At 62.1% G+C, this 730,654-nt stretch carries 611 protein-coding genes, 7 tRNA genes, 5 pseudogenes and 3 riboswitches (1 of these 626 cut by a window edge); of the genes and pseudogenes, 434 read left to right on the top strand and 189 right to left on the bottom strand.

Annotated elements, in window-relative coordinates:
• Positions 1 to 292 precede the first annotated feature (292 nt).
• A complete protein-coding gene (locus H7687_RS09970) occupies positions 293 to 2,263 on the top strand; it encodes a heterodisulfide reductase-related iron-sulfur binding cluster (RefSeq protein ID WP_183346893.1) in 1,971 nt (656 codons plus the stop codon).
• A gap of 414 nt (positions 2,264 to 2,677) precedes the next feature.
• Positions 2,678 to 4,018: a radical SAM/SPASM family putative metalloenzyme maturase gene (locus tag H7687_RS09965; RefSeq protein ID WP_183346892.1), complete on the top strand. Its 1,341-nt coding sequence runs from the start codon at positions 2,678 to 2,680 to the stop codon at positions 4,016 to 4,018.
• Here H7687_RS09965 and H7687_RS09960 read toward each other — a convergent pair.
• The 5 genes from H7687_RS09960 to H7687_RS09940 all read right to left on the bottom strand — a co-directional run bounded on the left by H7687_RS09960 (position 4,002) and on the right by H7687_RS09940 (position 10,036).
• The gene (locus H7687_RS09960) at positions 4,002 to 6,299 is read right to left on the bottom strand and encodes a hybrid sensor histidine kinase/response regulator (protein WP_183346891.1); all 2,298 of its coding nucleotides are present in this window, start codon (positions 6,297 to 6,299) and stop codon (positions 4,002 to 4,004) included. The two genes, H7687_RS09965 and H7687_RS09960, sit on opposite strands and share 17 nt — an antisense overlap.
• 34 nt (positions 6,300 to 6,333) lie before the next feature.
• Entirely contained in the window at positions 6,334 to 7,194 is an 861-nt protein-coding gene (locus H7687_RS09955) for a substrate-binding domain-containing protein (protein WP_183346890.1), read from the bottom strand.
• A gap of 188 nt (positions 7,195 to 7,382) precedes the next feature.
• Positions 7,383 to 7,793: a hypothetical protein gene (locus H7687_RS09950; protein ID WP_183346889.1), complete on the bottom strand. Its 411-nt coding sequence runs from the start codon at positions 7,791 to 7,793 to the stop codon at positions 7,383 to 7,385.
• 5 nt (positions 7,794 to 7,798) lie between these two features.
• Complete coding sequence (locus tag H7687_RS09945; RefSeq protein ID WP_183346888.1) at positions 7,799 to 8,971, bottom strand: vWA domain-containing protein; 1,173 nt, start codon at positions 8,969 to 8,971, stop codon at positions 7,799 to 7,801.
• A gap of 3 nt (positions 8,972 to 8,974) precedes the next feature.
• The gene (locus H7687_RS09940; RefSeq protein ID WP_183346887.1) at positions 8,975 to 10,036 is read right to left on the bottom strand and encodes a hypothetical protein; all 1,062 of its coding nucleotides are present in this window, start codon (positions 10,034 to 10,036) and stop codon (positions 8,975 to 8,977) included.
• 514 nt (positions 10,037 to 10,550) lie between these two features.
• On the opposite strand from H7687_RS09940, the gene H7687_RS09935 reads away from it, so the two are divergent.
• Entirely contained in the window at positions 10,551 to 10,895 is a 345-nt protein-coding gene (locus H7687_RS09935; protein ID WP_183346886.1) for a YtxH domain-containing protein, read from the top strand.
• Positions 10,896 to 10,938: 43 nt separating this feature from the next.
• Complete coding sequence (locus H7687_RS09930) at positions 10,939 to 11,130, top strand: ferredoxin (RefSeq protein ID WP_183346885.1); 192 nt, start codon at positions 10,939 to 10,941, stop codon at positions 11,128 to 11,130.
• Positions 11,131 to 11,350: 220 nt separating this feature from the next.
• On the opposite strand, the gene H7687_RS09925 is transcribed toward H7687_RS09930, so the two are convergent.
• A complete protein-coding gene (locus tag H7687_RS09925) occupies positions 11,351 to 12,220 on the bottom strand; it encodes a L,D-transpeptidase (protein WP_246404746.1) in 870 nt (289 codons plus the stop codon).
• Between the two features lie 224 nt (positions 12,221 to 12,444).
• On the opposite strand from H7687_RS09925, the gene H7687_RS09920 reads away from it, so the two are divergent.
• The 3 genes from H7687_RS09920 (at position 12,445) to H7687_RS09910 (ending at position 23,772) form a co-directional block, all read left to right on the top strand.
• Positions 12,445 to 17,052 (top strand): pilus assembly protein, encoded by a 4,608-nt coding sequence (locus H7687_RS09920; RefSeq protein WP_183346884.1) that lies wholly within the window; start codon positions 12,445 to 12,447, stop codon positions 17,050 to 17,052.
• A 3-nt stretch (positions 17,053 to 17,055) separates the two neighbouring features.
• Positions 17,056 to 22,206, top strand: a complete 5,151-nt coding sequence (locus H7687_RS09915) for an MBG domain-containing protein (protein ID WP_183346883.1) — start codon at positions 17,056 to 17,058, stop codon at positions 22,204 to 22,206.
• A gap of 75 nt (positions 22,207 to 22,281) precedes the next feature.
• Positions 22,282 to 23,772: a M15 family metallopeptidase gene (locus H7687_RS09910; RefSeq protein WP_183346882.1), complete on the top strand. Its 1,491-nt coding sequence runs from the start codon at positions 22,282 to 22,284 to the stop codon at positions 23,770 to 23,772.
• Between the two features lie 242 nt (positions 23,773 to 24,014).
• Here the strand turns inward: H7687_RS09910 and flgM are convergent, their stop codons facing one another.
• Positions 24,015 to 24,299, bottom strand: coding sequence for a flagellar biosynthesis anti-sigma factor FlgM (flgM, locus tag H7687_RS09905; protein ID WP_183346881.1), 285 nt, complete (start codon positions 24,297 to 24,299; stop codon positions 24,015 to 24,017).
• A 395-nt stretch (positions 24,300 to 24,694) separates the two neighbouring features.
• On the opposite strand from flgM, the gene H7687_RS09900 reads away from it, so the two are divergent.
• The 7 genes from H7687_RS09900 (at position 24,695) to H7687_RS09870 (ending at position 32,057) form a co-directional block, all read left to right on the top strand.
• The gene (locus H7687_RS09900) at positions 24,695 to 24,892 is read left to right on the top strand and encodes a hypothetical protein (protein ID WP_183346880.1); all 198 of its coding nucleotides are present in this window, start codon (positions 24,695 to 24,697) and stop codon (positions 24,890 to 24,892) included.
• Positions 24,893 to 24,905: 13 nt separating this feature from the next.
• Positions 24,906 to 25,274: a rhodanese-like domain-containing protein gene (locus H7687_RS09895; protein ID WP_183346879.1), complete on the top strand. Its 369-nt coding sequence runs from the start codon at positions 24,906 to 24,908 to the stop codon at positions 25,272 to 25,274.
• Positions 25,275 to 25,526: 252 nt separating this feature from the next.
• On the top strand, positions 25,527 to 26,948 hold the full coding sequence (locus H7687_RS09890) for an OmpA family protein (protein ID WP_183346878.1): 1,422 nt from the start codon (positions 25,527 to 25,529) through the stop codon (positions 26,946 to 26,948).
• 307 nt (positions 26,949 to 27,255) lie between these two features.
• Complete coding sequence (locus H7687_RS09885; RefSeq protein ID WP_183346877.1) at positions 27,256 to 28,251, top strand: aldo/keto reductase; 996 nt, start codon at positions 27,256 to 27,258, stop codon at positions 28,249 to 28,251.
• A gap of 245 nt (positions 28,252 to 28,496) precedes the next feature.
• Positions 28,497 to 30,569 (top strand): transketolase, encoded by a 2,073-nt coding sequence (gene tkt, locus H7687_RS09880; protein ID WP_183346876.1) that lies wholly within the window; start codon positions 28,497 to 28,499, stop codon positions 30,567 to 30,569.
• 49 nt (positions 30,570 to 30,618) lie between these two features.
• On the top strand, positions 30,619 to 31,767 hold the full coding sequence (locus H7687_RS09875; protein WP_183346875.1) for a transaldolase family protein: 1,149 nt from the start codon (positions 30,619 to 30,621) through the stop codon (positions 31,765 to 31,767).
• Complete coding sequence (locus tag H7687_RS09870) at positions 31,764 to 32,057, top strand: J domain-containing protein (RefSeq protein WP_183346874.1); 294 nt, start codon at positions 31,764 to 31,766, stop codon at positions 32,055 to 32,057. Before H7687_RS09875 ends, H7687_RS09870 begins: the two co-directional genes overlap by 4 nt.
• 233 nt (positions 32,058 to 32,290) lie before the next feature.
• Here H7687_RS09870 and H7687_RS09865 read toward each other — a convergent pair whose 3' ends face one another.
• The 7 genes from H7687_RS09865 to H7687_RS09835 form a co-directional block, all read right to left on the bottom strand.
• Positions 32,291 to 32,752 carry an SRPBCC family protein gene (locus H7687_RS09865; protein ID WP_183346873.1) on the bottom strand — a complete coding sequence of 154 codons (462 nt, stop codon included), beginning with the start codon at positions 32,750 to 32,752 and terminating at the stop codon, positions 32,291 to 32,293.
• A gap of 22 nt (positions 32,753 to 32,774) precedes the next feature.
• On the bottom strand, positions 32,775 to 33,371 hold the full coding sequence (locus H7687_RS09860; RefSeq protein WP_183346872.1) for a chemotaxis protein CheD: 597 nt from the start codon (positions 33,369 to 33,371) through the stop codon (positions 32,775 to 32,777).
• Between the two features lie 31 nt (positions 33,372 to 33,402).
• Positions 33,403 to 35,940, bottom strand: coding sequence for a hybrid sensor histidine kinase/response regulator (locus H7687_RS09855; RefSeq protein WP_183346871.1), 2,538 nt, complete (start codon positions 35,938 to 35,940; stop codon positions 33,403 to 33,405).
• A 244-nt stretch (positions 35,941 to 36,184) separates the two neighbouring features.
• The gene (locus H7687_RS09850) at positions 36,185 to 39,148 is read right to left on the bottom strand and encodes an NAD-glutamate dehydrogenase domain-containing protein (protein ID WP_183346870.1); all 2,964 of its coding nucleotides are present in this window, start codon (positions 39,146 to 39,148) and stop codon (positions 36,185 to 36,187) included.
• Positions 39,149 to 39,347: 199 nt separating this feature from the next.
• Positions 39,348 to 40,988 carry an anaerobic C4-dicarboxylate transporter gene (locus H7687_RS09845; RefSeq protein ID WP_183346869.1) on the bottom strand — a complete coding sequence of 547 codons (1,641 nt, stop codon included), beginning with the start codon at positions 40,986 to 40,988 and terminating at the stop codon, positions 39,348 to 39,350.
• A 589-nt stretch (positions 40,989 to 41,577) separates the two neighbouring features.
• Positions 41,578 to 42,993 carry a sigma-54-dependent transcriptional regulator gene (locus tag H7687_RS09840; protein ID WP_183346868.1) on the bottom strand — a complete coding sequence of 472 codons (1,416 nt, stop codon included), beginning with the start codon at positions 42,991 to 42,993 and terminating at the stop codon, positions 41,578 to 41,580.
• Positions 42,990 to 44,762 carry a transporter substrate-binding domain-containing protein gene (locus H7687_RS09835; protein WP_183346867.1) on the bottom strand — a complete coding sequence of 591 codons (1,773 nt, stop codon included), beginning with the start codon at positions 44,760 to 44,762 and terminating at the stop codon, positions 42,990 to 42,992. Before H7687_RS09835 ends, H7687_RS09840 begins: the two co-directional genes overlap by 4 nt.
• Positions 44,763 to 44,955: 193 nt before the next feature.
• On the opposite strand from H7687_RS09835, the gene H7687_RS09830 reads away from it, so the two are divergent.
• The gene (locus H7687_RS09830; protein ID WP_183346866.1) at positions 44,956 to 46,854 is read left to right on the top strand and encodes a methyl-accepting chemotaxis protein; all 1,899 of its coding nucleotides are present in this window, start codon (positions 44,956 to 44,958) and stop codon (positions 46,852 to 46,854) included.
• Between the two features lie 587 nt (positions 46,855 to 47,441).
• The gene (locus H7687_RS09825; protein ID WP_183346865.1) at positions 47,442 to 48,068 is read left to right on the top strand and encodes a fibronectin type III domain-containing protein; all 627 of its coding nucleotides are present in this window, start codon (positions 47,442 to 47,444) and stop codon (positions 48,066 to 48,068) included.
• Positions 48,069 to 48,393: 325 nt separating this feature from the next.
• Here the strand turns inward: H7687_RS09825 and H7687_RS09820 are convergent, their stop codons facing one another.
• On the bottom strand, positions 48,394 to 48,549 hold the full coding sequence (locus H7687_RS09820) for a tyrosine-type recombinase/integrase (protein ID WP_183346864.1): 156 nt from the start codon (positions 48,547 to 48,549) through the stop codon (positions 48,394 to 48,396).
• A gap of 29 nt (positions 48,550 to 48,578) precedes the next feature.
• On the opposite strand from H7687_RS09820, the pseudogene H7687_RS22255 reads away from it, so the two are divergent.
• The 6 genes and pseudogenes from H7687_RS22255 to H7687_RS09790 form a co-directional block, all read left to right on the top strand.
• A pseudogene (locus H7687_RS22255) lies at positions 48,579 to 48,800 on the top strand (IS91 family transposase); the annotation flags it as partial.
• Positions 48,801 to 49,111: 311 nt separating this feature from the next.
• Positions 49,112 to 49,441 (top strand): hypothetical protein, encoded by a 330-nt coding sequence (locus H7687_RS09815; protein ID WP_183346863.1) that lies wholly within the window; start codon positions 49,112 to 49,114, stop codon positions 49,439 to 49,441.
• A gap of 40 nt (positions 49,442 to 49,481) precedes the next feature.
• Entirely contained in the window at positions 49,482 to 49,931 is a 450-nt protein-coding gene (locus tag H7687_RS09810; protein ID WP_198424624.1) for an Imm63 family immunity protein, read from the top strand.
• A 78-nt stretch (positions 49,932 to 50,009) separates the two neighbouring features.
• A complete protein-coding gene (locus H7687_RS09805) occupies positions 50,010 to 50,447 on the top strand; it encodes a DUF4826 family protein (protein ID WP_183346862.1) in 438 nt (145 codons plus the stop codon).
• Positions 50,448 to 51,071: 624 nt separating this feature from the next.
• Entirely contained in the window at positions 51,072 to 51,944 is an 873-nt protein-coding gene (locus H7687_RS09795; protein WP_183346860.1) for a metallophosphoesterase, read from the top strand.
• Positions 51,945 to 52,078: 134 nt separating this feature from the next.
• Positions 52,079 to 55,072 carry a caspase family protein gene (locus H7687_RS09790; RefSeq protein WP_183346859.1) on the top strand — a complete coding sequence of 998 codons (2,994 nt, stop codon included), beginning with the start codon at positions 52,079 to 52,081 and terminating at the stop codon, positions 55,070 to 55,072.
• 191 nt (positions 55,073 to 55,263) lie between these two features.
• Here the strand turns inward: H7687_RS09790 and H7687_RS09785 are convergent, their stop codons facing one another.
• Both H7687_RS09785 and H7687_RS09780 read right to left on the bottom strand, forming a co-directional pair.
• On the bottom strand, positions 55,264 to 55,566 hold the full coding sequence (locus H7687_RS09785) for an addiction module antidote protein (RefSeq protein WP_183346858.1): 303 nt from the start codon (positions 55,564 to 55,566) through the stop codon (positions 55,264 to 55,266).
• A gap of 3 nt (positions 55,567 to 55,569) precedes the next feature.
• Positions 55,570 to 55,866 (bottom strand): type II toxin-antitoxin system RelE/ParE family toxin, encoded by a 297-nt coding sequence (locus H7687_RS09780; RefSeq protein ID WP_183346857.1) that lies wholly within the window; start codon positions 55,864 to 55,866, stop codon positions 55,570 to 55,572.
• A gap of 133 nt (positions 55,867 to 55,999) precedes the next feature.
• Here H7687_RS09780 and H7687_RS09775 point away from each other — a divergent pair, with 133 nt between their 5' ends.
• The 4 genes from H7687_RS09775 (at position 56,000) to H7687_RS09760 (ending at position 61,260) form a co-directional block, all read left to right on the top strand.
• Positions 56,000 to 56,608, top strand: coding sequence for a GNAT family N-acetyltransferase (locus H7687_RS09775; protein WP_183346856.1), 609 nt, complete (start codon positions 56,000 to 56,002; stop codon positions 56,606 to 56,608).
• Positions 56,609 to 56,919: 311 nt separating this feature from the next.
• Positions 56,920 to 59,652 carry an HAD-IC family P-type ATPase gene (locus H7687_RS09770; protein ID WP_183346855.1) on the top strand — a complete coding sequence of 911 codons (2,733 nt, stop codon included), beginning with the start codon at positions 56,920 to 56,922 and terminating at the stop codon, positions 59,650 to 59,652.
• A 182-nt stretch (positions 59,653 to 59,834) separates the two neighbouring features.
• Entirely contained in the window at positions 59,835 to 60,335 is a 501-nt protein-coding gene (locus H7687_RS09765) for a YybH family protein (RefSeq protein WP_183346854.1), read from the top strand.
• Complete coding sequence (locus tag H7687_RS09760; protein WP_183346853.1) at positions 60,310 to 61,260, top strand: homocysteine S-methyltransferase family protein; 951 nt, start codon at positions 60,310 to 60,312, stop codon at positions 61,258 to 61,260. Before H7687_RS09765 ends, H7687_RS09760 begins: the two co-directional genes overlap by 26 nt.
• Positions 61,261 to 61,277: 17 nt before the next feature.
• On the opposite strand, the gene H7687_RS09755 is transcribed toward H7687_RS09760, so the two are convergent.
• Entirely contained in the window at positions 61,278 to 61,643 is a 366-nt protein-coding gene (locus H7687_RS09755; RefSeq protein WP_246404744.1) for a rhodanese-like domain-containing protein, read from the bottom strand.
• Position 61,644: 1 nt separating this feature from the next.
• On the opposite strand from H7687_RS09755, the gene H7687_RS09750 reads away from it, so the two are divergent.
• Entirely contained in the window at positions 61,645 to 62,391 is a 747-nt protein-coding gene (locus H7687_RS09750) for an SAM-dependent methyltransferase (RefSeq protein WP_183346852.1), read from the top strand.
• 78 nt (positions 62,392 to 62,469) lie between these two features.
• Here H7687_RS09750 and H7687_RS09745 read toward each other — a convergent pair whose 3' ends face one another.
• Both H7687_RS09745 and H7687_RS09740 read right to left on the bottom strand, forming a co-directional pair.
• On the bottom strand, positions 62,470 to 64,191 hold the full coding sequence (locus H7687_RS09745) for a PAS domain-containing sensor histidine kinase (protein ID WP_183346851.1): 1,722 nt from the start codon (positions 64,189 to 64,191) through the stop codon (positions 62,470 to 62,472).
• A gap of 303 nt (positions 64,192 to 64,494) precedes the next feature.
• On the bottom strand, positions 64,495 to 65,877 hold the full coding sequence (locus H7687_RS09740; RefSeq protein ID WP_183346850.1) for an ABC transporter substrate-binding protein: 1,383 nt from the start codon (positions 65,875 to 65,877) through the stop codon (positions 64,495 to 64,497).
• Between the two features lie 411 nt (positions 65,878 to 66,288).
• Here H7687_RS09740 and H7687_RS09735 point away from each other — a divergent pair, with 411 nt between their 5' ends.
• Positions 66,289 to 67,338, top strand: a complete 1,050-nt coding sequence (locus H7687_RS09735; RefSeq protein WP_183346849.1) for an adenosine deaminase — start codon at positions 66,289 to 66,291, stop codon at positions 67,336 to 67,338.
• Between the two features lie 268 nt (positions 67,339 to 67,606).
• On the opposite strand, the gene H7687_RS09730 is transcribed toward H7687_RS09735, so the two are convergent.
• Entirely contained in the window at positions 67,607 to 67,972 is a 366-nt protein-coding gene (locus H7687_RS09730) for a DUF3135 domain-containing protein (RefSeq protein WP_183346848.1), read from the bottom strand.
• A 362-nt stretch (positions 67,973 to 68,334) separates the two neighbouring features.
• Here H7687_RS09730 and H7687_RS09725 point away from each other — a divergent pair, with 362 nt between their 5' ends.
• From H7687_RS09725 to H7687_RS09700, 6 genes are all read left to right on the top strand, one after another.
• On the top strand, positions 68,335 to 68,778 hold the full coding sequence (locus tag H7687_RS09725; RefSeq protein WP_183346847.1) for a phage holin family protein: 444 nt from the start codon (positions 68,335 to 68,337) through the stop codon (positions 68,776 to 68,778).
• Positions 68,700 to 69,290: a DUF3618 domain-containing protein gene (locus H7687_RS09720; protein ID WP_183346846.1), complete on the top strand. Its 591-nt coding sequence runs from the start codon at positions 68,700 to 68,702 to the stop codon at positions 69,288 to 69,290. Before H7687_RS09725 ends, H7687_RS09720 begins: the two co-directional genes overlap by 79 nt.
• Before the next feature lie 21 nt (positions 69,291 to 69,311).
• Positions 69,312 to 69,587, top strand: a complete 276-nt coding sequence (locus H7687_RS09715) for a YtxH domain-containing protein (RefSeq protein ID WP_183346845.1) — start codon at positions 69,312 to 69,314, stop codon at positions 69,585 to 69,587.
• Between the two features lie 241 nt (positions 69,588 to 69,828).
• The gene (locus tag H7687_RS09710; RefSeq protein ID WP_246404742.1) at positions 69,829 to 70,815 is read left to right on the top strand and encodes a DUF3187 family protein; all 987 of its coding nucleotides are present in this window, start codon (positions 69,829 to 69,831) and stop codon (positions 70,813 to 70,815) included.
• A 35-nt stretch (positions 70,816 to 70,850) separates the two neighbouring features.
• Positions 70,851 to 72,041: an FIST signal transduction protein gene (locus tag H7687_RS09705; protein ID WP_183346844.1), complete on the top strand. Its 1,191-nt coding sequence runs from the start codon at positions 70,851 to 70,853 to the stop codon at positions 72,039 to 72,041.
• A 13-nt stretch (positions 72,042 to 72,054) separates the two neighbouring features.
• The gene (locus H7687_RS09700) at positions 72,055 to 74,622 is read left to right on the top strand and encodes a hybrid sensor histidine kinase/response regulator (RefSeq protein WP_183346843.1); all 2,568 of its coding nucleotides are present in this window, start codon (positions 72,055 to 72,057) and stop codon (positions 74,620 to 74,622) included.
• A gap of 32 nt (positions 74,623 to 74,654) precedes the next feature.
• Here H7687_RS09700 and H7687_RS09695 read toward each other — a convergent pair whose 3' ends face one another.
• On the bottom strand, positions 74,655 to 75,071 hold the full coding sequence (locus tag H7687_RS09695; protein ID WP_183346842.1) for a MerR family transcriptional regulator: 417 nt from the start codon (positions 75,069 to 75,071) through the stop codon (positions 74,655 to 74,657).
• Between the two features lie 503 nt (positions 75,072 to 75,574).
• On the opposite strand from H7687_RS09695, the gene scpC reads away from it, so the two are divergent.
• The 22 genes from scpC (at position 75,575) to H7687_RS09585 (ending at position 104,680) form a co-directional block, all read left to right on the top strand.
• Positions 75,575 to 77,134: a succinyl-CoA:acetate CoA-transferase ScpC gene (scpC, locus tag H7687_RS09690; RefSeq protein WP_183346841.1), complete on the top strand. Its 1,560-nt coding sequence runs from the start codon at positions 75,575 to 75,577 to the stop codon at positions 77,132 to 77,134.
• Between the two features lie 23 nt (positions 77,135 to 77,157).
• Entirely contained in the window at positions 77,158 to 77,997 is an 840-nt protein-coding gene (locus H7687_RS09685) for an IclR family transcriptional regulator (RefSeq protein WP_183346840.1), read from the top strand.
• A gap of 113 nt (positions 77,998 to 78,110) precedes the next feature.
• The gene (locus H7687_RS09680; protein ID WP_183346839.1) at positions 78,111 to 78,416 is read left to right on the top strand and encodes a DUF485 domain-containing protein; all 306 of its coding nucleotides are present in this window, start codon (positions 78,111 to 78,113) and stop codon (positions 78,414 to 78,416) included.
• Positions 78,417 to 78,448: 32 nt separating this feature from the next.
• Entirely contained in the window at positions 78,449 to 80,461 is a 2,013-nt protein-coding gene (locus H7687_RS09675; protein WP_183346838.1) for a solute symporter family protein, read from the top strand.
• 253 nt (positions 80,462 to 80,714) lie between these two features.
• Entirely contained in the window at positions 80,715 to 81,293 is a 579-nt protein-coding gene (locus H7687_RS09670; RefSeq protein ID WP_183346837.1) for a DUF6125 family protein, read from the top strand.
• Positions 81,294 to 81,324: 31 nt separating this feature from the next.
• On the top strand, positions 81,325 to 84,573 hold the full coding sequence (gene icmF, locus H7687_RS09665; protein WP_183346836.1) for a fused isobutyryl-CoA mutase/GTPase IcmF: 3,249 nt from the start codon (positions 81,325 to 81,327) through the stop codon (positions 84,571 to 84,573).
• Between the two features lie 313 nt (positions 84,574 to 84,886).
• Entirely contained in the window at positions 84,887 to 85,420 is a 534-nt protein-coding gene (locus H7687_RS09660) for a nitroreductase family protein (RefSeq protein ID WP_183346835.1), read from the top strand.
• On the top strand, positions 85,414 to 86,580 hold the full coding sequence (locus H7687_RS09655) for a M24 family metallopeptidase (protein ID WP_183346834.1): 1,167 nt from the start codon (positions 85,414 to 85,416) through the stop codon (positions 86,578 to 86,580). Before H7687_RS09660 ends, H7687_RS09655 begins: the two co-directional genes overlap by 7 nt.
• A 253-nt stretch (positions 86,581 to 86,833) precedes the next feature.
• Positions 86,834 to 88,009 carry a thiolase family protein gene (locus H7687_RS09650; RefSeq protein ID WP_183346833.1) on the top strand — a complete coding sequence of 392 codons (1,176 nt, stop codon included), beginning with the start codon at positions 86,834 to 86,836 and terminating at the stop codon, positions 88,007 to 88,009.
• Between the two features lie 39 nt (positions 88,010 to 88,048).
• On the top strand, positions 88,049 to 88,900 hold the full coding sequence (locus H7687_RS09645) for a 3-hydroxybutyryl-CoA dehydrogenase (protein WP_183346832.1): 852 nt from the start codon (positions 88,049 to 88,051) through the stop codon (positions 88,898 to 88,900).
• 21 nt (positions 88,901 to 88,921) lie between these two features.
• Positions 88,922 to 89,704, top strand: coding sequence for an enoyl-CoA hydratase/isomerase family protein (locus H7687_RS09640; RefSeq protein ID WP_183346831.1), 783 nt, complete (start codon positions 88,922 to 88,924; stop codon positions 89,702 to 89,704).
• A gap of 181 nt (positions 89,705 to 89,885) precedes the next feature.
• Positions 89,886 to 91,025 (top strand): acyl-CoA dehydrogenase, encoded by a 1,140-nt coding sequence (locus H7687_RS09635; protein WP_183346830.1) that lies wholly within the window; start codon positions 89,886 to 89,888, stop codon positions 91,023 to 91,025.
• Positions 91,026 to 91,107: 82 nt separating this feature from the next.
• Positions 91,108 to 93,225, top strand: a complete 2,118-nt coding sequence (locus tag H7687_RS09630) for a heterodisulfide reductase-related iron-sulfur binding cluster (protein WP_183346829.1) — start codon at positions 91,108 to 91,110, stop codon at positions 93,223 to 93,225.
• A gap of 28 nt (positions 93,226 to 93,253) precedes the next feature.
• Positions 93,254 to 94,030: an electron transfer flavoprotein subunit beta/FixA family protein gene (locus tag H7687_RS09625; protein ID WP_183346828.1), complete on the top strand. Its 777-nt coding sequence runs from the start codon at positions 93,254 to 93,256 to the stop codon at positions 94,028 to 94,030.
• A 9-nt stretch (positions 94,031 to 94,039) separates the two neighbouring features.
• On the top strand, positions 94,040 to 94,981 hold the full coding sequence (locus tag H7687_RS09620) for an electron transfer flavoprotein subunit alpha/FixB family protein (RefSeq protein WP_183346827.1): 942 nt from the start codon (positions 94,040 to 94,042) through the stop codon (positions 94,979 to 94,981).
• Between the two features lie 275 nt (positions 94,982 to 95,256).
• Complete coding sequence (locus tag H7687_RS09615) at positions 95,257 to 96,414, top strand: acyl-CoA dehydrogenase family protein (RefSeq protein ID WP_183346826.1); 1,158 nt, start codon at positions 95,257 to 95,259, stop codon at positions 96,412 to 96,414.
• 102 nt (positions 96,415 to 96,516) lie between these two features.
• Positions 96,517 to 97,482: a CoA transferase subunit A gene (locus tag H7687_RS09610; RefSeq protein WP_183346825.1), complete on the top strand. Its 966-nt coding sequence runs from the start codon at positions 96,517 to 96,519 to the stop codon at positions 97,480 to 97,482.
• Between the two features lies 1 nt (position 97,483).
• Complete coding sequence (locus H7687_RS09605; protein WP_183346824.1) at positions 97,484 to 98,305, top strand: CoA-transferase subunit beta; 822 nt, start codon at positions 97,484 to 97,486, stop codon at positions 98,303 to 98,305.
• Between the two features lie 255 nt (positions 98,306 to 98,560).
• The gene (locus H7687_RS09600) at positions 98,561 to 99,373 is read left to right on the top strand and encodes an electron transfer flavoprotein subunit beta/FixA family protein (RefSeq protein ID WP_183346823.1); all 813 of its coding nucleotides are present in this window, start codon (positions 98,561 to 98,563) and stop codon (positions 99,371 to 99,373) included.
• A gap of 8 nt (positions 99,374 to 99,381) precedes the next feature.
• A complete protein-coding gene (locus H7687_RS09595) occupies positions 99,382 to 100,725 on the top strand; it encodes an FAD-binding protein (protein ID WP_183346822.1) in 1,344 nt (447 codons plus the stop codon).
• Positions 100,726 to 100,909: 184 nt separating this feature from the next.
• The gene (locus H7687_RS09590) at positions 100,910 to 102,910 is read left to right on the top strand and encodes a (Fe-S)-binding protein (protein ID WP_183346821.1); all 2,001 of its coding nucleotides are present in this window, start codon (positions 100,910 to 100,912) and stop codon (positions 102,908 to 102,910) included.
• Positions 102,911 to 103,030: 120 nt separating this feature from the next.
• Positions 103,031 to 104,680 carry a PAS domain-containing sensor histidine kinase gene (locus H7687_RS09585; protein ID WP_183346820.1) on the top strand — a complete coding sequence of 550 codons (1,650 nt, stop codon included), beginning with the start codon at positions 103,031 to 103,033 and terminating at the stop codon, positions 104,678 to 104,680.
• Positions 104,681 to 104,748: 68 nt separating this feature from the next.
• Here the strand turns inward: H7687_RS09585 and H7687_RS09580 are convergent, their stop codons facing one another.
• Positions 104,749 to 105,657 carry an AraC family transcriptional regulator gene (locus H7687_RS09580; RefSeq protein ID WP_246404740.1) on the bottom strand — a complete coding sequence of 303 codons (909 nt, stop codon included), beginning with the start codon at positions 105,655 to 105,657 and terminating at the stop codon, positions 104,749 to 104,751.
• 213 nt (positions 105,658 to 105,870) lie between these two features.
• Here H7687_RS09580 and H7687_RS09575 point away from each other — a divergent pair, with 213 nt between their 5' ends.
• Positions 105,871 to 107,172, top strand: a complete 1,302-nt coding sequence (locus tag H7687_RS09575; protein ID WP_246404738.1) for an MFS transporter — start codon at positions 105,871 to 105,873, stop codon at positions 107,170 to 107,172.
• A 157-nt stretch (positions 107,173 to 107,329) separates the two neighbouring features.
• Positions 107,330 to 108,394: an alpha/beta hydrolase gene (locus tag H7687_RS09570; RefSeq protein ID WP_183346819.1), complete on the top strand. Its 1,065-nt coding sequence runs from the start codon at positions 107,330 to 107,332 to the stop codon at positions 108,392 to 108,394.
• 195 nt (positions 108,395 to 108,589) lie between these two features.
• Here H7687_RS09570 and H7687_RS09565 read toward each other — a convergent pair whose 3' ends face one another.
• Positions 108,590 to 108,991, bottom strand: coding sequence for a winged helix-turn-helix transcriptional regulator (locus H7687_RS09565; protein ID WP_183346818.1), 402 nt, complete (start codon positions 108,989 to 108,991; stop codon positions 108,590 to 108,592).
• 97 nt (positions 108,992 to 109,088) lie between these two features.
• Between H7687_RS09565 and H7687_RS09560 the strand changes: the two genes are divergently transcribed.
• The 6 genes from H7687_RS09560 to H7687_RS09535 all read left to right on the top strand — a co-directional run bounded on the left by H7687_RS09560 (position 109,089) and on the right by H7687_RS09535 (position 114,293).
• Positions 109,089 to 109,946 carry an SDR family oxidoreductase gene (locus H7687_RS09560; RefSeq protein WP_183346817.1) on the top strand — a complete coding sequence of 286 codons (858 nt, stop codon included), beginning with the start codon at positions 109,089 to 109,091 and terminating at the stop codon, positions 109,944 to 109,946.
• 180 nt (positions 109,947 to 110,126) lie between these two features.
• On the top strand, positions 110,127 to 110,291 hold the full coding sequence (locus H7687_RS09555; RefSeq protein WP_183346816.1) for a hypothetical protein: 165 nt from the start codon (positions 110,127 to 110,129) through the stop codon (positions 110,289 to 110,291).
• 223 nt (positions 110,292 to 110,514) lie between these two features.
• A complete protein-coding gene (locus tag H7687_RS09550) occupies positions 110,515 to 111,648 on the top strand; it encodes a potassium channel family protein (protein WP_183346815.1) in 1,134 nt (377 codons plus the stop codon).
• Positions 111,649 to 112,034: 386 nt separating this feature from the next.
• Positions 112,035 to 112,703, top strand: coding sequence for a 3-keto-alpha-glucoside-1,2-lyase-like domain-containing protein (locus H7687_RS09545; RefSeq protein ID WP_183346814.1), 669 nt, complete (start codon positions 112,035 to 112,037; stop codon positions 112,701 to 112,703).
• A 264-nt stretch (positions 112,704 to 112,967) separates the two neighbouring features.
• The gene (locus H7687_RS09540) at positions 112,968 to 113,186 is read left to right on the top strand and encodes a VF530 family protein (RefSeq protein WP_183346813.1); all 219 of its coding nucleotides are present in this window, start codon (positions 112,968 to 112,970) and stop codon (positions 113,184 to 113,186) included.
• A 33-nt stretch (positions 113,187 to 113,219) separates the two neighbouring features.
• Positions 113,220 to 114,293 (top strand): GTP pyrophosphokinase, encoded by a 1,074-nt coding sequence (locus H7687_RS09535; protein ID WP_183346812.1) that lies wholly within the window; start codon positions 113,220 to 113,222, stop codon positions 114,291 to 114,293.
• Positions 114,294 to 114,388: 95 nt separating this feature from the next.
• On the opposite strand, the gene H7687_RS09530 is transcribed toward H7687_RS09535, so the two are convergent.
• The 9 genes from H7687_RS09530 to H7687_RS09490 all read right to left on the bottom strand — a co-directional run bounded on the left by H7687_RS09530 (position 114,389) and on the right by H7687_RS09490 (position 122,226).
• Entirely contained in the window at positions 114,389 to 114,901 is a 513-nt protein-coding gene (locus H7687_RS09530; RefSeq protein WP_183346811.1) for a hypothetical protein, read from the bottom strand.
• A gap of 467 nt (positions 114,902 to 115,368) precedes the next feature.
• Positions 115,369 to 116,226 carry a hypothetical protein gene (locus H7687_RS09525; RefSeq protein WP_183346810.1) on the bottom strand — a complete coding sequence of 286 codons (858 nt, stop codon included), beginning with the start codon at positions 116,224 to 116,226 and terminating at the stop codon, positions 115,369 to 115,371.
• Between the two features lie 12 nt (positions 116,227 to 116,238).
• Entirely contained in the window at positions 116,239 to 116,646 is a 408-nt protein-coding gene (locus H7687_RS09520; protein WP_183346809.1) for a DUF350 domain-containing protein, read from the bottom strand.
• 1 nt (position 116,647) lies between these two features.
• Complete coding sequence (locus H7687_RS09515) at positions 116,648 to 117,889, bottom strand: hypothetical protein (RefSeq protein ID WP_183346808.1); 1,242 nt, start codon at positions 117,887 to 117,889, stop codon at positions 116,648 to 116,650.
• A gap of 12 nt (positions 117,890 to 117,901) precedes the next feature.
• Entirely contained in the window at positions 117,902 to 119,044 is a 1,143-nt protein-coding gene (locus H7687_RS09510) for a glutathionylspermidine synthase family protein (protein ID WP_183346807.1), read from the bottom strand.
• 1 nt (position 119,045) lies between these two features.
• Positions 119,046 to 119,639: a hypothetical protein gene (locus H7687_RS09505; protein ID WP_183346806.1), complete on the bottom strand. Its 594-nt coding sequence runs from the start codon at positions 119,637 to 119,639 to the stop codon at positions 119,046 to 119,048.
• A 3-nt stretch (positions 119,640 to 119,642) separates the two neighbouring features.
• Positions 119,643 to 120,707, bottom strand: coding sequence for a M48 family metallopeptidase (locus H7687_RS09500; protein WP_183346805.1), 1,065 nt, complete (start codon positions 120,705 to 120,707; stop codon positions 119,643 to 119,645).
• Between the two features lie 3 nt (positions 120,708 to 120,710).
• Entirely contained in the window at positions 120,711 to 121,625 is a 915-nt protein-coding gene (locus tag H7687_RS09495) for a cation diffusion facilitator family transporter (RefSeq protein ID WP_183346804.1), read from the bottom strand.
• 19 nt (positions 121,626 to 121,644) lie between these two features.
• Positions 121,645 to 122,226 carry a LemA family protein gene (locus H7687_RS09490; protein WP_183346803.1) on the bottom strand — a complete coding sequence of 194 codons (582 nt, stop codon included), beginning with the start codon at positions 122,224 to 122,226 and terminating at the stop codon, positions 121,645 to 121,647.
• Between the two features lie 554 nt (positions 122,227 to 122,780).
• Here H7687_RS09490 and H7687_RS09485 point away from each other — a divergent pair.
• The 3 genes from H7687_RS09485 (at position 122,781) to H7687_RS09475 (ending at position 124,558) form a co-directional block, all read left to right on the top strand.
• Entirely contained in the window at positions 122,781 to 123,470 is a 690-nt protein-coding gene (locus H7687_RS09485; protein ID WP_183346802.1) for an N-acetylmuramidase family protein, read from the top strand.
• Between the two features lie 344 nt (positions 123,471 to 123,814).
• Positions 123,815 to 124,030, top strand: coding sequence for a hypothetical protein (locus H7687_RS09480; protein ID WP_183346801.1), 216 nt, complete (start codon positions 123,815 to 123,817; stop codon positions 124,028 to 124,030).
• Positions 124,031 to 124,144: 114 nt separating this feature from the next.
• The gene (locus tag H7687_RS09475) at positions 124,145 to 124,558 is read left to right on the top strand and encodes a type II toxin-antitoxin system MqsA family antitoxin (RefSeq protein WP_183346800.1); all 414 of its coding nucleotides are present in this window, start codon (positions 124,145 to 124,147) and stop codon (positions 124,556 to 124,558) included.
• Positions 124,559 to 124,582: 24 nt separating this feature from the next.
• Here H7687_RS09475 and H7687_RS09470 read toward each other — a convergent pair whose 3' ends face one another.
• Positions 124,583 to 125,143, bottom strand: a complete 561-nt coding sequence (locus H7687_RS09470) for a dihydrofolate reductase family protein (protein WP_183346799.1) — start codon at positions 125,141 to 125,143, stop codon at positions 124,583 to 124,585.
• Between the two features lie 28 nt (positions 125,144 to 125,171).
• Positions 125,172 to 125,543: a hypothetical protein gene (locus H7687_RS09465; RefSeq protein WP_183346798.1), complete on the bottom strand. Its 372-nt coding sequence runs from the start codon at positions 125,541 to 125,543 to the stop codon at positions 125,172 to 125,174.
• Between the two features lie 223 nt (positions 125,544 to 125,766).
• On the opposite strand from H7687_RS09465, the gene H7687_RS09460 reads away from it, so the two are divergent.
• From H7687_RS09460 to H7687_RS09365, 20 genes and pseudogenes are all read left to right on the top strand, one after another.
• Positions 125,767 to 126,228 (top strand): RrF2 family transcriptional regulator, encoded by a 462-nt coding sequence (locus H7687_RS09460; RefSeq protein WP_183346797.1) that lies wholly within the window; start codon positions 125,767 to 125,769, stop codon positions 126,226 to 126,228.
• 71 nt (positions 126,229 to 126,299) lie between these two features.
• Complete coding sequence (locus H7687_RS09455; RefSeq protein WP_183346796.1) at positions 126,300 to 127,292, top strand: sulfate ABC transporter substrate-binding protein; 993 nt, start codon at positions 126,300 to 126,302, stop codon at positions 127,290 to 127,292.
• A 42-nt stretch (positions 127,293 to 127,334) separates the two neighbouring features.
• On the top strand, positions 127,335 to 127,493 hold the full coding sequence (locus H7687_RS09450; RefSeq protein ID WP_183346795.1) for a YezD family protein: 159 nt from the start codon (positions 127,335 to 127,337) through the stop codon (positions 127,491 to 127,493).
• Between the two features lie 165 nt (positions 127,494 to 127,658).
• Positions 127,659 to 128,486, top strand: a complete 828-nt coding sequence (locus tag H7687_RS09445) for a nucleotide-binding protein (protein ID WP_183346794.1) — start codon at positions 127,659 to 127,661, stop codon at positions 128,484 to 128,486.
• Positions 128,487 to 128,578: 92 nt separating this feature from the next.
• Positions 128,579 to 128,671: pseudogene (gene nifH, locus H7687_RS09440) on the top strand (nitrogenase reductase); the annotation flags it as partial.
• Between the two features lie 56 nt (positions 128,672 to 128,727).
• A complete protein-coding gene (locus tag H7687_RS09435; protein ID WP_183346793.1) occupies positions 128,728 to 129,576 on the top strand; it encodes a radical SAM protein in 849 nt (282 codons plus the stop codon).
• Positions 129,573 to 130,643, top strand: a complete 1,071-nt coding sequence (locus H7687_RS09430; RefSeq protein ID WP_183346792.1) for a uroporphyrinogen decarboxylase family protein — start codon at positions 129,573 to 129,575, stop codon at positions 130,641 to 130,643. Before H7687_RS09435 ends, H7687_RS09430 begins: the two co-directional genes overlap by 4 nt.
• A gap of 170 nt (positions 130,644 to 130,813) precedes the next feature.
• Positions 130,814 to 131,644, top strand: a complete 831-nt coding sequence (gene cysT / locus H7687_RS09425) for a sulfate ABC transporter permease subunit CysT (protein WP_183346791.1) — start codon at positions 130,814 to 130,816, stop codon at positions 131,642 to 131,644.
• A gap of 29 nt (positions 131,645 to 131,673) precedes the next feature.
• Positions 131,674 to 132,549: a sulfate ABC transporter permease subunit CysW gene (cysW, locus tag H7687_RS09420; RefSeq protein WP_183346790.1), complete on the top strand. Its 876-nt coding sequence runs from the start codon at positions 131,674 to 131,676 to the stop codon at positions 132,547 to 132,549.
• 4 nt (positions 132,550 to 132,553) lie between these two features.
• On the top strand, positions 132,554 to 133,624 hold the full coding sequence (locus tag H7687_RS09415) for a sulfate/molybdate ABC transporter ATP-binding protein (protein ID WP_183346789.1): 1,071 nt from the start codon (positions 132,554 to 132,556) through the stop codon (positions 133,622 to 133,624).
• A gap of 540 nt (positions 133,625 to 134,164) precedes the next feature.
• Entirely contained in the window at positions 134,165 to 134,752 is a 588-nt protein-coding gene (locus H7687_RS09410; RefSeq protein WP_183346788.1) for a class I SAM-dependent methyltransferase, read from the top strand.
• Positions 134,668 to 135,291: pseudogene (locus tag H7687_RS09405) on the top strand (electron transfer flavoprotein subunit alpha/FixB family protein); the annotation flags it as partial. The gene H7687_RS09410 and the pseudogene H7687_RS09405, both read left to right, overlap by 85 nt.
• 64 nt (positions 135,292 to 135,355) lie before the next feature.
• Positions 135,356 to 137,305, top strand: a pseudogene (locus tag H7687_RS09400) ((Fe-S)-binding protein).
• Between the two features lie 10 nt (positions 137,306 to 137,315).
• Entirely contained in the window at positions 137,316 to 138,092 is a 777-nt protein-coding gene (locus H7687_RS09395) for an electron transfer flavoprotein subunit beta/FixA family protein (protein ID WP_183346787.1), read from the top strand.
• 11 nt (positions 138,093 to 138,103) lie between these two features.
• Positions 138,104 to 139,024, top strand: coding sequence for an electron transfer flavoprotein subunit alpha/FixB family protein (locus H7687_RS09390; RefSeq protein WP_183346786.1), 921 nt, complete (start codon positions 138,104 to 138,106; stop codon positions 139,022 to 139,024).
• Between the two features lie 294 nt (positions 139,025 to 139,318).
• On the top strand, positions 139,319 to 140,521 hold the full coding sequence (locus H7687_RS09385; protein WP_183346785.1) for a bifunctional 3,4-dihydroxy-2-butanone-4-phosphate synthase/GTP cyclohydrolase II: 1,203 nt from the start codon (positions 139,319 to 139,321) through the stop codon (positions 140,519 to 140,521).
• Between the two features lie 37 nt (positions 140,522 to 140,558).
• A complete protein-coding gene (locus tag H7687_RS09380; protein ID WP_183346784.1) occupies positions 140,559 to 140,786 on the top strand; it encodes a YlcI/YnfO family protein in 228 nt (75 codons plus the stop codon).
• A gap of 89 nt (positions 140,787 to 140,875) precedes the next feature.
• On the top strand, positions 140,876 to 141,340 hold the full coding sequence (locus tag H7687_RS09375) for a MarR family winged helix-turn-helix transcriptional regulator (RefSeq protein ID WP_183346783.1): 465 nt from the start codon (positions 140,876 to 140,878) through the stop codon (positions 141,338 to 141,340).
• Entirely contained in the window at positions 141,337 to 143,304 is a 1,968-nt protein-coding gene (locus tag H7687_RS09370) for an FUSC family protein (RefSeq protein ID WP_183346782.1), read from the top strand. Before H7687_RS09375 ends, H7687_RS09370 begins: the two co-directional genes overlap by 4 nt.
• 20 nt (positions 143,305 to 143,324) lie before the next feature.
• On the top strand, positions 143,325 to 144,056 hold the full coding sequence (locus H7687_RS09365) for an SDR family oxidoreductase (protein ID WP_183346781.1): 732 nt from the start codon (positions 143,325 to 143,327) through the stop codon (positions 144,054 to 144,056).
• 662 nt (positions 144,057 to 144,718) lie between these two features.
• On the opposite strand, the gene H7687_RS09360 is transcribed toward H7687_RS09365, so the two are convergent.
• Positions 144,719 to 145,675, bottom strand: coding sequence for a Shedu anti-phage system protein SduA domain-containing protein (locus H7687_RS09360; RefSeq protein WP_183346780.1), 957 nt, complete (start codon positions 145,673 to 145,675; stop codon positions 144,719 to 144,721).
• 149 nt (positions 145,676 to 145,824) lie between these two features.
• Positions 145,825 to 146,922, bottom strand: coding sequence for a hypothetical protein (locus tag H7687_RS09355; protein WP_183346779.1), 1,098 nt, complete (start codon positions 146,920 to 146,922; stop codon positions 145,825 to 145,827).
• 358 nt (positions 146,923 to 147,280) lie between these two features.
• On the opposite strand from H7687_RS09355, the gene mobF (H7687_RS09350) reads away from it, so the two are divergent.
• Together mobF (H7687_RS09350) and H7687_RS09345 are read left to right on the top strand one after the other, a co-directional pair.
• Positions 147,281 to 150,430: a MobF family relaxase gene (mobF, locus tag H7687_RS09350; protein ID WP_183346778.1), complete on the top strand. Its 3,150-nt coding sequence runs from the start codon at positions 147,281 to 147,283 to the stop codon at positions 150,428 to 150,430.
• A 236-nt stretch (positions 150,431 to 150,666) separates the two neighbouring features.
• On the top strand, positions 150,667 to 151,044 hold the full coding sequence (locus H7687_RS09345) for a hypothetical protein (protein ID WP_183346777.1): 378 nt from the start codon (positions 150,667 to 150,669) through the stop codon (positions 151,042 to 151,044).
• Positions 151,045 to 151,192: 148 nt separating this feature from the next.
• Here H7687_RS09345 and H7687_RS09340 read toward each other — a convergent pair whose 3' ends face one another.
• From H7687_RS09340 to H7687_RS09325, 4 genes are all read right to left on the bottom strand, one after another.
• Entirely contained in the window at positions 151,193 to 152,380 is a 1,188-nt protein-coding gene (locus tag H7687_RS09340) for a Fic family protein (RefSeq protein WP_183346776.1), read from the bottom strand.
• A 102-nt stretch (positions 152,381 to 152,482) separates the two neighbouring features.
• Entirely contained in the window at positions 152,483 to 152,680 is a 198-nt protein-coding gene (locus H7687_RS09335) for a helix-turn-helix transcriptional regulator (protein WP_183346775.1), read from the bottom strand.
• A 157-nt stretch (positions 152,681 to 152,837) separates the two neighbouring features.
• Positions 152,838 to 154,073 carry a tyrosine-type recombinase/integrase gene (locus H7687_RS09330; protein ID WP_183346774.1) on the bottom strand — a complete coding sequence of 412 codons (1,236 nt, stop codon included), beginning with the start codon at positions 154,071 to 154,073 and terminating at the stop codon, positions 152,838 to 152,840.
• A gap of 199 nt (positions 154,074 to 154,272) precedes the next feature.
• Positions 154,273 to 154,370: transfer RNA gene (locus H7687_RS09325), tRNA-Sec, on the bottom strand.
• A gap of 247 nt (positions 154,371 to 154,617) precedes the next feature.
• Here H7687_RS09325 and H7687_RS09320 point away from each other — a divergent pair.
• The 7 genes from H7687_RS09320 to galU all read left to right on the top strand — a co-directional run bounded on the left by H7687_RS09320 (position 154,618) and on the right by galU (position 158,693).
• Complete coding sequence (locus tag H7687_RS09320; protein ID WP_183346773.1) at positions 154,618 to 154,950, top strand: YggT family protein; 333 nt, start codon at positions 154,618 to 154,620, stop codon at positions 154,948 to 154,950.
• On the top strand, positions 154,947 to 155,393 hold the full coding sequence (locus H7687_RS09315) for a DivIVA domain-containing protein (protein ID WP_183346772.1): 447 nt from the start codon (positions 154,947 to 154,949) through the stop codon (positions 155,391 to 155,393). Before H7687_RS09320 ends, H7687_RS09315 begins: the two co-directional genes overlap by 4 nt.
• Positions 155,393 to 155,707: a DUF167 domain-containing protein gene (locus H7687_RS09310; protein ID WP_183346771.1), complete on the top strand. Its 315-nt coding sequence runs from the start codon at positions 155,393 to 155,395 to the stop codon at positions 155,705 to 155,707. The genes H7687_RS09315 and H7687_RS09310 overlap by 1 nt, the downstream gene beginning before the upstream one ends.
• Complete coding sequence (locus H7687_RS09305; protein ID WP_183346770.1) at positions 155,704 to 156,162, top strand: CBS domain-containing protein; 459 nt, start codon at positions 155,704 to 155,706, stop codon at positions 156,160 to 156,162. The genes H7687_RS09310 and H7687_RS09305 overlap by 4 nt, the downstream gene beginning before the upstream one ends.
• Positions 156,163 to 156,247: 85 nt before the next feature.
• Positions 156,248 to 156,487 (top strand): FmdB family zinc ribbon protein, encoded by a 240-nt coding sequence (locus H7687_RS09300; protein ID WP_183346769.1) that lies wholly within the window; start codon positions 156,248 to 156,250, stop codon positions 156,485 to 156,487.
• Between the two features lie 175 nt (positions 156,488 to 156,662).
• Positions 156,663 to 157,508, top strand: a complete 846-nt coding sequence (gene folD / locus H7687_RS09295; protein WP_183346768.1) for a bifunctional methylenetetrahydrofolate dehydrogenase/methenyltetrahydrofolate cyclohydrolase FolD — start codon at positions 156,663 to 156,665, stop codon at positions 157,506 to 157,508.
• Positions 157,509 to 157,826: 318 nt separating this feature from the next.
• The gene (gene galU / locus H7687_RS09290; protein WP_183346767.1) at positions 157,827 to 158,693 is read left to right on the top strand and encodes a UTP--glucose-1-phosphate uridylyltransferase GalU; all 867 of its coding nucleotides are present in this window, start codon (positions 157,827 to 157,829) and stop codon (positions 158,691 to 158,693) included.
• 33 nt (positions 158,694 to 158,726) lie between these two features.
• On the opposite strand, the gene H7687_RS09285 is transcribed toward galU, so the two are convergent.
• Entirely contained in the window at positions 158,727 to 159,578 is an 852-nt protein-coding gene (locus H7687_RS09285) for an energy transducer TonB (RefSeq protein ID WP_183346766.1), read from the bottom strand.
• A gap of 212 nt (positions 159,579 to 159,790) precedes the next feature.
• Between H7687_RS09285 and H7687_RS09280 the strand changes: the two genes are divergently transcribed.
• The 12 genes from H7687_RS09280 (at position 159,791) to H7687_RS09225 (ending at position 175,660) form a co-directional block, all read left to right on the top strand.
• Entirely contained in the window at positions 159,791 to 160,603 is an 813-nt protein-coding gene (locus tag H7687_RS09280; protein WP_183346765.1) for an electron transfer flavoprotein subunit beta/FixA family protein, read from the top strand.
• Positions 160,604 to 160,625: 22 nt separating this feature from the next.
• Positions 160,626 to 161,951, top strand: coding sequence for an electron transfer flavoprotein subunit alpha (locus tag H7687_RS09275; protein ID WP_183346764.1), 1,326 nt, complete (start codon positions 160,626 to 160,628; stop codon positions 161,949 to 161,951).
• A 55-nt stretch (positions 161,952 to 162,006) separates the two neighbouring features.
• Positions 162,007 to 164,001, top strand: coding sequence for a (Fe-S)-binding protein (locus tag H7687_RS09270; protein ID WP_183346763.1), 1,995 nt, complete (start codon positions 162,007 to 162,009; stop codon positions 163,999 to 164,001).
• Positions 164,002 to 164,388: 387 nt separating this feature from the next.
• Positions 164,389 to 165,345 carry a CapA family protein gene (locus H7687_RS09265; RefSeq protein WP_246404737.1) on the top strand — a complete coding sequence of 319 codons (957 nt, stop codon included), beginning with the start codon at positions 164,389 to 164,391 and terminating at the stop codon, positions 165,343 to 165,345.
• A gap of 148 nt (positions 165,346 to 165,493) precedes the next feature.
• Positions 165,494 to 166,180, top strand: coding sequence for a type 1 glutamine amidotransferase (locus tag H7687_RS09260; RefSeq protein WP_183346761.1), 687 nt, complete (start codon positions 165,494 to 165,496; stop codon positions 166,178 to 166,180).
• Positions 166,181 to 166,297: 117 nt separating this feature from the next.
• Complete coding sequence (locus tag H7687_RS09255; RefSeq protein WP_183346760.1) at positions 166,298 to 168,763, top strand: response regulator; 2,466 nt, start codon at positions 166,298 to 166,300, stop codon at positions 168,761 to 168,763.
• Positions 168,757 to 170,943: a putative bifunctional diguanylate cyclase/phosphodiesterase gene (locus tag H7687_RS09250; RefSeq protein ID WP_246404736.1), complete on the top strand. Its 2,187-nt coding sequence runs from the start codon at positions 168,757 to 168,759 to the stop codon at positions 170,941 to 170,943. The genes H7687_RS09255 and H7687_RS09250 overlap by 7 nt, the downstream gene beginning before the upstream one ends.
• 492 nt (positions 170,944 to 171,435) lie before the next feature.
• A complete protein-coding gene (locus H7687_RS09245) occupies positions 171,436 to 171,774 on the top strand; it encodes a P-II family nitrogen regulator (protein WP_183346759.1) in 339 nt (112 codons plus the stop codon).
• A 49-nt stretch (positions 171,775 to 171,823) separates the two neighbouring features.
• On the top strand, positions 171,824 to 173,362 hold the full coding sequence (locus tag H7687_RS09240; RefSeq protein WP_183346758.1) for an ammonium transporter: 1,539 nt from the start codon (positions 171,824 to 171,826) through the stop codon (positions 173,360 to 173,362).
• A 269-nt stretch (positions 173,363 to 173,631) separates the two neighbouring features.
• On the top strand, positions 173,632 to 174,075 hold the full coding sequence (locus H7687_RS09235; RefSeq protein ID WP_183346757.1) for a ferritin family protein: 444 nt from the start codon (positions 173,632 to 173,634) through the stop codon (positions 174,073 to 174,075).
• A complete protein-coding gene (locus H7687_RS09230; protein ID WP_183346756.1) occupies positions 174,065 to 174,877 on the top strand; it encodes an inositol monophosphatase family protein in 813 nt (270 codons plus the stop codon). The genes H7687_RS09235 and H7687_RS09230 overlap by 11 nt, the downstream gene beginning before the upstream one ends.
• Positions 174,878 to 175,204: 327 nt before the next feature.
• Positions 175,205 to 175,660, top strand: a complete 456-nt coding sequence (locus H7687_RS09225) for a universal stress protein (RefSeq protein ID WP_183346755.1) — start codon at positions 175,205 to 175,207, stop codon at positions 175,658 to 175,660.
• Here the strand turns inward: H7687_RS09225 and H7687_RS09220 are convergent.
• The 12 genes from H7687_RS09220 to H7687_RS09165 form a co-directional block, all read right to left on the bottom strand.
• Positions 175,650 to 176,444: a sugar phosphate isomerase/epimerase family protein gene (locus H7687_RS09220; RefSeq protein WP_183346754.1), complete on the bottom strand. Its 795-nt coding sequence runs from the start codon at positions 176,442 to 176,444 to the stop codon at positions 175,650 to 175,652. The genes H7687_RS09225 and H7687_RS09220 overlap by 11 nt on opposite strands.
• Before the next feature lie 9 nt (positions 176,445 to 176,453).
• Complete coding sequence (locus tag H7687_RS09215; RefSeq protein WP_183346753.1) at positions 176,454 to 177,719, bottom strand: putative nucleotidyltransferase substrate binding domain-containing protein; 1,266 nt, start codon at positions 177,717 to 177,719, stop codon at positions 176,454 to 176,456.
• Positions 177,720 to 177,980: 261 nt separating this feature from the next.
• The gene (locus H7687_RS09210; RefSeq protein WP_183346752.1) at positions 177,981 to 179,501 is read right to left on the bottom strand and encodes a VC_2705 family sodium/solute symporter; all 1,521 of its coding nucleotides are present in this window, start codon (positions 179,499 to 179,501) and stop codon (positions 177,981 to 177,983) included.
• The gene (locus H7687_RS09205) at positions 179,494 to 179,817 is read right to left on the bottom strand and encodes a DUF4212 domain-containing protein (RefSeq protein ID WP_183346751.1); all 324 of its coding nucleotides are present in this window, start codon (positions 179,815 to 179,817) and stop codon (positions 179,494 to 179,496) included. The genes H7687_RS09210 and H7687_RS09205 overlap by 8 nt, the downstream gene beginning before the upstream one ends.
• Before the next feature lie 60 nt (positions 179,818 to 179,877).
• Positions 179,878 to 181,095 (bottom strand): putative nucleotidyltransferase substrate binding domain-containing protein, encoded by a 1,218-nt coding sequence (locus tag H7687_RS09200; RefSeq protein ID WP_183346750.1) that lies wholly within the window; start codon positions 181,093 to 181,095, stop codon positions 179,878 to 179,880.
• 208 nt (positions 181,096 to 181,303) lie between these two features.
• Entirely contained in the window at positions 181,304 to 183,298 is a 1,995-nt protein-coding gene (locus H7687_RS09195; protein ID WP_183346749.1) for a solute symporter family protein, read from the bottom strand.
• Positions 183,299 to 183,314: 16 nt separating this feature from the next.
• Positions 183,315 to 183,626, bottom strand: coding sequence for a DUF485 domain-containing protein (locus H7687_RS09190; RefSeq protein ID WP_183346748.1), 312 nt, complete (start codon positions 183,624 to 183,626; stop codon positions 183,315 to 183,317).
• 867 nt (positions 183,627 to 184,493) lie between these two features.
• On the bottom strand, positions 184,494 to 185,546 hold the full coding sequence (locus tag H7687_RS09185; RefSeq protein WP_183346747.1) for a hypothetical protein: 1,053 nt from the start codon (positions 185,544 to 185,546) through the stop codon (positions 184,494 to 184,496).
• A gap of 31 nt (positions 185,547 to 185,577) precedes the next feature.
• Positions 185,578 to 185,829 carry a hypothetical protein gene (locus H7687_RS09180; protein WP_012529954.1) on the bottom strand — a complete coding sequence of 84 codons (252 nt, stop codon included), beginning with the start codon at positions 185,827 to 185,829 and terminating at the stop codon, positions 185,578 to 185,580.
• A 70-nt stretch (positions 185,830 to 185,899) separates the two neighbouring features.
• Entirely contained in the window at positions 185,900 to 186,097 is a 198-nt protein-coding gene (locus H7687_RS09175; RefSeq protein ID WP_183346746.1) for a hypothetical protein, read from the bottom strand.
• Positions 186,098 to 186,474: 377 nt separating this feature from the next.
• On the bottom strand, positions 186,475 to 187,857 hold the full coding sequence (locus H7687_RS09170) for a sigma-54-dependent transcriptional regulator (RefSeq protein ID WP_183346745.1): 1,383 nt from the start codon (positions 187,855 to 187,857) through the stop codon (positions 186,475 to 186,477).
• 35 nt (positions 187,858 to 187,892) lie between these two features.
• The gene (locus H7687_RS09165) at positions 187,893 to 189,863 is read right to left on the bottom strand and encodes a cache domain-containing protein (RefSeq protein WP_183346744.1); all 1,971 of its coding nucleotides are present in this window, start codon (positions 189,861 to 189,863) and stop codon (positions 187,893 to 187,895) included.
• Positions 189,864 to 190,097: 234 nt separating this feature from the next.
• Between H7687_RS09165 and H7687_RS09160 the strand changes: the two genes are divergently transcribed.
• On the top strand, positions 190,098 to 191,009 hold the full coding sequence (locus H7687_RS09160) for a DUF2156 domain-containing protein (RefSeq protein WP_183346743.1): 912 nt from the start codon (positions 190,098 to 190,100) through the stop codon (positions 191,007 to 191,009).
• A gap of 103 nt (positions 191,010 to 191,112) precedes the next feature.
• Here H7687_RS09160 and mnmH read toward each other — a convergent pair whose 3' ends face one another.
• A complete protein-coding gene (gene mnmH / locus H7687_RS09155; RefSeq protein WP_183346742.1) occupies positions 191,113 to 192,141 on the bottom strand; it encodes a tRNA 2-selenouridine(34) synthase MnmH in 1,029 nt (342 codons plus the stop codon).
• Positions 192,142 to 192,371: 230 nt separating this feature from the next.
• Here mnmH and secA point away from each other — a divergent pair, with 230 nt between their 5' ends.
• The 37 genes from secA (at position 192,372) to H7687_RS08970 (ending at position 235,656) form a co-directional block, all read left to right on the top strand.
• Positions 192,372 to 195,254 (top strand): preprotein translocase subunit SecA, encoded by a 2,883-nt coding sequence (secA, locus tag H7687_RS09150; RefSeq protein WP_183346741.1) that lies wholly within the window; start codon positions 192,372 to 192,374, stop codon positions 195,252 to 195,254.
• Between the two features lie 302 nt (positions 195,255 to 195,556).
• Positions 195,557 to 196,732, top strand: a complete 1,176-nt coding sequence (gene argJ / locus H7687_RS09145) for a bifunctional glutamate N-acetyltransferase/amino-acid acetyltransferase ArgJ (protein ID WP_183346740.1) — start codon at positions 195,557 to 195,559, stop codon at positions 196,730 to 196,732.
• An 89-nt stretch (positions 196,733 to 196,821) separates the two neighbouring features.
• Positions 196,822 to 197,226 carry a DUF2914 domain-containing protein gene (locus tag H7687_RS09140; RefSeq protein ID WP_183346739.1) on the top strand — a complete coding sequence of 135 codons (405 nt, stop codon included), beginning with the start codon at positions 196,822 to 196,824 and terminating at the stop codon, positions 197,224 to 197,226.
• A gap of 99 nt (positions 197,227 to 197,325) precedes the next feature.
• Complete coding sequence (locus H7687_RS09135) at positions 197,326 to 198,441, top strand: serine hydrolase domain-containing protein (RefSeq protein ID WP_183346925.1); 1,116 nt, start codon at positions 197,326 to 197,328, stop codon at positions 198,439 to 198,441.
• 237 nt (positions 198,442 to 198,678) lie between these two features.
• Positions 198,679 to 200,028, top strand: a complete 1,350-nt coding sequence (locus tag H7687_RS09130) for a response regulator (RefSeq protein ID WP_183346738.1) — start codon at positions 198,679 to 198,681, stop codon at positions 200,026 to 200,028.
• A gap of 290 nt (positions 200,029 to 200,318) precedes the next feature.
• Complete coding sequence (locus H7687_RS09125) at positions 200,319 to 202,985, top strand: valine--tRNA ligase (RefSeq protein WP_183346737.1); 2,667 nt, start codon at positions 200,319 to 200,321, stop codon at positions 202,983 to 202,985.
• 137 nt (positions 202,986 to 203,122) lie between these two features.
• A complete protein-coding gene (locus H7687_RS09120; protein WP_183346736.1) occupies positions 203,123 to 203,947 on the top strand; it encodes a prepilin peptidase in 825 nt (274 codons plus the stop codon).
• 10 nt (positions 203,948 to 203,957) lie between these two features.
• Positions 203,958 to 205,424 carry a sensor histidine kinase gene (locus H7687_RS09115; protein ID WP_183346735.1) on the top strand — a complete coding sequence of 489 codons (1,467 nt, stop codon included), beginning with the start codon at positions 203,958 to 203,960 and terminating at the stop codon, positions 205,422 to 205,424.
• A gap of 72 nt (positions 205,425 to 205,496) precedes the next feature.
• The gene (locus H7687_RS09110; protein WP_183346924.1) at positions 205,497 to 206,864 is read left to right on the top strand and encodes a sigma-54-dependent transcriptional regulator; all 1,368 of its coding nucleotides are present in this window, start codon (positions 205,497 to 205,499) and stop codon (positions 206,862 to 206,864) included.
• A gap of 216 nt (positions 206,865 to 207,080) precedes the next feature.
• Positions 207,081 to 207,875, top strand: coding sequence for a DsbC family protein (locus H7687_RS09105; RefSeq protein WP_183346734.1), 795 nt, complete (start codon positions 207,081 to 207,083; stop codon positions 207,873 to 207,875).
• 56 nt (positions 207,876 to 207,931) lie between these two features.
• Complete coding sequence (locus H7687_RS09100) at positions 207,932 to 213,613, top strand: pilus assembly protein (protein ID WP_246404728.1); 5,682 nt, start codon at positions 207,932 to 207,934, stop codon at positions 213,611 to 213,613.
• 3 nt (positions 213,614 to 213,616) lie between these two features.
• Positions 213,617 to 214,099, top strand: a complete 483-nt coding sequence (locus H7687_RS09095) for a pilus assembly FimT family protein (protein WP_183346733.1) — start codon at positions 213,617 to 213,619, stop codon at positions 214,097 to 214,099.
• On the top strand, positions 214,071 to 214,481 hold the full coding sequence (locus tag H7687_RS09090) for a prepilin-type N-terminal cleavage/methylation domain-containing protein (RefSeq protein ID WP_183346732.1): 411 nt from the start codon (positions 214,071 to 214,073) through the stop codon (positions 214,479 to 214,481). The genes H7687_RS09095 and H7687_RS09090 overlap by 29 nt, the downstream gene beginning before the upstream one ends.
• On the top strand, positions 214,478 to 215,707 hold the full coding sequence (locus tag H7687_RS09085) for a PilW family protein (RefSeq protein ID WP_183346731.1): 1,230 nt from the start codon (positions 214,478 to 214,480) through the stop codon (positions 215,705 to 215,707). The genes H7687_RS09090 and H7687_RS09085 overlap by 4 nt, the downstream gene beginning before the upstream one ends.
• Positions 215,708 to 215,722: 15 nt before the next feature.
• A complete protein-coding gene (locus H7687_RS09080; RefSeq protein ID WP_183346730.1) occupies positions 215,723 to 216,346 on the top strand; it encodes a pilus assembly PilX N-terminal domain-containing protein in 624 nt (207 codons plus the stop codon).
• 165 nt (positions 216,347 to 216,511) lie between these two features.
• Positions 216,512 to 217,006 (top strand): pilus assembly FimT family protein, encoded by a 495-nt coding sequence (locus tag H7687_RS09075; protein WP_183346729.1) that lies wholly within the window; start codon positions 216,512 to 216,514, stop codon positions 217,004 to 217,006.
• Positions 216,972 to 217,385 carry a type IV pilus modification PilV family protein gene (locus tag H7687_RS09070; RefSeq protein ID WP_183346728.1) on the top strand — a complete coding sequence of 138 codons (414 nt, stop codon included), beginning with the start codon at positions 216,972 to 216,974 and terminating at the stop codon, positions 217,383 to 217,385. Before H7687_RS09075 ends, H7687_RS09070 begins: the two co-directional genes overlap by 35 nt.
• Positions 217,382 to 218,545, top strand: coding sequence for a PilW family protein (locus tag H7687_RS09065; RefSeq protein ID WP_183346727.1), 1,164 nt, complete (start codon positions 217,382 to 217,384; stop codon positions 218,543 to 218,545). The genes H7687_RS09070 and H7687_RS09065 overlap by 4 nt, the downstream gene beginning before the upstream one ends.
• A gap of 14 nt (positions 218,546 to 218,559) precedes the next feature.
• The gene (locus H7687_RS09060; protein WP_183346726.1) at positions 218,560 to 219,180 is read left to right on the top strand and encodes a pilus assembly protein PilX; all 621 of its coding nucleotides are present in this window, start codon (positions 218,560 to 218,562) and stop codon (positions 219,178 to 219,180) included.
• Positions 219,181 to 219,501: 321 nt separating this feature from the next.
• Positions 219,502 to 219,699 (top strand): helix-turn-helix transcriptional regulator, encoded by a 198-nt coding sequence (locus H7687_RS09055; protein WP_041248407.1) that lies wholly within the window; start codon positions 219,502 to 219,504, stop codon positions 219,697 to 219,699.
• 17 nt (positions 219,700 to 219,716) lie between these two features.
• Positions 219,717 to 220,769, top strand: coding sequence for a type IV pilus biogenesis protein PilM (gene pilM / locus H7687_RS09050; protein ID WP_183346725.1), 1,053 nt, complete (start codon positions 219,717 to 219,719; stop codon positions 220,767 to 220,769).
• Positions 220,766 to 221,314, top strand: a complete 549-nt coding sequence (locus H7687_RS09045) for a PilN domain-containing protein (RefSeq protein ID WP_183346724.1) — start codon at positions 220,766 to 220,768, stop codon at positions 221,312 to 221,314. Before pilM ends, H7687_RS09045 begins: the two co-directional genes overlap by 4 nt.
• Before the next feature lie 75 nt (positions 221,315 to 221,389).
• Positions 221,390 to 221,995: a type IV pilus inner membrane component PilO gene (locus H7687_RS09040; protein WP_183346723.1), complete on the top strand. Its 606-nt coding sequence runs from the start codon at positions 221,390 to 221,392 to the stop codon at positions 221,993 to 221,995.
• On the top strand, positions 221,970 to 222,506 hold the full coding sequence (locus H7687_RS09035; RefSeq protein WP_183346722.1) for a pilus assembly protein PilP: 537 nt from the start codon (positions 221,970 to 221,972) through the stop codon (positions 222,504 to 222,506). Before H7687_RS09040 ends, H7687_RS09035 begins: the two co-directional genes overlap by 26 nt.
• A gap of 12 nt (positions 222,507 to 222,518) precedes the next feature.
• Positions 222,519 to 225,305, top strand: coding sequence for a type IV pilus secretin PilQ (locus H7687_RS09030; RefSeq protein ID WP_183346721.1), 2,787 nt, complete (start codon positions 222,519 to 222,521; stop codon positions 225,303 to 225,305).
• A 34-nt stretch (positions 225,306 to 225,339) separates the two neighbouring features.
• On the top strand, positions 225,340 to 226,071 hold the full coding sequence (locus H7687_RS09025) for a hypothetical protein (RefSeq protein ID WP_183346720.1): 732 nt from the start codon (positions 225,340 to 225,342) through the stop codon (positions 226,069 to 226,071).
• A gap of 112 nt (positions 226,072 to 226,183) precedes the next feature.
• Positions 226,184 to 227,365 (top strand): chorismate synthase, encoded by a 1,182-nt coding sequence (gene aroC, locus H7687_RS09020; protein ID WP_183346719.1) that lies wholly within the window; start codon positions 226,184 to 226,186, stop codon positions 227,363 to 227,365.
• 148 nt (positions 227,366 to 227,513) lie between these two features.
• Positions 227,514 to 228,023, top strand: a complete 510-nt coding sequence (locus H7687_RS09015; RefSeq protein WP_308469782.1) for a shikimate kinase — start codon at positions 227,514 to 227,516, stop codon at positions 228,021 to 228,023.
• A 2-nt stretch (positions 228,024 to 228,025) separates the two neighbouring features.
• On the top strand, positions 228,026 to 229,105 hold the full coding sequence (gene aroB / locus H7687_RS09010; protein ID WP_371877566.1) for a 3-dehydroquinate synthase: 1,080 nt from the start codon (positions 228,026 to 228,028) through the stop codon (positions 229,103 to 229,105).
• 1 nt (position 229,106) lies between these two features.
• The gene (locus H7687_RS09005; protein WP_183346717.1) at positions 229,107 to 230,282 is read left to right on the top strand and encodes a tetratricopeptide repeat protein; all 1,176 of its coding nucleotides are present in this window, start codon (positions 229,107 to 229,109) and stop codon (positions 230,280 to 230,282) included.
• Positions 230,272 to 230,631 (top strand): roadblock/LC7 domain-containing protein, encoded by a 360-nt coding sequence (locus H7687_RS09000; RefSeq protein WP_183346716.1) that lies wholly within the window; start codon positions 230,272 to 230,274, stop codon positions 230,629 to 230,631. Before H7687_RS09005 ends, H7687_RS09000 begins: the two co-directional genes overlap by 11 nt.
• A complete protein-coding gene (gene aroQ, locus H7687_RS08995) occupies positions 230,628 to 231,071 on the top strand; it encodes a type II 3-dehydroquinate dehydratase (protein ID WP_183346715.1) in 444 nt (147 codons plus the stop codon). Before H7687_RS09000 ends, aroQ begins: the two co-directional genes overlap by 4 nt.
• Positions 231,072 to 231,092: 21 nt before the next feature.
• Positions 231,093 to 232,160, top strand: a complete 1,068-nt coding sequence (locus H7687_RS08990) for an aminopeptidase P family protein (RefSeq protein WP_183346714.1) — start codon at positions 231,093 to 231,095, stop codon at positions 232,158 to 232,160.
• Between the two features lie 74 nt (positions 232,161 to 232,234).
• Positions 232,235 to 232,708 (top strand): acetyl-CoA carboxylase biotin carboxyl carrier protein, encoded by a 474-nt coding sequence (gene accB, locus H7687_RS08985; RefSeq protein WP_183346713.1) that lies wholly within the window; start codon positions 232,235 to 232,237, stop codon positions 232,706 to 232,708.
• A gap of 124 nt (positions 232,709 to 232,832) precedes the next feature.
• Positions 232,833 to 234,173 (top strand): acetyl-CoA carboxylase biotin carboxylase subunit, encoded by a 1,341-nt coding sequence (gene accC, locus H7687_RS08980; protein WP_183346712.1) that lies wholly within the window; start codon positions 232,833 to 232,835, stop codon positions 234,171 to 234,173.
• Between the two features lie 3 nt (positions 234,174 to 234,176).
• A complete protein-coding gene (gcvH, locus tag H7687_RS08975; RefSeq protein ID WP_183346711.1) occupies positions 234,177 to 234,566 on the top strand; it encodes a glycine cleavage system protein GcvH in 390 nt (129 codons plus the stop codon).
• 268 nt (positions 234,567 to 234,834) lie between these two features.
• Positions 234,835 to 235,656, top strand: coding sequence for a menaquinone biosynthetic enzyme MqnA/MqnD family protein (locus H7687_RS08970; protein WP_183346710.1), 822 nt, complete (start codon positions 234,835 to 234,837; stop codon positions 235,654 to 235,656).
• A gap of 94 nt (positions 235,657 to 235,750) precedes the next feature.
• On the opposite strand, the gene H7687_RS08965 is transcribed toward H7687_RS08970, so the two are convergent.
• Entirely contained in the window at positions 235,751 to 236,209 is a 459-nt protein-coding gene (locus H7687_RS08965) for an NUDIX domain-containing protein (protein ID WP_183346709.1), read from the bottom strand.
• An 87-nt stretch (positions 236,210 to 236,296) separates the two neighbouring features.
• Positions 236,297 to 236,590, bottom strand: coding sequence for a PxxKW family cysteine-rich protein (locus H7687_RS08960; protein ID WP_183346708.1), 294 nt, complete (start codon positions 236,588 to 236,590; stop codon positions 236,297 to 236,299).
• A gap of 236 nt (positions 236,591 to 236,826) precedes the next feature.
• Between H7687_RS08960 and H7687_RS08955 the strand changes: the two genes are divergently transcribed.
• From H7687_RS08955 to modF, 4 genes are all read left to right on the top strand, one after another.
• Entirely contained in the window at positions 236,827 to 238,251 is a 1,425-nt protein-coding gene (locus H7687_RS08955; RefSeq protein WP_183346707.1) for a phosphoglucomutase/phosphomannomutase family protein, read from the top strand.
• Between the two features lie 607 nt (positions 238,252 to 238,858).
• Positions 238,859 to 239,719 (top strand): Fe-S cluster assembly protein NifU, encoded by an 861-nt coding sequence (gene nifU / locus H7687_RS08950; RefSeq protein WP_183346706.1) that lies wholly within the window; start codon positions 238,859 to 238,861, stop codon positions 239,717 to 239,719.
• Entirely contained in the window at positions 239,716 to 240,885 is a 1,170-nt protein-coding gene (nifS, locus tag H7687_RS08945) for a cysteine desulfurase NifS (protein WP_183346705.1), read from the top strand. The genes nifU and nifS overlap by 4 nt, the downstream gene beginning before the upstream one ends.
• 244 nt (positions 240,886 to 241,129) lie before the next feature.
• Positions 241,130 to 242,590: a molybdate ABC transporter ATP-binding protein ModF gene (modF, locus tag H7687_RS08940; RefSeq protein ID WP_183346704.1), complete on the top strand. Its 1,461-nt coding sequence runs from the start codon at positions 241,130 to 241,132 to the stop codon at positions 242,588 to 242,590.
• An 8-nt stretch (positions 242,591 to 242,598) separates the two neighbouring features.
• On the opposite strand, the gene H7687_RS08935 is transcribed toward modF, so the two are convergent.
• Together H7687_RS08935 and H7687_RS08930 are read right to left on the bottom strand one after the other, a co-directional pair.
• A complete protein-coding gene (locus H7687_RS08935) occupies positions 242,599 to 247,089 on the bottom strand; it encodes a DEAD/DEAH box helicase (protein WP_183346703.1) in 4,491 nt (1,496 codons plus the stop codon).
• A gap of 141 nt (positions 247,090 to 247,230) precedes the next feature.
• Positions 247,231 to 248,187, bottom strand: coding sequence for a hypothetical protein (locus tag H7687_RS08930; RefSeq protein WP_183346702.1), 957 nt, complete (start codon positions 248,185 to 248,187; stop codon positions 247,231 to 247,233).
• Between the two features lie 360 nt (positions 248,188 to 248,547).
• On the opposite strand from H7687_RS08930, the gene H7687_RS08925 reads away from it, so the two are divergent.
• Complete coding sequence (locus H7687_RS08925; protein WP_183346701.1) at positions 248,548 to 248,763, top strand: tetratricopeptide repeat protein; 216 nt, start codon at positions 248,548 to 248,550, stop codon at positions 248,761 to 248,763.
• A gap of 10 nt (positions 248,764 to 248,773) precedes the next feature.
• Positions 248,774 to 249,532 (top strand): 3',5'-cyclic-nucleotide phosphodiesterase, encoded by a 759-nt coding sequence (locus tag H7687_RS08920; RefSeq protein WP_183346700.1) that lies wholly within the window; start codon positions 248,774 to 248,776, stop codon positions 249,530 to 249,532.
• 13 nt (positions 249,533 to 249,545) lie between these two features.
• Here H7687_RS08920 and H7687_RS08915 read toward each other — a convergent pair whose 3' ends face one another.
• Both H7687_RS08915 and H7687_RS08910 read right to left on the bottom strand, forming a co-directional pair.
• Positions 249,546 to 250,724, bottom strand: coding sequence for a hypothetical protein (locus H7687_RS08915; RefSeq protein ID WP_183346699.1), 1,179 nt, complete (start codon positions 250,722 to 250,724; stop codon positions 249,546 to 249,548).
• Between the two features lie 14 nt (positions 250,725 to 250,738).
• Complete coding sequence (locus H7687_RS08910) at positions 250,739 to 251,248, bottom strand: DinB family protein (protein ID WP_183346698.1); 510 nt, start codon at positions 251,246 to 251,248, stop codon at positions 250,739 to 250,741.
• Positions 251,249 to 251,574: 326 nt separating this feature from the next.
• Here H7687_RS08910 and egtD point away from each other — a divergent pair, with 326 nt between their 5' ends.
• Positions 251,575 to 252,648, top strand: a complete 1,074-nt coding sequence (gene egtD / locus H7687_RS08905; protein WP_183346697.1) for an L-histidine N(alpha)-methyltransferase — start codon at positions 251,575 to 251,577, stop codon at positions 252,646 to 252,648.
• On the top strand, positions 252,645 to 256,052 hold the full coding sequence (locus tag H7687_RS22160; protein ID WP_183346696.1) for an IscS subfamily cysteine desulfurase: 3,408 nt from the start codon (positions 252,645 to 252,647) through the stop codon (positions 256,050 to 256,052). The genes egtD and H7687_RS22160 overlap by 4 nt, the downstream gene beginning before the upstream one ends.
• 46 nt (positions 256,053 to 256,098) lie before the next feature.
• On the opposite strand, the gene H7687_RS08895 is transcribed toward H7687_RS22160, so the two are convergent.
• The gene (locus tag H7687_RS08895) at positions 256,099 to 256,398 is read right to left on the bottom strand and encodes a PQ-loop domain-containing transporter (protein ID WP_183346695.1); all 300 of its coding nucleotides are present in this window, start codon (positions 256,396 to 256,398) and stop codon (positions 256,099 to 256,101) included.
• 152 nt (positions 256,399 to 256,550) lie between these two features.
• Positions 256,551 to 256,961, bottom strand: coding sequence for a c-type cytochrome (locus H7687_RS08890; protein WP_183346694.1), 411 nt, complete (start codon positions 256,959 to 256,961; stop codon positions 256,551 to 256,553).
• Between the two features lie 173 nt (positions 256,962 to 257,134).
• Between H7687_RS08890 and H7687_RS08885 the strand changes: the two genes are divergently transcribed.
• From H7687_RS08885 to H7687_RS08595, 60 genes are all read left to right on the top strand, one after another.
• Positions 257,135 to 257,458: a hypothetical protein gene (locus H7687_RS08885; protein WP_183346693.1), complete on the top strand. Its 324-nt coding sequence runs from the start codon at positions 257,135 to 257,137 to the stop codon at positions 257,456 to 257,458.
• 278 nt (positions 257,459 to 257,736) lie between these two features.
• Positions 257,737 to 258,168: a Fur family transcriptional regulator gene (locus H7687_RS08880; RefSeq protein ID WP_183346692.1), complete on the top strand. Its 432-nt coding sequence runs from the start codon at positions 257,737 to 257,739 to the stop codon at positions 258,166 to 258,168.
• Positions 258,169 to 258,357: 189 nt separating this feature from the next.
• A complete protein-coding gene (gene feoB / locus H7687_RS08875; RefSeq protein ID WP_183346691.1) occupies positions 258,358 to 260,349 on the top strand; it encodes a ferrous iron transport protein B in 1,992 nt (663 codons plus the stop codon).
• 233 nt (positions 260,350 to 260,582) lie between these two features.
• Positions 260,583 to 260,765 carry a hypothetical protein gene (locus H7687_RS21935; protein ID WP_246404724.1) on the top strand — a complete coding sequence of 61 codons (183 nt, stop codon included), beginning with the start codon at positions 260,583 to 260,585 and terminating at the stop codon, positions 260,763 to 260,765.
• Between the two features lie 51 nt (positions 260,766 to 260,816).
• Positions 260,817 to 261,461 carry a metal-dependent transcriptional regulator gene (locus H7687_RS08870; protein ID WP_183346690.1) on the top strand — a complete coding sequence of 215 codons (645 nt, stop codon included), beginning with the start codon at positions 260,817 to 260,819 and terminating at the stop codon, positions 261,459 to 261,461.
• 515 nt (positions 261,462 to 261,976) lie between these two features.
• Complete coding sequence (locus tag H7687_RS08865; RefSeq protein ID WP_183346689.1) at positions 261,977 to 263,773, top strand: methyl-accepting chemotaxis protein; 1,797 nt, start codon at positions 261,977 to 261,979, stop codon at positions 263,771 to 263,773.
• A gap of 18 nt (positions 263,774 to 263,791) precedes the next feature.
• Positions 263,792 to 264,151: an STAS domain-containing protein gene (locus H7687_RS08860; RefSeq protein WP_183346688.1), complete on the top strand. Its 360-nt coding sequence runs from the start codon at positions 263,792 to 263,794 to the stop codon at positions 264,149 to 264,151.
• The gene (locus H7687_RS08855; RefSeq protein ID WP_183346687.1) at positions 264,151 to 264,516 is read left to right on the top strand and encodes a response regulator; all 366 of its coding nucleotides are present in this window, start codon (positions 264,151 to 264,153) and stop codon (positions 264,514 to 264,516) included. Before H7687_RS08860 ends, H7687_RS08855 begins: the two co-directional genes overlap by 1 nt.
• Positions 264,513 to 266,603 (top strand): chemotaxis protein CheA, encoded by a 2,091-nt coding sequence (locus H7687_RS08850; RefSeq protein WP_183346686.1) that lies wholly within the window; start codon positions 264,513 to 264,515, stop codon positions 266,601 to 266,603. Before H7687_RS08855 ends, H7687_RS08850 begins: the two co-directional genes overlap by 4 nt.
• A gap of 48 nt (positions 266,604 to 266,651) precedes the next feature.
• The gene (locus H7687_RS08845; RefSeq protein ID WP_371877563.1) at positions 266,652 to 267,506 is read left to right on the top strand and encodes a CheR family methyltransferase; all 855 of its coding nucleotides are present in this window, start codon (positions 266,652 to 266,654) and stop codon (positions 267,504 to 267,506) included.
• 47 nt (positions 267,507 to 267,553) lie between these two features.
• Entirely contained in the window at positions 267,554 to 267,991 is a 438-nt protein-coding gene (locus H7687_RS08840) for a chemotaxis protein CheD (protein ID WP_246404722.1), read from the top strand.
• Positions 267,992 to 269,059 (top strand): protein-glutamate methylesterase/protein-glutamine glutaminase, encoded by a 1,068-nt coding sequence (locus H7687_RS08835; protein WP_183346683.1) that lies wholly within the window; start codon positions 267,992 to 267,994, stop codon positions 269,057 to 269,059.
• A 177-nt stretch (positions 269,060 to 269,236) separates the two neighbouring features.
• Positions 269,237 to 270,472, top strand: coding sequence for an EAL and HDOD domain-containing protein (locus tag H7687_RS08830; protein ID WP_183346682.1), 1,236 nt, complete (start codon positions 269,237 to 269,239; stop codon positions 270,470 to 270,472).
• 197 nt (positions 270,473 to 270,669) lie between these two features.
• The gene (gene kdsB / locus H7687_RS08825; protein WP_183346681.1) at positions 270,670 to 271,425 is read left to right on the top strand and encodes a 3-deoxy-manno-octulosonate cytidylyltransferase; all 756 of its coding nucleotides are present in this window, start codon (positions 270,670 to 270,672) and stop codon (positions 271,423 to 271,425) included.
• Positions 271,426 to 271,580: 155 nt separating this feature from the next.
• Complete coding sequence (gene pyrG / locus H7687_RS08820; RefSeq protein WP_183346680.1) at positions 271,581 to 273,185, top strand: CTP synthase; 1,605 nt, start codon at positions 271,581 to 271,583, stop codon at positions 273,183 to 273,185.
• Positions 273,186 to 273,404: 219 nt separating this feature from the next.
• Complete coding sequence (kdsA, locus tag H7687_RS08815) at positions 273,405 to 274,229, top strand: 3-deoxy-8-phosphooctulonate synthase (protein ID WP_183346679.1); 825 nt, start codon at positions 273,405 to 273,407, stop codon at positions 274,227 to 274,229.
• 206 nt (positions 274,230 to 274,435) lie between these two features.
• The gene (locus H7687_RS08810; protein ID WP_183346678.1) at positions 274,436 to 275,401 is read left to right on the top strand and encodes a KpsF/GutQ family sugar-phosphate isomerase; all 966 of its coding nucleotides are present in this window, start codon (positions 274,436 to 274,438) and stop codon (positions 275,399 to 275,401) included.
• Positions 275,402 to 275,680: 279 nt separating this feature from the next.
• Positions 275,681 to 276,049, top strand: a complete 369-nt coding sequence (locus tag H7687_RS08805; RefSeq protein WP_183346677.1) for a hypothetical protein — start codon at positions 275,681 to 275,683, stop codon at positions 276,047 to 276,049.
• A gap of 307 nt (positions 276,050 to 276,356) precedes the next feature.
• Positions 276,357 to 276,872: a KdsC family phosphatase gene (locus H7687_RS08800; RefSeq protein ID WP_183346676.1), complete on the top strand. Its 516-nt coding sequence runs from the start codon at positions 276,357 to 276,359 to the stop codon at positions 276,870 to 276,872.
• Positions 276,873 to 277,127: 255 nt separating this feature from the next.
• Complete coding sequence (locus tag H7687_RS08795; protein WP_183346675.1) at positions 277,128 to 278,417, top strand: nucleotide sugar dehydrogenase; 1,290 nt, start codon at positions 277,128 to 277,130, stop codon at positions 278,415 to 278,417.
• Between the two features lie 770 nt (positions 278,418 to 279,187).
• A complete protein-coding gene (locus tag H7687_RS08790; protein ID WP_183346674.1) occupies positions 279,188 to 281,947 on the top strand; it encodes an SLBB domain-containing protein in 2,760 nt (919 codons plus the stop codon).
• Between the two features lie 29 nt (positions 281,948 to 281,976).
• The gene (locus H7687_RS08785; protein ID WP_183346673.1) at positions 281,977 to 283,155 is read left to right on the top strand and encodes a GumC family protein; all 1,179 of its coding nucleotides are present in this window, start codon (positions 281,977 to 281,979) and stop codon (positions 283,153 to 283,155) included.
• Between the two features lie 70 nt (positions 283,156 to 283,225).
• Entirely contained in the window at positions 283,226 to 284,509 is a 1,284-nt protein-coding gene (locus H7687_RS08780; protein WP_183346672.1) for a nucleotide sugar dehydrogenase, read from the top strand.
• Between the two features lie 46 nt (positions 284,510 to 284,555).
• Positions 284,556 to 285,536: a Gfo/Idh/MocA family protein gene (locus tag H7687_RS08775; RefSeq protein WP_246404720.1), complete on the top strand. Its 981-nt coding sequence runs from the start codon at positions 284,556 to 284,558 to the stop codon at positions 285,534 to 285,536.
• Entirely contained in the window at positions 285,529 to 286,182 is a 654-nt protein-coding gene (locus H7687_RS08770) for an acyltransferase (protein ID WP_183346671.1), read from the top strand. Before H7687_RS08775 ends, H7687_RS08770 begins: the two co-directional genes overlap by 8 nt.
• The gene (locus tag H7687_RS08765; RefSeq protein WP_198424623.1) at positions 286,179 to 287,297 is read left to right on the top strand and encodes a DegT/DnrJ/EryC1/StrS family aminotransferase; all 1,119 of its coding nucleotides are present in this window, start codon (positions 286,179 to 286,181) and stop codon (positions 287,295 to 287,297) included. Before H7687_RS08770 ends, H7687_RS08765 begins: the two co-directional genes overlap by 4 nt.
• Positions 287,291 to 287,506, top strand: coding sequence for a hypothetical protein (locus tag H7687_RS08760; RefSeq protein WP_183346670.1), 216 nt, complete (start codon positions 287,291 to 287,293; stop codon positions 287,504 to 287,506). The genes H7687_RS08765 and H7687_RS08760 overlap by 7 nt, the downstream gene beginning before the upstream one ends.
• 8 nt (positions 287,507 to 287,514) lie before the next feature.
• Positions 287,515 to 288,321, top strand: coding sequence for a sulfate adenylyltransferase subunit CysD (gene cysD, locus H7687_RS08755; protein ID WP_183346669.1), 807 nt, complete (start codon positions 287,515 to 287,517; stop codon positions 288,319 to 288,321).
• The gene (locus tag H7687_RS08750) at positions 288,321 to 289,535 is read left to right on the top strand and encodes a GTP-binding protein (protein ID WP_183346668.1); all 1,215 of its coding nucleotides are present in this window, start codon (positions 288,321 to 288,323) and stop codon (positions 289,533 to 289,535) included. Before cysD (H7687_RS08755) ends, H7687_RS08750 begins: the two co-directional genes overlap by 1 nt.
• A complete protein-coding gene (locus tag H7687_RS08745) occupies positions 289,532 to 291,283 on the top strand; it encodes an alkaline phosphatase family protein (protein WP_183346667.1) in 1,752 nt (583 codons plus the stop codon). The genes H7687_RS08750 and H7687_RS08745 overlap by 4 nt, the downstream gene beginning before the upstream one ends.
• Positions 291,284 to 291,294: 11 nt before the next feature.
• Positions 291,295 to 293,247 carry a sulfatase gene (locus tag H7687_RS08740; protein WP_183346666.1) on the top strand — a complete coding sequence of 651 codons (1,953 nt, stop codon included), beginning with the start codon at positions 291,295 to 291,297 and terminating at the stop codon, positions 293,245 to 293,247.
• An 8-nt stretch (positions 293,248 to 293,255) separates the two neighbouring features.
• The gene (locus tag H7687_RS08735; protein ID WP_183346665.1) at positions 293,256 to 295,268 is read left to right on the top strand and encodes a sulfatase; all 2,013 of its coding nucleotides are present in this window, start codon (positions 293,256 to 293,258) and stop codon (positions 295,266 to 295,268) included.
• Positions 295,265 to 296,611, top strand: coding sequence for an oligosaccharide flippase family protein (locus H7687_RS08730; RefSeq protein WP_183346664.1), 1,347 nt, complete (start codon positions 295,265 to 295,267; stop codon positions 296,609 to 296,611). Before H7687_RS08735 ends, H7687_RS08730 begins: the two co-directional genes overlap by 4 nt.
• On the top strand, positions 296,592 to 297,485 hold the full coding sequence (locus tag H7687_RS08725) for an AAC(3) family N-acetyltransferase (protein WP_183346663.1): 894 nt from the start codon (positions 296,592 to 296,594) through the stop codon (positions 297,483 to 297,485). The genes H7687_RS08730 and H7687_RS08725 overlap by 20 nt, the downstream gene beginning before the upstream one ends.
• Positions 297,482 to 298,396 (top strand): class I SAM-dependent methyltransferase, encoded by a 915-nt coding sequence (locus H7687_RS08720; RefSeq protein WP_183346662.1) that lies wholly within the window; start codon positions 297,482 to 297,484, stop codon positions 298,394 to 298,396. Before H7687_RS08725 ends, H7687_RS08720 begins: the two co-directional genes overlap by 4 nt.
• A gap of 17 nt (positions 298,397 to 298,413) precedes the next feature.
• Entirely contained in the window at positions 298,414 to 299,862 is a 1,449-nt protein-coding gene (locus tag H7687_RS08715; protein WP_183346661.1) for an SDR family NAD(P)-dependent oxidoreductase, read from the top strand.
• Positions 299,863 to 299,866: 4 nt separating this feature from the next.
• A complete protein-coding gene (locus H7687_RS08710) occupies positions 299,867 to 301,741 on the top strand; it encodes an HAD-IIIC family phosphatase (RefSeq protein WP_183346660.1) in 1,875 nt (624 codons plus the stop codon).
• A gap of 15 nt (positions 301,742 to 301,756) precedes the next feature.
• Positions 301,757 to 302,011: an acyl carrier protein gene (locus H7687_RS08705; protein WP_183346659.1), complete on the top strand. Its 255-nt coding sequence runs from the start codon at positions 301,757 to 301,759 to the stop codon at positions 302,009 to 302,011.
• A complete protein-coding gene (locus H7687_RS08700; protein WP_183346658.1) occupies positions 302,005 to 303,390 on the top strand; it encodes a polysaccharide deacetylase family protein in 1,386 nt (461 codons plus the stop codon). Before H7687_RS08705 ends, H7687_RS08700 begins: the two co-directional genes overlap by 7 nt.
• 1 nt (position 303,391) lies before the next feature.
• Positions 303,392 to 304,720: a hypothetical protein gene (locus H7687_RS08695; protein WP_183346657.1), complete on the top strand. Its 1,329-nt coding sequence runs from the start codon at positions 303,392 to 303,394 to the stop codon at positions 304,718 to 304,720.
• Positions 304,708 to 306,555, top strand: coding sequence for an asparagine synthase (glutamine-hydrolyzing) (gene asnB / locus H7687_RS08690; protein ID WP_183346656.1), 1,848 nt, complete (start codon positions 304,708 to 304,710; stop codon positions 306,553 to 306,555). The genes H7687_RS08695 and asnB overlap by 13 nt, the downstream gene beginning before the upstream one ends.
• On the top strand, positions 306,552 to 307,679 hold the full coding sequence (locus tag H7687_RS08685) for a glycosyltransferase family 4 protein (protein WP_183346655.1): 1,128 nt from the start codon (positions 306,552 to 306,554) through the stop codon (positions 307,677 to 307,679). The genes asnB and H7687_RS08685 overlap by 4 nt, the downstream gene beginning before the upstream one ends.
• A gap of 23 nt (positions 307,680 to 307,702) precedes the next feature.
• Entirely contained in the window at positions 307,703 to 309,184 is a 1,482-nt protein-coding gene (locus H7687_RS08680; protein WP_183346654.1) for a sugar transferase, read from the top strand.
• A 24-nt stretch (positions 309,185 to 309,208) separates the two neighbouring features.
• Positions 309,209 to 311,248 carry a glucosamine 6-phosphate synthetase gene (locus H7687_RS08675; protein ID WP_183346653.1) on the top strand — a complete coding sequence of 680 codons (2,040 nt, stop codon included), beginning with the start codon at positions 309,209 to 309,211 and terminating at the stop codon, positions 311,246 to 311,248.
• 18 nt (positions 311,249 to 311,266) lie between these two features.
• Entirely contained in the window at positions 311,267 to 312,505 is a 1,239-nt protein-coding gene (locus H7687_RS08670) for a glycosyltransferase family 4 protein (RefSeq protein WP_183346652.1), read from the top strand.
• Positions 312,496 to 313,338, top strand: coding sequence for a class I SAM-dependent methyltransferase (locus H7687_RS08665; protein ID WP_183346651.1), 843 nt, complete (start codon positions 312,496 to 312,498; stop codon positions 313,336 to 313,338). Before H7687_RS08670 ends, H7687_RS08665 begins: the two co-directional genes overlap by 10 nt.
• Positions 313,335 to 313,979: a sugar transferase gene (locus H7687_RS08660; RefSeq protein ID WP_183346650.1), complete on the top strand. Its 645-nt coding sequence runs from the start codon at positions 313,335 to 313,337 to the stop codon at positions 313,977 to 313,979. Before H7687_RS08665 ends, H7687_RS08660 begins: the two co-directional genes overlap by 4 nt.
• Positions 313,976 to 314,932, top strand: a complete 957-nt coding sequence (locus tag H7687_RS08655) for an aldo/keto reductase (protein WP_183346649.1) — start codon at positions 313,976 to 313,978, stop codon at positions 314,930 to 314,932. The genes H7687_RS08660 and H7687_RS08655 overlap by 4 nt, the downstream gene beginning before the upstream one ends.
• Positions 314,929 to 315,906, top strand: coding sequence for a thiamine pyrophosphate-dependent dehydrogenase E1 component subunit alpha (locus H7687_RS08650; RefSeq protein WP_183346648.1), 978 nt, complete (start codon positions 314,929 to 314,931; stop codon positions 315,904 to 315,906). Before H7687_RS08655 ends, H7687_RS08650 begins: the two co-directional genes overlap by 4 nt.
• The gene (locus tag H7687_RS08645) at positions 315,893 to 316,930 is read left to right on the top strand and encodes an alpha-ketoacid dehydrogenase subunit beta (protein WP_183346647.1); all 1,038 of its coding nucleotides are present in this window, start codon (positions 315,893 to 315,895) and stop codon (positions 316,928 to 316,930) included. Before H7687_RS08650 ends, H7687_RS08645 begins: the two co-directional genes overlap by 14 nt.
• Positions 316,931 to 317,285: 355 nt before the next feature.
• Entirely contained in the window at positions 317,286 to 319,208 is a 1,923-nt protein-coding gene (locus tag H7687_RS08640; protein WP_443093462.1) for a polysaccharide biosynthesis protein, read from the top strand.
• Positions 319,209 to 319,338: 130 nt separating this feature from the next.
• Positions 319,339 to 319,707, top strand: a complete 369-nt coding sequence (locus H7687_RS08635) for a GxxExxY protein (protein WP_183346645.1) — start codon at positions 319,339 to 319,341, stop codon at positions 319,705 to 319,707.
• A gap of 55 nt (positions 319,708 to 319,762) precedes the next feature.
• A complete protein-coding gene (locus tag H7687_RS08630; protein ID WP_371877562.1) occupies positions 319,763 to 321,403 on the top strand; it encodes a capsule assembly Wzi family protein in 1,641 nt (546 codons plus the stop codon).
• 672 nt (positions 321,404 to 322,075) lie between these two features.
• The gene (locus H7687_RS08625; protein ID WP_183346644.1) at positions 322,076 to 322,336 is read left to right on the top strand and encodes an AbrB/MazE/SpoVT family DNA-binding domain-containing protein; all 261 of its coding nucleotides are present in this window, start codon (positions 322,076 to 322,078) and stop codon (positions 322,334 to 322,336) included.
• Positions 322,330 to 322,722, top strand: coding sequence for a type II toxin-antitoxin system PemK/MazF family toxin (locus H7687_RS08620; RefSeq protein ID WP_198424622.1), 393 nt, complete (start codon positions 322,330 to 322,332; stop codon positions 322,720 to 322,722). Before H7687_RS08625 ends, H7687_RS08620 begins: the two co-directional genes overlap by 7 nt.
• 100 nt (positions 322,723 to 322,822) lie before the next feature.
• Positions 322,823 to 323,707, top strand: a complete 885-nt coding sequence (locus tag H7687_RS08615; RefSeq protein WP_246404716.1) for an ExeA family protein — start codon at positions 322,823 to 322,825, stop codon at positions 323,705 to 323,707.
• A gap of 22 nt (positions 323,708 to 323,729) precedes the next feature.
• On the top strand, positions 323,730 to 324,578 hold the full coding sequence (locus H7687_RS08610) for a hypothetical protein (RefSeq protein WP_183346643.1): 849 nt from the start codon (positions 323,730 to 323,732) through the stop codon (positions 324,576 to 324,578).
• 23 nt (positions 324,579 to 324,601) lie between these two features.
• Positions 324,602 to 324,865, top strand: coding sequence for a YcgN family cysteine cluster protein (locus H7687_RS08605; protein ID WP_183346916.1), 264 nt, complete (start codon positions 324,602 to 324,604; stop codon positions 324,863 to 324,865).
• A 175-nt stretch (positions 324,866 to 325,040) separates the two neighbouring features.
• Positions 325,041 to 326,297 carry a DUF6178 family protein gene (locus tag H7687_RS08600; protein ID WP_183346642.1) on the top strand — a complete coding sequence of 419 codons (1,257 nt, stop codon included), beginning with the start codon at positions 325,041 to 325,043 and terminating at the stop codon, positions 326,295 to 326,297.
• A 204-nt stretch (positions 326,298 to 326,501) separates the two neighbouring features.
• A complete protein-coding gene (locus tag H7687_RS08595; protein WP_183346641.1) occupies positions 326,502 to 327,722 on the top strand; it encodes a hybrid sensor histidine kinase/response regulator in 1,221 nt (406 codons plus the stop codon).
• Here H7687_RS08595 and mtaB read toward each other — a convergent pair.
• The 4 genes from mtaB to H7687_RS08570 all read right to left on the bottom strand — a co-directional run bounded on the left by mtaB (position 327,719) and on the right by H7687_RS08570 (position 332,906).
• Positions 327,719 to 329,014 carry a tRNA (N(6)-L-threonylcarbamoyladenosine(37)-C(2))-methylthiotransferase MtaB gene (mtaB, locus tag H7687_RS08590; protein ID WP_183346640.1) on the bottom strand — a complete coding sequence of 432 codons (1,296 nt, stop codon included), beginning with the start codon at positions 329,012 to 329,014 and terminating at the stop codon, positions 327,719 to 327,721. The genes H7687_RS08595 and mtaB overlap by 4 nt on opposite strands.
• 297 nt (positions 329,015 to 329,311) lie before the next feature.
• Positions 329,312 to 329,980 (bottom strand): serine O-acetyltransferase, encoded by a 669-nt coding sequence (cysE, locus tag H7687_RS08585; protein WP_183346639.1) that lies wholly within the window; start codon positions 329,978 to 329,980, stop codon positions 329,312 to 329,314.
• Positions 329,981 to 330,582: 602 nt separating this feature from the next.
• Complete coding sequence (gene miaA, locus H7687_RS08575; RefSeq protein WP_183346915.1) at positions 330,583 to 331,509, bottom strand: tRNA (adenosine(37)-N6)-dimethylallyltransferase MiaA; 927 nt, start codon at positions 331,507 to 331,509, stop codon at positions 330,583 to 330,585.
• Positions 331,509 to 332,906, bottom strand: coding sequence for a S41 family peptidase (locus tag H7687_RS08570; RefSeq protein WP_183346638.1), 1,398 nt, complete (start codon positions 332,904 to 332,906; stop codon positions 331,509 to 331,511). The genes miaA and H7687_RS08570 overlap by 1 nt, the downstream gene beginning before the upstream one ends.
• Positions 332,907 to 333,173: 267 nt before the next feature.
• Here H7687_RS08570 and H7687_RS08565 point away from each other — a divergent pair, with 267 nt between their 5' ends.
• The 5 genes from H7687_RS08565 (at position 333,174) to H7687_RS08545 (ending at position 340,040) form a co-directional block, all read left to right on the top strand.
• Positions 333,174 to 333,764, top strand: coding sequence for a DUF502 domain-containing protein (locus tag H7687_RS08565; protein ID WP_183346637.1), 591 nt, complete (start codon positions 333,174 to 333,176; stop codon positions 333,762 to 333,764).
• Between the two features lie 9 nt (positions 333,765 to 333,773).
• A complete protein-coding gene (locus tag H7687_RS08560) occupies positions 333,774 to 334,736 on the top strand; it encodes a D-2-hydroxyacid dehydrogenase (protein ID WP_183346636.1) in 963 nt (320 codons plus the stop codon).
• A gap of 794 nt (positions 334,737 to 335,530) precedes the next feature.
• Entirely contained in the window at positions 335,531 to 337,180 is a 1,650-nt protein-coding gene (locus H7687_RS08555; protein ID WP_183346635.1) for an AMP-binding protein, read from the top strand.
• Between the two features lie 126 nt (positions 337,181 to 337,306).
• A complete protein-coding gene (locus tag H7687_RS08550; RefSeq protein WP_183346634.1) occupies positions 337,307 to 338,497 on the top strand; it encodes a M24 family metallopeptidase in 1,191 nt (396 codons plus the stop codon).
• Between the two features lie 217 nt (positions 338,498 to 338,714).
• Positions 338,715 to 340,040 carry a citrate (Si)-synthase gene (locus H7687_RS08545; RefSeq protein ID WP_183346633.1) on the top strand — a complete coding sequence of 442 codons (1,326 nt, stop codon included), beginning with the start codon at positions 338,715 to 338,717 and terminating at the stop codon, positions 340,038 to 340,040.
• A gap of 217 nt (positions 340,041 to 340,257) precedes the next feature.
• Here the strand turns inward: H7687_RS08545 and amrA are convergent, their stop codons facing one another.
• Together amrA and H7687_RS08535 are read right to left on the bottom strand one after the other, a co-directional pair.
• The gene (gene amrA / locus H7687_RS08540) at positions 340,258 to 340,812 is read right to left on the bottom strand and encodes an AmmeMemoRadiSam system protein A (protein WP_183346632.1); all 555 of its coding nucleotides are present in this window, start codon (positions 340,810 to 340,812) and stop codon (positions 340,258 to 340,260) included.
• A gap of 40 nt (positions 340,813 to 340,852) precedes the next feature.
• Positions 340,853 to 341,257: a hypothetical protein gene (locus H7687_RS08535; RefSeq protein ID WP_183346631.1), complete on the bottom strand. Its 405-nt coding sequence runs from the start codon at positions 341,255 to 341,257 to the stop codon at positions 340,853 to 340,855.
• 51 nt (positions 341,258 to 341,308) lie between these two features.
• Here H7687_RS08535 and H7687_RS08530 point away from each other — a divergent pair, with 51 nt between their 5' ends.
• From H7687_RS08530 to coaBC, 15 genes are all read left to right on the top strand, one after another.
• Positions 341,309 to 341,509, top strand: coding sequence for a hypothetical protein (locus H7687_RS08530; RefSeq protein ID WP_183346630.1), 201 nt, complete (start codon positions 341,309 to 341,311; stop codon positions 341,507 to 341,509).
• Between the two features lie 147 nt (positions 341,510 to 341,656).
• Positions 341,657 to 342,070, top strand: a complete 414-nt coding sequence (ndk, locus tag H7687_RS08525) for a nucleoside-diphosphate kinase (protein ID WP_183346629.1) — start codon at positions 341,657 to 341,659, stop codon at positions 342,068 to 342,070.
• Positions 342,071 to 342,135: 65 nt separating this feature from the next.
• Positions 342,136 to 343,170, top strand: coding sequence for a dual-specificity RNA methyltransferase RlmN (rlmN, locus tag H7687_RS08520; protein WP_183346628.1), 1,035 nt, complete (start codon positions 342,136 to 342,138; stop codon positions 343,168 to 343,170).
• A gap of 105 nt (positions 343,171 to 343,275) precedes the next feature.
• Positions 343,276 to 344,139, top strand: coding sequence for an S-methyl-5'-thioadenosine phosphorylase (gene mtnP, locus H7687_RS08515; RefSeq protein WP_183346627.1), 864 nt, complete (start codon positions 343,276 to 343,278; stop codon positions 344,137 to 344,139).
• Positions 344,140 to 344,229: 90 nt separating this feature from the next.
• Positions 344,230 to 345,147, top strand: a complete 918-nt coding sequence (locus H7687_RS08510) for a PfkB family carbohydrate kinase (protein WP_183346626.1) — start codon at positions 344,230 to 344,232, stop codon at positions 345,145 to 345,147.
• A gap of 102 nt (positions 345,148 to 345,249) precedes the next feature.
• Positions 345,250 to 346,005 (top strand): tetratricopeptide repeat protein, encoded by a 756-nt coding sequence (locus tag H7687_RS08505; RefSeq protein WP_183346625.1) that lies wholly within the window; start codon positions 345,250 to 345,252, stop codon positions 346,003 to 346,005.
• A gap of 1 nt (position 346,006) precedes the next feature.
• Positions 346,007 to 346,873, top strand: a complete 867-nt coding sequence (locus H7687_RS08500) for a helix-turn-helix domain-containing protein (RefSeq protein WP_183346624.1) — start codon at positions 346,007 to 346,009, stop codon at positions 346,871 to 346,873.
• Positions 346,874 to 347,093: 220 nt separating this feature from the next.
• Entirely contained in the window at positions 347,094 to 347,474 is a 381-nt protein-coding gene (locus H7687_RS08495) for a response regulator (RefSeq protein WP_012530095.1), read from the top strand.
• A gap of 41 nt (positions 347,475 to 347,515) precedes the next feature.
• A complete protein-coding gene (locus H7687_RS08490; RefSeq protein WP_183346623.1) occupies positions 347,516 to 347,959 on the top strand; it encodes a universal stress protein in 444 nt (147 codons plus the stop codon).
• Between the two features lie 88 nt (positions 347,960 to 348,047).
• Positions 348,048 to 349,238, top strand: a complete 1,191-nt coding sequence (locus H7687_RS08485) for a response regulator (RefSeq protein ID WP_183346622.1) — start codon at positions 348,048 to 348,050, stop codon at positions 349,236 to 349,238.
• Positions 349,239 to 349,310: 72 nt separating this feature from the next.
• The gene (locus H7687_RS08480; protein ID WP_183346621.1) at positions 349,311 to 349,718 is read left to right on the top strand and encodes a response regulator; all 408 of its coding nucleotides are present in this window, start codon (positions 349,311 to 349,313) and stop codon (positions 349,716 to 349,718) included.
• A gap of 10 nt (positions 349,719 to 349,728) precedes the next feature.
• A complete protein-coding gene (locus H7687_RS08475) occupies positions 349,729 to 351,300 on the top strand; it encodes an NAD(P)/FAD-dependent oxidoreductase (RefSeq protein WP_183346620.1) in 1,572 nt (523 codons plus the stop codon).
• A 160-nt stretch (positions 351,301 to 351,460) separates the two neighbouring features.
• Positions 351,461 to 352,630, top strand: a complete 1,170-nt coding sequence (locus H7687_RS08470) for a 3'-5' exoribonuclease YhaM family protein (protein WP_183346619.1) — start codon at positions 351,461 to 351,463, stop codon at positions 352,628 to 352,630.
• 15 nt (positions 352,631 to 352,645) lie between these two features.
• Entirely contained in the window at positions 352,646 to 353,275 is a 630-nt protein-coding gene (locus tag H7687_RS08465; RefSeq protein ID WP_183346618.1) for an MBL fold metallo-hydrolase, read from the top strand.
• Between the two features lie 9 nt (positions 353,276 to 353,284).
• Complete coding sequence (coaBC, locus tag H7687_RS08460; protein ID WP_183346617.1) at positions 353,285 to 354,499, top strand: bifunctional phosphopantothenoylcysteine decarboxylase/phosphopantothenate--cysteine ligase CoaBC; 1,215 nt, start codon at positions 353,285 to 353,287, stop codon at positions 354,497 to 354,499.
• 163 nt (positions 354,500 to 354,662) lie between these two features.
• Here the strand turns inward: coaBC and H7687_RS08455 are convergent, their stop codons facing one another.
• The gene (locus H7687_RS08455) at positions 354,663 to 355,571 is read right to left on the bottom strand and encodes a zinc dependent phospholipase C family protein (protein WP_246404713.1); all 909 of its coding nucleotides are present in this window, start codon (positions 355,569 to 355,571) and stop codon (positions 354,663 to 354,665) included.
• A gap of 46 nt (positions 355,572 to 355,617) precedes the next feature.
• On the opposite strand from H7687_RS08455, the gene H7687_RS08450 reads away from it, so the two are divergent.
• A complete protein-coding gene (locus H7687_RS08450; protein WP_183346615.1) occupies positions 355,618 to 356,331 on the top strand; it encodes a uracil-DNA glycosylase family protein in 714 nt (237 codons plus the stop codon).
• Here H7687_RS08450 and H7687_RS08445 read toward each other — a convergent pair.
• Complete coding sequence (locus H7687_RS08445; protein ID WP_183346614.1) at positions 356,328 to 356,744, bottom strand: hypothetical protein; 417 nt, start codon at positions 356,742 to 356,744, stop codon at positions 356,328 to 356,330. The genes H7687_RS08450 and H7687_RS08445 overlap by 4 nt on opposite strands.
• Before the next feature lie 168 nt (positions 356,745 to 356,912).
• On the opposite strand from H7687_RS08445, the gene H7687_RS08440 reads away from it, so the two are divergent.
• Positions 356,913 to 357,233 carry a BON domain-containing protein gene (locus H7687_RS08440; RefSeq protein WP_183346613.1) on the top strand — a complete coding sequence of 107 codons (321 nt, stop codon included), beginning with the start codon at positions 356,913 to 356,915 and terminating at the stop codon, positions 357,231 to 357,233.
• Positions 357,234 to 357,281: 48 nt separating this feature from the next.
• Here H7687_RS08440 and H7687_RS08435 read toward each other — a convergent pair whose 3' ends face one another.
• The 11 genes from H7687_RS08435 to treZ form a co-directional block, all read right to left on the bottom strand.
• A complete protein-coding gene (locus H7687_RS08435) occupies positions 357,282 to 357,590 on the bottom strand; it encodes a DUF2795 domain-containing protein (RefSeq protein ID WP_183346612.1) in 309 nt (102 codons plus the stop codon).
• Positions 357,591 to 357,696: 106 nt separating this feature from the next.
• Positions 357,697 to 359,505 carry a complex I subunit 5 family protein gene (locus H7687_RS08430; RefSeq protein ID WP_183346611.1) on the bottom strand — a complete coding sequence of 603 codons (1,809 nt, stop codon included), beginning with the start codon at positions 359,503 to 359,505 and terminating at the stop codon, positions 357,697 to 357,699.
• A 2-nt stretch (positions 359,506 to 359,507) separates the two neighbouring features.
• Entirely contained in the window at positions 359,508 to 359,852 is a 345-nt protein-coding gene (locus tag H7687_RS08425) for a sodium:proton antiporter (RefSeq protein WP_183346610.1), read from the bottom strand.
• The gene (locus tag H7687_RS08420) at positions 359,849 to 360,613 is read right to left on the bottom strand and encodes an MnhB domain-containing protein (RefSeq protein ID WP_183346609.1); all 765 of its coding nucleotides are present in this window, start codon (positions 360,611 to 360,613) and stop codon (positions 359,849 to 359,851) included. Before H7687_RS08420 ends, H7687_RS08425 begins: the two co-directional genes overlap by 4 nt.
• Positions 360,610 to 360,852 carry a Na(+)/H(+) antiporter subunit B gene (locus H7687_RS08415; protein ID WP_183346608.1) on the bottom strand — a complete coding sequence of 81 codons (243 nt, stop codon included), beginning with the start codon at positions 360,850 to 360,852 and terminating at the stop codon, positions 360,610 to 360,612. Before H7687_RS08415 ends, H7687_RS08420 begins: the two co-directional genes overlap by 4 nt.
• 316 nt (positions 360,853 to 361,168) lie before the next feature.
• Complete coding sequence (locus tag H7687_RS08410; protein WP_183346607.1) at positions 361,169 to 361,492, bottom strand: monovalent cation/H(+) antiporter subunit G; 324 nt, start codon at positions 361,490 to 361,492, stop codon at positions 361,169 to 361,171.
• Complete coding sequence (locus tag H7687_RS08405; protein WP_183346606.1) at positions 361,489 to 361,740, bottom strand: monovalent cation/H+ antiporter complex subunit F; 252 nt, start codon at positions 361,738 to 361,740, stop codon at positions 361,489 to 361,491. Before H7687_RS08405 ends, H7687_RS08410 begins: the two co-directional genes overlap by 4 nt.
• Positions 361,737 to 362,222 (bottom strand): hypothetical protein, encoded by a 486-nt coding sequence (locus H7687_RS08400; protein ID WP_183346605.1) that lies wholly within the window; start codon positions 362,220 to 362,222, stop codon positions 361,737 to 361,739. Before H7687_RS08400 ends, H7687_RS08405 begins: the two co-directional genes overlap by 4 nt.
• A 201-nt stretch (positions 362,223 to 362,423) precedes the next feature.
• Entirely contained in the window at positions 362,424 to 363,656 is a 1,233-nt protein-coding gene (locus H7687_RS08395) for a cation:proton antiporter (protein ID WP_183346604.1), read from the bottom strand.
• Between the two features lie 8 nt (positions 363,657 to 363,664).
• On the bottom strand, positions 363,665 to 365,704 hold the full coding sequence (locus tag H7687_RS08390; protein WP_183346603.1) for an amylo-alpha-1,6-glucosidase: 2,040 nt from the start codon (positions 365,702 to 365,704) through the stop codon (positions 363,665 to 363,667).
• The gene (gene treZ / locus H7687_RS08385; RefSeq protein ID WP_183346602.1) at positions 365,701 to 367,575 is read right to left on the bottom strand and encodes a malto-oligosyltrehalose trehalohydrolase; all 1,875 of its coding nucleotides are present in this window, start codon (positions 367,573 to 367,575) and stop codon (positions 365,701 to 365,703) included. The genes H7687_RS08390 and treZ overlap by 4 nt, the downstream gene beginning before the upstream one ends.
• Before the next feature lie 464 nt (positions 367,576 to 368,039).
• Between treZ and H7687_RS08380 the strand changes: the two genes are divergently transcribed.
• From H7687_RS08380 to H7687_RS08300, 17 genes are all read left to right on the top strand, one after another.
• Complete coding sequence (locus tag H7687_RS08380) at positions 368,040 to 369,161, top strand: NAD-dependent epimerase/dehydratase family protein (RefSeq protein ID WP_183346601.1); 1,122 nt, start codon at positions 368,040 to 368,042, stop codon at positions 369,159 to 369,161.
• On the top strand, positions 369,158 to 371,221 hold the full coding sequence (locus tag H7687_RS08375) for an NAD-dependent epimerase/dehydratase family protein (RefSeq protein ID WP_183346600.1): 2,064 nt from the start codon (positions 369,158 to 369,160) through the stop codon (positions 371,219 to 371,221). Before H7687_RS08380 ends, H7687_RS08375 begins: the two co-directional genes overlap by 4 nt.
• Positions 371,221 to 372,192 carry an MDR/zinc-dependent alcohol dehydrogenase-like family protein gene (locus H7687_RS08370; RefSeq protein ID WP_183346599.1) on the top strand — a complete coding sequence of 324 codons (972 nt, stop codon included), beginning with the start codon at positions 371,221 to 371,223 and terminating at the stop codon, positions 372,190 to 372,192. The genes H7687_RS08375 and H7687_RS08370 overlap by 1 nt, the downstream gene beginning before the upstream one ends.
• Before the next feature lie 13 nt (positions 372,193 to 372,205).
• Positions 372,206 to 373,207: a Gfo/Idh/MocA family protein gene (locus H7687_RS08365; protein WP_183346598.1), complete on the top strand. Its 1,002-nt coding sequence runs from the start codon at positions 372,206 to 372,208 to the stop codon at positions 373,205 to 373,207.
• Positions 373,208 to 373,421: 214 nt separating this feature from the next.
• Positions 373,422 to 374,564, top strand: coding sequence for a glycosyltransferase family 4 protein (locus tag H7687_RS08360; protein WP_198424620.1), 1,143 nt, complete (start codon positions 373,422 to 373,424; stop codon positions 374,562 to 374,564).
• A gap of 202 nt (positions 374,565 to 374,766) precedes the next feature.
• The gene (locus H7687_RS08355; RefSeq protein ID WP_183346597.1) at positions 374,767 to 375,861 is read left to right on the top strand and encodes a CgeB family protein; all 1,095 of its coding nucleotides are present in this window, start codon (positions 374,767 to 374,769) and stop codon (positions 375,859 to 375,861) included.
• A 167-nt stretch (positions 375,862 to 376,028) separates the two neighbouring features.
• Positions 376,029 to 377,138 carry a CgeB family protein gene (locus H7687_RS08350; protein WP_183346596.1) on the top strand — a complete coding sequence of 370 codons (1,110 nt, stop codon included), beginning with the start codon at positions 376,029 to 376,031 and terminating at the stop codon, positions 377,136 to 377,138.
• A complete protein-coding gene (locus H7687_RS08345) occupies positions 377,135 to 378,190 on the top strand; it encodes a CgeB family protein (RefSeq protein ID WP_183346595.1) in 1,056 nt (351 codons plus the stop codon). Before H7687_RS08350 ends, H7687_RS08345 begins: the two co-directional genes overlap by 4 nt.
• 14 nt (positions 378,191 to 378,204) lie before the next feature.
• Complete coding sequence (locus H7687_RS08340; protein WP_183346594.1) at positions 378,205 to 378,984, top strand: TIGR04290 family methyltransferase; 780 nt, start codon at positions 378,205 to 378,207, stop codon at positions 378,982 to 378,984.
• Positions 378,985 to 379,141: 157 nt separating this feature from the next.
• The gene (locus tag H7687_RS08335; protein ID WP_183346593.1) at positions 379,142 to 379,954 is read left to right on the top strand and encodes a TOBE domain-containing protein; all 813 of its coding nucleotides are present in this window, start codon (positions 379,142 to 379,144) and stop codon (positions 379,952 to 379,954) included.
• Positions 379,955 to 380,184: 230 nt separating this feature from the next.
• Positions 380,185 to 381,051 (top strand): ABC transporter substrate-binding protein, encoded by an 867-nt coding sequence (locus tag H7687_RS08330; protein WP_183346592.1) that lies wholly within the window; start codon positions 380,185 to 380,187, stop codon positions 381,049 to 381,051.
• Between the two features lie 320 nt (positions 381,052 to 381,371).
• A complete protein-coding gene (locus H7687_RS08325) occupies positions 381,372 to 382,070 on the top strand; it encodes an ABC transporter permease (protein WP_183346591.1) in 699 nt (232 codons plus the stop codon).
• The gene (locus tag H7687_RS08320) at positions 382,067 to 383,167 is read left to right on the top strand and encodes an ABC transporter ATP-binding protein (RefSeq protein WP_183346590.1); all 1,101 of its coding nucleotides are present in this window, start codon (positions 382,067 to 382,069) and stop codon (positions 383,165 to 383,167) included. Before H7687_RS08325 ends, H7687_RS08320 begins: the two co-directional genes overlap by 4 nt.
• A gap of 76 nt (positions 383,168 to 383,243) precedes the next feature.
• Positions 383,244 to 383,579, top strand: a complete 336-nt coding sequence (locus H7687_RS08315; protein ID WP_183346589.1) for a DUF2845 domain-containing protein — start codon at positions 383,244 to 383,246, stop codon at positions 383,577 to 383,579.
• A 286-nt stretch (positions 383,580 to 383,865) separates the two neighbouring features.
• Positions 383,866 to 384,429, top strand: coding sequence for a manganese efflux pump MntP (locus H7687_RS08310; protein ID WP_183346588.1), 564 nt, complete (start codon positions 383,866 to 383,868; stop codon positions 384,427 to 384,429).
• Between the two features lie 160 nt (positions 384,430 to 384,589).
• Complete coding sequence (locus H7687_RS08305) at positions 384,590 to 386,290, top strand: hybrid sensor histidine kinase/response regulator (RefSeq protein ID WP_183346587.1); 1,701 nt, start codon at positions 384,590 to 384,592, stop codon at positions 386,288 to 386,290.
• A 32-nt stretch (positions 386,291 to 386,322) separates the two neighbouring features.
• A complete protein-coding gene (locus tag H7687_RS08300) occupies positions 386,323 to 386,763 on the top strand; it encodes an EamA family transporter (protein ID WP_183346586.1) in 441 nt (146 codons plus the stop codon).
• Positions 386,764 to 386,770: 7 nt separating this feature from the next.
• On the opposite strand, the gene H7687_RS08295 is transcribed toward H7687_RS08300, so the two are convergent.
• Both H7687_RS08295 and H7687_RS08290 read right to left on the bottom strand, forming a co-directional pair.
• Positions 386,771 to 387,046, bottom strand: coding sequence for a DUF2917 domain-containing protein (locus H7687_RS08295; protein ID WP_183346585.1), 276 nt, complete (start codon positions 387,044 to 387,046; stop codon positions 386,771 to 386,773).
• Positions 387,047 to 387,346: 300 nt separating this feature from the next.
• On the bottom strand, positions 387,347 to 388,324 hold the full coding sequence (locus H7687_RS08290) for a GlxA family transcriptional regulator (protein WP_183346584.1): 978 nt from the start codon (positions 388,322 to 388,324) through the stop codon (positions 387,347 to 387,349).
• Positions 388,325 to 388,518: 194 nt separating this feature from the next.
• Here H7687_RS08290 and H7687_RS08285 point away from each other — a divergent pair, with 194 nt between their 5' ends.
• Positions 388,519 to 388,788 carry a DUF4160 domain-containing protein gene (locus H7687_RS08285; protein ID WP_183346583.1) on the top strand — a complete coding sequence of 90 codons (270 nt, stop codon included), beginning with the start codon at positions 388,519 to 388,521 and terminating at the stop codon, positions 388,786 to 388,788.
• 7 nt (positions 388,789 to 388,795) lie between these two features.
• A complete protein-coding gene (locus H7687_RS08280) occupies positions 388,796 to 389,032 on the top strand; it encodes a DUF2442 domain-containing protein (protein ID WP_183346582.1) in 237 nt (78 codons plus the stop codon).
• Between the two features lie 241 nt (positions 389,033 to 389,273).
• Here the strand turns inward: H7687_RS08280 and H7687_RS08275 are convergent, their stop codons facing one another.
• Positions 389,274 to 389,777, bottom strand: a complete 504-nt coding sequence (locus H7687_RS08275) for a ferritin-like domain-containing protein (protein ID WP_183346581.1) — start codon at positions 389,775 to 389,777, stop codon at positions 389,274 to 389,276.
• A 224-nt stretch (positions 389,778 to 390,001) separates the two neighbouring features.
• Between H7687_RS08275 and H7687_RS08270 the strand changes: the two genes are divergently transcribed.
• Positions 390,002 to 391,621 (top strand): NADP-dependent glyceraldehyde-3-phosphate dehydrogenase, encoded by a 1,620-nt coding sequence (locus tag H7687_RS08270; RefSeq protein ID WP_183346580.1) that lies wholly within the window; start codon positions 390,002 to 390,004, stop codon positions 391,619 to 391,621.
• 194 nt (positions 391,622 to 391,815) lie between these two features.
• Here the strand turns inward: H7687_RS08270 and H7687_RS08265 are convergent, their stop codons facing one another.
• A complete protein-coding gene (locus H7687_RS08265; RefSeq protein WP_183346579.1) occupies positions 391,816 to 394,428 on the bottom strand; it encodes an EAL domain-containing protein in 2,613 nt (870 codons plus the stop codon).
• 248 nt (positions 394,429 to 394,676) lie between these two features.
• Here H7687_RS08265 and pstS point away from each other — a divergent pair, with 248 nt between their 5' ends.
• From pstS to H7687_RS08245, 4 genes are all read left to right on the top strand, one after another.
• Positions 394,677 to 395,705 (top strand): phosphate ABC transporter substrate-binding protein PstS, encoded by a 1,029-nt coding sequence (pstS, locus tag H7687_RS08260; RefSeq protein WP_183346578.1) that lies wholly within the window; start codon positions 394,677 to 394,679, stop codon positions 395,703 to 395,705.
• Positions 395,706 to 396,122: 417 nt separating this feature from the next.
• Complete coding sequence (locus H7687_RS08255; RefSeq protein ID WP_183346577.1) at positions 396,123 to 396,887, top strand: methionine ABC transporter ATP-binding protein; 765 nt, start codon at positions 396,123 to 396,125, stop codon at positions 396,885 to 396,887.
• Between the two features lie 19 nt (positions 396,888 to 396,906).
• Complete coding sequence (locus H7687_RS08250) at positions 396,907 to 397,575, top strand: methionine ABC transporter permease (protein WP_183346576.1); 669 nt, start codon at positions 396,907 to 396,909, stop codon at positions 397,573 to 397,575.
• 240 nt (positions 397,576 to 397,815) lie between these two features.
• On the top strand, positions 397,816 to 398,667 hold the full coding sequence (locus H7687_RS08245; protein WP_183346575.1) for a MetQ/NlpA family ABC transporter substrate-binding protein: 852 nt from the start codon (positions 397,816 to 397,818) through the stop codon (positions 398,665 to 398,667).
• A 383-nt stretch (positions 398,668 to 399,050) separates the two neighbouring features.
• Here H7687_RS08245 and phoU read toward each other — a convergent pair whose 3' ends face one another.
• From phoU to H7687_RS08215, 6 genes are all read right to left on the bottom strand, one after another.
• Positions 399,051 to 399,722 (bottom strand): phosphate signaling complex protein PhoU, encoded by a 672-nt coding sequence (gene phoU, locus H7687_RS08240; RefSeq protein WP_183346574.1) that lies wholly within the window; start codon positions 399,720 to 399,722, stop codon positions 399,051 to 399,053.
• 74 nt (positions 399,723 to 399,796) lie between these two features.
• Positions 399,797 to 400,555 (bottom strand): phosphate ABC transporter ATP-binding protein PstB, encoded by a 759-nt coding sequence (pstB, locus tag H7687_RS08235; RefSeq protein ID WP_183346573.1) that lies wholly within the window; start codon positions 400,553 to 400,555, stop codon positions 399,797 to 399,799.
• Positions 400,556 to 400,673: 118 nt separating this feature from the next.
• Entirely contained in the window at positions 400,674 to 401,516 is an 843-nt protein-coding gene (gene pstA / locus H7687_RS08230) for a phosphate ABC transporter permease PstA (protein WP_183346572.1), read from the bottom strand.
• Positions 401,513 to 402,517 (bottom strand): phosphate ABC transporter permease subunit PstC, encoded by a 1,005-nt coding sequence (pstC, locus tag H7687_RS08225; RefSeq protein WP_371877561.1) that lies wholly within the window; start codon positions 402,515 to 402,517, stop codon positions 401,513 to 401,515. Before pstC ends, pstA begins: the two co-directional genes overlap by 4 nt.
• A gap of 194 nt (positions 402,518 to 402,711) precedes the next feature.
• A tRNA-Arg gene (locus tag H7687_RS08220) sits at positions 402,712 to 402,788 on the bottom strand.
• A 59-nt stretch (positions 402,789 to 402,847) separates the two neighbouring features.
• Positions 402,848 to 403,546: a DUF1573 domain-containing protein gene (locus H7687_RS08215; protein WP_183346571.1), complete on the bottom strand. Its 699-nt coding sequence runs from the start codon at positions 403,544 to 403,546 to the stop codon at positions 402,848 to 402,850.
• A gap of 155 nt (positions 403,547 to 403,701) precedes the next feature.
• On the opposite strand from H7687_RS08215, the gene H7687_RS08210 reads away from it, so the two are divergent.
• Complete coding sequence (locus H7687_RS08210) at positions 403,702 to 405,708, top strand: DUF3426 domain-containing protein (RefSeq protein WP_183346570.1); 2,007 nt, start codon at positions 403,702 to 403,704, stop codon at positions 405,706 to 405,708.
• A 222-nt stretch (positions 405,709 to 405,930) separates the two neighbouring features.
• On the opposite strand, the gene H7687_RS08205 is transcribed toward H7687_RS08210, so the two are convergent.
• Together H7687_RS08205 and mutS are read right to left on the bottom strand one after the other, a co-directional pair.
• A complete protein-coding gene (locus H7687_RS08205; RefSeq protein ID WP_183346569.1) occupies positions 405,931 to 407,202 on the bottom strand; it encodes an N-acetylmuramoyl-L-alanine amidase in 1,272 nt (423 codons plus the stop codon).
• 25 nt (positions 407,203 to 407,227) lie between these two features.
• Positions 407,228 to 409,837: a DNA mismatch repair protein MutS gene (mutS, locus tag H7687_RS08200; protein ID WP_183346568.1), complete on the bottom strand. Its 2,610-nt coding sequence runs from the start codon at positions 409,835 to 409,837 to the stop codon at positions 407,228 to 407,230.
• 311 nt (positions 409,838 to 410,148) lie between these two features.
• Between mutS and H7687_RS08195 the strand changes: the two genes are divergently transcribed.
• From H7687_RS08195 to H7687_RS08185, 3 genes are read left to right on the top strand one after another with little or no spacing between them, the layout of a single operon-like run.
• On the top strand, positions 410,149 to 411,435 hold the full coding sequence (locus H7687_RS08195) for a nucleotide sugar dehydrogenase (protein ID WP_183346567.1): 1,287 nt from the start codon (positions 410,149 to 410,151) through the stop codon (positions 411,433 to 411,435).
• Positions 411,436 to 411,450: 15 nt separating this feature from the next.
• Positions 411,451 to 412,788, top strand: coding sequence for a putative sensor domain DACNV-containing protein (locus H7687_RS08190; RefSeq protein WP_183346566.1), 1,338 nt, complete (start codon positions 411,451 to 411,453; stop codon positions 412,786 to 412,788).
• A gap of 21 nt (positions 412,789 to 412,809) precedes the next feature.
• Positions 412,810 to 413,979, top strand: a complete 1,170-nt coding sequence (locus tag H7687_RS08185) for a glycosyltransferase family 4 protein (RefSeq protein WP_183346565.1) — start codon at positions 412,810 to 412,812, stop codon at positions 413,977 to 413,979.
• A gap of 78 nt (positions 413,980 to 414,057) precedes the next feature.
• On the opposite strand, the gene dinB is transcribed toward H7687_RS08185, so the two are convergent.
• From dinB to lexA, 3 genes are read right to left on the bottom strand one after another with little or no spacing between them, the layout of a single operon-like run.
• Positions 414,058 to 415,287, bottom strand: a complete 1,230-nt coding sequence (dinB, locus tag H7687_RS08180; RefSeq protein ID WP_183346564.1) for a DNA polymerase IV — start codon at positions 415,285 to 415,287, stop codon at positions 414,058 to 414,060.
• Positions 415,288 to 415,290: 3 nt separating this feature from the next.
• Positions 415,291 to 415,536, bottom strand: a complete 246-nt coding sequence (locus H7687_RS08175; RefSeq protein WP_183346563.1) for a hypothetical protein — start codon at positions 415,534 to 415,536, stop codon at positions 415,291 to 415,293.
• A 4-nt stretch (positions 415,537 to 415,540) separates the two neighbouring features.
• Positions 415,541 to 416,146, bottom strand: coding sequence for a transcriptional repressor LexA (gene lexA, locus H7687_RS08170; RefSeq protein WP_183346562.1), 606 nt, complete (start codon positions 416,144 to 416,146; stop codon positions 415,541 to 415,543).
• A gap of 298 nt (positions 416,147 to 416,444) precedes the next feature.
• Between lexA and H7687_RS08165 the strand changes: the two genes are divergently transcribed.
• Positions 416,445 to 417,683 carry a porin gene (locus H7687_RS08165; protein ID WP_183346561.1) on the top strand — a complete coding sequence of 413 codons (1,239 nt, stop codon included), beginning with the start codon at positions 416,445 to 416,447 and terminating at the stop codon, positions 417,681 to 417,683.
• A 52-nt stretch (positions 417,684 to 417,735) separates the two neighbouring features.
• On the opposite strand, the gene H7687_RS08160 is transcribed toward H7687_RS08165, so the two are convergent.
• Positions 417,736 to 418,599 carry a ChaN family lipoprotein gene (locus H7687_RS08160; RefSeq protein WP_246404710.1) on the bottom strand — a complete coding sequence of 288 codons (864 nt, stop codon included), beginning with the start codon at positions 418,597 to 418,599 and terminating at the stop codon, positions 417,736 to 417,738.
• 137 nt (positions 418,600 to 418,736) lie between these two features.
• Between H7687_RS08160 and H7687_RS08155 the strand changes: the two genes are divergently transcribed.
• The 4 genes from H7687_RS08155 to H7687_RS08140 all read left to right on the top strand — a co-directional run bounded on the left by H7687_RS08155 (position 418,737) and on the right by H7687_RS08140 (position 422,503).
• Positions 418,737 to 420,785, top strand: coding sequence for a M1 family metallopeptidase (locus H7687_RS08155; protein WP_246404708.1), 2,049 nt, complete (start codon positions 418,737 to 418,739; stop codon positions 420,783 to 420,785).
• 262 nt (positions 420,786 to 421,047) lie between these two features.
• Entirely contained in the window at positions 421,048 to 421,866 is an 819-nt protein-coding gene (locus H7687_RS08150) for a flagellin N-terminal helical domain-containing protein (protein ID WP_183346560.1), read from the top strand.
• Positions 421,867 to 421,930: 64 nt separating this feature from the next.
• A complete protein-coding gene (locus H7687_RS08145) occupies positions 421,931 to 422,164 on the top strand; it encodes a hypothetical protein (RefSeq protein WP_183346559.1) in 234 nt (77 codons plus the stop codon).
• Positions 422,165 to 422,296: 132 nt separating this feature from the next.
• Positions 422,297 to 422,503 (top strand): GSU3473 family protein, encoded by a 207-nt coding sequence (locus H7687_RS08140; protein ID WP_183346558.1) that lies wholly within the window; start codon positions 422,297 to 422,299, stop codon positions 422,501 to 422,503.
• A gap of 233 nt (positions 422,504 to 422,736) precedes the next feature.
• Here the strand turns inward: H7687_RS08140 and H7687_RS21930 are convergent, their stop codons facing one another.
• Positions 422,737 to 423,489 carry a PEP-CTERM sorting domain-containing protein gene (locus H7687_RS21930; protein WP_246404705.1) on the bottom strand — a complete coding sequence of 251 codons (753 nt, stop codon included), beginning with the start codon at positions 423,487 to 423,489 and terminating at the stop codon, positions 422,737 to 422,739.
• 227 nt (positions 423,490 to 423,716) lie between these two features.
• On the bottom strand, positions 423,717 to 424,430 hold the full coding sequence (locus tag H7687_RS08130) for a CAAX prenyl protease-related protein (RefSeq protein ID WP_183346557.1): 714 nt from the start codon (positions 424,428 to 424,430) through the stop codon (positions 423,717 to 423,719).
• A gap of 331 nt (positions 424,431 to 424,761) precedes the next feature.
• On the opposite strand from H7687_RS08130, the gene H7687_RS08125 reads away from it, so the two are divergent.
• Genes H7687_RS08125 through H7687_RS08110 form a run of 4 tightly spaced genes read left to right on the top strand, consistent with a single transcriptional unit; the run spans position 424,762 to position 428,760 of the window.
• Entirely contained in the window at positions 424,762 to 425,847 is a 1,086-nt protein-coding gene (locus H7687_RS08125) for a GNAT family N-acetyltransferase (RefSeq protein WP_183346556.1), read from the top strand.
• Between the two features lie 22 nt (positions 425,848 to 425,869).
• Complete coding sequence (locus H7687_RS08120; RefSeq protein WP_183346555.1) at positions 425,870 to 426,391, top strand: hypothetical protein; 522 nt, start codon at positions 425,870 to 425,872, stop codon at positions 426,389 to 426,391.
• Between the two features lie 2 nt (positions 426,392 to 426,393).
• Entirely contained in the window at positions 426,394 to 427,581 is a 1,188-nt protein-coding gene (locus H7687_RS08115; RefSeq protein WP_183346554.1) for a GNAT family N-acetyltransferase, read from the top strand.
• 48 nt (positions 427,582 to 427,629) lie between these two features.
• Positions 427,630 to 428,760, top strand: coding sequence for a polysaccharide deacetylase family protein (locus H7687_RS08110; RefSeq protein WP_183346553.1), 1,131 nt, complete (start codon positions 427,630 to 427,632; stop codon positions 428,758 to 428,760).
• A 39-nt stretch (positions 428,761 to 428,799) separates the two neighbouring features.
• Here the strand turns inward: H7687_RS08110 and H7687_RS08105 are convergent, their stop codons facing one another.
• Positions 428,800 to 429,558 (bottom strand): DUF4114 domain-containing protein, encoded by a 759-nt coding sequence (locus H7687_RS08105; RefSeq protein ID WP_183346910.1) that lies wholly within the window; start codon positions 429,556 to 429,558, stop codon positions 428,800 to 428,802.
• Positions 429,559 to 429,997: 439 nt separating this feature from the next.
• Between H7687_RS08105 and prsT the strand changes: the two genes are divergently transcribed.
• The 21 genes from prsT to H7687_RS08000 all read left to right on the top strand — a co-directional run bounded on the left by prsT (position 429,998) and on the right by H7687_RS08000 (position 454,030).
• Positions 429,998 to 432,637 carry an XrtA/PEP-CTERM system TPR-repeat protein PrsT gene (prsT, locus tag H7687_RS08100; protein WP_246404702.1) on the top strand — a complete coding sequence of 880 codons (2,640 nt, stop codon included), beginning with the start codon at positions 429,998 to 430,000 and terminating at the stop codon, positions 432,635 to 432,637.
• 16 nt (positions 432,638 to 432,653) lie between these two features.
• Positions 432,654 to 434,036 carry a TIGR03013 family XrtA/PEP-CTERM system glycosyltransferase gene (locus H7687_RS08095; RefSeq protein WP_183346551.1) on the top strand — a complete coding sequence of 461 codons (1,383 nt, stop codon included), beginning with the start codon at positions 432,654 to 432,656 and terminating at the stop codon, positions 434,034 to 434,036.
• A 44-nt stretch (positions 434,037 to 434,080) separates the two neighbouring features.
• Positions 434,081 to 434,884, top strand: coding sequence for a polysaccharide biosynthesis/export family protein (locus H7687_RS08090; RefSeq protein WP_183346550.1), 804 nt, complete (start codon positions 434,081 to 434,083; stop codon positions 434,882 to 434,884).
• Between the two features lie 17 nt (positions 434,885 to 434,901).
• Positions 434,902 to 436,392 (top strand): XrtA system polysaccharide chain length determinant, encoded by a 1,491-nt coding sequence (locus H7687_RS08085; protein WP_183346549.1) that lies wholly within the window; start codon positions 434,902 to 434,904, stop codon positions 436,390 to 436,392.
• A 35-nt stretch (positions 436,393 to 436,427) separates the two neighbouring features.
• Positions 436,428 to 437,258, top strand: a complete 831-nt coding sequence (locus H7687_RS08080) for an XrtA-associated tyrosine autokinase (protein ID WP_183346548.1) — start codon at positions 436,428 to 436,430, stop codon at positions 437,256 to 437,258.
• Between the two features lie 18 nt (positions 437,259 to 437,276).
• The gene (locus H7687_RS08075; RefSeq protein ID WP_183346547.1) at positions 437,277 to 438,434 is read left to right on the top strand and encodes an XrtA/PEP-CTERM system-associated ATPase; all 1,158 of its coding nucleotides are present in this window, start codon (positions 437,277 to 437,279) and stop codon (positions 438,432 to 438,434) included.
• A complete protein-coding gene (locus H7687_RS08070; protein WP_183346546.1) occupies positions 438,431 to 439,672 on the top strand; it encodes a TIGR03016 family PEP-CTERM system-associated outer membrane protein in 1,242 nt (413 codons plus the stop codon). The genes H7687_RS08075 and H7687_RS08070 overlap by 4 nt, the downstream gene beginning before the upstream one ends.
• The gene (locus H7687_RS08065; protein ID WP_308469780.1) at positions 439,669 to 440,562 is read left to right on the top strand and encodes an XrtA system polysaccharide deacetylase; all 894 of its coding nucleotides are present in this window, start codon (positions 439,669 to 439,671) and stop codon (positions 440,560 to 440,562) included. Before H7687_RS08070 ends, H7687_RS08065 begins: the two co-directional genes overlap by 4 nt.
• The gene (locus H7687_RS08060) at positions 440,544 to 441,593 is read left to right on the top strand and encodes a FemAB family XrtA/PEP-CTERM system-associated protein (RefSeq protein ID WP_183346545.1); all 1,050 of its coding nucleotides are present in this window, start codon (positions 440,544 to 440,546) and stop codon (positions 441,591 to 441,593) included. Before H7687_RS08065 ends, H7687_RS08060 begins: the two co-directional genes overlap by 19 nt.
• Positions 441,594 to 441,603: 10 nt before the next feature.
• Positions 441,604 to 442,812, top strand: coding sequence for a DegT/DnrJ/EryC1/StrS family aminotransferase (locus H7687_RS08055; RefSeq protein ID WP_183346544.1), 1,209 nt, complete (start codon positions 441,604 to 441,606; stop codon positions 442,810 to 442,812).
• A 17-nt stretch (positions 442,813 to 442,829) separates the two neighbouring features.
• Complete coding sequence (gene xrtA, locus H7687_RS08050) at positions 442,830 to 443,660, top strand: exosortase A (protein WP_183346543.1); 831 nt, start codon at positions 442,830 to 442,832, stop codon at positions 443,658 to 443,660.
• Positions 443,660 to 444,322, top strand: a complete 663-nt coding sequence (locus tag H7687_RS08045) for an exosortase C-terminal domain/associated protein EpsI (protein ID WP_183346542.1) — start codon at positions 443,660 to 443,662, stop codon at positions 444,320 to 444,322. Before xrtA ends, H7687_RS08045 begins: the two co-directional genes overlap by 1 nt.
• Before the next feature lie 23 nt (positions 444,323 to 444,345).
• Positions 444,346 to 445,824, top strand: a complete 1,479-nt coding sequence (locus tag H7687_RS08040) for a lipopolysaccharide biosynthesis protein (protein WP_183346541.1) — start codon at positions 444,346 to 444,348, stop codon at positions 445,822 to 445,824.
• A gap of 4 nt (positions 445,825 to 445,828) precedes the next feature.
• On the top strand, positions 445,829 to 446,713 hold the full coding sequence (locus tag H7687_RS08035; protein ID WP_183346540.1) for a glycosyltransferase family 2 protein: 885 nt from the start codon (positions 445,829 to 445,831) through the stop codon (positions 446,711 to 446,713).
• Positions 446,714 to 446,721: 8 nt separating this feature from the next.
• The gene (locus tag H7687_RS08030; RefSeq protein WP_183346539.1) at positions 446,722 to 447,282 is read left to right on the top strand and encodes an arsenate reductase/protein-tyrosine-phosphatase family protein; all 561 of its coding nucleotides are present in this window, start codon (positions 446,722 to 446,724) and stop codon (positions 447,280 to 447,282) included.
• Between the two features lie 2 nt (positions 447,283 to 447,284).
• On the top strand, positions 447,285 to 448,580 hold the full coding sequence (locus tag H7687_RS08025) for an O-antigen ligase family protein (protein WP_183346538.1): 1,296 nt from the start codon (positions 447,285 to 447,287) through the stop codon (positions 448,578 to 448,580).
• The gene (locus tag H7687_RS08020) at positions 448,570 to 449,730 is read left to right on the top strand and encodes a glycosyltransferase family 4 protein (protein WP_183346537.1); all 1,161 of its coding nucleotides are present in this window, start codon (positions 448,570 to 448,572) and stop codon (positions 449,728 to 449,730) included. The genes H7687_RS08025 and H7687_RS08020 overlap by 11 nt, the downstream gene beginning before the upstream one ends.
• 85 nt (positions 449,731 to 449,815) lie before the next feature.
• Positions 449,816 to 450,739, top strand: coding sequence for a polysaccharide deacetylase family protein (locus H7687_RS08015; protein ID WP_183346536.1), 924 nt, complete (start codon positions 449,816 to 449,818; stop codon positions 450,737 to 450,739).
• 2 nt (positions 450,740 to 450,741) lie between these two features.
• Positions 450,742 to 451,938: a carboxylate--amine ligase gene (locus H7687_RS08010; RefSeq protein WP_183346535.1), complete on the top strand. Its 1,197-nt coding sequence runs from the start codon at positions 450,742 to 450,744 to the stop codon at positions 451,936 to 451,938.
• Positions 451,935 to 453,062 (top strand): glycosyltransferase, encoded by a 1,128-nt coding sequence (locus tag H7687_RS08005; RefSeq protein WP_183346534.1) that lies wholly within the window; start codon positions 451,935 to 451,937, stop codon positions 453,060 to 453,062. Before H7687_RS08010 ends, H7687_RS08005 begins: the two co-directional genes overlap by 4 nt.
• Positions 453,053 to 454,030, top strand: a complete 978-nt coding sequence (locus tag H7687_RS08000) for a glycosyltransferase (RefSeq protein WP_183346533.1) — start codon at positions 453,053 to 453,055, stop codon at positions 454,028 to 454,030. Before H7687_RS08005 ends, H7687_RS08000 begins: the two co-directional genes overlap by 10 nt.
• A 79-nt stretch (positions 454,031 to 454,109) precedes the next feature.
• Here H7687_RS08000 and H7687_RS07995 read toward each other — a convergent pair whose 3' ends face one another.
• Both H7687_RS07995 and H7687_RS07990 read right to left on the bottom strand, forming a co-directional pair.
• The gene (locus H7687_RS07995) at positions 454,110 to 454,946 is read right to left on the bottom strand and encodes a heparin lyase I family protein (RefSeq protein ID WP_183346532.1); all 837 of its coding nucleotides are present in this window, start codon (positions 454,944 to 454,946) and stop codon (positions 454,110 to 454,112) included.
• Positions 454,947 to 455,031: 85 nt separating this feature from the next.
• Positions 455,032 to 455,106: riboswitch (cyclic di-GMP riboswitch) on the bottom strand.
• 91 nt (positions 455,107 to 455,197) lie between these two features.
• Positions 455,198 to 457,816: an Ig-like domain-containing protein gene (locus H7687_RS07990; protein WP_183346531.1), complete on the bottom strand. Its 2,619-nt coding sequence runs from the start codon at positions 457,814 to 457,816 to the stop codon at positions 455,198 to 455,200.
• A gap of 322 nt (positions 457,817 to 458,138) precedes the next feature.
• On the opposite strand from H7687_RS07990, the gene H7687_RS07985 reads away from it, so the two are divergent.
• Complete coding sequence (locus tag H7687_RS07985) at positions 458,139 to 459,233, top strand: glycosyltransferase family 4 protein (RefSeq protein ID WP_183346530.1); 1,095 nt, start codon at positions 458,139 to 458,141, stop codon at positions 459,231 to 459,233.
• 15 nt (positions 459,234 to 459,248) lie between these two features.
• Complete coding sequence (locus H7687_RS07980) at positions 459,249 to 460,379, top strand: glycosyltransferase family 2 protein (protein WP_183346529.1); 1,131 nt, start codon at positions 459,249 to 459,251, stop codon at positions 460,377 to 460,379.
• A 95-nt stretch (positions 460,380 to 460,474) separates the two neighbouring features.
• Here the strand turns inward: H7687_RS07980 and H7687_RS07975 are convergent, their stop codons facing one another.
• Complete coding sequence (locus H7687_RS07975; protein ID WP_183346528.1) at positions 460,475 to 461,107, bottom strand: fibronectin type III domain-containing protein; 633 nt, start codon at positions 461,105 to 461,107, stop codon at positions 460,475 to 460,477.
• 540 nt (positions 461,108 to 461,647) lie between these two features.
• Positions 461,648 to 461,724: riboswitch (cyclic di-GMP riboswitch) on the top strand.
• A 74-nt stretch (positions 461,725 to 461,798) separates the two neighbouring features.
• Here H7687_RS07975 and H7687_RS07970 point away from each other — a divergent pair.
• The 3 genes from H7687_RS07970 to H7687_RS07960 all read left to right on the top strand — a co-directional run bounded on the left by H7687_RS07970 (position 461,799) and on the right by H7687_RS07960 (position 465,133).
• Complete coding sequence (locus tag H7687_RS07970) at positions 461,799 to 462,932, top strand: Ig-like domain-containing protein (protein WP_183346527.1); 1,134 nt, start codon at positions 461,799 to 461,801, stop codon at positions 462,930 to 462,932.
• Positions 462,933 to 463,072: 140 nt separating this feature from the next.
• Positions 463,073 to 463,149, top strand: a riboswitch (cyclic di-GMP riboswitch).
• A gap of 95 nt (positions 463,150 to 463,244) precedes the next feature.
• Positions 463,245 to 464,393: an Ig-like domain-containing protein gene (locus H7687_RS07965; RefSeq protein ID WP_183346526.1), complete on the top strand. Its 1,149-nt coding sequence runs from the start codon at positions 463,245 to 463,247 to the stop codon at positions 464,391 to 464,393.
• Between the two features lie 38 nt (positions 464,394 to 464,431).
• A complete protein-coding gene (locus tag H7687_RS07960) occupies positions 464,432 to 465,133 on the top strand; it encodes an Ig-like domain-containing protein (protein ID WP_183346525.1) in 702 nt (233 codons plus the stop codon).
• A 224-nt stretch (positions 465,134 to 465,357) separates the two neighbouring features.
• Here H7687_RS07960 and H7687_RS07955 read toward each other — a convergent pair whose 3' ends face one another.
• A complete protein-coding gene (locus H7687_RS07955) occupies positions 465,358 to 466,083 on the bottom strand; it encodes a Crp/Fnr family transcriptional regulator (protein ID WP_183346524.1) in 726 nt (241 codons plus the stop codon).
• A gap of 259 nt (positions 466,084 to 466,342) precedes the next feature.
• Here H7687_RS07955 and prsK point away from each other — a divergent pair, with 259 nt between their 5' ends.
• A complete protein-coding gene (gene prsK / locus H7687_RS07950) occupies positions 466,343 to 468,415 on the top strand; it encodes an XrtA/PEP-CTERM system histidine kinase PrsK (RefSeq protein ID WP_183346523.1) in 2,073 nt (690 codons plus the stop codon).
• Between the two features lie 10 nt (positions 468,416 to 468,425).
• Positions 468,426 to 469,784 (top strand): PEP-CTERM-box response regulator transcription factor, encoded by a 1,359-nt coding sequence (prsR, locus tag H7687_RS07945; protein WP_183346522.1) that lies wholly within the window; start codon positions 468,426 to 468,428, stop codon positions 469,782 to 469,784.
• A gap of 27 nt (positions 469,785 to 469,811) precedes the next feature.
• On the opposite strand, the gene H7687_RS07940 is transcribed toward prsR, so the two are convergent.
• On the bottom strand, positions 469,812 to 470,036 hold the full coding sequence (locus H7687_RS07940) for a hypothetical protein (RefSeq protein WP_183346521.1): 225 nt from the start codon (positions 470,034 to 470,036) through the stop codon (positions 469,812 to 469,814).
• A gap of 143 nt (positions 470,037 to 470,179) precedes the next feature.
• Between H7687_RS07940 and H7687_RS07935 the strand changes: the two genes are divergently transcribed.
• The 3 genes from H7687_RS07935 (at position 470,180) to H7687_RS07925 (ending at position 472,290) form a co-directional block, all read left to right on the top strand.
• Positions 470,180 to 471,601 carry a DUF6056 family protein gene (locus H7687_RS07935; protein WP_183346520.1) on the top strand — a complete coding sequence of 474 codons (1,422 nt, stop codon included), beginning with the start codon at positions 470,180 to 470,182 and terminating at the stop codon, positions 471,599 to 471,601.
• A gap of 94 nt (positions 471,602 to 471,695) precedes the next feature.
• Positions 471,696 to 471,980: a cytotoxic translational repressor of toxin-antitoxin stability system gene (locus H7687_RS07930; protein WP_183346519.1), complete on the top strand. Its 285-nt coding sequence runs from the start codon at positions 471,696 to 471,698 to the stop codon at positions 471,978 to 471,980.
• Complete coding sequence (locus tag H7687_RS07925) at positions 471,949 to 472,290, top strand: helix-turn-helix domain-containing protein (protein WP_183346518.1); 342 nt, start codon at positions 471,949 to 471,951, stop codon at positions 472,288 to 472,290. The genes H7687_RS07930 and H7687_RS07925 overlap by 32 nt, the downstream gene beginning before the upstream one ends.
• Positions 472,291 to 472,371: 81 nt before the next feature.
• On the opposite strand, the gene H7687_RS07920 is transcribed toward H7687_RS07925, so the two are convergent.
• From H7687_RS07920 to H7687_RS07905, 4 genes are all read right to left on the bottom strand, one after another.
• Positions 472,372 to 474,915: a methyl-accepting chemotaxis protein gene (locus H7687_RS07920; protein WP_183346517.1), complete on the bottom strand. Its 2,544-nt coding sequence runs from the start codon at positions 474,913 to 474,915 to the stop codon at positions 472,372 to 472,374.
• A 367-nt stretch (positions 474,916 to 475,282) separates the two neighbouring features.
• A complete protein-coding gene (locus H7687_RS07915; RefSeq protein ID WP_183346516.1) occupies positions 475,283 to 476,806 on the bottom strand; it encodes a PAS domain-containing sensor histidine kinase in 1,524 nt (507 codons plus the stop codon).
• Positions 476,807 to 477,104: 298 nt separating this feature from the next.
• On the bottom strand, positions 477,105 to 478,142 hold the full coding sequence (locus tag H7687_RS07910) for a DUF354 domain-containing protein (protein WP_183346515.1): 1,038 nt from the start codon (positions 478,140 to 478,142) through the stop codon (positions 477,105 to 477,107).
• A gap of 144 nt (positions 478,143 to 478,286) precedes the next feature.
• The gene (locus tag H7687_RS07905; protein WP_183346514.1) at positions 478,287 to 478,838 is read right to left on the bottom strand and encodes a hypothetical protein; all 552 of its coding nucleotides are present in this window, start codon (positions 478,836 to 478,838) and stop codon (positions 478,287 to 478,289) included.
• A gap of 789 nt (positions 478,839 to 479,627) precedes the next feature.
• Between H7687_RS07905 and H7687_RS07900 the strand changes: the two genes are divergently transcribed.
• On the top strand, positions 479,628 to 480,086 hold the full coding sequence (locus tag H7687_RS07900; RefSeq protein ID WP_183346513.1) for a Ros/MucR family transcriptional regulator: 459 nt from the start codon (positions 479,628 to 479,630) through the stop codon (positions 480,084 to 480,086).
• Positions 480,087 to 480,265: 179 nt separating this feature from the next.
• Here the strand turns inward: H7687_RS07900 and H7687_RS07895 are convergent, their stop codons facing one another.
• Positions 480,266 to 480,580: a hypothetical protein gene (locus H7687_RS07895; RefSeq protein ID WP_183346512.1), complete on the bottom strand. Its 315-nt coding sequence runs from the start codon at positions 480,578 to 480,580 to the stop codon at positions 480,266 to 480,268.
• A gap of 405 nt (positions 480,581 to 480,985) precedes the next feature.
• Here H7687_RS07895 and H7687_RS07890 point away from each other — a divergent pair, with 405 nt between their 5' ends.
• The 3 genes from H7687_RS07890 to H7687_RS07880 all read left to right on the top strand — a co-directional run bounded on the left by H7687_RS07890 (position 480,986) and on the right by H7687_RS07880 (position 483,584).
• Positions 480,986 to 481,687 (top strand): Npun_F0296 family exosortase-dependent surface protein, encoded by a 702-nt coding sequence (locus H7687_RS07890; protein ID WP_183346511.1) that lies wholly within the window; start codon positions 480,986 to 480,988, stop codon positions 481,685 to 481,687.
• 248 nt (positions 481,688 to 481,935) lie between these two features.
• Entirely contained in the window at positions 481,936 to 482,595 is a 660-nt protein-coding gene (locus H7687_RS07885) for a PEP-CTERM sorting domain-containing protein (RefSeq protein WP_183346510.1), read from the top strand.
• Between the two features lie 584 nt (positions 482,596 to 483,179).
• Positions 483,180 to 483,584 (top strand): hypothetical protein, encoded by a 405-nt coding sequence (locus H7687_RS07880; RefSeq protein ID WP_183346509.1) that lies wholly within the window; start codon positions 483,180 to 483,182, stop codon positions 483,582 to 483,584.
• Positions 483,585 to 483,799: 215 nt separating this feature from the next.
• Here H7687_RS07880 and H7687_RS07875 read toward each other — a convergent pair whose 3' ends face one another.
• Together H7687_RS07875 and H7687_RS07870 are read right to left on the bottom strand one after the other, a co-directional pair.
• Positions 483,800 to 485,578, bottom strand: coding sequence for a VTT domain-containing protein (locus H7687_RS07875; RefSeq protein ID WP_183346508.1), 1,779 nt, complete (start codon positions 485,576 to 485,578; stop codon positions 483,800 to 483,802).
• Between the two features lie 52 nt (positions 485,579 to 485,630).
• Positions 485,631 to 486,557 (bottom strand): sulfurtransferase, encoded by a 927-nt coding sequence (locus H7687_RS07870; protein ID WP_371877559.1) that lies wholly within the window; start codon positions 486,555 to 486,557, stop codon positions 485,631 to 485,633.
• 1,507 nt (positions 486,558 to 488,064) lie between these two features.
• On the opposite strand from H7687_RS07870, the gene H7687_RS07865 reads away from it, so the two are divergent.
• Both H7687_RS07865 and H7687_RS07860 read left to right on the top strand, forming a co-directional pair.
• Positions 488,065 to 489,333 carry a M20 family metallopeptidase gene (locus H7687_RS07865; protein ID WP_183346506.1) on the top strand — a complete coding sequence of 423 codons (1,269 nt, stop codon included), beginning with the start codon at positions 488,065 to 488,067 and terminating at the stop codon, positions 489,331 to 489,333.
• Positions 489,334 to 489,397: 64 nt separating this feature from the next.
• Positions 489,398 to 490,054 (top strand): trimeric intracellular cation channel family protein, encoded by a 657-nt coding sequence (locus H7687_RS07860; RefSeq protein WP_183346505.1) that lies wholly within the window; start codon positions 489,398 to 489,400, stop codon positions 490,052 to 490,054.
• Between the two features lie 21 nt (positions 490,055 to 490,075).
• On the opposite strand, the gene H7687_RS07855 is transcribed toward H7687_RS07860, so the two are convergent.
• The 3 genes from H7687_RS07855 to H7687_RS07845 all read right to left on the bottom strand — a co-directional run bounded on the left by H7687_RS07855 (position 490,076) and on the right by H7687_RS07845 (position 492,890).
• Positions 490,076 to 491,653, bottom strand: a complete 1,578-nt coding sequence (locus H7687_RS07855; RefSeq protein ID WP_183346504.1) for a site-2 protease family protein — start codon at positions 491,651 to 491,653, stop codon at positions 490,076 to 490,078.
• A gap of 43 nt (positions 491,654 to 491,696) precedes the next feature.
• The gene (locus tag H7687_RS07850; protein WP_183346503.1) at positions 491,697 to 492,266 is read right to left on the bottom strand and encodes a hypothetical protein; all 570 of its coding nucleotides are present in this window, start codon (positions 492,264 to 492,266) and stop codon (positions 491,697 to 491,699) included.
• An 87-nt stretch (positions 492,267 to 492,353) separates the two neighbouring features.
• Entirely contained in the window at positions 492,354 to 492,890 is a 537-nt protein-coding gene (locus H7687_RS07845) for a DUF2939 domain-containing protein (RefSeq protein ID WP_183346502.1), read from the bottom strand.
• 632 nt (positions 492,891 to 493,522) lie between these two features.
• Here H7687_RS07845 and H7687_RS07840 point away from each other — a divergent pair.
• From H7687_RS07840 to H7687_RS07830, 3 genes are read left to right on the top strand one after another with little or no spacing between them, the layout of a single operon-like run.
• Positions 493,523 to 494,839, top strand: a complete 1,317-nt coding sequence (locus H7687_RS07840; protein WP_183346501.1) for a tyrosine-type recombinase/integrase — start codon at positions 493,523 to 493,525, stop codon at positions 494,837 to 494,839.
• A 57-nt stretch (positions 494,840 to 494,896) separates the two neighbouring features.
• Complete coding sequence (locus H7687_RS07835) at positions 494,897 to 495,181, top strand: cytotoxic translational repressor of toxin-antitoxin stability system (RefSeq protein WP_183346500.1); 285 nt, start codon at positions 494,897 to 494,899, stop codon at positions 495,179 to 495,181.
• Complete coding sequence (locus H7687_RS07830) at positions 495,150 to 495,491, top strand: helix-turn-helix domain-containing protein (protein ID WP_183346499.1); 342 nt, start codon at positions 495,150 to 495,152, stop codon at positions 495,489 to 495,491. The genes H7687_RS07835 and H7687_RS07830 overlap by 32 nt, the downstream gene beginning before the upstream one ends.
• A 236-nt stretch (positions 495,492 to 495,727) precedes the next feature.
• Here H7687_RS07830 and H7687_RS07825 read toward each other — a convergent pair whose 3' ends face one another.
• The 3 genes from H7687_RS07825 to H7687_RS07815 all read right to left on the bottom strand — a co-directional run bounded on the left by H7687_RS07825 (position 495,728) and on the right by H7687_RS07815 (position 497,230).
• On the bottom strand, positions 495,728 to 496,336 hold the full coding sequence (locus H7687_RS07825) for an outer membrane protein (protein ID WP_183346498.1): 609 nt from the start codon (positions 496,334 to 496,336) through the stop codon (positions 495,728 to 495,730).
• Between the two features lie 47 nt (positions 496,337 to 496,383).
• Positions 496,384 to 496,698 (bottom strand): hypothetical protein, encoded by a 315-nt coding sequence (locus H7687_RS07820; protein ID WP_183346497.1) that lies wholly within the window; start codon positions 496,696 to 496,698, stop codon positions 496,384 to 496,386.
• Positions 496,699 to 496,864: 166 nt separating this feature from the next.
• On the bottom strand, positions 496,865 to 497,230 hold the full coding sequence (locus tag H7687_RS07815) for a hypothetical protein (RefSeq protein ID WP_183346496.1): 366 nt from the start codon (positions 497,228 to 497,230) through the stop codon (positions 496,865 to 496,867).
• A gap of 325 nt (positions 497,231 to 497,555) precedes the next feature.
• On the opposite strand from H7687_RS07815, the gene H7687_RS07810 reads away from it, so the two are divergent.
• The 3 genes from H7687_RS07810 to H7687_RS07800 all read left to right on the top strand — a co-directional run bounded on the left by H7687_RS07810 (position 497,556) and on the right by H7687_RS07800 (position 499,876).
• Positions 497,556 to 498,128, top strand: coding sequence for a Ros/MucR family transcriptional regulator (locus H7687_RS07810; protein WP_183346495.1), 573 nt, complete (start codon positions 497,556 to 497,558; stop codon positions 498,126 to 498,128).
• Positions 498,129 to 498,216: 88 nt separating this feature from the next.
• Positions 498,217 to 499,452: an EVE domain-containing protein gene (locus tag H7687_RS07805; protein ID WP_183346494.1), complete on the top strand. Its 1,236-nt coding sequence runs from the start codon at positions 498,217 to 498,219 to the stop codon at positions 499,450 to 499,452.
• Positions 499,453 to 499,522: 70 nt separating this feature from the next.
• Positions 499,523 to 499,876, top strand: a complete 354-nt coding sequence (locus H7687_RS07800) for a ComEA family DNA-binding protein (RefSeq protein ID WP_183346493.1) — start codon at positions 499,523 to 499,525, stop codon at positions 499,874 to 499,876.
• A gap of 159 nt (positions 499,877 to 500,035) precedes the next feature.
• On the opposite strand, the gene H7687_RS07795 is transcribed toward H7687_RS07800, so the two are convergent.
• Positions 500,036 to 500,926 carry a BrxR family transcriptional regulator gene (locus tag H7687_RS07795; protein WP_183346492.1) on the bottom strand — a complete coding sequence of 297 codons (891 nt, stop codon included), beginning with the start codon at positions 500,924 to 500,926 and terminating at the stop codon, positions 500,036 to 500,038.
• A gap of 1,201 nt (positions 500,927 to 502,127) precedes the next feature.
• On the opposite strand from H7687_RS07795, the gene H7687_RS07790 reads away from it, so the two are divergent.
• Entirely contained in the window at positions 502,128 to 502,424 is a 297-nt protein-coding gene (locus H7687_RS07790; RefSeq protein ID WP_183346491.1) for a hypothetical protein, read from the top strand.
• A 272-nt stretch (positions 502,425 to 502,696) separates the two neighbouring features.
• On the opposite strand, the gene H7687_RS22090 is transcribed toward H7687_RS07790, so the two are convergent.
• The 4 genes from H7687_RS22090 to H7687_RS07770 form a co-directional block, all read right to left on the bottom strand.
• Positions 502,697 to 502,849, bottom strand: coding sequence for a thermonuclease family protein (locus tag H7687_RS22090; protein WP_281376693.1), 153 nt, complete (start codon positions 502,847 to 502,849; stop codon positions 502,697 to 502,699).
• A 380-nt stretch (positions 502,850 to 503,229) separates the two neighbouring features.
• The gene (locus H7687_RS07780; protein WP_183346490.1) at positions 503,230 to 504,882 is read right to left on the bottom strand and encodes a sensor histidine kinase; all 1,653 of its coding nucleotides are present in this window, start codon (positions 504,880 to 504,882) and stop codon (positions 503,230 to 503,232) included.
• Positions 504,872 to 506,344, bottom strand: a complete 1,473-nt coding sequence (locus H7687_RS07775; RefSeq protein ID WP_183346489.1) for an ATPase domain-containing protein — start codon at positions 506,342 to 506,344, stop codon at positions 504,872 to 504,874. The genes H7687_RS07780 and H7687_RS07775 overlap by 11 nt, the downstream gene beginning before the upstream one ends.
• A 228-nt stretch (positions 506,345 to 506,572) precedes the next feature.
• Positions 506,573 to 506,950: a response regulator gene (locus tag H7687_RS07770; RefSeq protein WP_183346488.1), complete on the bottom strand. Its 378-nt coding sequence runs from the start codon at positions 506,948 to 506,950 to the stop codon at positions 506,573 to 506,575.
• A gap of 218 nt (positions 506,951 to 507,168) precedes the next feature.
• Between H7687_RS07770 and H7687_RS07765 the strand changes: the two genes are divergently transcribed.
• Entirely contained in the window at positions 507,169 to 509,319 is a 2,151-nt protein-coding gene (locus tag H7687_RS07765; RefSeq protein WP_183346487.1) for a PAS domain-containing sensor histidine kinase, read from the top strand.
• A 349-nt stretch (positions 509,320 to 509,668) separates the two neighbouring features.
• Positions 509,669 to 510,850: a sensor histidine kinase gene (locus H7687_RS07760; protein WP_183346486.1), complete on the top strand. Its 1,182-nt coding sequence runs from the start codon at positions 509,669 to 509,671 to the stop codon at positions 510,848 to 510,850.
• 79 nt (positions 510,851 to 510,929) lie between these two features.
• Here H7687_RS07760 and H7687_RS07755 read toward each other — a convergent pair whose 3' ends face one another.
• The 3 genes and pseudogenes from H7687_RS07755 to H7687_RS07745 form a co-directional block, all read right to left on the bottom strand.
• On the bottom strand, positions 510,930 to 511,463 hold the full coding sequence (locus tag H7687_RS07755; RefSeq protein WP_183346485.1) for a thermonuclease family protein: 534 nt from the start codon (positions 511,461 to 511,463) through the stop codon (positions 510,930 to 510,932).
• 175 nt (positions 511,464 to 511,638) lie between these two features.
• Complete coding sequence (locus H7687_RS07750; RefSeq protein WP_183346484.1) at positions 511,639 to 512,034, bottom strand: GIY-YIG nuclease family protein; 396 nt, start codon at positions 512,032 to 512,034, stop codon at positions 511,639 to 511,641.
• A gap of 51 nt (positions 512,035 to 512,085) precedes the next feature.
• Positions 512,086 to 512,714, bottom strand: a pseudogene (locus tag H7687_RS07745) (SOS response-associated peptidase).
• Positions 512,715 to 513,049: 335 nt separating this feature from the next.
• Here H7687_RS07745 and H7687_RS07740 point away from each other — a divergent pair.
• Together H7687_RS07740 and H7687_RS07735 are read left to right on the top strand one after the other, a co-directional pair.
• Positions 513,050 to 513,352 carry a hypothetical protein gene (locus H7687_RS07740; RefSeq protein WP_183346483.1) on the top strand — a complete coding sequence of 101 codons (303 nt, stop codon included), beginning with the start codon at positions 513,050 to 513,052 and terminating at the stop codon, positions 513,350 to 513,352.
• Positions 513,353 to 513,444: 92 nt separating this feature from the next.
• Positions 513,445 to 513,819, top strand: a complete 375-nt coding sequence (locus H7687_RS07735; RefSeq protein ID WP_183346482.1) for a response regulator — start codon at positions 513,445 to 513,447, stop codon at positions 513,817 to 513,819.
• A gap of 734 nt (positions 513,820 to 514,553) precedes the next feature.
• On the opposite strand, the gene mscL is transcribed toward H7687_RS07735, so the two are convergent.
• Together mscL and H7687_RS07725 are read right to left on the bottom strand one after the other, a co-directional pair.
• A complete protein-coding gene (gene mscL / locus H7687_RS07730; protein ID WP_183346481.1) occupies positions 514,554 to 514,952 on the bottom strand; it encodes a large-conductance mechanosensitive channel protein MscL in 399 nt (132 codons plus the stop codon).
• 287 nt (positions 514,953 to 515,239) lie between these two features.
• Positions 515,240 to 516,562 (bottom strand): OmpA family protein, encoded by a 1,323-nt coding sequence (locus tag H7687_RS07725; RefSeq protein WP_183346480.1) that lies wholly within the window; start codon positions 516,560 to 516,562, stop codon positions 515,240 to 515,242.
• Positions 516,563 to 517,410: 848 nt separating this feature from the next.
• Between H7687_RS07725 and H7687_RS07720 the strand changes: the two genes are divergently transcribed.
• The 5 genes from H7687_RS07720 to H7687_RS07700 all read left to right on the top strand — a co-directional run bounded on the left by H7687_RS07720 (position 517,411) and on the right by H7687_RS07700 (position 522,139).
• Complete coding sequence (locus H7687_RS07720) at positions 517,411 to 519,660, top strand: ATP-binding protein (RefSeq protein WP_183346479.1); 2,250 nt, start codon at positions 517,411 to 517,413, stop codon at positions 519,658 to 519,660.
• Between the two features lie 151 nt (positions 519,661 to 519,811).
• Complete coding sequence (locus H7687_RS07715) at positions 519,812 to 520,114, top strand: hypothetical protein (protein WP_183346478.1); 303 nt, start codon at positions 519,812 to 519,814, stop codon at positions 520,112 to 520,114.
• A 73-nt stretch (positions 520,115 to 520,187) separates the two neighbouring features.
• Positions 520,188 to 520,562: a response regulator gene (locus tag H7687_RS07710; protein ID WP_183346477.1), complete on the top strand. Its 375-nt coding sequence runs from the start codon at positions 520,188 to 520,190 to the stop codon at positions 520,560 to 520,562.
• Between the two features lie 589 nt (positions 520,563 to 521,151).
• A complete protein-coding gene (locus H7687_RS07705; protein ID WP_246404696.1) occupies positions 521,152 to 521,598 on the top strand; it encodes a Ros/MucR family transcriptional regulator in 447 nt (148 codons plus the stop codon).
• A 175-nt stretch (positions 521,599 to 521,773) separates the two neighbouring features.
• Positions 521,774 to 522,139, top strand: a complete 366-nt coding sequence (locus H7687_RS07700; RefSeq protein ID WP_183346476.1) for a hypothetical protein — start codon at positions 521,774 to 521,776, stop codon at positions 522,137 to 522,139.
• 13 nt (positions 522,140 to 522,152) lie between these two features.
• Here H7687_RS07700 and H7687_RS07695 read toward each other — a convergent pair whose 3' ends face one another.
• The 3 genes from H7687_RS07695 to H7687_RS07685 all read right to left on the bottom strand — a co-directional run bounded on the left by H7687_RS07695 (position 522,153) and on the right by H7687_RS07685 (position 528,762).
• Positions 522,153 to 524,093 (bottom strand): PAS domain-containing sensor histidine kinase, encoded by a 1,941-nt coding sequence (locus H7687_RS07695; protein WP_281376692.1) that lies wholly within the window; start codon positions 524,091 to 524,093, stop codon positions 522,153 to 522,155.
• A 1,954-nt stretch (positions 524,094 to 526,047) separates the two neighbouring features.
• Entirely contained in the window at positions 526,048 to 527,133 is a 1,086-nt protein-coding gene (locus H7687_RS07690) for an NYN domain-containing protein (protein ID WP_183346474.1), read from the bottom strand.
• A gap of 192 nt (positions 527,134 to 527,325) precedes the next feature.
• Positions 527,326 to 528,762, bottom strand: coding sequence for a YeeR family protein (locus H7687_RS07685; RefSeq protein ID WP_183346473.1), 1,437 nt, complete (start codon positions 528,760 to 528,762; stop codon positions 527,326 to 527,328).
• Positions 528,763 to 529,460: 698 nt separating this feature from the next.
• On the opposite strand from H7687_RS07685, the gene H7687_RS07680 reads away from it, so the two are divergent.
• Positions 529,461 to 529,727 (top strand): NADAR family protein, encoded by a 267-nt coding sequence (locus H7687_RS07680; RefSeq protein WP_183346472.1) that lies wholly within the window; start codon positions 529,461 to 529,463, stop codon positions 529,725 to 529,727.
• A gap of 446 nt (positions 529,728 to 530,173) precedes the next feature.
• Positions 530,174 to 530,701, top strand: coding sequence for a S26 family signal peptidase (locus H7687_RS07675; RefSeq protein WP_183346471.1), 528 nt, complete (start codon positions 530,174 to 530,176; stop codon positions 530,699 to 530,701).
• Between the two features lie 39 nt (positions 530,702 to 530,740).
• Here the strand turns inward: H7687_RS07675 and H7687_RS07670 are convergent, their stop codons facing one another.
• A complete protein-coding gene (locus H7687_RS07670) occupies positions 530,741 to 531,190 on the bottom strand; it encodes a hypothetical protein (protein WP_183346470.1) in 450 nt (149 codons plus the stop codon).
• Between the two features lie 340 nt (positions 531,191 to 531,530).
• Here H7687_RS07670 and H7687_RS07665 point away from each other — a divergent pair, with 340 nt between their 5' ends.
• The 17 genes from H7687_RS07665 (at position 531,531) to H7687_RS07585 (ending at position 549,247) form a co-directional block, all read left to right on the top strand.
• Complete coding sequence (locus H7687_RS07665) at positions 531,531 to 532,148, top strand: lytic transglycosylase domain-containing protein (RefSeq protein WP_183346469.1); 618 nt, start codon at positions 531,531 to 531,533, stop codon at positions 532,146 to 532,148.
• Between the two features lie 2 nt (positions 532,149 to 532,150).
• Positions 532,151 to 535,723 carry a MobF family relaxase gene (mobF, locus tag H7687_RS07660; protein WP_183346468.1) on the top strand — a complete coding sequence of 1,191 codons (3,573 nt, stop codon included), beginning with the start codon at positions 532,151 to 532,153 and terminating at the stop codon, positions 535,721 to 535,723.
• Between the two features lie 223 nt (positions 535,724 to 535,946).
• Complete coding sequence (locus H7687_RS07655; RefSeq protein ID WP_183346467.1) at positions 535,947 to 536,270, top strand: hypothetical protein; 324 nt, start codon at positions 535,947 to 535,949, stop codon at positions 536,268 to 536,270.
• Between the two features lie 16 nt (positions 536,271 to 536,286).
• Positions 536,287 to 536,550, top strand: a complete 264-nt coding sequence (locus H7687_RS07650) for a hypothetical protein (protein ID WP_183346466.1) — start codon at positions 536,287 to 536,289, stop codon at positions 536,548 to 536,550.
• A 35-nt stretch (positions 536,551 to 536,585) separates the two neighbouring features.
• Entirely contained in the window at positions 536,586 to 538,604 is a 2,019-nt protein-coding gene (locus H7687_RS07645) for a type IV secretion system DNA-binding domain-containing protein (protein ID WP_183346465.1), read from the top strand.
• Positions 538,601 to 539,575: a P-type conjugative transfer ATPase TrbB gene (gene trbB, locus H7687_RS07640; protein ID WP_183346464.1), complete on the top strand. Its 975-nt coding sequence runs from the start codon at positions 538,601 to 538,603 to the stop codon at positions 539,573 to 539,575. The genes H7687_RS07645 and trbB overlap by 4 nt, the downstream gene beginning before the upstream one ends.
• A 74-nt stretch (positions 539,576 to 539,649) precedes the next feature.
• The gene (locus H7687_RS07635; RefSeq protein WP_183346463.1) at positions 539,650 to 539,970 is read left to right on the top strand and encodes a TrbC/VirB2 family type IV secretion system protein; all 321 of its coding nucleotides are present in this window, start codon (positions 539,650 to 539,652) and stop codon (positions 539,968 to 539,970) included.
• Between the two features lie 3 nt (positions 539,971 to 539,973).
• Positions 539,974 to 540,228 (top strand): VirB3 family type IV secretion system protein, encoded by a 255-nt coding sequence (locus H7687_RS07630; protein WP_183346462.1) that lies wholly within the window; start codon positions 539,974 to 539,976, stop codon positions 540,226 to 540,228.
• Positions 540,229 to 540,241: 13 nt separating this feature from the next.
• Positions 540,242 to 542,668, top strand: a complete 2,427-nt coding sequence (trbE, locus tag H7687_RS07625; protein WP_183346461.1) for a conjugal transfer protein TrbE — start codon at positions 540,242 to 540,244, stop codon at positions 542,666 to 542,668.
• Positions 542,665 to 543,417, top strand: coding sequence for a P-type conjugative transfer protein TrbJ (gene trbJ / locus H7687_RS07620; protein ID WP_183346460.1), 753 nt, complete (start codon positions 542,665 to 542,667; stop codon positions 543,415 to 543,417). Before trbE ends, trbJ begins: the two co-directional genes overlap by 4 nt.
• Positions 543,418 to 543,438: 21 nt before the next feature.
• Positions 543,439 to 544,668: a P-type conjugative transfer protein TrbL gene (trbL, locus tag H7687_RS07615; protein WP_183346459.1), complete on the top strand. Its 1,230-nt coding sequence runs from the start codon at positions 543,439 to 543,441 to the stop codon at positions 544,666 to 544,668.
• Positions 544,665 to 544,901 (top strand): hypothetical protein, encoded by a 237-nt coding sequence (locus tag H7687_RS07610; RefSeq protein ID WP_183346458.1) that lies wholly within the window; start codon positions 544,665 to 544,667, stop codon positions 544,899 to 544,901. The genes trbL and H7687_RS07610 overlap by 4 nt, the downstream gene beginning before the upstream one ends.
• A gap of 24 nt (positions 544,902 to 544,925) precedes the next feature.
• Complete coding sequence (trbF, locus tag H7687_RS07605; protein WP_183346457.1) at positions 544,926 to 545,627, top strand: conjugal transfer protein TrbF; 702 nt, start codon at positions 544,926 to 544,928, stop codon at positions 545,625 to 545,627.
• Positions 545,624 to 546,655 carry a P-type conjugative transfer protein TrbG gene (trbG, locus tag H7687_RS07600; RefSeq protein WP_183346456.1) on the top strand — a complete coding sequence of 344 codons (1,032 nt, stop codon included), beginning with the start codon at positions 545,624 to 545,626 and terminating at the stop codon, positions 546,653 to 546,655. The genes trbF and trbG overlap by 4 nt, the downstream gene beginning before the upstream one ends.
• A 14-nt stretch (positions 546,656 to 546,669) precedes the next feature.
• Positions 546,670 to 547,911: a TraB/TrbI/VirB10 family type IV secretion system protein gene (locus H7687_RS07595; RefSeq protein ID WP_183346455.1), complete on the top strand. Its 1,242-nt coding sequence runs from the start codon at positions 546,670 to 546,672 to the stop codon at positions 547,909 to 547,911.
• A gap of 10 nt (positions 547,912 to 547,921) precedes the next feature.
• The gene (locus H7687_RS07590) at positions 547,922 to 548,233 is read left to right on the top strand and encodes a DUF2274 domain-containing protein (RefSeq protein WP_183346454.1); all 312 of its coding nucleotides are present in this window, start codon (positions 547,922 to 547,924) and stop codon (positions 548,231 to 548,233) included.
• A 213-nt stretch (positions 548,234 to 548,446) separates the two neighbouring features.
• Entirely contained in the window at positions 548,447 to 549,247 is an 801-nt protein-coding gene (locus H7687_RS07585) for a hypothetical protein (protein ID WP_183346453.1), read from the top strand.
• Between the two features lie 434 nt (positions 549,248 to 549,681).
• On the opposite strand, the gene H7687_RS07580 is transcribed toward H7687_RS07585, so the two are convergent.
• Positions 549,682 to 550,002, bottom strand: a complete 321-nt coding sequence (locus H7687_RS07580; RefSeq protein ID WP_183346452.1) for a hypothetical protein — start codon at positions 550,000 to 550,002, stop codon at positions 549,682 to 549,684.
• 495 nt (positions 550,003 to 550,497) lie between these two features.
• On the opposite strand from H7687_RS07580, the gene H7687_RS07575 reads away from it, so the two are divergent.
• Positions 550,498 to 550,749: a helix-turn-helix transcriptional regulator gene (locus H7687_RS07575; protein ID WP_183346451.1), complete on the top strand. Its 252-nt coding sequence runs from the start codon at positions 550,498 to 550,500 to the stop codon at positions 550,747 to 550,749.
• Positions 550,750 to 550,849: 100 nt separating this feature from the next.
• On the opposite strand, the gene H7687_RS07570 is transcribed toward H7687_RS07575, so the two are convergent.
• The 3 genes from H7687_RS07570 to H7687_RS07560 all read right to left on the bottom strand — a co-directional run bounded on the left by H7687_RS07570 (position 550,850) and on the right by H7687_RS07560 (position 552,204).
• Positions 550,850 to 550,924 (bottom strand) — tRNA-Cys (locus tag H7687_RS07570).
• Positions 550,925 to 550,984: 60 nt separating this feature from the next.
• Positions 550,985 to 551,575, bottom strand: a complete 591-nt coding sequence (gene pgsA, locus H7687_RS07565; RefSeq protein ID WP_183346450.1) for a CDP-diacylglycerol--glycerol-3-phosphate 3-phosphatidyltransferase — start codon at positions 551,573 to 551,575, stop codon at positions 550,985 to 550,987.
• Between the two features lie 14 nt (positions 551,576 to 551,589).
• On the bottom strand, positions 551,590 to 552,204 hold the full coding sequence (locus H7687_RS07560; RefSeq protein WP_183346449.1) for a lytic transglycosylase domain-containing protein: 615 nt from the start codon (positions 552,202 to 552,204) through the stop codon (positions 551,590 to 551,592).
• A gap of 342 nt (positions 552,205 to 552,546) precedes the next feature.
• Between H7687_RS07560 and nadB the strand changes: the two genes are divergently transcribed.
• The 7 genes from nadB (at position 552,547) to H7687_RS07525 (ending at position 561,290) form a co-directional block, all read left to right on the top strand.
• Entirely contained in the window at positions 552,547 to 554,142 is a 1,596-nt protein-coding gene (nadB, locus tag H7687_RS07555) for an L-aspartate oxidase (RefSeq protein WP_183346448.1), read from the top strand.
• 10 nt (positions 554,143 to 554,152) lie between these two features.
• Positions 554,153 to 554,428, top strand: coding sequence for a chorismate mutase (locus H7687_RS07550; RefSeq protein ID WP_183346447.1), 276 nt, complete (start codon positions 554,153 to 554,155; stop codon positions 554,426 to 554,428).
• A gap of 14 nt (positions 554,429 to 554,442) precedes the next feature.
• Positions 554,443 to 554,652 carry a hypothetical protein gene (locus H7687_RS07545; protein ID WP_183346446.1) on the top strand — a complete coding sequence of 70 codons (210 nt, stop codon included), beginning with the start codon at positions 554,443 to 554,445 and terminating at the stop codon, positions 554,650 to 554,652.
• Positions 554,652 to 557,336 (top strand): [protein-PII] uridylyltransferase, encoded by a 2,685-nt coding sequence (gene glnD, locus H7687_RS07540; protein WP_183346445.1) that lies wholly within the window; start codon positions 554,652 to 554,654, stop codon positions 557,334 to 557,336. Before H7687_RS07545 ends, glnD begins: the two co-directional genes overlap by 1 nt.
• Positions 557,336 to 558,214 carry a site-specific tyrosine recombinase XerD gene (gene xerD, locus H7687_RS07535; RefSeq protein ID WP_183346444.1) on the top strand — a complete coding sequence of 293 codons (879 nt, stop codon included), beginning with the start codon at positions 557,336 to 557,338 and terminating at the stop codon, positions 558,212 to 558,214. Before glnD ends, xerD begins: the two co-directional genes overlap by 1 nt.
• A gap of 196 nt (positions 558,215 to 558,410) precedes the next feature.
• Positions 558,411 to 559,610: a cofactor-independent phosphoglycerate mutase gene (locus H7687_RS07530; protein WP_183346443.1), complete on the top strand. Its 1,200-nt coding sequence runs from the start codon at positions 558,411 to 558,413 to the stop codon at positions 559,608 to 559,610.
• A 375-nt stretch (positions 559,611 to 559,985) separates the two neighbouring features.
• Positions 559,986 to 561,290: an aminotransferase class I/II-fold pyridoxal phosphate-dependent enzyme gene (locus tag H7687_RS07525; protein WP_183346442.1), complete on the top strand. Its 1,305-nt coding sequence runs from the start codon at positions 559,986 to 559,988 to the stop codon at positions 561,288 to 561,290.
• A gap of 483 nt (positions 561,291 to 561,773) precedes the next feature.
• Here the strand turns inward: H7687_RS07525 and lepB are convergent, their stop codons facing one another.
• The 3 genes from lepB to H7687_RS07510 form a co-directional block, all read right to left on the bottom strand.
• Positions 561,774 to 562,445 carry a signal peptidase I gene (lepB, locus tag H7687_RS07520; RefSeq protein WP_183346441.1) on the bottom strand — a complete coding sequence of 224 codons (672 nt, stop codon included), beginning with the start codon at positions 562,443 to 562,445 and terminating at the stop codon, positions 561,774 to 561,776.
• Between the two features lie 55 nt (positions 562,446 to 562,500).
• The gene (lepA, locus tag H7687_RS07515) at positions 562,501 to 564,300 is read right to left on the bottom strand and encodes a translation elongation factor 4 (protein WP_183346440.1); all 1,800 of its coding nucleotides are present in this window, start codon (positions 564,298 to 564,300) and stop codon (positions 562,501 to 562,503) included.
• A 377-nt stretch (positions 564,301 to 564,677) separates the two neighbouring features.
• On the bottom strand, positions 564,678 to 566,321 hold the full coding sequence (locus H7687_RS07510; protein ID WP_183346439.1) for a methyl-accepting chemotaxis protein: 1,644 nt from the start codon (positions 566,319 to 566,321) through the stop codon (positions 564,678 to 564,680).
• Positions 566,322 to 566,523: 202 nt separating this feature from the next.
• On the opposite strand from H7687_RS07510, the gene H7687_RS07505 reads away from it, so the two are divergent.
• The gene (locus tag H7687_RS07505; protein WP_183346438.1) at positions 566,524 to 567,627 is read left to right on the top strand and encodes a putative NPN-dependent ornithine cyclodeaminase; all 1,104 of its coding nucleotides are present in this window, start codon (positions 566,524 to 566,526) and stop codon (positions 567,625 to 567,627) included.
• Positions 567,624 to 568,535 (top strand): arginase, encoded by a 912-nt coding sequence (gene rocF, locus H7687_RS07500; protein ID WP_246404688.1) that lies wholly within the window; start codon positions 567,624 to 567,626, stop codon positions 568,533 to 568,535. The genes H7687_RS07505 and rocF overlap by 4 nt, the downstream gene beginning before the upstream one ends.
• Positions 568,536 to 568,840: 305 nt before the next feature.
• On the opposite strand, the gene H7687_RS07495 is transcribed toward rocF, so the two are convergent.
• From H7687_RS07495 to rsmD, 10 genes are all read right to left on the bottom strand, one after another.
• Entirely contained in the window at positions 568,841 to 569,515 is a 675-nt protein-coding gene (locus H7687_RS07495) for an ABC transporter ATP-binding protein (RefSeq protein ID WP_183346437.1), read from the bottom strand.
• Positions 569,508 to 570,668: an ABC transporter permease gene (locus tag H7687_RS07490; protein WP_183346436.1), complete on the bottom strand. Its 1,161-nt coding sequence runs from the start codon at positions 570,666 to 570,668 to the stop codon at positions 569,508 to 569,510. The genes H7687_RS07495 and H7687_RS07490 overlap by 8 nt, the downstream gene beginning before the upstream one ends.
• Positions 570,669 to 571,055, bottom strand: coding sequence for a hypothetical protein (locus tag H7687_RS07485; protein WP_183346435.1), 387 nt, complete (start codon positions 571,053 to 571,055; stop codon positions 570,669 to 570,671).
• Between the two features lie 117 nt (positions 571,056 to 571,172).
• Complete coding sequence (locus tag H7687_RS07480; protein ID WP_183346434.1) at positions 571,173 to 571,499, bottom strand: hypothetical protein; 327 nt, start codon at positions 571,497 to 571,499, stop codon at positions 571,173 to 571,175.
• 190 nt (positions 571,500 to 571,689) lie between these two features.
• Positions 571,690 to 572,232, bottom strand: a complete 543-nt coding sequence (locus H7687_RS07475) for a beta-class carbonic anhydrase (RefSeq protein ID WP_183346433.1) — start codon at positions 572,230 to 572,232, stop codon at positions 571,690 to 571,692.
• A 111-nt stretch (positions 572,233 to 572,343) separates the two neighbouring features.
• Complete coding sequence (locus H7687_RS07470; RefSeq protein ID WP_183346432.1) at positions 572,344 to 574,593, bottom strand: NADP-dependent malic enzyme; 2,250 nt, start codon at positions 574,591 to 574,593, stop codon at positions 572,344 to 572,346.
• Between the two features lie 74 nt (positions 574,594 to 574,667).
• A complete protein-coding gene (locus H7687_RS07465) occupies positions 574,668 to 575,231 on the bottom strand; it encodes a helix-turn-helix domain-containing protein (RefSeq protein WP_183346431.1) in 564 nt (187 codons plus the stop codon).
• Positions 575,232 to 575,723: 492 nt separating this feature from the next.
• Positions 575,724 to 575,915, bottom strand: coding sequence for a DUF1858 domain-containing protein (locus H7687_RS07460; RefSeq protein ID WP_183346430.1), 192 nt, complete (start codon positions 575,913 to 575,915; stop codon positions 575,724 to 575,726).
• A 153-nt stretch (positions 575,916 to 576,068) separates the two neighbouring features.
• A complete protein-coding gene (gene coaD, locus H7687_RS07455) occupies positions 576,069 to 576,560 on the bottom strand; it encodes a pantetheine-phosphate adenylyltransferase (RefSeq protein WP_183346429.1) in 492 nt (163 codons plus the stop codon).
• A complete protein-coding gene (gene rsmD, locus H7687_RS07450; RefSeq protein ID WP_183346428.1) occupies positions 576,551 to 577,132 on the bottom strand; it encodes a 16S rRNA (guanine(966)-N(2))-methyltransferase RsmD in 582 nt (193 codons plus the stop codon). The genes coaD and rsmD overlap by 10 nt, the downstream gene beginning before the upstream one ends.
• A 223-nt stretch (positions 577,133 to 577,355) precedes the next feature.
• Between rsmD and H7687_RS07445 the strand changes: the two genes are divergently transcribed.
• The gene (locus H7687_RS07445; RefSeq protein WP_183346427.1) at positions 577,356 to 578,504 is read left to right on the top strand and encodes a deoxyguanosinetriphosphate triphosphohydrolase; all 1,149 of its coding nucleotides are present in this window, start codon (positions 577,356 to 577,358) and stop codon (positions 578,502 to 578,504) included.
• Between the two features lie 120 nt (positions 578,505 to 578,624).
• Positions 578,625 to 579,032 carry a bacteriohemerythrin gene (locus H7687_RS07440; protein WP_183346426.1) on the top strand — a complete coding sequence of 136 codons (408 nt, stop codon included), beginning with the start codon at positions 578,625 to 578,627 and terminating at the stop codon, positions 579,030 to 579,032.
• A gap of 320 nt (positions 579,033 to 579,352) precedes the next feature.
• Here the strand turns inward: H7687_RS07440 and yhbY are convergent, their stop codons facing one another.
• Complete coding sequence (gene yhbY, locus H7687_RS07435; protein WP_183346425.1) at positions 579,353 to 579,649, bottom strand: ribosome assembly RNA-binding protein YhbY; 297 nt, start codon at positions 579,647 to 579,649, stop codon at positions 579,353 to 579,355.
• A 524-nt stretch (positions 579,650 to 580,173) separates the two neighbouring features.
• Between yhbY and pyrR the strand changes: the two genes are divergently transcribed.
• The 9 genes from pyrR (at position 580,174) to recG (ending at position 592,369) form a co-directional block, all read left to right on the top strand.
• Positions 580,174 to 580,707 (top strand): bifunctional pyr operon transcriptional regulator/uracil phosphoribosyltransferase PyrR, encoded by a 534-nt coding sequence (gene pyrR / locus H7687_RS07430; protein WP_183346424.1) that lies wholly within the window; start codon positions 580,174 to 580,176, stop codon positions 580,705 to 580,707.
• Positions 580,708 to 580,941: 234 nt separating this feature from the next.
• Positions 580,942 to 581,874 carry an aspartate carbamoyltransferase catalytic subunit gene (locus H7687_RS07425; RefSeq protein WP_183346423.1) on the top strand — a complete coding sequence of 311 codons (933 nt, stop codon included), beginning with the start codon at positions 580,942 to 580,944 and terminating at the stop codon, positions 581,872 to 581,874.
• Between the two features lie 171 nt (positions 581,875 to 582,045).
• Positions 582,046 to 583,320 carry a dihydroorotase gene (locus H7687_RS07420; RefSeq protein ID WP_183346422.1) on the top strand — a complete coding sequence of 425 codons (1,275 nt, stop codon included), beginning with the start codon at positions 582,046 to 582,048 and terminating at the stop codon, positions 583,318 to 583,320.
• Between the two features lie 191 nt (positions 583,321 to 583,511).
• A complete protein-coding gene (gene carA / locus H7687_RS07415; RefSeq protein WP_183346421.1) occupies positions 583,512 to 584,636 on the top strand; it encodes a glutamine-hydrolyzing carbamoyl-phosphate synthase small subunit in 1,125 nt (374 codons plus the stop codon).
• A 203-nt stretch (positions 584,637 to 584,839) separates the two neighbouring features.
• Positions 584,840 to 585,751 (top strand): radical SAM protein, encoded by a 912-nt coding sequence (locus H7687_RS07410; RefSeq protein WP_183346420.1) that lies wholly within the window; start codon positions 584,840 to 584,842, stop codon positions 585,749 to 585,751.
• Between the two features lie 164 nt (positions 585,752 to 585,915).
• A complete protein-coding gene (gene carB, locus H7687_RS07405; RefSeq protein WP_183346419.1) occupies positions 585,916 to 589,161 on the top strand; it encodes a carbamoyl-phosphate synthase large subunit in 3,246 nt (1,081 codons plus the stop codon).
• 106 nt (positions 589,162 to 589,267) lie between these two features.
• Positions 589,268 to 589,744: a transcription elongation factor GreA gene (gene greA / locus H7687_RS07400; RefSeq protein WP_129125827.1), complete on the top strand. Its 477-nt coding sequence runs from the start codon at positions 589,268 to 589,270 to the stop codon at positions 589,742 to 589,744.
• A gap of 66 nt (positions 589,745 to 589,810) precedes the next feature.
• Positions 589,811 to 590,008, top strand: a complete 198-nt coding sequence (locus H7687_RS07395) for a DUF1858 domain-containing protein (RefSeq protein WP_183346418.1) — start codon at positions 589,811 to 589,813, stop codon at positions 590,006 to 590,008.
• Positions 590,009 to 590,056: 48 nt separating this feature from the next.
• Positions 590,057 to 592,369: an ATP-dependent DNA helicase RecG gene (recG, locus tag H7687_RS07390; RefSeq protein ID WP_183346417.1), complete on the top strand. Its 2,313-nt coding sequence runs from the start codon at positions 590,057 to 590,059 to the stop codon at positions 592,367 to 592,369.
• An 8-nt stretch (positions 592,370 to 592,377) separates the two neighbouring features.
• Here recG and H7687_RS07385 read toward each other — a convergent pair whose 3' ends face one another.
• Positions 592,378 to 592,632 carry a Txe/YoeB family addiction module toxin gene (locus H7687_RS07385; RefSeq protein ID WP_183346416.1) on the bottom strand — a complete coding sequence of 85 codons (255 nt, stop codon included), beginning with the start codon at positions 592,630 to 592,632 and terminating at the stop codon, positions 592,378 to 592,380.
• Complete coding sequence (locus H7687_RS07380) at positions 592,629 to 592,880, bottom strand: type II toxin-antitoxin system Phd/YefM family antitoxin (RefSeq protein WP_183346415.1); 252 nt, start codon at positions 592,878 to 592,880, stop codon at positions 592,629 to 592,631. Before H7687_RS07380 ends, H7687_RS07385 begins: the two co-directional genes overlap by 4 nt.
• 101 nt (positions 592,881 to 592,981) lie before the next feature.
• Here H7687_RS07380 and H7687_RS07375 point away from each other — a divergent pair, with 101 nt between their 5' ends.
• Complete coding sequence (locus H7687_RS07375) at positions 592,982 to 593,749, top strand: ABC transporter ATP-binding protein (protein ID WP_246404683.1); 768 nt, start codon at positions 592,982 to 592,984, stop codon at positions 593,747 to 593,749.
• Positions 593,749 to 594,534, top strand: a complete 786-nt coding sequence (locus H7687_RS07370) for an ABC transporter permease (RefSeq protein ID WP_183346414.1) — start codon at positions 593,749 to 593,751, stop codon at positions 594,532 to 594,534. The genes H7687_RS07375 and H7687_RS07370 overlap by 1 nt, the downstream gene beginning before the upstream one ends.
• A gap of 254 nt (positions 594,535 to 594,788) precedes the next feature.
• Here the strand turns inward: H7687_RS07370 and H7687_RS07365 are convergent, their stop codons facing one another.
• Both H7687_RS07365 and H7687_RS22085 read right to left on the bottom strand, forming a co-directional pair.
• On the bottom strand, positions 594,789 to 595,841 hold the full coding sequence (locus H7687_RS07365; RefSeq protein WP_183346413.1) for a threonine aldolase family protein: 1,053 nt from the start codon (positions 595,839 to 595,841) through the stop codon (positions 594,789 to 594,791).
• A gap of 106 nt (positions 595,842 to 595,947) precedes the next feature.
• A complete protein-coding gene (locus H7687_RS22085; RefSeq protein WP_281376686.1) occupies positions 595,948 to 596,844 on the bottom strand; it encodes a DMT family transporter in 897 nt (298 codons plus the stop codon).
• 196 nt (positions 596,845 to 597,040) lie between these two features.
• On the opposite strand from H7687_RS22085, the gene H7687_RS07355 reads away from it, so the two are divergent.
• From H7687_RS07355 to rarD, 19 genes are all read left to right on the top strand, one after another.
• Positions 597,041 to 597,784 (top strand): basic amino acid ABC transporter substrate-binding protein, encoded by a 744-nt coding sequence (locus tag H7687_RS07355; RefSeq protein WP_183346411.1) that lies wholly within the window; start codon positions 597,041 to 597,043, stop codon positions 597,782 to 597,784.
• A 138-nt stretch (positions 597,785 to 597,922) separates the two neighbouring features.
• On the top strand, positions 597,923 to 598,708 hold the full coding sequence (locus H7687_RS07350) for an amino acid ABC transporter permease (RefSeq protein WP_183346410.1): 786 nt from the start codon (positions 597,923 to 597,925) through the stop codon (positions 598,706 to 598,708).
• Positions 598,695 to 599,441, top strand: coding sequence for an amino acid ABC transporter ATP-binding protein (locus H7687_RS07345; protein ID WP_308469777.1), 747 nt, complete (start codon positions 598,695 to 598,697; stop codon positions 599,439 to 599,441). Before H7687_RS07350 ends, H7687_RS07345 begins: the two co-directional genes overlap by 14 nt.
• 156 nt (positions 599,442 to 599,597) lie before the next feature.
• Entirely contained in the window at positions 599,598 to 600,917 is a 1,320-nt protein-coding gene (locus H7687_RS07340; RefSeq protein WP_183346409.1) for a porin, read from the top strand.
• A gap of 152 nt (positions 600,918 to 601,069) precedes the next feature.
• Positions 601,070 to 602,263, top strand: coding sequence for an ABC transporter substrate-binding protein (locus tag H7687_RS07335; protein WP_183346408.1), 1,194 nt, complete (start codon positions 601,070 to 601,072; stop codon positions 602,261 to 602,263).
• Positions 602,264 to 602,718: 455 nt separating this feature from the next.
• Complete coding sequence (htpX, locus tag H7687_RS07330; protein WP_183346407.1) at positions 602,719 to 603,579, top strand: zinc metalloprotease HtpX; 861 nt, start codon at positions 602,719 to 602,721, stop codon at positions 603,577 to 603,579.
• A gap of 293 nt (positions 603,580 to 603,872) precedes the next feature.
• Positions 603,873 to 604,625, top strand: a complete 753-nt coding sequence (locus H7687_RS07325) for a TerC family protein (protein WP_183346406.1) — start codon at positions 603,873 to 603,875, stop codon at positions 604,623 to 604,625.
• A gap of 54 nt (positions 604,626 to 604,679) precedes the next feature.
• Entirely contained in the window at positions 604,680 to 605,045 is a 366-nt protein-coding gene (locus tag H7687_RS07320; protein WP_183346405.1) for a hypothetical protein, read from the top strand.
• A gap of 113 nt (positions 605,046 to 605,158) precedes the next feature.
• Positions 605,159 to 606,454 carry a TolC family protein gene (locus H7687_RS07315; protein ID WP_183346404.1) on the top strand — a complete coding sequence of 432 codons (1,296 nt, stop codon included), beginning with the start codon at positions 605,159 to 605,161 and terminating at the stop codon, positions 606,452 to 606,454.
• Positions 606,451 to 607,704, top strand: coding sequence for an efflux RND transporter periplasmic adaptor subunit (locus tag H7687_RS07310; RefSeq protein WP_183346403.1), 1,254 nt, complete (start codon positions 606,451 to 606,453; stop codon positions 607,702 to 607,704). Before H7687_RS07315 ends, H7687_RS07310 begins: the two co-directional genes overlap by 4 nt.
• Positions 607,705 to 607,718: 14 nt before the next feature.
• On the top strand, positions 607,719 to 610,859 hold the full coding sequence (locus H7687_RS07305) for an efflux RND transporter permease subunit (protein ID WP_183346402.1): 3,141 nt from the start codon (positions 607,719 to 607,721) through the stop codon (positions 610,857 to 610,859).
• A gap of 800 nt (positions 610,860 to 611,659) precedes the next feature.
• The gene (locus H7687_RS07300) at positions 611,660 to 612,535 is read left to right on the top strand and encodes a branched-chain amino acid ABC transporter permease (protein ID WP_183346401.1); all 876 of its coding nucleotides are present in this window, start codon (positions 611,660 to 611,662) and stop codon (positions 612,533 to 612,535) included.
• Positions 612,536 to 612,540: 5 nt separating this feature from the next.
• Positions 612,541 to 613,440 (top strand): branched-chain amino acid ABC transporter permease, encoded by a 900-nt coding sequence (locus H7687_RS07295; RefSeq protein WP_183346400.1) that lies wholly within the window; start codon positions 612,541 to 612,543, stop codon positions 613,438 to 613,440.
• A gap of 34 nt (positions 613,441 to 613,474) precedes the next feature.
• A complete protein-coding gene (locus tag H7687_RS07290) occupies positions 613,475 to 614,248 on the top strand; it encodes an ABC transporter ATP-binding protein (protein WP_183346399.1) in 774 nt (257 codons plus the stop codon).
• Positions 614,241 to 614,942 (top strand): ABC transporter ATP-binding protein, encoded by a 702-nt coding sequence (locus tag H7687_RS07285; RefSeq protein ID WP_183346398.1) that lies wholly within the window; start codon positions 614,241 to 614,243, stop codon positions 614,940 to 614,942. Before H7687_RS07290 ends, H7687_RS07285 begins: the two co-directional genes overlap by 8 nt.
• A 1-nt stretch (position 614,943) precedes the next feature.
• Entirely contained in the window at positions 614,944 to 615,858 is a 915-nt protein-coding gene (locus H7687_RS07280; protein ID WP_183346397.1) for a DMT family transporter, read from the top strand.
• A 109-nt stretch (positions 615,859 to 615,967) separates the two neighbouring features.
• On the top strand, positions 615,968 to 616,450 hold the full coding sequence (locus tag H7687_RS07275; protein WP_183346396.1) for a YbaK/EbsC family protein: 483 nt from the start codon (positions 615,968 to 615,970) through the stop codon (positions 616,448 to 616,450).
• A 321-nt stretch (positions 616,451 to 616,771) separates the two neighbouring features.
• Positions 616,772 to 618,139: a sodium-dependent transporter gene (locus H7687_RS07270; RefSeq protein WP_183346395.1), complete on the top strand. Its 1,368-nt coding sequence runs from the start codon at positions 616,772 to 616,774 to the stop codon at positions 618,137 to 618,139.
• A gap of 127 nt (positions 618,140 to 618,266) precedes the next feature.
• The gene (gene rarD, locus H7687_RS07265; RefSeq protein WP_183346394.1) at positions 618,267 to 619,178 is read left to right on the top strand and encodes an EamA family transporter RarD; all 912 of its coding nucleotides are present in this window, start codon (positions 618,267 to 618,269) and stop codon (positions 619,176 to 619,178) included.
• 5 nt (positions 619,179 to 619,183) lie between these two features.
• On the opposite strand, the gene H7687_RS07260 is transcribed toward rarD, so the two are convergent.
• Both H7687_RS07260 and H7687_RS07255 read right to left on the bottom strand, forming a co-directional pair.
• Complete coding sequence (locus tag H7687_RS07260; RefSeq protein WP_183346393.1) at positions 619,184 to 619,465, bottom strand: type II toxin-antitoxin system RelE/ParE family toxin; 282 nt, start codon at positions 619,463 to 619,465, stop codon at positions 619,184 to 619,186.
• The gene (locus tag H7687_RS07255) at positions 619,462 to 619,725 is read right to left on the bottom strand and encodes a type II toxin-antitoxin system Phd/YefM family antitoxin (RefSeq protein WP_183346392.1); all 264 of its coding nucleotides are present in this window, start codon (positions 619,723 to 619,725) and stop codon (positions 619,462 to 619,464) included. Before H7687_RS07255 ends, H7687_RS07260 begins: the two co-directional genes overlap by 4 nt.
• Positions 619,726 to 619,898: 173 nt before the next feature.
• On the opposite strand from H7687_RS07255, the gene H7687_RS07250 reads away from it, so the two are divergent.
• From H7687_RS07250 to H7687_RS07230, 5 genes are all read left to right on the top strand, one after another.
• A complete protein-coding gene (locus H7687_RS07250; protein ID WP_183346391.1) occupies positions 619,899 to 621,344 on the top strand; it encodes a sigma-54 interaction domain-containing protein in 1,446 nt (481 codons plus the stop codon).
• Positions 621,345 to 621,746: 402 nt separating this feature from the next.
• Complete coding sequence (pruA, locus tag H7687_RS07245) at positions 621,747 to 624,761, top strand: L-glutamate gamma-semialdehyde dehydrogenase (protein WP_183346390.1); 3,015 nt, start codon at positions 621,747 to 621,749, stop codon at positions 624,759 to 624,761.
• Positions 624,762 to 625,137: 376 nt separating this feature from the next.
• Positions 625,138 to 626,118 (top strand): class 1 fructose-bisphosphatase, encoded by a 981-nt coding sequence (locus H7687_RS07240; RefSeq protein WP_183346389.1) that lies wholly within the window; start codon positions 625,138 to 625,140, stop codon positions 626,116 to 626,118.
• A gap of 100 nt (positions 626,119 to 626,218) precedes the next feature.
• Positions 626,219 to 626,461, top strand: coding sequence for a hypothetical protein (locus H7687_RS07235; protein WP_183346388.1), 243 nt, complete (start codon positions 626,219 to 626,221; stop codon positions 626,459 to 626,461).
• 153 nt (positions 626,462 to 626,614) lie between these two features.
• Positions 626,615 to 628,069 carry a sigma-54-dependent transcriptional regulator gene (locus tag H7687_RS07230; protein WP_183346387.1) on the top strand — a complete coding sequence of 485 codons (1,455 nt, stop codon included), beginning with the start codon at positions 626,615 to 626,617 and terminating at the stop codon, positions 628,067 to 628,069.
• Positions 628,070 to 628,346: 277 nt separating this feature from the next.
• Here the strand turns inward: H7687_RS07230 and H7687_RS07225 are convergent, their stop codons facing one another.
• Both H7687_RS07225 and H7687_RS07220 read right to left on the bottom strand, forming a co-directional pair.
• A complete protein-coding gene (locus tag H7687_RS07225) occupies positions 628,347 to 629,390 on the bottom strand; it encodes an HD domain-containing phosphohydrolase (protein ID WP_183346386.1) in 1,044 nt (347 codons plus the stop codon).
• Positions 629,387 to 631,711 carry a PAS domain-containing hybrid sensor histidine kinase/response regulator gene (locus tag H7687_RS07220; protein WP_183346385.1) on the bottom strand — a complete coding sequence of 775 codons (2,325 nt, stop codon included), beginning with the start codon at positions 631,709 to 631,711 and terminating at the stop codon, positions 629,387 to 629,389. Before H7687_RS07220 ends, H7687_RS07225 begins: the two co-directional genes overlap by 4 nt.
• A gap of 204 nt (positions 631,712 to 631,915) precedes the next feature.
• Between H7687_RS07220 and H7687_RS07215 the strand changes: the two genes are divergently transcribed.
• From H7687_RS07215 to H7687_RS07200, 4 genes are all read left to right on the top strand, one after another.
• Complete coding sequence (locus H7687_RS07215) at positions 631,916 to 633,034, top strand: efflux RND transporter periplasmic adaptor subunit (protein WP_183346384.1); 1,119 nt, start codon at positions 631,916 to 631,918, stop codon at positions 633,032 to 633,034.
• On the top strand, positions 633,031 to 636,138 hold the full coding sequence (locus tag H7687_RS07210) for an efflux RND transporter permease subunit (protein ID WP_183346383.1): 3,108 nt from the start codon (positions 633,031 to 633,033) through the stop codon (positions 636,136 to 636,138). The genes H7687_RS07215 and H7687_RS07210 overlap by 4 nt, the downstream gene beginning before the upstream one ends.
• 64 nt (positions 636,139 to 636,202) lie before the next feature.
• Positions 636,203 to 637,144, top strand: a complete 942-nt coding sequence (gene fliK / locus H7687_RS07205) for a flagellar hook-length control protein FliK (protein ID WP_183346382.1) — start codon at positions 636,203 to 636,205, stop codon at positions 637,142 to 637,144.
• Entirely contained in the window at positions 637,137 to 637,421 is a 285-nt protein-coding gene (locus H7687_RS07200; protein WP_183346381.1) for an EscU/YscU/HrcU family type III secretion system export apparatus switch protein, read from the top strand. The genes fliK and H7687_RS07200 overlap by 8 nt, the downstream gene beginning before the upstream one ends.
• Before the next feature lie 16 nt (positions 637,422 to 637,437).
• Here H7687_RS07200 and H7687_RS07195 read toward each other — a convergent pair whose 3' ends face one another.
• The 3 genes from H7687_RS07195 to purM all read right to left on the bottom strand — a co-directional run bounded on the left by H7687_RS07195 (position 637,438) and on the right by purM (position 640,302).
• Complete coding sequence (locus H7687_RS07195) at positions 637,438 to 638,280, bottom strand: ChaN family lipoprotein (protein ID WP_183346380.1); 843 nt, start codon at positions 638,278 to 638,280, stop codon at positions 637,438 to 637,440.
• Between the two features lie 344 nt (positions 638,281 to 638,624).
• Positions 638,625 to 639,239 (bottom strand): phosphoribosylglycinamide formyltransferase, encoded by a 615-nt coding sequence (gene purN / locus H7687_RS07190; RefSeq protein ID WP_183346379.1) that lies wholly within the window; start codon positions 639,237 to 639,239, stop codon positions 638,625 to 638,627.
• A gap of 16 nt (positions 639,240 to 639,255) precedes the next feature.
• On the bottom strand, positions 639,256 to 640,302 hold the full coding sequence (gene purM, locus H7687_RS07185) for a phosphoribosylformylglycinamidine cyclo-ligase (RefSeq protein ID WP_183346378.1): 1,047 nt from the start codon (positions 640,300 to 640,302) through the stop codon (positions 639,256 to 639,258).
• Positions 640,303 to 640,469: 167 nt separating this feature from the next.
• Between purM and rimI the strand changes: the two genes are divergently transcribed.
• The 7 genes from rimI (at position 640,470) to H7687_RS07150 (ending at position 645,536) form a co-directional block, all read left to right on the top strand.
• Positions 640,470 to 640,892, top strand: coding sequence for a ribosomal protein S18-alanine N-acetyltransferase (rimI, locus tag H7687_RS07180; protein ID WP_308469776.1), 423 nt, complete (start codon positions 640,470 to 640,472; stop codon positions 640,890 to 640,892).
• A complete protein-coding gene (locus H7687_RS07175) occupies positions 640,882 to 641,691 on the top strand; it encodes a dihydroorotate dehydrogenase electron transfer subunit (protein WP_183346376.1) in 810 nt (269 codons plus the stop codon). Before rimI ends, H7687_RS07175 begins: the two co-directional genes overlap by 11 nt.
• Positions 641,692 to 641,693: 2 nt before the next feature.
• A complete protein-coding gene (locus H7687_RS07170) occupies positions 641,694 to 642,611 on the top strand; it encodes a dihydroorotate dehydrogenase (protein ID WP_183346375.1) in 918 nt (305 codons plus the stop codon).
• Positions 642,611 to 643,642 carry a KamA family radical SAM protein gene (locus H7687_RS07165; protein WP_183346374.1) on the top strand — a complete coding sequence of 344 codons (1,032 nt, stop codon included), beginning with the start codon at positions 642,611 to 642,613 and terminating at the stop codon, positions 643,640 to 643,642. Before H7687_RS07170 ends, H7687_RS07165 begins: the two co-directional genes overlap by 1 nt.
• Before the next feature lie 224 nt (positions 643,643 to 643,866).
• Positions 643,867 to 644,775 carry a LysR family transcriptional regulator gene (locus tag H7687_RS07160; protein ID WP_183346373.1) on the top strand — a complete coding sequence of 303 codons (909 nt, stop codon included), beginning with the start codon at positions 643,867 to 643,869 and terminating at the stop codon, positions 644,773 to 644,775.
• A gap of 141 nt (positions 644,776 to 644,916) precedes the next feature.
• Positions 644,917 to 645,075 (top strand): Sjogren's syndrome/scleroderma autoantigen 1 family protein, encoded by a 159-nt coding sequence (locus H7687_RS07155; RefSeq protein WP_183346372.1) that lies wholly within the window; start codon positions 644,917 to 644,919, stop codon positions 645,073 to 645,075.
• Positions 645,076 to 645,143: 68 nt separating this feature from the next.
• On the top strand, positions 645,144 to 645,536 hold the full coding sequence (locus H7687_RS07150) for a TraR/DksA family transcriptional regulator (protein ID WP_183346371.1): 393 nt from the start codon (positions 645,144 to 645,146) through the stop codon (positions 645,534 to 645,536).
• Positions 645,537 to 645,658: 122 nt separating this feature from the next.
• Here the strand turns inward: H7687_RS07150 and H7687_RS07145 are convergent, their stop codons facing one another.
• The 3 genes from H7687_RS07145 to H7687_RS07135 form a co-directional block, all read right to left on the bottom strand.
• Positions 645,659 to 646,747 carry a dethiobiotin synthase gene (locus H7687_RS07145; RefSeq protein ID WP_183346370.1) on the bottom strand — a complete coding sequence of 363 codons (1,089 nt, stop codon included), beginning with the start codon at positions 646,745 to 646,747 and terminating at the stop codon, positions 645,659 to 645,661.
• Positions 646,748 to 646,836: 89 nt separating this feature from the next.
• Positions 646,837 to 648,750 (bottom strand): SpoIIE family protein phosphatase, encoded by a 1,914-nt coding sequence (locus H7687_RS07140; protein WP_183346369.1) that lies wholly within the window; start codon positions 648,748 to 648,750, stop codon positions 646,837 to 646,839.
• Between the two features lie 127 nt (positions 648,751 to 648,877).
• Complete coding sequence (locus H7687_RS07135) at positions 648,878 to 649,450, bottom strand: HD domain-containing protein (protein WP_183346368.1); 573 nt, start codon at positions 649,448 to 649,450, stop codon at positions 648,878 to 648,880.
• Between the two features lie 203 nt (positions 649,451 to 649,653).
• Here H7687_RS07135 and H7687_RS07130 point away from each other — a divergent pair, with 203 nt between their 5' ends.
• Positions 649,654 to 651,048, top strand: a complete 1,395-nt coding sequence (locus H7687_RS07130) for a sigma-54-dependent transcriptional regulator (RefSeq protein WP_183346367.1) — start codon at positions 649,654 to 649,656, stop codon at positions 651,046 to 651,048.
• On the opposite strand, the gene gptM is transcribed toward H7687_RS07130, so the two are convergent.
• Positions 651,042 to 652,379, bottom strand: coding sequence for a geopeptide radical SAM maturase (gene gptM / locus H7687_RS07125; protein ID WP_183346366.1), 1,338 nt, complete (start codon positions 652,377 to 652,379; stop codon positions 651,042 to 651,044). The genes H7687_RS07130 and gptM overlap by 7 nt on opposite strands.
• Positions 652,380 to 652,726: 347 nt before the next feature.
• Here gptM and H7687_RS07120 point away from each other — a divergent pair, with 347 nt between their 5' ends.
• From H7687_RS07120 to H7687_RS07110, 3 genes are read left to right on the top strand one after another with little or no spacing between them, the layout of a single operon-like run.
• The gene (locus H7687_RS07120; RefSeq protein WP_246404679.1) at positions 652,727 to 654,556 is read left to right on the top strand and encodes a TonB-dependent receptor plug domain-containing protein; all 1,830 of its coding nucleotides are present in this window, start codon (positions 652,727 to 652,729) and stop codon (positions 654,554 to 654,556) included.
• Positions 654,544 to 655,392: an ABC transporter substrate-binding protein gene (locus tag H7687_RS07115; protein ID WP_183346365.1), complete on the top strand. Its 849-nt coding sequence runs from the start codon at positions 654,544 to 654,546 to the stop codon at positions 655,390 to 655,392. The genes H7687_RS07120 and H7687_RS07115 overlap by 13 nt, the downstream gene beginning before the upstream one ends.
• Before the next feature lies 1 nt (position 655,393).
• Positions 655,394 to 657,034: a sensor histidine kinase gene (locus H7687_RS07110; protein ID WP_183346364.1), complete on the top strand. Its 1,641-nt coding sequence runs from the start codon at positions 655,394 to 655,396 to the stop codon at positions 657,032 to 657,034.
• On the opposite strand, the gene H7687_RS07105 is transcribed toward H7687_RS07110, so the two are convergent.
• From H7687_RS07105 to H7687_RS07075, 7 genes are all read right to left on the bottom strand, one after another.
• Positions 656,966 to 657,265: a hypothetical protein gene (locus H7687_RS07105; protein ID WP_183346363.1), complete on the bottom strand. Its 300-nt coding sequence runs from the start codon at positions 657,263 to 657,265 to the stop codon at positions 656,966 to 656,968. The genes H7687_RS07110 and H7687_RS07105 overlap by 69 nt on opposite strands.
• 259 nt (positions 657,266 to 657,524) lie before the next feature.
• Positions 657,525 to 657,896 carry a response regulator gene (locus H7687_RS07100; RefSeq protein ID WP_183346362.1) on the bottom strand — a complete coding sequence of 124 codons (372 nt, stop codon included), beginning with the start codon at positions 657,894 to 657,896 and terminating at the stop codon, positions 657,525 to 657,527.
• 24 nt (positions 657,897 to 657,920) lie between these two features.
• Positions 657,921 to 658,988 (bottom strand): chemotaxis-specific protein-glutamate methyltransferase CheB, encoded by a 1,068-nt coding sequence (cheB, locus tag H7687_RS07095; RefSeq protein ID WP_183346361.1) that lies wholly within the window; start codon positions 658,986 to 658,988, stop codon positions 657,921 to 657,923.
• Positions 658,989 to 659,037: 49 nt separating this feature from the next.
• Positions 659,038 to 661,080: a hybrid sensor histidine kinase/response regulator gene (locus H7687_RS07090; protein ID WP_183346360.1), complete on the bottom strand. Its 2,043-nt coding sequence runs from the start codon at positions 661,078 to 661,080 to the stop codon at positions 659,038 to 659,040.
• The gene (locus tag H7687_RS07085) at positions 661,081 to 662,817 is read right to left on the bottom strand and encodes a methyl-accepting chemotaxis protein (protein WP_183346359.1); all 1,737 of its coding nucleotides are present in this window, start codon (positions 662,815 to 662,817) and stop codon (positions 661,081 to 661,083) included. It abuts the gene before it with no gap.
• 70 nt (positions 662,818 to 662,887) lie between these two features.
• Complete coding sequence (locus H7687_RS07080) at positions 662,888 to 663,424, bottom strand: chemotaxis protein CheW (RefSeq protein ID WP_183346358.1); 537 nt, start codon at positions 663,422 to 663,424, stop codon at positions 662,888 to 662,890.
• A 29-nt stretch (positions 663,425 to 663,453) separates the two neighbouring features.
• Positions 663,454 to 665,457 carry a CheR family methyltransferase gene (locus H7687_RS07075; RefSeq protein WP_183346357.1) on the bottom strand — a complete coding sequence of 668 codons (2,004 nt, stop codon included), beginning with the start codon at positions 665,455 to 665,457 and terminating at the stop codon, positions 663,454 to 663,456.
• 327 nt (positions 665,458 to 665,784) lie between these two features.
• On the opposite strand from H7687_RS07075, the gene wecB reads away from it, so the two are divergent.
• From wecB to H7687_RS07055, 4 genes are all read left to right on the top strand, one after another.
• The gene (gene wecB / locus H7687_RS07070) at positions 665,785 to 666,894 is read left to right on the top strand and encodes a non-hydrolyzing UDP-N-acetylglucosamine 2-epimerase (RefSeq protein WP_183346356.1); all 1,110 of its coding nucleotides are present in this window, start codon (positions 665,785 to 665,787) and stop codon (positions 666,892 to 666,894) included.
• A gap of 58 nt (positions 666,895 to 666,952) precedes the next feature.
• Positions 666,953 to 667,129 carry an FmdB family zinc ribbon protein gene (locus H7687_RS07065; protein WP_183346355.1) on the top strand — a complete coding sequence of 59 codons (177 nt, stop codon included), beginning with the start codon at positions 666,953 to 666,955 and terminating at the stop codon, positions 667,127 to 667,129.
• A gap of 124 nt (positions 667,130 to 667,253) precedes the next feature.
• The gene (locus H7687_RS07060) at positions 667,254 to 668,927 is read left to right on the top strand and encodes an FAD-dependent oxidoreductase (RefSeq protein ID WP_183346354.1); all 1,674 of its coding nucleotides are present in this window, start codon (positions 667,254 to 667,256) and stop codon (positions 668,925 to 668,927) included.
• A gap of 404 nt (positions 668,928 to 669,331) precedes the next feature.
• The gene (locus H7687_RS07055) at positions 669,332 to 669,919 is read left to right on the top strand and encodes a M23 family metallopeptidase (RefSeq protein WP_371877558.1); all 588 of its coding nucleotides are present in this window, start codon (positions 669,332 to 669,334) and stop codon (positions 669,917 to 669,919) included.
• A gap of 254 nt (positions 669,920 to 670,173) precedes the next feature.
• On the opposite strand, the gene H7687_RS07050 is transcribed toward H7687_RS07055, so the two are convergent.
• Positions 670,174 to 670,695, bottom strand: coding sequence for a nitroreductase family protein (locus H7687_RS07050; protein ID WP_183346352.1), 522 nt, complete (start codon positions 670,693 to 670,695; stop codon positions 670,174 to 670,176).
• 218 nt (positions 670,696 to 670,913) lie between these two features.
• Here H7687_RS07050 and H7687_RS07045 point away from each other — a divergent pair, with 218 nt between their 5' ends.
• The 9 genes from H7687_RS07045 (at position 670,914) to H7687_RS07005 (ending at position 682,708) form a co-directional block, all read left to right on the top strand.
• Positions 670,914 to 671,516 carry a TetR/AcrR family transcriptional regulator gene (locus tag H7687_RS07045; protein ID WP_183346351.1) on the top strand — a complete coding sequence of 201 codons (603 nt, stop codon included), beginning with the start codon at positions 670,914 to 670,916 and terminating at the stop codon, positions 671,514 to 671,516.
• Between the two features lie 186 nt (positions 671,517 to 671,702).
• Positions 671,703 to 673,010, top strand: coding sequence for an efflux RND transporter periplasmic adaptor subunit (locus H7687_RS07040; protein WP_183346350.1), 1,308 nt, complete (start codon positions 671,703 to 671,705; stop codon positions 673,008 to 673,010).
• 85 nt (positions 673,011 to 673,095) lie between these two features.
• Complete coding sequence (locus tag H7687_RS07035) at positions 673,096 to 676,251, top strand: efflux RND transporter permease subunit (protein WP_183346349.1); 3,156 nt, start codon at positions 673,096 to 673,098, stop codon at positions 676,249 to 676,251.
• Position 676,252: 1 nt separating this feature from the next.
• Positions 676,253 to 677,668: an AdeC/AdeK/OprM family multidrug efflux complex outer membrane factor gene (gene adeC / locus H7687_RS07030; protein WP_183346348.1), complete on the top strand. Its 1,416-nt coding sequence runs from the start codon at positions 676,253 to 676,255 to the stop codon at positions 677,666 to 677,668.
• A 312-nt stretch (positions 677,669 to 677,980) separates the two neighbouring features.
• Entirely contained in the window at positions 677,981 to 678,967 is a 987-nt protein-coding gene (locus tag H7687_RS07025) for a TAXI family TRAP transporter solute-binding subunit (RefSeq protein WP_183346347.1), read from the top strand.
• Positions 678,968 to 678,990: 23 nt separating this feature from the next.
• A complete protein-coding gene (locus H7687_RS07020) occupies positions 678,991 to 680,280 on the top strand; it encodes an alpha/beta fold hydrolase (RefSeq protein WP_183346346.1) in 1,290 nt (429 codons plus the stop codon).
• Between the two features lie 92 nt (positions 680,281 to 680,372).
• Positions 680,373 to 681,116, top strand: a complete 744-nt coding sequence (locus H7687_RS07015; RefSeq protein WP_246404676.1) for an MlaA family lipoprotein — start codon at positions 680,373 to 680,375, stop codon at positions 681,114 to 681,116.
• A gap of 15 nt (positions 681,117 to 681,131) precedes the next feature.
• Positions 681,132 to 682,085, top strand: a complete 954-nt coding sequence (locus H7687_RS07010; protein WP_183346344.1) for a hypothetical protein — start codon at positions 681,132 to 681,134, stop codon at positions 682,083 to 682,085.
• Between the two features lie 317 nt (positions 682,086 to 682,402).
• Complete coding sequence (locus H7687_RS07005) at positions 682,403 to 682,708, top strand: hypothetical protein (RefSeq protein ID WP_183346343.1); 306 nt, start codon at positions 682,403 to 682,405, stop codon at positions 682,706 to 682,708.
• 132 nt (positions 682,709 to 682,840) lie between these two features.
• Here the strand turns inward: H7687_RS07005 and H7687_RS07000 are convergent, their stop codons facing one another.
• On the bottom strand, positions 682,841 to 684,709 hold the full coding sequence (locus tag H7687_RS07000; RefSeq protein WP_183346342.1) for a cytochrome c3 family protein: 1,869 nt from the start codon (positions 684,707 to 684,709) through the stop codon (positions 682,841 to 682,843).
• A gap of 144 nt (positions 684,710 to 684,853) precedes the next feature.
• Complete coding sequence (locus H7687_RS06995; RefSeq protein ID WP_183346904.1) at positions 684,854 to 686,230, bottom strand: rhodanese-like domain-containing protein; 1,377 nt, start codon at positions 686,228 to 686,230, stop codon at positions 684,854 to 684,856.
• A gap of 372 nt (positions 686,231 to 686,602) precedes the next feature.
• On the opposite strand from H7687_RS06995, the gene H7687_RS06990 reads away from it, so the two are divergent.
• From H7687_RS06990 to H7687_RS06935, 12 genes are all read left to right on the top strand, one after another.
• Entirely contained in the window at positions 686,603 to 687,940 is a 1,338-nt protein-coding gene (locus H7687_RS06990) for an MATE family efflux transporter (RefSeq protein ID WP_246404673.1), read from the top strand.
• 348 nt (positions 687,941 to 688,288) lie between these two features.
• Positions 688,289 to 688,981, top strand: a complete 693-nt coding sequence (locus tag H7687_RS06985) for a phosphoadenylyl-sulfate reductase (protein ID WP_183346341.1) — start codon at positions 688,289 to 688,291, stop codon at positions 688,979 to 688,981.
• Between the two features lie 70 nt (positions 688,982 to 689,051).
• Complete coding sequence (cysD, locus tag H7687_RS06980; RefSeq protein ID WP_183346340.1) at positions 689,052 to 689,957, top strand: sulfate adenylyltransferase subunit CysD; 906 nt, start codon at positions 689,052 to 689,054, stop codon at positions 689,955 to 689,957.
• Entirely contained in the window at positions 689,957 to 691,609 is a 1,653-nt protein-coding gene (gene cysN / locus H7687_RS06975; RefSeq protein ID WP_183346339.1) for a sulfate adenylyltransferase subunit CysN, read from the top strand. Before cysD (H7687_RS06980) ends, cysN begins: the two co-directional genes overlap by 1 nt.
• Positions 691,610 to 691,941: 332 nt before the next feature.
• Entirely contained in the window at positions 691,942 to 693,291 is a 1,350-nt protein-coding gene (locus H7687_RS06970; RefSeq protein WP_183346338.1) for a TolC family outer membrane protein, read from the top strand.
• 33 nt (positions 693,292 to 693,324) lie between these two features.
• Positions 693,325 to 709,335, top strand: a complete 16,011-nt coding sequence (locus H7687_RS06965; protein ID WP_183346337.1) for a beta strand repeat-containing protein — start codon at positions 693,325 to 693,327, stop codon at positions 709,333 to 709,335.
• Between the two features lie 78 nt (positions 709,336 to 709,413).
• Complete coding sequence (locus H7687_RS06960; RefSeq protein WP_183346336.1) at positions 709,414 to 711,279, top strand: GAF domain-containing protein; 1,866 nt, start codon at positions 709,414 to 709,416, stop codon at positions 711,277 to 711,279.
• Positions 711,261 to 713,426 carry an HlyD family efflux transporter periplasmic adaptor subunit gene (locus H7687_RS06955; protein WP_246404670.1) on the top strand — a complete coding sequence of 722 codons (2,166 nt, stop codon included), beginning with the start codon at positions 711,261 to 711,263 and terminating at the stop codon, positions 713,424 to 713,426. Before H7687_RS06960 ends, H7687_RS06955 begins: the two co-directional genes overlap by 19 nt.
• An 8-nt stretch (positions 713,427 to 713,434) precedes the next feature.
• The gene (locus tag H7687_RS06950; protein WP_183346335.1) at positions 713,435 to 715,423 is read left to right on the top strand and encodes a preprotein translocase subunit SecA; all 1,989 of its coding nucleotides are present in this window, start codon (positions 713,435 to 713,437) and stop codon (positions 715,421 to 715,423) included.
• Positions 715,424 to 715,432: 9 nt separating this feature from the next.
• Positions 715,433 to 716,161 carry an efflux RND transporter periplasmic adaptor subunit gene (locus H7687_RS06945; protein ID WP_183346334.1) on the top strand — a complete coding sequence of 243 codons (729 nt, stop codon included), beginning with the start codon at positions 715,433 to 715,435 and terminating at the stop codon, positions 716,159 to 716,161.
• Positions 716,162 to 716,327: 166 nt separating this feature from the next.
• Positions 716,328 to 717,467 (top strand): cysteine desulfurase family protein, encoded by a 1,140-nt coding sequence (locus H7687_RS06940; RefSeq protein WP_183346333.1) that lies wholly within the window; start codon positions 716,328 to 716,330, stop codon positions 717,465 to 717,467.
• Entirely contained in the window at positions 717,464 to 717,928 is a 465-nt protein-coding gene (locus tag H7687_RS06935) for a GNAT family N-acetyltransferase (RefSeq protein WP_183346332.1), read from the top strand. The genes H7687_RS06940 and H7687_RS06935 overlap by 4 nt, the downstream gene beginning before the upstream one ends.
• A gap of 6 nt (positions 717,929 to 717,934) precedes the next feature.
• On the opposite strand, the gene H7687_RS06930 is transcribed toward H7687_RS06935, so the two are convergent.
• Positions 717,935 to 718,426 carry a DinB family protein gene (locus H7687_RS06930; RefSeq protein ID WP_183346331.1) on the bottom strand — a complete coding sequence of 164 codons (492 nt, stop codon included), beginning with the start codon at positions 718,424 to 718,426 and terminating at the stop codon, positions 717,935 to 717,937.
• A gap of 136 nt (positions 718,427 to 718,562) precedes the next feature.
• Here H7687_RS06930 and H7687_RS06925 point away from each other — a divergent pair, with 136 nt between their 5' ends.
• Positions 718,563 to 718,853 carry a cytochrome c3 family protein gene (locus H7687_RS06925; protein ID WP_183346330.1) on the top strand — a complete coding sequence of 97 codons (291 nt, stop codon included), beginning with the start codon at positions 718,563 to 718,565 and terminating at the stop codon, positions 718,851 to 718,853.
• Positions 718,854 to 719,263: 410 nt separating this feature from the next.
• Here H7687_RS06925 and H7687_RS06920 read toward each other — a convergent pair whose 3' ends face one another.
• From H7687_RS06920 to gap, 12 genes are all read right to left on the bottom strand, one after another.
• Complete coding sequence (locus H7687_RS06920; protein ID WP_183346329.1) at positions 719,264 to 720,781, bottom strand: sensor histidine kinase; 1,518 nt, start codon at positions 720,779 to 720,781, stop codon at positions 719,264 to 719,266.
• 1 nt (position 720,782) lies between these two features.
• The gene (locus tag H7687_RS06915; protein WP_183346328.1) at positions 720,783 to 723,221 is read right to left on the bottom strand and encodes a PAS domain-containing sensor histidine kinase; all 2,439 of its coding nucleotides are present in this window, start codon (positions 723,219 to 723,221) and stop codon (positions 720,783 to 720,785) included.
• A 269-nt stretch (positions 723,222 to 723,490) separates the two neighbouring features.
• Positions 723,491 to 723,793, bottom strand: coding sequence for a hypothetical protein (locus tag H7687_RS06910; RefSeq protein ID WP_183346327.1), 303 nt, complete (start codon positions 723,791 to 723,793; stop codon positions 723,491 to 723,493).
• A 155-nt stretch (positions 723,794 to 723,948) separates the two neighbouring features.
• Positions 723,949 to 724,024 (bottom strand) — tRNA-Ala (locus H7687_RS06905).
• 64 nt (positions 724,025 to 724,088) lie between these two features.
• A tRNA-Leu gene (locus H7687_RS06900) sits at positions 724,089 to 724,175 on the bottom strand.
• 163 nt (positions 724,176 to 724,338) lie between these two features.
• Positions 724,339 to 724,827: a ferritin-like domain-containing protein gene (locus H7687_RS06895; RefSeq protein ID WP_183346326.1), complete on the bottom strand. Its 489-nt coding sequence runs from the start codon at positions 724,825 to 724,827 to the stop codon at positions 724,339 to 724,341.
• A 755-nt stretch (positions 724,828 to 725,582) separates the two neighbouring features.
• Positions 725,583 to 725,669, bottom strand: a tRNA-Leu gene (locus H7687_RS06890).
• A gap of 215 nt (positions 725,670 to 725,884) precedes the next feature.
• Positions 725,885 to 725,971: transfer RNA gene (locus tag H7687_RS06885), tRNA-Leu, on the bottom strand.
• A 60-nt stretch (positions 725,972 to 726,031) separates the two neighbouring features.
• Positions 726,032 to 726,445, bottom strand: a complete 414-nt coding sequence (gene secG / locus H7687_RS06880) for a preprotein translocase subunit SecG (RefSeq protein WP_183346325.1) — start codon at positions 726,443 to 726,445, stop codon at positions 726,032 to 726,034.
• A 78-nt stretch (positions 726,446 to 726,523) separates the two neighbouring features.
• Positions 726,524 to 727,279 carry a triose-phosphate isomerase gene (gene tpiA, locus H7687_RS06875; RefSeq protein WP_183346324.1) on the bottom strand — a complete coding sequence of 252 codons (756 nt, stop codon included), beginning with the start codon at positions 727,277 to 727,279 and terminating at the stop codon, positions 726,524 to 726,526.
• Positions 727,280 to 727,419: 140 nt separating this feature from the next.
• A complete protein-coding gene (locus H7687_RS06870) occupies positions 727,420 to 728,619 on the bottom strand; it encodes a phosphoglycerate kinase (protein ID WP_183346323.1) in 1,200 nt (399 codons plus the stop codon).
• An 80-nt stretch (positions 728,620 to 728,699) separates the two neighbouring features.
• Positions 728,700 to 729,695, bottom strand: coding sequence for a type I glyceraldehyde-3-phosphate dehydrogenase (gene gap / locus H7687_RS06865; RefSeq protein WP_183346322.1), 996 nt, complete (start codon positions 729,693 to 729,695; stop codon positions 728,700 to 728,702).
• 280 nt (positions 729,696 to 729,975) lie between these two features.
• Between gap and H7687_RS06860 the strand changes: the two genes are divergently transcribed.
• A protein-coding gene (locus H7687_RS06860; RefSeq protein ID WP_183346321.1) for an ATP-binding protein crosses the window boundary here: on the top strand, positions 729,976 to 730,654 show its beginning. The gene runs 1,400 nt beyond the window's last position; 679 of the gene's 2,079 nt are visible here — the first part of the coding sequence; its start codon is at positions 729,976 to 729,978; its stop codon lies beyond the right edge, outside the window.

Below are 730,654 nucleotides of genomic sequence, written 5' to 3'. Positions count from 1 at the left end.
GCAGAAACTGAAAGTTTTCCAAGACCGAATCCAGGTCGAGGAATTCGACTACAAATTACGTTGAGGGAACGAGTGTCCACGATGTCCTGGCATCAAAATCTGTCCACGATGTCGTGGCACTCAACAGGTAATGCGTCGACGTGGGGTTGAGGCACCGCCCTCACCCTGGCCCTCTCCCACCTTCGGACCGGCGCCCCTACCGTGGGCAAGACCCGAAGGGCGAGGGGAAGTGAACGCCGGCCGAAAAGGCAACCGATAGTCACCGCTTTCAGCACACTTACAAGGACATGATATGCAACCTGATCCCATGATCTTTACCCCCCTTCTGGCGGCTGCCGGGCTCATCTTCGCCTGGAGCTGCTACCGCCGCTTCAGCCTGGTCGGCGTGGGCGTCGCCGAGGACCGTTGCTCCAGCCTGCCGGAACGGCTGCAGGGGATGTTCCTGTTCGCTTTCCTCCAGAAACGGGTGGTCAGCCGTCCCTTCGGCATCAACCATCTCTTCATCTTCTGGTCCTTTTTGATCCTGGCCGTTGCCAATACCGAGTTCCTGGTGGCCGGCGTCCTCCCGGCGGCGAAACTGTCGCGGGTGCTGCCCATGGCGCTCTACCAGCCGCTGGTCCTCGTCTTCGACGTCGTTTCGCTCTGTGCCCTTGGCGCTGTCGTGATCGCACTGGTGAGGAGGGCGGTGGCTCCTCCCTACGAAGGAGCCCGGACCGGCGAGGCCTTCGGCATCCTGTCCATGATCGGGACCTTGATGCTGGCCTACTTCGGCCTGCACGCCGCGGAAATTGCGCTGGGGCAGGAGCCCGCGGCGCAGGCGATGCCGGTCTCCTCCGCGCTGGCCTCTCTGTTGGCGGGGCAGGGGCCGTACACCCTGGAAAGCCTGGCAGAGATCTCCTGGTGGCTGCACGCCGGCGTGCTCCTGTTCTTCCTGAACTACCTTCCCTACAGCAAGCACATGCACATCCTGGCCGCCATCCCCAACTGCTTCTTCAAGGGGCTCGAGACGCCCAACACGCAGCCGCGCGAGGAGTTCGTCGAGGGGAACGTGTACGGCGCCGGCAGCATCGACCGCTTTACCTGGAAAGACCTCTTCGACTCCTTTTCCTGCACCGAGTGCGGGCGCTGCGAGAAATCCTGCCCGGCAGCAACCACCGGCAAGCCGCTCAACCCGCGTGTGGTGATGCACGACATCAAGATGAACCTGCTGGCCAACGGCGACCTGCTGCAGCGCGGCGGCGAGCCCACCGTGCCGGTGATCGGCGAGGCGGAGGGGAGCATCAGGCCGGACGCCCTCTGGTCCTGCACCGGCTGCGGCGCCTGTCTCGCCGCCTGCCCGGTCTTCATCGAGCAGATGCCCAAGATCACCAAGATGCGCCGCCACCTGGTGCAGATGGAAGCGGATTTCCCGGAAGAGCTCCTGAACCTCTTCGAGAACATGGAGCAGCGCTCCAACCCGTGGGGCATCGCGCCGGGCGAGCGCGGCAAGTGGGCCGGCGGGCGCGAAGTGCAGCAGTTCGAGGCGGGGAAGACCGAGTACCTCTACTTCGTCGGGTGTGCCGGCTCCTTTGACTCGCGCAGCAAGCAGGTGACCTTGGCCATGACCAAGATCATGGAAGCGGCCGGCGTCTCCTACGGCATCCTCGGCAAGGAGGAGAAGTGCTGCGGCGACAGCCTGCGCCGGCTGGGCAACGAGTACCTCTTCGACAAGATGGCCCGGGAGAACGTGGCGCAGTTCCAGGAAAAGGGTGTGACCAAGATAGTCACCCAGTGCCCGCACTGCTTCACCACCCTCAAGAACGACTACCGTCAGTACGGTTTGGAACTGGAAGTGATCCCGCACGCCGAGTTCATCGAATCGCTCTTGGCCCAGGGGAAACTGAAGCTCGACCACCACGCCAAGAAGGGGGGCAACATCGTCTTCCACGATTCCTGCTACCTGGGGCGCCACAACGGGGTCTACCAGGCGCCGCGCGCGGTCATCGCACAGGCGACCGGCACCGCGCCGGCCGAGATGGAGCGAAACCGCGAGAACTCCTTCTGCTGCGGCGCCGGCGGCGGGCGCATGTGGATGGAGGAGCACCTGGGCGAGAGGATCAACCTGAACCGGGTCAGCGAGGCGCTGGAGGGGAACCCCGGCACCATCTGCACCACCTGCCCCTACTGCATGACCATGATGGAAGACGGGCTGAAGGACCGCTCCAGCGGCGGCACCAACGTCAAGGACATCGCGGAGCTCGTTGCGGAAGGGTTAAGAGGTTAGAAGTAAAAGGTCGTCTCCTCCCCCTCCCTTGACGGGCCTGCGCGCCGTAGCGCTTCGGTCCGCGAAGGCGGGAGGGGGAAGCCGCAAGATATGGGAAAACCTGGTTAGCGACTTCCGCTAGTTCCCTCTCCCTCCGGGAGAGGGTGCCCGAAGGGTGGGTGAGGGCGGTGCCACGAAGTGGGATCATTGCCTATTGCAGCGCCCTCACCCCAGCCCTCTCCCGGAGGGAGATGGGGATGGGCATCGTGGCGGAAGATCATCGCTAGTCAGAACAGGAATCGGGGCCTTGACCGGCTCCACGAGACTCTCCGCCTTCCGGAGGGGCCGGACGGGACGTCTTGACGCGGGCGGCACCTCCCCGGTCCGGACACCTCCGGGGGGCGGGGGGAGCAGCGAACGATGAGGACCAACCTAATGCAAAGCAACGCAGCGGCACTGTCTGAGTTCATGCCGGCCAACGAGCCGGCCTTTCGGGAGTACCCTTCCAAGCTGTTCGTGGAAACGACCAGCCGCTGCAACCTGAACTGCGTCATGTGCATGAAGCAGAACGGGGACGGCAGCCGGGCCAAGGACGGCGACCTCGACCTCGCCACCTTCAGTGAACTGGAACCGGCGCTTCCCAACCTTGAGGCGCTGGTTTTGAACGGGGTGGGCGAGCCGCTTTTGAACACGCGCCTGGAGCACTTCATCAGCCGGGCCAAGAAGCTGATGCCGGCGGGAAGCTGGATCGGCTTCCAGAGTAACGGCCTGCTCCTGTCGCACCTGCGCGCGGTGTCGCTTCTGAACGCCGGCGTGGACCGGGTCTGCCTCTCCATGGACGGCGTCGACGCCACCACCTTCAGCTCCATCCGCTCGGGGAGCCAGCTGGTGGACCTGGAGCACGCCCTGAACGCGCTGGGGGCCGCCAAGGCCGCCTGTCACCGCCCCGACATGGAGATCGGCGTCGAATTCGTGGTGATGCGCGACAACCTGGCCCAGCTTCCCGCCGCGCTCTCCTGGGCCGCGGAGTTCGGGGTCAGCTTCGCGCTGGTCTCCCACCTGCACCCGTTCGACGAACCGCACCTCAAGCAGTGCAGCTACGACCTCTGCAGCGACGAAGCGATCACCCTGTACCAGAGCTGGAAGAGCAAGGCCGACCTGAAGGGGATCGACATCCGCCGTTACTTCGAGATCCTGTGGAGCTACCACAAGTCCGAGCAGGAGCGGCGGGTCATCGATTTCGTGGCGGCGATGAAGGCGGATGCGAACCAGCGCGGCATCACGCTGGACCTGAAGCGGCTCTTCGCCATGGACATGGTGCAGATCCATGAAAGCCAGGGGATCTTCGAGGAGGCGGCGCAGGTGGCGCGCCGGACCGGGATCGAATTGAGGCTGCCGGAGATCGCCCGGCGCGAGAAACGCGGCTGCAGCTTTGTCGAAAAGGGGAGCGCCTTCGTCTCCTGGGACGGCGGCATGCACCCCTGCTACCACCTCTGGCACAGCTGCCGCTCCTACGCCAACGGCTGGCAGCACCCGGTGCACCCCTGGGTGTTCGGCAACGTGAAGGACCGCGGCGTGCTCGATATCTGGAACAGCCCGGCCTTTCGCCGCTACCGGGAGAACGTGGTGCGCCACGACTACCCGTCCTGCGCCGAGTGCAACACCTCCCCCTGCGACCTGGTTCAGGCCGAGCGCTTCGACCAGGACTGCTACGTCAACACCGAGCCCTGCGGCAGCTGCCTGTGGAGTTCGGGGGTGTTCAGGTGCCTGGACTGATCTCCCTCAGCACCTGCCTGAGCGCCGACAGGCTGTAGGGCTTCTGGATGAACCCGGCGATTTCATCCCCGGAGAATTTCTGCTTCACCTCGACCGCGCTGAAGCCGCTGCTCATGATGACCTTGGCTGCCGGGTCCAGCTTCTTCAGCTCCGTCAGGCACTGGCTGCCGTCCATGTGGGGCATGGTCAGATCCAGGATCACCGCGACGATACCCGGCGTCACCTGGTAGACCTCGAGAGCTTCCCTGCCGTCATTGGCGGTAATGGGGGTAAAGCCGAGCGCACTGAGCATCTCGGTGCCGATGTTGCGTACCGTCTCCTCATCATCGACAAGAAGCACGTACCCCGCCCCCTGCCACTCTTCCCGTTCCGGTGCCGGCGCCGGTTCGACCGCCGTCTGCTGCCCGTCCGCCGGGAGGAGCACCCTGATCGTGGTGCCCCGTCCCGGTGCGCTGTCCACCACCAGGGCGCCTTTATGCCCCCTGATGATGCCGAGGACGGCGGCCATGCCTAAGCCGCGGCCGGTGAACTTGGTGGTGAAAAAGGGATCGAACATCCTCGCCACGGTGTCATTGTCCATGCCGCAGCCGCTGTCCGCTATCTCCAGGTAGACATACTGCCCTTCTGCAAGCTCCTCGTTCTGCCAGACGTTCCTCAGGTAGTTGCGGTCGCACGCGATGCTGCCGGTCTTCACCGAGATGGTCCCGTTGTCGTCCCCGATCGCCTCGGAAGCGTTGATGACCAGGTTCATGACCACCTGGCGGATCTGGGTCGCGTCCCCCTCGATGAGTGGGAGCGCTACAGCCAGGTCGAAATGGAGCTGGGCCTTCTTGGAAATGGATACCTCGAGCATGTGCAGCATCTCTTGCAGCAGGCGATTGAGGTCGAGGCTCTCGACGACGAATTTCCCCTTGCCGGAGTAGGCGAGCATCTGCGCCGCCAGGTCGGCGGCCCGGGCCGAGGCCTGCTCTATGTTGCGCAGGTTGCCTATGGCCGGCGATTCCTTGTTGACGCGCATCAGGGCCAGTTCTGCGTTGCCCATGATGGCCATCAGGATGTTGTTGAAGTCGTGGGCGATCCCTCCCGCCAGCACGCCCAGGCTTTCCAGTTTCTGGGCATGCAGCAGCTGCTTTTCGAGTTGCTGCCGTTCTTCCTCCATGCGCATGCGCTGGGTGATGTCGCGGACCAGCAGGATGAACCCGGTGCACGGGTTACCCATTGCGGTCACCGCTAGCTCGAACCACACCTCCCCCTGCGCCAGGGGAAGGGAATAAACGGCGCCCCGGTGCGAGCCGGTCTTCTCCGCCTCCCTCAAGGCCGCCATGACCACCCGGGTCGGCTCCTCCGGCAGCAGGTCAGCGATCTTCCTCCCCAGGAACCCTTCCGGCGGGAGGTACAGCAGGTTTGTCTCCGAGGAGTGGAACTCCTCGATGACGCCGTCGCGGTCGGTCCGGAACATGAGGTCAGGCATCGAGTTGAGGATCGCTTCCTGTGACTCCTGTGCCAGGCGTACGTTCGCCTCGGCCTGCTTGAGTTCGGCGATGTCCCGTTCCAGTCGCTCCGCCATCATGTTGAAACTTCGGCATACCATTTCGATTTCCCCGACCGATGTGGACCTGACCCGGGCGGCCATGTTGCCGGCGGAGAGCTGGTTGGCCACCTGGGCCAGTTCGCTGACCGGGCGAAGGACCAGCCGGTTGGCGGCCAGGTTGAGGGTGATGGCGAGGGTGAGCGACATGAACAGCATCCCCATCAGGATGATGGTCGCCTGGCGCACCAGTTGCGCTTGGATGTTGCGTTTGCTGAGCCCGATACGGACCCGGCCCAGCTGCGACGAATCGACCTTGACCCCCTGGGACAGCTCGATGACGTCCTCGTCCTGCCTCAGCGACTCGATGATGGTCGCCACGGGGGCATCCGGGGGGAGTTTGTGCAGGTGCCTTGCCAGCAGCGGGTGGTGATTCTTCAGGCTGGCGGTAGCCGTGGTGAGGGGGGTGCCGTCCTCGTCCTCGATGACCGTGTAGACCACCTCGTCGTCATGCACCTCCGCGACCAGTGAGTCCAACTGCAAGGCATCCTGCAGTATCAGCGCATCCGTGCACACCGATGCGATGTACCTGGCGAAGGCGTGGCCCTTGTTCTCCAGGGAGAGTTCCAGCTTGTTCTTTTGGGCGACGAACAAGGTTGCCGTAACCGCAACGGAAAAGATGAGGATGATGCAGAAGGAAAGGAGGAAAAACCTCCGCTGCAGACTCAGATTTTTGATCTGCCACCTGGCCATGCGTACCTGCCTTTCCCGTAGTAGTGGCGGCTCCCTACCGGATGTTCATCCTGAGCCACTTCTCCATCTCCCGCACCGAGTCGTAGTCGGAGTCCTTGGGCACGATGAACCGGTCCACCCTGATGCCTGCCAGAATGGCCCTTCCCTCCGGATCCTTGTGCATGTTCAGGAATATGTCGCGCAGGCGCGCTTTCAGGGCCGGGTCGAGGTCCTTGCGGGTGACGATGGGAGGGATGCCGTAGCGGGGGGACTTGGCGATGATCCTGGTCTGGCTGGTGAAACGGGGGTTCTTGCTGGCGGCGTAGTTGTAGATCAGGCTGTCGACGCTGGCGCCGTCGACGATCTTCTTGGCCACCGCTTCGATGGACTTGTCGTGGGTCTTGGTGTAGATGATCCTGCCGAAGAACTTCTCCGGCGTCATGCCGAACCTTTTGCCGATCATGTAGGCGGGGACCAGTTTGCCGGTGTTGGACTTGGGATCGGTAAAGGCGAAGCTTTTCCCCTTGAGCTGGGAGAGGTCGGTGATACTGCTGCCCCGGTGGGCAATGATGTACGCGTAGTAAAAGGGCTCGCCGTAGGATTGCGGCGCGACCAGGAGCTCGGCGCCGAACTTCTCCTTGTCGACCACGTACGGGCCTGAGCAGATGAAGGCGACTTTGAGCTCACCGCTCTCCAGCAGCTTGTCGGTCTCGTCGTAACTGTGCTTTTGCACCATTTCGACCGGCCGTCCCAGTTTTTTGGCGACGTAGTCGATGGTCTGCTGGTAGTACTTGATCGTCTCCTGCGGCGATATCATGGCCGCGACGCCGAACTTCAACTCCTCGGCAGACGATGCTGTCACGCCTGCACCCGGAAGAGCGCAGACCAGGGCGACAATGATTACCAACCATTTCATCACGTGCCTCCTGCTATCTGCTACTGAACCTGGAGCTTGACGTCATGGACCTGGACTCGCTCCGATAGTGAAGAACACACCAGCTTTGACAGAAGATGCGGATACTCCCCTGGACATTATCGGAAGTTTAGCAGCACAACTTCAGTAATCAATGCGGCTGATCGGTCTTTGCCGGCGATGGCAAGGCTTCAGAGGTCGCCGGTCATCTCCTGTAACAGGTACAGCTTCGGGTTCACCTTGCGCACGCAGTCGATCACCTCGCGCAGCATCGCCTCGTCCAGTCCGCACTCCTCGTCGATGCCCTGGAAGTACGGGAATCCCTTGGGGAGCGGGGTGAGCGCGCCGTCGCGCAAAAGCATCACGTCCACCAGGTCGTTGACCCTCCCCTCGGCCTCCCAGGGGTCGCGGTAGTTGAACTGGCGCGCCACCACGTGCAGGGCCATGCCGTTGTCGAAGATCGCCTTCACCTCGAAGGAGAACTCCCTGGGGGCGCTGTAGTTCTCGCTGCGCCCGGAGCGCACCATCACCTGCGCGCCCGCTTCCCTCAATATCTCTCCCACCGATTCGGCGGTCATCGGCGCCGACGTCGTCTCTTCCATATCGTTCAAACCTCCAGTCTCAGTTCGATGCCCCAGTGGGCCGGTTTCTCCCCTTGGGCGGTCAGGACCCACAGGGTCGGCAGCTCCATCTGCTCCGGAACCGGGCCGATGCCGTCGGTGAGATAGATGACCGCGGCGGGGAGGGGATGCATGGTCCTGGCGTACTCGAAGACCGGGCGCAGGTCGGTGAAGCCGCCGCCGTCGTAGCGCTCCGGCACGAACGCGTTTCCCTTGAAGGCCTCGACGTGCTGGATGCGGCTGTTGGCGTAGAGCACGGTGATGGCGGCGTCGCGGCCGCGGGCGATCTGCACCAGCTCGCGCGCGAAGGCCTCGCGCAGCTCCACGATGTCGGTGGAGTCGCTCACGTCGATGCCCACCAGGAGCGTCAGGCGGTGGCGCTTGCGCGACCCCGGCGTGTCGTGCTCGAAGCGGCGGTGCTCGCGCATCCAGGTGCTCTTCCTGCCGATCCTCCCCGCGGTGGCCACGAACTGTCGCAGCACCTGGCGCCAGGGAATGGGGGATGGGCGCAACAGGGCATCCACCACCCCCCTCACCTCGGCCGGGGCCTCGCCGTCGCTGCCGCGCAGGCTCTCCCGGGTCACCGCGCGCAGCATCTCCTCGGCCAGGGGCAGTGGAGTGCTGTCCGCGTCGCTCCAGATGGCGTGGTCGTCGAGCGTGGAGGCGCCGGCCGGGTCCTTCCCCGCGCCCGAGGCCCCCTCGATCTCCTGCGCCTCGTCGCCGAAGCCGCTGCCCGCCAGGTTGCCGACGTCGAAGGGGCGCACCAGCAGCCGGTAGTACTCCTCCGCGGCCAAGCCGTCGGGGAGATCGAACTGGGCCGGGTAGACGGCGCCTTCCGGGAGACCCGGCGTGTCGGGGTTGATGGCCAGGTCGCAGCAGAGGTCCCAGTCATGGGAGTTCTTCCCCTTGCCGCGCAGCATGTGCAGGTGCAAGAGGTGCTTCACCAGGTGTTCGAGCAGCGCCTGCTGTTCTGACGCGCTGAGCATGGAGAAGGAGGCGGGATCGACGGCGAGGGTCGGGGTGCCGTTACGGATGGTGACGCCGGCAGGCTTGCCGGAGAGGGGGCGCTCCTCGCGGCGCAGGTTGAGCAGGAAGTGGCCGTAGAAGGGGCGCTCCTTCAAAAGCCGCACCACGGCGTTTTGCAGCGTGCCGGGCGACACGGCTTACCCGGCCTGCTGGCTGATCGCCTGCATGGCGTCGAAGATGACCGCGTCGTGCTTGTCCTTCACCAGCACGAGCGCCACTTCCGGGATCTTCAGAAGCGACTTCACGAAGCCGAAACGGAGGTCGCGCGGCAGCACGGCGATGTAGGCGACCAGGTTGTCCTCCTGCTCCCCGGTGAGTTCCGGGGAGACCTGGAGCAGGGCGGAGAGGTCGTTGATGGTGGCGGCCTGCACGTCGTCGCGCTGCGCCTCGGCCCGCCCGGCCACGGCCGCCCAGTCGTTCAATATCTCGTCCGCCGTCACCGGCCTCCCCTTGCGGTCCGAGAGCCAGCGCATGAAGGCGATGGCCGCCTCCTTGCCGACGATGCCGGAGTAGACCTCCATCTCCAGTTCGGCCGGGAAGCGGCAGTTCTTCTTGAGCACGCTGACCATCTCCCAGGCGCGCTCGCTCGGCTCCACCTGCATCTCCATCGGCATCCCCTGCTTGGCGAGGAAACCGTGGTTGCCGGCCAGGAACTGGCGCACCTCGCCGGCGAACTCCCGCTTCTGTGCGTAGCGGGCCCAGCACTGGTAATCGGTCTCCACGAAGAGCATCACCATGCGGTCGACGAGGGCACGGTCCAGGGTCGCCACCTGGTAGCTTCCGTCGGGAGGGTTGATGCTCACCACGACCTTGTGGCTGCGGGAAAGGGTGTGGGTGTGGATGGCGCGCAGCATCCCCTCGGCCGGCGGCTCCACGAACTGGAAGATCGCCTGCAGGGTATCCTCCTGCTGGGCCCGGTTCAACTCGTCGCAGTGGATCACGGTGGGGGCGTCCTCGTCGCCGGGGAGCCAGGACGGGCGCGACCACTGCATCACCTCGCCGCTTCGGAACGGGATGCCGACCAGGTCGCCCACCTCCATCTGCCCCAGGCGCAGCGAGACGTAGCGCCGGTCCAGCTCGCGGCAGGCCTGGAGTATCCCCGCGCTCTTGCCCACGCCGCGGTGCCCCACCACGCAGGGGGTGAGGTCGGTCTTGGAGAGGATCTCCTTCACCACGATCTTCATCTGTTCCACGTTCATGTCGCGTCCTTCCCTTGCCGTTGTAACTGTGTCGATCCGCCATCTTACACAAAATGAAAACCATTGGCCACGGAGAAAATCCGGCTGAATCCTCCTTTCACCGAAGGAGGGGACAGGCTCCGCCAGGTGCCTGTCCCCTTAGGGGCTTGGGGTAAGGTGGATGGGCGGAATTGAGCGTTCCGCTAAAGGGACAGGCACCTAACGGAGCCAGTCCCTTCTGCTGCCTTTTGGTCTCGTTCCCAAGGTCCGCCTTGGGAACGCAAAGCCTCTCGGAAACTCCAACTTCCCTCGGATGCAAAGCTGGAGCTTTGCGCCATATGGGGTTCCCAAGCTGGAGCTTGGGAACCAGGAACAAAGCGTCGCCCGTGAACGAAGGTTCCCCCCTTTGCGAAGGGGGCAGGGGGGATTTGCTTTTGTGTCACCCGCACAACCGACATTTTTGAGGCGTTGGACGAAATTAATTTTATTGGTAGTATTACCGCTGTTGTCAAAACCAGCGGACGGAGGAGACGGTATGGGACACAAAGAGTGCTGCGAAGGGGGATGCATGGTGAAGCTGGTAGTGGGCGGCCTGATCGGAGCGGGCCTTGCTCTTTTGCTGGCTCCCCAAGCCGGGAAGAAGACGCGGAAGTACCTGGCGTCGCTGGCCGAGGAGATGGGGGGCAAGGCGAACGAGGCGGTGAGCGACTTCGCCGAGACCGTTTCCGACTTCGTGGACCGCGCCAGCGACCGCGCCTCCGACTTCCTCAAGGAGAAGGAAGGGCTCACCAAGGAGTCCAAGAAGACGTTGCTGGCGGCCCTGGAGAAGGCCCAGGAAAAACTGGAAGAGCAAAGGAAGAGGTTGGCGGACAGCATCTAGCGTTGCGTTCGACGCTTCACAATCAAAAACTGGAGGTACTACCATGGCAAAAGAACCCTGGGTCGACCAAGACGTCTGCATCAGCTGCGGGCTTTGCACGGACAACGTGCCGGAAGTGTTCCGGTTTGCCGACAACGGCAAGGCGGAAGCCTATGACCCGGCCGGCGCTTCCGAGGACGAAATCCAACGTAACGCCATCGACGTCTGCCCGGTGAGTTGCATTCACTGGCGCTGACCCCTCAAAAGCAGCAGCAAAAAAGGCCGCGCCCCTAACGGGCGCGGCCTTTTTGTTTCAAGCCCCCCTCTCCCTTTGGGAGAGGGGGGCCGGAGGGCGGGTGAGGGGGGATGCCGGCCAGGAATATTTTGCCTGTGGCAAGGCCCTCACCCTGGCCCTCTCCCAGAGGGAGAGGGGAGGTGGACATCATTTCCAGGGCTTTATCTGCGGCTGCAGATCGCTACTTTCCCGGCCTGTTGGCCGGCCGCCCCGTGATCACCACCAGGGGGCCGTTCTTCACCTTGTGGAACCCGCCGGTATCGCTGCGGGGATCGACCGCCCACCGGTACAGCGCCTTGGCGTCCTCCAGGAAGGGCCTGGTCAGTTCGTGGTAGTGCTTCCCGTTCACCTTGCGGTCGTATCTTCGGTAGTAGTCGTACTGCATCTCCTCGTCATAGAGCCCGATGCAGCCGTGCGAGACCGGGTAGCCCGGGAGGTCGCGGCCGTGGATCCAGTAGGAGGGCTCCTCGTCCTTGCTCGTGTCCACCCAGAACCTGAGCCCGTAGTGCATGGGGTAGGGGCGGCCGATCTCCTCCACCTGGTACACGTTGGAGTGGTGGCTGCGGTCGGCGGCATCGACCCGGAAGGTGCCGTTGGGGACCATCATCCCCTGCACCCCGAGCGCGATGGGGGAGGAAAAGATCAGCTTGCCGTACTGGTAGGCTCCCAGGAACATCTCGGTCTGGTCCACCAGTATCAGTTTCGGCTCCCGCGCTCCCTGCGGGTAGGCAAGCGGCATGGGGTTGAAGTTCTTCACCTGCGCCAGGTCCCTGGGTACCTTGATGGAGACGCCCCCCAGGAAATGGCGCCGGTCCATCCGGTTGAAGCGCAGCACGTCGCGCCAGTAGCCGCCGAAAAGCCGCTGCGGGGTGTCGCTCCAGGTGAGCTTGCGGCAGCTCCACTTGATGCGCGAGTCGCTCGGGTAACTGATGTCGCACAACGACTTGACCTTGGGGGCGGCACCGGCGCTGGCCGTCACCAGCATCAAGGCGGCAGCGAGCAGCACCAGCCTGCCGGGCCATCCCATGTTGTTCCTGCCCTCACTCCCCATCAACGGTCCTCGTCTGGATCTTTCCAATTAAAAGTTAAAAAAGATTAACAGTAAAGAAAACCGTGTCAATGAGCGCAGCGGCGCGCGCCGGGCCCGGAACCCCCCGAATCGAGAGGGGACTTTTTTTTCTCAACGCGAAGGCTATACTCTTCTGATTGGAATTTTCCAATATTTTGATCGGCGCACCGGCTTGGGCCGACGGACTTAATGTGAAAGGAGTCACGATGGGAAAGGGGAGAGTGCCTGCGCCCGTGCGCGCCGGCGTGGTGATTCTTTGCCTGAGCGTCTGCGTGCTTTTGTCTGTGGCGCGCCAGGCGCAAGCCGACGCGGCTGCGGACATGCAGGCCTACTGCAGCGTCCCGCCCCTTCCCGGGGTGAAGCCCAACCTGCTGCTTTTGCTGGACAACTCGGCGAGCATGTACGACCTCGCTTACACGACCCCGCAGACCTTCTGCCTTGACGACAGCTTCGACCCTGCCGCCAGTTATCCCGGGTATTTCCAGCAGGGCACCGTCTACCAATATTCCACGGCCACCGACCGCTTCGTGGCCGCTGCCGGGACCGGCATCGACAGTAGCGCCTGCAACCAGGCCAAGGCCGCCTATGTCTGCGTCAACCTCAACAAGACCAGCAAGAAACTGGACAATTTCATCGCCACCGGCAAGTTCCTCAACTGGCTCGCCATGAGCAAGCTCGACCTGGAAAAGCTGGCCCTGACCGGCGGCAAGTACGACCCGGGGACGGGCCTGCTGCAGGCGGAGTCGCGCGGCTGCCTTGGGAAGCGCTACGTGAAGATGGTCAAGGACGCCAACGGCACCCCTCTGCCGGTCACCTTCGGGGTGCGCGGGCCGATCCCCGCCGAAACAGGGTATGTGCAGCAGGGCAACCACGGCGGCCCGAGCCGAATCGACATCTACCCCGCGGCCTACAACAAGAGCGACTGCCTTTTAGCCGTGCAGAAATGGCAGGAGCGGGCACCGGCCAGCGAGGTGGCTACCGCCGCCGCCACCTGCATGGGTAAACTGGAGGACCCCGTCGGCGTGCCGACCGCCGGCAAGGTCTTCGCCGAGATCATGAGCTACTGCTACAACTACCTGGCCGGCACCGACATCATCTACAGTGACCTGTTGAACAACCTGCTGCCCGATTGCCGCAAACGCTACGTCTTCTTCTACAGCGCCCAACCGACCAAGATACCCAAGAACGTCGGGGACGACGTCTGCGGCAAAGACCTGTTCCACAGTCTCCTGTACCATGGCAGCACCGCCTCGACCCAGGGATACCTCGGGCAGTGCTACAGCCAAGGTGGCTTCGGCGAGGAATGCTCGGTGAACCAGACCAAGGATTTCTGCGCCGAGGTGGAGAAACCGTGGCTCGACGACCCATCGGCCAACGCCGCGCAGGCCGGAACCAACGCGAGCCTCCCCGCCTTCATCCTGGACGCGGGGATCACCAACCTCGGCAAGGTCACGGCAACGCTCCAGGTCCGGCTGGCCCCGCCAGCGGCGCCGACGGGGCTGATCCAGCAGTTCGCCGACGACATCAACTTCGGCGCCATGATCTTCAACGACAACGGGGCCGGCTCCGAGTGCGGCGCCATTCCCTGCGTGAAGCACTGCAGCAGCGATCCGGCGCCGCGCAGGGAATGCTACTCCGACGGCGACTGCGGTACCGGGACCTGCAGCGAGGACACCCGTACCGACGGGGGGCGGATCATCTCCTATATCAACTACGGGGAGGCCGGCGACCATGGCAAGGGGCTCGTCGCGGCCGTGGACGCCGTCAGGGGGACGTCCTGGACGCCGCTGGCCGAGGCTTTCTACGAAGCGATCGGGTACTATGCGGAAAAGGGGACCTTCCGTCTCCAGTCCGGCGACTTCGACCCAGCCTATCCCCCTTCGAAGTACAGCTGCCAGAGAAACAACATCCTCATCGTCACCGACGGCATGTCGAGCGCGGACCGTGCCGCCGCCGTCAACAGCTACCTGGCCGCAGCCACAGCGGCCTGGGTCAATCCCGCCGACGGCATGCCCGCCAGCCTCACCACCACCGCGAGCACGCCCGCCGGATCCCCCCCGGAGAACCTCGGCAGCTACAACCTCGACGACCTGGCCTGGATCGCCCGGCACAAGAACATCTTCGACCCTGCCCAGCCCATCGCGCGGCACAAGGATTACATCACCACCCACGTGGTCTACACCGGCCCCCCCTGCGGCGATCCTGCCAGCAGGGCCGGGTACGACGCCGACGGCAACTGCACCACGTCCGACGAGGGAAAGCCCGAGAAGCTGATGCAGCTGACCGCCGCCAACGGGGGGGGAGGCATCAGGAGCGTCTACAACCCGGCCGGCCTGCAGAGTGCGCTGGTGACGGTGCTGCTGCAGATCGCCGGAGGTTTCAACACGGGAACCAGCAGCTCGTTGCTGGCAACGGGGGAGGGGAACGGGGCCCTGTTCCTGCAGCCCCAGTACTATCCGCAGAAGAGCTTCGACGGCGGCAAAACCTCCGGGATCTGGATCGGAGAGCTGCAGACGCTCTGGTACTACATCGACAACTTCATGGGCGGCGGCTCCGGGGGGGGCAGCCGCATCAGGGAGGACACCCGGGGCAACAAGGTCCTCGATCTGAAGCTGGACCGGGTGGTCGAGTTCACCGTCGATCCCGCCTTAAAGGAGAGTCGTGCCAGGCTCTCCGTCGATGCGGACGGCGACGGCAGCGTCGATCCGGTCCAGGCCGCGGGGTACCCCCTCACCGTCCTCCCCGAGGCGGTGCAGAGCCTGTGGCGCGCGGGGCGCCAGCTCTGGGAACGTGCCCCGGAGACCAGGACCATCTACACCCAGACCGGCGGCACCTCCCTGGTCCCGTTCCTGGACACCTCGTCGGCGGTCAACCGGCAGCTGCTCCTGGCCCAGGACCAGGCGGAAGCGAACCAGATCGTGGCTTTCGTCAAGGGGAGCGACGACATCAAGGGGGAGAGCGGGGCCGCCACCAGGGACCGCCGGCTCAACGCCTATGGCGGGACCGGGACCAAGGTCTGGAAGCTCGGCGACATCATCTCGTCCACCCCGGTACTGCAGTCGGCGGCCCCCCTGGGGAGCTATCATCTCACGGGGCCGGCGGGCTACGGGGACCTCTCCTACCGCAAATTCATCGATCAACCGGCTTACGCCGGCCGCGGCACCGTGTACGTCGGGGCCAACGACGGCATGCTGCATGCCTTCAGGCTGGGACAGAGCCGGGTGCACCCGGTCGACCAGGAGGTCTGGCCCCGCACGCAGAAAGCGGTTCTGGACGGGAGCGATCCGGGCAAGGAGGAGTGGGCCTTCGTCCCCAAAAACGCGCTCCCCTACCTCAGGTACCTCAAGGAGCCCCCTTACCTGCACCTGTACTACGTGGACGGCGCCGGTACGCTTCTGGACGCAAGCCTGGGCGACCCCGCCCTGTGCAGCCGCGACAGGTACTGGGACTGCGCCAAGGACAACAGCGCCGGGAGCAACTGGCGCACGGTCCTGATCGGCGCCATGGGGCTCGGGGGCGCCAGCCGCCTCCCCGACGGCCCCGCCTGCGTGGACGCCGGGGCCACGGCGACCTGCGTCAAGGCGCCGGCTGCCGGCGTGGGCGGGCTTTCCTCCTACTTCGCCCTGGACGTCACCACCCAGGCGGGCGACGGCTCCGGCACCCCCCGGTTCCTGTGGGAGTTCTCCCACCCGGACCTCGGCTTCGCCACCTCAGGCGCCGCCATCATCCGCGTCAAGGCGCGCACCGTCAACGGTCAAAACCAGGAGGTTCACGATCCGGACAAGAACGGGCGCTGGTTCGCCGTCTTCGCCTCGGGACCGACCGGAGCGGTCGACAGGAAAACGCGCCAGTTCACCGCGGTGTCGGACCAGCCCCTGAGGCTCTTCGTCGTGGACCTGAACGCCGTACCGCCGCTCACCCAGGGGCGCAACTACTGGGTCATCGAGACCGACATACCCAACGCCTTCGGCGGCAGCATGGCCGGCGCCGGGATCGATGCCGACAAGTGGAGCGGCTCTGCCGACGGCAATTACGAGGACGATGCCCTCTACGTCGGTTACACCAGGGCCGCCACCGGGGGAGGGTGGACCGGCGGGGTGCTGAGGCTTTTGACCTACGAGGACCCGGACCCGGCCCACTGGAAACCGGGCATCGTCATAGACGACGTCGGTCCGGTCACCGGGGCCATCGGCAAGCTCCAGGACCGGCAGTACAAGCGCCTGTGGCTCTACTTCGGCGCCGGAAGATACTTCAACAGGGACGATGACCTCTCGGCAGCGCGCGCCCTCTACGGTGTCAGCGAGCCCTGCTACGACGCCGGTAAGAACACCTTCTTCAAGGGGGCCGGTTCCTGCAGCAGCGCGACGCTGCGCCTGTCCGACCTGACCGACGTCACCGATGTCGCCAGGGTGGTGCAGCCCAGGGACCAAGGGGAGAGCTACCATGGCTGGGTGATAAAACTCGACGCCGCCTCCGGCACCTTCGGCAGCGAGCGCGCCATCGACAGCCCGACCACCCTGACCGGAGGCGCGGTCTTCTTCCCGACCTTCCAGCCGTCCCTGGATCCCTGCCAGGAGGGGGTCTCCTACCTGTGGGGGGCCCACTACAGCACCGGCGGCCCCACCAGGTCGCTGTCGGCCCAGGCCCTGATGCCGCTCTCCAGCGGCGGCATCCCCAGCCTCGACATCGCTCTCATGCCGGACCGCGACCACCGGCGCACCCCTCCCCAGACCGGCAAAGGGGTCAAGCCCCGCCTGGTCACCAACAGCGGCTTGAAGGCTTTGAAGAAGATCATCCATATTCAGGAGCGCTAAGGCATGAGACGGATCACCCCGGCATCAGGACGGAGCATCCTGGCAGCGGCAGCCGCAGCAATCCTTTTCCTGTTGCTGTGCTCTCTACCCGCCCGGGCAGGGGCCGCCTGGACCCTGGACGGTTTCGGCATCCGCCCCGGCGGGAGCGCGGCCATCAACGGCGTGGTCCATGCCGTCGCGGTGCAGCGACAGGACGCGAAGATCCTGGTGGCGGGGGAGTTCACCCTGACCGGCGGTATCCCGGCGGTGACGCGCACCAACCTGGCCCGGCTGAACCACGACGGCACCCTGGACGCCTCGTTCGACCCGCCGGCGCCCGCCGGCCCGGTCTACGCCTTGGCGCTCCAGCCCGACCCGGTGGCCCCGGGCAACCCGGACTACATCTGGATCGGCGGCAGCTTCACCGACGTCGGGGGGACCAACCGCAAGGGTTTGGCGCGGCTTGCCGGGGGGACCGGAACCCTCGACCCCCTCGACCCGGTCACCACCCCGCTGGCGGTGACCGTACTCGCGCTCGACCTGCTCCCCGCGGGCGCGGGCCTGCTGGTGGGGGGTGAGTTCCGGGAGCTCAAGGCGGGCCTGCCGACCAGGAACCTGGCGGGGGTCGCGGTTGCCGGGGGCGCCGCCGGGACGCTCAACTGGACCTACACGGGCGGGCTCAACGACGACGCCGGCAACGTGGCGGTCAACGCCATAGCGCTCCAGGACGGCGCCGTGGTGGTGGGCGGGGAATTTGTCACTCCCTGGTCCGCCAACCTGGCCCGTTTCTCGGCATCGGGCGTCTACGACGCGGGCTTTCGCCCCACCTCTCCCAACGCCGCGGTGCGCGCCCTGGCCGTGCAGGCCGACGGCAAGATCCTTTTCGGCGGGGAGTTCTCCGGCGCATTCCTGTCCCGCAACTACCTGGCGCGGCTGAACCGGGACGGGACGCTGGATGCCTTCGATCCCGGCTTCGCCAGCGCCGCCGGGGCAGGGGTTTTGGCGCTGGTCGTGGAGCCGGACGGCGCCATCATCGCGGCGGGGACCTTCAGCGCCGGCGCAGGTCCGACGCAGCGCTGGAACCTGGCCCGCCTCAGGATCGACGGGACCCTCTCGGAAACCGTGTTCCCCCCGCCCGACGGGGCGGTCCGGGCGCTGGCCCGGCAGGGGGACGGCTGCCTCCTCGCCGCCGGCGCCTTCGGCAACGTCGGCAGCGTCACCCGCACCTCGCTGGCCCGTTTCTACCCCTACGGCGCCCTGGACGACGACCTGCCCCAGGTGGTCGATGACGGCGGCCTGGTCAACCGCCTCTCCTTGCACCCCGACGGCCGGACCACCGTAACCGGCCTCTTCGAACAGGTGCTGGGCGCGGGGAGGTTCCACATCGCGCGGCTCAGGGGGGACTGGTCCATCGATCCCGGCTACGACCCCAACCTCAATCTCGGGCAGCAGGCCTTCACCCTCGTGCCCCTGCCCGACGACGCGCTCCTGATGGGAGGGGACTTCATCACCATCAACGGCGACCTTCAGGTCCAGATGGTGCGGATAGACGGCGCCGGGGTCCCCGGGCCTGCCTCCTTCAACAGCGTACTCGGCGGCTACCTGCAGTTCTTCGGCTATATCAACGCCTTGACCGTTGCCGGGGACGGCACGATCTACCTGGGCGGGGACAACGTCGACGTGTCCCCCTACCGGTTCATGTCCCGGCTCTTCGGCACGGGCGTTCACGACCCGGGCTTCGTTCCGCCCGGCGAGGTGGATGGTGTGGTGACCGCCATAGCCATACAGCCCGACGGCCTGCTCCTGGTCACCACGGACACGGGCAAAGTGCTGAGGCTGCTCCCTGGCGGCTCGCTCGACCCGGCCTGGCACGGCGGCACCCCCCTGCAGCTGGGGGGAAAGATCGACCACCTAGTGCTGCTCCCGGACGGGCGCATCCTGGTCTCGGGATACACCCTGCGTCCGGGGAGCGTGGTCGAGGCGGGGAGCGGGGCGACCGTGGCCGTGTCGCGCAACCTGGTGCGCATCTCCGGCAACGGTATCGTCGACGACGGCTTCGTCATCGAGGCCTTGTACACCCACGACGGCTCTTTCGATGACCACGTCCTGGGGGTTACCGTGCAGACCGACGGCAGCCTCATCATCTACGGCGTCTTCGACCAGATCCGCGACGGCTTCGGCACCGTCATCCAGCGGGACTACGTCACCCGCGTGACACCGGAGGGGCGCCTCGACCCCGCTCTCGACCTGGGCCCCTTCTCCTTTGCCGGCGGGACCCCGGTGAGCCAGGTCGAGACGGTCAACCTGCAGCCGGACGGCAAGATGCTGGTGGGGGGGGATTTCATCGGCCTGAACGGGAGGAACAAGCTGGTCCGCTTCTCCAACGGCTGGAGCTCGGAAGAACTCTCCGTCTCCGATACCGGCGACAAGGTGACCTGGCTCCGTTCCGGGACCTCGCCCGAGCTGTGGCGGGTGACCTTCGAGTACTCGGAAAACCCCGACGCCGCGGTTCCGATCTGGGTCCCGCTGGGGAACGCGCGCTGGGTCGCGGGGAGGTGGGAGCTGGACGGGCTCGACCTGGCGCAGTTCGGCACCAGCGTGAACCGCTACGTCCGTGCCAGGGGGTACGTCGCCTCCGAGCGCGGCACCCTCGGCTCGCCGGTCGAGTCGGTCCGCCTTTACTACCTGAAGCCGCAGACCATCACCATCACGGTGAGCGCCGATGCCCAGAGCAAGGTGTACGGCCAGGACGACCCCCCGCTCACCTACACCTTTACCCCGGCCCTGAACGGCGGCGACCAGTTCACCGGCGCCCTGTCCCGGATCCCGGGGCGGGACGTCGGTGTGTACGCCATCACGGCCGGCACCCTCGCCCTGGGGAGCGGCTACCAGCTGGTCTACCGCGGGGCGAACCTGACCATCACCCAGGCCGACCTGTTGATCACCGCGGCGGATCAGACCAAGACGGCGGGTTCCGCCAACCCGCCCCTGAGCGCCAGGTACACCGGCCTCGCCCCCTGGGACACCAAGGACACCCTGGGGGGCGCCCCCCTGATCAGCACCGCCGTCGACGCCGCCACCGGGCGGGGGAGCTATCCCATCCACGCCGCCCTGGGGGGGATCACCAGCGCCAACTACCGCTACAGCTTCGCCGACGGCACTTTCACCGTCACCGGGCGACCGCAGCTGATCACCTTCAACCAGCCGCCGGCAAAGAGCTACGGCGACGCCCCGTTCGCCGCGGCAGCCAGAGCCGACAGCGGCCTGCCGGTCGGCTACGCGAGCTCCAACCCGGGGGCGGCCACCGTAGTCAACGGCGAGATCCGCATCGCGGGCGCGGGGAGCACCGTGATCACCGCCACGCAGGGGGGGGACGCCATGTGGGATCCGGCTCCCGAGGTCCGGGTGACCCTGGACGTCGGCAGGGCGGCGCTGCGCATGACGGCCCAGGACAAAAGCCGCGCCTACCTGACGCCGAACCCCGAGCTCACGGTGAACTTTCTGGGCTTTGTCTACGGCGAGGGCTCCTCCGTCCTCACCGGCACCCCGCTCCTCTCCACCGCCGCGACCCTGACCAGCGCCGTCGGGAGCTACCCCATCGTCGCCGCGGCCGGGACCCTGCGCGCCGCCAACTACGACATCGTCCCGGTCAACGGCACCCTCACCGTGTTCAAGTCGTGCCAGGAGATCACCTTTCCCGTCATCCCGGAGCGGACCTTCGGCGATCCCCCCTTCGAGATCGTCGCCTCCGCCTGCAGCGGGCTGCCGCTCAGCTTCAAAAGCTCCAACCCGGAGGTGGCCCGGGTGGACGGCAACGTGATCACCGTCGTCGGGGCGGGGAGCGCCGTGATCACGGCCGGCCAGCCGGGCAGCGGGGACCTGGAGACGGCGCCCGAGCAGTCCCAGCCCTTCGTGGTGCACAGAAGCGGGCAGCAGGTGAGCTTCTCCTCGCCGGCCCAGAGGGTGGTGGGGGATCCCCCCTTCGACCTGAAGGGGAGCGCCTCCAGCGGCCTGCCGCTTAGCTACGCCAGTTCCGACCCCGCCGTGGCGACCGTTGCCGGGAGCACGGTGACCGTGGTCGGCGCCGGGACCACGGTGCTGAGCGCGCTGCAGGGGGGGAGCGGCAACTACCTCCCGGCGCTGCCGGTGTCCCGCACGCTCACCGTGGCCCAGGAGGGGACGCCGCCGCAGCTGCAGCTCTCCACACTGAACTCCGGGGCCACGACCGCCAACCCGGTGCTGAACATCATGGGGCGGGCCCGGGACGCCTCGGGGATCGCGAGCCTCACCGTGGCCGGCGTGGAGCGGCGCGCCGACGCGGCGCTCTTCAGCGCCGCCGTCCCCCTGGCCGAAGGGGAAAACGCCGTCGCCGTCACCGCCCGCGACGGCGCCGGCAACGTGACCACGCACAGCTTCACCGTCACCCTGGATGCGCTGGCGCCGGTGCTTACGCTTTCCGCACCGGCCGACAACAGCGTCACCGATGCCGTGAGCTGCGCCGTCACCGGCACGGTGACCCCGGGGAGCACGGTGACCATGGCGGTGAACGGCGCGGCGCTGCAGTTCCTGCCGGTGAGCGGGGGGAGCTTCACGGGGAGCGCCCTCCTGGCCCAAGGGGTCAACACCATCGAGCTCACCGCGGAACGGGACGGGCGCAGTTCGCGCAGCAAGCGGAGCGTCACCTGCGACCCGGCGGCGCCGGCGCTGGCAATTACCGACCCGGTGCAGGACCTGAGGACCGAGGCGGAGTCGGTGACCGTCCGCGGCACGGTGGGGAGTGCCGCAGCCGGGGGGGTGCAGCTCGAGGCCGCGGGGGCGCTCTACACCCCCGAGGTGGTGGGGGGAGCCTTCCGGCAGCAGCTGCCGCTGGCCCCGGGGGAAAACCGGGTCACGGTGCGGGCGGTGTCGGGCAGCGGGACCGCGAGCCTGGCGCAGCGCAACCTGGTGCGCATCGAGCGCATCGGCGGCGACCTGGACGGCAACGGCAGCGTCGACATCCAGGACGCCCTGCAGTTACTGAAGATCTCCCTGGGGACGCAACCCGCCGGCGCCGCGGCGCTCGCCCACGGTGACCTGGCCCCGGTGGTGAACGGCGTGTCCCGGCCCGACGGGGTGATCGACGTCGGCGACCTGCTGGTATTGTTGCGCAGCATCGTGGGGCTTTCGCATCTGTGAGCCTGACAACTTTTCCTTGCCTTTCCCGCTCCAAAATCGTATAGACCTCTCTAATCTAACGACCGGGGGCGGCGCATGGACAGGACTTGGCGATACATCTTGGCGGGCATGGTGCTGGCGACCCTGGCCCTCGGCGCGGGATGCAGCTCCAACCGCGAGTTGCCGCGGCGTATCACTGAGAGCCTGGACGGCATCGCCCGCAGTTCCCGAAGCAGCCAGTTCCTCTACGTCGACCCCGGCACTCCGGGGCACCCGCAGGCGACCCTCTACCCGGTGCGGCGCTCGCTGTTGGGGTGGGAGCTCGCCCTGGCGCCGGTCCCGGTGAACCTGGGGCGCAACGGCGTGGCGCCACCGTTCGAGAAGCGGGAGGGGGACGGCCGGACCCCCGCCGGCATCTTCCCGCTGCGCACCGCCTTCGGCTCTCCGCAAGGCCTTCCCGGCAGCTTCCCCTACCGCCGGGTAGATACCCAGGACCTCTGGGTGGACGACCCGCACTCCCCGGATTACAACCGCTGGGTCTGGCGCGGCGAGACCAGGGCCGCCTCCTTCGAGGAACTGCTGCGTCCCGACCCGCTCTACAAGTACGCCCTGGTGCTCGACTACAACACGGACCCGGTCGTGCGCGACCTGGGCAGCGCCATCTTCATCCACGTCGAGCGCGGGGCGGGCAGCGCCACCGCCGGCTGCGTCTCGCTGCCGGAAACAGAACTGGTGCAGCTGATCGGCTGGCTCGACCCGGAACAGCGCCCCCAGGTGGTGATCGGCAGCGCCTCCGCCGTGGCGGCCACCCTGGCCGGCATCGTCGAGCAGCTTCCCGCCGACCTGCCGGCCGGGCTGAAGGGGAGGCTCTCCGAGGGGGAGCGCATCCTGGCGCTGCGCCACGGCGCCGGCGGCTTCTTCGCCGCGGCGGTGTCGCTGCCGGCCAGCGTCGGGCAACAGATGCAGCAGAAGCAAAGCTGGCGCCCGGAGTGCCCGGTCCCCCTGGACCAGCTTGCCTACCTGGTCACCTCCTACTGGGGCTTCGACGGCGCCCCCCACTACGGCGAACTGGTGGTGCACCAGGCGCTGGCCGCCTTCTTCATGGACTCCCTGCACCACGCCTACAACGGGCGCTTCCCCATCGAGCGCATGGAGCTCATCGACGCCTACGACGGCGACGACTTCCGCTCCATGGCGGCCAACAACTCCTCCGCCTTCAACTGCCGCGAGGTCCCCGGCAGGCCGGGCGTGTTCTCCAGGCACAGCTTCGGCGCCGCCATCGACATCAACCCGCGCCAGAACCCCTACCTGATGCTGGAAGAGGGGGGGCGGGCTCAGGCGGCGGGGATCACGGCCGCCGCAGCGGCGCAGCAGTTCTGCCTGGGGAACCCCGCCCTGTGCCGGGTCCTGCCGGCCGCCTCGGCCGACCACCTCGACCGGCACAACCAGCGCCCCGGCATGCTGCAGCAGGGCGATCCGCTCACCGCCCCCTTCCGCCAGCGCGGCTTCACCTGGGGGGGGAGCTGGCGCTTCCCCGACTACCAGCACCTCGAGTACGACCTGGGGAAGCTCCTATCACCTCCCTAACCTGGCTTTGGTTCGGTCTGCTGTGGCAATTTTTCTGTTTGCCTCCGGCATCACCGGGGCCACCTCCATGAGTCGGCATGGCACTGTGCGCTTGGCTGGATGGCCACGGCAAGGGCCGGTCGGTTAGGACAGGGGAGTAAGACTGAAACAGAGGGAGTAAGGCGGGGACAGTGGAGTACCAAAGACAACGGCGCGTCACCTGGAGGTGACGCGCCGTTGGGCGTTGCAGGGGGAGCTTGGCGTCAGATGCCGCTATCGTTGGCCAGCATCTTCTCCGCCACCTGGCGGCTGTCCACCCGGTAGGCTCCTGACTGGATGCGCGCCTTGAGGTCCGCTACGCGCCGGGCCTGCTGCCGGTCCAGTTCGTCGGTTGAGATCTGGGACAGGGAGGTGGCAAGCTCGACCAGGTCCTCCTGTCGCTCGGGGCGCCCCTCAGGCTGCCGCGCCCGGGTCCGCTGCGGGGCGTCCATCCTTCCCTCTACGGGAACGGCAGGCTTGGCCTGCTCTATCTTATCGGTGATGTTCATAACTCCGGCTCTTTGCTCGTTGTGGTTGTGTACGCAGGAACTATTTGAATGGTAATAGTTTTTGTCGACAAAACCCAGTGATTTTTATTTCATTATCAATGCCACCTGGGACTGCCTGCAACAGGGGGCGGCGTCGTTGCCCCGCTGTCGGGACAGTCATTGTCATCCCGTCTGAGTGCAGTTCCCTGCTCGCTCATCAGTCTCCCGTTGCAGAACCTTTTCCCCCGCCTGTCCCCTGTTTCTTCACAGCCGCCCTTGGTGCTCACCGGCCGGGTTCTGCTCCAGTCACAGCAAAAAAACAAACATTAATCTGTTGACATTAAAAGCCTCTAAGTTATTTTAAATGGGTGCCGCCCGCCGGGTAAGAGCGGGAAGACCGGCAAAAGGAGGAGGCCATGGCCACTGTGCAGACGCAAACCCAGGCGCCGTCCACTGTTCCCGTTCCGGTAGCCAAGCATTCTTTCGGGACCTTCGCCCTGAGCGTCACCCTGTTCATCGTCCTGGCCCTCGCCCTCTTCGTGTACCTCACCCTCAGGAGGAAGGTCGACGGCAAACACGTCGACCAGAAAGCCGGTGACGAGGGGGAAGACTGAGCGGGAGGGGGGCATGGCAAGCGACCTGGCAGTATCGACGGACTGGGTATGGGAGCGGATCAAGGAAGGGGAGCCGCTCTTTTTTATCGAGCTGCACCACCCCGGCGATGCCGACTACGCCGTGCACCGGGTGCGCGGGGGGCTCAGGGTCGATTTCGACGAGGCCCGCCGGCAGCTGCCGGAATTTCCGCGCGACCGCCTGGTCGTGGTGGTCTCCGCTCTGCCCAACGACGAGCCTGCCCTGGAGCTGGCGGCATGGCTCAAGGAGAACGGTCTCCAGGCGCGGACCCTGGCGGGAGGGCTCGCCGCATACCTCGAGGCGGGCCTTCCGGCGCAGGAGGTACCGGCCGCCCGGGACATGACCCGCAATCGCGGCGAGTAAACCTGACTGTGCAGCCTTTGCGCAGCGGCTTCCAGCGCGGGTTGGCAGGTTGACACGGAAGCGAATGCAGCTATATTGGTAAACGTTAATTTTTCCGGCACTGCCCGACGGGGCATCGGGGAATCGAATCAGCGGGTTACAGGATCTTTCACGCCGGCAAGGGCCGGGATGGGATGGGCCAGCCAGAGGCCGGCTCGAAAAAATTAGCGGGAGGATCGGGAGACGATCCTTCTCAACAAGGAGGCTACCACGATGAAAAAGATCACCGGCTTCATCTGCATCATGGTCCTGGCCGTGATGGCGCTGGCCGCCACGGCGCACGCCGGAGAACGTGCGGGTGCGTTCTCCATCTCCCCCTTCGTCGGCGGCTACATCTTCGACGATTCGAAACTGCCCCAGCGCACCTACAGGGAGAACCGGATCACCGGTGGTTTGCGGCTCGGCTACGACTGGACCGACAACTTCGCCACCGAGCTCGTGGGGAGCTACCTGAGGGTGGAGGACCAGGCCACCGATCGCGAGAACGGCATGTACTCCTACCACCTGGACCTGATCTGGAACTTCATGCCCAGGTCGGCCTTCGTCCCCTATCTGGCCCTGGGCGGCGGCGGGTACACCATCAGGTACCACGGCGCCAACCTCCACGACGGCACCGCCAACGGCGGCGCCGGCTTCAAGCTGTTCTTCAACGACGACATCGCCTTCAGGGCCGACGCCCGCCGCATCATCGACTTCCAGAGCTCCGACATCGAGGAGAACATCGCCAGGAACTGGGAATACAGCATCGGCCTCACCTTCGTGATGGGTGGGCGGACCATGAAAGCCGCTCCCGCCAAGGCTGCGGCAGCCGAGCCGGGCGGCACCGTCGCCCAGACCCCGCCGCCGGCGCAGCCCGAAGCCCAGCCGCAGCCGCAGCCGGTCGCCGCCGAGCCGACCCCGGGGCACTACAAGTACTGCATCACCCTGCAGGGTGAGTTCGACATCGACAAGGCCATCGTGCGCCAGGAGCTGCGCGACCAGATCGCCCAGGTGGGCAACTTCATGAAGAAGTATCCGACCACCACCGCCGTCATCGAGGGGCACACCGACAACGTCGGTTCCTACAACCACAACATGGATCTCTCCCAGCGCCGCGCCCAGGCCGTGGTCGACGTGCTGGCCGAGCAGTACGGCATCGAGCGCACCCGTCTTGCCGCCAAGGGGTACGGCTTCACCCGCCCCATCGCCGACAACGCCACCAACGAAGGGAAGCAGAAGAACCGCCGTATCGAGGCCATCATCGACTGCGCCTTCGACGTGCAGCAGGTCACCCCGCCGGAGCGGCTGTGCATGTCCCTGGTGGTCGACTTCGACTCCGGCAAGGCCGAGGTCAAGCCGCAGTACCGCGATGAGATCGCCAAGGTCGCCGACTACATGAAGCGTTACACCACCACCACCGCGGTCATCGAGGGGCATACCGACAACACCGGCGATGCCGCCCACAACATGAAGCTGTCCCAGCAGCGCGCCCAGAACGTGGTCGACTACCTGGTCAAGAACTTCGGTATCGAGCGCTCCCGCCTCTCCGCCAAAGGGTTCGGGTCCACCCGCCCCATCGCCTACAACAAGACGGCGGAAGGGCGGCAGCAAAACCGCAGGATCAACGCCATCATCGACTGCGTCGTCAACAAGTAGCCATGACCGGCCAGGGCTCCCGCGCTCACCTGCAGCACCCTGGCCTTCGGCAATCCTGACCACCCTGCCGCAGAAATAGCCCATATCCGTATGGGCTATTTTTGTTGCCGGAGAGGGGAGAGGCAAAACCCGTTCAACGTTCAATGTTCAACGTTTCGAGGGCGAGGGCGAGGTTGAAGGTCGAAGGCTTGGGAGGTTAGCAGCGAGCGCAACAGTTGCCGTCGGGAAGTCGTGGCCGGAGCCTATGTCATCATCGAACGTTGAACGTTGAACCTTGAACGGTATTTGAAGCTCTTAGGAGGTTTCCATGCACAAACGCAAACTTGGCCGACAGGGGTTGGAGGTGTCGGCGCTGGGGCTTGGCTGCCGGGGGTTGACCTACTGCTACGGCAGCGGCGACTTGACCGAGTCGATCCGGGTGCTGCGCCGCGCCATCGAACTGGGCATCACCTTCTGGGATACCGCCGAGGTCTACGGCCCCTTCTGCAACGAGGAGCTGCTGGGACGCCTGCTGAAGGAGGTCCCGCGCCGGAAGCTGGTGCTGGCCACCAAGTTCGCCTGGCGCTTCGGCCCGCACGGCAGGCAGATCGGGCTCGACAGCAGCCCCGCCCAGGTGCGCAGGTCCATCGAGGGCTCCCTGAAACGCCTGGGGACGGACTACATCGACCTCTACTACCAGCACCGGCTGGACCCGGCGGTACCGGTCGAGGAAACGGTGGGCGCCCTGGCGCAACTGGTGGCCGAGGGGAAGGTGCGCTACATAGGCCTTTCCGAGGTGGGCCCCGGCATCGTGCGCCGCGCCCACGCCGTGCACCCGCTTTCCGCGGTGCAGTCGGAATATTCGCTGTGGGAGCGGGGGGTGGAGGACAAGCTCCTGCCGGTCCTGCGCGAACTGGGCATCGGCTTCGTCGCCTACAGCCCCATGGGGAGGGGATTTCTCGCCGGCAAGATCAGGAGCACGGACGACCTGGAGCCCTGCGACTGGCGCCGCAAGAACCCGCGCTTTCTGGCCGAGAACCTGCGCCACAACTTCACCCTGGTCTCCATGGTCAACGAACTCGCCTGCGCCCACGATGCCACCCCGGCCCAGGTGGCGCTCGCCTGGCTGTTGCGCCGCGGCAGCGACATCGTCCCCATCCCCGGGACCAGGCACCTGCGCTACCTGGAGGAGAACGCGCAGGCGGTGGGGCTTAAGCTGTGCGACACAGTCTGGTGCCGCCTGGACGAGTCGGTGTGCGGTTTCCAGGTGGCCGGCGCGCGCTCGCCCGAGGCCGCGCTCCGTTTCGTCGACAACACCGAATAGGCGGCGACGGACGGGGCTGAAACTGTATCGGGAATGAAAGGCGCAGTCATAGGATCGGCAGACACTGTCAATTGTCACTCGTCCATTGTCAATTGAGGACTCAGTTCCTATTTCCCCTTTCACTTGTTATAGTCATGGCAGGAAGCATCGCAGGTTCCCGCCACAGCTTACCGTGGGGATCACTGAACAGGCGTGGCGGAAACAGTGCCGATGCTCCCGCAACTTCAACCTCGAGGAGCAGCGCCATGACCACGCACACCGTTACCGATCCAGCCGCCGACCTGGACCAGCTCTGCATCAACACCCTGCGTTTTCTGGCCGTAGACGCCGTTCAAAAAGCCAACAGCGGCCACCCCGGCATGCCGATGGGGGCCGCTGCCATGGCGTACCAGCTCTGGACCCGCTTCCTGAAGCACAGCCCGGCCGATCCGGGGTGGTTCGACCGGGACCGCTTCGTTCTCTCCGCCGGGCACGGCTCCATGCTTTTGTACTCGCTTTTGCACCTGACCGGCTACGACCTGCCGCTGGAGGAGATAAAGCGCTTCAGGCAGTGGGGGAGCCGCACCCCGGGGCACCCCGAGCGCGGCCTCACCCCGGGGGTGGAGGTGAGCACCGGGCCGCTCGGGCAGGGCTTTGCCAACGCGGTGGGCATGGCCATGGCGGAGGCGCACCTGGCCGCCCGCTTCAACCGCCCCGGTTTCCGCCTCATAGACCACTACAGCTACGTCCTCGCCGGCGACGGGGACCTGATGGAGGGGGTGGTCTCCGAGGCGGCCTCCCTGGCCGGGCACCTGCAGTTGGGCAAGCTCATCTGCCTCTACGACGACAACCGCATCACGCTGGCCGCCTCGACCTCGCTCTCCTTTTCCGAGGACCGCGGCGCCAGGTTCGCCGCCTTCGGCTGGCAGGTGCTGGTGGTCGAGGAGGGCAACGACCTCGCGGCCATCGCCGCCGCGCTCCAAGAGGCGCGTGCCGACACCCGGCGCCCCTCCCTGATCATGGTGCGCACCCGCATCGGTTTCGGCTCGCCCGGCAAGGAGGACAGTTTCGAGGCGCACGGGGCGCCCCTGGGCGCGGACGAGGTGCGCCGCAGCAAGGAACGCCTGGGGTGGCCGGTGCAACCGGAATTCCTGGTGCCGCAGGCGGCGCTGGAGCGGTTCCGGCTGGCGCTGGAGCAGGGGGGCGCAGCGCAGCGGGAGTGGGAGGAACTGCGCGCCCGCTATGCGGTAACCTATCCCGAGCTGGCCCGCGAGCTGGCGGCGGCGGTCTCCGGGGAGCTCCCGCAGGGGTGGCAGGAGGCCCTCCCGGTTTTCGCCGCCGACGAGAAGGGGATGGCGACCCGCGCCGCCTCGGGCAAGGTGCTCAACGCCCTGGCGGCGCGCCTGCCGTTCTTCGGCGGCTCCGCCGACCTGAACCCCTCCACCGTCACGGCGCTTACCGGCCGGGGCGACTTCCAAGGCGAGGCGTGGCAGCCGGCAGACCGCCAGGGGGCGGTGGGCGGGGAGTGGGGGGCTGCGGGCGCCAACGTCCACTTCGGCGTGCGCGAACACGGCATGGCGGCCATCCTGAACGGCATGGCCGCCCACGGCGGCACCATTCCCTTCGGGGCCACCTTCCTCACCTTTTCCGATTACCTGCGCCCGTCGCTGCGCCTGGCCGCCCTCTCGGAGCTCAAGGTGATCCACGTCTTCACCCACGATTCCATCGCGCTCGGTGAAGACGGCCCCACCCACCAGCCGGTGGAGCAGCTGGCCTCGCTGCGGGCCATCCCCCGCCTTGTCGTGCTGCGCCCCTGCGACGCCAACGAAAGCGCCTTCGCCTGGCGCGCGGCGCTCTCGGTGCGCAACCGCCCGGTGGCGCTGGTGCTGTCGCGCCAGGCGCTGCCCACCCTGGACCGGGAGCGCTACGCCCCGGCGCAGGGGGTGCTGCAGGGAGGCTACGTGCTGGCCGACTTCGAGGGGGAGGGGACGCGCCTGATCCTGATCGCCACCGGTTCCGAGGTGCAGCTCGCGCTCAAGGCGCGCTTAAGGCTCAACGGCGAGGGGCTCGCCGTGCGCGTGGTGTCGCTCCCCAGTTGGGAGATCTTCGACGAGCAGCCCCTCTCCTACCGCGAGGAGGTGCTGCCCCGCGAGGTGCCGCTCAGGCTGGCGATCGAGGCGGGAAGCCCGCAGGGGTGGCACCGCTACGTCGGGGACGCCGGGGTGGTGCTCGGTGTGGAGGGGTACGGCGCCTCCGCGCCGGGAGAGCGCGTCCTGGAGGAGTACGGCTTCACCGTGGCCCACGTCTGCCGGCTCGCCCTGCAGCTCGCGGGCCGGTAAACCGCGGCGCGTAGCGCCGGTCCGGGGCGCGCCCCGGCAAGGAGCGACCATGAGGGATACGCCGGTCTCGAGGCTGTTGCAGTGCGGCCAGAGCGTGTGGCTCGACGGCGTCAGCCGCCGCGCCCTGCTCTCCGGGGAGCTGGTCGCCCTGATCCAGGAGGACGGCGTCAGCGGCGTCGGCTGCAGCACCGCCGTCCTCGAACATGCCATTGCCGCGGGAAGCGATTACGACGCCGACATCGCGCATCTGGCCCAAAGCGGCCTCCCGCCGCTTTCCATCTACGACGCGCTGCTCGTCGACGACGTCAGGGCCGCGGCGGACCTGTTGCTTCCCGTGTACCAGCAAAGCGGCGGCAGCGACGGTTTCGTCACCCTGGAGCTCTCCCCCCACCTCGCCCACGACGCCTCCGCCATGGTCCTGGAGGCCAGGCGTTTGCGCGACCTTGCCGACCGCCCCAACGTCTTCATCAAGATGGCCGGCACCCTCGAGGCGGTGGCCGCCCTGCGCCAGCTTGTGAGCGAGGCGGTGAACGTGCGCGTGGATCCCGTCTTCAGCGTCCCCCGTTACCGCGCCGTCGCCGAGGCGTACCTGGACGGCCTCTCCCGGCGCGCCGCGCGCGGACTGCCGCTGGAACGGGTGGCCTCGGTGGTGGGGCTGCCGCTGGGGGGGATCGACCGGGTGCTGGAGCCGCTTCTCTCCCGCGTGGCGCTGGCGAGCGACTCCGGCAGGGTGCTGGCCGGGGCGCTCAGGGGGGAGGGGGGCATCGCCCTGGCCAAGGTGCTGCGCGGCGTGAACCGCGAGATGCACCGCGACAGCCGCTTCCTGGCGCTGGCGGCGCGGGGGGGAAGACCGCAGCGGCTGGCCTGGGTCTGCTCGGGCGCGAAGGAAGCCGCGAGCTTCGACCTGCGCTATCCCGAGGCGTTGGTCGGGCCGGAGACGGTGCAGGTCATGTCCCCCGGCGTGCTGGCCGCCTACCGCGAGCGGGGGCGCCCGGTGAGCCGGCTCGACCTGGGGGCGCAGGACGCCCAGGCCCTGCTGGAACAGCTCTGCGCGCTGGGGATCGACCCGGACCGGCTGGCCCAGGAACTGGAGGACGAGGGGGTGCAGCGGCTGGCCCGCCCCTACGACAGCCTGTTGCGCAACATCGAGCTGAAACGGAGCGCGGCGCTCGCGGGAGGCCGGGAGGGAGGGGGATGACCTACAAGGAGTTGCAGCTGGCCCTGGCGGTGTTTGGCCTGGAGGAGCGGGCGAGCCTCAGGGAGATCAAGAACCGGCACCGCGAACTGGTGAAAAGACATCATCCCGACCTGGGGGCACCGGCGGACAGCGACGAGATGAGGAAGGTCAATGCCGCCTACCGGGTGCTGCTCGACTACCTTGCCGACTACCGTTTTTCCTTTGCAGAAGAGGAGTTCTACGAGCAGAACCCGGACGAACAGCTCAGGCGCCAGTTCTTCGACGACCCGCTTTGGGGCGGCAAGGGCTAGTCTTCAACATTAGTTTTCGTCAATATAATGTCGAAGCTGCGCAAAATGGCGGGAAAGTGCATAAAAACAGCGCCCTGGAGCTAGCACCCATCTGGGCGCGGCTTCGCTGTACACAGTTTGGTGGAAAAGGCTGTGGATAACTTTTGGGATGGGACTCCTTTCTCCCCGCAGATCATGGTTTTTTACCTTTTTGCATAAAAAATGGGCAGGCTCTTTTTGCGCCTGCCCCTGGTCTACACGGGAAAGCCCAGTTCCCGGGCTAGGGCTTCGCGGCGGTAGTCGAAGATGCCGCGCACCCGGCGCGCCACCAGGGGCGCCGCGACCCGCCCCAGGGGCCCGAAGGGGAGCACGTAGTGCACCAGGTCGGTCATCAGCGTCCCCTGCGGCGTCTCCGTGAAGATGTGCTGGTGATGCCACATCCGGTACGGCCCGAAGCGCTGTTCGTCCACGAAGAAGTACGGCTCCTGCATGTGGGTGATCTCGGTGACCCAGTTGACCGCCATCCCGAGAAAGGGGGTCACCGTGTAGGTGACGATCATGCCGGCGTGCATCTTATCGGGAAGCTCCCCGGTGATCTTGAAGCCGAGGTTGGGCGGTGTTATGCGCGGCAGGTTGCCCGGGTGCACGAAAAACTCCCAGGCCTGTTCCGGTGACAGGGGCAGCAGCTGTTCCTGCTTCATCAGGTACATCTTCATCAGCTGGTCCTTCCTTTCCCGTTTACCACAGGTCGACCTCGGTGAGCGCGGCCTGTTGCTGCTCGATCGCCTTCTGCCAGCAGTAGCGGTCGCGTTCGGCCAGTTTGCTGCTGCGGCTTGAATCGACCTTGCGGCGGTGCACGGAAAAGTCGCCGTTGGAGAAGTGGATCACCCTCCCGAAGTCCCCGCCGATGTCCATGGCGTCGATCGGTATCCGTTCCTTTTCCAGGTACTGCAGGATGAAGCGGCAGTTCACCTGCCCCACGCAGAAGAAGTTGTCGGTGACCGCGCCCGGGTTGATGATGGTGGCTCCCCCGAAGATCTTGGCCCTGATCCGGAAGCGGTCGGTCCCGTTGGCCATCATGGCGTTGATCAAGAGGTCCATGGCATGGATGCCGTAGCGCCCCGCGTCGGTGATGTTGAGCGGCAACTCCTTGGAGTAGCGCGGGTTGCTCAGCATGAAGTGGTTCATGCCGATCAGACGCCGGCCCGGGTCGTACAGGCACGCGGCGATGCAGGAGCCGAGCAGGGTGGTGATCACCCCGGGCTTCCCGGTGACGTAGAATTCGCCCGGCGCGATGGTGACCCGCTCGCCGTTTTGGTATTTCTCGACCTTCATGCCCCACCCGCCGCGTAGCTGGCGACCCGCGTCAAGGCTCTTGCCGCTTGGCCAGCATTTCCGAGAGCTTCCTCTTGAGCTTTTCCATTTCCAGGGGCTTCTGGATGTAGTGCATCCCGGCCTCTATCACCCCGCGCTGGATCACGTTGTCGGAGGTGTGCCCGGACATGAAGAGCACCTTCATCTCCGGCAGGCTATCCCTGATCCGCTCCGACAACTCCCTGCCGTTCATCTCCGGCATCACCACGTCGGTCAGCACCAGGTCGATCTCGGCGCCGCGCTGCCGGCTGATCTCCAGCGCCTCCAGGGGGCTCTGCGCCTGGATCACCTTGAGCCCCATCTCCTCGAGGAGCCTCGTGGTGAGCCACAAAAGCATCTCCTCGTCCTCGACCAGCAGGATCGTCCCCGACAGCGGGGCGTCCTCGGGGCGGTCCCCCTGCGGCGCCGCCGGGCTCTCCTGGAGGCGGGGCAGGTAGATCTTGAACACGGCACCCTGGCCCGGCTCGCTGTAGACGTTGATGAAGCCGCCGTTTTGGGTGACGATGCCGTACACCGTGGCGAGGCCCAGTCCGGTCCCCTTGCCCTGTCCCTTGGTGGTGAAGAAGGGCTCGAAGACGTGGGCGGCGGTCGCCTTGTCCATGCCATGGCCGGTGTCGCTCACGGTAAGCTGCACGTAGTCCCCCGGCCTCGCCTCGGGATGCAGGTAGGCGTAGTGGCTGGGGATCCTGACGTTGCCGGTCTCGATGGTGAGACTGCCCCCCTCGGGCATGGCGTCGCGGGCGTTCACCGCGAGGTTCATCAGGATCTGGTCCACCTGCGACGGGGCGATCAGGACGCTCCAGAGCTCGGGGCCGGGATGGAAGGAGAGCTTCACGTCCTCGCTGATCAGCCTGGTCAGGATCTTGATGGAGTCCTCGATGAGCCGGTTCAGCTGCACCGGTTTGGGCGACACCACCTCCTTGCGGGAGAAGGCCAACAGCTGCCTGGTGATGTCGCCGGAGCGCCTGGCGGCGTTGATGATCAGCTCCAGGTATTGCCCGATCGGCTCGCCGTCCTCGAGCTTGCGCTTGGAAAGCTCGGCGGCGCCGGAGATGACGCTCAGCATGTTGTTGAAGTCGTGGGCCACCCCGCCGGCCAGACGGCCGATCGACTCCATCTTCTGCGACTGGCGGAACTGCTCTTCCAGGTGCCTGCGTTCGGTGGTGTTGATGAAGGCCACCACGGCCCCCACCACCCTTGCCTCCTTCACCTGGGGGTAGGACCAGTACTCAACCGGGAAGCTGCTGCCGTCGGCGCGCCAGAACACCTCGTCTTCCACGTGGCTCCCCTTGCCCTGCAACATGCTGTTGTGGGCGCTGCACTCCTCCTGGGGCATGGGGCGGCCGTCGGGGTAGCTGTGGTGCATGATGTCGTGGATGTTCTTGCCCAAAAGATCGCTGTCGCTTTGGTAGCCCAGCATCCTCAGGCAGGCCCGGTTGCAGAAGGTGCAGATGCCGTCGACGTCGATGCCGTAGATCGCCTCGCCGGTGGAATCCAGCAGCAGCCTGAGCCGCTCCTCGCTCTCCCTGAGCGCCTCCTCCGCCTGCCAGCGCTCGGTGATCTCCTCCTCCAGAAGCGCCGCCTGCTCCTGCAGCGATTCCTGGGCCGCCTGGCGCTCGGAGATTTCCTCTTCCAAAAGCGCGGCCTGCTTCTTGATCTCCTCCTCGGCGTGCTTGCGCTCCTCGATTTCGACCTTGAGGTTGTAGAGCGTGTAGGACATCCCCAGCACCAAAAGGAGCGAGATCGCCTTCAACAGGTACAGGCGCCAGTCTGTGCGCCCCTGGTAGCGGGTTACCCGCAGCATCACCCCGCTCTCCGGATCGGTGACCGCCCACTCCTTGGCGAAGTGCCGGTCCAGGGGCGCGGCATGCGGCATGGTGGCCAAAAGGCGGCCGTTTGGGTCGGTGAGGCTCAGGTGGTACAGGCGCTGCTGGGTATGGGCGATCAGCTGCTGCAGGAGCCTGTCGCAGGAATAGATCCCTCCGAAGAGCCCGAGGAAGGTGTCCCCGCGGTACACCGGGACCCAGACCTCGAAGGAGGCGCGGCCCTGGATGGCCTCGAAGGGGCGGGTATAGACCGGCTTGCGCAGTTGCTTGGCCAGGGCCGAGGCCCGCTTGGGCTCGGGGAGGTTCAGCTGCAGGCCGACGATCTGCTGGTTCTGTGCCAGCGGCGCCACGTCGGTGATGAAGAAGTCGGCGTCGACCCAGGTGATGTTGATCAGCTGGGGGTGGGCCTGCACGTACTGCCCGGCGCGCTCCTGGAAAAGCTCGTGGGTGAGTTTGCCCGAGGCCCGGTCCAGGGCCAACAGCCCCAGGTAGCTCGCGTCCCCTTCCAGGGTCAGTTGCAGCGATCCGCTGAAGGTCCGCGCCCTGCTGGCCAGGTCGCTTTGCTTCGCCTTGAGGTTGTTGCCTTCGGTGAACCAGACTATCAGGCCGAACACGACCAGGAAGGTGGCGAACAGGATGGCGCTGTAGCGTACCGCCGCCGAGCGGTTGCGTGGGTGGGGATGTGGGCCGTTGAGGTAAGACACTGCGTTCCTCCGGAAGATCGGTGCGATGCGCTCCTCATCGGCAGTTGGCCAGAAAGGTTGAGCCCCGGTGTTGTTCGGACGCCGGCTCTTCCCCTCCCCTGACGGGAGGGGACGCGGTTGAGCGGGGGCGGCCCGCGCGCAACTTAATGATAATAGCAGCAAAACCTTGTTGCACAAACGAAAGCAGCCCGCCGTTGCCGGCGGGCTGGTAAGGGTGCCGCGGTGAGGGAAGGGGGACGGGGGCTCAGGCGGCGAAGTTGCGGTCGATGTGCAGCCGCAGGATGTCCTCGAACTCGGTTTCCTGGTCGCCCCGGTACACCATGGAGGAGCCCAACTCCGCCGCCAGGATGGCGCAGAGGTACTTCTGGGGCAGGGTCGCGATCCTGCGGCGGTACAGCGCCTTGTCGGCCACCAGCGCGGGGAGGTGCGCCAGGATCACCCGGCGAAACGGCGCCTGCGCCAAAAGTTCGGGGCGCCCCTGGAAGAAGCGGAACAGGCGCGCGTAGTGGCCGTTGATCTCGGTGCTGATGGCGTCGGAGATCTCGGTGCAGGGGCGCGCCGGGCTCTCGCGGTGGCGCTTGAGGATCAGCCGCGCCTCGTCGGCGGCCCGCTTTTCCAGTATGGCGATCACCCCGGCCACGTACTCCTCCTTGTCGGCCAGGAACTCGCTGTCCTTCATGAGCAGGTTGGCGATGATCTCGTAGGAGGAGGAGATCACGCCGCACTTGTTGGCCGAGGCGTCGCGCATGATGATGACGCCCCGTTTCTGCAAGAGCTCCCGCGCCTGCGGGGTGATGAAGGAGTTGGCCCCCTCGATGATGGCCCGCGCCGAAGGGGTGCCGTCGGGGAGGAAGAAGCGCTCCCAGTTGCCGGCGTCGATGGTTTCCGGGCGCCCGCCGCCGGGGATGAACAGGTCGGCCTCGGTGGTGAAGACCAGGTCCCCGAACTCGCGCGAGAACTCGTCGATGGAGATCCACTGCTCGCAAAGGCCGTCCGCCCCCATGGTCACCTTGCGGTACAGGGTCTTCAGCCCCTCGGTCCTGCTGCCGCTTCTAAAGAGCATGAAGCCCCCTTCGTGCAGCGCCTGCGGGTTGAAGCCGTCCAGGTCCTCCTTGAGGAGCATGCGCGACAGTTCGCCGTGGCGCGCACCCTGCGGATCGAACAGCGCCGCGGTGCCGTCCAGGATCAGGCGGATCTGCATCCTCGGGTAGCGCTCCAGCATGATGCGCATGGCGTTGCCCGCCACGTCCCCGTTGGGGCCGCCGGTGAACTTGACGCTGAAGGCGTCGTGCACCATGTCGATGCCCAGGTCCGCCATGGTGATCTCCGCGAAGCGGACCACGCCGGTCGAGGTGACCCCGAACTCCTTGTGGTTGATCCCCACCTTCTTGCTGGACATGATGCCGATGCCCAGGAGGTAGCCGCGCTCCTTGGAGATGCGGGCGATGCTCTCGATCATGGCATCGTGCATGTTCTCGTCCGGCCCGAGCTCGATCGGCTCGTCCTCACGGTAGTAGTCCACCACCGCCGGGAGCCTGGCCACGCCGTGGTCGGTGACGAAGATGTCCAAAAAGGCGTTGGCGACGCCGTACTGCAGCTTGTACAGGCGCAACACCTCCTGGTCGCGCTCGCCGCTTCTCTGCAGGTCTCCCGCGTCCAGGATCAGCACCAGTTTCGAGCCACCCTCGTAGATGTCCTTGTTCTTCAGGTGCTGGGTGTGGGCCAGGACGAAGTTCTCCCGGAAGATGGTGTTGGCGTTGGTGATGAAGTCGTCGCCGTTTCTGGCGATGACGGTGCGCCAGCCGCCGCGGGCGATGTCCGAGAAGCCGATGTGGTAGCCGAAACCGAAGCGGCTGAAGAAGAAGGTGACCCGGAAGGGGAGGGCGGAGGGGAGGTCCGAGGTGAAGTCCGCACCCAGTTCGGTCAGGTAGGAGGGATCGAGCCGGAAGGCGAGCGCCTGTTTTTGCAGCACGTAGAAGTTGGTCTTCAGGGTGTGCTTGATGAAGATGAGGCAGCAGCGGAAGATGGCGCGGCGCACCTCGTCCAGGTAGCGGTGCCCGGTGTTGTAGTCGGAGACCAGCCGCTCGGTCTCCTCGAGCTTCTCGGCGTAGCGCGTCGCCCGCTCGTTGACGGCCGGGTCGAAGCGGACCGAGAAGAGCTCGGCCAGTTGCAGGGCGATCTCGGGGTGCGCGAAGAAGGCGCTCTTCACGTCGTCCAGGCCGAAACGGTCCGGCTGGTTGTGGGCGAGGTTGGTGTGGGTGAAAGCGATGAAGGCGTTGATGAGCGACCCCTCCCTGCCGCTGAAGGTCCCGCGGGTGACGAAGTCGCGGTAGGCGATCGAGGTGGTGGCGAGGATCTGGGTGTTGCACAGCTCGTCCTTCAGGCGGCTGAACAGTTCGCTGTCGCGGGAGAGCACGTGGCCGTCGCGGCGGCGCACGTAGAAGGTCCCCAGGAAGTAGGGGTGGGTGCCGTTGGAGATGGTGAGGCAGTAGGCGCGGTTCACCCCCAGGTCCAGGCGGTTGAAGACCTCCATCACCTGGAGCAGGAAGTCGTTTTGCGGCGGGTTGCCCACCGCGAAGTGGATGCGCGATTCACGCCCCCCCTCCATCTCCTCGACGTCCAGGTAGAGCCCGCCGGCCTTGACCCCCTTCTGGTACAGGTTGACCACCTGGGCCACCCGCTCCGGCCATGCCATGCGCACGTACTTCTCGTTGTTGAGCCAGAGCATGCGCAGCAGGCGGTCGAGTTCCCCCATGACGAAGTCGGGGTAGCTTTGGCGCAGCGAGGCGGCGACCTTGGCGCGGATCCCCGCCGGGATGACCACGTCCCCGCCGTCCTGGATCTCCTTGTTGCTCTTTCTATCGAACTCGAAGCGCTGGATCTCCAGGGTGCGGTCGCTGCCGGGGAGCGGGCTCTCCGAGTGGGCGATCATGGCGTAGGAGATCTCGCGTTCCGGGATGCGGCGCAGCGTGTCGTACAGCGACCCCGGCACGTTGGGGAGCGCCTGGATCAGGCACTTGTCCCGGTCCGCGAGCACCAGCCGGCGGTTGTGGGCCAGCGTCGCCATCTCGCGCTCCAGCATGGCCATCGCCTCGGGCTCGTCCTTCATGGCGATGAAGAAATAGGGGGGGAACTGCTCCATTAGCCAGCTGCGGTTCTCCATGGTAGCGGCGCTCAGTCTCTTCAATGCGGCGGTAGTGGTTTTCATTGCTCGTTACTCCCTTTCAAAGGAAATTTTTGGGTAATTGTCGATCCCGCTCCCATCCTCCCTCTCCCTCTGGGAGAGGGGCGGGGTGAGGGTGCCTGTTCTCTCCTGCTACGTCTCTCGTTGCCTATGGCATCGCCCTCACCCGGCCTGCGGCCACCCTCTCCCGGTGGGCGAGGGGATGGGGAGGGAGCTTAAGCGGCTAGAACATCAGCTTCACCAGCAGAAACCCGATGCCGATGGACGAGAAGGTGGCGACCAGCCCCGGGATCATGAAGCTGTGGTTCAGCACGTAGCGCCCGATGCCGGTGGTGCCGGTGCGGTCGAAGTTGATGGCGGCGACCACGGTCGGGTAGTTGGGGATGAAGAAGTAGCCGTTCACCGCCGGGAACATGGCGATCAGGAACGGTGCCGGTATGCCCAGGCTGATCCCCAGCGGCATGAGCGCCCGGACCGTGGCGGCCTGGCTGTAGAGCAGGATGGAGAGGACGAACAGGGCGAAGGCGAAGAGCCACGGGGCGGTGGTGACCATCCCCTTGATGGAGCCGCTCAAAAACTCCATGTTCCCCTGGAAGAAGGTGTCACCCATCCAGGCGATGCCGAAGATGGCGATGACCGCCTGGATGCCCGCGATGAAGACGCTCCCCTCGACCACGCGGGACACCTTCACCTTGCACAGAAGCAGCATGAGCGCCGCGATGGTCAGCATGACGATCTCGATCACGTGCGGCATACCCATCTTCTCCTTGTTCTGGGCGGGGCGCTTGTCATCGAACTTCACGATGTGGTAGCCGAACGGGGTCTTGATCACCTCGGTGAGGTCGCCCGGCTTCTTCAGTTTCGCGCAGGCCTTCTCGAACTCCGGGATCATCTTCCCTTTGGCCTGCCAGCCGAGGTCGCCGCCGGTCGTCGCAGTGGCGTCGACGGAGCATTGTTTGGCGACGTCTGAGAAGTTGCCGCCTGATTTCAGCTGGGCGAGCACCTGTTTCGCCTCGGTCTCGCTCTTCACCACGATGTGGCTGATGCGGGTGTCGCTCCCCACGCTCCACTCCGGGCGCATCTGCGGGAAGGAGCCGAAGAGGACCACCAGGATGGTCCCCACCAGGAACAGGGCCACCGCCACCTTGGCGCTCGCCGGCGTATTGGCGATCGCCTCGTTCACCTTGGCGCTGTCCGCACCGGCGTTGCGCGGCGGGGGGACCAGCCCTTCCTGCAGGCGTTTCTGGTACTCCGGATCCTTGTCCAGGTCGCGGCCCATCTTGTTGGAGACGAAGGCGGCGATGATGACGCCGATGAAGGTGGAGGGGATACAGACCTTGAGGATGTCGATCAGTTCCACGTTGAAGCCGAACTTTGCGGCCGATCCACCCAGAAGGCCAAGCAGAGCCACCGTCGCCGCCGCGATGGGGCTTGCCGTGATGGCCTGCTGCGAGGCGATCACCGAGATCGACATGGGGCGCTCCGGGCGGACGCCGGTCTCGCGCGCCACCTCGGCGATCACCGGGAGCACCGAGTAGGCCACGTGTCCGGTCCCCGCGAAGAGGGTGAAGAAGTAGGTGACCATCGGTCCCAGGAAGGTGATCCGGTCCGGGTTGTTCCTGAGGATCCTTTCCGCCAGCGAGACCAGGTAGTCCAGACCGCCCGCCGCCTGCAGCACGCCTGCGGCGGTCACCACCGCGGCGATCATCAGCATCACGTCGATAGGGGGTGCCGTCGGTTGCAGGTGGAACAGGAACGTGAGCACGGCGAGACCCAGGCCCCCCATGACCCCGAGGCCGATGCCGCCCAGCCTTGCTCCGACGAAGATAGCTGCCAGTACCACTGTGAACTCTAGCCAGAACATGATGATTCTCCCCTCTGAGATGGTCGGGCGCAGTATCGCCCATGACCGGTACATAGCATCGGCGATGCCAAGAGGGGTCTGGAGCCGGAAAGGTCCTGGAATCGGCAGCTTATCGTGGTGTGATGAGGTCGCTGCTTCTCATGAGGGGTATGCCGCAGGGAATAGGGGGGAAGGATCGAGCGAGGAATGGTACGAAGTTACGGCCAGTTAGGGGGATGTATGACAATCGTCATAGTATGCCCAAGGGAATACCCCTATGAGCAGAAGGGACAGGCTCCGTCAGGTGCCTGTCCCTATAGCGGAACGCTCTTTCAGCTCAGCCAGCTGCCAACGGTATTTCCCTGGTTCCCAAGCTCCAGCTTGGGAACGCTCTTTCAGCTCAGCCAGCTTTCCTGGTTCCCAAGCTCCAGCTTGGGAACCCCATATGGCGCAAAGCTCCAGCTTTGCATCCGATGGAAGTTGGAGCTTCGCAGAGGCTTTGCGTTCCCAAGGTGGACCTTGGGAACGAGATCAAAGGCAAAGGGGACAGGCACCTGACGAGGAGATCAAAGGGGACAGGCACCTGACGGAGCCAGTCCCCCTTCCGCGATCATTCCCCCCGCTGCTGCTTCAACCTCTTGCTCAGCGTAGGCTGCGACACCCCCAGCAGCCGCGCCGCAATGGACTGGTTCCCCTCCGCCCGCCTGACCGCCTCGGCCACCAGCAAATCGATCGCCTCGGTGAACCCCGGCAGCCGGTCCACCCCGAAAAAGGGATTCTCCGAAGGCTCCGCCGGCTGCTCCGCGGCCGCCTGCACCGGCCGCTCCCCGATGGCGCGCACGAAGGCCTCCATGGAGAGCACGCCCCCCTGGTGCAGGCTGACCGCGTCGTAGACCATCGCCTTCAGCTCGCGCACGTTGCCCGGGAAATCGTAGGTGGACAAAAGCACGGCGAGCTCTTTGGGCAGGGTCGGCTTCTTCTTGCCGAACTCCCGCGCCGCCAGCCCCAGGAAGTGGTCCAGCAGCAGCGGTATGTCGTCCTTTCTCTTCCTCAACGGCGGGACGTGCAGGTGGTGCGCCCGCAGACGGTAGTAAAGGTCGTTCCGGAACTGCCCCGCCGCCTGCCGCGCCGCCAGGTCCTGGTGCGTCGCCACCACCACCCGCGCCCGGATGCGCCGGGGGCGGTCGCTGCCGATCGGATAGTATTCACCCTCCTGCAAGAGCCGCAACAGCTTCACCTGGGAGCCAAGGCTCAGGTCCCCGATCTCGTCCAGGAACAGGGTGCCGTCGGCGGCCTGCTCGATCATCCCCTTTCTCGCCTCGCCCGCGCCGGTATAGGCCCCCTTCACGTGCCCGAACAGGGTGTCCGAAACCATGGCGTCGTCCAGTCCCGCCACGTTCACCGCCACCAGCTCCCCCTTCCTGCCGGAAAGCCGGTGCAGGGCGGCAACGATCAGTTCCTTGCCGACGCCGCTCTCCCCGGTCACCAGGATGGGCTGGGAAGAAAGCGCCACCGCCTCGACGTACTGGAAGATGGAACGCATCCCCTTGTCGCCGGTCACGATGTCCCGAAACGCCTCCGGGTGCTCCAGCCGGTCGTAGAGGAACCGGTTTCTCAGTTCCCGGTTCTCCAGCTGCAGCTCCTTCTCCCGGACCGCCCGCTTCACCCCCTTGACGATGCGACCCTCCTCGGCGGTCTTCACGTAGTAGTCGAAGGCGCCGCTTCTCATGCAGTGCACCGCGGTCTCCAGCTGGTTCAGGCCGCTCACGATGATCACCGTCACCTCGGGATGCTCCTCCGCGATCCGCTCCAGGAGTTCCTCCCCGGAGAGGTGCGGCATGGTGAGGTCGAGCAGCACCACGCCCACCGCGTGCTCGGTCATCATCTTCAGGGCCTCGCGGCTGTCCGCGCAGGTGATGATGTTGGTGAGCCCGGCGCGCTCCAGGGTGATGCTCATGGAATAGAGCCAGTCCGGTTCGTCGTCCACCAGCAGGATGCTGAAGGATGGATAGAGGGTGGTGGTCATGCTGTCGACTCCTTGTCGGGCACCGTGAAGGTGAGCCGTGCCGTGGTGCCTGCGCCGGGGGCGGAGCTGAAGGAGAGCTCGCCGCCGTGCTCCTTGACGATGCCGCTCGACACCGACAGCCCGAGGCCGGTGCCGCCGCTGTCGCGCTTGGTGGTGAAGAAAGGATCGGTGAGGCGCGGCAGGTGCTCCGGCGCGATCCCGGTCCCCTGGTCCCGCACCTCGAGGATCACCTGCCTCCTGTCAGCCTCGAACCAGGTGAGAAGCTCGATGCCCCGCTCCGGCGAGGGAAGCGCCTGGCAGGCGTTCACCAGCAAGTTCACGATCACCTGTTCGATGCGCTGGGCGCTGCCGTTGAGCATCGGGATGCCGGCCCCGAGGCTCACGCTGAAATGTGCCGTGCTCTTCTCCACCAGGTTGGCCAGCAGGCGCAGCGCCGCCTGCACCGTCTCGTTGAGGTCGAATTCCGCCGCCTGTCCCGGCTCCTGCTGTCTCGCGAAATCCTTCAAGTCCTCGACGATCAGCTTCACCCGCCGCGACCCCTCCTGCATCTGCTGCATCAGCTTGGGAAGCGCTTCGCGCATGCGCGAGTAAGCGAGCCCCCCGAACTCGAAGTCGCCGTTTTTCTCGTAGTATTCCTCCAGGATCGGCTCCGCGTCCCGGAACGCCTCCATCACCACCGGCAGGTTCAATAGGATCAGGCCGTTGGGGTTGTTGATCTCGTGCGCCACGCCGGAGACCAGGATGCCCAGCGCCGCCATCTTGTCGGCCTGGACCAGCTGCTGCTGCCGGTTTCTCAGTTCCTCCTCGGCATGGCGGCGCTCCTCCACCTCGCGGGTCAGTTCTGCCGTACGCGCCGCCACCTCGCGCCCCAGGGTGCGCGACCAGAGCACGGCGCCGCCGGCCACAAGGATCAGCGGCAGCACCACCACCGCCCCGTACCTGAACACCTCGCTCCAGGACAGCCCCGGCGGTTCCAGGACCCCGAGCCACCTGTTGTAGATCCTCTGGTACTCCCCGGTGTTCTTCAGGATGGCGAGCCCCTCGTTGAAACGCGCCAACAGCGCCGCGTTCCCCTTCTTCACCGCAAAGCAGTACTGCTGCGCCGATACCGGGTCGCCCACCGCTTCCAGGTTGGAAAGGCCCAGCTCCCGGATCAGGTACAGGCCGGGGAGTTTCGCCATGACCGCAAAGTCGTGCTTTCCCGACGCCAGCGCGCGCAGCACGTCGGCATGGGTGGGGACCGGGATGACCCTGGCGCCGATGCGCTGTGCCGCCAGGAACTCCTGCATGATACCGTCGTTGAGCACCAGGACCTCCTTGCCGCGCAGGTCAGCCAGGGTGGGATGCCTGTTCCCCCCTTTGCGGGCGAAGATGGAGTGGTGCACGATGGTGTGCGGCGGCGAGAAGTCTACGCTTTTGGCGCGCTCCTCCGAGTAGGACATCCCCTCCAGCAGGTCGACGTCCCCTCTGACCAGGTCCTGGCGCCTCTCCGACCACGCCCCCAGCCTGATTTCGACCTTGAGCCCCATCACCCGTGCCACGGCGCGGGTCAGTTCCACGTTGTAGCCGGTAGGCTTGTCGTCCTTGTCCAGGAACTCATAGGGAGGATAGCTGCGGTCGCCGCCGACGATAACCAGCGACGGAGTGGCATCGGCGCTGTGAACAGGGTTGGCGCCCAATAGGGCGCACAGGGAGAGGAGGGCGGCAAAGAAAAGGCGCAGGGGCCGATAGCGGTGTTTGTGGCGCTCACTGTAGCTGGCTGATGGCATGGATGCAGCTTATCTTTCAAATTCGCCGCTTGCAAGATCATCTGACGTCACCGGCAGGAATAAGACTGCGGCTGATGCATTATTTTGCACCAATGTTGCCTGTTTTGTCGCTTAAAGTCCTCAAGCACATTGCAGGTTGTTCCGAAATGATACGAATGAGAAATCCCTTTAGCAAGAAAACGAGAGGTGGCCTATGAACCTGAGAAACAAGGTGAATCTTACCGTCGTGGTCGCTTTTGCCGTAGCGATCGTTGCCTTGGTCGTTACCGCCACCAGCAGTTCGCGCAAGATCATGGGCACCATGGTGCATGCCTCCCAGGAGTCCCTTGCCAGCGACAACGCCGCCAGCGTCAACTCATGGCTGTTGAGCAAACAGGCCATTATCGCTGCAGGAGCCAAGGAGTTATCCAAGGAGCCGGGACAGTCAAAAGACCAGCAAATGAGCATGGTGAAGCTTTTGGCCGATGCCGGCGGCTTCTCCACCGTCTATCCCGGTTACGAGAACGGCGTGTTCATCTCCTCCGACGGCTGGATCCCCGATGCGGGGTGGGACCACCGCAAGAGGCCGTGGTACGAGAAGGCCAAGGCCGAGATGAAGGTATCCCAGACCGAGCCGTACGTCGATGCCCAGACCGGCAAGACCATCATCTCCTTCATCGCGCCCATCACGGCCGGCGGGAGCTTTACCGGCGTCTTGAGCTCCGACATCATGCTCGACGACGTCATCAAGCAGGTGTTGAACGTGAAGGTCGGCAGCACCGGCTACGCCTTCATCATGGACAAGACCGGGAAGATCCTGGTGCATCCGAAGAAGGAACTGGTGCTCAAGAAGAAGTTCCAGGAAGTGACGTCCGGGCTGGCCGACCTGAGCGCGAAACTTGCGGCCGCTCCCAGCGGGAGCATCGAGTACCAGATGGGGGACGTAGCCAAGATCGCCTCCTACGCGCGCATCCCCGCCGCGGACTGGTACATCTGCGTCACCGCCGACAAGGCCGACGTCTTCGCACCGGTCAACAAGCAGGTGCGGGCGCTCATGATCATCGGCGTCATCTTCCTGGCCGGCGGCATCGCCGTGATCTTCTTTATCGTGATGAGGTTGCTGAGCCCGCTGGGTGTGCTCTGTCACCGTGTTGCCGACCTTGCCGAAGGGGAGGGGGATCTGACCAAGAGGGTCGACGTCGGGCACCGCAGCGACGAGATCGGGCTTCTGGCCGAGAAGCTCAACACCTTCGTGGAGAACATGGGGAGCATCATCTCCCAGATCGCCTCCGCCTCCCGGTCGCTTGCCTCCGAATCCAACGCGCTCACCTCCACCTCGATGTCCATATCCGTGGGCGCCGAGTCCGTGGCCGGGCAGACCGCCACCGTGGCCACCGCCAGCGAGGAGATGGCCGCCACCGCCGCCGACATCGCCAGCAACTGTCACCGTGCCGCCGACAGCGCGCAGCACGCCGCCGACACCACCCAGGAAGGGTTCAAGGTCGTTTCCAGCACCGTGGAAGGGATCCGCTACCGCGGCCGTCAGACCCGCCAGAACGCCGACCGTATCTCCTCACTCGGCGAGCGCTCCGAGCAGATCGGCGCCATAGTGGCGACTATCGAGGACATCGCCGACCAAACCAACCTGCTGGCCCTGAACGCAGCCATCGAGGCCGCCCGCGCCGGCGAGCAGGGGCGGGGTTTTGCCGTCGTCGCCGACGAAGTGCGGGCTTTAGCCGAGCGCACCACCCGCGCCACCAAGGAGATCGGCGACATGATCAAGGCGATCCAGCAGGAGACCAGGGATGCCATCACCTCCATGGAGGAAGGGGTGCGCGGCACCGAGCAGGGCGCCGCCGAGGCCGAGCAGTTGGAGGGGGCACTGAAGAAGATCCTGGAGCAGGTGAACGACGTCACCGCCCAGGTGAGCCAGATTGCCACCGCCGCCGAGGAGCAGGGCGCCACCACCGGTGAGATCACCAACAACATCCAGCAGGTGACCGCCGTGGTCCAGGAGACCGCCAGCGGCGCCCAGGATTCCGCCCAGTCCGCCTCCCGTCTCTCCGAGCTCTCCGGCGAACTGCAGCGCATCGTCGGCAAGTTCAAGCTCTAACAGCAGAAGGGACAGGCTCCGTGAGGTGCCTGTCCCTTTAGCGGCACGCTCCTTTCAGCTCAGCCGCCTTCCTTAAGCAAAAAGGGGACAGGCACCTGGCGGAGCCAGCCCCCTAGCGTCCCCCCTTTGGGAATTCCGGGAAACGCGGAGGTGTTGCCACAAGTGCTCAGACGAACGCAGGTCCCCCCCTTTTGCGAAGGGGGGGCAGGGGGGATTTGAGTGACCTCGCGATGCGCTGAGGACGCTGCCACTCACACCGTAGGGGCGAATAATCATTCGCCCTCTTTTTGCGCCCGCTACGTCAACTCGCCCCAGCACCGCCTCCCGTGCGCCGTGGCCACTGTGATTTCGTGCATGTAGTTTTCAAAAGCGTGATGGGGGTGAGGGTTTCCATCCGCCAGTCAGTAGCGTCATCGCCCCTCCCCATACGCCCGCCATGTGATCCTTAAGCTATCGCCGTTCTTTGCGCCTTCGCGCCTTTGCGTTAATTTTGCTTTCGGTTCTCCTCCCTAAGTTTTGCTCTTGAAATGACCGTTCTGCATGTTACGGTATTGGAGGTTTTTAATTCAGTAAACGGAGGTAAAGCCATGAGTAAAAATCGTGACGGCTGGGGGAAGGACGACGAAATCATCCGCGCATCCGACGATCTCCTCACCAGCTTGAGCAAGGATCCCTCCATCATGCAAAGCATCTATGATGTCTTGCCCAACCAGGAGAAGTTACAAGAGGCCCGTGACCGGCACCGCAGTCTCTTCCACCAGGTTGTGGACGGCGCCCATGACAAGGAGCCGGAACTGGAGGCGGCCCGTAACGACCACATCGCCAAGATGAGCCTCGTCACCGGCATGGCGACCCTCACCGGCAAGCACGACCCGAGCATCCCGCAAAAACTGGGTCTGGTGCATCAGAATGCCGGTAAACGGGGCTCCGCTGCGGGCCTCTCGGTGCCGGGGAACTTCAGGATGATGTACGAGGGGCGCAGCATCATCGCCCGCGGGTCCGCGGTGAAGGGTGCCAGGAGTTACGAGATCTGGGTCTGTGAGGGCGACCCGCTCGCGGAGGCGAGTTGGAGGCACCATGCGACCTCGGGCAAGATCAACAAAATCGAAATAACCGGTCTCACGCCCGGCCGGCTCTACTACTTCAGGATCAGGGCTGTTGGTGCCCGTGACGCAGGGCCTTGGTCCACCTTCATCAGCATGATGGCGATTTAGCTCTCCTCTCCAGTGCCACCATCGACTACCCGCGGGTTCGGTGGTGGCACTCGCCCCCAAACTCCCCCCCCTTGCAGTGCGGTTTGCGAGCATTAGCCGGTAAAATGGTGAAACGTCGCGTCAAAATCAGTAAACGTCCCCATGAAATCGCAAAACGTGCCCCTAAAATCAGAAAACGTGATCGCAAAATCGGAAAACTACCCGACAAAATCGTGAAACGCCATCGTAAAATCACAAAACGTCCCTCGAAAATCGTGAAACGTGATCACAAAATCATGAAACGTGCTCGTAAAATCAGAAAACGCGCCCCTTGTTGCTCGGGCCATCAAAAATCCAACGGGCTTTTCGGTGCTTGCAGCGTCAGGACGGGGACGCAGTGGGTGTAGATCATGGTCGTCTTCAGGCTGGAATGGCCCAGGAGTTTCTGGATGAGGCGAATGTCGTAGTTCGCTTGCAGCAGGTGGGTCGCAGAAAGGTTCATCGGGGAATTCTGGGGACTCAGGTCTGCGTCCCTCCCGATTCCACAAGGTTCGTTACTACGGTCTGTTGAGTCCAGCGAACCGACGGGCTCTAAAGCGGCTGCAGTTGCTGTTGGCGCAAAGGCAACCCAGGGAAAGAGAAGAAGAACCGGTAAGCACGCAGAGCTCGTCAGCGGCATGTCCATGCTGCGCAGGCGTGATGGTTGTTGTCGGCTGGATTTCCAGATCGAGGAGCCCACCAAGGGGCGAGTGAAGGTAGCTGGTAAAACGAAAGGGGCGGCGCGTGGAGTACCAGGCGCATCCCTATAGGTGTGCCCGGACTGGCAAAAATAGTCCTTATAGTTGCCGGAGAAATTGCCTGAAGGTCCAATAAAGGCAGAGATCCCGATCCCTTTGCCACAATCGCTATTGAAATCCTCTCATAAAGACCGTATTATCCACACGCCAAAAACAGAAAACCGGTGCTAAAAATCCAGATAGCCAGCAGGCAGCGGCTTCGTTCAACAAAAGTTTACGCGGCGGCTGCGCGCCGCATAAACTCTGACTCGTTGGAACATGAAATTTATGAAAACAGCAAAAATCATATTGGCTTCGATCATTATTCCACCAGGCACACTGGCCCTCTTGGTGTTGGCAAGTGAAGCCGCAGAAAAAAACGGAATAAAGCAATTAAGCAAGAACATTCACGAAATATTAAACATGCTCACATTCTGGCCTATGTACCTTTACGAGTATGTGATTCCGGAGCCGATCAGTGGGTGGGAAGGCTTCAATAACGACAACGTAGGCAAGTTCATTATTGTTGCTTTAGTGATGTACTCTATCAGTATCTTCTCCATCCTATACTGGAGAATGCGAAGGAGTTCCAACACGCCACTGGAGCCGTCTCGCTGACGCTCGCGGCTCAGCGGCCACACCGTTAGATGGAAGAACAATGATGAAAAAACTAAATGAAATAAAGGCTGAAGTGACACTTCTAGCCAAACTAATTGGCGCTTCGACAAATGATCTGCCGACATATGGCAGAACGAGAGACTTCGGGTACCCGCACATTGAAGTGAACGAGCTTGGATACCACTATGTAGTTGTGGAGCGAGGCCAAGAGCTTGAGAGAAAAACAACCAATGACTACGACGAGTTGCTGTACTGGATCTTCGAAGACGCAACACATAACTTAGCTTTCGCGTACGAGTTAAAAAGTCGAATCGAAGATCAAGACTGCCGGAGAATCGCTTTTCCGAAGCAGATTGAATTGATGACAAGGATCAGTTCAAAAATGGCTGCTCGTTTGAGGGAGGAGATTGCCGAAGTCTTGCGACGCGCACCATACGATGATGAACCAACGAAGGCTGTTAATCGAATGAGGCGAGACAAAGGAATCTAACCACGTCCTTAGACGCCGACCGCCCGAGAAGGCCGGGCGGGCGGGTCAAGGCCGGCCACGTTGGCGAGAAGGAAAATCATGACTGAAGATTATGAAAATCCAGAGATTGAGGAACGGTGGTGTGCAGAGCAACGTTCCCGGGTTGAGGAGTACCTGAAAGAGCAAAACGTTGACCACGGAGAGATTGGAGAGTGGCCAGCATGGCATGTTCCGCCATACGTTGCGATCTGGGCAATAGAAAGCAAGAAAAGCCCAGGTTGGGTTGGGTGGTGGGCCATCACCGGAGACTTGCCGACAGACTATATTTCAGCTGAGATGGTAAAGCATCCAAGAGAAGCGATGCGAAGGTTTGCAGAAGTATGGGGAGAAGTTTCAGGGTACCTGTTGCGAGGCGAATCTCACCCAGCCATTAAGATCGGTACTCCAAAAGACTGGCCAATGCTGGGAGATCTTCTGAAAAGGCGTTCAGAACTTCTCGCGCAGTTTGCAGAGGATGAATCTGTCTGGGAGGAGTGACCGCCAACACGCCACTGGAGCCGACTGCTGACGCTCACGGCTCAGCGGCGAGCCGTTGGGCATGACCTGTATCAACTAACCGTTCTTGAACAAAGAAGATCATGGCAAAATATCTAATTTCATTTCCCAGTGTCGCAATGAATGTACCCGACAGTGAGCGGGAGGCGGTTGGTCGAGATGCTCATGCCGTAATGCGCGAGGCGAAGGAGGCGGGCGTCTACGTTTTCGGCGGTGGTATTGATGAAACAGTACCGCCCGTTCTTGTTTCGGCCAATGGTTCAGTCGCTGAGGGAGGCTACCCATGGGCGCCTCAGCTCAATGGTGGTTTCACTGTACTTGAGCTGCCTTCAAGAAGGGAGGCCATCGCATGGGCCGCACGTATCGCGAGAGCGTGTCGCTGTGATCAGGAGCTTCGAGTATTCGGGTTTGATCCAGAGTCATGAGGTCGGGACAACCAGGAAACTGCCGAACCTGGCATTGATAAATTGATAACTAGAAGAAGGTGTCCCAATCAAGCGCGTAGACCAGGACTTCGCAATCCCTGAGAGTTTGCGGAAAGCTGAAAGGAGCCTGGTGCTCCACCGGTCAAGGCCGAGCCGTTGGCCGAAAAGGAAAGAGAATAATTTGAACCGACGTGACTTTCTAAAATATTCATTTCGAGGCCTAATTGTCGCAACGCTTGGAAAGGGCTATTTCAATTCGACCGGTGCACAGGTTGAACTTGTCCGGGTTCCGGTAAGAATCAAGCAGCTGCCAGCTCCGCTTCAAGGAATGAAGATTGGCCTCCTGACAGACTTTCATTCATCATTCATCGTATCTAAAGATTTGATAAAGGCCGCTGCCGACTTAGTGATGTCGGAACGCCCTGACATTATTGTCCTCACCGGCGATTTCATCTCCGGTTCCACCAAATTCCTTTCAGGTTCCATCGGAGAGTTTAAACTCCAATATTTAGAACGCTGCGCAATCGCCCTCTCACAGTTGAAAGCGCCTATGGGGATTTATGGAGTTTTAGGAAATCACGACTTCTGGAGCGGGTCGGCGTCGGTTAAGGCGATTTGTGACACGCTCAGCAAGCGAGTTGGCGTGACCTGGCTTAGGAACACCAATGTCGAGCTTAAAAAGTCAGGAGCGTCCTTTCACCTTCTCGGTGTCGACGATTATTGGGAATCAAGCTGCTCCCTTTCGGCAGCATGCGAGGGAATAAACAGAGATTCGATCAAGATTCTTCTAAGCCACAACCCAGATATCAACGATGACATTTCTCTTTCAAAAGAGCGCATTGATTTAGTGTTGTCAGGTCATACCCATGGCGGTCAAGTTGTAGTACCGTTTATTGGTCAGCCTGTCATCCCTTCGAAATTCGGACAGAAATATCGTCAAGGTCTGGTTCGAGACGAAGAACGACAGACTTACGTTTCCCGGGGCGTGGGATGTCTACTTGCGCCGGTCAGGCTGAACTGCATGCCTGAAGCAACAGTATTGACACTAACCTGATGCCAACCAGCGGCGACAGCGGTATCCGCTGATGCCCCGCCGCCCGTTTTATGCCTCTCAAAACGTAATCCTCACCATATGGGGAACAATTGCAAATCATCATGTCGATTCTACATAACCCCAAAGGATGTTCCATGAAGCGTTTTGCTGTCTCCCTGATCACCATGCTCCTGCTGGTCTGCAGTTGCCCCCTGGCGGGACGAGCCGCGCCTGTTCCGACCACCGAACCGATGCTGCGTGTCGAAACCGGGATGCATATGGAGATGATCAACCGGATCGACGTGGACAAGGGAGGCCGCTGGCTTGTATCGGCGTCCAACGACAAGACCGTGCGGGTCTGGGATCTGGCCAGCATCGGCAAAGAGTCCGGCGGATCGCCCGGACCGCAACTGCAACCGGCCCGCATCCTTCGCCCCCCCATCGCTCCGGGAAAAGAAGGGAAGCTGTACAGCGTTGCCATCACCCCCGATGGCGCCTTGGTGGCCGCTGGGGGATGGACGGAAGCTGGCAGCACTACCGGCCATACCGTCTACCTTTTCTCCCGCACCGACGGTCGCCTGGTGGGAAGAGCCGGGGGGCTGGGCAACGTGATCCTGCAACTGGCCTTTTCACCCGATGGCCGTTTTCTTGCGGCGACACTGGGTGATGGCGGCGTCCGCATTTTTACCGTGTCTCCTGCCGGTGATGGGGGGCGAGCCTCTTCCGTGGGGCTACGCCTGACAGCCAGGGATGTCGCCTACGACAGACCTGCATACGGCGCTCACTTCTCTCCAGACGGGAACCGGCTGGTGACTGCCTGTTACGATGGCATGGTGCGGGTGTATGACACCACGTCCTGGGGCAAAGGTGAAGGGGGGGCGGTTGCCGCGACTCCGATGATTATCAGGAAGGTGCCGGGGGGGGAGCGACCCTTTTCGGTCCGGTTTTCCCCCGATGGGGCCCAAATTGCGGTCTGTTTCGATGACACCGCCGCTGTCAGTGTCCTCGCATCGTCGGACCTGGGGCTGGTCAACGCTGCGGATACCGGAGGGGCGAACGGCGCTTTTGCTTCGGTTGCCTGGTCAGCAGACGGACGCACCCTATACGGCGGGGGGAGGCTGCTTGTTGATGGCAGTGTCTGTATCCGCAGCTGGCCAGGAGGCGGAAAGGGGGCATACCGTGATCGGGAGTCCGGCGTCTCCAACGTGATTACGGCTCTGGCGCCCCTGCCCGACGGAGGACTCGCCTATGGCGCCGCCGATCCTACCATTGGTGTGTTGGGGGCGGATGGCGTCCGGCGACTGCTGATTCTGCCGGAACTGGCGGACTTCCGGGGGACGTCGAGGGATCTGCTCCTCTCGGAAGACGGGGGTACCATTCAGTTCGGCTATAAGGAATACGGCACGGAACGGGGGACCTTCTCCCTCGCGGACCGTTCTCTGAGCCTCGACTCCGCCCGGAGCGGGCTCACCCCGCCGGACACCTCTTCCCTACCGATCACTCGCTGGAAGAACACCCCGGAACCCGCCCTTTCCGGCTCGCCGCTCCCGCTGGACCAATTCGAGCTCTCCCGGTCCCTGGCCATTGCCCCGGACCGGGAGTCGTTCCTGCTCGGTACCAGTTGGGCACTGCGCCGATTCGATAAACGCGGGGGTGAACAGTGGAGTGTCCCCGTTCCCGGCGATGCCTGGGCCGTCAATATTGACCGGAAGGGAAATCTGGCCGTGGTCGCCTGCGGCGACGGCACCATCCGCTGGTATCGCTACCGCGACGGCAAGGAGCTGCTGGCCTTTTTCCCCCACGCCGACAGGAAACGCTGGATCCTCTGGACCGCCTCAGGGTACTACGACGCCTCTCTGGGGGGGGAAGAACTGATTGGCTGGCATCTGAACAGGGGCAAGGATGCAGCGGCCGACTTTTATCCGGCTTCGCGCTTCAGGGAGACCCGGTACCGTCCCGATATCATCGCCAGGATCGTAGGGACGGGCGACGAAGACGAGGCGGTGCGCCTGGCCGATGCGGCCCGCGGAGGGGCACGGAAGGAGGCTGCCATCTCCCGGTTCCTGCCGCCGGTGGTGGCGATCACCGCCCCTGACGACAACGTCATTGCCGTCGAAAGTACGCTGGCCATCCATTACACCGTCCGCGCCCCGACCGACGCACCGGCCACCAGCATCCGGGTCATGGTGGACGGCAGGCCGGTCACCGTGTTCCCCGCTGCCGCCGGCGAAGCGGAACAGACCGTGACCATCGCTATCCCCAGCCGCGACTGCGTGGTCAGCATCATTGCCGAAAATCGCCATGCGCCATCGGTACCGGGGTCTGTGCGGGTGAACTGGCGGGGAAAGGAATCGGAACCTGTGCCTCGGGCGGTCATCGCTCTGAAGGGCGAACCGGCGGCCAAACGTCAGCCACAGTCCCGGCTCTTTCTCCTGGCGGTCGGGGTCAGCGACTATCGCGACAAGGGGCTCAACCTGCGGTTTGCCGCCAAGGATGCGGAGGATTTTGCCGCGGCGCAGAAGACGCAGGCAGGGAGGTTGTACCGCGAGGTGCAGGTCAAGATGCTCCCGAACGGGACCAAGCGGGAGATCATCAGCGGGCTGGCCTGGTTGAAGAAGGAGGTCACCGCCAACGATGTGGGAATGATCTTTCTGGCGGGTCACGGGGTGAACGATGCGGCCGGCTTCTACTACTTCCTGCCTGCGGATACGGACCTGGACGAGCTTGACTACACCGGGCTGGTCTTTTCGGACATCAGGAACACCTTGAGCATCCTGAAGGGGAAGGCAGTGATCTTCCTCGATACCTGCCACAGCGGCAGCCTTGCCGGTGGCATCAGGACCGGATGGGATATGACCAGGGTCGGCAATGAACTCGGTTCGGCCGAGAGGGGGGTCGTGGTGTTCGCCTCATCCTCGGGTTCCCAGTTTTCCTACGAAGACGAGGCCTGGAACAATGGCGCCTTTACCAAGGCGCTACTGGAAGGGTTGAGCGGCAAGGCCGATGTGAACAATGAGGGGGTGGTCACGGTGGCCAACCTTAACTTGTACGTGAATCGCCGGGTCAAGAGACTGACCAATAACCGGCAGGAGCCCGATGTCATGAAGCCGGGGTTCATTGCCGATTTCACCTTGGCCACGATCAGATAACGTCCTACCGAGAAAAGGCGCAGAGGCCTGAGGGGCAGGTTTCTGATAGGGGGACGCCCATCTGATAGGGGGACGCCCATGAAATTATGCGTTTCTCATTGCCATGACGTCCGAAGAAACGCATGAAATCATGGGCGTCCCCATGTCCCCCCATGTCCCCGTCCCCATGTCCCCAGGTAAAAGGGCGAGGTCTAATGGCGAGGCTGAGCTACCAAGCGGACTCCAAGGGCGGAACAAACTCGGCTGATGGTGTCGAAGCGTGGATGAGCTCCGGGACGCAAGGCTTTGTACAGGGCCTCGCGAGTCAGCCCGGCAGCCTGAGCAATTTCAGCCATGCCGCGCGCTCGTGCGGCTACTCCTAAGGTATGGGCCAACTCTGCTGCGTCACCTTCCTCAATCACCATGGTGATATACGCCGCAATGTCGGCCTCGCTTTTTAACTGCGTGGCAAGATCAAATTCTGGCAGGCCGGATACAACGATTTTTTTCGGCATGGGTCAATCCTCCAATCTGGCTGCTCGCTCGAAGGCAATGGCAATGTCGGCTGCTTGTGTGGACTTGTCCCCACCGCCGAGCATAACGATAAGCATGTTGCCACGTTCTATGTAGTACATTCGCCAGCCGGAGCCAAAGAATTCACGCATCTCGAAAACGCCGTGGCCAACGGATTTGACATCACCGAGATTGCCTCGCTGGGCCTTGTCAAGGCGTCGAGCCAGCCGTAACCGAGTGGTGCGGTCTTTGATGCCATTTAGCCAAGCGTCAAATTCGGGAAGGGTCTTGACGATGTACATGTCGCTATTGTAGTCGAACGATTACAAAAAGACAAGCTGCGCAAAGGCACAAAAAAAGGCACCAGCAACTGCCCGAAGGAAGGGCCCAACAAGAAAGTTGGACGTGCTATTCCGGGATCATCAGGAGATTCAGATGCAATTGAAGCTTGCAGACCTTTTGGATATCGACGGTGTATTGGCGTTGCACAGCAAATTTCAGATCGATACGATAAAAGAGGAAGATAAAAAGGACGGTTTTGTTACAACTGCTTTTACCAAGGATCAGCTGTCAGAGTTGATTCTAGGTGAAAACGGCCTGTTCATTGCGAAAGATGATGGCGTAGTAGTTGCCTACGTAATGGCTGCATCGTGGCATTTCTGGTCGACATACCCGGTTAAGGCATACATGATCGGTCAACTCCACAATTACAAGTTCAACGGGGAAACGTTGAGTGCCGAGAATTCATACCAATACGGCCCAATCTGTATCGACACAACGGTTAGAGGCGCCGGTGTTCTCGAGAAGATCTTTGCATACGCCCTGGAGTCGATGTCCCAAAGGTACCCCATCCTTGTCACCTTCATAAACAAAACAAACCCTCGCTCGCTTTCGGCTCATACCAAAAAGCTTGGTTTGTCTGTTTTGAACGAGTTCCAGTTCAACAACAGCAGCTATTACTGGCTGGCTTGTTCTACCCGTACCGAGGCAAACAGGCTGACCCCAGATGCCCCTATCGGAAATCAGGGTTCAAATGTCTGGTGAATCTGGAGAGGCGGGAATTGAACAAGGACAACGGGAAGACCTTCGTGGAGGTGGACTCGTCAGGAATGCTGGCGGATTAGTTGCTCTGCTATCAAAAAGGCACGACACCCATGAGTCTGCAGACGAACGAATTTTGGGTAGCGGCGATTTCGTTGACTTTTCTTCCTGTGCGACACCATCCTATGACATTGCCACGACGGTCAGTTCGTTTGCAAAAGCACAGTCGATGCTTAAAATAGATGTCTGACCATCGACGGCAGCGGTGAACCTGCTGCGCCTCATGACCGTTGGCCAACAGGAGCAGCCATAAGATGCACAAGAGTCCAGCACAGTCGGGTGAAATTGCGTGGCATGCGTCATCCGATCAGGAAGTGATGACCCGACTGGGTACAGATCCGGATGGATTGAATGACAGGGAAGTCACAGAAAGATTGCAGCGCTTCGGTGCCAATACCCTTGACCGGAGCGCCGGAACAAGCCCGTGGCTGATCTTCTGGCGACAGATCAACAATCCTATCGGATGGCTGCTCCTTGCGGCAGGCGTTCTCGCCCTTGCCCTTAAAAAGCCCACCGACGCTGCTGTCGTATTCGGCGCAGTCGTGATCAATGCCATCATCGGCTTCATTCAGGAATATCGGGCCGGCAAAGCTATCGAGGCGCTTGCTGCCATGATTCCCGAATCGGCGACGGTCCTGAGGGACGGTCAGCCCATCGCGGTGCCGGCCGACGGATTGGTACCCGGCGACGTTGTAACATTGCAGAGCGGAGACAAAGTGCCGGCCGATTTGCGGCTGATCCGGGTCAAGAACCTGCTCGTCGAAGAAGCCGCCCTTACCGGCGAGTCTCTGCCGGTGGCAAAGCGTTCCGATGAGGTGCTGCCGAACTCGCCGCTGGGCGACCGTTTTTGCATGGCCTACAGCGGAACCATGGTGGTCCAAGGTACGGCCACCGGCGTGGTTGTCGCCACGGGGAACTGGACGGAATTGGGGAGAATCAATGCACTTCTCAATCAGACCACGCAACTGGAGACCCCGCTGACGCGACAGCTGGCCAAGGTCACTACCGGCATCACCATCGCCGTGGTTGTTGTTGTAGCGGTTTTGATCGCTTTCGGTATCTGGATCAAGGATGCCCCGGTCGGCGAATCCCTCATGGTTGCCGTTTCCCTGGCCGTGGCAGCGATTCCCGAGGGGTTGCCGGCGGTTATTACGATCTGCCTCGCTATCGGCGTCCGACGGATGGCCGAACGACATGCTGTTGTCCGTCATCTTCCGGCGGTGGAAACACTGGGCTCCACAACCATCATCTGCTCTGACAAGACCGGTACCCTGACCCGCAATGAGATGACGGTCCAGGTGGCATGGCTGGAAGGGCACGAATACCGGTTTTCCGGTATCGGCTACGCCCCGGAAGGCGAGATCGAACATGATGGCGTCCGATTGTCGAGATTTTCTCCGGAACTGGAGGAACTGTTCTCCATTGCCGTCCTGTGCAATGATTCCGCGCTTCGTCCCGAGGGTGATGGCTGGGCCATCACCGGCGATCCGACAGAAGCCGCTCTGGTGGTTGCCTGTCAGAAAGCGGGGGTGAATGCCAATGACTTTCGCAGTCGCCACCTGCGTCTTGACGTTATCCCTTTCGAGTCCGACACGAAATTCATGGCCACCCTGAACCGGATTGACGGCGAAAACCGCATCCTGCTCAAGGGGGCACCGGAAGCAGTCATTGATCGCTGCGGCCTGGACGAAACGGAGCAGCAAACAGTGAATGAAGCCATGGCCACCTACGCACGCCAGGGGATGAGGGTTATTGCTTTTGCCCAACGCCGCAACGTTGCGGCAGAAGAGATTTCCCCTGCTGATGTTGCAAAAGGGCTGCAATTTTCCGGACTGCTCTGCATGATCGATCCTCCGCGTAGCGAAGCCGTGGACGCCATCAGGATCTGCCATAGTGCCGGCATCACGGTCAAGATGATCACCGGCGACCATCCCGTGACGGCGGAAGCCATCGGCCGGCAACTCGGTCTGCTGCAGCATGGGCAGGTTGCCCTGACAGGTCGCGACCTCGATGACCTTTCTGAAACGGAACTCCGGTCGGCTGTCATGAGTACCAATGTATTCGCCCGCGTGGCACCGGAACATAAAATCCGGCTCGTGCAGGCTCTCCAAACGCAGCGCCACGTGGTTGCCATGACCGGCGACGGAGTCAACGACGCCCCGGCGCTCAAGCGGGCCGACATAGGAATCGCCATGGGGATTACCGGCACGGCGGTATCCAAGGAGGCGGCCAAGGTTGTCCTGATGGATGACAATTTCGCTTCCATCACCGCAGCGGTGGAAGAGGGACGTCGGGTCTACGACAACCTCTTAAAATCCCTGGCATTCGTGCTCCCCACCAATCTTGGTCTGGCCTGCACTCTGACGGCATCCATGTTTTTTTTCCCCACGGTGCGGGTCGACGGGGTTAATGAGCTGTTAATGGCCATGTCCCCCAGCCAGACTCTCTGGATCAACCTGGTGGCAAGTGTTACTCTCTCGATCCCGCTGGCCTTCGAGGTGCTGGACCCTAATGCAATGCGGCGCATGCCCCGATCCCCGGATGAGCCGGTTTTTTCGGGTTTCATTGTTGCACGCCTCATCATGGTGGCCCTGCTTATGTCCGCATCTGCCTGCGGCCTGTTTCTCTGGGAGTATTTCCGGATCATCGGGCCTGAACCGGTGACGGCCGCCCGGCACGCTCTGGCGCTGGCCGAAGCACAGACTATGTGCGTTACCGGCATCACCTTCACCCAGGTATTCTATCTGCTCAACTGCCGGTCCCTGCGCAACTCTCTCCTGATCCAGGGCGTGTTCAGCAATCCGTCCGTCTATATCGGCATCGGCCTCCTGCTACTGCTCCATTCCTGTTTCATCTACTTGCCGCCTCTGCAGGCACTTTTTACTTCGGCACCGCTCGACGCCAGAGGCTGGTTGTATGCCATGGCAGCAGGCGCTGTCGTGCTGCCGGTGATATCAATGGACAAATGGATCAGAAACCGTTTTTGAAGACGAAAAGGAAATCATCGAGAGACGATCCAAGATGTTTATTTTTGTTGCTCATGCCGCAATCTCCTTGGTTCGCTTACGTGCTAATTCGAGCTGTTGTCGACAATGGCATTGCCAACCATGAGGTTGGACCTGGGCAATACCGCCCGGTCCACTCCCCGGTCGTAGGCGAGGAACAGACCATGAAAATAGAAAACACTCCCGTTACAGGGAAAGAGAACAAGGACGAGCTATCACCGATGTTGAGAGCCCTGTCGCAGTTTTATGAGGCCCTTAACTCAAGGGACATGGAACTGATGTCGCAGAACTGGCTGCAAGGTGACGAAGCAGCAATGGACAATCCACTTGGTGGGATCAAGAGAGGCTGGGAGGAGATCAGGTCTGTCTACGAGCGGCTCTTTGGGAGCACTTCTAACTATTACTTCGAGTTTTACGACTACACCCTGCACGATGCAGGCGAATTGTTTTACGTTGTCGGCCGTGAACGCGGTACATTCAAGACCGGGGATATCGTCCTTCAAATGCGGATTCGCACAAGCAGAATCTTCAGACTGATCAACGGACAGTGGCGCCAGGTACACCACCACGGTTCCATCGAAGAACCGGAATTACTGGCCAGCTATCAGCAGGCTGTGCTTGGAAGAAGGGAGGCAGACAGTGAACACCATCGACGCCTTTCTTAGCCGATACTCCTTCATCCTTGGCGAGGGCGCCGTTATCGAGCGCCTGCGCCGCAAGAAGGGATTGGAGCTTGATCCTTTCATCGTGAACTCGGCTTTTATCTATGATGATGATAAGCGGAGGGCGCTGGAGGGGATCTGCCGGGAGTACCTGGACATCGGCTGCCAAGCCGGGCTGCCTCTCCTCATGTCTACACCGACATGGCGGGCGAGCAGGGAGCGGATCGCCGCGGCCGGTCTCGATGGCACCGACCTAAACGGCGACAACGCGGCTTTTCTGGAAGGTCTGAGACAGAGCTACCAGGGATACGCCGACAAGATCCTCATCTGCGGGTTGATGAGTTGTAAAGGTGACGCGTACCACCCCGACGAGGCTCTCCCGGAAAACCAGGCCGCGGAATATCATGCGTGGCAGGCGGAAAAACTTGCGGCGACGACGGTGGACTTTCTCCTGGCGGCCACTCTGCCGGCTCTGAGTGAAGCCACCGGCCTTGCCATGGCGCTGGCCAAGACGGGAAAACCTTACATCGTGAGTTTCGTGGTCCGACCAACCGGCACCCTCCTCGATGGCACGCCGCTAAAGGAAGCCATCGCGGTAATCGACGCCGTAGCCAATCCCAAACCGCTCGCGTTCATGATCAATTGCACCCATGTGACCTTTGCCAGGTCTGCGCTACTGCATGAGACCAATTCGTCTGCAGAAGTGCGCCAGCGAGTCATCGGTCTTCTGGCCAATACGGCGGCTCTTAGCCCGGAAGACTTGGACAACAGCTCCGCTCTCGTGGAGCAGGAACCGGAGGCATTTGGGAAATCCGTGGCCGCCTTGGGCAGGGAGCTCGGGTTGAAGATCCTTGGTGGGTGCTGCGGCACGGACGGCCGTCATCTCTCAGCTCTGGCCACACGACTGCGGACTCCCACTTACTCCTGAGTCTGGGCAGCCTCGTGTCACTTTACCACAGGCATTCCTGAGCGCCGCCAGCCGGCCATGTGGCCGGAAAGCAGGGTGACATTGTGATAGCCGCGGCTATGCAGGATCTTTTGCGTTATCTGCGCCCGGGGACCGTGTTCACAGGTCACCACGAGTTCCGTGCCACGGTCAGCCGGCAACTTTGCCAGGCCCAGAAAGATCTTCCAGGTCGGGGCATGGTGCGCACCGCAAATGTGCCCTCTGCGAAACTCCAATCCGGTCCGGACATCGACTATGACAGGTCCTTTGTTTCGTTTCATCCGTTCCAGAAGTTCTTTCGGCTCCATTTCTTCTCCCTTTTGATGGTCAGCCTGCACCACATTACGCTCGAAAGGAATTGCCACAATGGACATCCCGCGGATCTTCAACATCACAGAAAGCGCCCATCGCATCCATAACCCCATCACGCCGGAAAAGCTTGCCACGCTCGGCGCGGCACTGCGTCTGGAGGCGGGGACCCGGGTGCTCGATCTGGGCAGCGGATCGGGAGAGATGCTGTGCACCTGGGCGCGTGATCACGGCATCGTCGGCACAGGTATCGACCTGAGCCAGTTGTTTTCGGAACAGGCCAAACGCCGTGCTGTCGAACTCGGCGTCGCAGATCGGGTCGAGTTTATCCACGGCGATGCCGCGGGATACGTCTCCGATGCGAAGGTCGGAGTGGCGGCCTGTATCGGTGCCACCTGGATCGGCGGGGGAGCCGCCGGCACCATCGAGCTCCTGGCGCGCAGCCTGTGCGCCGGAGGGATCATCCTCATCGGCGAGCCCTACTGGCGGCAATTACCGCCGTCGGAGGACGTTGCCAAGCAGTGTCACGCCGGCTCAATCTCCGATTTTCTTATGCTTCCTGAACTGCTCGCGTCGTTTTCCCGCTTGGGATACGACGTCGTGGAAATGGTTCTGGCTGACCAGGACGGCTGGGACAGGTACGAGGCGGCTAAATGGCTCACCATGCGCCGCTGGCTAGAGGCCAATCGCGATGACGAGCTATTCAACGAGGTTCGATCCCAACTGACCTCGGAACCGGAACGCTACGCCACCTACACGCGTGAATACCTGGGCTGGGGCGTGTTCGCGCTGATGAGGCGGTGATCAGTCTGTCGGGTCGCCAAGGGCTGCAGGCTGTGCTTGGCAGGCGGCCGCAAAACGTACTGTGTGTGGACGCGACGTTTAGATGTGGTGCTGCGGACCCTGCAGGGTGAAGTAGAAAGAGGCGCCTTTGCCGGGCTCGCCCTCGGCGCGGACCGTGCCGCCGTGCCGGTCGACGATCCTGAACACGGTGGCCAGCCCCACCCCGGTGCCGGGAAAATCGCTGGAGGGGCGCAGGCGCTGGAAAGGCTTGAAGATCTTTTCGGCGTCGCTCGTCTCGAAACCGATGCCGTTGTCGCGCACGAAGAACTCGTACTTGTCGTCGCAAAGCCTCTGTCCGAACTCGATCATGGTATGTTCGTTCCTGGAGGTGTACTTCCAGGCGTTGCCCAGCAGGTTCTGCAGCAGAACCCGGGCCAGATGGGGGTCGCACCAAGCCGTCATGCCCGCCTGGTTGCGCCAGTCCAGCGAGCGTTGCAGGTCGTACATGCGCAGTTCGGCAATGATGTCATCCGCCACACGCCCCAGGTCGACTTCCTCGCAACTTAGCTCCGTTCTCGTCACCCGGAACAGCACCAGCATCGCCTCGATGAACTGCTCCATGTTTTCGCAGCCGGTGTGGATGGCATCGACGAGACAGTGGCCGGTTTCGTCGAGCAGGTCGCGGTACATGTCAGCCAGGGCCTGGCCGGCCGCGTAGACCGTGGTAAGGGGCGTGCGCAGGTCGTGCGACAGCGAGTAGCTGAAGGCTTCCAGTTCCCGGTTGGTGGCCTGCAGGTCGAGGGTCTGCTGGCGCAGGCTCGCGTTCAGCGTGCGGATCTCCTGCTCCGATGCCCGGCGCTCCGAGATGTCGCGCACCACGCAGATGATGCCTCCATCTTCCAGAAGCGACAGGGATATCTCCTGGGGGAACAGGGTGCCGTCTTTCTTGAGCCCGGTCGCCTCGCCGCGCCAGCCGTGTCCCTTCTCGAAGGCCCCAAAGACGAGCGGCTCCAGCCGTAGGCGCTCCTCGTCGGTGTACAGCTTCTTCCAGCTCTGGCCGAACAGCTCCTGCTGCGAGGGGTAGCCGTAGATTTCCGCGTGCGCCCTGTTGAGGTAGAGGTAATCGCCGGCGGGGGTCAACAGGGCGATGCCGTCCATGGATGCTTCCATGGCGGCGAACTGCTTTTTCAGCATATTCTCCCTGTTCTTGCGCTCGGTCACGTCACGTACCAGTTCGATGGCCGCGGTGACGGCGCCCGTGGCATCCACCAGCGGGGCGGCTGCGCTCTCGATGTGACGCGTCTGCCCGTCGATGACATGGGTCACCTCCTGCCGGTGCGGCTGGCCATCTTTGAAACAGTCGTCGACGGCGCAACCCGGGCAGACGTCATCCCTGTCGTGGTAGGCGCTGTAGCAATGCTCCCCCACGCGCTCGCCCTTGAACTGCCTGGCCTGCGGATTCTGGTACAGGATCCTGAAGTCCCGGTCCTGGACCGTCACCGCGTCGGGCACACTGGCGAGGATGGCTTCGGTACGGCTTTTTTCCAGTGCCAGTTTGGCCAGGCTGTCTTCCAGCGCAGAGGTTGTTTCTTGCATCTTTGTCGACTTGCGGCAGGCACAGGCCATGAAAACCAGCAGAAAGAAGATGGTTTGGAGACGGTAGGTCAGCTCCTGCACCTTGGGGTGCAGCAACTGCTCAAGGAAGGTCCCTTCGGAAAACACCACGGCATCGAGAAAACTGTCCACGAGCCAGGACGCCAGTATCAGGGCGCTGCCCGTGATCAGGGAGTACCGGCGATCTTTTTTGATCCGCGACAACATATACTCACACTCTCCTTGCCAAACGACGTTCAGTGGCCTTGACGGCTGGGCGAGATCAATCCGGTCGCGGTCGTGATTGATCCGATCATTGCTATCTATCGTCTATATCGATTCGTATATCATATTGAAGTACAGGCTGAAAGTCTTTTTCGCACGAGTCGTGCGGCAATCGGGGGGGCGAGGGATGCGGCACGCCGTCATACGGAGTGGTATTCTACTGGCGGGCCTCCGGGGGCGGGTTGGGCCGGCGGGGAGAGTGACGGGCGCAGGTCGCCGTGCTGGCGACCCGGAAAAGGGGCGGTCCTACAACTGCTTGGGCTTCTTGCCGGAGAAATTGTCGTCGAAACAGGTCGGGCAGATGCCGTGGCTGAACTGGGCCTCGGTGTGCTGGGATATGTAGGACTCCATCTGCTGCCAGCTCCGCTCGTCTTTCCTGACCTTCTTGCAGTACATGCAGACCGGGATGATCCCCTCCAGTACCTTTACCTTGGACAGGGCCTGTTCGAGCTCCTCGTTGCGCTGCACCAGGGCGTCCCGGTGGACCTGGAGGTGCTTGCGGCTGTTGACCAGTTTGACGAAGCTCGTGGCGAGGGCCAGCAAAAGCAGCACGGATATGGTGGAGAGCATCTCGACCCGGTGGCTGTAGACGTAGCCCGGGGGGCGGTTGATGATGATGCTGTCGGCCGGCAGCTTTCCCTGTGCGATCCCGAAGCGCCGCAACTCGTTGTAGTCGAACATATCCTTGTTGGGGCTGGGCGTGACCGGGGGGAGGGCGTCAACCGACTCCCCTCTTAGCACCCGCACGGCCAGCGTCGCCGCTGCGGCACCATGCTCGCGCAGGTTCAGCAGCCGCCCGCCCACGATGCCTTTGCCCAGGTTGAATTCCCAGCCGCCGTACACCGGGACCGGGCTGGCGCTGGAGATCCTGCGCAGCGCCTCGTTGCTGGAGACCCGGTCGCCGTTTCCGTCCTGCACGAAGGAGGCGAAATAGACGATGACGCTGCCGGGTTTTAGCTCCCTGGTCCGGCTGATGAATTGGTCCAGACGCAGCCCGGCCCAGTCGGAGAAGGTGGCCTTGTCCTTAAGTTGCGCCGCGGCCTTGCGAAACTCCATCTCGTTCAACTGGCCGGTGACGGAATCGTCACGGATGACGACGATGTTTCTGGTCGCGGGATGGAGGGCAAAGATGAGGTCGAGGGTGGCCTTGAAGCTGGGGCGCTCGTCGATGCCGACGATGCCACGCTTGCCGGCAAGCCTGGAGCCGTCGAATGAGTTGGTGCCGCAGAAGACGACCGGTGTGGCGCCGAACAGTTGCGGGCGGTGCGCTTCAATGACGTTGAAGGCATAGTCGTCGGTGGAGAGAATCAGGTCGAAGTGGCGCTGCTGGTATTTGAACCTGAGCAGGTCGACGACTTTGGCATCGAATTCCTTGCCGCTGTTGTTTTTCGAGTCCAGGTACTCGACCTGGATCTCCGTTTCCGGCAGCGCCCGCAGCAGTGTCTCCTTGATCCCTGCTACGGCGTCGTCGGACCCTTTGTAGCCGGAATGGTAGGAGTTGAGGACCAGGACCTTCTTTCTGACGGGTTCGGCGCAGTCGGCGCCGGCCACCCACCCCAGCAGGCAGACGCCGATCATCATGTGCAGCAGGCGGTTCAAGAACCAGGTCCCGGTCATCCTTCTCTCCATGCGGGTTCCGCAGCCCGCCCCAGCTTTGATCCCATTTCCGAAACTGCCCGCCACGCGAAAATCCGCGCCCATACAACTGTTTTCGGCACTATCGGCCTGCACTTGAGCAGGAACATGACGCCGTCGCGACGCGCGCTCGCCGCAGGACACATATACGGTATGGAGGAGTCGTTCATCAAGAGGCCTATTGCCCCCAAAAACGGGGGCACGACGGCGGGGACTGCAGGCAATGCCTGATGGCGGCGGGTGAGTACCCTTCACCGTCAAGGTGCGACCTCCAGTTGCTGACAGAAACGGTTGATCTTTTATAATTGGGCCAGCCGCGAAAGGTGTTGGTCGTGAGGGTATAGTTGTGGCAGTATCCCTGGTCCGCGCCTCAGGGCGCACAACGAACCACTACCGGAGTAGAGTATGAACCTGGAATCGATCCCGCGCCAGGAACTGGCGGACATCGTGCGCCGCATGCCCAAGGCGGAGTTGCATATCCACATCGAGGGCTCCCTGGAGCCGGAACTGATCTTCGCCATGGCCCGCAAAAACGGGATCGAACTCGCCTATCCCTCCATTGAGGCCCTGCGCGCCGCCTATGCCTTCACCGACTTGCAGAGCTTTCTCGACATCTATTATGCCGGCGCCGGGGTGCTGCAGACCGAGGAGGATTTTTTCGACATGGCCTGGAGCTACCTGAACCGGGCCAAGGCCGACAACGTCATCCACTCGGAGATCTTCTTCGATCCGCAGACCCACACCGCCAGGGGCGTTCCCTTCGCGACGGTGATCAACGGGCTGGACCGCGCCGTGCAGCGCGGGCGCGAGGAACTGGGCATCTCCGCCTCGCTCATCCTTTGTTTCCTGCGTCACCTGAGTGAGGCCGATGCCTTTGCCACCCTGGAGCAGGCGTTGCCGTTTCGCGACAAGTTCATCGGCGTCGGTCTCGACAGCGGTGAGCGCGGCAACCCCCCGGAAAAGTTCGCGACAGTTTTCGCCCGGTGCCGGGAGTTGGGGCTCAGGCGGGTGGCCCACGCCGGGGAGGAGGGGCCGGCCTCCTACATATCCGACGCCTTGGACCTGTTGCAGGCGGAAAGGATCGATCACGGCGTGCGCTGCCTGGAAGACCCGCAGCTGGTCTGCCGTCTCGCGGCGGAGCGGATCGCGCTGACGGTATGCCCGCTGTCGAACGTGAAACTGGCGGTGTTCCCGGACCTGGGACGCCACAACCTTGCCAGGCTCCTGGCGGCGGGGATCGTCGCCACCATCAACTCCGACGATCCCGCCTACTTCGGCGGCTACCTGAACGAGAATTTCGCGGCCACCTTCGAGGCGCTGCCGGAACTGGGGGCGCGGGAGGCGTACCAGTTGGCGCGCAACAGCTTCGAGGCGAGCTTCGTGCCGGACCAGATCAGGCAGGGGTGGATCGCCGGTCTCGACGCCTTCTTCGCCGGCTGCTGCGGGGGAAGGTAAGCGGCAGGGGCAGCATCTCAAGGCAAATCCCCCCCTGTCCCCCCTCTGATGGAGGGGACTGGCTCCGCAGGTGCCTGTCCCCCTTAGTAGCTGGGAAGGGGGGCGGAGCCGAAAACAGCGTTCCGCTAAAGGGACAGGCACCTGTCGGAGCCAGTCCCTTCTGCCGCGACGTATAGAGCCCCAAAAAAAGAGCCACCAAGGCCGACTTTGTCGGGCTCTGATGGCTCTTTTTCGTTAAACAGCAGTCCGCCAAGTTACGTGTGCACCGTTACACCCTGCGTAGCTTGATGGTCTCCTCTTCCTTCCCCATGATCTGCTGCTTCTTGCCGATGGTGCGCAGCAGGGAGTTGCAGTTGTCCACCAGTTGCTCCAGTTGCCCCTCCTTGCCGTAGACCTGGGTGTAAAAGATGTTCTCCATGATGTGCATCCTGCCGAGGTTGCTGCTTGCCTTGCGCATCTGCATGGTCATCGACCACTGCATCTGCTGGAGTTTCAGGCTTTTTTCGGGGGTTCTCGCCACGCATGCCTTCTGTAAAGCCTCAGCCGCCAGTTGGTCGAAAAGGGCCGGATCCTCCTTATATAGCTCCCTCAGCTCATCCGGGGTATACGCTGTGAACTCTTTTTTGGTACTCATGACACGCTCCTTCTCCTTGCATTGCAATAAAAAGTTGTGACAGAACTGCTTATTGAGTTTTTCTAATTGTCTACTAATCGAGAAAAATATGCCAGCAAATTGTGTATACGGCGGGAGGGGTGCGACAGTAACACAGTCCGCACGATTTTTCCATTGCCTATCGTGACCGGAACCCGCCGGGCGCAGCTGCGGCTCGGCAGCGGGGATGAACGGCGTCCTCGGTGCGCGCCAGCCCCCTCCCTTGGCCAGCCCCTGGCGCAGCACCCGGCAATAGCCTTGCAATTAAAATGGAAAATCCTTAACATTAACCTGTACCAATGATTGGTTGAGAGATGATCTTCCAGCGGCGAAAGGAGGCTGCCATGGCGGATAAAGGTGAAAAGACTATTGGCGAACTGGTGTCCGAGCTGACCGGGGAGGTGCGGGTACTTTTCCGGCAGGAACTGGACCTTTTCACGGCGGAGATGAAAGAGAAGCTTGTTGCTCTGGCCAAGGACGGCGCCGCCATCGGAGTGGGCGGGGTACTGCTCTATACCGGGTTCCTCGTGCTCCTGGCGGCCATCGTCCTGGGGCTGGCGACGGTGATGCCGGCGTGGGGTGCAGCACTGGTGGTGGCCCTGGGCCTGATCGCCATCGGAGCGGTCCTGGTCCTCAAAGGCGGTAAGGACGTGAAGGAGATGGACGCGAAGCCCGAACAGACGGTGGGGGCTTTGAAGGAGACGGTACAATGGGCGAAAACGTTAAAGTTCACGAGCAGTCGCCGGAGAGGATTCGCGAGCAAATCCGGCACACGGAAAGCGATATAACCCAAACGGTGCAGAGCCTCGAACAGAGACTTTCCCCGCAGTACCTGAAGCGGCGGGGTGTGCGGAAGGCGAAACTCTTTGCCTGGCAGACCATCGCCAAAGCCCTGGAACTGGCCGAGCGGACCACGGTGCAGGCCTCGCTGGTCGGAGGGAGCGCGCTGCTGATGCTGCTGGGGAACAGGCGGGTGCGCGACAGGATGAAACACGCAACCGCCAGGAAACACGTGATTGAGGTACAGCATCCTGTTCCCGCAGTGGCGCGCGCGGCCAGTGCCAGCGCGATGTGGCTGCTGATGCGCAAGCTTGGCGGCGGGAAAGGGAAGGAGAAGGTGCCGGTATCGGGATGGTCCTTGGCAGCGACTGCGGCCAAGGCGTTCCTGGGAGGCAAGAGAGCCTCAGAGAAAAGCGGCACCCCGAGGGAAGGGGAAAAGGTCGCGTGGCGCGGGCTGGCGACAACGATCGGAGCTGCTCTGGGGAACTACTGGTACACCCACAAGACCCGCAGAGTGTAGAACGCAGCAAAGGAGGACGTCATGAGAAGACACGCGAGCACCACGGCTGAGGTAGTCAGCTTTTCGGCAGGGGCACTGGTAGGCGCCGGGCTGGCCCTGCTCTACGCCCCGAAGACAGGGCACGAAATGAGAGAGAAGGTATCCGACGTGACCGGGGATGCCATCGCCAAGATGAAAGGGCTCACGGCTGAGGCCCAGGACAAGCTGAACCGGAACCTGCGCAGAGGGCGGGAATACGCGGAAGAAAAAGTGTCGGAGTTATCTTCAAATATTGAGGAAAGGGAACAGTATCACTAACGCCGGGTGTTGAGCCGGTAAGTTCGAGCAGGGGCTGTCCGCCAGCGGACAGCCTTTTTTCATGCCGCTTTCCCCCTGCCGCAGTGTGAGCCATTACCTTCAGCTTTGTTTGCCATTATCTTCAACCTCATGTACCATCTGTTGAACCGTCTACATCTACCAGTCCACCGGACCCGCTATGACAACCATGTCCTTTTCAATGACGATGCGCTCTCCGATTAAGAGAGTCTTATGTGCTGCGGTGCTACTGCTCGCAGTCTGGGGGCGTCCCTGCCAGGCGGAACCGCTGGCGATCACGCCGTTTTACACCTTCAACCAAAGCCCGCTGGTCCAGATCTACGGGCTTCCTGCTGCGGAAAGCGCGGTCGTGCAGCGGACGGGGAAGGCATGGACGCTTGTGGCCGTGGATGTCGCCAACAGCTACCTGAAGCGGGAAACGGCCCGGGAGACGCTCCTCGTGGATGGCGAGGGGGAGCGCATCACGCTGGCGCTGCGCTACGGTGTCGGGCAAGGGGGGGAGGTGGGGATGGACCTCCCGCTGGTCGCCTACAACGGCGGCATCTTCGACGGCTTCATCGAGGACTGGCACGAGTTCTTCGGCCTCCCCCAGGGGCAGAGGCCGGACGCCCCCAAGGGGCAGCTCCGCTTCGCGTACGCCAGGGACGGACAGCAGCGCCTGGAGATGGACCGCGACGGTCTGGGGATCGGCGATGTGAGGTTCAACGGGGCATGGCAGCTCTACCGCGATGGCGGCGTCAACCCGGTCGCCGTCGCGCTACGGGGAAGCCTCAAGCTCCCCACCGGAAGCAGTTCGCGTCTGACCGGCAGCGGCAGCACCGATCTCGCCCTGTGGCTCACCGGCAGCAGCGATTATGCCCTGCCGGGCCGATGGGGACATGCCACCGTTTTCGCGGCCGCCGGCGGCCTGGCGATGACCGACGGGCAGGTGCTGAAGGACCAGCACAATAACCTGGCCGGCTTCGGCACCCTGGGGCTGGGGTGGGCTCCCGCCGACGGCTTCGCCTTGAAGGCGCAACTGTCCGGTCACAGCGCCTTCTTCAGGGACAGCGCATTCTCGGAGCTGAGCTCCGGCGCCATGCAGGTCATCTTCGGCGGGACCGTCGCGTTCTCGCCACGCACCACCCTGGATATCGCCCTGAGCGAGGACGTCACCGTCGGCGCCTCTCCCGACGTGGCGCTGCACCTTGGGGTGGGGCACCAGTTCTAAAGGTTTTCGGTTTTAACCCGGCGATGGGAGGATGTATGGGGACGTCGGTAGGAATAGGGTTCAGCATGCGGAAAAACCCGGTCGAGGCGGGGCACGAGGCGGCCCGCAGCGCACTGGAACAGGCGGGGGTGGCCAGGCCGGACTTCGTCATGGTCTTCGCCACGGTGGGGTACCACCAGCAGCGGTTGATCGCCGCCATCCGCGAGGCTACCGCCGGCGCGCCGCTGTGCGGCTGCTCCGGTGAAGGGATCATCGCGCAGCAGGATGTCGCCGAATCCAACTTCGCCGTCGGCGTCATGGCGATAGCCTCCGACGAGTTGCGTTTCGCCATCGCCTCCATATCGGGGATAGGGGAGGGGGGCGATGTCGCCGGCCAGCGGCTGGCCGAGAAGATCGCGCCGCTGGTGGCACCGGACAGCCGCGCCTTCTTCCTGCTGGCGGACGGGCTCGCCTTCGACTTCGACCCCTTCGTGGCCGCCTTCGAGGGAGGGCTTGCCCCGCCGGCACGGCTCCCCATCTTCGGCGGGCTGGCCGCCGACAACTGGGCCTCGCGCAAGACCTACCAGTACCACGACGACCAGGTGCTCAGTGACGGGGCCTGCTGCGTGGTCATGTCCGGCAAGGGGCAGGTGGCCTGGGGGATCAACCACGGCTGCGTCCCGGTGGGAACCAAGCGGACCATCACCCGCAGCAAGGGGAACATCATCTACGAGATCGACGGGGTGGCGGCCCTGGAGGTGCTCAAGGAGTACCTGGACGAGGAGTGGGCCATCAAGTGGAACAAGGCGACCCTGAACCTGTGCCTGGGCTTCAAGACGCCGGAACACCTGCGCCAGGGGTACGAGGAGTACTTCATCCGCTACATAACCGACAAGGACGACCGCGACGGCTCCGTCACCATCCAGTCCGACGTCGCCGAAGGAACCGAGCTCTGGATCGTGCGGCGCGACAAGGAACTGATGATGAACGGCCTGCGCTCGATACCGCGGCAGATCAAGGAGCAGCTCTGCGGCGACCCGCCCAAGTTCGTGCTGCAGTTCGAATGCATGGGGCGGGGGCGGGTGGTGTTCAAGGAGCAGGAGCGCATGGACCTGGTGCAGTCCCTGCAGCGCGACCTGGGGGGAAAGGTGCCGTGGCTTGGCTTCTACACCTACGGCGAGATCGGGCCGATCCGCAAGTACAACTGTTTCCACAACTTCACCTCAGTAGTCACCGTGGTGTACTAAGCTGAAAGACCAAATGAACGAGTCCGCAAAAGACATGGTGCCGGCAGCCGAGCTGGAGCAGCTGCGCCGCGAGAACGAGATCCTGTCGGAACAGGTGAAGAGGCTGGTCAAGGCCGAAAGCAGGCTCTACGACTACCAGGAGCAGCTGGATGCCCAGGTCAAGGAGTACAGCGAGCTCTACGACCTGAGCCGCAAGCTCTCCACCTGCGGCGACCTCCCGGCCATCTTCGAACTCGCCACCGGCTACGCCATCAACAGCCTCAACTACGAGCGGGTGCTCATCTTCCAGAAAGGTGACGACGGCGCCGCCTACGCGGTCTGTGCCTGGGACGGCTACTACGATGCCGAGGAGGAGAGCGCCGTTTCATCCCTGAGCATCCCCCGCAAGGCCCCCTTCCTCTCTCCGCTCTTTGGCGGCGAGACCTACCGCATCTGCACCGAAGGCTCACGGCAGCACGCGCTCTCCGAGTACCGCGCCAAGCTGTTGATGAACGAGTATCTGCTCTGTTCGCTGGGCAACCCTGCCGATCCCGTAGCGCTCATCGCGGTGGGAAACTCCGCGGAGAACGCCGAGTTCAACCGCAGGGTCAGCGACGGCGAGGAGGCCCTGTTCGGCATCGGCAACCTGGTCGGGCTCCTTTCCTCCGCGATCGAGAACCTGATCCACTACGCCGGCATGAAGAAGGCGCTGGAGCAGGAGCGGCTCGCCGAGGCCAAGTACCGCGGCATCTTCGAAAACGCGATGGAGGGGATCTTCCAGACCACGCCGGAGGGGAGGTTTCTCAGCTGTAACGTCGCCACCGCCGCCATACTCGGTTACCAGACCCCGGAGGAAGTGCTGGAAAACGTGGTGGACATCGGGCCGCAGCTCTACGTCGATCCCAGGCGGCGCGACGATCTGTACCGCATGATGAACCAGCGGCAGAGCGTGAAGAACTTCGAGGTGGAGTTCTACCGCAGCGACGGCACCAAAATCTGGGTCAACCTGAGCACGCGCCCCACCTTCGACGACCGGGGTGTGCTGGCCCACATCGACGGCATCATGCAGGACATCACGGAGCGCAAGCGGGACGAGGAATCCCTGCGCAAGCTCTCCCAGGTGGTGGAGCAAAGCCCGGTCTCCATCGTCATCACCGACACCTCCGGGCGCATCGAGTTCGTCAACCCGAAATTCGTCCAGTTGACGGGGTACACGCTGGAGGAGGTCGCCGGCCGCAACCCGCGCTTTTTGAAGTCGGGAAAATCGGATCCGGAGGAGTCCCGGAAACTGTGGCAGACCATAGCCGGCGGCAAGGTGTGGGAAGGGGAGTTTCTCAACAAGAAGAAGAACGGCGAGCTCTTCTCCGAGCACGCCACCGTGTCGCCCATCAGGGACAGAAACGGGGTCATCACCCATTACCTGGCGGTCAAGGAGGACATCACCCAGCGCAAGCTCCTAGAAACCCAGCTGTTCCAGTCGCAGAAGATGGAGTCCATCGGGCGCCTGGCCGGCGGGGTGGCGCACGACTTCAACAACATGTTGAGCGTGATCCTGGGATGCGCGCAACTGGCGCTGCGCGAGGCAGAGGAGGGGACTCCGCTGTGGCAGGACCTGGACCAGATCATCCACGCCGCCAAGCGCTCCAGCGACATCACCCGGCAGCTGCTGGCCTTCTCACGCAACGAGGTGATCGCGCCGCGGGAAGTGAACCTGAACGAGCACTTCGCTGAGATGCAGAAAACGCTGGGGCGGCTAATCGGGGAGGACATCAAGATGACCTTCCACCCCGCCCCCGACCTCTGGCCGGTCAATGCCGACGTGACGCAGCTGGACCAGATCCTGGTCAACCTGGCGGTGAACGCCCGGGACGCCATGGAGAAGGGCGGGGTGCTTACCGTGGCGACTGCCAATGTCACCGTGGACAAAAGCTACAGCCAGTACCACCTCGATGCTTCGCCGGGCGACTACGTCCAGCTTTCGGTGAGCGATACCGGCTGCGGCATGGACCGCGACACCCTGGATCGCATCTTCGAGCCTTTCTTCACTACCAAGGAGGTGGGGAAGGGGACCGGACTGGGGCTGGCGACCGTCTACGGCATCGTGCGCCAGCATAACGGCTTCATCAACGTCTACAGCGAGCCGGGGCAGGGGAGCATCTTCCAGATCAACTTTCCCAGGTGCGCCGGAGCCGCCGCGGCCGGCGAGGGCGAGGCGGTCGAAGCGGCGCTGGTCGGTTCGGGAACCATCCTGCTGGTCGAAGACGATGCCCTGGTGCGCAAGATGACGCTGCGCGCGCTGCGGGACCTGGGCTACACGGTGATCCATGCCTCGGGCGCCGACGAGGCCATCGCCATCTGCAGGGACGGGGGGACGCGCATCGATGCCATCCTCACCGACGTGGTGATGCCGGGGATGAACGGCAAGGAGATGGTCGATGCCATCGAGGCCTTCCGTCCCGGCCTCAAGGTGCTGTTCATGTCGGGATACACCAGGGACCTGGTGGCCCAGCGCGGCGTGGTGGACGAGGGAAGGCATTTCATACAGAAGCCTTTCGACCTGCTGTCGCTGGGCCGGAAACTGAAGGAAACGCTGCAGGATTGATAGGCGGTTGGAGGGGGGCAGCAGCAGACCGCCTACTGCTCCCTTTCGTTGGAGAGCGCGAACTGCTTCATCATCTTCTGGCGATACCCCACGATGTCCTGCCTTAACGATGCCAGTTGCGCCATCTTTTCATCCACCTTGTTCACATGCAGGTCCAGTATCTGTATGAGGCGCGGGATCATCTTTTCCGTCTGTTTGGCGTCCCCGTAGGCGGCGTACAGATCCTGCATTTCCTTGATGGTCAGCCCCAACTCTTTGAGCTTGATGATGAACTTTATCCTTCTGACGTAGTAGGGGGTGTACCCCCTGGTGGCGCCGTCCTGCCGCTCAACTGATTCGACAATCCCCACCTCTTCCCAGTAACGCAGTGTCCTCGTCGTCAGCCCCAGGTCCTTCGCCAAGTCGCTGATCGAAACGATGGTCTCGCCTTCCTTCTGCACGTTCGTCATTTGTTTCACCTTTACGTAAATTGCGACATTCTCAGCTAAGCCCCCTCTTTTGTCAACCAATACTCGGTGCGGAGAAAACGCGCGGCGGTCGGACGGAAACAAGCCGCGAAACCAATTTTATATAATTCTGTTTTATTTACTGTTGACATTAACGTAAACGACTGTTATTTTTTTACCGCGATGTCCGGTTGCCGTATAAAAAGTGCCGTAAAGCCGCCACTTGCTGATTGTTTCGCCGGTGCTGCAAAGGAAACTCCGGTGCACATCTGCCCTTGGCGTCAAATGTGTTCATGGAGGACGGGTGCGGTTTTGTGCGGTACGTGGTGGCGTTGTGCGCGGCAAGCTGCAGCTGATCCCGGCAGATTGGGAGGCGTATCTATGCATGTCAAACCTATGTTTTGAAGCTGCTGGTCTTGAAAATTTACCTGTTATTTCAGCTTGTATGGCTAACTGGTTCCCCGAATCTTGATCTCAAAGTGCTTCATTAAATAACGGAGGTTGAAATGAGCGAGCTGCATAAAAGGATTCGAAAGACGAGCCTGCATACCCGAATCATGAGCCCCGAGGACACCATCCCCTTCTTCCGCAACGGCATGGACCTGGGCTGGTCCGGCTTCACCCCGGTGGGCTATCCCAAGGTGGTGCCGGCCGCGCTGGCCGATTACGTGGAGAAAAACAACCTCCAGGGCAAGATGCGTTTCAACCTCTTCATCGGCGCTTCCATCGGGGCCGAGATCGAGGACCGCTGGGCTTCGCTTTTGATGACCGACAAACGCTGGCCCTACCAGACCGGCAAGGTGGTGCAGAAGCAGGTCAACAACGGCACGGTGCGCATGGGGGACAAGCACCTCTCCGTCTACGCGCAGGACCTGGCCTACGGGTTCTACACCAAGGAGAGGGGGGGCGGCTTCGACCTGGGGCTCATCGAGGCCAGCGGCATCACCGAGGAAGGCCACATCATCCTCGGTGGCTCCATCGGCTGCGCCACGGAAGTGATCCAGCACTCGGACAAGCTGATCATCGAGATCAACACCGCCATTCCCTCGTTCGAGGGGATCCACGACATCGTCATGACCGAGCGCCCTCCCTACAAGAAGCCCTACCTGATCAGCAGGGTCGACGACCGCATCGGTTCCCCCTACGTTCCCTGCGATCCCGACAAGATCCTCGCCATCGTGGAGTCGCGCCTGCCGGACAAGGGGCGCGCCCTCTCCGACCCCGACGAGACCTCGGAGCAGATCGCCGCGCACATTCTCGACTTCTTCCAGTTCGAGGTGAAGGCGGGGCGGCTGCCGAAGAACCTCCTGCCGCTGCAGTCCGGCGTCGGCAACATCGCCAACGCGGTGGTGGGGGGCATGGTCAAGGGGCCTTTCTCCAACGTCAAGGTGTGGACCGAGGTCATCCAGGACACCATGCTGGACTTCTTCGACTCCGGCAAACTCGATTTTGCCTCCTCCACCTCGCTCTCCCTCTCCGAGCAGGGCTTCAAGCGGCTTTACGACAACTGGGATTTCTACGTCCAGAAGGTCGTGCTGCGCCCCATGCAGATCAGCAACAACCCGGAGCCGATCCGCCGCCTCGGCGTGATCGCCATGAACACGCCGGTGGAATTCGACATCTACGGCCACGCCAACTCCACGCTCGTGGGGGGGACCCGCATGATCAACGGCATCGGCGGCTCCGGCGACTTCCTCAGGAACGCCTACCTCTCCATCATGCACACCCCGTCCACGCGCCCCTCGAAGACCGACCCCACCGGCATCACCTGCGTGGTTCCCATGGCGCCGCACGTCGACCACACCGAGCACGACCTGGACGTCCTGGTCACCGAGCAGGGACTCGCCGACCTGCGTGGCCTCTCGCCCCAGGAACGCGCGAAGACCATCATCAGCAAATGCGTCCACCCGGACTACAAGCCGCTGATGCAGGAATACTACGAGCGGGCCAGGCGCGAGTGCTGCGAGCTCAACGTCGGCCATGAGCCGCACCTGCTCTTCAAGGTGTTCAAGATGCAGCAGCACCTCGCGGAAAAAGGGACCATGAAGATCGACAACTGGAACTAGCTGGACCGGGAGAGGGTGGAGTCATGGAACGTGAGAACGGTGAGCTTTCCACTGACGAGTTGCAGAAGGCGGTTGAACTGCTCGAGATAGTCGCCGCCCGGGGCAAGGGATGTTCCCTGTCGGCGCTGGCGCGCCAGGCGGGCATCACCCCGTACCGGGCGCGGCTCCTGTTGGCGCTTTTGGAGGACAAGGGGCTGGTGCAGTGCGCGATACAGAGCGGCAAGTACGACGAGAGCCGCGCCAGGAAACTCGCCCGCACCCTGTTGCACAACGTCCGCAACAGCAGCGTGCTGGGGCCGGTGGTCCGGTCGGTGCTGTCCGAGCACGACGACGAGCTCGAGGTGACGATCCTGAAGGATGCCCGGCCGGTACTGGAAGCCCTGGCCCGCCGCCACAACGAGGCGGTCTACATGGCGGTTTCCAAGGGGGACGAGGTGCTGCTGCTGGACATGGTGGACCCCCTGCGGCAGGAGCGGGGGGAGCCGCTGGTTGGAAGGCGCTTCCCCTTTTTCGCCAACGCCGCCGGGAAGGTGATGCGGGCCATCGATTCCTGGGACCTCTTGGAGCAGATCGGCCGGAGGTGGCGCGGCGGCCGGGGGGAGCAACCGGACCTTGCCAAGCTGCGCATCGAACTGGAGCAGATCAGGGAGCACGGGGTCGCGGTGGAGTGCAGCGGCATGGGGGACGGCGTCGTGACCGTGGCGGTGGCGGTCCGGGACTACGCCGGCAAGGTGGTGGGGGCCCTGATGCTGATCGGGCCGTCCTTCCGGCTTTTGGGGGACCGGCTGGAGCAGGAGATCATCCCTTCCCTGCGGCTGAGCGCGGAACTCCTCTCCGCCAGGTTCGGCTACGCCCGTCCCTGAAATACCGAGACCTCTTTGGAGCTATTGGCCCCCCGGCGCAGGCCGGGGAATGAACAGGGAAGCGGCGGCGCCGCTTCCAGACGCTGGTAACCCTAACAGAAGGAGTGACGGCCATGTCGGAAAAACAGCAATGGGAAGCAATCGCCAACCACAGCAAGTTCATCGAGCTAAAGCGCAGGAAACGGAACTTCCTCTTCAGCTGGTGGATCATCTCGACCATCTACTACCTCCTGCTCCCGGTCATCTCCGGCTACTTCCCCGAGGCCTTCAGGGTCAAGGTCATCGGCCCCATCAACTTCGGGTACCTCTTCATCCTGTCCCAGTTCGTCATGGCCATCGGCGTGGCGATCTACTACGCCCACGTCGCCAACAAGACCTTCGATCGACTCACCAAGCAGCTGCTGGAAGCCTTGCAATAGACGCGTCCATCAATCAAAGAGGGGGACCAGGTATGAAAAAGAGGATCGCCGCTTTAACCGTAGCACTGTCGCTATCGATGTTCGGCGTGGCCGCCGTCTGCGCCCAGCCGTCCGCCACCGCCGCGGCTCCCCAGGCCGCCGCATCAGCCACTGCCGCAGTTTCTCAGGCCGCCGCACCTGCCGCTGCCGCAGCCACTCAGACGGCGGTTCCCGCCGCGGGCGTTGCCGCCAAGGCCGCCACCGCGCCGGCCAAGGGGGGCGGCGCACCGGCCAAGATCACGCCCAACCGCGGCATCACCATCGGCATGTTCGCCCTGATCATCGCCGTCACCATGGGGGTCGTAGTCTGGGCCGCCAAGAAGACGCAGACCGCCGCGGATTTCTACACCGCCGGCGGCGGTATCACCGGCTTCCAGAACGGCTGGGCCATCGCCGGGGACTACATGTCCGCCGCCTCCTTCCTGGGGATGTCGGGGCTCATCTCGCTCTACGGCATCGACGGCTTCATGTACGCCGTGGGACCGATGTTCTCCTTCATCGCCATCCTGCTGGTGATCGCCGAGCCCTGCCGCAACGCCGGCAAATACACGCTGGGGGACATCCTTTCCTTCAGAAGTTCGCCCAAGGTGGTGCGCGGCGTGGCGGCGCTCTCCACGGTGACGGTCTCCATCTTCTACCTGATCGCCCAGATGGTCGGCGCCGGCAAGCTGATGCAGATGCTCCTGAACATCCCCTACCGCGTCTCCGTTATCGGCGTCGGCGCGCTCATGGTCGCCTACGTCGTCTTCGGCGGCATGAAGGCCACCACCTGGGTGCAGATCATCAAGGCGTCGCTCCTTATGGGGGCCACCACCATCCTGTGCCTGCTGGTCGCCATCAAGGCCGGCTTCAACCCGGTCGGCTTCTTCACCGACGTGGTCAGTAACAGCGCCATCCAGGAGCACGTGCGCATGAACGTGCTGAAGGACGTCATCGCGAAACCCGGGGTCGACTACGGGCAGAGGTTCCTGGAGCCCGGCCTGTTCCTGAAGAATCCCCTGGACCAGATCTCGCTGGGCCTCGCCTGGGCGCTGGGCGCCGCGGGGCTGCCGCACATCCTGATGCGCTTCTTCACCGTTCCCAGCGCCAAAGATGCGCGCAAATCCATCATCGTGGCGCTCTTCCTCAACTCCAGCTTCTTCTTCATGATCAGCGTGATCGGCTTCGGCGCCGCGCTCTACCTCACCCCGCAGGCGATCTCCGCCGTGGACAAGGGGGGCAACATGGCTACCCTGCTCCTGGCCCAGCACATGGGCGGCGGCCCGGGGAGCCTCGGCGGCGACATCTTCCTCGCCTTCATCTGCGCGGTCGCCTTCGCGACCATCCTCGCCGTGGTCTCCGGCCTGGTGCTGGCCGCCTCCGCCGCCATCGCCCACGACGTCTACGTCAACATCATCAAGGACGGCAAGGCGGACCAGCAGCTGCAGGTGAAGGTGGCGCGCATCACCTCTCTCTTCGTGGGCACCTCGGCCATCGTGATGGGGCTCATGGCGGAGAAGGAGAACGTGGTGGCCCTGGTGGCGCTGGCGTTTGCGGTCGCGGCTTCCGGCAACTTCCCGGTGATCATGTTCTCCCTGTTCTGGCGCAAGTTCAACACGGCGGGCATCGTCTCCGGCCTGGTGGTGGGGACCGTCTCCGCCCTGGCCCTGGTCATGGTTTCCCCGGTGATGACCTATCCCAAGAAGGTCGCTGCCGACGCCAAGAAGGTGGTGGAGACCCTGGAGAAGAAGCAGGCGGGTGGTGCGGTGCTGGCCGAGAAGGAACTGCAGGCCCTGGAGAAGTCGCGTGCGGAGTACGTGAAGAACAAGGACGGCAAGTCCATGGTCGGGCTGGACGCCCCGATCTTCCCGCTCAAGAACCCGGGCATCGTCTCGGTGCCGCTGGGCTTCCTGGCCGCCTTCTTCGGTTGTCTGCTCTTCAGGGAGCGTCGCGCCGAGGAGATGTTCGACGAGATCGACGTGCGCCAGAATACCGGCATCGGCATCGCCAAGGCGGCCGACCACTAGCTCTTTACACCAAACCGGCCCCCCCTCCCGACCTCCCCCCTCCGGGGGGAGGGGCCGCTGGCTTTCACCAGCCAGGCGAGTTGTCTTCTGCCTCCGGGGAACGGGCGCGAACGCGTCCCCGCCCCGGAGGGGGAGGGACAGGGAGGGGGAAAGATTCCCGCTGCTCTCCTTCCTATAGAGCCGCATGCCAGCGCCCCTCCGGGAGGGACAGCAGGGGACAGCTTCGATATACAACCGACAAGGAGGTGAACCCGTGACACACGCTAACAACCTGCAGGAAATAGCGGCCGTTGAGCCGCCGGCGGGGGACGAGGGGATCCAACTCCTCTACTCGCTCAGCAAGGAGGAACTGGTCAGGATCATCGTCGACGACGCCAAGAACTGGCTCGCCCACGACGGGGTCTGGTTCCAGTCGCTGGAGCAAAAGTACGGCATGGACGTGGCGGTGGACATCGACACCGACGCGTGGCGCCTGTTCACGGTCATCGAGGCGAAGCGCATCATGGAGCGGCTCTCCATGAAGCCGGGCGGCGGCATCCCCGCCCTGGTGGAGTGCCTCAAACACCGCTTCTACGCCCGCTTGAACCTCCAGGAATGCATCGAGGTGAGCGACACCCGGGCCGTGTTCCGCATGCTCGACTGCCGCGTGCAGTCCGCCCGGAAGCGCAAGGGGCTCGCGGACCACCCCTGCAAGTCGGTGGGCATCGTCGAATACTCGGAGTTCGCCCGGACCATCGACCCGCGCATCACCACCCGCTGCATTGCCTGCCCTCCCGACCCGCACCCCGAAGAGTTCTGGTGCGCCTGGGAGTTCACCTTGAAAACCGATTAGCCGTAAAGACCACCCCGCAAGGAGGAACGACATGCACATAGCCGCTGCGGAGCCTTATCGCTCCAGACTCAAGGTACGATTCGTCACCGCGACCAGTCTCTTCGACGGGCACGACGCCGCCACCAACATCATCCGGCGGATGCTCCAGGCCTCGGGCGCGGAGGTGATCCACCTGGGACACAACCGCTCCGTGGACGCCATCGTCACCGCCGCCATCCAGGAGGACGCCCAGGGTATCGCGGTGAGCTGCTACCAGGGGGGGCATGTCCCGTTCTTCAAGTACATCTGCGACCTGCTCCGCGAGCGCGGCGCCGACCACATCAGGGTCTTCGGAGGGGGCGGCGGCGTGATCGTCCCGGAGGAGGTCCGCGAGATCGAGTCGTACGGCGTGAGCAAGATCTTCTCCCCCGAGGACGGCAGGCGCATGGGGCTGCAGGGGATGATCAACCACATGCTGGAGCTGTGCGACTTCACCCCGCAGCGCGACACCGACCGGGAGATCGAGCGGCTCAAGGAGCGCGACATCCGCGCCGTCAACACGCTGATCACCCTGGCCGAGCAGGCGGTCCACGACCAAAGCGAGGGGTACGGGGCGGTACGGGACCGGATCCGGGCCATGGGGCGCGACGTCCCGGTGGTCGGGGTGACCGGGACCGGCGGGGCCGGGAAAAGCTCGCTCACCGACGAACTGGTGCGCCGCTTCATCAGGGACTTCCCGGAGAAGAGCGTGGCCATCCTGGCGGTGGACCCGTCCCGGCAGCGTACCGGCGGGGCGCTGTTGGGCGACCGGATCAGGATGAACTCCATCAACAGCGACCGCATCTACATGCGTTCCCTGGCCACCCGCGATTCCCGCTCGGAGCTGTCGGCGGCGATACGCGACGCCCTCGACGTGGTGCGCGCCTCCGGCTTCGACCTGGTCATCGTGGAGACCTCGGGGATCGGGCAGGGGGATGCCGGGGTGGTGGAGATCTGCGACGTCTCGCTCTACGTGATGACCTGCGAGTTCGGCGCCCCGACGCAGCTCGAGAAGATCGACATGCTCGATTTCGCCGACCTGGTGGCGCTCAACAAGTTCGAGCGCAAGGGGGCCGAGGACGCGCTGCGCAACGTGCGCAAGCAGTACCGCCGCAACCGCAACCTCTTCGAGATACCGGATGCGGAACTCCCGGTCTACGGCACCATCGCCTCGCAATTCAACGATCCCGGCACCAACGTGCTCTACCGGGCCCTTTTGGACCGGGTCAACGAGAAGAAGGACGTGGGGTGGAACTCCCGCCTGGAGGTCACCGAACGCGAGAGCCTGAAGCAGTACATCATCCCGCCCGACCGGGTGCACTACCTGGGGGAGATCGTGCAGGCCGTGCGCGGCTACCGCAAGGATGTGGAGGAGCAGGCCGGTGTCGCGCGCACCCTGTTCCAGCTTTCCGGGGCCAGGGCCGCGGTCAAGGGTGAGGGGGCCATCGCCGAGCTGGAGCAACTGATGGGAGCCTTTTCCGCGAAGCTGCAGGAGGAGCCGCGGCGCATCATCGACGGCTGGAAGTCGCTCAAGGAGTGCTACCGCCAGGACGCCCAGGTCACCCGCGTGCGCGACAAGGAGATCCGCACCGAGCTCTACACCACGTCCCTTTCCGGGACGAAGATTCCCAAGGTCTGCCTCCCCGACTACCAGGACTGGGGGGAGATCGTCAAGTGGTCCATGAAGGAGAACCTCCCCGGCTTCTTCCCGTTCACCGCTGGCGTCTTCCCCTTCAAGCGCGCCGAGGAGGACCCCAAGCGTCAGTTCGCCGGTGAGGGGACCCCGGAGCGGACCAACCGGCGCTTCCATTATCTCTGCCAGGACGACGGCGCCAAGCGCCTCTCAACGGCCTTCGACAGCGTGACCCTTTACGGCGAGGATCCGGATTACCCGCCCGACATCTACGGCAAGGTGGGCGAGAGCGGGGTCTCCATCTGTACCGTCGAGGACATGGAGAAGCTCTACGCCGGCTTCGACCTCTGCGCCCCTTCGACCAGCGTCTCCATCACCATCAACGGCCCGGCGCCCATCATGCTGGCCTTCTTCTTCAACGCGGCCATCAGGCAGCAGTTGGCCCAGTTCAAGACCGTGCAGGGGCGCGAGCCGTTGGCCGCGGAGTTCGCCGAGCTGAAGGCCCGCACCCTGCAGACCGTGCGCGGTACCGTCCAGGCCGACATCCTCAAGGAGGACCAGGGGCAGAACACCTGCATCTTCTCCACCGAATTCGCACTCAGGATGATGGGGGACATCCAGCAGTACTTCATCGAGCAGCAGGTGCGCAACTACTACTCGGTCTCCATCAGCGGCTACCACATCGCCGAGGCCGGGGCCAACCCCATCTCGCAGCTCGCCTTCACGCTCTCCAACGGCTTCACCTACGTCGAGTACTACCTGTCGCGGGGCATGCACATCGACGACTTCGCGCCGAACCTCTCCTTCTTCTTCAGCAACGGCCTCGACCCCGAGTACACCGTGATCGGCCGCGTGGCCCGGCGCATCTGGGCTGTGGTGATGCGGGAGAAGTACGGCGCCAACGACCGCAGCCAAAAGCTCAAGTACCACATCCAGACCAGCGGCCGGTCGCTGCATGCCCAGGAGATGGATTTCAACGACATCCGCACCACGCTGCAGGCCCTGATGGCCCTCTACGACAACTGCAATTCGCTGCACACCAACGCCTACGACGAGGCGGTCACCACGCCGTCGGAGGAGTCGGTGCGCCGGGCCATGGCCGTGCAGATGATCATCACCAAGGAGCTTGGGCTGGCCAAGAACGAGAATCCCCTCCAGGGTGCCTTCATCATCGACGAGCTGACCGACCTGGTGGAGGAGGCGGTCCTGGCCGAGTTCGAGAGGATCGACCAGCGCGGCGGCGTGCTGGGGGCGATGGAGACCCAGTACCAGCGCAGCAAGATCCAGGACGAGTCCATGCTCTACGAGGCGAGAAAGCACTCCGGCGAGCTCCCCATCATCGGCGTCAACACCTTCCTCAACCCGCGCGCGGGCGAGGAGGGTTACCAGATCCCGGGAGAGTTGGCCCGTGCCACCGTCGAGGAGAAGGAGCAGCAGATCAGGAACCTGCGCGCCTTCCAGGAGCGGCACAAGGACGAGGCGCCGCTTGCCCTGAAGCGGCTCCAGGATACGGCGGTGAGCGGCGGCAACATCTTCGCCGAACTGATGGAGACGGTGCAGTGCGCCTCGCTGGGGCAGATCACCCGGGCCCTCTACGAGGTGGGCGGCGAGTACCGGCGCAACATGTAGCGGAAAGCTCCCGCGCCGGCGCCAGTTTTCAGATCTCCCCCTCCCTTGACGGGCCTGCGCGCCGAAGCGCTTCGTCCCGTAAAGGCGGGAGGGGGCAGGGGGGGGTGACCTTGCCATGACCGCAAATGTGGCACCTGCCCCCACCCCCTAACCCCCTCCCGCGAGGGGAGGGGGGACTTTTTTAGTCGCTGCAACCTTCTAACCGGACGCCCGCTGGTTCCCTCCCCCGGAGGGGGAGGGACAGGGAGGGGGAAGCATCGCTTCCGGAATCAGCAGCAGAAGAGACAACGAGCAAGAACGAGGAGGACAAACCGTGGATGTCTTTCAAGCCATAAACGACAGACGCAGCATCAGGAAGTACCGCGACACCCCGGTGGAGTGGGACAAGGTGAGCCAAGTGCTCGATGCGGGGCGCTTGGCCCCTTCGTGGAAGAACATGCAGTGCTGGCGCTTCCTGGTGCTCTCGGCGGGCGGCAAACGAAGCGCGCTGCTCGACGCTTTCCCCGATGACAACCCCGGCAAGAAGGCGCTCACGCAGGCGCCGGTGACCATCGTCGTCTGCGCCGATCCGGCTCAGTCCGGGGTCGAGAATGGCATCGAGTACTACGTCGCCGACACTGCCATCGCCTTCGAGCACATCTGCCTGGCCGCGCATGGCCTCGGCCTTGGCACCTGCTGGATGGGGCTCTTCGACGAGCGGACCCTGAAGGAGTCGCTCGGCATCCCGGACGGGATACGGGTCGTGGGCGTGACGCCGCTGGGCTACCCGGACCAGGAGCCCAAGGCCCGGCCTCGCAAGGACCTGGCGGAGATCGCCTATCACAACGACTGGGGGAGCGCATGCTGACCAAGACCGAATCGGAGCAAAGGATAGCCCGGCTGCAGGATGGACTGAGGGGACAAGGCATCGACGGCGCCCTGTTCATCTATCCCATCGACATCTACTACTTTTCCGGCACGCGCCAGAACTCCGCGCTGTTCGTGCCCGCGGAAGGGAAGCCGCGCCTGATGGTGCGCAAAAGCTACTTCCGGGCCCAGGCCGAAAGCGTCATCGACGACACGCGCCCCTTTCCCTCCAGTAAGGAGTTCGCTTCCCAGTTCCCGCCCAAGGCAAAGCGGATCGGCTTCACCTTCGACGTGGCGCCGGTGCAGCAGTACCAGTACTACGCGAAGCTACTTCCCGGGGTGGAGTTCGTGGATGTCTCCCCCCTGAACCGGGAACTGCGTAGCGTAAAGTCCGAGCTGGAGCTGGAGCGGATGCGCGAAAGCGGCGCCAGGCTGTGCGGTGTGTTCAAGGAGGTGCCCGGTTTCCTGAAAGAGGGGATGCGCGAGTTGGACCTCGCCGCCGAGTTCGAATACCGTCTGCGCAAAGCGGGAGGAGAAGGGTTCGTGCGCATGCGCGCCTACAACCAGGAGTTGTTCCAGGGGCTGGCGGTCAGCGCCGGCGCCGGCAATCCCGGTTTCTTCGATGGCGCGGTCACCGGCCGTGGGCTCTCCAACGCCTCACCCCATGGCGCCTCGACCGATGCCATCGAGGCCAACGTACCGGTGCTGGTGGACTATACCGGGGTCTTCAACGGCTACATCGTGGACATGACCCGCATGTTCGTGGTGGGTCGGCTCGCGCCCGAGCTGCAGCGGGCCTTCGACACCTCGCTGCGGATCCAGCAGCACCTGACCGAGAACCTGAAGCCGGGCGCGGTGTGCGAGGATCTTTTCGCCCAGGCCGCGGATATCGCGGAAAGCGCCGGACTTGCGCGCAACTTCATGGGGGCGCCTGGCGAGAATGCCAAGTTCGTCGGACACGGGGTGGGGCTCGAACTGGACGAGTTCCCCGTGCTGGCCCAGGGATTCAAGTCCCAACTCCGTGCTGGCCAGACCATCGCCATTGAACCCAAGTTCGTGCTCCCCGGTTTGGGCGTTATAGGTATCGAAAACACGTTTGCTGTGGCGCCGGATGGTGGGGTGAAAATCACGGATCTGCCCGACGATATCGCCTTTGTGTAAACGTGGAAAACAATTTTTGTTTTACGGTGGGGCTCGTCATGTCGAGCCCCTTTTTTGTGGTTAAGTTGATATTTTTTTGTATTTACGCATGTTTGTGGCATGGCGGTTGGTGCTTTTTCCGCACCCTGCTGCGGCGGCTCGGGTGTTAGGGTACAATAAGATCATGAATTTAGAATCTTGTTATACTTTTGCTTGACTTTAACGTAAACGATAGATAAAGTTGTAGTCAACACATCATCACCGGGAGGAAACGATGCAAGACGTCTTCGTAGTGGAATCGCTGAGAACCCCCTTTGGCTCTTTTGGCGGCGCGTTGTCCGACGTTGAAGCGCCCGTGCTGGGGGGGACCGTGATCAAGGCGCTCCTGGAGCGGGCCGATCTCAATCCGGCCCAGGTCGACGAGGTCATCGCCGGCCAGGTTCTCGGCGCCGGGGTCGGGCAGGCTCCCGCCCGCCAGGCCATGCGCTACGCCGGCATCCCCGACGCCGCGCACGCGCTCACCATCAACAAGGTCTGCGGCAGCGGCTTGAAGTCGATCATGCTCGGCGCAGGTTCCATCATGCTGGGTGATTCCGAGGTGGTTATCGCGGGAGGGATGGAGAACATGTCGCTCGCCCCCTTCGTACTGAAGAAGGCGCGCTACGGCTACCGCATGGGGCACGGCGAGCTCACCGACCTGATGATCTACGACGGCCTGCAGGACCCGTACTCCGGTCGGCACATGGGCGACATCGCCGAAGAGGCTGCCGCGCGGCACGCCCTTTCCCGCGAGGCCCAGGACCAGTTCACCATCCGCTCCTACACCCGGGCCCAGGAAGCGGTCCGCGGCGGTATCTTCAAGGACGAGATCGTGCCGGTGCTGAAAAAGGGGCGCGGCGGCGAGGTGACCGTGGCCGAGGACGAGGAGCCTTTCAAGGTGGACTTCGCCAAGCTCCCCGCCCTGAAGCCGGTCTTCAGGAAAGACGGCACCATCACCGCCGCCAACGCCTCCACCATCAACGACGGTGCGGCCTTCTCGCTGCTGGCCGGCGCCGACGCGGTGAAGCGCCTCAACCTGAAGCCCAAGGCGCGCATCGTCGCCCATGCCACCTGCAGCCTCCATCCCGAGCGCTACACCGAGGCGCCGGTCGGGGCCATCGAGGTCGCCTGCGCCAAGGCGGGCCTGAAGACCAAAGACATCGACCTTTTCGAGGTGAACGAAGCCTTCGCCCTTGTCGCCATGATCGCCATCAAGGATCTGAACCTGGACCCGGAGAAGGTGAACGTGAACGGCGGCGCCTGCGCCATCGGCCATCCCATCGGCGCCAGCGGCGGCAGGCTGGCGGCGACGGTGGTGCGCGAACTGCACCGGCGCAACGCCCGCTACGGGCTCGCCACCCTTTGCATCGGCGGAGGCGAGGCAGTCGCGGTAGTATTCGAGAGGGTTTGACCCGCACTTCAAGAATCCAAGTTTTGATAGGAGGATGACATGTTCAAGGTAGTAGGCGTCATAGGGGCCGGCCAGATGGGGAGTGGTATCGCCCATGTCTTTGCCCAGCATGCGTACCAGGTTCTGCTCTACGACATTTCCCAGGCTCAACTGGACAAGGCACTCAAGTCCATCGAACAGAACCTGGAGCGCCAGGCGAGGAAAGGGGTCATCTTCACCACCAGCATCGAAGGGATCATGGCCCGCATCACTGCCACCAAGGAGCTCAAGGACTTTGCCCAGTGCGACCTGGTGGTGGAGGCGGCGACCGAAAACGAGAACCTCAAGTTCGAGCTCTTCAAGAAGCTGGACGAGATCGTGGCGGAAGAGGCCATCCTCGCCTCCAACACCTCCTCCATCTCCATCACCCGCATCGCGGCCTGCACCAGGCGGCCGGACAAGGTGATCGGCATGCACTTCATGAACCCGGTGCCGATCATGCAGCTGGTCGAAGTGATCCGCGGCCTGGGCACCAGCGAGGAGACCTTCCAGGCCATCGGCGCCCTGGTCGCGCGCCTGGGCAAGGAGATGGCGGTCGCCAACGACTACCCCGGCTTCATCGTCAACCGGGTGCTGATTCCGATGATCAACGAGGCGATCTTCGCCCTCTACGAGGGGATCGCCACCGCCGAGGATATCGACAAGGGGATGAAGCTGGGCACCAACCAGCCCATGGGGCCGCTGGTCCTGGCCGACTTCATCGGCCTCGATACCGTGCTCGCCATCTGTAACGTCCTGCACGACGGTTTCAAGGATCCCAAGTACCGCCCCTGTCCGCTCCTGGTGAACATGGTCAACGCCGGGTATCTCGGCAAGAAGTCGGGCAAGGGATTCTACGACTATCAGGGCTAGGGCCCGGGGGGAGCGATCATCATGGAAAACCAGAACATCCTTTGCGAGATCGCCGAAGGTGTGGCGACCGTCACCGTGAACCGCCCGGGGAGCCTGAACGCGCTGAACAGCCAGGTGCTCGGCGAACTGGAGTGCACCCTCTACAAGCTGGAGCAGGATGCCGGCGTGAGTGTCGTCATCCTCACCGGGGCAGGAGAAAAGGCCTTCGTCGCCGGCGCCGACATAAAAGAGATGGCCGAGATGAACTCCTTCGAGGGGCACCGTTTCGCCCTCCAGGGGCAGCGGGTCATGCTCTTCATGGAGAAGATGACCAAGCCGGTCATCGCCGCGGTCAACGGCTACGCCCTGGGAGGCGGCCTGGAACTGGCGCTCGCCTGCGACGTCATCTACGCCTCCGACAACGCCAAGCTCGGCTTCCCCGAGGTAACCCTGGGCATCATCCCCGGATTCGGCGGCACCCAGAACCTCGCCCGTCTTATCGGCCCCAACCGGGCCAAGGAGCTCATCTATAGCGGCAGGATGATCAACGCGCAGAAGGCCCTCGCCTGGGGTGTGGTCAACGAGGTGGTCGCGCAGGCGGAGCTTGCGGCGAAGGCCCTGGACCTGGCGCGGGAGATAGCCAAAAACGGCAGCCTCGGCGTCGGCTACGCCAAGAACGCCATCGTCAACGGTCTCAACATGACCAAGGAGGACGGCTTCCGCTACGAGAGCTCCCTCTTCGGGGTTCTCTTCGCCACCGCGGACCAAAAAGAAGGGATGAGCGCCTTCGTGGAGAAGCGCAAGGCGCAGTTCCAGGGCAAATAGGTGGGCGCGTCAGGTCCCCTCTCCCTCTGGGAGAGGGTGGCCGAAGGCCGGGTGAGGGCGCTGCTGATTGCCCGAGCAATCGCTGGTGGTGCTCCCCTCACCCCTGCCCCTCTCCCAGAGGGAGAGGGGGAAGACTAGAAAGGAATCGTTCCCTGACCGGGTAACCAAATAGGAGGATGCAATGGATTTCGAATTGAGCCAGGACCACAAGGTATTGAGGGATTCGGTGCGCGAGTTCGTGGAGAAGGAGATCAAGCCGATCGCGATGAAGATCGACGAGGAGCACATGATCCCGGACTCGCTGGTCAACAAGATGGCGGAGATGGGTTTCCTGGGCAGCTACTTCCCCGAGGAGTACGACGGCGCCGGGCTCGACATGCTCTCCTACGCCATCGTGGTCGAGGAGGTCTCCAAGGCCTGCGGCTCCAGCGGCGTGCTCATCTCGGCGCACACCTCGCTCGCCTGCGGCCCGATCTACACCTTCGGCACCGAGGCCCAGAAGAAGAAGTGGCTCCCGGCGCTGAACACCGGCAAGGTGATCGGCTGCTTCCTCCTCACCGAACCTGATGCCGGCAGCGATGCCGGGGCCATCTCCACCACCTACCGCCGCGAAGGGGACGAGTTCGTCATCAACGGCTCCAAGATCTTCATCACCAACGGCGGCTACCGCGGCACCGGCGTCCTCTTCGCAACCTCGGACAAGAGCCTGAAGCACAGGGGCGTCTCCGCCTTCATCATCGACCTCAACTCCCCGGGAGTGGAGATCCTCAAGAACGAGAACAAGCTCGGCATCCGCGGCAGCTACACCACCGCCTTCGCCCTGGACGGCGTGCGCATCCCGGCCGAGAACCTCTTGGGGCAGGAAGGGCAGGGCTTCAAGATCGCCATGGACACCCTGAACGGCGGGCGCATCGGCATCGCCTCGCAGGCGCTCGGCATCGCCGAAGGGGCCTTCGAGCGGGCGCTGGCCTACTCCAAGGAGCGCAAGCAGTTCGACCATCCCATCTGCGAGCTGCAGGCGGTCCAGTTCAAGCTCGCCGACATGTACACCCGCATCGAGACCAGCAAGCTGATGACCTACAAGGCCGCCTGCCTCAAGGACGCCAAGAAGAACTACACGGCCGAGTCGGCGATGTGCAAGATGCTCGCTTCCGAGGCGGCCACCTACGTCACCAAGGAGGCGATCCAGATCCACGGCGGCTACGGCTTCATCTGCGACTACGAGGTCGAGCGCATGTTCCGCGACGCCAAGATCACCGAGATCTACGAAGGGACCAACGAGGTGCAGCGCGTGGTCATCTCGAAGATGCTGCTCGCGTAACTCCTCCCCCAGGAGGGGGGAGGCTGGGTGGGTGGAAGCCGGGCAGGGGCAATCGGCATCGGTCAACACGCAGGAGTGATTTATGGAAGCTACCAGGGAAATCTATTGGAACGTAGGGCACGGCGTGGTGCTCCCGATGTACCTCGTCACGCTGATGGCCTTCGCCGCCTGTGCCTACGGGTGCTGGAAGCGGGTCGAGGTGTACCGGCAGGGGAAAGCGATAAACCGCCTGGACAACCTGCGCGAGCGGATCACGCTGATGGCCGGCAACCTGTTCGGCCAGACCAGGGTGCTGCGCGTCGCCGGCCCCGGCATCCCGCACGCACTGTTCTTCTGGGGCTTCGTGGTCCTCTTCATCGGGACGCTTTTCGTAATGGCCCAGGCCGATTTCTCGCAGCCGCTCTTCGGCATCAAGATTCTCACCGGCAGCTTCTACAAGGGATACTCGCTGGTGCTGGACCTGGCCGGGCTGGCCGCGCTCTTTACCCTCTTCGGCCTCGCCCTGCGGCGCTTCGTGGCGCGGCCGGAGGGGCTCAAGATCACCCGCGACGATTACCTGATGCACGGCCTGTTATCCGCCATCATCGTCACCGGCTTCTTCGCGGAAGGGGTGCGCATGGCCGCCACGGAACTGCGTCAGAACCCGGACCTGGCTCGCTTCTCGCCGGTAGGGCTCTTCGTCGCCGGGCAGTTCGCCGCCCTCGACCTGCAGTCCCTCAAGGAGTTGCACCGGCTCTGGTGGTGGTGCCATTTCCTGCTGGTCACCGGCTTCATCGCCGCCATCCCCTGGACCAAGTTCCGTCACCTCATGACCACCCCCGCCAACTACCTCTTCGTCGATCTCAGGCCCAAGGGGAGCATCGACACCATCGACCTGGAGGCCGAAGGGGTGGAGCATTTCGGGGTGGACAAGGTGGCCGACCTCACCTGGAAGGACATCTTCGACGCCGACGCCTGCACCAGCTGCAAGCGCTGCCAGGACCGCTGTCCCGCCTTCAACACGGAGAAACCGCTCTCCCCGATGCAGGTGGTGCAGCAGATAGGTGAGACCGCGTGCACGGCGCCGCAGGCGGACCTCATCGAGACGGTGGGGCGGGACGCGCTCTGGTCCTGCACCACCTGCCGCTCCTGCCAGGAAATCTGTCCGGCACAGGTGGAGCACGTCAACAAGGTCATTGAGATGAGGCGCAACCTGGTGCTCATGCAGGGTGAGTTCCCCGGCGAGGAGGTCATGGTCGCGGCCAACAACGTGGAGGTCAACGGCAACCCCTTCGGCATGGCCTACGCCGAGCGCGGCAAGTGGGCCGACGGCCTCCCGGTACGGCACCTCTCCGACGGGGAGGAGGCGGACATCCTTTACTTCGTCGGCTGCTACGCCTCCTTCGACAAGAGAAACCAGGAGGTGGCCAAGAGCTTCGTGAAGATCTGCGATGCGGCCGGTGTCAGCGTCGGCATCCTGGGCAAGGAGGAACGCTGCTGCGGCGAGCCGCTGCGCAAGCTGGGCAACGAGTACCTGTACCAGATGACCGCGCAGGAGAACATCGAACTGATCAAGGGGTATGGCGTGAAGAAGATCGTCACCACCTGCCCCCACTGCCTCAACACGCTCGGGCGCGATTACCGCGACCTCGGGCTCGACGTGGAGGTGGAGCACTACACCGTCTTTATCAACCGCCTGATCGGGGAAGGGACCCTTGCACTCGCACCGCACCAGTTCGACTACACCTACCACGACTCCTGCTACCTGGGTCGCTACCAGGGGATCATGGAGCAGCCGCGCAACGTGCTGCACGTCGCCGGTGGCAGGATCAACGAGATGCAGCGCTCCGGGCTGGAGAGCTTCTGCTGCGGCGCCGGCGGCGGCCGGATCCTGGCCGAGGAAAAGCTTGGGAGCCGGATCAACGTGCAGCGGGTGAAAATGGCCGAGGCCACCGGCGCCCCGCTCATCGTATCCAACTGCCCCTTCTGCCTGACCATGTTCGAGGACGGCATCAAGACCGGTGATTGCGAAGGGAAACTGGCGGTGCGGGACCTGGCCGAGGTGGTGGCGGAACGGCTGGCGACGCCGCTCGAAATAGGCAAGACGGGACCGGAACTGACCATGGCCGCCGTCACCGCCCTGGCCGAGGTGGCCGGCAGAATCGAGCCGGCGGCGCCGGAACAGGAGCGGCTCGCGGCGGCGGAAGGTGTGTCGGCATGACGCCGCAAAGAATCCAGAGGAGGAAGTTATGAAGATACTGGTATGCATCAAACAGGTGCCGGACATGGAGTCCCGCTTCAGGCCCAACGGCGACAAGACCTGGTACGACGAGAGCGATCTCGCCTTCCGCATGAACGAATACGACGAGTACGCGGTGGAACAGGCGGTCCAGCTCAAGGAACAACTGGGCGGGGAGCCCGAGATCACGGTCCTCTCCATCGGCCCCGAGCGGACGGTTGAGGCGATCAAGAAGGCCCTTGCCATGGGTGGGGACCGCGCCGTCCACATCCGCGACGACCGCTACTATCAGAAAGATCCCTGGCAGATCGCCTCCATGATTGCGAGCTACGCCAAGGGGGAGGGGTTCGACCTCATCTTCACCGGGATGCAGTCCCAGGACCGCGGCTCGGCGCAGGTCGGCGTCATCGTGGCGGAACTCCTCGGCATCGCCTGCGCCACCACCCTGGTCGGCTTCAGCTATGACGGCGGCACCATCACCGCCAAGAGGGAACTGGAAGGCGGGATCAAGGGGGTGGCCAAGCTGAAGCTCCCGGCGCTGGTCACCTGCCAGCTGGGGCTCAACACCCCGCGCTACCCGACGCTTCCCAACATCATGAAGGCGAAGAAGAAAGAGATCGCATCCCTGACGCCGGCCGAGCTCTCCGGTGAGGCTGAACTGACCGCCACCGCGGCGATCTACCCCCCCGCCAAGAAAGGGGGCGGCCTCGTGCTGGAAGGGGAGATCGGCATCCAGGTGGACCGTCTGATGGGGATCCTGAAAGAAAAGACTGCGGTGCTCAGATAGGAGGAGACCATGAAAGCGTTACTGATAGGCGAATACCGGCAGGGGAAGCTCCTCGACACCACCTACGAACTCAAGGCCTTCGCCGACCGTCTCGGCGCTGACAGCGTCATGCTGCTGGTGGGAAGCGATGCCGACCTCCCCAAATACGAGGGCAGGCTCTACCTGGCCGATGCCGGCAAGTACGGCGAGTACAACCCGGACCTGCACAAGCAGCTGGTGCTGCAGGCGGTCGAGAAGGAGAACCCGGACTGCATCGTCTTCGTCCATTCCTCCTACGGCTGGGACCTCGCCCCGCGCGTCGCGGTCGCCCTGAAGGCCGGCCAAGTCTCGGAGATCGTGGCGCTCAACGATGGGGCCTACGAGGTGAATGCCTGCAACGCCAAGCTGCGCCGGACCGTGACGCCTAAAGGGGGACTGGCTCCGTCAGGTGCCTGTCCCCTTGCGGTCCTCACCATCCAGGCCGGTGCCTTCAGCCCGTCCGGCGAACCCCAGGGTGCGCCGCAACTGGAACGACTGGAACTCTCCGGCACCGCCTCCGCCATCGAGTTCGTGGGATACGAAGCCGCCGAGCAGAAGGGGGTCGATCTGAGCAAGGCGGAGATCATCGTGAGCGCAGGCCGCGGTGTGGGCAAGAAGGACAACGTCCCCGTCATCGCGGCGCTGGCCAGCGCCCTGGGGGGCGAACTCGGCGCGAGCCGCCCGGTGGTCGACGCCGGCTGGGTCGATCACAGCCACCAGGTCGGGACCACCGGCCAGACGGTGAGCCCCAAGCTCTACGTCGCCTGCGGCATCAGCGGCGCCATCCAGCACCTGGCGGGTATGAAGAAGGCCGACTTCATCGTGGCCATCAACAAGGACAAGGACGCACCCATAGGCGAGATCGCCGACGTCCTGGTGGTGGCCGACGTGATGCAGTTCGTCCCCGCCTTCACCGCCAAGTGCGCGCGATAAGGCTGTAACCGATCCTGATGAGTCGCGGACTTTCCGCTAGTCCTGTCCCGAGTCCCCTCACGAGTCCCCTCTCCCTCCGGGAGAGGGTGCCCGAAGGGCGGGTGAGGGCTTTGCCGGCTGCAGGTAATTGCTCTTGGCAACACCCTCACCCTAGCCCTCTCCCAGAGGGAGAGGGTATAAGCTTCCCGCCCCCGGAGGGGGAGGGGTAGGGAGGGGGGCAGTTCGCTCAGCAGGAAAATGCGAAACGTAACCGATTGACTAAGAGGGAGACACCGATGTTTCTCGAACTGACTGAAGAACAGAAGCTGATCCAGGAAACTGCCCGCAACTTTGCCCGTTCCGTGCTGGAACCCCTTGCGCCCAAGCTGGACCGGGAAGGGGACCATCCCGCCTTTCTGGCCAACCTGAAAAAGCTGGCGGAACTGGGCTTCATGGGGCTCAATGTCCAGGGGGAATATGGCGGGTCCGAGGCCGGCGTGGTCGCTTTCAGCGTCGCCATGACCGAGATCGCCCGCGCCTGCGCCTCCACCGCGGTCACCGTCTCGGTGAACAACATGGTCTGCGAGGTGATCCAGGCCATCGGGTCGCAGGAGCAGAAGGAGAAGTACATCCCGCGCATCTGCTCCGGCGCCTACGCCGCCGGGAGCTTCGCCCTCACCGAGACCGGCGCGGGTTCCGATCCCGCCGGCATGACCACCACCGCGGTCCTCGACGGTGACAGCTGGGTGCTGAACGGCTCCAAGATCTTCATCACCAGCGCGCCCTACGCCGGCGTCTTCGTGGTCTGGGCGGTCACCGACAAGGAGGCGCCCAAAGGGAAGGGGATCAGCTGCTTCCTCGTGGAGCAGGGGACGCCGGGCCTCGTCATCGGCAAGCAGGAGGAAAAGACCGGCCAGCATGCCTCCGCCACCAACGAACTGGTCTTCGACAACTGCCGCATCCCCAAGGACGCGCTGATGGGGAAGCTGAACGACGGTTTCCGGATCGCCGTCGCCGAGTTGGGCGGCGGGAGGATCGGCATCGGCTCCCTGGCGCTCGGTATCGGCTTGGCCGCCATGGACTACGCCACTAGGTACAGCACGGAAAGGGTGCAGTTCGGGCAGAAGATCAGCAGCTTCCAGGCCACCCAGTGGAAGATCGCCGACAGCTATACCGAACTGGAGGCGGCGCGCCTGCTGCTCATGAACGCCGCCTTCCGCAAGGAGAGCGGTCGTCCCTTCGCCAAGGAGGCGTCCATGGCCAAGCTCTTCGCCACCGAGGCCGCCAACCGTGCCTGCTACAACGCCGTCCAGATGCTGGGCGGCTACGGCTACACCGCGGACTTCCCCGTCGAGCGCTATGCCCGCGACGTCAGGATCACCTCCATCTACGAGGGAACCAGCGAAATCCAGCGCGTCATCATCGCCCGGGAAATCCTGAAGAACATCGGGTAACCAAAAGCACAGGGAGACTGAGATTAAGATTAAGAAGAGTCTTTGCCTTAAGCCTTAACTCAATCTCACTCTTAATCTTAATCTGTCTTAGTGGAGGGACGCATGAGTAGCGGCAAGCGGATCACGTTGCAGCAGGCGGCCGAGATCGTGAAGAACGGCTCCAGCCTGACCTTTTCCGGCTTCACCATCTGGCGGCGCCCCTTCGCGCTGGTCTACGAACTGATCAGGCAACGGAGGAAGGGGCTCCACCTCATCGAGGTGAACGGCGGCCCGCAGACCGAGTTCCTGGTGGGCGCCGGATGCGTCGACATCTGGGAGTCGTGCTGGGTCGGCCACGAACTCTACGGCAAGTACGGCGCCAACCTCTCCAGGAAGGTCGGCAACAAGGAGATCCTGGTCGAGGATTACAGCCACGCCGAGATGCTGTTCCGCTTCAGCGCGGCCGCTTCCGGCGCCCCCTACGCCGTGACCCAGACCTCGCTGGGCACCGATATCCACAACCCCGCCTACGACACGCTCGGCAACGCCGGGCTCCGCGACGGCAGGCGCATCCCCCTTCACAAGTACCGCTTCACCGAGGACCCCTTCTTCGGCGCCGGCGCCCAGGTCATGGTCCCCGCCGCCAAGGTCGACGTTGCCATCCTCTGCGTGCAGCAGGTGGGGGAGGAGGGGACGGTGCGGGTCAACGGCCAGTTCTACTCCGATCCCGAGGTGGCCAGGGCGGCCGACGTCACCATCGTCATGGCGGAGGAGATCGTCCCTGAAGAGTACCTTCGGCGCGACAGCGACCTGAATACCATCACCAGCTTCGAGGTCGATCACATCCTCGAGGTCCCCTTCGGCGCCCACCCCACCGGCATGTTCGGCCGCTACGATGTGGACGGCGCCTTCCTCAAGGACTTCTACGGCAGGACCAGGACCCAGGAAGGGTTCGACGACTTCGCCAAGGAATGGATTCACGGCCTGGACCACCTGGGCTACCTCGAGAAACTCGGATGGCCGAAGATGCTCAACCTGAAGGCGAACACCGCCCTCAAGTACAGCACCGGCGTGAAAAGGGGGCAGTGACATGAACAAAGAGTTCGCGAAACCGGAAGAATACGGGCTGGCCGACCTCCTCTGCTGCGCCGCCTCCCGCGAAGTGCAGGACAACGAGATCGTCTTCGCCGGCACGGGGCTCCCCATGGTGGCCATCATGCTGGCGCAAAAGACCCACGCGCCCAACCTCAAGCTGATCTTCGAGGCCGGGACGCTGGACGGCCGCCCCCCCGAGATCCCCACCTCGGTCGGCGATGCCCGCTGCGAGATGGGCGCCTCGCGCTCCTCCGGCCTGCATGACGCCTTCAGCATCGCGCAGCGCGGCTACGTCGACCTGGGCTTTTTGGGCGGCGCCGAGGTGGACCAGTACGGCAACGTCAACACCACCTGCATCGGCGATTACCTGAGCCCCGAACTGCGCCTCACCGGCAGCGGCGGCAACCCCGACATCAACTCCTTCGCGAAACGCACCGTTTTCATCATGGTGCACGAGAAGCGCCGCTTCACCGAGCAGGTCAGCTACATCACCAGCCCCGGCTGGCGGGTGCGCAACTGGCCCGGCGGCGAGACGGTGCACCGGCGCGAACTCTACGGCGCGGCCTACCGCGGCGGCCCCTCGGCGGTCATCTCCACGCTCGGCGTCTTCCGCTTCGACGAAGAAAGCGGGCGCATCTACCTCGACACCTGCCACGCGGGCAACACCCCGGAGCAGATCCGGGACATGTGCCAGTTCGACCTCGACATCAGCCGGGTCAGCGGCGAAACCCTTCCCCCCACCAGGGAGGAGCTGCACTACATCCACGAAGTGCTCGACCCGGAGCAGATTTTCATCCCGAAGGTAAAGCCGGTGTAACAACACCATTCTCCTTATAGTCGAGATTTCCCCCTAGTACCCTCTCCCTCCGGGAGAGGGTGCCAGTCCACCAGTCCCCTCTCCCCCTGGGAGAGGGTGCCCGAAGGGCGGGTGAGGGATGTTTGTTACCTGCCGAGTCCCCTCACCCTGCCCTCTCCCAGAGGGAGAGGGGATGTGGACGTTTGCGGCAGAAGAAGCAGCAGAATTTTTTTTGACCACGTTTCGCATCTTACGTCAACGTCAACGGAGCTGGCAATGCTAGTCGTAGTCTGCATCAAACAGGTGCCGGACACCACCCAGGTACAGATCGACCCGGTCACCAACACCCTGGTGCGCGAGGGGATCCCCTTCATCGTCAACCCGTACGACACCCACGCCCTGGAAGAGGCACTGAGGCTCAAGGACCGCTTCGGCTTCCGCGTCGCCGCCATTTCCATGGGGCCTCCCAATGCCGAGGCGACGCTGAAGAAGGCGCTGGCCCTCGGGGTGGATGAGGCGATCCTCCTCTCCGACCGCGCCTTCGGCGGGGCGGACACCCTGGCCACCAGCCGTGTGCTCTCCGAGGCGATCGACAGGCTGAACCGGCAGGAGCAGGTGGGCATCGTCATCTGCGGCAAGCAGACCATCGACGGCGACACCGCCCAGGTCGGACCCGGCATCGCCACCCGCCTGGGCTATACCCAGCTCACCCTGGTGGACCGGGTCGAGAAGTTCGATCCCTTCCAGGGGAGGATTACCGTGCGGCGCAAGCTGGAAGGGCGCCACGAGACCGTGGAGGCGCCGCTTCCCGTGCTGCTCACCGTGGTGCGCGAACTGAACCGTCCCCGCTATCCGACCGTTCCCATGAGGCTGGAGTCCGAGCAGGCAACGGTGCAGGTCTGGAGCAACCAGGAACTGCAGCTGGACCAAAACGGCATCGGCCTCAAAGGCTCCCCGACCTGGGTGAGCCGGATCTTCTCACCGCAACGGGAAAAAGGCGAGATCGTGGGTGATGGCGTCGCCGACCCGGCAGGGGCCGCCCATCTGCTGGTCGACAAACTTGTGAGCAGGGATCTGCTGGTCGTATAGGAGACAAGATGAGCGAGGCGAAGGTAGGGGTGAAACGACCGCGGGGGAAGGCGCGGCTGATCGAAGGACGCTGCATCGCCTGCGGCGGGCGCTGCGAAAGCGCCTGCCCGGTCGACGCCGTGGAGATGAGCGGGAGCGGCGAGCCCGAAATCGTCGTGGCGCAATGCATCGGCTGTGTGAAGTGCGTCAAGGTCTGTCCCGCCCAGGCGCTGGAGGTGGTCTTCACCGAGGAAGAAAAGCGGATACTGGAGCAACTGGCCCGGGAGAGCGGCGCCGACGCCGAAGACGGCGACCCGGAAGCCCGTGCCCTTGCCGCGAAGCTCGCCGCCTACCGCGGCGTGTGGGTTTTCGTGGAGCAGACCGAAGGCGAGCCGGCCCGGGTCTCCTGGGAGTTGATGGGTAAGGGGAGGGAGTTGGCCGACACCCTCGGCGTGCCTCTCTCCGCCGTCGTGATCGGCTCGCACGTCGAGGAGCTTTGTTACCACTCCTTCTGCTACGGCGCCGACCAGGCTTACCTCGTGGACGAACCCGTGTTCCGGCACTACCGCACCGAGGCCTACCTGAAGGCGGTCTGCCGGCTGATCGAAAACTACCAGCCCGAGATCGTGCTCATGGGTGCGACCGGGCTGGGACGGGACCTGGCCGGAGCGGTGGCGACCGTGGTGGGCACCGGGCTCACCGCCGACTGCACCGGGCTCGGCATCGATGACCGGCGCAACCTGATGCAGACCCGTCCCGCCTTCGGCGGCAACATCATGGCCACCATCATGTGCGACAAGTTCCGTCCCCAGATGGCCACGGTCCGTCCTCACGTCATGCCCCTGCCCGAGCGCGTCGAGGGGAAGAGCGGGCCTGTCATCAGGGTCGCCAGCGGCGTAAAGGAAGAAGAGATGCTCACCAAGGTGCTGGCGGTGGTCTCGGACCGGAACAGGGACCACGTCGATGTTGCCGGCGCGGAGTTCATCGTCTCCGGCGGGCGCGGCATGATGGGCAAGGAGAACTTCGTGCTGCTGCAGGAGTTGGCCGACGAGTTGGGCGGCGTCGTCGGCGCCTCGCGTAGCGCGGTGGACGCGGGGTGGATGCCGCACGAGCGGCAGGTAGGGCAGACCGGCAAGACCGTGCGTCCCAAGATCTACATCGCCTGCGGCATCAGCGGCGCTATTCAGCACCTGGTCGGTATGCAGGACTCCGACCTGATCATTGCCATCAACCGCGATCCCGATGCCCCAATTTTCGAGGTCGCCCATCTCGGCATCGTCGGCGATCTGTTCCAGGTCGTCCCGGCCCTCACCGAGCGCCTGAGGAGCCTGAAGCAGAAGGCGCCGGAAACAGCCGCCTGTAGCAACGGTTAGAAGACCAAACCGTTTGTTAACGCAAAGCCGCAAAGCCGCAAAGAGAACCACGGCTATAAATTGCTCTGAGTCTCGCAACAGAGAGGCGGCATTGAGACTTTCAAAAACTAATTCTACAGGGTTTCGTCTTCACAACCTTTGCGACTTTGCGGCTTTGCGTTAAAAATGCCTTTAAGGATTGTCCATGTCACCTAACCCACAACTCTTTCTGCTACTCCTTATTCTCTCCGCATCAGCCTTTGTCATCGGTTGCTACCGCCGGTTCAGCCTGGTCGCCCTGGGGCGGCCGGAGGACCGGCTCGACGCGCCGGGGACCCGTTTCGCGCGCATGCTCCGCCTCGCCTTCGGCCAGCAGCGGGTGCTCGGCAAGCCCTTCGGTATGAACCATTTCGTCATCTTCTGGTCCTTCATCATCCTCGCCGCCGCCAACGCCGAGTTCGTGGTGAGCGGAGTGCTGCCGCAGGCCGGCCTTGCCGCGCTCCCGGCGCCGCTCCAGCACGCGCTGCTGTTCCTCTTCGACCTGGTCTCCCTGGCTGCCCTGGTCTGCGTCCTCATCGCCTTCGCCCGCAGGCTCTTCTTCGCCGAGCCCTCCCTGAGCAGCGACTACGTCAAGGCCCGCAGCCCCGAAGCCTTGCTGATCCTCTCCCTGATCGCTGTCCTCATGCTGGCCTACTTCGGCCTGCACGCCGCCCGGATTATGATCGGCATGGAGGACCCCACCGCCATGCCGGTCTCCGCCGCCATCGCCGCGCTTATGGCGGCGCCGCTGGCTACAGATCCCACCGCAGTGGCGACCTGGTCCTGGTGGCTGCACGCCCTCGCGCTGCTCTCATTTCTCGCCTACCTGCCGCAGAGCAAGCACATGCACATCCTCACCGCCATTCCCAACTGTTTTTTTGCCGGGCTTGAACGCCCCAACACCCAGCCGCGCGAAGAGTTCGCCAGGGGGATGCGCTTCGGCGCGGGGCGGGTGGACGAGTTCACCTGGAAGGACCTCTTCGATTCCTTCTCCTGCACCGAGTGCGGCCGCTGCCAGGAAGCCTGCCCCGCCGCCGCGACCGGCAAATCCCTCAACCCCAGATCGATAATCCATGCCCTGAAGACCAACCTCCTGGCCAACGGCTCCTCGCTGCGTGCGGGGGAGACCCCGACCCTGCCGCTCCTCGCCAATGCCAGCGACACGGGCCCGGGGGAGGGGAGTGCGGGCGATGACGCCATCTGGGCCTGCACCACCTGCGGCGCCTGCATGAACGCCTGTCCGGTGCTCATCGAGCACATGCCCAAGATCGTCAAGATGCGCCGTCACCTGGTGCAGATGAGGGCGTCCTTCCCCGAAGAATTGTCCGCCTTTTTCGAGAACGTCGAAGCCAGGAGCAACCCCTGGGGGATCGCCCCGACCGAGCGCACCAAGTGGCACGCCAACCTGCCGGTGCGCCCCTTCGAGCAGGGAAAGACCGAATACCTGCTCTACGTCGGCTGCGCGGGCGCTTTCGATGCGCGGCAGAAGCAGGTAACGGTGGCGCTGGCCACCATCCTTGACGCGGCCGGGGTTTCCTGGGGGACGCTGGGCAAGGAGGAACGCTGCTGCGGCGATAGCCTGCGCCGCCTGGGCAACGAGTTCGTCTTCGACCGCACCGCGCGGGACAACGTCAAACTCCTTGCCGAGCGCGGTGTGAAAAAGATCGTCACCCAGTGCCCGCACTGCTTTACGACCCTGAAGAATGACTACCGCCAGTACGGGATGGAACTGGAAGTAGTGCACCACTCGGAACTGTTAGCCGGGCTGCTCGCTTCGGGACAACTGGAATTGAAGCAGCGGGTGGCGCAGTTCGGAACGGTGCTGTTCCACGACTCCTGCTACCTCGGACGGCACAACGACGTCTATAGCGCGCCCCGGCAGGTGCTGGCCACCACCACCGGCGCTTCACCCGCCGAATTCGTCCGCAACGCCGAGCGCTCCTTCTGCTGCGGTGCCGGAGGCGGCCGAATGTGGCAGGAGGAGCAGGAAGGCGAGAGGATCAACCTGAATCGGGTCAAGGAGGCCCTGCAGCAGAAACCGGACACGATCTGCGTCAGCTGCCCCTACTGCCTGACCATGATGGAGGACGGCCTGAAAGACCTGCAGGGGGGGGCGGTCCGGGTGAAGGACCTGGCCGAGGTGGTTGTGGAAGGGCTGCGCGCCTGAAAACGTGCCAAGGAGGAATCGATAAGCGAGTCTGGTTAGATTAAAATACTTTTTAACCCTCTCCTAATGTGGTAGCCTGTCCCGGTTTTGCGGCACTTTGCCGAAACGGAAGGGATCGCTATGGGAGACGACGCAGCCAAATACCACGCCCTGTTCGACCAGATGGCCCAAGGCGCCTTCTTCCAGTCGGCGGACGGCACCCTGACCGATGTCAACCCTGCCGCCCTCGACATGTTCGGTCTAAGCCTCGACGAATTCCTGGGGCGCACCTCGATGAACCCGCAGTGGCGCGTCATCGCCGAAGATGGATCCGACCTCCCGCCCGAACGGCACCCCTCGATGGCTTCGCTCAGCAGTGGCCTGCCGGTACGCGACTTCATCGCCGGGGTCTTCAACCCACTCAAAGAATCTTTCCGCTGGTTCAACCTCAACGCCATCCCGATGTTCCGGCCCGGCGAGTCCACGCCGTACCAGGTCTTCGTGACCATGCATGACATCTCCAGGCAAAAGCGGCTCAGTGACATCCATCTCTCGCGCCTGCGTGTGGTGCAGTATGCCGCCGCTCATCCCCTCGACGAACTGATGACGAAAGCGCTGGACGAGGTGGAACTGCTGACCGACAGCACCATCGGTTTTTATCACCTCTTTGACTCCGTCGCCGAGTCCGTGTCGCTGAAGGCCTGGTCCACCAGCACCTTGGACAACTTCTGCCGTGTCGAGGATCGGGTCAGGCAGTACAGCATCGAAGCAGCCGGTGTTTGGGCCGACTGCCTGCGCTCCGGCAAGGCAATTATCTACAACGACTACAACAGCCTGCCGCACCGCAAGGGACTTCCCCCCGGGCACGCCCCGATCCAGCGCATCCTGGTGGTCCCGGTGCAAAGACACGGAGAGGTGGTCGCCATTTTAGGCGTCGGCAACAAGCCTTCTGACTATACGGAAAGTGATGTCGATGCCGTCAACCTGTTCGCCGATCTTACCTGGGACGTAGCGCAGCAGAAACAGATGCAGGACAAGCTGCTCGCCAAGAGGGACGAACTCAAAGAAGCCAACGAGCTGCTCGAACAGCGGGTCAGCCAGCGCACCGCTGATCTGCAGGCAGCCATCCGCGAGCGTGAATCGTTCAGCTACTCGGTGTCGCACGACCTGCGTGCCCCCTTGCGACACATCAGCAGCTACAGTTCCATTCTCATCGAGGACTATGGCCCGGAACTCCCCTACGAGGCCCGCACCTACCTGGACCGCATGCGCGGCGCCGCCAACCAGATGGGCGCGCTCATCGACCACCTGCTGGAGCTCTCGAGGGTGGCGAGGGCGACCATCACCCCGGAGCCCGTCGACCTCAGTGCCGCTGCTGGCGCTATCCTGAAGATGCTGCAGGAAACCGAACCGCATCGGCTGGTGTGCCAGGAGATAGAGCCCGGCCTTACCGTACAGGGGGATATCCACCTGGTCAACCAACTGCTGGGCAATCTCTTGGGCAACGCCTGGAAGTACACTGCAAAGACCTCCTTCCCAAGAATCGCAGTGGGCAAGACCACCATCTCCGGCAAGGACGTTCTCTTCGTGACTGACAATGGAGCAGGCTTCGACATGAACTACCAGGGGAAGCTTTTCAAGCCCTTCGAGAGACTGCACGGTTCCGAGTTCGATGGGGTGGGGATAGGGCTGGCGACCTCGCACCAGATCGTCGAGCGCCATGGCGGCAGGATCTGGGGCGAGGGGGCGGTGGGCAAGGGCGCCACCTTCTACTTCACCCTGGGAGGGTGAAAGTCTCGAGCGAGGTGTGCCTGTGCCAAGGAGGGGGACTGTTCCCCCTTAGTCGCTTGGGAAGTGGGTTATTGGGCGACGGCTAGTTGGCGCAGCCTGGTGATGTCGCGCAACGGTGGCGCCCCGAAGAGGCGGTTGTATTCGCGGCTGAACTGGGAGGGGCTCTCGTAGCCAACCTGGAACGCTGCGGCAGCGGCATCCAATGACTCCGCCAACATCAAGCGCCTCGCCTCGTGCAAGCGCAGATGCTTCTGGTACTGCAACGGGCTCAACGCGGTCAGCGTCCGGAAGTGGTTGTGAAAGGACGATGGGCTCATGCGGGCCTGGGATGCCAGGTCGTCAATGCGTAGTTGCTGTGCGTAGTTGTTCTTCAGCCATTCAACGGCCCGCGCTATCTGTTGACTCTGGCTCCCCGCCGCCGCTATCTGCCGCAGCCGCGCTCCCTGTTCCCCAACCAGCAAAAGGTAGATGATTTCCTTCTCGATGATGGGGGCCAGCATCGGGATGTCGCGCTCCTCGTCGAGTAGGTCGATGAGACGCTGGAAGGCGGTGAGCAGCGGCAGGGTTATTTCGCTGGTCGCCATACCATGGCGGGACTGCTGCGAGCGGTCATGCGGGAAGTTGCTGTCCACCAGCATCTGGGAAACCTGCTGTATGTCGAAGGTCAACTTGAGGCCCAGTAACGGCCTTTCCCTGCTCGCCTCGATAACCTGGACGAACGTGGGCAGGTTGACGGACGTGATCAGATACTGGCGGTCGTTGTAGATGTACTGCTCGGTCCCAAGCTGTACCCGTTTGGCCCCCTGCACCACCAGGCAAACGCATGGCTCGTAAACCGCGCTGGTCGGTTCGGTAGGGCCATTCTCCCTGAAGAACCAGAGCGCAGGGACGGACGACTGGCTCAGGTTGCCACCCTTCGTCCATCGGGCAAGACTCTCTTTCATCGTCTCGAGCGCAGCTTCCATCCTGTTGTACATGTCACCCTCGCATCGGACTGATTTCGCAGGAAAAACTTCCTATTCATCTCTAGCGCCCATCATACCAACCCGGAACCCGCATTACAATGAATACGCGACCCTTTGTGGGATCAGGCAATAATTTTCCAGGATCGGTCTATCTCCATTTTCATGGCTTGGTCTAGGATGAAATCACCAGACAAGGCAATGGCAACACAAAGGAGTACCTGGATCATGAGTGCAATTTTTGATGACGAAGTCACCTTCGCAAACTGCGTGGAATCTACAGCCGTTCTCGCTGACAACAGAATGGATGCAGCTTTCTCCGCATCGGAAGGATTTATTGTTGAGGCGGCCGCCACTCCAGCGGCGGTGCAGCGCGCCGTTTCCGCACGGCAGACATGGAGCGCTGTCGGCTCTATGGCGTTGTGCGTAGCGATGCTGATCGCCTCGGAGTTCATGCCGGTCAGCCTGCTCACGCCGATTGCCGCCGACCTGGGGGCGACCGCCGGAGCGGCAGGCCAGGCCATCTCCATCTCAGGCTTCTTCGCGGTGGTAACCAGCCTCTTAATCGCCACCGTTGCAGGTCGGTTTGATCGCCGCCACGTGCTCATGGGACTTACGGGGCTGATGTTGGTCTCCTTGATCCTCATGGCCGAGGCGGCAACCTTCGGGACGTTGATGGCGGCACGGGCGCTTCTGGGGATCGTGGTCGGCGGCTTTTGGGCTCTGGCTACGGCAACCATCATGCGCCTTGTTCCGGATGAGTCCGTTCCTCAGGCGTTGGGAGCCATCTACACCGGTAACGCTCTTGCCACCACCTTTGCTGCGCCCATCGGCAGCTATCTGGGAGGGATTGTCGGCTGGCGCGGCGTCTTTTGGGCCTTGGTACCTCTGGTCGTAATAAACCTGATCTGGCAGTGGATCAGCTTGCCGTCCATGCCCCCGCAGACAGCCCACCCGGTGGGTAAGATCCTTGGCCTGCTGAAAAGGCGCAACGTCATCTTTGCCATGGTGGGAGTCATGCTCACCTTTGCCGGAGCCTTTACTACGTTTACCTATATGCGGCCGTTTTTGGAAACCTACACGCGGGTCAGCGTCCCGCAACTGTCACTGCTCCTGCTCGGCCTGGGCGGAGCAGGATTCGCAGGCACATACGGCGCCAGCGCACTGCTTGGGCGGCATCTTTATGCGCTGCTCAGGTTGCTCCCCATCGGGTTGGCGGCGGTGACGCTCGGCCTGCTGGCGGTCGGCCATATGCTATGGCAAGTGGCGGTCATGATGATGGCTTGGGGGACGCTGAATTCGGCAATCCCGGTTGCGTGGTCTACCTGGCTGACCAAAGGGATCAGCGACGAGCCGGAAAGCGGCGGCGGGTTGATGGTCGCAGCCATACAGCTCTCGATCCTGCTGGGTGCGGCGTTTGGCGGCCTGCTCCTCGATCACCTTTCCATCGCGGCGACGTTCATTGGGGGGACCATTCTTCTCGGTCTTGCCGCCGTAGTGATTGGAAGCGGGAACCGCATCAAAGGCTGACGCTATTAGCCATAATCTTCCGCCACACCAGCCGCTCCCCGAGCCCCGGGGTGCCTTTATAAATTGAAGACTTAGCAACGCAAGGCAATAGTAGTTGGCAGGCCTAATGCCAGTCTTTCAACAGGAGACTGAACGACAACATGGAAAGGAGTTAGATATGAACAAGAAAGGTTTTATTTCTCGCAGCTTTGCTGTTATTGGCGCGGCGGTGCTGGGCATCGTTTCGGCAACCGCAGGCGTGGCTTCCGCCAAGGACATCGTAGAGGGAGCGGACAACTTCTATAAGAGCGACAAGGTGACCGTGCAGAAGGTTTCCTTCAACAACCAGTACAGGATGAAGGTGGTCGGGAACCTCTTCATCCCGAAAGGGTTGCGCGCCGATGCAAAAAGCCCGGCGATCATCGTCGGGCATCCCATGGGCGCCGTCAAGGAACAAAGCTCCAACCTCTACGCCACCAAGATGGCCGAAAGGGGATTCGTCACCCTTGCTATCGATCTCTCCTTCTGGGGCGAGAGCGAAGGGCAATACCGCAACGCCGTGTTGCCGGATGTCTATGCCGAGGACTTCAGCGCCGCGGCCGATTTTCTCGGCACCCGCCCCTTCGTGGACAGGAAACGGATCGGCGTCATCGGCATCTGCGGCAGCGGCAGCTTCGCCATCAGCGCCGCGAAGATCGACCCGCGCCTGAAAGCCATTGCAACGGTCAGCATGTACAACATGGGTGCCGCCGCCCGTAGCGGACTCAAACACTCGCAGACCGTGGAGCAGAGAAAGAAAATGGTCGAAGCTGCGGCGGAGCAGCGTTACGCCGAATTCACCAGCGGCAAGCCCAAGTTCCTCAATTACCTGCCGGTAAAGCTGGGCGAAAATGCCGACCCGATCACTCGTGAGTTCCACGACTTCTACCGTACGCCGCGCGGGATTCACATTCCTGAGGGGATGACCCTGGAGCAGACGCAAAACCGCGCGCTTACCTCCGAGGTGAAATTCGTGAACTTCTATCCCTTCAACGACATCGAGACCATCTCTCCCCGTCCCATGCTGTTCATCGCCGGTGAGACGGCCCATTCCAGGGAGTTCAGCGAGGATGCCTACCAGCTTGCCGCCGAGCCGAAGGAGCTCTACATCGTGCCCGGTGCGGGACATGTTGACCTCTACGACCGGGTGAACTACATCCCGTTTGACAAGCTGGCAACCTTTTTTACGGAAAAGTTGAAGTAGTAGGAGTCGGATCACCCGTAGGGGCGAATAATCATTCGCCCAGCCGCTGGAGGCACCACGGAGAATCTCGCTGTGCGTAAAAAAACGGGGCGAATGATTATTCGCCCCTACAGGAAACCCACGCAGACCATCGTTCCGACCGGTGGAAGTACGCATGAAGGGGGCGCAGTTGCGAGACTGCGCCCCCTTCGTCCATTATTCGGCCTCTTCCGGCCCCCCTGCCTGCTGAACCGCCATGATGCTGGGCAGGTTGCTCTCGATCCAGTCGGCCAGGGCCGCGACCTTCTCGCCGATGGCCCTTCCCAGCGGGGTCAGCGAGTATTCCACGTGAGGCGGCACCACCGGGAAGGAAACCCGGTCGACGAATCCGTCCCGCTCCAGGTACTGCAGCGTCTGCGCCAGCATCTTTTCGCTCACCCCCCCCACCTTGCGTCGCAATTCGCTGAATCGGTGCGTCTTTTCCATCAGCGCGACCAGCACGAGGACGCCCCACTGGCTGGTGACATGCTTCAGTATTTCCCGCGAAGGGCATTGTACGCAGAACAGCTCCCCGCGGCGCATCTGGTCCGACAGGGTTACTACTTCCAGCTCACTCATGACACTTACCTTTTTGTGCGTACTTACTTTTTGTAATCGTCGTTGCTATGCTCCACCTGTAACATAAATCGCACCGACACATAAAGGAGATACTCACATGATCGTCATCACCGGAGCAACCGGACAGTTAGGACGTCTCGTCATCGCATCGCTGCTCAAAAGGGTTCCCGCTTCCCGCATCGTCGCCGCCGTGCGCAACCCGGAAAAGGCCAAGGATCTCGCTTCCCTGGGTGTACAGGTGCGCCAGGCAGATTACAACGCGCCCGGGACCTGGGGGACAGCGCTTGCCGGCGCCGAGAAGGTGCTCTTGATCTCCTCCAGCGAAGTTGGTCAGCGCATCAACCAGCACCGCACCGTCATCGATGCTGCCAAAAAGGCAGGCGTGAAGCTGCTCGCCTACACCAGCCTGCTGCGCGCCGACACCACCCCCCTCGGCCTTGGCGCCGAGCACACTGCCACCGAGACGCTGATCCGCGAATCCGGCGTCCCCTTCGTCATCCTGCGTAACGGCTGGTACACCGAAAACTACGCGGCCAGCATTCCGCCGGCGGTCGAGCACGGCTCCTTCTACGGTTGCGCCGGCGAAGGGCGCATCGCGTCGGCCGCCCGCGTCGATTACGCCGAAGCCGCCGCCGCGGTGCTCACAACGGCAGGGCAGGGGGGGCGGACCTACGAACTGGCCGGAGACACCTCCTACACCCTCACCGAATTCGCCGCCGAGGTTACCCGCCAGTACGGCAAGCCGGTCAACTACGTGAACCTCCCCGAGCTCGAGTTCAAAAAACTCTTCGTATCCGTAGGGCTTCCCGAGCCGCTCGCGGCGCTCTTGGCCGATTCCGACAGCGGCGCGGCGCAAGGGGGGCTCTTCGATGACGGCCACCAGTTGAGCTCACTGATCGGCAGGCCGACCACCTCTTTCGAAGCGGTGATAGCCCAAGGCAAACAAGGCACCTGAGGGGGACTGGCTCCGCCAGGTGCCTGTCCCCTTTGGTGGCTAAGCTGAAAAGAGTATTCGGCGAGAGGGACAGGCACCTAACGGAGCCAGTCCCTTTTGCCGCGCACCTCCACTTTTCACCTCAATCTCTTTATAATCAAAGGAGGACGATGGCATGTCCGGGTGAAAAGGAGCAGGGATATGAAAAAGAGAATCCGGTACCTCATGGCACTAGTAGTGCTACCTGCACTGCTGTCGGGCTGCATCATCGTGCCGGTGGACGGTTATTACGGGCACCACCGCGGATACTATTACGATGACTACGACCGCCATTATGGGCGCGGCCCGTATGGCGGGCGCAGGTAGTCTCCAACTTCGTTTCGAAAACCGTTAGCCACGGAGAAATCTGAGAGAGGCAGAACACTAGAGAGGGGATAACCCCTCTCTTTTTGTTTTTGGTTCCGGTTGTCTCAGAAGTCCTCAGATTTTCTCCGTGGCCAATGTTTTAGGTCCATATTTTTGGCTGCCGTTGCATCCGACGGTCTTGGTGAGAGAATTTCTGAAATTGCTATGAGGTGAGAGGCAGGTTATGGCTATCGTGGCGATGATCGTTGGGGCTGTGCTGGTGCTCCTGGTGCTGTGGGAAGGGTTCGAAACCATCATCCTGCCGCGCCGGGTGACGCGCCGCTTCCGCATCACGCGGGTCTTCTACCGCAGCAGCTGGCGCCCCTGGACCTGGCTCATCCACAACTTCGTGCCGCCCAGGCGCCGGGAAACCTGGTTGAGCTACTTCGGGCCGCTGTCGCTGCTGCTGCTTCTGAGCATCTGGGCGGCGGTGCTGATTTTGGGTTTCGCCCTGATCCACTGGGGCGGTTCCTGGCTTTTCTACCCCAATGGCGGCACCGAGTTGATCAGCGACCTCTACCTGAGCGGCACCACCTTCTTCACCTTGGGCATCGGCGACGTGGTGCCCAAGACGAGCCTGGGGCGCCTGCTGGTGGTGGTCGAATCGGGCATGGGGTTCGCCTTTCTCGCCCTGGTGATCAGCTACCTGCCCGCTTTGAACCAATCCTTCGCCCGGCGCGAGGTGAGCATCTCCCTGCTCGACGCCCGGGCCGGTTCACCTCCCACCGCTTCGGAGATGCTGCGCAGGCACAGCCATCACGGCGGCGCGGAATCGCTGCGCGAACTGCTGCACGAGTGGGAGCGCTGGGCTGCCGAGTTTCTGGAAGGTCATCTTTCCTACCCCGTGCTCGCCTATTTCCGCTCACAGCATGACAACCAGTCCTGGCTGGCCGCACTTACCTCGATCCTCGATACCTGCGCCCTGATCATGGCGGGGGTGGAGGGGACCTGCAACCGGCAGGCCGAGCTTACCTTCGCCATGTCGCGCCACGCGGTGGTCGATCTCGCGCTCGTGTTCAGGACCCAGCCGCGGCAGCTGACCTCCGACCGGCTCCCGCCGGCGAAGCTGGACGAGATCTGCGACATCCTGCGCCGCAGCGGACACAAGCTGAAGGAGAGGGCGATACTGGAACAGAACCTTGCCGAACTGCGCCTCATGTACGAGCCCTACGTCAACGCGCTCTCCCGGCATTTCAAGGTCGGTCTTCCCCCGTGGGTGGCACGGGAAAACGGGATCGACAACTGGCAAGCCAGCTTCTGGAAGCCTCCCGCCAAGCGCCATAAAGCAGCCGAAGAGGTGGAAGAGCGGCATTTCTAAGCTGCTAAGCACGCGGTGCAGGGGCGCGGTCTCTGGTTCACGCCCGAACCGACAAAGAACCGTTAGCCACGGAGAAAATCAGAGAACGTCTGAGAGAGGCAAATCTCCTAGACCGGGCATCCCTGGAATCTGGAGGTAATTGTGAGGCACGCGGGGGAAGCGTTGTTGCCGAGGTCAATGAGAGCAGAGAATTGGCGCGTGCTCCTATCCTTGCAGTTTGCTCAGCACGAATGAAAGCAGAAAACCGACCGTGGTGATCACATAAACATTTCTCTCTCCTGTAGTATAGGTTTTCTCAGAAGTCCTCAGATTTTCTCCGTGGCCAATGGTTTCAGGTTTTTATCCGAGATGTTATGATGACTCAAGCAGGAGAGGAGGAACCCGACATGACTACCAAATCGGTGATAGCAATAGGTACCGTGGTGGCAGCGTTGTTAGTCGGAATAGGTGGCAGTTCCAGTGCCGCGGTCAAACATCAACCCGGTGAAAAGGGTGTGGTGAGGGGACAGACAGCACAGTGGTCTTTCGATAAGGAAAAGGTGGGGAGTATCCCGTCGGGAGCGCACGCCTTCAGCGGCACGTGGGCTGTAAAAGCGGAGAGCGACGCCCCGAGCCCGCCGCACGTCCTTTGCCAGACGGGGGCGTCGCAGTTCCCGGCCATCGTGCTCAGTGACAAGGTCTTTACCGACGTTACCGTGTCGACCCGGTTCAAGCCCGTCTCCGGCAACGAGGACCGGGCGGCGGGCATCATTTTCCGCATCCAGGACCAGGACAACTTCTACATCCTCCGGGCCAACGCCTTGGAGGACAATATCAACATTTACAGGTACGTGGCCGGATCGCGCCAAGCCATCAAGGAAGGGTCGGGCAAGGTGCCGTCGGGCACATGGCAGGAACTGCGCGTGGAGGTCAAAGGCAGCGACATCCGAGGCTACCTGAACGGCAAACTTGTTGTCGAGGCTCGTGACGGCACGTTCAAGGCTGGCGGTGTCGGCCTGTGGACCAAGGCCGATTCGGTGACCTGCTTTGACGATGTGAAGGCAATCGCACAGTAAAACCCCGGCAACTGCACAATCCTTGGTTGTTCCGTTCATCGCTCTGCCCTCCCCAAGCGTTCCACCAGATCCCGAGCGGCCAGCATAGGCCGCTCTCTCTTTGTTTATTCTCCGGTTTTCTCAGAAGTCCTCAGGTTTTCTCCGTGGCCAATGGTCTCAGGGGAGCTTGGGGGGAGATTCGGTTGACTTCTTTCAGCAAATCAGCCATATCAGCAGCATGTCTTTTTTCTCAGATCTGTATCTAACAGCCATCAGGATCAAACAATGACCGCTCAATCGCCAAACGACCCGCTCCACGGCGTCACTTTGAAGATGATTCTCACCGAACTGGTGGAGGAACTCGGCTGGGAAGAGCTGGGCAGACGGATCGATATTCGCTGCTTTACCCACACCCCCTGCATTCCCTCCAGCCTCAAGTTCCTAAGAAGGACGCCTTGGGCCAGAGACAAGGTAGAGGAACTGTACCTGAGATCGAAGATGTAGAGGGCAACAACAGCGTCACATAAGGACAGATACATGGCATCACTGGATTTTGAACAGGAAAAAGCAATTTTCAACAAGTACTACGAAAGCAACCACAAGCAGTTGATCGCCGCCAAGGATGCATATCTTGGCATGATCAGGACCCTGGTCAGGCAAAGCGATGTTGGTGAGGTCACCAAGATAGAAGGGCGCGTCAAGGAAAGAGAGGAATGCATAAAGAAGTTCCAGCGCAAGTATCAGGGCAAGCTCGAGGCTGACGAGCAACCCTACGCGATCAAGGATTTCATATCAGACCTGGTCGGCATCCGGGTCGTCTGCCTCTACGAGGATGAAGTCCCGGTCGTTTCGGCGCTGCTGCAACGGCACTATACGATACTGAACGTCACGGACAAGACGTCTGCAGTGGAGAGCACGGAAGACTCTTTTGGTTACAAAGGTCTGCACATGGACCTGGCGCTGGACCCGCAGGCTCCCTGCCTCGCCAAGCATCTTCCGCCGATGGAGATCAGCTTCGAGGTGCAGATTCGGTCACTGATTCAAGATGCGTGGAGCAGGCTGGACCACAAGATCAAGTACAAGAAATCGATCCCGGTCGACCTGAAGCGCAGGATCAACGTTCTCGCCGCCCTTTTCGAGCTCGCGGACCGTGAGTTCAAAGAGATCAGGAACGCGACCTCCGACCTGATGCAGCAGGCGACGGTGACGCAGATCGAACCGGAAGCGCCGGGCCAGGCGGCGAGCGCAGGCACCAGGACGGTGAACGCCTTCAACTTCGTGCCCATTGCCGCGCACTTTTTTCGCGATTTTGTCTTCGACGACGAGAAGGTGGATGATTTTGTCCAGGACATCCTGGAACAAAACAGCACCCTGCTAAAGGCCGAACTGCACCGGTGCCTGAACGAGAATCTGAAGGTCGTCAGGGAGTACCGCGACCACATAGTCGCGGAGAATCCGGAAAGAACCTTCAGCGCCTACACCTCGATCAGGCACTGTCTCTATCTCTACGATCCGGAGAAGTTCCCACGCATCCTGTCCAGAAGGAACAGGGAACGTTTCGTCGCATGGATGAAGGCCAACCAGCCGGCACCTGAAACGTTACAGCCATGATCCCCAGTTCTGCTCCGACACCTTTCCCCTCCCCATATCACATCTCTTTTCTGCAGACCGCGGCTTTTTAGCCCCCTCAGGGGCGGTTGAAGTATTTAACCGCTCCCCTTGCATTGCGCCATCTGCGTTGTATTCTGAATAAGGTTGTGAGATTGGAATAAAATAATTAAAAGCGACAAGGCTCTCGCTGGTGCGAAGCAAGGAAGGTGAGTGCCTATAGATATACCTGCCTTTTTTTGTTCTAGTAAAAGCAACGCATCATCCTTGTCTACACGTAAAGCAAAGTGAGTTTTTTCCTGCTCGCCTTCTGACTTTGATTTTGGGCTCCTTCTCTCAGCCAATGTGTTTTTATCGATAAGTGGCGGACGATAATCATATTTTGCAGATTTGAAGTAGCCGCTTAAAATGTTTGTGCCGCTTCTAACTGTGTGATCAAGGAAATGAACTTTTTTGCTTGTTGCATCATCGTGTTTCCTCTCGACTTTTGGTAGGCTTGCAATTGCTTCAAAACAACTTTTTATCAAAGCTGGATTAGCTTCACTGTTATCATGTTTCGAAATAAGCTTGAGAGAGTAGTGCACGATTGTTCTTGTTGAAGTTTCAGTCATTTTTGCGCCTCACCAATTCTAGAGTTTTTGCTTTATTTGCACTAAATATTAAACTTGTTGGAATAAAATTACCTTTTTGCGTGGCAATTGCTAGGGCTAGGGCAGGAGGGGCCACTGGAAACTTGCAACCGTTCATCCCTTACTGTCTTCGTCAGCACGTCATGCACGCCGCATTCAGTATCGCTGCGACGCTGGAAAAGGCGGCTCGGAGGAGGGCGGAGGGGACTTTGCCGACTTTTATGTCGTCAACTACAAAACCCAATACCTTGCGCAGAACGAGAACACGAAAAGCTGCACCATGGTGGCCATCAACGCCCAAGCGGCCCGCTAATTCCAGGAAACCTCCGCAATGTCGTCCCCTCCTGCTACGCACGCATTCCATGGGAGGCATGGGAGGCATGGGGAGGCCCATGATATTAAACGTGCAGACGTGTTACCTCGCTGGAGAGCCTAGCTAATTGTGACTCTTATGCTTTTACTTCCAAAAATGCTTTCCCCTTTGTACTCAGCTTTGGTCGCCCCTTGTACATGGAAACCAGGTCGAGCTTTACCAGTGCTCTAACAACATCGGCTGCTGATTTCCTTTCCAGGTCGTGGAGAAGAGCTACCACACCTGAAGAGTCCTGTACCGCCAACCGCTGCAGTAACGTGACCGACGCTGTGATCTCTGATTCACCCATTCGGGACCAAATCCAACGGCTGCCGAAGATGGAGCCGTAGGATTCCAGGATCAGATGGGACACGGCGACCACAAAACCGAGACCGATATGAGCACGATCGATATCGTCCTTTATAGTGAAAGGGTTATCTATCAGTACCGGTCCAAAGGTCCAGCCGAGATAGTAGTCGTCATGGGGTTCATAGGCGTGCCCGATACAGCCGAGCATCACGAGTGCTAACAGGAGGTAAAGCGCCCAAAACCATGCCGGGTGGCTCGCGGAAAGCTGGGTGAGATAGCAGAGGGAAAGCAGGGCGCAGAATAAGCCGCCACCTATAAGCAACCACATGCTGTCATCGCTTTTCTGCTGGTATGCCTCTTTAGGGCGCAGGAAATAGGACGCGGCCATGAAGCCGAGGCTGAGGTTTGCTCCGGTAATCAGAGATGCTCGGTACCCAAGGTGGTCGATGACCGGCAGGTCGACCAGCGCCAACGCGAACAACAGGGTGAGAAGGAAGAAAACCACTGCTACCGGTGTCAGCAGCACCGTCAAGGCAGCAAACACCAAGGCATCATGGCGGGCACCTTGGTAGGCTTCCCGCAGCCGAGACCTCAGTGTTGGAAGTATCTTTTGCTGTTCGCTCAGGTTAGTCTGCAGAAGGGACATTTTAACCCCTTGTCAGTACGTCATACACGCCGCGTTGAGTATGCCTGCGACGCTGGAAAAGGCGGCGAGGAGGAGGGCGGAGGGGACTTTGCCGGCTTTTATGTCGTCGACTACAAAACCCAACACCTTGCGCAGCACACTGAACACGAAAAGCTGCACCATGGTGGCCATTAACGCCCAGGCGGCCATGTCGGCCAGGTTCACGCTGTGGGCGATGACGATGGCTACGGGGATGGCGAAACCGAGCAGGGCTCCGGTGAGACTTACGGCTGCCGCCATGTTGCCCTCGCGGATCAGGCCGATCTCGTCATAGGGCGTGAAGCGGATGTAGATCCAGGAGAAGAGGGCCAGGTAAACCATGGAGAGGACCAGGTAGATACCGTAGTTGATGATGATGTTGTGATCGAGCGCGATGGCCATCCTAGATCCCTCCTTGTTGCGGGTTGCGCTGGTTGTAAACCTGGCTCCAGGTCTGCGCCAGCCACACCGGTATCTTTAATTGGTCGGTGGAGGCGTTTTTCTCTTTGAGCACGAAGGTCTGGGCGGCGGTCAGCGGGTAGAGCACGCCCAGTTCTTCCTTGTAAATCGTTGCGGCCCGTTCGACGGTCCGCCCCTTGAACCTGAACTGGAAGGTGACTTTCAACGCCTCGGAACATTCCTCCAGGTAGATCTCGCCGTGGCTGTCGTAATAAGGGTAGGGGGCCTGGGCCAGGGCGGGCAGGCCCAGCGCGGTGGCAACTTCCTCGTTCACCCGGGACTGCAAGATCGCCCCGGAGGATCTCGTTTCGGCGATGGTGGCGCCGGTGCTGCTCCTGATGGTGTCCAATATGTCCCTGCTCACTTCGACGGTGGACTCGGTGCTCGACACGGGGGGCGAGTCCTTGCTGTTGTCCCAGGTGTAGCGCACCAGGGTCGCGAGATAGGCGGGACGGCTGTCGAGGACGTGCACCACCCACTCATCGGCCTGGACTGCCTTCTCACCGATAAGCCTCTGCACCAGCCAGCGCAGCCGCTCGGCGCTTTTTTCGGCGATCCGGGAACTGAGGTAGAGTTCGCTGAAGGTGAGGGCGTCTCCCTCCTTCGCGCCTGACAGCTCGTGCTTGATGCTCGCAACCAGCGTGCGGTCGCCTCCTTCGCGCAGGCTCTTCGGGTTTCCCAGGAGCTCTTCCGCACGGCGCAACAGGGTCCTGCTCTCGGAAAGATCCTTGTGCAGGCGCTCCTTGATGCCGGTACGGTCCAGCGAGGCGACCTGGATGTCCTCCATGTGCTCGGACAGCCCCGCCATCACTTCCTTCACGGTGTCGGCGACTTCCTGGCATGCGTCGAGATCTTTCGCCCCTTCCTCGCACACCGATTTCCTGGCCTCGTTGATCCTGGCCCCTCCCTCGGCAATGGCCTGGCTCCATTTCTCACGGTCGGCCAGCGGCTTTATCTCGGCCCACTCTTTCTGGGAGGTGAGGGCGGCGTACTCGCTCTGGCACTGGGCGACGCCTGCCAGCGCCCCGGCGCAAAACTGCCGCAGCTTCTCGTTGCGCTCCTGCCTTTCGTTGTAGAGGTTGGCGAGGTACACGCCGCCTACTGCGATCCCTATCCCGATCATGCTGGCCATGACGCCGAAGTTGGAGAGCAGGCCGGACGAGTCGCTTTTCTTTGCCTTTGCCATGAAGACTCCGGGCTACCTGATGATGTGGCCGATGAACTGCGACCGGTCGGAGTGAATGCGGGGATCCCTGCGGAAGCCGAGCCCGGCCGGGCGCCCCGCGAAGAACACGCCTGCCTGGTACTTGTTGCCTTTGCCGTCGACTGCGAATTGCGCCAGCTCCTGCCAGATCGACTGCTGCGCACCGTAGCCGCCGTCGGCGCCCGCTATGGCACCGGTACCCAGGAGGAGCTCGACGTTCTTCCCTTCGCGCCCGAGCACGGGTTTCCTGGCGCAGGGGGCGGGCAGGGGGGCGAGCGAGGTCTTCAGAAGGTACGGATGGTCGGGGTACTTCTCATAGAGCTTGGCGAGGAAGCGCTTGTGCTGGAAGAGCAGGGTGTAGGGCGGGTTGATCACCATGGTCGATCCCGATTTCATCGACTGTCCCAACAGGTCGAGCAGTTCCGGTTCCTCGAAGGCGATCGACTCCCACGGGATGAGCTTGTAGAGGTAGGGCCAGCAGACTTCCTCGGGATCGGTGGTGAAGACCCCGCCGGGGGCGAAGGTGACGGCGTCGACGTCCTCGAAGTCGCAGTCGAACCCCGCGTCGTTGGCCGCCTTCTCGATAAGCCGGCAGGTCCAGTAGTCCTCGGAGGAGTCGAAGCAGGTGGTGAGAAGCCGCCGCTCGAGCTGCGGGTTGAGCGCTGCCAGCTTGTCGAACTGGTCCCGCAGCGCCTCGAAGAGATCGCTTGCCTGCGCCGCCTCGTCGAAGCCGTTCAGCTTCGCCTGCAGCCACTGGACCACCGCCGTTTCCAGCACCAGGGTCGCGGTGTCGGCGTTGAACTCGATCAGCTTGATCGGCACGCCGTCCATGCCGCCGGCCAGGTCGAAGCGGCCGTAGACGTGCCAGTAACGGTCCTCTTCCCAGCTCTCCCAGATCTGGGCATTCATCTCGAGCGGGAAGCCGAACTCGGGGAGGAGGTTGTTGGACATGATCTCCTCGGCGGTGTCCACGAACATCTCGTACAGCTCTTCCGCCGCGTCGAGATAGGCATCCACCTCCGGTTCGGTGAGTTCGACCATCTCGCCGGCGCACTGGTACTCCTGGTCGAACCAGTCGAACCCGGCGCGGGCGAGATCGTCCGAGCTGATCGGTTTGGCCTCCACGAGCCGCACCATGTCAGGCGCCTCCCCTGCCGCCGCCGGAGAAAAATCCGGAGCGTCCGCCGGACACGGAGGAGACCTTGCCTCCCGACATCGCGGAGGCGACGTGGTTGGCCGCGCCCTTGGACTGCAGGGCCGCCGCGCGGTTGGCGAAGCGCGCCGGGCTCACGTGGTCGTAGGAACCGGTGCGTCCCTGCCGGTAGGAGTAGAGCGTGTTGTTGTAGTAGTGGTTCAGCCAGGAGTTGTAGTGGTAGTGGCCGCCGGAGGAGCCGTCGAAGGCGGGACCTTTTTCGTACTCCTGCCGCATGGTCTCGTCATCGAGGATGTCCCTGGTGCCGTCGCAGCGGTCGATGATGGTGCTGCTGACGTTGGCCGGTTCCTGGCTCACGATGACCAGCCGCCCGTTTCTCCCCCCTTTGCCGAACGAGGGGATGCCGTGGCCGTTGTCGCAGACCTCCTTCAGGTGGATCTTCACCCCCACGCGGCTGGCCAGATCCTGTGGGCTTTTGCCGTCCGACCAGTCCCCCGACGTTCCCGCCTGCGCTTGCAAAACGCCCATGGCCAGCACGGCCAGTGCGAACGGGACCTCGGTCCTCGGTTTCCATTTCATTGCTTAACCTCCAGACGGCGCTACGGTCATGCCCCTGCCGATGAGGCGCAGGCGCGCGATCCGTTGCGACATGGGCGGGTGGGTCGAGAACAGCCCCTCTTCCTCGGAGAGATCGGCCGCGGTGGGGCTCGCTATGCACAGGTGGGCGCTGGCCTGGCTGATGCTGTGCGTCGCGCCGGCCGCGCCGGATATCTTCTCCAGGGCCGAGATGAGGGCCTGCGGGTTGCGGGTGAACTGCGCCGCCGAGGCGTCGGCCAGGTATTCGCGCTCCTTGCTGACCATGAGCGCCATGATGCGGGTGGCCAATGGGGCGAGGAGCACGGTCAGAAGCCAGATCACGAAGATGATGGTGCCGATGCGGCTGTCGTCGTCCCCGCTGCTGTCGCTGCCGCCGTGATACCGGCAGCGCGCCACGAATTCGGCGATCAGCGCCGATATCCCCACCAGCACGGTGAGCGTCGTCATCAGGCGCACGTCCTGGTTCTTGATGTGGGCGATCTCGTGGGCCACCACCGCCTGCAGTTCCTCGCGGGTCAGGGAGAGGAGCAGTCCCTCGGTCGCGGCGACGTGGAAATCGCCCGGTTTGAGGCCGACCGCCATGGCGTTCGGGTCGCGGTCGGGGATGACCCAGACCGACGGCATGGGCATGCCGGCGGCGATGGACATCTCTTCCACCACGTTGTGGAAGACCCGCCCGGGCCCCTTGGTGTCCTCGCTGACGGGCGTGGCGCGGACGGCTTTGAGCACGGTGGTGGCGGCGCTGGAGAGCTCCCACCAGGCGAGGCCGGCGCCCAGAAGTCCGATCAGGACGGTGAACACGGGGCGAAACGGTGGGGATTTTTTCTGGTAGGGGCGGATCGCCCCCGGCGGGAGTTGCGCTTCCTGGTAGGAACCCGGCCCCGTCTCCCGGTAGACCTCGGCGGGGACGGGGCGGGTGTGGGCCCGGGCCTTGTAGTGGAGCGCCAGGTCGAGTCCCAGTCCAAGCCACAGGAAGAAGGCGACGAAGAGGACCACGACCCACTTGGTCTTGCTCCGGTTCTTTTCCTGCAGCTCGAAGAAGGTCGCCACGAATTACCCCTCGCTGCGCGCTACTACAGCCGCGGGCTGGATGAAGATGTGTTTCAGCTGCGGGACCGTCTTCTGCACCTTGTCCCTCAACTCGGCTATGGTCTGTTCCAGCTCGTGGTCGTGCAACTCCTGCCTGAAGTCGACGTCGATGCAGATGAGGGAGTCGGCGACGCCGAGCTGCATGGAGCGGATGGCGCCCACCGCCAGCACGTGGTCGTGGCCGTTGATGATGCGGCGCGCATAGCGGACCTGGACCGGGTCGATCGCCTCGCCGATCATCAGCTTCCTCATCTCGTTGGCCAGAAACAGCGCCATGACGAAGAGGAGCGCGCCGATGCAGAGGGAGGAGGCCGCGTCGTAGAGGGGATTACCGGTCAGGGAAACGAGGGCGGTACCAAGGAGGGCGATAACCAGGCCCAGCAGGGCGCCGGAGTCCTCCACGAAGACTACGACCGTACCGCTGTCCTTGGAGTCGACCACGCCTCGAAGCAGATCCGAGGAGGAATGTTTCCCCATGCTGCGGCGGGCAATCAGCCAGGACTGCCCTTCGAGCACGATGGAGCAGATCAGGATCGCGTAGTTGAGATAGAGGTGCTGCAGCGGTTCGGGGTGCTGGAGCTTGTGAAACCCTTCCATGAGCGAGTAGACGCCGCCCAGGACGAAGAGCAGCATGGCGACGATGAAGCTCCAGAAGTACTCTTCCTTGCCGTGCCCGAAAGGATGGGTGTCGGTGGGAGGGATCTTGCTCCGTTTCATGCCGAAAAGGAGCAGGACCTGGTTGCCGGTGTCTGCCAGGGAGTGCACCGCTTCCGCCATCATGCCGGCGCTGTGCGTGGTGAGGGCGGCGAAAAGCTTGAACACGAAGATGACGAGGTTGTTCCTGAAGGCGACCTTGACCGCCATTTCTCCTGAAGCCATGGATTTCCTTTGCTGAGGGTTACTTGAAAGAGAGGTTCACCTTGGGGACCTCGCGGTCGGCCTGTTCGCTGATCTCCCAAAGCGTTGCCGGTGCGGCTTTGGCCATGCCGGCGAAGAGGACGTTGGGGAACTGCTGCTGTGCGACGTTGTAGCTGGTGGCGGTGTCGTTGTAGGCCTGGCGGGCGAAGCCGACCCTGTTTTCGGTGGAGGTGAGTTCTTCCTGGAACTGTGCCACGTTGCCGGTGGCCTTAAGGTCCGGGTAGGCCTCCACGATGGCGGAGAAGCGGGACAGGGCGGCGGTGAGGGCGCCCTCGGCCGCGGCGATCTCGGCGACGTTGCCGGGACCTGCGCCGGTGCAGACGCTGACGGCCTTGTTGCGGGCGGTGATGACCGCCTCCAGCGTCTCGCGTTCGAACTGCATGGCGCCGCGCACCGCCTCCACCAGGTTGGGGATCAGGTCGTGCCGTCTTTTGAGCTGCACGTCGATCTGTTTCCAGCTGTTGTTGGTCTGTTCCTTGAGGTTGATGAGGCTGTTGTACGACGAAATGGCAACGAAGACGGCGATAACGGCGATGACGCCGATGACGATCGCAGCGGTCATTTAGGTTTTCCTCCGGGAAAGTGCTGTTCATTAAAGCTTGGCCAATTAGCGGCGAACTATATATTTTTTTCTCAATGATGTCAACGGGCTGGGGGCAATAGTAACCCGCGCAGGGTGGACCGGGTGGACCGGGTGGACTGGGTGGACTGGGTGGACTGAGGGGACTGAGGGGACTGGGGGGACTGAGGGGACTGGGGGGCAGAGGCTGAGTGTGGGGAGGTAAAAGGAGTGGATGTGGCGGTGGCAAGAAAGTCTGGAAGGGGAAAACGGCGTAGTCGGCGAGGGGCGGGAGAGGCGTGTTGCTGAATGATTGAAATAGGTATTAAGGTTGGTATTATCTAATACTTTTCAGGGCGGCGGTCGCATGGAAGACAGCAGATGGTTCCTGTTCTCAGGAACTATCGGGAGGTTAATTGATGCGGTCAACTTACCTTTTCAACCGACTATGTCTGCTGCGGGACCTGCCATCAAGGACGCCGGGACCTCTTGGCATCAATGATCAAGCAGATCCAAATCTACGGACGCGGCTTGGGATTACGCCTGGGCCGTTAGGAATGAATGACGATGCTGATCCCGGTACGGTAAATTCTCTGCACTATCTTCTGAGAAAGGCACGAGCCGCAGATTCTTCGGCAGGCTACGTCATCCCCCAACCCCTCTCGTTAACACCTCCGCTTCTCTCCGATCTCGACTTTGAAACTACAGCCAAGGCTTATGACGTTGACGCTGCCGCTATCTTTGCTGTTTCCGAAGTTGAATCAGGGGGGCGGACTGGGTTTGACAGTAAGGGAAGACCTAAGGTCTTATTTGAGGCCAGGTGGTTTCACCACTTTACTGCAGGCAGATACGACCATTCTCACCCCCATCTTTCGCAAACTACTTGGGCGGGGGCAAGAAGGTTTTATGGTAAGGGACAGTGGAGGAGACTGTTTGAGGCTTTTTCAATTGACCCTAAATCAGCGGTGAAATCAGCTTCTTGGGGGAAGTTTCAAATCATGGGTTTTAACCACAGCGGATTTAAAAATGTTTTTGACTTCTGTGACGCGATGTTTCTTTCCGAGAAAGAACATTTGAAGAGTTTCCTTGCGTACTGCCAGGATCACCATCTGATCCCACTTCTAAGGGACAGAAAATGGGCTCTATTCCCTAAAGGGTATAATGGCACCGCCTATAAGCAGAATCATTATGATCTGAAGTTGGAAACGGCATATCAACATTATAAGAAGAGGAGTCTACCCCTATAATGAAAACAAATCTCCACAGGCGTTTCTCCGCGAGGCTCAATATCCAATCTGCAATCATTACCATAGTTGTATGTTGCCTCCCACCTGAGATCTCTGCGGGTGCACCTGCGTTCCCTTCACATTGCACGAGTACCGAAACCGTGGTGTTTTCTTGCAAAGTCCGCTCATCGCAAAAATACATTTCTCTTTGTGGCTCAAAATCGCTACATGCGCCAGACGCGTACTTGGTTTATCGATTTGGAACGTTAGGCCAAAAGGAGTTCTCCTATCCTGCAGACTCTGCCAGATCTGTTGAAAAATTTAGCGCTGCACACTATTTCAGGGCACGAGTGGATAGGAGGGCCGTGTCCTTCACTAACGCCAAGGTGACCTACGAAATTTTTAGCAATTTCGAAGGAGAAGAGTCTCGGCCACAACGAGATGCGGGCGTAACGATCACTGTGGCAGGAGAAAAAAAAGGGTCCAAAACCCTACACTGTGGTGCGCCTTATTTTGATCGGTTGGAAAAACTGGACGGAGTTGTGCTTAAAGGGCAGGAGTATTTAGACGATGACGAATAACTGCCCCATAATCGGATGGATGAAGGCTGTCGGTAAGTATTTGTTTTGATAAAACGGGCCTTTATGGTGTAAAAAAGAGTCGCTGAGAAGTCTGTTTTTTAAGGAAATGGATCAATGAGTAATCCTGTTTGTCCTGAAACCGGGGCGACTATGTACCGAGACGCGCGGCCCTTTACCCTTACCTATAAGGGGGAATCGATTACCTTCGAGATGCCCGGATGGTATTGTGATCGGTCTGAAGAGAGCATCCATACAGGAGAGGACCTGAAAGTGTCGGACAGAATGTTGAACAGGCTGAAGGCTTCTTGTGAGGGGCTCCTCCCGCCCGAGGAGATACGACGCATCAGGAAAAAATTGAACCTGACACAGGAGGCGGCGGGTGTGGTCATCGGAGGTGGTCCCAGGGCTTTCCAGAAATACGAAAAAGGCGATCTTCTTCCCAGCCGAGCCGTCTGCAACGCGCTCATTCTGCTGGATCGGGATCCCGAGGCTTTGTCGGTTCTCAAGGTTCCCCGGAAAGCAGCCTGAGGGAGCGCGGCGTCCAGAGGAGTCTCATGGGGCACTTTTCGGTACCTGGTAACGCAATTCGGCGAAGCCGGAGCCGAACTGCTGCACTGATACCAAGGTCAACGGGGGGGCGACCAGACGACGCGGGAAGAGCGGCTTGCCTTTGCCGAGGGTGACCGAACCTACTTGAACGATTATTTCGTCCAGCAGCCCGGCATCATAGAACTGACCGGCTAGATCACCTCCGCCTACAATCCAGATGTTCTTGGGACCGGCCGCTTTGCTCATTTCTGCGTGGACCGGCCGCACGTCTCCTCGGACGAAGTGGATCTCCGCTCCCGCAATGGCTGGCAGCTCCCTGGTTGAGAAGATCCACACCGGCTGGATGTACGGCCACGCCGATCCGGTCTCCCGGGCCACCTCGTCGGCATGACGCAGCATCCACTCGTAGGTTGCTGAACCCATCGCCAGTGCGCCGACCTCGGCGATGAACGCGGGATAGCTGCTCTCGTCGACGTTGCCTAACGTGAAAAGCCAATCCAGCGAATCGTCTTCGGTGGCAATGAACCCGTCCAGACTGGATGCTGCGTAGTACTGTGTCTTCATAACATCCCTCAAGTTACCGCTTTTCCGCTCAGCCTTCCTGTTTCGCCAGCCGCTCGCACAGGGCTTTGAAGGCCTGGGTCTCCATCTTCAGTTCTACCGGTTTGCCGTTGTCCTGGTAGCCGATGGTGACGAGGCCGCCGACGATCTCGTGCTCCATCTCGGCGAAGAGGACCGCCTTCGGGTTGATCAGCAGATTCCCGGAGCGGATGAAGCCTCTCTGCTCGAGCTCCTGGGCCATCGCTTCCTGCTCGGTCTTGTGCACCTTCTTGAACAGCTGCTTGCGCACGGCGCTGCCGTCAAACCAGACATCGATGAGGCGCGTGTCGTCACCGACGAGCGGGTTTTCGGCAGGTGTGGTGAGTTGGGCGGCGAGTATCTTGTCGGTATTGATGTAACGCATGGGAAACTCCTTTGACTGAACCACTGGCAGGATGAGAGTGCATAGGCCCGGACTGTACATCGTTTTTGCGCCGGTTTCAACGTAAGAGAGTGGATGAATGACTGCTGAAAAAAACTGAATGATTTCTGCCTGATGCTGCCGCGGCGTCGAAAGTTCCAAAAAAATGTTGACAGAAAGTGACGCAGGGGTTATACACAAGTCTACAAAAACGACAGGGTAATAGATGATATCGAAGAAAACCAAATACGGCCTCAAGGCCCTCATCTACCTTGCGCGCCAGTACGAGCAGGGACCGATCCTGATCGCGGACCTCGCGCGTGACGAGAATATACCCAAAAAGTTTCTGGAAGCCATCCTGCTGGCCCTGAAAAACAGCGGCATCCTGCAGAGCCGGAAAGGGAAGGGGGGCGGCTACTACCTGGGCCGTTCGCCAAGGCTTATTACCATGGGGCAGGCCATCCGTGTCATGGAAGGTCCCCTGGCGCCGGTTCCCTGCGTCAGCGAGACCGCGTACGCGAAGTGTACCGAGTGCGGCAACGAGAACACCTGCGGCATCCGGCTGGTGATGAAGGACGTACGCGACGCGATCGCCCAGATCCTCGACAACACCACCCTGGCCGATGTGCTCAACCGCGTCGACCACGCCGAACTCTCTGAAAAGAACGTCATCGATTTTTGTATCTAAGCACGGCAGCACTTTTTTTTGCCTTTTAAATCTATCAAATCTGTAGACTAAACAGAAAAAGGAGAATCGCCATGAAGAGACAGATCCGCACCGCTTTTGTCACACTGCTCACCGCAGCACTGCCCCTCAGCGCCTTTGCGGCACAGGAGTTCCTCAACGTCTCGTACGATCCGACCCGCGAGCTGTACCAGGACTTCAACAAGGCCTTTGCCAAGAAAGGGCACTCCAATGTCACCTTCAAGCAGTCCCACGGCGGTTCCGGCAAGCAGGCAAGGGCGGTGATCGACGGTCTCGAGGCCGACGTGGTCACCCTGGCGCTGGCCTATGACATCGACGAGATCAGCGACAAGGCGAAGCTCCTTCCGGCCGAGTGGCAGAAGAGGCTGCCCAACAACAGTTCTCCCTATACCTCGACCATAGTCTTCCTGGTGCGCAAGGGTAACCCCAAGAAGATCAAGGACTGGAACGACCTGGTGAAGCCGGGCGTTGCCGTCATCACGCCGAACCCGAAGACCTCCGGTGGCGCCCGCTGGAACTACCTGGCGGCCTGGGCCTACGCCCTGAAGCAGAAGGGGGGCAACGAGGCGAAGGCCAAGCAGTTCGTTTCCGAACTCTTCAAGCACGTACCGGTGCTCGATTCCGGCGCCCGCGGCGCCACCACGACCTTCGTGCAGCGCGGCCAGGGCGACGTGCTGCTCGCCTGGGAGAACGAGGCGTTCCTCGCCGTCAACGAACTGGGCAAGGACAAGTTCGAGATCGTGGTGCCGTCCTTGAGCATCCTGGCCGAGCCGCCGGTCGCCGTGGTGGACAAGGTGGTCGACAAGAAGGGAACCAGGAAGCTCGCCGAGGAGTACCTGAAGTACCTCTACTCGCCTGAGGGCCAGGAGATCGCGGCCAAGCACTACTACCGTCCGCGCGACAAAAAGGTGGCCGCCAAGTACGCCAAGGTGTTCCCCAAGGTGAAGCTCGTTACCATCGACGACACCTTCGGCGGCTGGCGCAAGGCGCAGAAGACCCACTTCACCGACGGCGGGATGTTCGACCAGATCTACGGCGTGAAATAAAGCGGCGCGCGAGGCACCGTATCAAAGGAGGTCATGGGGAGCATGGAGACGACATCGGAACAGTCTGGCAAGCTGAGCAGAGACCTCGAGCAAAGGATCCGCCTGGCGCTCCGGGACCTTCGTTACGGCACCGTTACCCTCGTGGTCCAGGACGGGAAAGTGATCCAACTCGACAAGAACGAGAAGATCAGGATCCAATAGCGAAAGAACAACCAGAGTAGTAGAGAAGAACAACGAGAAAACCACCTGCAGCTGACCAGATAAACTGGAGGCCAGGCTTTAACCGGATGCACGGTTATGCCTGGCCTTTTTTGTTTGCATAGCATCAACCCGGCCGCACGGGGACGAAACGCAAAGGAGGAACAGATGGCCGGACGGCACATTGTCATCGCGGGGAAAAGCGGCACGGGGAAGTCGACAGTGGCGGCGAACCTCGGCGGAGCCCTGGCCGAGGCGGGTAGGCGCGTCCTACTGGTCGGTTACGACAGCCACCGCAGTTCTGCCGGTACCTTGAGCGGCGGCAATGAGATGGAGGCGTTGCCGGGGTGGCTGCACGGCGAGGATGTCCCCCTCTACTCGCGCGGCTACCGCGGCACCCTATGCCTCGAGGCCGGAGCGGCCGTGGCACGCAGGGAAGAGCTGGAGAAGGCGCTTCTTGCCCATCCCCTGGTCGAGTCATTCCAGCCGGAGTACGTGCTGCACGACTTCACCTGGGAATCCGGCGGGGATGTGCGTCTGCCGGCAGGAGTCGACGGGGTGGTGGGCCTCGTGGCGGTGACTTCCGCCGACCGCTGCTCCCTGCAGGTGGTGAACGGGCTCTTTGCCTGGCTCAACACCATCGCCGCGGCCAACACGCGACTGGGAGGGGTGGTCGCCAACAACCTGTCCGGGCCGCTGCAGGAGGCGATCGTATCCGACTTCGCAGCGCAGACCGGGACCTCGGTGCTGGCCACCATCCCGCACTCCATCATGGTCTCGGTGAGCGACTTCTACGGCCAGACACTCCTGGAGTCCGCACCCTTCTCCCACGTCACCTACGCCTACCGGAAACTGGCGCGGAACCTCTCCGAGGGGGGCGCGCTGCGCCGTCCCAAGGCACTGGACGACCACGCCATGCAACGCTGGGCGGGGAAGTGGGGGAGCATCATCGCCGAGCTCGAGACCGGCGTGGTGAACGGCGGACTGGGCATCTGACAGGACTTTTTTCAACCACGACAGCGCAACGGCGCTGCGGCCTTGGGGCCAAATCAACAAGCAAAGGAGCAAACGACATGTCCGGCAAAAAAGTGAAAACCATCGCCATCTACGGCAAGGGGGGGATCGGCAAATCGACCACCACCTCCAACATCAGTGCCGCCCTAGCCGCCTCCGGCCGGCGAGGTAAGAAGCAGCGGTGCCAGCATTTAGAGCGGACGGAGTGGGGAGGGGAGGAGGCATGGCGACTTCATGCACGAGGGACAAGTTCCTGCACGGGCATCCGTGCTTCGGCGGGGACCGGCACAGGAACGGGCGCATCCACCTCGCCGTGGCGCCGCGCTGCAACATCACGTGCGGCTATTGCGACAGAAGGCACGACTGCACCAACGAGTCGCGCCCCGGCGTGACCAGCAGGCTCCTGACGCCGCCTGAGGCGCTGGAGCGGGTGCGCGGCGTCATGGCCGGCGCCACGTGCGGCTCGCTGATCAGGGTCATCGGCATTGCCGGGCCGGGGGATCCCCTGGCCAACGCAGAAACCTTCGAGACGTTCACACTGGTGCAGCGGGAATTCCCGGACCTGCTCTTCTGTCTGAGCACGAACGGGCTGGCGCTCCCCGACCGGATCGACCACCTCTCCGGCGTCAACCTGCACAGTCTCACCGTCACCATCAACGCCGCAGACCCGGAGGTGGGGGGGCGGATCTACCGGGAGGTCCGGTATCGCGGCCGCGTCCTGCGTGGCGCCGAGGGAGCGGAGACCCTGATCCGCAACCAGTTCGAGGGGGTGCGCGTTGCCGCGCAGCGCGGCATGGTGGTCAAGGTGAACACGGTGCTCATCCCGGGAATCAACGAGGAGCAGATCCCGCTTGTCGCACAGAAGGCGAGCGAGGCGGGGGCTTTTGTCATGAACGTGATGCCCATCATCCCACAGGCGAATCTCGCCCACGTCCCCCGGCCGACCCCGGAGCACCTGGAACAGGTCCGCTCTGCCAACGAAGCCACCATCGCACAGTTCCGCGGCTGCCAGCAGTGCCGCGCCGACGCGGTCGGCCTGATCGGTGGCTGTGCAAGGAGCCCGCAATCATGAAAGAGGCGGTAGCGCAGCCGGTGCAGGAATGGATGTCCTCCAGGGAGAGGACCATTGCGGCCCTTAACGGGAAGCCGTACGATCGCATCCCGGTGAACCTCCTGATCAGCGACCACGCGGCGCGCGTCATCGGCGTGAGCGTCGGCGACTACAACAACTCGGCCGACCTCCTGGCCCGCGGCCAGATCGCGGCCTGGCGCAGGTACGGCACCGACAACGTCAACACCGGTCCGGGACTCACCGGCGTCGCCGAGGCGATCGGGAGCAAGGTCGCCTTTCCCGACAGCACCCCCTATATCGCCGAGAGCGTGGTGACGCACGAGTCGGTGCTGGATTCCCTGAAGGTGCCGGACCCCGAGAAGGACGGCCGCCTGCCGCTGTTTCTCGACGCGGCGACCCAGGTGCTCAAGGAAATCGGCGATGAGGTTCCCCTCGGCATGACCTGCGCGGGACCCTTCACCACGGCGGCCGGCATCCGCGGCACTGAAAAGTTTCTCCGCGACCTGCGCAGGAACCCGGCCTTCGCCCACCGCCTGCTGCGGCACTCGACCGAGAGTATCATCCGCTTCGCCAGGGCGGCCCTCGAGCGCGGCGCCAGGATCGGCCTCGCCGACCCGACCGCCTCCGGGACCATGATCTCGCCCACACTGTTCACGGCGTTCGCGCTCCCCTACCTGAAGGAGGTCTGCGCCGCCATCAAGGCGGAGAGCGGCGCGGCTCCTTCCCTTCACATCTGCGGCAACACGACCAGGATCTGGTCCGAGATGGCGGACACCGGCGCATCGGTGCTGAGCCTCGACGACGTGGTCGATCTGGCCGACGCGAAGGCGGAGGTGGGGGACAGGGTGGCGCTTCTGGGCAACATACGCCCCACCGCGACCATGTTCCTCGGCACTCCCGACGATGTCCTCACCAATGCGAGGGAGTGTATCGCCAAGGCGTGGGACAATCCGAAGGGATACATCCTCGGGCTTGGCTGCGGCCTCCCCATCGACACACCACCCGCCAATATAGACGCGTTGGTAGCAGCGGCGCGGAGTTACGGACGTCCACCACTCCAACTCTGACCACTTGTGCGTACTTTACCTGTCTGCCGTCCTTTTTGCAGGATATTACTCTACAGATTTTGTATAAAATTGAGTTGACAACGGCAGGATGGTAGTGTTAAACATAACTCCACCAATTCGATGGAAATATGGGAATTAAAGCCGCTGGTTGCGGATCGAACGGGGGGGGTATGGCTGGGGGGAGAGCAAAGAACAACGTCTTACCGGGCTTTACCCCGGCGCTCGGTTACACCATCTTCTATCTGAGCCTGATCGTGCTCATCCCCCTCTCGGCGCTCTTTTTCAAGACCGCCACCCTCACGTGGGACGACTTCGTCGCTGCGGTTACCGCGCCCCGGGTGCTGGCTTCCTATCGCGTTACCTTCGGCGCCTCGCTTGCCGCCGCCGTCATCAACGGCTTCTTCGGCGTGCTGGTGGCCTGGGTGCTGGTGCGCTACCGCTTCCCGGGCAAGAAGCTGATTGACGCCCTGGTGGATCTCCCGTTCGCCCTCCCCACCGCCGTCGCCGGTATCACGCTGGCCAGCATCTACTCGCAAAACGGCTGGCTGGGGCGCTACCTGGAGCCGCGCGGCATCAAGGTCGCCTTCACCCCCCTCGGCATTGCCGTCGCCATGGTCTTCATCGGCCTCCCCTTCGTGGTGCGCACGGTCCAACCGGTGCTGGAAGAGTTGGACCAGGAGATCGAGGAGGCTGCCTCCTGCCTCGGTGCCAACCGCTGGCAGACCTTCCGCAGGGTGCTGCTCCCGACCATGCTCCCCGCCATTCTCACCGGCTTTGCCCTTTCCTTCGCCCGTGCGGTCGGCGAGTACGGCTCAATCATCTTCATCGCCGGCAACATGCCGATGGTCTCCGAGATCACGCCGCTGCTCATCATCACCAAGCTGGAACAGTACGATTACGCCGGCGCGACCGCCATCGCCACCGTCATGCTTGTGGTTTCCTTCTTCATGCTGCTCTGCATCAACCTGTTGCAGAAGTGGAGCAGGCGCTTTGCGGAATAAACGGGCCTTGGCGCCGGGAGGGATAGGACATGGTTGGTAAGGGTCTTCACAAAAAGGAGAGGAAAGGGGCGACGGTGACGGAGCCGGCCTGGGTGCGCTGGCTGCTGATTTCGGTTGCCCTGGCCTTCCTGGCGCTGTTCCTGGTGCTGCCGCTGGCTGCGGTCTTCGCGCAGGCGCTGGAAAAGGGATGGGAGGCCTACCTGGCTGCACTCAAGGAGCCGGACACGATCTCGGCCATCCGGCTCACGCTGATCACCGCCGCGGTGTGCGTGCCCCTGAACCTCTTCTTCGGCATCGTTGCGGCCTGGGCCATCGCCAAGTTCAGCTTCCCCGGCAAGAGCTTCCTCATCACGCTGATCGACCTGCCGTTCTCGGTCTCGCCGGTGGTCTCCGGCCTCATCTACGTGCTGATCTTCGGCCTGCAAGGGTGGCTCGGCCCCTGGCTGCAGGAGCACGACATCAAGATCATCTTCGCGGTCCCGGGCATCATCCTCGCCACCATCTTCGTCACCTTCCCGTTCATCGCGCGGGAGTTGATCCCGCTCATGGAATCGCAGGGGCGCGAGGAGGAGGAAGCGGCGCTCACCCTTGGGGCCAACGGCCTGCAGACCTTTCTGCGGGTGACCTTCCCCAACATCAAGTGGGGCATCCTGTACGGCGTCATCCTCTGCAACGCGAGGGCCATGGGGGAATTCGGCGCGGTATCGGTCGTTTCCGGCCACGTGCGTGGCTCCACCAACACGATCCCGCTCCAGGTCGAGATTCTCTACAACGAATACAGCTACGCAGCGGCCTTCGCGGTGGCATCACTCCTGGCGCTGCTGGCCCTGGTGACCTTGGCGGTCAAGACCGTGTCCGAATGGAAGATGCAGCAGACGATATCAGCAGCAGAGACAGAAAGGTAACCCCATGAGCATCGAAATCCAAGCCGTAAGCAAGTCGTTTGGCACCTTTACCGCCTTGAAGGATGTGAGTCTCAAGGTTCCCTCGGGGGAACTGGTGGCACTCCTCGGCCCCTCCGGCTCGGGAAAGACGTCGCTGTTGCGCATCATCGCCGGGTTGGAGAGCCCTGACAGCGGCAGAATCCTTTTCGATGGCGAGGAGGCCACCAAGCGTCAGGTCCAGGAACGCCAGGTGGGGTTCGTGTTCCAGCACTACGCCCTGTTCCGGCACATGACCGTTTTCGATAACATCGCCTTCGGCCTCACCGTCAAGCCCAAGAAGAGCCGCCCCAGCAAACAGGAGATCCGGGACAAGGTGCACAACCTGCTCAAGCTGATCCAGTTGGAAAACCTGGCCGACCGCTACCCGGCGCAACTCTCCGGCGGGCAGCGGCAGCGCGTGGCGCTGGCCCGGGCCCTGGCCGTCGAGCCGCAGGTGCTCTTGCTGGACGAGCCTTTCGGGGCGCTGGATGCCAAGGTGAGGCTGGAACTGCGCCGGTGGCTGCGACGCCTGCACGACGAGATCCACGTCACCAGTGTCTTCGTGACCCACGACCAGGAGGAGGCGCTCGAGGTGGCCGACCGGATCGTGGTCATGAACGAGGGGCGCATCGAGCAGGAAGGGACGCCGTCCGAGGTGTACGACCGCCCGGCTACCCCGTTCGTCTACGACTTCCTCGGCAGCGTCAATCTGTTCCATGGCAGGGTACACGAGGGGACCGCGCAGATGGCGGGTCTCGACCTGTCCTCGCCGGAGAACGCCTCGGCGCAGGATGCCCCCGCCGTCGGCTATGTCCGTTCGCACGACATCGCCATCGAGCGGGACGGCAACGGTTCCGGTGCCATCAAGGCAGAGGTCCGCTACCTCCTCTCTGTCGGTCCTCTTGTGCGCGTCGACTTGGTTCTTTCCGGCAGTGACCGGACCATCGAGGCGGAGCTGCCGCGCGACGAGGCGGACCGGCTTCAGTTGCAGGTAGGGGAACAGGTCTACGCAAGGCCGCGCAAGATGCGCGTCTTCGTTGAGGATTACCAGATCTAGCAACACTCTATAAAAATTGTAGGATAGATAGAAAATGGCTTGACTTGATCAGGCCCAGGCGCTATGATCAGCGCCATCAATAACGGTGGGGCTCCCCAAGCTTCATCATCATAAACTGGTTGACCAGACAAACTGGAGGCCAAGGTAAGCGAACCCCTCATGGGAGGCGCTACCTTGGCCTTTTTTCATTTTGGTGGTCCGGGGGGAGGGGACTGGCTCCGCCAGGTGCCTGTCCCCTTAGGCCTGGGGAAGGTGGCTGAAGCTGAAGGGAGCGTCCCGCTAGAGGGACAGGCACCTAACGGAGCCAGTCCCTTCTGCCTTGGGCACGTATCCGCGCCCCCTCAAAGAAGACGCTTGGGCAGGTGTCTACGCCCCTCCCCCCGGAGGGGGGAGGCTGGGAGGGGGACGCTTTGGGGAACTACAAAAACAGTCGGAGGTGCAGTATGGGGTTGAGAGTGGCTTTGGCAACCAGTGACGGAATCTCGGGCTCTCCTACAGCGACGCCGCCTGCCGCAGGAATGGCTCCCGGGCGCTCGTTCCGTGATCAGCGTCTTTCTCCCCTTCACCGGGCACATTACCGACCACTACACGAAAGATCAGCGCTACTCGGCCATCGAGTTCTCGTCCGGGAAATGGAACGGCTCGAAGTTCCTTAACGTGGTGCGACGTTCCCTGATCCGTTTCGTCGAGCGCCACGGGGGGAGGGCGGTCGCGCCCAACATCGACCCGCGCTACGATTCCGACGACTGGCGCCCCTTCTGGTCCGAGCGGCACACCGCCTTCGCCGCCGTATCAGGAGCATATATGGCGACAGCAGCACTGAGTGTCAGCAAATATCTGGAGTTTTTCAGGAAGAAAGAGGTGCGCTCGGTCCTCGATTACGGTGCAGGCACCCTGCGTAACTCCGCCTTCATGGCGGAAGCCGGTTTCAGGGTGTACGCGGCGGACCTTCCGGTGCAGGTGGCCCGTATCATGAAGATGGCCAGCGCGAGGAAGCTCGCCGGTGTTCTCGACGTGGACGAGTTGGCGGGCGGCAGATTGGACGCCCGGCCTTCGGCGGCAACATCATGGCCACCATCATGTGCGACCGCTTCCGCCCCCAGATGGCGACGGTGCGTCCCCACGTGATGGCCATGCCGGAACGGCTCCCGGGGCGGACCGGCGTCGTGGTCAACGAGGAGTACGGCCTGCGCGAGGAGGACGTGCTCGCCAAGGTGATCGAGTCGATCAGCGACAAGGGGGGCAAGGACATCGATATCGCCGGGGCCGAGATCATCGTCTCGGGGGGGCGCGGCCTGATGGGGAAGGAGAACTTCGCCATGCTGCACGAGCTCGCCGCGGAACTGGGCGGCGTGGTCGGCGCCTCCAGGAGCGCCGTCGATGCCGGGTGGATGCCGCACAGCCGCCAGGTCGGGCAGACCGGCAAGACGGTGCGCCCAAAGATCTACATCGCCTGCGGCATCTCCGGCGCCATCCAGCACCTGGTCGGCATGCAGGACTCCGACGTCGTCATCGCCATCAACCGCGACCCCGAGGCCCCCATCTTCCAGGTCGCCACCTACGGCATCGTGGGTGACGTGTTCGAGATCGTGCCGGCCCTGACCAAGAGGGTGCGCACCATGAAAGAGCAGCGCGGCGGGAGACTCCCCGACCGGCTCGCCGTTTGACCGACAGTTGTAAGGGGACAGGCGCCTGCGGGGCCAGTCCCATCAACCGCTTGCGAGGTATCACATGCAAAGCCACCCGTACTTCATGCCGTTGTTGCTCGTCGCCGTCCTGACCTTCTGTTACAGCTGCTACCAGCGCCTGCAACTGGTCACCGCCGGCGCCGCCGAGGATCGCTCGACCGCCCGGGCGAGCGCCTGGCCGGGGTCTTCTCCTACGCCTTCGGGCAGAGGCGCGTTCTGTCTCGCCCGTTCGGCGTGAACCACTTCGTGCTGTTCTGGGCCTTCTTGCTGCTCCTGGTCGCCAACGGTGACTTCCTGTGGCAGGGGCTCTTCCCGGGAAGCGGGCTCTCCGCTCTGCCGGAAGCGATCCGCCACCCGCTCGAACTCGCCTTCGACCTGGTGTCGCTCCTTGCGCTCGTCAGCGTTCTCGTGGCACTGGCGCGCCGGCTCTTTTTCGCGCCGTCGTATCTCGGCAACGACTACACCAAGCCCTGCAGCGGCGAGGCGCTCCTCATCCTCGGGATGATCGCGACGCTCATGGCGGCGTACTTCCTGATGAACGCGGCCCGCCTCGCCCCCGGGTCGCAGACGTGGCAGCCGTGTCTCACGGGCGGTCTCCTTTTTCTTGCAGGGTCTTCCTGCAGCAACACTGGACGGCGTCGCTTCGGTCTCCTGGTGGGCGCATGCGATAGTGTTGCTTCTTTTTCTCAACCTGCTGCCGCGCAGCAAGCACATGCACATCCTGACCGCCATCCCCAACTGCTACTTCAGAAACCTCGAGCATCCGGCGGTCCCGCCGCGCGAGGAGTTCCAGATGGGGAACCGGTTCGGTGTCAGCGGCGTCGAGCAGTTTTCCTGGAAGGACCTGCTGGATTCCTTCTCCTGCACCGAATGCGGACGCTGCCAGGACCTCTGTCCCGCGCACAACACGGGGAAATCCCTGAACCCGCGCCGCGTCGTCCACGACGTCAAGGTGAACCTGCTGGAAAAGGGTGGCAAGCCGCTCATCGGACCCAAGGGGGAGGGGACCAGCAGCGAGGAATCGCTGTGGGACTGCACCACATGCGGCGCCTGCCTCTCGGTCTGCCCGGTCCTCATCGAGCACCTCCCCAAGATCGTCAAGATGCGCCGGCACCTGGTGCAGGAAAAGGCCCGGTTCCCGGAAGAGCTTTTGAACCTCTTCGAGAACATGGAGCAGCGCAGCAACCCCTGGGGCATCGCCCCCTCCGAGCGCGGCAAGTGGACCTCGGTCCTCGGTGAGCGCAGCTTCAAACCGGGGGAGACCGAATACCTCTTCTTCGTCGGCTGCGCCGGCTCCTTCGACAGCCGCGCCAAGCAGACCACGCTCGCCCTGGCGACCACCCTGGACCGGGCCGGCATCAGCTGGGGCATCCTGGGCAAGGACGAGATCTGCTGCGGCGACAGCGTCCGGCGCCTGGGGAACGAGTTCGTCTTCGACAAGATGGCGCGCGACAACGTGGCGATGTTCCGCGAGCGCGGCGTGAAGAAGATCGTCACCGCGTGCCCGCACTGCTTCAGCACCTTGAAGAACGACTACAGGCAGTACGGCGTCGAGCTGGAGGTGGTGCACCACAGCGAGCTGATCGCCCAACTGGTCGGCGACGGCAAGCTCAAGGCGCCCAAGAAGGCAGGGCAGGGGAAGGTGCTCTTCCATGACTCCTGCTACCTGGGACGCCACAACGACACCTACGCGGCGCCCCGCGCCGTCATCGAGGCGGCCACCGGGGCGAGCCCCGGCGACTTCGAGCGCAACCGGGAGAACGGCTTCTGCTGCGGCGCGGGCGGCGGCAGGATGTGGATGGAGGAACAGACCGGAGCGAGGATCAACCACGAACGGGTCAAGGAAGCCCTCAAGCAGCAACCCGACACCATCTGCGTCAGCTGCCCCTACTGCATGACCATGCTGGAGGACGGGCTCAAGGACCAGGGGGCGGAGAAGGTACGGGTAAGGGACATCGCAGAGGTAATGGCCGAGGCATTAAACGACCGATAGGGAGGCGCACATGAACATTCTAGTCTGCATCAAACAGGTACCGGACATGGAATCCCGCTTCAAGGTGAACGGGACGGGGGATTGGTACGACGAGGCCGACCTGGCCTACAGGATGAACGAGTATGACGAGTACGCCGTCGAGCAGGCGGTGCAGCTCAAGGAGCAGTTGGGGAACCAGCCCGAGATCACCGTCCTCTCCATCGGCGCCGACCGCGTCGGCGAGGCGCTCAAGAAGGCGCTCGCCATGGGATGCGACAAGGCGGTCCAGGTGCAGGACAACGACAGCGCCCGCAAGGACCCGTGGCAGATCGCCAACATCATCGCCGCCTATGCGGGCGACAAGGACTTCGACGTCATCTTCACCGGGATGCAGTCGCAGGACCGGGGCTCGGCGCAGGTGGGCGTCACCGTCGCGGAACTCCTGGGCCACAACTGCGCCAGCACCCTGGTCGGCTTCGAGTACGCCGACGGCGTGGTGACCGCGAAGAGGGAGCTGGAGGGGGGCGTCAAGAGCGTGGTCAAGGTCCCGGTACCGGCGCTGGTTACCTGCCAGTTGGGCCTCAACGTGCCGCGCTACCCGACCCTGCCCAACATCATGAAGGCGAAGAAGAAGGAGCTGCAGCTGGTACCGGTTGCGAGCCTCTTGAAAGAGGAGGCCGCGACCGGCACCGAGAAGCTCTACCCGCCGGTGAAAAGCGGCGGCGGCATCGTGCTCGAGGGGGATCTGGGGGACGTCGCGGACCGCCTGCTGGGCATACTCAAGGAAAAGACCACGGTCATGAAATAAGGAGGTGAGCCATGAAAGCACTGCTTGTCTGTGAACAGCGGGAAGGAAAATTACTGGATACCAGCTACGAGCTGGTGGCCTTCGCGGAGCGTTTGGGGGCTGAGGTGAGCCTGGTCCTGGTGGGGAAGGAGGCGCAGGCCCCGCAGGTGGCCGGCAAACTCTACCTGGCCGACGTCGACAAATACGGGGAGTACAGCCCCGAGCTGCACAAGCACATCGTGGTCGCAGCGGTCCTCAAGGAGAACCCCGACTACATCATCTTCCCGCACTCCTCCTACGGCTGGGACCTGGCTCCCCGGGTGGCCGCGACCTTGAGGGTGGGACAGGTCTCCGAGGTCGTCAACATCGTGGACGGCAAGCTGGAAGTGAGCCTGTGCAACGGCAAGCTGCGTCGCACCGTGAGCCCGAAAGGGGCGCGCGCCGTCCTCACCGTCCAGGCCGGCGCCTTCAACTATGCCGGCCAGAAGTCCGGCGCCCCGCAGGTGGAGGCGATCGAGATTTCGCAGGGGAGTTCGGCGCTGCAGTTCGTCGGCTACGAGCCGGCCGAGAAGAAAGAGGTCGACCTGGGTCGCGCGGAGATCATCGTCAGCGCCGGCCGCGGCGTCGGCAAGAAGGAGAACGTCGCCGTCATCGCGGACCTGGCCAAGGCCTTCGGCGGCGAGCTCGGCGCGAGCCGCCCCGTGGTCGACGCCGGATGGGTCGGGCACAGCCACCAGGTCGGCACCACCGGCCAGACCGTATCGCCCAAGCTCTACGTCGCCTGCGGCATCTCCGGCGCCATCCAGCACCTGGCCGGGATGAAGAAATCCGACTTCATCGTCGCCATCAACAAGGACAAGGAAGCCCCCATCAGCGAGGCCGCCGACGTCATGGTGGTTGCCGACGTGCTGCAACTGGCGCCGGTCCTCGCGGAGAAACTGCGCGCGGCGTAACGGCACTCTGACCTCGCGTTATTCCCCATCCCCTCTCCCTCCGGGAGAGGGTGGCCGGAGGCCGGGTGAGGGCGCCGCTACCAGGCAAGATGCCGGATCAGGGCGCCTCCCTCACCCCGACCCTCTCCCGGAGGGAGAGGGGGAAACGCCGCCTGCCGGCAACATGACTACCAGTATTTTCCGAAATGGCTCGGGACACAGTGCCTGGGACCACAGCACCACGCGCAGGGTTTTCCTGGCTTCCCTGCGCGTGGTGCGACCTTCAACCGGCGCGAATACCTCAAGGAGGGTGTCATGTCCGTGGCGAGCATAGAAGAAGCGATCGAAGAGATCAGGGCCGGCCGGATGGTCATCCTGGTGGATGACGAGGACCGCGAGAACGAAGGCGACCTCACCATGGCCGCCCAGTTCGTGACCCCCGAGGCCATCAACTTCATGGCCCGCTTCGGGCGCGGCCTCATCTGCCTTACCATGACCGCGGAGCGCTGCGACCGACTGGCGCTCCCTCCCATGGTGCGGGACAACACCTCCTCTTTCGGCACCGCGTTCACCGTCTCCATCGAGGCGCGCTCCGGCGTAAGCACCGGCATCTCGGCGGCGGACCGGGCCCGCACCATACTGACCGCGGTGGCGCCCGATGCTCAGGCCTGCGACCTGGCGAGGCCCGGGCACATCTTTCCCCTGCGCGCCCGGGATGGCGGCGTCCTGGTCCGCTCCGGGCAGACCGAGGGTTCCGTCGATCTCGCGCGGCTGGCCGGGCTGGAACCGGCCGGCGTCATCTGCGAAATCATGAAAGAGGACGGCACCATGGCCCGGATGCCCGACCTGAAGCGCTTCGCGCTGCAGCACGGCATCAAGATCTGCACCATCGCCGACCTGGTCGCCTACCGCCTGCGGCACGAGTTCCTGGTGCGGCGCTCCGTGGAGGTCGCCCTGCCGACCAGGACCGGCTCCTTCCGCGCCATCGCCTTCGAAAACGACGTCGATCACCTAGAGCACATCGCCCTGGTCAAGGGGGACCTCGCCGGCGACGAGCCGGTGCTGGTACGGGTCCATTCCGAGTGCATGACCGGCGACGTCTTCGGCAGCGTCCGCTGCGACTGCGCCGACCAGCTGCACCATGCCATGGAGATGGTGGAAGCGGAGGGGAGGGGGGTGGTCCTCTACATGCGCCAGGAAGGGCGCGGCATCGGGCTCACCAACAAACTCAAGGCCTACGCGCTGCAGGACCAGGGCAAGGATACCGTGGAGGCGAACCTCGCCCTGGGGTTCAAGGCCGACATGCGCGACTACGGCATCGGGGCCCAGATCCTGGCCCACCTGGGGCTCAAAAAGATCCGGCTCATGACCAACAACCCGAAGAAGCTGGTCGGTCTGCAGGGGTACGGCATCGACATCGTCGAGCGCGTCCCCCTGGAGGTCGTGCCCGGCAGCAACAACATCGAGTACCTCCGCGCGAAGCGGGAGAAAATGGGACATATGCTGCAGTTCATCTGAGAAGGCGGGAGAAGGCGCTGCGGCTCGTGGGGGAAGTATGAACGATTATGGAGACCTTGATTGTCGGCGCAACATCATCTCGGTCCGCATCACCGATGCCGAACGCAAGTTCCTGGAGCGCCTTTTGAACGGGAAGAACATGACCATCTCCGACTTGGTGCGGGAGGCCTTGGGGCGCCTGGCCGTCTTTCCGCCCACCACGCTCCGGAAGCCGCGCCCGGCGTCGGGAGGGAAGTCCGCACGGCAGAAGACCCGGGTTGCCTGAAAGCTCCGTGCTTGACCTTCGCATTGCGGCGCGATGCCGTCGGAAAAAAATAGATAGCAAAATAATAGATAGGATGCTATCTATATTGCATGACAACCGCAAACGCTAAAGTAGACAAGGAAAACCTCCTGTACCGCATGGGCTTTCTGACCAGGCGCTGGCGTCAGGTGCTGGATGGCGCCTTCCAGTCGCTGGGGGTGACCGACGCCGCATGGCGCCCGTTGCTGCACCTGCACCACATGGGCGATGGCATCAGGCAGAAAGACCTCGCCGCCTCCCTCGGCATAGAGGGGCCCACGCTGACACGCATCCTGGACCAGTTGATAGCCAAAGGGCTCGTCGAGCGGAGCGAGGACGCCAGCGACCGGCGGGCCAAACTCCTCACCCTGACGCCCAAGGGGCGCACGATGGTGACTGAGATTACCGGCAAGGTCTCCGCCCTGGAACACGAGCTCCTGGACGGGTTCAGTGAACCGGAAATCAGCCAGATCAGCGCCTTCATCGAGCGACTGGAGCATAGGTTGCAGGAAACCCGTTCGAGACTCAAAGGATGAATTCGCCCCACCGCTTGAAGCTCGTCCTCGCCCTGCGCGGGACCTTGGCCGTACTGACCGCCCTGGGCGTCGCCGAGTTTTTCGGCATCGAGAACCCCTACTGGGCCGCCATGACTGCACTGATCGTCATCCAGCCTACGCGCGGCCTGTTGTTCGAAAAAAGCTTCTACCGCCTGGTCGGCACCGTCTTCGGCTCTGTGGCTGCCCTGCTGCTTCTCCAGTACACCAGGTCCCCGTTTCTTCTCACATTCGCCCTCGTTTTCTGGATCGCCGGGTGCGTCGGCATAGGCAACCTCTTCCACGGCCTGCGCTCCTACGCCTTTCTCATGGCGGGCTGCACCTGCGCCGTCATCGTCATGAGCGGCTTCATGAACCCGTCCCGCATGGCCGAGATCGCCTTCGGCCGCATCGCCTGCATCGTCGTGGGCATCATCGTCACCACCGTTGTGACCGCGCTTTTCACGCCGCCTGCGCCGCGCGAGGAGCTGAAGCGGCGGCTCCGCGAGGCGATCCGCGACGCCATGCGGTGGCTGTCGGAACTGATCAGCCACGGCCGCACCGACAAGGTCGCGAGACTTGAACAGGCGCTGCTCATCGAACTGGCCGACCTGGAACTCCTGGTCGATGCGACCGGAGCCGCATCCCCCGGCTTCAAAAAGACGCAACGCCACGTGAAGAGCCTGATTGCGGCACTTCTTTCCCTGCTGTCGGTGGGGCGCCTCGCAGCGGAGCACCTGGACCGTCACGGCGATGGCGACGCGAACCACGGGAAATGGCGCGAACTGATGTCCGGGCAGCTTCTCGAAGTCGCGTCCAGGTTCGCCTCCTCCCCCGCGGCGGGGGGCTGCTCCGAGCTGGCGGCCCTGGCTTGCGAAACCCGCACCCACCTGCCGCTTTTGGGCCAGACCTTTGCTAAGCTGGTGGCGGCCATCGAAGAGGTGCGTGCAGGGTTCGAAGCCGTTGCCGAAGATGCGCCAGGGGAACCGCAGCGCCGGCTCATCCGGCACCGGGACTGGGTCGAGGCCGGCCGGGCCGCCTTTCGCTCGGGGCTCGTCATCGCCGCCGTCGGCTTCACCTGGAGCGCTACCGGCTGGAGCAAGGGGCCGCTCATGCTGATGGCCCTTTCCATCATGGCCACCATCTTCTCCAACAAGGACCATCCCGCCCACTTCGTCGGTAACATCTTCGTCGGTGCGGCGACCGGCTCCGCTGCCGCCGTTTTCTGCCGTATATTCCTGCTCTCCGCCGTCCACGACCCGGACCTCACCGTCGCCGTCATCGCTCCATTCGTGCTGCTCGGGCTTTTAGCCATGCAGTACCCGCGCACCATGATAGCCGCGACCGATGCGACCCTTTTCTTCATCTTCGTGGTCCAGCCGGGAGTCGCGGTCAACGTCGCCAATATCGATCTCGCCATCGGTGCCATGGCCATGGTGGCCGGTGTCGGCACCGCGTGGCTTTCCTACGCGGTGCTGGTCCCCATCAACCCCGGTGTGCGGATGCGGTCCATTCTCGCCGCCGTTTCCCGCGATCTGGTGCGCATGGCGCAGGACGGCTCGCCGCAGGTGCTGAACCGGGCACAGGAAAGGCTGCATCACAGGGTGATCCGCCTGGTGGACATGGCCGCGCGCCACGACCCTGAGCATCTAAGGACCGTGGAAGGCGGGGTGACCGCGCTCGGCATCGCGGCATGCGTCACGTCGCTGTGGGAGAAACTGAATGGCAAAGAGCTCGCCCCCTCCTCGGAACGGATCATACGGGAAGCGCTGATGACGATAGCGGTCCTGGCGCCGCAACCGCACAATGCCCGGGAACTTCTGAGCCGTGCCGCACGCGCGCTTTATGCCGTTTTGGAAGAGGGCGCCGTCATGAAGGGGCTGGTGAGTGAAACAGCAGGGACAGCCGGGAATTCCGGCGTCGTCCGGCAGCCGCGGAACCGGCTGTTGTGGGCGGAAAGACAGTAACTAGAAGAGGAGAATGAAAGATGGACGTGTCAGGAAAAGTGGTTCTGGTTACCGGTGCCAACGGCGGCATCGGCTGGGCGCTGGTGAATGAGTTGCTCGAGCGTGGAGCAGCCAAGGTCTACGCGGCGGCGCGCAACATAGAGGCGGTGGCGCAGATGGCGAAATTCGACCCGGGGCATGTGGTGGCGCTCAGGATCGATGTTACCCACGAGACCAGCGTGGCCACGGCCGCGGCGCAGTGCCAGGATGTGGACCTGCTGATCAATAACGCCGGCGTCAACCATTGCAAAAGCCTGCTCGACCCGGATGGGCTGGAAACCGCCCGCCAGGAGATCAAGGTGAACTATCTCGGCACCCTCTCTATGTGCCGCGCCTTCGCGGCGGTACTGGCCGCGCGCAGTGGGGCGATAGCCAACGTCTGCTCCATCCTGGGGCTTGTGAACCTCCCCGTCAACGGCACCTATTCAGCCTCCAAGGCCGCAGGCCACTCCCTGCTGCAGGGCGTGCGCGCCGAGCTCGCGTCGCGCGGCGTCAAGGTGTACGGCGTGTATCCCGGCCCCGTCGACACCAGGATGACCGCCGGCCAGGACATGGACAAAGCCACCCCGGAGCAGGTCGCCAAGATCATCCTGGACGGGATCGCGAAGGACGAAGAGTACATCTTCCCGGACGCGATGTCCCAGGACGTTTACCGCGGCCTGCTCAACGCCCCGAGAGAGGTCGAGCAGCAGTTCGGCGCCATGCTGCCGTGAGGTCGGTTAAAGCGCGACCTGAAGGGTAAGGGGGTAGAAGCTCGTCGTTATGTTTCTGGCACAAAAAAAGAGAGGATAATCATCCTCTCTTTTTGGTCAAAGACAGAAGTTGTTGGGACAGTTAATGGCGGAGCACATGGGATTACGGTTTTACACTCAAGTAACTTAAATTACAGAAGGTGTTTAGTTGTAACAGAGGGTAGTTACCCATATTGTATTATAAATAATTAATTAGTTCAGCGGGTTCGCTTCAGAAAATGATGAGTCGAGTTGGCAAATTGTTCATTAACTCCTCCCACCCAACTAATTCATTATAGAAGATTTCAGGCCTTCCGTCGAGAGCGAAGCTCAATCATCTCAAAACTTGAGTATGATTTCACGTATCAGGAAACGGTTGGAAGTCGACCGCTGTGTTAGCGTCCGCGTCTACGGAAGTGGTTGTTAATGCGATTACTCATCGTCAATGTATGGACGCTTATTAATAAGGTGGTAAAGGTCTCTTTTAATGCCTTTGCAGAAGTGCTGGATGTTAAAAAGAAGAATCGCTATTACGACTAAAAGAACCACCACGATGTATTCTGTCACCTTTAGTAACTCCTATATCACATTCCATTAAAAGAAACTTGCAGCTAGCGGACTACTCTTGTATTGTCTCTTGGTTTTTAGGCGTCAATGCCACTAATGCAGCGTGCGCGCGCAAGAACATGATCGTAGGTGAGGACGGTCAGATTGTGGAAGCTGGTGTTTATGATTCTGTAGGCCTCTGCTTGTTGGGCGTTCCAGTTATTTGATCGGCCGAAAACTAGAATACAACGTGGCTTGACGGTCTTCACGCCCCCGACTCTTTGTAAAAATTTGATGCTATTGGCTTCCCGCTCGATCTCGTAAATGTACCGCGAAGCTTGGGTAATTGCTTTTGTAAGGTCGGTCGAGGGAACGTAGTTGCCGTGATCGAGAGTAGACGACCAGAAAGTCAGTCCTCCTTCAGGACGTTTAATCTCGACAACATCAAGAAAGCCGTCGTACGCTTCCATGAGGAAGTCTGAGATGTGCTGCGTGTCGATGTGTCTTTCGTCGAGGATACGAACAAATTGGCTCCCCAGCACCCAGCTATTGCTCTGAAACCATTGCTGCCATACATCTTCACGGTGATTCTGATTCAGCATACTCTCGAATTCGAGAACCGCACGCGCTCGACGGGCTTGCCGCAAACCGGCAGCCAATTCCTGTGGAATGACTTCATTGTCCAGGACGAATTTAATAAGGGCCCGCTTGTTCGGGAGTGAAAAGAGCGCTCGGATCTGTTTAGCATTCTCCGAATCGAACGGACGATCAAGTGGAATGAATGCCTTCACGCCTTGACGGAACGGTTCGTAATTTTCTTGCAGGAAGTCGATTAATGACCTGAACTCTTCCTGGTCAAGCGTCAGTTCGCTCTTAGGATGTAATGATTCAGGTTCCTCCTCGCCATGGAAGTCTTTTGGTTTCTTATAGCGACCCAGCTTTAGGTGGATATCTTCCTTTTCCGTATTGTGTGGAATCTTCCAGAATACGGCGCGCGTGACCACCGTTGGCTTCTTCTTCAAAATTTTTCCTAAACGACCTTCAATTCGAGTCATAGTTTCCTTTGACTAACGTCACAAGGGCGCCGGCGGTGCGTAGCGGAGACTGGGTGTCACTGCTGGTTGGGCATCATTTGCCCACAGTTATCAATATTGCAATACCCGGCCCGGTAGCCTAGTAAAATAATGGTCCCGACAGTCTTAAGCTAGACATTATCGTGATGCATTAAAAGGAAGTTTGGTGTCTTGTGTCTGTCAGACAAATTGAAGTGGTGCTCTAGATGATCATTGTTTTTGATCGGAGAGTCAGCAAAATGAATTGTAGTTAAACCAACAATTCTTTTAAGTTCTTCGTCATTTACTAGCCTATCATGAATGCTTTTGCTCATAAACACATCTTCTGAATAACTTAAGATAATGTAGTTTACAACTGAGAGTTTATCGCTAGGTTCTAGCGAGTTAAAGCGTTTATAAAATTGTCTAAGCCGATTGCTGTTTTTGCTTATAAACAACATTACAATGCTATAAGATTTCATAGGGAAAATTGCAATGTGCAGTGATTGTAGGTTGTAATGCTTAGATTTATTGTAAACATCATTTATGGTGTTGCCGTTAAAGTCAAAGTTTAAGCAGACTTCTCCTTGAAAAGCTATAGGAACAACATATTCCAACCTCTCATAAAAAAACAAGTAATACTCATTCTCCCATTCCTTCTCTATTGCTTTTTTAGCTTTTTTAAAATCTCTAATGTAATCAAGTAAGTCGATTTTGCTTACATTTAACATTTCTTTAAAGTACATATTAGCATATTGCTTGCCTAGTCTATTTCCCAATTCTGCAATCGCATGTTCATAAAGTGATTTCTCGAAAAGCCTTTTCCCGATATTCCTTAAATGATTTTTCATGGCGATTTGAGCAAGCATTTTATCGGTAGGCATGTTTTCGTAGTTACTAGCATTTTCGTATTCTCTGAATATTTCGCTGTCGCATTTTCTGCAGATTATTTGAAATGTTCCAGAACTGTTTACACCCTTTTCTGTTTCTAGTATTGGCAAGTCTATGATTACATTTGTAGTAAAGACTTTTCCATCTACGGCGATATTTTTAAGGAAAGAGGCTGGTACTGAGTGAGAGTTGCAAAATCTGTTATTTTTTTCTCGGCAATAAAAGCAATGTGAAGGTTTCGAGTCCCTTCGGCTCTTGTCAGATAACTGACTTAAATACTTGCTAAAATCAACCTTATGCAGATCCATTGAGTCGCGTTCTGCTCTACTGAAATAATTAAAATTGAATAGTTCATTCATCTTTTTAAGGCCGCCTATGAAGGTCTATCTCAAGCTCATACCAGTGCCCAACCCTGCCCCTGCCTTGCTGCCGAAGGTGCCCCTCGCGCTCCTAGTCGCCCCGCTTACACCCACAAAAACACCCACAAATACCCAAAAGTGGTAGCCCGTAAGTCCGCAACGACCACATGTGGGTGAGCCCTGATCGTGTCCCCGCTCCGTTGCACGATGTTTTGGCACTTTAAATTAAAGAGATTTCCTTATCAAGCTAATTTTGTCGGGGCTGTGCCTACTAAAAGCCACTGTTCTCAAACTTTTATCCTCTGGTAACCTTTGCGATGGCCAAGGTCCTAACAGGCCAGCCAAGTGGAGGTTCCTCATGATGTCGCTCTCCGAAGGTATGGCTGCAGGCCAGGCAACGGGGTACTTCTCCAGGGAGGACTACTACATCCGGGGGACGGAGGACGGGTGCAGTTCCTGGTGTGGCTCCGGTGCCGCAGCCCTGGGGCTCTCGGGGCAGGTCGGGGAGGAGGAGTTTCGTCTCCTCTGTGCGGGGAAGGCACCGGACGGCGGCGTGCTGGTGCGCTCAAGGCCGATGAGGGACCCGGAGACCGGGGAGATCGTGGAGACGCGCCGGGCCGGGAACGACTGCACCTTCTCGGCTCCAAAGTCTGTTTCCATCGCCTACGTCGCCGGGGTAGAGGGGGTGAAGGAGGCGCATGATGCGGCGGTGGCCTCGGTTTTAAAGCACATCGAAGTCCACTACTGCCACTACCGCCCCTCGGATGTGGTAAAAAGCGGGGAGATCATGGTTGCGGCGAAATTCGACCACGCCACCTCCCGCAACATCGACCCGCAGCTTCACTCGCACGTTTTCATCATCAACGCCACCAGGATCCCCAGCGGTGAATGGCGTGCCAATGAGCCGGACCGCATCTACAAAGATCAGCTCTCGCTGGGGCTCTTGTACCGGCAGGCGCTTGCCGTGGAGTTGAGGGTGCGCGGGTTCGGGGTCGAGGTTGAGGACCGGGACCGGATGTACCTGCACCTCTCCGGAGTGCCGCGCTCGCTGGTTGAGCACTTTTCGTCACGAAGGGAAGAGATCAAGGAGCAGGTGAAGGCCTGGACGGCCGCCGGGGAGTTCCCGGGTGTCTCGCACGGAAGACTCTGGCAGATGGCTGCGCTCGAGACCCGAGATCCCAAACGGGAGATCCTGAAGGAGGACGTAGACCGGCTCTTCGAGAACGGCTTTACGGCCTGCGGCACCACAATGAGGGAGGTGAAGGGGGAGGTGGAGCAGGCACATGCAGTGTCTATTCCCCAACTGGAACCGGTCCCCGCCGAGCGGGTGGTAGATCTAGCTGTGCGGGAGATGACAGAGCACGAGGCGGTGCTGCAGCGGGCGAGGCTTCTGGACCAGGCCGTCCGCATCTCGGGGGGAGAACACGGTGTCGAGGCACTGAACAGTGCCATCGACGGCGGCACGCCGGGGCTGGTACTGCTCGGGCAGGACCACAGGGGGCGGGAGTTCTGCACCACGGCCGAGATGGTCGACCTCGAGGCAAGAAACCTGGAGCGGATCAAGGCGCTCCCCGAGTTCAGGAGCGTTGTCCCGGCGGACGAGGTGGAGCGCTTCCTGGCGGGGGAGCGAAAGCTCACCGAAGGGCAGCGTAGGGAGGTGCGCCTGGAGATCGCAGGGGAACGGGGTTGCCTCGTGACCAGGGGAGACCCCGGCACGGCCAAGACCTCGACCCTCAAGTACGTGGAGCGCTTCAACGAGGATGTGCTGCGTTCGAGGGGGGAGGAGCACGTCTCGGTGAACCTCGCCTACACGGCGAAGGCGGCCAAGGAACTCGCCGACGCCACCGGGAGGCCCGCCTGCACCCTCCACAGTTTCGAGAAGGCCAATCCGGCTTCCAAATTTGCCCTACAGAGGGCGAACGGCGAGCCGCCCATGGTAGTGGTCGCGGGTGAAAAAATCCTCATGCCGCAGGGGGCGTCGGGACAGGTGGTGTTCCGGGTGGACGAGGCGGGGTTCCTGGGAGCCAGGCAGGCGGACTCGCTCTTGTCCGTCATCCATGAACTGCAGGCCTCCGGGGTCCGCGTGAAGCTCCACCTTCTCGGGGATGCCAAGCAGATGCAGGGGATCCAGGCGGGGAACCTGATGCCCCAGCTGCAGGAGGCAGGGGAGGTGGACCAGGTCCGTCTCTCCGAGATCCTGAGGCAGCGCAACCCGGAACTTTTGCAGATCGCCAAGGCGCTGAACCGGGAGGACCGGCCGCTCGCCGAGAACGCACGGGAGGCGATGGCCCTCCTCGAGAAAGGAGGGCGGATCGTGGTCAGGGAGGACCCTGCAGATCTGCACCGCGAGGTGGTCGACTACTACCTCGGAGAGACCCGCAAGCCGTCGCCGATGCCGGAGCGTGCCAGCCAGCCCCAGGAACTGCTCCTGGTAACCACGACCAACGCGTCCCGCAAGCTGCTGAACCGGGAGATCCGCGAGGCCCGGGTGAAGGCCGGGGAGATCGGGGAAGGGAACACCTTTCTCGTGCTCTCACCGGTGCGCCAGGGGGTGACGGTGGAGACATACCGCGTGGGCGACATCATTCACTTCGACGGTAGAATCCGGGAGGACGGTGGGGTGGAACCGTGGGGGGCGCGCCTGAATACGAAGGGGACGGTGACCTCTCTGGACCGAAACAGCAACCAAGTAGAGGTGAGCTACAGCTTTGTTTCGTCGAAAGGGGAGGATCGCGGTGTTACTAAGACCGTGTGCAAGATTTTCCCTGCCGCCGAGATGTCCGGGCGCACCACCGTCTTTCGTGAAGAGGAGCGGTACTTTGCAGTCGGCGACCGGGTGGTGCTGCTCAGAAACGATTCGAAGCTGAAGCTCCAGAACGGCACCATTGGAGTGGTCAGGGAGGTGGATGCATCGGGGCGCATGCGCCTCGACCTGGACGGGCGGGATGTGGAGATCGATCTGAGTAAATATCGCTTCGTTGACCACGCCTACGCGGTCACTATCTACAAGAGCCAGGGCGCGACGGTAGATCAAAGCATCATGTACGCTCCCATGCGCCTGCAGCCCGAGAGTCGCGGCATGGACGGGGAGGGGGATAAGGTGACGGTGGAACCACCGGGTCGCTCTACGTACAACGAGCTCAACGTGACACTCACCCGCGCCCGGTTCGAGACGAGGGTCTTCACCAATTCCCTGGAAAGGTTTTCCCAGGCGGTGCAGCAGGTGGACGTGAAGAGCTCCACCTTGAATCCCATGATCGAGGTCGACAGGGCGAGGACGAAGAGCCCTCAGTTGAACGGTAAGGAGCGGGTGGAGCAGCTTAAGAATCTGGAGGAGAAAATTGGGCGCCTGCAGGTGAAGCTCAAGTTGGAGAACGAGGCGGCGAAGGTGACGCCGGCTCCGGTTTTGCCGCGCTCACAAAACGTCCCGACTCCGGCGGTCAAGGAGGTCGGACGGCAGCTGGAACTTTCCCTGACCAGGAAGGGCGGATGGAAGCTTGAGCGGTGAGTTGAGAGAGGCGACGGGCCTCGCTTCACTCGGCGGTTTTTTCCTTTCACACCTCACGCAGTGCCTTTGGCCCTGCCAAATCGCAACCTGCCGTTATCACGGCTGCGGTTTGCTATCGTTTTGCTAGCAACTCTGGCGCCAACTTGGGCAAAATATTCCAGATACCGCGTGTTTGGCTGGCGCCAAATCGCAAGCTTTCCGCCGGCGCCCCTTAGGCGGGAAAAAGGAGGTGGTTCATGTCCTCGAAGGTGATGCTGACGGCCCGCCTGGAGCGGGAGCTGGTGGAAAAAATCAACCGCATGGCGCGGCATAAAGATGTCTCGGTGAACGACCTGATTGACCATGCAATCGGCCTCGTCGAAATGCAGAATCGGGAGGCGGATGCACTTCTGGACCGAGTCGCCGTGCTGGAGAAAAACATGCTCGCACTCTACGACCTCATTGCCGTTTTCGGGGAGAGGATGGACGGGAAATTCAGTGAGGCAAGCATAAACGAGAAAGAGCGCCTGGAGTACCTTTACGCTCTGCTGGAGAAGAAGATTGTCGAGCACGACAAGGCCGAGGTGGGCCGGTTCCAAAATACCTTCCCGCGGCCTGAAGGGACCTATTACTGATCCGCCGACGGCTTTTCTGCAACTGCCAAGGCGGGCGCTTGGACCAAAGCCGCCGGCACCGCGTACCGGCCGCTTTGACGGTCGCGGCCAGTCCGGAAGCTGCGACGTGCTCGCGGTTTCCGGACCGGCCTCCTTTCCTTTCATCGCATCAGTACCGCTCGGGCAACGTGGGGCGGCTCAGGAGTTCAACCACCTCTTTAGCCACGAAGACACGGTTTCTTTTTCTGTCGGTCAGCGGCTCCACGATGCAGGCTTCCTGCAGTTGCGCCAGGGCCCGGTTGGCTGCGGGGAAGGCAATACCAAGGGCTTCGGCGGCGCGGGTCGCGGTCAGCACAGGGGTCCCGATCAGGAGTTCCGGGAGCCGATAGGCGGCGGCGTCACTGCGAAGGCTAAGGGCCTTGATCCGCTCCTTCCACTGAGCTAGAAGGGCGGTCAGTTCCTGCGCGGTCTGGATCGATTCACGGCAGGCGACCTCGACGCCGGTGGCGACGAATCTTACCCACTCGGTCCATTCCCCCTTAAGCTGCACGGCTGCAAGAGTCTCGTAATAGGCGGCCTGATTGGCCTTCATAAACCCCGCGAGGTAGACGGGGGGATACCCTTCGGCGGCGAGCATGAGGGGGAGGAGGATGCGGCCGACGCGGCCGTTGCCATCGATGAAAGGGTGGATGGTTTCGAACTGCGCATGAACGATGGCTATGCGCATGACGAGCGGCACCTCGTAGAAATCCTCCTCGGCCGGGACGTACTGGAGTACGCGCACCAGGTCCTCCAGGCAGTCCTTCACGCGGTCCGGGGGAGGGGGGACGAACTTTGCATCGTAAATCCTCAGCCCCCCGATCCAGTTCTGTCTGGTGCGCAGTTCACCCGGCTTGTCGCCGTAACCTCGGACGCCATCCATGAGTCGGGCATGCAGTTCCTTTATCAGCTCGATGTCGAGCGCGCCCACCCCGTATGGGCCTACTTTTGCGAGGCCATACTCTAAGGCCTTCACGTAATTCAGGGTGACCACGACGTCGGGGGGAAGCCCTTCGTCGCTGCCGGTCGCCTCGAAGGTGAGGACGTCATCGAGGTCGGAGCTTGTCCCCTCGATCTGACTGCTTCGCACCGCTTCCCGGCGGTCCAGGGTCCTTGTTATCAGGTTCGGATTGGGGAGGGAGGCGGCCGAGGCTTGGAGGCGTCCGAGCGCCTCGTGGGCCTTGGCGATCTCGCCTCTCAGATTCGGGAGCTGCAGGTGCGTGGGGGTAGGGGGAGGCACCAGGGCGAGCGCGCCCGGGTGCGAGTCCAGGGGGACCAGCAGTTGTTGACGGTCAGGGCTGAGGTCGGTTTTACGCATGGCTTATCCGTTAATAGTTTTTGGCACTATTAACACATGAGTTCATAAACGTAAATAAGAAGATTCGTTATTAACGGATAGAGAGCTGCCTGCTCCCATACATCAGGATCTGGGCGGAGGCTTCTCGATCAGGGGTTGGATGTCCTGCCAATACCAGCAGGTCGTGTGCGGCCCGAGCTTTACCGGTTTGGGAAACCGGCCGCTTCTCACTCCGGCCCACCAGGTGGTCTTGCTGACGGGAATCAATTGCAGGACCTTGGAAAGTCGCAACAGTCCGTACTCCGGGATCTCGCCTCCCATGTCAGCCTCCCCGGCGCCGAGCGCCGTTCGCATGCGTTTTATTCGTTGTGCAGGTGGGTCGCTTAGACTGTGCAAGGTTAGCATATTGGCATTTTTCTGCCACGGCGGGAGGGAAGGTTGGGGGGGCGCCGACAAACAGCCAGCGCCCCTTGGCGGATCATTCCTTGCTGGTTTTCCGGAACGGGAGCACTTTGGCGCCGGCCTTCAGACCGTCCAGGTAGTCGGACCAGATTTGCATCATTTCCTTTCGCTGGGGGAGAAAAGCTGTCCGGTTGTAGGCCCTGCCGTTCGGGTCCCGTACCGCGTGGGCCAACTGGTGCTCGATGAGGTCGGGTCTGAAGTTCAGGACCTCGTCCAGGATGGTCCTCGCCGTAGCCCGGAAGCCGTGGCCGACGATGGTGTTGCCGTCAAAGCCCATGCGCCGGAAGGAGGCGTTGATGGTGTTGTCGGACATGCAGCGGGAAAAAGATCTGGTGGAAGGGAAGACGTATTTGCCGTGGCCGGTCAAGGGCTTTAGTTCCTCGAGGATAGCCACCGCTTGCCGTGAAAGGGGCACCAGATGCGGTAGCCCCATCTTCATCTTTGAGGCGGGGATGCTCCACTCTCCGGCTTCCAGGTCGATCTCGGCCCACTCCATGTGCCTCAATTCCCCCGGCCGGACGAAGAGCATGGGGAGGAGCTTCAGGGCGGACTGAGCCACCAGGCTCCCCTGGTAGCCGTCCATCGCGCGCAACAGCGGGGCGAGTTCCTTTGGATCGGTGACCGACGCCATGTGCTTCCGGGTCTTGCTGGTTGGCGGCAGATACCCCTTGAAGCCCGCGGAGATGTCGTAGTTGGCCCGGTCGGTTGCGATCGCGTAGGTGTAGACCTGCCCCAGGATGGTGCGGACCCGGCGCGCCGTCTCGATGATCCCGCGCGACCTCACCCGGTCCAGGATCCCCTTGATCTCTTTCGCTGTCACCTCGGCAATGGGCTTCGTGCCGATCCAAGGGAAGACATCCTTTTCCAACCGGGTCAGGATGGTGGCGGCGTGGTCCGCGGACCACATCTGGTTGCCCACCATGTGTTTGTGCCATTCGCGTGCAATGGCCTCAAAGGCGTTGGCAATACGTTCGAGCTTGGCCTCCTTTGCCCGTTTGCGCTCCTGGGACGGGTCAATGCCCTTGGCGACCATGCACTTCGCCTGGTATGTGCGCTCCCGCGCATCAGCAAGCGTAATGTAGGGGTAGACCCCGAAGGAAATCAGCTTCTCGTTCCCATCGAAGCGGTACCTGAAGCGCCACCATTTCCCGCCCCTGGGATGAACGTATAGGTAAAGGCCCTCGCCGTCCGACAGCCTGTAGACCTTTTCCTTCGGCTGCGCTTTCCTGATCTGAAGGTCACTGAGTCTCATGACTTACCTCCAGTTACCCACACCAAAAAGCCCCAGTTACCCACATTTCTGGGGATGTTTGGGCGGGAGTTACCCACAAGTTACCCAAAAGTTACCCGTATTCTGTCGGTCAGTATAACACCGAAATGGACGTTGCAAAATAAAAAACCCGCTGATTTAGCGGGTTTAGAAACACGTTGAAACGTGGTGAAATGGTAATTGGCGGAAGCACATGGGAATCGAACCCACCTGGGAAGTTTCTCACCCCCCACACCGGTTTTGAAGACCGGGCCGCCCACCAGCGACGGTGGTGCTTCCTTATCCAAGTTTCTGTCGCACTTGTTTAAAACATCTCCAACATGAAGTCAATATATAAAATCGAATATAAACCCTCTGACTTCGATCTGAGCGGCGCTCTGTCTCTCTTTAATTTGTTGCTGAGTCTGAATTGTATTCGTTATTGCCATTACTTAGCGCTCTCTCGCTACCCCGCTCGCCCTTGACAAACCATCGTGATTTCTGTATAGCATGGCATGCTTAACCACCCAATCTCTGAGGGGGAAAAATGATCCTGCTTGCCAACATCCTCTTGGCCCTTGCGAAGATCGTCGAGTTGGCCAGTGGTCTTTTAACCATCTATAAGTACATACTGCTCGCCAGCGTCATCATCTCCTGGGTCAACGCCGATCCTTACAACCCCATCGTCAGCTTCATCTACCGCGTGACGGAGCCGGCCCTGCGCCGCATCCGCCGCTACATGCCGGATACCGGCATGCTCGACCTCTCGCCGCTGGTCCTGTTCGCCCTCATCTACCTGGTGCAGATCATCGTCTTCGACACCGCCTATACCTACCTGATGATCCTCAGTAACCAGCTCAAAGGAGGAGGGACCCTGTGAAAATTACCCCGATGGATATCCAGCAGCAGCAGTTCAAGGGGAAGATGCTCGGCGGTCTCGACCCCGAGGACGTCGATGCCTTCCTGCAACTGGTGGCGGGCGAGATGGAGGAGCTGATCAGGGAGAACAACGACCTGAAGGAGCGCCTGAACCGCAACGCCACCCAGATGGCCGAGATGGAGGCCCGCGAGGCGCAACTGCGCGAGACCATGCTGGCTGCCCAGCGCATCACCGAGGAGATGAAGGCGAACGCCCAGAAGGAGGCGCACCTCATGATCTCGGAGGCGGAGCTCAAGGGGGAGCGGATCGTCGCCGACGCTGAGAACAAGCTGGTGCAGCTCAACAACCAGATCCAGGACCTGAAACGGGACAAGCTCCAGTTCGAGACCGGCTTCAAGAACCTCCTGGATACCTACTACAAGCTGCTCGCCCTGGATAAATAATGAGCCAAGAGTCGGTACGGGTAACGCAGACGCCGGAAGGGCTCCTCTTCACGGTGCATGTGCAGCCGCGCGCCTCGCGCAGCGAGATCTGCGGCCCCAAGGAGGGTGAGCTGAGGGTCAGGCTGACCTCGCCTCCGGTCGACGACGCGGCCAACAAGCAGTGCGTGGAACTGATCGCCAAGAGCCTGGGCATCGCCAAGTCCAAGGTGAGCATCAAGTCCGGGGCCAAGTCCCGGCACAAGGTAGTGAGGGTGGAGGGGGTAGAGCAGGATGATCTCGACCCGCTATTCAAAATAGACAAGGAGCATCCATGAAGGCGAAAGACATTATGGTAACGGACGTGCCGTCCATCACCACCAAGACCACGGTGGCAGAGGCGGTCCGGATCATGAAGAGCAACTTCGGCGACGAGAGTTTCCTGAACGCGGCGCCGGGTCTGATCGTGGTCAACGAAAGGGGAGGGCTGGCCGGCATCCTGACGCCGCTCAGCATCATCACGGCCATCATGGACGGCGCGCCGGAGGGAAAATCCGACCCCGCCTTCTTCGGCTCCCTGTGCGACCGCATCAAGGATCTTCCCATCTCCGTCATCATGGAGCACCAGCCCATCTCGGTAACCCAGGACGCCAGCGTAAGCGACGTGGCGCGGCTCTTCCTCACCCACCGCTTCCAGCGGGTGCCGGTGGTGGACGGCAAGAAGGTGGTGGGCATCATCTACCGCTCGCGCCTGCTCTTCGCTATTTCCCAGAGTCTCCAGGTTGCCCCTTGACAAAGAAGGGGGCGGGTCCTTATATTAATCCTGCCCTTAGCCGTCTTTTGGCCGGTGTCACAGTTTATTAGGAGGTAGTAAAGAAATGCCACTTTACGAGTATCAATGCAAAAGCTGCAATAATACCTTTGAGTTGCGCCAGAAGTTTTCCGATGCACCCGCTTCCGAATGCCCCGCCTGCGGCGGTCCGGTCGAGAAGCTGATCTCCCAGTCCGGTTTTTCGCTGAAAGGGGGAGGGTGGTACGGCGACGGTTATGGCACCACCAAAGCCGCACCCGCATGCCCCTCCGGCGGAAGCTGCGCCGGCTGCCCTTCTGCCTCCTGATGCAAACCCACCAAGGCCCCCGTTCGCGGGGGCCTTTTTTTGTCCCGTTTGCGGGCAAAGTCCTTTACAAAGACCCTCTCTTTACTTATTATCGACAGCTTAAAACCTGATGCCGGTCGGGCCCGCGCGCCCGCACCGCGCCTGCATATTCTAGTGAAAAGAGGGGTGCACGTTAATGGCGAAAATCATCGACGGGAAGGCCATCGCGGCGAAGATCCGCGCAGAAATCAGCGCAGAGGCTGCTCGACTCAAGGAGAAGGGGATCGTACCCGGTCTGGCCGTGGTACTGGTGGGGGAGGACCCGGCCAGCAAGGTCTACGTCTCCATGAAGGAGAAGGCATGCGCTGATGTAGGGATCTTTTCGGACGAGTACAAGCTCCCGGTCGAGACCACCGAAGAGGAGCTTCTGGCCCTGATCGGCAAGCTGAACGCGGACCCGAAGATCCACGGCATCCTGGTGCAGCTGCCGCTGCCCAAGCAGATCAACACCGAGCGCATCCTGGAGGCGATCTCCCCGGAGAAGGACGCCGACGGCTTCCACCCCTACAACGTGGGGCGCCTGGTCATCGGGAAGCCGCTGTTCCAGCCCTGCACCCCTTACGGCGTCATGGTCATGCTCAAGGAGGCGGGGGTCGAGCTCTCCGGCAAGGAGGTGGTCGTGGTGGGGCGCTCCAACATCGTGGGCAAGCCGGTCGCCTTCATGTGCCTGCAGCAAAACGCCACGGTGACCCTGTGCCACTCCAAGACCCGGGATCTGGCCGGCAAGGTCGCCCAGGCCGACGTGGTGATCGCGGCGGTGGGGGTGCCCGAGATGATCAAGGGCTCCTGGATCAAGGAAGGGGCGGTGGTCATCGACGTGGGCGTGAATCGCGTGGGCGAGAAGAAGCTGGTGGGCGACGTGGAGTACGCGGCCGCCAGCGAGCGCGCCTCGGCCATCACCCCGGTGCCGGGGGGCGTGGGGCCGATGACCATCACCATGCTGCTGCAGAATACGCTGGAGTCGGCGAAGAGGGGCCTCTAGGTCGAGTTCGGCAAAAGCAAATCCCCCCTGTCCCCCCTTCGCAAAAGGGGGGACGCTTGGGGACGGGCGGCGGCTGCGCGGCAGAAGGGACTGGCTCCGTTAGGTGCCTGTCCCTCTGATAGCGGAACGCTCCTATCAGCTCAGGCAGCTTCCCTGACTAAGGGGACAGGCACCTGACGGAGCCAGTCCCCGTCCTTCGAAGGGTGGGAAACCTGGGAGCAAAGGCGGGCGAATGATTATTCGCCCCTACAAGGCGTGTCGCTGGGACCGAGGCGGGCGCTGTTGCTATTTTTATTCAATGTCAGGAAGGAGTTCGCTATGCGCGTTAAGAAGGCGGTGTTTCCGGTCGCGGGCCTGGGAACCAGGTTCCTGCCGGCCACCAAATCCACACCCAAGGAGATGCTGCCGCTCATAGACAAGCCGCTGGTGCAGTACGTGGTGGAGGAGGCGGTAGCCTCGGGGATCGAGCAGATCCTCTTCGTCACCGGCCGCGGCAAAAGGGCGATCGAGGACCATTTCGACATCTCCTTCGAGCTCGAGTCGCTGCTTTACGAGAAGGGGAAGGACCACGAACTGCAGCAGGTGCGCCAGATCGCGGAGATGGCCAACATCTTCTTCGTGAGGCAGAAGGAGGCACTTGGGCTTGGCCACGCCATCCTCTGCGCCAAGGACTTCGTGGGTGACGAGCCCTTCGCGGTCCTTCTGGGCGACGACATCATCGATGCCCAGCAGCCCTGTCTCAGTCAGCTCCTGGAGACCTACGAGACCTACCGCTCGCCGGTGCTCGCCCTGGAGCAGGTCCCCATCGAGACCATCTCCTCGTACGGTTGCGTCAAGGCGAACCACCTCGCCAAACGCGCCTTCGAGGTGCTGGACCTGGTGGAGAAGCCGCCGGTCGCGGAGGCGCCGTCGGACCTGGCCATCATCGGCCGCTACATCCTGACCCCCGGCATCTTCCCGATTCTCGAGAACCAGGAGCCGGGCAAGGGCGGGGAGATCCAGTTGACCGACGCCATCAAGACGCTGTCGCGCAAGGAGCCCATTTACGGCTGCCGTTTCGACGGCGTGCGCCATGACTGCGGCGACAAGCTCGGCTTTTTGAAGGCGACGGTGGACATGGCGCTCAAGCGCGGCGAGTTCAACGGGGATTTCGAGGCATTTCTGAGGCAGCGGCTGGGCTGCTAGTTGGAGCCACTTGGCGAGGCGGCGGGGGGACTGCTAGTGCAGCCTGCCGCTGCCGCTGCCGTAGTGGAAGAAGGCGATCAGCTTGAAGGTCTCGCCGGTGTACCCCCTGGGGAAGGAGCCGACGGGGCCGATGGCGTTCAGGGTGCGCAGCACCTCGTCGTCCAGGATCTTGCTCCCCGAGCTCTCCAGCATGTCCACCCGGACGATCTCTCCCCTGCGGTTGAAGGTGATCCGCACCGGCGTGGTCCCCTCGATGCCGCGCAGAAGCGCCGCCTGGGGGTAGTGCCACACGCCGTAGATGGCCGTCTCCAGACGGCGTAAAAAGGAGCCGAACAGGATGTCGTCGGTGTTGAGGAAGCGCGTTTCTCCCTCCTCGACCTCGCTGCGGTACTTCTCCCGGTAGCTTTCCTCCAGGCGCGCCATCTTGGTGGCGCTGGGAAAGAGCTTGGCGCGGTCGGGAAGCTGGGCCGCCTTGGGCTTGAAGATCCCCTGTCCCGGGGCAACCGGTTCCTGGGAGGGCTGCGCCGCCTGAGGCGGCACCGGCTGCCTCGGCGCCGGCGCGGTGCGGCTCACCTGCGGCAGCGCTTTCGTCCTGGGGAGCATCCGGTCCACCTCATCCCGCCCCTTCGGCGCCGTCTCCTTGACAACGCGCTGCGGCTTTTCGGAGTAACGCTTGATTTCCGGCTTTGGTTCCGGCTTCTCTTTGGGGGGCTGGGGCTGCGGCGGCAGGTCCGGCAGGTCGGTAAGGTCGACCATGGTGGGTTCCGGTGCCGTTTTGGGTTGTCCCGGGGGGATTATCGTGATAACAAGATATACCGCTACATGCACCAGTAGTGACAGCGCCAGCAGGTAGAGGAAGTTTTTTTCGATATATCTGTCGGACATGTAGCTCCACCCGCTGTTCCGGGTGATTAGTAATTTCGCGTGATGGTAGAAGATCATCCGGCAAAATGCAAGGGGTTTGGGGGGCTCCCGGGCACCACGATCTATTGCTGACACCCCTAAACCCTTCCGTAAACATCTGCTCCTTGACCTAGATCAACTTTTTTTACCAAATCTCCTTGTAACCTGAAGGCATTAAAACATCCGAGGTCGCCATGCTCGTAGTGGTATGTGTTAAGCAGGTCCCCGACACAACGCAGGTACAGATCGATCCCGTCACCAACACCCTGATCCGCGAGGGTGTCCCCTTCATCGTCAACCCCTACGATACCCATGCCGTGGAGCAGGCGCTGCGCTTCAAGGATCGCTTCGGCTGCCGCGTGGCCGCCATCTCCATGGGGCCGCCCAACGCCGAGGCGACGCTGAGAAAGGCGCTGGCCCAAGGTGTGGACCGCGCCGTGCTCCTTTCCGACCGCACCTTCGGCGGCGCCGACACGCTGGCCACCAGCAAGGTGCTGGCGGCGGCGATCGAGAAGCTCGCCCAGGAAGAGGAGGTCGGGGTGGTGATCTGCGGCAAGCAGACCATCGACGGCGACACCGCCCAGGTCGGCCCCGGCATCGCCACCCGGCTCAACTTCTCCCAGCTCACCCTGGTGGACCGGGTCGACGAGCTCGACCTCTCCGGCAAGAAGATCCGCGTGAGCCGCAAGCTGGAAGGGCGCCACGAGCACGTGGAGGCGCCGCTGCCGGTGCTTTTGACCGTGGTGCGCGAGCTGAACCGGCCCCGCTACCCGACCGTGGCCATGCGCCTGGAGTCGGCGGACGCGCAGGTCGAGGTGTGGGACAACAAGGTGCTGCAGCTCGACGTGAACACCATCGGCCTCAAGGGCTCCCCCACCTGGGTGAGCCGCATCTTCTCGCCCGAGCGCGCCAAGGGGGAGATGCTGGGGGACGGGGTGCACGACCCGGAAGGGGCGGCGCAGCTGCTGATCGACAAGATGCTGGAGAAGGACCTCCTGGCTCTCTAATTAAATTATCAAGGGACATGCAATGACCGATGCTGTGAAACCACCAAAGAAACCGCGCGGCAAGGCAAGGCTGCTGGAGAACAAGTGCATCGCCTGCGGGGCCCGCTGCCAGAGCGCCTGCCCGGTGGACGCCATACAGATGAACGACGCGGGGGAGCCCATCGTCGACGCCTCCCGCTGTATCGGCTGCGTCAAGTGCGTCAAGGTCTGCCCGGTGCAGGCCCTGGAGATGGCCTTTACCCCGGAGGAACTGCGCATCCTGCAGGAAATGGCGGCGGCCTCCGGCGGGGAGCCGTCCGAGGAGGACGCCGAGGAAGCGGCGCTCAAGAAGAAGCTCTCCGCCTATTCGGGTGTCTGGGTCTTCGTGGAGCAGACCGAGGGTGAGGCCGCCAAGGTCTCCTGGGAACTGCTCGGGAAAGGGAAGGAACTGGCCCAGGCGCGGAAGTGCCCGCTGTGCGCGGTGGTGATGGGTGACGGCGTGGAGAAGCTGTGCGCCCAGGCCTTCGGCTACGGCGCCGAGAAGGTCTACCTCATGGACGCGCCGGTGTTGCGCCACTACCGCACCGAGGCCTACCAGAAGAGCCTGTGCGCCCTGGTCGAGAAGTACAAGCCGGAGGTGATCCTGATGGGCGCCACGGGGCTTGGGCGCGACCTGGCCGGCGTGGTCGCCACCGTGCTCGCCACCGGGCTCACCGCGGACTGCACCGGTCTCTCCATCGACGACAAGGGGAACCTGATGCAGACCCGCCCGGCCTTCGGCGGCAACATCATGGCCACCATCGTCTGCGACAAGTTCCGCCCCCAGATGTCCACGGTGCGCCCGCACGTGATGCCCATGCCGGATTTCGACCCGCAGGCCAGGGGTGAGATCGTGCGCGAGCCGGTGCCGGTGGCCGAGGAACAGGTACTGGTCAAGGTGCTCGACATCCTCATGGACGGCGGCGGCTCCAAGGTGGACATCGCCGGTGCCGAGTTCATCGTCTCGGGCGGGCGCGGCATGATGGCCAAGGAGAACTTCTCCATGCTCGAGGAACTGGCCGAGGTCCTGGGCGGGGTGGTGGGCGCTTCCAGGAGCGCCGTCGACGCCGGCTGGATGCCCCCGGACCGCCAGGTGGGGCAGACCGGCAAGACGGTGCGCCCCAAGGTGTACATCGCCTGCGGCATCTCCGGCGCCATCCAGCACCTGGTCGGCATGCAGGACTCCGACGTGGTGATCGCCATCAACCGCGACCCCGAGGCCCCGATTTTCGAGGTGGCCAGCTACGGCCTGGTCGGCGACCTGTTCAAGATCATCCCGGCGCTGACTACGAAGCTCAGGGCGCTCAAGGCCGCCCGCTCCAGGGCCTGATGGCCGGCAAGATCAAGTTGCGCGGCAGCGCCGCATTCCATAACGAGGTACCCCTATGACGCCGCAAACCGTTATCTTCACGACGCTCCTGGTCGCCTCGCTCCTCTTTTTCTGCTGGAGCGTGTACCGCCGCTTCTCGCTGGTCTTTTACGGACAGCCGGAAGAGAGGCTGGACCAGCCGGCGCGCCGTCTCTCCGAGATGTTCCTGTACGCCTTCGCCCAGTTGCGCGTGCTGCGAAAGCCCTTCGGCCTGAACCATTTCGTGATCTTCTGGTCCTTCGTCATCCTGGCGCTCGCCAACGGCGAGTTCCTGGTCAACGGGGTGTTCCCCTCGGTGAGCCTCGCCCTGCTGCCGGAAGGGGTGCACCGCGTGCTGCTGCTCGCCTTCGACGTGGTGTCGCTGTTGACCCTGTTTGCCATCGCCTTCTCCTTCATCCGCAGGGTGGTGGTCAAGCCCCCGTACCTGGACAGCCTCTACGTGAAGGGGAGAAGCCCGGAGGCCTTCCTGATCCTCTCCTTCATCGCGCTGTTGATGCTGGCCTACTTCGGCATGCACGGCGCGCTGGCGGCCCTCGGTGTGGAGAACGATCCTGCGGCCATGCCCATCTCGAGCCTGGTAGGCGGGTGGCTCGCGCCGCACCAGTCCTTGATCGGCACGGTGTACAGCGTCTCCTGGTGGCTGCACGCACTGGTGCTGTTCGCCTTCATCTGCTTCCTGCCGCACTCGAAGCACATGCACATCCTGACCGCGATCCCGAACTGCTACTTCGGGGCGCTCACCTGGCCCGCGACGCAACCGCGCGAGAAGTTCGAGAAGGGGGCGGTCTACGGGGTGGGGAGCGTGGAGCGCTTCACCTGGAAGGATCTGTTCGACTCGTTCTCCTGCACCGAGTGCGGCCGCTGCCAGGCCGCCTGTCCGGCCACCAATACCGGCAAGGCCTTGAACCCGCGCCAGATCGTGCACGCCATCAAGACCAACCTGCTGGAGAACAGCCACGCGCTCCGGGAGGGGAGAAGCGGCACCCTGCCGCTCATCGGCGACGAGGGGGAGGGGACCAACACCGAGGAGGCCATCTGGTCCTGCACCACCTGCGGCGCCTGCATCGAGGCCTGCCCGGTGCTGATCGAGCAGATGCCCAAGATCGTCAAGATGCGGCGCCACCTGGTGGAGACCGAGTCGCGCTTCCCCGAAGAGCTCTTGAACCTGTTCGAGAACATGGAGCAGCGCTCCAACCCCTGGGGCATCGCCCCGGGCGAGCGGGCCAAGTGGGTCTCCACCCTGCCGGTTAAGCCGTTCGTCGCCGGCGAGACCGAGTACCTGCTCTACGTGGGATGCGCCGGCTCCTTCGACTCCCGCGCCAAGCAGGTCACCGTGGCGCTCGCCACCGTGCTCAACGCGGCCGGCGTGTCCTGGGGCATCCTGGGCAAGGACGAGAAGTGCTGCGGCGACTCCCTGCGCAGGCTCGGCAACGAGTACCTCTTCGAGAAGATGGCCCTGGAAAACGTGGAGCTCTTCCGCGAGCGCGGGGTCACCAAGGTGATCACCCTCTGCCCGCACTGCCTCACTACCCTGAAAAACGACTACCGCCAGTACGGTCTCGAGCTCGAGGTGGTGCACCAGAGTGAGCTGATCGCCGAGTTGGTCCGGAGCGGGCGCATCAAGCTCGACCGGAAGGACGACAGCATGGGAAGGATCGCCTACCACGACCCCTGCTATCTCGGGCGCCACAACGACATCTTCGACGCGCCGCGTACCCTGGTCCAGGCCGCCACCGGCACTGCTGTCGTCGAGGCCGAGCGCCACGGCAGGAACTCGTTCTGCTGCGGCGCCGGCGGCGGGCGCATGTGGATGGAAGAGTTCACCGGCGAGAGGGTGAACCATGCCCGCGTGGACGAGCTTTTGGCGCAGAAGCCGGACACCATCTGCGTCGCCTGCCCGTACTGCATGACCATGGTCGAGGACGGCCTCAAGGACAAGGGGGCGGGCCAGGTCCGGGTCAGGGACGTGGTCGAGGTGCTCGCCGAGGGGCTGTTGAGAAAGAACGCGTAACCTACACCCCCTCCCTGTCCCTCCCCCTCCGGGGGCGGGAACGCGTGGCGCAGCTTTGTGGCAGGGTGAGGGCGGTGGCGGCGGCTGGAGATTCCCTTCGTTGCGACGCCCTCACCCCAGCCCTCTCCCGAGGGGAGAGGGGGAAAGACAGACCGTCCCTGTAGGGGCGAATAATCATTCGCCCTGTCCTGACGCCTTCTCACGTACACGACGTGCCGCCTAAAAACGAGGCCGCGCTGCACCCTTATTAGGCAAGGAAAGGATCTTCCCCTGTCCCATTTCACCCGCATCGCCGCCAGCCTCAGCTCCTTCCTGGGCATTTTCCTCTTTTTTTTACTGCTGCTGCCGTTCAACGCGTACGGCGCGCCGACAGTCACCGTGGCGGCCGTGGGCGACATCATGATGGGTAGCGACTTCCCCACCGCGAAGCTCCCCCCTCGCGGCGGCCGGGACCTCTTCGCCGCGGTCGCTCCCTACCTGCATCGCGCCGACCTGGCCCTGGGCAACCTGGAGGGGCCGCTCTGCAGCGAGGAAACGCCGACCAAACAGCCCCTTGCCGGGCGCCGCTACCTGTTCCGCACCCCTCCCTCCTACGCCCAGAACCTGAAGCAAGCCGGCTTCTCCGTGCTGACCCTGGCCAACAACCACGCCCTCGACTTCGGCCGCGCCGGGATCGAGGCGACCAGGCAGGCGCTCTCCGGGGCGGGACTGCAGTTCTCCAGCAAGAAAGGGGAGATTGCCCGCTTCGACCTGCACGGCGTTCGCGTCGCCGTGATCGCGCTCTCCTTCGGCCCGCCGCCGCGTTCCATCGTTTTTCCGGCACAGCCGCTGCAGGAGATCGCCCGTGCCGCGGCCGAGTACGACGTGGTCATCCTCTCCATCCACGCCGGCGCTGAGGGGAGGGGGGCGCTGCACGTGGCACCCGGGGAGGAGCGCTTCCTGGACGAGCCGCGCGGCGACCTGGTCCGCTTCGCCCACGACGCCATCGACCGGGGCGCCGACCTGGTACTCGCCCACGGGCCGCACGTACCGCGCGCCCTGGAGCTGTACCGCAGCAGGCTGATCGCCTACAGCCTGGGGAACTTCGCCACCTACGGCGGGGTGAGCGTGGCCGGCGAGAGCGGCTATGCACCGCTGCTCAACGTGGAGCTCTCCGCGGACGGTTCGTTCCTGGGGGGGAGCATCGATTCCTTCCGGCAGTTCCGCTATACCGGGCCGCAGCCTGACCCCAAGGGTCGCGCCCTGCGCCTGATGCGCCGGCTGTCGGCGGAGGACTTCCCGGATTCGCCGCTGGTATTCGGGGACGGGGGGCGGATCAGCGTGAAGCAGTCCGGGCGACCGTAACAACTGCAGGATTTCTGTGCGCTACTGGTGGTACCTTAGCGCTTCGTTGCATCGCCCTCACCCGCCCTTCGGGCACCCTCTCCCAGAGGGAGAGGGGAGAGGGGAGAGGGAGGCGGTTCGCATTAACCACACAAGCGAGGAATTTCAGATGTTCCTGATTGTCCAAAACGACCCGCAATGCCCGGCGGGGGGGCTGCTGCATCTGCTGGATGACTCCGGGCACCCGTACCGGTGCTTGGCGGCTTACGCCGCGGAGCCCTTTCCCGACCCGGCAACGCTGACCGGTGTTGTGGTGCTGGGCGGGGAGATGGGGGTGCACGATACCGCACAACACCCGCACCTGGCCCGTGTAATCGACTTCATCCGCGCCTCAATCAAAGTGGGGACGCCACTCCTGGGTATTTGCCTCGGTGGTCAGCTCCTCTCCCACGCGGCGGGCGGGGTGGTGAGTTCCCCGTCTCCCCACCGCGAGATGGGGATCTGCACGGTCGACCTCAACGCCGACGGCTGCGCCGACGCGCTCTTTGCCGGCGTTGCCAGCCCCTTCGTCACCTTCCAGCTCCACAACGACAGCTTCACCGTCCCGCCCGGAGGCACCCTCCTCGCCAGTTCCGCCGCCTGCCCGGCGCAGGCCTTCCGGCTCCCCTGCTGCGTCTACGGCGTCCAGTTCCACCCCGAGGTGGACCGCGCCATCGTCGACGACTGGGACGGCCTGTTCTCCCCCCGGGCCGATTACCTTTCCGGCTTCGTTGCCTCGGAAGCCGCCTTCAATGCGGACTCCCACGCCATTCTGGCCAACTTCATCTCCCTCGCCGCAGCCTCCCGCCTTTCTTGAAATCCAGACCTTATATTGTAAAGTTCTAACGTTTGCCTTCCGGGCATCACGAGACCGCGCCCCCTCCGGGGGCGCTTCCGGTCAATTCCCCCTCCGGAATGCGACAAAGGAGGTGTCGTGCAGCTGCCGTGGCCGGGAAAAAGCTCCCTGAAGTCCAGACTGATCACGTTCCTCCTCGGCTGCAACACGCTGCTGCTCCTGTCGCTCACCCTCAGCTTCATCTGCTACCACTATCCCGCTTCTTCCCCGGCAGCCCCGGATTCCGCGCTGCCTCTCTTCGCTTGCTTCCAGCTGACCCTGGCCCTGCTCGGCTCGGCGGGGCTGGCCGCGCTCCTCTCCCAGCGCATCGACTCGACCATCTCTGAGCCGATCCGTGACCTGAGCCGGAAGATGGAGATCGTCTCCAGGAGCCAGGATTACCGGGTCAGGGTGGAGCGCGCCGGCGAAGACGAGCTGGCGGTGCTGTTCGCCTGCTTCAACAACATGCTGGCCGAGATCTCCGTCCGGGACGAGCGTCTCGCGCTGCACTCGGAGGAACTGGAGTTGGAGGTGGCGGAACGGACCCTGGAACTGTCGGAGGTGAACCGGCAGTTGGAAGCGAGTCTCGAGAGCGTGCGCGACGCCATGCAGAGCGCCCAGTCCGCCAACCGCGCCAAGTCCGACTTCCTGGCGCAGATGAGCCACGAGATCAGGACCCCGATGTACGGCGTGCTCGGCATGACGGAACTCCTGCTGGGGACGGACCTGACCAAGGAACAGACCCGCTACGTGGACACGGTGCGACGCTCCGGGGAGGCGCTCCTCTCCATCATCAACAACATCCTGGATTTCTCCAAGATCGAGGCCGGGCGGATGGAACTGGAGCAGATCCCCTTCGACCTGCACCAGCTGGCCTCGGACGCGATCGCCGTCTGCGCGGAAGACGCGGCCAGAAAGGGGCTCGAGCTGACCCTGGTAATGGAGCCGGGGCTGCCGCGCATGTTCCTCGGCGACCCGGGACGGCTGCGCCAGGTGGTGGTGAACCTGCTGGGGAACGCCGTGAAGTTCACCATGAAGGGGTGGGTGCGCCTCTCCCTGGCGGTCGCCGAGACCCCGTCCCTGCTCCGCTTCACCGTCGAGGATACCGGCATCGGCATTCCACCGGAGGCGCAGCTGCGCATCTTCAACCAGTTCACCCAAGGGGACGAGTCCATGACCCGCAAGTACGGCGGCACCGGACTGGGACTGGCCATCGCCCGGCAGCTGACCGAACTGATGGGGGGCTCGCTGGCGCTGGAGAGCGAGCCGGGAAAAGGCTCCCGTTTCAGCTTTACCGCCCGGCTCGAGGTGCACGAGGAGGCCCCGCGCCTGGAGCGCTGCTGCACGGCGCTGCGGGACAAACGGGTGCTCCTGGCGACCGACGATGAAGCGACCCGGGAGGGGATCGGCGAACAACTCTCCTCCTGGGGGATAGATCTGGAATGCGTGGGGGACGCCCCTGATGCCTTTTGCCGCATCGTGACCGCCCCCTTCGACCTCGCGGTCCTCGACCACCGCCTGGCCGGCACGGACGGGATCGAGTTGGCCGCGACCTTCCGCACCGTGCCGGCGGGGCGCTCGGTCCGGATCCTTCTGCTCACCGAGCGGGAGGAACAAGGCGGCGACCCGCGCCTGGCGGAGCTGGAGGCGACTTCCTTCCCGAGGCGGCCGCTGGGGCAGGAGGGGCTCTACCGGGCCGTGATGGCGGCACTGGGCATGGACGAGGAAGATCGGCTGGATGCCGGGTGCTGCGGCGCTCCGGCGCCGCGCCAGCGCCAGGTGCTCCTCGTCGAGGACAACGTGGTGAACCAGGAGGTCGGCAGGGGGATGCTGGAGAGCCTGGGGTGCCGCGTCAAGGTGGTGGAGGACGGCGCCGCCGCGGTGAGCGAGGTGCAGCGCAACCGCTACGACGTGGTCTTCATGGATTGCCAGATGCCGGTCCTGGACGGGCTGGAGGCCACCAGGCGGATCAGGGGGTGGGAGCAGGGGAGCGGCAACCGGGTCCCCATCATAGCGCTCACCGCCTACGCCATGCCCGGGGACCGGGTGGCCTGTCTGGAGGCCGGGGCGGACGACTACCTATCCAAGCCTTTCACCTGCGAGCAGATCGCCAAGGCGATGGAGCGGCAGCTGGACGGCTCTGCTGCGACCGCGACCGCGGCCGAGGGGGACGGGGATGCCAAGAGAGCCCCCGAGGAGTCGCTGCAGGTCATCTCCCACGACAAGATGAGTGGCGCGCTGGAGATGATCCGCACGCTCCCCGGCAACCGCGGCATGGAGATCCTGCGCAAGGTGGTGGACCTGTATCTCGCCAGCACCCCGGCGCTGTTGCAGACCATGCGCGAGGCGGAATCCGGCGGCGACGCGGAGAAGCTCAAGGCGGCCGCGCACAGTTTCAAGTCCAGCAGCGCCAACCTGGGCGCCCTGCGCCTGGCCGGTGTCTGCATGGAACTGGAGAGCCTCGGGAGAGCCGGCTCCACGGAAGGAGCGCTGCCGCTGCTGCACCAGGTCGAGGAGGAGTACCGGCTGGTGCGCGACGCGCTGCGGGGAGGGCCGCTATGTTGACCAGAAAGTCCAAGCGGGCCACCCCGCTGGTCATGGTGGTGGACGACGACCAGGCCGTGCGTCTGCTGGCCCGGGAGACCCTGGAGAATTCCGGCTTCGCGGTGCGCGACGCCGAGACCGGCGAGCAGGCGTTGGAGGACTTCGTCGCGCACGCCCCCGACCTGGTGCTGCTGGACGTGATGCTCCCCGGCGTCGACGGCTTCTCCGTCTGCAGTTCCATCCGCCGCACCGAGGGGGGGCGCGACACGCCGGTCCTCATGATGACCGGCCTGAACGACCTGGAATCGATCGACTGCGCCTACGAGGTCGGCGCCACCGACTTCATCACCAAACCGATCAACTGGCACATCCTGGGTTACCGGGTGAGCTACATGCTCCGGGCCAGCAGCGCCCTGGAGCAGCTCAGGGAGAGCCGGGCCGGCCTCGCCCACGCCCAGAGCCTCGCCCACATCGGCTCCTGGGAATGGGACCTCACCACGGGCGAGATCCGCTGCTCAGAAGAGGTGTACAGCATCTGCTGCATCGATCCCGCCCAGCGCGACGGCAACCCCATCCTCGACCCGGTGCACCACCAGGACCGCGCCTTCGTGCAGGGCTCCATCGAGGATGCCATCGCCAAACGCTCCCCGCTCAGCTTCGATTACCGCATCACCCTGGACGGGGGGGAGCGGACCCTGCACGCCGAACTGGTGACCGTGCTGGATGAAGAAGGGGAAGCCGTCAGCCTGACCGGGACCATCCAGGACATCACCGAGCGCAAAAGGGCCGAGGAGCAGATTCGCCTCCTGGCCTACTACGACGCACTGACCGGCCTCCCCAACCGACGCTTCTTCCAGCAGCAACTGGAGCAGGCGCTCGTTTACGCCAACAGAAACGACCGCATGCTGGCCGTGCTGTTTCTCGATCTGGACCGCTTCAAGCTGGTGAACGACACGCTCGGGCACGGGGTGGGGGACCGGCTGCTGCAGGACGTGGCCGACCGCCTGCTGCGTTGCGTGCGCCGCAGCGACTGCCTGGCGCGCGCCGAGGACGATTGCCCCCCGTCGCTGGTGTCGCGGCTGGGGGGCGACGAGTTCACCATCATGCTCTCGGACATCGAGCACTTTCAAGACGTGGCCAAGGTGGCCCGGCGCATCCTGGACGCGGTGTCGGTCCCGTACTCGCTGGAAGGGCAGGAGGTGTTCGTCTCGACCAGCATCGGCATCAGCCTCTATCCCTTCGACGCGACCACGGCCAGCGACCTGATCCGCAACGCGGACGGCGCCATGTACCAGGCCAAGGAGCAGGGGCGCAACGGCTACCAGATCTACGACGAGTCGATGAACGCCAAGGCGCTGGAGCGGATCATCCTGGAGAGCCAACTGCACAAGGCGCTCAAGGAGGAGGAATTCGAGGTCTACTACCAGCCCCAGGTCAGCTGCCGCACCGGAGAGGTGGTGGGGATCGAGGCGCTGGTGCGCTGGAACAGCAAGGAACTGGGGGTGGTCGAACCGGGGCGCTTCCTGCCGCTGGCCGAGGAGATCGGCCTGGTGATCCAGATCGACCAATGGGTGATGAAGGAGGCCTGCCGCCAGCACAAGCTCTGGATCGACCAGGGGCTGCCGCCGGTCACCATCGCCGTCAACATCTCCGGCCAGCAGTTTCTGAAGAACGAGCTTTTGGACACCGTCACCGCCGTCTTGCAGCGCAGCGGCCTCGACCCGGGCCTGCTCGAACTGGAACTCACCGAAGGGGTGCTGATGGCGCACACCGAGCGGACCGTGAAGACCCTCCAGGCCCTCAAGGGGATGGGGGTGCGCCTGGCCATAGACGACTTCGGCACCGGCTTCTCCTCGCTTTCCTATCTGAAAAGGTTCCCGCTCGACGTGCTGAAGATCGACCGGACCTTCATCAACGACATCACCAACGATCCCGACGATGCCGCCATCACCCTCGCCACCATCGAGATGGCGCATACCCTGAAACTTCAGGTGATCGCGGAAGGGGTCGAGACCCAGGCGCAGCTTGAATTTCTGACCAGGAACCGGTGCGACATGTACCAGGGCTACCTGTTCAGCAGGCCGATGCGGCCGGAGGAGTATCCGCGCCTGTTTGCCGCCGGCCATGCCGCTGCCGCCGCCCCTGATCACGCTCCCGCAGCCCCCCTCGACGACGCAGCCCCCGAGCCCGCCACGCCCTGACCTCCCGCCGCACCACCTCTCTTCCTGCTCCCGTTTTTCCTGCCTAAAAAAACATCATGGCTGCCGCAATAAAAGACCGCCTCGTGGCGGCGTTTACGGCTTTGCGGTGAAAAATCCTTTACTTTCAGCAGGTTGTGGCGGGGAATGTGCGCTGGCACAGCCTATGCTAAGGGTTGGTCACACGGCACGATGGTGTGCCGCAGAAGGCTTTCCCGCCCGTTTAGGCAATGGTGCACAGGTCGTGGTGGAGGGGCATCATTATTGGGAAAGGGGGACTGTTTTCAAGGCTGCAAAGATCTGTTTATTCAAAGTTGAACAAGAGGCAAGGGCATCGAAGCCTTCAGGGGCCTGAAAAGAGGGTGAAACCTGGAACCGATGGATGCTATGTCTGCAAGCCGGCTGATCGGCCTGCTGAATGTTCTGCAAGACCTGTGATGCACGCAGTGTGCAAACGACCAATCCACCGCCATTAACTAACAAAGGAGGCATGCGATGAAGCTGATCGAAGCAATCATCAAGCCGTTCAAGCTGGACGAGGTGAAGGACGCCCTCAACGAGATCGGAATCGAGGGGATCACCGTGAGCGAGGTGAAGGGGTACGGGCGCCAGAAAGGGCACACCGAACTGTACCGTGGCGCAGAGTACGTCGTGGACTTCATACCCAAGGTGAAATTGGAAATCGTGGTGGCCGACGAGCTCGCGGCAAAAGCCGTGACCACCATCGAAGATACCGCCAAGACCGGCAGGATCGGCGACGGCAAGATCTTCATCCTGTCGCTGGAAGAGGCGGTCCGCATCAGGACCGGCGAGAAGGGCGACGAGGCGATCTAGGACGTAAGGTTCTTTCAATCAACCCAAAATACGATCAACGGAGAGTGTTATGATGCGTGACATTAGAAAGGTAAAGGATGCAGCTAAGCCCGCTTCCAGCTGCCTCACCATGAAACTTGGCAAGCTGGCCCTTCTGGCCAGCCTGATGCTGGTGCCGGTCCTCGCCATAGCCGAGGAGAAGGCGGCCGATTCCGCCGCCGCGCCGGCTGCCGCCACCGCCACCGCGGCCCCCGCAGCCGCCGCCCCCGCCGCTGACGCCGCAGCGGCGCCTGCTCCGGCCGCCGCCGCACCCGCCGCCGCCCCGGCCGCCAAGAATGTCGCACCGGTGCTCAACACCGGCGACACCGCCTGGATGCTGGTCTCCGCGGCCATGGTCCTCTTCATGACCCCGGGCCTGGCCCTGTTCTACGGCGGCATGGTCCGTCAGAAGAACGTCCTCTCCACCATGATGCACTCCCTGGTGGCCATGGGCATCGTCGGCGTGCAGTGGGCCATCATCGGCTACTCCCTGGCCTTCGGGCCGGACATGGGGCACGGCCTGGTGGGCGATTTCAGCAAGGCCCTTCTGAACGGGCTGATCACCTTCAAGGACGGCAACGCCATCTACGCGCTGTTCCAGAACGTCCCCACCGAGCCGGGCGCCATTCCCGAGTACGTGTTCGCCATGTACCAGGCCATGTTCGCCATCATCACCGTGGCCCTCATCTCGGGCGCCCTGGCCGAGAGGATCAAGTTCTCCGCCTACTGCCTGTTCGTGCTGCTCTGGACCACCCTGGTCTACGATCCGCTGGCGCACTGGGTCTGGATGGCCGACGGCTGGCTCTTCAAGATGGGCGCCCTTGACTTTGCAGGCGGCACCGTCGTTCACCTCTCCTCCGGTATCTCGGCCCTGGTGGTACTCGCCTTCCTCGGCAAGCGTCACGGCTTCCCCACCGAGCGCATGGCTCCGCACAGCCTGCCGCTGACCCTGCTCGGCGTCGGTGTGCTGTGGTTCGGCTGGTTCGGCTTCAACGCGGGTTCCGCCATCGTGGGCGCCGGCTGCTCCGACGCTGCGGGCGGCCTCGCCGGCCTCGCCTTCATGACCACCACCATCGCACCGGCCGCTGCCGGTCTCACCTGGATGATCGCCGAGTGGATCCATGCCGGCAAGCCTTCCGCCCTGGGCTTCGGCTCCGGCGTGGTGGCCGGCCTGGTCGTGATCACCCCCGCAGCCGGCTTCGTGCAGCCGGGTGCCGCCCTGCTCATGGGCGTTGCCGGCGGCCTGGTCTGCTACGGCGGCGTGCTGCTCAAGGCGAAGCTTAAGTACGACGACTCCTTGGATGCCTTCGGCGTGCACGGCGTGGGCGGCACCACCGGCGCCATCCTGACCGGCGTCTTCGCCACCGTCGGCGCCACCGGCCTCACCTCCGGCAACATGAAGCAGTTCGTCACCCAGCTGATCGCCGTCGGCGCAGCAGCCGCCTACGCGGTGGTGGTGACCCTCGTGATCGCCTTCGTGCTGCACAAGACCATCGGCCTGCGCGTCGAGAAGGAAGACGAGATCATGGGCCTCGACCAGACCCAGCACTCCGAGACCGCCTACAACTAGGATTGCCCAACAGGTTGCAATGAGAGGGGGACCGCCAGGTCCCTCTCTCTTTTTGTCTGAAGGGACTGGCTCCGGTAGGTGCCTGTCCCTCTCGCGGAACGCTTCTTTCACCTCAGCCAGCTTCTCCAACTAAGCGGACAGGCACCTGGCGGAGCCAGTCCCCTTTTGATCCTCTCCCGCGCCGCGAAAAAACTCGCCTACCTTTTTGAAATATAGAGATTTCCTGTTACTGTTTTCCAGCCATAAAAAGACATCTCGGGAGGGAGATTATGAATTCCAGGGACATGGAGCTCCGGAAGGAAGGCGACGGCATGGGGTACTACGAACGCTGCAGCGCAGAGGCGGGCGTGGCGGGACTCTCCACCATCTTCAGGATGTTCAGCGAGGATGAACTGCGTCACGCGGGGGCGCTGCGTGCGCTGCGGGACGGGGGGAGGGTGGACCTGCGCCACTCGGCGACGCTGGAGGGGGCGCGCAGCATCCTGCGCCGGCTCTCGGCCGAGGAACTGTCCCGGTACCGGGGCGACCTCGGGGTATACCGGCACGCCATGCAGTTCGAGGCGCTTTCCGCCCGGGCCTGCGCCGAACTGGCCCGTGAGGCGCTGCACCCCTGGGAGCGCGCGATGTTCCAGACCATGGCCGACGAGGACGAGATCCATTTCACGCTGCTCGAGGAGATGCAGGAACTGCTGGAGGATACTGATGTCCAATGATGTCGGGCTGGGTCAGATGCTCGAGGTCGCGGTGGCATCCGCACGTGAGGCCGGGGCGCTCCAGAAGCAGAAACTGTGGAGCGATTTCAGCTTCTCCTTCAAGGGGGAGGTCGACATCGTGACCGAGGTGGACCGGGCCTGCGAGGAGATGATCGTCAACCGGATCCGGAGCGCCTTTCCCAGCCACAGTTTCCTGGCCGAAGAAAACCTCTACGCCGACGGTGACCCGGCCTGGCGCTGGGTCATCGATCCCCTGGACGGTACCACCAACTATGCCCACGGCTTCCCGTGGTTCTGCGTTTCCATCGCTCTGGAACGGCAGGGGGAGCTTACCCTCGGGGTGATCTACCACTGCATGATGGACGAGCTCTTCACGACGACCCGGGGGGGAGGGGCGTTTCTCAACGGCGCACCCATCCGCGTCTCGTCGCGCAAGCCCTTGCGGCAGTCCCTGATCGCCACCGGGTTTCCCTACGATGCCGCCCGCGGCAACGAGAACAATTTCCGCAACTTCTTCGAGCTGCAGCTTGCCGCGCGCGGGGTGCGCCGGGCCGGGGCCGCCGCGCTCGATCTCGCCTACGTGGCGGCGGGGCGGCTGGACGGCTACTGGGAGTGCAAGCTGAAGCCGTGGGACGTCGCCGCCGGGGCGCTGCTGGTGCGTGAAGCGGGCGGGACCGTGACCAACCACAAGGGCGAGCCGCACCGCATCGACGACCACCGTATCCTGGCAACCAACGGGCTCATTCACGACGAGATAGAGACGCTGCTGGAACGGGCGGAAAAGGCCGAGCCGGTGCTGTGAGCGGCGGAGCATCCTGACAAACTGGCGCCTTCGGGCGCCTTTTTTTGTTACAGCCCCCCCTGTGTCACACCTCAGAGCCCTTCCCCGAAGGAGGGGACTGGCTCCGCCAGGTGCCTGTCCCCTCAGTGGCTTAAAGGTGGCTGAGCTGAAAGGAGCGTTCCGCTAAAGGGACAGGCACCTTTCGGAGCCAGTCCCTTCTGCCGCGCGTGCTAATAGAGCCTTTGTGAAGGGGGGCAGGGGGGATTTGCGTTAAAATCCTGTAGGAAAAACCGCGGCGATGTTATATAGTTGTGCAGCCTTTCACCCCAGCCGCACCCCGGAGGAAAGATGCTCAACCTGCGCAAAAAGATCCTGGTGGCCATCGACGGCTCACCGCTTTCGGACAAGGCCGCCGAGGAGGCGGTCCGTTTCGCGGCGGGCATCCCGAGCCAGTTCAAGAGCAAGGTCTACGGCCTCCTGGTGCTCCCCAACGCGACGCGCAACACCTTCACCGACTTCGTCCCCGCACGCCCCATCACCGAGCAGGACCAGTGGACCGAACTCAAGGAGCGCATCTTCTACGTGGTGGAGAAGCTCGCCGGCGAACTGGAGGTGCCGCTGGAGACCGCGGTGGTCTACGGCGATCCCGCCGAGGAACTGATCCGTTTCGCCCAGAAGGAGGAGATCGACGTGATCGTGATCGGGAGCACCGGCAAGGGGTTCCTGAAACGGAAGCTCTTGGGGAGCGTGTCGCACAAGGTGGTGCGGGACGCCAAGTGCTCGGTTTACGTGGTCAGGGGGTAGGCTTGGCGGTCTCCTGCCTCAGGTAGGCGAGGATCTCCTTGAGGCTTTCCTGGATGATCCCTTCCCCCTTGGGGAACTCGTGTGGGGAGAGCTCCAGGGTCAGGATGTCGTTGTAGGCGGTGTTGCGCAGGTGGTTCAAGAAGCGGGTCAGCGGCAGGATGCCGTGCCCCGGCAGCAGGTGCTGACGGCCGTGCCCGTAGTCGGAAAAGTGGATGTTCCTGATCCGGCCGCTGTTGTAACAGAGGTAGAAGTCGTTGATGAAGTTGGCCCGCCCGCTCCCCATGTGGGTGCAGTCGAAGGTGAGGTAGAGGTTCCTTTCGTGGAGGAACTCGATCAGCTTCTGGGTGTCCGAGAGGATGTAGCCGTTGATGCGGTACTTGCCGGTCCAGGGCATGTTCTCCAGGGTCACCGCCACCTGGTCCCCCCCGATCTCCTTTTGAAAATCCTGCATCCGGTACAGCCAGCGCCAGTAAGCGAACTCCAGTCCCATCCATGAGGGGGGATGGAAGTTCACCAGCCCGATGCCGCAGTCCGCGGCGATCTCCACGCAACGTTTCAGAGAATCGACCGGGCTCCCCCAGCCGTCCAACTGCAGGAACGGGGCATGGATCGAGAAGATCGGCATGATCTCGGCCAGCTCCTTCACCAGCCGCCGCGTGTTCACCTTCTGGAACTCCTGGTTGATCACCAGTTCCATGCCGTCGAAGCCGGCCTCCCGCGCCATGGCGAATGCCTTGGGGAGGGGGAAGGTGAACAGCGTTCCTGCGGAAATCGATATACGCATGCCCGGTACCTATACCTGTCCCACCAACCGCTGGTAGGCGATCTTCTGCAGGCTGAGCACCGCCTCCAGCGCACTCCGCAGCCGCCCGTCCAGGGTCATGCTGAACTCCTCCGGGTTGGCGAAGGCTGCCGCCCCCTCGCTGCGGATCTCACCCTCGATCCTCAACTGCATCAGGCACTGCAGCGCCTTCAGGAGCCGCTCGGCCAGGTCCACGTCCAGCGCGCCCCGGTACAGGAGCTGCCGCACCCGCTCCAGCGTGCCCCCCTCGTGCACCTCCGCCTGCAGCGCCAGGATGCGCACCAGCTGCACCAGGGGGGAGAGCCCCAGTGTCTCGACGTCGATCTCGCCGTGGTGCTCGCCGCCGCGCTCCAGGCGCCAGCGCCCGAAGTGCCCGAGGGCGAGCGGGAGGCTGATGACCCGGCGCGCCAGCTGGAAGAAGGGGTCGCGCCCGCGTTGCTCCCTGAGGGCGGCTGCCGCCGCGGTGAGCGCCTGTTCGGCCAGCGGCTCGAAACCCGCCACGTGGCACAGGTCGGCCATCGACTCCAGGCGCCAGCGCCACTCGGGAAGCGGGGGCGCCGCCTGTTTCTGGGCCGCGGCAAAGGGGAGCATCGGCTCCAGTTCCGGCGTGGGAGGCTCGTGCCGGTCCCCGTTTTTCAGCAGCGAGCGCCATTCGGTGAGGGAGCCGTGCCAGGGCGTTTCCCCGGCGGCCAAAAGTCCCGCCTCGAGGAGCGCCTGGGTGAGCTGGCGGCTGAACAGGAAGAAGCGCTGGGAGTCGAGCTGGTGCAGCAAGAGGTACCGGTTGCGGCTGTAGAGGGTCTGTTCGCCGCGGCCACGGTCCCCCGAGACGAGCAGCGCGTAGACCGGCGCCGTCCCCTGCCCCAGGTCGCGCATGCGCTCCTCGGCCAGTTGTGCCGCCCGCAGCAGCACCTGGTCGTGCAGCTTGTTGCAGGCGCCGCACAGGGCCAGGGGGGAGTTGCGGCGGCGGAAATGGGCGGCGAGCAGTTCCCGGTAACGGGTCTGGAGCGGCACCAGCGAGGCCGGGGTGGGGGCCTCCGCGATGGCCTGGTCCAGTGTCGCCAGCTCCTGGTCCAGTTGCCCCTCGTAGGCCAGTTCCTCCTTGAGCGAGTCGATCAGCGTGCCGAGGAAGGCCTCCGCCTCGCGGGACGAACTGCTGCCCCACTTGCGCTCCAGGCGCGTCTTGAGGCTTGCCACCAGTTCCGTACTGGCGCGCCACTTGAGGATCTCGTCACCCTTGGTTCCCAAAAGCATGGGCATAAAAGCTCCAAAAACAGGAAAAACCGGTTAGAAGGTTCAACGTTCAACGTTCGATTGTGTGCGCGCTCCGTTGGCACCTGTGTGGTGACGGCAAGCGCACCAACTGGAACAGACTGAAAAGCCGTTCAAGGTTCGACGTTCGATTCTCTACCCGCCATGTGGCACCTGCACCGTGACGGCAACGCACCAGCTAAAAGCCGCAATTCAAGGATGAGCCTAACGTCGAACATTGAACGTTGAACGTTGAACATCTTTTGCCTCTTAATCCAGGTGCCCGTGTACCTCCTGCTCCAGGAAGCGTCTCATCTCCTCGGGGGGGGCGGGGGTCGCCAGGGAGACGGCGATCATCACGCAGATGACCAGCGGTGCGCCGCACAGGGCGGAGGCGGTGACCGGGAAATAGGAGGCTACCCCCGGCAGTATCCCGCCCAGGAGCGGGGCGGCCACGGTGCAGAGGACGCCGGTGACCATGCCGGCGATGGCGCCGTAACGGTTGGCACGGTCCCACCAGATCCCGAGGAGAAACAGCGGAAAGATGGTGTTGCCGGCCAGGGCGAAGGCGACCGCGGTGATCTCGGCGATGAGCCCGGGCGGATTCATCGCCACCAGGAGCACCAGCGCGGCCAGTACCAGGGTCCCCCCCTTGGCCACCTGCATGCGCGCCCTCTCGCTGGCCTTGGGGTTCACGAAGCTGTAGTAGAGGTCGTGGGAGATGGAGGCGGCCCCGGTCATCAACAGACCGGCCACGGTGAAGAAGGCGGCCGACAGCGCCCCGGCCGCCAGCACCCCCACCAGCCACCCGGGGAGCCCGGCCATGAGGGCGGTCTTCAGCGCGATGACGTCGGCCGCGGCGCGGGCGGTCTCGGGGGCAAAGACGATGCCGTGGCGCGCCTCCAAAAGCCTGCCGAAGACGGCGAAGGCAGGGGCGGACCAGTAGATGAGGGCGATGAAGAAGAGCCCCCAGACCACGCTCCAGCGGGCGTCACGTACGTTGGGAACGGTATAGAACCGCGACAGCACGTGGGGCAGTCCGCCGGTCCCCACCATGAGCGTGAAGCAGAGCGCGCACCACTCGAAGAGGGAGTCCCCGGCGAAGGGGAGGGTGAAGTCGATGCGGAACTCCCGGGCCAGGTCGGTCAGGGCCCGGCCGTAGCCGAACTGCGGCAGCAGCCAGAAATAGCCGAGCTTCTTCGCCAGCCACATGAGGGGCACGATGAAGGCGACGCAGATCACCAGGTACTGCAACTGCTGGTTGCGCGGGACCCCGAGGGCCCCGGAGATCACCAGGTAGGAGACCACGGCCAGCGCCCCGTAGGTGACCCCCTGCTCGTAGCCGATGTCGAACATGAAGGCGAAGATGAGCCCGATCCCCTTGAACTGGGCCACGCAGTAGATCACCGAGATGGCGATGGCGATCACCGCGGCCATGAGCCGCGCCGCGGGGGAGCCGTAGCGCTCGCCCACGAACTCCGGGGTGGTGAACTTGCCGAAGCGCCTGATCTGGCTTGCCAACAGCACCAGTAGCAGCACGTAGCCGCCGGTCCAGCCGATCACGTAGGCGAGCCCCTGGTAGCCGCGCAGGTAGATGATGCCGGCCAGGCCCATGAGGCTTGCGGCGCTCATCCAGTTGCTGGCGATGGCCGCGCCGCCGCCGATCCTGCCGGTGTAGCGCCCGCCGAAGCCGTACTCGTGGCTCTCGCGCGACTTCTGCCTGAGCCCGACCAGGATGAAGGAAAGCAGCACCAGCAGAACGACGAAGATGGACCAGGACGAGTCATTCATAGCTTCTGTCTCTCCTGCGGCTGTGGTACTCGCTGATGCGGTCCACGTAGATGTTGAAGATGACGCACAGGACGATGAACCACAGGGGGAGGAACTGCCCGGTGAACCAGAAGTGCAGCGGCAGGTTAAACAGGGTGAGACGGGTCAACAGGCTGCCGGCGCCGGTGCCGCGGCAGGCGTAGACCAGGAACTGGAACCCGAAGGTGCAGACTCCCCAGCCGAACAGGAGGGCGAGGATGATGTGCACCTCGTCCCGCATGTGCCCCTCCTTGGGGCGGAACAGGTTGACCTTGTGGGACTTTTCCGGCCGGCTCATGTCTCCTCCGCTCATGGCGGCCCGCCGCGGGAACCCCGCAGGACCGCATACCGCTCGCTCCTAGACTATGGAGAAGTTGGTGTGGATGGTTTTCTGCAAGTCCTCGATGAGAAGCAGCGCCTGCCTGATCCGCTCCCGCTCGTCGGCGGGAAGCGAATACGGGTTCAGGTAGTAGGCGTCGTTCTGGATCCCCTTGATCACCTTGATCTGGAGCAGGATGCGGTGCTTGGTGAGGATGCGGTAGGCGGCCACCAGCCCCCGCGCCATGTTGGCGGAGAAGCTGTGTTCCTTTTCCAGCAGTTCGATCCTCTTCACGGTCGAGGTAGCGGGGATGCCCTGGTTGATGGCCAGGATGCGCACGTTCATCACCAGGGGGGCCCAAGCCAGGAGTTTCAGGTTGAAGGATCCCTTGTGTTCGCCGCTCCCCTCGGTCCAGAACCGCTTCAGGAAGCCCAGCGCCAGTTTCATCTCGGTGGCGGCCTTGGCCATGCCCCAAAGGGCCATGAAGTAGTCCTGCAGCAGGGAGCGGATCAGGGAGACCAGCTTCCCCGCCAGTTCGGCGTCGCCGGCGACGAAGCGGGCATCGGAGAGGACGATGAGGTCCATCATGTTCTTGCCGTAGTCCTCGGTTTCGTAGCGCACGATGGCGTGCAGCCGGCGCTGCCACTGCGACAGCGACCCGCGCCAGTTGTCGTTCACCGGCATGATGCCGCCGCTGCACTTCTTGAAGCCGATCTCGGCCAGGCGCTCCACCAGGATCCGGCTGTACTCCTGGAAGTAGCGGTCGGCCTCTTCGCCCCCCTCGTCGCTGTACACGATCAGGTAGTCCTGGTCGGTGATCAGGGTCTGCTCTTCGCGGCCGTCGCTTCCCATGCTGACCAGGGCGAAGGGTGCCGGCGGGGGGGAGGGCATCTCGGCCGCCACCAGCTCCAGCGCGCGGCCGGCCAGGGCGTCGCGGTACCAGGTGCAGTTCTCGTGCAGGGCGGTGACGGAGTAGAAGTTGAGGAAACGCTCCATCTCGAGCTGGTTCAACTCCTCGTGGAGCTTCAGGAGCATCGCGTAGTCGGTCTCGGTGCGGACCCGCTCGATGATGGCCTCTTCGCGCGACGAGTACAGGCGCAGCTTGCCCAGCTCCTCCGAGCTGTGCCACACGAGCCCTTGCAGCAGTTTCTTCCCCTCGTCCCGGTCCAACAGCGGGAGCAGAGCGTGCACCTCCCCCAGCAACTCCGCAAGGAGTTCCCCGTCGCCTGGCTCCGGTGGGTAGATCTGATGGGGCATGTGCGGCCACCTCTTGTTGGATTCAGCTGGCGTTGATTCTACAGAAAAAAATAACGATGTAAAACTGTTTTGCTGATAACCGAAACGATTCGTTGACTTTTTTGTCCCGGCCGGCGGCGGGGAAGGGGAGGAAACGATTGGGCGCGGGCAAAAAAAAAATTGGGGAAGGTTTCCCTTCCCCAATTCCATGCTGCTGTGTTGCCGGGTACTAGTGCTCGACTGCCTTGGCCATACCCAAACCGGTGTTCTGGCGGACGTAGACCTCGTCGAACATCTCCTCGGAGCGCCTGTTCGGGAAGGCCAGGGCGCCCAGGATGGCGGCCATGAAGCCCAGCGGGATGGAGATGAGGCCCGGGTTCTTCAGGGTGAAGAGCGGCTTCTCCAGACCTACCATGGAGGTGCCGGTCTGCTGTGCGTCAACCTTGGCCTTGGCAAGCGCCTTGGCATCCTTCTCGGAGAGGCTCTGGCCGGCCGGCAGGGCCGCCTGCTTCTTCTCCATGGCTGCGATGACCTTCTTGCCGCCTTCGGCGACCACTTTCGGGTAGGTCATGTTCGGGGATACCATCACCAGGCCGATGGAAGCGATGGTGCCTACCAGCAGGCCGGAGATGACGCCGGCGGTGTTGAACTTCCTCCAGAAGAGGGAGAGCACGACGACCGGGAGGTTGCCGGAAGCGGCGACCGCGAAGGCCAGCGCCACCAGGTGGGCAACGTTCTGCTTCTCGGCGGCGAGGCCGATCATGATACCGCAGGCGCCTACCACGAAGGAGGTGGCGCGGGCTGCGAAGACCTGCTCGTGCTGGTCGGCGTGGCCGTCCTTGATCACGTTTACGTAGATGTCGTGTGCGATGGCCGCGGAGGCTGCCAGTACCAGGCCGGAGACGACGGCGAGGATGGTAGCGAAGGCGACGGCGCACAGGAAGGCGAGGAAGAGGTCGCCGATGATCGGTGCGATGTCTGCGCCCATCTGCTGTGCCAGCATCAGGGTAGCCATGTTGCCGCCCGGGTCGACCGAGGTGATCCCCTGCGGGGTCAGGTGGATAGCGGCGCCGAAGCCGAGCAGGGTGGTCAGTACGTAGAAGCCGCCGATGATGAACATGGCGATGATGACGGACTTACGTGCGGCCTGGGCGGTCGGCACGGTGAAGAAGCGCATCAGGATGTGCGGCATGCCGGCGGTGCCGAGCACGAGGGCCATGCCCAGGGAGATCTGGTCCAGCGGGTTCTTCAGGTACAGGCCGGGCTCGAGGAAGCGCTGGCCGGCGTCGACGCCGGAGAGGATGACGCCATCTTTGAGCACCAGCTTGGAAACGTGGTCCTGGATCTCGGGGCTGCTCACGATGGTAGAGAAGAAGCCGATCGGGTTGAAGCCGGCCTTGATCATGACCAGGAAGGAGAGCAGGAAGGCGCCCGACATGAGCAGGCCCGCCTTGATGATCTGTACCCAGGTGGTGGCGACCATGCCGCCGAAGACGACGTAGCCGACCATGAGGACGCCGACGCCGATGATGGACATCTTGTAGGGGATGCCGATCAGAAGTGCCATGAGCTTGCCTGCACCGACCATCTGGGCGGTGAGGTAGAAGGTGGAGACAGCGACGGTGGAGAGGGCGGCGAAGGCGCGTACCGGTTTGGGCGAGGTCCTGAAGGAGAGGATGTCCCCCAGGGTGTACTTGCCCGCGTTGCGGCACGGTTCCGCCACGATCAGAAGCACGGTGATGTACGCCACCAGCCAGCCGACCGAGTACATGAACCCGTCATAGCCGTAGAGCGAGATGAGGCCGGAAATACCCAGGAAGGATGCTGCCGACATGTAGTCGCCGGCGATGGCCCAGCCGTTCTGGGTGCCGGTGATGCCGCCGCCCGCCGCGTAGAAGTCCGCTGCCGACTTGGTCTGCTTGGCTGCCCAGACCACGACGCCCATGGTGACGGCGATGATGATCATGAACATCCCGATGGTGATGGTCTTGTTGGTCTTCAGTTCCTTCTTGGCCGGTGCCGGGGCGGCAGGGGCAGGGGTGGCCACGGAAGCGGCTGCGTTGGGCGCGGGGGCTGCTGCTGTCGCGGCGGGCGCTCCCTGTGCTGCGGGTGCGCTCATCGCCGGGGCTGCGCCGGCTGCCGGGGCCTTCGCCTCTTCGGCATAGGCGGCTGCGGCGACCGAGAGGGCCAAGCTGGCTGCTATGAATATCTTCTTGATGGTCATGTCCTGTCCTCCTTTCCTAGAGATGTAATTCGTCGATCAGTTCCCTGGTCAACCGGTCAAAGTCCTTGTTGGCAACGTGGGAGTAGTAGAGTGCAATCCCCCAGGAGACGAAGAACTGGGAGAGTGCGAAGATGTACCCGAAATTGACCACGCCAATGATTTTGACCTTGAAGATTCCCGGTGTGTAGGCCGCCCCGATGGGGAGCAGGAAATAGTACACACAGGAGAAAATCCACCACCCGAAAAGGAAGGCCGTCTTCTTGTGATGTAGCTCCACGAACTTGGGATTTTTTGCGATTGCTTTCCAGTCGTACTGTTTTTCTGCCATGGTTGTCACTCCTTTCTCAGTAAGATGCGTTGCGGCGGCGTCCCGCCCCTCTGGTTTCAGTTACCGATAAATCCCCCTTTCCTGATCTCTAAATTTTGTTTCTAAAATCGTCGGTGCTGTTTTGCTGAAAATGGTTAAAGCGTTCTGTTTGGACCGCTGCTTTGCAAGTTACTGTTTTTGCGGAGTTGAATCGGTCGGATGCCCGGATCTGGCTCTTTGGTCTGCTTCCGCCCTCCGGCGCATTTTCCGTATACGTGAGTTTGTTGTACCACATGATTTTCAAATGTACAATAAAAATAAACAGCGTTCTAAATAAATTGGCGTCCGAAACGCGCCTTGTTTTACGATCTGGTTGGCTGCAAATATTGTAAATTACACGGTAAAAAAGAAAAGTGCACGGTAAATTATTTTTTATTATTGTTGGCTGGTGTCGCGGAAGGGAGCGTTTGGGCGGATTTTGTGCGGTTGTTTTGCGACTTGCTCAAACGCTGTCGCATTATTGTGTCAAACAATTCTGTTACTCAATTTCGCGTGCCGGTGAGCCCGCAGGCGCACTATCCCGTGACGAACGGGCTGGTCTTGGTGGCTGGCTGCAGGCTTGGGACTGGCTTTCACGGGTCAGGGCAGCTTTGTGAAGCCGTCACATGCCAGCTAATGACTGGAAGTGCCAATGTGCGGCGATTGTTTTAGCTTTGAGTGGAAATGGCAGAAGGTATGCTGACAGGCTTTGCATGAATGGGTCATGAGTAAATGGAAATTTGATGTGACAACGTTTGAGTTTCCAAGTATTTCGCCGGAAAAGGTTCCAAACAAAGGGGAAGCCATTGCTGGCTTCCCCTTTTGATACAGATGGATTCTGGAAAGGAACTATACTTGTTTTTCAGTTGTCAGTCGGTGCGAAGGTCCGTTCATTCGGATCGCCGCTGCGAACTCCATCCAGAAGATGAGATAGATGGAAATCATCAGGGAGAGCCCGATGTTGGCGTTCTCCGGCCCCAGGGCCTTGGAGAGGATCGGGGAGGCGAAGCCGGCGCCGAGGGTCCCGGTGGCCCGCTCCAGGAGGTAGAAGACGGGTAGGGTGATCAGGGTCCCGGCAAACATGATGGCGATGCCGCGTCCCCGTTTGACCCAGTACTTGGGCGAGAAGCCGAACATGCGCATGAAGATCACCACCAGGATGATCCAGACCGAGTAGTCGACGGCCGCATCGGGAAGGGCCAGCTTGTTCTTGACCAGGGCCACCTCGAGGATGGTGACCGCGAACAGCAGCACGAACATCCAGTTGAACTTCTCGTTGGCCTGGGTCTGCCAGTTGCGGCTGTCGGGGGCCGCGGTCTCGCGCATGGAGTGGTTCGGCGTCCCCAGCGCCGAGAAGAGGATGGCGAACCAGATCCCCGCGTTGTGGAACAGAAGCGAGGCGTGGTTGCCGGCCACGTTGGCGATGCGGGACATGGGATCCCGGGCAAAGTCGGCGGCGATGCGCATCAGGAACAGGTTCACGATCACCGAGCACATGATGATCACGGTGAGGGTGAAGATGCGCCGCGGCAAAAGGTACGGGTCGATCCGGTCCGGGAAGCCGAGGATGAAGGCGAACCAGATCAGGTACATGATGAGCGGGATGCCCAGGCAGATGCCGTACACCGAGTTGCCGGCGAAGTCCCCGTTCTGGGCGTAGATGATGTACTTGTCGTCGTTGTCGGGGTCGGTGTTGACCGCCTGCACCACTTCCTTGGGCACCTTTTTCACGTGGGGGAGAAGCCCCATGCCGTACCAGCCATGGTCGCCCTGCGTGGTGTCCACCACCCAGTACTGGTCCCCCATCATCTCGTCGAGCCCCTGGAAGATTCTCAGGGAAAAGGTCGCGCAGAGGACGACGACGACCAAAAGAAGAATCACGTTTGACAGTTTCATCGGCATGTGACGTTCCTCCCAATCGGCGCCAGGCGCGTTATTCCTTGTGGGTAGTCCAGAACATGGAGACCGCGTTGGCGGCGAAGAGGCCATAGAGCCACATAGTGTTCCAGGCCGGCCCGGACCAGTGGCTGCCGCGCCCGCCGCCAACCACGCCGGAGGCGATCACGATGCCGATCATGGCGGTAAAGGCTACCATGGCGACGGCGCGCAGGATCGCTGAGTTGCGCCAGGTATGCCGCTCCAACTCCTCAAGCCTCGAGAGCAGTTCAAGTTCTTTCTCACTCATCGCCGTTCTCCTTTTCCATTAGTAGTACAGAGCTGCTGTTGATTCGCCCCCGCCCGGCTTCACCCGTCGGCTACACCAGGCAGAGGTTGGAATCGAGTTGTCCCACCGGCATACGGTCGGACAGCTCCTGGTATTTGAGGCACTCCCGGTACCGGCAACTGCAGAAGGTGATGATCTGCTTCACGTCGTGCGGCGAGATGTAGCCGCAACCCACGTCGCAGTAATCATCATTTTTGCCGAAGAAGGGGCAGACCGTTGCTTCCTGCATAGGACCTCATACCTTTTTACAACGTAAAGAAAGGGTGACGTAGACAGTATTAGCAACTGCCGTACCAATTTGCCGTTTACCGGGGCTGGTGTCGTAAAGCCACCTGATTTCATGTGTTTGTGCCGGCAGGGGAGAAGGGCGGGCAGGAGGCGGCAAGGGGGCTTTCGCAAAATCGCGAAGAAAGATTAAAGGGGGACCAAGCGGGAGTTAACCTTTGGCGGCGGGCGCCGATTGCGTTGGATTGTCTTAAAGTGGCGTGAAAACGGGAGTTTGTACGGCTGGGGGTGGGTGGGGAACCCGGCTTTGCAAGCCTGCAACTGGGGCGGCGCCACTTTTTGCAATGCTGCAAAAGCGTCCGCCCCCTTTTTTTCGCGGCCTCAGCTGTTGTACTCGTCCTTGCGGATGCCGTACTTCTTGATCTTGCGGTAGATGGTGGCCATGTTGGTGCCGGCTTCCTTGGCGGCCGCCTCGACGTTGCCCTGGTTCTTGCGCAAAAGTCCCCTCAGGTACTCGGTCTCGAAGCGCATCAGCGCCTTGGAGTATTCGCCTTCCTCGGCGATGGCCTCGCCGGCGCTGTCGGTGGGGACCACCTCGATGAACTGGGACAAGACCGGCAGGGTGATGTAGTCGCTGCTCTCCATGGCGATGCAGGCCTCGATCACGTTCTTGAGCTGGCGGATGTTGCCCGGCCAGGCGAAGTCGACAGCGGCCTCCATGGCGTCGTGGCTGAGCCCCTTGATCTGGGTGCCGAACTTGGCGTTTTGCAGCGAGATGAAGTGCGCCGCCAAAAGGGCGATGTCGTCTCTGCGCTGGCGCAGCGGGGGGAGGTGGATGTTGACCACGTTGAGCCGGTAGTAGAGGTCCTCGCGGAACTCCCCGGCCTTGACCGCCTGCTTCATGTCGGCGTTGGTGGCCGAGAGGATGCGGACGTCGACCTTGGTCGGGGTCGGGTCGCCCAGCCGGTTGAACTCCTGCTCCTGGAGAAAGCGCAAGAGCGTCTTCTGCACGGTCATGGGGAGGTTGCCCACCTCGTCCAGGAACAGTGTCCCCCCGTCGGCGGTTTCCAGGAGGCCGCGCCGGTTCTCGGTGGCGCCGGTGAAGGCTCCCTTCTTGTAGCCGAACAGCTCGCTCTCCAGAAGCGAGGCGGGAAGGGCGCCGCAGTTGATGGCGACGAACTTCTTCTCCTTCCTGGGGGAGTTGTAGTGCACGGCCTGGGCGATCAACTCCTTGCCGGTGCCGGACTCGCCGGTGATGAGCACCGAGGTGTCGCGCACGGCGAGCTTCTCCACCCGCTCCAGCACCTCTTTCAGCGCCGTGGAGGCCCCGATGATGTTGCCGAAGTTGAAGCGCCCCACCAGTTCCTCGCGCAGCTCGCGGTTCTCCTCCATGAGGCGGGTGTGCTGCAGCGCGTTCTTGACCCGGTACAAAAGCTCCTCGGGTTCGAAGGGCTTGGTGAGCATGTCGTAGGCCCCCTTTCTGAGGGCCTGGATGGACATCTCCACGGTGGCGTAGGCGGTCACCATGATTACCGGTATGGCGGGATCCTTCTGCTTCACCTTCTGCAAAAGCTCCAGCCCGTCCATGCCCGGCATCTTGATGTCGGTGACCAGCAGGTCCCACTGCCCGGCCTGGAAGCTCTCGGCGGCCTCGAAGCTCCTGGTGAACGCGGATACGGCGTAACCGTTATCCGACAGGACCGCCTCCATCATCCGGCACAGCCCCTCCTCGTTGTCTACCAACATCACCCGTTTCTTGGTCATGGACCTACTCCGTCAGCCGCGCTTGGCGGTCATTGTTAGCAGTATTCTTCCCTTTGCAGGGGGAGGCGCACCTCGACCGTGGTTCCCACGCCCATCTCGCTCTCGATGCCGATCTTGCCGTGGTGCTGCTCCACGATCTGCCTGGTGATGGCAAGCCCGAGGCCGGTCCCCTTCACCTTGGTGGTGAAGAAGGGCTCGAAGATGCGCTCCATGTGCTCCGGCGATATGCCGGCGCCGTTGTCGCGGAACTTGAGGCTCACCCACTCCTCGCCCCCGGGCTCCGTGCTCACCACCAGCTCGCCCCCCTTCTGCATGGCCGCGCCCGCGTTGAGGATCAGGTTGATGGCCACCTGGCGCAGCTGGTCGCCGTCCACCATGATGGGCGGCAGGGTGCGGTCGAAGCTCTTCTTCACGGTGACGTGGTGCATGTCGGTGTGGTTGGCGGCGAAGTCGACGATCTGTTCCAAAAGGTCGTTGATGTCCGTCTCCTCCAGGACCGGCTGCGGGGTCCGGGCGTAGGAGAGGAGATCCTGCACGATCTTCTTGCAGCGCTTGCTCTCCCGCTTGATCTCGTGGATGAACTTGTAGTTGGGGTCCTCCGGGGTGAGCTTCTTCTCGATGTAGGCCGCGTACCCCAGGATGACCCCCAGCGGGTTGTTGATCTCGTGGGCCACCCCCGAGGAGAGCACCCCCAGCGAGGCCATCTTCCCCTGCTGGGCGAGATTGGCCTCGAGTTCCTTGTTGTGCTTGATGATCCTGGTCATCCGGTTGAAGGCGTGGGCGAGCTCGCCCAACTCGTCCTCGCTCTCCACCGGCATGGTCTCGTCCAGCCTTCCCTGCTTGACCTTGCGGATCACCTCGATCATGCGGCTGATGGGCTCGGTCATGACGCGCGAGGCGAGCAGCACCATGAACACCGACAGCACCGAGATCAGGATGGTGAGCACCACCATGCTCTCCAGGATGCGCCCCTTGATGGCGTTGGCCTCCTGGTAGAATTCCTCCTCGTAGGAGCCGACGGCCACGATCCAGTTCCAGGGCTCGAAGTACTCGTAGCGCACGATCTTCATGCGCGGCGCCTCTTCACCCTTGTTCTTCCAGGGGTAGCGGATCCAGCCGTTTTTGCGCTCGCACATCTCCTTGATGAAGTGCTGGCCGTTGAAGTCCTGGGCGTTGAGGAAGTTCCGCCCCTCGCCGGTGGGATGGATCATGAAGTTGCCGGAGCTGTCCATGGCGTAGATGTAGCCGGTCTTGCCCACCTTCTTGCTCTTGATCTTCTCCTTGAGTGCCTCGAAGGAGCGGCGCTCGAAGGCCAAGTCCTCGTAGGTCTCCTCGAGGTAGCCGCCGGCGGCGATGATCCAGTCCCACTCCTTGAAGTAGCGGTAGGCGACCACCTTCTTCCTGAGCGATTTGTCGCCCAGTGCCGCGTTCTTCCAGGGATAGACGATGTAGAGCACCTCGCCGGGCTTGGCGCGGTGCGCCTTCTCGATCATCTCCTTGATGAAGTAGCGGCCGGTCTCGTCCCGGCTGTCGGAGACGTTGGCGCCTTCCTGGGCCACGTGGACCTTCAGGTCGCCGCGGCTGTTCATGGCGTAGATGTAGCCGGTCTTGCCGACGTTCACCTTCAAAAGGGCGTTTCTGGCCTCGTGCATCGCCGTGGCCAGGTCCATGCGCCCGGACTTCTGCAGGTTGTGCTGGCTCTTGACCACGTTATAGGCCAGCTCGCTCACCGTCTTAAGTTCTTCGTGGAAGGTCTTTTCCTTGTCCTGCTTGTAGACCTGGAACTGCTGGTAGTGGGAGTTGAGAAGGTCGACCGTGAACGAGGCCATGTGCTGCAGGTCGTCCTTGCTGGTCTGGGTGATGCCGAGGTAGGCCTGCTTGGTGGAGATGTAGCCGATGATGCCACCCACCAGGAAAATCGGGATGATCACCAGGGGGAGCACCAGGACCACCATCTTCCAGCGCAGCTTCAGGTTCTTTATGACATTGAAGAGATATCTCTGCACTGCGCCCCCGGAAAAATCCGTTTCTTTTCGCCGCCATTGTCGTGACTCCGTGCACGCGGCGGCGCTGCATTTTGCTTTAGATTACTGGCTTTGCGTCAGCCAAACAGCTTTTTGCAAATACTACGGGTAGAGTAAGCGCGATACTACCGTATACGGTGCGAGAAATGCCAGCCTTTTTTCGCAATTCTGCAAAAAAATGAGTATACTGTGACAGATTTTTCCCGGGAGAGAGTCATGGAGATTCCGCGTTACCCACAAAGCCGCGCCATCGACCTGCAGGACAAGCCGCTGTTGGACAGGCTTTTCGCCGAGTTGCAGCCTCGGGTTTCGGAGCTGACCTTCGCGAACCTGTACCTGTTCCGCAAGGTGCACGAGTACCGGCTGACGCTGTTGGGGGACGCGGTGCTGGCCCTGGGGCGCGGCTACGACGGCTCCACCTATTTCCTGCCTCCCTTTGGCGGCGACATCGCCGCGGCGACGCGGGAGCTTTTGGACCAGGGGCTCACCCTGTACGGCGCCGACGACGGCTTCCTGGAGCGCCACCTGGACGGGGGGGAGGGGCTGGAGGCGCTGGCGGACCGCAACAATTTCGACTACCTGCACCTGAAGGATGAGATGGCGCAGTTAAGCGGGAAGCAGTACCACAAGAAGAAGAACCGGGTGAACTACTTTCTCAATCGCCACCGGCACCAGGTGGAGATCCTCAATGACGGGCACCTCGCGGGGGCGCTGGCGCTGTTAGGGGAGTGGGGCCGGGTCAGGACCGAGATCGTGCCGCGGGGGACGGGGCAGGGGGGCTCGGTGCAGGGGGAGATCGAGGGCGCGGCGGAGGCGCTCAGGCTGCACCGCGAGCTGGGGCTTTCCGGGGTGGTGATCCTGGTGGATGGTGCGGTGCGCGGCTTTGCGCTGGGGGAGAGGCTGAACCGGGAGACGGCGGTGTGTCACTTCGAGAAGGGGGATCTCTTCATGGAGGGGCTGTACCAGCTTTTGGACCGGGAGTTCTCCCGGCTTTTGTTCACCGATTGCACCTATCTCAACCGCGAGCAGGACTTGGGCGAGGAGTCGCTTAGGCAGGCGAAGCTGTCCTACCACCCGGTGGAGCTGGTGGTGAAGTATAGGGTGAAAAAGGCAGGGGCTAGGGGCTAGGGGGATGAGACTGGCTGTAGGGGCGAATAATTATTCGCCCAACCGCCGGTGCACCTTCATCCGCGGTCGGCGCACGAGGCGCCGGTGCCACCGGGGCGAATGTTTATTCACCCCTACAGGCGGACGCAAGGAAACGTTCCAACTCCTCGGCGGCCCGGTCGAAATCCTCCATGTCCAGCTGGTAGTCCGCTTCCCAGGTCCGGTTCTTATAGTAGACCTTGTCGTAGTAGTCGCAGACCAGCCCCTTCATGAACTCTTCCATCTCCCAGCGCTCCAGGTTTTCGGCCAGTTCGTCGCAGCGCTTGCCGCCCAGCTTCTTCCTGATGCGCTGCAGCGCCACCGCCATCTCCTCCTTGTACTCGGGAAGGCCGTACTCCTCGATCAGCCTGGCCACCCGGGTCTCGAGACTGGCGTGGCACCAGACCCGGATTCCCTGCGCCATCTTCTGGTAGAAATCCCCCGGCAGCGACACGCGGCCGATGCGCTCGCTTTCCCCTTCGAGGATGAGCGGCTGTCCTGCCGGCGCCTTGCGAATGGCGTCCCACAACAGTGATTCGAAGCGCTTCTGGGTGAGGTCCTGGTTCAGGCCGAGTTGTCCGAAGGCGGAACCGCGGTGACAGGCGAGCCCTTCCAGGTCGAGCACCGAGTTGCCCCGTGCCTCAAGGCGCTGCAACAGCGTGGTCTTGCCGATGCCGGTCATGCCGTGCAGCACGATGAGCGGCGTCTTGGGGAGGAAGGGGTTGAAGTAGCCGCCGACCACGTGCCGGTAGCTCTTGTAGCCGCCGATCAGCTGCACCGCCTTCAGCCCGGCCAGGTCGAGTATCGAGGTGACCGTCTTGCTGCGCAGTCCGCCGCGCCAGCAGTAGACCAGGATGGGGCGGCCGCAGGCAGCGTCGGCTATCTGGCGCACCATCTCCGGGAAGCGGTGCGCGGTCATTTCCAGGCCGCGCCGGCGCGCGGCGTAGGGGCCGGCCTCCTTGTGCAGGATGCCGATCTCCACCCTTTCCTCGTTGTCCAAAAGCGGGACGTTGATGGCGCCGGGGATATGGTCCTCTTGGTATTCCAGGGGGGAACGGACGTCCACCAGCAGGTGGCTGTCCAGAAGTTCTTCGTTGAATGGGGTCGTTTCCACGTACACAGGCTCCTTTTTGGCGGGCTCATTATAGAGATGCGCCGCATCGATTGCAACAATCAGGGCGAATAATTATTCGCCCCTACAGTAATCGCTGCACCGGTAGTACCCATTCCTCAAAGCCCGGAAGCCCTTCATAGCAGGCGCCTTTTCAGTTGAGGGTTTCTCACTTTTATGGTAGCGTACACTGTTTTTTTTATCCTGTTTTCACTGCTAAGGAGATTTCATAGATGTTTGGCGCGCTTATAAAGAAGTTTGTCGGGAGCAAGAACGAGCGGGAACTGAAGCGTCTTTGGCCTATCGTGGAGCGCATCAACCAGCTGGAACCCGAGATGGTCAAGCTCTCCGACGACGAGCTGCGCGGCAAGACCGCCCAGTTCAAAGAGCGCTATGCCAAGGGGGAGAGCCTGGACTCCATGCTCCCCGAGGCGTTCGCCGTCTGCCGCGAGGCGGGCAAGCGCGTGCTCGGCATGCGCCACTTCGACGTGCAGCTGATCGGCGGCATGGTGCTCCACTCCGGCAAGATCGCCGAGATGAAGACCGGCGAGGGCAAGACCCTGGTGGCAACCCTCCCGTCCTATTTGAACGGCATCTCCGGCAAGGGCGTGCACGTGGTCACGGTCAACGACTACCTGGCCAAGCGTGACGCCGACTGGATGGGGCGCATCCACAAGTTCCTGGGGCTCTCCGTCGGGGTCATCGTGCACGGTCTGGAGGACTGGGAGCGCCGCGAGGCCTACGCCGCCGACGTCACCTACGGCACCAACAACGAGTTCGGCTTCGACTACCTGCGCGACAACATGAAGTTCGACCTGGCCGACTACGTCCAGCGTCCCTTCAACTTCGCCGTCGTGGACGAGGTCGACTCCATCCTCATCGACGAGGCGAGGACCCCGCTCATCATCTCCGGTCCCACCGAGGACTCCACGGACAAGTACTACATCATCGACCGCATCATCCCCATGCTCAAGAAGGGGGAGGTGATCGAGGTCGAGGCCAACACCCTCTCCGGCAAGAGAAAGACCTACACCGGCGACTTCACCGTGGACGAGAAGGCGAAGAGCGCCACCCTCACCGAGGAAGGGGTGCTCAAGGTCGAGAAGCTCCTGAAGATCGACAACCTGTACGATCCGCGCAACATGGAGATCCTGCACCACACCCAGCAGGCGCTCAGGGCACACGCCCTGTTCAAGCGCGACGTGGACTACGTGGTGCGCGACAACGAGGTCCTCATCGTCGACGAGTTCACCGGCCGTCTCATGCCGGGGCGCCGCTGGTCCGACGGCCTGCACCAGGCCATCGAGGCCAAGGAAGGGGCGAAGATCGAGAACGAGAACCAGACCCTCGCCACCATCACCTTCCAGAACTACTTCCGCATGTACGAGAAGCTGTCGGGCATGACCGGTACCGCCGACACCGAAGCGGAGGAATTCCACAAGATCTACAAGCTGGACGTCGTGGTCATCCCGACCAACCGTCCGCTTTTGCGCCCGGACTTCCCGGACGTCATCTACAAGACCGAGCGTGAGAAGTTCAACGCGGTCATCGCCGAGATCAAGGAGCTGCACGAAAAGGGGCAGCCGATCCTGGTCGGCACCATCTCCATCGAGAAGTCCGAGCAGTTGGCCGAGCTCATGAAGCGCGAGGCAATCCCGCACTTCGTCCTCAACGCGAAGCAGCACGAGCGCGAGGCGGAGATCGTGGCCCAGGCCGGCCGCAAGGGGATGGTCACCATCGCCACCAACATGGCGGGCCGTGGTACCGACATCCTCCTGGGCGGCAACCCCGACGGCCTGGCGCGCCAGGAGTACGGCGGCACGCCGGACTCCAAGGCGGAGGCGTTCGTGCAGGCCTACGTCGAGGCGCAGGCCAACGGCCAGTCCGAGAAGGAGCTTTTGCAGGCGCTGGAGCGTGACTACCCCGGCTGCAGCGCGGCCGTTGCCGGCTACCTGGACGCCCACGAGGAGATCGATTTCGAGGAGCTGCAGGGGCTGGTGCTCCCCGTGTTCAAGAAGCAGTTCGACGCCATCGTCGACAAGTACAAGCCCACCTGCGCCGCCGAGCATGACGAGGTGGTGGCCCTGGGCGGCCTGCACATCCTGGGCACCGAGCGCCACGAGTCGCGCCGTATCGACAACCAGTTGCGCGGCCGTTCCGGCCGTCAGGGCGACCCGGGCTCCTCGCGCTTCTACCTCTCGCTGGAGGACGACCTCTTGCGCATCTTCGGTTCCGAGCGCGTCTCCATGATCATGGACAAGCTGGGCATCGAGGAGGGCGAGGCGATCACCCACGGGCTGATCACCAGGGCCATCGAGAACGCCCAGAAGAAGGTCGAGGCGCACAACTTCGAGATCAGGAAGCACCTGATCGAGTACGACGACGTCATGAACAAGCAGCGCGAGGTGATCTACACCCAGAGAAAGGAGATCCTCGCCGGCAACGAGATCCGGAAGAGCTTCGTGGGCATGCTGGACGAGACCGTGACCGACGTGGTCCAGGCCTTCGTCATAGACCGCACCCCGGCGCGCGAGTGGGACTGGCAGGGGATCACCGACACGGTGTTCCGGCTGTTCGGCTTCAACCTCGACCTCACCCCGGAGCTTTTCGACCGCATCACCCCGGTCAACTTCGAGGAGACGCTGAGAAGCGGCAGCCGCGATCGTTTCAACCAGAAGGTCACCGAGTTCGGCGACGAGCTCATGGACCACCTGATCAAGGTGATCATGCTCCAGGTCATCGACACCCAGTGGAAGGACCACCTTCTCTCCATCGACCACCTGAAGGAAGGGATCGGCCTGCGCGGCTACGGCCAGAAGGATCCGAAGCAGGAGTACAAGCGCGAGGCGTACCAGCTGTTCATGGACATGATGAACAGGATCCGCCAGGAAGTGGTGGAGAAGATCTTCTGGGTGCAGGTCGGCACCGAAGAGGATCTGGAGCAGTACGAGCTGGAGCAGCCCAAGCCGCAGAAGATGGTCTTCAACCTGGTCGAGGAAGAGGAAGAAGAGGCGCCCGGCAAGGGCGGCACCGCCAAGAGCGCGAGGAATGCCGGCCGCAACGAGCCCTGCCCCTGCGGCAGCGGCAAGAAGTACAAGAAGTGCTGCGGCAAGTAAGAAGCCGTTCAACGTTCAACGTTCGACGTTAAAGGACCGCACATCTGCGATATAACTGGCGTGGTGACTTGTCCCCGCACAGTTTCGCAGGTGCAGCCTGATAGAACATTGAGCGTGAAGGTAAGGGCCCACCGTTACCGGTAGCCGTACCGATTCGTCGGCCGCAGGCAACTAGCACTATTGAACATTGAACGTTGAACGTCGAACGGATGTTGACAGGTAGCCGTACCGGTCCGCCGGCCTCAGGCAACCAGCTCTATTGAACATTGAACGTTGAACGTTGAACCGTTTCTGGAGGTTCTATGAAAGGTTTTCGCTTTTCCGCCGTCGAGGCGGCGATCAAGAAGCCGGGCCGGCTCGACCTGGCGCTGATATTCTCCGATTTCCCCGCCCAGGTGGCGGCGGTCTATACCACCAACAAGGTGCAGGCAGCCCCTGTTATCATCTCGCGGCAGCGCTCGGAAAGCGGCAACTGCCGCGCGCTCCTGGTCAACAGCGGTAACGCCAACGCCTGCACCGGCGCACAGGGGATGACCGACGCCCTCGAGTGCGGCAGGAGAACCGCCGAGGCGCTGGGGCTGTCCGACGAGGAGCTCCTGATCGCCTCGACCGGCGTCATCGGCCAGGCCCTCCCCATGGAGCGCTTCAGAAAGGGGATCCAGCCGCTCGTGGACGGGCTCGACCACGGCACGCTGGACGACGTGGCCAAGGCCATCATGACCACGGACACCTTCGAGAAGATCGAGCGCAGAAGCGGCGAGGCCGGCGGCAAACCCTACAGCATCTGGGGCGTCGCCAAGGGCGCGGGGATGATTCATCCCAACATGGCCACCATGCTCTCGTTCCTGGTGACCGACGCCGCGGTCGACGGCGCGTTCCTGAAAAGCGCCTTCACCCAGGCGGTGGACGGCTCCTTCAACGCCATCACCGTGGACAACGACACCTCCACCAACGACACGGCGCTCATCTTCGCCAACGGCGCCGCGGGCAACCCGGTCATCAAGGGGGGGACCCCGGAGGGGACCGCCTTCGCCGCGCTGTTGCACGACCTGCTCCTCTCCCTTGCCAAGCTGATCGTGAAGGACGGCGAGGGGGCGACCAAGTTCGTCGAGATCAGGGTGAAAGGGGGCGCGACCCAGGCGGACGCCAAGAAGGCCGCGCTTGCCGTCGCCAACTCGATGCTGGTGAAGACCGCCTTCTTCGGACAGGACGCCAACTGGGGCAGGATCATCGCGGCCGTCGGGTACTCCGGCGCCCAGGTGGAGCAGGAGCGGGTAGAGATCCTGTTCGACGACGTGGTCATGGCCACCGGCGGCATCTTTGCCGGCGGCGACGCCGAGGCGGCAGGCACCCGCGTGCTGCAGCAAAAAGAATTCAAGGTCACCATCGATCTCAAGATCGGCGGCGGCGAGGCGGTGGTGTACACCAGCGACCTCACCTACGACTACGTCCGCATCAACGGCGACTACAGGACCTGATCAGGCGCCCAACGCTGCCGCTTCCCGCCCGGGGCGGCGCCGGCTGCAAGCCGGTTATCCCACTCTCCGCAAACGCTGCTGGAGGCACAATGAGCCGTACCACGATTGTTTCGACCGCAACCGCTGTACTGTTAACCCTCGCCGGCTGGAGCCAATCGTGGGCGGGCGACCTGAAAATCACGGAGATGGCGGTCACCACCAAGATCGTCAAGGGAAACCCGATCGACTCGGTGCGCCGCATCTCGTCCACCTCGGTCAAGGCCCTGTACTGCTTCACCAGGTTCTCGGCGCCGGAAGACACCGACACCACCATCAAGCAGATCTGGTACCTGAACGACGAGGCGGTGGCGGAGTACGAACTGCCGGTGAAGGGAGCGCACTGGCGCACCTACAGCCGCAAGGTGGTGGAAAAAGGCCTCTCCGGGGACTGGCGTTGCGACGCGGTGGACAGCGAGGGGAAGGTCCTCAAGTCGGTCAGTTTCAGGATGAACTAAACAGGGCAGTAGCCAGCAAGGACCGAGAGAGTCACTTTGAGATTGAACACGTATTTTAGGGTGCGCTTGCGCCCCCTGTTGAGCAGTATCTGCGGCTGCATGCTGGTCATCCTGCTCGCCACCGCAGCCCGCGCCGCCGACCAGCCCCGCATCGACTCCCTGATGAACGAGGCCATGGCACGCAACCTCATCGCCGGCGGGGTCGTCCTCATCGGCAACCGCGACAAGGTCCTCTTCGAGAAGGCCTACGGACGCATCTCCCCGTTTCCCGACGCACCTCCCATGGTCACCGACACCATCTTCGACGTCGCCTCGCTGACCAAGGTCATCGCGACGACCCCCTCCATCCTGAAACTGGCGGAAGAGGGGAGGATCTCGCTGCTCGACCCGGTCACCAAGTGGTTCCCGGAACTGGCGGGAAAGGGGAAGGACGCCATCCTGGTGATGAACCTGCTTACCCACACCTCGGGGCTGGACGACGTCCCGCTTGCCAGCGCCAATCCCATGCAGAGCGCCATCGAGGGCGCCGCCGCCCAGAAGCTCAAGGGCGAGGTGGGGAGCCGCTTCCGCTATGCCGACTTGAACTTCATCCTGCTCGCCGAGCTGGTGCGCCGCGCCACCGGCGCTCCGCTCGACCTCTACGCGCAGGTCTCCTTCTACCGCCCGCTGGGCATGACCGACACCGCGTTTCACCCCAAGGAGGCTGCGCGCTGCTCCGGGACCATCAGCGACGACCGCGTCCTCTTCGGAGAGCCCCAGGACTACCTCTGCCGCCAGTTGGGGGGCGTAGCCGGGCACGCCGGTCTCTTCGCCACCGCCCGGGACCTGTCCCGCTTCTGCCGCATGATGCTCGCGGGCGGCATGCTGGACGGGAGACGCGTGCTCGCCAAGCGCACGGTGGAGCAGATGACCGCACCCTACTTCTCCCGCGGCGGGACCGTGGTCAGGGGGCTGGGCTGGGACATCTCCTCTCCCTTCTCGGCGCCCCGGGGACAGGGCTTCTCCCGGGTCTCCTTCGGCCACACCGGGTACTCCGGGACGTCGATCTGGATCGACCCGGCCACCGATACCTTCGTCATCCTGCTCACGTCGCGCCTGGAGTACAAAAAGGTCCACGAGATCAACAAGTTGCGCGGCGATATCTCCACGCTTGCCGCGCAGATCTTCGGTATTCCCGTCGAGTTCGGGGACATGGCACGTTTCAATGACGAGTGATTAATAAGAAAGGGCAAAAACCTTGACACCCTACGCCCTTTATGCTAGCTTTTTTTACCATTTTTAGTGTCATACTGGTTGTATTTGCGCCTTATTACCAACCGTCATTTCTGTCTGTCCAATATGCGAGAAATCCTGTGAGCCTTTTCCCGGATCCTCTCTGTATCAGCCGGACGACTCGAATTTGTCGTGGCAACACAACTCCTGCAGAAAGCTTCCTAAGTAGAGGGGGGATAGATGGGCAATAGACTGCTCCTCGCCGATGACAGCATCACCATTCAGAAGGTCGTGGCGATCATCTTCGCCAACGAGGAGTTTGAACTGACCGTTGTCGACAACGGTACTGCTGCCCTTGACAAGGCGCGGGAGACCAAGCCCGACGTGATGCTGGTCGACGCGCTGATGCCCGGCAAGACCGGCTACGAGGTGTGCGCCGAGATCCGCCGCGACCCCGTGCTGGGCGCGGTTCCCATCATCCTCCTGATCGGCGCCTTCGAGCCGCTGGACGAGGAGAAGGCGCGCGAATGCGGCGCCGACGCCACCATTTCCAAACCGTTCGAATCGCAGCAGTTGATCGACCGGGTCAAGGAGATGCTGGAGCTGGGCAAGACCCGCAAGACCGCTCCCCCGGTGGCTCAGCCCGCAGCCGCTGCGCCCGCCGCCGAAGAGATCTGGGGTGACCTCTCCTCGCTCGATGCCATGGCCCCGGCCGCGGCAGCGCCGGCCGCCGCAGCACCCGCAGCACCCCCGGCACCCGCCGCGGAGGACATCTGGGAGAGCGTGGGCATGGAGACCGAGCCCGCCTGGGAAGAGCCTGCCGCTGCACAGGAGCCGGTCTGGGAAGCCCCGGCAGCCCCGGCGCAGCCAGTCGCTGCCGCACCGGCGGCGCAGGTGGAACCGGTCGAGGCGAGCATGGAGGACGACCTTTGGGGCGCCTTCGAGCTCGAGGAGGAGACGCCCGCCGCTGCAGAGGCGCCGTCCGAGCTGTTCGGCGTCGTGGAGCCGGAAGGCGCCTTCGAGACCGAGTTTGAGGCGGAGGAAGTTTTCAGCTTCGACGAGTCGGAAGAGATTGAAGAGACCGGCCCCGCCCTGGAACTGGAAGAGCCGGCGGTGGATTCCTCGCTCACCGTCAGCGAAGAAGAGTTCTTCGCCTTCGGCGAGGAGCCCGAGGCTGCCGCAGTAGTGGTGCCCGCGCAGGCCGAGACCCAGGCCGAGGCGGAGGCGTTCGGCGTGCCCGAGTATGAGCCGTTCGAGTTCGACGTGGAGGAGCCCGCGCCTGAGGCCGTAGCGCCGGCGGCACCTGTTGCGCCCGCTGCTCCCGCTGCTCCCGTTGCTCCCGTTGCTCCCGTTGCTCCCGTTGCGCCTGCAGCGGCCGCACCGGTTCAGGCGGCACCTGCCGCGGCACCGGCAGCACCCGCAGCGCAGCCGGTTGCCGTCCCCGAACTTACCGAAGACCAGCTGGTGGCTGCCCTCTCCAAGGTGTCGCGCGAGGTGATCGAGCGAATCGTCTGGGAAGTGGTGCCGGACCTGGCCGAGGTCATTATCAAGGAAGAGATCAGGAAACTGAAGAGCGGCGTACGCGGCTAACGCGGACGTCCCTCCCATCCGCTTATGAAACAGGGGATTTCACGATCCCCTTTTTTCATACTTGGAGACTCCCCCTGACGCCCTGACCTCCCTCTCCCCCTGGGAGAGGGTCGGGGTGAGGGCGTTGCAACAGGCGATGTCCCTGCGGTGGCGTCTCCCTCACCCGGCCTTCGGCCACCCTCTCCCGGGGGGAGAGGGTACCTGGGTGGGCTGCCGCGCAGGCGCTTACGAAACTTTCAAGCTGTGCAGGGCACCCCCTGCTAAAGCATTTTTCTTATGAGGTAGATTAGATGGCAAACAAAGAGCTGGAAAAGGTTTACGAGCCGAAGAGCGTTGAGCAGAAGTGGTACCAGGAGTGGGAAGGGAAGGGCTACTTTCACGCCGCCGTCCCCTCCGACAAACCGGGCTACTCCATCGTCATCCCCCCCCCGAACATCACCGGCGTGCTGCACATGGGTCACGCCCTGAACAATACCCTGCAGGACATCCTGTGCCGCTGGAAGCGGATGAGCGGCTACAACGTGCTCTGGATGCCGGGCACCGACCACGCGGGTATCGCGACCCAGAACGTGGTCGAGCGCCAACTGGCCGCGGAAGGCAAGGATCGCTTCGAACTGGGCCGCGACGCCTTCATCGAGCGGGTCTGGCAGTGGAAGGGCGAGTCCGGCGGGCAGATCATCGGCCAGCTCAAAAGGCTCGGCGCCTCCTGCGACTGGGAGCGCGAGCGCTTCACCATGGACGCCGGTCTCTCCAAGGCGGTGCGCGAGGTGTTCGTGCGCCTGTACGAAGAGAAGCTCATCTACCGCGACAACCGCCTGATCAACTGGTGCCCGCGCTGCCACACCGCGCTCTCCGATATCGAGGTCGAGCACGAGGACAAGGCGGGGAACCTCTGGCACCTGCGCTACCCGGTAGTCGGGAGCGACGAGTACGTGGTGGTCGCCACCACCCGTCCCGAGACCATGCTGGGCGACACCGCGGTGGCCGTGCACCCCGAGGATGAGCGCTACAGCCACCTGATCGGCAAGAAGGTGCTGCTCCCGCTGGTGAACCGTGAGATCCCCGTCATCGGCGACGACTACGTCGACCGCGAGTTCGGTACCGGCGTGGTGAAGATCACCCCGGCGCACGACTTCAACGACTTCGAGATGGGCCTGCGGCACAACCTGGACCGCATCAACGTGTTCGACGAGTCCGGCGTGGTCAACGCCGCCGGCAAGCAGTACGAGGGGATGGACCGCTTCGCCGCCAGGAAGCAGGTGGTGGCCGACCTCGAGGCGGCCGGGCTCCTGGAGAAAATCCAGGATCACGCCCTTTCCGTCGGCGGCTGCTACCGCTGCAAGACCGTGGTCGAGCCCTACATGTCCCTGCAGTGGTACGTGAAGGTGGGGCCGCTGGCCGAGCGCGCCCTCGGCGCCGTCAAGGACGGGCGCACCAAGATCGTGCCGCAGCAGTGGGAAAACACCTACTACGACTGGATGGAGAACATCCGCGACTGGTGCATCTCGCGCCAGATCTGGTGGGGTCACCGCATTCCCGCCTGGTACTGCGACCACTGCGGCCACATCACCGTGGCCAAGGAAGATCCGACCGCGTGCAGCCAGTGCGGCTCCGACGAGATCCGCCAGGAAACCGACGTGCTGGACACCTGGTTCTCCTCGGCCCTGTGGCCCTTCTCCACCATGGGGTGGCCGGAGAAGACCCCGGAGTTGTCCGCCTTCTACCCGACCTCCTGCCTGGTCACCGGCTTCGACATCCTCTTCTTCTGGGTGGCCCGCATGATGATGATGGGGCTGCACTTCATGGACGAGGTCCCCTTCACCGACGTCTACATCCACGCCCTGGTGCGCGACGCCCAGGGGCAGAAGATGTCCAAGTCCAAGGGGAACGTCATCGATCCGCTCACCGTGATCGACGCCTACGGCACCGACGCCTTCCGCTTCACCCTGGCCGCCTTCGCGGCGCAGGGGCGCGACATCAAACTCGCCGAGGAGAGGATCGCCGGTTACCGCAACTTCGCCAACAAGATCTGGAACGCCTCCCGCTTCGCCATGATGAACCTGGAAGGCTTCGACCCGGACCAGGTCGACGTCGCGTCGCTCAAGCTTTCCAACGCCGACCGCTGGATCCTGTACCGTCTGAACGAGGCCGCCACCTCGGTCGATTCCGCCCTTACCGGGTTCCGCTTCAACGAGGCGGCCAGCGAGCTGTACCGCTTCACCTGGAGCGAGTTCTGCGACTGGTACATCGAGCTCGCCAAGGACGATCTCTACAAGGGTGACGCCGAGCGCCAGGCCGCGGCCAAGTACGTGCTCTGGCTGGTGCTGGAGAACCTCTTGCGCCTCTTGCATCCGTTCATGCCCTTCATCACCGAGGAGATCTGGCAGGCCCTGCCCAAGAGAAACGGCGCCGCCGATTCCATCATGATCTCCGACTTCCCGACCCCGTGCGCGGAGTGGGCGGACTACGCCTCCGCCGCCGCTGAGATGGAGCTGGTCATGGAAGTGATCAAGGGGATCAGGAACATCAGGGGCGAGATGGAAGTGGCCCCCAGCAAGCAGATCGCCGCCATCCTCGACTGCAAGTCGGAGGCGAGCCTCAAGCTGCTCAAGAAGAACGAAGTCTATGTGATGAGCCTGGCCCGTCTCTCCGACCTCGCCATCGGCCAGGGGATCGAGCGTCCCGCCGAGGCCTCCTTGCAGGTGGCCGGCGACGTGGAGATCATCGTGCCGCTCAAGGGGCTGGTGAACGTCGAGGAAGAAGAGAAGCGTCTCAACAAGGAGATCGCCAAGATCGAGAAGGACATCGAGTTCCTCTCCAAGAAGCTTGAGAACCCGAGCTTCATCGAGCGCGCCCCCGCCGACGTCGTCGAAAAAGAGCGCGAGAAGATCGCCGACTTCGGCAACAAGAAGAAGCTCCTCCAGGAGAGCCTGGAGAAGATACTGAGGCTGAAGTAAGAACGGCCGTTCAACGTTCAAGGTTCAACGTTTGAGTCCACACCACTTCGTGGCACCGAGTCGCTACGGCACGTGCCACAAGGTGAGGAAAGATTTTAACGTCGAACGTTGAACGTTGAACGGCTTCTGAGGTTTCCTTGACTCCCTACATCACCTACGCCGTATTCGCTTTCCTCTTTGGGGCCGTTGTGGGCTCCTTCCTGAACGTCTGCATCTGCAGGATGCCGAGCGGCGAATCGGTGGTGTCGCCTCCGTCGCACTGCCCCAAGTGCGACTACCAGATCCGCTGGTACGACAACATCCCCATCCTGAGCTACCTGCTGCTGGGCGGGAAATGCCGCTCCTGCAAAACCCCGATCTCGATCCAGTACCCGCTGGTCGAGCTCTTAAACGGCCTGCTTGCCCTGGCCCTTTTCTTCAAGTTCTTCCCCCAGCGCCTGTTCGCCGAAGGGGCGCCGATCCAGTACCTGTTCACCGGCATGTTCTACTTCGGCGTGCTCTTTTTCTTCTGCAGCGCCCTTGTCGTGGTCACCTTCATCGACCTTGAGCACCAGATCATCCCGGACCGCATCACCCTGCCCGGCATCGTCCTCGGCTTCGTCTTCTCCTTTTTCATCCCGCAACTGGGCTGGCTCAACTCCCTGATTGGCATCGTGGCCGGAGGCGGCAGCCTGCTCCTCATCGCCTGGGGCTACCAGGTCGTCGCCAAGAAAGACGGCATGGGCGGGGGGGACGTGAAGCTTCTGGCCATGATGGGCGCCTTCCTGGGGTGGAAGTCGATCCTGTTCATCGTCTTCGTCTCTTCGCTGTTGGGATCGGTGATTGGAATAACCCTGATGCTGATCCGCAAGAAGGACTCGACACTGGCCATACCGTTCGGCCCGTTCCTCGCCGCCGCCGCTGTGCTGTACGTCTTCTACGGCAGGCAGATCATTCACTGGTACCTGAACATGGGACGCTGACACAGCCCCTATGAAACCATTCCGTTTCAGCCTAAGCTTCTACATCCTCTCCGCCTTGAGCATGCTGCTCGTGCTCACCTGGGCCCTCCTCTCCCTGATATCTTTCAAAACCTCGGAAAACGACCTGCTGGCCCAGAAGGGTGAGGATGCCAAGGTGCTGCTGGCGGCGATCGTCTCGGCACTGCCGCGTCCCCTGGCCCCGCCGGACCCGGAAAGCCAGATCGTGCAGTATCTCGAACAGTTGAGGCGGGACCGCGGCTTCACGGGACTCGTGGTGGTGGACCAGGAGGGACGCCGGCTCTATGCCGTCACCGACGGCAGCGAGAGTGACAGCAGCCTGAGCAGCGTCCTGGCCAGCGGTCGTTCCCTGTTCCAGCTCGCCCCGGACAAGCGCAGCGGGCGCTGTTACGCCCCCATCGTGCAGCAGGGGAAGGTGGTCGGGGCCGCGCGCCTGACGCTGTCGCTGCAGCCGGTCCAGGATCGCCTCTCCATGTCCCGGCACCTCTTCCTCGCCTACTTCGCCCTGGACTTCCTGCTGCTGCTCGTTTTCGGCTCCTACCTTTTGTCCCGTACCGTGGTCTCCCCCATCAAGCGCCTCCTCTCCGCCACCCGGCGCATCACTGCCGGGGACCTCGGCGTCTCCGTCAACGTGGCCGGCAGTACCGAGGTCGCCGAGCTCTCGGAAGGGTTCAACAGCATGATGGTGGCGCTCAGGGAGAAGAGGGTGGAGGTCGAGGAGAAGGTGGCGTCGCTGAAGTGGGCCAACAAGGAACTGGTCGAAGCGAGAAACGAGACGGTGCGTTCCGAGAAGATGGCCTCCGTGGGCCTTTTGGCCGCGGGGATGGCGCACGAGATCGGCACGCCGCTCGCCGCCATCATGGGGTACAGCACCATCCTCGCCGAGGAGCTGGCCGCCGATCCGGAAAAGTCGGACTACCTGCGTCGTATCGAAGAGGAATCCCGGCGTATCGACCGGATCGTGCGTGGCCTTTTGGACTACGCCCGTCCCAAGCGCGTGCAGTGGGAGGATGTGGAGATCCGCCCCCTGCTGGAAAAGGTGGTGGCGCTGCTGGCGGACCAGGGCGTGCTGAAGCACCTCGAGGTGTCGGTCCAGGTCGAGGCCGGCCTTGCCACGGTGCACGCCGACCCGCACCAGCTCGAGCAGCTGCTGATCAACCTGATCGTCAACGCGCGGGATGCGATGCCCAAGGGTGGGCAACTGTGGTTAAAGGGAAGCCGGGCCGGAGCCGAAGTGGTCATCGAGGTGGTGGATAACGGCGAGGGGATGCCCCCTGAGCTGTTGAGCAAGGTTTTCGACCCGTTCTTCACCACCAAGGAGCCCGGGAAGGGGACCGGTCTCGGCCTGGCGATAGCGGCGCGCATAGCCGAGTCCTGTGGCGGCCGGCTCGGCGTGCAGAGCGAACTCGGCAAAGGGAGCCGCTTCACCCTGACCCTCCCCGCCACAGAGCGCAGCTAGGGGCGGCAGCGGGTTACCCACCGTAGCTGCCTGCGCTAGCAGGCGGTTAGCGCAGGTGGGAAGGAGCACATGTTGACCGAGAAGAAGAAAATCCTGGTGGTGGACGACGAGGCCAACCTGCGCCACATGCTCCAGGTCCTCTTGAAGAAGCAGGGGTACCTGGTGGAGCAGTCCGCAGACGGCGCCGATGCGCTGGCCAAGGCGCGCGCCGGTGGCTACGCCTTCATCCTGTGCGACATCCGGATGCCGGTCATGGACGGCAAGAAGTTTCTGGCCGCCTGCACTGAGTCCGGCGTCGGCGCCACCATCATCATGATGTCCGCCTACGGCACCGTCGACGACGCCATCGAGTGCATGAAGCTCGGCGCCTACGACTACATCTCCAAGCCCTTCAACAGCGACGAGATCTCGCTGGTGCTGAAGAAGGCGGAAGAACGGGAACGGCTCAAGGACGAGAACCGCAGGCTGCGCGAGGCGGTGCGGGAGCGGGCCTTCCCCGACATCATCACCAGAAACGACCGCATGGGTCAGATTATGGACCTGGTCAAGAAGCTCTCCGGGCACAAGACCACGGTGCTGATCCAGGGCGAATCCGGCACCGGCAAGGAACTGGTGGCGCGGGCGCTGCACAACTGCGGCGTGCGCCGCCAGGGTCCTTTCGTCGCCGTCAACTGCGGCGCCATACCCGCCTCGCTCCTGGAAAGCGAGCTCTTCGGGCACGTCAAGGGCGCCTTCACCGACGCTGCTTACGACAAGGTCGGCCTCTTCGAAGAGGCCAACGGCGGGACGCTCTTTTTAGACGAGATCGGCGAGCTGCCGCTGCCGCTTCAGGTCAAACTGCTGCGGGTGCTGCAGGAGGAGGAAATCCGCCGCCTGGGCGCCGCCGCGGCACAGAAGGTGGACGTGCGCGTGGTATCCGCCACCAGCAGGGACCTGACCCAGGAGGTGGCGGCGGGGCGATTCCGCGAGGACCTCTACTTCCGCATCAACGTTTTCGCCCTTTCCCTTCCTGCCTTGCGGGAGCGGGTCGAGGACGTGCCGCTCCTGGTGGACCACTTCCTGGAGAAGCACGGCGAGCGCATGGGGATGCCCGGGGTGCGCCCCACCTCCGAGGCGCTGCAGGCGCTGGTCCGCTACGGCTGGCCGGGGAACGTGCGGGAACTGGAAAACTGCGTCGAGCGCGGCCTGGTGCTGTGCGATGGCGCCCTGCTCGGGCTTGCCTGTCTGCCGGAGGTGGTGCGCAGGGGGGCGGGACCGGAACGCAGGGGAGGGGAACTGCCTGATTCCCTCTCCATCAAGAAGGGGGCCGAGGCGCTGGAGCGGCAGCTGATCATGCGCGCCCTGGAGCAGACCGCCGGCAACCGGACCCACGCGGCGCGGCTGCTGGAGATCAGCCACCGGGCCCTTTTGTACAAGCTCAAGGAGTACGACCTGGGGTAGCCGGCTTTCACTGGTACCTGCGCCAAGTGCCAATTTTTTGCGGGGTAGGTGCCGTTGCTATGAAAAAAATGCGTAGTTTTTTGCTGTGTCGCCGTGCTATGGTATGCCACAACTGACGGTATTGGCGCTGAAACCGGTACTTAGCGTCGCGGCGGGACCAGGGCACGGTTGTTGCTCGCCCTGTCGCAGCAACGAAATCACCTACGAGGTAGCTGAATGTCCTTTGCATCAAATCTCACCCGCATCTGTACCGCCTGCGTTACCCTCTTCATCATTGCCTTTGCCGTACCCGCCTTCGCCATGTCGGAAGGGTGCAGTGGGGATTGCGCTTCCTGTCACTCCATCACGCTGCAGGAGGCCAGCACGCTCCTGAAGGCGATCGGCCCGGTCAAGGAGGTGAAACCGGCGCCGGTGCGGGGGCTGTACGAGGTGACCTTCGAGCAGGCGGGGCAGAGCGGTGTCGCCTATATCGACTACGGCAAGAAGCACATCATCGCCGGCCAGGTCTTCGACATCGCCTCGCGGCAACCGGTGGGAGGGGCGGCACAGCAGGCCAAAAAGGTGGAGCGCAAGGAGCGCCTCGACCCCGCCAGCCTGAGCACCGACCATGCCCTGGTCATGGGCAACCCCAAGGGTAAAAAGAAACTCTTCGTCTTCACCGACCCCGAGTGCCCCTACTGCGCCAAGGCGCACGCGGAGCTGAAAAAGCTGGCGGCCCTGGAGCCCGATCTGGCCATCTACATCAAGCTCTACCCCCTGAAGATGCACCCCAAGGCGTACGACAAGTCGCGGGTGATCCTGGCGCGGGGCTCCCTGGACCTGTTGGACAAATCCTTCGCGGGCGAGCAGCTGCCGGCTGCCACGGACAAGGACGCTCGCAAGCCGGTTGAAGAAACCATCAAGTTCGCCGAGGCCAACGGCCTCCTTTCCACGCCGACCCTGGTCCTGCCGGACGGGCGGATCATGGTGGGGTACAAGGACGCCAAGGCGATGCAGGAGTTGCTGCGTTAGCCGGCGCATCTATTGGAGTAACGTCCCTCTGGATATGGAGGTGTGTGGTGGGAAATATGAAAAATAAACTGACCCTTGCTGCTTCTTTCCTGGCCTTGACCTGCGCCCTGCAACCGACGCCGGCCCACGCCACGCTTTCCTGGCCCGGCGAGCCGTACTGCGTCAAGCCCGCCTTCGTCGCCGGCAACGTGTCGCCGAACCTGTTGCTCATGATCGACAACTCGGCCAGTATGTACGACCTGCAGTACGTGGACGAGGGGAAGAAGCACTGCTCCAACTCCTCCACCAGTTGCACCTCCAACGCCGACTGCTCGAACGGCGGCACCTGCAGCGTTTTCGACCGCCGCCCCTTCTACTGCTACGACCAGACCTTCAACAGCACCAAGGATTACTACGGCTATTTCAACAAGGACAAGTTCTACTACTACTACAAGAAGCAGGCTGACGGAACCGGCGACGAGTTCAGGCCGGTAGCGGGAAGCACGCTCGCACAGGCCCTGACCGTGGTGTCCTGCGGCGCCAACGGCACCAACATCAACAAGACCTTCCCGGGACAAATGTGCCTCGAGTACACCACCGGCAAGTCGCTGGTCGCCTTCGTGGCCAAGGGGAATTACCTCAACTGGCTCACCGCGTCCAAGCTCGACGCCGAGAAGCAGACCCTGACCGGCGGCAAGTTCGACGGCAGCTACTTCATCCCCGAGTCGCGCGGCTGCGTGGGGCAGGCCTTCGTCAAGGACCAGAACACCGCCGACTTCATCAACTTCGCCGACGGCACGCCGGACCCGAACTCCTCGCTCCAGGTGACCTACACCATCACCGGGCCGTCCAATGAGTACAACTCGACCGCCCCCTCCAACGGCGGCCAGACCTACATCAACCTGTTCGGCGGGGCGAGCTTCAACTACGGCAACTGCCAGGACGCCATCACGGCCCTCGCCACCGGTGGTAACGCCGACATCAAACAGACTGTGGATTCCTGCCTGGCCAGCACCGCGCCCGCCACCGGCACCTGTCAGACCGTTCCCGAGGCACTGCGGCCCTTTGCCGCCTGCTCGACCAGTTCCGACTGCTACCTCAACAAGGCGACCACATCCGCCTATGTCTGCCAGGCCTACCTGGGAAGAACCTGCACCGGCCTGGCCGATGCCGCCTCGTGCAAGATCGCCGCCCGGAACTCCTGTACGGTCGATCCGACCATCGCCTGCGGCGTCGACTCCGACTGCAACGTTGCCGTTCCCGCCACGCCCGGCCACTGCTCCACCGACAAGTCGATGTACACCCCTGCGCCGGGGAGCAAGGACGATGTGCCGGCTATTTCCTGCACCGCGGACGCGGACTGCAAGTTCAAGTCGACCGGGACCAACTTCGTCGGCAAGGCCAACTCCTGCGTCGGATACACCGCGGCAAGCACCTCCTACAAGGGGCCCTGCGTGGTCACCGCCGCCCAGGACTACGGCCCGTGCGTCGCCAACTACGTCGGCGACTGCCAGCTCACCGCGCAGGGGGCCGCCACCAAGACCAAGGTCAGCTTCCAGCAGTCCATGCAGGAATGCTGGACCATCAGGGGGGAAACCCACACCGCAGCCGACGGCTACGGTTTTCCCAACATGAACACCGTGCTGAACCAGTGCCCGGACATCTACGCCTCGTACAAGACCTGTCACAACGACCACCTCAAGCAGTGCACGGTCAACACCGACTGCGCGGCCGACGGCACGGTATCCTGCGACTCCGGTCCCGCAGCCATCGGGGCAGGCAGCCCGGCGCTTCTGTGCGGGGCCAGCTACGAAGGGCCGTTCTTCACCAAGAACGCGAGCGGTAACTGGGTGGTCACCGCCGCCGGCTCCGCCGACAACTACCTGGCCATGAAGGAGGCGCAGTACCGCTTCTGCGGGGACATGGCGTCCCCGCCCGTTACCGACCCGACCGACTCCCCCTCCGATACCACGCTCACCGAAAACATGCCGGCCATCCTGAGCGGCATCGGGGTGGAGGCGCAGCTCGGCGCACCCATCCAGAAGATGAGGGTGAAGATCGGCGCCACTTCGTGCACGACGGTCAGCGACTGTGGCACTACCAACCCGGAGCGCAGTTTCACCTGCACTTCCGGCACCTGCCAGCCCATCGGTCTGGTCCAGGAGTTCTCCGACAAGATCCGCCTCGGGGTGGCCACCTTCAACCCCTTCGGCTCCGCGTCCGAAACCGCGCTTGCCGGCGTCAAGGACGCCAAGGTCTGCTACGTCGGGGCCGGCAGCACCCAGGTGACACCGGTACAGGCCTGCGTCCAGAACATCGACTGTGGCACCGGCAACCGCTGCGACGTCGCCTCCGGTAACGCCAACCTCGACGGCGGCGCCATCATCTACCCGGTCGGCAAAGGGGTCTGCGCCACCATGACCGGCACCGCCTGCACCACGAACGCCCAGTGCAGCGGGACCAACACCTGTCTCAACGGCTTCTGCGGCAGCAAGAGCACCGACGTCTGCACCACGGTGAGCAACTGCTCCGGCTCCTCCCAGGCCTGCGTCCGCGACACTGCCGGTGCCCATACCGCGTCCGATACCCTGGTGGGGAAAATCGACGGCATCAGGGCCGCCTCCTGGACGCCGCTCGCCGAGACCCTGTACAACGTGCTCGGCTACTTCGCCGCCATCCCGCAAACGGGGGGGAGCCTGAAAAGCCGCGTTACCGGCGCCGCCACCGGGCTCACCGGCCTGCGCATCAACGCCATCGACACCACCAGCGTCACCAACGCCGTCGACTTCAACGAGGTCCTGCACCCCTCCGAGTACCGCTGCCAGCAGAACTACGTGCTGCTGGTAAGCGACGGCAGCTCGACTGCCGACCGCAACACCACGGTCGGCAACCTGGCCAGCCTCTACGCCGCGCAGGCCGGCACCACGGCCGGCGCCTGCACGGTGCCCAGCGGTTCCGTGGACCATGGCGGCACCTCCAACCTGCCGGTAATATCCTGGCTCGGGCGGCACCAGAACCTGGCCAGCTTCAGCACCACGGCGGTGACGCCGGTGCACTGCTCGGGGCACACCTCCACCACCTGCACCCGCGACAGCGACTGCCCGTCCGGGGAGACCTGCCAAAACGGCACCTACCCCCGCGACTATTTCACCACCTACGTGGTGCTGAACGGCGAGTCCACCGGCACCAGCGATGTCTGCTCCGCCGAAATGCTCTTGGGCAAGACGGCAAGCAACGGCGGCACCACGCTGGAAATGGCCAAAGACCCGGTCGAGCAACGCGACAAGCTCTCCACCATCTTCCAGACCATCGCCGCCAAGGCGTCCTCGGGTACGGCGGCCTCCATCCTCAGTAACAGCGAGGGGAGCGGCGCCAACATCCTGCAGGCGGTCTTCTTCCCGAAGAAGGTCTTCGAGAACCAGACCTACTCGGACTGGATCGGCGAGATGCAGAATCTGTGGTACTACGTCGATCCCCAGATCAGCCGTTCCACCATCCGTGAGGACACCAATGCCGACAAGCAGCTCGACCTGATCGCGGACAAGGTGGTGAGTTTCCGTTTCGACACCACCGACAACACCACCTATGCCTTCGCGTCGCAGGACACCAACGGCGACGGGATAGGGGATACTACCGAGGTCAAGGAGGACACCGACCTGGTCAAGAGTATCTGGCGCGCCGGCAAGCAGCTCTGGTCCCGCAACCTCAGCTCCAGTCCGCGCAAGATCTTCACCTCCATCAACGGCACCTCGTTGATAGATTTCTCGTCCGACACCTTCCGGGGTACCGCGAACTCGGACAACTCCGCCACGCTGGCGCCCTACTTGAACGTCAGCGCCGGAGAGGCGACCAGGCTTATCGACTACGTGCACGGGGTCGACCAGAACGACCTGGAGGGGTTCGCCTCGTACCGCAGCCGCAAGGTCCAGATCAAGGACCAGGCCACCAATACCATCAGCTCCCCCCGCGAGTGGCGTCTGGGCGACATCATCTCCTCGACGCCGCGCATCCAGTCCACGGGGAAACTGAACACGTACAACGTCGCCGCCCCCAGCGGTTATGGCGATGCCTCCTATACCTCCTTCATCAACTCGTACCAGTACAAGCACAGGGGGATGGTCTACGTCGGCGGCAACGACGGCATGCTGCACAGCTTCAAGCTGGGCCTTCTGGACGTGACCGCGAGCAGCACGCACAAGGCGACCCTGACCGGCTCCGCACTGGGCGAGGAACAGTGGGCCTACATACCCAAACAGGTGCTGCCGTTCCTGAAGTACTACGGCGACCCCAAGTACAACCACCTCTACTATGTTGACGGCGCCACCGTCCTCTTCGATGCCAGCATCGGTACCACGACGCTGAACACCGACACCAACACCAATATCTGCCCTGACGGGGCTACGTACTACGACTGCCCCAAGCAGGCCTCGGTGGTGAACGGCACCAACCAGCTCGACCCCACCAGGAACACCTGGAGGACGGTACTGATCGGCGGCATGGGTATCGGCGGGGCCTCCACCAAGACCTGCGCCAGCGGCGCGGAGTGCGTGCAGACCCCGGTCGCGGAGGACCCCAGTGACACCTCTAAGGCACTGGGCTACTCGACCTACTTCGCCCTCGACGTCTCCGACCCGGAAGCGCCGTCGCTGATGTGGGAGTTCAACGACCCGGCCATGGGCTTCGCCACCACCGGCCCGGCCGTGGTCAGGGTGGGCCCGCGCGACAAGAACGGGCACTGGTACGCCGTCTTCGGCTCCGGCCCCACCGGCAAGATCGACACCAACAACAACCAGTTCAAGGGACAGTCCAACCAGACCCTGAAGTTCTTCATCGTCGACCTGCGCACTGGCACGCTCTTGCGCACCATCGACACCGGCATCGAGAACGCCTTTGCCGGCTCCATGCTGGGTGGCCCCATCGACGCCGACCGCTGGGACTCCTATGCCAACGGGCACTACCAGGACGACGCCATCCTGGTCGGCTACACCAAGAAGAACACCACCACCAACACCTGGAGCGACGGCGGGGTGATCAGGATCACCACCAAGGAGAGCAGCACCGTCAACAACTGGGGGTGGAGCCACGTCATCGAGGACACCGGGCCGGTGGTCACCGCCATATCCCGGCTCCAGGACCGCAAGAACAAGCGCCTGTGGCTCTACTTCGGCTCCGGCAGGTACTACTACCGCGCAGGGACCGACATCGACGACTTCAGCAACCAGCGTTCGATCTACGGCATCAAGGACCCCTGCTACAACACCAATGCCCTGCCCGGCAACGTCTACGACAAGAACTGCACCGCCACGGTCACCTCCGGGGTCACCGACCAGTCCGAGGAGATCACCTCGGTTGGCGCCGGCGGCTGGAAGATCGACATGGACCTGTCCAGCGGCAACTTCGGCGCTGAGCGCGTGGTAACCGACGCCGTGGCGCTCACCAACGGCACCGTGTTCCTCACCTCGTTCCAGCCCACCGCCGACCCGTGCGGCTTCGGCGGCAACTCCTTCCTGTGGGCGCTGGGGTACGATACCGGGGGGAGACCCAGCGACGCGGCCCTGGCGGGCAAGGCGCTGATCCAGCTCTCCACCGGCGAGTTCAAGGAGGTCGACCTGGCCCAGGCCTTCGGCAGCGGGGCCGCGCGCCTGAACCGGCGCTCGGGCGTCCCCATGACCGGCAAGCCGCCGGCGGACGCCTTCCCGATCGTCAGCAAGAGCGGCAACAAGCCGGTCAAGAAGATCATGCACATCCAGGAGCGCTGATCCATGCGAGAGAGAGGATTCACCCTGATCGAGCTGGTCGTGGTGGTGGCCATCATCGGCACTCTTTTGGCCATCGGCAGCATGCAGTTCAGCAGCATGCAGCGCAAGTCCATGGTCGAAGCGCAGGCCAGGAAGATCTACAGCACCCTCACCGACGTGAGGGTCGAGGCCATGTACACCAAGACGGCGCGCGCGGTGCTCCTGAACGGTATGCAGTTGCAGATCTACCCCTCGGGCACCGCAACGGGCACCCCCAGTGCCGTAATCCCCTTGAGTTTTGCCATGGCGGACAGCACCGGGGGGAGCGCGATCGTGTTCGATTCGCACGGGATACTGCAGACGGAGTGCTCCATCTGCGTCCAGCCCGGTGGCGTGGCCGAAAACCCGGGCTACATCGACAGCGTGGTCGTTTCCACGGCGCGCAGCTACATGGGCAAAAGACAAACCGGAGGAACTTGTGTCCCAGCCAACATTAATCAGAGATAACAGCGGCTTCACCCTGGTGGAGGTCCTGGTGGCGGTGGTCATTCTCGCCGTCGGGATGTTCGGGGTGCTGCAATCGATAAACGTGAGCCTGCAGTACAACCTGAAGAACGAACTGCGCAACGAGGGGGTCCGGGTAGGGGAGAAGTACATGGCCGACCTCAGGGGGAAGACCTTCGACAAGCTTTCCACCAGCTACGCCCCCTTCAACGAGCAGGGAAAGATTCGCAGCGGCACCAAGACCTTCGTAGTGGAGCGTGCCAGCCAGGTCCTCGCCTATGACGGGACCCAGCCCAGCACCAAGCAGCTCACCGTAACGGTGAAATGGAGTTACCGCAACATGTCCACACTGAACAGGGTGGTATCCGTGGTGGCCAAGCCATGACGCGCGACCGTCGCCTACCTGCCGGGAACGCGCGCCCCCTGACCGGGGAGCGCGGCTACACGCTGGTCGAACTGCTCGTGGTGATGGCCATCTTCCTCACGGTCATCATCGTGGCCTCGCAGGGGTTCAAGACCGTGCTGACCCAGGTCGGCCAGCAGAGCAAGCTCATGGAGACCGACATCGGCAACGTGGTCGGGCTGGAGCTGTTCCGTTCCGACCTGCAAAATGCCGGCTACGGTCTTCCTTTCACCTTGCGGGCGGCGCCGAGCTCCGGGACCTACACCGAGGTGACCAACAGCGACACCGGGATCCCGGTGACCGCGGGCTTCTGGCCGGCGGGCAAGAGCCCCGCCAGCTTCAACGATGTCCCGGCCAGCTACACCTATGACACCGACGGCGCGCCGCGTGCCGTGCAAAGCGGCAACACGACCTTCAACCTCAGGTCCGGCGTGGGGTCGCAGTACCTAGTGATCAAATCGCTCACCGTGGCCGACTCGCAAAACGCCACGCAGAAGAAGTGGATGACGGTCTCCTACAGCGAGGCCGGCAAGAGCGCTCCGCGCTGGAACGACGCGACCCGCGACTTCACCAATACCGAGCGGGTGATGGTGATCAGGAACACCTTCACCGACAACAACGCCAAGCGCGAGCTGCAGATCAACGGCGGCGCCTATTCGGCCACCTTTGCCAACTACACCACGCTCACCGTGCCGCACTCGTCGGGCGACGTGTTCCAGGTGTACGGCGTGGACCAGAGCAGCGCGCTGCGCATGCCGTTCAACCGGGCCGACTACTACGTCTACCGCCCGACTCCGGCCCCCGCGGTGTGCGCCCCCAACACCGGCGTGCTCTACAAGTCGGTGCTGAACCAGGGCGGCAACTTCACCGATATTCCGCTGCTGGACTGCGTCGCGGACATGCAGGTGGTGTACGGCATGGGGCAGGCGGGCTCCAACGAGGTCAACTTCCACCAGGCCACGCTCACGGGAACCGCCCAGGACATCCGCCAGCAGTTGAAGGAAATCAGGATCTACATCCTGGCGCAGCAGGGCAAAAAGGACACCAATTACAAGCATCCCAATTCCCAGATTGCAGTGGGAGAGAGTTTCGGCGGAGCCCTCATGGGGAGGACCTTCGACCTGCCGTCCCAGATCGGGACCGGTTGGGACAACTACCGCTGGAAGGTCTACACCATCGTGGTGCGGCCGCAAAATCTCATTCAGTAGCAACACGGTACGGTTATGAAAAAGTTAGGCAATGAAGACGGTATAGCCCTGGTCACGGCGCTCATGTTCACCCTGATCTGCCTGGGCATCGTGGCGGGGCTGATGCAGATGCTGCTTCTGGAGACCAAGGTGTCCGCCACCCAGAAGAACTATCGCAACTCCATCGAGGCGGCCTACGGGGGCACCGAGCTCATCACCCGCGAGTTCATTCCCAAGCTCTTCAACAACTACTCCTCGGCCATCAACCCGCTCAAGCTCGCCTACGGTTCCGGCGGGATGGGGGACATCGGTCTGGTCACCAACGACGCCAGCCTCAAGACCAAGCTCTCCACCTCCACCAGCGACTGGGGCGCGCTTTCCAAGACCATCGACGCGAAGGACACGCCGGACCTTACCTTCATGTTGCGCGGCGTCTCCTCCGCCGGCAACTTCAAGGTCTACGCCAAGATCGTGGACACGGTACAGGGCAACTCCGACACCACCGGCGTCGACTTCCTTGACAGCGGCGTCGGTGTTGCCGGCACCGGTTCGGGCATCTCCCCCAAACACAACCCCGCCCTCTACACCTTCGAGGTGCGCGGCGAGAAGGCCTCCAACCCCAAGGAAAAGGCGCTGCTCTCGGTGCTGTACGCCTTCTAGAGCGCGGCACCCGCGACTGCTTCCGGCGGCCCTCCCACAAGGAGGGCCGCTGTCGTTTTACCTGTCACTTGCCGGTCTGCTCCGGCTTTTTTTTTATCCCCGCTCTGATAAGATTGGAAAGTTCAAATTTGATTCCTGCTGGTCGGGGTCGCGCCCGGAGGGGCTATGGGGTCACGCGGCTATTCGCTTATCGAGATGATGATAGCCATCGGCGTCGCGGCCATACTCACCGCCACGGCATCCTTCTATTTTCACAAGTACCAGAAGAGTTACCGTATCGAGGCCCAGACGCGCCTGCTCTTCACGGAACTGCTGAAGGCGCGCATCCAGGCCATCTACCAGCGCAGGGGGACGCGGGTCAAGGTCTACGCCGACCGCTTCCAGGTCTATTCCTCGCTGCAGGACGGCGCCACGGTCCACCCCGTGCAAACACACCTGCTGCGGTACCCGGTGAGCGCCACCGCCAACCTGGACCTTGCCGCGGGGGGCAACATCGACTTCGACGAGACCGGGGTCACCTACAGCTGGGGTTCCATCTGCCTCGAGTCGGTTCCGGGCTACGGCGGGGTGGACAGCGTGGTCATTGCCGCCACCAGGGTGAGTATCGGCAAGAAGGGCGCGGGTGATGACTGTAAAACCGAGAACATCAAGCTCAAGTAGCCCCGGTTTCACCCTGGTCGAGATGCTCATGGCCCTGCTGGTCATGACGGTCGGCCTTTTGGGACTGCTGCAGTCGGTGAGCGTGGCCTACCAGCAAAACCTCAGGGACAAGCTGCGCAAGGAGGCGACCCAACTGGCAGAGGAGCGCATGCACGACTGGTGCAGGCTCCCTTTCGACGGGATCACCGGCAGCGTGATCAAGGAAGAGGCGAGCGGGAAACTGGTAGCGGGGTCCCCGTGGCGCTTTTCGGTGGCACGGGAAGCGAGCACGGTGGGAAGCGCCACCAGGAAACTGCACGTGGTCGTCAAATGGTCCGTCAAGGGGACGGAGAGCCGGCACGAGATCTTCGCGCTGAGGTCGAGGAGAGCGGGCGAATGAGGCACTGGCGGGGGAGGCGCGGATATACCCTGGTCGAACTGGTCGTGGTCATGCTGATCTTCGCGGTGGTGATGACGCTGATCAGCAGTTCTTTCGCCAACATCGTGCGCAGCACGGGGCAACTGGGCAAGAAGACCGAGACCGAGATCGGGGGGCTGATCGGGCTCGAGCTGATGCGCCGGGACCTGGAACTGGCGGGGTTCGGCCTGCCCTACACGCTCCCTGCCGGGCTCAACTACGCGGAAGCACCCGAGGACCTGCAACTGGTGCCGGGCCACCCCGGCGCCAAGGCAAGCAACTTCAACGACCGCCCCGCTCTCGCGGCGCCGCCGGCCTACCGTGTCGGCAGCGGCGTCGGCTTCAACGGGTCCGATTACCTGGTGGTCAAGGGGACCGCCCTGGGCGCCAACACGGTCTGCCGCAGTTGGTGCTATCTCAACTACAGCGCGGTGACCCCCCCCTCGCGGGTCGAGCCGGAGCTGAAGATAGGCACCAAGGCCCGCGCCATCGTCCTGCGCACCGGGGCCGGCGCCTCGGGCCAGCCGGTCCGGGACCTGGTCACCTCGGGGGGGGATTTCACCTTCTTCCTGAACCGGGCCGATGCGAATTTCGCCCCGCGGCAGCGGACCGACAGCCACGTGGTCTACGCAGTGGCCAATGATGACGGCGGCGGAGACCTCGCCTTTCCCTTCAACCGGTCCGACTATTACATCAACCGCAAGTCCGACATCTCGGCCCTGTGCAACCCCGGGACCGGCACGCTCTACAAGACCACCATCGACCACCAGGGGGGGCACACCAAGTACCCCATCCTCGACTGTGCCGCCGACATGCAGGTCGTGTTCTACATGGACACCAACCGGGACGGGAAAGCCGACTACCACCCGGACCCGGAGGACGGCGTTCTGACGGCAGAGTACCTGCGCGAGGAACTCAAGGAGATTCGGGTCTACATCTTGGCCCAGCAGGGGAGGGAGGAACCGGGATACCGCTACCCGGTGGCGGACCCGGAGCGCGCCATCGTGGTCGGCGATCCGGACCTGCCCGATTACGTGGGGCACGTCTGGAGCGCGCAGGCGATGAGCGACACCTTCGGTGCACAGTGGCGCAGCTATCGCTGGAAACTCTACACGATCGTGGTGCAGCCCAAAAACCTGTAGCAGGGGAGGGGGCGATGGCGGCTCCATGTTCCGAAAAGGGCGCAGCCCTGATTACCGCTTTGATGCTGACGACGCTCTCCCTGGTGATCGCGATGGCGCTTTTGTCCACCATCATCGCCGGGACCCAGGTGGCCGCGAGCCAGAAGCGCTACCGTAGCGCGCTCACCTCCGCGCACGGCGGCCTGGACCTCTTCACCAGCGAGATACTTCCCAGGCTGTTCCAGACCGGCTACGGCAGTTCCGATTTCCAGCGGGACTTCGCCGGGATCGATCTCAAGGTGACGCTCGATCCGTGCCTGCAACAAAAACTCACCCTGCGGCGCGCGGAGTGGTCCGCCTGCAACGAGGCGCAAGCCGGCCCGGATCCCGCCCAGGCCCCGGAGACCTCCTTTCGCCTGGCGGGTGAGCCCCCGACGGCCGGGTTCAACGTCAGCACCAAAATCATCGACACCGTGCCGGGCAATACCGACCGCTCCGGGTACTACCTGCTGGACTCGGGGGGAGCCGTCGCGGCCCAGGACGACGTGATCCGCCCGCAGCACGTGCCTGCCATGTACAACATCTACGTGCAGGGGACGCGGGAAGAAGTGGGAAGCCGCGAGAAGGCGCGTCTCTCCGTCCTCTACGCCTACTGAAGGAGGGGACTGGCTCCGCAGGTGCCTGTCCCCCTGCCGCCGGCTGTCCCCCTGTTGCTGTCCCCCGGCTGCCGGCTGAAGGCGGCTTTTTAATTACGCGGGTTGCTGCAAATTGCAACTCGCTTTTTTATTGGTATGATCTCCCCATCCCGCCCATTAGAAAAGCGCGCGTGAGACAGGAGGTGCCGCTTCTCCCCCATGGGAAAGTTTTTATTGTGAAGTATAATTACATATAACTTTAAATAAAATGTTGACTTTCCTTTTTATTGATGAGAAAGTGCGCCAAAATTCGTTACATCTGTCTTCAAGCGGTGCCTACTTATGATCATGAACAGCGTCAAGAAACTCCGAGAAGAGCGCCTGATGAGCAAGGCCGAGCTGGCACGGCTGGCCGGGGTGTCGCCCATCACCATCGACCGGATCGAACGGGGTGAGGACTGCAGGATGGAGACCAAGCGCAAGATCCTGCTTGCACTGGGGTTTTCCCTCTCCGACAAGAACAAGGTATTCCAGGACTAGGTAGATAGGACCACACGATGCTTTTCTCCAAGAAGAAGGACATAGTAGGGGTCGACATAGGATCCAGTGCCGTGAAGCTCGTGCAGCTGCGCCCGGCCAAGGGGGGCTTCCAGCTCATGAAGATCGGGATCCTGCCGCTGCCGGCCGAGGCCATCGTCGACAACACCCTGATGGACAGCTCTTCGATCGTCGAGACGGTCAGGCAGCTGCTGGGGACCCTGGGAGTGAAGGCCAAGGAGGCCGTCTGCTCCATCTCGGGGAACTCGGTCATCATCAGAAAGATCTCCCTGCCGGTGATGCCGGTCGAGGAACTGGAAGACCAGATCCACTGGGAGGCCGAGCAGTACATCCCCTTCGACATCAACGACGTCAACGTCGACTTTCAGATTCTCTCCCCTGACGAGCAGGACCCCTCCAAGATGAACGTCCTGCTGGTTGCCAGCAAGAAGGACATCATCAACGACTACATCTCCGTGTTTGCGGAGGCCGGGCTCAAGCTGGCGGTGGTGGACGTCGACTCCTTCGCGGTCCAGAACGCCTTCGAGTTGAACTACGCCGTCGACCCGGACCAGGTGGTGGCGCTGGTCAACATAGGCGCCAGCATCTTCAACCTCAACATCATCAGGGATGGCGTCTCGCTGTTCACCCGCGACGTGCAGATGGGCGGCAACCTCTACACCGAGGAGATCCAGAAGCAGTTCGGCATCAGCAGCGCCGAGGCCGAGGAGATGAAGCTCGGCGCGGGGCACTCCTCCGACCCGCGCCTGGGCGACGTGCTGCAGCGGGTCAACGACACCATCGCCCTGGAGATGCGCCGCTCCCTGGACTTCTACAACTCCACCGCGGGCGAAGAGCGCATCACCAAGGTCTTCCTGAGCGGCGGAGCGGCCAAGACGCAGCAGCTGATCGATGCGGTGCAGCAGAGGCTCGCGCTCCCGGTCGAGATCCTGAACCCGCTGGCCCGGGTCACCGTGAACGAGAAGGAGTTCGATTCACGGTACCTTGAGGAGATCGCTCCGCTTATGTCGGTAGCGGTGGGGCTCGCTACGAGGAGGGCCGGAGACAAATGATCAAGATAAACCTCCTCCCGATACGGGCATCCAAGAAGAAGGAAACCATTCGCCAGCAGGTCACCATCCTGGTGATCGCCCTGGTAACCGTCCTGGTGGTGGGGCTGGGGTGGTGGATCTACCTGCGCAGCCAGATCAGCACGGTGAAGAGCGATATCGCCAGCGCCGAGACGGAACTGGCCCAGCTGAAGACCAAGATCGGGGTCATCGACAACCTGAAGAAGCTGCAGGCCGACGTCAAGAAGAAGCTCGACGTGCTGAACCGCCTGCGCCGCGGTAAGACCGGCCCAGCAGCGCGGCTGGCGGCGCTCTCCGAATCCACCCCGGACAAGCTCTGGCTCACCAGGTACGTTGAGAACGGGTCGGCGGTAACGCTTTCCGGCGGCGCCATGAGCGAGGACCTGATCGCCGTGTTCATGAAGACGTTGCAGGCCTCCGGTGCCTTCACCAACGTGGAGCTCGTGGTCTCGGAGCAGGCGGAGTTAGCCGGCGTGAAATACAAGCGTTTCGACCTGGGATTCCAGATCAAGGACCAGAAGCCGTAGCGCCGGGATTTCCGGCCCAGGATGCGGCGCGAGCAGGCAGCGCGCAAACCAAGAAGCTGAATCAGAGGCATTGCCATGGATCCACAGATAGAGAAGTTGCTGAAGCTCCCGACCAAAGAGAAGGTCGCGCTCTTGATACTGCTGCTGGCCCTGGAAGGGGCCGGCCTGTACTACGGGCTGCACCGTCCCCGGCTCCAGGAACTGGATACGCTGAAGACCCAGCAGCAGGAGTTGCAAAAGCAGATCGACGAGAACCGTCGCATCGCCAACAACCTGCCGCGCTTCAAGGCCGAGTACGAGCAGTTGAAGCGTGACCTGGACAGCGCCCTGACCGAGCTCCCCAACCAGAAGGAGATCCCGTCGCTTTTGACCAGCATCTCCAACTCCGGCAAGGGGGCCGGCCTCGAATTCCTGCTGTTCAGGCCCAAGCCCGAGGTCCCCAAGGACTTCTACGCCGAGGTGCCGGTTGACATCTCCGTTTCCGGGACCTTCTACAACGTGGCCGACTTCTTCGTCGCGGTGGGCAAGCTGCCGCGCATCGTCAACATCACCAACGTCAACGTCACGGAGATCAAGGAAGCCGCAGGGCGCACTATCATGAAGGTGAACTGCCTGGCCACCACCTTCCGCTTCCTCGATCCCAAAGAGAGCAAGAATGCGAATGCCAATAAACCGAAATAGCGCGCTGCTTTTGACGCTGTTGCTGGCGTTTTCGTACGGCTGCAAAAAGGAAGAGGCCCCCGCACCTCCGCCTCCCGCCCCCGCCGCGCCGAAACCCGCGCCCGCGCCCAAGCCGGCGCCGCCGGTACAGCAGCAGCTTTCCTCCGCGGCCAAGGTCGGTTCCGCGGTCGTTTTCAAGAAGGACCCCTTCAAGCCGCTGCTGGTGCCGCAGGCGCCGACCGCGCCGGCCGGCCAGGCCGCCCGTCCCGCCGGGCCTCCTCCTGCCGATCTGCTGCCGATCCAGAGCTTCGAGGTGAACAAGTTCAAGGTTGCCGGCATCATCGCCGGGCTCAGGGAGAACAAGGCCCTGGTGGTCGACCCCAACGGCAAGGGTTACGTAGTCCAGGTCGGCATGCAGATAGGCAACGCCAACGGCAGGATCTCCAGGATCACCTCCTCTACGGTGGAGGTCGTGGAGAAGAGCGGTCGCAAGAGTAAAACCACCGTGCTCACGCTGGCCAAGAAAAGGTAAGGAGCGTTTCAGATGACCATGTACCAGAGCAGAATTCTTTGTCATGCCATGGCACTCATCGTCCTGTTGACGGTTTCTGCCGGCTGCGTCAAGAGGATGACCGCCGTTAACGAGCCTGCTCAGGCAGAGGCCGCGGCTTTTGCCACACTGCGCTCCGTGACGGTTTCGGACGATGGCTCCAGCGTCGAGTTGACCAGCGACAGGCCCCTTACCTATACCTCCTACAAGGGTGGGGAGCCGGCCAGGATCATCGTGGACATCTCGCAGACCGAGCCCGGCGCGGTCGCCTCGCCCATCGAGGTCAACCGCGGCAGCGTCAAGCGGATCGAGATCGAGCGCCAGCCCGTGGGCGGCAGCGTGCTGACCCGGGTCGCCTTGGTGCTTAACCACGACGTCGATTTCTCGGTCGCCACCGACCCCGCCAGCAAGAACAAGCTCCTGATCAGTCTGCCCCGTGAGGCGGAGGCCAAGAGTGAGCCTGCCACCAAGGAAGCTCCCATCGCCGAGCCGCGCATCGAGGAGAAGACGCTGGTAGCCGATGCGGCCGCGAAGAGCCAGGCCCCCCAGGCCAGCGACGCCAAGACGGCTGTCCCCGAGCCGCCCGCACCGCCTGCCGACAAACCGGCCGCTAAGCCGGTCCCGGCCGCTAAAAGCGAGGCCGAAAACGGCGGCCAGTCCAAGCTGAACGCGGTGATCACCGCGGCGGACGGTGTCGAACTCTCGGTGCAGGGAGGGGTAGAGACCTTCAACTCCTTCAAGCTCGCCAAGCCCGACCGCATCGTGGTGGACCTGTTCAAGGTCAAAAACGTGCTGCCGCAGAACGTGATTCCGGTGGGCGCCTTCGGCGTCGCCAACGCCCGGGTCGGCTCCACCCCCGACAAGGTGCGCGTGGTGCTCGATGCCTCCGGCGAAGGGCTCCCCGCTTTCGAGGTGGTCAAGAGCGACCTCGGCGTGAAAATCAAGCTGAAGGGGAAGGGCCCGGCCGCAGCGGCGGCTCCCGCTCCCGCCCCGGCTGCAGCCGCGGCGCCGGCACCTGCTCCGGCACCCGTAGCCGCACCCGCACCCGCACCGGCACCGGCACCGGCACCGGCACCGGCACCTGTGGCCAAGATGAAGGCCGAAGTCCCGCCGGGGCGCAACGTGAAAGGCGCGCTGGAGGCGGTCGACTTCAAGGTCGTCGAAGGCGTTTCCCGCATCTCCATGAAACTGCACGGCACCTGCGAGCCGGGCGAACCGGTGCGGAGCCCCCAGGGGCTGACCCTGACCATCAACAACTGCCAGGTGCCCAAGTCGCTGCAGCGCGCCATGGACACCTCGAAGTTCGGCTCACCGGTGCTTTCGGTGACCCCCTATCAGGTCAAGGTCAAAGGTGGCTATGTCACCAAGATCGCCGTGAAGCTACAGGGGAACCCGGAGTACACCACCAGCCGCAAGGGTGACGTCCTTACCTGGGACATCGTGAACCCCGGCCCCGCGGTGGCGGCGAAGCTGCCCCCGGCGCCTGCCGCCAAGCCCAGGGCTCCCGAGGCTGCCGACGAGCTGGCCCCGCGCGCCGAGGAGCCGATGACCGAGATCTCCGGCAACATCGAGAAGCGGGCTGTCAAGAAGGTGTACAAGGGGAGGAGGGTTACCCTCGAATTCTCCGATGCCGATATCAGGAAGATCTTCCAGTTGATCGCCGAGGTCAGCAACCTGAACTTCCTCATCTCCGACGACGTCACCGGCACCATCAGCATCAAGCTGGTCAACGTGCCCTGGGACCAGGCTCTGGACGTGATCCTCGACACCAAGGGCCTCGCCATGGTGCAGCAGGGCAACATCGTCCAGATCAAGGCGCGCAATAAGATGCAGAACCAAGCCGACGAGGAGACCGCGGCCAAGAAAGCGGCTGAACGGTTGATGGAACTGCACACCGCGGTATTCGAGGTCAACTACGCCAACATTGGCGACGTCGCCACCCAGTTCAACATCATGAAGAGCGAGCGCGGCATCATCACGAGGGACGAGCGCACCAGCCGCGTCATCGTGAAGGACATCCAGCCCGCCCTCGACGACATGAGGGCTCTGCTGAAGACTCTCGACCTGCCGGAGAAGCAGGTCCAGATCGAGGCGCGCATCGTGGAGGCCACCTCGACCTTCACCCGTGACCTCGGTGTGCAGTGGTCCTTGGGGTACGCAGACGGTTCCGCATCCATTGCCGGCATCAACTCCATCGAAACCACCTTCGGCGGTGTCGTCTCCACGGTCGGCCCCGGCGTCTCGGGTTCCGGCGGCCTCGGAATGGGGGTCTCCTTCGGAAAGCTGACCAGCAACATTCAGCTCGACATGAGGCTCGCCGCCGCCGCGACCATCGGCCAAGTGAAGATCATTTCCACTCCCAAAGTGGTCACACTGAACAACAAGGCGGCGAAGATTTCCCAGGGGCAGTCGATCCCATACCAGACCACCTCTGCCGAAGGGACCAAGACGGAATTCGTCGAGGCTGCGCTGACCCTCGAGGTGACGCCGCACATCACCGCCGACGGCTCCGTCAGCATGAAGATCAAGGCCAGCAACAACTCCCCGGGGACCGGTTCGCCGCCGCCGATCAACAAGAAAGAGGCCACCACCGAGCTGGTCGTTTCCAATGGCGACACCACCGTCATCGGCGGCATCTACGTCGACAACGAGACCGACATCGACACCGGCGTCCCCTTCCTCGCGGACATTCCGCTGCTGGGGTGGTTGTTCAAGTCCAACTCAAAGCAGAAAACGAAGACAGAACTTCTGATCTTCATAACACCTAAAATCGTACTTTAAATTAAGCAGACGCTAGTCTGGCATTGGAGAAACTATGAAATTGAAGCTGATTCTGATTGTGTTGACGACCTTGCTTGCTTTAGGTGGCTGCGGAGCTAGTGGTGGAGATGGGGTTAATGGTCAGGTTGCCCTTGTGAGTGCTACGGCTGATGGACCTTGGATTACAGCTTTAGCCAAATATGTAAGCCCTGACAAAGGTAATGTCATTGGCACAAAAATATCATTTTATGTTCAACTTGATGACACCACCTATTTCATAACGGAGAGAAGTGTAGACTCAGTCACCGGTGAGGTTGGCGCGCTGTTCAAAGTCCCTGCTTTCAATGGTGCGAAGCAAATTATAGTCATAGCTAAATCCGATAAGCTTGAGGATTCAGAACTTGTTGATGTAATCGGTCGTTCAATGTCACTAACGCCGCCTTCTGCCATAACTCAGAGTACTACGGCCGCTACGGGTACGAATGTTGATATTACCATTCCATCTAATTCCTTTATTACAATAACAGATCCGTTTTCCACCGCTGAACATACCGTCACTATCACTGCAGAGGTTACTTCCACCAGCGGTAGTGCGACTATAACTCCCACGTCGACAACAACTACTTGGTCTGGTGGCACGTTATTGTCTCCGGCAACTGTAGTTCATCTCACGGTACCGGCAGTTTTGACAACCGAGACGGCTACCATAACCTGGACTGTAACGGATCAGACAAGTAGCCTTGTTCGTACCGGGACCACTGTCGTGAGTCTGACCAAACCAAGTTAAGCATTCCCACCCATTTTTTGAGGTAGGCCAAATGCCAGGGGGGTACCCCTGGCATTTGTTTAACGTCTGTCAGGCATGTCCACAGTTGATTCAATTTTCAGCAGGAGAAACAATGTTCAGATACCTTACCGCGGGCGAATCGCATGGCCCGCAGTTGACCGCCATCATCGAAGGACTCCCCTCGGGGCTCAAGCTCAGCGAAAGCGACATCAACGCTGACCTCCTGCGCAGGCAGGGGGGCTACGGCCGCGGCGGCCGCATGAAGATAGAAACCGACCGCGCCAGCATACGCTCCGGCGTGCGCTGGGGCGAAACTCTGGGCTCCCCGATCACCCTGGTCGTGGAAAACTCCGACTGGGTGAACTGGGAACAGCGCATGTCGGTCAACCCCGAGCACCGCGACGACTCCATCCGCGTCACCCGCGCCCGGCCCGGTCACGCCGACCTTCCCGGCGCCATGAAGTACGCCCACAATGACGTGCGCAACATCCTCGAGCGCTCCAGTGCGCGGGAAACCGCGGTGCGTGTCGCGGTGGGGGCAGTCGCCAAGGCCTACCTGGCCCGCTTCGGCATCGCCGTGACCGGCTGCGTTACTGAGTTGGGCGGGGTCAAGGCGGAACGTCCCGACCTTTCCGTGAAGGCGCTGCAGGATGCAATCGCGTCCTCGCCGGTGTACACCTACGACGCCAAGGCCGAGATCGAGATGGTCGAGGCGATCGACCGCGCCAAGGCCGCCGGCGACACCCTGGGGGGCGTGGTCGAGGTCAGGGTGACCGGAGTTCCGGTCGGCCTGGGAAGCCACGTGCAGTGGGATCGCAGGCTCGATGCGCGCCTGGCCGCGGCAGTGATGAGCATCCAGGCGTTCAAGGGGGTGGAGATCGGCGCGGGTTTCGAGACGGCGCGGCTCCCCGGGTCCCAGGTGCACGACGAGATCTATTTCGACGAGCAGCGCATGGCGCGCGGCGAGAAGACCGGCTTCTATCGCAACACCAACCGGGCCGGCGGACTGGAAGGGGGCATCACCAACGGCGAGGAGATCGTGGTGTACGGAGCCATGAAACCGATCCCTACCCTGTACACGCCGCTCAAGTCGGTCGACATCCTGACCAAGGAGCCCTTCGAGGCCACCGTGGAACGCTCTGACTGCTGCGCGGTTCCTGCCGCTTCGGTTGTCGCCGAGGCCGTGGTCGCCGTGGAGATCGTCAATGCGTTCATGGAGAAGTTCGGCGGCGATTCCGTCGCCGAGACCGCCAGGAACTACTCGTCCTACATCGAGTACCTGCGGGAATTCTAGACATCAGAACCCCCTCTCCCTCCGGGAGAGGGCGGGGTGAGGGGTGTTGCATCAAGTACCAGCGTGTGGTGCCCAGCGCAGCACCCTCACCCGGCCTCCGGCCACCCTCTCCCGGCGGGAGAGGGAACCAAGCTTTGAGGGTGGTCCTTTGAAAAACATCTTTCTCACCGGCTTCATGGGGTGCGGCAAGACCAGCGTCGGGCAGGTGCTGGCGCAGCGGCTGGGGTGGTCCTTCGTCGATCTGGACCAGGTCATCGTCGAACAGGCGGGGCGCAGCATCAAGGAGATCTTCGCCGAAGAGGGCGAGCCTTTTTTCCGGGCGCTGGAGTCCACAACCCTGGAGCGGGTGGCGACCGGGGCGGGCCAGGTGGTTTCGACCGGAGGCGGCGTGGTCATCGCGCCCGCCAACCGGACCGTGATGCGCAGCCACGGCTGCATCGTCAACCTCACCGCAACTGTGGAGACCATCGCCCAGCGGGTGAGCGGCGACAGCGAGCGGCCCTTGCTGGCGGACGACGCATCCGTGCTGAAGATCCGCACCATGCTGGAAAACCGCGAGCAGTTCTACGCCGACGCCGACGTCCGGATCGACACCACCGGCAAAGACATTGCGGCGGTTGCCGACGAAGTACTAGATTTCTGCAAGGGGTCTTTGTGAACATCCAACAGATAAAAGTGGCGCTCGGTGAGCGGAGCTACGACATACAACTTGGTGCAGGCATCCTGGGAACCGTCGGCACCCTTTGCCGTGAACTGGGGCTGACCGGCACCGCGGCCGTGGTGTCCAATACCACCGTCGCACCGCTTTACTACGAGACGGTGCGCGCCGCCATGGAGGCGGCGGGATACCAGGTGCTCCTGGTCTCCCTCCCCGACGGCGAGGCGTACAAGAACAGCGCCACGCTGAACCAGATCTACGACGCCCTCGTGGACGCCTCGCTCGATCGCGGCTCCTTCATCCTCGCCCTGGGTGGCGGGGTGATCGGGGACATGGCCGGTTTCGCGGCGGCAAGTTACCTGCGCGGCATCCCCTTCGTACAGCTGCCCACCACGCTGTTGTCCCAGGTCGATTCCAGCGTCGGGGGGAAGACCGGCATCAACCATCCCCGCGGCAAGAACCTGATCGGCGCGTTCTACCAGCCCAAGGGGGTGCTGATCGACGTGATGACGCTGGACACGCTGCCGGAGCGGGAGTTCCGCGCCGGCCTGGGCGAGATCGTCAAGTACGGCGCCGTGCTGGACGGCGACTTCTTCAGGTTCCTCGAGTCCAACGTCGAGGCGCTGCTGGCCCGGGACAAGGGTGCCCTGATCGAGGCCGTCGCCCGCAGCTGTTCCATCAAGGCCAAAGTGGTGGCGGTGGACGAGCGGGAAGGGGGGGTGCGCGCGGTGCTCAACTACGGGCATACCCTCGGGCACGCCGTCGAGACCCTGACCGGGTACACCACCTACCTGCACGGCGAGGCGGTCGCCATCGGCATGGTCCAGGCGGCCAAGATCTCGCAGCAGTTCGGCTACTGCAGCCAGGCCGACCGGGACCGGATCGAGGCGCTCATCGCCGCACTGGGACTTCCCGCCGAGCTCCCCGCGTTCCCGTCGGAAAAGTACGTGGAGGCTCTCTCCCATGACAAGAAGGTGCGCGACAAGGGGTTGCTCTTCATCTGCAACCGCGGCATCGGCGCTTACAAGATGGAAAGGGTCACCGACCTCAAAGCACTGCTGGAGATCTGCATAGGAGCGTGACATGGTAGAGGACGCGTTGTCGTTTTGGACTGAGATTCAGCGTTACGAAGACATGCTGGCGGCGGATGCGAAATCGCTCTGCTTCGCACCGCTCTCCGACCTGTATCGGAAGCTCGGCCTTCTGGACGATGCCGTCTCCGTGGCACAGAAAGGATGCACCGCGCACCCCGAGTATGCGCTGGGATTCGTGGCCCTGGGCAACGCCTGCTACGCCAAGGGGATGCCGCAAGAAGCCCGGCAGGCCTTGGAAAAGGCGATCGCCCTCAAGCCGGATCACATCCAGGCCATGAAGGTGCTGAGCCAGCTCTACGTGGAACTCGGCGAAGTCACCCTTGCCCGCCAGGTGCTGGGTCAGGTGCTGGCGCAGGATCCCGACGATATGGAGAGCAGCATGCTGCTCAATTCCATCGGCGCGGCTTCGGCCGCTCCCCCCGCAGCGGCGGCAGACGAGGAGGTGCTCGAAGAGCTGGAGATCATCGAGGAGCTCGAAGTGCTCGACGAGGAGCCGGAGGCAGAGCCGGCTGCGGCACCTGCGCCGGCCCCGGCCGCGCCCGCCGCGGCATCGCCTGCGGTGGAGGACGCCGAAGACATCTGGGCCATAGAGGATCTTGAAGAGGTTGCCGAAGCGCCCGCTGCTGCTGCCCAACCGCGTGCCGCCGTCCCCGATCCGCTCACCACCGCCACCCTGGCGGAACTGTATGTCTCGCAGGGGTTCCTGGACAAGGCGATCGGCATCTACCGCGAGCTGATCGCTGCGCATCCCGGCAACCAGCAATACCGCCTCAGGTGCGAAGAGATCGTGGAACAGCAGCAGTTGCAGCAGGCTGCATCGGCGCAGCCGGCTCACAGCGAGGTTGCCGCAGCACCTGCTGCTCCCGCGGCTGCACCGGCGGCAACTGTCGCTCCAGCAGCCCCGGCGGTGCCTGTCGCTCCCGCAGCACCTGCCGCCCCCCCCGCCTTTGCCGGGCACGAAGCGCCCGCCGCCATGGAAGTGCCCATCAGTTTCGAGGAAGTCGCCGTCCCGGCTGCTATTGCCGGGATGGAATCGCCGGCGCAACAGGAAGCGGCGCCGCTGGAGCAGCCCCATGTGCCGGAGGAGCCCATCGAGGACGGTGACCTGGAGAGCTCGCTGCAGCGCTGGCTGGAAAACATAAGGAGAAGAAAAGATGGGGTTTAAGGGGATTCTGAAGGAGATAGTGGTGGAAAGCGGCGGCCTGGGCGGCGTCATCATGGGGTATGACGGCATCGCCATCGAGGAGTACCTGCGCGAGGCGGCCGGGCTGGACGTGCAAACCCTGACCATCGAGTACGCCTCGGTGCTCAAGGAGATCAAGAGGACGGTGGGCGTGCTCAAGACCGGCGAGCTGGAAGAGGTTTCCATCATCACCGAGAAGTGCTGCATCATCGTGCGCGGCGTCAGCGAAGACTTCTTCGCGGCGCTGGTGCTCCCCGCCGACGGCAACTTCGGCAAGGCCCGCTTCCTGTTGAAACGCTCGGCGCCGGCCTTCCGGGAGTCGCTGCAATGAGTGCCGCGAAGATCCTGGTCCTGCACGGGCCGAACCTGAACCTCCTGGGGGTACGGGAGCCGGGCGTCTACGGCACCACCACCCTGGAGGGGATCAACCAGGCGCTCAGGGAACTGGCGGCTGAACTGTCTCTGGAGCTCGAAATCGTCCAGAGCAACAGTGAAGGGGCTCTCGTTGATGCCATCCAGGGAGCCATGGGCACCTGCCAGGGCATCCTCATCAACCCCGCAGCCTATACCCACACCAGCGTCGCCATCCGTGACGCCATCGCCTCCACCGCGCTCCCCGCAGTGGAGGTCCACCTCTCCAACGTCCATGCCCGGGAGCCCTTCCGGAGCCACAGTTTCATAGCCCCGGTAGCGGTCGGACAGATCTGCGGTTTCGGCCCTGACAGCTACCTTTTGGGGCTGCGCGCCCTTGCCAAACGGCTGGGAAAATAAGATTGTCTTACGGACGGAATTATGATAGGTAACAGAATCCTTGCGGCCCGAGAATGCCTGAAACGTCTGGATGCCGATCTGTTGCTGGTTCTCAATCTGAGCAACATCCGGTACCTCGCCGGCTTCACCGGCAGCGAGGGGCTGCTGCTACTCTCTCCAGAAGACGGGTGGTTTCTCACCGACTCCCGTTACACCTCACAGGCTGGCGCCGAGGTCACGGGCGCCAAGGTTATCGAGTTCTCCAACCGGATGGATACGCTGGTCGAATTGCTGCAGCAAAGCGGCGCGACCAGGGTGGCCTTCGAAGCCGGCTCCACCACAGTCGCTTTCTACCAGGAGCTTTGCGCCAGGACCCCGGAGATCGAGTACCTCTCCGCCGACACGGAGATGGTCGGCCTGAGGACGGTGAAGGACGCCGGCGAACTGGAGATCCTGGAGCGGGTGGCGGCGATCGCCTCCGAGGCGCTCCTGGAGACCGTGGCGCGTCTGAAGCCCGGGATGACCGAAAGCGAGGTCGCCTGGATGCTGGAAGTCGCCATGCGGGAGAGGGGGGCGGAAGGGAAATCCTTCGATTTCATCGTCGCCTCCGGCGAGCGCGGCGCACTGCCGCACGGCCGCGCCTCCGAGAAGAAGCTGGTGGCCGGAGAACTGGTCACCATCGATTACGGCGCCATCTACCGCGGCTACTGCTCCGACGAGACGGTGACGGTCTGCCTGGGACAGCCGGACGCGAAGCAGCGCGAGGTGTACGAAACGGTACTGTCGGCCCAGCGGGCGGCCCTGGATGCGGTGCACCCCGGCATGAGTTTCCGGGACCTGGACGCCAAGGCGCGCGACTACATCGGGGCCAAAGGCTTCGGCGAGTATTTCGGGCACGGCCTGGGACACGGGGTCGGCATCGACATCCACGAGCATCCCACGGCCTCGCCGCGCAGCAAGCACGTGATCCAGGAGGGGATGGTGTTCACCATCGAGCCCGGGATCTACATTCCCGGGTGGGGCGGGGTCCGCATCGAGGACACCGTGGTGGTCGGGCAGAACGGCTGCCGGCCCATCACCCGGGTCCCCAAGGAGTTGATGATCCTCTGAGAGTTTCACGGGCCTGTCCGGCATCGACCGGTAGGCCTTTAACCATGCAATAAAGTGAAGAAAAGGAGAATGATGTGGATATAAAAGACCTGAAGATGCTGATCAAGATGGTAACGGAGACCGACATCACCGAGTTCGAGCTGGAGAACGCCGATGACAAAGTGGTCATCAAGAGGGGCTGCAGCAGCGCCCAGTTCCAGGTTCAGGCGCCCGTCGCCTACCAGTACGCTCCGGCCGCTCCCGTCGCCGCTCCCGCAGCGCCGGCTGCCGCTCCCGCTGCCGCTCCGGCCGCTGCCGAGAAAGAGCAGGGCGACGTGATCACCTCCCCCATCGTCGGCACCTTCTACCGTGCTCCGGCTCCGGACGCCGCTCCCTTCGTGGAAGTCGGCCAGATCGTCGAGAAGGGGCAGGTCCTCTGCATCGTCGAGGCGATGAAACTGATGAACGAGATCGAGGCCGAGTTCAAGTGCAAGATCGTCAAGATCTGCAAGGAGAACGCGCAGCCGGTCGAGTACGGCGACGCCCTGTTCGTGGTGGAGAAGCTGTAAAAACAGATTGAGATAAAGATAAAGATTAAGACCAGGATCCCGTTGTGGCGGTCTCGCCGCGGGTTCTGGTCTTAGCCTCAATCTAAATCTTGGTCTCAATCTTTATCTGTTTCTTGGAGACATCATGTTTCATAAAATTCTTATCGCAAACCGGGGGGAGATCGCCCTCCGTATCATCAGGACCTGCAAGGAGATGGGGATCAAGACGGTCGCCGTCTACTCTTCCGCCGACTCCGAGTCGCTGCACGTGAAACTCGCCGACGAGAGCGTCTGCATCGGCCCGGCTCCCAGCCTCTCCAGCTACCTCAACATCAACGCCATCATTTCCGCGGCCGAACTGACCGACGCGGAAGCGATCCACCCGGGCTACGGCTTCCTGTCCGAGAACCCGAGGTTCGCAGAGATCTGCGAGAAGTGCGGCATCACCTTCATCGGCCCCACCGCAGAGAGCATGCGCATCATGGGCGACAAGATCTCCGCCCGCCAGGCGGTGATCAAGGTCGGCGTGCCCATCCTGCCGGGCACCAAGGAAGGGGTCCACGACGTCAACGAGGCGGTCAAGGTCGCCAAGGAAATCGGCTTCCCGGTCATCATCAAGGCGACGGCGGGCGGCGGCGGGCGCGGCATGAAGATCGTGCACTCCCCGGCGGCGCTCCCCAACGCGTTCATGACCGCGAGGACCGAGGCGCAGACCGGCTTCGGCAACCCGGAAGTCTACATCGAGCGCTACTGCGAGAACCCGCGTCACGTCGAGATCCAGGTCCTGGCCGACAAGCACGGCAACGTCATCCACCTGGGCGAGCGCGACTGCTCCATCCAGCGTCGTCACCAGAAGGTGATCGAGGAGGCTCCCTCCACCGTCACCACCCCGGAGCTCAGGAAGGCGATGGGCGAGGCCGCGGTCGCCGCTGCCAAGGCCGTCAACTACAACAGCGTGGGCACCATGGAGTTCCTGGTCGACAAGAACAACAACTTCTACTTCATGGAGATGAACACCCGCGTGCAGGTGGAGCACCCGGTTACCGAGATGGTCACCGGCGTCGACATCGTCAAGGAGCAGATCCGCTCCGCCTTCGGCGAAAAACTCCGCTACACCCAGGACGACATCAAGATCAAGGGTCACTCCATCGAGTGCCGCATCAACGCGGAAGACTCGGTCAAGTTCACCCCGTGCCCCGGCAAGATCACCGATCACCATACCCCGGGCGGTCTCGGCGTCCGCGTCGACTCGTTCGTCTACACCAACTACAGCGTGGTGCCGCACTACGACTCCCTGATCGCCAAGCTGATCGTGCATGCCGACACCAGGGACGAGGCCATCAAGCGCATGGCACGCGCGCTGGACGAGTACATCGTCGACGGCATCAAGACCACCATCCCGTTCCACAAGCGGATCATGGCCAACAAAGACTTCATAGAAGGGAACATAGACACCAGCTTCATCGAAAGGCTGGTACTGGAGTAAGCTATGGACTTTCCAGAAGAGCTTAAGTACAGCAAAGAGCACCTGTGGGTCCGCGTCGAAGGTGACCGCGCCGTAATCGGGGTCACCGACTACGCGCAGGTCGAGTTGGGCAACGTCACCTCGGTCGAACTCCCGGAGCCGGGGGACGAACTGGAGCAGGACGATTCTTTCGGCTCCATCGAGGCGAGGAAGACGGTTGCCGACCTCTACGCACCTCTTTCCGGCACCGTGCTCGAGGTCAACTCCGAGCTTGGGACCGCACCGGAGTTCGTCAACGACGATCCCTATGACGGCGGCTGGTTGGTCGTCATCGAGATGGCCGACGCCGAGGAGTTGAACCTCCTCATGTCCGCCGAGCTGTACGAGGACACCGTATCCGTTTCCGAAGATTAACCGTCAGCAGTTTGAGATAGACCTGAAAAGGCGAGAGATCCTCTCGCCTTTTCCTTTTCCTTTCCCGACGAGCTCTGTCTTCCGCTAGTTCCCTCTCCCTGCGGGAGAGGGTGCCCGAAGGGCGGGTGAGGGCGCTGCCGGCTGCAGGCATGTTGCCATCGGCGACTCCCTCACCCTGGCCCTCTCCCGGAGGGAGAGGGGAAGTGGATGTGCTGGCAGGTCATGTCAGTCACATTTCTCTTGTCATAAGATTAACCGGAGTTTCTCAGTGACCATCAACATCGGACACATCAAGTACGCGAACTGCACCCCCATCTTCACCGCTCTCGCTTCCCATTTCGACTGTACCGGTTACCGCTTCGTCGACGGCGTGCCCGCACGGCTGAACGCCATGCTGCGCGCCGGCGAGATAGACCTCAGCCCTTCCTCCTCGATCGAGTACGCCATGGCGCATGAGCAGTACTGCCTGCTTCCCGAGCTCTCCATCAGCGCCATCGGCCCGGTGAAGAGCGTGTTCCTCTTCTCGCGGGTTCCGGTTGACGAGTTGGATGGCGCCGCCATCGGCCTTACCGCCGAGTCCGACACCTCGGTGAACCTGCTGAAGGTGCTGCTGGCGCGGAAGTTCGGCTTTGCCAACAGCTTCGAGCGGACCACGCTGCCGCTTTCCCAGGCTTTGGAGCAGTATCCCGGCCTGTTGCTGATCGGCGATGCCGCTCTGAAAGGGGCCGCCTCCGGTTCCGGCTTCTTCTGTTACGACCTGGGGCAACTGTGGCACGAGTTCACCGGGCTCCCCTTCGTCTTCGCCCTCTGGATCGTGCGGCGTGAGGCGGCGCAGGAGAAGGGCGCCGAACTGGCGGCGCTGGCCCATGACCTGGTGGCGGCCAAGAAACTCGCCTACGCAAGCTACGCCGAGATCGCGGCGCAGTGCGAGGAGCGCGCCTGGCTGAGCGAGGAGGCGCTGGTGGACTACTGGCAGACCATCTCCTACGAGCTGACCGACGCACACCTCGAAGGGGCCCGGCTCTTTTTCCGGTACGCCTTCGAGATGGGGCTCATTCCGAGCCTGCCGGAGTTGCGGTTTTTCGAGTAGGGGGAGGGTTGGGGCAATGATTATTCGCCCCTACAGAACGTTCTGGGCGTTGTCGAGGTGAAAAGGGGTGGCCTGAAGGCCACCCCTTTTTCTTTTAGATCGTCCCCGCCTTTTTCTTGGAACGGTAGTCGGACAGGATCCGTGCGTGGTCGAAGCAGAGCGGCTCGGGTAGGGCGTCGATGGGGAAGATGGCGAAGGCGGCCGCATCGTCGCCGGCTTTGGGCGTGCCGGAGGCCTTGGCGACGTAGACGGTCGAGATGTTGTGGCTGCGCTTGTCGCGAGCGGGATCCGAATAGCATCCCAACAGCCTTAGGTCCTTCTCCTCCAGCTGCACCGAAATCTCCTCCTGGATCTCACGCACCGCGGCATGCTCCAGCGACTCGCCGTAGTCCACGAAGCCTCCGGGGATGGCCCAGCCGAACGGTTCGTTCTTGCGCTCGATGAGCACGATCCCTTCCGGAAGCTCGACGATCACGTCCACGGTCGGCAGAGGATTCTTGTACTGTTTCACCTGGGCCCCGCAGGCGGGGCAGGCCAGGAAGTCGAAAGGCATAGGACACCTCCGTTGCTACGATTGAGAGTAAAAAAAAGGGAGGACCTGAGTCCTCCCTTCTTAGGGTACAGCAAAATACTGTGGGTACTACTTCTTCTTCTTGGCGCCTGCGGCTTTCTTGGAAGCCTTGAGCGGGTTGATCTTGGCGTCGTCGGTCTTGATCTCGACCTTGACGTGGGTAGCGAAGTTGCAGATACCGCCGACCCACTTCTTCTCGGGAGCCGGGTATGCGCTGCAAACCTTCCCGATGGAGCCGTCTACGATCCTGTCACAACCTTCGCAGTTCTCCACGATCAGTTGGCAGGAACCTTCGGTGAATACACAACCCTGTTTACCCCAGAAAGTGCACTCGGCACCAGGAAGTACGGTTTGACATTGCATGTTTAAGCCTCCTCAATTGCTTCGTAATCGGTTGATAGAGGACACTCTACCAATTTCGAAAGAAAAATGTCAACCCACTTTTTTCGCTAAAACTTGACTCTCTTCGGCGTCTGCATTAATCTCTAGTAATTATTTTATCGGGTCGCCTGGTACTCCTGTTTTCGATAGGTTATCGATCACAAGTGGGGGCTCTGCCAGATAGAGGTGACCTTACTATCGAACACCCTGGAGGGATTATGCAGCGGATTACTTTCGGCACTTCCGGCTGGCGCGGCATCTTGTGTGAAGATTTCATCTTTGAGAATGTTAAGGTCGTCACCCAGGCCATCGCCGATCATGTTAAGAGTAACGGCGAAGGGAACAAGGGGATCATCGTCGGATACGACTCCAGGTTCATGGGCGAGGCGTTCGCCCGCGAGGCGGCCCGTGTCCTGACCGGCTCCGGCATCCCCACCTTCCTCTGTGTCCGCGACACCCCCACACCCGTAATTTCCTTTGAGATTCTCCGCCGCGGTGCCGCCGGCGCCATCAACTTCACCGCCAGCCACAACCCTCCCGAGTACAACGGCATCAAGTTCTCGCCCTCCTGGGGGGGACCCGCCTTGCCGCAGACCACCAACGACATCGAGCGGCGCGCCAACGAGATGCTGGGCGAGATCTGCTACAACGAGTGCTCCATCGACGATGCCGTCAAGAAAGGGCTTCTGGTAGAGATCGACCCCATGCAGGATTACCTGGACGACCTGGCCAAGAAGGTCGATTTCGCCGCCATCGCGAAACTGGGCACCATCGCCGTCAACCCGCTCTACGGGACCGCGCGCGGGTACCTGGCCGAGCCGCTCAAGGCGCACGGGGTCAAGGTGGTGCAGATGAACGCCAACCGCGATCCGTACTTCGGCGGCTTCCCGCCGGAGCCGAGCGAGAAATATATTCAGGATTTCATCAAGCTGGTGCAGCAGGATCCCGAGATCGCCCTCGGCATCGCCACCGACGGCGACGCGGACCGCTTCGGCATCGTCGACGGCGACGGCACCTTCATCGAGCCGAACTACGTCATCGCGCTGCTGCTCGATTACCTGGTCCGGGTCAAGGGGATGAAAGGGGGCGTCGGACGTTCCGTTGCCACCTCGCACCTGGTCGACGCGGTCGCCAAGATGCACGACATCAAGGTTTACGAGACGCCGGTCGGCTTCAAGTTCGTCGGCGAACTGATCGCCCAGGACAAGATCATCATCGGCGGCGAAGAGAGCGCAGGCCTCACCATCAAGGGGCACGTCCCGGAGAAGGACGGCATTCTCGCCTGTCTCCTGGTCGCCGAGATGGTCGCCCGCGAGGGGATGCCGGTCAAGGCGCTGTTGGAGAGGCTCTACAGCAAGGTCGGCCGCTACCTCACCAAGAGGGTCAACCTGACCCTTTCTCCGGAACTGGAAGAGATTTTCCCGGAGCGGATCGCGGCGACACCGGCCAGCTTCGCCGGGGAGGCGGTCAAGGAGAAGATCACCGTCGACGGCAACAAGTTCATCCTCCAGGACGGCAGTTGGCTCCTGTTCCGCAAATCGGGAACCGAGCCGGTGGTGCGCCTGTACTGCGAGGCGTCCAGCGAGGAGCGCCTGCAGGCGCTGGTGGAAGCCGGCCGCGAGTTCATTCTGGGCAAAGGGTAAACAGAGCGGCAGAAGGGACAGGCTCCGTAGGTGCCTGTCCCTCTAGCGGAACACTCTTTTCTGCTCGGCCACCTTTTCCTGGTTCCCAAGCTCCAGCTTGGGAACCCCATGTTGGCGCAAAGCTCCAGCTTTGCATCCGAGGGAAGTTGGAGCTTCGGAGAGGCTTTGCGTTCCCAAGGTGGACCTTGGGAACGAGATCAACGAGACCAACTAAAGGGGGACTGGCACCTGGCGGAGCCAGTCCCCTCCATCCGGGACGCTGTTTCCGCGCAGGGCTTTCGGCCCTGCCGCCGACTGCGTCCCATTTTATTACAGGTGCTCTTTTGTGGGGCAGTCGACGGTCACGCCGTCGGCATCGTCGCGGCTCCGTCAGCGATAGTCGCGCACTCGCGCAGCAGAACTTTTCTCGCAGATTCCCGCAGTTATCGCTTCGTGATTGCCTGCCGCCGGGATCCACCTTAAAGCGGAGCGGGAATTGCAGTTCCTGCCGGAAACGTTAACTAATTCCGGGTACCCTACCGCGCCGCTGTGAATTATGCTCGTTTAGGGGTTGTTCTTTTCGCAAGCTTTGCGCTATGATAACCGGACTAATTAGAAGGGAGGGTCTATGTGGGACTACACCGATAAAGTAAAAGAACATTTCCTCAACCCCAGGAACGTGGGCGAGATAACGGATGCTGATGCGGTCGGCGAGGTTGGCAGCCTGGCCTGCGGCGATGCCCTTAAGCTGTTTATAAAGCTGGACGAGAACAAAGAGCGCATCGTTGACGCCAAATTCCAGACCTTCGGCTGCGGCAGCGCCATCGCTTCTTCCTCGGCGCTGACCGAGATGGTGAAGGGCAAGACCCTGGACGAGGCGCTCGAGATCACCAACCAGCAGATCGCCGATTTCCTGGGCGGGCTTCCCGAAGAGAAGATGCACTGCTCGGTCATGGGGCAGGAGGCGCTGGAAGTAGCCATCGCCAAGTACCGCGGCGTCGAGGCGCCGGTCCACGGCCACGGCCACGACCACGTCGAGACCGAGGGTGAACTGGTCTGCAAATGCTTCGGCCTGACCGACGTCTTCCTGAAGAAGGTGATCGTTTCCAACAAGCTGACCACCGCCGAGCAGGTCACCCACTTCACCAAGGCCGGCGGCGCCTGCGGCGGCTGCATTCCCAAGATCAAGGAGCTCATCGCCGAGGTCCTGGGCGAAGAGAAGAAAGCGGCTGCCGAGAAGCCGGCGAAACTCACCAACCTCAGGAAGATGCAGCTGATCCAGGAGACCCTGGAGAACGAGGTGCGTCCGCAGCTGTGGGCTGACGGCGGCGATCTCGAACTGATCGACATCGACGGCTCCAACGTCCAGGTCGCCTTCAGGAAGGCCTGCGCCGGTTGCGCCTCCTCCGGCTACACCGCCAAGTTCGTCGAGCAGAAGCTGCGCGAACTGGTTTCCCCCGACATCACGGTACAGGAGGTTCAGGGATGAGAGAGATCTATCTTGACAACAACGCCACCACCAAGGTGGACGAGCGGGTTTTCGAGGAGATGCGTCCCTACTTCTGCGAGCTGTACGGCAACCCGAGTTCCATGCACTTCTTCGGCGGCCAGGTGCAAAAGAAGGTGGACGAGGCCCGTGCCCGGGTCGCCTCGCTTCTGGGCGCCCTGCCGGACGAGATCGTCTTCACCGCCTGCGGCACCGAGAGCGACAACGCCGCCATCCGTTCGGCGCTGGAGGTCTTTCCGGAGAAGCGTCACATCATCACCAGCCGCGTCGAGCACCCGGCGGTGCTGACCCAGTGCCGCAACCTCTCCAAGCGCGGTTACCGCGTCACCGAACTCAACGTCGATGGCAACGGCCAACTCGACCTGAACGAACTGGAGCGGCTGGTGGATGAAGATACCGCCATCGTCTCGCTCATGTACGCCAACAACGAGACCGGTGTCATCTTCCCGATCGAGGAAGCGGCCAAGATCGTCAAGAAGAAGGGCGCCCTGTTCCACACCGACGCGGTGCAGGCGGTCGGCAAGATCCCGCTGAACATGGCGGAGTCGGCGATCGACATGCTCTCCCTTTCCGGGCACAAGCTGCACGCCCCCAAAGGTGTCGGCGTTCTTTACGTGCGTCGCGGCACGCCGTTCCGTCCGATGCTGGTGGGCGGGCACCAGGAGCGCGGCCGCAGGGCCGGCACCGAGAACACCGCATCCATCATCGCCATGGGCAAGGCCTGTCAGCTGGCCGAGCAGTACATGGCGGACGAGGCCGGGCGCGTGCGCGAGATGCGCGACCGTCTGGAGCGCGAACTGACCGCGCTGATCCCGAACACCAGGATCAACGGCGGCGGCACCGAGCGTCTTCCCAACACCCTTTCCATCGCCATGGAGTTCGTGGAAGGGGAGGGCATCCTGCTGCTGCTCTCCGAGAAGGGGATCTGTGCTTCTTCCGGCAGCGCCTGCACCTCCGGTTCGCTGGAGCCGTCCCACGTGCTGCGCGCAATGGGCGTTCCCTTCACCTGCGCTCACGGTTCCATCCGCTTCTCGCTGTCCAGGTTCACCACCGATGACGACATCGATGCCGTGATCGAAGCGCTGCCGCCCATCATCGCCCGCCTGCGCGCGATGTCGCCGTTTGGGCGCGAGTTCTTGAACAAGTAATAACGCCTGCCGCATCAGGGCAGAGGGCATAAGAAGAGGGGTGAGCATATCGTGTGCTCACCCCTTGTTTCGTTGTGAGCTGCTCCCATGTTCACATCCCCTCTCCCTCTGGGAGAGGGTCAGGGTGAGGGCAAGATTGCTGCGGAAGCGCCTCCCTCACCCGCCCTTCGGGCACCCTCTCCCGTAGGGAGAGGGGACTCCCCGACTCCAAAGGCTTGAAATCTAATGTGAAAGGGATAGTCAATTGGCTGGGATAAGTCTGCAGCATGTGAAAGCAAGGATTACGGAAGGGAAATGCCTGGAGGAGATTAGGCTGGAAATCGCTCCGGGGCAGCACTGGGCCGTCGTTGGGGCGAACGGGTCGGGAAAATCGGCCCTCGGGAAACTCCTCTGCAACGATCTACCGATCATCTCCGGCACCAGCCGCATCCCCACCCGGTCAGGCTTCGTCTCCTTCGAGAAGATCGACGAGATCCTGGAAAAGGAGCGCTACAACGACGACTCCGACTTCCTGGGCTACGTGACCGAGGGGACCCGCGTCGACACGTTCATCCTCGCCGGCACCGACGCCGACGAGACGCGACTCTCTGAACTGGCGCGGGAGCTTGGCTTCACCAAGATCCTGGAGCGCGGCATCAAGTTCCTCTCCACCGGCGAGATGCGCAAGACCCTCATCTGCAAGGCTCTGTTGCAGGAGCCGGAACTGCTGGTGCTGGACGAGCCGTTCGACGGGCTGGACCGGGAATCATCGGAAGTGCTGCGACAGTTGATCAGCCGCTGCATCGAGCGCGGCATCCAGGTGGTGCTGCTGTTAAACCGCTTCAGCGAGATCATGCCGGAAACTACCCACATCGCATACCTTAAGGAGTGCCGCATTCTCAGGTCGGGGACCAGGGACGAGATGCTGGGCTCGGAGGCGCTGCGCCGGTTCCACGCTTTCCACTACACCCTGCCGGATACGCTGCCGGAGGTCGACACGGCGCGTAGCGCGCCGCCGCTTATTCCCGGTCAGCCGCTCATCGAGATGAAGGACGTGACGGTTCGTTACGGCGAGAAGTACATCCTGAACGGCGTCAACTGGACGGTCAAAGCCGGGGAGCATTGGAAGATCAGCGGGCCCAACGGCTCGGGGAAATCGACGCTCTTGAGCCTGATCAGCGGCGACAACCCGCAGGCCTACGCCAACGACATCAGCCTGTTCGGCCGCAAGAAGGGGAGCGGGGAGAGCGTCTGGGACATAAAGAAACGGATCGGCCTGGTCTCCACCTCGCTGCAGCAGGAGTACCGGGTCGGCGGGACGGTGAAGGTCGTGGTCATTTCCGGGATGTACGACTCCATCGGCATGTACTCGCAGTACACCCTGCACCAGCAGGAGATCGCGCTGAAGTGGCTGAAGCTTTTGCACATGGATCACAGAAAGGAGCACGCCTTCCGGGATCTCTCCTACGGTGAGCAGCGGCTCGTGCTGCTGGCCCGCGCCATGGTGAAGCAGCCGGACCTGTTGATCCTGGACGAGCCGTGCCAGGGGCTGGACGATGTGAACCGGGAGATGGTGCTGAAACTGATCGATCACCTGGGGCGCACCGGCAACACGCAGATCCTCTACGTGAACCACCACGCCGAGGACCGGATCCCGTGCATCGAAAATAGTATGGAGTTGATTCCTGCGGAAGCGGGCGGGTTCACGGCGCGGATCACGTCGTAGCTCGGGCGTCAGGGGTACTGGCGCCAGTATTCCAGCCCGGAGTAGGATTCCTGGAAGCCGAAGCGCCTGAGGGCTTCGGCGTACTCTGATTCCTTGGCGGGGTCGCCGTTGATCCGCTCCACGGTGATGCGCTTCAACGGGTTGAAGTCGCGGCCGACCAGGACCCTGAACAAGGCGAGGTAGCTCTCCAACTGGGGATGGTCCGCCCCGATCCTGAACTCCAACTCCTTGCCGAAGCGTCTCGATATGAGGACCAGGTGCGGGCCGTGGTAGACCAGGTGGGTTGACGGTATGCGGGAAGGGAGCGCCTCGCGCAGACCTTCCAGACCGCTGCCGCACAGCGAGGCGGGATCGGCGGCGTTGAGCCAGAAGATGGCGTTTTGGGGCAGGGCGCGCTCCAGCTGCCGGTACGCCTCCTGCGAGACGAACTGCAGCCCGGGGATGCCGTTAAAGAAGTTGCCGGAGATGATTTCCCCCGACATCTCCATGATGCGCAGGGTCCTGAACAGGCGGCTCCACTGCAGGGAGGGGAGCTCCCGCGTCAACAGCTCCCTGAACAGAATGCCGTAACGCTCCAGCAGCACCCGCACGCGGTCTTTGTTTCTTTCCTCCTTTTCCAATACATCGATATCCGTTTGCGGCCCCGGCAGAAGGAACCAGTTGCCGGGCCCTTCCTGCACGCGGTTCCAACGGCTGCCCGGAGGCCGCCGCGGATGGCGGCCGTGCACCGGATGGCGGTGACCCGCGTCCCCCTGCGGCAGTTCGAAGCGGTTCAGGATTCCCTTGCGCACCGCGGCGAAGGAGTCGTTGCTGACCGCCCCCCTCCAGGCCTCCTGCCAAAGCTCGGTGGTTGCCGTTGCCGCCGTCACTCCCGCTATGGAGCAGATCGCGCTCAGGTTGTAGTGCCCCCGGTCATCCGGAATCAGTGCCGGGTGCTCCGGTTCCCTAGCCACGGTCCCGCTGTCATCCTGGTCCTGGAACAGGTCGAGGTCTTCCGGGAAAGCGAAGGAGAGCCGTTTGGGGCCGCAGCCGAACCAGAGCAGATCGCTGCTCTGCATCAGGCTGTCGAGCCAGGCGCCAAAATAGGGGACAAGGCGAGCCGGAAGGACATCCTCCTCCCAGAGCCCCACCGGAAGCGGCACGCCGAGCAGTTGCTCGAACCGGTCGCGCAGGTCTTCGGGCGTCCCCGCCGGTTGCACGATACCCTGGAATTGCGCCAGGAACAGGGGTAGTTGAGCGAGGTCCAGCGCCTCGAAGGCCGGCCTTCTGGACCTGCGCAGCATCCGCAGCAGGGTCTCCAGGTTCACCGCATCGCAAACCTCAATCTCGGCCGCGCTCTCGGTGAATTGGTCGATGAGGACGGCGCCGGTTTCCTCCAGGCTTTGCAGCGCGTCGCGCAGCAGGCCCTCCTCAAGCCCCAGGGTACGCTGCAGCACGGGCAGTCCTAGCGGACCGTAGTAGCCCAGCCACCTTGCCAAGATCCTTGCCGCACCGGGTTCTTCCTCGTCCCCGGCCCCGGTCGCAGCTGTGCTTTTTTGCCACAGCCGGTCGAGCGACTGCTGCAGCAGTCCGGGCAGACGCGGGTCGGCAACCAGCGGCGTCACGGCCATTTCTTCCCGCCTTCGTTCCAGTCCCTGCGCGATCTCCGGGATCATCTCCAGCGCCGCGACCAGTGGCGCCTCCGCTGCAGGAAGCTCCAGAAGGACCAGCCGCTCCGCGACCTGCGGCAGCAGCTCCTCTTGGCCGGGACCGCCGTCACGGGCGACGGAGCGCAACAACTCCGGCCATTCCCGGAGCGGCACCAGCAACCTTTCCTTGACCCAGTCGATCAACTCGCGTGCCGAATCCGGGGCGTATCCCGGCGCCAACCGCTGCCGTTTCTCCTGGAACTGGCGCACCAGCTCCGGGGGGAGGTGCGGCCGCAGGTGAGGAGAGAGCGCCAGTTCTTTGAGGAAGTCGCTGCCGATGGCCGACTTCCGGCCGCCCCCCAGGGTGTCGTCCTCGTAGACGTACTTGTTGGTCTGCTGCCAGATCAGCCCCTTGGCAAAGGGAGAGGCCTCCTTGGTATGCACCCGGCTGACTTCGATGCTGCCGTCCTGGATCTCATCCAAAAGCTGCTTCAGACTGCCCAGGTCGAAATCGTCCTTGAGGGCGGAGCGCCAGGTTTCCAGCAGCACCGGGAAATCGCGGTAGCGCAGCACCGAGGCAAGCAGCTTCTTGGAGCGGAGCCGGTTCAGCCACAGCGGCATCCTTCTTTTGAAATTACTCCGCGACAGGAGCAAGGCCCGACCGGCGTTCTCGCGGAACCGGGCGCCGAAGTAGCCGGTCCCCTCCAGCGACTCCCTGAGCAGGGATTCGACGTTGTCCGGCATGACCAACTCGAGGATCTCGTCCAGTTGTTCCATTTCGTGGGGGAGCAGCAGCGCGATGCCGTCGTTGTTGTAGAAGGCCTGCAGCGGGTAGCCGTAGTGCCGCTCCCAGGCCGCGACCAGCGCGAAGGTGAAGGGACGGTTCACCGCGTTGCCCCACAGTGTGTGCAGGATGATCTGCTCTGTTTCGGCCCCGCCGACCGGGTCCCGGAAATGTTCCACCAGCAGGTGGTGGCGGTGGGGCAGGGGAGCGCCCGTGGCTTCCCTTTGCCGTTCGAGGTAACTCTCCAGCGCCTTCGCCGCGCCCTCATCCATGAAATGGCGCTGCATCAGTTCTTCGACCAGGTCCTGCCGTCCCAGCCGCCCATCGCAGGACTCCAGGAATGACGAGATTCTCTTGGAGTAGAAGAAGTCGCGGTCCAGTTCCTCGGCGCGCCAGAAGGGGATGATCTGCTGGGACTTGCGGGCCGGGACTACCAGCACGGTGCTGTGGCTGATGTCGGTGATCTGCCAGACCTGGGCCCCGAGCGCGAAGGTGTCGCCGAGCCTTCTCTCCCATACGAACTCCTCGTCGAGTTCGCCGATCTTGGCGCCACTCTCTTTGAGCCGCAACTCGTAGTACCCCCGCTCCGGTATGGTCCCCCCCTCCAGGTAGACCAGCATGGAGAGGGCAGCACGGGTGACGATGGTCTCTTCCAGCCGGTCCACCGTGACGCGCGGGCGCAGCTCCGGCACGTGGGAATCGGCATACTTCCCCTCCAGCATGCCGATGACCAGGTCGAACTGCTGCCGGGACAGGTTGCGGTACGGGTAGCTGCACCTGAGAAAATCGTAGAGCTCGTCCAGGTGCCACTGCTCGGGGAGCCCCATGGCGAGGACGATCTGGGCCAGCAGGTCGAGCGGCGCTTCGACCGGGTGCAGTTGCTCGATCTCGCCCTCGGCGATGGCGCGCGCGATGACGGCGGCGCAGACGAAGTCCATGCCGTAGGTGGGAAACAGCATGCCGCTACTCACCTCGCCCACGCCGTGCCCGGAGCGGCCGATGCGCTGGATGGCCGAGGAGATGGAGCGCGGCGTCTGGATCAGGACCACGCTGTCCAGCTTGCCGATGTCGATCCCAAGCTCCAGCGAGTTGGTGGCCACGATCGCCTTCAGTTCGCCGCGCTTGAGGCGGTCCTCGACGGCCAGGCGGATCTCCCGGGACAGCGAGCCGTGGTGCGAATAGGCAAGCTCTTCCCCCGAGAGCTCGTTGATGAGCCGGGTCACCTTTTCCGTGGTCCTGCGGCTGTTGGCGAAGAAGAGCGTGGAACGGTGTCTGGTGATGATGTCGGTGAAGCGCTCCACCAGGCCGGGCCAGAAATCCTCCTCGGCGCCGGAGAGCGCCGCCGCGGGGGCGCTGATCTCCAGCTCGAAGCGCTTCTCCTGCTCGCCGCGGACCAGCGAGATCGGGCGCGGCTGGTGGCGCTGGCCGACCAGGCGCAGCCCCGCCACGAAATCGGCGACCGTTTCCAGCGGGCGCACCGTGGCCGACAGGGCGATGCGCTGGAACTCGCCGCTTAACAGCGTGAGCCTTTCCACAGCCGTGATCAGGTGGGTGCCGCGCTTATCGCCGGCGACCGCGTGGATTTCGTCCAGGATAACGGTGGCTACTCCGGTGAGGGTGGCCCTGCTCCCCTTGGAGGTGACCAGGATGTTGAGGCTCTCCGGGGTGGTGATCAGGATCTCGGGGGGGTGACGCAGCATCCTGCGCCGTTCGTCGCCGGGGGTGTCACCGCTTCTGGTCTGGACGGCGATGGCGGGGAACTCCTCCCCGTGGGCCTGGAAAAACTCGCGCAGTTGGCCGAGCGGGGCGAGCAGGTTGCGGCGTACGTCGTTGTTGAGAGCTTTCAGGGGCGAGACGTAGAGCACCCTCGTTTGGCCGCGGGACCAGGCGCCGGTCACCAGCTGGTTGATGGCCCACAAAAAGGCGGCCAGTGTCTTGCCGCTGCCGGTCGGCGCGGTGACCAGGACGTGGCGTTCCCGGCTGATCTCGTCCCAGGCACGCACCTGTACGTCGGTGGGGCCTCCCACGTTCTCGATGAACCATTGCTGGATCAGCGGGTGGAAATGTCTCAGTACGGATGGCGGCATAGCTATGACTTTAGGCTACAAAGGCGCTTTGTTCAAGGCGGGGCGTTGCTGCACATAGAAGCGCAGGTGCTGAAAGCGAAGCCCCCTTCCTCCAGCGGGGGGAAGGGGGCTCTATGAGATCCGGTCGTGACGTTGTGCAGGCTACTCCGTACAGAGTTGCCATTCACTGCTCTCGTTGGTGAGGGCGGTGACCGTGGTGCCAGTCGAACTGAAGGTGAGCCTGGCTTTGGTGCAATGGGCGCCGGCGGCCTGGAACACCCCCGTGGTGGGGACGCCCGAGAATGAGCTTACCGTCAACGGTGTCGGTGTGGTCACCTCTACGTATCCGTAGCTCGGGTGATAGTAGACCCCGGTGATGGCGAGCGTGTTCCCGGAGAAGGTATACGTCCAATCTTTAACCCAGTGGTTGGGGCTGCCGTTGACGCTTAACGTGCACGACATACTGAGCGTCTCGCTGGTGGTGGTGGCCCTGAACGCGAAGGAGCCGTACATGGTGGCGGTCCCCTTGGCCGTGTCGGCCGAAAGCGGGGCGAAATCCATCGTGATGGAGTCGTAGCTGCCGGTGGCGGGGTTGTAGATGCCGGTCATGGCGACATTCCCGGTGATGGTCGGGCCGTTACTCAGGCTCTGGTACTTGTTGAAGGTCATGGTGCCGGTGAAGTTGCCCGTGCTCTCGTTGAGGTTCATGCTGACTGCTGCTGATCCTCCCACCGCACCATAGACCGTGCTGCTGGCGGCGACGCCGGGGATCGGGGGGGCCTGCTTCACGCGGGCCAAGGCTTGCGGAATGCTACCCCGGACGGTGGCGGCGATCTCGGGAAGGGTGGTCAGCTTGCCGCCGGGACTGTCGTCATGTTGCACCATGACCCCGATCACGTTGGCGGACGAGCCGATACTGCCGGCCGCGTAGGCATCGGTAGTAAAGGCGACGGCATTGCTGGTGGTGATGCTCGCCCTGGCGGTCTGGCCGGTGTATTTGGAGTGGTCTACGGGCTGATCGCCACCCCCTCCTCCGCCACCACCACAGGCTGCCGACAGACCCAGTGCGACTACGATGAATGCATCCCGGCACATCCTCTTCAACTCGCTCATCGTCATGACCTCCTCCGCATGTGTAGGTTTGCCTGTTCCAGGGGCCGCAAAGAGTGGCACCAGTACCGGCGTGAGAACTGCTCTCGTTTATGGTGAGATTATATATTTTTAATCTAAGTTTTTCATGTGACCGTCATCACCACTGCAGCATATTATGGTGCCACACAATGCTAGGAAGAAATTAATAAAAAACCTGAACGGCCGGCAGGTAATGTCTCAAGCTCCCCTGGGTTCGAGCCGAAAAATAACGGGTGGACCCTCCGGAAACGAAAAACATTTACATGGGTTCTCTCTTAATGGTAATGGTGCCTCCTGCTGGTGCTGTCCGGATAGGTCACCGCAGCAATGAAACCTGAGGAGGTCACTATGAAGAGAGTGGTACTGGCGGTGCTGCTGTTGGCAGCAGTTGGTGGCTGTGCCGGAGACAAGGGCAAGGAACTGTTCGACACGGCACAATTCGAGGAGAAACAGAACAACCGGGAGCACGCGAAGCAGCTGTACCAGGAAATCGTCGCCAAGTACCCGGATAGCCCGGTGGCCAAGCAGGCGCAGGAGAGACTGGCCGCGCTGGGGGGGAAGTAGAGGAGATGCCGTGAAGTTACGTGTACTAGGTTGTTCCGGTGCCGAGTTTCCCGGGCACAGCCCGTCGGGTTTCCTGATCGACGGCACCCTGCTGCTTGATGCCGGCACGGTGGGCGCCGCGCTCGACCAGGAGGAGCAGCGCAGCATCGAGCACATCCTGGTAACCCATTGCCACATGGACCACGTCCGCGGGATCCCCTTCCTGGCCGACAACATCGTGGTATCGGGCTCCTCTCAGAAGGTGCAGGTGCTCGCCAGCGCCGAAGTCATCGCCGCCATCGGCTCCCATCTGCTGAACGGGCTGATCTGGCCCGACTTCACCAGGATCCCGACGCCGCAGGACCCGGTGCTGAGCTACCGGGAAGTGCCGGTGGAACGGGAGTTCCAGGTTGGCGAGTACACGGTGCTGGCGTGCCGCGTCAATCATCCGGTTCCGGCGCTGGGTTACCGCGTTACCCGGGACGGCACGTCGCTACTGTACACCGGGGACACCGGCCCCACGCAACGCATCTGGGAACTGGCCGGCGCACTGGATGCGCTGGTGGTGGAGGTGTCCTTCCCGACTGCCATGGAGGAAATCGCCCTCATGACCGGGCATCTTACCCCGGCCCTGCTGGCCAGGGAGCTGGCGAAGCTCCCATGTCCCCCCCGGCGGGTCCTGATCACCCACCTGAAGCCGCAGTATGAGGAGGCCATCAGCAGCGAACTGGAGTCGCTGGCTATCCCGGGACTGGAACTGTTGCAGGACGGCGCCACCTATCAACTGTGATGCGGCGGCTGAATCAGTTGGCCCTGAGAAACTGCCCCGGGGCGAGGCTCGTGGCGAGCATGACCATGTTGATGTCGCCGTGGGACCTCCAGTGCTCGGTCCCCTTTCTCTTTTCCTCGATCCAGAAACGCTCAATTTTTCCCGACATCTTTTGAAACCACAGCATTGCTTCGAGCCGGGGCTGCAGCCACTCTGCCAGTTCGCCCCCGCGCACGTCCGGATATTCCTCGAAGAGCCGGGCCAGTCGCGCGGTTCCCTTCAGGCCGATGGATAGGCCGAGCTCGCGAAACGCCAACCGGTACTTGGCGGGCTGATCGATGAAGCCTGGGCCCAGGTCTTCCAGCGACAACAGAGCGTCGTTTACCATGCACTGGAACAGGGCGAGGTCCTGGAAGGCCTCGTTGATGATGAGTTCGCCGGTCCGGCAGGCGTCGACCAGGATGCCGCCGATGCCGAGGCTGTCGCTGGTGCTGAAGTCCCGGCTGCGGCACATCTGCGTCAACTCCCCGATCTCCCGTCCCAGCTCCGGCAGCTCCTGGTCGGGGAAATGGCGGGCGGCGCAGACCATCTCGCAACAGGTCACCAGGCCGTCCAGCGGGTCGTGCTGGCCCACTGAGGGGACCAGGGAGCGCCTGAGGTCGCCGCTCATCTTCCAATGCAGCCCCAAGGCCCCGTCGGGCCCGTCGCTGAAGCGGAACGCCCGGTGCGCAGTCTGCGCGAGTTCCATGCCCCAGCGCAGGTAGCAGGCCTCCCCGGTGACCCGGCTGGTGCGGGTCAACGCCCGCATCCACTTGGTCAGGTAGTGGTAGTATTGTCCATCCCGCTCCCATTCCAGGCGCTCGTCCATCGGCTCGTCCGGTGCGCGCTCTTCCATCTTTTTGCCGATGCGCAGTCCGCCCCGGGTGGGATGCCGCTCACCTGCCTCTTCGCTGAGCCCGCTGAGCCACCCGCTTTTCGCCGTGTCCGGCCGGTGCCGCCCCAGAGTCTGGTGTACCTGGTCCACCAGCCGCAGTGCCAGCAGCAGCCACTTCTCGTCCTGGCTGTGATGGTAAAGCTCCAGGAAGTTGCACACCGCGAAGGCGTCGGTCCAGAGATAACGGCGCTGCGGCTTGTCCTCCCTGGATACGCCGGTCTGGGCCGCGAAATCGAGCATGATCTCTCCGGCCAACGTGACGCTTTCCTCTTTGTCCATGTCGGCTCCCTTGATCAGTCGGCGCTTCCGGTGAGGTAGCGGTTGTGAGCGGGCCACAGCCCCATGACCTGGCGCAGGATGGCGATCTCCCCGATGTGGTAGGCGTTGTGGTCCGCTGCGAGCAGCACCTCTCTGAAGATGCTGTACCCCGGCGCGTGCGGCAGCGGGGCCATCAGGTCGAGCGTTTCGTCCCGGACCAGGTCCTTGAGCGCTTCCAGGTCGGCCAGAAAACGGTCGCAGCTCTCGCGCCAGCCGGCCTGGTCCGTGGTCCGGTCCGGTGCCGGACGGTAGCCGGCGGGATATTCGGGGGAGCGGTGAGCGGGGGTCCTGATGAACTCGAGGATGTCCCACTGGGCGATGCGCAGATGTTCCACGAAATGCCACAGCGAGTAGGGCGTGTTGGCTGCCTTGGCGTTGATGGATTCCGGCGGCAGGTCCGCCAGCACCTCTTTGAAGTCGAAGTGGGCATTGCCCCCCTCAAGCAGTGCCAGCAGTTCCTTTCTCATAGTCGCTTCGCCTGTCATATCGATCCTCCTCCCGTTGCGAAATCCTTTTAAATCCCGCCGTTGCCCAGCGGTGTCCGGTTACTCTCCCCCTCCCTCTACGGGCCTGCGCGCCGAAGCGCTTCGTCCCGCGAAGGCGGGAGGGGGCAGGGGGGTGGGTGACCTCGCCATGACGGTAAATGTGGCACCTGTCCCAACCCCCTTACCCCCTCCCGCGAGGAGGGGGTGTTTTGCTGTTGCGGCCGGTTGCAAAAGCTTCCCGCTCGTCGCCGGTTCGTTGACGCAGAAGATTAATTATTTATAATCTTTTGATCTTTTTGCAAGTGGCAATGAGCCAGGAGGGAACAATGGATGCTTTTTTCGCCTCGCCCGAACCGCACCTCTGCCGTAACTTGCGCGACGCCTGCCTGAGGCGCACCCCCACCATCGTGCAGTCCTCGCCCGGTCTCGATCCCATCGTGGATTTCGCGCGCTCCTGCGTGCGCGGCTTGTACGCCGACCCACGCACCTTGGAAAGCCGCTTCCTCTACGACGCGCAAGGAAGCGCCCTCTTCGAAGAGATCACCCGGCAGCCCGAATACTACCTCACCCGCACCGAAGCCGCGATCCTGGCCGCCCATGCCGCCGAGATACGGGAGTTGACCGGGCCGACGCGGATCCTGGAACTGGGATCGGGAAGTTCGCTGAAGACGGATCACCTGTTGAAGGCCTGGCTGGAGCGCGGCGGTCCCACCCGCTACTATCCCGTCGATGTCAGCTCTGCCGCGCTTTCCGCCGCCTGCGCCGGTATCAGGTCCAGGTTCCCGGCGGTGGAGATGGTGGGTATCCAGTGCCAGTACCGGGAGGTTTTCCCCCTGCTGGCGCAACTCTCGCCGGTGCTGGTCGCCTTTTTGGGGAGCAGCATCGGCAACTTTGCACCCCCGGAGATGCTTGCCTTTGTCCGCACCCTGGCTGCGGCGCTGCGCCCGGGGGACTTCTTCCTGCTCGGGGTGGACCTGGTCAAGGAGCGCTCCATCCTGGAGGCGGCGTACAACGACCAGGCCGGGGTCACCGCGCGTTTCACCCGCAACCTCTTCGTCCGCATGAACAGGGAACTGGACGCCGGCATCGATCTGGACGCCATCGAGCATGCGGCCTGGTACCGCCAGGACCAGGAACTGGTCGAAATCTCGGCGCGCTTCACCCGGGAGCAGAGCTTCCGGCTGACTCCGCCGGGGCGGGTGATCACCATGGGGCAGGGGGATCTGGTGCGGACCGAGATCAGCCGGAAGTTCCGCATGGAGCGGGTGATCCCGGAACTGGAGGGCTGCGGCTTTGCCGCGGAAAGGGTCTTCACCGACTCTCAGCGCTGGTTCGCACTGCTGCTGCTGCGCCGCCGTCCCCTGTACTCGCCGCGCCGGGCCGGGAAGAGGCCGTTATGAGCGGGGAGGGGGTGGAAAAAAGGGACGGCTTGTGCGGTATCTGTCCGGCCGGGTGCTTCGTCACGGCGACCCTGAGGGAGGGGCGGCTGATCGGCGTGGAACCGCAGTCGGGTACGCCGCTGGGGATGCTGTGCCGGATCGGTCGTCATTCGCCGCAGATCGTCCACGACCCGGACCGCCTGCTCTACCCGCTGCGGCGCCGGGGCGCCAAGGGGGGCTACGACTTCGAGCGGATCACCTGGGACGAGGCCTTCGACACCATCGTCTCCCGGCTGCAGCAACTGAAAGAGGAGCGGGGTCCGGAAGCGGCGGCGATCTACACCGGCCGGGGCAGCTTCGACATGGCGCTGTGCGACCTGTTCCAGCCCGCCGACGCCGCGGTCTCCTCCGCCTCCAGCGTCCTTTTCCCCTTCGGATCCCCCAACACGCTCGGCGTGGGGGCCCTCTGCTACGTCTCCTTCGCCATGATCGCCCCGCACGTCACCATGGGGGAGATGCTGATCACCATGGAGACCGACCTGGAGCAGGCGGAGCTGATCGTCCTCTGGGGCGCCAACCCCGCCACCGACTCACCGCCGCTGGCGCACCGGCAGATCCTCCAGGCCCGGCAGCGCGGCGCCCGGGTCGTCGCCATAGACCCGCGCCGCGGCGAGACGGCGCGCGAGGCGCAGGCACTCTGGATTCCCATCCGCCCCGGCACCGACGGGGCGCTGGCGCTCTCCCTGATCGAGGTTCTGGTCGAGGAGGAGTTGTACGACGAGCGCTTCGCCAGGGAGTGGACGGTGGGGTTCGAGGACCTGTGCACCCTGGTGCAGCACTACCGCCCCGAGGCGGCGCAGGAGATCACCGGGGTCCCCGCCGCTACCATCCGGGAACTGGCGCGGCAGTTGGCGGCGGCCCGGGGCGCCGTGCCGGTCATGTACACCGGCCTCGAGTACTCCGACAGCGGCGTCCAGGCCATCCGCGCCGTCTTCACCCTGTTCGCGCTGGCGGGGCAGCTGGACGTTCCCGGCGGCCTTTTGTTCCGCATGAAGGAGAACATCTTTCCCCAGAACCGCTCCCAACTCATCGCCAACCCCGACCTGAAACGCGCGCTGGGGCGCGACCGTTTCCCGGTGTACAGCTCCTACCGCGGCGAATCCCACGCCTCGGTACTCCCCGAGGCGGTCCTGGAGGGGAAACCGTACCCGATCCGCGCCCTCATCGTCCTCGGGGGCTCGCTGATCACGGCCTGGCCCGATCCGGAACTGTGGCGCCGGACCCTGGGGGCGCTTGATTTCCTGGTTACCATCAACCGCTACCACACAGCCGATTCCGCCTACGCCGACATCGTCCTCCCCGCCACCACCTACTACGAGAACGTTTCCTACATGCGCTACGGCCCGCTGTTCAAGGTGAGGGAGCGCCTGGTCGAGCCGCAGGGGGAGGCGAGAAACGACTTCTTCATCCAGGCCGAGCTGGCCCGGCGCCTGGGCTACGGCGATCTCTACCCGCAAGACGAAGAGGAACTGCTCCGCTGCGCGCTGGCCGGTTCCGGGTTCACCCTCGAGGAGGTTCGGGCCGCGGGAGGGGAGGCGCGGGTGCCGACGGTAATGATGCAGTACAAGAAGTGGGAGAAGGGGCTGCTGCGCCCCGACGGTCAGCCCGGCTTCAACACCCCCAGCGGCAGGTTCGAGATCGCTTCGTCGATCCTGGCCGAGCACGGCTACCCGCCGCTGCCGGTCTACACCGAGCCCGGCGAGGGACCGCTGGCCGATCCGGTGCTGGCGCGCGATTACCCGCTGGTGTTCAACTCCGGGGCGCGCAACATGCACGACTTCCGCAGCCAGCACCACGGCGTGGCCGATCTCTCCGATCCGCTCCCCGAGCCGCCGGTCACCCTGAACGCCCGGGACGCGGCGGAGCTCGGGGTGGCGGACGGCGAGCGGGCCTGGGTGGAGACGCCGCGGGGGAGGGCGCTGTACCGGGCCCAGGTGACCGACGACATCGCGCCGGGCTGCATCGACGCCGCCATGGGCGGGGGAGGCCCGCTGGGGCCGCAGGCATGGCAGGAGTGCAACGTGAACCGGCTCACCGACCCCAACCGCTACGACCCCATCTCCGGGTTCCCGGTCTACAAGACCCTGCTCTGCCGTATCGTCAAGGCCGGGGAGCAGGGGGGGATCCCGGCCCGTACCGGCGAGGCGGCGCCCGCCGCCTGTGCGGTCGAGCCCGGGCCGCTCCCGGCCGCCTCACCGCAGCGCCTGGTCTACCTGGACCACAACGCCACCACGCCGGTGCACCCGGAGGTGCGTGAGGCGATGCTCCCCCTGCTCACCGACGACTTCGGCAACCCCTCCAGCATCCACGCAGCGGGGAGCCGCGCCCGCAGCGCCCTCGACGCCGCCCGGCGCGTCGTGGCCCAGGCCCTGAACTGCACCGCGCGCCGCATCGTCTTCACCGGCGGCGGCTCGGAGGCGGACAACCTCGCCATTCGCGGCGCGGTCATGGCCGGTGACGGTCACCGGCGCCACCTGGTCACCAGCAGCGTCGAGCACCCCGCCGTGCTCAACACCTGCCGGGCGCTGGAAAAAAGCGGCTGTGAGCTCACGGTGCTGCCGGTGGACGCCGAGGGCGTGCTGCGACCGGAGACCCTGGAGCGGGCCCTGCGTCCCGACACCCTCCTCGTTTCCGTGATGCTGGCCAACAACGAGACGGGAGCGCTGCAGCCGGTGGCGGAACTGGCGGCCATCGCCCACCGCCACGGTGCGCTCTTTCACTGCGACGCGGTGCAGGCCCTGGGGAAAGTGGAGCTCGACGTCGAGCAGTTGGGCGTGGACCTGCTGACGCTCTCCTCGCACAAGGTGCACGGGCCCAAGGGGGTGGGGGCGCTCTACGTCGGGCGGGAGGTGCGGCTGGAGCCGATGGTCACCGGGGGAGGGCAGGAGCGGGGGCTGCGCGCCGGCACCGAGAACGTCCCCGGCATCGTCGGCTTTGCCAAGGCGGTGGAACTCGCCCTGCAGAGGCTGCACGCCGGAGAGCAGCAACGGCTGGCCCGACTGCGGGACCGGCTGGAACAGGGGATCCTGGAGATGTTGCCGGGAGCGCGGCGCAACGGGCCGGCGCTGCTGCGTCTTCCCAACACCCTCAACATGGAGCTCCCCGGCATCCGGGGGGAATCGCTGGTGCTGCACCTGGACCGGCACGGGATCGCGCTTTCCTCCGGCTCGGCCTGCAAGTCCGGCAATCCCGACCCGTCGCACGCGCTCCTCGCCATGGGGCTCACGCCGCAGCAGGCGCACTGTTCGGTGCGTTTTTCGCTGGGGTGGTCCAACAGCGAGGAAGAGATCGACTACGTGCTGTCCTGCCTGGGGAAATTGCTGCGCGAGACCGCCGAGACGGTGCGCTTCGTTCCCTGCCGCTAGCGGCGGGAGAGGGCGACCTGCTGGTGGCGGAAGCGTGACGGGAGGGTCAGCAGGTGGAGGAATCCCGGCGCGCGGCGATGCGGCTGGAAATGACGATGAGGAAAAGTGCCCCGGAGCCGACGGTGTTGCCGAGGCTTACCGCGGTGAAGATGTGATCGTGCACCGAGAGGCAGGCGTAGAGCGCGGTGATGATGGAGCCGATGCACCAGCCGCCGAAGGTGACCGGTGACAGGGAAAGGGCATGGTTGCGGTCGCTCCATGCCCTCGCTATTTGGGGCAGGTACAACAGGACCGCGACGAAGCCGTTCACTGCGTAGAGAGATTTGAGAGCCGGAAGAAAGGTCATGGTGGGGACACCTTGCTACACCAGCGTCCCGGGGGAGGTGAACTAGGTCACAAAGCGGGACGCTCCCTCACCCCCAGCCCCTCTCCCGGAGGGCGAGGGGGGCGAGGGGGGCGAGTCGGCGGGGGCGCGGGCGCCCCCGCCGGAGTTGTGGCTTAGGGGAAGGTGGCCAGGACGTATTCGCCGATCTTCTTGGCGTCGTCGTTGGAGATCATCCCCTCGTCGAACTTGTTCATACCCGGACCGGGGTTGCGCATGACCTTGACGATGTCCTCGGGTTTGGTGATCTTGCTTCTGTCGGCCATGGCCTTGGCGCTCAAGGTCTTGGAAGGGGTGATGGTGTTGCCGCCGTTGGGGTGGCAGACCGCGCAGTGCTGCTTGAAGAGCTGCTCCCCGGTGAGACCGGTTGCCGACGGCGACGGCGGCGCGTTGGTCGTTGCCGACTTGGCCGTCGATACCACGCTTTGTGGAGGTTGGGCCTGCTCTTCGCTCTTCTTCTTGCATCCTGTTACGCCACCGGCAATGAGTGCCAGTACTGCCACTGTTACCACCAAACGCCTCTGCATGGGGACACCTCCTGTTAGAGTTTATTCATCCGGCGAGTATACCAGAGAAAACAATCCGTGCCGTAATAGCTGCTCTTTTGGTGACCGCCATTTGCAAAGCCGTGTTTGACAGTTGGTTGGTGAATGCTAATGTTAACCGTTCCCGCCATCCTGCCATAGTGGAGGAGACCGCCATGAAAAGGACGCCGATCGCCATCGTGCTGCTGCTCTTGTCTCAAGTCGTGCTCTCGTGTGCTGGAGAAGGTGAAGTGGTGCACCGGGGCAACGGCAAGTTCCTCCCCGACCAGCGTGATGTAGAGGTAAGTCCGACCCAGGAAAATGCCTGCGACTGCTGCCAGAAGTGCAAGGCGGCGAAGAAGGATATCAAGCCGCACCTGGAAGAGGACACCAGCAAGGAAACCGGCTGCGAGGAATGCTGCCGCAAATGCGGCCGCCCGGTACAGCCGCTCCCCGAGGACATCCCCCCCGAGATCATCAACAAGCCTGCCCCCAAGTGATGGCCGCGGCAGGGATGATGTAGCACGACCTGCCCTGCTACACTCCCTGCCGGCCTGTAACTGCTCTCACTACAGCACTCTGTCGCACCGGAACCCTCAGTTCGGTCAGTCTCTGTCCCGCCCCTGCGACTCAGGCTGGTACCGGCCATGTCTCTCTTGTGCTTCTCCCTCCACTTGTCTGACACAGTCTCCCCGGCTATTCCTTCAGTCTTAGAAAAAAGAGTTGACAGTGACTGTAGCGCTCGCTATCATGACATCCACTTTCAATTGGGGTCCTCATGAAACGAGCCAAGAAAAAGGTATTCGCCGACTTCATGTCCCAGAAGGGACTCAAGTCGACCAAACAGCGCGACATCATCCTCGACTGTTTCCTTTCCAGCGACAGGCACCTGAGCATCGAGGAGCTGTATCTCAAGCTCAGGTCCAAGCATCCGAACATCGGCTACGCCACCGTGTACCGCACCCTCAAGCTCTTCGCCGAGGCCGGCATCGCCCGGGAGATGCAGTTCGGCGACGGCCAGACCCGCTACGAGCACGTGAGCGAAGGGGAGCACCACGACCACCTGGTCTGCACCCGGTGCGGCCACATCGAAGAATTCGAAAACGAGACCATCGAGAAACTGCAGGACGAGGTGGCCAACAGCCGCGGCTTCCTGATCGAGCGCCATCGCCTCGAGATTTACGGCCTCTGCGCCAACTGCAGAAAGTAAGAAAGGCGTTTAACAGGGATAAAGGGGATGAAAAGGATGAAGTCGAAGAGCAAGGCTTCAGCCAAAATCCCTTTTATCCCCTTTATCCCTGTTAATTGGTTTTTTGTGGAAAGCAATCCCGCCATCATGAAAGTGACATTCATTGACATTTCATTGGCAAACGAACGTTAAAAAGGGGTAGGTAGAGTCATGTCATTCTTTGGTAAGAAGGGTTCCTGTCACGAAACACCAACCGTCAGCAGTACCGGCGCCAAGAAAGTGGCCCTGGTAGGGAATCCCAATGTCGGGAAAAGCGTGCTCTTCAACGCCTTGACCGGCGCTTACGTCACCGTCTCTAACTATCCCGGCACCTCCGTGGAGGTCTCCCGCGGCACCACTACCATCAGCGGCGAGGAGTACGAGATCATCGACACCCCGGGCATGTACTCCATCCTCCCCATCACCGAGGAGGAGCGGGTCGCCCGCGAGATCCTGCTTACCGAGCGGCCGCACCTGGTGCTGCACGTGCTCGACGCGCGCAACCTGGAGCGCATGCTCCCGATGACGCTGCAGCTGATCGAGGCCGAGCTCCCGGTGGTGCTGGTGGTGAACATCATGGACGAGGCGGCGCGCATGGGGCTCGAGATCGACATCCCCCTGCTGTCGCAGCGCCTGGGTATCCCCGTCATCGGCGCGGCCACCGCCAAAAAGGTCGGCCTGCCCGAGATCCGTGCCGCCATTGCCGGCTCCAGCGCGAGCACCACCGCTCCCTTCGGATATTCCCGGCTCATGGAAGCCGACATCGCCGGGATCGCCGGCTGCCTCAAGGCTGACTACATCCTCTCCAAGAAGTCGTTGGCGCTGCTCCTGTTGCAGGGCGACACCGAGGTCGCCGATCTGGTGCGCGACAGCGAGGGGGACGGATTTGTCCTGGTCGAGACCACGGTGAGGGAGAAGCGCTTCGAGCGCAGGGAGTCGTTCCACCTCGATCTCTCCATGGAGCGCAAGACGATCGTCAAGAAGGTGCTGGACGGCGCATTCCGGACGCCGCAGAAGCGGGTAGTGACGCTTGCCGAACGCATTTCCCGCCTTACCGTGCGCCCGAGCACCGGGGTGCCGCTGCTCCTCGTCGTGCTCTACTTCGGCCTGTACCAGTTCGTGGGTGTCTTCGGCGCCGGCACGCTGGTCGACTTCCTTGAAGGGAAGGGGTTCGAGGAGTTCTTCAACCCCTGGATCACCGGCGTCGTCAAGGGTAGCGTCCCCTGGCCCATCATCCAGGAGCTTTTCGTGGGCGAGTACGGCATCATCACCCTGGGCTTCCGCTACGCGGTCGGCATCATCCTCCCCATCGTGGCCACCTTCTTCCTCTTTTTCTCCATGCTCGAGGACAGCGGCTACTTCCCGCGCCTGGCGCTTTTGGTGGACCGGGTCTTCAAGACCATGGGACTCACCGGCCGTGCCGTGATCCCCATGGTGCTCGGCTTTGGCTGCGACACCATGGCCACCATGGTGACCCGGACCCTGGAGACGGTGCGTGAGCGCGTCATCGCGACGGTGCTGCTCGCGCTGGCCATCCCCTGCTCGGCGCAGCTGGGCGTGATCATGTCGCTGCTGTCCAAGACCCCCGGCGCGCTCCTGGTCTGGGGGCTGTGCCTGTTCGGCATCTTCCTGCTGGTCGGTCTGCTGGCCGCCAAGGTGCTCCCCGGCGACACCCCGATGTTCTACATGGAGATCCCGCCCATGCGGCTGCCGCAGTTCTCCAACGTCCTGACCAAGACCTACACCCGCATGCAGTGGTACTTCATGGAGATCCTGCCGCTGTTCATCCTGGCGTCGGTGCTCTTGTGGCTGGGCAAGGTCACCCACTTCTTCGAGAAGATGATCGAGGCGATGACCCCGGTGATGGCTTCCCTGGGGCTTCCCAAGGAGAGCGCCGTCGCCTTCATCTTCGGTTTCTTCCGCCGCGATTACGGCGCCGCCGGGCTGTACGACCTGCAGACCAAGGGGCTGATGGACGCGCGCCAGTTGACCGTTGCCGCCGTGACGCTGACCCTGTTCATCCCGTGCGTGGCGCAGTTCCTGATCATGAAGAAGGAGCGCGGCTGGAAGGTGGCCATCGGCATCGGCTTGTTCGTTTCCACCTTCGCCTTCGGCACCGGGTGGGTGTTGAACCGCGCCCTGCTGCTGACCAACATTCTGTAACGAAACACCCAAAAGCGATTCGAACAGGGATAAAAGGGATAAAAGGGATAAAGGCATAAACCGGTTTCTCACGCAAAGACGCAAGGACGCTAGCAACTACGAGACGCTGAAAGCATTTAAACCTTGCTTGCTTTGGGACTTTGCGTCTTGGGGTGACGCCCGTTTTTGCTTAAGGTGTTATCCCTTTTATCCCCTTTATCCCTGTTAAGTGGTTCGGTTTAACGAGGTTTTCGATGAGGTGCGGATTTTGCGGACATGAGTTCGCGGAGAGCGAAGGAAACGTGGGGTGCAAAAATTGCCCGATGTCATCCGGCTGCAAGATGGTAAAATGTCCCCGCTGCAATTATGAGAACCCGCCGGAGCCGGCTCTCGTTAAAGGACTGAAGAAGATGTTCCGCAAGAAGGACCGGGAATAGCGCCCGTGGGCCGCAACAGATGACCCCGAGTGAGGGTAAAAAGGAGAAGTCATGAAGCTGAGCGATAAAGCGGAAGAGATACTGGAGGCGCTCTGGATCGAGTCCGAGGAGAAGGGGACCGGCTACGCCGAACTGGACCGGATGGAGATCGATGCCTCCGACCCCGCCTACCACGAGCTCTCCGCGCAGGCCCTGGTGGAGATCAGGGACGGGCGCATCTACTTCCGCCCGGAGGGGCGCGAGGAAGGGCGCATGACCATCAGGCGGCACCGCCTGGCCGAAAGGCTGATGATGGACGTGTTGAACATCAGGGGCGAAAGCGGTGACGTCAAGGCCTGCCAGTTCGAGCACCTCCTGAACGAGGGCGTGGACAGCAAGGTCTGCACCATGCTGAACCACCCGGCGACCTGCCCGCACGGCAAGCCGATCCCGCCCGGGGAGTGCTGCGAGGAGGCGCGCAAGAGCGGCGACCTGGGCGTGGTGCCGCTGACCGAGCTGAAGCCCGGCGACGACGGCGACATCGCCTACATCCAGACCGAGGACAGCAAGAAGATGCAGAAGCTGATGGCGATGGGGGTGCTCCCGGGCAACCGGATCTCCCTCTTGCAGGCGTTCCCCTCCTACATCTTCAGGGTCGGCTTCTCCGAATTCGCCATCGATTCGGCCATGGCGCGCGAGATTTTCGTCCGGCGCTAGCTGGCGCATCCGACCTATGCAGCAAACAAGGGCGTCCCTTCACCGGGGGCGCCCTTTTTGTTTCATGACCAGCGATGATCTTCCGCCAAGATGCCCATCACCCTCTCCCCCCGGGAGAGGGCTGGGGTGAGGGCGCTGCAATAGGCAATGATCCCGCTTCGTGGCACCTCCCTCACCCGCCCTTCGGGCACCCTCTCCCGGCGGGAGAGGGCATTGGCCCCTCTTGGCGTCCTTTGCGCATGCTTGGCGTTCTCTGCGTAACTGCTTTTTGTGGTCAAAAGTGCCCGACATTACTGGCGATGTGCCATTGGACCGGGAGCGGCGACCCCGTCCGCCGGTGTAAGAACACCAATGGGGGCGCGCACTTCCCATTAAATTGCCGAAGTTTTGAATTACATGAGAAAAAGGCTTCAAGATCTCTGCCGGACTGTCGATAAAATAACTCAACCGGACCGGTCGGGGAAAAGCCCTGGCGGGGCCGCGGTAGACAACCCTCACAGAGTAAAAGGAAAGCTATGATAGCTGGCGGCAACGATAGCGGCACCCGGGATGCGGAAGTCAGGGCGCTCGCGCCGGGATGGTCCGGGATCCTGGCCAAGGCTGCGGTGGAACTGGCCGTGATTGCGGGGACCACCGAGGACGAGTTTCTGGCCATCGGGGGGAGGCTGCAGGATTTCTACCAGCGCGGCCTGGGGATCTCCGGGCTCGCCTCGGAAATGGTGGGTGAGGTCGCCGGCGATCAGGTGATCGGCGCCATGGACCGACTCGGGGAGATGCTCGACCACATGGGGCACTACGTGGACCGGGCTCAGAACGAGATCGAAGGGAGCGCCCAGACGCTGCGCGAGATCCTCGGTCTCCTGGAGAAGGTCAGTGATCCCCTCTCCGGCTTCAAGAAGGTGAACAAGGTGCTGCGCATGCTGGGCATCTCGACCAAGATCGAGAGCGCGCGGCTGGGGCAGAGCGCCGCCGGGTTCGACACCCTGGCCAGCGACGTCGGCGAACTCTCGGTGCAGGTCAACGACAAGGCCGCCTTCATCATGAAGAGAAAGGACGACCTGGCCCGGGAGATCGCGCAGACCCTGAGCGGGGTGCTGGAGTCCGGCGCCCAGCAGCATGACCGGGTCATCGAGGTGCTGGCGCGGACCAGGAAGAGCCTGCAGGCGCTCACCGAGATCAACACGCGCTGTTCCAGTTCGGTGGCGCTGGTCTCCGCCGTCTCCGACGAGGTGTACCGCTCCATCGGCGACGTGGTCATGTCCATGCAGGCCCACGACATCGTGCGCCAGCAGATCGAGCATGTCCACGAGGCCCTGGACGAGGTCAAGCAGGGTCTGGATGCCGGCAGCTGCGGCGCGGACGCGACCGCCACCATCTGCGAACTGCAGATAGCCCAGCTGCACCACGCCTCCGACGAGCTGGACGGCGCGGTGCGCATCATCATGGAGAGCCTGCGGGAGGTGGCCAGGAAGCAGTCCGGCCTCTCCGCCCAGACCAGCGGCATGTCGGGCATCGCCGACCAGGCCGGGGGAAGCTTCTTCACCGGGATGGAAAGGGACATCTCGGTGGTCTCCAACGCGCTCCTGGAGAGCTCCAAGGTGAACCAGGCGCTGTGCGTGGCCATGGGGACCGTGGCGGAGACGGTGGGGGAGATCGCCACCTTCGTCGGGGACATCGAGAAGATCGGCGAGGAGATCAAGCTGATCGCCCTGAACGCCCAGATCAAGTCCGCCTACACCGGCGACGAGGGGGCGGCGCTCGGGGTGCTGGCCGAGGCGATCCAGCGCCTTTCCATCGACGCCATCAACCATACCGGTGCGGTCTCGGGGACGCTGCAGGGGATCATCGGGGTCACCGACCGGCTCAGCCAGGGGGTGAGCGTCGAGACCACGGGGCTGGAGAGCGAGGTGCACGGCATGGTGCAGACCCTTTCCGACCTGGTGCAGACCCTGAGGCAGGTGAACGACACGCTGCAGCACTCGCTGCACCAGATGGACGACTCCGTCACCCGGCTCTCCACCGACATCGAGCAGGTGGTGTCGGGGATCACGGTGCACCGCAAGGTGGCCAAGGTGCTGGAAGAGTCGATCCGCGCCATCTCGGGTGTGGCGACCGAAGCCCGCAGGCTGGCCCCGGCCGGCACGGCCGGGAACCTGGACCAGCTGGCGCAGCGCTACACCATGCAGAGCGAACGCAGGATCCATGAGTCGCTGAACGGGCCCGCCACCGGGGGGAGAATGCCCACCCTGTCGGCGCCGCCCCCACCGGCGGCCGACGAGGACGAATTGGGCGGCAACGTCGAACTTTTCTAGATCGGGGACGAGGACCATATGGACGAGGTGAAGTTGGAACGGGTCAAAGACCCGCAAGGGACGACGGAGACGCTCAGGGTTACCGGCGGCGTCACCATCTGCGAGGCACGGGATTTCCGGGAGGCGCTCCTGGCGACACTCGAGGAGGCGCCGGAGGTGCGGGTGGATGTCTCCGCCCTGACCGGGATCGATCTTACCGGACTGCAGCTGTTGTGCTCGGCGCACCAGAGTGCGCTGCGCCGGGGCAAGACCCTGCATATCTTCGACGGTGGTAACGCCACCTTCCGTGAAGCGGCGAACGGCGCCGGATTTCAAAGGCACACCGGGTGTCCGCAAGATCGAGCTTGCAGTTGCATCTGGGTAGGAGGAGAGAGCTAATGGCCAAAGTGATAATGACAGCGGATGATTCGGCAAGCGTAAGGCAGATGGTGACCTTCACCCTGAAGCAGGGCGGCTACGACGTGGTGGAGGCCGTGGACGGCAAGGACGCGCTGCAAAAGCTGGCCAACACCAAGGTCGACATGCTGATCACCGACCTGAACATGCCCAACCTGGACGGCATCGGGCTGATCAAGGGGGCGAGAGCGCTGGCCAGCTGCAAGTTCATCCCGATCGTCATGCTGACCACGGAATCCCAGGATTCCAAGAAGCAGGAAGGAAAGGCCGCCGGCGCCACCGGCTGGATCGTGAAGCCGTTCAAGCCTGAACAGCTGATGGCCGTGGTGAAGAAGGTGCTGGGATGATCGACCTTCATCGGCAGGCATTCAAGGAAGAGGCGTACGAGCTCCTGGCGGAACTGGAGTCCTCGCTGCTGGAGCTTGAGGAACGCCCCGATGACCAGGACCTGATCGGCCGGGTGTTCCGGGCCATGCACACCATCAAGGGGTCCGGCTCCATGTTCGGTTTCGACGACATCGCGAGCTTCACCCACGAGGTGGAAACCGTCTTCGATATGGTACGCAACGGCAAGCTCACCGTCACCAGCCGCCTGGTGAACCTGACCCTGGCCGCCCGGGACCAGATCCGCGCCATGCTGGATGCCGCCGACAGCGGCGCCGAGACCGACCTGCAGGCGAGCGCCGGCATCATCGTGGGCCTGCGCGAACTGGCCGGTTTCGGCGCAGGCGGCCAGGCGGCGCCCGAGCGGCGCGAGGAGGCGGCGCCCCAGAAAAAAGACCCGGTCACCTACCGGATCCGCTTCGTCCCCCCCCGGGACATCTTCATCACCGGCACCAACCCGCTGAACCTCCTGGCCGAGATGAAGGAGCTGGGTACCTGCACCGTGGTGGCGCAGACCGACGGCTTCCCGCCGCTGGAGGAGATGGACCCCGAGGGGTGCTACGTCTACTGGGACGTGATCCTCACCACCGACCAGGGGGAGAACGCGGTGCGCGACATCTTCATCTTCGTCGAGGACGACTGCGACCTGAAGATCGAGGTGGTGGCCGAGCACAGCCGCTACGACGAGCAGCAGGACTACAAGAAACTGGGCGAGATCCTCCTGGAGCGGGGCGATATCACGCCGGACGAGATGAAGGCCGTGCTGTCCCGGCAAAAGAGGTTCGGCGAGCTTGCCGTCTCGGAGGGGATCCTCCCCGAGGGGAAGGTGAACTCCGCCCTGGCGGAACAAAAGCACGTCAAGGAGGTGCGCCAGGAGAAACAGGTGGCCGACGCCTCCTCCAGCATCCGGGTCCCGGCCGAGCGGCTCGACCTCCTGGTGAACCTGGTGGGAGAGATGGTCACGGTGCAGGCGCGCCTGTCGCAGACCGCGGCCCTGCGCGACGACGCGGAGCTGATGGCCATCGCCGAAGAGGTGGAGCGCCTGACCGCCGAGCTGCGCGACAGCGCCCTCAACATCCGCATGCTCCCCATCGGCAGCACCTTCAGCAAGTTCAAGCGCCTGGTGCGCGACCTTTCCGCTGAGCTTGGCAAGCAGATCGAGATGACCACGGAAGGGGAGGAGACCGAGCTGGACAAGACGGTGATCGAGAAGCTGAACGACCCGCTGGTGCACCTGATCAGGAACAGCATCGACCACGGCATCGAGCTTCCCGAGGCGCGCGAGGCGGCCGGCAAGCCGGCGCGCGGCACGGTGCACCTCGCCGCCGTCCACTCCGGCGATTCCGTGCTCATCACCATCGCCGACGACGGGGCGGGGCTGGACAAGGAGGCGATCCGCGGCAAGGGGATCGAGCGGGGCATCATCTCCGCCAGCGCCGAGCTCTCCGAGAAGGAGCTCTTCAACCTCATCTTCGCGCCGGGCTTCTCCACGGCCAAGACCGTCTCCTCCATCTCGGGACGCGGCGTCGGCATGGACGTGGTGAAACGGGCCATCGAGGCCCTGCGCGGCAGCATCGACATCACCAGCGTGCGCGGCCAGGGGACCCGCATCACGGTCAAGATCCCGCTCACGCTGGCCATCATCGAGAGCCTGCTGGTGAAGATCGGCAACGACGCCTTCATGCTTCCCCTGGCCATGGTGGACGAATGCGTCGAGCTGACCCGCGAGGACGTGGCGCGCTCGCACGGCAGGAACCTGGCCCGCGTGCGCGAGCACCTGGTCCCGTACATACCGCTTCGGCGGCACTTCCGCATCGCCGGGGCGCCGCCGGAGATCGAACAGATCGTGATCACCCAGGTGAACGGCATGCGGGTCGGCTTCGTGGTCGACCACGTCATCGGCGAGCACCAGACGGTGATCAAGTCGCTCGGGCGGGCCTACAAGGACACCGAGGGGATCTCCGGGGCCACCATCCTCGGCGACGGCTCCGTGGCGCTGATCCTGGACGTCCCGCAGCTGGTGCAGGCGGCCGAGGTGGCACAGAACTGACGAGTAGGGGAGGACGTAGCGCCTATGGAAGCAGCGAGGGCCGTTAACATGGCAGAACCAGGCGTCATCGAGCACAGCGCAAACCTGTCCGCGCGCGACTTCGGCAGGTTGAGCCGGTTTATCTACGATACCTGCGGCATCAAGATGCCCGACGTGAAGAAAACCATGCTGGAGGCGCGCCTGCAGAAGCGGCTGAGGAGCCTCGGCATGCACAGCTTCACCGACTACTGCGACTTTCTCTTTTCCCCCGAGGGGATGGAGAAAGAACTGGTGCAGATGCTGGACATGGTCACCACCAACAAGACCGACTTCTTCCGGGAGCCGGACCACTTCAACTACCTGACCCAGACGGTGCTTCCCGAGTGGGTCAAGCGGCACCCCGGGGCCACCCTCTCCATCTGGAGCGCGGGCTGCTCCTCGGGCGAGGAGCCCTACACCCTGTGCATGGTGCTCTCCGAGTTCGCCCTCAGGAACCCCGGGTTCGACTTCAGGATCCTGGCCACCGACATATCGACCCGCGTGCTGGATAAGGCCAAGACGGCGATCTACACCGAGAGCCAGGTCGAGCCGGTGGCCGTGGAACTGAAGAAGAAGTACCTCCTGCGCAGCAAGGACCGCTCCAGCGGCATGGTGCGCATCGTGCCGGAGTTGCGCGAGAAGGTGCGCTTTCGCCGCCTCAATTTCATGGACGAAGACTTCGGCATGCGCGAGCAGCTGGACATCATCTTCTGCCGCAACGTCATCATCTATTTCGACCGCCCCACCCAGGAGAGGCTTTTGCAGCGCTTCCACCGCCACATGAAGCCCGGCGCCTTCATCTTCATGGGGCACTCGGAGACGTTGAGCGGCCTGAACGTGCCGTTGGTGAGCGTCTACCCGACGGTGTACCGCCGGGCCAGATGATGCCGCCGACGCAGGGAAAGGTGGTCTTCCTGAAACCGGGTCAGATAATGGTAAGCTCTGAGCCTGTGCTGGTGACCACCCTGCTCGGTTCCTGCGTCGCGGTCACCATCTTCAATTTCCGGCTCCGGCTGGGGGCCATCTGCCACGCCCAGCTCCCCGGCGGCGACCTCTTCGACGAGGTGGGGCCTCAGGGGAAGTACGTCGACACCGCCATCAGGGTCATGCTGGAGCGGTTGCTGCACCGCGGGGCGCTGCGCGGGGAGCTGGAGGCCAAGGTCTTCGGCGGCGCCGACATGTTCGATGCCCGCGGCAAGCTGCGCACCGTCGGCCGGCAGAACTCGGAGATGGCGCTCAAGGTCCTGGCGCACGAGTCGGTGCGGGTGGCCAAGCATGACCTGGGAGGGGAACGCGGCCGGAAGATCATCTTCCACTCCCACACCGGAGAGGTGCTTCTGAAACGGATGAGAAAATCAGGGGGTTGTTAGATGCCCAAGAAGATAAAGGTGCTGATAGTCGACGATTCGGCCGTGGTGCGCCAGACCATGGTGGAGATCCTCTCCTCCGACCCGCAGATCGAGGTCATGTCGACCGCCGGCGACCCTTTCATCGCCGCGGACCGCATCAGGCAGGAAGTCCCCGACGTGATCACCCTCGACGTCGAGATGCCCAGGATGGACGGGATCACCTTCCTGCACAAGATCATGAGCCAGCACCCCATCCCGGTGGTGATGTGCTCGAGCCTCACCGAGAAGGGATCGGAGACGGCCCTGAAGGCGCTGGAATACGGGGCGGTGGAGATCATCCAGAAGCCGCGCCTGGGGACCAAGGCGTTCCTGGAGGAGTCCCGGGTGAGGATCTGCGACGCGGTGAAGGCGGCGAGCCAGGCCAGGCTCAGGCGCGTCTCCGCGGTGAGCCACCAGGTCTCGCCCAAGCTCACCGCCGACGTGATCATGGAGAAGCCCAAGAGCCAGGCGATGATGCAGACCACCGAGAAGGTGGTGGTGGTCGGGGCGTCGACCGGGGGGACCGAGGCGCTGCGGACCTTCCTGGAGTCGCTGCCGGCGGACTCCCCGGGCATCGTCATCGTGCAGCACATGCCCGAGGGGTTCACCCGGGCCTTTTCGCAGCGGCTGGACGGCCTGTGCCGGATCACGGTCAAGGAGGCCGAGAACAACGACACCGTGGTGCGCGGCCGGGCCCTGATCGCGCCGGGCAACCACCACCTGCTTTTGAAGCGCAGCGGCGCGCGTTACTACGTCGAGATCAAGGACGGGCCGCTGGTGTCGCGCCACCGCCCCTCGGTGGACGTCCTGTTCCGCTCCGCCGCCCGCTATGCGGGCAAGAACGCGGTAGGGGTGATCATGACCGGCATGGGAGACGACGGCGCGCACGGCATGCTGGAGATGAAGCAGGCCGGCGCGTTGAACATCGCCCAGGACGAGGCCTCCTGCATCGTCTTCGGGATGCCCAACGAGGCGATCAAGCTGGGGGGGGTCGACTACATCCGTCCCCTGGACGCCATCAGCCGCGAGGTGATCAAGCTGTGCAATTAACGGCCCAACCGTACAACGGCCGTTCAACGTTCAACGTTCGACGTTGGGCTGTTGTGCCGTGGCCCAGGTTTTCCCGTCGGGTGAGTATGTTGCCGTCACAGTATGGCTGGCCGAAGCAGTGATCTTCTCGAACGTTGAACGTTGAACCTTGAACGTCTTTTGGTTTTTGAGGTTTTCATGGTTGAAGAAAAGTTCTTTCTGGGGCGCCAGCCCATACTGGACCGGACCCAGCAGATCATGGGGTTCGAGCTCCTGTTCCGCTCGCCGGAAAGCCTGAACGCGGCCAGCTTCCTGGACGTGCAGATGGCCAGCGCCAGCGTCATCGTCAACGCGCTGACCCAGTTCGGCATCCAGGACGTCCTCGGGCGGCACAAGGGCTTCTTCAACGTGACCCGCGAAGTGCTGATGAGCGACGCGGTGGAGCTTCTCCCCAAGGACCGCGTGGTCATCGAGCTTCTGGAAAGCATCGTCGCCGACCAGGAGGTGATCGACCGCTGCCGCTCCCTGAAAAAACTCGGCTTCAGCCTCGCCCTGGACGACCACATCTATTCCCCCAGTTTCCACGAGGTCTACCGCCTGGTCGACATCGTCAAGGTGGACGTGCTGGAGACGCCTGCCCAGTCCCTGCCGGAAATGGTGGAAAACCTCAGGAAGTGGCCGCTGACGCTGCTGGCGGAGAAGGTTGAAAACGCCGAGCACTACAAGTTCTGCTCGCAACTGGGGTTCGACCTGTTCCAGGGGTACTACTTCGCCCGGCCGGTGGTGCTCAGGCAGAACAAGATCGACATCGGCAAGATCACCATGATGCAGCTCATGAAGCAGGTGATGTCCGACGCGGAATGGTCCGAGATCGAGGAAACCTTCAAGCAGAACCCCGGCCTCACCTACAACCTGCTCCGCCTGGTCAACTCCGTGGCCATAGGACTCAGGGTGCGCATCAAGACGCTGCGCCATGCCCTGACCGTACTGGGGATGGAGCAGCTCAAACGCTGGATCACCCTGGCGCTGTACGCCAGCAACGACCAAAACGGCGTGCAGAGCCCGCTTTTGGAAATGGCGGCGACGCGCGGCAAGCTGATGGAGCTCCTGGTCCTTGCCTCCCGGGGGCGCGGCGCCGGCGAGCTTGCCGACCAGGCCTTCATGGTCGGCATCCTCTCGCTCATCGACGTGCTGTTCGAGGATGCCATGGCCGAGCTGGTGGGGAAGCTGAACCTCGTGGAGAACGTGAAGAGCGCGCTTTTGCACCACGAGGGGGACCTGGGAGAGCTCCTGGTACTGGCCGAACTGCTGGAACAGGCCGATTTCCCTGCCGTGAGCGAGCAGTTGGACATCTGCGAGCTGGAGCTGGACCAGCTTCTTTCCGCCCAGCTGGAGACCTTCTCGTGGGCCGACAAGCTGAGCGCATCCCTCTAATTTCACTCCTTGACACGAACCTTTCTTTTGATGTAACTTGTTTCGTCCCGCCAGACAAGGGACGGAGCCAGCGGTTCAGGCTGCGCTCCACCGGCTAAAATCGCAGCAAAAGCCAGCCACCAAAAATCACCAAACCACAACCGCAACCAGGACTCGATGCCGGCAGTGAACCGGTGCGGGTCGTACTGAGACGCCAAATGAAAATAACCGCGGTAATTCCCGCCAGGTATGCTTCTACGCGTTTTGAGGCTAAGGCATTGGCGGACATCATGGGGAAACCCATGGTGCAGCATGTCTATGAGCGTGCTTCCAAGGCCAACCTCGTTTCCGAGGTGATCGTGGCGACCGACGACGAGCGGATCGCCGCCGCGGTGCGCGCCTTCGGTGGCCGCGTGGAGATGACCTCGGTGGACCACGAGACCGGGACCGACCGGTTGGCCGAAGTGGCGGCAAGGCTCGATGCCGACATCATCGTCAACGTGCAGGGAGACGAACCGCTCATCGATCCGGCCATGATCGACCAGGCCATCGCACCGATGCTGGAAGACCCGTCCATCCCGATGGCGACGCTCAAGTGCCGCATCAAGACGCTGCACGACTTCCTTTCGCCCAACGTGGTCAAGGTGGTGGCCGATCCCAAGGGGAACGTGCTCTACTTCTCCCGTTCGCCGCTGCCGTTTTTCCGCGACAAGTGGAACGACCTGAAGGATGACGCCTTCTGCTGCGGGAAGCTTCTGTGCTACAAGCACGTGGGGCTCTACGTGTACCGCCGCGAGTTCCTCCCCGTTTTCGCGGCCTTGCCGCCGAGCTACCTGGAGATGGCCGAGAAGCTCGAGCAGTTGCGCGTCTTGGAGAACGGCTACCGCATCAAGATCGTCGAGACCGAGTGCGAGTCGATAGGTGTCGACACCCCGGCCGACCTGGAGAAGGTGCTGGCCAAATTAAAGGGCTAAAGCCGTTCAACGTTCAACGTTTTTGGCTGCTGCTGTTTTCTGTATCAGGTTCTTCGCTGAGGGATCGCGTCACGGTGCTGCTGGTGTTCTGCCAGCAGTCTCGTCGAACGTTGAACCTTGAACGTTGAACGGTTTCTATTTCGGAGGTTTTTTCAGTGAAGACAAAATTCATCTTTGTTACCGGCGGCGTTGTCTCCTCCATAGGTAAGGGACTCGCCGCCGCTTCTTTGGGCGCTCTGCTGGAGGCACGTGGGCTTCGGGTCACCATCCAGAAACTGGATCCGTACATCAACGTCGATCCGGGCACCATGTCGCCGTTCCAGCACGGCGAGGTCTTCGTCACCGACGACGGCGCCGAGACCGACCTCGACCTCGGCCACTACGAGCGCTACACCTCCAGCAAGCTCTCCAAGAAGAGCAACTTCACCACGGGGCAGGTCTACTTCTCGGTCATCGAGAAGGAGCGCCGCGGCGACTACCTGGGCGGGACCGTGCAGGTCATCCCGCACATCACCGACCAGATCAAGGCCAACATCCTCGATAACGCCAAGGGGAGCGACATCGCCATCGTCGAGATCGGCGGCACCGTGGGCGACATCGAGTCGCTGCCGTTTCTGGAAGCGATCCGCCAGTTGAAAAGCGACCGCGGCGCCGGCAACGTGCTCTACCTGCACGTCACCCTGGTCCCCTACATCAGGACCGCGGGCGAGCTGAAGACCAAGCCGACCCAGCACTCGGTCAAGGAGCTGCGCGAGATCGGTATCCAGCCCGACATCCTCTTGTGCCGCTGCGAGCAGGAGCTCCCCCAGGACATGAAGGCCAAGATCGCGCTCTTCTGCAACGTGGAGGAGAAGGCGGTCATCACCTCCCGCGACGCCGAGCACATCTACGCGGTGCCGCTGGCCTTGAACCTGGAAGGGCTCGACGACCAGGTGGTCGAGAAGCTCAACATCTGGACCAAGGCCCCGGACCTCTCCCACTGGCAGCAGGTGGTCTCCAAGCTGACCAACCCGGGCTGCGGCGAGGTCCGCATCGCCGTGGTCGGCAAGTACGTCGACCTCAAGGAATCCTACAAGTCGCTTTCCGAGGCGCTCACCCACGGCGGCATCGCCAACGACTGCCGCGTCACCCTGGTCTACCTCGACTCCGAGAAGATCGAGGAGGAGGGCGCGGACAAGTACCTCGCCGACGTGGACGGCATCCTGGTCCCCGGCGGTTTCGGCGAGCGCGGCACCGAGGGTAAGATCAAGGCCATCGAGTATGCCCGCGTCAACAAGGTCCCCTTCTTCGGCATCTGCCTCGGCATGCAGATGGCTGCCGTCGAATACGCGCGCAACGTCTGCCAGCTCCCGGAGGCCTTCTCCAGCGAGTTCAAGCCCGCCTGCACCAGCCCGGTGATCCACCTGATGGAGGAGCAGAAGGGGGTGGACAAGAAAGGGGGCACCATGCGCCTGGGCGCGTACCCCTGCTCGCTGACCAAGGGCACCTTCGCGCAGAAGGCCTACGGCGCCACCGAGATCTCCGAGCGTCACCGTCACCGCTACGAGTTCAACAACGCCTTCCGCGCCGCACTCGAGGAGAAGGGGCTGATCATCTCCGGCATCTACAAGGAAGGGAACCTGGTCGAGATCATCGAGCTCGCCGACCACCCCTGGTTCCTGGGGTGCCAGTTCCATCCGGAGTTCAAGTCCAAGCCGCTCAACCCGCATCCGCTGTTCAAGGCCTTCATCGGCGCCACCAAGGCAAGGAAAGGCAATTAATACAGGGATAAAGGGGATGAAAGGGATAACTGCTGAAAGCGTTTTTTAACGCAAAGCCGCAAAGACGCCAAGAAAAACACATCGAACAGGGATGAAGGGGATGGAAGGGATAACTGCATAAAGAAGGTTTGGTAACCCAATAATTCTTTAGGTTTTATCCCCTTTATCCCTTTTATCCCTGTTAAACGTTTCTGGTTTAGACGATTAAAGGAGTAGATCATGGTCCATGAGGTCTCTGTAGGTAATGTCAAAATAGGCGGGAACAGGCCGCTGGTGCTGGTCGCCGGACCCTGCGTGATCGAGAACGAAACGGCGACGCTGCGTCACGCGGAGCGCCTGATGAGCATCTGCAACGGCGTCGGCATGCCGCTCATCTTCAAAGCCTCCTACGACAAGGCGAACCGCACCTCGGTCACCGCTTTCCGCGGTCCGGGCATGGACGAGGGGCTCAGGATCCTGGCCAAGGTAAAGGAATCGCTGGGCGTTCCCGTCCTCTCCGACATCCACTCCATCGAGCAGGTGGAGCCGGCGGCGGACGTGCTCGACGTGCTGCAGATCCCGGCTTTCCTGTGCCGCCAGACCGACCTCCTGGTCGCCGCCGCCAAGACCGGCAAGGTCGTCAACGTGAAGAAGGGGCAGTTCCTGGCGCCGTGGGACATGAAGAACGTGGTCGGCAAGATCCGCTCCTGCGAGAACGAGAACATCATCCTCACCGAGCGCGGCGCCTCCTTCGGCTACAACAACCTCGTCGTGGACATGCGCAGCTTCCCCATCATGCGCTCCACCGGCTACCCGGTCATCTTCGACGCCACCCACAGCGTCCAGCTCCCGGGAGGGGAGGGGACCTCGTCGGGCGGCCAGCGCGAGTACGTGGAATTCCTGTCCCGCGCCGCGGTTGCCGCCGGTGTGGACGGCGTCTTCATGGAGGTGCATGAGGATCCGGAGCGCGCCCTGTGCGACGGTCCCAACTCGGTGCGCCTGGACGACCTGCCGGCACTTCTGAACAAGCTGAAGGCCATCGACGCCATCGTGAAACAGGCGTAAAAGAAAACCCCGATTCGAACAGGGATAAAGGGGATCAAAGGGATAACGGCGGAAAACGGCTAACGGCGGAAAAGCGATCTTAACGCAAAGCCGCAAAGGCGCAAAGAAAACAACTGGAGCTTTCGGGTAAAACCCTGATCTTTTTTGTTTTGGTTGTTATCCCCTTTATCCCTTTTATCCCTGTTAAATGGTTTAAGGAGTTGATCTTGATTTTAGAAGAAGCGAAGCGGGTAATCAGAGTCGAGGCCGAGGCACTTTTGAACCTGGAAGCATCCATCGACCGGACCTTCGAAAAGGCCGTCGAGATGATCCTCAACACCACCGGGCGCGTCGTCGTCACCGGCATGGGCAAGTCGGGCCTCATCGGCCAGAAGATCGCCTCCACCATGGCCTCCACCGGCACCCCCGCCTTTTTCCTGCACCCGGCCGAAGGGATCCACGGCGACCTGGGCATGATCATGAAGGGAGACGTCGTCATAGCCATCTCCAACTCCGGCGAAACCGACGAGGTGGTGCGCATCCTCCCGATCATCAAGCGTCTGGGTGCGTCCCTGATCGCCATGGCCGGCAACCCCAACTCCACCCTGGCCAAAAGCGGCGACATCTTCCTCGACATCTCCGTGAAGGAGGAGGCCTGCCCGCTGGGTCTCGCCCCGACCGCATCCACCACCGTGACGCTGGCCATGGGTGACGCCATCGCCGTGGCGCTCCTGGTGAGCCGCGGCTTCAAGGCCGAGGACTTCGCCATGTTCCACCCCGGCGGCGCGCTGGGGCGGAGACTGTTGCTGAAGGTCGAGGACATCATGCACTCCGGCGACGGGCTGCCGCTGGTCACCTCCGATACCCTCATGCGCGAGGCCCTTTTCACCATCACCTCCAAGGGGCTGGGCATCACCGGCGTCACCTCCGAGGACGGCGCCCTGGTCGGCGTCATCACCGACGGCGACCTGCGCCGGGCGCTTGGGCAGGGACTCGACATCATCAACCTGCCGGCATCGGCGCTGATGAAGAAGGGGGCCAAGCGGATCCGCCGCGACGAACTGGCGGCGCGCGCCCTGCAGCAGATGGAGCAGTATTCCATCACCTCGCTCTTCGTTTTCTCCGACGACGACGCCACCGCCCCGGTCGGCATCGTGCACCTGCACGACCTGCTGAAGGCCGGCATCGCTTAAACCCATTCAAACAGGGATGAAGGGGATACAGGGGATAAAGGCAAAAAGCTTTATTTAACGCAAAGCCGCAAAGGCGCAGAGGAAACATAAACAGAAACCGCAGGCATCGGGTTACTTCGGTCTTCATGTTTCTGTAGTTACACGATGCCTGATTTTCTTTGCGTCTTTGCGCCATTGCGTTGAAAAACAGGTTTTTCGGTTTATCCCTTTTATCCGCCTTTATCCCTGTTAAAGGTTTTGCAGTTCTAGCGCCTTTTGGGGGCATATCGGGAGGGTGTGGTGAACGAGCAGGACAGGCAGTTTATAGAGGCGCTGTTTACCAGGCAGGGAGACGAGTTCCGACAGGAGCTAAAGGCGACCTCCGAGAGTTTCCGACAGGAGCTACAGGCCACCTCCGAAAGTTTCCGACAGGAGCTGCAGGCCACCACTGAAGAGTATAAACAGCATGTCAGCTCGGCCATCGAGATTGTTGGCCACCAGATTTCCTTACTGGCTGAAGGACATCATGCCGTCTTGGATAAACTAGAGGGCCTCGAGGAAAGATTCGACAAGTTGGAAGCGAGAGTTGAGGGGATAGGCACAGAGATCGCCGCTCACCGGGCCGACACCGAAGCCCACCACGGGATTTACAGAGTAAAAGAAAGTTAGGGATAGACATTTTTTATCCCCTGTATCCGCTTGCACCTTAAACAGGGATAAAGGGGATAAAGGCATAAAAGCGTATTTAACGCAAAGCCGCAAAGGCGCAGAGGAAACATAAACAGAAACCGTAGGCATGGGGTACTTCAGTCTCCATGTTTCTGTAGTTACACAATGCCTGTTTTTCTTTGCGTCTTTGCGTCATTGCGTTGAAAAAATAGGTTTTCGGTTTATCCCTTTTATCCCCTTTATCCCTGTTTAAACGTTTTGTAGTTCTTTCCGCCTTAGCGTTTGCGTGAGGCGATGTGAGGTTTTCATGGAAGAAAGACTGAAAAAGATCAAGCTCCTGATACTCGACGTTGACGGTGTGCTCACCGACGGACGCATCATCTTTGATTCCAACGGCGTGGAAAGCAAGTTCTTCAACGTGAAGGACGGCCACGGCATCAAGATGCTGCAGCGCTCCGGCATCGAGGTCGGCATCATCTCCGGGCGGGAATCGCAGGTAGTCTACAACCGGGCCGTGGAACTGGGAATAGGGCAGGTGTACCAGAAGTCCCTGGACAAGCTGGTGCCTTACCGCCAGATGCTGGAAGCAACCGGCCTCACCGACGAGCAGGTCGCCTTCATGGGCGACGACGTCATCGACATCCCGCTGCTGAAGCGGGTCGGTTTCGCCGCGGCACCCGTCGACGCCGTCCAGGAAGTCCTTCCCTTTGCCCACTTCGTCGCCAAAAACCGCGGCGGCTGGGGCGCGGTGCGCGAACTGTGCGACCTGATCCTCAAGGCACAGGGGACCTGGGAGAGCGTCACCTCCAGGTATTACGTCTAGAACTGGTCAGAAGGGACTGGCTCCGTCAGGTGCCCGTCCCTCTAGCGGAACGCTTCGTTCTGCTCAGCCAGCTTCCTCAAACCACTAAGGGGACAGGCACCTGGCGGAGCCAGCCCCCCCTCTAACACCGGGATATCTCTCAATGGGATATCCCTTTTTTAATTTGCTTTAACTGTGGCGTTCCCGGAAAATTTTCTGATATACTCCTGTCCCTGGTTGTCTGGAGTTAAATCCACGTTGAGGAGAGCCTCTCTGATGTTAAAGCACGACCGAATTGTTTCAGTAATCGGGTTGGGCTATGTCGGCCTGCCCGTGGCAGTGGCCTTTGGCAAAGCGCGCAAAAGCTACGGCTTTGACATAAATGCAGCGCGCATCGAAGAGCTGAAAAGGGGGTACGACCGGACCGGAGAGGTGACTGCGCAGGACCTGCGCGAGGCGGACATCGTCTTCACCGACAGCATCGACGTTCTCAGGGAGGCAGACTTCCATATCGTCGCGGTGCCTACGCCCGTGGACTGCGCCAACCAGCCGGACCTGACCCCGATGCTGCGCGCTTCCGAGACGGTGGGGCGGGCGCTGAAGAAGGGCGACATCGTCGTTTACGAGTCGACGGTGTACCCCGGCGTCACAGAGGACGAGTGCGTCCCCATACTGGAGCGTGTTTCCGGCCTGGTATGCGGCACCGATTTCTTCGTCGGGTACAGCCCGGAACGCATCAACCCCGGTGACAAGGAACACACCTTTACCAAGATCAAGAAGGTCGTCTCCGGCCAGGACCAGGCGACGCTCCAGATCGTCGGGGACGTCTACGAGTCGGTAGTCACCGCCGGCGTGCACCGTGCCCCCTCCATCATGGTTGCCGAGGCCGCCAAGGTCATCGAGAACACCCAGCGCGACCTCAACATCGCCCTGATGAACGAACTGGCCCTCATCTTCGACCGCATGGGGATCGACACCAATGCCGTGCTGGAGGCGGCCGGGACCAAGTGGAACTTCCTGAAGTTCCAGCCCGGACTGGTCGGGGGGCACTGCATCGGCGTGGACCCGTACTACCTGACCCACAAGGCGGAAAAGCTGGGCTACATCCCGCAGGTCATCCTGGCCGGGCGGCGCATCAACGACGGCATGGGAAAGTTCATCGCCCAGCGCACCGTGAAGGAGATGATTCGCGCCGGGCACAACGTGCGCGGTGTGCGCATCACCGTGCTCGGCCTCACCTTCAAGGAGGACTGTCCCGACCTGCGCAACTCCAAGGTGATCGACATCATCCACGAACTCCAGGATTACGGGGTCGAGGTCCAGGTGAGCGACCCCCTGGCCGACCCGGACGAGGCGCAGCACGAGTACGGCGTCACCCTGACCCCCTCCGACAAGCTGCAGGTCGCCGAGGCGGTCGTGATAGCGGTGGCGCACAAGGAGTACCGTTCCCTGACCCCGGCGCAGCTCACGGGAATGATGAAGGACTCGCCGCTCGTCATAGACGTGAAGGGTGTCTTCAACCCGGTGCAGATGGCCGAGCACGGCATCCGGCTCTGGAGATTGTAGGGCGGCCGGCGGCGATCAGGCGGCGCCGGTAGTCAATGTAACCGGCGCCGCACAGTCAAATTTCAGACACTGGCAGTTTCTTTGACACCTTTTACTCTCAGCACCGCTAAGATATTCTGTCTCTTCCTTCCTCCATGGCACGCTATGCCAGTCATCAAAAAAAATTATCAGTCAGTTCCCATTCAGATATTTTCTGATACACTCTCAAATGTGTTCTAAGTCGCTGAGGATGAGAAGGAAAACGGCGAGGCCTTATGATCCCCTGTTCCCCTCATTCACCTGCAGGCATTGCTTAGGTCTGTTACATGAAAGTTCCGGCACGAAACCTGCTCTCGTCAACCATGTCTGGAACGGCGTGCAGGCTCTGCCCACTATTAACTACAGATCTTCCGACGCCGTTGTTTTTGCATTTACAACCCCATGTGTAAGTGGTATAGACTAGAGCCTGATCATTAGTAATGGTTTTCATTTCGTTGGGTGCAGTTGCGATCGGCTTTGCCTCTGGGCAGTCACGGTAATGTCACAAAGAACATCCTTCGTGTTTTCGGTGTGAGCTACTGTCTGATCTCCTAACGCTGTTCCCTCCTTAATTAGCAAACCACCTCATTGCAAAGACACCAACGCCGGGTTGCGAACAAGATTCCGTTATTTTTCAGCAGGTTTTCGTTTACATTTAAATGACCACATGATATACGATGCACCCGTAGCCGTTAATTTTTGTGCCTTTCAGATGCCGTTTCCTGTGATTCCAGTAAGAGGTACAACTAAGCATGAAAAGAATCCTGTTTCTCGTGGTAACGCTTACGCTCCTGTCCATTGCAACCGCCTTCTCCGCCTCAAATTCCGAGGATTCCTCCTCGAACGCGACTCCAGCACAAAATAAAGAAGACAGCTCCTTCGCTGTTTCTTCCGACTACTTCAGCGCTCCCGATGACGCCGACGAAGACAGCGCGCCGCGGGACAAGGCCGGCGATCGCTCCAGCTATCGTCGCACGTCGACGTCCCGTGAGGGGGACTCAGTTGATGAAACCATCGAAGGTGGTTTTGCAAAAGACAGCAAAGGACAGGGCGAGGACCTGACCGAGACAACCGGCAGGGAAGAGCGGGACTTCTTTGATCCCTCCACCGGCAAAGAAGAGCGGCAAACGGTGGACGGCACGCTGCGTAAAGAGCGCGAGAGCATCCGCGACGACAAGGATAAGAAAGACAAAACCGAAAAAAAGCAAACAAAGGAAAAGAAAAAGACGGTAAAGGCGCCTGTCAAAAAGACGGGACGTCCGGTGCAGGAGCCTTCGGCACTGGAGCAGGCCATGGGGGAGAACCCGCTCATCATCGACAAGTCCCGGCCGCAGCCGTACGGGTGGGACCAACTGACCCAGTTTGGCTACAGCTTCTTCAAGCGGGGCAAGGACCCCCTTGCCGCCCAGACCGACGTTCCGGTGGGGCCCGACTACCTCGTCGGCCCGGGAGACCGCCTGGTGGTCACGCTCTGGGGCAGCATCAACGGCACCTACAAGCTTGACGTGAATCGCAGCGGCGAGATCGTGCTCCCCAAAGTGGGCGCGGTCAAGGTTGCCGGGATAAGCTACGGCGAACTCCCGGCGGTATTGAAGGCGAGCGTTGCCAGGATTTACAAGGATTTCCAGCTCAACGTCAACCTCGACAAGCTAAGGATGATCAAGGTCTACGTGGTAGGGGAAGTCGCTGCCCCGGGTGACTACAACGTGACGTCGCTCTCCACCGTGATCAGCGCGCTCTCCGCAGCAGGAGGTCCCAGCAAAAACGGCAGCCTGCGTAACATCCAGATCAACCGCAACGGCAAGGTGGTGGAGACGGTCGATCTCTACGATTTCTTCCTGAAGGGAGACAAGGGGAAGGATATCCGGCTGCAGCCGGGAGACACCATCCTGGTGCCGGTCATCGGCCGCGTCGCCGGCATCGTCGGCAACGTCAAGCGCCCCGGCATCTACGAGCTCAAGGGGGACAGTTCCCTGAAGGACCTCTTTGCGCTGGGGGGCGGCGTCAATCCCACCGGGTACCTGCAGAGAGTGCAGTTGTATCGCGTCGAGGCGCACGACAAGAAGATCGTCAACGACTTCAACCTGGATCTCAGTGGCGCTGCTGCCGATCAGCAGACCTCCTCCATCAAGATGCAGGATCTTGACCTGGTCAACGTTCTCCCCATAGACAGCGTGCTGCGCGGCTACGTGAGGCTCGAAGGGCACGTGCTGCGCCCGGGTGATTACGCCCTGAAGCCGGGCATGAAGGTGAGCACCCTGTTGCAGGGCGACAACCTCCTGCCCCAGTACCACGGGGGTGCCGCGCAGATCATCCGCCTCTACCCCCCGGACCTGCATCCCGAGATCGTCTACTTCGACGTCACCGCAGCGCTCAAGGGCGAACCCGCCCAGGACGTCGAGCTCAAGGAGTTCGACCGGGTGAAGATATTCTCCCGCGAGCAGATGGAGGAGACCCCCGTCGTCAAGGTGAGCGGCGAGGTGCAAAAGCCCGGTCTGGTCCGCTACCTGGATAACATGACCGTGCGCGATTTGCTCATGCAGGTGGGCAACGTGAAGCTCTCCGCCTACCTTGGCAGCGCAGAAATCACGAGGATCAAGCGTGGCGGCGGCTCGGTCACCTCCTACTCCATCACCGTCAACCTCGAGCAGGCGCTGAAAGGCGGCGAGGAAAACATCAAGCTGGAGCCCTTCGATGAACTGACCGTGCGCCGCATCCCCAACTGGGCCGAGGCGACCGAGCGCTACGTCACCCTCAAAGGCGAGGTCATGTTCCCCGGCACCTATCCCATCTACAAGGGAGAGCGGCTCAGTTCCGTCATCGCCCGCGCCGGAGGGTTTACCGACCTGGCTTACCTGAAGGGCGTGCGCTTCACCAGGGAGAACGTCCGCAAGCTGCAGCAGCAGCGCATGGACGAGGCACTGGATAGGGCGCAGGACCAGATCATTAAACTGCAGAGCAACGTCTCCCAGACGGCAGCCTCGGCCGAAGAGGTCGCCAGTTCCAAGACCACCCTCGACAACCTGATGCGCAGCATAGAGATCCTGAAAGCGAAGAAGGCCGAGGGGCGCGTCCTGATGGAGATCACCTCCCTGCGCGACCTGAAGGGGAGCATGTACGACCTCGAACTGCAGGGGGGCGACCAACTCACCGTCCCCAGCGATCCCGGTGGCGTCAACGTTATCGGCGACGTCTACAACCAGAGCACCGTCGTTACCCAGCGCGGACGAGATATCGATTGGTACCTGCACCAGGTCGGAGGGGCGACCGGCGATGCCGACCTGGACGGTATCTACGTGGTTAGGGTCGACGGCTCCGTCATAAGCCAGGCCAACTCCTCCAAGTTCATGTTTTACAACTCCTTCTGGGGCAAGAAGCTTGACTCCGGCGACACCATCATAGTGCCGAGGCAGTACGAGAAGACTGCGTGGCTGAGAGGTGCCAAAGATATCGCTTCAGTCATAGGCAATATTGCGGTCACTGCAGGCGTACTCGTCGCGGCGGGGCTTTGATGGCGCATCTTGCGGCTAAAAGGGACGGTATGGAAGCGGAAGAACGATTTGTGGACGACGAAATAAAAGTGCTCGAACTGCTGCGCGTAGTGGTGCAGCGCAAGATGCTGATCTTCGCGGTCTGCGCCGTTGTCGCCGTCGTCACTGCCGGTTACAGCCTGACACTGCCCAACATTTATCCCGCCACCGCACGGGTGCTGCCGCCGCAGAAGGAGAGCGGCGGTGGGATATCCGCGCTCCTCGGGCAGGCAGGGGGCGGTCTTGCCGGCCTTGCCGCCGCGGGCTTTACCGGTGGCAGCGACCTGTACCTCGGCATCCTGAGGAGCCGCTCGGTCGCCGATGCCATCATCAAGCGGCCGGAGTTCGCTGAGGGTTTCAGGGGCAAGACCATGGAGATGGCGCGGCTGCATCTGGCTGCCGCAGTAAAGTTCCAGGCCGGCAAGGACGGCATCATCACCATCACGGCCGAGGACAAGGATCCCAAGCGCGCCGCGCTTCTTGCCAACGCCTTCGTCGAAGAGTTGGGCAAAACCACGGTCCGACTCAATCTCTCCAAGGCTGGCGGAGAGCGCGCCTTCCTGGAGAAGCGGCTGGAGGTCGTGAAGAGGGACCTGAAAGCGGCGGAGGAGGATGTGAAGTCCTTCGCACAGAGCAACAAGATCGTTCAGGTGGAATCGCAGGCCAAGGCCTCCATAGAGGGGATAGCGAAGCTCAGGGCCGAGTTGGCGAGCAAGGAGGTCCAGCTTGCGGTACTGAGCAGCAAGCAGACCGACCAGAGCCCGGAAGTGAAGGCCGTGCAAAGCAGCATCCGTGGCCTGAAGAGCCAGATTGGTGCCCTCACCGGTGGCGGCGGCTCGGTGCAGGCCATTCCCGCAGCCGGGGAGGTACCCGGGGTGGGGCTTGAATATTCGCGCAGGATGCGCAACCTGAAGGCGCAGGAAGCCATCTTCGAGCAGCTGACCAAGCAGTACGAGGTGGCCAAGCTGAACGAGGCAAAGGACGCCTCGGCCCTGCAAGTGCTGGACGAGGCAGTGGTCCCCACGGAAAAGAGCCGCCCGGCGCGGGCCCGCATGGTCGTGGTGGCCACGGCGGTGGCTTTCTTTGCCGGCGTGCTGCTCGCCTTCCTGCTTGAATACCTGTCCAACCTTTCAGAAGAAGAACGCAGCACCTTTAGTGAAATAAAGAAGTATGCCTTTCGCATGAAGTAGCGACCACATCTCCAGTCAGTATTGTGATTGGCCCGGGCCACACCAGGCTCGGCGCTGAAAGAGGAGGCATATGACCAGGCGGACTGTATCTGTTGTTGGATTGGGGTACGTAGGGCTCCCCGTGGCGGTGGCTTTCGGCATGAAGCACCAGACTATCGGCTTCGATGTGAACCACACCCGCATCAAGGAGCTGCAGCAGGGGTACGACAGGACCGGGGAGGTGGCGGCGGAGGCGCTTGCGGCCGCCGACATCCGTTATACCGACGACATCAAGGTGCTCGCCGAGGCGGATTTCCACATCGTCGCCGTGCCGACGCCGGTGGACAGCGCCAACCGTCCGGACTTGACGCCGGTGCTGCGCGCCTCCGAGAGCGTCGCCCGCGCCCTTAAAAAAGGGGACATCGTGGTGTACGAGTCGACGGTGTACCCGGGGGTCACTGAGGAGGAGTGCGTTCCGGTCCTGGAGAAACTTTCCGGGCTCAAAAACGGCACCGATTTCACCGTCGGCTATTCCCCCGAGCGCATCAACCCTGGCGACAAGGAGCACACCTTCACCAAGATCAAGAAGGTCGTTTCCGGCCAGGACCCGCGCACCCTCGACATCGTGGCCAGCATGTACGAGTCCGTGGTGACCGCCGGTGTGCACCGTGCTTCCTCGATAAAGGTGGCCGAGGCCGCCAAGGTCATCGAGAACACCCAACGCGACCTCAATATCGCCCTGATGAACGAGCTCGCCGTCATCTTCGACAAGTTCGACATCGATACCACCGACGTGCTGGAAGCGGCCGGAACCAAGTGGAACTTCCTCAAGTTCAAGCCCGGCCTGGTGGGCGGGCACTGCATCGGCGTCGATCCCTACTACCTGACCCACAAAGCCGAAAAGGTCGGCTACATCCCCCAGGTAATCCTGTCCGGCCGCAGGATCAACGACGGCATGGGCAAGTTCATCGCCCAGCGCACGGTGAAGGAGATGGTCCGTGCCGGGCACAGCGTCAGGGAGTCGGTGGTGACGGTGCTCGGGCTTACCTTCAAGGAGGACTGCCCCGACCTGCGCAACTCCAAGGTGATCGAGATCATCCGCGAGCTGCAGGAATACGGCATCACCGTGCAGGTGAGCGACCCGCTGGCGGACCCGGGGGAGGCCCTGCACGAGTACGGCGTCAAGCTGGTGCCCAAGGCGCAGCTGCACAAAAGCGACGCGGTGGTGGTCGCGGTCGCCCACGACGAATACCGTACGCTGAGCGTGCCCGACATCAGGGGGATGATGAACGGTGCGCCGCTTTTGATCGACGTCAAGGGTATCTACGACCGGGAGCAGCTGGAACAGCACGACGTGCGGTTCTGGAGACTTTGAAAACGCAGCTGGCAACGCCAAAACGCTAAAGAAGGGGAGCTTTATCATGATGAAGAACTTCGCATTGATAGGAGTAGGCGGCTACATCGCGCCCCGTCACTTGAAGGCCATCAAGGAAACCAACAACAGGCTGATCGCGGCCCTGGACGTGAACGACTCGGTCGGGATCCTGGACCGGTTTTTCCCCGATGTTTCCTTCTTCACCGAGTTCGAGCGCTTCGACCGTTACGTCGAGAAACTCAGGCGCCAGGACCCGGCCAGGCGGATCGACTACGTCTCGATTTGCTCCCCCAACTACCTGCACGACGCACACATCCGCTTCGCCCTGCGCATCGGCGCCAACGCCATCTGCGAGAAACCCCTGGTGCTGAGTCCCTGGAACCTGGACGCGCTGGAGGAGATGGAGGCGGAGAGCGGCAAAAAGGTGAACACCATCCTGCAACTTCGCGTGCACCCCTCGCTGGTCGCCCTCAAGGACTCCCTCGCGGCCGCGCACGAGGCCCGGCCCAACGAGAAAAAGCACGATGTCATCCTGACCTACATCACCTCCCGCGGCCCCTGGTACCACAACTCCTGGAAAGGGAACTTCGACAAGGCGGGTGGGGTGGCCACCAACATCGGCATCCACTTCTTCGACCTGCTGATCTGGCTCTTCGGGTCGGTGCAGAACAGCGAGGTGCACCATGCCGACGGTCACCGCACCGGCGGCGTCGTGGAACTGGAGCGGGCGCGGGTGCGCTGGTTCCTCTCCGTGGACCGCAGCGACCTGCCGCAGGCGGCCACTGACCAGGGACTCTCCACCTTCCGCTCCATCACCGTCGACGGCAAGGAGGTCGAGTTCTCCGAAGGGTTCACCGACCTGCACACGGTCGTCTACCAGCGCACCCTGGAAGGCAACGGCTTCGGGCTCAAAGACGCGCGCCCCGCCATCGTCCTCGCCCACGAGATCCGCGAGGCGAAGCCGCAAGGGGTGTCGTCGGCCTCCCACGAATTCCTGCAAGAGCTCAAGGAGGCCAAGCGTGTCTGACTACTTTGTCCATGAATCCAGTTTCGTCGACCAGCCATGCCAGATCGGCGCGGGGACCAAGATCTGGCACTTCTGCCACGTGATGAGCGGGGCGAAGATCGGCGAGCGCTGCAGCTTCGGTCAGAACTGCGTCATTTCCCCCGGCGTCGTCATCGGCTCCAACGTGAAGGTGCAGAATAACGTCTCCATCTACGAGGGGACCGTCATCGAGGACGACGTTTTCCTGGGACCCTCCTGCGTCCTCACCAACGTCACCAATCCGCGTTCCCAGGTGCTCAGGCGTTCGCTCTACGAGACGACCCTGCTCAAGAGGGGCTGCTCCATCGGCGCCAACGCCACCGTAGTCTGCGGCATCAGCATCGGGCGCTACGCCTTCGTCGCGGCGGGCGCCGTGGTGGCGAAGGACGTCCCCGACTACGCCCTCATGGTGGGCGTGCCGGCGCGCCAGAAGGGATGGATGAGCCGGCACGGGCACCTGCTTGCCGCGCCCGACGCCGCCGGGATCATGACCTGCCCGGAAAGCGGGCTGCGCTACCAGTTAAACGGTGAGGTCCTGCGCTGTCTGGACCTGGACGAAGAGGCCGCACTCCCGGCGGAGCTCGCCGTCGGCAAGGAATTCTACGACAACTTCAAGGCGGGGGCATGACCGTGAGCGCAATCGACTTCATCGACCTGAAGACACAGCAGCAGCGTATCCTGCCCGACCTGGACCAGAGGATGAGGGCGGTGCTCAACCACGGCCAGTACATCATGGGGCCGGAAGTGGGGGAGTTGGAGGCGAAGCTTGCCGCCTACACCGGTTCGCGCCACGCCATCGCCGTGGCCAGCGGGACGGACGCGCTGCTCATCGCGTTGATGGCGCTGGGGGTCGGTCCCGGGGACGAGGTGATCACCTCGCCCTTCACCTTCATCGCCACCGGAGAGATGATCGCGCTTTTGGGGGCGAAGCCGGTGTTCGTGGACATCGATCCGCGCACCTACAACATCGACCCCGGCAAGATCGAAGCCGCCATCACCCCCCGCACCAGGGCGATCCTGCCGGTGAGCCTGTACGGGCAGTGCGCCGACTTTGCCACTATCAACGCCATCGCTGCCCGCCACGGTCTGCCGGTGATCGAGGACGGCTGCCAGAGCTTCGGCGCCCTCTATCACGGCAAGCGCTCCTGCGCCCTCTCCACCATCGGCTGTACCAGCTTCTTCCCGTCCAAGCCCCTGGGCTGCTACGGCGACGGCGGGGCCTGCTTCACCGACGACGACGAACTGGCGGCCAGGATGCGCCAGGTGCGCGTGCACGGCCAGGACCGCCGCTACCACCATCCCGCCCTGGGTGTCAACGGTCGTATCGACACACTGCAGGCCGCGGTCCTTTTGGCCAAGCTTGAGGTGTTTGCCGACGAGGTGACGGAGCGGGCCCGGGTCGGGGCAAGGTACGGGGAACTGTTTGGAGACGCGGTGGTGACGCCGCATCTCGCCCCGGGCTGCAGCTCGGTCTACGCCCAGTACACGGTGCAGGTGGAGAACCGGGCCCAGGTGCAGAAGACGCTCGGGGATGCCGGCATTCCCACGGCGGTGCACTACCCGGTGCCGCTGCATCTGCAGCCGGTCTTCTCCGACCTCGGGCTGGGCAAGGGGAGCTTCCCTGTGGCCGAGGCGGCTGCCGACCGGGTCATGAGTCTTCCCATGCATCCGTACCTGAGCGTCGAGGACCAGCAGCGCATCGCCGCGTCGGTCAGACAGGCGGTCAAGGAGAGCCCATGTTGAGAGCATCCCTTTGGGTGCCGGCGCTGGCCCTGGCGCTGGTGGCGCTGACCCGCACCGACGCCCACGCCTACATCGACCCCAACACCGGCGGCTACGTCTTCCAGGTGCTCTTCCCGATCATCTCCGGGATAGCAGCGGCTTTCGTTTTCTGCAGGGACGGCATTGTGAAACTGGTGCGGAAGATCTTCCGCAGGCCTGACGGCAAGTAGGGGATCTTATGGACTACCTTGACGCCTTGGAAAGTAAAAGCATCTGCGTGATTCGCGAAGCCTACCAGAAGTTCAAAGGGCGCACCGGCATGCTGTGGTCCGTCGGCAAGGATTCGACGACCCTGCTCTGCCTGGTGCGCAAGGCTTTCTTCGGCAAGATCCCCTTCCCGGTGATTCACATCGACACCGGCTATAAGTTCCCGGAGATGTACGAGTTCCGGGACCGGCTGGCCAAGGAGTGGGGTTTCGAGGTCATCGTGGCCAGAAACGAGGAGCAGTTGGCTTGTGGCATGGGACCCGACCAGGGGGCCAAGCTCGACTGCTGCACCGAACTGAAGACCAACGCCCTGAAGCAGCTGATTGACCGGGAGGGGTTCCAGGCCATCCTGCTGGGCATCAGGCGGGACGAACACGGCATCAGGGCCAAGGAGCGTTACTTCTCGCCGCGCGACTCGCAGTTCCAGTGGGACTACGAGCATCAGCCGGCCGAGCTGTGGGACCAGTACAACTCGTTTTTGAACGAGAGCGAGCATTACCGGGTGCACCCGATCCTGCACTTCACCGAGCTGGACATCTGGCGCTACATCCAGCGCGAAAAGCTCCCACTGGTCGACCTGTACCTGAGCCGGCAGGGGCATCGCTACCGCAGTATCGGATGCGTTCCCTGCTGCTCGCCGGTCGCCTCGCCCGCAGCCAGCATCGAGGAGATCATCGAGGAACTGCAACTGACCACGGAGTCCGAGCGTGCCGGGCGGGCCCAGGACAAGGAGAATCTCTACACCATGCAGAAACTGCGCTCGCTGGGGTATATGTGATGCGTCCCTTCCCGATCGTCATAACCGGTCACGTCGATCACGGCAAGAGTACCCTCATCGGGCGGCTGCTCTACGACACCGGCGCGCTGCAGGCCGACCGCCTGGCAGAGATGCGGCAGAGTTCGCAGGATGCCGGCAAGGCAAGCGAGTTCGCCTTCGTTTTGGACGCCTTCGAGGAGGAGCGCGCCCGCGGCATCACCATCGACACCTCGCAGATCTACTTCACCAGTGCGCGGCGCCCTTACGTCATCATCGATGCGCCGGGGCACCGGGAGTTCATCCGCAACATGCTGACCGGTGCTAGTTACGCCGACGCCGCGGTGCTGATGGTGGACGCCGTCGAGGGGATCTGCCCGCAGACCAGGCGTCACGCGAAGCTTCTCGCCCTGGTGGGGATCAAGGACATCTGCGTGCTGATCAACAAGCTGGACCAGGCCGGCTACGACCGGGCCCGCTACCTGGAGGTGGCCGCCCAGGTGCGCGACCTGTTCGCGGAGTTCTCCGGCACCCCCTTCGCCATCATCCCCATCTCCGCCCTGACCGGAGAGAACGTCGCCAGCCGCGCCCGCGAGGGAGGGCTCTCCTGGTACTACGGCCCCTGTTTTCTCGAAGCGCTCGACGCCATAGATACCCCCGCCATTGAGGAGCGTCCCTTCCGCTTCGCCGTGCAGGACGTCTACCAGCACGAGGATGGGGCGGTCCTGGTGGGCAAGGTCGATTCCGGCCGCCTCGCCACCGGCGACCAGGTCGCCGTCTGGCCTGCGGGTGCCGCCGCGCGGGTCCGTGCCATCGCAAAGTATCCTGCGCCTGACGTGGGAGCGGCCAGCTACGGTGACGCGGTCGGCCTGTTCCTGGACTTGGACCGGGTGCCCGCGCGCGGGGAGGTCGTCGCCGGCGAGCCAGCCCCGGAAACCGTCTCGCTCTTTGGCGCCACCATCTTCTGGTTCGCAGACTGCTACGTCTCCGGCCGCCCGGTGGTGATCCGCTGCGCCACCCAGGCCGTTGCCGGCCGTATCGAGCTGCTCAAGGTGTACGACCCGGCCGCGCCGGACGAGGAACTGGACCCGGAGAGCCTGAACATAGGGGAGATGGCTCGCTGCCGCATCCGCACCGATGCCCCCCTGGTGATCGACCCCTTTGCCAGCGTCCCGGAATTGGGACGCTTCGTGATCGAGTGCGACGGGGTCCCCGCCGGCGCAGGGATCGTGGCATGACGGGGCGCATTTTCCTCGGAGTGGACGGCATGGACCCGGTCCTCGCCGAGCGCATGATGGGAGAGGGGAGCCTCCCCAGCTTCGAGCGCCTGGCAAAAATGGGCTCCTACGGCAGGCTCGCCACCATCGCGCCGCCGCAAAGCCCGGTGGTGTGGTCCACCATTGCCACCGGCAAGGCGCCCGGCGCCCACGGCATCTTCGACTTCATCCACCGCGACCCGGCGACCTACCAGCCGTTTCTGTCCCTGCACCGCCAGCAGGGGGGCAAGTACGTGAACCCGGTGCAGGGGGAGACCTTCTGGGAACGGGCGTCCCGGCGCGGCGAGCAGGGCACGCTCCTTAAGTGGCCCATGGGCTTCCCCCCGCGCCCCTTCCAGGACGGCAAGCTCCTGGCCGGGCTCGGCGTCCCTGACGTGCGCGGCATGCTGGGAAGCTACGCCTGGTACACCACCGAGAAGGGAGAGTTGGCACCCGACAGCAAGGGGCGCATCGTCGAGGTCTCTCCCCGCGGCGGCAGGATCCAGACCGACATAGCCGGCCCCTTCACCGCTTCGCTCACAGGCAGAAAGGCGGCCACCCTGCCGCTTTTCATCGACTTCGACGAGCGGCAGGCCACCCTGAAGATGGGCAGGAAGGTGGTGTCGCTGCCGGTCGGCTCGTGGAGCCCCTGGATCGAGCTTTCCTTCGATGTCGGCTTTTTCCGGAACGTGACCGGGTTGTGCCGGTTCCTGCTGCAGCAGACCGTCCCCGAGTTCAGGCTCTACCTGACCCCGGTTCAGGTCGACTACGCCAGCGCCGAGTTCCCCATCGCCACCCCCGCCGGGTACGCGGGTGAGCTGTGCCAGGCCATCGGCCCGTACGCCACGCTGGGCATCTGCGAGGACACCAACGCGCTCAACGACGGCGTCCTCTCCGACCTCGAATTCGTCGGGTTGTGCGACCAGGTGATGGCGGAGCGCGAGGCGATGCTGATGCATGAGTTAGGGCGCTTCCGCGAGGGGCTCCTGGGGTGCGTCTTCGATACCACCGACCGCATCCAGCACATGTTCTGGCGCCTGCAGGACACCTCGCACCCCATGTACGACCCGCAGGCTGCCCAAAGCTGCGGCGACGTCATCGGCAGGTACTACCGCTGGATGGACCGCATCCTGGGCGACGTCATGGAGCGGGCGCCCGGGGCGAACCTGCTGGTCTGCTCCGACCACGGTTTCACCACCTTCAGGCGCTCGGTGCACCTCAATGCCTGGCTCCTGGAAAAGGGGTACCTCAAGCTCAAGCAGGGACTCGACTCCTGCGCCGGGCTCTTCGACGGGGTGGACTGGTCCCAAAGCAGCGCCTACGCGGTCGGCTTCACCAGCATCTACCTCAACGTGAAGGGGAGGGAGCGCCACGGCGCGGTAGATCCGGCGCACGTGCCGGCCCTGAAGCAGCGGCTGTGCGGGGAACTGTCGCAGTTAAGCGACGGCGACGTCCACGCCGTCAAAGGGTGCTACGACGCCCTGGAACTCTACGGCGGCCCCGAGCAAGGGCCCGACCTGGTGGTGGGCTTTGCCGACGGCTATCGTGCCTCCTGGCAGAGCGCCATCGGCGCCTTCAGCCGGGGCAGCGTCGTCGAGGACAACCTGAAGAAATGGAGCGGCGACCACTGCTGCGACCCGGCCCTGGTGCCCGGGGTCCGCTTCAGCAGCGGCTCTTTCGGCGACGCCATCACGGAGGTGGCGCAGATAGCGGGGGTCTTGTCGGCGTGACAGGGGTGACCATGACCAAGGGCAGCAAGATCAGAGCGGGCGCCCCGGGCGCCTTGTTCCGGCACGCCTACCTGGCCGCGGCCCTGCTGCTGGTCTTTTGCATCTTGCCGCTGGACCTGGTGTTCCGGCTGGCTTCGCTGCAGCTCTCCCTCTCTTTCGGGGAGCTGGCGGTCCTGACCGGCGCCATGGTCCTGCTGCTCGTGGCGGCCTCGCTGTTGGCGGCGCTGCTCCTGTTCCTGCTGCTGGCGCCTTTGAGCCGGCTGGCGGGGGCGACCGGGGAGCGGTTGGCAGTGGGCTCGCTCAACTACGCGCTCTCTTTCTTCCTGCTGTACGCGCTGCTGCGCAGTTCCCGGCTCTGGCTGGCCACCCTCGGGGTGCAGGTTCCCCTGCGCACCCTGGCCGTCGCCGCGCCCCTTTGGCTGCTGCTCCTGGTGCTGTTCAGGGGGAGGATGAACCGCAGGATGTCGGAGCTGGTGACCTCGGTCCGGAATCCCTTGGCTGCCGTCTCGGCAGTAGCGCTCCTGCTGGTGGTGGGGCACGCCGCGCTGCCATCAGCCGGCCCCGCGAGCGCGGCGGCCCAACCTGCGCCGCAGGCCGGCACCAGGCCCAACATCATCCTGATCAGCTTCGATGCCTTGAGTGCCAGGGACATGTCGCTCTACGGCTACCGGCTGAAGACCACGCCGAACCTGGACCGGCTCGCGCGTGAAAGCTACGTCTTCGACAATGCCATTGCCGCCGGCAACTGGACCAGGCCCGCCGTCACCAGCCTGCTCTACGGCGTCTACCCCTGGCAACACAGGCTGTTCAACACCGGCATCGGCAACGTGACCCCGGCCCTGGACCCGGCGCTGTCCCTGCCGGCGCAGCTCAAGCGCAGCGGGTACCGCACCGCGTCCTTCGTGACCAACTGGGGCTATGCCACGCCGCTTACCAACAACACCTGGCGCTACTTCGACCTGGACCAGGCCCCGGTTCAGCTGGATGCCTTCCCCACCGTCGATACCCGTTTGCGCTACCTGGCCTACCGCGCCGCGAGCGCCCTGCACTCGCCCCTGGCGCAGCAGGCCGGCGAGTGGCTCGCGGCGGCCTCGGAGGGGCTCAATAACAGCCTGGACCGGCTGCTGCCCCAGGACCGGCAGCCTTACCCGCCCGAGCTGGTCTTCGGCGCCATACTGAACTACCTGGAGGGTGTCCGGGCACAGGGGCACCGGGAGCCGTTTTTCGTGTGGGGGCACGTCACCCCGCCGCATGCCCCGTACGTGACCGCCAAAGAATGCGCCGACACCTTCCTGCCGCGCTCGGAGCTGTCCAGCTACCAGTCCCAGCATGCCCTCTTCGGCCCGTACCCGGCCGGGAGCCAGCACGCCGTCGACCGGCTCCGGCTCAAGTACGACGAGTCGGTGCTGTCCGCGGACCGGCGCTTGGGCGAGTTCCTGGACCGCCTGGCCGAGCGCAACTACCTGGATGACACGGTGCTCATCGTCACCGCCGATCACGGCGAGTCCTTCAGCCACGGCTACGTCACCCACGGCGGCGATCAGCTCTACCAGGATGTGGTGGGGATTCCCCTGCTGGTGCGGCTTCCCGGCCAGCAGACCGGTACCCGGGTCGCCACGCCGGTGTCGCAGACCGACATCTACGCCACCGTGCTGGCGCTCGCCGGTGCCAAGGTGCCGCAGGGGACCGAGGGTGTCGACCTTTTTTCCAGCCACGTCTCGCCGCAGCGCCGGATCTACAGCATGGCCTTTGACGGCAACACGGTGCGGGACCGCATCGGGAAGGGTACTCTGGCCCTTGTGCAAGGGGACCTGAAGTATATCTGTGACGTGACCGGCGCGCGGTGCGAGAGTTACGACCTGCACCGGGACAGGGACGAGAAGGTCAACATCTACACGGCGGCCCAGCGGCAGACCATGCAGGAGTTGATGCAGGCCGCGCACCGGCCGGTGCCGGGGCGCTAGGGGGAGTGTTGTCTCAGTCTCAGTCAAGTAGTGACGCCCGGAAGGGCGGCCGGGGAGCAGAAACCGGAGCGGCGGCGCAGGGGCAGCGGCTCGCCCTGGCCGTGTTCCAGCTCTGGAGCTTCGCCTTCCTGCTGCTTTTTTTCCCCATGGAGCTCCCGTATCGGCTCGGCTCGCTGCTTAACCTCTACACGGGACGCCAGATCGTTGTGGAGGGGCTCTTTCTGCTCACCGTCGCCGTGGCTGTTGCGTTGGCCCTGGCCGCGGCCGCCCTGATGGTGCTGCGTCTCGTGGCCCGATTGGTGGGCGTAGAGCGAGCGGCGGCGACGCTTTTCTACCTGAACCTCGCCGCGCTGGTGATCCTGCTTGTCAATGCCTGGGGTTTCTATGGCATCAAGTGGCTGAAGAACGTGCTCCCGCCTTACTTCATCATGGCGCGGCCGCTCAAACTCGGGCTATTCCTGCTCGGGGTGGCGGTCGGCGGGATCCTCTGCTGGAGAACGGTATTGATGGAGGCGGCGCGGGGCAGCATCCGGGCTGCTGCCGGCCGGGCCAGGCCGGTACTCCTCGTGCTGGTGTTGTCGCTTCCCGTGTTGGGAAGCGGCGCGGCCTGCTGGGGCTACCTTGTCGGCAGCGACGCGGCCGCTGCGCCGGTCGTCCCTGAGGTGGCGGCGGCCGGGGGGCGCAACATCATCGTGGTCACCTTCGACGCGCTGGCCGCCGGACACACCTCCTTGTACGGTTACGGCCGCAAGACCACCCCCAACCTGGACGCACTGGCCCGGGAGAGCCACCTTTACCGCAACATGTTCGCCAGCGGCAACTGGACTTCGGCAAGCCTCTCCAGCCTGATGACCGGGCGCTACGTGGCCCATTCATACCAGAAGATCGACCTTTTTTCCCGGCCCTTCCGGCAGAAGATGTCCCAGAGCCTGCCGGGGCTGCTGCGCGCCGCCGGCTACCGGACCGTCGCGGTGGTGGCCAACGCAGGGGCGGCCAAACCCGGTTCCATCCAGGTGGATGGCTTCGGCGAGCAGTACCTCTACAACGGCGACTCCTGCAGTGCAGGTGGCGCCCGCGATACGGGATGGCTCAATCGCGTCGGCATCCACGGCGGCTGGCTGCGCAGCATGGCCAACGATCAGTTGTTCTTCCTGCACTCCACCGGGATGCTGGACTCCCCTGGGAACTACGCGACGCCCCCGGAGCTCACGGTGCGCCAGGCGCTGCAGTCGGCCCGGCAGGGGGGGGCTCCTTTCTTCCTCTGGCTGCACCTGTACCCGCCGCACTCCCCTTACGTGGCGGGGAGCGACTTTTTGGGACGCGTGCTCTCAAGCGGCGACTACGACACCGCAGCCGAGCAGGAGAAGTTCATGGGACACTTCGACGGGCTGGCCGTGTACGGGGGGGACCAGCAGCAGCCGGCCATCGAGAAGATGGCCATGCGCTACGACGAGAACGTGATGTACGGCGACCACGCGCTGGGGGAATTCATCCGGGGACTGCGGGAACTGGGGCGTATGGAGGACTCGCTGCTCGTGGTGACGGCGGATCACGGAGAGATGTTCGAGAAGGGGTACCTGGGCCACGGCGGTCCCTTTCTCTACAACCCGGTGGTCAAGGTGCCGCTGCTGATCCGCGAGCCTGGGAGCGCCGTGGCGGCGCGGCATGACTTCCCGGTCAGTCACGTCGATATCGCTCCCACCCTGCTGGGCTTTGCCGGATTGAAGACACCGTCCGCCATGGTGGGGGAAGCGGTGCTGGGAGCCGCGCCGGCGGGGCGCACGCAGGCGAAGTACGTGATGACTTTCGAGGCGGACCGCAAGCAGGGGAGCAGCGGCTCGATCGCCATCGTCAGGGATGGGTTCAAACTGATCAGCTACCTCGGCACCGGCCGCTACGAGCTCTTCGACCTGGAGCGCGATCCATCCGAATCGGCGAACCTGGTTGAAAGGGAACCGGCCCGCTTTGGGGCGCTCAGGCGCGAACTGTCCGGGACGCTGGCCGGGCTGGGTGTGCAGTGATACAGGAGTCGCCCCTAAGGGCGCAGGGGATTGTCATTATTCGCAACGTCTGGCTGAAACTTAAGGCATCGAGCTACTGGAAAGATATCGCGTGGCTTGCTTCCGGGACCGTGCTGGCCCAGGTGGTGACCTTCGCCACCATGCCGCTGTTCACCCGGTTGTTCTCTCCCGCCGATTTCGCGGTGCAGAACCTCTTCTCGCAGATCGCCACCTTCGTGGCCGTGGCGGCTACCTACCGGCTGGAGTACTTCGTCCAACTCCCCAAGGACGAGGACGACTCCCTGTACCTGGTCCAGCTGGTCTGCCTGATGGGGCTTGGGGCGAGCCTCCTGCTGACGCCCCTTTTGTGGCTGTTTCGACAGCCGGTAGCCGCCTTCTGCGGCAGCGCGGGGCTCGCGCCGACCATGGCGCTCATCCCGGTTACGGCAGCGTGCATGTCGGTGGCGGTCGCCTTCCAGGGGCTGGCCCAAAGGCAGAGGGCGTTCCGGCGTTCGGGCGAGGCCGAGGTGGCCGGGAAGGCGGCCTATGCCCTCACCATCCTGGCCGGCTGGCTTCTGCTCCCCGGAGCCTTCGGCCTGGTGCTCGGCTGGCTGGGCGCCTCGCTGGGGAAGATGTTCTGGCTGTACCGGGAGAACCGCTGGCCCAGGTTCGGCGCCGGCGCCGATTTCAGGAGGGTGTTCGGGAACTACTTCAATCTGGGCGGCTCGCTCATGGTATCCCACGTGCTGCTCTCCTGCACCACGGCCATCCCCGCGATCTTCATCGCCAAGTACTACGGCGACCAGACGCTGGGGCAGTACGCGCTGGCCTACCAGGCGGTCTGCCTCCCCTCGTCGCTGCTGGGGGGGGCCATCGGCAACGTCTACTACCAGCGCGCCTCGGAATGCTGGGCGCGCGGCATGAGCTTCGACGACGTCTGGAGGACCACCGCCAAGAAACTGGTGCTGATCGGGCTGCCTGTGTACGCGGTCGCCATAGCGGTGCTCCCCTGGATCTTCCCGCTGGTCTTCGGGCAGAGCTGGGTCCCGGCCGGCAGGTACGCGGCCATCCTCGGCTTCAGCGCGTTCTTCTCGTTTGCCACCAGCCCGCTGGACAAGGCATGCCTCGTGGTCGGCGCCTGGTGGTACGTCCCGCTGTGGCACGCCGCGCGCACCGTGACCACCATCATGGTGGTGGCTGCCACCGCGCTGTTGAAGCTCGACATGACCGCGTTCCTGGTGCTGTTCTCGCTGCAGCAGACCGCGTTGTACCTGGTCGACTACTGGTCCGAGTGGAAGTTTTCCAAACTGACGTCGCCCCATTACCGCGAGGAAGGTGCCCAACTTGACGCTCACACTGCTTAAATACCGGCTGAGGTCCCTGCTCCCGGAGTTCCTGGTGCAGCGCATCAGCAAGAAGCTCAGAAAGAGGGAAGGGGCGCGGCGCAAGAAGGAGCGGGAGGCGCTGGTGCGCCGGCTGGGGACCTTCGACGCCAACGAGCTGGTCGAGACCCTGCACCGGGCCGGCGTAACGCAAGGTAGCATCCTCTTCGTGCAGAGCTCGTTCAACGACATGCCGACCTTCCGGGGCAACCCGCTCGACATCCTGAACGCGCTGCGCCGTGCCGTGGGTCCGGAAGGGACCCTGCTCATGCCGGCCTACACCAACAATATCTTCGAAACCCCGCCGCGGGACTTCCTGGTGGAGCGCGAGCCGACCTACACGGGAATCGTCAACGAGATGTTCCGCAGGAGCCCCGGCGTGCTGCGCAGCCTGCACCCCAGGCATTCCATCTGCGGGGCGGGGCCCATGGCCGAGGCGCTGCTGGGCGGGCACGAACGCTGCCTGCGGGCGGACGGGCCGGACTCCCCCTTCGACCGGCTGCGCCTGAGGCCGGACGCACGGATCCTGACCCTGGGGCTGCCGCCGGGCTACATCTCCTTCCTGCACTGGATCGAGGACTTCGAGCCGGAAAAACTTCCCTTCCGGGTGCACGACCCGGAGCCGCTGCTCTGCCGGGTGGTCCAGGCCGACGGCAGCGCGGTCGAGGTGGCCGACTGGCAGGTGGCGCAGGAAGTGGCGCCGCGCATGGACTACCGCGGGCTGGCCAGGAACCTTTCCCCGCAGGCGATGAACTTTTTCCAGCTGCGGGGCACCAGCATAGCTTTGTACCCGGTTGACCGCTTGTCGCAAGAGCTGGCGGCACTGCGAGATAGGGGGATCATACACTACCGATGAACGAGACCAGCCAAAACGCCAGCGACCGCCTGGTCGCCCTGATCCTCCAGCGCAAGCCGATGCACCGCAAGTTCCTGCAGGGCTCGCTGGCCGAATTGACCCAGAGCGAACGCGCCGCCGCGGAGCAGTACATCCGCTACCTGCTGCAGCAGGACGCCAGCTACGAAGAGCTGGCCGAGTGCTACCTCACCATCGTCCAGGACATGTTCCGGGAGGAAATGCACTTCAAGCAGACCGGCAAGTACCGCTGCGCCAGCTATGCCGAAGCCGCGGCCGCCGTCTACGACAACGGCGACTACATGCGCCGCTACATGATCGGTCTTGCGCTCTCCTCCTACTGGTGGATCAACCACATCCAGATGCTGCGCTTCTTCCAGAAGACCCTGCCTGCCACCCGCAGGGGTGTCTACCGCGAGGTCGGGCCCGGCCACGGCCTTTACTTCCTTGAGGCGATGCGCAGCTCCGGGTTCGATCGCTACGAAGGGGTCGACATCTCCGCGACCAGCGTGGCGCTCACCCAGGGCATCGTGGCCAGCGGCTACTTCGGCAGCTTCGACAAGGCGAGCATATGGCAGGGGGATTTCCTAAGCGAGCGCTTCGAGCGCCCGGCCGACGCTCTGGTGATGGGGGAGGTACTCGAGCACGTGGAGGAGCCGGAGCGCTTCCTGGAGGCCGCGCGCTCGGCGGTCGCCGATGACGCCTATGTCTTCCTGACCACCTGCATCAACTCCCCTGCCGTGGACCACATCTACAACCCGGAGACGCTGCAGGGGCTCGAGGCGCTCATTGACCGGGGGGGCTTCCGCGTGCTCGACTCCTGCGTGCTACCCAAGCAGGGATGCACCCTGGAGCAGTGCGCCCAGGACAGGCTCCCCATCAACGTGGCCTACGTGGTGGCCAAAAGGTCGTGAGGGAGGGGAGAGGGGATATGGGGCACTGCACCTTTAGCGCTGAAATGTCGCAGCTTTTCGCCCGCCTTTCCGGGGACTGCAACCCGATGCACCTGGACCAGGAGGCGGCGCGGCGCACATATTTCGGGCAGACCATCGTGCACGGCATCCACCTGCTGCTCCAGGGGTTGGAGCGTGTATGTTCCGGGAGCCCGGAGCTGGTGCCCAGGCAGGTGCGGGCGGCCTTTACCAAGCCGGTACCGACCGGCGCCACCGTGGAGTACCTCGTGCAGGGCGACGCGGCGACGGGAACCCTGCGACTGAACGGACTGTGCCAGGGAAACCAGGTCTTCCGGGCCCTGGTCCACCTGCAGCCCTCCGGTGCCGCCGCAGCAGCGCCGGGCGCGCAGGCAGCTCCCGCAGCAGCGGAGCTCCCCTGGGAGCTGGAAGCGTCTGAGCTGGAGGGGATGCAGGGCGAGGCGCGCCTGCCGCTTCCCGCGGCCGGGGAGGCTGCGCGGCTCTTCCCGGCACTGGCCTCCTCGTGGCCTGCGCAGTTTCTGCACGGCATGCTGGCCACCACCTACGTGGTCGGCATGCGTGCTCCGGGGCTGCACTCGGTGTTTTCTAACCTCGACATCAGCTTTGACTACGCCAGCGCCGCGCCGCAGCCGGAGCGGGTCAACTTCCGGGTGGTGCAGCTGCACCCCACCATCCGCCGCTGCGACGTCGAGGCCGATGGCGCCGGCTGGCGTGCGCAACTGCAGGCGTTCGTACGCCCCAAACCCTGCGCGCAGGCGGGGTACCGGGAGCTTGCCTCCCTGGTCGAGGCGGGGGCGTTTGCCGGGCAGCGCGCCCTGGTGGTGGGGGGGAGCCGGGGCATCGGGGAGGCAACGGCCAAGCTTTTGGCCGCCGGGGGTGCCGACGTGGTGCTCACCTACGCCAGGTCGGCGCGCAGCGCCGAGGCCGTTACCGCGGAGATTGTCGCCGGCGGGGGGAGGGCTCAGGCCGTCTCTTTCGAGGTGGAAAGCGAGGCGGACCCGGCCGCGCTGCTCCCGTCGGGGTGGCACCCCAGCCACCTGTACTACTTCGTCACCCCCCCCATCGCCGGTGACCGTTACGACTTCAACGCCGCCAACCTGGAGCGCTACCTTTTGTACTACGTGACGCTCTTCGCCCGGGTGCTCGACGCGCTAAGGCGGGAATCCGCGCAGCTGCGCCACGTGCTTTGGCCCTCGTCCGTGGCCGTCGAGGAGGTCCCCTCCGGGATGGTGGAGTACGCCATGGCCAAATCCGCCGGGGAACTGCTCTGCCAGGCCCTGATGCGGGGCAACCCCGACCTGACCATCGTCGCGCCGCGGCTGCCCCGGATCCGCACCGACCTCACCGCCAACCCGCTGGCCGCCGATGGTCTGGACGCGGCCCAGGTGATGCTGCCTATCCTCACCGCGATGGCGACCACCGGCCCAGATACCGCAGCAAAGGGGTGAACCGATGGCTGAACCGACACACATGCTGATGATGGCGAAGGAACACTGCAAGGCCGGGGAACACGCCCGGGCCCTGGAGGTGCTGCGCTCCCTGGCCAGCCGCCACGACCCGCTCCCCATGCAGGCTCAGTACGCCCGCCTCGCGCTCACCATCGCGCAAGGGCTGGAGGGGCTTCCGGTACTGCGGGTCGCCTTTCTGGCCGGCTCGACGCTGGACCACCTGGTGGGGGCGCTGCGCTTTTGGCTGTTGCTGGAAGGCTTCCGGCTCGAGCCCTACCTGGCCCCGTTCGACACCTGGCGCCAGGAGGCCGCCGACCCGAGCTCCGGGCTCTACTCGTTCCGCCCCGACCTGGTCTGGTTTTTCCTCACCGCCCGGGACCTGAAACTGGAGGCGCTCTGGGGGGACCAGCCGCAGCAGTGGCAGGAGGCAGCGGCGGGGAGGGCGGCGGAAGTGGCGACGCTGGCTCGGCAGGTGCTGGCGACGCTGCCGGCCACGGTGCTGGTGAACAACGCCGAAGCGAGCGCCACCCGCGTCCTGGGCAACTTCGAAGGCTCGGTCTCCTGGAGCGCGGCGTCGCTGCAGCGCCGCTACAACCTGGAACTGGCCCAGGCCCTGCCCGCCGGGGCCTCCGTCTTCGACCTCGAGCACCTGGCCAGCTGCTTCGGCCTGGAGCGATGGGAAGACCACCGCCTGTGGTGCCACTCCAAGCACCCGTTCTCCTTGGAGGCGCACGCCCCGGTCGCATTTGCCGGCGCCAAGCTTATCGCCGCCGCCAAGGGGAAAGCGCGCAAGTGTCTGGTGCTCGACCTCGACAACACCCTTTGGGGCGGGGTGGTCGGCGACGACGGCGTGGACGGCATCCGCGTCGGGCCTGATGCCGGGGCGGCGGGCGAGGCCTACGCGGCCTTCCAGGCCTTCGCCAAATCGCTCTCCCTGCGCGGCATCGCCCTTGCCGTCTGCAGCAAGAACGATCCCGATCTGGCCAGGGAACCGTTCCGCAGCCGGCAGGGGATGGCGCTCACCCTGGACGACTTCGCCGTGTTCCGCGCCAACTGGGACAACAAGGCCGACAACCTGCGCCAGATCGCCCGCGAGCTGAACCTGGGCCTGGAGGCACTGGTCTTTGTCGACGACAACCCAGCGGAACGCGCCCTGGTCCGGGCGGAGCTGCCGCAGGTGGCGGTCCCGGAACTTTCCGCCGACCCCGCCGACTACATGCGTGTCCTGGCCGAAGGCGCCTGGTTCGAGACCCTCACCTTCGTGGAGGAGGACAGAAGCCGCAGCCGGGCCTATCGCGATAACGCGGCCCGCAACGCCTGCCTGGCGCAGTCGAGCGACCTGGACGGCTACCTGCGCAGCCTCGAGATGCGCGCCTGCTGGGGAGACGCCGACCAGGCCCGGCTGTCCCGGCTGGCGCAGCTGGTGAACAAGACCAACCAGTTCCACCTCACCACCACGCGCTACTCCGAGCCGGAACTGACCGCCCTGTCCCTGGCCGACGATGCCTGGGTGGGCTGGTTTTCCCTGAGCGACCGTTTCGGCGACCACGGCGTTATCGCGGCGGTGGTGCTCAGGTTCCGCGGGCAGGCGGCGCTGGTCGACACCTGGACCATGAGCTGCCGCGTCTTCTCGCGCGGCATGGAGGATTTCATCTTCCTCAAGATCTGGGAGGTCGCGAAAGGTCGCGGCTGCACCCGCCTCGAGGGAGCCTTCCGCCCCACGCCCAAAAACGGCGTGGTGGCCACCCTGTACGACCGGCTGGGGGGATCCTCGGTGCAGCAGGACTGCGGGCAGGAAAGTCGCTGGCACTTCGATCTCGTCGCGCCCCCCCCGGACCTGACCCATTACATCGCCGACGCAAACGGCAGCGGCAACTAAACGGAGTAGACCGACATGAACACAGTTTGGAAAGAAAATGCACTGCAGGTGATCCAGGACATCTTCCGCAACCAGTTCTTCGACGACAGCCTGGCCATCACCGAGCACACCACACCCGCCGACATCGAGGAGTGGGACTCGCTGGCCCACGTCAACCTGCTGGCCTCCATCGAGAACGCCTTCAACATCCGCTTCACCGCGGACGACATGGCCAACATCGACTCTATAGCGGTGCTGCTCGCCACCATGGTCGAGCGGGGGGCATGCTGAAGCCGGCCCCGGACATATCCCTGCTGCGCCATGGCGGCATCGCCTATGCCTGGCACGAGCGGGCCTTCCTGAGCGAGCCCCAGGCACGCTACGCCCTGGAGCGGCTCTGGCAGCTGGTTGCCGGTTGCGCCGGGTGGCAGGGGGAGCCGGTGCTCACCTTTGCCGCCATCACAGCGGACCAGGTGCAGCAAGAGCTCGACCTGGCGCCGGGGGAACTCCCTTGGCTGGAGCTTGCCGCACTCCTGCCCCGGGGCGCCTCCTTGGGGCTGGACACCGGGCACCTCCCCGCCCTGTGCCGGATCGCGCCCGGCGCACCAGGCTGTGACGGCAGCGCCACCTTTCCGCTGGACCTGCCGGCCGCGCTCTTCATGGCGCTGACCCGGTGGGAGGAGGCCAACCGGCCGGTGCCGGACGCCTTCGGCTGCCACGACGAGCAAGCGACCCAATGCTACCGCCAGGGCTTCCTGGACCGCCCGGTCCTCGATGAATGGGCGCTGGTGCTGCGCAGCCGGGTCGAGGCCGCCTGCCCCGGTTGGCGTGCGCTCCCCCCCGCGGCCTCGTTCTGGATCAGCCACGACATCGACGTCCCCTGGTTCTACCGGGACCTCTCCCGGGTGGGACGCGGGGTGGCCAAGAGGCTGGTGCGCCAGCGCTCCCCGCTGGGCGCCTTGGGGCAACTGGTGTGCGGGCTCCGTTCGCTGCGCCGCCCCGAGCACGATCCCTGCTACCGGGGGGTACTGGACCTCATGGACCTGGACGAGTCCCTGGGCCAGAAGGGGACCTTCTTCTTCATGACCGCCCGCCCCGGCGGAGTGGACGAGGGGTACGACCTCGCCCACCCCCCCCTGCGCCGCCTCCTGGACCAGGTGCGCGAGCGGGGGCACGAGGTGGGGTGGCACATAGGCGAGTTGGCCTCGCGTGAGCCGGACGTCTTCCAGCGTGAGCGGGACCGTTTCTTCGAGATCTGCGGCGCCCACCCCTGCGGGGTGCGCCACCACTACCTGGCCTGGCGCGGCGCCCACTCCTGGCGCCGCATGGCCGACAGCGGCTTCAGCTACGATTCGAGCCTGGGCTACAACTACCGCCCCGGCGGCTTCCGCTGCGGTACCGCGCACCCCTTCCCGGTGTACGATGCTGCCGGGGAACGGGTGATGCCCCTGGTGGAGCGTCCGCTCATCGTCATGGACTCCCCGGTGATGCTCGCGGCCAGCCAGGACTCGCTGCCGGCCCAGGAGGAGGCGATCACCCGGATCCGGCGCCGCTGCGCCGCCACGGGGGGATGCTTCTCCATCCTGGTCCACAACACCTTCGACTGGTACTACCCGGGCGCCGCCGACTTCTTCGGCTCCTGGCTGCAACGGCAGGCGCAAGGTATCTGAGATGTTCGTGATTCTTTACTGCGCCACCTGGCTCGCCCTGATCGCGATCGTGCTCCGCAAACCCTGGATGGTGCTGCGTCCGACGGTGTGGGTCGCGCTGCTCATGACCGTGCACCTAAGCGGTGCCGCGGCCTTCGTCTCCGACGAGTACAACTACTTCGGGGCACCGAGGCTGTACGAGTTCGCCGCTCTGCCCGGGCTGCGGGTCGCGACGCTCCTGTTTCCGCTTTGCGTTCTCTGCTTCGCCCTGCTGACTCCGCTCCTCACGGTCCGGGCGCGCAGGATCTACCAGCGCTGCCGCGCGGTGAGCGTGGACCGCTGCGAACCGTGGCGGCAGCGGGAGCAGAAGCTGACCCTCTGGCTGGCGGGGGCGGCGCTGCTGATCGTGGCGCTCTACCTCGCCAAGGTGCCGCTGCAGACCACGGGGCTGTGGGCCAACCTGTTCGACCCTTTGAACAGCGAGGAGGCGCGGGAGAACTCGCTGACCCTGGTGGAGAGCCCGGTGGTCCGTTACGGCTACTCCTGGTACATGTCCACCATAGCCCCCGCCTGCGCCGGGCTGCTCTGGTTCTCGCGCCGGCTCACCAGGGGGCGCCTGGAGACCCTGCTGGTGCTGGCCCTGCTGGCCCTGATCGTGGTGAGCGTGATGCTGACCGGCGCCCGGTCCCCCGGCGGCAGCCTCATCATGAAGCTCGGCATCGGGTACCTCCTGCTCTACGGGGTCAGGCGCGGCGGGCAGGTGGTGGCGGTCGCGGCCTCCGGGGCGCTCGTGGTGGCGTCCCTGCTGACCATCGCCCGGGACAACATGATGAACAGCCTTTCCTTGGCCCTGCTCTGGTTCTACCTGCAGCACGGCATCTTCGAGAGGATCTTCATCTCCCCCTTTTCCACGGGGGTTTACACCAACCTCTACGCCCAGCACAGCGGACTTTTGGAGTACGCCAACATCAGGCCGCTCGCCTCGCTGTTCGGGGTCGAGCACCTGAACCTGGCCCAGGCGGTCGGCATGCGCTACGTGGCCGGCGCCACGGAGAACATCGGAATGAACACCTGCTTCCTGTTTGACTACCAGGCATCCTTCGGGCTGGTGCCGGGGTTCATCGTCGCCTTCTGCTCGCTGGTGCTCCTGGACCTGCTCATCCTGAGCTTCGCGAGGCTCAGGGGGGCGGCGCTGGTCGCCTTTTACGCCGTCTTCCTGGGGTCGCTGATGGCGCTCTCCTCGACCGCCTTCTTCGTCTCGCTTAACACCTCGGGCGTGCTGATCGTGGCCCTGGCCGCCTGGCTGGTCGGCGCCACCTACTACCGGAGAACAAGACCATGTGCGGCATAGCCGGCATCATCCATAAGAACGGGGCGCACGCCGACGCGCCCGGCATCGAGCGCATGCTCTCGGCCCTGGTGCACCGCGGCCCCGACGATGCGGGCACCTTCCTCGCGGGCAACCTGGCGCTCGGGCACCGCCGCCTCTCCATCCTCGACGTCTCCGAGGCTGGGCACCAGCCGATGCGCTACAAGGAGTACGTCATCGCCTACAACGGCGAGGTCTACAACTACCTGGAACTGCGCGAGGAGCTGGCCGGGCTGGGGCACCACTTCCTCACCGGCACCGATACCGAGGTGATCCTGCACGCCTACGAACAGTGGGGGGAAGGGTGCCTGGAGCGCTTCGAGGGGATGTGGGCTTTCGCCCTCTATGACGGCCGGGCCGGGCGCCTGTTCTGCTCGCGCGACCGCTTCGGCATCAAGCCGTTTTACTACTACGAGGACGACGAAAGGCTCCTGTTCGCCTCCGAGATCAAGGCGCTGCTCGCCGCCGGGGTGCCGTCCCTGGTGAACCGCGAGGTGCTGCTCACCTACCTCGTGGTCGGCTTCATCAACTACGGCGCGCAGACCTTCTTCTCCGGGGTGCACCAGTTGCTGCCGGGGCGCAACCTGCGCGTGGAGCTGTACTCTGGCCGGAGCACCATTGAGCGCTACTACGACCTCTCGGCGCAGAGCCGCCCCGGGGTCTCCCCCTCCGACTACATCGACTGCATCCGCAACTCGGTGCGGCTGCATCTGAGAAGCGACGTTCCGGTGGGTACCTGCCTCTCCGGTGGGCTGGACTCCTCGGTGGTGGCAGCCCTGGCGGCCCCGCTGTTCAGCGAGGCCGGGGGGGCGCGCAGCTTCGGCGCGGTCACCGCGGTGTCGCAGTCCAAGGAGAACGACGAAAGCGGCTATGCCCGGCAGGTGGCCGAGCACTGCCGCCTGGACTGGTACCCGGTGCAACCCACCTTCGAGGACTTCCAGCGCCACGTCGAGGACTGTCTCCTGGCGCAGGGGGAGCCGGTGGGTGGGCCGTCGCTGTTCATGCAGTACTGGGTTATGAAAAAAGCCCGGGAGGCGGGCTTCAAGGTGATGCTGGACGGCCAGGGGGGCGACGAGACCCTGCTCGGCTACGAGCGCTACTATCCCGGCTTCTTCCTGAACCTGGCCAAGCGGGGCAGGGTGCTGCGCCTTTGCTCCGAGTACCTGAAGGCATCGCGCAACTCCCGGCTTTCCCTTGCCGCGCTGACGAGCTACACGGTCTACTTCCTGGTCCTGCCGGTGCGGAAGCGGATCCTGGAGAAACGGGCCTCCTTCGTGAAAAAGGGGCTCCTCGACGGGATCTTCGAGGTGCTTAAGGCGCCGGCCCGCGCCTTCTTCAATCTGCGCTCGCTGCAGGACCTGGAGATCGGCACCTACCAGATGCCCAACCTGCTTCTCTACGAGGACCGCAACTCCATGGCCCATTCCATCGAGGCGCGCGTCCCCTACGTGGAGCGCAACTGCATCGAAACCGCGGTGTCCTTGGCGCCGGGGGACAAGATCCGCGACGGCTTCACCAAGCACCCCCTGCGCCTGTTGGCCGACGCGGTGCTGCCCCGTTCCGTCGCCTGGCGCACTAACAAGATCGGCTTCGAGGCACCCACCTCGCTCTGGCTTGGGCAGCACGCAACGCGTATGCAGAGCCTGGTGGACGACTCGCCCCTGATCCGCAGCATCTGCCAAGAGGTGCCGCGGCTTGAGTCGCTCTCCCTGGACCACAGGTGGCGGCTGTACAACATCGCGGTCTGGGAGCGCCAGTACCGGGTGAGCGACCAAGCGGCCCCTGTGGGCGCTGACAAGGGAGGTGTAGTGACATGAAAGTTGTGCACCTGACCAGCGCGCACGACAAAAGCGATTCCAGGATCTTCCTGAAGATGTGCCGTTCCCTGGCCCAGGCCGGCCTCGACGTGCACCTGGTCGTGCCCTGTCCGGAAGGGGAGCGCCGCGAGCTGCGCGACGGGGTGACCGTCCACCCGGTGCCGCTGCCCAAAAACCGCTACCATCGCAACACCACCACGGTGCGGCAGGTGCTGGAGGTCGCCGGTGGGCTTGGGGCGGACCTGTACCATTTCCACGACCCCGACTTCCTGCACCAGGCGCCCTCCTGGCAGCGCCGACTGCAGCGTCCCTTCGTCTACGACGCCCACGAGGACTACCGCGCCGCCATCTGCGACAAGGCCTGGATCCATCCCCTGTTGCGCAGCGCGGTCTCGCGCTATTTCGGCTTCGTGGAGGACCGCGCCGTGAAGCGGCTGGGGGGCGTGGTGGCCGCCACCCCGACCATCGCCGCCCGCTTCGCCCGCATGCCACGCGTCGAGACCATCTTCAACTATCCCCTGGCGCACGAACTGGCGACGCCGGGCGCCGGAGGGGAGCCGGGGCACTTCGTCTACATCGGCGACATCACCGCGGAGCGGGGGGTGCGCGAGATGGTGCGGGCGGTACCGCTGGCCGGGCCCCAGGCGCGCCTGCTGCTGGCGGGGAGGTTCAACTCGCAGGAACTGCACGAGGAGTGCCGCAGCTATCCGCAGTGGCAGCAGGTGGAGGAATGCGGCTTTCTGGACCGCAAGGGGGTGAGCGCGCTGCTCTCCCGCGCCTGCGCCGGTCTGGTGGTGCTGCACCCTCTGGACCGTTACCGGGTGTCGCTCCCCATCAAGCTGTTCGAGTACATGTCCTGCGGGCTCCCGGTGATCGCCTCGGACTTCCCGCTCTGGCGGGAAATCGTGCAGGGGGCGGGGTGCGGCCTGCTGGTGGACCCGCTCGACCCGGAGTCCATTGCCGCTGCCATGCGTTCGCTCGCCGAGCGCCCCGATGCAGCCCGGGCCATGGGAGAAAAGGGGAGGCAGGCGGTCCTCGCGCGCTACAACTGGGAATCCGAGATAACGAAGCTGCTGCGGTTTTACGACCAGGTCCGGGGTAGGTTCCCCGCGCAGGGCTGCTGACCATCATGCCAACGGAGAGTGACGTGTCCGCCATACCGCTGATTCAGAATGTGAAACTGAGAACCTTGCTGGGCCTGCTGCTGCTGGCCGCCGCCGTGGTCTACGCCGGGAGCGCCTTCAACACGCCTGCCGGCGCCACCGGCATCGTGCTCTGCTTGTCCTGGGCTGTTTCCGTCGTCTGCACCGACAAGTATGTGCACAAATACCCGCAGCGCTACTACAGCTACCTGGCGGCCAGCCACGCCAAGGCCGCCGCCGTCATGGCCGTTCCGGCCGCGGCCGCCGCCTGGCTGGCCGGACCCGCAACGGTCCCTCCCGAGCCGGCCCTGGTCGCCTTTGCCGTCTTCTGCGTGGGCGATCTGCTGCTTTCCTCCTTCTGCCGCAGGCGAACGGCTCCCGCAGTTGCGCCGGCCCGCGCCGCGGCGGTGACCCCCGCTGCCGCTGCCGCGCCTGCGCCGCCCCTGAGCCCTGTGGACCGGGACGGGGTCTTGGCCGGCCTCCCGGCCACGGTGGCACCGGCGCTGCGCGACCTGATCGCGGCGGCCCTTCCGGACGAGCCGGGGGGGAGCGAGCTGCTCCTGGTCGGGCCCGAGCTCTCCGCCCACTGCGAGGTGGCGCCGGGGGGCACGGTCAACTTCATTTGCTGTCTGCCAAGGATCAACGATATCCGGCGCATCAACCGGTTCCTGCGCTCCTGCATCGGCCGGCTGGAGATGGGGGGGTACCTGGCGGCAAGTTACACCCCGATCGAAACGGCGCCGGAGCTGCGTCCTGGCCGGGCAGGCTACCTGCTCGATTTCCTGGTGCACCGGGCGCTGCCCAAGACACCGTACCTGAACAGCGTCTATTTCTCCCTCACCAGGGGGAGGAACCGGATGCTCTCCAAGGTGGAGGTCTGGGGGCGGCTCTCCTACTTCGGCCTGCACGTGGTCGCGGAGCAGCGGGTGGGAGACCGCGTCTTCCTGGTGGCGCGGCGCAACCTTCCCCCCTCCCAGAACCCCAGGCCCTCCTACTACCCGGTGGTGGCCCTGGAGAAGGTGGGGCTCGACGGGGAGATCGTGCGCCTGCACAAGGTGCGCAGCATGTACCCCTTCAGCGAGTTCCTGCAAAAGAGGATCTTCGAGGACAACGGCCTCGCCTCGACCGGGAAGTTCGCCAACGACTTCCGGCTCACCGAGTACGGCAACTTCATCCGCAGGTACTGGATCGACGAGCTGCCCCAGATCTGGGACTGGCTCAGGGGGGACATCAAGCTGGTCGGCATGCGGGCCACCAGCAGGCATTACCTGAGCCTGTACCCGCAGGAACTCTACGACCTCTACATCCAGATCAAGCCGGGGCTGATCCCCCCCATCTTCGACGAGAAGACCGACAGCTTCGACCGGATCGTCGAGGTGGAGATGGCGTATCTCACCAGCTACATGAAAAGCCCGCTCAAAACCGACGTCGGGCTCTTCTTCAGGACCTTCACGGACATCTTCTTCCGTGGCGTGCGCAGCAAGTAGAACTGCAACAGGGAGACAACCATCATGTGCGGCATCTTCGGTTTCATCGTCAACAGGGGCGCCACCTTCGAGCCTGCTTTCTACCAGGGCACGCTGGCCCAACTCGCCCGCCTCTCCGAGTCGCGGGGCAAGGACTCCTCCGGCCTGGTCTTTCGCAACGAGGCCGACCGCCAGCTGCAGGTCCTGAAGGGGGCGGTCCCCCTCAACTACCTCCTGAAGCGGCCTGAGGTTTCCCGTCAGCTGGACCGGTTGCTGGCCGGTTGCGGCGCCGGCGCCGGCCGCGGCGACGTCTTTGCGGTCATGGGACACTCGCGCCTGGTCACCAACGGCTCGCACCAAAGCGACGACAACAACCAGCCGGTGGTGAAGGACGGCATCGTCGGCATCCACAACGGGATCATCGTCAATGAGGACGACCTGTGGGGATCGTCTGCAGACCTGAAGCGCGACTACGAGATCGACACCGAGGTGATGCTCGCCCTGGTGCGGCACTACCTGCGCGGTGGCGCCGGGGTCGCCTCTGCCGTTTCCAGGACTGTAACGGAGATCTTCGGCACGGTGGCGGCGGCCTTTCTCTTCGAGGAGTTGAACGTCTTCGCCCTCGCCACCAACAACGGCTCGCTCTACGTGCTTACCGGCGGCGACATCCTTGCCTTCGCCTCCGAAGGATACTTCCTGGAGCAGCTCGCCCATAAGATGCAGTTCAAGGGGCGCTTCGAGTACCAGATCCGGCAGCTGAAGGCCGGGCAGGGGGTGACGCTCGACCTGGACGACTTCACGCTGAGGGATTTCTGTTTCGAAGCGGAGATCGCGGCGCCTGCGCCCGCAAAGCCCGGCGTCGAGAGTTACCGCATCGCTGTGCAGTCGGTAGGCGACGGCAAGAAGCGCCACGAGCTGATCCTCGACCCGGCCAAGATCGCGGCCCACCCGAAGGCCCTCACCGAGGCGAAGCTCCTGCAGTACAACATCGAGCGCATCAGCGCGCTGCGCCGCTGCTCGAAGTGCCTGCTGCCGGAGACGTTCCCCTACATCGAGTACGACGACAAAGGGGTGTGCAACTACTGCAGGAACTACAAGCTCAAGAACACGCCCAAGCCGATCGACGAGCTCTTCAAACTGGTCGAGCCGTACCGCCGCGCGGGCGGGGTGCACGACTGCATCATCCCCTACAGCGGCGGGCGTGACAGCACCCACACGCTGCACATGGTGAAGAAGGTGCTGGGGCTCAACCCGATCGCCTTCACCTACGACTGGGGCATGGTAAACGACCTGGCGCGGCGCAACATCGCCCGGGTCTGCGGCAGGCTGGGGGTGGAAAACATCATCGTCTCCGCGGACATCACCTGGAAGCGCGAGAACATCCGCAAGAACATCGCGGCGTGGCTCAAAAAGCCAAACCTCGGCATGGTGCCGCTGTTCATGGCGGGGGACAAGTTCTTCTTCTATTACGCCGGCCAGGTGAAGCGGCAGACCGGCATCGACCTGAACATCTGGGGCATCAACCCGCTGGAAAACACCGACTTCAAGGTCGGCTTCCTGGGGGTTCCCCCGGACCACGACAAGAAGAGGATCTACTCGCTGTCGGCCAGCCGCAAGGCGAAGCTCATGCTCAGCATGGCGCAGAACTACGCCGGCAACCCGGCCTACATAAACCGCTCGGTTCTGGACACGATCGGCTCCTTCGTCTCCCGCTCCGTGGTGCCACACCGGGACTACTACCACATGTACGACTACTACCGCTGGGACGAGGAGGAGATCGACAACCTGGTGCTGGGCGAGTACCAGTGGGAGACGGCCATCGACACCAAAACCACCTGGCGCATCGGCGACGGCACCGCCCCATTTTACAACTACATCTACTACACGGTGGCGGGTTTCTCCGAGTACGACACCTTCAGGAGCAACCAGATCAGGGAGGGGGCGCTGAGCCGGGAGGAGGGGCTCCGGCTGGTCAACGAGGAGAACCGGCCGCGCTATGCCTCGCTCAAGTGGTACCTCGATATCGTGAACCTGGACTGGGATGCCACCATCAAGACCATCAACGCCATCCCCAAGCTCTACTAGTACGGCGAAAGGAGTGTCATGAAGAAGATGAACGTCTGGTATCTCTCGGCCCACGACCAGCCCAAGGGGCAGTCGGCCCGGACCTACGAGTTTTGCCAGGAACTTTTGAAACGCGGCCACCGGGTCACCATGTTCACCAACAGCTACTGCCACTGGACCCACCAGGAGTTGCTGGGACCGGACGAGAAGTGGCGTATCGAGGAGATCGAGGGGATCCGCGTGGTCTGGCTGCGCACCATCCACTACACCGGCAACGGCTTGAAGCGCGGCGCCAACATGATCTCCAACGCCTGGCGCTCGTTGCAGGTGGCCAGGACCCTAACCGACCGTCCAGATGTGGTGGTGGGGCCGACGGTGCCGCTTGGTACCGGCTGGGCCGCGTCCCGGATCGCGGAGCAAAACGGTGCCGCCTTCGTCTTCGAGGTGCGCGACGTCTGGCCTATTGCACTGGTGGACGACGGCGGACTTTCCAAGAACCACCCGGTCTACTACGCCTTCCGCTACCTGGAGAAATCGCTGTACAAAAAGGCGCAGCGCATCTCGGCCACCATGCCCTTCGTGGCGAACCACATCGCCGAAAGCGGTAGCGACCCGGCCAAGGTGACTTGGGTCCCCAACGGGGTCAACTTCGAGCGTTTTGCCGAGTACACCGGTTACGACGGCGGCACCGGGAGCCCGCTGGTGGTCATGTACATCGGTGGCTTCGGCACCGCCCACGACGTCATCACCATCGTCCGGGCGGCCAAGATCCTCCAGGACCAGGGGGTCGATGACATCCGCTTCGTCATCATCGGCAACGGCCCCAAAAAGGCGGAGTGCATCCGGGAGGCGCAAGAGGCGCAACTCAGGCAGGTGGAGTTCCGGGACCCGATCCCCAAGGCCGACATCCCCAAGGTGCAGATGGGATCGGACATCCTGGTCGCCGCCGTTCTCGACTCCCCCATCTACCGCTTCGGCCTGAACCTGAACAAGATGTTCGACTACTTCGCCTCGGGCAGGCCGGTGATCTTCTCGGGGAAGGCCCCCAACGATCCCGTGGCCGAGGCGGGAGCGGGTTTCAGTATCCCCCCGGAACAGCCGGCGGCGATGGCCGAGGCGATCCTGAAGCTGCGCGCCATGCAGCCCGCGCAGCGTGCCGAGATGGGGCAGAAGGGTCGAGATTACATCAACGACTTCGACATGAGCGTGCTGTCGGGGCGGATGGAAACACTTTTAATGCAGGCTATCCAGGACAAGGAGGCAGCTAGATGCAGCTAGAGGAGAGGAAACTAAAGGAGATTGAACACTCCGACCGTCGCCGTTCCATCGTTAGGGCCTACGAGTACCATACCGACGCCTCCGCGGAGCAGTTGGAGGAGACGTTCGTCCAGGAGAAGGAAGAGTTCGACGAGCACTTCAGCAACATGAAGTTCTACAGCATCACCAAGTCGAGCTTCGCCCACCGCGACGCGCTCTTGTACCAGGGGATCAAGGGGGCCGTCGCCCTGGATTACTGCTGCGGCAACGGCGAGGTCGCCATCGCCATGGCCAAGCGGGGGGCCGCCAAGGTCTACGGCATCGACATAAGCCAGGTGGCCATCGACAACGCCCGCAAACTGGCCCAGCTGGAGGGGGTGGGGCACATCTGCGAGTTCGCGGTCATGGATGCGGAGCACACCGCGTTCAGTGACGCCACCTTCGACATCGTCCACGAATACGGCGCGCTGCACCACCTCGACCTTCCGGCCGCTTTCAGCGAGCTCTCCCGGATCCTGAAACCGGGGGGGAGACTGGTCTGCACCGAGGCGCTGCGCCACAACCCGCTGATCCACTGGTACCGCAAGCGGACCCCGCAATTGCGGACGGCGTGGGAGGTGGAGCACATCCTGGGCTTTCCCGAGATCTACAGCGGCAGGACCTACTTCTCCCAGCTCAACATGCGCACGTTCCACCTGGCTGCGCTCGGGGCGGTGCCGCTGCGCAGGCTCCCCATCTTCGAGCCGCTTCTGGGTCTTCTCAACGGCATCGACCGCCTGTTGCTCTCCATCCCGCTGCTGCGCCGGATGGCCTGGGTGGCCGTGATGGAATACCGGCAGCCGGTCAAGGCATGAACGGGGAGGCGCTGATCAGACATCCCGGCTGGGCCTTGGCCCTGAAGCGGTCGGCGGACATACTGCTGTCCCTGTCCGTGCTCGCCGTGCTGTGGCCGCTGCTGCTGGCTGCCGCGGTCGCGGTGAAGCTCTCCAGCCCCGGCCCTGTCTTCTACCGCGGGGTCCGTTCCGGGCTGAACGGGACCACCTTCAGGATCCTCAAGTTCCGCAGCATGGTCATCGATGCGGAGGCCCTGGGCGGCCCCACCACCGGGACCAACGACCCCAGGGTGACCCGCGTCGGGGCCTTCCTGCGCAAGACGAAACTGGACGAGTTGCCCCAGTTCCTGAACGTTCTCAAGGGGGACATGAGCCTGGTCGGGCCGCGGCCGGAGGTGCTCGAGTACACCTCGCAGTACCGGGGCGAGGAGCGCCTGATCCTGTGCATGCGTCCCGGCATCACCGATTACGCCTCCATCGAGTTCGCCGACCTGGACGACCAGGTGGGGAGCGAGGACCCCGACCGCTTCTTCCGGGAGCACATACTGCCGCGCAAGAATGCACTGCGCGTGAAGTACGTGAAGCAATGGAGCCTCGGCAGCGACCTCGTCATCCTGTGGCAGACCGCCTGGCGCGTTCTCAAGAGGGCCACGGACCGATGAGCGCACTGGAACAGATGCCGCTTGGGGGCTGCGGCGTTCCCATCAGCCGCCTGGGGATGGGGTGCTGGGCCGTGGGTGGGCACGGCTGGGGGGCGGTGGACGAATCTGAATCGCTGCGGGCGATACGTGCCGCCTACGAGCGTGGGGTCACCTTCTTCGACACCGCCGATGCCTACGGGGTGGGCAAATCCGAGGAACTGCTGGCCCGGGCCCTGGAAGGGCACCGCAAAGAGGTGGTGATCGCCACCAAGGGCGGGGTGTGCTGGAGCAAAGAAAGAGGGGTGTGGATCGACATATCTCCTTCTTATCTGAGGTCAGCACTGGAAAAGAGCCTGGCACGGCTGAAGCTGGACCACGTTCCGCTCTATTACGTTCACAAGCCCGATGGCATCACTCCCATTCAAGATTCAGTCGGTGAGCTTGAACGTTTGCGCGAAGAAGGTAAAATCGGTGCAATCGGCATCTCCAACTTCTCCTGTGAGGACTTGGAACGTGCGCTCAAAGTTGCGCCGATCAGCGCTATGCAAGTAAAGATGAACGTCTTTGACAGAAAGCCATTCCTGGAGCTGTCGGAAACCTGCGCCAGGCACAACGTGACCCTGGTCGCCTGGGGGGCGCTTGCCGACGGTCTGCTCACCGGGAAATTCACCGCCGGCGCCCGCTTTCCAAGCGACGACCACAGAAGCCGCATGCCCGAGTTCTGCGGCGCGGAGTTCGAGCGCAGGTTGCAGGCGGTGGCACGACTCAAGGAAATGGCCGGGGCACACAAGTGCCAGGTGGGACAGTTGGCGCTGCGCTGGGTGCTGGACCGCGCGCCTTTCACCTGCTCGCTTTTCGGGGCCAAGACAGAACTGCAGGTAAGGGATAACCTCGGCTGCGACGGCTGGAGCCTGACCAGCGCCGAGCTTGACATGATCGATGCAATTACCGGTTTTACCCAGGAGGTGACGTGACTTATTCGCGAAAACTACTACAGGATCTGTACGCAACGATGCTGCGCATCCGCATGAGCGAGGAAGGGTTTGTCGAGCCGATCCTCAATCGCGAGATACGCTGCCCGGTCCACCTTTGCTCCGGCGAAGAGGCGATAGCCGCCGGAGTCTGCTCGGTCCTGGAAAAGGACGATTACATCTTCGGGAACCATCGCTCCCACGGACATTACCTGGCCAAGGGAGGGGGGCTGAAGGAGATGGTGGCCGAGGTCTTCTGCCGCGAGACCGGCTGCTCGCGCGGGCGCGGCGGCTCCATGCACCTCATCGACCCCTCCTGCGGCATGCTCGGCTCGGCCCCCATCGTTGGCGGGACCATCTCGCTCGCCCTTGGTGCCGCCATGGCGGCCTGGGTGCGCGGCACCAGGCAGGTCGCGGTGAGCTTCTTCGGTGACGGGGCGACCGGCGAGGGGACCCTCGCCGAATCCCTGAACTTCGCCGCACTGAAGAAACTCCCCATCGTCTTCGTCTGCGAGAACAACCTCTACTCCACCCATCTGTGCATCGACGAGATCCGCGTCAGCCGCAATATCTACAAGATGGCGCTGCCGTTTGGCGAGAAGGGGCACCGCATCGACGGCAACGATGTGCTGAAGGTGTACGAGCATGCCAAGCAGGCGGTGGAACTGTGCCGCAACGGCGAGGGACCGGTGTTCCTGGAATGCCTGACCTACCGGCAGCGCGGACATGTCGGCCCGGACGACAACGTCCAGGGGACCCACACCGACATCCGGCCGGCGGCGGAAGTGAAAAGATGGCTCAAGAAGGACCCGATCAAGCGCCTGGAAAAATACCTGCTGCAGCAGGGAGGATTCACGGCAGAAGAACTGCAGAAAGTACAGGCAGCCATTTCCCGCGAGGTGAGCGAAGCTTTCGATTTCGCACGGCAGAGCCCGTTCCCTGCCAAGGAGGATCTTTCCAGCTATGTCTTTGCCTAATAGAACGCTCAGCTACAGTCTGGCCATCAACGAGGCCTTTCACCAACTCATGGAACGGGACGAAAGCGTCATGCTGATCGGCCAGGGGGTGAAGAGCCCCTGGTACGTCGGCAACACCGCGCAAGGGCTGCTGGCCAGATTCGGGGAGAGGCGTGTCATCGACACCCCGGTTTCGGAGAACGCCATGACCGGGGCCGCAGTCGGCGCCGCGCTGGCCGGCATGCGCCCCATCGTGGAGCACCCGCGCATGGATTTCATGCTCTACGCCATCGATCCCATCGTCAACGAGGCCGCCAACTGGTTCTACATGAACGGGGGAAAGCTCCCGGTCCCGGCGGTCATCTGGGGGGTGATCAACCGGGGAGGGGAGCAGGGGGCACAGCACTCCCAGGCCCTGCATGCCCTGTTCGCCCATATACCGGGGCTCAAGGTGGTAATGCCGGCCACGCCGACGGACGCCAAGGGGCTTATGATCGCAGCGGTCCAGGATGACAATCCCGTCGTATTCATCGACGACCGCTGGCTTTACGGAGAAGAAGAGGTGGTCCCGGAGGAGTTTTACAGCATACCGTTGGGCAAGGGAATCGTGCGCCGGCAGGGCAGCGACGTCACCATCGTGGCGGTGAGCTACATGGTACGCGAGGCGCTCAAGGCCGCCGAGGAACTGGCGCAGCAGGGGATCCAGGCAGAGGTCGTCGACCCGCGCACGGTCAAACCCTTGGACTTCGACCTGATTCACCAATCGCTGCAAAAAACGGGGCGGCTGGTGGTGGCCGACGGCGGCTGGAAGACCTGCGGGGTGGCAGCTGAAATCGCCGCCCTGGCTGCCGAGAAAGCCTTCACCTGCCTGAAGGCACCGGTACAGCGGGTTACCCTTCCCGACCTTCCCGCTCCGGCCAGTCGGACCCTCGAAGCCGCTTACTATCCCGCCAGTGCGGACATCGTGAACGCGGTCAACAGGCTGGTCCAGCCCTGCCACGAAGAACTCGCGCTGCTGCACCGGGTAAGCTACGCCGCGCAATAGCAGTTCTCTTACATTTCAACAAAACAGGGGCCAGTTTCAGTCACAGGAACTGGCCCTTTTCTTTGTGTGGTGCGCGATTACTAGCTAGCTCATGTACCAGTTCCTTTGCCGTGTCAATAAATACGGAACTCACAGTGCCTGCAGTGTCTGGAAAGGTGTTTTCTCTGAACCCTTTTTTGCGCCGTGTGATTATTAATCCAGTCAGTGAACCACATACTGAAATTACAGATTAGAGTTTGCTTTTTCTTTTCTTGGTGATATAGTCATCCTCTGTTTACCTTAATGTAGACCCTTTAGCTTTCTCAATGACTTGCTGTGCTGTGGGGGGAACATGTTCCGCGCAAGAAGAATCCTGGTGTTTTTCCTTGATGTAATGCTCATTGCCGGTGCTTTTGGTCTCTCCTTCCTGCTTCGCTTCGACTTTCAGATCCCCCCCGAACAACTCAGTAACATGCTGTCAGGACTGGCCGTTGTACTGGTAGCCAAGCCCATCCTGTTCATTGCCTCCGGCATGTACCGCAGCATCTGGCGCTATGCCTCCCTGCAGGACGGTTACGAAATTTTCAAAGTAGTGACGCTCTCCTCGGTTGTCTCGGCTATTTCACTAGTTTTCATGAAAGGTCCCTTCGGTCTGCCCCGGTCGATCTACCTGCTGGACTGGTTCCTGCTGTTTTCCATGGTGGCCACCAGCCGTCTGCTCTGGCGCATCTACCGCGAGACCAAACTGGTGCCGTGCCTGCGCAAGGGGAGGAGGACGCTCATCATCGGTGCGGGCGAAGCGGGGAACCTGCTGCTCAAGGAGATCCGCAAACAGGTCGACGCCACCTACAACGTGGTCGGCTTCGTTGACGATGACCCGGAAAAAACCGGCATGCGCCTCTCCGGGGTTCGGGTGCTGGGGCGGACGGACCGGCTCTGCGCGCTGGTGCGCAAGTACAGCGTCGAGGAGGTCATCTTTGCCATTCCCTCCGGGGGGCCCGAACTGATGCGCCGCGTCATAACCAACTGCGAGCGCGCGAAAGCCCGTTTCAAGACGCTGCCCGGGATCACCGACATCATCGACGGCAAGTTCTCCATGAGCCAGATCAAGGATGTGGAGATCGAGGACCTGCTCGGGCGCGACCCGGTGGTGCTGGACCAGACGGCGATCCGCAACTACCTGACGGACAAGAGGGTGCTGGTGACGGGCGCAGCCGGGAGCATCGGCAGCGAGATCTGCCGGCAGGTGGCGCTTTTCAAACCGGCCAAGCTGGTGCTGTTCGACCATGCCGAGACGCCGCTTTTCTACATCGAAAAGGAACTCGCCGCCACCTTCCCGGACCTGCGCATCATCCCCATGGTGGGGGACGTGAAGAACCAGGACCGGGTCGAGACGCTGTTCGACGAGTTCGGCCCTGAGGTGGTCTTCCATGCAGCGGCGTACAAGCACGTCGCCATGATGGAGTACAACCCGGCCGAGGCGGTGCTCAACAACGTGATGGGTTCCAAGGTGGTGGCGGACGCCGCGCACAAGTTCAAGGTGCGCAATTTCGTCATGGTCTCCACCGACAAGGCGGTCAACCCCACCAACGTCATGGGGGCCACCAAGAGAAGCGCCGAGATCTACGTGCAGGCGCTGGCGGCGAAAAGCCAGACCAAGTTCACCACGGTGCGCTTCGGCAACGTCCTGGGGAGTAACGGGAGCGTGATCCCTCTCTTCAAGGAGCAGATCCGCAAGGGCGGACCGGTGACCGTAACGGACAAGGACGTGGTGCGCTACTTCATGACCATTCCGGAGGCGTCGCAACTGGTCATGCAGGCAGGCTGCATCGGTCACGGCGGCGAGATCTTCGTGCTGGACATGGGGGAGCCGGTCCGCATACTTTCGCTGGCCGAGGAACTGATCAGGCTCTCCGGTTTCATACCGCACAAGGAGATCGAGATCCAGTTCACCGGGTTGAAGCCGGGCGAGAAGCTCTTCGAGGAGTTGTTGATCGACGGGGAGGGGATCAAGCCGACCAGCCACAAGAAGATCAGGGTCATGGCGCCGGTGGAGACCGATCTGAAGAAGGTTACGGCAGATCTGGAACATCTTTTCAATCACGCCAAGGCCCACGATTTGGGAGCGGTGCTTGACACGCTGCGCAGCATCGTGCCTGAGTTCGTGCCGCGCTACGAGTTCGACGTCGCTCCGCCCTTTGCCTTCCAGCGGGTCAGGCCCGATCTGTTCCCGCCCCAGAAGCTCACCTTCATCAGGAACCTTCGTGTAGCCGGCACCAGCGAGGGAACGGCTGCATAAACAGAATCGAGACTCAAACCCTATTTAACAGGGATAAAAGGGATACAGGGGATAAAAACAACTTAAGGGACAACGGCCGTCATGGGGGTCTGGTATTCTTCTGGGGTAAATACCTCTAGGGGGTATGCCAGTGATCCATGACGAACTGACAGGAAAGGTGCTTCGCGCGTGCTTTGAGGTGAGCAACGAACTGGGCGCTGGATTTCTGGAGTCCGTCTACGAAAAATCTCTCCTGATCGCTCTCGTAGAGATGGGGCTGAAGGCACAGTCGCAAGTCCCGCTAAAGGTTTTTTACCGCAACAAAGTCGTCGGCGAATTTTATGCCGACCTTGTGGTTGAGGGGGCGGTGCTGCTGGAACTTAAAGCGGTAAGAGCTTTAGCACCTGAACATGTAGCCCAAGTTCTGAATTACCTTAAAGCGACTGGCATCGAGGTTGGATTATTGATCAACTTTGGCAGTCCGAAGTTGGAGTTTAGAAGGTTTGACAATCGAATGTGACTGTAGATTTTATCCCTTTTATCCCCTTCATCCCTGTTAAATGATTGAGAATTAAATGAAATTGTCCAAGTTTATCGTGATGGTTGCGGCATCCATACTCCTTTGGTATCCCTGTCTTGCTTTTGCGCTTTCCTCACCGAACATTCCGCTGGACAGCCCCATTTATTCATATCTCGACAAGCTCTCGGGTTACGGGCTCATCACATCGGACATCAAGGGTATCCGTCCCTTCGCCAGGGCGGAGGCTGCGCGCCTGGTGAAGGAGGCTGAAGCGCGGGCGGCCGCTACCGGTCACTCCGCCTTGGCCGAAGAACTGCTCGACCGCCTGCGGGAACTGCTGCCGCGCGAACTGTCCTACTACGGCCGCGATGAAGCCGCGCCGGCATTCGATTACGATCCCCTCAAGACCGCACGCCTGCGCTATGTCTACCTCGAAGGCGCCCCCAGAAGTTATTTCCGCGCGGTCCACGATCCCGGCAACGACGGGGTCTTCGGCATCGGCAGCGGCTTGAGGCCCCCAAACCCCTATCCTTCGCCAGCCCAGCAGCGCGGTACCGAGGGTACGCCTCTTTTTGAAAACAATGATGGTGTCGTTTACCGCTCCGGTTCCAACGTGGAACTTCGTGGCAGCGGTGAGGTGTACTTCGGTTCCATGGCCTCCGCGGCCATCGAGCCCATGCTGTTGTGGTCCGAAGCCGGCGGCGAAGCGACTCTCAGGCTGAACCGGGGCTATGCAAAGCTGGGCGGGAAGGGGCTGGAGTTGGAGGTCGGCCGCGACGAGAATTGGCTGGGACCGGGCTACCGGGGGGCGATTACCCTCAGCAACAACCCGAGGAACTTCGACATCATCAAGCTCTCCAGCCCGGAGCCCGTGCAGTCCAAGTATCTGTGGGACCTGAAATACTCCCTCATCTTCTCCCGCTTCGAGAAGACCGTCACGGACGGAGAGGAGCGGCGGCCTTACCTTTTCGCGGGCAAGTTGTCCATGAAGCCGCTTAACGATCTCGAATTCGGCATCAACCTCGGGCGCCAAGTTGGCGGCCCGGGCGTCGACAACAGCTTCGGTGCAACCGTCCGCGGCATCGTCGGTGGCACCAGCGACGACAACTCCAACACCCTCGCTGGCTTCGATCTGCGCCTTCGGTTCCCCGGGTTGCGCAACACCGAACTGTACGGCGAACTCTCGGGCGAGGACTCCGCCGCATTTTGGCCCATCGTCGAGAGTTACGTTACAGGGATTTTCATCCCACGGCTCACGGCAAGCGGAAACGACGACCTCCGCTTCGAGTATTTCCGCGGCCATCGCATCCTCTACACCAACGGCACCTTCCCGGGAGGCTACCTGTACCACAACATGCCCGTCGGGCACTCGCAGGGGGGCGCCACCCAGGACTTCTTCCTCCGCTACAGCCACTGGTTCTCGGTGCGCAACAACCTGGCTCTCGAAGCCTTCCACACCAGGCGCGGCGACTACGGCCGGGTGACCGTCGACGCCACCGGCCGCTTCGATGCGGCCGGCACCATGCAGTCCATCGAGCGCAAGAATGCCCTGCGCGCGTCATGGACCTTCCCCTTCTCGAAGGAGTGGAACGCCCTGCTGCTCTACGGGCAGGAGTGGATCCACAACTACGAACTGCACGCCGGCGACTCGCGGATGAACCAGTTGGTACGTGCGGAGTTGTCGTACAAATACTGAAAGCCCTGACTTGCACGGCACAATGCACCCCTGAACCCGGGTTCCCTAACCATGTACCCGCGACCCCTAACGATGTACCCGCGACCCCTAACGATGTACCCGCGTCCCCTAACGATGTACCCGCGACCCCTAACGATGTACCCGCGTCCCCTAACGATGTACCCGCGTCCCCTAACGATGTACCCGCGACCCCTAACGATGTACCCGCGACCCCTAACGATGTACCCGCGACCCCTAACGATGTACCCGCGTCCCCTAACGATGTACCCGCGACCCCTAACGATGTACCCGCGTCCCCTAACGATGTACCCGCGACCCCTAACGATGTACCCGCGTCCCCTAACGATGTACCCGCGACTCCTAACGATGCACCCGCGACCCCTAACGATGTACCCGCGACTCCTAACGATGCACCCGCGACCCCTAACGATGTACCCGAGCCCTAACGATGTACCCGGGTGTATAAACAATTTTGTGGAAATGCCCCTTTCGACTACCCGTGAACCCTAACCATCCCGCCCTCCGCTATGCACTCCAGGCGTTATCTCCCCTTTCCCGTTGCCTCGGCCTGGCCGGCGGCTGTGGCCCTTGTCTCATGAACGGGAAGACTGTACATATGTTGACAGTGTGGCAGGAGTCGTTTAAATTATGTTTAAACGATCCGGGGGGAATATGTCTCGAACTGAAGCTGTGCTCGATGTGAAGCAGTGGGGTAATAATCTCGGTGTTCGTCTACCTGTTGGGGTGGCACGAGCAGCTCACCTGCACGTCAACCAAAAGGTCAGGATAGCGGTCGAAGATGGCCGGGTTGTCATCACACCGCTTGATCGCGAAGGGCTCAGCCTTGAGCAGCGCCTAGCCTTGTACGATCCCGCAAGGCATGGTGGCGAAGCGATGGTGACCGCCGAACCGGTCGGAGCAGAAAAGTGGTAAGGCTGGTGGCGGGTAGAGTGGGGTGGGTTCCAGACCGGCAGGATGTAATCTGGATAAACTGTAACCCTCAGGCCGGGACAGAGATGAAAGACATGCATCCTTTCCTCGTGCTGTCCCCTGCTGTTTTCAACGACCGCACTTCTATCGTTATCGGTCTTCCCATGACTACCGCTGATTACAATGCCGACAACCCTTTTGCCGTTGCTGTAGGGCGTGCATCGGGGAAAAAGGCTGGAAAGACAAGTTTCGTTCTTTGCCATCAGCCGAAGTCATTTGATTGGCGTGTGCGACAGGGTGCGCCGCACCCACTCAAGCGACTTGAGGACGTATACTTCGAGCAGTGCTGTGCGCGGCTGAACCAGATTATCAACCTCGCTGTTGTCTAAACGTCAACACCCATGCCCTTCGGCCCTTTCTCCTTTATTTCTCAGCAGATTCGCGCTATATTCACTCCCTCGATAACGGCAACCGTCACAAAGGACCCACATGCCTGCGATGTACTGTGAGTTTTACGGCTTCAGGGAGAGCCCGTTCACCATCACTCCCAATCCCCGCTTCCTGTTCATGAGCGAGCAGCACCGGGAGGCCTACGCGCACCTGCTCTACGCGGTGGACAACCGCGCCGGTTTCGTGGAACTGACCGGCGAGGTCGGCACGGGGAAGACGACGCTTTTGCGTACCTTCCTGAATCGCCTGGACCAGGAGGGGCACCGCACCGCACTCATCTTCAACCCCTGCCTCTCGGACCTGGAGCTCTTGAAGAGCGTGAACCGCGAGTTCGGCCTCGTCTGGGAGTCGGAGAGCAGGGTGGAACTGCTGCAGGTGCTGAACGCCTTCCTTTTGGAGCAGAAACAGGCCGGGCGCAGCGTGGTGCTGGTGATGGACGAAGCGCAGAACCTCCCCATCGAGGTGCTGGAGCAGATCCGCCTGATCTCCAACCTGGAGACGGAGACCGACAAGCTGATCCAGATCGTCCTCTCCGGGCAGCCGGAACTGCTCTCGGTCCTCGGCCGCAAGGAGTTGCGCCAGTTGAACCAGCGCATCACGGTGCGTTACCATCTGCTGCCCATGGACTTCGACAGCACCCATTCCTACATCGACCACCGCATGGAGTTGGCGGGATGCTACCGCGCCGCCGAGTTCTCCAAGGCGGCCTTGAAGCAGATCTACCGCTTCTCGGGCGGGGTGCCGCGGCTGGTCAATGTCGTTTGCGATCGGGCCCTGCTGATCGGGTTTACCGAGGAGGCCCGCACCATCACGGGAAGCATGGCGGCACAGGCCGTTGCCGAAGTCGGCGGCCGATCCCCGTACGGCCTGGCGGCGCAGGTGCTGCGGCGCCTGACCGGCGGCCTGCCGCGCTGGCGCAGCTGATTCTCAACTTTTCTAGGGACTTATGAGTTCGATACTGAAGGCATTGGAGAAAGTGGACGAGTCGCAGCGCTCCCGCCGTCCCGCCGGCACCGGGGGGCTTCCCAAGGCCAAGGTGCGTAGGCCGGCGTGGATCATCCCGGTATGCACCCTTGGCGGAGCGGCTTTCGCCACCTTGGCGACCTATGCCCTCATGGGCGGGTTCTCCCATCACTCCGCACCGGTTGCGGCGAAGGGCGCCGATGCCGTGACGACTGCAGCCCCGGTGGCTGTCGCACCCGCCAAGGCTGCGCCAGCTGTCCGCGTGGAGGCCAAGGAGGTCGTTACCGAGCAGAGGTCTGCCGCTGCGACAGCCGCACCCGCCGCGGCCGTCAAACCTGCGCGTGCTGTCGCCGAGCCTGCCAAGGTTGCGGCGAAACCGGCGGCGGTTCCTGCTGTTGCGACCAAACAGGCGGCGCAACCGGTTGTGAAGCCGGTGACCCAGGCGGCGGCCAAGGCGGCCGCCCAGCCCCAGATCGCGGCCAAGGTCGCCGCCAGGCAACTGGCCCAGCCCTCTGTCGCGGCCAAGGCTGCTGCCGTCGCCCAGCCTGCTCCCGTGCACCAGGCGGTCGTGCAACCGGCGCCGGTAGTTGCCGCATCCGCACCAGCGGCGGCGCCGGCGGCCCCGCAGAAGTCACGACCTGAGATCCGTGTTACCGGTATCGCATGGCAGAACAGCAGCGAGTCGAGCTTCGCCATGGTGAACGGGACTGCCATGCGCCAGGGCAACGTCGTCAATGGCTACAAGATCGAGCAGATCTATGAAGACAGCGTCCGGTTTTCCAACAGCAAGGGGAATACCCTGGTGGTGCCGCTGGGGGCGGGCGAGGAGTAGGGCACGTGTCATCAGGAACCGAAATGGATCAGCAGCAGTGGGAGGCCCTTTGCGAGCAATGCGGCCTTTGCTGTTTTGTGAAGCTGGAAGATGAAGACGGCAGGATCATGTTCACCTCGACCCCCTGTCGCTACCTCGACATCACCACCAGGCGCTGCAAGATCTACAAGAAGCGTTTCAAGATCTTTCCCGAATGCGTCCAGCTCACCCCGGAACTGGTAAAAGAGCTCAAGTGGCTGCACCGAAGCTGCGGCTACAAGAAGGCGATGCGCAAAGGCATTCTTTAACAGGGATGAAGGGGATAAAAGGGATAAAGGCATAAAACCAGATATTTAACGCAAAGCCGCAAAGGCGCAAGGAAAACATAATACAGGCACAGGGCGGGGGGGGGGAACGAGAGTCTTTGGTTTATCCCCTTTATCCCTTTTATCCCTGTTAGAAACGGTTTTCAAAGGGAGTGAAATGGCAGAAATGAAGCAAGTAGCGGTGGTAAAACTTTCCGAGCGCGATTTCCAGGCGCTTCCCCTGCAACAGAAAAAGGACTACCTGGGGACGGTCTCCGGCAAGGAAAAGATGGACCTGATCGTCGCCGACCCGGACGCCAGGAGGCTGGCTGCCGGTCTGCAGCCGCAGGAATTCTTCTGGCTCATGAAAGAGGTGGGTGAGGCGGATGCCGTGGATCTGCTGCGCCTGGCTTCCGCGGAGCAGTGCGTCTTCATTATGGATATGGAGCTTTGGGACGGCTGGACCTTCTCCGAAGATCAAGCCTGCCATTGGCTCACCTACTTCATGGAGGGGGGCGAGCCGCGCATTCATGAACTGCTCAAGCACCTCGATTTCGAGCTGCTGCAACTCCTGTTGAGCCGCGAGATCATCGTCGGCGGCGGCATCGGCGACCAGGGTAACGACGAGGAGCGCCAGGCCGACTACGATCACACCTTCGACGATGTCTTCATGATCAAGTTCAAGAACCCCAAGCACAGCCAGTTGATCGGCTCTTTCCTATCCATGCTGGTCAAGCTGGACAACGAGTTGTACACGGCACTCATGGAAGGGGTGAAAGGGGATGTAGACCTGGAACTCGAGGAGCAATGCCAGCGTTTCCGCACCGGCAGGCTGCAGGACCTCGGCTTCCCGCCCTTGGACGAGGCGCTGTCGATCTATGCCCGGATCCACCCGGACCGTTTCGAGCTCCAGGGGGGCAAGGAACTCGCCTCGGCAGGGGAGGGTGGCCACCTGATGCCGGTCTTTGCCGACGAGGGAACCCTGTTGTCTCGCGCCCTGGCGCGCGCGGCTTCGGATATCATCTCGCAGGAGCTGAACTACCTGGTCAACAGCGCCCTGGTTGCCGAGGGGCAGGCTTTTCACGAGCCCGAGTCCATGCTCGGGGTGATGCACCGGGTTTGCGGCTACCTCAACATCGCGCTGGAGACGCTGGCCCCCGGGGATGAGAACAAAGCGGCGCAGCTCCTGGCAGAAGAGGAGTTGAAGCGGCTGTTCCAACTGGGGTACAGCATCGTGCTGCAGCTCAAGTTCGCCGCACGCGACACCGAAACCGTCGACTACGCCACCGGCAAGCTCCTGGCCGGGCTGAAATCCAAGCGCCCCCGTTTCTACCGCGGGCTCGATGCCGACGGTGTCGACGGCTACCGCGAATTCCGCGACCTCGACGACGTGCGGCGGGTTTCCGACCTGCTGGCTCAGTTGCAGGGACAATAAAACCTGTTTAACAGGGATAAAGGGGATAAAAGGGATAAAGTCTCAAAAATCAGGTTTTAACGCGTTTTATCCCCTTTATCCCTTTTATCCCTGTTAATCGTCTTTATGTTTCTTTCTTGGGTCCCCCCTGCGTCCCCTTTCGTTGCAATCCTCCCCCTCATTGATATCCTCTTATGCATTTGCCGCTGCCGTTAAGGGGGTAGGATGAAGGTCCTGGTCGTCGACGATTCCAGAAACGATCGCAAGGTCATCCGCTACAACTTCGAGTGGCACGGCTGCCACGTCGTCGAGGCCGCCAACGGCAAACAGGGGCTCGAAGTCGCTGCTGCCGAAGTCCCCGACCTCATCATCTCCGACTGCCTCATGCCGGTCATGGACGGCTTCCGGTTCCTCCACGAACTCAAGAAGTTCAAAGAACTCAACGCGATCCCCTTCATATTTTATTCAGCGATCTACACCGGCAGCAGGGAGGCTGAACTCGCGGCTGCCCTGGGGGCCACGGCCTTCCTCGAGAAACCGATGCGTCCCGATGAGTTGTGGGATGAGGTAGGGCGGCTTCTCGCGGCGGAGCTGGCGAGCGAACGGGAGGCGCAGGCGCCCCCGATGCACGAGGAGGAATTCCTCAGGGACTACAGCCAGGTGGTTGCGACGCGGCTGGAAGAGAAGGTCCGGGAGCTGACCGAGGAGAACGAGAGCCTGCTCAGGCTGAACGGCGAGTTGGAGCGCAGGGTGGTGGAGCGGACCTCGCAGCTGGAATCGGCCAACCGCGACCTGGAGATGTTCAGCTACTCCGTCTCCCATGACCTGCGGGCGCCGTTGCGGCACCTCGAGGGGTTCAGTCAGGCCCTGACCGAAGAGTACGCTGCCAAGCTCAACACCATAGGCAACGACTACCTGGAACGGATCAGGCGCTCCAGCCGCCGCATGGCGGATATGCTGGACGCGATCCTGGAACTGTCCCGCAGCGTCAGGGGAAAACTGGCCAGGGAGGACGTGGACCTGAGCGCGCTGGCCAGGGAGGTCGCGGGGCAACTGGCCCGTTCGCAACCGGAGCGCAAGGTTGATCTCCGTGTGGCGGAGGGGATGGCGGCGCGGGGGGATGCGCGCCTTTTGAAGGTGGTGCTGGAGCACCTGGTGGGCAATGCCTGGAAGTTCACCCAGCCCCAAGAGCACGCCGTGGTGGAAATTTTCCCGACCGAGTGGGAGGGGCATTCCGCGTTCGCGGTGCGGGATAACGGGGTAGGGTTCGATATGGCCTACGCGGAGAAGCTGTTCTCGCCGTTCCAGCGCATGCACGGCCAGGACGAGTTTCCCGGGCGCGGCATCGGGCTTGCCATCGTCAAGCGCATCGTCAGCCGCCACGGCGGCAAGGTGAAGATAGAAGCTGAAGTCGGACGGGGCGCCACGGTGACCTTCACCGTCTAGCGCGCTGCCAGCCTCCCGGTCAATTCACCGCCGCGAGTCCCGGTAATCAAGACCGCGACCTCCTGGTTGACCAAGCCGTCACACTCCTCGATGAGCACTGCAAGGTAGTTTCTGGACAACCCTTTGCGCCCTCCCTCATCTTTTTGCACCAATACCTGCAGCTCCCGCCCGACGAACCGCGCCGCGTATTCCGCCTTTTTCTTTTCCGACAGGATCCGAAGCGCCTCGGCCCGCTCCTTGATCACCCGCGGCTGCACCTGGGCTGCCATGGTTGCTGCCGGGGTCCCGGGCCGCTGGGAGAAGGGGAACACGTGCAGGTAGGCCAAGGGGAGCGAGTCGATGAAGGAGAGCGTCTCCTGGAACTCCTGGTCGGTCTCGCCCGGGAAGCCGGCGATGACGTCGGAACCGATGCTGACGTCGGGCATGGCTGCTACCAGCGCCTCGACCACGGAGCGGAAGAGGGCGGTGTCGTAGCCGCGGTTCATGCGGGCCAGGACGCCGTCGGAGCCGCTTTGCAGCGGCAGGTGCAGGTGCGGGCAGACCATCTTTGATGCCGCCATGAACTCGATCATCTCGGCCGGAACCTCGGTGGGCTCTACCGAGCCGACCCGCAGCCGCCGCACCACCCCCTGGCGCTCGGCCAGGCGCATCAGCCCGAGCAGGTCCGTGGCCGGTTCGAGGTCCAGGCCATAGGCGCCCAGGTGGATGCCGGTCAGCACGATCTCCTGGAAGCCCTTGGCGGCGAAGGCTGCCATGCCGTCCAGGGCCTCCTGGGGGGCGACACTCCTGCTGGCGCCGCGGGCGTAGGGGACGATGCAGTAGGCGCAGCGTGCATCGCAGCCGTTTTGCACCTGGAGGAAGGCGCGGGTGTGTTCGGCGAAGCTTTCCAGCTGGGTTCTCTCGCCCGAGCGCTGCTGCGAGATATCGCTCACCACCGCCTGTGGTTCATTCCCCAGCCCCTTGATGAAACCGACGATGTCCTTCTTCTCGCTGTTGCCGAGGATCAGGTTCACCCCCGGGAGCTTCAGCAGTTCGTCGCCGGCCATCTGGGCGTAGCAACCGGTGATCACCACGCGTGCCTCAGGGTTGGTGCGGGTGGCGCGCCTGATCAGGCGGCGGGACTCCGCGTCCGTTTTGGCGGTGACGGTGCAGCTGTTGATGACGTAGATGTCGGCGCTTTCGGAGAAGGGGACAAAGCTGTAGCCGTCCTGTTCCAGTGCTTCGGTCATGGCGGCGGATTCGAACTGGTTGATCTTGCAGCCGAGGGTGGTGATGGCGATTCTTTTATTCATAAAGTCCTAACACAAACAGGGATGGAGGGGATGAAAGGGGATAAAGACAAAAAACTTATAACAGGGATAAAAGGGATAAAGGGGATAAAGGGGATAAAGGCTAAAATCTCTTTTAACGCAAAGGCGCCAAGGCGCGGAGACGCCAAGACAAGACTGTTGGGTGGAACGACAAAACCATTGTGATTTAAGTCTAAAGGTTTTCGTTGCGTCTTGGCGGCTCCGCGTCTTCACGTTAAAGCTTCTGATCGTGTTTAGGTTCTATCCCTTTTATCCCCTTTATCCCTGTTTGAATTGGTTCTACCCGAGCCTTTTCTTGAGGGCCTCGTGATCGGCGGCGAGGGCGGCGTATTTCCTCTCCAGTTCCCTGATCTGATCGAACAGGCAGGAGATCGCCTTCGCCTCCGGGTCGGGCATCTTGCCGTGCTCGAGGTCCGGACGGTCCTGCGGCTTCTCGGTCGCCATGACGATGCGCCCCGGTATGCCGACCACGGTGGAGTTGGGGGGGACTTCCTTGACCACTACGGAGTTGGAGCCGACCTTGCTGTCCTTGCCCACGGTGAACGGGCCGAGGATCTTGGCTCCGGAGCCGATCACCACGTTGTCCATCAGGGTAGGGTGGCGCTTCACCTTTTCCCAACTCACCCCGCCCAGGGTTACCCCGTGGTAGAGGGTGACGTTGTCGCCGATCTCGGCGGTCTCCCCGATGACCACCCCCATGCCGTGGTCGATGAAGAAGCCCTTGCCGATGGTGGCGCCGGGGTGAATCTCTACGCCGGTCATGAAACGGCCAATGTGGGAGGTGAACCTGCCCAGGAAGTACAGCTCGTGCGTCCAAAGCCAGTGCGCGATCCGGTGGAACCAGAGCGCGTGCAGGCCGGGATAACAGAAGATCACCTCCAGCACGCTTCTTGCCGCCGGATCCCTGTCAAACACCGCCTTAATGTCCGATTTCAGTCTTGCAAACATCGGTCTCCTCCCTGGCTCTTAGTACGTTAACGAAACAAGCACTATCTGCTTCGCCTTTTTTTCGTAACATACCACACTTATTACGTCAATAATTAACTGCCGCGCCCGAAATCCAAAGCAAAAGTCATTTAACAGGGATAAAAGGGATAAAGGGGATAACACCTAAAAGCAAAAGATTTCTGGGTAAAACAAAAAAACGGCTTGTAGGTTTGCCTGGCTTTGCGCCTTTGCGGCTTTGCGTTACAAAAGCCTTTAGCCTTTATGCCTTCATCCCTTTTATCCCCTTTATCCCTGTTTGAATGGTGTTAGCAGTTCCAGCGCCTCCGCGAGCGGGTCGCCCGCTCCCTCCACCCAGTGGATCACGGTGCCGTGGCTTTGCATCCGCTTGAACCAGTTCTCCTGCTTCTTGGCGAAATGAATTAACTGCTACGGCCGAAATCTGAACCAAAGTCATTTAACAGGGATAAAAGGGATAAAGGGGATGACACCTGAAACCAATAAAAACTTGGGGTAAAACAAGCGTGTTGTCGGTTCGGCCCGACTTTGCGCCTTTGCGTCATTGCGTTACCAAAGTCTTTATGCCGTTATCCCTTTTATCCCCTTTATCCCTGTTTGAATGGTGTTAGCAGTTCCAGCGCCTCCGCGAGCGGGTCGCCCGCTCCCTCCACCCAGTGGATTTCGATGCCGTGGCTTTGCATCCGCTTGAACCAGTTCTCCTGCTTCTTGGCGAAATCGTGGATAGCGGCGTTGAGCTTCTGGAACATGTCGTTTCTGGAAAGCTCCCCCTTGAGATAGCGCGCCACGTACCGGTACTCCAGCCCGTAGAACTCGAACCTGTCCCAGCCGGTGCCGGCTTCATGCAGCCGCTGCACTTCTTCGATCATCCCGGCCTCCAGCCGCTCCCTGAGCCTCTTGGTGATCCTTTCCCTGAGCTGCGCGCGCTCCCACCGGATGCCGATGGTGAAGGGGGTGATGTCCGGCCAGGGCTCTTCGCTCCCCCCTTGATACTCGGCGATTTCTATGGCGCGCACCAGCCGATCCCGCTCGGTGAGGTCGGTGCTGTTGTGCAGCCTGGGATTGGCCCGGACCAGGCGCTCGGCAAGCTCCGTCATGGAGAGCGGCGCGAGCTCCCGCCGCAGCGCGGGATGCTCCGGGACCTCGACCAGGCGGTAGCCGCGCAGCACGCAGTCCAGGTACATGCCGCTGCCGCCGACCAGGACCGGAAGACTGCCGCGCCCGGAGATGTCGGAGAAGGAGTCGAGGAAAAGACGCTGGAACTGGAACAGGTTGAACTCGTGGCCGGGGGGCGCCACATCGATCAGGTGGTAGGGGACCCCTTGGTATTCGTGCAGGTCTTTGCCGGTGCCGATGTCCATGCCGCGGAATACCTGGCGCGAATCGGCCGAGATGATCTCCCCCTGCAGCCGCTGGGCAAGCTGGACTCCGAGCCGGGTCTTGCCGGAGGCGGTCGCCCCGAGTATCACCAGCAGGTTCGGGGCTCCGGGCGCTTGGATGCCGCCCGTTACCATCAACGGAGCAGGCCTTTTTTCAGGACATTGACTCCCTTGATGAGCTCGAGGGCGCGGGCGAGCTGGTTGTCCTTTTGCAGCAGTTCCTGCTCGCTTGGCTCCTTGCCGGCGCCATTGACCTTGGGCAGCAGGGTCGGGTGTGCAGGCTTGGGCGGCGCGGCCGGCTTCGTTTCCGGCACGGCCGGCTTGGTCTCGGGGGCCGGCTTGCTCTCCTGCGCTCCCTGCATGTGCCCGTCCAGGTCCTGCTCGCGGATTTCCGGCTCGGTTTCCTTTTTCGCCGCCGCCGGTTTTGCAAATTCCACCTCGATGTCGGGGGTGATCCCCTTGGCCTGGATGGAACGACCGCTCGGGGTGTAGTAGCGGGCTGTGGTCAGTTTGAGCCCGTCGCCGTTATTGAGGGTCATGACGGACTGCACGCTCCCTTTGCCGAAACTCTGGGTCCCCATGACGACCGCGCGTTTGTGATCCTGCAGCGCGCCGGCCACGATCTCGGAGGCGGAGGCGGAGCCGCCGTTGATCAGCACCACCATGGGGTACTTGGGTTCCTTCTCGCCGATGGTCGCCGTCAGGGTCTGCACCGATTTCGCGTCACGCCCCTTGGTGGTGACGATGTCGCCGTTGGTAAGCCCTTCGCCTATGAACCGGTCCGCGACGCGGTAGGCCTGGTCCACCAGCCCGCCGGGGTTGTAGCGCAGGTCCAGGATCAGTCCGGAGAGGGGTGCGCCGTTGTCGGCGGCCAGGGTTTTCAGCGCCTTGTCGAAGTCCTCGCCGGTCCGCTCCTGGAATTCGGCGATGCGGACGTAGCCGTAGCCGGGCTCCAGAAGTCGGGCCTTGAGACTCTTGGTCTTGATGATGGCGCGGGTCAGGCGGAAGGTGAGCGGTTTCGCCGTCCCCTCCCTGACGATGGTGAGGGTGACCTGGGTCCCGGGGGTGCCGCGCATCCGGCTCACGCATTCGTTGATGGGGAGGTCCTTGGTCGGCTTGCCGTCGATCTGGAAGATGTGGTCGCCGGCCAGGATCCCGGCCCGAAAGGCGGGAGTGTCCTCGATGGGTGCGTTCACCATCAGCTTGCCGTTGCGCATGTCCAACTCGATACCGACGCCGCCGAAGGCGCCCGCCATGTGCACCTTCATCTCGGAGTACTCCGTGACCGGCATGTAGGTGCTGTGCGGATCGAGCGCGGCCAGCATCCCGTTGATGGCGCCGGTCATGAGCTTTTTGTCGTCGACCTTGTCGACGTAGCTCTCCTTGACGATGTCGACCACCTCTTTGAACATGGAGACGTACTCCGCTTCACTCCTGCGGGCGCGCTCATCCTTGTCCAAAAGCGGCGCGAGAAAGAAGACGGCGGAGAGGAGGGCGGCGACGGCGGTTATGGCGAACGCTTTTTTCAGCATGGAGGGAGCCTTTGACGTGGAATCTGTGGATAAATCCGTAACGTGCTACTGTATGTTTTTGCGCGTGTAGTTGTCAACTCCATTTGCCCCTAAAAGTCCCCCTTGGCAAAGGGGGAAGCGTGCATGGAAAGCAGGCTGAGTTGAAAGGGAGCGTTCCGTGAGAGGGACTGGCACCTGTCGGAGCCAGTCCCTTCTGCCGCACCCAAAACCGTTGACACTGCGGCGACTTTGTTGCATAACGCAACGAAGTCTATTACGGAGGCGCAAGTGGATAAGATCATCAAGCATTTCAAGGGGAAATTCATCACCGGCCTGTTCGTGGTGGTGCCCCTGGGCATAACCATATTCATCCTGAAGTTCCTGTTCAACTTCGCGGACGGCATCCTGGGGAGCTACCTCGACTCGCTGCTGGCCGCGCTCATCAGCGACCACTCCTACATCCCCGGCCTGGGCATGCTGACCGGCGTCATCGTCATCTACCTTTCCGGGTTGCTGGCGACCAACGTGATGGGGACCAGGATACTCAGGTGGTGGGACGAGCTATTCTCCCGCATCCCGCTGGTGAAGTCGATCTACAACTCCAGCAAACAGCTGACCCAGGTGTTCAAGGAGGGGAAAACCTCCTACCGCAGGGCCGTCTTCGTCGAGTGGCCGCGCACCGGCGTCCGTGCCGTCGGCTTCGTGACCGCCGAGGTGGAGCGCGACGGCGAGAAGCTGGTGGTGGTGTACGTCCCGACCATGCCCAACCCCACCTCCGGCTTTGCCCTTTTCTTCAGGGAGTCCGAAGTGTACGACTGCGGCATGAGCGTCGAGGACGCGGTGAAGTTCGTGGTTTCGGGCGGCGTGGTGGTCCACTAGGAGGTTGTCGTGAAGATCGTGGTGCTCGATGGCTACACCCTTGACCCCGGTGACAACCCCTGGGACGAGGTCGCCGCTTTCGGAGAACTGGTAGTTTACGACCGCACCCCCGAGGAACTGGTGCTGGAGCGCTGCCGGGGCGCGCAGATCGTGCTCACCAACAAGACCCGGCTCAGCGCCGCCACCATGAAGCAGCTTCCCGAAGTGCGGTTGATCTGCGTGCTGGCGACCGGGTACAACGTGGTCGACCTGGCGCAGTCGGCGCAACTGGGGATCCCGGTGGTCAACGTCCCGGAGTACGGCAGCGACTCCGTGGCGCAGCACACCATCGCCCTGCTGCTGGAGATGACCAACCGCGTGGCGCAATACCATGCCGCGGTGCAGCGGGGGGAGTGGAGCCGTTCCGTCGATTTCACCCTGGTGGCGCAGCCGCTCACCGAGCTCAAGGGGCGCTCGCTGGGCATCGTCGGGCTGGGACGGATCGGCGCCCGGGTGGCTGCCATTGCCGCCGCACTGGGGATGGAGATTCTCGCCTGCAACCCGAGGAGCAGGGTGGCTCCGGAAGGAATTACGGTCCAGTGGTTGGAGCTGGACGATCTGTTCGCCAAGGCGGACGTGGTCAGCCTGCACTGCCCGCTCACCGACCAGAACGAGGGACTGGTCAATGCGGAGCGGCTCCGCCTGATGCGGCCCCACGCGCTGCTCATCAATACCTCGCGCGGCGGGCTGGTCAACGAGCGCGACTTGGCCGATGCTCTCGACGCCGGGGTGATCGCGGGGGCCGCGGTCGATGTCGCCGCCACCGAGCCGATTCCTTGCGAGAGTCCGCTGCTGCACGCCAAGAACTGCATCATCACCCCGCATATTGCCTGGGCTACCCTGGCCGCCCGGCGCCGTCTCATGGCGACCACGGCAGGCAACATCGCCGCTTTCCTCGCAGGTGCTCCCCGGAACGTGGTGAACGGGCTGTAGCTGGTCCAACCACCGAACCAAATCCCCCCTGTCCCCCCCTTCGCAAAGGGGGGGCGCCGATTCTGGTGCAGCACTTCGTGGCAGGCATCCTCTTGTCTGCTTCGCGTGCTTTGCGTAACTGCTTTAAAAGCTGTAGCGCGGAGAACGCCGAGTATCCGCGAAGCACGGAAAGAAGACTTTGAGGTGAAACCAAAAGCCTCTCTTTCGCGACCTTTGCGCCTACTTCGCGTGCTTTGCGTAACTGCTTTAAAAGCTGTAGCGCGAAGAACGCCGGGTATCCGCGAAGCACGGGAAGAAGACTTTGGTGTGAAACCAAAAGCCTCTCTTTCGCGACCTTTGCGCTACTTCGCGTAACTTTGCGTAACTGCTTTTCCACCCAACGGAAGTGCAAGTACTTAGTATCACATCAGAATTTGCCCTTTTTCCCTCTGGTCCACATCGTTTGTGGAAAGCGCTGTGGAAAAGGCGTTGAAGACAGAGAAAACTCTTTTTAAATTGGTCGCCTCTGCAGATTGCCTACAGAATAGGCACCGTCACCGTAACAAGGTTTCAGTTGCACGGTCAATGATTTCAGGTATTTAGGCTAAGCATCCGGTCTTGCGGGGAAAAGATGTGTCAAGCTTTTTCTGCTGGCTGTGCGGCGCACTCTTGTTGTCACCCATCGAACAAATGATCGGCCCCCCTTAATTCTTGACATGCCGCGGGAGCCTGTGTTAATTGGTAAAACCTTTTATTTCCAATAAGTTGTTTTTACGCGAACGACTGTTTGATGTGAAGAAACAGCAGGGGGGATCATGTCGAAAGAGATCAATTTGACGGTCGGGGCGCTTTTGGATGACATCGCCGGAAAATACCCGGACAACGAGGCGCTGGTCTACGTGGAGCGCGGTCTGCGCTATAGCTATCGCGAGTTCAACGAGAGGTGCCGCCTGGTGGCCAAGGGGCTGCTGCGCATGGGGGTGAAGAAGGGCGATCACCTCGCCATCTGGGCCTACAACGTGCCGGAGTGGGTGACGCTGCAGTTTGCCACCGCCAAAATCGGCGCGGTGCTGGTCACCGTCAACACCAGCTACAAGTCGGCCGAGCTGGAGTACCTTCTGAAGCAGTCCGACTCCAGCGTGCTGTTCCTGGTGCAGGGGTTCAAGGACACCAATTATATAGAGACCCTGTCGAGCGTGGTACCCGAGCTTGCCGGCAGCAAACCGGGAGAGCTCACCAGCGCGGCACTCCCCTGTCTGAAGCACGTGGTCTTCCTCGGCGAAGGCGCCCCGGACGGGATGATCAACTTCGAACACATCGTCGAACTCGGCGCGCAGGTTCCCGACGCCGAACTGGAGGCGGTCGAGCGCACCCTCTCCATCCACGACGTGATCAACATGCAGTACACCTCCGGCACCACCGGGTTCCCGAAAGGGGTCATGCTGACCCACCACAACGTGGTCAACAACGGCTTCAACATCGGCGAGTGCATGTGCTTCACCGAGAAGGACCGCCTCTGCATTCCGGTCCCGTTCTTCCACTGCTTCGGCTGCGTCCTGGGCGTCATGGCCTGTGTCACCCACGGCACCACCATGGTCCCGGTGGAAATCTTCGACCCGCTCAAGGTGCTGCAGGCCATCGAGCAGGAACGCTGCACCGCCGTGCACGGCGTGCCCACCATGTTCATCGCGGAACTGGAGCACCCCCGCTTCGCCGAGTTCGATCTCACGTCGCTTAGGACCGGTATCATGGCCGGCTCCAACTGCCCCATCGAGGTGATGCGGCGCGTGATCCGCGACATGCACGCCAGCGAAATCACCATCGCCTACGGCCAGACCGAGTCCTCCCCGGTGATCACCCAGACCCGCACCGACGACCCCATCGAACTCAAGGTCGCCACGGTGGGACGCGTGCTCCCCAACGTCGAGTTGAAGATCGTCGACATCGAGACCGGCGCCGAGCTCCCCCCCGGCAAGCAGGGGGAACTCTGCACCCGCGGCTACCTGGTCATGAAGGGGTACTACAAGATGCCGGAGGAGACCGCCAAGGCCATCGACGCCGACGGCTGGCTGCACACCGGTGACCTGGCGGTGATGGACGAGAACGGCTACTGCAAGATCACCGGCAGGATCAAGAACATGATCATCCGCGGCGGCGAGAACATCTACCCCCGCGAGATCGAGGAGTTCCTCTACACCCACCCGAAGATCTCCGACATCCAGGTTTACGGCGTCCCCGACCGCAAGTACGGCGAGCAGGTGATGGCAGCCGTGGTCCTGAAGCAGGGGAGCGAGATGACCGAGGAGGAGGTCAAGGAGTTCTGCCGCGGCAGGATCGCGAACTACAAGATCCCCAAGTACGTCCGCTTCGTCGACTCCTACCCGATGACCGCCAGCGGCAAGATCCAGAAGTTCAAGCTGCGCGAGATGGCGATTCGCGAACTGCAGCTGGAAGAAAATGTCTGATCGTTAGCACAGCTTCTCTAATAACCCCTTGATCTCACTGGCGTGCGGGGTTGACGCGGTACCGATTGTGAGTTATCTTTCCTTCTCCTCCTCATGAGCTTTGCTCGTGGGGAGAGGGGAGGGGATATGCGGCTTACGCCGAAGAACGAACTGGAATACCGCTACAGGAAACTGCAAGTCGAGATGGCGGCCGCGGGCATGGACGCGGTCCTCATGGTGCAGAACGCCGATCTTTTCTATTTCACCGGGACCGTGCAGACCGGTGTGCTCTACATCCCCGTTTCCGGGGCTCCGCTGTACCTGGTGCGCAGGGACTTCATGCGGGCGCGCATGGAAAGCGGCCTGGCCCACGTGGTCCCGCTCCCCTCACTGAACCAGTTGGCCGGGCTCATCGCCGAGCACGGCCATCCGCTGCCGCAACGTCTGGGGCTCGAACTGGACGTCCTGCCGGTCAACCTCTACCAGAAGTATCTGTCCCTGTTTCCCAACGTGCAGGCGCTGGACGCCTCTCCCGCCATAAGGCGGGTGCGCATGATCAAGAGCCACTACGAGATCCACATCCTCCAGGATGCCGGCACCCAGGCCGACAAGGTGTACCGGCGCGCCTGCGAGGTGATCCGCGAGGGGATGAGCGAGGTCGATCTCGCCGCCGAGCTGGAGCACATCTCCCGCCAGGAGGGGCACCAGGGGTACGTCCGCATGCGCGCCTTCAACGGCGAGCTCTCCGGGGTCCAGGTCCTTTCCGGCGCTGACGGCGCCGCTCCCGCCTGCACCAACACCGCCCTGGGGGGGATGGGGCTCACCCCGGCCTTCGGGCACGGCGCCAGCTACAACAGGATCCGGCGCGACGAGCCGGTCATCGTCGACCTCGCCAGCTGCTATGACGGTTATCTGGCCGACCAGACCAGGGTCTTCGCCATCGGGTCGGTCTCGGAGCGCATGCGGCGCGGCTACCAGGACATGCTGCGCATCGAGGAACTGATGGTGGAGCGGGCCGTGGAGGGCGCCAGTTGGGGAGGGATCTACGATGCCTGCCTGGACCTGGCCCGGCGCATGGGGTACGCAGAGCACTTCATGGGGATTCCCGGCAGTCAAATCTCTTTCATCGGCCACGGTCTGGGCATCGAAATAGACGAATATCCTTTCATAGCCAAAGGCTTCTCCGATGAGACCTTGCAGGTAGGTATGGCCTTCGCCTTCGAGCCGAAACTCGTGTTTCCCGGGGAGGGGGCGGTCGGCATCGAAAATTCTTTTTATCTCTCCGAACAAGGACTTAAGCGTCTCACCTTCTCAAGTCAGGAACTGGTACTGCTATAGCGTGAATTAAAATGTATGCAAAATACTAGAACACAATTTTTTTGTGTTGAAATTGGATCTGCGCAATGGTATACATTTGAAAAATCTTTGTATACAGTATACCTACCTCACGCAACCGGCCGAGTGTCATCATCGACCGGCACGGTGTCAGCGGGCGATTCGATTCAGGTAATTCGACGTATGTACCTCAACCCCAACAGAAAAGGAGATCTGGCACATGACGCAATTAAAAGAGAAGTTGTTTGAGAAAATCCAGGCCCACCGTCCCCGCATCACCCGTCTGACCAAAGAGTTCGGCTCTGTGGTAATCGACAAGGTCGACATCGGCCAGTGCATCGGCGGCGCCCGCGACATCAGGTCGCTCGTCACCGACATCTCCTATCTCGACCCGCAGGAAGGCATCCGTTTCCGCGGCAAGACCATTCCTGAGACCTTCGAGGCTCTGCCGAAAGCTGCCGGTTCCGAGTATCCGACCGTCGAGTCCTTCTGGTACTTCCTGCTGACCGGCGAAGTCCCGACCCTGGACCAGGTCGCCGCTGTTGAGGCCGAGTTCAAGACCCGCCAGGTTGTGCCCGAGTACGTCTACACCGCAGTACGCGCGCTCCCGAAAGAGAGCCACCCGATGGTAATGCTCTCCGTCGGCATCATGGCGATGCAGAAAGACTCCAAGTTCGCTGCTTTCTACAGCGGCGGCAAGTTCAACAAGATGGACGCCTGGGAGTACGTGTACGAGGATGCCAGCGACATCGTCGCCCGTATCCCGGTGCTCGCCGCATTCATCTACAACCTGAAGTACCGCGGTGACAAGCAGATCGGCATCGATCCCAAGCTCGACCTGGGCGCCAACTTCGCCCACATGATCGGCCAGAGCGAGCAGTACAAGGACGTGGCAAGGATGTACTTCATCCTTCACTCCGACCACGAGTCCGGCAACGTTTCGGCCCACACCACCCACCTGGTGCACTCGGCCCTCTCCGACCCGTACTACGCATACTCCGCAGGCCTCAACGGTCTGGCCGGCCCGCTGCACGGCCTTGCCAACCAGGAGGTTCTGGGCTGGATCATGGAGTTCCAGAAGAAGCTCAACGGCGCCGAGCCGACCAAAGAGAACGTCACCAAGGCTCTCTGGGATACCCTCAACGCCGGCCAGGTTGTTCCGGGCTACGGCCACGCCGTTCTCAGGAAGACCGACCCGCGCTACACCGCACAGCGCGAGTTCTGCCTCAAGACCCCGGGCCTCAAGGACGATCCGCTGTTCAAGCTGGTCGCCATGATCTTCGAGACCGCCCCGGGCGTCCTCACCGAGCACGGCAAGACCAAGAACCCCTGGCCGAACGTCGACGCACAGTCCGGCGTCATCCAGTGGTACTACGGCCTCAAGGAGTGGGACTTCTACACCGTTCTCTTCGGTGTGGGTCGCGCCCTGGGCTGCATGGCCAACATCACTTGGGACCGTGGTCTCGGCTACGCGATCGAGCGTCCGAAGTCCGTCACCACCGACATGCTCGAGAAGTGGGCTGCCGAGGGCGGCAGGAAGATGTAATTCGGCTCTGCCGGAAACTGCACAACAGAAAGGGGGCACCTCGGTGCCCCCTTTTTTTATACAAAACCGTTTAACAGGGATAAAAGCGGATACAGGGGATAAACAACCAGATCAGCCCCAAAGCTCCAGGTAGGAGCGAATCTTCTTCTCTGCGTCTTGCGGCTTTGCGTTACAAAGCGGTTTTACGCCTCTATCCCTTTCATCCCCTTCATCCCTGTTAAGGATTGTTTTCGCCGAACACGTCGGCGCTGAAGACGTAGAGGTCCGCCCCTTCCTTCCAGTCGTCCTTCTTGAGGCCCGCTTTGAGTGCGGTCTGGTTCAGAAAGGTCTCCCGGTCCCAGTGGTGCTCCACGGCCACCTGCGGCAGCAGGACGCCGCGGGAGAAGTTCTTCTCCAGGTACAGGCCGTGTTTGCCCACCTCCACCTCTTCGGGGGAGGAAATCTTGCTCAGGGGCGACAGCACGGATATCTCCAGTTCAAACTCGGCCAGGTCGGCCTCCTTCATCGGGTAGAAGCGCGGGTCCCTGGTCGCGGCGGAGGCGGCCATTTCCTGCACCAACTGGTAGAGCGGCTTGTCCGAGCTGAAGTTGCCGATGCAGCCCCTGAGCGCCCCCTGTTTCTTGATGGTGACGAAGCACCCCTGCGGTACGGAGAGCTTGGCGTCGGTTACCTGCTGCATGTTCAATTTGCCGGTCTGGACCGTGGCGGTGATCGCCTCCCGGGCCAGATCCAGAAGAAGTTTTTTGTCTGCGGAATTGAGCGTATCGTTCACGGCGTCCCCCTGGGTGGCGTTGCTCCGTGCTCGCCGGAGATTAATTGGGCCAAAATAATATATTTGCGAGCTGTTTACAAGAAAGAACCGTCCTGCGCGCCCCGATTCCCGGTCGTTTTTTCTCCTGGTACCGCCCATGACAGGCGCGCTGCGCCTGCCCGTCGAAGGGGAGACCGGGGAGGCGTGCCGGGGTGGAGCCTGCGGGAGCCGCGCCCGCGCTGGTTTCCGGCGCAAAATCGGCGCTTTGCGCGGCCGGTTCCGTTTTCGGGGCAGGGCTTCCGTGCGCGTCAACCGGCCCGATATGGCATGCTGCATGTTTGGCCAGATCATCCAAAAGTTCCGGATAATCTTTTAATATTTTTTTGCGATTTCCAGCTTTAAAAAGTATTGACTTTTCCAGGAATGCTAGTATATTCGGCCTTTGTTGTCGCACGAAAAAAACCATGCGCTTTGCGCAGTAATGGTAAATCTAAAAAGAAAAGAGGTGATATCGTCAATGAAAAAACTGATCTCCTTGGCACTTTGCCTGGCTCTGGCCCTGTCCTTTGCTGCTGGCTGCAAGAAGAAAGAAGAGGCTCCGGCTGCTCCGGCTGCTGAGCAGGCTGCTCCGGCCGCTCCGGCTCAGGCTCCGATGTCCTCCGCTAAAGCTCCGGAAGCTGCTCCTGCTGCTCCGGCCGCTCCGGCTGAGAAGAAGTAAGCTGAAACAGGGTCTCCCTGTTTCACGAAGCCCACAGATCCATCTGTGGGCTTTTTTTGTCTCTCTATCCGGCCATTTGCCTTGACAAGGGGCGGACCGGAATGCTAATTAGAAGGGTCGTCAACTACAATGAGTTCGGAGGAAACAATGGAAAGAACATTTGCCATCATAAAGCCTGATGCAGTCGAGAGGAACGTCACCGGCAAGGTGCTCGCCATGATCGAGGCAGGCGGCTTCAAGATCGTCGGCATGAAGAAGATCCTTCTCTCCAGGGCACAGGCAGAGGGCTTCTACTACGTACACAAAGAGCGTCCGTTCTTCGGCGACCTCTGCACCTTCATGTCCCGCGGTCCGGTCATCGCGCTGGTACTGGAGAAAGAAAACGCCATCGCCGACTGGCGCGGCCTGATGGGCGCGACCAACCCGGCTAACGCCGAGGCCGGCACCATCCGCAAGGAACTGGGCGTGAGCATCGAGGAGAACACCGTACACGGCTCCGACTCCCCGGAGTCCGCTTCCTACGAGATCCCCTACTTCTTCAATCAGCTGGAACTGGTTTAATTCGAAGCAGGTTCAGGCAGATCAAGAGCCCTTCGCGAGAAGGGCTTTTTTAGTATCCGGAAAGCATGGAAAAGACCGATATAAAGAATTTGACCCTCTCCGGGCTCGAGGCCTACATCTCCGGCCTGGGCAAGGAGCGTTTTCGCGCCAAGCAGATCTTCAAGTGGCTCTACCAGATGGACGCCATGGACTTCGACGAGATGACCAACGTCTCCAAGGAATTCCGGGCGGTGCTGAAGGAGCGGGCCGAGATCAGCAACCTCTCACCCGAGGCGGTCGAGGCGTCCGGGGACGGCACCAGGAAGTACCTGTTCCGGCTCGCCGACGGCGCCAGCGTCGAGAGCGTGCTCATCCCGGACGAGGGGAGGAACACGCTCTGCATCTCGAGCCAGGTGGGCTGCGCCATGAAGTGCGCCTTCTGTCTCACCGGCACCTTCGGCCTGGCCCGCAACCTGACCACCGCCGAGATCGTGAACCAGGTCTGCGCGGTGAAACGCGAGCACCCGGTGAACAACATCGTCTTCATGGGGATGGGGGAGCCTTTGGCCAACCTCTCCGCCGTGATCCCGGCGGTGAACATCCTCACCGACCCGGACGGCTTCCAGTTCTCCACCCGGAAGGTGACCGTCTCCACCTCGGGGCTCGTTCCCGAGATGGCGGAGCTGGGGCGCGGCTGCACCGTGAACCTCGCGGTCTCCCTGAACGCCACCACCGACGAGGTCAGGGACCAGATCATGCCGGTGAACCGCGCCTACCCCCTGAAGGAGCTTCTCGCCGCCTGCAAGGCGTTCCCGCTTCCTTCGCGGCGCTGGATCACCATCGAGTACGTCATGATCCGGGATCTGAACGACACCCTGGACGACGCCAAGCGCCTGGTGCGCCTGATCAGCAACATCCCGTCCAAGGTGAACCTGATCCCGTTCAACGAGCACGACGGCTGCGGCTTCAAGAGCCCGACCCAGGAGACCATCGACCGCTTCCACAAGTACCTCCTGGACAAGCACGTCACCGTGATCACCCGCTCCAGCCGCGGCGGCGACATCTCCGCCGCCTGCGGGCAGTTGAAGGGGAAGCTGGACCAGATGGGGCAGCAGGATTAGCCGCCGCTACCCCTCACCCTGACCCTCTCCCGGAGGGAGAGGGGATGTGGACGTGCCTGACACAAGATATCGCTACTATATATTTCAATGACGCTGGAGGGAGCTATGGCTAACGAGGTAATCGGTGTAATCGGCGGCAGCGGCCTGTACGAGATGGAGGGGATGACCGGGGTGACCCAGGTGACCGTGGATACCCCCTTTGGCCGCCCCAGCGACGAGTACGTGACCGGAACGCTGGACGGCGTGCAGATGGTCTTTTTGCCGCGCCACGGCAAGGGGCACCGCTTCACCCCCAGCGAGGTGAACTACCGCGCCAACATCTACGGCATGAAGAAACTCGGCGTCACCCGGATCATCTCCGTTTCCGCGGTGGGGAGCCTGAAGGAAGAGATCGTCCCCGGGCACATCGTGGTGCCGGACCAGTTCATCGACCGCACCCGCGGCTTCAGGAAGGACACCTTCTTCGGCAACGGCATCGTCGGCCACGTCCAGTTCGCCGACCCGGTCTGCGGCGAGCTCTCCGACATCCTCTACCGCGCGGCGGGCGAGGTGGGCGCCACGGTGCACAAGGGGGGCTGCTACGTCTGCATGGAAGGGCCTGCCTTCTCCACCCGGGCCGAGAGCCACATGTACCGCTCCTTCGGCGCCTCCATCATCGGCATGACCAACCTCACCGAGGCAAAACTCGCCCGCGAGGCCGAGATCTGCTACGGCGTCATCGCCCTCTCCACCGACTACGACTGCTGGCACGAATCCCACGACGACGTCTCGGTGGAGGCGATCATCGAGATCATCAAGAACAACGTCGCCACCGCCAAGAAGATCATCCGCCAGGCCGTGGCCCAGGTGGCCGCCGGACGCGGTTGCGCCTGCGGCGAGGCCCTCAAGTACGCGGTGATCAGCGACACCTCGGTGATCCCGGTCGAGACCCGCGAGAACCTGGAGCTGATCCTCGGCAAATACCTGTAACGCCCGTTGCGGCGCCCCGGTCCGTACCGGCGGCGCCGCTTTCATCTGCCAGCAGAACCAACCCTGATCCCGCAGCACACTGGAGGCTTTATGAGCATACTCGTCGTCGGATCCGTAGCGCTTGATTCCGTGCAGACCCCGTTCGGGGAGAGAGACCGCGTCCTTGGCGGCTCGGCCACCTACTTCTCCACCTCGGCCAGCTTTTTCACCGACGTCAACCTGGTCGCCGTGGTCGGCGAAGACTTCCCCGAAGAGCATACCCGTTTCCTCACCTCGAGAAACATCGACCTGACCGGCCTTTCCCGCGTGCCGGGCCAGACCTTCCACTGGAAGGGGCGCTACGGTTACGACCTCAACGAGGCGCAGACCCTGGAAACCCACCTGAACGTGTTCGAGAGCTTCAAGCCGGTGATCCCGCAGGCGTGGGCCGACGCCCAGTACCTGATCCTGGCCAACATCGACCCCGAACTGCAGATGGAGGTACTGAACCAGGTGAAGCAGCCGCGCGTGGTGGCCTGCGACACCATGAACTTCTGGATCTCCTCCAAGATCGAGGCGCTCAAGAAGGTGATCAGCCGGGTCGACTTCCTGATCATCAACGAGGGGGAGGCCCGCCAGCTCTCCGGCGAGGTGAACCTGGTCAAGGCCGCCCGCGCCATCATCGCCCTCGGGGTCAAGAACCTGATCGTCAAGCGCGGCGAGTACGGCGTGCTCATGTTCAACGGCCACTCCGTGTTCGCGGCGCCCGCCTATCCGCTCGAGGAGGTCTTCGACCCCACCGGCGCCGGGGACACCTTTGCCGGCGGTTTCATGGGGTATCTCGCCAACACCGGCAACCTCTCCGATGAGGGGATCCGCCAGGCGATCATCTTCGGCTCGGTGATGGCGTCCTTCAACGTCGAGGCGTTCAGCCTGGACCGTCTGAAGACCCTGACCTACCCGGAGATCGAGGCGCGCTACCGCAGCTTCAAGAACATGACCCATTTCCAGGGGGTAGGGGAGCTGTAGAGACGCGCTGGGGCGGCCTCAGGTAAAGCGCTCCTCATTGACAATGATCATCACATCTGTTAATTTTTGCAGGTGCATTTTCGCCAGTATTCCGTGAGGTTTATGATCCGTCCCAGAACCTTCATGCCGGTTGTCCTCCTCCTCCTGCTTGCCTCGGGATGCGCCCTGAGCAAGGCCGAGAAGAACCAGTCCATCTATCACTACCAGATGGGGCAGTCTTTCTTTGCCGAGAGCAACTTCACCGGCGCCCTCCAGGAACTGACCGAGGCCGAGAAGCTCACGCCCAAGGATCCGGAATTGCTCAACCTTCTGGGTCTCACCTATTTCCGCAAGGGCCGCTACGAGCTTGCGGAAGCCAAGTACCTGAAAGCGATCGACCTGCGCAGGAACTACTCCGAGGCGCGCAACAACCTGGGCGTCAATTACCTGGAGATGAAGCGCTGGGACGACGCCATCGCCCAGTTCAAGATCGTCCAGGAGGACCTCTTCTTCCCGGGGCAGGACAACGCCGCCGGCAACCTCGGGCTCGCCTACCTGGGCAAGGGTGACTACCAGCAGGCTCTGGCCGTGCTGCGCGGCCTGGTGGCCAAAAACGGCAACGACCCGCGCGCCAGGGTGAACCTGGGCCGGGTCTACTTCGCCATGGACCGGACCGAACTGGCCGTGGACGAGTACCAGAAGGCCTTGCGGCTGACCCCTTCCTACGCGAGCGCCCATTATCACCTGGGGCTGGCGCTGATGAAACTGAAGGACGCCGAAGCCGCCAAAAGCGCCTTCCAGGAAGTAGTACGGATCGCCCCCGATTCCGAGATGGGGCAGCTCTCCAGGGAGTACCTGGACCTGCTCAAGGTGAGGTAACGTGGCTGAGCCAGAGGTCGACAGCACGGAAGTACCGGTTGGGGAATACCTGCGCGGTGTACGTGAGGCGAAGGGGCTTGAGCTCGAGGAAGCGTCGCGCGTCACCAAGATCGGCAAGAACTACCTCGCCGCCATCGAGCAGGGGGAGTTTCACAAGCTTCCCAACGCTGCCTACATCAAGGGGTTCCTGAGGCTCTACGCCGGCTTTCTCTCCCTTTCCGGGGACGAGGTGGTGGCGCGTTACGAGAAGGGGCTGGCCCCGCCGCCCGGAGCGCAACCCGAAGCGGCCGCCCCGCGTGCGACCCACGCGCCGCGTTCGCAGGGGATGGCGACGCAGACCGGGATCGACACCCTGGAGCGGGCCAAGATCCGCACCCCCGGCCGCTGGATCGTGCCGGCGCTGCTTCTGGGCGCGGTGGTGGTTGCCGCCCTGTTCTTTACCGAAGGCGAGCAGCCCAGGGTGCAGGCGCCCCCGACCCCGCCGGCCCCGGCCGCTCCCCCGGCTCCGGCTGCGGTCGCGCAACCGGTGCAGAAGCCGGTGAGCAGTGCGCAGAACGCCGCGGCCGCCGCGCCGGCCGGAACCGAGGCCCCAGCGGCGGCACCTGCCGGCAAGCAAAGCGGCATCGTGCTGAAACTGCGCTTCAACCGCGACAGCTGGCTCAGCATCACCATCGACGACAGCATCACCCAGCGCTACGACCTGAAAGCGGGCGACATCATCGAGTGGAAGGGGCAGCGCTCCTTCGCGCTCGATCTAGGCGACGGCGCCGCCGTCGAAGGCGAATTCAACGGCCGGCCGCTGAAGGCGCTGGGCGAGGCGGGCAAACCGGCCCACGTGGAGCTCAAGGGCGACCAGCCGGCGCCGTGAATGACGGCAGGCAGCGCTGCCACTTAATGGGAAGGATGAGAGCGGGGACGCCCCACCTCTGAAGGGAACACTTTCCCCGCCAAAGTCGTAACGCCGCAGCTTTACAGGCGGTTGACCCGGTGTCAGATAATCGCGCGCTGAGCGCGCAACCACGCTTGACACATCTAGTCGCAGTGTTAGAATCAATCCTGCGGTTTTTAATAAGAATCTGGAGCCGATCTTGCCAAAGCAGCCGAAGCGAATACTGGTAGTAGACGACGAGGAGAATGCGCGCATCGGCCTCTCCCGGTTGCTGGCCAAGGAAGGGTTCCTGGTAGACAGTGTGGCAAACGGATTCGAGGCGCTCAACTACCTGCGCGAGCAGGAGGTGAACCTGATCGTCACCGACATCAACATGCCGGAGATGAACGGCATCACCTTCCTCAAGGAGTTGAACCGCAGCTACCCGTCCAGCAACGTGATCATGATCACCGCGTACGGCGGCGTCGAATCCTACATCGAGGCGATGAACCTGGGTGCTTTCGAGTACATCAACAAGCCGGTGAAGATCGACGAGCTGAAGTCGATCCTGAAAAAAATCTTCAAGGAAACGAGCCACTGAGCCACTGAGCCACTGACCCAATGGCAGAACGGGGGGAGCAGATGCCAAGCTTCGACAAGATTCTCTTCGCCACCGATTTCTCCGAGAACTCAGACCACGCCTTCGAGTACGCGGTCACCCTGGCCAGGCAGTTCAACAGCCGGCTGACCATCATCCACGTCATCAACGAGCCGGTGGACCTGCGCGGTTTCTACGTGCCGCACGTCTCCTTCGAGAACCTGGAAAAGGAGATCGAGGAAGGGGCGCAGAAGATGATGGCCACCTTCGTGGCCAACAACGTCACCGATTTCAAAAACTACGAGACCGCCATCGTGACCGGCGTGCCCTGGGAGGAGATCCTGAAGCGGGCCGAGGCCGATCGCTCCTCCTGCATCGTGCTGGGCACCCAGGGGAGAAGCGGCATCGACCACCTGCTGTTCGGCTCCACCGCCGAGCGCGTGGTACGAAAGGCCCACTGCCCGGTAGTGACCGTCAGGCTCCCCTGACGGCAGCGGCATACAACCATGCGGGGCAGCGTTCGCTGCCCCTTTTTTTTGACGACTGTGATCCTGATGGGAAGGAGCAGGCCCCGATATGACCACCACAGAGAAAGAGCCGCGCGGCCGCGTGCTGATCGTCGATGACGAAAAGGTCATCCTCGATCTCACCGGCATCATCCTCAGAAACCGCGGCTATGAAGTCTTTACCGCCCTGAGCGCGCAGGAGGGGCTGGCTACCATAGAGGCGGAGCGTCCCGAGCTGGTCCTTTTGGACTACATGATGCCCAACATGGACGGCCTCACCGCGCTCAAGGAGATCAAGAGGCTCTATCCCGACACCTACGTGATCATGTTCACCGGCAAGGGGAGCGAGGAGATAGCCGTCGAGCTGATGAAGGCCGGCGCCTCCGACTACATCCTGAAGCCGTTCAACAACCAGGACCTCGTGGAGAGGATCGAGAGCGTCCTGAAGCTGCGCGGCATCGAACTGCAGAACAAGGCCCTGTTGAGCGAGCGCGAGCGGCTCCTGGCCGAGATCGCGGACTGGAACCGCGAGCTCGAGGCCCGGGTGCAGGAGAAGAGCGAGGCCCTGTCCCGCGCCCAGGCCGAGGTGGTCCAGTCGGAGAAGCTGGCTTCCCTTGGTTACCTCTCGGCCGGCATGGCGCACGAGATCCGCAACCCGCTCAACTCGATCGCGCTCTTCGTGCAGCTCATCAAGGGGGGGCTGGACGAGCCGGAGCGCCAGGAGTACGTGGAGAAGATCCTCAAGGAAGTGGACCGGATCGACAACATCCTGGGCAAACTGCTGGACGCCTCCAAGCGCCCCAGGTTCGAGATCAGCGAGGTGCGCATGGACCGCATCCTGGAGCACACCCTGGAGGCGTTCACGCCGCAGCTGCGCCAGAAGCGGATCAAGGTGGTGCGCGACTACCGGAACATCCCCCCCGCCATCAAGGCCGACCCCATGGAGATCGAGCAGATCTTCACCAACCTGTTCCTGAACTCGATCCACGTCATGCCCGAGGACGGGACCCTGACCGTGGAGCTGGACCAAGACCAGGACTACATCAAGCTCAGGGTGTCCGACACCGGCCCCGGCATCCCGCCCGAAAACCTTCCCAACATCTTCGACCCCTTCTTCACCACCAACAGCCGGGGAACGGGACTGGGGCTCTCGGTGGTGCTGCGCATCGTCAAGACCTACCGGGGCAAGATCGAGGTCGAGAAAAGCGACCCCAGCGGCACCACCTTCGCCGTGCGTCTGCCGCTCAACGCACCGAGGTAAGCGGCGGTTTCCACTTCCCTTTTCGGCCGCATTTTTGTATGATGGCCCATTCCATCATGCCTTGAGGTCGAAATGACAGCAGAGAACAGGGGCAAAATACTCCTGGTAGACGACGACAAGTTCTTCCTGAAGGTGATGTCCGATGTCTTCACCGGCGCGGGCTTCTCCGTAGTGACCGCAGAGGACGGCGTCCTCGGGGTCGAGGCCTACGCCGCCGATACTTTCGATGCCGTCATACTCGACCTGGTCATGCCCAGGATGGGAGGGGTGAGCGCTTCCCTGGAGATCGGGCGTCTGGCCAAGGAGGCGGACCCCATCATCATCATGCTGACCTCCATGTTCCAGGGCGCCCCGCACGAGCACCCCATCCCCGAGATGGGCGCCAAGGTGCACATACCCAAATCCACCCCTCCGTTGGACATCGTCATCATCGTCGAACAGCTCCTGGAAAGAAAACGGCGCGACACCGGCGCCGCCTGACGGACACCCCATGCCATTTCTGTTACGCAACCTCACCCTGAGCCCGGGGGCGGAGGAGAGCGCGCTACGCCCGCTGGCCGCGGCCAAGCTGGGCGTGCGCGAAGCCGAGATCACGGCGCTCACCCTGGTCAGAAAGGGCGTCGACGCCAGGAAAAAGGGCGCCATCAAGCTGGTGTACACGGTACAGGTGACGCTCAGGGACGAGGCGCGGGTGCGCCCCCACGGCGACGTCACGCGGGTCGAGACCGCCGCGCCGCCGCGCTTCCCGAAGCTCGCCTCCTCCGAACGCGTCGTCATCGTCGGCATGGGGCCGGCAGGCCTCTTCGCCGCCTTGCGGCTGGCACAGTACGGCCTTACGGCACGGGTGCTGGAGCGCGGGCGCGACGTGGACCGGCGCGCCTCGGATGTGTCGCGGTTCTGGCGCCTGGGCGAGCTGTGCGAGCAGAGCAACGTGCAGTTCGGCGAGGGGGGAGCCGGGACCTTTTCCGACGGCAAGCTCACCACGCGGGTCAAGGACCCCAACTGCGGCTGGGTGCTGGAGCGCCTGGTCGAATTCGGCGCGCCCCCCGAGATCCTCTACGCCGCCAAGCCCCACATCGGCACCGACCGGTTGCGCGCGGTGGTGCGCGGCATCCGGGAACGCCTGATCGAGGAGGGGTTCCAGGTCGGCTTCGAGAGCCGGTTGACCGGCATCGAAGTCGGCCAGGGGGGGGTGACCGGCGTGGTGGTGAACGACGCCGACGAGGAGCCCTGCGACTCCCTGGTGCTGGCGCCCGGGCACAGCGCGCGCGACACCTACGCCCTGTTGCACCGGCTGGGGGTCACCCTGGAGCAGAAGCCCTTCGCGGTGGGGCTCCGGGTGGAGCACCCGCAGGCCCTGATCAACGAGATACAGTACGGCCGCAACGCGCACCCCGCGCTGCCGCCGGCTGAATACGCGCAGACCTACAACAACGAGGCCACCGGGCGCTCCGCCTATTCCTTCTGCATGTGCCCGGGCGGGGTGGTCGTCGCGGCCGCCTCCGAGGCGGGCGGGGTGGTGGTGAACGGCATGAGCGGCTACCGCCGCAACGGCCCCTACGCCAACAGCGCCCTGGTGGCCACCGTGGGACCGGCAGACTTCACCGGCACGTCCCCGCTGGCGGGGGTCGAGTTCCAGCGCGAGCTGGAACGGCGCGCCTTCGTGGCGGGAGGGGAAAACTACCGGGCGCCGGCGCAGAGCCTGCTCGACTTCATCGGGCGGGGCGGGGGGAGGATCCTCTCCAGCTACCGCCCCGGCGTCACCGAGTACGACCTCGCCACGCTGCTTCCCGCGCCGGTCGCCGCGACCCTCAGGGAGGGGATCGAGCACTTCGACCGCAGGATGCGGGGCTTCATCAGCGCCGAGGCGACCCTTACCGCGGTCGAGACCCGGACCTCCGCGCCGCTGCGCATCGTGAGAGGTGCGGATCTGCAGTCCTTGAGCCACCGCGGCCTCTACCCGACCGGGGAGGGGGCGGGCTACGCCGGCGGCATCATGAGCGCGGCCCTGGACGGCATCCGCGTGGCCGATGCCATCGCGGCGAGAATCGCCGCAAACTAAAAGCAGTATCGCAAAGAACGCGTAAGTATCCGCGAAGAACGGAAAGAAAGCCTTTGGGTTTAACAACAAAAAGGTTTCTTCTGTACGTCGCGCCTACTTGGCGTACTTTGCGTAACTGCTTTTGACTCAACATGGAGCTTTCAATACAAGGAGCCTTACTTTGAAAAAAACCGTTGCCGAAATAAAGGACCGCGACATCGTCGAAGCGGTCTTCCTGGTCAAGGAAAAGATCGTCGCCATGGCCAAGAACGGCAAGCCGTACCTCACCCTGAAGCTGATGGACAAGACGGGGGAGGTGGACGCCAAGGTCTGGGACAACGCCGACCAGGTCGGCTCCCTCTTCGACCGCAACGATTTCCTGGCGGTCAAGGGGAAGGCGAGCGTCTACCTGGGCAAGATGCAGCTGATCGTCTCCGAACTGAAGCGGGTTCCCGAGGAAGCGGTGCAGCTTGCCGACTTCCTCCCGGAGACGGAGAGCGACATCGAAGCCATGGTCGCCGAACTGCACGCCCTGGTGGCGAGCCTCACCGACCCGGACCTGGCGCGCCTTCTGCGCTCCTTCTTCGAGGACCCGGAGCTGCTGGCCCAGTACAGTACGGCCCCGGCGGCCAAGGGGATGCACCACGTCTACCTGGGGGGGCTCCTGGAGCACTCGCTTGCCGTCGCCAAGCTGGTCGACGCCATGGTGCCGCTCTACCAGGGACTCAACCGCGACCTCCTCGTGGTGGGCGCGCTGCTGCACGACATCGGCAAGGTGCGCGAGATGACCTACCTGCGCTGCTTCGACTACTCGGACGAGGGGAAGCTGCTCGGCCACATCACCATCGGCGTCGAGATGCTCCAGGAGCGGATCGCGCGGCTCCCCGGCTTCCCGGTCGAGCTCGCCATGCTCCTGAAGCACATGATCCTGTCGCACCACGGCCAGTACGAGTACGGCTCCCCCAAGCGCCCCAAGACGCTGGAGGCCACCATCCTGAACTACCTGGACGACCTGGACTCCAAGATCAACGGCATCAGGACCCACATCCGCAAGGAGCCGGACAACCCGTCGCGCTGGACCTCGTACCACCGCCTCTACGACCGCTATTTCTTCAAGGAGAAGCCGGTCGCCGAGCCGGGGGGAGGGGAACCCGCAGAGGGAGGTGCCCCGGCGGGGTTGGCCGACTGCCTGGAGCCGTCGGAGCTGATGCCGGAAACGGTGCCGGCGCCGGCCCCGCAGAGCAGCGAGCCGGCCCGGCCCGCGCAGGAGAAGCCGCGCCAGGAACAGCGGGGCGGCGACCAGGGGCGCAAGGCCTTCAGCAACAACCCGTTTGCCATCCTGAAGAAGTGATACGGAGGAATTGTCATGTTATTTGAGACCATAGTGGTGGGACCTCTGGGGGTGAACTGCTTCATCCTCGGGGATAAACAGAGCAACGAAGGGATGATCGTCGATCCCGGCGCCGACTGCGACATGATCCTCGCCGCGGTGAGCCACTTCGGCATCAACATCAAGTACATCGTCAACACCCACGGCCACTTCGACCATATCGGCTGCAACCGCGTCCTGAAGGAGAAGACCGGCGCGCAGCTTCTGGCCCACAAGGAGGACGTACCGTTCCTGGTCAACGCGGCCCGTTCGGCCCAGAAGTACGGCCTCTCCGTGGAGAACTCGCCGGAGCCGGATGCCTTCCTCACCGACGGCATGGAGCTGCAGCTCGGTAAGCGGGTGATCGAGGTGCTGCATACCCCCGGCCATACCCAGGGGGGGTGCTGCCTGTACCTCGCCAACGAGAAGCTGCTCATAACCGGCGATACCCTGTTCGCCGACTCGGTCGGCCGTACCGATCTCCCCGGCGGCAGCCACGAGCAGCTGATTCAATCGATCAAGAGCAAGCTCATGCCGCTTCCGGACGACACCGTCGTCTGGCCCGGCCACGGCCCCTCCAGCACCATCGGGCAGGAGCGGAGCTTCAACCCGTACCTCAACGAGTAGGGGGAGCACATGCTGAAAGGCAAGGAGATCGTTCTCGGGGTGACCGGCGGCATCGCCGTGTACAAGGCGGTGGAGCTCTTGCGCCTGCTGGTGAAGGCGGGCGCCAACGTGCACGTGGTGATGACGAAATCGGCCACCGAATTCGTGACGCCGCTCACCTTCCAGACCCTGTCCCGCAACCCGGTGCACCTGGAGCTCTTCAACCTCATTTCCGAGGAGAAGATCGGGCACATCGCCCTCGCCGACCGCGCCGACCTCTACATCATCGCCCCGGCCACGGCCAACTGCATCGGCAAGCTGGCCAACGGCATCGCCGACGACCTCCTGACCACCACGGTGATGGCGACCCGGGCGCCGGTCCTGATCGCCCCGGCCATGAACGTGAACATGTACCGCAACTCCATCTACCGCGAGAACGAGGCGCGCCTCAAGGCCCACGGCTACCTCTTCGTCGCCCCCGCCTGCGGCATGCTCGCCTGCGGCTACGAAGGGGAGGGGAAGCTGCAGGCCCCCGAGGTGATCTTCGAGGAGGCCGTGGCGGCCCTGACCCCGAAGCGGCTGGCCGGTGAGCGGATACTGGTCACCGCGGGGCCGACCCTCGAGGAGATCGATCCGGTGCGCTACATCAGCAACCACTCCTCCGGCAAGATGGGGTACGCCATCGCGCGCCAGGCTCGCCTGAGGGGGGCGGAGGTGACGCTGGTGACCGGGCCGAGCTGCCTGACGCCGCCGCTGGGCGTGGAGGTGGTCCGGGTGCAGAGCGCGCAGGAGATGCGGGACGCGGTGCAGGGGTGCCTGCCGCGCATCGACGTGGTCATCAAGGCGGCCGCCGTGGCGGATTACCGGCCCAAGACGCGCGCCGGCGAGAAGGTGAAGAAGAGCCAGGAAAGCCTCTGCATCGAACTGGAGAAGAACCCGGACATCCTGGCGGAGCTGGGCGCCCACAAGGGGGAGCGGATCCTGGTCGGCTTCGCCGCCGAGACCCAGGACCTGGTGCGCAACGCGGGGGCGAAGCTCAAGGCCAAGAACCTGGACCTGGTGGTGGCCAACGACGTGTCCCAGGAAGGCGCCGGTTTCAACGTGGACACCAACATCGCCAAGTTTTTGTTCAGCGACGGCCGCATCGAGGAACTCCCGATGATGGGGAAAGAGGAGCTGGCTGGGGTGATCCTGGACAACGTGGAGACGTTGCGCGGGGAAAAGCGCGGCGCGGCGAAGGGGTAGCAGCAGGACTGTCCACCCCCCTCGCCCTCTGGGAGAGGGGCAGGGGTGAGGGCGCTCCTGCTGTAGGGGCGAATGATCATTCGCCTGGAGGCTTCCCCCTCCCCGACCCTCCCCCTCCGGGGGCGGGAGATGCTTGCGGGGCTGGGAGATGCTCAGGGAGGAGTTACTTGGAGAGGATCTGCAGCAGCAGTTCCGGCTCGCAGATGGCTTCCTTCAGTTTCAGCTTCAACTCGTCGAGCTCGGCGTGGGCCTGCGGCTTGGTGATCTTGCCGGTGCGGTACAGAAGCCTCAGGTTCTTGCGCACCGCTTCCGCCGCCGCCAGCGCCCGCTCGCCGGTAGGGTCGGCGTGGAAGAAGCGCGAGGACTCGTCGTTGTTCAAAAAGTCGAAGACCGCTTCCTGGGCCAGCTGCATGTATTCCTCCCGGTCGTTTTCCTCGAGGGCGTAACGCGAGGTGTCGGAGAGGGTCTGCAGGATGCCCTGCCATTTCTCCAGGCGGCTCACCAGCAGGATGGAGTTGAAGATCTTCTTGTTGGTGCCGAAGGAGAAGATGGTGTCCGAAAGAACCTTGCGCAGCAGCTGGTCGTTGCTGCTGAAGTGTTCCAGCGAAACCTTCCTGGCGGTCTCCCAGATCTCCTTATCCACGTAGTTCTCGAAGCGCATCTCCCAGTAGGCATGCTTCAAGGTGAGCGAGGAGAAGCTGCGCATCACCTTGTAGGGGACGTAGTAGTTGTGGGCGATGCAGTCCGCAGCCAGGTGGGAGAGATACCCGTAGGCGCAGGCCTGCTGGGTCGGGTCGGCCGCCTTGTCCAGGACCCGGTGCCCGATGCGCCAGCGGTGGCAGTGCTGCAGGTAGTGGGTGAACTTCTTGCCCAGGGTGATGTCGGCGGCGATGGTGCCGTAGAGGAAGTCGTAGGGGTGTGCCGAGATGATGGCGGCGACCGCCGGCTTCAGGGCGTCGAGGTTGTTGAGCACGTTCATGCCCAGTTGCAGATGGACACCCGCGCCCCAGGCGAGGGCCTGCTCGGGGAGCGCCAGGACCAGCAGGGATGTGACGAGAAGTAAAAGCGGCATGCCTTCGAGCATAGTTAATGAAACCGGAAATGTAAAGGGGTTTACCATGGCGGAGATGGAGAATCGGGAGCTGTTGTTGCGCTCGCTGAAGGGGTACCTCGTGGACCTGGCGGAGAGCGGCGTGGACGAGCTCGCCTACGGCACCGGAGCTGTTACGCCTTCGGCCGTTGCAGGTTCCGCTGCGTCCGCTCCTGCGGCCGCTCCTGCGGCCGCAGCCACTCCAGCTCCAGTTCAGCCTCAGGCGGCCATTCCCGATGAAGCTGCAGCGCTGGCTGAGTCTGCCGTCGCCGCACCCCTAGCACCCGCAGCAGCGCCGGCAGTGAAGGGGTTGGACGCAACCTGCCGCCAGGAGGGGAACCCGCAGGCACGCCTGCTCTTCCTGATGGCCGGCCCGGGGTACGCCGGAGCTGCCGGGGACCTGCTGGCTAAGATCATCGGCGCCATGAAATTCAAAACGGACCAGGTCTGCCTGCTGAGCTTCGATGCGGGGGGGGAGAGCGCCGCTATGGCGGAGAGCGTCGCCCGGAGAATCGAGACCGTGGCACCGGAGGTGGTGGTCACGCTGGGCGAAGAGGCGACCGGGCTGATGCTCGGCGGCAAGACTTCCCTCGAGCAGGTGCGCGGCCAGTGGCAGGAGGTGCGGGGCAGGGGGGTGATGCCGACTCTGCATCCCGAACTCCTACTGGCGGACGAAGGGCTGAAACGCCACGTATGGGAGGACATGAAGCTCGTGATGCGCCGCTTGGCCGGTGCGGGCTAACGCGGGTTGGTACACGACTTCAACTTGCCGGTCTCGAACAGCGCGATGGGCTGCTGCTCGACGCAGATCTTGCCGTCCACCTCGGCCCGCGTGGCCAGCACACAGCTCTCCAGCTTGCCGGAAGGGTAGAAGCTGATCAGGCTGTACTCGTTACAGACCAATCCTTCGTAATAGAAAAAGTTCTTGGTGATGCAGCTTTTGAGCATCCCCTGTTCGTAGAACTCCGCCGTCGACAGCATGTTGCAGGTGACACCGCTCAAGATGGTGATGTCACCCAGGTTGCACGATTTGAGATCGCCGTTGGGATAGTAGATGATGTCCGAGCCGGCATTGCAGATGGTTGCATCCAGCGCCTGTGCCCGCCCTGTTGCCATAGCTAGAAGGAACGTCAGAATCAGCAGCATCCGTTTCATGGATCACCTCCAGCGACAGTGGTAACTTCCCCCGATGCACCCCGCCAAGTATAGATTTCAGATTATATAATTCAAATCCAGCCGGACCCCGTTTCTTGACTCCCCTTGTTCGATTAGCTATCCTTAATCGGTTTTTGGATGGCAAATTCTGCGAGAGAGGAGATCGTCATGGGAAAAGCAAAACGCATCGTCATGGTCCTTGTCAGTGCCTGCCTGCTCACTTCCTTGGCCGGGTGCAGCCACACCCACACCACCAAACATGAAACGGCAGGTGAGTACGTCGATGACTCCGTCATCACCACCCGCGTCAAGGCCGCCATCTTCGACGAACTGGCGCTGAAGACCTTCCAGATCAACGTGACCACCTACCAGGGCGTGGTGCAGCTGAGCGGGTTCGTGGATTCGGCTGAGAATGCGCGCAGGGCCGGCGAAATCGCTCGCGGTGTGAAGGGGGTCAAGGAAGTGAAGAACGACCTGATCACCAAGTAGCCGGGCAAAAAAAAGGCCCCCTCCCGAAAGGGAGGGGGCCTTTGTCGTCTAGTGATGCGCCCTGCTGTGGGATTTACCCTGGCCTGCCTGCCCACCTGTCTGTTGTTTCGCCCTGCCGGATTTGCCGGATTGGCCGCCGGATTCCTCAACGCCACGCTCTTTCCTGAAGGACTTCATGACGTCAGCCATGTTGCCGTATTCCCGGTCTTCCATTTTCTGGATTTCATCGAGGACCACTTTCTCAGCTTTCATGTGCTGAGCATGTTTGAGAAGGTCCTGTTTCTCAGCCGGGAAGTCTATGCCTTTGAGATGTTTCGTCACGTTGGCCGGTGAATGACCAGTACCCCTGGTTGCCATAACTTCCTCCTTCTGCTGAAGTATTTGCTCCCGATCACAAGTCGATTGTATTGAATTGGTATTTTTTAATCAATACAAAAAGCCGGTGCAATGAGTACAGTCGGAATCAAAAACAGAGCTGGGCCAGGACCATCAAGATCCCGGTGCCGCACACGAACCAGGTAACGTAATCGCCGATGTAGCCGCTGTGGAGCCTGCGCAGGAGGGCCACCGGTCCGCTCAGCAGAGCTTTCACGCCTTCCCTGGTCCGTCCCTGCAGTGGACCGGGTGCAAGGAAAAATGCAGCAACGGCCAGCGCCGCGATCGTGGCAGCCAAGGCGGGCGCCATCCCCGGCCTCGCCGGCGGCGCCGGCTGGTGCACCGGTGTCCGGCGTCCTTCCAGGACCAGGGCGTGGTAGCCGGTGCGGTCGACGAAACGCGCAGCCGCCAGTTCGGCAACCTGCTGCACCCGCAGCAGCGCGCCCACGGCCAGGGAAGCCAGAAGCAGCAGGACCAGGGGGACCAGCATGATGCGCGGTGTCGGCCCCCGGGAGTGATCGGTCTCGGGAGCTTCCTCCCCAGTGGCGGGGGCAGTGCTGGTGATGACGTCGGGATGTCCCAGGCCGAAAAAGATGCCACCTGCCGCGCGCAGGACGGCGCCTGCCGACAGTGCCGCGCACACCGATAGGAGCGGCGGGAGGAAGTGATAGCCAAGCTGGGACGCCGTCTCCTCGATGATCCCCTTGCCGGCCCAGGTGCCGAAAGGGGGGAGCCCGGAGAGCGCGAGCCCGGCCAGGCAGAACAGCACCCCGGTCCAGCGCAGGCGCCGGCACCTGCCGCGCAGGTGCTTCTCGTCGACCGAGCGGTGGTGGTACACCAGAACCCCGGTGGCGATGAAGAGGGCGCCCTTGACGCAGCCGTGCCCGACGATGTAAAGGAGCGTTCCCCCCAGGGCACGCGGGTCCAGGAGGGCTATTCCCGCCAGCATGAGCCCGCTGTGGCTCACCGTGGAGTAGGCCAGCAGCCGTTTCAGGTGCCGCTGCAGGCAGGCCATGACGCCGCCGGTAAGCGCGGTGGCGACACCGATGCCGAGAAAGATCCCGCGCAGTGCTTCTGCGTCGAGGGTCGCGCTGAAGACCACCCAGTAGATCCGTGCCACGGCGTAGAGGCCGAGCTGCACCATGATCCCCGAGAACAGGACCGATGCCGGGGTCGGCGCAACGGAATGCGCGTCCGGCAGCCAGAAATGGAAGGGAAGCACCGCCCCCTTGGTGAGGAAGCCGATGGCGAGGAGGATGAAGGCCGCGCTGACCGCCGGTCCGGGGGGCTTTCCCGAAAGGACGGCGCCGGCCCAGGCGAGGTTCAGGCCGCCGGTTTCGGCATAGAGCAGCGCGATGCCCAGGAGCACCATGAATCCCGCCACGCTGTTCATCACCGCGAAGTTCAATGCCCCTTCCAGAGGACCGCTCTCCTCGATCTTGTAGCCGGTCAGGGCGTAGGCGGCCACGCCCATCAGCTCGAAGAAGACGAACATGTTGAAGAGGTCGCCGGTCAGGGCGAACCCCTGCAGGGAGGCGAGGAACAGGAGCATCAGGGTGTGGTAGTAAGTGCGCACGGCGTGGAAATGGTGCCAGGAGAAGAGCAGCGCCGCCACGGTGAGCAGGGCCGAAAGGAGCGCAAGCCCCGCAGATGCCGGGTCGATCACGAAAGCGATGCCGGCGGGAAAGCGCCCCATGGGGGTCCAGTCGCCGAACCAGTAGACGTCGGTACCGGAGAGGGAGCCATCCAGGAGAAGGAAGTCTACGGCTGCGACGGCGAGCGCGGTGAGGAGCGACAGTATATCCAGGATCCGGCGCCGGGAGCTCAACTGCTCCAGGGCCGCCAGAAAGACCGCCATGAACAGCGCGGTGATGACGGGGAAGGGGGCGAGTGACATGGCTAGCCCCTTTGGGGCGGCTCCCGCCTGGGGTCCATGGTCCCGGTCAGCTTGTAGCGCTGCAGGGCAAAGGCGAGCAGCAGGGCGGACACGGTGGCTCCCACCACGATATCGGTCAGGGTGAGCGCCTGGACCACCGGGTCCACCATGCGCGCGTTGCCCGGGATCTCGTCGGTGATCGGCGCGGTCCCCCCCTGCACGTACCCGATGGAGAGGAGCAGCAGGTAGGTGGAGGACTGGGCCACGAAGAGGCAGCTTACCAGGTGAATGGTGTTCCTGCTCCCGGCGATGCCGTAGAGGCCGACCAGCAACAGCTCGATGACGACGAGGTAGGGGAGGATGGTCATGGTTTCTTCTCCCGGCGGATCACGAGCACCTGCCTGAGAAAGGCGGCGATGAGGAGCAGGAAGGCGGCAGCCACTTCCGTTCCCACGGCGATGTTCAACAAGGGGAGCATTCCCGTGGAGAGGAGCTCCCCCTTGTCCCCCAGGGGGAGCAGGTTGTGCAGGTAGTTGTATCCGGCGGGAAGGGCCAGCACCCCGACGAGGACGTAGCCGGCAGCCCCGGTGGCCTCCAGGTGCGATACGGCGTGGTCGCGGGACATCCCCAGCAGGTCGCCGTACTCGCCGCTCAGGTAGACGTAGTAAAAGGCGGTCGCCAGCAGTACCCCCCCCTGGAAACCGCCACCGGGGGACAGGTGTCCGTGCAGCACGACGTAGATGCCGAGCAGCAGGGTGAAGGGGAACATCAGCACGCCAAGGCCGAGCATGGCCGGGGCAGGCTCCAGGTCCCCGCGGTCCCCCGCCTGGTCCACCGGATCGTGCGCCGCCTCCGATTCCTGCCGCCGCAGCAGCAACAGGCAGCCGGCGACGGCGGCGAACAGGATGAATTCTTCAGCCAGGGTGTCGAAACCGCGGTAGTCGAAGGTGACCGCGGCGACGGCCTGCTGGGCGTGGCGCAGCGGCTCCATGGTGTTCAGCACTATCGGGCCGTAGGCGCCACGGTAGCCGCCGAAGGGGGGGAGGGCGCAGAGGGCGCGCAGGAGGGTGGCCCCCAGCAGGAGGGCGCCCAGCAGGAAGGGGAGGTAGTGGCGCAGCTTGCCGCTCATTTCGCGCTACCGGAGCGGGTCTTGGCCACGGTCAGCAGGACCATGAGCGGGAAGGCGACCGCCCCGACCACCATCTCGGAGAGGGCCACGTCAGCGGCCTGCAGCACCACGAAGAGCAGGCCCAACGTCAGTCCGAAGAAGCCCGCCACCAGCGACTGCGGCAGGGGATCGCGTGTCGTCACCACCGCCCACCCCGCAGCCCCGACCAGGAGAAAGATCACCGCCTGCAGAGGGTCCATGTTTCACTCCTTTTCCCGGGAAGCGCCCGCCCCGGTGCTTGCCTATGCGGACTCCGAAGGGGGACAGGCACCTGCGGAGCCAGTCCCCTTACCGGTAGCGCCCGCCCCGGTGCTTGCCTATGCGGACTGCGGAAGGGGGACAGGCACCTGCGGAGCCAGTCCCCTTGCCGGTAGCTCCCGCCCTGGTGCTTGCCAATGCGGACTGCGGAAGGGGGATAGGCACCTGCGGAGCCAGTCCCCTTGCCGGTAGTTCCCGCCCTGGTGCTTGCCAATGCGGAGTGCCGAAGGGGGACAGGCACCTGCGGAGCCAGTCCCCTTACCTGCCTTCCTCTTTTTGGTGCTTCGCGTGCTCCTCGCGCAGGTAGTGGGCGCGGGCGGCCGCGAAGGTGATCACGGGGTTGCCGATCACCAGCACCAGCAGGACCAGCACCGCCTTGATGGTCGCTGCGCCGAATCCTTCCTGGATCCCTATTGCCGCCGCGATGGCCGCGCAGCCAAGGATGGCGGGCGGAGCCAGGTAGTGCAGCTTCCGGTACACCCCCTTCATCAGCAGCAGCCCGAGACAGGAGAGGGCGCAGACCGCCAGGGCGAAGCAGAGGAGCAGGGTGACCCCGATTCCTGCCGGGAGATCGGGGCTCACAGCCAACGCTCCAGGAAGCGGAGGTAGACCAGCCCGGAGGCGAGGCTGAGGACCGCCAGCACCAGCGACAGGTCGAAGTAGATGGAGCGGCGGTACCCCTCGGCCAGGAGCAGGATGATCAGCACCGCAAAAAGCTGCGCCATCTGCAGCGCCGCGAAGCGTTCCATGAGCGAGCCGGTGTAGCAGACCCAGCCGCAGGGGAACATCAAAAGGACCAGCACCAACGCGCCGATGAGCCAGAGGTTCATGGCAACTCCACGAAAAGACGGTCTATGGTGGATAGTTCCTTTCCCACCAGTTGCCGGATCAGCACCCTCTTCTTCTTTTTGTCCAGGAAGACCAGGTAGCTGTTGGGGGTGATGCAGACGCCGAAGGTCATCCAGGCGCGCCGGGCCGACTCGTGCTCGTCGGCGGGGAAGTCGAAGCGGTGTTCGATCATGACTCCGTCCTCTTCCCGGCCGGCAATCCTGTGCAGCAGGGCGACCAGCAGGAGCCAGGACTCGGAGAACATGGCAAAGGGGATACGCCAGAGCAGGAGCAGCCAGGACGGCTTCAGGCGCAACGGGCTGCGGAAGGAATCGCGCAGCATGCCGACCAGCCAGAGTGCCAGCAGGGCCGCCGCGCCCCCCGTGACCGCCTCGGCCGGGTCGGCCTTGGCGCAAAAGAGCAGGTACAGCCCGAGAAAGAGGAACCAGGTGACCACTGCGATGGTGATGGCTTTTTTATTCATGAATAAACTTCCTTGTCAGCTTCGCTGGACGATGTGTTTCGGCGTTATTCCCTCTCCCTCCGGGAGAGGGAGGCCGGAGGCCGGGTGAGGGCGGTGCCACGAAGGGACGTATCGCCTATTGCAGCGCCCTCACCCCGACCCTCTCCCGGAGGGAGAGGGAGGAGGGGCTCTTCCAACGGGGGGCAATTTAAGCCGAAAGTCTTAGCGGCGGTTCAGCAGGCGTCCCAGGGTGGGGCCCTGCACCAGGATCGAGAAGAGCACCACGATGTAGGTGGCCATCACCAGGATATGCAGCCCCTGTCCGCGGGGCAGGGACATGGCGAGCCCGATGGCGATGCCGCCGCGCAGGCCGCTCCAGGTCATGATGGTGGCGTCGCGCAGCGAGAACGGCTCGCGAAGCCGCACCAGCCCCCCCACGGCCAGGACGGACAGGAACCTCCCCAGCAGCACCACGGGGATGACCATGAGGCCGGTAGAGACGTGGACCAGGGTGAGCCGGTTGCTCAACACCAGCACCTCCAGGCCGATCAGGGTGAACAGGATCGCGTTCAGGTACTTTTCCACCAGGTCCCAGAACTGGTCCAGGTGCTCCCGGGTGTGCTCGCTCATGGCCAGCTTTCTGCCCCGGCCGCCGATCAACAGGCCGGCCACCACCATGGCCAGCGGCCCGGAGACGCCGGCCAGGAGCGCCAGCGAGTACCCCCCCAGCACCAGCGCCAGCGTGATCAGGATCTCCAGCCGGTAGTTGTCCACCGTCTTGATGATCAGATACCCCGACCACCCCAGCACCGTTCCGAACGCGATCCCCCCGGCTGCCTGGGTCACCAGGGTGTCAAAGACCATCCGCGCCGTCGGCTGCGCCGTCCCCTGCGCCACGGCCAAGAGTGTCAGGAAGAGCACGATGCCGATGCCGTCGTTGAAGAGCGCTTCCCCGGCGATCCAGGAGTTGAGCCGGTCCGGGATGCCATGGCTGCGCAGGATCGGGAGCACGGCCACCGGGTCGGTGGGGGACATGATGGCGCCAAAGAGCAGCGACTGGGCCAGCCCGACCTTGAGCCCCAACAGGAGCGTGATGGCGTAAAACCCGGCGCCGATCGCCCCGGCCGAGACCAGCACCCCGGCCACCGCGAACAGCGCGATGCTGAGCTTCACGTTGAGGAGCTCTTCCACCTTGACGAAGAGCCCACCGGCGAAAAGGAGCAGGCTCAGGATCCCCTGCAGGAACAGCACGTCGAAGTCGATGCGGCTCATGATCCGCTGCGCCGGGGTCATCACGTCGATCCCCAGCGCCAGCAACAGCCACAGCAACAGGGAAAAGAGCAGGCTCTGCAGCATGAGCCCGACCGTGGGCTGCAGCTTCAGGAAGCGGTAGTTGATGTAGGCGAAGGCCGCGGTGATCGTGGTCAGAAGCGCCGTGATCTGGAAGACGCGCATCCCCCGCGTCAGTGGGCGGTCTTCAGCCAGCAGCGCAGCATCTCCGCGACGCTCCAGGCCTGGGCGATGCAGCCCCTCGGGCTGTAGGGCTGCTCGGCGTCGAAGATCTCGCTGATGGAGCCGATGCACTGCTGGTTCAGCTGCTGCACCAGGCCGTCCAGGAAGCTGCGCGCCGCGCCGACCTGGTCGGGGTAGAGCTTGAGCCAGGAGTCGATGAAGGTGCCGATGAGCCAGGGCCACACGGTCCCCTGGTGGTAGGCGGCATCGCGGGCCCGGAGGTCGCCGTGGTACGTCGGCTTGTAGTCGGGGTGCCCGGGGGCGAGGGTGCGCAGCCCCACCGGCGTCAGCAGGCGCTGGCGCACCGTGTCCAGCACGTTGGGCCAGCGGTCCCGCTCCAGGACCGGGTAGGGGAGCGAGATGGCGAAGAGCTGGTTGGGACGGCAGGCGCTGTCGTCCCCGAGCTCGCCGTCGACCACGTCGTAGAGGTAGCCGCCGTCGGCAAACCAGAAGCGCTGGTTGAAAGAGCGGTAGGTCTGGTCGGCGTACCCCCCCAGCTGGCGCGAGTACTGCTCGTCCCCCAACTGCTCGGTCCACTGCTGCATCAGGCGCAGGGCGTTGTACCAGAGCGCGTTCAACTCCACCGCCTTGCCGCGCCGGGGCGTCACCACCCAATCCCCCACCTTGGCATCCATCCAGGTCAGTTGGTACCCCTCGGCCCCCTGTTTCAGCAGGCCGTCGCTGGGGTCGACGCCGATGCCGAAGTTGGTGCCGGAGAGGTGGCGGTCGATGATCTCGCGCATCTGCGGCATGATCATGTGCAGCGTGGCGCGGTCGTTGGTGTACTCCAGGTAACGGTTCAGGGCGTGGAAGAACCACAGGCTCGCGTCGGCGGTATGGTAGAGCCCCTCGCTGTGCCCCTCGGGGAAGAGGTTGGGGATGAGCCCGTTTTTGACGTAGTGGGCGAAGGTGCGCAGGATCCATCCCGCCTCGGTGTGGCGCCCGGTGGCCAGGGTCAGCCCCTCCAGCGAGATCATGGTGTCGCGTCCCCAGTCGGTGAACCAGTGGTAGCCGGCGATCACGGTGCAGACCTCGTCCCCCATGGCGTGGGCACGGACGCTTTCCTTGTGCCGCCCGGCCGGGGTGATGATGAACTGGTCCGTGGCCAGCACGAGTTCGGCGGGGATGCCACTCCGTGCCCTCGGGTCCGCCGCGGCCAAAAGGAGCCGGCGCCGCTCCCGTTCCATGGCCAGTGCGGCGGCCGGGGCGAGCGCCGCGATGGTCTCCCAGGTCTCGGTGGAGGCGGTGAGGGCGGCATCCTGGCCGATGGCGAGGTCGACCGCGAAGTAGCCGGCGGTCCAGAGCGTCCCCAGCGAGTCGTAGCCGCGGGAGCTCTCCACGTCGTAGAAGATGTCGGTGCTGTGCTTTTCCTCGAGGGTGAAGTTCCCCCTGCCGCCGTCGATCACCAGCCTCAGCTGCGGCGAATTCGGGCCGGAGGAGATCTGGTAGCGGTTCTGCACCGCGGTGAACATGTAGGGATCGTCGGTGACCACGTCCACCGATGCGTCGTGCGGCCGGAACTGCAGGTAGGGCTGCAGCTTGAGGCGCACCTGCTTTTCGCCGGAGATGAGGCGGTAGATCAAATGCACCGTGTTCTGCCGGTGCACCATGACCAGTTGCTTCTCGATCACGGCACCGTTGATCTCGTAGCGCCAGACCGGCAGGCCGTCCTCCAGCCGGAACCCGGTCAGGTATTCCATGCCGTGGAACTCCAGCCCCGCTTCCTTCTGGTCGCCACCGAAGCGCACCATGCTCCCGTCGGCAAAGCGGATCGCCTCGGTGAGCCGGTTAAGCATCACGATGCGCCCCATGGGGGAGGGGTAGGCGGCGATGAGCAGACCGTGGTAGCGCCGGGTCAGCGCGCCGCAGACGGTCCCGGAGGCGTATCCTCCCAGGCCGTTGGTTAAGAGCCATTCCTGTTCCAGCATTTGCCGCGTCTTCACTTCCTCGTCGTGGCGGTCGAAATGGAATTCCCGCGTCACCGTGGTCATGGCTGCTTCCCTCCCTCCGGCACCGGGATCAGTACCAGCGTCGCGTACCCCTGCAGGCGCCAGAACTTCTCGGTGTCCAATTTCGGCGTGCCGGAACCGCCGAACTCGATCTTTTCACTGCTCCAGAGTATCTGCCAGGCGTATCCCAGGGGCGGGGCGAGCATCGGCTCGGGGATCGGCACCAGGTGCTGCTCGCGCCCCAGGTTGACCAGCACCAGGCGCTGCTCTTCTTCCAGGAAGTAGCGCAGCAGGAGTCCCGACCTCCCCAGCACCGCCCCCTCGATATGGCAGGCGTAGCCGCGGCTGAAGACCGGGTCCTCGCGCCTGAGGCGGATCAGGTCGCGGTAGAGCGCATAGACCTTGCCGTGGCGCTCCCGCTCCCTCAGGTCCAGGCGCGACTGCTGGAAGGTCTCCAGCTCGTAGGGCTTGTCGATGGTGTCGATCACCTCGGGGGAATCGACGTTGGTGAACTGTTTCAGGAATTCGATGCGGCCGGCGTGGACCTGCTGCGATGTCTCGGGGCTGAGGTCGGCGAAGTAGAGGAAGGGGGAACTGGCCGAGAACTCCTGCCCCTGGAAGATCATCGGGGTCTGGGGGAGCAGGAACAGCAGGGCGGCCACCGCCCGCAGCCCGGCCGGGTTGGTGAGCCGGTCGATGCGGATGCCCCAGGCCGAGTTGCCGATCTGGTCGTGGTTCTGGATGTAGTTGATGTAGCGGCTCGGACTGTACCCCATGGTGGGGGAGCCGCGCCGCTTCCCCTGCCAGAAGTAGAACTGCCCCTGGTAGAGGTAGCTCCACTTGGCGCAGGATATCATCTCTTGCGGGGAGCCGAAGTACTCGGAATAGTAGGCGTCGTGGTAGCCGGTGAGGGCGACGTGGGCGCTGTGGTGGAAATCGTCGTTCCAGACACCGTCCATGCCGAACCCTCCTTCCTCCCGGGGGCGCAGGCAGCGGAAGTCCTGCTCCTCGTTCTCGGCCACCAGCAGCAGCTTGCGCTTGCCGGCGCGCTCCCGGACCCGGCTGGTGATGTCCCCCAGGATGTGGATTTCGGAGTTGTCGATGATGGCGTGGGTGGCGTCGAAGCGCAGGCCGTCGACGTGGAACTCCTCGATCCAGTAGGCGGCGTTGGACATAAAGAACTCGCGCACGGGCCCGCTTTGCCTGCCATCGAAGTTCATCACCTTGCCCCAGTCGCTTTCCTTCTCGCCGTAGTAGAAGTCCGAGTAGCGGGCGAGATAGTTCCCCTCGGGGCCGAAATGGTTGTAGACCACGTCCAGCAGCACCCCGAGGCCGAGGCTGTGGGCGCGATCTACGAAGCGGCGCATGTCGTCGGGCTGGCCGTAGAGCCTGGTGGGGGCGAAATGGTTCACCCCGTCGTAGCCCCAGCCGAAACGGCCGGGAAAGTCCGCCACCGGCATCACCTCGACCAGGGTGATGCCGAGCTCCTTGAGTGCCGGGAGCTGCTCCTGCGCGGCGCGCCAGGTCCCCTCCATGGTGAAGGTGCCGAGGTGCAGTTCGTAGATGACGTGCCCTTCGCGCTCCACACCGGGCCACTCCTGATCGCTCCAGGTGAAACTCGCCGGGGCGATCACCTGTGAAGGACCATGCGGCCCCTCGGGCTGGAACCGGGAGGCCGGGTCGGGGAAACAGTCTGCGCCGTCCAGGCAGTAGCGATAGCGGGAACCGGCACCGGCCTCGCGGCAGATGCCGGAAAAATAGCCCCCTTCTTCAGGGGCGAGCAGCGTCGCCTGCGGCGAGGGAGCCCCCTCGAGCACCACCTCCACCTCCATGTGCCCCGGCGCCCAGACCCTGAAATGCACGCCCTCCGGCACCACCTCCGCACCGATCGGCATCCTTCTCTGTACACCCATCACGCCTCCAAACCTGCTGATTGGTGAAAGTCAGGCCCTTTGTCCCCCTCCCCTTGCGGGAGGGGGTAGGGGGTGGGGGAGGGTGCCATCATTGCCACCCATAGCGGCTTCACCCACCCCCCGGCCCCCTCCCGTCAAGGGAGGGGGGGCGTGTAGTGAAAAATTAACACGCTTTAAAATAACACACTCCGCGAATTTTAAAACCGAAGTGGCGCCGAGCCATCTTCATGTGCCTTTCTTTCTTTCGCCGGAACCTGTCCAATGACGCAACTGTCAGTGACGGGAGGGGCGGGCAGGCCCCCCATGTCCGCCAACTTACTGGGGGAAAGAGCACTTTTTTGTGTGAAGTTGTTTGACAGAAAATCCGTCACTGCTAGTATTGGGTTTTGCTAATTTGAATCAATTAACTTGATGTTAATTAGACCACCGCTACCGCAGATATCTCACCCCTCAGGGAGGATCCTATGTCAGGGAGCGTTCTAATCACGGGGGGGGCCGGTTTCATCGGTTCCCACCTGGCCGACGAACTGCTGCGTCACGGCTACCGGGTGCGGGTGCTGGACAGCCTGGTGCCGCAGGTCCACGGCCCCGACGCGGGGCGCCCCGCCTACCTGGACCCCGAGGTCGAACTGATCAAGGGGGACGTGCGGGACCAGGCTGCGGTGCAGAAGGCGCTCGCCGGCACCGAGGCGGTGTTCCACCTGGCTGCCATGGTGGGGGTCGGCCAGAGCATGTACGAGATCGAGCGCTACACCTCGGTGAACAACTGCGGCACCGCGGTGCTGCTCGAGGCGATGGCGCAGACCCGGGGGGAGCGCAAGCTGATTGTCGCGTCCAGCATGAGTATCTACGGGGAGGGGCGCTACCGGGACCAAAGCGGCGCCTACTACGACAACGTCACGAGGGAGATCGGGCAGTTGCAGCGGGGTGACTGGGAGCCGCTGCTCGAGGAGCGCGAGCCGCTGATTCCGGTGCCGACGCCGGAAGAGAAGGCGCCGTCGCTCGCCTCGGTCTATGCACTCTCCAAGTACGATCAGGAGCGCATGGCGCTCATCGTGGGGGGATGCTACCGGATTCCCGTGATCGCGCTGCGCTTTTTCAACGTCTACGGCACCAGGCAGGCGCTTTCCAACCCTTACACCGGGGTCCTGGCCATCTTCGCCTCCCGGCTCATGAACGGCAACCCGCCGCGCATCTTCGAGGACGGCCGGCAGCAGCGTGACTTCGTCAGCGTGCACGACGTGGTCACCGCCTGCCGCCTGGCCCTGGAGGTGGACCAGCAGAAGCAGCAGCTGTTCAACATAGGGAGCGGCGCCAACATCTCGGTGCTGCAGGTGTTGGAGCGCTTCTGCCAGGTGCTCAACGTGGATTCCATCGAACCCGAGATCACCGGCAGCTACCGTGCCGGCGACATCCGCCACTGCTTCGCCGACATCACCAGCGCCCGCGAGGTGCTGGGGTACGCGCCCCGGGTCAAATTCGAGGAGGGGCTCAGGGAGTTGGCGGGGTGGCTGGAAGGGGAGGTGGCCATAGACCGGGTCGCCCAGGCGCACGCCGAGCTGGCCCAGCGGGGATTGACACTATGAGCCGGCCGGGTGTCGAAGCGCTGCCGGAGAAATTCGGCCTGGTGGAGTGGTTCCGTCCCGGCGAACGGGAGCGGGTGGAGCGGGTGCTTGCCGACATGAAGCGGCTGGGGGCGAGGAGGCTGCGCACCGGCATCTCCTGGGCCGACTGGTACACCAGCGAGGGGAGAGAGTGGTACGACTGGCTGGTGCCGCGCCTCTCCGGCGAGGTGGAGTTCCTTCCTTGCGTGCTGTACACACCCCCCTCCATCGGCCTCGAGTCCAAGACTTCCTCGCCCCCCAAGAGGGCCCTCGACTACGCGGACTTCATCGATCTCTTCATCACCGCCTTCGGCGAGCACTTCGAGTACGTGGAACTGTGGAACGAGCCCAACAACCTGAGCGAGTGGGACTGGACCCTGGACCCCCATTGGACCGGGTTCGGCGAGATGATCGGGGCTGCGGCCTACTGGGCCAGGCAGCGGGGCAAGAAGACCGTCTTGGGCGGGATGAGCCCCATCGACGGGCACTGGCTGTGCCGCATGTTCGACCTCGGTGTCATGGAGCACATCGACGTGGTGGGGATCCACGGCTTCCCCGACATCTTCGACTACACCTGGAAGGGGTGGGCGCGCAACATCGCCATGGTGCGCGAGATCCTGGACCAGCACGACTCCCCCTGCGAGGTCTGGGTCACCGAGGCCGGCTTCTCCACCTGGCAGCACGACGAGTTCAAGCAGGCGCGGGTCTTTTTGGAGTTCCTGGAGGCCCCGGCGCAGCGGCTGTACTGGTACGGCGCCGACGACCTGGATCCGGGCCTGGCGGCGGTGGACCGCTTCCACCTGGACGAGCGTGAATACTATTTCGGCTTCCGCAAGGCGGACGGCACACCGAAGCTGCTCTACCGCCTGCTCGAGGAGGGGAAGGTGACGGCCCTGAAGAAGGTCGAACAAGTGGCGGCGGCGCCGGCGCGGGTCGGCGCAGCTGGGGGCAAGGCGATCCTGGTCACTGGCGGGGCCGGTTTCATCGGCACCAACCTGGTGCACCACCTGGCCCGCGAGGGGCAGCGGGTCATCGTCTACGACAACCTGTCCCGCCCCGGGGTCGAGGAGAACCTCATCTGGCTCAAGGAGAACTGCGGCGACCGCCTCGAGGTGAGGATCGCGGACACCAGAAACCACCTGGCGCTGCACGACGCCATCGCCCAGTGCTCCCACGTGTACCACTTCGCCGCCCAGGTCGCGGTCACCACCAGCATCGACAACCCGGCCGCGGACTTCGCCATCAACGGCCAGGGGACCTTCGCGCTCCTGGAGGCGATCCGCACCGCCAAGGAACGCCCGTCGCTCCTGTTCACCTCGACCAACAAGGTCTACGGCGGCATCGAAGGGTGCCGCATCCGCAAGAACGGCACCCGCTACCAGCCGCTGGACCCGGAGCTCAGGCGCTACGGCTTCGGCGAGGGGACCCCGCTCGATTTCCTGAGCCCCTACGGCTGCTCCAAGGGGTGCGCCGACCAGTACGTGCTCGATTACGCCCGCAGCTTCGGCATCAATGCCGCCGTGTTCCGCATGAGCTGCATCTACGGGCCGCACCAGTACGGTACCGAGGACCAGGGGTGGGTGGCGCACTTCGCCATCCGGACCCTGAAGGGGGAGCCCATCACCCTCTACGGCGACGGTTACCAGGTGCGCGACCTCCTCTTCGTCGAGGACCTGGTGGACGCCATGTGCCGCGCCGGCGCCATGATGCCGCAGTTGGCCGGCCAGGCCTTCAACATCGGCGGTGGCCCGGAGCGCGCCGCGAGCCTCTTGGAACTGTTGGAACTGCTGCGCGACCTGCACGGCTCGCTGCCGCAGGTAAGCTTCGACGACTGGCGTACCGGGGACCAGCGCTACTACGTCTCCGACACCCGGAAGTTTGCCCAGGCGACCGGCTGGAGCCCGCGCCACTCGGTGCGCGAGGGGGTGGAGAGCCTCTACCGCTGGCTGTGCCAGTCGCTGGGGACTCCGGGGCGCGGCTCCGAAGCTGCTGACGTCGACAAGAGAAAAAGTTACCCGGCACCGGGTGTGGAGGCCATGTGATGAGCGATATGATGCAGGCGGCGGTGATCACCGGGCCGGGCGAGGCGGCCGTGCAACTGGTGCCCCGTCCGGAACCGCAGGCGGGAGAGGTACTGGTGGCCCTGGAGGGGTGCGGCGTCTGCGCCTCCAACCTCCCCTTGTGGCAGGGACGCAGCTGGTTCAACTACCCGGCGCTGCCGGGCGCCCCCGGGCACGAAGGGTGGGGCAGGGTGCAGGCGCTGGGCGACGGGGTGCAGGGGGTAAAGATCGGCGATAGGGTCACCTTCCTCTCCTACAACGCCTACGCCCAGTACGACATGGTGCGCGACGACGCCTTGGTCAAGATCCCGGCCTCGCTGGACGGGCAGCCGTTCCCGGGTGAGCCGGTCGGCTGCGCCATGAACGTGTTCCGGCGCAGCGCCATTGAGCCGGGGCAGACCGTGGCCCTGATCGGCGCGGGGTTTCTGGGCGCCATCTTCACCGCGCTCGCCACGGCGCGCGGGGCGCACGTGATCGCCATCTCCCGCCGCGGCTTCGCCCTGGAGCTCGCCAAGCGCTGCGGCGCCGAGGAGACCGTGGTCCTGGACGACCACCAGCGGGTCATGGACCGGGTGCGGCAGTTGGCCGGGGAGCGGGGGTGCGACCGGGTGGTGGAAGCCACCGGGCACCAGTGGCCGCTGGACCTCGCCGGAGAACTAGTGCGGGAAGGGGGCAAGATCGTCATCGCCGGCTACCACCAGGACGGGCTGCGCCAGGTCAACGTCCAGCTCTGGAACTGGAAGGGGATCGACGTCATCAACGCCCACGAGCGCGATGCCCGGGTCTACCTCGAGGGGATGCGCGCCGGCATCGCCGCCGTCGAATCGCGCATGTTCCCGCTCAAGGAGCTGATCACCCACAGTTTCAGCCTCGACGAACTCGGGTGCGCCTACCAGGCCCTGGAAGGACGACCCGACGGCTTCCTGAAAGGGATGATCCGCATCGAGCACTAGGAAAGGGGAAGGGATGAAGAGGAAACAGGCATTACCGAGGCTCGGCTTTCTCGGCACCGGCTGGATCGGCCGGCACCGGATGGAGGCCATCGTGAAGAGCGGGGAGGCCGAGGTGGCCGCCATCGCGGACCTTTGCCCGGAGAACGCGCAGGAGGCGGGCAAGCTCGCACCCGGGGCGCCGCTGGTGGAATCGCTGGAAGAGCTCCTGGAACTCGACCTGGACGGCGTGGTGATCGCGACGCCGAGCGCCGGCCACTGCTACCAGGCGCTGCGCGCCCTGGACCGCGGCCTGGCCGTGTTCTGCCAGAAGCCGCTGGGAAGAAACGCGGAAGAGGCGCAGCTCGTGGTGGGGGCGGCGCGGGCGGTGAACCGGCTCCTGGGGGTCGACTTCTCCTACCGCTACACCGACGCCATCCAGAAGATGCACCAACTGGTGACCTCGGGGGAGCTGGGGCAGGTCTACGCCGCCGACCTGGTCTTCCACAACGCCTACGGCCCGGACAAGGACTGGTTCTACGACCCGGAACTTTCCGGGGGCGGCTGCCTCATGGACCTGGGGAGCCACCTGATCGACCTGGCCCTGTGGTTCTTCAACTACCCCGAGGTGCGCAGCGTCTCCAGCTCGATTTTTGCCGGTGGCGAGCGGTTAAAAGTCGGCTCCGGCAAGGTCGAGGACTACGCCGTGGTCTCCCTGGTGCTGGAGGACGGCCACGCGGTGCGCCTTGCCTGCTCTTGGAACGTCTCCGCGGGGCGGGACGCGGTCATCGAATCGAGCTTCTACGGCACCCACGGCGGCGTCAGCTTCAAGAACGTGCAGGGCTCCTTCTACGACTTCGTGGCCGAACGCTTTCGCGGCACCGCTTCTGAAACCATCGCCGCTCCTCCGGACGAGTGGGGGGGGAGGTGCGCCGTGGCGTGGGCGCGCCAGCTGAGATTAGGAGGCAACGGTTTCGATCCTCAGGCGGAGCAACTGGTCCGGGTGGCCGAGGTGCTCGACGCCGCCTACGGTAGATGATCAAGGTAAGTCGGTAAGCAAATAAGCCAATACAGCGATAAGTCGATACGTCGCGCCAGGCGGCGCTTCAGCAAGCCCCCCCGGCTGAGCCGGGCAGGGGGCAGGGCTGTCGCTTCGCCTGAAGCGGCCTCTGCATCTCATGAGATGGCGACGGTTTAGTGCCTAATTTTTCAGGCGATTTTTCAACAGTGCTGCCGCAGGGGACTTTTTATTCATGAATAAAGCCGCGCCCACAACAGCCGGAGACCATCACGCCCCTCCCAGCGCGCCGGGGCTGATACTGATGACCGCCGACCCCATCGGCGGAGTCTGGAACTACGTGCTGGAACTCAGCCGCGGGCTAGCCTCCCACGGGGTGCGCATCGCGCTCGCCACCATGGGGCGCCCCCTCTCGCCGGGGCAGCGCCGGGAGGTGGCCGACGAGGCCAACGTCACCCTGTTCGAGAGCGGGTACCGGCTGGAGTGGATGGACGACCCCTGGGCCGACGTGGAAAAGAGCGGCGAGTGGCTGCTGGCGCTGGAGGCGGAACTGAAGCCCGACCTGGTGCACCTGAACGGCTACGTCCACGCCGCGCTTCCCTGGCGCAGTCCGTGCCTGGTGGTGGCCCACTCCTGCGTCCTGTCCTGGTGGGAGGCGGTGCGCGGCGAAAAGGCGCCGCAGCGGCTCGACGACTACCGGGTGCGGGTGTCCCGGGGGCTGGCCGCGGCGGACCTGGTGGCGGCCCCTTCCTCGGCCATGCTCGACTGCATCAGGAGGCTCTACCTGCCGCTGCCCGACGCGCAGGTGGTCTACAACGCCCGCGGTCGCACCCGGTTTCGTCCCGGCATGAAGGAGGACTTCATCCTGTCGGTGGGGCGGGTCTGGGACGAGGCCAAGAACATCTGCGCCCTGGTGCGCAACGCCTACGATCTTCCCTGGCCCGTGTACGTGGCGGGGGAGATCAACCAGCCCGGCGGCGGAGCCGCCAACGTCGACGGCGTCAACCGGCTCGGCTTCCTGGCGCCGGAATCGCTGGCCCCGTGGTACGCCGCTGCCGCCATCTACGTCCTCCCGGCGCGCTACGAGCCCTTCGGCCTCACCGTTCTGGAGGCGGCCCAGTCCGGCTGCGCGCTGGTGCTCGGGGACATCCCCAGCCTGCGCGAGCTTTGGGACGGTGCGGCACTGTTCGTGGACCCGGAGTCGGCCATGGACCTGCAAAAGCAGTTGCGGGCGCTTTGCGCCGACCGCAACCGGCAGGCGAGCCTCCGTGAGAAAGCGCTGGAGCGCAGCCGCAGCTTCTCCGCCGCCAAGATGACCGATGGTTACCTGGCCCTGTACAGCCGGCTACGCGGGGTAGCTGATCTCAGCCGGCAATGACGGAAATCCCCCTCCCTGGCCCTCCCCCTCCGGGGGCGGGGACGTAGCTAGCCTCTACTCCGCCGGGGACGCAGCCAGCCTCTCTCCGCCAGGGACGAAGCCAGCCTCTACTCCACCGGGGGCGGGGGCGTAGCATCAACTCCTCCCCCCGGAGGGGGGAGGTTGGGAGGGGGGTAGGCGTGAAATGGAGGCAGACCCAACGATGCGCATCGTGATGTTTTACCACTCCATCCTTTCCGACTGGAACCACGGCAATGCCCACTTTCTGCGGGGCATCGTCACCGAACTGGGGCAGCTCGGGCACCAGGTGACGGTCTACGAGCCGGATAACGGCTGGAGCTACAGCAACATGCTGCGCGACAGCGGCGACGCGGCGTTGCGCGGCTTCGAGCGCGCCTACCCCGGGCTGACCGGCACACGCTACCGGTTGGAAAGCCTGGACCTGGACCGGGCCCTGTCCGGGGCCGACCTGGTCATCGTCCACGAGTGGAGCGACCACGAACTGGTCCGGCGCCTGGGGGAACACCGTAAAAGCGGCGGCAGCTACCGGCTCTTGTTCCACGACACCCACCACAGGAGCGTCACCGACGAGCAGGCCATGGCCGCCTACGACCTCTCCGGCTTCGACGGCGTGCTCGCCTACGGCGCCCAGATCAGGGAGATCTATTTGGCGCGGGGGTGGGCCAAGCGGGTCTGGCTGTGGCATGAGGCGGCGGACGTACGTGTCTTCCAGCCGCTGCAGTCGCCGGACAAGGTGGGAGACGTGGTCTGGATCGGCAACTGGGGCGACGACGAACGCACCGAAGAGATCCGCGAGTTCTTCGTCGAGCCGGTGCGCAGGCTGCACCTGAAAGGGGTGGTGTACGGCGTGCGCTATCCCAAAGAGGCGCTGCAGCTTCTGGCCGAGGCCGGCATCGGCTACGGCGGCTGGCTCCCCAACTTCGAGGTGCCCCGGGTGTTCAGCCGCTTCCGGCTCACGGTCCACATCCCGCGCCGCCCTTACGTGGAGGCCCTTCCCGGCATTCCAACCATCCGCCCCTTCGAGGCCCTGGCCTGCGGCATCCCGCTGGTCTCGGCCCCCTGGGTCGACAGCGACCGGCTCTTCACCGGTGGCGTCGACCTCCTCTACGCCCGGGACGGGCGCGAGATGGAGCGGCAGATGCAGAGCCTGCTGCACGACCCGGCGCTGGCGCAGAGCCTTGCTGAACACGGCAGGGAGACCATCCTGAACCGGCACACCTGCCGGCACCGCGTAGAGGAGCTGCTCGGCATCTGTCGTCAACTCGGCATTGGGTGAAAATCGAAAAGCAGTTACGCAAAGATGCGAAGTATCCGCTAAGAAAAGAAAGAAAACTGGGGGGAACAATAAAAGCCTCCTTCGCGTCTTTTGCGCCTGCTTCGCGTGACTTTGCGTAACTGCTTTTTGAATTCCTGGTTTTTAACTTCTTTCTAGAAAGGATCACCATGGCCGCTCCTCTTTCCATCTCCTTCTTCGCCTCGAGCCTGGTCTCCGCCTACTGGAACGGCGCGGCCACCTACTACCGCGGCATGGTGCGGGCGCTCTCCCGCCTGGGACACCGCATCACCTTCTACGAGCCCGACGCCTACGAGCGGCAGGCGCACCGGGACATCGACGACCCGGAGTGGGCCGCCGTGGTGGTCTACCCGGCCACCGAGCAGGGGGTGTTGCGCTCCCTGGAAGCGGCCCGGGGCTCGGACCTGGTCATCAAGGCCAGCGGCGTTGGCGTCTTCGACGAACTGCTGGAACGCGAGGTGCTGCGCCTGAAGCGGCCGGGGACCCAGGTGATCTTCTGGGACGTCGACGCACCGGCGACCCTGGAGCGGATCGCCAGCAACGCCCGCGACCCGTTCCGTAGCCTGGTCCCGCAGTACGACCTGGTGCTCACCTACGGCGGCGGCGACCCCATCGTGCACGCCTACCGCGGCTTCGGCGCCCGCAATTGCATCCCCATCTACAACGCGCTCGACCCCGATACCCATTTCCCGGTTCCGCCCGATCCGCGGCTCAAGGCGGACCTTTCCTTCCTGGGCAACCGCCTGCCGGACCGCGAGCGCCGGGTCGACGAGTTCTTCCTCTCCGTGGCGGGCAAGCTGCCCCACCGCAGTTTCCTGCTGGCCGGCAGCGGCTGGGAGGACAAGGGACGCGCCGACAACGTGCACTACCTGGGGCACCTGGGAACCGGCGACCATAACGCCTTCAACTGCAGCGCCATGGCCATTCTCAACGTGAGCCGCGACGGCATGGCGCGCAACGGCTTTTCCCCGGCCACCCGCGTCTTCGAGGCCGCCGGCGCCGGCGCCTGCATGATCACCGACCACTGGGAGGGCATCGAGTACTTTTTCGAACCGGAGCGGGAGATCTGTGTGGCGCGCAACGGCGACGAGGTGGCGCAGATCCTGGAGCGGCTCTCCCCCTCCATCGCGGCGGCCATGGGGGTGCGGGCGCTGGCCCGGGTGCGGGCGCACCACACCTACGCGCACCGGGCCCGGCAGTTCCAGGAGATCTTTGCCGCCGGGCCCATCCGCCGGGCTTACATCGGAGGTGCGCCATGAAAATCGTCGTCTTCGGCCTGTCCATCACCTCCTCCTGGGGCAACGGCCATGCCACCACCTACCGGGGGTTGTTGCGGGAAATGGACCGGCGCGGTCACGAGATCCTGTTCCTGGAGCGGGACGCCACCTGGTACGAGGCGCACCGCGACCTCCCCGAGCCCCCATTTTGCAACACGCTGATCTACAAGTCGCTGGACGAGCTCTTCGCGGAGTACGGCCCCGAGATCTGCGACGCCGACTGCGTCATCGTCGGCTCCTACGTCTACCAGGGGATCGAAGTGGGCAAGTGGGTCAGTAAGCACGCCAAGGGGATCAAGGCCTTCTACGATATCGACACCCCGGTGACCCTGGCCGCCCTGGACCGGGGCGAGTGCCAGTACCTGAGCGAAGACCTCATCCCCTGTTACGACCTTTACCTCTCCTTCACCGGCGGTCCGACCCTGGACCACATCGAGCGCCACTACGGCTCGCGGGCGGCGCGCCCCCTGTACTGCTCGGTCGATCCCCTGGTGCACTACCCGATGCAGATCACACCGCGCTGGGACCTGGGCTACCTGGGGACCTACAGCCGCGACCGCCAGCCCGGCCTGGATCTGCTGCTGTGCCAGCCGGCCGCCTCCTGGGAAAAGGGGCGCTTCGTCGTCGCAGGCGCGCAATACCCTTCGGAACTCAAGTGGTCCAAGAACACGCACCGCATCGAGCACCTGCCGCCGGAGTGCCACAGCGAGTTCTACAGCTCGCAGCGCTTCACCCTGAACCTGACCAGAAAACAGATGCAGGTGGCAGGCTATTCCCCCAGCGTGCGCCTCTTCGAGGCCGCGGCCTGCGCCGTCCCCATCGTGAGCGACCACTGGCCGGGACTGGAGCAGTTCTTCGTGCCGGGCAAGGAGATCCTGCTCGCCTCCGGCAGCCAGGAGATGCTGCGCATCCTGCAGCGTTTCCCCGACGACGAGCGCCGCGCCATCGGCGAACGCGCCCGCGCCCGCGTCATGCAGTCCCACTCGGCCGCCTGCCGCGCCGAAGAACTCGAGGAATACCTGACCGCGCTGTGAAGGAGAAACAACGCATGACGCACGCCAAAGCAAGGACCCTGGAAGACGACATCAGGGAACTGTCCCCCTGGTTCCACAACCTGCACCTCCCCGACGGAACCGAGACCGCCCCGGATCATTTCCTTGGGGACTTCCCAAGTTTCAAGTGGCGCGAGATCTCCGACAGCATTCCCGAGGATCTGACCGGGTGGAGCGCACTCGACATCGGCTGCAACGCGGGCTTTTACTCCTTCGAACTGGCGCGCCGAGGCGCCCGGGTGCTCGGCATAGACTGCGACAACCACTACCTCGACCAGGCCAACTGGGCGGCGGCGCAGTACGGCCTGCAGAGCCTGGTGGAGTTCCGGCAGATGCAGGTCTACGACCTGGCGCGCATAAAGGGGAAGTTCGACCTGGTGCTCTTCATGGGGGTGTTCTACCACCTGCGCTACCCGCTGCTGGCGCTCGATATCGTGGCGCAGAAGACGGCGGGGATGATGCTGTTCCAGACCATCACCATGCCCGGCCGCGAGATCGCCGGACAGCACGACTTCTGGATCAACGAACGCGACGCGCTGCACGACGAGGGATGGCCCAAGATGGCCTTCATTGAGGAGCGCTTCGCCGGGGATCCGACCAACTGGTGGATCGCCAACCACGCCGGGGTCGAGGCCATGCTCCGCTCCGCCGGGTTGAAGATCGCCGGGCACCCCGGAGACGAGATCTACCTCTGCCACCCCGACCCGGAGCATCCTTCCTGCATGACTACCTGGAACCGCCCGGAATACCTCTCAGCCACCAACGCCGGCGAATGAGCCGGCAATGCCAATGGCATAGTCCTCTCAGTCATCCAACCGCCTGTTATGCCGACTGAAAAAGGTATACGCAACGCGCGCAACTTTTTCTGTTTACGTTATGTCGTTTGTGATATAACGGTTCAATCACAGTCTCAATTCTTGAACGAGGTGTGCCTTGAGTCGTAGCGTCAAACGCGGCATAGAGCTCGAAGGGGCTCTGTGGTTTCACAAGGATGAGCAGAAGTTCCTGGGGCTGGACCGGATCGCGCTGCTGGGTAAGATCGACGAGTTGGGTTCCATCACCAAGGCCGCCAAGGCCGTCGGTATCAGCTACAAGAACGCCTGGGACCTAGTCAACATGATCAACAACCTGGCGGAAAAGCCGCTCGTGGAGCGGGTGACCGGCGGCAGGGGGGGCGGGGGGACGACCCTCACCACCTACGGCAAGGAAGTGGTCAAGCAGTACGGCGTACTCCAGGAAGAGCACCGCAGGTTCCTGGAGAACCTGGAGGGGCGGCTGGGCGACAGCGCCAGCCTCTACCAGCTTTTACGGAGGATATCCATGAAAGTAAGTGCCCGTAACGTTCTGTCCGGAACCATCACCAAGATAACGAAAGGCGCGGTGAATGCGGAGGTGACCCTGGCGCTCACCGGCGGCGCGCCGCTGGTCGCCGTCATCACCAATGGCGCCGTGGAGAACCTCGCCCTCAAGGAGGGAAGCTCGGCCTACGCCATCATCAAGGCCAGTTCGGTCATGGTCGGCACCGACCTGCACGACGCGAAAATCAGCGCCCGCAACGTCATGTGCGGCACCGTGGCCAAGATCGTGGAAGGACCCGTGTCCACCGAGGTCGACGTCGAGGTTGGGGGCGGCAACACCATCAGTGCCGTCATCACCCACGAAAGCGGGGCCACTCTCGGCCTCAAGGTCGGCGCCCACGCCTGCACCCTGTTCAAGGCCTCCAGCGTCATCCTCGGGGTGAGCTAGTTTTCCCGAATGTCCCCTCTCCCTCCGGGAGAGGGTGGCCGAAGGCCGGGTGAGGGCGATAGCAGCACCTTCCCCCACCCCCTAACCCCCTCCCGCAAGGGGAGGGGGAAGACGGGTAAGGAATCGGAGTAAAAGAGGGGGACCGCCCCGTTTTTTAGGCCACCCGCTGTAGCGAAAACACCATAACGCTCGACAACCATAGCAGGATAAATCAAAGAAGGAGTTTCACAATGAGCCGCTTTTTCAGGATGTTGCCGCTGTTTGTTGCCCTGTTCCTGTTCGCCGCAGTCGCCACGGTTCCCACCGGTTGGGCGGCGCAGCAAAAGAACCTGATCCTGGCCACCACCACCTCGACCCAGGACTCGGGCCTTCTGGACGTGCTGATCCCGATCTTCGAGAAGCAGACCGGGTATTTCGTGAAGACCATCTCGGTCGGCTCCGGCCAGGCCATGAAGATGGGTGAGAAGGGCGAGGCCGACGTGCTGCTGGTGCACTCCCCCGACGCCGAGAAGAAGTTCATGGCCGACGGCTTCGGCGTGAACCGCAAACTGGTGATGCACAACGACTTCATCGTCCTGGGACCGGCCAACGACCCGGCCAAGATCCGCGGCGCCAAGACTGCTGCCGACGCCATTAAGGCCATCGCCAAGGCCAACGCACTGTGGCTCTCCCGTGGTGACAACTCCGGTACCCACGCCAAGGAAAAGGGGCTCTTCAAGGCCGCCGGCATCAACCCCGAAGGGCAGAAGTGGTTCCAGCAGACCGGCCTGGGCATGGGCGAGACCTTGAACGTCGCCGCCGAGAAGAAAGGGTATCTGCTGGCCGACCGCGGCACCTACCTGGCGCTCAACAAGAAAGCGCACCTCGGGCTGGAGATCATGGTCCAGGGCGAGCCGAAGCTCCTCAACATCTACCACGTCATCGAGGTGAACCCGGCCAAGTGGCCCAAGGTGAACAACCCCGGCGCCAGGGCTTTCGCCGACTTCATGGTCTCCAGGAAGACCCAGGACATCATCGCCACCTTCGGCAAGAAGGAGTTCGGCTCGCCGCTCTTCTTCCCGGATGCGGGCAAGAAGCCGGAGTCACTGGGGCTGTAAAGGCAAATCCCCCCTCTCCCCCCTTCGCAAAAGGGGGGGACGTCAGGGCTTGTTCAGCGATCCTTAGCTAGGACTGTGGTGCCCGAGAAGGGACGGCAGAAGGAACGGCAGAAGGGACAGGCTCCGCCAGGTGCCTGTCCCTTTAGCGGAACGCTCCTTTCAGCCCAAGTCAGCTTTTCCAGGCACAAAGGGGACAGGCACCTATCGGAGCCAGTCCCCGTGAAGCACAAAGGGGACAGGCACCTGGCGGAGCCAGTCCCCGTGAAGCACAAAGGGGACAGGCACCTGGCGGAGCCAGTCCCCCTCACGGAGGAAGCTGAATGGACGTAATTCTTGAAGGTCTCACTAAGGCGTTTCAGCTCCTCGCGGCGCTCGACCGCGAGGTGCTGGGCATCGCCTGGCTGTCGCTCAAGGTCTCCGGGCTCGCCACGCTCTTCTCGCTGGTGATCGGTCTTTCCGTGGGAACGCTGGTGGCGCTCACCAGCTTCCCGGGTAAGAAGATCCTGGTCAGCGTGGTGAACACGGGGATGGGGCTGCCGCCGGTGGTGGTGGGCCTCTTCGTCTCCATCATGCTCTGGAGAAACGGCCCGCTGGGTTATTTGGAACTCCTCTACACGCCGACCGCCATCATCATCGCGCAGACGGTGATCGCGACTCCCATCGTCATGGGGGTCACCATTGGCGCCATGCAGAACCTGCCGACGACCCTGAGGCTGCAGATCCTCGCCCTGGGGGCGACCCGGGTGCAGATGGTCTGGATGCTGATCAAGGAGGCGCGGCTGCCGCTCATGGCCGGCGTCATGGCCGGCTTCGGCGGCGTCATCTCCGAGGTGGGCGCCTCCATCATGGTGGGCGGCAACGTCCGGGGCTACACCCGCGTGCTGACCACCGCCACCGTCATGGAAACCGGCCGGGGCAACTTCGACATGGCGATTGCCCTGTCGGTGATACTTCTGCTATTCTGCTTCGCCGTCAACTACATCCTCACCTATATCCAGCAGCGGGAAAGACCCAGATGACCCAGCAACAAAACCTGCTCGACCTGCAAGAGCTGAGGGTCGATCGAGGCGGCGTGACCGTGCTCGACATACCCTCTTTTTCTTTGTCCGAAAACGAATTCGTCTCCCTGATCGGCCCCAACGGCGCCGGCAAGTCCACGCTGCTCCTGTCGCTTCTGGGGCTCATCAACCGCCAGAGCGGCACCGTCTGCTACCGGGGAGGCGCCGTGGCGTCGCAGTCGCAGTGGCTGGAACTGCGCCGCCGCACCGCCATGGTGCTGCAGGACCCGCTCCTTTTCGACAGCACCGTCTTCGACAACGTGGCCAGCGGCCTCAAACTGAGGGGGCTGGGGCGCGCCGAGATCAAGACCCGCGTGGCGACCTACCTGGAGCGCTTCAACCTGACCCACATGGCGCAGCGCTCGGCGCGCAAGCTCTCCGGCGGCGAGGCCCGCCGCGTGAGCCTGGCGCGCGCCTTTGCGGTGGAACCCGAGGTGATCTTCTTCGACGAACCCTTCGCCAACCTCGATCCTCCCACCAGGCAGGCCCTCACCGACGACATGGACCGCATCATCCGGGACCGGGGCATCGCCGCCATCCTGGTCACCCACGACCAGTCCGAGGCGCTCAGGATGTCGCAGCGCATCGTGGTGATGAACCGCGGCAGCATCGTCCAGCAGGGCACCCCCGCGGAGGTGATGAACCACCCGGTCAACGAGTTCGTGGCGAACTTCGTCGGCATGGAAACCATCCTCGAGGGGGAGGTTATCAGCAACAACGAACAGCAGATGGCTGTGATGGTGGCTGGACGGGAAGTGGACACCATCGGTGACGCTGAGCCCGGCGCGCAGGTCTACTGCTGCATCCGACCGGAAAACGTCACCATCAGCGTGAGCCACCCCGACGAGAAAAGCAGCGCGAGGAACCTTTACCCGGGGCGGGTCACGGACGTGGCCTCCATGGGGCCGTTTCTGCGGCTGCAGTTGGATTGCGGCTTTCCGCTCACTTCCTACGTGACCCGTGAATCGTTCGCCAAGCTCGAGTTGTGCGAGGGGAGGGAGGTGTACGCCTCCTTCAAGGCCACCTCGGTCCATCTCATCCGCAGGCGCGCCGCATAAATAGGGCTTTGCAAAACATCGCTTGTGCCTTATATTCCTATCTGTTTTGCCAACAGGAGAACAAGGAGGATAGAGCATGAAAAAAGCCGCTAACCTGATCGCCGCCCTCTCGGCCGTCGCGATGCTGTCCGCCACCGCTTATGCCGACAGCGACACCATGAGGTGCAAAGGTGGCATCGTCTCGGTCGGCGACTCCGCGGGGGAGGTACTCGCCAAGTGCGGCCAGCCCGCTACGACCACCCAGAGTTCCAAGAAGGTGTTGCAGAAGGATCAGGCCGGCCCCACCAGGAGCATCACCAACATCATCGTCGACAACTGGATCTTCAACTTCGGTCGCAACGAGTTCCAGTACCAGCTGGAGCTGCAGGACGGCCGCGTCTCCCGCATCCAGAGCCTCGATTACGGCTACTAACGATTTTGGGGGACTGGCTCCGTCAGGTGCCTGTCCCCTTTAGTCTGTCCCCTTTAGTGATTGAGAACGGTGGCTGAGCCGAAAGGGACGTTCCGCCAGAGGGACTGGCACCTCACGGAGCCAGTCCCTTCTGCTTCAATCCCCCCTTTGTTTAAAGGGGACTCTGCTTAAATTAAATGGGGACAGAAATTAAAAGGGGACAGGCACCTGGCGGAGCCAGTCCCCTCTGGGGTTTTGAAATTAAAAGGGACAGGCACCTGGCGGAGCCAGTCCCCTCTGGAGTTTTATGGATTGGATCAGCATCTTCGGCATCGCCCTGGCCCTGGCCATGGATGCCTTCGCCGTCGCCCTGGCTACCGGCGCGGTATTGAACCCTGTCACCGGACGGCACCTGTTTCGCCTCGGTTTCCACTTCGGCCTGTTCCAGGCGCTCATGCCCATCGCGGGGTGGCTGCTCGGCCTGACGGTCCAGAAGTGGATCACCGCCTATGACCACTGGATCGCCTTCGGTCTTCTGGCCTACGTCGGCGGCAGGATGATCGTCGAGGCCTTCGAGGAGGACGAGGACACAGCGCCTTCCGACCCGACCAAGGGGCTCACCATGGTGATGCTCTCGGTCGCCACCAGCATCGACGCTTTCGCGGTCGGGTTGTCGCTGGCCATGCTCGGGGTGAGCGTGTGGGTCCCGTCGGTGGTCATCGGTCTCGTGGCCGGGGTCTTGACCGTGACCGGGATGCTCCTGGGGCGCCGGCTCGGGGACAACTGGGGCAAACGCGTCGAAGTCTGCGGCGGGGTGGTGCTCTGCCTGATAGGTCTCAAGATCCTCCTGGAGCACACGCTCTTGAAATAAAGATGAACTGTGCCTGCCCTGTATACCCTTTCTGTCTGCCTCAAATCGACAAGAAAGAGATGCGGGGCTTGAACTGTCATAAAAGCTCAGTATATTTTCCCAATCAAAGTATTCGCTCGTCTGACCCCTATGTAAGAGATGTTCTGTAACAGAGGGCCGAGTGACAGATACTCTCCACCCCAGTGAAGAACTGTACCGCTTCATCATCGATACGATCCCCCAGATCGTCTGGACTGCTACGCCCGACGGCGCCCAGGACTTCGCCAACCTGCGCTGGTACGAGTTCAATGGCCTGACTCCCGGCGAGCCCGACCCCGAGCCGTGGCGCAGCATTATCCATCCCGATGACGTCGAAATCACCGCGCAAAAATGGAAACACTCCCTGGAAACCGGGGAGCCGTACAGCTGTCTGCACCGCAACCGGAGGTTCGACGGCCAGTACCGCTGGGTGCTGTCGCGGGCCGTCGCGCAGAAGGACGCCGATGGCCGCATCGTGCGCTGGATCGGCAGCGGCACCGACATCACCGAGCAGAAGGTCGCCGAAGCCGAACTTATCAAGTACCGCGACCACCTGGAGGACCTGGTCCGGGAACGGACCGAGGAACTGGTGGCGGCCAAGGAGCGGGCGGAAGTGGCGACGCGCGCCGTCCTTGAGGCCAACGACCTGCTGGAAATGCGGGTCGAGGCCCGCACCGCGGAACTGCGCAAGACCGAGAAGGATCTGCGCCAGGCGCAGAAGATGGAGGCGATCGGGACGTTGGCCGCCGGTATCGCCCACGACTTCAACAACATCCTCACTTCCATTCTCGGCTTTACCGACATGGTGCTGCACAAGGTGCCCGAGGGGGGCGTGGGGCGGGCGGAAATGCAGCAGGTCTTCACGGCTGCGCTGCGGGCGGCGGACCTGGTGCGGCAGATCCTCAGTTTCAGCAGGCACACCGAGCAGGAAAGAAAGCCGGTGCACCTGACGGCCGTCATCGACGATGCCTTGCGCCTGCTGCGTTCCTCGCTGCCTACGTCGATCGCCATGGTCAAGGAGATCGAGGTTGCCCCCGATGCGGACAAGGTCCTCGCCGATCCCACCCAACTGCACCAGGTGCTGATGAACCTCGGCACCAACGCCGCCCACGCCATGCTCCCTGAAGGTGGCACCCTGACCGTCTCCCTGCAGGCGGTTGCAACCGGCTCCCCCAAACTCGCTCCGTATCCCTTCCTCGACCCCGTCGATCACCTGCATCTGTGCGTGCGCGACACCGGCCGCGGCATGGAAAGCCGCGTGCTGGAGCGGATCTTCGATCCCTATTTCACCACCAAACCGGCCGGGGAGGGGACCGGCCTCGGGCTGGCCGTGGTCCAGGGGATCGTGAAGAATCACGGCGGCGTCATCGCGGTGCACAGCGAACCGGGCGCGGGTGCCTGCTTCGAGGTCTTCCTGCCGGCGGTCTCCCTGGAGATCCAGCGCGAAGAGGAGGTGCCGGAGCAGCTGCTGCAGGGGAGCGAGCGGGTGCTGTTTGTTGACGACGAGGAGTCGCTCACCGTGCTGGGCCAGGGGATCCTGGAAACTCTGGGCTACAGCGTGGTCACTTGCTGCAGCAGCGTGAGCGCGCTCGAACTTTTCCGCGCCGATCCCGCCCGCTTCGACCTGGTCATCACCGACCTCACCATGCCGGGCCTTTCGGGCAAGTCCCTGGCCAAGGAAATCTCGACGCTGCGGCCCGACATTCCCATCATCCTCTGTACCGGGTTCAAAGAGACCGTCGACGAGAGGGACGCCGAGTACGGCATCCGTGCCTGCCTGATGAAGCCGTACACGTCGCGGAGCCTGGGGCGGACCATCCGACAGGTGCTCGATCACAAATAAGTCGCCAGCAAAGAGGCATAAGGAGGCAAGGCATGTGGAACTACGTAACCCAGGCCCTCACCGCGTTGGTGAGCTTCGCTTTCATGGTGCTGTTCATGACCGCCGCAGTGAAGCGGGGCGTCTCGGTGCAGTTTTCCATGCTGGTGCTCTCGCTGGTGCTCACGGTAAGCTTTGCTGTCTGGTCGGCGGGGGACTGGGGGATGTGGCCGGCCTGGAAGTCCGCGGTGCCCCTGCTGGTTGCGGCGGGAGCGTGCAGCGTGCTCGGCAACTGGGCCATGTTCCTGGCCACGGCGTCGAGCGCCAATGCGGGTTACGCGCTGGCCATCATCGGCTGCCAGTCCGCATTGGTGCTGCTGCTTTCCTGGTGGTTCCTGGGGGGAGAGATGCACTGGCTGCGGCTGGTGGGGATTGCCACCTGCATTCTGGGTGTGGTCATCATCAGTTGGCCGGTCGCCCCGGCTGTGAAAGGATAAGCCAGGTTCAGGCGGTGCGGGGGGAGCTGTGGGGCCAGGCCGTAGTGATGTGGACCCCGGCGCGGCGCTCGCGGCAGTTGACCGTCAGGGTGGCGGGGGAGATCGCCTCGATGATCAGCGTCTCGCCGCGCACCACCGCCAGACGCGTTCCCTCGTGCAGGCAGTAATCGCGGGTATCCGAGGAGCGGGTGAGCCAGATCGCCCCGGCGACCAGCGACAGCGATTCGATGGCGTCATCCGCCTGCAGGGTGACGATTTCTCCTTTAGCCAACAGGTAGCGCATAAGAACCTCCTTTCATCTCAAAACGTTAAACGGGAATTCCGGCGTCACCCCAACTGCTGTTCACGAAGCGCAGGATGAGACCTCGCGTCCTCCCCTTTGCGAAGGGGAGACAGAGGGGATTTTCCTGGTTCCAAAGCTCCAGCTTTTCCTGGTTTGATCTCGTTCCCAAGGTCCGCCTTGGGGACGCAGCCCTCTCAGAAACTCCAGCTTCCCACGGATACATAGCTGGAGCTTTGCGCCATATGGGGTTCCCAAGCTGGAGCTTGGGAACCAGGGAAACCAGGGAAAGAACCTCCTGGGTCAGAACCTGGTCCGGTAGGCGAGCGGGGTGACCCCGACCTCCCGGATGAAGACGCGCCGCATCTGCTCGGCGCAGGTAAAGCCACTGTCGCGGGCCACGCGTTCCAGCGGCAGCGTCGTTTCCTCCAAAAGGGCGACCGAGTGTTCCAGCCGGAGCTGGTCGAGGTACTTGGCCGGCGTTTTCCCGGTCTCGCGCAGGAACACGCGGGCGAAATTGCGCGGGCTCATCGCCGCCCGCTGTGCCAGATCCTCCACCGTCGCCTTGCTGCACGGGTTCTCCCTGAGCCAGGCAAGCAGCGGCGCCATCTGTCCCCCTTCGACCATCTGGGCTCGTAGTTGCGTACTGAACTGTGCCTGTCCCCCCGGACGTTTCAGGAACATCACCAGGCGCCTGGCCACTGTCAGCGCCAGCTTCCTCCCGAAATCCTCCTCCACCAGGGCCAGCGCCAGGTCCATTCCCGCGGTCACTCCAGCTGACGTCGCTATCATGCCGTCGCGGGTGTAGATGGCGTCGTTCTCCACCATGACCTCCGGGTAGTCGCGCCGCAGCCGCTCCAGATCCATCCAGTGCGTGGTCGCCCGTTTCCCCTTTAACAGTCCCGCCTCGGCCAGGATGAGTGATCCGGTGCAGACCGATATCAGGCGCCGCACCCGCTGCCCCTCGGCTGCCAGCCAGGACAAGAGTCTCTGGTCCTGCATGGCCCGCCCCAGCGCGTCATCCGGGCTGCCCGGGACAAGGATCGTGTCCGCCCTTTCCGGGAGATCCTCCCAGGCGTGGTCCGCCACGATCTTCACTCCCGGGCAGGTGCTGAACGGTCCGGCCTGTTGCGCCAGGATCACGATCCGGTAGCCGGGGCGCTCGGGGGCGGATTCGCCCAGGCAGCGGTTCAGCATGTTGAACACCTCGATCGGTCCGGTGACGTCCAAGAGTTCCGCCCCTTCGTAGGCGGCGACAGCGATGGTAAGTGGCTCGTGCATGGGGACCTCCTGCTTCCTTGTTTGCTAGCCTGCGGGAATCATTGCACAACGGCGGTTCACGTTCAAGGACAACGAACCAGCAGATCCTGCCATTCCTTGCCGAAGACACAGCGGGGATGTTGACACAACTTGCCAATTCCTCTAAAGTTTGCCGTCAGAAGAATGGTTCTGTATCCGGTTTTTATGGAGGCAATATGCCGACCATAAGCATGTTCTACGGGATCTTGGTCTTGATGTACTTCAGGGACAACCGCCGTCACCATCGTCCTCATATCCACTGCCGCTACCAGGGGGATGAAGCTGCAATTGCAATTGACGATGGCACTGTTCTGGATGGCTCATTACCAGCCAAGCAGCTCAAGCTGGTGCAGGCTTGGATCGAGATACACAAAGAAGAGTTAACGGTTGATTGGGAGTTGGCGGTGAACGGCGACGAGCCGTTCCGAATCGCTCCTCTTCAGTGAGGTGATCATGATGGTAGATGTCGTAAAGGTTATTCCGCAGGCTGATTTTCGATTGGATCTTTTTTACGCAAACGGGGAACAGCGCCGGTTCGACATGCGGCCATTGCTCAAGATGAAGCCGTGGAATAGAGTTGCCGCTCCCGAAGTTTTCAACATGGTGCGCGCTGAATATGGCACGGTCGTCTGGCCGGGAGAGATTGATATCGCCCCGGAGACACTGTACGACGATTCGGTGCCGATCTGACGACAGCCCAGGAGTCAAGCTTCCGCTGATTCCCTCTCCCTCCGGGAGAGGGTGCCCGAAGGGCGGGTGAGGGAGTCGCCACGGAGCGGGATTATTGCCTATTGCAGGCGCCCTCACCCCAGCCCTCTCCCGGAGGGAGAGGGGGGATGGGCATCTTGGCGGAAGATCATCGCTAGTCCGGAAAAGTAAAAGCCCCGTCCGAGTGGACGGGGCTTTTTTAGTACCGAGAATTCCCGGACGGCTATCCCTTCATAGCACCTACCAGCAGCTCGTAGTCTTCCAAAAGCGCCTGCAGATCCTCTTCGTGCTCGACCTCCTGCTGCAAAATGGTGAGCACCATGTTGTAGGTGACCGGGTCCTTCTCGCGGGTCAGGTCCAGAAGCTTCTTGTACACGGTGATGGCGCACTGCTCGCCCCTGATGTTCTGCTCCAGGATGGTCTTCACGAAGGGATCGTCCGGCGCATCGTAGCCGCAGTTGGTGAACTTGTACCACTCCTCGGGTTTGGTGACCGGTGTGCCGCCCAACTGGATGATGCGCAGCGCCACCATGTCGGCATGGGCCAGTTCCTCGGTGGCATGAACCAAAAGCTCGGCCCCGACCGCGTCCTTCATCGGCCCTTTGACCAACTTCGCTCCCAGCCAGTACTGATAGTAGGCAAACCACTCGTCGCAGAAGGCGCGGTTCAAGAGGTTCAGCAGTTCCTCGACGTCCATGCCGACTATTTCACGTCCCTTAGATCCCATAGCCATATCTCCTTTTGTCGTTATTGTGTCATTGGGGAATTACGCAGACTCAGACGAGTATACTGGCGCTTTGTCATTGCGCAATGAGTGCCCTTCATGCCCAAAGACAGTATCAAAAGGTTGACCCTGCTTCTGTGTTGGCGTATAGCTCATGAGTGACGCTCGCGTCGACCCGAGGCCGGATCCAGTCACCGGCAATCACGTCTGTCAGCAAGGAAGTGAAAGTGAAGAAGAAGATCGCAGGACTGTTTCCGTTGCCGCAGGAAATCCCCGCTCCCTATCGCATAGAAGAACCGATCCGCCAGGACCACTACCTGATCGGCGGCGAACTGCGCCGCTGGGAAGGCCCCATGCAGGAGGTGCTCTCGCCGGTGCAGGTGCTAGACGGCGTAGAGCCGCAGCCGCAGCGGGTAGGGGAGGCGCCCGCGCTTTCGGTGGCCGCCGCGCTGGAGGCGCTCGACGTCGCCGTGAACGCCTACGACAACGGCCGGGGCGCCTGGCCCACGATGTCGGTCGGCGAGCGCATCAAGTGCGTCACCTGCTTCAGTCGCGCCGTGCAGGAAAAGCGCACCGAGGTGGTCAAGCTCCTCATGTGGGAGATCGGCAAGTCGTTGCAGGAAGCCGAGGCCGAGTTCGACCGCGCCCTTGCCTACGTCAAGGACACCATCGAGGCGCTCAAGGAACTGGACCGCGTCTCCTCCCGCTTCGTGATCCAGCAGGGGATCATCGGCCAGATCCGCCGCGCGCCCCTGGGCGTCGTGCTGTGCATGGGCCCCTACAACTTCCCGCTCTACGAGACCTTCACCACCCTGATCCCGGCCCTCGTCATGGGTAACACCATCATCCTCAAACCGCCGCGCTTCGGGATCCTGCTGTTCGCGCCCCTTTTGGAGGCCTTTCGCGACTGCTTCCCGGCCGGCGTCATCAACACCGTGTACGGCGACGGCGAGGAGGTGCTGCCCCCGCTGATGGCCACCGGCCGCATCGACGTGCTGGGCTTCATCGGCACCAGCAAGGTCGCCGACGCGCTGCGGGCGAGCCACCCCCGGCCGCACCGGCTGCGCTGCGTGCTCGGGCTCGACGCGAAAAATCCCGCCATCATCCTTCCCGATGCGGACCTCGACCTCGCCGTCGAGGAGTGCGTCTCCGGTGCCCTGGGCTTCAACGGCCAGCGCTGCACCGCGCTGAAGATCATCTTCGTGCACCGCGACCTCGCCGAGCCGTTCCTGCAGGGTATGGCGCGGGAGATCGCGGCGCTGAAATGCGGCGTCCCCTGGCAGGACGGGGTCGCCATCACCGCGCTCCCCGAGCCGGAAAAGCCTGAATACCTGGAGGGGCTTTTGCGCGACGCCGAGGCCTTCGGCGCCCGCGTGGTGAACCCCGGCGGCGGCACCCGGAGCGGCTCCTTCTTCTACCCGGCGCTCCTCTACCCGGTTACGCCCCAGATGCGGGTCTACCACGAAGAGCAGTTCGGCCCGGTGGTCCCGGTGGTGGTCTACGACGACCTGAAGGAAACCATCGACTACGTGGTGCAGTCCAACTACGGGCAGCAGGCGAGCATCTTCGGCAGGAACGAGGAGCAGTTGTCGCAGTTGATCGACGCGCTGGTGAACCAGGTTTGCCGCATCAACATCAACAGCAAGTGCCAGAGAAGCCCCGACAGCTTCCCCTTCAACGGTCGCAAGAATTCGGCCGAGGGGACCCAGTCCGTCGCCGATGCCCTGCGTGTCTTCTCGATCCGCATCGTTGTGGCCGCCCGCGAAACCGACGCCAACCGCGACATCATCACCGGCATCGTCAAAGAAAGAAAATCCCACTTCCTCTCCACCGACTACATTCTCTAAACATGGGCTAGGGAGTTCAGCGGTCTTTGCCACGCCGCGCCGTATTTAGACCAGGGTCCCCTCCATTTAGCGAAGGAGGGGACAGGGGGGGCGCGCCGCAAGCTTGGAATGACTACTGTCTTTGCCACACAGCGCCGCATGTGCACCAGGGTTCCCCCCCCTTTGCGAAGGGGGGGCAGGGGGGATTTGCCTTTTCAAGCCCGGGTAAGAGGGGAGGGGACAGGAGTGTTGCGCAGATAGGGGACGAGCTCTTCCGGCGGGAGGGGGCGGCTGAAGTAGTATCCCTGCACGATGTCGCAGCGCTGCCCCTGCAGGAAGCGGCACTGCGCCTCGGTCTCCACCCCTTCGGCAACCACTTCCTTGCCCAGGGTATGGGCGAGGGCGATGGTCGCCGCGGCGATTTCCGCGTCGTCGGTGTCGGTGTCGATGTCCTTCACGAAGGAGCGGTCGATCTTCAGGCGGTGCACCGGGAAGAGCTTCAGGTAGCTCAGCGAGGAGTAGCCGGTGCCGAAGTCGTCGATGGCCAGCTCCACCCCCATTTCCCTGAACCCCTGCAGGTGCAGGATGGCCTCCGCCGGGTTGTCCATCGCCGAACTCTCGGTTATCTCGAGCTCCAAGAGGTGCGACCCGATCCCGGTCTCCCGGAGGATGTCCAGCAAAACGGCGGGCAGGTTGTCCTGCCTGAACTGGCGTGCGGACAGGTTGACCGATACCCTGATCGGCGGCAATCCCTCGGCCAGCCAGGAGGCGAGCTGGCGGCAGGCGGCCTTCAGCGCCAGTTCCCCTATGGCGACGATCATCCCGGTTTCCTCCGCCACGGGGATGAAGCGGTCCGGCGCGACCAGCCCGTGCACCGGGTGCTGCCAGCGCAATAGCGCCTCGACGCCGACCACCCGCCCGGTACTCATCTCTACCTGCGGCTGGTAATGCAGCAGGAATTCCCCCCGCTCGATCGCCACTCTCAGGTCCCCCTCCAGTACCAGCCTCTCCTGCACCGTCTGGTTCATCTCCTGGGTGAAAAACTGGAAGTTGTTACGCCCACCGGCCTTGGCGTGGTACATGGCCAGGTCCGCGTTCTTCATGAGCTCCTGCACCGTCTCGCCGTCGTCCGGGAAGATGCTGATGCCGATACTCGGGGTGACGCTCAACTCGTGCCCCTCGACGTAGTAGCTCTGGCACAGGGCATGCTGGATCTTGCCGATGGCGTGGGCGGCCGAGACGTTGGAGCGGATCAGGGGGAGCCCCACCACGAACTCGTCGCCACCCAGCCGTGCCACGATGTCGGCGCTGCGGATCGACTCCAGCAGGCGCCCCGCCACCTGGAAGAGCAGCTGGTCGCCCACGTGGTGCCCCAGGGAATCGTTGATGTTCTTGAAACGGTCCAGGTCGATGAAGATCAGCGCCAGACGGTTGCTGCATCGTTTGGCCAGTTCCAGGGAGTGGGCCAGGCGGGCCATGAGGCTGAAGCGGTTGGGGAGCTTGGTGACCGGGTCGTAGTGCGCCAGGTACTCGATCTTCTGGGCATGCTGTTCCCGTTCCTGCAGGCGGCGTGACGTCTCTTGGAGGAGAGCCCGTTCCACCGCCAGCCTGCGGTCATCCCGTTCCATGTTGCCCAGGGCAAAGGAGATGTCGGCCCCCATCTGGCGCAGCAGTTCCACCTGGGGGCGGTCGAAGTAGTTCTTCTTGTCGGCGTACAGGGTGAGCGCGCCGATGACCCGTCCCTCCTGCTGCAGCGCGATGCTGGCCGAGGCACGGATGCCGTACTCCCTGCCGCGCTCGTGCCAGGGGGCGGTGTTGGCGGCATTGAGGAAGTCGTTACAGATGTAGAAACTCCCGTTCTTGATGGCGCTGGCGGTCGGACCGCTACCGGTCGGTTCCTGGTCCAGTGTGATGGTGATGCCGTTCAGGTAGGCGGTGCTTCCCCGCGCGGCGGCGACCTGAACCATCGTTCCCGCTTTGTCGAGCAGCCCCACCCAGGCCAGTTTGAAACAACCGTGATCAACCGCGATGCGGCAGAAGTCGTGGAACAGCGATTTCCGGTCCTTGATGTGCACCACCGCTTTGCTCGTCTCCGAGAGCACCGAATGCAGCCGGTTCAGCCGTCGCACGCACTCCTCCGCGCTTTCCCGGTCGGCTATTTCCTGCCTGAGTTCGCTGATGGTGTTCCTCAGTTCCGCCGTCCGCTTGGCAACCCTTGTTTCCAATTCTTCGTTGAGGCGTCTGAGGGCGTCCTGCGTCTTGGATATTTCCTGGTTCTTCTCCACCGCAAGCTCGTAGGTCGCCAGCAACAGATCGATGATCTGGGACTTGGATGCTGCGATGGCGTACCGGTTGCCGTAGTAGTTGCAGCTGACGGTACCGTCCTGCGCGGCCACGCAGCATCCCCCCTCGCGCCGCAAGGCCGCAGCCACCCGCGACAGCAGTATGCCGTTATGGTAGGGCTTGGAGATGAAGTAGTTGGCCCCGGCTTCGAGGCTGCGCAGTACGTGGGTTGGGTCGTTGAGGTGAGTGAGCAGGATGACCGGGAGCTGGCTGGCCTCTTTCAAGTCCCTGATCCGGCGGCACAACTCGAACCCGTCCATGCCGGGCATGACGACGTCGCTGATGACGAGGTCGGGCTGGGTGACGTCCATTCCCGCGAGTGCCTCGCCGGCATCCCGGCTCACCAGCACGCGATAACCTTCGGCCGAGAGCAGATGTTGCAGGCGCTTCACCTGGGTCGGGCTGTCGTCCACCAGCAGAATGGTATGCCCCTGCACCGTGCGCTGCCGCTCTTGATTGGGCGCTTGTACACTGGCGGTAGCCATCTCTTCCCCCACGCACTGTCCCGCAGGTCAGCCGCTCTTGATCCGTTGCACTCCCTTTCTTAACTCCTTTTCGGGAGGGATGCCGGAGAGGTTAGAACTTTTTATTAATACCGTTTTATTTTTATGTGGCAAGGAGGAAACAGGGTGCTGCGGATTTTCTTACGGCTTTTACAAACTCTTGCTGCCGTTGTAACCGGACTGCAACATAACGCAGCTATAGTCGCCTCAAAACCAATGAGGAGGAAAAGATGATTCAGACCATTAAGAAAGCATTCCTGGCTCTGGCCCTGGTTGCCGCAGTGGGCGCGGCGGGCGAGGCGTCCGCAGAGATCCTGATCAACGGCGCCGGCGCCACCTTCCCGTACCCGTTGTACTCCAAGTGGTTCAGCGAGTACGCCAAGGTCGACAAGAGCGTGAAATTCAACTACCAGTCCATCGGCAGCGGTGGCGGCATCAAGCAGATCAGCGCGCAGACCATCAACTTCGGCGCCAGCGACAAGTTCCTCACCGATGCCGAACTGAAGGGGGCGCCGGGCAAGCTGATCCACATCCCGACGGTGATGGGTGCCGTGGTAGTAACCTACAACCTCCCCGGCGTATCTTCCGGCATCAAGCTCAACTCCGAGGACCTGGCCAACATCTACCTGGGCAAGATCACCAAGTGGAACGACCCGAGGATCGCCGATGACAACAAAGGCATCAACCTGCCGGCCAAGCCGATCATCGTCGTGCACCGCTCAGACGGCAGCGGCACCACCAGCATCTTCACCGACTACCTTTCGGGCGTGAACGCCGAATGGGCGCAGAAAGTTGGGAAGGGCGCCTCCGTCAAGTGGCCGGTAGGCCTGGGCGGCAAGGGGAACGAAGGCATCGCCGGGCAGATCAAGACCACGCCGTATTCCATCGGCTACGTCGAGCTTGCCTATGCCTTCGAGAACAAGCTCCCCTACGCCTCGCTGAAAAACCAGGCCGGCGTCTTCGTGGAGCCTTCCATCAAGTCCACCAGCGCTGCTGCCGCGGCAGCCGTGAAGCACATGCCCGCCGACTACCGTATCTCGCTGGTGAACCAGCCCGGCAAGGATGCCTACCCGGTGGTCGGTTTCACCTGGCTGCTGGTGTACGAAAACCAGAAGGATCCCGCCAAGGGGAAGAAGCTGGTCGAGTTCCTGAACTGGAGCATGACCAAGGGGCAGAAGATGGCAGCCCCCATGCTCTACGCGCCTCTTCCCGACAGCGTGGTGAAAATGGTGCAGAAGACCATCAAGACCATCAAGTAGTCCGGTTGCGACAAGCAGGGGACAGGCTCGGATAGGTGCCTGTCCCCTTTTATTTGCGGTTGCGACAAGCAGGGGATAGGCTCCGCAAGGTGCCTGTCCTTTTATTTGTTTGCAGGTGTGTCGGCGTATTGCCGGCGCACCTTTTTTGTTTCATGTGAGCCGGGCGCGGCCTGGCAACTCTGAAGACATAGGGGGCGGGATTTGAGCGGGAATGCGGGGTGTTAATTGTACAGTATCTTTGTGTGTGTTTGGTCTCGTTAATTTGATTGTGTACTTGACTTTGTCGGTCAAATTTGATAAACACAAACACCACATTTGACTAAAGCAAAAAGCGTTAAACGCCGACCAGACTGCTAGAGGCAGCAGAAAGTTGCCTGCCGTCTTTTTGTATCAGCGTCGTATTCTCCCGGGGGGCACGTGATTACCATCGACAGCCTCAACAAGCTGTACCATACGCCACGCGGAACGTTCACCGCGTTGCGCGACGTCAACCTGCAGATAGAAAGAGGGGACGTCTTCGGCATTATCGGGCTGAGTGGGGCGGGCAAGTCCACCCTGATCCGCTGCCTGAACCGGCTCGAGGAGCCTGACAGCGGCAGCATCGTCATCGACGGCAGGGAGATCACCCGGCTGGCGACGCACGAGTTGCGCGAGGCGCGCAAGAAGATCGGCATGATCTTCCAGCACTTCAACCTGCTCGATTCGCGGACGGTGCAGGGGAACGTCGCCTTTCCCCTGGAGCTCGCCGGCTGGCCCCGCAAGGAGGTCGCGCAGCGGGTCGAGGAGATCCTGGACCTGGTCGGGCTGTCGGACAAGGCAGGCAACTACCCGGCGCAACTCTCCGGCGGGCAGAAGCAGCGGGTCGGCATCGCGCGCGCCCTCGCCAACCATCCGGAGGTGCTCCTGAGCGACGAGGCCACCTCCGCGCTCGATCCGCAGACCACCAGCTCCATCCTGGAACTGCTGGCCGACATCAACCGCAAGCTCGGCCTGACCATCGTCCTGATCACCCACGAAATGAGCGTGATACGGCAGATCTGCAGCAAGGTCGCGGTCATGGACCGCGGCGAGATCGTCGAGTCCGGAGCGGTGCAGCAGGTGTTCACGGCGCCTTCCAGCGCGACCATGCGACTCTTTTTGGAGCATAGCGCGCTGTTGCAGGGCTACGGAGCCGGTATCTAGGCCGGGAGAGGAGACAACTATGCATGAAGACCTGTTACCGATGCTCCTCACGGGCTTCGGAGAAACGCTGTACATGGTGGTGCTGTCCACCGTCGCGGCCATCGTGCTGGGACTCCCGCTCGGGGTGCTGGTGGTGATCACCTCGGCCGGCCATGTCCTGGAGTCGCCGCGGCTGAACCGCGTCCTGGGCGCCGTGATCAACGTCACCCGTTCCTTTCCCTTCATCATCATGATCGTGCTGCTGCTGCCGCTGTCGCGCTTCCTGGTGGGGACTACGCTGGGAGCCACGGCGGCCAGCGTCCCGCTCTCGATCGCGGCGGCCCCGTTCCTGGCGCGCATCATCGAGAACAGCCTGAAGGAGGTCGACCGCGGCAAGGTGGAGGCGGCGCTGGCCATGGGGGCGACGCCGCTGCAGATCGTGTCCAAGGTGCTGATTCCCGAGGCGCTGGCGTCGCTGGTGCTCGGCCTCACCCTCGCGGTCATCACCATAACCGGGTTCACGGCGACCGCCGGGGCGATCGGGGCGGGGGGGCTGGGGAGCCTCGCCATCCGTTACGGCTACATGCGCTACCGCGAGGACGTCATGTTCGCGACCGTCCTCATCCTCGTCATTTTCGTCCAGGGGGTGCAGTGGAGTGGTGACCGGCTGGCGCGATGGATCAACAGAAACCAACATAGGCTCGGCTAAGGGCCTGATAGCAGAAGGGACTGGCTCCGTTAGGTGCCTGTCCCATTAGCGGAACGCTCCACTCCGCCCAACCGCCTTACCCAAGCACTAAGGGGACAGGCACCCAATGGAGCCAGTCCCCTCCTTCGCTCGCCGTCTTAGTCCAAGGTGTGCAGTGGAGCGTCGACCGGCTGGCGCGGCGGATCAACAAATATCAACATAGGCTCGGCTAAGGGCCTCATTACAACGGAGGAAGTAAAGATGAAAAACAGATTTACCGGCAGGTTGAGCGTCGCCTTGGTCGCACTGGCGCTGGTTGCAGTGGCCGCGGCGGGTTGCAAGAAAAAGGAAGGTGAGGCCGGTAAGGGCGCCGAGGGCGCGGCCCCGGTGGCAGGGAAGACCTTGAAGGTCGGTGCGGCGGTGGTGCCGCACGCCGACATCCTGAAGTTCGTGGTGCCGAAACTGAAGGAGCAGGGGGTGAACCTCGAGGTGGTGACCTTCGACGACGAGGTGCAGCTGAACCCGGCGCTCGCCGAGAAGCAGATCGACGCCAACTACTTCCAGCACGTCCCCTACCTCGAGGCCGTGGTGAAGGAGAAGAAGTACCAGTTCAACGTGGCCGGCAGCATCCACGTGGAGCCGATCGGTCTCTACTCGAAGAAGATCAAGTCCGTGGCCGAGCTCAAAAATGGCGCCCAGATCGCCGTTCCGAACAACCCCTCCAACGAGTACCGCGCCCTGGCGCTCCTGGAGCAGCAGGGGCTCATCAAGCTCAAACCCGGCATCTCCAACTTCCAGGCCACGCCGCAGGACATCGTGGAGAACCCGAAGAAGATCAAGTTCGTCGAGGTCGAGGCGGCCCAACTCACCAGGACGCTGCCGGACGTGGACGGCGCGGTGATCAACACCAACTTCATACTCGACGCCAAGATCGACCCGCAGAGCGCCATCGCGCGTGAGGACGCCAAGTCCCCTTACGCCAACATCGTCGTTGTGCGCAAGGGTGAGGAGAGCCGCGACGACATCAAGAAACTGGTTGCGGCGCTGCAGTCCCCCGAGCTCAAGCAGTTCCTCAAGGAAAAGTACGGCGCCGCCATCATCCCCGCGTTCTAGCCCCGGCCTGATCGCGCCGCGACACCGGCCGGCCGGCAGCCTGACAAAGCGGCTGCTACGACCGCACAGACATGTAAAAAGCCCGCGCACCCAGCGCGGGCTTTTTTCTTTTTCCTGGTTCCCAATCTCCAGCTTTTTCCTGGTTCCCAATCTCCAGCTTTTTCCTGGTTCCCAAGCTCCAGCTTGGGAACCCCATTTGGCGCAAAGCTCCAGCTTTGCATACGAGGAAGTTGGAACTTCGGAGAGCTTTGCGTTCCCAAGGTGGACCTTGGGAACGAGATCAAAAAAGGACGACGAGGCGACCCCCTCACGTTCCCCCCTTGTGAAAGGGGGGGGTAGGGGGGATTTCGATCCGCTACTGCCCTAGATCTTTCAAGAAGGCCTCACGCGATGGTGTGCCGGATGTCCTTCCCCTTGATCATGAAGATGACCATTTCGGCGATGTTGGTGGCGTGATCGGCGATACGCTCCAGGCACTTGGAAACGTGGATGATCTTCATGGCGCGGCTGATGGTCTTCGGGTCCCCCATCATGAAGGTCAACAGCTCGCGCTGGATCTGCTCGTTCAACTCGTCGACGCACTGGTCGTCCTGGCAGACCTTGATGGCCAGGGCATCGTCGCCGCGCACGAAGGCGTCGAGCGCCTCCTTTACCATGTCCGAGGCGGCCTTGGCCATGCGCGGCAGGTCGATGTAGGGCTTCAGGGACGGCTCCTGGTTCAACTCCCGCGCACGCTTGCAGATGTTGGCACACTGGTCGCCGATCCGCTCCAGGTCGGTCACGATCTTCAAGGCCAGCGTGATGAAGCGCAGGTCCCGGGCCGCCGGCTGCCGGCGCGCCAGAACCTCCAGGCACTTCTCGTCGATCACCATCTCCAGGGTGTTGATCTCGTGGTCGAAGGCGATGGTGCGCTCCGCCAGTTCGGTGTCCCGCTCCACCAGGGATTTCATGGCGTTGGCGATCATCGATTCGACCTTGCCACCCATCTCCAACAGGTTTTCACGTATCCCGTTCAGTTCGTTGTCGAACTGCTTGCTGAAATGCTCTCTCTCCATAGTTGTCTCCGGTCTGTCCTGGTTTCGTTTGTCTGAGGGGGACTGGCTCCGCAAGGTGCCTGTCCCCTTTGTCTTTAGCCGAAACGTCCGGTGATGTAGTCCTCGGTCCGCTTCTCTTCGGGGGTGGTGAAGATCTTCTTGGTCTCGCCGCACTCGACCAGGTCCCCCATGTACAAGAACGCCGTGTAGTCGGAGACGCGCGCCGCCTGCTGCATGTTGTGGGTGACGATGATGATGGTGTAGCGTTCCTTCAACTCCTCGATCAGTTCCTCGATCTTCAAGGTCGAGATGGGGTCGAGGGCGGAGGCGGGCTCGTCCATGAGGATCACTTCCGGCTTCACCGCAATGGTGCGTGCGATGCAAAGGCGCTGCTGCTGGCCGCCGGAGAGCATCATGGCGCTGCTCTTCAGGCGATCCTTCACCTCGTCCCAGAGCGCCACGCGCTTCAGGCAGCTCTCGACGATCTCGTCCGCCTCCTCGCGCGGCAGCCTGCCGTTCAGCTTGTAACCGGCGATGACGTTGTCGTAGATGGACATGGCGGGAAAGGGGTTCGGCTTCTGGAACACCATACCGACGCGGCGGCGGATGGCTACCGGGTCCACTCCTTTCTCATAGATGTCGCCGTCATCGACCAGGATCTTTCCGGTGACCCGCGCCGATGCGACCAGGTCGTGCATCCTGTTCATCGAGCGCAAGAGTGTCGATTTGCCGCAGCCGGACGGTCCGATGATGGCGGTGACGCTGTTCTCCGGGAAGGTCATGCTGATGTCGCGCACGGCGTGAGTCCTGCCGAAGTGTATGTTGACCTGTTCCAGCTTTACCTTGTTGTTCATCTTTTCCTCTCGCATCCCGTTAGACGTTGAAGCTGGTGCAACCCCCGCAGCCTGCGGCCACAACCTGAACCACAACCTCAACTTAATCTTGATCTTGGTCTCAATCTTAGTCCGTCTTTTACCCAGCCTGCTTCATCCTGCCGAAGTAGCGGGCGGTGAGGCTCAGGGCGAACATTACCGTTACCAGCACCAGGGCGCCGGCCCAGGCCAGCCGGTGCCAGTCCTCGTAGGGTGCGATGGCGAAGCTGAAGATCTGCAGGGGGAGCGCCGCCATCGGTTGCAGCACGTTCTTGCTCCAGAACTGGTTCCCGAGCGCGGTGAACAGAAGCGGCGCCGTTTCGCCGGCGATCCTGGCCACGGCCAGAAGGATCCCGGTGAGCACGCCGGAGAGGGCGCTTCTCAGGGTGACCTTGAGGCTGGTGCGCCAGAAGGGGACGCCGAGCGCCAGCGAGGCCTCGCGCAGCGAGCCCGGGACCATCTTCAACTGCTCCTCGGTGGTGCGCAGCACGATGGGGATCATGATCATGGCCAGCGCCACCGATCCGGCCAGGCCGGAAAAGCCCTTCATCGGCACCACGAGCAGCGTGTAGGCGACCATGCCGGTGATGATGGACGGGGTGCCCGAAAGGACGTCGGCGGCGAACCGGATCACGGTCGACACCTTGGAACCTCCGAACTCGGACAGGTAGATGGCCCCCAGTATCCCGATGGGAAGCCCGATCAGGGAGGCTCCCGCGATCATGAGCGCCGAGCCGAACATGCCGTTGGCCATGCCCCCGCCCGGTTCGCCGGTCGGCGCGGGCACATGGGTGAAGAAGTCCAGGGAGAGCGAGCTCACCCCCATCTTCAGGATGTGGAAGAAGATGAGCCCCAGAGGAATCAGCACGGCCAGGGTGCAGGCCAGCATGACGCCGCTCATCAGGTGGTTCTTTATCTTGCGGCAGGTAACGCTCTGCATCATGCCGCACCTCCCTGGGCGCTTCTGGACACGCTCCAGATCAAAAGCCGCGCCAGGGCGTTCACGACCAGGGTGACCACCATCAGGATCAGTCCGATTTCCATGAGTGCGGAGGCGTGCAGCTTGGAAGTGGTCTCGGCAAACTCGTTGGCGATGACGCTGGGCATGGTGTAGGCAGGGGAGAGCAGGGAAAGCGATATGTTGGGTGCGTTGCCGATCACCATGGTCACGGCCATGGTTTCGCCGATGGCCCGCCCCAGCCCGAGGATGGCGGCGCCCAGGATACCGGACTTGCCGTAGGGGAGGATGGCGACCCTGATGGTCTCCCAGCGGGTGGCGCCCAGGGCGATGGCCGCCTCCTTCTGGCTCTGCGGCACCGCCAGCAGCACCTCGCGGGTGATGGAGGTGATGATGGGCACTACCATGATCATCAGGATGAAGATGGCGGCCAGCATGCTGACTCCGTAGGGCGCCCCCTCGAAGAACGGCACAAAGCCGAAATGCTCGATCAGGAAGGGCTGGACCGTACTCTGCAGCCAGGGCGCCATGACCAGCACCCCCCAGAGCCCGTAGATGACCGAGGGGATGGCGGCCAGCAACTCCACCAGCGGCGCCACCAGGGCCCCGAGCCGCCCGGGCGCCACCTCAGTAATGAAGAGCGCCGCGCCGATGCTCAAGGGAGTGGCGAGCAGCAAGGCCAGCACCGATGACACCACCGATCCGTACAGGTAGGGGAGGGCGCCGAAATGTCCCTGCACCGCGTCCCAATCCTTCGATCCCACGAACTTCCAGCCGAATTCCTTGATGGCGGGCAGGCTCTCTCCGGTCATCTCGTACAGCATGAGCGCCAGGATGGCGAGTATGCTGAAGGCGAAAAAGGTGGTCAGGTACCGAAAGACGGCGTCCCCCCCCAGTTTCCTGGCCAGGGCCGGCTCCGTTTTTTTGCTCGCCGCGGCCGGCCGGTCCGTCTCATGTGTGCAGCAGGAACGCATCTCTAACTCCACGTAGCTTCCTCCGAGTGGATGGTCTCCCGGTTGTGCCTCGGGGGACCGCTTCTGATACGCCCATAGCTTGGGACATGGATGTTACAGCTTCGTTACAGTTCGCGGAAATGTTCATGAACAACGGGAGGCGGGCAAACAAAAAGGCCCTGATCTCTCAGGGCCTTCTGTCTAGACTGGTATGTCTGAATTTAAGCTGGTGGGCGAGACGGGATTCGAACCCGTGACCCCTGGCTTCGGAGGCCAGTACTCTATCCAACTGAGCTACCCGCCCGGGAAAGAACTCATTACTACACTATTTTGAGAACCAACTCAAGATGAAACTTTAAAAAATCACTTCTGGATGGAGCCGTACACCGGCACGGTGATCTCTTTCTTCTGCGGATGGCTGGTGCTGATATGCAGGTACCCGCTCAGGATCTTCGCCTCGGGCTTTGCCAGCACCGATATCTCGATGGTGCCGCTCTCTCCCGGTTTCAATTCTGCTTTCCTGATGGTGGGCTTGATCTGCAGCGACGAGGAGGTGACGCTCACGTTCAAGAGCTTCACCGTCACGTTGCTGTTGTTGGTGACGCTCACTTTGCTCTGCGTGGCGGTGCTGCTGCTCACGGCGCCGAGGCTTACCTGCCGCGGCGTTACCTGGAGCTGCTCGAGCACCGTCCCCTCGATGGTGAAGGTGTAAACCGGGGTCCTGCCGGCGTTGCTGGTGAGGGTCACGGTCTTCTCTATCTTGCCGGAGAACGAGCCGGAGTCGAAGGTGACCTCGATCTCGGCCGTTTTGCCGGGGGAGACCACCGAGGTGGAGGGCTTGGCAGCGGTGCAGCCGCAGGAGGCGTCCAGCTTCTTGATCTGCAGGGGGGCATCGCCGTTGTTCCTGATGGTGAAGGTATGCTGGACTTTCTTGCCCTGGGCAACGGTGCCGAAGTTGAAACTACCGCGGTCTACGACGAGTTCCGGCGCCGCCAGGGCGACGGTGGCGCCGCACAGGGTGAGCAACAAGAACAAAAGGTATACAAAACGGGTCTGGGGCATGGTGTTCCTCTTAAGATTTCGCTGGGATGCGGCACACCGGCTATATATACCACAAAGGTGCCGGGGCGACCAGAATCATTGACACTATAATTTGCTTCTGTTATAGGAAACCGTTGAGAAAATTAATGGAAGATCCAAACATTCCGGAGGGGTCGATGATTCTTCAATGCGACCAGTGCAATACGAAGTTCAGGCTGGACGATTCCAAGCTGAAGCCGGGCGGTGTCAAGGTCCGTTGCTCCAAGTGCCGGCACGTCTTCGTGGCCGGTGCCGAGCAGAAGGCGGAAGAGTCGGACTTCGACGCCCTTTTGTCCGGACTGGGGGCGCAGGCCCCGGCACAGGCCGAACAGGAACCGGCAGACGCTCAGGCCGGCAAGGAAACCGCCGCCCCCGGGTTCGGGGCAGCAGCTCCCCAGCCGGACCAGGAGGACCTTGCCAGTTTCGGCTTTGAACCCGAGCCCGCACCCGCACCGGCCGCACCCGCAGCCGCCGCAGGCGATATCGATTTCGGCGACATCAACCTGGAAACCGGCATGCCGGCGGGGAAAGAGGCTCCGGCCGCCGCCGAGAGCGATTTCGGCGAGTTCGAGTTCAACGAGGAGCCGGTTGCTGCCGCACCTACGGCCCCGGCCGCGCCAGCGGCAGACCTTGATTTCGGCGAGCTCTCCTTCGACGAGGCGCCGGCGGCAAAAGAGGAACCCGCACCGGCTGCCGCAGATTCTTCCCTGGACTTCGGCGAGTTTTCCTTCGATGAGCCTGGGACGGCAGCCACGCAGGAGGAGGCCGCGCCGCCGGCAGCGGATGGGCTTGATTTTGGCGAGTTCTCATTCGAGGAAACTGCGCCCGCGCCCAAGGAAGAGGCCGCTGCCCCCGCCGAACCCGCGGCCGACGCCTTCGACTTCGGCGAGTTCTCCTTCGAGGAGACCTCTGCCCCGGCTGAGGCGGCTCCCCCGGAAGCGCCTGCCGCCGAGCCGGATTTCGGCGAATTTTCCTTTGACGAGACACCGGCACCTGCCAAGGAGGAAGCCGCACCTGCCGCTGAATCCACGGATTTCGGTGACTTCTCCTTCGAGGAACCGGCTGCTGCTCCCCAGGAACAGCCTGCCCCTGGCGCTGGCGCAGATTCTTTGGACTTCGGTGATTTCTCCTTCGAGGAGCCGGCGCCTCCCGCCCAGGAAGAGCCTGCCGGGCCGGAAGCCGGGAGCTTCTCTTTCGACGACACGCTAGCCGAAGCCCCCAGCGAGGACACCGGGGACAGCTCGGCTTTCAACAAGGCAACTGCTGAAAAGGTGGCTGCCCCGGCCCAGGACGAGGAGTTCAGCTTCGGCGACTTTTCCTTTTCCGAAGCGGCCAAGGCCGAGCCGGAGACGGACCAGGCTGCTCCTGCAGCTGCTCCTGCGGCGGTTGCCGCTGCGGGACTGGCAGCCGCTGTCGCTGAGGATAAGGAAGCGGCGGCCGTGCCCGGTGCAACCGCCGAGACTAAGCCCGCCGCCAAGTCCTCCCTCGACTTCAGCTTCGGCGACAAGTCCTTCGCTGCTGCCGTTCCGGAGGAAGGGGGCGAAGAGGAACTGCCGCCGCTGTCGATTTCCTCCCGGCGCAAGGGACGTTCCGTGGTCACCATCGCCATCGTTGCCATCTGCGTGGTCGTGGTGCTGGCCCTGAGCGGGGCCGGGCTGTACCTGCTGCAAAGCGGCCCCGAGGCCATGAAGAAGCTGGACCAGTACGGCATCGGCTTCGTAGCCAAGTGGTTCGGCATGGAGGTCCCGGAGGAGGGGCGCATCACCATCAAGAACGCCCTGGCTTCCTTCCACCAGAACAAGGAGGCCGGTGAGCTGTTCGTTGTCAACGGCGAGGCGGTCAATTCCTACCGCAAGGCGCGCGCCTCCATCCAGGTGAAGGTGAGCATCTTCGACAAGGCCGGCAAAGTGCTGGTGCAAAAGACCGCCTACTGCGGCAACCGTCTGTCGGCGGAGCAACTGAGCACGCTCCCCATGACCAAGATCGAGTCCATCATGAACAACCAGTTCGGCGACTCACTTTCCAACCTCGGTGTCAAGCCGGACCAGTCCATCGGTTTCGTGGTGGCTATCGCCAACGTGCCCAAGGAGGCTGCCGATTTCGGCGTCGAGGTGGTCGGTTCCACGGTGGCTTCAGGGCAGTAATCGGAACAAGCAGGCAGAGGACAATAAGAAAAAGGCCGGCATCATGCCGGCCTTTTTTTTTATTTTATACGCCTTCCTTCGCGCTATTCCCTCTCCCCATGCGGGAGGGGGGTAGGGGGTGGGGGAGGGTGCCACCTATTCCATATGTTGCGGCTTCACCCACCCCCCTGCCCCCTCCCGTCAAGGGAGGGGGAGAGCAGGAAACGGTACACCGCCGGTTGCTCACGCCTTGTTGAGGCTGGTGATGTACCCCTTGATCCCGGCGAGGATCCCGTCGGCGGTGAGTGCCTGGTAGTGCGGGTCCTTGAGCTTCTGCTCGTCCTTTTCGTTGCTCAAGAACGCGGTCTCCACCAGGATGCTGGGCATGGTGGCGCCCACGAGGACGTAGAAGGGGCCCTGCTTCACCCCGAGGTTCTTCACAGTGGGGTAGCCGGTCTGGGCCTTCTTGTAGAGCGACTTCTGCACCTCGTCGGCCAGGTGGGCGGAGTCGTTCAGCTTGTAGTTGGCCATCAGGTCGAAGAGGATCGCCTGCAGCGTGCTGACCTTCTCCAGGGAGGTCCCGTTCTCCTTGGCGGCCAGCTGGGCCACCTTCTCCGTCTTGGCGAGGTTCAGGTAGTAGGTCTCGATCCCGTTGGCGTTGCGGTTGAGCGAGGCGTTGGCGTGGATGGAGACGAAGAGGTCCGCCCCCACCTTGTTGGCGATGGCGGTGCGCTCCTGCAGTTCGATGAAGACGTCGGTGGAACGGGTCATGACGACATCGAGGCCGAGCTCCTCCCGTATCTTCTGGGCCAGGTCCAGGCCGATCTGCAGCACGATGTCCTTCTCACGCGTCCCCGACGGGCTTACCGCGCCCGGATCATGGCCACCGTGCCCCGGGTCGATCACGATCCGGCGGATCCGCCCCGGCTTGAACTTCGCCTGCTTACCTTTCTCTTTCTCCACCGGCTTGGCCTTCTCCGGCGGGTTGACCTTCTCCACGCTCTTGGGCTCGGCAGGGGCGCTCTCGATGACCTCCTTGGACGCGGAGATCTCCTGCCTGCGGTCCCCCTTCACGTCCACGATGACCCGGTAGGGATCGGCAAAGGTAAAGACCTTGTATTCCTTGATGCTGTCCAGGTCGAGCACCACGCGTACCGTCGAGGCTGCGAACTGCGCGATGCGCACGCTTTTCAGCAGTCCGTCGCCGATGTTGAGGTCCTTCACGCCGGGGTTGAGGCGGGTCCCCTGCAGGTCGAGGTAGAGCCGGTTGGGGAGCTTGTGGTGCTCGAAACGCACCTCCTGGTCCAGGGTGATCGATACCCTGGTGTAGTCCGGGGTGGACCAGTGCTTCAGCTCGGTTACCGGCACCAGGGGCGCGCCGGGTGCGGCCTGCGCGGAACCGGCCCACAGCGGCGCGAGCAGCATGGAGCCCTGTGCCGCGACGGCCCGGCAGGCGAGCCAGCGGCAGTAGGGGGCGGCCAGCCCGAGGTATTTCACGAATTCCCTACGCTTCATGCGCCTTGCCTCTCGTGGGTGCCATCTAGATCATCCTCTTCAGTTCGTCCACCAGGTTCAACGCCTCGAGCGGCGTCAACAGCGCCACTTCGACGCCTTTCAGCCTCTCCCGGATCAGGTCGTCCCCGCCGCCGAAAAGCGAGAGCTGGGGGGAGGGGGGCGGGTTCTTCTTGCCCCGCGCCAGTCGCGGCACGCCCCCCTCGCCGTACTCTCCCTTTTCCAGGTTGGCGAGGATCTCCTTGGCCCGGTCGATCACCGCCTGGGGGAGCCCGGCCAGGCGCGCCACCTGGATGCCGTAGGAGTGCGAGGCGCCGCCCGGGACGATCTTCCTCAGGAAGATGATGCGCTCGTTCCACTCGCGCACCGCGATGTTGAAGTTCTTGATGCCGGGGCGGGTCACGGCGAGCTCGGTGAGCTCGTGGTAGTGCGTGGCGAAGAGCGTCTTGGCCGCGTGGGCCTTGTTGTCGTGCAAAAACTCCGCGACGGCCCAGGCGATGGAGACCCCGTCGAAGGTGGAGGTGCCGCGGCCGATCTCGTCCAGGATCACCAGGCTCTTCGCGGTCGCCCCCCTCAGGATGGCGGCGCTCTCCATCATCTCCACCATGAAGGTGGAGTGGCCGCGGGCCAGGTTGTCCGAGGCACCGACGCGGGTGAAGATGCGGTCCACCAGCGGGATGCGCGCCTTCTCGGCGGGGACGAAGCTCCCCATCTGCGCCATCAGGGTGATCAGGGCCACCTGGCGCATGAAGGTCGACTTACCAGCCATGTTGGGGCCGGTGATGATGATGAGTTGGTTCTCGCCGTTGTCGAGCAGGGTGTCGTTGGGGACGAAGCGCTCGGAGGAGTACATGTCCTCGATGACCGGGTGCCTCCCCTCGGTGATGGAGAGCTCGCTCCCCTCGTGCACCTCGGGGCGGCAGTACCCCTTGTCGTGGGCGAGCTCGGCGAGGGAGGCCAGGACGTCCAGGCAGGCCAGGCGGTCGGCGCTCCTGGCGATGCGCTCCCCCTGCGCCGCGGCGGCCTCGCGGACCTCCTGGAACAGGTTGAACTCGAGGTCCTTGATGCGGTCCTCGGCCCCGAGCACTTTCTCCTCGTATTCCTTGAGCTCCGGGGTGATGTAGCGCTCGGCGTTGGCGAGGGTCTGCCGCCTGATGTAGTCCTCGGGGATGGCGGATACGTTGGCCTTGGTCACCTCGATGTAGTAGCCGAACACCTTGTTGTAGCGGATCTTGAGCGAGGAGATCCCGGTGCGCCCCTTCTCTTGGGCCTCCAGCCGGGCGATGAACCCCTTACCCTCGCGGCTGATGGCGCGCAGGTCGTCCAGCTCGGCGTGGTAGCCGTCGGCGATGATGCCGCCGTCGCGCAGCACGAAGGGAGGATCCTCGACGATGGCGCGGGTGATCAGGTCGCAGATCTCCGCGAGGGGATCGATGCCGTCGTTCAGCTCCTGCAACAGGGGCGCCGCGCAGGCCGCCACCTGGTCCTTGATGGCCGGCAGCCGGGACAGCGACGCCTTGAGCGCGGCCAGGTCCTTGGCGGAGGCGGAGGCGAGACTGATGCGCCCGTTCAGCCGCTCCAGGTCGTAGACCCCGGAGAGGAGCGTCTTCAGTTCGGCGCGCACCCCGGGGAATTCGATCAGTTCCTGCAGCGCGTCCTGGCGGCCGCGGATCTTCTCCTGGTCCATGAGCGGGTAGTTGATCCACTGCTTGAGCTTTCTCCCCCCCATGGCGGTGACGGTCCGGTCCATGAGGCCCAGCAGCGCCCCCTTGCGCTTGCCGTCGGAGATGGTCTGGGTCAGCTCCAGGTTGCGCCGGGTCGACTCGTCCAGGAGCAGGTGCTGGTTCTGGTTGTACGGGGTGATCCCGGTGACGTGGGGGGCGTTCCCCTTCTGCGTGTCCACCAGGTAGTGCAGCACGGCCCCCGCGGCGAGGAGCGCGACCGGGAGGGCATGGCACCCCAGGGTCTCGGCGGTGGCCCCCTTGAACTGGTTGCCGATCAGGCGGTTGCAGTAGTCGCTGTCGTAGACCCACTCCTCGAAGTAGGTGACGCTGCGGTCGGTGGCGGCGGGCGCCATCTCCTTGGCCCGTTGCGGCTCGCGGAAGGAGGAGGGGAGGATGATCTCGCGCGGCGCGATGCAGGCCACCTCGGCCAGCGCGGCCTGCAGCCCGGAGAGTTCGGTGACCCGGAACTCGCCGGTAGAGAGGTCCAGGCAGGAGAGGCCGTAGCAGTCGCCGTCACAGCAAAGGGCCAAGAGGTAGTTGTTTTCCTTGGGGGAAAGGGAGGCGTCCTCGACCACGAGCCCCGGCGTGATCACCTTGACCACCTCGCGCTTCACGATCCCCTTGGCGAGTTTGGGGTCCTCCGCCTGCTCGCAGATGGCGACCTTCTCGCCTGCCTCGACCAGCTTGGCGATGTAGGGGGCGCAGGAGTGGTAGGGGACTCCGCACAGGGGGACCTCTGAACCGTCGGCGTTTTTGTTGCGCGAGGTGAGGGTGATACCGAGTATGCGGGAGGCCTTCACCGCATCGTCCAGGAACATCTCGTAGAAGTCGCCGCATCGGAAAAAGAGGATGGCGTCGGGGTGTTCTGCCTTAATCTCGAGGAACTGCCGCATCATGGGCGTCATTTCAGACATTTGGAAACCTTTTCGGGGGAAGAGAAACGCCGGCATCTTAGCAAAATAGCGGGTCCATGTAAAGCTTCCGCGCCCGGGAACCGGCCTGCGGCGAGGAGGGGGGGCGGCTTTTTGCGCGCGGCAACCTAAAAACGCTTTTTTTGCTCTCGCTCTCTGGAGCTTTGCGACAAATACCTTAAAATTGTCCAATGTTTTTTCGGGGCGGCGCCCGCCCTGCGGCCTCCGGTTCCGGCTGCAGAACAAGGGCGCGCGGCGACGCAGGCAAGAGCGGACCGGCACCACCAGGGGGTGCCGGCAAAGGGAGGTGCAGCATGGGGCACGGGCGTAAGATCTCGGTGGTGGGGCTTGGCTACGTCGGGCTGCCGGTGGCGGTCGCCTTCGGCAAGGTGCGCAGCACCATCGGCTTTGACATCAGTACGAGAAGGATCGACGAGTTGCGCGCGGGGTGCGACCGGACCGGCGAGGTGGCCTCCGAGGAGCTGGTGAGCGCGGACATCTGTTACACCAACAGGATCGAGGACCTGCGCGAGGCGGACTTCCACGTGGTGGCGGTCCCGACGCCGGTCGACCCGGCCAACCAGCCGGACTTGACCCTCTTGTGCAGCGCGTCGGAGACCGTGGGCAAGGCGCTCAAGAAGGGGGACATCGTGGTCTACGAGTCCACCGTGTACCCGGGGGTCACCGAGGAGATCTGCCTTCCGATCCTGGAGCGGGTCTCCGGGATGAAGAGCCCGGACGACTTCACGGTGGGGTACAGCCCGGAGCGGATCAACCCCGGCGACAAGGAACACACCTTCACCAGCATCCTCAAGGTGGTGTCGGGCCAGGATCCCCGCACCCTCGACGTGATCGCGTCGGTCTACTCCGAGGTGGTGGTCCCGGGGGTGCACCGGGCCCCCTCGATCAAGGTGGCGGAGGCGGCCAAGGTGATCGAGAACACCCAGCGCGACCTGAACATCGCCCTCATGAACGAACTGGCCCTCATCTTCGACCGGCTCGGCATCGACACCAGCGAGGTCCTGGCGGCGGCGGGGAGCAAGTGGAACTTCCTGAACTTCAAGCCGGGGCTGGTGGGCGGGCACTGCATCGGGGTCGACCCGTACTACCTCACTTACCAGGCGGAGAAGATCGGCTACATCCCGCAGGTGATCCTGGCCGGGCGGCGCATCAACGACGGCATGGGGAAATTCGTGGCCCAGCGCGCGGTCAAGGAGATCATCAGGGCGGGGCACCACGTGCTCGGCTCCTACGTGACGGTACTGGGGCTCACCTTCAAGGAGAACTGCCCGGACCTCAGGAACTCCAAGGTGGTGGACATCCTGAACGAGCTGGGGGACTACGGCCTCAAGGTCCAGGTCTGCGATCCGATGGCGGATCCCCACGAGGCGAGGAGCGCCTACGGGGTGACGCTCAAGGACCCGGACCGGCTGCAACCCGCAGTCGCGGTGATCGCCGCCGTGGCCCACGACAGCTACCGGCAGTGGAGCCCGGCCAAGTTCGCGAGCCTCATGGTGGAAAACCCGGTGCTGATCGACGTCAAGGGGATCTACGACCCCCGCCAGATGGCGGCGGCCGGGATCAGACTCTGGTGCCTGTAGGATGTGGGGGAGGGGATGAGAGAGGGACACAGCTACCCAAGGGAACTGGTCGCCTTCATCTACGCCAGGTGGCGGGACGAAGCCTTCCTGGACCGGGTCTGCCCGGAACGGGAGCAGGGGAACCCGCAGCTTCCCGAGCGCGGGGTGCTGGAGCAGGTCATCTCCACCTGCTACCAGGCAAGCCTGTTGCGCGAGGAGGAGCGCCCGGTCATGTTCCGGCTGATCATCCGGGACTCCTATCTCTTCGCCGCCCAGGAGGGACCCCCGACCGGGATGCACCGGCTCATCTTTTCCAGGACGCGCCCGTTCAACGAGTACGAACTGCACCGCCTGGCCCCCGCCGCCGACTTCTACCGGACCCTGATCGGCATCTTCATCGATCCCGCCCTCGGGGCCCAGATCTGGGGGCTGCTCCACTCCGGGACCCGGTGGATGCATGCCGTCTACGGCGGCCGCAAGACCTCGCCCCCCATGCCGCCCAGCCTCGTGGTCTACGTCACCGGTCCCGGGCAGATCTCGGTCTGCATCGGGGACGAGATCATCGCGTCGCTGAACGGGGGGCAGATCAACTGTCCGACCCTGGACGTCTTCAACTCGGACTGGATGAGAAAGAGCCTCTCCCCCTTGAACGACGAGACCTTCGCCCTGCACCGCAAGGCCCGGCAGCGTGCGGAGCGCCCCTGGGCCGACCTCGACCCGGAGTTCGGCAGCAAGATCGGACAGCAGGCGATCCGCCGCATCATCAGCGTGATCAGGAACTCCAACCACGGCGGGCTGCTGGTCTACCTGCCGGCGGATATGGCCGACGAGATCATGGAGCAGAACCCGTACCTGACCCTGAAGTACCAGTTCCTGGAGTTCGATTCGCGGCAGCGCTTCCTGTCGCTCACCCTGCGCATCATGAACACCCTGGCCGAGATCAACGAGAGCGCGGCCGCCGAGGGGAGGATGGTGGGGTGGCACGAGTACGTGAACAGCAAGAACGAGAACATCGCGCTGCTGGACGAGGCCATCTTCGACGTCGCCCACTTCATCGCGGCCCTTTCCGCCGTGGACGGCGCGGTGGTGATCACCAAGCGGCAGGAGCTGCTCGGCTTCGGCGGGGTCATCTCCGGGGACCTGGACAGCGTGGGGATGGTGGCGCACGCCCTGGACACCGAGGGGGGGCAGTGCGAGTCGGTCCTGAGCGAGGGGGTGGGGACCCGGCACCGGGCGGCCTACCGCCTGTGCCAGCGGCTGCACCAGGCCATAGCCATCGTCATTTCCCAGGACGAGAGTGTCCAGATCGTGCGTTGGCATAACGGTTCGGTCACCTACTGGGACCAGGTCCCGACCGGTGTGCCGGGGTTCTAGGGGAAAACGGGAGAGCAAGTCATGGGAAACGACATCAACGTGGTCTTCATGGGGAAATTCGGGTACCCCTCCGGCATGGCGTCCACCAAGCGCATCCAGCACTTCCTGGACTACCTGAACGGCTTGTCGACGACGACCAGGGTGCTGCAGCTGCGCTCGACGGGTGAGAACGTGGGCAAGGAAGAAGCCGGGAACTACCTGGGCACCGAGTACCGGCGCGTCGGAGTCGACCTGAAGCTGGACCGGTTCCTGGTCCCGGCGCTGTGGCGCTACCTGAAGCAGGGAATCGGGGCGTTGAAAGGGTGGCACATCCGGGGGGGGAGAAACGTCCTCTACAGTTACGGCGGCGTGACCCTGGAAAGCGTCCTCTTCATTCTGGCCGCCAAGCGGCTGGGGTACCTGGTCATCTTCGACATCGTCGAGGACAACACCTTCATCGACGACAAGCTGAGCCTCCCCGGCAAGATCAGGTGGGCCGCCGGGGAGATCCTGGACCGGTTCTTCCTGGGGCTTGCCGACGGCGTGGTGGTGATCTCCAACTACCTGAAGGAGCTCTACGCCAGGAAGGTGGCCACCTCGGTGCCCCTGGTGCTCATCCCCATTTCGGCGCGCTGTGCCGGCGAGGACCGCCCGGGGCGGGAGCCGGGGCCGATGAAGATCGTCTACGCGGGGTCCTTCGCCAAGAAGGACGGCATCGACCAGTTGCTGGACGCCTTCGAGAAGGTGCAGGAAAAAAAGGGCAACTGCACCCTCATGCTCTGCGGCACCGGGGCGAGCGTCAAGCTGTACCAGCCGCGCATCGCCGCCAACCCCGCCATCCAGTACATCGGCTACCTGGAGGACCGCGCCTTCTACCGGTTCCTTTTGGGGGCGGACGTCCTCTGCGTGACCCGGACCGGCTCGACCTACGCCAACGCCGGCTTCCCCTTCAAGCTCGGTGAGTACCTTGCCACCGGCAACCCCGTCATCGTCTCGGACGTCGGGGACGTGCGCCGCTACCTCAGTCACATGGAGGATGCCATCATCGTGGAGCCCGGGAGCGTCTCCGCCATTGCCGGCGCCCTCGAGTACTGCCTCGACCACCCGGAGACGGCGGCCAAGATCGGCCGGAGCGGGGCGGACAAGTGCAAGCGCTACTTCGACCCGGACGCCAACGGCAACCTGCTGATGCAGCTGATCCGGAGACTGTAAACCCGCGCCGCAACCAAACGGCGCGCATCGCTTTCGCTACCTTCCTTCTTCACCCGCTCACCGCGCAAGTCTGACGCCTCAGTCCGCGTCCACGTTGCGCACCCCCTCCGGCTTCCACGCCGGTGATATCACTTTGGCGCCGCACTCCTTGCCGAGCAGGGTGCCGAAGGTGACCGAGAAATCCCCGAACCTGTTGTTGACGTGATCCATGGCGCTCGCCACGAGCGCCTTTTTACGTTCGCTCTCGAACAGGGGCAACTGTTCCGCCTGGTGGGTGAGGTTGGTGATGCGCACCCCCAACAGCCGCACCGGCTGGGCCAGTTCCAGCTGGTCCAGCAGCTGCACCGCATCGCGGTAGATCTCGTCGCTGTTGTTGGTGGGGGCGGAGCGGCTCATCTGGCGCGAGAAGGTGGTGAAGTCGGGGTAGCGGACGGTCAGGGTCACCGTCTTCCCCGTCACGCGGTACTTCCGGGCGCGCCTGCCCACCATCTCCGAGAGCTGCAAGAGCACCGCCAGTATCTGCGGGCGCTGGCAAAGGTCCGTGTCCAGCGTGGTGCTGTGACCGACGCTCTTCACCTCCTCGGCCTCCTCCTCAGGGACCACCGGGGCGTCGTCCACCCCGAGCCCCATGTAGTGCAGCCGCTCCCCGGTGACGCCGAACTTCTTCCTGAGGATGTCGACCGGGAACCGGGCCAGCTCGCCGCAGGTCCTGATGCCGAACGCCGCCAGCTGCTGCTGTGTCTTGGCCCCGATGCCGCACAGCTCCTGGATCGGCAGCCGTTCCATGACCCGGGCCACCTGGTCCGGCGCGATGACGGTGAGGCCGTCGGGCTTTTGCATGTCGGAGGCGAGCTTGGCGAGGAGCTTGTTGGGCGCGATGCCGACCGAGCAGGTGAGGCCGAAACGCTCCCTGATGCGCTCCTTGATCATGCGGGCGATCTCCTCGGGCGGCCCGAACAGGTTCAGGCTCCCGGTCACGTCCAGGAAGGCCTCGTCGATGGAGAACACCTCCACGAGCGGGGTGTACTCGCGCATGATGCCGATGATCTGCTTCGAGGTGTAGCTGTACTTCTTGTTGTTGCCGACCACGAAGATCAGCTCCGGGCACTTCTGGCGCGCCTCCCAGGTGTTCATCCCGGTCCTGACCCCGAAGGCGCGCGCCTCGTAGGAGCAGGTGGTGATGATGGTGCGCTTGGCCGCGCCGATCACCGCCACCGGTTTCCCCTGCAGGGCGGGGTTCGACTGCTGCTCGACCGAGGCGAAAAAGGCGTTCATGTCGATGTGCAGGATGATCCTGTTCTCTGCCAAGTGCTACTGCTCCTCGACCCCCACGAGGGTCCAGTTCTGGTCGGAGGTGTCGTACATCAGCTCATAGAGGTTGCTGTCGTCGCAGACCGCGAAGTGCAGCCGGGTGGCTCCCCCCAGCGAGTCCCGCCAGCTGTAGGCCAGGCGGGTGACGCAGCACTTTTGCCGGCGCCACTCGAACCAGACCGGCCGGACCCCGGCGCCGGGGGCGAAGATGGCCGCCACCCTGACACTGTCGCACAGGCGCTGCATGAAATTACTCCATCTGCCGGTAGATGCCAACAACTTTCCCCACGATGGAGACCTCGCCGTCCCCCTCGTGCACGAAGATGGGATCGTAGTTGGGGTTTTCCGGCTGCAGGCGGATCCGGTTCGCCTCGCGGTAAAAACGCTTCAAGGTCGCCTCGCCCGCCACCATGGCCACCACGATGTCCTTGTTGTGGGCGTCGGGTTGCGGGCGTACCAGGGCAAGGTCCCCCTCCTTGATGTGGGCGTGGATCATGGAGTCCCCCTTCACGCGCAGGAAGAAGGTCCCCCCCTTGTCCAGTTGCGAGCGGTCGATGGTGAAGTGCCCCTCGATGTCCTCGATGGCCGGGTGCAGCACCCCGGCGCGCACCGTCCCCACGATGGGGAGGCTCGCCCCCTGCCCCTGCCGGTTCAGCGTGATGCCCCGGGTGCTCCCCTCCTGGCGGCGCAGGTACCCCTTCTTCTCCAGCGCCTCCAGGTGCTTCAGCACCCCCAGCGTGCCGGTGACCCCGAGCTTGGCGCCGATCTCGCGCAGGGTGGGGGGGTAGCCGTAGTCCTCTATATGCCGGGAAATGATATCCAGCACCTGCTGTTGTCGTGACGTCAGCTGCTCCATCTAAAACCACCTCCTGGTTATCTGATGGCAACCTTACCAGATGGTAACCATGCGCTGTCAACTGCAAAAAGGTGTGTTGTCTCGCTCCTTGAGAATTAGTAATTTCCAATTATAGTGAAGCGTCGTTCCTGGCATCGGCAGCGCCAGTCCAACTGAAAAGGAGGCAGCCATGGCAAGCGAGATAGGGCATACAAAAATCGCAACTTGGGGGGGGGCACCGAGGCGGGCGCCAGCGGGCGGCGGGGACGGTCGGAGCGCCCCGCGCGGGGGCGCCAGGGAGGGGCGGGGCCGAGGGGCGGTGCTCGCCTTGTGCGTACTGGCGGCATGGCTCACCCTGCAGCCGTGCCCGTCCTGTCTGGCCGCGGAGGAGCCGGTATACCATACCCCACTGGCCGGCGAGGCGAAGCAGGTCACCTTCATGGGACAGCAGGTGGACATACCGGCCGTGGACCGCACCAACATGACCTCCATCACGGTGGGGGCGTCGCTGCTGGCGCCGGCCCAGGGGCAGAGTCCCATCATCCCCGTGGCGGCCTTCTACCACCGGCGCATCACCGATAACAGCTACGGCCGGGCCATGGTCTCGGTTTTCGTCAACGAGCTCGATTACCTGCGCGACCTCGGGGGATGGGATCTGGTGGCCCAGTTCGACAACGACACGCTCCCGGTGGCGGGACGGGAGCTGCGTAACGGCGAGGAGATCCGCGGTACGGCGCTCTACCACGGGGTGGTGCTCGGCTCGCTCGGGGCCGGCTGGCGCACGCCGGTCTACCCCTTCCAGGTCGACAACGACCTGCGGGTGCAGCTGGTCGGGCGCGGGGGGTACTTCTACGCCCATCCGGAGAAGGACACGGCACCGGGGCTCTGGGTTCCGCCCAACACCCCCCTGTACGGGGCGCGGCTGCGCTGCCGTTACGACGGGCTGCGACGCAACCTGCTGGAGTTACCGCACCAGGGGGTGGCAGCCGGCTTCGACGTCGACTACCTGCACCGGGACCGGTGGCAGGGGGAGGGCGGTCCGGGCGACCGGGGCAACCGCGACTACACCCAGGTCGAGGGGCACCTGGTGGCGGCGGGCGGGGTGCCCGGGCTTTCCGAGCGCAACCGGCTCCTGTTCAGCCTCTACGGCGGCATGACCGCCCAGGGGAGGGGGGACCGCTTCAACGCCTTCCGCCTGGACGGCGCCCCCTTTCCGAGCGAGCAGTACGACCTCGCATGGCCGCACTACTCCGGCGTCATCTACGACCGGGTGCTGGCGCGCGGCTACGCCACGGCCAGCGCGGGCTACCGCCGCGAGCTCGCCTTCTTCCTCTACCTGAGCACGCTCGGTTCCTACATCTGGGCGGACCGCTCCAGTGCCGTCGGCAACAACCGGGTCGACTTCGACGAGATGCACGGCGCCGCCGCCACGGTCGCCCTGGACAGCGCCTTCGTCTGGGATTCGTCGCTGTACCTGGCCTGGAGCTGGGAGTCGGGGGTGATGCGCAACGGCCGTTCGGGCAACGGCGTCACGTTGATCTGGAACAAGCTTTTCTAAGGGAACACTTGCAATCGGAGGGGAATGGCCTTAATGTGGCAGCGCTTCACCCTCAGGGTGAGGGGAAGCTGACCAGGTAGTCGATGGCCTCGGGCGAGGCCTTGCCGGCGCTGAACTCCTTTATCTCGGGCATGAGCACCAGGCTGGCAAGCTTGGCGCCGTTGCGCGCGAGCTGCTCGGGGACCGCGTTCTTCACCCCGTGCCAGACACCGGTGAGGGCGACGATCTTGGTCTTGGGGGACTTCTTCAGGTACTGGCTGATGTTCATGGCCATGCCGGAGTTGCGCAGGGTCTGCGCCTCGCAGAAGTACTGGAAGACGCGCCCTTTGGCGACGTGCTTGAACACCTCGCCGAAGGAGTGCTTCAGGAACTCGGTATGCGGGTTGTTGAGGTCGCACATGGTCCCCTCGGGGAGGTTCCTGCGTTCCTCGGGGGTGAGGGCGGCGTACCCCTGGCGCGACACCTTGATCACCAGCTCCTTGGGCACGTTCAGGGCGATCATGGGGATCCTGTTGTCGCGGGCGAACATGAAGATGTCGCGGTACAGGCGCCAGTCGTAGGACCAGTTCCTGGCGAACACCTGCCGGAAGTCGGCCTCGGACATGGTTCCCGCTATGAAGGCGTCCAGCTCCTTCTGGCTGTCCGACTGCATCACCTCCACCCCGATGGCCAGGGGGAGCTTGCGGGCCTTGAGCTGGCGGATCACCTCCAGCTGCAGGTCGTGGTGGGGGGCCGCGTCGTGCACCTCGCCGATCATGACCAGGTCGGCGGTCTCGGCCTGGGCGCACAGCTGCTGCAGGGTGACCGCCTGGCGGTCGCTGACGCGGGTGATGGTCTGGCCGGCGCGCGCGCTGAAGGGAAGAGCCAAGGTGCAGAGGAGTACGAAGAACAGGGCGATGGTCTTGGGCATGGTCATCTAAGGTCCTGGGTCCGTTTGGTTTTGGAAGCTGCAGCCTACACCAACGGCGTTGAGATCACAAACGTTAATTGCTTCCTGGCCATAAGGGTGCAGGAGGCGCAAGGCGCGGGGTGCCGCGCCGGCAGGAGGTGCGCGTGCGGGTTATCGCCATGTTGTCATCGCTTCTTTTCATGCTGCTTCTGGTCTGCTCCGCCCTCCCGGCCGCGGCAAGCGGGGCTGCGGCCGTGGTCAGCCAGGAGATCGCGGTCACCCTGGACCCGCCCCGGCACGAGCTGGCGGGAGAAAGTCGCATCGCCTTCGCCCCCGGCAGCCGCAAGGTCCGGCTAAGCCTCGCCAGGCACGCCCGCGTCGAGTGGCTGCGCTGCGCCGGCCGCGACCTTCCCTTCACCTTCCGCTCCGGCGCCATCGACCTGGAACTGCCGCAGGGGGAAAGCAGCGTCACGCTTGCCTATCGCGTCAGCTTCAACGACCAGGTGTCCCGGCATCCCGCCGCAGGCGAGGACCCAAGCTACGGCGTCAACGCCACCATCGGCAGCGAGGGGACCTTCCTCGGGGGGGGCGCCCACTGGTATCCGGTGCCGGAGCAGGTCCCGGCCAGCCGCAAGGTCAACGTCGCCGCGCCGGCCGGAACGGAGGCCCTCACCTTCGGCGCCCGGCTGGCACGGGAGACCTCCGGCGGCGCCACCCGTTCGGTATGGCAGGAGAAAAGGCCGGTGGGGGAACTGTCGTTGTGCGCCGGACCGTACCTGGTCGAGGAGCGCAAGGCGGCCGGCATCACGCTCTACAGCTACTTCTACCGTGACAACGCCGAGCTCGCGCCACGCTACCTCGACGCCGCGGCGAAGTACCTCACCCTGTACCAGGAGCTTTTCGGCCCCTATCCCTTCGAGAAGTTCGCCGTGGTGGAGAATTTCTTCCCCACCGGTTACGGCTTTCCCTCCTTCACCCTGCTCGGGGGCTCGGTGATCAGGCTCCCCTTCATCGTCGATACCAGCCTGCCGCACGAGATCGCGCATTCCTGGTGGGGCAACGGCATCGATGTGGACCTCAGCGAAGGAAACTGGTGCGAGGGGCTGGTCACCTACCTGGCCGACTACCTCCTGAAGGAGCGCCGCTCCCAGGCCGAGGCTGCCGAATACCGCAGGCAGCTCCTCATCGATTACGCCTCCCTGGTCACGCCGGACAACGATTTCCCGCTCACCGCCTTCGTAAGCCGCAACGACCCCGCCTCCCGGGCCATCGGCTACGGCAAGGCTGCCATGGTCTTCCACATGATCCGCTCGCGGATCGGCGACGAGGCCTTCTTCAGCGCACTGCGGGAACTGGCGCGCCAGCGCATGTACCGCTCCGCCTCCTGGAGCGACCTCATGGCCGCCTTCGGGCGGGCCTCGGGAAAGGACCTCGCCCCGATCAGGCCGCTCATCGAGCGCACGGGGGGACCCCGGCTTGCCCTCACCGGAGTGCAGAGCAGGCCGCTGGCCGCGGGGTGGCAGGTGAGCGGAACGCTCAGGCAGTCCCCGCCCTACTTCGCGCAGGACGTCCCCCTGCGCCTGGAGGGCCCGGCGGGGGCGCTCACCCGGCCGGTGCCGGTCGCGGCGCAGGAGAGCACGTCCTTCCAGTTCCCCGCGCCGGGACAGCCGCAGCGCCTGCTGCTCGATCCGGATGCGGAGATCTTCCGTGTCCTCTCTCCCGGCGAGATTCCGGCCACCGTCAACAGCATCAAGGGGTCCGGCAAGCTGGTCGGGGTGACAACCCGGAACTGCCGCGTGGACCGGGACAGCTTCCGCGCCTTTCTTGCCTCGCTCTCGCAGGGCAACGCGGCGGTGGTCGACGAGGCGGACCTGAAACCGGGGCAGGCGGCGCGGCACGACCTCATCTTTTGCGGTCTCCCCCGCGACCCCGCGCTGCTCCCCGCCGGCACCGGTGCGGTGAGCCGGGGCGGCGAGCCCGAGCAGGGGGACACGCTGACCTTCACGGTGCTGCAGCGCAAGGCCCCCGAGCAGGGCGTGGTGGCCCTGTTCGAGCCGGGGTCGCCGGCGGCCGCGGCCCGGTACGGTGCCAAGGTGACCCACTACGGCAAATACGGCTATCTTCTCTTCGCCGGCGGCGCCAACCGCCGCAAGGCCACCGCTCCCCCCGCCGACGGCGCAGCGGTGGTCCGCTTCCCCGAGCAGAGCCCCTAGCGCTCGCCGGCGCCCCTCCCCGGGGCGCCGGTCCCGCCGCAGCCCCGCTTCGTCCCCGCGTCACCTTTCCGCCCTAAAAAAAGTTTGTTTTTTTGAATTAAAAATCATTTAAGTTATGCTTCCCGACGTCGATAAGCAGACTATCGTGCGTGCGGAGGGGGCGCCGAACTGGCCACTCTGCGACCTTTTTCCGTGCGAGACAGCGCCAACGGTTGGAAAACCACCGGCAGAACGCCGGGTCGCCCAGAAAAGGAGCTACGCCATGACAGTAAGTGATATCTCTTTGACCGCCGGCATGAGGACCAACCTTCTGTACCTGCAGAACACCAGCCAGCTGCTGAACCGTACCCAGCAGAGGCTGTCGTCGGGCAAGAAGGTCAACAGCGCCCTGGACAACCCGACCAACTACTTCGCGGCACAAAATGCCAACCAGCGCGCCAGCGACCTGTCCGACCGCAAGGACGGCATGTCGGAAGCGGTGCAGACGGTACAGGCCACCAACGCAGGCATCACCGCCATCACCGGTTTGATCAACGCCGCCAAAGGTGTGGCCCAGTCCGCCCTCTCCACCAGTGACACCACGGTCCAGTCCAAGCTGGCCAACCAGTACAACACCATCCGCAGCCAGATCGACAACCTCTCCTCGGACTCCGGATACCGCGGCCTGAACCTTTTGAGCAGCATCAACACCCTCACGGTCAACTTCAACGAGGACGCCGGCTCCACCCTGGACGTAGTGGGCTTCCTGGCCAACTCGGGGGGACTGAGCCTCTCCGCGGCCAGCGGCAACTGGCAGACCACTTCCGACATCACCACCGACACGGCCAAGATGGACAGCGCCATCTCGACCCTCAGGGTCAACACCCAGGCCCTGGCCGCCAACCTCAACATCATCACCACGCGCCAAAGCTTCACCGACGAGATGATCAACACCCTGCAGACCGGCGCCGACAACCTGACCCTCGCCGACATGAACGAGGAGGGCGCCAACATGCTCATGCTGCAGACCCGCCAGTCGCTGGGCACCACCTCGCTCAGCCTCTCGTCGTCGGCGGCGCAGTCCATCCTGAAGCTGTTCTAGTCTTTCCAGGCGGGGTGGCGCCAGCCATCCCGCTCCCACTCCCAACGTGGAACAAGGAGCGGGTATGAAAAAGTCACAGCTTATGACGGTATGCCGCCTGCTCCAGGATAGCCCGCCGGCCGGGAGTGACCACGGGGCGCTCGGCGCGGCGTCAACGGCAGGGGGAGAGGGCGAGGCGCCCGTTGATCTCAGGGAGGAAGGGGCCAACATGCTGCGCCTGGTCCAGTCCCAGCAGGAAGCGCAGACGCTTTTGGCGACCTCGTCGCGACAGGCCCAGGTGGTCCTGGGCCAGTTCTAGGTGCGCCGGTAACCCCCCGACAACCTGCACGTTTTTGCTAGAGGGGGTCTGGAAATTGCAGATGCTACAGCTTGAGGAGTCATAACCCGAAACTGGCTGAGGTAGCTGAAGCCGCAGCGCGAGGGGGCGGTTATGCTGGTTCAAGTAAACTGGACAAACAAGAGGTACGACTACGTGAAGGACTACATGCTCGACAGCCTGATCGAGGCCGGCGTCGTCGCCAGATTCCTGCGCTCTTCGGGGTGGGTGACCGTGGGCGTCGACCCGATCCGGTCGGGGAAAAACAAGGGGGGGTATCGCGGCCCCGAACGAAGGCACATGGGGGGAGCCGCGGCGTAACGGCAAGTGTCGGATACCTTGACACGACAGGAAAACCCTGTCGGGATCCTTGACAACGGTGGCACAGTGGATGGGACCCATTCCACATTTAGGTGCAAAAAAAGGCGATGCCCGGACGGGCGTCGCCTTTTCTTTTTTGGTGGAGAATTCGCTTTAACCTTGGCTGCACAGTGGTCTTGCGAACAAAGGGGCGCCTCGCGGCGCCCCGGGGTCTTTCCTGGCCCAGCTGCACCTTATGCGTTCCTGCGGCGTTTGCCCCAGACGGCAAGCCCCAGAAACCCGGCACCGAGCAGGATCATGGTACCCGGTTCGGGGACCGGCGGCGTAGTGGTGAGCCCGGCCTCGGTGAACGGCGTGGTGTAGGAGTGCGGGGTTTCACGGGAATCCTGCCCGTAGGCGACCACGAAGGTCCCGTTCTCCAGCGGGGCGCCGAAGGTGACGCCGATGGTGTTACCGCCGGTGATCATGGTGTCGTTCAGGGTATAGACGAAGATGCCGAAGAAGGCCGCGTCGATGTTGTTCACCGCGAGGTCGGCGTCATGCCAGTTGACAAACCTGTTGGACGCGTTGCCGCTCGGGTTGAGGCCGAGCCAGTCGTAGAGGTCATCGGCGGCGGGACCGAAGGACCCGGCATAGCCCGTGGTGACGTTCCAGGTGCCGGAGTAGGCGTTGGCGCCGCCGGCGGCACCGGTGCCGGTCGAGAGGGTGATGGAGGGTGCCTGGTACCCGCTATCGGCCCCGGGAACCCCGATGATCATCAAAAGCGGGTCGACCAGAGCGGGCTGGCCGTTGCCGTTCTCCTGAATGCCCAGGTAGGTGTTCGATATTGGCCTCACCTCGTTCCCGTTGTAGAGATACGTCCCGGTGCTGGGGGGATTGCCGATGTGCATCACCGCAGGATCCAGTGGGTCGGGAACCGAAACAGCGAAAGCTGCGGACGTTCCGAACATCGCGACGATTCCGATCAGAACAAGCAGTTTCTTCATGACACCCTCCTTTTTGTTTCTACGAACTTGGCCACGTGACCACCGTGCAGCAAATTACGGGCCGATCGGCTAAGTGCCCGTCATCACGGTGTTCGCGCTGGAGTCCACCGGCCAGGTGTAAAGGTGACCGACAGCGTGTCGCGGTTTTGCCTGCTAAGACGACGTGATAACGGTCAGTTGGCGCAGGGGAGTTTAGCCGGGGGTGTAACGGATTCCGACAGAGAGCCTTACCAGAGATGCCAGTTGCCGGTGCAAAGGATGTAGCAGGAGAGGGCGAGGTTGGTGGTGGCGTGTGCCAGCACGCACAGGGCGATGCTGCGGGTCTTGTAGCAGACGAGGTTGTAGACGGCGCCGGCCAGGATGCCGGACAGGACCTGGTGGTGCTCCAGGCCGAACAGCAAGGTGGTGATCAGAAAGGAGGAGAGGGTGAAATCGCCCACGCGCACCGAGTTGAACTGTGCACGCACCAGGTAGCGCAGCAGGAACGAGCGCCAGAAAAGCTCCTCCATGACCGGGACGACCAGCACGGCCCCGGCCACGCGCAGGCCGGTCATCACGACACGCACCGAACCCTCCGGGAGAAGGCCCGGCGCGAAGGGAGGGGGAGGCGGGGCCATCGGCATGGTCCAGGTGATAAAGATCCAGGCGATGAAGGTGGCCACCCCGACGGCAATGACCGCGGCGCTGCTTTTTACGTTGCGCAAATCGTCCAGGCATAGTTCACGGTACGTGTGCCGGCAGGTGATGAGGAGCGCCGCCACGGACAGGATCTTGACCGGGTATAGGTAAAGATGGGCCGCGGCGGGAAGGTGCACTACCCCCGCCTTTTGTGCCATGCCGAGCGCCTCCTGGACGGCGATGAACCCCATGTACAGCGCAAAAGGGAGAACGCGGCAGAGCGCCTCTCCGTGAAGCCGTGTCCGGAATGGGGAATGGGGCATGATTCTCCCTCAGAGCGTGGTGTCGGCAAAAGCGCGGGAGTAATTGTAGCAGGAACAGGACGAATTTAAAGTGCAGAATAAGCAGTGATTCACTATTTATGGGCAATAAGAATTTACCAATACTGTCTATTTGAATCCTGCACTGTATCTGATAGATAACGCCAAGACACGGCCTCTCTCATTGGTGTAATTAAATAGTTATTTAGTTAACTTGATCTTAGCAAGCCGCGTTGTACAATTAGCACCATACATTCAGTGAACGTTTCTGAGACAACGGCCCATGTCCCCGAGAGTGCACCCTTCGGCACAGGTTCTATCACCGCGAGAGGCAATGAGCGAGCTGTCCGTCACCGTCATCGACACGCCGGAGCAACTGCAGGGGCTGGCGCCTCAGTGGAACGAACTGCTGGCCGCGTCTGCGGCCGACGGCGTGTTCCTGACCTGGGAGTGGATGTCGGCCTGGCTTGGCTGCTGCCTCAAAGAGGGGCGCGAGCTCTTCGTCCTCTGCTTCTCGGAGCGGGGTCGCCCCGCCGGTGTCGCCCCTTTTTACCGGGAGCGTCGCAAGGGGGCGTTCGGGGTGCGCACCATCCGCTTTCTCGGGGCGCCGGAGGGGGGGAGCGACTACCTCGACGTGATCTGCCGCAGGGGATGCGAGGAGCAGGTGGCCGGGGCGCTGTACCGGTTCCTCTTGGAAGAGGGGAGGGGAAAGTGGGACCTCCTTCACCTGCAGGACATCCCCGCCGACTCCGTCTTCCTGCTCCGCTTCCTGGAACGGGTGGACGAGGCGGGACGGTATCTGGAGCTTGCCCCCGGCGCCTACTGCCCGGCGCTGGAGTTGGGGGAGAGCCGGGAGGACGGGTGGCCGCGGCGGGCTTCCGCCGGCTGTAAAAAGAAATACGAAAAGGAACTCGCCCTCTTGCAGCGGGAGGGGGAGGTGGTTCACCTGGTGGAGGAAGAGGCCGGCGCGGCGTCGCTTGAGCGCTTCTTCCGCCTCTACCGTGCCGTCAGCGGCAGGCCGGGCACGAGGCTTATCTCCCTGCTCCAGGGATACCTGGAGCGCCGTGGTCCCCGGGAGGGGGTGAGGATCGACACCCTGGCCGTGCAGGGAAAGGAGATCGCCTCCCTGCTTCATTTCCGGTATCGGGACTCCCTGTTCCTGTACCTGGTGGCGGTGGACAAGACGTTCAACCCCAAGGTCAGCATCGGACACCTCCTTCTGGGCAAGTGCATCCTGGACGCGGGTCAAAAGGGGTACCGCCGCTACGATTTTTTAAAAGGAGGCGAGCCGTACAAGTTCCATTGGGCCGCAGGCGGGCGGCGCAGCCTGCAGGTCAGGTTGTGGCGCAAGACCCCCCTGGGGCTGGCCGAGGCCTTGGCAAGGATGGCCCGCCAGGCGGGAAAGCTGCTCCTCAGGTAGGGAGCGTGGAAGGAGGCGTGTCATGCAAGGGGACGACAGGTGCCAACTGCAGGTGGTGTACCACTCGGGCGGTCCCCTCACCCTTTCCGACCGGGTGAGGACCTTCCTGCTGCGTCTGAACAGCGCGCTTAAAAGGCGCCTGGTGCACCACTTCAGCGCGATGGAAGAGGCGAGCGCGGCAGGGGCGAGCGCCATAAACCGGGCCGCAAACCGCCTCCTTTCCCCCCCCGGCGCCTGCTACCAGCCCGGGGATGAGGTCGAAGTGCTCACCATGGAGGAGATCCGGCGCACCCTGGACGACAACGGCTGCTGCGGCAAGCTGCAGTTCATGCCGGGGATGGCGCGCTACGCCGGGAAGCGGTGCACCGTCTTGAAGCCGGTGCGGACCATGTTCGACGAGCGCGCCTGGAAGATGGTCCGGGTGAAGGATACGGTGGTGTTGCGGGACGTGATCTGCGACGGCGTCGAGCTCTATGACAAGGAGGGGTGCGACCGCTGCTGTTACTACTTCTGGAAGGCCGACTGGCTGCGCAGGGTACGCTGACCATGGCCACGGACTCCACCCCGCTCACCGTCACGCTTGCCGACGGCTGGGAGGCGACCGCCTACCGGCAGTGGTCCTTCCCGCGGGAACTGCCCCCCCGCTGGAACGACCTGGCGCACGGCTACGGCGACCTCGGTGTCTTCCTCACCTTCGAGAGCTTCTCCTGCTGGTGGCGCTCCTTCGGCGGCGCCGCGCGCCCCCTGGTGACCGTCCTTGCGAGAGAGGGCGAGGTGAAGGGGATCTTCCCCTGTCGCCTGGTGACCGACGGCACGGGACCTGACAACGGCATCCGGTCCCTCGCCAACTGCGAGACCCACTGTTACGACTTCCTGGTGGCCGGCGAGGAGCGCAGCGCGGCGCTGTCGGGCTTTCTTTTGGCGGCGGCGCGGCTTTTCCCGGGAGAGACCATCACGATCGACAAGCTCCCCGCGGACGGACCGAACACGGCCCCCTTGCTGGAACTGCTCTCGCGCAGAAGCGGCTGTTCCCAGCATGGCTTCCACCCCAGCGCCCCCTTCCTGGAGGTGCCTGCAAGCGAGGCGGAGCTGTTGGCGCGCCTGTCGGGCAGGGTGCAGAATTCGCTCAAGCAAAGCCGGAAGCGGGCCGCCCGGGAGGGAGGGGTGCACCTGCAGGCGGTGACCGGCGGAGACGCCCTCGACGCCACCCTTTCCGAGCTGTTCGAGGCCGAGTACCGCAGCTGGAAGGGGGAGGCGGGGACGGCGATCAAGTGCCGGGCCGACGCGGAGAGCTACTACCGTGCCCTGGCCCGGTGGGCCGGGGAGAGCGGGGCGCTGGTCTTGTTCCTGCTCAGGCTGGAGGAGCGCGTCACCGCGGCCTGCTTCTGCCTGGCCCGGGGCGGCACCCTCTTCATCCTGAAAACCGGCTACGACCAGCGGTACCGGCATCTCGCCCCGGGGCTTTTGCTGCTGGCCGAGGTGCTCACCTGGTGCCGGGAGGCGGGGGGGTACCGGGTCTGCGACCTGCGCGGGGTCTGCGAGCCCTGGAAGATGGAATGGACCGACCGGACCGGGGCGAGCGGGACGGTCAGGATCTTTCCCGCCTCCTTTTCGGGCACGCTCAGCTACCTGACCCGTTACGGGTGGAAGGAGTTCCTGAAAAAATTACCCCCGGTCCGCTACGGGCTCGATCGGGTCAGGAGTAAGGGCGCCTGCGCAGCGGGCGCGCCCTGAGGCATTCCTCGTCGCCACAACTGCTGGGCCCCGAAGGGGAGGTGGATCATGGTGCTGGTCATCACCATCGACACGGAAGAGGACAACTGGGGCGGTTACACGGACCGGAGCTACTCCCTGGAGAACCTGAAGTGCATCCACGACCTTCAGGCCCTCTTCGACCGTTACGGCGTGCGCCCCACCTACCTGATCAACTACCCGGTCGCCACCGACCCGATGGCCATCGAGCTCTTCTCCGACCTGCTGGACCGCGGCAGGTGCGAGGTCGGCATGCACTGCCACCCCTGGAACACCCCCCCCTTCGAGGAGTCGCTGTGCTCCTACAACAGCATGCTGTGCAACCTCCCCGAGCAGTTGCAGTTCCGCAAGCTGGAAACGCTCAGAAACGCCATCTGCGACAACCTGGGCATTGCCCCGGCATCGTTTCGCGCCGGGCGCTGGGCCTTCGGCAGCGCCACCGCGCGCTCGATCCAAAGGCTCGGCCTCAGGATAGACACCTCGGTCACCTCCTATACCAGTTGGGCCGACTCCAACGGGGTCGACTACAGCAGGGTCCCCCCCCACCCCTACCGCTTCTCCTCCCGTGACATCTTTCTCAGCGACGACAGCGGTGAGCTCCTGCAGTTCCCGGCGTCGGTCGGCTTCCTGCAGCACGACTTCGAGATCTGCCGCCGCGCGCACGAACTGCTGAAGAAACCGCCGCTCAGGAAGATGCGGCTGTGCGGCATCCTGGACCGGTTGAGGCTGTTGAACAAGGTGGCGCTCTCCCCCGAGACCGCGACCGGGCCGATGATGGTCAAGCTGGCCGAGCGCTTCCGGGCCCTGCTCATCGGTTACCTGAACCTGTTCTTCCACTCGAACACGCTGGTCAAGGGACTCTCCCCCTTCAACAAGCGCGACGGCGATACCGAGCGTTTCTTCCAGAGCCTTGAGCAGTTTCTTCGCTACGCCCGGGATACCGGGATCGAGTGCTGCACCCTGAAGGAGGTTCGCCTTGGGGACTTCTGCCCCTGCGGCCGGGAGCAGCAGGAGTGCCGGGGCGCCGCGCGGCTCCTTCTGAACGGGACCAGGTCCGGCATATTCGACGCCGACAGCGCCGCTGTCCGTGCGGCGCGGGGAGGGGGCGCCGGGGAAGGGTCCCCGGCGCCCTGGGACCTGCCGCGCCGCGGCGGGAGGTAAGGGGGGACCCCCCATCCGCGGCCGTCCCGCCCGGGTGCATCAGGCGTTTTTGCGCCGCTTGCCGTAGACGGCCAGGCCGAGGAAGCCGCACCCCAGCAGGAGCATGGTCCCCGGCTCCGGAACCGGCGCCACCGACTCAACCATGAGCACCATGTCGTTGTAGTCCCCGTCGCCGCCGCCATAGGTGTCCTCGAAGCCGAGCACGTACTCGTTGGGGAGCCACGGCGTATAGGCCGGGCTGCCGGGAAGACTCACGTCTCCCCCTTGGCTCGCGTAGGCCACCATGTGGTCGAACCCGTCGGCGTTGCGGGCGGTGTCGCTGTAGAAGATGCCGGCGCCGTTGTCGAAATAAAAGCCGAATACGTTGGAGTCGAAGCGGTGATCGGTGAAGGTTTTGCGCGCGTAGTCGGCCACGGTCAGGGTGAGGTCCCGGTCGAAGCTGAAGGAGACCCTGGTCCCCGCGCCGGCCCTGCCGCTGAAGAGCTCGGCCCTGTTGTTGACGTTGCTCGTGTCGTAGATCCCGAAGCTGTTCACGCTGGTGTTGCCGGCGATCTCGAGGATCATGGTCGCCGATGACGTGCCGCACCCCCCGGTGGTCCACAGGGCGTCGTGCCGGTCCGGCATGTAGTCGGAGAAGGCGTTGACGCGGCTTACGCCTCCTGCGGTGATGCCGTCGAGGATCTGCTGCATGTTGAATTCCGAGCCGTCTCCCCCTCCTGAGGGGTTGATGGCCGTCGCTGTTGCGCTGTTTGCTGCCAAACAGAGCACCGCGGCGAGTGTTGCTGCTATCCGTTTCATCGTTGTCCTCCTTTGCTTGGGTTAATGTGCGAATACCAATAAAGCAACGGGCGTGCCATGCGGCGCACCCTGCTGAAACTGCGCCGTTTGCTGCCGGGCGGGGGAGGCGGCGCTGGGGCGGATGTAAAGATTCCCGACAGATGGGGGGGAGGGGGAGGTGTGTCCGCAGTATTGACATAAATTAATGTTAAAAAATTTATAGATGCGGGTGCCGGGAAGAGGCGTCCGACGGGGTAACCCCCTGGCTGTGCATTTCTTTGTCTGTATGAAAAAGTACGTTGATTGAACAAGTTTGCTCATATCCGCGCCCCCTTGTCACTCAGGCCGTCAAACATTTTGCTTGCGTTTTTGCCATTAAGTGTTAAATTTTCCGACATAGATTTTAATGTTTGTCGGTTCACTGTTTGGCAACGCCAGCTGCCTTAGTGGAGGTCCCGCTGTGAGAATATCGCTCCTGCTTCTGGTTGTAGTCGCGACGTGTGCTGCCTGTGGCAGCAAGACCAAAGAGACCCTCTATGAGGAGGGGGTGAAACAGATGCAGTCCAATCCGAGCGCGGCGGTGGTTTACCTTAAAAACGCGCTGGAAAAGGACGCCAACTTCTTCGAGGCGCGCTTCCAGCTCGGCAAGGCCTACGCTGCGCTGGGGAAGGCGGAGCAGGCGGAAAAGGAATTCAACAAGGTCCTCACCCAGAACCCCTCCCGGGACGAGGTGGTCCTGGAGCTCGCCAGGCTTGCCAGCACCACCGGCAAGGGAGAGCGCGCCGCGGAGCTGTCGCAACAATACCTTGCCCGGCATCCCGGGAGCCCCGAGGGGCTCGAGGTGGCCGGTGAGGCGCACGCCGTGGGCAAAAGGTATCAGGAGGCCCTCTCGTTTCTGACCCGCGCCGTGAAGGCGGATCCCGGGCGCGCGTCGGCGCGGCTCGCCCTCGCCACGGTGCAACTCTCCATGGGGCGAAGCGATGCGGCGGGGCAGGAGCTGGGCCAGTTGCTGGCCGCGGACCCGCGCAACCTGAAGGCGCTCTACATGCAGGCGAACCTCGAGCTCGCCGCCGGGCGCAGGGACCGGGCCGCCGCGGCCTACGAGCGCATCATCAAGCAGGACGGCAACCAGGTTCCCGCACGCTTCAGGCAGGGGGCGATCTGGCTCGAGCAGGGGGAGCCGGGCAAGGCCGACGCCGCAGCCGACGGGCTCATCAAGGATTTCCCCACGCGGGGGGACGGCTACCTCCTGAAGGGTATGGTCGGCTACTACCGCAAGAACTACACCGACGCCATCGCGCAGCTGCAGCAGTCCAACAAGCTCGCCCCCACCCTCGAGGCCTACCACTTCCTGGGGCTTTGCTACTACAGCAAGGGGGAACTGGAGACCGCGCTGTCACAGTTCCGCGTCATCCTCGACCGGATGCCCGACTCCCGGCGCGCCCGGCTCATGACCGCCCAGATCCTGCTGATGCAGAAGCGGACCGAGGATGCCGCAGCCGAGGTGAAGAAGGTCCTCGCCGCCAACGACGCGGACGCGACGGCGCACAACCTTTTGGGGAGCGCCTACGTGCTCCAGGGGGAATTCGAGGAAGGGATGCGCGAACTGGACCGGGCGACCAGGCTCGACCCGAAGCAGGTGAGCGCGTACCTGAGGAAGGGGGCCCTCTACTTCAGCAAGGGGAAGGAAGCCCAGGGTGAGAGCGAGCTTTTGAACGCCGTGAAGGCCTCACCCGACGCGCAGACCGGCAGGCTGTTGCTTGCCTCGCACTACCGGCGCCTGGGCAAGAGCGACAAGGCTGCCGCCCTGTTGCAGGCCGGGCTCACCGGCGGGAAAGGGGACGCCCCCCTGTACAACGCGCTTGCCGCGCTGCAGCTCTCCGCCGGGAAAAAGGACGAGGCGGTGGCAAGCCTCGAGGCGGCCAAGAAGGCGGACCCGCTCCTTGCCGCGAGCTACCACAATCTCGCCGGCGTCTACGCCTCCCAGGCCGACTACCAGAAGGCGATAGCCGAGCTCACCCTGCTGCAGTCGAGGGTCCCCGGCAACCTCCAGGCGCTGCTCGGGCTCGCTTCGCTGAACGAGGTCGCCGGCAGGGACGCCGAGGCCCTGGCCTGGTACCAGAAGGGGGCGGCGACCGGCAAGCTCGACGGCTACCTGGCCCTTGCCGCCTACCAGCAGAAGAAAACGCCGCAAAAGGCGCTCGCCACCCTGGAGGAGGCGATCAAGCGCGAGCCGCACTCCGCGGCACCGGTCGAGGCGAAGGGGCGCCTGCTGCTCTCCCAGGGGGAGCCCCAGAAGGCGCTCAGGGCCTTCGAGGATCTCTCGGCCATAGATGAGGAACGGGGCGCCTTCCTGAGGGTCGCCGCCTACCTCGCCATGAAGCAGGGGGGCAAGGCCGTGGAGCAGGCCAAGGGGTACATCGCGCGCCGTCCCGACTCGGTGCGGGGCTATCTCCTTTTGGCCAACGTGTACCAGGGGACCGGCGACACCGCCTCGGCCCTCGCCCAGGCCTCGCGCGCCGTGGAGGTCGACCCGGCAAGCGTCCAGGCCCGCATCCTCAAGGGGGAGCTGCACCGCGCCAGGAAGGACTATCCGGCCGCCCAGGCCTGTTTCCAGGGTGCCCTCAAGGTGCAGCCGGACTCGGTGCCGGCACGCTTCGCCCTGGCCTCGCTCCTGGAGGGAAACGGCAAGAAGCGGGAGGCCGCGCAGCGCTACCGGGCCATCGTGGAGTTGAACCCCAGGTACGTGCCGGCGCTCAACAACCTGGCCTACCTGAGCGCCGACGGCTACGGCAGCAAGGAGCAGGCGCTGCGCTACGCCATCGATGCCTACCGCCTTGAGCCGGGCAACGCAAGCGTCACCGATACCGTGGGGTACGCCCTGTACAAAAACGGGCGCAGCCAGGACGCGGTCAAGGTCCTGGAGCGGGCGGCGGCGCTTTTGCCCAAGGACCCGACGGTGCGCTATCACCTGGGGCTTGCCTACCACCAGGCGGGAGACCGCGCCCGTTCCCAGAAGGCGCTGCAGGACTCCCTTTCCCTGGGGGAATACCCGGACAGCACGGCGGCGAGGACCCTCCTGGCCCAGTTGAAGCGCTAGCCGTTTTAGAGAAGCCATGGATCTGCGCGTTCCCTTTTACATCTGCACCGACGCTGTGCTGGCCCTGATGTCGCTGGTGTTGGCAGCCGGGGTCCGCTTCGGTCGGTTCACCCCCCGCGGGGAGTGGGATTTCACCACCGGCGTCAAGGCCGGTGCCATCTTCGTCCTGGTGGCGCTGTTCTCCTCGTACCTGATGGAGGTGTACACCCTCCCCAGGGACAGCAGAAAGCGCGACATCCTGGCCACCTGCGTCCAGGGGGGGTGCGCCGCCTTCTTCTTCCTCTCCGTGGTGTACTACCTCGCCCCGGAGCTGATGCTCGGGCGCGGGGTGCTCTTCTTCGCGCTGGGCTTCTTCGTGCTGTTCCAGTTCGCCTGGTACGCCGCCTCGGGGATCGGGGCGCGCAGGGTCCCCTTCTCCAAGCGGGTCCTGATCCTCGGCTCGGGCGACCTTGCCTGCCAGCTGGGGGGGCTGCTGGCCTCCCAGCCGGGTCGCTTCACCCTGGCGGGGTACCTCGAGTGCCAGGGGGAGGGGCGCCCGGTGCAGACGGTGCACCAAAAGGAGCTCTTCGGCTCCCAGGTCGTCCCCAGGTGCGGGGATCTTTTGCAGACCGCAGGCGAGTACAAGGCCTCGGCCATCGTGGTGGCGCTCGCGGAGAGGCGCGGCGTGCTCCCCCTGCAGGAGATGATGCGCTGCAAGCTAAACGGCGTCGAGGTGCTGGACGCCCCGGCGTTCTACGAGATGGTCCAGGGGAAGCTCCTTCTGGAGGAGATGACCCCCTCCTTCATCATCTTCTCCAGCGGTTTTCACCGAAGCGCCTTCGCCAAGGTGTACAAGCCCGCCATGGACGTGGTCCTGGCGCTTGCCGGGCTCATCCTGGCCGCGCCGCTGTTCCCGTTCATCGCCCTGGCCATCAAGCTGGACTCGCCGGGGCCGCTACTTTTCAAGCAGGTCCGGGTGGGGCAGGGGGAGCGCCACTTCACCCTTTACAAGTTCCGCTCCATGCGGGTGGACGCCGAGCGCGAAGGGGCGGTATGGGCGGTCAGAAACGACGCGCGCATCACGCGGGTGGGCTCCTTCTTGAGGAACTCGCGCATCGACGAGCTCCCCCAGCTCTACAACGTGCTCAAGGGAGACATGAGCTTCATCGGCCCCCGCCCCGAGCGCCCCGAGTTCGTGGAGGACCTGAAGCGCAGCATCTCCTACTACTCCAAGCGCCACACCATAAAGCCCGGGCTGACCGGCTGGGCCCAGGTGCGCTACCCCTACGGCGCCACGGTAGAGGACGCCATCGAAAAGCTGCGCTACGACCTGTACTACATCAAGAACCTCTCCTTTCTCCTGGACATGGAGATCCTCTTCGAGACGGTGAAGGTGGTCCTGTTCGGACGCGGCAGGTAGGTTGGGTTGACAAGGCGGCCGGCGCGCCGCATCGGGAGGACGTCATGAAAGTCGTGCTTTTGCTTTTGCTGCTCCTTGTGTCCCTCGCCCCCGTGAGCGTGAGGGGCGCGGACTACGTGATCGGGGAAGGGGACAGCCTCGACATCTCCGTGTGGGGGGTGAAGGAGTTGAACTTCCCGGTGAAGGTCCGCCCCGACGGCAAGATCACGGTGCCGGGGCTGGGGGAGGTGGTGGCCAGCGGTGCCACCCCGAGCCAGCTCCAGACCATGCTGGGGGGGCGCCTTAAGGAACTGGTGAAAAACCCCATCGTCACCGTGACGGTCCGGGAGATCACCAACTCCAAGGTCTACGTCTTCGGCTCGGGGGTGAAGGCCGCGGTCTACGACCTGTCCCGGCGCACCACCTTGCTCCAGCTTTTGTGCACCCTCCCCGAGGTGAAGGCCGCCGATCTGAGAAACGCCTATCTCTTGCGCGACGGCAAGAAGGTGAAGACCGACCTGCACCGCCTGTTCATCCAGGGGGACACCACCCAGGACCTGCCGCTTGAGTCCAACGACTCGCTCTTCGTGCCGCTTTTGCAGGACCGCAGCGTCTACATTATGGGGGCGGTGGCCGCGCCCAAGGCGATCGAGTACCGCGAGGGGATGAAGGTGATGGAGGCCATCCTCGAAGCGGGGGGCTTCACGAGGTTCGCGGACCAAAACGACGTGGTGGTGCGCAGAAAGGACGGGGACAAGGCCCAGGCCCTGGAGGTGAAGGCGAAGAGGCTCTTCAAGGACGGCGACCTGTCCCAGAACATCGAGTTGAAGGCCGGCGATTACGTGATGGTCAAGGAAGCGTTTTTCTAGCGGACAGGAGGTAAGCCGTGCAGGAATCGGAATACAGCAAGTACATGCAGCTCGTGGCCAGGCGCAAGGAGCTCTTCGTCGTCTGCGCCCTGGTCATCATGACCGTAGTCTTCCTGGTGAGCTACCTCTTGCCGAGGAAGTACGAGTCGTCGAGCACCGTATTCATCGAGAAGAACGTGATCTCCGACCTGGTGAAGGGGCTCACGGTGACCCCCTCCATGGACGACACCATCAACGTCCTCACCTACGCCATCACCAGCCGCACCCTGCTCACCAGGGTGGTGGACAGCATGGACATGAACCTCGGCAGGGATGGAAACGAGGAGCTCATCAAGGACCTGCAGAAGAACCTGACCGTCAAGGTGAAGGAGAAGAACAACCTCTTCACCATCTCCTTCGTGCACAACGATCCGCGCATCGCGCGCGACCTGGTGAACACGCTGGTCCGCTTCTACATCGAGGAGAAGACTTCCTCCAAAAGGGGCGAGTCCTACGACGCCACCAGGTTCCTCTCCGAGCAGATCCAGAACTTCAACCAGAAGCTGCAAAAGGCCGAGGACGAGGTGAACAGCTACAAGAGGTCCCAGGGGGGGGTGATCTCCATCGACGAGGGGAAGCTCTTCGAGGAGATCAACGTGGCCCAGCAAAAGCTCTACGATCTGGAACTGCGGCGCCGCCAGCTGGAGGGGATGCGGCAGGTCACCAGGAAGGCCAACGATCCGCTGCAGGCCAAGCTCGGCGCGCTGCAGAAGAGGCTGGACGACCTGCGGGTGCAGTACACCGACGGCTACCCCGAGGTGGTTACCGTGAAGGGTGACATCGAGGCGGTCCGGGAGCAGATGAAGGCGCGCGGGGCCGCCGAGGCCCAGCCCCTGGACCCGCAGGAAATGGCCAAGATCGACTCCGAGATCGCCGCCCTCAGGGTGACCGAGGAGGGGCTCAGGCGCCACATCGCCGCCAACCGGGCCACCCTGCAGCGGATCCCCGAGGCGAAGGCGGGGCTCGCCAAGCTCGAGGTGGAGCGGGAAAACCAGAAGAAGATCTACGACGAGCTCTACTCCCGGCACGGCCAGTCCGAGGTCAGCAAGCAGATGGAGGTGCAGGACAAGTCCACCACCTTCCGTGTCGTCGACCCGGCGGTGCTCCCCACCCGCCCCGCGAGCCCCAACCGCCTGGCGATCATGCTCTTGGGCATCGCCGGCGGGTTGGCGGGAAGCCTGTTCCTGCTGGTCATGCTGGACCAGTTCGACGCCTCGGCGAAGGACGTGGAGTTCGCCAAGTCGCTGGGGGCGCCGCTGCTCGCGGTGGTGCCACGCATGCAGGTGAGCGAGGACGTGGCCCGGGCGCGCCGGAAGAGCCAGGGGGTGTTCGCCGTGGCCGCGCTCTACTTCCTGCTCCTTCTGGCCTTTCCAGCCATGGAGTTCATGGGGCTTCCCTACATGGACCGGGTCCTGGACCGGGCGACCCAGGCGGTGTCCCCCCAGCTGGCCCGGGGGCTGGTGCGCTGACCTGACGAGTTGCAGCTCAATAAAGCGAGGGTGATATGAGCAGAATCGAAATGGCAATGGAAAAGGCGGCGCGTCTGAGGCAGGAGGGGGAGGGGGAGCCGGCGCGGCAGGCACCCCGGACCACCGACGCGCAGGCGGTTCCCCCGCAGGTCCCCGCGGCGCAGGCGCTGACCCCGAAAAACCCCTTCCTGGTCACCATCCACGAGCCGCACAGCCAGGCGGCCGAGGAGTACAGAAAGCTCAAGAGCGTGCTGGTTAATCTGACCGACGGCGACCCCTTCAAAAACGCCATCATGGTCACCAGTTCCGTCCCCGGCGAGGGGAAATCGCTCACCGCGCTGAACCTCGCGGTCAGCCTGGCCCAGGGGCTCGACCACACCGTGCTCCTCGTGGAGGCCGACCTGCGCCGACCCTCCCTGCACCGCTACCTCGGCTTCGAACCGCGGGCGGGGCTCGCCGACGTCCTCAAGGGGGAGGCGGCCATCGAGGACACCATCATCCAGACCGGCATCGGCAAGCTCGCCGTCATCGGCAGCGGCTCGCCGGTCGAGAACCCGGTGGAGCTCTTCACCTCGCAGAAGATGCGGGCCATCGTCGACGAGTTGAAGAGCCGCTACCCGGACCGCTACCTCATCTTCGACACCTCCCCGGTGCTCCCCTTCGCGGAGAGCCGCGCGCTCACCTCGGTCGTTGACGGCGTCGTTTTCGTGGTCATGGAGCGCCTGGCCAGCCAGGCCCAGATCAAGGAGGCCTACGATCACCTGAAGGGGGCGGTGCTCGGGGTGGTCTACAACGCGGCCCAATCCGCCCTGAAGGACCAGCGCTACAGCTATGCGAGGTACTACGAGGCCCAGGCGCCGTCCTAGCCGGGGGGATCAACGGACATGTACGAAGAGTTCTTCAGTTTCAAGAAAAAGCCGTTCGAGCTGGTGCCGGACCCGGACTTCATCTACCTCTCCCGCTCGCACAAGAAGGCGATCACCTACCTCGACTACGGCATCCGGGAGCGGGCGGGCTTTCTGCTGCTGACCGGCGACGTGGGAAGCGGCAAGACCACCCTGATCCGTGACCTGATCGGGAAGAAGTACGAGCGGGCGGTGCTCGCCAAGGTGTTCAACACGCGCGTAAGCGTAGAGCAGCTTCTCAGCATGATCAACGACGACTTCGGCCTCAAGGCCGACGGCAAGGACAAGGTGGCGCTGTTGCGCGACCTGAACGACTTCCTGCTGGAACAGTACGCCGCGGGCAACCACCCCATCCTGATCATCGACGAGGCCCAGAACCTCGAGGCGGGGCTTTTGGAGGAGGTGCGCCTGCTCTCCAACCTGGAGAGCTCGCACAACAAGCTGTTGCAGATCATCCTGGTGGGGCAGCCGGAGCTGCGCGAGACCATGGCGAGCCCGGGGCTCATGCAGCTGCGCCAGCGCATAAGCGTGAGCTGCCACCTGCACGCCCTGGGGCCGGCGGAGACCGCGGCCTACATCCGGCACCGGCTCGAGGTGGCGGGGAACCGGGACGCGGTCAGTTTCGACGAGCAGGCGCTGGACCAGATCTTTCGCTTCAGCCGCGGCATCCCGCGCCTGGTGAACATCATCTGCGACTTCCTCATGCTCGCCGCCTTCGCCGACGAGACCCGGGTCATCACCGAGGAGATGACCCGCGAGGTGGCGCAGGACCTGGACTTCGAAAGGACCTACTGGGGGACCGCCGCGCCGGCGTCGCCCCGGGAGCCGGACGCGCCGCGCCCCGCGGCCGGGGTGGAGGCGCTGGAGCGGATCGAGCGGCGCCTGGACGCCATCGACGTCGAACTGGGCGCGCGGCTTGAAGGCGCCTTGACCGGGGTCGAGCAGGGGATGCAGCGGATGCAGGCGGAGTTCTCCGGCCGGATCGGGCAACAGGACCGGCAGGTCGCCGAGCTCGGCGAGAAGGTGGAGACGGTCTCCTGCGCCATCGAGGGGCTGGTGCTCTCCCCCCCCGCCCGTCCCGCGGCGGTGGGCTTCGCGCGGCGCCTCATGGGGTTCGGCATGGGGGGGAAGAAATGAAGCCCTCGCCCCTGACCACGCTCCTCGCGGCGGCCGCACTGCCGCTTTTCGCCCAGGGCGCAGCCTGCGCCGCCGAATTCCGCTTCACCCCGTCGCTCGTGGTCGGGGAGGAGTATAACGACAACCTGTTCCAGAGTTCGACCCGCCCCGTCACCGAATACGTGACCCGGGTGCAGCCGAACCTCGCTTTCAACGCCAAGGGGGGAGGGTTCAACGCCGATCTCTCCTACGGGTTCGACTACCGCTATTTCGCCAGGAACAGCCGCGCCGACCAGTTCGACCACCGCGCGGCCCTGGTGGCCGGTTTCGGGGCGCCGGGGGACTTTTTGCACCTGGACCTCTCCGACACCTACAGCCGCGTCTCCGCCAACGTGGCCCGCGACGTGACCGCCGAGAGCCTCGTCGTGAACCAGACCCTGCAAAACAGCGCCCTCGTCTCCCCCTACCTGACCTGGCGCCTCCCCGGCGCCTCCACGCTCACCACCGGCTACCGCTACCGGGACGTGCGCTACTGGAGCGGCAGCGGGGTCGACAAGACCGAGCACGACGGCTACGCCCTGTGGAGCCGAGAACTGACCGCCGGGCTCGTATTGAGCGCCTCCTACAGCCATGCCCGCATCGCCTCCGAGCTGGAGACCCTGACCCGCCACAAGGCCTACGCGGGGCTTCGCTACGACTGGAGCGCGGCAAGCTTCGTCTACGGCAACGCGGGGTACGACTGGCAGCGCATCGACGGCGGCAGGAACAGAAACGACCCCTTCTGGGACGCAGGGGTGAGCCGGGACTTTGGCTTCCTGACCGCGACGGCCGGGACGCGGGTGCAGTACACCGAGGACCCGCAGACCATCTCGACCAGGAACGTGAACCACTACCTCACCCTGAGCCGGGTCTTCTCGCGCGGCACGGCGGGCTTCAACGCCTCCTACGGCAAGTACGACAAGGACGGGGTTGCCGTGCGCGACGTCCAGCACAAGGTGCTCCTCGCCCTGAACGGGCGCTACGAGCTGCGCCCCGACCTCGGGCTCAACCTCGCCGTCTCGGGCGACCGGTTGAGCCGCAGCGTCGGCAACGACTTTCCCTACCACCTGAACGCCGGCGCCGGGGTCGACTACACCCTGGGGAGCCACGCCGTCTTGGGGGCGAACTACAGCTACATCAGCTACCGCAACGACCTGGGGAGCACCCGTGGGGGGATCGACGTGAACCGCGTCATCGTCGAGCTGAGGCTGTCGCGGTGACGCTGATAAACGCCCTCACCGTCGACGTCGAGGACTACTTCCAGGTCTCCGCCTTCGCGCGCCACGTGGACCGCGGCGGCTGGGACAACTACCCGCTGCGGGTGGAGCACAACACCGCCCGGGTGCTCGACCTCTTCGACAGCTTCGGCGTCAAGGGGACCTTCTTCGTGCTCGGGTGGGTGGCCAGGCGCTGCCCCGCCCTGGTGCGCAGGATCGGGGAGCGGGGGCACGAGATCGCCTGCCACGGCTTCGGGCACCAGCTGATCTACGACCTCGATGCGCAGGCCTTCAGGGAGGACGTGCGCAGCGCCAAGGCCCTGTTGGAGGACACCGCCGGCTGCCGGGTGCGCGGCTACCGCGCCCCCAGTTATTCGATCACGGCGCGGTCGCTGTGGGCCCTGGACGTCCTCATCGAGGAGGGATTCGAATTCGATTCCAGCGTGTTCCCGGTCTACCACGACATCTACGGCATCCCCGGCGCGCCGCGCTTTCCGCACCTGATCCGGCGCCCGGCGGGGGTGATCCGGGAGTTCCCGCTCACCACCTACCCGCTGCGGCTGGCGGGGCGGGAGTACCGGCTCCCCGTGGCGGGGGGAGGGTACCTGAGGCTCTTCCCCGCCTCCTTCCTGGCCCGCTGCATCGGCTCGATCAACGGCAGGGAAGGGGAGCCCGCGGTGCTCTACTTCCACCCCTGGGAGCTCGACCCGGACCAGCCCCGCATCCGGGCCGGTGCCAGGAGCCGCTTCAGGCACTACCTGAACCTGAAGCGTACCGAGGGGAAGTTGAGGTCCCTTCTCGGCGCTCTCGAGTTCGGCACCATGAGCGAGGCCATGGCGGCGCGCTACGGGGAGGACGCGCTGCCGGCGGCGCCATGCGGGGCGTACCCGTGAGCGGGGTCGCCGTGGAAATCTACCGGGGGGACGGCGCGGAGTGGGACCGCTTCGTCGCCTCCCGCCCCGGGGCGACCAGCTACCACCGCTACCTCTGGAAGGACGTGGTGCAGGAAAGCTTCGGGCACGCGGGCTACTACCTCATGGCCCGCCGGGGGGGCGAGCCGGTCGGGGTGCTGCCGCTCATCCACATGAAAAGCGTGCTCTTTGGCAACTTCCTGGTCTCGGTCCCCTTCTTCAACTACGGCGGCGTGCTGGCCGGTGACCCGGCCGCGGTGCAGCCCCTGCTGGACGAGGGGGTGAAGGTCATGGCGCGCTGTGGCGCCGCGCACCTGGAGCTGCGCCACCGCGGGGAACCGCTCCCCGGGCTCGCCACGCGCAGCCACAAGGTCACCATGATCCTCGACCTCGCGGAGGACGCGGACAGCCAGTGGCGCGGCTTCACGCCGAAGCTGCGCAACCAGGTGCGCAAGGCCCAGAAAAGCGGCCTCCACGTGGTGAGCGGCGGCTGCGAACTTCTGGACGGCTTCTACCGGGTGTTCTGCCGCAACATGCGCGACCTCGGCACCCCCGTCTACGGCAGGCGATTCTTCGAGAACGTGCTCCGGGCGCCGGACGCCCAGGCGCGCGTGGTCTCGGTGCTGCTGGGGAAGGAGCCCGTGGCCTCAGGCATCATGACCCGGTTCCGGGACACGGTCGAGGTCCCGTGGGCCTCCTCGGTCCGTGACTACCGGGAACTCTGCCCCAACAACCTGCTCTACTGGGAGGCGATCCGGCTCGCCATCGGGGAGGGGGCGGCCTGCTTCGACTTCGGGCGCTCCACCCCAGGCGAAGGGACCTACCGGTTCAAGAAGCAGTGGGGCGCCCGCGCCGTCGCGCTGCACTGGCAGTACCTCTTGGCACCGGGGGCGCACCCCCCCGAGCTGAACCCGGCGAACCCCAAGTTCCGCCTGGCGGTCGAGGGGTGGCGCAGGCTTCCCGTGGCGCTCACGAGGTTTCTTGGGCCGGCCATCGTCAGGAACATACCCTAGAGGAGAAGCGATGCGCATCGGCAGAACACTCCCCCCGGCGGCGGCGCCCCTCTCCGTGCAGGAGGTCCTCTCCGGGGTGGCGGCCCTTTTCGCGGGGAAGAGGGCCGTCGAGAGGTTCGAGGCGGAGCTCAGGCAACACTACGCGGTCCCGCACGCCTTCCTGCTGAGCTCCGGGCAGGCGGCCCTGGCCGTGATCCTCACCGCCCTGAAGCGGGACCGGCCGGGACGGGACGAGGTCCTCATTCCCGCCTACACCTGCTACTCGGTCCCGGCCGCCGTGGTGAGGGCGGGGCTCAGGGTGCGCCCGTGCGACATCGACCCGCGCACCCTCGACTTCGACTGGGAGCGGCTGGAAGAGGCCCTTCAGGGGGGGCGCGTCCTGTGCGCCGTCGCGACACACCTCTTCGGCGTACCCGCCGACGTCGGGCGCCTGAAAGCCGCGGCTGCCCGGTACGGCGTCGCGGTGGTAGAGGATGCGGCGCAGGCCATGGGCGGGGAGGTAAACGGGAGCAAGGTCGGCACCCTGGGCGACGTCGCCCTCTTCAGTCTCGGACGCGGCAAGGGGCTTTGCACCGTATCCGGCGGCATCATCCTGGCCGGCAGCGGCCCGGTGGGGAGCGCCATCGAAAACATCGTGGCGACGCTGCCGCGCGAGGGGTGGGGCGACGCCCTGAAGGCCTTATGCTACGCGCTCGCGCTCGTGGTCCTGGTCCGTCCTTCCCTGTTCTGGCTCCCCAGGGCGCTTCCCTTTCTGGGGCTCGGGGAGACGGTGTTCAACCCTGGTTTTGCGCTGAAGCGGCTGGGAGCCTTCCAGGCCGGGCTGGCGCGCGGGTGGCGCGAGAAGCTTCTCCGGCTGCGCGAGGCGCGCCTGCGCCATGCCACGTTTTTGGAACGGGCCGGCGTCGCCGCGGCGGTCCCCCTGCACGGCGCGGTCCCCGACCTGGTCCGGTTCCCCGTGCTGGTCGGGGACCCGGCGCAAAGGGCGCGCCTGATCGAAATGAGCGCAGAGCAGGGGCTGGGTGTGGCGGCGGTCTACCCGGAGGCGGTGACCCGGATCCCCGAACTGCAGGGGGCACTGGCGGGGGGGGCGGCGCCGCAGGCCGAGCAGGTGGCGCGGCGCATCGTGTCGCTCCCGGTCCATCCGCTGGTCACGCAGCGCGACCTGGAGCGGATCGCGGCGCTGTTTCGGGCGGAACAGGGTGAACAAAAGGGCCGGTAACGGGGGCAGAGGTGGCGATGGCACTGGCACGAAACGACAAGATCAAGTTGGCACTGCTGCTCGTGCTGTGGTTTGTGGTCATCTCTCCGGTGCTGCCCGAGATGGTGCGGGAGTGGTCCGGCCATTCCGACAACAACCACGGTTTCCTGGTGCCGCTCATCGCGCTCTACCTCGTCTGGCAGAAAAAGGAGGAGCTTGCCGGCGCGGGGCTGGAGAGCTCCCGGTGGGGGTGGGTGGTGCTGGTGGCGGGGCTCGTCTCCTTTTTGTTGAGTCTTGCCGGCGGCGTTGCCTTCACCGCCCGGGTGGCGGTGGTGATATCGCTTTTCGGCCTCATCTGGTACTGCACCGGGGCGCGCTGGACCAGGCTCCTCGCCTTCCCCGTGCTGTTTCTTCTTTTCATGATCCCGGTGCCGGTATCCGTGATCGGCATGGTCTCCATGCCGCTGCAGCTCATGGCCACCAAGCTTTCCGCCCAGATCATCCAGCACCTGTCCATCCCGGTGTACCGCGAAGGGAATATGCTCTACTTCGTGGGGACCCAGCTTGAGGTAGCCGAGGCCTGCAGCGGGGTCCGATCCATCATGTCGCTCACCATGCTGGGGACCATCTTCGCCTACATGTCCCGCAACGGGTGGGGACGGCGCATCGCCCTGGTGCTTGCCGCCGTGCCGATCGCCATGGCCGCCAACATCCTGAGGATCACCGGCACCGGCGTTTTGGCCAACTTCTTCGGAGACCGGGTCGCCCGCGGTTTCCTTCACGAGTTTTCCGGGCTGGTGGTATTCGTCTTCGGCCTGGCCGTCCTCGGGCTTTTGTACACCCTGCTGAACTCGAAGAAGGTGGCGTGATGCGAAACGCAAGCTTCATCACCGCGTTGATCCTGCTGCTTTTGACCGGCGTAGCCAGCACCCTGATGGCCTATCGGCCCGTACCCGTGGTGGTCGCCACCAACCTGGAAAAGCTGCCGATGGAGATCGACGGTTACCGTGCCGTCGAGGACACCTTTCCCGAGTCCGTGTACAAGGAGCTGAACGCCGACAAGCACATCTACCGCCACTACCGCTCAGCCGACGGCGGCGTCATCGATCTCTACATCGGCTACTACGGCACCGCCAAGGGAGGCAGGACCGGCCACAACCCCTACGCCTGCCTTCCCGGTGCAGGGCTGGCCATAGTGGACAGCGATGTTGTGAAGCTGGAACAACTGGAAACGAATAAAAAGGTCCCAGTGAATTATATTTTGGCTCATACCGAAGATCGGAACCTGATCATGATCCACTGGTACCAGACAGCGGGGAACAAGGTTGTTTCCAATGGCTGGCAACAGAACATAGAACGTCTGAGGGGGCGTGTCTTAGATAACAGGAATGACGGTGCGTTCATTCGGGTCAGTGTGTCCGCTACAGATAAAGATCTTTCAACCCAAAAGGAAAAGGCCGTACAGTTTTCCAGGACGCTGCTTAACACCTTGCCATCATACTGGCCTCTTGAAAAGGCTACGCCTCACTAACGCTCTTTTATTGCAGGATAGTTATGGAATTCCCTAAGTTAGTTGGCAAAGCAAGGTTCCTGTTTGAGGATAACGGTTCGATCAGGGAGCGAACTATCAGGAGTGGTATCTGGATCAGCATTGCTTCAGGGATCGTAAGGTTCTTTGAGTTTGTCAGATCGATGGTGCTTGCACGAATTCTGCTCCCGGAGCTTTTCGGAATCATGGCTATAGTTCTTTTCGTCCGGGGCGCTGTAGACGTAATTACCAGTACCAGTTTCAAGTCGGCACTCATTTACCGTCAGGATGATGTGGAAGCCGCTGCCAACACAGCTTGGACCCTCAACATCCTAAGAGGAGCTGTGCTCTTTGGTTTCCTGTTAGTGGTATCCCCGGCTGTGGCGAGCTTTTACCAGGAACCATTACTAAGCCCCGCAATAAGATTCATTGCCTTTGCCCTTCTGATTGAATCGTTTGGGAATATAAATACGGTCGTGTTCGAAAAGGAGCTGAACTATCAAAAAATAACGATCGGCAGGATATTCACAAGCACAGTTAGTATTGTGACCGTTCTGGCTCTTGCCTATATTTATCGGAGTATATGGGCCTTGTTATTTGGCAGTTTGCTGACAAGTTGTTCAAATATGTTGATAACATACGTAATTCAACCCAAGCGACCTCGTCTGTGTTTTGACAAGAGGTTGGCGAGGGAGCTATTCCACTACGGTAAGTTCGTCACTGGAACGAGCATATTGGTCTTTTTCACACTGACAGCGGCAGATGTGGTGCTGGGCAAACTTCTGAGCCTTAAGGAGTTGGGATACTACAGCTATGCTTTTACCTTGGCTAACTTGCCAACCACGCATGTCTCAGCTGTTATCTCTGAAATTGTGTTTTCCGCCTACAACGCGATCAAGTCCGATGCACGTAAATTGATTTCGGCGTTTCAGAACATTTTTAAACTAGTGGCAATAGTCGCAATACCCGCAGGTGTCGGTATATTCGCACTTGCGGAGGAAATAGTCGTTTACGTCCTGGGGCCGGGGTGGCAGCCTGCAATTGCCCCTTTAAAAGTTCTAGTGGTTTTCGGCGTGATACGGTCACTAGCCGCAACGACCGGTCCTATATTGACTGCCATAGGAAAGCCTAACGTGGTGTTTTGGGTTGTTCTTTTCAAATTCTGCTTAATCACGGTCTTGCTTTATCCCCTCATCCGCCTCTATGGGACTGTGGGAGCTGCCCTTGCGCTTACCTTGCCGATCATTATTGAGCAGGTAGTACTTTGGTACCTGATACGGAGAGCCTTCAATATTGGTTTGATGCCGTTCATAACCACTGTCGCCAGAATTTTCCTCATTTCACTAGTGATGCTGGGAGCCATAGTAGTATTAAAGCGTCTCGTTCCAATAACCTCAGTGTCTTATATATTCATGAATGTCTTTGCTGGTGTGGTGGTTTATGGGGTTCTAATATGGTCGTTGGACAAAGAAAGTGTGAAGGAAGTATGTGGTATTAAAAGGTAATGTAATGGACATTTCTATTGTGATTCCTACATATAACAACAGCAAGTTGTTAAAGCGAACTTTGGAACACTTTGTTACGCAGGTTCGATTTCCCGATGCTGAGGTTGAAATGGTGGTGGTTAACAATAACTGCCAAGACGATACTGATGCTGTCGTGAAGTCTTATATCGGGAAACTGCCGCTCAAACTGGTAGCAGAGGGACGCCAGGGAATTAGTTGCGCCAAAAATGCGGGGATTCGTGAAGCTACAGGGGATTTGGTTATCTTCACAGATGACGATGTCAAACCTGCTGTGGGGTGGATCGAAAGTTACTGGAAGGCCTTCCGCTTGGGGGGCGCGCGAAGATTTTGGGGCGGGAGCATAGTTTCTGACCACGAAGCGGGGGTCCCGAGCCGTGAAATTCTTCAATATGCGCCGCCCTCGGTTTCTGGAATGAACCTCGGAAAGTGTGAGCGGTGTATCAACCCGCCTGAATATTTCGTTGGCGCCAATTGGGCCTGCCCTAGACGGGCGTTGAACGAGGCGGGTGTATTTAACGAATCGTTGGGACTTAACCCCTCAGTTCCAAGTCTCGTTGTAGGAGAAGAAACCGAGTTGATGGACCGTTTGCGTTCCGTGGGGTATGTGGGATGGTACCTGCCGGATGCGACACTCCACCACTTTGTACCAGCGGCCAAAGTTTCTTTGAAACACATCGCCGATAGAAGGGAAGGACTTGGGTTCTACAATTTCATTGGGAAAAAAGCGCCTCGCTGGGCTTACAGATCCTTCCTTGAAAACGGTCTTAAAACCGTGGCTTACAAGGTATTAGGTATGTCTTGTGTTAGAGAATACATTCTGTTTAAAGAAGCTAAAGGTGTTTTGCGTGCATGCTACTTTAAGGGTTAGATAAGCCTATGAAAATATTGCTCAACTCGCATAGAAGATTCACTAAAGAGATGCTTAAAAGTTTAATCGACCTGATCCGATATTCTGCTCAGATACAAAAGGCTAAAACGCTTACCTTTGATCGGGTTTTATTCGTATGCAAAGGGAATATTTGTAGAAGTGCGTTTGCAGCAGGTTATTTGAAAAACTTTGATACAAGTTTGAAGGTAGAATCACGCGGTCTTCAAGTGGATCGTGAGGTACGATCTCCGAATACAGCTATTTCGGCCGCTATTAGACACGGTGTTGACCTCACTGGTCATTACTCAAGGCCAGTGACTGCTCATGATGTGAATGGCGCAGACTTAATCCTGGCCATGGAGTATTCTCAATACCACAATTTACGGGAGATGTTTCCTTCATCCAAAGACAAAATTCATCTTCTCGGATGTTATTCCACAGCCTCGTACAAGCTGTGTCTGAATATTTATGACCCGTTTGGCAGAGAGGAAAAAGATTACGATGCCTGTTTTAATAAGATTAAAACTTGTATTAATGCTTTGATTTGCAGCAGAAATGTAAGGGTGTGATTATGATGGATCTATACAAAGTTGAAGTTTCGTGTATTATCAGGTTTATCAAGGAGCAAGGCTTTACGTTCCTGTTGATAAACGTGTATCTTTTCCTGGAGTACGTTCGACCACAGACCTTGTATCCCTCCATTGATATATTCCCATTTGCCAAGACAACCATAGTTGTCACCTTATTGTTTTTCATATTGCAGAAAAAAGAACTACTTGTGAGCAATATCCAAAATAAACTTATTATCCTGTTTCTTGTAGTCATATTAATGTCATCCTATAATGCCATGTCTAGTAGCATCGCTTTGCAGCGCGTACCTGATTTTATCGCGTGGATGATCATATATTTTTTGATTATCAACATAGTGAACACTCCTGGCCGGATATTTATCTTCATATTCGCATTTCTTCTATATAGCTTCAAAATGGCCCAATTTTCGTTTTTTAAGTGGGTCAGTCACGGTTTCTCTTTCCTCAAGGATGGTTCCGGGGGAGGGCCGGGATGGTTCAAAAACTCAGGAGAGTTTGGCATCCAGATGTGCATCTTTCTCGCATATTCAGCGTGCTTCATCCAAGCATTGAAAGAATATTGGCCAAGATGGAAGAAAATAATCTTCTTATCCTTTCCTGTGACTGCCTTGTCTGGAACCATCTCTTGTTCGTCTCGCGGGGCTGTTTTAGGTGGTGCTGGAGTCGTGATGTATCTTTTACTGTGCAGCAAACATAAGGTGAAAGGACTTATTGCTGTCTGTGCGATCGTAACAGTTGCTTTCGTTATGATGCCACAGCAGCAACTTGAGAGGTTCAAGACTGCTGGCGAAGATTCTACCTCCATAAGTCGCATTCAGCTATGGGATCGAGGACTGGAGCTAGTAAAGAAGTACCCGGTCTTAGGAGTAGGGTATCGGAACTGGGGCGTTGCACAGCAGGAACATTTTGGTTTGGATAATCAACTTTTGCCCCACAATATTTTTTTAGAGTGTGCAACTGAACTCGGTTACACAGGTTTAGCAGTTTTCATGCTAATGGTAGTGTTCACCTTTGCCAACAATAGGCGAACCAGGGCAATGGTTCAAAGTACTGGGAAATCCGACCGTTTCATCTACTATATGACCTACGGGTCAGATGCCGCTCTAGTGGGATATTTAATATCTGGATTCTTTGTAACCGTTTTATATTATCCCTACTTTTGGATTAACTTGTCGATGACGGTAGCGTTGAACAATGTGGCTAGCCGTTACACGCCTGACGAAGCAAAAACAGCGAGTCTGGAGTTTGTAGAAACTCGAGGTGACAATGCCGCCTAAGGGTATTCTTGTTTACTATCATTGCCGATCAAATACGGGCTATGCTATTGGACGACATGAACCCGACTTTCTTGAAATGGCCGAACAGTTAACCGGTAGTTTGCGAAACGTCCATTTAGGGTACACGAGTCTTAAGGGGGGACATCCTGACTATGTGCCCCCAAACTTCGCCAATATCATTGTCTTTGATCCGAAGATGCCGAACCCGCAGTCTTTGAAGCTTGTTTATGACTACATCAAACACAACGAAATCGACACGGCGTTTGGCTTCGACCAACCCGTCGCGAACCCTTTTTACACCGTGATGAGGAAGGCTGGTGTTAAGGTTTTGGTATCCTATTGGGGTGCTCCTATGAGTAGCCTCAATCATGGAATGAAACTCTTGCTTAAACGTGTTGGTGTCGCTTTGACATCCCACAAACCGGACCATTACATATTTCAGTCCGAAGCGATGGCTGACTCTGCAGTCCTTGGCCGCGGTATTCCGCGGAATCGAGTCAGTGTCATTCCTAACGCTGTGGATACCAAGATATTCTACCCCGACAAGGCACATGCAGAATATGCCTATAATGTGTTCGATATTCCGAGAGGTAGGAAACTTTTCTTCTACTCCGGGCATATGGAAGATCGAAAAGGGGTTCATGTCATTGTAAATGCAGCAAAAGAATTGCTTGATACTAGGAAAAGAGAGGACATTCACTTTCTCATCTTGGGAAATAGAGGTGATGAGGCGTGCCGGTTTGAAAACATGATATCTAAGTCCAGAGCTAGGGATCACATAACATTTGGTGGGTATCGCAATGACGTTGATTGCATCCATAAATCCTGCTATGCCGGCATCATAGCCAGTACAGGATGGGATTCCTTCACTATGTCATCTATGGAAATGGCCTCGTCAGGGCTGCCCCTGATCGTTTCACGGTTGCAGGGGCTCAAGGAAACAATAATCGACGGTAAAACTGGCTTATCGATCGAGCCGGGAAGCCATCTGGATCTGGCTGATAAGATAGAATTGTTGACAGACGACCACGAATTACGAGATTCCATGTCAGAAGCCAGTCGTGTAAGGGTTGTGGAAAAGTACAATTTGGAGAAGCACATATCTGATCTTGTTTCCCTGATGACGCGACTGTACTCCCGCCATGGTTAAAGAAAATATCCTGAAATCATTTATCAAGAGCAGCTTCTGCAGCCTTCTTTCTAATGTAGGTGCTTTCAAAGTTATACGCGATTACATGACTAAAAACAGCGCGTTCATACTTATGTACCATCGGATACTCGATGAGCGCAATTTTCCTTCCTACTACTTGCAGCCGGGCATGTATGTAATGTCGGAAACATTCGAGAAACATGTTCTCTTTTTAAACAAATTCTTTAACATCCTGCCATTTGAAGAATTGATTGTTAGAATACAAAAAGGGAAAAGTATAAGGCGTTGTTGTTGTATTACCTTCGATGACGGATGGAGTGACAATTATTTCCATGCCTATCCCATTCTAAAAACCCTTGGGGTCCCCGCAACCATTTTCCTGGCAACTGGTTACGTCGGGACTTCCGATACATTTTGGACCGAAAAGATCTCCTGCTTTTTGAGTCAGAATGGATCTCTTTTGAATGACTTTTACAATTGGTGTCCGTCTGTACTGCAGGAGAGATGCCCTAGCTGGAAAAGTGCTCCTACCATTGACCATGTGATAGAATTTCTGAAAGAACAACCGCCGTCGACCAGAGAACGTGTTATCGCTTCAATTGATTTTCGTCCTTTGGAAGACAACCCGCGAAATCAGATGCTGACGTGGGAGCAAGTGACTGAGATGTATGCCAGTGGTCTGGTGACATTTGGATCACATACGGTAAATCACGAACTTTTAGATCAGGTTGGCATAGCGCAAATTGAAAATGAGATAATACTTTCCGGGAAAGCAATCGAATCACGAGTGAACGCTCCTGTCTTCACTTTTGCGTACCCAAACGGAAATTTCAATGCAGAAATTCAGGACGTCTTGTCACGCAACAATTATGTGGCAGCTGTGACAACAAAAAAAGGTATGGTTTCCAACGAATCAGATTTGATGCGATTACCCCGAATCGGGGTTCATGAAGATGTTTCTCGTTCTGAAGCGTTACTGCAAGGAAGGCTGTTCCTCAAGGGGTTTTAGCTGTGAATGTACTTGTCACTGATGGCGAAAACAGATCAGCCTTGGCGATTGTGCGCTCCTTGGGCAGTCGCGGGGTCAAAGTCATCGTGACTGGCACAAAAATATCTTGCCTGTCCTCAAGATCCAAATTTTGCAGCCGTTATCGTGTTGTAACTGATCCAATGGAACGCGGCGAGGATTATCTGGGCGATATCATCAAGGTTATAAAAGATGAAAACGTCGAAATAGTTTTCCCTGTTACAGAACAGACAATTTTCTGGCTGAACAAGGGCCGGAATCTATGCATGGATACGATAATAGCATCCCCCTCTGAAGAGCAGATGGATAGCATCTGCAACAAATCTAGCCTAATGGAATTAGCACGCTCATTAGGTGTTGAAACGCCATTTACTATTAATGTAAGAGATGAAAAAGACCTCGTCACCAAACTTCCTGAATTACCTTCCTACCCCCTGGTAGTAAAACCTGCCTATTCTAAGACTTTTATCGATGGGCGCCTAGTGCCGTCGAGCGTGATGTATGCAAGTAATGAGGAAGAACTTTTATCTTTATATCGTACCTGTGATGTGCTGAAATCTCCATCCTTGATACAAGAACTGATCCTCGGTGAAGGGACAGGCATATTCACTCTTTTTGATAAGGACCACCATCTAGCTCTGTTCTCTCATCGTCGATTGCTGGAAAAGCCGCCTTCAGGCGGGGTAAGTGTTCTATCAGAGAGTGTGCCGCTTGACCCCACAATGGTGGATTCTGCAACGCGCCTTTTGAGTGCCGTGGGGTGGACGGGGGTAGCGATGGTGGAATTTAAAAAAGATCAGAGCGGTCAGGCGAAGCTGATGGAGATAAACGGCAGGTTCTGGGGAAGTTTGCAACTTGCCGTTTCTTGCGGTGTCGATTTCCCATATTTGGCTTTTTGCTACTATAGTCGCCAGAACTTGCCCTATTTGGAGCACCCTTATCTCCTAGGTCATAAGCTTAAATGGTCATATGGCATCCTAGACCATTGTCTCATCCGGGCAAAACAGGCTTTTCAGGTTAAATCATACCGCACCGCCTTACCGTCTTTTATGCAAGTGCTTGAGGCCTTCTTTGCCTCGGGACCGACGGTTTCTTCGGATGTATTCAGGGCAGAAGATATGGGCCCTTTCATGCAAGAAACGCTCGATTACTTTAACTCTTTTTTAGGTAGAAAGGTATGAGAGTCCTTCACACTATCGACACGACAGGACCAGGTGGGGCCGAGTCGGTGTTCCTCGACCTCATTCGAAGTTTGGATAAAAACACTTTCCAAGCTTTCGTCGTCATACGTGGGAAAGGGTGGGTTTCCCAGCAACTAGAACACGAGGGAATAACCCCCATTTTCCTCAACAGCAAAGGGCGTTTCAATTTCAACTACCTTTGGCAGTTGGTTTTATTAATCAAAAAGCACAAAATTGATGTTATACAGTCACACCTTCTTGGATCCAACCTCTATTGCTGCTTGGCAGGCCTTTTTACTCGGGTTCCGGTTATCTCAACTTTTCATGGTTTTGTAGACATTAAACGGAACGACAAATTTGCCAGACTTAAGTCACTGATCATAAATCTTGGATCTTCGAAAGTTGTTTTTGTCTCTCAATGCTTAAAAGACTATTTTGTCACCAATTATGGTCTCAATAATAGCAAGGCTACAGTCATCTATAATTCTGTCGACACCTCTATCTACAGGAAAAATCCCGATGTCTCCGTGAGGTTGGATTTGCACCTTCCAACCAACTCCATGCTGGTCGGTGCCTTGGGTAACATCAGACCTGCTAAGGGATACGATTCACTCTTAAAAGCAGCGCGTATCGTCGTGGATAACTACCCAAACACCTATTTCGCTGTTGCTGGTGAAGGGAAGGGTGAAATTTTCGAGAAGTTAGTGGACTTAAAGCAGGAACTGGGACTAAATAATAATTTCTTCTTTATTGGACATCATTCCAACCCTGCTAAGTTCTTGAACAATCTGGACATATTTGTTCTAAGTTCGTTATCGGAGGGTTTCTCTATATCAACAATCGAAGCCATGGCTTCTTCTCTTCCTATTGTGGCAACCAAATGTGGCGGACCTGAGGAAATCATAAGTGATGATATCGATGGTGTCCTCGCCGGAGCCGGAAATCCACGGGATATAGCAGATGCGATAATGATGCTTTTAGCCTCGGCGGAGCTTCGGGGACAAATTGCCAAGAATGCCTCCCTTACAGCCAATGCCAAATTTTCTAACCAAGCCATGATTGGTAATTACTCAACGCTATATACTTCATTTGAAGACCGATTCAGGAGGTGGCGATGGAGTTGACCAAAGGGGTTTGGCTGACATGGGAAAAACAGCGCAGGAACAAAGGAATGAGTGATGCGCTGGGATGGGAACTTCACGAAATCCTTTGCGAGGGGGGGTGTGTCCAGCGCTACATCACATCATTTTTGCGGACGGTGAAAATCCTGTTGAGGAACAAACCGGAATTTGTTGCAGCACAAAATCCGTCTCTTCTTTTGGCGCTAGTTGTGGTACTTCTCAAATTCCTATTTGGATATGTTAGCATAATTGATGCTCACAATGCAGGAGTGTTTCCCTTGGAAGGAAGGAGCAAAATTTTATGCGCTATTTCTAAAATAATACAGCTTCTTGCTGATGTTACTGTTGTTACCAATAAAGAGTTGGCTAATGTCGTAGTAAAAAATGGAGGTCGAGCCTTTGTGCTGCCTGACAGACTTCCTGAAGTGCCGCGTGGCATCTACCCTTTCAGTTTTGAAGCTAAATTTAATTTTGCTTTCGTGTGCTCATTCAATCCCGATGAGCCGTTCAACGAGGTTGTAGAAGCTGTTAAACGTTTGCCAGATGATATCTGTGTATACGTCACAGGTAGGTACCCTAAAGGAATCAGCCGAGATGAACTGCCTAAGAACTTAGTGTTGCTTGGTTTTATTCCTGATAATGATTATTGGAGCCTCATCTCATCTGTTGATGCAATTATTGTTTTAACAACGCGGGAAAACTGTTTGGTTTGCGGAGCTTATGAAGGTGTTGCACTAAACAAACCTATGGTTCTGTCGGACACTTCTATAATGCGAGAATATTTCTCTGCAGGAGTTGAGTACGCATTTCCTACTGCTGATGCTGTAAAAGAAGCTATCCTGACCGTCATCGAGAAGAAGGAGAAATTACAGAGAGAGGTCAGCGACCTGAAGTGCCGTCTCGGAGAACGCTGGGATAGTATGATTACTGACTTTAAGTCTTACCTTACTTCCATTCCTGAGCGTTCATGAATAAACGGCAGTAGCGCTACCCAAGTGGTGGGGGTAGCAACTACTGCCGTAAAATAGAGCTGATAAACAGCTTGGCTGGTTATGGCTTCCCCGATCCGGTCAGACTGGAAGGTGGAATGACTTGGTCAGGATCAGTAGTTGATGCAACAAAATTGTCATAGTAGATAGAGTACGGAATGCCACCGTAATACTGATTCCAACCACCTAGTATGATGTAACCGAAAAATTTCGAGTCTGCAGTATCTCTGTTGTTTATACCTGTCGCACCGAGAACCTTAGTGCCATCGTACCATACTTCATATAGACCGTTGTTCTGGGCATCATCATTGTATTTCATGTGAACCTTCCAGGTATGCCACTTCCCATCGCGTGGATCTATTAGACCTGGGCGTGTACCTGATAAGGTGGGGGTAGGGCATCCTGAAGTCAAGCCTGTTGTCCCATCGTACCGGATTATCGAGTTTGCATCCCGAGCGGTACCGCTGCAACCGAAGAGTATGCCTTCGAATTTGCTGGTCTGGTAAACAACCTGAAAGGTACTGTTCGCATAGTTGGTACCGTTTATTATGCCTCGTAACTTCAAAAATTTTGCCCCACCTATACAATTCCCTGTTCCACAATCAAATTTGAAGTTGAATTTGATGTAGAGTTCCTGATTATTAGCTGGGACGTTCCAGTTGTTCCAGCGGTCACCGCAGGTGTTGGAATCACAATCAAAGGTAATCTTCAGAGCGTTGGAACCATCAGGTCCAGCCCCTGCTGCAATTGAGGAGGTGGGGCCGACGCCCCATCCATGATTGTTAGGTGAGTCAGTATACTCGAAGTTATCCGTGAAAAGCACTGCACCATATGAGGAGGTCGCAATGCCCAGGACCAGGATAACGCCCCAAATACAATTGATGATTTTCTTGTGCATATGATCCTCCCAAATCATGTCTGAGGTAGATGCTTTCCAACTTGTGTTAAAACAAAAAGCCGGGGCCGCAACCGCTTCGTGGTCTTTCGGCATCCCGGCTGTCTCGGTGAGACCCTAGGCTTTCCGTCCCATCCTCACGGATGGTTTGGTTTTTTCGATTACCTGGTTCTATGTCATACTGCGGCAAATCCTGCACGGATACTGTGATTGCAAACACAGTAACCGCTGTTACAACCCCCGGCTCCATCCGCTCACCATTTTCTGTTCTTCACCGTTACATACACGTTGGATGATTGCTTCTTGTTTCCTGCCGCATCGTACGCAATCGCGGTGACTACGTAGGTGCTGTTCGATACTTTGGTGGTGTCCCAGGCATAGCTGTAGGGCGCGCTGCCAAGACTGGTCAGGTACCTGCCGCCTATGTAGAACTCGACCTTGGTGACTCCGACGTTGTCGCTGGCACTCGCTTTGATGGTCACCACCCCACTCACGGTGGTCCTGTTGGCTGGAGAGGTTATGGAAACCGTGGGTGCTATGGTGTCCTTGACCGGATTGGCCACGTTCACCGTCGAGCTCTGGGAAACCCCGACGTTGCCGGCTGCGTCGTACCCCTTGACGGTCAGGGTGTAGCTTCCGTTGGCGACCTGGGTGGTGTCCCAACTGTAGGCGTACGGTGCCGCCGCATCGGTGCCGACCAGGACCCCGTTGCGGTAGAACTCGATCTTGGTGATGGCGACGTTGTCGGAGGCGGCGGCGGTTACCGTGACCGTCCCGCTCACGCTGGAACCGCTGGCGGGCGAGGAGACGGAGACCACCGGGGCGGTCGTGTCGGGTACGGGGTTGGACACGTTCACCGCCGAACTCTGCGAGACACCGACGTTGCCGGCCGCATCATACCCCTTCACCGACAGGCTGTAGCTGCCGTTGGCGACCTTGGTGGTGTCCCAACTATAGGCATAGGGCGCCGCCGTGCTGGTGCCCACCAGGACTCCATTGCGGTAGAACTCCACCTTGGTGACGGCGACGTTGTCGGAGGCGGCGGCGGTTACCGCGACCGTCCCGCTCACGCTGGAGCCGTTCGCGGGCGAGGAAACGGAGACCACCGGGGCGGTGGTGTCGGGTACCGGGTTGGCTACGCTGACCGACGAGCTCGTGGACGTGGTGACGTTGCCGACGGCGTCGTAGGCCTTGGCGGTGAGCGTGTAGCTGCCGTTGGCGACCTGGGTGGTGTCCCAGTTGTAGCTGTACGGGGATGCGGCGACGGTGGCCTGCAGCACGTTGTTCCGGTAGAACTCCACCTTGCTCACCCCGACGTTGTCACTGGCGTTGGCCGTGACCGCCACCGTGCCGCTGACCGTGGTCCCGGACACCGGGGAGGCGAGGCTTACGGTCGGGGCGATCAGGTCGTTGGAGACGTTGACCGTCAACACCTGGGACTGCCCCAGATTCCCCGCCGCGTCATACGCCTTGGCCGTCAGGTTGTACACGCCGTTGGCGACGGTCTTGCTGTCCCACGTGTAGGCGTAGGGAGCCATGTTGGTAGCCGAGAGCAGGGCGTTGTTCAGGTAGAACTCGACCCTGCTCACCCCCACGTTGTCGGTCGCGTTGGCGGCGATATTCACCGACCCGCTCACGGTCATGTTGTTCGCCGGGGAGGTGAGGGAGACCGTCGGCGCGGTCAGGTCGTTGGCGACCGTGACCGTGATCGTCTGCGACTGCCCGATGTTGCCCGCCGCGTCGTAGGCCTTGGTCATCAGGGTGTAGCTGCCGGCGGGGAGGGCGCTCGTGTCCCAGGAATAGACGTAGGGGGAGGAGGGTACGGTCGCCTTCAGTGCCCCGTTCACGTAGAACTCGACCTTGCTGACCCCGACGTTGTCGGTCGCGTCGGCCGTGACCGACACGGTGCCGGCAACCGTCGCGGCGTTTGCCGGGTAGGTGAGGGCGGTGCTGGGAGCCTGCATCTCGGCGATGGTCACCACGTTGGAGTAGACGCTCTCCTCTCCGGCCGCGTTGTAGGCGGTGACGGCGAAGCTGTAGGAATGGGCAGGGTCGAGGTTGGCGATGGAGGCGGTGGTGACGTTCTGCACGTCGACCGGCGCCGGTCCCTGAAACGGCTGCGTGGAGGAGTCGGGCTGGTAGTGGACCTTGTAGCCCACCACGGAGGTGTCCGGCGACGGGTCCCACTGCAGGGAAACGGAGGATGCGGCTGCCGCGCTGCTCATCCCCATGGCGAGGATGGCGGCAACCACGGCGTTGACGCACATCTTCTGCAGTCGTACCGCGTGGTTGACCTCGCTTCTGCGCACGTACCCCTCGGCGACGAGGACGTCACCGATCTTTCTGCCGGTCTGCCCCTGCTTGGCAAGGGCCCGCTCCAACTGCTCCCGCGTGATGTGGCCGGTGGCGACCAGCAATTCGCCCAGTCTGAGCGGCGTGTCGGCTGGGGCGCCCTGGTTTTGCTGCCAATCGAGGAGCCCCTTGAGCTGCAGCTCGGTGAGCATGCCCATTCGCATGAACACTTCGCCGAGGCGCTCCCCGGTCCTCTTCTGCTCGGTGATCGCCTCATCGAGCTGCGACGCCGTTACCTTACCCGATTGCACCAATAGGGCGCCCAGCAACTGCCGGTCGCCGGCCGCCAGCTTCACCGCATCCTCCACGCGGGCCAAATGCGGCTGGATGAACAGCGGGGCCATGACGTCTTCGGGCTTCAGCATACCCATCCTGACCAGGACGCCCCCCAACAGTTCGTGGGTCGTCTTTTGCTCCATAAGGGCCTGGTTGAGGGCACGCTTCGACACGAATTTGCCATCGACCAGTATCTGGCCGAGCGCACGTCTGGATATCAGTTGGAGAGGGTTCGGGCTCTGCATGGTCAGCTCCTTTCTGCGGGAGGGGCTTCTGTTTCGCTCCGCAGTGGCGTTTGTCTGACGTACGCCTAAGAGTGCTGCAACATCGCCAGGTTCAGTCGGTGGGGACGGGTGTCTGGTAAAGGGCTGGGAATCCGGGGGCTACCTGATATTGTAGTTGCTTTGCGCCCTCATGGCAATGTCATAGTAATTTGTTATTTCGTCATTTTCTCAACCAATTACCTCGACGACAGGTATTTGCGCAGTGGCCATGCCAAAATTGCCTATGCCATGCGGGAGGCAGATTCAGATTGCATAATTTTCATTGTGACTTTATATTTTTGTCATGATAAAGCTCTGTCACATAATCTCCGGCGACCTCTGGGCCGGCGCCGAGGTGATGGCCTGCCATCTGCTCCGGGCTCAGGCCGGGGACCCGGAACTGCAGCTCAGCGTGCTGCTTTTGAACGAGGGGAGGCTGGCCGCGGAGTTGAGAGCGGCCGGATGCGCCGTGACCATCCTGGACGAGAAACGTCACGGCTTTGCTTCCCTGCTCGGGCAAGTGCGCGGTCACCTGAAGAAGATGCGCCCCGACCTGATCCACTCGCACCGCTACAAGGAGAACCTGCTCGCCCTGTTAGGGAGCGCCGGACTGGGCGCCCGGCTGGTGGCGACGCAGCACGGGCTCCCCGAGGTCGGCGGAGTGGGGAGCCCGCTCTCCTCCCTCAAGGTCAGCCTGAACTTCGCGCTGATGCGCCGCTTTTTCGGCAGGACGGTTGCGGTCTCCGATGATATCCGCAATTACCTGGTAATGAAACGCAGCTTCGCGGGGCGCAGGGTCGCGGCGGTGCGTAACGGCGTCCCTGTGCCGTCCGGCGCGGCTGCCGCGCACAACCACCCCGCCCCCCTGTGCGTCGGTTCTTCGGGGCGGCTCTTCCCGGTCAAGGACTACCCCCTCATGGTCGAGGTGACCGACATGGTGCGGCGCGAGCGCGACGTGGTGTTTCGTCTCGCCGGCGAGGGTCCCTGCCGGGACGAGATCCTTGCGGCCGTCGAGCGCCACGGGCTGCGGGAAAACTTCACCCTCACCGGCCATCTCGACGCAATGGAGCCCTTCTACCGGGGGCTCGATCTCTACCTCAACACCTCCCTGCACGAAGGCATCCCGATGACCATACTGGAGGCGATGGCCTGCGGGCTCCCCGTGGTGGCGCCGGCCGTAGGGGGCATCGGCGAAATCGTGACCGACGGGGTGGAAGGGTACCTGGTGCGGGACCGGGATCCCGCCTCCTTCGCCCGCCGTCTGATCGAGCTCGTCGATGACGCCGCGCTGCGCGCCGCCATGTCCCGCGCCGCGCGCCAGAAGGTCGGTGCCATGTTTTCGGTCGAGAAGATGGCCAAGGACTACCAACGGGTCTACCGGGAACTCCTGGCGGACTGAAACCGGAGCTCGCCCATGCCGATTCTCTTATGCAGCTGCATCTTCCTGGTCTTCTTCGCCTACTTCGGCTACCCGCTCTCCTTGTACCTGCTGTCGCTGTTGCATGGGCGCGGGGTGGAAAAGGGCGACATCACGCCGAGGGTCACCTTCATCATCACCGCCTTCAACGAGGAGAAACGGGTCAGGGAGAAGCTCGAAAACACCGTGGCGCTTGACTACCCCGCACTCCTCCTGCAGGTGATCGTCGCCTCCGACGGCTCGACCGACCGTACCAACGACATCGTGCGCGAATTCGAGGGGCGTGGCGTCCGGCTCGTCGAGGTGAAGAACCGCGGCGGCAAGGAGAACGCCCAGCGGGAGGCGGTCGCCGTCGCGCAGGGGGAAATCCTCGTTTTCTCCGATGTGGCAACCATGATCGAAGCGGGTGCCCTGCGCCGGATGATGGCCAACTTCGCCGATGCTTCGGTCGGCTGCGTGAGCAGCGTGGACCGGGTGCTCGGGCGGGACGGAAAGCCGTGCGGCGAAGGGGCGTACGTGCGTTACGAGATGTGGCTTAGAGAACTGGAGGGGAGGGTGAACTCGCTGGTCGGGCTGAGCGGTTCCTTCTTTGCCGCGAGAAAAGAAGTCTGCCGCGACTTTTCCCCCGATATGCAGAGCGACTTCAGGACGCTTCTCAACAGCATGCGGCTAGGCTTGCGCGGGGTAAGCGACCCTGAGGTGATCGGCCTGTACCAGGACGTCGCGGACACCAGCCGCGAATTCGACCGCAAGGTGAGGACGGTGCTCAGGGGGCTCACGGTCTTTTTCAGAAATCTCGAGTTCCTGAACCCGTTTCGCTACGGCCTGTTCGCCTACCAGTTCTGTTGCCACAAGCTGCTGCGCTGGCTGGTCCCCTTCTTCCTGGCGGCATCCCTGCTGATCAATGCGGCGCTGGCCCCGGTGTCGGGCCTTTACCTGTTTCTCTTTCTCGCCCAGGCGGGCTTCTACGTGTGCGCCCTTGCCGGTTGGAGGAGCCCGTCCCTGGCCCGAAGCCTTGCCGTCAAACTACCGCTGTACTTCGCCACGGTCAACCTCGCCATCGCCGTTGCGTGGCTGCGCTACTTGCGCGGCAACCGCTTGGTGATGTGGACTCCGTCGCAAAGGTGACCGTTTAAAAGCTCGCCCTCTACGTCGTGGTGGGGTGAGCCTGGTAAACGAAACGGGCCCGGTTCCATGGCGATCTGGAACCGGGCCCGAGGTCTTTAAAGGGACATGATGGTGACCGGCGTGGACCAATCGCCGGCGCCGGCGCTGAAGATGCCGCGCATCCGGACCCAGTAGTTCTGGCCACTGACCAGGTCGTTGATGTTTATCTTGCTGCAGGTCTTCACGTTGCAGTAGCCGGCCCAGTTGGCTTCGATGTTGGGATCCTTATCCGTTAGTTGAACCTCGTAGCTTCCCGCGCCGGGAAGGGCCCGCGCTTTGGCGATGATGCTGCCCCTCCGCTCGCCATGCTTCAGCATGAGCTCCGGAAAGGGGAGTTGCCCCAGGTGGAAGGTTCGGCGCTCTTTCTGGAAGCTGAAACCGCTACTTTGCAGCGCCTGGATGTTACCTGCGGCGACCAATTGCACGTAGTTGGCGATTTTGCGCAAAACCTGCTTCGTTTCCTCCTTCACCTGGTTTCGGTACTTGATCTTTTGCGAGTCGTGATACTTTGCCTCGTCCACCGCCCGCTGCAGCCTTTCCACGCACTCCCCCAACTCCGCCAGAGAACACCCGACCCACGGCTCCGGGAAGTTCGGATTTCCCGTAAGCGCCATCAGTACTCTGCGGGCCAGCTCCAGAAACGCCACGATGGCAGCAGGAAAACTGATAATGACCCTGTCGGTGGACATGACGACCTCCTCATTCTTTTTCTTAGTTTTGCCTAATATTATCCCGGTATCCTATTGCGTCAAGCAGGTTTATTTTCCGCGTGCTGAAATCGTACAAGCGGCCGATCGGGCGTCGTTTTTTGTGGATCGAGTTTGCATTTGATCAGGTTTGCTTTTGCCTTGATGAGGTTTGGTTTCGCGTTGATCCGGTTTGGTTTTGGGCTGAATAAGTCTGCTCTTTTGCGGAACAGGTTACGTTTTGGTTCGTGCAATGTGCCGTAGTATATAGGCGTTTTCGGGGCGGCGGAAAATTCAGGGTTAAAAACCAAAAAACAAGGTTCGTTTTCACCGGTTTCAGCCCGGGGGCGGGCCGCACCGTATGGTCTTTGGGCAGCTTCGATGCGCGCCCCGACGTAATCATCCTCCCGGCGAGCCCGGCAGGGGCGGAAGCATGAAACCTGGCCATAAAAAACGGTGGAACAGGTCCAGAAAGGAAATTTTGTGATTTGAAATACAACGGCGAAGAACGTCTTCAGTTAGAAAGGGATAAAAAAAAGAGGTACACGATAATACTAAACCATCCGCGAGGGTGGGACGGAAAGCCTACAGGGTCTCTCTGAGACAGCCGGGTCGCCGAAATACCTGCACTACAGGTCGGTCCCGGTTTTTTTGCGCCTTGCCGCCGGGTTTCCGCCTCTCGTGGAGGTCAACGTTGAAAGCTTATGTACCGCTGTTCCTTCTCGTTCTGACTCTCATTCCCGTTGCAGCTTTTCCTTCGTCGGTGAGCCTTCAGTGGGACCCTTCCACGGACCCCGACCTGGCCGGTTACCGGGTATATTACCAGGCCAACAGTCCCGTCCAGCCCTTCGCCGGCAGCGGCGCCGTGGAGGGGGCCGCCCCCATCGATGTCTCCACCGGCACCACCGCCTCCATAAGCGGCCTCGATCCCCGCAATTCCTACTATTTCGCGGTCACGGCCTACAATGCCAGCGGAGCGGAAAGCATCTACTCCAACGTGGTACAGGTAAAGGAAATGGTGCCACCGGTGGTCGGCATCATCTCACCGGCCCCGAACGTCACCGTTACCGGCTCGGTTGCCGTCAACGTCAGCGCCGTTGACAACGTCGGCGTCACCAACGCGGAACTGTACGCGAACGGCAAATTCCTTGCCGGCGGCAACTCGGCTCCCTACGTGTTCAACTGGCCCACAGCCTCGCTGGCCCCCGGCCAGTACACTCTTACCGCAAAGGCCTACGACGCGGCCGGCAATGTCGGCACCGCCGAGCAGGTGGTCTTCGTTTCCGGGGACGCGGCGGCTCCGACGGTCACCATCACGGCGCCGTCCAACAACAAGCAGGTAAGCGGCATCGTGACCGTGACGGCCGGCGCCACGGATAACGTGGGGGTTACCGGTCTTGCCCTTTACGACAACTCCACCCTCGTGTACGCCGCCAACCAGAGCCCGCTCAGCTACAACTGGAACACGGCCACAGCCGGCGCCGGGAGCCACACCCTGGTCGTGATAGCGTCCGACGCCGCGGGGAACGCCGGATCCTCCAGCGTGACCGTCACCGTTTCCAACGACGTCACCTCTCCCAGCGTCAACATCCTTTCCCCTTCCTCCTCCACGCTCAGCAATGCCAACCTCAAGGTCTCCGCTTCGGCCAAGGACAACGTCGCGGTTGTCAGAATGGAGGTTTACCTGGACGGGGCCCTGCTTCTTGGGACCAACTCGGGTTCCATCAGCGCATCGGCCAAGGTCGCCGCCGGCGTCCATACGGTTGCCGTCAACGCCTATGACGCGGCAGGAAACAAGGGGAGCAGGACGGTCTCCGTCATCAGGTAGCCTTCGGCCCGGCGAGCGGGTCCCGCCGGGCCCGGCGGGCGCTACCTGTTACCGCTTTATTAAAAAAGTTGCTTTCCTTTTATAAATCAACTACTATGCGCCACCGATGGCCGGGATGAGAGGCCATCCATAACACAGGTAGACGATAATACTAAACCATCCGCGAGGGTGGGACGGAAAGCCTACAGGGTCTCTCTGAGACAGCCGGGTCGCCGAAATGCCAAGTACTGGTGCTGCGGTCCCGGCTTTTCTTTTTTCCTCCTTCCCGGCGAGAAACGCCCAAGGCCCCACGCCGATCCTTGGGAGTAAACGATGGGAGTAAACGGAAAAGCGGGCCGGTCCCGCGTCGCTGCGCTTTTTTCCCTCCTGCTGCTGTCCCTTCCCCACAACTGTCTTGCCACCACCGTCACGCTGGCGTGGGACCCAAGTCCCGATGCCGACCTGGCAGGGTACCGGATCTACTACCAGGCCAACAGCGACCAACTCCCCTTTCGGGGGACGGGAGCCCTGGAAGGAAAGGCCCCGGTCGACGGCGGCAAGGTGACCGTGGCGAGCATAAGCGGTCTTGACCCCGCCAGATCCTATTACTTCGCCGTTACCGCCTACAATTCCCTCGGCCAGGAGAGTGTCTACTCCAACATCGTCCAGATCCCCGAGACCCTCCCGCCGCTGGTCAGCATCACCTCCCCCGCGGACAACACCTCCGTAGCCACCGCCCTCGACGTCAGCGCGGCCGCAACCGACAACGTCGGCATCGCCAAGGTCCAGTTCCTGGTGAACGGCACGCAGGTGTACGAGACCAGCGCCGCTCCCTATACGTATACCTTCAACGCCGCCCCCCTTGCCGGGGGGACCTATACCATCGCCGCCAGGGCCGTCGATCTTGCCGGCAATGCGGCGCTCTCGCAACCGGTGCACGTTTCCGTGCCCGGCGACGTGATCTCGCCCACGGTTTCCCTGGCGGCGCCTTCCTCCGGTAGCAAGGTAGCCGGGACCATCAACGTTGCGGCAAGCGCCGGGGACAACGTGGGGGTCACCAGGCTCGAGCTCTCCATCGACGACACGCTGCTGCTTGGCAGCAACCAGAGCCCGGCAAGCTATCTCTGGAACACCACGAGCTTTGCCGACGGCAGCCACGTCATCACCGCCAGGGCGTACGATGCGGCCGGAAACAGCGGCGTCGCCTCCGCCACCGTCGTCGTCGACAACGGCGCCAGCCAGGCCGCCCCGCCTCCGCCCTCAACCTCAACCTCAACCTCAACCTCGCCCCCCGCGGCTCCGCTTACCCTGGCAGACGCCCAGTTCGCGTTGCAGATCGCCTCGGGGCAGCAGATTCCTACCGTCGAGCAGTTGCAGCGCCTGGACTTGGCGCCTTATCTGAATGGCCAGTCGGTTCCCAACGGCAAGGTTGATACGGGCGATGTCGTCGTTATCCTCGCCAAGCTGACCGGAAAACTGTAACCAGGGTGAAGCTCGCGGTTTAAGCAGCAGGAGGAGCTATGCGCATTTTGAAACGATCGTTGTTGGGGGGAGGGATGCTGGTGCTGGCTGCCTGCGGCGGCGGGGGAGGGGGAACGGCCTCGACTCCAGATGTCACCGCCCCGACTGTCGCGCTTTCCGCCCCGGCAAACGGTGCCACGATGACCGGGACGACGACCGTTACGGCAGATGCCGCCGACGATGTCGGAGTGGCCAGAGTCGATTTCTACCTGAACGGCGTCAAACAGGGGAGCGACACTACCGCTCCTTACAGTTACAGTTGGGACCCGTCGACACTTGCCAGGGGGAGTTACACCTGGGCTGCGAAGGCGTATGACGCCGCCGGCAACGAGCGCGACTCCGCCGCCGTTACCGTTACCGTCCCGGTTTATGCCACCATGGCTACCGTCGTGACCGGCACCGGTGCCGTCGGCACCGTATCCCTTGCCGGCATACCCGTTGCCGCACCTTACGGCGTGAACTTCGTGGTCACCATGCCCGCAGGGGGCACCCTGTCCGGAGTCAGCACCTCCGGTCCCTATGCCGGTAGCGGGCTTGCCACCATCTCCGGTGCCAACAGTCTCATTCTCGCCAGCAGTCCGGTCGCCTCAGGGCAGATCATGACCGTCACCTTTGCCAACGTGCCCTCCGGTGCCCAGCCCTCCGACTTCGGCATAGCAGTATCAGCCGTCTATGACGGTAACGGTAACTTGATTCAATAGAGTGCCGATTGGAGGGGGAGATCAGCCTCGGACATTTCCCCGGAATTCACGGATGAACCTTTGCGAAGGGGGACAGGGGGGATTTGGTTTGCGGGCGTGAGAGGTTAGCGCCGAATTGAGCAGGTGAAGGATTCGCGCCGTCATAGCGCGCGGAAAGGAAGGGAGTTCGGAGTTGGGACTGGAATCAGCCGTAGAACGTTGAACGTTGAACATCCGTTGCCTTTTTACTGTCTTTTGCCGTTGCTCCGTGTGTCGAAGAAATTCTTGTTGAGCAGGATCGCCTTGCTGTCCAGGATGCTGATCACGTCCGACTTCTCCAGGCTGCGCAAGACGCGGCTCATGGTTTCGCGGGTCACCGAGGCGTAGCTGGCCATCTGCTGGTGGGTCATCTTCACGTCGATGATCACGCCGCGGTCATCCCGGACCCCGTACAGCTCCCCCAGCCGGTCCAGCAGGGACAGCACCCGGTCCTGGGCGTTCTCCGCGTTGAAGCTCAGGATCTTGATCATCTCCCAGGATTCGCGCAGCCGGCTGCACAGCAGTTCGATGATCTTCTTGCGGATCGCGTCGTTGCTCATCAGGTGCTGCTGAAAATCGTCCTTGTGCAACAGCCCGATCACCGAGTCCTCGTGGGCGATGATGGTGGCCGGGGAAGTCTTGTTGTCCAGAAGCGACATCTCGCCGAAGAAGTCGTTCTTCTTGTGGATGGTGATGATCTGCTCTTTACCCTCGTCGTTCATCTTCACTACCCGCACCTTGCCCGAATAGATCAGGTACATGTAGCTGGAGGTGTCCTCCTCGTAAAGCACTATCTGTTCTTTTTCGTAGTTCTTTTTTCTAAACAGCTTCTCAACCTGGTCCACCTCGCCAACGGTGAGGGACGCGAAGAAGGGGATGCTGCTGATAATGTTGGTTTCGTGCTTGTGTCTTTGCGATGTAGGACAAGTCATCACAGTGCCTCCGGCTCTCATTTTACCTCAGCCGTTCAAATGTTTAACACAAACAATTAGCACTTGTCAATTTATGCCTTAAGCTGTATAGGTATAGCAGGCACTGGCCTTCATTTCCTGTCTGTGCTGTGGCGGCTCACAGTCTGCCCGAAGGTGCTTGACGAGCGCAAAGACATCGGCTCCGAGCTTTGACTTGGTCTTCAGCCGGCAGAGCAGATGAGGTGGGAGGGGCATCCGATGGCTCCCCCAAGAGGTGGCGATGGCGCTTATGCTGATTTCAGTGTTGCTGCTGCTGGTATCCGTGCTGCGCATCGTGCTGCTGGAGCGACGAAGCGGAGCGACAAGCTACCTAGCCGCCCCCTTTTTCGCCATAGCGGTCCTGGAACTGTTCGATTTTTTCGCCCTCAATTACTTCCAACCGGAGGTGGACTGGAAGCGCTGCGCGCTGTTCGTCGAGGCGCTTTTGCCGTCCGTGTGGCTCATCCTGAGCCTCACCTATGCCCGGGACATCCCGGAACGGGGGGTGCCGCTGAAGCACCGCCTCTTGGTCGGCGCCAGCCTGATGCTGGTGCTGGTCCCCGCGTTGCTGCCGGTAGCTTCCTTCTACTACGCGCCCGATTTTCCCGCCGAGCCGGTGCTGTTTTTGGCCGACGTCGGCTATTACTTCTACGTCGCCATCCTGGTGCTGCTGGTGGTGGCACTGATGAACTTCGAGGCCACCCTGGCGAATGCCTCATCGGAGGCGCTGTGGCGGGTGAAGCTCGATATCGTCGCGCTCGGCTCCATGCTCGCCGTGCTCGTCTTTTACTACTCCAACGCCCTGTTGTACCGCTCCCTCAACCTGGAGCTCGCGCCGCTGCGGTCCCTTTTGTTCGTGATCGCCTCGGTGATGATGCTCTACGCCCGTTCCCACTGGCGCGGCAGCGCCCGCGTCAAGATCTCCCAGGCAGTCGTGCTGAAATCCGTGGTCATGGCGGTGGTTGCCGCCTACCTGATCATGCTGGGCGCCCTGGGGGAGGGGATGAAGTACTTCGGCCCCCTGTTCCCGCGGGTGCTCATCCTGTCCCTGGGGTTCGTCGCCGGGATACTGTTGCTGCTCCTGCTCCTCTCCGACCGCGCCAAGCGGGAGCTGAAGGTGCTGCTGCACAAGCACTTCTACCAGAGTAAATACGATTACCGCGCCCAGTGGCTGGGGCTTACCGAGAGACTGTCCACCTTCGAGGACGGCGACGACCTGGTCAAAAGGGTGCTCCTCGCCTACTGCGAGATCTTCGGCGTAAAAGGCGCGGCCCTGTACCAGCACCAGCAAGGGTGCGGCTGGTACTGCGTCGCCTCCACGCTCGAACTGGAGCCGCTTCGGGAGACCATCAGCGACGACAACCCGATCCTCACCTCGCTGCGGGAGCGCCAGTGGGTCTTCTGCAGCAGCGACCCCAACCGCGAACTGACCCCGCGCGAGTGGGACTTCCTGGCAAGGTACGGCATCTCGTTCGTGGTGCCCCTGTTCGAGGGGGAGAGCCTTTCCGGCTTCATCGTGCTCGGTGCGCAGGTCGTGCCCGACGAGCAGTACCGCTACGAAGACTTCGACCTGATGAAGACCATCGCGCGCCAGGTGTCGGTGGCCATGCAGCACCAGCGCCTCTCCGAGCAGCTCACCCAGGCCAAGGCCATGGAGGCCGTGGGGAGCCTGGCGACGTTCGTGGTGCACGACCTGAAAAACCTGGCGGCGACGATTTCTCTCGTACTCGAGAACGCGCGTGAGCACATCGACAACCCTGAGTTCCAGCAGGACATGCTGAACAGCCTGGGCAACACCACCAGGAAGATGCATCACATGATCGGCCGCCTGCGCAACCTGGGCGAGAGCGAACTGTTGCAGCGGCGCCCCGTCGATCTTCTGACCCTGACCCAGAGTTGCGCGGCAATGGTGCAGGGGAGGGCCATCTCGGTGCTGGGAAGCCAGCAGGTCGTGCTGGGGGACCGGGAGGAACTGCAGAAGGTGCTCTTGAACCTGTTCCTGAACGCGGTCGAGGCGTCCCCACCCGAGACCCCCATCGCCGCGGAAGTAGGGTGCAACGGCACCCCCTTTGTCAAGGTGACCGACCAGGGGTGCGGCATGTCGCCGCGCTTCATCAGAAACGACCTGTTCGTGCCGTTTCGCACGTCCAAGCGGACCGGTCTCGGCATCGGTTTGTACCAGTCGCGCCAGATCGTGACCGCTCACGGCGGCAGGATCGACGTCGCCAGCGTGGAAGGGGAGGGGACCGTGTTCACCGTCCACTTGCCGGTCGCCGAGGACGATGCCGCTTCCGGCGTGATTGCTGCTGCGTGAAGGAGGAGTAGTGAGAAAGCTTCTGATTGTCGACGACAACGAGGATATCAGGCAGCAGTTGAAGTGGGGCTTGAACCAGGAGTACTCCGTACTTTTGGCGGCCGATGCCCGGGAAGCGCTCTCCCTGTTCAAGAGCGAATGCCCCGCCGTGGTGGTGCTCGACCTGGGGCTCCCTCCGTACCCGGACAGCTCCGTCGAGGGGTTTCGCTGCCTGGACGAGATGCTGGGGTTGAACCCGGTGACCAAGGTGATCATGCTGACCGGCAACAACGAGCGGGAAAACGCACTGAAGGCTATGCGCATGGGCGCCTTCGACTTCTACGCCAAGCCCCCCGTCCTGTCCGAGCTCAAGGTGATGATCGGGCGCGCCTTCCACATCGCCAATATCGAAGAGCAAAACAGCGCCCTTTCCTCGCACACGGAGGCCGAAGAACAGTGGGGCATGGTCGGCAAGTGCGCCGAGATGCAGGCGGTTTTCACCACCATCAGGAAGGTGGCCGCCTCCAACGCGCCCATCCTGATCGTGGGTGAAAGCGGCACCGGCAAGGAACTGGTGGCGGCCGCCATTCACGAGGCGAGTCAGCGCCGCAAGGGGCCGCTGGTGGCGATCAACTGCGGTGCCATCCCCGAGAATCTCCTCGAGAGCGAGCTGTTCGGGCACGAGAAAGGGGCCTTCACCGGCGCCCACACCGCCGTGCGCGGCAAGCTCCAGTACGCCCACAAGGGGACGCTCTTTCTCGACGAGATCGGCGAGCTCCCCGTGAACCTGCAGGTGAAGCTGCTGCGCTTTCTGCAGGAAGGGACCATCCAGCGTGTCGGCGGGCGCGAGGAGATCCCCATCGATGCCCGCACCACCTGCGCCACCAACATCGATATCCAGAAGGCGATCGAGGAGGGGCGCTTCCGTGAAGACCTCTACTACCGCATCGGCGTGGTCACCATCAAGCTTCCCCCCCTGAGGGAGCGCGGCGACGACGTCCTGCTGCTGGCGGAGAATTTCCTGAAGCTGTACTGTAAGGAGAACAAGAAGAAGGTGCGGCTGTCGCCGGCGGCCATCTCCTTCCTGAAGAGGCATGATTGGCCCGGCAACGTGCGCGAGTTGAGGAACCGCATCCAGCGGGCCGTCATCATGTGCGACGGCTCCAGCATCGGCCCGCTTGACCTGGGCTGTGACGAGGAACCGCCGCCGATGCCGGTCTCCAGCAGCGACAACCTGTCACTGCGTGAAGCGCGCGAGCGGATGGAACGGGAGATGATCCTGAACGCCATAGAGCGACAGTCCGGCAACATTCTCAAGGCCGCAGAGGAGTTGGGGGTGAGCCGTCCCACCCTCTACGACCTGATGAAGAAGCTGTCCATTCACCAGTAGCACCTTTTGGGCGGTGCCGCCGGCACTCTACTGATGGGAGGCGGCGGCATTCCAGGTGGCGGAGGGGCTTGGGCGCAGCGCCCCCAAAGGGGTGACCGCGCAGACCGGGCAGGTGACCATGCCGCTGCCGAAGCACGAGCTGCAGTCGGACTCCCAGATGTCCAGCACGGCGACGTAGTAGCGGTTACCGGTCCCGGCGCATTCGGGGCAGGTGACGACCTTCTTGTCATGACAATCCTTGCAGATACCCATCGTTTCACTCCTTCGGTGCTTCGCACGCTGTTGCTGTTTGGTGAGAAGAGTGAGTATGATCTAATATTTGTGAATGTCAATTAAGATTTGCAATTTATTTGTGAATAACCAAAGAGCGCTGTGAGGGCAGCAACTAACACCATATGGCACAGACCCGTTCCGACTCTCTGAAAACAGCCGCCCTTCTTTTCCTGGTGGTGTTGATCGCACCTTTCATCGTCAACTGCTTCTTCGCCTACCCGCAGACCGACGACTTCATGTTCTCGGTAGCCTCCCGCGATAGCGGCTTTCTCAAGGCACAGTACGACACCTATATCAACTGGTCCGGTCGCTTCACATCCACTGCACTGTTAAGCATCAATCCCCTTGTCTATGGTTCCCTGACCGGGTACAGAACGGTCTTCGCGGTTGTCATCGCAGCCCAGATCGCTTCGCTGTATCTGCTGGCCGGCGCCTTGACCCGGGACGTGCTATCGCGCCGGGAAAGGGTGCTTATTGCCCTTGCCCTCTTCTTTGCTTTCCTCGACCAGATGAATGACGTCAGGTCCGGGCTTTACTGGATGGCCGGTGTGGTCACCTACGGGGTGGCACAGGCCATGATGGCCCTGTGGCTTTCCCTGGTGCTTCTCCTGCACCAGGATCGGCACCGCAACACGACCCACCTGCAAGGAGGCGTGTTACTGCTGTCACTGTTACTGGGAGGGACCAACGAGATCGCGCTGGTGCTGACCGTGTTCGGCGCGACTCTGTTCCTTTGGTTCCGGTACCGGGCCACCGGGAGGGTGGGCCTGTTCCACGTCGGCACGCTTGTGGCGGCGCTGACCGGCGGCAGTCTGGCGGCCCTCGCGCCGGGTAACTTTGCGCGCATGAGTGGGCAATACCACGTGCAGAGGGATCTGGCGGTGGTCGCCTGGGATGCGCTGCAAGCATCGCTTGCGTCCATGGCGGTGTGGGTGACCACACCGCTCGCCTTGATGCTCATGGCCGCGGTCTTCTTCGCCGTGACCGGCAGGCCCCGCCTCCGGGCCGCCCTCAGCGGCGTCACGGTGCCGTCTGCATTGCTGATCCTGTTTCTGGTCATGTTCACTAGCTTCCTGGTGCCCTATTGGGCCACCGGCAGCTACCCGCAGAACAGGGTACTCAACATGATCTACTTCTGCTTCCTGGCAGGTTGGCTGATCTTGGTCGCCATCATCGCGGCGGGGGCGGGGGAGGCTGTTGTTGGCTCCATCAGGAATGTCTGCAGCAGGAGGTGGGGCTTGCTAACGGCAGGATTGGCCGCCTTGTTCAGCATACAGAGTTCCAACGCGGTGATGGTGAGCCGGGATCTTGCCAGCGGGCTTTCCTATCGCTACAGCAAGGAGATGGAGCAAAAGCAGTCCCAATTGACGCAGGACCCTTGTGATGTCTGCACCGTCCGGGACGTCGTCAACCGTCCTGCCAGCCTCTATTTCACCTTCCTCAATCCCGATCCGCGGCACTGGGCCAACCGCGGTTACGCCGCCTATTTCCGGAAAAGCAACGTCCTGCTCGCCACCGACCAAGCCGGCCGGCCTCTGCAGTAACGGTGCGGGAGGCGCTCCTTCTGGTTAGTGGTGGGGGGAGGGGGGGAGCGTTCGCTGGTTTGACAATATACTAAAACCTAGTATAAGATGCCGGATGAAATGGATAGTGACCTACAGCAAGAAGGCGGGCAAGCAGTATGATGCACTGCCGCCGTCGGTGCAGGACCGACTGGACCTGTTGACGGCAGAGCTTGAGCTGCTTGGCCCGAACCGCTACAACTGGAAGAACTATTCCAAGCTGGAAGGCAGTACTCAAAGGTATCACTGCCACATCAAGAAAGGAAAACCGACGTACGTCGCGGTGTGGGAAGTGGTGGATAACCGGGTAAGGCTTTTGGAGGTGACGTATGTTGGGACGCACGAAAAAGCGCCCTACTGAAGAGTTGGTCCCGCTGCACCTGATGGTGCATCCTGCCCATGTAGCAGCAATCACTGAGTACGCCGAGCAATTGGAACAGTCGGAGTCGGTGCCTTGGCGTGAGGTGGCTGGACGCCGCGGCAGTGTGCCCGCTTCAGTTCTGCGTGGAGCGAGAGGGAAGGCGGCACTGACCCAGACCCGGTTGTCGGAACTTTCAGGTATACCGCAACGACACCTCTCGGAAATGGAGCGGGGGAAAAGGCCGATAGGCAGGGAGACTGCCAGGAAGCTTGCCGCGGCCCTGGAGCTTGATTACCGGCTCCTCCTGTAGCCCCCGCCGAACGAAAGGCGAGCGGGTTAGGCCTGCTGAGGCCGCCTTGTCTCCTGGACAAGGCGGCCTCTTGTTTGTGGTTTAGAAACGTTCGAAGTCGTTGTGATCCAGGCTCAGCGCCACTCCCTTGTCGATGGCGGCCTGCTTGCCGCGCGCCTTGGGGCTGGCTTTGGGTTCCGAAGCCGCATAGGTCATCGATGCGGCTTTGCGGCCGCTGTGCCGCTTCATCCCCTCCGCGACCCTACCTGTTGCAACCTCGTTGTCCCTGACCTGGAAGAAGGAGATCGTGTTCTGCAACTGGGCAGCCTGCGAGGAAAGCTCCTCGGCGGTGGACGCCATCTCCTCGGCCACCGTCGCATTCTTTTGGATCACCTGGTCCAGCACCTGTATCGCCTGGTTGATCTGCTGGGCGCCGCCGTCCTGCTCTTTGCTCGCGGCGCTGATCTCCTGGACCAGTTCCGCCGTTCTCTGGATGTTAGGCAGGATTTCGCCCAGCAGCGCCTCCGCCGTTTCGGCGATCTGGACACTCGAGGTGGAGAGGGTGGAAATCTCCCCTGCCGCCTTCTGGCTCCGCTCGGCGAGCTTTCTCACCTCCGCCGCGACCACCGCGAAACCCTTGCCGTGCTCTCCGGCTCGCGCCGCCTCGATGGCAGCGTTCAGCGCCAGCATGTTGGTCTGCCGCGCGATCTCTTCCACGATCGAGATCTTACCTGCGATTTCCTTCATGGCTGCCAGCGTTTCCGCGACGGCCTTGCCCCCTTCCTGCGCGTCGACCGCCGACTTCACCGCGATCTTCTCGGTCTGCATCGCGTTGTCCGCCGTCTGCCTGATGTTGGCGCTCATCTGCTCCATGGAGCTGGACGCCTGCTCGGCCGAGGCCGCCTGCTCGGTCGCCCCTTGCGACGTGTTCTCTGCATTGTCGGCCAACTCCTTGCTCCCCAGCGTCACGTTGTCCGCGGCCTGCTTGACGTCGAGCACCACGTCCGAGAGCTTTTGCACCATCGCAGCCAGGTCCTTGAGCAGTTCGTCCTTCTCGGAGCGCGGCGTCACCTCCACGCTCAGGTTGCCGTCGGCGATTTCCTTGGTGATGCCGATGACGCGATCCATGGCCAGCTTCACGCTTTTCAGGCTGTCGTTGATGCGTGTGAAGTCGGAATGTGCCTCCCTGGTGTGCTGGTCCGGCTGGGCGATGGCGAAGTCGAGGTCCAGGTCCCCCTGCGCAAGGAGGTGGAGGTTCACCGCCATCCTGTCGATCTCGCCCTTGGTGTAGTCCCGGTTCCTGATGATCGCCGTCAGGTCCTGGACCACCTCCACGTAGCCGATCTTCTCCCCCTTGCGGTTCATCAGGTAGGTGGTGTCCTGCTTGCACCCGGAACCGCACCAGTCGAAGTAGCTCTCCGGCACCCCCCGATGCAGCTGCTTGATTCCGCACCCCTCGGTGTTGCAGATATTGGCGGCCGCGTTGCTGCAGGGAAGCCCCAGCGCCGTGACCCGGTCCCTGATGCGCCCTTCTTTCACCAGGAGCGCCTCGAAGGGCTTGTTGAGGAAGGTCCAGTTCATGTCGTTATCGGTGACATGGATCGGGAAGGGGACCGCGTCTATGATCGCCTCGTACCAGTCGTTCTTCTCCACCACCACGTCCAGGGTCCGGTTCACTCCGTCCACGATGGCCCGGTATTCCCCCTGGTGCTTGGAGGCGTCGGAGCGGGTCTGGAAGTTGCCGGCCAGCGCCGCGTGCACCAGCGTCTCGGTGTCAACGATCATGGCGCCGACGGCGTCCTTCACCCTGGAGAGGCTGTCGTTGATCTTGACGAAGTTCTCACGTGCCACCACGGTGTGCTGGTCCGCCTCCGCCACCTTCAGGTCGAGGTCCAGGTTCCCCAGCGCGAGCTTGGTGAGGTTTCCCGCCATGCGCTCCACCTCCACCTGGGTGTAGTCGCGGTTCCTGATGATCGCCGTCAGGTCGGTCACCGTCTCGACATAACCGATGCGCTCACCCTTGCGGTTCAGGAGGTAGGCGGTGTCCTGCTTGCATTCCGAGCCGCACCAGGTGAAGAAGCTTTCGTTCACCCCCTTGTTGAGCTGCTTGATGCCGCACCCTTCGTTGTTGCAGATGTTGGCTGCCGCGTTGCTGCAGGCATGCCCCACGGCGGAGTCGCGGTCCTTGATGCGCCCCTCGCGGACCAGCAGCGTCTCGAACGGCTTGTTCATGAAGGTCCAGTTCATGTCGTTGTCGGTGACGTGTACCGGGAACGGCACCGCGTCGATGATGGCGCGGAACCAGTCGTTCTTCTCGATCAGGTGGTCACGCTCTCCCTCGAATTCCTTCTTCATCGCCTCCGCCGCCCGGGCGCTATCCTCGATCAGCCGGGCACGTTCCCCTTCGAACTCCCTCCTCATCGTTTCGACCGTGCCGGAACTGTTCTCGGCGAGGCGGTGCAGTTCCGCTTCGACTGCACGCGCCAGGAACCAGCCGATGGCGAGGGTGAGGGCGAAAGCGGCTGCGCCGGCACCCAATCCGACTGGGGTAGAGCCGCGCACCGTCGCGAGACAACCTGCGCCACCGAACAGCGCCGCAGCAGTGAACCCGATGATGACCTTTACCTTGAGTTTCATCTTTTCCATACCTTCCTGTCCTTGTTTCCGGTTTAGTGATGGCGTCACCCCGACGCGTGTATTTTTACGGGCATTTAAAAAGCAGGTCGGCGCGCCGGGACGGCTCAATGCGCCTGAAGCTTCTGCATCTTCATCCAGAAGTTGCAGTTGCTTTCGGCGGCTGGTTGAGTAAATGAAGGGGAAAATGATTAGGTTTGCTGAAGAACAGCAGTAGAAGAGGGGCGCTGAGCGTGTTTGAGGTGTATAACCGGAGGAATAGATTCAGAAAAAAAGTATACACAACCAGAAATGTAATACATTATTTTTGTATTATATATCTCGTGAGAAGGTGAAGTTCACAAGAATAAAGGAATAGGGGGCAGGCTACCCTTCTGGTCTACGGCAAGGTGAAGTAGAAACCTGCCCCTTTATTTAGTTGTGATTCCGCCCAGACCCTGCCGCCGTGCCGGTCGATGATCCGCTTCACCGTGGCAAGCCCGATGCCGTTCCCTTGGTACTCCGGACCATGCAGGCGCTGAAAGGGATGAAACAACTGGTCGCTGTATGCCATCTCGAACCCAACGCCATTGTCCCGGACGAAGAAGATAACTTCATCGCCACAAACTTCCGTACCACATTCTATTGTTGCCTCTGGATTTCCAGCGGTGTACTTCCAGGCGTTGTCCAGGAGGTTGTCCAGCATCTGCTTTAACAGAAGCCAATCGCCTTTCGCCCTCATGCCGTCCTGAACGAGGAACCGCACCTGGCGGGAAGGCTCGGCCCCTTGAAGTGTTTCGCAGGAACTGGAGGCGAGCGCACTAATATTCACTTCAACCTTGGTCAGTGCGATTCTGCCGACGCGGGCCAGATCCAGGAGGTCATCTATCAGATTCCCCATGTGGCAGCTAGCCAGCCGGGTCTTTCCTATCAGACTCTGCGCTTCCGGAGGGAGGATGTCGCCGAATTCTTCATGGAGAATGGCAAGGTAGGAATTAATGTGGCGCAGCGGCGCCCGGAGATCGTGGGAAACGGTGTAGCTGAAAGATTCCTGTTCCTGTAGCGCCTTTTGCAGGCTCTGCGTCCGTTTTGCGACGCGTGTCTCCAACTCCTGCCGTGCCGCGTCGAGTTCAGCCGCGGCATGATTGCGGTCGGTTATCTCCCGCCCCACGACCAGCACCGACACTGGCATAGTCGCCGCCCCTCCCTCCGGAACCAACTGGTACTCGAAATCCCTTCGCCCCTCCGAAAACGCCATGACGTCTTCAACTTTAATAGGGACACCCGTCCGGAAAACGGACGCGATGCGCTCCTTCCAGACATCGGTAACTGCCGGTGGGAGGCCGATCTGGAACAAGGTTGTCCCAACCAGGTCTTTGACGGGGATGCCGCAGGCCCTTCCGGCTGCGGAGTTGGCATAGATGTGCCGGAGGTCCCGGTCAAAACGTAAAACGATGTCTGGGGAGTTCTCAGCTAGGGCACGGTACTCCTCAGCTAGGGCACGGTACTCCTCAGCTAGGGCACGGTACTCCTCTTGAGTAACAAGAAGTTCCTGCTCAATGCGTTTGCGGGACGTCAGATCCCGAACCATAGCGAACATCCCCATCGGTGATCCGTTGTCGTCACGGATCAGGGTACGCGTCAGTTCTACCGCAACGAGGTAGCCGTCCTTTCGGCGATACTCCTTCTCATAGATGTCAGAAAAACCTCTGACCTTGACCTGTTTCTCGACGATCGCCTCCTCGTAAGAAAGCCATTTGTGAGGAGTCAGGTCGCGGGCTCGCTTGGTAAGAAGCTCAGCGCGGCTATACCCGACAAGAGCGCAAAACGAATCGTTAATCGATAGGAAGTTGCCGGCCATATCGACGCTGCAGCAGGCATCTTTCACAGCATCACAAAACTCTTTGATCTGTTCTGCATTCATCGGCAATTCTCGCTCCTCAACATGACAGCAGTATCGGCTGCAGCGACAAGTTCGCCGCGGCAGGCGGGTGTGTATTATGCTGTAAACATGAAAAAAGTTCAACGGTAAATGGTGGCGTTATGGCAGGAGAGCGCGCTGCTTGTTGAGTTTCAACTCTTTTATCACTACGGCTTGAAAAGCATGCAGGGGTTTTATTTCTCACCCGGGAAATTTTCCGAGAGGTCTGAGCGCAGTTTCAGATAGAGGAGGCCGGCCGGCGTATGCAGAAATCCTTCTTGTGGCTGCTCAGTTACTTATTTCATCTTCCTATCACCTCCTCAACCCGATCCAGTATGTAATCGAGGGTTTCGCTCTTTCGACGTGCCTCGTGCAGTCTGTCCTTCTTCCTTATGGCGATGCGCGATATATCATCGAAAAAGGTGATAAGTTTCAGACGCCCGGTCTCGGCAAGGCGGCGGTCCACGCACCCTGTCACCCCTGAAAAAACACTGTAGGCCGGAACTCCAAGGGCAGCCGCTTCCCGGATCATCGTGCCTCCGCCGCTAACTACCAGGTCTGAGTGCCAGGTTAGATCAAGGCCGTTCACAGCCTTGCGCGGAATGATCATATTTCCCGCCTCCAGGAGATGACCCCAGGTTTCTTTTATTTCCTCACGCTGCTGGTCGTCTCTTGGCAGCATGATGATGACGGTATTGGGGGTGCGCGCTACCAACGAGATGACATCTTGGAACAGCACTTCGCTTTTCACGTTATGATAATGGGCAGTGGTCGCGGGAGGACGCATCGTAACGACAATCCGGTTGGGCGGTATACCCAAATCGGTGAGGAGGCCCTTGCCCGGCCGGAACCCCGGGACGTATACGTCCTCTTTGATGCCTGGGTAGCGCCAGATGTTGGCGCAGTTCACGGTGATGGCTTGTTCCGGGATAGCGTCGGGCATGAAGATGTCGTCGATACTAAAAGGAAACGAGAGATCTATGAACTCATAATCGAGCATTACTGCGGTCGGTATCCCCGCCATCTTTGCGGCGGCCACCTGGGACCTGGAGCCGTGGGACAGCGCAAGAGTCGGCTTTTCCCTACGCACTATAGGAAAAAGCTGCATCGCTCGGTACAAAAGACCGGAAATCTTTATCAGCTTATTCCTTCCGTAATCTCTGCCTACCATGATGGTGGGGATGCCGTGCAGGACCGCCAGTTCCGCTACCTGGAAGCGGTCACGCGCGGTAACCCAGACCCTATGGCCTCTGCGCTCCAGTCCTGCAATGATGGGAGCGAAGAAAGGGACGTGAGGCGAGTTATCCAGATCGATCCAAATTTTGGCGTGTTTTTTCATGGTCCCCTTCCTTAACGCCCGCCATGCGGGCCAAATCATCTCCATATTTTTCAGATCAGGACTGGCCGTCTGACGTGTGCAGGTGATCCCGGGGAACCATGATTCAAAAGCTTTCGGTCCATAGGTTGCCTGTTCAGCGCTCTATCAGCGTCTGACCCAACGCGGCTGCGGCTGAGCTCGTCTACGGGCTCCAAAAACTTGGGCCGCCGTGTTGAGGATGGTGAAAAACAGCCACTCAAGTCGATGGGTGTACAAGCAATCTTCCCAATCATCCCACACAAACTCGTAATCCTGATCGCGAATCCAAGCGTCCAAGTCGCTGCAGCAGTTCCAGGCGTTAACCTCCCAGTCGTTCAGGTTGTCGTGGTGGCTTTGGTCTTGGTCGAAAACGAGGGTAGCGTCCCCGGTCTCCAGCAGCACCTTGTGCAGGAAACCGGTGACTTCCGCATTTTTTCGCACCACTGCTGTATACTGCGCCAGCTTGCTTTGGAATACATCCAACTCTTGGGGCTTCATTGATACCCACAGGTATGCCTCCCAGGCATTGTTGTCAGCAAACTGTGGGGGTGGTTCCGATACACGGTAAGCACGAAAGCCCCGCTCCCTGGAATACTCGACGCAGATCCTGTCATCCGGCATTCTCTGAGGCATCAGCGTCGAAGCGAATGGGGGAGAAAGGGTCTCATTCTCTTTCATCACCCGTACTCCTTTCCCTCCTGGTTGTCATGTCGATGTCCCGCAGCGTCACACTGCCTCTCAGACAAAGAGCCATTCGAACCCGTGCTGCAGGTTCAGTCGCTCCTCACATCTTGCCAGAGGCAAGCCACATGATTACCTCGGCTGGTAAGGAAACCGGGGCATCAGGTGTTTCTGCACAAAGATCGGATGCACAATTGTAAAACCTGCACTTGGTGAACCTGTCGTTACAGAAGAAACCAAACATGAATTCAGTCACTGCAGGCGAGGTGATTATCGTTTTGTTGCTGAAAGGGCATGAGTCAAACTGCGTGCAGCGTGCCATTACAGACCTCCCATGCCAGCAGAGTAGTTAGTCCTTGATACCCAGTCATATGTGCGAACCCGATCGACTGGACCATTAAGTCCTTAGAAGTGGCGTCATCCATCAGATCCCGTTCCACGTTTTCCATCTCCTTTTCCTGCGGGTTCCAAAGAAATGGCGCAGTTTTCGTCGTCAGACGGCAAAACCATTACAGAGGGAAGGTTTAGTAAAGTTAAATTAATTGTCAACCCTCCAACTGGAGCAGGTGTGGCTCAATGTCTGGACCTGTACCCGTACTCCGCTGGGGCAGATGCCCTCACGTCGTCAGGCGCATGGGAGAAATACCAGAAGGGATAGCGCTCCAAAGGCGCAATCGATAGCGACTTTTACTGAAGCCGCGGCTGTGGACAAGGTTTGACTTTCACCTTTGACTCAGGTAAAAAGATGGTCCTTTCGTTAGAAATTGTTAAGGGTGGAGGTTGCACATGACAAATATGCTGGAAGTCGTTGGCCGGATAGTGAGCGCACACGTATCCATGTGCGCAATGACATCGGAAGAAGTGCTTGCTGAAATCAACAGCGTCCATGCCACTCTCTCCAATCTCCACCAGGATGCCAGCGTTAAGACGACAAGGCATGAAGGAATGCCCGCCGTATCACGAAAGCAGGCCTTTAAAAAGACTGAAGTGGTGTGCATGCTGTGCGGGAAGGGAGGGATGCGCACTCTAGCGCGTCATCTGAAATATGCCCATTCGATGAACCCGGGGGAGTATCGGACGAAATTTGGCATTCCCAGAGAACAGCCTCTGACCGCAAGGGACTTCTCGGCGCACCGTCGCACCTTGGCGACCGCCCACGGCTTGGCTGACTATCTAGTGAAGGCTCGCGCAGTCAGGGCGGAAAGACTTAAAGGAAAGAAAGACAACAGAGCGGCTCTTTCATAGTACTTGGTTCCTCTGCGCGCGAAGAGCCCCCTAGGCATCTTTCGATAGTGACGGAGGTCGAGTCAGGGGTGGAGGCGTGGTTTGAGCTGTAAGAAGCAAGGATGGTGTATTAGGACGGAGCTTTTTGAGCCCGTTCAAGTAGCAGCACGGGATATCCGGCACGGAACCCGTGGAGCCTGCTATCGGCTGGGATGGCCGGAGGGACTGTTGTTGAAGTAAACCCCGGAGCAGTCGGCGTAGATTTTATCGACTGCCCACAGCACCACGAGCATTTCTTCAAGTTCTTGTGAAAGGTGGTCCAGCGCAGGTCCCAGCAATTCCGCCTCGATTACTTCTCTCAGCCTGACTTCCAGTTTCTCGAACGCAGCAAGGTTGCACTGCGTGAGTTGGCAACTCTTCAAGTTCTGGTCCCTCAGAAGAAGTCTCTTTACCTGGATAAGCTGGAACTCCAGCCTAAGCTTGTCACGCTGTGGAACAGTTGAGAGTTTGAGCAATTCCGAGCACCTTTGTACTACCAGATATCGTTTGCCGGGCATACCTATCCTTTCACTGCCTGCTTGTTGGGGTACAACTGAGACCGGTTTGGAAGTGCAAAGCCCCCTACCAACTTCCGGTAGGGGGCTTCTACTACACAACGATGAGGATTAATTGTATACAATGTGCTGCAATCAATGTAAAGGTAAAAATTAGATATTTATCAAAATGCTTGTATCGTAGGACTCCGTGCACCCCTACCTGCAAGAGTGGAAACCGTATTCGAGTCATCCAAAACCACAGAAGCAAGTCCAGCAAAACCCTGCATTGCGACGCCCAAAAACAACGTTAAAGTTTTCTCCGTTTTTTGCTCCCTGTAACACCCGGCAGCTATCGCTGCACACCTAAAATAAGGAGGTAACGCAATGAAAAAAATGGCGTCACTAGTTGCGGGGTCGATGTTGATGCTGGCTGCAGGAGGGGCCGGCGCATACACTATCAACTACGACCATGCCATACCACTGCCTCAAAACGGGGGGTATAGCTCCCCCTACGCCGGAGTTCAGGTAGAAACCTTTGACTCCGCCCCTTTCCTCTGGAACTGGTCGGGGGACTACCTTATCCGTACCGGTTCTGCAAGTGGCCTGGCAGCTGCTCCGGCATACATGAATCCGCTTTCAACAGCCGATGCTACCCCATATATCGCGGTACCTTTTCGGGAGTCGAACGGTACTGCTACCGCAACGCAAACTACAGCCGTTCTGGGCGACACCTTTAACTACTTTGGCCTATGGTGGGGCTCTATTGACGGGGTTAATGGCGGTCTTGGTATTAACAATAAGTTGAGTTTTTATAAAGACGGAAATTTGGTGGAAACCGTCACCGGGGACCAAGTGATTGCGCCCTTGGTGGCCGCAGGTAGCTGGACCAGCGATGACAACAACAGGTACGTCAACCTTTTGGGTCTACCTGATTTCGATTCATTTTCACTGACCAGCGTTGGCAGAGCCTTCGAGGCCGACAACATTGCTGTTGGTGTTGTCCCTGTCCCCGAACCGACCACTGTCCTCCTCCTTGGCGTCGGTTTTGCCGGCCTCGCTTTCTGGAGAAGGAAAAAAACGGTGTAGGGATATCGATGCTGCACAAAAAGCGCTTTCACAAAGAAGGTCTTTTTGTGCAGCACAGTGCCCCTGTCACCAGCCTCAGCACCCTTCGCCACCACCTTCTCAGATACTTAACCCTCTTCGAGGGAACCTACGTCTCCCGGAATTCGACCCCAGATCCTCCAACATCGGCTTACGGGGAGCGAAAACAAATCCTTGGGGGGCATGCTGAGGCGGTGCATGATTAAAGTGCCCAGAAAGAGGAGGTTGTCATGAAAATAATGTGTTCCTGTGCTATCGCTGCGATGGCATTGCTGGCCACAGTAGAAGCAAGGGCCACAACTCTAACCTACAGTTTTGACCAGAACAACTCCAACCTCACGGGTGGACCATGGGCTAACATTACCCTGGATGATGCTAAGGAGGGCAAAGTTCATATCACAGTTGACCTGCTTCAGGCAGGCTACGATTCAACGGGATCAAACTTTGGCCTTAAAGATTTTTATTTCAATGAGAACACCGGCCTAACTAATCTCAGCTTGGAATTCTCGTATCCAAGCACTTGGACCTATAAATACTCCCCTGGTAGTGAGCTTGGGGGAGTGGGACCTTATGGCAAGTTCGAATTGGTAACGTCCGGCTCTGGAAGCGACAGGACAGGTTATTTAGATTTTTACCTGAGTTCTCCGACGGGGCCCTTGTCTGCAGCCGCTTTTGCGGTGACGTCACCCAACACGGCATACATGTTTGCTGGTCAGATAGGAGGTTTTTCTGAGGTCGGAACGGACGGCAAAACCTATGAAAGTGCTCAATTCGCGTCCTCGGGTAGGCCTGTCCCTCCTGTGCCCGAACCGGGCACAGTGACGTTGCTTGGAGCTGGTTGTTTTGCTTTGGCAGTTTACGCTAAGCGTCGAAAGTCGCTTGACACCTGAGGAAAACGCCGCCAAGGCACCCAGACAGTAGTTTTATCGGTGGGGAGATCGAATTATCAGTATCAGGGGCGGCACCACAGCCAGAAATCGGTTTTCTATTTGATAGTCCGGTGCTTGTCCTCCCATAGAAAAGCGCCCCTGCCGCGGCTTCACGGCAGGGGCGCAAGATGTTGGGGCCAAATACATGACCGCTGCCAAAACTACTACTTAGGCCAAAGCACGCGCAAAGGGTTTCCTGATGAGGTTGCAGCTCAACGGGGGGGAGGGACTGAGTCCAGACGCCTGAGACGATCCTTCCAGTAATTAATTATGGCGGAAGGCCCCCCATGCCGCGCCTATACCAATCGATCTCCAGCACCTTGATCTTTTGCCTACCGTTTTTGCCTTCAGCGTCAGGACGTCCATATCCTCTACGACATTACCCCGGTTGGAAAACTCGCGGCCGGTGATACCCTCGTACCGTCTACACTGCCGACCGTGAAGGGGTGTAGGTAGAGGTCCCACTCCTGCGCTGCGGACAGGTCACGTGGACTGAATAAAAAAGGCCAATGGATTCTTGAAAACTCAGAAGCCGGAGGTGCAGCATGACCGAAAAGCTCTGCGTGGTCTGCCTCAAAAGATGTAGCAACTCAGTCGCTGCAGAGTTGTACGAACTGGACGACAGCATACACCCTTCCTCCACCCCGCAGGGCATCCTGTCCCGCCCGGACCGCCCCCCGGTGCACCCGGAAAATCTCGGCCTTTGCCCTGAGCACCAGAAGTATTTCAACGAGGGCTTGGTTGCGGTTATCGAGATCCAGACGGTGAGAAATCAGGAGGAGTACAGCGCGATGGTCTGGCAGGCCGAGGGAAGGACAGGAAACATGTTGTACCTACCTAAGGAAATTATCCAAAAGCTCGCAGACTTCCCGTCCAAAAACGCCGTGGTATTTTGTGAACGGGAGCCATTCGAGCGGATCAAGAAGGCGTCGAAAGACGTGTGGTCGTAGCCAGGGGAGGCGGACTGATTTCATCGAGGATCTCTTAGCGTTTGATGGGGAAGGTGGGTGGATGCAAAAAGGGCTTACAGTGTGACACTGTCAGCCCCATTTCGGAGGCGGCAATCGGATTTAAAGGAAAAGGGGACAGGCTACTTTTTTCCACACGCCCCTACGTCCTCCCCTTTGCGGCGGGGAGACAGAGGGGATTTGCCTCTATGCTATCGTTACGGCGTGGCCCGTTTCCGATACCAGGCCGGGAGCAGCATGACCGCAGCAATCAGTGCCGCACCTGCAAAGAGCGCCGGCGAGGCCTTTCCCTTGAGGAGTTGCGGCAAGGAACTTGAGAATACGATGAAGGCTATGCAGGCCGGCAGCATGAACAGGAAGCTCGCAGTGACATAATGCCGGAACGGGATCCTGGTCAGGCCGAAGGCGTAATTGAGCAAGTTGAACGGAAAGAGGGGGACCAGTCGGGTGATGGCCACGATCTTCCATCCCTGTTCAGCTACCCTGCGGTCAAGGTTCTGCCACATCTCCCCGCTGAGCTTCGCTGTCACCCAGTCCCTTGCCAGGTACCGCGCCACCAGGAAGGACGCAGAGGCTCCCAAGGTGGCCCCGGTGATGGCGTAGACCACTCCCCAAAAGGGGCCGAACAGCAAGCCCGCAGCAATGGCCATCGGCAGGCCGGGCAGAAAGAGCACCGGCGTTATGCCGTACAAGAGGATGAAGATCACCGGAGCCAGTATCTCGTGCCCTTGGAGCATCTGCTTCAGGGCTGCCGGATCGCAGACCTGGCTCCCTCCGGCCAGCCGAAACAGCAGCGCCGCTGCGGCTATCGCAAGCACCATGGTAGCGGCCTTTATGCGTCTCGTGGTTTCAATTGTCACGTCTTTCCCTCCCCGTTCCCGCATGACGGCGAAATAGCCACTGTTGCGAAATCTCCGTTTCAGTGCCAGCCGGTTCAGATAGGTGAAGGGAGCCCTCGACACCTTCGACCTGCCGGCCTTGGCGAGTTCCGGCGACAACCAGAGGTCGAGCACATGCATCGTCGTCGTCTTGCCGCGGTAGGTTTCCGCGCATGCCGCGCAGTAGGTCACCATCGCTCTTCCCGCCGCTTCGGCGGCACGCGATGCGGCTGCCTCTTCGAGCGCGTTGGAGCGCACGAAGTTGACCCCGCCGCCGCGTCCGCAGCACTGGGTCCTTTGCCGCGCATGCTTCATCTCCTCCACGTGAAGCCCGCGCCGCGCAACAAGTTCCCGGACGGCGTCCTGCGTCGACTTCATCCCCCTCGATACGCAAGGATCGTGAATGACCACCGTGGCTGAGGGGCTGGCAGGAATTGCGCCGGGGATGCCGGCAAAAGCCTCATACACCGTCTGCACCGTGAAGTGGCTGCCGTACTCACTGAAGATCCTCTGACAGTTGGGACAGGCGACCAGCACCTTCTGAATCCCTTTGTCGAGGAGATAATCCGTGATCTCCCTGAAGGAGGCGCCGAAATGTTCCTTTCTGCCCAGGCTGTGCGACGGCTTGAGGCAGCAGTCGAGGACGATACCGAGACCGGGAAGCGTCCGCTTCAACTCCTCGTACACCTTCCACACCGCCTCGGGGCGGGAACCGGGGAGGGCGCACCCCGGGAAAAAGACGGCGCTGCAGTTCTCGGGCAGCCCGTAGAAGGTATAGGCGCGCGAGGTGCCTCTTCGTTCATATGCGATCAGCGGAGCGTGTCGGGGATCGTCAGCTCCCTTTGCTTGCCGCACTTCCCGCCGACGCTCAAGAAAATAGGCGGCGGGGTCGATCCCCAGTGGGCAGACTGCGGTGCAGAGCCCGCAAAGGGTGCACTCGAAAGGGTCGCACTCCGCTGCTCCACTTGCCAATTCCTTGGGGTTTCCCGTTCGCTGCAGGAAACCGCATTCCTTCACACAGATATTGCATCCGGTGCAACGGCCGACATTGCCGGCGGCTGCACTTGTTGCCACGGTTGTCTGGTCAGATACTGCCATGAGCTGTTCCGAAGGTGGGGAGGAGCCTCCCCACCGCAGTTGAGATGTATGATCAGGGGATGGAGGCTACGGTAGGCGCAGTGCCGCACCCGGTGACGATCGGGAGGGAAGCATCCTTGGACCAGCCGATCCAGGAACTGTCGTAGTTGTGCAGTTTGTCCAGGGACCAGCCCAGGAGATAAAAAGTGAACAGCGCCTGCGTGGAGCGCACCCCGGACTGGCAGAAGAAGTACTGGTCCTTCTTAGGATCCGCTCCGAGCTTTTTGACAGCGGCGGCCGCTTCCTCGGCGGGAAGCCACTCCGCCTTGTTGGCCTTCTGTTTGAACAGTTCCCAGTTGGCGAATTTCCCCCACGGGATGCGTCCTTTACGATGGGCTCCCTTTTTCAGTTCTTCGCCGCAGAATTCCTTCTGTTCACGGTCGTCCCAAAGCTGGCCCTTGGGCGAGTCCTTGAGAGCCAGTATCTCCGGTGTATCGACCCTCAAGCGCGGATAGGTGACTTTGGCAACGAAGTTGCCGCCATTGCGCCTCTCGGGGGCCAGGAATTCGGTGTCGTACCCGGCGTCTTTCCAGGCCTTGATCCCGCCGTCCAGCACCCTTACGTCGGTTTTACCGTAATAGAAGAAGGCCCACCAAAGCCGCGTCGCATCGTACTTTGCGTCGTAGACAACGACCTTCGAGTTTTTATTGATGCCGAGTTGCCTTGCCAGTTTTGTGAACCCTTCGGCATTGATGAGGTTGCCGGTGATGCCGTTTTGAGTTTCGGCCGGAGCTTCATAGTCGGGACGATCCACCATGAACGAACCGGGAATGTGCCCCATGCGGTACTCGAGCTCGTTCTCGGCAGCAAGGATGATGAGGTTGGGATCCTTGGAGTCGATGAGGTGCTTCAACTCGGCTGCCGTGATCAGCGCGTTGCCCCGAGCATAACCCTTGTACCCCGGCTTCGTCCCCGATGCATACGCCCCCGTGGAGAACAATAATAACACCACAATTGTCAAGAAAACTCTGGTTATGGACCCCTTCATTTTACAACTTCCGTAGTAAAGTAATGCGTGAAGACATCACTAACTAAAAAAGTCGTAAAAATCAAGGAGAAACTCTAAAGTGAAATAGTAAAGTAATGAGTTGTGGAGTTGAAGTCAGTTTGGGGGATGCCAAAGTAGCGGCATGGCAGCTGTCGCAGGAGGTGTCACGGCTTGACCGGATTAAACATCGCTCGCACCGCCGCGGGGACCCAACAACCCGGTAGACGAGTCCTCAAACCCATAGACGAGTCGTCCCCCCCGGTAACTGAGTTATCAACTGCGATAGACGAGCCCTCAACTGCGATAAGCACCCCACCAATCGGGATGGATGAGTCTACCGGCTTGTGCTGAGCAGTTGGGCTGTCGGGTTCGGTTGGCGGTAAGACGTGGTGGGGGAGTCTTGTGGATTTCAAGGCAGAAAGCAAAGCCCCCTACCAAGCTTCGATAGGGGGCTTATACTACACAAACCGAGGAGGTTTCCTTTTAACACAAGAAAATACTAATGTAAACATGAATTAATTGTTCGGTTGGGGGAAGAGGGACACATATAGTTCGAGGGCAGGAAAAGGATTCTGGGAGTCGCGTATTATAGCAGGCTAGCCATCGGGCTTAGGTCCGGCAGTTAGAGCTGTCGGAGTCGATCCCAGGTACTAGGCGTGGGGGAGCGTTGATAATTTAAAGTCGTGGTAAATCGAATGCTTGTGGGGCTTCCTGATTGACTTCGACATGGCGTCAAGAGTAAAATCGACCTTATACATCATCAAGGGTGGGAGGGAAGTCATGACGTAGCTCAGACGAAACGGGTAGTCCTGTGTACGTGTTCCTGGGAAAGGTGGATATGACGGTTATGTGACAACTTATAGGTCAAACTTATGAAAGAAATATCCTTTTGGGGTGCCTAACTCATGGACCTGCCGGCTTTGCGGGGGGTCCTAGTACAAGTAACGCGTATTATCGGCGGATTGTTTTTTCTAATACATCCTTCCTCAGAATTGGGGGCGATTTTCTTCGTGATTCAGGCTGGTGGTGATTCCGAATTGGCCTGGTTGCTAAGAGAAATCGGCAGACTGATAAAAAAATCAGGATAGGTAGGACAAGGGGGAGGAGCTGCAGCTCCTCCTTTTTCGTTCAGGAGCAACGTTTGAGCTCGGCACGCGGAGCATGGCTGGCTTCCCTGGAAGTCACCTACCTGAGGCATACGTGTCGGAGCGGCTTATTGAAGCACATGGCGGTGTGTTTCTTGGCCAGGTTATCGCCACGGAAGATAAACCGAAGCTTCTACCTCAACCAGCCCACACTTTTACTGCTCACTGACCAACGCAATCAACAACGTCTCCTGTTATTTTCGATGATTGCTGTAAAAAACCTTTGTGGTTTACTTTACAAGTCCGCGCCATGCCAGACGGCCGCCGGTGGCACGTAAAGGTAGGTCTTTGCCAGACTAGCGAGGAAGACAGGTATGAACACAAAGAGAGCAATTCCCACGGATCTCGTCCTGAAGAATCTCGATCAACTGCTCCCCGACCTGGAAGCACTTTACAAAGACGTGCATGCCCACCCCGAGTTGTCGATGCAAGAGACGCGAACGGCAGCGCTGGCGGCGGACTGGCTTGTCAAGGCAGGTTACGAGGTGACGACCGGTGTCGGCCAGACGGGAGTGGTTGGCCTGCTCCGCAACGGCGAAGGGCCGACGGTGATGCTGCGTGCCGACATGGATGCACTACCTATTAAAGAGGCAACCGGTCTTTCCTATGCGAGCCAGGAGACCACGGCTGATGCAGAAGGCAAAGCCGTGCCGGTGGGACACATGTGTGGCCATGACATGCATGTGGCTTGGCTCGCCGGCGCTGCCGCCCTGTTCGCCCAGGAACGCAATGCCTGGCGCGGGACGTTGATGGTGGTCTTCCAGCCTGGCGAGGAGACGGCGCAGGGAGCCCAGTCCATGATCGACGACGGCCTGCTCGCCCGTTTTCCCCGACCTGTTGTGGTGCTTGGGCAGCACGTCATGCTTGGAGCGGCCGGCGACATCGCCGGAAGTGCCGGCCCCATCACCTCGGCGGCGGACAGTCTTCAAATCAGGCTGTTCGGTCGTGGCGCACACGGATCGATGCCGCAAGCCAGCGTTGATCCCGTGGTCATGGCCGCGACCATCGTCCTGCGGCTTCAGACCATCGTTTCCCGCGAGGTCGCCGCAACCGAGGCAGCGGTCGTCACCATCGGCGTCTTGCAAGCCGGCACGAAGGAGAACGTCATACCGGACGAGGCGATCATAAAGCTGAACGTCCGGACCTTTGATGCCGGTGTCCGCAAGCGCGTACTGGCTGCCATCGAACGGATCGTCAACGCCGAGGCGGTAGCCTCAGGTGCTCCGCGGAGCCCGGAGATCACGCCTTTGGACCGGTATCCGCTCAATGTGAACGATGAGGCGGCAAGCCAGCGGATCGCAGAGGCTTTCCGCGCTCATTTCTCCCCGGTGCGCGTGCACCATACCGGACCGGCGTCGGCCAGCGAGGACTTTGGCTGTTTCGGTACGGCCTGGCGCGTGCCGTCGGTTTTCTGGTTTGTCGGCGGCACCGACCGGGAAACCTATGCAAAGGCCAAAGAGGGGGGGACGGTCAATAAACTGCCGGTCAACCATAGCCCGCAATTCGCGCCAGTGCTCCATCCAACCTTGGAAACCGGTGTCGAGGCCATGGTCGTCGCGGCGCTTATGTGGCTCGCCTCATAGGGGGTAGGGAAGCCGGTCCACGGTGTGGTGAGGGGTTGCGGAGTTTAAGATGAGAGAGGACGGGATGGCAACACTTCTCCTGGTGCTTGATCTCACTGGTACGTTCGTCTTCGCGCTAAGTGGAGCAACGGCTGGAACAAAACGCCGCCTCGACTTGTTCGGGGTCCTGGTCCTGTCGTTTGCGGCTGGTAATGCCGGGGGCATAGCCCGCGACTTGTTGATCGACGCTACGCCACCGGCAGCAATCAGCAACTGGTACTACTTGGCGGCTTCGCTGCTTGCGGGAATGGCAACCTTTTGGCGCCCCTCGATCATCGATCGCTTGCGCAACCCGGTGCTTTTGTTCGACGCCGCGGGACTGGGGCTCTTCGCTGTTGCCGGCACACAGAAAGCTCTCGTGTTTGGTCTCAACCCTGCCATGGCAGCGGTGCTCGGCATGCTGACCGGGATCGGAGGCGGCATGACCCGCGATCTGCTCCTGACCGAGGTTCCCACCGTACTGCGCTCCGACATTTATGCCGTAGCGGCGCTGGCTGGCGCCGTCGTGGTTGTGATCGGCTCTGCGTTTGGGCTTCCTGCGACGGCCGTGACCATTGCCGGCGCCGTCCTCTGTTTCGGGCTGCGGCTCATGGCTATCCGCTTGGGCTGGCATCTCCCGATCGCCAGGGGGCCAGCGCCACCGGACACGCCCGTTTCGAAGGAAAAGAAGGATGATGCGTGATTTCGTGGCTCTTCCTGCTCCCTACTTCCCATAGAAATGTTCGTGGTTTGACTTGAACGGTTGAGACATCCGCTCTATTTCCTCAGACCACCTTTTTAGGACCGGCCTGTCTTCAGCCGATGTTGTTTTCCACGCACCATTTTCCAATGTCGCAACCGTTACCAGCCTTCCACGGTCGTATTTCCTCTTCTCTACCACATTGCCTGACTTTTCGAGGCCGAGCCACTCGCCGGTCCGATACCCATCTTTGTAGTAGTAGATGTCTGACACAGAACCGTCGTCTGCGTAGGCAGTCCCCTTGCCGTCATAGTAGAGTTGACTGTTGATCGGGCATTCACTTCTCTTCTTCCCGAAACCATGATGCTCCGCATAGGTACACTTCTTTCCATCCACCTCAACGGTACGGGAGACTTCCTTATAATTTAGCCCTAAGAACAGGAACAACCCGGCGATAGACGCCAAGATACAGGTAATATAGGTGCCCAATAAAAAAGTTTTTGGCAAAACCCTGGCCGGCTTGAACTTCATCGTGTCGATGACGACCGTGAGCTTGTCAAAGATGCCCTTGTAATTCATGTTGGGACAGAAAAGCTTCGGAAACGGAAGCCTCATTTTGTCGACAACCCGTTTCAGTGCATTCGGGTTAGCGATCAGTTCTGCTACCGAATCGGCCGTTATCCCCTCAGCTTTCAGCTCACTGCAGATACCGTGCAGCTTTAAGTTGCACAGTGCGACGTAGATGGTAATTACGCCAAAGAAACCAAGCACGAAGTCGCCTGCCGATTTGGCCAGGAGCAAAAATGCGGCGCCCCCCAGAAAGGCAAAGACAAACCGGAAATATCTCCGATTGACGAACAGCACATCCACAAACCTGCCGCCGTCCAACGGCATGATCGGCAGCAGATTGAAGACGTTCAGCATCATCATGATCTGTGCGGTTTTGAACAGGTAGTAGTTTTTTGTCAGAAAGAACAGGATGTACAGCACCACGCTGAGAATTACTCCCGGAAGCGGCCCCATCAGCGAGACGATGCAGCTTTTCACCGCAGTAGGATTGCTGTTTTTCCCGGATACGGCGGCCCCGAAAAAGGGGATGAAGAACATCTTCAGGTCGGTGTACTTGAAAATCTTCATTGCCGCCATGTGGCCAAGCTCGTGGAAGAACAAGACACCCACTAGGATAAGAACTTCATGCCACGTGGTCGATACGATTTGCGCGCTGAAAAAGAACATCACCGTGATAATGAGCAGCACCAGGGAACCTGTTTTGCTCTCCCCGGAACTTATCACCTGCAGTTCAGTTGCCAGGCGCTCAAGTTCCAAATCCGGCTCGGTCCCAGTCGAATCCGTGGTCCCTTTTGCCGCTTTAATCTCGCCTGGCGGTTCTCCGCCCGATTCCCTCAAAAGACAGGGGGTAACTTCAGGTTGTTGTCGTGGTGTCTCTATTGCGGGGAGCGGTGCGCTGACATGGGCGTCGAAGAGGAACGGGGTGTTGCACTTGGGACACGTGACCGTCACCGCTGTTTGCGGCATCTTTTCAAGAGATACCAAGCGGCTCAATGCGCATGATGGGCAGGTTATTTGGATACTATGAGACATCTGCTGACTCCGAGGGTAGGGGCAAAGGTTATTCTTTGACGGGTCAGATGTTGCTGTCGGCGAGATCTTTCACGAACTGCTCGGCAGTTCTACGGGTTGCTCCTGAAACTATTAACCGGCTCGCCGATTTTCTTGTAGCAAATGAGTACCATTTTAATGGCGAATCATCGTCATGGTCGGACATGTCGGTGCAATACCTCTTCGAAAGGAAAGGTGAGGTAACTTTAAATTGTGTGAAACCATGCGGAACGATGTACCCCGCTCCGATCAGCACAAAAGATTCTACTTCCAGTTCGACCACCAATTTATTTGGGCTATGAGGATCGATCTTTCCGTTTGATTGGCGAACCATCGTCAGCACCGATTGCCGGAAAAGGTTTGCACCGAGTTCGCCTTCTAGCTCAGTGTTCCGGTCCAAATCATGGTCGGAGCAACTTATTTTGCTTACGTTGTCCCTGCTGTCTACGAACTGGATGTCGAAGCTCTTTCCTTTAAGGTCAACTTTCCGTTGCGGCTCCAGGATCTTGTAATCAGTACCGGGCAGATAACCATAATATAGCTGGCTACAGGAACAGAGCAGGCAGGTGGTAATCAATAAAATCAGCAGTTTCATTCTTTTCCTTTTGAGTTTTGTTCAAATCTCAAAGCCGTTTCACTATTTCTATTCCCCATTTGGCCACAGCCCAAAACCGGATCTATGTCATTTCATGGGCTTTGGGATCATAATCTGAGTGATTCTCCAGTGTCCTTCTGAGCTCTTTACCATCTTAAATTTCAGGGAGTCGTCCTGCTTGTTGGAGACAATGGCCATTTTCCCTTCCACCTTGACATCGAAATCAGACCAGCTGCCCTTGCTCAAGCCTTTAATGGGATTTGTGCCCTTGTCGCCTTCCTTTTTCTCGGATTCGGCAGTCGTGATGGCGGTCTTGATTTGTCCCTTCATTGCCTCCTTAATGCTAGGGAGCATTACCGTCACGAGGCCCTTGGCCATGTTCTGTCCCGCTTCTTCCCAAGGGTTGCTGGTCGGTTTGTTCATCTCTTGAGAGTTCATAAGGTCTGAGGCGAGATTGTCGACAACAGAGTCGACATCAAGGTATTTAAAAGCGGCATCAGGATCATGGTTCTGGACAGCTTGTTTAAATTGGTAAAGGGAGTATTGCGGAGTTCCTTTGACAAAGGTAAACCCTGCTACGAGCACTGCAGTAAGCGAAACTGCTAGGATCACTAGCTTTTTCAATTGGAAACCTCCAGAGATTGTTTTTCGATGGTACGTAGGCGTGGCGAAAACTATCCTCTTCCTCCACCCAACTCTTGGTCGGCTGAAGCACTTTAAATTAAGACATACTTCGTATCAAGCTAATTTTCCCTGCAGCGGGCGGAAGGCTGGGGACAGGCGCAGGGGGGGCAGGGCATTGATTTTGGGAAGCCGGTACGACTAATCCGGATTAGGTGGGAGGCAAAGGTCTTGCAGATTTTCGCTGCTGGAGGGTACCTGATTTAACATATCGGCAGCGGTGCGCGCGAAATATGTTGCAGAGGAGGGCGATAGCCATTGGGGGAGGGGCGGGATAATTACGGCACCTACTAGGGCACAAAGAAAAAGGGCTTACAGTGTGTCACTGTAAGCCCCTTTTTATTTGGAGGCGGCAATCGGATTTGAACCGATGAATGAAGGATTTGCAGTTTAAAAAAACTCCACTTTCACCCCGTTTCAACACTGTTCATTGTGTTTCCTTACAGCTTGTAACCCTTGACTAATCGCGTATTTAACTGTAGTTTGTTGCTCAGGGTGTTTCACCGCGGAACATCCTAGCCCACAACATTATTGCAGCGATTTTGCAGCGATCGCTGCAAAAAAACGAGGGGCAAATGGCACGCTCCAAGAGCACGATGTTTACCGACACCATGATCCGGAAGCTGAAACCCGAAGCAGCAAAGTACACCCGCTCCGAGGGAAACGGCTTCACCATTAGGGTTCTTCCTTCAGGCGGTAAGGTGTGGTTTTACCTCTACGGTCTGGACGGCAAGCGCTGGGAGATGAGTCTCGGAACTTACCCGCAGGTTTCACTGGAAGAGGCGCGGGATCAATTCGAAGCGGCACGTAAGAAGGTGAAAGCCGGAGTGAACCCCCAGGCCGTGCCCGAGCCGGTAGTCGAGGCCCCAAAACACGATCTGACCTTTGACGAGTTGGCGAGAGAGTACATCACCAACAACGTCGAGGGACAGCTGGTCGACATCTCCGTGTACGGCATCAAGCGCATCCTCCTGAGCACGGGCAAGCCCGGAACGCTGGACGACTTCAAGACCTGGCGCACCAGGAAGGTCGCCGGCATCACCACTGAGGAGGCCGCCAAACTCGTAAAGGACGTCTCCGCAAGGTCCGCTGCCGCAGCGCGTAACCTGATCCGTACCGCGCGTCCGATGTTCTCCTATGCTTTGGCGCGAGGCATGATCCCGACCAACCCCTTCATCCTTGGGAGCGTGAAGAGTTTCCTCTCCAAGCCGGTGCAGGTCAGGTTGGTGCCGGGCGTCAGGAGCAGGACCTTCAGCGAGGACGAAATAAAGCACTTCTGGAAGGAGCTCTCAAGGGCCACCGGGAGCGTCGAAATCCGGAACGCATTGCGCCTCATCCTCCTCACCGGCCAGCGACCGGGCGAGGTGCTCGGGCTCCACTCCGACGAGATTGATGGCAACTGGTGGACCCTTCCCAAGGCGAGGACCAAGGCGCGCTACGACAAGAACCGGATGGACCACAAAGTTTTCCTGGTGCCTGAGGCGCTGGCGCTGATCGGCGACAAGAAGGGTTACATCTTCGAATCAAGGGTGAAGAAGCGGGGAGGGGGGGCGGCCGAGTTGAGGCCGATCTCGACCAATGCCTTAGGACACGTGGTCTTCGTGAACAACTACCTGGGGCTTCCCCCTTGGGGGCCGCATGACCTGCGCCGCACCTGCCGCACCTTCATGTCGGACATCGACGGCATCAGCGCCAGCGCCGCCGAGGCGATCCTCAACCACGCCAGGGAGGGGACCAAAAAGAACTACGACCACCACCGCTACCTGCGCCAAATCGAGACCGCCTTGACCCTCTGGCGCGACAAACTGGTCGAGATCATGGGCGGACCGTTGGTGCCGGAATTGCCGGATAACGTGATACCGCTTCGGCGCAAGGCGGGAGCTGCGGAGTAGGGCGCCGCCGCAGGAGTGCGTGTTGACATTATACTAAAAAGTAGTATAGGATGCCGGATGAAATGGATCGTGAGTTACAGCAGGAAAGCCTCGAAGCAGTACGACAACCTGCCACGGGCTGTGCAGGACCGGCTGGACCTGCTGACCGCGGAGTTTGAGCTTCTAGGCCCCAACCGCTACAACTGGAAGAACTACTCCAAACTGGAAGGTACGACCCAACGGTATCACTGCCATATAAAGAAGGGGAAGCCGACCTACGTCGCCGTGTGGGAAGTGATCGATGACCGGGTAAGGCTTTTGGAGGTAACCTATGTTGGCACGCACGAAAAAGCGCCCTACTGAAGGGCTGGTCCCGCTGCAGCTGATGGTGCATCCCGCCAATGTCGCGGCCATCACCAGGTACGCCGAGCAGTTGGAGCAGGCGGAGTCCGTCCCTTGGCGTGAGGTGGCAGCAAGGCGCGGCAGCGTGCCCGCCTCCATCCTTCGCGGCGCGAGAGGAAAGGCGGGGCTGACCCAGACCCGGCTTTCGGAACTCTCCGGCATACCGCAGCGCCACCTCTCGGAAATGGAGCGGGGGAAGAGGCCGATCGGCAGGGAAACCGCCAAGAAGCTGGCTACGGGGCTCCAGCTCGATTACCGGCTGTTCTTATAGGCGGACTGCTGAGACAAGGGAGGGTACACTCGCACAGGGGCTGATGTTGAGGATTTACGTGTCCTTTCAGACCGTTTCCAACGAGCTGGAAAGCTCATGAGGGATGAGAGCAAAAGTAATTCGGCTCCAGTAACAAGCCCTGCCCCAGACGACAGCAGCAGATCGGGATAAGTAGTTAATGCAAAAGGCCCCCACATGAAATGTGTGGGCCTTTTGACATCCGGCTGTCTAAGTACTTAGAACTTCACCCTTACGCCGGCGAGGATGTTGCTGCTGCCGTAAGACATGTCGACGCCGTCCACAGAGAAGTCGCTTGCAGCGCCCTGGTATCTGTAGCTGAGGTCAAGGTTGACGTTCGGAGCGGCCTTAACTGTGACGCCCACCATGGCCTGATAACCGAAGGTGGTATCGCTTGCGTCATCGAATCCATCGGAGAGTTTTCCGTCAAGGATACCAAGGCCAACGCCGACAAACGGCGAGACGGAGGCTTCCTTGGAGAAGTCGTAGTAGGCATTGATCATGTAGCTGGTTACGCCGACATCTCCGTCCACCTTCTCAGAACCGAAGCCAGGGGCCGAAAGCTCGTCTGTGTCGGATTTCCGATAGGCAATTTCAGCTTCAAGCCTTGGGCCGGTTGCGAACTCGTAGCCCAGGACACCACCTACGGCAAAACCCGGATCGAAGGAGAGATCGGCCTTGTCGCCGCCTCCTGCATCCAGTGTACTTTCATGCACAAATACGACCCCTGCGTTAAGACCAACATACGGTCCTTCCTGTGCCGCCATTACGGACGTAGCCGATGCTGCCACCAAGAGTGCCGCCGCTGCCATGACTTTCAACTTCATTTTTCTACCTCCTGTATTGGGAATAGGCTCATTCTGAGCCGAACCGCCTAGTAGCCGTAACCGCCGTACGATCTCGAGGAACCACTACCGGAGCGGGTGCCATAGCTGCCGCTGCCGTAGGTGCCAGAGTTGCCGTAGGTGTTGGTATTGTAGGTGGGGGTGCGGTCGTTGTAGGTCGGAGAGCGGGTGCCACGCTCACCAGTGTATGGATTGACATTCGGGGAGGTGCTGTAGTTGTTGTTGTAGCTGGAGTCCCTTTCGCTACGGGTGTACCCGTTGACGTAGGTTCCGTTGCTACGGGCGTACCCCCTAACATACTCATCAGCGAACGAGGGCGCTGCCATGAGGATCAGGAAAGTCACAGTTGTAAGTTTTTTCATGTCTTTCCTCCGGTTAAAACTTAATAAACAGAGGAAGTGTCTACCTCATAATCTTCAATGTCAATAATTAAATAACTTTGAGGCTAATTGTTACCATTTCTGAGGTCCCAAGCCTTCACCGAAAGGCCTTTGATGCAGATTTGTCTGTCTACTCGCCTTCTGACGTAGCCATTTGCCTCTGTTCGAATAGCCCTTGGATATCCGAAAATGCAGACAGAGCGTTAGCCACTTGAACTAGTATTTTGATCGCCTCAAGGTTTGCAGCATCTTCCCCCAGTTCCCGTATGCAGGAAATAATGGTGTCGCGTAAAGTGTTCGCCCAGATTGCATAGCGCGAAAAGGTTGCATCGCCATCGCAAACCTGATTTAGCGCTGCGCGCTCCAGACGCATGTACAGAAGGTCTAGGCCTCCTGCCACGCCCCCGTCCGGGTAGGCGTCGCTTACCCTAAGGTGGACCGAGTCTTTATAGCGACTGATCACCTCCTGAATCTGATTTTCTATTGAAGCGCCCATGCATTTCCTCCCTCGAAAATGTTCATTTCCCCTCACAGCGGAGGAGAGAAGCCGGACACCCCTGCTCGGCATTTGTTCGGGGATATGTCATTTATGGTGTCCCCCTCGCTTCCCAATTCAAGTACAGGAGTCCATTCCGTGCATAAGCTCCTCAGCAATTTGTCCCCTGTTCAAGCAGGATGTCTTTTTCAGGGCAGTTTCGATTGCATTTATAATGGTTTTATTATAAAAGTCGATTAATTGTCAAGGCGAGTCTCAGGTAGATCCAGACATTGCCAGCCCTATGAGTAGGTACAGGGCGGTTTTAAACACCAGGAGGGAACCAATGGCCACTCTCGTAGAAATCGCCGCACAACTCGTATCCGCTCATGCCTCCAGCACCCCAATGACCTCAGACGAACTTCTGGCTGAGATCGCCAAGGTACACGCCGCCCTGAAGAAACTCGATGCCGGAGGAACCCTAGAGGCAGAAGGGGAGATAAAACCGGCAGTCCGAGTCAAGGATGCCTTCAAGAAGAACGAGGTGGTCTGCCTCATCTGTGGCAAAGGCGGCTTCAAGACCCTTACTCGCCACCTGGCTACGGCCCATGACCTGAAGCCGGCCGCCTACAGGAAGCAGTTCGGGATCCCATCGAAGCAGTCCCTCGTGGCGAAGAGCTACTCCGAGTCACGCCGCAAGCTTGCCAACGACCGTGGTCTGGCCGACAACCTTGCCAAAGCAAGAGACGTGAGGATGGCCAAGATCAAGGCGGAAAAGGCCCCTGCCAGGGCTGTGAAAGCTGCGCCGGCAGCCAAGGCACCTGGCAAAGCTGCGATGGCAGCGCTGGCAGCCAAGGCACCAGCCAAAGCTAGCCGGAAGGGCACCCGCGTCAAAGATAGGGCAGTGGGGAAACAGTAAAAAGGTGTAGCTGGTAGACCTCTGGAAGAAAGTAAAAGGAGACCAGCAAAAGTCGGAGTCACAAAAGCACCGAGAGGAGGCAGACCTCATGCCATGGATCTTCCAAGGGAACCCGAAGGATTTTGACATCGACGGCTATCTTAGTGCCTTTAGCCGGGTTGCCTGGACAATCCGGCAAGGACACTTCAAGAACGATATCGCCGTTGGGGATCGCGTTTTCTTTTGGAGGTCAAAGGGAGGAAAGAAGGGGCCTTACGGTATCGTAGCTATAGGTAATATAGCCTCCACCCCAGTCATCATGCCGGATCACCCTGAGGCACTGCCATACTGGGTGACGAAGCCGGAAGAGGATGTGGCATTGCGTTGCTGGATTGATATTGACCACTGTGCGATATCTAAAGGAACGCTTCTGTCTACCGAACATATACGTGGTGACGAACTGCTTAGCAATCTCCGCATTTTGCGACTCAGCCAGAACACCAATTACTTTATTTCCGACGAGGAAGGTAACCGTCTTCTCACTCTCTACAACCAGTTGACGCGAGAGGATCGCCTAATTGCATCATACTCTTGGACAATAGAAGGGCGTAGCAGGGCTTCCAAGGTATTGGACAAATCTGCGTTTCTTCATCATGGCAGTGGTATCCCCAAGGACGTCAGATCGTTCTTCCTTGATCGCGAACTGGAGCCCGGTGACAGAGTTGACCTAATGCTCCTAGCTGATGGTAAGGCATACCCTGCCCACATAGCAATGGAGTCGCAACAGACAGCGCGGACTAGGCTCTTTTGGGACTCGTCATTCGTATCTCTGCTGCACAAATCTTTCCCCAACCATCTGAAACAATACCAGCAGGATCAACTGCCTCCTCACCGCGTTGTTATGTGCATGGAGCGGCGTAGTAATTCAAGATCCTACGACGTAACATTTGGTGCCGAGTTGCCTGAGTCGCTTGTTGTTCAGGACATCGAAGCCGAAATAATGGAAGATGCAGGTCCAAGGGGTGAAGGAGGAGTAAAGCAATATTATGGCAAAAGATACGAGCGTGACGCCCCAAATCGCCGCAGAGCCATAGAACACCACGGCCTGACTTGCAAGGTTTGTGGCTTCAACTTTGAAAAGGTGTACGGTGAACGCGGGAGTGGCTTTGTCGAGGTGCATCATGTTAAGCCCATTAGTACGTTAAAGGGAAAGCAACAGGTTGACCCAAAGACGGACCTGGTTACGCTATGCTCAAATTGCCACAAGATGATACACAGGCGCCCCAACAAAATTTTAACAGTTGCAGAGTTAAAGAAGTTGCTCTCTTTACCCACCCCCGCGTGAATGCTCTTATGCCTTGCGCCGATTTCCATTTTGTGTATATTTCAGCTCACATTCCAACAGGAGGTTCTGCATGAAGAAAATCGTCACCCTGATTTCCGCTGTTTTCATCTCTCTCTCTGTCAGCCTCACCGGCTTCGCCGCCGACAAAGCCCCGACCGCAAAGCCTGCAAAAGCAGCGGAAGCAGCCAAACCCGCACCGGCAGAGAAGGCAGCCGCAGCCGCTCCCAAGGATGCCGTGGTCGACATCAACACCGCCTCGGAAGCCGACCTGAAAGCCCTTCCCGGTGTCGGCGACGCCTACTCCAAAAAGATCCTCGCCGGCCGCCCCTATGCGAAGAAAGACCAGCTTCTCAGCAAGAAGATCCTGCCGAAGGCGACCTATGACAAGGTAAAAGACAAGATCGTCGCCAAGCAGGCGAAGTAGCTGTAACAGAAAATGCCCCGGTAAAGCCGGGGCATTTTGTTTAAAGAGGCATCAACCTCTTCCTCTCAGGGAGCGTTTCCAAATGTCGATAACATACTGTAGGCCGAAGGAGGAATCTGCCTTCACTAGCGGAACTCACTCAGGCGGTCTTGTAGTCTGTTACTTCCAGCTTTCCGCATCATAACCAGGGGCCATTAGGGCGTTTTGAACACCATAGAGTGCGGCGGGGTTGCGCAAGCATAGCTGCATTTCGTTCCCATCGTGTTTATGCCCTTTGGAGCAATCAACATTCCAGTGTCGCAACATGTATCCAGCCATTGCTGCTCGCACATTCACCTGCAGAACCCCTGAAGTCATGCCATAATCTAGTTCAATCGTCTCTGGGTATTGCACCTTAGGATGTGGTGCAATTTCTAATTCCACAATCCTGTTCCATTGAATGTCTGCGTCGCGCGTTTCATTTTCCAATATTGTGTCTTCAAGCACCGATGCTTCCATCATCCTTGTAAGCACAAAATCAGTGAACAGTCCTCTTTTTCGATCAAAGGCTCTCACATGCCAGCGAAGCCCGTTGTCAATCAAAGCGAAAGGAACAATTTGCCTAGAAGAGATGCCGCTTGTTAGAGACCTGTATTGGATATGCAAAGCCCGTTTTTGGAATATAGCACGTGAAACAGCGCTAAGTATTAGAATAGATGGTTTACTTAAGTGAGCTGGCGTTTCACAGCTTATATATGCTCTATGGATTCCTACAAAGTCATCTCCAAGGCCCTGGGTCAGAGCGGTTAGAACTTGACTTGGCGAAAAGTTAAACAGTGGGCTGAAAACCTCCGAACGTATGTATCGTTTTGAGGCACCATCGTAGACAAGGTTGTTGCACGCCAAGCGTCTATACTCCGCAATGTCCCGTGTTGCTGCCGCCTCCTTGACATCAAAACGACTAATCAAGTCATTCCTTCCGATGCTCCCAAGAAAATTGACCCTGAAATCAATATGCGCCAAGCGGATTTTTTGTGCGCGCGCCATCTCTATGGCTTGCTCTGACACCATTATCTTCTCCTAGATAAAAAGTGGCCTTTCGGTGAGAAGTGCCCCGGCGGAATATACCACTGCAGCCCCCACCATGAAAGCTAAAAATATTTAATGTAGTAATCAATAAAAAGTCTTGTGATGATCAAAATGATTATGATACCGTGTCGTCAAAATTCGGGTAGGTGGTCATGAGAGAGCTAGTTCGTGAGGTCGGGCAGCAACTTGATCTGAATCTTGAGGTAAGGGTTCTTAACTCCGGCATCGTCTTGCCCCACGATGTCGAAGCCCAAAAAAAACATGGGGCGAAGGAGCAAAGTTATGGACGATCAGAACAGAAAAGACCCGCAGCCGCAGCATGGACAGGGACCGAAGGACGGGAAGGGACAACCAACGGAGCATGGCCGGCCGGTACAACCGCACCGCTCTTCGGCCCAAGTTGTGAAGCCCTCTACAGAGAACAGATAGGCGAGATAACCGAAGCCTATCCTGGCACCAAAGTATGGGTGCAACCAGATGGTCTTTGGTTGCTTTCTGAAAGCTTGTTGGTTCCCATGCCAGCACGAAGAGTAGTCTTTTTAACCGGAATCCCCTTCTCCCCTGTACGATTTCCCCGGAGTTGGGGATTCTGGGTCGGTCCCCCGTTGACAGCTCCTAAATGGATTGGTCCTCGGCACACAAATTTCCCAGACGGTTCTGTGTGTGCTTTCGATCATAGTGACGGTACCTGGCGACTGGGCAAACCTATCGTTGATCTGTTAGACCTTTATACTGTTTGGGCGTTTCGACATCTGCACTTGCAGGTTTTTGGAAGATGGCCAGGGCGACAGGTTGCTCATCATCCTTATGAAAGGCTGACTGAACTATCAGGGGATGAATACTGTGGTTGTGACAACAGCGATAAGCTTTATGGTGAGTGCTGTAGGGACAAAGATAATACATTGAATGCGTTTGAAGTTTTTGTGTCTTTCTATGTAGAGATGGGTGGGGTACGGCGTCCACCTCCAGTTGTGACGGAATTTATACAGAATCCAACAAATCCACCGCCTTTAGCTGACCTGCTGCCTTCGGTGTTTGGGTTCCTCAAGGCCCCCAGGTTTTCCGCGGCTCCGATATTGTTGCCATTCATGAATCACAGTTTGCGCAAAGGGGGCTGCAGGTCTCAGCTTAAGTAGATTCTCTGTTTTGCAGCAATTACTTATTCTAATTCTACGGAGGAATTATGAGCTATTTGGTATTTTGTACCTTTGACCTCAAGAATGCAACCAGTGCTGACTACAAGAATGCGTATGCTGATCTGGAAAAAATTGGCTTGAAAAGGGTTATCAAGGCCGATCAGGGCCATGATGTGGTGATCCCAACCACTGCAGCAATGGGCACTTATAACGGTGCCAGCGCAACATCTGTAAGGGATGACGTAACGAGCCAGGTGCAACGTGCTTTCACTGCTCGACAGTTCAAGTCTGAGATTTTTGTTGTTATTGGTGGAGACTGGGCCTGGGGCGCCGCTACATCGTAGGACGTGTGGCATCCACGCCCAATAGAGTCAACTCGGGCCGTGGACCGGAAAAGCCAGAAGATCGGATGCCTTCGGGCTGCTTTCCCGGCGCTCGAACCGCCTGTGTTGTGCCTCAGCTTCCGGCTGCGCCAGTTCTTCCCGCACCGGTTCGTTTGAAGGTGCCACCTCTCCGCTAGCCCTGCCGACACTCTGAGGAGGGCAAAACCCGGAAAAACGCATCTAAAGGACGGCGGCCCGACCGTTAGGCTTTTTGCCTCCTTTCTATTGCATCCTCAGCCCTTTCCTAAACTCCCAAGGCGGCTGCGGGACCCCTGCCGCCACAGCCCCCGCCGCTCGCGCCTGGCCTCTTCCTCAGCCCGGATATACTCAGAGGCATACGGCCGCTCCAGGTTCTGCCGGTAGGCCCAAGCGAACCCCTCCCGCACCACAGACACCGTCCACCGGTACCGGTCGATTTCCCGCACCTCAACACTCACCCTCTGCCCGCCGATCTTCCCCTTAAGCGCCTGAAACACCTTTCCACAAAAGTTTGCCCCGTCTTCGAGATCCTGCCCGTCTTCCGGTTCCTCTTCTCCGTTTCCGGCGCGTCGATGCCATGGAGCCGCACCTTCACCTTGCTCCCCAGGGCATCCTGCACCTGCACGGTGTCCCTGTAACCTTGGAGACAACGCCCTCGAGGACCCTCATCGGCTCCTTGGCCCAGGCCGAGCCGGCACACATCGCTAAAACAAGCTCTCTGCAAACAGGGGGGAAACGTCGGTTTTTCCGGGCAGATGACAGAAAGGTTGCTGGGGAGATGACCTAGTCACACCTCGATCCTGAATTCGGCGCCGCCTTCGACATTGCGGACCGATAGGCGGCCGCCCATGTGTTTCTCGATGATCGCTTTGGCCATGTAAAGCCCGATGCCCGTCCCTTTGTCGGGACCCTTGGTGGTGAAGTACGGGTCGAAGATCCTCTCTATCACGTCCTCGGGAATGCCGCCTGCATTGTCGGTAATGGTTGTCACCGCCTTGCCGTTTTCCGTGAAGATGCGGATGGTGATCGCCGGCTCTCTTACTGTTCGCTCCAAGAGAGCGTCCTTGGCATTCATGAGGAGGTTGAGCAGCACCTGGGAAAACTCGTTGGGGAAACCTTCGACAACGGTATCATCCTGCGGGATGACCTCGACGGCCACATTGGCGTGCCGGAAACTCGCGTCGACAAGCCTGATGGTTTTGGCGAGTATGTCCTGTACCGAGAAGGGGACCTTCTGCTTGTCGGGCTTGAAGAAGCTGGTGAAGTCGTCGATGGTGTGCGACATCTGCCCGATCACCCGCATCGCCTGCGCAGTGCTGGTATTGAAGGCCTCGTCGTGGAGCTGACCCATTTTGTAGAGCGCGTAGGTTTCCTGAACGATCAGAGCCAGCGCATTCAATGGCTGCCGCCATTGGTGCGCGATGTAGCCGATCATCTCGCCCATGGCCGCCATCCGGCTTTGCTGCATGAGCTGCTGTTCCTTGACGCGCAGCTCTTCAGCAGCGCGGAAGCGTTCCTCGGTTTCGCTGCGCAGGCTCTGCAGCGCCCGAGTCAGCTCCTCCGTTCTTTCCTGGACCCGCACCTCGAGTTCGTCCTTCGCCCGGCGCAGTTCCGATTCGGCCCGCTTCCGATCGGTTATGTCGTTGAACAGGATGGCAACCTGCCGGTTTTCCGGCGGGCCGAAACGAAAGGCGTACACATCGAACCAGCGCTCCTGCTGTTGGGCCGGTCGCTCGAAACGCAGGGGCTCCCCGGTCTCGATTATTCGTCCGTATATTTCGAACCAGTACTCTTCCTGCCCTGGCGCCAACTCCCGGATGGTTTTGCCTTCGACATGCCTGAGCCCGGTCTGCTTTTCGAAGGAAGGACTGGTTTCCAGGAAACGGTAGTCGACCGGTTTGCCCGTTGCATCGTAGAGCATTTCAATGATGCAGAACCCCTCGTCGATGGAGACGAACAGCGTGTGGTAGCGTGTCTTCGCTTCCTCCAGAGCCTGCAACTGATCCCGCACCAGGTACTGCCGCCGACGGCTGCGCAGGGCGGAACGGATGATGGCCACCAGGGTATTAACCCGCACCGGCCGTTCCACAAGGGTCACGTCGCCTGGCAGTAGCAGCGCGTCACGGGCCATCTGGGTTTCGGGACCTGGGCGCAAGAGCACGATGATCGGCAATTCAGACCAGGCGGGGGGCTCCCCCACGCTCAGGGCGCCTACCAGGCACTGCTTCATGGCGGAAGAGAGGGCTTCCTCCTCGACCAGCAGTGCTCCGGCCCCCTTGCCGATTTCAGCGCAGAGCTCCGCCTGGGTCGCGCACATCTTGTAGGTCACATGTATCCGCTCCAGCACCCGGGGCATCGACCAGGCATCCCGTCCCTCCGGCAGGAGCATGAGCACCCGCTCTTCCAAGCCGCCGTGTGACCCTTCCGCGCTAGACGGCAAGGTTGGGGACCCCCGTCAGCACCCCCTGCATCTCCACCAGCGGCTCGCCAATGGAAAGCCCTTTGCCACTGATGGTGAGCTCCCGTATGGTTTTCTCGTGGTCGTATCCCCTTTTTTTGACCACCGAGATGGCGCGCCTGACTTCTCCCCGGTGCTCGAAGAAGCGCAGCAGCAAGATGGTGTCGGCTAGATAGCTGACACCTTTCAACTCGAGCGGCTCCTTGCCGAAGAAACCCTCCTGTTCCACGATCAGTAGCGTAGTGACTCCCATGTGCGACAGGTAGGTCAATAGCTCGTGCAGATGGATCGCCAGGTAGTCCTGGTCGGGCATGGAGTTGGCGTAGCCGCTCAGCGTGTCAATCACCAGAAGGCGGGCATCCCGCTCCTCTACCTCCTGGCGCAGTTTCGCGGAGAACTCTCCTATGGAGAACTCGGCAATGTCGACATGGCTGAGCGCAATGACACCTTTGTCGACAGTTTCTTCCACCGCAAGCCCCATTCCCTCGGCCCGCTTCCGATACGACTCCTCCGTCTCATCGAAAAGGTACACCGCAACGTGCTCGGCATTTTTCGCGGCGGCGACTACATACTGGCTAGCCACCGTCGTTTTTCCCGTGCCGGAAGACCCGATGATGGCCACCACGCTCCCCTTGTCCAAGCCCCCGCCGAAAAGGAGGTCCAGTTGCGCGTTGCAGCTGGAAATGAGTCCCCTTTTCGGAGGCCTTCTGTGCTCGCCGGCGATCAGGGTGGGGAATACGCGGATACCTCCTGTCACGATCCGGAAGTCGTGCCAGCCGCTGCGGTAGGTTCTGCCCCGTATCTTAAGCACGAGAAGCCTCCGACGTGTAGGGCCGAAGCCGAGCACCACCTGTTCCAGGTAGATGACCCCGTGGCAGATGGTCTCCAGGTGCATATCGACGTCTGTCCGCTCCACATTGATGTTGTAGGTAAGGAGGACGGTGGAACCACCCCCCTCCAATTCCTGCCGCAGGGACAGGACCAGCCGGCGGTACATGATGTAGTCTTCCGTGAGAAGGCGCAGGTCCGACAGTGAATCGATTACCAGCCGTTTCGGCTTCACGCGCCGGATTTTAGCCACCAAATCCTTCAGCACAGCTGCCGGCTCCATTTCGGCCGAGTGGAAAATCCTCTGCTCCGGACCCTGGAGGATTTCCTCCGTGATTTTTGCAGAATAGATGGCGAAAAATGCCGGATCGAGATTGATGTCCCCCGCCTTCGCCAAGGCGACCAACTCATCGCCGGCGCCTCCGACCGTGATATAGAGGCACTGTTCCCCCCTCCTGATACCTTCGGCAATGAATTGGAGAGAGAAGGTGGTTTTCCCGGTGCCGGGACCACCGGAAAGGAGGTGCATCATGCCAGCGGTTAGCCCCCCGTGCAGAATATCGTCGAGGCCAGGGACACCGGTTGAAACTACCTCAGAGGAAATGTTTTCTCCCATGCTGTGCTCCTCGTACTGCATCTGACAAAGGGAACAGTAAAACAGCCAGAGGTCACTGTGGCATGCCAGCAAGTCCAAAGCAGACCCGCAGTTGGTTGGTATTATAAGATGTTAATTATAGTTGGCGACTCCCCTAGGTGCTGACACCACGAGATAACCAGGATGTCTGCCCGGGTTGTGAGGAGGAGCTGTAGAATGCTGGGAAAGGGCAGGGCGAGAGACGTGAAACTATAGATCCAAAAGCTTATTGTCCAAAACGGTTCTGATCATGTGGAGTAACTGTACCGGATTGAAGGGCTTAAGAATGATGTGGACATAGGGTGGTAGGTTGTCGGCGAATCCAGACATGTAAATGACCTTGAGTGCAGGGTTGATCTTTGTCATTTCTTTGTAGCTTGAAATGCCGTCCATGCCGGGCATTACGATGTCTGTTACCAACAAGTCGAACGCAGCCGGATCTACAATGAACTTCTCCAGGGCCTCCTGGCCATTGGCTGCGGTAACCACTGTGTAGCCCTGGCGAGTAAGGAGAGTATGGACGATCTCCCTGATCTGCGGTTCGTCATCGGCAACCAGAATTGTTTCTGTCTTTTCTGCACCACTCATACCAAGCCTCGTTTTGAGTACACGACTCAACTACCTTTGGGTCTGTATACCAGTAAATCAGTCAAAAAGCTATGGACGATTGACCTCCCTGCCTTATCGCTTCCTCGTATGTTTCTCCGCCTAGATCGACACTCGGATCAATTAAAGGAAAAACTTGATTAGATATGGCTTATTTTGTATAAAATGTAGATTCTTGGTCCAAAACGGAAGGAGATTCTATGGCAAGATGCAGCCAAACCAAAGCAGAGCTGCTCGCCGAATTACGGGAGCTGCGTGAACGTACACAGTTGCTCGAGGTGCAGCTTGCCTCGATTCTATCGGACTCAGGCAACCGTGACCCGGCCGTCACTGAAGGTGAGGAGCACTTCAGGCTGCTTCTGGATTTCATGCCCTCGCTAGTGTTTCTCAAAGACCAAGAGGGGCGCTACGTTTACTTAAACGCGACCTACGAGCAACGCTTTGTTCAGGGGCGAGATTGGTTGCACAAGACGGATTTCGATTTCTGGGATCCTGACAGCGCGAAACTGTTCCGCGCCAATGACGCAGCGGTGCTGGCCACGAATCGGGTGCACCAGTTCCTGGAGGATTCGAAGGACATCGACGGCAACAGGTATTGCTGGCTCTGCTACAAGTTCCCCTTCACCGACTCGCACGGACGCCGTTACCTCGGCGGCATCGGCATCGACGCCACCGATCAGATCCTGGCCCAGGAGGCACTGCGCGCGTCAGAGGAGCGGTACCGGTCTCTATTCCAGTCCCTCGACGAAGGGTTCTGCACTATCGAGGTTATTTTCGACGACAGGGATCGGGCTATAGATTACCGTTTCCTCGAAGTGAGCCCTTCCTTCGAAAGACAGTCGGGCCTTGTGAACCCGACGGGCCGTCGAATAAGGGAGCTGGTGCCTCAGCTTGACGAGCATTGGTTTGAGCTTTACGGACGCATCGTGAAGACGGGAGCGCCGGAACGCTGCGTCAACCTCGCCGGAGCACTCGGCCGTTGGTATGACGTTTCCGCCTTTTGCGTCGGGGCACGGGAAGACCGAGTGGTCGGAGTTGTGTTCACTGATGTCACTGAGCGCAAGCAACGGGAAGCGAGCGTGGAGGCTGAGCTGCGCGACTTGAGGATGCTGCAGCAGATCAGCGAGTCGCTGATCGAGGAGGGTGACGTTCAGGGTCTCTACCAGCGCATCGTCGACGCCGCCGCCACCATCATGCACTCGGATTGCGCCAGTCTCCAGATGTACTATCCGGACCGGGGCAACGAGGGCGAGCTGTACCTCCTCGCTCATCGCGGCTTCCCCCCCCAGGCGGCCGAGCATTGGCAGTGGGTGCAACCAAGCACCGGCACCACCTGTGGGCAGGCCCTGAAGCGAGGCACGCGGGTGATGGAATCGAATGTCCAGTCGGCACAGTGGATGAGAGAGGAGATTAATGTTTACCTGGGAAACGGCATCTACGCCGTCCAGAGCACACCGCTACTGAGCCGCACCGGGTTCATGGTTGGCATGTTGTCCACCCACTGGCGGCAGCCGCACCGGTTATCCGAGCGGGACTTTAGCCTGTTCGATATCGTGGCACGCCAGGCTGCCGACCTGATCGAGCGCAGACAGACGGAGCAAACGCTGACCGAAATGAACCTCAACCTGGAGCAGCGGGTTCAAAAACGGACTGTCGAACTTACGGCTATCAACAAGGAACTGGAGTCCTTTTGTTACTCCGTCACGCACGAATTGGGAGGACCCTTGCGCACCATGAGCTGCTTCAGCGAGATTCTGCTCGAGGAGTACGCCGAGCGGCTGGACCCTGAGGGGATTGGCTACCTGCGGAGGATCGCTGCTGCTGCATCCAGGATGGGGCGCCAGGTCGAGGACCTCCTGATGCTCTCGAGGGTGACCCGCAGGAAGGTGCAACGTGAAACCGTGGACCTGAGCGCCATGGCGCTGGAGATTCTCGACAGCCTGAGGGAGCAGGCCCCGGGCCGCCAGGTTTCGGTGGAGATTCCCACCGGAATTAGGGGGCTGTGGGACCCCGGCATGGTCAAGCTGGCTTTGCAGAACCTCGTTGGCAATGCCTGGAAGTACAGCGCCACTAAGACCGATACCAGGATTGAATTCGGCAGCTATTGCAGTGGGGAGCAGAACATCTTCTTTGTGCGCGACAACGGCATCGGCTTCGACATGTCCTACGCGAAGAAAATATTCCTCCCCTTCGAGCGGCTGCACCGGGTTGGAGAGTTCGAAGGGAACGGTATTGGGCTCGCGACAGTGCAGCGGGTGATCGACATGCACGGTGGCCGGGTCTGGGCCGTGGCTGAGGTCGGTCAGGGCGCTACCTTTTATTTCACTGAAGGCCCCAGCTACGTTCTGTAAAAGTTGGTGCAGGATGCGAGCCCCCTCAGGGGCGTGGATTCCCCATCTGCCCCCCTTTAGTACCCGCCTGTCGAGTTTACCGCCGATCTTCCCCTTCGCAGCCGGAAACGCCTCCCCATAAATCCCAGATGGTTTCCCTTGCCAAACAGTGCCGGGGAAGGGGCTCATCAACCGTCAGGATCTGCACCTTTGGCCGCTATTTGAAGTTCCTGCTAGTGGTCCCTGTGGGTATCGGCGTATAATGAAAACCCTGGCGGGGAGCTGCCAGCGGCCCCGGCCTTGATCGCGGTCAATCGCGCCAAAGGTCTCGGTTGCGCTGCCTGTCGAGGGGCGTTGATAGAGGTTCGCTATGGTCAAAGAGGCAGGAACAGACACAACCGCGGCAAGAAGCGAGCACCCTGCGCCGGAGCAGGCGAACGAGAAACTGGAGGAGCACGCTTTATTTGAGCGTCTCTTCGAAAAGTCTCCGGATGCGGTCTTGGTGGTGGATGGCGCGGGGGTGATCGTCAAGGTGAACCAGCACACGGAGGCTCTCTTCGGCTATCGGCGCGAGGACCTGATCGGCCGGCATGTCGAGATCCTGATCCCCGACCGATTCCGCGCACGGCATCGCCAGGACCGCCGGCACTATGTGGCGGACCCACAGCCCCGCAAGATGGGGAGCGCCTTGGAGCTGTATGGCAAGCACAGCCAGGGATGGGAAATCCCTTTGGACATCATGTTGGTTCCCATCGAGTGCGGGGAAAGACGCTGGATTCTCGCCGTCGCCCGGGACATCACCCAGCAAAAACGGTATGAGGCCGACCTTCGTCACCTTAATGCCCAGTTGCAGAGCCAGATCGAGCAACTGACCGCAGCCAACAAAGAATTAGCTGATGTCAGCTACACCATATCCCATGACCTCCGTGCTCCGCTGCGCCATGTCATCGGCTTCGCGGAAATGCTCATGGCGCAGTCCGCCCACGTCCTGGAAGAGAAGAGTCGGCACTTCTTGGACGTCATCATGCAGTCATCCCGGAAAATGGCCGATCAGGTTGACGGCCTCTTGGTCTTTGCGCAACTGCGACGGATCGAAGTGGTGAAGGCCCGGATAGACCTAAACAGGATGGTAGGGGATATCGTGACGGAACTGGCCAGGAAGGCCGAAGGACGGGACATCGAGTGGCAGGTGCCCCCCCTGCCGACCGTGGCGGGTGACCCCGAGATGCTGCGTCTGGTGATGTTCAACCTCCTTGCCAATGCCGTCAAGTTCACCCAGTCCCGTTCTTTGGCGAAAATAGAGGTCGGCGCGCTCGATGAGAGCGAAGCAACCGTCATTTTTGTCAGAGATAATGGCGTCGGCTTTGACGGCAGGTACGTCAACAAGCTGTTCGGCATGTTTCAGCGCCTGCACGCGGCGGAGGAGTTTGAGGGGACTGGTATCGGTCTTGCCAACGTGCGGCGCATAATAGAGCGGCACGGCGGCAGGATCTGGGCTGAAGGTGCGGTCGACGTTGGCGCGACCTTCCGTTTTTCGCTACCCAAGGCATGAAGCTGCCTCTCGCCGGTGTGGTCCGGTAAATTTTGGAGATCACCAGCCACCCGTCTCCGATAATGCAGCCTCGGCTCGGTCAGCGCCTCGACAACCGCCTGAACTCCCAGGGCGGCTGCGGGTTCCCCAGCCGCCACAGTCCCCGCCTCTCCCGCCTTGCCTCCTCCTCCGCCTGTATGTACTCGGAGGCATACGGCCGGTCCAGATACTGCCGGTAGGCCCAGGCGAACCCCTCCCGCACCATCTCCTGGTTGATATCCCGCTTCCCAAGGCGCACCAACGACACCGCCCGCCGGTACCGGTCGATGTCCCGAACCTCGACCGTCACCCTCTGCCCGCCGATCTTCCCCTTCAGCGCCTGAAACGCCTCCTCACCAAATGGCTGCCCCGGCTTCGAGACCCTCCCCGTCTTCCGGTTCCTCTTCTCCGTCTCCGGCGCGTCGATGCCGTACAGCCGCACCTTCACCTTGGTCCCCAGGGTATCCTGCACCTGCACCGTGTCCCCGTCACTTACCTTGGAGACCACCCCTTCCAGAACCCTGATCGGCTCCTTGGCCCAAGAGGGAATGCTACACAAAGAGAAAAGAAGCGCCATCAGAAACGGTATTCTCATGCTGTCCTCCGGAAAACGCCCGCATTCACTTGGGGCACTCTTCGAAATGGCGGCGATGCTGGAACACTCAAACAAGTTCAACATCACAAGGCGGACCGACGTGGCCGGTCTGGCGGCTGGTTAGGACGTTGAGCCGTCAACAATTTAAATAACCACTCATTGGGGCTGCCCACGATTACCTGATGCCAACCACGTTCAGAGGCGGTTGAAGCTCGGTTATTAAGTATTCCTCGATTGATGACGCTTCGAATGCTCTTTCATCCTCCAAAGCGATGGTGGCTAGCATTGATATTGACGAGAATCTGTCATCGAGACATCGGCAGTCTTTACAGGAAAACCTCACTCCTAGACGAATCCCAATGTTGGAATTAAAAGATGCTTTACCGATGTACTGCAGAGTTCCACTTGCGTCAAACAGAAAATACAAGCCCTTTTTGTCTGCATTTTGCCACATATCGTTCGTGGCAACCGGGGCAAGCGAGTTGAGAACTAAATTGAGGTTTGGCCTCGGATACCGGATGTTCAGATCATCAACGGCCAATTTCAATGCATCGTAATCTGCTGCATTCATGATTCCTCCGTTTCTGCGTCAATGGTTGACCGAGTGATGCTCTCGGGGTGCTCAAATCGGCGCGATCAGTTCGCAGTTGTCATATTTAGGCGTATTGACCAGCGGCGCCACCTGCCACATCTCCAACAGGTCGGCAGGGTAGGGCTGGAAGAAAAGGGAGAGGGGCGTCGGATCGGTAAGGTGCCGGTTCAGCCAGCGCCCGCACTCCGCCGGGTGCAGGATGACCGGCATGCGCTCGTGTATGGACTCCAAGAGCTTGTTGGCAGCCGTCGTCAGGATGGTGAAAGACTCCACCACCTCCCCCTCGGGAGACTTCCAGCTCTCCCACAACCCGGCAAAGAGCATGGGAAGCCCGTCGCGGATCCGGATGTAGTGGGGGAGCTTCGCCTTTCCCTCGTGCCGCCACTCGTAGAACCCGACGCCGGCACCACGCAGCGGCGATACTTGTACGCCTGACGGAAAGAAGGCTTCTCCAGGAGCGTCTCCGACCGCGCGTTGATCATCTTGTAGGCGACGGTACGCTCCTTGGCCCAGGCCGGAATCAGCCCCCAGTGCAAGAGGTCGAGCCGGTTCCCCCCGTCGGCGCCTTCTCTTACCACCGCCACCTGCTGTGTCGGCGCCACGTTGTAGCGCGGATTTGTAACAGGTAACTCCGACAGGTTAAATGTTTGCAACAGCACCTCTGCAGAAACATCTGTGGAAAATCTACCACACACGGTGTACCTCGCTTCAGATCCGACTAACTGCTCTACCCATGATAGTTATACAAGAACCACTGCCCACAGACAACCGTGTAGGCGGCCTCTGTTGTGGAAGACCATGACAATTCCACATACCGCCTTAACTCCTGAGCAGCCCCCTCCCTCGTTTCAGTCTCCGTTCCTCCCGTACCTCAATGACCGACAAGGCAGAATCTCCAAAAGTAATAAATTAGAAATATTTACATTAGAGATAAGTTGGGATAAGTTGACAGTCCCTCTGGCACTGGCGCCTCATTTCAGACAGTGGAGGCCACATGGATGAGAGATATCGGATGGTAAATGATTGCGTGCACGCGCTGCGCAAAAAGTCTTCACCCCACAAGCGACAGTTCGAGCTTGAGGTGAAATTCCTGCGGTTAAGGGTAGAACTCTTGAAGCACCAAGGGGAGTCGAGCGAGGTTGAGGAGGCGGCTTTTCTTCAGAAGCTCAAGCTTCTGGTTGAGGAGTTTGTTGCCGGTCTTTCATCCCAAGACACATCAAGCGAGATTTTACAAGGCATCGACACCATCATGACCCGGATCCAGGTCTCCCCAGCGTGGGATGCATCCCCCGCGTAGCGCCCGTACAGGTTGTCTTTAGTCAGTTGCTTCTACTTGCCGTTATACAGGTGGCGGTCGATCATGCATGAGTTTAGCTGGAGGGTGTTGTTATGATACAGGGAGAGCCTGCAGGCGGGAAAACCATTCTTCTCGTAGATGATGAGGCCCCAATACGGTCGATGCTTTGTGCTCTCCTGGTAGGCAACGGTTACCAGGTGATACAGGCTGCCGACGGCCTGGATGCACTGGAGAAATTCAAGCTCAACCTCGAAGCAATACAGCTCGTCGTAACTGACGTCGTGATGCCGCGCCTGGACGGTTTGGCGAGCATAAAGATAATGAGGGCCATCACCCCGTCCATAAAAGTTCTGGTCATGACCGGGTATGCCTTAGACCAACCGCCGCCCGATGGCGTCAGCCTCATCCCGAAACCCTTCACCCCAGCCGGTTTTCTTGAAGCCGTTCGCTCGACCTTGGGAGACTAGCGACAGGCTGCCTCACCTGGGTAATCTGTTCCTCTGCCTAGCCCTGTCTGCGAAAACTCTGGTCCGTTTTCACTCTGGTATAAAAGCTATGCGATGACATGGCTATGCCTATATCCAGCAAGACCTTGTAATATCTGTCTTGGCCTTCTCCCTCTATCTGCACCCGGTATTCCTGGATGTTTCCTTTCCAGTTGCTAGTCTTCTCGAAATGACAACCTGGATAGTGGTCACATAGTTCAAGAAGTTCTTCAGGTGCTAGCAGCAGGATGTCAGTGATGCTCACCGTTCCCCCTCCATTATTAGGATTAATGCCCGCATCCCTAGCGCAGTGGTGTAAGCTCGTATCTCGCGTACCAATCTACATCAAGTTTCCAGTTCGGAAATGCAGGAATTCTCTCATATTGAGGCAGTACTTTCCTGCAAATATGTGGCAGGACGAGGTCTACAAAGCCTACAACATGAATACAGGAGTTGCTCCACCTCGAACGAAATATGGTCTCCCTCTCCTGGGCGATTCGGACGTGGCCTGTGTCGCTTTGGCCTGCCATAGATGCAAAAAGCCGGGACCTCAATACCCGAAGATATTTCAGTAACCCGGCTTTCTTGATTCCCTTCCCATTCTGTGAGTGCTTAGACTGACTATGTCCTCGCTAGAACCTTTTTAAGAGCACTCAGCCGCCGTTCAAGTCGGGGCGCCTAGAGGAGGAGATACGTCAGCAGGCTGCGGCGGTGACTTATCTTCCTGCCTTGAGCAGGTCCCTGATCTCGGTGAGGAGTAGCTCTTCCTTGGTAGGTGCAGGCGGCGGTGCTGCGGCTTCCTTTTTCTTGAGCGAATTAATCCCTTTGATCGCAGCAAACACTGCGGCTGCGATGATAATGAAGTCGATGATGGTCTGGATAAACTTGCCGTAACTGATCAGTACCGGTGGTTTATTGCCGACACCCTCCTTCACCACGATGGAAAGCTGGGAGAAATCGACTCCCCCCACCAGGGCTCCGATGGGCGGCATGACCACGTCGCCGACGAATGACGACACGATCTTCGCGAACGCCGCACCGATGATGATACCTACCGCCATATCCACAACATTGCCTTTCACCGCGAATTCCTTGAACTCTTTGACGATGCTCATAGTCTCGGCCTCCGTGAAGAATAACGATTTGGGATGTGTTGACAATCGCGAGAGGCTGGCCACTCGCGTAGGTTGCCGACATGGACACCATGTCCGTCCAGAAGGTGCAGCGAGCCGCACAGGACTTGGCGGTCCCATGGGATTTCATTGACGTTAATAATTCTGATTTGGGGCAAGCGGCATTCAGTCATAGTCAACTGCATCGAGGATATCACTGGATATTTTGGCGGCAAGCAGAACACCCATGTTAAAGGGTGTTCTGCTTGTTAACATGCCGGGCTGCAATACTACTTGTTGTTGCAGGTGAAGTTCGATTCAATGCGGCGGTTCTGCGCTTTGCCTGCCTTGGTTTTGTTGCTGGCGACGGGCCTGGTGGGCCCGTATCCGACGGCCTTGATCCTGTCAGGGGCGATGCCGAACTCCTTGACCAGGTAGTCACGTATCGTGTCGGCGCGCCGCTGGGACAGCTTCATGTTGAGCGCTTTGGGGCCGACGTTGTCGGTGTGTCCCTCAATGACCCCTTTGGCGTTGGGAAACTCCTTGAGGAAATCCGCCAGCGCCTTCAGCTCGTCGCGGTACTGGGGTTTGAGGTCGGCCTTGTTGGTGTCGAACTGGATGTTTATGATCGCCGGCCGGCACAGCTTCGGGGCAGGGGCGGGAACTGGAGCCGGGGGCGCTGCCACTACCGGTGCAGGAGCGGCGACCGCAATCCTTGCTGCGCTCTCGGCGGTGCCGCCAGCGCCATTGCAGGTCAGCGTGTACGCCGCGTTGTCAACGGGGGTGATCGTCAGGGAACCCTGGGGCTGGACCGCACCGATCTCCGGCTGGATCTTGCAGTCGGTGGCGTTTTTAGAGTTCCACGCCAAGGTGGCCGTTTCCCCCCTGGTGATCGAACCCGGCGTGACCGACAGGTTGGCGGACGGAGCCGGAGGCGCCGGGGCCGGTACAGGAGCAACCACCGGGGCCGGAGCCGGCTTCGGCGCAGGAGCAGGGGGAGGGGCAGGGGCAGCAACCTTTTCTGGCGCAGGTGCCGGTGCCGCTACTGGCGCGGGAACTCCCTTCCCGCCAAAAAGGAAGGTCAGGCCGGCGGTATATTCCCAGTTGTACTTGGGACTGTCCGGGCTTTCCAATAAAAACAGCTGGCGGACGTCGGCGCGTAGCGCGACGGAATCGGTCACGAAGTACTTGATGCCCCCGCCTGCGTTGATGGTGGCGTCGGTAGTCCTGTCGCTGATTTTGAGACCATTGTGGCCGTGTCCATAGGTGATGCCGCCGCCGCCCACCGCAAGGTACGGCACCAGCGGCCCCTCCGGCAAGAAGTTGTAGAGAACGTCCAAACGATAGGACAGGGCGTTGACACTCCTGTCATTGCGCGTCCCTTCGGTCGCTAGAAAGTCGGCAACCGCTTCGACACCCCAGTTCTTGGTCAGGTCGTACCCCAGGCGAAGCCCGAACACGGGTGCCGTTTCCAGGTGTTGCTCCCCGTCAAAAGTGTAACCACCTACGAAGGGTGAAACCGAGAAGGCCCCTTCCCTTTCACCGGCGACGGCAACCGTTGCCATCGTGAGAACAGTAGCACAGGCCAGCATCGATGAAACAATTCTTTGCATACTTCCTCCTTTGAACAAGATTGATACTTCGAATGCCAATGGTGGGCAAACAGAGGGACCCTATCACTCTATGGCGTACCGATCAAGTTTTATTAAATTTGTCATGTTTTTCAGGCCCATACGTGACGATAAAGGATGGGAGTGCCTCCAATTGAGACCTGGACGTATATGAGTTGACTTCGATAACACCAGGAAATCGCTGGTGTGCAGGTAAGGTTTTTCCTTACGTGTAGGACGATACTGGTCGGAGTATCCAGCGAGCGTGGAAAAGGATGAGTTCGCTGCAGTGATGACAGTCGTATTGCAATACCGCTACACCACGACCCAAGCCCTAGAGAACTTGTCCGGGACTCTCAACAACGGTAAAAACAGGATGGGAACACATAATGAAGGGGAGTGCCCGTTGAACTGAACTAGGGGAGGCAGTTTCGCAGCTGCTCCACCGGGTAAGTACTTCGGACTAACAGTTTTAAGGGCACCTGCGCCTTAGACGCAACTGCCTTTTTCGCCGGAGCCTTTGAGAAAGTTAGAGGATGTTCGCTGTATGTTGGTTCTCCCTCGGCACTGGTACAACAAAAGCGAGGCCACCTGCACGTGTGACAGCAAAGTAGGAGGTCGTGGTAGTAAAAAACTTACCGCCGGGTAGGGGATCGGCCATCGGCTTGAAAACTTATTCTTCCACACGCAATGGAGGCAGAAACCTTTGATAGACTAGATGCCGGACGGCAGGAAAGGGCACCTGCCCTGGCCAGGGACTCATGCAGCACTAAAGGCTTCTCCGGTGCGGCGCTTAGGCCATTTCCTGCTAGATGGAAGTATCCATGTCGCGCTAGAGCGGGTGGTCGGTGATGAAATCATGGTTTCGAGTTCCTATCAGAGTGCAGCTGCTCCTAATTGTCGCCATCGTGGCCATTCCCGCTGCTTTCATCATCATTTACACCGAAATGCAGACCAAAAACCGCGAGTTGGAACACGCCCGTATTGATACCCAAAACATCGTCGAGACCGTTGCATCTGAACAGCAAGTTCTTGTCGCTTCTACTCAGCAGTTGCTCACCATTCTGGCCCAACTTCCTGAGATCAACGATAAGGATCGGGACGCTACCAATCGTTTCCTCGGCATGATTCTCAACCTTCACCCCAACCTCCTGAACATATTTGTAGCTGACCGGAAGGGGGCGGTGTGGGCCTCCGCTATCCCTTACACACACCCTGTCGACATATCAGACCGACGGTATTTCAAGAATGCCATGGCGACGGGGCGTCTGTCAGCCGGAGACTTCCAAGTCGGAAGGATCACCCACCGTCCCAGTCTGAATCTGGGGCTTCCCTATAGGGATCAGGCAGCGAAAGTGGTCGGCGTCATCTGTGTCGGCATCGAGCTGAACAAGTATGCAGAAGTTCTACGGCTGGCTCAAATGGGGGCGGGCGGTAACCTGGTGCTGATGGACTACAAGGGCACGATCCTCTTCAGCACCGGCCGGGACAGCATGAGAGGTCAATCTTTCGATAAAGACCTCTTCGCCACAATGCGCAGCGGCCCGGACGCAGATACTAGAACAGTTGTGGGCAGAGGTGGCGATTCCAGGACCAGATATATCAGCTACCGGAAAATGCGTCTCGATGCCGATCCGGAGCCGTATATGTACGCTTTGGTCTCCGTTCCTTCACGTCCCATCGTTGCTGAAGTCAACAGGCAAATCGCAATAAAAATGAGCCAACTGCTGTTAGTCCTGAGCACAGCGTTGATCCTCTCCTGGTTTATCGGCAAGAAAGCCATTGCTGACCGTATAGAGCTGTTAAAAATGGCATCCCAAAAACTCGCTGAGGGCGACGACCAGATTCGAGTCTCACATCTGGTAGAAGGAGGTGAACTCGGTATGCTCGGAGAGGTTTTTGACCACATGGCGCAACAACTGTCATTGCGACAGGAAGTGTTGTTGCAGCGTGAAAGTGATTTGAAAAAAGCGCACCAACTGGCGAAGCTGGGCAGCTGGAAAATGGATGAAAATGAAAAGCTGACATGGTCATCCGAGATGTACAAGATCTTCGAGGTTTCACCAGATAGCTTTGACCTTAGTACAGAAACGTTTCTGGAGCTCATCCACCCCGATGATAAAGATGCGATGGTAGAGTGGATAGAGGCATGTAAAGGTGGGGATTGCAATCATGAGCTTGTATTTCGTGCCTTTACCCAGGACGGATGCCTGAAATATATTTCGGGTCGCGGGGATTTGGTACTTGATTCATATGGTAAGGTAATCGGAATGGCAGGTACCGCGCAGGACATAACTGACCGGAAAAAGATTGAAAAGGCTTTGATAGAAAAGCAACGCCAGTTGGAAGAATTAAACCAGTACCTCGAGCAGAAAGTGGCTGAATCGGTCTCGGAACTGCGAAAGAAGGACAAAATTTTGATAGCACAAAGCCGGCAAGCTGCCATGGGCGAGACAATTGGCAACATCGCGCACCAGTGGAGGCAGCCACTCAACACGTTGGGGCTGATCGTACAAGAGCTGAAACTGACGTACGAGTTGGGTGGATTTACCAAGGAATACCTTGACGGGAATGTCGATAAAGCGATGCTTTTGATTACTCATATGTCCAAAACTATTGACGAATTCCAGAATTTCTTCAAACCCAACGCCACGAAGAGCAGGTTCAGCATCAATGCAGCCATCGCAAAGACGTTGCTGCTCATCGAATCCTCTCTAAAAAAGCAAAACATATCAATTGAAAAGATAGAGCGTGACCGGGTGGAGGTTGACGGATACGGCAATGAATATTCTCAAGTTTTGCTAAACATTTTGAACAACAGCAGAGACGCTTTCGAAGTCAGGAACATCGAGAACAAGCGTATAACGATCACGATATTCAAGGAAGAGGGGCGCTCGGTGGTGACTGTAGCCGATAACGCGGGAGGAATTGCCGATGATGTCATTGACAAGATATTTGATCCCTACTTCACCACCAAGGGGCCAGACAAAGGGACGGGAATCGGCTTATATATGGCGCGTAATATAATAGAGAAACACATGGATGGCATTCTCTCCGTTCGCAACGTTGCCGGTGGCACAGAGTTTAGGATAGAGGTGTGAACCGGTCTTGCGCGCGCTAGGCATAAGCCATTTTCGGATGGGGAAGAAGCTGCAGAGGGTAACGGTTTAAAAAAGTTTACATTAGAAATAGTTTGTTGTAGATTGGTTCTCCCTCTGGCACTGGCGCCTCATTTAAGACAGTGGAGGCCATATGAATGAGAGAAAGCAGATCGTGAATGACTGTGCGCACGTACTTCGCAAAAGGTCTTCACCACACAAACGACAGCTTGAACTTGAGGTGAAATTCCTGCGGTTAAGGGTAGAACTACTGAAGCACGAAGGGGAGTCTAGTGAGGTTAAGGAGGCGGCTTTTTTTCAGAAGCTCAAGCTTCTTGTCGAGGAGTTTGTTGCAGGCCTATCATCCGAAGACACCGCTGGTGAGATTTTGCAGGGCATCGATACCATCATGACCCGGATTCGCGTCTCCCCGTCGTATGAGGCCTCTGCCTCGTAGCGCCAGCCCTGTGCTTTTTGTTGGCGATATACAGATGGCGGTCGATCACACATGAATTGAGCAGGAGGATATTTTGGAAGAGGGAGAGCCTAGCGGTGGGAAAACGATCCTTCTCGTGGATGACGAGCCCCAAATACGGTCGATGATGTTTGCCCTCTTGGTGAACCGTGGTTATAAGGTGATCCAGGCGGCTGATGGCCTTGACGCACTGGAAAAATTTAAAGTAAACCCGCAAGAAATTGACTTGGTTGTGACAGACATCATTATGCCTCGGTTGGACGGTCTATCGAGCATCAAGATAATGAGGACCATCACCCCGTCAATCAAAGTTCTCCTTATGAGCGGATATGCTGCAGAGCAACCTCCTCCCGATGGGGTCAGTTTCATCATGAAACCCTTCTTTCCAGCTGACTTTCTTCAAGCGGTTTGCTCGACCATGGGTGAGTAGCGACAAGCGGCCTCAGCCCGTTGCCGTGATTCACCTTTGCTTCCGTATGGTCTCCAATGGGTCTTAGCGCGCTACCCTCTGGGAATCCGTCCGGAGGAGAAACGCATCGGAGGGGGTGGGGCGGCAGCGGACGAATCTCCGACAGACACGCCCCCCCCCGCCGCCCAACTTGTGCACCCCGTACGCGCAATCAGCGCCATCCCGGCCGAAGATCCGGTGCCATAACCGGCCTCCCTGCGAGTCCGTGCGCAGCAGGTATGCCTCCCACCCATCCGCCCCCGAAGGACGTCGTCTGACCGGCCGCAACGAATCCACCTTCACCCAACACCTGAACATCATACCCGTAGTCCCAACTCCCCAGCCCAGCTCGTCCCGGCATCCGCCGACCAGTACTCGGAGGGACGGGGTGGATTAAGTATCCTATGCTCTTCAGTCACACTTTCACTTCCAGGCACTGTACCGACTGGCACCAGCCTAGCAATCGTTTGTAGGAGGTAGAAACAGCCGTGACACACGTTTCTTTTTTATTGACATTGGCAAATGTTAATATACTCTAATTGTATAGTTAAACATGAGGAGGGGGATGCTTATGAATGGACTGATAGAAGCAGTAGGACAGATAGTAGCGGCACACGCCTCAAAGAGCCCGATGACTTCCGAGGAAATTGTCGCTGAAATCGCGAAGGTGCATAGCACGCTTTCCACCTTGAGCGACGACTCACGCCCTAAGACAGTGGCTTTGTCTGCTGTGCCCATCCGCAAGGCCTTCAAAAAATCCGAGGTAGTATGCCTGTTGTGTGGCAAGGCAATGAAGACGCTGACCCGGCACCTGGCAACGACGCACGCCATGAAGCCCAAGGAGTATCGGAACAGGTTCGGCATTCCTCACCAGCAGTCCCTGACAGCACCAAATTTTTCGGCGTTGCGTCGTGATATGGCGCTCTCCCGCGGGCTGCCGGACTACCTGGTGAAGGCCCGTGCGGTTCGGCAAGAAAACCTGAGCGCCAAGAGAACAGCCAGTATGGCCAAAACGTGATGCCTGGCCGCAGAAAGCAACTGTGGGTGTCAGCGCCAAACCCCTTGGAGCTTTAAGTCATAGTGTGGGCTGAAGCAGCCCGAAGGAACTGGATTATTCAGGGCCGCAAGTTTTTCGGGTGACCATGAAATTCTTGTGGATTTAATACAATGCTTATATACATGCGAGGATGCCAATGCAAAAGCCGCTTATCATGATAGCTATAATCGCTGTTGCTTCCATAGGTATAGGATACGGGCTGGAAAACAGTGGCAGCACTATCCCTCCTGCACGGACAGATCCAGTTCATGTGGCACAGGCCCGCACCTCGGATCGTGGCGATGATCGGCTAGCGGAAATCCGGTCGCAGATGGAAGATGCAAAGAGTCCAGCTGTAGAGGCACGTGATGCAGCTGATGAGGCGGCTGATGCAGAGCGGCTTGAAAATGCCTGTATGGACGATTTGATTCAGATCACTGCAGCTGCCGATGCACATGACAGCACAGAGGAATCACAATCGAAACTAGAAGAGGAAAAAATGCTGCTGAGTGAGTTGAATTGATAAGCCCGACATGTTAGGACTCATGTCTCTCCCACACCCCCGCGAACAGCATGGGAAGTCCATCCGTCCGAACGTGATCCCCTTCGGCGCCTAGTGCTTCAACCCCGGTGGAAGTTGCATCGACTTGTACCTCAACCGGCCTGCATTGAACCGCGATGCGAAACTGCGCACCGCCGGCAACGTTTTGGACCGTCAGTGACCCGCCCATGTTCCTCTCAATGATGGTTCTTGACATGTACAGACCCACACCCGTCCCGCGGTCCGGGCCTTTCGTGGTGAAGTAGGGATCGAATATCTTGTCGAATATCTCGTCAGGGATTCCGCCTGCATTATCGGTGATGGTCACCACGCTCAAGTCACCTTCCTTGCCGATCTCTATCCGGATCGTCGGGTCCGCCACATGTCTTGCCACAAGTGCATCCTTGGCGTTGCCGAGTATGTTCAGAAGAACCTGAGCATACTCGCTGGGGTATCCGTTTACCACAGCGTCACAGTCCGATACCAGGGTGGTCCTTATCTGCAGGTTGCTCAGGCTGACCTCTAAAAGGGAAAGGGTTTGTTGAACGACCTCGGCTATCGAGAAATCCACTTTTTGCTTGCCGGCGACAAAGAAGTTCCTGAAGTCGTCGATGGTTCTCGACATGTGGTTTATCGTTTCCAGCATCTTCTTCGTGGTGCCATCAAGGTACTCGATGGTAAAATTGCCGCTTTTGTGGGTCATGGCCAGATCTTGGGCCAGCAGCCCCAATATATTGAGCGGCTGACGCCACTGATGGGCTATGTTGCCGATCATTTCTCCCATGGCTGCCAGACGGCTTTGCTGCAAAAGCAAAAGTTCCTTCTCTCGCAGTTCCTGCTCCATCCGGTACCGCTCACCAGTTTCTGCCTCCAGCGCTCGTTGGACGCGGATTCGCTCGTTCACTTCATCTCTCAAAGACGCGATCGTGTCGCGCAGGTCCGCCGTCCGCTCCTCGACTTTCTGCTCCAGCCACACCTTGTCCCGCTGCAGTTCCTCACGTGCGCGTTTCAGTTCCGAGATGTCCCGCATGGTCACGACAGAGAGGATGATTTCCCCTGATTTGTTGGGTACAGGCGCGCCGGAGTAGCTCCCTACCAGGAATTTACCCGTGTCCTTGCGTCGCACACAAATTTCGTAATCGATGAACCGTTCTCCGCGAAGCGCACGAGCCAGGGGCCACTGCTCTAACGGGACAGGGACTCCTGCGAAGTCGGTCACTTCGAACACATCCTGATACTCCGACAGTTGCCTGCGAAAATTTCCAGAGCCTTCGTAGCCGTGCATGGCCAAGGCTTCTTTGTTCATGTTCAAAACGTTGCCTTCCAGGTCGGAGATCATCACTCCTTCATTGATGTTATCCAGAACGGCTTCAAGTTGAAGCAACAACTGTTCGCGTTCCTCCTCCGCTCGCTTGCGTTCCGTGATGTCCTGACAGACCACTAAAAGGTTGAGCGCGCCCTCGAGATCATGCACCGCCTGCGCCGTTTCCTCCACCCACAGTCGATCCCCGTTTTTACGTACCTTATGGAACTGCCAATGATACACCTGATCCGGGTTCTCAAGACACTTTTGCAACTGATCGATCACGGCAGCGTGCTCGTATTGCGGAAACAGCATCAAGACCGATTGTCTCTTCATCTCGTCAACACGATAACCCAGTTGGGATGCACAAGAAGGGTTGACGGACAACATCCTCAACTCTGCATCCAGGGTTACGATCATGGTCGGGTTCTGTTCGAATAGCGCCCGGTAACGCGCTTCACTGAAGGACAAAGCCCTGTTGTCGTTTCTGCGCCTCGACCTCTTTGGTTTTGACAATGGGGCCTCCCTGAAGTGCTCCGCTATCAAGGCGACTAGCCGAAAACGGCGCTGGGCCTGCAGATCTCCGCTGAGAGCAGCGTCCGCCGTCCTGGTGACGGTAATCGGATCGTGCATCCTGACGGCGGAAATGATCACTCTCCTGGTTGGTTGGCCGGATCTGCGGCACGCTGAGGGCAGAACTACCCGTTTCCTCACATCCTGCCAGACATAAGCCACAGCATTACCCCGCAGGGCAAGCAAACCGCGTCACCAGGTACCTTTTCACAAATTTCAGCTGCAGTTGTATAAAACCTGCACTTGGTGAAATTATCGTTGCAGAAGTGGCCGCGTAGGAAATCAGTCGCCTCAGGTGAGGTAGTCGCCTTTTCGTCATGGATCAGGCATGAGTCGAAATGGGGGCAGCGTGCCATGTAAAGACCTCCTCTGGGAGTAGATCCTTTCCAGCCAAGTTAGACATAGGAACCGGCTTTTTTTGAACAGTCACTGCATAAAGCATGTATTTCATATTCCTCGAGGAGTGAATCGACTGTTTCTCTGCACTTTATGCAGATTTTTTTCTTTCTAGCCTCGGTGACGGTCATGCCGAATTTCATCCTGGAAATTGCCTCATACATAGGATCTCGTTCCATGTTCTCCACCTCCTTTTCCTGCGGATGCCACAGAAACTCTTGTGGGCGCTACTTTCGACGACAGACGGCGAACGATTTCAGAGGAAGGTTTAGTAAAGTTAAATAAATTGTCAACCCTCCATTGGAGCCGGCGTGGCTCAAGGTCTGGGCCGGTAACCGTGCTCTGCTGGGGTAATTGGCCTCATATTTTCTCGGTGATGGGAGAAATACCAGAAGCGGATAGCGCTTCAAAGGCGCAATCGCTACAGACTTTTCCTGATGCGGCAGCTGTGGATAAGGTGTGAGTTGTACGTCCCCAAGAAAGCAAAGAACTTCTCGGCGCAACGCCGAACGTTGGCGACCGGCGTTCAACTCAACCCATCCGAGCAATCGACGGTGGAGGACCTTCGGCCCTTAATTTACGCATGTATTTTGCCGCGGCTTTGCGCCGCTTCCTTTGCGAAACCAGGGAAAACTACGTAGAAACCAGCAATCTTCTTACCAAGGCTTACAATATGCTGCGTCGACGGTAAGCTGTCGACTCATTGGAACTTGGGCAGCTTCGACGGCGGGGCCTGCGGCCCGAACCATGGGCCAAAGCCCCCCGAAGGAGACCCCTTCGTGCCGCTTTCCCGGCCTCAGCCCGTTTCCGTGCTCCCGCCTCCGCTTTCGCATCCGCTCCAGCTGCGCCGCTCCCCCGAAAACCGGCTTCCCCCTCAGCACCGTCTCCCCGCCTGCCGTTCCGGCAGGCAGCCGGAAAACTAAAAGCGCCTGAAGGAGCGGCCGAATGGCCGCACCTTCAGGCAAACCTGCCACCCCACAGCGCGAGAGATACGGGGCAGAACTCAGGCTGAAAGGATGATGGTAACAAATTAGAAATGTTTACATTGGAGGTTGTATACGTTATGGTGTGCGTGCCGCTGGCACCGTTGCCTCATGAAATGAGAGTGAGGGGTTAAATGGACGCGAGATATTGCATTGTGAATGACTGCCTCTACGCCCTGCGAGTTACTGCTTTACCTCACATGCGACAACAACTCGAGCTTGAGGTGAAATTGCTTAAGCTAAGGGTAGAGTTGCTGAAAGATGACAGTGCATGGGGGGGAGTTCAGGACACTGCTCCTTTTGAGGACCTTCAGCAACTGGTGCAGGTGTTTATCGCGTATCGTCAATCCGAAGACGCATGTTGGGAGATAGTACGGCTCGTAGATGCGTTGTTTACCCAGGTTCGGGCTCAGGCAGCCGAGCATGTCTTGATCGCTGACACTACGCCGTTTTTGGGGGAGGTCTCCCCCTCGCTGCAAACGCCAGGGGCCAGGCGCCCCTGACGTTTTCCGCTACCCCCTCTGCGGGGTTCCCCCCGCAACGCCCCCGTACCCTCAAGGAAATGTCAGATGCTCGGTGGCCGCTGCCCAGAGCCCACGGCGAAAGTCACATCGTGTGCCCTAACCAAATGAAATCTACCTAACGGTGGCGTTTGTCGGGGGGCGCTCGCATTTGAGGATAAATTTAGTGTCTGCAGGTACGTCCATCGCGAGGGTGACATAGAGGGTGTCATTTAACTGATGGCTACTTTCGATCGCGTACTTTTTCCTTTTCCCATTTTTAAACGACCACACTTCAAAATGCCCAATTTCTTCCGGTGAGGATAGAGAGAACGTGACGTCTCTCGTCATCTCAGTGTTTGCCCTATCTGTGCCTCTATGCAATTTCTTTTTAACATCCTTTCTCGCCTCAGGCTGTGATGCTTTTGCTGGAACTGCTGGGGGAGGCTCTGAGTTCACCTTATCAGTCTCAGTTGACTGCTTTTGAGTATTGAAGAAATTGGAAGAGTTGCTTATGACAAAGGCTAATACTACCAAACAAAGCGTGGGTATTATCAGACTTCCAACGCCCTGCTTATTTAAAGATCGTGCATCAAGATCCACGTCTGAATCTTTTGGATATGTTTTAGCCTGCCCGCCTTTTTCGGCTTGCTCATCTTTTTTAGCCTGCTCATCCTTTTTAGCCTGCTCATCCTTTTTAGCCTGCTCGTCCTTTTTGGCCTGCTCGTCCTTTTGAGCCTGCTCTGTCCGAAAAAGTGCGTCAAACTCATTTTGCAACGTGGAAAAATCTTTTAAGTCATTATGGTAATCAAGACTAGGGATAGAAAGTTTGCCGGCAAATACCTTTCCTCTACAGTATCTATTAGGCTCTTTGAGCCATGTATAATCTTTGAATTTTTGGTCTTTGTAGACGTCACTTGTGATTATTACCGAAGATGGATCGTCGTTGGCATGTCTAATGATATAATCATCAGCCTGTTCATTGGCTGGACACTTGGAAAATATCCTTGTCAGCTTTAATGAATCGTCCAATAATCTACGTTCAGTTTCGTAATCGACATGGTGTTTATCAAATTTGTATGGTGTACTCGCGTCATAAAAACAGTACACTGTATGCCCTCGCTCGATAAGTTCCAGTGCTATTTGGATTATGCCCCTCATAGTAAAGGTGCCATCATTCTTCCAGAAACCTATATTTGTCCCATCTAAGATAAAGAGCATTTTTCGTGCCTCCGAAGCTTATAAGAGCAAGTTGGACAATTTCGAAGTTGGTTAAATGAATGTTTGGTAACGACGGGTACAAGAACCTTTGCCGGTAGACAACCCGGACCATGTCACACAAGTGTTTAAAGTAAGGTCATGTGGCTATGAGGCTCCTCCGCCAACTCAGGGAGAGGCGGCGTGCTGAAAGTATCACTCCATAGCAGCTTCGACTTCTTCTTCTTTCAAGGTCAGGATAGTCTGGACAGCGTCAATTGCTGGAGGAGTTATGTGGGGCCGCTTCGCGATGATCCTTGCACATGCATTCTCAAATGAATTGTAAACGAACCTACGGCGGTCAGTGCTCTGGTACATGTCTCTGAGAAACTCGGGGGTTATTCTATCTTTTAAATCTTCAGCAAAAGCTTTGACCTCATCTTCTGACAGCAAGAAATCAAAAGCTAGTGGCTGAAGACAGTCAGGTAGAACTCTAATCATTTCTTTAGCGTCATCCTCGATGAGGCCATCCAGAATGGCTTTAGAAGCGAGAGTCGCTGCCGAACCGCCAGTAAACGCTCCAAACAAACCGCCAACGACCCCGCCTACGGCAGTTCCAATTATTGGAAAGAAGGATCCGACAGCGGCACCTCCAGCCGCACCAACAACCCATCCTCCTGCACCACCGGCAACTCCAGCACCATTGACCACAAGATTTTTTGAAAATTGGGCCCACGAGATGCTTCCTGTAAATGCAGCCCTGTAAAAATCGGGGGCAGTGATAACAGCAGTCGTTACCACGGACGTTACAACATTACTCCGAAGCAACTTTGCAACGTGGTTAGTTGCGGCAGCGCCATATACAGCCTTTCCGAGTGAGGCCTGAGCGACTTTTTCAACTACTTTTTTCCCAGCATCAGTCTGTACTACGGTTCTAACACCACATCTTGAAGTCACCACGCCAATTGCAGCAGTTTTGCTGCGAAGAATTTGAGCGGTTGCAATGCCAGTAATAAATGATGTAGCGCCAGACTGAAACGCCAATGACACTGAATCGTTAATAGCGTCTTCGGTTGATTTCCCAGCCCATTTGAGTTTGGCAAAGTTGATGGTGAACGAAATGGCGAACGCATACCCCGTCGAAACACAGTGTGTTTGAGCATCATATATGAGACTGTTAATGTTGCCAGCTTTTGCGATGTTTTTTGCCTGCCGGTAAGAGACATCCCCTTTTTTTACAATATTTTCTGCATCGTTCGGATCGATGACCCCTTGAACTTTTCCTTCGCTAATTTTATTGCGCATCAACTCGATGCAGTCGGTGTATTGGTCGCTAGGAACCTCCAGTAATTGCCCTTGATATTTGAAGTTCCCATCAAGGTCAAATGCTGAATTAACCGTCCTGCTCGGTGTATCGAAATACTTGGTCTGAATTTGTATGCCGTCTACTATTCTATCCGCCCCGTTTAAGGTGTTGGCTGTCCCGACTTGATCGACAGTTCTGCCCCAGAGTCGGTCGTTCAAAGCGTTTGCTTCTTCGGCGGCAAATCCTGTTCCGCCCTTGGTATGAAATTTATTTATCTGTGTTTTTTCTATGTCGTTAGCAATTTGGGATCCGGTTAAGTAATCGTAAGCATTCTTCTTTTCTTCCATTTTAGTCTCCTTCAATTCCAATGTTTAGCGGCGCGAGCGTGAGCAGGTTGATCGCTTTACTTGTCTTTTTTATGACTTGCACGCCGCAGGTTAACATGCGGCGTTAACTGTAATCAATGTAAATAACTTATTTTTTAATCGAGTGAGCAAGTTCGGTATCCCTAAGGAACAGCCCCTGACTGCAAGGGACTTCTCGGCGCATGGCCGTGAGATGGCCCTGTCCCGCGGACTCGCCGAGAACCAGGTCAAGGCCCTTTTTCATTTTTTGCCTGTTCTTAAACGCCCACGGTGGGGGCACTACACTGCCGCACTACCTACATGAGACGCGGACGGTTCCGGTTCATGAACATGCGCACGGCAAGGTAAACCACCGGCAGGATCCCGATGATGAACATGGTGACCCCCGGCAGGTGCAGCCACTCGAAGACGCACACGGTGGGATCGGTGAAGAATTCCCGCTGCCGCCCCTGTCAATAGCGAGTTGGTGAGGATCTCGTTCAGCTGCAAAAGGCCCACCGGGAAGAGGTTCAGGAACAGCATGCACTGCACTCCGATCATGTGATGGATAAGGATGTCAGGAACTATTTGCAGTCCGACGAGATAAAAAGAGGTGTCCCTGCCGAAAGAATTAGAAGGGTTTACAGAGAGACGGTTGTCTTGTACAAAAGGGGCATTCTCAAGCTGGTACGAGGTGAATTATGGATGTTGGTGGTTATACGGTGGGCATTGGCGCGAGGCTGTCAAACTTCATCCCACGGGCTTTTGTCCTGGATGGTGTGGAGTCCGGCAAGGACGCGAAGGCCATGGGCCTGACCAGAAACGAAGCGTGGCAGCGGAGTCAGACGCTCTGGTGGCAAGGCACGTCCTACCATCGTCAGTCGCCGGAATATCTACACCTGCTGGACAGGTTGTACGAGGCCGCCTCGATGTCAGCTGAGTTTGCCGACGATCTCTTCCAGGATTAAGAAAGCGAGAGGGCTGTAGGGTCCTGCCTGCAGTAATCTCCCCCGGAATACCCCGCGCCATAAATGGGCCAAAGCCGCCCGAAGGCGACCCCTTCGGGCCGCTTTCCCGGCCTCAGCCCGTTTCCGTGCTCCCGTCTCCGCTTTCGCCTCAGCTCCAGCTCCGCCTCTCCCCCGAAAACCGCCTTCCTTAACGACACCGTCTCCCCGGCTGCCGTCCCGGCAGGCCGGCAGCCGGAACATTCAAAAGCGCCAGAAGGAGCGGCCGGACACGGCCGCACCTTCTGGGCAAAATTCCGTGCCCCCGCTTGAGAATTAAAAATATCTAAATATACTCCATCGGAGGGTGCCGCTTAGGTCGATGGCTGAACGCCTTAAGCCTGAGGAGTAGGGGCAGAATGACCCTCTAGCAGCCCCACATTCCCCCTGTAGCCGGAGATCGTGACTGCATGGCTATACCGATACGTGATGAGAGGGCGCTGAGGCGGGTGGCGGCGATCCTGCTTCTCCTCGGAGTGCTCCAGATCATCGCCTCCCGGTATCACGGGGTGTTCTGGATCAACCTGACCGACAGCGAAGCGATCGGCCTGTACCGCCTCCATGCCCTTGATGGGGAAGTTCAGCGCGGTGAGATGGTCATCATGGCGGTCCCGGAAGAGTTCCGGCAGTACGTCTACGGCCGGGGCTGGCTCCCCGAAGGAAGGCCGCTGCTGAAGCACGTGGGAGCCGTCGCCGGCGATTCCTACTGCGTGGAGAACTGGCGCTTCAGCGTCAACGGGAAGGTCATTGGCCCCGTCTACGCTTCCGACCAGGAGGGGCGGCCGCTGCCGAGAATCGAAGGGTGCTGCAGGGTGCCGGCCGGCTATTTCCTTCCGGTCGCCACTCACATCCCGCGGTCCTTCGACGGGCGCTACATGGGTGCCATAAAGCTTGCAGCGATTCAAGGAGTGGCAAGGCCGCTGGTGACCTTCGACTAGGGGAGGGGAGGTTGTCTGATTGCGGACGCCATTGGGATGTTACCGGCTCCTGGCACGAAACGGACGAATATGCCGTGCAACCAGAAGCAGCAGGGAGTGCACACCGATGCTGATAGGAACAACAGTAAGAGCTGCAATCCCAACTATAGAAAAGGTCTTATTGGTCGCAGATCCTAAATCCATTGTTCCATGTGGCAATACGAATGGGGACAGTACAGAAACTACAACGCCTGCAATGGAAATCTTAAACAATTGTTTGTCCAAGTCAGGTAAGTGTGACATCGGAGCAAATGACTGTTGATGACGCAAAAAAGGCATTGAATAAGTAAAACCAACTATGATGATGGCAATTAACTGTGAAAGAACAGCAATGTATAATTTACTGTCTGTCGAAAGCATGAACACTGCGGTAAATATTATCGCCGTTGCTATACAAAGTGAGATAGCAAGATGCAGGCAAGTATAGTTTTTTGATGGATATTCTTTCATGTCAGTTCCTGTGGGAGCACGTCTCGTCGTCATTAAAGCAAATCCTGCCGTCTGCGGATTGCTATTAAACGAAGAACATTGCCGACCAATTCTGCCGCCCGACAACCCGGCGTGTTGCTTCTCAAAGGTATATCTGGAATTGCAAGGAAAAGCAATGAACCTGTGTTAATGACTGCGCCCATGACGTGACCACTTACAGCCTTCTGCAGCGGGGTCGGCGTCCCTGTGAGGCCTGCTTTGCGCAGGGGTTCGTTTTCGTTGCTCTATGTCGGGTCATCAAGCTCGGTAGCTAAAACGGTAGCCAAGCCGATTCTCACCGTTCGACTAGGGGAGGGGAGCCATGCTCTTGATGGGGATCACGCTCTACACCTCGGCCATGCTCGCCGAATGCGGCCCGGCCGTTTCCCCCGAGACCACCCAGGCCATCATCCAGGTCGAGAGCGGCGGCAATCCCTTCGCCATAGGCGACAACACCCTTAAAAAAACCTTCGCCCCCAAAACCGCCGCGGAAGCGGTGCAACTAGCCATCCGGTTAATGCGCCAGGGACACAACATCGACATGGGGCTCATGCAGGTGAGCAGTTGCCACCTGAGGCCCATGAGGCTCATCCTTGAGGACCTCTTCGATGCCTGCCGCAACATCCGCATCGGCACCACGATCCTGGCCGACTTCTACCGCCAGCACAGGACCGACGATCCCGCGCAATCCCTGTTCCGGGCCCTCTCCGCCTACAATACCGGACAGGCCTGGAAGGGGACCGGCTACATCAACAAGATCCTGGAGGCTGCCGGCGCCGGTTACCGCGTTGCCACCCCGGCGGCGCAGTTCCCCGTTGCAGTCGGCGCCATCCCTACCGGCAAACCTCCTGCCAAACCCAAAACTGCGCCCGAGTCCGCGGCGGACTCCCCTCTATTTTTCGATAACCGCACCGGCACCATGACGGCAGGAGACTTCTAGCCATGCTCTCCCTCTCCAACGGCGGCATGACCGCGGGACAGGCGGGAAAGTATTTCGCCACCGAGGACTACTACCTCAGGGGGGGCGAGTCCAGCTTATGGCTGGGTAAAACGGCGAAGGACCTGAAGCTCACGGGGAGGGTGGACGAGCAGGCCTTCCGAAACGTTGCCGCAGGCAAGACCCCGGATGGGAGAGAGCAGCTGGTCGCACCAAAGACGATCATGAAACAGGGGGAGAAAGAAGAGGTGCACCGCGCCGGCAACGACCTCACCTTTTCGGCCCCCAAATCCCTATCCGTCGCCTACGCCGCCGGTAACCACCAGGTGAAGGAAATCTGGGACCAGGCCGTCATCAACACCATGAAGTACGTGGAGGACCATTACAGCCACTACCGCACCCCCGACGGTACCAGAGTCGGCGGGAACATCGTGGCCGCCAAATTCGACCACGTCACCTCCCGTGCCCTCGACCCCGATGTGCACAGCCATGTCTTCCTGGTCAACATGGTGCACACCCCGGAGGGGAAGTGGCTCGCCAACGCACCGAAGGCCATCTACCAAGACAAGATCTCCATAGGCATGCTGGCCCGTGAGGAGGCGATCCGCCTCTTGCGGGAAGCCGGATACCAAGTCTACTTTAACGATCGCGAAAAATTCCTGTTCGAAATAAAAGGCGTGAGCCAGGAGGAGATGGAGATCTTCTCCACGCGCAGCGCCGCCATCGAGGAGCAGGTAGCCGAGTGGCAGAAGGAGGGGGCCTTTCCGGGGATGAGCGAGACGCTCCTGAAGCAGTGGGCCGCCTTCGAGACCCGAGATCCCAAGTTCAAGGTCACCACCCAGGAGATCCGCGAGCTGTGGGACAAGTCGTTCCGGGAGGTAGGCACTACCCCCCAGGAGGTCAGGGAGAGGATAGAGGTTGCCAAAGCACCGTCACTGGCTCCACCTCCACACCAGCTTAGAAGCGCGCGCGAAGTGCTGAAAGAAGCCTCCACATTCCTCACCGACAAGGAAGTCACCTTCGACCGCGCCAAGGTCATGAAGACCGCCGTCCAGCTCTCGGGCGGAGAGCACAGCATCGCTCAGTTCGAAGGCGCCCTGAACGACCGGCGCCAGTTCCACTACCTTGGTGCCGAGTCACACGGCTGGGACGCCGGCAAGGAATACTTTACGACCCGACAGATGCTGAAGCTCGAGGCGCACAACGTCGAGTCCCTGGAGGACATGCACTCCTTCACCAGCATCACGTCCCGTCCCGAAGTCGAAGCCTACCTCAAGGGTCTCACTGGAGCCGCGGCCGAAACTCTTACCCCTGAAGAAGCCAGGTTCCAAAACGCATTCGCGGCAGGAGCCGCTGCAGCCGCACCAGGCTGCGCAGATCTGAGCCATGGGCAGAAAGAGCACGTTGTCAACGAGCTCACCGGCGGCAGCGGCTTCGCGATCACCCTGGGAGACCCGGGCACCGGCAAGACCTTTGCCGCCGGAGTCATCGAGCGCTTCAACGCCGAGGTGCTCAACCCCACCGGCAGGGAGCATCACACCTTGAACCTGGCCTATACCGGCAAGGCGGCCCTGGAGATGGAGGCCGCCAGCGGCAAGGAGGCCTCCACCCTGCACGCCTTCCTGGACCGATACTGGGCGAGCCCCACCCCCATGTTTCCTGAGCCAAGGCAACCGCAAACGCAGGTGGTAATCAGGGTGGACGAAGCATCCCTCGTCGGGGGGCGTCAGGCCGAGCAACTCCTGAAAGTGGTCCAGGACCTGAAGGCGCAAGGACACCAGGTGAAGCTGGCGCTCGTCGGCGACGCGAAACAGCTATCCAGCATCCAGGCAAGCCCCTTCTTTTGCCACGCCGCCGAACTCGCGCGGGGCGGGCACGGCGACCTCGCCCTGATGAAAGAGATCTCCCGCCAGAAAGAAGCCGGCCTTCTCGAAGTCGCCACCACCCTGAACCGGAGCAATTCCAGCCTGGGACAGAACGCCGCCGACGCGTTGAAGCTCCTAGAGCAGCAGGGACGGGTGCACGAACTCCCGACCCGCGACGAACTCGTGCGCGCCACGGTGCAACGGTACCTGGCCGAGGCTGACAAACCCTCACCGTCCGCCGACCACACTGGGGACAAGCAAAGCGTCCTGGTGGTGACCCCGCTCAACGCCGACCGGCAGGAACTGAACCGACAGATCCGCGCCGCCCGGCGAGAGAATGGAGCGCTGGGGCAGGGCGTCACCGTCGACACATTCGTCCCCGCCGAGCAGGGCGTCACCGTCGCCGGTTACCACCCCGGCATGACCGTCTTCTTCACCGGACACAGAAGCCAGGATCGGACCCGAAAAGAGAGCAACCAAATGCCCGAAAACGGCAGGGGGGAAATCCTCTCCGTGGACCAACTCCGCAACCAGGCGACGGTGGGTTTCAGGGACAGGCAAGGGGGCGCTTGGAGCAGGAGCTTCGGCGCATCCGAACTGGCACAAAAGGCCACCCTGTACGAGGTGCAACCAAGGGAGTTCGCCCCCGGCGACAGCGTCATCTTCACCAAAAACATCTTCGACAAAAGCATCGTCTCAGCCGAGAGCGGCCGGAAGGTGAAGGTCAGAAATGGCGAACGGGGGGAGATCGAGAAGAAGACAACCGCCAACGCCTGCCATGTGGCCACGGTGAAACTGGCCGACGGCAGACGCGTCGAGGTGAACCTGGACGGGCACGGCCCGCAGTTTCTGGAGCACGGCTACGCCGTCACCGTGCACAAAGGGCAGGGGGCGACGGTGGACGTGGTCCTCTCCTACAACTACGTCCAGCCCACCCAGAACCGCGACAGCAGCCTCAAGGCCCTCACCGGCATCGACACCACCCCCGACGACTTCAAGCGCTGGAACGCCGGCCTTACCGACTACGACAAAGGCTACCGCGCCGAGACCACGATAGGCGGCCATACCGGCACGGTCTCCTTCGTTATGATCGCCAACCGCCAAGACGTTCAGGAGCAGAAAGGCATCGCAGTCAGCTTTCTCAACGGCCGCGCCGTCATGGATGACGCCGCCACCCGCCATCAGATGCGCGAGGCCGGCATGCACTGGTCCCCCGACCAGCAGGCTTGGGTCGCCACCGTCACCAACGACCGCGCCTTCCACTTGATGTCTAATCATCCACTGCGTGACCAGCGCTACCTTGCCCAGCTCAAAAATGACCTGGTGCAGGCAAAGGCTCAGCCGGCCCCGCCCGCTACCCCGAACCAGATCGGCACCCCCCGTGCCGAGATCGACACTACGGCGGACACCGAGCGCTACGGCAGAGCCTCTTACAACCTCTTCAACGTCGCCCTCACCCGGTCACGTTACGACGCCGCTGTCTTCACTAATTCAGTGCCGGGTCTGAAACAAGCCGTCCAGGTCATCGACATGAAGACCTCAACCATAACCAAGGAGATGCTGGAGCAGCGGAGTGCCCGGCAGACAAGCGCAGCGGAGATACCACACGTTCTCCCTTCCGCACCGTCACCGAGACCTCCATCGCCCCCTCCACCGATGCCACCTTCGCAACCGATCAAAGCACCGGACCGCGAGCTGGAGCTGAAACGCTAGCGTGCTGCATCTGGGAGCCATCGCACGAGCCGAGGACGGGAAGGCACAGCACGTCAAAACCTCCCCCCCCTTATCCGTATACACCTGACGCAGCCCTGCGGGCCGCCTCAGGTGGAATTTCAGTGTATGCGGGAGGTTGAGCGGTACCCCTGTGGCTGGAAAAGGTGCTTATCTGCCTGATTTTTTTGCGGTACCGCCGGTACCGCCAGGAAAGGAGCAAACCATGCGGGTAAAAGAGCATCTCCCGGTCCGGCTTGAGCCCGACCTTTTGGAGCGGTTGGGGACAATGGCGACCTCCCGCTGCATGGAAATTACTGGCCTTATTTCCGAGGCACTTGATGCACTGGAACGGGCCGAAACTTTTGAAGAACAGATTGCCGAGGTGATCGAAAGACTAGAGCTTTTGGAAGAGAAAATGGAGGAGGCGAGCTTCAACGAAAAGGAGCGGTTGGAATACCTGTTCCGGCTTGTAGAGACAGAATTGAGGAGCCACAGCCAGGCGATTCAGGCCCGCCTGGACCGAGTTGTCCCACCACGAACTTCGTAACACAGAGGAGGCTGCCATGGACAAAAACAACGTGCCGATCCACCACAAGGAGAAGGAACAGATCCTCGACCACAACGAGAACCGGGGACGTGCCTGGAACCTATTCAACAAGCTGATGTCGAAGCAGCTGGACGACCCGGCGGAGGAGGAAAATCGGTTTTGGGAGGAGGCAGCGAAGGTGGTGCGTGAGGTGATCCAGGCCGACAAGAGGTCTCGCAAAGAAGCCCGCGCGGACCTTTGGAAGAGACTTAGTGGCCTAGGGCGCTCGGTCCCGGTTTAGTCTGCTGGTGGGAACTAGCCAAAAGGAGATTCATCATGGACAAAAACAGCTACCAAGGATACGAGGTGCAGAAGCATCGCCTCCTGATGACCGTGAAGATGTTTTTCCAGATTTCCGCCCTTTGTCTGGCCTTGCAGGCCCTCTTTTTTCTGCTGGCCTTCAAGGTTCCTCGCTATTCAGTAGAGCGGACGGTGGCAGTTACCGGCCAGCCCGCGTCGTGGGTAATCAGGAGCGCGGAGCGGGTACCCGGGGTGTACCGGGAGTTTCTGTGGAAATACCCTGTGGCCCTTTTGGTGCAGTCGGTTCGGCTCAATCCCACCTTTCACATCTATGCCCCGGACCGGCTGGCGGGGTGGCCGCACAACACACGCGGCTACGTCACCATGAAAGCACAAGCCATCGTGCGGAACGTCGATTATCGGCAGGTCCTCAATGGGTATCGGTTCCCCTTTTTCTTCTCCTTTTTGAGCTGGCTTTGCGTATGTCCGGCCGCCATTTGGTACGCGCGGCGTGTCACTGCCCGGATCAAGGACCAGGAGCATATCCGAGGCGCCCGGCTCATAACCGAGAAGTCCATCCGCTCCGAAACCGATGGCACGGGAATACTTCCCATCGCATCGATCTGCATCCCCGAATTGCTTTCCAGGCGCCACATCCTCATCGCAGGCCAGACCGGTTCCGGGAAATCCACTGTGCTGATCCAGCACCTGGCCGCCATCCAGAAGGCCGGGCGCCGGGCCATCGCCAACGACTTCAAGGGCGAACTCGTGGAGCGCTTCTACCGGCCGGACAGGGACCTGATCCTCAATCCTCTCGACGCCAGAGGAGTGGGGTGGACCATTTTCAACGAGCTGAGGTCGAAACCGGATCTGACCGCCGTCACCGGTTCGCTGATCCCTCCTGCCAAGGGTGAGGACCGATTCTGGAGCGCTGCAGCTCAGGACGTCCTGCGGGGGGTGATGGCCTACTGCTACGAGAACGGTATGAGGACCAACGCCGAGTTATGGCGGGCTGTCACATCGCCTGTGTACGAGATCATGGAGATGTGCCGGGCCACCGAGTCGGGGCACGCCGGGTACACCTACATCCAGGACGCGAGTTCGAAACAAGCGGCCGGCGTTATCGCCGTTCTGATGTCATACGTCTCCTGGCTGGAGTTCGCCTGTGACGGTCCGTTTTCCCTATGGCAGTGGGCCGAGGAGCCGGGAGACAAGATGATCTTCATCACCAGCACCGATGAAGTGTCCAACATCATGAGGCCGTACCTCTCCCTCTTCGCTGATCTCGCCGGCAAGAGGTTCCTGGCCCTGCCGGAGAGTTCCGAACCGGAGAAAAACATCTACCTGATCCTGGACGAACTGGGGAACATGCAGCGCCTCCCGAGCGTGAAACGCCTCCTCACAGCGGGACGCTCCAAAGGCGTGGTGGTCGAGGTGGGCATCCCCGATTTCAGCAGCATCGAGAGCGTGTACGGTCGCGAGGATGCCCACACGATCATCAACTCCTGCGGCTCCAAACTGATCTTGAATCTCGGGGATCCAGAGGCGGCCCGCTTCTTCTCTGATCTCGCCAGTGAGGAGGAATGCTGGGAATCCTCCACCTACTATTCCATCTCCGAACATGACCACCGTGGCGGTGAGAATCATAACCGCCAGGTCAGAACCCGTAAGGTGATCATGCCTGCCGAGATCATGCGCCTCGCCGTCGGCAGCGGTTATTTCATGCTTCCCGGCGGCAACCCGGCACAGGTGAAGATTCCCTGGACCAGTGCCAACAAACGCCCGGTCATACATCAGGCTTTCACGCTGCGCCCCGGTCTTTCGCTTGGGGAACTGGAAGCGAGAGATCAGGAAGTATCGCTCATGGCTCAAAAGGTGCTGGATGGTCCCACTCCAGAGGAATTGAAGAACCAGGTCACCCACAATGCAGTCAGCGGCGTGCGTCCCCCGTCTGTGGCGGCGGATGAACCGACCAAGAAGGATGAGATCCCTGTTCGTCCAGAGAACGTCCTCCATCCGGAGACGCTGGAGCCCGATCCGGAGGAAACGCCATGACCGAGAGCGCGCCCAGCCACCCAAAAGGGTCGGGCCAGTCCAGTTCCGAACGCCTCATCGCCATGCTCACCACCGCCGTCGGCCCTCAACTGGGGGACCTCCTGCGCGACGACCAGGTCGTCGAGGTGATGCTGAACCCGGACGGGAAACTCTGGGTGGATCGTCTCGGGAGCGGGCGCGCATGGACCGGGCTCACCGTCTGTTGCCAGGATGCCGAGCGCATCATCAAGCTGGTCGCCTCGGGGACCGGCGGGGAGGTGAACGAGAACACGCCGATTCTCTCCGCCGAGTTCCCCGGTACCGGCAGCCGATTCCAAGGGCTCCTCCCCCCGGTGGTCACGGCGCCCGTCTTCACCATCCGGAAAAAGGCGCTCATGATCTTCTCCCTGGCTGATTACGTGACACAGGGGATCCTCAGCGAGCGCCAGAAGGTGGTGCTGAGCCGGGCCGTGGCCGAGAAGAAAAACATCCTGGTCACCGGCGGGACCGGCAGCGGCAAGACCACCCTGGTGAACGCGCTTCTCGACGAGATTGCTTTGACCGGAGACCGCATCGTCATCATCGAAGACACCTTGGAGCTGCAATGTTCCGCTCCCGACACGGTCTTTCTGCGTGCCCGGGAGGGCATAGCCACCATGAACGACCTACTGAAAGCCACTATGCGTTTGCGCCCGGACCGGATCGTGGTGGGGGAGGTTAGGGGAGGGGAGGCCCTGTCGCTTCTGAAGGCCTGGAACACCGGGCATCCCGGAGGGTGCGCCACCGTCCACGCCAACAATGCCATTGGTGGATTGATCCGCCTGGAGCAGCTGATCCAGGAGGCCGCCGTCTCCGTTTCCAAGGACTTGGTGGCCGAAGCGGTGGATATCATCGTGCATATCGAGAGAGGCGGCAGCGGCAGGATTGTGCGCGAAGTGGTGGAGGTTTTGGAGGTTCAGGACGGAAAATATCGGCTGTTCGCTGCGGAGTGAAAAAAATTAGCAATTTTTAAAAAACTAGGTAAAATTCCCAACGGCGTCATCTTTTCCCGCAACGGAGGTTCAGCATGAAGAGCAAAGAAAAGATCGTCGGGCTCTGCATCACCCTGTTTGTCTTCCTCTCCACCCACCCCGCCTTCGCCACCGGCGGAGCGAGCGGCATGCCGTGGGAATCTCCCCTCAGCAGAATCCTTGCCAGCATCACCGGCCCGGTGGCCAAAGCGGGTGGGATCCTGGCCATTGTCCTGGCCGGTCTCGGTCTCGCTTTCAGCGAAGGAGGAGGGTTCATGCGCAAGGTCATAGGCGTCGTTTTCGGGCTGGCCATCACCTTCTCGGCAACCACCTTCATCACCGATTTCCTTGGGTACACAGGCGGCGTGAGGTTTTAAAGGATGGCCCTGGAAGGATTCGAAATCCCGATTCACAAGAGTCTCATCGACCAGATTCTGATCGGCGGCGTGCCCCGGACCATTGCCCTCATCAATGGCACCCTAGTGGCTGCCCTGGGGCTTGGGCTCCATTCCTTTCTGGCCCTCCCCATTGGGATCGTAATCCATATGCTGGCCTTGGCGGCCACCAAAGCCGACCCAGAATTCTTCAGCTGCTTTCGTCGACACATCAGGCAAAAGAACCTCTACACCGTTTGAAAAGGGAGGTCCCTTGTTCAACATCGGTGAGTACAGGAAAAAGCCGGACCGGCTGGCCGACCTCCTCCCGTGGGCGGCCTTGGTCGCGCCAGGTGTGGTCCTCAACAAGGACGGCTCCTTCCAGAGGACATTCTCCTACCGAGGCCCCGACCTGGACAGCGCCACGGAATCCGAACTGGTCTCCGTTGCGGCGCGGGTGAACAACGTGTTTAAACGCCTCACCGCAGGGTGGGCCGTATGGGCGGAGGCCCAGAGGATGGTCGCCGGGGAATATCCCCCCTCGACCTTCGACCATCCGCTCGCTTACCTGATCGACGAGGAACGCCGCGCCTCCTTCCAGGGCGACGACCATTTTGAAAGCGCCTATTCCCTCACCTTTCTCTATCTCCCACCCTCCGAGCAGAAGAGCCGGCTGGCCGGGCTGTTCCTGGAAAACACAGCCAGGGTCTCTGTGGATTATGGTGCCCAACTGGACCGTTTCGTGGACGAAACCAACCGCATCTTCGACCTGATGCACGCCATCTTCCCCGAGATCCATCCCCTGGACGATCAGGAAACCCTCACCTATCTGCACGACACCATCAGCCCCAAGCGCCACCCGGTGCGGGTGCCGGAGATCCCCATGTACCTGGACGCGGTCCTCGCCGACTCCCCCCTGGTGGGAGGGTTGGAACCGAGGCTCGGAGAGACGCCGATCAAGGTGCTGTCGGTCTTGGGCTATCCCGGACAGTCCATCCCCGGCCTCCTCGACGACTTGAACCGCTTGGCCATCGAATACCGCTGGAGCACCAGGTTCATCTGCATGGACAAGACCGACGCCCTCTCGGAGATCGCCAAGTACAAGAAGCGCTGGTTCGCCAAGCGCAAAAGCGTGCTGGTGCTGGTGAAGGAGGGCATCACCAACCAGGAAAGCGCCATGTCCGACAGCGACGCCGAGAACAAGGCCTATGACGCCGACGCCGCCTTTCAGGAACTCGCCGGCGACCACGTGAGCTACGGCTATTTCACCGCCAACCTGGTCATCTGGGACCGTGATCCAGAACGGCTGCAGGCGAAGAGCAGGGCGGTCGAGCAGGCGATCAACGGCTTGGGGTTCGTCACCATAAACGAGACACTGAACGCCGTTGACGCCTGGCTCGGCTCCCTTCCCGGGCACGCCCGCGCCAACGTGCGGCGGCCGCTTCTGAACACCCTGAACCTCGCCCACCTCATGCCGGTTTCAGCAGTGTGGGCAGGCCCCACGGAGAACAAGCACCTCAACGGCCCAGTCCTGATGCACGCCACAACTTCCGGCAACACCCCCTTCCGCTTCAACCTCCACGTCGGGGACGTCGGGCACACCATGATCTGCGGTCCCACCGGCGCGGGCAAGGACGTTCTCATGGCCACCCTGCAGGCGCAGTTCCTGCGCTACCCGAACAGCCAGATCTACATCTTCGACAAAGGTGGTTCTTCCCGCGTGATAAGCGCAGGACTAGGTGGCGATTTCTACGATCTGGGGAGCGGTGGCGGGGACAACCAGCTTGCCTTCCAACCCCTCTCCGGCATCGACGACGACAGGGAGCGGAGCTGGGCCAGCCAGTGGATTCTCGACGTGCTGCAGCAGGAGAACGTCACTGTGACCCCGAGAATCAAGGCGGAAGTCTGGGGCACCCTCACCAGCCTCGCCACGACCCCTCTGGAACAGCGCACCATCTCAGGCTTCATCGCCTTGAGCCAGGACCAGGTGATCCGGCAAGCGCTCTTTCCCTATTCCGTAGACGGCCCCCTGGGCCACATCTTCGACGCCACCCGCGATACCCTCAACTACTCCCGCTGGCAGGTCTTCGAGATGGAAGCCCTCATGGGGACGTCGGCCGCCGTGGTCCCCGCCCTGTCTTATCTGTTTCACCGCCTCGAACAGAGGTTTTCCGCCGCCATTCCCACCCTGCTCTTTTTGAACGAGGCGTGGCTTTTCTTTGACAGCCCCGCCTTCGCGCCCAGGATCAGGGAGTGGCTGAAGACGCTCAGAAAGCAGAACGTCTCCGTCATTTTCGCGACCCAGGGGCTAACCGACATCGAGAGTTGTCCCATTTCAGCGGCGCTCATGGAGAGTTGCCCCACTAGGATCTTCCTTCCCAATGACAGGGCCATGGAGGAGGAAACCGCCAGGGTGTACCGCCGATTCGGCCTCAACGAGCGGCAGATCCAGATGCTCGCCATGGCCCAGCCCAAACGCCAGTATTACTACCAGAGCACCCTGGGGAACCGGCTCTTCGAGCTGGGACTCGGTCCCCTGGGACTCGCCTTTTGTGCGGCCACTTCCAAAGAGGACCAGATCCAGGCCAAGAAGATCCTGGCGGAGGGCGGCAGGGACCAGTTCGGCACGCAATGGCTCAACCACAAGGGCCTTTCTTGGGGAGCGGAGGCTCTGTGGTCCGCGACAGGAGGAAAACCATGATCAAACGATTGCTGTTTCTTTGCCTTTTGCTGGCATTGCTGCAGATCGCTTTTCCACACTCCGCACAGGCTGTGCTGGGTGTCGGTGATATCGTCTTCGACCCCGCTGCTTTTCAGCGTCAGTTGATCAATTACATTCTGTCCTTGGACCAGTATTCCTTGCAAACCGAGCAATATGCGACGCAGATGCAGCAGCTGCGAAACGAGTATGCGAACCTGCACAACCTTGGTTACCAGATCGACCTTTCCAACCTGAACCAAATGCAGCGGGTGATGGCTTCATCGATTGGAATAAGCAACGACTTCTCCAAGATGCAGGGGCAGTTCCAAGAGCTTTACCCGGACTTCAAGACCTACCAGGGACAAAAGAGCTCCGATTACGCGAAACAGTCGGTGGAATGGTCCAAGAAAAACCAGCAAAACGCTTACGACATTCTGACCGTTACAACCAAGCTACAGGAGTCCATGGCCCGGGACCAGAAAACCCTCAAGTACCTCAGCGGCCGTTCGGATTCCGCCTCGGGGACCAAGGACCTTCTGCAGAACATGAACCAGCTGCTCATCATACAGACGAAACAGCTGATGCAGCTGCAACAACTGATTTCCACTACGGCCAAGGCGGATGCGGCTTATCTTGCGGAGAAGGCTTCAAACGGTGAGGCTGCCAGTTCCGCGAGCAAGGATTTATTCCGGGACTGGGGCAAAAAAGGTGCACGAGCCGTAAAACCAAATCCCGGTTTTTTGAAATAAAAAAGGGAAAGGGCATTAGTTATGGCTATTAGTTCTGGAATATTGACCGATCTTCTTAATGTTTTCATGGGTTCCATCGTCCCCGGGTATGGGAAGGTCTTGCCCAACGCCAAAACCCTTCTGTCCATGTTGGCAACACTGGAGATTTGTCTTGCTGGGCTATGGATGGCGTTTGATGGCGGTCACAAAATCGAGGTAACCTTCCTGAAAAAAGTGATGCAAATCGGCTTCTTCGTTTGGGTGGTTAATAATTACGAGTGGCTGGTTCGTATAATCTTGCTCGGGTTTATTCAAACCGGCACCATCGCCGGAGGTGGCACCACTCCCGTCAATCTTATCACGGATCCTTCCCGCATCGTTGAGTACGGTTTCGCGGTCACTGCGCCGATTTTCGAGCACACGCAGAACTATAGCCTCTGGAACGTCAGCATCCGCCATGCGATGGATATGTTACTGACCCAATTTGCCGCAGTTCTTATTGTCATCGCTTTTTTTGGCATAGCCTTGCTGGTCTTCGTGACTTATTTGGAATTTTACATAATATCCGCTTTAGGCTTGATGCTTGTCCCCTTTGGGGTGTTTAAACACACTGCTTTCTTAGCTGAAAAAGTATTCGGGGCGATCATCGCTTTTGGTATTCGGCTCATGGTTCTAGCCTTTATCCTTTCAGTTTCGCAGCAAACCTTAGCTACGCTCACCCTCCCTCCAGATCCGACCTTCCAAGAAATATCCCTCATTTTGCTTGTTGCCCTGACCATCATGGGGCTTGCTTGGCACGCACCCGCTGTCGCGGGTGGTCTGATGGCAGGGTCTCCAGGTCTTGGCCTTGGAGCCGTGGCTTCAACAGGGGTGGCTGTAGCTGGTGGAATCGCCGCTGGGGGGGCAATGATAACGGGAGCGGCACAGCAAATTGCGCGGGCGGGAGTTCAAGCCACCGCAGCTGCGGCGTCTGGCGGCGATGGCATGAGGAGGGCGGCACCCACGGGACATCCGCCTCCTTCCCCTGGTGGAAATGTCCCATCGGCGACAACTTCGACATCGCTAGGGGCATCCTCGGGCACCATTGCTAGCTCGTCACAGGACACGCCGCCACAATGGGCACGGGACCTTCTTCAAAAGAAAGGGGCAGGACCCTCACCGAACCCTTCCTCCAGCCCTCGTTGGGCACAAAATGTTCTGATGGCTCGCGGAGTTGTTCCCCACGATACCCATTCCGGAGGCGGTGTGTCTGTCCAACTGAGAGAAGTATGAAACTGATTCTTCAAAGGGAGGTCTCCATGCGAAAGCTATTTGGCGTTGTTCTAGTGGTAGCGATGCTGTTGATGGTCGTTTCTTGCGGAAAGAGCGAGGATGCCAAAAACGATAGGTTTCGCGATTGGGGCGTCAGGGGTGAGCGGAAGGTGCGCCCGGCCCCTTCATTCCTGGACGGCTATGAAAACGAGTTTGGGGACCGGCAAAAACGCCCAGGTGGTGTTGCCAAGTAAAGCTTAGAGAATGAGGAAACCGATATGGCGTCCAACGAATTGAACCAGCCGCCGATCGCTTACGTCCCGGAAGGGGCTGCCCTTACCCCCTATCAGAAGGCCCGAGAGGAGTGGGACAACCGCATCGGCACCGCGAGGGTCCAGGCGAAAAACTGGCGCATCATGGCCCTTGCCCTCGCGGGGATCTGCGCCCTCTTGACCGGCGGCCTGATCTTTCAGTCCGCCAAGTCCAAGGTGGTCCCTTACGTGGTGCAGGTGAACGGGGACGGCCTGGTGCAGGCCGCCGGGCCTGCCACCCGGACCAACTACACGCCGAGCCGGGCCGTCTTGCAGTACTTCCTCTCCCAGTTCGTCACCTACGTGCGCTCGGTTCCCCTCGACCCGGTTGTGGCCAAGGAGCGCTGGCTCTCCGCCTACGGCTACCTGCGCCAGAGCGCCGCCAACACCCTGAACGAGATCGCGCAGAAGGAGCAGCCGCTGCAGAAGGTCGGGCAGGAAACGGTGTCGGTGCAGATCAAGAGCGTGGTGCCTCTTTCCGGCGACACCTACCAGGTGCGTTGGGAGGAGAACTGTTTCAGCAAGGATGGGATCAGCAGCGGGGCCCGGAACATGACCGGCCTCTTCACGGTGGAAATCTCCCCTCCCACAGAGGAGGCTATGCTGAAGCAAAACCCGCTCGGCCTTTACATCAGGCACTTCAGCTGGTCCCAGGAGGCGGCCAAATGAAAAGGATACTGCTGGCCCTTTTGCTGCTGGCCCTCCCATCCTCATCCCTGGCCGGGCCTCCCCCCGTGCACAGCGAGGTCGTCCCGGCAATACCCGCATCTGCCCCCGTGCAAACCTCTCCACCGCAAACCGTACCGCAGCCGCAGGCCCAGGCAGCGCCGCAGCCGGCCCAACCTAAGGGACTCCAGATCAAGAAACAGCAGGCGAAAAAACCGGTGCGAAAAGAGGGGCTGAGCGACCGGCAGATCATGGAACACCGGGTCAAGCAGTCGGTGCAGCGCCCGGTTAACGCGATGTCCGTCGAGAGCAAGACCATCTATTCCTACGTTCCGGACGCCATCTACATGATCTACGCCGCGCTGAACCACGTGGTGGACATTCAGTTGCAGCCGGGCGAGCGGCTGACGGGGAAGATCGTAGCGGGGGACACCTTCCGCTGGGAAGTCGGCACCGTCGAGGACGGCAGCGGCAGCAACGTCACCACCCACGTTCTGATCAAACCCAAGCAGGCCGGCATCGAGACTAACTTCCTGATCGTCACCGACCGCCATTCCTACCGTCTCTACGCCCAGAGTAACGACGATTTCTTCATCCCCACCGTGGGGTGGGCCTATTCGGACGAGGAGATGACCGCCAAGTCGGCGCAGATCCGCAAGGAGCAGCAGCGCCTGGACGGCATGGTGGCCGCCCCCGCGATCATCGCCGCCAACCTCAACTTCAAGTACAAGATCAAGGCCGACAAGAAGTACGCCTGGGTGCCGCTGAGAGCCTTCGACGACGGGAGCAAGACCTACATCCAGATAGCCCCCGAGATGAAGAGCAGCGAGGCCCCGGTCCTCTTCATCAAGGACGGCAAGAAGCTGAACCTGGTCAATTACCGCATCAAGGGGGACTACTTCATCGTGGACCGCCTCTTCGAGGAGGCGGAGCTCAGAAGCGGCAAGAAGGACAAGGTCCGCATCATCAGGCAGATCCCCTGGTTCTCCTCCGGCGAGAGATACACCGAGCCTGGGAAAAACGGGCGCTGAAAACGGAGACACGCATGGCAGCCAAAGAAACTCAAGGCGAAGAATCCACCCCGGGGCCGCTTGAGAAGATTACCGTGAAGGTGGTGCGCTTCAACCGGAAGGCCCTCACCGTCCTGACCGTGGTCTTCACCGCCAGCATCACCTTCGCCCTGGTCGCCGGCCTCTCCCCTAAGAAGACCGCCACGGGGGAGGAGCGCAAACCCGTCAAGGAAGAAGAGGTGAAAAGCCAGACTGCGCCGGGTCTTCCCGATCCCATGATTTCGGCTCCAGGAAACTATCAGGAACTGGGGCGCAAGCAGGCGTCCCGACCGGCGGCGGGGCAGAGCGGAAAGGCCGGCCGTGATCCTGGACCCGACGCTGTGGCGGAGCCGGCCCCCACGCAGCAGCCAACTTCCGCCTACACCGTCACCTTGCCAGGGCAGACCGCCGAGAGCCACGCGCACAAGGACGGCCTCACCGCAATCAGCTCCCCGGTCACCTTCAGCCAGGGGGAGCCTCCGCAGCAGGGGAGGGGAGAGGAACCCCGCCCCCTTGTGGTACCGACATTGCCGGGGCTGCCGCAGTTAGGCGAACGGCCGGTCCCCGATGACCAGAACATGCAGGGGGAAAAACGGGATTTTTCCAGGGAGCGGCAACAGGACCTCCCGTACCTGAAGACGACCCTGATGGCCCCGATCTCCCAGTACGAGATCAAGGCCGGGACCATTCTTCCCGCGACCCTGATCACCGGCATCAACTCGGATCTCCCGGGTCAGATCATTGCCCAGTTGAGGGAAAACGTGTTCGACACCGTGACCGGAAACTACCTACTGGTGCCGCAGGGAACCAGGTTGATCGGCGAGTACGACTCAAAGGTCGCCTTCGGACAGGAGCGGGTCCTGGTGGTCTGGACTCGCCTCATCATGCCCAACGGCGAATCCATCAACCTGGAGGGGATGCCGGGCGCCGACCTATCTGGCTACGCCGGGATGGGCGGCCGCGTGAACAACCACTACGGGAAGCTGGTCACCGGCGTGGTGCTGGGAAGCGTCATCGGCGCAGGCGCCCAGGTCGCCGTGGGAGGGCAGGGTGCCCCCAACGTCCCCCCCACCTTCGGTAACCTCGCCGTGTCCGGTGCCGCGCAGAACATAAACCAGGCCGCCCAGCAGCACACCAACAAGGTCCTCAACATGCAGCCCAGCATCGAGGTTTCCCCCGGCGACAAGATCAACGTTTTCGTCACCAAGGATATGATCCTTAAACCATTCATGGAGTAGGAGGTGCAAGATGGAATCGAGACTACGCATAAAACCACTCCCAGCCCCGCCGGAAAAGCAGAAAATAACCTTCAGGCTACCTGTACCCGTGCTGGAAACCTTCAACACCTACCTTGCTGTGTACAAGGAGATCTACGGGCAGGACCCCAGCCCTGACTTCGTGGCCGAACAGATTTTTTCCAGTTTCTTCGAGTTAGATCGCGCCTTCGCCGCTTATGTAAAACAGGGGAGCGAAGCGGAGCAAACCAAGCCGAAGAAGGAGAGGAAAAGGGCTGTGTTGCCTGCCGAGCCTGCAGCGCCGGTAGATTTGGTGCAGCCGTGAGTAGGGGAGGCATGAGAGAAGGGGACATCGTTCTTCAAACAGGCAGTTCTAATAGCCTGTCCGCAACCAGAGCTGAATCGGATCAGGCTGAGACAAAAGAAGGAAAGGGGAGGACAGTCCTTGGCGGCGAAAATGCCATCCTCGGAGTATCTGCTCGGCTTGGAGGTGGCGCCGAAGGTTCCGGGTGAACAGAAACCGATGCGGGAGGTGCACATGAAATGGAGCGAAAGTACAACTTTACAGACCGGAGTTCGTGCGCTCATCGCCGGTTGCCTAATATCTCTCTGGTTGGCCCTCCCGGCTCACGCTACCCCGTCCACACAGATCTGGATTCCCTCCCCCGACGTGCAGCCGTTCCTGGTGGGGCACATCGGCGTGGACAACTACTTCCGCAAGAGCCACAACGATGCCGGGGATCGGGACCCCAATATACTCGAGGTCGGCCTCACCGTCGGACTGCTCCCCTTCGAGAAACTGCAGCTTGAAATAGGAGGCGACTACCTCACCAGCGCCGGCAACCCCAACGACCGGTACCCCTGGAGCGGTAATGCAAAGCTGGGCATACGTGAAGAGGCGCTCTTTCCATTTTCCCCGGCCCTGGCAGGCGGAATCTACAACACCGGAAAAGCAAGAAAGGCTACCGACGGCAACCTCTCCTTCGTCCGGTCTGGGCAGAACATCGTGTACGGCCTGACAGCGAAGACCATCCCAGGACCCGGCTTCTCCCTGGGGCGCTTTTCCGGTGGCTACTATCACGGCAGCAAGAAGGCCCTGGCGCCGGACAACAAGGGGCTCCTGCTCTCCTGGGACAGGACCGTCAGCGAGCTTAGCGAAAAATTATGGATAGCGGCGGACTACATGGGGGGAGAGAACGTGAACGGCGCCTTGAGCTTTGGTGCCGCCTGGAGGTTCAACCGGAACGTCTCTCTGCTTTTCGGATACGACAAGTTCAGGAAAAGAGAGCTTTCAGGAGAGGACACTTTTACCATCCAACTAGATTTAGATTTTCCGTAGTGGTTGCTGCTGGGGGGGGTGGCTGCATCAGAGTCAGGAAGCATAAGCGGAAAAACAACAGATGGCTGTAGTTATTGTTACAAGGCACTGAGGATCTAGTTTAAGACGTGAATGTGCTGAAATAATTAAAACAATTTATCCACTGTGCCTGTTGATAACTACTCTGTGCCTGTGGATATCGCTTCTACTTTATCCGTCTTTCTCATGACTTTAGCAAATTGCCCGTATAATGCGCACGATTGTAACTGGTTGAAATACCGTGTCAATGGGAATATGGGTACTGCTTCGCCATATAAGTGCTAAAAAGAAAAACATGACCTGCAGCCGAAAACAGTTGAGTGGATAAACCTAGGGTGATGTTGAACACTACCCCCCTTCTTTTACGGTAGTTCGGTCAGGGGCAGGGGAGCAAGGATCATCTTTGGGGAGGGCGATCACAGGCCGGAGTAACAGGCGTATGCTTTATCCAGCGCCCACAGCACCACCAGCATCTCTTCGAGTTCCTGTGTGACACGGTCCAGCGTATGTCCAGACGACTTCTTTTCTGTGATGCCTGCAAACATTGCCTCCAGGTTTTCAAATGCAGCGACGGTGCACTGCTTGTGTCGGCAACTCCTCTGATCGTGGTCTTTCAGAATAAGTCTCTTCACTTGAATAAGCTGGAATTCTAGTCTTAGCTTGTCGCGTTGAGGGATGGTGGAGAGTCGGAGCAAGTCTGAGCATCTTTGAACAACCTCGTATCTGGTACCTGGCATGGCCTTCCTTTTAGTCATGGTTGTGGCTGGTCTGTCTGGGGCAGAGAGTCGGAATGCGAAGCCCCCCATCAACTTCGATAGGGGGCTTCTACTACACAAACCAAGGAGGTTGTTGTGTATCATGTTGGGTTTACTAATGTAAATAAAATAATTATAAACCTAAGTCCGATGGCGGAGACAACACCTCGGCCCTTTGCTAAAGCTCTAAAACGAAAGGCCCCGAGTCCCTCACATGATGCACGAGGATTCGGAGCCTTCGCCGGGAGATGGAGAAACCTCCCACGATAAAAGTATGCCGCCTGCTCTGAACAATACAAGAGCATCACTTGCTGACCGAAAATGACGGATGGATGTGGGGTGGGCAAAATAAGAGAACTTTTCCTGAGCAGGGTAAGCGGGGCCATTCCGCCCCGGTCCGCAGCTGCCTTTGCCTCCCGGCCGCTTCATTCAACAGCTGGTTATAAAGGGTCCGGCTTGCATCAGAGGAGGTCCCACATGGAGCACGACAAACTGATCAGGCGAAAGCAGGTGTTGGAACTGATCGGGCTCAGCCACACGACCCAGTGGCGCCTGGAAAAAGCGGGACGCTTCCCGGCGAGGGTGAGGCTTGGATCCGGTTCGGTCGGTTGGCACCTAGCGGAGGTGGAGGAGTGGGTACGGGAGCGTGAGCGGGTTTCGGTCACTAGCGACATCACATCATTGCAGGGAGGTGAGCCGGGTTCCGTCCTGCCTCACAGGAAAGGGTAAGAATTTTTTTGCAGCGATGGGAAAGAGAATTTATTACAGCGATTATTACAGCGATAGAAAAAAGGGCTTACAGTATGTCACTGTAAGCCCTTTTTATTATTGGAGGCGGCAATCGGATTTGAACCGATGAATGAAGGATTTGCAGTCCTTTGCCTTACCACTTGGCCATGCCGCCTTGTACATCGAAGGAGCCCGTTTATAACCTGATTCCCTCGCCTGTGTCAATACGAAATTTTTATTTGGCTATCACTCTGACAAATTTGCTCAGGTAATCGACGCCGCTCCAGATGGTTATGATTGTGGCGATCCACAAGTAGAACATGCCGACGTTGTGCATGTTGACTACCAGAAGCGGATGGTCGATGCCGAAGAACCAGTGGTAGTCGTAGTGCAGCAGCAGTCCGATGATGGCGACCAACTGGAAGATGGTCTTGAACTTGCCCAAGTTGCTGGCGGCGATGACGATCCCCTCGGTGGAGGCGATGCCGCGCAGACCGGTGATGATCATCTCGCGCCCGAGGATCACCAGCACCATCCAGGCGGGAACGCGGTCGAAGGGGAGGATCATGATCAGCGCGGCCATGACGATCAGTTTGTCGGCGATCGGGTCCAGGAACTTGCCGAACACGGTCACGATGCCCATCTTCCTGGCAAGATACCCGTCCAGCCAGTCGGTGACCGAGGCGGCGGCGAACAGCGCCGCGGCCCAGAAGCCGGGCTCGCGCTCGGGCGACAGCAAAAGGACGCACAGAAGCGGGATGGCCGCTATGCGCAGCATGGTCAGGATGTTCGGGAGATTCATGATCTGGGCTTGGGTGGAGGGCATGCTTGGCCTTTGCGCTATCTATAGCTGTTCCGGTAACTGAGTACCTTGGACACGTAGGTTTGGGTTTCGGGATAGGGTGGAATGCCGCCGTACTTGGCAACGGCATTGAGCCCGCAGTTGTAGGCGGCGACGGCCAGCGACTCGTTCCCCTTGAAGGTGTCCAGAAGGAACCTCAGGTAACGCACGCCGCCGCGGATGTTGTCGGACGGGTTGAAGGAGTCGGCGACCTTGAGCCCCTGGGCGGTCTTGGGCATGAGCTGCATCAGCCCCTGGGCGCCTTTGGGCGACACGGCGCTGGGGTTGTAGCCGCTCTCGGCATGGATCACCGCCTTCACCAGCGAACTGTCCACGCCGAACTCGCGCGAGCAGGAGCTGATGATGGGCTCGAACTCGGCGGGGTTGCGGGCATAGCCGGAAAGCTTGAAGGCGGTTCTGAGCCGCTTGTCCTTCTTTATGTCGCGCATGAAGATCTTGAAACGCTTGTCGGTGGGGGCGTCGGTGAAGTGAACGGTTCCGTCGGGATCTTCGTACTTATATATATCGGCGCGCGCCGGTGCGGGAATGCACCACGACAGCGCGGCCACGGTCAGGATGGCTGCCAGGGAAAGTCGGTGTGACGTTAAGCGCATGAGCTTCCTTTTTAGTGGGACAGGGAATTCTGCCATCGAAATATATAGACCAATAAGCATGATAATTCAAGGTCTAATGTGACCTTGGCGGCCTCTAACCCGTCAAAAGTCTTGACAAAAATCTCGCTGGGATCAATAATTTGCGGGTTTTCCCGAGCCGGTTACGCGAAGAACGCAAGGTACCCGCGACGCACACCAAGAAATCTCCTTTGAGGGCACAGGCCCAACGTTGCCGCCATGACCCCCTGAGCCTTTCCTGAAGTACTCGCGACTGCTGCACGGCTTCGTCTCATACTTTCGGTCTCAAGAAACGCCTAATCCAGCTTATCGGGGGGTAGTTTGATGAAGGAGAAAACTGATTTTCTGGTGATCGGCAGCGGTATCGCGGGGCTTTCCTTCGCGCTGCAGGCTGCGGCCCACGGCAAGGTCGCGGTGGTCACCAAAAGGGATATTTCGGAGTCGGCCACAAATTACGCGCAGGGTGGTATCGCGACGGTCTCGTCGGAAGAGGACACCTTCGACGCGCACGTGCAGGACACCCTGGTCGCCGGCGCCGGCATCTGCCACGAGGACGTGGTGCGCATGGTGGTCGAGGAAGGGCCGCAGGTGATCCGCAACCTGATCGACTGGGGGGTGCAGTTCACCAAGAGCGGCGATGCCTATGACCTGACCCGCGAGGGTGGCCACAGCGCGCGGCGCATCCTGCACGCCGAGGACATCACCGGCCGCGAGATCGAGCGCGCCCTGGTCGAGGCAGCCAAGAAGCACGACAACATCACCATCTACGAGAACCACATCGCCATCGATCTGGTCACCGAATCGAAGGTGCTGAAGCAGAAGCTGGAGCACAACCGCTGCCTGGGCGCCCACGTGCTGGACAAGGAGTCCGGCGAGGTGAAGACCTTCGCGGCCCGCATCACCCTGCTTGCCTCGGGCGGCGCCGGCAAGGTGTACCTTTACACCTGCAACCCGGACGTCGCTACCGGCGACGGTGTCGCCATGGCCTACCGCGCCGGCGCCACCATCGCCAATATGGAATTCATGCAGTTCCATCCGACCACGCTCTACCATCCCAACGCCCGTTCCTTCCTGATCTCCGAAGCGGTCCGCGGCGAAGGCGCCATCCTCAAGCGCCGCGACGGCACCGCCTTCATGGAAAAGTACCACCACCTGAAGGACCTGGCCCCGCGCGACATCGTGGCCCGCGCCATCGACAACGAAATGAAGACCTACGGCGACGACTGCGTCTACCTGGACATCAGGCACCGCGGCGCCGAGTACATCACCTCGCGCTTTCCCAACATCTACCAGACCTGCCTGGAATACGGTATCGACATGACCACCGAGATGCTACCGGTAGTCCCCGCGGCGCATTACCTCTGCGGCGGGGTACAGGTGGACTTCAATGCCGAGACCGACATCAAGCACCTTTACGCCATCGGTGAGGTCGCCTTTACCGGCCTGCATGGCGGCAACCGGCTCGCCAGCAACTCGCTCCTCGAAGCGGCGGTCTATGCCGGTCGCGCCTACGAGCACGCGGTGCAGGTGCTGAAAGACGAGACGTTCTCCTTCCCGCAGATCCCCGAGTGGGACGCGGGCACCGCGACCAACTCGGACGAGATGGTGGTGGTGTCCCAGAACTGGGACGAGATCCGCCGCTTCATGTGGAACTACGTCGGCATCGTGAGAAGCGACAAGCGTCTCGCGCGCGCCATGCGCCGCATCGAGCTGATCCAGGACGAGATCGAGGAGTACTACTGGAACTTCATCGTCACCTCGGACCTGATCGAGCTCAGAAACATCGCCACCGTGGCCCAACTGATCGTCGCCTGCGCGCAGATGCGCAAGGAGTCGCGCGGGCTCAACTACAACATCGATTACCCGGGCGTCGACGACGTGAACTGGAAACGCGACACCCACATCAAGAAGAAGTTCTGAGGACGCCGCCATGGGCATTGACGACATCAGGGACGAAATCGACCGGCTGGACAGCGAACTTTTGCGCATCTTCAACGAGCGCGCCTCCCTTGCCCTGAAAATCGGGGAGATCAAGAAGGGGCTCGACCTGCCGGTGTACGACCCGGCCCGGGAGAAGCGCATCTTCGCCAGGATGACGGCAGAGAACGAGGGGCCCCTGGACGACCAGGCCATCGTGCGCCTCTTCGAGAGGGTGATCGACGAATCGCGCCGCCTGGAGCGCATCATGACCCGCGGCGAACACTAAAGGGAGGTTTGCAGGTGCTGATCGTTATGCGTAAGACGGCCGACGAAAAGGCCCAGGAAGAGATCAAGTCGTTCCTCATCGAGCGTGGCTTCGACATCCACCAGTCCACCGGCGCGAACCGGGTCATCATCGGCGTCATCGGCGACACCGAAAGCCTCCCCGAGGCTGACATCAAGGCCTTCCCGGGCGTCCTGCAGGTAGTGCGTATCGCCAAGGAAGAGTGATGCGCCTCAACATAAACGCATACCTCTCCGAGGCGATGAAGGGGGACGGCAAGAGCTTCGAGGAGAAGCGCGGCGCCTACCTCGCCGCTGCGCGCGAGTTTTTGGAGCACTTCCGCGAGGAGTCCAAGCGCTCGCACCGGGAAGGAGAGGACGGCATCTCGGTGGTGCAATCCATCACCGCCATGACCGACGCCCTGGTCACCCGTCTGTTCACCGCGCTCTCGGACGACCTGCAGATGCACAAGACCGGTCAGCTCGCCCTCATTGCGGTGGGGGGCTACGGCCGGCGCGAACTGAACCCGTATTCCGACCTGGACCTCCTTTTTCTCTACAGCGGCAAGGACTCCAAGGTGGTGGAGGAGGCGGCCAACCGTCTGCTCTATTTCCTGTGGGACCTGCGCCTGGACGTCGGCTACTCGGTGCGCACCATAGCCGACTGCCTGGACATGGCGGGCAACGACGTCACCGTGAAGACGGCGCTTCTGGACGCGCGCCTTTTGACCGGCAGCGACCACCTCTTCGGCGAACTGAAGAAGATGATGGTGACCCAGGTGCTCGCCAAGAGAAGCGACTCCTTCATCAACGAGAAGCTCGAGGAGCTCAGGAAACGGCGCGAGAAGTACGGCTCCAGCGTCTACATCCTGGAACCCAACATCAAGGAAGGGGAGGGGTGCCTGCGGGATCTGCACACCGCGATGTGGGTCGCCAAGATCAAGTACAAAGTGGATGAGCCGCGCGAGCTGGTCATGAAGGGGGTCCTCTCGGAAGAGGAGCTCGGCATGTACTACAGCTCGCTCTCCTATCTCTGGCGTATCCGCAACGAACTGCACTACCTGGCCGGCAGGAAGAACGATCAGCTTACCTTCGAGGCCCAGACCTCCATCGCGCGCTTCTTCGGCTACGAAGACAAGGGGAAGACCCTCGCCGTCGAGCAGTTCATGCAGGACTTCTACCTGCACGCCAACCGCGTCGAGCACTTCAGTTCCCTGCTCATCACCAAGTGCAGCCAGCGCGAGGACTCCACCCGCAAGATCCTGGGCTACTTCACCCGCCGCCCGGTGGGAGACGGCTTCTACGTCATGAAGGGGGAGCTGGTGGTCCCGGACGAGAGCGTCATCGCCAAGGACCCGGTGCGGCTCATCAAGATCTTCGAGCACGCCCAGAAGCAGGGGGTGGCGCTCAGCCTCGCCACCAAGACCCTGATCCGCAACAGCCTGGACCTGGTGAACGACAAGTTCCGCCGCTCCAAGGAGGCCAACGCCTCCTTCATCAACATCCTGCAGTCCGAGAAGAAGGTCTACGACACCCTGCAGCAGATGCACCACCTGGGTTTTCTGATCCGCTTCATCCCGGAGTTCGAGCGCATCTACTGCAAGGTGCAGCACGACGTCTACCACATCTACACGGTCGACACCCACACCCTGTTCGCGGTCGAGGAGATCGCCAAGCTGTGGCGCGGCGAGCACAAGGACACCCTGCCGCTTTTGACCCAGCTCGCCATGGAGATCGACAAGCGCTGGCTGCTGCTTCTGGCCGTCCTGTTCCACGATATCGGCAAGGGGGGCGGGGGCGGACACGCGGAGGTGGGCGCCGAGCTGACCAAGACCATCGCCCGCCGCATGGGGCTCATCAAGGAGGATTCGGAACGGCTGCAGTTCCTGGTGCGCCAGCATCTCCTTCTGGCCCACATCGCCCAGCGCCGCGACCTGCACGACGAGCGCATGATCATCCAGTTCGCGCGCCAGATGGAGAAGAGCGAGAACCTGAAGATGCTCTACCTTTTGACCTACGCCGACATCAAGGCGGTCGGGCCGGAGGTGTGGACCGAGTGGAAGGCGCTTTTGCTGCAGGAGCTCTACGAGAAGGCCTTCACCGTGCTGGAGCGTGGCGACTTCAAGCTGGAGGCGTCCGGGGACCGGGTGCGCCGGGTCAAGCGGACCGTCTTCGACCTGTTGGCGGACGACTACCCGGGGCAGCTCATCAAGGACGAGTTGCAGGCGCTCACCACCAGGCACCTGCTCTCCTATACACCTGAGGTCCTCTCCGGGCACGTGCGCACGCTGCTGGAGATGCCCAAGAAACTTCTGGTGCTGCAGTTGTCCCACGAGGTGGACCGCGGCTACACCAACTGCACCATCTGCACCTACGACATTCCGGGGCTCTTCTCCATGATCACCGGCGTCATGGCCGCCAACGGCATGAACATCCTGGGGGCGCAGATCCACACCAACACCAACGAGAAGGTGCTGGACATCCTGCAGGTGAACTCGCCCCAGGGCTTCGTGATCACCGAGGAAAGCCGCTGGACCCGCTTCGAGACCGACCTGAGGCAGGTGCTGGAAGGAAAGGTCCGGGTGGGGCAGCTGGTGGCCAAGCGCAACCGTCCCAGCATCCTCACCGAGAAGGCGAAGCCGACCGTGCCGGCGCGGGTGGAGATCGACAACGAGGTCTCCTCCGACTACACGGTCATCGACATCTACGCCCACGACAAGGTGGGGCTTCTGTACTCGATCACCAGCACGCTCACCAGGCTCGGGCTCTACATCGGCGTGTCCAAGATCTCCACCAAGGTGGACCAGGTCGCCGACGTGTTCTACGTGAAGAACATCTTCGGGCAGAAGATCTCCGAGCCTGGCAAGCTCGAGGAGATCCGTACCGAACTTCTTGCCGCCGTGGACGGCTAGTGGACCGCTACCTCGACCTGTTTCTGAATTACCTGGTGGTCGAGAAGGGCGCCGCCGCCAACACCGTGGCCGCCTACAGCAGGGACCTGACCCGTTACCTCGCCTACCTCGGGGAGCGGGAGCCTGCTCAGGTTAAGGCGAGCGACGTCACCGGCTATCTCGCCAGGCTCAAAGGGGAGGGGATCTCACCCCGGAGCCGCGCCCGGGCGCTTTCGGCGCTCAGGATGCTGCACCGCTTCCTGGTGCGCGAGGGGTACTGCGAGGTGAACCCGACCGCCATCGTGGAGGCGCCCAAGGGGCTGCAGAAGCTGCCGGGTGTGCTCACTTCGCGCGAGGTGGAGGCGCTTTTGGCCTCGCCGCTCGACACCGGTGCCATCGAGTTGCGCGACAAGGCGATGCTGGAGCTCCTCTACGCCACCGGGTTGCGCGTTTCCGAGTTGGTGGGGCTGAAGATAGGCGACGTCAACATCGACGCCGGCTACCTGATGACCATCGGCAAGGGTGACAAGGAGCGGCTCATCCCGATGGGGGCGAGCGCCTGTCAGGCGGTGGGGGAGTACCTGGAGCAGGCGCGCCAGGAGTTGTTGAAGCAGAATAGTTCGCCGCTGCTGTTTCTGAGCCGGCTGGGCGAGGGGATGACGCGGCAGGCCTTCTGGAACATCATCAAGAAGAGGGCGCTGCAGGCGGGCGTCAGGAGCGGCATCTCGCCGCACACCTTGCGGCATTCCTTCGCGACGCACCTGTTGGAGAACGGCGCCGATTTGAGGAGCGTGCAGATCATGCTCGGGCACGCCGACCTCTCCACGACCCAGATCTACACGCATGTGACGCGGGAGCGGCTGAAGCGGTTGCACGAGAAGGCGCACCCAAGGGGATAAAACAAATAAACTAAAGCAGTTACGCGAAGAACGGTAAGTATCCGCGAAGCACGCTAGGAAGGCTTGATTTGGTTTAACCCCAAAAGCCTACTTCGTGTCTTTGCGTGGCTTCCCTTCGCGTTCTTTGCGTAACTGCTTTTGACTTTGACTCGCTTTTGAAGTTTGTGAACTCTATCAACTGGAAAAGGATACTGCTATGAAGTACGTTGTGTTGCTCGGTGACGGGATGTCGGACCAGCCGGTCGGGGCTTTGGAAGGGAAAACGCCGCTGCAGGCGGCTAAGACGCCTAACATGGATTTCATGGCCAAGCGCGGCACGCTGGGTCTCGCCCATACGGTGCCGCAGGGATACGCTCCGGGCTCGGACGTCGCCAACCTCTCCATGTTCGGCTACAACCCGGTCGACTGCTACACCGGCCGCTCGCCGCTGGAGGCTGCCAGCATGGGCGTCTCGCTGGGCCCCGACGACGTGGCCTTCCGCCTCAACCTGGTGCACCTGGAGGCGCGCGGCGGCAAGCTGATCATGGAGGATTACTCCGCCGGCCACATCTCCTCCGCCGACGGCCGTGAACTGGTCGAGGAACTGCAGCGCCAACTGGGCAACGAGGAGTTCTCCTTCCACCCCGGCGTCAGCTACCGCCACCTTATGGTCTGGCACGGCGGCAGGACCCAGATCAAGATGACCCCGCCTCACGATATCTCCGGGCAGTCAGTTACCGAACACATGCCGTCGGGGGAAGGCGCGGACAAGCTCATCTACCTGATGAACGCGTCGCAGATGATCTTCCACAACCACCCGCAGTACAAGCGCCGCGCCGCCGCAGGCGAGGTGCCGGCCAACTCCATCTGGCTCTGGGGACACGGCAAGGCTCCGGCCATGGACACCTTCGACGCACGCTTCGGCCTCTCCGGCGCCGTCATCTCCGCGGTCGACCTGATCAAGGGGATCGGCGTCTACGCCGGGCTCGACATCATCAACGTCCCCGGCGCCACCGGCTACCTCGATACCAACTTCGACGGCAAGGCCCAGGCCGCCATCGACGCACTGAAGACCCACGACTTCGTGTTCGTGCACGTGGAAGCCCCGGACGAGGCATCGCACTCCGGCAAGCTCGCCGACAAGATCAAGGCGATCGAACTCTTCGACGAGAAGGTGGTGGGTGCGGTGCTGCAGGGGGTGAAGCAGTTCGGCGACTACCGCATCCTGTGCGCGCCCGACCATCCCACCCCGATCGCCCTGATGACCCACAGCTCCGACCCGGTTCCCTTCGTGATCTATGCGGGCGAGGAGAAGGAGAAGGCGGGTGTGGCCGGCTACGACGAGATCGCCGCCGCGGCAACCGGGCTCAAGGTGGAGCCGGGATACAAGCTGATGGAGATGTTGCTGCAGCGGTAGAATGGTCTCCGGAATCCGGAAGGGAGACCAACGTCGGGCACCGGAGGCTGGGCAAATAATTATTTGCCCCTACAGTCTGACGCACGGGGGCACGGACAACTAATTATCGGGACCCTGTAGGGGCGAATAATCATTCGCCCCTGCCTTTGCAACATGACACAGACTCTCCTGTCTGACTGTTTGCATCTTCGCCCTTTGTCTCAACCACCACCTATGCCATCCCTGTAGGGGCGAATAATCATTCGCCCCTTGCCCGTTCAATCACATTAAGCGTTGACAACTGCTTGGCCTCGGGTTTTAATGGCCAGTCTGTTACTTCCTATTCTCATCGGTACTGCCCTCGGGCATATCACATTAAGCTTCAGGAGGAATTTGATGAATCCATTAGCCGCGGAGTTAAACGAGTCTCTAGCCCAGCACAGCCCCCACGTACTGGAGATGCTGTCGGATCTCGGCAAGAACCTCTTCTTCCCCAAGGGAATCCTCACCCAGTCGGCTGAAGCCAAAGAAAAAGCAAACAAGTTCAACGCCACCATCGGCATCGCCACCGAGAACGGCGGCCCGATGTACCTCTCCTGCATCCAGGACAAACTCTCCTCCTTCGATCCCAAGGACATCTACCCGTACGCACCGCCGGCAGGCAAGCCGGAGCTGCGCGCCCTGTGGCGCGAGAAGATGCTGCGTGAGAACCCGAGCCAGGTCGGCAAGCACTTCAGCAGCCCCATCGTCACCAACGCGCTCACCCACGGCCTCTCCATCGTCGCCGACATGTTCGTCGACAAGGGCGACCACCTGATCCTGCCGGACATGCTCTGGGGCAACTACAACCTCACCTTCGGCACCTGCAGCGGCGCCATCGTCAAGAAGTACCCGACCTTCACCGCTACCGGCGGCTATGACGTCGACGCCTTCAAGGCGACCCTGCAGAACTCGGCGGAGGAGAAGGGCAAGGTCATCGTGCTCTTGAACTTCCCGAACAACCCGAGCGGCTACACCCCGACCGTCGCCGAGGGTGACGCCCTGGTCGCCGCCATCAAGGAAGTCGCCGAGGCCGGCTGCAACGTGGTCGCCATCACCGACGACGCCTACTTCGGCCTCTTCTACGAGGACAGCCTGAAGGAGTCCCTCTTCGGCAAGCTGGCCAACCTCCACCCGCGCATCCTGGCGGTCAAGCTGGACGGCGCCACCAAGGAAGAGTTCGTCTGGGGCTTCCGCACCGGCTTCATCACCTTCGCCGACGGCAACGAGTACGAGAACGCCCCGGTGATGACCGCCCTGGAGAAGAAGGCCATGGGTATCATCCGCGCCCGCATCTCCAACTGCCCGCATCCGTCCCAGACCTTCGTCATCGAGGCGCTGCGCTCCCCGGAGTTCCTGAAGCAGAAGGAGGAGAAGTTCCAGATCATGAAGGGCCGCGCGCTGAAGACCAAGGAAGTGCTCAACAGCGGCAAGTACGACGCAGCCTGGGATTACTACCCGTTCAACTCCGGCTACTTCATGTGCCTGAAGCTGAAGACCGTGGACGCCGAGAAGCTGCGCGTGCACCTGCTGGACAAGTACGGCGTCGGCGCCATTTCCACCACCAAGACCGACCTCCGCATCGCCTTCTCCTGCATCGCAGAGCAGGACATCCCGGAGTTGTTCGACATCATCTACAAGGGTGTGCAGGACCTGGCTTAAACGGCAGAACCTGTTCTAGGTTCTACGTTCTAGGTTCTACGTTTAAAGCAAAACAAAAGCCCCTGACCGCGCATGCGCGGCAGGGGCTTTTTTCTTTTCACCAGGTCCACCGTACCTGTAGGGGCGAATAATCATTCGCCCGCCTCTGTCCTTTCAAAACAAAATGAACAGGGATAAAGGGGATAAAGGGGATAAAGGGGATGAACCAAGGACACGTGGTCTAATCCCTGTTATCCCTTTTATCCCTGTTAAAACGTCTTTCTCTGGTTCCCTGGTTCCCTGGTTCCCAAGCTCCAGCTTGGGAACCCCATATGGCGCAAAGCTCCAGCTTTGCATCCGAGGCAAGTTGGAGCTTCGGAGAGGCTTTGCGTTCCCAAGGTGGACCTTGGGAACGAGATCAAAAAAAGGGCTCTCCGATGCAGAGAGCCCTTCGCGTACAACAGGTTTAACGTAGAACGTAGAACCTAGAACGTAGAACCTGTTTTAGTCTATCAGTTTGCCGATGGCGCCGAAGCGGGGGCGCATCTTGTCCTTGTCCCAGGACCAGTACTTGATGAAGGCCAGGCCCTTGATCTTGTCCATCTTCACGAAGCCCCAGAAACGGCTGTCGTAGGAACGGTCGCGGTTGTCGCCCATGACGAAATAGGAGTTGGGGGGGACGGTGACCGGATCCTTGAAGTCCCTCGGGTTGTACTCCTTGGGAACGGTGTCGGGCTCCTTGTGCACCTCGTGCGGGTTGGCGTACAGCTTGCCGTTCACGTAGACGCGCTTGTTCTTTATCTCGACCACGTCGCCGGGGGTGCCGATGACGCGCTTGATGAAGTCCTTGGTCGGATCTTCGGGGTACTCGAAGACGATGACGTCGCCCTGCTTGGGATCGCGGATCTTCAGGATGCGCCCGTCCAGCCCGGGGATCCTGGTGCCGTAGATGAACTTGTTGACCAGCAGATGGTCGCCAATGGCCAGGGTGTCTTCCATGGAGCCGGAGGGGATCTTGAATGCCTGTACCACGAAGGTGCGGATCACCATGGCCAGCAGCACCGCGATGATGATCGACTCGAGGTACTCGCGGACGATGTGCTTGCCCTGGGCGGGCTTCACTTCTTTGGCCGGTTCGGCGGGTTTATCATCGCAAACGTTCTTGTAATCTTCCATTCGCTGTTGCTTCCTTTTGGGGGGATGGGAGGGCGTGAGCCGACCTTGATTACGGCTAACCTTCGACTTTAAGGATGGCCAGAAACGCCTCTTGCGGCAGTTCCACGTTGCCCACGTTCTTCATGCGCTTCTTCCCTTCCTTCTGCTTCTCCAGGAGTTTGCGCTTTCTGGTGATGTCGCCGCCGTAGCACTTGGCGAGAACGTCCTTCCTCATCGCCTTCACCGTCTCGCGGGCGATGACCTTGGTGCCAACCGCCGCCTGGATGGCGATCTCGAACATCTGGCGCGGGATCAGTTCCTTCATCTTGGAAACCAGCTCCCGGCCTCTGTAATAGGCCTTGTCCTTGTGGATGATGAGCGACAGGGCGTCGACGACCTCGCCGTTGATCATGATGTTGAGGCGTACCAGTTCGCTCTGACGATAGTCCAACAGTTCGTAGTCGAGCGAGGCGTACCCCTTGGTGATCGACTTCAGCCGGTCGTAGAAGTCGAGGACCACCTCGTTCAGCGGCAGCTCGTACACTACCATGACACGGGTCGGAGTCAGATACTTGATCTCGCGCTGCACGCCGCGCTTCTCCTCGCACAGGGCCAGGATGCCGCCTACGAAGTCGTTGGGGACGTGGATGGAAGCGAGGATGAACGGCTCCTCGACGTAGGCGATCTCCTGGGTCGGCGGGAGCTGGTTCGCGCTCTGGATATGGATCATGTTGCCGTCGGTGCCGTGCACGCGGTACACGACGGTGGGGGCGGTGGTGATCAGTTCGAGGTTGAACTCGCGCTCCAGGCGCTCCTGGATGATCTCCATGTGCAACAGACCGAGGAAGCCGCAACGGAAACCGAAGCCGAGCGCGAGCGACGTCTCGGGGTCGTAGGAGAAGGAGGAGTCGTTCAGCTTGAGCTTCGCCAGCGCGTCGCGCAGGTTCTCGTACTGCGAGGTGTCGATCGGGTAGAGCCCGGAGAACACCATCGGCTTCACTTCCTTGTAGCCGGGAAGGGCCGCGTCGCAGGGGTTGTGCAAAAGCGTCACGGTGTCGCCCACCTTGGCGTCGGCCACTTCCCTGATGCCGGCGATGATGAAACCGACCTCGCCGGCGGTGAGCGCCGCCACCTCGCGCATGTCGGGAGAGAAGACGCCGGCCTTCAGCACCTCGTAGTTCTTCCGGTTGGACATGAGCTGGATCTTGTCGCCCTTTTTCACGGTGCCGTCCACGATGCGCACCAGGATGATGACGCCCTGGTACTGGTCGTACCACGAGTCGAACAAGAGCGCCTTGAGCGGCTTGTTGGGGTCGCCCTGCGGCGGCGGGATCTTCTTGACGATCTCTTCCAGGATCTCCTTGGTGCCGATCCCTTCTTTCGCACTGGCGAGCACGGCGTCATGGGTGTCCAGGCCGATGATCTCCTCGATCTCCGCCTTGACCCGCTCCGGTTCGGCGGCGGGGAGGTCGATCTTGTTGAGCACCACGAAGACCTCGAGGTTCGCGTCCAGGGCGAGGTACACGTTGGCCAGCGTCTGCGCCTCGACCCCTTGGGAGGCGTCCACGACCAGCAGGCCCCCTTCGCAGGCGGTCAGCGAGCGGGAGACCTCGTAGGTGAAGTCGACGTGTCCCGGGGTGTCGATCAGGTTGAGGACGTAATCCTTGCCATCTTCGGCCCGGTAGTTGAGACGGACGGTCTGGGCCTTGATGGTGATGCCTCGTTCCCGTTCCAGGTCCATCTTGTCGAGGAACTGGTCCTGCTTCTCGCGTGCGGAGAGGGTGCCGGTGAATTCGAGAAGACGGTCGGCGAGGGTGGATTTGCCGTGATCGATGTGGGCGATGATGGAGAAATTGCGGATATGCTCGAGTACCATATTGTCCTTTATCGGGCGGAGATTAACTCATGAAATATATAGATTCGACCTCTGATTGTAAAGGAATTTCTGGGGCTTCGAGCCGTAGTGCCGGCTGTCGTGGCAAGGGTGGCATTCCCGCGTTGGGAGCCGGATCACCGACCACGGCATGGCCCTTGCCGACCAAACCATGCTGCACATCATGCTGGAAAAGCAGGGGGGCGCCTCCACCTAGCACATCCCTGTTACCCTGGTGCTCCATCGGCGAAATATCCGGGGTGCATCACCAAGACCGCCGGCAACGGTAACGCGTTCCCGATCCTTGGAACGAAAACAGCGGCCGGATGAGGATCGACTCCCCATCCGGCCGCTGTCTTTCGTGTCAGCCAGGATTTTAATCAGGCCAGCCTGAATTGGCCGACCAGGCGCTGCAGGTCCTGCGAAAGGGACGCGAGGTTGCTGGCGGCGTTGGCGCAGGTATGGGCGCCGCGCGAGGTATCCTGCACCACCTCGGTGATCTGCATGATGTTGTTGGTGATCTCGCCGGTGGTCGCGGTCTGCTCCTCGGCGGCGGTGGCGATCTGGTTCACCTGCTCGGTCACCTCGCTGATCTGGCGCAGGATCTCCTGCAGCGACTCGCCCGACTTGGCGGCCTCCCTGGTACCGTTCTCGACCTCGCGTACCCCTTCCTCCATGGCGCCCACGGCTTCCCGGGTCTCGCTCTGGATCGACTTGATCATCTCGCCGATTTCGCGGGTGGCGCGGGTGGTACGCTCGGCGAGCGCCCGGACCTCGTCGGCGACCACTGCAAAACCGCGTCCCTGCTCGCCGGCGCGGGCCGCCTCGATGGCGGCGTTGAGCGCCAGCAGGTTGGTCTGGTCGGCGATGTCCTCGATGGTGCCGATGATGGCGCCGATCTGGTCGCTACGCTCGCCCAGTCCAGCCACCGTCGCCGCCGAGGTCTGCACCTGGGCCGCGATGCGGTTCATCACCTGCACGGTCTGCTCGACGACTGCCCTGCCGGCCTGGGCGCGGCCCGTCGCCTGCTCGCCACCTTCAGCGGCCCTGTGGCAGCTCTGGGCGATGTCGGCGGAAGTGGCGGCCATCTCCTCGCTGGCGGTCGCCACCGTGCTGGTCTGGGACGCGACCTCCTCGGCGCCGGTGGCGATCTGCTCGGAGGTGCTGTGCAGGTCGTTGGCCGCCGCGGCGACCTGGAGGCTGTTGGCCACCACCTGGTTCATGGTGTCGTTGAGTTTCTGCGCCATCTCGTTCACTTCCGCGGCGAGCATCCCCATCTCGTCGCGGGTCGTGATGCTGGAGCGGGCGGTGAGGTCGCCCGCCGCCACCTCGGCCAGCGTGTCGAATACCATTTTGAGCGGTTTGCTGATGGAGTTGGCGATGAGCAGCCCGACCACCGCCAGCAGCACGGCTGCCAGCGCGGTGAGGGCTATCATGAAGATCTGGGAGGAGTGGTATGCGGCGAGGTCCTGCTGGTAGAGGTCCTTCGCGTCCCTCTCGTTGCCGGCTACCAGTTCGCTGATCGCCTCAGCCGGCTTCTTGTAGAGCGGCGCCACCGAGCTCGTCGCAAAGTTCACCGTGTCCTTGCGGGCCTCGGGGTTGCCGGCTGTTTGCTGGGTCAACTGCTGTAGCTTGGTCCCCTGCACCAGGTACTCGTCGTAGCCCTGTTTGAACGTCGCAATCAGGGTCTTCTCCTTGGCACCGAGATCGTATTTCTGGAACTTGGCCAGCGTGTCCTCGATCTGCTGCTTTCTCTTTTCCAGGTCGTCAGCACGCTCCTTGATCTTCGCCGGGTCTTCCAGAAGCATCATGTAGACAAGGTTCAGCCTGATCGCCAGCAAGTCGTTCTTCATGTCGTTGAGCATCGCGACGTGCGTTACCGATGTGTTCATTTCCGCCTGGTCTTCCGACATCACCCGCATCTTGTGCAGGCTTGCCGAGGCAATGGCAAGCAGAGTGACTACGGCTATAGCTACCAGGCATAACGCCTTTGTTTTTACCTTCAGGTTCATCCAAAAACTCATAACAAGTCCCCCTTGTGGTGCGGTTCTGGTGTAGGAATGCGATAGATATTTAGTGCTATCGGCAGTATTCATACAAACTTAAGGAGGGAATTTGCCAACTTGATCATGAGTGCGATCCATTGTAAGTGGCCGTTGTAACCCGTTGGATGCGTGCTAAAGTTTCCCATCGTCGAGTCAGCATTTCCTGTCAAGGAGCGTTCATATGCACAGCGATGTCATCCCGTCCTATACGCCTCCCGACTTCCGCCGCCCCAAACTTGCGGCTGCTCCCGCGGCAAAGTTCGCGCCCGCTCCTGCCGACGGTGTGCTGCCGGAGAACTTTCACGCCACCTCCAACCACCCGGAGTACGTGCACCTGGGGGGAGGGGAGTGGCTCTTAGCGCCACAGAGCAGGATGGACTGCGTCATGGTGCTGCGCGGCAAGGAGCTCGACGTGGTCGAACCGCGCCGGGTGCGCCGGGGGGACATGGTGGCCATCGGGCGCACCGAGAACGGCGAGGAGGGGATCTATCTCCACATCGGAGGGTTCTTGAACCTGGCCGAACCCTTCGCCGACAAGTTCTCCTTCCGAAGCCGCGGCACCAGGGAGACCCCCTTTTCCCGCTCCTACGACGAGCTGTACCAGGTGCTGCGCCACGACCGCGATCATGGCTATATCGTCTGGGTGCTCGGCCCGGCGGTCGCCTTCGACATGGACTGCAGAAACGCCATGCAGGGGCTCATCGAGGCGGGCTACTGCCATGCGCTTCTGGCGGGGAACGCCCTGGCGACGCACGACCTGGAGGCGGCGCGCTTCCGCACCGGGCTGGGGCAGAACATTTACACCCAGGCCATCATGCCCATGGGGCACTACAACCACCTGGACATCATCAACGAGGCGCGCATGGCGGGAGGGATTTCGCAGACCATCGAGAAGCTGGGGCTGGACGACGGCATCATGTACGCCTGCAGCAGGAAGAAGATCCCGGTCGTGCTGGCCGGCTCCATTCGCGACGACGGGCCGCTGCCGGAGGTGATCCCCGACGCCTACCAAGCCCAGGACGCGATGCGGGTGCATGCCAGGAAGGCGACCACGGTGCTGGCCATCGCCACCCAGCTGCACTCCATCGCCTTCGGCAACATGGTGCCCAGTTACCGGGTCGAGCCGGACGGGCGGGTGCGGCCGGTGTATTTCTACGTGGTCGACATGGCCGAGTTCTCGGTGGACAAGCTGGCCAACCGCGGCTCCGCCCAGGCGGTGGGGCTTTTGACCAACGCGCAGGACTTCGTGGTGAATCTCTGGAACCACCTCAAGCAGTTCGATTGATCAGGAAAGGTCAGGTCATGGAAAACGGCATCAGGATGATAGGGGTACCGGTCGATCTGGGACAGGAACAGCGCGGTGTGGACTTGGGGCCGGGCGCCCTGCGCTACGCGGGGCTTTCGGCGCGGCTCTCGGGACTTGGGTACATCGTGGAGGATGTCGGCAACCTGCCGGTCCCGGTGCGCGACGTGCTGGGCGCCGAGCGGGAGCTGCGCTACCTCCCCTCGATCCGGCAGGTCTGCGAGACGGTCTACCAGGCCGGGCGTAGCGCCGTCACGCAGGGGTTCATGCCCATCTTCATGGGAGGGGACCACTCCATGGCGGTAGGCTCCATCGGCGGGGTGACCGACGAAGCGCCCGCAGCGGTGATCTGGGTCGACGCCCACGGCGACTACAACACCCCCCAGAGCAGCCCCACCGGCAACATCCACGGCATGGCCTTAGCGGCGCTTCTGGGGGAAGGGTTCCCGGAACTGGTCAACGTGGGGCGTCCCGGCGCCAAGCTGCACGCCTCGGACATCATCCTGATCGGCCTGCGCGAGCTCGACCCGGAAGAGAAGCTGCGCCTGCGCGCCTCGGGCATCAAGGCTTACACCATGCGCGACATCGACGAGCGGGGCATGGCCGCCATCGCGCACGAAGCGCTGGGGCGGCTCGCGCACCGCACCCGCCTGCACGTGAGTCTCGACCTGGACGGGCTGGACCCGCTCGAGGTGCCGGGGGTGGGGACCACCGCGCCCGGCGGGATCACCTACCGGGAGGCGCAGCTGCTGATGGAGATCATTGCCGACAGCGGGCTGTTGCGGTCGATGGACATCGTGGAGATCAACCCGATCCTCGACCACAGTAACCGCACCGCCAAGATCGCCGTGGAGCTGACCGCGTCCGCCTTCGGGGCGTCGATCCTGTAAGGTAAAAAGAGGGGGCCGTTAACGTAAAAAAGCCTGCCCGGGTTGCCGGGCAGGCTTTTTGTTGATTAGTGACGATTTTGCGCTAAATCCATCTCCCTCCGGGAGAGGGTGCCCGGAGGGCGGGTGAGGGAGGTGCCACGAGGCGGGATCGTTGCCTATTGCAGCGCCCTCACCCCAGCCCTCTCCCGCCTGCAGGCAGCAAGCCCTACGGTGGGAGAAGGCCCGGAGGGAGAGGGAGATGGGCATCTTGGCGGAAGATGATCGTCAATCAGGTTTTTTGTGGGTGTTCCACTCGACTAGGCGGGCTAGGCGGCGATGCGGCCGTCTCTCACGCAGATGACCTGCTCGGCCTTCTGCGCGATCTCGTTGTTGTGGGTTACCACGACCACGGTCTTTCCCTGCACGTGCAGCTTACGCAGGATTTCCAGCACCTCGGCCTCGGAGGCGGAGTCGAGGTTGCCGGTGGGCTCGTCCATGAGCAAAAGGGCGGGGTCGTTCACCAGCGCACGGGCTATGGCCACCCGCTGCTGCTGCCCCCCGGAGAGCTGCGACGGCTTGGAGCCGGCCTTGTCGGCAAGACCCACCTGCGCCAGGAGCGCCAGGGCGCGCGCCCCCTGGTCCTTTTCCGGCACCCCGGCCAGCATGGCGGCGACCTCGATGTTCTCCTTCGCGCTCAGCCCCTGCAAGAGGTTGAAGAACTGGAACACGAAGCCGATCTTCTCGCCCCTGAGCCGAGCCAGCCCGCTGTTGTCCAAGCCGCGCAGATCGGTGCCCTCGATGAAGACGCTGCCCGCGCTGGGGCGGTCCAGCCCGCCGAGGAGGTGCATCAGCGTGCTCTTGCCGTGGCCGGAAGGGCCGACTATGGCGGTGAAGGAGCCCTTTTCGATCTCGAGGCTGACGCCGCGCAGCGCGTGGGTGGTCACGGCGCCGGTTTCATACGACTTGGCCAGGTCGCTGGCCTTTATGATGACGTTACTCATAGCTGATGGCCTCCACGGGCGAGAGGCGCGCCGCACGCCAGGCCGGGTAGACTCCGGCCGCAACCGCAACGAGGGCGGAAAAGAGGATCGACCCCGCCACCGTTTTCAGATCGATCAGTCCGCCGCCGGACCCCTTCACGAAGGAGGTGAAGGCGTTCTGGCTTATGTAGGGCGCCGCGGTGAGGGAGACCAGGAGCCCCAGCACCACGCCGGCGGCGCCGCCGAGGATCCCGTAGAACCCGGACTCCAACAGGAAGATGGTGAAGATGGTGCGCTGCCGCGCCCCCAAGGCCTGCAGGATGCCGATCTCGCGCTTTCTCTCGTAGGTGGCGGTGAGCATGGTGTTGACGATGCCGAAAGCGGCCGCCAGGACGGAAACCGCGGCGATCATCTGCAGCGTGATGTTGACGGTGCCGACGATGGAGAGCACGGACTTCAGCATCTGCTTGTCGGAGACGACCCCGAGGTTGGTGGCGTCCCTGATGGTCTGGATGTACCCTTCGAGGTTCTTCAGGTCGTCCACCTTCACCGCGACGTAGGACACGGTGTCGCCGGTGTTGTAGAGGCGCTGGGCCTGGGGCAGGGAGAGGAACACGGTCAGGTCGTCGCGGCCGCCGGTCTCCTGCAGCACCCCCCTGACGGTCAACTGCTGGCCGCGCACGGTTACCGTAGAGCCCGGCGCCAGCTTGAACAGTTCGGCGGCGGCGGAACCGACCACCAGGGAGGGGTCGTCGTGGCCGGAGAAGTAGGAGCCCTGCGCCACGCGCCATCCCTTGAACTTCATCATCTGCACCACGTCGATGCCGTTCAGGGATACCGGTTTGTTGTTGATGGCGCTTTTTTCGGTCAGGACCGGGACCGCGTTGACGCCCTGGATGGAGCGGATCTTGGCCACCTCGCTCATGGTGATGTTGGAGGGGAGGATCTCTCCGGTCAGGATGGATACCTGCTCGTAGGCGCAGGAGCCGATCGGCGTCACGACGAGGTTGGCCCCGAGGGCGGCGGACTCGCGGTTGATCTCGCTCTTCAGGCTCCCCCCCATGGAGAGGAAGGTGACGAACGAGGCGATGCCGATGGTGATCCCCATCAGCGTGAAGACGAAGCGTCCGCGGCGCCTGGTTATGTTCTTGATGACCAGCTTGGAGAGCGTCATTTACCCTCCGATCTTGTGGTTCTTCACAACCTTGAGCTTCTGCGCGATGAACATGTAGCCGGTGGGGAACTTGTGGAACGCTCCGGTGGCCTTGATCTCGTCACCGACCTTGGGCTGCTGCTCCGGGTATTTGACCGGGATGTAGATCCGGTTGCAGTTGGCGCTTTTGCACTGCAGTTCCTTGACGTCCATGATGCCGATGACGGAGTTGTCGTAGGGGGAGACGCCGGCATTGATGCCGGTGATGGTGATGGTGCCGGTGAAGGCCGACGGATCCGGGCCGATGTCGTTCACGTTGAGGGATTTACCCGCGTCTTTGTTGGCCACGCCGAAGGCGATGGCTGCACCGATGAGGATCACGACTGCGATAAGTGCGTACTTTTTCATGCTGATTCTCCTGTAGATGGAATTTCGGATCAAAAGGTGACGCAGGGCGCACCACTGCCGTCGGAGCCGCCTCGGTCCTGGCAGGACCGGCGGTTCCACACGCGCGACAGCGCGCAGTTACGCCTGTTCGGGTGGATAGTCGATGCTGCGCACGTAGGTGCTGAGCGGGTGAAGCCTCTGGGGGGTGAGGGTAAGGGGAACTGCCCCGCCGTCGCGCTGGGGAGTCAGCGCGGGGTAGACCATCAAGGCGATGCAGGAAAAGCAGCTGCAGTCAGGCGAAGAGCAGGGGGCGGGCGCGGCGGGGGCACCGTTGTCGGAATCGCAGCAGGAGTGGGTCGCGGCCGCGCCGATCATGGCGGAAGCCGTCGCCGTGATACCGCTCAGGGTGACGAGGGCCACTACCAGTAACAGGATGGCCATTATGCGCGAGGGACCTTTCTTCACAGCTGACACTTTAGGTAGTTTTTCGCACAGTTGTCAAGGTCAAAAAGCGCCGCTTCAGTGCCGAAAGGCCACAGTGACAGAGCCCGGTTTCGCTGTGAGCAAAAAAACGGCCCGCGGCGCTCCGGTTGAGAGAGAGGCCGCGGGCCTGTGTGCTTGATGGCTGTTGCGGTCGGCCAGCGGCAGGCCGCCGTTAGTACCCCGCCACCACGACTTCGAGGTGGCCGTCGTTGGGGCAGAAGATCAGTCCGTGCACCGGCACGTCCTTGGGGATCAGGGGGCTGTTGCGGATGATGCCGGCGACCCGCTCCACGTTCTCTTCGGGGCAGCTGAAGGCGCCCACCCACTGGCCCAGGTCCGGGTCCAGGGCCTCGATGGCCGCGGGATCCACGCCGCGCTCCACCATCTTGACCTTGAGCTGCTCCACGTCCACCGACCCCATGCCGCAGTCCTTGTGCCCGATGACGAAGATCTCCTCGACGCCGAGCAGGAACACGGCCGCCACGAGGCTGCGGATCACGCCGCCGTTGGGATCGACCAGGGTGTTGCCGGCGTTCTTGATCACCTTGGCGTCGCCGCGCTTGATCCCCATCGCGGGCTCCAGGAAATCAACCAGGCGGGTGTCCATGCAGGTGAAGATGGCAAGCTGCTTCTTGGGGTCTTTCGGGAGGGGAGGGAACGCTCCGGGGCGTACGAATTTTTTATTGTGATTCAGGACTTTGTCGAGAAGAGTCATTGTTCTCCGTTTCCTTGTCGTTAGGTGTGCAAAACGGTTTTTTAAGCCGAAACTCCGCTCAAGTCAAGGAAAAGAGGCCTCCGCCCGGTATACGTGCGGAGGCCTCCCTGTCTAGGCGTTCTGCACGTCCACGACCGCGATGGCGGCCATGTTGACCACGTCGTTGACGTCGTCGCCGCGCTGCAGCACGTGCACCGGCTTGTTCATCCCCATGAGGATGGGGCCGATGGCCTCGGCGCCGCCCAGGCGGCGCAAAAGCTTGTAGCAGATGTTGCCGGAGTTGAGGTCCGGGAAGATGAGCACGTTGGCCGGGGTCTTCAGCTTGGAGAAGGTGAAGCCGTCCAGAAGCTCCGGGACCACGGCGGTGTCCGCCTGCATCTCGCCCTCGACGATCAGGCTGGGCGCGCGCTCCTTGACCAGTTCCACGGCGCGTTTCACCTTGCGGGTCTGCGGGTGGTCCACCGAGCCGAAGTTGGAGAAGGAGAGCATGGCGATGCGCGGCTCGATGCCCAGCATGGCCACCTTCTCGGCCGCCAGGATGGCGGTCTCGGCCAGTTCCTCCGCGGTCGGGTCGATGGTCACCGTGGTGTCGGCCAGGAAGTAGACCTCCTTCTTGAACACCATCATGTACAGGCCGTGCACGCTGGAGAGGCCGGCCTGCTTGCCCAGCACCTGCAGCGCCGGGCGGATCGTTTCGGGGTAGTGGGTGTCGATGCCGCCTAAGAGGGTGTCGGCATGTCCCTGCGCCACCATCATGGTGGAGAACTGCACGCGGGACTTGCGGCGCATGATGCGCTGGCACTCGGTGAGGGTGAGCCCTTTCCTCTGGCGCCTGCGGTACAGCTCCTGGGCGTACTCCTCGGTATGCTCGCTCTCGGTCGGGTCGACGATGGGCACGTCGAGGTCGAGGTTCAGGTCGTCCATCTTCTGCTGGATCTTCTTCTTGTCGCCGACCAGGATCGGCTGGGCGATCCCTTCCTCCACGAGGATCTGGGCCGCGCGCAGGATCTTCTCGTTGTCACCCTCGGGGAAGACGACCTTCTTCGGGTCGCTCTTCGCCTTGTTGATGATCATGCGCATGACCTCCTTGGAACGCCCCTGGGAGGATTCGAGCTGCTCTATGTACTTCGCCATGTCCTCGATGGGCTGGCGCGCCACCCCGGTATCCATGGCGGCCTGGGCGATGGCCGGCGCCACGTGCAGAAGGACGCGCGGGTCGAACGGCTTGGGGATGATGTAGTTCACGCCGAAGGAGAACTTCTCGTTGCCGTAGGCCTTGGAGACGGAGTCGGGCACCTCCTCCTGGGCGAGTTTCGCCAGCGCGTGCACCGCGGCGAGTTTCATCTCCTCGTTGATGGCGGTGGCGCGCACGTCCAGCGCGCCGCGGAAGATGAAGGGGAAACCGAGCACGTTGTTGACCTGGTTCGGGTAATCGGAACGGCCGGTGGCCATGATCACGTCGCCGCGCACCGCGTGCGCCTCCTCCGGGGTGATCTCCGGGTCCGGGTTGGCCATGGCGAAGATGATCGGGTTGGGCGCCATGCTGCGGATCATCTCGGGGGTGAAGGCGCCCTTGACGGACAGGCCGAAGAGGACGTCGGCGCCCTTGGCAGCCTCCTCGAGGGTGCGGAACGGGGTGTCGGCGGCGAAGAGTTCCTTGTAGGGGTTCATCCCTTCCACGCGTCCCTTGTAGATGACCCCCTTGGTGTCGCACATGATCATGTTGTTGGGCTTGACGCCGAGGGCTATGGCGAGTTTGGCGCAGGAGTTGGCCGAGGCACCGGCGCCGTTGACGACGATGCGGATGTCCTCGATCTTCTTGCCGGTAAGCTGCAGAGCGTTGAGAAGGGCGGCCGAGGAGATGATGGCGGTGCCGTGCTGGTCGTCATGGAAGACCGGGATGTTCATGGTCTTCTTCAGTTCTTCCTCGATGTAGAAGCACTCCGGCGCCTTGATGTCCTCCAGGTTGATGCCGCCGAAGGTGGGCTCCAGCAGCTGGCACGCCTTGATGATCTCGTCCGGGTTCTCGGTGTTCAGCTCGATGTCGAAGACGTCGATGTCGGCGAAGCGCTTGAAGAGGATGCCTTTCCCCTCCATGACCGGCTTGCCGGCCAGCGCGCCCAGGTTGCCCAGGCCCAGGACCGCGGTGCCGTTGGAAACGACGGCGACCAGGTTCCCCTTGGCTGTGTACTTGTAGGCGTCGTCCGGGTTCTCCTGGATGGCGAGGCAAGGCTCGGCGACACCCGGAGAATAGGCAAGCGACAGGTCTGCCGCGGTCTGGCACGGTTTGGTGGCAATTACTTCTATCTTCCCTTTTCTACCGCTGGAGTGGTAGTCGAGTGCTCCCAGTTTCTTGCTCATGTACGTCCTCCTTTGACCCATAGGGATGGAGCGGCTGCCCGCCATTGAATCCAGTTCTGCTTGTGAGTTGTGAACTACTTCGTCACGACCACCAGGACCCGCACTTCTTTACCGTCGTGGCTCAGCAGACGGTGCCCGATGCTCGATTCGAAATAAAGGGAATCACCTTCGTGGAGGGTGATCTTCTTGTCGTCCAAGAGGAAATCGGCGTTGCCCTTCATGACGTAGACGAACTCTTCGCCGTCATGGCTGTAGGTGTTGGCCTCGGGCGCCTTCTCGGTCAGGGTGACCATGAAGGCGTCCATCTTCTTGTTCTGCTTGTAGAAGGAGAGGGACTCGTAGAAGTACCCCTGCTTGGTCCCCTCCTTGGAGATGACCCGGGGCACGATGCGCCGCTCGTGCGCGCGCACCACCTCCCATTTGCGGTCATCCTCGTCCTCGCTGAACAGTTGGGCCAGCTTGATGTCGAAGAACTTGGCGATCTTGGAGAGGGTGGCTATCGGGGGGGAAACGTTGTCGTTCTCGATCTGCGAGATCAGGGCCGGGGAGAAACCGGTCTCGTTGGCCACCGCCTGCAGGGTCAGCTTCCGGGCCTGTCTCAGTTTCTTCAGTCTCGACCCGATGTTGTACTCTGACATGACGCTGCTCCTGTGGTGAATAATCCACCGTTTTACTTCGGCTAAAATTATTCAGTTTTGGTAAAAAGTCAATTTAAATAATGAATACAAGAAAAAATTAATCGTGACGATAAGGGCGCGAGGTGACTGAGGGTAGCACGTCCGGCGCCCTTCAGGCAAGGGTGCTTTGGGCGGATAATAAATCACTTCACCCTGTTTTAAAATCGCGTTTACTGATATCGAACCGGCATGCCTGCGCGAGGCGTTTTTTAGGTGCTGACGCTGTGGTCGTGTGACTGGTCCTGCCGCTTGGACAGCACGTGCGAGCCGGGAATTTTTCGAGGCAGGGGGGGGCACGACATCCCCTCTCCCTCTGGGAGAGGGCTAGGGTGAGGGAGCTTGAAGGCGGCAGAGCCCTCACCCGCCCTTCGGGCACCCTCTCCCGAAGGGAGAGGGGACGGGGGGGAGGTGGCCGCTAAACGGTTGGGAACTAAGGTTCGGAGGATGGTGCCTTCAGGAGATGCTCTTGTTCAACTCCTCGAGCAGGGCCGCGAGGTCGGCCTTGTGCACGGTGGCGCCGTGTTCCAGTTGCTCGAAGTCGGCGATCTGGCAGTCGTAGCAGTCCAGGCCGTAACGTTCGAAGACGGGGAGGGTTTGCGGGTAACGCCTGAGGATTTCGCTGATGGTCATGTCCTTGCTGATCATACGGCCTCCTGTGACTGTCCTGCGGGAATAAAAAAAGGCGCTGCTATCCGGCAACGCCTTTCATGCTACCACTGAAAAAAAAGGGGACAGGCTACTTTTACCGCGAGCGGGTTACAAAAGTAGCCTGTCCCCTTTTCCTTGAAACGGGCCATGTCAGTGTCCCGGCCTGAACTTCGCGTCCAGGGCGCTCTTCACCAAGGGCGGCACCAGCTTGTCCACCGGGCCGTTCAGGTGGCTCACTTCCTTCACGATCGAGGAGGAAAGGTAGCTGTAGGGGACCGAGGTCATCATGAACAGGGTCTCGACCTCGCGGGTGATGTTGCGGTTCATCTGCGCCAGCTGGAACTCGAACTCGAAGTCGGAAACCGCGCGCAGACCGCGGATGACCACGGTGGCGCCGGCGCGGCGCACGTAGTCGACCAGGAGCCCCTCGAAGGTCTCCACCCTGGCCTGGGGGCGGTCCTTCAGGATCTCCGTGAGCATGTCGATCCGCTCCTGGACGGTGAACAGGGCGTTCTTTTCGGAGTTTCTGGCGACGGCCACGATCACGCCGTCGAAGATCTTCAGGGCGCGATCGATGATGTCCAGATGGCCGTAGGTTACGGGATCGAAGGAGCCGGGGTAGACAGCCACTCTCAAGGGCACGGTTCACCTCTGTCTGAAAGGGTCAGGAAGGAGAGGGCGGTGTCGCCGTAGACGCGGCGCTCGCTTTCAGCCAGCCTGCCGAAACACGTTGGTACATCCTCTTTGGCGGAGAACTCGGCGACCACGGTGGTGCCGGCGTCGATGAGCGGCGAGGTCGAGAGCAACTCCAGCAACCTTTGCGTGTGCCCCTCGGCGTAGGGAGGGTCGAGGAACACCAGGTGGAACGGTGCTTCGCCGCGGGAAAGCCATCGTACCGCCGCGGCGGCTTCCTGGGTCACCACTTTAGCCCGGTCGGCGAGCCTGGTCACGTCCAGGTTCTTGCGGATCAGCTCCGCGGACTCCCGGTGCGAGTCGATGAACACCGCGCTTTCCGCACCTCGGCTGAGCGCCTCGATGCCGAGGTTGCCGGTGCCGGCGAAGACGTCCAGCACCCGCATCCCGGAAAAGTCGCCCAGGCGGCTCACGAGGATGCTGAAGAGCGCCTCCTTGACGCGGTCCGCAGTCGGGCGCACCCGCTGGTTTTTCGGGGCCAGCAGCTGCCGGCCGCGCGCGCTGCCCGCAATCACCCGCATGAAGAGCATCTCCGGTGTAGGTACGTCATAAAAAGAACAACTCCCTCTTCTGCACAGGCCTTGAGCCTGTGGCAGCGTGTCGGGCGGCAGGTGTGTATGACATTGCGCCGCAGGCTGCTCTATTAGCACGATGCATGGATAAGGTCAATCAAGTTTGCTGTTGACAGGGTTGGCGGCCAGTATATAAATTACCTACTTTTAACTGACTTGAGCAGGGGGGCGGATGAAAGAGGGCAATGCCTTGGAGCGCAGCGATCTGGCCGGCTACGCGGCCACCAGCGCCACATCCCGGGGACGCAAGTACCACGAGGAATTCAGGGACCATCGTCCCGCTTTCGAAAGGGATCGCGACCGCATCATTCACTGTGCCGCGTTCCGGCGCCTGGAGTACAAGACCCAGGTCTTCGTCAACCACGAGGGGGACTACTACCGCACCCGCCTCACCCACTCGCTGGAAGTGGCCCAGATAGGGAAGGGGATCGCGCGGCGGCTCGGGCTGAACGAAGAGCTGACCGAGGCCCTGGCCCTGGCCCACGATCTCGGCCACACCCCGTTCGGGCACACCGGAGAGGAAGTGCTGAACCGGCTGATGGATGGGTGCGGCGGCTTCGAGCACAACCTGCAGTCGCTGCGGGTGGTGGACGAGCTGGAGGAGCGCCACCCCGGCTACAACGGCCTCAACCTTTCCTGGGAGGTGCGCGAAGGCATCGCCAAACATTCCTCCCCCTACGATTCCCCCGCACCTATCTACGCCGAGTTTCTCCCCGGGACGGTTCCCACCGTCGAGGCGCAGTTGATCAACTTCGCCGACGAGATCGCCTACAACAACCACGACATCGACGACGGCCTCAAGTCCGGCTACATCAACCTGAGCCAGCTCAAGAAGGTGGACCTTTGGAACGAGGTGCACGAGGGGATCGTGGCCAGCTACCCGGACATCGACGCGGAGCGCGGCGTGTGCCAGACCGTGAGCGCCCTGATCGGCGTGCTGATCAACGACCTGGTGCAGACCACGGCCGAGAACCTCGTCAAGCTGAAGATAGAGACCCAGGAGGGCCTGAGAAGGGTGAACGTCCCGGTGGTGTCCTTCAGCCCAGCCATGACCGAACGCAACGCCCAGCTTAAGCGCTTCCTGTTCCAGAACCTGTACCGCCACTACAAGGTCGAGAGGATGCGCGTCAAGGCCGAGCGCTACCTGGCCGAGCTGTTCGAGGTCTACCTGAAACACCCGACGCTCTTGCCCATGAAGCACCAGATGAAGATGGAGCGGGAAGGGCGAGAGCGGGTCATCTGCGACTACATAGCCGGCATGACCGACCGTTTTGCCCTGGACGAGTTCAAGCGGCTCTTCGAGCCGTACGAGAGGGTCTGACAATAGAGTTGGTGACAGCGGTTCTGTAAACAACAAATTGCAATTCTGCGACTTGATCCTTACCCAAAAGCTGTGATAATTAGCCGCTCAGGGAAAACACTATCTGTAGAGGTGATCTGGATGGCTTATCTTGAATGGAATGATGCACTGAGCGTGAAGGTGAAGGAGATCGACGACCAGCACAAGAACCTGGTGGACATGCTGAATTCGCTGCACGACGCGCACATGGCGCGGGCGGGGAAGGAGGCGCAGAAGGAAATCATCGCGTCGATGGTGGGCTACGTCGCCAGCCACTTCCAGACCGAAGAGGCGTACATGCAGAAGTACCAGTACCCCGAATTCGTGGCGCACAAAAGAGAGCACGACGAGTTCGCCGCCAAGGCCCTGGACCTGCAGAACCGGGTCGACAACCAGGGGCTCATCTTCACGGCCGAGATCCTGGAATTCCTGAAGCGCTGGCTGCAGGACCACATCATGGGGACCGACATGAAGTACTCGGCCCTGTTCAACGCGTCAGGGTTGCGCTAGGCCGAAGACTTTTCAGACATCGATTTCGCCGGTCCCCTCTCCCTTTGGGAGAGGGGACCGAAGGGCAGGTGAGGGCGCTGCCGGTGACAACCGTGTTGCTCTTGGCAACTCCCCTCACCCTGACCCTCTCCCAGAGGGAGAGGGGATGTGGACCTCAAATATAAAAAGCCTCCCCGGCAGGTCCGGGGAGGCTTTTCTCTTGAGGGGACTGGCTCCGCCAGGTGCCTGTCCCCCTAGTGCTTTGGGAAGGTGGCTGAGCTGAAAGGGGCGTTCCGCTAAAGGGACAGGCACCTTACGGAGCCAGTCCCTTCTGCCCGCGCTTATTTCCCCTTGGGGAGCTCCAGCTTGGGCTCCTTGGCCTGCTTGTAGAGCAGCAGGGTGCGTCCCAGCACCTGCGCCAGTTCCGCCTCGCAGGCGGCGCACAGCTCTTCCGCCACGCTGTGGCGGTCCATGAGGCAGCTCTCCAGCACCTTCACCTTGATCAGCTCGTGGCTGGCCAGCGCCTCCACGGTCTCCTTGATCAGCGCCTCGCTGACGTCGCTCTTGCCCACCTGGATCACCGGCTTGAGGCCGTGGCCGAGCGCGCGGAGAAATCTCTTCTGCTTTCCTGTCAACATCACTTCTTCCTTTGTACCCATGCAGGGTAGGGGGCAAGCCCGGTACGCACTGCAACAAGTCTGCATTATTCCGAAAAACGGTGCGAGCTTTATAGCACTAAAGGCAAATAAAGACAACTAGACGCAGATCAAGATAAAGATTGAGATAAAGATTGAGATAAAGATTGAGATTAAGGGGGGCGGTAAGGGGGGCAGAGCGGCTCCCGATCGAGTATTCACACCCACTTGAGGTTTGGTGCCAATGTCTTTGATTTATTGCTTAATCTTAATCTAAATCTTTGTCTGTTCTTACTCCTTTTCCTTGACTCTGCCGAGGCTCGATGCTACCTTGTCCCAAATTTATTCGTTGCCTTTTAAATTAGCCCCGTGAGGTTAGCAAAGGTGAAGCATAAAGCACTCTTTTACTATCTAAAGAAAGAGCCTTTTCGCCCACCTGCGCGGAAAGGCTCTTTTTAATTACGCGCCCAGGCGCGAGACGAAAACCGATTCACCACAGGCGCTTACGCCGATGACAGGGGGTTATTATGGCTGAAAACACTGTGATACTGGATGGCACCGGCGTAAAAAGGGCCCTGACCAGGATAGCCCACGAGGTGCTGGAGAAGAACAAGGGGGTCGATGGACTGGTGCTGGTCGGCATCAGGACCGGCGGGGTGCACCTGGCCCAGGAACTGGGCGCGCGCCTGAGCGAGATCGAAGGGGTCGAGATCCCGGTAGGGGCGGTGGACATCACCATGTACCGCGACGATATCAAGGGGCACCACGAGCATCTGCCGGTCGGCAAGACCGAGCTTCCCTTCTCCGTGGAAGGCAAGAAGGTGGTGCTGGTGGACGACGTTCTCTTCACCGGCCGCACCATCCGCGCCGCCATGGACGCCATTTTCGACCAGGGACGTCCTTCCTGCATCCAGCTGGCCGTGCTGGTGGACCGCGGGCACCGCGACCTTCCCATCCGTGCCGACTTCGTAGGGCGCAACGTACCGACCAGCCGCAGCGAAAACATCATGGTCGCCTTCGACGCCGATAACAAGCCGACCGAAGTCATCCTGCAGAAATAACGGAACAATGGGGGGCGTAGGGGCGAATAATCATTCGCCCTCCGCGCCTCCTCCCTCATCCGCCCCTGCGGGGCACCTTCTCCCGGAGGGAGAAGGGTTAAGTGAAGCCCTCGCCCTTTGGGAGAGGGTGGCCGGAGGCCGGGTGAGGGAAGGTTTTAGATCAGCTTTAATTCTGTGATGATTAACGCGCCACGTAACGGTGCGTGGCGCAAAACTAGTTTCTGGGGGGGGACCATGGGTTTCAGGCACAAAGACATCATCGCCCTGAAGGATCTGACCAAAGAGGAGATCGAACTGCTCCTCGACACGGCGGACAGCCTAAGCGAGATCAACCAGCGGGACATCAAGAAGGTGCCGACTCTGCGCGGCAAGACGGTGATCAACCTTTTCTACGAGGCCTCCACCAGGACTCGTACCTCCTTCGAGATCGCCGCCAAGCGGTTATCCGCCGACGCCGTCAACATTACCGCGTCGACCAGTTCCGTCGTCAAGGGTGAAACCCTCTCCGACACCGCCGCCAACATCCTCGCGATGAAGCCCGACATCATCGTCATGCGCCACTCGGTCTCCGGCGCCCACGAGTACCTCGCCAAGCGCGTCTCCTGCTCCGTGATCAACGCCGGGGACGGCGCCCACGAGCACCCCTCCCAGGGGCTCCTGGACATGCTCACCATGCGCCAGAAGTTCGGCAAGCTGGCCGGTCTGAAGGTCGCCATCGTCGGCGACATCACCCACAGCCGCGTGGCGCGCTCCAACATCTACGGCCTCACCACCATGGGCGCGCAGGTCTTCCTGGCCGGCCCGCCGACCATGATGCCCCCCGGCATCGAGCGCCTGGGCAACGTGACCGTCTGCAAGGACATGCGCGAGGCGGTGGACCAGGCCGACGTGGTCATGATGCTCAGGATCCAGTTGGAGCGCCAGGGCAAGACCCTGCTCCCCAGCATGCGTGAATACTCCCGCTACTTCGGTCTCAACCCCGCCGTGCTGGCCCTGGCCAAGAAAGACGCCATCGTCATGCACCCCGGCCCGATCAACCGCGGTGTGGAGCTCGCCTCTTCCGTGGCCGACTGCGACCAGTCCGCGATTCTGAAGCAGGTCGAGAACGGCGTGGCGGTCAGGATGGCCATGCTGTACCACGTCTGCGGCGGAGAGCCGGTGGAATAACCAGAGGCCGTTCAACGTTCAACGTTCGATGTTAACCTCATCGCTTCGCCTGGACGTTGACCTTATGAAATCCTGAAGTGAACTAGCCGTTCCGCGTCGGAAGCCACAGGCAGGACGGCAACTCGAACGTTGAACGTTGAACCTTTTAACGGGTTTTAGGAGGGGTTAGAGATGAATCTTCTGATAAAAGGTGGGCGCGTGATCGATCCTTCGCAGGGGATCGACGAAATCATGGACGTGCTGATTGCGGACGGTGTGGTCCTCGAACTGGGGCAGGGGATCGCGACGCCGGAGGGGACCCAGGCCATCGACGCAACGGGGCTCCTGGTCACCCCGGGCCTGATCGACATGCACGTGCACCTGCGCGATCCGGGCCTCGAATACAAAGAGGATATCGCCACCGGCAGCCGCGCCGCTGCGGCCGGCGGCTTCACCTCGGTGGCCTGCATGCCCAACACCTCGCCGGTGATCGACAACAAGGCGGTGGCCAGCTACGTGGTCAACAAGGCCCAGAGCGAGGCGCTGGTCAACGTCTTCCCGATCGGCTCCATCACCAAGGGGAGCAAGGGGGACAGCCTGGCCGAGATGGGCGACCTGAAAGAGGCCGGCTGCGTAGCGGTCTCCGACGACGGCAAGCCCGTGTGCAACTCCGAACTGATGCGCCGCGCCCTCGAGTACGCCAAGGGGATCGGCATCACCGTGATCTCGCACTCCGAGGACCTCGCCCTGGTGGGTGAGGGGGTGATGAACGAAGGGTTCGTCGCCACCGAGCTCGGGCTCAAGGGGATCCCCTGGGCGGCCGAAGATATCGCGGTGGCCCGCGAGGTGTACCTCGCCGAGTTCGCCTCCGCGCCGGTGCACATCGCCCACATCTCCACCGCCGGTTCCGCCCGCATCATCCGCAACGCCAAAGCACGCGGCGTGAAGGTGACCTGCGAGACCGCGCCGCACTACTTTACGCTTACCGACGATGCGGTACGCGGCTACAACACCAACGCCAAGATGAACCCGCCGCTCAGAGGCGAGTCCGACGTGGCGGCCATGAAGGCGGGCCTCGCCGACGGCACCATCGACGCCATCGCCACCGACCACGCCCCGCACCACCCGGACGAGAAGGACGTCGAGTTCAACGTGGCGCTGAACGGCATCGTCGGCCTGGAAACCTCGCTGCCGCTCTCCTTGAAGCTGGTCGAAGAAGGGGTGCTGGACCTTAAAGGGCTGGTTTCGGTGATGTCCTGCAACCCCGCGAAGATCCTCGGGATCGATCGCGGCACCCTGAGGGTCGGCGCGGTCGGCGACGTCACCGTCATCGACCCGGGCAAGGAGTGGCAGGTAGACGCGGCCAAGCTGGAGTCGAAGTCGAAAAATTCGCCCTTCCTGGGGTGGAAGATGAAAGGCAAGGCGGTGTACACCGTGGTCAAGGGACAGGTGGTGTACCAGGCCTAGGGTCTCCTTACCTAGGGGACTTAGGCAACGCCCTCATCCGCCCCTCCGGGGCACCTTCTCCCGAGGGGAGAAGGAACCTGCCCCCTCGCCCTTCGGGAGAGGGTGGCCGAAGGCCGGGTGAGGGGCTTTGAGTGTAAATGAGATACGCGCGTGATGCGCGGCAGAAATATAACGGATTCGGGAGAAGATACATGAAAGCAGTGCTTGCTCTGGCGGACGGCCGGATTTTCAAAGGGAAGGCCTTCGGCGCAACGGGCGAAACCAGCGGCGAGGTGGTGTTCAACACCGCCATGTCGGGCTACCAGGAAGTGCTCACCGACCCCTCGTACAAGGGGCAGATGGTCACCATGACCTATACCCAGATCGGCAACACCGGGATCAACCCGGAGGACATCGAGAGCAACCAGCTCTACCTCTCCGGCTTCATCGTGCGCGAGTACCTCGACTGCTACTCCAACTACCGCGCCACCATGAGCCTGGACGCCTACCTCAAGGAGAACGGCGTGGTGGGCATCCAGGGGATCGATACCCGCGCCCTGACCCGGCACCTGCGCGACAAAGGGGCCCAGAACGGCATCATCTCCACCATCGACTTCGATCCGGAGAGCCTGGTGAAAAAAGCGCGCGCCATCCCGTCCATGAGCGGCCTCGACCTTGCCACCGGCGTCACCTGCTCCGCCCCCTACCACTGGACCCAGGGGCTGTGGGACCTGCAGACCGGCTACCCCGAAGTCGACAAGAGGGACCTGAAATACAAGGTGGTCGCCTACGACTTCGGCATCAAGCTGAACATCCTGCGCTGCCTGGTCTCCGCAGGCTGCGACGTTACCGTCGTCCCGGCTACGTTCCCGGCCGAGTCTGCGCTGGCCATGAACCCGGACGGCATCTTCCTCTCCAACGGCCCGGGCGACCCGGAGCCGATGAAGGAAGTCATCGAGAACATCAAGAAGTTCGTGGGCAAGAAGCCCATCTTCGGCATCTGCCTCGGTCACCAGCTCCTGGGCCTTGCCCTGGGCGGGCGCACCATCAAGCTGAAGTTCGGCAACCACGGCTCGAACCTGCCGGTCATGGACATCGCCACCAAGAAGGTGGAGATCACCGCCCAGAACCACGGCTTCTCGGTCGACATCCTGTCGCTCTCCAACGTCGCCGGCCTCGCCCATGAGAACCTGAACGACCAGACCGTCGAGGGGATGGCGCACAAGACCCTCCCGATCTTCTCGGTGCAGCACCACCCCGAGGCGTCCCCCGGGCCGCACGACTCGCACTACCTGTTCAACAGGTTCGTGGAGTTGATGGAGAAGCATAAAAACTAGGTTGAGGCTGAGGTTAAGGTTGAGAACTTCATCCTTGACCTCACCCTGACCTTTTCTGGTTCCCAAGCTCCAGCTTGGGAACCAACTGCAGCGCAAAGCTCCAGCTTTGCATGTCTAAGTCGAAGCAGGAGCTTCTGGCGCTTTGCGTTCCCAAGCTGGAGCTTGGGAACGAGAAACAAGTTGAAGGAAGCTGCAGTAGGTTGATGAAATTCCAAGAGCTTTATGAAAACGGCGAGCTGTCCCGGCGCATCAAGATGGCCTACGCCCGCCTGGCAGCCTGCGACCTCTGCCCCCATGCCTGCGGTGTGAACCGCTTGAAGGGGGAGACGGGGCTGTGCGAAAGCGGCAAAGAGGTGCGCATCGCCTCCGCCAACGTGCACCGCGGCGAGGAACCGCCCATCTCCGGCACCAAGGGCTCCGGCACCATCTTCCTGTCGGGCTGCACTTTGAACTGCAAGTTCTGCCAGAACTTCCCGATCAGCCAGCTCAGAAACGGCACCGACCTGACGGTGGGACAGTTGGCGGACAAGATGGTGGGGCTGCAGAAGAAGGGCGTGCACAACATAAACTTCGTCACGCCGACCCACTTCACGCCGCAGATCCTGGCCGCGCTCTACCTCGCCATCCGCAAGGGATTCCGGATCCCCATCGTGTGGAACACGAGCGGCTACGAGAGGCTGGATACCTTGGCCCTGCTGGACGGCGTGGTGGACATCTACCTGCCGGACATGAAGTACTGCAACAACGATGTGGCTGTAAAGCTCTCCGGCGCCAAGGGTTATACCGAGGTGAACCGGCGGGCCCTGGCCGAGATGTTGAGGCAGGTGGGGCACCTGGAGTGCGACGAGGACGGCATCGCGGTGCGCGGGTTGATCGTGCGGCACCTGGTGCTGCCGGAAGGGCAGGCGGGGAGTCCGGAAACGCTGGCCTGGATCGCGGAAAACCTGGGGATGGAAACGCACATTGCCCTTATGAGCCAGTACTTCCCGGCGCACGCCGCGGCGCAGACCCCAGGGATAGAGAGAAGGATCACCAGCGACGAGTACGCCGAGGCGGTCGAGGCGCTGGAAAAGTTGGAGTTGGAAAACGGGTGGGTGCAGGAAGAACCGGAGTAACCAAAAAACAAGTTCTACGTTCTATGTTCTACGTTCTACGTTTAAACCTGCCTTCGGTAGGGGCTGCTTAACGTGGAATGTGCGACGACGAGGGACCTGTTTTTTAACGTAGAACTTAGAACGTAGAACGTAGAACTAGATTTACAGATTTACGGGAGATTTAAATGCCTAAACGCACAGACATCAAGAAGATCCTCATCATCGGCGCGGGACCGATCGTCATCGGCCAGGCGTGCGAGTTCGACTACTCGGGCACCCAGGCCTGCAAGGCCCTCAAGGAGGAGGGATACCAGGTCGTCCTCCTCAACTCCAACCCGGCCACCATCATGACCGACCCGGACTTCGCCGACGCCACCTACATCGAGCCGGTGACCCCGGAGGTCCTGGCGAGGATCATCGAGAAGGAGCGCCCGGACGCGGTGCTGCCGACGCTGGGCGGCCAGACCGCTCTCAACACGGCGGTCGCGGTGGCCGAGAACGGCACCCTGGAGAAGTTCGGGGTGGAGCTGATCGGCGCGAAGCTCCCGGCCATCAAGAAGGCGGAGGACCGCACCCTGTTCAAGGAGGCGATGGTAAGGATCGGTCTCGATATCCCGAGGTCGGGTCTGGCGCACAACTACCAGGAATCCATGGATGTGATCAAGCACGTCGGCTTCCCGGCCATCATCCGCCCCTCCTTCACCCTGGGCGGCACCGGCGGCGGCATCGCCTACAACATGGAAGAGTACGAGCGCATGTCCATGGCCGGCATCGAGGCTTCCCCGACCGACGAGATCCTGGTCGAGGAGTCGCTGATCGGGTGGAAAGAGTACGAGCTCGAGGTCATGCGCGATACGGCTGACAACGTCGTCATCATCTGCTCCATCGAGAACTTCGACGCGATGGGCGTGCACACCGGCGACTCCATCACCGTGGCACCGGCGCAGACCCTGACCGACAAGGAATACCAGATCCTGCGCGACGCTTCGCTCAAGATCATCCGCGAGATCGGCGTCGACACCGGCGGGTCGAACATCCAGTTCGGCATCAACCCGAAGAACGGCCGCCTCATCGTCATCGAGATGAACCCGCGCGTCTCCCGCTCCTCGGCGCTTGCCTCCAAGGCGACCGGCTTCCCGATCGCGAAGATCGCCGCGAAGCTTGCCGTCGGCTACACCCTGGACGAGATCACCAACGATATCACCAAGGAGACGCCGGCCTGCTTCGAGCCGACCATCGACTACGTGGTCACTAAGATCCCGCGCTTCACCTTCGAGAAGTTCCCGGCTGCCGACGCGACCCTGACCACGCAGATGAAGTCGGTGGGCGAGGTCATGTCCATCGGTCGTACCTTCAAGGAGAGCTTCCAGAAGGCGCTCCGCTCGCTGGAGATCGGCTCCTGCGGCTTCGAGTCCCGCTTCTTCGGCGTGGGCGGCGACACCCGCCGGGCGCTTACCGAGAAAGAGCGCAACCTGCTCCTCGATAAGCTGCGCACCCCCAACTGCGACCGTCTCTGGTACGTGGGCGACGCCTTCCGCTGCGGCATGACCGTTGAGGAGATCTACGCCCTGACCGCCATCGACCCCTGGTTCCTGCACAACATCCGCCAGATCATCGAGATGGAAGAGTGCCTGAAAGAGGCCGACGTGAAAGCGGGCGGCGACGTGCTGCGCGACACCCTCTGGGACGCCAAGCGCTACGGGTTCTCCGACAAGTACCTGGCCCAGCTCTGGAAGATCACCGAAGGCGAGGTACGCGAGCTGCGTCTGGCCAACGGCGTCAAGCCGGTCTTCAAGCGGGTCGATACCTGCGCCGCCGAGTTCGTCGCCCACACCCCGTACCTCTACTCGACCTACGAGGAGGAGTGCGAGGCGGAGCCGACCGACCGCAAGAAGATCATCATCCTGGGCGGCGGACCCAACCGCATCGGCCAGGGGATCGAGTTCGACTACTGCTGCGTGCACGGCGTGTTCGCCCTCTCCGAGGACGGCTACGAGACCATCATGGTCAACTGCAACCCGGAGACCGTCTCCACCGACTACGACACCTCGGACCGCCTCTACTTCGAGCCGCTCACCCTCGAGGACGTGCTGAACATCGTCGACGTGGAGAAACCGACCGGCGTCATCGTGCAGTTCGGCGGGCAGACACCGCTCAAACTTGCCGTCGCCCTGGAGAAGGCGGGCGTGCCCATCATCGGCACCTCGCCCGACGCCATCGACCGCGCCGAGGACCGCGAACGCTTCCAGGAGATGCTGCAGAAGCTGAACCTGCGCCAGCCCGAGAACGGCACCGCCCGCTCCTTCGAGGAGGCCGAGGCCGTCGCCGACCGCATCGGCTACCCGGTCGTGGTCCGTCCCTCCTACGTCCTTGGCGGCCGCGCCATGGAGATCGTGTACGACGTCGACAACCTGCGCCGTTACATGCACACCGCGGTGCAGGCTTCCCCGGAACACCCGATCCTGATCGACAAGTTCCTCGATGAAGCCATCGAGATCGACGTCGACGCCCTGTGCGACGGCAACATCGCCGTTATCGGCGGCATCATGGAGCACATCGAGGAGGCGGGCATCCACTCCGGCGACTCCGCCTGCTCCCTGCCGCCGTACTCCATCTCCCCGGAGATCGTGGAGGAGATCAGGCGCCAGACCAAGGTGATGGCGCTGGAGCTGAACGTGAAGGGCCTGATGAACGTCCAGTACGCCGTCAAGGACAACCAGATCTACATCATCGAGGTGAACCCGCGCGCCTCGCGCACCTCGCCCTTCGTCTCCAAGGCGACCGGCAGGCCCCTGGCGAAGATCGCCGCCCGCGTCATGGCCGGCAAGACTTTGACCGAACTGGGCGTCACCGAGGAGATCATTCCCGAGCACATCTCGGTGAAAGAGTCGGTGTTCCCCTTCGCCAAGTTCCCGGGCGTCGACACCATTCTCGGACCGGAGATGAAGTCGACCGGCGAGGTCATGGGCATCGGCGACACCTTCGCCAAGGCCTACGCGAAGGCCCAGATGGGTGCCAACGTGAAGCTGCCGACAACCGGTAAGGTCTTCATATCAGTGAAAGACTTGGACAAAAAACATATTGTCAGCGCGGCAAAAAGACTGTATGATCAGGGCTTCGAATTGGTCGCCACGCGCGGTACGGCAACGTACCTGCAGGAAAAGGGCATCCCCGTCCAGGTGGTCAACAAGGTCCTCGAAGGGCGCCCGCACATCGTGGATGCGATCAAGAACAACGAGATCTGCATGGTGATCAACACCACCCACGGCGCCCAGGCAGTGGCGGATTCCTACTCGATCCGCAGGAACACCCTGATCAACAACGTCGCCTACTACACGACGGCATCGGGGGCACGGGCGGCGGTCGACGGCATCATCGCCACGGCACAGTCCAAGCTGGAAGTGAAGTCCATCCAGGAATATCTGAAGTAACCGACCGGGGAGCGCCGCACAAGGCGCTCCCTTTCCAAATCCAGCACATGCAGCACAGCGGGGGGCCTCCAGGCCCCCCTATAAGTTCATCAAGGAGCAAAAAGCGATGTCTCAGACAGTTCCATTGACCAAGGAGAGTTACGAGGCCCTCCAGGAGGACCTTAAACGCCTGATTAAGGAAGAACGCCCCAAGGTGATCCAGGATATCGCCGAGGCGAGGTCGCATGGCGATCTTTCTGAAAATGCGGAGTACGATGCGGCCAAGAACCGTCAGGGTTTCATCGAGGGGCGCATACTGGAGCTGCAGGACAAACTGGCGAGGGCCTACGTGGTCGACCTCTCCAACCTGAAGCCGGACAAGGTGGTCTTCGGCGCCACGGTCACCGTGTACGACACCGCGACCGAGGAAGAGATCACCTACAAGATCGTCGGCGAGGACGAGGCCGACATCAAGCTGGGCAAGATCTCCTGTACCTCGCCGGTGGGCAAGGCGCTGATCGGGCACAAGCTGGATGACACCGTCCGCGTCAGTGTTCCTTCGGGGATGAAGGAATACGAGATCATCGAGATTCGCTACGAGTAGCAGCAGCACCCATCCGTTTCGCACCACAAACAACATGCGCGCCAGCGCGTGACCAGGAGGATTTACATGGCTCAGGTAACCAAGGATATGACTTTTGCCGCAGTGATGAGGATGCACCCGGACGTCGTCAAGGTGCTCGCTAAATACAACCTCGGCTGCATCGGCTGCATGGGTGCTCAGAACGAGTCCCTCGAGCAGGGTTGCGCCGCCCACGGCATCAGCGTGGACGACATCGTCGCCGACCTCAACAAGATCTTCGAATAACCACGACCGGCGCCCGGAGCCTGCTCCGGGCGCCTTTCTTTTCTTCCCATGCCGATCATAACGCTCGCGCCAGACGGGTCGCTCAAGCTTCCGGAACAGCTTAGGGATGCCCTGAAGCTCTCTCCCGGCGATCAGGTCAGCGTCGATGTCGTCGACGGCGTCCTCCGCGTTACCAGGCACGTTCCAGCTAAACCCGCCAACACCGTTACGCCCGTTAAACCAGCACCAGCCTCTGTCGTTTCCGTCCCCGAAGAGTTGAAGACCCCGATGACCGCCATCAAGGGGGTGGGGCCCAAGCTCGCCGATATCCTCGCCAAGAAGGGGATCGCGACGGTCGAGGATGCTCTGTATGTACTCCCCAACCGTTACGAGGACCGGCGCCAATTGAAGCGCATCTCGGAACTGCGTCCCGGCAACTCCGAGGCGTTCTTCGCCACCGTGGTCTCCGCCGAGGCGCAGGTCACCAAGGGGGGACGGCGCTACTTCGAGGCCATCGTCAGGGACGAAAGCGGCAGCCTGCCGCTCAAGTGGTTTAACTTCCATCCCAACTTCCTCAAGAAGCAGTTCTATGCCGGCAGGCGCGGCATCTTCATCGGCGACGTCGCGCAGTTCGGCTTCCAGCGCGAGATGCACCATCCCGAGGTGGAGTGGGCCGGCGAGGGGGAGGGGATCGAAGAGGTCATGGCGCGGGATCCCGAAAACTTCGGCCGGATCCTCCCCGTGTACCCGCTGACCGAGGGGGTGAGCCAGAAGGTCATGCGCCGCATCATGCGCGACACCGTGCCGCGCTACAGCCGCTACGTCAAAGAGGCGCTCCCGGAAGAGCTTTTACGCCGGCATCGCCTCCTGAGTCTTCCGGTGGCGCTCAGGGAAGCGCACCAGCCCGACCCCTCCAGTTCTCTTGCCGATCTCAACAGCGGGCGCTCCGCGGCGCACCGTTCACTGGCTTTCGACGAGTTGTTCTTCCTGCAGCTTGGGCTGGCGATGAAGAAACGGGGCATCGCGCTCGAGGACGGCATCAGCTTCCAGGTCAGCCACCGCTACACCAAGGAACTGCTCAAACTCCTTCCCTTCAGCCTGACGGGCGCTCAGAAGCGTGTCCTCTCCGAGATCAAGGAGGACATGATCGCGCCGCACCCGATGCACCGCCTGGTGCAGGGGGACGTCGGCTGCGGCAAGACGCTGGTGGCCCTCATGGCCGCCCTCATCTGTGTGGAGAACGACTACCAAGTCGCCATCATGGCCCCGACGGAACTGTTGGCCGAGCAGCACTACCTGAACATTCACGGCTACTGCGAGAAACTCGGCATCTCGGTCGCGCTTTTGACCGCCAGCATCAAGGGAAAGAGCGACACCCTGGATAAGATCGCGTCGGGAGAGACACGCATCGTGGTCGGCACCCATGCCATGATCCAGGACAAGGTCGAGTTCCACCGGCTGGGACTGGGCATCATCGACGAGCAGCACCGCTTCGGCGTGGTGCAGCGCGCGCTTTTGAAGAAAAAGGGAAGCAATCCGGACATCCTCGTCATGACCGCGACCCCGATCCCGCGCACGCTTTCCATGACCGTTTTCGGCGATCTCTCCCTCTCGGTGATCGACGAACTGCCGCCGGGGCGGACGCCGATAGAAACCCGCATGGTGCGCGAGTCGCGCCGCCGCGAAGTCTATTCGCTGGTGCGCGAGGAGGTGGGGAAGGGGAGGCAGGCGTACGTCATCTATCCGCTGGTCGAGGAGTCCGAGAAGATCGACCTGAAGGCTGCCGTGCAGATGGCCGAGCACCTGGCCCAGGAGGTATTCCCGGACCTGCGTGTTGCCGTGCTGCATGGCCGGATGAGCGCGGCCGAGAAAGAAGCGGTGATGAAGGGCTTCAAGGCGGGGGAGACCGACATCCTGGTTTCCACCACCGTCATCGAGGTCGGCATCGACGTCCCTAACGCCACGGTGATGGTGATCGAGCACGCCGAGCGCTTCGGGCTCTCCCAGTTGCACCAGTTGCGGGGCAGGGTGGGGCGCGGCAGTGAGCGCTCGCGCTGCATCCTGCTGGCCGGCGACAAGCTTTCCGAGGACGGTCAGAAGCGGCTGGAGGTAATGGTGAAAAGCTCGGACGGCTTCGTCATTGCCGAGGCGGACCTGCAGATCAGGGGTCCCGGTGATTTCCTGGGCACCCGTCAGGCGGGTATGCCGGAACTGCGCGTAGCCGACATCCTGCGCGACGGCGGCGTTCTGGAGCAGGCCCGTAAGGATGCCTTCGCCCTGGTCGAGAAGGATCCGGAGCTGAACCAGCCCGGGCATGAAAGGCTGCGTGGAGAGTTGATGCTGCGTTGGGGCGGGAGGCTGGAGTTGGCCTCGATCGGGTAGGGACTAGATCAGTAGTGGTAGCGAAGCTGAGCGATCAGGACGGCGTCATCATCAACTTTGTAGACGATGCGGTGTTCATCGTTGATTCTGCGAGACCAAAAGCCTGACAAGGCGTGCTTCAAAGGTTCTGGCTTGCCTATCCCTTGATAAGGCGTTCTTTGGATTTCCCTGATGAGTGTGTTGATACGCTTCAATATCTTTTTATCCGCGCTTTGCCAGTGCAGATAATCTTCCCAAGCAAATTCCGAGAAGATCAGCTTCACTCGACAAGCTCCCTTTCGCGTCCTTTGCCTGCTTCCAATTCGGCGACAGATTCCATCAGGCGGCGCACGTTCTTTGGGCTTCTGAGCAGGTACGCCGTTTCTTCAAGTGCCTCATAGTCGTCCAGCGACATCATGACGACTGGTTTAGCAGCTTTCCGGGTGATGATTACCGGGGCATGGTCGTCACATACTTTCTCCATCGTTTCAGCAAGGTTGCTGCGGGCTGAGCTGTAAGTAATTGTATTCATGATTGTCACCCTTTGCTAGTTGTACCGTTAAACGTACAATACTGTACTTTGGGGGGCATGTCAATTCAAGGTAGCGAAGGGTGCAATGGAGAGATGAAGCTTTGAGTAGAGCCGATACCGACATGGTCACCGTCGACAGTGTCTCTTTTTTAGGGCGCAGTGCTGATGGGGGCGTCGTCAAGTTGCTGGACGGCATTTCCTTTGCTGCCAAGGCAGGGGAAATAACGGCCATCATCGGTCCGTCCGGGGGCGGGAAGAGTACCCTGATCCGCCTGATCAACCGGCTTGCCGACCCGAGCGAGGGACGGATCGAGGTCGGTGGGACAGACATCGCCACCATGGACCCGCTTCAGTTGCGCCGCATGGTGGCGCTGGTGCCGCAGAAGCCGTTCATGTTCGAGGGGACCGTGCTCGACAACCTGCAGATGCCGTTTCGCTACCGGCACGAGACTCCGCCTGCAGCGCAAAGCGGGGAGGTAGCCGAGGTGCTGGCGCTGGCGCGGCTGGACCGGGAACTGCTGGAACGGGACGGACGATCCCTATCGCTGGGACAGCAGCAAAGGGTGGGCGTGGCGCGAGCCCTGATCACCAAGCCGCAGGTGCTCCTTTTGGACGAACCGACCAGTGCGCTGGACCGCAGGACTTCGGATGGCCTGGCCGCGACCCTGCGCGAGATCTGCCACGGCAGGAACCTCACCATGATCATGGTGACTCACGACCTGCGCCTGACGGAAAAGGTGGCCGACTACTGTTTCTACCTGGAAGCGGGGCGGATACTGGAGCAGGGAAGGGCTGCCGAGTTGCTGGCACACCCGGCGAGCATGGAGTTGAAGAGGTTCCTGGCGGAGCCTGCGGACCAGGAGGTGTGATGGACAACCAAGGCTTGGTCAATCTCGGTATCCTCGATCTCGTCGTCGCCTACAGTTTGGTGCTGCTCGCGATCGGGCTCGCGAAGCTGAAACGCATCGGCCAGGAGGCTCAGATGTTGTGGGCTTCACTACGGATGGTGTTCCAGTTGCTCGCGGTGGGCTACCTGCTCCACTTCATCTTCGCCGTCAAGCATCCGCTCCCGGTACTGGCCATCCTGCTTGTGATGGGAGGCTTCTCGCTGCAGGTGATCGGCGCGCGCATCAAGCGCAAGATGCCGCGTTTCTACCAGGTGGTGGGGACGGCGCTGTTGGTCGGCTGCGGGGGTGTCACCTTCGTCTTCTGCTCGCTGGTGGTGCACTATTCCCCCTGGTACGATCCCCGTTACCTGATCCCGCTGGCAGGGATGATCATCGGCAACTCCATGAACGGCGCGAGCCTTGCGGCCGAGCGCCTGGGAGCGGAGATGCGGGAGCGGCGCGAGGAAATAGAGACAGCGCTCTGTCTTGGTGCCAGCGCGCGCCAGGCGGCGAAGCCGGCGCTGAGAAACGCCTTTCGCGCCGCCATCATGCCGACCGCCAACACCATGGCCGCCATGGGGATCGTTTCTCTTCCGGGGATGATGACCGGCCAGATCCTCTCCGGTACCGAGCCGATGGTGGCGGTCCGTTACCAGATAGCCATCATGTGCGCCATTACCGGCGCCGTTGCCATCACCGCTTATCTTATAGTGGTACAAGGCTACCGGAGCTATTTCACCAAGGCACAGCAGCTGGAGATGCAGTAGGAATAAACGTAAAAGGGTATCAGGAATTTTCTGATGCAATAGAAAGGGACGCTGAACAAACTCAGCGTCCCTTCTTTTAACCTGATGCCCTCTCCCTCCGGGAGAGGGTGCCCGGAGGGCGGGTGAGGGAGGTGGCCAGGAAAGGAAGGGGACTGGCTCCGACAGGTGCCTGTCCCCTTAATGCTTGGCAAAGATGGCTGAGCTGAAAGGGGCGTTCCGCTAAAGGGACAGGCACCTGACGGAGCCAGTCCCTTCTAGACCACGGCCTTGATATCCGCCACCAGGTTGGCGACCTCCTCGACCCTGGTGTCCCAGGAGCACATGAAGCGGGCGCCGCCGGAGCCGATGAAGGTGTAGAAGTGCCAGCCGCGGGCCCTCAAGGCTTCCAGCGCCTCGGGCGCCATTTCCAGGAATACGGAGTTGGCCTGGCTTTCGAACATGATGCGGACCTGCGGTATCTTCTTGATCTCGTTGGCCAAAAGACGTGCGCAGCTGTTGGCGTGCGTCGCGTTTCTAAGCCATGCGCCGCTCTCCAGCATGCCGATCCACGGGGCGGTGAGGAAACGCATCTTGGAGGCCAACTGGCCGGCCTGCTTGCAGCGGTAATCGAACTCGTAGGCGAGTTCCTTGTTGAAGAAGACCACCGCTTCGCCCACGGCAAAGCCGTTCTTGGTCCCGCCGAAGGTGAGGACGTCAACGCCGGCCTGCCAAGTGATCTCCTTGGGCGCGACGTTCAGGGCCGCCACCGCGTTGGCGAAACGCGCTCCGTCCATGTGCACCCGCAGGTCGAACCGCTTCGCCAGTTCCCCGATTGCCTGCAGTTCGGATACGGAGTAGAGCGTGCCCAGTTCGGTCGCCTGGGTGATGCTCAGGGCCCGCGCCTTGGGGTAGTGGATGTCGCTGCGCTTGGTGATGGTGTGCTCGACGGCGTCGAGGTTGATCTTGCCGTTGTCGCCCGGCACCAAAAGCACCTTGGTGCCGTTGGAAAAGAACTCGGAGGCGCCGCACTCGTCGGTCTCGATGTGCGCCATCTCGTGGCAGACGATGGAGTGGTAGGACTGGCACAGTGATGCCAGCGCCAGCGAGTTGGCCGCGGTGCCGTTGAACACGAAGAAAACCTCGCAATCCTTCTCGAATAGCTCCCGGATCTTCTCGCACGCCTGCGCGGTCCAGCGGTCGTCGCCGTAGGAACTCGCCAGCCCGCTGTTGGCCTCCGCCATCGCCTGCCATGCTTCGGCGCAGATCCCCGCGTAGTTGTCGCTGGCGAAATGGTGCTTGAGTTCGCTGTGGTGTCCTGTGTTTATCATCGCTTCCCCTTTTGGCGCGGCAGGTGCGCCTATTGTGCGTGTGCCGGTATGGCCAGGTCGAAAAAATTATTATAAGGAGAAACCGGTGTCAACCGATAACTTACCGTCACCCCTCGGCGGCGACGCTCACGCTCGCTTCGCTTTCGGCGCCATCGGGAAGCAACTCGGAAACGACCATGCCGGCAAGGATGAGAACTGCCCCGAGCAAGCCCAGGACTCCCAGCCTTTCGCCGGCAGCGTAGTATGCGTAGGCTGCGGCAAAGACGGGTTCGGTGCAGAAGATCAGCGCGGTATGGGCGGGGCTGATCCACTTCTGCATGGTGGTCTGCACCAGGAAGGCGAAGATGGTGGCGATCAGCACACAGACCACCAGGGTCCCGAGCAGTTCCGGGTGCCAGACGAAGACCTCCTGCCCGCGCACCTGTGCCGAGGCAAGGCTCAGGAGGCCTACCACCGAGAGTTGCAAGGTGGTGAGCAGGTAGACGTCGCTGTCGGCGTGGCGAGCGAAATGGCTGGTGTAGAGCAGGTGCAGCGCGACGCAAGCCCCGCAGATGGCGCCCAGGATATCGCCGACGTTGAAGCTCAGGCTGCCGTCGGTGCAGAGCAGGAACAGCCCGGGTGTCGCCAGGCCTACCCCCCACTTGATCCCTGTTCCCACGGTATGTCTGAATATGGCGCCTCCGAAGAGGGGCACCAGGAGGACGCTGAGCCCGGTAAGAAAACCGGTGTTGGACGCGCTGGTGTACTTCAGGGCGACGGTCTGGAAGGCGTACGATGCAAATAAGAGAATGCCAAGAATGGATCCATGCGTGAGTAATTTAATTTCAACTCTGTTAGTGCGCGTTAAGGCGATGGGTAGCATGATTGCAGCTGCGATTAGAAATCTTTGAGACAGGAAAACGAATACGTCCACCCTGCTGATGGCGTCCTTCACCACAGTGAAAGTTACGCCCCAGAAGAACGTCGTTATCAAAAGAAGTATACCCGCGCGAATTTTTTTCACAGATCCCAAAGTAATTTTGACCTCATAAAACCTTGAATTTCTTAAATTGTGGTATGACAAGTTAACATGGGCTTAAAACGAGCGCAATCCATAATTAATAAGTGGTTGACAAGAGGGTGGAATAGCTTTAAAAGTATGCGGCGATAAGCTAAATGGTGTATTCCGTTTAATATTAAAGACAATTTATGGAGGAAGCATGAAAGCACTTCGTACTCTGACTGCAGTTTTGGCTTTGGGACTCTGTTTTGTGTCCGCGGCTTTCGCCGCACCGAAGGCGATCACTGTCGCGTCCGACGCAACCTGGCCGCCGATGGAGTTTGTTGACGCCAACAAGAAGATCGTCGGTTTCGACATCGACTTCATGACTGCCGTCGCCAAAGAGGCCGGCCTGCAGGTCACCTTCAAGAACACCGCTTGGGACGGCATCTTCGCCGGCGTTGAAGCGGGCCAGTACGACGCCATCATCTCCTCGGTTACCATTACCCCGGAGCGCCAGGCCAAATACGATTTCACCAACCCGTATGTCCAGATCGGCCAGATTCTCGTTGTGCCCAAGGCTGAGAAAGGCACCAAGATCGCTGACCTGAAGGGGAAGAAGGTTGGCGCTCAGATCGGCACCACCGGCGCCATGGAGGTGAAGAAAGTTGCCGGCGTCGAGCTGAAGACCTACGACGAAGTGGGCCTTGCCTTCGAGGACATGGCTGCCGGCCGCATCGCCGGTGTCGTCTGCGACGAGCCGACCGCCATTACCTACGCCCTGCAGAAGAAGGAGTACAGCTCCAAGTTCAAGATCGTGGGCAAGTCCTTCACCAAAGAGGCCTACGGCATCGTCGTCAAGAAAGGCAACAAGGACCTGGTGGCCCAGCTGAACAAGGGGATCGCAGCGGTTCAGAAAAAGAAGATCGACGTACAGCTCAAGAAAAAGTGGCAGCTTAAGTAACAACCCAAAGCTCCTGCAGAATGGAACGCTACCCGACGGTAGTAACCGATTCTGCAGGAGCTTTCTGTAACAGAAACAGCAGCACAGCAGCGCATCAACAAAAGCCGGTACACCGGCCCGGGGCGGTCACAAGAAAGCATGAGTACTGAAGCAAAAAAGCAGATCATCGATGTAGGGGACGGCGCCGCCATCCCCCGTAAAAGCGACCGCGGCCTCTTTACCGCCTGGCGCATAGCGTTCTTTGGCGCCATCGGCACCATTGCCTACCTGGTCTGGAGCAAGCCGGACCCGTACCTCAACATTATCAAGTTCGTTCCCGACGGCATCGCGGTAACCTTCCAGGTGACCCTCGGGGCGATACTGCTGGCCATCGTCATCGGCCTCATCACCGGCCTGGGCCGTATCTCCAAGAACCGCTTCTTCAACGGCGTTGCCTCCCTCTACGTCGAGGTCATCCGCGGCATCCCGCTCCTGGTGCAGATCTTCTACATCTACTACGCACTGGGCACCATCGTGAAGGTCCCGGCCATCCTTTCCGCCATCATCGCCATGGCTGTATGCTACGGCGCCTACATGGGCGAGGTGGTACGCGCCGGGATCGAGTCGATCGCCAAGGGACAGCGTGAGGCAGCCCTCTCCCTGGGGATGAACGGTCGCCAGACCATGATCCACGTCATCCTCCCCCAGGCGGTGAAGGTGATTCTCCCGCCGGTGGGCAACGAATTCATCGCCCTCTTGAAGGATTCTTCGCTGGTCTCCATCATCGCGGTCGCCGACCTTTTGCGCCGCGGCCGCGAGTACGCCTCCGAGTCCTTCACCTATTTTGAGACCTACACGGTCATCGCGCTGATCTACCTGATCATCACCTTGTTCTTCTCGAAGATCATCGGCGTAATGGAGGAGCGTGTCAGTGTCAACAAATAGCCGCAGGAAAATGGTAGAGGCGAAAGAAATCATCAAGGTCTACGGCTCCTTCCGTGCCCTGGACCGGGTGTCCCTGGATATTTACGACGGCGAGAAGGTGGTCATCATCGGGCCTTCCGGTTCCGGCAAGTCGACGCTCCTGCGTTCCATCAACAGGCTGGAGGAGATCGACCGCGGCACCATCGTCGTGGACGGCATGGACCTCTACGACCCGAAGACCGACATCACCAAGGTGCGCGAGGAGGTGGGCATGGTGTTCCAGTCCTTCAACCTCTTTCCGCACAAGACCGTGCTGGAGAACCTGACCCTGGCCCAGATCGTGGTGCGCAAGCGCTCGAAGCAGGAGGCCGAGGAGAAGGCGATGATGCTTCTTGAGCGTGTGGGCCTCGCCGCCAAGGCGAAGTCGTACCCGGGCAAGCTTTCCGGCGGTCAGCAGCAGCGCGTGGCCATCGCCCGTTCGCTCGCCATGGACCCGAAACTCATGCTGTTCGACGAGCCGACCTCCGCGCTCGACCCCGAGATGATCGGTGAGGTGCTCGACGTCATGAAGGACCTCGCCAAGGACGGTATGACCATGGCCGTGGTGACGCACGAGATGGGCTTCGCGCGCGAGGTGGCCGACCGCGTCATTTTCATGGACGCGGGTCGCATCGTGGAGGAGGGCACGCCAGAGCACTTCTTCACCGCGCCCACGCACGAGCGCGCCAAGTTGTTTTTGAGCCAGATATTGTAGTTCATTGCTGGCCCCTGCGTCAGCAGGGGCCAGTTCTGTATCTGCAATCTGTTTATTTAATAAAAGGAAAGGGGGGACAGGTTTCTTCTCAGTTTAGCCTGGCAACACAGTTGTACAAAAAGCTGTAATGCAATTACTACACAACGAGGAGGCAGTATGAAAAAAAGCAACAAGAAGCTGTTAGTAGTAGCCATCGCAACCGCACTCACCGCAGCATCCGCAGGCTCCGCTCTCGCTCTCGAGAACCAGTTCAACGGCGCATTCACCACGTTCTTCGACGCTGGCAACTTCGCTTCCAGCGGTGTTTTACAGAAGGATGCCCCCAATGCGAACTACTTCGTACAGCGTGTGCGCCTTGGTTACACCGCAAAAGCTGACGACCACGTCAAACTGGTCACCAAGTTCGAGTTCGACTACAACTTCTGGGGCAACGGTTCCTACAGTGTTGGCCGTGGCCAGGGTGGCGCTATCGGTGCCGACTCCGTCAACATGGAAACCAAGCACCTCTACCTCGACCTGAACTACCCCATCCTCAACACCAAAATCGGTATGATGCCCTACAATGACTCCTTCAAAGGCGTTGTGTTCGACGGCGACATGGCTGGTGTCCTCCTTTCCCACGAGTACAACAAGGCCAGTGTTTCCGCGGGCTTCTTCCGCTTCAACGATGCCACTAAGGATGCTGACACCGTCGACCCTACAGATGGACGCCAGCAGGATTACACCCGCCTGGGGCACGCCACTAACGACATGTTCTCCCTCGATGCCAAGTACAACGTGTCCAAGGACCTGAGCCTCGGCGCTGCTTACTACTACATCAAGGACAACTCCACCAACAACTCCGGCAGCGATGTTGTTGCCAACCACGTTAAGATTCACAACCTGGGCGTCAATGCTGCCGCCAACGTCGGTCCGGTCGCTCTGAGCGGCTTCTTCCTGAAGCAGTTCGGCGATTGGGCAGCCAATGTCGATGCTAAGGGCTACGCTGTCAACGTCGGCGCCAAGATGCCGCTGGCTGGCGGCACGCTGCGCTCCGAATTCCTCTACGTGACCGGCGGCGACAAGGCGTTCTACGTCGCAAACGGCCCGGGCGGCACCGAAGGCGGCCAGTTCTACGATGCCGAGATGATCATGCTCGGCCGCGACAAGTACGCCACCTCCATCGACAACGCCATCATCTACGACGTGAACAACGGCGGCCGCGGTGTGGCAATGGCTGCTCTTGGCTACGACTACACCTTCAACGACAAGGTATCCGGCAGCGTCAACGCCGGTTTCGCCGCTGTTGCTGAAGACAAGACCCAGGCTGGCAGCGACTACCTCGGCACCGAGATCAACGCGGAAGCTTACTACAAGCTCACCGCTAACGTGACCCTTGGCGCACGTGCCGGCTACCTCTTCCTCGGCGACTACTTCAAGGCGCTCGACGCAGACGACCCGTACGACGTGAAACTCATTGTGAAGTACAACTTCTAAGACAGATACTTCCTCCTCTCCGGTTCAACCAGAGCCGGAGAGGAGGAATTCAGTGCCACTGTCTTGACAATCGAGTAGTGACAATTAGAATCTGTTGACGTACTGAAGCTGGACCTAACAATGTGATTAATCAACCCAAGGAGGTAGTCTGCATGAGCTTTAAGAAGATCAGCGCGCTGCTGCTCGTAGCAATGCTCGCAGTCGGTGCATTCGGCTGCAAGAAGAAAGAAGAGGCCCCGGCCCCTGGCGCCGAGGCGGCGAAACCCGCCGGCGACACCATCAAAATCGGCTTCCTCGGCGCCCTCACCGGCGACGTGGCCATGTTCGGCAAGCCGACCCTCGAAGGCATGAAAATGGCTGCCGACGAGATCAACGCAGCCGGCGGCGTCCAGGGCAAGAAGATCGAGATCGTCGAAGCCGACAACCGCGGCGACAAGCAGGAAGGTGCTTCCGTTACCCAGAAGTTCATCTCCCGTGACAATGTCACCGCCATCGTTGGCGACCCGACCACCGGCATCACCAAGGTTGCCGCTCCGATCGCTCAGAAAGCCGGCGTCGTGCTCCTCTCCGCAGGCGCAACCGGCCCGGGCGTCGTCGAAGTGGGCGACTTCATCTTCCGCGACACCCTGCTCGACTCCATCGCGATTCCCGCCTGCATCGAGTACTTCGCGAAAGACCTCGGCTTCAAGAAAGTCGCCATCATCACCTCCGACAACAACGACTACTCCGTCGGTCTGTCCCAGACCTTCCGCGACGCAGCCGCCAAGGTTCCGTCCATCAAGATCGTTGCTGACGAGAAAGTCAAAGACGGCGACAAGGACTTCTCTGCTCAGATCACCAACATCAAGGCGAAGAAGCCGGACGTCATCCTGTTCTCCGGTTACTACACCGAAGGCGCTCTCATCATGAAAGAGGCCCGCAAGCAGGGTCTGAAGGCTCCGATGTTCGGCGGCGACGGCCTGTTCTCCCCGAAATTCATCGAACTGGGCGGCCCGGCCGTCGAGGGCTCCATGTCCGCTCTGGGCTTCTCCACCGAGCAGGCAGCCCCGGCTACGGCCAAGTTCATCGAGTCCTTCAAAGCCAAGCACAACGGCGAGCTCCCGGGCCTGTTCGACGCCCAGGGCTACGACGCTGTGATGCTGCTGGCCGACGCTATGAAGCGCGCTAACAGCGTGGACCCGAAGGTCTTCAAAACCGCTCTGGCACAGACCAAGAAGTTCGAAGGCGTTTCCGGCACCATCAGCATGCAGGCCAACCGCGAGCCGATCAAGAGCCCGCTGTCCCTGCTGGTTGTGAAGGACGGCAAGTTCGTCCTCAAGGCAAAAGTACCCGTCAAGATGGACTAATGCCTGAAAACGCAGTACCGACGGCCCCTGTTTCGGCAGGGGCCGTTTTTTTTAACCCTAAACCGTTTAACAGGGATAAAGGGGATAAAAAGGATAACGGCTAAAACCTGTCAGGGATTAACCCATAAGGGTTTAGGTGTGGTTTTATCCCTTTTATCCCCTTCATCCCTGTTTGTTTATCCTTGGCCTTTGACTCAGCCTTTGCTGTTGCCGATTACCCTTGACAACTCTGATAGGAGAATTTATATTTCGTATCGTTAAAGGGGAGTAGTTATCGGCCACAGAAAAAGGCCGACCCGGACTTCGTCAATACGGTCGCAAGACCCGGAGCCGGGACAGTTAACCTGTCAACAAGACCTTTATCCTGGTAACTATATGCCGAGGGTAAAGGTCTTTTTATTTACCCTCGGCCGAAACAAGTCCTTCGGGACACAACTCTCGTAGAGGTAAATGTCATGCAAAGACTAAAAACAACTTTCCTGTTAGCTCTTCTCACCGTCCTCATGGTGACCATGGGGCAGGCCCTCGGGGGGAGGTCCGGCATGATGATGGCCTTCGTCCTCGCCCTCGGGATGAACTTCTTCTCCTACTGGTTCTCGGACAAGATCGTGCTGCGCATGTACGGCGCACAGGAGATCGGCCCGCAGGACCACCCCACCTTCTACAACCTGGTGCGCAACCTCGCTGCCCGGGCCGGGCTCCCCATGCCCAAGGTCTACATCATCCCGTCCGACAGCCCCAACGCCTTCGCCACCGGCCGCAACCCGGAGCACGCCGCGGTCGCCGCCACGGAAGGGATCCTGCGCATCCTGTCCCCCGAGGAATTGGAAGGCGTGATGGCGCACGAACTGGCCCACGTGCAAAACCGCGACATCCTGGTGGGCACCATCGCCGCCACCTTCGCCGGCGCCATCTCCATGATCGGCAACATGCTGCAGTGGGGCGCCATGCTCGGGGGCGGCCGCGGCGATGACGAAGAGGGGGGCGGTATCGGCGGCCTGGTCGGCTCGCTGGCCATGGCCATCATCGCCCCCATCGCCGCCATGCTGATCCAGATGGCGGTGTCGCGCTCGCGTGAGTACCTGGCCGACGCCTCCGGCGCCGAGATCTGCGGCCGGCCGCTGGCGCTCGCCTCGGCACTCAGGAAGCTGCACATGGCATCGCAGGCGCTGCCGATGCAGGAGGCTCGGCCCGCAACGGCGCACATGTTCATCGTGAACCCGTTGACCGGTGGCGGTGTCATGCAGCTCTTCTCCACCCACCCGCCGATGGAGGAGCGCATCGCGCGGCTGGAACAGATGGCGGTGCGGCGGTAATACCGTCCCATCCTCCCTCGCCCTCCGGGAGAGGGCCGGGGTGAGGGCCGGGGTGAGGGCAGGGCAACCAGCAACTTGTCACGATGTGGCAAGACCCCTCACCCGGCCTGCGGCCACCCTCTCCCAGGGGGAGAGGGGACCTGTAGGGGCAAATAATTATTTGCCCAGCCGCCGGTGCCCTAGCCTGTGCCGATGGCGCGAGAGGTTATGACGCGATCAAGGGGGGCGAATGATTATTCGCCCCTACAGTACGCCGCGTTCCCTTACAGGGACGCGGTTCTATAGGAGACATAATGGACTGGCTTACCGACCCGCAGGTCTGGATGGCACTGGTGACACTGAGCGCACTGGAGATCGTGCTCGGCATCGACAACATCATCTTCATCTCCATCCAGGCCAGCAAACTCCCCGCAGCCCAGCAGGAGAGGGCGAGACTGACCGGCCTCGGCCTGGCGATGTTCATCCGCGTGGCGCTGCTCTTCTCGCTTTCCTGGCTCATGGGGCTCACCACGCCGCTGTTCACCCTTTTCGGCAATGATATCTCCGGCCGCGACCTCATCCTCCTCTCCGGCGGCCTCTTCCTGATCTGGAAGAGCACCATGGAAATCCACGAGAAACTGGAAGGGGACGAGGTGGTGCATGCCGCCAAGGTCGGCGCCACCTTCGGCGCGGTCATCGTGCAGATCCTGCTGCTCGACATCGTCTTCTCGCTCGACTCCATCATCACCGCCATCGGCATGGCGAGCCAGCTCTTCATCATGGTCACCGCCGTGGTGATCGCCGTTGGTTTCATGATGCTCTTCTCCGGCAAGATCAGCGCCTTCGTGGAAAAGCACCCGACCATCAAGATGCTGGCTCTCAGCTTCCTGCTCCTGATCGGCGTCTCGCTCATCGGGGAGGGCTTCGATATGCACATCCCCAAGGGGTACATCTACTTCGCCATGGCTTTCTCGGTCATGGTGGAAATGCTCAACCTGAGGATGAGGCGGGGCAAGCCGGTCAAGCTGCATGAGCCGCATCTTGATACTGAGATCAGGGGCGAGTAATTCGCCCCTTTTGTCTTGACACTGTCTTTATTCATTCGTTATCTTCACCAACGCATGCGTAATTCATTCCCCGTCAAATTCTGCTCCTTCCTGCTGCTCGCGGTGATTTTCTGCACCTTTTTGAGCGGCGCCTGTGACAACGCGCACGCCCTGGAGGGCTGCGGGACGGCCGCTGACTGCATGCAGGCCGCTTCCCATGTCGACCGTGGCTGCGACACCCCCGACTGCCCCTTGCAGGGCGACGCCGGCCATGACAACTGTGACTTCTGCTGTGACTGCGCCTGCCACGTCTCGTTGAGCGTCGGTCATTTCTCCCTCGACTACCATCCTGTTTTTGCCGCTCTCCATACCTTCGACCGCTTTACCTTCATACCCGAAGTTTTCCTCTCCAAGTTCGTTCCCCCGCAGTTACGCGCGTAACACCCCTTTCACGGCCGTAGTACGTCCTTTGCCGGAGCCTGTTCTCCCGGCGTAGTCGTGCCGTGTTCTGCCTTATCTCTTTTCCTTTTCCAATTGCTTTCAGGAGGTTTTTCTTGGCAACCAACCCCTTCAGCGGCGCATGCCTAGCCGTGGCCGTCGCCTTGTCTCTATTGGCAGCCGTACCCGTATGGGCGGAGCCGCAGCCACTTTCACTGCAGCAGGCCGTGGCGGCTGCGCTCGACAACAGCCCGGAGCTCGTCTCTTTGCGCAAAGAAGCCGGTGTCTTTGACGCCGCCGCAGTACGGGCCGGGGTAATCCCCAATCCAACGCTGGAACTGGAAGCGGCCACCGGCGCGCTTACCGGCAGCAGCGACGACAGCAACGTTTCCGTTGGTATCTCGCAGGAGTTCCTGCTGGGGGACAAGCGCCTCAAGCGCCGCACCGTGGCGGAGCGTGACCTTGCAGGCTACCGCTGGCAGGTGGCGGACCGCGAGCGCGCTCTCAAGGAGCAGGTGCAGGCGGCTTACTGCGACGTGCTGCTCGCCCAGGAGCGGGTCGGACTGGCCCATCATTCCATCGATCTCAACAAGCAACTGCTGCAGGTGGCGGCGGATCGCTTGACGGCGGGAGACATCCCAGAACTTGAGATGTACCTGGTCCGGGTCGAACTGGTCCGCAGCGAGGCCAACCTGATCGAGCTGCAGCGAACCCTGCTGGACAGCAGGGCGAAACTGTTCGCGCTCATGGCCCTCCCGCCGACAGCAGCGCCGCTTTTGGGTGGGACGTTGAACCGCAATGACGTTCGCATAAAGGGGGTGGGGGACCTGAAGCAGGCTGCCATGCAGAGCCGTCCCGACCTGAAGGCGCTGCATGCAGCTATGCAGAAGAGTGACGCCGAGGTCGTGCTCGCCGAGGCGGAAGGGATTCCCAACCTTACCGCCGGCGTCGCGCTGAGCCGCGACACTTCATCCATGGAGATCGGGGGCGTCGAGGGGCGGGAAACGTCCTACACCATAGGGCTGAAACTCTCGATGCCGATCCCGGTCTTCGACCGAAATCAGGCCGGGCAGCAGGAGGCGCGGGCCAAACGCTCCAGCGCCGAGATCCGGCTACAGGGTGCGGCCGTGAGCGTGGAGCGAGAGGTAGAGAGCGCACACGCAAGCCTCGCCAATGCCGAAAAGGTGCTCTCCCTGTACCGTTCGGATATCCTGCGCCAGCTCGACGAAAACCTGAAGCTGACCCAGGAGGCCTACCGTCTCGGCGAAGTCGGCATCCTGGCGGTGATCGAGGAGCAGAAGAAGTACTTCGAGGTAAGCGACCGTTACCTCGCCGCCCTGCACGCAAGGCAGGTAGCTCTCAACGAACTGGAATCGGCGGTAGCCGCTGACATCAACGGAGGTGCGCAGTGAACAAGAAGGGAATCATCATCGGCCTCATCCTGACCATCGCGCTCGGGGGCGGTGTCGCCTACCGGCTGATCAACACTCCGGGAAGTGGCGGGCACGCCGAACATGGCGAGGCGGCACATGGCGAAGAGAAGGACGCTCACCTGGAAGAGAAGGGGGGGCACGTCGAGGGCAAGGAAGAGAAGGGACACGACGAGCATGGCGAGAAGCTCGTCAAGATGGCCGCAGAGGTGCAGAAACAAAATGGAGTGACGGTGGCTGCTGTCAAGAAAACGCAGATGCCTGGCGTTATCAGTGCGACCGGCAAAGTCGAGGCCAATGCCGACCGGATCGCGCACGTGTCGCCGCGCATTCCCGGTAAGATCGTGGCTGTAAAGGCCTCGCTTGGCGATGGCGTGGGGGCGGGGCAGGTACTGGCGATCCTGGACAGCGTGGAATTGGGCGAGGCGCTGAGCCGCTACCACCAGTCCAAGACCAGGCTGGCCCTGGCCCAGTCCAACATGGAGCGGGTAAAGGTCTTGGTGGACAAGAAGATCGCGGCCAGAAAGGAGATCCTCCAGGCGGAGACCGATTTCAAGACGGCGCAGACCGAACTGCACACCGACCAGGAACGTCTTTCACTGTACGGCGTCTCGGCAGCCGACCTGAAGGCGGATAGAAAACCGCTGCTGCCGGTGCGCGCGCCCATCGGCGGTGTCATCACCGAAAAGCATGCCATCGTCGGCGAGCTCTCCGACCCCGCCAAGAGTCTTTACACCATCGCCGACCTCTCCTCGGTATGGGTGCTGGTGGACATCCACGAGAAGGACATTGCCAAGGTGCGCCGGGGGCAGAGCGCGACCGTCTCCGTCAGCGCCTTTCCCGAGAGCAAGTTCCGCGGCCGCATCACCTACCTGGCTGACGTCGTCGACCAGGCGACCCGCACCATCAAGGCCAGGGTCGAGGTCGCCAATCCGGGCCGTAAGCTGAAGCCGGAGATGTTCGCCACCGTGGAGCTGGCTACTGCGGCGGACGCAGCGCCGGTTCTGGCCGTGCCCGAAGAGGCGGTCGTCGAACTGGAGGGGAAGAAGCTCGTCTTCGTTGCCGAGGGTGATGCCGCCTTCGAGGCGCGCAAGGTTGAATTGGGGCGGACGTCGGGCGGCCTGGTGGAAGTCGTCTCCGGCCTCAAGGAAGGGGAGCGGCTGGCGGTGAAGGGGGGCTTCGTCCTAAAATCGGAGCTGCAAAAGGGCGAAATCGAGGGGCACGACCACTAAGGAGACCAGCACCCATGCTTGAAAAAACAGTCGCATACATGCTGAAGCAGAAGGGTATGGTCATCTTCGCTGCGCTGGTGATCGTCGTCTTCGGCTTCTATTCCTATCAAAAGCTCCCCATCGACGCGTTCCCTGATGTCACCAATATCCAGGTCGAGGTGGTGAGCCATGCCGATGGGCTCTCTGCGGTGGAAATCGAGCGCAACGTCACCTATCCCATCGAGATGGCGATGCGCGGACTTCCCGATATCGAGCAGCTCCGCTCGGTGACCAAGTTCGGCCTCTCCATTGTCACCGTGGTGTTCAAAGATAACGTCGACATCTACTTCGCCCGGCAGCTGGTCTTCGAGCGGCTGGCGGAGGCCAGGGAGAAAGTCCCAAAAGGTGTCGAGGTCGCCATGGGTCCCATCGGCACCGCCATGGGTGAGATTTACCAGTACACCTTGGAAGGGAAGGTGCCCCAGAACCCGGATGAGCGGCGCGCCTACCTCACCAACCTGCGCACCCTCCAGGAGTGGGTCATCACTCCGCAGTTGAAGAGCGTCCCGGGCGTCAACGAGATCAACTCGTTCGGCGGCTACTTCAAGCAGTACCAGGTGGAGGTCTCGCCGGACAAGCTGCTCAAGTACGGGGTAACGGTGGCGGACGTGCACGACGCCATCGGCAGCAACAACAGCAACGTCGGCGGCAACGTGCTGGAGCGGGGTGCCGACCAGTACATCGTGCGCGGGGTGGGGCTCATCCAGAGTACCGGGGATATCGAGAACATCGTCCTGAAGTCGCAGGGGGGGACGCCGGTCTATCTGCGCGACGTGGCCCAGGTCAAGGTCGGCGAAGCGGTACGCATGGGCGCCGCCATCAAAGACGCCGCCGGCGAGGCGGTGGGGGGCATCGTGATGATGCTCCGTGGTGAAAACAGCCGCGACGTGGTGGCCCGGGTGGCCGCGAAAGTGAAGGAGATCAACGAGAGCAACATGCTCCCCGAGGGCGTCAAGCTCGTGCCGTACTACGACCGCAGCGACATCGTGAAGGGAAGCGTGGGGACGGTGAACAAGGCGCTCGTCGAGGGAGCCATACTGGTCCTCATTGTGCTCTACCTGCTGCTTAACAGCATCCGGGGCAGCGTCGTCGTGCTCCTGGCGCTGCCGCTGTCGCTTCTGGCCACCTTCATCGTCATGAAGCTGACCGGCATCACCGCCAACCTTATGTCCCTGGGCGGCCTGGCCATCTCGATCGGCATGATCATCGACACCACCATCATCCAGGTGGAGAACGTGCAACGCCACTTGAGCGAGGCAGGCGAACGGGAGCCGAAACTGAAGACAGTGTTGAAGGCCGTGATGGAGGTGCGCAAACCCAGCATCTTCGGGGAGCTGATCATCGCGCTCACCTTCATCCCCATCCTGACCCTGGAGGGGATCGAGGGGAAAATGTTCGGCCCCCTGGCCATCACCGTCGCCATCGCGCTCCTGGCATCGCTGCTTCTTTCCATCTTCGTCATCCCCGTGCTCTGCAGCATCATTCTCAAGCCTCAGCCTGAACAGGAGAGCCGGATCATGGTTTGGGCGAAGGGGCAGTACCTGCCGCTTTTGGAGTACGCACTCGACCGCAGGAAGGTGGTGCTCGGCATCGCAGGCGGCCTGCTGGTCTTCTCGCTGTTCCTGGTGACGAGGCTCGGCACCGAGTTCATGCCCATCATGGACGAAGGTTCCTTCGACATGGACATCGCCATGCTCCCCGGGGTTTCCCTGGCCAAGGCGCTCGAGGTGAACCAGCAGGCAACCGCGCGGCTCAAGAAGTTCGACGAGTTGGACGTGGTGGTGGGGCGCATCGGGCAGACCGGCGTCGCCCTCGACACCCGGGGACCCGACAAGACCGGGTATGTCGGTGTCTTCAAGCCCAAGGAACAATGGAAGCGTGACATCTCGAAGGAAGAGCTGACCAACGAGATGCGGGAGGCGCTGGAGACCATCCCGGGGATCAGCTTCGGCTTCAGCCAGCCGGTCCAGTGCCGCATCGACGAACTGGTGGCGGGCACCAGGGCGCAGCTCATCGTCAAACTGTTCGGCGATGACCTGGACGTGCTGCGCGACAAGTCGGCGGAAATAGCCAGGGTGCTCTCCACGGTGCGCGGCGGGACCGACCTGAACACCGAAAAGGTGTCCGGGCAGCCCTATCTCACCGTCGCCATCGACCGCGCCAGGATCGCCCGTTACGGGCTCAACATAAGCGACGTGCAGAACGTCATCGAGATCGCCGTGGCGGGGAAGGCCGCTTCCACCTTCTACGAATCCAACCGCAGCTTCGACATCAACGTCCGTCTCCCCGAGGAGAAGAGGAACTCGCTGGAGGCGATCCAGAATCTGCTGGTGTCCACGAAATCGGGGATGAACATCCCGCTGGAGCAGCTAGCCGAGGTGAAGATGGTGGAGGGGCCGGTGCAGATCAGCCGCCAGGACGGGGTGAGAAGGATCGGCATCGAGATGAACGTGAGCGGCCGGGATATCGGCAGCTTCGTAGCCGAGGCGAAACGGAAGATCAAGGACCAGGTCAAGCTCCCTTCCGGCTACTACCTCACCTGGGGGGGGCAGTTCGAGAACCAGCAGCGCGCCATGAGCAGGTTGATGATCATCGGGCCGGTGGCGGTCGCGCTGATACTGCTGCTGCTCTACGTTACCTTCCGTTCCATCAGGCTGGCCCTGCTGGTGCTCTCGAATCTTCCCTTCGCGCTCATCGGCGGCATCTTCTCGCTGTTCCTGTCCGGGCAGTACCTGTCGGTGCCGGCCTCCGTCGGCTTCATCGTCCTTTTCGGTGTCGCGGTACTGAACGGGTTGGTGCTGGTCTCGAGAATCGCGCAGTTGCGCGAGGAGGGGCTCGCTTTAGGTGAGGCGGTTCGTAAAGGAGCCGTGGACCGGTTGCGGCCGGTGCTGATGACGGCATCCATCGCCATCTTCAGCCTTATGCCGATGCTCTTTGCCGGCGGGACCGGTTCCGAGATCCAGAAGCCATTGGCCACAGTAGTCGTGGGCGGATTGATCACCTCGACGCTGTTAACTCTGTTGATTATTCCTGCAGTGTATGGGTGGTTCGAGAAGAGCAAGGCGGAGCCACCGATCTCCCTCTCCCTTGACAGGAGGGGGCAGGGGGGTGGGTGAAGCCGCAAGTCCCGAAACGATGGCCACTTCCCCCACCCCCTAACCCCCTCCCGCTAGGGGAGGGGGGACAAGTCCAAAAGGGGACAGGCACCTGCGGAGCCAGTCCCCTTTGGAAAAGTAGTGGTTAGAAAGAGTTGTCATGTAATTGTGCCGTGGACGCCTCCTCCTCCGTCCACGGCATCTTTTTTATGGCCCTTGATCTCGTTCCCAAGGTCCGCCTTGGGAACGCAAAGCCTCTCCGAAGCACAAACTTCCCTCGGATGCAAAGCTGGAGTTTTACGCCATATGGGTTCCCAAGCTGGAGCTTGGGAACCAGGAAAAGGAGCCTGCCCCCTCGCCCTCCGGGAGAGGGTGGCCGAAGGCCGGGTGAGGGCTTTCGACTTAAATCGACGCTAAACTTGATGACTTGGTCCCACAGACTACGGACCTGAGCAGAGAATTCAGCCACTGTTTTAAAACGATGAATATGAAGATATTCGGTAACGGCGCCGCGATTTGCGGGGCCGTTTTTTGCGTTAATCAAAAGTTTAAGATTGCGAAACAGTTCCAGCTGTTGTAAAGTGTCGCGCGGTCGAGGGTCAGGCCACTCATTAGAGGACCTGCTCTTGTTTTATTTTCGGTGCCTGCTCGGTTTTGCCGACTACATCATGTTTACCAATAGCTTGCTTATTTCCAAGACCTTATGGTATACATCTCAAGCTATTCCTGTGTTTTATTTTGAGAAAATTTTAACCTGAAATTCGACCACCTAGCGGGAAGCGGGTTTTTGGTCAGACAAATCCAGTCGGAAGGAAGTCGACATGTTCTTACAACAGCTAGTAAACGGCGTGGCCCTGGGGAGCGTCTACGCGCTCATCGCCCTCGGCTACACCATGGTCTACGGGATCATCACCCTGATCAACTTCGCCCACGGCGAGATCTTCATGGCGGGCGCCTTCATCGGCCTGCTGCTGGTCTCCGCCTTCAAGGTGAACGTGTTCGTCGCCATGGCAGGTGCCATGGTCTTCTGCATGCTCATGGGCGTGATCATCGAACTGATCGCCTACCGCCCGCTGAGGAAGTCCTCCCGCCTTTCCGCGCTCATCTCCGCGATCGGCGTTTCCATCTTCCTCTCCTCGCTGGCGCTCATGGTGTTCGGCGCCGACGCCAAGGGTTTCCCCGACGGTGCTTTCCCGGTGCGGCAGATCAAGGTGGGGACCGCTGACATCTCCACCCTGCAGCTCCTCATCATCGGCGTCTCGGCAGTCCTCATGATGGCCCTCGAGTTCATCGTCCAGAAGACCAAGATCGGCAAGGCGATGCGCGCCACCTCCGAGGATTACAACACCTCCGCCCTGATGGGGATCAACGTGAACCGCGTCATCTCCTTCACCTTCGCCCTTGGCTCCGCGCTCGCGGCGGCCGGCGGCGTGCTGGTCGGCGTCCTCTTCAACGCGGTCTCCTTCAACATGGGCCTCATGGCCGGCTTGAAGGCCTTCGCCGCCGCGGTCCTGGGCGGGATCGGCTCCATCCCCGGCGCCATGCTGGGCGGCCTGCTCCTGGGCGTCTCCGAGGTCTTCGGCGTCGCCATCGGCTACTCGTCCTACCGGGACGCCATCGCCTTCACCATCCTGGTGCTGGTGCTCCTCGTCAAACCGACCGGTCTCCTCGGCCAAAAAATTACAAAGAAGGTATAGATTCGATGGCAGACTTCCTGAACAGCTTGGTCGGCTCTGTCGACCCGTACATGTTGCAGATCCTCGTCAACGTCGGCATCGCTGTCGTGCTGGCGCTGGGGCTTAACGTCATCACCGGCCTGACCGGCCAGCTCTCCCTGGGGCACGCCGCGTTCATGAGCATCGGCGCCTTCACCAGCGCCATGGTGACCATCAAGACCGGTCTTCCCTTCGTCGCCAACCTCGCCGTCACCGGCGTGGTCACCGCCATCGTGGCGGCTGCCATCGGCTTCCCGATCCTGAGGCTCACCGGCGACTACCTGGCCATCTGCACCCTCGGCTTCGCGGAGATCGTCAAGGTCTTCTTCCTCAACTTCGAGCCGACCAACAAGGCGCTCGGCCTCACCGTACCGCCGGCCAAGACCGCCATCCCCATGCCGATCTACGTCTGGGTGGTTGCCATCCTGGCCATCGTCCTGGTCACCTTCGTGCAGAGCTCCCGTTTCGGGCGCGCGCTGAAGGCGATCCGCGAGGACGAGATCGCGGCCGACGCCATGGGCATCAACACGGCGCGGTACAAGATCCAGGCCTTCGCGCTGGGCTCCTTCATGGCCGGCATCGGCGGCGGGCTCTACGCGCACTTCCTGAGCTACATCAACCCCTCCGACTTCGGCTTCCTGAAATCGGTCGACATCCTGGCCATGGTGGTCCTGGGTGGCCTGGGGAGCGTCCCCGGCGCCGTGATCGGCTCCTCGGTGCTCGCCTCGGCGCCCGAGTTCCTGCGCTTCATGTCCCAGTACCGCATGCTGGTGTACGGCGCGCTGCTGGTGTTCCTGATGGTGTTCCGCCCCAACGGGCTCCTGGGGGGCGTCAACGTCACCGAACTTTTGCTGCGCGCAATTGGCAGGAAGCCGGCAGGGAAGTAACTTACTCAAATAACTCACGAAACGAGAGTAACGCATGTCTATTCTTAAACTCGATAACGTCACCATCCGCTTCGGCGGCCTGGTCGCCGTAGACAAGGTAAACCTCGAGGTCGAGAAGGGGAGCATCATGGCCCTGATCGGGCCCAACGGTGCCGGCAAGAGCACCATGTTCAACCTGATCACCGGCATCTACACCCCGACCGAGGGGCAGATCTCCTTCATGGGGGAGAGCATCTCCGGAAAGCCTGCCTTCAAGATCGCCGGTTCCGGCATCGGCAGGACCTTCCAGAACATAAGGCTCTTCACCCAGTTGACCGTGCTCGAGAACGTCCTGATCGGCGCCCATACCCAGGGCTCCTTCGACCTGACCGGCGCCGCCCTCAAGTTCCTCCCCTGGGTCCGCAAAGAGGAGAAGGAACTGACCGAACTGGCCATGTCCTGCCTGAAGCAGGTGGACCTGACCCACAAGGCGTACGAACTGGCGGGGAACCTTCCCTACGGTGAGCAGCGCCGCCTCGAGATCGCCCGCGCCCTTGCCATCAAGCCGCAGATCATCCTGCTGGACGAACCGGCCGCCGGCATGAACCCGCAGGAGAAGCAGGTTCTGGCCGAGATGGTGAAGGCCATCAGCGCCACCGGCGTCACGGTGTTCCTGGTCGAGCACGACATGAAGTTCGTCATGGGGATCTCGCACCGCATCGCCGTCCTCGACTACGGGGTCAAGATCGCCGAGGGCACGCCCGAGGAGATCAGGAAGAACCCGAAGGTCATCGAGGCGTACCTCGGCAAAGGAGCAGCGGATGCTTAAGGTAGAGAATGTCAGCGTGAACTACGGCGCCATCAAGGCGCTGCAAAACGTTTCCTTCCAGATCAACCAGGGTGAGATCGTGGCCCTCATCGGCGCCAACGGCGCCGGCAAGACCACCATCCTGAATACCATCTCCAACATCGTTCCGTCGGTCGGCGGCAAGATCACCTACCTCGACAAGGAGATCACCAAGCTTCCGCCCCACGAGATCGTCAAGCTGGGCATCTCCCAGGTCCCCGAGGGGCGCCGCGTCTTCGCCAAGATGAGCGTGCTCGAGAATCTCGAGATGGGCGCCTACACGAGAAGCGACAACGAGGTCGCCTCCGACATGGAGAAGATCTTCCAGCGTTTCCCGCGCCTGAACGAGCGTAAGAAGCAGCCCGCCAAGACCCTCTCCGGCGGCGAGCAGCAGATGCTGGCCATGGGCCGGGCGCTCATGTCCCGCCCGAAACTGCTCCTTCTGGACGAGCCCTCCATGGGCCTCGCCCCGATGCTGGTCGAGCAGATCTTCCAGATCATCCAGGAGATCAACGCCAGCGGCACCACCATCCTCCTGGTAGAGCAGAACGCCAACATGGCGCTCTCCATCGCCCACCGCGCCTACGTCCTCGAGACCGGCGAGGTGGTGCTGCAGGGCGACGCCAAGGAACTCGCGTCCAACCCCGAAGTGAGAAAGGCTTACCTGGGAGAGTAGGGTGTCTGACACCACAACCAAACCTTGGATCAACCCCTACCTGGCCATCCTGGTAGGGGTTTTTGCTGTCTCCTTCTCCTCCATCCTGGTGAGGGTTTGCACGGCTCCCCCCTTGGTGATAGCGGCCTACCGGCTCATTTTCACCTTCTGTTTCCTCGCGCCCTTCACGCTTTGGGGCGGCGCGCCCGCTCTGCGCGGCATGACCGCGCGCCAGGTTGGCCTCTCCGCCGCCAGTGGCGTCTTCCTGGCGCTGCACTTCGTCACCTGGTTCATCTCGCTCAAGTACACCTCCATCGCCAGTTCCGTGGTGCTGGTCACCACCCAGCCGCTCTTCGTCGTGCTCGGCTCCTGGATCTTCTTCAAGGAGCGCGTGCCGCGCAAGGCGCTCTACGGCTGCTTCCTCGCCTTCGTGGGGAGCGTCGTGATCGGCGCCACCGATTTTCAGGTGGGAGAGAAGGCATTCATCGGCGACCTGCTGGCGCTCTTCGCCGCCGTGATGGTCTCGGGATACCTCCTGATCGGCAGGAGACTGCGCCACGGCCTGCCGCTTACCGGCTACACCTTCGTGACCTACGGCGCCAGCGCGATTACGTTGAGTGCGGCGACTGCCGTCGGCGGCGTGCCGTTTCACCCGTACCCCGGGCAGGACTGGCTCATCTTCGTGGCGCTGGCGCTTGTTTGCACCATCCTCGGGCACACCGTCTTCAACTGGGTGCTGCGCTACGTGCAGGCGTCCGTCGTGTCGGTGAGCATTTTGGGGGAGCCGTTGGGGGCGATCCTGTGGGCGGCCGTGTTCCTGGGTGAGAACCCGACGCCGAGGCAGGTGGTGGGGGGATCGATCATCTTCGCCGGACTGTACCTCTTCACCAGGGTAACGGCCAAAACCGATAAACCATTAGCCACGGAGAAAATCTGAGAAAATCGGAGAAAACCTTTAAACGGGTTAAGGCCTTTCTCAGATGTCCTCAGATTTCCTCCGTGGCCAACGGTTTTTATTCTATGACTTTCTCAGGAGGAAGGCAGGAATGGATTCAGCATTGAGTGCAAGCGCGAAAAGGGTACAGGACGCACTGAAAGGTTTCGGTATCGATTGCCGGGTCAAGGAGTTCGGCGAGAGCACCCGCACCGCGGTGGACGCAGCCAACGCGGTAGGCTGCGAAGTGGGGCAGATCGTCAAGTCGCTGGTGTTCCGTGGCAAGGAGAGCGGCAAGGCCGTCTTCGTCGTGGCAAGCGGCGCCAACATGGTGAACGAGAAGGTTCTGGCGAGTCTCACCGGCGAGAAGATCGAGCGGGCCACGCCGGACTTTGTGCGCGAGCAGACCGGCTACGCCATCGGCGGGGTTTCGCCGGTCGGCCACCCGGCGCCGCTCACCACCTTCATCGACGAGGACCTGCTCGGCTACACGGAGTTGTGGGCCGCCGCCGGCACCCCCAACGCCGTCTTCGCGCTGACTCCGGAGCAACTCTGCCACATCACCTCCGGGCAGGTTGCCGCACTGAAAAAATAAGGATGAGGGGGACTGGCTCCGCCAGGTGCCTGTCCCCTTTACTTGGGAAGTTGGCTGAGCTGAAAGGAGCGTTCCGCTAAAGGGACAGGCACCTAACAAAGCCAGTCCCTTCTGCCAGTAGGGGCGCATAATCATTCGCCCTATCTTACCCTCGCCCTCCGGGAGAGGGTGGCCGCAGGCCGGGTGAGGGCGGTGGCACCAGCAACAAAGCAGCCCTTACCCCGACCCTCTCCCAGGGGGAGAGGGAGGAATTTAAACCAAGCAGTCGCGGCAATGCTGCCGCTAATTACCAGGAAGAGAGCAAAGGACACAGGCAACAACATGCAAAACGTAAAAGTAACCAAGGCACGGGACAGTTTCACATCGGGTTTAGGAGTCATCGCCGCGACGCTCGGTTCGGCGGTAGGCTTGGGCAACATCTGGAAATTCCCCGCGCTGACCGGCCTGAACGGCGGGGCCGCATTCATCATCGTCTACCTGCTCTCGACCCTCATGGCCGGCCTCGTGGTCATGGTTGCCGAACTCACGCTGGGCCGCCGCTCCAAGTCCGACGCGCTCACCACCTTCAAGGTGCTGCACCCCAAGAACGAAAGCTGGGCCCTCATCGGCGCGGCCGGCGTCCTCTCCGCCTTCCTGATCCTTGCCTTCTACACGGAGGTGGCCGGGTGGGTCTTCGCCTACATCTTCAAGGCCGCTTCCGGCAGCGTCCTCTCCGCCGACCCAAAGGTCACCTCGGCGGGCTTCGAGAAACTGATCACCGATCCGGTGCAGTCCGTGTTCTGGCAGTGCCTGGTGCTCGTCTTCGTGGGCGCCATCATCATCGCCGGCGTTTCCAAAGGCATCGAGAAAACCACCAAGCGCCTCATGCCGGTACTGTTCCTGATCCTGGTCATGATCGGCGTCAGAAGCCTGATGCTTCCCGGCGCCGCGGCCGGTCTTGAATTCCTGTTCCGTCCGGACTTCTCCAAGGTGACCGGGGCCGTCGTCCTTACCGCCATGGGACTCGCCTTCTTCAAACTCTCCGTCGGTATGGGCACCATGATCACCTACGGCAGCTACTTCCGCGATGATCAGAACATCCCGATGACCGCGCTGCGCGTCATGCTCGCCGACCTGACCGTTTCCATCCTGGCCGGCATCGCGATCTTTCCGGCCGTGTTTACCTACGGCTTCAAGCCGGAAGCTGGCCCGTCGCTGCTCTTCATCACCATCCCGGCCGTCTTCTCCCAGATGCCGTTCGGTAACGTCTTCGTCGTGCTCTTCTTCGTGCTGGGCGCCATCGCCGCTACCGGCGCGATGCTTTCCATCCTGGAAGTCCCGGTTGCCTACCTGCACCAGCGCTTCGGCATGTCCCGTTTCATCTCCACCGTGCTGACCGTGGTTCTCTTGGCCCTGATCGGCTCGACCGCCGCGCTTTCCAATAGCACGCTGGCCGGCTTCAAGCTCTTCGGCATGACCATGTTCGACCTCTACGACTTCGTGACCTCCAACTTCCTGATGCCGGTGGGCGGTCTGTTCATTTGTCTCTTCGTCGGATGGGTATGGGGCGAGGAGAAGGTGAGGGCGGCACTCTCCAACGACGGACAGTTGAGAAACGGTGCCATCATCAGTATCTTTTTGTTCCTGGTGAAGTACGTGGCGCCCGTCACCATCACCGTCATCCTGCTGCGCGGGCTTAAAGTTATTTAGTCGCCGAAGCTAAGCTCCCTCCCCCGGAGGGGGAGGGCTGGGGAGGGGGAAGGGGCGTCTCTTGTCCAATCCTTCCCCCCCTCCCGACCTCCCCCCCTCCGGGGGGAGGAGAAATGGACCTACTCGAATGAGCACTACCACCGAACATACCGAGCTCACCGCTGCACAAAAAAGCCGCCAGGGCGTCATCTACGGACTGGCGGCTTACCTTTGCTGGGGATTCTTCCCGGTCTACTTCAAGAGCGTCAAGGTCGTCCCGCCCCTGGAGATGGTCTCGCACCGGATCGTATGGTCGCTTGCCTTCCTGGTACTGCTCCTCACCTGGAAGGGCGTCTGGCCGGCCACCATCGAGGTTCTGAAACGGCCGAAGGCACTCGCCGTCCTTTTCGTTACCACTATTCTCATCGCTACCAACTGGCTGGTCTTCATCTACGCCATCAGCGTCGGCGAGGTGTTGCAGTCGAGCCTGGGCTACTTCATCAATCCGCTGGTCAACGTGCTGCTCGGTTTCTTGTTCCTGCGCGAGCGGTTGGAGCGCCCGCAGTGGATCAGTCTCGCGCTTGCCTTCACCGGCGTCCTCTATCTCGCCATTCAATACGGCAACGTACCTTGGATCTCGCTACTCCTTGCGCTCTCCTTCGGGCTTTACGCGTTGATCCGCAAGGTGCTGCACGTCGAACCGCTGGTCGGGCTTACCGTCGAAACCCTGCTCCTGATGCCGTTTGCGCTCTTCTACCTGGTGCAGTTGAACCAGAAGGGAACCGGCATCTTCCTCACCCACGGTATTGCGTTGGACGTGCTGATCCCGATGTCGGGCATAGTGACCGCCATCCCCTTACTGCTGTTCGCCGCCGCAGGAAAGAAGCTGCGTCTGGCAACGATCGGCTTTTTGCAGTACATCACCCCCACCATGCACTTCCTGCTGGCCATCACCCTCTTCGGTGAGACCTTCACCCACACCCACTTGATCAGCTTCCTGTTCATCTGGGCCGGGTTGGCACTTTACTCCCTTCATGCCTATCGCTCCCTAAGAGCGTAAGGAAGTCAAGTCCTGTAGACTGCCTCGTGATCGCCCACGTTGACGGGGGTAATTTCATCGTCGGTGACGAGGAATTCAAGTGTAATGCGGTAGGAAAGAGTTATCGATACCGAGTGAAGCCCGCTCAGGCGACCGGTAAGGCGATGCAGCCTGAGCGAGGGGTGGAAGGGGTTGGCCTGAAGTAGTTTCAGAGTCTTGAGGTAGGCAAATTCCAACTCGGGGTGATGCTTCAAGAAGCGCCGGACGCGCTTCTCATACTGCTTGGTAAAGACCAAGCGGTACTTCATGCCTCATCACCTTCTTTTATCCTTCTGAGATGTTCTTCTGGAGTCGATACAACAAACCGACCCGCAGCTATATCATCATTACTTTGTGCCAAGGCTGCTTCCAACTCACATTCGCGCAAGTAATGGAAATGCTCTATCGGCATGACGACGTAGCGGGTCTTGCCGCGAACTGAAATGATGGCTTCACTATCGTCGGTCAATGCAGCTTCTATGGCAGCTACGCCACGAGTTTTAAGGTCATTTGCGCTTATGGATGACATTTCGCTTCACCTCTTGCGTGTTCTTTATCGTGCCATTTAAAGTACGATTCAAAGTACCATATCCCGTTCTTGCCGTCAAATTCAGATAGTCTCCGCTTTTTCTGTATTCCCTCTTGCATATCCAATGCGTTTATGCATAATGGTCGCCGGCGCTACTTTTGCCGGAGGTTTTTATGACTGAAGCTACAACTGGAACCATGGCGGCTCTCGACCTGGAGGAGATGGCGCGGCAGATGCGCGCTTTCCAGGATCTGACACGTGAACTCGATGCCATCATCGATTCGTCCTCTGACGGGCTCTGGATCTGTGATGCCGATGCTGTGGTAATCCGCATAAATCCTGCGTCCGAGCGCATCAACAACATTACTGCCGCCGAAGTTATCGGCAAAAACATGCACGAGCTGCTGGATCAGGGTTTCATCGACCGCTCTGCGGCGCTGGAAGCTCTCACTACTGGCAAGGTCGTGAGCCAACTGCAGAACCGGCAGGGGCGCAAGCTGATTTCGACGGGCACGCCGGTACTGGACGCGACCGGCAAGGTGATCCGGGTCGTGGTCAGCGAGCGGGACGTTACTGAAATCGACAACTTGCAACGCGAACTGGAAGAGCAGGAGGCGCTTCGGGACCAGTTTCGCAGCCACATGCTGGAGATGCAGCAGGCCGATCTGGCTTCGCGCAGCGTCATCGCCCGTAGCCCTCTTATGGTCAACGCGCTGAAGCAGGCGCTCAAGGTTAGCGCGGTTAACTCGACGGTGCTGATCCTCGGCGAGTCCGGCGTCGGCAAGGGGCTTATTGCTGAACTGATCCACAAGAACTCCAGCCGGGCCGACAAGCCGCTCATCGAGATCAACTGCGGCGCCATCCCCGAATCTCTTATCGAATCCGAACTCTTCGGCTACGAGAAGGGCGCATTTACCGGCGCGCAAGTCAGTGGCAAACCGGGCTATCTTGAACTGGCTGACGGCGGCATTCTGTTCCTCGACGAGATCGCGGAACTGCCCCAGTCAGCCCAGGTGAAGCTGCTCCGGTTCCTGGAAAACGGCCGCGTGGTGCGGCTTGGCGGGACCAAGGCGCGCACGCTCGATGTCAGGATACTGGCGGCGACCCACCGCAATCTTGACCAGATGGTCAAAGACGGCACCTTCCGGCTCGACCTTTACTATCGCCTGAACGTCATCCCGATTCACGTGCCGGCGCTTCGGGAGCGGCGCGACTGCATCCTGCCGCTGGTCCGGCATTACGTCGACCTGTTCGGGACACGCGACTCGATCCGCAAGCGTCTCACCCGCGCCGCCTCGGACGCGCTACTCGCCTACGATTACCCGGGCAATGTCAGGCAGTTGATGAACATCTGTGAGCGGCTGGTGGTCATGACGGAAACCGACCTCATCGATGTCAAGGATCTGCCCGCGGAAATCGCTTCCGGCAGCGTAGCGTCGACCGGGGTAGGGGGCGTGTGGCACGACGAGGTGACCCTGCAGGAGACGCTGGACAAGGTTGAGAAGGCGGTTCTGGAGAAGGCGCTGGCTACGCATGGCAACCAGGTGCGCATGGCTGAGGCGCTGGGGGTGAACCAGTCGACCATCGCCAGGAAGTTGAAGAAGCACGGTATTGCCTAGGTTCATACTCCTCCCCCCGGAGGGGGGAGGCTGGGAGGGGGGCTTGCGGTGCGGAAAAGATCCCCCTCCCTGTCCCTCCCCCTCCGGGGGAGGGGACGTTTATGCATTGCTGCATATTCTGTATTTACTTCTCCATTCCTATCGCCTCCTGATTATCGAAACGCTCAGGTCTCACCATCTAATCAATTTTTGCCCCGCGTTACCCTTCTCCCCCAACAATGCTATAATACTTCCGGCTGTTTAGCTGGATGAAGCACCTCCCTCTACGGCAGTTCAGATCCTAGCGGCCGCCTCCACGTCTCCACCAGGAACGAAATCGTATACTCGATGGCACAGCTTGTGCTCTAGCTTTACACGTTTATGATTTCCTCTTGGAACAACCTGTAATAAAGGAGCCTTTGGATGAACAACACCGAACTGAACAACAGAGTCATTGCGCGGGGCAAGGAGTTCTTCTCCACCATCTCCGGCGAAAAGCCGTCCCTCTTTAACAAGGGGGCCTGGATGGGCAAGGTGATGGACTGGAGCATGCAGAACGAAACCTTCAAGATCCAGATGTTCCGCTTTGTCGATGTCTTCCCGTCCCTCACCACCGGCAAGCTCCTCACCGACCACATCCGTGAATACTTCGGCGAAGAGAAGGACATGCCGCCGGTCCTCTCCACCGGCGCCAAGGTGGCGGGCATGCTCGGCTCCTTCGGCGGGGCCATGCTGAACAAGTTCCTCACCACCAACATCCAGGAGATGGCCCGCCAGTTCATCGTGGGCGAGAACACCAAGGAAGCCATCAAGAACATGGAGCGTCTGCGCAAGGACGGCTTCGCGTTCGTCGTGGACGTGCTGGGTGAGGCGACGCTTTCCGAGAAGGAAGCGGACGAGTACATGAACACCTACCTCGAGCTGCTCGACTCGCTCAAGAAGGAGTACAAGGACTGGAAACCGCTGCCGGGCAAGGGGGGCGACAGCAACCTCGACTGGGGACACGCGCCGAAGGTCAACGTTGCCGTGAAGCCGACCGCGCTCTTCTGCCTGGCCAACCCGCAGGACTTCGAGGGCTCCGTGGTCGCCATCCTGAACCGCGTTCGCAAGATCGCCCAGAAGGTCATGGAACTGGACGGCTTCCTCTGCATCGACATGGAGTCCTACCGTCACAAGGACATCATCATCGAGGTGTACAAGCGGCTTAAACTCGAGTTCCCCAACTACGACCAGTTCGGCCTCGTGCTTCAGGCTTACCTGGTGGACACCGACAAGGATCTCCCGGAGCTGCTCGCCTGGGCCCGCCAGAAGAACGTGAAGATCTCCATCCGCCTCGTGAAGGGCGCCTACTGGGATATGGAAACGGTCAAGGCCAAGCAGAATGACTGGGCGATCCCGGTCTGGACCATCAAGGCCGAGTCCGACGCGGCTTACGAGCGCCAGGCCAAGATGATCCTGGAGAGCTCCGACATCTGCCACTTCGCCTGCGCTTCCCACAACATCAGAACCATTTCAGCGGTCATGGAGATGGCGAAGGAGCTGAACGTTCCCGACGAGCGTTACGAGTTCCAGGTGCTCTACGGCATGGCCGAGCCGGTCAGAAGGGGCATCCTGAAGGTTGCCGGCCGCATCCGCCTCTACTGCCCGTACGGCGACATGGTGCCGGGCATGGGCTACCTGGTGCGCCGCCTGCTGGAGAATACCGCCAACGAGTCCTTCCTGCGCCAGAGCTTCGCCGAGGACGCGCAGATCGAGCGCCTGCTCGAGGACCCGGAGGTCACCGTCCAGCGCGAGCGCGCCGCACGCGCCGCTGCCAAGAAGCCGGAAGCCAAGGGCCCTGGCGGCCTCAAGCCGTTCTACAACGAGGCCATGGTCGACTTCACCCGTGCCGATCATCGCGCCGCCTTCCCGCACGAGATCGCCGCGGTGAGAAAGCAGCTCGGCAAGACCTACCCGCTCTTCATCAACGGTAAGGAAGTGAAGACTGCCGACACCATCCCGTCGGTGAACCCGAACAAGCCGTCCGAGACCATCGGCGTCATCTGTCAGGCGGGCACCAAGGAAGTGGGCGACGCCATCCAGGCTGCCAAGAAGGCCTTCCCGGCATGGCGCGACACCGATCCGAAGGACCGCGCCCAGTACCTGATCAAGGCTGCCGCCGTGGCGCGTCGCCGCATCTTCGAGCTTTCCGCATGGCAGGTACTCGAGATCGGCAAGCAGTGGGACCAGGCCTATGCCGACGTCTGCGAGGCGATCGACTTCCTTGAATACTACGCCCGCGAGATGATCACCCTGGGCACCCCGAAGCGCGTGGGCAACGCGCCGGGCGAGCTGAACCACTACTTCTACGAGCCCAAAGGCGTCGCCGCGGTCATCGCGCCGTGGAACTTCCCGCTGGCCATCAGCCTCGGCATGACCTCCGCCGCCATCGTGGCCGGTAACTGCGTCGTGTTCAAGCCCTCCGGCATCACCTCCGTCATCGGTTACCACATCGTGGAACTGTTCCGCGAAGTCGGCCTCCCCGAAGGCGTCTTCAACTACACCCCGGGCCGCGGCTCCGTGATGGGCGACTTCCTGGTGGACAGCCCGGACGTCAGCCTCATCGCCTTCACCGGCTCCATGGAGGTCGGCCTGAGGATCATCGATCGCGCCGCCAAGGTCTACCCGGGTCAGGAGAACGTCAAGAAGATCGTATGCGAGATGGGCGGCAAGAACGCCATCATCATCGACGACGACGCCGACCTGGACGAGGCAGTGCCGCATGTCCTCTACTCCGCCTTCGGCTTCCAGGGGCAGAAGTGCTCGGCCTGCTCCCGCGTCATCGTGCTCGACGCGGTGTACGACAAGTTCATTGAGCGTCTGGTTTCCATGGCCCAGGCCACCCTGGTCGGTCCCTCCGAGGATCCGGCCAACTACATGGGCGCCGTCGCCGACGACAAGGCGATGAAGACCATCAAGGAGTATGCGGAAATCGGCAAGAAGGAAGGTCACGTGCTCTACGAGAGCAAGGTGCCCAGCGACGGCGGCTTCTACGTGCCGATGACCATCATCGGCGGTATCAAGCCGGAGCACAGGATCGCCCAGGAGGAGATATTCGGACCGGTCCTCGCCGTCATGCGCGCCAAGGACTTCGACCAGGCCATCGAGTGGGCCAACTCCACCAAGTTCGCCCTCACCGGCGGCGTCTTCTCCAGGAGCCCGGAGCACCTGGCCCAGGCCCGTCGCCAGTTCCGCGTCGGCAACCTGTACCTGAACCGCAACAACACCGGCGCTTTGGTCGGCCGCCAGCCCTTCGGCGGCTCCAAGATGTCCGGCGTCGGCACCAAGGCCGGCGGGCACGACTACCTGCTGCACTTCATGGATCCGAGGGTGGTCACCGAGAACACGATGCGCCGCGGCTTCGCACCGGTCGAGGAGGACGACGACTGGGTCGCATAATGGAAAGGCGGGCGAATGATTATTCGCCCCTACAGAAGCACCGGTGATAATGAAGCGCCTGCACTTTACGAGTGCAGGCGCTTTTTTCTGTGGTCCACACTCCCTCTCCCTCCGGGAGAGGGGCGGGGTGAGGGCGCTGATGACTGCGCCGAAGTTGCTTCGTGGCGCCTCCCTCACCCGCCCTTCGGGCACCCTCTCCCAGTGGGAGAGAGGACGTGATAGTCGTAACTTATTGCTCTCACATGTGGGTAAATTTGTTTACCAATTTGGTTGCTGTATGTGCACTCTGTTCGCCCTTTTTTTCTTGCTTTGAAACCTTTTTTGACATACTCTACCGGGTCGTAAAATAATTTTAATTTAATCTAGGGAGGGACCTATGCCTGCTGCACCGGGAACGTCGAAATTCCAGATAGAACTGCGCCGTCATCTGCGCGGTCAGAACATCAGCGACAACCTCGTCCACCTCATCTGTGAAATCGCCGAGGCCAGCAAGTACGTGATCAACGCGGTGCGCACCGGTGACCTGGGCGTCGCCGGTACCTCGAACCTCTACGGCGAGGAGCAGCTTGCCCTCGACGTGCTCTCCGACCGCATCATGAGGAAGCGCCTGATCCACTCCGGCGTGGTCTGCAACATCGCTTCGGAAGAGATGGACGAGATCTACCAGGCCCAGGCTTCCGCCGACGGTCTCTACTCCGTTGCCTACGATCCCTTGGATGGTTCTTCGCTGGTGGACGTCAACCTCGCCGTGGGCACCATCGTCTCCATCTACGAAGGGTGCGACCTGCTCCAGCCGGGGCGCAACCAGGTCGCCGCCATGTACATCCTGTACGGACCGAGGGTTTCGCTGGTCTACACCGTGGGCGACGGCGTGCACGAGTTCACCATGAACAACCTGATGGAGTTCACCCTGACCCGCGAAAACATCAGGATGCAGGAAGAGGGGAACATCTACGCCCCCGGCGGCCTCAGGAACAAGTACAACGACGGCGACGAGAAGTTCATCCGCCACCTGGAGGCAAAGGGGTGCAAGCTGCGCTACTCCGGCGGTTTCGTTCCCGATATCAACCAGGTGCTGATGAAAGGGAAGGGACTCTTCATGTACCCCGCGCTCAAAGGCTCGCCCAACGGGAAGCTGCGCGTGCTGTTCGAGCTCAACCCGATGGCCTTCATCATCGAGCACGCCGGCGGCGCCGCCAGCAACGGCCACATCCCCATCCTCGACATCGTTCCCGAGTCGCTGGACCAGAGGGCGCCGATCTACATCGGCTGCAAGGCCGACGTCAAGGTTGCCACCGACTTCCTCACCGAATCGGCGCAGCAACCGGTCGCTGCTGCTTCATTTGTCAACGGCTAGGCTTTTGTTGTAGGATTGATCGTCCTGGAAGGAATTTCTGCTAAAGTTGTCACGCTCCGGGGCGATAAAAGTATTGACCGCAATTCTTTAGAGGTAAGAAATGGATACTGGTACCAAAAGGTTGTGCAGCGAAATCCAGCTTTTCGATTTGTGCGATCTCGACACGTGCACCTGCAAGGAAGGGCGCTTCTGCACCAACCCTGTCATCCTGTCTCGCTTCGAGGCCATAAAAGAAGAGGATGACCGCCCGCAGTACCTTGCGGACGAGTTCGACGAGGAAGACGAGGACGCTGACGACCTTGACGCATACGGTGATGACGATTACGAGGACGACGACCAGTAATCGTTGCGATCTTTAGAGGTAAACCAAGAGAACCGCTTCTCCAAAAAAGGGCGGTTCTTTTGCTATCACCCTGCGCTACTGACACAGACTTTGATACGCCCGGCCTTGGCAACGGGTCGGCGCGGATTATAATAGCCCATCGGGAGGGCGGCCATGACTGCTAAACTGCTTATTCTGGATGACGATCACGACATCCTGCTCATGCTGAAGGCGATCTTCGCGGGCGAGGAATACGAACTGCTGCTGGAAAGCGACAGCGAAGGAGCACTGAAGCGCGTCATCGCCGATCGTCCCAACGTTGCCATCATGGATATCAGCCTGCCCCAGAAGTCCGGCATCGAGGTGCTCAAGGAGGCCAAGAAGATCGATCCCGGCCTCGCCGTGATCATGGCCACCGGCTACAAGACCACCCAGAACGCCATCGAGGCGATGAAGCACGGCGCCTTCGACTACGTCACCAAGCCCTTCGACATGAACAAGCTGAAGGGTGCCGTCAAAAAGGCGCTCGAGTGCAACCTGTTGAGCCGCAAGGTGCGCTACACCAAGGAGCGCGCCCAGGTCGAGGAGGATCTCACCGAGGACCTGATGATCGGCTCCTCCCCCGAAATGATCGAGATCTGGAAGATGGTGGGGACCGTCGCCGATTCCGACGCCACCGTGCTGATCCAGGGTGAATCGGGCACCGGCAAGGAACTCCTGGCCCGCGCCATCTACAACAACTCCCGCCGCAAGAACCGTCCCTTCCTGGCGGTCAACTGCGCCGCGCTCCCCGAGGCCCTGCTCGAGTCCGAGCTGTTCGGCCACGAAAAGGGCGCCTTCACCGACGCCCATTCCCGCCGCATCGGCAAGTTCGAGCAATGCAACGGCGGCACCATCTTCCTCGACGAGATCGGGGAGATGAGCCTCGCCAACCAGGGCAAGTTCCTGCGCGTCCTCGAGAGCCAGGAGTTCGAGCGGGTAGGGGGGAACGAGACCATCAAGGTCGACGTAAGGATCATCGCCGCCACCAACCGTTCGCTGCTGGCCTCGGTCAAGGAGAAGTCGTTCCGGATGGACCTCTTCTACCGCCTGCGCGTGGTCAACTTCTTCCTGCCGCCGCTTCGGGACCGCACCGAGGACATCCCGCTCCTGGTCGACCTCTTCGTAAGGAAGTTCGCCAAGAAGTACGGCAAGAACGTGAAGGGGGTCGCCCCCGACACCATGGCGCTGCTGATGAACCACCAGTTCGAGGGGAACATCAGGGAGCTGAAGAACGTCATCAACTCGGCCGTCGTCTTCTGCCGCGGCGACATCCTGGTGCCCGGCGATTTCGAATCGTTCCTGACCGCCAAGGCGGGGTTCAAGGAAGTGGACCTCGAGGTGGTGGGGGATGACTACTACGAGGTGTTCTGGAGCATGCTGGAGCCGGTGTTCGACGGCATCTGCGCGAAGAACAAGGGGGCCATCTACGAGAGCGTCAACATGGGGCTGGAGAAGGCGCTGATCCACATGGCGATGGAGAAGAGCAACAACAACCAGGTCTTCGCGGCGAAGCTTTTGGGCATCAGCCGCAACACGCTGCGCGACCGCCTGGAGCGCTACCGGATCGGGACGGGGGAGTCTTCGTAAGCAGGTTGCGGAGGGGACTGGCTCCGCCAGGTGCCTGTCCCCTTACTCTGCGAACGTCTTCCCTGCTGATGGCACGTTACCCCACCCTCCGGCCCTCTCTAGCAAGGGGAGGGGGAAAATGAATAGAGCCGGCGACCATAAGGTCTGCCGGCTCTTCTTTTTCTGTAGGGGCGAATAATCATTCGCCCTGTTTTTTCAACAATCCCGACCGTTGCTGTGGTGCCGCCTGTGCTGGGCGAATAATCATTCGCCCCTACAGCGTTGCGGGCATTCGCGGTTACAGCGTCTTCCCTGCCGCCTTTTCCCAATCTTCCTTGCGGATGGCGAGGAACACGTCCACCAGCTTCGGGTCGAACTGCTGGCCCGAGCAGCGCACCACCTCGTCCAGGACCGCCTGGAAGGTGAGCGCCTTGCGGTAGGGACGGTCCGAGGTCATGGCGTCGAGGGTGTCCACCAGCGAGAAGATGCGCGCGCTGATGGGGATGGCGTCGCCGGCTGTGCGGTGGGGATAGCCGGTGCCGTCATAGCGCTCGTGATGGAACAGCACCAGTTCGGCGGCGTCGGTGAAGTACTTGATCCCCGCCAGGATGTCGTAGCCGATCTTCGGGTGCTGGCGCATGACCTTCCACTCCTCGTCGTCCAGTTTTCCCGGCTTCAAGAGGATGTTGTCGGAGACGCCGATCTTGCCGATGTCGTGCAAAAGCGCCCCTTTGCCCATGATGATCCGCTCTTCCGGCCCGATCCCGGCTCGCTCGGCCAGCAGGCAGGTGTAGGCCATGACCCGCTCCGAGTGCGACCCGACCTCCTTTTCCCTCGCGTCCAGCGCCCGGATCAGCGCCGCCAGGGTGTGTTCGTAGGCGAGGTTGATCTCGCCCATGACGGTCCTGATCACCTCGGTCTGCTCGCGGACCTTGAGCTCGAGGTTGGCCTGGTACTCCTTGTTCTCCATGACCAGGCGACGCTTCTCAAGCGTGTTTTTCACGGTCAAAAGCACCCGGTCCAGGTTGAAAGGCTTGGTGATGTAGTCTTCGGCGCCGTTATGGATGCAGGAAAGCGCCGTGTCCATGTCGTTCATCGCGGTGATCATGAGCACCGTGGTGTCCGGTGCGACCTGCTTGATATCCTTCAAAAGATCGATCCCTGAGCGCCCGGGCATCATGATGTCCAAAAGCGCCAGGTCCAACTGCTGGCTGTTGATTATGTCCAGGCCCTCTTCGGCGCTGCCAGCCTGGAAACAGGTGAAACCTTCCTTGGACAGAGTGATGTTGATCAGTTCTCTGATCATGTCCTCGTCGTCGGCTATCAGTATGTTCCCTTTCAATTGCTACCTCCTGGAATTGCCCGCGCCGCTTCTTGCGACCCGGTCCCCTGCAACGTGTCCCTCACCTTTCTGATCAGGGCGTCACTTGCAAAGGGCTTGGGCAGGAACTGCATTCCTCTCTCCAGCGTTTTCTCAAAGCTGGTTCTGTTGTCCGTGTGCCCAGACATGAAAAGTACTTTTAGTTGCGGCTTCCTGGCCAGCAGTCGTTCCGCCAGGGTGGGGCCGCTCATAAACGGCATGACCACGTCGGTCAGGAGCATGTCGATCTCGTCGGCGTGCTGGTCGAACAGGACGATGCCCTGTTCGGGGTCCGTCGTCTCCAGCACCCGGAATCCGCGCATCCTCAGGGTGTGCACCACCAGGTTCAGCACGCCGGGCTCGTCCTCCACTACCAGTATGGTGTGGTCGGTGTCGATAGCCTCGTCGAGTTGCTGCCTGGCCTGGGACTCCGCCTCCTGGAAGGTGCGCGGCAGGTAGATGTCGAAGCGCGCCCCTTGCCCCGGCTCGCTGATGACCTCTATGTAGCCGCCGCACTGCTTCACGATGCCGTACACGGTGGCGAGCCCCAGCCCCGTGCCGCGCCCCATCTCCTTGGTGGTGAAGAAGGGCTCGAAAAGCCGCTGCTTCACCTCCTGAGTCATGCCCTGGCCGCGGTCGGTGACGCTCAGCCTGACGAAGCTGCCCAGTTGGGAGCCCGGATGCAGATGCGTGTAGCTTTGGCCGAGTTCGCAGTTGGCCGTCTCGACCGTGATCACCCCGCCGGTGTCGGAGGCGTCGCGCGCGTTGACCACCAGGTTCATGACGATCTGTTCCAGCTGCCCGGGGTCCATCTTGACCAGCCCGGCATCCGGAGCGAGGTCGGTGACCAGCCGGATGTTCTCGCCGATCAAGCGCTCCAGCATCTTCTGAACCGCCTTCACCTGGCGGTTGATATCCAGCACCCGCGGCTCCATGATCTGGCGGCGGCTGAAACTTAACAGCTGCCGGGTCAGGTCCGCGGCGCGCTCGCCGGCGCGCAGTATCTGCTCCGCCTCCTTGTGCATGGTCGATTTCTCGTCCAGGGCGCGGATCAACAGCGTGCTGTAGCCGTTGATCACGGTGAGCAGGTTGTTGAAGTCGTGGGCGATGCCGCCGGCCAGTTGCCCCACGGCCTCCATCTTCTGGACCTGGCGCAACTGGTCCACGACCAGCTTCCTCTCCGTGATGTCTTCCTTCACGCCGACGAAGTGGGTGATCTGTCCCTCCGGGTTTTTCACCGCCGATATGGAGCAGCTCTCCCAGTAGAGGTCGCCGTTTTTCTTCCTGTTGTGCAGTTCGCCGTGCCACTCCTTCCCGGAGCAGATGGTCTGCCACAGATCGCGGTAGAACTCGTCGGTCATGTCCCCCGACTTGAGGATACTGGTCTTCACGCCGATCAGTTCCGGTCCGGAGTAGCCGCAGACCTCGATGAATTTCGGGTTCACGTACTCGATGCAGCCGCGCAGGTCGGTGATCACCACCGCCACCGGGCTCTGTTCGACCGCGCGCCATAGCTTGCTCAGCTCGGCCTCGGCGCGCCGGCGCTCGGTGATGTCGAGCAGGCTGCCGATGACGGCGTCGGCGCCGTTGATCAGGGTCCTGGTACCGTTCACCTCCAGGTCGATGGCGGCGCCGTCCTTCCGTTTGCCCCGGAAGAAGAAGTGCAGCGGCTCGCTCCCCTCCTTGAGCGGGCGCAGGAACTGGGTCAGTACCCGGATCTGGTCCTCGCCGGCGACCAGGTCCACCAGGCTGCGCTTTTCGATCAGTTCTTCGGGTGCATAACCGAATATGGCCCCGAGCTTGGGGTTGGCATAGATGAAGATGTCTTCCTGCAGCATGAAGATGCCGACCAGGGACTGCTCCACCAGGCTTTGAAAACGCGCTTCCGTCGCGGAGAGGGCCTCTTCCGCCACGCGCCGCTCGCGGCGCACCACCGCTTCCCGCAACTCCCGCTTGATGGCCGGGATCAGCCGGGACAGGCGGTCCTTGATCAGGTAATCGTGGGCGCCGGCGCGCATCGCCTCGACGGCCGCATCTTCCCCCATCTGTCCGGACACCATGATGAAGGGAAGGTCGATGTCCCGCTCGTGCATGAGCTGCAGCGCCCCCAGCCCGCTGAAACGCGGCATGACGTAGTCGGAGACGACCAGGTGCCATCCCCCGCGGTCCAGCGCGTCATTCATCTCGTCCGGGGTCTCGACCCGTTCGTACATGGGCGAGAACTCTTTCTGCAGGTGCCGGACGATGAGGATGGCGTCCTCGGGGGAATCGTCTACGATCAGGATGCGCAGTGGATGTTTCATCTGGGCCGGGCTCCCTCGCGTCGGTGCATCTGATTCGCAACCTTCCTTCACCTCCTTATCGGCGGGCTACCCCGATAGGTTTAGCTGCGTCCTTATTTTTATGAAAAAAAGGAAAGAGTGTGAACGCTGCTTTCTTGTCTACTAATTGACGGCGGAGTGTGCTATGAATCTGGCAGCTTACCCGCCGCAAAGGAGAATAACAGCGTGCACGTCCTTTCTTTTGCCCGTTCCCTGCCCAAGATCCTGCTGTTAGTACTTTTGTCCGCCTCCCTTGGCGCAGGCTGCTCCAAGCAGACAGAGAAACCGAAGGTGAAAGCTGCCCCGCCGGTCACCGTGGCACGGGCCTCAGTGAAGGACGTTCCCATCGAACTGCGCGCCATCGGCAACGTCGAGGCTTACGCCACCGTGGCGCTCAAGTCCCGGGTCGCCGGCATGATCACCGGGGTGCAATTCAAAGAGGGGGACGACGTCGCCAAGGGGGCGCTGCTGTTCACCGTGGACCCGCGCCCGTTCCAGGCGCAGCTGGCGCAGGCCCAGGCGAACCTGGCCCGCGATCTTGCCAGCGCCAACAACGCGAGGGAACAGGCCAAGCGGTACGCGTCGCTCTGGCAGGAGGGGATCGTGACCCGCGAGCAGTACGACCAGCTCCAGGCCAACGCCGACTCCCTCTCCGCCTCGGTGGCCTCGCTGCGCGCCGCGGTGGACAACGCCAAGCTGCAGCTCGATTACTGCTTCATCCGTTCCCCCATGTCCGGGCGCACCGGCGGGCTCACCACCCACGCCGGCAACCTGGTGAAGGAAAACGACACCCCCCTGGTCACCATCAACCAGATCACCCCGCTCTACGTCACCTTCTCACTCCCGGAAAAGGAGCTGGCCACCATCAAGGGGAGGATGGGCGGCAAGCTGCCGGTCCAGGCCCGCGTGGCCGGCAGTGCGGTTGTTGAGCAGGGGACGGTCACCTTCCTGGACAACGGCGTCGATCCCGCCACCGGCACCATCAAGGTCAAGGCGACCTTCGCCAATGCCCGCAAGACGCTCTGGCCGGGCCAGTTCGTCAACGTCGCCATCACCCTCGACACCAGGAAGGGCGCCACCGTGGTCCCGACCCGCGCCGTGCAGACCGGGCAGCAGGGGGAATTCGTCTACCTCGTCAAGCCTGACGCCACGGCTGAGGTGCGTCCGGTCAGCACCGGGCCTTCTCTCGACGGCGTGACCGTGATCGAGAGGGGGCTCGTTCCCGGCGATACCGTGGTTACCGACGGGCAGGTGAAGCTGGTGCCGGGCGGCAAGGTGGCCGTGAAGGGTGGGGCGCCCTCATGAACCTTGCGGAACTCTTCATCCGGCGGCCGGTGATGACCAGCCTGGTCATGCTCGCCATCGTGCTGGCGGGCCTGATCGGTTACCAGCTGCTCCCGGTGAACGACCTCCCCAACGTCGACTACCCGACCATCCAGGTCACCGCCAACCTGCCCGGCGCGAGCCCGGAGACCATGGCCAGCGCGGTCGCCACGCCCCTGGAGCGCCAGCTCTCCACCATCGCCGGCATCGACACCATGAACTCCACCAGCGGCCAGGGTGTCACCCGCATCACGCTGCGCTTCGCGCTGGAGCGCGACATCGATGCGGCGGCGCAGGACGTGCAATCCGCCATCACCAAGGCGAGCCGCCAGCTCCCCAAGGACATGCCGTCGCCGCCCTCCTACCAGAAGGTGAACCCGGCCGACCAGCCGGTGCTCTACCTGGTGCTCAGCTCCAAGACCCTGCCGCTGTCCCAGGTGAACGAGTACGCGGACACGATGATCGCGCAGCGCATCTCCATGGTGAGCGGGGTGGCCCAGGTGCAGGTCTACGGTTCGCAGAAGTACGCGGTCCGGGCGCGGCTGAACCCGATGGCGCTTGCGTCGAGGAAGATCGGCATCGACGAGGTCTCGCAGGCGCTCTCCGGCGGCAACGTGAACCTACCCACCGGCACCCTGCAGGACGCCAGCAAGTCGTTCGCCATTCAGTCGCAGGGGGAACTCCTCGACGCCGCCGCCTACCGTCCGCTGATCGTCGCCTACCGCGGCGGGTCGCCGGTGCGCCTCTCCGACCTGGGGAGCGTGGTCGATTCGGTAGAGAACGACAAGATCGCCGCCTGGTTCAACGGGCGCGAGCGGGCCATCATCCTCGCCGTGCAGCGCCAGCCCGGCACCAACACCATCGAGGTGGTGGATTCCATCAAGAAGCTTTTGCCCGGCTTCCGCGACCAGCTTCCCGGCGCGGTCACCCTGCACGAGCTCTACGACCGCTCCCAGGCCATCCGGCACTCGGTGGCCGACGTGAAGTTCACCCTGGTGCTCACCATCGCGCTGGTGATCATGGTGATCTTCCTCTTCCTCAGGAACCTCTCCGCCACGGTCATACCGAGCCTCGCGCTCCCCATCTCTCTCATCGGCACCTTCGCGGCCATGTACGCCCTGAACTTCTCGGTGAACAACATCACCCTGATGGCGCTCACGCTCTCGGTCGGCTTCGTCGTCGACGACGCCATTGTCATGCTGGAAAACATCGTGCGCCACATGGAACAGGGGGAGCGTCCCATGGAGGCGGCGCTCAAGGGCGCCAAGGAGATCGGTTTCACCATCGTCTCCATGACCATTTCGCTGGTGGCCGTCTTCATCCCGGTGCTTTTCATGGGCGGCATGCTGGGGCGGCTCTTGCACGAGTTCGCCGTCACCATCACCTGCGCCATCCTGATCTCCGGCGTGGTCTCCCTGACCCTCACCCCCATGCTCTGCAGCCGTTTCCTGCACCCGCCCGCCGAGGAGCGCCACGGCAGGATGTACCTCCTCCTGGAGCGCTGTTTCGACGCCATGCTTGCCGCCTACAGCAGGACCCTCAGCACCGTGCTCAGGCATCGCCGCACCACCCTCGCGGTAACTCTCGCCATGACCGCGGTCACGGTCTACCTGTTCAAGGTGATGCCCATGGGCCTGCTCCCCAGTGAGGACCTCGGTTCCTTCTACTGCACCACGGAAGGGGCGCAGGGCGCCTCCTTCGACGAGATGGTCAGCCACCAGCAGGAGCTTGCCAAGAGGATCGCAGCCAACAAGAACATCAAGGGGTTCATGTCCACGGTCGGCGCCTCGGGCTCCCGTGTCGGCTCCAATTCCGGCTTCATGTTTGTCACCTTGAAGCCGAGAAGTGAAAGGAAGGAATCGGTCGACCAGGTGATCCAGCAGTTGCGCCCGAAGCTGGCCGAGGTGCCGGGGATCCAGGCTTTCATGCAGAACCCGCCCCCGATAAGGCTGGAGGCGCAGCTGTCCAAGAGCCAGTACCAGTTCGTGCTGCAGAGCCCGGACACGCAGGTCCTCTACGACAACGCGGCCGCCTTCGAGCAGCAGCTGAAGCAGCTGCCGCAACTGCTCGACGTAACGAGCGACCTGCAGCTCAAGAACCCGCAGGTCGACCTAAAGATCGACCGGGACAAGGCGACCGCGTTCGGGGTGACGGCGCAGCAGATCGAGGATGCACTGTATTACGCGTATGGCTCCAGGCAGGTTTCCACCATCTTCGCGCCGACCAACCAGTACCAGGTGATCCTGGAACTTGAGCCGCAGTACCGGCTCGATCCCTCGGCCTTGGGGCTGCTTTACGTGAGGTCGTCGACCGGTGTGCTGGTGCCGCTCTCGACCATGACCACGCTGGCCAAGTCGCTGGGGCCGTTGTCGGTGAACCACCTGGGGCAGATCACCAGCGTCACCGTCTCCTTCAATGTGAAGCCCGGGGTGCCCCTGGGAGAGGCGGTGGCGGCGGTGGAGAAGCTGGCGGCGAGCACGCTTCCTCCCGGCATCAACACCGGCTTCCAGGGCGCGGCCCAGGCCTTCCAGTCCTCGACCAAGGGGCTCACGCTCCTTTTGCTTGCGGCCGTGGTGGTGATCTACCTGGTGCTCGGCATCCTGTACGAGAGCTACGTGCACCCGATCACCATCCTGTCCGGGCTCCCCTCCGCAGGCCTGGGGGCGCTGCTGACGCTGATGCTGTTTCACAAGGAGCTGGACCTGTACGCCTTCGTCGGCATCATCATGCTGGTGGGGATCGTGAAGAAGAACGCCATCATGATGATCGACTTCGCGCTCGACGCCCAGCGGCGTGAGGGGAAGAGCCCGCTGGACGCCATCCACCAGGGGTGTCTGGTCCGTTTCCGTCCCATCATGATGACCACCATGGCCGCGCTGATGGGGACGCTTCCCATCGCGCTCGCCATCGGGGCAAGTTCAGAGGGGAGACGCCCCTTGGGCCTGGCGGTAGTAGGGGGACTGCTGGTGTCGCAGCTTCTGACCCTCTACATCACGCCGGTGGTCTACTACTACCTGGACCGTTCCGTGCAGAGGGGGCGGCAGTTTTTCCGGAGGAAAGCGCCGTCGCCTCAGCCGGAGCCGTGATCCCCGGGGGGATAACGTAGAACGTAGAACGTAGAACGGTTTCTGCCGTTCCCGGGGACGCGCCATGTTGATCAACGACGAAGTCCAAAAACAGGTACTGACCATCCTCGCCAAGACGGCGGTCACCCCGACCGCCGATGTGCAGGAGCGCGCCAGTTCGCTGCTGCAGCTAAATCCCGGGCAATCCGTCAAGGCGGAGATCATCGCCAACCTCCCCAACAGCATGTACATGGCGCGGGTGGCCGGCGAGCTGTACAAGCTGGAGATCCCGCTCAACGTGCAGCCGGGTGAAACCCTGGAACTCACCTTCGTCACCGCCGATCCCCGCGTCACCTTCCAGATGCTGCGCCCGCAGACCGAGTCGGTGCAACTGAGCTCGATGGGGAAGTGGCTCGCCGACGTGGTGGAGAACGCGCCGGGGCTGCCGCCGGCCATGGAACCGCTGGTCGAGCATCCTGAGCAGGCAGCGGCCCAACTCGCCGGGCGGCTGAAGACCAGCCTGACCCAGAACGGGATGTTCTACGAATCGCACCTGGCCCAGTGGGCCCTGGGGGGGCTCCCCCTCAAGGAACTGCTCAAGGAGCCGCAGGGGAAGCTGTCCCGCCTGCTGGCGGACGGGGAGAGGGGCTCGGCCGGGGACGACACCGGGGGCGCCATCGCCGACAGCCGGACGCTGCCGCTCATCAAGGAGCAGCTGCACCTGCTCAATTCCGGCGTGCTGGCCTGGCATGGAGAGACCTGGCCCGGACAGGAGATGACGCTGGTGGTTGGGGAGGGGAGCGCGGAGCAGTGGGAACAGGGGATCGAGGCCAACCTCTCCCTGGAACTGCCGCGCCTGGGTGGTGTGAAGGCGAAGCTTCGTTTCACCCCTGAAGGGATCAACGTGGAGATGGTCTGCGACCGTCCCGGCGCCTCCGAAGTGATGCGCCAGGCCAGCGGTGAGCTACGCGCCTCGCTGGCCGCCCAAGGGTTGCACCTGAACAAGATGGCGGCCAAGGATGACTAGGAAAAACACCGACATGAAGCGCGCGGTGGCCATGGCCTACAACCCCGACGAGGGGGGCGCGCCCAGGGTCATCGCCAAGGGGGCCGGCATCAGCGCGGAAGCGATCATCTCGCTGGCCAGGGAGCACGGCGTGTACGTGCACCAGTCTCCCGAACTGGTCGCCATGCTGATGCAGATCGACCTCGACGCCGAAATCCCGCCCGAACTGTACCAGGCCGTCGCCGAGTTGCTGGCCTGGCTCTATTCGCTGGACCAGCAACTGGAGCGGGAGCTTTAAAGTTCCATGTGAAGCGCTAGAAACGCTCCCTCAGCAGGTAGTCCGTGTCCTGGAGCGTGGCGCTCTCCTCGTTCAGCGGCGGGACGGGGGGAAGCACGATCCGGTACTCCAGGTTCCCCTTCAACTCAGCTGGTACTCCACCCACCCCGCGCGCATGCGCCCCACCTGCAATCACCACCATGACCTTGCCGGGATGTGACGAGAGGTAACCGGTGATGCGCCGTGCCATCACCATGTTGCGCAGCATCTGCGCCTCGGCGATGTAGCGGAAGGATTCCCGGCTTCTGCCGTGGCTAGGGGAGGAGCCGCGCATGAAGTTGAGGAATTGGTCGGTAACGCTGGCATCGACGTCGGGCGGGAGTTCGGCGCGCTCACGGGGAGAAAGGGAGGCGAAACCGCTCTGCGCCACTGCCTGCACCACCAAGCGTGGCGCGTTCAGCGCCACGATCGGGATGTGGTTGTCACGGGCGAAGAAAAAGATGTCGCTGTACATGTCCCAGGGGATGTGGCGCCAACTCCAGTGGTACACATCGCGGAAGGCGTCTTCCGGCACCCTGCCGGAGCTCCAGGCGTCCAGGGCGGGCTGTGTCACGCTCTCGAACATTTCCATGCCGATGACGAGATCCTTTCCCTGGGCATGGAGAGCTTCGAGCACCCGCAGTTGCAGGCGGTGATGCGCCGGCGCGTCGTGCCGCTCCCCGAGGAAGAGGACCGGGGTGTCGGAGACTTCGGCGATCATGGTGTCGACGTCGACGGTGGCGCCGTCCCTCATGCGCATGGCCTGCGAGATGGAGCAGCCGCAGAGCAGGGCGACCAGGAGGGAGAGCAGCATTAACTTGGCGGCGCGGTGGGAGGACATGGGCGTGGTTATAACAGAAACGGCGGCAAGGCGCTATTGGAAAGAGCAAATCCCCATGCAGCGCTGACAAAGGCAAGTCCCCCTGTCCCCCCTTCGCAAAAGTGGGGGACGTTATTCACGTTCCGCGCTTGACTGGCAAATGACTCGGCGGTCCACGGACATTCAGTCGAGCAGGGTCCACGTTCCGTCGAAGCGATACAGGAGGCCAGGCGTTCCCCCCTTTAGCGAAGGGGGGACAGGGGGGATTTTGCTGCGGTGGCAAGCGCCATCGCTCCGAATAAAAAAAAGCCCCGAGGCATTGCCAGGGGGCTTTTCATTTTATGTTTTATGGTTTGATCGGAGACCTACGCCGAGACGGTGACTACCCTGCCGTCGACCTGCAACAGCCCCTCGGAGAAGAGTCGCACCGCTTCCGGGTAGATCCGGTGCTCTTCCTTCTGGATGCGGGCGCACAGGCTCTCCTCGGTGTCCCCCTGCAGGACCGGCACTGCCGCCTGCATGATGATGGGGCCGGTGTCGGTGCCGCAGTCCACGAAGTGGACGGTGCAGCCTGCGACCTTGGCGCCGTACTCCAGCGCCTGGCGCTGGGCGTGCAGTCCGGGGAAAGCCGGGAGCAGCGCCGGATGGATGTTCATCACCCGCATCGGGAAGGCGTCCAAAAGGACCGAGGTGATGATGCGCATGAAGCCCGCCAGCACCACCAGCTCCACCTCGAACTCGCGCAGGGTCGCTACCAGCGCCTCGTCGTAGGCCTCACGGCCGGAGTAGGCACGGTGGTCCAGGTGCAGCGCGGGGATGCCCGCTTTCCGGGCGCGCTCCAGGCCGAAGGCGTCGGCCTTGTTGCTGATCACGCAGACCACGCGCCCGTTGATGGCGCCGGCCGCGCAGGCGTCCATGATCGACTGCAGGTTGCTGCCGCTGCCGGAGATCAGTACCCCTATTTTGAGCTCTTTTCCCATGAGGCTTCCGCGCGGACTAGACCAGCTCCACGCACTCCTTGCCGGCTTCGCACTTGACCACATCGCCGATGACGAACGCGTTTTCGTTGAGGCCGGTGAGCCTGATCATGATGTCGTCGGCCTCGTTCTCCGGGACCACGAGCACCATGCCGATGCCGCAGTTGAAGGTGCGGAACATCTCGCTCTCCTCGATGTTGCCGCCTTTCTCGATGATCTTGAAGATTTCGGGGACGTCCCAGCTGTCCTTCTTGATGACGGCCTTGCAGCCGTTGGGAAGTACGCGGGGGACGTTCTCGAGCAGGCCGCCGCCGGTGATGTGAGCCAGGCCGCTGATGTTGAAGTCGCGCAGCAGGTTCAGCACGGAACGGACGTAGATGCGGGTCGGGGTGAGCAGCTCCTCGGCCACGGTCTTGCCCAGGCCCGGGATCTCGTCGTTGATGTTGAGCCCCATGTGCTCGAGGATGACCTTCCTGGCCAGGGAGTAGCCGTTGGAGTGCAGGCCGGAGGAGGAAAGGCCGATCAGCTTGTTGCCCACGGTGATGGAGGAGCCGTCGATGATCTTTTCACGCTCGACGACGCCGACCGCGAAGCCGGCCATGTCGTACTCGTCGCCGGTGTAGAAACCGGGCATTTCGGCGGTCTCGCCGCCGATCAGGGCGCAGCCGGCCTGGACGCACCCCTCGGAAACGCCCTTGATGATCGAGGCGCCTTTCTCGGGGTCGAGCTTGGCGGTGGCCAGGTAATCCAGGAAGAAAAGGGGCTCGGCGCCCTGGACGATGATGTCGTTGACGCACATGGCCACCAGGTCGATACCGATGGTGTCATGACGGTCGGCCAGGAAGGCAAGTTTCAGCTTGGTGCCGACACCGTCGGTGCCGGAGACGAGCACGGGATGCTTGTACTTGCCGGTGTTCAGTGAGAAGAGACCGCCAAATCCGCCGATATCGGCGAGGACTTCCGGACGGGAAGTAGCCTTCACCAACGGCTTGATCATCTTGACGAAAGTATTACCGGCGTCTATGTCTACCCCGGCGTCTTTGTATGTGATTTTCTTCTCTTTCAAGGCGAAACCTCCGATAAAGTAAAGACGAAATCTATCCCATTCCCCCGTAAAAGTCAAAGTGAAAAAGTTGTTTACTTCGACATGTCCTTTGCTTAATATGCCTTGCTGTGCCAGCCTCGGGGAAGAAAATAACACTGCGTCCCATGTCTATTGAGGACTTAGACGCGGTGCTTGAAATCGAGTCCGCCTCATTCCCCCGTCCCTGGACCCGACGCCATTTTCTGGACGAGATGGAGAGTCCCGGCAGCTACCCGATGGTGGCGCTGACCGCTGACGGCAAGGTCGCCGGCTACCTCTGCCTGAAGCAGGTGCTGGACGAGGCGGAGATCCTCGACGTCGCCGTTGACCCTGCTTGTCGTGGGTGCGGCATCGGCCGCGCGCTGGTCGACTGGGCCGTCGCCTTCTGCCGCGGGCACACGCTGCGCATGCTCTGCCTGGAAGTGCGGGTGGGCAACCACGAGGCGATCTCGCTGTACCGGCGCCTGGGCTTTGCCGAGGTGGGGCGGCGCAAGAACTACTACGAAAATGGCGACGATGCCATTCTGATGGACCTATCCATAGCTCAAGTAGAGGAAAGCGATGCAGTTTAAATCCATGGTTATCTCCAACGTCGAGGTGTCGCCCAATTACTTCAGGATGAGGATGACGGCCCCGCAGGAACTCGCCTGCGCGGTCCCCGGGCAGTTCGTCATGCTGAAGGTGAACGACGCCATCGACCCGCTGCTGCGGCGTCCCTTCGGCCTCTTCGACGTCGGCAGCTTCGTCCCCGAGTACGCCGGCTGCGGCGCCCAGCTTTACTGCGAAATCCTGTACAAGGTGGTGGGGAAGGGGACCAAGCTCCTCGCCGCACTGCACCACGGCGACCTGGTCGACCTCCTGGTCCCCCTGGGCAAGGGGTTCCAGATGGGACCCGCCGGTGAGGAGAAGGTGCTGGTGGGGGGCGGCGTGGGCCTGGCCCCGCTGTACTACCTCGCCAAGGAGCTCAAGGAGCGCGGCGAGAAGGTGCGCCTGTTCGCCGGCGGACGCAACCGCGACGACGTCCTCTGCATCACCGAGTTCGAGAGGCTCGGCGTGGAGACCTACGTGGCGACCGACGACGGCACCCTGGGCGAGCGCGGCTTCGTGACCCAGGTGCTGGAGCGCCACCTTGCCTCCGGCATGCGCATCTTCGCCTGCGGCCCGACGCCGATGCTGAACGCGGTGGCCAAGATGTCCCAAAAGCACGGCGTACCCTGCCAGGTTTCCATGGAGGCGTACATGGCCTGCGGCGTGGGAGCGTGCCTTGGCTGCGTCATGAAAGGCGCCAACCACAGCGACGAGACCCCCGACTACCGCTGCGTCTGCAAGGACGGTCCCGTCTTCGACAGCTTTGAACTGCAATGGAGTTAGCAATGCAACGACCTGACATGTCCGTGGTCCTCGCCGGGATCCAGATGCGCAACCCCGTGATGACCGCCTCCGGCACCTTCGGCTACGGCGCCGAGTTCGCCGACTACCTCGACCTGGAAAGCATCGGGGCCATGGTGACCAAGGGGCTCTCCCTGAAGCCCAAGGCGGGCAACCCCACCCCGCGCATCGTGGAGACGCCGGGCGGGATGCTGAACGCCATCGGCCTGCAGAACGTGGGCATCGACGCCTTCATCGAGCAGAAGCTTCCCTACCTCAAGGACGTCAACACCCCGGTGATCGCGAACCTCTACGGTAACACCCTGGAGGAGTACGGCGAGGTGGCGAGCCGCCTGGACGGCCTGGCCGGCGTGGCCGGCATCGAGGTCAACATCTCCTGCCCCAACGTGAAGCAGGGGGGGATCGTGTTCGGCACCGACCCGGGCGCCGCGCAGGAAGTGGTGTCCCTGGTGAAGAGGAACACCTCCAAGCCGCTCATCGTGAAGCTCTCCCCCAACGTCACCGACGTGGTGCTCATGGCGAAGGCCTGCGCCGACGCCGGCGCCGACGCGCTCTCGCTCATCAACACCCTGACCGGCATGGCCATCGACCTCGACCGGCGCCGCCCGGTGCTGGCCAACGTCACCGGCGGCCTCTCCGGTCCCGCCATCAAACCCGTGGCGCTCAGGATGGTGTGGCAGGTGGCGAAAGCGGTCCAGCTGCCGCTGATCGGCATCGGCGGCATCATGAACGGCCGCGACGCCCTGGAGTTCATGCTCGCCGGCGCCACCGCCATCCAGGTCGGCACCGCCAGCTTCCTCGATCCCTCCGCGGCCCAGCGCATCGCCGGGGAGATGGAGCAGTACCTGGTGGAGAACGGCATCGACAACGTCCGCTCCCTGATCGGGGCCCTCGAGGTCTGATGGAAGCCTGGGAGAACAGCCTTAAAAAATGCATCACCAGCCCGGAGGAGCTTGCCGGGCTTTTTCATGCGCAGGGGGAGGACCTCGCGCAGGTGGTGCGACGCTACCCGATGCGCATCACCCCGTACTACCTCGGGCTGATCCGCGAGCCGGGGGACCCGATCTGGCGCCAGTGCGTCCCGGACCCGGCCGAACTGCACGACTTCACCCAGTCCCCCGATCCCCTGGACGAGGAGCGTCTCTCCCCGGTCCCCGGCCTGATCCACCGCTACCCGGACCGCGTGGTGTTCCTGGTCTCCACCGCCTGCGCCGTCTACTGCCGCTTCTGCATGAGGAAAAGGGGAGTGGGGTGCCAGGGGATGAGCCCCGCGCCGGTGGACGAGGCCGTGGCCTACATCGCCTCGCAGCCCCAGATCCGCGACGTCATCCTTTCCGGCGGCGACCCGCTGCTCCTCTCCGACGACCGCCTGGACCAGATCCTCACCGCCCTGCGCCGCATCCCGCACGTCGAGATCATCCGGATCGGCACCCGCGCCCCGGTGACCCTGCCGGAGCGCGTGACCGCGAAGCTTGCCCGCATGCTGAAGCGCCACCAGCCGCTCTACGTCAACACCCACTTCAACCACCCGCGCGAGATCACCGGGCAGTCGGCCCGGGCCTGCGCGCGGCTGGCGGACGCCGGCATCCAACTCGGCAACCAGAGCGTGCTCCTGAAGGGGGTCAACGACGACCCGCAGGTGATGCGCGACCTGATGCAGCGCCTGCTGGCCATCCGGGTGCGTCCCTACTACATCCACCAGATGGACCTGGTGCAGGGGACCGCCCACTTCAGGACCAGGGTCGCCGACGGCATCACGGTCATGGCCGCCCTGCGCGGCCACACCTCCGGTCTCGCCGTGCCGCACTACGTCATCGATCTCCCCGGGGGGAAGGGGAAGGTGGAAGTCGCCTCGGCCCGCTTCAGCCCCGACGGCAGCCGTCTTACCGTGCGCAACTACCTCGGCGACGAGATCGAGTACCGGGAGACCTGACCTCCCCGCCTGACACGCGCGCCCGCCCCCAAGCCGGATGGTTCTCCCCATCCGGCATTTTTTGTCCCCTCAATGTTTCCACTCAAGTTGTGCGGCAATTGCGTCGATAATCTAGACAGTTTCTACTGTGTGTCGATTTACCGGAAAGGAACCTTGCCTTGCCCGAGCGTCGCGTGCTATAAGCGTATACCCGAATCGATATTCTCATATATAGGTCGAATTGAATGCAGACAGAGTATCTGAAAACGCTGGTGGTGTTAGGGCAGGTGGGAAGCTTTTCCAAGGCCGCGACCGATCTCTCGATCACGCAGTCGGCGGTGTCGCAGCGCATCAAATACCTGGAGGACCACTACGGCTGCCAGTTGGTGGACCGCTCCGGGAAACTGCTGTTGTTGACCGAGGCCGGGCGGCTCGTGGTGCAACGGGCCGAGCAGATCCTGCTTTTGGAGGCGCAGCTCGCCAATGACCTGAAGCTCAGGGGGGAAAAGACGCGCCTGGCCATCTGCTGTACCCCTACTTTCGGGGTGGGGTTCCTGCCGCAGGTGATGGAAAAGTTCATGTCCCGCAAGGCCGACAACGTCGACCTCCGTTTCATGTTCCACTCGCTGGACCGCGCCGTGAAGGAGCTGCAGGAGAACGAATTCGACCTGGCGGTGATCGAGCACTGCGAGGCGATGGAGGTGCCCGGCTTCGACATCGTGGAGCTTCCCAGCGACCAGTTGGTCTTTGTCAGCGCGCCGTCGCTGGGACTCCCCGCCGGCGAGGTGGAGTTGGAGCGGCTTTTCCACTGCTGCCTCATTGCCCGCAAACCCGACTGCACCTCGCGGCGCCTGCTGGACCTGAACCTCGCGCGCTGCGGCCGCAGCGTCGATGACTTCAAGGCCGTGGTCGTGGTCGATGACCTCCGCCTGGCGCTGGAGACCGTCCTTTCCGGAGGCGGAGTCTCCTTCCTCTCGCGCAGCATCGCCGCCCGGGAACTTGAGTCCGGGCAACTGCTGGCGCACGTCGTTGCCGGATTCGAGCAGTCGCGCCGGCGCAGCGTCGTGGTGAAGAGCGAGCGCAGGCAGGATGCCGCGGTTGTGGAATTCCTCGACTGCATCGACGCCGGTTTCCCCCTGGGGAGCGGCTGCTGATCCCGGGTTGGGCAACGGGCGGCACAAAAACAACATCGGGCTTGGTTACCCTGGGAAAAGAGGGGTATTTCAAGCCCTTTCTTGTTTTTACGATATACTTTGCCCTGTTTTGGTCGCAGCCGTTCAGCCAAAGGAGGCCTTATGAGAAGGGTAAGTGTGGAAGAAGACATCCTGAAGGACCGGCCGGTGGTGGTAAAAGATGCGACGGAGGTGTGCGCCATCTGCGGCTCGCCGCTGCAACGGGACAAGGAGAGCGGCGAACTCTTCTGTCCGTTGTGCGACGTCGAGGACGTTCCCTGATGTGGTGATTTCCCCTCATGTGGCAAGGCGCCGGGGCCGGGGGCGGCTTCCGGTTCTAGGAGGATGACATGCCGGAAAAACTGGAAGGTGATCAGCTCGAATTCAGTAACCTGCTGGCGGAGTATAAACGCCGGCTCTGGGCCGACCTGCGCGACGAGGTTTTTGCACAGACCGGGGAGGACCTGGCGACCCAGTACGACATACCGCAGGACCCGGGTGAGAAGAGCATGCTGGACGTGCTCTCCGACGCCGGGCTCGCCGTGGCCGACATCAGGCGGCAGCAGCTTACCGCGTTGGAGGAAGCGCAGCGGCGTGTGGAACTGGGGACCTACGGCACGTGCGAGGGGTGCGGCCAGCCGATCGGCTTGCCGCGGCTGAAGCTGATGCCCTTCACCCCGTACTGCGTCGAGTGCCAGAAGGAGCAGGAGATACCCACGAAGCCTCCGGGGAACAAGATTTAAAGGCAGGGGCTAGGGACTAGGGGGACTGGCTCCGCCAGGTGCCAGTCCCCTTTAAAGCAGGGGACTAGGGGAGTAGGGGCTGGGGACTGGGAGCAAGGGGGTCCCCAGCCCCTGTTTTTGTTTTACAGCAGCGCATCGATGGCCGCGAAGTCCACGTCGCGCTCGGCGTTGGCCATGATCCAGTTCAGTTTCTCCTGGTCTTCGTAGGTGATCTTGGCCACGTCGTCGGAGAGCGCGGTGAAGACTTCGGCCGTGGTCTCCTCGACCCGGATGTAGGGGATGTGCGAGTCGTGCAGGATCTGCTGGCTCACCTCCGACACCGGCACGTGCCCGGAGATTACCAGCCCGGCAATCTTCTCCTTGTAGGCGGGGATGTGGTACAGCGAAGAGAGGGTGACGATCAGTTCGTCACGGGAGCTGGTTACGATCATCAGGGTCGAATCGAGCAGCCCGTCGATCACCCGCTGCGAAGAGGCGGCGCCCAGCTGGATGTTGTGGATGATCCTGCTTTTCTCGTTGATGTTCCCCTGCAGCGGCAGGTCGAAAAGCTTGGAGATGTGGCTCAGGGTCGGGTTGGCGAGGATCGGCGAGTAGTTGAAGCCGTCGATTACCTTGATCTGCGGCTCGAAGGCGCGCTTCAGGTACTTGGTGGTGACTTCCTTCTTGCTGGGCTTCATCTTGTTGACGATGATCCCCCTCACGTCCGCACCTTCCCGTTCGTACAGGGCCAGGTTCAGGTGCACCGCGTCGATCACCTTGCCGATGCCGCTCTCGCTCACGATCATGACCGGCGCGCCGATCAGCTTGGCTACCTTGGCGTTGGAGAGGCCGATCACGGCGCCGACGCCGCCATGTCCCGCCCCCTCGATGATCAGGAAGTCGTATTTCTGCTCCAGCTCCCGCACCGCCTCCAGGATGCAGTCGGCCAGGGAGAGGTCGTCCAGCTTCCCCGCCAGGTAATCCTTGGTGAAATCCCGGTACAGCGCCACCGGCGACATCAGCGCGATGTCCTCTTCCAGTCCGAACGCCTTGGCCATGAGCAGGGCGTCCATGTCCACCATGAAGTCGTCGTAGAGCAGCACCTTGGGGCCGAACGGTTTCACGAAACCGACCCGCTGGTACTTCTTCCTGGCCTGGTGCATGAGCGAAATGCTGATGGTCGTCTTGCCACAGTTTTGTCCGGTCGCCGCAACGAAGATCTTTTTCGCCATGTGCACACCCCTGTTTCGATGGAATGGCGTATGTTTACACCATCACGGAGCGTGCCGTCAAGAAAAGTAATACGGGAAGGGGAGATGACTCAGGGGATAAATTTGAGCAGGAGCATGGAGATGTCGTCGTCGAAGGCGGTGTTGCCGGTGAAGGCGCGCAAGGCATCGAGCGTGGCGTCGATGATGGCTGCGGACGGTTTGCGGTACTCGCGGGCCAGCACCCCCTTCAGCCGCTGTACTCCGAACAGCTCTCCCGAGCGGCTCTGGGTCTCGGTGATGCCGTCGGTGTAGAGCAGCAGCAGGTCCCCTTTTTCCACCTGCATGACCGGTTCGTCGAAGGCGACCCTGCGCTGCACCCCCAGGATGAGCCCCTCCGCATCCAGTTCGAAGAAGCGCTCCTCGCCGGGGCGGTAGAGCAGGGGCGGGGGGTGGCCGGCGTTACTGTAGCGCAGCCTGCCGGAGGTCCTGTGGTAGCTCAGGTAGGACATGGTGATGAACAGTTCGGCGCGGGAGAGGTCGTCGTGCAGGATCTCGTTCAGGGCCGCCACCACCTGGGCGGGGCCGTCCAGCGCAGGCATCTGGGCCCGCAGCACGCTGCGCGTTTCCACCATGATCAGCGCCGCCCCCACGCTGTGCCCGGAGACGTCCGCGATCACCAGGTCGAGCCGTTCGCCGTGCAGCAGGATATCGTAGTAGTCGCCGCCGATGTGGCTGGCCGGCACGCAGCGCCCGGCGCAGTCGATACCGGTCAGAAGCGGCGGCGCGGCGGGCAGCAGCGAGAGCTGGATCTGCCTGGCGATCTCCATCTCCTTGTGCATGCTGGTGTTCTGCAAGAGGGCCTGTTCCGCCAGCTTGCGCTCGGTGATGTCCTGCTTGATGCAGATGAAGTGCTTGATGTGGCCGTCCGGGTCCAGGACCGGCGTGATGGTCTGTTCCTCGGGGTAGAGCTCGCCGTTCTTGCGCCGGTTCACCAGCTCGCCGTGCCAGATCTTGCCGGCCATGATGGTGGACCAAAGGTCCTGGTACAGGGCGGGGTCCTGCCGGTCCGATTTGAGAAAACCCAGGTCGCGCCCGACGGACTCCTCCTTGGTGTAGCCGGTCATCCTGGTGAAGGCCTCGTTGACCGAGAGCACCAGCCCGTTGCTGTCGGTGATCACGATGGCGTTGGCCGCCGCCTCCAGGGCGGCGCTTTGCACCCGCAGCGACTCCTCGGCCTGTTTGCGCTCGGAGATGTCCGAGATCAGGCCGTCGTAGGCGATCAGGTCCCCCTGCTCGCTGTAGCGCGGCACGACCGTGTTGATGACCCAGCGCAGCGAGCCGTCCTTGTGCCGGATCCGGTGCTCGACCGAAGGGATCTCCTTGCCGGCGCGCAGCTCCTCGGTCAGGCTGGTCACGGCGGGGCGGTCCTCCTCGTGGATCATCTGGTACCAGAGAAAGGGGTTTTCCTGGTACTCCTCGTCGCTGTAGCCGGTGACCGAGAGGCAGCCCGGGCCGTGCGAGGTCCTGGTCACGTTGCCTTCGCTGATGGTGACCGTGTAGATGTAGTCGGTGACGGCGGCCACCAGCCTCTTGTAGCGCCGTTCGCTCCTTACCAGCGCCGCTTCCGCCTCGCGCTTCTTGCGGCGCACCTGCGCTTCCTGCATCTCGCGCTCGATGGCCGGGATCAGGCGTGAGGTGTTCCCCTTGATCAGGTAGTCGTTGGCCCCTTCCTTCATGGCGCCCACCGCGGTGTCTTCGCCGATCTTGCCGGAAACGATGATGAAGGGGATGTCCAGACCGGAGTCGCGCAGCACCTGCAGTGCTTCCAGCCCCGTGAAGCCGGGGAGGACGTAGTCCGAGACCACCAGGTCCCAGTCCTCCTCCTCCAGCGCCCTGCGCATGGCCTCGGCGCTCTCCACCCGCCGGGAGACCGGCGCGTAGTTGCCGCGGCGCAACTCGAAGATGAGGAGCAGGGCGTCGTCCTCGGAGTCTTCCACAATCAGCACGCGGAGCGGTTTACCCATGAAAACACCTACCGTGGCAAGCACATGATAGACCGGGGGCGTAACAGGTGCGCTATCCCGGAAAATGCCCAGTGAGGCTGGGCGCTTACAGTATAGCACACTTCGTTGGCCGGAAAGGGGCGGGGAGCTAATTAGATGGGGCGGGGGCGGCGCCGTCGAGGCTGAACTCGCGCAGCCAGCTCTCGAAGATGCGCACCTTCTCCTGTCCGAAGCGGAGCAGGTCGGACCTCACCTGGTCCGTGCTTTTCTCCAGGTCCAGTTCCCCCCCTTTTTTGGAGTAGAAGAGGTCGGCCAGGGCCACGATGCGCTCGCAGTCGGTGACCGGTGACATCTCGCGCAGCGGCAGGCGCAGCTTCTGGTCCACGATGTCGCGGGCGGTGAGGCCGACGCCGATGTGGCGCTCGCAGACCAGGGCGTGCTGCGGCAGTCCCTCGGAGTCCAGCATCTGCCGGCCGATGACGCCGTGGCAGATGTAGGGCGCCTTGCCGAAGCAGTTGAGCCTGGGGGAGTAGGTGCGGGCGACGCCGATGTCGTGCAGAAGGGCCGCTTCCTCGATGAAGAGCAGTTCGGCTTCGCTTCTGCCGCCGCGTGCGGCGATGGCGAGCGCCTTGTCGGCGACGCGGCGGCTGTGCCGGTAGACGATTTCCAGCCCCTGGCTGTTGTTGTGGAAGTATTTCTCAAGGAGAGCTCTGGGGTTCAAGGCACGCCTCCCAATGGGTGATGGTTCGGATCAAGGGTTTAGATTATGCCCATTTCGTCCGGAATTGCAACACCGTCGCGCTGCCGTCGGCGTCAGGTTTTGCGAACCTGGTCAAGAAACAGTTGAATATCGCCCCGCGAACGGATATGATGTGAATCCTTTAAATAGACACTTCTAGCCTGGGCGGTGCAATGACAGCCACGATGACCACACAACAACACACGCTGCTCGTGGACGACGAGCCGGGGATCCTCACCGAGGTGTCGCTGCTGCTCGCCTCGAGCGACATCCCCGGGGTGGCGACCATCTCCGACAGCCGCCAGGTGATCCGCTACGTCCGGGAGCACAAGGTGAGCGCGGTGATCCTGGACTGGGTCATGCCCAACGTGACCGGCGCCGAGATCCTGCAGAGCCTGACCGTGGAGCACCCGGAGATCCCGGTGATCGTGATGACCGCGATGGGGGACGTGGAGACCGCGGTGACCTGCATGCGCCAGGGGGCCTTCGACTTCCTCACCAAGCCGGTGGACCCCAACCGCCTGGTGGCCAGCGTCAAGAAGGCGCTCCAGGTGAGCGAGCTCGGGCAGCAAAACCGCAAGCTCAAGGACTACCTGCTGGCGGACACCCTGGGCAACCCGGACGCCTTCGCCGGCATCATCACCACGTCCAAGAAGATGCGCGGCATCTTCCAGTACATCGAGGCCATCGCCAGCTCCCGTCTGCCGGTCCTCATCACCGGTGAGACCGGGGTGGGCAAGGAACTGCTGGCGCGCGCGGTGCACGCGGTCTCGGGTGTGCCGGGGCCTTTCATCTCGCTCAACGCCGCAGGGCTCGACGATTTCATGTTCTCCGACACCCTCTTCGGACACAAGAAGGGGGCCTTCACCGGCGCCGACAGCAAGCGCGACGGTCTCATCAGCGCCGCCGCCGGCGGCACGCTGTTCCTGGACGAGATCGGCGACCTGAACCTCGCCTCCCAGATCAAGCTGTTGCGGCTTTTGCAGGAAAGGGAGTACTACCGGCTCGGTTCGGACCTGCTGCTCAAAAGCGACGCCCGGATCGTGGCCGCCTCCAATATGGACTTCGCCGCCCTGCGCGCCGCCGGGACCTTCCGAAACGACCTCTACTACCGCCTGTGCGCCCACGAGTTCCGGGTGCCCCCCTTGCGCGAGCGCCTCGAGGACATCGAGGCACTGGTGGATTACTTCGTGCACCAGATCGCGGCGCAGCAGGGGAAGCCGGCTCCCAGGGTGCCGCAGACCGTAATCGCGGCCCTGCAGCAGTGCCGGTACCCGGGTAACGTGCGCGAGCTGTACAACATGGTGCACCACGCGGTCACCTGCAACGAGGGGGCGCCCTTGTCGGTCGCGGACTTCCCGGGGGTGGCGGCGGTGCCGGTCCGGGCGGCGCAGCCGGTCGAATGCGGCGGCAACGCCTTGTTTTCGGTGTTCGGGAGATTTCCCACGGTGATGCAGGTGGAGGAGTACCTGATTGCCGAGGCCATGAAACTGACCAACGGCAACCAGACCCAGGCGGCGGAGCTTTTGGGACTTACCAGGCCGACCCTGAACAAGAGGTTGAAACAGGAGCGTCAGTAGGAAGGTGCGGCGACCGGGGGCGGAGCGCTCTGGGCGGCCGCCTTTTTCCTGGGTGCCAGGTAGGTGAGGTTCTGCAGCACGGTCTGTTCCAGGGTGGCGTCGTAGAACGTGCGCCGGCAGTCCACCTCGGTCAATGCCTTATCCTGCAGTTTGGTCACCAGCCGGCAGCCACCGAAGCAAAGTGGGAGGTAGCTGCACTCAAGGCAGGCCTCCTGCTGCCAATTCCCGATTCCATGCGAAACTCCGAAATCCCGTAACCCCTCCGTCAGGCTGCCGACACTCAGCTCTTCCCACCCCATGAACGCAGGGCACTTGTAGAACTTCCCGGTGCAGTCGATCACCAGCGAGTTGTCCAGTTCCACGATGCAGGCCGACGGCTTGGGCGACGGGGCGCGATACCCGCGCGCCAGAGTCGCCTCGCGCAAAAACGGAATCGCCTCCAAAAGCCACGGCTCCTCCGATATGGCACACCCCGAGTTGAAATCCGCGCAGGCGCCGGTGGACATGACCGGCGTGAACATCACCACGGCCAGCTGGTCGGGAGTGATGCCGTACAGGGGGAGCTGGTCCAAAAGGCGCGGAAACTCCCGGTAGTTGTCGCGCTTGAAGTTGGCTCCCAGTTGGATCGAGATGAGGTTACAGACCTGGGCGAGGTTTCCCGCCACCACGTCGAAGCTCCCGGCGCCGGAGGCGTAGGGGCGCTGGACGTCGTGAATCTCCTGCGGGCCGTCCAGGGTGAACTTCGCCCCCTGCAGGCCCAGGGGGAGCAGCCGCAACGCGGTGCTTCTGTCCAGGAGGGTGCCGTTGGTAACCAGGGTGAAGGCGTACCTGACGCCGTGGCTTTGGGCGGCATCGTGCAGCTGCTGCGAGATGCGCAGGATCAGGTCCAGCGACAGGAGCGGCTCGCCACCGTAAAAGGAAACGGTGAGATCCCATCCCCGGGCGACCCGGTCCCGCACCAGCGTCTGCACCAGGAGGTCGGCGGTCTGCTCCGACATGTAGTGGCCGCAGCGGAACTCCCCTTCGAAGCAGTAGCCGCAGTCGAGGTTGCAGTCGAGATTCAGGACCACGGAAACCTTGAATTCGCGCGCCTCGGCGTTGGCGCGCGCGATCAGGCCGCGCATCGTCTCCTTTTCGGCAACGGGGTCTTCTACCAGCATGCCCAGTCGGGTCAGCGCCTCGCAGCCGGCGGCGGGAACGTCACCCGCTTGCAGGGCCGCCAGCGTCTCCGAGGAGATCGCGGCGACCGAGCCGCGCAGGGTCGAGTAGAGGAGGACGTGACCGGGACGGTCGGGGGAGGGGAAGATCTTCAGGTAGCTGGAAAGTCTCATGGTGATTGACACCTGTGTGGCAACGTCGATTTTGCGGACGGAAATCCTATCTAGGCGGCATGGTACAGAGTCTCGCCTTCCGCCTGGGAGGAAGGCGAGACAAGGGGTTTGTCATAACGGGCTGGCCCAGATGTACATATAGAAGCAGCACCCCAACCCGTTCGTCACAGACTCAGACATGTTGTTGCCCTCATCGAGAATCTCCACTGCCAGATTTTCTGTTGCCATAGCGGTTTCCTCCTTTGATGTGGTAAAAACCTTGGACTTATTTAACCTGCTGTGATAAATTAACAAAAGTTTAAATTGTCTGCAATAATAAATTTGATTTTTTTTATGAGGAGAGGCGTGTGAGGAAGACGTCCCCGTTTTTGTCAGTGTACGACGCAGTCAGGCCGATACTGCTGACTGTGGCGCTCTGCCTGCTGACAGTGGTGCCGGCCACCTGTGACGACGACCTGAGTACGGTTGAGCTTTTCAACGGTGGCGGGGCCGAGTTGGTGTCGGCGAGCCGGTCGCCCCGACCCGCTTCCCAAACAGCGGAAAACATCACCGTCGTCACTGCGGAAGAGATCGCGGCCCTGAACGCGCACACCCTGCCCGAAATCCTCTACAGCATCACCGGTGTCCAGCTGGAGATAATCGGCACCCCCGGCACCAACACCAACATAGAGATACAGGGCTCCGACTTCGACCACGTGCTGGTCCTGATCGACAACGTCCCCATCAACAGCCTCGCCGACAATTTCCCTGACCTGGCCGCCATCCCGGCCGCGATCATCGACCGGATCGAGATCGTCAAGGGGGCCGCGTCCAGTTCCTGGGGGAGCGCCCTGGGCGGCGTCATCAACGTGATCACCAAGATGCCGCAGCAGGACAGCGCCTACGGGGGCACGGTCTCGGGCTCCTTCGGGACCCGGGAGACGGTGGATGGACGCATCGAAGGGAGCGGCACGGTGGACCGGCTCGGCTACTACCTCTCCGCCGGCAAGCTGCGCTCGGACGGGCTGCGCCCGAACAACCAGTCCAACCTCGACAGTCTGTACGGCAAGCTGCATTACGAACTCCCGGTGCGTGGAGGGGTTACCCTCTCCACTCTCTATACCAACAAGAAGACCGGCATCCTTGATTTCCCTAACTTCCACGTCAACGACCAGAAGCACGAGCTGATATCTTCGCTTGCCCTGCAGTTGCCGCTGGACAACCGTCTTTCCCTCGATGCAGCAGTGAGAACACGGCAGAGCGTCATGGAGATGTTCGTGGTCAGCTCCGCGACCCGTAACGTGCTGCAGAGGGGCCTGGAGGACGACGACAGCACCGGCGGCACCCTGAAACTTTCCTGGCAGGGGGACTGGCAGCTGGTCGTGGCCGGGGTGGACTACGACCACGTGCGGGTCCTGTTGCGGGGCGGGCAGCTGCCCGGCGAGCAGGACAAGAGCGCGGACCGGCTCGGCGTCTACCTCAACGACACCTTCAGCCTCGGCAACTTCGCCATCACCCCCAGTGCCCGCTTCGACTGGACCGGCTTCGGCGGCAACCGCTTCAGCCCGAGCTTCGGCATCACCTACGCCTTGAGCGAAAACAGCCTGTTGCGCGGTTATACCGCCCGGGGGTACAGTCTCACCTCCTTGAACCGCGGCGATGCCACCGAAAAGGTCTGGACCTCCCAACTGGGCTTCGAATCGGGCGAGATCCCCTATCTCTGGCTCAAGGCCACCCTGTTCAGAAACGACACCTGGGACGTCCTGAGCAACGAATGGGGGCGCGTGGTCAAGAAACGGCAGCTCAAGCAGGGGGGAGAGTTCGAACTGCGCACCGTCCCGCTCCTCAACACCTCGCTTGGCGCCGGCTACACCTACATCCATGCCACCGAGGGCGACGACGGTCCGGAGCTGAGCTCCATACCCAGGCACACCCTGAAGCTCGGCCTGCACTACCGGGACCCGTCGCAGCTGCAGGCGCAGCTGACCGGCTACTACATCGACTGGAACGCGCCTGCCGGCAAGAGCGGGGGGGTCCTGTGGGATCTGCACCTCAGCAAGACCTTTGAGTACCCCCAGTTCGGGGCGGTGGAAATCTTCGGCTCGCTCAGGAACATCTTCGACGGCAAGCAGTACGTCTCCGACCTCTACAAGAACACGGGGCGCTGGGCGGAAGCGGGGGTAAGATGTCACTTCTGAGACTCCTGCTCCTGCTCTTCTTCACCCTGGTCCCCACCCTCGCCCTGGCCTACGATGTGCTGCTGCTCCAGTCCATGCACGACAAGGGGTACGACGAGGCGGTGCGCGGCTTCAAGCGCGACTACCGCGGCTCGGTGCGACGCATCGTCCTCACCGACTACGCCGAGCTCGACCTGACCCGCATCAACCGCGAGGAACACCCCAAGCTGATCGTGGCGGTCGGGGACCGCGCCCTGGAACTGGCTCAAAAACAGCACGCGACGCCCGTGGTCTACATGATGGCCCTGAACGCCAAGCCGCGCCGCCTGGCGGGGGGCGTCACCATGCTGCTCGATCCGGGCAAGTACCTGTCGGTCCTGGAGGAGATGGGGTGCGAACGGGTCGGCGTGCTCTACGACCCGGCCCGCAGCGGCGCCTACGTGAAGCGCGCCCTTGGCATGGCCGCGCGCAGCCGTATCAAGCTGGTGTTGCGCGAGGTGCACGCCGCCAAGGAGACGCCGGCCATGCTCGCCTCGCTGAAGGGGAAGGTGGACGCGCTCTGGATGCTCCCCGACACCACGGCGGTCTCCCCGGTCTCCACCGAGGCCTACTTCCTCTTTTCCCAGGCGGAGCGGGTGCCGGTGGTCACCTTCGCCGACGTCTACCTCTCCATGGGGGGGGCGGTCGCGCTGACCATCGACCGCTACGACATCGGGCGGCAACTGGCCGAACTGGCGCAGAACGTGCTGGACGGGAACCAGCCCGAAGAGTGGGGGGACCCGCCGCGACGGGTGGTCACCAGGACCAACGACGGGGTGGTGCGCCAGTTGAAACTGAACACCGTGGTGGGGCGCTGACATGAAAAGAAGGAAACTGCGCCTGCCGCCGTACGCCAAGAGCTTCCGGTTCCGGCTCTACCTGATCTTCACCGGCACCATAGCGCTTCTGACCGCCGCCTTCGTCACCTTCTATGTTCTCACCGAGTTGAACGCCTACCGCTCCAACATGGAGCGGGAAGGGAAGCTGCTGGCGACAGTGCTGGCCCAGAACGCGCGCCTGCCGCTTTTTGCCGAAAACCGCGAGGCCTTGGGGATCCTGGCCGAGGGAACTGCGCGCTACCCCTCCGTCCTGTCGGTCTCCATCGTCGATCGCGAGGGAAAGCTGCTGGCACAGCAGGTGAAAACCCAGACCGTCGCCGGGGACGTGATCGACATGCAGGTCCCCATCAGCTCCCCAAGCGGTGTCCTCTCTCCTGAGTCGGCGCTTTTGGGGCAGCCCCAGGGGACCGAGCAGCGGGTCATCGGCGAGGTGCGCCTGAAACTGGACACCTCCGGGGCGCGGGAGCGGCTGGTCACCCTGGTGGCCGCCTCGCTGGCCATCGGCACCCTGTTCTGGATCTTGGTCTCCCTTTTGTGCTACCAGATCCTGAAAAGGGTCACCAGCTCCTTCAACCTGCTCCTGGCGGGAATCGAGAAGATCGGCAACGGCACCCTCTCCGCCCGGGTCGACCTCGACGGCGACGACGAACTGGCCCGGGCCGCCAACGCCATCAACGCCATGGCGGCCTCCCTGGAGCTGCGCGAACTGGAAAACCTGGCGCTGCAGGACGAACTGCTGCGCGCCATGAGGCTGGAGGTGCAGGAGGAGAAGAAACGGGTCATGGCCCGGCTGATCCAGACCAACAAGATGACCTCGCTGGGCCTGCTCCTTTCCTCCATGGCGCACGAGATCAACAACCCCAACGCCTCGATACGCTTTTCCGGCCACATGATCGGCAAGATGCTGGCCGACGCCCTCCCCCTGCTGGACGGGGTATGGCAGGAAGAGGGGGAATTCTACCTGGGCGGGGTGCCGTACCAGAAGGCGCGGCTGGTGCTCACGGAGAATGCGGGCAAGATCGTGGAGAACTCGGAACGGATCGCCCAGGTGGTGCAGGGGCTGCGGGATTACGGGGTGGGGGGAGGGGGACAGCTGCGCCAGAGGCTGGAGATCAACAGCGCGGTCACGGCGGCCCTTTCCGTGCTCGCCTGCCAGATGAAACGGGACGTGCAGCTGCACACCTCTTTGGGGACCTCGATCCCGGCCATCGCCGGAAGCCAGCAGCAGATCGAGCAGGTGCTCATCAACCTGATCCTCAACGCCATGCAGTCCTGTCCGGGGGGGAGCGGCGAGGTTCATCTCAGTACCCGCCATGAGGCAGGGAAGGGGGAGGTGGTGGTCGAGGTGCGCGACAACGGGGCCGGCATCGCCCCGGAGACCATGGAGCGCCTGTTCGAACCCTTCTACTCCACCAAGCTCGAGTTGGGCGGCAGCGGGCTTGGGCTGTACATCTCGCAGTTCATCGTGTCCGAGCACGGGGGCCGGCTGCAGCTCGACTCCACCGTCGGCAGGGGGACCGTGGCGACGGTGGTGCTCCCGGTCGCCCCGGCCTCAGTGGTGGGCGTGCTCTCCGCCCAGCACGGTCAGCATCCCGCCGATCCTCTCCATCAGGTCCGTTAGCGCATCCCCCTGGGACCCTTCGCCGCAGATCCTGCGCATCTGGTTCAAAAGCCCCTCGAAGACATCCTCGCCGCACGCCCCCGTGACCATGTCGTTGGTGAGCCGGTCGTTCAAAAGCAGACGTTTCATCTGGATCAGCTGTATCTCGACACGCAGCTTCTTGATGGTGGGCAGATCGCTTTGCTTGAGCAGCTGGAGGCACTGGTTGATGATGCAGTACTGTTGGTCCATGGTCTTCTCCCGATTGCATTGACATCGAAACACCTGACCGTAGTTCCAATATCCGTGCCAACGACGTCGAGATAAAACCCTGCGAAAACGGCTGGTTGCTGGGGGCGGTTTTGGGGGCGACGCGGGCGCCGGGTGTGCGTTTTTTTACGGCTGCTCCACCTCGGCGCGCAAAACGACGGCAAAACGGGGAGTTGTCCGGACGGTGTAAAAAAAGGAACTGTTCGTTTTTTTACACCGGGTGAGCCCGGTGGGCCCGGCGTTATCGGGCCAGCACCGCGCTCACCGCTTTGATGATCTGCGCCGGCGTGAAAGGCTTGAGGATGTAGCCGTTGGCCTTGGCCTCGTCCACCAGTTCGCGCATCTCGGCCTCGCTTTTGGAGGAGAGGAGCAGGATCGGGATGTCCCGGCTCACCTCGTTCTCCTTCAGGAGCTTGGCCTTCTTGTTGCCGTCCAGCATGGGCATCATGATGTCCATGATGATCAGGTCGGGGCGGTCCTTGGCGAAGATGAAGCGGTTGGCCTCGATGCCGTTGGTGGCGGTGAGCACCTGGTAGCCTGCCTGATCAAGGGCGTCCTTGGCCATGGCCAGCACCAGTTCGCTGTCGTCGATGATGAGTATCTTTTTGTTCAAGGCGCGTCTCCTATCTGTTCGGGGTTACGGCGCGGAGGCACCGGTGGATGCGGGTTCGTGGCGCTCCGCCACGAAGAGTTTCTCCAGGGCGGCCGGTATCAGGTCCAGTGGGACCACCTGGTCCGCCGCGTCGAGGGTTATGGCCGCCTTGGGCATGCCGAACACCGCGCAGGAGGGCTCGTCCTGGACGATGGTGCTGCCGCCGGCTTCCTTGATGTGCAGCATGCCCTGGGCCCCGTCGCGTCCCATGCCGGTCAGCAGCACGGCCACCACCTGGTCGCAGCGCTGCCGGGCCAGCGAATCGAAGAAGACGTCGATGGAGGGGCGGCAGCAGTTGACTGGGGGGGCGTCGGTGAGCCGGATGACGCCGTCGACCACGGTCAGGTGACTGCCGTCGGGGGCCACCAGCGCCTCGCCGCTGCGGTAGGGGACGCCGTCGCGGGCGAGCCGGACCGGCAGGGCGCACTCCCGGTCCAGCCAGTTGGCGAAGCCGGCCGCAAAGCCCTGGGCGATGTGCTGCACCACGAACACCGCGCCCGGGAAACCCGCAGGCAGGGCCTTCAGCAGGCGCATCACCGCCTTGGGGCCGCCGGTCGAGGCGCCGATGGCGAGCAGGTTGTGCCCGCAGCCGTCGCTAAGGACGCTGAGCGGCTCGCAGGCGCGCAGCTTGCGCCGGGGGTGCCTGATGACCCTGATCCGGGACAGGAACTGGACTTTTTCCCGCAGCGCGGCAGCGAACCCCTCCAGCATCCCGTCGCCGTCCAGCCTCGGCTTCTCCATGACGTCCAGCGCCCCCCGCTTGATGGCGACGAAGGCGCGGTCCACCTCGCTGGCCTCAACGGCGGCGGAAAGGACCAGCACCGGGATGGGGCAGACGGCCATGATCTCCTCGATGGCGTCCAGGCCGTCCAGGACCGGCATCAGCAGGTCCATGATCACCAGGTCCGGGTGCAGCGCCTGGACCAGTTGCACCGCCTCCCTGCCGTCGCACGCCTCGCCGACCACGCGGATGTCGTCCCCTGCCTGCAGCATGTCCTTGAGCAACTGGCGTGCGAGGAGGGAGTCGTCGGCCAGCAGTACCCTCGTGCTCATAGTAGTTCCTTCCTTGGCAGCGGCGCGTGCGCGCGCGAAAACCGTCGGCTCAGCCGATCAGCATCTGTACCGTTTCCAGCAAGAGCCCCTGGTCGAAGGCGCCCTTGACGATGTAGGCCTGGGCTCCGGCCTGCAGCGCCTGGCGCTTGTCCTCGTCGCGCGACAGCGAAGAAACGATGATCACCGGGGTTTCCCGGTACTGTTCCGAAGCCCGCAGCGCCCGGGTCAGCTCGAAACCGTTGATGCCGGGCATCTCCACGTCGGAGATCACCAGGTCGAACTGCTCCTGGGCGCTCTTCTCCAGGGCGTCCTCGCCCGAGACCGCCGTCACCACCCGGTACCCCTGGCTCACCAGGATGCTCTGCTCCATGGTGCGGGTGGTGATGGAGTCGTCCACCACCAGCACCTTGAGGCGGCGCTGGGCCGCCTGCACCTCTTCGGCGGAAAGCGGCGCGCGCTGTACCCCGCGGCCGGATTCGAACAGGTCCGGGACGTTCAGGATCAGGGCCGGGTTGCCGTCGCCGAGGATGGTGGCGCCGAACAGGAACCGGACGTTGCGGAACTGTTTCCCCAGTCCCTTGACCACCACCTCGCTGTAGCCCAGGTGGGCCTCGACGATGCAGGCGATGCGCTGGTCGCAGTGCTTCAATACCACCGCCGACAGCGTCGCGTCGCCCGCCTCGCGGCGCTCGGGGAGCCCCAGCATCCCCGGCAGGCTGTACAGGGGGGTGGTGGCGCCGCGCACCTTGATCACCTCGCCGCTCCCCAGCGTGTCGATCTCGCCGGCGCGCACCTTGACGATCTCCTGCAGGTAGTTGGTGGGGATGGCGAAGGTCTCGCCGCCGCAGGCCACGATCAGGGCGTCCAGGACGGAAAGGGTGAGCGGGAGTTGCAGGGTGACCTGGGTGTAGCGGCCGGGCTCGCTGGAGAGGGTGACGCTCCCCTTGACCCGCTCGATGTTCTTCTTCACCACGTCCATGCCCACCCCGCGCCCGGAGACGTCGGTGACGATCTCGGCGGTGGAAAAGCCGGGGCGGAAGGTGAGGTAGAGCGCCTCTTCGTCGCTTAACACGTCCGCCTCGCGCGGGTCGAGCACCCCGCGCGCCACCGCGGCCGCCTTGATGCCGGCCGGGTCCATGCCGCGTCCGTCGTCGCGCACCTCCACCAGCACCGAGTTGCCCTGGTGGCGGGCCGAGAGCAGCACCGTGCCGCGGCGCGGCTTGCCGGCGGCGGCGCGCGCATCCGGGGCCTCGATACCATGGCTGAGCGCGTTGGTCAACAGGTGGATCAGGATCGGCTTGAGCCCCTCCAGGAGCACCCGGTCCATCTCGATGGCCTGGCCGACGATCTGGAACTGCACCTCGCGCCCCAACTGCTGGGCCAGGTCCCGGACCAGGCGCTCCAGTCCGTCGGAGATGGTGCGCAAGGGGAGCATGCGCAGCCCCATCGCCTTGCCGTGCAGCTCCTGGATCAGGTAGTCGAGGTAGAGGACGTCCTCTTCGAGCTCGCCGCGGAAGGCGCCCAGCGTGGCGGCGTGCTGGTCGGGGAGGGCGTAGCCGATCTCCTTCAGGCGCTCCAGCTTCGCTTCCAGGCGCTTCTTGTTGATGATCAGTTCGCCCACCAGGTTGACCAGGTGGTCCAGGGTCTTCACGTCGGCCCGCACCGTGTCCGCGTGCGCCTCGGCCTGGGCCTCCTTGGGCTCGGCGGAGATGTGCTGCCCCAGTTCGCCCCGCTCGTACTCCGCGACGAAGCGCTCCACGTCCAGCTCCGGCGCCGTGCCCCGCATCAGGGCCGAGGTGATCAGCGCCACCGCATCCGCGCCGCGCAGCAAAAGGTCGATGGCCTGGGCGTCCACCGTGCGCTCGCCGCGCTCCATCCCCTTCAGCTGCTCCTCCATGGTGTGGGTGATGGCGCTGATGTCGGCCAGCCCCACCATGCGCGCCGACCCCTTCAGGGTGTGCGCGTTGCGCAAGAGTTCGTGCAGAAGATCGGTGCGGGCCGGGTTCTTCTCCAGCACCAACAGGCCGCTTTGCAGCGAGGCCAGGTGCTCCTCCGCCTCCCGGCAGAAGATCTCCAGGTAACGGTTCCCCATCTAGGCCTCTTCCTCGGTGATCTCCTTCAGGCGCTCGGCCAGTTCCAGGATCTCGGCGATGGCCTTCTCGGTCTCGTGCGCCGACAGCGCCACCTGCTGCGCCACGTCGCGCACCTCGGTCATGGTCTCCGCCATCTGCTCGCAGGCCGAGGTCTGCTGCTGGGTGGAGAGGGTGATCTCCTTGGCGGTGCGGGCGGTCTCCTGGGCGGTGGACATGATGGAGGCGAAGGAGAACTGCACCTTGTCCACCAGCTGCGAGGCGGCGTCGACCGCCTTGGTCCCCTCCTCGGTGACCATGATGGTGTTGTTGGTGGCGCGCTGGATCTCGCCGATCAGCCCCTTGATCTGGCGCGTCGCCTCCACGGTGCGGTCGGCCAGGCGCTTCACCTCCTGGGCCACGATGGCGAAGCGCTTGCCCGCCTCGCCGGCGCCCGCCGCCTCGATGGCGGCGTTCAGGGCGAGCAGGTTGGTCTGGTCGCTGATCTCGTCGATGATCTCCACGATACCGCCGATCTTCTGGCTGTTGTCGCCCAACTCCAGCATGCTCTTGGCGATGCTCTGCACCTGGCTTCTGACCTGGCCCATGCCGTCGATGGCGTTGGTGACGTCCTCGCGGCCGCTGTTGCAGTTCCTGGTGGTGTCCTCGGCGACCGCCTCGACGCTCTTGGAGTTGCCGGTGATCATCTTGGCGGTGATGGCGATCTCCTCGCTGGTGGTGGTCACCTCCTGGACCGCGCTCGCCTGCTGGGTCGAGCCCGAGGCCTGCTGGGCACTGATGGCCATCATCTCGTTGGCGGCGCTGGAGAGCTGGATCACCGCCTCCTTGACCGAGGCGATCAGGCGCCCGGAGCGGCCGATCTCGTCTTTGAGGTCCCTGACGATGACCGTGGTCATCACGTTGAAGGCCTCGGCCAGTTCGCCGATCTCGTCGTTGCTTTCCACCGGGATGGTCTCGTCCAGGTCGCCGCCGGTGATCTTGTGCGCCTTCTCGGTCAGCTTGCGCAAGGGCTGCACCGCGCGGCTCACCACCACCAGGATGGTGATGCTCGCCACCAGCAGCATGACCGCCATGCTCCCCACGATCTGGTTCCTGAGGTCGGCCCCTTTCTGCTCGGTCTTCTCCATCGAGAAGCCGATCCGGAAGGAGCCCCAGTGTTTCCCTTTCACGAAGACCGGGGCGGAGAGGTCCCACATGGTCTCGCCGGTGTCCCGCTTGTAGACCTGCTTCAGTATCGGATCCACGTTCTTCGACGCGGCGACCCCGACCGGGTCGCTGAAGATGCGCTTGGTGCGGTTGTTCAGCTTGTCCTTCTCCCGGTCGCCGGTAAGGGGGGCCGAGTACTTGGTGTTGTGAGTCGCGATGTAGCCGTTTCTGTCGGTGAGGACCGCGAAGACGATCTGGTCGTCCTTGAGGAATTCGTCCTCGAGCGCCTGCACCGACTGGTCCATGAAACGGTCGAACTGGGTGTGGAACTTAGGCGGGTCGGTGTTAGGTATCGGGACGTAGTGATCGTCGAAGAGCTGCTCCTGGGTCAGGGTGCCGTTGGCCACCGCCTCCTCCATGATCCGTTCCATCGACCGGGCCCCGGTTTGCGCCAGGATGCGCCCCTTGGAGAGGAGCTCCTCCTCCATGTTGGCGCGGCGCGAACGGACGAAGTACACCGAGAAGGCGGTCATGATGACCACCATGACCATGATGAGGACGCTGACGATCTTTACCGATAGCTTGTTGGACATGTCGAAACCCCAGTTTCTAGTTTATGTTCCCAATTTCCTTATCCGCGTTGTGCGTCGGAGGGAGGCCGGTTCAGGCCTCGCCCGCCACCAGTTCCGGGTCGGCCAGCAGCGCCTCCATGTCGAGCAGGATGACGCTCCCCTCCTCGACGGTGAAGTGCCCCCTGAGGAACTGCGCCTTGATGCCGCAACCCGCGGCGACCGGCTCGAAATCGTCGAAGCAAAGGGCTTGCACCCCGTGCGCCGCCTCGACCAGGATCCCGGTGGCGAAGTTGTCGCCGCGCACCACGAGGATGCGCCCGGTCGGGCCGATCTCGGGCTGGGGGAGCCCCAGCATGGGGCGGATGTCGATGGCGGCGGTGATCTCTCCGCGCAGGTTGAAGATCCCCCTGATCAGGCTCTGCACCGCCGGGACCCGCACCAGCTTGGGAATGCGGATCACCTCCGAGGCGTAGTGGGTCTCGAAGGCGTAGCGTTTCCCCCCCAGGGTGAACACCAGGCATTCCAGCGTCTCCTTCGCCTCGCTTTCCTCCTCGGCGAGCGCCTGCCAGTATTCTTCCCGCATCTGGGTCAGGATGGTGCGGATGTCGTAGCTGTTGTCGTCTCCCATCTCAAGTACCTCTCATGGCGCAGCGGCGGCTAGGCCACCCGCGCCAGCGTGTTCTGCAGTTGCAGCATGCACACGGCCCTGGTGAGTCCCCCGGAGAAGGGGACCGTCTCGTGGTCGCCGCAGCGCGACAGGATCCTGATGCTGTTCCTGATCTCCCGCGTCCCCTCGGCGATGCGCCCCTGGCGCAGGTGCAGCCGCCCCATGTGGAAGCGCGGCATGATGAAGTCGTGGTCCAAAAGGAGCGCCTTGCGGTACTCCCGGGCCGCCTCGTCCAACCGGTCCGCCGCGTCCAGGAGCACCCCCTTCAGGAAATACCCCTCCGGGAGGAGGTCGTTCAGGGCCAGCACCCGCTCGCTGGTCGCCAGCGCCTGCTCCAGGGCTCCCTTGCCGGCCAGGATGAAACCCTTGAGCACCAGCGCGTCGGGGAGGTCCGGGGTGCGCCGCAGCAGCAGTTCCAGAATCTCCAGGGCGGGGTCGAACTCCTCCCGGTCGAACAGCTCGCGCGCCGCCTGCAGCAAGTCGTCCTCTGGCGCAGGCGCGTGTGGGGGTGCCTCGCTCCTCGCCGGTGCCTTGGGGGCGCCCTCGCTGTCAGGCGGGGGCTGGGGTTCCCTCCCTCGCCCTACGGGAGAGGGCCGGGGTGAGGGAAGCCCAGGACTATCGGCGCTGTCGGCGCTGTCGGCGCTCTCAGCCGGAAGCGGCTCGTCATCCCCCTGCCACGGCTTCTGCTCGCTGAGCCACGCCACAGCCAGCCGGCGCTGCTCGTCGGTCAGGGCGTCGCCGTCGTCCGCCACCTGCGGCGGCGGGGGGGGCGGGGGGGCGCCCGGCGCAGCGGCGCTGCCGCTTTTCACGTAATAGAAACTGCGCTCCTTGCGCCTTAGTTCCAGATCCAGGCCCCGCTGCAACAGCGTTTCCGAGTGCCCGAGGAAGAGCAGGCCGGCGGGCTGCAGCGCGGCGGTGAAGCGCTCCAGCATCCCGGCGGCGGTCTCCGGGGTGAAGTAGATCAGGACGTTGCGGCAGAAGATGGCGTCCAGGTCGCGCAGCTCGTCGCAGACCGGTTCACGGCACGGGACGGAGAGGTTCAGGTGCGAGAACTGCACCAGTTGCTTCACCTCGTCCCGGATCAGGAAACTTTCGCCGACCCTCCTGAAGTAGCGCGCGCACTGCTCCGGGGTGGTGATCCTCATGGACCACGGGGAGTAGACCCCTTCGCGCGCCCGCTTCAGGGAACGGTTGTTGATGTCGGTGGCGATGATCCTGATGTCCCGCTCGCGCCAGTCGGGGAGCGCCTCCATGAGGGCCATCGCGATGGAGTAGGGCTCTTCGCCGGTGGAGCACCCCGCGGACCAGACCCGGATCGGGGCGCTCGATGCGGGGAGCCCCGCGAAACGCTCCTTGAGCACGTCGAAGTGGGCGGGATAGCGGTAGAAGTAGGTCTCGCCGACGGTCAGGAACTGCAGCAGCTTCTGCAGCTCGTGCCGGTCCTCGCCGTGCTCCTTGAGGTACTGCAGGTACTCCTTGAAGTCGGTCAGGCGCAAGGCCGCCATCCGCTTGAGCAGTCCCCGCGTCAGGGCCGGCTGGTTGCGCCGGTCGAAGTGCAGCCCGCTGTGGGAGAGGATGTGCCGGGAGAACGCCGCTGCCAGCCGGCCATCGAGCTCCTGGTCCTGGGGCGGCACCCCCTTTCTCAGCGCCACCGCGTTCACGTCGTCCAAAAGGCGCTTCACGTCCAGCGGCTTGCCGATGAAATCGAAAACCTGGAGCAGTTCCGCCTCGAGCCTCAGGCACTCCGAGATGACGATCACCGGGACCGAGCGCGGGCCCGACGGCGTCTGCACCCGGTGCTCGATGGCGAGGGAGGCGATCTTCGACGCCTCCAGGGCGAGGATGATCAGGTCCGGCTTCTGTCGCCTGATGGCGGGAAAGGCTTCCTTTTCCTGCGCAACGCAGCGGGTCAGGTGCCCGGCGCGCTGCAGCAGTTCACCGAGGTAGGTGGTGAAGGATTCGTTGTCACTGATAATGAGGATTTGCAGTGGCAAGGGCCGTTTCCTCTTCCTGGATATCTTGGCGACAGGCTGGCAGCGTGGCAGGTGGCGGTAAAGCTGGTGTACATCAAAATAAAACGGTCTGGTAAAAGGTAATAAGCCGAAATCACATCAATAGTATTGGTTTAGCTCGGGCAGGTCAACTAAAATTAATTTCATCGATAGAATAATGTTTTGATCTTTTATGCCTTTGCCCGGCCCGCGGCGATTGCAATCGTCCGGCCTAATGTTAAAAACTTACAATGTTTCTGGGACCCCAATAAACCCCTGCGGCAGTCTGGCAACGCCTTTTCCCCCTGGGCTGCTGAAGACGAGGAAGCCATGAACGTCCTGCTGGTAGCCGGTGCCCGGCCCAATTTCATGAAGATTGCTCCCATCTACCGCGCCTCGCTTGCCTGCCGGTCCGTGCGCTGCAGCATCGTGCACACCGGTCAGCACTACGACCAGGAGATGTCCGGCACCTTTTTCGAGGAACTGGAGATCCCGCAACCGGCCTATTCGCTCAACGCCGGTTCCGGCAGCCATGCCGCCCAGACCGCCACGGTGATGGTGGCCTTCGAGGAGGTCTGCCTGAAGGAGCGCCCCGACCTGGTCCTGGTGGTGGGGGACGTCAACTCCACCCTGGCCTGTTCCATCGTGGCCAAGAAGTGCGGCATCGAGGTGGCCCACGTGGAGGCGGGATTGCGCAGCTTCGATCTCGCCATGCCCGAGGAGATCAACCGCATGGTCACCGACGCCATCTCGGACCATTTCTTCGTCACCGAGGAGAGCGCCGTGGACAACCTGCTCCGGGAGGGGAAGCCTGCCGCGAGCATCCACGCGGTGGGGCACGTGATGGTGGACAACCTGCTGCACCAGGTCGAGTGCCTCTCGCGCCAGGACCAGAGCCTGCTCAACGGCTTCGCCCTCAAGGAGCAGGCGCGCCCCTACCTGTTCCTCACCCTGCACCGACCCGCCAACGTGGATTGCCGCGAGACCTTCTCGGGGATCGCGGAGGCCCTGAACCAGCTCGCCCAAAGCCGGACCATCTTCTTCCCGGTGCATCCGCGCACCGCGAAGATGATGCGCGAACACGGCGTCAACCTGTCCGACAAGGTGGTGCTCCTGCCGCCTCTGGGCTACCGCGAAGCCCTGTACCTGTGGAAGGATGCCGAGGCGGTGCTGACCGACAGCGGCGGCTTGCAGGAAGAAACCACCGCCCTGGGCGTTCCCTGCGTCACCATCAGGGAGAATACCGAGCGCCCCATCACCGTCGAGTTGGGGAGCAACGTGCTGGCGGGGACCTCGCCGGGGGGGATACTGGCCGGCTTCGAACAGAGCCTGGCCAAAAAAGATACGGCACGCATCCCTCCGCTTTGGGACGGCCGGGCGGCGGAGCGGATCTGGAAAGTGCTGACGCAAGGGGAGGGGCACGATCATCCCTTGACATAGGATAATGCAGGCTATAGTATATGCCAGAATTTGAATATGAAGGACGAGGAGAGCCGCAATGCCCATTTTCGAGTACGTCTGCAAAGAGTGTGGTACCCGTTTCGAGAAACTGCACAAAGGGAGTGCGGCTGACGAGTGCAGCTGCCCGACCTGCGGTTCCGCCGCTGTGAACAAGGCTTTGTCCACCTTCGCGGCGGGGGGGACGTCGGAAACGAAGTGCCACAGCGGCGGCTGAAGGTTCTGACCAGCCGCCCAGTTGGGCGCAGCATGAAGTCGCGCAGAGGGGGCTCACGGCGGCCTCCTCTCTTTTTTCCGCTTTCGGGGGCGCGGAGCCTGCATAAGGTAGTGAGGGAGAAGTGATGAACAACAGGATAGTGGTAATAGGCGCCAACGCCGCCGGTGCCAAGGCGGCAGCCAAGGCGCGGCGCACCGACCCCCGGGCCGAGATCGTGGTGCTCGATCGCGGCAGCTTCATATCGTACGGCGCCTGCGGCATCCCGTACTACCTTTCCGACACCGTGAAGGAGCTCAAGGAACTGATGAGCACCCCGGTCGGGGTGGTGCGCGACCGCAACTTCTTCAGCAAGGTCAAGGGCGTTTCCGTACGCACCAACACCGAGGTCACCGCCATCGACCGGACGCGCAAGGTGGTTCGCCTGCGTGAAGGGGGAGGCGAGGAGAGCGAGCTTTGCTACCACAAGCTGGTGCTGGCCACCGGCAGTTCTCCCCTGGTGCCCCCCATCGACAACGTCACCCTGGACGACGTCTTCACCGTCAAGTCCATCGAGGATGCCGAGCTGCTGAAGGAACGGGCGGTGCCCGGTGCCGCCGCATGCATCATCGGTGCGGGGCTGATCGGCCTGGAGACCGCGGAAGCGCTGCAGGGCAAGGGAATGCGGGTGACCCTGGTCGAGATGCGGGACCAGCTCCTGCCCGGCGTGCTCGACCCCGAGGTCGCGGCCGTGGTGGAGAAGCAGGTGAAGCTGCAGGGAGTGACCGTGCTGACCGGCTGTGCCGTCACCGGTTTGGACGGCGAGGGGCGGGTGCAGCAGGTGATCGCCGGCGGCCGCCAGATCGCCGCCGACCTGGTGGTGCTCGCCCCCGGGGTGAGGCCCAACGTGGCCCTGGCCCGCGAGGCCGGGCTGGCCATCGGGGTGACCGGCGCCATCGCGGTCAACGAGCGGCAGGCTACCAGCGACCCCGACATCTTGGCCTGCGGCGACTGCTGCGAAACCACCCACCTCGTCACCGGCAGGAAAGTGTTCGTCCCGCTGGGGAGCACCGCCAACAAGCAGGGGCGCGTTGCCGGGATCAACGCAGCCGGGGGCGCGGCGACCTTTGCCGGCGTCATCGGCACCAGCATCCTCAAGGTGTTCAACGTCAATGCCGGCAAAACCGGTCTCACCGAGAGCGAGGCCCGCGGTCAGGGGTTCGACGTGGAGACGGTGCTCTCTCCGGCGCCGGACCGGGCCCACTTTTACCCGGGCGCCAAGCCGATCCTGCTGAAGCTGGTCGCCGAGCGCGGCACCGGGCGCATCCTCGGCCTGCAGGCGGCAGGGGAGGGGGCGGTGGACAAACGGCTCGACGCGGCCGCTGCGGCCATCACCTTCCGGGCCAACGCCGAGCAGCTGTCCCAACTGGACTTGGCCTACGCGCCCCCCTACAGCGCCGCGATGGACAACCTGATCGTTGCCGCCGACATCATGAAGAACAAGCTTGCCGGCCATGCCCGGGGCATTTCGGCGCGCGAGGTGAAGAGGAAGCTGGAGGAGGGGGATGACTTCATCCTGCTGGACGTTCGCTCCCCCGCCGAGCACGGCGAGATCGGGATTGCCGGGGCGAAGCTGATCCCGCTGGGAGCGCTGCGCGAGCGGCTGGAAGAACTCCCCCGGGACAAGGAGATCGTCGCCTTCTGCAAGGTGAGCCTCAGGGGGTACGAGGCGCAGAAGATCCTCGATGCGGCCGGCTTTGCCGACGTCAAGTTCATGGACGGCGGCATCATGGCCTGGCCGTACCGCTTCCGCGACCAGTAAACGGGCAGGGGAGTAAGCGATGCAAAAGGGACCGCCTGACAGCGGTCCCTTTTTCTTTACCGATCAGCAAATTCTTCCGCCAAGATGCCCATCCCCCTCTCCCTCCGGGAGAGGGCTGGGGTGAGGGCGCTGCAATAGGCAATGATCCCGCTTCGTTGCACCTCCCTCACCCGGCCTGCGGCCACCCTCTCCCGGAGGGCGAGGGTATGAAAGAGCTGCAGCGTCGTTGCGGAATATTCTGCAACTGGCAGGGAATATTCTGCAGCAACCGCGCCAGCTCCCCTTGCTGTCATAAGATAAACCTCCCTAGAATCAGCGCATTAGTAGGAAGCGACGGCACAGGCACGCAACTTGATACAGGCTCGCTGTCTCGAGCATCACATCTCTTCACGTCGGGGACCAGGGTGACTGCAGTACGGCATTTCTCTTTCATAGTGACCATTCTTCTGTGCTTGGCGCCGCTCCCTGCGCTGGCCGGCGCTTCCCTTCCGGTTGACGGCGTGGTGACCTCCGGTGTCGGCTGGCGCCTCGATCCCTTCGGTAGCGGCAAACTTGCCTTTCACCGCGGCATCGACATCGCCGTCCCGACCGGCACCCCGGTACGGGCGACGCGGGCAGGCAGGGTGACCTTCGCGGGGGAGCGCCGCGGCTACGGCGCCACCGTCATCGTCGAGCACGACAACGGGGACCGCACCCTGTACGGGCACAACTCCCGGGTGAACGTTCATTCAGGGGAAATGGTCCAGGCGGGTGCGGTGCTGGCCTTCTCCGGCAACAGCGGCAGGTCGACCGGGCCGCACGTCCACTACGAGCAGATACCGGGCGGCCGTCCGGTGACCGGGGAGAGCGAGGAGGTGCCGGAGGTCGCGACAGCCGCGCCGCCAAAGTCCCACGGCATGAGCGCGGAGACGCGCCGGCAACTCGAACAGCAACTGGACGAGTCGATCGGCTCCCTGTTGCAAAACATCAAGTCCAATATCAACGGCGGCTAAACGGTGTTATTGGCACACCCCTGTAAACCTCCTCCGGGGTGTGTCTTTTTTTCCTTCACCTAGCTGCGCCAATATCAAAAGGGGAGGGGACTGGCTCCGCCAGGTGCCTGTCCCCTGAAGGTGGCTGAGCTGAAAGGAGCGTTACGCTAAAGGGACTGGCACCTAACGGAGCCAGTCCCTTCTGCTTACCTGGTCCGAAGTACCCAACAAGGCCCGCCCCATTCCGGAGCGGGCCTTATCAATTTCCTTGGGCGTCAGGCCCAGCGGTTGCGCCTGATCTTTTCGCGCTGCAGCTTCTCGGCGGGCAGGGGGCGCGGGCGCTCGGCGGGGTGACCGATCCCGAGAATGCACTCGACCTTTACCTGCTCCGGGAGTCCCAGCAGTTCCTGGACGTACTGCTCGGCGCTCTTTTGGGCGTCGTGCCTGCGCTCGCGGATCTGCGCCCAGCAACTCCCCAGCCCCAGCGACAGGGCGGTGCACTGGACCAGGATGGCGGCGATGGAGCAGTCTTCGATCCAGACGTCGGACTTGGTGCTGTCGGCACAGACCACGATGGCCAGGGGCGCCCGCGCCACGAATTCGGAGCCGTGCTGTTTGGCGGCGGCGAGTTGCTGCAGCAGTCCGGCATCGTCCACGACGATGAACTCCCACGGGTTCAGGCTGCGCGACGCCGGCGCTCTCAGGGCGGCTTCGATCAGTGTCTCGACGGCTTCGGCGGACACCGGCTCATCGGTGAATTTTCGTATGCTGCGGCGTTTGCGTAACAGTTCGATCATGGCTTTCCCTTCTCAGTGAGATGACAGGCTTGGTTGTGACAGAGGCGCAAATCTACTCCAAAACCCTCTTCCAGTCAAACCCGCCCTGGTGAGTGCTGCGGGGCCGCCCGGCGCCTCATTTTAACCTGTTTTTAATCGTTTTTGCCGTTTTGCCTTATTGACAGCATCCAGCGAGGGGCATATAAGGGAATGAACGGTCATTCCGTAGGAGAGAAACAATGGATAAAACCCACAAGTGTGACAAGTCTGACAAGTGTGCCGAGAAGCGGGACCTGATCATCCAGGCAGCGCTGGAACTGGTGGCCGAACAGGGCTTCCACGGCGCCCCCATGGCGATGATCGCCGAGAAGGCCGGCGTCGGCGCCGGCACCATCTACCGCTATTTCGAGAACAAGGACGACCTGATCCGCTGGATCTACAAGAACGTGGAAGAGCGTTTCGTCGAGGTGATGATGCAGGGGTATCCCGAGCACGGGCCGGTGCGCGAGCGCCTGGTGCACATCGGCACCGCGCTGGTGCGCCACCTGATCAACGAGCCGCTGCAACTGCGCTTCGTCGAGCAGTTCCACAACTCCCCGTACGGCGTGGACCACCGCCGCGAGAAGATCTTCGGCCAGCAGAAGAAGGACATCATCAGCGAACTGTTCCACGAGGCGGTGGCGCAGCAGATCTTCAAGCCGCTCGAGCTCGCCATCCTTTTCTCGCTCTTCTTCGGCCCGCTGGTGGATATCTGTCGCGACCACATCCTTGGCTTCATCAAGCTGGACGATGCCCTGATCGAGCAGGTGGTCGGGGCCTGCTGGGACGCCCTGCGCCGCTAGCTGACGGATCGTTCATTCCTGATAGGAGAGGTTATTCATGCTGATGAAGCTTTGTCTGATCCTGTTCGCCCTTACCTGGGGCGGCATCGTGCTGATAGTTTCCTTTAGACGCAAATAAACAACGGCGGGCCCCAGCGCCCGCGTGACCTTTTATACGGGCAGCAACCAACCAAACGAGGTGTTTTCATGCAGATCAAGTACAGGGCACAGTTTTTATCCGTCGTCGTAGTTCTGAGCGGCTCCCTGCTTCTTTCCGGGTGCGGCAAGAAACAGCAGCAGGCCGGCGGCCCGCCCATGGGGCCCCCCGAGGTGGGCGTCATCGAGGTGAAGCCCGAGCGCGTGGCACTGACCACCGAGCTCCCGGGGCGCACCTCCCCGTATCTGATCGCCGAGGTCCGTCCCCAGGTGAGCGGCATCATCCTGAAGCGGGTCTTCACCGAGGGGAGCGACGTCAAGGCCGGCCAGGTGCTGTACCAGATCGACCCCGCGACCTACCAGGCCGCTTACGCCAGCGCCAAGGCCGGCGAGGCGCGCGCCGAGGCCAACGTGCTCCCCGCCAAGCTAAAAGAGGAGCGCTTCCGCGAACTGGTCAAGATCAACGCGGTCAGCAAGCAGGATTACGACGCCGCCTACGCCGCGCTCAAGCAGGCCGAGGCCGACGTCGCCTCCGCCAAGGCCGCAGTGGAGACGGCGCGCATCAACCTTGCCTACACCAAGGTGACCGCCCCCATCTCCGGCCGCATCGGCCGCTCCACCGTGACCGACGGCGCCCTGGTGACCGCGAGCCAGCCGACCGCGCTGGCCACCATCCAGCAGCTCTCCACCATGTACGTCGACGTGACCCAGTCCAGCTCGGACATGCTGAAGCTGAACCGCAGCCTCGCCACCGGTCTTCTGAAGCGCGACCAGGCGGGCCAGGCCCGGGTGAAGCTCCTGCTCGAGGACGGCACACCGTACCCGGTGACCGGTTCGCTCAAGTTCTCCGACGTGACCGTGGACCAGAGCACCGGCTCCATCACCGTGCGCGCCGTCTTCCCGAACCCCAAGCAGACCCTGCTCCCCGGCATGTTCGTGCGTGCGGTACTGGAAGAGGGGATCAACGAGGCGGCGATCCTGATCCCGCAGCGCGGCGTGACCCGCAACGCTGCCGGCCAGGCCGTCGTCATGGTGGTGGGCGCCGACAACAAGGTCGAGCCGAGGCCGATCCAGGTGGCCCGCACCGTGGGTGACGCCTGGCTGGTCAGCTCCGGCCTGAAGGGAGGCGAGAAGGTGATCCTGGAAGGTCTGCAGAAGGCGCGTCCCGGCACCCAGGTGAAGGTGGTGCCGTTCCAGTCCCCCGAAGGGCAGGGTGGTCCCGGCGCGGGTGGCCCCGGCGCGGGTGGCCCGCAGCAGGGCGCTCCGGCAGCCGCAGGGCAGGGCGGCCAGGGCGCCGCAGGCAGCAAACCGGCAGCCCCCGGTGCCCCGGCAGCCCCGGCACAGCCCCAGAAGAAGTAGGCGCGACCACTAAAACAGCCACTCTCGTCGATGTGAAGTAAACGTCGAACGTTGAACGTTGAACGGATTTCAAGGAGCTTATTCCATGTCCAGGTTTTTCATAAACAGACCCATCTTCGCCTGGGTCATCGCCATCGCGGTCATGCTGGCGGGCCTTTTGGCCATGAAGTCGCTGCCGGTCTCCCAGTACCCGCCCATCGCGCCGCCGCAGATCTCTGTCAACGCCATGTACCCGGGGGCTTCCGCCCAGACGGTGCAGGACACGGTCACCCAGGTGATCGAGCAGAAGATGAACGGCATCGACAACCTGCTCTACATGTCCTCCACCAGCGACTCCGCGGGCGCGGTATCCATCAACCTGACCTTCAAGGCCGGGACCGATCCCAACATCGCCCAGGTCCAGGTGCAGAACAAGCTGCAGCTGGCCACGCCGCTGTTGCCGCAGGTGGTGCAGAAGCAGGGGGTCCAGGTGGTGAAATCCACCCGTAACTTCCTGTTGATCGTCGGCATCGTCTCCGAGGACAGCAGCCTCAACCGCTATCAGTTGACCGACTACATGGTGTCCAACGTCCAGGACATCATCAGCCGCGTCGAGGGGGTGGGCGAGGTGACCGTGTTCGGTTCCCAGAACGCGATGCGCATCTGGATGAACCCCGACAAGCTGAACAACTACAAGCTGACCCCCAACGACGTTACCACCGCGCTGCAGGCACAAAACGCGCAGGTGTCCGCGGGCCAGTTCGGCGGCATGCCGGCCATGCAGGGGCAGCAGTTGAACGCCACCATCACGGCCCGGACTCTCTTGCAGAACCCGGAGCAGTTCCAGGAGATCGTGCTGCGCACCAACCCCGACGGCTCCACCGTGAAGCTCAGGGACGTGGCCAAGATCGACATCGGCACCGAGAACTACGACACGCTGGCCCGCTACAAGGGGAAACCGGTGGCGGCCATGGCGCTCAGGCTTGCCGCCGGCGCCAACGCGCTCGACACCGCGGAGCGGGTCAGGACCAAGATGGCGGACCTGGAGAAGTTCTTCCCGGCCGGCGCCAAGGTCGTGTACCCGTACGACACCACCCCGTTCGTCAAGATCTCGATGGAGGAGGTGGTCAAGACCCTGATGGAGGCGGTCTGCCTGGTCTTCATCATCATGTTCCTCTTCCTGCAGAACATCCGCGCCACCCTGATTCCGACCATCGCGGTCCCGGTCGTTCTGCTGGGCACCCTGGGCGTGCTGTTCGCTGCCGGCTTCTCCATCAACACCCTGACCATGTTCGCACTGGTCATCGTCATCGGCCTGCTGGTCGACGACGCCATCGTCGTGGTCGAGAACGTGGAAAGGATCATGACCGAGGAGGGGCTCTCGCCACACGACGCGACGGTCAAGTCGATGGGGCAGATCACCTCGGCCCTATGGGGCATCGCCACGGTACTTTCGGCGGTCTTCATTCCGATGGCGTTCTTCGGCGGCTCCACCGGCGTCATCTACCGCCAGTTCTCCATCACCATCGTTTCCGCCATGATCCTGTCGGTGCTCACCGCCCAGATCCTGACCCCCGCCCTGTGCGCCACGCTGCTGAAGCCGGTGATGAAGGGGCACGAGCCGTGCGAGTCCGGGTGGTACTGCGGCTTCTTCCGCTGGTTCAACAGGATGTTCGACAAGGCGCGCCACAAGTACGAGTCCATCGTCGGCAACTCCTTCGGCAAGCCGCTGCGCTACCTGGTCTTCTACGGCTGCCTGGTCGGCGCCATGGTCTTCTTCTTCCTGCGCCTCCCCACCGCGTTCCTGCCGGACGAGGACCAGGGCTTCATCGTCTGCCAGATCCAGCTTCCGGCGGGCGCCACCCAGGAGCGGACCATCAAGATGCTCGAGAAGGTGGAGAAACACTTCCTGGAGAACGAGAAGAAGTCGGTCGACTCGCTCATTACCGTGGCGGGCTTCAGCTTCGCCGGTCGCGGCCAGAACATGGGTCTTGCCTTCGTCAAACTCAAAGACTGGAAGCTGCGCCCGACCCCGGACCTGAAGGCGCCCGCCGTTGCCGGCCGCGCCATGGGCGCCTTCTCCCAGTTCCGTGACGGCATGGCCTTCGCCTTCTCGCCGCCGGCCGTTGTCGAGCTGGGCCAGGCCAACGGCTTCGACTTCCAGTTGCAGGACCGCGGCGGCCTCGGGCACCAGGCGCTCATGGACGCCAGGAACCAGCTCCTGGGCATGGCCAGCCAGAACAAGAAGCTCATGGCGGTGCGCCCCAACGGCCAGGACGACACCCCGCAGTTCAAGCTGAACATCGACGACGTCCGCGCAGGCGCCCTGGGCGTGTCGCTCTCCGACATCAACAACACCCTGGGTACGGCGTGGGGCTCCTCCTACGTCAACGACTTCCTGCAAAACGGCAGGGTGAAGAAGGTGTACCTGCAGTCCGATGCGGCCTACCGCATGGTGCCCGAAGACATCAACAGGTGGTACGTGAGAAACGACAAGGGTGAGATGGTACCCTTCTCCGCCTTCGCCACCGCCAAGTGGGAGCACGCCTCTCCGCGCCTTGAGCGCTACAACGGCATCCCGAGCACCGAGATCATGGGCAACGCCGCCAAGGGGATCTCCACCGGCGAGGCGATGGCCGAGATGGAGGCCATGGCCGCCAAGCTCCCCCCGGGGATCAGCTACGAGTGGACCGGCCTTTCCTTCGAGGAGAAGAACGCGGGCAGGCAGGCGCCCGCCCTCTACGCCATCTCGCTGCTGGTCGTCTTCCTGGCCGTCGCGGCCCTCTACGAGAGCTGGAGCATCCCGTTCGTCAACCTGCTCATGCTCCCGCTGGGCCTGGTCGGCGCGGTGACCGCGGTGACGCTGCGTGTGCTCCCCAACGACATCTACCTGCAGATCGGTCTTTTGACCACGATCGGCCTGTCGACCAAGAACGCGATCCTGATCATCCAGTTCATCAAGGACCAGCTGCACCAGGGGCACGAACTGGTCGAGGCGACGCTGACCGCCGTCAAGATCAGGCTCCGTCCGGTCATCATGACCTCGCTGGCCTTCTTCTTCGGCACGCTGCCGCTTGCGCTCACCAAGGGGGCGGGGGCGGGCGCCCAGAACGCCATCGGCACCGCGGTGACCGGCGGCCTGTTGTCGGCGACCTTCATCGACCTTATCTTCATCCCGTTCTTCTTCGTCATGGTGACGAAGATGTTCTCCAAGAAGCACGGATCGGCCAGAAAAGCCGCTGCCGCTGCGGAGGTGCACTAGCATGACACGCACGATCGCCAGACCTCTTGCCCTGGCCGCCTTCCTGTTCCTGGGAGGGTGCGCCTCGATGGCACCCAAATACACCCAGCCGGCGGCTCCGGTCCCCAACAACTGGCCCGCCGGCCCCTCCTACAAGGCGGAAGCGGCGGCGCAGAAGCCGCTGGCGGAGATCCCCTGGCAGGAGTTCTTCGTCGAGCCCCAGCTGCAGAAACTGATCGGCCTCGCGCTGGACAACAACCGTGACCTCAAGGTGGCGGTCCTGAACATGGACCGCTACCGCGCCCTGTATCAGATCCGACGCGCCGACCTCCTCCCCACGGTCACCGGTGACGGCGCGTTTGCCGTCCGAAAGACCGCCGACGACCTGGCCCAGAACGGCAACGGCGGCGTGGGGCACTCCTACAACGTCTCGGTCGGTATCAGTTCCTACGAACTGGACCTGTTCGGCAGGATCAGGAGCCTCAAGGACCAGGCCCTGGAGCAGTACCTTGCTACCGAGCAGGCCAGGCGCAGCGTGCAGATCACCCTGGTTTCCCAGGTGGCCAACGCCTACCTGACCCTGGGCTCCGATCTGGAGCGCCTGCAACTCGCCAAGGACACCCTGGCCAACCAGCAGGAGTCCTACCGCCTCAGCAAGAGCCGGTTCGAAGCCGGGGTCTCCTCGGCCCTGGACCTGCAGCAGGCCCAGACGAGCGTCGACTCCGCCCGGGTGGACATAGCCCGCTACACCACCCAGGTGGCGCAGGACCTGAACGCCCTCGTCCTGGTGGTCGGTTCCGACGTCCCGCAGGATCTCCTGCCCAAGTCGCTGACCGGGGCGCTGACCGCGGTCAAGGACGTGGCGCCGGGGCTTCCTTCGGACGTGCTCCTCTCCCGTCCTGACATCCTGCAGGCCGAGTTCAATCTGAAAGGGGCCAACGCCAACATCGGTGCGGCGCGCGCCGCCTTCTTCCCGCGCATCGCCCTGACCACCAGCGTGGGGTTCGGCAGCGACCAGCTCGTGAGCCTGTTCAAGGGTGGCAACCTCGCCTGGAGCTTCGCACCGAGCATCTCGGTCCCCATCTTCGAGGGGGGGCGCAACAAGGCCAACCTCGACGTGGCCAAGGTGGATCGCGACATAGCCGTGGCGCAGTACGAAAAGGCGATCCAGATCGCGTTCCGCGAAGTGGCCGACGCCCTGGCCCAGCGCGGCACCATCGACGAGCAGGTGGCGGCGCAGCAATCGCTCACCGGTGCCACCGCCGAGACCTTCCGTCTCTCCCAGGCCCGCTACCAGAGCGGCGTGGACAGCTACCTGAACGTCCTGGACGCGCAGCGCTCGCTGTACGCGGCCCAGCAGAGCCTGATCACCACCCGCCTCGCGCGCCTGAACAACATGGTGACCCTGTACAAGGTGCTGGGGGGCGGCAGCAAGTAAGGCAGCAACTCCCCGGCCCGGGGCAGCTTCTTAAGAGAATTCCGGTGAGTACTGCTTTGGGTCCCCCCTCCCCTTGCGGGAGGGGGGTAGGGGGTGGGGGAACTGGCTATCGTTTCCACAGCTTGCGGCTTCACCCACCCCCCGTCCCCCTCCCGTCAGGGGAGGGGGAGATCAGCCTCGTACATTTCCCAGGAATTTGCGGATGAACCCCGGGAAGCAGTACCGTGGACCCTGTCACTCCTTTGCTGCCTCGCTGCGAAAAAATGGTATAACTTAGGCTTGTTGCTCAAACTTGCTTCACGGGGGGACCCTATGCATGGTTGCCGACCTGCCGCGCGCTTCCTGGCGCTCCTCGCAGTTGCATCGTTACCGCTTGCACCTTCCCGTCTCCTTGCAGCCCCGCTGCAATCCTTCTCCATCTCCTCCGGCACCACCACCAGTTCCTACTACGCGGCTGCCAGCGCAACCGCCAAGGTCTTCAACCGCAAAAGCGCCGCCTACGGCATGAAACTCGCCACGGTCGCCTCGGCCGGTTCGGTCGCCAACATAGACGCGGTGGCCGAGGGGAGGGCCTCTTTCGGCATCGCCGAGACGGAGCTCCTGAAAAGGGCGGCCCAGGGGGTGCGTCCCTGGGAAGGGAAGGCGCGCGGCGGATTGCGGGCCGTCTTGGGACTGTACCCGGCCACCGTCACCATCGTCGCGGCGGTGGACAGCGGCATCAAGCGCGTCCCGGATCTCAAGGGTAAGAGACTCAACATTGGCGCCCCCGGCTCCATCGACAACACCTACGCCGGCGCCCTGCTGCAGATGTCGGGGCTCAACCCCGGCGAGGTGATCACGACGCAGCACTCCACGGCGCTGGCCCCGGAACTTTTGCAAAAAGGGGACATCGATGCCTACCTTTGCATCGTGGGGCACCCCAACCTCACCGTATTGGAGGCGAGCTCCGGCAAGCGCAAGGTGCTGCTGGTCCCGCTGGACGACACCCTGATCAAGCAGGTGACCTCGAACAACCAGCTGCTGGCGCCGGTGGTCATCCCGATGCGGTTCTATCCCAACGTGCAGGGGAGCGGCATCGTCCAGAGCCTGGGCGTCCGTACCGTGCTCTTCACCAGTTCCGACCAGTCCGATGAAGCCGTGTATCGCGTGGTGCGCGAGATCCTGGGCAACTTCGACCTGTTCCGGCGCCAGCATCCCATCCTCCAGGAACTGACCCCGGAGCAGGCCGCCCGCATCACGGTGATCCCCCTGCATCCCGGAGCGGCGCGCTACTTCAAAGAGTCCGGCCTGATGCCCTGACGGCCGGCAGTGGGGAGGTACCCATGAAACGTCTACTTGCCCTTGCTCTGCTGCTTGTTTCCCTCCTTGCCGCCCGGTCTGCCGCCGCGGCGCCCCCGCAGTCCTACTTCTATCCCTTCGTCAACCCGTACGAGGCGACGGTGATGGAACTCCCCAAGCAGTTCGAAGTCCGGCTGCCGGAGCAGGTCCCGGTCGAGGAGTTCGTGGTGCGCCCCTTCCCGAAGCGCGACATCCCCGAGGTGTTCTGGTACGAAAAGGGACTTCCCTGCTCGCTGGTCTACCAGGATCGCAAGGCTCCGCTGGTGTTCCTGGTCGCCGGTTCCGGCTCCCGTTTCGACGTGCCGCGCATGCTCAAGCTGCAGAAGGTGCTGTACCAGGCCGGCTTCCACGTCATCTCCATCACCTCGCCGACCCACATGGACTTCGTCGTCAACGCCGCCAGCGGGCTCCCCGGCATCGCCTCCGAGGACGCCAGGGACCTGTACCGGGTGATGGAGCTTGCCTATCAGAAGGTCCGGCACCGGGTCGACGTGTCCGACTTCCTGCTGGCCGGTTACAGCCTGGGGGGATTCGATGCAGCCTTCGTCGCCAGGCAGGATGACCAGGAGCACCGCTTCAACTTCAAGCGCGTGCTCATGATCAATCCGCCGGTCTGCCTGTACGACTCGGTGTCGGCCCTGGACCGGCTGCTGGTGGAGAACGTCCCCGGCGGAATGGACAACTTCGACAACTGGTTCCGCGGCGTCTTCAGCGAGACCATGCATCTCGCTGAGTCGTGGGGCCCCGGCGGGTTGAGCGGCGAATCCATGTACCGCACCTACAAGCGGATGCAGCCCAGCGAGAGCAACCTGGCAGCGCTGATCGGGCTCACGGCGCGCATGAACGCGGCGGACATGATCTTCACGGCGGACGTCATGAACGGCGGGGGGTACATCGTGCCGAAGAACGTCCGCCTCACCTCGACGACCTCGCTGACCCGCTACGCCATCGTCGCCTACAAGACCAGTTTCGCGGACTACTTCGACCAGTGGCTCTTCCCCCATTACCAGAAGCAGGAACCGGGGCTCACCCGCGAGGCGCTGCTGCAGCGCGAAAGCCTGCGCGGCATGGAGGCATACCTGAAGAGCTCCAAGAAGTTCGGACTGATTCACAACGAGGACGACATCATCCTGGTCCCCGGGGACATCGAGTACCTGCAGCGGGTCTTCGGCGACCGGGCCTGGATCTTTCCCAGCGGCGGACACATGGGCAACATGTTCCAGCCCGACGTGGCCTCCGCCATCACCGGTTTCCTCAAAGGGAAGGAGGAGTGATCATGAAAACGCACGCCGATCACATGCCTTGCTCGACGTCTCATGGGACAGTAACGCGCAGCAGCCGTGCCGTAACGAGGGGGAGTCTCCTGGTGCCGCTTTTGATTTTGCTGTTCCTCTCCGCCTGCAGCACCGCGCCCATAGTGACCGGTCCGGTCGAGCCGCCGCTTAGACGCTACGAGGACCTGGTGAAGCCGGGGCAGCCCAACATGCTGGAAGTGAAGGATGAGGTCGAGGGATTCAACCGCGGCAGCTACCGGTTCAACTATTATTTCGACGAATACCTCTATCGTCCGGTGGTGCGCGGCTACGAGTTCATCATGCCCAATTACCTGGAGGACCGAGTTTCCGATGCCATCGACAACCTGGGTGAATTTACGAACTTGACTAATAACCTCATGCAGTTCAATCTCAAGGCCGCCGGCATCACGGTGAGCCGCTTCGTGATCAACTCGACTGTCGGCGTGGGCGGGCTGTGGGACCAGGCGAAGAAGATGGGACTCAAGCGCCAGACCGAGGATTTCGGGCTCACCCTGGGGCACTACGGCGCGGGCAGCGGAAGCTACCTGATGCTTCCCGTGCTGGGCGCCTCCAACGTCCGGGACACCACCGGGCTGGTCGCGGACCTGGCCACCTCCAACTACCTGGGGCCGGTGGCCTGGATCAACGACACCACCTTCACCTACGCCTATTCCGGCATCTATGCCGTGGATAGGAGGCACCGCACCCCCTTCAGGTATCGCCAGACCGGTTCGCCTTTCGAATACGAGCTGATCAGGAGCCTGTACACAATGAAGCGCGACTACGACATCAGTCAGACCAACGAGACGAAGTAAATCCGGAGGCGGCAGTTGCTGAGGTTTTTACACTCCATCTTCCGGCGCGGCACCAAGTCAGGTGCCGTGCCCGATTCCCTGGTCAACAAGGCCATCGAACGCGCAGTGGACGGCACAGATCCCTGGATCCGTGCCGTCTTCGGCTACAAGAAAAAGCTCCGCCCCGCCGTCATTCACGCCATCGACCACGTGGTGGCCTTGGTGGACGGCACCGGGCCGGTCCTCCCCCTCGACCCGCAAAGCTACGACAGTAATCCCAACCTGCGCACCTATTTCCTTACCGCCTCCGAGATGGGCGATTTTCTCAAGCACGAGCCCAACCTGGTGCAGTTGCGCGGCAAGCGCGGAAATCATCAGCACGGTGCCACCGCTCTTCTGCTCATGGAAAAACGGGAGCGGATGACGCTTGGGGCATCGCTGTCAGGCGACGTGGTGCTGCGCGACGTGCCGCAGGTGTCGGTGAGCTTCGAGGCGCACCGTCTCATGGACCTGAACGGCAACGAGGAGGAAACCCGTTACCAGTTGAAGCGCCGGGCCTACGACCACCTGCTGCGTATCGCCTTAGGAAGGATCACGGAGCTGAAGACGAGAAGGGGGAACCTGGAAAAGCACCGGATCCTGCTGAGTTCGAAGCTCTCCCTGCTGCAGCGCGGCGGCTTTGGTTTCGACCCCCGTTCCGGCCGAGAGACCGACGTTGCCGGACTGGAGCAAAGGCTGGCGGACATCGAGGCGCAACTGCTGGCGATGGGGAAGGACGACAAGATGCTGGACGTCTATCTCGGTGTGGTTGCCGACGTGCTGGGGCGGGCCGAGGAGCACCTGTGGCTGGGCAAGGAGACGCTCGTGGTCGACCGGATGGGGATCAAACGCAGGGAGGCCGGTGTCGATGCCCGCGAGGTGAGCCTGGACGTCCTTTGTGATGCGGAGGGGAGGAAACTGGTGGTCTCGCTGGTCAGCATTCCGGCCTGACCGATAAAAAACTTCGGCAAACTGCGCCCCCTGCGGTATCACCGCAGGGGGCGCTTTTGTTCATGCCAGTTGCAAACGGTTGGTCAGACACAGTTTGCCGGCGCGCGCTTCTTGGAAATATTCCGCCGTCCTTTGCTCCTTGCTTCCTGCCGAATATGCCACGAGTGTTGTCGAATATTCTCTAGCTTTAATGTTGTTGGTTGTGAATATTTGTGTATTTACAACCAGTTATGGAGTTGGCACGGCCGATGCTCTATGTAGGTCAGCAAGCGCAATGAAGCGCTTAGCATGACCACCTACTAAAGGAGGAAGTAACTATGAAACAGAAACTCTTGGTCCTTATGGCAGTATCGCTTTTCGCAGCAGCAACCCCGGTCCTGGCTGACGAAGCCGCCAACCACGGCTCCATGCACAAAGCCGGTGACGCGCAGTGTGAGAAAGAGTGCGCCATGCTCATCAAGGACTGCAACAACCAGGTCGACAGCATTCAGGACAGGATCAAAAAGCTGCAGGTAGCCATCAACGAGAAGGGTGCCAGCACCTACACCGTCGAGGAGTTGAAGATTCTCAAGAAGAAGCTCCAGGAAGCCAACGAGACGCTGCGCGTGCTGAACAGGCACTAAACCGGCTTCTCTCTGGTGGCTAGAGGGACAGGCACCTGACGGAGCCAGTCCCTTGGGCCGGACCGATGGCCGGTAGCGAGGAAAGGGCACGCTTCACACGAAGCGCGCCCTTCTTCTTTGCCCGCCCGGCGGCTAGCGCTGCTTCAGCATCGCTTTTGCCAGCGCCAGGTTGTGGTAGGCTATGCTCCTGATTTTCTTCGCCTCCGCACCAGCGGCTATATAACCAGCCAGGAAGGCATCCAGCTCCCTGCGGGCGGCATCGGTCTTCTGCTGGTCGTAGGGAAGCGAGAAATCGATCCCTTTGACGTCCCAGGCGGTTGACGGCAGCAGGGTAAAGGGCGCGATGTCCTCCACCTTGCGGGTGCCCGCCATTTCCGGCTTCTCCCACACCTGATCGGTGAAGCGCATGCCGTCCCGGTCCGCCACCACCGTATAGCTCCCCTTGAACGCCTTCTTTACGTCAGATTTTTCAAAATAGCTCCACTGCGATTTCCCCACCTGCGCGTAGGAGTCATGGCAGGTCCTGCAGCCGCGCGGTTTGCCGATGGCGTGGCTCATCTTGTCCATCTGCACCCAAAGTATGGCCTTGTTCCCCGAGGGCAGGTCGCTGCGGGTGCCGACCCCGATGTAGGCGTCGTTGACGTCGCGGACGCCGCGTACCGCCTCGAAGAGCGCCGGCTCGCCGATGGCGGGGTTCCCGGGAATCTCCCTTTTCGGGATGGCCCGGAACAAAAGCCCGGTCGGCGCCAGCTCCCGGGTCTGGTTCATCACAGCCATCGGGTAGGGCTTCACGCCGATCCAGCGGCCGTCCGCGTTCCTGATGATGGTGGGCAGGTCGCGGGTGCCGTAGTACTCCTTGTGCTTGCCGTAGGGCGTCTCCACGCCGAAGGTCATGCCGGGTCCCCAGAAGGTGTATTGGTAGGCGCCCACCAGGGTGACGTGGCAGGCCGCGCAGTCGACCTTGCCATGGACCGAACTGGCCAGCGCCTGGACGATGTCGGCGTGGCAGTTGCCGCACGAGGCGCGCGCCTTGTCGGATCCGAGATGGCCGAACTTGTGGTTCACCGGCTTGTGGCAGTCGGTACACTGCAGCCCGGCCTTGAAATGGGTGTCCTGGGGCAGGTTGGGCGGGAACGAGTAGTCGCCGCGGAAGAAACCGGCGCCGCGTCTGCGGTCCATGGGACCGGCATGGCAGATGCTCCCCCGTCCGCCGCCGTAGCAGCTGGCCGTATCGGGGAGGCCGAAACTGTGGCTTCCCTTGCCCGCGTGCGGTTTGAAATGGCAGTCGTTACAGCCGGGATGGCACATGTTGCAGCTGCGGTCCGACGCCGCGTTCTGCGCCTCGCTGTACGGCACGGCGGTCTGCCCTTTCAGGTTGTCGTAGTTCTGGCCGAACCACATGCCGCAGTTCTGGGGTCCCGGGAGCTGCTCCGACCAACTGCGGTACGATCTCTGGTGCTTCAGGCGCCCCATCTCGGAGCTGCTGTAGTCCTTCACCTCCTGGGCGTGGCACCTGCCGCAGGTTTTCTCCGCCACCGCCGGTGAGAAGGCGAAGCTGTTCGGGTCACGGTCCTGCCAGTGGATGTTGGCGACCGTCTTGATCCCGGCGGCGGCGAATTTAGCCGCATCCCCTTCGGGTATCATGCTCTCCATGTCATTGGCCCGCGGCATCAGCGCCTTCAAGGCCCCGGCGGCTTCGCGGGACAGTGCCTGTCCCTTCAGCTTCGGGCCCACCCCCACCAGGAAAGGCCGCACCATCCCCTGGTGTGCTCCCTCCTTGTCGGCCTTCCCGCCATCACCCAGGTGGCAGTCGACGCAGGTGGCACCCGGCATCCTGACCTCCCGGTCTACCTGGGCCGGGTCCAGATACAGTGATTCAGCCCCCAGTTTCTTCATCATGGCTTTGTCACTGTGACAGATGACACACTGAGACTTGGTATCGGCCGCGAAGCCTGGGTTCGTCAGGATGAGATAGGCAACCAGGAGGATTATTGCTTTCATATCTCGTACTCCAGTCAGAGATTTTTGTAGCAGACCCTGAAAAGGGTACTCCTGATTTCCCCTGTGACAATGCGGGAATCTCGAAAAAGTACGCCCCGGGCAGTAACCCTGCCCGGGGCGTACCAATTCTCCTGCCGTGACCTGCTACTTGATTGTGAAACTGCCGTCCTTGCTGGTGGTTATGGTGGCGTCCAGGTACTGGACCTGGTATCCCTTCTCCTTCAGGATGGTGTACGCCATTTCCGCCCTGGCACCGGTGGAGCAGTGCAGCACGACCTTCTTGTCCCGCGGTATCTCTGCCAGGCGGTCCGCGATCTCGTCGGCCGGGACGTTGGCGGCTCCCTTGATCAGGCCGTTTTTTTCCACTTCATCGCTGCCGCGAACGTCGACGACCGCCACCCCGGAAGGGATGCCCGCGGCAAAGGTGCGGAAATCAGCGACGGCGATGGTGCCTGGTTTGGGTTTGGGGACGTAGCTTACGTGATCTGCCGGTGTGCCTGTGGCCACCGCGTACCCTGCGCCCTGCCAGGCGGCGTAGCCGCCGGAGAGGACGCGCGGACCGGGGTATCCTGCCCTGAGCAGTTTCATGGCAACCCGTTCGGCGCTGCCGTCACCCTTGGCATCGTAGATCACGATGGGAGGTTTCAGTTCCTTGCTGGGAAAGGTCGCCAAGGTCTGGTCGAGCGCCTGCTCGGGCACGTTGGCGGCACCTTTGATGAAGCCTTGGCGCGCCTCGCCTTCGGGGCGCACATCGAGGAGCACGAAAGAGAGGTCCTTGTCCAGCCAGGCTTCCTTCAACGCGTTCGCCTTCAGCACCGTGAAGTTGCGGCTGTTCCATTCCGGGATGCCATCGTGGAAGATCTTTACGTTGGTGTAACCGAGCTTTTCCGCCTCACGGGCGGAAGAGGGGCTGAGCGCTCACGTGACGCCGGCACAGAAGTAGACCAGCAGTTCCCCCTTGTCCTTGGGGAGTTTGTCCAGGTTCTTCTGGAAGGCGGGGTAGGGGATGTTGATGGCCGTCGGTATGGATCCCTCCTGGAACTTGGGAGTCGGCCGCGCGTCCACCAGGGTGTACTTCTCCTTCCCGGCGATGAGCTTTTCCACCTGCTCGACCTTCAGCTGTTTTTCGGCGGGCACCTTCATGGCCGGCTTGATGGAGATCTCGCTGATTTTCTTGATGCCGTTGCTCCCTGCCACGTACGCCACCCGCACCTCGTGGCCCTTTTTGATGGCCCGAAGCGACTTCTCCAGGTTCCCCGGCACGGCTGCGTTGACGACATTGAGTGTGTCCTTGTCGAAGGCCACTACCTCGGCACCGTCGTCGAACTTTAGCTGGATGGTCTGCGACTTCATGGCCACGTTGTCGAAGAAGCCGCGCAGTTGTCCTTCGGCAGGTTTGTGACAGACCGCGCACGATTTCACCTCTTTTACCTTCGCCTTGGCCGGTGCGGTCTCGCCTGCCAGTACGCCATGCGCTGTCAACAAGGCTATGACAGACAGAGCAGTCAGCGAACAGCTCATTCTTGGTACGGACATACGTTTCCTCCTTTGGGAGTGGTATAGGATGGAAGTTAGTAGCAGGATATAAGCACACATATCGGTCAACAATGGACTTGTTATAGCAGTTTTTTTGCATTGATGCCACGCTATCATGCAAAATGAAGAGGAATCATCCGTACGGGATAATTCCTCCCTTCCGCTTTGACTGTTTTCAGATCTTCCTCCCCGTGCAAGAAAGCTTTGATGCAATACCTCCCGGCATCGTCATCTCGTTTTCCCTCCTTGTTTTCTCAGGCTGTTGGCGTTATCTTTGCGGATCTGACCGGCTCCCGCCGGAGAATGTGTGGACGAGCCACATGCTGCGATTCCGACTCTGAAAGGTAGCCCCGTCCAGTGACCAACCACGTTCCGCGCCTGCTGAAACTGGCAGGCCCCATGATACTTTCCACCTCGGCCATCACCCTGATGCAGATCGTGGACGCCATCGTCCTGTCCCGGCATTCCAGCGCCGCGGTGGCGGCCATCGGCCCCGCCGGGCTGGCGGTGATCCTGTTCCAGGGCTTTCTCTTCGGCACGGCCGGGTACGCCGGCACCTTCGTGGCCCACAACCACGGCCGCGGCGACGCCGCCGGCGTGCGCAAATCGGCCTGGCTCGGCATCCATACCTCGCTCGCCTCCGGCATCCTCGCCCTGGCCGTCGCCTGGCCCATCGGCCAACTCTTCCTGTTGGCGGGGCACACGCCCGACGTCGCCGCCGACGAGATCAGCTACTTCACCATCTGCATGGCGGGCTCGCTTTTCCCGGTGCTCGGTTCCGCACTGGCCGGCTGGCTCTCCGGCATCGGGCGCCCGGCCATCGTCACCGCGGTCACCTTTTTCTCCTTCGTGATCAATGCCCTCCTGGCCTGGGGTCTGGTGCTGGGCGTCTGGGGCTTCCCGCGCCTGGGCATCACCGGCGCCGCGCTTGCCACCGTCTCCGCCCAGGCGGTGGCCGCCATCCTCTACGCCGCCATCTTCGTCGTCGGCCGCGGCTGCTCCGACCGTAGCGCCAGGCGCCTGGACCGGGTCGAGCTCGGCCGCTTCCTGAAACTCGCCATGCCCATGGGGCTGCGCATCAGCGGCGAACTGCTCGCCTGGACCCTTTTCCTGGTGGTGCTGGGACGGCTGGGGACGGTGGAACTGGCCGCCTCCAGCATCGCTTTCCGGATCAACGGCATGGCCTTCTTTCCCGCGCTCGGCCTCGGCCAGGCGGCAGGCATCCTGGTGGGACACGCCCGCGGGGCAGGGGAGGATGACGAGGTTCCGGCCATCGCCTCCCAGTCGCTGCTGGTATGCGAGGTCTGGATGCTGATCATGGCCGTGCTGTTCGCCACCTGCTCGGCCCCGCTCATCTCCGTGTTCGCCGGTCACGGCCCCGAGAGTGCCCGTATCGTCGAGACCGGGACGCTGATCATGAAGTTCGTCGCCTTTTACTGCCTGTTCGACGCCGCCAACGTGATGACCGGCTGCGTGCTCTCCTCAGCCGGCGACACCAACTGGGTCGCCCGCACCTTCGTGTACTCCTCCGCCGGATTCCTGCTGCTTTTGTGGCTCATCGACAGCTTCATGCCCGGCCTGATCGCCGAGTGGACTCTCGGTACCTGCTTCGTCCTCTTTACCGCCGTAATCTGGTCGCTGCGTTTTCGCTCCGGCGCCTGGAGAGCGATCCGGGTGCTGCACGACTCGCACTGAAGCTGTCCGGGGAGTCATCACCATTTCCCACTGACATAGCTGTAGTATCTTCTTCTGTCACTGCTCCCCACGGTTCACTATCCCACCATTGCTTGCTCCAGAACGGCACCGCGGCTGATAGCGCGGTGCCTTAAATCTTTGCGCATAATCAGCCTGTTACAGTGCCATGTGTTGTCCGGTTGCCAGTGGCGGAAACAAGGTAATACAAAAACCTAGCTGTTAGCTGTGCAATTAAGATAAATTTTCTTGACTGCTTTGGTTGAATAAGCTACAACGTCACACAAGCTCGGATCTGGGGTTTTATCACTTCGATCGCGCAATCGAACCGTATCTTGAAAGGACGCACCCATGAACGCTGTGCCTGAAGTCCCCGCCAACGCAACCGCCCAGGAGATCCTTCGTCTCGGCCTTGAAGCAGCCCAAGGGCCGGTGAAACTGGCCTGCTCGTTCTCGCTGGAGGACGTCGCCATCATCGAGCTTGCCCAGGAGGCCGGTCTGGAGATCGGCGTCTTCGCGCTCGATACCGGCAGGCTCAACGAGGAAACCTACGAGGTGGCCGACGCCCTCACCGAACGCTACCGCATCCAGATCGACTGGTACTTCCCGAAGCACGAGGCCGTCGAGAAGCTGGAGCGCGAGAAGGGGCTCTTCTCCTTCAGGGAATCGCTGGAGAACCGCCACGAGTGCTGCCACATCCGCAAGGTGGAACCGCTGGGGCGCGCGCTGCAAGGGCTCGCCGGCTGGATCACCGGCATGCGCCGCGAACACAACGTCACCCGCACCGACCTGAAGGCCATCGAGCTGGACCAGTTGAACGGCGGCATCCTCAAACTCAACCCGCTGCTGGACTGGAGCGAGGCGCAGCTTATGGACTTCGTCCAGGAGCGCCGCCTGCCGCAGAACCGCCTCCTGAAGCAGGGGTATCGCTCCATCGGCTGCGCCCCTTGTACCCGCGCGGTCCAGCCGGGCGAAGACGCCCGCGCCGGACGGTGGTGGTGGGAGAACCCTGAGCATAAGGAATGCGGGCTGCACCGCCGATAAACAGGGTAGGGGAACATGCGCCCGGCGCTGCTACGGCTCCGGCACACGAAGATCGATACGGGATAATGCCATGAAGAAAAATCTGACCCATCTGCAGCAACTCGAAGCCGAAAGCATCCACATCATCCGCGAGGTGGTGGCCGAGTTCGACAACCCGGTGATGCTCTATTCCATCGGCAAGGACTCCGCCGTCATGCTGCACCTGGCCCGCAAGGCCTTCTACCCGGCCCCGCCGCCGTTTCCGCTGTTGCACGTGGACACCACCTGGAAGTTCCGCGACATGATCGAGTTCCGCGGCCGCATGGCCAAGGAGTCCGGCATGGAGCTGCTGGTGCACGTCAACGAGGACGGGGTGAAAAAGGGAGTCTCTCCCTTTACCCACGGCTCGGCGCTCTACACCGACGTCATGAAGACCGAGGGACTCAAGCAGGCGCTGGACAAGTACAAGTTCGATGCGGCCTTCGGCGGCGCGCGCCGCGACGAGGAGAAATCCCGCGCCAAGGAGCGCATCTTCTCCTTCCGTAGCGCCAACCACCGCTGGGACCCGAAGAACCAGCGCCCCGAGCTCTGGAGCCTGTACAACACCCGCATCAAGCCGGGCGAGAGCATCCGCGTCTTCCCGCTCTCCAACTGGACCGAACTGGACATCTGGCAGTACATCCACCTGGAAGAGATCCCCATCGTGCCCCTTTACTACGCGGCGGTGCGCCCCGTGGTCGAGCGCGACGGCATGCTGATCATGGTCGACGACGACCGGCTGGAACTGAAGCCGGGCGAGAAGGTCGAGTACAAGTCGGTCCGCTTCCGCACCCTGGGCTGCTATCCGCTCACCGGTGCGGTCGAGTCCGAGGCCGACACGCTCCCCGAGATCATCCAGGAAATGCTGCTCACCCGCACCTCCGAGCGCCAGGGGCGCCTGATCGACCACGACCAGGCCGGTTCGATGGAGAAGAAGAAACAGGAAGGGTACTTCTAATGGCACATCAATCAGAACTGATCGAGAAAGATATCCTTGCCTACCTGAAGAGCCAGGAGGAGAAGTCGCTGCTCCGTTTCATCACCTGCGGCAGCGTGGACGACGGCAAGAGCACCCTGATCGGCCGCCTTCTGTGGGACTCCAAGATGGTCTTCGAGGACCAGCTCGCCGCGCTGGAGGCCGACAGCAAGAAGGTGGGGACCCAGGGGGGCGCCATCGACTACGCGCTGCTTCTGGACGGTCTGCAGGCCGAGCGGGAGCAGGGGATCACCATCGACGTCGCCTACCGCTTCTTCTCCACCGACCGCCGCAAGTTCATCGTGGCCGACACCCCGGGACACGAGCAGTACACCCGCAACATGGTGACCGGCGCCTCGACCGCCAAGGTCGCCGTCATCCTGGTCGACGCCCGCAAGGGGCTCTTGACCCAGACCCGCCGTCACAGCTTCCTGGTCTCCCTGGTGGGGATCAAGCACATCGTCCTGGCCATCAACAAGATGGACCTGATCGGCTACGACGAGGAGAAGTTCCGCGCCATCGAGGCGGACTACCGCGAGTTCGCAGCACCGCTGGGCTTTGCCAGCATCACCGCGCTCCCCATCTCCGCGTTGAACGGCGACAACATCATCGAGAAGAGCAGCGAGACTGCATGGTATCAGGGGCCGACCCTGATGCACTTCCTGGAGACGGTGCAGGTCGAGGACGACCGCGACCAGCAGCCGTTCCGTCTCCCGGTGCAGTGGGTGAACCGTCCCAACCTTGACTTCCGCGGCTTCTGCGGCACCGTCGCCTCCGGCACGGTCCGCCCCGGCGACGAGATCAGGGTGGCCTCCTCGGGACAAACCAGCAAGGTTGCCCGGATCGTCACCTTCAACGGCGATCTCAACGAAGCAGTGGCGGGACAGGCGGTCACGCTCACCCTGGAGGACGAAATCGACATCAGCCGCGGCGACATGCTGACCCGTCCCGAGGCGCCCCCCTTGTACACCCGGCATCCCGAGGCGCACCTGGTCTGGATGCACGACGAGCCGCTGCAGCCCGGGCAGCTCTACCTGGTCAAGACCGCCACCGGCGTCACCCCCGGGCGCGTTACCGCGGTGCAGTACGCGGTGGACGTGAACACCCTGGAGCAGAAGCAGGTCAGCACCCTGGGGCTGAACGAGATCGGCCTGGCGCGTATCGAGCTGGACCGTCCGGTTTCCTTCGACCCTTACGGCGCCAACCGCGATACCGGCAGCTTCATCCTCATCGACCGGTTCACCAACGCGACGGTGGCGGCAGGCATGGTGCTGAGCGCTCCCGACGAGTCGCAGCGGGCGCATCTCTCCGCCAGCGACAGTAACCCCTGGGCCCCGCGGCACATCACCCTCGATGCCGTGGCCGCCACCAACCTGAACGTCGTCGATCTCACCGAGGAGAAGGGGCTTTTCATCCTCGATCTGGCCCAGAGCATCCACGACTACCTGGGCAAGGGGAACCGCATCCTGATCCGGCTGCGCGATCTCTCCCAGCTGGAGCCGGTGGCGCAACTGGCCTACGAGCATGAGCTTGCCTTCGAATTTGACCGAAACGGCGACGGCGTCAGCATCCTGCTCTTCAAGCGCGGCACCAGCCCGGTAAAAGGGTACGGTGACGACGGCACCGGCATCTAGCCCGTCTCAGAGCGTACCTTCACATAGAAAATGGCCAAGGCGGCGGCAGCTCACGCGAGTCGCGCCTTGGCCATTTTTCATACGGTCGTGGTGCACGCAATCGGCTACCGCGTCAGATCTTACATGATTCACCTGCTCCGCCGGCTTTGCTCTCGCCGGTGCCCCTGTGTCACATTTCCCCCCCCGCCTTGTACCTCCTGTTCCGACCCAGGACCCATCGATTTTTTTTTGACAACCCGGCATGGTGGCGATGTCTGCTGACCTGATTTATTAAAAAGTGCTAATTATGCTATGCGGTACGCGGCACTTATTGAACTGCCAGGAGGGGCAGCATGTCGGTAAAGCAAACGGCGTCGTTCGTCCTTTTTTCAGTGACCTTGCTGTGCTCCTTCCTTGTTTTTCCCAGATCCGCCCTGGCAGCCGATCTTCTTCACTACTACAATTTGGCCCTCAGCAAAGACCCGCAGCTTAGGGGCGCCGAGTACCGGTCCCTGGCAACGGTTGAGACGCTGCAACAGGCGTACGCGGGGGTGCTGCCGAAGATATACGGTTTCGCCGGGTACACCCACACCTTCCAGGATGTAAGGAGTTCCCAAAACAGCGTCTACGTCGTGGGGACGATCGACTACCCGACCAGGTTCTACGGTGCTGCGCTCTCCCAGCCGCTCTTCCGGTATTCCTCCTACCTCAGCATCGGTCAGGCAAAAAGGTTGCTGCAACGGTCCGAACTCGAGCTCGAAAAGGCACGGCAGGATGTGACCCTCAGGGTGGTCGAGGCCTACATGAACATCCTGCTCTACCAGGACAGGCTTGCGGCGATCAAAGCCGAAGAGACCGCAGTCGAACTGCATCACACCTTGGCCAGGGCGCGTTTCGAGACGGGACTTGCGCCGGTGACAGACGCCTACGATGCCGAGGCGCGTCTGGCCGCCGTCAAAGCCCAGCGGGGCGAGGCCCAATATCTGCTTCAGGACGCCTTCCAGGCGCTCGTGGAGATCTGCGGCGAGCGGGTCCAGGAGGTCAGGCCACTGAAGGACGACATCCCCATGCCCCTCCCTTTCCCCCAGGGGGGGGCGTTCTGGCTGGAGGCTGCACGGAGGAAGAACCTGGAGCTCCGCATCCAGAAGGAAAACGCGGAGGTGGCACGGCGCGAAGTCCGGCTGCGGGAATCGGCCCACTACCCGACCCTCGATTTCCAGGCCGACTACAACCAGAGCGTCACGCGGGGCTCACTCTTTGGCCTTGGGAGCAACACGGTCATCTGGAACGCCATGGTCAGGCTCAACATCCCTCTGTACGAAGGGGGGATGACGTCTTCACGGACAAGAGAGGCCGCTCACCTGCTCCAGGGCGCCCTCCAGGAGGTGGAGGGGGCGAGCCGGGCGGTCGAACGCAAGACCAGCGCGGCGTACAACGACATCGTCAGCGCCGCGACCAGGGCCGAGGCGATGAAGAAATCGGTCAGCGCGCAGACGCTTGTGGTGGAAGGGAAGGAAGAGGGTTTCCGCTCAGGGATGTACACCAGCATAGCGGTACTGGACGCCATGCAGGACCTGTACAGGTATCGAAGAGAGTACTCGCTGGCGCGACGCGATTACATCCTGAGTTCTCTTAGGCTGAAACAGGTGACGGGGACGCTGACTGGCGAGGACGTAGGGCTGATAAACCAGTGGTTGCAGTGACCTACACGTGTGGTCGGGGCATGGAGGTGCGCGATGGGCATGCTGGGACGGTTCAGCAGGTTCGCCGAAAAGGTGGCTTCCGGGAAGAGAGAGGTGGCGCCGCGGGTGGTTCATTTCGAGACTCTGGAATGCCGCGTACTGCTTTCTGCTGACCCGATTCTCGCTCCGGTTGTCGTCCAGGCCGCCGACGTCGTCGCCCCGCTGGCCGACAGCGCGGGCGGTTCTCCCGGCGCGGCGCCACTCGCCGATGCGCAGGGCGCACTCGCCGCCGCCGACGCCACACCGGCAAGCGGCGTCGCCCTGCAGGCCTCCGTCACCCTTCTCGGCAGCCTCGGCGCCACGGGTCAGGGCGAGACTCGGCCGGAGGTATCCATCGCCGGGACCGGCGGCGACGACGCCTTCAGCGTCGACCTCGCGACCATGACCGTTGCCGGGGGAGCGGGCACACCCGTCATCCTGGAGGGGGACCTGCTGCGGATAGACGGAGGGGACGGCAACGACACCCTTGTCATCACGGGGACCGACGGGGACGACGTGATAAGCGTGGACGGGGAACACCACCTGGTCACGGTCAACTCCACTTCGATCTCATACGAGGGGTTTGAAAAGATCGGCATCGACGGGGGGGCGGGGACCGATGACATCCTGGTCGGCAGCAGCATCGTCTTGGAGAAGGGGGTATCCCTCGCCGCGGAGACCATAACCGTTAACGGCAATGTCACCGCTGCGGCGGGAGACATCTCCCTGGTCGCCGTTGCAACCGGGGACGGCATCCTGGGCGATGTCCGGGGCCGCATCACGGTGAACGATGCCGAACTGACCGGCGCCAACATATTCCTGACGGCCGCCTCTACCGTGACAGCGACAGCCGGGGATCTGATCGACGCGCCCGACGCCGACGTCGCATTGATCAAGGTGGCTTCGCACGCCGAGATCGAGGTCGGCGGTGCATCTCTGCTGACCGGCGCGGGACAGGTCACCCTGACCGCTTCGTCGACGGTGGACACCACGGCGGTGGCCTTGGCGAACACCTCCAAAGAGGATACCGAGACCGATGCTGCGGTAGCCGCCTCCAGCGTCGACAGCGCCGCCGCGGTCCACATCGGCGGCTCCACCTCCGTTACGGCGGGAGGCACCCTGGTGATGGGGGCGGCCAACCGGCGCACCGTGCGGACCGTCGCCGACGGATCGGCAGGCGGAGCCGGCGGTAGCGTGGCCGTCGCCGTCGTGTCCGGGAACACGGAGGCGGTCATCGACGAGAGCGCATCGGTCTCGGCGGGCAGCATCACGGTCGTTGCCTCCAGCGTCGATGACATCTCCACCGAAGCGAAGGCCGCTTCCGGCGGGGCCACCAACGACGGCGCGGCGCCCCCCACGGCATCGGAGAGGACGCTGGCGGAGCATGACGCGAGAACCGGCGCAGGAAACGTCGCCTTCGCGGCAGCGGTGGCGGTGACCGAGCTCGACCATAGCACCACCCGCGCCGGCATCGCCTCCAGCGGGCCGGTACTCACCTCCGGCCTCTTGACGGTCCGCTCCCTCGGGGCTGCCGGCTCGTCGGCGACGGCCGACGGCAGTTCCGTCGCTGCCGGTTCCACGGGAGCAGGCGTAGCCGTCGCCCTCAACCTGGCGGACGTGGACCACGAGGCCTACATCGGGGGGAGCGGCATTGTCGGCGCGGGGGGAGTGGTTCTGGAGGCAGGGGGGGCGCCCGACGCGGCAGTCGCGCCACAGGGGGAGGGGGTCTCCGCCGTGGCCGTCTCGGGCCACAGCGCCGGGGAGGCAGAGGTTGCCGGGGCACTGGCACAAAACATAGCCGACGTGGGGAACAGCGCCACCATCCGGGGGGGAGCCACGGTGGTCATAATGGGCGGCGACGTCGCTCTCACCGCGCAGAGCAACACCTCGTGCACGGCAACCGCCCGACCGGAAAGCGAAGGCGAGGCGAACCCGGGAGTGGGCGTGTCCGTGGCGTTGAACGTCGGAAACGCGGCGACAGTCGCGGAGTTGCAGGACGGAGCCACCGTGACCGGCGCAAGCGACCTGACCCTGATCTCCGTCTCGAGCAACAGCACCGAGACGGCGGCGAAGGGGGGCGGTGCGGCAAACGGTGTAGGGGGGGAGGGGGGCGCCGTCTCGGTGACCGTGGCCAACAGCCTGACCCGGGCCGACCTTGGCAGCGGCCCGGCCCAGCGCCTCTCCGGCGACCTGACGGTCATCGCCGGCCACATCGGGGGGCACGCGACTGCGGCGGACGGCTCTGCCGCTGGGGACAATGCAGCCATGGGCACGGCCCTCGCCCTGGACATGGTCGCCGACACGACCCTGGCGCGAACCGGCCGTGACGTGGAGGCGGGGGGAGGGGTCACCCTCGCGGCCACCACGCTGGCCTCCGGCGTCGCGGACGCGAAGGCGAGCACGGTCGGGGCACAGGGGGAGAGTGACGGGGCGGACCCCGCCGGGGTCGACGGCCGGGTGGCGCAGGAGCGGGAACTCGTGAACCAGAAGGCGGCGTCTGCCGGCACCGTGGGGGCATCGGACGCGCCGGAGTCCCCCGGGGCCGCGACCTCCGCGGGGGGAGTGAGCGTCGCCGCGGCCATCGGCGTCAATCTCGCCGACTCCGGCAGCCGCGCGATCGTTGCCGACGGCGTCTCCATCACCTGCGGCGGCACGCTGACGGTCAGAGCCGGGAACAACAGCGACGGCTCGGCCAAGGCTGACGGCAGCACCACCTCTGATTCGTCCCCGGGGATCGGCGCGGCCGTGGCGATCAACGCCCCCAGGGTCACCAGCGAGGCGAGCATCGGCTCCAACGCCCGGGTGCGTGCCGGGGGATTGCTGGTCGAGGCGACGGTGCCCGACCGCTTCGGCGACACCACCCAGAGCTTCTCGGCTGAGGCGACCGCCGGTGCCAGCAGCGGGAAAACGGGGGTCGCCGGCGCGCTGGCTGTCGACGTCGCCCATGTCAGCGCCGGCGCCGTGCTGAAGAGCGGCGCCGAGGTCACCATCGCCGGCGACGCAACCCTCTCGGCGGAGACCAGGAGCGTCAGCAACGCTTGGGCGGCCCCGGAAGGCGTGGGCGCCGCTGCAGGGGATCTCGGGGTAGGCGCCTCGGTGGCCTTTAACATCGCGGACGCCGCCACCGTCGCTGAACTGGAAGACGGCGCGGCACTATTGGGGGGGGACGACGTCACCCTGAGCGCCAGCTCCGACAACAGCGCGAGCACGACCGCCCGGGCCGGCGCCGCGGCCGGCGGCGGAAGCGGAACGGGCATCGGCGGCGCAGTCGCCTGCACCGTGGCCAACAGCGAAACCCGCGCCGATCTCGGCAGCGGGGGCGAGCTGGGCATCGCGGGCGACCTGACCGTCTCCGCGAGCCACACCGGCCGCACCGTCACCCAGGGCGACGGCAGCTCGACCGGCACCCGCGCCGGTGTCGGCCTGGTCCTGGCGCTGAACGTCGGCGACGACACCACGACCGCCACTACCGGAAGGGACGTTGCCGCCTCGGAAAGGGCCACCTTCGCGGCGCAGTCCTCTGCTGCGAAGAGCGCGGAGGCCAAGGCGAGCGCGGCCGGTGGTAAGGCGACCCCCGGCGTGGACGGAGGCGTCGACGGCCAGGTGGCGCAGGAGCGGGAACAGGCGGATCGGAAAGCGGCCGCCGCCGGCAGCAAGGGGAGCGCGGACGCGCCGGCGACCCCCAAGGCGGAGACCCCGGGCGGCGCCGTCAGCGTGGCGGCCGCGGTTGCCGTCAACCTGTCCGCTTCCCGCGTCCAGGCCTACCTCCCCGAGGGGGGCTCGATAACCGCGGCAGGTCCGGTGACGGTGAGCGCAGCCGATGCAGGCGACGCCTCCGCCACGGCTGACGGCAGCGCCACCGGGCTCGCGTCGGTCGGCATCGGCGCGGCGGTCGCGATCAACTCGGCCGAAGCCTCCTGCGCGGCCCTGGTAGGGAGCAACGCCAGCGTACGGGCGGGCGACCTGTACGTGGAAAGCGGCGGCAGTCGAACCTTCGCCGCAGAGGCGGTATCGGGGGCATGCGCGGGGGGCGTCGGAGTCGCGGGGGGCTTGGCGGTCAACACGTCTGATGCCGTGAGCAGCGCGGTCATCGGCAGCGGTGCGCGGATCGAGACCGCCGGCGGCGACGTGAGCCTCGCCGCCGAAAACGTGGCCGGCCTCACGGCCAAGGCAAGGCCTGAGGCCCTCCTTCCCGGCGCCGGCGTCGGCGTCGGGGCGTCGGTTGCCATCAACGTAGGCGACACGACCACCAGGGCGGAAATCGAGGACGGCGCCACGATAGCCGGCGCGGGCGACGTGCTGCTCTCCTCGATCTCTTCCCGGTCTCTCGCGACGACTGCGGCCGGCGGGGCCTCCGGCGGCACGACGGTGACCCCTGCCGTGGCCGTCGCCATCGCCGACGACCAGGTGACCGCACGGGTGGGCGCCCTGGCCGATGGCGCACTCACCGTGTCCGGCGAGGTGGTCATCGAGGCGGATCGTACCGCGACCGCGGCCCTGAGCGCCGACGCCGATGCGGCCGGGAGCGACGTCGCCGTAGGCGTCAGCCTGACGAGCGGCTCCTGCTCCGCGTCCCTTGCCAGAGACCTCGACGCGGGGGGGACGGTGAACATCACCGCCCGCACCCGCCAGACCAGCGGCGTCGACGTCACCGGAGGGGCCCAGGGGACGCCGGCGCTGGGGAGCAGCGTCGACGGCGAAATCAGCCGCCAGCTCCAGGGGACACCGGCGACCGCCGGTGCTTCCGTACCGACGGTGCAGGACAAGGTGGCAGGCGCCAACGCCACCGCCCTGCTGCAGAGCGGCACCAGCGGGGCCGCGGTAGGCGTGGCCGCCGCCATCGGTGTCAACCGGCTCGAATCTGAAAACGCGGCAAGCGTCGCCGCAGGCGTCAAACTGACGGCCGCAGGCGCGGCCCGGATCGACGCCCGCTCGGCAAGCGCCGCGACGGCCAAGGCAACTGGCGCCGCCCAGGGGCTGGCGAATGCCACCGGTGTCGGGGCCGCTGTGGCGGTCAACGAGGCGAGCCTGCTGAACCGGGCCGCAATCGGCGCCGCAGCGGAGGTTTCGGCCGATGGCATCACCGTGCGCGCGGCAATGACCCCCTCTACGGCAAACAACAACTTCTCCGTGTCGGCGGAGGCGGCAGGAGGGGGGCGCGACTACGGGATCGCCGGCGCGGCCGGGGTCAACGACCTCGACATGGTCACCGAGGCGTCCGTCGGCGCCGGCGCCCGCCTCGCGTCCGGCGGGGGGATCGACATCACCGCCACCGACGCCCTGGCCTACCGTAACCGGGCCGGCGGGGCGGGGAGCGGTGTCGGGACCGGTGTCGGGGCCTCCCTCGCGGCCAACCTGATCAGCCAGCAGGCCTACGCCGTACTGGGCTCCGGGGTGGAGGCCGACGCAGCGGGAGCGACCACGGTGGCGGCCGGCGCCTCCATCGGTCAGCTCGATCCGGATTACGCCACGGTAGCCATCGGCCACGCGACTACCACCGGCGGGCCGTCGGTAGCAGGCTCGGGGATTGTGGATGTCGTAGCGCAACGCACCAAGGCCGGTGTCGCCGATGGCGCCACCCTCAACGCAAGCGAGGGGGGGGCGTCCGGCGCCGGACAAAGCGTGACCGTCGCCGCCACCAGCACGATGGGGGTCGTCAACGGCGCCGGCGGGCTGGCCGGCACGGTAGGCGCCACGGGTGTGGGAATCTGCCTGGATGTAGGTGTGGTGACCAAAGAGACCGAGGCCTACATCTCCGCCGGCGCCAAGGTCTACGCCCACGACTCGGTCACCCTGAAGGCCTCCTCGGTGCAGAACGTGACCTCCCTTGCCTTGTCGGCCGGAGCCGCAGTTGATGGGGGCACCGCCGGCTGCCTCACCGTCTTCGACCTGAAGAGCCTGACCCGGGCCGCGATCGACGGCACCGCGGACCACGCCGCAACGGTGCGGGCAGGGGGTGCCCTGGAGGTCTCGGCCAGCGACACCAGCAACCTCAATAGCGCGGCCGTCACCCTCCCCGCTGCAGCGGGCACGGCTGTGGGAGCGGCTACGGCAACGAACCTGGTCGCCGTCACGGCCGTCGCGCGTATTGCGCACGCCGATGTCGCGGCCGGCGGCGTCACCATCTCCGCGAGCTCCCTGCCATGCATCCGCTCCCTTTCCGCAGGGGTGTCCGGTTCGGGAGGGACGGCGGTTTCCGGGGCGATCCGGGCCAATTCCATCACCTCCTCAGCAGAGGCCCACGTCGAGGACTCGGCGCTGGAATCGGCGGGGAACGTAGTGCTGGATGCCAGGGAAGCCGCCTCGGGTACCGCTCCGGGATTCTGGCACCTGCTTCCGGGCGGGGTGGCGAACGAGATCCTCTCCACCGCGGCGGACACCCCCTTGGACTGGAGCGCCAACATGCTTGCCGCGTCCGTCGGGCTGGCAACAGCCGGCGGCAGCGCCGTGGGGGGGGCGATCGGCCGCAATGAGCTGGTCAGCACGGTACGCTCGCGGATCAGAAATTCCGAGGTGTCCGCAGCAGGAAGCGTGACCCTCGGCTCCCTCAACAAATCGAGCGCCGCCGCCTATACGGCCGGCCTGTCGGCTTCGGGGGAGTTCGCCTTGGACGCAGCAGGGGCGCTCAACGACGCCACAGCGACGGTGGAGGCCGTCATCGACGGTGGTGCTTCGGTGACTGCGGGGCAGGCGCTCGACCTGAGGGCGACGGACGACTCGTCGATAACTTCCGTGGCCCTGAACCTTGCCGCCTCCGGAAGCACGGCCGGCGGCGTCAACGGATCGGTCAACCTGGTAGATCACACCACCAGGGCCGCTGTCGACGGCTCCCAGGTGAAGACCGGGGCCGCTTTGGGGCTGCGCGCGGTGTCGAACGCCGCCATCGATTCCTTCGCCCGCGCCGCGGCGGCTTCCGGCAACGCCGCAGGGGTCCTGTTCGCCACGGTGAATCGGGTCTGGAACACTACCGGTGCCTCCATCGAAAACGGCGCCGAGGTCCACGCCGCCGGCGCCGTCTCCCTTTTCGCGACCGACACCTCCCGCATCGACTCGGTCGCCTTCGGCGTCTCGGCCTCGGGGGGGATCGCCGCCGGAGCCGCCGTGGCCGCCAACCTCGTGACCAGCGAGGTCAGGAGCGCCGTTGCCGGTTCCTCACTGGAGAGCGGCTCTTTCCTCACCATGGTTTCCCGGTCCTCGGCGACCGTCCGTGCGCTGGCCATCGGTTGCACCGGTTCGGGGAGTATCGGGGCAACCCTCGCCGTGCTGGGCAACTCGATAGACACCACCGTCACCTCGAAGGTGACCGGCTCGACGGTCTACACCGCGGACGACGTCAGGGTCGAGGCTTTGGAGACGGCGCCCGCTTCGACAGGCGAGATGCCGCTGTCGGACGCCCAGAAATCGGAACGGGACCGCGCCCTCGGCGCGACCCCCTCGGGGTTCCAGGGCGCCAACGTCTCCTCCCTGAACGTCAACCTCCAGGGTTCAGGCGGCGTGGCGGCAGGCATCGCTCTCACCGGCAACTCGATCAACGGCAGGATCGAGGCGGAAATCGTGAACTCGACGCTGCAGGCCGGGGTCGACAGCTCGGGCGCCGTCCGCAATTCCCTCGCCGATGTCACGCTCACGGCCCTTGCCGGATCGAAGATCTCCGCGGTCACCACCGGCATGGTCGGCTCCGGTTCAGTCGCCGCCTCCGCAACCGGTTTCGGAAACGTGATCCACGGCACCCTTTCCGCCTCGATACGGTCGGGCTCCACCGTCAAGGCAGGAGGGGCGGCAACCCTGAGCGCGAGCGACCGATCGGAAATCCGTTCCGTAGCCCACAGCGTCACCGGCTCGGGTGCGATCGCCGCCGGCGCCCTGATCGGCTCCAACGTCATCTCCGGCACCACCGAGGCGCTGGTTTCCGGCTCCTCGGTCCGGTGCGGCTACACGTTGGAGCTGTGGGCCGCCTCATCCGCTGACCTGTTGAGCTTTTCCGGCGGAGTCGCCGGCGCTGGCGCCATCTCCGGCATCCTCTCGCTGTCGGCCAACACCGTCGACAACCAGGTGGCGGCAGGTGTCGTCAACGAAGGCGCTGCGGCCTCCGACGTCGACGCCGAGGACACCATCACCGTCTCCGCCCGGTCGAACTCCACCATCGACGCCCTCGCCTTCGGCGTTGCGGGAAGCGGTGGCGGCGCGGCGGGAGCCGCCGTTTCGGTAAACGAGGTTGGCGGCTCCATCCAGACGCGCGTCAGCGGCTCCACGCTCGATTGCACCGACGGGGGGCTCAACATGAGCGCCGCCTCGTCCCAGGCGGTGCGCTCGGTTTCCTATGGTGTGGCAGGCTCCGGCGGCTTCGGGCTCAACCTTGCCGGTGTCGGCAACGTGGTCCGAAACAGCATCTCCTCGCGAATCGACGGCGCCACGGTGCGTGTCCGGGGCGACGTGAACCTGGCTGCGGGAGACGGCAAGGCCGGGATACTGCCCCCCTTGGCCATACCGGCCCAACAGCAGGCAGCCATCGCAGACGCCACCGCCGATTCGCCTCTTTCCTCAGAAACCCTCACCGGCAGCAACATCCTCTCCCTGGTGGTCGGCACGGCCGGAGCCGGTGCCGGCGCCCTGAACGTTGCGCTGGTCGGAAACAGCATCGGCAATTCGATCGGGACCGCGATAAGCGCCTCGAACGTCACCTCGACGCACCACGACATCAACCTGGACGCCCGCTCGGACTCCGGCATCGTCGCCTTGACCGCGGGGCTTGCCGTATCCGGCGGAGTTTCCATCGATGCCAGAGGGATGGGAAACACGGTGAGAAACCGCATCGAATCCGCCGTCGACAACGGTTCCATGGCCAGGGCGAGTATCGGCGGGGTGGTGCTGTCGGCACAGGATGCCTCATCCATCGACTCGGCGGGGCTCAGCTTCTCAGGCGCGGCAGGGTTAGCCGGTGCAACGATGGTCGCCGTGAACGACATCGCCAACGCGGTCTCCGCCGACATCAAGGGCGCCACCGTCCTGGCCGACCTCGGCTTGCAGCTTTCCGCCCTGGAGGACGCCGATGTCTTCAGCTCCGTACGCGGGGTGGCTGCATCCGCTGGGGGATCGGCCGCGCTTTCACTTGCCGTCAACGAAGTAGGCAACACGACCACCGCCTCGATAACCGACTGCCCCTATGTCCGGTCCAATCAGGGGGTGGCGCTTGTGGCGACGGACCTTACCACGGTCGAGGCCGTCGGGGTCGGGTTCTCAGCAGCAGCCGGGGGAGCTTTAGGTGCCGCCGCGTCCCGAAACGAGATCGGCAACGGTGTTCATGCGACGGTCAGCAACGCCACCGTGGTGGGCGGGGACATCGCGCTGGCCGCACGCTCGACCCCCGTAGCGCGGTCTTTTGCCGGCGGGATGGGGCTTGCCGGGTTCGCCGGCATCGCAGCGGCGCAAGCGACCAACACCGTGGCCAACGCCGTCGACGCCGCTGTCCACGATGCCACGGTCACCTCCAGGGGGAGCGTCTCCATTACCGCGTCAGACGCCGCGCCCGCCGTGCCCCAGGCGGAGAATTCAGTCATCCAGGAGGTTAATGCCGTACTGGCAGGAAATGGGGTCGCCGAGGTGGATCCCGGCGCCAACATCGCCGCCGTGGCAGCGAGCTTCCAGGCGGCGCTGGGGGTGTCAGCCGGCGCCGCCCTGGTAGACAACGAGATAGACAATACCGTGAAGGCCGAGGCGGTGAATGCCAACCTCACCGCTGCTAACGACATCGCCATCTCTGCCGGCTCGCGGGAGAGGGTGGCGGCTCTTGCCGCAGGTCGGAGCATCGCGGCCGTGGCCGGAAGCGCGTCGTCTGTTGACAACGGTTCGACCACGGAAACGACCGCGGACATCTCGGGGCGATCGACCGTCTCCGCCGGCGGGAACATCGCGATCTCGGCAACCGACAACCTGGCCGTGGACTCGCTGGCGCTCAACCTCGCTGCCGGCGCCGGCGCCGTCGGAGGCGCCCGCACCAGCACTACCATCGTCGACAACACGCACGCCTTCTTTGAAGGGAGCTCCGCCGGGATGTCGCAGATCGTCAAAGCCGCTTCTCTGGATATCCTGGCCGATTCCGACTACTCGGTGAGCGGGAGAAGCCGTGGCCTGGCGGACGCCTTGATAGCTGCCGGCAGTTCGGAGGCGACCGCGACGGTCCTGGGCGCCACCAAGGCATACGTGGGGGACCATGTGGAAATCGGGGCGGCGGCGTCGCTCGACGACATCGGGATCAAGGCACGCTCCGGCGTCAGCTTGACCTCGAACGCCGAAGGCCTGACGGGAGGCGTCCTGGCCGGCGGACGCAACGCGGCGACGGCCACGATCGACCCGACGGTAGCCGCCTTCGTCGGCAATGCGCATATCGCAGCCGGCCGGATCGGGGTAACCGCGCGGGGCGATGTAGCGGCCGACACGGACGTGAAGGGGAGGTTGGTGGCGGTGGGCGCCGTCGGCGAATCGGAATCCAGGGCCCAGGTCAGCCCCACCGTTTCGGCCGCCGTCGCACCGGGTGCACGGATCGAGGGTGGGGCGCTGGCGATCTCCTCGGAGTGCGCTGCCGGCGCCGATGCCTTCGGGACCGCTTCCGTCGCCAGCGTCGTCGATGTCACCGGCGCGGAGGTGACCGCCCCGGTGACACCCCGGGTCACGGCGGCTATAGGTGACAACGCGGTTATTACCGTCACCGGTATGCTGTCGGTGACCGCTGGGGCGTACGACAGGGCAAACGCAAGAGCAGAGAGCAGCACGCTGGGTGTGCTAAAGCAGGGAGGCATCAGCTCTAACGCCAGCTTGAAGCCGGTGATCACCTCTCGTGTCGGCAATGGTGCACGGATCGCCGCGGGGGAAGTTTCCCTGCAGGCCCTGCACAACATGAAGGCGGATGGTTCGATACTCGAACAGGGCGACGAGTCTTTTGCAACACTCTCCAGCGAAGCGGTGTTCGGCGGTAGTGGGGTGACCTCAAGGGCGGACCTGGTGGCAGATGTGCTGACCGATGTCGGTGACGGCGCCACCGTGACATCCACTGGCGACATATCGCTGCTTGCCTATGCGTTCAACAAAGCCCACGCCGAGGTGACCGGCACACTCACTGCCGGGGCGATAGGCAGCCTCGATGTGGTCGGTGAAGCACTGCAGTACGGGAGCACCGCCGTATCAACCGGGGCTGGCGTGACTCTCAAGGCAGGAGAGGACCTGCTCATTGCGGCCCACACCCAGACCAACTCCAGTGCGAAGGGAGGCGGTTCCGTCGAGGGGGGCGTCTCCGGCGGCAAGACGCGGGCTACCGCCACCTCGGAAGGGCTGCAGACCACCGCAGCCATCGGCGCGAACAACGCTCTCAGTGCCGCGGCGGCATTGACGGTTCAGGCGGAGAAGATTACCGACATACGGGCCGAGGCCCAACTGGCCGGGAATGGCACACGTAATTTGCAAAATGACATCATAGCGGTCGCTGAAGCTTTCATGAAAGGAAACGGCACCAACGTGATGGTCGGTCCCTCAAGTCATATCGAGGCAGAGGAGGTCCAACTCAGGTCGGAGGATCTCTCCCTACAGATCGTCGCCAAGGCCACCAGCTCAAACACGGGATCGGCAGTCGGCACATCCGATTCACGCCTGTCGGAAGCCGCAGAGTCGACCACCCAGGTCGTGGTGCGACAGGGGACCGATATAAAAGGAACAGCCAGCATTCGGTTGTCTTCCCTGCAGGAGCATCTGTTCGTCTGGACCGAGGCAAAGGCCACGGCCACATCCCGCTTCGTTAGAACATACGACTCCAACACCTTCACTCACAGCACCTGGTCCTTGATCACCACTGAGGATGGAACAGCCATGGTGACCGGCAACCTGCTGGTTGAGCAAACCGCCTATTACACCCAGGACCAGACGCTCATCACCTTCAACTCGGACGTTGAAGTCCTGACCCCGCCCGCGCAACTGGTCGTCAACGCGGACGGCACCGTGACCGGGGACGGGATCTCCGCCCACGTGGTCGACGGCTCGGTGGTGGTCGACGCCGTCGCCAACACCGGGACCGGCAAGGTCCGCTTCGATTCCCCCTTCGGGACGCTGAAGGGAAACGCGAGCTTCGTCTTCTCGACCAGCATGCCGGTCCATATCGTCAACCGCTCGCAGTTGGACCTGGTCGTCAACGACATCGACACCATCGGTGCCGGCGTCGTTACCCCGGACCTGACCTTTGCCGTCGCGGACCGCCGCGACTTCCACTACACGGTCGGAACCGCTCCGCGCGAGACTGCGCTGACCATCGAGAACTACGGCGATTCATCCATCAGGCTGGCTGGCTTCATCGACAACAGTTACGGCACGACCGCAATCTACAACTTCGGCCGGGGGGACATCTTCGCCCAGGGAGGTACGGTCAGGTCGCGCGCGGTCAAGGTCGACAGCCGGGGGGACATCGGCGCCTCCGGCGCGCTGCTCCCCATAGAACTCACGCAGGTTGCCCTTTCCGGCGTGGTCCTGAATCCCGAACTGACCCTGGTAGCCGCCGGCGACATCCACGCCGAAGTGCGGGGACTCGACCTGGACGGCAATGGCAGCCTCGATTATCGCGCCTTTATCAAGGAGATCAGCGCAGGCGGGCTTGGGGAGCTCAATCTCTGGGACAGCCGTCAATTCGGACCCGGCGCGATAGGGAACACGCCCCCTCTCACCACCCTTCCCGAGCCATCCTCGCCGACGGCCGGGACCTCCACGTACCTGGTCGACAAGGGGGGGACGGATACAGGCAACCTCTACCTTTTCAGCAGCGACAACGACCTGGAGCTTGCCGGCGCGATCGATTACGGCAGCGGCGACGTTGTCATATCGACCGCGGGCTCCATCAAATCCGTCTCTGCGGGGCAAGTGATCTCTGCCGGGTCCATCGTCATCGATTCGAGATCGGCCGATGTCGGAGAGCTCTTCAACCCCATCCGCGTCGATACGGGGACCGGAACGCTCAGCTCCGTCACGGCGGGAGATGTTCATCTGGCAGAGGTCTCCGGAGACATGAGGGTGGGGGTGGTGTTCACCAACGCAGGCGTCGTTGCGCTCTCCTCCGCCGGGGGTATCTCCGACAGCAGCAACGGAGATTTCGCGAGCATCTCCGGCAGTGATGTTACCCTCGTCGCCGCCGGCGGCATCGGGACGGCGGACGACATGGTGCAGATCGATTCCGGGCTGCTGCAGGCCACGGCCGGGGAGGGGATCTATCTTGAGGAGGTGGCGGGCGATCTGAACCTCGACAGGGTTCTCTCCGCCACCGGCGATGTCGTCCTCGAGGCCGACGGTTCCATAGTGGATAGCGGCAACGACCGGGAAGCCGACGTGATCGCGCGGGGGATCTCGCTCGTCTCCCGAAACGGGCACATCGGTGAGGGCCCCGACGGACTGCAGGTGGACTCCTCCGCGTCGGAGGCGGGACTGCTCGATGCAACTGCCGCAGGAGACATCCACCTGACCGAGACCGTCGACGACATGAGGATCGGTGAGATCACGTCCGAATCCGGCGCCGTGACGCTGGTCGTGTACGACAGCTACCAGCCGGGAGACACCTCCTCGGCAACCGTTTTCGGTGCCGTCGAAGCGGGCGGGAAGGTCGAGCTGCTGGCGGGGGACAACGTCCAGGTGCTGGGCCGGATCACCGCCGGCGACTCGGTGCGCATCCAGGGCGACTACCAGGACGCCGACCCCGGCATCGGGACGACGCTGGAGTTGATCGGAGCAGTAGAAGGGAAGACCGTATCGATCCTGGGTGGCGACGACGACGACAGGATCGGCATCGTGAGCGTCGCCGCCGAGTCCGCATCGGTGGAAGCCTTCCGGGGGGATGACCTCATCTACCTCGGGCGTTCAGTGGGAGGATCGGACCGTGACGGCCTGCTGGACGGGATCGACGCGCGGCTTACCGTCGATGGCGGGCAGCAAAACGACACCGATCTGCTGCTGCTCGACGATTCCGCCGACACCTCGGCCGACAGCGGCATCGTCACCGACAGTCTCGTCTCGGGCTTCGGGATGGGGGGAGTGGTTCACTACCGGGAGATCGAGAGCCTCACCGTCCTGGCTGGCGCCGGTCCCAACTCGATCGGCATCCGCTCCACGGCGGTCGGCACGGAGACCTCCGTCGTCGGGGGGCGCGGCGACGACATCTTCAACGTCTCCTCCGACGCACCGGAAAACCTCGGCAACCTCGACGGCATTCGCAGCGACCTGCGCCTCGATGCCGGCGGCGGCGACAACACGCTGAACGTCAGCGACCGCGGCAACGCCTCCGGGCGCGGGAGTATCGGCGCCGATGCGGTCATCACCGACCACGACATCACCGGCATGACCGGGGACGGACTGCACTCGGGAACCATCAGCTTCCAGACAAGCGGAAGGTTCACGGGGGGCGTCAATATCTATGCAGGCAGCGGCAACGACCGTATCGCCGTCGAGAGCACCCTCTCCGGCACGGTGACCACGGTGAAAGCCGGGGAGGGGAGGGACCTGCTTGCCGCGGAGGGTGAGGGGGGAGCCGATAACGGTGTGCTAGCCCTGTTCGGAGAAGGAGGGGCGGACGTCATCAACGGCGCGGCGTGGAACTCGGCGCTGGTCGTTTTCGGGGACAGCGGAGAGCTCACCCTTTCCGGGGAGGGAGCGCTGCTTGCGGCGACCGGCACCGATACCGGTGTGGGAGCAAACGACAGCATCATGGCCGGCGACGGCACCAACAGCATCTTAGGCGGTGGCGGCGACGACCGCATCATGACCGGCAACGGCGACAACACGGTCCTGGGGGACAACGGGGCGATCCAGTACGGCAGCGACGGCAGACTCCTCTCTGTCGTCAGCGAGGCGACTGCGGCCGACGGCGTCGACAGCATAATGGGTGGCGACGGCGACAACGTGGTCGCGGGCGGGGGCGCGGGGGACCTGATCACCACGGGGAGCGGTAACGACGTCATCCTCGGGGACGACGGCAGCGCCTCGTTCAGGGGCGGCGTGCTGGTCGGGATCGCGTCCGGCCCCGGCGCGAACGGCGGAGACGATGTCATACATGCGGGGGGCGGAAACAATACCGTCATCGGAGGTTTGGGCAAGGACACCATCACCACGGGCAACGGTTACGACATCATCATCGGCGACAACGGCGAGGCTGCCTTCACCGACGGCGGCGTCATCACCTCGGTGGCGACCAGGGACCCCGCCAGGGGGGATGGGGACACCATCGCCGGCGCTAACGGCACCAACATCATGCTGGGCGGGACGGGGGGAGACACCATCACCGGCGGCTCCGGGTTCGACGTGGTCATCGGCGACAACGGCCGGGCCACCTTCACATCGGGAAGGCTCGCCACCATTTCCAGCAGCGACCCCGCCTATGACGGCGATGACATCATCAGGACCTTCGGGGGAGGCGACGTGATCCTCGGCGGAACCGGGGACGACATCATAAAACCTGCCGAGGCCATCACTTTCGCTCGCCCGTCGGGCGTTCGGGAGGGGTCGTCGCTGGAGCCTTCCGCGCCCATCCTCGCCCTGTATCCCCGCGGATCCGGTCCCGCCGACGGCGCAACCGGCAACGGGCACGGTGCGGTAGCGAGCGAGTTGAGCGACGGAGGGGATATCGATGAACGCCTGCAACTGAGCTTCCACGATACGGGCCCACAGGGGCAGCCGGGCCGAAACGACGAACCGGTGCAGGAGGAAGACACGGCCTATCCTGAAACCGCACCCGCGGCGGAGTCGCCGCAGGGCGCGGATGGCGCCGAGCGCCGGCTGCCGGTGCGGGCACTCGGACGGGTGGTGGTCCCTGCCGCCGGGGCAGGGGGTGCGGAGAGCGCCCCCGTCGCAGATGCGGACGGGGCCGACATCCCCCTCGAAGTGGTGGCGGGATTGCTGGGGTGGCGGGTGAGGTCGGCCCCGCTCCACGCGCGCAAGGGAACCCGGGGCGAGAGGCATCACGGAACCGAGTGGGGGGAGGGCGGCCGGCGCTTCAAGAGGTGGATCTAGAACCGCGCCGGTTTGATACCAGGCGTGAGCCCCGTACCCCATGGTACGGGCATTGTGCACACGGAATAACCAACCCAAATGGCACACTTCTCTGACAATACCGAACCGCGGGGGGGGCTCGCCGGCGCCTTTCCCGAACTGTGGGCCCGCTTTCGGGATGCCGGCGGCGTCGAGTACCTTCAGCACTGGCTCGCCCTGCAGTGTTCGCTGATTGAGACGACGGTGCAGGGGATACTGGTGCTGAAGGGGGGCGACGGTGCATACCAGCCGGTTGCGGTGTGGCCCGATTCCTCCGGCGCAGCCGAGGGGCTCGTCGAGATGTGCGAGGCATCCGTGGAGCAGCGCTGCGGCCTGATCTCCGAATTGCCTCCCCCCCCGGCTGCAACGGCCGGCCACCCTTGCTACGCCGTGTCGTACCCTGTCTTTGCCGACCAGGAGCTGGTGGCCGTCGTCGCCCTGGAGGTGACCGCAGCCGCCAGGAGCGAGCTGGCCCACTGCATGGAACAGCTCCAGTGGGGCGTCTCATGGCTGGAGCTGGACCGCCTGCGCGGCAAGGTCGCCCGGAACCAGCGCCAGTGTTCGCTGGGGGAGCTGTCCCTCGACCTCCTTGCGGCTGTTGTGGCCGAGGAGCGTTTCGCGGCGGCCTGCATGGTGTTCGTCACGGAGCTGGCCACGCGGATGAAATGCGACCGGGTGAGCCTCGGCTTCATACGGAAGCGCCACGTTGCCCTGGAGGCGATCTCCCACAGCGCCGGCTTCGCGAAGGAGATGAACCTGGTGCGCCTGATATCCGGCGCCATGGAGGAGGCCGTGCTGCAGGGGGGCGAGGTGGCGTACCCGCTCCCGCCGGGGGCGAGGCTCATGGTGACGCGCGCTCACGAGGAACTTTCAAGGGGGCAGCACGGGGAGAGCATCCTCACCATCCCGCTGCACGCCCGGGGGCGCTACCGCGGCGCCCTCACACTGGAGCGGCCGTCGGAGCTCCCCTTTGAGGAGGCCGACCTCCGCCTTTGCAGCGGGATTTTCGCCCTGGTGGCGCCGATCCTGGAGGCGCGGCGGCTCAACGACCGGCCGTTGGCCCGCGCCGCCGCGGACTCGCTCGTCACGCAACTGGAGCGGCTCTTCGGCCCGGGGCGAATCGCCCGCAAACTGTCCGTCCTTACCCTGTTGGCTGCGGCGTTGCTGCTGGCCAACGCCACCGGAAACTACCGGGTCACCGCGCCGACCACCGTGGAACCTTCGGTGCGCAGGGCGGTCGTTTCCCCCTTCAACGGGTACGTCAACTCCGCCGCGGTCCGGGCCGGAGAGGTGGTCAGGAAGGGGGGCGTGCTCTGCACGCTGGACGGCAGAGATCTCATCCTCGAGCAGGTGAAGTGGGTCAACCAGCAAACCCAGTACCAGCGCCAGCGTCAGGAGGCCGTCGCCTCAGGGGAGTGGGCCAAGGCCAACATCATTGCCTCCCAACTCGACCAGGGCCGGGCCCAGCTCGACCTGGTGCGGAACCAGCTCAGGCGGACTGCGCTGACGGCGCCCTTCGACGGGGTGGTGGTGAGCGGCGACCTGAGCCAGAGGGTCGGGGGGGCGGTGGGGCAGGGGGAGTTGCTGTTCGAGATCGCTCCCCTGAACGCCTATCGCGTGGTTCTCCAGGTGGACGAGTACCGGATCGCCGAGGTCCGGGCCGGGCAGCGGGGGACCATGCTCCTCCCTGCCCTCCCGGGGGTGAGCTTCCCGTTCGTGGTCGAAAGGATAACCCCCGTATCCGCCCAGAAGGATGGGAAGAACTACTTCCGGGTCGAAGCCGCGCTGACGGCAGGTTCGCCGATGCTGCGCCCGGGGATGGAAGGGGTCGGCAAGGTATCCATCGGCCGGCGCCTGCTCGTTTCCATCTGGTCCCGAGATGTGACGGACTGGGCGCGCATGAAGCTGTGGCAGTGGTGGCCCTAGTGGAGGGGCAGGGGGAGCGGCATCTCTACAGCCAGTCCTGGTATCGGGTGGCGCCCCTGAGGCCCCGTCTGCGAAGCCACATCCACGTGCAGAGGCAGGTGTTCCGGGATCGGGAGTGGTACGTGCTCCACGATCGCTGCACGGGGCGATTTCACCGGGTGTCGCCGGAGGCATACTTCCTGGTCGCCCTCATGGACGGCAAGCGCACCATGTCCGAAATCTGGGAGGCCGCCGCGGCCCGTCTCGGGGACCGGCTGCCGACCCAGGATGAGACCATCGCGTTGATGGCGCAGCTCCATGACAACGTCGGGCTGCAATGCGACCTCCCCCCGGACATGACCGCTCTGAGCGCGCGCAGCCTGCGTGCCAGGCGGGACAGATGGTTCAGCCGTCTCTCCTCACCCACCTCGCAGCGCCTTCCGCTGTTCGATCCGGACCGGTTCCTCGACCGCACGCGCTTTCTGGTCGCACCGCTGGTCAACTGGCGGGGAGGGGTGCTCTGGCTCTCGGTGGTGCTCTACGGATTGCTCCAGGCGTGCGTGCACTGGAACGAGTTGACAGCCAACGTGACGGACCGGGTGCTGACCCTGGAAAACGTGGTGGCTCTCTCACTGCTCTATCCGGCGTTCAAGGTTTTCCACGAGTTGGGACACGCCTACGCCGTGAAGCATTGGGGGGGCGAGGTGCATGAGATGGGGGTGATGCTGCTGGTCTTCATCCCCGTCCCCTATGTCGACGCCACCGCCTCGTATCGCTTCCGTGACAAGAGCAAACGGATGCTGGTGGGAGCGGCCGGGATCCTGGTGGAGCTGTTTCTGGCCGCCGTCGGAGTCATCATCTGGCTCAGCGCGGAACCGGGTGCCGTGCGGTCGGCGGCCTACAACATGATGCTGATCGGATTTGTCTCCACGCTCCTTGTCAACGCCAACCCGCTGGTCCGCTACGACGCCTACTACGTCCTGGCGGATTTCCTGGAGATTCCCAACCTTTACTCCCGCAGCGGTGAATACCTGGGCAATCTGCTCCAACGCAGGTTCCTTGGCATGAGCGCACTCCCCTCCACCGCCGCAAGCGCCGGGGAGGCGCGCTGGCTTTTGCTGTACGGCGTCCTTTCCTCGCTGTACCGCCTTTTCATCATGGCCGCCATCCTGCTGTTCCTGGCCGGGAAGTCTCGCTACCTCGGGGTGTTGATGCTGCTCTGGTCGCTTCCCTTTTTGGTCCTGCGTCCTCTGGTGAGGATCATGGGGAGCGTCAGGTCGGCCACGTGGCGCCTCGGTTCACGCATGACGGCGGTGGGGGTGGGGGGAGGCGCGCTGCTGCTGGCCCTGGTTGCGGTGCCGGTGCCCGTGTTTACCGTGGTGGAGGGGGTGGTGATCGCACCGGCGGATGCGCAGGTTACAGCCGGTGCCGACGGTTTCGTCGCGCGGCTGCTTGCGGAGCCCAACGCGACGGTTGAGCGGGGGCGCCCCCTGGTGCTGTGCGAGGCGGGAAAGCTGGAGAAAGAAGTCGGGGTCCTCAGGGGGCGCCTGGCTGAGACCCAGGCGCGATACCGGGTCAGCCTGGTCACCGACCGGGTGGAGGCCGGGGTGCTCAGCGAGGAGATGGGCAAGGCGAGGGCGGAGCTGGGGCGGGCCAGGGAGCGCGTTGCCGGGCTCGTGGTGCGCAGCCCCGCCGACGGCGTCTACATCTTTCCCCTCGCCGGCGACCTCCCGGGGCGCTTTGTGAACAAAGGGGACGCGCTGGGACAGGTCGTTGACTTCTCCAAGGCCACCGTGAGGATCGTCGTCGGGCAGGACGATGTGGATTGGGTCCGTAACAGGACCACGAAGGTAGAGGCGAGGCTCGCGAGTGATCTCTCGATCGTGCTGCCGGCCAAAGTGGTGCGGGAGGTCCCTGCTGCTTCCACGGAACTGCCGAGCCTGGCCCTGAGCCTGAACGGTGGCGGCGGTATTGCCCTCGCCCCCACCCAAAGCGACAAGCCCCTCGCCTTCAGGCAGAACTTTCAGTTCGACGTGGACCTGGCGGGCGCCCACCTGAAGCGCATAGGGGAGCGGGCATTCGTCCGCTTCCAGCATGATCCGGAGCCGGTGGCGACGAGGCTTTATCGCAACCTCCGCCGGGTGCTGATCAAGAGATTCGAATCCTAGGACCTTTCATGCTGAATGATCTCCTCAACCACCCGCCTGCTACCCATGACCTTCGTCCCGAAAAGCCTGAACTCTGTCCGGGAGCCCTGGAGGCGGTCTTGGGGGGCGCCGCCGGGGTCGTGGCAAGAAGGTGGCGTTCCCGCCTTGGCCCTTTGAACAGGATCCTTCCCATGGTCGAGAGGCACGCGGCGACGCTGGGGCAGAAAAGCGACCCCGAACTGAAGCGCGAGGCCTCCCTGCTGCGGCTTGAATTGCGCCGCCAGGGCTTCACCGATGCGCTGGTCGGACGCGCCTTCGCACTGGTGCGCGAGGTCTCCGGAAGGACGCTGGGAAAAAGGCACTACAACGTCCAGTTGCTGGGAGGCTTTGCCCTGCTCAAGGGTATGGTCGCCGAGATGGAAACCGGCGAGGGGAAGACGCTCGCCGCGACCCTCGCTGCCGCAACGGCCGCCCTCGCCGGGGTGCCGGTTCACGTCCTGACCGTTAACGATTACCTGACCGGGCGGGATGCAGGCGAGATGGGCCCTGTCTACCGCGCCCTCGGGCTCAGCGTGGGGTGCGTCGTCCACGAGGTCCCCGTCGAGTCGCGCCGGCGCCAGTATCTGAGCGACATCACCTACTGCACCAACAAGGAGGTGGTCTTTGATTATCTTCGGGACAGGCTGACCTTGAAGGCAACAGGGACGGGCGCCCTGCGTTTGCAGGTGGAGCATCTTTACCGCACGGCCCCCTGCGGGGACGCCCTCTTGCTGCGCGGCCTGCACTACGCCATCGCTGACGAGGCGGACAGCCTTCTGATCGACGAGGCGAGGACCCCGCTGGTGATTTCCGGCTCGGGCTTGCATCGGGAGGATGTTGAGGTCCTGAGGGGCGTGCTCGAGTTCGCCCGGACCCTGGCGGAGGGAGGGGAGTTCACCGTCCACCCCACCACGCGCGAGGTTCACATCACGCCGGCCGGAGAGCGTAAGCTGCATCTATTGGAGCTCCCCCCGGGGACCAGGGGGACGGCCGCCTTGCGCAAGGGCGAACTGGTGCGCCGGGCGATCGCGGCGTTGCACCGCTATCAACCGGACAGGGAGTACCTGGTGCGCAACGGGAAGGTGCACATAATCGACACCCATACCGGAAGGGTGATGCCGGACCGCAGCTGGGACCAGGGACTGCAGCAGTTGATCGAGATAAAGGAGGGGTGCGAGGTGAGCTCGCAGCAGGAGACGGTCGCCAGGATGAGCTTCCAAAGCTTCTTCAGGCGCTACCTGCACCTCGCCGGTATGACCGGAACCGCCGGCGAGGTTGTGGGGGAGCTGTGGTCGGTGTACCGATTGCCGGTGGTGCGCCTTCCGACCCGTTGCCCCTCGCGGCGCACGCTCCTCCCGGACCGGATCTTCTATGATCGCGAGCAACGGGACCGCTTCCTCCTCGATCGGGTGGCCGAACTCCGCAGGGGGGGGCGTCCGGTGCTTATCGGCACCGCTTCCGTTGCCGCGTCCGAAGGGGTAAGCAGGGTTCTCGGGGGGGAAGGCATCCCCCATGCAGTGCTCAACGCCAAAAACGATGCAGAGGAGGCCGCCATCGTGGCAAGGGCGGGGGAGAGCTGCGCCATAACCGTCGCCACCAACATGGCGGGTCGCGGCACCGACATAAAGCTCGCCGCGGGCGTAGCCGAGGTGGGGGGGCTGCACGTGATCCTCACGGAACTGCATGATGCGGCGCGGGTCGACCGGCAACTGCGCGGACGATGCGCGCGCCAGGGCGATCCCGGCAGCTGCCAGACGCTCACGGTGCTGGATGACTCCGTCCTGGTCAAGGCAGGAGGAACGGCGTCCCTGCTCCTGAGACTTCTGCCGGCAGGAACCGGCCTGTGGGAACTTGTCGCCGGACGGGTACTGCTGCGCATGCAGAAGGAAACGGAGCGGCTCCACCAGAGGCTAAGAAGGGAACTATTACATCGGGATGTCCAGACGAGAGGGCTCCTGTCATTGTCACAGGAGCAATAGGAGGACATGATGAAGGTCAGGGTTTTCGTTGTCGGGATTTGCGCTCTCCTCTTCCTGGCCGGTATATCGGCAGCGTCTGCTGTCGAGGAATTCGAGGGGGTGATCTATCCCAGCGAGGTGGTCAAAGTCAGCAGCTCCGCTGCCGGCATCCTGGAGGAGGTAACGGTCGAGCGCGGTGACCTGGTCAGGAAAGGGCAGGTGCTCGCGCGCCTGAAGTCAGGCCAGGAAAGGGCCGCGCGCGATCTGGCCCTCGCCAACGTGGAATTTCTCAGACGGAAAATGGAAAGGAACGCGGGTCTGGTCAGAAAAAAGCTGGTCTCCGCCAATGAAAACGACGAGCTGGAGACGGACCTCCGGAAAGCCCAACTGCAGCTCGAGGAACTAGAGGAGAAGCTCAAGTCAAGGACCGTAGTAAGCACCATCGATGGCGTGGTCACCGAGAGACTCATGGCGCCTGGCGATTACGTAGGCGAAGCGCCTATCTTCAAGCTGGCCTGCCTCGACCCGCTCAGGGTCGATGTCGTGATACCTGTGCGTAGTTTCGGGCTGGTGAAGCGGGGGATGAGGGCTGAGATCAGGCCGGAGGCGCCGGTCGGCGGAAGGTATTATGGCAGGGTTGCCATAGTAGACAAGGTGGTCGATGCAGCAAGCAGTACCTTTATGGCCCGGGTTGATGTCGCAAACCCGTCCATGCAGGTCCCCTCCGGCCTCAGGTGCCGAGTCCGGTTTCTGAGGTAGCCCCGCCATGTGAAACGGGCGCTCAAGGAGCCGACCCGGCGCTCATGCCGTCAGCCACACAAACCTCGGTAAAGTCTTGCCTCTGGGCTTCTTTTGCATTATCGTCAGTCATCCTGCGCCAGGCGGCGCAATAGCGGCAACATCAGCAAAGACACCCGAGGAACCAATGGACCCCATCTATCTCGACTACAACGCGACCACCCCGGTCGACCCGGCGGTGGTGGACGAGCTGATCCCGTTTCTCACCGCGCACTTCGGCAACCCTTCCAGCAACCACCCTTACGGCAGGACCGGCAAGGAGGCGGTGGAACTGGCGCGGGGGAGGGTGGCAACGGCACTTGGCTGCACCCCCGGCGAGGTGATCTTCACCAGCGGCGGCACCGAGTCCGACAACCAGGCCCTGATCGGCACCGCCTTCGCCAACCGGGAGCGCGGCAACCACATCATCACCTCTGCGGTGGAGCACCCCGCGGTGCTCAAGCCGCTGCGCTGGCTGGAGGAGCAGGGCTTCGCCGTGACCTACCTGCCGGTGGACGGCGCGGGGATGGTCGATCCGGCTGAGGTGCGCCAAGCGATCACCGCCCAGACGATCCTGGTCAGCATCATGCACGCCAACAACGAGGTCGGCTCGATCCAGCCCCTCCCGGAGATCAGCACCATCACCAGGGAACGCGGCGTCCTTCTGCACAGCGACGCGGCTCAGTCGGTGGGGAAGGTGCCGACCCTGGTGGACCAGCTCGGGGTGGACCTGCTCACGGTTGCCGGACACAAGCTCTACGCTCCCAAAGGCGTCGGCGCCCTCTACATCCGCAACGGCGTGCGCGTGGCGCCCTACCTGCACGGGGCGGGGCATGAAGCGGGCCTGCGGGCCGGGACCGAGAATGTCCCCTACATGGCGGCCCTGGGCAAGGCGATGCAGCTGGCAGCGGAGCGCATTGCGGCGGGCGAACCGGGCAAGGTACAGGCCCTGCGGGATCGGCTGCACGCGCAACTGCAGGAGCAGGCGGGCGGGGTGGTCCTGAACGGGCCGGAAAAGGAGCGGCTGCCCAACACGCTGAACGTAAGCTTCGACGGCGTGGTGGGGGCGGACCTCCTGGCTCGTCTTCCGGAGATCGCGGCCTCGACCGGTTCCGCCTGCCACGACGGGAAAGGTGAGCTCTCGGGCGTCCTGAAGGCGATGGGTCTTTCCCGGGCGCAGGGGTTCGGGGCGGTGCGCCTGAGCCTGGGCCGCCTCACCAGCGCCGAGGAGGTGGACCGTGCCGCCGCTCTCATCGCCGCCAAGGTGAAGGAGATCCGCGCCTCGTGAACATTACCCGTGCCGGCCGCAACGATGCCGCCGAAATACTGGCTCTGCAAAAGACTGCCTACGTGAGCGAGGCGGCCATCTACCAGGACTGGTCCATCCCGCCGCTCACCCAGACCCTGGAAGAGCTGGCCGACAGCTTCTCGGTGAACACGGTCCTCAAGGCAGTCGAGGACGGCAGGATCGTGGGGTCGGTAAACGGGAGGATGAGCAAGGGGCGCTGCCTCATCGGCCGCCTGATGGTGCACCCGGAACGGCAGGGGAGGGGGATCGGGGCGGCCCTGATGCGGGCCATCGAGGGCGCCTTTCCCGAAGCCTCCTGTTATCGTCTCTTCACCGGCGAGAGGAGCGACAGCAACATCCGCCTGTACCGCAAGCTCGGGTACGAGATTTACGCACGGAAGGAGGTGCCCGGCAGCTTCGCCATCGTGTTCATGGAAAAGCCGGCCGGACACCGCTCTTAGCGCCGGTTAGGCCAGCTGGGTCAGGTAGGCGTCCCTGGTCAGCCAGAGCTCTTCCATCCGGTACATGTGCCAGTGATCGTGCATGAGGATGTGCCTGGTGAGGATGTACAGCGAGTACGCCTCGTACTCCGGGTGGGTCCCCGTCCTGCGCCACGTTTTTTCGTCCAGCCCTTTCAATAGCTCCAACTGCTTGATGCGGCAGCCTTCAAACTGGTCCAAAGCCGCCGTCATTTCCATCCGCGCCGGTGTGTCCGGTTCCTCTTCCCCTTGCCCGGGAAGGTACGGGACGAACTCGGGATGCTCCTCCTTCAGAAAACGTTCGATCCGCTGCAGCAGCATCGGCTGCACCCCTGCCAGGTGGCTCACATGTTCGGCTATGGTCCAGAAACCGTCGCCTCTTCTGAGATCCAGCTTCTGCTCGGGGATGCTCTCGACGAAGCGGGACAAGATGCTGGGTGCCCGCTTGAGTGAGTCGAGCAGATCGGGAATGTCGCGCATTGCTTCCTCCTTTGTGCCTGATCGGCAGTCCGCCCTGTGGGCTCGGTACCTAATTCATTGACTTTGACTTGGAAAGGTACTAGATACTGTCGCTATGAGCAACTGTGTTGTGCACTGATTGATGGAGGAGAATGTTATGAAATGGATTGTGGTGCCGGCGGTCATTGCCGGCGTGGCAGGAGTGGCCTTTGCCGGCATCAACGAAAGGATGGAGTTCCCCAACAAGAAGGGGACCGTCGTCTTCGCACACAAAAAGCACGAGAAGTTGGCCGACATGGACTGCAGCGTCTGTCACGAAGGGGAGGTGGGCGCCATCAGGACCTTCGGCAAGGCCTATGCCCATCGGATCTGCATCGGGTGTCATCAGCCCGAAGCCGGCAAGATGGAAGGTCCCGTCGCCTGCGAAGGGTGCCATCAGACCTCCTGAGCCGCGCAGTAAATCAAAAAGGATCAAATTGATCTTTTTATGTTGACTTGTACCGCCGCGGCGGTGTATGAGTAGATAACTTCTATTTCGGGAAAGGAGATCATGGCAATGTGGACCTCTAAGTTTGCTATTCGCCCTGTATCGCACTGCAAAGAAGGTTGCAGTATGTGGCCCGTCTTTAACGAGGCGGGCGTCCCTTAGCCAAAAAGCCCCGGCAGCAATGCCGGGGCTTTTTGTATTTCAAGCTGCGCGGCAGAAGGGACAGGCTCCGTCAGGTGCCTGTCCCTGTAGCGGAACGCTCCTTTCAGCTTGGCCGCCTTCCCCACGCAGTAAGGGGACTGGCACCTGGCGGAGCCAGTCCCCCTTCTCTGGCGACGCCTGCCATAGAGGGATTAGTTCGTCAGCCGGGTTCATGGGAGCGAGAAGTAGAAGGTGGCTCCCTTGTCCGGTTCGCCTTCCGCCCAAACCTCGCCTCCGTGCCGTTTGATGATCCTCTCCACCGTCGCCAGCCCGATACCGAAACCTCCCCGCCGCTGTGCCCCCGGCAGGCGCCGGAAGGGGACGAAGATCTCCTTGGTCTGCTCCGCGTCGAAGCCGATGCCGTTGTCCCTGACATAAAAAACGACCTTGCCTTCATGCACGCTGCTGCCGAATTCGATCGCCGTCTCGTCGCGCTGGGCTGTGTATTTCCAGGCGTTGCCGAGCAGGTTTGCCAGGACCGCCCTGAGCAACTGTCCGTCCCCCTGTGCCGATAATCCCGGTGCGATGACGAACCTCGCCTGCCGCTGCGGTTCCGAGCGCGCCAGTTCGGCCGCAATTTCCTCCGCTTCGCGGCTGAGATCGACGCTTTCCCGCTTCGGTTCCACGTGCGCCATTTCCGCGAATTCGAGCAGGGCGGTGACCAGCTTGTTCATCTTCACCGTCCCCTCGTAGGCCTTTTGCAGGAACTCGCGGCACTCTTCGTTGACCGCCTTGCCGCAGGTCATGCTGACGGCCTGGCAGTAGCCGCTGATCAGGTTCAACGGTTGGCGCAGGTCGTGGGCGACCGTGTAGTTGAAGGCGGTGAGATCGCGGTTGGCGCTCTCCAGTTCCTCCGCCCGTGCGGACAGGGCGCGGTTCAGGTCGGCGATGCGACCCTCCAGAAGCTTGCGTTCCGTTATGTCGTCGACGATGGCGACCATGAAGGTGTCCTTGCCGGCATGGTCCTGCACCATGGAGACGGTCAGCGAGGCCCAAACGACGACCCCGTCGTGGACGTAGCGCTTTTCCAGGGAGTAGCTGCGCTTTTCGCCTGCCAGCAGGAGTTCATGGTGGCTGCGGCACGCCGGCAGGTCGTCGGGATGGGTGAAGTCGTAGATGGTGGCCGGTGCGGTGCCGCTGCTGCATCCTGCGATGTCGCAGTATTTGTCGTTGATGCGCAGGAAGGTGCCGTCCAGGGCGACGTGTCCCACTCCGACGGCGGCCTGGTCGAAGGTGGCCTGGAGACGTTGCTCGCTTTGCCGCAGCCGCTCGTTTTGCTCGCTGAACCGATGCTTCAACTCCCTCACCTTGATGATCCTGGTCAGCGCGGTGAGCAGCTTCGAGAAGTTGACCGGTTTGAAAACGTAGTTGCTGAAGCCGAGCTCGATGGCGCGCACCAGGAAGCTGGTATCGCTGTAGGCGCTCACCGCGATCAGGTCGACCTCCTGGTCCATCTCCCGGATGTGCGCGGCCATGGTGAGACCGTCCATGACCGGCATCCGGATGTCCGTCACCACGACCTGCGGCCGGTGCTCCTTGAACAGTGCGAGTCCCTCCGCCCCGTCAGCCGCGATGATGATCCTGATGTGGGGATGTTCCTCGCTCAGCAGATTCCCGATCAGCTCCCTGGGCTCGGCCTCGTCCTCCACGTACAGGATGCTCGTTACCCGCTCTCTGGCAGTAGGCATGTCATACCTCGATTGTGAATTCAGCGCCGCGGTCGGTGTTGCGTGCGGTCAGTTTGCCGCCCATGCTCTTCTCTATGATCGACTTGGACATGAACAGGCCGATGCCGGTCCCCTTGCCGGGGTCCTTGGTGGTGAAGTAGGGATCGAAGATCCTGTCCAGGACGTCTGCCGCGATGCCTCCCCCGTTGTCCGAGATGGTCACCACGCTTTTGTCGCCGTCGCTGTTGATGCTGATGGCGATCTCCGCATCGGAGATCCGTTTCTCGCGCAGCGCATCGCGTGCGTTGACCAGGATGTTGATCACCACCTGTGCATATTCGTTGCGGTAGCCGTCCGCGAAGACCGGCTCGGCCGGGGCGTGCACTGTCACCGCGACCCCCTGCAGGCTTTCCCTCACCATCGACACCGCATTGGCAATGACGTCGCCCACGTCGAAGGAGAGCTTGGTCTTGTCCGGGTTCAGGTAGGCGGAGAAGTCTTCGATGGTCTTGGACATGTGTTCGATAAGCTCCGTGCCGCGGCTTACGCTTTTTCGCACCACCTCCACGGACAGCGTACCCCGTTCGTAGCTGCGGGCGAGGTTCTGCAGGATGAGCCCGAGCACGTTGAGGGGCTGGCGCCACTGGTGCGAGATGTTGACCAGCATCTCCCCCATGGCGGCCAGCCGGTTTTGCTGCATCAGCATCTGTTCCCTGACCCTCAGTTCCTCCACCGCCCGTACCCGCTCTTCGGTTTCGCTTCTCAGGTGCTGCAGGGCGCGCTTTAGTTCCTCGGTCCGCTCCTGGACCCTTATTTCCAGGCTGTTTCTGGCCTGGCGCACCTCTTCTTCTGCCCGCTTGCGCTCGGTGATGTCCAGGACGAAGCCGACCCCTTCCTCTGGCGCCTCAGGAAGGGTGGCCGCGCCGATCAGGATCGGGACCCTGGTGCCGTCGCTGCGCAGAAACTCCTTTTCGTAGGGGGTGTCCAGGCCGGTGGCCCGCAGCTCGTCCAGGGCATGCTGGTCCAGCGCGTCGAACTCGGGCGGGGTCAGATCGCTCCACTTTATCGTGCCCGCTTCCAGTTCGGCCCGGCTCCTCCCCAGCATCTGCAGGAAGGCGTCGTTGGCGTCCAGGATGTCCCCGCGCATGTTCCAGTAGATCAGGCCGATCATTCCCGAATCGAAGATCCGGCGCAGGCGGGCCTCCGCTTTCTTGGGTTCGGTGATATCGAGCGTGGCGCCGATGACCCGCGTTGGCGCTCCGGTCCGGTCGAAAAATACCTGTCCCCTCGCCATGAGCCAGCGTTCCTTGCCGTCCTGGATGCCGATGGCGCGGTACTCCGCCCGGTAGGAGCCGTCCCCGTCGGGTTGCAGTGCCTTTTTGAGCGCCTCCTGTGCCTGCGCGCGGTCCTCCGGGTGCAGTGACGAGGTGAACAGTTCGTAGCTTTCCGCTGCCTCCGGCGCCAGTCCGAAGTTTTTCTTGGCCTGCTCGGACCAGGTCACCTTCCCTGTTTGCGGTTCGAACTCAAAGGTCCCCAGCCCGGTGGCGTTGATCGCCATCTGCAGGGTGGCCTCGTTGTAGCGCAGCTTTTCCTCGCTATGCGCCAGTTCCTCGGACCGCTTGGCGAGCTCCTGGCTTTTTTCCTGCTCCATGCGCGCCAGTTCCACGTAGTCGGAAAGGAGACCGAACAGCATGACCAGTGCGCCGAGCACCACGATGTTGCGCCCGAGATAGAAGGGGAGGTTGAACCAGTTCGCGCCCAGCGCGTTCATGGTGACCGACGAGGTGGCGGCCAGCTGCGAGAACGCGGTGTAGGCGAAGAGACGGTCTCCGGTATCGAGGTAGGTGGCAGTGGCGGACACCGCGCCTGCGAAAAGCATCGCCGCCAGGAACAAGAGCAGGGCGACCTCCGCCTCGGTGAACCTGCCGGCTATCACCATGACCGGGAGCGCGTAATCGAGCGTCACTACGGCAATCGCGGCCAGAATGACGGCTCCGACTGCTGTCACCGCCAGTATCCAGGCGGAACGCCTGTCACGGGGAACCGGACTGTGCGGGGCGGCTATGATGCAGGCGGCCAGGGTCGTCATCTGCAGGTTCACCAACCAGGGGGAGACGCTGGGGAGGGTCTCGATGATGCCCCGGTTTCCCGGCAGGGTCGGGAATACCAGCAGGCGGAAAATGGAAAAGATGGAGTGGGCCAGGTAGGCGATCCCGATCCAGAAGGGGGCCGGGTATCTCAGGACCTGGTGCCGCCCCAGCGCGAGGAAGGCGACACAGAAGGAGCAAAGGGCGACGAAGGTATGCACCGTCGGCAGATACCACGACACTACTTCATACCTGGTTGCCGGGGTAAAGAGATAGACCACGACGTTGAGCAGGCCGAGCAGGGCGGCAACAACGACTATCACTGCATAGAGGGGCCGGTCCGGCCTGATGAAGATACGGCTCCGGAAGTTCACAGTAATCCGCCTGTTGGTAACGAGAGTTGTGATCGGTGACTGAGATATCGTTTGGCTGATTGTTTGAGAAAATTAAAACGTGGTAATTATATCCTCGCTGAGGAGGGTGGCAATGTGCTGAGAGTCAATGGTGTCAGTAGCAAGGGGAGGAGGACCGAAGGAGCGATGTGACGGGAGAGCGGTACAAACGGGAGAACGGTACGGACGGGACCGGTGCGTGAAAAAGCGGGATGCTTTCCGGAAACATCCCGCTTATGGAGCAGATAGTGTCATCGCCTTACCCTGGGGGGCGGCGTCGCCGTCAAGGCCGCTCCCTCGGTGGGGTCCCGTTCCGCCGTGTGTTGCGCCCACCGCTCGTGCACCGGTGCCGTCAGGGCGACGTCCGGACCTTCGGCGGGGTCCCGCCCCGGGGTGAAGTCCTCGGAGATGCTTGAGCGCATGCTTGATACCTTTTCTTCGTCGGGGATCGAGGCTGCTTTCGCCAGGTGTTGGCCGCCGATGGAACCCTGGTGTTTGCGGTCCAACTCCGCCGTTGGGTTGGCGTGTCTGAATTGATGACCGTGTTTTTTCATGGTAGACCTCCCGGGTCCGCCTCCTGAACCTGTCATGCCATCGCACCCCTTGATTTTACGCCAATTTGCCTCCCCGTTGGGCAATATCCTGCCGCGTCCTCTTCAGGCACAAAAAAAACGGGGCCCGGCATGTGCCGGACCCCGTTTCTGGTTGATGGTGGAGCTGATCAGGATCGAACTGACGACCTCTTGAATGCCATTCAAGCGCTCTCCCAACTGAGCTACAGCCCCAATGTTTCTCGCGGATCGAAGGAAGAAAAAAGAGGTTAGGCTAACGCCCAACCTCTTGATCTTTTGGTGCCGAAGACTGGAATCGAACCAGCACACCCTTGCGAGTACTAGAACCTGAATCTAGCGCGTCTACCAATTCCGCCACTCCGGCTTGCGAGAGACCTACTTATAGCAAAGGAGCCGCTTCCGTGCAAGAAAAAAATGCCTGAATGATTATCTTTTTTTGCCCGGCGGCATAAATTATTAAAAAACCGAGGGAAGCAAAAGGGGGGCTCGCGCCCCCCTTGGTATGACCGGTTTATCCAGCTACTCTGTTACTCCCTGACGTAGGTATCCATGTCCGATTCGTCGACCATTGCCATGATTCTCGCGTACTCGGCCTCGATGGTCAGGAAGTGGTTGTGGGTCTCGTTGGCGTTCCACAGGAAGATTTCCTTGATGGCGGGGTCGGAGATCCTGTTTGCCGTTTCGCGCAGGGCATTCTCCAGGTGGGTCTCCTTGTCCATCGCGTACTCCAGGGCCTTCTGCTCAGTGAAGTCGGAGTCGATGGCCTTCTGGATCGAAGTCACCCAAAGCGCCTCGTTTTGCGGCGGGGCGGTAATGAACTCCTCGAAGGAGCCAAGGTCGTTGCCGTGATAGGCCTTGAAGAACTGTGCAGCGTGTTCCTTCTCTTCACGTGCCAGCTGTTCGAACAGCCGCTTGGCTTCCGCATCCTTCATATGCTGTGCGCCGATCTGGTAGAAGTTCATCGCGTTCTTTTCAGTTTGTATGGCCTGTTTCAGTGCGTCTTGCGTGTCTTTCATTCACACCTCCTGTACCCTCGAATATCATTAAAGTGGTTGGTGTAAACATTATATGGGGTGTTATTTGGTTGTCAACTGGACCGCTTTGACTTGGCAATGCCAGTGGGGAAGGGGGGGGCGGCGGCGAATAAGCAAGATGAGCGGCGTGTAATACGTCGTGGCACAAGATCAAACGGTGACGCAACGGATCAGTCGTTGGTGCAACGGGAATTGCCTGACTATGCCAGTTGCTGAGAGAAAAGGGCGCGCGAGAAAAGAGCAGGGTGTCTTGGTCCAACTATACCAACCACCGGGGCGAGTTGCCACGAGCTCGTGATAAGTTGTCACCTGCTCGTGACAAGTTGTCACCTGCTCGTGACAAGTTGTCACCTGCGCATGACAACTTGTCACCTGCGCATGACAACTTGTCACCTGCGCATGATAACTTGTCGCCTGCGCATGACAACTTGTCACCTGCGCATGACAACTTGTCACCTGCGCATGACAACTTGTCACCTGCACATGACAACTTGTCACCTGCGCATGACAACTTGTCACCCGCTCATGACAACTTGTCACCTACGCATGATAACTTGTCGCCTGCGCATGACAACTTGTCACCTGCGCATGGTAACTTGTCACCTGCGCGTGGTAAGTTCAGCTTCTCCAAAGAAGCAGGGGGACAGGCACCTGACGGAGCCAGTCCCCTTTTGGTAAAGACGAAGCTGGAATAAAAAAAGGGTCACGGACAATGTCCGTAACCCTTGGTTTCTTTGTGGTGCCGAAGACGAGACTCGAACTCGTACAGGCTATCGCCCGCCACCCCCTCAAGATGGTGTGTCTACCAATTCCACCACTTCGGCAAGAAGAACCCAGTTTGTATCATCTGATGAGGCTGAAGTCAAGAGAAACATTACAACCATTAGCCACGGAGAACTTCGGAGAAAATCTGAGAGAAACAAATCTTTGTTTTGGTTTTCTCAGATGTCCTCAGATCTCCTCCGTGGCTAATGGTTCTGGTTTCAAGCGGAAATAAAAAAAGGGTTACGGAATATCCGTAACCCCTGTTATTTCTGGATGGTGCCGAAGACGAGACTCGAACTCGTACAGGCTATCGCCCGCCACCCCCTCAAGATGGTGTGTCTACCAATTCCACCACTTCGGCAAGAAGAACCCAGTTTTTAGCATCCCCCGAAGGAGATGTCAACAGCAAACTTCTAATTAACTACTTTGCCGGAGCTGCGGGTGCTGCCGGTGCCGCGGGTGCTGCAGGCGCAGCCGGAGCGGCGGGCGCCGCGGGTGCTGCTGCGTTGCCGGGTGCTGCCGGTTTGATCGGTTGCTGCAACGGCATGCCGCCCATGGGGGCCGGCTTTGCCTTCGGTGCCTTGGACATGATGGAAGAGCCGCCGCCTTTGCCGGACACGAAGGCCAGGGAGAGGGAGGTCAGCATGAAGATGACCGCTGCATAGGTGGTCAGTTTGCTCATGAAGGTGTTGCCGCCGCCCGCGCCGAACACGGACTGGCTGCCGCTGGCGCCGAAGGATGCACCCATCTCGGCCCCTTTGCCGGACTGCAGCAGGACGACAACGATGAGAGCGAAACAAACGATGACGTGCAGGGTTACCAGTAAAATAGTCATTAAAAACCTAACCTCCGAGAGTGTTCACGAGACTGCCAAAGAGACTGTTTAGCATATTTGCAAAAAATAACCAAGCCTTTATTCGCCGAAACGGACGATGGAAGCAAAAGATGCTCCCTTGAGACTGGCGCCTCCGACCAGGGCGCCGTCTATGTCAGCGCAGGACATGAGCCCTTTGACATTGTCGGGTTTGACCGACCCGCCATACAGTATGCGCACCTTGTCGGCGGCGGTCTGGCCGAACATCTTGGCGACGACGCCGCGCACGAAAGCGTGTGCTTCCTGTGCCTGCTCGTCGGTGGCGACCTTGCCGGTGCCGATGGCCCAGACCGGCTCGTAGGCGATGATGACCGGTGCGAACTGGGTTTCGGTGAGACCTTCCAGGCCGCCCTGGACCTGGCGCTCCAGCACCTTGAAGGTGTCGCCGGCTTCGCGCGCCTCGAGCGTCTCGCCGATGCAGAAGATGGGGACCAGGGCGCCTTTGAGGGCGGCCTTGATCTTCTTGTTCACGGTGGCATCGGTTTCGCCGAAATACTGTCTGCGCTCGGAGTGGCCGATGATGACGTGGCTGGCGCCGGCGTCGAGCAGCATGCGCGGCGACACCTCGCCGGTGAAGGCCCCTTCCTCCTCCCAGAAAACGTCCTGGGCGGCGAGGCTGATGCTGGTGCCGGCGAGCGCGGCGGGGAGGGAAGGGAGCACGGTGAATACCGGCGCCACCACCACCTCGACGTTGTCCACCCCGGCGACCAGCGGCGCCAGTTCCTCGATCAGTGCCAGCGCCTCGTCCTTTGTCTTATATAGTTTCCAGTTGCCTGCTATGACCGGCTTGCGCATCTAGAATCCCTCCAGAAAGTCAGGTTTAGGTTTAGATTAAGACTAAGATTAAGATTAAGGAGAGGCTGGAGTTCACAACCTCAACCTCCAACACCCGCAGTAGAGGGTTTTCTCAGTCTTAACCTTAATCTTAGTCTGCTTTACTTGTGCCCCTTGTCTTCCAGCACTTTGATGCCCGGGAGCTTCTTGCCTTCCAGCAGCTCGAGGAAGGCGCCGCCGCCGGTGGAGATGTAGCTGATCTTGGCGTACTCGCCGGCACGGTGCACGGCAACGTCGGTGTCGCCGCCGCCAACGATGGTCAGGGCGTAGGAGTTGGCCACGGCGGAGACCATGGCGAAGGTGCCGCGCGAGAAGGCATCCATCTCGAACACGCCCATCGGGCCGTTCCAGACGATGGTCTTCGCGTTCTGCAGTGCCTCGGTGAACAGGGCCACGGTCGCGGGGCCGATATCCAGCGCCATCCATCCTTCCGGGATCTCCTGAATCGGGCAGACCTTGGTCTCGGCGGCGGGGTTGAACTGGTCGGCGACCACGCAGTCGACCGGGAGGTAGAACTTGACCCCCATGGAGCGCGCCTTCTCGTAGGTCTTCATGGCGGTGTCGATCAGGTTATCCTCGACCAGCGACTTGCCGACGTTGTAGCCCATCCCCTTCAGGAAGGTGAAGGCCATGCCGCCGCCGATGATGATCTTGTCCACCTTGTCGCACAGGTTCTCGAGGACCTCGATCTTGCCGGATACCTTGGCGCCGCCCAGGATGGAGACCAGCGGGCGGATCGGGTTCTTCATCGCCTTCTCGAAGTAGTTCATCTCGTTCTTCATCAGGAAGCCGGCGGCCACCACGGGGAAGAAGTCGGTGATCGCCTCGACGGAGGCGTGGGCGCGGTGCGAAACGGCGAAGGCGTCGTTCACGTAGACCTCGCACCCGTTGGCGAGGGCCTTGGCGAAGTCGACGTCGTTTTTCTCCTCGCCGGCATAGAAGCGCACGTTCTCCAGCATGACCACGTCGCCCGGCTGCATGGCGTCGATCATGGCGCGCACGTCGTCACCGATGCAATCGGAAGCCAGCTTCACCTCTTTGCCCAGGAGCCTGGAGAGACGCTTGGCGGCGGGCGCCATGGAGTATTTCTCCTTGCGCTCCCCCTTGGGGCGGCCCAGGTGCGAGGCGAGCACGATCTTCGCCTTCTGGTCGAGCGCGTAGTTCAGGGTCGGCAGCACGGCGCGGATCCTGGTGTCCTCGGTGATGTTCTGGTTGTCGTCCAACGGCACGTTGAAGTCGACGCGCATGAACAGTTTCTTGCCGGCAAGGTTTTCGATCTCATCGATGTAACGAATTGACATGACTCCTCCTAGACACAAAAAAATAAACGAGGGGGGAGAAAAGCTCCCCCCCCGCAATATGTATTCGGTTTCGTATCTTCTTACAACATGATTTTCATCAGGCCGACCACCCTGCTGGAGAAGCCCATCTCGTTGTCGTACCAGGAGAGGACCTTCACCATGTTGCCGTCGATGACCTTGGTGCAGGACGCATCGACGATCGAGGAGAGGGTGTTGCCGTTGAAGTCGCAGGAAACGAGCGGCTCTTCGCAGAACCCGAGGATCCCCTTGAGCGGCCCTTCTGCTGCGGCCTTGAGCGCGGCGTTGACCTGCTGGGCGTCGGTCGGCTTGGAAAGGGTCGCCACCAGGTCGACCACGGAGACGTTCGGGGTCGGCACGCGGATGGCCATGCCGTCGAGTTTTCCTTTCAGTGCCGGCAGCACCAGGGATACCGCCTTGGCGGCGCCGGTGGTGGTCGGGATCATGGAGAGGGCGGCGGCGCGGGCGCGGCGCAGGTCCTTGTGCGGCAGGTCGAGGATGTTCTGGTCGTTGGTGTAGGAATGGACGGTGGTGACCAGGCCTTTCTCGATGCCGAAGCTGTCCTGCAGCACCTTGGCGACCGGCGCCAGGCAGTTGGTGGTGCAGGAGGCGTTGGATACGATGTGGTGCTTGTTCTTGTCGTACTCTTTGTCGTTGACGCCGAGGACGATGGTGAGGTCCGGATCGGTGGCGGGTGCGGAGATGATCACCTTCTTCGCGCCGGCGGTCAGGTGCTGGGCGGCCTTGTCGCGTGCGGTGAACAGGCCGGTCGACTCGAGCACGATGTCGACGTTGAGGTCTTTCCAGGGAAGTTCGGCCGGGTTTCTCACCGCCAGAACCTTGATGGCCTTGCCGTTGACAATAAGCTGGTCACCGTCTACGGAAACTTCCCCGGGGAATTTCCCATGAACAGAGTCATACTTTAACAGGTGCGCCAGCGTTTTAGCATCAGTGAGGTCATTAATTGCAACAAATTCAAACTCTTTCGACTGTGCTGCAGCTCTGAGTACACAACGTCCTATACGGCCGAATCCATTAACAGCTACTCTTAAAGCCATGTCCCCCTCCTGTTAATTAAGTATTCCTTCACAATTGGGGATACTAACAGCCGAACCGGTGCCCGTCAAGATTTTATTCAAGCTTTTTCTGCTACGGTCGATAGCGACAATGGGCGTGAATCGCCATGCTCTCAGCGGCGATCCGCATGTTTGAGGGAGGTATTTTTGTGGGTGAAAAAACCCACATAATAATTGACTTTCAGTTGAAGTATAAATTATGCTGGCGTGGCCCATGATGCGCATTTCTTTCGTCCACGCAGTTGCTGGAAATAGACTATAGATGAAAATGACACTGGAAAAACGCATCTTACTGTTCTCCTTCCTGATCCTCTTCCTCACCATCTTCATTGGTTCCGGTATGGACATAATGGCGTTGCGCAAGGACCAGGTGAACGCACTCAGTCTGCGTTCCAAGGGACTTGCCGTCGCTCTCAAATCCAACATCGAGAAGGTCATCAACCTCGGTCTGGAATTGAAGGACATGACCGGTGTGTCCGAGAAGTGCCGGGAGATCATCGAGGGGAACCCGGACATCGCCTATTGCGTGGTGACCGAGTTGAACGGCAAGGTGCTCTTCGCCAGTGATCCCCGTTTCATGGCCATGCCCATCCAGGAGTCCCAGAAGGAGGAGGCGCGGCTTGGGGAAGAGCCGGTCTACAAGCGCCGCATCACCATGACGGTGGACGGCTCCACCAACTCCTATTACGACAACGCCGTGATGGTGATGAGCCCGTACGGCAAGCCGCTGGCCCAGGCCCACGTCGGCTTCAGCGACCAGGTCGTCTTCGACAAGATGAAGGGGATGGTGCTGAAGACCCTGTTCCTGCTGGCCATCTCCCTGGTCACCTCCTTTACCCTCATCATGCTCTTCATGAAGCGGTACGTGATGCAGCCCATCTCCATGCTGCTCAAAGGGGTGAAGCAGATCTCCGAGGGCGCCTTCGACACCCACATCGGCG

Source organism: Geomonas paludis, assembly GCF_014193585.1.
Lineage (GTDB): Bacteria > Desulfobacterota > Desulfuromonadia > Geobacterales > Geobacteraceae > Geomonas > Geomonas paludis.
The sequence above is the reverse complement of the archived record's forward strand: the minus strand, read 5'-3'. Positions and strand labels throughout refer to the sequence as shown.

Coding starts and splice junctions, on each gene's coding strand:
- H7687_RS09970 (WP_183346893.1), top strand. CDS start 293: ATGCAACCTGATCCCATGATCTTTACCCCCCTTCTGGCGGCTGCCGGG.
- H7687_RS09965 (WP_183346892.1), top strand. CDS start 2,678: ATGCAAAGCAACGCAGCGGCACTGTCTGAGTTCATGCCGGCCAACGAG.
- H7687_RS09960 (WP_183346891.1), bottom strand. CDS start 6,299: ATGGCCAGGTGGCAGATCAAAAATCTGAGTCTGCAGCGGAGGTTTTTC.
- H7687_RS09955 (WP_183346890.1), bottom strand. CDS start 7,194: ATGAAATGGTTGGTAATCATTGTCGCCCTGGTCTGCGCTCTTCCGGGT.
- H7687_RS09950 (WP_183346889.1), bottom strand. CDS start 7,793: ATGGAAGAGACGACGTCGGCGCCGATGACCGCCGAATCGGTGGGAGAG.
- H7687_RS09940 (WP_183346887.1), bottom strand. CDS start 10,036: ATGAACGTGGAACAGATGAAGATCGTGGTGAAGGAGATCCTCTCCAAG.
- H7687_RS09935 (WP_183346886.1), top strand. CDS start 10,551: ATGGGACACAAAGAGTGCTGCGAAGGGGGATGCATGGTGAAGCTGGTA.
- H7687_RS09930 (WP_183346885.1), top strand. CDS start 10,939: ATGGCAAAAGAACCCTGGGTCGACCAAGACGTCTGCATCAGCTGCGGG.
- H7687_RS09925 (WP_246404746.1), bottom strand. CDS start 12,220: ATGGGGAGTGAGGGCAGGAACAACATGGGATGGCCCGGCAGGCTGGTG.
- H7687_RS09920 (WP_183346884.1), top strand. CDS start 12,445: ATGGGAAAGGGGAGAGTGCCTGCGCCCGTGCGCGCCGGCGTGGTGATT.
- H7687_RS09915 (WP_183346883.1), top strand. CDS start 17,056: ATGAGACGGATCACCCCGGCATCAGGACGGAGCATCCTGGCAGCGGCA.
- H7687_RS09910 (WP_183346882.1), top strand. CDS start 22,282: ATGGACAGGACTTGGCGATACATCTTGGCGGGCATGGTGCTGGCGACC.
- flgM (WP_183346881.1), bottom strand. CDS start 24,299: ATGAACATCACCGATAAGATAGAGCAGGCCAAGCCTGCCGTTCCCGTA.
- H7687_RS09900 (WP_183346880.1), top strand. CDS start 24,695: ATGGCCACTGTGCAGACGCAAACCCAGGCGCCGTCCACTGTTCCCGTT.
- H7687_RS09895 (WP_183346879.1), top strand. CDS start 24,906: ATGGCAAGCGACCTGGCAGTATCGACGGACTGGGTATGGGAGCGGATC.
- H7687_RS09890 (WP_183346878.1), top strand. CDS start 25,527: ATGAAAAAGATCACCGGCTTCATCTGCATCATGGTCCTGGCCGTGATG.
- H7687_RS09885 (WP_183346877.1), top strand. CDS start 27,256: ATGCACAAACGCAAACTTGGCCGACAGGGGTTGGAGGTGTCGGCGCTG.
- tkt (WP_183346876.1), top strand. CDS start 28,497: ATGACCACGCACACCGTTACCGATCCAGCCGCCGACCTGGACCAGCTC.
- H7687_RS09875 (WP_183346875.1), top strand. CDS start 30,619: ATGAGGGATACGCCGGTCTCGAGGCTGTTGCAGTGCGGCCAGAGCGTG.
- H7687_RS09870 (WP_183346874.1), top strand. CDS start 31,764: ATGACCTACAAGGAGTTGCAGCTGGCCCTGGCGGTGTTTGGCCTGGAG.
- H7687_RS09865 (WP_183346873.1), bottom strand. CDS start 32,752: ATGAAGATGTACCTGATGAAGCAGGAACAGCTGCTGCCCCTGTCACCG.
- H7687_RS09860 (WP_183346872.1), bottom strand. CDS start 33,371: ATGAAGGTCGAGAAATACCAAAACGGCGAGCGGGTCACCATCGCGCCG.
- H7687_RS09850 (WP_183346870.1), bottom strand. CDS start 39,148: ATGAAAACCACTACCGCCGCATTGAAGAGACTGAGCGCCGCTACCATG.
- H7687_RS09845 (WP_183346869.1), bottom strand. CDS start 40,988: ATGTTCTGGCTAGAGTTCACAGTGGTACTGGCAGCTATCTTCGTCGGA.
- H7687_RS09840 (WP_183346868.1), bottom strand. CDS start 42,993: ATGACCACCACCCTCTATCCATCCTTCAGCATCCTGCTGGTGGACGAC.
- H7687_RS09835 (WP_183346867.1), bottom strand. CDS start 44,762: ATGCCATCAGCCAGCTACAGTGAGCGCCACAAACACCGCTATCGGCCC.
- H7687_RS09830 (WP_183346866.1), top strand. CDS start 44,956: ATGAACCTGAGAAACAAGGTGAATCTTACCGTCGTGGTCGCTTTTGCC.
- H7687_RS09825 (WP_183346865.1), top strand. CDS start 47,442: ATGAGTAAAAATCGTGACGGCTGGGGGAAGGACGACGAAATCATCCGC.
- H7687_RS09820 (WP_183346864.1), bottom strand. CDS start 48,549: ATGAACCTTTCTGCGACCCACCTGCTGCAAGCGAACTACGACATTCGC.
- H7687_RS09815 (WP_183346863.1), top strand. CDS start 49,112: ATGAAAACAGCAAAAATCATATTGGCTTCGATCATTATTCCACCAGGC.
- H7687_RS09810 (WP_198424624.1), top strand. CDS start 49,482: ATGATGAAAAAACTAAATGAAATAAAGGCTGAAGTGACACTTCTAGCC.
- H7687_RS09805 (WP_183346862.1), top strand. CDS start 50,010: ATGACTGAAGATTATGAAAATCCAGAGATTGAGGAACGGTGGTGTGCA.
- H7687_RS09790 (WP_183346859.1), top strand. CDS start 52,079: ATGAAGCGTTTTGCTGTCTCCCTGATCACCATGCTCCTGCTGGTCTGC.
- H7687_RS09785 (WP_183346858.1), bottom strand. CDS start 55,566: ATGCCGAAAAAAATCGTTGTATCCGGCCTGCCAGAATTTGATCTTGCC.
- H7687_RS09780 (WP_183346857.1), bottom strand. CDS start 55,866: ATGTACATCGTCAAGACCCTTCCCGAATTTGACGCTTGGCTAAATGGC.
- H7687_RS09775 (WP_183346856.1), top strand. CDS start 56,000: ATGCAATTGAAGCTTGCAGACCTTTTGGATATCGACGGTGTATTGGCG.
- H7687_RS09770 (WP_183346855.1), top strand. CDS start 56,920: ATGCACAAGAGTCCAGCACAGTCGGGTGAAATTGCGTGGCATGCGTCA.
- H7687_RS09765 (WP_183346854.1), top strand. CDS start 59,835: ATGAAAATAGAAAACACTCCCGTTACAGGGAAAGAGAACAAGGACGAG.
- H7687_RS09750 (WP_183346852.1), top strand. CDS start 61,645: ATGGACATCCCGCGGATCTTCAACATCACAGAAAGCGCCCATCGCATC.
- H7687_RS09745 (WP_183346851.1), bottom strand. CDS start 64,191: ATGTTGTCGCGGATCAAAAAAGATCGCCGGTACTCCCTGATCACGGGC.
- H7687_RS09740 (WP_183346850.1), bottom strand. CDS start 65,877: ATGGAGAGAAGGATGACCGGGACCTGGTTCTTGAACCGCCTGCTGCAC.
- H7687_RS09735 (WP_183346849.1), top strand. CDS start 66,289: ATGAACCTGGAATCGATCCCGCGCCAGGAACTGGCGGACATCGTGCGC.
- H7687_RS09730 (WP_183346848.1), bottom strand. CDS start 67,972: ATGAGTACCAAAAAAGAGTTCACAGCGTATACCCCGGATGAGCTGAGG.
- H7687_RS09725 (WP_183346847.1), top strand. CDS start 68,335: ATGGCGGATAAAGGTGAAAAGACTATTGGCGAACTGGTGTCCGAGCTG.
- H7687_RS09720 (WP_183346846.1), top strand. CDS start 68,700: ATGGGCGAAAACGTTAAAGTTCACGAGCAGTCGCCGGAGAGGATTCGC.
- H7687_RS09715 (WP_183346845.1), top strand. CDS start 69,312: ATGAGAAGACACGCGAGCACCACGGCTGAGGTAGTCAGCTTTTCGGCA.
- H7687_RS09705 (WP_183346844.1), top strand. CDS start 70,851: ATGGGGACGTCGGTAGGAATAGGGTTCAGCATGCGGAAAAACCCGGTC.
- H7687_RS09700 (WP_183346843.1), top strand. CDS start 72,055: ATGAACGAGTCCGCAAAAGACATGGTGCCGGCAGCCGAGCTGGAGCAG.
- H7687_RS09695 (WP_183346842.1), bottom strand. CDS start 75,071: ATGACGAACGTGCAGAAGGAAGGCGAGACCATCGTTTCGATCAGCGAC.
- scpC (WP_183346841.1), top strand. CDS start 75,575: ATGAGCGAGCTGCATAAAAGGATTCGAAAGACGAGCCTGCATACCCGA.
- H7687_RS09685 (WP_183346840.1), top strand. CDS start 77,158: ATGGAACGTGAGAACGGTGAGCTTTCCACTGACGAGTTGCAGAAGGCG.
- H7687_RS09680 (WP_183346839.1), top strand. CDS start 78,111: ATGTCGGAAAAACAGCAATGGGAAGCAATCGCCAACCACAGCAAGTTC.
- H7687_RS09675 (WP_183346838.1), top strand. CDS start 78,449: ATGAAAAAGAGGATCGCCGCTTTAACCGTAGCACTGTCGCTATCGATG.
- icmF (WP_183346836.1), top strand. CDS start 81,325: ATGCACATAGCCGCTGCGGAGCCTTATCGCTCCAGACTCAAGGTACGA.
- H7687_RS09655 (WP_183346834.1), top strand. CDS start 85,414: ATGCTGACCAAGACCGAATCGGAGCAAAGGATAGCCCGGCTGCAGGAT.
- H7687_RS09650 (WP_183346833.1), top strand. CDS start 86,834: ATGCAAGACGTCTTCGTAGTGGAATCGCTGAGAACCCCCTTTGGCTCT.
- H7687_RS09645 (WP_183346832.1), top strand. CDS start 88,049: ATGTTCAAGGTAGTAGGCGTCATAGGGGCCGGCCAGATGGGGAGTGGT.
- H7687_RS09640 (WP_183346831.1), top strand. CDS start 88,922: ATGGAAAACCAGAACATCCTTTGCGAGATCGCCGAAGGTGTGGCGACC.
- H7687_RS09635 (WP_183346830.1), top strand. CDS start 89,886: ATGGATTTCGAATTGAGCCAGGACCACAAGGTATTGAGGGATTCGGTG.
- H7687_RS09630 (WP_183346829.1), top strand. CDS start 91,108: ATGGAAGCTACCAGGGAAATCTATTGGAACGTAGGGCACGGCGTGGTG.
- H7687_RS09625 (WP_183346828.1), top strand. CDS start 93,254: ATGAAGATACTGGTATGCATCAAACAGGTGCCGGACATGGAGTCCCGC.
- H7687_RS09620 (WP_183346827.1), top strand. CDS start 94,040: ATGAAAGCGTTACTGATAGGCGAATACCGGCAGGGGAAGCTCCTCGAC.
- H7687_RS09615 (WP_183346826.1), top strand. CDS start 95,257: ATGTTTCTCGAACTGACTGAAGAACAGAAGCTGATCCAGGAAACTGCC.
- H7687_RS09610 (WP_183346825.1), top strand. CDS start 96,517: ATGAGTAGCGGCAAGCGGATCACGTTGCAGCAGGCGGCCGAGATCGTG.
- H7687_RS09605 (WP_183346824.1), top strand. CDS start 97,484: ATGAACAAAGAGTTCGCGAAACCGGAAGAATACGGGCTGGCCGACCTC.
- H7687_RS09600 (WP_183346823.1), top strand. CDS start 98,561: ATGCTAGTCGTAGTCTGCATCAAACAGGTGCCGGACACCACCCAGGTA.
- H7687_RS09595 (WP_183346822.1), top strand. CDS start 99,382: ATGAGCGAGGCGAAGGTAGGGGTGAAACGACCGCGGGGGAAGGCGCGG.
- H7687_RS09590 (WP_183346821.1), top strand. CDS start 100,910: ATGTCACCTAACCCACAACTCTTTCTGCTACTCCTTATTCTCTCCGCA.
- H7687_RS09585 (WP_183346820.1), top strand. CDS start 103,031: ATGGGAGACGACGCAGCCAAATACCACGCCCTGTTCGACCAGATGGCC.
- H7687_RS09580 (WP_246404740.1), bottom strand. CDS start 105,657: ATGTACAACAGGATGGAAGCTGCGCTCGAGACGATGAAAGAGAGTCTT.
- H7687_RS09575 (WP_246404738.1), top strand. CDS start 105,871: ATGAGTGCAATTTTTGATGACGAAGTCACCTTCGCAAACTGCGTGGAA.
- H7687_RS09570 (WP_183346819.1), top strand. CDS start 107,330: ATGAACAAGAAAGGTTTTATTTCTCGCAGCTTTGCTGTTATTGGCGCG.
- H7687_RS09565 (WP_183346818.1), bottom strand. CDS start 108,991: ATGAGTGAGCTGGAAGTAGTAACCCTGTCGGACCAGATGCGCCGCGGG.
- H7687_RS09560 (WP_183346817.1), top strand. CDS start 109,089: ATGATCGTCATCACCGGAGCAACCGGACAGTTAGGACGTCTCGTCATC.
- H7687_RS09555 (WP_183346816.1), top strand. CDS start 110,127: ATGAAAAAGAGAATCCGGTACCTCATGGCACTAGTAGTGCTACCTGCA.
- H7687_RS09550 (WP_183346815.1), top strand. CDS start 110,515: ATGGCTATCGTGGCGATGATCGTTGGGGCTGTGCTGGTGCTCCTGGTG.
- H7687_RS09545 (WP_183346814.1), top strand. CDS start 112,035: ATGACTACCAAATCGGTGATAGCAATAGGTACCGTGGTGGCAGCGTTG.
- H7687_RS09540 (WP_183346813.1), top strand. CDS start 112,968: ATGACCGCTCAATCGCCAAACGACCCGCTCCACGGCGTCACTTTGAAG.
- H7687_RS09535 (WP_183346812.1), top strand. CDS start 113,220: ATGGCATCACTGGATTTTGAACAGGAAAAAGCAATTTTCAACAAGTAC.
- H7687_RS09530 (WP_183346811.1), bottom strand. CDS start 114,901: ATGACTGAAACTTCAACAAGAACAATCGTGCACTACTCTCTCAAGCTT.
- H7687_RS09525 (WP_183346810.1), bottom strand. CDS start 116,226: ATGTCCCTTCTGCAGACTAACCTGAGCGAACAGCAAAAGATACTTCCA.
- H7687_RS09520 (WP_183346809.1), bottom strand. CDS start 116,646: ATGGCCATCGCGCTCGATCACAACATCATCATCAACTACGGTATCTAC.
- H7687_RS09515 (WP_183346808.1), bottom strand. CDS start 117,889: ATGGCAAAGGCAAAGAAAAGCGACTCGTCCGGCCTGCTCTCCAACTTC.
- H7687_RS09510 (WP_183346807.1), bottom strand. CDS start 119,044: ATGGTGCGGCTCGTGGAGGCCAAACCGATCAGCTCGGACGATCTCGCC.
- H7687_RS09505 (WP_183346806.1), bottom strand. CDS start 119,639: ATGAAATGGAAACCGAGGACCGAGGTCCCGTTCGCACTGGCCGTGCTG.
- H7687_RS09495 (WP_183346804.1), bottom strand. CDS start 121,625: ATGGCTTCAGGAGAAATGGCGGTCAAGGTCGCCTTCAGGAACAACCTC.
- H7687_RS09490 (WP_183346803.1), bottom strand. CDS start 122,226: ATGACCGCTGCGATCGTCATCGGCGTCATCGCCGTTATCGCCGTCTTC.
- H7687_RS09485 (WP_183346802.1), top strand. CDS start 122,781: ATGAATGACGATGCTGATCCCGGTACGGTAAATTCTCTGCACTATCTT.
- H7687_RS09475 (WP_183346800.1), top strand. CDS start 124,145: ATGAGTAATCCTGTTTGTCCTGAAACCGGGGCGACTATGTACCGAGAC.
- H7687_RS09470 (WP_183346799.1), bottom strand. CDS start 125,143: ATGAAGACACAGTACTACGCAGCATCCAGTCTGGACGGGTTCATTGCC.
- H7687_RS09465 (WP_183346798.1), bottom strand. CDS start 125,543: ATGCGTTACATCAATACCGACAAGATACTCGCCGCCCAACTCACCACA.
- H7687_RS09460 (WP_183346797.1), top strand. CDS start 125,767: ATGATATCGAAGAAAACCAAATACGGCCTCAAGGCCCTCATCTACCTT.
- H7687_RS09455 (WP_183346796.1), top strand. CDS start 126,300: ATGAAGAGACAGATCCGCACCGCTTTTGTCACACTGCTCACCGCAGCA.
- H7687_RS09450 (WP_183346795.1), top strand. CDS start 127,335: ATGGAGACGACATCGGAACAGTCTGGCAAGCTGAGCAGAGACCTCGAG.
- H7687_RS09445 (WP_183346794.1), top strand. CDS start 127,659: ATGGCCGGACGGCACATTGTCATCGCGGGGAAAAGCGGCACGGGGAAG.
- H7687_RS09435 (WP_183346793.1), top strand. CDS start 128,728: ATGGCGACTTCATGCACGAGGGACAAGTTCCTGCACGGGCATCCGTGC.
- H7687_RS09430 (WP_183346792.1), top strand. CDS start 129,573: ATGAAAGAGGCGGTAGCGCAGCCGGTGCAGGAATGGATGTCCTCCAGG.
- cysT (WP_183346791.1), top strand. CDS start 130,814: ATGGCTGGGGGGAGAGCAAAGAACAACGTCTTACCGGGCTTTACCCCG.
- cysW (WP_183346790.1), top strand. CDS start 131,674: ATGGTTGGTAAGGGTCTTCACAAAAAGGAGAGGAAAGGGGCGACGGTG.
- H7687_RS09415 (WP_183346789.1), top strand. CDS start 132,554: ATGAGCATCGAAATCCAAGCCGTAAGCAAGTCGTTTGGCACCTTTACC.
- H7687_RS09395 (WP_183346787.1), top strand. CDS start 137,316: ATGAACATTCTAGTCTGCATCAAACAGGTACCGGACATGGAATCCCGC.
- H7687_RS09390 (WP_183346786.1), top strand. CDS start 138,104: ATGAAAGCACTGCTTGTCTGTGAACAGCGGGAAGGAAAATTACTGGAT.
- H7687_RS09385 (WP_183346785.1), top strand. CDS start 139,319: ATGTCCGTGGCGAGCATAGAAGAAGCGATCGAAGAGATCAGGGCCGGC.
- H7687_RS09380 (WP_183346784.1), top strand. CDS start 140,559: ATGAACGATTATGGAGACCTTGATTGTCGGCGCAACATCATCTCGGTC.
- H7687_RS09375 (WP_183346783.1), top strand. CDS start 140,876: ATGACAACCGCAAACGCTAAAGTAGACAAGGAAAACCTCCTGTACCGC.
- H7687_RS09370 (WP_183346782.1), top strand. CDS start 141,337: ATGAATTCGCCCCACCGCTTGAAGCTCGTCCTCGCCCTGCGCGGGACC.
- H7687_RS09365 (WP_183346781.1), top strand. CDS start 143,325: ATGGACGTGTCAGGAAAAGTGGTTCTGGTTACCGGTGCCAACGGCGGC.
- H7687_RS09360 (WP_183346780.1), bottom strand. CDS start 145,675: ATGACTCGAATTGAAGGTCGTTTAGGAAAAATTTTGAAGAAGAAGCCA.
- H7687_RS09355 (WP_183346779.1), bottom strand. CDS start 146,922: ATGAATGAACTATTCAATTTTAATTATTTCAGTAGAGCAGAACGCGAC.
- mobF (WP_183346778.1), top strand. CDS start 147,281: ATGATGTCGCTCTCCGAAGGTATGGCTGCAGGCCAGGCAACGGGGTAC.
- H7687_RS09345 (WP_183346777.1), top strand. CDS start 150,667: ATGTCCTCGAAGGTGATGCTGACGGCCCGCCTGGAGCGGGAGCTGGTG.
- H7687_RS09340 (WP_183346776.1), bottom strand. CDS start 152,380: ATGCGTAAAACCGACCTCAGCCCTGACCGTCAACAACTGCTGGTCCCC.
- H7687_RS09335 (WP_183346775.1), bottom strand. CDS start 152,680: ATGGGAGGCGAGATCCCGGAGTACGGACTGTTGCGACTTTCCAAGGTC.
- H7687_RS09330 (WP_183346774.1), bottom strand. CDS start 154,073: ATGAGACTCAGTGACCTTCAGATCAGGAAAGCGCAGCCGAAGGAAAAG.
- H7687_RS09320 (WP_183346773.1), top strand. CDS start 154,618: ATGATCCTGCTTGCCAACATCCTCTTGGCCCTTGCGAAGATCGTCGAG.
- H7687_RS09310 (WP_183346771.1), top strand. CDS start 155,393: ATGAGCCAAGAGTCGGTACGGGTAACGCAGACGCCGGAAGGGCTCCTC.
- H7687_RS09305 (WP_183346770.1), top strand. CDS start 155,704: ATGAAGGCGAAAGACATTATGGTAACGGACGTGCCGTCCATCACCACC.
- H7687_RS09300 (WP_183346769.1), top strand. CDS start 156,248: ATGCCACTTTACGAGTATCAATGCAAAAGCTGCAATAATACCTTTGAG.
- folD (WP_183346768.1), top strand. CDS start 156,663: ATGGCGAAAATCATCGACGGGAAGGCCATCGCGGCGAAGATCCGCGCA.
- galU (WP_183346767.1), top strand. CDS start 157,827: ATGCGCGTTAAGAAGGCGGTGTTTCCGGTCGCGGGCCTGGGAACCAGG.
- H7687_RS09285 (WP_183346766.1), bottom strand. CDS start 159,578: ATGTCCGACAGATATATCGAAAAAAACTTCCTCTACCTGCTGGCGCTG.
- H7687_RS09280 (WP_183346765.1), top strand. CDS start 159,791: ATGCTCGTAGTGGTATGTGTTAAGCAGGTCCCCGACACAACGCAGGTA.
- H7687_RS09275 (WP_183346764.1), top strand. CDS start 160,626: ATGACCGATGCTGTGAAACCACCAAAGAAACCGCGCGGCAAGGCAAGG.
- H7687_RS09270 (WP_183346763.1), top strand. CDS start 162,007: ATGACGCCGCAAACCGTTATCTTCACGACGCTCCTGGTCGCCTCGCTC.
- H7687_RS09260 (WP_183346761.1), top strand. CDS start 165,494: ATGTTCCTGATTGTCCAAAACGACCCGCAATGCCCGGCGGGGGGGCTG.
- H7687_RS09250 (WP_246404736.1), top strand. CDS start 168,757: ATGTTGACCAGAAAGTCCAAGCGGGCCACCCCGCTGGTCATGGTGGTG.
- H7687_RS09245 (WP_183346759.1), top strand. CDS start 171,436: ATGAAGCTGATCGAAGCAATCATCAAGCCGTTCAAGCTGGACGAGGTG.
- H7687_RS09240 (WP_183346758.1), top strand. CDS start 171,824: ATGATGCGTGACATTAGAAAGGTAAAGGATGCAGCTAAGCCCGCTTCC.
- H7687_RS09235 (WP_183346757.1), top strand. CDS start 173,632: ATGAATTCCAGGGACATGGAGCTCCGGAAGGAAGGCGACGGCATGGGG.
- H7687_RS09230 (WP_183346756.1), top strand. CDS start 174,065: ATGTCCAATGATGTCGGGCTGGGTCAGATGCTCGAGGTCGCGGTGGCA.
- H7687_RS09225 (WP_183346755.1), top strand. CDS start 175,205: ATGCTCAACCTGCGCAAAAAGATCCTGGTGGCCATCGACGGCTCACCG.
- H7687_RS09220 (WP_183346754.1), bottom strand. CDS start 176,444: ATGCGTATATCGATTTCCGCAGGAACGCTGTTCACCTTCCCCCTCCCC.
- H7687_RS09215 (WP_183346753.1), bottom strand. CDS start 177,719: ATGCCCATGCTTTTGGGAACCAAGGGTGACGAGATCCTCAAGTGGCGC.
- H7687_RS09210 (WP_183346752.1), bottom strand. CDS start 179,501: ATGAATGACTCGTCCTGGTCCATCTTCGTCGTTCTGCTGGTGCTGCTT.
- H7687_RS09205 (WP_183346751.1), bottom strand. CDS start 179,817: ATGAGCCGGCCGGAAAAGTCCCACAAGGTCAACCTGTTCCGCCCCAAG.
- H7687_RS09200 (WP_183346750.1), bottom strand. CDS start 181,095: ATGCCCCATCAGATCTACCCACCGGAGCCAGGCGACGGGGAACTCCTT.
- H7687_RS09195 (WP_183346749.1), bottom strand. CDS start 183,298: ATGACCATCAAGAAGATATTCATAGCAGCCAGCTTGGCCCTCTCGGTC.
- H7687_RS09190 (WP_183346748.1), bottom strand. CDS start 183,626: ATGGCAGAAAAACAGTACGACTGGAAAGCAATCGCAAAAAATCCCAAG.
- H7687_RS09185 (WP_183346747.1), bottom strand. CDS start 185,546: ATGCCGATGAAACTGTCAAACGTGATTCTTCTTTTGGTCGTCGTCGTC.
- H7687_RS09180 (WP_012529954.1), bottom strand. CDS start 185,829: ATGAGTGAGAAAGAACTTGAACTGCTCTCGAGGCTTGAGGAGTTGGAG.
- H7687_RS09175 (WP_183346746.1), bottom strand. CDS start 186,097: ATGCAGGAAGCAACGGTCTGCCCCTTCTTCGGCAAAAATGATGATTAC.
- H7687_RS09170 (WP_183346745.1), bottom strand. CDS start 187,857: ATGACCAAGAAACGGGTGATGTTGGTAGACAACGAGGAGGGGCTGTGC.
- H7687_RS09160 (WP_183346743.1), top strand. CDS start 190,098: ATGGAGATTCCGCGTTACCCACAAAGCCGCGCCATCGACCTGCAGGAC.
- secA (WP_183346741.1), top strand. CDS start 192,372: ATGTTTGGCGCGCTTATAAAGAAGTTTGTCGGGAGCAAGAACGAGCGG.
- argJ (WP_183346740.1), top strand. CDS start 195,557: ATGAAAGGTTTTCGCTTTTCCGCCGTCGAGGCGGCGATCAAGAAGCCG.
- H7687_RS09140 (WP_183346739.1), top strand. CDS start 196,822: ATGAGCCGTACCACGATTGTTTCGACCGCAACCGCTGTACTGTTAACC.
- H7687_RS09135 (WP_183346925.1), top strand. CDS start 197,326: ATGCTGGTCATCCTGCTCGCCACCGCAGCCCGCGCCGCCGACCAGCCC.
- H7687_RS09130 (WP_183346738.1), top strand. CDS start 198,679: ATGGGCAATAGACTGCTCCTCGCCGATGACAGCATCACCATTCAGAAG.
- H7687_RS09125 (WP_183346737.1), top strand. CDS start 200,319: ATGGCAAACAAAGAGCTGGAAAAGGTTTACGAGCCGAAGAGCGTTGAG.
- H7687_RS09115 (WP_183346735.1), top strand. CDS start 203,958: ATGAAACCATTCCGTTTCAGCCTAAGCTTCTACATCCTCTCCGCCTTG.
- H7687_RS09105 (WP_183346734.1), top strand. CDS start 207,081: ATGTCCTTTGCATCAAATCTCACCCGCATCTGTACCGCCTGCGTTACC.
- H7687_RS09100 (WP_246404728.1), top strand. CDS start 207,932: ATGAAAAATAAACTGACCCTTGCTGCTTCTTTCCTGGCCTTGACCTGC.
- H7687_RS09095 (WP_183346733.1), top strand. CDS start 213,617: ATGCGAGAGAGAGGATTCACCCTGATCGAGCTGGTCGTGGTGGTGGCC.
- H7687_RS09085 (WP_183346731.1), top strand. CDS start 214,478: ATGACGCGCGACCGTCGCCTACCTGCCGGGAACGCGCGCCCCCTGACC.
- H7687_RS09080 (WP_183346730.1), top strand. CDS start 215,723: ATGAAAAAGTTAGGCAATGAAGACGGTATAGCCCTGGTCACGGCGCTC.
- H7687_RS09075 (WP_183346729.1), top strand. CDS start 216,512: ATGGGGTCACGCGGCTATTCGCTTATCGAGATGATGATAGCCATCGGC.
- H7687_RS09070 (WP_183346728.1), top strand. CDS start 216,972: ATGACTGTAAAACCGAGAACATCAAGCTCAAGTAGCCCCGGTTTCACC.
- H7687_RS09065 (WP_183346727.1), top strand. CDS start 217,382: ATGAGGCACTGGCGGGGGAGGCGCGGATATACCCTGGTCGAACTGGTC.
- H7687_RS09060 (WP_183346726.1), top strand. CDS start 218,560: ATGGCGGCTCCATGTTCCGAAAAGGGCGCAGCCCTGATTACCGCTTTG.
- H7687_RS09055 (WP_041248407.1), top strand. CDS start 219,502: ATGATCATGAACAGCGTCAAGAAACTCCGAGAAGAGCGCCTGATGAGC.
- pilM (WP_183346725.1), top strand. CDS start 219,717: ATGCTTTTCTCCAAGAAGAAGGACATAGTAGGGGTCGACATAGGATCC.
- H7687_RS09045 (WP_183346724.1), top strand. CDS start 220,766: ATGATCAAGATAAACCTCCTCCCGATACGGGCATCCAAGAAGAAGGAA.
- H7687_RS09040 (WP_183346723.1), top strand. CDS start 221,390: ATGGATCCACAGATAGAGAAGTTGCTGAAGCTCCCGACCAAAGAGAAG.
- H7687_RS09035 (WP_183346722.1), top strand. CDS start 221,970: ATGCGAATGCCAATAAACCGAAATAGCGCGCTGCTTTTGACGCTGTTG.
- H7687_RS09030 (WP_183346721.1), top strand. CDS start 222,519: ATGACCATGTACCAGAGCAGAATTCTTTGTCATGCCATGGCACTCATC.
- H7687_RS09025 (WP_183346720.1), top strand. CDS start 225,340: ATGAAATTGAAGCTGATTCTGATTGTGTTGACGACCTTGCTTGCTTTA.
- aroC (WP_183346719.1), top strand. CDS start 226,184: ATGTTCAGATACCTTACCGCGGGCGAATCGCATGGCCCGCAGTTGACC.
- H7687_RS09005 (WP_183346717.1), top strand. CDS start 229,107: ATGGTAGAGGACGCGTTGTCGTTTTGGACTGAGATTCAGCGTTACGAA.
- H7687_RS09000 (WP_183346716.1), top strand. CDS start 230,272: ATGGGGTTTAAGGGGATTCTGAAGGAGATAGTGGTGGAAAGCGGCGGC.
- aroQ (WP_183346715.1), top strand. CDS start 230,628: ATGAGTGCCGCGAAGATCCTGGTCCTGCACGGGCCGAACCTGAACCTC.
- H7687_RS08990 (WP_183346714.1), top strand. CDS start 231,093: ATGATAGGTAACAGAATCCTTGCGGCCCGAGAATGCCTGAAACGTCTG.
- accC (WP_183346712.1), top strand. CDS start 232,833: ATGTTTCATAAAATTCTTATCGCAAACCGGGGGGAGATCGCCCTCCGT.
- gcvH (WP_183346711.1), top strand. CDS start 234,177: ATGGACTTTCCAGAAGAGCTTAAGTACAGCAAAGAGCACCTGTGGGTC.
- H7687_RS08965 (WP_183346709.1), bottom strand. CDS start 236,209: ATGCCTTTCGACTTCCTGGCCTGCCCCGCCTGCGGGGCCCAGGTGAAA.
- H7687_RS08960 (WP_183346708.1), bottom strand. CDS start 236,590: ATGCAATGTCAAACCGTACTTCCTGGTGCCGAGTGCACTTTCTGGGGT.
- H7687_RS08955 (WP_183346707.1), top strand. CDS start 236,827: ATGCAGCGGATTACTTTCGGCACTTCCGGCTGGCGCGGCATCTTGTGT.
- nifU (WP_183346706.1), top strand. CDS start 238,859: ATGTGGGACTACACCGATAAAGTAAAAGAACATTTCCTCAACCCCAGG.
- nifS (WP_183346705.1), top strand. CDS start 239,716: ATGAGAGAGATCTATCTTGACAACAACGCCACCACCAAGGTGGACGAG.
- H7687_RS08935 (WP_183346703.1), bottom strand. CDS start 247,089: ATGCCGCCATCCGTACTGAGACATTTCCACCCGCTGATCCAGCAATGG.
- H7687_RS08930 (WP_183346702.1), bottom strand. CDS start 248,187: ATGACGATGAGCGAGTTGAAGAGGATGTGCCGGGATGCATTCATCGTA.
- H7687_RS08925 (WP_183346701.1), top strand. CDS start 248,548: ATGAAGAGAGTGGTACTGGCGGTGCTGCTGTTGGCAGCAGTTGGTGGC.
- H7687_RS08915 (WP_183346699.1), bottom strand. CDS start 250,724: ATGGACAAAGAGGAAAGCGTCACGTTGGCCGGAGAGATCATGCTCGAT.
- H7687_RS08910 (WP_183346698.1), bottom strand. CDS start 251,248: ATGACAGGCGAAGCGACTATGAGAAAGGAACTGCTGGCACTGCTTGAG.
- egtD (WP_183346697.1), top strand. CDS start 251,575: ATGGATGCTTTTTTCGCCTCGCCCGAACCGCACCTCTGCCGTAACTTG.
- H7687_RS22160 (WP_183346696.1), top strand. CDS start 252,645: ATGAGCGGGGAGGGGGTGGAAAAAAGGGACGGCTTGTGCGGTATCTGT.
- H7687_RS08895 (WP_183346695.1), bottom strand. CDS start 256,398: ATGACCTTTCTTCCGGCTCTCAAATCTCTCTACGCAGTGAACGGCTTC.
- H7687_RS08890 (WP_183346694.1), bottom strand. CDS start 256,961: ATGCAGAGGCGTTTGGTGGTAACAGTGGCAGTACTGGCACTCATTGCC.
- H7687_RS08885 (WP_183346693.1), top strand. CDS start 257,135: ATGAAAAGGACGCCGATCGCCATCGTGCTGCTGCTCTTGTCTCAAGTC.
- H7687_RS08880 (WP_183346692.1), top strand. CDS start 257,737: ATGAAACGAGCCAAGAAAAAGGTATTCGCCGACTTCATGTCCCAGAAG.
- feoB (WP_183346691.1), top strand. CDS start 258,358: ATGTCATTCTTTGGTAAGAAGGGTTCCTGTCACGAAACACCAACCGTC.
- H7687_RS21935 (WP_246404724.1), top strand. CDS start 260,583: ATGAGGTGCGGATTTTGCGGACATGAGTTCGCGGAGAGCGAAGGAAAC.
- H7687_RS08870 (WP_183346690.1), top strand. CDS start 260,817: ATGAAGCTGAGCGATAAAGCGGAAGAGATACTGGAGGCGCTCTGGATC.
- H7687_RS08865 (WP_183346689.1), top strand. CDS start 261,977: ATGATAGCTGGCGGCAACGATAGCGGCACCCGGGATGCGGAAGTCAGG.
- H7687_RS08860 (WP_183346688.1), top strand. CDS start 263,792: ATGGACGAGGTGAAGTTGGAACGGGTCAAAGACCCGCAAGGGACGACG.
- H7687_RS08855 (WP_183346687.1), top strand. CDS start 264,151: ATGGCCAAAGTGATAATGACAGCGGATGATTCGGCAAGCGTAAGGCAG.
- H7687_RS08850 (WP_183346686.1), top strand. CDS start 264,513: ATGATCGACCTTCATCGGCAGGCATTCAAGGAAGAGGCGTACGAGCTC.
- H7687_RS08845 (WP_371877563.1), top strand. CDS start 266,652: ATGGCAGAACCAGGCGTCATCGAGCACAGCGCAAACCTGTCCGCGCGC.
- H7687_RS08840 (WP_246404722.1), top strand. CDS start 267,554: ATGGTAAGCTCTGAGCCTGTGCTGGTGACCACCCTGCTCGGTTCCTGC.
- H7687_RS08835 (WP_183346683.1), top strand. CDS start 267,992: ATGCCCAAGAAGATAAAGGTGCTGATAGTCGACGATTCGGCCGTGGTG.
- H7687_RS08830 (WP_183346682.1), top strand. CDS start 269,237: ATGGTTGAAGAAAAGTTCTTTCTGGGGCGCCAGCCCATACTGGACCGG.
- kdsB (WP_183346681.1), top strand. CDS start 270,670: ATGAAAATAACCGCGGTAATTCCCGCCAGGTATGCTTCTACGCGTTTT.
- kdsA (WP_183346679.1), top strand. CDS start 273,405: ATGGTCCATGAGGTCTCTGTAGGTAATGTCAAAATAGGCGGGAACAGG.
- H7687_RS08800 (WP_183346676.1), top strand. CDS start 276,357: ATGGAAGAAAGACTGAAAAAGATCAAGCTCCTGATACTCGACGTTGAC.
- H7687_RS08795 (WP_183346675.1), top strand. CDS start 277,128: ATGTTAAAGCACGACCGAATTGTTTCAGTAATCGGGTTGGGCTATGTC.
- H7687_RS08790 (WP_183346674.1), top strand. CDS start 279,188: ATGAAAAGAATCCTGTTTCTCGTGGTAACGCTTACGCTCCTGTCCATT.
- H7687_RS08785 (WP_183346673.1), top strand. CDS start 281,977: ATGGAAGCGGAAGAACGATTTGTGGACGACGAAATAAAAGTGCTCGAA.
- H7687_RS08780 (WP_183346672.1), top strand. CDS start 283,226: ATGACCAGGCGGACTGTATCTGTTGTTGGATTGGGGTACGTAGGGCTC.
- H7687_RS08775 (WP_246404720.1), top strand. CDS start 284,556: ATGATGAAGAACTTCGCATTGATAGGAGTAGGCGGCTACATCGCGCCC.
- H7687_RS08765 (WP_198424623.1), top strand. CDS start 286,179: ATGACCGTGAGCGCAATCGACTTCATCGACCTGAAGACACAGCAGCAG.
- H7687_RS08760 (WP_183346670.1), top strand. CDS start 287,291: ATGTTGAGAGCATCCCTTTGGGTGCCGGCGCTGGCCCTGGCGCTGGTG.
- cysD (WP_183346669.1), top strand. CDS start 287,515: ATGGACTACCTTGACGCCTTGGAAAGTAAAAGCATCTGCGTGATTCGC.
- H7687_RS08750 (WP_183346668.1), top strand. CDS start 288,321: ATGCGTCCCTTCCCGATCGTCATAACCGGTCACGTCGATCACGGCAAG.
- H7687_RS08745 (WP_183346667.1), top strand. CDS start 289,532: ATGACGGGGCGCATTTTCCTCGGAGTGGACGGCATGGACCCGGTCCTC.
- H7687_RS08740 (WP_183346666.1), top strand. CDS start 291,295: ATGACCAAGGGCAGCAAGATCAGAGCGGGCGCCCCGGGCGCCTTGTTC.
- H7687_RS08720 (WP_183346662.1), top strand. CDS start 297,482: ATGAACGAGACCAGCCAAAACGCCAGCGACCGCCTGGTCGCCCTGATC.
- H7687_RS08715 (WP_183346661.1), top strand. CDS start 298,414: ATGGGGCACTGCACCTTTAGCGCTGAAATGTCGCAGCTTTTCGCCCGC.
- H7687_RS08710 (WP_183346660.1), top strand. CDS start 299,867: ATGGCTGAACCGACACACATGCTGATGATGGCGAAGGAACACTGCAAG.
- H7687_RS08705 (WP_183346659.1), top strand. CDS start 301,757: ATGAACACAGTTTGGAAAGAAAATGCACTGCAGGTGATCCAGGACATC.
- H7687_RS08700 (WP_183346658.1), top strand. CDS start 302,005: ATGCTGAAGCCGGCCCCGGACATATCCCTGCTGCGCCATGGCGGCATC.
- H7687_RS08695 (WP_183346657.1), top strand. CDS start 303,392: ATGTTCGTGATTCTTTACTGCGCCACCTGGCTCGCCCTGATCGCGATC.
- asnB (WP_183346656.1), top strand. CDS start 304,708: ATGTGCGGCATAGCCGGCATCATCCATAAGAACGGGGCGCACGCCGAC.
- H7687_RS08685 (WP_183346655.1), top strand. CDS start 306,552: ATGAAAGTTGTGCACCTGACCAGCGCGCACGACAAAAGCGATTCCAGG.
- H7687_RS08675 (WP_183346653.1), top strand. CDS start 309,209: ATGTGCGGCATCTTCGGTTTCATCGTCAACAGGGGCGCCACCTTCGAG.
- H7687_RS08670 (WP_183346652.1), top strand. CDS start 311,267: ATGAAGAAGATGAACGTCTGGTATCTCTCGGCCCACGACCAGCCCAAG.
- H7687_RS08665 (WP_183346651.1), top strand. CDS start 312,496: ATGCAGCTAGAGGAGAGGAAACTAAAGGAGATTGAACACTCCGACCGT.
- H7687_RS08660 (WP_183346650.1), top strand. CDS start 313,335: ATGAACGGGGAGGCGCTGATCAGACATCCCGGCTGGGCCTTGGCCCTG.
- H7687_RS08655 (WP_183346649.1), top strand. CDS start 313,976: ATGAGCGCACTGGAACAGATGCCGCTTGGGGGCTGCGGCGTTCCCATC.
- H7687_RS08645 (WP_183346647.1), top strand. CDS start 315,893: ATGTCTTTGCCTAATAGAACGCTCAGCTACAGTCTGGCCATCAACGAG.
- H7687_RS08630 (WP_371877562.1), top strand. CDS start 319,763: ATGAAATTGTCCAAGTTTATCGTGATGGTTGCGGCATCCATACTCCTT.
- H7687_RS08625 (WP_183346644.1), top strand. CDS start 322,076: ATGTCTCGAACTGAAGCTGTGCTCGATGTGAAGCAGTGGGGTAATAAT.
- H7687_RS08615 (WP_246404716.1), top strand. CDS start 322,823: ATGCCTGCGATGTACTGTGAGTTTTACGGCTTCAGGGAGAGCCCGTTC.
- H7687_RS08610 (WP_183346643.1), top strand. CDS start 323,730: ATGAGTTCGATACTGAAGGCATTGGAGAAAGTGGACGAGTCGCAGCGC.
- H7687_RS08605 (WP_183346916.1), top strand. CDS start 324,602: ATGGATCAGCAGCAGTGGGAGGCCCTTTGCGAGCAATGCGGCCTTTGC.
- H7687_RS08600 (WP_183346642.1), top strand. CDS start 325,041: ATGGCAGAAATGAAGCAAGTAGCGGTGGTAAAACTTTCCGAGCGCGAT.
- H7687_RS08595 (WP_183346641.1), top strand. CDS start 326,502: ATGAAGGTCCTGGTCGTCGACGATTCCAGAAACGATCGCAAGGTCATC.
- mtaB (WP_183346640.1), bottom strand. CDS start 329,014: ATGAATAAAAGAATCGCCATCACCACCCTCGGCTGCAAGATCAACCAG.
- cysE (WP_183346639.1), bottom strand. CDS start 329,980: ATGTTTGCAAGACTGAAATCGGACATTAAGGCGGTGTTTGACAGGGAT.
- miaA (WP_183346915.1), bottom strand. CDS start 331,509: ATGGTAACGGGCGGCATCCAAGCGCCCGGAGCCCCGAACCTGCTGGTG.
- H7687_RS08570 (WP_183346638.1), bottom strand. CDS start 332,906: ATGCTGAAAAAAGCGTTCGCCATAACCGCCGTCGCCGCCCTCCTCTCC.
- H7687_RS08555 (WP_183346635.1), top strand. CDS start 335,531: ATGTCGAAAGAGATCAATTTGACGGTCGGGGCGCTTTTGGATGACATC.
- H7687_RS08550 (WP_183346634.1), top strand. CDS start 337,307: ATGCGGCTTACGCCGAAGAACGAACTGGAATACCGCTACAGGAAACTG.
- H7687_RS08545 (WP_183346633.1), top strand. CDS start 338,715: ATGACGCAATTAAAAGAGAAGTTGTTTGAGAAAATCCAGGCCCACCGT.
- H7687_RS08535 (WP_183346631.1), bottom strand. CDS start 341,257: ATGGTTTTTTTCGTGCGACAACAAAGGCCGAATATACTAGCATTCCTG.
- H7687_RS08530 (WP_183346630.1), top strand. CDS start 341,309: ATGAAAAAACTGATCTCCTTGGCACTTTGCCTGGCTCTGGCCCTGTCC.
- ndk (WP_183346629.1), top strand. CDS start 341,657: ATGGAAAGAACATTTGCCATCATAAAGCCTGATGCAGTCGAGAGGAAC.
- rlmN (WP_183346628.1), top strand. CDS start 342,136: ATGGAAAAGACCGATATAAAGAATTTGACCCTCTCCGGGCTCGAGGCC.
- mtnP (WP_183346627.1), top strand. CDS start 343,276: ATGGCTAACGAGGTAATCGGTGTAATCGGCGGCAGCGGCCTGTACGAG.
- H7687_RS08510 (WP_183346626.1), top strand. CDS start 344,230: ATGAGCATACTCGTCGTCGGATCCGTAGCGCTTGATTCCGTGCAGACC.
- H7687_RS08505 (WP_183346625.1), top strand. CDS start 345,250: ATGATCCGTCCCAGAACCTTCATGCCGGTTGTCCTCCTCCTCCTGCTT.
- H7687_RS08490 (WP_183346623.1), top strand. CDS start 347,516: ATGCCAAGCTTCGACAAGATTCTCTTCGCCACCGATTTCTCCGAGAAC.
- H7687_RS08485 (WP_183346622.1), top strand. CDS start 348,048: ATGACCACCACAGAGAAAGAGCCGCGCGGCCGCGTGCTGATCGTCGAT.
- H7687_RS08480 (WP_183346621.1), top strand. CDS start 349,311: ATGACAGCAGAGAACAGGGGCAAAATACTCCTGGTAGACGACGACAAG.
- H7687_RS08475 (WP_183346620.1), top strand. CDS start 349,729: ATGCCATTTCTGTTACGCAACCTCACCCTGAGCCCGGGGGCGGAGGAG.
- H7687_RS08465 (WP_183346618.1), top strand. CDS start 352,646: ATGTTATTTGAGACCATAGTGGTGGGACCTCTGGGGGTGAACTGCTTC.
- coaBC (WP_183346617.1), top strand. CDS start 353,285: ATGCTGAAAGGCAAGGAGATCGTTCTCGGGGTGACCGGCGGCATCGCC.
- H7687_RS08455 (WP_246404713.1), bottom strand. CDS start 355,571: ATGCCGCTTTTACTTCTCGTCACATCCCTGCTGGTCCTGGCGCTCCCC.
- H7687_RS08450 (WP_183346615.1), top strand. CDS start 355,618: ATGGCGGAGATGGAGAATCGGGAGCTGTTGTTGCGCTCGCTGAAGGGG.
- H7687_RS08445 (WP_183346614.1), bottom strand. CDS start 356,744: ATGAAACGGATGCTGCTGATTCTGACGTTCCTTCTAGCTATGGCAACA.
- H7687_RS08440 (WP_183346613.1), top strand. CDS start 356,913: ATGGGAAAAGCAAAACGCATCGTCATGGTCCTTGTCAGTGCCTGCCTG.
- H7687_RS08435 (WP_183346612.1), bottom strand. CDS start 357,590: ATGGCAACCAGGGGTACTGGTCATTCACCGGCCAACGTGACGAAACAT.
- H7687_RS08430 (WP_183346611.1), bottom strand. CDS start 359,505: ATGTCACTCGCCCCCTTCCCCGTCATCACCGCGCTGTTCATGGCGGTC.
- H7687_RS08425 (WP_183346610.1), bottom strand. CDS start 359,852: ATGACCATCCTCCCCTACCTCGTCGTCATCGAGCTGTTGCTGGTCGGC.
- H7687_RS08420 (WP_183346609.1), bottom strand. CDS start 360,613: ATGAGCGGCAAGCTGCGCCACTACCTCCCCTTCCTGCTGGGCGCCCTC.
- H7687_RS08415 (WP_183346608.1), bottom strand. CDS start 360,852: ATGGACCCTCTGCAGGCGGTGATCTTTCTCCTGGTCGGGGCTGCGGGG.
- H7687_RS08405 (WP_183346606.1), bottom strand. CDS start 361,740: ATGAACCTCTGGCTCATCGGCGCGTTGGTGCTGGTCCTTTTGATGTTC.
- H7687_RS08400 (WP_183346605.1), bottom strand. CDS start 362,222: ATGAATAAAAAAGCCATCACCATCGCAGTGGTCACCTGGTTCCTCTTT.
- H7687_RS08395 (WP_183346604.1), bottom strand. CDS start 363,656: ATGCGCGTCTTCCAGATCACGGCGCTTCTGACCACGATCACCGCGGCC.
- H7687_RS08390 (WP_183346603.1), bottom strand. CDS start 365,704: ATGACCACGGTGACGCGGGAATTCCATTTCGACCGCCACGACGAGGAA.
- treZ (WP_183346602.1), bottom strand. CDS start 367,575: ATGGGTGTACAGAGAAGGATGCCGATCGGTGCGGAGGTGGTGCCGGAG.
- H7687_RS08380 (WP_183346601.1), top strand. CDS start 368,040: ATGTCAGGGAGCGTTCTAATCACGGGGGGGGCCGGTTTCATCGGTTCC.
- H7687_RS08375 (WP_183346600.1), top strand. CDS start 369,158: ATGAGCCGGCCGGGTGTCGAAGCGCTGCCGGAGAAATTCGGCCTGGTG.
- H7687_RS08370 (WP_183346599.1), top strand. CDS start 371,221: ATGAGCGATATGATGCAGGCGGCGGTGATCACCGGGCCGGGCGAGGCG.
- H7687_RS08365 (WP_183346598.1), top strand. CDS start 372,206: ATGAAGAGGAAACAGGCATTACCGAGGCTCGGCTTTCTCGGCACCGGC.
- H7687_RS08360 (WP_198424620.1), top strand. CDS start 373,422: ATGAATAAAGCCGCGCCCACAACAGCCGGAGACCATCACGCCCCTCCC.
- H7687_RS08355 (WP_183346597.1), top strand. CDS start 374,767: ATGCGCATCGTGATGTTTTACCACTCCATCCTTTCCGACTGGAACCAC.
- H7687_RS08350 (WP_183346596.1), top strand. CDS start 376,029: ATGGCCGCTCCTCTTTCCATCTCCTTCTTCGCCTCGAGCCTGGTCTCC.
- H7687_RS08345 (WP_183346595.1), top strand. CDS start 377,135: ATGAAAATCGTCGTCTTCGGCCTGTCCATCACCTCCTCCTGGGGCAAC.
- H7687_RS08340 (WP_183346594.1), top strand. CDS start 378,205: ATGACGCACGCCAAAGCAAGGACCCTGGAAGACGACATCAGGGAACTG.
- H7687_RS08330 (WP_183346592.1), top strand. CDS start 380,185: ATGAGCCGCTTTTTCAGGATGTTGCCGCTGTTTGTTGCCCTGTTCCTG.
- H7687_RS08325 (WP_183346591.1), top strand. CDS start 381,372: ATGGACGTAATTCTTGAAGGTCTCACTAAGGCGTTTCAGCTCCTCGCG.
- H7687_RS08320 (WP_183346590.1), top strand. CDS start 382,067: ATGACCCAGCAACAAAACCTGCTCGACCTGCAAGAGCTGAGGGTCGAT.
- H7687_RS08315 (WP_183346589.1), top strand. CDS start 383,244: ATGAAAAAAGCCGCTAACCTGATCGCCGCCCTCTCGGCCGTCGCGATG.
- H7687_RS08310 (WP_183346588.1), top strand. CDS start 383,866: ATGGATTGGATCAGCATCTTCGGCATCGCCCTGGCCCTGGCCATGGAT.
- H7687_RS08300 (WP_183346586.1), top strand. CDS start 386,323: ATGTGGAACTACGTAACCCAGGCCCTCACCGCGTTGGTGAGCTTCGCT.
- H7687_RS08295 (WP_183346585.1), bottom strand. CDS start 387,046: ATGCGCTACCTGTTGGCTAAAGGAGAAATCGTCACCCTGCAGGCGGAT.
- H7687_RS08290 (WP_183346584.1), bottom strand. CDS start 388,324: ATGCACGAGCCACTTACCATCGCTGTCGCCGCCTACGAAGGGGCGGAA.
- H7687_RS08285 (WP_183346583.1), top strand. CDS start 388,519: ATGCCGACCATAAGCATGTTCTACGGGATCTTGGTCTTGATGTACTTC.
- H7687_RS08280 (WP_183346582.1), top strand. CDS start 388,796: ATGATGGTAGATGTCGTAAAGGTTATTCCGCAGGCTGATTTTCGATTG.
- H7687_RS08275 (WP_183346581.1), bottom strand. CDS start 389,777: ATGGGATCTAAGGGACGTGAAATAGTCGGCATGGACGTCGAGGAACTG.
- H7687_RS08265 (WP_183346579.1), bottom strand. CDS start 394,428: ATGGCTACCGCCAGTGTACAAGCGCCCAATCAAGAGCGGCAGCGCACG.
- pstS (WP_183346578.1), top strand. CDS start 394,677: ATGATTCAGACCATTAAGAAAGCATTCCTGGCTCTGGCCCTGGTTGCC.
- H7687_RS08250 (WP_183346576.1), top strand. CDS start 396,907: ATGCATGAAGACCTGTTACCGATGCTCCTCACGGGCTTCGGAGAAACG.
- H7687_RS08245 (WP_183346575.1), top strand. CDS start 397,816: ATGAAAAACAGATTTACCGGCAGGTTGAGCGTCGCCTTGGTCGCACTG.
- phoU (WP_183346574.1), bottom strand. CDS start 399,722: ATGGAGAGAGAGCATTTCAGCAAGCAGTTCGACAACGAACTGAACGGG.
- pstB (WP_183346573.1), bottom strand. CDS start 400,555: ATGAACAACAAGGTAAAGCTGGAACAGGTCAACATACACTTCGGCAGG.
- pstA (WP_183346572.1), bottom strand. CDS start 401,516: ATGATGCAGAGCGTTACCTGCCGCAAGATAAAGAACCACCTGATGAGC.
- H7687_RS08215 (WP_183346571.1), bottom strand. CDS start 403,546: ATGCCCCAGACCCGTTTTGTATACCTTTTGTTCTTGTTGCTCACCCTG.
- H7687_RS08210 (WP_183346570.1), top strand. CDS start 403,702: ATGATTCTTCAATGCGACCAGTGCAATACGAAGTTCAGGCTGGACGAT.
- H7687_RS08205 (WP_183346569.1), bottom strand. CDS start 407,202: ATGAAGCGTAGGGAATTCGTGAAATACCTCGGGCTGGCCGCCCCCTAC.
- mutS (WP_183346568.1), bottom strand. CDS start 409,837: ATGTCTGAAATGACGCCCATGATGCGGCAGTTCCTCGAGATTAAGGCA.
- H7687_RS08195 (WP_183346567.1), top strand. CDS start 410,149: ATGGGGCACGGGCGTAAGATCTCGGTGGTGGGGCTTGGCTACGTCGGG.
- H7687_RS08190 (WP_183346566.1), top strand. CDS start 411,451: ATGAGAGAGGGACACAGCTACCCAAGGGAACTGGTCGCCTTCATCTAC.
- H7687_RS08185 (WP_183346565.1), top strand. CDS start 412,810: ATGGGAAACGACATCAACGTGGTCTTCATGGGGAAATTCGGGTACCCC.
- H7687_RS08175 (WP_183346563.1), bottom strand. CDS start 415,536: ATGCAGCGCCTGTGCGACAGTGTCAGGGTGGCGGCCATCTTCGCCCCC.
- lexA (WP_183346562.1), bottom strand. CDS start 416,146: ATGGAGCAGCTGACGTCACGACAACAGCAGGTGCTGGATATCATTTCC.
- H7687_RS08160 (WP_246404710.1), bottom strand. CDS start 418,599: ATGACCATGCCCAAGACCATCGCCCTGTTCTTCGTACTCCTCTGCACC.
- H7687_RS08150 (WP_183346560.1), top strand. CDS start 421,048: ATGACAGTAAGTGATATCTCTTTGACCGCCGGCATGAGGACCAACCTT.
- H7687_RS08145 (WP_183346559.1), top strand. CDS start 421,931: ATGAAAAAGTCACAGCTTATGACGGTATGCCGCCTGCTCCAGGATAGC.
- H7687_RS08140 (WP_183346558.1), top strand. CDS start 422,297: ATGCTGGTTCAAGTAAACTGGACAAACAAGAGGTACGACTACGTGAAG.
- H7687_RS21930 (WP_246404705.1), bottom strand. CDS start 423,489: ATGAAGAAACTGCTTGTTCTGATCGGAATCGTCGCGATGTTCGGAACG.
- H7687_RS08130 (WP_183346557.1), bottom strand. CDS start 424,430: ATGCCCCATTCCCCATTCCGGACACGGCTTCACGGAGAGGCGCTCTGC.
- H7687_RS08125 (WP_183346556.1), top strand. CDS start 424,762: ATGAGCGAGCTGTCCGTCACCGTCATCGACACGCCGGAGCAACTGCAG.
- H7687_RS08120 (WP_183346555.1), top strand. CDS start 425,870: ATGCAAGGGGACGACAGGTGCCAACTGCAGGTGGTGTACCACTCGGGC.
- H7687_RS08115 (WP_183346554.1), top strand. CDS start 426,394: ATGGCCACGGACTCCACCCCGCTCACCGTCACGCTTGCCGACGGCTGG.
- H7687_RS08110 (WP_183346553.1), top strand. CDS start 427,630: ATGGTGCTGGTCATCACCATCGACACGGAAGAGGACAACTGGGGCGGT.
- H7687_RS08105 (WP_183346910.1), bottom strand. CDS start 429,558: ATGAAACGGATAGCAGCAACACTCGCCGCGGTGCTCTGTTTGGCAGCA.
- H7687_RS08095 (WP_183346551.1), top strand. CDS start 432,654: ATGGATCTGCGCGTTCCCTTTTACATCTGCACCGACGCTGTGCTGGCC.
- H7687_RS08090 (WP_183346550.1), top strand. CDS start 434,081: ATGAAAGTCGTGCTTTTGCTTTTGCTGCTCCTTGTGTCCCTCGCCCCC.
- H7687_RS08080 (WP_183346548.1), top strand. CDS start 436,428: ATGAGCAGAATCGAAATGGCAATGGAAAAGGCGGCGCGTCTGAGGCAG.
- H7687_RS08075 (WP_183346547.1), top strand. CDS start 437,277: ATGTACGAAGAGTTCTTCAGTTTCAAGAAAAAGCCGTTCGAGCTGGTG.
- H7687_RS08070 (WP_183346546.1), top strand. CDS start 438,431: ATGAAGCCCTCGCCCCTGACCACGCTCCTCGCGGCGGCCGCACTGCCG.
- H7687_RS08060 (WP_183346545.1), top strand. CDS start 440,544: ATGCGGGGCGTACCCGTGAGCGGGGTCGCCGTGGAAATCTACCGGGGG.
- H7687_RS08055 (WP_183346544.1), top strand. CDS start 441,604: ATGCGCATCGGCAGAACACTCCCCCCGGCGGCGGCGCCCCTCTCCGTG.
- xrtA (WP_183346543.1), top strand. CDS start 442,830: ATGGCACTGGCACGAAACGACAAGATCAAGTTGGCACTGCTGCTCGTG.
- H7687_RS08045 (WP_183346542.1), top strand. CDS start 443,660: ATGCGAAACGCAAGCTTCATCACCGCGTTGATCCTGCTGCTTTTGACC.
- H7687_RS08040 (WP_183346541.1), top strand. CDS start 444,346: ATGGAATTCCCTAAGTTAGTTGGCAAAGCAAGGTTCCTGTTTGAGGAT.
- H7687_RS08035 (WP_183346540.1), top strand. CDS start 445,829: ATGGACATTTCTATTGTGATTCCTACATATAACAACAGCAAGTTGTTA.
- H7687_RS08030 (WP_183346539.1), top strand. CDS start 446,722: ATGAAAATATTGCTCAACTCGCATAGAAGATTCACTAAAGAGATGCTT.
- H7687_RS08025 (WP_183346538.1), top strand. CDS start 447,285: ATGATGGATCTATACAAAGTTGAAGTTTCGTGTATTATCAGGTTTATC.
- H7687_RS08020 (WP_183346537.1), top strand. CDS start 448,570: ATGCCGCCTAAGGGTATTCTTGTTTACTATCATTGCCGATCAAATACG.
- H7687_RS08015 (WP_183346536.1), top strand. CDS start 449,816: ATGACTAAAAACAGCGCGTTCATACTTATGTACCATCGGATACTCGAT.
- H7687_RS08005 (WP_183346534.1), top strand. CDS start 451,935: ATGAGAGTCCTTCACACTATCGACACGACAGGACCAGGTGGGGCCGAG.
- H7687_RS08000 (WP_183346533.1), top strand. CDS start 453,053: ATGGAGTTGACCAAAGGGGTTTGGCTGACATGGGAAAAACAGCGCAGG.
- H7687_RS07995 (WP_183346532.1), bottom strand. CDS start 454,946: ATGCACAAGAAAATCATCAATTGTATTTGGGGCGTTATCCTGGTCCTG.
- H7687_RS07990 (WP_183346531.1), bottom strand. CDS start 457,816: ATGCAGAGCCCGAACCCTCTCCAACTGATATCCAGACGTGCGCTCGGC.
- H7687_RS07985 (WP_183346530.1), top strand. CDS start 458,139: ATGATAAAGCTCTGTCACATAATCTCCGGCGACCTCTGGGCCGGCGCC.
- H7687_RS07980 (WP_183346529.1), top strand. CDS start 459,249: ATGCCGATTCTCTTATGCAGCTGCATCTTCCTGGTCTTCTTCGCCTAC.
- H7687_RS07975 (WP_183346528.1), bottom strand. CDS start 461,107: ATGTCCACCGACAGGGTCATTATCAGTTTTCCTGCTGCCATCGTGGCG.
- H7687_RS07965 (WP_183346526.1), top strand. CDS start 463,245: ATGGGAGTAAACGGAAAAGCGGGCCGGTCCCGCGTCGCTGCGCTTTTT.
- H7687_RS07960 (WP_183346525.1), top strand. CDS start 464,432: ATGCGCATTTTGAAACGATCGTTGTTGGGGGGAGGGATGCTGGTGCTG.
- H7687_RS07955 (WP_183346524.1), bottom strand. CDS start 466,083: ATGACTTGTCCTACATCGCAAAGACACAAGCACGAAACCAACATTATC.
- prsK (WP_183346523.1), top strand. CDS start 466,343: ATGGCGCTTATGCTGATTTCAGTGTTGCTGCTGCTGGTATCCGTGCTG.
- H7687_RS07940 (WP_183346521.1), bottom strand. CDS start 470,036: ATGGGTATCTGCAAGGATTGTCATGACAAGAAGGTCGTCACCTGCCCC.
- H7687_RS07935 (WP_183346520.1), top strand. CDS start 470,180: ATGGCACAGACCCGTTCCGACTCTCTGAAAACAGCCGCCCTTCTTTTC.
- H7687_RS07930 (WP_183346519.1), top strand. CDS start 471,696: ATGAAATGGATAGTGACCTACAGCAAGAAGGCGGGCAAGCAGTATGAT.
- H7687_RS07925 (WP_183346518.1), top strand. CDS start 471,949: ATGTTGGGACGCACGAAAAAGCGCCCTACTGAAGAGTTGGTCCCGCTG.
- H7687_RS07920 (WP_183346517.1), bottom strand. CDS start 474,915: ATGGAAAAGATGAAACTCAAGGTAAAGGTCATCATCGGGTTCACTGCT.
- H7687_RS07915 (WP_183346516.1), bottom strand. CDS start 476,806: ATGAATGCAGAACAGATCAAAGAGTTTTGTGATGCTGTGAAAGATGCC.
- H7687_RS07910 (WP_183346515.1), bottom strand. CDS start 478,142: ATGAAAAAACACGCCAAAATTTGGATCGATCTGGATAACTCGCCTCAC.
- H7687_RS07905 (WP_183346514.1), bottom strand. CDS start 478,838: ATGAAAGAGAATGAGACCCTTTCTCCCCCATTCGCTTCGACGCTGATG.
- H7687_RS07900 (WP_183346513.1), top strand. CDS start 479,628: ATGACAAATATGCTGGAAGTCGTTGGCCGGATAGTGAGCGCACACGTA.
- H7687_RS07890 (WP_183346511.1), top strand. CDS start 480,986: ATGAAAAAAATGGCGTCACTAGTTGCGGGGTCGATGTTGATGCTGGCT.
- H7687_RS07885 (WP_183346510.1), top strand. CDS start 481,936: ATGAAAATAATGTGTTCCTGTGCTATCGCTGCGATGGCATTGCTGGCC.
- H7687_RS07880 (WP_183346509.1), top strand. CDS start 483,180: ATGACCGAAAAGCTCTGCGTGGTCTGCCTCAAAAGATGTAGCAACTCA.
- H7687_RS07875 (WP_183346508.1), bottom strand. CDS start 485,578: ATGGCAGTATCTGACCAGACAACCGTGGCAACAAGTGCAGCCGCCGGC.
- H7687_RS07865 (WP_183346506.1), top strand. CDS start 488,065: ATGAACACAAAGAGAGCAATTCCCACGGATCTCGTCCTGAAGAATCTC.
- H7687_RS07860 (WP_183346505.1), top strand. CDS start 489,398: ATGGCAACACTTCTCCTGGTGCTTGATCTCACTGGTACGTTCGTCTTC.
- H7687_RS07855 (WP_183346504.1), bottom strand. CDS start 491,653: ATGTCTCATAGTATCCAAATAACCTGCCCATCATGCGCATTGAGCCGC.
- H7687_RS07850 (WP_183346503.1), bottom strand. CDS start 492,266: ATGAAACTGCTGATTTTATTGATTACCACCTGCCTGCTCTGTTCCTGT.
- H7687_RS07840 (WP_183346501.1), top strand. CDS start 493,523: ATGGCACGCTCCAAGAGCACGATGTTTACCGACACCATGATCCGGAAG.
- H7687_RS07835 (WP_183346500.1), top strand. CDS start 494,897: ATGAAATGGATCGTGAGTTACAGCAGGAAAGCCTCGAAGCAGTACGAC.
- H7687_RS07830 (WP_183346499.1), top strand. CDS start 495,150: ATGTTGGCACGCACGAAAAAGCGCCCTACTGAAGGGCTGGTCCCGCTG.
- H7687_RS07825 (WP_183346498.1), bottom strand. CDS start 496,336: ATGAAGTTGAAAGTCATGGCAGCGGCGGCACTCTTGGTGGCAGCATCG.
- H7687_RS07815 (WP_183346496.1), bottom strand. CDS start 497,230: ATGGGCGCTTCAATAGAAAATCAGATTCAGGAGGTGATCAGTCGCTAT.
- H7687_RS07810 (WP_183346495.1), top strand. CDS start 497,556: ATGGCCACTCTCGTAGAAATCGCCGCACAACTCGTATCCGCTCATGCC.
- H7687_RS07805 (WP_183346494.1), top strand. CDS start 498,217: ATGCCATGGATCTTCCAAGGGAACCCGAAGGATTTTGACATCGACGGC.
- H7687_RS07800 (WP_183346493.1), top strand. CDS start 499,523: ATGAAGAAAATCGTCACCCTGATTTCCGCTGTTTTCATCTCTCTCTCT.
- H7687_RS07795 (WP_183346492.1), bottom strand. CDS start 500,926: ATGGTGTCAGAGCAAGCCATAGAGATGGCGCGCGCACAAAAAATCCGC.
- H7687_RS07790 (WP_183346491.1), top strand. CDS start 502,128: ATGAGCTATTTGGTATTTTGTACCTTTGACCTCAAGAATGCAACCAGT.
- H7687_RS07775 (WP_183346489.1), bottom strand. CDS start 506,344: ATGGGAGAAAACATTTCCTCTGAGGTAGTTTCAACCGGTGTCCCTGGC.
- H7687_RS07770 (WP_183346488.1), bottom strand. CDS start 506,950: ATGAGTGGTGCAGAAAAGACAGAAACAATTCTGGTTGCCGATGACGAA.
- H7687_RS07765 (WP_183346487.1), top strand. CDS start 507,169: ATGGCAAGATGCAGCCAAACCAAAGCAGAGCTGCTCGCCGAATTACGG.
- H7687_RS07760 (WP_183346486.1), top strand. CDS start 509,669: ATGGTCAAAGAGGCAGGAACAGACACAACCGCGGCAAGAAGCGAGCAC.
- H7687_RS07755 (WP_183346485.1), bottom strand. CDS start 511,463: ATGAGAATACCGTTTCTGATGGCGCTTCTTTTCTCTTTGTGTAGCATT.
- H7687_RS07750 (WP_183346484.1), bottom strand. CDS start 512,034: ATGAATGCAGCAGATTACGATGCATTGAAATTGGCCGTTGATGATCTG.
- H7687_RS07740 (WP_183346483.1), top strand. CDS start 513,050: ATGGATGAGAGATATCGGATGGTAAATGATTGCGTGCACGCGCTGCGC.
- H7687_RS07735 (WP_183346482.1), top strand. CDS start 513,445: ATGATACAGGGAGAGCCTGCAGGCGGGAAAACCATTCTTCTCGTAGAT.
- mscL (WP_183346481.1), bottom strand. CDS start 514,952: ATGAGCATCGTCAAAGAGTTCAAGGAATTCGCGGTGAAAGGCAATGTT.
- H7687_RS07725 (WP_183346480.1), bottom strand. CDS start 516,562: ATGCAAAGAATTGTTTCATCGATGCTGGCCTGTGCTACTGTTCTCACG.
- H7687_RS07720 (WP_183346479.1), top strand. CDS start 517,411: ATGAAATCATGGTTTCGAGTTCCTATCAGAGTGCAGCTGCTCCTAATT.
- H7687_RS07715 (WP_183346478.1), top strand. CDS start 519,812: ATGAATGAGAGAAAGCAGATCGTGAATGACTGTGCGCACGTACTTCGC.
- H7687_RS07705 (WP_246404696.1), top strand. CDS start 521,152: ATGAATGGACTGATAGAAGCAGTAGGACAGATAGTAGCGGCACACGCC.
- H7687_RS07700 (WP_183346476.1), top strand. CDS start 521,774: ATGCAAAAGCCGCTTATCATGATAGCTATAATCGCTGTTGCTTCCATA.
- H7687_RS07695 (WP_281376692.1), bottom strand. CDS start 524,093: ATGCACGATCCGATTACCGTCACCAGGACGGCGGACGCTGCTCTCAGC.
- H7687_RS07690 (WP_183346474.1), bottom strand. CDS start 527,133: ATGCTCTTTATCTTAGATGGGACAAATATAGGTTTCTGGAAGAATGAT.
- H7687_RS07685 (WP_183346473.1), bottom strand. CDS start 528,762: ATGGAAGAAAAGAAGAATGCTTACGATTACTTAACCGGATCCCAAATT.
- H7687_RS07680 (WP_183346472.1), top strand. CDS start 529,461: ATGGATGTTGGTGGTTATACGGTGGGCATTGGCGCGAGGCTGTCAAAC.
- H7687_RS07675 (WP_183346471.1), top strand. CDS start 530,174: ATGGCTATACCGATACGTGATGAGAGGGCGCTGAGGCGGGTGGCGGCG.
- H7687_RS07670 (WP_183346470.1), bottom strand. CDS start 531,190: ATGAAAGAATATCCATCAAAAAACTATACTTGCCTGCATCTTGCTATC.
- H7687_RS07665 (WP_183346469.1), top strand. CDS start 531,531: ATGCTCTTGATGGGGATCACGCTCTACACCTCGGCCATGCTCGCCGAA.
- mobF (WP_183346468.1), top strand. CDS start 532,151: ATGCTCTCCCTCTCCAACGGCGGCATGACCGCGGGACAGGCGGGAAAG.
- H7687_RS07655 (WP_183346467.1), top strand. CDS start 535,947: ATGCGGGTAAAAGAGCATCTCCCGGTCCGGCTTGAGCCCGACCTTTTG.
- H7687_RS07650 (WP_183346466.1), top strand. CDS start 536,287: ATGGACAAAAACAACGTGCCGATCCACCACAAGGAGAAGGAACAGATC.
- H7687_RS07645 (WP_183346465.1), top strand. CDS start 536,586: ATGGACAAAAACAGCTACCAAGGATACGAGGTGCAGAAGCATCGCCTC.
- trbB (WP_183346464.1), top strand. CDS start 538,601: ATGACCGAGAGCGCGCCCAGCCACCCAAAAGGGTCGGGCCAGTCCAGT.
- H7687_RS07635 (WP_183346463.1), top strand. CDS start 539,650: ATGAAGAGCAAAGAAAAGATCGTCGGGCTCTGCATCACCCTGTTTGTC.
- H7687_RS07630 (WP_183346462.1), top strand. CDS start 539,974: ATGGCCCTGGAAGGATTCGAAATCCCGATTCACAAGAGTCTCATCGAC.
- trbJ (WP_183346460.1), top strand. CDS start 542,665: ATGATCAAACGATTGCTGTTTCTTTGCCTTTTGCTGGCATTGCTGCAG.
- trbL (WP_183346459.1), top strand. CDS start 543,439: ATGGCTATTAGTTCTGGAATATTGACCGATCTTCTTAATGTTTTCATG.
- H7687_RS07610 (WP_183346458.1), top strand. CDS start 544,665: ATGAAACTGATTCTTCAAAGGGAGGTCTCCATGCGAAAGCTATTTGGC.
- trbF (WP_183346457.1), top strand. CDS start 544,926: ATGGCGTCCAACGAATTGAACCAGCCGCCGATCGCTTACGTCCCGGAA.
- trbG (WP_183346456.1), top strand. CDS start 545,624: ATGAAAAGGATACTGCTGGCCCTTTTGCTGCTGGCCCTCCCATCCTCA.
- H7687_RS07595 (WP_183346455.1), top strand. CDS start 546,670: ATGGCAGCCAAAGAAACTCAAGGCGAAGAATCCACCCCGGGGCCGCTT.
- H7687_RS07590 (WP_183346454.1), top strand. CDS start 547,922: ATGGAATCGAGACTACGCATAAAACCACTCCCAGCCCCGCCGGAAAAG.
- H7687_RS07585 (WP_183346453.1), top strand. CDS start 548,447: ATGAAATGGAGCGAAAGTACAACTTTACAGACCGGAGTTCGTGCGCTC.
- H7687_RS07580 (WP_183346452.1), bottom strand. CDS start 550,002: ATGCCAGGTACCAGATACGAGGTTGTTCAAAGATGCTCAGACTTGCTC.
- H7687_RS07575 (WP_183346451.1), top strand. CDS start 550,498: ATGGAGCACGACAAACTGATCAGGCGAAAGCAGGTGTTGGAACTGATC.
- pgsA (WP_183346450.1), bottom strand. CDS start 551,575: ATGCCCTCCACCCAAGCCCAGATCATGAATCTCCCGAACATCCTGACC.
- H7687_RS07560 (WP_183346449.1), bottom strand. CDS start 552,204: ATGCGCTTAACGTCACACCGACTTTCCCTGGCAGCCATCCTGACCGTG.
- nadB (WP_183346448.1), top strand. CDS start 552,547: ATGAAGGAGAAAACTGATTTTCTGGTGATCGGCAGCGGTATCGCGGGG.
- H7687_RS07550 (WP_183346447.1), top strand. CDS start 554,153: ATGGGCATTGACGACATCAGGGACGAAATCGACCGGCTGGACAGCGAA.
- glnD (WP_183346445.1), top strand. CDS start 554,652: ATGCGCCTCAACATAAACGCATACCTCTCCGAGGCGATGAAGGGGGAC.
- H7687_RS07530 (WP_183346443.1), top strand. CDS start 558,411: ATGAAGTACGTTGTGTTGCTCGGTGACGGGATGTCGGACCAGCCGGTC.
- H7687_RS07525 (WP_183346442.1), top strand. CDS start 559,986: ATGAATCCATTAGCCGCGGAGTTAAACGAGTCTCTAGCCCAGCACAGC.
- lepB (WP_183346441.1), bottom strand. CDS start 562,445: ATGGAAGATTACAAGAACGTTTGCGATGATAAACCCGCCGAACCGGCC.
- lepA (WP_183346440.1), bottom strand. CDS start 564,300: ATGGTACTCGAGCATATCCGCAATTTCTCCATCATCGCCCACATCGAT.
- H7687_RS07510 (WP_183346439.1), bottom strand. CDS start 566,321: ATGAGTTTTTGGATGAACCTGAAGGTAAAAACAAAGGCGTTATGCCTG.
- H7687_RS07505 (WP_183346438.1), top strand. CDS start 566,524: ATGCACAGCGATGTCATCCCGTCCTATACGCCTCCCGACTTCCGCCGC.
- H7687_RS07495 (WP_183346437.1), bottom strand. CDS start 569,515: ATGAGTAACGTCATCATAAAGGCCAGCGACCTGGCCAAGTCGTATGAA.
- H7687_RS07490 (WP_183346436.1), bottom strand. CDS start 570,668: ATGACGCTCTCCAAGCTGGTCATCAAGAACATAACCAGGCGCCGCGGA.
- H7687_RS07485 (WP_183346435.1), bottom strand. CDS start 571,055: ATGAAAAAGTACGCACTTATCGCAGTCGTGATCCTCATCGGTGCAGCC.
- H7687_RS07475 (WP_183346433.1), bottom strand. CDS start 572,232: ATGACTCTTCTCGACAAAGTCCTGAATCACAATAAAAAATTCGTACGC.
- H7687_RS07470 (WP_183346432.1), bottom strand. CDS start 574,593: ATGAGCAAGAAACTGGGAGCACTCGACTACCACTCCAGCGGTAGAAAA.
- H7687_RS07465 (WP_183346431.1), bottom strand. CDS start 575,231: ATGTCAGAGTACAACATCGGGTCGAGACTGAAGAAACTGAGACAGGCC.
- H7687_RS07460 (WP_183346430.1), bottom strand. CDS start 575,915: ATGATCAGCAAGGACATGACCATCAGCGAAATCCTCAGGCGTTACCCG.
- rsmD (WP_183346428.1), bottom strand. CDS start 577,132: ATGCGGGTGATTGCGGGCAGCGCGCGCGGCCGGCAGCTGCTGGCCCCG.
- H7687_RS07445 (WP_183346427.1), top strand. CDS start 577,356: ATGAAAGAGGGCAATGCCTTGGAGCGCAGCGATCTGGCCGGCTACGCG.
- H7687_RS07440 (WP_183346426.1), top strand. CDS start 578,625: ATGGCTTATCTTGAATGGAATGATGCACTGAGCGTGAAGGTGAAGGAG.
- yhbY (WP_183346425.1), bottom strand. CDS start 579,649: ATGTTGACAGGAAAGCAGAAGAGATTTCTCCGCGCGCTCGGCCACGGC.
- pyrR (WP_183346424.1), top strand. CDS start 580,174: ATGGCTGAAAACACTGTGATACTGGATGGCACCGGCGTAAAAAGGGCC.
- H7687_RS07425 (WP_183346423.1), top strand. CDS start 580,942: ATGGGTTTCAGGCACAAAGACATCATCGCCCTGAAGGATCTGACCAAA.
- H7687_RS07420 (WP_183346422.1), top strand. CDS start 582,046: ATGAATCTTCTGATAAAAGGTGGGCGCGTGATCGATCCTTCGCAGGGG.
- carA (WP_183346421.1), top strand. CDS start 583,512: ATGAAAGCAGTGCTTGCTCTGGCGGACGGCCGGATTTTCAAAGGGAAG.
- H7687_RS07410 (WP_183346420.1), top strand. CDS start 584,840: ATGAAATTCCAAGAGCTTTATGAAAACGGCGAGCTGTCCCGGCGCATC.
- carB (WP_183346419.1), top strand. CDS start 585,916: ATGCCTAAACGCACAGACATCAAGAAGATCCTCATCATCGGCGCGGGA.
- greA (WP_129125827.1), top strand. CDS start 589,268: ATGTCTCAGACAGTTCCATTGACCAAGGAGAGTTACGAGGCCCTCCAG.
- H7687_RS07395 (WP_183346418.1), top strand. CDS start 589,811: ATGGCTCAGGTAACCAAGGATATGACTTTTGCCGCAGTGATGAGGATG.
- recG (WP_183346417.1), top strand. CDS start 590,057: ATGCCGATCATAACGCTCGCGCCAGACGGGTCGCTCAAGCTTCCGGAA.
- H7687_RS07380 (WP_183346415.1), bottom strand. CDS start 592,880: ATGAATACAATTACTTACAGCTCAGCCCGCAGCAACCTTGCTGAAACG.
- H7687_RS07370 (WP_183346414.1), top strand. CDS start 593,749: ATGGACAACCAAGGCTTGGTCAATCTCGGTATCCTCGATCTCGTCGTC.
- H7687_RS07365 (WP_183346413.1), bottom strand. CDS start 595,841: ATGATAAACACAGGACACCACAGCGAACTCAAGCACCATTTCGCCAGC.
- H7687_RS07355 (WP_183346411.1), top strand. CDS start 597,041: ATGAAAGCACTTCGTACTCTGACTGCAGTTTTGGCTTTGGGACTCTGT.
- H7687_RS07350 (WP_183346410.1), top strand. CDS start 597,923: ATGAGTACTGAAGCAAAAAAGCAGATCATCGATGTAGGGGACGGCGCC.
- H7687_RS07340 (WP_183346409.1), top strand. CDS start 599,598: ATGAAAAAAAGCAACAAGAAGCTGTTAGTAGTAGCCATCGCAACCGCA.
- H7687_RS07335 (WP_183346408.1), top strand. CDS start 601,070: ATGAGCTTTAAGAAGATCAGCGCGCTGCTGCTCGTAGCAATGCTCGCA.
- htpX (WP_183346407.1), top strand. CDS start 602,719: ATGCAAAGACTAAAAACAACTTTCCTGTTAGCTCTTCTCACCGTCCTC.
- H7687_RS07325 (WP_183346406.1), top strand. CDS start 603,873: ATGGACTGGCTTACCGACCCGCAGGTCTGGATGGCACTGGTGACACTG.
- H7687_RS07320 (WP_183346405.1), top strand. CDS start 604,680: ATGCGTAATTCATTCCCCGTCAAATTCTGCTCCTTCCTGCTGCTCGCG.
- H7687_RS07305 (WP_183346402.1), top strand. CDS start 607,719: ATGCTTGAAAAAACAGTCGCATACATGCTGAAGCAGAAGGGTATGGTC.
- H7687_RS07300 (WP_183346401.1), top strand. CDS start 611,660: ATGTTCTTACAACAGCTAGTAAACGGCGTGGCCCTGGGGAGCGTCTAC.
- H7687_RS07295 (WP_183346400.1), top strand. CDS start 612,541: ATGGCAGACTTCCTGAACAGCTTGGTCGGCTCTGTCGACCCGTACATG.
- H7687_RS07290 (WP_183346399.1), top strand. CDS start 613,475: ATGTCTATTCTTAAACTCGATAACGTCACCATCCGCTTCGGCGGCCTG.
- H7687_RS07285 (WP_183346398.1), top strand. CDS start 614,241: ATGCTTAAGGTAGAGAATGTCAGCGTGAACTACGGCGCCATCAAGGCG.
- H7687_RS07275 (WP_183346396.1), top strand. CDS start 615,968: ATGGATTCAGCATTGAGTGCAAGCGCGAAAAGGGTACAGGACGCACTG.
- H7687_RS07270 (WP_183346395.1), top strand. CDS start 616,772: ATGCAAAACGTAAAAGTAACCAAGGCACGGGACAGTTTCACATCGGGT.
- rarD (WP_183346394.1), top strand. CDS start 618,267: ATGAGCACTACCACCGAACATACCGAGCTCACCGCTGCACAAAAAAGC.
- H7687_RS07260 (WP_183346393.1), bottom strand. CDS start 619,465: ATGAAGTACCGCTTGGTCTTTACCAAGCAGTATGAGAAGCGCGTCCGG.
- H7687_RS07255 (WP_183346392.1), bottom strand. CDS start 619,725: ATGTCATCCATAAGCGCAAATGACCTTAAAACTCGTGGCGTAGCTGCC.
- H7687_RS07250 (WP_183346391.1), top strand. CDS start 619,899: ATGACTGAAGCTACAACTGGAACCATGGCGGCTCTCGACCTGGAGGAG.
- pruA (WP_183346390.1), top strand. CDS start 621,747: ATGAACAACACCGAACTGAACAACAGAGTCATTGCGCGGGGCAAGGAG.
- H7687_RS07240 (WP_183346389.1), top strand. CDS start 625,138: ATGCCTGCTGCACCGGGAACGTCGAAATTCCAGATAGAACTGCGCCGT.
- H7687_RS07235 (WP_183346388.1), top strand. CDS start 626,219: ATGGATACTGGTACCAAAAGGTTGTGCAGCGAAATCCAGCTTTTCGAT.
- H7687_RS07230 (WP_183346387.1), top strand. CDS start 626,615: ATGACTGCTAAACTGCTTATTCTGGATGACGATCACGACATCCTGCTC.
- H7687_RS07220 (WP_183346385.1), bottom strand. CDS start 631,711: ATGAAACATCCACTGCGCATCCTGATCGTAGACGATTCCCCCGAGGAC.
- H7687_RS07210 (WP_183346383.1), top strand. CDS start 633,031: ATGAACCTTGCGGAACTCTTCATCCGGCGGCCGGTGATGACCAGCCTG.
- fliK (WP_183346382.1), top strand. CDS start 636,203: ATGTTGATCAACGACGAAGTCCAAAAACAGGTACTGACCATCCTCGCC.
- H7687_RS07200 (WP_183346381.1), top strand. CDS start 637,137: ATGACTAGGAAAAACACCGACATGAAGCGCGCGGTGGCCATGGCCTAC.
- H7687_RS07195 (WP_183346380.1), bottom strand. CDS start 638,280: ATGTCCTCCCACCGCGCCGCCAAGTTAATGCTGCTCTCCCTCCTGGTC.
- purN (WP_183346379.1), bottom strand. CDS start 639,239: ATGGGAAAAGAGCTCAAAATAGGGGTACTGATCTCCGGCAGCGGCAGC.
- H7687_RS07175 (WP_183346376.1), top strand. CDS start 640,882: ATGCAGTTTAAATCCATGGTTATCTCCAACGTCGAGGTGTCGCCCAAT.
- H7687_RS07170 (WP_183346375.1), top strand. CDS start 641,694: ATGCAACGACCTGACATGTCCGTGGTCCTCGCCGGGATCCAGATGCGC.
- H7687_RS07165 (WP_183346374.1), top strand. CDS start 642,611: ATGGAAGCCTGGGAGAACAGCCTTAAAAAATGCATCACCAGCCCGGAG.
- H7687_RS07160 (WP_183346373.1), top strand. CDS start 643,867: ATGCAGACAGAGTATCTGAAAACGCTGGTGGTGTTAGGGCAGGTGGGA.
- H7687_RS07155 (WP_183346372.1), top strand. CDS start 644,917: ATGAGAAGGGTAAGTGTGGAAGAAGACATCCTGAAGGACCGGCCGGTG.
- H7687_RS07150 (WP_183346371.1), top strand. CDS start 645,144: ATGCCGGAAAAACTGGAAGGTGATCAGCTCGAATTCAGTAACCTGCTG.
- H7687_RS07145 (WP_183346370.1), bottom strand. CDS start 646,747: ATGGCGAAAAAGATCTTCGTTGCGGCGACCGGACAAAACTGTGGCAAG.
- H7687_RS07140 (WP_183346369.1), bottom strand. CDS start 648,750: ATGGGTAAACCGCTCCGCGTGCTGATTGTGGAAGACTCCGAGGACGAC.
- H7687_RS07130 (WP_183346367.1), top strand. CDS start 649,654: ATGACCACACAACAACACACGCTGCTCGTGGACGACGAGCCGGGGATC.
- gptM (WP_183346366.1), bottom strand. CDS start 652,379: ATGAGACTTTCCAGCTACCTGAAGATCTTCCCCTCCCCCGACCGTCCC.
- H7687_RS07115 (WP_183346365.1), top strand. CDS start 654,544: ATGTCACTTCTGAGACTCCTGCTCCTGCTCTTCTTCACCCTGGTCCCC.
- H7687_RS07110 (WP_183346364.1), top strand. CDS start 655,394: ATGAAAAGAAGGAAACTGCGCCTGCCGCCGTACGCCAAGAGCTTCCGG.
- H7687_RS07105 (WP_183346363.1), bottom strand. CDS start 657,265: ATGGACCAACAGTACTGCATCATCAACCAGTGCCTCCAGCTGCTCAAG.
- cheB (WP_183346361.1), bottom strand. CDS start 658,988: ATGAGCACGAGGGTACTGCTGGCCGACGACTCCCTCCTCGCACGCCAG.
- H7687_RS07090 (WP_183346360.1), bottom strand. CDS start 661,080: ATGGGGAACCGTTACCTGGAGATCTTCTGCCGGGAGGCGGAGGAGCAC.
- H7687_RS07085 (WP_183346359.1), bottom strand. CDS start 662,817: ATGTCCAACAAGCTATCGGTAAAGATCGTCAGCGTCCTCATCATGGTC.
- H7687_RS07080 (WP_183346358.1), bottom strand. CDS start 663,424: ATGGGAGACGACAACAGCTACGACATCCGCACCATCCTGACCCAGATG.
- wecB (WP_183346356.1), top strand. CDS start 665,785: ATGAACGTCCTGCTGGTAGCCGGTGCCCGGCCCAATTTCATGAAGATT.
- H7687_RS07065 (WP_183346355.1), top strand. CDS start 666,953: ATGCCCATTTTCGAGTACGTCTGCAAAGAGTGTGGTACCCGTTTCGAG.
- H7687_RS07060 (WP_183346354.1), top strand. CDS start 667,254: ATGAACAACAGGATAGTGGTAATAGGCGCCAACGCCGCCGGTGCCAAG.
- H7687_RS07050 (WP_183346352.1), bottom strand. CDS start 670,695: ATGATCGAACTGTTACGCAAACGCCGCAGCATACGAAAATTCACCGAT.
- H7687_RS07045 (WP_183346351.1), top strand. CDS start 670,914: ATGGATAAAACCCACAAGTGTGACAAGTCTGACAAGTGTGCCGAGAAG.
- H7687_RS07040 (WP_183346350.1), top strand. CDS start 671,703: ATGCAGATCAAGTACAGGGCACAGTTTTTATCCGTCGTCGTAGTTCTG.
- H7687_RS07035 (WP_183346349.1), top strand. CDS start 673,096: ATGTCCAGGTTTTTCATAAACAGACCCATCTTCGCCTGGGTCATCGCC.
- adeC (WP_183346348.1), top strand. CDS start 676,253: ATGACACGCACGATCGCCAGACCTCTTGCCCTGGCCGCCTTCCTGTTC.
- H7687_RS07025 (WP_183346347.1), top strand. CDS start 677,981: ATGCATGGTTGCCGACCTGCCGCGCGCTTCCTGGCGCTCCTCGCAGTT.
- H7687_RS07020 (WP_183346346.1), top strand. CDS start 678,991: ATGAAACGTCTACTTGCCCTTGCTCTGCTGCTTGTTTCCCTCCTTGCC.
- H7687_RS07005 (WP_183346343.1), top strand. CDS start 682,403: ATGAAACAGAAACTCTTGGTCCTTATGGCAGTATCGCTTTTCGCAGCA.
- H7687_RS07000 (WP_183346342.1), bottom strand. CDS start 684,709: ATGAAAGCAATAATCCTCCTGGTTGCCTATCTCATCCTGACGAACCCA.
- H7687_RS06985 (WP_183346341.1), top strand. CDS start 688,289: ATGAACGCTGTGCCTGAAGTCCCCGCCAACGCAACCGCCCAGGAGATC.
- cysD (WP_183346340.1), top strand. CDS start 689,052: ATGAAGAAAAATCTGACCCATCTGCAGCAACTCGAAGCCGAAAGCATC.
- cysN (WP_183346339.1), top strand. CDS start 689,957: ATGGCACATCAATCAGAACTGATCGAGAAAGATATCCTTGCCTACCTG.
- H7687_RS06970 (WP_183346338.1), top strand. CDS start 691,942: ATGTCGGTAAAGCAAACGGCGTCGTTCGTCCTTTTTTCAGTGACCTTG.
- H7687_RS06965 (WP_183346337.1), top strand. CDS start 693,325: ATGGGCATGCTGGGACGGTTCAGCAGGTTCGCCGAAAAGGTGGCTTCC.
- H7687_RS06960 (WP_183346336.1), top strand. CDS start 709,414: ATGGCACACTTCTCTGACAATACCGAACCGCGGGGGGGGCTCGCCGGC.
- H7687_RS06950 (WP_183346335.1), top strand. CDS start 713,435: ATGCTGAATGATCTCCTCAACCACCCGCCTGCTACCCATGACCTTCGT.
- H7687_RS06945 (WP_183346334.1), top strand. CDS start 715,433: ATGAAGGTCAGGGTTTTCGTTGTCGGGATTTGCGCTCTCCTCTTCCTG.
- H7687_RS06940 (WP_183346333.1), top strand. CDS start 716,328: ATGGACCCCATCTATCTCGACTACAACGCGACCACCCCGGTCGACCCG.
- H7687_RS06930 (WP_183346331.1), bottom strand. CDS start 718,426: ATGCGCGACATTCCCGATCTGCTCGACTCACTCAAGCGGGCACCCAGC.
- H7687_RS06925 (WP_183346330.1), top strand. CDS start 718,563: ATGAAATGGATTGTGGTGCCGGCGGTCATTGCCGGCGTGGCAGGAGTG.
- H7687_RS06920 (WP_183346329.1), bottom strand. CDS start 720,781: ATGCCTACTGCCAGAGAGCGGGTAACGAGCATCCTGTACGTGGAGGAC.
- H7687_RS06910 (WP_183346327.1), bottom strand. CDS start 723,793: ATGAAAAAACACGGTCATCAATTCAGACACGCCAACCCAACGGCGGAG.
- H7687_RS06895 (WP_183346326.1), bottom strand. CDS start 724,827: ATGAAAGACACGCAAGACGCACTGAAACAGGCCATACAAACTGAAAAG.
- secG (WP_183346325.1), bottom strand. CDS start 726,445: ATGACTATTTTACTGGTAACCCTGCACGTCATCGTTTGTTTCGCTCTC.
- tpiA (WP_183346324.1), bottom strand. CDS start 727,279: ATGCGCAAGCCGGTCATAGCAGGCAACTGGAAACTATATAAGACAAAG.
- H7687_RS06870 (WP_183346323.1), bottom strand. CDS start 728,619: ATGTCAATTCGTTACATCGATGAGATCGAAAACCTTGCCGGCAAGAAA.
- gap (WP_183346322.1), bottom strand. CDS start 729,695: ATGGCTTTAAGAGTAGCTGTTAATGGATTCGGCCGTATAGGACGTTGT.